The sequence below is a fragment of the Pseudomonas sp. SA195 genome (assembly GCF_054131565.1).
In genome coordinates this window covers 1,140,460-2,055,609 of record NZ_CP096392.1, presented here as the reverse complement: position 1 = coordinate 2,055,609, position 915,150 = coordinate 1,140,460, and the positions used below count along the sequence as shown (strand labels likewise).

Genomic DNA, 915,150 nt, shown 5'->3' with positions numbered 1-915,150 from the left:
GGGTCCCGGGGCTAGCGGTCATCCTGGTGGGCACCGATCCCGCTTCCCAGGTCTACGTCGCACATAAGCGCAAGGACTGCGAAGAAGTGGGCTTTTGTTCCACCGCCTACGATCTTCCAGCCGAGACCAGCCAGGCCGATCTCTTGGCGCTGATCGAGGAGCTAAACGAGAACCCCGCAATCGACGGAATCTTGGTGCAACTTCCCTTGCCCAAGCACCTCGATGCGTCCCAGTTGTTGGAGCGAATCCGCCCCGACAAGGATGTAGATGGCTTCCATCCATACAACATTGGCCGATTGGCGCAACGGATGCCATTGCTGCGCCCATGCACGCCTAAGGGCATCATGGCGCTGCTGGAAAGCACGGGCGTCGATCTTCACGGCCTCAACGCGGTGGTTGTCGGCGCATCCAACATCGTTGGCCGGCCGATGGCGCTCGAACTGTTGTTAGCCGGATGTACCACCACGGTTACTCACCGCTTCACACATGATCTGGCCGAGCATGTGAAACGTGCCGACCTGGTCGTCGTCGCTACCGGCATTACCGGGCTGGTAAAGGGTGAGTGGATCAAGCCCGGCGCCATCGTCATCGACGTGGGTATCAATCGACAGCCGGACGGCAAACTGGTCGGCGATGTCGAGTTCGAGCCGGCCGCAGAGCGTGCTAGTTGGATTACGCCTGTACCGGGTGGCGTCGGGCCGATGACGCGGGCCTGCCTGCTGGAAAACACCCTGCACGCAGCCGAGCATCTTCACGACTGACCAAACGAAAACGGCACCCGAGCAGGGTGCCGTTCCATACGCATCCAGCGTTTCGATCAGCTTTCCTTCTCCCAAGACTTGATCAGCTCGTCATAGTTAACGGTCTGCCCCTTGGGTTTTTCGTTGTCGAGCTTCGGCTTGGGCGCGCCGGGCTGGCTGAACCAGTATTCAGCATCACGCGGCTCGTTGAGCTTCGGACCGCACTTAGGCTGGACCTTTGCCCGCTCCAGTCTCGCCATCATTGAGTCCTGCGCCTCAGCCAATCCATCGAGTGCCTCCTGTGGCGTCTTGTCACCACTCGCAGCTTCGGCGATGTATTGCCACCAGAGCTGGGCCAAGCGCGGGTAGTCCGGCACATTCGTCCCGGTTGGTGTCCATTGGACTCGTGCCGGGCTGCGGTAAAACTCCACTAACCCGCCCAGCTTGGGCGCCACTTTGGTCATTGCGTCGGAGTTGATGTCCGACTCCCTGATTGGGGTCAGGCCCACCAACGTTTTCTTCAGCGATACCGTTTTCGAGACCGTAAATTGCGCGTACAGCCACGCCGCCAGCCGACGCTTTTCTGGCGTCGAGTCGAGGAAGGTCCAAGCGCCCGCGTCCTGGTAGCCGAGTTTCATACCCTCTTCCCAGTACGGCCCTTTCGGTGAAGGCGCCATGCGCCACTTCGGCGTCCCGTCCTCGTTGACCACCGGCAATCCGGGCTTGGTCATGTCAGCGGTAAACGCCGTATACCAGAAGATCTGCTGCGCGATATTGCCCTGAGCAGGCACCGGGCCCGATTCGGAGAAGGTCATACCTTGAGCTTCTGGCGGCGCGTACTCGCGCATCCAATCGACATATTTCTGAGTTGCGAACACAGCGGCAGGCCCGTTAGTTGCACCGCCGCGCGCCACGCTGGAGCCGACCGGATGACAATCCTCCACCCTGATTCCCCACTCATCGACCGGCAGGCCGTTGGGTAATCCCTTGTCGCCGGCACCGGCCATGGAGAACCACGCATCAGTAAAGCGCCAACCGAGCGATGGGTCCTTCTTGCCGTAATCCATATGCCCGTAGACGCGCTGGCCGTCGATTTCCTTGACGTGTTTGCTGAAAAATTCAGCGATGTCTTCATAGGCAGACCAGTTCACCGGCACGCCCAGCTCGTATCCGTACAGCTCCTGGAACTGTTTTTTCAGCTCGGGACGTTCGAACCAGTCGGCACGGAACCAGTAAAGATTGGCGAACTGCTGGACGGGCAACTGGTAGATTTTCCCGTTCGGGCCCGTGGTGAACGAGATACCGATGAAGTCGTCGAGGTCCAGGGTCGGCAAGGTGTATTCCTTGGCCTCACCTTCGATCATGTCGCTGATCGCGACGGCCTTGCCGTAACGAAAGTGCGTGCCGATCAGGTCCGAGTCGTTGATGTAACCGTCGTAGATGTTCTTGCCAGACTGCATCTGTGTCTGCAGTTTCTCGACCACATCGCCTTCCTGCATCAGGTCGTGGCGCAATTTGATCCCAGTAATTTCGCTGAAGGCGCGGGCGAGGGTTTTCGACTCGTACTCATGGGTGGTGATGGTTTCCGAGGCGACATTGATTTCCATGCCACGGAACGGCTCAGCGGCTTTGATGAACCAGCGCAACTCCTCCATCTGCTCCTCGGCCGAGAGTGTCGAGGGATTGAACTCCGACTCGACCCACTTCTTCGCCGCGTCTTCATAGGCGTCGGCCCAGGCCGTGCCCGCCATGCCAGACAACGTCAGCAAGGCGGTCAGTGCCATGCCATGTCGGGTGTTGTTTTTGTTTTCGAACATAAACACCTCCTTTGGGTTATTCAACGGGACAGGCCGCCTGGCCTCATCCCCAGCGCATCACTGCAAACAACCAGACGACAGATAGCGCAGACGCTATCCAGATGCTCCAGTCGGTCAGCCCTATCAGCAAGAGGTGGCAATAGGCGCTGCCCAGAAGTCCAACGAACAGGCGATCGCCGCGGGTGGTCACGATCGGCAGAAAGCCTTTGCGCGGCGTGCAGGGCCGTGCAAGCTCCCAGGCGCTCATCGCTACCAGCATCAGGCCGATCACCGTGAAAAACACCGCAGTGGGCAGGGTCCAGGCCATCCAATTCATGAGTGCGCTCCTAAACCCGACCGAGGGCGAAGCCCTTGGCTACGTGATTGCGGACAAACCAGATCACCAGCATGCCCGGCAGGATGGTCAGCACACCGGCGGCGGCCAGTACGCCCCAGTCGATCCCGGAAGCTGACACCGTGCGTGTCATGACGGACACGATCGGCTTCGCGTCGACCGACGTCAGCGTGCGCGCCAAGAGCAGCTCCACCCAACTGAACATGAAGCAGAAGAACGCCGTCACACCGATGCCCGAGCGAATGAGAGGGATGAAGAGCTTCAGGAAGAATCGGGGGAAGCTGTAGCCGTCGATATAGGCGGTCTCGTCGATTTCCTTTGGCACACCGGACATGAACCCTTCCAGAATCCATACCGCCAACGGCACGTTGAACAGGCAATGCGCCAGCGCTACGGCGATGTGCGTGTCGAACAGGCCGATAGACGAATAGAGCTGGAAGAACGGCAGCAGGAACACCGCTGGCGGGGCCATGCGGTTGGTCAGCAACCAGAAGAACAAGTGCTTGTCGCCGAGAAAACGGAAACGGGAAAAGGCGTAGGCCGCCGGCAACGCGACCGTCAGCGAAATCAGGGTATTGAGGCAGACGTAATAAAGCGAGTTGATGTATCCGCTGTACCAGCTGCGGTCGGTAAAGATCACGCGGTAGTTATCGAGCGTGAAGCCCCGCGGCCAGAGGGTCAGGCCACCCAGGATCTCGGTGTTGCTCTTGAATGACATGTTCACCAGCCAGTAGATCGGCACCAGCAGGAACACCACATAGAGGATCAATAACGCACGCTTGCGCAGGTTCATTGGCAGGCCCTTATCGCGTCTGGTCGCTGTGCGTCATTGCTGTGTAGAACAGCCAGGACACGAGCAGGATGATCAGGAAATAGATCAGGGAGAACGCCGCGGCAGGCCCCAGGTCGAACTGGCCCACAGCCATCTTCGTCAACGTCTGACTGAGGAAGGTCGTCGCGTTGCCTGGCCCGCCGCCAGTCAACACGAAGGGTTCTGTGTAGATCATGAAGCTGTCCATGAAGCGCAGCATCACGGCAATCAACAGCACGCTCTTAAGCTTCGGCAGCTGGATATGGCGGAACACGGCCCACGCCGAGGCGCGGTCGATGCGCGCGGCCTGGTAGTAGACGTCAGGGATGGCACGCAGTCCCGAGTAGCAGAGCAACGCGACCAGCGATGTCCAATGCCAGACATCCATCACCAGAACCGTGACCCAAGCGTCCCGGGTGTTGGACGCGTAGTTATAGTCGACGCCCAGCTCGTTGAGCACGTAGCCCAGTAACCCGATATCGGCGCGCCCGAAGATCTGCCAGATCGTCCCGACCACGTTCCAAGGTATCAGTAGCGGAATTGCCATTACGATCAGGCAGACCGAGGTCCAACGACCACGGGTCGGCATGGTCAGGGCGACGGCGATGCCCAACGGAATCTCGATCAATAGTACGCATGCCGAGAAGATGAACTGGCGCAGCAGCGAGTCGTGTAGCCTCGGATCGTTGAGGATCTGCCGGTACCAATCCGCCCCGACGAAGAAGCTCGTCGAAGCATCGAAGATGTCCTGCACCGAATAGTTCACCACCGTCATCATCGGCAGCACTGCGCTGAATGCCACCAGCAGGAAGACCGGCAGCACTAGCCACCAGGCGCGGTTGTCCTGAACCTTGTTCATGGCTGCGCCTCCACCAAGCGATCATCGGCGTAAAGCATCAACCACTGCTGAGGAAAGCCGACCCAGGCGCGCCCCTTCGGCACGGTCTGCTCCTCCGGCAGCCGGGCCTTGAGCAGGCGGCCTTGCATCTGAAGCGTGAGAATCTTGTACGTGCCGAGGTCGTCTACCCGTACCACTTCGGCGGCCATGCCCCCTGCCCCGGCCTCATCACTGACCTGCACGAATTCGGGCCTGATTCCAATCTGCAACCGGCTGCCGCCGAGCTCCGGGAGCTGCGCCAGTACCGGCGCAGGCAACGGAACATGCTGTTCCCCGAAATCGACGCCGCCAGGCCCGGCTGTGACGTCGATCAGATTCATACCCGGGCTGCCGACGAAGAAGCCAACAAAGGTGTGCTGCGGCCGCTCGAACAGCTCGCGCGGTGTTCCGAACTGTACGATCTGCCCGCCATGCATCACTGCGATCTTATCCGCGAAGGTCGAGGCTTCTAGCTGATCGTGGGTTACATAGATCATCGTGATATTGAATTGCTCATGGATCTGCTTGAGCTTGCGTCGCAGCTTCCACTTCAAGTGCGGGTCGATGACGGTGAGCGGCTCGTCGAAAAGAATTGCCGAGACGTCATCACGCACCAGCCCCCGCCCCATCGACACTTTTTGTTTCTCGTCCGCGCTGAGGTTGCGCGCCTTCTTCTTGAGCACCGGATGCAGGTCCAGCACCTCCGCGATCTCATGCACGCGGCTGGTGACCTTGGCTTCCGGCACGCCCTGGTTGCGTAGCGGGAACGCCAGGTTGTCGAACACCGTCATGGTGTCGTAGACGACCGGAAACTGAAAAACCTGCGCGATGTTGCGCTCTTCCGGCGACAGCGTGTTGACCTCGCGCGCATCGAACAGCACTTGCCCCTCCGAAGGGCTGAGCAGGCCAGAGATAAGGTTCAGCAGAGTCGACTTGCCGCAGCCGGACGGGCCCAGCAAGGCGTAGGCACCGCCCTGCTCCCACACGTGATCCATCTCCCGGATCGCATAATCCGCCGCGTCACGCGGCTGCGAGCGGTAGCTGTGCGCAAGGTTCTGCAATCGGATCTCGGCCATAGGGCTTCCTCAGGCACGTTTCGCCGGTGCCTGGGCCAGCCGGCCTTGGGCATCGAAAACGAATAACTTATGGGTCGGAATGTAGATGCGGATCGGCGAATCCACCGCGTAGTCGTGCACCCCTTGCAGGTGCAGCACGAGGCTCATGAGTTCGTTACGCACATGCAGGAAGGTTTCCGATCCGCTGATCTCGGCCAGCTCGACCACACCTGAGACTTCCAGGTCATCGTCATTCGACGGCACGAGCCCGATGTGGCTAGGGCGTACGCCAAAACTGTACGAGCCCTCCTCCAGCGCCTGCAGGTCGGCGTTGAGCGGGAAATGCAAGCGCTCCTGAAAGCTCACCTCGTTGGCGCCGATTCGACCTGGCAGCAGATTTATCGGCGGCTCGGAGAACAGCTCCGCGCTAAGGATATGGCTCGGACGGTGGTAAACGGCGCCGGTCGGACCGCTTTGGATCACGTGGCCTTCGTGCAGCACGGTCACCGTACCGCCCAGGGCAAGCGCCTCGTTCGGCTCGGTCGTGGCGTAGACGGCAATGCTCCGGCGGGTACGAAAAAGCTCGCGCATCTCCTGACGCAGTTCTTCCCGCAACTTGTAGTCGAGGTTAACCAAAGGCTCGTCGAACAAGACCAGATCGGCATCCTTGACCAATGCGCGCGCCATGGCGGTCCGCTGCTGCTGCCCACCTGACAATTCCAGCGGCAGGCGGTCGAGAAAGGCCTCGATGTGCAGCATCTCGGCGGTCTCCCTTACCCGACGATCGACCTCTGGCTTCGCCATGCCCGACTGCCGCAACGGTGAGGCAATGTTTTCGTAAACGCTCAGCGTGGGGTAGTTGATGAACTGCTGGTAAACCATCGACACATTGCGCTTGCGAACCGGTACGCCCGTGACATCCGCACCGTTCATGAGGATGCGACCACTGCTCGGCTTGTCCAGCCCGGCCATCAGACGCATCAGCGACGTCTTCCCGGACAGCGTCCGCCCGACCAGCACGTTGAACGAGCCGGGGTCGAAATTCAGGCTGACCGCATCGATGTGCACCTGGCCGTCGACCGTCTTGGTGACCTTCTCCAGCGTGAGCGACATGTCGCATCCTTTTGCTTGTTATGGATGCGACAAGAGCGATTATCGTGCCAGGCCAGGCGCAACGCTCTAGCGCTGGCCTCAGCAGCGCCAGCAGCGTTCCGAACCGTTCAAAATGAACATTTCTGAACATTGACAGTGAACAGAAATGAACAAAACTGTTCAGGACGCCCGCAGTCCGGTGGCGAAACAACAACAATAAATCGATCCAGAGGACGCTATGGCAGAGCCGGCACGGTCCATCTCCCACCAAGCGCTTATCCAGGAATCCTGGCAGCGCTGCGAACGCTACGGGCTCGACCCGATGAGCCCGCCGAGTTTCGGAAACCCCGCCGCGCAGGACGTCAGCGCCTTGCTCGAACGTCAGCACAGCCTGGTGCAAACCACTCAACAGGAGGTGCTGCCCTATTACGAGAATATCCTCGCCAACTCGAGCTGCCTGATCCTGCTTGCCGACAGTGGCGGCCAGTTGCTCGAGAGCTGGGGAGACCAGCGCTTCGCCGGCCAAGCGCACCGCGGCTTCGCCGCTGGCGCCAGTTGGATGGAGCGAGACACCGGCACCAACGCCATCGGCACTGCGCTCGCATGCGGCCAAGCGGTACATATCCAGCGCGACGAACATTTCCTCAAGGCCAACCGTTACCTTTCGGGGGCGGCTTCACCCATTTACGACGCGCAACGGCAGCTGATCGCGGTGCTTGACGTGTCCAGCGACAGCTACCTGCCGCCGTCGCATACGTTGGGCATGGTCAAGATGATGAGCCAGGCGGTGGAGAACCGGCTGATCCTCAACCTATTTCGCGAAGAGCATTTCCAGTTGACCTTCAACACCGGCCCGGACAGCCTCGACAGCCAGTGGGCCGGCCTGCTGATCTTCGACGAAGCCGGAACGATCGTTTCAGCCAACCGGCGGGCGGACAACCTGCTGGGCCTGGACATAGCCCGAACGACAATCGACAAGCTGTTCGACATGCCCCTGCTGCAGCTGCAGAACCAACCCGAGGACCAGCCCATCCTGCTGCGCGCCCTGGGCCGCCATCGTTTCCACGGACTGGTGCGGCGGCCGCAGCGCCCCCGCATCCAGGCCAGGGATTTTCGCAACGCGCCCGCCAAACCGCGCGAGGCGCCCATCGAACATGGCGACCCCGGCGTCCAGAGGATGGCGAACCAGGCCCAGCGGATGCTGGAAAAAGACATCCCGATCCTCATTCATGGCGAAACGGGCGTCGGCAAGGAAGTGATGGTCCGTTCGCTGCACCAGGCAAGTACCCGGCGCGACGCACCGCTGGTGCCTGTCAATTGCGCAGCCATCCCGGCAGAGCTGATCGAGTCGGAACTCTTCGGTTATGAAAAAGGTGCATTCACCGGCGCCCATCAAAAGGGCCGCACCGGGCTGATTCGCAGGGCCGACAAGGGCATTCTGTTTCTTGATGAAATCGGCGACATGCCCCTTGGCCTGCAAGCAAGATTGCTGCGTGTCCTGCAGGACCGCTGCGTCCAGCCACTAGGCGGCGGCGAAGCTTATGCGGTCGATTTTCGGTTGATCTGTGCAACCAACCGTTGCCTGCGCGACGACGTCGAGCGGGGCCGCTTCCGGCAGGACCTGTACTACCGTGTCAGTGGTTTTGGTTTTGAGCTGCCCGCACTGCGTGATCGCAAGGACAAGCGCTGGCTGTTCCAGCGCGTCTGGGAGCAGCACCGTGAGCGGCGCCAGGTGGCGGGTTTGAGTGACGAGGTCCTGCGGCTGTTCGATGCCCATCCCTGGCCGGGTAACATCCGGCAGCTGAGCAGCGTCATCCAGGTCGCACTGGCACTGGCCGACGAACAGGCCATACGGCCAGAGCATCTACCAGGCGACTTTTTCAGGGATATCGACTGCGACAACGGAGACGCTAAGGCCGCCACAACCAACGCTACGATCTGTGCCGACCAGCCGCTGTACCATCAATACCGGGCCTGCAACGGCAATATCGCTCTCCTGGCACGCCAGCTAGGCGTCAGCCGTAACACCCTGTACAAGCGCCTGCGCGCCGAAGGGCTGTATCCGGCACGGTCTTGAAAACGCACCGGCAAGCCCCGCTACGGTTATTCAGCGAGGCGCCAGGTCGTGCCGCCCTTGCCGTCCTCAAGTACGACGCCCATCGCGGTGAGCTGGTCGCGGATGCGGTCGGATTCCGCCCAGTTCTTGTCAGCACGTGCCTGAAGACGCGCCGCGATCAGTGCGTCGACTTTGGCGGCATCGACTTTGCCCTCGGCTCCGGCTTGCAGGAAAACCTCGGGTTCCAGCTGCAACACTCCAAGCACCGCAGCCAGCGACCTGAGCCGGGCTGCCAGCCCTGCCGCCGCCTGGACGTCGGCCTCGCGCAAACGATTGACCTCGCGGATCATCTCGAAGAGTACGGCGCAGGCTTCCGGTGAGTTGAAGTCATCGTCCATGGCTGAGCCAAAGCGCTCGACGAACGCTTCGCCGCCGGTCGGCACTGCCTCTGGTAGGCCCTTGAGCCCGTTGTAGAAGCGCTCCAGGGCAGCCTTGGCTTCCTTGAGGCTGTCTTCGGAATAGTTGATGGGGCTGCGGTAGTGGCTCGACACCAACAGATAACGCACCACTTCGGGCTGGTACTTTTCCAGCACCTCGCGAATGGTGAAGAAGTTGCCCAGCGACTTGGACATCTTCTCGCCATCGACGCGGACGGCGCCGGCATGCATCCAGGCGTTGGCGTACTGCTTGCCGGTTGCAGCCTCGCTCTGCGCGATTTCATTCTCGTGATGCGGGAACACCAGGTCAGGCCCGCCGCCATGGATATCGAAGGTCTCGCCCAGGCAGCAGGTGGACATCACCGAGCATTCGATATGCCAGCCTGGACGCCCCGCTCCCCACGGCGACTCCCAGCTCGGCTCGCCCGGTTTGGCGGCTTTCCAGAGCACGAAATCCAGCGGATCTTCCTTGGCCTCGTCGACTTCGATGCGCGCGCCGATCTTCAGGTCCTCGATCTTGCGCCGCGACAGCTTGCCGTAACCTGCGAATTTGCCGACCCGGTAATAGACGTCGCCATTACCCGGCGCGTAGGCATAGCCCTTGTCGATCAGGGTCTGGATCATCTCGTGCATGCCGGCGATGTGGTCGGTGGCACGCGGCTCGAGGTCGGGCCGCAGCACATTGAGCCTGGCTTCGTCTTCATGCATGGCGGCAATCATCCGCCCGGTCAGCGCGTCGAAGCTTTCGCCGTTCTCCTGCGCCCGGCGAATGATCTTGTCGTCGATGTCGGTGATGTTGCGCACGTAGGTCAGTTCGTAACCGCTCTGGCGCAACCAGCGCGATACCACGTCGAATGCCACCATGACTCGCGCATGGCCGATATGGCAGAAGTCATAGACCGTCATGCCACAGACGTACATGCGCACCTGGTTGCCGACCAGGGGCCTGAGCGGCTCCTTGGCCTTGGTCAGGGTGTTGTAGATCGACAGCGCCATCACTGGCCTCCCCAGGAATCACGCAGCGTCACGGTACGGTTAAAGACCAGCGCGTCGGGGCGACTGTCCTTGCGGTCCACGCAGAAATAGCCCTCACGCTCGAACTGGAAGCGATCCTCGGCCTGGGCGGTAGCCAGTGACGGTTCGGCGCGGCACCCCTTGAGCACGACCAGCGACTCGGGGTTGATGTTGTCCAGGAAGCTGCCGCCCTGCTCTTCGTTCTCACCGGACGCTTTCTCCGGGTTGGCCGAGCGGAACAGGCGGTCGTACAGACGCACTTCACACTCGACGCTTTCTGCGGCCGGAACCCAGTGAATGACGCCCTTGACCTTGCGGCCCTCCGGGTTCTTGCCCAGCGTGTTTTCGTCGTAGGAGCAACGCAGCTCGACGATATTGCCCTGCGCGTCCTTCACCGCTTCGTCAGCACGGATCACGTAGCTGCCGCGCAAGCGCACTTCCCCACCAGGGATCAGGCGCTTGAAGCCGGCCGGTGGGACTTCTTCGAAATCGCTGGCATCGATGTAGAGCTCACGGGAGAACGGCAACTGGCGTACGCCCATGTCCTGCTTGGGGTGGCATGGTAGTTCGAGGTTCTCGGCCTGACCTTCTGGATAGTTGGTAATGACGACCTTCAGCGGCTTGAGCACGCACATGGCGCGTGGCGCGTTGGCGTCCAGATCTTCGCGAATGGCGAATTCAAGCATCCCGATATCGACGACGCCGCCCGCGCGATTCACGCCGATCATGTCGCAGAAGGTACGGATCGACGCGGGCGTATAGCCGCGCCGGCGATAGCCGCTGAGTGTCGACATGCGCGGATCATCCCAACCGCTGACGTGCTTCTCGTCGACCAGCTGCTTGAGCTTGCGCTTGCTGGTGATGGTGTAGTTCAGGTTGAGCCGAGCGAACTCGTACTGACGCGGGCGCGCCGGCACCGGCAGGTTCTCCAGGAACCATTCGTACAGCGGCCGGTGGTCTTCGAATTCCAGCGTGCAGATCGAGTGCGTAATGCCTTCGATGGCATCCGACTGGCCATGGGTGAAGTCATAGCTCGGGTAGATACACCAGTCGTTGCCGGTCTGGTGGTGATGCGCGTGGCGGATCCGGTAAAGGATCGGATCACGCAGGTTCATGTTCGGCGAAGCCATGTCGATCTTTGCACGCAACGCTTTGGCGCCGTCCGGGAACTCGCCAGCCTTCATCCGCGCGAACAGATCCAGGTTCTCCTCCACCGAGCGATCACGGAACGGACTGTTCTTTCCCGGTTCCGTCAGGCTGCCACGGTATTCCCGCGCCTGGTCAGGCGTCAGGTCGCATACGTAGGCCTTGCCCGCCTTAATCAGCTCGATGGCCCAATCGTGCAGCTGACCGAAGTAGTTGGAGGCATAACGCTCCTCCCCAGCCCACTGGAAGCCGAGCCATTGGACATCGCTCTTGATGGCGTCGATGTATTCCTGGTCTTCCTTGGCCGGGTTGGTGTCATCGAAGCGCAGATTGCACTCGCCACCGAACTCCTTGGCCAGGCCGAAGTTCAGGCAGATCGACTTGGCGTGACCGATGTGCAGGTAACCGTTGGGCTCAGGCGGAAAGCGCGTGACGATCTTGGCATGCTTGCCTGACTCCAGGTCGGCCTGGACGATTGGGCGGAGAAAGTTGGTGGCTGCGGTAGTCTCAGGCTTGCTCATGGTGTCCTTAGCGATCTGCGAATGTGCGGCTCAGAGAGGTTTACAAATGCTGGTCAGGCAAAGCCCGACGACTCGGGGAGTGGTTGCTGAATGCGTGCTCAGGGGTGAGCGCAGCGAATCAACTATCGAACATCCGAATGCAGCGTGTACAAGAGCGTTTGGTACAGGGTTCAACGCGCATGACCGAGCGCCAGAAGGCGTAAACGTTTCTCAGGGTAGGCCGGCCAAATCAAAGCGCCTATCATAGCGGACCCGTCAACCCCCTGACAGAGCCACGCGGCCGGCCGCGCCTGCCTCTGCTGCGGCGAAGTTCATTACCGTGCCTGCCGCATCAAGCGCCGACGCGATTATTCATCCGATAAGGAAGGCTTCAATGATCAAACTGCATACCAACCATGGCGTCATCTCGGTCGAATTGTTCGAAGACAAAGCTCCGGAAACCGCAGCCAACTTCAAGGAGTATGTAAAGAGCGGTCACTACGACGGCACTGTTTTCCATCGCGTGATCAGTAACTTCATGATCCAGGGCGGCGGTTTCGAGCCGGGCATGAAGCAGAAAGCCACCCGCGCACCGATCAAGAACGAGGCAAACAACGGTTTGTCCAACAAGACCGGCACACTCGCCATGGCCCGCACCATGGAGCCTCACTCGGCCTCCGCGCAATTCTTCATCAACGTGAAGGACAACGATTTCCTCGACCACACCGCGCCAACGGTCCAAGGTTGGGGCTATGCCGTGTTCGGCCAGGTCGTGGAGGGCATGGATGTGGTCGAAAAGATCAAGGCCGTGCCCACGACCATGAAGTCGGGCCATCAGGACGTGCCAGTCGAGGACGTCATCATCGAGAAGGCCGAACTCGTCGAGTAACGTCTGTTGATTCTGCTGATTTCCGATCTGCATCTCGAAGAAGAACGCCCGGACATAGCCCGGGCGTTTCTTCGGTTCTTGGACGAGCGCGCGAGCCAGGCCGAGGCGCTGTATATCCTCGGCGACTTCTTTGAGGTCTGGGTCGGCGATGACGGAATGACCGCGTTTCAAACAGGCATCGCGGAGGCGCTTAAGGCAACGAGCGAACGTGGCACGAAGCTCTACCTGATGCACGGCAACCGCGACTTCATGATAGGCAAGCGCTTTTGTCGCCAAGCTGGTTGCACCTTGCTCGTGGATCCGCATGTCGCCCACCTCGGCGGGGAACGCGTCTTGCTGATGCATGGGGATAGCCTCTGCACCCGCGATGAAGGCTACATGCGGCTCAAGCGCTGGCTACGTAATCCGATCAGCCTGTTCCTTCTGCACCGCCTGCCCCTCGCCAAGCGACAGCAGCTTGCCGGGAAGCTGCGCTCGACCAGCAAGACCGAGACGAGGATGAAGGCGAGCGACATCGTCGACGTCACGCCCGAAGAAGTGACCGAGGTCATGCAGCGCTATCAGGTGAGTACACTCATCCACGGGCATACGCACCGCCCGGCCATACACCCATTGCAACTCGACGGCCGGCCAGCCAGGCGTATCGTGCTGGGCGATTGGGACCGCCAGGGCTGGGCGCTACAGATAGACGCGTCCGGCGCACACCAGGCACCTTTCCCGCTGGGCTGAATCAACCAGCCAGCGGCACGCCGCTATGGAAGTGGAACGCCTCATCCGGGCTCTCGATCAGCTCACGTTCTTTCTCACGGAAACGTTCGATCATCCCATCGATGTCCGCAGCGTCCCCGTACAGGTACGCGAGCTTCAGGTAATCCTGGAAATGCCTGGCTTCCGATTTCAACAAGCCGTGGTAGAAGCGCCCCAGCTCCTCGTCAAGATGCGGCACAAGCGCGGCAAAACGCTCGCACGATCGCGCCTCGATGAAGGCACCGATCACCAGCGTGTCAGTCAGGCGATAGGGCTCAGCGTTGCGAGCCAGCGCCCGCAGCCCCGCCGCGTAGCGTGAAGAGCCCACGTTGCGCAGCGCAATGTCGCGCTTTCGCAGGATTGAAAGCACCTGTTCGAAATGCCGCAACTCCTCACGTGCAAGACGCGACATCTTGTTTTGCAGATCAGGCTTGTCGACGTATCGAAACATCAACTGAAACGCCGTACCGGCTGCCTTCTTCTCGCAATTGCCATGGTCAATCAGCATCACGTCCTGATTCTGAAGCGCCACGTCGATCCAGGCTTGAGGCGTGGCACATCCAAGAAAATCGTTGAGTTCTGGCAGCATCGGATCGGCAGTTCGCATAAGAAATAGGCAGTCGTTTCGAGCCGCGCATTATACGGGGGCCTTCCGGAACGGCCAGGTTGATTTGACGTGCGTCAGATTCAACGGTGCATCGCTTGTCTATAGTGACGATACGCCGCTGGACCAAGGAGCCGATCATGCAAGCCCTTCGCTGCATCCTCGTGGTAGTCGATCCCCATCAGCCGGATGACCTGGCGCTGAAACGTGCACGCCTGATCGCCAGCCTCAGCCAGGCCCGCCTGCACCTGCTCGCGTGCGACAGCAAGGCCGACCATACCCCCTACCTCAACCGAGTCCGCCAGGCGATGGAAGACCAGGGACTTACAGTCAGCACTCAACAAAGCTGGTTGCATAACCTGCACCAGACGGTCATCGCGGTTCAGCAGGCCGAAGGCTGCGGCCTCGTAATCAAGCAACACGTGCCGGACAGCGCACTAAAACGCACTCTGCTGACTCCAGATGACTGGAAGCTAATGCGCTACTGCCCGTGCCCGGTGCTGATGGTGAAGACCGAAGCACCTTGGTCCGGCGGTAATGTGCTGGCCGCCGTCGATGTCGGCAATGCCGATAGCGAACACCGCACCTTGCATGCCTCGATCATTCACCACGGCCATCAAATCGCCGCGCTGGCCGAGGGCAATCTGCATGTCATCAGCGCTCATCCGACCGCCATGCTATCGGCTGCGGACCCGGCCTTCCAATTGAAGGAAACGATAGAGGCGCGCTACCGGAACGCGTGCAAGCAGTTCCAGGCCGACTTCAACATCCCGGACGGCCAGTTACACATCCAAGAGGGTCCTGCCGACGCCTTGATCCCGCGCGTCTGCCATCAACTGAATGCAGTCGTTACCGTGATCGGGACCGTCGCACGGACCGGGTTTTCCGGCGCCTTGATGGGCAACACTGCTGAAGTCGTACTCGATGCGCTGGAAAGCGACGTGCTGGTTCTCAAGCCCGACGACATCATCGGCCACCTCGAACAATTGGTAGCCCAGCGCTGAAGGCCTGCCTACTCGGCCAACGAAACCAAACCGGGCGCTATGTAGCGATGGTAGTGGGCTTCTGAGAGCAGGAAGAACTCCCGATCCACCGCGTCACGCAGGTCTGGCAAATCCCATTCGCGAAACTCGGGCAAGAGCACGACGCCGTACGCCTCGAGCTGCTGGATCAGACGGGCACCACGGGCGATGAGCTGGTAAGCCCAGCAATACGGGGATTGCTCCGCAACGAATCGAATTTGCCGCGCCTCCAGCTGACGACGCAGTAGCTCGGCATCGAATATCTCGATCTTGGCCATCATCACCTGCGCGAGCAGTTGCTCCAGCCGCCGCCAGACCGACCGCTTGCTCGTCTCATCGTAGGCGTTCCAGTTCACCACCTCATGATGGAAGCGCTTGCAGCCACGGCAGACCACATCGCCGTAGACGGTGGAACACAAGCCGACACAAGGTGTTTTGATGCGCTGATTGGACATGACGAAGCAGGTTTGGACGACGGCGGTGCATCTTAGACTTTTGTCCAAGCCGGGTCACGGCGCAATGCGCGACATGGCAGCCAACCGCCCGACAGCCACGGCCCCTGGCGAGGCAAACGCCAGCCTCGAAAAGCAAGCGGGCCGCGATGGCGCAGCGGCCTTGTGCTTAACTTTGCGAGCCCATTCCAGTAGAATCGGCCCGCCGTTTTCGGCGCCACGATCCGAGAGAAGCTGTTTTCAAAGCGTCACGAGCACAGTTGAACCGGCATTATCGGGTGCGCATATCCCCTCTCACTGCGCACCCGGCACGGCCCGGCGTAAAACTTTGAAAACAGCTTCCGGATGCGCGTCCCGAGACACCCAAGGGACCACTGATGAGGGTAATAACTGTGCTTGAAGCCTATCGCAAACACGTAGAAGAGCGTGCCGCCCAGGGCGTCGTGCCCCAGCCGCTGAACGCCGAGCAGACCGCAGGCCTGGTCGAACTTCTGAAGAATCCGCCAGCTGGCGAAGAACAATTTCTCCTCGATCTGATCACTAACCGCGTTCCGGCGGGCGTGGACGAAGCCGCCTATGTCAAGGCCGGCTTCCTGGCCGCCATCGCCAAGGGTGAAGCCTCCTCGCCGCTGATCAGCAAGCAACACGCCGTCGAGCTGCTGGGCACCATGCAAGGCGGTTACAACATCGTCACGCTGGTCGAACTGCTGGACGACCCGGAACTGTCCGATACCACGGCGCAGCAACTGAAGCACACCCTGCTGATGTTCGACGCCTTCCATGACGTCGCCGAGAAAGCCAAGGCTGGCAACGCCAATGCCAAGGCCGTTCTGCAATCCTGGGCCGAAGGCGAGTGGTTCAAGAATCGCGCACCGGTCGCTGAAAAAGTGACCCTGACGGTCTTCAAGGTCGCTGGCGAAACCAACACCGACGACCTGTCGCCGGCGCCAGACGCCTGGTCCCGTCCGGACATCCCGCTGCATGCCCTGGCCATGCTGAAAATGGCTCGTGACGGCATCAACCCCGACGTCCCCGGTTCGGTTGGCCCGCTCAAGCAGATGGAAGAACTCAAGACCAAGGGCTTCCCGGTTGCCTACGTTGGCGACGTGGTCGGCACCGGCTCTTCGCGCAAATCCGCTACCAACTCGGTACTGTGGTTCTTCGGCGATGACATCCCGAACGTGCCGAACAAGCGGGCCGGCGGCTTCTGCTTCGGTACCAAGATCGCACCGATCTTCTACAACACCATGGAAGACGCAGGCGCCCTGCCAATCGAGTTCGATTGCTCGGACCTGGCCATGGGCGATGTGATCGACGTCTACCCGTACAAGGGCGAGGTCCGTCGCCACGGCAGCGAAGAGCTGGTCACCACTTTCCAGCTGAAAACCGACGTCCTGCTCGACGAAGTCCGCGCCGGCGGCCGTATTCCGCTGATCATTGGGCGCGGTCTGACCGAAAAAGCACGTGCCGAGCTGGGCATGGGCCCGTCCGATCTGTTCAAGAAGCCGGAAGCGCCGGCTGAGAGCAATAAGGGCTACACCCTGGCCCAGAAGATGGTGGGTCGCGCCTGCGGTCTGCCGGAAGGCAAAGGCGTGCGTCCGGGCACCTACTGCGAGCCGAAGATGACCACCGTCGGCTCCCAGGACACTACGGGCCCGATGACGCGCGACGAGCTGAAAGACCTGGCTTGCCTGGGCTTCTCCGCTGACCTAGTCATGCAGTCGTTCTGCCACACCGCGGCCTATCCGAAGCCGATCGACGTCACTACCCATCACACCCTGCCGGACTTCATCATGACCCGCGGTGGTGTTTCCCTGCGTCCAGGTGACGGCATCATCCACAGCTGGCTGAACCGCATGCTGCTGCCGGACACTGTCGGTACCGGTGGTGACTCGCACACCCGCTTCCCGATGGGCATTTCCTTCCCGGCCGGTTCCGGCCTGGTTGCCTTCGCCGCTGCCACCGGCGTGATGCCGCTGGATATGCCGGAATCGGTACTGGTGCGCTTCAAGGGCAAGATGCAGCCTGGCATTACCCTGCGCGATCTGGTGCATGCGATCCCCTACTACGCCATCCAGAAGGGTCTGCTGACCGTCGAGAAGAAGGGCAAGAAGAACATCTTCTCCGGCCGTATCCTCGAGATCGAAGGCCTGAACGAGCTGACCGTAGAACAAGCGTTCGAGCTGTCCGATGCGTCCGCCGAGCGCTCCGCCGCTGGTTGCACCATCAAACTGCCGGAAGCGGCGATTGCCGAATACCTGAAGTCGAACATCACCCTTCTGCGCTGGATGATCAGCGAAGGCTACGGCGATGCGCGCACCTTGGAGCGCCGCGCTCAGGCGATGGAAGCCTGGCTGGCCAACCCGCAGCTGCTGGCTGCCGATGCTGACGCAGAGTACGCCGAGGTCATTGAGATCGACCTGTCCGAGGTCAAGGAGCCGGTCCTGTGTGCGCCGAACGACCCGGATGACGCTCGCCTGCTGTCCAGCGTTCAGGGCGAGAAGATCGATGAAGTCTTTATCGGTTCATGCATGACCAACATTGGCCATTTCCGCGCCGCCGGTAAGCTGCTGGACAAGGTCGATGGCTCGCTGCCGACCCGTCTGTGGCTGTCCCCGCCGACGAAGATGGACCAGCACCAGCTGACTGAGGAAGGTTATTACGGTATCTACAGCCGCGCCGGTGCACGACTGGAAATGCCGGGCTGCTCGCTCTGCATGGGTAACCAGGCCCGCGTGGAAACCGGCTCGACCGTCGTCTCGACTTCGACCCGTAACTTCCCGAACCGTCTGGGCGATGCCACCAACGTCTACCTGGCTTCTGCCGAGTTGGCGTCTGTCGCCTCGATCCTGGGTCGCCTGCCGACCGTCGAGGAGTACATGACCTACGCAGCGCAAATTGACACCATGGCGGCTGATGTCTACCGCTACCTGAGCTTCGACCAGATTGCTGAGTTCCGCGAATCAGCAGCCAAGGCCAAGATCGACGTGGTAGCTGTGTAAGCAAAAGCGTTGTCACGAAAAAGCCCGCTTCGGCGGGCTTTTTCTTTGGCTCAATCCAAGATCGGCGCCACATTGGCTGCGTAGCGATCAGTCTGCTGTCATCCCAAGCGCCTCAACGAAAACCCACCATCACATCGCAACACACGGCCTGGTAGTCGAACGGGCGGGCATAAAAAAGCCCGGCAGTGCCGGGCTTTTTTATCAGCTCAGGTCGGATCAACGAACCTGCGCTTCAACCTCTGCTTCTACGCGACGGTTGATTTGACGACCTTCCTCGGTGCTGTTGTCAGCAACCGGGCGGGTTTCGCCGTAGCCGACCGAGTCGACGCGCTGGCTTTCGACGCCGTACTGATTGACCAGAACCTCGCGGACAGCCTGAGCACGGCGCTCAGACAGACGCTGGTTGTACTGGTCAGTACCAACGGAGTCGGTGTGACCTTCTACCGTCGTGCTGGTCTGCGGGTACTGCTGCATGAAGTCAGCCAGGTTCTTGATGTCGCTGTAGCTTTCCTGACGCACCTGGGCACGATCGAAGTCAAATTTGACGTCGAGTTCGACGCGAACGAGCTCCGGCTCCGGCTCTGGCTCGGTGTCGACGATCGGCGCCGGTGCCGGCTCAGGAGTCGGCTCGACCTGAGCGACCTGCTGTTGGGCGCCACCACCGAAGTTGAGGCCAACACCTACGCCTGCCATCCACTCGGCTTCGTCAGCATCGATGTTATACATGCCGTCGACGCTGGCCTTGGCGAAGAAGTTCTCGGTGAAGTAGTACTTCACGCCCGTGCCGACGTTGGCAAAGGTGCTATGGTTACGACCGCTGCGATTGGCCTGGCCAATGCTCTGGTGAGCTGCACCAGCCGATACGTAGGGACGCAGGCCGACGCCTGGCTCGCCGAAATGGTAGGTCGCATCGAGGGACGTCAGGCTACCCTTGATGTTTTTGTGGCCATCTACGCCGACCGGATCCTTGGAGGTCAGGTCATGGTATTCGCCGTAGGACAGGCCCAAGGAAACGTCGTCTGTCAGGAAGTAGCTAACGCCAGCTCCGTACAGTTCGCCGTCACGCTGGACATCGCGCGAGCTATCGGTGAAGTAATGCTTACCGAAGGCTTCCACCTCTACGGCACCCTGGCCTTGGGCCAGCGCGCTGAGAGAAGTGGCGGCGACCAAGGAGCCAATGGCAACGCCCAAGGTGTTTTTAAGCTTCATCCGTAAATCCCCATCTGGTGGTTAGAATCAGAACAATCTAAGGAAACCGGTTAACTGTAAGCCAACGCTGTTCGCTACCAATACGACAACCATCAGCGCTTAAGTTTCAGCAATACCGGAAAATTTTTCACGCAGTTTATCCAGCGCCCGTTTATACCGCATCTTCGTTGCGCTTAAACCCATGTGCATAATGTCGGCAATTTCCTGAAACTCCAGTTCCGCGACAAAGCGCAAAACTAGAATTTCCCTATCTATTTGGTTGACGTGGACGAGCCATCTATCCAACCCCCCTTTGTCATTGATTACCGGAGCCTTTTCCTCGGACGCCTCTTCCAACGGATCCAGGCTCAGGGCATCGAGCAAACGGCGTTTACGCCGTTCCTTCCTATATTGGGTGATGCACTCGTTGTAAGTAATGCTATATAGCCATGTCTTGAATTTGGACTTACCCTCGAAATTCTTGAGGCCATATAACACCTTCAACATCACTTCCTGACATACATCATCCGCGTCCCGGTCATTTCCCAGATAACGGGCGCACACATTGAACAACGTGCGTTGATATCGCCGCATCAGCTCTTCATATGCCCGGGTTATATGAAACAGTTCGGTATGCGCGCGCTGCACCAGCTCCTCATCGGATAGCTGGCGGGGGTCATAGTTCATGGCGAGAGGCTGGGCTTTGGTCAAGACACTTCGAGCCGACGGTCGGGTAGCAAACGCCGATATGGAAACAGGAATCGGGGCGGCGCACTTTAACAGATTACCCGGCCTAACGGCTGCCCACGCGCTGCTCCAACAGTACACGGTTAGCCACCGAAACCAATTCGCCGTCATCGGTCAGCAGCAATGTCTTGGCCGTTCCAATCTCTTCTATTTCGCCGTCGAGGCCCAACGACTCCAACCGGATGCGCTGCCCAACCTCGTAAAGCTCACGCACATAGATGCCAGCCAGAATTTGACTAACCAGCTCACGACTGCCGAGACCAAAGGCCAGTGCCACAGCGAGGCCCACGGAGATCAGGGCGATGGCGATCACATAGTTGAGCAGCTCGGTCTTGACCTCCAACTGGCCGATCGCCACGGATATGCTGATGATGATGACCAGCCCCTGCGCGATTCGCCCCAGACCGCTCGCGTACTCCAGCCCCACGCCCTCTGCCGCCCCACGCACCAAGCCGTTGACGAGCTGGGCAAGCAGGACCCCTGCAAGCAGAATCGCGGCGGCGCCAAAGACTTTCGGAACGTACAGTGCAAGCATGTCGAGGGTTGCCGACACGCGGGCAAGACCCAGCGACTCAGCCGCCGAAACAAGAAATACCAGCAGCACGAACCAGTAGACAATCTTGCCGATCAGCGCCGAAACCGGCAGGCGAATTCCGGCACGGACCAGCAGCTTGGTCACACCGGTACCGGCAACCAGGCGATCAAGGCCGACCTTGGCGAGGAGCTTCGACAGCAGCGCGTCAAGAATTTTCGCCACGACCAAACCGATCGCAAGGACCAACAAAGCACCGAACAGTCGTGGTATGAACGCAGCGATGGGCGTCCAAAGCGCACTCATCGCACCAAACAAACTCTGGCTCCAGGGATCGATATCCATGTTCAATCAGCCTTATCGATAGTGGAACGGGAACGGTTGCGGCGCGCAGCGACGGACTTTGTCGAGGCGCTGCCGCTCAGAGCGATCATTGCCGCCTGGAGCCAATGCCCCATCAAGCCGAACAGGTCACCAGCACCCACCTGACGGTTGGCGGTTTTAAGCACGCGGTCGAGGCAGGCCTCGTCATCGCGTACCGATTGAGTATTGAGTAGATCTCGCAGCGACTCTTCGAAGGGATCGCGCATGATTACCTCGCGTGAATGTCACATCTAGACGGCATACGGGAGGAAGCAGTCACACTTATACCCACTTCAGCCGGCGAAACAGCCACCACTGGAAACCGGCAACTGCCAGGATGATCCCGCAAACCGCCGCGAAACCGAGCGGATACTCAGCGCCTGGAATGCCGCCGACGTTGATGCCTAAGAGGCCGGTGATAAAGCTCAACGGCAGGAAGAAGCCAGTGATGATACCGAGCAGGTACATGGTGCGGTTCATCCGCTCGCGCATGCGCCGCTCTTCCGCTTCGAGCACCAGGTTGATTCGCTCGCGGATCAGTTCCAGCTCTTCCAGATAGCGAATCAAGCGGTTGCTCAACTCGTTCCAGTAGTCGGTATCGTCGGCAACGAACCAAGGCAGACGATGACGCGTCAGCTGGCCGTAAATCTCGCGCTGAGGCAGCAGGAAGCGGCGCAGGCTGGCCGCTTGGCGGCGCAGGGCGAGCAGCTTGTCCTGCGGCGGCGTGTAGCGCTCGTCGGCCTCCACCCGCTCCTCCTCTCCATCCAGCCGCTCGCTCAAGGTGTTAACCAGATCGTCGACACGCTCGGTGAGCGCGTCGGCCAAGCCCAGCAACACTTCTGACGAGGTCCGCGGTCCAGCTCCCTCGACCAGTTGGGCGCGAACGACCTCAGTAGAGCGCAGCGGTCGCAAACGCAACGAGATGACGCGGCGGGCATCCGCGAAAACACGAAGCGACACCATATCTTCGGGTTCGGCGTCCGGATTGAGGTTGACACCCCGCAGAAAGAGCAACAGCTCGTCGTCGGGTAGGTTAAGCAGACGGGGTCGCGTATTTTCTTCCAGCAAGACGTCGCAGACAAAGCCACTCAGCCCACTGGCTTGGCGCAACCACTTCTGCGCGGCAGGCACGCTGCGATCCCAATGTAACCACAGGGTTTCGGCCTCGGACAGCTCCAGCGCCTCAAGATCCGCATACCCAACCTGGCGTGCGCCACCCTTCCCGTCGAGCACAAGAGCGTGCAGCAATCCTGACTGATCGAGCTGACTCAACTGCATACCTGTCGCATGTGTTTAGCCTGTAAAAAAGCCCGGCAGTGCCGGGCTCGGAGAGCGATCGAACACCGGTTATTCCGGCATATTCAATGGCTCGGGTGAGACCACGATGCCGTTGTTGTCGGCGTAGATGTATTCGCCCGGACGGAAGGTCACCCCACAGAAAGTGACCGGTACATTCAGGTCGCCAATGCCGCGCTTATCGGTCTTCATGGGGTGAGTCGCCAATGCCTGAACACCCAGGTCAGTCTGAGCGATGACATCGACATCTCGAATGCAGCCGTAAACCACTAGGCCTTCCCAACCGTTGCGCGCCGCCTTTTCGGCGAGCATGTCGCCTAGCAGTGCACGGCGCAGGGATCCGCCACCGTCGACAACCATCACCTTGCCGGAACCGTCCAACTCGACTTGATCCTTGACGAGCGAGTTATCCTCGAAACATTTGATGGTGACGATCTGCCCACCAAAGGAATCGCGGCCACCAAAGTTACTGAAGATGGGCTCGACGACCTGGACCAGATCTGGATAGGCGTCGCAGAGATCGGGCGTGACGTATTGCATGGGACGCTCCTAAGAGAATTGGCGATACCGGCTCCTGCAGCCACGAGCAGGAAGCTGCAACGCCGAGCGAAGCTCGGCGCCTGGATCGGGACCGCCCGAGGTCAGTACATGCCTCGGAACGGTAGTTCAGTTCAGCTCCGCATCGGCGAGGAAGAACCAGGTATCGAGTACCGAATCCGGGTTCAGCGAGACGCTCTCGATGCCCTGCTCCATCAGCCACTTGGCCAGATCAGGATGGTCGGATGGACCTTGGCCGCAGATACCGATGTACTTGCCAGCCTTGTTACAGGCCTCGATAGCACTAGCCAGCAGCTTCTTGACCGCTGGATTACGCTCATCGAACAAGTGGGCGATGATGCCCGAATCGCGATCAAGACCGAGCGCCAACTGAGTCATATCGTTCGAGCCGATGGAAAATCCGTCGAAGTATTCGAGGAACTCATCGGCCAGCAGCGCATTGGATGGGAGTTCGCACATCATGATGATCCGCAGCCCGTTCTCGCCTCGCTTGAGGCCGAACTGCCCAAGGATATCGATGACCTGCGACGCTTCACCCAAAGTCCGTACGAAGGGCACCATCAACTCAACGTTGGTCAGGCCCATCTCGTCGCGGACCTTACGCATCGCGCGACATTCCAGCTCGAAACAGTCGCGGAACGAGTCGCTGATGTAGCGCGACGCACCACGGAAGCCGAGCATCGGGTTTTCTTCTTCCGGCTCGTAGAGCTTGCCGCCGATGAGGTTGGCGTATTCGTTGGACTTGAAGTCAGACAGCCGGACGATGACCTTTTTGGGCCAGAACGCGGCCGCCAGCGTGCTGACACCCTCGACCAGCTTCTCGACGTAGAAATCGACCGGATCGCCGTAGCCGGCAATACGTTTCTCGACGCTGCCCTTGATGTCTGCAGGCAGCCCATCGAAGTTCAGCAACGCTTTCGGGTGCACGCCAATCATGCGGTTGATGATGAACTCGAGGCGGGCCAAGCCGACGCCTTCGTTCGGCAGCTGGGCGAAATCGAATGCACGATCGGGGTTGCCGACGTTCATCATTATCTTGAACGGCAGCTCTGGCATGGCATCGATGGAGTTCTGGCGAATGTCGAAGCCCAGCTCGCCTTCGAAGATCAAACCGGTGTCGCCCTCGGCACAGGTTACCGTTACCCGCTGGCCGTCCTTCAGCAGCTCAGTGGCATTGCCGCAACCGACGACGGCCGGAATACCCAGCTCACGCGCAATAATGGCGGCGTGGCAGGTCCGGCCGCCACGGTTGGTAACGATGGCGCTGGCGCGCTTCATCACCGGCTCCCAGTCCGGGTCGGTCATATCGGAAACCAGGACGTCGCCCGGCTGGACCCTGTCCATCTCGGAAACATCGCGAATGATCTTGACCGGACCGGCGCCGATGCGCTGACCAATGGCTCGGCCCTCGACCAGGACCTTGCCCTTCTCCTTCAGCAAGTAGCGCTCCATGACATTGGCGCTGCTGCGGCTCTTCACCGTCTCCGGGCGGGCCTGGACGATATAAAGCTGATTGTCGTCACCATCTTTCGCCCATTCGATATCCATCGGACGACCGTAGTGCTGCTCGATGATCATCGCCTGTTTGGCGAGATTAGTGACCTCTTCATCAGTCAGGCAGAAACGCATGCGCTCGGCCTGGTCGACGTCGACCGTCTTGACCGACTTGCCGGCACGGGCTTCTTCGCCATAGACCATCTTGATCGCCTTGCTGCCGAGGTTACGGCGCAGGATCGCCGGCCGACCGGACTGCAGGGTGTGCTTGTGTACGTAAAACTCGTCTGGGTTGACTGCGCCCTGAACAACGGTCTCGCCAAGACCGTACGCACCGGTAATAAAGACGACGTCGCGGAAACCCGACTCGGTGTCGAGGGTGAACATCACGCCGGCGGTGCCAGTCTCAGAGCGCACCATGCGCTGAACGCCGGCTGACAGCGCAACCAGCTTGTGGTCGAAGCCCTGGTGCACGCGGTAGGCGATAGCGCGATCGTTGAACAGGGAGGCGAAGACTTCCTTGGTGGCGCGGATAACATTGTCGACGCCACGGATATTGAGGAACGTTTCCTGTTGCCCGGCGAACGACGCGTCCGGCAAGTCTTCCGCAGTGGCTGAGGAGCGAACGGCCACTGCCATGTTGTCGTTACCGGCAGCCATTTCAGCGAAGGCAGTGCGGATATCCGCGTCGAGTTGAGGCGGGAACTCCGCTTCCATTACCCATCCGCGAATCTGCGAGCCGGCTTTGGCAAGGGCATTGACGTCATCGACGTCCAGCGCATCGAGCAGCGCGTGTATCTGCTCGTTCAGCCCGCTGAGCTCCATGAAATCACGGTACGCCTGAGCCGTAGTGGCGAAACCACCTGGCACCGATACACCGGCGCCTGCCAGGTTGCTGATCATCTCGCCCAGGGAGGCGTTCTTGCCCCCTACACGCTCAACATCATGATTGCCGAGCTTATCGAGGGAAACTACGTACTCTACCAAGGTGATCTCTCCACGTTGTGTTGGAAACTCGGTTCGTGCCCGTCCGGAGCACGGTGGCCTGGCCCTGCGAAATGAGTGACAATGCCCGCCAATCGAGGCTCGGCGAAGGGGCCTACTATAGCTGAGAACCGTTCTTGACTTAAGGTCCCAGGCGCAATGAAACGAACTGCTTTCTTTATCTCCGACGGCACCGGAATCACGGCCGAAACGCTTGGCCAGAGCTTGTTGGCACAGTTCGAAACGATCAGCTTCACCAAACTTACCCGCCCGTATATTGATACGGCCGAAAAAGCGCGGGCAATGGTACAGCAAATAAACAAGGCGGCGGAAAACGACGGGGCGCGGCCGATCATCTTCGACACGCTGGTCAACCAGGAGATTCGGGACATTCTCGCCGAGTCGAATGGCTTCATGATCGACATCTTTTCGTCTTTCCTTGCTCCGTTGGAACATGAGCTGATGTCACGTTCCTCCTATTCCGTGGGTAAATCCCACTCGATCAGCCACAACGCGAACTACATGGAGCGAATCGACGCTGTCAATTTCGCCCTGGACAACGATGACGGTGCCCGTACGCACTACTACGACAAGGCCGATCTCATTTTGGTCGGCGTATCCAGGTGCGGCAAAACGCCCACCTGCCTGTACATGGCCATGCAGTACGGCATCCGCGCTGCGAATTACCCGCTGACCGAAGACGACATGGAGCGGCTGCAGCTGCCGAACGCGCTCAAGACGCATCGCGACAAGCTGTTCGGCCTGACCATCGACCCCGACCGCCTCGCTGCCATTCGCCACGAGCGTAAACCCAACAGTCGTTACGCCAGTTTCGCTCAGTGCGAGTTCGAAGTTCGCGAGGTGGAGAATCTCTTCCGTCGCGAGAACATCAACTACATCAACTCGACCCATTTCTCTGTCGAGGAAATCTCCGCAAAGATCCTCGTGGAAAAAGGCGTCGAACGTCGACTCAAATAACCGCCGCTTCGCTAGACAACAAAAAGTCCGCTTGGTGCGGACTTTTTGCGTTTTTCAGCTAGAAGAATTCACTGGCCGGCGCTCGAAAGTCCATCAGAACGCGTCGCCTGGCACGCGCACCCAACCCTCCATCAATATTCGCGCGCTGCGACTCATGATCGCCTTGGTAACGGTCCACTGGCCGTCGACCTGTTTCGCCTCGGCTCCGACGCGCAGCGTGCCGGACGGATGCCCGAAGCGCACGGCGTGGCGTTCACCGCCGCCTGCAGCAAGATTGACCAGCGTGCCCGGCACGGCCGCCGCCGTACCGATGGCCACGGCACAAGTACCCATCATCGCGTGGTGCAGCTTGCCCATGGACAGTGCCCGAACCAGCAGATCCACCTCGCCCGCTTCAATGGTCTTGCCGGACGACGCACGATAGCTCTTCGGCGGCGAAACGAACGCAACCTTCGGCGTGTGTTGGCGGGTCAGCGCCTCTGCCGCGGTCTTGATCAGGCCCATGCGCAGCGCGCCAGCGACACGAATAGACTCCAGCTGCGCGAGCTGCGCCGGGTCGCCGTTGATGTCCTCGCGCAACTCCGTGCCCTGATAGCCGATGTCCTCGGCATTGACGAAAACCGTCGGGATGCCCGCGCTGATCATGGTCGCCTTTAGCGTGCCGATGCCGGACACCTCCAGATCGTCGACCAGGTTGCCGGTGGGGAACATCGAAGCGCCCTCCTCGCCATCGTCGGAGGGATCAAGGAAGTCGAGCACGATCTCGGCGGCAGGAAAGGTCACGCCGTCCAGCTCGAAGTCGCCGGTTTCCTGTACCTGCCCGTCGACAACCGGCACGTGGGCAATGATGGTCTTGCCAATGTTGGCCTGCCAGATCCGCACCACACAGGTGCCGTTCTGCGGAATGCGATCGGCATCCACCAGGCCAGCATGCAGCGCGAAGGCGCCGGCGCCGGTTGAAAGGTTGCCGCAGTTGCCGCTCCAGTCGACGAAGGGCTTGTCGATCGACACCTGGCCGTAGAGGTACTCGACGTCATGATCGGGCCGGGTGCTCTTGGACAGAATCACGCATTTGCTGGTGCTGGACGTGGCGCCGCCCATGCCGTCGATGTGCACCGAATAGGGATCGGGACTGCCGATTACGCGCATGAACAGCTTGTCGCGTGCAGCGCCCGGCTCCTGGCAGCTCTGCGGCAGGTCCTGCAGGCGAAAGAACACGCCCTTGCTGGTGCCGCCACGCATGTAGGTGGCGGGAATCTTGATCTGGGATTGATGAGCCATGAGTGAGTCCTGGCTAAGAAATGGATGGGCCGTAGGGTGGGCGGCGTTTCACCGATCCACCGCGAGGTTGATGCGGTGGATGGAAAAAGCGCCATCCACCCTACGAGACCGAACGGTCAAGCCTGACCGAGGAAATCCTTGGCGAAGCGCTGCAGCACGCCGCCAGCCTGATACACGCTGACTTCGGCAGCAGTGTCGAGGCGGCAGGTGACCGGGACACGGGTTTCTTCACCGCTCTTGTGGTGAATGACCAGGGTCAGGTCGCAGCGCGGCGACAGATCGCCTTCGATATCGAAGGTTTCGGTGCCGTCGAGGCCCAAGGTCAGGCGCGTGGTGCCCGACTTGAACTCAACCGGCAGCACGCCCATGCCGACCAAGTTGGTGCGATGAATACGCTCGAAGCCTTCGGCCACGATCACTTCGACACCCGCCAGGCGCACGCCCTTGGCCGCCCAGTCACGCGAGCTGCCCTGACCGTAGTCGGCACCGGCGACAATGATCAGGTTCTGCTTGCGGTTCATGTAGGTTTCGATCGCTTCCCACATGCGCATGACCTTGCCTTCCGGCTCGACACGCGCCAGCGAACCCTTTTTCACCTGACCATCGACCACGGCCATTTCATTGACCAGCTGCGGGTTGGCAAAGGTCGCGCGCTGCGCGGTCAGGTGGTCGCCACGGTGGGTCGCGTAGGAGTTGAAGTCCTCCTCCGGCAGGCCCATCTTGGCGAGGTATTCCCCGGCGGCCGAATCCAGCAGGATGGCGTTGGAGGGTGACAGGTGATCGGTGGTGATGTTGTCCGGCAGGATCGCCAGCGGGCGCATGCCCTTCAAGGTGCGCTCGTTAGCCAGCGCACCTTCCCAGTACGGCGGGCGGCGAATGTAAGTCGACATCGGGCGCCAGTCGTACAGCGGGCTCTTGGCTTCCTCGATGTTGCCCAGGTCGAACATCGGGATGTAGACCTGCTTGAACTGCTCCGGCTTGACCGACGCGGCGACGATGGCGTCGATCTCCTCGTCGGATGGCCAGAGGTCCTTCAGGGTGACCGGGTTGCCGTTCTTGTCGGTGCCCAGCACGTCCTGTTCGATATCGAAGCGCACGGTGCCGGCGATGGCGTAGGCCACCACCAGCGGCGGCGAGGCCAGGAACGCCTGCTTGGCGTAGGGGTGGATGCGGCCGTCGAAGTTACGGTTGCCGGACAGCACTGCCGTGGCATACAGGTCACGGTCGATGATTTCCTGTTGGATTTTCGGATCCAGCGCGCCGGACATCCCGTTACAGGTGGTGCAGGCATAAGCGACGATGCCGAAACCGAGTTTCTCCAGCTCCGGCAGCAGCCCCGACTCTTCCAAATACAGCTTGGCGACCTTGGAGCCTGGCGCGAAAGATGTCTTCACCCAGGACTTGCGCGCCAGCCCCAGCTCATTGGCCTTCTTCGCCAGGAGACCAGCCGCAACCACGTTGCGCGGATTGGAGGTGTTGGTGCAACTGGTGATGGCCGCGATGATCACCGCACCATCCGGCAACAGACCTTCGGCTTCTTCAGCACGCGCTGCGGCCAGCTTGACCTCGTCGGCAATGCCGCGCTCGTGCAGCGCCGAAGTCGGCAGGCGCTTGTGCGGGTTGGACGGGCCAGCCATGTTGCGCACCACGCTGGACAGGTCGAATTCGAGCACGCGCTCGTACTCGGCGCCTTCCAGGGCGGTCGCCCACAGGCCGGTTTCCTTGGCGTACTGCTCGACCAGCGCGACCTGCTCCGGCTCGCGGCCGGTCAGCTTGAGGTAATCGATGGTTTGCTGATCGATGTAGAACATCGAAGCGGTGGCGCCGTATTCCGGGCACATGTTGGAAATGGTCGCGCGATCGCCGATGGTCAGGCTGTCGGCGCCCTCGCCGAAGAACTCGACCCAGGCGCCGACGACCCGCTCCTTGCGTAGGAACTCGGTCAGCGCGAGGACGATATCGGTGGCGGTAATGCCCGGCTGACGCTTGCCGGTCAGGCGTACACCGACGATGTCCGGCAGGCGCATCATCGACGGCAGGCCGAGCATCACGGTTTCGGCTTCCAGACCCCCGACGCCAATAGCGATTACGCCCAGCGCATCGACATGGGGAGTGTGCGAGTCAGTGCCGACGCAGGTATCCGGGAAGGCCACGCCACCGCGCGCCTGGATTACCGGGCTCATCTTCTCCAGATTGATCTGGTGCATGATTCCGTTGCCAGCCGGGATCACGTCGACGTTCTTGAACGCGGTCTTGGTCCACTCGATGAAGTGGAAACGGTCCTCGTTGCGCCTCTCCTCGACCGCCCGGTTTTTCTCGAACGCCTCGGGGTCGAAGCCGGCGTACTCCACCGCCAGCGAATGGTCGACGATCAGCTGAGTCGGTACGACCGGATTGACCTTAGCCGGGTCACCGCCTTGCTCGGCGATGGCATCGCGCAGGCCGGCCAGGTCCACCAGCGCCGTCTGCCCGAGGATGTCATGGCAGACCACACGCGCCGGATACCAGGGAAAATCGAGGTCGCGCCGACGCTCGACGATCTGCCGCAGCGCATCGCCCAGTAGTTCGGGATCGCAACGACGCACCAGCTGCTCGGCCAGTACACGCGAGGTGTAGGGCAGCGTGTCGTAGGCACCCGGCTGGATGGCCTCGATGGCGGCGCGGGTGTCGAAGTAGTCCAGCGGCGTGCCGGGCAAAGGTTTGCGGTGTTCTGTATTCATGCCGGAAAGACTCGATTCTGTGTGTGCATGTCCGGGGAGCGCTCGGGCTCCCCGTTGCCCGTCAACGCTCGGCGAGCGGGACGACCTTGCGCTGCTCCGGGCCGATGTAGTCGGCGCTTGGCCGGATGATGCGGTTGTTGCTGCGCTGTTCGAACACGTGGGACGCCCAGCCAGTGACCCGCGAGCAAACGAAGATCGGGGTGAACAGCTTGGTGGGAATGCCCATGAAGTGGTACGCCGAGGCATGGTAGAAGTCAGCGTTCGGGAAAAGCTTCTTCTGCGCCCACATGGTTTCGTCGACTGCGACCGATACCGGGTAGAGCACGGTGTCGCCCACCTCGTCGGCAAGCTTCTTCGCCCAGACCTTGATCACCTCGTTGCGGGGGTCAGACTCTTTGTAGATGGCATGACCGAAGCCCATGATCTTGTCCTTGCGCTCGAGCATGCCGAGGATGCCTTGCTCCGCCTCTTCCGGCGATTTCCACTGCTCGATCATGTCCATTGCCGCTTCGTTTGCGCCACCATGCAGCGGGCCGCGCAGCGAGCCGATTGCGCCGGTCACGCACGAATAGAGGTCGGAAAGCGTCGAGGCGCAGACGCGTGCAGTGAAGGTCGAGGCGTTGAACTCGTGCTCGGCGTACAGGATCAGCGAAACGTTTATGACCTTCACGTGCAGCTCGCTCGGCTTCTTGCCATGCAACAGCGCGAGGAAGTGCCCGCCCAGCGTGTCCTCGTCACTGTTGCAGTCGATCCGCTGGTTGTCATGGCTGTAGCGGTACCAGTAGCACATGATCGCCGGGAAGGCGGCCATCAGCCGCTCGGCCACGTCGCGCTGCTGATCGAAGCTCAGCTCGGGTTCGAGGTTGCCAAGCATGGAGGCGCCGGTGCGCATCACGTCCATCGGATGTGCGGTCGCGGGAATGCGCTCGAGCACCTCCTTGAGCGCCTGCGGCAGATCGCGCATCGTCTTTAGCCGCGCCTTGTAACGCGCCAGCTGGTCGGCATTCGGCAGCTCGCCATGGAACAACAGATGAGCGACCTCCTCGAATTCGGCCTGCGCGGCAAGGTCGCGGACGTCATAGCCACGGTAAGTCAGACCCGCGCCTTCCTTGCCCACCGTGCACAATGCGGTCTGCCCGGCGATCTGCCCGCGCAGCCCCGCACCGCTCAATACTTTTGCTTCAGCCATTGCTCTCTCCTTCTTGGATTTGTTCTGGATACTGCAAAGTCAGTCATTCGAATCAGCGAGGTAGACCTCAGCCTTTCTTCTGTGCGAACAGCGCATCGAGACTCTGCTCGAATGCGTGATAGTTGATGCGCTCGTACAGCTCCATGCGGGTTTGCATGGTGTCGACCACGTTCTTCTGCGTGCCGTCGCGGCGAATGGCCGTGTAGACGTTCTCCGCTGCCTTGTTCATCGCGCGGAACGCCGAGAGCGGGTAGAGGACCAGCGAGACGTCAGCACTGGCGAGCTCATCGGTGGTGTACAGTGGTGTCGAGCCGAATTCGGTGATGTTCGCCAGGATCGGCGCACCGACGCGCTCGGCGAACTGCTTGTACATTGCCAGTTCGGTGATCGCTTCGGGAAAGACCATGTCGGCACCGGCCTCGACGCAGGCTTGGGCCCGCTCAAGCGCCGCATCCAGGCCTTCCACGGCCAACGCATCGGTTCGCGCCATGATCACGAAGCTGTCATCGGTGCGTGCATCGACCGCGGCCTTGATCCGGTCAACCATTTCCTGCTGGCTGACAATTTCCTTGTTCGGCCGATGGCCGCACCGCTTGGCGCCCACCTGATCCTCGATATGGATCGCCGCCGCACCGAACTTGATCATCGACTTGACGGTACGGGCCACGTTGAATGCCGAAGCACCGAACCCGGTGTCCACGTCGACCAGCAACGGCAAGTCGCACACATCGGTAATGCGGCGGACGTCGGTCAGCACGTCGTCCAGCCCACTGATGCCGAGGTCTGGTAGCCCCAGCGAGCCGGCCGCAACGCCCCCGCCGGAGAGGTAGATCGCCTTGAAGCCGGCACGCTGGGCCAACAATGCATGGTTGGCATTGATCGCGCCGACGACCTGCAACGGATGTTCACTGGCGACCGCATCACGAAAACGCTGGCCTGGGGTTGGGAGTGTCATGCCTCACCTCTCGTCTGTGGTGTCTGTTGGCGAGCACCCAGGTAATGGCGCTCGATGTTGCGCTTCGAGGCGCAGATATGGCGGCGCATCAGCAGTTCCGCCAGCTCACCGTCGCGGTCAGCGATGGCATCGAGGATGCGGTGATGCTCGGCGAACGCCTGGCGGGGCCGGTTAGGCGTCGTGGAGAATTGGATGCGGTACATCCGTACCAGTTGGTACAGCTCACTGCAGAGCATCCGTGTCAGGGTGCGGTTGCCGCTGCCCTGAATGATGCGGTAGTGGAAGTCGAAGTCCCCTTCCTGCTGGTAATAGCCCACCCCGGCCTGGAAGGCCTCGTCGCGCTCATGGGTATCAAGGACGCGCCGCAACTCGTCGATCTCCGCCTCGCTCATGCGCTCTGCAGCGAGGCGGCATGCCATGCCCTCCAGCGATTCACGGATTTCATAGAGTTCAATGAGCTCGGCGTGGCTCAACGACACCACGCGCGCACCGACATGCGGAACCCGCACCAGCAGCTTCTGACCTTCGAGCCTGTGAATCGCCTCACGCAAGGGGCCGCGGCTAATGCCGTAGGTACGGGCCAGTTCAGGCTCCGATATCTTGCTGCCAGGCGCGATGTCGCCGCGGATGATGGCCGCCTGGATCGAACGAAAGACGTGCTCGGACAGGGTGCCGCTGTCAGCCGAGAGCGTCGAATGGGGTATCAGCGCATCGAGCATATTGTTGACACTTTCAGATTTAGTTCGCGAAATCTAGCCACGAGACCGAGCCACGTCAATGTATACCAACGTATACTGTCGACACTTTACCGAAGATCAACCCTGCCCGCGCCAGGCACCTGGTGTGTCGCGACCCCTGGATCGCCATGCTAGAATGCAGCGGTGTATTGCCGCGGTCAGCGTACGCTGTTCGTGATCGTTCAAGCTCATGAGCCGCTGTTCCGCCCATGCTTCTTCCGACTCGACTACGCCTGGATCTATGAGCGTCAGACCTTATCTCCTACTGTTGTGCTTGCTGCCTGCCCCCCTGCTCTCTCATGCCGCCGACAAGACCATCTACGGCCTGAACGAGCACGTGGCCTTGCCGGATTTCGACCTTGAGGTTCCAGCCAAACTCGACACCGGTGCACAGACCGCATCGCTCAGCGCCCGGGACATCGAACGCTTCAAGCGCGACGGCAAGCGCTGGGTGCGCTTCTATCTTGCGATAGACGAGGCACACGATCGCCCCATCGAACTACCGCTACAGCGCATCAGCAAAATCAAGCGCCGCGCGGGTGACTTCGATCCGGACGAGGAGAAGACGTACACACCGCGTCCGGTCGTGGAACTGGATCTGTGCATGGGCACGGCGAGACGCAGCATCGAAGTGAACCTCACTGATCGAAGCGCATTCCAATACCCACTGCTGATTGGCTCCGATGCGCTTACCCGCTTTGGCGCGCTGGTCGACCCAAGCCTTACTTACGCCGCCGGCAAGCCTGGCTGCATTAACGAATCCGACGCTGACGAGTAACCCAATGCGCTCCCTGACCCTGCACCTCAAAGTCTTGATTTTCCTGCTCGTCACGCTGGGAATCGCGATCACGGCGTACCAGATCTTCGTGCTCGGCATCCCCGTGACCGAGGACGAGACGGACGATTTGTGGAACATCGACGCCAAGATCGAGTTCCAGACCAATGCACGCGAGCCGGTCAAGCTGCAGATGTACGTGCCGCCGCTGACCCAGGAATTCGTCAGCCTCAATGAGAGCTTCATCTCGAACAACTACGGCGTCAGTATCAACCGGTCCGAGGGCAATCGCCGCGTGACCTGGTCCGCACGTCGCGCCAACGGCAACCAGACCCTCTACTACCGCCTGGTACTGACGCGCCGTTACAGCGGCGAGCAGACCAAGACCACCGGCCCAATCTTCCGAGACAGCATTCCCGTAGAAGGTGCCGAGAAGATCGCGGCGGAAGCACTGCTCTCGCCCATCCGCCAGCACTCGGCCGACGTCGAGACGTTCATCAGCGAAGCCATCAAACGCGCCAATAACGCCAACGACGACAACGTCAAATTGCTGCTCGGCGGCGACGCCTCAACTGCCAATAAGGCACGCGTGGTCGAGCTGCTGCTGTCCATTGCGCACGTGCCGATGGAGCGCGTGCACACCATCCGTCTGGCTGCCGATATGGCGCAATCCCCCGAACTCTGGCTGCGTAGTTTCAACGGAGACAAATGGCTCTACTTCAACCCGGAAACCGGCGAGCAGGGTCTACCCAAGGACCGCCTGATCTGGTGGACGGGTGACGAGCCCCTGCTGAACCTGGAGGGCGGCCGTAATGCGCAGGTGACCTTCACGCTCAACAGCAGCGAGATGAACGCCATCCGCCTGGCCAAGCTGACCGACGAAAATACCGACGCCGACTTCCTCGAATACTCGCTGTACGGCTTGCCACTGCAGACCCAGCAGACCTACCAGATCATGATCATGATTCCGATCGGCGTCCTGGTGATCCTGATCTTGCGCAACCTCGGTGGCCTCCAGACCTTGGGTACTTTCACACCAGTACTGATCGCCTTGGCGTTCCGTGAAACCCAGCTCGGCTTTGGCATCATCCTGTTTACCGTAATTACGGCGCTGGGGCTTTCACTGCGCTCGTACCTGGAACATCTCAAATTGCAGATGCTGCCGCGTCTGTCGGTAGTGCTGACGTTCGTGGTGGTGCTGATCGCCGTCATCAGCCTGCTCAGCCACAAGCTGGGCCTAGAACGCGGCCTGTCCGTGGCGCTGTTCCCGATGGTGATTCTGACGATGACCATCGAACGCCTGTCGATTACCTGGGAAGAGCGCGGCGCCAGTCACGCCTTCAAGGTCGCCGTTGGCACCCTGATCGCCGCCACGCTCGCGCATCTGCTGATGAGCGTGCCTGAGCTGACCTACTTCATCTTCACGTTCCCAGCCGTGTTGCTGATCATGGTGGGCTTCATGCTGGCGATGGGTCGCTACCGCGGCTACCGCCTGACCGAGCTGTTCCGATTCAAAGCCTTTCTGAAGGATTGAGCCATGTTCGGTCTGATCAAGACGTGGAAGGCCCTTGAAGCCAAGGGCATCATGGGTATCAACCGCCGCAACGCGGACTATGTGCTCAAGTACAACAAGCGCCACCTGTACCCTATCGTCGATGACAAGATCATCACCAAGGAACGGGCGATCGAGGCCGGCATCGACGTGCCGGAGTTGTACGGCATCATCGAAACGGAAAAGGACATCGACAAGCTCAAGGACATCGTCAAAGACCACGTCGACTTCGTGGTCAAGCCTGCCCAAGGCGCAGGCGGTGACGGCATTCTGGTTATCGCCGACCGCTTCGAGGGGCGCTACCGAACGGTGTCCGGCAAGATCATCACCCACGAGGAAATCGAACATCAGATCTCGAACATCCTCACCGGGCTTTACTCGCTCGGCGGGCACCGCGACCGCGCGCTGATCGAGTACCGCGTCACGCCGGACCCAATCTTCAAGAGCATCAGTTACGAGGGTGTACCGGACATTCGCATCATCGTGCTCATGGGTTACCCGGTAATGGCGATGCTGCGCCTGCCAACCCGACAATCCGGCGGCAAGGCGAACCTTCACCAGGGCGCGATTGGCGTCGGCGTCGACCTGGCCACCGGCATCACCCTGCGCGGAACCTGGCTGAACAACAAGATCACCAAGCACCCCGACACGACCAACGCGGTGGATGGCGTACAGCTGCCCAACTGGGATGGCTTCATGAAGCTGGCCGCTGGCTGTTACGAGTTGTGCGGACTCGGCTACATCGGCGTCGACATGGTGCTCGATCAGGACAAGGGCCCGTTGATCCTCGAGCTCAACGCGCGCCCCGGCCTGAATATCCAGATCGCCAACGACAGTGGGCTGACTCACCGGGCCCACGCCATCGAGAGCCGGATCGAGGCGCTCAAGGAAAAAGGCATTCAGGAAACGCCCGAAGAACGCGTCCGCTTCGCCCAGGAACTGTTCGGTCATATCCCGAGCCACGCATGATCCACGACCCGGCCGGCGCCGGGTCAATGACCGACCTCACTCGATGCCCTTCTGCTCGATTCACCCACTGCCCTATCTCGCCGATCCAGCGCCTTGGTTCGAGCGCATCCGGAACGAGCCTGGCGCGCTGCTGCTCGACTCGGGCCGCCCTGTCGCCACCCGAGGCCGCTACGACTTGCTCAGTGCCTGGCCGCAGCAGCTGCTGGAGCCCGGGCAGGACGAATCTGGCCAAGCCTTCTTCAACCGATTACGGGCCGCATTGCGGACACTCGGTGCAGCCGATGTGCCGGCAGGCTTGGCGCTGCCGTTTACCGGCGGATTGCTTGGCTTTCTGGCTTATGACTTCGGCACCCGGCTCGAGCGACTGAACCGACAGACCAGCGACGACCTGGACCTGCCGGATGCCCGCCTTGGGCTTTACGCCTGGGCCCTGGTCACCGACCACCAACTCGAAACCTGCCAGCTGGTATTTCATCCCAGCCTTGCCGACAGCGAGCGCCAACGTATCATCGCGCGGTTCGAAAGCGAGCCTGCCGATCCGCCCGCCCCGTTTCAGCTGTTGTGCCCTTTCAAACCGGACCTGCAGGTTGCTCAGTACCACGCCGCAATCGAACGGATACAGGCTTACATCCGAGCCGGCGACTGCTATCAGGTGAATTTTGCCCAACGCTTCCAGGCGCCCTATGCGGGCGACCCCTGGCAGGCATACCGGCGCCTGCGCGCAGCGTGCCCGACACCCTATGCCGGATTCGTCTCGCTCGGAGAGGATGCCATCGTCAGCCTTTCTCCCGAGCGATTCCTGCGCCTGACCCAAGGCCAGGTGGAAACCCGCCCAATCAAGGGCACCCGCCCGCGCCAGACTGATCCTGAGGCGGATACCGAGCAGGCCCAGGCGCTGCTTGCCAGCCCGAAGGATCGAGCGGAAAACCTGATGATCGTGGATCTGTTGCGCAACGACCTCGGCCGCACCTGCCAGATTGGTAGCGTCCGCGTACCGGAACTCTTTAGCCTGGAGAGCTACCCGAACGTCCACCACTTGGTCAGTTGCGTGACCGGCACTCTGGCGGTTGAGAAGGATGCCTTGGACCTGCTGGCAGGCAGTTTTCCCGGCGGTTCCATCACCGGCGCACCAAAGATCCGCGCAATGCAGATCATCGACGAGCTGGAACCCACCCGTCGCGCAATCTACTGCGGCTCACTGCTTTATCTGGATGTGCGAGGCGAGATGGACAGTTCCATCGCCATCCGTTCGCTGTTGATGAAAAACGGTCGCGCGGCCTGCTGGGGCGGTGGAGGGATCGTCGCGGACTCGAACTGGCAGGACGAGCACCGCGAGTCGATGGACAAAGTGGGGGTATTGCTGGCTACGCTGGAAGGGCCCGCCAAGCCTTGACCTGACGGACCTTGCAAACCTGGTCAGAGGGTCAGCTTGCGATTGGATGCCTTGATGAATTCCTGCTTGAGCGCATCGAAGTCATGCACGGCCGGGAACTGCGGGAACTCCCGAATCACGTTGTCCGGCGCGTGGAACAGGATGCCCGCGTGCGCTTCGGCCAACATGGTGGTGTCGTTATAGGAATCGCCCGCCGCGATGACGCGGTAATAGAGACTCTTGAACGCGATTACGGACTGGCGCTTGGGATCCTTCTGGCGCAGCTGGTAATCCACGACACGGTCGTTGTCATCGGTTATCAGGCGGTGGCAGAGCAATGTGGGGAAGCCCAACTGGCGCATCAGCGGCTGAGAAAACTCGTAAAAAGTGTCCGACAGGATCACCACCTGGAATCGCTCGCGCAGCCAGTCGACGAACTCGATGGCGCCATCCAGCGGCTTGAGGGTCGAGATGACTTTCTGAATGTCCGCCAGCTTCAACCCGTGCTCGTCGAGAATGCGCAGGCGCTGCTTCATCAATACGTCGTAATCGGGAATGTCCCGTGTGGTGGCCCGCAGCGATTCGATTCCGGTGGCCTCGGCAAAGGCGATCCAGATTTCCGGGACCAGCACACCTTCCAAGTCGAGACAGGCAATTTCCACGGGCCACTCCTCACAGCATAAAAATGGAGCCGGCACTCTAACCACTAGGCCCCGTGGACGCAACGCAACGCTTATTCCCACAAGCATGAGTTAAATTGCCGAAACGTTATTTAGCGGAATAAAGCGGCTTTGCTACCATTCGCGGCCTGCGAAGAGCGCTAAGCGCCAGACCAAGGAAGCCTGCCTGATGAGCCAATCTATTGATGTCGCCGAGCTGGCAACCGCCTACGCCGGCAAGTCTCCCCAACAAATCCTTCAACTCGCGTTCGACTTGTTCGGAGACGACTTGTGGATCTCCTTCAGCGGTGCCGAAGATGTCGTCCTGCTCGACATGGCCTGGAAGCTGAACAAGAACGTAAAGGTATTCACGCTCGACACCGGCCGCCTGCACAGCGAAACCTATCGTTTTATCGAGCAGGTACGCGAGCACTACGGCGTTGCCATCGAGATCATGACTCCGGACCCAGCCCTGCTACAGCCGATGGTCAACGAGAAGGGGCTGTTCAGTTTCTACCGCGACGGCCATGGCGAATGCTGTGGCATCCGAAAGATCGAGCCGCTGCGCCGTAAGCTGGCCAACGTACGGGCCTGGGCGACAGGGCAACGGCGCGATCAGAGCCCAGGCACCCGTAGCCAGGTATCGGTACTCGAGATCGACACGGCTTTCTCCACGCCGGAAAATACACTGTACAAGTTCAACCCTCTGGCGCAGATGACCAGCGAGGAAATCTGGGGCTACATTCGCATGCTCGAAATTCCCTATAACAGCCTGCACGAGCGAGGGTTCGTCAGCATCGGATGCGAGCCCTGTACACGCCCGGTGTTACCGAACCAGCATGAGCGCGAGGGGCGTTGGTGGTGGGAGGAGTCCACCCAGAAGGAATGCGGGTTGCATGCCGGGAACCTGATCGCGAAGGCCTGACTACTCTTTCCCGCACCAGCTCTGCCGCCGGCCCTGCTAGAAGGTCGGCAGGTCGACGTGATCGAACAACTCGTCCAGCTCCGCCTTGTTGCGGCACTGGACGGCCCGCTCGAGCATGTCCTTGTCCAGATGCGGGGCGAAGGTCTGGATGAAATCGCACATGAAGCCGCGCAGAAAGGTGCCACGACGAAAGCCGATTTTCGTCACGCTCGGCTCGAACAACTCGCTGGCATCAAGTACGACAAGATCTGGGTCAAGCTCGGCATCGACCGCCATGCGCGCCAGGATGCCCACACCGAGCCCCAGTCGGACATAGGTTTTGATCACGTCCGCGTCGGCTGCGGTGAACACCACCTTGGGCGCCAGGCCCTTGTGGCTGAAGGCTTCGTCGAGTTTCGAACGGCCAGTGAAGCCGAACACGTAGGTCACGATCGGATATTCGGCCAGCGCCTCGAGCGTCAGCTTTCCGCGTTTGCTGAGCGGATGGTCCTGCGGCACCACTACGCAACGGTTCCAGCGGTAGCAAGGCATCATGACCAAGTCGCCGAACAACTCCAGGCCTTCGGTAGCAATCGCAAAATCAACGGTGCCATCGGCGGCCATCTCGGCGATCTGGGTCGGCGTACCCTGGTGCATGTGCAGCGAAACATCAGGGTATTGCTTGATGAACCGGCTGATCACGGGCGGCAACGCATAGCGCGCCTGGGTATGAGTGGTGGCGATGCTGAGCGTGCCACGCTTCTCGTTGGAAAATTCCTGGGCAATCTGCTTGATGCTTTCGCATTTGCGAAGAATTTCTCCGGCTGTGGCGATGATTCGCTCGCCTGCCGGCGTCACACGGGTAAGGTGCTTGCCACTGCGCGCAAATACCTCGACACCAAGTTCATCTTCGAGCAGGCGAATCTGTTTGCTGATACCGGGCTGCGAGGTGAAAAGACTTTGCGCGGTCGCCGAGACGTTGAGGTCATGATGCGCCACCTCCCAGATGTAACGCAGTTGCTGAAGCTTCATAGAGATCCCTCAAGACCAAAGACGCTGCGCGCGGCCCTTTCTTATAACCGCTCTACAGCAATGACGCGGATTCTAGGCCATATCGTCCAGGCCGGTCTGTACGGCAGCCATCACGCCACACCGACATGAGACGCCGATCAAGCTGCGCCTCAATAAGTGGCGCAGCTGCGCTATCGCGGAGCAGAGAAACCTGGCCGAAACGGCATGATCTGAGCTTAGCAGGCCGCCCGAAAAGCACTACCTCGCACCGCGTCGCTACCGATCGGCACTGGTTTCCAGAAAACGCAAGGCACGATACAGAGACTCCACACGGGGCATGGCGAATCCGGCCTGCTCGGCAGCCGCGAGCGGCGCGGCGTAGATCGCATCGAGCTCCATCGGTCGTCCGTCCTTGCGATCGTGGTACATGCTAGGCAGATAGTCAGGCATGTGATCGGTCGATTTCAGCATGCGATCGACCAGCACCTCCGGCAGCGGATAGCCGCATGCCGCCGCGGCACCGCAGGCTTCTTCCATGATGGCTTTCACCAGTGCACGGCTGTCGGGGTCCGCCATCAACCGCGTGGTGCCGGCGTTCAGCAGAACAGAAAGGCCGTTATAAGGCATGTTCCAAACCAATTTCTGCCAGCGCGCCTGCGCCAGATTAGGTGCCACGCTCGAATCGACGCCGGCGTTACGGAACATCGATGCACCATCTTCGAGGATAGATTGCTGCTGCGCGTCGACCGCCGGGCCGGAGTGATAACCCAGGTTGACCCCACCGAGCGCCTGATGCTCGACCACGCCGGGTGCAGAGCGATGAACACAGATGAAACACAACCCGCCCAACAGGTGCAGTTTCGGGGAAAGCGTCTGACGCAGCGCGTCCTCCACGCCAAGACCATTCTGCAACACCACGACGTTGGCATTGTCCGCCGCGGCGTTGGCAATCAGCGGGGCCAGGTCTTGGTTGCTCGTGCTCTTGGCGCCGACTAATAGCCAGTCGCATTTGGGCATGTCGGTCACCTGCCGGTAGGCCTGGACCTCGGCAAGATGCAGGTCGCCATGCACCGCACTGTTTACTCGCAAGCCGTTCTGGACGACCGCTTCATACTCGCTGCGCAGCAGGAAATGCACGTCGTAGCCGGCCCGTGCCAACAGCAGGCCGTAGAAACCGCCAATGGCGCCTGTGCCGATGATGCCGATTCGAGGGCTTGTAGCCGTCATGAAACACTCCACTCAACGATCAGGTAAGAAACTGCCGCGCCCGGGCGCGATGCGAAACATTAGCAGTGTCGTGGCCTGGCTTCCCAGCCTTCGTTGAATCGAGCCGGTACCGCCCGGCCGTACGACTTCCCGGCCATTGTCGGGGCGGTGCATCCGCGATAAGGTTCCGCTTCCCCGCTGCGCCCCACGCTCTGATCCGCCGCACCGGGATGGCTGGCGGACGGCACCCGTGACCCTGACGAGTAACACGATGGCTGATTTACCGATCGATGACCTTAACGTTGCGTCCAACGAAACCCTGATTACTCCGGACCAGCTCAAGCGTGAAATTCCACTGACCGCGACCGCGCTGCAGACAGTATCCAAGGGTCGCCAGGTCGTACGCGACATCCTCGACGGCAAGGATCATCGCCTGTTCGTGGTCGTGGGCCCATGCTCCATCCATGACCTGAAGGCGGCGCACGAATATGCCGAGCGCCTAAAAGGCTTGGCTGCCGAGGTCGCCGACAGCCTCTTCCTCGTCATGCGGGTCTATTTCGAAAAGCCACGCACAACAGTTGGCTGGAAGGGGCTCATCAACGACCCGTACATGGATGACTCGTTCAAGATCCAGGACGGCTTGCATATCGGTCGCCAGCTGCTGCTCGACTTGGCCGAGATGGGCTTGCCGACCGCGACCGAGGCGCTCGACCCGATCTCCCCGCAATATTTGCAGGACCTGATCAGCTGGTCCGCCATAGGCGCGCGCACCACTGAATCCCAGACACATCGGGAAATGGCGTCGGGCTTGTCTTCGGCCGTGGGTTTCAAAAACGGCACCGATGGCAGCCTGACCGTGGCGATCAATGCGCTGCAGTCGGTGTCCAGCCCGCACCGTTTCCTCGGCATTAACCAGTCCGGCGGCGTATCGATCGTCACCACGAAAGGAAATGCGTACGGCCATGTCGTGCTTCGCGGGGGCAACGGCAAGCCCAATTACGACTCGGTGAGTGTCGCAATTTGCGAACAGGCGCTGAACAAGGCCGGGATTCGCCCAAACATTATGGTCGACTGCAGCCATGCGAACTCGAACAAGGATCCGGCGCTGCAGCCGTTGGTCATGGATAACGTGGCCAACCAGATCTTGGAAGGCAACAACTCCATTGTCGGTTTGATGGTGGAAAGTCATCTCGGCTGGGGCAGCCAGTCGATTCCGAAGGACCTGGCGGACCTGAAGTACGGCGTCTCGATCACCGACGCTTGTATCGACTGGGCGGCGACCGAAAAAGCGATCCGTGGCATGCATCAGAAATTAAAAGAGGTGTTGCCCAAGCGGGACCGTAGCTGAGCACTGAACGACATGCGCAAAAAGAAACCCCGCCTAGGCGGGGTTTCTTTTTAGTAACGCAGCCAAGATGGCTAGCTACCCTGCTCGGCCTGCCGCTCCATGTAACGCTCGACGTATGAGCAGGAGGGTATGACGGTAAATCCTTCCCGGGCGGCATAGTCCAACGCATGCTGCGTGAGTGCTGCCGCGACGCCACGCCCACGGAGGGCATCCGGAACGAAGGTGCGGTAGATATCCAGCGTTTGCTTGCCCAGGTCCACGTAAGCCAGGTACGCGCGATAGCCATCCACCGTCGTCTCGAATTGGTGGCCCGCCTGGTCATGACGGATAGTCAGCTGCTCGCTCATATGGCCTCCCCTGCAGGCTTGCCCTGCCTGCCGATGCGAAGGGTCGCGCCATGAGGGGCGCTCGCTTCATTGTTGTTAGTTTGAAAGGTGCATGCTACTGCCAGCCCTGCGCAGCCACAAACCCTTTAGATGCCTCCCTGCAGGTAAATCTTTCCAGCGCGCAATTGATAACTGCAAGTTGGGCAAACTGCAACTTTCCGGTGTGCCCCCGGTCCATGTACCGTATGCAAGTGGCCCTCTTTGATTGCTTTTTGAGCAGTCAAACCGGGAGACGCTTTGCACATAACGAGTTTGCAGAAAAAACTGTGCAGTAGCTGCTTGACTCAGTTTACTTAGCGCAACTAATAGGTAGTATGTGCGCGCCAACTTTCCATAACGGAAGTTGCCATGGATTCCATCCTTAAGGGGAACACGATGAACAACGTTCTGAAATTTTCTGCTCTGGCATTCGCCGCAGTTCTGGCCACTGGTTGCAGCAACAGCATGACCAAGGAAAGCGAAGCCCGTCTGACCGCTACCGAAGATGCTGCTGCCCGTGCTCAGGCTCGCGCTGACGAAGCGTACAGCAAGGCCGACGAGGCTCTGCAGGCAGCTCAGAAGGCTCAGCAGACTGCTGACGAAGCCAACGAGCGTGCTCTGCGTATGCTGGAACGCGCCAGCCGCAAGTAAGCTTCAGGCGAAAAAAAGCCGACCTGCAGACAGGTCGGCTTTTTTATGGGCGTCATTTGGGCGATGCCCGAGGACGATGCTTAGAAAATCTGTTCCTCTTCTGCCGCAGCCAATGCCTGAGTCTGGTCCGCAATCTGGATTGGCAGGCCGTCTTCTCCGGCAACGATCTCGCGAATCATCTCCCAATCAAGCTGCACGCCATTCGCGGCCTCGTCACGCTTGAGCAACGTATTGATCACCACGGCATGCTTATCCATCAGGGTCATATGGTGATCTTCATCCTGCAAAGGTGTGTGCGCCTCGAGATAGACCTTGCCCTGACTCACGCCGAACTTGTAAGGCTCGTCGATGATACGCACCGGCGTTCCCACCTTGACCAAACCAGCCAATTCCAGAACGTTGTGGTTGAGCATGCGGAAGCAGCCGTGGCTAACCCGCATGCCGATGCCAAACTTCTTGTTCGAGCCGTGGATCAGGTAACCCGGAATCGCCAGATTCATCTTGTAGGGGCCAAGCGGATTGTCCGGCCCCGGCGGGACGACCTTTGGCAGTGGATCGCCCTCCGCCGCGTGCTCGTCACGAATCGACTGAGGCGGATACCAGGCCGGGTTGCTGGTCATTGCAGAAATTCGGGTGTTGCCGACAGGCGATCCCCAACCCTCGCGGCCGATGCCCAGTGGAAACGTATGCACCACGTTCTCGCCCTTGGGGTAGTAGTACAGGCGATACTCGGCAAGGTTGATGACAATTCCTTCGCGCGGGCCCGGCGGTAGGATATAGCGCGTTGGCAAGATGATGTCCGTTCCTTCGCCCGGCAGCCACGGGTCCACGCCGGGGTTGGCGGCGACCATTTCGAGGTAGCCCAGGTCGTGCGCTTCACCCAGCGCTGCGAAGGTGTCTTCATACTTGGCTTTGACCACTTGGATTTGGCCAACCACGTCTTCGCCTTCCGGCGGTAAAGGCAGTTCGAGCGCAGCGCTAGGCCCGGCACTCAGCAAAGCGGCGATAGACACACAGGAGGCGACTGCAAACGCGCGCGAGGGCATTCAGAGATCCTTGAAAACGACGGTGATGAAAATGCCCGCATTGTACGCGAAGCCAGTGAAAACGCGGAGCTACTAGGCGTTCGTGGCAGACGGAAGGCCACGACGCTGCGCCTGTAGCACGTCGCGACAGGCCGCGCACAGGCGCTGATCTTTGAGCGCGGGGCGTTGTAGATCCTGCCAGCGAGGCCGAGCAGGAAGAAAACCTCCGCACAATGTTCGATCCACCCGACCGTCTAGCTCGAGCTGACGCAGCGCAAGATGGAACCGATTTTCGCGGCACGCAAACAAGTCAAACTGCTCGTCAGGCTCGATCAGTCGATAGGCGAAAAGTGTCCAGGCAGGCCGCGGCATCTGAGGCTCCAATCAAGGGGCGCGACAGTAGCCGCGCCCACGTGTCAAAGCAAGGGCTCCAGCACCGGCCAGACGTTTTCCAGCAGTCGCTCCTGGGCGCCCGCCGTCGGATGGACCCCGTCAGGCTGCATCATCCCCGCCACGCCTCCCACGCCTTCGAGCAGGAACGGTACATAGGCCAATTGCTGCTCTTGCGCAAGCGAGTCGAACGCATCGGCGAAAGCCGTGGTGTAGCGCTGGCCCAGATTCGGTGGCAGGCGCATTCCCAGCAGCACCACCCGAGCACCGGACTCCCGCGCGAGCGACACCATCCGGGAAAGATTCTGTTTCATTTGCGACGGGGGCTGGCCACGCAGTCCGTCATTGCCGCCAAGCTCCAGAATGACGATCTCCGGATCATGCTCGGCGAGTAACGTGGGCAAGCGGGAAAGCCCGCCGGCCGTGGTGTCGCCGGTAATCGAGGCGTTCACCACAGGGTGCTCATCCCCACGCTGCTTGAGGCGTTCATCGAGCTGATGCACCCAACCCTGGCTGGTTTCCAGCCCGAAAGCGGCACTGATACTATCCCCGACCACCAGCACCGTGCCTGCCGCAGCCCCTTGGGCCCAGCACAACAGCAGTAGAACCCCACCCTTCAGCCACATACGCATCGGATTCTTCATGAGCGCCAGCATTCTCAATGCCCGGAACCTTAGCAAAGTGGTACCCAGCGCGGAAGGCGAGCTGGTGATCCTCGAAGACCTGACCATCGACCTCGACAAAGGCGACAGCCTCGCAATCGTCGGCACGTCCGGATCAGGCAAGTCGACGTTGCTTGGCCTGCTGGCCGGGCTCGATCTTCCCAGCTCCGGTGAGGTTCAGCTCGCGGGGCATTCGCTGGGTTCGCTCGATGAGGATGAGCGTGCCAGGGTTCGCGCCGAACACGTCGGCTTCGTCTTCCAATCGTTCCAGTTGCTCGACAGCCTCAATGCGCTGGAAAACGTCATGTTGCCGCTGGAGCTGCACGGCCGTCCGGACGCCGAAGCGCGCGCGACCGAACTGCTCGACCGAGTCGGTCTCGGCTCGCGCCTGCATCACTATCCGCGTCAACTCTCAGGCGGCGAACAACAACGCGTCGCCGTGGCTCGCGCATTCGCTGCCGAGCCGGACGTGCTGTTCGCCGACGAGCCGACCGGCAACCTCGACACGCACACCGGTGCGACCATCACTGAACTGCTCTTCGAGCTGAACCGAGAGCGCGGCACCACGCTCGTGCTGGTCACTCATGACGAGCGCCTGGCGCAGCGATGCCGTCGCTCGATTCGTCTCGCAGCGGGGCGTTTGGTTACCGACGGCGTCTCATCATGATGCGCGTCCCAGCCAGCCGGCTTGCCCTCCTCGCCCTACGCCAGCTATGGCGGGACGCCCGTGCCGGCGAATTGCGCGTCTTGTTCTTCGCCCTGGTCATCGCCGTGGCGGCGAGTACCGCCATTGGCTACTTTGGTGCCCGCCTGAACGATGCCATGCAACTGCGTGCTACCGAGTTTCTTGGCGCGGACCTGGTTTTGCGCGGCAGCACGCCCGCCCAGCCGGAACAGATCGAGACCGGGCGCCGCCTGCAGCTGGACCACGCTCAGGTGGTGGAATTCTCCAGCGTCATTGCAACCGATGAGAACCTGCAGCTGTCTAGCGTCAAGGCGGCAGGTAGTGGCTACCCGCTGCGAGGCGCGCTGCGCAGCGCGCCAGCGCCCTACGAGCCGGAGCAAACAAGCACGGGCCCGGCCCCAGGTGAAGCCTGGGCGGAGGCGCGCCTCTTCGCCGCGCTGGACCTGCAAATCGGTGACGAGATCGAAGTCGGCAATAAACCGCTGCGCCTGACTCGTGTACTGACCTACGAGCCCGACCGGGTGGGCGATTTCTACAGCCTGACGCCACGCGTGCTCATGCATCTGGACGACCTAGAGGCGACCGGGGTCGTTCAGCCGGGTAGCCGCGTTCGCTATCGCGACTTGTGGCGCGGCCCGAGCGAGCGCCTCCAGGCCTACCAGACCGCTATAAAAGAGACCCTGGAACCCAACCAGCGCATCGAGACGCCCAAGGATGGCAACCGGCAAATCGGCGGCGCCCTAGGCCGAGCGGAGCGCTACCTGAACCTGGCCAGCCTGGCGGCGGTGCTACTGGCGGGAGTCGCCGTCGCTCTGTCCGCTGCCCGGTTCGCCGCACGCCGCTTCGATGCCAGCGCCCTGCTCCGCTGCCTTGGCCTGTCGCGTCGAGAAGCGTTGATGCTCTACACGCTTCAGCTCGGTTACCTCGGGCTGGTCGCCTGCGCTGTCGGCGCGCTGCTAGGTTGGGCGGCACAGCTCGGGCTGTTCCATCTGCTGCGCGAGCTCATCGTCAACGAGATCCCACCGGCTACACCCTGGCCAGCACTTGCCGGCATGGCGACCGGTCTGGTCGCCCTCGCCGGTTTCGCTTTGCCGCCGCTCGCGGCACTAGGGCGTGTACCGCCGCTGCGTGTGTTGCGCCGCGACATGCTTCCCGTGCCGGCAAGCTCTTGGCTCGTCTATGGCACTGCGGTTGTCGCGCTGGGTGTCATCATGTGGCGCCTGAGCCTGGACCTACGCCTCACCTTGGCGCTGCTGGGCGGCGGGCTACTGGCAACCGTGGTGCTTGGCGGGCTGCTGTTGCTGACATTACGAGGATTGCGCCGCTTGCTCTCTGGAGCATCGCTTCCCTGGCGCCTTGGATTGGGCCAGTTGCTGCGCCACCCACTCGCCGCCGCTGGCCAGTCATTGGCATTCGGCCTGATCCTGCTAGCGATGGCGCTGATCGCCTTGCTGCGCGGCGAACTGCTCGACACCTGGCAGGATCAGTTGCCAGATGACGCGCCGAATCACTTCGTGCTCAACGTACTGCCGGCCGAGCGCGACGCCTTTGCCGAGCGCATCACCGCGCTGTCGGACCGCGCCGCGCCCCTGTACCCGGTCGTACCGGGGCGACTCGTGGCAATCAATGGCGAGCCTGTTCGTCAGCAGGTCACGAAGGACAGCCAGGGCGAGCGCGCCATTCGCCGTGATCTCAGCCTGACCTGGGCGCAGGAACTGCCCACGGATAACCGGATCATTGAAGGCCGATGGTGGGGCGGCACACCTGGCGAGCTGCCTGGTGTTTCCGTCGAAGCGGAGCTGGCCGAAAGCTTGCAGTTAGCCCTTGGCGACCGGCTCAGCTTTACCGTCGGTGGCGTTACTCGCGATGCGGTGGTGACAAGCCTGCGCGAGGTCAACTGGGACAGTTTCCAGCCCAACTTCTACATGATCTTCGAACCGGGCACGCTGCAGGACATGCCCACCACCTACATGACCAGCTTCCACCTGCCAGCCGGCAATGAGCGGGAATTGGTCAGGCTGGCGCGGGACTTCCCCGCCGCTACGGTGCTGCAGGTCGACGCGCTGCTGGTTCAGTTGCGCAGCATCCTGGGACAGGTGTCGATCGCCGTAGAGTACGTTCTGATGTTCGTGCTGGCGGCCGGGCTGGCCGTATTGTTCGCCGGGCTGCAGGCCACCTTGGATGAACGCATCCGTCAGGGCGCCCTGCTTCGGGCGCTGGGTGCCGAGCGGCGACTGCTGATACGAGCCCGCCGCACTGAGTTTGGGGTACTTGGCGCGGCCAGTGGCGCCCTTGCTGCACTGGGCTGCGAGCTGGTTAGCGCGTTGCTCTATCGCTTCGTGTTCGACCTGCAATGGCAACCGCATCCCTGGCTGCTAGTGCTACCCCTGATCGGCGCTGTCCTGGTAGGCGCGGCGGGCGTGATCGGAACGCGTCGGGCGCTCAACGCCAGCCCGCTCAACGTGCTGCGCGAAAATTGACGCACCTCCCCACCGCCCCTTTACCGACCGGAAGACCATGAGCCGCTACCGCCCACCCCGCCCCGCTGGAACACCGCTGATCACCCCTGAGGGTGAGGCACGACTACGCGCCGAGCTGCACGAGTTGTGGCACGTCAAACGCCCGAAGGTTACCCAATCGGTCAGTGAAGCCGCCGCTCAGGGCGACCGTTCGGAGAACGCCGAGTACACCTACGGCAAGAAGATGCTGCGTGAAATCGATAGCCGCGTCCGCTTCCTGACCAAGCGGCTCGAGAAACTCAAGGTCGTCAAGGACCGTCCCAGCGACCCCGGCAAGGTTTATTTCGGCGCCTGGGTAACTGTCGAGGACGAAGACGGTGAGCAAGGCCGCTATCGGATTGTCGGCCCTGACGAACTGGACCTGAAGAATGGGTATATCAGCATCGACTCACCGCTGGCGCGCGCCCTGGTTGGCAAGCCGCTGGACGCGGAGGTTCGGGTCGATACACCGACCGGCCCTAAAGAGTGGTACATCGTTGCGATCGACTACCCGTGACCATTCAGCCTCGAAAAGACTCATAAGTCATTATCTTCTGCGATCATGCGCCCAATGTGCAGGATGATCACAATCGGCATCACTTTCCGAAACACTGCGACCATCGGGTAACACGTCACGCCTATGCCTGCGGAGCGCATCGAACGCGCTAGCGCGCGTATCAGAGAGGATGCGTGCGGCTGCCGTGTGGCTGGCATGGATCCTGCCAATCTTGAAACTGCGGTACGCGCGGGCGCGCGGTGGATAGCCAAGGATTGCGCTGATCCCATTCACCTATAGACGAGTGCACCGATGAACAAGAACAAGACAGTGTTTGCTCTCTCGCTCAGCATGGCGCTTTCCGTTTCAGGCGACGTCAATGCTGGGCTATTTGGCTCCGGCGGCTACACCGAAACACGCTATCCCATCGTTTTGGCCCACGGCATGCTCGGTTTCGACAGCCTTCTGGGCGTCGACTACTGGTACGGCATTCCCAGCGCACTCAGACGAGATGGCGCAAAGGTCTATGTCACCGAAGTCAGCCAGTTGAATACTTCCGAGCTTCGCGGCGAAGAACTTCTCGCGCAGGTCGAGGAAATCGTAGCGATCAGCGGCAAGCAAAAGGTCAACCTAATCGGGCACAGCCACGGAGGCCCAACGATCCGGTACGTTGCAGCGGTCAGGCCTGATCTGGTCGCCTCGGTGACCAGTGTTGGCGGCCCGCATAAAGGTTCGGACGTGGCCGACCTGCTGCGCAGGATCCCAGAAGGCTCGACGGAAGAAGCCATCGTGGCGGGCCTGGTCAACGGCATGGGCGCGCTGATCAACTTCCTGTCCGGCAGTAGCAGCACCGCGCCGCAGAACTCGCTGGGCAGCCTGGAGTCGCTCAACAGCGAAGGCGCGGCCCGCTTCAACGCCAAGTATCCGCAAGGCATCCCCACGACCGCATGCGGTGAAGGCGCCTATCAAGTTAATGGGGTGCGCTACTACTCCTGGAGCGGTACTAGCCCGCTGACCAATCCACTGGACGTAAGCGACGCCATGATGGGTGCTGCAGCGCTGGCCTTCAACGAGCCCACCGATGGCCTCGTCGGGCGTTGCAGCTCGCACCTGGGGATGGTTATTCGGGACAACTACCGCATGAATCATCTCGACGAGGTCAATCAGGTATTCGGCTTGACCAGCTTGTTCGAGACGGACCCGGTCGCCGTCTACCGGCAGCACGCCAACCGGCTGAAGAACGCCGGTCTGTGAACAACCCGGGGCCTCGGCCCCGGCCTTTCGAGGCATCGACTCGTGATGAAGATTCTCGCACTCCTGTTCGTGCTGGCCGCGGCTGGCGGCTTCGTCATATTCGGCCAGCGCGATGCACCTGGCCTACAGCCCGACACAGCCCTTAAAGCACCACCTATTCAGGTTGGCGCACACAATGGCGAAGCAGCGCCGGCGCCCAACCGCGCCGAGCCAACCCCTGAGAAGGTGGGCCGCCTGCCCGCGTCGTTCATTCAGACCCAGCTCGATGGCAGTTTGCAGGTGGACACGGCTGGCAACTTGGTGGTCGATCAGAGCCTGCGCCAACGCTTCGACTATTTCCTAAGCGCCATCGGCGAGGAGCCGCTTGAAACCAGCGTCGGCCGGCTGCGTCGCCATCTCGAGACGCAACTCATGCAGCCTGCCCGCAGCCAGGCGCTCGACCTGCTCGGCCGTTATCTCGATTACAAGCGCCGGCTGCTTCAGCTCGAAAGTGCCCATCCGGTCCAGCCCGACCTGGCCGCACTCCACGCGCGCTTGGAGGCAGCGGAACGCTTGCGCAGAGAACTGTTCAGCGAGCAGGCCCACCGCGCTTTCTTTGCGGACGAAGAAGCGCTGGATCGGTCCACCTTGCAGCGGCTGGCCATTCGTCAGGATCCGCTTCTCGATGCGCGCACCAAGGGCGAAGCGCTGGACCGGCTTCTAAAGCAAGCGCCCACCGATTGGATCGAAACCCTGGCGCCCACGATGCACACCGAACTGAGCGAGCAAACGCGTATCTTGCAGGCGTCTGGCGGTACACCCGAGGCGCTCCGTGCGCTGCGCCAACAATGGGTCGGCAATGAGGCCACGAAACGGCTGGAGCAGCTGGATACCGACCGACAGGCATGGCGGCAGCGGCTCGTCGATTACCTGAGCGAGAAGTCACGCATCGAGCGCAGTCGCGGCCTTAGCGACATCGACAAACGTGCCGCAGTCACCCGCCTGGCAGAAGAGCGATTCAATGATGCGGAACGCTTGCGCCTGGCCGCCGCGCAAGAGCTGGCGGCCCGGGAACACGATTGAACGCTTATTTGGCCGCGCTCTGAGGTGCCCCTTCGAGCAGGTAGCGCTCGCGAGAATAGGCCAAGTAGTACTTGTTCACGGCGTTGACGTAACTGACCACTCCCATCCCCATGGTCTCCATGGCGATCCGCTCCACTTGGAAGAACCATTGGTCAGGGTTCAGCCCGCGTCGCCGCGCCTCGGCGCGAAGGCCTTGCACCCGCTGGGGCCCGAGGTTGTAGGCCGCTAGGACGAAGGCCATCCGCTCGCGGTCATTGAGCCGGCTACTGGCGAAGAACTGCTGACGGATGCTTGCGAGATACTTCGCGCTGGCCAGCACGTTGTTATCCAGCGTACCGATGTCGCGTACGCCCATACTGCGCGCCGTGGCGGGCGTCACCTGCATCAGGCCCGTCGCACCGGCGGCGCCCCGAGCAGCCGGGTTCAGCGTGGACTCCTTGAACGCCACCGCCGCCAGATTAAGCCAGTCGAGCTGCTGCTGTTCGGCGTACCGCTGCAATGTCGGGCGCACCTTTTCCAGCCTCTGCCGACCTAACCGGTCGAGCGGATACTGCACCCGATACAGCCGCCGATAGACGCGCACGAACGCTGCGTCCTGATTGTCCGGCGGGCTGTATCGCTCCAGGAAACGGTCGACCCTGGCACGCAGGGTGCGTGCATCCTGGCGCACGAACCAGTGCATATCGGCCGGCTTGCCAAGCGCCAGCCCCGTTTCAAGGCGCAGTTTCGGCATCACCTTCGCCCAACGCTTGGCAATGGTGTCTTCCACGACCGTGGCGGTGTAGATGCCAGCCTGCACCATCTCCAGCACGTCTTCGACTGCCAGCGAAGGGTCGACCCACTCGATGGCAATCGGCGATTTGCCGGCCTTCATCAGCTCGCGGTTCAGTTGCGCCAGCAGTGGCCCGGCAGCACTCCCCGCAGGTAACGCGAGGCTCCGGCCTGATAGTTGTTGCAGCCGCTGGTAACGGGGGCCGCCCTGGCGACCAACAAGAATCATCGACACATCGTCGACCACTGCCCGGCTGCGACTGACATTACGAGCGGGGCCTGAGTCGAGCAGCTCGCCGGGGGCCACAAGGTCGCCCTCGCCGCGCTGCAGCGCGGCAAGCAACTGATCCTTCGCCCTGGGCACAATTTCCAGATGGATGGGCATGCCCTTGCCACTGCGATTGAGAAACTGCTCGAACGCACGCAGCCGGACATACTCGACGCCAATGGCTTCGCCCCTAACTTCACCTGAACTATTGCGGCTCTGGTTGACCAGTACGCGCAACACACCACTGCGGCGAATCTCAGCGAGATCGCGTACCGTATCGCCCGATTGCCAGGCTACCGGCCCGACCACGCGCGCAATCGCCGGCCAGGGCGCAGCGAGCGCCAACAGGCAGATCAAAAGAGGCAGTAATCGGGTCATCGAACAGCTCGAAATCAGGGCAGCCAGGCGGAGCAGCCACCGTGGGGCCGCGAAGATTGTCACAGCGCGAGCGAAGCTGCCAGTCGCCCCGCATATATGACGTGAAGAATGAATCGCAACTCACTGATTCATATATTTATATTTTGATTTTATAAGCGAGGCGGCCATGCAACTCGTCGATATTGGCGTCAACTTGACCCACCCATCCCTTGCCAAGCGCGCGTCTGAGGTCCTGGCGCGCGCCGAGGCGGCGGGCGTCGCGCAGATGATTTTGACGGGCACCAGCCTCGACGAGAGCGAAGCGGCCTTGCGGCTGTGCCGCGAACTGGACGAATGCCAGCGACGGCTGTTCTGTACCGCAGGCGTCCACCCCCACGACGCTCGCCAATGGACATCCGACAGCATCGCCCTGCTCAGAGACTTGCTGGCGGAGCCGGAGGTGCGTGCCGTAGGTGAATGCGGGCTGGACTTCAACCGCGACCTATCGCCTCGCGCTCAACAGGAGCGCGTGCTGGAGGAACACCTCCAACTGGCTGTGGAAACTGGCCTGCCGGTATTCCTGCATGAACGCGACGCAGACGTGCGCATGGTCGAGATCCTCGCGGATTACCGTGATCGCCTGACGGCCGCCGTGATCCATTGCTTCACCGGTGAACAGCGGGCGCTGTATCGCTACCTCGATCTGGATCTGCACATCGGCATCACCGGCTGGATCTGCGACGAGCGCCGCGGCACCCACTTGCACCCGTTAGTTCGTGACATCCCGCACCACCGTCTGATGCTGGAAACCGACGCGCCCTATCTGCTACCCCGCACCCTGCGACCGAAGCCGAAAAGCGGTCACAACGAACCGGCCTTCCTGACCGAAGTGCTGCGGGAGGTCGCACACCACCGCCAGCAAAGCGAAGACATCCTGGCTGCACAGACCACCGCAACGGCCCGCGCATTTTTCGGTCTGGGCACGGTCGATCAGCGCTGAGCTAAAGCCGACAAGCAGGCTGCCGTTATATGAACTGATTCTCGACTTTCAGGCTGCCGAGTCAGCCTGCCCCTCCGCCTGAAAAAGTAAGGGCACTCATGCTTCTCTGGATTCGTGACCTGTCGCTGAAGTACAAATTCTGGGCCCTGAACATGGTGAGCTTCGCCATCGCCCTATTGCTGGTGCTGTTCGCCCTGCAGCTGGAGCAAAACGCGCGCAGCGAAGACGCCAAGGCAAACGCGCAGCGGCTCGCTGCTGTCATGCAGGCCTGGCCGCAAGATGCGCCACTACCCGCGCTTGAGCAGATCGTTCAGTCGCCAGCCGGTCAGCCGATCCGTGTCGATGGCCAGCCGCTCCCGGCCACGCAGGGCTGGATCGGGCTTGCCCATGATCGCCTGTTCGCCGAATCGCCTGCCGTCGGCGCCGCTCTGCTCAGGACAGCATCGAACGAAACGCTTGCTATCGTGGCGCGCTCACCAAGCGTGCTGCAGCTTCTGCGTGCGCACTTCTGGAGCTACGCCTTGGCCGTCGCCTTGTTGATGCTGATCCTGCTGGCGGCCTCACAAGTGCTGATCCGCTTCCTGCTGAGCCACCTGAACACGTTGAAGGACGTGATGCTGCATGTGGAGCGCAGCGGTGACTTGGCCGTGCGTGTTCCGCTCGACAGCCGCGACGAGGTTGGCCAGATGGCCGGTGCGTTCAATGCCATGCAGGCCGGCTACCAGCGAATAGTAGGCACTGTTGCCGAGGCTGCCACCCGTTTGGACCAAGGCGCCGGGCACCTGGCTGCCGGCATGAGCGACGTGCGCCGGGGCATGATCGGGCAGCAGAGTGAAACTGACCAGGCAGCCACGGCGATCAACGAGATGACCGTCACCGTTCACCATATCGCCGAACATGCCCGTGCAACCCGCGATCAGTCGCAGCATGCGGACGGGCTTGCCAGCGAGGGGCAGCAGGTCGTGGCGCGGGTGGAACGATCCATATCCAACCTGTCGCGGGGTGTCCAGCAGACCGCCGAAACGATTGGCCAGCTCGCCGCCGACAGCCAGAAAATCAACGGCGTCGTCGGGGTAATCCACGGTATCGCCGAGCAGACCAACCTGCTGGCGCTCAACGCGGCCATCGAGGCGGCACGCGCCGGCGAAATGGGCCGTGGCTTTGCAGTGGTCGCCGACGAGGTACGCAACCTCGCCAAGCGGGTTCAGGTTTCGACGGATGAAATCACCCAGATGGTGACGGGCTTGCAGTCGATGACACGCGACGCGGTGGAGTTCATGAACGAGAGCTCGCTACAGGCCGACGGTTGCGTGCGCGAGGCCCAAGAGGCCGGCACCGCGCTCGAAGCGATCACCCTGGCGGTTGCGCAGATGCGCGATAGCAATACGCAGATTGCAGTTGCCGCCGACCAGCAAAGCGCGGTCGCCGAAGAGCTGAACCGCGCCGTGACCGGCATACGCGATGTGACCGAACAAACGGTGCAGCAGACAATCGCCTCGGCCAACACAAGTGCTGAGCTCGCGGCGCTATCAGGTGACCTCGGCAAGGCCATTCAGCAATTCAAGCTCTAAGCTGCATTGCGCTAGCCGAACACCGTCACCGTCTGGCGGCTCAGCGCGAGCAGTTCGCCCTCAGCCGTCCACAGGCCAGCCGCGCAATGGCCGTAGCCGTCGCGAGCGTGCTCGATGAGCGCCCGATAGCGGCACCAATCATGGGTGTCGATTGCCGGCAGTGGCTGGACGAACTCAATCGTCCAGGTCAGCGAACTGCCCGGCGCGAAGCCTGTGAGATGTGGCAATACAGCCGGCGGCCAGGCGTCGACGAGCGCCAGCAGGTGTGAGACCGTCACTGGCTCGCGAACGATGTCGCCCCGTTGGCGAACCCAGCCGCCCATCTCCCGCGAGCGGTTGCCGGAAAAAGGCAGCCCACCGATTCCCCAGCGCATTGCCAGATGGCGCGTGAATTCGGGCGTCATACCGGGGACATAAGGCAATTCCTGGCAGCTCGCGACTGGAGGAAGGTCCGGCGCAGGCTCCGCCTCGACACGCACGGCCGATTCGCGCGGCGCCCCGAAGCTACCCTGCACCAAGGTCACTACCTGCCCACCTTGCACGGCGCGGCCGAGTACCTGACTTACCGCCCGCCCCTCACGCAGAATTTCGGCCTCGACGCTCACGGGCGTGTCGACCTGCAGCGGTCCAACGAAGGTGATCGCCAATGACCGCACGGGGCGGTCCGCCGGCACTTGCGCTTGCATCGCTTCCTACACAAGCGCAGCCACGAGCCCGCCAAAACCAGCTCGGCCTTGGCCCCAGCTGGGCGGGATTATCACGTCCCGGGGATTGTCGCGCGTCGCTTGAATCAGTTCGGACAGTGTCATCTCGGTCTCTCGTCAGATTTGCCGACATCCTAAGGCGCAGTGGCACACGGCGGTAGCAGGCAAATCTGCTGATTGGTCTGCCATTGCGGTCGTCAATGGGGAGTTCGGATCAGCGCCACCGCAGTCGCAGACGCCGCCTGAGGTACTTCAGTAAGCGTTGTACCTCTGGCAGTGCGTCAGCATGCCCGCCGTAACGCGCGCGTTCGTAGCCCTCGGCGAAGCGGCGAATCGGCTCGGCCGCCTCTGGGATGGCGCGGGCGGCCCGCTCGGCGAAATCACGCGCACCTTCACCCCGATCGCGCGTAACGCCACGCCGCGCCAGGGCGCGCTCGAAACCGCGAAAGAGTCGCAGCTGGGGATCGCGTTCACGGGCCCAGGGCTTGAGCAGGACTAGAGCGAGAACCAGGATCAACGCTGCGCCAATGGCCACCATGATCACCCCGAGCCGACCACCGTCGAGCTTGCCGAACACACCGCGAAGCAGGTCCATCTGCCGCTCGCCCTGATAGCCAAGAACCCAGCGCTGCCATCCGTAGTTGAGGCTGTCCCAATTCAAGCGCAGCTCGTTGAGCCAGCCGAGGTCACGGTAGCGCCGCAAATTCATCAGCGTGTCGTCGAACAGCTCCTGCTCGTCGGCCAGTGCCTCTTCGAGCCCCCGCTCGATACGCTCAGGGGCCACCTGGAAGGTCGGGTCCACGCTGACCCAGCCGCGCCCCTGCACCCAGTACTCGACCCACGCATGAGCATCGAGCTGGCGAACGGCTAGATAATTTCCTGAAGGGTTCAGTTCGCCACCCTGGTAGCCCGCCACGACACGTGTAGGAATGCCAGCCGCCCGTAGCACGAAGGTCATGGCACCGGCGTAGTGAATACAGAAGCCGCGGCGCGTATCGAAAAGAAAACCATCGACGATGTGCGAGCCTACCGATGGCGGCCGAAGCGTGTACGCGTAGGGCTCCCGATTGAAGTGCGAGAGCAGCGCTTGCACGAGCGCCTCGGGCTCAGGGTGCTGACGGCGAAGCGCGACCGCCCACTCTCGGCTGCGCGGGTTACCGCCTGCCGGCAATTGCAGCGACCGTTCGAGCGTCTCAGCCGGCGCGGCAGGCTCGCGTTGCGCCTGCGGCCAGGACCTGACGCCATACATAACGGGCTGGTCCACCGGTCGCGCACGCTGGAGGTGAAAGTCGGGCATCAGCCGCGCATCGGCCACGCGCAGCTCGGGGACGTCCAGCGCGTACAACCAGGGCCGCCCGCTGGGTTGCATGACGATGCTGTAGTTCAGCGGTTCGCCCGCCGGCTCCCATGCCGGTGACGGCCCGAAGGTACCGGTGACGGCCTGAGACCAACGTCGGCCATCGAAGCGTTCGAAGGTAACCGCTCGCCAATAGAGCGCGTCACGCGGCGGGACCGGGCCCTCGAAGCTGGCGCGAAACGCTAACGCGCTGGAGCGGCTAAGCTGTGCGATGTCTCCTGGCGACATGCTGTCTGCTAGGCCCGTCACACCCTGCCCACTCGGCTGCGGCAATGACCACAACGGCCCCAACCGCGGAAAGAACACGAACAGCACCAGCATCAGCGGGACGGCCTGAAGAAGCAGCGAGCCAGCGAGGCGCAGCGTCGGCCAGGGGTGAGTTTCGACACGGCTCTGCTGCAAGCCGATCATCGCGGCGAGCAAGGCAGTAACCGGCAGCAGGCTATACACACCCGCGATCAGGGAGTCATTGAACAGGTAACTGGTCACCACCGCGAAAAAGCCCAAGAAGATCAGCACCAGTGCGTCCCGGCGGCTGCGCATCTCGACCAGTTTCAGAATGAAGGCGGCGATCAGCAGCACGGCGCCGGCATCGAGCCCGATCAGGCTGCCGCGAGACAGGTAGACCCCCGCCGCGGTTCCGACCATCATCGCTGCCTTTACCCAGGGTCGTGGGTACGCGGCGCGCATGCGGAATATCTGCACGCGCCAGATCGCGCAGCCCAGCCATAGCCCAATGATCCACAGTGGCAAATGGCCCAGGTGCGGGACGATGACCAGCACCTGGGCGACCAGCAGCCACACCAGACCGTTTCGCGGAATCGGCTGCACCGCACTCACGCGGTTCGCTCCTGTGCTTGGCCAAACAACGCGAGTTCGCGCAGACACAGCGCGCGATGGTCGGTGCCAAGGTCCGGGCCAACCGGCTGGCCGCTAAGTTTCAGGCTAAACGGTTGCTGACGGGCCGACAGCTCGACCACCCAGTGGCAAAGTACCGACAGCCGCGACTCCAGATCGCCGCCCAGCGCCTCCAGGTCAAGCAGCGGCTCCTGGCCGGCCAGGGCAGCGAAATCCTTCACCAGCAGCCCCTGCCCGCGTGAAAACGCTTTCCAGTGCAGGCGACGCCTCGAGTCGCCCGGCTGCCACTGGCGCAACCCCTGAAAATCATCGACGCCGCGCCCGGCTGCATGCAGGCCCGGGTCCTCGTCATCGCCCTCACCGACTCTGGCCGGCAGGCTGGCCGCCTCGGGCCGCGGATAGACGAGCGCCGCCAACTGCAAGTCGACCCAGCTCCACGCCACCAGGATGCCAAGCGGGAAACGGCTCTCGACGCGCAAACGCCCAGGCCGAAGCCAGCCACGCCGATCGGTCGGCAGGCTGAGTTCAACCTCGCAGGTTCCGCCCGCTGGCACATCGAGCACCTGTAGACCACTTCGCGGCCAACCCAGCGCGACCGCCTGGTAGGCGCGACCGGGACTCTCGAGCCGGACCCGCAGACGTGCCTGCTCGCCGAGAAACACCGGCTCGGCGCCGGCCGCCTGCAGAATGAGCCCGGCAAGGTTGCGCCAGGTATGCAGAATCGCTACGACGTACACCGAGCCAAGCAGAAAGGTCAGCGCATAAGCCAGGCTGTTCTGGTAATTGATGGCAGCCAGCAGCATCAGCACCATTGCGACGAGGTACGTCAGGCCGATACCCGTCGGCATGATGAAGATCCGACGCTGGTCCAGGCGCACGCTCGGCCCGGGCGGAATACGTTGCAACAGCCAACGCTCACGGAGCCGGGGCAGCCATCTCATGTCGCCGCGCTCATCGACAGGCCGGATACCACCTCAAAGCACCGGAACTTCACGCAGCAACCATTGCACCAGCGCGCCACCGCCGTGACCGGTCGCGTCCGCACGCTCGCGCAGCCGGTGACCCACGACCGGAGGCAGCACCGCCTGCACGTCCTCGGGTATCACATAGTCGCGCCCATCGAGGTAGGCCCAAGCCCGCGCCGCGGCGAGCAGCGCCAGACTACCCCGTGGAGACAGGCCCCAGGCGAATTGCGGTTGCGTGCGGGTGGCCTCGACCAGGCGCAACACGTAATCGACCAGCGCATCACTGACGCGCACTTCGGCGACCTCTCCTTGCACGGCCCGTAGCACGGCTCTGTCCATTTGAGGTTCCAGACGCGTTAGCAGCTCGCGGCGAGAGTCACCGAGCAACAAAGCCTTCTCCGCGGCCTTGGCGGGATAGCCGAGCGACAGGCGCATGAGAAAGCGGTCGAGTTGGGATTCGGGTAACGCAAAGGTTCCGCCGGAACTCACCGGGTTCTGCGTGGCTATCACGAAGAAGGGATCTGGCAACGGGCGCGTCGCGCCCTCGATGGTCACCTGCCCCTCCTCCATGGCTTCGAGCAGTGCGCTCTGGCTTTTCGGAGTGGCGCGGTTGATCTCATCGGCCAGGATCAGCTCGGCAAAGATCGGCCCAGGATGAAAGACGAAGCCTGCGCTTTCCTTGTCGAACACCGAGGTACCGAGGATATCGCCGGGCAGCAGATCAGAGGTGAACTGGATGCGCTGGAAGTCGAGCCCCATGACGCGCGCAAGCGCGTGACTGAGTGTGGTCTTGCCCATGCCGGGCAGGTCTTCGACCAGCAGGTGACCGCGCGCCAGCAGGCAGGCCATGGCCAGTCGCACCTGTGATTGCTTGCCGAGCAGCACTTCATTGACCGCTCGCAGACAGACATCCAATCGGGCACGCATACGACTCTCCTTTGTTCGTTACGGCGATCCTACCGGGCCGCGAGCCTCAGGCAAGCCGATCGAAACCTGCGGTGACGAAGTTGTGATCAGCCGCTTGTCCCGGATGCTGCGAAAACTTAGGGGCGCTGCATCTCGAAGCGCTCACGGGTGTAGCTGTAAGCCGCACCACCGAGGCGGCCGACAACGTCCAGCCGCGCGGGATCGACGCGGCCACGCGCGTCCAACACCGCGTCATCGATATGCGCGATCAGCACCTCGGCGAAGATCAACTGGCAATTGGGTGAGTGAGCCGGGTACGGCAAGATCTGCGCGACGCGGCATTCGAAGGCGACCGGCGCGCCAGTCACCCGTGGCACATTTACCCGCTGCGAGGGTTCGCAGGCGATGCCGCAATACTCGAATTCGCTGAGCCCATGCGCAAGCGCCGCTGCCGAGGCGTTCATCGCTTCGGCCTGGCCCGCGCTCACCAGCTGCACGACCAGTTCACCCGTCTCCTGCGCATTGCGCGCGGTGTCCTTGGGCGAGCCGTCTTTCAGTCCGACGTTGATCAACAGGGTGGGCGGGTCGCTGCTGATCACTTGGAAAAAGCTGAACGGTGCCAGGTTGCTGATCCCGCTTGCGGCGCGAGTGGACACCCAGGCGATGGGGCGAGGCGTAACCGTGGAGGTAAGCCAGCGATAGGCGTCCAACGGCGCCAAGGTGGTGAAGTCGAGCTGCATGCTTGGGTTCCTGCGACCGGCGTTGAGCGTGAGGCAGTGGCGGCCGCTGGGCCGCCACACGGGAGGAAGTTCAGCGACCAGCGCGCGACTCGCGCAGGTAGAAACGTGCTTTCTTGGCCTTCTCGACACAGCCCTGGTAGGCCTCGAATTGCTGCTGGGTCTTGGCACCGGTCAGCAGGGCCATGGCCTTTGAATAGCTAACGGTCCCGGCAAAACCCTCAGCCTCGGCCAGGCTCTGTTCTTCCCAGGCAGCGTTCAACTGCGAGGCGCAGCTGTCCCGGTAGGCGGTTTTTGCGGCGCAGCCGGTCAGGGCCAGCGCGATCAGCGACAAACAGATCAGGTGCTTCATCGATACATCCCTCGTTTTCGATAACGACTCAGGTTGGTTGCCCCGCGGCTCGCGCCTTCAGGAACTCGACCACGGCATCTTGCTCACCAGTGAACTCGATTCGCGAGGCTTTGCTCTCGCGCTGGTATACGTACATCGGGTCGTAATAGTGCGTCAGCAAGGCTTCGATCCATTCACGATGCAAATCGACCGCGCCGCTACTGGCCTGCTCGGCAAGTGCCTGGTCCATGATCGCGGCCAGTCGTTTATAGGCTTCGCCACCGAGCCGCTTGCTGATATTGACCAGACTTTCGCGCAAACGCTCGCTGAACGCTGCGAAGCCCTCCTCACCCAGCTCCGCAATGAACTCGGCACAGAGATCGATGACATAGTCACGCAAGATGCGCTCGACGCGGCTTTCCAGGCTGTCTTCGAGCCAGACCAGCGGATATCGCTGCATGCCCTGGTACAGGGGTAGCGGGATGGAGCATCGCCCGACTAGCCGCGCTTCGTCTTCGAGCACGTATTGCCCACGGCCCGCAGCTTCCATTTTCAGTAACCGAATGGCCAGAGCGTTCTCGAAATCGATCTGCGCTGGCTGCGGCGTAGCGCGCTTGCCGAAGCTCGACCCGCGGTGGTTGGCAATGCGTTCCAGGTCGACGCTGTCGTCCAGGCGGGCCAACACCTCGGTCTTACCGGTCCCGGTCATGCCGCCCACAAGGATAAAGGCGTTGCGCTCGGCGGCGTGCTCGGTGGCTTCGACCAGGAAGTGGCGCATCGCCTTGTAGCCCCCGATTACCCGCGGGTACTCGATACCGGCTTCGGCCTTCAGCCATTGCTGGACCAATAGCGAGCGCAGGCCGCCGCGAAAGCAGTAGATGTAGCCCTCGGGATGGTGCTTGGCAAAACTGGCCCAGGCCTCGATTCGCTCGGCCTTGAGCTTGCCCGATACCAGGCGGTGCCCGAGTTCGATCGCCGCCTGCTGTCCGTGCTGCTTGTAGCAGGTGCCGACTTTTTGCCGTTCGACATCGTTCATCAGCGGCAAATTGACCACGCCAGGAAACGCACCCTTGGAAAACTCCACCGGCGCGCGGGCATCCATCATCGGGACATCGTTCAGGAACAGCCTGCGGTAATCATCGGTATCGCGCCGCATCAATGAACCTCGACGGCAAAGCTGCCGGCCTCAACGAATTCGCCGATGGGCTCGAGTGCCAGGCCTAGCCCTGCCGCCATCTCGCGAAACTGCTCGTCACCCTCAGGCGCCACCGCGACCAGCAAGCCGCCGCTGGTCTGCGGATCGCACAAAAGCTGTTTACACGCATCGTCCAATGGGGCGATGCGCTCGCCATAGCTGTCGAAATTGCGCCCCGTCCCGCCGGGCACACAACCTTGTTGGAGGTAATAGTCCACGCCCGGCAGACTCGGCACCCGTGCATAGTCGATACGTGCCGTAAGGCCGCTGCCATCAGCCATTTCCACAAGGTGCCCGAGCAGACCGAACCCGGTGACATCGGTCATCGCTCGGACGCCTTCGAGCTTCGCAAAGTGCGCGCCAGACGTGTTGAGCGTGCACATCCAGTCGCGCGCAAGACCAATGTCTTCCGCGCGCAATATCGCTTTTTTCTCTGCGGTGGTGAGGATGCCAATGCCCAGCGGCTTGGTCAGGTAAAGCCTGCAGCCAAGCGTCGCGGTGTCGTTGCGTTTCATCTGCTGCTTGTCGACCAAGCCGGTTACTGCCAGCCCGAAAATCGGCTCGGGCGCGTCGATCGAATGGCCGCCGGCCAACGGAATACCCGCGGCATCGCAAACAGCTCGCCCACCGGCGATGACATCCCGCGCTACCTCCGGTGGCAGGACGTTGACCGGCCAACCAAGGATGGCGATCGCCATCAGGGGGCTGCCCCCCATGGCGTAGATGTCGCTGATGGCGTTGGTTGCAGCGATGCGCCCGAAATCGTAAGGGTCATCGACGATCGGCATGAAGAAGTCAGTTGTCGAGACCACGCCGCGCGTGTCGTCGATTCCATAGACTGCCGCATCGTCCCGCGAGGCGTTGCCGACCCAAAGCCGAGGGTCGAGATTTTGCGCGCCGCTACCGGCGAGGATGACGTCCAGCACCTTCGGCGATATTTTGCAGCCGCAGCCGGCACCGTGGCTGTATTGGGTAAGGCGGATGGGTTCGCTCATTGAGTGGCTCTCGCGACGCTGGCAAAACGGGCGGCGATTGTAGCAAGAAGCCCCAGTGAAGACGGCACGCCAGATCGGCGCGGACCCGCCTCTTGAAGCCGGCCGCCGCAGGCGTGAAGCTAATGCCCCTGCAAAGGGAGAATCGCATGGGCAAAAAAGTCGCACTGGTATTGGGCTCTGGTGGCGCGCGGGGTTATGCGCACATCGGGGTGATCGAGGAGCTTACGGCCCGAGGATACGAGATCAGCTGTATCGCAGGCTGCTCGATGGGCGCAGTCGTAGGTGGCATCTTCGCCGCCGGGAAGCTGGATGAATACCGGGCCTGGATCGAGAGCCTCGACTATTTCGACCTGTTGCGCCTGATGGACCTGAGTTTCAGCCTGGGGGCCATTCGTGGGGAAAAGATCTTCGGGCGGATCCGCGAGATGCTGGGCTCCATCAACATCGAAGACTTGCCCATTCCCTACACCGCGGTAGCGGCGGACCTCACCAACCAGCAGGAGATCTGGTTTCAGGAAGGCAATCTGGAACTGGCGATGCGCGCCTCCGCGGCGATCCCCAGCCTGTTCACTCCGGTGATGCAGGGCAGCCGGATGCTCGTCGACGGCGGCATTCTGAACCCTTTGCCAATCGTGCCGGTGGTGTCCAGCCACAGCGACTTGATCATCGCGGTGAACCTCAACGGTAACAATCATCGCCAATATCCACTGCCGGAAATCCTGCGGCCCGGGCGGTTCGACGCGATGGTCAGCTCGATCAGCTCACATTTGCCGTTCTGGCGAAACGACGCCAAGGGTCTGGAAGATCAAAGCGGCGAATTCGAACCGTCCGACGTCTTGCTCGAGGAGCAGGCCGCGACAGCTCCGAGCGGGCGCAGTGCACCGAAATCCGCGGAAGGTTCGAGGGTGGTGGACGTCGGCGGCCCCGCGTCGCTGCTGGAGTTGATCAATCAGAGTTTCGAGGTTATGCAGTCTTCGCTGACGCAGTACAAGATCGCCGGGTATCCACCCAACGTGCTGATCAACATTCCCAAGCGAGCCTGCCGCTTCTATGAGTTCTACAAAGCACCGGAGCTGATCCAGCTTGGCCGGATCATCGCCCGGGACACGCTCGATCGCTACGAGCTCGAGCAGGCGTGATCAGTCCACATGCGCGCCGGGCAACCGCTCCGGCGCGACTGCTTCGGGGACTTCCTTGATCAGCCAGTCGCCGAGCAGGCTGTAGGCGACCGCAAGCAGCGTAGGGCCTAGGAAGAGCCCCATGAAGCCGAACGCCAACACACCACCGAACACACCCAGCAGCACGACCACCAACGGCAGGTTGCCGCCACGGCTGATCAGGTAGGGTTTCAGCACGTTGTCCACACCGCTGATGATGAACATCCCCCACACCCCCAGGAAGATCGCCATGCCGTATTGCCCCTGCCAGGCCAGCCATGCCACAGCCGGCCCCCAGACCAAGGGCGGCACCATCACGAAGCTGAACGCGAAGGTCATCAGGCCCAGGATCAGCGCGCCAGGTACCCCGGCGATGCTGAACCCGATATAGGCAAGGATCGCCTGCGCGGCGGCCGTTCCGATGACACCGTTGACCACGCGTTGCACGGTGCCGGCAACCAGCTCGAGATAGTGGTCAGCGCGTTCGCCGATCAGGCGATGCAGCAGGCTATGGACGAACGCCGCCAGCTTGGGGCCATCGCGGTAGAAGAAAAAGACCAGGACCAGGCTTAACGCCAGCTCAAGCATGCCACCGCCGATTCGGGCGCTGCGCACCAGCAACCAATTACCGACCTGGCCAACGTAAGGCCGGATGGTCGCGAAAAATGCGGTGCCCTGCTCGTCCAACGTATTCCACAGCGTCACCAGGCGATCGCCGACCAGTGGAAGCTCACCGAGCCAGGCCGGTGGCGCGGGGAGGCCCTGAACCTGCAGGTTGTGCACCAGTACGTTCACCTCACGAATCTGGTCCGCGATGTTGAACCCGAGCCAAACCAACGGCACGGCGACCAGCACCATCCAACCGAAGGTGAGCAGCGAGGCCGCCAGCGTCGAGCTGCCCTTCAGCCAGCGGGTCAGGACTCGCATCACCGGCCAACTGGCGAAAGCCAGCACTGCGGCCCAGAACAGCGCCGATGCGAAAGGCGCCAGCACCCACAGGCAGGCGCCGAGCAACACCAGGAGCAGAATCTGCACCAGCAGGCGATCGTTGTTGAGCATTGAGTGATACCTATCGGAAACGGGCGCACCTTGAACAAGGCGCGCCGGCAGGGACGCTATTGGGGCGCGAAACCGGTTTCAACGCAAGAGGCGGATCACCAGGCCAGGCTCATCCGAATCGACTGCATCGATCCGCCGAGCCTTCACTCGTTCGGCCCGTAATGCTTCCAGCCAGGCAGCTGCACCTTGACCGGACAATTCGATACGCATGGTGCTGTCGAGCCGCAGCACGTTGGCCAGCAGCGCACCCCACTCGGCGGTGGGCTCGGCGGGCAAACGAGGCAGGTTGAGTTTGCCCGTAGTCTTTAACTGGCGAAGCAGGGTCGCCGGATTGGGCAGGATCACCCCAAGGGTTTGACCAGGAAGGAAGCGCTCGACTTGCAGATAGGGCCGCCCATTACCACGCGTGATGCCATACAGCGCCATCAGCTCATCGGCCTCTCCAGGCATGCGCGCCAGCAGGAAGGCCTGCTGCGCATCTGGACCGTAAAGCATGGCACGCTGAAACACTTCGTTTGCCCACAGACTGCTCGACCCGCACGCGCGCCCTTCACACCAGTACAGCAGCTCGGCGCCAGCATCCAATAAATGCTGTCGGCCCTGCTCAAAGGCTTCGATACCGCTGTGCACGCTGGGCAAGAGATACGTTACAGCGGTCAATTCGCCGGGCGCGCTGACCTGATCGCCCATCCGCAGGCGACCACTGATCCGCCGGATCGAATCGAGCGGATAGGTACGTTCGAGAACGTCCTGCTGCTTGAACCCGACGATCTCCGCCCGTGGAAAACGCGGCAGCGTCTCGAAATCGCGGCTACCTGGCAGGTCTGCCGCGACAGTGACGGCACTGAACAGCGCCAAGGGGGCGATCCATGAACCTCGCATTGTGCTCCTCGACACACCGCTGTGGCCGGGCAAACCGGCCGACTCGACCTGCCTCTTGGGCAATGGTCGCGCGGAGGGTGTTGATCCGATCATGTACGGGGGCTACTTGTTGAAACCAGGCGTCAGCCTCACCAGTTGCTAAAAGCAAGTCAAGCAAGGCTTTGCGACAGATTCTTGCGGAACGGCTCAGCGGCCAAGGAAGGAATTGAAGACCGAAGCCACTGCCTGTGCGCCTTGATCATCGTCCAGATGCAAGTGATGGCCGCCTGGCAGGCGATGCCGCTCGAACGGAAAGCCATCGACCAGCTCGCGCATGGCCGGCTCGATCATCAGCCCCTGTTCAGCGAGCACCAGGCTCACCGGGCATTCGACCCGCTCGACGAAAGCCAACGCATGGGCGCGCGTCAGGCGCAAAGGTGAGGGCAGCATCAGCCGCGCATCGGTGCGCCAGGTCAACCCTCCCGGCACCGGCATCAATCCCCGCTGGGCGAGGCGCTCGGCCGCCTCGCGACTAACCGCCCCGACGCCCTTCATGCGCGCCGTGACAGCCTGTTCAAAGCTCGCATAGACGGGTTTGCGGGCATCATCGACCTCCAGCAACGCACGCAACGCCTCGCCCAGCTTCTGCGGCGCCGCCGGCGCTTCGCCCGTGTACGGAATGACCCCATCGATCAGCGCCAGCCGCTCGACTCGTTCAGGCATCGCGCCCGCCAGCAGCACCGACACGATCGCCCCCATCGAATGCCCCAGCAGGGTGAACCGTTGCCAGCCAAGCTGCCCCGCGACCTGGAGCACGTCATGCGCGTAATCCCAGATGTTGTAAGCGGCGCCGGCTGGTCGGTGGGCCGAATGGCCATGCCCGGGCAGGTCCAGCGCAACGATCCGTACACCCTCGAGCAGCGGCGCGAGACGCGAGAACGTCGCAGCATTGTCTAGCCAGCCATGCAGCGCAATGACCGGCCTGCCCTGCTCCGGCCCATAAAGATGAGCTGCCACCTCGATGTGCGGCAGCGTCAGGCAAATCTCTTCGAATGCGTATGTCATGCCGCGCCTCGCTGACCAGGGCCAGCCCAGCGGCCGAACAGGTCGCGCAGCAGCAGGGCCGTCTGCCCAGGCCGCTCTAGCGGAAACATATGGCCGCCAGGCATGCTGTGGGCTTCGCCGAGTGCAACCAGGCGTAGCAGGAACGCATGGTGAGGTAAAACGACCCGACTCTGCCGCCCACGGACGACCGCCAACGGTATCGCCAGCGCATGCGGCCAACCCGGCGTGACGTGCGGGACGCTGCGATAGATGCTGATCTCGGTCTGCGGATCGAAGCGCAGTCGAACCCCGCGTTCGCACGGTTGCAAGCCGCAGCTGACGTATGCGTCCAGGCACTCCGGATCGAAGGTGCGAAACAACGGTCTGCTGGCGAAATAGCGCCGTGCTTCCTCGACACCGCTGAACGCCTCGCGGCGGCCCAGGGTGCGGCCGGCGGGCGTGAGCCGGTCAATGAAGCCCAGCTTTTTCGCTACCCAGATCACCGCCTGATCGAACCAGGTCGGCATGGGCGAATCGAGCATAACCACGCCACGGTACAGGTCAGGACGTAGCAAGGCGGCATGGTAATGAAGCATGCCGCCTAACGAATGGCCCACGCCCCACACCGGTTCGCCAAGCGCGGACAGTTGTTCGATCAATTCGCGCACCAGGTTCTGCCAGTTGTCATCGACCGGAAAGCGCGGGTCGTGTCCGTGCTGCTCGAGATAAGTGACGCTGAAGTCCGGCTCCAACGCCTCGAACAGTTTGCGATAAGTGCCCGACGGAAAGCCGTTGGCATGGGCGAAGAAGATGCGCTGGGACATGGTAGAGAGCGGACGGAAAGGAGCGCTCATTGTCTGGCCCCCTTCCGTTCGCGGCAATCCGCTAATCCGGCCGAATGAACGGCGGACGCGCCAAATAAGGCGCCGGCTTCGCCGATCAGGACCGGGGCGCGTCTTCGCCGAGCGGGACGATTGCGACTGTCAGGCGGGAGATGCAAGTCGTCTTGCCCTCTTCATTCGTCAGGCGGATGTCCCAGACGTGAGTCGAACGCCCCAAATGAACTGGCCGGCAGACCGCAGAGACTCGCCCGCTGCGCACGCCGCGAAGATGGTTGGCATTGACTTCAAGCCCGACGCAATAAAAACGGGCTGGGTCGATGCAGTGATAGCTCGCCATCGAGCCCAGCGTTTCAGCCAATACGACCGACGCCCCGCCATGCAGCAGGCCGTACGGCTGATGCGTCCGGGCATCGACCGGCATGCTACCGGTCAGCGAGTCTTCATCCACCGCTTCGAAACGGATGTCGAGCAAATCGACGATGGTGTTTGCCCGATTGCCGTTGAGTTGTTCGAGATCAGGCTGTCGTTGCCAGATGGCCATATATTGCGTTCCTTCTTTTGTTGTTATTACCCGCCGACAAGCCTAGCGGGGGTGCTTAAGATCTTTCAGATGCATCAGACCTGCTGCGATCTCCTCCCCGTCCAGCTCAGCCAGGCTGGCGGTCGCCATGGGCAGCGGCGTTTCGCGATGCCCATTGACGAGCCAGCCCCCTAACGCGCCAACGAAGGGCTGGTGCGTAACCAGCAGCAGCGTACGTTCGCTACGCCGGTCGAGGTACAGCATGGCTTCGCCGATGTCTGAGTCAGGCGTCGCCCAAGGCACTGTCTCGATCGCCCCCTCGAATCCGATCACCTGCCGCACGATTTCCGCCGTCTGCTGCGCCCGCGCGTAAGGGCTCGCCAGGATGGCGTGCAATGGCGCCTCACGCAGCGCCTCGGCACTGCTCCTAACCTCGGCACGCCCGGTTTCGGTGAGGTTGCGTTCTGCATCCGTACGAGCGCGCGGCTCGGCCTCGCCATGTCGCAACAGCCATAACTTCATACCCGCGGCTCCTCGTTCGGGCTGCCGGGGGTGACAACGGGCGCATCGCTGTCCGCCGGACGCGCTGTCGGCCAATCGGACATCGGCCACGGCTTACGATCCGTATTGAACGTACCGAAACGACCAATCTGCGCGACGTACTGGCTGAGGCTATCGCCGAAGCGTTGCAGGCTCTCGTCCACCTGCCCCTTGATCGCGCGCATCAACAACTGCACGACCACCACCAGCAGCAGCGCCAACTCGGCAAATTGCCAGACGAAGAAGAACACCAGCATCCAAATGGCACGCAGGATCAGCGACTCCCGCTCTGCGTTACGGTTATTCATTGAAGCTCTCCAGTGTCGTGCTCAAAAACCATCGGTTGAAATGAAGTCGACGTCGGTCTTGGGCTCGCCCCGCATCAGCAGTGCGATGACCTGTTCCAGCGTACGCCCCTCGAACAGGATCGCATGCAGACCCGCGACCAGTGGCATGTAGACCTGCAGTTCTTCGGCACGCGTCTTGAGGACCTTGATGGTGTTGACCCCCTCGGCCACCTCGCCGAGCCGGGCCACCGCCTCGTCCAGACTCAACCCCTCACCCAGGGCGTAGCCCACCTGGAAGTTTCGGCTCTTGGACGAAGTACAGGTAACGATCAGATCGCCCACCCCTGCCAGGCCGAGAAAAGTCATCTGATTGGCGCCGAGCTTCACGGCGAACCGTGTCATTTCTGCAAGCGCTCGGGTGATCAACATGCTGCGGGTGTTCTCGCCCATGCCCAGCGCTGCAGCCATGCCGGCCATGATTGCGTAAACGTTCTTCAACGCCCCACCCAGCTCGACACCAAAGCGGTCGGCACTGGCGTAAACGCGGAAAGTGCGGCCGTGCAGTGCAGCCTGGACGGATCGGCAAAGGGCTTCGTCATGGCTGGCGATCACTGTCGCCGTCAGGGCATGCTCGGCAACTTCTCGTGCCAGGTTCGGCCCAGAGATCACCCCAATTCGCGCCTGCGGTGCGATTTCCTCGATGATCTGGCTCATCAGCTTGAACCCCTGCGCCTCGATGCCCTTGGTCGTGCTGACCAGCATCTTCCCTGCCAACCGCCCTGCAACCGGCGCCAGCGCTGCGCGTAATGCACTGGAAGGCAGCGCGACGAACACAAGCTCGCAATCGCCTACTGTCTGTGGCAGGTCAGTGACGGCCTCGACCTTGTCGTGCACCTTCACACCCTTCAGATAACGTGGGTTCTGGCGATCGACACGAATGCTGCGGGCTTGCTCGGGATCGCGCATCCACAAACGAACGCTATGGCCGTTCTCGGCCATCAGGTTCGCAAGCGCGGTGCCAAAGCTGCCGCCGCCAAGCACGGCGATGGGTTGCTGTTCAGTCATGGGTATTCCGTATCGAGCCAACCGGGTGGCAGTGCCTGGCATTATACGTAGCGCAGCCACTGCAGCCAGCGCCCCGCCCATGAGCGTCTGGAGTAGCTGCGATCCCTGCGTTTCAGCGAGCCTCGCCACCGCTCGTCCGTGCTGGACGCAAAGGCCTTTGGGCGATGGTCTATAAGGGACAAGGTGTCACAAGGTCGTAGTCATGGCCGCAGGAGTGTTAAAGTATCGCCCCGTTTGCGCGCGAGTAGTCGGCATCGCGCCAGTCGAACGAGTGGCTCGCCTGCCTCGCGCTGTGACTTTCGGCGTTAGGCTGCAGTCTACGACTAGTCTTCATGATCCACCCTCGCTTCGGGTTCGGATGAAAGCAGCAAGCCCTCCATGTAGGGACCATTGAGGAATACGCATGACCAAACAACAGGCCTTTACTCGGGAAGATCTGCTTCGTTGCAGCCGCGGCGAGCTTTTCGGTCCCGGTAATGCGCAACTGCCCGCGCCGAACATGCTGATGGTCGATCGCATCGTGCATATCAGCGAAGTGGGCGGCAAGTACGGCAAGGGCGAGTTGGTTGCCGAACTGGACATCAACCCCGACCTTTGGTTCTTCGCCTGCCACTTCGAGGGCGATCCGGTCATGCCGGGCTGCCTGGGTCTCGATGCCATGTGGCAATTGGTTGGCTTCTATCTGGGTTGGCAGGGCAATCCAGGCCGCGGCCGTGCACTCGGCTCAGGCGAAGTGAAATTCTTCGGCCAAGTCCTGCCGACTGCCAAGAAGGTCACCTACAACATACATATCAAGCGCACCATCAACCGCTCGCTGATCCTCGGCATCGCCGATGGCACTGTCAGCGTCGATGGCCGCGAGATATACAGTGCCGAAGGTTTGCGCGTCGGCCTGTTCACCTCTACCGACAGCTTCTGAAGGACATCCGCATGCGTCGCGTCGTGATCACTGGCCTGGGTATCGTTTCCTGCCTGGGCAATGACAAAGAGACCGTCTCCGGCAACCTGCGTGCCGGTCGCCCCGGTATCCGATTCAACCAGGCGTACGCCGACATGGGCCTGCGCAGCCAGGTCTCCGGCTCCGTCAACCTGAACCTCGAAGAGCTGATCGACCGCAAGGTCCTGCGCTTCATGGGTGACGCCGCCGCCTACGCCTACCTGGCAATGGAACAGGCCGTTCAGGACGCCGGTTTCAATCTCGATGAAATCTCCAATCCGCGTATTGGCCTGATTGCCGGCTCCGGTGGCGCCTCGACCATCAACCAGATGGAAGCCATTGACATCCTGCGTGACAAGGGCGTCAAGCGCATCGGCCCATACCGTGTTCCGCGCACCATGAGCAGCACCGTCTCGGCCTGCCTCGCCACCCCGTTCCGCATCAAAGGCATCAACTACTCCATCGCTTCGGCCTGTGCCACCAGCGCACATTGCATTGGCCACGCCATGGAGCAGATCCAGATGGGCAAGCAGGACGTTGTCTTTGCCGGCGGCGGCGAGGAAGAGCACTGGAGCCAGAGCTGCCTCTTCGATGCCATGGGCGCGCTGTCCAGCCAGTACAACGAAACCCCTGAAAAGGCTTCGCGCGCTTACGATGCCAAGCGTGACGGTTTCGTCATTGCCGGCGGCGGCGGCATGGTCGTTGTCGAAGAACTGGAGCATGCGCTCAAGCGCGGCGCCACGATCTACGCAGAAATCGTCGGCTATGGCGCCACCTCCGACGGCTACGACATGGTTGCACCGAGCGGTGAAGGTGCGCTGCGCTGCATGCAGCAGGCGATGTCCACCGTTGATGGCGAGATCGACTACCTGAACACCCACGGCACCTCCACGCCAGTGGGCGACGTCGCCGAGATCAAGGCCGTGCGCAACATGTTCGGTGACAAGATCCCGACCATCAGCTCCACCAAGAGCCTGTCCGGTCACTCGCTGGGCGCCGCTGGCGTGCACGAGGCGATCTACACGATGCTGATGATGCAGGGCAACTTCATTGCCGGCTCCGCCAACATCGACGAGCTGGACCCGGAAGTCGCTGACATGCCGATCGCGCGCGAAACCCGCGAGAACGCGAAGATCGACCTGGTCATGAGCAACAGCTTCGGTTTCGGTGGTACTAACGCGACCCTGGTGCTCAAGCGCTACAACGGCTGAGCCATGCAGCGGTCTTGAAAAACGGCGCCATAGGGCGCCGTTTTTCATTCCTGAGGCCTAAATACTTGATCAGACAACGTCAGCTTGCGCGTCGATATCGCCATGCGCGATGCATGACGCAGCGGTAAAGAGCACGTCAGTCGAGGAATTGAGCGCCGTCTCGGCCGAATCCTGCACAACGCCGATGATGAAGCCGACAGCTACCACCTGCATGGCCAGGTCGTTGGAGATACCGAAGAGGCTGCACGCCAGCGGAATCAGCAGCAGCGAACCACCGGCCACGCCCGACGCACCGCAAGCGCAGATCGCCGCGAGCAGGCTCAGCAGGATGGCGGTAGGCACGTCCACGACGATGCCTAGCGTATTCGCAGCGGCGAGCGTCAATACCGTGATCGTGATCGCAGCGCCACCCATGTTGATGGTTGCGCCCAGCGGTATCGACACCGAATAAGTGTCCTTGTGCAAGCCAAGCCGCTCGCAGAGTTGCATGTTGACCGGGATGTTCGCCGCCGAACTGCGTGTAAAGAATGCCGTGATACCGCTTTCCCGCAGGCACGTCAGCACTAACGGATAGGGGTTGCGGCGGATCTGCCAGAATACGATCAAGGGATTCGCAACGAAGGCCATGAACAGCATGGCACCCAGCAGCACGAGCAATAGCTGGAAGTAGCCGGCCAGCGCGCCGAAGCCGGAGGTAGCCAGCGTACCGGCTACCAGGCCGAAAATGCCCAGCGGCGCGAAACGAATGACCACCTTGACGATGAGCGTGACGCCATCGGCCACGTCGGCGACCAGATCACGCGTGCCCTGGCGCGCATGCCGGAATGCGAAGCCAAGGCCAATGGCCCAGGCCAGGATGCCGATGAAGTTGCCGTTGAGGATCGCGTGGACCGGATTGTCGACGATGCTGAACAGCAGGGTTTTCAATACCGCGCCAACACCGGACGGTGGAACGGCATCGCTTGCCTGGCTGACCAGCGTCAACGTGGTAGGAAAGGCAACGCTGGCGATTACTGCCACCGACGCAGCACTGAGCGTGCCCAGCGCATACAGGAGCAGAATCGGCTGAATATGCGTGGGCTGGCCACGTTTGTGGTTGGCCAGCGAGGCAGTGACCAGGACGAATACCAGCACCGGTGCAACCGCTTTCAACCCGGACACGAAGAGGTCGCCTAGCAGGCTCGCCGACAGCGCAGCTTGAGGGAACAGCCATGCGAGCAGGCAGCCTGCTATCAACCCGACGAGGATCTGAGTGACGAGCCCAACACGGTTGTAGGCGCGCACCAGGACGTTGGAGGAATTAGACATTGGACGGGTCTCGGCGTATGGATTGGATCAACCGCGACGCCGGGCCCATGCATGCGGCCGCGAACTGGCGCGATGAAAAACGCCGGATGGTACGCATGTCGGCCCGTTATGCCCAGCCTTGGCGCACCGTCACATCGACGCGGCACGCCCTTGTCGGCTCGACTGCCTAGCGCGCAGCCGGCTCTTCGGGCCGTGCGCCATGCCGTGGCAATACTTCGAGGAAATTATCCCGCGCCACCTTGCGCGCAATGTCCTCGGGTAGCCCGTCGAGAAACGGCGTGAAGTCATCAATGCTGCTGGCGAGATTGTCGAAGCGACCCACGACGTCTGTACCGATCATGAAACGACTCGGGTGACGCGCCACCAACTTGAGCCAATCGCCGTCAGGCTTGCCATTCTTGTCCAGCAGGTAAGGCCGCAGCATGGTCCACGACAAGTCGATGTACAGGTTCGGATAGTCATCGAGCAGCCGGGTCACCGTCGGCAGAAGAAAATCGAGTTTTTCCTGGTGTCGGTGGATTTCCATGCTGGTGCCGGCATGCGCCCATATGAAGCGTGTATGCGGATGGTTGCGCAACGCCTCCTCGAGCTCGGTTAAATACAGCGGGTTGCGCTCGCGCTTGGAGGTGATGTTCGAATGCAGCATCACCGGTAGGTCGAACTCTGCTGCAAGGTGGTAGACGCGGGTAAGCGCTTCGTTATTTGCCCGCGGCGTGTCGCCTTCGGTCAGCGCCGTGACGTCATCATGGCGAGTGAACACTTCTCCGAGACCCTGCCAGAGGCCAGGATCGAGTTCGAGCATCCGCCGGATATGCGCATCGGCATTCTTGTCGTTGGGGTTGAAGCCTGAAAGGAAGGGATGAAAGCGCTTGCGCTGCTCCGCATCCAACTCCTTGACCGCGGCGGCCACCACAACATCGGTCGCGCTGTACCAATAAACCGGCGCGTCATCGCCGGCGTAATAGCGCGGGCGCTTGGGTTCGTTTTCGTGCCATTTTTTGGCGACAGGTATGCCACTGATCATCACGTGATCGACCCGCCCTTCGTCCATCGCCTCGAGCAGCTTATCGATGCCATCGCTCTCTTGGAAAAAATCGACGAAGTGAAGGTGTGCGTCGCTGTAGCGATAATCCCGTGCGTCTGCCGTGCCGATGGAAACGGCCAGGCAAAGCGCAGTGATGAAGGGGGTACGTTTCGACAACCCAATTACTCCTGATAGCCCAGCGGATAGACCGCTTCGCTAGCATGCCGTTCATTACCCGGCATGCACGTTGGCCTGAACAGAATCGGATTCGTTACGCCCGTACTGCATCGCCCGGAAAACAAAAGCCCCACCGAAGTGGGGCCCTGTAGCGATGTCGAGTGCTGCTCTCGGCAGCCCTGGACTCAGGCGGATAGCTCCACCAATAGCTTGTTCAGACGCTGTACGTAGGCAGCAGGGTCCTTGAGGCTATCGCCGGCTGCAAGCGCAGCCTGGTCGAACAGGATGTGCGACAAATCGCCAAAACGATCCTCATCCGGTTCGGCGTCGAGCTTCTCGATCAACGGGTGAGCCGGGTTGATCTCGAAGATCGGCTTGGACTCTGGCACCTTCTGCCCGCTCGCCTCAAGAATCTGGCGCATCTGCAAGCCCAGATCCTGCTCGCCAATCGCGAGAATCGCCGGCGAGTCGGTCAGGCGATGCGATACCCGCACTTCGGCTACCTCATCACCCAGCGCCGCCTTCAGACGCTCGACGAGCCCCTCCTTCGCCTTGGCAATCTCTTCCTGAGCTTTCTTGTCCTCTTCGGAGTCCAGCTTGCCTAGGTCCAGGTCGCCACGCGCGACGTCGACGAACTGTTTTCCATCGAACTCGGTGAGATAGCTCATCAGCCACTCGTCGATGCGGTCGGTTAGCAGCAGCACCTCGATCCCTTTCTTACGGAAGACCTCCAGGTGTGGGCTGTTCTTGACCTGCGCGTAGGATTCGCCGGTGAGGTAGTAGATCTTGTCCTGACCTTCCTTGACCCGTGCCAGGTAATCGGCCAGCGATACGCTCTGCTCACCGCTAGTGTCTTGGGTGGAGGCGAATCGCAGCAGCCCAGCGATCTTCTCCTTGTTGGCGAAATCTTCCGCGGGGCCTTCCTTGAGCACTTGGCCAAATTGTTTCCAGAACGTTTTGTAGTCTTCCGGCTTGTCCTTGGCCAGCTTGTCCAGCATGTCGAGGACGCGCTTGGTCAGCGCCGACTTCATCGAATCGATCACCGGGTCCTTCTGCAGAATCTCGCGAGAGACATTCAGCGACAGGTCGTTCGAGTCGATGACGCCCTTGATGAAGCGCAGGTACAGCGGCAGGAATTCGTCGGCCTGGTCCATGATGAACACGCGCTGGACGTACAGCTTCAGGCCCTTCGGTGCTTCGCGGTGGTACAGGTCGAACGGCGCGCGGCCCGGGACATACAACAGCGAGGTGTATTCGAGCTTGCCCTCAACCTTGTTGTGGCTCCAGCTCAGCGGGTTTTCGAAGTCATGCCCGACATGCTTGTAGAACTCCTGGTATTCCTCGTCCTTGATCTCGGTACGCGGACGGGTCCAGAGCGCGCTGGCACGGTTGACGGTTTCCCATTCGGGCTCGGCCGGCTTGTCTTTCTCTTCGCCGTGAAACTCCTTGGGCAGTTCGATCGGCAGCGCGATGTGGTCGGAGTATTTCTTGATGATGTTGCGCAGGCGCCAGCCATCTGCAAACTCGTCTTCTCCGGACTTGAGGTGCAGTACGATCCGCGTGCCCCGCTCGGGCTTTTCGACGTTGGCGACTTCGAATTCACCCTCGCCCTTGGACGACCAGTAGACGCCCTCCTCGGCTGGCATGCCAGCCCGGCGGCTAAATACTTCGACCTGTTCGGCAACGATAAACGCTGAGTAGAAACCAACGCCGAACTGGCCGATCAGATGCGAGTCCTTCTTCTGGTCACCAGTGAGATGCTTCATGAAGTCCGCGGTACCGGACTTGGCGATCGTACCGAGGTGAGCAATCACGTCCTCGCGATTCATTCCTATACCGTTGTCCTCAATGGTGACGGTACGGGCATCCTTGTCGAAACTGACGCGGATCTTGAGGTCTGAGCCCCCTTCGAGCATTTCGGGCTTGGCCAGCGCCTCGAAGCGCAGCTTGTCGGCCGCGTCGGATGCATTGGAGATCAGCTCGCGAAGAAAGATCTCCTTGTTCGAATACAGGGAATGGATCATCAGGTGAAGCAACTGCTTCACCTCAGTCTGGAAGCCCAGCGTTTCTTTGTTTTGAGTCTCCACACTCATCGTCTTGCTAACTCCACGTCATCAATGGCAAGGGCCGCGGTGGCGGCGATGACAAGCAGATGGGGACGAGGTGGGAGAATTCAAGGTCTGCGGATCAGGGCTCGAGCAGCTCCAACCGGACGACGTCACCCGGCACGAGGCTGTAGGTCGCCTGGCCGGCGCCACGGACGAAGTACTCGATGTTCAGGTTGCCCTCGCGATCGATGCCGACGAAACGCCCTTGGGCGACATTGCCGCGGCGGGTCTGAGCACGGACCTGCAGCCGCTCGTAGCGTCCCGGCTCGCGCAACAGCCGGGCCAGGGAAAAGCGTTGGCGCCGGTCGACACGCGGTGCAGGCGTTTCTACCTCCGCAACAACAGCAGGAGCAGCCTTTTCAGGCACCTCTTCTGCCGCAGGCAAAGCTGCATAGGTATCGCCTTCGACTGCCCAGCCTGACGCCTCCTTGCGCATCGGCAAGTCCAATCGCTCAGATGCGCCGTTGACCCGGGCCTGTACCGAGACGGCTGCGGCGGAAACAGGGAACACGACGGAGGACATCGAAAGAATTTCTACGTCGCGAGTCTGGAAGCGCCGCTGCAGATAATCGCGCGCCACATGCTTCAGCGTGTCCGCCGAATCATGGCGCATATCCACACGGTCGCCTTGGTAACGCAGCTCATCTGTGTAGAGCTCGACTCGCCCGCTCAAGGTTGTCTGGTAATGCGCGGGCAGCACGAGATGAAAATCCCCGGCGAGCTTGTTGGGGGGCGTGGGTTGCAGGTCGAGATGCAGCGTGTAGCCCTTGCGGATGCGCCGTGCCTCAGGCAATTCCTGGTCATGGTCCATCCAGCTGATCTCGATTTCGGGGGTTGGAGCCGGATCCTGCGGCAAGATGTCCACACGCAACGCGCCGGGCCGAACGTCACCAAGACTGATATTGACCTCCTGCCGAGCGAACAGGGTGTCGCCTTCACGGAGTGTCAACACGCCATTGATCAAATGGCCAGTCCGAGGCTTGAACGGGCGCCCGTCCAATTCGCCGCTCAGCTCTGCCAGCATGGGCTGCTCCGCCGCCCTGTCGGCCTCCAGCCATTGCAGGCTGACGATTGCCGCCAGCCGCTCGGGCTGATGATTGGCAAGCAGAGAGAACCCGACCACCAAGGGTATGAAGCCCAACGCCGATAACCCGACGGCCTTGCGCGCCGTACGCCAATGCCGGACCAGATAAACCAGCGTCACAGGAGGGACCAAGCTGCCCACACCCCATAGCAGGCTAGTCCCGAAGGCCAGCACGACGAGCCATACGGCGCCGGCGAAGATGAGCAGCAAACCACCAAGAATCAGCAACGCGTCCATTCACTTTCCTTGAAACATCTGCAAGCGTGCCGCCAGACGTGTCAGGGCTCGTCAACCTTGAAATGGCAACGGGCGGTCGCGATGGGCTCGGCCTGATGAGTTTGCCAGGCGGTCACGGCGACGTTGGCGACACGCCGACCCTGACGCCAGACCTGGCAGGCGGCAAAGGTGTCACGATAGTGACCGGCCCGCAGATAATCTATCGAGAAGTCGATGATTTTGGGCAAATGTGGCGAGCCCATGAACATCAGCAAGTGAAGCATGGCGGCATGCTCCATGAAGCCGGCAATGACACCACCGTGAATGGCAGGCAAGGTCGGGTTCCCGATGTTGTCGGGATTGCCAGGCAGACGGAAAACCATCTCGTCACCCAGGCGCAGGCACTCCATGCCGATCAAGCGTGCATACGGAACGACTCGCAAGAGCGCGTCATAGTCGTTGTTTGCGTGAGCCTCGCGGACCAAGGCTTCGAGGTTCATTGCGCTCATGGCGACACCCCAGCACCGGGGTCGATCACGCCCTTGCCCATTCGCATGAACGTGCCAACGACATGCGCGATGGGCTGTTCAATATCGCGCTGGTACGCAACGCCACGGGTAAAGATCACCGTTGGCGTCACGCGATAGCATTCGGCGAAGCCGAACAGATCCTGCCCCGGCTCGGCCGGATGCATGTAATCGATGCGCAAATCCAGCGTCGGGCAGATTTCCAGCTCAGGCAAGGCGCATACCGTCGAGATACCGCACGTGGTATCCATCAGGGTCGTGATCGCACCGCCATGGACGAAGCCCGTTTCGGGGTTGCTGACGATTTTGTCGCTGTACGGCAAGCAGAGCGTCAGCCCCTTCCCATTGGCGTGTTCGACACGCATGCCCAGGACCTGGCAATGACGCAACAAGGACAGAAAGCGCTGGGTGCGCTCCAGAATCAAGCTATCGCTCATGAGGGTTCCGATTATCAGGGGGCGGCTAGCTTACCGGCACGGCGTCGGCCGCCCTATTCCTTCGGCGGGTCGATGGGCAAGGTTGGCGTGAATACCATGACTTCCAGCACATCGGAGTGGAATTCGCGGCGATACAGCACTATCACCACGCCCGCCGTGACGGTCATGAAGAACCAGGGGTTTACGAACCAGGCAAGCGTCGCCATCCCGAAATAATAGGCTCGCAGCCCGAAATTGAACTGGTTAGCCGCCATCGAGATCACCCGAGCGGCTCGGTCTGCGAAGAGTCTGCGCTCCTGGTCATTGACGTTGCGCTCGCCGGCCATGGGCGCAGACGCCACCAACACAGCGGCAAAGTTGTACTGCCGCATGCACCAGCTAAAGGTGAAGAACGCATAGACGAAGACCATGGCAAGCGCCAACAACTTGATCTCCGAAAGGCCCCGGCTTACCGGTTGCGCGAATGGCAGGTCGGCTAACAGTGAAACCGCCCGATCGGATGCACCCAGGGCGGTCAGGACACCGGCAAGAATGATCAACGTGCTGGATGCGAAGAAGGACGCATTGCGCTCGAGGTTGCCGATGACGTTCGCGTCGGCGATGCGGTTGTCCCGCAGCAGCATCCGACGCATCCAGTCTTCCCGATACAGATGCAGGACGCTGGCCAGGCAGGCTGTATCCCGCGCTTTCCAGCTCGCATACCGGGTGTAGCCGACCCAACACACAATGAACCAGGCGACCGCAGCAATGTGAGGCAGTAAATGACTCGGTATGAACATGGCACCCCCTTGGACGCATGGGCCTGATTATAGCGAGCGAAACGCCCTAGCCCATGCGCAGATGCCCCGCCTACGCCAATGCCCGTCGGGCGCCGAGCAGCCGATCTACGACGATTGCAAGCACTAGGGTGACCAGCACCGGAGCCAGCCATCCCATGCTCTGCGCAGCCAGCGGAAGCTCAGCGAAAAACGCTGGTATCAATCCGTTAAAACCGGCGGCCGCAAGTGCATCGACGACACCGAACACCAGCGTGACGAGCATTACCGGAACGAAAATGCGGCTCGGCGACACCCAGCACCGGTCTAGCAAATTGAGCGCCACGAGCATGATGGCCAGCGGATAGAGCCCGACCAACACCGGCACCGAGACACTGATCAGTTGCGTCAAGCCCTGGTTCGCCACGAGCAAGCTGAACCCGGTGAACACCACCACGACCACCCGATAGCTGACCGGAAGCAGCTGGCTAAAAAACTCACCGCAAGCGGTCGTCAAGCCCACCGCCGTGGTCAGACAGGCGAGTGTGATGACGACAGCCAACAGCAAGCTGCCGGTCGTGCCAAAGGTATGCTGGACATAGGTGGTAAGGATCTGCACACCATTTTGCGCATCGCCCGCGATGCCCTGGCTGGTCGCCCCCAGGTAGAACAAGGCCAAGTAGACCAGTGATAGGCCAATCGCCGCGATTGCACCGGCGATCATGGAGTAACGGGTAATGAGCGCGGCGTCCGACACACCACGATCACGGATGGCGGTGGCAATCACGATGCCGAATACCAGGGCGCCCAGCGTATCCATGGTCAAGTAGCCTTCGAGAAACCCTTTGAGCATGGGACTGGCACGGTAACTCTCGACTGTCGTGCCTATGTCGCCTGCTGGCGAAAACAACGCTGCCCCACCCAACACTAGCAGGGCAGCCAACAATACCGGGGTGATGAACTTGCCGACCCGATTGACCAGTTGACCGGGATTCAGCACCAGGAACAGCGTTGCGGCGAAGAACGCCACCGTATAGCCAAAAAGCGGCGCTGCGGCATCACCTGTGAACGGCGCGACGCCCATTTCAAAAGAGACGACTGCCGTTCGCGGCGTAGCGAATAATGGGCCGATGGCTAGATACACCGCTACCGCGAGCAGGACGCCGGCGCCGCGACCAAGAGGCGCCGTGAGCCGATCCATCCCGCCACCCACGCGCGCCAACGCCACAACGGTGAGCAAGGGTAAGCCGACGCCGGTGAGGAGGAAGCCAACCGCTGCCGCCCAAATATTCTGCCCGGCAGCGAGGCCCGCGCTGGGCGGAAAGATGATATTGCCGGCGCCTAGAAACAGCGCAAACGTCATGAATCCCAGGGCCAATAAATCCAGGCCTTTCAATCGAATCATTGTTTCATTACCAGATGCTTTGAGTGGTGGCGCAGGTGCGCCAGGCAGTTCCGTAGAGCCGCTCTTTGGAAAAAGGACGCACCATAAAGGAAACGCGCATGCCAGGCGAGCCCGAAGCGGCCGCCTGCAGCCGCTCAACAACGAAGGCTGCGATATAAACGAAAATGCCAGCCAGGCGAGGCCTGGCTGGCATTTTTTGAAGCAGCCCGAATCAGGCCTGCTTGACGTCCCAACCGGTAATCTCGGCGAGCGCTTTGCCGATATCGGCAAGGGAACGGACGGTCTTCACGCCCGCATCTTGCAGCGCAGCGAACTTCTCGTCAGCCGTGCCTTTGCCACCAGAGATGATCGCACCCGCGTGGCCCATACGCTTGCCAGCCGGAGCCGTCACGCCTGCGATATAGGAAACCACCGGCTTGGTGACGTTGGCCTTGATGTACGCCGCAGCTTCTTCCTCGGCCGAACCACCGATTTCGCCGATCATGACGATCGCCTCGGTCTGCGGGTCTTCCTGGAACAGCTTGAGGATGTCGATGAACGTCGAGCCCGGAATCGGGTCGCCGCCGATACCTACGCAGGTCGACTGGCCGAAGCCGGCGTCGGTGGTCTGCTTGACCGCTTCATAGGTCAGGGTGCCCGAGCGCGACACGATGCCGACCTTTCCTGGCATGTGGATATGGCCAGGCTGAATACCGATCTTACACTCGCCGGGCGTGATTACGCCCGGGCAGTTCGGGCCGATCAGGCGAACGCCCATCTCGTCACACTTGATCTTGACTTCAAGCATGTCGAGGGTGGGGATACCCTCGGTGATGCAGACGATCAGCTTGATGCCACCGAACACGGCCTCAAGGATGGAGTCCTTGCAGAACGGTGCGGGAACGTAGATCACCGACGCATCGGCACCAGTAGCCTCGACGGCTTCCTTGACCGTATTGAATACCGGCAGGCCAAGGTGCGTGGTGCCGCCCTTGCCCGGGGTCACGCCGCCAACCATCTTGGTGCCGTACTCGATCGCCTGCTCGGAGTGGAAGGTGCCCTGCGAGCCAGTAAAGCCTTGGCAAATAACCTTGGTGTCTTTATTGATCAGGACGCTCATTACTTGCCCTCCGCGGCTTTGACGACTTGAATGGCCGCATCGGTCAGGCTGGTCGCCCCGATGATGTTCAGACCACTTTCACCCAGCATTTTGGCGCCGAGCTCTGCGTTGTTACCTTCCAGACGAACAACGACCGGTACCTTCACACCGACTTCTTTCACCGCGCCGATGATGCCTTCGGCAATCATGTCGCAACGAACGATGCCGCCAAAGATATTGACCAGGACGGCTGCGACGTTGTCGTCGGAAAGGATGATTTTGAACGCTTCGGTCACGCGCTCTTCCGTCGCGCCACCGCCAACGTCAAGGAAGTTCGCCGGCTTGCCACCGTGCAGGTTGACGATATCCATCGTGCCCATCGCTAGGCCCGCGCCGTTGACCATGCAACCGATGTTGCCGTCGAGTGCGACGTAGTTCAGCTCCCACTTGGCAGCGTGCGCCTCGCGCGGATCGTCCTGCGACGGATCCTGCATACCGCGCAGCTTGGGCTGACGGTAGATGGCGTTGCTATCGATGTTCAGCTTGGCGTCCAGGCAATGCAGGTTGCCGTCTTTCTTGATGACCAGCGGGTTAACTTCCAGCAGGGCCAGGTCGTAATCGACGAAGAGCTTGCCGAGCCCGACGAAAATATGGACGAACTGCTTGACCTGGTCTCCCTTCAGACCCAGTTTGAAAGCCAGTTCGCGACCTTGGAAAGGCTGTGCGCCGACCAGCGGATCGATCGTTGCCTTCAAGATCTTCTCGGGGGTGTCATGTGCGACTTTCTCGATGTCGACGCCACCTTCAGTGGAGGCCATGAACACGACGCGGCGGGTAGCACGATCGACGACCGCACCCAGGTACAGTTCCTTGTCGATATCAGTGCAGGCTTCAACGAGGATGCGGCTGACCGGTTGCCCGTTGGCATCCGTCTGGTAAGTGACCAAGCGCTTGTCCAACCACTGCTCGGCAAATGCACGGGCTTCGTCCTTGCTGCGCACCAGCTTGACGCCACCCGCCTTGCCACGACCACCGGCGTGAACCTGGGCCTTGACGACCCACTCGGAACCACCAATCAGATCGCATGCCTCGGCCGCTTCCTTGGGGCTGTCGACTGCATAGCCCTTGGATACTGGCAATCCGTATTCGGCAAACAGTTGCTTACCCTGATATTCGTGAAGATTCATCTTAGCTACCGTTCGGTTTAGATCTGCGTCGGACGCCGCGCACCGCGGCGTCCACCTCAAGTCGCTGAAAACTATCCAAGATACCTTTCAAGGACCTGTCATACCTTCATTGAAGGTATTCGGCGATCTTCGCCGCTCCGAAGAGCCAGGCGAAGATCGCCGTTTCTGCGCGATTAGCGCTTCTTACGATTGGCGATGTGGATGGCGTGGCCATTCACCGCCAGCGCTGCTTCATGCAGCGCCTCGGACATGGTCGGGTGCGAGAACACCATCATGCCGAGGTCTTCAGCGCTCGTGCCGAACTCCATGCCGATCGCGCCCTGCTGAACCAGTTCAGCAGCGGCCGGCCCCATCACGTGCACACCCAACACGCGGTCGGTCTTGGCGTCAGCGATGACCTTGACCAGCCCCGCCGTGTCATTGGCGGCCATGGCGCGACCGCTGGCAGCGAACGGGAAAGTTCCGACATTGACTTCAACGCCCTCTGCCTTCAATGCCTGCTCGGTCTTGCCGACCCATGCGATTTCAGGATGGGTATAGATGACAGACGGAATCAGGTCATAGTTCATCTGCGATTTGTGGCCAGCGATCCGCTCGGCGACCATGACACCCTCTTCGGACGCCTTATGTGCCAGCATCGCGCCTCGAACCACGTCACCGATGGCGTACACGCCAGGTACGCTGGTCACGCACTGGTCATCGACGAAGATGAAGCCGCGCTCGTCCATGTCGACGCCCGCGTCGGCTGCCAGCAGATCTGTGGTGACAGGACGGCGACCTACAGCGACGATCAGCTTGTCGAAGGTTTCCTGCTGCTCACCTTCGGCGTTGGTAAAGTTGACGGTGACTTGCTCGCCTTTCACCTCGGAACCCGTGACGCGCGCGCCCAACAGAATCTTCAGGCCCTGCTTGCTCAGGACCTTGAAGGCTTCCTTGGAGATCTGCTCGTCCGCGGCCGGAAGGAACTTGTCCATGGCCTCGAGCACGGTGACTTCAGCACCCAGGCGCGCCCAAACCGAGCCCAGCTCCAGGCCAATCACACCGGCACCGATGACACCCAGTTTCTTCGGCACGCTCTGGAAATCCAGCGCACCGGTGGAATCGACGATGATTTTCTGGTCCACCGGAGCTGGCGGAATGTCGACGGGCTTGGAGCCGGACGCGAGAATGACGTTGTCGGCACCGAGTACCTGGGCGTTGCCGTCCAGGCCAGTCACTTCGACCTGTTTGCCGCTCAGCAACTTGCCGTGGCCTTCGAACACAGTGACGCCGTTCGCCTTCAACAAGGCCGCAACGCCGCCGGTGAGGTTCTTAACGATCTGGTCCTTGCGAGCCACCATCGTCGGAACGTCCATGGCCACTTCGCCAGTGCTGATGCCATGGACCTTGAAGCTCTCATGGGCCTCGTGGAACTTGTAGGAGCTGTCCAGCAGTGCCTTGGAGGGAATGCAACCAACGTTCAGACAGGTACCGCCGAGTGCGGTCTTGCCTTCCTTACCCTGGTATTTTTCGATGCAAGCGGTCTTCAGACCCAGTTGCGCTGCGCGAATGGCTGCTACATAACCGCCGGGGCCGGCACCGATGACGACGACGTCGAATTTCTGGCTCATTTGGAATCCTCTTGAGTGCGTGCAGCAAAAGTCAAAAGGCCGCAGTCAGCAAGCCCGGCATATGCCTAGCCTTCTGAATGCAGCCCGTGACGCTTGTTAGATATCCAGCAGCAGGCGGGCCGGATCTTCCAGCAGGTTCTTGATAGTCACCAGGAAGCTCACCGCTTCCTTGCCGTCGATCAAGCGGTGATCGTAGGACAGCGCCAAGTACATCATAGGACGGATGACAACTTGGCCATTGATCGCCATGGGACGCTGAATGATGTTGTGCATACCAAGAATGGCTGCCTGCGGCGGGTTCACGATTGGAGTCGACATCATCGAACCGAACGTACCGCCGTTGGTGATGGTGAAGGTGCCGCCAGTCATTTCATCGATTGACAGCTTGCCGTCACGAGCCTTTTTGCCGAAGGTAGCGATACCATTTTCGACTTCTGCCAGGCTCATCAGCTCAGCGTTACGCAGAACCGGTACGACCAGGCCGCGATCGCTGGAGACAGCCACCCCGATATCCTGGTAACCGTGGTAGACGATATCGGTGCCATCGATCGAGGCGTTCACGGCCGGGAAGCGCTTCAGTGCCTCGACGGAAGCCTTGACGAAGAAGGACATGAAGCCCAGGCGAACGCCGTTATGGGTCTTCTCGAACAGGTCTTTGTATTTCGAACGCAGCGCCATGACTTCAGTCATATCGACTTCGTTGAACGTCGTCAGCATCGCCATGTTCGACTGCGCTTCGACCAGCCGCTCTGCGACTTTCGCGCGCAGACGGGTCATTGGTACACGCTTCTCGGTACGATCGCCCGCAGCGGCGACCGGTGCAGCGGCCGCGCTGGCAGCTGGCTTCGCAGCAGCAGGAGCAGATTTCTTCGCCTCGATCGCTGCGACCACGTCTTCCTTGGTGACTCGACCGTCCTTACCAGTGCCTTTGACACTATTTGGATCGATACCGTTTTCTTCTGCCAGCTTGCGAGCCGCCGGCGCCAGGATTGCATCTTCGCCACCAGCCGCTGCCGATGAAGCGGGGGCTGCAGCAGGCGCTGCAGCCTCAGCAGGCGCGGCGGCCGGAGCGGAAGAAGCCGAAGCAGTAGCACCGGCTTCCAGCTTGCCGAGCAGTTCGCCGCTGAGGACGGTGTCACCTTCGTTCTTGACGATCTCGGTCAGCACGCCGTCGGCTTCGGCCAACACTTCCATCACGACCTTGTCGGTCTCGATGTCGACGATCAGCTCGTCGCGCTTGACCGCGTCGCCTGGCTGCTTGTGCCAGGTCGCAACGGTGCCGTCAGCAACCGATTCCGGAAATTGGGGGGCTTTGATCTCGATAGCCATTAGCTGGGGTCCTATTGATTCGGGTTTTACATCGAGGCCGCGTGAACCGCGGCCTCTTGCAAATGAATGATTAAACGGTGAACGCGTCCTGAAGCAGCTTTTCCTGCTGCTCGGCATGCATGGACGCATACCCCACGGCAGGCGCGGCAGAAGCTTCACGACCGGCGTACTGCAGGAAGAGTTCCTTCTTGTGCGCAACGGCAACCCGACGCATATGGTGCTGGCTGCAGTACCAAGCCCCCTGATTCATCGGTTCTTCCTGGCACCAGACGATGCTCTTGAGGTTCTGGTACGGCGCGAGCACTTCAGCCAGATCCTCTTCCGGGAACGGATACAGCTGTTCCAGACGGATGATCGCAATATCTTCACGTCCTTCAGCACGACGCTTGTCGAGCAGGTCGTAATAGACTTTGCCGCTGCACATGATCATGCGTTCGACCTTGCTAGGCTCGATCGGATCGACTTCGGGAATCACGGTCAGGAACGAGCCCTGCGTGAGATCTTCCAGAGTCGAAGTGGCAAGCTTATGACGCAGCAACGACTTCGGCGTCAGGGCTACCAGCGGCTTACGCAGAGGCCGGATCGCTTGGCGACGGAGCATATGGTAGACCTGAGCCGGCGTAGTCGGTACGCAGACCTGAATGTTGTGCTCGGCACACAGCTGCAGGTAGCGCTCCAGACGGGCCGATGAGTGCTCCGGCCCCTGCCCTTCGTAGCCGTGCGGCAGCAGCATGGTCAGTCCACAGAGCCGACCCCACTTGTGCTCGCCGCTGGTGATGAACTGGTCAATCACGACCTGAGCACCGTTAGCGAAATCGCCGAACTGAGCTTCCCAGATTACCAGTGCATTAGGCATGGTCGTGGCGTAGCCGTATTCGAACGCCAGTACGGCTTCTTCCGAGAGGAACGAGTCGTACAGGTCGAAACGGGGCTGGCCTTCGTAGAGGTGCTGCAGCGGGATGTACGTGCTGCCATCCTTCTGGTTGTGCAGCGCCGCATGGCGGTGCGAGAAGGTGCCACGGCCAACGTCCTGACCACTGATGCGAACCGGATGGCCTTCGAACAACAGCGTGGCATACGCCAGCGTCTCGGCGTAACCCCAGTTGATCGCGAGCGCGCCTGCGCCCATCTTCTGGCGGTCCTCGAGAATCTTCGACACCTGGCGCTGCACGACGAAGCCTTCCGGAACAGCTAGCAGCTTGTTCGACAATTCCTGCAGCGTCTTCAGGTCGAAGCGCGTGTCGTGGCGGGCAGTCCAGGCATGGCCCAGATACGGACGCCAATCAACGAACAGTTCCTTGTTCGGCTCCTTGACCAGGCTCTTGACCACATGCAGGCCGTTATCCAGCGCAGTGCGGTACTCGTCGACCTTAGCCTGCACACTTTCGCCGTCCAAAACGCTGGATTGGGTCAGGGCGTCGGCATACAGCTCGCGCGTCGTGCGCTGCTTGGCGATCTTCTGGTACATCAGAGGCTGGGTGCCACTCGGCTCATCCGCCTCGTTGTGGCCACGGCGGCGATAGCAGATCAGATCGATGACGATGTCACGCTTGAACTGCATGCGGTAGTCGACAGCCAGTTGCGTGACGAACAGAACGGCTTCCGGGTCGTCAGCGTTCACATGGAAGATCGGCGCCTGGATCATCTTCGCGACATCGGTCGCGTACTCGGTGGAGCGCGCGTCTTCCTGCTTGTTGGTCGTGAAACCGACCTGGTTGTTGATCACGATGCGGATCGTGCCGCCAGTCCGATAAGCACGGGTCTGGGACATCTGGAAGGTTTCCATGACCACGCCCTGCCCTGCTACGGCAGCGTCACCGTGAATGGTGACCGGCAAGACCTTGTCGCCTACCGCATCGCAGCGACGATCCTGGCGTGCACGCACCGAACCCTCGACCACCGGAGATACAATTTCCAGGTGAGACGGGTTGAAGGCCATGGCAAGGTGAATTTCGCCCCCGGGCGTCATCACGTTAGACGAGAAGCCTTGGTGATATTTGACGTCACCGGAGCTCAGCCCTTCGACCTTCTTGCCTTCGAACTCGTCGAAAAGGTCACGCGGATTTTTGCCGAATGTATTGACCAATACGTTCAGACGGCCGCGGTGTGCCATGCCGATGACGATTTCTTTGGTGCCATAGGAGCCCGAGCGCTGGATGATCTCGTCCAGCAACGGAATCAAGCTTTCGCCGCCTTCCAGACCAAAGCGCTTGGTGCCCGGGTACTTGGTACCCAAATACTTTTCCAGGCCTTCGGCAGCGGTCAGGCGCTCGAGCAGATGCCCTTGTATCTCGCTGGAGAACGCAGGACGACCGCGGACGCTTTCCAATCGCTGGATGAACCAGTTGCGCTGTTCGGAATCGACAATATGGGTAAATTCGGCACCGATAGTACGGCAGTAGGTGTCCTGCAGCGCCTCGCGAATCTCGCGGAGAGTCGCTTGGTCCTTGCCCATTGCCAAATCACCGGTACGGAAGACAGTATCCAGGTCGGCATCGGTAAGTGCGTAATGATTGATCGACAGGTCCGCAGGGACAGGGCGCTGTTGCAAACCGAGGGGATCGAGCTGTGCAGCCTGATGGCCACGCATTCTGTAGGCCTGGATCAGCCGCAGGACTTCAACCTGCTTTTTCTCGTGCTCACTGCTTACGCTGCCTGCAGAAACAGGCTGGGCACGACGCTGGTTCTTGGCCAGCAGCACGAAATGGTCACGAATTGTGGAATGCGATACATCGGACGCAGCGCCGCCGGCAGCAGGCAGCTTCTGGAAGTAGGTGCGCCACTCTTCGGGCACAGCGTTGGGATCGTGCAGGTAGAGCTCATAGAGCTCTTCCACGTAGGCAGCGTTACCACCGGATAGGTGGGCACTGTCCCACATGCGCTGCATTACGCTTTCTTGCATGTCTGGTCACCTTCGATAAGGAGACACCACCAGCGTGGAGACCGCAGCATGACTTCCCAAGTTCTGTAGCAGCGACTCAGGTAAAGCCACTACGGACCGCGCAGATAGTTTCCGAGAACCACCTCGGATGCTCCTGCTGGTCGTTTATTTTCAGAGTGGAACCCGACCTTGTAAGCCAGATTCCTACTAAAACTACGGCGCCGAGTTTGACGCTGGCGCCGTAGGTGTCACGGTAACGCTATGAACCCGATGCTACCTAGATAACGGCGAACCCGTGACCTATCAGGTCGCGCTTTGCAGCAACATGTTGCGCACATGGCCGATTGCCTTGGTCGGGTTCAAACCCTTGGGGCAAACACTGACGCAATTCATGATGCCCCGGCAGCGGAAGACGCTGAACGGATCATCGAGCGCAGCCAAGCGGTTCTCGGTCTCGGTGTCGCGGCTGTCAGCCAGGAAACGATAAGCCTGCAGCAACGCAGCCGGGCCGAGGAACTTGTCGGGGTTCCACCAGAACGACGGGCAGCTAGTCGAGCAGCATGCACACAGGATGCACTCGTACAGACCATCCAGCTTCTCGCGATCTTCCGGGCTCTGCAGACGTTCGATAGCCGGAGCAGGCGTATCGTTCATCAAATACGGACGAACCTTCTCGTACTGCTTGTAGAAGATGCCCATATCAACGGCCAAGTCACGAATCACCGGCAAACCAGGCAGTGGACGAACGACCAGTTTGTTGCCTTTGACCACTGAAGACAGCGGCGTAATGCACGCCAAACCGTTCTTTCCATTCAGGTTCATGCCATCGGAACCACAAACGCCTTCGCGGCAGGACCGACGGTATGAGAAACCTTCATCCTGTTCTTTGATGAGCGCTAGCACGTCAAGAACCATCAGGTCTTTACCATCGGTATTGACCTGGAAGTCTTGCATGTAAGGCTTTTCGTCCTTTTCCGGGTTGTAGCGATAAACACTCACTTGCAACATATCGGCGACCTCAGTAAGTCCGAACCTTGGGCTCGAAAGTCGGAACAGTCTTCGGAGAGAAATTAACGGCGCGCTTGGCTACGCGCTTCTCACCCGGGTAGTACAGGGTGTGGCACAGCCAGTTCTCGTCATCACGCTCTTCGTAGTCTTCACGCGCATGCGCACCACGAGATTCCTTACGAGCCTCAGCGGCGACGGCAGTAGCTTCTGCGACCTCGAGCAAGTTCTGCAGTTCGAGTGCTTCGATCCGTGCCGTATTGAACGCCTGGCTCTTGTCGGCAATCTTGACCGTGGCGATGCGCTGGCGCAGTTCCGCGAGCTGAGCGATACCCTTCTGCATGTATTCACCCGTACGGAATACACCGAAGTAATTCTGCATGCAGCTCTGCAGTTCCTTGCGTAGCGGCGCGACGTCTTCGCCGGCAGTGCGCTCGTTAAGGCTGGACAGACGATTCAGAGCGACGTCGAGGTCGGTTTCGGTCGCACCACGATGCTCGATACCGTCCTTGAGCGCCTTCTCCAAGTGGAGACCAGCCGCACGACCGAACACGACCAGATCGAGCAGCGAGTTGCCACCGAGGCGGTTGGCACCGTGAACCGACACGCACGCCACTTCGCCCACAGCGAACAGACCTTCGATGATCTTGTCGTTGCCGCTGGCATCCTGCGTCATTGCCTGCCCATGAATGTTGGTGGCGATACCGCCCATCATGTAGTGGCAGGTCGGAACGACAGGAACAGGCGCAGTAACCGGGTCGACGTGAGCAAAGGTCTTCGACAGCTCGCAGATACCAGGCAGACGGCTGTGCAGAACCTCCTCGCCCAGGTGATCGAGCTTCAGCATCACGTGGTCGCCATCCGGACCACAACCATTGCCCGCAAGAATCTCCTTGACCATAGAACGTGCAACCACGTCGCGACCAGCCAGATCCTTAGCATTTGGCGCATAACGCTCCATGAAGCGCTCGCCGTGCTTATTGATCAAATAACCACCCTCGCCGCGGCAACCCTCGGTCACGAGAACGCCAGCACCGGCGATGCCGGTCGGGTGGAACTGCCACATCTCGATGTCCTGTACCGGCACACCCGCACGCAGCGCCATGCCGATACCGTCACCAGTGTTGATCAGCGCGTTAGTGGTCGAGGCATAGATACGGCCCGCACCACCGGTCGCCAGCACAACGGCTTTGGATCGAATATAGACCGTCTCGCCGTTCTCGATGCAGATCGCAATCACGCCCACGATCGCGCCATCCTGGTTCTTTACCAGATCGACTGCGTACCACTCGTTAAGGAACGAGGTGCCAGCCTTTAGGTTAGCTTGATAGAGCGTATGCAGCAGCGCGTGACCGGTACGGTCCGCCGCGGCGCAGGTACGAGCTGCCTGCCCACCCTTGCCGTAGTCCTTCGACTGCCCACCGAACGGACGCTGATAGATGCGGCCCTGCTCGGTACGGGAGAAAGGCAGCCCCATATGCTCGAGCTCGAATACGGCCTCAGGGCCTACCGAGCACATGTATTCGATCGCGTCCTGGTCACCGATATAGTCGGAACCCTTGACGGTGTCGTACATGTGCCAGCGCCAATCGTCATTCGGATCAGCCGAAGCGATGGCGCAGGTAATGCCACCCTGAGCAGAAACGGTGTGGGAGCGAGTTGGGAATACCTTCGTCACCACCGCAGTCTTGTGGCCGCCCTGGGCCAGCTGCAGTGCAGCGCGCATCCCGGCACCGCCACCACCGACAATGATGGCGTCATAGGAAAGAGTACGAATGCTAGCCATGAATCAGATACCCCAAAGAATCTGCACGCCCCAGACGAAGAAAGTGAACATGGCGATGCCACACACTGCCTGGAACAAGAAACGCACACCGGTAGCCCACTTACCGATCGCCATGTTGGTCAGGTAGTCGGTGGAAATCGTCCACATACCAACCCATGCATGAACGCTCAAGGCAACCAATGCAAGAAGACTGAAAATGCGCATCCAGTTCGACGAGAACAGCCCGCGCCACTGCGAGAACTCAAGCCCTGGATTGGCAATCAGGTATCCGATCAGGAATAGGAAGTAAGCCGCGAGGACAACTGCCGACACACGCTGAGCCATCCAGTCATAAAGACCCGAGCGCGAGAAGTTCGTGACGTTGGTTACCATATCCACACTCCCGCCAGAACGATCAGCACAGCCGAAACGGCCAGGACGATCTTCGAGCCCAGCTTGCCGCCTTCCAGCGTCTCGCCATGCCCGGCATCCATGATCAGGTGACGCACCCCAGCTACCAGATGATAGAGAAGCGCCGACAGCAGCGCCCAGACCACCAGCTTGGCCAGCGGACTACCCAGAACCGCCTTCACCTCTTCGAAACCTTCGGCAGAAGAAAGCGAGGTATCCAGCGCGAGTAGCAGGATGGCGACACCGACGAACAGAACCACGCCGGACACACGATGCAGGATCGATGTATAGGCAGTGATAGGTAGTTTTATTGTCCTAATATCTAGGTTTACAGGTCGTTGGCTTTTCACGGCTTTTTTTCACACTTGAGAGCCCCGAGACGCAGGGCAAAGTTGTTGGGAAGAGCACCAGGCGGTACCCGCCACCCACGAGTGACAACCTACAGGAAAACTGCCTGTGAGCCCCCTGCCGGTCGGTTTCCGAGTATAAACAGTTAGGTGGCTAATGACAATGTGGTGAAGTGCCACTAAAGGCGGATGGCGACCCCTATATAAATGCCGTAAACAGTCGTTCTGTGTAGCGAATTCACCCTCCAAACGCCCTCTGCGACGAGGGTCCGCGCAAATTGACTTTGTGGCTTATCTCACTATAGTGATGCGGGCCCTGCGTGGGGGGCCATGATGATTCCAAGCATAAAACAGGAGGCCATACATGGCTGACAAAAAAGCGCAGTTGGTCATCGAAGGCGCAGACGCCATCGAACTGCCCGTTCTAACCGGTACCGTAGGCCCCGACGTAATCGACGTACGAGGCTTGACCTCCACGGGTCGCTTTACATTTGATCCCGGCTTCATGTCGACCGCCTCTTGCGAATCCAAGATCACCTATATCGATGGTGACAAAGGCGTTTTGCTGCATCGCGGATACCCGATCGAGCAACTGGCCGAGAAGGCCGACTACCTGGAAACCTGCTACCTGCTGCTCAACGGCGAACTGCCGACTGCAGAGGAAAAAGCTAAGTTTGTCAGCACCGTCAAGAACCACACGATGGTGCATGAGCAGCTTAAGTCGTTCCTGAACGGCTTCCGCCGCGACGCTCACCCGATGGCGATTATGTGCGGTGTCATTGGCGCCCTCTCCGCGTTCTATCACGATTCCCTGGACATCAACGACCCGCATCACCGCGAAATCTCCGCAGTGCGCCTAGTCGCCAAGATGCCAACGCTCGCAGCCATGGTCTACAAGTACTCCATGGGCCAGCCGATGATGTATCCGCGTAACGACCTGAACTATGCGGAAAACTTCCTGCACATGATGTTCAACACGCCGTGTGAAGTGAAGCCGATCAGCCCAGTGTTGGCGAAGGCTATGGATCGCATCTTCATCCTGCACGCGGATCACGAGCAGAACGCCTCCACGTCCACCGTCCGCCTTGCTGGCTCGACAGGCGCCAACCCGTTCGCCTGTATCGCCGCAGGCATCGCTGCTCTCTGGGGCCCGGCACACGGCGGCGCGAACGAAGCCGTACTCACCATGCTCGACGAGATCGGCGATGTTTCCAACATCGAAAAATTCCTGGCCAAGGCAAAGGACAAGAACGATCCGTTCAAACTCATGGGCTTCGGTCATCGTGTCTACAAAAACTTCGACCCACGCGCGAAGGTCATGAAGCAGACGTGCGATGAGGTTCTAGGCGAACTGGGCATCGACGATCCGCAACTTGAACTGGCGATGAAGCTGGAAGAGATCGCGCTCAACGACCCTTACTTCGCCGAGCGCAACCTCTACCCGAACGTGGACTTCTACTCGGGCATCATCCTCAAGGCTATCGGCATTCCGACCAGTATGTTCACCGTGATTTTCGCCCTCGCTCGTACCGTGGGTTGGATCTCGCATTGGAAGGAAATGATCGCCAACGGCCAGAAAATCGGCCGCCCGCGTCAGCTCTATACCGGCCACCCGAAGCGCGACATGCCGCGCTAATTGTTCGGCTGGTAACGCAAAAGGCTGCCCCTGGGCAGCCTTTTTTGTTTGCTCAACTTGTTTCATTCTCCAACCAGCCAAGCAGCCGTATGGCCTCCTCCCGACTGGCGCCGCAAACCGTTTCATCCGGTTTGAACGCATCGCATACCGGCGGACGCAAAGCGCTGCCGAATATCCCACATAGATTAGTCAAGGTGAGATGCAGGCAACGCTCGCCTGCTGCTTTCCCGTTTGGCATACCGGGCAACGGGGTACTGATAGAGGGCGCTACACAACAAGCACCACAGCCCGCGCGACAATCCATTCAGCCAATCTCCAGACCAAAACGGCGGCAATAATAAGGCCGTCCAATAGCCTCGGCACGCTCATTCCGGCAGACGTCCGCAGATGACGCGCACCATGCGCTTGGGCATACTTAGCGCCCTTTTCCACACTTGAAGGCAACTGCAATGTTCAAGGTAAACGAGTACTTCGATGGCACTGTCAAGTCGATCGCGTTCGAGATGGCAGCAGGCCCAGCAACTATTGGGGTCATGGCGCCCGGCAACTACGAGTTCGGCACTAGCCAGCTCGAAGTCATGCATGTCGTCGCGGGAAGCCTGGACGTGAAGCTTCCGGGCAGTAGCGTTTACGAGACCTTCGCTGCGGGCAGTCAATTCACCGTGCCGGCCAACAGCAAGTTCCAGCTCAAGGTTACCAGCGATACAGCCTATCTCTGCGAGTACCGCTAACAAAAACGGCACCGTCGAACTTGTCGAGCGGTGCCCTTGGTTTAAGGCGTATGCAGTATTAAAGGTCGCTTACCTCGCCTGACCCGCTATGCCGTCCCAGCCCGACTTGACTTCAGCCAACAACCCGGACACCTCATCCAGCCTGTCAACGTCATTGTGACGGCTCGCCTCGAACAAGCGGGTCGTCATGTATTCGTAGAGTCGATCCAGGTTATCCGCTAGCTCACCGCCCGCAGCCTTGTCCAGCACGTCGCGAAGACCGCCGATGATGTTGATGGCCTTTCCAATCAACTCACCCTTCTCAGCCAACTCCTTGCGCTCCATCGCCCCTTTTGCCTGAGCGATACGATCCAGCCCACCCTGCATCAGCATCTGGATCAAGCGATGCGGATCAGCCTCGGTTACCTGGGCGTTAACGCCAACCTGCTGATACTGCTTCATTGCTGACATTGCGTACATTTGGATAAGCCCCTTGCTACATCGTTTGCATGTACAGCTTATCGGTCGACGCCGCCCAAGCTTGATAGCAATCGGAGCGGCCAGAACGAAAAAACCGCCTAAGCGGCGGTTTCGTTCGTAAAGCTAGTTCAGTTCTTTGAGTTGTTGGCTGCCCAAGGCAGGTTTTCAAGCGACGCCAACAAGCTTGCAGAGGTGTTCGACAACTGGCCCACCAGCGTGTCCATTGCGTTGAATTGCTTGAGAAGCCGCTCCTGCAACGACGTGATACGACGGTCGAGATCTTCCTTCTGCTTGTCGATCTTCGTGATCGTCTCGGTCATCGCCTTGTTGCGCTGTTCGAGAATCCCGCCGGTTTCGGTATAGGGCTTGAGCTTCGCGTCGAGCCGCGCAGCCAGCCCGGTATCGCCCGTGAAGAACCCGGACAATTGCTCGAAGTTGTTAGCCAGCGTCTTGTCCATCTTGGTGCTGTCAATGCCGAGCGTGCCGTCTTTCTGGGTCGTAATACCCATATCGGTCAGGGCACGAATGGCACCGTCGCCCTGCGTGTTAACCAACTCATTGCGGATCGTGCCGAGCAGCGTACGCGCCGTTGCGTCGCCGACAAGTGCGCCGGTGACGGGCGTCTTCCCATCGCCAACAGGCGTTACCTTCGTCTGTGCGTTAACCACGCCAATAAGCTTGTTGTACGCATCAACGAACGATTGGACCTGCTTCTTAACGCCGGCTTTGTCCTCCGCGACAGTAATGGTCAGTGGCTCGCTGGCAACAGTCTTGGCCTTTAGATCGAGCGTAACGCCTTCGATTGCGCCGTCGACCTTGTTGTTCTCACTGATGACCTTCAAGCCATCGACGTACAGCTCGGCGCTTTGGGCCTGTGAAAGCACTCGCGCTCCGCCCCCAGTGCTGGAAGAACTACCGTCGAAGGCAAGCGCAGACAGTGCGGTCTGGCCAGTTGTGGCTGCCGTCTCATTGGCAACCGCGACGGTGATATCGCGACCGGCACCTGTCTTATTGCTAGTCAATATGAGTCGAGAGCCAAACTCATCAGTCACGACCGTGGCGCTAACGCCTTTTTCTTTCCCGGCCTCATTGATCGCGTCGCGCATGCCGGCAAGGCTGTTATTGCTCTCGTCGATCGTGACGGAAAAGGTCTCTTTTGAGGGCGGAGATCCAGGTACGCCTAGGGAAATATCAAGCGTGCCGCTAGCAAAGGCAGCGGGCGCTTCGGCGGAATTCTGAACCGCGGCAAGTGCTACCTTGCTATTGGTTGCGAGGCTTTTAACTTCAACCTGATACGTGCCGGCGCCGGCAGTCGTGCTGGCAGTTACCCCGACCAGATCCGACTTGCTGGAAGTCGCTGAACGCGCTTGAAAAAGATCGGCCTTGTTCAATGTGCCAAGTGCCGTCTGGAAATCGCTAATAGCACCTTTCAAGGCGCCGATAGCGGTGATTTGGGTAGTGGTTTTTTTTTCGAGCGTGGCGAGCTGCGCTTCTTTCGGTGCACGCTCAGCCGCGACCATGCTGGACACGATACTCCCGATGTTGATACCGGAACCAATACCTACGTCAGCCATAGCCATAACCTCGTCAAGAAAATGTTAGCCATCAGTTCGATACAAAAAACGTACCGACTATGCTTTGGCTTCAAACATCAAGCTGCGCATTTCGTCCAGCCGCTCGGTTAGCCGGAGAATTTCCTCCGACGGTATCTGCCGGACTACCCTTCCAGAGTCACCGTCGATGACTTGGACAATTACATCGCCGGTTGAATCGTCGACACTGAAATTCAGATCGCGCTGAATGCTTTGCACTTGTGAACGAAACCGCTCCACCAAATCGATCATATCGACTGGTTTGTCAGCCTCATCGGGTTGTTGCGGCTTATCCAGATTTCCAGACGCAGAAAACCCAACTTCCTTTAAGAAGCTGGGTGAAGAACTAGCCGTAATGGGCGATGTAGCTCCGCCCGGTATCTTTCCGACGTCCATTGATTCACCTCTCATGAATCAATGGGGGCAGAGCTAACCCTACCCCCATCGCTAACGCCTTTCTCGCTCGATTACTGGAGCAGGCTCAGAACCGCCTGCGGCAATTGCTTGGCCTGGGCCAGAATCGCGGTACCAGCCTGCTGCAGGATCTGGTTCTTGCTCAGGTTGGCGGTTTCCGCTGCAAAGTCGGTGTCTTGGATACGGCCGCGGGCAGCCGAGACGTTTTCCGAAATACTCTGCAGGTTCGAGATAGTGTTATCGAAACGGTTCTGGACAGCACCAAGATTGGATCGAGTATTGTCGATCTGAGCCAGTGCTGAGTCGATTATGCTAATCGCCTTCTGCGCCCCGTTTACATCGCCAATGTCAATCGACTGAACGGTTTCCTTTAGTGAGTTAGTCGCTGTAGCAGCAAAGATCGTAGCATCTGTGCTGGCTTGTACGCTGAAGCCACTCGAAGCCGTTAGGCGAACATCACCACTCACGAGCACGGAATCAGTCGAGCCCTCAGTCAGCGTTTCGGTGCTAACCACATTATCGTCAAAATCGTACGACTTAAGCGTCGCGGTCTGGTTGCCTGCGGACCCAACAGCGAAGTCGGAGATGCCAATGTTACTGCCGTCTTTCGCCTCGAAAGTGAGAGACCCTTTATCGTCAATCTTTGCAGTAATGCCAGTGGTAGAGGACTTGGCATTCACTGCGTCGCGCAAACTTGAAAGATCAGTAGCATCACTCACGTTTGCAGATATCGACGCGGAAGCCCCGTCTTTCCCAGCCAATGTGAAGCTGACTTGGCCTACGCCATCCAGACCAGAGAGGACTGCCTTGGTCTTGGCTTCGGCCTTGACTCCAGTCTCAGATTCCTTCGCATTGATTGCCGCAGCGACTGCAGAGGCGCTTGATCCCGCGGCGCCGCCAACGGACGCGGTTGTTGCCTGCCCCTCTGGACCAGTAATCGTCAGGGTGTTTGCAGTCATTCCGTTACCTGCGGCTGGAATGGCGGCTGCAGCGGCGGTAGCGGTCCCGAACATTGTGCCGGCGCCTGCACGGCCTTTGACCGTATTGGTGCCTAGATCGGTGGCGCTAGCAGCACCAACCGAGACACTAATGGTTTCATTCGCATTCGCACCAACCTGAAAGTCCACGTTAGTGAACGAGCCATCAAGCACCTTACGCCCACCAAATGTGGTGGTGTCGGCGATGCGGGTAAGCTCATCCTGAAGCGCGCTAACCTCTTTCTGCAGCGCTTTGCGGTCGGTCGAGTCGTTCGTTCCATTCGCTGACTGCAACGAAAGGTCCCGCATACGCTGAAGGATGTTTGTGGACTGCTGAAGCGCGCCTTCGGCTGTTTGCGCCAGCGAAATGCCGTCGTTTGCGTTACGGACAGCCACATTCAGGCCATTGATTTGGCTCGTCATACGGTTGGAGATCTGCAGACCGGCCGCGTCATCTTTCGCGCTGTTGATCCGGCTACCGGTGGACAGGCGCTGCATGGAGGTGCTGAGCGCACTGGACGAAGATTGCAGGTTGCGCTGAGTATTGAGCGACGCAATGTTTGTGTTGACTGTAAGAGCCATGATGAGCCTCCAAGGGCGCTAGTTACTTTGGTTGCCTGAGCTTGCGACTCCGGGCCGGCTGTTTGCCCAGGCACCCATTGAGTTCGCATTCGATTAGCTTATCGGCGTCGTTTCGGTGAGCTTTAGGAGGCAGTTGAAAAATTTTTGCAAGCCCCGAGAACAACCTGTACGACACCAGCGAGCGCGCTAGCAAACGAGCCCGCCTGCGAAGATTTTCGGACGGGTGGTGGAAAACTTTAAACGGAAATGTTGAGAAGGCAGCAGACGTAGCGCTGGTCGATTTGAGTCAGGAGTCGGAGCAGGGAGGGCTGGGCTGGCGGGAGAGCCGCTTGCGAGGCTAGTCGCTGACCACGCGACATGATCGCCAGCAAGCTGGCTCCTACGGGCGGGCTCGCGGTGAATATCGCTGGGTATAAGGCCGGACAATAGATGCCCAACCTTTCGGTGTCGTTAAGCCCCTAGGCTCGAGAGGCGCTGGAGGAAGTCGTCCTCGTCCGCAACGGTGAGGCCCAGCTCGTTGGCTTTAGCGAGCTTAGAACCTGCACCCGGCCCTGCGACCACGACCGTTGTCTTAGCTGACACCGACCCCGATACCTTCGCGCCAAGCGCCTCAAGCTTTGCTTTGGCTTCGTCACGGCTCATGCTTTCCAGCGTTCCGGTGAGTACCCAGGTCTGACCTGCGAGTGGAAGGCCTTCCGCCGCCTTCCGTTCGCTTTGCCAGTGCATGCCAAACTCACGAAGCTGGGCTTCGACGGCGCGGGCGCGCGCGGCATTGGCGGGGTCGTCGAAGTAATCGCGTAGCGCGCGAGCGGCCTTTTCATTCAGGCGTTCGACCTGGCGCAGGTCGAGCCAGTCGGCCTCGATCACGCCATCGAGCGTGCCGAACCGTTCGGCCAGACGCTTGGCCCCGGTCGTGGCGATAAAAGGAATATTCAGGTTATCGAGCAGGCCGGCCAGCGTCGCACAGGCGGCAAACTCGGCGTGCACCTCGCCCTCCTCCTGCAGCTCAACGCCGCGCTCGCGCAATTGGCGGATGACCTGCTGGTTGTGCTCGTCTTCAAAGAAGCTGTGAATTTCGTGCGCGACTTCCAGGCCGATGTCCGGCAGGTAGATCAACACGTCCGGCAGCGCCCGGCTGATTCGGTCAAGCGATCCAAGTGAGCGCGCCAGAAGCTTGGCCGTCCCCTCGCCAACGTCGGGAATGCCGAGGGCGAAAACGAATCGGGCAAGACTTGGCGTGCGGCTGGCATCGATGGACTTGATCAGGTTACGGCTGGACACCTCGGCGAACCCCTCGAGCCCGAGCACCTGCTCATAGGTGAGCGAATAGAGATCGGCGGGTGAGGAAACCAGGCCAGTATCGACCAGCTGTTCGACGATCTTGTCGCCCAGCCCGTCAATGTCCATCGCCCGGCGCGACACGAAATGGATAATGGCCTGCTTCAGTTGTGCCTGACAGGCCAGACGCCCAACGCAGCGATAGATCGAGCCCTCGCTGACCGACTCCCGTCCCTTGCTGCGTTTGATCAACTGGGTACGTTCGACCGCTGAGCCACAGACCGGACATTCGGTGGGTACCGAGACGGCGCGTGCATTCGCGGGACGGCGATCGGCAATGACTCCGAGAATCTGCGGAATCACGTCGCCTGCGCGTCGCACGATCACGCTGTCGCCGATCATCACGCCCAGGCGGGCCACCTCGTCCATGTTGTGCAGTGTGGCGTTGGACACAGTGACGCCGGCAACCTGGACCGGCTTGAGCCTCGCCACCGGGGTGATCGCGCCAGTGCGCCCAACCTGGAACTCCACATCCAGCAGTTCAGTCACCTCCTCGCGCGCCGGGAACTTGTGTGCGATGGCCCAGCGCGGCTCACGGGCACGGAAGCCGAGCTCACGCTGTTGTGCGGTCGAGTTGACCTTGAACACCACACCGTCGATTTCATAAGGCAAAGCGTCGCGCTTTTCGCCGATGGCTTGGTAATAGGCACGGCACTCCGCCACGCCACGGGCGAGCTTCAGCTCGCGGCTGATGGGCAGCCCCCAGCCCTTGAGCGCCTCGAGGATGCCGATATGCGTCCCCGGCAACTCGCCGTCGCTGCGCCCTACGCCGTAGGCGCAAAGCTCGAGCGGGCGGCTCGCCGTGATCTTGGAATCCAGCTGGCGCAGGCTACCGGCTGCTGCGTTGCGGGGGTTGGCGAATGTCTTACCGCCGTTTTCGAGCTGTCGGGCATTGAGCGCCTCGAAGCCCGCCTTGGGCATGTAAATCTCGCCACGTACTTCAAGGACCTGCGGCCAGCCACTGCCGTGCAATTTAAGCGGGATGTTGCGTACGGTACGCACGTTCGCACTGATGTCTTCGCCCGTGCTGCCATCCCCTCGTGTAGCGCCACGCACGAGGTGGCCATTTTCGTACAACAGGCTGACCGCCAAGCCGTCGAGCTTGGGCTCACAGCTGTATTCCACCGCTACGCCATCGCCGAGCAGATCGCCGGCCGGCATATCCAGCCCCTCGCGAACGCGACGGTCGAAGTCCAGTAAATCCTGTTCTTCGAAGGCATTGCCCAAGCTCAGCATTGGTACTTCGTGGCGAACCTGACCGAATGCGGCCAATGCCTCACCGCCGACGCGCTGGGTTGGCGACTCAGGTGTCACCAATTCTGGATGCTCACCCTCGAGCGCCTTGAGTTCGTTGAACAGACGATCGTATTCGGCGTCGGGAACGCTGGGTTCGTCGAGTACGTAATAACGATAGTTGTGGGCGTCGATTTCGCTGCGCAGTTCGGCAATGCGCTCGGCAGCAGTCTGGGCGGAAGGCATGGGTCGGAGCCGTAGCTGGGGCTGTGCTGATTTGGACTGCATCAGCGCGCCATGGTTGATAGGGAGGCATCGGATTCTAACGAATTGCGCACGTGACGGCAGTCTTGCGAGATTCGAGCGGACCAGTCTGCGGCACACCGACTGTCATGGCACCCCAGATAAACGACACCGGGCGCGATGGCCCGGTGTGGAATGCTGCTTAGCGTTTGAGTGTCATCTGCCGGCGCTCGTATTCGACGATACGCTGCCGGTAGTGCTCGATGGTCTGGGCCGTGAGCACACTGCGCTGATCATCCTTCAGTTCGCCGTTGAGTTCGGACGAAAGCTTGCGCGCCGCTGCGACCATGACGTCGAACGCTTGCTTCGGATGGCGTGGGCCCGGCAGGCCTAGGAAGAAGCTGACCGCCGGGGTAGTGAAGTGGTCGATGTCGTCGAGGTCAAAGGTGCCGGGCTTGACGGCATTGGCCATGGAAAATAGCACCTCGCCGTTGCCAGCCATGCTTTCGTGGCGATGGAAGATGTCCATCTCGCCGAACCGCAGCCCGCTTTCGAGAATGTTCTGTAGCAATGCAGGCCCACGGAAGCCGGACGGATCACGCGAGATCACATTGATCACCAGCACCTCTTCGACCGGCGACGGGTCGGTCTCATCCTGCTCCGCCTCTTCTTCATGCTCATCGATGACCGGATCGAGCAGAGTCGGCACGGGCTCGTCGGCAAAATGCAGATCACCCTGCCGAGGCTCACTGGTGCGGCGCTTGGAAGACTCGCGCACTGGAGAAGGTTCACGAGCGCTCATCGTAGGCAAGTCAGTTTCATCGAAGGAGGGTTCGGCATTGCGGCTGACCACGCGTGGGGGGCCGAGCACCTCGTTATTCGAATCATCGTCAGGAAAACTGTTGGCAATGTTGCGGTCCAGCTTGAATTTCAACTTGCCCTTGCTACCGCGCATCCGCCGCCAGCCATCGAACAGAATGCCAGCGATGACGATGATGCCGATGAGGATCAGCCACTCGCGCAGACCGATATCCATTAATGCTCAAACCCCTGAAATCGAAGATAAAGACGCAGTTTCCGAGCCGCTGAACAGGCTCTGCTCCGCATCGTAAAAATTGCGCTCTAAACTAGCACGACGAACGGTCGATGTGCACCGCCCGCCCCCGCTCTTTTATAGGTTCTACGCGGTGCTTGCGCCGTCCCGCTCCGGGAATGCACTCATGCTTCCGCAAGGGCGACGGCCTCCTCTACATCTACCGCAACGAGGCGCGAGCACCCGGGCTCATGCATCGTGACCCCCATGAGCTGGTCCGCCATTTCCATCGCAATCTTGTTGTGAGTGATGTAAATGAACTGCACCTTTTCCGACATTTCCTTGACCAGCCGCGCATAGCGCCCAACGTTGGCGTCGTCCAGCGGAGCGTCCACCTCGTCGAGCATGCAGAACGGCGCGGGGTTTAGTTGGAAGATCGCAAACACCAACGCCAACGCAGTCAACGCTTTCTCGCCTCCGGACAGAAGATGAATGGTGCTGTTCTTCTTGCCCGGTGGGCGCGCCATGATCGCCACCCCGGTATCGAGTAAATCTTCCCCAGTAAGTTCCAGATAAGCGTTGCCGCCGCCGAAAACCTTGGGAAACAGGGCTTGCAGCCCGCCGTTGATTTGGTCGAAGGTTTCCTTGAAACGGTTGCGGGTTTCCTTGTCGATTTTGCGGATGACGTTCTCTAGCGTTTCCAGTGCTTCGGCAAGGTCGTCGTTTTGCGCATCGAGATAGCGCTTGCGCTCGGATTGCTGCTGATATTCGTCGATAGCAGCAAGATTGATCGGCCCGAGGCGCTGAATGCGTGCGGCAAGGCGCTCCAGCTCGGCTTCCCACTCCACCTCGCTTGCCTCCGCGGGTAAAGTGGCCGACACGCCATGCAGGTCGTAGCCGTCCAGTTGCAACTGCTCCTGCAGCGCCTTGCGGCGGACCGTCAGCCCCTGCCATTCCATACGTTGCTGCTCAAGCTGCCCGCGCAACAGTTGCGCCTGCTGTTCGGCCTGGCTGCGGCGCCGCTCGGCGTCACGCAACTCACGGTCGGCATCTTCGAGGGCGAGGCGTGCCTGCTTGAGTTCTTCCTCAACGCCAAGTCGACGTTCCAGCAATTCCTCGAGCTTCATGCGCAGCTCTTCGAGCGGTGCGCCGCCCTCCTCCAAGTTCAGGCTGAGTTGCTCGCGGCGCTCCACCGCTCGCTCGAACTGCTGTTCGAGCCGCTCGAGGGCCTGGCGTGTCGAATCGTGCTGGGCTTTGATCGAGCCCATGCGAATGGCGAGCTGATGGGCACGATCCTTTTGCTGCCGCGCTTCCTGACGAATCCGGTCGAGCGACTCGCGAATGTCGTCGCGGCTGGCGAGCAAAACCTCTCGCTGCTCTGTGTCCTGCTCCATCGCATCGAGCGCATCCTGCAGACGCAACCGCGATTCGCCGAGCTGCTCAGTCTCGATGTCCCGCTGTTCAGAGAACTCGGCAAGTTCAGCTTCCAGCCGCACCCGGCGCAGGCTGAGCTGCTCGAGACGCGCCTGGCTTGCCGAAAGCCGAGCCTTCAGCTCACCCAACTGACGCGATTGGTCCTGGTATTCCCGGCGCTGCCGTTCACGTGTTTCTTCGTGCTCGCGCTGAGCGTGGCGCAGGGTGTCGAGTTCTGCTTCAAGCTGCGCGAGCGATTCTTCTCGCGCTTCGCGCTCAGCTTGCAACCGCTCGAGCTCCTGTCCGCGCGCGAGCAGGCCGGACTCCGCCTCGCCGGCACGCCGCACCCGCAGGAAATGCCGACCGACCCAGTAGCCGTCGCGACTGATCAGGCTTTCGCCATCCGCCAATGCAGCGCGCTCGGCCAAGGCCTGCGCCAGGTCTTCCACTGGGCGCACGAGCCCGAGCCAGGGCGACAGGTCAAACGTCGAGTCGACCTTTTCCAGCAAACTGCCAGCAACACGCCGGCCGTCATTGATGAAGCTGACCAGGCGCAGGTCACCTTGCTCGAAACCGTCCAGGTCCAAACCATCGAAGTCATCGAGCTGTATGGCCTGCAGATCAGCGCCCAACACCGTTTCGACCGCTACGTCCCAGCCCGGCTCGACGCGCAGGCTTTCCGCCAGTCGTGGGTAGCGATCCAGCGCCTGCTCGCGCAGCCATTCGGACACCCCTTTGCCCGGATCCATCGCCGCCTGCTGCAGGGCTTCAAGGGATGCAATGCGGCCGTTCAGGCGTTGCAGCTCCCCCTGCGCCTGCTGTTGCGCCTGACCGACGTCATGCAGCCGTTGCCGCAGCTCTTCCAGCCGCTGCTCAGTCTGTTGCTGCGCTTCGGCCAGGCCTTCAAGCGTCATGTCGCCGGTCGCCAGTTGCTCGCTCAATTCGACGATAGCGGCGTCTTCCGGATCGGCGCTCAACGTAACGCGCTCCTCATCGAGGCGGCGCCGACGCTCGGCCAGCCGTTCCAACCCATGCTCGAGCTGCTGGATACGCGCCTGCTGCACCTCAGCCACCTGTCGCGGTTCTGCGCTGCGCTGGTTGAAGCCTTCCCACTGTTCCTGCCAGCGCTGCATTGCAGCCTCGGCGTGTTCGAGCTGGGCCGCGGTTTCCTCGGCGGCAGCACCAGCGAGCTCCTGCTCGGGCTCGAGCATGGAAAGCTCTTCGGCGAGCGTCGCGAGCAGTGTGCGGTCATGGCCCAGGTGGGATTCGGTTTCCAGCCGAGCCTGTTCGGCTTCGCGCAGGTCATCCTGCAACTGACGCAGGCGCTGCTGGCCGTGCTGGATGCTTTGCTCGACCCGCGCGATGTCGCCGCCTACCGAATAGAAGCGGCCCTGCACGAGATTGAATCGCTCGGACAATTCGTGGTGGCCATCGCGCAATCGCTCGATGCTCGCATCGGCGTTGCGCTGCTCGGCCACCAGCGCCTCGAAACCGACCTCCTGGTCGCCGATCACTTGCTCGCGTTGCCCAACCTGCTCGTTCAGCGCCTGCCAGCGCAATGCCGAGAGCTGCGCCTTGAGCTGGCGCTCTTCAGCCTTGTATTCCTGGTATTTCTCGGCCGACTGCGCCTGGCGGTGCAAACGTTCGAGCTGCCGTTCCAACTCTTCTCGCAGGTCAGTCAGACGTTCAAGGTTTTCATGGGTGCGGCGGATGCGGTTCTCGGTTTCACGGCGTCGCTCCTTGTACTTCGAGATGCCGGCCGCTTCTTCGATGAAATTTCGTAGATCTTCCGGGCGGGCTTCGATGAGCCGAGAAATCATCCCCTGCTCGATGATCGAATAGCTGCGCGGGCCGAGGCCGGTGCCAAGAAAAATGTCGGTAATATCCCGCCGCCGACATTTCACGCCGTTGAGGAAATAGGTGTTTTGCGCGTCGCGAGTCACGCGGCGGCGGATCGAGATTTCGGCGAAGGCGGCGTACTCGCCGGTCAAGGTGCCATCGGAATTGTCGAAGATCAGCTCGATGCTGGCCTGGGTGACAGGTTTGCGCGTGTTCGAGCCGTTGAAGATGACATCGGTCATTGATTCGCCGCGCAGGTTTTTCGCCGAGCTCTCGCCCATGACCCAGCGCACCGCATCGATGATATTGGACTTGCCGCAGCCGTTGGGCCCAACTACCGCTGCCATATTGCTTGGGAAGCTGACCGTGGTCGGGTCGACGAAGGATTTGAAACCGGCGAGCTTGATGCTTTTCAGACGCATGAGGGCCTTCCTGGCTATCGGCTCGCGGGCTGGAAATGGGTAGTCGCCTGTGGCTGCATGAAATCGGGGCGCGTCGTGGAGAAAGCCGCGAAGTCTAGCATGTGCCTGCTGATTGCCAGCAGCGCTGACGCACAGGCTGTCAAGCTCTGGCGGCCAATTGAGCAGTGGGCTCACCACCGCCGCGATAGCGCCGTTAGCCGCCAGTCATGCTCATGAAGCGCACCACCTGAACCTGCTCGTCAGTGCGGAACTCATGCTTTTCCGGCTTGAGCTGTAAGGCATCAACCAACGCCTGGCGCAGACGATCACTGTCACCGGGGTAACGCCGCATCAGTCCTTTGAGATCCAGCGCGCCGTCATGCCCTAGACACAGCACCAACTTACCTTCAGCCGTGACACGTACCCGATTGCAGCTGCCGCAGAAGTTGTTGCTATGTGGGGAGATGAAGCCGACCTGGGTTTCACTGCCCGCGACCTGCCAGTAACGTGAGGGCCCGCCAGTGGTGTGGCTGCTGCGCACAAGCGAATAGCCTGACTCGATGCGCTCGCGCACCTCGTCGCTTGAGCAAAAGGTGATTTCCCGCTCGTGACTCGACACCCGGCCTAGCGGCATTTCCTCAATGAAACTGATGTCCAGACCTTGCTCAACGGCAAAGCGCACCAAGTCCAGCACTTCGTCATCATTACGCCCTTTCTGGATAACGCTGTTCAGCTTTATCCGGCGGAAACCCGCATGACGGGCGGCCTCAATGCCTTCGAGCACCTGGGCAAGCTTGTCGCGACGGGTCAGTTCGGCGAAGCGCTCGGGGCGCAGCGAGTCCAAGCTGACGTTTAGCCGGGTCACGCCGGCCGCTTTCAATGCCGGTGCGAGCGTAGGCAGCTGCGAGCCGTTGGTGGTGATGGACAAGTCTTCAAGCTCATCGCGAGCACCGAGGCGCGCGAGCAGGCCAGTCAGGCCCTTGCGCACCAGCGGCTCGCCACCGGTCACGCGGATGCGCTTGACACCCAGGCTGATGAAGGCATCGGCGACGGCGTAGAGTTCTTCCAACGTCAGAATCTGCGCACGCGGGGCGAAGACCATGTCCTCGCTCATGCAGTAGGTGCAGCGAAAATCGCAGCGGTCGGTAACCGAGAGTCGCAGGTAGGTGATGCGTCGGCCGAACGGGTCGACCAACTTCGAATCTGACATGTCGCTCTCCAACGGCTTGATGCGCAAGGCTAAGACTATTCCTGAAAATCAAGAGTGGCAAAACTTGCCGCCTGAAGGGTTGACCCGACGCAAGCCGGATGAATTCCCCGTGCCTTGAGCCAGAGCAGCGCGAGCGCTTTGCTGCAACCATACGCTTGCGCCCTTATCGAAGTCGGGGATACTGGCCGCACATTTCCTGGGAGCCTCATATGGACAACGACGCCCTCCGATCCATGCATTGGCGAGAGCGCCTGTACATCATCATTTTCTTCACCAACACCCCGGCCGGCCGGCGCTTCGACACTTGGTTGCTCGTCGTCATCTTCGCCAGCCTGGTGGTGGTGATGTTCGACAGCATTGCCCTTTACAGCGAGCGCTACGGGCTGTTGCTCGACGGCCTGGAATGGCTGTTCACGGGCATCTTCCTCATCGAATACCTGTTGCGTATCTATTGCCACCCAGAGCCGCGTAAATACGTGTTCAGCTTTTACGGGGCGATCGACCTGCTGTCCGTGGTGCCGGCATTCATCGCCCTGCTCCTGCCAGATGCCGAATATCTACTGGTGGTCCGCGCGATCCGCATGCTGCGGGTGTTCAGGGTGCTCAAGTTGACCCAGTACCTCAGCCAGGCCAATTTCCTGCTTGTCGCGCTGCGCGGCAGTAAACAGAAAATCATCGTGTTCCTGCTCAGCGTTACGACCATGGTGCTGGTGTACGGGACGCTGATGTACGTAATCGAAGGGCCGGCGAACGGCTTTACCAGTATTCCGATGAGCATTTACTGGGCGGTCGTGACGATCACCACCGTGGGTTTTGGGGATATCGTCCCGCTTACGCCGCTCGGCAAGGCGGTAGCGACGCTCGTGATGATCACCGGTTATTCGATCATCGCGGTCCCCACGGGCATTTTCACGGCCGAGCTCGCCACGGCGATGCGCGCCGACAGCCTGCAGCATCGCTGCCCAACCTGCGAAAAGCTCACCCATGAACCGAACGCTGCGTTCTGCAGCCGCTGCGGCAGCCAGCTGTTCAGGCAAGCCGATCGCGACGCCCAGGCCTGACGCCTCTGTCGCGTAGCGCTGCGCCGCCTGGCCAGCGCTACGCCAATTGCTTCGAACCGCACCGATACCGGGGTGTCACAACTCTGACTTGCCACGGGCGGGACGGAGACATGAATGCCCTTGCTCAAACTGCTGCACTTCGCGGCACTGCTCTGCTGGTGCGGCACGCTGCTCTATCTGCCAGCGCTGATAGCCGCGGGCACCCGACGCAGTGACCCTCTCTTTTACCGAGACCATGCGCACCTGACGCGCATGGTGTTCAACCTCATCGGAACGCCGGCGGCACTCATTGCGATCGGCTCAGGCACAGCGCTGTTTCTCAAGGACGGCATCGTCGCCGGTTGGTTGATCGTCAAGCTCAGCACGGTCGCGGGCATGGTTCTTTGCCATGCGCTGTGCGGGGTGCTCGTATTGCATATCGAGCGAGCGCCGGAGCAGAGCGTGAGCATCCGCTGCCGCCTGCTGGGCGTCGTGGCGGCAACGTTCATTGCCGCGACGCTCTGGCTGGTACTGGCCAAACCCTTCTAGACCGAGACGATGCCGCCCATGAATGAACGACAGCCGCCTCTAGTCCCGCGCTTACGCCTTGTCCAGGTCGACCCCGACAGCATGCTCATAGACCAACCGGCCGCCGAGATACGCAGCAAGGGAGATCAGCAGCGCCGTGATCGCCGACAGGTACAACGCCCAGAACTGCATGCTCTGCGCATCGTTCTGAAAGCGCAGCAGCCAATTGAGCGAGGCCAGCGAGAGCATCATCACGGCGAGGATCGCATGGCACCAGGCGGTGATCTTCTGCCGAATTTCGCGGACGCTGACGAGGTCGATCAACCCGAAGATACTGGCCACCCAACCGCCCAGCGCACCGACGCCAGCCAGCCAAAGCCCCGCACGCCACCAGAAGTCGTCAAGGGTCCAGATATGCGCCAGGTCGACTGGCAGCAAGCCGGTCAGCGCGGCGACAGGGAAATGAATGAGCATCGGGTGCAGCGGGTGGCCGGCGATTGCGGCACGGCTATGGATGGAGTCTCGGTAACGGGCCATTCGGCGCTCCAGCAGGGGTCGGGGAAGAAGCGACGCCTCGCTAAACGAGTCGGCCGCTTTCAGAAATGGACCACACTGGCGCTGGCAGTTCCTTTGCTGGCGGGCTGCGGGGGCCCGCTGTCGGCACTGGACCCGGCTAGTCCAATGGCGCGCCAGGTGGCGAACGTCTGGTGGGGGATGTTCGCCTTCGCCACGCTGGTGTTGGTCGCGGTCAGTACGATCTGGATCTATGCCCTGGCCCGCAAGCCACGCGAGACTAGCCCCGACGAGGCGATACGGATCAACCGGCGCTGGGTCATTGGTGGCGGCCTCGTACTGCCCAGCCTGAGCATCATCGTGTTGCTCATTTTCGGCATTCCAACCGGGCGCAGCATGATGCCGTTACCGGTCGAGGGCGAGCAGCCGCTCAAGGTTGAGGTCACGGGCCACCAATGGTGGTGGGAGGTGCGCTACCCGGACAGCGGAGTGGTGACTGCCAACCAGCTGATCATTCCTGCCGGGCGGCTGATCGACGTGCAGGTGACCAGTGCTGACGTCATCCATTCATTCTGGATTCCGCGGCTTGGCGGCAAGATGGACATGCTGCCCGGGCGCACCAATGTCATCCGCATCCAGGCCGGGCATGCCGGGGTCTTCCATGGCCAGTGCTCCGAGTTCTGCGGTTTGCAACACACCCACATGAAGCTGCACGTCGAGGCGATGGAGCAAGCCGACTTCGAGGGCTGGATAACCGCACGTGAAAACCTGCGTTTCAGCAATGGCCCGCCAGGCGAGGCGGGCCAGGTGTTCAGCGACCGCTGCGGGCAATGCCACCGCGTGGCCGGCATCAGCGAAGGTGATCGCGCGCCGGACCTCACCGATCTGGCGACTCGCCCCAGCCTGGGCGCTGGTGTGATCGAGAACGACAGCGAAGGCCTGCGCCGCTGGCTGAGCGAGCACAAGACGCTCAAGTTCGGCAATGCCATGCCCGCGCACGACGACATTCCCCCCCAAACACTCGACCAGATGGCCGACTGGCTGGAGACGCTCGCTCCATGAATTCATCCTTCAGGGATTCCGCTCCCTGCACCGACCCGGATCAGCTGCACGACCAGTTCAACGACGTCTGGGGTAACCCGCGCGGCTGGCGCGCGCTGACCATCGTCAACCACACCAGCATCGGCCTGCGCTTCCTGGTGACCGGCGCCATCTTCTTCCTCATCGGCGGCCTGATGGCGATGCTGATCCGCACCCAGCTTGCCCTGCCGGGCTACGTGCTGATGGAGCCGGAAGTCTACAACCAGGTCTTCACCATGCACGGCTCGGTGATGATGTTCCTGTTCGCCGTGCCGATGATGGAAGGCCTGGCGGTGTACCTGATCCCGAAGATGATCGGCGCACGCGACCTGATCTTCCCGCGACTCTCATCGCTCGGCTACTTCTGCTACCTGTTCGGCGGCATCATCCTGCTTTCCAGCGTGTTCTTTGGCGTCGCGCCCAAGGCCGGCTGGTTCATGTACACGCCGCTGTCGAGCTCGTCGCACATGCCGGGCGTGAACTCGGACTTCTGGTTGCTGGGTATCACCTTCGTCGAAATTTCCGCCGTCAGCGCCGGCGTCGAGCTGGTCGTCTCGATCCTGCGCACCCGCACCAACGGCATGGCGCTGCACAAGATGCCGTTGTACGCCTGGTACATCCTGGTGATGGCGTTGATGATCGTGTTCGGTTTCCCGCCGCTGATCCTGGGCAGCATCCTGCTGGAACTGGAACGCGCCGGCGGCTTGCCCTTCTTCGATACCGCCCGTGGTGGCGACCCGGTGCTTTGGCAGCACCTGTTCTGGCTGTTCGGCCATCCCGAGGTGTACATCATCTTTCTGCCCGGCGCCGGCATCGTGTCGACGTTGCTGCCGGTGTTCTGCCAACGGCCTTTGGTGGGGTATCGCTGGGTCGTGCTCGGGGTGCTGACCACCGGTTTCCTAAGCTTCGGGCTCTGGGTACACCACATGTTCACGGTCGGCATTCCGGCGCTCGCGCTGGGCTTTTTCTCGGCGGCGAGCATGCTGGTCGCGATCCCCACTGGCGTACAGATTTTTGCCTGGATCGCCACGCTCTGGCTGGGCAAGCCGGTGTATCACGTGCCGATGCTGTGGCTGGTGGGCTTTTTGATCGTCTTCGTCTGCGGCGGCCTGACCGGCGTGATGGTTGCGCTGGTGCCTTTCGACTGGCAGGTGCACGACACTCACTTCGTCGTCGCGCACATGCACTACGTACTCGTCGGCGGAATGTTCTTCCCGCTGATGGCTGGGCTGTATTACTGGCTGCCGCATTTCTCAGGTCGGATGCCTTCGGTGCGACTGGGCCGCTGGGGGTTCTGGCTGGTCTTCATCGGCTTCAACATGACCTTCCTGATCATGCACTGGACCGGGCTGATCGGTATGCCACGGCGCGTCTACACCTACGACACGGGGCTAGGCTGGGACATTCCAAACCTGATCTCTTCGATCGGCAGCTTCATCATGGCAATCGGGATCGGCACCATCCTGCTGGACGTCGTGCTGCACTTCCGTTTCGGCCAGCCCGCCAAGACCAATCCGTGGAACGCCGACACGCTGGAGTGGGCGACCAGCCTGCCGCCCAGCCCCTACAACTTCGTCAGCCTGCCGGACGTCACCGACCGCCATCCGCTCTGGAAAGACCCTGACCTGCCCCACAGCATCGCCCGCGCCGAGCATGCGCTGAAGACCATCGACCATGGGCGACGCGAGACCTGGGGCTCGGACCCGCTGTCCGGCGAGGTGCGCGAGGTGATCCATTTGCCCGGCAACAGCTGGTTGCCCTTCATTGCGTCGGTGTTCCTGGCCGTGCTCTGCCTGAGCCTGCTGAATAAGGTTTACTGGCTCGCGCTGGTGGCGACCGTGGCGACGCTGGCGGTGCTGTTCCGCTGGTCTTGGGAGAACGGCGCGCACCCCGCCGCCGCGCCCGATGCCCAGACCCAACCGGACGAGCCTCCCTTGCACTCGCGCACATTCGACGGCCCTGGGCTCTGGGGCATGGGCGTCACATTGCTGGCAAACGGCACCATGTACCTGTCGCTGCTGTTTGGCTGGTTTTACCTGTGGACCGTTTCGCCAGGTTGGCGGGTGCCAGAAACATCCAGCCTGAACGGCTGGCTGATGCTGGCCAGTGCCGTCGTGCTGACCGGCGGCACTCTGTGGATGCGCTTGGTGCCCGGCCGCCTGCGCCGCGGGAATGGTGGGCGTCTGATGCTGAACCTGAGTGCCATCGCAGCTATCGGGCTGGTGCAGTTCGCATTGTTGCTCTGGGTGCTGCTCTCAGCAGGCTTGGAGGTGACCGAAACAGCGCACGACGCGGTGATCTTCGTCATCCTCGCTTACAGCCTGATCCATTGCGGCCTCGCCACCATCCTGACCATCCTGCAGGCGCTGCGGGTGATGTACGGCTATGTCGGGGACAAGGCACCCTATGAGGTGATCGTGGTGGAGCAGCTCTGGTACTACAACCTGGGCGTCGTCTGGGCCGCGTATGCCGCCATCGTCCTGTTTCCGTCGGCATGGGGAGGTGCCTGATGAAGTACAACCGCACCTCAGTCTTCCATCCCGTCCAGATTCCGTTCGGGCTGACCATCTGGAGCCTGTGGTTCGCCGCCATGTATGGCTCGCATGCGGTGGTCTGCGAATTTGCGCCGCCAAACCCAGAGCAAGGCATCTTCAATTGGCTGAACGCGAGCTTCGGTGTCGCGACCTTGGTCGTGGTGGCGTTGTTGCTGTTTCTCGGCCACCGCTCGTGGAAACTGTCGCGCCCGCCGCACGACCTGAACGAGCGCCAGATCTTCGTGACCAAGGTCGCCTCGGGCATCCACTTCATTGCGGCGCTGGCGACGGTGTTTGTCGGGCTGCAGCTGGCCTTCCTGCCGCCCTGCGTCTGACCTACTCAGCTTTCTTGCGAATCCAGTACAGATAGGTGTCGCCGTCAGCCTGCTGATCGACCAGCTCATGGCCGAGAAAAACGCAGAACTTGGGAATATCGCGTTGGGTCGACGGATCGGTAGCGATGACCTTTAGCAGCTCGCCGCCGGCTAGCGCGCGAACCTTGTTGTGCAACATCATGACCGGTTCAGGGCAGTTCAGGCCGGTGGCATCGAGCACCGCATCGGCGGGCATTTCGGCTGTTTCAGGCATTGCAGGCTCCAGCAATTAGGGGCGGGATTGTCGCGCAGATACGCGTCCGGGTCATCTCACGGCGTCAAAGGCGGCGCAGGTGGCAGGTCACTTCCTCGCGGTCGTGATAGAGCTGCTTGCAGCCGATGCTCGCCTTGACCCCACGTTCGGCAAGCCCGTCGGCAATGCGTTCCAACAGGCGCTTGACCTCGGCGTAGCGCTGCTTCATCGGCAGCTTGAGGTTGACTACCGCCTCGCGGCACAGGCCTTCGCCGATCCATGTTTCCAGCAGCGCCGCGTTCTTCGCAGGCTTCTCGACGATGTCGCAGACCATCCAGTCCACCGGGCGCTTGGGGCGGAAGCTGAAGCCGTCCGCGCGGTAATGCCCGACCAGGCCGGAATCCAGCAGCTCGGCGTTCATCGGCCCGTTGTCGACGGCCATGACCTCGATATCACGATTGACCAATTGCCAGGTCCAGCCACCCGGCGAAGCGCCTAGATCGACGGCCGTCATGCCGGCGGCGAGGCGTTCGCCCCACTGTTCTCGCGGGATGAAATGATGCCAGGCCTCCTCCAGCTTGAGCGTGGAGCGGCTGGGTGCCTGACGTGGAAACTTCAGCCGCGGGATACCCATCGGCCACATGGCGCTGTTGCCCGCCTCGGCGATACCGACGAAAACCTCCCGGCTGCTCTTGAATGCCAGCAACAATCGGGGCCCAGCCTCTGCCGCCGCGAGCCGGCCACCCTGCCCCAACGCCTTGCGCAGCGGCGCCTCGAACTTACGGCAGAAGGTCGACAGTTCCTTGCCTTCATTGGTGTCGAAGACTTCAAGCCACAGGCTGCCAAAGGTCATACGCGAATCAAGATGCTCCAGCAGCACACCGATGCGGTCGCTCTCCGGCAGCACGAGCCATTCGCCGCGTGACCACTGGCGTGGAAAGATCAGCCGGGCGAAGCGGGCGCCGCGCATCAACCGCTCGGCTTCACCCCCGTCCTGGCAGACGAACTCTGCATACGCACTGTCCGGCTTGGCCTTGGCGTAGCCGGCCACGCCAAGCCGCGCGGCCTGATCGCTAATCTCGGCACAGGCCTCGTTTTCGAATCCCGGGCGGCAGTGCAGCAAAAGTATGTTCATCAAATGGATCCTGCGATGGGCGCCGAAACGCCCTGCGACAAAAGCCGCACATGATAGCCGAGCGGGGAACCCCAGGCTCGCTGCTCCGGTCCAGTTAAACAGTTGCTGGATTCCGCTGCGCCTCGCCGGCCAGCCCTCGCCTCGCCGGCCCAGATGCATCGCGGCCTCCACCTCTGCGCCATCCGACTGGCGGCCAGCCACCTGGCGGACCCGTTCCCCAGGGGCTAGGTTCAAGAACACGCTCCCGATCCATTTAGCCCGGCCGTGCGGGCCAAGGAGAGACGAATGCCATCCCTGGATAGCCTGAAATGCCGTCGCAGCCTCGAGGTAAACGGCAAGACCTACCACTACTTCAGCCTGCCGGAAGCCGCCAAGCAGCTCGGTGACATCAGCCGCTTGCCGGCGTCGCTCAAGGTGCTGCTGGAAAATCTGCTGCGCTGGGAAGACGACGTGACAGTGCGCGCCGATGACTTTACCTCGCTCGCCGTGTGGCTCAAGACGCGCACCTCCGAGCAAGAAATACAGTACCGACCCGCACGTGTGCTGATGCAGGATTTCACTGGCGTGCCCGCCGTGGTCGACCTGGCCGCCATGCGCGATGCCGTGTCCCGCGCCGGCGGCGATCCGCAACGGATTAACCCGCTGTCGCCGGTCGATCTGGTGATCGATCACTCGGTCATGGTTGACCGCTTCGGTAACGAGCACGCCTACGAGCAGAACGTCGACATCGAATTCCAGCGAAACGGCGAGCGGTACGAGTTCCTGCGCTGGGGCCAGCAGGCCTTCGACAACTTCCAGGTCGTGCCGCCGGGCACCGGCATCTGCCACCAGGTCAATCTGGAATACCTCGCCCAGGTCGCCTGGACGCGCGACGAAGGCGGCGAGACGTTTGTTTATCCGGACACCCTCGTCGGCACCGACTCGCACACCACCATGGTCAATGGCCTCGGCGTGCTGGGCTGGGGTGTCGGGGGTATCGAGGCCGAGGCCGCCATGCTTGGCCAGCCGGTGTCGATGCTGATCCCCGAAGTGGTCGGCTTCCGCCTGACCGGAAAGCTGAACGAAGGCGTTACCGCGACCGACCTGGTGCTGACCGTCACGCAGATGCTGCGCAAGCACGGGGTAGTCGGCAAGTTCGTCGAATTCTTCGGGCCCGGCCTCGACAAGCTGCCCCTGGCCGACCGCGCCACCATCGGCAACATGGCGCCTGAATACGGCGCGACCTGCGGCTTTTTCCCTGTCGACGAAGTGACGCTGGACTACCTGCGCCTCTCCGGACGCGATCCGGATCGCATCGCGTTGGTCGAGGCCTATTACAAGGCTCAGGGCATGTGGCGCGACAGCGGCTCGCCCGACCCGATCTTCACCGACACCCTTGAGTTGGACCTGGGCGATGTCGTGCCCTCGCTGGCTGGGCCAAAGCGACCTCAGGATCGGGTCGCGCTGAGCGACATCGGCAGCAATTTCGACCTGTTGCTGGAAACCGGCGGCAAGAAAAGCGAAGCCGACGCGACTTATCCCGTTGCCGGCGAGAGCTTCGAACTCAAGCATGGCTCGGTGGTGATTGCCGCTATCACCTCCTGCACCAACACCTCCAACCCCAACGTGTTGATGGCCGCCGGCCTGGTAGCGAAAAAAGCGGTCGAACGCGGATTGGCGCGCAAACCTTGGGTGAAAACATCGCTGTCGCCAGGCTCAAAGGTCGTGACCGACTACCTGAAGACGGCTGGCCTTACGAATTATCTGAATGAACTGGGCTTTTACCTCACCGGCTACGGTTGCTCCACCTGTATCGGCAACTCAGGCCCCCTGCCCGACGCCATCGGCAAAACCATCGTGGACAACGACCTGGTGGTGTCCTCGGTGCTGTCCGGCAATCGCAACTTCGAGGGCCGCGTGCATCCGCTGGTCAAGGCGAACTGGCTCGCCTCGCCGCCGCTCGTCGTGGCCTATGCGTTGGCCGGGACGACACGTATCGACCTGTCCTCCGAGCCGCTGGGCACGGGCAACGACGGGCAGCCGGTGTACTTGCGCGACATCTGGCCCACCAGCCAGGAAGTCAACGAGGCGGTTTCGCTGATCGATGGCGACATGTTCCGCAGGCGCTACGCCGACGTGTTTACCGGTGAGGAAAAATGGCAGGCCATTCGCGTCACGCCGGGCGACACCTACCAGTGGAACGGCAACTCCAGCTATGTGCAGAACCCGCCCTTCTTCGAGGACATCGGCCAGGCGCCGCAGCCCCCGGCAGATGTCGAGCACGCCCGTGTGCTCGCGCTGTTTGGCGACTCCATCACCACTGACCACATCTCGCCGGCGGGCAACATCAAGGCAAGCTCACCGGCGGGCGTCTACCTGCAGCAGCTGGGCGTACCGCCGGAGGACTTCAACTCCTATGGTTCGCGCCGCGGCAACCACGAGGTGATGATGCGTGGCACCTTCGCCAACATCCGTATCAAGAACGAAATGCTTGGCGGCGAAGAAGGTGGCGACACACTGCACCAGCCCAGCGGCGAGCGCATGTCGATCTATGACGCGGCGATGCGTTACCAGCGCGAAGGCGTGCCGCTGGTCGTCGTGGCCGGCAAGGAATATGGCACCGGCTCGAGCCGCGACTGGGCGGCCAAGGGCACCAACCTGCTCGGCGTCAAGGCGGTCATCGCCGAGAGTTTCGAGCGAATCCACCGCTCCAACCTGATCGGCATGGGTGTCTTGGCGCTGCAATTCGTCGGGGACCAAAATCGCAAGTCCCTCGGTCTGACCGGCAACGAACGGCTGTCGATTCGCGGAATGAGCGCGGACATCAAGCCCCGCCAGTTGCTGACGGTCGACGTCGAGCGCGCTGACGGCTCGCAGGACAGCTTCCAGGTGCTGTGCCGCATCGACACGCTCAACGAGGTCGAGTACTTCAAGGCCGGCGGCATTCTGCACTATGTGCTGCGCCAGTTGATCGACGGCTGATCAGGCAACCCCTGCAGCCTTTTCGGCCCGTGGCAGCGCCGCTTCCACGGGCTTTTTTATTGGCCGGATGGCCATATGCAACCCTTCAGCCCAGCGCGAAGCGGCCGTTAAGGTGCACATATAAAAGGTCACGGCGGGCGCCAGTGCTCCCCTACCGAGGACGTCGCGCAGACGTGACCGACTTTCGATAAGTGGCCAGAGCCACCTTCACCCGCCAGGCGTCCGACATGCGAAACAACCAGCCCGTCACCCAGCGCGAGTATGCGTTCCCCGACCAGCAGCGTTTGATATCTACTACCGACCTGACCGGCAAGATCACCTATTGCAACGATAGTTTCGTCGAGGTCAGCGGCTACGACCGCAACGACTTGATCGGCGCCCCGCACAATCTGATTCGCCATCCGGACGTGCCTGCAGCGGTGTTTGGCCATATGTGGGCCACCCTGAAAAGTGGCAGGCCCTGGATGGGCATCGTCAAAAACCGTCGCATCGATGGCGACCATTACTGGGTAAACGCCTACGTCACGCCGGTGCTCGATGCCCAGCGCAACGTAGTGGGCTATGAATCGGTGCGCACCAAGCCCACCCGTGAGCAGGTCAGCCGTGCCGAGGCGCTCTATGCGCGCCTGAATGCCGGCAAAAGCGGCGTGCCTCGGCGCGACACCTGGCTGCCCGTCGCCTTCAATTGGTTACCCTTCATCATTATCAGCCAGATCGGTTTTCTGATCGGCGCCTGGTTCGATCACGGCTGGGGCTTCGCCCTGGCAGCACTGCTCTCAGTGCCGCTCGGCCTGGCCGGCCGCCACTGGCAGATGCGCGGCATGAACCGCCTGCTACGCCTGGCGCAGCAATCCACCAGCGACCCGCTTATCGCCCGAATGTACACCGACAGCCACGGTGTCGAAGCTCAACTGGAGATGGCGATGCTCAGCGAGCACGCACGGTTGAAAACCTGCCTGACGCGCCTGCAGGACAGCGCCGTGCAGCTGCAACAACAAGCCAAGCGGGCAGATTCGCTCGCTCACAGCTGTTCCGACGGCCTGTCGCGACAGCACCACGAGACTGAACAGGTTGCCGCGGCAATCACGCAGATGGCCGCGACTACACAGGAAGTTGCTGGCAACGTCGCGCTTGCCGCAGACGCCACCGAACAGGCCAACCAACTCGCCACCCAAGGGCGGCAAATCAGTTCAGATACACGCAAGGCCATCGAACAACTGGCCGAGGCCGTCACCGAAACCGGCGCTGCCGTATCGGCATTGGCACACAACAGCAACGAAATCGGTACGGTGGTGGACGTGATTAAGAGCATCGCCGACCAGACCAACCTGCTGGCGTTGAACGCGGCGATCGAGGCCGCGCGCGCTGGGGAAAGCGGCCGCGGCTTTGCCGTCGTGGCCGACGAGGTGCGGCAGCTGGCACAGCGAACCGCCGACGCCACCGGGCAGATCCACCGGCTCATCGAGACCTTGCAACAGCAGGCACGGCAAGCGGTCGAGACCACCGAAGCGGGCCGCAGGCATGCCAGCGCCGGCGTCGAGCGGGTCGTTGATGCGGACCGGGCGCTCTGCGGTATTGGCGAAGCGGTCGCGCGCATCATCGACATGAGCACGCAGATCGCCTCGGCAACCGAGCAGCAAAGCGCCGTCGCCGAGGAAATCAGCCAGAACGTGGGCAACATCGCCCGGCTCGCCGACCAGACCGCAGGCGATGCCGAGAGCTCGGCGCTGTTGTCCGAAGAACTGACGGCCACGGCGCACACCCAATACGCGTTGGTGGAACGCTTCAACCGTTGACCTCAGCAAGGAACGCCGCAATCGCATCGGCCGCAGCGTCCAGATGCTGCTGATGCGTCAGTCCTGAGCGTTTCAGCGGCTTGAGGTCGTGGTCCGCAGCGGCCAGCCATTCGAGCCTGATCGCCGGTGCGAGGTCGTAGGCGGCGACGCTGTCGCGATCACCCAGAGCGTCGCGCTCGCCCTGAAGGATCAAGGTCGGCGTCTGAATGGCGGCCAGGTGCGCGACCCTCGGCTTTTCCGGCTTGCCTGCTGCGTAAAACGGGTAGCCCAGGCAGATCAGCGCATCGGCACCGAGCTCATCGGCCAGCAGGCTCGCCATCCGCCCGCCCATCGACTTGCCGCCGATGGCCAACCGCCCTGCGGTCTGCTGTCGCACGTCGGCATACACCTCGCGCCACCGCTCGAGCAGTTGCGCCTGCGGATTCGGCGGCCGCTTGCGCCCCGTCGCCCGGCGTTCGGCCATGTAGGCGAACTCGAAGCGCACCACCGCAATGTCCCGCGCCACAAGGCGTTCTGCCATGTCTTGCATGAACGGGCTGTCCATCGGCGCACCGGCACCGTGCGCCAGGATCAGGGTCGCACGTGCCTCGCCCTCGGGCCGATCGACGCGGACGAATGGATTTTCACCGGGTTGCGCGCATTGATCAGCGTCAATACCGGCCATTTGCCCTTTCCCCATGCTTGCCCCCGCTTTCAAGTGAAAGATCCGACTGCTTCAACGCTACAAAAAACTGCACTTAACCCGTGGATGGAAGCCCATACATGAACACAGCAACCAGTGCCGCCTATGACTACAAGGTGGTTCGCCAATTCGCCATCATGACGGTGGTGTGGGGAATCGTCGGGATGGGGCTCGGCGTTTTCATCGCAGCACAGCTCGCCTGGCCCGTACTCAACTTCGACCTGCCGTGGACCAGTTTCGGTCGTTTGCGGCCCTTGCACACCAACGCCGTGATCTTCGCCTTTGGCGGCTGTGCATTGTTCGCGACCTCTTACTATTCGGTCCAGCGCACCTGCCAGACCACCCTGTTCGCGCCGAAGCTGGCCGCGTTCACCTTCTGGGGCTGGCAATTGGTGATCCTGCTGGCCGCGATCAGCCTACCGCTGGGCTTCACCAGCTCCAAGGAATACGCCGAGCTGGAATGGCCGATCGACATCCTGATCACCATCGTCTGGGTCGCCTATGCGGTGGTGTTCTTCGGCACCCTGGCGACCCGCAAGGTCAAGCACATCTATGTAGGCAACTGGTTCTTCGGGGGTTTCATCCTGACCGTCGCGATCCTGCATATCGTCAACAACCTGGAAGTGCCGGTGACCGCGATGAAGTCCTACTCGCTGTATGCCGGTGCGACCGACGCCATGGTCCAGTGGTGGTACGGCCATAACGCGGTGGGCTTCTTCCTCACCGCCGGTTTCCTCGGGATCATGTACTACTTCGTGCCCAAACAAGCCGAGCGTCCGGTCTACTCCTATCGCCTGTCGATCGTGCACTTCTGGGCGCTGATCACGGTGTACATCTGGGCCGGCCCGCACCATCTGCACTACACGGCGCTGCCGGATTGGGCGCAAAGCCTGGGCATGGTGATGTCCTTGATCCTGCTGGCACCGAGCTGGGGCGGCATGATCAACGGCATGATGACCCTCTCTGGCGCCTGGCATAAGCTGCGCAGCGACCCCATCCTGCGGTTCCTGGTCGTCTCCCTCGCGTTCTACGGCATGTCGACCTTCGAAGGTCCGATGATGGCGATCAAGACCGTCAACGCCCTGTCCCACTACACCGATTGGACCATCGGCCACGTACACGCTGGCGCCCTCGGCTGGGTTGCCATGGTGTCCATCGGCGCCCTGTACCACCTCATCCCGAAAGTATTCGGTCGCGAGCAGATGCACAGCATCGGCCTGATCAACGCTCACTTCTGGCTGGCGACCATCGGCACCGTTCTCTACATCGCCTCGATGTGGGTCAACGGGATCGCCCAGGGCCTGATGTGGCGCGCGATCAACGAAGACGGCACCCTCACCTACTCCTTCGTCGAGGCGCTGGAAGCCAGCCACCCCGGTTTCGTGGTGCGCATGATCGGTGGTGCGGTGTTCTTCACCGGCATGCTGCTGATGGCCTACAACACCTGGCGCACCGTGCAGGCCTCCAAGCCGGCCGAATATGACGCCGCTGCGCAGATCGCCTGAGGAGCCGAGAGATGAAGAAGCACGAAATACTCGAAAAGAACGTCGGCCTGCTGACCCTGTTCATGATCCTGGCGGTGAGCATCGGCGGCCTGACGCAGATCGTTCCGCTGTTCTTCCAGGACACCGTCAACGAGCCGGTCGAGGGCATGAAGCCCTACACCGCGCTGCAGCTCGAAGGCCGCGACCTCTATATCCGTGAGGGCTGCGTCGGTTGTCACTCGCAGATGATCCGCCCCTTCCGCGCCGAAACCGAGCGCTACGGCCACTATTCGGTCGCTGGTGAGAGCGTGTACGACCATCCGTTCCTATGGGGCTCCAAGCGTACCGGCCCGGACCTGGCTCGCGTCGGCGGCCGTTACTCCGACGACTGGCACCGCGCACACCTGTACAACCCGCGCAACGTGGTACCCGAGTCGAAGATGCCTTCCTATCCGTGGCTGGTCGAGCAAACGCTCGACGGCCAGGACACTGCCAAGAAAATGGAAGCCCTGCGCAGCGTAGGCGTGCCGTACACCGCAGACGACATTGCCGGCGCCAAGGAAGCGGTCAAGGGCAAGACCGAGATGGATGCCCTGGTCGCGTACCTGCAGGTGCTCGGTACTGCGCTGCAGAACAAGCGCTGAGCCAGGACGACGCAATCGAACACGCGGCTGACAGCAGCCGCCAGGAACCAATATCGCGGGCAGCCCGGCGCTCGGGCTGTTCAGGAGTAACAGATGAACGCTTTCTGGAGTGGATACATCGCCCTGCTGACGCTGGGCACCATCGTCGCTCTGTTCTGGCTGATTTTCGCCACGCGCAAGGGCGAGTCGGCCGGCACGACCGACAAGACCATGGGCCATTCATTCGATGGCATCGAGGAATACGACAACCCCTTGCCCAAGTGGTGGTTCGTGCTGTTCATCGCGACGCTGCTGTTCGGCATCGGCTACCTGATCCTCTACCCGGGGCTGGGAAACTGGAAAGGTGTGCTGCCGGGCTACGAAGGGGGATGGACACAGACGAAGGAGTGGCAGCGTGAAGTCGACCAGGCCGAAGCCAAGTTCGGCCCGATCTTCGCCAAGTATTCGGCCATGAGCGTCGCCCAGGTCGCGGACGATGAACGCGCGCTGAAGATCGGCGGGCGCCTGTTCGCCAACCATTGCTCGGTCTGCCACGGCTCGGATGCCAAGGGTGCCAATGGCTTCCCCAATCTGGCTGACACAGAATGGCGCTGGGGTGGTGACGCCGAGACTATCAAGACTTCGATCCTGCATGGCCGTGTCGCAACGATGCCGGCTTGGGGCCAAGTGATCGGCGAAGAAGGCGTGAAGAATGTCGCTGGCTATGTACGCAACAGCCTTGCCGGCTTACCGCTGCCCGACGGCAGCGACGTCGACCTCGACGCCGGGAGTCAGATCTTTGCGCAGAACTGCTCGGTGTGCCACGGCGCCAACGGTCAGGGCATGCCGGCCATGGGTGCACCCAAACTGACCTCTGCTGCTGGCTGGATCTACGGTTCGACCCTGCCTCAACTGCAGCAGACTATCCGTCATGGTCGCAACGGTAAGATGCCTGCGCAGGAACCCTACTTGGGCAACGACAAAGTCCACCTCCTGGCGGCCTATGTCTATAGCCTGTCGCAGAAGCCCGAGCAGGTCGCCAAGCGCTGACCGCTCATTACAGGGCGATACCTGCTATCGCCCTGTTTCGGATCAAGTCCCGCCCCAAAATGCGGCCGTGCGACGCTCTGTCGCAGACCGCCCGGTCCATCTCCGCTTGGCCTGAAAAGCCACGCGCTTCTATATTCTTCCCCGTTCGCCGCACCCCGCAGAACTAGACGGCGACACTCTCGATTCGGCACATCGGCGTGATGTGAAAAACGACCCTGCAAAGAGCATGGAAAACGCCTGGGATCAGGGTCCGGACGGCGCGAGATGGCCTGGGCCTTGATTGCATTGCCCCCCTCCTTTCTCCATACTTGCCGCCGTTTTTGCCCCCTGAAATGCCATTAGCGTGGAAGCCTTGCATGAGCACAGCAATAAGTGAGACTGCATATAACTATAAGGTGGTTCGCCAATTCGCCATCATGACGGTGGTGTGGGGAATTATCGGAATGGGTCTGGGCGTGTTCATCGCCGCACAACTGGTGTGGCCTGAGCTGAACTTCGACCTGCCGTGGACCAGCTTCGGCCGTCTGCGTCCCTTGCATACCAACGCGGTGATTTTCGCGTTCGGCGGTTGCGCCTTGATGGCGACCTCCTTCTATGTGGTCCAGCGTACCTCTCAGGTACGGCTGTTCTCCGACACGCTGGCTTCCTTCGTGTTCTGGGGCTGGCAGGCCGTCATCGTGCTCGCCGTGATCACGCTCCCGCAGGGCTTCACCAGCTCCAAGGAATACGCCGAGCTGGAATGGCCGATCGACATCCTGATAGCCATCGTCTGGATCAGCTACGCGATCGTGTTCTTCGGCACCATCATGAAGCGCAAGTCCAAGCACATCTATGTGGGCAACTGGTTCTACGGCGGCTTCATCCTGGTTACCGCGATGCTTCACATCGTCAACAACCTGGAAGTCCCGGTGAGCTGGTTCAAGTCTTACTCGATCTATTCGGGTGCGACCGACGCCATGGTTCAGTGGTGGTATGGCCACAACGCAGTAGGTTTCTTCCTGACCACCGGCTTCCTGGGCATGATGTATTACTTCGTGCCGAAGCAGGCCGAACGCCCCGTTTACTCCTATCGCCTGTCGATCGTGCACTTCTGGGCGTTGATTACCCTGTACATCTGGGCCGGCCCGCACCACCTGCACTACACCGCGTTGCCGGACTGGGCACAGAGCCTGGGCATGGTGATGTCGGTCATCCTGCTCGCACCGAGTTGGGGCGGCATGATCAACGGCATGATGACCCTCTCCGGCGCCTGGCATAAGCTGCGCACCGACCCGATCCTGCGCTTCCTGGTCGTCTCCCTGGCGTTCTACGGCATGTCGACCTTCGAAGGTCCGATGATGGCGATCAAGACCGTCAACGCCCTGTCCCACTACACCGACTGGACCATCGGCCACGTTCACGCCGGCGCGCTCGGCTGGGTTGCGATGATCTCCATCGGCTCGCTTTACCACCTGATTCCCAAGGTGTTCGGCCGTGAGCAGATGCACAGCATTGGCCTGATCAACGCGCACTTCTGGCTGGCGACCATCGGCACCGTGCTCTATATCGCCTCGATGTGGGTCAACGGCATCACCCAAGGCCTGATGTGGCGTGCGATCAACGAGGACGGCACCCTGACCTACTCCTTCGTCGAGGCACTGGAAGCCAGCCACCCCGGCTTCATCGTGCGGGCCCTCGGCGGCGCGTTCTTCCTCAGCGGCATGCTGCTGATGGCTTACAACACCTGGCGTACCGTTCGCGTATCCAAAGCGTCCGAGATCGACGCTGCTGCACAGATCGCCTGAGGAAAGGGATAGATGAAGAATCACGAAATACTCGAAAAGAACATCGGTCTGCTGACCCTGTTCATGATCCTGGCGGTGAGCATCGGCGGCCTGACCCAGATCGTCCCGCTGTTCTTCCAGGACGTGGTCAACGAGCCGGTCGAAGGCATGAAGCCCTACACCGCCTTGCAGCTCGAAGGCCGTGACCTATACATCCGCGAAGGCTGCGTCGGCTGTCATTCGCAGATGGTTCGCCCGTTCCGCGCCGAAACCGAGCGCTACGGCCATTACTCGGTTGCGGGTGAGAGCGTCTACGATCACCCATTCCTGTGGGGCTCCAAGCGCACCGGCCCGGACCTGGCTCGTGTCGGCGGCCGTTACTCCGACGACTGGCACCGTGCGCACCTCTATAACCCGCGCAACGTAGTGCCCGAATCCAAGATGCCGGCCTACCCCTGGCTGGTCGAGCACACGCTCGACGGCCGCGACACCGCCAAGAAGATGGAAGCACTGCGCAGCGTAGGCGTGCCTTACACCGAAGAAGACATCGCCGGTGCGAAGGACGCGGTCAAGGGCAAGACCGAAATGGACGCCCTTGTCGCCTACCTCCAGGTACTTGGCACCGCACTCACCAACAAACGGTAACGCACCATGGAAATCGGGACTCTCCGCGGTCTGGGCACCATTTTGGTTTTCGTCGCATTCATCTGCGTCGTGCTCTGGGCCTATAGCAGCAAGCGCAAGAAAAGCTTCGACGAAGCCGCCAACCTGCCGTTCGCGGACGAGCCCGAATCCAAGAAGCGTGATGAAGAAGCTTCCAGGAGTAATAAATAAATGACCTCGTTTTGGAGTTGGTACATCACCCTGCTGAGCCTGGGGACCATTGCCGCACTGGTCTGGCTGCTGCTCGCGACGCGCAAGGGACAACGCCACGACACCACGGAAGAAACCGTCGGCCATTCCTATGACGGCATCGAGGAATACGACAACCCGCTTCCGCGCTGGTGGTTCATGCTTTTCGTCGCCACGGTGGTGTTCGCGCTGGGCTATCTCGCTCTATATCCGGGCCTCGGCAATTGGAAAGGCATGCTGCCTGGCTATGAGGACGGCTGGACCCAAGTGAAGGAATGGCAGCGTGAAGTCGACCGCGCCAACGAACAGTACGGCCCGCTGTATGCCAAATTCGCTTCCATGCCAGTCGAGGAAGTCGCCAAGGATCCGCAGGCGCTAAAGATGGGCGGTCGCCTGTTCGCGTCCAACTGCTCGGTCTGCCATGGCTCCGACGCCAAGGGCGCCTACGGCTTCCCCAATCTGACGGACCACGACTGGCTCTGGGGCGGTGAACCCGAAACCATCAAGACCACCATCCTTGGCGGCCGCCAGGCAGCGATGCCGGCATGGCGCGACGTCATCGGCGAAGACGGCATTCGCAACGTGGCTGGCTATGTCATGAGCCTATCGGGCCGTGAAGTTCCCCAGGGCACCGAGAGTGACGTTGAGCAGGGTCAAAAGATCTTCGCCGCCAACTGTGTAGCCTGCCACGGTCCTGAAGGCAAAGGCACCCAGGCCATGGGCGCACCGAACCTCACCGACAACGTCTGGCTCTACGGATCGAGCTTTGGACAGATACAGCAGACCCTTCGCTATGGCCGTAACGGCCGTATGCCGGCTCAGGAGAACACCCTGGGTAACGACAAGGTCCACCTGCTGGCTGCCTATGTGTACAGCCTCTCGCAAAAAGCGGAGAACTGATCGGAGACAACCAGGCGCGACCCACGGTCGCACCTGACTCCAGACATCGGGGCGTACCATTCGCAGCAGGTCAGATAATGATCCCGGTTGGCATGTATCAACCGGGGCACTCACCCAATGCCGTGGTACGCAATCGATGACTGAGCAAATCCCCGTTCGTGATGTAACCCCTCCTGCCAAGGTCAATGCGTCAGCCGACCTCTACGCCGCCCGCGAAAAAATCTATACCCGCGCCTTCAAAGGCATCTTCCGCAACCTGCGGCTCGGTGGCGGAGCCCTGCTGTTCGTTCTGTACTTTGGAACCGTGTGGTTGAACTGGAACGGGCGTCAGGCCGTCTGGTGGGACCTGCCCGAGCGCAAGTTCTACATCTTCGGCGCGACCTTCTGGCCACAGGACTTCATCCTGCTGTCCGCACTCCTGATCATCTGCGCCTTCGGCCTGTTCTTCATCACGGTGTTCGCCGGACGAGTCTGGTGTGGCTATACTTGCCCGCAGAGCGTGTTCACCTGGGTGTTCATGTGGGCCGAGAAGGTCACTGAGGGTGACCGCAATCAGCGTATGAAGCTCGACAAGGCGCCCATGAGTGCCAACAAGTTTCTGCGCAAGTCCGCCAAGCACGCCATCTGGCTGGCGGTGTCGCTGGCGATCGGCATTACCTTCGTCGGCTACTTCACCCCCATTCGCGACCTGGTGCCGGATCTGCTGACTTTTCAGGTCGGTGGCTGGGCGCTGTTCTGGGTGGGCTTCTTCACCTTGGCGACCTACGGCAACGCTGGCTATCTGCGCGAGCAGGTGTGCATTTACATGTGCCCCTACGCGCGGTTCCAAAGCGTGATGTTCGATAAGGACACGCTGATCGTGTCCTATGACCCTCGCCGCGGCGAGCGTCGCGGACCGCGCAAGAAGGATGCGGACTACAAGGCCATGGGCCTGGGTGATTGCATCGACTGCACCATGTGCGTTCAGGTTTGCCCGACCGGCATCGACATCCGCGACGGCCTGCAGATCGAGTGCATCGGCTGCGCGGCCTGTATCGATGCGTGCGACGCCATCATGGACAAGATGAACTACCCGCGCGGGCTCATCAGTTACACCACCGAACACAACCTTTCCGGGCAGAAGACCCACCTGCTACGGCCACGACTGATCGGCTATGCCGTGGCGCTCGTCGCGATGATGGGCGTGTTTGCCTTTGCCGTGACCGACCGCGCCCTGGTCAAGCTCGACGTCCTCAAGGACCGTGTGCTCTATCGCGAGAACGAGCAGGGCATGATCGAGAACGTCTACACGCTCAAGGTGATGAACAAGGCCCAGAACGAACAGACCTTCGTCATCGAGGCGACCGGCCTGGACGGGCTGCAATACAGCGGACGCAACGAAATCCAGGCGGCGGCCGGGGAGCTGATGACGATTCCGGTGGAACTGTCGGTCGCGCCCGAGAAGCTGCCCTCAAGCACCAACGACATTGTCTTCCACATCCGCTCGGCAGACGATCCTTCCATCGAAGATGATGCAGAGAGCCGCTTCATCGGCCCGAGCATTCGCTGACAGGTGTATATGAACGCTTCAGATAACGAAAAGCAGACACGCTGGTACACGCAGTTCTGGGCTTGGTTCGTGATCGGCATCCTGCTGATTTCGGTGATCCTCGGCACCTCCATGCTCACCATTGCGATTCGCAACGCCGATAGCCTGGTCTCCGACAACTACTACGATGCCGGAAAGGGCATCAACCAGTCGCTCGAACGCGAAAAGCTCGCCGAGCGCCTGCAGGTTCAGGCCCGCGTGACCCTGGATGAGGACCGTGGCTTGGCCGAAGTTCAGCTCAGCGGCAACAGCCGCCCGCAGCAACTCGTGCTCAACTTGCTCTCCCCCACTCAACCCGAGCGCGATCGCCGGGTGGTCCTGCAACCCCAAGGCGACGGCATCTATCAGGGGCAGATGCAGGAGGCGGTAACCGGTCGGCGGTTCGTCGAACTGCTCGGTCGCGAAGGCGATCAGGACTGGCGTCTTTTCGAAGAAAACGAGGTTGCCAGCGGGCACGCCATGGATCTGACCCACTGATCTGATGGCGACCCCGACCCCCTGTTATCACTGCGGGTTGCCGGTGCCAGCCGGCAGCCATTACCACGCACGGGTTCTCGACGAGGCGCGCGCATTTTGCTGCCCAGGCTGTCAGGCCGTGGCCGAAGCGATCGTCCAGGGCGGCCTGCAGAGCTATTACCTGCACCGCAGCGATGCGTCGATCAACCCTGGCGCCCTGCCCCAGGCGCTGGGCGAAGAATTGTCACTGTATGACCGTAAGGACGTTCAGGAACCCTTCGTCGAGCACGAGGGCGAGTACGCCAGCACCGCACTGATGATAGAGGGCATCAGCTGTGCCGCCTGCGGCTGGCTGATCGAACGTCATCTGCGCGGGCTCGACGGTGTCGCCGAAGCCAGCCTGAACCTCTCTAATCACCGCCTGCGGGTGCGTTGGAGCGATGCCAAGCTCCCGTTAAGCGAGCTGCTCGCCGAACTCAGGCGCATCGGCTACGCCGCCCACCCCTACCAGGCCGACCAGGCCGCCGAGCGCCTTGCTCGGGAAAATCGCCGCAGCATGCGCCAGCTCGGCGTTACCGGTCTGCTGTGGATGCAGGTCATGATGGCGACCATGGCCACCTGGCCCGAATTCAACATCGACCTCACACCGGGCATGGCGACCATCCTGCGTTGGACGGCCCTGCTGCTGACCACGCCGATCGTCTTCTATTGCTGCACCGACTTCTTCAAGGGCGCCGTGCGAGATCTGCGCACCCGCCACCTGACCATGGACGTGTCCGTCTCGCTCGCCATTGGCGGCGCCTACCTGGCCGGGATCTGGTCGACGATGACCGGCACCGGTGAGCTGTATTTCGATGCTGTCGGCATGTTCGCCCTGTTCCTGCTCGCAGGGCGTTTCCTCGAGCGCCGTGCACGCGAGCGGACCGCCGCGGCCACGGCGCAGCTGGTCAATCTGCTCCCGGCTTCGTGCCTGCGGTTGTCGGATGCGGACCAAGCGGATCGCATCCTGCTCAGCGATCTGCACATCGGTGACCGCGTGCTGGTCCAGCCCGGGGCACTGATCCCGGCGGATGGGCTCATTCTTGACGGCCATTCGAGCGTCGACGAATCGGTGCTGACTGGGGAATACCTGCCGCAGGCACGCAGCGCAGGCGAGCAAGTCACCGCTGGCACCCTCAATGTCGAAGGCGCGCTCGTGGTGCAGGTACAGGCCCTGGGCGACGATACTCGCCTGTCCGCCATTGTCCGCCTGCTCGAACGCGCCCAGTCGGACAAGCCGCGGCTGGCCGAGCTGGCTGACCGGGTTGCGCAATGGTTTCTGCTCATCGTGCTGGGTACCGCGGTCGTTGTCGGCCTGGTCTGGTGGCTGATCGACCCGACGCGTGCCTTCTGGATCGTACTGGCGCTGCTCGTCGCGACCTGCCCCTGCGCGCTCTCGCTGGCCACGCCCACTGCCCTCACTACCGCGACGGGCACCTTGCACAAGCTGGGCCTGCTGCTAACTCGCGGCCATGTGCTCGAAGGGCTCAACCACATCGATACCGTGATTTTCGATAAGACCGGCACACTCACCGAGGGCCGTCTCACCCTTAGCGAAATCAGGCCGCTGGGCACGCTTGATGTTGATGCCTGCCTGGAGCTGGCGGCAGCACTGGAAAACCGCTCCGAGCACCCCATTGCCAAAGCGTTCGGCCGTGCGCCCCAGGCGGCCGACTCGGTCGAGAGCGTGCCGGGCCTCGGCCTGCAGGGCTCGGTAGGCGACCGCACATTGCGCATCGGCCAACCGGGTTTCGTGGCCGAAGGTTATGGTGGCCAGGCACTGTCAATTCCGGGCGAGCAAGGTCAATGGTTGCTGCTCGGCGACCGCAACGGCCCGCTGGCGTGGCTAGTGCTCGATGATCGCCTGCGCCGCGATGCACCAGCGCTCCTGGAAACCTGTCGCCGGCGCGGTTGGCACACCGTTCTCCTATCCGGTGACAGCTCACCCATGGTTGGGGAAATCGCTCAGCTACTGGCTTTCGACACCGCGCATGGCGGCCTCACCCCAGCTGACAAGCTGAGCCGCCTGCACGCGCTGCAAGCCGAAGGGCGACGTGTATTGATGATCGGTGACGGCGTCAACGACGTACCGGTGATGGCCGCAGCCGACATCAGCGTCGCCATGGGCTCGGCCACGGACCTAGCCAAGACCAGCGCCGATGCCGTCCTGCTATCCAACCGGCTGGAAAGCCTTGTCCAGGCCTTCGACGTAGCCCGTCGCAGCCGCCGTATCATCATTGAAAACCTGGCCTGGGCCAGCCTGTACAACGGCCTTATTCTGCCCTTCGCCGCGATCGGCTGGGTGACGCCGATGTGGGCGGCGCTAGGCATGTCCGCCAGCTCGCTGCTTGTCGTCCTGAACGCTCTGCGCCTGACCCGAACCCCTGTCGCCCCTAGCGTAGGACAGCCCGAGACGCCTGGCGTAGGATGGTCGGCAACGCCTAACTGACCCTTCCTGCAGCACGGAGCCGACATGGCCGCACTCTATATTTTGATTCCCGTCGCGGTGGTGCTCGTCGCCCTCGCCATCTGGGTCTTTTTCTGGGCCGTCGATAGCGGACAATACGACGATCTGGACGGCCCCGCCCACAGCATTCTGTTCGATGATGAGGACCCCAAGCACAAGGCCGGCCTCGAACAGGCTGACCAATCGGACCAGGAGCGAACCAAGCGTGATTGAGCTGTTGCCCGCGCTGCTGTCTGCCTTCGTGCTCGGCCTACTCGGCGGCGGCCACTGTTTGGGCATGTGCGGTGGGTTGATGGGTGCGCTGACCATGGCGATCCCACCCGAGCAACGCAACCGCCGGCTGCGCCTGCTGCTCGCCTACAACCTGGGCCGCGTCCTGAGTTATGCCGTGGCCGGATTGGTCATCGGGCTTGCAGGCTGGGCGGTCGCCAACAGCCCTGCCGCCACGGCCTTGCGCGTACTCGCCGCAGCATTGTTGATAAGCATGGGGCTCTATTTGGCTGGGTGGTGGAACGGCTTGACACGCGTGGAAGCCATCGGGCGCGGTCTGTGGAAACGCATCCAGCCGATTGCCAGCAGGCTGATGCCGGTGCGCAACCTGCCGCAGGCGCTGCTGCTCGGTACGCTCTGGGGCTGGCTGCCTTGCGGGTTGGTGTACAGCACGCTGCTATGGTCGGCCAGCCAAGGCGACGCACTGGACAGCGCGCTGCTGATGCTGGCGTTCGGTGTGGGGACCTGGCCGGTGTTGCTCGCGACCGGCCTCGCGGCCGAACGTATCACTGCCCTGCTGCGCAAGCGCAACGTCCGGAGGCTGGGCGGTGTCGTGGTCATGCTATTCGGACTCTGGACGCTACCCGGCCCGCATCAGCAATGGCTGATGGGGCACGGCGGCGCGACGACGCCGGCGCATGAAGTTCCCACCCACCAGCATAGCCACTGACTGGCGGCCTCAGGGCTCCTTCGGCAATTGACGCTTGTGCGCGGTCTTGTCGTAAGCCGCGACAATGATTCCCGCCGCTTCGTCATCGATCTCGAGGCCCTGTAGGAAATCGTCGATCTGCTGGTAGCTGACTCCATGCGCTTCCTCGTCCGGCTTGCCGGGCGACAACTCCTCCAGATCCGCTGTCGGGACTTTCTTGACCAGCTGCTCAGGTGCGCCGAGCGCAGCGGCCAGCGCCCGGACCTGACGCTTGACCAATCCGGCTAGCGGCGTCAAATCACACGCGCCGTCCCCGAACTTGGTGAAGAATCCCATCACGGCCTCTGCCGCGTGGTCAGTGCCAATGACCAGTCCTTGGCGGGCATTGGCGATCGTGTATTGCGCCACCATGCGCATCCGCGCCTTGGTATTGCCCAGAACGAAATCCCGAGCCTTGGGATCGAGCACGTCGAGCGCCTCGGTCGCACGCGACAACCCCTGAACAGCCGCACCGATGTTCACCGTATGGCACTCGTCCGGCTTGATCGTATCGACGGCCAGCTGTGCTTCGTCCTCGTCGTGCTGAACCTGATACGGCAAGCGAACCGCGATGAACCGATAGTCGTCACCGTCACCCGCGGCGCGCATCCCCTCGACTGCCCGCTGCGCCAAAAGGCCGGCCGTGGTCGAGTCGACACCACCACTGATGCCGAGCACCAATGTCTTCATGCCGGACTCACGCAGGCAGCGTTGGATGAAGGCTATGCGCCGGTCGATTTCGGCCTGGATGGACTGCGCCCCGTCGAAGGCCGGGCGGACGCCGAGTGCAGCAGCGATCTCTTGCTGGCGGCTGTGCATGAACTGATCTCCTGTGAAAGGTCGATGCGTTGATTTACCTGTTCTGACAATCCGACCACATCTGGCGAAATAAATCTTCCCCGAGATGCCACTCGTCCCGCACGCGGTCTTGGGCTCCAGAGTGGCTTGATACAGGTCAAGTCTGTGGGATGGCACGCCCCCTAGAATCTGGCCCACTGCAGTCACACCGAGACGCCAAGATGCTAGACGCCGTCCGCTGGAATACCGACCTGATACGCCGTTACGACCAGGCCGGGCCGCGCTACACCTCCTATCCGACTGCGCTCCAGTTCAACGGCTCGGTGGGGTCGTTCGACCTCCTCGCCGCGCTGCGCGCCAGTCGCCAGGCACACCGGCCGCTGTCGCTCTACGTTCATCTGCCGTTCTGCGCCAACGTCTGCTACTACTGCGGCTGCAACAAGGTGATTACCAAAGACCGCGGCCGCGCCCTACCCTATCTGGAGCGGCTCGAGCGAGAAATCGAATCGGTTGCCTGCCACCTGGCAGCCGAGCAGGTGGTCGAGCAATTGCATCTGGGCGGCGGGACGCCGACATTCCTCAGCCACGACGAGCTGCGTCGGCTAATGACCCACCTGCGTCGACATTTCACCCTGCAGGACGACGACCACGGCGACTTCAGCATCGAGATCGACCCGCGCGAGGCCGACTGGCCAACCATGGGCGTGCTGCGTGAGCTCGGCTTCAATCGGGTCAGCATCGGCGTCCAGGACCTCGACCCCGAGGTCCAGCGTGCTGTGAACCGCATGCAGACGCTGGAGCAGACACAAACCATCGTCGAAGCAGCCCGCACATTGCAGTACCGCTCCATCAACATGGACCTGATCTATGGACTGCCGCTGCAGACGCCGGCGCGTTTCGCGCAGACCCTCGATACAGTGATCGCGCTGCAGCCCGATCGCATCTCTGTGTTCAACTACGCTCACCTGCCCGAGCGCTTCATGGCGCAACGACGTATCGACCCCATGCAGCTACCCGCATCTGCGGACAAGCTGCAAATGTTGCAGGAAAGCGTCGAACGTCTGACCCGCGCGGGCTATCGCTACATCGGCATGGATCATTTCGCCCTGCCGGACGATGAACTTGCCATGGCCCAGGAAGACGGCACGCTGCAGCGAAACTTCCAGGGCTACACCACTCATGGCCATTGCGACCTGGTTGGGCTTGGCGTTTCCGCCATCAGCCAGGTCGGGGACCTGTTTTGCCAGAATCACAGCGACATCACGCTCTACCAACAGTCGCTCGACCAGGACCAGCTCGCCACGTCCCGCGGCTTGCGTTGCAACGATGACGATCGGATCCGGCAAGAGGTCATACAGCGCTTGATCTGTGACTTCGAGGTGCAATTCGCGCCGATCGATGCGCGCTTCGAGATCCGCTTCCACGAGTACTTTGCTACGGCCTGGCCCGGCCTCGAGCAAATGGCGTCGGACGGTCTCATCCAGCTCGGCGACGACCGGCTCCTTGTATTGCCTGCCGGTCGCCTGCTGATTCGCGCCATCTGCATGCAGTTCGATCACTACCTACCGGAGCATGCGCAGAGCCGCTTCTCGCGGGTGATCTGACGGACCGGTCACTCAGCGGATCGACAACCCTGCGACCTCGGTGCCCAATTGGCCTGACTCGGTTCCTGAGTTAATCTTGCGTGCCACGTAAGGCTTTCCAGGAATCCCCCGATGTCCGAGTCGATCAAGGTCCGCGCACAGCGGCAAGCCAACTGCAAGGATTGCAGCCTGTCCGGCCTGTGCCTGCCGCTTTCGCTCAACATGCAGGACATGGAGGCACTCGACGAGATCGTCAAGCGCGGCCGCCCGCTGAAGAAAGGCGACATGCTGTTCCGCCAGGGCGATGCCTTCAACTCCGTATTCGCGATTCGCTCCGGTGCGCTGCGTACCTTTAGCGTGACCGATGCCGGCGAGGAGCAGATCACCGGTTTCCACCTGCCCAGTGAGATGGTTGGCCTGTCCGGCATGGACACCGAGGCCTACCCGGTGTCCGCGCAGGCTCTGGAAACCACATCGGTTTGCGAAATTCCGTTCGAGCGTTTGGATGAGTTGAGCGTGCTATTGCCGCAGTTGCGTCGCCAGCTGATGCGCATCATGAGCCGCGAAATCCGTGATGATCAGCAGATGATGCTGCTGCTGTCGAAGAAGACTGCAGACGAGCGTATCGCCACGTTTTTGATCAACCTTTCCGCCCGTTTCAGCGCGCGGGGTTTCTCGGCTAACCAGTTCCGGCTGCCCATGTCGCGCAACGAGATCGGCAGTTACCTAGGCCTCGCCGTCGAGACCGTATCGCGCGTCTTTACCCGCTTCCAGTCGAACGGCCTCATCGAAGCCGAAGGCAAGGAAGTGCGCATCCTCGACTCCATTCGCCTGTGCGCCCTAGCCGGCGGCAACATGGATGCCTGAAGCCAGGAGCCTTCATGATTTTTGACGAATTCTCGATCAAGACGCTGATCCGCCCCGTCCCGGATTTCCCTAGCGAAGGCGTGATCTTTCGCGACATCACGCCGTTGCTGCAGTCACCCAAAGCTCTGCGCATGGTGGCGGACAGCCTCATCCAACGCTACGTCGAAACCGACTTCAGCCACGTCGGCGCCCTGGATGCACGCGGCTTCATCATTGGCTCTATCCTCGCCTACGAGCTCAACCGTCCGCTGATCCTGTTCCGCAAGAAAGGTAAATTGCCCGCGGACGTGCTGGAAGAGTCGTACCGGACCGAATACGGTGAAGCCTTTCTGGAGGTCCATGCCGATAGCCTGTGCGAAGGCGACTCAGTACTGTTGATCGATGACCTGATCGCCACGGGCGGCACGCTGGTTGCTGCGGCTCAGTTGGTACGGCGCATGGGCGCGCGTATCCATGAAGCGGCTGCGATCATTGACCTGCCGGAGCTAGGTGGCTCACGCAAACTACAGGACATGGGCATTCCGACCTTCACCCTTACCGCTTTCACGCTGAACGAGCGTTGACAGCCATGCTGGGCATGCGGAGCGAGGAAAAACGCCGTCGGATGCCTAGCTATCTGATCTCCGCTGTGCTGATTGGGATGTTGGCCCTGCCACTGCCCACCATCGCCGTCGACCGCCACGCCCTGCTGGACGAAGCGAATATCCTGCTGCTACCACGCGAGCGCAACCTGCCGGCGATCACGTTGGTCGATGAACAGGGGAAGCCCTTTTCCGCGGAGCAATGGCTAGGTCGCTGGCACCTGGTGTTCTTTGGCTTTACGTCCTGCCCCGACGTATGCCCGACGACGCTCAGCGACATGCGCCGCCTGTTCAGCACCCTGCCGGACGAAGTACGCAAAGAGCTGCAGTTAGTACTGGTCACCGCCGACCCGGCGCGCGACACACCCGACAAACTTGAGACCTACCTGAGCTACTACCGGGCTGGCTTCAAGGGGCTTACGGGCGAAATGGCCGCACTGCAACAGCTATCTCGCGCCTTGGGCCTGCCGTTCGTTCCTGTCAAGGAGACGCAAGGCAACTACAGCGTGAGCCACAGCGGCAACATTGCCCTCGTAAGCCCTGAGGGCAAGCTGCAGGGTCATATTCGGGCACCGCTAGCGCTGGAGGGCCTCCAGCGGGCGCTGCCAGACATCATGCAAGCAAAGTAAGCGCCGCAGCCGACTAGTGGCAGTCCAGGGTATCGGCCAGCACATAAGCCTGAAACGCGACCTCATCTATCCAATACTGGGTCAGCTCCGCCAGCTTGCCTTCGTCGCGCCAGTTCGTCAGCGTCTGCGCTAGGGCGGACTGGTCGGGGGCGTCCGTTGCGGTGACCTGCAGCCGCACAGTCTGATCCTCAAGCACGGGAAACTGATGGTTATAGCGCTGCCACTCGGGTAGCGCGGCGATATTCTCCAACAACAGCCGATCCTCGACGACCACGCTGCATTCGCCGAGCTTGAGCCCGATCAACGCCTGCGCCGCACTGGGGTAACGGCGTGGCTGGGCATCGAAACGCGCCGCAATGTCTGCCTCGTAAGGGCTGCCAGCGCGAATGCAGAATGTTTGCCCCGCCAGCGCCGACCAATCCCTGGGGCCACCTTCGGTGGCCGCCAGCGCCGAGGCTTCGCTTGCGTAATAGGTCTCGCCCGCCTCGCCCGACCCGAGACGCAGCTCCGCAGTCGAATCGTCCGTGAGCATGAAACCCCGCGAGCCTGCCAGCATCGCCAGTAACGCAGCCTCAAAACCCTCTTGCGACGCCTCGGCTTCGCTGGCGGTCAGCGGTCGATAATCGCCGGTCAACGACGCGCGCAGGGGCTCAGCCAATACGGCACAAGGTACTAGTGCAAGCAACGCAAACCGAGCAGCAGTCTTGAACACGGAGCCTCCCGTCACACGTACTGGTAGCGAAGCATCCGTTGCTTGAATTTTTCCAGCACCACCTGATCGATGATCGTGGCCAGGATGGCGATAACCAGAATATTCATCATCACGCCGGTCATGTCGGCGATCTCTCCGGAATAGGCAAGCGAACGGCCCAGCCCCTGGCCAAATCCGATCAGCATCTCGGCGGAGATCAACGCACGCCAGGCGTTGCCGAACGCCAATTGCGCGCCGGTGATCAACTCCGGCATCACGGCAGGCAAATAAACCCGCTTGAGCAGTTGCCAACGTGAAGCGCCCATGACCCGCGCGGCCGATACATGTACCGGCTGCACGCTTTCGGTCGCATTCATCACCGAGAGCGCCATCGGGAAGAATGCAGCCAGTGCGACCACCACGATGATCGGCAGGTTGCCGAAGCCCATCACGATGAGAAACAGTGGCACCCATGCGATCGAGGGGATCGACTGAAGGATGACGATGGCGGAACGAAGGATCTCGCGAAAGAAGAACAACACCCCTCCGACCAGGCCAAAGCCGATACCGAACAGCAAGGCGAAGCTATAGCCGCTTCCGAGGCGGCTCATGCTGCCGTACAGCCCCTCGCGGAATTCAGGCTCCTGTACGGTTGCCAGCAGCCGGTCGAACACGGTTGGAATGCCGGGCATGAGAAACGCGGGCAAGCTCCAGGCAGCCGCTTGCCAGATCAACAGAATGAACAGGATCGCCAGAACAACAGCGAGATATTTCTTCGGACCGGTTAGACGACGCCCCTGACTCATCAGTGTCCAACCTCCGTCTTGATGCCCAGCAGGCTGAGGATTTCACGCCGCTCCGCCGCGAATTCAGACAGATCGTGGCTCTTCTCGCAGTGGGTGAAATTGAACGTTTTCAGCACCCGCGCCGGGCGCGCGCTGAACACGAGAATATGGTCGGCCAGGTAAAGCGCCTCGTCGACATCGTGCGTCACTAGGAGCACAGTCGGTAGATGTTCGTCGATGAGCTCTCGTAGCACGTCCTGTAGCGCCATCCGCGTCAGGGCATCGAGCGCTCCGAATGGCTCGTCTAGCAGGAGCACCTCGGGCTTTGCGATGAAGGCACGTGCCAAGGCAGTACGCTGGCGCATGCCTCCGGAAACCTGGTGCGGGTAGTAGTGCTCGAACCCCTCAAGGCTTACCCGTGCCAGCCAGGTCTTGGCTTGATCGAACGCGCTGGCCTTGGCCACACCCTGGAGTTCAAGCGCCATCGCCACGTTAGCCTGGAGGTTCAGCCACGGATACAGAGCGTGCTCCTGAAACACCAGCGTACGACGAGGGCTTGGGCCGGGAATACGCTTGCCGTCGGCAAGCACATGGCCGGCGGTTGGGTTTTCCAACCCAGCGACCAAATGCAACAGAGTGGATTTTCCGCAGCCGGAAGGCCCGACCAGGGCAACCAGCTCGCCTTGGGCGAACTCGCCGCTGAAGCCTTTGATGACTTCCAATTGCCCAAACTGCTTGTCTACGTTTTCGAACCTGAGCTGCATGCTGTGCTGCGACCTCGATAACCCTGGCCTGGGACTTAATGACACTGCCCGGCACTCGGCCGGGCAGTGTTCGAACGGTAACGCGCCGAAATTAGAGTTCGCGAGCCTGCTGCCAGGACAGGTCGAGGATGGCGCTGGTATCGAACGGCTTGCCGTCGCGGGTCTTGAGCGAACCGAGTTCCTGCAGGATGTCGGCGAGCTCCTGGATACGGGCCAGGTCTTCTTCGCCCAGCTTCGCGCTGAAAGTCTGGGTGGCGATCGCTTCTTCGATGACCGTCTCGCGCGGCAGATCACCGCGATTAAGCGTCTTGAGCGTGGGCTCAGCGATGAAGTAGTCGGCGATCAGTTTGGCAGCTTCGGCCGGCTGGTTTTCCAGCAGTTCGATAGCTTCACGCTGGGCGTCGAGCGACTTCCAAACATCGTCCTTGCGCTTTTCCAGCGTCTCGCCCGAGGTGATGACGACCATGCATGGGAAGGGCCATACCTCACCGATCTCGTACACCTGCTTGACCGGTGCGACCAGCTGGGCGATGCGATCGTAGGGCTCGAACAAAAAGGCAGCATCGGCACGCCCGGATACGAGCGACTGCACGGCCACGGCCGGGCTGGTGCCCATGATGTTCACCTCGCTCGGTTTCAAACCTGCGGCTTTGAACGTCACGCCACGCAACACGGCATCGGCGGTGCTGCCCTCTTTCTGCGACGCCAGGATGTGGCCTTTGAGATCCGCGACTTCTTCGATACCTGTCCCTTCACGCGCCACGATCGAGTGGTAACCCTGCTGAGCGCCCCCTACCACTTTCAGATCCGCGCCTTTGGAAGCCCAGGCGACAGCATTGGTGAAACCCAGCACACCGGTATCGAGCTGCCCGCCAACAATCGCCTTGATCAGGTCAGTCCCCGAGCTGAACTCGACCAGCTCAACGTCCAGACCGTGCTTTTTGTATAGCTCGGCCTCGTGGGCAACCATCGCCTGAGCATCATCCATTACCCGGATGTAGCCAACCTTGAACGTCTCCTCCGCCTGCGCAAATGCGCTGACCAGGAGCAGAGCCGGAAGCAACCAATGCCGTGCTTTCATTTGAACCTCGATGTACGCAAGCCGAAAAAGTCTTATAACAAAATGAAAGGAAGACCTTACATTAAGTTATTAGTCGTTAGTGGCTTAGAACTTTACCTGAAGACAGAGACGAACTGCACTATCAGATAGCCATATGCCGCTAACCAACAGTTATGAATAGCTCAGAAAAATGACAGCTGTGCTATCAAAGCGTGATGGTCTTACGCCCTGCGAAGGCATGGGCAAGGGTTCCGCCATCGACCAGGTCAAGCTCGCCGCCAAGCGGTACCCCGTGGGCAATACGGCTAAGCGTGAGGCCTTTAGGGATCAATAGCTGCGCGATGTAATGAGCAGTGGCCTCACCTTCGACGGTCGGATTGGTCGCGAGAATTGCCTCGCTGAACTGGCTTTCACCGACGCGGGCCAGCAACTCCGGTATACCGATCGCTTCCGGTCCGAGCCCGTCAAGCGGCGACAGATGCCCCTTGAGCACAAAATATCGGCCACGGAAACCCGTCTGTTCGACAGCGAAGACGTCGACCGGGCTTTGCACGATGCACAGCAATGAATCGTCGCGCCTTGGGTCCGCACACTGTGGGCAAAGTTCGTCTTCGCTGAGGGTGCGACACTGGCGGCAATAACCGACATTCTCCATAGCGTGCGTCAACGCCTGCGCCAGCCGCAGTCCCCCGCTGCGGTCCCTCTCGAGCATCTGCAGGGCCATGCGCTGGGCTGTTTTTTGGCCAACTCCGGGAAGAATGCGCAAGGCATCGATGAGTTGGCGAATCAGGGGGCTGAAGCTCATTTGGGTCTCGACGCTGGGATATGAAAGCAAGAGCGCCGGAAGCTTTATCGAACGATAGGATGTGACGTTTATGCACACCCTGCTCAGGCGCTCAGCTTCCAGCGGTATCTCAGAACGGCATCTTGAAGCCTGGCGGCAACTGCATGCCCTCGGTCATGCCTGCCATCTTTTCCTTGCTGTTCTGCTCGATCTTGCGGACGGCGTCATTCACTGCGGCGGCAACGAGGTCCTCGAGAATTTCTTTGTCTTCCTGCATGAGACTGTCATCGAGACTGACACGCTTGACGTCGTGGCGCCCGTTCATGACAACGCTGACCAGCCCGGCGCCGGATTGCCCGGTCACCTCGGCGTTTGCCAGCTCTTCCTGCATCTTTTGCATCTTTTCCTGCATCTGCTGCGCCTGCTTCATCAGGCCGGCCATGCCACCTTTCATCATGGGGTTCACCTCGTTAATCAGGGTACGGGTTGTTCTACGGGCTCGATGGTGCCTTCGCGAATAACAGCCGCGAACTGCTGCATCAGCTGCTGCACCAGCGGATCACTCTGGATCGATCGCTCAGCCTCGAGCTGCCGCTCGTTACGGCGCCGTGCGGCCGCTTGCGCGGGGGTTTCCTGTTCCGGCGTCTGCAACTCGATGTCCAGTTGCAGCTTACGCCCATGGTATTCACTCAAGGCGTCGTTCAGCCGCCGGTGCTGCGTCGCATTGAATAACGCGCTTTGCGCAGGATCGAGATGCATCAACCAGCGATCGCCCTCGACCGCAATCAACGTGCAATTGGCCGCGATGCTGCCAGTCAGGCCGGTCAGGCCCAACTTCAGATAAAGATCTAGCCACTGAGCTGCCAGCCCCGTCGCGGGCTGTACGGCCGGCGCCGGCTCGGCGATGGCGGCCTCTGGCGCATCGTCGAGCACGTCAAGAAAAGCCTCGGCCTGCGTCTCGACCTCGAAATAATCTTCATCGGTCAGCGGTGGCTCATCGTCTTCCGGCTCATTGACTTCGACCACGGCGGCGTGATGCTCGGCCACTTGGGCGGCCGCAGCGACAACCGCTTCATGCTCAACCGCGACGGGGGGCGTGGAGGGAGGCTCGTCCCAAGGCACGTCGACAAACGAAGGCGACGGTTCGGCCGGTGCCGGCGCCCGAGCGACGGGCTGCTCAGCGAGCGTCTCGATAGGCTGGCTTGCGGAGCTGCTCGGCATCGGAACTGACGGCTGCGTGTGGGCAGGCTCAACTGGCGCCGACACCGGCACCGGCACTGTCTGCACCGGTGCTGCTGGCTCGGTGATCGGCCTGGCCGCCGGCGCAGGCTGCTCGGCCACCGATTCCCGGTCGGGATCAGCCGTGGCCGGGCTGACCCCCAAGCTCTTTAGTGAGGTTCGGGGTGTGCCCTCGGCATCGGCAGGCCGAAACGCCAGCATGCGCAGCAGCACCATTTCGAAACCACTGCGCGGGTCTGGCGCTAGCGGCAGGTCGCGGCGCCCGATCAGCCCCATCTGGTAGTAGAACTGCACGTCTTCGGCGGGCAGCGCCTGCGCTAGCGCCAGGACGCGATCACGATCGCCCTGTCCGTTATCGACCGCCTCGGGCAACGCCTGAGCGATGGCAACGCGGTGAAGCACGTTGAGCATTTCAGCCAGTACCCCACCCCAATCAGGCCCCTGCTCAGCCAACTGACGGATGGCTTCGAGCAGCGCTCGTGCATCACCCTCCAGCAACGCATGCAGGACCCCGAATACCTGGCCGTGATCGAGCGTGCCCAGCATGCTGCGCACATCGGCAGCCAGCACCTTGCCCTCGCCAAAGGCGATCGCCTGGTCGGTGAGGCTCATTGCATCGCGCATCGAACCATCGGCGGCGCGGCCCAACAACCAGAGCGCGTCCTCTTCGAAGGGCACCTGCTCGGCACCGAGCACGTGCGTTAGATGCTCGACAACGCGCTCTGGCGGCATGTTCTTCAGGGAGAACTGCAGGCAGCGCGACAGAATGGTCACCGGCAATTTCTGCGGGTCGGTGGTCGCGAGCAGGAATTTGACGTGCGGCGGCGGCTCTTCCAGCGTTTTCAGCAGGGCATTGAACGAGTGCGACGAGAGCATGTGCACTTCGTCGATCAGGTAGACCTTGAAGCGGCCGCGCGTGGGCGAGTATTGGACGTTGTCCAGCAGCTCGCGCGTGTCTTCCACCTTGGTGCGACTCGCGGCATCGACCTCGATCAGGTCGACGAAGCGGCCTTCGTCGATTTCGCGGCATACCGAACACTGGCCGCAGGGCGTCGAGCTGACGCCCGTCTCGCAATTCAGACACTTGGCGATGATGCGCGCGATGGTGGTTTTGCCCACGCCGCGCGTACCGGTGAACAGGTAGGCATGGTGCAGGCGCTGGCTGTCCAGGGCATTGATCAAGGCCTTGAGCACATGCGTCTGGCCGACCATTTCGCGGAACGAGCGCGGACGCCATTTTCGGGCTAGGACCTGATAACTCATAACACCATCGCGGCTAAAGCAGAGGACGGGTAATGCTAGCGGAGCAGCCCGGAAAATGCATCCGGCCCGTCGGACGCGCCGCTCGGTCAGCCGCTGCGCAACGTCGCGCCGAGCGCGGTGACGACCCGCTCGAGGGCCGCATTGTCACCATCGAGCGTGACGTGCAGTCCATCTATCTCCCGGCGCGGCGGATACTGCTTGCGTAGCTGGTCGAACGCGGCTCGTCGCTGCGCCTCGTCGCCGACCAGGCTACGGCGGAACGCGGCATCGTCGCTGCGTGGGTCATATACGGCGCGGCAAAGCGTCGCCAGCATCTGCTCGGCATCGGCGCCTCGGTCAAACGCGAGCCCACGCAACGGTGCGTTGGGCAACAGCCCTTGCAGGGGTACCGAAGGCGCCAATCCCTGGCTTGCGCAGTAGGCTTCGTAGATCTGCGCCGTTCCCCGGAGCTTGCCCTCCAGGCTGTAGCCGGCAATATGCGGCGTGGCGATCCAGCAAAGCTCCGCCAGTTCGATATCGGCCAGCGGCTCGTCCTCCCAAACGTCGAGTACCGCCTGGATATCCGTCCGACATGCCAGTTCCCGGCGCAGGGCGGCATTGTCGACGACGGCCCCGCGGCTGGCATTGATCAGCCAAGCGCCGGGTCGCAGTTCGCGTAGCCTTGCTTCGTTAAACAGATGGAACGTCGCATGCTCCCCCTGCAAGGTCAGCGGTGTGTGCAGGCTGATTACGTCGCACTCGTCGATAATCTCCTGCAACTCGACGAACTCGCCTAACTCCCGCGCTTGCCGCGGCGGGTCGCAAACTCGGACGTCCCAACCCAGCCCCTTCAAAACCGCTACCAGGCGGCCACCGACTTCCCCGGCGCCCACCACACCATACCGGCGCTCTGCCAGCGCCACGCCCTCGCCTTCAGCCAACGCGAGCAAGCTCCCCAGCACGTAGTCGACCACCCCTCGCGCATTGCAGCCAGGCGCACTGGCCCAGCGGATCCCGGCCTGCTCGATGTAGTCGAGGTCCAGGTGATCCGTACCGATGGTGCACGTGCCGACAAAGCGCACCGGAGTGCCTTCGAGCAGCTCTCGATCCACTCGGGTGACCGAACGCACCAGCAACAGATCGGCCTGCTCCAGCGCGGCTCGATTGATGCTGCGCCCAGGCATGCGGCGGATCTCGCCAAAGGCTCCGAAGAAGGCGTCGACCAGGGGTATGTTTTCGTCAGCAAGGATGCGCATCGGTTGGCTCCATCGGTAGTCGGGGCATTCTAGACGGCCTGGCGCACCGACGCTGCCTTTCGCGACCAGGGTCGGCGGCGTAGACTAGCTGGTTTCCTGTATACAATCGGATAGCCCCGCAATGCCAGCTGAGCCAAGACTCAGACGGGTTCGCGTCGAACTGCGTACCCTGTTTGCTCTCGCCCTGCCCATGATGATCGCCCAGTTGGCCAATACTGCCATGGGCTTCGTCGATACCCTGATGGCCGGGCGCGTCAGCCCTGAGGACCTGGCGGCAGTGGCGCTCGGTAATTCGATCTGGGTGCCCGTGTTCCTCTTGGTCACAGGCGTGATCCTGGCCACGACGCCGAACGTGGCGCAGCGTTTCGGCAGTGGCACGCAGGAGGCGATCGGCCCGCTGGTGCGTCAGGCGCTCTGGATGGGTTTCGGGATCGGCCTGCTGTTCGCCGTGTTGATGTGGAATGCCGAACCGGTGCTGCGCCTGATGCAAGTCGAGGCCGCCCTCATCGAGCCCAGCATGGCGTACCTGCGCGCGGTGGCGTGCGGCTTTCCAGCGGTCGCGCTGTACCAGGTCTTGCGTTGCTACAGCGATGGGCTGGGCCATACACGCCCGAGCATGGTCATCGGCATCCTCGCGCTGATGCTCAACGTGCCGCTGAATTACATCTTCATCTATGGAAAGTTCGGCCTGCCAGCGATGGGCGGCGTGGGGTGCGGCTGGGCCACTGCCGTGGTGATGGGCTTCATGCTTTGCGCCATGCTGTTCTGGGTCCGCCGGGCATCCTACTACCGCCCAAGCCAGGTGTTCGCACGCTTCGACAGGCCACACTGGCCGGTCCTCCGGCATTTGCTATCGGTAGGCGTGCCGATTGGCGTAGCAGTATTCGCCGAGGCGAGCATTTTCTCGGTCATTGCCTTGTTGATCGGCGCACTGGGGGCGACGGTCGTTGCCGGCCACCAGATCGCGCTCAACTTCACGTCGCTGATCTTCATGATTCCGCTGTCGCTCGGCATGGCCATTACCGTGCGCATCGGTCAGGCACTCGGGCGTGACGCGCCAAGGGACGCCCGCTTCGTGGCGGGCGTAGGCATCGCCTCGAGCCTGGTCTACGCCTGCTTCTCGGCCGGTAGCATGCTGCTGTTCAGTGAGCCGATCGCGCGAATCTACACCACGGACCCCGCCGTGATTGCGGTAGCGGCAAGCCTGTTCTTGTACGCCGCACTTTTTCAGTTTTCGGACGTGGTCCAGGTGACCGCCGCAGGTGCGCTACGTGGCTACCAGGACACCCGCATGACCATGGTTTTCACCCTGTTCGCCTACTGGGGGATCGGCTTGCCGGTGGGTTACTTGCTGGGGCTCACCGACCGGCTCGGCGAGCCGACCGGCCCGGCCGGTCTATGGCAAGGATTGATCGCCGGGCTTAGCTGCGCCGCGCTGTTGCTGACCTTTCGCCTGGTTCGCAGTGCGCGACGAGAGATCCGAAAGCAGGAACTGCGCAGCCGTTGAGCCTCAAACCTCCAGCGCCAGCAAGACGGCACTGAGGACAAGGAAGGTACTGAACAGCACGCGCAGCAGCCGCTCGGGCAAGGAGTGCGCCAGTTTCACGCCCAGGCTGATGCTCAGCAATCCGCCGACTGCCAGTGGCAACCCCAACGCCCAGTTGACCTGGCCGTGAGTGGCGTAGGTGAAGAGCGTTACGGCAGTGCTCGGTGCCGCCAGCGACAGTGACAAACCCTGCGCCACGACTTGTGAGGTGCCGAACACAGCCGTCAGCACCGGCGTGGCGAGTACCGCACCGCCGACACCAAACAGTCCGCCCAGCGCACCGGCGCCAGCGCCGAGCACGCTGAGCCAAGGCCAGGGATAGCGCAGCTCGGTGCCGCCCGGCTGAGGTCGTAAAAAGGCACGAAGCATGGTGTAGGCGGCAAGCGCCAGGAGAAAACCCACAAAGGCAATACGCATGCGCGTCGCATCCAGCGAGACAGCAATCGCCGCGCCTGCAATAGCGAAGCAGAAGCTCGTCACGCCAAGCGCGAGCGCGTGACGCACGTTGATCCGGTTGCGCTGGTGGTAACGCCAGATGGCGAGAAGCACGTTGGGCACCACCATCACCAGCGCCGTGCCCTGCGCCACCTGCTGGTCCAGATCGAACAGGACGCCCACGACCGGGATCGCGATCAAGCCTCCGCCGATGCCGAACAAACCGCCCAAGGTGCCAAGCATCAGGCCCAGCACCACATTCAAGGCAGTTGCGACAAAGTCCATGGCTACGCTTCCAAGAAAAAACGCGATGCTACCGGCAGCGGGCTAGCGGCGAAATGCACAGCCACGCACAATGCCTTTGCCCATATCGCACAGCGGAGCACCGGCCAGCATGCCGTCCGATAGCCTTACGCAACAGTTTCGTCTGTACCTGGACGTGCTCGAGACCGAGAGTTTTTCTGCTGCTGCACGGCTGTACGGGATCACCCCCTCTGCCGTCGCGCGGCGAATTGATGCACTCGAATCCACCCTCGGTTGCCAGCTCGTCAGCCGCAGCACCCACGCAGTCAAGCCAACCAGTGCGGGTGTCGCGTTCGCCGAGCGAGCACGACGCATCGTCCAGGAACTGCAACTCGCGCGGGCCGAATTGGCTTCGGCGCAAACCGCGCCGCGAGGACTGATTCGCATCGACGCACCCGCCCCCTTCGGGCGACGGCACCTGGCTCCGGCACTGGCTGAGTTCCTCCAGGCCTACCCCGAGGTGGACATCCAGCTGCGCCTGATCGACAGCTTCGTCGACCTGGAAGGCGAGCATCTGGGCGAGGTCGACCTTATCCTGCGCATTGGCCCGTTGGCGGATACCCGCCTGGTCGCCACGCCGTTGTCGCCGCTTGTCCGTGTGGTCTGTGCCAGCCCCGCCTACTTGGATCGTCGCGGCATACCGCGTTCGGTTGCCGAGCTACCGGAACATGACGGGCTCGACTGGGATTCGCTGGCGCCGCCACATGCCTGGCGCTTCGAGCATGAAGGCAGACGACAGCATCTGCGGCCGCGCCGTAAACGATTGGTTGCCAATAATGCCGAAGCCTTGCTCAGCGGTGCGTTGGCGGGGCTGGGCGTCGCCCACCTCCCGACGTGGCTGATCAGCGATCACCTGCTGCGTGGGGAACTGCTGCCATTGTTTTGCGAGGACGGTTTGCCGCAACCCGAGCCGAGCGGCATCTACGCGCTGCGACTGACCCGGGAGGCGGACTCACGCAGGCGGCTGCTGCTGGAATTCCTGAAGAATCGCTTTGGCCCGGTCCCGCCGTGGGACCAGGCGCTGCTAAGCGGTCTGAAGCGGCACTGAGATACCGTCAGGGGTGACAGCCGGTGAGTTCCTGCGTCACGCCCCACCCATCGACGACACCGCCGAGCGGCTCGATCAGGTCCTCAAGGTCCTGCTCGAACGCGCCGATGCCATCGAAGGTCGCATACATGACCTTGCTGACCTGCAGATCCCAGGCGCCGTCGTCACGCGGTGACACCTGGGTATTGACGCTTTCACCACGAAAATTGCTAGCCGCCGACAGGGCCTGCTCCTTATCAGGAAAAACGGCGTAGAACTCGATGGGATGGACACGGGCGAAATCGAAACCGCCCTCCTTCATACGCATCAGAACGTTGCTGCTGACATCCTCATGGAAGGTGGTACTCATAAAACAACCTCCTCTCAGCCTGGATGGTATCGGCCCGGGACTACACCCAAGGGCGGGCGGGCAGACTCAACGGGTAAGGGCGACCTCTCTGAGCGACGCGGCATGCTTGCGCGCTGATTCAAAGCTAGCAGTATGCGAGCCCGCTGCACCAGCCCTGCGCGCCCGACGTCGCGAAGAGGCCAGCTCAGCCAAGGGAAAACCGAGTGCCTCAGTCAAGATAGAACCCCGCACCCGGCGGCAGTTCCGCCCGTGGGATGCAGGGCAAGTCGCAGCGTTGCTGTTCGAGCCCGGTCAATCGCACAAGCACAACGGCCCGCATCGATACCGAAGCGCCGTCCGTCAAGGCGTCAATGCCTTGATCACTCGTTCATCGGCTGTCTCCGTGATGGATGGAGGGCAGCTTTGAAAGCGTATCCGGTAAAGACACCGCTATGGACCGCAGCTATGGTGATGGCATGAGCATCTCTGTCGAACTGCCTTTCATCCCGCCCTGGGATTGGTCCCAATTCCATCAGTATTTCAGCCTGCGCCTGATGCCGGGTGTCGAGGCGCTGACAGCAGACCGCTACGCACGCACGCTATCGGTCGATGGCCGCGTGGGTTGGTTCAGCGTGAGGCCCGGACCCGATGCCCTCGAACTGTCCATCAGCCCGTCGCTTTGCCAGGCCGCACCCTACGTCACCGCGCAAGTGCGCCGGATGTTCGATCTCGACATGGACCCAGCCGTGCTCACCCGGCACTTCGCCGCCGATCCGCAGCTCGGTCCGCTGGTCGCGGCCACGCCCGGGCTGCGCCTGCCGAATGCGTTCGATCCGTTCGAAGTCGCCGTGCGGGCCATCGTGGGCCAGCAGGTCTCCGTCAAGGCAGCGGTGACCATCACCAGGCGGTTGATCGAGCGGCTCGGCGAGCCCGCGCCCGCAGCGCCTGGAATTGGGATTCCTGAGTTGCGCTGGTTATTCCCGACAGCCCAGGCAATAGCCAACGCCAGCCTGGACGCCATTGGCATGCCAGGCAAGCGGGTCGCTGCCTTGCAACATTTCGCGCGAGCCGTGGCCGAGGGTGCGTTGTCACTCGCCGCCGACAGAGGCGCCGAGGACCTGATCGAGCGCCTGTGCCAGTTGCCGGGCATCGGCCCCTGGACGGCGCAATACATCGCGCTTCGCGGCTTTGCCGAGGCGGATGCCTTCCCCGCGAGCGACCTGGGCCTGCTCAAGGCGCCGGTATGGGGCGAAACGGGCCTCAGCGCAAAAGCGCTCGGTCAGCGCGCCGAAGCCTGGCGTCCCTGGCGCGCCTACGCGGCCATGCACCTTTGGCAGGCCTATGCGAATTCTGAAGCGAGCCGCGCTCGGATCAAGGCGGCGGGATGCGCGCCAGGACGCGAACCGGTTCGCTGACCGGCAAGGCCAGCACGACGCCTTCGCCCGAGCGGGGAAAAACGTCGGTCAGCGCCGTAATGTTGACTTGGTGACTGACCATGACCACCGGCTGCGAAGCTGGCAACTGATCGAGGTAAGCCTTCAAGTTGCGGGTCTGTTCCTCCGCCTGGCCGGATTGGGTAAAGAACGAGTCGAGCAAGGGCAACGGCTCGACCTCCGTGAGGCTCATTTCCCGTGCCGTTTCGAGCGCTCGACACCAGCGGCTACTGAGCAGGCGCGGCGAGTCGATACCCCGATCCCGCAACAAACGGCCCCACCGGCGCGCTTCTTCGCGCCCCTTTCCATTGAGGTTGCGCTGTGTAGCGCAATCCTCGAGCACGAAACCCGGCGGGTCGCCCAGGCCAGGCGCAGTTGCGTGACGAAGCAAAAGTACGGCCTTGCCGTTACGCAGCGCCTCCCACGCCTCGTCCGGTCCGGCCTGTGCCATGGCAAAGCACGAGCAGAGCACCACCAGGCACAGCAGTCGGCCCATCACAACCTGACCTTCCCCTGTGACTTCGCCGCCATGAACCACATCACCAGGCCGACCACTGGGAGCAGGATGATGACCAGGCTCCAGATGATCTTGCGGCCCACCTCGATGCCGCTTCGCCAGACCTGGGCGATGGCCAGCACATCGAGGATCAGGACGAGAACGGCAAGCACACCGCTTGCGGTCTCCATCATCTAGCGTCGGATTTCGCTACGCGCGTCGGGACGGTTGCCGCGCGGGCCCATGATTCCCCAGATGATCAGGCCGAGTACCGGCAGGATGACGATAAGCAGCACCCAGAGCGCTTTCTTCCCGGTGGTGCTGTCGCTGCGCAGGACGCTGACAATGGCCCAGATGTCTAGAGCCAGGATTAGCAGTCCGAAGATACCGCCGAAGGCATCGGTCATGGCGAAACTCCAAATCTGAATGGGTTCAAGATTAGGATGCCAAGCCGGTGGGAGGGTTCAGTCCGGGCTATTGGCTCCGCACCTGGCCGGATCGATGGCATTGCAACTGTCTACGGCCCTGTCTCCCTGGAGCTCGCCGCTTTCGCGCGCCAAACCACAAGTGTGCATTGGCCGCCTCCCGCGCGGCGTCCAGCTCCTGGACCACGGCGGAAAGAAACAGAATTTGCGCCGCCGGCAGCCCGATCGACTCGGCGATGCGCACGTAGAACGTGGGCTCACGCTTGTGCCCGGAGCCGGTCGCCGGAGAACAGCGGTGTTAGGTCGTCAGCGTCGGCGCAACCGAAGTTCAGCTTTTGCGCCTGCGCGGAACCTGAGGAGCAGACGTAGAGCCCAAGCCCCTCGGCATGCCACTGGCGCAGCGCTTGGCCTGCGTCAGTCCTCCAGGCGCGGGAAGCGGCCGGCAATGTCTTCGCCGGTGAAGTGTGCGATGCAGCCCTCCGGGTCGTTGAACAGGCGAATGGCGACGAAGCGCGGATGTTCGCCCATGTCGAACCAGCGCCGGGTGCCAGCCGGTACCGAAATCAGATCGTTCTTCTCGCACAGCACGACGTAGACCTTGTCCTCGATGTGCAGCGTGAACAGACCGCGCCCAGCGACGAAGAAGCGCACCTCATCCGCGGCGTGGCAATGCTCCTCGAGAAACTTGGCGCGCAGCTCGGCCTTTTGCGGATGGCTGCTGTCGAGGCTGGTAACTTCGACCGTGACGTAACCGCGCTCGGCCTTCAGGCGATCGATCTGCGGGCGATGGGCGGTGATCACCTCGTCGGGGCTCGCGCCCGCACCGATGGGCTGGCGGGCTTCCCAACGCTCCAGGCCGACACCAACCTCGGCCAGCGTGGCGGCAATGTCCTCGATATGGGTGAGCACCTTGAGTGGCTGCTCGGGCATTGTGTCCTGGTAGACGCTGAGTACAGTCATCCGGTTGGTCTCCCGCCCGGTTTCGCCCGGGCTAGCTCATGATTCATCGAAACGCGCGAGGGGCCGCGCGTGGTTAGGCTTAGGGTCGCTTCGACGTCCGCATCCTGAGTTCGGGTTCGAGAGAAACTCGAACGGCTCGCCCTCCCCAAGCGCATTGCTCATTTGCGCACCCCAGGTACAGAGGCCGTGCCGTCGAATCAGGTATCCAACGCAATCCGGGTGTGCCTCCAGCCAAGGTTGCAACCGCTGCCAGCCGCTCCCTGACGTGGGTTGATGAACAACCACGACCAAAAAAACGCCCCGCCTCGATAATGGCCTGGAAGAGACATTTGCGGGCGCCTGTCATACCCGGCTCCCCTGCGTTGGGATGGCAATGATCACGGCGGCGGCCGCGGCGGCCAGGCTGGCGATGGCGAAGGTCCAAGCCGGCCCAAGACTGGCCCAGCTGTACCCCGAATACAACGCACCGAGCGCGCCGCCGATGCCGGCCAGGCTGGCATACAACGCCTGCCCCTGGCCTTGCTGGCGATGGCCGAAGCTATGCTGGACAAAGTGAACGGCGGCCGCGTGGAAACTGCCAAAGGTGGCGGCATGCATCAGCTGGGCAAGGATCAGCACCACGAGATGGTCAGCTAGAGTGCCGAGCAGCAGCCAGCGCACGGCCGCGATGAGAAAGCTGGCGAGCAAGACCTGGCGCAGCGAGAACCGCGCCAGCAACCTGGACATCACCATAAACAGCAAGACCTCGGCCACGACTCCCAGCGCCCAGAGCAAACCGATCAGCCCACGCCCATAGCCAAGCGCTTCCAGGTGCAGGCTGAGGAAGGTGTAGTACGGTCCATGGCTGACTTGCATCAGCGCAACGCAGGCGAAGAACGCCAGTACGCCAGGCCTGCATAGTTGTTGGAGGAACCCGCCCTGCCCGACCGTCTCCGGCCGCTCCTCCGGTATCGCATTAGGGACCCAGGCGCTACTGATCAGGATGCCGAACATGATCACTATCAGCGCGGCCGGATACATATCCAGGCCGAAGCGTTCGAACAACGCCCCTAGCCCGACCACGGCCAGAATGAAGCCAACGCTGCCCCACACCCGCACCTGACTGTAGCGAGCCGCCTCATGACGCAGATGGGCCAGGGTAATGACCTCGAATTGCGGCAGCACGGCATGCCAGAAGAACGCGTGCAGCGCCATCACCAGCGCAAGCCATTCGTAGCGTTTGTCGAGCAGGATCAGGCTGAACGACACCAGCGTACAGAGCGCGCCGATACGCACGATCGCCAGGCGCCGACCAGTGACATCACCCAGCCACCCCCAGAGATTAGGCGCCAGGCAACGCATCAGCATGGGGATCGCCACCAGCTCACCGATGCGCTCGGCAGAAAAGCCCAGGTGATCGAAATACAGACCGAAAAATGGCGCAACGGCGCCCAACACGGCGAAATAGAACAGGTAAAAGCCGGACAGGCGCCAATAAGGAACGCTAGCCATACGCTGGATGCTCGAAACCCCGAACGGCACGGCGCACGCTGCCGGCGCGCGCCTCCAGGTTCTGGCTCAGAGTTGCCCCAGGACCGGCGTGCCGACCAGGACGTCGGCGTTCTGGCCGCGGTGACGCAGCAGGTGGTCGAGCAGCACTATCGCCATCATGGCTTCGGCAATCGGCGTGGCGCGGATGCCGACGCAGGGATCATGCCGACCTTTGGTGATGACCTCGACCGGGTTGCCATCGACATCGATCGAGCGGCCTGGCGTGGTAATGCTCGAGGTCGGCTTGAGCGCCAGGTGAGCAAACGATCGGCTGGCCAGACGAAATGCCGCCGAGCACACCGCCAGCATTGTTCGAAAGAAAGCCGCCCGGCGTGAGCTCGTCGCGATGCTCCGTGCCGCGCTGGGCAACGCTGGCGAACCCTGCGCCAATCTCAATGCCCTTGACCGCATTGATGCTCATCAGCGCGTGCGCCAAATCCGCATCCAGTCGATCGAAGATTGGCTCGCCCAGGCCCGGCGGAACGCCTTCTGCCACGACGGTGATCTTCGCGCCGACCGAATCCTGGTCGCGGCGCAGCTGATCCATGTAGGCCTCCAGCTCCGGCACCTTGGCCGGATCGGGACAGAAGAAGGCGTTTTGCTCGACCCCGTCCCAACTCTCGAAACCGATTTCGATCGGCCCCAGCTGGCTCATGTAGCCGCGCACCTGGATGCCCAGCGTCGCCAGGTATTTCTTTGCAATGGCCCCCGCCGCGACGCGCATGGCAGTCTCCCGCGCCGAGCTGCGGCCGCCGCCGCGGTAGTCGCGCACGCCATATTTGTGGTGGTAGGTGTAGTCAGCATGGGCCGGCCGAAACAGGTCTTTGATGGCCGAATAGTCTTTGGACTTCTGATCCGTGTTGCGAATCAGCAGGCCGATCGAGCAACCGGTCGTGCGCCCCTCGAACACGCCCGAGAGGATTTCGACCTCGTCGGGCTCCTGCCGCTGGGTGGTGTGCCGGCTGGTGCCAGGTTTGCGGCGATCCAGGTCGCGCTGCAGATCCGCAACCGACAGTTCCAGGCCGGGCGGGCAGCCGTCGACGATGGCGACCAGCGCCGGGCCATGGCTTTCACCAGCGGTGGTGACGGTGAACAGCTTGCCGAATGTGTTGCCGGACATGCAGGGCGCTCCGCGATCGACCAAAACAGGGGGCGGAAGTATACCCGAGCCACCAGCCGTTTCGCCGCTTCGCGCACCGCTCGATACCAGTCCGCGAACCTGGCGGGCACAATGACGTCCAATCCGCTCCTCCAGCCTGACCTCATTTATGCGCCTGATTCTTGTCGCCCTGCTGGCGATTCTGCCCACCGTGGGCCACGCCGAACCGCTGACGTTGCTCAACCAACCCATGACACTCGACCTCCCGGAGGGTCAGTTGCATGGCAGTTTACTGCTGCCCCGGCATGACCAGCCGGTGCCAGTGGCGCTGTTGATCGCTGGGTCGGGGCCGACGGATCGCAACGGCAACCAACCGGGCATGCACAACGACAGCCTGAAACGCCTGGCGCAGGCGCTCGCCCCCCGCGGAATCGCCAGCCTGCGCTACGACAAGCGCGGCGTAGGCCAGAGCCAGGCGCTGGCACTGGAGGAAAGCCAACTGACCCTCGACCACTATGTCGAAGATGCCCAAGCCTGGGCGCGCCACCTGAAAGGCGATGCGCGCTTTTCGTCGCTGATCCTGATCGGTCACAGCGAAGGCGCACTGATCGCGAGCCTCGTAGCGCCCGCGGTCGATCCGGCCGCAGTGGTGAGCATTGCCGGAAGCGGCCGCCCCATTGGCGAGCTCCTTCGCCAGCAACTGCAAGGTCGCTTGCCGCCACCGCTCTTGGCGAATGCTCAATTTCTGATCGATGAACTGGAAGCCGGGCGCGCGCAGCCGGACGTACCCCAGCCATTGCAGGTGCTGTTTCGTCCCAGCGTGCAGCCGTACCTCATCTCGCTGTTTCGCCGCGATCCGGCGCAAGCGTTCGCAGCGGTGCGGGCACCCGCTTTGATCGTCCAGGGCACACATGACATCCAGGTCAATGCCCGTGATGCCCAGGCCCTGAAGAGCGCCAAGCCAGACGCGACGCTAGCAATGATCAGCGGCATGAATCATGTGCTACGAATCGCTCCGCAAGGGCGGGACGAACAGACCGGCACCTACAACGAGCCAGAGCGGCCGCTCGCGCGTGGCCTGACGACACGCATCGTCAGCTTCCTTCAAGCGCAAGGCATTTTGCCATCCTCCAGTTAGGCGCCGGGCGGCCGATAGCTTCCGTGCCTGCCCATGCCAGTCACGCAGGCCCCATGGACGCCGATCATGACAGACAACCAGACACCCACAGAGGCCGTTGATACCGCCACCCCACAACCACCCCATCCTTGGACGGAGCTCGGGCCTGACCGCTTTCGCCTGCTGCGCCTGGCGCCCCTGCCAACCGATCGCGATACTGGCGCCCGGCCCTTGCGGTTCGTCGAGCTCGGCCAGGTCGAACGCCATACCCCAAGGCAGAGCGTGCTGAAGCTGTTCGTCCGGCTGCCGGGGCAAATGCTGTCGAGAAAATACAACGTGGTGGAAGTCTGGGCCGACCACAGCGCCAAGGAATTGCGTTTCGGTCCCGATACAGGCCTGCATATCGAACCGGCCAACCGAGGGCTGGGGCGCTTTTTACTGGCTCAGGGCGCACAGTGGGCGCAGCGCCGCTGGGCTCACTACTTGGTGGAGGGTGGAGCACTGCCTGTCAAGGACGTGCCACGTGACGACATGCGCCTGCGTCGTGACCATTGCCTGAAAAGCCAAGGCATCGAGGTCACCTACACCGATTCCGAGCAGAAGGCGAGTTACAGCGTGCCGCGCGTCAGCACCCTGCGCCCCGACTGGAACGCCGATAAGGTGCAAATCATCGACCTGACCGAGGCGGCTGCCATGCTCGAGCAGGCCGACCAGCATCTGTTCGAGCAGGAAAACCGCATCCGCGACATGCAGGAGCGCATGAGCCGGCTACGGCGCGAAGACGGTACGCTGCGTTTCAGCATCGCCTGCTTGGTCGTCTTCGCCCTGTTCCAGGCCGGCCTGCTGATCTGGATCGCGACACGCTAACCGACTCGCCGCGTCGGTTTAGCCAGCGGCGCGCTCGCGAAACAGCGCCTGATGCTCACGGCACTGGCTCGCCGCCAGCATGAACACGCCATGGCCGCCTTTGGAAAACTCCAGCCAGGTGAAATCCACTTCCGGATACAGTGCCTCGACATGCACCTGGCTATTGCCAACCTCGACGATCAGCGCGCCCTGCTCGGTCAGGTGATCCGCCGCTTCGGACAGCATGCGCCGCACCAAGTCCAGCCCATCGTCGCCGCAGGCCAACCCCATCGCGGGCTCGTGATGGTATTCGCTGGGCATGTCGGCGAAGTCCTCCGCATCCACATAGGGCGGGTTGGACACGATCAGGTCGAAGCGCTGCTTAGGCAACCCGCCGAACCCGTCCCCTTGCACGGTGTAGACGCGGTCCTCCAGCCCGTGGAACTCAATGTTCCGGTTGGCCACTTCCAACGCATCGAACGAAAGATCGGCCAGCACCACCTCTGCCTCGAGAAACTCATAGGCGCAGGCAATACCGATGCAACCGGAGCCGGTGCAAAGGTCCAGGATGCGTGACGGTGTATGCGCCAGCCAGGGCTCGAACCGTCGGTCAATGAGCTCGCCGATCGGCGAGCGCGGCACCAGCACCCGCTCATCGACGATGAAAGGAAGCCCACAAAACCATGCCTGACCGAGCAGGTACGCCGCCGGTACGCGCTCTTCGATCCGGCGGCGAAGCAAGCCCTTTAGATGCTCGCGCTCGTCGTCCTCCAAGCGGCAATCCAGGTAGGCGTCCGCCATTTCCCACGGGAGATGCAACGCACCCAGCACCAATTGACGGGCCTCGTCCCAGGCGTTGTCCGTGCCGTGACCGAAGAACAGCTGTTCGGCCTGGAACCGGCTGACAGCCCAGCGGATATGGTCACGTAACGTGCGCAAACGGGAAGGCGAAGCGGTCACTGGCGGGTCTCCTTTAAAAGCGCGGAAGTTTAGCCGAAGGCGATAGGGAGTTCTTCGTGCAGACGATGCCGGCCTCCGACATTTGGCCAATTTACAGCCTATCGACGTGTTAATCGTCGGTTTGGGCAGTTCACATCTCGGTCATCTGGCGCCACAATCAGGCCCCTCTCACAACAAGGAGTCAGTCATGTCGAAGCCACAGACCCTGCTTCAGCTCAGTGGCCGCAGTTATGCACCGGCGACTCTGGCTAACGCGACCCTTCTGGTCATCGACGTTCAGGAAGAATACCGCTCGGGTGCGATGGCGCTGCCGAAGCTGCAGCCGGCACTCGACGAAATTACGCGCCTGCTGGCGGTGGCTCGAGAGGCTGGCACCCCCGTCGTTCACGTTCACCACCTGGGTATTCCAGGCGGCTTGTTCGATCCGCAAGGCCTGCGCGGACAGATCATGCCGGAAGCAGCACCGCTGTCCGGTGAAGAAGTAATCGGCAAGACGTTGCCCAACGCCTTCGCTGGCACCCGCCTTCACGAACTGCTGCAGCAACACGGCCGGTTGGACCTGATCGTCTGCGGCTTCATGACCCACTCCAGTGTGAGCACCACGGTCCGCGCAGCAAAGGACTACGGTTACCGCTGCACGCTGGTTGACAAGGCATGCGCGACGCGCGATCTGCCGATGGGCGATGGTGCCATCGATGCCGAGCAGGTCCACCGCATGGAAATGACCATACTGGCGGATAACTTCGCCGTCTGCGTGGCGGATGCTGCTGCCCTGGCTTGACGCCTCTTGCGGCACGGCGTTACCTGTTGGCGAAGGAACCTGACCGGGACGCTCCCGGTCACAGCCCCTAACCCGACGAGGTAACCGAATGAAACGAACCGACGGCTTCGATGCCCGCCGCCTTCGTCCCCGACCGCACCGGAGCTGGGGATCACGCATCGGTGCCTTCTTCGGCATGCTGCTGATCCTGCTCGGGCTCCTCCTGCTGCTGGGCGGCGCTACCTCGTTCTTGCAGGTGCACGAAGCGCTAACCAACATCGCACCGGAACGCAGCACAGCGATCACTTTCATCGCCACCGGACTGGTGCTGGCCTGGGCTGGGGTGGCAATCCGCCGTCGCATTCGCCGCCGGGCCCTCAAACCCAACGATCTCAACCTTTCCCCACGGCTACTGCGCAAGCGCAACTGATCGCGGCGTGCCTTCCGGGCCGGCGAGCCATGCGCGACCTGGCACCTTGCGCTAGAATCGCCCGCCTACGCGGAGGCCTCATGCACGACGACGACTTTTCTCTCTTCCGCTCGGCAGTCCGTGGGGTCAAACCCATGCAACACGACCGGGCCGACACCGGAAAGCCCCGGAGCAACAAGGCTCAGGTCGCGACGCGCCGGGCTAATGCCGTGGTCCTTGATGGCGAGCCGCGAATCGATGGGTTATCCGACCAATTCGTGATCGACGTAGGGGCCGAAGACGAACTGTATTGGTCGCGCGACGGTGTCCAGGACAGTCAGATTCGCAAGCTCAAGGCCGGGCAAATCCCATTCGAGGGCAGCCTCGACCTGCACGGCCTGAGCGTCGAGAAAGCACGTGAACTGCTTTGGGATTTCCTGGCCGAGGCGTGCAAGTTCGAGATCCGCTGCGTCCGCGTGACCCACGGCAAGGCAGCGCGCCTCGATGGTCGTAGGCCCATGATCAAAAGCCATGTCAACACGTGGCTGCGGCAGCATTCACAGGTGCTCGGCTTTACCTCCTGCCAGCCGCGGCACGGAGGAACCGGCGCCGTCTATATTCTGCTTAAGCGCACCATGCTCGAAGGGCGCGACGAGTAACGCAACCCGTGCAGGTGGTTAGCGCCGACGCCGCTTGCAGCCCGAACGCCTAGCCCCTAACCTTCGCACTCGCGTTATTGCCTACAGGTAATTCAATGTCCCTGGAAACACACTACACAGCGATCCTTGGTCAACTCGGTGAGGACGTCTCCCGCGAAGGTCTGCTCGACACGCCCAAGCGCGCTGCCAAAGCCATGCAGTACCTGTGCAAGGGCTACCAGCAGACGCTAGAGGAAGTCACCAACGGCGCGCTGTTCAGTTCTGACAACAGCGAAATGGTGCTGGTGAAGAACATCGAGCTTTACTCGCTGTGCGAGCATCACATGCTGCCCTTCATCGGCAAGGCGCACGTGGCTTACCTGCCTAATGGCAAGGTTCTGGGACTCTCCAAGGTCGCCCGCATCGTCGACATGTACGCCCGCCGGCTGCAGATTCAAGAGAACCTGACGCGCCAGATCGCGGAGGCGATTCAGCAGGTTACCGGCGCGTGGGGCGTGGCGGTGGTCATCGAGGCCCAGCACATGTGCATGATGATGCGCGGCGTCGAGAAGCAGAACTCCTCGATGGTGACTTCGGTCATGCTCGGACAGTTCCGCGAAAACGCAGCTACCCGCAGTGAATTTCTCGGTCTAGTCAAATAAGCCACAGGGCGACGGTCGTCGCCCTTCCCGCCTAGCGATTGCGCTAGGCGTCGTACATGCCTACATGGCGCGGATGACTCGCCACCCGCCGCAACCAGGCGCGGATGGCCGGGTAACCGGCCAAGTTGAATCCGCCCTCATCTGCAACATGCGTATAGGCGTACAAGGCCACATCCGCCACTGAATATCGATCACCTACCAGATAGGGCGTCCTGGCAAGCTGCTGCTCCATTACGTCAAGGGCGTGGTAACCATCCAGCTGCCGGGCGGCATAGTCGTCGAGACGGTCATCGGGCATGCCCAGGTACAGTTTGATGAAGCGAGCCACGGCGATGTACGGCTCATGGCTGTACTGTTCGAAGAACTGCCATTGCAGCACCTGGGTACGCAACCGCGCGTCGTCGGGAATGAACTCGGTTCCCTCGGCAAGGAAGTGCAGGATCGCGTTCGATTCCCACAGGCAGGAGCCGTCCTCAAGCTCCAGCACGGGAATCTTACCGTTCGGGTTCTTCTTCAGAAACGCTTCGTCACGGCTCTCGCCCCTGAGGATATCGACCGGTACCCATTCATAGGGCCGCCCGAGCAGGTGAAGCATCAACTTGACCTTGTAGCAGTTGCCAGACCGATGATCGCCGTAAACTTTGTAACCCATAAGATCCTCCCGGGGGCTTGTCAGGCCGCCTCGTCCACTCCCGCTTGGCGGATGACTGCAGCCAGGCGCCGCACCCCTTCACCTAACCGCTCCGGCGCTACGTGGCTGAAATTCAACCGCAAGTAGCCCGGGTTTTGGTCGGGCTCGCTAAAAAACGGCTCGCCCGGCATGAACACGACACCTTGAGCCAGTGCCTGATCAAGCAACGCGCGAGTGTCGATTGGTCTTTTCAGGCGAAGCCAGAAGAACAACCCGCCCTCCGGCACCTGCCAGTCGGCGAGATCGGCAAAATTCGCCTCCAGCGCGGCCTGCATGGCATCTCGCCCCTGCCGATAGAAGGCACGAAGCGTGTCTAGATGGGTGCGGTACTGCTCGCTGCCCAGCCATTGCAACACCAGCCACTGGCCGATTCGGTTGGTATGCAGATCAGCCGATTGCTTGAGACGCAGCAAGTAAGGAAAAAGGTCCGGCGTCGCGATCAAATAGCCGACCCGCAACCCAGGCAACAGCGTTTTCGATACCGTGCCGGTGTAAATCCAGCTGGCCCGGGCGAGACGACTGACAATCGGCCGTGCGGAGCCTTCGTCGAACACCAACTCCCGGTAAGGCTCATCTTCGATCAGGGTGACACCGAACTCGTCCAGCAAGGCGGCAACGGCATCGCGCTTATGCTCGCTGTATCTCACCGCCGACGGGTTTTGGAATGTCGGGATCAGATAGGCGAACGCAGGCTTATGCCGCTCGAGCCGTTCGCGCAGCGCAACGAGCGAAGGCCCATCGGCCTCTTGCGGCACGGAAAGGCAGCTGGCGCCAAACAACTGAAAGGCCTGCAGTGCGGCGAGATAGGTAGGCGCTTCGAGCAAAACCTCCGTACCTCTGTCGATGAACAGCTTGGACGCGAGATCCAGCGTTTGCTGCGAGCCGCTGACGATGAGTACCTGGCTGGCAGAGCAATCGATGCCAAGCTCACGCGCCTGAGCCGCGATAGCCTCGCGTAATGCCGGCTCGCCTTCACTCATTCCGTATTGCCCCACACTGGCCGGCATCGGTGCCCAATCCACTTTCGGCAGCATCGCCTCGGCTGGCAAGCCGCCGGCGAAGGACATGACATCTGGCCGCTGCGCAGCGGCCAGAATTTCACGGATCAGCGAGCTTTTAAGACGGTCGACGCGTTCGGAGAAGGCCATTGGTGCACCAGATGCAGAGGCATGGAAAATGAGTCAAACTTCTTGACCAAAATTACGCCGCCCCCGGTTAATACGTCAACATGCCTGACCTAAAAAAAAGCACTGTGCAACGGCAGATCATGGAAGCCTTCTTTCATGGCTACCAGGCGTTCACAGTGAAGCCTGACGAAATGCTCGCCCGCCGAGGCCTGTCCCGCGTGCATCACCGCATCCTTTTTTTCATCGCCGCTTACCCCGACCTGAGCGTAACCGAGCTGCTTGGCCATCTGGGTGTCAGTAAGCAGGCGCTGAATACGCCCTTAAGGCAGCTGATCGAGATGCATCTCGTTGAAAGCCGAACCGCGGAAGACGACAAGCGCAGGCGCATGCTGCGTTTCACGGCCGAAGGTGCAAAGCTCGAACAGGCGTTGCGCCGGGAACAGGTTCGCCTGCTTCAACGTGCTTTCGAGCAAAGCGGCGAAGAAGCGGTGGCAGGATGGATGGCAGTCAACCAGGCGCTGGCAGCTGGTACGACCCGCAATTAGGACGTACGGACCGACGGGTTACGCTTGAAGCCGAGCGGACCCTAGGAAGCCTCTCGGTGAACAAGTGAGGAGAGGGTCGTGACGGGGTCGGCTAATAAGCACGCAAACTGCGTCGCGCAGCGTGTGCGATGAGCCTCATTGTATGAATAAGGCAAAGGCGCAAGCCTTAATTAGGCGGCACACAGACACAAAAAAGGGCGACCGAAGTCGCCCTTTTTTAGATGGATCGCCAGAACTTAGTTCTGGTTTTCCATTTGTGCGCGGATCAGATCACCGATGGTGGTCGGACCGGCCGACGGCTCTACGTCCTGCTTGGTACGCAGTTCCTTCATCGCGTCTTTCTCATCCTCAACGTCCTTGGACTTGATCGAGAGATTGATGACGCGGCTCTTGCGGTCGATGCTGATGATCTTGGCTTCGACTTCTTCGCCTTCCTTCAGAACGTTACGCGCGTCTTCGACGCGATCACGGCTGATTTCCGACGCCTTCAGAGTAGCCTCGATGTCGTTGCCCAGATCGATGATGGCGCCCTTGGCGTCAACTTCTTTCACGGTGCCACGAACAATGCTGCCCTTGTCGTTAACGGCGGCGTAGTTGGAGAACGGATCGTCTTCCAGCTGCTTGATACCCAGGGAGATGCGCTCACGCTCCGGATCGACCGACAGGATGACGGTATCCAGCTCGTCGCCCTTCTTGAAACGACGCACGGCTTCTTCGCCAGCTTCGTTCCAGGAGATGTCGGACAGGTGAACGAGGCCATCGATGCCGCCGTCCAGACCAATGAAGATACCGAAATCGGTGATCGACTTGATGGTGCCGGAGATGCGGTCGCCCTTGTTGAACTGACCAGAGAAGTCTTCCCACGGGTTGGACTTGCACTGCTTGATGCCCAAGGAGATACGACGACGCTCTTCGTCGATGTCCAGAACCATGACTTCCACTTCGTCGCCGACCTGTACGACCTTCGACGGGTGGATGTTCTTGTTGGTCCAGTCCATTTCGGAAACGTGTACCAGGCCTTCTACACCCTCTTCCAGCTCGGCGAAGCAGCCGTAGTCGGTGAGGTTGGTAACACGGGCCATGACACGGGTGTTTTCCGGGTAACGAGCCTTGATAGCAACCCATGGGTCTTCGCCCAGCTGCTTCAGACCCAGCGATACGCGATTACGCTCGCGATCGAACTTCAGCACCTTAACGTCAATCTCGTCACCAACGTTGACGATCTCCGACGGATGCTTGATGCGCTTCCAGGCCATGTCGGTGATGTGCAGCAGGCCGTCCACGCCGCCCAGGTCGACGAAGGCGCCGTAATCGGTGAGGTTCTTGACGATACCTTTGACCTGCTGGCCTTCCTGCAGCGATTCCAGCAGCGCTTCGCGCTCAGCGCTGTTCTCGGCTTCCAGGACGCTGCGACGAGAAACGACGACGTTGTTGCGCTTCTGGTCCAGCTTGATGACCTTGAACTCGAGCTCTTTGCCTTCCAGGTGAGTGGTATCACGCACTGGACGGACATCAACCAGGGAGCCTGGCAGGAACGCACGGATGCCGTTAACGTCGACAGTGAAGCCGCCTTTAACCTTACCGTTGATAACGCCCTTGACCACTTCCTCAGCTGCGAAAGCCGCTTCCAGAACAATCCAGCACTCGGCACGCTTGGCTTTTTCGCGGGACAGCTTGGTTTCACCGAAGCCATCTTCAACCGCGTCCAGCGCAACGTGAACTTCGTCACCCACGCTGATGGTCAGCTCGCCCTGCTCGTTGTAGAACTGCTCGACCGGGATGACGCCCTCGGACTTGAGGCCAGCATGGACGGTGACCCAGTCACCATCGATGTCGACCACGATGCCGGTGATGATGGCGCCCGGCTGCATGTCGAGGGACTTCAGGCTTTCTTCAAAAAGTTCTGCAAAGCTTTCGCTCATGTTTATTCCTGCTGTTTTCGGGCGAGAAGCCGCCCAATCTCCATATCCCAGATAGACATGGGTTCATTCATATAAAAAAAGGCGTGCGGGCCTGGATCTGGTATCCCGCATGCCTCCTTGTCAATGGCATCGTTGGCAATGCCATCAGGCCGCCTCTCGGCGGTCATTCCTCAAGCAAGGTCGCGTTTGACGGCCTCGCCCATGATGCTTTCCAGCACCTGCTCGATGGAAAGATCGGTGGAATCCACGTGAACCGCATCATCAGCCGGCCTCAGCGGTGCCACCTCACGCTGGGTATCACGCTCGTCACGCACCCGTATCTCATCGAGAAGACTCGCGAGATTAACATCATCACCCTTGCCCTTCAACTGCAGGTAACGGCGGCGCGCCCGCTCTTCAGCACTGGCGGTCAGAAAAATTTTCAGCGGTGCATCCGGGAACACGACCGTACCCATGTCGCGCCCGTCGGCGACCAACCCCGGGGGCTCGCGGAACGCCTTCTGCCGCTGCAGCAGGGCTTCACGCACCACCGGGAGCGCCGCCACCTGCGAGGCCCCAGCACCGACCTGCTCGTTACGGATCGCGCTGGTGACCTCTTCGCCCTCAAGCACAATTTCCATGCCGCGGCCATCCTTCGCTGCGCCGAACTGCACGTCGAGGTGGGCCGCTAGCACCTTTAGCGCTTCCTCATTGGTCAGGTCGACACCGTGATTACGTGCGGCGAACGCCAGCAGACGGTATAGCGCACCGGAGTCCAGGAAATTCCATCCCAGCCTCGCCGCCAGCAGCGCCGCCACAGTACCTTTGCCGGAACCGCTCGGACCGTCGATGGTGACAACCGGGACAGACCTGATCATGAATTACCCTCCACAGCCACTCGCATGCCGGCCCGCTCGGCTAGCGCGAGGAAATTCGGGAACGACGTGGCCACGTTCGCGCAGTCGTGGATACGGATGGCCGCGCTCGCGCGCAGCGAGGCGACGCTGAAGGACATGGCGATACGATGGTCGCCATGAGCCCAAACCTCGCCGCCGCCGATCTTGCCGCCCTCGATGATAATCCCATCCGGTGTTGGTACGGCATTCACGCCGAGCGTTTGCAGACCATCGGCCATCACCTGGATACGGTCAGACTCCTTGACCCGCAGCTCCTCGGCGCCGCGCAAGGTGGTGCGCCCTTCGGCACAGGCGGCGGCAACGAAAAGCACGGGAAACTCATCGATGGCCAGGGGAACCAGATCCTCGGGAATGTCGATGCCCTTCAGCTGGGCGGCACGCACGCGGACGTCGGCAACCGGTTCACCGCCAACCTCCCGCGGGTTGCTCAATTCGATATCGGCGCCCATCAGTTTGAGAATGGAGATGACGCCGGTACGTGTCGGGTTGACTCCAACATGTTCGAGCGTGATATCGGAGCCCGGTGCGATGCTGGCCGCAACCATGAAGAACGCGGCGGAGGAAATGTCCGCCGGAACTTCTATGCGCGCCGAACGCAGTGTATGACCCGACTCAACCGTCACGGTGCTGCCGTCGACCTGGACTGGATAACCAAAGCCCTGAAGCATGCGCTCGGTATGGTCGCGGGTCGGTGCCGGCTCGGTGACCGATACCTTCTCAGCGGCGTAGAGCCCAGCAAGCAACAGGCATGACTTAACCTGGGCGCTAGCCATGGGCATGTCGTAATGCATGCCCGACAACCGTTGGCCCCCACGGATCGTCAACGGCGGGCGGCCTTCGGGGCCGGTCTCGATCACTGCCCCCATCTCACGCAGCGGTTTGGCTACCCGATTCATAGGGCGCTTGCTCAGCGAAGCGTCACCGGTCAGCGTGCTGTCGAACGGCTGCGCTGCCAGCAGTCCGGACAACAAGCGCATCGAAGTACCGGAATTGCCGAGATAGATGGGGCCCGGGGCGGCCTTCAGGCCATGCAGGCCGACGCCGTGGACCGTGACGCGACCCTGGCTTGGGCCCTCGATCACGACGCCCATGTCACGGAAGGCCTGGATCGTCGCCAGGGCGTCTTCGCCTTCGAGAAAGCCCTCGACCTCGGTCACGCCGTCGGCCAATGAGCCGAGCATGATCGAACGATGGGAAATGGACTTGTCCCCGGGTACGCGCAGCTGGCCGCTCAGGCTGCCACCGGGATTGGCAAGAAAAATCAGGTCTTTGGAATGCATAACGTCCACATAGGCTCTGCGAGCCAGAATTTTGCTGAAATGTTCCCGGGCAGCCCTGGCGCGCGTGAACACGCCGAGCAAGGTGTGCCCGTCTCCTTCATCAACCGCCGTACGTAATGCCTCAAGGTCGGCACGAAAATCGTCCAGCGTGTGCAGCACCGCCTCGCGGTTGGCGAGGAAGATGTCATGCCACATCACCGGATCACTGCCCGCGATACGGGTAAAGTCGCGAAAACCACCAGCAGCGTAGCGAAAGATTTCCAGGTTCTCGTTACGTTTGGCCAGCGAATCGACCAGCCCGAACGCCAAGAGGTGCGGAAGATGGCTGGTCGCTGCAAGGACTTCGTCATGATGCGCGACGTCCATGTGTTCGACATCAGCCCCCAAGGCCCGCCAAAGCTTGTCGACCAGTGCCAAGGCAACCGGATCGGTCTCGGCGACCGGCGTCAGGATTACCTTGTGGCGTCGGAACAGCGTGCTTTGGGCAGCCGTCACGCCGCTGCGTTCCGAACCTGCAATCGGATGCCCGGGCACGAAGCGCGCCGGCATCTTCCCGAAACACTCCCGAGCGCATCGGACCACGTTGCCCTTGGCGCTGCCGACGTCGGTCAGTACCGCCTCGCCCAGGTCAAGCGACGCCAACTGCTCCAGCACCCGCTCCATCGCTAGTATCGGAACGGCAAGCTGAATGACGTCTGCGCCTCGGCAGGCATTGGCCAGATCATCGGCACAACGGTCCACCACACCGAGCTCAACGGCTTGCCTACGGGACTCGACGTCCAGATCGAAACCGACCACCTCACCGCACATCCCGCGCTCGCGCAGCCCTTTGGCAAACGACGCCCCGATCAAGCCCAAGCCGATCACCGCCAGGCGATCGATCAGCGGAGCATGTAATTCATCGTCCGCGCGAGTCACCGCGCCAGCACCTGCGCAAGAACGCTAAGGAATCGAGCGTTCTCGGCCTCGGTGCCAATGGACACGCGCAGGAACGTCGGCATGCCGTAACCGGCAACCGGCCGCACAATAACGCCTTCACGCAGCAGCGCCTGGTTGACCGGTGCCGCCTCGAAGCCCAAATCCACGGCGATGAAATTGCCGCGTGACGGGATCCATTGCAGACCCAGCTGGCTGAAGCCTGCCTCCAGTTGCCGCATGCCCGCTTCGTTGCAGGCGCGAGACCGAGCCAGGTACTCGGTGTCATTCAGCGCGGCACAGGCCGCGACCAATGCAAGGCTGTTGACATTGAAGGGCTGGCGAACACGATTAAGCACGTCGGCGATGGCTGGAGCGCAGATCGCATAACCGACGCGAAGCGCGGCCAGGCCATAGGCCTTCGAGAACGTCCGCGAAACCAGCAGGTTGGGATGCTGCGCCAGGAAGGCGAGCCCGTCCGGGAGCTCACCCCCCTCCGCATACTCGATATACGCCTCGTCCAGCACGACCAAGACCCGCTCGGGGACTGCGGCAAGAAAACCCGCCAACGCCTCTGCACCGAACCAGGTGCCGGTTGGGTTGTTCGGGTTGGCGATGAACACCACACGGGTGTTCTCGTCGATTGCCAAGCGCATGGCCTCGAGATCGTGCCCCCATTGCTTGGCGGGGACGGCCTTGGCCTGGGCGCCGACCGCCTGAGTGGCGATGGGATAGACGGCAAAGGCATGCTCACTGAAAACCGCATTGAGACCGGGCGCCAGGAAGGCGCGGGCGACCAACTCGAGGATATCGTTCGAACCGTTGCCGAGCGTTACCTGATCTATCGCGACGCCATAGCGCTCGGCCAGGCGCTGCTTGAGCACGAAGCCATTGCCGTCGGGATAGCGAGTCAGTTCGTCGAGCTCGGCTTTTATCGCCTCGACCGCCAGTGGGCTGGGACCCAGCGGGTTTTCATTGCTTGCCAGCTTGACGATGGCCAGCGGATCGAGGCCAAGCTCGCGGGCCAACTCATCGACGGGTTTGCCGGGCACGTAGGGGGACAACTGCTGCACACCTGGCTGCGCCAGGGCGAGAAAATCACAGGTCATGTTCAGCTCCGCAGAGCTGAAAGCGTGGAGTGTTAAGCAGGGCCTGAGCAATCGGCGCTGCCCAGGGCCACCAGCTCGGCCTCCAGCTTTCAGCCGCCTTTTTAAAGTACCGCCTTTGGATAGGACCCCAGGACTTTCAGCGCCACAGCCTCGGAACCGATCTTTTCCAGGACATCACGGATGAGTGGGTCCTGGTAATGACCAATGCAGTCGATGAAGAACACATAGGTCCATTTGCCGCTACGCGACGGGCGGGTTTCGATACGTGTCAGGTCGATGCCGTTCGAGTGGAACGGCATCAGCAATTCATGCAAGGCACCGGGCTTGTTGCGCATGGAGACGATGATCGAGGTCTTGTCGTCGCCGGTCGGCGGCACTGCTTGATTGCCGATGATGAGGAAGCGTGTGGAATTATCCGGGCGATCCTCGATCTTCTCGGCAAGCTTGGTCAGACCATAGAGCTGCGCTGCCATGTCGCCGGCAATCGCCGCCGAGTTCCATTCACTCTTCACGCGCTTGGCTGCGTCGGCATTGCTGGAGACCGCAACCCGTTCAACATTCGGATAGTGGGCATCCAGCCACTTACGGCATTGCGCCAGTGACTGGGCATGGGAATAAATACGAGTAATGCGATCGGTCTTGGTCGTTTCACCCACGAGCAGGTGATGGTGAATCCGAAGCTCCACTTCGCCGCAGATAACGATGTCGTGCTCGAGAAAACTGTCGAGCGTGTGGTTTACGGCGCCTTCGGTAGAGTTCTCTACCGGCACCACACCGAAATTGACCGCACCGGCAACCACCTCGCGAAACACTTCGTCGATCGCTGCCATCGGCTTGCTGATTACCGAATGACCGAAGTGCTTTAGCGCGGCGGCTTGCGAGAACGTGCCCTCCGGCCCTAGGTACGCGACCCGCAGAGGCTGCTCCAGTGCCAGGCACGAGGACATGATTTCGCGGAACAGCCGGGCAATCTCTTCGTTATCCAGTGGGCCCTTGTTCAGCTCCATGATGTGCTTTAGCACCCAGGCCTCACGCTCCGGCCGGTAGAAGACTGCTTCCTCTCCTTCAGCCAGCGAGGCTGTCTTCACCCTGGCGACGTCCTGGGCGCAGCGTGCACGCTCACTGATCAGTTCGAGGATTTTCTCGTCGAGGCTGTCAATGCGCAGCCGCAGCGCCTTGAGGCGATCAGCGTCACTCATCAGCCGTGCTCCTTCTCGAACTCGCGCATGTAGGCGACCAGCGCCTCGACGGCATCGAGCCCCACGGCGTTGTAGATCGAGGCGCGCATACCGCCCACCGAACGGTGCCCCTTGAGGTTGAGCAACCCACGCGCATCCGCACCGGCTAGAAAGACCTTGTCCAGCTGTTCGTCGGCGAGCCTGAACGGCACGTTCATCCAGGAACGGGCATTTCTGGCGATCGGGTTTGAATAGAAATCGCTGCTATCGATCAGGCCGTAGAGCATGTCCTTCTTGGCGCGGTTACGCTGCTCCATCGCCTCGACGCCGCCCTGCTCCTTCAGCCACTCGAACACCAGGCCCGACAGGTACCAGGAGAAAGTCGCAGGCGTGTTGTACATCGAGCCGTTATCGGCTGCGATCTTGTAGTTCAACATCGTTGGGCAGCTGGATCGCGCCTGGCCCAGCAAATCCTCGCGAACGATCACGACAACCAAGCCGGACGGCCCGATGTTCTTTTGTGCACCCGCATAGATCAGGCCAAAGCGCGAGACGTCGATCGGGCGCGAGAGGATATCGGAGGACATGTCGACGACTAGCGGGGTGTCTCCCAGTTCGGGAATCCAATCGAACTGCAGGCCGCCAATGGTTTCGTTGCTGGCGTAGTGCAGGTAGGCAGCGTTATCGTTCAGTGCCCACTCGTTTTGCCCGGGAATGGCGAAGTAGTCATACCCCTTGGCGCTGGCAGCAACATTGATGTGACCGAACCGCCGGGCTTCCTCGATGCTCTTGCGTGACCAGATTCCCGTATCGACGTAGTCGGCTACGCCTCCTTCCGGTAGCAGGTTCAGGGGAATCTCGGCAAATTGCTGGCTGGCGCCACCCTGGAGAAAAAGTACCTTGTAGTTCGACGGCACGCTCAGCAGGTCACGCAAGTCCTGCTCGGCCTTTTCGGCGATCGCCGTGTACTCGTCGCTGCGATGGCTCATTTCCATGACGGACAAGCCTTTGCCTTGCCAGTCCAGGAGTTCGGCCTGTGCACGCTGCAACACGGCTTCGGGCAGCGCGGCGGGACCTGCGCAGAAGTTGTAGGCGCGTTTGCTCATCTTCTTACTCTCAAAACGGTCGATACCATGCTCGCACCGTCCGCCGCCGAGGCGTGCAGGGGCGTGCTTGCATTCCCTCTGTCCGGCGTAGGCCGATCAGGCGGAGGGCCATCAGCCCACCGCCCTTCACATCAGTCGTCGTCAGTCGGCACTACGTCGGGTGGCACATCTCCACCGCCACCCAACAGCTCATCTTCATTCGGCTCGGTACTGACAACCGGCATTTCCTTGGCCAGCGCGTCCTCGTCCGACGCCGTCTCGACCTCTTCCAAGACATCCTCGGCAGAAGGTTCCTGCACCCGCTCGAGGCCGACCAGATGCTCGTTCTTGCCCAGCTTGATCAAGGTGACGCCCTGCGTATTGCGGCCCAGCGACGACACTTCATCGACACGTGTGCGCACCAGCGTGCCCTGATCGGAGATCAGCATGATCTCCTCGCCGTGCTGTACCTGAACGGCACCGACCAACGGGCCATTACGCTCATTGGTCACCATGGCGATCACGCCCTGGCCACCACGCCCGCGACGCGGAAACTCATTGATGATGGTGCGCTTGCCGTAGCCGTTGAGGCTGGCGGTGAGGATCTGCGCGTCGGGCTCGGGGATCAGCATGGAGATCAGCCGCTGACCTTCGGGTAGACGCATGCCGCGCACGCCGCGGGCGGTACGGCCCATGGTGCGTACGTGCTTCTCCTTGAAGCGAATGACCTTGCCGCCGTCGGAGAACAGCATGACTTCACGCGCGCCGTCGGTGACAGCGGCTGCAATCAGTGTGTCGCCCTCTTCCAGGCTGAGCGCGATGAGGCCAACGCTACGCGGGCGACTGAATTGCGACAGCGGGGTCTTCTTCACTGTCCCCTTGGCAGTTGCCATGAAGATGTAGGTACCGGTCGGCTCGTCTTCCGACTCGTCGGCTTCATCCCCTTCGACCGACTCTTCTGCCTCATCAACGTCGGCGATGATTTCGGCGTCTTCGACATCGTCCTCGCTGCTCTGCTGTTGACGTGCCGCTTCGATGTCGACTTGCAGCATGGCCGTGATGCGCTCGCCTTCGGACAACGGCAGCAGGTTGATCAGCGGGCGACCACGCGAGGTGCGCGAAGCTTCGGGAATCTCATAGGTCTTGAGCCAGTAAACCTTGCCCTTGCTGGAGAACAGCAACAACGTGGTGTGGCTGTTGGCGACCAGCAGATGCTCGATGTAGTCCTCTTCCTTGACGCCGGTAGCCGCCTTGCCGCGACCGCCGCGGCGTTGCGCCTGGTAGGCTGCCAGAGGCTGGGACTTGGCGTAACCGCCGTGGGAAATGGTGACGACGCGCTCTTCCTCGGTGATCAGGTCGGCCAGCGTCAGGTCATGGCGAGACTCCATGATCTCGGTGCGGCGCGCATCGCCGAAGTCGCGCTTGACGCCTTCGAGCTCCTCGCGGATCACCTCCATCAGGCGCACCGGGTTAGTGAGGATGCGGATCAGCTCGCCGATCTGCGCCAGGATTTCCTGGTATTCGCTCAGCAGCTTCTCGTGCTCCAGACCCGTCAGACGATGCAGGCGCAGGTCCAGAATCGCCTGGGCCTGTTCCGGCGACAGGTAGTACTTGCCGTCGCGCAGCCCGAACTGCGGATCGAGCCCTTCGGGGCGGCAATTATCAGCACCGGCGCGCTCGACCATCGCTTCGACCGCACTGGACTCCCACGCGGTCGCGATGAGCGCATCCTTGGCTTCAGCAGGTGTCGGCGAGCGCTTGATCAGCTCGATCACTGGGTCGATGTTCGACAGCGCGACCGCCTGACCCTCGAGAATGTGGCCACGCTCGCGCGCCTTGCGCAATTCGTAGACGGTACGGCGAGTGACCACCTCGCGACGATGCCGAACGAAGGCTTCGAGCAGCTCCTTGAGATTCAAGGTGCGCGGCTGGCCATCGACCAGGGCCACGACGTTGATACCGAACACGCTCTGCAGCTGGGTTTGCGCATAAAGGTTATTAAGAATGACCTCCGGCACTTCGCCGCGGCGCAGCTCGATGACAACGCGCATACCGTCCTTGTCGGACTCGTCGCGAAGTTCGGTGATGCCTTCGAGCCTCTTTTCTTTCACCAGCTCGGCGATCTTCTCGATCAACCGAGCCTTGTTCAGCTGATAGGGCAGCTCGGTGATGACGATCTGCTGGCGGCCACCGACCTTATCGATATCTTCGATGGTCGAGCGCGCCCGCATGTAGATGCGCCCGCGGCCGGTGCGGTAAGCCTCGATGATGCCGGCGCGACCATTGATGATGCCCGCGGTGGGGAAATCGGGGCCGGGAATGAACTGCATCAGCTCATCGATGGTGATATCGGCGTTGTCGATCAACGCCAGGCAACCATCGATTACCTCGCCGAGGTTATGCGGCGGGATATTGGTCGCCATGCCTACCGCGATACCGGACGAACCGTTGACCAGCAGGTTGGGGATCTTGGTCGGCATGACGGCCGGGATCTGCTCGGTGCCGTCGTAGTTCGGCACCCAATCGACGGTTTCCTTGTCCAGATCGGCCAGCAGCTCGTGCGCCAGCTTGGCCATGCGCACTTCGGTGTATCGCATGGCCGCGGCGTTGTCGCCGTCCACCGAACCGAAGTTGCCCTGTCCATCGACCAACATGTAGCGCAGCGAGAACGGCTGAGCCATCCGGACAATGGTGTCGTAGACCGCCGAGTCGCCGTGGGGGTGGTATTTACCGATCACGTCACCGACGACACGGGCGGATTTCTTGTACGGCTTGTTCCAGTCGTTGCCCAGCTCGCTCATGGCATACAGCACACGGCGATGCACCGGCTTCAATCCGTCACGAGCATCCGGCAGCGCACGACCGACGATCACGCTCATGGCGTAGTCGAGATAGGACTGCTTGAGTTCGTCTTCGATATTGACCGGGAGGATTTCTTTGGCCAGTTCGCCCATGGAAGCCTGGTTCCTTTAGTCAGCAGGGTCCTGCGATGAAGCGCGGAATGGTAACACAGCTAAGGAGCCGGAAGGCTCCAGCATGTACGGCAGAGGCATGACGACTATGACGCAGGCAGGGCATCAATGCAGCCGCTTGCGACTCATGAGCGCCTCGAGCTTGGCCTTGCTGGGCCGCTCCACTACGCCTCTTTCAGTAACGATCACGTCGATGAGATCGGCTGGGGTCACGTCGAAGACCGGATTGAACGCCTCGACGTCGGCAGCGAAGCGCTGCCCGTTGACTTCGAGCAGTTCGCTACCGGCTCGCTCTTCGATGGGGATTTCCTCGCCGCTCTCCAGCTCCATATCGATCGTCGAGCTAGGCGCCACAACCATGAAGCGGACGCCATGATGCATGGCTAGCACCGCCAGTTGGTAGGTGCCGATCTTGTTCGCCACGTCACCATTGGCGGTGATTCGGTCCGCGCCTACGATGACCCAGGTGATACCCCGGCTTCTCATAAGGTGCGCCGCCGATGAGTCGGCGTTGAGGGTGACCGGTACTCCCTCACCCGCCAGCTCCCAGGCTGTCAAGCGCGAGCCCTGCAACCAAGGCCGTGTTTCATCGGCATAGACACGTTCGACCAGCCCTTCCAGATGCGCGGCACGAATCACGCCCAGCGCGGTACCGAAGCCACCGGTAGCCAGGCCACCGGTGTTGCAATGAGTGAGCAGGTTCTGCGGGTTGCCTTGGTGCTTGCGGATGATGTCCACGCCGTACTGCGCCATGGTCAGGTTGGCTTCGCGATCACTGGCGTGAATCGATACGGCGTGGGCTTCGGCGGCTGTGTAGGGATCCTCGCCCGGCTTGAGCCGGTCAAGACGCCCGCGCATCTGGTTCAGTGCCCAGAAAAGGCTGACGGCCGTGGGGCGGGAATTTGCCAGCAGCTGATAGTCGGCTTCCAATGCTGCTCGCCAGTCACCCCCTTCGGCCAGCCGGTCGCGCAACGCCAGTGTCAACCCATAGGCCGCACTGATGCCGATCGCTGAGGCTCCACGCACGGCCATGTCAGTGATAGCGGTCGCAACCGCGGCAACCGAATCATAGGTACTCCAGACCTCCCGCAGCGGCAGCTGGCGCTGGTCGAGCAAACGAAGTTGCCCCGCTTGCCATTCGATGGCCTTGACCTTTTCCGCGGCCAGCAAACGCTCACGCATAGCAATCCTCTGTATTAATCGGCAACGGCCCCGTCGCGAGGCCGAGAGACAAAGAAGCCCGGTCGCTTCCGAGCCGGGCTTCTCTGCTTGATGGAATCGGGACGGCGGCATGTGTTCGCCTTCGCACCGTTTTACCCGGGCGCGAATCCTAATCGACTGATTTTTTGAGTACAAGCAAGGTGCCGCGCCGCAGAGCCCAGGCTAGAAAGTGGTTGGCGCTCAATTGAATGATTACAAATAATAAAAATTCCCATTAACATGCTTGCCTTGACCACGGAAGGCTGCCGCCTCAATGAAGCGGGCGGACCTCTCACCCTGCACCCCGGCATCGGCGCTAGCAACGTAACGACCGCCAAGGCCGCTTTCGCCTGAGGAACTCATGCGATGAACCTGACCCTGTCACAGCAACGAGGACTGGACCTGGCCGGCCGAATTACCGCTGCCCTGTTCGGCGGCTATGCATTGGCCTTTGGCGTCACGGCCTTTCTAACCGTCTATCTACCGCTGTCACGGCCGGACCGGGTGGTGACCGCAAGCCTGCTGTGCTTCGCCGTCTGGGTCGCCGCCGTCATCTATGCATTTGCCGCCCGCAGCGCCTGGCGAGCCTGGCTCTGGCTGGCGCTGCTGGCCTTGTCGCTTGGCCTGCTCGCTTACCTGCCCACCGAACTGAGGACTCGCCCATGAATCTGCGTCAATCCATGGCCGGCCTGCATACATGGGGCGGTCTGCTACCCAGCTGGCTGCTGTTCGTGATTCTCTTCGCCGGCACCCTGGCCTGTTTCGACAAGGAGCTGGAGCGTTGGATGCGTCCAGCGCTTCACTCACCTGCCGCTGCTGCCAGCAGCCTCGACGCCGACCACGTCAAGCAATGGCTCGAAACCCATGTCAAAGAACAACTGCATGCCTATTGGCTGCACGGACCGACAGAACGTGAACCTTACTGGCGGCTGGGCTGGGAAGAGGACGGCACCGGCAAGCGTGGTCGAGTCGTTTTCGACCCAGCGAGCGGTGAGCCAATGCCGGAGACGCTGGGCGGCGAGTTTTTCTTCACCCTTCATTACAACCTGCATGCCGGCCAAGCGGGCATGTACATCGTCGGCCTGGCCGGAATGTTCATGTTGGTGGCGCTGGTTTCGGGCGTCATCGTTCATCGAAGGATATTCAAGGATTTCTTCACGCTGCGGCCCCAGGCCAACGGCCAGCGGGCCTGGCTCGATGCGCACAACCTCTTCGGCGTCATCGGCCTGCCCTTTCACCTGATCCTGGCGTACACCGGCGTCGCCGTGTTCGTGGCTTCCTATATGCCCGCTGGCGCGCTCATGGCCTATGACGGCAATCCACTGACCTTCTATGAAGAAGTCCAAGGTGGCTACCACCGCAACGAGCTGGAGCAACCAGCAGGCACGCTGACCTCCATCGACGGGTTGCTCCGCGACGCGCGTCAGCGCTGGGAAGGCGGCGAGCCGGGCTGGATCATCGTCGAACACCCCTTCGACGCTTCCGCTGTTGTCAGCATTCGCCAGCTGGACCCCTCTCGCATCGGCTCGCCGCAGGACGCGCTTCACTATGACGCCTTCACCGGCGAACTGCTTCACCAACAGCAGGCCCCCGCCGCCTACGAGGCTTACACCTGGCTAGTCGGCCTGCACATGGCCCAGTTCGGCGGGCAAATCGTCCGGGTGCTTTATGGCCTGCTTGGCCTGGCTGGCTGCGCGATGCTGATCGCCGGCTCGGCCGTCTGGCTGCGCAAGCGCGAAGCACGGCAATCCAAGGGCTTGAGCGTAGTCCGGGCACTCAACGGGGCGGTGTACTTCGGTTTGCCAATAGCCTCCCTGGTTCTGCTCTGGGCCAATCGCCTACTACCCGATGACATGCCCTCGCGGGCGGCAACCGAAGCCTGGTGCTTCGCACTGAGCTGGGTGGCAGTCGCCGCGTTTGCCGTGCTGCGTGCTGGCCACCCGACCCAGCTACAACGCCAACTGTTCTGCCTGATGGCCGTGCTGGCGCTAGGGCTGCCTGCGCTGGGCGGCCTGTTCACACCAAATGGTCACGTGCTTGCCAGCCTTGGGAGAGGAGACGCTGCGCTGGCTGGTATCGATCTGGTACTGCTCGGCACCGGCGTGCTCTGCGCCTGGCGGGCCTGCGCCCGACCGGCTGAACAGCGCCTGCGTGCCGCTCGCCGCGTCCAGGAGGTGTCGCCATGATCCTGCTGACCTTTCCGGTGGCGTACGTAGCCATGATTGCGCTCTGCCTGGCGATACCACGCCATCATCGCCAGTTGTTCGATACAGCGCCGCAGCCCAACCGACAGCGCGGTCTACGACTGCTGGCACTTGCGCTCTTGGCGGCGACAACCGCGCTCAACGTGGCGTCGCTGGGGTGGGCGATCGGGCTGGTCATCGCCTTGGCACAGTTGATGTGTGCCGGCCTGCTCGTCGGTCTGACGCTTGCCTGGCGTGAGCGCCTGCTGCTGCCTACCGGTGCCGTACTCAGCCTTGCCGGCGCGGTGATCGCGCTGATCTGAACGGAGCGCAACACTTCATCACCTCGACTTGACCACGGCGCGAGCAAAGCAGAATACTGTACGAACATACAGTATCCATGGATTTGCTGTCTGCCATGTCCACCGTCGTTTCCCTCGATCGCCTGCTCGACGCCCGCCAACTCTGGCGCGGCCAGCAGCACAACACCGCCGCGACCAGCCACCAGCCAACGGGGCATGCGGCACTGGACGCGGCGTTGCCCGGCGGGGGCTGGCCAGACGCCGCACTGAGTGAGCTGCTGATTGCCACGCCTGGGCTCGGTGAGTTGCAGCTGCTCTGGCCGACCCTAGCCCGCCTGACCGCTGCCGGCGAGCGCGTCATGCTGATCGCACCACCTCATATCCCCTTCCCTCCAGCCTGGCTTGCCGCTGGAGTTGATTTGCGCCAGATCGGTCTCGTGCGCGCCTCGGGTCGGGAGGCCCTGTGGGCGGCTGAGCAATGCGTGCGCTCAGGCAGTTGTGGTGCGGTCTTGTGCTGGCCGCAACAGGCCGATGATCGCTCGCTGAGACGGCTGCAGGTCGCCGCCGAAACGGGCCAAACGCTGGCCTTCGCCTATCGCCCGCTGCGTGATGCCGTTAACCCATCCCCGGCAGCGTTGCGCCTGGCCATCGAAGGCCACCCGACGCAATTACGAATTCTCAAATGCCGCGGCGGGCTGGCGCCGGTACAGCCGATTCCGGCTTCAGGATGGCATTGAGCATGTGGGCCTGCATCCTGCTGCCACAATTGGCCATGGACGGCGTATTGCGCACACGCGCCGAACGAGAATCACCACTGGCCTTGCTCAGCGGTACCGCACAGCGTCGCCTGCTGCATGCTGTCAATCCCGCCGCCCGTGCACTTGGCCTCAAACCCGGCCAACCACTCGCTGCGGCGCTCGCGTTGACGCGCGATTTCGCCATGGTCGAATACGACCTGGCAGCGGTTGAATCCTGGCAGCAACTACTGGCCGCCTGGGCCTATGGCTACAGTTCGCAAGTCAGCCTGCATTTTCCGCGCTGCCTGCTGCTTGAGGTGCACTCCAGTTTCGGCCTGTTCGGCCCCTGGCCACGATTCGAGGCCCGCCTGCGCGGCGAACTGGAGCAACTGGGGTTTCGCCATCGCATCTGCTTGGCACCCAACCCGGCTGCAGCTCGCGCACTCGTCAATGCACATGACGGCCTGGCAGTGACCGAAGCCTCCCAACTGCACGAGGTGCTCGGGCAGATGCCTATCGAGCGCATCGGCCTGCCACGTGAGACAGCTACGGCATTGTCCCGAATGGGTGTGCGGACGCTGCAGCAAGCCCTGGCGTTGCCCCGCGACAGCTTGGCAAAGCGCGCCTCCACCGGCGTGCTGATGCACATCGACACCTTGCTTGGCCAGCGCCCGCTGCTTCTCGAGTTCTACCGGCCGCCGGACGTCTTCGACACACGCATCGAACTGAACTTCGAGGTCGAGTCCAACCAGGCATTGCTGTTTCCCTTGCGAAGGTTGACTGCGGATCTGGCCGCGTTTCTCTCAGGGCGCGACTGCGGTGTACAGCGTTTCAGCCTGTATCTGGAGCATCGCAATCTGCCCGACAGCGAAGTGCCGGTCGGCCTGCTCAGCGCCGAACGTGAATCCGCCATGCTGTTCGAGCTGACCCGGGGTCGCCTCGAGCACCTGCAACTGCCCGCGCCGGTGCTCGCCGTCCGCCTGCTGGCTCAAGACCTACCGCGCTTCACACCCGTCCATCAGCCGTTATTCGATGAGCGCCCCCAGCAGAACCTGCCCTGGGAGCAACTGCGTGAACGCCTGCGGGCGCGGCTGGGTGATAACGCCGTGGTCCCCTTGAGCGCCCGTGCGGATCATCGCCCCGAATGCGCTTGGCAGGAACGCACCCTCCTTCGCCCCGAACCGCTGCCGAGCCAAGGGCCACGACCAGGTTGGTTACTGCACAAGCCTCAGCCGCTACGAGAAGAAGGCTTGCGCATCCTGGCCGGCCCCGAGCGCATCGAGTCCGGCTGGTGGGACGGTGCCGATGCGCGGCGCGACTATTACCTCGTATTGACTTCCTCCGGCCAACGCGGCTGGGCGTTTCGCCCAGTCACCGGCGGCCCGCTATTGCTGCACGGCTGGTTCGCATGAACACCGAATACGCCGAGCTGCATTGCCTGTCCAACTTCAGTTTCCAGCGCGGCGCCTCCAGTGCGCGCGAGCTGTTCGATCGCGCCGCGCGCCAGGGTTACCGAGCCCTGGCGATCACCGATGAATGCACACTGGCCGGCATCGTGCGCGCCTGGCAGGCATCGAAAGACACCGGATTGCCACTGATCATCGGCAGTGAAGTCCAGATCGAGGGCGGCCCGAAGCTAGTACTGCTCGTGGAAAACCTGACGGGTTATCAGGCCCTGTGCCGCTTGATCACCCGTGCCCGTCGCCGTGCCGAGAAGGGCCGCTACCAGGCCCTTTGGGAAGACCTGGACGAAATGGGCGAAGGCGGACTCGCGATCTGGCTCCCCATGGACAAGAAAGCCGATGCTGAAGGCCAGCGGCTATATGAGCGGTTCGGTGAACGCCTGTGGCTGGGCATCGAACTGCACCGAGGCCCGGACGATGCGCGACACCTTGAACACTGGCAGGCCCTGGCCAGACGCTTGCGCATACCTGCCGTGGCCTGTGGCGATGTTCACATGCATGCTCGCGGTCGCCGCGCGCTACAGGATTGCATGACAGCCATCCGTCACCATCTGCCGGTGGCCGAAGCCGGATGTCACCTCTTTCCCAACGGCGAACGCCATCTACGCCCGCGTGACGAACTGGCCCAGCTCTACCCGCCCGAATTGCTGGCCGAAACGCTGCGCATCAGCGAGCGCTGCCATTTTCAGCTGAATCAACTGAAGTACCAGTACCCTCATGAACTGGTACCACCCGGCCACGACACCCGCTCCTGGCTGCGCAAACTCGTCGAGGATGGAGCACTCTGGCGATGGCCGGACGGCCTTTCGGAAAAGGCCCGCGCTCAGCTCGAACATGAACTCGAGCTGATTACCGACCTGAACTACGAAAGCTACTTTTTGACCGTTCATGACATTGTCCGCTTCGCCCGTGAGCGCGGCATTCTCTGTCAGGGTCGAGGCTCGGCGGCCAATTCGAGTGTGTGTTTCGTGCTCGGCATCACCGAGCTCGACCCCATGCGCAGCCGGCTGTTATTCGAACGCTTCCTCTCGCGTGAGCGCAAGGAACCGCCGGACATCGATGTCGACTTCGAGCACGACCGGCGAGAAGAGGTCATTCAGTACGTTTTTCGCCGTTACGGCCGAAACCGCGCCGCCCTGACCGCTGTCGCCAGCAGCTACCGCGCCACCGGTGCCATACGCGATGTTGCCAAAGCCCTGGGCTTGCCGCCGGACCAAATCAATGCGCTGGCAGGATGTTGCGGCCGCTGGAGCGAGGACATACCCGCTAACACGCGATTGATCGAGGCGGGCTTCGATCCGGACAGCCCAGTCCTGCGCCGGGTGCTGGTGCTGACCAGGGAGCTGATCGGATTTCCACGTCACCTTTCTCAGCACCCCGGTGGTTTCGTGATCTCCGAGCACCCACTGGACACACTGGTGCCGGTCGAGAACGCCAGCATGGCCGATCGTACGGTTATTCAGTGGGACAAGGACGATCTGGACCAGGTCGGCCTGCTGAAGGTGGATGTACTTGCGCTGGGCATGCTCAGCGCCATACGACGCTGCTTCGACCTGATCGAACGCTATCGTGGCACCCGATGGACGCTTGCCACACTGCCCGCGGATGACCGTCAAACCTACGACATGATCAGCCGGGCGGACACTATCGGCGTTTTCCAGATCGAATCCCGCGCGCAAATGGCGATGCTGCCGCGCCTGCGACCGAAGACCTTCTACGACCTGGTTATTCAGGTCGCCATCGTGCGTCCTGGCCCGATACAGGGCGATATGGTTCACCCCTATTTACGGCGGCGCAACAACGAAGAGAAGGTGGTCTACCCCTCCGAAGAACTGCAACCGGTGTTCGAGCGAACCCTCGGCGTGCCGCTGTTCCAGGAGCAGGTGATGGAACTGGCCATCGTCGCAGCCAAATACACACCGGACGAGGCCGACCAGCTGCGCCGAGCAATGGCCGCCTGGAAGCGCCACGGCAGCCTCGAACCCCACCGCATCCGGCTCAGCCAACGCATGCTTGCGCGAGGCTACGACGAAGCATTCATCGCGCGGATCTTCGAACAGATCAAGGGCTTCGGCAGCTATGGCTTTCCCGAATCACACGCCGCGAGCTTCGCCCTGCTGACCTATGCCAGTTGCTGGCTCAAGCGCCACGAACCCGCCGCATTTGCCTGCGCCCTGATCAATAGCTGGCCAATGGGCTTCTATAACCCCGACCAAGTGCTACAGGACGCCCGACGCCATGGTTTGGATATCCGCCCCGTGGACGTCCGTCATAGCGGCTGGGACTGCAGTCTCGAGCCATGTGGCCAGGCACAACCTGCCATTCGCCTGGGGTTGCGTCTAGTGCGCGGGCTTCGTGAAGCCGATGCTCGCCGCATCGAGGCCGCACGTGAACATCAGCCCTTTGTGGACATCCCTGATCTCTGCCTGCGCACCGGCCTCGAAGCGCGCGCCCGCGAACAGCTTGCCGATGCTGGGGCCTTACGTGGTTTGGCTGGTCACCGGCACCGGGCCCGCTGGGTCATCGCTGGCGTAGAGCCGCAGCTGCCCCTGTTCTCCGGCTTGCCCACCCCAGTAGAAGCATCCATCACCCTGCCTTTGCCTTCGGCCGGTGAGGACTTGCTCAACGATTACGCCACCCTCGGCACCACGCTCGGCCCTCACCCCTTGCTCATGCTGCGGGACCAACTGAACGCCAGACGTTGCCGCAGCTCACAGGAGCTGGCCATGATCGAGCATGGTCGCCCGGTTAGCGTGGCCGGTCTTGTCATCGGGCGGCAGCGCCCGCAAACCGCCAGTGGTGTCATCTTCGTCACGCTCGAAGACGAATTCGGCATGGTCAACGTCATAGTCTGGCGCGACCTGGCCGAACGCCAACGGCGCCCGCTGATCCAGTCGCGACTGCTTCGTGTCGATGGGCACCTGGAGTCTGCCAGCGGCGTTCGGCATGTCATCGCAGGCCGCCTGAGCGACCTCACACCTCTGCTGACCGGGCTAGATGTCCGCAGCCGGGATTTCCAATAGCAGCCAGCCGCCGCTGCGGCGATCTAACTAGGAGTGGCCGCCCCGCCCTGCCGCCCTGTATTCGCGATGTCACGAAGCGCTGCGGCCAACACCTCGATATCGAAAGGCTTGGCCAGGACTTTGAAGCCGTGCTCCCCTGGTGCCCGCTCGGTATAGCCGGTCGCCAGCAGGATCGGCATGTCCGGGAACAGCGCGCGCACCGTTTGTGCCAGCCCGACTCCATCCATACTCCCGGGCATGAGGATGTCCGAGAACAGCACGTCGATTTCCGGCTGGTTGGCCGCATCGAACCGCGCAAGAGCCGCATCCGCATCTCCCGCTACTTCGACACGATAACCAAGCTGTTCGAGCATCGGCGCCACCACGTCCCGCACTTCGGCGTCATCATCCACGAGCAGCACGCGGGCAGTGCCCGTCATAGGCGTTTCAGCCTCGCAAGGCAGGTCTCGCACTTCATCCTTGTCGACCCAAGGCAACCACACCGAAACGCGCGTGCCTCGTGCCAACTCGCTCTGAATCGTCACGGCGCCGCTCGATTGCCGCGCGAAACCGTAAACCTGTGCAAGCCCGAGGCCGGTCCCTTCCCCGACGCCCTTGGTGGTGAAGAACGGTTCGAACGCCTTGGCGATCACATCCTTCGTCATGCCTTGCCCGGTATCGGTCAGGCTGAGCTCGATGTAGGGGCCTTCCGCTAAGCCCTGCTCATTACCGACTTCAAGCCGGGCAGCCACCAGCCCGATGGTCAGGCACCCACCATCAGGCATCGCATCGCGAGCATTCAGCGCGATGTTCAGAATGGCCAGCTCGCACTGCAACGGATCGACGACCGTCGGCCAGCCCCCTTCAGGTAAATGCAGGACCGTCTGCACGCGACGCGGCAAGGCACCGTTGAGCAGCTCGCTCATGCCCAGAATAAGGTCTCGTAAATCGACAGGCTTGGCCTCATCGGCCCGGTTACGGCTAAAGGTCATCAGCTGGCGAGTCAGCTGAGTGCCCCGCGTGACGGAGCGCTGACACGACTCCAACGCACGCTTTACCCGCTCGTTCGTGGACAGCATGTAGGCCAACTGAAGCCCCATGTTCATGCTTTGCAGCAGGTTGTTGAAATCATGCGCAATGCCACCGGTCAGCCGTCCCAGCGCTTCGAGCTTTTGCCCCTGCAACAGCGCCTGGTGCGAACGTTCCGCCTGGCCCAACGCCTCGGCAACCCGCTCGGCCATTTCCGCATTGGCGCGATGAATCTTCTGACTCGCATCAGCCAGCACCCAAGCCGTTCTGTCCGTTTCCGTCATTCCCGTCGGAGGGGCATCTACCCGTTCCCCGCGTGCCAATGCCTGTGCCGCTCGATCCAGCTGCCCGAGCGGCCGAGTGATCGTTCGTCCGACCATAAAGGCGAGCGCTAACGCCAAGCCCAGAACCAGCATGAAACCGACCAGCACGGCACCAAGCGGGGCCAACGCATTCTGCAGTAACTCATGACGCGGTATTGCGATCAGCACCGTCCAGCCGGATTTGCCGCCTCGACTGAAGAACGTCACGACCTCCACACCATCACGGGTCACCGACTCGGTGGCACCGCCGCCAGCCGGCTGTGCAACAAGCTCCTTGCGAATATGTTCGCTGGCACGCTCGCCAATATGCGCCGCCGGATCGCGTGTACGCGCCACGATCCGATACTGGCTGTCCAGCACGACGCCAAGCCAACGTTCAGGCAATCCTTGCTCGACCAGCACCGCGCCCAACTGTGCCGCAGAGAATTCCATCGAGAGGTAGTAAACGACACGGCCATTCCGCATCACCGGGGTATGTATAGCGAAGGCAAGCGAGCCATCGTCCGGATCGGTATACAACGGGCTGACATCCATACCCGCGCTGGGAAGCAACCGCGGCAGGCTCGGCGGCATCGGCAATGGCGCCCCAAAAGGTTGACGGGTGTCCATCAAAGGAATGCCGTCGAGATCGAATACCGTCACGCTGGAGCCCAACGGCTCCACTGCTTCGCGTACTCGCGCATGGAAGGTCGCCAGGTTGCCTTGAACCAGGCCCGGCGAAATCGCGATCGTCGAGGCGATTGCCTCATAACGCGCCAGATCCCGATCTACCGCCAGCGCTACCGCCCGGGTCGTCTCCTGCATGCTGGCCGAAACCCGCTTCCACTGCGATTGATAAACCGAGTAGGTGATGAACAACGCAAATAGCAAGGTCGGCAGCAGAATGGCCAGGACCAACCAAACAAGACGGCGGCGAATTGACAAAACGAAAGGCCCGTATCGGATTAGCGCAGCGAATGAAGACTGCCAACACAGCCCCATCACGACGCGATCGGCTTGCCCTTTAGCCTGGGCAAAGTGGCGACCAGCGCGAGATATTGCGGCCTGCGCACTCATTCAAGCCAGCCAAGACACCTTGGTCAACCGCAACAGGCTCAACGGTAAAGCGCCGCTACCGGGCTAAGCCAGTGGGAGTGACTTCCTAACTAAGAAACGCCTGACGGACATTAAAACTGGCAACAGCCCGAATAGGCGCGTTTTGAAATTCACATTGGCTCAGGAAGAGTGAATCGAACACTCGAAGCTATAGCACGCTCAGTTTGGAGCCTAGTTGCCATCACTGAATGCGCGAAATAAAACGGGGAAGATATATGGCATGGAGTGCATTCCAAAAGTGCAGCGAAACGCACCGTTTGGCAGGGCAACGCGGCAAATCGATCTGCCCGTCTGCAAACCTCTGCTTTCAGCAAAAGCGACCGATGCTTTCTTAGCTGAAAGGTTGTTCTGCAAAGCTCGGGGTGCTTAGGTCACTTGGCACACCTCGCCCGTTTCGGCTTGGAGTCGAAGAGCCTCCTACATTCAACAGGTATAGAAGCTAGGCTGATGAACTACTGCAGGGCTGCCTATCGGCTCTATACGTCATGAGGGCAAGATGACTCTTCTTGGTGATTTAGCGAAACTCGATGTTCGCCGTCAGGCGCAGCCGGATGTCATCCGCACATGAATAAGAGATGTATGGTTTCGATTCAGATGGGTGGTGAGGACAAGACTGCGAAAATTAGTGACTGGTCGATCCGCTGGAGCGACAAGTACGAAACCCTGCAGTTAACGTGTTGCTACCCTTCCAAGAAAACTTATACGCGTCCACTTAGCGACTGTCGGGTTTCGCCCACCCGCGAGTTAGGTGAGATGTTGTTGACCAAGCCCGGCAGCACGATAGTCAAGCCTATTGCCAAAGCTACGATCTACGGCGAGCGATATGCGGTCGTGCACTATCCAGATGCCGAAAAGCCCTATGTCTATAAGACAGAGGGCATCGGTTTTGCCGCGCCAACCGCAATGAAGGATTCGCCAGTCTTTCGATATTTCTTAGCCGTGGCGAATGCCCGGAAGGATCGCGCCGAGTCAAGGACCGAGCGTGAGATTGCCGCGAATGTAGTGCGCCAACTGGAAAAACTACCCGCCAGTGCCGACACCGCATTGCAGGCCTACTGTACCGGGCGCAATGGCACGCTGGCGCTGGGTCAGGGGCTGATCTATCCGTTCGGTCTGAACGAGAGTCAGCTCGCGGCAGTCGAGCAAGCCTTTCGCGCACAGGTCAGCGTGATCGAGGGCCCACCGGGGACGGGCAAGACCCAGACCATCCTCAACATCCTCACCAATATCCTGCTGCGTAGACAGACGGTTGCCGTGCTGTCCAACAATAATGCGGCGGTGGAAAACGTCTACGAGAAGCTGGAGAAATGCGGCCTGGGCCATCTGATCGCCAAACTCGGCAATCAAGACAACCGCAAGGGCTTCTTTGCAGATCTGCCGCCTTGGCCTTTGAGCGAGCCCGAACCCGCACCGTCGTTGGAAGAGATTCAAATTTTGCTGGGCCGCTTGAAGCAACACTTGCGCGACCACAATCGGGCGGCGCAACTGCAGGCCAAGCTCGATGAGCTAGCAATCGAGCGACGCCACTTGCAGCAGTGGCTGGCAGACAGCGGCATACAGGCTGCCAACTCACTGGATAAGTACAGACTGTCGCCGCGCAAGACAGCAGACCTAATGGCCTACCTGGCCTATCTCGGTGAGCAACGCATCCGCCTCAAGGATCGCGTCGAGCTGCTGTTCAACTTCAGGATTTTCCGCGCCAAACCATTCGCCCAGGGCGATGCGCGCCTGTCCGTCTTTCATGCCCTGCAACTGCATTACTACGACAAGGCGGTGCAAGACACGACAGCAGAGCTGCAGGTGTGCCGCGAATCGCTGGCACGGGGAAATTTCACGGCCCTGCTAGATGAACTGAAAACGGCGTCGATGCGTCATCTTAAGCAGCAACTACAACGCCAGACGCCGCCGTCGAACAGCTTCGATGCCAACACGTACCGCCAACGGTTCGATGCCTTCGTGAAGCGCTTCCCGATCCTCGGCAGCGGCACGCACTCCATCGTCAATTCGATCGCGCCGGGGGCAATCCTTGACTACGTGGTCATCGACGAAGCCTCGCTGCAAGACATCGTGCCGGGCATTCTAGCGCTGGGCTGCGCGAGAAATCTGATCATCGTCGGCGACAACCGCCAGTTGGCACATATTCCCGCGGCAGTGGGCCTCAAGGCACCCGCCGATGCCTACGACTGCGAGCGCTACAGCCTCCTCGACTCGTGCATTGGCGTGTTCAAGGAAGCGCTTCCCAGAACCCTGCTGAAAGAGCATTACCGCTGCCATCCCAGGATCATTCAGTTCTGCAACCAACAGTTCTATAACAACGCACGGGTGCCGATGACCGAGGACAAGGGCGAAGCGCCACTGCGTCTGGTGGTGACCGCCAAGGGCAATCACACCCGCCAAAACGTCAACCTGCGCGAGCTGGACTCTCTGCTCAAGCTGCTTGAGAACGAGGGAGAGCCGGTCGGACTGGACGGCGACGGGCGCGGCTTCATCGCGCCGTTCCGGGCACAAGTAAACCTCTCCGGCACGCACCTGCCAGCGGATTTCGTCAGAGACACCGTGCACAAGTTCCAGGGCCGAGAGTGCGACGAGATTGTTTTCTCCACCGTGTTGGACAAGAAACGCTACAACCAAGAGCGTAAACGTCTGGATTTTGTCGATGACCCTCGCATGATCAATGTGGCGGTATCGCGCGCCAAGCACCGCTTCACGCTGGTAACGGGCGATGAAGTATTTACCGCCAATAACGGCCACATCGCGGCCCTGATGCGCTATATCAGTTATTACGCGCAGGACGAGCAAATCGTGCATGCCCCTGTGGTATCGGCCTTTGACTTGCTGTATCGGGAGTTTGACCTGTCTCTGGCGCGCTTGGATGCCCGCCTGCGGCTTGGTGACTCACGCTACAAGTCCGAGCAGATCGTGGCGCAACTGTTGCGCGAGGTGCTGTCCGCTCCGGCGTACCGGCCGTTGATGTACCACGCGCAGATCAAGCTGGATCAGATCGCATCGCCAATTAGTCAGGATTGGACCGACCGTGAGCGGGCCTTCATGGCGCGCGCCAGTTGTGATTTCGTGATTTATTTCAAAGTAGGTAAAACCCCGGTGGGGGTGATCGACGTCGATGGCGGCTCCCACGATCGGCCCGACCAGGCGGCGCGGGACGCTATAAAGAATGGCGTCCTAGCGAAAAGCGGCATCCCCATTCTGCGCCTGCGCACGGTCGAGAGCCGCATCGCGGAAAGAATCGGTGCATTTGTTGCCCAGTGGGCCAGCCCAACGCCCGGAGCGTGAGGCAGGACCGACCCGCCCAGATCGCAGCGGCGACACCTTCGCCCTTGCCTAGACAGGCTACCGTGCAGCGCCACAGCACCGCATTGAACATGCAGCGGAACAAATATAGGGGATGGGTCCCCCTATGTGCCCCATGCGCAAAACGAAAAAGGCCCGTTCATTCCTGAACGGGCCTAAATCGTATAGTTTTGGTCGGGACGGAGTGATTCGAACACTCGACCCCTTGCACCCCATGCGCTTATTTGGTGGATTCCAATAGATCCTATCGGACACTGACGGACAAGCTTAAGCCTAGTAAATACGGGGCTTACAGGCTAATATCACATCCCATAGCGTCCAATACCGTCCACCACCAGCCACGCAGTTCGGTGGGGCAAAAGTGGGGCAAAATTCGTAGTCAACCGAATCAAGCAAGGGGTAGAGAGTGGCAAAGCTGACAGCGAAACAGTTGGAGGCACTAACCGCAGCCGACGATGGCAAGACACTTCGCGAGGATGGCGGCCTTGTCGCCAAAGTCCGCGCCGGTATTCGCGGAGTCACTGTCCTGTTTCGCTATGAGTTCAAACTGGACGGAGTCAAACGCGACCACCGCCTGGGTAGCTGGCCGAAAAAGTCTCTGGCTCAGATTCGCGCCGATCGTGATGAGGTTAGAGCGACGGCCGCAAAAGGCATCGATCCAACCGCTGCTCGCAAAGCTTCCAAGATAGAAGCTCAAGCCGCAGTAGCAGCGACCATCGCCGAAGCCGAACGCCAAGCGGCCGAAAACAAGACGGTGGCGGACCTCTTCGACGAATGGATTCGCGACGGCGTCTCCCGCCAGGATGGCAATGCCGAACTGACCCGCAGCTTCAAGAAAGATGTCCTACCGCTGATTGGCAAGAAACCACTGCGCCACCTGACCGAAAAGGATCTACTCGCGGTGCTGCGCTCAGTCAAAGCCCGTGGCCTGAACCGCACCGTCGTTATCCGCAACAACGACATTGGCCAGATGCTCCGCTGGGGTGAGAAACGCAAACCCTGGCGAGGCCTGATGACTGACGGCAATCCAGCCGATCTTATAGATGTCAGCAAGCTGCTCGATCACGATTATGAAGAACAACGCGACCGCCTGCTCTCCCCCGACGAGATTCGCGAGCTGCGTGACATCCTCGAACGCCTAGAGAAAGACTACGAAGAGCTTCCCGCTGGCCAGAAGTATTCCGGCATTCGCCCGGTCAACACGCGAGTCCAGTGCGCTCTGTGGATCTGCCTGAGCACCCTATGTCGTATCGGCGAACTGCTTAAGGCCGAGTGGCGCTACCTGGACCTGAAGAAAGGCACCTGGTTCATCCCTGCCGAGGCTACCAAAGGCCATAAAGGCAAACGTCAGGATCACCATGTGTTCCTATCAGCTTTTTCCATCGCGCAGTTCCAGCGACTGCAGAAAGAAACCGGTAATACACCGTTCTGCTTCCCCAGCAAGGACGGTAAAAGCCACGTTGATACCAAGACTGTCAGCAAGCTAATCGGAGACCGGCAGTGCCGGTTCAAAAACCGTACCAAGCCTTTGGCTGGCCGACATCATGACGACTCACTGGTACTGAGCAAGGGCATAAAGGGCGAATGGACACCACACGACCTGCGTCGCACAGGTGCAACCATGATGCAGGAGCTCGGTGTCACGCTGGAAATCATTGATCGCTGCCAGAACCACCTGCTGGGTGGCTCCAAGGTACGCCGGCATTACCTGCACCACGATTACGCCAAGGAAAAGACCGAAGCATGGCGGTTATTGGGAGAGAGGCTGGAGTCGATTCTTGCCGGGAGCCCGAAAGCTGCTGTCCAGCCTCAGTAGCCAGCTTCTTTTTGATGGCGAAAGGCCAAGACATAGGCGGTGTCATCTGCGCGCTCATAGCGGTACAACGCGACGTAACCTGAGTCACCAAACTCAATGATGAGCTCACGCAGCTCTGGCAGATCTGGAAATGGACGCCCTACTTCCGGACTTTCCTCCAATCGAGCGAATTGGCGCTCGATTGCTTGTGCAGCACGGCGCGCGACCTGCGGATCTTTATCGGAGAGAAATCGCCGGCAACGCTCCAGGCCCTTCGCCGCGCCTTCCGTGACGATCAGTCGTGGCACTTGGGCAACTCTGCCTCAGTATCTGTACCCCAGCTACCGAGCCAGGTCCGAGCTTCTTGGCTGGTCAAATGCCGTCCGGTTTCCTGATACGCCGCCCACGATGCCAGGGCTTCCTGCTTGAAGCTCTCACGGGCCTCCTCACGCTCGACGTACTGGGTGATTGCCTCGCGCATGATCCAGTGAGACGAGCGCTGGCGTTGGCTCGCCAACTGCTGAATGCGGCCTTTTAGCTTGTCATCAATTTTGATTGAAGTGGCCATGGTTAGCCCTCTTTATCTAAAGGTATTACCTTTCAATAAGGTAGCAGCAGTCGTGAAAGCTGTCTATCCGATGCTCACAAACAGATCACGATGCTGGAGGTTCGGCCGGGTCACTCGCACCGGTATAGCTGAGTCATCTTCAGGATCTTGGTACGAGCGCTTTCATTAAACTTAAACCAGACGGCGCCCCCCGAAAGGGGCAGTTTCAGCCTCGAAACCGGCAATGCGTGAATCCACGCAGTGCAGCGGATACTTCGCTGGCCAACGAGCCGGGAATCATGAACGCTGCTAACACGCTGCGCGATTCAAAAATATTTCAGACCTTTATTACCCATGGGAAGACGAGCACGAAAGGCTCGTTTCTACCTCTGGGTATCCTCTTTTGAACAGGAGTCTGAATGATGAGTATTTGCTGTCCTTCCTGCGGTTCTCTTCGAGTTGTAGCGCGCAATCATGGTCGGAAAGTCGGGGGCGCTATTGGTGCCGTTGGCGGCACGGCGAGCGGAGCAGCAGGCGCTATGGCTGGCGCAAAAAGCGGCGCGCTTATAGGTGCTTTCGCTGGCCCCGTGGGTATTACGCTGGGTAGCCTGGCTGGGGCGATTCTGGGCGGCCTGGCAGGTGGAACTGCCGGGGGGCTGGCCGGCGCCAAGATGGGTGAAGAGTTCGATTCTCACGTACTCGACAACTATGAGTGCCATCACTGCGGCACTGCCTTTACACAAAATGAGCGTTGAACTCATCGTACCGATATACGAAACGTTATTACGTATACATACGTAGAAGGAGTATTGTAATGGCTCATCTCATCGAAACCATGGCTTACGCTGGCGCTACCCCGTGGCACGGTCTGGGCAACAACCTGCCGCAGAAACAATCCATCGAAGTCTGGCAACGCGAAGCCGGCATGGACTGGCAGATCCTGGAAAGCCCTGTGCACTTCAAGTCGGATGCCATCGGCCATCTGGGCGCGATCCACTCATTCCAGGAACAGAAAGTGCTCTACCGCTCGGACACCAAGGCACCGCTGTCGGTGGTCTCGCAGCGCTATCACACTGTGCAGCCAAAGGATGTCCTGGAGTTTTATCGCGACCTGACCGAGGTCTCCGGCTACGAGCTGGAAACTGCTGGCGTGCTCAAGGGGGGTCGCAAGTTCTGGGCGCTGGCACGCACCGGCCAGGGCGCTGCACTCAAGGGTAACGACCAGGTGAATGGCTACCTACTGTTGGCCACTTCCTGCGACGGCACTCTGGCCACCACGGCAACGCCCACCACCATTCGCGTGGTCTGCAATAACACCCTCACCATCGCCCTGGACGGCACCAGCCGTGCGATCAAGGTGCCGCACAGCACCCGCTTCGATGGTGAGCTGGTGAAAAAGCAGCTTGGTGTCGCCGCCTCGCAATGGGACGACTTCATGTACCGCATGCGCCACCTGGCGGAACGCAAGGTGCAGTGGCATGAGGCACTGGGCTTCTTTATGAACGTGATGTGTGAGACCAGCCCGACCGGTCCGCTTCCTGAACAGCTGCCGAACGAGCGCGCTCTGCGCAAAGTGCAGGAGCTGTACGAAGGCCGTGGCCGGGGCAGTCAGCTCGACTCGGCACGCGGCACTGGCTGGGGCCTGCTCAATGCCGTGACCGAGTACGTCGATCACGAACGCCGGGCGCGCAGCATTGAGTATCGATTGGACTCTGCCTGGTTCGGCCAGGGCGCGCAGATCAAGCAACGCGCCTTGGACGCAGCGCTGCAGCTCGCCGCTTAAGCTGATGCGGCATAAACACAACCCCTGATCGCCACAAGGGTGATCAGGGGTTGTTCAGCTGCTCTGCATTAAATGATCGCCCTTAATCAGGCGTTCACCCAATCCTCGACGCGCAAACCTGGGACTCGCTCGAACTCACGAAGATTATTCGTGACCAGAATCAGTCCCTGGGCACGTGCGTGTCCTGCAATCATCTGATCATACGGGCCAATAGGCTTGCCGATACGAGCCAACTCAGCTCGCAATTGCCCGGAATGAGCCGCTGCCTGAGCGTCGTAAGGCAGTACTTCCAAGCGCGCAGCGAAACCTTCAACGTCCGCCAGATTACGCTCGGGATTAGCGGACTTCTCGGCGCCGTAAATAAGCTCCATCAGGGTGACAGTGCTGATGCTCAGCTGCCCTGAATGGCGCTTGAAGGCTTCCCGCACCTGCTCAGGGCGATTCTTGATCGTGAAAATGCACATGTTGGTATCAAGCATGTACTTCAGCATCAGAACGCATCTCGCTCTTGATCTGCAGGCTGCTCGCGATCCGCCATGTAGTCAGCGGTCACACCTTCGCCATCGAACCAGACGTCCCAGGCCTCGCCTGCCGGCGTGATGATTCGGGCCCGACCAACTACCACTACATCCACCCGCTTCACATCCTCAGGCAGCGCAACCGCCTTGGGCAAACGCACCGCCTGACTGCGGTTGCTCTGAAAAACTGCACCTTGTTCCATGGAAACCTCCTGGGGATATGCCTTACGTATAGCCCATTGTGCCAATCAAGCGGGATATGTCAAAGGCATATCCCTAACTAGCCATCCACCTACCACCATAAACGCCCGGTCAGCCTTGTGCTGGCTGGGCGTTTTTATGCCTGCAGGAGAAACATGATGAAAGCTACTTCATTGAACCGCAGCACCAGCAAATCCCGCCCGGCTCTGCGCCTGGTCAGCACCAAGGAACTGCCACGCGAGGACTGGCTGCAGATCCGCAAGCAAGGCATCGGGAGTTCGGATGCTGCAGCTGCAGTCGGTCTGAACCCCTACAAATCGCAGCTGGAACTCTGGATGGAGAAGACCGGTCGTGATGCTGGCCTGCCCAAGGCCGACCCACAGGATGAGGAAAGCCCGATGTATTGGGGCAACGTCCTGGAACCCATCGTGGCCTGGCACTACAGCAAGCGCACGAAGAACAAGGTACGGCGCATCAACGCTGTGCTGCAGCATCCTGATCCGGAGTTGCCCTGGATGCTGGCCAACATCGACCGCGAGGTAATCGGGGCAGACGATGTGCAGATCCTCGAATGCAAGACAGCCGGCATAAACGGCGCACGCCTATGGAAAGAGGGCGTGCCGGAGTATGTCCAGCTGCAGGTGATGCACCAGCTCGCCGTCACGGGCAAGCAGGCGGCGGATGTAGCGGTACTGCTGGGTGGTCAGACACTGGAGATCCACCGCATCGAGCGAGATGAGCAGATGATTGCTCGCCTGATCGAGCTGGAGCGCCAGTTCTGGCACTACGTAGAAACCGACACCCCACCGCCAGCAGATGGCACAGCCTCAGCTGAGTCGGCACTGCGTTGCCTCTACCCGGAGGACAACGGCCAAGTCATCGACTTCAGCCAGCATGCTGGGCTCTCTGCTGCGTACATCGAGCTGAAAGCCGTGCGTCAGTCGATTGCTGACAAGGAAAAGCGTGAAGCCGAGCTCAAGCAGATGCTGCAACAGGCCATGGGCGAAGCCTGCCGGGCGGAGTTTTCCAGCGGCTACATCACTTGGCGCAAGGCCAAGGACAGCATCGGTCTCGATGTCGCTCAACTGCTCAAGGACAAGCCCTACCTGCAGGCCATGTACCCACTACTGAAACCCGGTGCGCGGCGCTTCATAGTCGGCTGACAAAAATCTTTGGCAAACCCATGCAATTTGCGTTGGGACCGATTGCTGGCATCTGTCAAAAATGATATCAACATGCCACCAGGCTAACACAGACGCTTATTAACAATGAAACATAAGGAAGTATCATGAGAAAATTTATTAACATTTTAGCCTTCGCCCTCACTACATCAACCGGCTCAGCGATGGCTTACAACATCCCTTATGAAAACCAAGTTCCTAACTACCCCCCGGAACATGACGTTGAAGCTTATCCAAAAGCAATTCCTTGTGTTTGGCAACGAATCCACGACCCCAGCCGAAAAGACATTACAAAGGTTCTAAACTGCACAATTATTGCCTGGCCGCGCGAGGTCTCATATACAGACTCCAAGGGAACCCCACATGTAGGTCCTAATTGGCAAGAAGGGTACTGCAGCAACGGATCTTGTATAAACAGCGTCACAGGTGAAGTTTTTGCAGAGGTGCCTGGTACTATTTTGGCGCAAACCGAATTAATGTATTACATACAAGGCTCCGGAGACGAGATTGTAGCCCACAGATCTGGGGAAGGTCCTCTGTTTGGAAAGCCGGCAATATCCTATGCTCAAGCAGGGCGTGAACTTAGAGACTTTTATACTCGCGGCGGAGCAAACGCTGGAGCTGTCGACACATTGTTCAAGCGTAGAACGGGACTCACTTGGACAGATTGGCAAGACAAGCACTCGACTGCTGCCCACAGTGCTATCTATGAATCCGTTTTGGTTACTGACGGAGCAGCAGGGCCTTTTACAGTCACGCCTATGGAAAGTGGAAACGCCATTACTTACCAATCCCGAGCAGGCATTATGAACCTACTGGAGTCAGTCGTTGAGTACGCAGATAGTACTGGCTACGTCGTTATCAATAAGGCTTACGCTTTTGGTCCTGACAAGTACATCCTGATTGTATCCACGGGGGAGTCAGGCATGAGCTGTCCGGCTACCACCTACGTGGTGAGTTTCGATACCAAAGGTGAACATGTCGATGGAAAGGCCAGCATTGATGGCTGCTCAGAGGAAGTCGAGAGCTTCGCTGAAGGCAACAAACTCAGCATCAAGAAAGAAGGCGAAACCATGTTCGTTTTTAACGGCAGAGTCATGTAACAAAGCAATAGTCCTAACAGGACATCTTTACCCGACATTTCTGGTTAAAGAGCCACCCGCAAACACCCTGTGAAGGTTGCCTTCACAGGGTGTTTTATGCCTGCAAGGTGAGCATCATGAAAGCGACTTCAATGGACCGCACCAGCAAGCCGCGTCCTGCCCTGCGCTTGGTCAGTACCAAGGGGCTGCCCCGCGAGGACCGGCTGTAGATCCGCAAGCAAGGTATCGGCAGTTCGGATGCCGCTGCCGCTGTGGGGCTTACTTCTACAAATGGCAGCAGGGCTGTGGCTAGAAAAACTGGACGCGACTCTGCCATACCCAAGGCCGATCCCGAGGATCAGGAACGGCCCCACCTGCAATCCAAATACTCACTGATCAAACCCGGAGCACGGCGCTTCCTGATCAGCTGATTCCAACCTCTTCTCATCACTCCCTCCCCTTGGCCAGCCCATGCAGTTTGCGCTGCGTGGCTGGCCTTTTTTCATTTTCAGGAGAACGACTATGCTCAAAGGTCTGGCTATCACTCCGCCGGTACTCGGGCGGATTTCCATCGGCAAGGTCATCGAGAAGAACGGCAAGCGCCTGCCGGAGAAGGATGACCAATTCACCATCACGTCCCAGGTGCAAAGCAAGGACGGCTGGCTACTGCACCCGCTCAATGACGAGCTGCGGCAGAGCAAGGACGACAAGCTGCGCAGCATCCCGGTACGCCTACTGTTCAACGAGCCGGAATTGAATTTCCGGGCTGACTACACGCTGTTCGACCGGCAGTCTGGCCGGCCACTGTGCGTGGGCAATGGTGAGACCTGTAAGCGCGTTACCCAGGACGGCATGCAGTCGCTGCCCTGCCCTTCGCCGGATGCCTGTCCGCTCGCCAAAGGCGGTGCCTGCAAGCCCTACGGCCGACTGAACGTGGTCATTGGCGATGAGGATCCGCTGGGCAGCTTCGTGTTCCGCACCACCGGCTTCAACAGCATCCGCACCCTCGCCGCTCGCCTGCATTACTTCCAGGCCATCTCGGGTAACCGCCTGGCCTGTCTGCCGCTGGAGTTACGTCTACGCGGGAAGTCGACTCGCCAGAGCCATGGCACGCCAATCTTCTACGCCGATCTGACGGTACGCGGCGGCATGGACATGGCTGAAGCTCTGGTGACCGCCAATGAACTCGATTCACGGCGCCAAGCTGCCGGCTTCAATCAGGCCGCGCTAGATGAAGCTGCACGACGTGGCTTCGGTAATGGTGCCTTCGAGGACAGCGAGGAGGATGTCAGTGCCATCGTGGAAGAGTTCTACCCCGAGGGTGAGGCACCTGCATCAGCGCCCACCGCTTCACTCCACCCAACCAAACCCAGCCTGGCTGAAAAGCTCGATGCACAGGCCGCTCGTCAAAACACACCCTCAGACCAAGGAGGACGCCATGCGCCTGCACAAGCTGAAAGCCAGTGACACGACCGGCACCTACTTGGTCGATTCGCCGGTGACGGAAAACGACATTCTACTGATGGCCAGGCAACTGGCCAGTCTGCGCCTGCGCAAAGGACGTGCCTTGACATCGCCGAAGGAGGTATTCAGTCACCTGCAGGCGCTGCTGGCTGATTATGAGCACGAAGTGTTCGCGCTGCTCATGCTCGACAGCCGGCACCGAGTGATCGCATTTGAGGAAGTGTTTCGCGGCACGCTGGATAGCGCCAGCGTCTACCCAAGGGAGGTCGTGAAGCTCGCCCTGGAGCACAACGCCGCTGCCCTGATTCTGGTGCACAACCACCCTTCGGGTGACCCTGAGCCCAGCATGGCGGATCGCAACCTCACCACGAAACTGCAAGACGCGCTGAATCTCGTCAGTGTGCGCACGCTCGATCACATCGTGGTGGGGAACGAAGGCTGCGTGTCACTGGCAGAACTGGGCTACCTGTAAGGAGGCGATATGAAGCTACTGCTACGCACGTTCGCAGCCGCGTTCATGTTTGCCGGGATCCTGGCTGGCTGCCTTGCGATATTGCTACTGGTGATTCTGGTGGTGCGCTTTCCGCCATTACTGATCGCTGTGGTGTTGGCGTGCTGGATCTTCAATCGGCCACCGAAGTCTGAACGCTAGTTGGTCAGAAAACGTGGTTACAGCTGAAAGGCTGTAACCATGCCACTGTCTGCTTTTTTTTTGCTCTGCCTGGTTACCAGGAGCAAGATCACTCACTCGCTGGCATCCTCAACCTTAACGAACGTTGCACTGAACTCCTTGCATTGCCGGTGTTGCTGCAACCGGTTCGCAAAGCTAAACGCGTCGTTCAGTTCGAAGCGCTGGAAGATGTCCAGCCCACGTCCAAGCACGATTTTCCAGCCCGTATCAGTGGTGATGTCACGATCATGCTTAGTCCCTGTCGTGTCATACGCCCAAGTGAACTTGATACCCACCCCTGCACATGCGTCAGCAATTTTCTGCAGGCTTTCGGTCTGGCGATCACCATTGAACTCATCCTCCACGGTGACCACATGTACAGCTACTTCCTCACCTGAAACCAACTGCTTGCTGATCGTCTCCATCAGCTCCATGAGGTTGCGCAGTTGATGGAACATCCGCAGGTACGGATCAATAACGATGATCCGCTTAGCCCCTTTCAGATAGGGCCCAAACAGCCTATCGAAGGTGACACCGCGCTGGTTCTCCTGAATAACAAGGTGCTGAGGTTTCAGCTCCGGCTCTTTGCTCACCGAGCCAGCAAGCTGTTGAATGGGCTGAGGACTGGCCGCATCGCTAACCGGCTCGCGAGGAGCGACATTAGCCGTATCGAACAGATCAGACTCCGAAACCTCACTCGCCACTCGCCGGTGGTACTGGTTCGGGTACTCCCCTTCCTCCAGAGTGCTGACCAGCCTCTCTACACCATCTTTTCCTTGATAGGCAAAACGCACAGCTGGATAAGTGGTGTCTATGCGCAGCAGCTGATCCTTGACCCGCTTACGCCCTTCGATAGCACAGCGCAGCACATCCTCGACCTCCGACTCAGTCGCCTCGTCATGAGGGAAGAGGATCTTCATCAGCCCGGAGAAAGTCTTGTTGATACCGTCACGATCACGCGTGGAGATTTCATCCGACAACGTGTACAGACCTTTGTAGCGATCCGAGAAGTCATGGCTGCGCAGTGAACGGAGTATCTCGGCCAGATAATCGACGACAAAGCCATAGCCGCTGGAGAACATCTCCCCACGGATGACGTCCACCTCCCAGCCCGGTATGTAGCTGTGCAGGCGATCGAGGAAAGCCGAGTCGTGAAATTTCTCCGGCAGCGGATCGAACAGGTCGCTGTGCTTGAGCATGTACGGAACGGTGTGATCGGTGTTGCCCACGAACACCATGCTGGCCTCGGCCCCAAGAGTTTCCACACCCCGCGAGAACGACTTGTTGGCCATGTAGTTCTTCATGATGTCGACCAGCGCCTTGTCCACCCGCTTCTGCTTGCCGGCGAACTCGTCGAAGGCCACCACATCCCAGTAGCCGACCAGGCCGAGCTTGCCCGTACCGTTGTGGACGAACAGTTTGGGCACCGTCACCTCACCGCCGGAAATCAGGATGCCGTGGGGCGAAAACTCGGAGTAGACGTGCGACTTGCCGGTGCCCTTCGGCCCTAGCTCGATCAGGTTATAGTTCCGCTCGCAGAATGGAATCAGACGGATCAGCTGCAAGAGCTTGTTGCGCTTGCCGAACATCTGCGGATTGAAGCCGATGCTCTGGATAAGCAGATCAATCCACTCGTCCGTAGTGAACTGCTTGCGGGAGTCCAGATAACCGTCGAAATCAAAACGGGAGATCTGGATAGGCTTTAGCGAGGCAAGCACCCAGGGAGAAGCAGATTTGTCTTCGGTGTAGTCGTACTCCAAGTCAGCGATGCACCACACGCCCCCGACCAACAGCTTCTGATGTGCCTTGACCGTGCTGGAGTCGATCAGCACCTTCTTTATCCCGAGGTTGGCGAATTCGGCCTCGTACACATCGTCCTTGTCGTTGAGGGAAACACTTATCCGGTCAATGACCTTGTGGCGCCCCTTCTCCTTGATGGTCGAACGCACTAGTCCCGCTTCGTTGCGATGCACATAGTGCTTGCGCAGGATTTCTTTAACTGTCTCGATGCCGGTTTGAATCGTCGACTCGTCATTCGTTGCGCAGTACTGCCCCAGTAGGTACTCCAGTACATAGGAGGGCACGATGGCGTTACCCTTCACCGCCTTGACCAGATCCTTGCGGACGACCAGACCGGCGAAATACTGGTTGATCTTGTCATCGAGCTGACTCATAGCACCAAGGCCTCTAAATCCCGAACAAACCCAAACCGTCAAACATCTTTATCACGACTATTTTCTGTAAGAATCAAAGAAATTTCTTTGGCCGCACTAATATCATCCCTATCAAGCGCCTCCTGCATTCTCCTGACCAACGACTCCTTGTCTTTATCATCCACTTCAGAAATCTTTTGGCGGGTTACTTGGCGCACTGCCTCATCGACCACCGCCTGCCTGATTTTAAAATCAAAAATACCGCTACGGACACGCCTTATAACCCCGGGACAACCATCCTTTATTCCAGCAGCAACTGGGGCAACCCTGCGTATCAACCACCAAAAAATAAATATAGCTAGTGGAACTCCAAAAGCCCATGCAACCACAGAAAGAAACCAGTACCTTACATCATCCTCCAGAATGGCATGCTGTCTCTTTTCCCGAGCAGACATGTACTCTGCGACCCGTGACTCAAAATCAATTAACCTAATATTCCGCCCATAAGCCCCTTCCCTATTAGAGCCATACTGCGAATAGACGTCCCGACCAACAGCCTCAAAATAAATCACAGGATCATGACTTGCGACAATCTCTTTGTAAATCTTAACACCCATACTTGTCGAGCCGGTTCTCCCCCACGAATCTTCGGCATCAAGCCGCACATCACCGACCCTAACAAAAGCCTCACCATATACAGTTATCGATCCACTCACCTGCAAATATGGATCATCACAAGAAACCTCAGGCCGCCACAAAAAACTTTCAACAGAATCGCAATCAAACCCAACAGAAATTTGAAATCCACCATACTCCCATTCAGGATTAGAAAACTCCGGACTATTGGAGTGAACCGGCTCAACATCCACAACCCCCTGCGACTCACTAGCAACAGCCCACACAGGCAATAAAGTTAATATAAAAAATATATTCCTTATTATTTTCACAAATTAAATTCCTTATATTAAAAGTCGAATTCACTGGTGAACGAACGACGAATCGTATACCGAGCGGCCTTGTACTGGGTGAAATGCGAGGTGCCTTCCACCTGCTCTTCAAGCCGTAGCTCGACCTGCTGATTGTTGGACTCATCGGCTTTCCGGCTCAGGATGAAGCGTACCGACAGCTCGCGCTCACGCGGGTTTTCGGAGGCGAAATCGAACGTCAGCTCATGCGAGTCGGAAATCAACTCACCGTCTAAGGTGTACAACCCAGCACGCAATCGGCGAGCTTGTTTCTTCTCCGTGACCGCCTCGGACTGATACAGCACAACGGCCAACTGGCCAGTCGTGATGCTTCTGCTGCCGCCACCGATGAACTCGACGTCCACACTGCCCACATCGCTTTGGCGCTTTTTGTTGATACGCACAACCGGGATCACCACTTCTTGCAACGTGGCACCGCCATGTACGAACCGACTGCCAGAGCCTTTGAGACGCAAGCGGTTGATCGACTTAGGGATCTGTACATCCAGCAATCCTTTAAGTCCCAGCTGTTCAGGGGTGAAGGTTCGGAAACCGGCCTGGTTGCGCAGACCGCGCCCCAGGACAAAACGCCGGTCGCGATAGAGCACCTCGTCGCCTTCCGGGACGTTGCTGAGAAAGTCGCTCTCCTCCAGCGGTCGGTGCTGGTAGATGAAGCCATGATCTGCAGTGACCAGCAGGTTGCTGGCATTGGCGTTGGTCAGCTTCTTCACCAGGCGGACAAGCTCGGACAATGTCTCTTCTGCCGCAGCAAATACCCGCTCCTCGGTATCTCGAGTATCGCCAGTCTTATCGATCAGGTTGTGGTAGACGTAAACCACATCGTGATCCCGTAGCAGCGCCCGCGAGTCCGCCTGATTCATAGCCAGCAGATCCTTGGCCAACACAACAGCGGAAGTCGGCACTGCAGCGGCCAGGATCTTTCCGCGATTTGCCGAGCCCTGAGCGCTTTGACCATCCACCAACGCGTCACCACTATCATTTTCAGCCAGCTGCAGTGCCTGATTAGGTAGCAATGCAGCCATGCCCAGTTGCGTGTAGCTCGGCAGCATGGAAAGCGCCGGCTCAAGCTCGGCCTCAAAGCGGTCTTCACGGCGAATCAGGCTCTGCAGCTCTTCACCCACCTCATAACGGAAGGCATCCGAGATCAGCACGCAGACCTTGGTCTTGCGCTCCAGGAAAGGTTTTACGCAGCGGCTAAAGAAATTCCGCTGCAGCATGATCGGAGCAGCCGTCCAGCTCGGAGCAGAGTCCACAAACTGCTGCCAACGATCATTGAGACGCGCTAGATAGTTGTTGGTGTACTGGTTTTCGATCTGGGCGCTTAGCGCCTCTAGCAAGGAGGCCTGGCCAGACTTGCGCGCGTGATAGACAAACTTGCGATACAGCTGATCCAGCCTGTACCAGCTCTTGGCATACTTCTCCACGCCATCGGCCAAGGAGGTCATTTCCAGCTTGGCAGCATCCAGCGTCTGCAAGAACTGCGCAGCCTGATCCAGAGCCAGATAGACATCCTCGAAATGGCTGAACCAATGGCTCTGGCGCCGTTGACGCACAGATTGCTCGACATCGGCAGCAGTCGCCGTTCGGGCAACAGTCGCGCGAACCAGCTCACTGAGGATCTTACGGTCGATCAGCTCAAAGTAATCAAGATCCAGGAGGGCTCGATAATCAAGCTTATGCAGCTTGTCACCAATCTGTAGCACCTCTGCACACTGCGTAGACAGCATTTCAAAACTGCTTTCGTGTGACCGACTGTCCTTCCAGCGCCGGAGAAAGACTAAGGACTCTGCAGACAAGCGCGACTTGTACTCAGGATCCGTGCCCATCATGAAGCAAGCCTTGAACAGCTCGATCACGAAATCGTGCAGTCCCGGCTGCTGCGACACATAACCGTAGGCGCGCTTCATCTGCTCCCAGAGGAAGCTATCCAGGCCACTTGTTTCAATAAGCTTGATGCGTGTGACTTCCGCATTGGCGAGCTCAGCCAGCAGCTCTTCAAGAATCACATCCAATCGTGGCTCGGAGCCTGTACACACGGCGAGCATTTTGAAGCGCAGCATACTGTGCGAGTCGCCCGACTGCAGCAGTTTACGCAACTGTTCGCGCCGCTTGGCCGCAGCGAAGAATGCTGCATGCTCCTCCAGCACCGGATAACAGTCAGGCCCTAACTCCAGCTCAGCCAGCCAAAGGGCAAGCTGATCCGTACGGAAGGTGTTGCCGCTAGCCAGTTGTACATCAAGTAACCAGTTCTCCAGATAGGCCGGCTCGGCACCTTCGCGATAAAGCAGAAACTTCTGCTCGGGCTGCTCGCGCAGGATGCGGTACTTAACACCGAACTCGTTGTTGGCCAGCTCGACTTTCTCGACACCCGGCAGCTCTAGCGATTCGAAATCTGCACGAAACTCCAGACGGTTGTCGTACCAAAAGACAATACGCTGCTTCTCAAATAGGTTCGTCAGCGCCTGGGTAATCTTGAGGTTACTCATGTACGGATCAGTCCTCGCCCTTGGCGTCTAACCCGACGATCTTCTTCAGGGCTGCGCCCAGCTTGAGGTAGTTGACCTTAACGCCATCGTCCAGATCCAGCTCGACCTGCTCTGTCGCCAGCGGATAAAGCGTATCGCGCTCGTAATCATCCAGCTCAATGAGCTGTTTTTTGATGGCATCGGCTTCCTTGCTGGCCTTGGTCTTTTCGCTTTGGCTGGAAGAGGGGTTGATAGCTACCTGCTGCAGATAATCCAGACGCGAAGCGAGCTTCTTGCGGAAATCGCGCAGGTAGCTGAGCACTACGCTGACGGTGTCCGGACGGTAACGGTGTAGGTAGACCAATGCGCTGAAGGTGCCCTTGGGGCTGCTGAACAGCCAATAGATTGGACGCTTCTTGTAGCGCTTCACATGATCGGTATAGAACTCGCCCAGGAAGTAGTCGCGCAGGCTGAAGTTTCGCTTGCCCTTGACGTTTAGCGCCTGTTCGATAAAGGCTAGGTTGTCCTCATAGTGCGCATCACCAAAGGCCACGCGCAGGAACTGACGGAAACGCAGGGTGATGTCGTCGGGGAACCAGTCACGATCGAGCAGCGGGATCACGTTATCGTCATCGGCCGGGAACGTAGGCTGCGGCACCTGGGCCAGATAGTCCGCCAGCGTTTCACCCTGGTTGGCCAAGATCAGCCCCGGCTTGTCCAGGCTATATCGACCGAACATACAGCCCACGGCGTAGCTCACCAGCTCGCGCATGGTGTCGGCCAGTAGCACCGCCTCCAACTCTTCATCGCTCTTATCACCGCCGTAGCGGTAATACGGGTTGCAGGTGAGCGTGATCTCGTTCAGCGGCACGTCGGGTGTCAGCTCATCCTCCAGACCATAGGCGTCGATGAAGATGCGGTTATTTTCTTCCTCCAGACGCTTCATTTCCTGGGTCATCTCGCGCCACTGAACAATTAACCTTTGGTAAGCAGCCAGGAGCGTGAGCTGGCGGTTTTCGGGATCCAGCAACGGAAGGTTGGTAAAGTCCCAGGAGGTTTCGTAGGAGTCCCAATCGTTTTTTGAAAGCTGAACCAAGCTCGCGCTCTTTAACTCATCTGATTGAATTGAGTCATTTACTGGAAGTTTTACGACATCACCAGCTTCAAAATTCAATGTTGGAGAGAACACGGACAGATAGTGCGAGGAGACAACCGTATTTAGCAGACAAAAAACCACCTCTTTTGTGGCGCCGCTTAGATCATACAAAGTTTTGCTACCCGTTCCAGGAATTATACCAACAGAAACTTCTCTGCAAGAAAACCTCCCAGAGGTAACGGCTGACCAAGTTAAGCCTACCTGAAAAAAATACTCAAGATTAAAAAGCCTCCTTGACCAGTGCGTAGTGTTCGGATCCTTCAGATTATTGACAACGAATTTTTTTATATCAGCTCCCTCACCCCCCCAGTTAATAACAACATCGTTATAACCAAACCATCTTCGATTTCCACCACCCTTATTGTAGGGAAACCATTTTCTACTGGAGCCACGGGCATCTTCATGAGATTTAGAAGTCCTGTTTATTGATACAAGTGAGACTTCAAACCACTGCCTCAAAAACAAGTCGGAGTTACAAGACGACATTCCTGACTTTGCATCCGAAAACTTTGAAAGCAACGGATATTTAGCACAGTTATCCGATGCATTCTCTGAAAACCAATAAGCAATTGGTTTTCCTGGAATCTTCGCAAAATCAACAGCCGAAGCTCGAAAAAAAAAGTCTTCCATACCCAGCTCTCGGCAGATGCTACGGTTATCACTCATTTATTTCTCCCGCCGGCAATACCTTTCGGCCATAATCAATTTCAAATCCATCCGGCACCGGTTTGAACGGTTTGGCCGGGGAGCGATAGCTGCTCTGGAACTGGCGCAGGGCCTGAACATCAATCTCGCCGATCACGCAATAGTCGGTCACACCGCCCTTAACCCGCAGCACATCACGCGCCCAACTGTCTTTTGCGGGAGCGCGAATGCGGCTATCACCGTATTGACGGTCATTGCACTGGATGATGTAGGCGTGCATATCTAACGCGGCGGACTCCACCAGGGCATTGAAGGTTTCGGTGTCCTGGTTCCACTCAGGCACAAACAGCGCGTCCACTTTGCCGCGCAGGGCGGCGCGATAACTGATGTTGGTCAGCTCGCTGCAAATCAGCAGAGCAAAACGCAAGTCTCCGTGCTGCAGAATGGGCGGTGTTTTCCAAGCCTTGTCGGGTTTCAACTCCAGCCCAGCCAGACGCTGCAACTCCCGCTCCTCATGCAGGGCTGGGCGCTGTTTGTCCTGCCGGTAGATCATCAACGAAGGGAAGCCCAGTCCATCATGCGACAGCGCAGCCCAAACCTGGTTGCGCACGCGCCCTTTACTGGCGTGCAGGTATTCAATGCCAGTGATCAACGAAATGCCACGCCCCTGAAGCTTGCGGGCAATACGGATGAACCAGTGCGCGGGTAAGGCCAGCTCGGGCAACACCAGATAACGACTGTGCCGTGGCTGAGCAATCACAGCATCGAGCAAACGGCACAAGCGCGCGTAACGCTCGGCATCAGGATCGGGCATGCGCATGACCGAAGCTGTCCAGCTCGCCATCTGCGTTTTCCAACTGGAGACGGCGATCCCGTACTTGGGCTGGGGCTGGCCATCCGGGATCTGTAGCACGCCGTGCTTATCGAAAGCAGGCGCGGCATTACCAAGCTCGAAGCCGCGTACGGCGAGGACGACAGCTTGCATGGCGCCGTGCGCCGCAGCATCGTAGGCCGCCTTGTTCAGGATAAACAGCTCCGGCAGGTTGTAAGGCCGGGTGGCAAACAACAGCCCATGCGGCAAACCTTTGAAGCGGATCCACTTGGCAAGCACTTGGTTGCCTTCCAGCACAGTGCCTGGCAGCAAATCGGTCGAATGGGTGCAGGATGTAGCGGTCCTCCTGGCCGGGATTCCGCGCTGGGCCACCATTTCCTCGGGCAGGCCAAGGAAACGGAACGGCATATGCGCCAGATCAAATGAGAACAGCCGTGCTTGCTGAGTTTGGAAGCCCTTGATGGGGAAAAAATACCAATTCAGGAAGGCATCGATCTTCGCCGGCGCGTAGCCCTCCATATGTGCCAGCCAGGCCGCCTTACCGTCTTTCGATAGCCGAGGCGGAAAGGCAGCGCTGATGCTCTCGCGTACCGTGGTGAAAAGCTGCTTTTGCCAGCGATCCAGCATTTCGCTCTGGCTTGGTTTGTCTTCTGCGGGGCAGGCCTTAATGCTGAGCTCGCAACCTTGTGACACTTGCGTGCACAGCTGCTCCAGCCCTCGCAAAATCTGGCGCAAGGCTGAAAAGTCTTCGCATGCCGTAGCGAGGCGAATAACCCGTGGTAGGTAGACCGACAGATCAAAAAACTGCGGCAGCACCAGCACATGCTGAATAAAGGCAAGGAAGAAAGCCTGGCGATGCTCGCGCCACGCGCCTGGCTGCAGGTCACGTTCATAGGCTTCAAAGTCACGCAGCTTGATGGCAAAGCCCGCGCGGCGCATGGTCAGGGCATCCGCCTTGCGCAGGTTGTCGGCGGCCTCACCGTCGCTTTGCGTGGCAGCCAAAAGATCGGTGCCCACATGGCTGGCAGCGCGCGGCAAACGAGGCATAGCGCGCCATTCGCTAGCCCGCTCGTGAATCTGGTGAGCAATGGCATCCACCAGGGTTTTTCCCGGCTCACCTGCCAACATGAACACCTTGTTCTTGGCGTTGGCAAAGCGGATCTGGCTGTCGCTCAAATAGACGGGCTGAAAACCGATCTGCTTGTACTCCTCACCTAGCACCCACGCCAGCATGCCGCTGGAGCGGGCGAACAACCACTCCCACAGCTCAGCCGTGGAACGGAAGCTGGCACGGTTCTCCATGACCAGGAGGATGTCGTCTACATAGCGGCCGTAGTACAGCGGCGCAATCTGCTGCTCGACGACGCGATCCAGCTCAATAAGCGCAACGTTCGCCACCACGGCTGAAGCTGGCAGACCTACGGGCAGGCCCTTCTTCAGCGGCGTGGCTGCCGCCCATGCCTGCAGCGCCTGAATGAAGAGGCGATGCAGCTTAGATTGAGCGGGAGACAGTTCCAGCCCCAGCACATCCGTAACGAAGGCTGGATTGAGCATGAAACCAGGATTCAACTCGTGATAAAAAGAGCTGACATCCGCAGTGAGCGCTACGATCTTCTTGTCTGCGTCCAACGCAGTACGCATGGCCTCGATACCCTGGTCACGCCAGTCGCGGAAAGGCTTCAGGTACGGCTGAAAAGAGCCCAGCGAGAGCGCGTTGATGCCTTTCTTGTCTTGCGTGCGCCGCAATCTGTTGCCATAGGCACAGTCGGTCAACTTGTCATCGAACAGATGGCCAACCTCCAGCATCCAGAGGGTGGACAGCACATGAAAATCCAGGCTGCACTGGGCCATCACTCGAAATTCAGCGTTGGGCTTTTGGGGATGCTCGCCTTCAGCCAGCAGGCCACAGGCGTGAGCCCACTCCTCGGCCGGAGATGAAAAGATCAGGCCATTGCCATTCTGCTTGCGATATTCATCCCAGCAAGACATGTCCACCGACTTGGTGGCCAGAGTCCAGCCGCCGATAAACTCGGGTTGCGTGACCCAGGACTCATCATCGCTAAGCAGCTTCGCGAGCAAAGCGGTCAGGTTGGCATGGAGTGCATCCTCGTAGTGCGCAATCGCGTCCAGCGATGCATGAGACGAGTAGTACAGATCCACCTTGGCTTTGCGGTAAGCCAGACCTAGGGCTTGGAGGGAAGTCATGCGCCTCTCCGGTTTGGTGCCACACTCCCTGCTGACTTCTGACGCCTCATCATTTCAATGATGTTCCCCACCCGGCGCAATAGGTCGTCATAAGTCATGATGTCGAGCATGTTGGCGTATTTACGCCGGATGATTTCAAAGTCAAAACGCTGCTGCCCCACAAAATCGTTATCACGCCCGAGCAGGATCATTGCCTTGGGATTGGTGATCTTGAGCTCAATCCAAGTTGGCAACTCACTTTTCCGCTTGTTGTAGATTTCCTGCTCACCCGCGTGGCCCCATTTACTCAGGTGGAATAGGTATTTTTCCGCCTGCATGACAGATCCGGCCAATTCTTTCTTCGGCGTGTGGCTGTCGCGGTATGTGCTGCGGGACACCATTGCATTCGGAAAGGGCTTTTTGACTTCGATGATGTCGATGTTGCCATTCGCATCGACCAGCATCAGGTCGATGTAACGGTCGGTGGTTTTGGAAGCATTGGTGTAGAAGTCCTTGATATGGACATTCTCAAGTACCGCAACATACTTGGGGAAAACAAACAACAGCAAGCCCAATATCTTGGCCTGCCAGTCCTTCTCAGAGTACGCATCCACCTGCTTCAGCATGGACTCCAATTCTGCATGAACATACTCAAACTTCTGCAGCTCAAAGTTGGAAACAATGCTTTCACGGGACGCGGCAGGGAGCTTCTTCTTGCGCTTCAGGTACTGATTCAGCTGGCCTTCGGCATCCGAGATCGTTCCAAAATAGTCTTTGAGAACCCGCACAATACGGGCTCGGGCGTAATGGGTGAGCTCGGTGCTGGTCGGAAAGGTTTTTAGAAGCTGCTCAAAGTCCGCCAACGGGATGGCGCTTTCGTTGTCACCGCCAACGACGATAGGTTCATCAATCAATTCATCGATTCTTCGGAACACCGAAATATCGCGCTGCGCAATGAATGTGCTCGGTACCAGCGTCATCCCACTGTCGAGCAGAAGGTCGTGCTTAAGGCCAAGCACGTCACTATTGATCTTGTAGTAGCCGTCCTCCAATAGGCCGAGCAAAAAGATGCGTTCGCTGTCGTCCCCCTCTTCAGAGGATGCAGACGGGGTCAGCAGATCTGCGCCAGTGAAGGTGAACGTGCGACGCAAAGTCACTTCGCCGTCTTGCCGAAGCTTCTCATCGAGCCAACGCGCATCGTTGAAGCGATCAGGCTGATACATCAGTAGCAGTTGGTTCTCTTCGGCGACAATATTGATCACTAATCAACCTCACGCGCGGCCTTTGGCCCGCCCTGAACAAGAATGGCCTTGAGCAGCTGGATCTTTCTGGCGCCGTTCTCGCTAATGGCGATGTTGATGCACTGCGAGAAATCGATGGTCAGATCGATGAAGGCCGTAAAGTTCTTGTGTTGCAGGCTGGTGATCAAGCTCACTTGCCCACCTTGCGTGCCGCCTGAATGATCTCCAACGCCCGAGGCCCTTGCTGGTCGGCACCTCGGAAGTCCGAGAGACGCACATATCCGCCGCGGAAGTCAGGTTTGTGAGCATTCTCAACGGTGAAAGTGCAGATGGGCACGGTCGCGCCGTCAAAGCCGGAGTATTCAAGCTGGATGAGTGAAGTGATCGTTTTCCGGTCGATCAGAATGGTGCGCAGTTTTTCGTAGCTGGAAATAAACATCCAGACAAACGGGGTCATGAAGCCAAGCTGGCCTTTGGGGAGAGAGAGCTCCAGATTGCGTACAACAAATGCTGAAAACAGGTCTGTCTTTACGGGCTCGTAGTTTTCTTTCAGCCATGCACCAAGCCTTGGATTCATGCCCTTGCCGCCCATATAGGGCGGGTTGGCCACCACCACGGCATAGCGTGGGCTAAGAGCCTCAGCCATACGTAGAACACTCAGCACTTTTTTGTGCGTCTCGGCCAGGAACAGGTTGCTGCTCATGTCCTTGCTCTCCAGCGTGGTCAGCACATCGGCCACGTTGGCGACCTTGGGCACAATTAGCGAGCCGAAGTTGTCGACTTCGCTGAATTGCTGCAACGTTTCGCGCAGGCCGTAGGTGAACAAGTCACGGCCAACAAAACCGATGTACTCGTCCAGCTCTTCACTGCTGAAGATCACTTTCTCCAGCACGGTGATGTTCGGCTCGACGCCTTTATTGAAGAAGCGCCGCTGGCGAGCTCGGGCTTTCATGGTGAGCGCAAAGGCAGCCAGTTCTCCTGCACGCTCGTCCAGCTCGATGCCGAAAAGGTTGTGGGTGAGGATCTTTTCCGGGATCTCAGCCGGGTCATAGCCCTCCTCTTCGTACATCGCATACAGCAGGTCGAAGGCGTAGGTGAGCATGTGACCGGAGCCGCACGCCGGATCGCAGACTTTTATGTCCTCTGGGCCGGTGATTTTGAGGAAATCACTCTCAGGCTTCTCTGGCGGGATGAAGTACTCCATTTGCTCTGCCAGCCGTGAGTTGGGCCGGTTGAGCAGCCAGAGTCGGCCCAGCGAGTTGTCCACCAGATAGCGCACAATCCAGTGCGGGGTGAACAGCTGAGTGGCAGCCGGGATGTTCTCTGGAGTGATCTTCTGATTCTTCTTCAACCCCTCGAACACCGCGTCCTTCTTCTCGGAGATGTAGAACTGGTACAGCCAGCCGATCACCTCAACATCTTTGCAGGCGTCAGGCGTCATGGCTTCCCGCGTGTAGGCCAGGATAGAGTTGCCCGAAAGCAAATCGTCGGGCATCAGCAGCTCGGTGTAGTCATCGATGCGCTCGAACAGGAAGGGCATCGACTGGTGCCAAGCGTTGCACGCAGCAACTACCAACAGGCGGTAGGCTTCGCCTTGCGAGTCGTTGCTTGGTGCGCGGCCCGCTAGCAGATCCAGGATCTTCTGACGAATCTGACTCGGCACCATCTCCTCGTCAATATGCCCCATCTTGGCTTCAGCCAGGATCTCAGGCTGGAACTGCCCCTCAGCTGGAGACACCACACCGATGCGGGTGTAGCGGTTTACGTCCATGAAGCGCAAGGCACAGAAGCGGTTAAACCAGGTGTAGGCAACACGCTCTTCCACATGCTCGCGACCGGAGCTACTTATCAGTTTTTCCAGCTCAGCCACTACCTGGGCTCGCTCGCGGCGTGCAGCACTTTGCGGTGCCAGTACCACGTCCAACTTACCACTCACCTGATCAAGCAAGATGCGACGCGCGAATTGGGCAAATTTCTTGAGTTTGCTGGTATCCATCTATCCCCCACTCAGCCATTCAACCGAACGGCCCTAGACTTGGCCTCGCACCTGACGGGCCAGTTGTATTTATTCCGTGTCAGATCTGCACTCGGTTGCCAGCCTGGATTTCCTTCAGCCAGGCTTCACGTTGCTTCTGCAGGTATTCGTCCAGCTCGGCTTCACTGGTCAACCAGGGCTTTGCGTAGCCGACTTTGATGTGACGAGACTGCACAATACGCGGCTCCGCCACCTCCATCTCCGGCTGCTTAGGCATGTCAGTGCTTGGCGCTTGAGTGCTCTCCGGTCGGCTAGATGGCGCAGGCGACTCAGAAGGGGCCTGCTTGGGACGCGCCAGCTGATCGAGCTTGAGCAACAGCTGAGGGTATTGCTCGTCCTCAAAGCGATTGCGCTGGTCACGAATGACCGCAATGAGCTTTTGCCCTTTCAGCTGCTGCTTAGCCTGTGCGAAGGCGGCTGAGAACTGCTGTTTCTGCGCCGCGTCGAGAGCCCCGTAACCCTCAGCGCCCTGCAGGCGCTGCTCCAGATCGTCGAGCAACTGCTCACTGGCTTTTTGCTCGCTGGCCAGTTGGTTGGCAATGGCAAGCTGAAGCGCCTCCAACTGCTGCCGAGCTTGTTGAAGACGATTGCCTTGCCAGGGCTTTGCATCTGCGAGCACGGCTCGAATGGCGTCAACTTCCGCCGAGCCGACGTATGCAAAATTCTCTTGCTGTTCCTGCACAAGCAGACGAGCCTGATCGTAGATCTCTTTCTGCGGGCTTTTCATAAAGCGCTGCACAGGATCGATGACCTGCTCTTTGGCTTCGAGCAACGCATCTTCTGCGCGAGCGAGATCCGTCAGGAACCAGGCTGGATTCTTGGCAGCTATTTCCTTGAGAGTCGCCAGCACACCGTCCAAAGCACTGAGGAAGGGATACTGCACCTTCTGACCGTGCAACTCAGCAAGATCGATCTCCAGTTCCTTGATGGCGTCTATGGTTTCACGTGCCAGAGCACGAGCTTCATTGCTGCTGGCCGGCCGGTCAAAGAAGTCCGCGAAAAAATCCTTCAGCGCACGTACCTGGGAAGCGCTGAACTCAATCTGCGGCTCCAAAACTAAGGTGGCATGGGCATTGGTATTGCGCAGGCTACGCTCCAGCAGATCCCCTTCCAGGGGATTGCTGTCCTGACGCACCTCTACCTTTCCTCGCGCGCAAAGCAGGGCGAGGTTGCAGAGAATTGCGGCGTAGTACCAGCCGTAACTCTTGCGCTCAAAGCGCTCCAGCAGGCTTTTGACCGTTGTGCGAACGCCACTGCGAGCATTGGTCTGGATAAAAGCCAACAGCTCCTGTTCGGGCTCACTCAGGCTGGTGGCATCATTGCCAAGCAGTCCGTCCTGCCCCTGGCGTAAGTACTTGCCGATATCAGCCTCGCTGAAGGGCACATCCCGCAACATACGCAGGTTCGGATATGTGGTTTCGATGAGCTGGTAGAAACCTTTCAGTATGCGTGTCTGCCCATCGGTGCTAGGGGCTTCGATGTCGGCAGCATTGATGATCAGCTGGGCACCTGCCAACAGTTGCTTGGCACGCTCCTGGATATCCGCAAGGCGCTCGGTGTTTTGGAAGCTCTTGGAGTCTAGGATTCGTTTAACAGCCTCCTGTTGAGTGCTGCTGTTCTGACGAATGTACGTCTCAGTGCGCTTGTACATAGTCAGGTCTTGCATGAAGCGAGCATCGGCAGGCAACACGACACGCAGCTCGTCACGCCCCATGCTTTGCATGCGCTGCACGGTGAGATTGTCGAAGTTGTCGCTGAGCGGTGTTATGACGTGGATAGTGAGCTCATGCTCCCGACTGAGCACCCGATCATCCATCTTGCGGGTATAGGAGTAGTCCTGACCGTTCTCGTAGCGGATCTTGCGCTGCCTGATTGCTCCATCAAACAGTAGAACCTCCAACTCCTTGAGGATATCCGCAGACTCCACCTCGGTGTTTTTGATCTCCTCCTCAATGTCCTTCTCTTCGTCCGTGAGGTACTCGTAGAGATCGCCGTTGCGCTGAATGTAGGTCTGCTGCTCAAGCAAATTGAGTGCAGCCTCCAGCTTCTTGCGTTGGGCGGGCACGTCCTCGCCGAAACGCTCCAGCATCAGCACACTGAGGTTGCGCAGGGTGGCCTTGAACTCCTTGACGTACTTGACCAGAAACAGAGCCTTCAGGACGCGAACGGCGTACTCGTCGCCCAGGTGGTGCTCGGCAGTGTTGATTGCACTCTGGATCGCGCTTTTCAGTGCGCCACGAATGCCTTCAAACATTCGATCAAAGGTGGCCAGCTGCCCAACCGGCTCGTTATCAATGGCGATGGCCACCTCGCGGAACACGCCGAGCATGGAACGCTCACCCACCGAGTTAGCCTTACCTTCAAAGCCATTGTGCAAAGAAATGCCACGGATGGCCGACTGGAACAGCGGGAACTGATACGGCACAAACGGATAGCAGTAGGTGAAATGCTCCAGATCTCGGAAGTTCTGGTAATGCTGGCCGCCATCGGCGAACTCAAACAGGGTCTTGAAGTTGTTGAACTGCTGGTCGTAGACAGTTTTCAGCAGATCTGCACCGCTATCGTTCTTGGTCAGCAGACGCTTCTGGATCACCTCAGCCACGTCAGCACTGGTGAGCTTGAGACGGTTGGCAAAGCGAGCCTGGATCTTGGTGAAGTCGTTACTCTGCTGCTTGCTCATGTCACCGAGCACGGAGTTCATATCCTCCTGGGCGGTGACGATGATCCAAGCCCTCCCCTGGCACTTAGTCGCCAGGCTTTCGGCGACAGTCTGCAGGTTGGTCATCAGCTTGGTGTTTTCGGCGATGTATTGGCCTACCTCATCGACGAAGAAATTCAGGCGGAAATTGGCTGGCTGCTTGTCTAGCCAGGCTTTGACCTGGTTGCCGAAGTCCTCGATGGAGACGCTGTACTGGGTGCGGTACTTGTCGAGGATTCCCTTGGCCAGAGTCGGATCTTCACCGGTGATCTGCGCATAGGCCTTGGCAATGTTGCCAGACTCCAGCAGGGCCTGCTCGCGCCCACGCTCCCAGGGCTTTTTGGCGATGATCTGATAGGCGTCCTTAAAGGCGTTGAACTGCTCACGGCTGTCGAGATCACGTTCGAACTGGGCAATGTAGCCCTGCTTGCCGAAGTAACCGCACATCTCGTTGAAGACCTTGACGAAGACCGACAGCAAGGCGTCGATCTGCGTCTTGCTGATGATGTCGGCCTTCTGGTCGATGTTGAACAGGATGCTCTTCGAGGGGATGGCGACAGCCTGCTTAAGCTTGCTGCGCAGCAGTGCATCGTCCTCGTGGATCTTTGGCAGGAAGATATCCAGGGCAGAGGAGCCATCGATGCGGCGGTTTTCCAACAGAAGCGCCAGCATCTTCAACAAGTGAGATTTACCCGACCCGAAGAAGCCTGACACCCACACGCCATTGGCGCCGTGATAGTCGGTGTAAGCGTCAAGAAAGTGTTCCAGGCGCTTGGCGACCTCGTCGGTCAGCACATACTCGCTCAGCTCGTTGTACAGGCTGGCTTCATCATCAGCCTTGATCACCCCTTCAATAGGACGACTGACGGGGTTCAGGAAAATGCCGTTGAGTTCCATCTACTGCTTCCTCAGGCCTGTGTCTCGAAAATGTTGAATGCGCGGTAGTACTTATCGTCATGCAGCAAGCCAAACAGCTCCAGAGAAGCCCCCTGCTCCAGCGAGTACCGGTACTCGCCAGGGAAGAACATAACCGTAGGCTTGAACTTGGCAGTGCTTTGCAGGTTGTTCAGCACGTTGTGTGAACGGATGTAGGGAAACACCTCACCGATGCCGGAGAGAAATAAAACGTCGTACTCAGCAGCCGCTAATCGCTCACCGATAGCGGGGATCAGATACTCCTCGATACCCAAGACGTTCTGCAGAGTCTCCAACAGCTGCTCTTTCTCTACCTCAGGTTCAATGGCGAGTAGGTCATCCCAGAGGCAGCCCTGTTCACTACTGCCCTCTCGGGCCTTGAGCAGCTCAATAGACAAGTCATACAGGTTGATTTCCAGAACCTGGATGCCTCTTCCCTGAAGACAGGGAATGCTCATGTGCGCCAGCCGCGTTACCAGCTGCCGGCGTACACGCTCCATCTCCACCGCTTCAGCAGCCTTGAACTCGCAGATGTAAAAGGGCAGATCGTTGTTCAGCCCCCTCATTTCAAGGAAACGCTGACCACTGATTACGCCTAGCAAATGATCGAAGCGAGCGGCCATTGGCTGCTCGCTGATTTTCCGGTTCATTGAAGCCAACGCGTAATCTCCTGATCAGTTACGGGGTAGATAAGCAACTCTTCCTTACCCCTTTTGGCCAACAGCTGGGCCAACGCCGGCGACAATAGGGCCGGCTGAATTTGTAGCGAATCACCAATCAGATCCGCCTCTCGCATCATTCGAAATAGATTTTGTTTGAGCTTTTTTTGCGTCGACTCAGCGATCTGATCTAGCTCAACGTGCCACAGAGCTTTCCTGCTCCAGAATGCGTCGAAGTCGATCGAGGATAGGACGCGCCGCCTCATCAGAAGATGCTCACGAAGCACCTCCATCGCGAACTCGCGGATAAAGGTGTAGCGCCGGGAACAGGCAGCCCAGAGAAGGTATCCCTGATCTTTCCTGTTCCCCTCAACCAAGGCCTCAAGCTCACCTACATCCAGGTGCTCCAATCGGGCGACAATCTCTTTACTAATACGCGTGGCAGCCGCTGTAGTACGCACCTGCAGCAGGTTCATCTCACGAACCTGATCACGAGCCTCTTGCCAGTCACGCTTCATGAGGAAAAGCTCAGCCACAGGCGGTGACTCCTGAATGAAGAGCCCACCTGTGGTGAATGACAAGCGGTATGGATCAGCCATGCGCCGACTCCGAGGAGGTATCATCACTGGCACCGCCAGCTTTAACCCACGCATCGACCTCAGCCTTCTGGAACTTCCAGAGCCGCCCCACCTTGTGCGCAGGCATGTGCCGCTTTGCGATCCATGCATAGACAGTGTCCTTACTCACGCCCAAGTGTTCGCCGATTTCCTCTACGCTCAACCACCGATCGGTCATTTCCAGATCCATATCGAATAGGAAGTACAGATCTTAGCTGATTGAGCAGGATTAAGACGGATTTATCTGCCAAGTGAAATCACGCTGAAGACTCAGTTGGCGGGAATACAGTCCTCGGACATGGGCGTTTTCGCCACATCGCCACGGCCCGTACAGACCAGGCTGATGCGCATGCCCGACTGCAAACCAGCCGCATAGTTGGCGTGCGCCTCATCCAGCTCGAATTGCGGCTCCATGAACTGATTTACCCCGCCCCGCAGAGTGACGTAGGGGTTGCCGAACAGATCGGTATTAATGGAATCCACCACGCCAGTGACCTTGAAGGTCTTGCCTTTGAACTGCTGGTCCGCCGCGACCGTATTGCGGTCATAGGCCTGGGCCAGTTGCTGAGCGCTCACTTCTAGCAGTGGCTCAACAGGAGCAACCACTTTCGCCGGTTGGCTCTGACTGCTTGAGGCTGGAGCAGGCTTGCTGGACGGACGATCCCCCGAGGCCATCGCAACCACCATCAGCGCGAGCCAGACAAAGCCGATCACCCGGCTGGTAGTGCTATGCCCTTGGCGCAGCAGGAACCAAACAAAGATGACCGGAAACAGAAAAATACCGACGCCCAGCCAGAAGCCGACGTTGCGGCTCATAGCTTGGGCGGGATGCATTTGAACGGTGGCAGTCTGCTTAGCGATAGGCGCACCACAATGCGGACAGGCAACCGCCTGGTCGCTGGCCATGCGATCGCACTCGCCGCAGTTGATCAATGCCATTTCACTACTCCTTGATTGCACTTCCTGAGCCAGCCTGGATTGGCCGGCTTGTTTGTCAGGATCAAGATATGTAGCGTGGCTTGACGTATCTAGAGTGTGCGTCCGTACAGGTAAAGTTTTCGAGCAAGTGAGGCCGGCATGAAACGCAAACAGGAAATCGAGTCCGTGCGCTGGGATCTGGCGCTGCGCTATCGCCTGATCGAAACGGTGGTGTGGTGGGAAGGACGCTTAACCACCGGACATCTGATGCAGAGCTTCGGTATCAGCCGCCAGCAAGCGTCGAAGGACATCAATTCCTACATCACCGACTACGCGCCGAAGAACCTGGAATACGACAAGCATTTGAAGGGGTATGTGCCGAGCCGCCACTTCAAACCACTGTTTATCGATGACAGCGCCAGCGCCTACCTGCACCTGCTCAACCAGAATCACGACCGGGCACCGCACATAGAAGGACTGGCGCTGGCCTATGCGCACACTGAGGTACTGGATGTACCGGATCGCTCAGTACGCCCGGAGGTGCTGCGTCCACTCATCAAGGCCTGCCGCGATGGGCTGCGACTGGAGTGCGAGTATGTGTCCTTCACGACGCCGGACGGCGAAACCCGTCTGATCGCGCCGCATACGCTGATCTACACCGGTATGCGCTGGCACGTACGCGCCTATTGCGAGAAGAATCGAGATTACCGCGACTTCGTGCTCAGCCGCTTTCGCGGTGTGCCGGAGTTGATGGACGACAAGACCGAGAATACTCGCGAGCAAGATCCGGGTTGGAGTACGCAGGTGCAGGTCATCATCGAACCGGACTCGCGCCTGAAACCCGAGCAGCGAACGATTATCGAAGCCGACTACGGCATGCGTGACGGACAGCTGGTGATCGAGACACGAGGTGCGTTGGTGCAGTACGTGCTGCAGCGCTATCAGATCGATCCGACCAAGGTGCATGCCAAGGCCACGGCTCAGCAGATCGTGGTCGCCAACCTGGAAGAGCTACAGCCCTGGCTGTATCACTGACTAACGGCAGGCACGCCGGGCTTTGAGTCGATGCCGCAGGCGAGGCTATCTCTTAGACCGTCGTACCACCGTAGGCCAGCTTGGCCAGCACGAGTAGTGCAGGCAGCAACAGCGCCAGTGGCAAAAGATCGTTAAGGGTTGGCAGCATGCTCATAAGAGATCCTCCTAGTCGGTTTTCATCAACCTAGCTAAATCGACCCTACAGCGCGATCTGTCTACTTTTCGCCTGTAAACAATCCGCGCATACCCCAGACACCGGCGACGAACGCACCTTGCCTGTATGGCGGAGCGCTGATTACTGTATATAAATACAGTAATCGAGCAGCCCGTTATGAGCACCGCACTTATCCTCGGCCCGCTGCAGCGCAGCAGGGCAGTCCTTCCCCTCTTTGATGCACGTGTTCCGGCCGGCTTTCCCAGCCCAGCGCTGGATCACATGGAACATAAGCTGTCGCTTGATGCTCTGATGGATCTGCAAGCACCGTACACCTATGTGGTTGCCGTGAGCGGTGACAGCATGAGCGGGGCTGGCATCTTCGACGGCGATTATCTGATCGTCAGCCGCGCCATCCCAGCAAAACCGGGCCATGTGGTCGTTGCCTGCTTAAACGGCGATGTCCTGGTAAAGCGCCTGGCCCAGAAACAGGGCCAGTTCATCCTGCAGTCGGAGAACCCGGCCTACTCTCCGCGCTATATCCTGGAAAACGATGAGCTGACGATCTGGGGCGTCGTCACTCACAGCCTGCGGAACCACCTCACTCATGGCTGATCCTGTGTACGCACTGGTCGACTGCAACAGCTTCTACGCCAGTTGCGAGCGCGTGTTTCGTCCTGACCTGTTGCGCACGCCCATCGTGGTGCTCAGCAACAACGACGGCTGCGTGATTGCCCGCTCTGCCGATGCCAAGCCGTTCGTGAAAATGGGCGCCCTCTTCCACGAGATCAGAGGCGACCTCAAGCGCCATGGGATCGTCGCCTTCAGCAGCAACTACGCCCTCTATGGCGACATGAGCGAGCGCGTGATGACGATCCTGGAGGGCTGCTTTCCAAGCATCGAGGTCTACAGCATCGACGAGGCCTTTGCCGATATGACCGGTCTACCCGAACCGCTGGAGTCGATAGGTCGCCAGGTACAGGCAGAAGTCAGACAGAAGACCGGCATCCCTGTTGGCATTGGTATCGCCACGACCAAGACACTGGCCAAGCTCGCCAATAACGCCGCCAAGCGCTGGCAGAAGCAAACTGGTGGCGTCGTTGACATCCGCGATCCGGTTCGGCGCGACAAGCTGCTCAAGGCCATGCCTGTCGAGGAAGTCTGGGGCGTTGGTCACCGGTTGCGGGCTCACTTGGAAGGCATGCAAATCAAGACAGCTTGGGACTTGGCACAGATGGATGCCTGGACACTGCGCAAGCGATTCAATGTCGTGGTCGAGAAAACTGTGCGTGAACTGCGCGGTGTGGCGTGCCTAGAGATCGAGAACGAAATCGAACCCAAGCAAGAGATCTGCAGTAGCCGCTCATTCGGCAAGCGCCTGCGAGAGTTAGCGCCTATCCAAGAGGCCGTCACCAGCTATGCGACGCGCGCTGCTGAAAAGCTCCGCAAGCAGGAGTCGCTCTGCAGACAAGTGCGGGTCAGTCTGCGCACCGGGATGTTCAATCCAGCTGAAGCGAAATATGCCAATGGCGTCCTATGCCAACTGCCCTATCCAACCGATGACAGCAGGCTGATCATCAAGGCCGTCCAGGCTGGATTGCAGCAGGTCTACAGAGAGGGATTCAGCTACGCCAAGGCTCAGGTGATGCTGTTGGATCTGTGTCGCAAGAATGAGTACACGCCGGATCTTTTCGCCCCTGAACAGCCCGTGAAAACCGAGCGACTGATGAGCACCCTGGACGCGATCAACAATCGCTGGGGACGCGGCACACTGCAGCCAGGACGCATAGCCAAGCCAGTCGAGTGGGCAATGCGCAGAGAGTTGCTTTCCCCGGCTTACACCACTCGCTGGTCTGAGTTAATGGTCGCAAAAGCCAAGTAGCCTTCGCATTCACTTATCCGCGACGAGCACGGTTCAGAGTCCCCTTACGCAGACAGCGCGCCCCTGCAGGTTTCAAGCGCAGGTGCTGATTGCGGATTCCACGCTGGCTCGGACACCCATTTCACGCACATTCGGACAGTGATTCCACGCTGATCCGGACATTTTCTGGCAGGCAGCTACGCAAAAATTCTTCACTACCTTCAGACCATCCTTAGCTTCAGCAGTTAGATTCGACTGCTGTCAAACCCATGTCTGCCATCGCCATAAACCTTGGTAGGCGCCTTGCATAGGTAACTGGCTCGATAGAAAAACTCTTCAACCCCTAGACCATCGCGACGCAGGCTATAGCTCGGATTGTCAGGAATCTCAACCAAACCCCTCACTGCCTCAACCGACGTTCCCAAGGCACTTGCCCAAGCTTCCTGGAGTCGATTGAACATGTTATCCCTTCCAGGCTCAAACTTACCCAAAGCGTTGAATGCATCGTAATTGAGAACGAATGCAACATGGTAATGCGGCTTCCCATGCTGCCCAAATTCTCTAGCCCAAACGTACCGCACGCGGCTCTGATGCGCATGTTTGTTTTCCCTAAGCGCCATACAACGATTGTGGTGTATTTTGGACTTAAAGGAATCTAAAAACTTTTTAAACACTTGACTTGCATTTTCGTCTCTGCCGTTCACAAACGCTGCTGGAAACCTAAGATCAACCCTGAAGGCAAAGACACGAGAATACTGTTGAAGAGCTCGATCAATCGTAGTATGCAACTTTTGCAGATACTGTCGAATGAAAGGCCCTTTATCTACCTGAATAGGCAAGCCACGATAGTCAAGCTCATTATGAATAATGAGATTACTATTCTGCGAATGTCGAATCATGTTTAATACTCCAATGCTTGAATGCATATCCTAGGAGCACCATGTATTTATTAACCTGAATAACATTCACACGTCAGGTATCTTGGAGATACCTGACTTAGCATTGTTATCTCTTACAAAGCTTGAATACATACCTTAATAGCACTATACACTTATTAACCTAAACAACATTCACACATCAGGCATCTTGGAGATACCTGACTTAGCATTGTTATCTCTTACAGCTAACATTGGAACTATATAGGCTATAAGAGCATACTACCAATACCGAAAAAGCAGCTCTGCTTTTTATGCTGATTTTCAGGTAAATTCGCTTCAAGCCCCGGCTAAACCAAGCAGACTTCTACTCCGGCAAAAAAGCATCATGCCCGGAGAATATCCGGGCATGATGTTTTCTCACCTAAGGTGGAGTGAGCACTCTCGGGCTCTGGCCATTACTATCCGATAGTCAAGCTAGATCTCGCTCCTCGATTCTGGCCAGGATCCAATCCTGGACCTCGCCCTCTAGCCAGCCCACACATCGATCACCCAGCGGAATCGGTTTCGGAAACGAGCCCTGCGCAACGTACTTGTATACAGTCGACCTAGCCAGGCCAGTGGCATCGATGACAGCCTTCAGACGAATGATTTTCATGATCCCGCACCTCTGAATATTGGTTCAGAGGATTAGGAGAACCTGTAGATAATTACTGCCTAAAAACGGGCATATAGCGAGTCACTGACCTACCATAGCGTTTCAGAGCGTGAAACTCACCAAACAATCCATACTCAAAGCGTTGGTCAACAGTCATTACGGCCTCGCACTCATATGATTGAATTTCGCTCTCCGCCTCAGTGATGACCAAGCACCTGCGATCCAGCGCGCCATCTTTACGCAAAGCCAACACCGCTCTCCGCCCACGGCATTGATCAGAAAATGGGAGAATATGAAACTTCATGCCTTCACTTACATGATCGCCCGCCGAACCCAGAAGCACTTTGTACTGACATGCTAGGTAAAAAACCATGTTATAAACAACTTCTTCAGCACTCCTTCCCGACAAAGCATCAATAGCCACGGATTTTAACCAAGGGAGCTTAACCTGTGATTTTATAGTTTCTAACAACCCCAGATCCGTAAACAATTCCTTAGCGCAAAGTTTATTCCAGTGCATTGAAAGAAGTGAGGAGACATGTTGATCTACAATCGCCCGCAGCATTAATAGCTCAGCGCGCCCGCCACCCGCCAACTTCGAGTTAAGCAGGGACGACACCACGATATCATCAAATAACTTTACTGGCCCCAAGGGCTCCACCGCAGTGAGCGGCCAGTAAAAACCACAAGCACCTTCTTCGGTTAAGAAAATTTTCTCTGCCAGCAGATCTACATTATTTCTATAATCACTTTTTGCTTTTAAAACGAAGACCATCAAGGTGCTGTTGGAATTATAAAAACATCGGTGATGCAGATTTAGATAGTAAATCGTTTTCAGGCTGCCCAGGATCCTTGAACCGCTAAATCCAGCAATCTTGAAGCGTATTGCGCCCAGTTCGTTGAGCTTGAAAAGATGCATTTCAAGCCTTTCTCGTTTGAGCCCCGTCAGGGTGCACAGATCAGAAATACCCAACCCACGAACTACCCCAAATTCGTCAGCATGAATTAGGAGGACAGCGAGCAGCAATCGATTCGTACCACTTGCAGCTTCCCTGAGCATCTTCCTTGCAGCTTCTTTTCGCTCAGCAGGCGTAACAGAATCAAGACTCATACCGCTCTCCCGCCGATCGTAAGACTTGAGGCTGATCAACTCCGTGGCAGGATTTAGAACATGATCTGCTAGCTGATACAAAGAACCGGCTACACCTTTCACGCTTTCGGAGGCTAGGGTTTCTCGCAGAGTCTGGGAGCACTCACATTCCGAGCGACTTTCACATTGGCTAAGAAAGCCTCCAGCCGTCAATTCGTGCAACCCGCGCTTAGCCATCGGCCCAGAAACGCCTAAATCGGCAGCAAAGGCAGCCACCCCTCGACGAACTGATCGACCTTCACCGTACTTCTGTAGAAATCTGAGCAGCAAAAATTTAGCTTCAGGGCTGATATCAGGTAGGTGAAGTCGAAGAAGTGATAGATAACTCATGCTCAGAAACCCGCATCAAAGCCTTTTTTGATGATATCACACCCTGTTATAAGGAAAACTATCACGCATCACATCACGTGTCACATCACGCGTGATATAACGTGTCATCTTAAAATCTCCTTGAGAACCCGCATGTCCGAACGAATGAAATGGATATCCCCCAAAAACACGTCCCAGATCCAATGGGCCTTGAGTTATCTGAAGGAGAAGAGCGGCAATCCCGGATTCTGGCACACCCGTTACATAGGGGAGACGGCTTACCAACAGCTCATCAAGTGGGATCAGGGTCAGATTGAAAGCGCGGAATATAGAGAATTCTTAAGGCGCATGCGGGGTGCATGGGCCCAGAAAAAGCACAGAGGAAAGAATAAAGACAAGAGGGCATACAGCATCGTTCTGCAAGTAAAAACAAAGCAGCAACTTGATCGTATTTCAAAAGAGCTTAGTTTAAGTCTGGCTGAGACAATTGAAAAACTAATCCCATCGAGCAAAGAACAGCAGGAATTTTATTTCGACAATGAACGCCAAAAACTTCACCAAAAACGTGCTGACGACAATATTCGCAGAGATGCTAACGACTATCGGGAAAATTCGGAAATATTTGCCGAACTACTGACTCTTAGCCTTATAGATCTAAGCATATTAAAGATAAGGCACAGTGCACGGCTAGACTCTGAAGCCGAGATCTCCGAAATAGAGCGACTAAGCACTAACCTACTGGAAGAATTCCTTAAAGAAGGTAACGAAGGCCTCAAACGGCGAATGTCAAATATTACGCTGAACAACCAGGCCATCCCTCCAAAACGCACCCTAATAGAAAAAAGACTTAAAAATCTTGTCCAGACTACCAACCAAACACCAATTGCACTTAAGACTGAAATCAACCCAAACCCACTATTACCACATAAATTTCACCAAGCCCTACAGCATCCAAACTTTAATTCAGACAAACTTAATGAATCTCTCGAAAAAATGAGCAGAGCCTTCACTGATCAGGATTAAATTTGAAAAACCTCTTAAATCTAGAACCAAACTAATTTAATTGACCTTCCGCATGAAGTAACCCCTCGCACTTACCGAGACCTCCGACAATTTTAAGCACACTCACGCTGACCAGAAAAAGGTAGGGAACGCACCGACGAGAAGTAATCATCTAATTAACTACACCACATCATTTCGAATCCAAGCCAGTGATTAACGATTAAATCCGAGCTAGTCAGGCGAATATGAACAAATTTTTCTCGACTCATGGAAAGGCAAGCCAGACCACAAACAGCTTATCGTTCCAGCCTCAGCGATGCATCACCTACGGCTGTTATTTCCCACTCCCGTCACAGGCTAACCTACTCCTGAGAAGCAATAGGCAACGGTCCAAGCAAGTGTCGTGGTCAATTGAAGGCTGCGACAAAATCTAAGGACCGTCTGAAGTCGTAATATGTATCTGACTGACTTTAGTATTTAGCCAGCCCCTCCATATAGCGCGTCCAGCAGCGTTCTGCCGTCCTTCATACAGCCCCTAATAAACGCGACCATGACTGCAGATAGACTTGCTTCCACGCGGCCGTTTAATTAGCCGTGCTCAGGCCGCAGGACTCGTAGCCATGGCCGAGGGCATAGTGTTAATGCTGGTGCATCCCCTCAGAGCAACTCCGATTCGTTAAATGCAATTAAAACCATCCGGTAGCTTGCTGCCACAGAGGTGAATTCTGGCAAAGCGACAGCAGCCCAGTGAACGCCCCCCCTGAAAGTCATTCATACCAAGTCTCACCGACTCGCGGCCCCCAGCGGTAGATCAATCACTTTTCTGAGCCGCTACTCCGAAAACTGAGTGCTTCAATCTCATCAGCCCATGCCTGCATCATCTGACGTCGCTCTTCCAGATATTCTGCCTGGTTTTAGCTTGCGCGCACCTTGTTTCTCTCGGCATGCGCCAACTGACGCTCGATAACATCTGCGCGATAGCCCATCTCGTTCAGCATTGTCGAAGCTGTTTGCGCGGAAGCCATGGGCCGAAAAACCGATACTGTCCTTCCCATTGAACCCCATGCGCTCAAACGCACGGTTCAGTGTCGTTGCCGTCATGCATTCGTTGGATTGCGATAGTTCGGCAATAGCAGCGGACGACCGCCAGTATGGGTGTGCAACTCACGCAACAACTCGACCGCCTGCTTGGAGAGCGGAACTATGTGCAGCTCGCGCATCTTCATGCGCTCGGCAGGAATGCGCCACTGTGCACGCTCCAGGTCGAACTCGCCCCACTTCACCTTGCTCTCGGATCATCTGGGCCACGTGCAGCTTGAAGCCGGCATCAAAGCTCTACGCATACGGTTCATGTCTAGCAAGGCTCTCGTTGGAAAGGAATCCGCAGTAGTCAACCACAAGCGGGTGGAACGTCTGTATGCCGAAGCCCGCTTGCAGGTGAGAAGGCGTAAGCGCAAGAAGATCCCGATTGCAGATCGACAGCCGCTGGACCGCCCTCGGGCCGCCAACCAGGTCTGGTCGATGGACTTTGTATTTGATCGCACGGCTGAAGAGCGTGTCATGAATATCCTGACAATGGTGGATGATGCCACCCATGAGGCTGTCTGCGAAATTGCACTGACTTGACCACCGAATTGCATTCCAGCTTACCAGGCAATTGCATTCGTATTGACCACCCGATTGCATGCGGCTTGACCAATACACGCCGTAGTGACGACCGGCCGAAGTCGACCTCAAGCTGCCGGTCGCGACAGGCAGCAACCGGCCACGAGCAGCCATTTATTGGACTCCTGCCAACCCTCAGCGGACGTTTGGTTTAGCCTGCGAACTTGGCAACGATCCACTCAGAAATTTCTTGTCATTCACCCAGTGATAACGGTCTGGATCTTTTTCCAGCAAGGACGTCCGCATTGTTTCTCGCCAAGCGTTGTCCGCCCGGAGGAAGATGCCCCGTAGTTCGGTGTCAATGATCTGTTTGCTGGCACCGCGCTCCTCAGCCTTGGCGTACCAGCCATGCCCGGCCGCATAGTCGCCAAGCTCCATACAAACAGCACCTATCAGCGTGCATGGTCGGAAGTTTCTGGGTTGTAACTCATGCCCCTGCTTGCCGAGCTGAAGTGCCTCTTCCCGCCGCCCAAGATCGCGCATGGCACCACCGCGGGTAGTGCAAATGGCTGAGTGGATCTTGGGCTGTTTGAATCTGTTGGCCGGCACACTAGCGAGTAGTTCAAGTGCTGACTCGGGCTGATTGCACTTTCGAAAGTGACCACTGGCGTTGATTGCGTTCCATGGGTCCTGGGTGCGCCGGTACTCATTGCTGGCGAATTCGGCTTCGCGCAGATGGTAGGTTTCACGCAGCACCTCAGTGAAATACACATGGCCCTCGGTTTTGAGCCAAACAAGATCGTCAGGTGCCATTCGATTGCCGGCCTCCAGGTTCTGGAGGATATCCATCAATCGTGGCTTCAATGACTGAGCGTTGGCGAAAATTCCGTACTTCTTGCGCAGGATGTATGCCGGATCGCTTTCGCGAGCAAGGCGATCGGCCTCCGCAGCTTCTCGCCGGCGTTTGGCTGCCTCGACCAGTTCTAGGCGAGCAGCTGCGGCAGCGTCAGCAGCATCGAGGTCTGAAATATAGGACTCGTAGCTGGCTTGACCAGTCGCCAGCGCAAACAGCCCGGGGTACCCCTTGACCTTGAGGTAGTTCAGATAGGCCTCGGAAAGCGGACGGCCTCGATAGAGAGCTTCCAGGATATTGCTCAGTGGGGAGGCAACCGCACCTTGCAGGTGGCTCACCCGGTAGTGCCGGGCAATATCGTTGGGGGTCGGAGCTATGGAGCCGGGGTCGCTCATGCGGGCGTTGTACATGGCTTCAGCAACCTCGCAATTACGCTTGCGCTGCGCCTCCCACTCGGTTTCTCGGGCAACGCGAGCTGTCTCAGCAGCCTCGTACTCTCGATCATACTTCGCCTTGCGAGCAATACGGGCAGCCTTTGCTGCTTCGCGCTTGCGTTTTGCCTGCTCGGCCTCCTGGGCCAGTCGTTCAACTTCCTTGGTTTGGTGCTCTAATCTGGCCGCCTGCTCGCGAGCTACTAACACTGGGTCTAAAGCCGCGATGAAGGCTTCATATGTGATCTGACCGCTCGCAAGTTGATGCAGTTCGTTGAGATTTTGCTGCCGTAGGTAGCTCAGCGACAATGCAGTGAGCGGTCGCTGATGAAACATGCTTTCGAGGATATTGCTCAGACGAGTGTAGGGAATGGTCGCGCCGGTTATGCCACTGACGCAGAAGTGACATGCGATGTCGTAGAGAGTTGGGCGATTCAATTCCATATAAGGGGGGAGTCCGTTCTAGCTTGAGTATTCTGATTTGGATTCTCTCACAGATATCGGAAGTCAGCTCTTGGCCGGTTGCTGCCTATTGCTACCGGCAGCAATGGGGCGGTCTCTGCCTCCGCGTCTCTGCCGCCCGCTGTTCAAGTCGAATGCAAGCGGGTGGTCAGCATCAATGCAATTGCCTGGTCAGATGAGTGCAATTTCGCAGCTGTCGCCATCGTGCCGGAAAGAACGATTGGCGGGCTTTCGTTGACGCGCATCCTGGATGCGTCTGGCCATGTCACGCGGTCTGCCCAAAGCCATCCGCACGGATAACGGCAAGGAATTCTGTGGTCGAGCCATGCTGACCTGGGCTCATCCGCGAGGTGTACAGCTGTTCCTGATTGAACCAGGTAAGCCCAATCAGAATGCCTATATCGAATCGTTTAACGGGCGCTTCCGTGACGAGCGCCTGAACGAGCACTGGTTCACCAGCCCACCACACGCCCAAGTGGGCGTCGGAGCGTGGCGACGGTAATACAACGAGGAAAGGCCAAAGAAGGGTCTCGGCGGGTTAACCCCGTCTGCCTATGCCAAGCAACTGATCGCGAAAGCCGTTAAATTGATCCAGGACTCTAAAGCCAGCTGCCACTGAAGACGGGAAGACGTCGGCCAGCCGATACGACTTTAGTGGTGACTGATGTCCGTCACTTAATGCTGGAGGTCATTGAGAAACGCCCGTCAAGCGGCCCCCCCCTGCCTGCCTAGTCATTGCGATCGCGATCAAGCACTACGGAGAGGAATGCCGTACAGCGCAATACCGCCCACCTCAAGAGTTCTGACGATTGGCTGAGTCTCTAACTTAACAAGGCGACAGTGCCCAGTTTGAAAGAGCGCGCGCCCCGTCTAACAGACCTTTCATTGCCACGCGAAAAAGATCTCCATACAGACAGCTCTGCAAGACCGAGGCGCGCAAACTTTAGAAAATCAGCAGTGGGGCAAAAAGTGGGGCAAAATTCAGAGGCAGGCAAAATCCATCTACCATAAAAAAATCCAGTCACCGTTAAGTGACTGGATTTTCTAGGGTTTTTTGGTCGGGACGGAGTGATTCGAACACTCGACCCCTTGCACCCCATGCAAGTGCGCTACCAGGCTGCGCTACGCCCCGACATCGCTTCGGTAATGCCCGAAAGCGGATGGCACTATACATTAAGCTTCTGAATGTGTGAAGGTTTTTGTCGGGTTGTGAATCAAGCTTTCAGCACGTGGAGCACGTCTTCGAGTTCAGCAATCATCTGACGAATGAGTTGTTTGTACTGAGTCGTATCGTCTTTCGCTTCGTCACCCGACATACGTTGTCGCGCGCCACCAATGGTGAAACCCTGCTCATACAGAAGAGAGCGAATCTGACGGATCATCAGCACATCCTGGCGCTGATAGTATCGCCGGTTGCCGCGGCGCTTGACCGGGTTGAGCTGTGGAAACTCTTGCTCCCAATAGCGCAGTACGTGCGGCTTGACCGCACACAGCTCACTCACTTCACCGATCGTGAAGTACCGTTTGCCGGGTATGGATGGCAATTCGTCGTTATGACTTGGTTCCAGCATAGGCTTCGACTCTGGCTTTTAATTTTTGCCCTGGCCGGAATGTCACGACGCGACGCGCCGTGATGGGTATCTCCTCGCCGGTTTTCGGGTTACGTCCGGGGCGCTGACGCTTGTCACGTAGGTCGAAGTTACCGAAACCGGACAGCTTCACCTGTTCGTTATGCTCGAGCGCCTGACGTATCTCCTCGAAAAATAATTCGACCAACTCCTTGGCCTCACGCTTATTCAAGCCAAGCTCTTCATATAGACGTTCGGCCATCTCAGCTTTCGTCAGAGCCCCCATACGCTATTTCCTTAACGTGGCGTTGAACCTTTTTTCCAGGGAGGCAAGGATCTGCTGCATCGCAGTGCTCACCTCGTCGTCGTTTAGAGTGCGCGAAGGGTGCTGCCAGGTCAAGCCGACTGCCATACTTTTGCTAAGCGGATCAATACCTTTACCTTGATAAACATCAAATAGCTTGAGGTCCTTGAGGTACCCGCCCGCCGCTTCGCGGATGCAGCCCAACACTGATTGAGCAGAAATGTCCTGCGCCACCAGAACAGCCAGATCACGACGCACCTCCGGGAAGCGCGAAAGCTCGGTAAAACGCGGCAATCGACCTTCTACAACCTCGGCAATCAAAAGCTCGAACAGGTAAACCGGCTGTTCGATTCCAAGCGTGGCCGCCAGCTGAGGGTGCAGGCTACCCAGATATCCGACTAGACGCCCTTCACGCTCGATGCGCGCGCACTGGCCTGGATGAAGCGCGGGATGCTCACCGCTGACAAAGTTGAATGCGAGCGCACCGCCCGCTCCGCTCAATAGCGCCTCGACATCGGCCTTCACGTCGTAGAAATCCACCGAGGCTCGACCGTTGCTCCAAGCTTCACTGAAGCGAGTCCCCGTTACTACACCCGACAGCATGACGTCCTGCTTGAGCTCGTCGAGCTGACCCACGAACCGCAGCCCACTTTCAAACAGGCGAACACGCGTTTGTTGGCGATTGACGTTGTACTGCAGCGCACTGACCAAGCCAGGCCACAACGAGGCACGCATGGCACTCATCTCGACCGAAATGGGGTTGGCGAGCATCAGTGGCTGGGTATCAGGCGTGAATAGGGCGTACTGTTTCGGATCGATGAAGCTGTAAGTGATCGCTTCCTGGTATCCGCGAGCCACCAATAGCCGGCGAAGCGAGGGAAGAGTCACATGAGATTCGGTTGTGGAAGTTGGTGCGAGCCTCGCCTGCGGGTAGCGCACCGGCAGACGATCATAACCATACAGGCGGCCGATCTCTTCGATCAGGTCGACTTCAAGGGAAATATCGAAGCGGTGACTCGGCACGGTTACGCGCCATTCCCCTTCGCCGTCGCTTGCCAGACTCATACCCAGCGCGCTCAGCACCCGCTCGATCTCATCGACACCAAGCTCCAGACCATACATCTGCTCGATCCGTTCCCGGCGCAACAGGATGGGCGCCACCTGCGGCATGCCCGCCTCATTGATCACCTCGGTGATAAGCCCCGCTTCTCCACCGACAACCTCAAGCAGGAGCGCTGTGGCTCGCTCCATGGCGGTACGGGTGAGCTGAGGATCCACGCCGCGCTCGTAGCGGTGCGACGCATCGGTGTGCAGGCCATAGGAACGCGCCTTGCCCGCCAGCGCAATGCTGTCGAAGTAAGCGCTTTCGAGGAAGATGTCTCGGGTCTCGGCATTCACGCCGCTATGCTCGCCGCCCATGACACCAGCAATTGCCAGCGCACGCTGATGGTCGGCAATAACCAGGGTGTCGGCACGCAGCTTGACGGTCTGCCCATCGAGCAACACCAAGTCCTCCCCCTCCTCCGCCATACGCACACGGATGCCTGTGTTGATCTCATTGAGATCGAACGCATGAAGCGGCTGACCCAGTTCGAGCATCACGTAGTTGGTAATGTCGACAATCGCATCGATCGAGCGAATACCCGAACGCCGTAGACGCTCGACCATCCAGGTTGGCGTAGGGCGAGACGGGTCGACGTTGCGCACGATTCGACCCAGATAGCGCGGGCACGCATCAGTCGCGAGCACTTCGACAGAGCGGGCGTCCTGATGACTTACCAAGGCGGGCGTCACATCAATCGATGTCACCGGGACGCTATAGATCGCACCCACTTCACGCGCAAGGCCAGCAATGGACAGGCAGTCGCCTCGGTTAGGGGTCAGGCCTATCTCAATGGTGGCATCGTTCAAGTTCAGGGCTGTACGGATGTCGGCGCCTACAGGTGCCTCTGCCGCCAACTCCATCAGGCCATCGTTGTCTTCGGATATCTGTAGCTCAGAAGCCGAGCACAACATGCCGTTGGACTCGACACCGCGCAGCTTCGCCTTCTTGATCTTGAAATCGCCAGGCAGAATCGCGCCGATCATCGCGAACGGAATCTTCAAGCCGGGCCGCACATTAGGCGCGCCACAGACCACTTGGAAGGTTTCGCTGCCATTGCTGACCTGGCACACGCGCAACTTGTCCGCATCTGGGTGCTGCTCAGTACTAAGCACCTCACCGACCACGACGCCGCTGAACTGTCCGGCGACAGGCTCTACACCGTCGACTTCAAGACCGACCATCGACAACCGAGCCACGAGCTCATCATGGGAAACCTGCGGATTGACGAGGCTCCGCAGCCACTGTTCACTGAATTTCATCCTGCTCTCCTAAACGTGTTTGGCGATCTGCGCTTAGCGAAACTGCTCAAGAAAGCGCAGATCGTTATCGAAGAAGATGCGCAGGTCGTTGACGCCATACCGCAGCATTGTCAGGCGCTCGGCGCCCATGCCAAAGGCAAAGCCCTGGTAGCGCTCGGGATCGATGCCTGACATCCGCAACACGTCGGGATGCACCATTCCGCACCCCAATACCTCGAGCCAGGACTGAGACTCCTGATCCCCCTTGCGAACCACACGACGAATATCTACTTCCGCTGAAGGCTCGGTGAAGGGGAAGAAAGAAGGGCGAAAACGCACCTCGAGATCAGCCTCGAAAAACGCCCGCAGAAACTGTTCGATAGTGCCCTTGAGGTCAGCAAAGCTAATGCCCTCGTCGATCAGTAATCCTTCCACCTGATGGAACATCGGAGAGTGAGTTTGATCCGAGTCACAGCGATACACCCGGCCAGGGCAAATGATGCGAATCGGGGGCTGACTGGACTCCATGGTGCGCACCTGCACTGGGGAGGTGTGGGTACGCAGCAACATGCTGGCATTGAAATAGAAAGTGTCGTGCATCGCCCGAGCAGGGTGATGACCTGGGATATTGAGCGCCTCGAAGTTGTGATAGTCATCCTCGACTTCAGGCCCTTCGGCAACGGTATAACCGATGTGAGAAAAGATTTGTTCAATACGCTCTAGCGTCCGGGTAATAGGATGCAGCCCCCCGGAAACCTCGCCACGCCCGGGCAGGGTGACATCGATACGCTCAGCCGCAAGCTTGGCACCTAGAGCAGCTTCTTCGAGCTCGGCTTTCTTGACGCCTAGCGCATCCTGGACCTTAGCCTTGGCGGCGTTAATCAGGGCTCCGGCCTTGGGTCGCTCTTCGGCAGAAAGCTTGCCCAAGGTCTGCATGAGGAGCGTCAACTCTCCCTTCTTACCCAGATACTGAACTCGGATCTGCTCCAGAGCATTGATGTCTTGACTTTGTTGCACTGCCTCGAGCGCTTGCGAGACCAATGCATCCAGGTTTTCCATGTACAACCTCCAGAGGTTCTTGCAGAACCGCACCCGCCAGCATGAAACCGCCCGAGTGCACTTTTGAAAAGACCCCTTCAGATACGAAATAGGGGAAGAGCCCTAGGCTCTTCCCCTATCGGTGACGCTACGAATCCGAAGATTCGACTGTCGATGGGCTTAGGCCAGAGAAGCTTTGGCTTTTTCGACAATCGCAGCGAAGGCTGCTTTTTCGTTCACTGCCAACTCGGCCAGAACCTTGCGATCGATCTCGATGGCTGCTTTTTTCAGACCAGCGATCAAACGGCTGTAAGACAGACCGTTTACACGCGCGCCGGCGTTGATACGAGCGATCCACAGAGCGCGGAACTGACGCTTGCGCTGACGGCGGTCACGGTAGGCGTATTGGCCAGCCTTGATTACCGCTTGCTTGGCGACACGGAACACGCGCGAACGAGCACCGTAATAGCCTTTGGCGAGTTTCAGGATTTTCTTGTGACGGCGACGAGCGACGACGCCACGCTTAACACGAGCCATGAGTTATTCCTCTAGTCTTGACCGAATTAACGAACGCGCAGCATGCGCTCTACTTTTGCGTTGTCAGACGGGTGCATCAAAGATGTACCACGCAGCTGACGCTTACGCTTGGTAGACATTTTGGTCAGGATGTGGCTCTTGAAAGCGTGCTTATGCTTGTAGCCATTCGCTGTTTTCTTGAAGCGCTTTGCAGCGCCACTTTTGGTCTTCATCTTTGGCATGTTCGGTACTCCACAGTGTGGGTGATTACAAATAACCGCAAGGCCTGCCAGTGCCCTGGAGGTTACTTTTTCTTCTTGGGAGCGATGACCATGATCAGCTGGCGTCCTTCCATCTTCGGATGCTGTTCGACCGAACCGTATTCAGCTAAGTCAGCTTCGACCCGCTTCAATAGTTCCATCCCCAGCTCCTGATGGGCCATCTCACGACCGCGGAATCTCAACGATACCTTGGCCCTGTCCCCGTCACTCAGGAAACGCACCAGGTTACGCAACTTGACCTGATAGTCCCCTTCCTCCGTCCCTGGACGAAACTTTACTTCTTTAACCTGAATCTGCTTCTGGTTCTTCTTCGCCGCTGCGACCTGTTTCTTCTTTTCGAACAGGTGCTTGCCGTAATCCATAATCCGGCAAACGGGAGGAACCGCGTCGGCGGAGATTTCCACCAAGTCCAATTTCGCTTCTTCAGCAATACGAAGCGCTTCATCAATAGAGACGATGCCAACCTGCTCGCCATCAGCACCAATCAAACGGACCTCACGAGCCGAGATATTCTCGTTGATCGGGGCCTTGGGTGCAGCTCGTTTATCCTGTCTCATTTCACGCTTAATAGTCATTACTCCAATTCTTGGCGACCACGCCGGGAAACCGCCTGTGCCAGCAATTGGGCGAAATCATCCAGGGGCATGGACCCCAAATCAACGCCTTCACGGGTACGCACAGCAACGGCTCGTGTCTCGACTTCCCGATCTCCGATAACCAGAAGATAGGGAACCTTGAGCAAGGTATGCTCGCGGATTTTAAAGCCGATCTTCTCGTTTCTCAAGTCGCACTTGGCACGGAAGCCGCGCTGATTCAGCGTCCGCTCCACTTCTTCAGCGAAATCGGCCTGTTTGTCAGTGATATTCATGATCACCGCTTGCGTCGGTGCCAGCCACGCAGGGAACGCACCTTCGTAATGCTCGATGAGGATACCTATGAAACGTTCGAACGAGCCTAGAATGGCGCGATGCAGCATGACCGGATGCTGACGGTCGTTGTTTTCACTGACGTATTCGGCGCCGAGACGAATCGGGAGGTTGAAGTCCAGCTGCAGCGTCCCGCACTGCCACACCCGGCCGAGGCAGTCCCTAAGAGAAAACTCGATCTTCGGCCCGTAGAATGCGCCTTCACCTGGCTGCAGGTCGTAGGGCAGCCCGGCACTATCTAACGCAGCGGCTAGCGCGGCCTCCGCCCGATCCCACAAGTCGTCTGAACCGACACGCTTTTCGGGACGAGTCGACAGCTTGAGCTCAATATTGTCAAAACCAAAATCGGAATAGACAGATTGGGTGAGTTTGATAAAAGCGGCTGATTCCGACTGCATCTGCTCTTCGGTACAGAAGATGTGCGCATCGTCCTGCGTAAAGCCCCGCACGCGCATGATTCCATGGAGCGCACCGGAGGGTTCGTTGCGATGGCACGCGCCAAACTCCGCAAGTCGCAGAGGCAACTCGCGATAGCTTTTAAGGCCCTGGTTATACACTTGCACATGGCAAGGGCAATTCATGGGCTTAATTGCGTAATCCCGACTTTCGGACTCCGTGGTGAACATATTCTCCGCATAGTTCGCCCAGTGCCCGGACTTCTCCCAAAGGCTACGATCGACGACTTGCGGCGTACGGATCTCCTGATACCCATTATCACGCTGCACGCCCCGCATGTACTGCTCGAGCACTTGGTATAGCGTCCAGCCGTTGGGGTGCCAAAACACCATACCCGGCGCCTCTTCCTGTGTATGGAAGAGATCGAGGCGCTTGCCGATCTTGCGGTGATCGCGCTTTTCCGCTTCTTCGATGCGCTGGATATAGGCTGCAAGCTGCTTCTTGTCTGCCCAGGCAGTGCCATAGATCCGCTGCAACTGTTCATTCTTCGCGTCGCCACGCCAGTAGGCGCCGGACAGCTTGGTCAACTTGAAAGATTTGAGGAATCGCGTGTTCGGCACGTGCGGGCCGCGGCACATGTCCACGTATTCCTGATGGTAATAGAGACCCATAGTCTGTTCATCAGGCATGTCGTCGACCAGACGCAGCTTGTAATCTTCGCCGCGCGACCGGAATACATCGATCACTTCCGAACGAGGCGTGACCTTCTTGATCACGTCATATTCGGTATCGATAAGCTCCCTCATGCGCGCCTCGATCGCCGCCATGTCGTCAGGAGTAAAGGGGCGCTCGAATGCGATGTCGTAATAAAATCCTTCAGCGATTACCGGGCCGATGACCATTTTGGCTGAGGGATACAATTGCTTAACTGCATGCCCAACCAGGTGAGCGCAGGAGTGCCGAATAATCTCCAGCCCCTCTTCATCCTTTGGCGTGATGATTTGCAGGCTTGCATCCTTGTCGATCAGATCGCACGCATCGACCAGGCGACCATCGACCCTGCCCGCGAGCGTTGCCTTGGCGAGACCAGCCCCAATGGATTGAGCAATCTCAGCTACGCTGACCGGTTGATCGAATGAACGCTGACTGCCGTCGGGAAGAGTGATGATGGGCATGGCGCCTCCTCTCCTAGTGGTGACCCCTACCAAAGGCCACGTGGGTTGGGATGAGCCAGGAAAGCGGCCAGCCGATTAGCCCGCCGTACAATGGCAGGAGCTCTAAAGCTGATCGACCGAACCGAAGTCACTGGAAACATTTAGAAAGCCGAGATACTTCCAGGGAAGCAGCCCAACTGACAAGCAATGCATAAAAAAAGGGTCGCTACTGCGACCCTTTTTTCGGAATTGGTAGGCACAATTGGATTCGAACCAACGACCCCCACCATGTCAAGGTGGTGCTCTAACCAACTGAGCTATGTGCCTCCGATGGACGCGCATTCTAGAGATACGCCCGAGGGAGTCAAGTACTTTTTTCGCTAAGCCACTGAATAGTTGAATTTTTTGAATGAAGCGAGGCTGTAAACCGTGTCATTGGTGGCAACCACCGGTCCGCAGCGTTACGATCTTCGTCAAATATTCAGAACAGGCTTCTTCAAAATGCCGAACACATCCTATCCCGCGTCCTATTACGCTGCTTCAGCGAACCAAGCCCCGCAGCGCCCGCCCCTTGTGGCGTCGGTCGAAACGGATGTATGCGTCATTGGCGCTGGATATACAGGACTTTCGACAGCGTTGTTCCTGGCCGAACAGGGATTCAAGGTCATCGTTCTGGAGGCAGCCAAGGTCGGCTTCGGGGCATCCGGCCGCAACGGCGGACAAATCGTCAATAGCTACAGCCGGGACATCGATAGCGTCGAGCGCAGCGTTCCCGCCCGCGACGCCCAGCTAATCGGTGCAATGGCGTTCGAGGGCGGCCGCATCATCCGAGAGCGGGTTGCTCGATACAACATCCAATGCGACCTTAAAAATGGCGGGGTATTCGCGGCCTTCAACGACAAGCAAATGCGTCATCTCGAGGCCCAGCGCAGCCTCTGGCAGAGCTACGGTTATGACCAGCTTGAACTACTCGACACAAAGGGCATACGCAACGCGGTCGCAAGCGAGCGGTACATCGGCGGCATGCTCGACCATGGCGGCGGCCATATTCATCCTCTAAACCTTGCGCTAGGCGAAGCGGAGGCATTCGAGTCGCTTGGTGGAATCATTCACGAACAAAGCCCGGCCGTCAGGATCGAGCGCGGCCCATCGCCTCGCGTCCACACCGCAACGGGACAGGTATCAGCCAAATACATCGTGGTAGCCGGCAACGCCTACCTGGGCGAATTGATCCCCGAACTTGCGTCTAAATCTATGCCTTGCGGCACACAGGTCATCGCAACCGAGCCGCTCGACGATTCGCTTGCCGCAACTCTGCTGCCACAGGATTACTGCGTCGAAGACTGCAACTACCTGTTGGATTATTACCGGCTTTCTGCGGACAAGCGGCTCATCTATGGCGGCGGCGTCGTATACGGTGCCCGCGACCCGTCAGACATCGATGCCATCATTCGGCCGAAAATGCTCAAGACCTTCCCTCAGCTAGAGGGCGTAAGGACAGAGTTCGCCTGGACCGGCAACTTCCTGCTCACGCTATCTCGCCTGCCGCAGGTGGGTCGGATTGGAGACAATATCTACTACTCGCAAGGCTGCAGCGGGCATGGCGTAACTTACACCCATCTCGCGGGCAAGGTTCTCGCCGAGGCGTTGCGCGGGCAAGCCGAGCGATTCGACGCCTTCGCCAAGCTGCCGCACTACCCATTCCCCGGCGGTCAGCGCTTCAGTGTGCCCCTTAGCGCACTAGGGGCGCTCTACTACAACTTGCGCGACCGATTCGGCTTCTAGCGCGGGCACTCCGGAACCGGACTGCACGCCGCCACCTCGACCGTCGCGGGAAGCCCACCAGTGACGAACCGCGCCTCCGCTGGCGCCTGTCGGGCCGCGCACTGCTGCGCCTGAATGGCTTGTGCTCGACAACCACGCTCAGCCAGTACGTGGGCTAGGTTAGACCAGCCAGCAGCGAAGCCCGGTTCTTTTTGGACGCTGCGTCGCAGCGCCAGCTCGGCGTCCTCTCTGTCGCCGGCCGCATAGGCGCCATTACCCAGCGCAAACCAAGACAATCCGCTCGACCATCGGTCTACGGCCGCACGGTAAGCGCGCCGCGCTGCCTCGTTGCGCCCGGTCTGCTCGAGGTCGCTTGCAGCCTGCAACCAGCGGGCCTCCTCGACTGTCGACGGGAACATGTCTGGCGGCGTCGTCACGACGGCCCATCTGTCACCTTTCATCCAACTGCGCTCGAACTGGCGAAAGCTACCAACCCAGCGGCGCGTCGTACCCGATCGCAGCACGATGGTTTGATTAGTCAGGTCATAGCCCACCACCACCGCAAAGTGCCATTGCGGCCAGCGGTCGAAAGCCAGGTTCTGCAGCACCAGAACAGGATTGCCGGCCGCGACTTCCGCCAAGACCGACTCGAGGCGTGGCGACAGGCGATAAACCAGCAGGTCATGCGCACGCGCAGCCGCAACCATCTCTACCTGCAAGCTGCCTTTGCGCTCCGGAATATAGACCCGCCCGACGAGACGCTCGGGATCGGTATCGACCCCCCGCTGGGCCAGCACGGTCGCGAGTGCCGCCGGACCGCACTGGTAGTCCTCCTGCGGGAAGAACGGCGTTTGTTCCAGCTCGAACCTGGTCGGGAGCTGCGCAGTGTCAAGCGGCACGAGTGGAGACCGCGCGCAGGCCCCGAGCAGGCCGAGCATCAACAGCGATACGAATGCTCGAATCAACGGTTAATGCAGTTGATGAAGTTGAAAATATTAGTTGCGCAGAGCATGTCGGTGATGATGAAGATCACCAGAAAAAGCACGATGATGCCTACGGCGCCTGCGCCCGCAGGCGCCTGGTCGAGCTGCTGATTGAATTGCGCAAGTTCGGCCGGGGTCAGGCTGTTGATTCGCTGCTCTACCTTGGCACGATCGACACCCATCGATTCGAGCTTCTTCTGTACGTCCTGGTCATCGAGCATTACCCGCAACTGTTCCCGGTCAATTTGCTGCTGATGTTCCGCCACGATTTCGGGCGTGCCGATCATTGCAGCTTGAGCGAACGGAATCTGGGCGAACAACATGAAGTGCAAAGCTGCCAGAACACCGGCCACACGCTTGAGAAGAGGGGAATTGAACATGGCGAAACTCCTTGATTGTTATTGGCTCCGCTCGGTCGCAAAGAGCCATCACCGCTAAGACGTCATCCAGGTTCCGCCAGTTCCCCGACAAGCTGCCTCGCCTCACGCCCCCTGCATCGGCCGCGGCCCCTCGCTATAGTGAGGGTTCGAATCATCAGAAGGAGATCTCATGCAACCAATCAAGACTTTCGCAGGGCTTTTACTCGCGCTGGCTGCAGCAGGCTGCCAGACCAGCGTCGAACAGCCTGTAGTAACACAGGCACCGCCAGACCGGTGCGACGCTTCTGCGGTGCGGCAGCTGGTCGGCGAGCGCGCAACACCGGAACTGCTCGACGAAGCACGGGAACAGAGCGGCGCGATGACGGCGCGAATCATCCGCCCGGACGACGTTGTCACGCTCGAGTACAACGGCCAGCGCCTGACGCTGTATACGGACGAAGCCCTGCAGGTTCAGCGAATCAGCTGCGGCTAGGTTCAGCCGCGCCCTGTACCGCCACAGGGCGCATCGCTAATGCTCGCGTCTCACCTGGTACACCGCGCTATAAGAAGCTACTGAGGTACGGCGCGACGCACGTGAAAATGAGTCGCGGAAACTGGCCTTGGCGGAGTCAGCAGGAAAGTAAAGCCGTAGCGTTTGACGAATGCCTGCACAACAAGCGGCGCGGCGATGCCGACCAAGGTTCCGAGAATGAGATGCGCCGGGATGTTTTCGATGCCTAAGAAGCTAGCCAAGACTACACGCAGCCCGCTACCCGCCAGAATGTGCACCAAGTAGATCGTCATTGACGATGCACCGATGAACAACAGCCACTCGATCCGCACCCGCCCGAGCCACATCGACAGCGAGACCATGAACAGGATCGATATCGCCGCGAGCGCCAACACGGGCATCCCGCCGACTGTCCAGTTCAAGCCGAACGTTATATGGAAGAGGTACTGGCCGATCACAAATAGCGCACCGAATATCCATGTCAGCTGGACGTGGCGCGCCAGAAAGTACTGCTTTATTTCGTTGAAGAAAACGCCAAGGGCGAAGAACACCGCGTTGCCAAATACAAACGAAGAAATCGTTCCGAACGCCAGTTCCGCCTTGAATATATAGAGGACAGCAAAGCCGAGCGTGATCGGCAAAAACAACCTACGGCTTGCTCTCCAGTAGACGAATGAGCAAACGACGAAGATAAAAAACAGCGCGTACAGAAACCAGAACTGCGCGCGCGGCGACCACAACAGCGACAGCACCTCGGCAACCGTAACGTCCCCGTTTGTATACCTCGATAGCACAACCTCGATGAAACCCTGCAGCAGCGACCAAATAATGAAGGGGTACGCCACGGTATCGATCTTATTGACGATCAACCCAGTCTTGCCGCGTTTAATCAGGGAGTCGTAGAAAAACAAGCCGGAGAGGAAAAAGAACAGCGGCATGTGGAAGCTGTAGATGATGCTATCGACGAGCACATAACGCGTCTCTTCCATGGGTAACCCTGCGTTGAAGACGCCGCGAGCGACGTGCCCATATACAACCAGAATGATCCCGATGGCCTTGGCATAGTCGACCCAAGCGTTACGTTCCTGCATTGCATTCTCCTTGTCCAATGCCTTACCGGACGGGTACCAGCGAGAACTGGCGCGAGTTGGCAGCAATAGACAATCAAAAGCGCTATCGGTTTATTACCGATCGAAACAGGCGATGAACGACATGAACTGCACGAACGAAACGACACCCGCCGCCCGGACGCTGGCCCTGGGCGGAGGCGGGTACCCGGTCAAGAGAAGAGTTCAGAGAACGGGATGAAGCGGACCGGTTCTCCCACTTCCACGGTGCGGTGTTCGATAACCTCGACCAAGCCATCTGCCCAGACAGCGCTACGCAGTATCGACGAGCTCTGGTTTGTATAAGGTACAGCCCTACCCTCCTCCAGCCGCACGCGGAGATATTCACGGCGACTACCCGGGCGTGGCCAGTCGAACCCAGCGGGGACCGTGAAGCTCATCGGCCTGACAGCCTTTGCGCCCATCCGGCGCAGGATATAGGGGCGTGCCAAGAGCCCGAAGGTAACCAAAGTGGACGCTGGATTGCCTGGCAGCCCGAGCACGGCAATGCCGTTGTAACGTCCAAAGGTAAGCGGCTTGCCGGGCTTGATTGCCAATTTCCAGAAATTGAGCTCACCTGCCTCTCGAAGCGCTTGCCCGAGAAAATCCGCTTCGCCGACCGAAACTCCACCGGTGGACAAAATAAGGTCTGCGTTATGCAGCGACCCAAGGCATTGGCGAACCGCCTGCAAGTCGTCCGGCAGGATGCCCATGTCCATCACGTCGCAACCGAGGCGACGGAGCCAGTCCCGCAGCAGGGTCCGGTTACTGTTATAAATCTGACCGGGCATCAGCGGCTTGCCCGGCTCGACAAGTTCGTCACCAGTCGAGATCAGGGCAACACGAAGGTGGCGGCTGACGCGCAGCTCAGCACACCCCAGGGACGCCGCCAGCGCCAGTTCCACCGGCCCCAGCCGTGCACCCGCATGCAGTACCGTGGCACCCTGCGTCACTTCACCCGCCCGTGGGCGGACGTGCTGACCGGCACGGACAGGCTGCTGAAACCGGACTCGCCCGTCGTCGAGCACCTCTACATTTTCCTGCATCTCAACGCTGTCGGCCCCCTCAGGGATCGGAGCCCCGGTGAAGATACGCGCGCAGCATCCAGGCTGAAGCGGGAGCGGATGAGTGCCAGCGAAAATCTTCTGACACACCACTAATGGCTGCGCCTCGTCGCCGGCGCGCAACGCGTAACCGTCCATGGCGCTGTTAGGCCACGGCGGCAGATCGAGTGACGCAATCAATGGCTCGGCAAGCACGCGCCCATGCGCCTGATCGAGGCTGACCGGAATCTGGCCAAGCGAAGGCGCTGCATCGGCCTGTGCCAGCAGCTCAGCGAGCGCATCCTCAACCGACATCAGTCCGGCAGGCATCATCCGCGCGACTCGCAAGGCTGAGCCTTTTTCAGGTGCGCCACGAAGTTGCAGGGGCTATGTCGAGCGTCCAATTGCTCGGCAAGGATGCCATCCCAGGCAGTGCGGCAAGCATTGGTCGAGCCGGGCAGGCAGCATACGAGCGTCGAATTGGCCAAACCTGCTAATGCTCGGGACTGAACAGTCGAGGTGCCGATGTCGGCGACCGATATCTGGCGGAACAACTCACCAAACCCATCGACTTGCTTGTCCAGCAAACAGGCGACTGCTTCGGGCGTACTGTCACGGGCAGTGAAACCCGTCCCCCCCGTGATCAGCACCACTTGTACTTCCTCCTCCGCAATCCAGGTCGCGACTTGCGCCCGAATGCGATACAGGTCGTCCTTGAGCAGAACACGAGCAGCGAGCCGATGACCGGCCGTCTGCAAGCGGTCCACGAACAGCTGCCCCGACGTGTCAGTTTCGAGCGAGCGGGTATCGCTTACCGTCAGGACGGCGATATTGAGGGGAACGAACAACTGATCGGCGAGATGGCTCATGGAAGCGGGCATCCGGTTGTTGAGGTGATTTTTGGGTGTTATATCACAGGCTTTTGCCGGAGCAGCCCATGGGGACCGCCACACTCGCACACTGCTCGATCCTGATACTTGCCGGAGGTCAAGGCAGCCGCATGGGTGGCCTAGACAAGGGCTTGGTCGATTGGCACGGCAAGCCGTTCGTAGCCTGGATCCATGACGTAGCGCGTCCGCTGACCGACGAGCTGCTGATCTCTTGCAACCGAAATCAAGACCGCTATGCCTGTTTCGCCGATCGCCTCGTGGGCGATGCCGAACCGGGCTATCCCGGTCCGCTCGCGGGCATCATGGCAGGCCTGGCCGCCTCACGTGGGCGGTGGACCCTGACACTCCCGTGCGACTCGCCCCGCATCGATCAGAGCCTACTGCAACAGATGTACGAAACGGCTTTGCTCACCCCCCGCCTACCGCTGATGGTCAGGCAGAGCGGTCGCTGGCAACCATTGTTTTGCGTCATCCCAACGCATCTATCCGCTGAGATCGAAGCGGCATGGCACGCCGGAGAGAGGAGTAACTACCGAGTCCTCGAGCGCCTCGGCGCCCAAGCACTCGACCTCGAGCCTGACGATGAGCGATTGGTCAACCTGAACTCCGCGGATGTGATGGCGCTGCATGCACCTGCAGGGGGAACTTAGGCCTTTGGCGCACCGTCACAACCGCAACCACAGAGGAGAATTCGACATGCGTTCAAGAACCGGTTTGGTAGTGGCATTGATCGCCGGGTTATCGTTGCTGGGCGGCTGCTCGACCCCCACCGTGATCACGCTCAACGATGGACGAGAAATCCAGACCCTCGACCGACCGGACTATGACGACGACTCCGGCTTCTACGAATACGAAGGGCTCGACGGCAAACCCGGAAAGGTCAACAAGGATCAGGTTCGGACCGTTCAGGAGCTTTAAACACACGAAACAGCACGGCGGAGCCCCGCTCCGCCCTCTTCAAAATGGCCTTTCCAACCCCTTGTCGACGCACATTTTTTCTGTAGAATGCGCGCCAGCTTCGGAGCGTAGCGCAGCTTGGTAGCGCGTCTCGTTCGGGACGAGAAGGTCGCTGGTTCGAATCCAGTCGCTCCGACCATATCCCGCCCTGCTGATATGCAGGCATGAAAGAACCGGCCAATAAGCCGGTTTTTTATGCCTGTGATTTAGCGCAAGTGTATTGCCAGCGCTGTGCCGGTAATCAGCTCACGAATCGCACGACTTGCTCCGCCTCGAATGGCCAATCCAGCTCGGCGCCGGTGTCCACCCGCCGCAGTACCGGAATTCGCAAACCGTACGCATCGATCCACTCCGGCTTATCTACGATATCGACGAGTTCCACCAGTAAGCCATGCTCCACCAACGGCATGATTTCGGCCTCGGCCTGCTCGCAGAGGTGGCATCCCAGCGTCCCGAAAAGTTGACATTCAGGCAACATTGCAATTTCCGGCAGTTCAAAAAGCTGAATTTTAGCAGCCGCACTCAACTGGAATGGATTTTCAGATAGCGCGAGTTGCATTCCACTGCCTCAAGAACTGTGAACTTCCCCTCAGTCGAACGACGGTTTGATTAAGGGAATCGACTCAGCGGAAGCAAAACGCTAGGATGCGGCAGCCCAAGCAGGCGGAGAGCTGCAGGGTCGGCCGTGAGAGCTGGCGTATCGTTGGCGGGAAAGATCAACAAGTGATCCCTTACCAGCACGAGCGCAGGAAGTCTGAACAGCTACCACGTCGCCAGGTACGCCCGAAAGACTAAGGTCTAAAGGCTTAATCATGTATGTAATGCTTTATTGCATGGCGCCGTTAGAGCGACTTCAGAGCATCATCCAACGAGGAGAAACAAGAAATGCTCAAGACCCCCATCGCGCGTGGCGTGGCACTCGCCACTCTGGGAGCAACCCTGGCCATCCCGACCATGGCCCAAGCTGCATTCGTTGACGACAGCAAAGTCAACTTGGAACTGCGGAATTTTTACTACAACAGCGATAACCGCTCAGTTGCATCTGATAAACAGTCCAAATCAGAAGAGTGGGCGCAGGGCTTTATCCTGCGCGCTGAGTCTGGCTATACAGAGGGCACCGTCGGCTTCGGCGTAGACGCGCTTGGTCTTTTGGGCGTTAAGCTGGACTCCGGTCGCGGTCGCACTGGGACTGGCCTGCTCCCTATCGACAATGATGGTTCGGCTCCAAATGAATACTCCGAACTTGGCCTAACCGCTAAGGCGAAGATTTCTAATACGGTTCTAAAGGTTGGCACTCTTGAGCCTAAGAACATGGCCGTTGCTCGCAGCGATTCGCGCCTGCTTCCACAGACCTTCAAAGGCGGCCAGCTAGTTTCTCAAGAAGTAAAAGGCTTGACGCTTGACGTTGGGTATCTGACTGAAGTGAACGAGCGCAACGACTCCCACTACGACGACCTCCAAGCGCAGCTCAGAGGCGGTGCTACCCAGAACGAGATCGATAATTTTATCTTCGCTGGCGCTAGCTATAAGCTTCTGGAGAATCTGACAGGCAGCTATTACTACAGCAACCTGGAAGAAGCATACAAGCAGCACTCCTTTAATTTGATTCACGTGCAGCCACTTGGCGAAGGACAGTCTCTAAAGACCGATCTGCGTTACGCTCGGTCAACTGACGACGGTTCGTCCACAGTTGACAACAAGGCCTTCGGCGCCATGGTCACTTATTCCTTGAGTGGTCACAGCTTTGGTCTCGGCTACCAAAAAATGAGCGGCGATACTGGCTTCGCATACCTGAATGGCACGGACCCGTACCTTGTCAACTACGTAATGATCAGCTCGGATTATGCCAATGCTGACGAGAAGTCCTGGCAGGCTCGTTACGACTACAACTTCGCTGCAATCGGCATTCCCGGCCTAACGTTTATGACCCGATACGTCACCGGAGACAACTTTGACTTCGGAACCAACACTGGCCGTAACGGCAAGGAATGGGAACGTAACACCGATATCGGTTATGTCTTCCAAGAAGGCTCGCTTAAGAATCTTGGTATTAAGTGGCGCAACGGTACATACCGTAGCAACTCCACTCGCGACATCGACCAGAACCGTCTGATCGTCAGCTACACCATCCCGCTGATGTAAGCGAGACTGGCCAATGCTGTAAAAGAAACCCGCTTCGGCGGGTTTCTTTTTGCCTGTGATCACGCTCTGCCAGTACCGATTCGCTCGGTTAACGAAGCGGGAACCTTAGGCGGCAATCCGGGCTCTGACCTTGAGGCACCGGGACCTTTTGTCCCTGGAAGACTCGAGAGGAGCTGCAGATGTCTACCGAATCGACTTTCGGCACCACCGACAACACCCCAATCCCTGATGGAAATACCGAGAGCACCACTTCGTCGCTGATCAACATGTCAGCGCATCGTCGCAACCTTCAGGCCGCGCAAAACGCGATGATCAAGGAGTTCCACACCCTGATCGCCGATACCGAGCGGCTGCTCAAACACACCCAGGATACGGCTGGCACCCAGACGCAAGAATTGCGCGGCAAGATCAATGCGAACCTCGGCCGGGCCCGCCAGATGTTGAAAGATCAAGAAGGCACGCTCAGGGAGCAAGGCCAGGCGGCCATTCAGTGCACCGAGGAATATGTGCATACGCATCCATGGCAGTCGATCGGCATCGCCGCCGGGGTTGGCTTTCTCCTGGGCCTGATCACCCGCCGCTAATGGGGGCCGAGCCAATGCAAGGCGATAGAACCGATGAAGCGCCGACACCTTCGATCAAGAGACTGGGTGGTGCCATCGCCGGTCTGCTGCAGGGCCACCTCGAACTGATCGGCATCGAGATCCAGGAGGAGCGGGTACGGGTTTTCAAGCTGTTCCTGCTTGCCAGTATCAGCCTAATCCTGGGCCTGCTGATCTTGGTAGGGCTGTCGGCCGCCGTGGTGATTTTGTTCTGGGACACGCACCCCATCGGGGCGATCCTGGTGCTTTGCCTGGCATACGCCATCGGCATGATCATTTGTGTGATCCGCGCCGCCAGACTGGCCAAGGAAAGCGCAGCGCCATTCCAGGCAACGGTCGAAGAATTGTCACGCAACAGGGAGCGACTGATGCCATGAGCCTTCCCCTGAGCTCGTCCAGTGATCTAGCCATGCGTAAGGATCTGGTTCGCCTGCGTATGGAAATGAATCGCCAACAGATCCTTTACCATTCGCAGCCACTGGCGCATCCCTTTCAGCGTCTGTCCAGCATGGTCGGTATGGGCGGTAACCGTGGTCACCACGAATCGCCGCACACAGTCAAAGGTCCGTTGATGATTGCCGCTACCGTTCTGCTCGCCCTGTTCGGCAAACGGCTCGGCAAGGTAGGAACGCTGGCCAGGCTGGGTATCACGCTGTATCCACTGGCACGGCGCCTGCGACGATGAATGTAGGCGCTCATCGCCGTCACGCCAGGTCATAAGCGAAAACCCGGCCACCGACCGGTGTCGATTCGTCGTGCAGTGCGATACGCTGACGGCACCGGCCGCCTGGGAAACAGTGCGGCGGCGATTCTTAGGCTGGAACAAGGAGAGGGTTTTGGACTGGCAAACGCTGCTGAACCGTGAACGACTCGGAAAGTCCGTTCATAGCACCGACGAGCTCGGCCGAAGCCCCTTCCACAAAGATCATGATCGGATCATCTTTTCCGGGGCGTTCCGGCGCCTCGGCCGCAAGACCCAAGTGCATCCCGTCTCCAGCAACGATCATATCCATACACGTCTGACCCACTCGCTCGAGGTGAGCTGCGTCGGCCGTTCACTGGCCATGCGTGTCGGCGAAGTGTTACGTGACCGGCTACCCGAATGGTGCAGCACGGCGGACCTGGGCATGATCGTGCAGTCTGCCTGTCTGGCACATGACATTGGCAACCCGCCGTTTGGCCATTCTGGCGAAGACGCCATTCGCTACTGGTTCCAGCAGGCCGCTGGCCGCGGCTGGCTGGACGACATGAGCGATGCGCAACGCGGCGACTTTCTCAACTTCGAGGGCAACGCTCAGGGCTTTCGCGTACTGACCCAACTCGAATACCACCAGTTCGATGGCGGCACCCGCCTGACATACGCAACGCTTGGGACTTACCTGAAATACCCCTGGACGTCACGGCATGCCGAGGCGCTGGGTTACAAGAAACACAAGTTCGGCTGTTACCAGAGCGAGCTTCCGCTACTCGAGCAGATCGCCACCAAATTGGACCTTCCGCAAATCGACGCCCACCGCTGGGGGCGCCACCCACTGGTTTATCTCATGGAGGCGGCTGACGACATCTGTTACGGCCTGATCGATTTGGAAGACGGGCTCGAAATGGACCTGCTCGAATATGCCGAGGTCGAATCGCTGCTGTTGAATCTGGTCGGCGACGACCTGCCGGAAACGTATCGGCAGCTCGGCCCCAACGAATCCCGGCGCCGCAAACTGGCCATCCTTCGGGGCAAGGCGATCGAGCATCTGACCAACGCCGCGGCACGCGCCTTCGTCGAACAACAGGAGGCGTTACTGGCCGGCAAGCTCGTTGGAGACCTGGTTGAACACATGCACGGCCCCGCCAAGCAATGCGTCGTCCAGGCGAAGGCCATCGCCCGGCAGAAGATTTTTCAAGACAAGCGCAAGACGCTTCACGAGATCGGCGCCTACACCACACTCGAAATCTTGCTGAACGCCTTTTGCGGGGCCGCGCTCGAGCAACATGGCGGGCGCACGCCTTCGTTCAAGAACCGCCGCATCCTCGATTTGCTGGGTAGCAACGCGCCCAGGCCTGATTGGAGCCTGTACCAGTCCTTCATGCGGATGATCGACTTCATTGCCGGCATGACCGACAGCTACGCAACGGAAATGGCGGGCGAGATGACCGGACGCTCGAGCCCGACGTGAGCAATATGCGTAAATCGTTCTGGCGGTACCTCGGTTGGCAACCCGGCCGCCCTGCGTGGGGACCGGCCATGGTTGCCGGCTTGGGCTGCGCGTTGCCATTGCTGCTTGGGCTGTTCAGTGGCCATCCGGGCTTCCTCTGGGCTACCGTCGGTGCCTTTCAGGCGGCGAAGGCCAATCCTCTGCACCGCTTCGGCATGTTGCGGATGCTGCTCTTGATTGCACTGGGGGCGGCCAGCGCCGGTCTTGGCTTCTGGTCCGCCACGCACTCATTGATCAGCCTCGGGTTGTTTGCGTTTTACGGCTTGCTGCTCGCCTGGCTGCAACGTTACGGCGCCGAAGCGGGGAAACTCGGCATTGGCCTGGCCATCTGCCTGTGCCTAGGCCAAGGGCAGCACGGCATTGGTGATTTCAACAACCCGCAAGCGATCGCGATGCTCTTCGCGCTGGGCGGGCTCTGGGTGACCTTACTGGCGTTCGGTCTACGAGGCATGCACGGGCTGCGCATGTGGCCTTACATGCCCCGGCTGCTGAGTTTGCTCAAAGTGTTGCGCCGGCGTGCCAGGCGAACGCCAATCCGCCAGTGGCGGCTGCACGCCCTCACCTACATCCTTGCCGCAGCCCTGGGTGGGCTGATCGTAACCTTGGCAGATTTGCCCCGTGGCTACTGGCTGACGCTGGCCGTTTTCACCACGCTTCAAATGGATCTGCAACGCAGCCTCATCCGTGCGATGCAGGCGAGCCTTGGCATTCTCGGCGCGGCGGCCATCCTGATATACATGGGGCACAGCCTGGCCGATCCGCCGATGATGGTGATGATCATGCTGCCGTTGGTAATGCTCAGCCGCGCTTTTCAGGCGCATCACTATGGTTTGTTCGTCCTGCAGACGACACTGAGCTTTGTCTTGCTCGCCGAGACGCTGGCGCAAGACTGGGAGTTGCCACAACTAAGGCTGGTCAATGCCAGCATCGGTGTCGGCGTGGCCTTGGCCACGACCTTGCTGGTGTATCTGTTGCGTCGCCTGGCGGCCCGGATCGCGTTGCGCAGAGCCGGGCCGACAATCGACCGGAACGATTCGATCACGCCTTGACGTTGATCTCGTTCTCCGGATACCAGACATCCATCAAGGGGCTGACGTTGGCCTCAGCCAGTTCACTGCGCCCTTTCAGCCAGGCCTCGACCTGAGCGCGCTGCTCTTCGCTGACCGAACCGCGACTCGCCAGGCAGACGAACCCGTAATCTTCGCCACCCACATAGCCCAGGCCGTGGGCCTCGATGGCGTCCGTCAGGAAGGTCTCGAGGAACGCGTCGACCGCCTTCGAGTCGAGGCCGTCCTGGTAAGTCAGTGTCACTTCGAAGCCCAGCTCCTGAAATTCATCGACGCACAGCTTTTTGCGCAGACGACGCGAGCGATTGGTAGCCATTGGTACGGTCCTTTTTCTCGGTGGTTAACGGCGCGCACTCTAACAGCAACCCGGATGCAGCGCGATTACAGCTCGCCCTGAGGTAGCAGTCCGTCTGGAATTGCTGCTTGGGCGCATGCTCCTTTTGCAGACAACCCAGACACACGGCTACGCTTGTCATTGAGACGTACGTCACCCTGGGTGGCGAGCCTGAAAGCTCGCCCCTTCCCTGACCGCTGTAGGGAATTTTCATGTCATCGAAACCAATCGCTGTACCTGCCGCTCCCGTTCATCGGAGCCGCACCTTTCCATTTTTGCAGCATCTTGCCGCACTTGCGCTTGCCCTGCCCCTGGCGTTCCCGGCGGCAGCCGCGACAGTCAACCAGGCACTTCCGCCCCGGGTCGCGGAAGCACTGAAGGCGAACAAAATCGAAAGCAGTGCCCTGTCTCTCGTCATGTTGCCGCTCAATGGCGACGGAGCGCCGACCTTCGTCAACGCCGATGTGTCGGTCAATCCAGCCTCGACAATGAAGCTTGTGACCACCTACGCCGCGCTCGAACTGCTGGGGCCAAATCATCAGTGGAAAACCGAGTTTTACGCCGACGGCCCGGTGGAAGACGGCACCCTGAACGGCAACCTCTACCTCAAAGGTGGCGGCGACCCGAAGCTCAATATGGAAAAGCTCTGGCTGTTGCTGCGTGACCTGCGCGCCAACGGCGTAAAAACGGTCACAGGGGATCTGGTGCTCGACCGTAGCCACTTCGTGCAGCCCAGCCTGCCGGTGTTCGACGATGACGGCAACGACAAGAACAAGCCCTTCCTGGTCGGCCCCGACTCGTTGCTGGTCAATCTGAAGGCGCTGCGTTTCATTGCCCGTAACGAGAGCGGTGACGTTCAGGTGATGGTCGAACCACCGATTGCCTCAGTGCGCATCGATAACCGCATCCAGGCCTTGCCCCGCGCGAAATGCCCGGGCTGGCCCGATGTCCGCTACAACCCGATGGAAAACGAGGACGGCAGCGTGACAGTCGTTGCAACCGGCAAGCTGGCCGCTGGTTGCAGCGGGCAAAGCTACCTGGCGTTGCTCGACCACCAGCGCTACGCGGCCGGCGCGGTACGCGCCATCTGGAAGGAACTGGGCGGCAGCATCCTCGGGCATGACCGTGTCGCGCAGGTGCCGGACGATGCACGGATGGTCGCTCGTGCCTATTCGCCTGACCTCGTCGAGATCATTCGGGACATCAACAAGTACAGTAATAACACCATGGCGCGGCAGCTGTTCCTCAGCCTGGGCGCCGCCATGCGCACCGACGCGGACCAGGACGATGCCAAGGCCGCTCAGCGCGTCATCCGTCAATGGCTGGCGAAGAAGGGCATCATTTCGCCGCACCTGGTGATGGAAAACGGTTCGGGGCTATCACGCGCAGAGCGCGTCAGTGCGCGCGAGATGGCGTCGCTGTTGCAGGCGGCGTGGCAGAGTCCGTATGCGGCGGAATTCATCTCGTCGATGCCGCTGGCAGCGGTCGACGGCACCATGCGCAAGCGGCTGCGTAATACGGCGGTCGCCGGCAAGGCGCATATCAAGACCGGGACGTTGAACACCGTGCGCGCAATTGCTGGCTACAGCCGCGACGGCGATGGCAGCACCTGGGCGGTGGTCGCGATCCTCAATCACCCACGCCCATGGGGCGCCTCGGCCGTGCTCGACCAGGTCCTGGTCAGCCTCTACAACCGCCCGAGACAGAGTACGGCCCAACGTTGAACCGGCCCGCCCCGGGAGTCATCGCGCCTGAATCTTCCAGGCGCGATGAATCTTCGGATTGCGCCGGAAATCCTCGTCTAGCGTCGTTGCGCTGATGTCCTCGACCGCATAGCGCTCGGCAATACTTGCATCGAGGGCGAACTTGCGGAAGTTGTTCGAAAAATACAGCGTGCCGCCCGGCGCAAGCCGTGCCATTGCCAAGTCCAGCAAGGCTACGTGGTCACGCTGAATGTCGAACACCCCTTCCATGCGCTTGGAGTTCGAAAACGTCGGCGGGTCGATGAAGATCAGCTCGTACTCGCCGCGATCGGCTTCCAGCCAGGCCATGACATCGGCTTGTTCCAAACGCTGACGGTCCGATAAACCGTTGAGCGCCAGATTGCGTCGAGCCCAGTCGAGGTAGGTCTTCGACAGGTCCACACTGGTGGTACTGCGCGCACCGCCTTTGGCTGCATGCACTGTCGCCGTCGCGGTGTAGCAGAACAGGTTGAGGAAGCGCTTGCCGGCGGCTTCTCGGGCGATGCGAAGGCGCATCGGGCGGTGGTCGAGAAACAGGCCGGTATCCAGGTAGTCAGTCAGGTTGACCAGCAGCCGCACGTCACCTTCCCTGACCTCGCGGAAGGCACCTTCGCTCGCCTGGCGCTCGTACTGCCGCGTACCGCTCTGGCGCTCACGCCGCTTGACCACAACTCGGTCACGCCCGATACCCAGTGCAGGCGGAATCGCCGCGAGCGCATCGAACAGCCGCGCCTGCGCCTTGTCCGGGTCGATCGACCGCGGCGGCGCATACTCCTGCACGTGAACCCAATCGCCATATAGGTCCACCGCCAGCGCGTATTCAGGCATGTCCGCATCGTAGAGGCGGTAGCATTCGATTCCTTGCTTGCGCGCCCACTTGCCGAGCTGGCGCAGATTCTTCTGTAGTCGATTGGCGAACATCTGCCCGCCTTCGCTGAGCCGGGCTGTTTCGACAATACCTGGCTCGCCTGCCTCCGTTGCGCGCTGCGCGCCGCGCTGGCCCGTGACGAATTGCTCCGGCGTAACGCGGATCAGCAACAGCTTGCACGCCAATGCGCCGTTCCAGAACGCGTACTGCTTGTGACTACGAATGCCCATTCGCTTACCCAGCTCTGGCGCGGACGTGAGGACCGCTGCGTCCCAGCCAAGGCATGCCTGGCGGAGGCGCTCGCCCAGGTTCTGGTAGAGGTACACCAGACTGGCCTCGTCACCGAGTCTTTCGCCATAGGGCGGGTTGCAGACGACCAGGCCCTTCTGATTCTGATCGGGACGCGGCTCGAAAGTCGCCACATCACCCTGATAGATTCGAATCCAAGTGCTCAGCCCAGCGCGCTCTACGTTGTTGCGCGCTGGCTGGATCAGGCGGGGATCGGCCTCGTAGCCACGAATCCACAGTGGCGGCTTCGCCAGCCCTTCGCTCGCTCGCGCCTGAGCCTGTTCGTGCAGGCGGTTCCAGATCGCTGGCACGTGCCCTAGCCAGGCGGTGAAGCCCCACCGCGCTCGCCGCAGATTGGGCGCGATATCGGCAGCCATCATCGCGGCTTCAACCAGAAAGGTACCCACGCCACACATGGGGTCGGTCAACGCGCCGCCTTCAGCAGCGATACGTGGCCAGCCAGCACGGGTCAGCACCGCCGCGGCGAGGTTTTCCTTGAGTGGCGCTGCGCCTTGCTGCAATCGGTAGCCGCGCTGGTGCAGGCTGTGGCCGGACAGGTCTAACGACAGCACCGCCTGGCCACGATCGAGCCGCAAATGGACGCGTACATCCGGATCGACCTTGTCGACGCTTGGCCGCTCGCCAGTCGGTGTGCGCAGGCAGTCGACAATGGCGTCCTTAACCTTCAACGCACCGAAATGACTGTTGTCGATACCAGAGCCATGACCGCTGAATTCGACCGCCAGGCTCCCGCTGGGCAGCAGGTGATCAGCCCATTCCACCTGCTGCACGCCCTGGTAAAGCGTCTCGGCATTGCTCGTGGCGAAGCGGTGCAGCACCAGCAATACGCGGTTTGCCAGACGCGACCAGAGGCAGAGCCGATAGGCGACCTCCATCGAGCCCGTCCCACGGATCGCGGCGGTCTGCTCGCGAGCGTCTTCGAGCCCGAGGCTCAAGGCCTCCTCAAGTAGCAGGCCTTCGAGCCCCTTGGGACAGGTGAGGATGAGTTCGTGGCGGTCAGTCATGGCGAATCCAGATGGGTGGTCGGTCAGCAGTTACATGCGGACCGGCTTACCCGGCATTACACCGAGCAAGCGCTTAAAGGTGGCCGCGCCGGGCATTGCGGCACGATAGCGATAACTTCAACACATAGGTCTGGCCTCCCTTATGGGACAGACCTTGGTTTCGTTACGTGCTTATTACAAAACGATCATTCCCGCCTCGAAGGCATTGCGTTAGAAATCGACTCAGTCCGGCGTCGCAATGACGCGCGGTAGAACCCCGCCACGCCGGCAGCGGGGTTCGTTGGCAGTCTACTGCCAGACCTCGCCTTGAGGTCACAGGAACACCAGTCAACCACTGAGGGCAATACCCAATGAGAAGACTCAAGCGTGATCCGATGGAACGAGCTTTTTTGCGCGGTTATCAGCATGGCATTCAAGGCAAATCTCGCGACTTATGTCCCTTTTCCCATACCGAAGTACGTCAGGCCTGGATGAACGGCTGGCGGGAGGGTCGCGGCGACAACTGGGACGGTCTGACCGGCGCGGCCGGTATTCATAGATTGAACGAACTTCACGCGGTCGGTTAACACACCCATCACCGACTTCGACTGGCACGCCCCACCCGGGCGGCGGGCTTAAGGCCCTGGGGCTCCCACCGGGAGCCCCTCCGGGCAATCACTGACTCCCCTGTTTACGGGACGGCAGCGCCGCAATGGCGTCCACAGCTTCACGTATCAACGCCGGCCCTTTGTAGATGAACCCCGTATAGAGCTGCACCAGGCTCGCACCGGCCTCGATCTTCTCGGCTGCATGGCGCCCTTCGGTCACGCCGCCCACGGCGATGATCGGCAGCCGCCCGGCCAGAGTTTCAGCCAGTACCTTAACGGTATGCGTGCTCTTTTCTCGAACCGGCGCGCCGGACAGGCCACCCGCCTCGTCGGCGTGCGCCAGACCGGCTACGCCTTCACGCCCCAGGGTGGTGTTCGTCGCGATGATGGCGTCCATACCCGCGTCCAGCACCGCCTGGCCAACCAGCACGGTCTCGTCGTCCGTCATGTCGGGGGCGATCTTGATCGCCAGCGGGACCCGCTTGCCATGCAGCACCTCGAGGTCTTCGCGGCGCAAACGCAGGGCATCGAGCAAATGTTTGAGCTGGTCGCCGAACTGCAGGCTGCGCAGCCCGGGTGTGTTCGGCGAACTGACATTGACCGTCACGTAACTCGCCTGGTGATAGACCTTGTCCAGTCCCAGCAGGTAATCATCGACGGCCCGCTCGACTGGCGTATCGAAATTCTTACCGATGTTGATACCCAGCACGCCCTTGAAACGCGCCGCGTCGACCCGTTCGAGCAGCGCGTCGACCCCGTGATTGTTGAAGCCCATACGGTTGATGATCGCCTCGGCTTCGGGCAGACGAAAAATACGAGGTTTCGGATTGCCCGGCTGCGGGCGCGGAGTCACGGTGCCAACTTCGACGAAGCCGAAACCCAGCTGGGACAGGCCATGGATCGCCTCGCCGTTCTTGTCCAGCCCGGCCGCAAGACCGACGGGGTTGGGAAAATCCAGCCCCATAACGCGAACCGGCAGGCTCGCCGGGGTCTTATTGAACAACGAATTGAGGCCAAGCCGGCCGCCAGCCCCGATGAGATCCAGTGACAGTTCGTGGGACGTCTCAGGCGTGAACTTGAACAGCAGCTGGCGGGCCAGGTGATACATACGAAACCTTGTTACTCGAAGGGTGGCGCGGGAGTATAGCAGGCCCGGCTGCGATCAAAGCGGGCGGCCGAGCGGGTGAGGTTTCAGCCTAAGCGGCGAAGGCTGACCAGGCGACCTTCGACGAACTCCAGCTCGAATGAACCAAAAACCCCGGCGGTGGTCAGAAATGGGCGCAGATGATGGGCCGGCAGGCTAACACTCGCCCCTTCCCGGCTCTTGATCAGGATACGATTAGCGCGGCCCTGGTAGACAGCCAACAGCCTGTCGGCAGGCAATGCGATGTCCAGTACGAGGTTCGGCATGGAGGCTCCTCAATGATCAGTACGTCGATTTTGCCACCCCTTCGCGTCATCGGTGATGCGTTCACGCGTCGTTTCGACGCGAAAAGGTCAACTAAAGCCGGTGCGCCGGCTGGCGGGCTCTGCCAAACTCCGATCGTAGTTCAACGAGTTCATCCATGATGATGAGCCTGCCAGAGTCGATGCCGACCGTGACCTCCCGAATCTCCAAGTTCGTACAGCGCCTGGGCCTGACCGGACAATCACCGCGCCAGATACTCGATCATGCGAGTCAGGTACGGCTTCCCTTCGCCGCGCTCGAGGAACCCGCGCCCAGCATCTTTTGGCAAGACGGACCCAGCTTGCAGAAGTTCGTCGACCTTCCCCGTGGCGCACTCTCTGGGCCCATCCAGGAAGACAAGGCCCGCGCGCACGCGGCGCTGACACGCCTGGTTCGTAAGGAAGTGAGCCGCTACCCGGCGCTGGACATCCGGCAAATCGACGGCCTCGGCGGCCAGAGCGCCGATGGCAAGCTCTACCCCACCTTCGAAGCCTTCGCTGCGACCCCGGCATGCCGTCAATTGCGCGTCATCAGCTACAAGGATTTCGTGCGTACGCTGAGCGCGGCGTTGCCAGGATTCCAGCGCAACGCACCCATTGAACTGCGCCAGGCCAGCTGGCTTGGCGAGCGCCTCTACTGGTCCGGTGAGCACCACCCTGAGGCCTTCGCCTGCGCCGTGGCCTATGCGCGCCTGCGCGGCCTCGAAGTGCTGTTACCTTGCGAGCTGACCGACTATCGACTCGATCCCAGCGGGCTGCAGGCACTGGATGAGAGCTACCACGCCGTGACCATGCCCGCCCAGGCGTGGAGTGACCGCGCCTTCATGGGGCTGCTGCTGGAAACGAAGATCCCCTACGCAAGACTGACGCTGCTACGCAACGCCAACAATTCAGAGTTGCTCCTGCTGGACAAGCGCGATGCGGCCGCCAATGCCCTGGGTGAAGGGCTCAAGTTCGCCGGGGCGCCTGACATGGTGCATTACATGCGCGACCTGCCGCAGATCACCCGTTTTCGCCTCGGCCATCAGGCCCAGCCGCGCGGTTGATTGGCCCGAGAGTGCCAGACTCCCCCTACCGCCTTTCATAACCTGCACCTATCGCGCCAGCTAATTTCGGCAACCCGCGCCCTCAAAGTAAAACGCCGGGGCATTGGCCCCGGCGTTCCGTACAGCACTGACCCGGTCCGGGTCGGCTCCCCCTTACTGGCGCGGCGGCTCGCCGGCCAGGTCCTGCAGCTCACGGCTCGCCACGGCATACATGGCGTAATCCACGTTCGTGGCGCCACGTAACTCGACCAACATCCGCCGCCAACGCTCGACCTGATAGGCCCGCTGGTCCAACCATTGCTGAACGCGTGCATCCAGATCTTCAGGTGCGCCGCCGGTTTGCAATACCGAGACGGTGATTGCTCGCTGCTGGCTGTCGAGGTCGTCACGGAAACTCTCCCGCGCCAAGCCTTGCCAGGTGTTCTCGACCGGCAGCGCGGTGAGCTGTTGCAGGTACCACGGCAGCTCCAGCGCACCGCCGACGGCGAAGTAGGCCGCCGCCACATCTGCCGGCGGCTGGCCGGTCTCGTCGGCCGCCTCTAGGATCGGCAGCAGCGTGTAGAGGTGGCTGGTACCGGCGACCATGCGTGCCAGCAACTCCGGTACGCCCGCCTCCGTGTACCGCTCGTAGCGCGCCTGCCACAGATCACGGGTGCCGCCCTGCAAGAGCGAGTCCAGCTTCAACCCGAGGGCAGCCACGCGTGGCCCGAAATGGCCAACGTCCTTGGCCGCGTCGAGCTCGTTGCGGCGGTTGCGCAGGAACCAGCGTGTGGCCCGTCGGCCGAGGCGCATCAGCTCAGCCATCAGGTTGAGCTGCAGCTCGGCCGGCACCTTGTAGTCCAGCGCCTCGATCTGGCGGAACCAGTGAGGCAGATGGAAGATATCGCGCACGATCACGTAGGCGCCCGCCACATTCGCTGCACTCAAGCCAGTCGCTTCGCGCAGGCGCTGGACGAAGGTAATGCCCATGTTGTTGATCAGGTCGTTGGCGATCTGTGTGCTGACGATCTCCCGACGCAACCGATGTTGCAGCATCGCGTCGCGGTAACGCTCGGCGAGCATCTGCGGGAAGGCGCTTTCCATCTCGCGGGCCAGATACGCATCATCCGGCACACGCGACTGCAGCAACGCCTCCTTCAGCTCGATCTTGCTGTAGGAGATCAATACGGACAGCTCGGCGCGCGTCAGGCCCTTGCCCATCTGGGCACGCTCGGCCAGGGCGTCGTCGCTTGGCAGGAACTCGAGTGCGCGATCGAGCAAGCCGACCGACTCCAGCGAGCTGATCAACCGCTTGTATTCGCCACTGCCCTCCCGGGCGCGATGCTCGGCTTGGGACAGTGCCTGGGTCTGCTTGTAGTTGTCATGCAAGACTAGGTCGGAGACCGCATCGGTCATTTCGAACAGCAACTGATCACGCTGCTTGCCGGTCATGTCCCCGGCGCCGACGATCTCGTTGAGCAGGATCTTGATGTTGACTTCATGGTCGGAGCAATTCACCCCACCGGCGTTATCGATGAAGTCAGTGTTCGCCGCGCCGCCATGCAGGCAGTACTCGACCCGGCCAAGCTGGGTGATGCCCAGGTTACCGCCTTCGCCGATGACCTTCGCACGTAGCTCGTTGCCGTTGACGCGCAACACGTCGTTGGCCTTGTCGCCAACATCCGCGTGGCTCTCGGCCGTGCTTTTGACGTAGGTACCGATGCCGCCGTTCCAGAGCAGGTCGACAGGGGCCTTGAGCAATGCGTGGATCAGTTCCGCCGGCGTCAGGTAGTCGGCCTCGATATCGAAGCGCTCCTTCATCTGCGGGGTGATGGCGATGCGCTTGGCCGAACGCGGGAAGACCCCGCCACCTGCCGAAATCAGCGCGGCATCGTAGTCGGTCCAGGCCGAGCGCGGCAGGTCGAACAGGCGCTTGCGCTCGACGAAGCTGCGTGCCGCATCCGGGTTCGGATCGATGAAGATGTGCATGTGGTTGAAGGCAGCGACCAGCTGCAGCGTTTCGGACATCAGCAAACCGTTGCCGAACACGTCGCCGGCCATGTCACCGATACCAATCACGCTGATGGCGTCGCGCTGCACGTCGATGCCACGCTCGCGGAAATGCCGTTGCACCGACACCCAGGCACCCTTGGCGGTGATGCCCATCTTCTTGTGGTCGTAACCAGCCGAGCCGCCGGACGCAAAGGCGTCGCCTAGCCAAAAGTCGTATTCGGCAGCGATGCCGTTGGCAATATCCGAGAACGTCGCGGTGCCCTTGTCCGCGGCCACCACCAGATAGGGGTCATCCTCGTCATACCGCAACACGTTCGCAGGTGGCACGACCTGGCCGTCCTTGAGGTTGTCGGTAATGTCCAGCAGCCCGCTGATGAAGATGCGGTAGCAGGCGATGCCTTCAGCCATCACTTCGTCGCGCGACCCACTGGTCGGCAGGCGACGCGGCACGAAACCGCCTTTAGCACCGCCCGGCACGATGATGGCGTTCTTGACCTGCTGCGCCTTGACCAGCCCGAGCACCTCGGTGCGGTAATCCTCTTCGCGGTCGGACCAGCGCAAGCCACCGCGTGCGACCTTGCCGCCGCGCAGATGCACACCCTCGACGCGCGGCGAATAGACGAAGATCTCGAACTTCGGCGCCGGACGCGGCATCTCCGGAATGGAGCGAGGGTCCAGCTTGAAGCTGAAGTACGCCTTGGGTTTGCCGCTGGCGTCGGTCTGGTAGAAGTTGGTGCGAAGGGTCGCCTTGATCAGCGTCAGGTAGCGCCGCAGGATGCGGTCTTCATTGAGCACGGCAACATCGTCGAGCGCCGCGATGATGGCCTGCTCCAGGCGCGCCTGCTTGTCAGCCAGGTCATCCTCGCCAAGCTTGCGGGCCAGGTAGAAGCGCGTCTTGAACAGGCGCACCAGCTCGCGGGCGATATCGGTGTGATTGAGCAACGCGCTGGCAATGTAGCCCAGGTCGAAGCCCATGCGGATCTGCTTGAGATACCGGCCGTACGCACGCAGCAGTGCGACCTCGCGCCACGTCAGCCCCGCGGTGAGGACCAGGCGGTTGAAGGCGTCGTTCTCGGCCTGGCCGTTGTGGATGGCGATGAAGGCATCCTGCAACGGCTCGTTGATTTCCATCAGGTCGATTTCAAGGCCTTCGGCATAGGTGAAGGCGAAATCGTGGATCCAGTATTCGCGGCCGTCCTTGTGGCGCATGTGGAACGGAAACTCGCCAAGCACCCGCAGCCCCAGGTTCTCCAGAATCGGCAGCATGTCCGACAGCGGCAACGGCGTGTTCATGTGGTAGAGCTTGCAGTGCAGCCGGTTTTCAACCGCCGTCATCGGCTGGTAGAAACTCATGACCAGCGGGCGATCCTCGCTCAGGCTCATCAGGTGCTGCATGTCCACCGCGGCAGACTGCGGGGCGAAGCGCTCGCGGTAGCCGGCCGGGAACCCCCTGGGGAAGTCGCCGAGGATGCCGGTGCCACGCGCCTCGCCGAAGCGCTCGATAACCACGCTGGAATAGTCGTCTTGCCAAGTCCGGCAGGCCTGTACGACCTCGTTTTCCAATTGAACCGGATCGAACTGCACCTGCTTGTTCGGATCCAGCCGCAGCAGGAACTGCACACGGATCAGCACCGACTCGGAGAAATAGGTCGAGAACTCGCAACCACTGGCTTCGAGCCGGTCCATCAATACCTGCTGGATGCGTAGCCGGGTCTCAGTCGAATAGCTATCGCGCGGTACATAGGCCAGGCAGTAGCAGAAGCGCCCATAGGGGTCGGTGCGCAGGAACAGGCGCAGCTTGTTGCGCTCCTGGATCTGAACGATGGCGATGGCCGTGTTGAACAGCTGGTCGAGCGTCATCTGGAACAGCTCGTCGCGCGGCAGCACCTCGAGAACCTGGGTCAGCTCTTTGGCCAAATGGGCTGAATCGTCGAAGTTCGAGCGCTTGATCACCTCCGCCACTTTGCTGCGAATATAGGGGATGCGCCGTACGCTCTGGGTGTAGACCGACGAGGTGAACAGGCCCAGGAAGCGGCACTCTCGGGTGACCCGGCCCTGCTCGTCGAACTCACGGATGGACACGAAGTCAGGATAGGCCGGCCGGTGTACCCGGCTGGGCGTGGCGGCCTTGGCGAAGGACAGCAACAACGGCTCGCGCAGGTAAGCCAGCGCCGGCGGCATGATCAGCTGGTCATCTTCGTCGAGGCCAGTGCGCAGCGTGCGCGACAAGCCCAGCAAGGACGATTCGTCGTAGATGATGCGCCCGCCTTCGCCCTGGTCGACGACGGTGAACTCCTCGTAGCCGAGGAAGGTGAAGTGATCGTCGGCCAGCCACCGCATGAAGTCCATGCTTTCGGCAAGCTGGGCGTCGTCGGCCTGCTGCAGCGCCGCTAGGCGAGCATGATGCTCCTCGGCCTTGGCCTTCATGGCGGGAAAATCGTTCACCGCCAAGCGAACCTCGGCCAATACGCCCTGTAGGGATTGCTCCAGCTCGCGCAAGGCAGCGGCACTGGCGCAGCGGTCGATTTCGACGAATATCAGCGACTCGGCTTTGCTGTCCTCGGTAGCGCTACCCTTGGGCAAGAGCTCGATCAGGCTGCCCTCAGCATCGCGACGGACCTGGAGCACGCTGTTTTGCAACGTATGGATGGCGTAACCACGGCGGGTCAGCTCCATGCGCACCGAGTCGACCAGGAACGGCATGTCCGGGTGCAGTACTTCGACCACGCTGTGCGTCGACTGCCAGCCATGCTTCTCATAGTCGGGGTTGAATACATGAACTTCTGGACTGCCCGGGTCGAAACGCTCCAGCAGGCGCCAACTGGCGAGGGTCGAGCCGACCAGGTCGGTCATCCGCCTCTGGGTTAGCTCGGGTAGCGCGACGATCCCGAAGAATTGCTCGGCGAAAAGTCCCACTTGTGGCAGAAGCTTCTCGTCGACATGCTGCGCCAGCGCCACTTGCAGTTGTTGCTGGAAGTCGGCTTTGCTGGCAGCGGTAAAGAACGCCATTTGTTAGCTCCATTCTGGCTTGGGTTCGACTAAGGCAGTCGCGGCACCTGACTGGCAACGCAACCTGTAAGTTCAACGTTAGTTAAGCAGACAGCGATGCGGGCCCCGGCCCACCTTCTTCTTACGCTGGCGAACCGGTTGCGGTCACATTTAATTGCCGCGGATGACAACCGATCGTGCTCAGGCCTGATCATCGTCAAGCGCGACCTGCATAGCGCACCGGCAACGTCCGGACGCGCCTCGTTCGAACCCGCCCCAGGTGCCTGAAGTTGCCGAGCGGCGCATAGCTGGGGCCAGGCAAATCGATTAAAGTCGTGAACGCCCGGCAGCCATGCCGGCACGCCCCTCAAGAAGAGCTCAGCGATGGATCACCGTGACGCATTGGTCGCCCTGCGACAGTTCCTTTCCTCCCAAATTTTCGGCCAGGAACGGCTGGTCGAGCGCCTGCTGATCGCACTGCTCGCCGACGGCCATCTGCTCGTCGAAGGCGCACCGGGCCTGGCCAAGACGCGCGCTATCAAGGAATTGGCAGGTGGGCTAGAGGCAGAGTTCCATCGTATCCAATTCACGCCGGACCTTTTGCCCGCCGACATCACCGGCACCGAGATCTATCGCCCCGAAACCGGGAGCTTTGTGTTCCAACAGGGGCCGATCTTCCACAACCTCGTGCTGGCCGATGAAATCAACCGCGCGCCAGCCAAGGTGCAGTCCGCGCTGCTCGAGGCGATGGCCGAGCGGCAGGTCAGCGTCGGGCGCAGCACCTATGACCTGTCGCCACTGTTTCTCGTCATGGCGACGCAGAACCCCATCGAGCAGGAAGGCACCTATCCCTTACCGGAAGCGCAGCTCGACCGCTTCCTTCTGCACGTCAAGCTCGGCTTCCCGGACGCCTCCGTGGAGCGGCGCATCCTGCAACAGGCACGGGGCGAAGCCATCAACGGCGAAACGCCGCCCGAGCACCGGGTGTCGCAACAAGCGATCTTCGCCGCGCGCAAGGAAATCCTCGGGCTCTACATGGCCGATGCGGTGGAGGAATACCTGGTGCAACTGGTCATGGCGACCCGCACCCCGGCCAAATTCGATGCCGAGCTGGCCAGCTGGATTGCCTACGGCGCGAGCCCGCGCGGCTCGATTTCGCTGGATCGCTGCGCCCGTGCGCATGCCTGGCTGGCGGGTCGGGACTTCGTCAGCCCGGAAGACATCCAGGCCATGTTCTTCGACGTACTGCGCCATCGCCTGATTCTGTCATTCGAGGCGGAAGCCGCCGGAATCGACCAGGATCGCGTGCTGCAACGCATTCTCGACGTGGTCGCGGTGGCCTGATGCAACCGGCACCCTCGGCCCAGGCGGGCCGGAGCAGCAACGGCTTGGATGCGGGAAGCCCATCCGGCATTCGCATTACGCTCGCCGAACTGATCGACATCCGCCATCGCATTCGGGAAGTACCGCTGTTCTCCACGCCACATCGCCGCAGCCCGCTGGTCGGCCTGCACCATTCCAAGTTGCGCGGTCGTGGCGTCGACTTCGATCAAGTGCGTATTTACCAGGCCGGAGACGATGTCCGCACCATTGATTGGCGCGTCACCGCCCGCACGCAGGAACCCCATACCAAGCTCTTTCATGAGGAGCGCGAGCGGCCGATTTACCTGCTCGTTGAACAGAGCAGCCGACTGTTTTTCGGCAGCGGCCTGGCCTTCAAATCAGTGCTGGCCGCGCAGGCCGCGAGCCTGGTCGGTTGGGCGGCTCTGAGCCACAACGATCGTGTCGGCGGCCTGGTATTCGGCCAGGGCGATCACCACGAGATCAAGCCGCGCCGCAGCAAGCAGAGCCTGCTCCAGCTGCTTGACCGCCTGGCCCGCGCCAACGCTCGGCTGGAAGCCGACGCGTTCCACTACCCGGATGCGTTTGGCATGGCGCTGCGCCGCGCACGCGAGGTGCTGCGCCCCGGGAGCCTGGCCGTCATCGTTTGCGACGAGCGCACCCTCGGCGACGCCGCCGAGCAGCAATTGGCCCTTTTGGCCCGCCATGTCGACCTGCTCCTGATTCCCGTATTCGATCCCCTGGACCGTGCCCTGCCGGCAGCCGGCCTGCTGCGTTTTGCCCAGGCCGGTGCCCGACTGGAGCTCGACACCCATGACGCGGCCCTGCGTCAGGCCTACCGAGACCAGGGCGAAGAAAGACGTGCGCGCTGGCAGCGCCTGGCTGACCGCCTGCGCCTGCCGCTGATGCCTCTGGATGCGCATCGCGAGCTGATCGAGCAACTGCGCGAACACTTGAGCGTGCAGCTCCCAGGTGCATCCCGATGAGCCTCGTCGCACAGCTGGACCCGCTGATTCAGCCCGCACCGGTGAGCGCCTGGCCGCCGGCGCCTGGCTGGTGGTTTCTCGCCGCCTTCGCGTTGACGCTCCTTCTCCTGGTACGCACCCGCCCCTGGCGCCGCCTGGTCCGCACGCCCCAGGCGGCACCCGGCACCCCGCTCGACCCGCAACGCCAGATCGCGCTCGACGAACTGGCCCAACTTCGCAAACCCTACGACGGCCAGCCGGCCAACCAGTGGTTGCAACAACTCAACGGATTGCTAAAGCGCCTCTGCCGCATCCGCTACCCGGACGACAGCCCCCATACGCTGAGCGGCCGAGCCTGGCTGGCCTTTCTCGACAGCCGCTGCCCCTCCGCCGGCCTGACGCGTTGGATGGTGCTGGTCGAAGGGCTCTACCGCGCCGAGTGCCGGCTGGACGACAAAGCCATCGAAGGGCTGGAGCAAGCGGTGCAGATCTGGATTCGCAAACATGTTTGAGCTGGCATGGCCGTGGGTTTTCCTGCTCATGCCGCTGCCGTGGCTGCTGCGCTGGCTACTGCCCGCCGCGGACAGCGGCGACGCGGCGCTCAAAGTCAGCTTCCTCGGTGAGCTGGAAGCCTTGTCCGGGCGCCGCGCCCAAGCATCGCTGCCCGGGTGGCGCCTGCAACTGCCCTACCTGCTCGTCTGGCTGTTGCTGCTGAGCGCCGCGGCGCGTCCGCAATGGCTGGGCGAGCCGCTGCCCCTACCGACCACAGGTCGCGACCTGCTGCTGGCGGTCGACGTTTCCGGCTCGATGGATTTCCCCGACATGCTGTGGGAAGGCGAGGAAATTAGCCGTCTGGATCTGGTCAAGCGATTGATCGGCGACTTCATCACCGAGCGCAATGGAGACCGCGTCGGGTTGATCCTCTTTGGCAGCCAAGCCTATCTGCAAGCCCCCCTGACCTTCGACCGGCAGACCGTTCGCACCTGGCTCGACGAGGCCGTGATTGGCATCGCCGGCAACAATACGGCAATTGGCGATGCCATTGGGCTTGGCGTCAAGCGCCTGCGTGAGCGCCCCGCCAACAGCCGTGTGCTCATTCTCATCACGGACGGCGCCAACAACGGCGGCGAAGTCGAACCGCTGCTTGCGGCGCGCATGGCTGCCAGCGAGCAGGTGCGAGTGCACACGCTGGGCATCGGCGCCGACATCGAACCCGGTGGCGTGATCGACCGCTTTGGTTTCAACCCCGGCGGCGACCTGGACGAAACCACCCTGCGCTCCGTCGCCGACATCACCGGCGGGGAGTATTTTCGCGCCCGTTCCTCTGAGGAACTACGCGCCATAGGCGCCACCCTCGACCGCATCGAGCCCGCGGCTCAGCAGCCCGCCCAGGCCCGCCTCGCCGACACTCTCTACGCATGGCCACTCGCCGCTGCGCTGCTGCTGAGCGTCGCGCTGGTGGTGCGTCGGCTCTGGCCCTTGTGGAACCCGGCTGGAGGCCAACGCCCATGAGCGAATGGCTTCCCCACCTGATGCGGCCGTACTGGCTGCTCGCCCTACCGGGATTGGCCTGGCTGCTGTGGCGCCTATGGCACCGGCAGCGCCGCATCGGCCGCTGGCAACGCCTGTTGCCGCCGCATTTCCATGCCGCCTTGCTGACACGCGGCAAGCTGCGTAATAGCCGCCTGCCCTGGCTTATTCTCGGCAGCGCCTGGCTGCTGACCTGCCTCGCGCTGCTCGGGCCGAGTTGGCAAAAAGCCGAGCAACCCGGCATGTCGCGGCTCGATCCGCTGGTCATTCTGCTCGACCTGACCCCGACCATGCTGGCCTCCGACGTCAGTCCGACCCGCCTGGAAGCGGCCAAGCGCAAGGTCGTCGACCTCCTGCAGGTCCGCCAGGACGCGCAGACGGCCATCGTCGTCTACGCCGGCAGCGCACACACGCTGGTGCCGCTGAGCAACGACGTGGCCACCGCACGCAACCTGCTCGATGCCCTCGAGCCTGACCTGATGCCCGAGCCTGGCCATCGGGCGGACCTGGCCGTCGCCCAAGGCATCGAGCTGCTGGAGCGAGGCGCTAACGGTCGTGGGCGCCTGCTGCTGATTGGCAGCAGCTTGGCCGAACAGGAGCGCGCCGGCATTGAAGAACAGCTGGAAGACAGTCCTCTGCGGCTGATGATCCTAGGCATCGGCACCGAACAGGGCGCGCCCATCGCTCGCGAGGACGGCAGCTTTATCAAGGACGAACGCGGCGCCATTCTAATCCCGCGGCTGGACAGCCCCGGCATCCGTCGCTTCGCCAGCAGCATCGGTGGGCGCTATCAGCAGTCGCGTCTCGATGACGAAGACCTGCGCGGCCTCGGCCTGCTCGACAGCCAGGGCAACCTGAGCGCCCGTGAGGACAGCGTGCAGCTGAGCGCCTGGCTGGACCAGGGCCATTGGCTGCTGGTCCCGGTGCTGCTGCTCGCCGCCTGCGCCGGGCGCCGTGGCTGGTTGTTCGGCCTGGCGCTGCTCGTCTGGCTGCCTCAACCGGGCTACGCCGTGACGCTGCAGGACCTGTGGCTCAGGCCGGATCAGCAAGGCGAACGGCTGCTCCAGTCGCAGCGCGCGGCCGAAGCGGCGGAACGCTTCGAGAACCCGCGCTGGCAGGGCTTTGCGCGTTACCAGGCCGGTGACTATTCCGGTGCCGTGGAGAGTTTCACGCATGGCGACACCGCGGCAGATCACTACAACCGCGGCAATGCGTTAGCGGGCGATGATCAATTGGAAGCGGCCATCGAAGCCTACGACCAGGCCCTCGAGCAAGACCCGGGGCTCGAATCGGCCCGCCGCAACCGCGCCCTCGTCGAGCAAGCGTTGCACGAGCGCAGCCAGGCGTCGCAGGCAGACACAAGCGAGGATGCCTCGTCGAGCGAGACTGACGCCGACGACAGACCCCAGGACGACGAACGCCAAGCGGGGCAATCCACACCGCCGCGCCAACCCAATGAACGCAATCCGAGCGGCGCGGCAGCCGAGGAACAGGCGCAGCAGCCATTGCAGCCCGAGCAGGCCGAGTCGCAAGCCACCGAGACTTCGCAAGCAGGCGATGAGCAGGCGTTGGCGCAGGGCGAAGCGCCGCCGTTGAGCCCCGAAGAGGACCAGGCCATGAACCAGTGGCTACGCAAGATTCCCGACAATCCCGGCGAGCTGCTGCGCCGCAAATTCCTCTACGAACAACGTAAGCGCCAGGAGCTGGCTCGATGATCCGTGCAACCCTCTTGGCAGTCCTCCTGCTGCTCAGCCTGCCGGGCCAGGCGACCGGTCTGAGCGCGCGAGTCGACCGCACCCAGCTCAGCCTTGACGAGACAGTCGAACTGACCCTCGAGTCCAGCGACGCGACCGTATTCGGCAAGCCGGACCTGCAGCCGTTGCACGCACTGTTCAAGGTATTCGGCACGCGGCAATCGAACCAGCTGTCCGGCAGCAGCGGCGAAGCACGTGCGGTCACTCAGTGGCAGGTCACATTGCAACCGCGCCAGGCCGGCTACGTGATCATCCCGCCGTTACAACTGGGCGACTGGCGCAGCGAACCCATTACCTTGCATGTCAGCGAACCGGGCGATGATGACAGCAGCCAGCTCGCCCCAATCTTTATCGATGCCAGCCTCGACCAGGACAGCGTCTATGTGCAGGCCCAGGTCGTGCTGACACTGAGGATCTACCATTCCGTCTCGCTCTACGACGACAGCACCCTCTCGCCGTTGCAGATGCCCGATGCGCTGGTCGAGCGTCTGGGTGAGCCCAGAACCTACGAAAAGGACATCAACGGCATCCGCCACGGTGTGATCGAGGTGCGCTATGCACTCTTCCCACAAAAAAGCGGTGAGCTGACCATTCCGGCACAACTGTTCAGCGCGACCACCGTCGCCCCCGCCACCGGCGACTATTTTGGCTCACGCTTCGGCCGCTCGACGCAGGTCAAGTCGCCGACCATACCGCTTCAGGTCAAACCCAAACCGGCCGAATACCCAGCGGATGCACCCTGGTTGCCGGCCAGCAACCTGACGCTGGTCGAAGCCTGGAGCCCTGAGCCCGCCGACGCCCAGCTTGGCGAGGCTCTGACCCGTAGCCTCTTGCTCAAGGCCGAGGGGCTTTCCGCCTCCCAACTGCCGCCGATCGACATACCCAAGGTTGCCGGCCTGCGCGGTTACCCCGACCAGCCCAGCCTCAACAATGAGATTGGTGCAGCGGGCATCACCGGTAGCCGCGAGCAACGCGAAGCCCTCGTCGCCACCCGCGCAGGTGATTTCGAGCTGCCGACAGTCGAGCTGGTCTGGTGGAACACCCGGGAGGATCGCCTGGAGCGCACCACCCTACCGGCTCGGCCATTGCTCGTCGCCGACAATCCCGACCTGCAGCAGCCGGACATCGACGTCTCGCAGGCGACCGAACCCACACGGCAGGCCCTGCTTTGGCCCTGGCAACTGAGCAGCGCGCTGCTCTTGCTGACCACCCTGCTCGGCTTCGGGCTCTGGCTACATGCGCGCCGTCAACCGGCCGTGGCCCGCAACGTCCAGGTTGGGCCGACCCCGCGCTCGCTGCTCGAAGACCTCAAGCGCGCCTGCCTCGCCAATGACACCCAGGCGACTCGCCACGCACTGGATGCCTGGGCTCGTCAGCAGCCTGAGACGCTTGCCGATATGGCGGCCCGCTTCGTGCCGCTGTCCGACGCGCTCGATGGCCTCAATGGCGCGCTCTACAGCGAGACCGGCCAGCGCTGGCAGGGCGAGGCGCTGTGGCTGGCCATCAAGAACCTGCCGCCCCGGCAAGCGGGCGAAACCGAGCAGGACGCCACCCCGCTTCCTCCGCTATATCCCCGCTGAGCCCACCTGCATCCTTCCAAGCCTTGGCATGTGGCTTGCTTTGCCAGCCATATTCTCAGCAAGCGCGCGTCTGGCCTTACAGCCCGCGCGCCGCATGACAAGGCAGCGCATCCATGACCGATCTACCCTTCGCTCCCCGGCCCGACCCGTATGCGTGGGTCGCTGGCAGCGACGCGCCTGAAAAGCACGTCGTCAACCTCGGCTTCATGGCGCTTACCGACGCCGCCTCACTGATTGTCGCCGCGACCCAGGGCTTCGCCCAACCTTACGGCCTGACTCTGAATCTGCAGCGGCAAAGCTCCTGGTCGAACATCCGGGACAAGCTGATCGAGGGCGAACTGGATGCGGCCCACGGCCTGTACGGATTGATTTACGCCGTGCATCTGGGCATCGGTGGCAGCGCACCGGTAGACATGGCCGTGCTCATGGGCCTAGCCCAGAACGGGCAGAGCATCAGCCTCTCCAGCACGCTCAAGGCTGCTGGCGTGACCGATCCCGAGGCGCTCGGCACTTGCGTGCGCCAGAGTGGTGCAAAGCTGACCCTCGCCCAGACCTTTCCCACTGGCACCCACGCGCTCTGGCTCTACTACTGGCTTGCCGCGTACGGCATCCACCCGCTCAAGGACGTACGCACCCTCGTGGTGCCGCCGTCGCAGATGGTCGCCCACCTGCGTGCACGACGAATCGACGGCTTCTGCGCGGGAGAGCCCTGGGGAGCGCAGGCGATTCAGGAAGACATGGGCTTTACGCTGGCAACCAGCCAGTCGATCTGGCCAGACCACCCAGAAAAAGTGCTCGGCTGCACCCGCGCCTTCGTCGAGCAGTACCCCAACACTGCACGCGCGCTGGTCATGGCGATCCTAGAAGCCAGCCGTTTCATCGACGAGAGCCAGGAAAACCGCCGCAGCACTGCCCAGCTCATCGCCGGGCACGAGTATGTCGACGCGCCCCTTTCGGCCATCGAACCGCGCTTCCTCGGTCAATACGAGGATGGGCTTGGCCATGCGTGGCTGGACAAGCACCCGCTGCGCTTCTTCGGCAACGGCGAAGTGAACATGCCCTACCACTCCGACGGCCTCTGGTTCATGACTCAGCTTCGCCGCTGGGGTTTGCTTCGCGAAGATCCCGACTACCTCGCAATCGCCCAGCGCGTTCAACAGACAAGCCTGTATAGGGATGCCGCGTCAGCGTTGGACATCGCCGTACCCGCCTCGGCAATGCGCAGCGCGGTGCTAATGGATGGCAGCCGCTGGGATGGCAGCGATCCAGCCGGCTATGCGCGCAGCTTCGCCCTGCATGCACTGGCCGACCACCTCGCCTACCCAGAGCCTTGCTAGGGAGATCGCCATGCTCCGCGTCCTCTTGATCGACGACACTCCACGCAAGGTCGGCCGCTTGCGCGCCGCCCTCATCGAAGCCGGCTTCGAAGTCATAGAGGAGTCCGGCCTGACCATTGACCTGCCCGAGCGCGTCGAAGCCATCCGCCCGGACGTAGTGCTGATCGATACCGACTCGCCCGGCCGCGACGTAATGGAACAGGTCGTCATGGTCAGCCGCGACCAGCCCCGACCCATCGTCATGTTTACTGATGACAGTAATCCCGACGCCATGCGCCAGGCGATCCGCGCAGGGGTCAGCGCCTACATTGTCGAAGGCATCCAGGCCCAGCGCCTCAAACCCATCCTTGAGGTCGCCATGGCTCGCTTCGAAAGCGACCAGGCCATCCGCGCCCAACTCCACGCACGTGACCAACAACTGCTCGAACGCAAGCGCATCGAGCTGGCCAAAGGCATGCTGATGAAAATGCGCAGCTGCAACGAGGAAGAGGCCTACACCCTCATGCGCCGCCAGGCCATGAGCCGCCAACAGAAACTGATCCAGGTGGCCGAACAGATCATCGCGATGAATGATCTGCTGGGGCAGTAGCACTCGAACTACCCTGGCCACCGTCCGGTGGGCAGTAGACCCTATGTGTTCCGGCCGTCGCAGTGACCACGTGGCTGTCCCATGCGCGGTTGTCGCTCTGACCTGGCTGCTGACCCGTCGCAAATCAGTCAGTTAGATAACTGCTAGCTGCTCCTGCCCAGTTGCTTCAACGAGGCACACCCTTTTTGCGCTTGTAGATAGGCAGCATTGACACACCCACCGTATCGACCTATAACGAACATGTTCATAAATGATCAACAACAATAAAGGACGTGTCACATGCGCCGTATCGACCTGCATTGCTACCCCAACACTCAGCGCTGGATTGATTGTCAGGGACCTTATGTCAAGGCCCTTGCGGAATACTGGAACCGCGACTGGTCAGCCAAGACCGAGGAAGACGTAGTTCGCGAATTTCAGGCAGCCGGCATCGAAGCCGTGCTGGTTGCGCTGGACCTTCGCACCACCATCAACACGGTGCCGTGCGACAACGACTACGTGGCCGGAATGCGGGATCGTCACGACTGCATCATCCAGGCCTGGGGCGCGGTGGAACCTGCCATGGGCCAGATGGCGATTGACGAGGCCAAGCACGCCATTCGCGACCTTGACATGCTCGGCTTTCATTTCCATCCGATCATGCAGCACTTCAGCGTCGACGATCAGCGCTACTACCCGCTCTGGGAAGAGATCAGTGCGATGAAGGTGCCGGTGATGATCGACGTTGGCATGACCGGCATGGGCGCAGGGATGCCAGGCGGCATGGGCGCCAAGACTCGACATGCACACCCCTCCTCCATCGATACGCTGGCTGCGGACTTTCCCGACATGACTATCGTCATGGCCCATCCCGGTTATCCTTGGATCGACGAAACCACTGTGTGCGCTCTGCACAAGGGCAACGTGTTTTGGGAGATGTCCGGATGGGCACCGAAATATCTGCCCGAAGCGCTCAAGCGCGATATCCGCGGGCGGCTCAAGCACAAGGTCATGTTCGGCAGCGACTACCCGAGCATCCCTCACGAGCGGCTGTTCCGCGAGTGGAGCGAGCTGGGCTACTCGGACGAAATGCTCGAGCTGTTCTTCCACAAGAACGCCGAACGCGTCTTGGGACTGTAACCGTGAGCACGCTGCAGGTCACCACCGAGCGCCGCGGGCATGTGTTGCATATCTGCATCAACCGGCCCGAGGTGCGTAATGCGCTGGCGCCGAGCACGTATCACCAGCTCAGCCTGGCGCTGGATGAGCTGGAAAACGACTCGGCGTTATGGGCGGGTGTCTTGACCGGTGCCGGCGAGCAAGCCTTCAGCGCAGGTCGGGATCTCAAGCAACTCGCCGCCATGACCGAGGCCACTGACGAACAGAAGGAAGAAGAGGCACAGCTTTGGCGCAGCACCACACGCCTGACCGATCGCTTCGATTTCTCCAAGCCGCTGGTGGCGCGGCTCAATGGGTCCGCCTACGGCGGCGGCCTGGAGTTGGCATTGGCCTGCGACATCATTGTTGCAGTCGAGCATGCCGAACTGGCCCTACCCGAGCCGAAGCGTGGTCTGATTGCAACCGCGGGCGGCGTGCACCGTCTGCCACGGCAGATCGGCTTGAAAGCGGCCATGGGCTTCCTCTTGACCGGGCGTTCCATGACCGCTCAGCGCGGCTACGAGTTGGGTCTGATCAACCAGGTAGTGCCCTCAGCCGAGCTGGACGATGCGGTCGCCGCATGGGTAGACGACATTCTCGCCTGTGCGCCGCTCGCGGTTCGCTCGACCAAGGCGTGCGCAATGCAGGGGCTGGACCTGCCCCTGCGTGAAGCCATGGCACGGCAGTATGAAGCGGAGACCATTCGCCAAAGGAGTCAGGACAGCGTGGAAGGCCCGCGCGCCTTCGCACAGAAACGGCCGCCGCGCTGGCTTGGCCAATGAGTGATCGGGGCGCCGGTAGGCAATTCCACGATTGTTGACCGGCGACCCGCATCGCCCCGATTGCTTGACCGAAAAGAAAAAGATCGCTGTTCGCATGGCAGCGCGACGGTGCTGCTACCTGAATAAAAACAATCACAGGTGCTACTCATGAACACGTCACAACGCTCCAATCGAGGCTGGTTCTACGGATGGTGGGTGGTCTGCGCCTCCGTCGTCGGCATGATCGTCAGCCAGGGTCCGGTCCTGGTCTTTACCTTCGGCATTTTCATGAAGCCACTGGGCGCCGAATTCGGCTGGACCCGCTCGCAGATCTCTTTGGCGCTGACCGTCTCGATTCTTTCTGCTGCTTTTTTTACACCCTGGGTTGGCCGACTGGTCGACCGTTACGGGGCACGCCAGGTAACGATTCCGGCGCTGATACTGTTTGGCCTCGGTGTAGCGAGCCTGGCGTTCCTGCCTGCAAACCTGGTGGTTTTCTACCTATGGTTCTGCTGCATCGGCATTTTGTCTGCCGGTGGCACACCGACTGCTTACGCCAAAGCCATCAGTCATTGGTTCATTCGTCGACGTGGCCTCGCGCTGGGTCTGAGCATGGCCGGTATCGGGCTTGGCGCAGCCTTCATGCCTATCGTCGCGCAACACGCCGTAGGTGCGATCGGCTGGCGTGGGGGATTTGCCGTCATCGGTGCGGTAGTGCTGGTCGGCATGCTGATCGTTGCGTTGAAACTGCGTAATTGTCCGGCAGACATGGGCCTGCACGCGGACAACGACCAGCCAATCTCCGGGAAACAACGCGTCGTCGCCGGCCTCAGCAGTCGCCAGTCGATGCGCACCAAAAACTTCTGGCTGATTGCTGTCTCGTTTTTTCTCGCGGCGCTGGCCATCAATGGGTGCTCAGTCCATTTCGTGCCGATGCTGACCGACCGAGGCGTCAGCCCGCAGGATGCCGCGCAGACCGCAGCCGTGATCGGTATGGCCCTTATTGTCGGGCGCGTCGCTGCAGGCTTTCTGCTCGACTACCTGTTCGCCCCCTTCGTGACATTGTTTTTCTTCAGCGGCCCGGTGATTGGCATCCTGTTGCTCTACGGCGGTGCCACCGGTGGCGAGGCGGTGCTCTGCGCCGCGCTGATCGGGCTGGGTGTCGGTGCCGAAGTCGACCTGATTGCCTATCTGGCCTCCCGCTACTTCGGCCTGAAGGCATTCGGCGAAGTCTACGGCTACCTCTTCGCTATCTTCTGTGTCGGCACTGCGCTAGGCCCGCTGCTTATGGGGACGGGGCAGACCTTGCTCGGCAGCTACGACCTGGTGCTCCTGCTGTTCGTTGGCTGCATGCTCGCCGCCTGCGTGCTGATCTGCTGCGTAGGCCGCTACCCCGACCTGTCGCAGCCCGAATCGCCCACGGCCGCGCAAGGCCAGGCCAGCTCCGCACTGCCTTCCTGACGCAACCTGCTCGTGCGCGGCCTCAAACCAGGCCGTGCATGAGCAAATGCAGGCGCTTCATTAGCTCATTCAGCCCGTCTTCAGGGTTTACAGATGCGTCGGCCAGCCACATCCGGATCTCCGCGGCCAGCAGATAGAAGATCGTCTTAGCGATAAAGGCGTCATCTTCGCCCGCGGTCACCTCTCCCCGCTCGCGTGCTTGCTTTACCAGTTCGGCTATGCACTCGATGGTCTTCGCGCGTGTCGCCTGAAAGCGCTCGCTTTGCATGCCGGTCGTATAGAAGGTGATCTCGCGGGTAACGTCGCGCGACAGCACCTTGTCCTGCCCGTAGAACTCGAAGAATTGGCGCAGCGCCAGCTTCAGGTTATCCAGCAGACCGGACGTTGGATCGCAGCCGGAAAACGCCCTGTCCGTCAGCTCCGCGAGGTCGTCATTGACCACCATGAACAGCAGGTCGCGCTTGTCAGTCGCGTAGAGGAACAGCGTGGAGAGCCCCACGTCAGCTTCCTGGGCGATCTGCCGTGTGGTGGTCGGCTCGAAGCCGTTTTCGGTAAATAGCTTGCGGGCCGCGGCGCGGATACGCAGGAATTTGTCCAGTTTGTTGCGCTCGCGCAGGTTCATCGGCGGCTTTTCGTTAAGCATTTAATTCTTTCCTATCAAAAGGTTGCAGCTCAGCACAGCGTTTCGCGGGAAATCTTTGGCGAGCGGACGTTGACAACCACTTGTATCACACCTAAAACTGAACATGTTCACTTATAAACAAAAACCGGAGTTGAACATGGACAAGAATAACAAGGTTGCCCTGGTCACGGGCTCGGCTTCTGGGATCGGGTCGACGGTGGCTGTCACGCTGGCAAAAGCGGGCTACGACGTGATCGTCAACTACAGTCGCAACGCCGAATCGGCACAGGCCACGGTCGCTGCATGCGAGGCGGCCGGCGCGCGGACGCTGCTGGTCAAGTGCGATGTGTCCGACGAGGCAAGCGTCATAGCGATGATGGAGACCATCAAACAGCACTACAGCCGCCTGGACGTGGTATGCAGCAACGCAGGCGTCTCCATCGACACTCCGCCCAAGCGCTTTCACGAAATCGATGTGAATGACTGGGATCGGGTGTTTTCGGTCAACGTCCGTGGCCTGTTCCTCGTGGCCAAGCACACGCGCGAGCTGCTGCTCGAAGCCGAGAAGCCTTGCATGGTCAACACCGCGTCGATCGTCGGCATGCGGCCCGGCGCGCAGCCGTTGCCCTACTCGGCCTCCAAGGCTGCGGTGATCAGCATGACCCAGACGCTGGCCAATGCGCTGGGGCCAAAAGTGCGGGTCAATGCCATCGCCCCCGGCTGGATGGAAGGCGACTGGATGAAGTGGATGCTTCAGGACAACTACGACAAGCTCATGACCCGCCGTGCCCGCGCCACCCCGCTGCAGCGCTGCGTGACCATGGAAGATGTCGCCGAAGTCGTGCTCACTCTCATCGAGCACATGCACTTCGTGACCGGCGAAACGATCGTTATCGACGGCGGCTTCGCCAAGACCACCTGAGCGCGCCCGCGCCCCTCGAAGCCCCGCTTCGAATGCCTTGAACAACAACGACAACATCGAGGATTCAGACGATGGACGGATTTGTGCCGTTTCCGGAAAGCTACGCTCAGCGATATCGCGCCGAGGGCTACTGGAAAGACAGAACCATTGCCCAGACGCTTGCCGAAGTCTGCGAGCGCTACGCGGAGCGCGTCGCCGTATGCGATGCCCATACCGAACTGACCTACCACGCACTGGACCAGAGTGCCACGCGCCTGGCACTCAACCTGCTCGACACCGGCCTTGAGCCCGGCGACATCGTCGTGTTGCAGCTGGGCAATGTGCTGGAGTTCGTGCAGGTCTACCTGGCCCTGCAAAAAATTGGCGTGCGACCGATCCTGGCCCTGCACACCCATCGCTATCGTGAGCTGCGCCAGTTCGTGGCGCTGTCCGGCGCTACCGCCACGATCACCGCGGACCGGGCCAAGGACTGCGATTTCATCGATATCGTCAACCGCGTGGAGGCCGACACCGACAGCATTCGCCTGAAGATTGTCCTCGGCGACACGCCCGAGGGCTTCGTTTCGTTGCGTGAGCTGATCGCCGCCGAACCGCGCCGTGACGTTGCCGAGCTCGATGCCATCCAGGCCGGCATCGACCCGTGCAGCCCCGCACTGTTCCTGCTCTCCGGTGGCACCACGGGCATCCCGAAAATGATCCCGCGCACCCATAACGACTACATCTGCAACTCCACGCTGGCGACCCGCTACACCGGCATCGACGAGCATTCGGTGCTGCTCGATGTACTGCCCATCGCACACAATCTGCCGCTGGCCTGCCCCGGCTTGCAGGGCTTCATGCTCAAGGGGGCCAAGGTAGTGGTGCACAACAGCACCCGCGCCGAGGAAGTCTTTCCGTTGATCGAGCGGTTCGGCGTCACCCACATCCACGTGGTGCCGGCGCTGCTGATCATGTGGATGAACGATCCGAAAGTCGGCGAGTACAACCTCGACAGCGTGCGTGTGATCCAGTCCGGCGGCCAACGCCTGCAACCCGAAACACGTGGGCTGACCGAGAAGGTGCTGCGCAACTGCACCGTGCAGGAAAACTTCGGCATGGCCGAGGGGCTGCTGATGTTCGTGCGTCTGGACGACCCGCTCGACGTGCGGCGCCAGTCTGTCGGCCGGCCGGTATGCGAAGCCGACGAAGTTCTGCTGCTCGACGATAACGATCAGCCGGTGCCGGACGGCGTGCCGGGCGAGCTGTGCTGCCGCGGCCCCTATACCCTGCGCGGTTACTTTAACGCCCCCGAGCACAACGCCCGCGCTTTCACCCCGGAAGGTTTTTACCGCTCAGGCGACATGATGCGGCGCCTGCCCTCGGGCAATTTCGTGGTCGAGGGACGCAAGAAGGACCTGATCAACCGCGGTGGCGAGAAAATCTCTGCCGAAGAGATTGAAAACCTCATCCTCGGCCATCCGGCGGTGACCAACGTCGCCTGCGTCGCCATGCCGGACCCGGTGCTGGGCGAGAAGATGTGCGCGTTCGTCATTCTCAAGCCCGGTCGCAGCCTGGCGCTATTGGAGCTGGTGGAATTCCTCCAGGCTGAGGAAATCGCCCGTTTCAAACTGCCCGAGCGCCTGGAAGTGGTCGACAGCTTTCCGCTTTCGACCTTCGGCAAAGTCTCGAAGAAGGACCTGGTCGAGCGGGTCACCGCCAAGCTGCAGGAGGAAGCGGCGTGAGTACCTTCATCGAGTACGCGCAGCAAGGTGCCGTGGTCACGCTGACCATGCAAGCGCCAGAGCAGCACAACGCACTGACGAGCCAGGCGCAGTTCGAGGCGTTCGGCGAGGTGTGCGACCGCATCAACCGGGACGCTGACGTCAAGGTGGTGGTCCTTACCGGCGCTGGCAAATCCTTCTGTGCCGGCGGCAATGTCAAGGACATGAAGGCGCGCGCCGGCCTGTTCGCGGGCGATCCCTATCGCCTGCGTCAGGGCTATCGCCACGGCATTCAGCAGATACCGCTGGCGGTGTACCGGCTGGAGGTGCCGACCATTGCTGCAATCAACGGCCCTGCCATCGGCGCCGGTTGCGACCTGGCGCTGATGTGCGACATGCGCATCGCTTCGACCCGCGCGCGGTTTGCCGAAAGCTTCGTCAAGCTTGGGATCATCCCCGGCGACGGCGGCGCCTGGCTGCTGCCACGGGCACTGGACAACCTGTCGCGCGCCTATGAACTGGCCTTCACCGGGGATGCGATCGATGCGGCGACGGCCCTGGACTACGGGCTGGTCTCGCAGGTCGTCGAGCCGGACGCGCTGATGCAGACGGCGCAAGCGCTGGCCGAACGCATCGCTGCCAACCCCGGACACGCCTTGCGCCTGACCAAGACGCTGCTGCGCGAAAGTCAGCATCAACGCCTTGAGCCGATCCTCGAACTGTCCGCGGCCTACCAGGCCCTTTCCCATCACACCGAGGACCACAGGGCGATCATGCAGTCGCTTTGATGCCAGGAGAAATGCCGAAATGAACGAAGCCTGCATCGTTTCCTATGCGCGAACGCCCATCGCAAAAGCCTACCGGGGGGCGTTCAACATCACGCCCATGCCCAGTCTCGCCGCGCCGGTATTCCAGGCCGCACTGGCGCGAGCCGGGCTGGTTGGGGAAAGCATAGAAGAGGTCATCATGGGCTGCGGACGCCCTGAAGGCACCCAAGGCAAGAACGTCGCCCGCATCGCGCTGCTGCGGGCCGGTCTGCCAGACAGCGTTGCGGCCGTGACGGTCAGCCGACATTGCGGCTCAGGGCTGCAAGCCATCGCAGCGGCAGCGCAGCGGATCATTGTCGATGGCACACCGACGATGCTCGCCGCCGGTGGCGAGTCGATCAGCCTGGTGCAGAACGAACACACCAATGAATTCCATGGCCGCGATCCATGGCTGCTGGAGCATCGCCCCGACGCCTATATCAGCATGCTGGAAACGGCCGAAGTCGTGGCGCAGCGTTATGGCATCAGCCGCGCCGACCAGGACGACTACGCACTGAGCAGCCAGCGGCGCACCGCACAGGCACAGCGCGACGGCTTGTTCGACGACGAAATCGTGCCGATCGAGACGGTCAAGCAGGTCTTGGACAAATCCCAGTACGAATGCCGGCAGGAATCCATACGACTGGACCGAGACGAATGCAACCGCCCCGACACCCGCGCGGAGCAATTGCGTGGGTTGAAGCCGGTGCTCGACGGGGACGGCCGCACCGTCACGGCCGGCAACGCGTCCCAGCTAAGCGATGGCGTGGCCGCGTGCGTGTTGATGAGCCGCGAGGAGGCGGATCGTCATGGTCGCAAGCCACTCGGGTTCTTCCGCGGTTTGGCCAGTGCTGGCTGCGCACCGGATGAAATGGGCATAGGCCCCGTTCTCGCCGTCCCTCGGCTGCTGGCCAGGCATGGGCTTTCGGTGCGCGACATCGACCTGTGGGAGCTCAACGAAGCCTTCGCCTCGCAAGTGCTCCATTGCCAGCGCCAGCTCGGCATCCCGCTGGACCGGCTCAACGTAAACGGCGGCGCCATCGCGCTGGGCCATCCCTACGGCATGTCGGGGGCGCGGCTGGTCGGGCATGCACTGCTCGAAGGGCGCCGTCGTGGTGCGCGCCTGGTGGTGGTCACCATGTGCGTCGGTGGCGGCCAGGGCCTGGCCGGGCTGTTCGAGGTCTGCCATGACTAGCTGATCGCCGCCCGACGCCTCCCGGTTGAACAACAAAAACAAAAAAGGAAACCATGATGAAAAAGCACCTCTCAGCGCCCCGTCGCGGCGCCACTTTCGCGTTGCTGGCGCTTCCATTGATAGCGCCACTCGCCGGCGCCTCCGAAACCAACGGCAGCCCGTACCCGGTTGGCGTGGACACCAATCTCAGCGGCCTGATGCTGCCCGAAGGGCTCAACACCCTGCTCTATTACTCGCACTATTCGGCGGACAAGATCACCGATGGCAACGGCGACGAGCGCGCCGCCGTGGCGCGCTACAAGATCGAGGCGGACGTGGTCGCAGCCCGATTCAGCTATGTCTGGCCGGGTGTGCGCTGGCTCGGCGCGAATGTCGAGACGCGCCTGGTGCTGGTCGTGCCGACGCTGGACCTCACGCTGGATGTAAATCGTCCAGGCGGTTTGCCACCGCTGGACCGTGGCGGCTCGACAACCAATCTGGGCGACACGACATTCGCGCCCGTGCTGCTCGGCTGGCACAGCCCGACGCTGCACCAGATTGCCGGCGTCGAGAGCTTCCTGCCCACCGGCGAATACGATGCCGACGAACCAGTCAACGCGGGGCGTAATCAGTTTCAGGTAGCGCCTTTCTACGGCGTCACCTGGTTTCCGAACAAGCACTGGGAAGCCAGCGCCAAGGTTCGCTACGCATTCAACTCGACCAACACCGATACCGACTACCGCTCCGGTGACGAGCTGACACTTGAGTTCAGCGGCGGCTACCGCCTGACCGACAATCTCTCGATGGGCCTCAATGGCTACTGGTTCAACCAGACCACCGACGATGAGATCGACGGGCAAGCACTCGCCGATGGCGGCAATCGCGGCAATGTCAAGGCGCTCGGCCCATACGTCTCCTACCGCTTCGCGCCGAACTTCGCACTGGTGGCCAAGATGCAGAAGGAATTCGATGCGGAGAATCGGCCGGAAGGCACCCGCCTCTGGCTGCAGGCGCGGCTGCCTTTCTAGGCCATGCGGCGGATGCGCATGCCTCCGCCATATCCGCAGGTGGTCCCGTTGTGCAGCTCGCAGGCATCATGGCCGTACACCAAACAGACACGACAAGGAGTACAAATGCTCAGCTTCAGCCGCGACCTGATCATCGAATGGGGCGATTGCGACCCGGCGGGTATCGTCTTTTATCCGCGCTATTTCGCCATGTTCAACGCATCGACTGATCTCATGGTCGCTAATTCCGGTTTGGATGTCGGCACCTTGTTCGAGCGCCATGGCGCGGTTGGCTGGCCGATGGTCGATAGCCAGGCCATCTTCAAACTGCCCGCACGTTTCGGCGAACAGGTGCGCATCGTCAGCCGCGTGACCGAGGTTAACGAGTCGAGCTTCGCGATCCGCCACGAACTGTTCAAACACGACGACCGCCTGGCCGTGACCGGTATCGACAAGCGGGTCTGGGCGGTCAAGCACCCGGATCGCCTTGGCGAGCTGAAAAGCGCCGCGATTCCAGCGGAGCTGCGGGACACGCTGCTGGCTGAATGACGCGTAATGAAAGCGTTGCCTCAGCGAACCAAAACGGCGCCAACGGGTTATACGGCGGCCGATAGTGAACCGATAACGTGCAGCGCCTCCGCTAAGATGGCGATCGTCATTCCGAAACGACTCGACTAGCCATCCTATCTCTCTGATTTTTAAACCGGTTCTCTTCAAACCGCATCCAGCCAAACGACTTTGGCAAGCCCCTTGCAATCACCTCGGCACAACGTCTTCGGGTCGCCAACGGCGGTGATCGGGACGAATTGACAAAGGCGTCGACGGTGCTCGCTCTGCTCATGCGGAGGGTGCGTCCGCGACGCCTTTTTTCGTTTCGCGATTGAGGGATAAATCATGCGCAAGACCCGCCGTACGCTGCTGAAAACGCTAGCGGCCTCCGCCCTGCTACCGCTATTGCCATTAACGGCATGGGCTGCCGAGCCGGAAAAGGAAGAACTCAAACTCGGCTTCATCAAGCTCACCGACATGGCGCCGCTCGCCATCGCCTACGAAAAGGGCTTCTTCGAGGACGAAGGGCTCTACGTCACGCTCGAAGCCCAGGCCAACTGGAAGGTATTGCTGGACCGTGTCATCGACGGCGAGCTGGACGGGGCGCACATGCTCTCCGGCCAGCCGATCGGTGCCACCATCGGCTTCGGCACCAAAGCCGAGATCATCACCGCATTCACCATGGACCTAAACGGCAACGCCATCACCCTGTCCAACGCCGTCTGGGAACAAATGAAGCCCCAGGTGCCGATGGCCGATGGCAAGCCCGTGCACCCGATCAAGGCCGACGCGCTCAAGCCGGTCATCGAACAGTTCCAGGCCAGCGGCAAGCCGTTCAATCTGGGAATGGTGTTCCCCGTCTCGACTCACAACTACGAGCTGCGCTACTGGCTCGCAGCCGGTGGCATCCATCCGGGCTATTACGCGCCCGCCAAGGGCGACATCAGCGGCCAGATCGACGCCCAGGCATTGCTCTCGGTCACCCCGCCGCCGCAGATGCCTTCGACCATGGAAGCCGGCACCATCCATGGCTACAGCGTCGGCGAGCCCTGGAACCAGCAGGCCGTGTTCAAGGGCATCGGCGTGCCGGTCGTGGCGGACTACGCGATCCGCAAGAACATGTCGGAAAAGGTCTTTGGCGTTTCCAAGGCCTGGGCCGAAGCGAACCCGGAGACCCACAAGCGGCTGGTCAAGGCGCTGATCCGCGCTGGCAAGTGGCTCGATGAAGACAACAACGCCAACCGCCGGGAAGCCGTGGAGATCCTCTCGCGTCCGGAATACGTCGGCGCCGATGCCAAGGTCATCGCCAACTCGATGACCGGCACCTTCGAGTTCGAAAAGGGCGATAAGCGCGAAGTGCCGGATTTCAACGTGTTCTTCCGTTACCACGCGACCTACCCCTACTACTCCGACGCCATCTGGTACCTGACCCAGATGCGCCGCTGGGGCCAGATCGCCGAGGCCAAGCCGGACAGCTGGTACCTGGACACCGCCAAGCGCGTCTACCGCCCGGACATCTACCGCCAGGCGGCCGACGAGCTGATCGCCGACGGCCTGCTCAGCGCCGAAGACGTGCCGTCCGCCGATGAAGACGGCATTCGCGCGCCGCTGGCCGACACCATCGACGGCATCACCTACGACGGCCATACGCCTAACGCCTACCTCGACCAGTTCGCGATCGGCCTGAAAGGCGATACCACGCTCTGATCCCGCGCATGGGAGGCGCAGGCCTCCCGATCCAGGAGGACACATCGATGAGCAACCCAGCCGTCGTGCAAAACATCAAAGAGACCTTGGAGGCTGGCCGTCAGGCGCGGCTCAAGCGCTGGCTGCCGCAAGTGATCATGCCGCTGGTGGGCGTCCTTGCCTTCCTGCTGTTCTGGCAGTTGGTGGCATCGAACATTCAGACCAGCCTCGGCCAGTTTCCCGGGCCGAGCCAGGTCGCCGAGCAGTTCACCGGGCTGGCCGATGCGCACATCCAGTCGCGGGAAAAGGCCGCCGCCTTCTACCAGCGCCAGGAAGAACGCAACGCCGCGACGCTGGCGAAGAACCCCGATGCCACCGTCAAGATTCGCCCTTACACCGGCAAGCCGACCTTCTTCGAGCAGATCTTCACCAGCCTGTACACCGTGATGGCCGGCTTCGCCCTCGCCTCGCTGATCGCCGTGCCGCTGGGCATCGTCTGCGGCCTGAGCAAGCCGGTGTACAACGCCATCAACCCCTTGATCCAGGTGTTCAAGCCGGTCTCACCACTCGCCTGGCTGCCGCTGGTCACCATGGTGGTCAGCGCCGTCTATGTCAGCGAGGACCCACTATTCGCCAAGTCCTTCGTCACCTCGGCGCTGACCGTGGCGCTGTGCTGCCTGTGGCCGACGGTGATCAACACCACGGTCGGCGTGGCGAACCTGGACAAGGACCTGACCAACGTCAGCCGCGTGCTGCGCCTGTCGCCCCTCAGCCACGTGCGCCGCATCGTCCTGCCCGCCGCCATTCCGATGATCTTCACCGGGCTGCGCCTGTCGCTGGCGACCGGCTGGATGGTCCTGATTGCCGCGGAAATGCTGGCGCAGAACCCCGGTCTCGGGAAATTCATCTGGGACGAGTTCCAGAACGGCAGCTCCAACTCGCTCGGCCGGATCATGGTCGCGGTGATCGTCATCGGCCTGATCGGCTTCGCCCTGGACCGCATCATGCTGATGCTCCAGCGCCGCGTGAGCTGGGACAAGAACGCAGACCTGCGCTGAGGAAATCACATGAACAACGCCCATCTCGAACTCACCGGCGTCGGTATCAGCTTTCCCACCGACAAGGGGCTCTACTGCGCGCTGCAGAACGTCAACCTGCGCATCGCCAAGGGCGAGTTCGTCTCGCTGATCGGCCATTCCGGCTGCGGCAAGTCGACCGTCCTCAACATCGTCGCCGGACTGTATCAGGCCACCACCGGCGGCGTGATCCTCGACGGCCGCGAGGTCAACGAACCCGGTCCGGAGCGCGCCGTGGTGTTCCAGAACCACAGCCTGCTGCCCTGGCTCAGCTGCTACGAAAACGTCGAACTGGCGGTACGGGAAGTCTTCCGGGGCCAGAAGAGCAAACGGGAAATGCGCGACTGGATCGAGCACAACCTCGAGCTGGTGCACATGACCCACGCCCGCGACAAACGCCCCAGCGAGATCTCCGGCGGGATGAAACAGCGCATCGGCATCGCCCGTGCACTGGCCATGCAACCCAAGGTGTTGCTGATGGACGAGCCCTTCGGTGCCCTCGATGCGCTGACCCGCGCGCATCTGCAGGACTCGCTGATGGAGATCCACGCCGACCTCGGCAACACGGTGATCATGATCACCCACGATGTCGACGAAGCCGTGCTGCTCTCGGACCGCATCGTGATGATGACCAACGGGCCCTCCGCCACTATCGGCGAGATCCTCCAGGTTGACCTGCCGCGCCCGCGGGATCGTATGGCGCTGGCCCATGACGCCGGCTATCACGCCTTCCGCGCCCAGGTGTTGGAATTTCTCTACCAGCGCCAGCAGCGGCCAGCTGCGTGACCGGATCGAGGTGACACGACGTGGACGGTGCCCTTAGCCCCCAAAAACGACAACGCCAGGGCGACAACCTGCTGTGCGACCGGCTTGCAGGCGTGCAGCAGCAGCGCGCCCAGGCCGCTCAGCTGCACAGCCTCACCCTCTACCTCACTCGTCTCAGCCGTAAGGAAGCCTGACCATGGAAGTTTCCATCGCCCTGACCCTGGCCGCCTGCCTGGTGTTGCTTGGCAACCACCTCAGTCGCGTCGCCGCCGATCGGCATCGCAAGCGGATCAGCGCCAAGGACCTCCACGCCCTGCAAATGGTGCTCGAGGTGCTGCAGTTCGTGCAGAAGCACCGCGGCCTGGGCGGCCAGCGTGACGCGGCGGCCGTCGCCCAGCGGCTGGACGTCGCCAACCGCATCGACCGGCTCTGGCAGGGCTGGCAAGGCGAGGAGAACCGCCCCGCCATGCGCGCGCTGTGGCGTGAGATACGCCAGAACCCGACCGAATTCGAGCCGCACTGCATTCTGATCGAGCAAATGCTCGAAAGCATCCACGTGCTCGAGTTGCGTCTGGCGTACCAGGGCAACCCGCAAGTGACCGGCCTGTGCGACGCCTGCCGTGCACTGGAAGACCTCGGCCAGCTGCGCGGCCTGGCGGTGCGCGCCGCCAACTTCGAAACCTGCCCGCTGGAGATGCAGGTGCAGATGCGCTACCTGTGCCAGCGCCTCGCCGATCCTATCGGCGGCACTACCCTGGCCAAGCTCGTCGAGCACCTGCAACGCAACCTGATCGACGCGCCACGCGTCAGCCTGGCGCCGGCCGAGTGCTACGCGCTGATCACCCCGATCATCGACGAACGCCTGCAAGGCATCCGCCACAGCATCGCCTGAAGCCTCGGTGCGAACGGGGTCATCAAGGTGCTGAATCCAGCTTGGCCGTCGAGGGCCGGCACGTAGAATGGGCGTCCGCGCGCGGGCCGGCAAACCGGTGATCGACGCCGGCCCCTGTTTCCAGCCAAACGAGACCTTCATGGCCCGCCTGTCCCTGCAGTTTCCCGAAGACCAGTTCTGCTTCACCACGCAACTGACGGTACGTATCACCGACATCAACGCCGCCAACCACCTGGCGAACGACTCGATGATCTCGATGATTTCCGAAGCCCGTGCCCGTTTCCTCTTTGCCTACGGCATTGCCGAGTCTCGCAAAGACGGCAGCGGCATCATCGTTACGGACCTGGCCACCACCTACAAGGCCGAAGCTCACGCTCGGGACGTGCTGTTGTTCGAAGTCGGCGTCATGGATTTCAACAAGTACGGCGGCGATATCACCTTTCGCATCACCCGCCCGGCCGACGGCACGCTGATCGCCATGGCCAAGTCCGGTTTCGTCTTTTACAACTACCTTGAAACCCAGGTCGTGCCGATGCCGGCCGAGTTCGCGGCGAAGTTCCCCAAGGTCAATCGCATCGCTTGACACGCCCCACTTCAATGCACGACGCACCACCGCTGCGCGCGCTTTGAGCGCATCCACCCGTATCCCGGCTCCAGAGCCCCCATGCCGCCCGGCCGTTGCGGTTGGCACATCTCCTGCTTGCTGCAACGGCAAGTAGCCAAAGGCGGTTACTCACAGACATGACAAAGGCGTCGCGTTGCCCCGTCGAGACAGACGGTGGTTCGCGGCGCCTTTTTCGTTTGGCCCCAACGAGCAGGGGCGCGGGCATTCCCGCACGGATTCTGCTGCCGTCCGGCAGCGCGGCATTCCCCGGCACCCAACAGGCGCGCCGGTACAACTTGTCTAGTGAGGTGTTCGATGAATACGAGTTTCTGGAAAGCCGGCCACACGCCGACCCTCTTTTCCGCCTTTCTCTACTTCGACCTGAGCTTCATGGTCTGGTACGTGCTTGGCCCAATGGGTGTGCAGATAGCCGCCGACCTCGGCTTGACCACCCAGCAACGCGCCTTCATGGTGGCGACGCCCATCCTCTCCGGCGCCGTGCTACGCCTGGCGCTGGGCATGCTCGCCGACCGGACCTCGCCAAAAACCGCCGGCCTGTTCGGGCAGATCGTGGTGATCGCGGCGCTCTTCATCGCCTGGCTGAACGGCATCCACAGCTACGAGCAAGCGCTGCTGCTGGGCCTGTTCCTCGGCATGGCGGGCGCGTCCTTTGCCGTCGCGCTGCCGCTCGCCTCGCAGTGGTATCCGCCACAGCACCAGGGCAAGGCCATGGGTATCGCCGGTGCAGGCAATTCCGGCACCGTCTTCGCAGCCCTCTTCGCCCCGGTACTGGCCAGCATGTTCGGCTGGACGAACGTGTTTGGCCTGGCCCTGATCCCACTGGTGCTGACGCTGATCATCTTTGCCAGCTTCGCCAGGAACGCGCCTAACCGCCCTGCTCCTAAATCCTTCGCCGACTACATGAAGGCGCTGGGCGACCGTGACAGCTGGTGGTTCATGTTCTTCTACAGCGTGACCTTCGGTGGTTTCCTCGGCCTGGCCAGTACGCTGCCAGGCTATTTCCATGATCAGTACGCCTTCGATCCCGTCAAAGCGGGCTATTACACCGCCGCCTGCGTATTCGCTGGCAGCCTGCTGCGTCCCCTCGGCGGAGCACTGGCGGACCGCATCGGCGGCATCCGCTCGCTGTTGGTGATGTACACCGTAGCCGCCGCTTGCCTGTTTGTTGTGGGCTTCAACCTACCGAGTTCCACCGCAGCCCTGGCTCTGTTCGTGGTCGCCATGCTCAGCCTCGGCGCCGGCAACGGTGCGGTGTTTCAGCTGGTGCCGCAGCGCTTCAACAAGGAAATCGGCGTGATGACGGGGCTCGTTGGCATGGCGGGCGGCATTGGCGGCTTTCTGCTGACCGCCGGGCTGGGCGCGGTCAAGCAGGCTACGGGCGATTACCAGATGGGCCTGTGGTTGTTCGCAAGCCTGGGTGCGCTGGCGTGGTTTGGCCTCTATGGCGTCAAGCGGCGCTGGAGAACGACCTGGGGCTCTGCCGCAATGACCGCTGCGCGGGTCTGAGTATCAACATGTGAGCAAAGGCAGGCTTGCCGGGCTTGCCTGATCGTGTCCCACCGTGCCCACGCCATTCCGAGTGATCCTTGATGCCCTTGCAGTTGTCATTCGGCGAAGCCACCGCCACCGGCCCTCGTGAAGAAAATCAGGACGCGCTGCGCATCGTCACGCCGACACCCGGCCTAGCCGCGAGCAAGGGTGCGCTGTTCGCCATCGCCGATGGCGTCAGTCAATGTGCGGACGGCGGTCTGGCGGCACGTGCAACGCTGCAGGCGCTGGCGACCGATTACTACGCCACCCCAGAAACCTGGACCATCGCACAATCACTGGACCGCCTGCTCGTAGCGCAAAACCGGTGGCTGCAAGCCAACGGTGGCGGCCAGCCGCTACTGACCACATTGACGACGCTGGTACTACGCGGACGGCGCTTCACCCTTGCCCATGTTGGCGACTGCCGCGCCTATCGGTGGCATGACGGCACGCTACAACGGCTCAGCGAGGATCACGTCTGGGAACAGCCAAACATGCAACACGTACTCAAGCGTGCCATGGGGCTGGACCAGCATCTGGTCGTCGATTACCTCGACGGCGAGCTGCGCCTGGGCGAATGCTTTCTGCTGCTCAGCGACGGCGTCTGGGCGAGCATCACCGAGGGCGACATCCAGAACATCCTGCGCGCAGAACCGGACCTGCCGAACGCCGCGCGAGCGCTGGTCAACCTGGCGCACCAGACCGGCAGCCAGGACAATGCCAGCGCCCTGCTGCTGCGGGTCGAGGCGCTGCCGGAAGCCGCACTCGCCGACTCACTGGCACAACTGGCCGACTGGCCGCTGCCGCCCCGCCTGCGACCGGGCCAGACGTTCGAAGGCTGGACGATCGAGGCGCTGGTAGGCGAATCGCGGCAATCACTCCTTTACCGAGTCAGTGACGCACAGGCTCAACATTGGCTACTCAAAACCCTACCGCCGAGTCGGTATGACGAACCCGCGGCAGGTCCGGCGTTGTTACAGGAAGAGTGGTTCCTGCGCCGCGTCGCCGGGCGCGCCTTTCCGGAAATCCACGGTGTACCCCAGCGCCAGCACCTGTATTACGTGCAGCGCGAGTACCGCGGAAAAACGCTATCCGCACAGTTCGCGGATCACGGCCCGATGCCTCTGGCGGACTGGATGGCGCTGGCACCGCGCCTGATCCGCGCGCTCGGCATGTTGCACCGGCGCAACATCCTGCACCGCGACATCAAGCCGGAGAACCTGCACCTCGGCGAGGATGGCGAGCTGCGCGTGTTGGACTTCGGCCTGGCGTACTGCCCGGGCCTGTCCCATGACCTGCCACACACTTTGCCCGGCACACCGAGCTACCTCGCACCCGAAGCGTTCACGGGTGCTGCCCCGAGCCGGCAGCAGGACCTGTACGCAGCCGCCGTCACGCTTTATCAACTGCTGACCGGCCACTTCCCCTATGGTGAAGTCGAGGCGTTCCAGCGGCCGCGCTTCGGCCAATCGGTGCCCGCCAGTCGCTACAGACCCGATCTGCCGCCATGGCTGGACGATCAGCTCAAGCGCGCGGTCGCGATCGATCCTTCACAGCGTTTCGAGACAGCCGAGGAATGGTTGCTGGCACTGGAGCAAGGCGAACGGCTGTCGAGCCAAGCACCGACGCGGCCGCTGCTCGAACGCGAACCGCTGAAGGTCTGGCGTACGCTAGCGCTGGGCTCGCTGCTGCTGAACCTCGGCTTGCTAGCCTGGCTCGCCAAGGGCGGTTGACGAGTCAGCGCCTGACGATCAGCCCCTGCCGGGCGACCCGAATCAGCTCGTGCACACTTCTTTCCAGGTTCTCGCGCGAGGGTGCCTGGACGACTGCAAGGTCGAAGCTGTTCGCAGCGAAATGCGCCAGCGACTCATCCGCTCCGGTGAACTGAACAAGAAAGGCGCGTGGCCTGCAGGTCCGGCGCGACCAGCCATCCAGATAGCGCAACAGCGATGGCTGATGGCTGCCACCCAGCAGTATTTTGGGATTGCTACGAACCAGGCCACTGGTAATCGGAGCCAGGCGCAGGGGTGCGCGTTGTAGTGCATTCATCAGAGAGATCCCGCCTCGAGAATTCCGCTGGGCAGCGGTGGGAGGCGACACCGAACCAGCGCTTTAGCGGTATTTCGAAGCCTAGGCTCCCGGCGCCCCGCAAGTAGCTGACTAAATCGGCGCATGGGGCAGAACAATAGAAAAGCCGGGCGGCGGCTGTCAACGCCCGCGTCAGCCAGTACGCCAGCCGTCGTGCACCAGCACTGCTCGGGCGCGCTTCATATGGGTGCAAAAGGCGACCGGATTGCGCCCCGGACGGCCGCTAGAACCCGCAAATGCCATGCGCCTGCGGGGATTGGCACAACCCCTGCATTCTGACAGGCACATCAAGCCGGGCCATCAACGTGGAGGGCCGGGCTCCGAATACGGAAAGCAAGGACAAAGGCGTCCTCACTGGTAAACCAGTGGGGCGCCTTTTTCGTTGCTGGAACAAAAAGTACGGCCGGGGCGTGATGCTCGGTCCGGCGCGGAGAACGGCATGAAGAAGCTCAAATTGGTAGTGATCGGCAACGGCATGGCGGGCGTCCGTACGCTCGAGGAGCTGCTCAAGCTCGCACCGGATCTGTACGACATCACCGTGTTCGGGGCCGAACCTCATCCCAACTACAACCGCATCCTGCTCTCCCCTGTGCTCGCAGGTGAGCAGACGTTCGACGAGATCGTGCTCAACGACCTCGACTGGTACGCCCGGCACGGCATCCGCCTGATGCTCAACCGCAAGGTGGTCAAGATCGACCGCGCCCGCCGCCGTGTGACTGCCGAGGACGGCAGCGAAGCGGCTTATGATCGTTTGCTGATCGCTACTGGCTCAACGCCCTTCATCCTGCCGATCCCTGGCAATGAGTTGGACGGCGTCATCGGTTACCGCGACATCGCCGATACCCAATCGATGATGGAAGCTGCCCGGACCCACACGCACGCTGTGATCATCGGCGGCGGGCTGCTCGGCCTGGAAGCGGCCAATGGCCTCAAGCTGCGAGGCATGGACGTCACCGTGGTGCACATCGGCGAATGGCCAATGGAGCGCCAGCTCGACCGGACCGCCGGCACTCTGCTTCAGAACGAACTGGAGCGGCGTGGCCTGGGCTTCAAGATGAACCGGCAGACGGCCGAATTGATCGGCAACGAAGGCGGCCGGGTCACGGCCGTGCGGTTTGCCGATGGCGAAGTGATCGGTGCGGATCTGGTCGTCATGGCCGCAGGCATCCGGCCGAACGTCGAACTCGCAGAGCGTGCCGGCCTGCCCTGCAATCGCGGCATTCTGGTCAACGACACGCTGCAGACCTACGACCCGCGTATCTACGCCGTCGGCGAATGCGCGAACCATCGCGGCACCGCCTATGGCCTGGTCGCCCCCTTGTTCGAGCAGGCTAAGGTGTGCGCCAACCATCTCGCGATGCTCGGCTTCTCGCGCTACCTCGGTTCGGTGACGTCAACCAAGCTCAAGGTCACCGGGATTGACCTCTTTTCAGCAGGCGACTTCATGGGCGGCGAAGGCACCGAGACAATCACCCTCTCCGACCCCATCGACGGCGTGTACAAGAAGCTCGTGATTCGCCAGAACGTGCTCGTCGGCGCCTGCCTTTACGGCGACACGGCTGACGGCAGCTGGTACTTCCGTCAGGTCCGCGAGGGCCGGGACATCAGCGATATCCGCGACCGGCTGATGTTCGGTGCCGCGCTCGCCAGCGAAAGCCAGCCTACGCAGGCTTCATCTCCCACCGTCGAGCACGCCTGATGGTTGGCGAAGACGACCCTGTAGAGGAGCTGACCATGCGCCACGTGACCGCCTCGACCTGTTGCTATTGCGGCGTTGGCTGCGGCGTGCTGATCGAGCACGACGGCGAACGCATCCTCGATGTGGCCGGCGACCCGGCGCATCCCGCCAATTTCGGGAAACTGTGCAGCAAGGGCTCGACGCTGCACCTGACCGGTGATCTGGATGCCCGTGCGCTCTACCCCGAGCTGCGCCTGGGTAAAACCCTGGCGCGCGCGCGGACCGACTGGGACAGCGCGCTGAACCACGCCGCCAAGGTATTTGCCGACACCCTTACCGAGCACGGCCCGGACAGCGTCGCCTTCTACATCTCCGGCCAGCTGCTGACCGAGGACTACTACGCCTTCAACAAGCTCGCCCGCGCGTTGGTCGGCACCAACAACATCGACTCAAATTCACGCCTGTGCATGTCGTCTGCCGTGGTTGGCTACAAGCGCAGCCTGGGTGCCGACGCCCCACCTTGCAGCTATGAGGACATCGAGCAGAGCGACACCCTGCTGATTGTTGGCAGCAACATGGCCTACGCCCATCCGGTGCTGTTCCGCCGCCTCGAAGAAGCCAAGGCCCGTCGGCCGGAGATGACGATTATCGTCGTCGACCCGCGCCGCACCGACACTTGCGAGCTGGCCGACCTGCACCTGGCCGTCCAGCCTGGCACCGACGTCGCCCTGTTTCACGGCATCCTGCATCTATTGCTGAAAAGCGGGCAGATCGACCGCGCCTTCATCCACGCTCACACCGCTGGCTTCGAGGCGCTGGAAGACCTGGTCCGCGACTACGATCCCGCTCGGGTCGGGCAACTCTGCGGCATCGATGAACGTGCGCTGCAGCGCTGCGCACGGCTGATCGGAAATTCGCCCCGATTCCTCTCGCTCTGGTGCATGGGCGTCAACCAGTCCACCGCCGGCAGCGCCAAGAACAGTGCGGTGATCAACCTGCACCTGGCCACCGGCCAGATCGGTAAGCCGGGCGCCGGTCCGTTCTCCCTGACGGGGCAGCCGAACGCAATGGGCGGGCGCGAAACCGGCAGCCTGTCCAATCTGCTGCCCGGCCATCGCGATGCCGGCAATGCCGAACACCGTCGAGAAGTCGCTGACTACTGGGGCGTGCCCGCCCTACCGGACGCGCCGGGCCTGTCAGCCATCGAGCTGTTCGAGGCCGTGCGCAACGGCCAGATCAAGGCGCTTTGGATCGCCTGCACCAACCCGGCACAGTCGATGCCGGATCAGCGCGCGGTCCATGACGCTCTGGCGGCTTGCCCGTTCGTGGTTGTACAGGAGGCGTTCTTCACCACCGAGACGTGTCGCTATGCCGACCTGCTGCTGCCTGCCGCCAGCTGGGGCGAGAAGGAAGGGACGGTGACGAACTCCGAGCGCCGTGTCAGCCATGTGCGGCCGGCCATCGCCGCACCCGGCGAGGCGCGCGCGGACTGGTCGATCACCTGCGATTTCGCGCGCAGGCTCGAGGCGCAGCTGCGGCCCGACCAGCCCAGCCTGTTTGCCTTCGACACGCCGGCCGCACTGTTCGACGAATACAAACAACTGACGGCAGGCCGCGACCTGGACCTGTCTGGCCTCAGCCATGCACTGATCGACCGCATTGGCCCACAACAGTGGCCCTTCCCCCCTGGGAGCGCCCGGGGGACGCCGCGACTTTATGCCGATGGTCGTTTTCCTACCGAGGATGGCCGCGCGCGCTTTCTCGCCGAGCCTTACCAGCCGCCGACGGAAACACGCGACACACGCTTTCCGCTCACACTCAATACCGGTCGGCTGCGCGACCACTGGCACGGCATGAGCCGCACCGGCACCGCTGCGCGCCTGTTCGGCCATGTCGAGCAGGCCATGCTCGGCATGCACCCTACTGACATGCGTGAGCGCCAGTTGCACGATGGCCAGTTGGTCAAGGTCCGCAGCCGCCGTGGCGAGATCCTGCTGCCGGTGCAGGCGGATGAGACGCTATGCGCCGGGCAGGCCTTCGTGCCGATGCACTGGGGCGACCGGTTTCTCAAGGGGCTGGGCATCAATCGCCTTACCCTGCCGGCATTCGACCCGATCTCCAAACAACCCGAGCTCAAGCACGCCGGTATCGAGGTCGAAAAGGTCGACTTGCCCTGGCAGTACTTCGCACTGGTCGAGGGCTCGGTGCAGCAGCGCTTCGAGGCCTTGCGCCCGGTGTTCGATGAGTTTGCCTTCGCCAGCTTCGCGCTGACCGGCCGCGACCGTCCGGCGCTGGTCATCCGCGCCGCCTGCCATGCGGCACCCGAGGCGTGGGTGCTGGCAAAACTCGACGCGATGCTGAATTTGAACAAGGGGCCGGTACTGGTCTACCAGGACCCGCAACGGGCCATCGGCAAACGCGTGCGCATCGAGGAAAGCCGCATCGTCGCCCTCAGCCTGTCCGGCGAGACCGCAGCACGCGACTGGCTCAAGCAGCTCTGGCAGGACGGCACGGCCGATCAAGCGCTGCATCGCTGGTTGCTGGCCCCTTTGAGCGCGCCGCCCGGCGGCCAGGTGCGTGCCGCCAAGACTCTGTGCAACTGCATGAACGTCAGCGAGGACGCGATTTGCGCCGGTATCGCGCGCGGCCTGGACCTCGACGGCCTGAAACGGGAGCTGGGCTGCGGCACCAGCTGCGGCTCCTGCGTACCCGAAATCAAGCGCTTGCTGGTGCAACCCGCAGTCGCCTGATTCCTGACTCCACCGGCGATGCACGACGCATCGCCACTGCAACACGAGAGGTAACGACATGAGCGCAAAAGTCTGGCTAGTAGGTGCAGGCCCCGGCGACCCGGAACTGCTGACACTCAAGGCCGTGCGCGCCTTGGGCGAGGCCGAAGTGGTATTGATCGATGATCTGGTCAACCCCGCCGTGCTCGAACACTGCCCGCTTGCGCGGGTCATCCCCGTCGGCAAACGCGGCGGATGCCGCTCGACGCCCCAGGCATTCATCCACCGTCTGATGCTGCGCTACGCGCGCCAGGGCAAATGCGTGGTGAGGCTCAAAGGCGGCGATCCCTGCATCTTCGGGCGCGGCGGCGAGGAAGCCGAATGGCTGGCTGAGCGCGGCATCGAGGTCGAGCTGGTCAACGGCATCACCGCAGGCCTCGCGGGTGCCACTCAGTGCGGCATCTCGCTGACCCAGCGCGGCGTGGCGCGCGGCGTGACGCTGGTCACCGCGCATACGCTCGACGGAAGCAGCCCCGAATGGCATGCGCTGGCGAAGACCGGGACCACACTCGTCGTCTACATGGGCGTCAGTAGCATGCAGCAGGTGCAAACGGGGCTCATGGAAGGCGGGCTGCCTGCCCACACACCCATTGCAATGATTGAAAACGCTTCACTGCCCCAACAGCGCGAATGCCGCTCGCGACTGGGCAGCATGGTTACCGATGCCGCCGCTTTCCAACTCAAGAGCCCCGCGATCCTGGTCATCGGCGAAGTCGCCGCACAAGCGGTTGCACAGGCTCTACGCCAGAGCGCGTGAATCCGGGCGGGTGATCCGCCCGTCGACGCTAACCGCTACGAGGCGCTGCTCTGATTTGCATAAAAAAGCCGCGGCCCGAGGGCCACGGCTTTTTCGTCACGGTTCAAGCATTACGCCTTCTGCCGCAGTTTCTCCGGTTTGATCAGGAAGCGCGCCAGCGCCGGCAGCAGCCAGATGGCGCCAACCATGTTCCAGAGGAACATGAAGGTCAGCATCAGGCCCATGTCGGCCTGGAATTTGATCGCCGAGAACACCCAAGTGAACACGCCAATCGCCAGGCAGATGCCGGTAAAGATTACCGCCTTGCCGGTCGATTTCAGCGTTTCGTAGTAGGCGTCCTGCAAGGTCATACCCTGACGCAGGTAGGATTCGAGCCGGCTGTAAATGTAGATCCCATAGTCCACACCGATGCCGACGCCGAGCGCGATCACGGGAAGGGTTGCAACCTTCACGCCGATGCCCATGAACGCCATCAAGGCGTTGCCGAGGATGGAGGTGAGCACCAGCGGCAGGATCACACAGAGCGTGGCGGCGATGGAGCGGAAGGTCAGCAGGCACATGATGCTCACGGCGAGATAGACCGCGATCAGCATGGTGGTTTCGGACGCCGCGATGACCTCGTTGGTGGCCGCCTCGATACCGGCGTTACCCGCCGCAAGCACGAACTCCAGGCCTTCACGGTTGTTTTCCTCGGCGAACTCGCGGGCCGCGGAGACGACGTGTTCCAGCGTCTCGGCCTTGTGATCGTTGAGGAACACCAGCACCGGGGCCAGCGAGCAATCGCCGTTGTACATGCCCTCGGCCCGAGCGATGGAGCTGTTAAGCACGAACTGGTTACGCGACAGTGTTTCCCATTTCAGGCTGCCCTCGTTCATGCCTTTGATGCTCTGGCGCGCGACGGTAACCATCGACACCGCTGACTGCACGCCTTCGGTGTTCTCCATCTTCCACATCAGCTCGTCCATGGCGGCGAGCGTGTCGTAGTGGGCACAGCCTTCAGGCGCCGTCTTGACCATCACCACCAGTACGTCGGAGCTGGTCGAGTAGTTGCGAATGACGAAATCGTTGTCGAGGTTGTAGCGCGAGTCCGGGTGCAGCTCCGGGGCGCCCTGATCCAAGTCGCCGATCTTTAGATTTTGCCCATACCAGAGCCCACCGCCGACCGCCGCCAGGGCAATGACGATGGAGATCGGTGCGACCGTCGGGCTCGCAAAGTTCGACAGTGCGCGCCAGAACGGATGATTGCGCGCGGCTTCTTCCCGCGCCTGCTTGACTGCGCGCTGGCTGATGCCCAGGTAGGAGATGGTCACCGGCAGCAGGATCAGGTTGGTCAGGATGATTACTGCAACGCCCAGGGAGGCGCCGATGGCGAGCTCGCGGATCACGCCGATATCGATCAACAGCAAGGTCACGAAGCCGACGGCGTCGGACGCCAGCGCCACCATGCCGGGAATGAACAGCTGGCGGAACGCCATGCGCGCAGCGGCCAACGGATCGTCAGTCTCGCCCGATGCCATGGCGATGCCGTTGATCTTCTGCACGCCGTGGGAGATGCCGATGGCAAAGACCAGGAACGGCACCAGCATCGAATAGGGGTCGAGCCCGAAGCCCAGCGTATGCAGCAGGCCCAGCTGCCAACCTACGGCGATCAGCGTGGTGACCACCACGGCGATGGTGCTCTTGAAGCAGCGGGTGAACCACAGCAACAGCGCGAGCGTGATACCGATCGCGACAAAGAAGAACAGGGCGACGCCGACCAGGCCGTCGATCAGGTCACCGACCTTTTTCGCGAAGCCAATGATGTGGATCTCGACGTTAGGATTCTGCGCTTCGTACTTGTCGCGAATCTTTTCTTCGAGCTCGTGGGAGAACTTCTGGTAGTCCAGCTTGATCAGCTTGCTGCGGTCTTCCGGGTCCGAGTAGGACTCCATCAACGGCACATCGATGATGCTGGACTTGAAGTCATTGGCCACAAGGCGGCCGATCTGGCCGGACTTGAGAATGTTGCTCCGCAGGTCATCAAGGCTCTCGGGCGAGCCGTCGTACGTCTGCGGAATGACCTCGCCCCCGGCGAAGCCCTGCTCGGTCACCTCCGTCCAGCGCACGCTGGGGCTCCAGAGCGACTTCATGTTCGAGCGATCAACACCCTGGATGTAGAACACTTCGTCATGGATCTGGCGCAGCGTCTCCATGTATTCCTTGGAGAAGATGTCGCCATCCTTCGCTGCAACGGAGATCCGCACCGTGTTACCCAGGTTGGCCAGGTCGTCTCGGTGTTGAAGCATGTTCTGGATGAAGGGATGGCCCAGCGGAATCATTTTCTCGAAGCTGGTCGATGGGCGAACCTGCGCGGCCTGGAAGAACAGGAACACGCTGATCAACAGGCAGAGGATGATCACGGCCGGTCGATTATTGAATATCAGGCGCTCCAGGAAGGATGCCGGCTTCTGCTGATGTTTGGTCATGTTGGCTCCGGCTCTTATTGTTGTACGGGCAAGTTGGCGCCTTCCGGCGAGACGACCCTGACGCCACTCTGCCCTACCAGCACCAGATTGCCGTCTTTGCCATCCACGACGCCCGAAAGCGATCGCCGGTCAGGGCGGCTGAACAGCGTGAATGTCTGCCCCTTGTCCCGGCTGGTCAGCACCGTGCCGCCGTGGCCAACAACGACGATGCGACCGTCTTCGAGCAGGTTGCCGTCGGCCAGCCCGGTTTCCAGTGCGTCCTGCCCATCGCCCAACCGAATCTCTTCCCAGCTGTCGCCGAAATCGGTGGAGCGGAACAGATGGCCGCGCAGGCCGAACGCCACGACGACACCGGGCTCTCCCCCGCCGACCACGCCGAACAACGAACCTTGATACGGTGACTCCACGCGCTCCCAGGTTTCGCCGCTGTCAGTCGACCGGAACATGCCGCCCATTTCGCCAACGATGAACAGCCCGGAGCCGGGTATCTCGCTGATTGCGTTGAGGTGATAACCGTCTTCGTTATCGAGGCGGTCGGCGACGTCTTCCCAGTTGCTGCCCCCATCAGTGGTTTCCAGCAGGGCACCGTAGGCGCCGGTCGCGAAGCCGTGCTCGGCATCTTCGAACCAGACGTCGAGCAGCGGTACCTCGCCCTCACGGTTCTCGTACTGATGGGTCCAGGTTTCGCCACCGTCGGTAGTGGCGAGGATCAGCGCATCGTGACCAACGGCCCAGCCGAGTTTGTCGTCGGCAAAATGTACAGCGGTAAGCAACTGCCGGGTCGGCACTTTGGCCTGGGTCCAGGTGTTGCCACTGTCGTCTGAATAGAGGATGTGCCCGCGATCGCCTACCGCGACCAGGCGGGTGCCCGCATGGGTGATGTCCAGCAACAGGTTGCTAACGGCCTTTTTGGACTGGATGGCATAGCGTGCGCCAGGCTCGGTCGGGCTCTGAGCGTGAGCCGGGGTCAGGAAGGGCAGCATGCAGAGTAATCCGCAAAGCGGAAGCGTTCTGGTGAGCCTCAGGTGACTGGATGACGACCTGCCGAGCAGCTTTACCGCGCGGCCGAACTGGGTGCGCCACATGACGGGCTCACTCATACATACCCCCTTTATTCTTATTAGGTAAGGCCTGCGTATGGGAACAGGCGGAGCCATGCTATAGGGCTTTCGAAAGCAGCAGCAATCGGCTGGACGTTATGTTTTGTTAAGCCAGGCTGATTGATATTGCCCAATAGATGGGCGTTATGGCAGGGCTCAGAAAGAAGCTACCGAGGCCCGGTCTGATGGCGTTGATTGGCCCTGTGCGCGGTATCGCGGGCGACAATAACTGAGGTTTTGGCGGGAACTTGTTAACGGAGACGACGGCACCGCGCAATGAAGCGCGATGCCGTCGTGATCATCAGGCGAGGCTTTTGCTGACGACTTCGTAAACATCGCTGGACAGCTCGCCGGAGGCAAGAATCCGCTCGAGTTCGCCACGCATCAACGCCTGGCGGGCAGTGTCGTACTTGCGCCAGCGAGTCAGCGGTGCCAACAAGCGCGAGGCGATCTGCGGGTTGAGCGTGTTCAGCACGATGACCTGGTCGGCGAGGAAGCGGTAGCCCGCACCGTCGGCACGGTGGAAGTTGACCAGGTTCTGATTGGCAAAGGCGCCGATCAAGGCGCGGACCTTGTTCGGGTTCTTCAGCGTGAATGCCGGATGCTGCATCAGGTGCTGGACGCGCTCCAGCCCGCCCGGCTGTGTATTGCCTGCCTGTACGCTGAACCACTGGTCCATGACAAGCGGGTTGTCCTTGAAGTGCTCGGCAAAGGCTTCCAAGGCCTTGTCACGCTCGGCCTGGAAGTCCGAATTGACCAGCACCGCCAGCGCGGTCAGCCGCTCGGTCATGTTGTCGGCCTGGTCGAACTGTTCGACGCAGGCGGCGACGACGTCCGGCTTGCCGCTCAGCATCAGATACGACAAGGCGATGTTCTGCAGCGCGCGGCGGGCGAAGTGGCTGGCTTCCGCGACGTATGGCGTCTGCCGGGACACTTCACGGTTGGCTTGGTAGCGCTTCCAGAACAGATCGAAGAGCGCCGTTGCGATACCTTCGCGAGCGAAATCGCGAGCGGCATGAATGGCATCCACGTCCGCCACCTCGCTGATTTCAGTGAGGTAGGCCTCGCTCGGCAGCGACAGCATCTCCGCGACCATCGCCTGATCGAGGCTTTCGTCCTCCAACTGGCTGCGAAGCGCCGCCACCAGACGCTGGTCCAGCTGCAGCGCTTCGCCGCGCTGGTGCTGGCCGATCATGTCCTGCAAAACCTGAACCGACAGCTGCTGGCCCGCTTCCCAACGGTTGAAGCCGTCGGAATCGTGCTGCATCAGGAACATCAGTTGATCGCGGCTGTAGGGGAAGTCCAGCTTCACCGGTGCGGAGAACCCGCGCAGCAGTGACGGCAGCGGCTGCTCTGGTACGTCGATGAAGGTGAAGGTCTGCTCCGGCTGATCGACTGCCAGTACGCGGGTCGTGCCGACCGCAGCGCTTTCGCCTTGCAGCCGCAGCGGGATTTCGTTGCCCTGCCCGTCCAGCAGGCCCAGCGAGACCGGGATGACAAATGCCAGCTTCTCGCTCTGCCCTAGTGTCGGCGGGCAGCTCTGGCGGAACGTCAGGCTGTAGGTGTTCGCAGCGGCGTCATATTGCTCGCTGACAGCCAGCCGCGGCGTGCCGGCCTGGCTGTACCAGCGCTTGAACTGGGTCAGGTCGGCGCCGTTGGCATCTTCCATCGCTTTGACGAAGTCATCGACGGTCACGGCCTGGCCATCGTGCCGCTCGAAGTAGAGGTCGCTGCCCTTGCGGAAGCCCTCTTCGCCCAACAGTGTTTGAATCATGCGCACCACTTCGGCGCCCTTCTCGTACACAGTCAGGGTGTAGAAGTTGGAGATTTCGATGAAGGATTCCGGGCGCACCGAGTGGGCCATGGGGCCGGCGTCTTCCGCGAACTGGTGGGTGCGCAGATAAGACACATCCTCGACGCGCTTCACCGTTGGCGAGTTCATGTCGGCGCTGAACTGCGAGTCGCGGAAAACCGTGAAGCCTTCTTTCAGCGACAGCTGGAACCAGTCGCGGCAGGTCACACGGTTGCCCGACCAGTTGTGGAAATACTCGTGAGCGACGATGGCCTCGACGCGCTGGTGTGCAGCGTCGGTAGCCGTTTCGGCACGCGCCAGCACGGCGCTGGAGTTGAAGATATTGAGGCCCTTGTTTTCCATGGCGCCCATGTTGAAGTCGTTGACCGCGACGATCATGAAGATGTCCAGGTCGTATTCGCGGCCGTAGGCCTCCTCGTCCCACTTCATGGATTTCTTCAGGCTGTCCATGGCGTGCTGGCATTTGTCGATATTTTCCGGCTCGACGTAAATGCGCAGCGCCACGTCGCGCCCGCTCATGGTGGTAAAGCTGTCTTCGACACACCAGAGGTCGCCCGCTACCAGGGCGAACAAATACGCCGGCTTCTTGAACGGATCTTCCCAGGTCGCCCAATGACGGCCGTCTTCTTCGTCGCCGCTGGCGATGGGGTTGCCGTTGGACAGCAGGATCGGATAAGCCTGCTTATCGGCGCTAACCGTCGTGGTGAAGGTGCTCATCACGTCCGGACGGTCGAGGTAATAGGTGATCTTGCGGAAGCCCTCGGCCTCGCACTGGGTGCAGAACATCTTGCCGGACTTGTAGAGGCCTTCCAGCGCGGTGTTGCTTTCGGGGTGGATCACCACGGTGCTGTCCAGGGTGAAGCTGGCTGCATCGGGCTGAAGAGTCAGGCTTTCCTCGGCGACTTCGTAATCACCCAGGCCGAGCTGGCGGTCATTGATCGACAGCGACATCAGTTCAAGATCCTGCCCGTGCAGCTGCAGCGGCGGCAGGCCAGTACCCGCTTCAGGGTTGCGGCGCATGATCAACTGCGCATGCACCAGGGTACGATCCTCGTACAGCTCGAAGGTCAGGTGGGTTTCATCGATCAGATAGTCCGGAGCCTGATAGTCCTTGAGATGAATGACTTTCGGTTGTTCGGTGCGCATGGGATGGCCTCTTCGAGGCAGCTTCGGGCCTTAGCCCGGCGCTGCAGGTGAATACGTTCGATTGGCGGACCGATCCGCCGGAACGACCTACGCCGCGGTGCTGGCCGCGACCTGGTAGGCCGTGAACTTGCGGATATTGATCACGCCGGTATCGAGGATCAGGTATTGACCCTTGATGCCGCGCAGGGTGCCTTCGACCACCGGCGTCTTTTCCAAGTCTAGACTGACGATCTTGGTCGGGTAGGCTTCGACGGGGTACCGGATCTCCAGCACCTCGGCGTCGGCAATCGGCTGAATCGCCTGCAGACCGTAGCGCTGCTGCAAGCCCTGCAGCCCGTCGGCGCAGGCGTCGAAAATGCGTTCGCGGGTTTCGATCAGGTCGATCGACTCGGCCTCTCCCTTGAGCAGCGCACGCCAGTTGGTGCGGTCCGCGACCTGGCTGCGCAGCAGGTCCTCGACCATCCCCGATTGCTGCCGTGTAGCGACCCGCATGATCGGCAGCGCCTGGCTGGCGCCCTGGTCCAGCCAGCGCGTCGGCAGCTGCGTGGCGCGGGTGATGCCGACCTTGATGCCCGACGAATTGGCCAGGTACACCACATGGTCGGTCATGCAGAAATCCATGCCCCACTGCGGGTCACGGCAGGTGCCGAAGTCGTGGTGGCACTTTTCCGGGCTCATGATGCAAATGTCGCACTGCGGCAGTTTCTTGAAACAGGGATAGCAGTAGCCCTGGCTAAAGCTCTTGTTCGTTTTGCGTCCGCAATGGGTGCAATTGATAGCGCCGAGGTATTCCAGCCGCAGGGTTTTGCCGATCAGCGGGTTGACCGGCACCTGCTGGTCGTCGAGGCGAAACGCGTACTGCGCCTGTTCGCCCAGTTGGATCGACATTTTGCTCAGCGCGCCACGTCCCAGTTCGAGCATCAGTGACGGGTCCCGGAAGCCGGAGCGAACAAGCTGGTATCGATAGGCGCCTTGTTCTTGCTCTTGGAGGCGCATTCCTGGCCACCCATGTAGCCGGTGCGCTCTTCTTCCGGCAGGTTCTTCATCTCCCAGGCGATCATGGCGCCTAGGCAGGTTTCCTTCTGCTCGGGGGTGAGCTTGCGACCGTCGCTCCACTTGCCCAGCTCGACAGCGGTTTTCAGGTTTTCGTAGATTTCGGGGGTGATGTTTTCAATAGCTTCGATAAAGGACGACATGGCCGGGCTCCCGGAAAAAACAAGCCGGCATTCTAACGGAAAAGCGGCACGAAGCCCTCAGGCCATCCGCCGGCGCGACAGCACGCCGCCAATGACGCCGGTTAGGCAGCCGGCAACCAGCCCGCCGACGTGCGCCGCGTTGGCAATCGCCAAAGCACCGAAGCTCACCACTTCGATCAGCCCGGTCAGGCAGATCACCAGCCAGAGCAGCATCAGCACAACCACACCCGGTGGCAGGCGATAGGCGTCGTCCGGCGCCAGCTTCTGGAACAGCCAGCAGTGCCCGAGCAACCCATAGAGCACACCGGACAGCCCACCAAAAATCCCCGCCCCGCCAAAGCCATACTGCGACAGGTTGGAGACGACGCCGAACAGGAACGTCAGCGCGAGCAGCATCCAGGCACCCTGGCGGTATTCGATACGCCGGCCAAGCTCCCAGTACCACATGCTGTTCATCGCCAGGTGCAGGATGCCGAAGTGCACGAATATTGGGGTGATAAGCCGCCACCATTGCCCGGCAGCAAGCGTCTGGCCGAGCGTCGCGAAGTAGGCGTACTCACCGTCAACACGAAAATCGCTGAAGGTCAGCCAGCGGATGGTGTCCAGATTTTCGCCAAGCATCGTGATGACCGCAGCGATCAGCGTCAGCACGAGTACCGCGGTGGTCAGGGGGCTGCGTTTGAGGCTGGCGACGAAGCCGCCTCCACGCCGGGGCGATTGCTCAGCCACGACAGCACCATCCCCGTGCGGATAACGCTGATAGAGTTCGCGGACCTGCTCGGCTGTCTCGGCTGGCACCCTGAGCACCTGCTCGCCTGCCTCCTCGGACACGCGACAAGGCACCCGGAGGCGTTGCAGCAGCGCGATGAAACCACTGAGATCCTCCGACAGCGGCAAGCGCAGCGCTTCGACGATCACCATCTATTGCTCCACTTCCACCCAGACGAACTTGGCCGGGTCGAGCAGGTGCTCGCGGTCCAGGCGGTAAGCCACCAGCTTGCCGTACTTGACCGCGCTGTAGTCCAGGCATGCCAGATTCGGCCGGATCGGCGCAGGCGTGCCGCTGCGCCAGTAGTGCCCAACGAACAGCAGGGGATCATTCGGCCCGTAAAGAAACAGGCGGCTCTTCTGGCTTTGGCTCAGCGGCATGCGTGCGGCCTGCTCGGGCAGCCCGTCAGGCTGAAAGACCACGTCGCCATAGGTCTGCGGGTTTTCTTCCCAGAACTTGGTGCGAAAGACGCTGCGTGTGAAGCCTTCTTCGCTGGTCAGGGTCACGCCTTTGGGCAGCGGCATGTCCGTCCCACGCAACAGGCGGTCGAGCGCCTTGGCAGCGAAGCGATCCGGGAACGCCGCGTCGGCCAGAAAGGCCGGGTCGATGCGACCGTCCTGGAGGCGCTCGCGCAGCGGGTCGATGACCTGGTTGTCCCAACAGGCATGCACTACGCGAAACCGCTCGCTTTCCAGGTACAACGGCAGCTCGAGGAACCACTCGCGAAATGCACGCCACTCGTCCGGGTAGTGCTCGAATTGCTCGAAGGTCTGCTCCAGCAGCTTGGCATAGCGCGGCGTATGGTCGCGAACGTAGGTCCGGCCACTTTCTGGCGGTGCCGGCGTGAACCAGCCCAGGGCGTTGAATTCATGGTTGCCCATGATGCAGATCGCCTGCCCGGCGTCGACCATGTCATGGACCAGGTGCAATGCCTCGCGGATACGCGGCCCGCGGTCGATGATGTCGCCAAGGAAGATCACCTGACGCCGGGGATGACGCCAAACACCGCCGTGCTGCCGGTACCCGAGCAGGTCGAGCAGGTGCACCAGGGTGTGGGCGCAGCCATGCACATCACCGATCAGGTCGTAGCCGCGCTCCGGGTCGACAATCACTATTCCCCTCCACCGAGGCGGCTGCCCCAGCCCAGCTTGGTGCGGCAGACCTCGTAGTAGTTGTGGTCCAGCGGATGGATCAAATGCAGCTTCTGGGACTTCTTGCGCACCGTGACGGTGTCACCCGGCGCGCAAGTGAAATGGTTCTGACCGTCGCAGGACACCTGCGGATATATCTGCATGTTGGGTGAGACAACGATCTTCAGCTCGCTGTTGCCATCGACGACGATGGGCCGGCTGGACAGCGTATGCGGGTACATCGGCACAACGACGATGGCATCCAGGCGCGGATGCATGATCGGCCCGCCTGCCGACAGCGAGTAGGCGGTAGAACCGGTAGGCGTCGCGATGATCAGGCCGTCGGCCTTCTGGCTGCAGACGAACTGGCCGTCGATGTAGAGCTCGAACTCGATCATCCGCGTGGACTTGCCTGGGTGGAGCACCACGTCGTTCAGCGCGTCGCCTTCACCGATGGACTCTTCCAGCCGCCTGACCTGCGCCTCGAGCAGGAAGCGATTTTCCAGCGTGTACTCACCTCGCAGCACTTCGGCGACCTTCTGCTCCAGTTCATCCGGGCGGATGTCGGTCAGGAAGCCCAGGCTGCCGCGGTTGATGCCGAGCACCGGGACGCGGTGACGGGCCATGGCGCGTGCCGCACCAAGCAGGCTGCCGTCACCGCCGACCACAATCACCAAATCGCAAGATTCGCCCAGGCGCTGGCGCGAGGACGTCTGCATGCCGTGACCGGGAAGCACTTCGGCAATGTTCTCCTCGAGGATCACGTGCAGGTGGCGCTCGACGAGAAATTTCTTCAGTCGGCGAATCGTATCCAGGACCTGGGAACTGCCAAGGCGCCCGATGATGCCGATGTTGCGGAACTGATCCATTGAAGCTCCCTGGTAGGCGTGACGTGTAACGGGCCGGGGCCGGCCGAAGCGTAACAGGCACTAGATTGGTGTCACGCGGGGGTGTTCGAGTTCAACGCCTCGGCAGTGCCAGGCCGCGCGAGGCTGCGGCTGCGCGATTATGGGCGAAAGCCGGAAGTGGCAGCAAACCATCCTCGGCTATGCTGCTCTCATGACACTCCCCCGACTCGACGAACTGATGCCGATCCTCGCGCACCCGCAAGTGCGGGATCTTGCCTGGACGGTCCTGTCGCCGCCCATGCTTAGCCAGGTGCCCGCACCGCAGCGGCATCCGCTGGCTGCCAGTCACTGGGCGATGCGGCCCGATGGCCTGGCCGACTGGCTGCTGTCGCTCGATCGTCGCCCCGATCTGCTTCTGGCCTGGCTCGCGCAGCACAGCATCCGCCGCCTTGGCCTGTACTACGAGCGCCTCTGGCAATTTGCGGTAAGCCAGGCGCCCGATGTCGAACTGTTGGTCGCCAACCTGCCGATCCGCAATGGCGGTCAGACACTAGGCGAGCTGGACCTGATCCTGCGTGACGACGAGGGCGTTCATCATGTCGAACTGGCGGTCAAGTTCTATCTCGGCCAGGACACGGGTGAGCGGCGCCGTCACGACCACTGGCTGGGCCCCGGCAGCCACGACCGGCTGGACATCAAACTGGAACGACTTTGCGCCCATCAACTGCGCCTGTGCGACACGCTCGAGGCCCGTGCGCTGCTCTGCGAGCTGACCTGCCGCGACATCGCAAGCGCGCTGTGGCTCGGTGGCTACCTGTTCCGACCGATGTTCCATCTCGGCGAACTGCCTGAAGGCGCGAATCCAGACCACCTCGGCGGCAGCTGGATTCGCTATCAGCATTGGCTCGCTTCGGGCGATGCCGAGCAGGCCTGCTGGCAACCCCTGGCAAGGCCCGCCTGGCTGGCCCCGGCACGGTTCGAAGCAGAACAGCTGAGCGGTACGGACGACTGGCAGCGCTGGCACGAAGCGTTTGCCCGGCGTAACCAGGCACGACTGATCGTCAGGCTCGTCGAGACGGCCGACGGTTACTGGATCGAGCAGGAGCGGTGTTTCGTCGTCCCCGATACCTGGCCGGAGAGCACCGGCGGCGACGCTTGAACTGTCATCCATAGCGACGATACTGCGCGGTCTAGTCCCATTGACGCTGACAACCTTTACATGACCGATCCAGCCACCTCTTGTCCTCCTGGACGTACCGACAGCTCTTGGCGCATCTTTCTGATCTTCCTGCGGCTCGGCCTGACGTCCTTTGGCGGGCCAGTGGCGCACCTAGGCTACTTTCGAGACGCCTTTGTCACCCGGCGCGGCTGGCTGGACGAGCGCAGCTACGCAGAGCTGGTTGCCCTTTGCCAATTCCTACCTGGGCCTGCGAGCAGCCAAGTCGGCATCGCCCTCGGCCTGCTGCGCGGCGGTAAAGCAGGAGCATTCGCAGCCTGGGCGGGTTTTACTTTGCCCTCGGCCATCGCACTGACGCTGTTCGCGCTGGGCCTGACAAGCTGGGATAACGCCATGGCCAGTGGCCTGCTGCACGGCCTGAAGATCGTCGCCGTCGCCGTGGTAGCGCAAGCGGTTTGGGGCATGGCTCGCAGCTTTTGTAGCGACGGCATCCGCGTCGGTATAGCGGTGGTGGCGGCAATGTTGACATTGCTATTACCGGCCGCTTGGGCACAACTCGGCGTCATCCTGATCGCCGGGTTGCTAGGGCTTGCGCTGTTCCGGCCGGGCAAGGACGCGGCGCGGCTGACCATTGCCCCGCGCATCGGCCGGACCACGGGCGCGTTGCTTTTGGCGGCGTTCTTCGGCTTGCTGTTGATACTGCCGGTACTGGCTGCGGCATCGGACGCGCCGCTGATCGCGCTTCTCGACACGTTCTATCGTGTCGGCGCGCTGGTGTTCGGCGGCGGGCACGTCGTGCTTCCCATGCTGGAAGCCGAGGTAGTACCGAGCGGCTGGGTCAGCCAGGACACCTTCATGGCCGGCTACGGCGCTGCGCAGGCAGTGCCCGGGCCGTTGTTCACCTTCTCGGCATTTCTCGGCGGGGCGATGGTCGGTGGAAGCCCGCTTTATGCAGCGGCCTGCCTGGTGGCGGTGTTCGCGCCCTCGTTCCTGTTGGTGATGGGTGTGCTTCCCTTCTGGGCTCGCCTGAGCGCGAACCGAAGCCTGCAGAGCGCGCTTGCAGGTGTCAACGCGGCGGTGGTCGGGCTGCTTCTGGCGGCGCTGTACGACCCGGTTTGGACCAGCGCCATCCACGACGCTACCGACTTCGCGCTCGCCTTGCTGGCGCTGGCCGCTTTGGTTTCCTGGAAAATGCCACCGTGGCTGGTCGTGCTCGGTGGGGGGCTGCTCGGCTGGCTTCTGCCCGGCGTCTAATCAGCCACTGCGCTCGGTCCGCCCGCCGGAGCGAGCCAGGTATCCACTACCCCGCTCGCATAGAAAGACGTTGAGCTGCTCAGGCCCAAGTGCGTTCAAGCCACCACGCAGGTGGTAGGCAGCGAACCCCAACTGGGTCAGCAGGAAGACCCCGTTGGCGCTGCGCTTGCCGCTGTCGCAATAGCACAGGTACACCCGGTCGGACGCCAGCAGGCGGGTCTTCAGGCGCAGCAGATGCAACGGCATATTCAGCGAACGCGCCGCGTGCCCACGCTCGTACTCGTCGGTCAGGCGAACGTCCAGCCATTGCGCCCCTTGCTCGATCAGCGCTTCGGCATCATGCAAGCCGACTTCAGCGACTACCGGCTCCTGCAACAACGCGATGAAGTCCTGGCGAGCCAGGCGCAGTACTGTCCCATCCTCGAGCAGCGAAACGGTAGCGTTGCGTGGAGCCTCGGTAAGCAGCGCCTCTTCGCCGAAGCAGGCACCGACGGCCAGCTCCGCCACCACTTGGCGCTGGCTGCCCAGGCCGGTAATCACCTCTGCCCGGCCGCGCTTGAGGAAGTAGCAGCAGTCACCGGCCTCGCCTTCCTTCAGCAGGACGTAGCCGGCGGGCAATTCGATCTCGTGGAGCCTTCCAAGCATCTGACGAACGTTCTCGACGGGGACCTTGGCAAACAGCGGATTGTCGAGCAACTCCTCGAGCCATTCGGTCAGCTCACCTGCCGTTGCGAGTTCGAGCAGCAGGTCGGCGTCCGCTTGCTGCCGTGCGACCAGGCCGTCGAGCAGTTGGCTGTCGACTTGCAGCACACTCGATTCCTCTGCGGCGACGGCCCGCCTCAGCGTAACGCCTGGCACGATCGCGCAACCGCTTTCCGGCGAACCCGCTGCCAGGATGCGCTCGCCGTCAGCGCCCTGCACCACCAGCGCACCGCTTACCAGGAAATAGCTCGTCTCCGTACCGGCGTCGCCTTCGAAGAGGGCTTCATGACGAGCCAACCTCCGGGGCGCCAGTTGATCACGCAGCTGCTGAAGCTGCCTCGGCGCCAGCGCATTGAGCGGGAAAAAAGTACGTACCTGGTCTGCGAGCAGCGACTTGTTCATCCATGTATTCCACAGAGCGTTGGATCAGCGCAGCAGTTCGTTCAGGCGTGGCAGGGCAGCTCTCCTACCCTGGAGGCCCCCGGTGTGCACGAAAACGAGCCGCGTACCGCGGACAAAATACCCGGCCTCGACATGAAGGCGCAATGCCATCATCGCTTTGGCGGTGTAGACCGGTTCCAACGGTAGGCCGCTTTCAGCTTCGGTCTCGAACATGAACCGGGCAAGCCCGGCGTCGAAGCGCGCGAAGCCACCGCGGCTGGCGTCGAGCAGGTGGTAGGGCCCGGCATCGACGCCGGCTTCGTTCACCAGTTGCCGAACGGCATCATCAAGCTGGTGCGATGCAGGCCCGGCGAGCGCGCCGAAGACCGGCCGCCGCGTACTCGCGGCCTCGCCAATCACCAAACCGGCCACGGTGGTTCCGGTGCCAGCCGCAAGCCACCAGCCCTGGTGATCGGCCCAGCCGAGGCGCGGCAGCTGCACCTCGGCCAAGGCCACCAGGGGTGCGCAGCCTCGTGCGCCTGGTAGCCCGCCCCCTCCTTCGGGAATGCAGTAGAGGCCTGGATAGCGCAGTCGCCAAGCGTCAAAGAAATTAGCCTGGTGGCGGGCGCGGTAACCGCCATAGCCGAGCCAGTGCAGGGTCATGCCGAAGTGCTGGAGATCGTCGGTCGTCGGGGTGACTTGCGGCTCGCCCCGCAGCAGGCCGATGGTTGCGAACCCAAAGCGCTGGCCTGCGGCAGCAAGGGCGTGAAGATGATTGGAGTGCGCGCCGCCGAGACTGATCAGCCCCGTGGCGCCCGCTGAGCGCGCCGCCTCAAGGTGGTGGGCGAGCTTGTACCCTTTATTGCCGGAGAGCAGTGGATCGACCTGATCGAGCCGCAGCACCGCCACCTGGACGCCGGCTTCGTCAAGCCAGCCCAAGCGGAGCGGCTCCAAGGGTGGAGTGGAAATGTCGAATGACAAGATGGGGGAATGTCAGCTGCCGGTACGTAGGCGGTCGAGCGTACGATGGCGAGCACAGCAATTGGATTCGCCAACGACGAAACGCGACGGTGCGTCGACCTTGTCCAGCGGCATGCTGCAACGCTCTCCGCTGGGAAGCGAGGCGACGCAGGTCGGCTGCTGGAAATGCTGAACCCACTGACGGTACTGCTCTTCGGACACGCCGCATTTCGTCGCCGCGTAGGCCAGCGGGTTGCTTTGATAGCGCGCCATGTCTTGCAGTGGAATGGTGAGATGCCCAGCGCCAGGGTGATACGCCATGAACAGCACGCCGATTCGTGACAGGGCCTCGAGCGTTCGCTCGCCGCTCTGTTCGGCCAAGGCTTCGCAGCGCTTTTGCAACTGTTCGATTTCTTCCTGCAGCTGGGTGTCGAGTTCGTTGCGGTAAGCCAGCTCGACGTCACGGATGGCGACCTGCTCCTTGTATTCGGCAACCGCAGCGTCGACTTGCACTTGCAGGTCCTCGACAAAGCGCTCGCGCGCGGCCTCGGCTTCAGCACGGCTGTTTTGCTCCAGCGCGCGAAGCTGGCGGCTCATTTCTTCACGGGTCTTCTGGAAGCCTTCGGCCTGCGCCGTCAGCTGCTCGCGCAACTCGTCGGCGAAGCGTTCCTGTTGGGTCAGCTCTGCGCGTAGCGAGGCGATCACCTCTTCCAGGCGTGCCTGCTGCTGCGCAGCCAGTTCTCTCAGCTTCGTACTTTCAAGTTCGCGGGCCTGCTCGAGATTAGCGATGCGCAGGCGCTGCTGCTTAATTAACTGTGCCGCCTTGAGGCGTTGCTCCTGCTCGAGTTTTTCGGCCCGGCGCGTCGCAACATCCTTGCCTGTGTCGGTTGCATACCAAGTGTCCTCAGCCACCATTTGCAGTCGCTCGGTCGGTACTGGCGCCGGCACTTCGTCCTCGACCAGCAAGCCAAGCTGGTTGCGCTTGATGCGGTCACGCAGCATGACGAAGTGATTGGCACCTTGGGTCATCTGCGGGTCCCAAAGGTGCATCTGATGCCAGGAGACAGGACACTGGCTGCGGCATGCCAGGCGAATGGGCCCAGCACCCAGGTCAGGGCCACGGCCGGTGCGTTCGGCCAGACTGCGCAGCGGAATGTTCCAGCCGCTGTCGGCCGAGCCGTCGTCGTTGAAATCGAGATAGAAGAACACCGCGGCGCGGATTTGCAGCCGGGCATTGACCAGGACATAAGCGACGCGCATCTGCTGGTCGGCGAACTCTGGCATGCAAACGAGCCCGTCCAACATGGCTTCGAATTCGGGGTAGAGCATTTCCTTGCAGATACCGCTGTCGTTGAAAAACAGTACGGCCTCGACCGTCTGCGGCTTGATCTGCATGCTCGGCATCCTTCACGGCTGATCTCGTAGCGCACCCGAACTGCGCTGTGTGGCGGCAAGTGTAGGGGAAAAAGACGAACGGGCAATGTGATTGGGTTGGCAGCCGATCCGGCGGCGGCAAATCCGCACGGTGCTCGTGCCGGGAATTTGTGACCGGGTTGGCTGCTCAGTTTTTGCTCGCGGACAGGAGAGGCGCCAGCCGTTGTCCCATTTCAGCGCCCAGGGCTTGCAGCGCACTCATAGGGCGCACCATGACCTCGAACTCGACGATGGCGCCGTGTTGATCGAAGCGAATCAGGTCGATGCCCTTGAGCTGCCGCTCACCAACCCTGGCGCTGAACTCGAGGACTACGCTGGTGCCGTCCTCGCTGAAAAGCTCCCGGTGATAGGCGAAATCTTCAAACACGCCAAGCACGGTGGAGAGGATGAGTTGAACTGTCGGCGCGCCCGCGTAAGGCGTATGCGCCATGGGCGAGCGGAACACTACTTCGGGGTGCAGCAACTCGGGCAGACGATCCAACCGCCGCGCTTCGACCATCTGGTGCCAGCATTGCAAGCTTCGGGCGATCGCAGGTTCCGATGGTGCATTCATGGCTAGTCCCTCGGGTAAAGCGCCCCGGTGTGGGGCGCCGATGATCAGAGTTCGGCCGCCAGGCGCGAGCCCTGATTGATGGCACGCTTGGCATCGAGCTCAGCCGCGACGTCGGCTCCGCCGATCAGGTGCACCGTGCGGCCTGCTGCCTCGAGTTCACCCTGCAACTCGCGAAGAGGATCCTGACCGGCGCAGACGATCACGGTATCGACGGGCAGCACCTGCGGTTCTCCCGAGGCCACGCGGACGTGCAGCCCCTGATCATCGATGTGCAGATACTCCACGGAACTGATCATCTGCACATGCTTGTTTTTCAGGCCGGTGCGGTGAATCCAGCCGGTGGTTTTGCCAAGCCCGTTACCCACCTTGCTCTTCTTGCGTTGCAGGAGGTAAACCTGTCGCGCCGGTGCATGCGGAGCAGGCTTGATACCGGCGATGCCGCCACGCGCCTGCAACCCCAGGTCGATGCCCCACTCCTTCCAGAACGCTTCGCGGTCAAGGCTGGTCGACTGGCCGTCGTGGGTGATGAACTCCGATACATCGAAACCGATGCCGCCCGCGCCGATGACCGCAACGCGCGGCCCCACCGGCTTGCGCTGCAGAATGGCATCCAGGTAGCTGATGACCATCGGGTGCTCGATGCCCGGAATGTCCGGCGTGCGGGGCGCAATACCGGTGGCGAGCACGATTTCGTCGAAACCGCCGGCCAGCAGTTCCGCCGCCCCGATCCGGGTGTTCAGCCGGAGCGTCACACCAGTGTCGCGCACCTTGTGCTCGAAATAGCGCAACGTTTCGTAGAACTCCTCCTTCCCGGGAACGCACTTGGCGACGTTGAACTGGCCGCCGATTTCGCTCGCCGAATCGAACAACGTCACCTCATGGCCACGCTCTGCCGCTACCGTGGCCGCCGCCAGGCCTGCCGGACCAGCACCTACCACAGCAATCTTCTTCACCTGGGTGGTCGGGATGTAGTTCAGCTCGGTTTCGTAGCAGGCCCGCGGGTTTACCAGGCAGGTGGTGAGCTTGCCGCTAAAGGTGTGGTCGAGGCAGGCCTGATTGCAACCGATACAGGTATTGATAGTGTCGCTACGACCGGCGGCGGCCTTGTTGACGAAATCAGGATCAGCCAGAAACGGGCGCGCCATCGAGACCACATCCGCGTCGCCCTCGGCCAGCACCTGCTCGGCAATTTCTGGCGTGTTGATGCGGTTGGTCGTGACCAACGGGATGCTCACCTCGCCGCGCAGCTTGGCGGTGACCTTGGTGAAGGCGGCGCGTGGCACCTTGGTGGCGATCGTCGGAATCCGCGCTTCGTGCCAACCGATACCGGTATTGATCAAGGTCGCACCGGCACGCTCGATCGCCTTGGCCAGCAGCACCACCTCCTCCCAGGTGCTGCCACCCTCGATGAGATCGAGCATGGACAGCCGGTAGATGATGATGAAATCCGTGCCCACTGCCTCTCGCACCCGACTGACGATCTCGACCGGCAGGCGCATCCGGTTTTCGTAGCTTCCACCCCAGCGGTCGTCTCGGTGATTGGTATGCGCGACCAGGAACTGGTTGATGAAATACCCTTCCGAACCCATGATTTCGACGCCGTCGTACCCGGCCTGCTTGGCCAGGCTCGCGCAATTGACGAAGTCGCCGATCTGCTTCTCGATGCCCGCCTCGTCCAGTTCGCGCGGCGTGAAGGGATTGATCGGCGCCTGGATGGCGCTCGGCGCTACCAGTTGTGGGCTGTAGGCGTAGCGCCCTGCATGCAGGATCTGCATGCAGATCTTGCCGCCCGCTTCATGAACCGCTTGGGTGACGATCCGATGCTCCTCGGCTTCCGCCGCGGTTGAAAGTTTTGCAGCCCCGGCGCGTACCGAACCTTCCTCGTTGGGTCCCACGCCACCGGTAACGATCAGCCCGACCCCGCCCCGCGCGCGTTCCGCAAAGAAGGCCGCCATACGCTCGAAGCCATTGGGCATCTCCTCCAGGCCGGTGTGCATCGAGCCCATCAAGGTGCGATTGCGCAAAGTGGTGAAGCCCAGGTCCAACGGGGCAAGCAGATGGGGAAAGGCGGTCATGGTCAATCCTCGAGTCAGGCGGCACGAAGCACGTGCAAGCATTCAGCGGTCTATGGCCGCGCCTCTGTCGAGCACGGTCCGAATGCCAAGACGATAAACAGCCGGCGCGGCTCGCTCAATGATCGAAACTAACAACCACCTGACCCTGTCGTACAAAACCGCTTGGCATTCCAGAGGTTACTGTCTACTCTGGGCCGTCCTAGCCCTTAGCTGCCTATGCCCACGCACAGTAAATTTTTCGCCCTTGCGCTGATTGCGCTCGCCGCCTTGATTCTCTATCTCGACTGGACTGGAGAAAGGCCTGGCGGCCCGTTGCTGTCCGACCTGCGTACGCTGCCCATCGAGAGCCAGGGCCATCCCGGTGGCGCCGGCAACCTGGTGGCGATCGAAACCCGCCTGCTGCCGGCCGACTACCAGGACGCAGAGCGCCTGCGATTGCGCTTCGCCACCTACCTTGACCAAGCGAGGGACGCAGGGCTACTCAATGCCCATACCGTCGTGGCGCTTCCGGAACACGTGGGCACTGGGCTATTCGCTACGGACGAGAAGCCGGAGGTGCAGCAAGCCCGGACGCTACGCGACGCGATGCAGTGGATGGCCTTGAGCAACCCTTGGGACTATTTGCGCGCGCTGCTCGATCACCAAGGCAGCGATCGCCGTACCGAAGCCGTCCTGAAGATCAAGGCCCGGCAGATGGCACGCGACTATCAGGATGTCTTCGGCGACCTGGCCAGGCGCTACGGCGTTACTCTCGTTGCCGGCTCCATCGTGCTTCCCGAGCCACGGCTCAAAGACGGGCGCCTTCTGGCCGGAAGCGGCCCGCTGCGACAGGTGAGCGTTACCTTCGCGCCAGACGGCGCGCCTCTGGCGCCGCTGCAGTACAAGCTGAACCTGAGCCGTTACGAGCGACGCTACAGCGAAGCGCCGACGGAGGCGGCCAACGCACCGATCCAGACGCCAGCCGGCCGCCTGGCCGTGTTGATCGGCTGTGATGGCTACCGCGGCATGCCCGCCAACAACGCCCAGCTGGCCGTCATCATCGGCGCGGGACAGACCCTGCCGCCGCCCTGCCCTCCCGGGGATCCCAGCGCAAGCGGATTACCGACACTCAGCGTCAGCACCCTCGGTTTGCCGTGGAACCTCGTCGGCTCACCTCGCCGCCCGACGCGGCACCTGCACAGCGAGCCGGTACGTATTACCAACCTCTGGTTGCCGCCACAGTGAGGCCATCTCACCAGAAGGTGCGCTTAGGCGACCTTTCCGTCGGCTTCGTGCACAGCCTGGCCAGCGCCCTGGAAGAACGGCGAATCGATCCGCAACCATTGTTACTCGCTTACGGCTTGGACCAGGCGCGGCTCGCCGAGCCACAGGCGCGATTGTCCATCCCCCGCTACATGCGCCTTGGCCACGCCGCCATTCAGTTGGCCGGCGAACCCGGGCTTGGCCTGGACATGGGCCGGCTGCGCAAACCTGGTCATCTCGGGCTGGTCGGCGTCACGGCCGCCCAGGCGCCGACCGTGCGTGAGGCCGCGCGCACGCTCGTCCGCTTCGAACCGCTCTACGCATCGAACTACCGGGGTAGCTCCAGTTTTCAGGAAGACACCACGGGCGCCTGGCTGCGCTTCTATTCGATCAGCCCCTATAACAGTTACAACCGCTTTGTCGTCGATACGGTATTGGCCAGCTGGCTTTCCCAGCTGGGCGCAATCGCCTGCCAACCGTTCATTCCCGCAGCGGTGCACATCGAATTCGCCCGCCCTGCCCATGCCGCCCGCTACGAAGCTTTCTTCGGCCTCGGCGTCGAGTTTGGCGCCGAACATAACCAGCTACGCCTCGATCAGGCCTCGCTGGCATTGCGTAATCCCGAACATTGCCCCGGAACCTGGCGGCAGCTGTTGGCGCTGTGCGAAGCCGAACTGGACCAGCGCACCCGCACCCGCAGCTTGCGCGAGCGCGTCGCGCAATTGCTCGGGCCGATGCTCAAGGGCCAGGAGCCGGACCTCAATCTAGTCGCCGCGCGCCTGCAGCTGCCACCCTGGACGCTGCGGCGCAAGCTGGAAGAAGAAGGCACCACCTATCGCGCCATCGTCAATGACACCCGGCGCGACCTGGCAATGGCCTATATCAGGGACACCGAATCGGCGTTTGGGGAAATCGCGTGGCTGCTCGGGTTCTCGTCAGCCGAGGCGTTTCAACGAGCGTTCAAACGCTGGTGCGGCCAGACACCCGGTGAGTACAGACGCGCGCAACGGCGCGACGTCTAAAGCTCGAAGGCATCGTCAGCCGGCTCCGGGCCGTCCTGCTCGGTGGCATGCCATTCGAGGATTTCGTCTTGATAATCGTCCATTGGCGTCTCCTCTCGATTGTCGACCCGATCGCTACAAAGACCGTGCCATGACGCTAACGCGTTCACATGACCAGCACATGAACCCGCCACGTTAGGATCGAGAAATAGCGCTCGGTTGAGGAAGTCGCAACGCGCCCGATCGCCGCACCCGCAGGCGGCGCGACCTCGGGCGAATTCGGCTAGGGCGTGGCCAGACCGGCGGCAGTCATGAATTGCCGCAGCAGCCAGGCCACGACGCCAAGTGTCAGCACACTGGCCGACCAGATAACCACCAACCACGTCATCCGTTGCCAAAGGGGCTTTGGCTTCTGTGCACCATCATTGGGCTCGTTTTTCATGGCGCGCTCCATGCAACCTCAGTGGTACCCGTCTTCGACGCTGACCTTGCCGCGGAAAACGTAGTAGCTCCAGGCGGTGTACACCAGGATCAACGGAATGATCAGCAACGCGCCCACGACGGCAAAACCCTGGCTTTGTGGCGGCGCGGCAGCCTCCCAGATGCTCACCGAGGGCGGAATGATATTCGGCCAGAGGCTGATCCCCAGCCCGCTGTAGCCCAGGAAAATCAGCGCCAGCGTAAACAGGAACGGTGAGTAATGCGCGTAACGGGCGATCGACCGCAGAAGCCCGAACGTACAAACCAGTACCAGGATGGGTACTGGCATGAACAACAGCAGGTTAGGCATGCTGAACCAACGCTCGGCAATGTCGGGGTGGGTCAGAGGCGTCCAGATGCTGACGATCCCGGTGACCGCAAGCACGGCCCAAACCAGCGGAATGCCGATGTCATGCATGCGCTTTTGCAAGTCGCCTGCGGTTTTCATAATCAGCCAGGTGCAACCCAACAAGGCGTAGGCAACGATCAGCGCCAGTCCGCAAAACACCGAAAACGGCGTCAGCCAGTCCAGTGCGCCGCCTGCATAGGCGCGATCCTCGACCGGAAAACCATGGATAAACGCCCCCAGGGCCACGCCCTGAAAGAAGGTCGCCGCAAGCGAACCACCGACGAATGCTTTGTCCCAGATGTGCTGGCGATTCGCGCTAGCCTTGAAACGGAACTCGAAGGCCACACCGCGAAAGATCAAACCCATCAGCATGAAAATGATCGGGAGGTACAGCGCCGAGAGCACCACCGAATAGGCCAAGGGAAACGCGGCGAACAATCCGGCCCCGCCAAGTACCAGCCAGGTTTCGTTACCGTCCCAGATCGGCGCGACGGTATTCATCGCCACGTCGCGCTCGGAGGTGTCGGCCAGGAATGGAAAGAGAATACCGATGCCCAGATCGAAACCATCCATGACCACGTACATCATGATTCCGAAGATGATGATGATCGCCCAGATCAGCGAAAGATCGATGCCCATTGCTCAGTTCCTCTCGCCCAGTTCGTCACCATGATCATGAGGGATCGCCTCGTCGGCTGCCGACAGCGGCCGCATCGGGGTGCGCTTCTCACCAGGGCCACCCGCGCCCTTCTCGTTGCCTTCGTTGATAATCGGGCCTTTGGCAATCAGCCGCAGCACATAGACGAAGCCGATACCGAACACCGCGAAGTAGATCAGCACGAAGAGCGCTAGTGTGAGGCCAAGCTGTTCGGCGCTGTGGTTGGACACGGCATCGGCGGTGCGCATCACGCCATAGACGACCCAGGGCTGTCGGCCTATCTCGGTCGTGAACCAACCCGCGAGGATCGCCAGTATGCCGGACGGCCCCATCAACAAGGCCAGACGCAGGAACGGCCGGGTCCGGTAAAGCCGACCGCCGCGCCGCAGCCAAAGGCTCCAGAAGCCGGTCAGGATCATCAACAGGCCCAACGCAACCATGATCCGGAAGGTCCAGAACACAATCGTGGCGTTGGGGCGGTCTTCGGCAGGGAACTCGTTTAACGCGGGCACCTGCTCGGTCAGGCTGTGCTTGAGGATCAGGCTGCCAAGGTAGGGGATTTCCACCTTGTACCGTGTTTCCTCGCGCTCCATGTCAGGCCAGCCGAAGAGCAGCAAAGGCGTCGCCTCGCCGGAACTGTTGTCCCAATGACCTTCCATCGCCGCGATTTTCGCCGGTTGGTGTTCGAGGGTATTCAGCCCGTGGAAGTCACCGACCACTGCCTGGATCGGCGCGACGATCAGTGCCATCCACATGGCCATTGAAAACATCTTGCGGACCGCCGGGTTGTCGTTGCCTCGAAGCAAGTGCCAGGCCGCGGAGGCACCCACCATGAAGGCCGTCGCCAGGAACGCGGCGATCGCCATGTGCGTCAGGCGATAGGGAAACGAGGGATTGAAGATGATCGCCAGCCAGTCGACCGGAACCACCACGCCGTCGATGATCTCGTGCCCTTGAGGCGTGTGCATCCAACTATTCGAGGCGAGAATCCAGAAGGTCGAAATCAGGGTGCCGACCGCCACCATCAACGTGGAAAAGAAATGCAGCCCCGGCCCGACCCGGTTCCAGCCGAACAGCATGACGCCAAGGAAGCCCGCCTCAAGAAAGAACGCCGTCAGGACCTCGTAGGCCAGCAAGGGCCCCGTCACGCTGCCGGCGAACTCCGAATAGGCGCTCCAGTTGGTCCCGAATTGGTAAGCCATGACGATGCCCGACACCACGCCCATCCCGAAGTTGACCGCAAATATCTTTAACCAGAAGTGATAAAGGTCACGGTAGACCTGGCGTTTGGTCTTCAGCCACAAACCTTCCAGCACCGCCAAGAAGCTTGCCAGCCCGATGGTGATCGCCGGAAAAATGATGTGGAAGGAAATGGTAAAAGCGAACTGGATCCGCGCAAGCTCGAGAGCTTCCAAACCGAACATTCACTACCCCTCGTCAGCAGCCGCTTGCACCTGGCTTGTTAATTAGTCACGCATTAGTGACAGCATTAAAACCCAAGGGTGCGCACCTGGCGCGCTACCAGATGACGCAGGCAAGGCGAAATGACCTGGATCAAGCTTGTTGTGAGAGAGCAAAAACGCAGGCTGCAAGCCAGCCGCTACATCGGTCAGCGAGACGCTAGCATGGCGCCGACTTGGGCACATGGGTTAGCTAGGTTGTCGCGCAGGCGACGCCCGCGTGGCGATCGGGCCGCACTGTTTAGTTAGGTGTCCGGAAGAACCTGGCGCACTGGACCGGCGCGGTGCTACAGGCAAGGCGGATAAACCGCCGGAACGAAAAAAGCGGCCCTGAGGCCGCTTTTAGCGAGGCTTCCATCGGAAGCAGATATGGCGCAGCGGACGGGACTCGAACCCGCGACCCCCGGCGTGACAGGCCGGTATTCTAACCGACTGAACTACCGCTGCGCGTCGGCCGGACTTGCGTCCGAATCACAAGGCTATGATCTGGCTTTTTCCTTTCGGATAATGGCCGTTCGCCCTGCGAGGCGCGCAATTTACGCACCCACCCCCGGCAAGTCAACAGGTTGCAACATTTTTTTCGTAGAAATGCCGGCACCTTGCAACCGCGCCAGTAATTCGGCCAACCGCTGGGCACCTTTTGCCTGAAAAACAGTCAGTTGGCCTGGCATACTCAGGCGCTTCCTCGCCATGATCCGGCTCTGCGGCTAGCCTGTCAGACAGGCATCGGCTCACGCACCCTGGAGGGTCATGTCCGTTATCACCGTCATTGGAGTGCCTCGCTTGGCTTTTCCTGCTGCCCTCCAGCGTATTCGCCCACACGCGCCTATCCTCGTAAGCGCGCTGGTGGTCGTCGTGTTTGGCCTTTATCTGGCCGCACAGGTTGCCGATTGGCTCCAGCTGATACGCGAACCTGCGAAGCAGCCTGTTGGCGAAGCCCAACCTGCCGGCGTTGTGCCGGACCTGCAGCGCATGTCCACCCTGTTCGGAACCCCGGCGAACTCTGCCTACACCCCCGACACGGCTCATTCTGATCTAACCTTGCTCGGCAGCTTCGTGCATGCGGACCCGGCTCGCTCCACCGCGATCGTTCAGCTGTCCGGCAGCCCGCCTCAGCTGTACAGGGTCGGCGAGGAACTTCAATCGGGGCTGAGCCTGAAGAGCGTTCATCCTGACCGCGTCGAAATCCAACGCAATGGGCGGATCGAGAATTTATTTTTTCCGACTACCCGAGCCGTAACAGCCGTACCGGACAATCTGCCGGATTACAGCGAGCCCGCCCCAATGGATGCCATCGATCCGCAAGCGGAGATGCTTCAGCAACAGATGGAAGCACTGCGCCAGCAGATGGAAGGCTCGGCGGAATCGCCGGAAACACTGCCCACCGATGAACAGAACATGGAAGATGACTGACTGATGCCGCCTTTCTCCTCTCGTCCGCTCGTTGCGTTCCTTGCCGCCAGCTTGCTCATTGCACCGCTGCCCCTGCTGGCGGCGGAACCTGGCATCGAACCGAGCGAAACCCAGCAGGATGGCTGGACGATCAATCTCAAGGACGCCGACATCCGCGCATTCGTCGACCAGATCAGCCAGCTGACAGGCCAGACTTTCATCGTGGACCCGCGGGTAAAAGGCCAGGTCAGCGTGGTTTCATCCACGACACTGTCCTTGTCAGAGGTTTACCAGCTGTTTCTTTCTGTGATGGCGACGCACGGCTACAGCGTCCTCACGCAGGGCGAAGTGACCCGCATCGTACCGAACGCGGAAGCCAAGTCCGAAGCCGGAGGCGGACCGACCGGCGGGGATTTGCTGGAAACCCGCGTGATCCAGGTCCAGCACACCTCCGCGACCGAACTGATTCCGTTGATACGCCCGCTGGTGCCTCAATACGGGCACCTCGCCGCCGTCGGCTCCGCCAACGCGCTGATTATCAGCGACCGCAGCGCGAACATTTCGCGCATCGAGGATATCGTCCGTCAGCTGGACCGCGCGCAGAGTGACGACCACAGCGTGGTGAACCTGCAATACGGCTGGGCAACGGATATTGCCGAGGTGCTGCGCAACACGCTCGCCCGTGGCGAAGCGCGGGACACCGCTGGCGCACAGATCATCGCCGACTCCCGCACGAACCGCCTGGTGTTCACAGGCCCGGAACAGGCTCGGCAGAAACTCGCCAACCTCGCCAAGACGCTGGACACGCCGAGCACCCGTTCGGCCAACACCCGAGTCATACGCCTGCGGCACAACGATGCGAAAGCGCTGGCCGAGACGCTGGGCGACATTTCCGAACGACTATCCGAGCCCGGCGAGGGTGAAACTCAAAGCACCCGTCAGCAAAATATCCTCATCCGCGCCGACGAGAGCCTCAACGCACTGGTCATGCTGGCCGAGCCCGAGGTGATCAGCACCCTCGAGTCCATCGTTCGGCAACTCGATATCCCGCGGGCACAGGTAATGGTCGAGGCGGCCATTGTCGAAGTATCCGGAGACATTACCGACGCCCTGGGCGTGCAGTGGGCGGTCGACGCTCGCGGCGGCACAGGCGGCGTGGGCGGCGTCAGTTTCTCCAATACTGGCCTTTCCGTTGGCAGCGTTCTGTCGGCGATCAGTGAAAACGAGATCCCCTCGAACCTGCCCGATGGCGCCATTATCGGTCTCGGCACAAGCAGCTTCGGCGCTTTGATCACCGCGCTGTCGGCCAATAGCAAGAGCAACCTGCTGTCGACACCCAGCCTGCTCACGCTGGACAACCAAGAGGCGGAGATCCTGGTCGGTCAGAACGTGCCCTTCCAGACGGGCACCTATACAACCGATGCATCCGGTGCGAACAACCCCTTCACCACTATCGAACGGCAGGATATCGGCGTCACGCTCAAAGTCGTGCCACACATCAATGATGGCGCGACGCTGCGCCTGGAGATCGAGCAGGAAATTTCATCGATCGCCCCGTCAGCGTCGCTTTCCGCGCAGGCCGTCGACCTCGTGACCAACAAACGCTCCATCAAGAGCACCATCCTCGCCGAGGATGGGCAGGTGATTGTGCTTGGCGGCCTGATACAGGACGACGTCACCCGTACCGATTCGAAGGTCCCGCTGCTCGGTGATATCCCCCTGCTCGGTGCCCTCTTCCGTTCCACCCAGGAAACGCACGTCAAACGTAACCTAATGGTATTTCTACGGCCGACCGTCGTACGCGACCGTGCTGGCCTGGCTGCGTTGTCCGGTAAGAAGTACAGCGATATAAGGGTCATCGAAACGGACTCAGACAGCCCGAGCATCCTCCCCGCAACACCGGAGCGGTTATTCGACGGGCAAGGCCAGCCGGCACCGGCCATCGATCTGCGCTCGGGTAAAGCAGCCGCACCTGCCTCAGCCGTTCAGGTCGTCCCGCGGCCGGAACCCACGGCAACGGCGGCGCCCCGAGCAGGGTGGTCCGTGCAATTGGCGAGCTTTCAAAATCCCACCAGCGCGCAGGCGCTCCAGGAGAAGCTCAGCAGCCAGGGTTATGAGGCCTATGTCAAAACGACCGGCAACACCCACCGCGTATTCGTGGGACCGGTCGAAGCGCGCGCCGAGGCCAGTCGCCTACTTCAGCGGCTATCCGCCGAGCAGCGCCTGGACGGTTTCTTGGTAAAGGTCGAAACGGCTGGGGAGTAGCCGGTCAGCCCAGGAGGATGCGGCACCGTAGGTGCCGCAAATAGCTCATAGCGCAGCCAGACCCCTGGCGAGATCGGCCTTGAGATCCTCGACATCTTCGAGCCCTACCGCGACGCGGATCAGGCTGTCGCGGATGCCCGCATTGGCCCGCTCATCGGGCGTGAGGCGGCCATGCGTCGTCGTGCCGGGATGAGTGATGGTGGTCTTGCTATCGCCCAAGTTCGCCGTAATGGAAATCAGACGTGTCGCATCGATGAAACGCCAAGCGGCTTCTTTGCCGCCAGCGATCTCGAAACTCAGCACCGCGCCAAAACCTTTCTGTTGCCGCTTGGCCAGCTCGTGCTGCGGGTGGCTCGGAAGGCCAGCATAGTAAACCTTCTCCACTCCAGACTGCTGCTCAAGCCACTCGGCAAGCACCTGGGCACCCGCGCAGTGGGCCTGCATACGCAGGCGAAGGGTTTCCAGCCCCTTGAGAAACACCCAAGCGTTGAACGGGCTCATGGTCGGGCCAGCGGTGCGCAGAAAGCCGACCAACTCCTTCATCTGCTCCGCGCGGCCGGCGACCACGCCGCCCAGGCAACGGCCCTGCCCATCGATGTACTTGGTCGCCGAATGGATGACGATGTCAGCGCCCAGTGCCAGCGGCTGCTGCAGTGCGGGCGTGCAGAAGCAGTTATCCACCGCGAACAAGGCGCCCTTCGCACGACAAAGGGTGGCAAGCCCCTCGATATCGACCAACTCGGCCAGCGGGTTGGACGGTGACTCGACGAACACCAGCTTGGTGTTCGGCTTGAAGGCACCCTCCCAACGCTGAAGGTCAACCAGCGGCACGAAGTCCACCTCGAGCCCGAAACGCTTGAGATACTTCTCGAACAGCGAGACGGTTGCACCGAATACGCTGCGGGAAACCAGCACATGGTCGCCGGCCGAGCACAGGCTCATGACGGTTGCCAGGATGGCGGACATGCCGGACGAGGTCGCCACGGCTTGCTCGGCCCCTTCCATAGCAGCAATGCGCTGCTCGAACGCCCGCACCGTCGGGTTGGTATAGCGTGAATAGACGTTACCCGGCTTTTCGCCAGCAAAGGTTGCCGCAGCATCCGCGGCGCTGCGGAACACATAGCTAGAAGTGAAGAACAACGGCTCGCCATGTTCGCCCTCTGGCGTGCGCCGCTGACCAGCGCGTACCGCCAGGGTATCCGGGCCGACGCCTAGCAGGTCGCTGTCGAGGCGCCCCGCATCCCAATCATGTGCCATAGTGATTCTCCTCGCTCCGGCGCTGAATCGCCGACGCACCGGTCAATTGTTATGCAGGTCGATGATAGCGCTGGCGACGGCCGACTTGGCCTTGCTGAGGTCGTTGCGAGCCTGCTCGATCTTATGCAGATAGACTTCGTCGATATCACCGGTCACGTACTTGCCATCGAACACGGCACAGTCAAAGTTATCGATCTTCACCTTGCCCCCCCCGACCGCATCGATCAGGTCGGGCAGGTCCTGATAGACCAGCCAATCGGCGCCAATCAGCTCGGCAACTTGCTCGGTGGTGCGGTTGTGCGCGATGAGCTCATGCGCGCTGGGCATATCGATGCCATAGACGTTCGGGTAGCGCACCGCTGGCGCAGCGGAGCAGAAATAAACATTCTTCGCCCCCGCCTCGCGCGCCATCTGGATGATTTGCTTGCAGGTCGTGCCCCGCACGATGGAGTCGTCCACCAGCATTACGTTCTTGCCGCGGAACTCCAGCTCGATAGCGTTGAGCTTCTGACGCACCGACTTCTTGCGTGCCGCTTGCCCGGGCATGATGAACGTGCGGCCGATGTAGCGGTTCTTGACGAAGCCTTCGCGGAATTTGACACCGAGCCGGTTGGCCAGCTCCAGCGCGGCGGTGCGGCTGGTGTCAGGAATCGGAATGACCACGTCGATGTCATGCTCGGGCCGCTCTCGCAGAATCTTGTCCGCCAGCTTCTCGCCCATCCGCAGGCGCGCCTTGTAGACCGAAACGCCATCCATCAAGGAGTCGGAACGTGCCAGGTAGACGTGCTCAAAGATGCAGGGTGCGTAGTGTGGATTGGCCGCGCATTGGCGCGTGAAGAGCTTGCCGTCGGTGGTGATATATACCGCCTCGCCGGGCGCCAGATCACGGATCAGCGTAAAGCCCAGCACGTCGAGCGCAACGCTTTCAGACGCGATCATGTACTCCACGCCTTCGTCGGTATGGCGCTGGCCAAACACGATCGGGCGAATGGCATTGGGATCGCGGAAGCCGACAATGCCGTAACCGGTGACCATGGCCACCACCGCATAACCACCGACGCAACGTTCATGCACCTTCGTCACGGCCGCGAATACGTCTTCCTCGGTAGGCTGCAACTTGCCGCGCACAGCCAACTCGTGGGCAAACACGTTGAGCAACACTTCGGAATCAGAATTGGTGTTCACATGGCGCAGATCGGATTCGTAGATTTCCTTGGTCAACTGGTCGACGTTGGTGAGATTGCCGTTGTGCGCGAGCGTGATGCCGTATGGTGAGTTGACATAGAAGGGCTGGGCCTCGGCGGAGCTGGAGCTGCCGGCGGTGGGATAACGAACGTGACCGATCCCCATATTGCCCACCAGACGCTGCATGTGGCGCTGTTGGAACACGTCGCGGACCAGGCCGTTGTCCTTGCGCAAGAACAGCTTGCCTCCATCACTGGTCACGATTCCAGCCGCGTCCTGCCCGCGATGTTGCAGTACGGTAAGAGCGTCATATAACGCCTGGTTGACGTTCGACTTACCGACGATGCCGACAATGCCACACATGCAAGGAACCTCTCATTTCAGGCTGATCCGGACGCTCGGGAATCCCCAGCGCCCGTTGTGAATATCCGTCGGCTCAGGCACCCGAGTCGAACGAGCCGGCGACCCAGCGGCTACCGAATCCCAGGATGAGATTCTTAGACCAGTCGGCCACCAACAGGAAATGCGGAACGAGCGCAGACTCGCGCCACCAGGGGTCCTGCTGCACCGGGGCAAGACTGAGCAGCCCAACCAGCACAACGATGAGCAGGCCGCCCCGGGCCGCTCCGAAGACCATTCCAAGAAATCGATCGGTACCGGACAAGCCCGTCACCCGGACCAGCTCGCCGATGAGAAAGTTGACCAGCGCCCCGACTAGCAAGGTCACCACGAACAGGATCGCGCAGGCGGCGATGACCTGAAACGAGGGGGTTTCAATGTATTCGGCCAGATAATGAGACAGCGAACCACCGAACATCCAGGCCACGACGCCGGCGATGATCCAGGTAAGCAGCGAAAGCGCTTCCTTGACGAAACCACGCTTCAGGCTGATGAGACTGGAAATGACCACGACGGCGACAAACGCCCAATCGACCCAGGTGAATGCCACGGGCTGTCCTGCAAGGAAGAAAGGCGGCGCATTTTAGCAGAGCCCCTCGAGGAGGAATACGCCTCCCTGGTGCATTCGAGGCGACTCGGCGATCAGACGCCTAAACCCTGTCGCCGCGCCGGTAAACAAGACGCTATTGTTGCTCGGGCTTGAAGCGCACCACGAAACCATCGAGCTTTTGTTGGCGCTGTAGCTGGTCACGCAAGCGATTCGCCTCGGCGCGCTCGACCAGCGGACCGACAAAAACGCGATTCATCCCATCCGCCGTGCGCACATATGCGTTGTAGCCTTGAGAGCGCAGCGTGCTTTGCAGTTTCTCGGCATTCTCGCGGCTCGACAGGCTCGCTAACTGCACAGACCAACTCACCGGGAGGCCCGACGCGTCGAGGCGCTGCTCTTCGGCGCTCTTCGGCGACGGTTTGGCAGGCTGCACTGGGCTAGCCGCGGTCTCGACCGGCGCTGTAACGGGCTGCGACGGTGCCGGAGCCGGCTCGGAGGAAGGCGCCGCCTCAGGAGCATCGGCGATCGGTGCCGATGGCCGTTCGGGCTCGCCGGCGGCCGGTGACGCCCCCTCTCCAACCGACCCCTCTTCTATGATCTCGAAATCATCCGGTGCGGGCTCCGGCAAGTCCACAGGCTCAGGCTCGATATCGGGGGCCACGGGTGCCTCAGGCATCCGAGGCGCGTCGACCGCAACCTCGCGCCCCGCGTCTTCCCGATTGAACAACATCGGCACGAAAATGACCGCCAGCGCAACCAGCACCAGGGCGCCCACGATTCGTTGTAGCAATCCCTTATCCAGCAATGCGTCGCCCTCCGTTCACCGCGTTACGATCAAGCCACTCCAGCGCTTCTGCAACGCAGTAGAACGACCCAAATATCAAGAGCTCATCCCCCTCGACAGCAGCGTCGCATTGCGCCTCGATCGCGTGGGACACGTCAGGATAGATACTGACCGAGGCGCCACGCTCGTTCAACGTCTGAGCAAGCCGTTCCGCCGAGCAAGAGCGTGGACTGGGCAACGGGGTGACCGCCCAACTCTCAACCACTCCGAGCAGAGGCTCTACAACGCCAGCGATATCCTTGTCCGCTAGCAGTCCGAACACGGCCAATCTACGGCCCCTGAGTGGACAAGAGGCGAGGCGACCGGCCAGATAGCTGGAGGCATGTGGGTTATGCGCGACATCGAGCAACAGATCGAGCTGTTTGCCATGCCAGATGACCTGCCGGCGATCGAGCCGGCCGACGACTTGTGTAGTCGCCAGGGCCTGCTTCAGCCGCTCAGCCTCCCAAGGAAGGTCGAGCATCGCATAGGCCTGCAACGCAACAGCGGCGTTTTCTCGCGGGAGGTCAAGCGGCGGAAGATCCTGAAGCAATAGCGGCTCGCCTGTTGCACTGACCCCATGCCAGCGCCAGCGCTGCCCATCCACGCACAGATCGAAATCACGGCCGCGAAGTTTCAACGGAGCGGACAAACGGTTGGCCGACTCGAGCAAGGTTGCGGGCGGCAAGGGGTCGCCGCATACCGCCGGGGCACCCATTCGAAAAATCCCGGCTTTTTCGAACGCTACGCTTTCACGGCTATCACCCAACCATTCGGCATGATCGAGACCGATGTTCGTAACCACCGCCACGTCAGCATCGACCAGGTTCACCGCATCCAGGCGTCCACCCAGCCCAACCTCGAGCACAACAGCATCGAGCCGCGCACGTTCGAACAACCAGAACGCCGCTAGTGTCCCCATTTCGAAATAGGTTAGCGAGATGTCACCGCGAGCACGCTCGACCGCTTCAAAGGCCTCGCATAGCTCTGAATCACTTGCCTCGCGCCCCGCAATACGGACGCGTTCGTTATACCTGCGCAAGTGCGGTGAGCTGTACAGGCCTGTTTTCAGCCCGTGGGTTGCAAATAGTTGAGCAATGAAGGCGCAGGTCGAGCCTTTGCCATTGGTACCTGTGACGGTTACCACACGCGGCGCGGGGCGCCCGAGCCCCAACGCTTGCGCCACTGCGCGGCTGCGATCGAGGCCCATGTCGATCGCGCTCGGATGCAGTCGCTCAAGATAGGCGAGCCAGTCGTTCAGGCTCCGCTCGGTCATGCAGGCGCGTTGACCATGACTGGCTCGGCGGGGGCCGGCAATTGCTGCAACTGAGCGAGCAAGCGCGCCAGCCGGGGGCGCAGCTCGGCACGCGGGATAATCAAGTCGATAGCACCATGATCGAGCAGGAATTCGCTGCGCTGAAAGCCCTCCGGCAGTTTTTCGCGCACCGTCTGCTCAATGACACGCGGCCCGGCGAAGCCGATCAGCGCCTTGGGCTCAGCGACAATCACATCACCCAGCATTGCCAGGCTCGCCGAGACACCACCGTAAACCGGGTCGGTAAGCACCGAAATGAAAGGCAAGCCCTCTTCGCGCATACGAGCCAGCACGGCGGAGGTCTTGGCCATTTGCATGAGAGAGATCAGCGCCTCCTGCATCCGTGCACCACCGGACGCTGCAAAGCACACCAGCGGACAGCGCTGCTCTAGCGCTGAGTTGGCGGCTTGGACGAAACGTTCGCCGACAATCGCACCCATCGAGCCCCCCATGAAAGAGAACTCGAACGCACAGGTCACGACCGGCATATCCATCAGCGTGCCGCTCATGGCGATCAGAGCATCCTTTTCGCCGGTCTGCTTCTGCGCAGCCGAGAGGCGATCTTTGTACTTCTTGCTGTCACGAAACTTGAGGCGATCAACCGGTTCTAGGTCTGCCCCGATTTCCTGCCGCCCGTCCTTGTCGAGAAAGATGTCCAGGCGGGTCCGAGCGTCAATACGCATGTGGTGCTGGCATTTGGGGCAGACGTCCAGACTCTTTTCCAGCTCGGGGCGATAAAGCACCGCCTCGCAAGACGGACACTTGTGCCAAAGCCCTTCCGGTACCGAGCTTTTCTGCGATTCAGAGCGCATGATCGAGGGGATCAGCTTGTCTACCAGCCAGTTGCTCATGCTTTTATTCTCCACAGCTTGTCTGTCCCGAGCGCAACTCTGTGCGCTACAGGCGAATTCATCATGGCGGCACGGACGCTACCGGAGCCGTCCTCACCGCGAAAACGATATGCCAACGAGGCAAGATCTATAGTGCTAGCGGCCAGCTTGCTTCCAGCCAGGCCGCACGAAACGCTGACAGGTCTCACCAGCGAGCGGTAACTGGACGGCGCACGGCACCGGTTCGTCACACTGCGCCTCGGACTCTTCGAATGAAATCACGAACGCTTTCGGCATCCTTGACACCCTTGCGCAACTCCACCCCCCCACTCACATCCACGGCATAGGGCTGCACTTGGGAAATGGCACGTTCTACGTTCTGAGGGTTCAGTCCGCCGGCCAAAATTAACGGCTTATCCAGGTCCCGCGGAATCAATGACCAGTCGAACGACTCACCGGTACCGCCAGGTAGACCCGGCACATAAGCATCAAGAAGAATCGCGCAAGCTCCCCGGTAATGCGCGGCCTGGGCGCGAATATCTTCGCCAGGCTTGACACGTAGCGCCTTGTACCAAGGTTTGTGGTAACCCTCGCAATCAGCTGGGGACTCATCGCCATGAAACTGCAACATGTCCAGTTGGACCGCTTCCAACGTCTCGGTGAGCTCACAACGCGATGCGTTGACGAACAAGCCGACCGTGGATACGTATGGCGGGAGCGCCGCCACGATCTGGCGAGCGCGTTGAACGTCGACCGCCCGCGGGCTGGGCCTGTAGAACACCAACCCGATCGCGTCCGCGCCTGCTTCAGCGGCCAAGAGGGCGTCGTCAACGTTGGTAATGCCGCATATCTTGGTACGAACGATGGGCAACGGTCGTCTACCTGCGATAAAAGACTTTGGATGGTAACAAAAGCGCCGCTAGCTGCAAGCCACACAAGGCGTGAAGCGCGTTTATTAACGCTTCCTTACGTCCGGCAGGCCTGAAAGAAAGTGCGGGCCCAAGTAACGGCTGGGCAGCTCGAATTCGTCCGGGTAGTCGACCTCGACCAGGTAGAGACCATATGGATGAGCCGTCACGCCACCGGTTCGCCGCACACGCGACTCTAATACTTCCCCCGCCCACTCGACCGGGCGTTCTCCTGCTCCAATCGTCATCAGCACACCGGCAAAATTGCGCACCATGTGGTGAAGGAAGGCGTTTGCCCGAACATCGATGACCATAAGCCGCCCATGCTGTAGCAGCTCGAGATGATGAATGGTCTTGATCGGAGACTTGGCCTGGCATTGGCGCGCGCGGAAGGCGCTGAAATCGTGCGTGCCGACGAAAACCTTCGAGGCCTCCCGCATGCGTTCGATATCCAGCGGCCGGTGATTCCAGGTGACCTCCTCAGCAAGGTGAGCCGGCCTAATCTGGTCGTTGTAAATGACATAACGATAACGGCGAGCCATGGCACTGAAGCGTGCATCGAAATGCATCGGCATTTCCTTGGCCCAGGTGACACTGATATCGCCCGGCAGATTCATGTTGGCACCCATGACCCAGGCGTGCATTGAACGGGTCACGGCGGTATCGAAATGAACGACCTGCGCACAGGCATGTACCAGCGCGTCGGTACGCCCTGCGCAACTCAATATAACTGGATGCCCCCCAGCCACTCTGCTCAGCGCATTTTCCAGGGACAACTGGATCGACGGCACCCCGTCTCGCTGCCGCTGGAAACCGCGATAGCGAGACCCTTTGTACTCAACGCCAAGTGCAATCCTGGAAATGCCAGCGGCAGCCACTGAGGCTGCCGCTTCGGGTACTGCTTCGGTCATGCTCAGGCGAGCTTGGCGAGCATCTCGCGCGCCTCCTGCTGCTGAACGTCGCTTCCTTCGCTCATCACTTCATCCAAGATGTCACGCGCACCTTCAGCGTCACCCATGTCGATATAAGCGCGGGCAAGATCCAACTTGGTGGTCGTTTCATCGGTGTCGGAGAAAAAGTCGAAGTCATCTCCAAGCTCATCGATGGATTCAGCCGAGGGAGCGACCGGCTCGATGGCCGGCGCAGCGCTCGTCAGTTCAGCAGACTCGTCAATATCTCGAGACAGGTCCTGCAGTTCTGCCTCAACCTCTTCCAATCGGGAGGCGAAGGTTTCCGGCTCGGCCGAAGCGACCTCCTCTTCCAGAGACAAGTCGAATTCATCAGGCATCGACGCGGGCTCGTTGAGCTCTGGCAACTCGAAATCGAAGCTGTCCACGGAAGGCTGGGGCGTCTCATCGAGACTCAGGCTAAGTTCATCGTCGCGCTGCAAGGCAGCCGGCTGGGTTTGCTCCTCATCCAGGTCCAGTGAGAAAGCGGCTAATTCTTGTTCGAACGATACGTCGCTGCTCGTAGTCGACTCGTCAAGCTCAAGGGCGAACTCATCGGTACCCTTTTCCTGCGCAGCCGTTTCAAGAGAGAGTTCGTCAAAGCTCAGCTCGTCTACTTCGGAGAAACCGCGTGTCTCTCCAACTGGCTCACTTGACGGCAAGGGTTGATCCAGCTCGAGATCATCCAGGCTGAGATCGAACGCATTGTCGGCTTCCTCGGATACGGCCGGCGCGGCTGCTGACGGGCCATCCAGATCAAGATCGTCCAGACTGAGGTTATCAAGATCATCCTGATTGGAACCGAATGCACCTGCGGCAAACCCCGCGGTGGCAGCTGCGGCCATGCCAGGGTAGCGGGTCTTGAGCTGATCGATTGCTGATGTCGATCCACCGATGTCGCGCAGCTCAGATTCCTGACGAGCGAAACCCTCCCGATCGCCAAGTTCGGCATACACCTCCATCAACTTCAAGCGAAGATCGCTACGCTGGGGCTCGTCGTTCAATGCGTTCTGCAGCAATTCGGCTGCCTGATTGAAACGGCCGTAGGCGATATAGATGTCCGCCTCAGCCAGCGGATCGTTCGCGGCACCGGCCAGCGCGTCGGCGGGGCTGGCATCGGCAATCGGCTGGGCAGCCGGCTTGCCTTGGGACACAGCCTCATCGTGATCGGCTGCGTAAAAGTTGTTGGTCTCGCTGTCGGCGAGAAGGCTTTCCTGAAGCTCAGCCTCTTTCATCGCATTGCGGCGCGACAATGCCATCAGACCAACCAACAGCAACAGCAACGCGCTGCCACCAATTACGCCCAGCATGACCGGATCGGCCATTAGATCATCGACAAAACCACCCGACTCCGGCTCGTCGGCAACGGGCGCTGAGGCTGGGGCTGCTGCAACAGGCTCAGGTTTAGGTTCCGCAGCAGGGGCCGGTGCCGGCTGAGCAGGCTCTACCGGTTGGGCCTTAACCTGTTCCGGCTCCGACGGAGCGGCATCACTGGTCTGTGCCTCGACGTCAGCCGGCTCGCCTGTATCGGCGGGCGACGCATCAACCTGAGGATTCGCCAGGGCAGCTTCGGCTTGCGGTTCGCCGCCTACAGGAGCGCCCGTTGCCGGTGCAGCATCGGCCCCGATCTGAGCCTGCAGCTTGGCCAACTGGTTGTCCTTGAGCTCCATCAGGCGCTGTAGCTTGTCCAGCTGGCCTTGGAGATCGCTCAGGCGGTCCTTGAGATCCAGATTCTCGCGGCGACTGGAGTCGAGGCTTTCTTCGGTGACGGCCAGTTTGTCGCGCAAGGACTTGGTATCGTCAGCCCCACCGCTATCACTGCCCGTAGTGGCTTGACCAGCCTCTGGAGCGACCAGGCGAAGATTGTCGCCCGCTTCGCTGCGTGTCGGCGCGTTTCCGGCTTGGCCGCGCTGGGTGGCATCGAGCTGACGAGAACCCTCGCCTGCAAGACCTGCACCTTGTCGCCAGCTTGCGTTCTGCTGGGCGACCTGCTGGATCGCCTCCGCCTGGGACCGGCTCCGCACCTGCTCTTCAGTCGGCAGGCGCAGCACCTGGCCATTCTTCATGCGATTGATATTTCCACCGATGAAAGCATCCGGGTTTAAGTCCTGGATAGCCAACATGGCTTGGTGGACGGTGCCGCCCTGGCGGGCGCGTTCGGCAACCTCCCAAAGCGTGTCATTTGGCGTGACTTTGTATTGATCGCCCTGCAAGGCGCTCGGAGTAGCTGAAGGCGCACTCATTGGAGACGCCGACGGTGCCCGCACTGGGGAAGACGGCTTAGATGCAGGAGCCGATACCGGCAACTGAGGAGCGACCGCGGCGGCAATCTCGGGAGAATAAAGTGGCGGATCGAGAAGCAGCGTGTACTCACGCAGCAGACGCCCACTAGGCCAGAGGACTTCGATGAGGAAATTTAGGTAGGGCTCGCGAACAGGCTTCGTCGACGACACGCGAATGACACTTTTGCCATCGGGACGAAGTACAGGGGTGAAGGTCAGATCGGTCAGAAAGTACTGGCGATCTACACCCGCCTTATTGAACTCTTCGACCGAGGCCAACGCCGGAACAACCTCTCCTGGCGCAAGGGATTTAGCATCGAGCAGCTCGATTTCAGCGACAAGCGGCTGATTTAGCGCTGATTTCAAGGTGACTTCGCCCAACCCTAGCGCGTAAGCCATTTCGGAAGTCAACGCGGTTGCAGCCGCGATTGCCAGCACCAGATTGCGAACCCGAACCATTGATGTAATCCCTTGTTTTTTAACTTTCTCGGATCTTCGAGAGAGGCCTGATATTCACTGCCCTGCCACCCGGATGGCGGCCCCCGTCAGCGACAAGCCTGTTAACACTGTCAGCTAGAATAGTTCTTCGAACTTTCAGTAAGTATCTTTTACAGATAGTGTTTTATCAACAACCCACCCGACTGCACCGCATTAAGCCTCAGGCCTTTTCGCACGTAATCAGACACACTCCACACTTTAGTGGGCGCCGCTCGGGTCGAGCCTTGGCCACCATCCGCGCCATGCGCAACGTCACGACCCAGGTGGCGCCTGACCGCGAGAGCAATTGCCGCATCGACTCGTTCAAGGTCACGCCTCGACGTGCCGGACTCTATCGGAAAATCACGCTCGTTCCGCCTATATCGGCTGCAGCCCGACGAACGTGAGGCGCTTATGTTTCATGCGTCACAAACAAGCTGTGTTCGTCGTTTTTCACAAACCGCAAATAGAAAACGCCACGACAAGCGTGGCGTTTTCTATTTGACGCATAACCGACGATTAGCGTTCGAGCAGGATTCGCAGCATACGACGCAGCGGTTCGGCGGCACCCCATAGCAATTGGTCACCCACGGTGAAGGCGCCGAGATAGTGCGACCCCATATTGAGCTTGCGAAGACGCCCCACCGGGACGGTCAGCGTACCGGTAACGGAAGTCGGGCTGAGCGCCTGCATGCTGGCGTCGCGATGGTTAGGCACAAGCTTTACCCAAGGGTTGTGCTGGCTGATCATGCCCTCGATGTCCGAAATAGGCACGTCCTTGTTCAGCTTTATGGTCAGGGCCTGGCTGTGGCAGCGCATAGCGCCCACTCGAACACAGATACCGTCGACCGGGATCGGACTTTTGAAGCGCCCAAGAATCTTGTTCGTCTCGGCTTGCGCCTTCCACTCCTCGCGGCTCTGCCCATTCGGCAGTTCCTTGTCGATGTAGGGAATCAGACTGCCAGCCAGCGGGACTCCGAAGTTGTCGACCGGGAACGTTTCGGAACGCTGGCACTCAGCGACCTTGCGGTCGATGTCCAAGATTGCGCTCGCGGGATTGGCCAAGTCATCAGCAACCGAGGCATTGATGCTGCCCATCTGCTTGATCAACTCGCGCATATTCTGTGCACCTGCACCGGACGCTGCCTGATAGGTCATGGCGCTCATCCATTCGACCAACCCATGCTCGAACAAGCCGCCAAGGCCCATCAGCATCAGGCTGACCGTACAGTTTCCGCCGATGTAGTTGAGCGTGCCGGCATCGAGTTGCTGGTCGATGACCTTGCGATTCACCGGATCAAGCACGATCACCGCATCGTCGTGCATACGCAGGCTGGACGCCGCATCGATCCAATAACCTTTCCAGCCCGCCTCGCGCAGCTTGGGAAATACATCGCTGGTGTAATCACCCCCTTGGCAGGTGAGGATCACATCGAGTGCTTTCAGCTCCTCTATGCTGTAGGCATCCTTGAGCGGCGCGATGTCCTTGCCGATCGAGGGCCCCTGGCCACCCACGTTGGAAGTGGTAAAGAACACTGGCTCGATCAGGTCGAAATCCCGCTCCTCCAGCATCCGCTGCATGAGCACGGAACCAACCATGCCGCGCCAACCGATCAGACCTACGCGTTTCATCAACTACACCTATATATGAAGTGGCCCGCCGTGCAGACCGTCGAACTCAGACTGAGTTTGCATGTTCGATGCGAGGCGAACCTGGTCCGCACCCGCACCATCAGCATCACCCGCTAGCCGTCGATCGCAAGCGTTGACGACGGCTAGCGCAAGGGGGCTTAGAAGACTACAACTTCGCGAGCGCGGCGACTACCGCGTCGCCCATGGTTCGGGTGTCGACCCGCTGGCAGCCGTCGGACCAGATATCTCCGGTGCGCAGCCCCAGCTCAAGCACATCACTGACGGCCCGCTCGATTGCATCGGCAGCCTGCGCCTGATTGAAGCTGTAGCGCAACATCATGGAAACCGAGAGGATCGTCGCCAGCGGGTTGGCGATACCCTGGCCTGCGATGTCCGGCGCAGACCCGTGACAGGGTTCGTACATGCCTTTATTGCTCGCATCCAGCGAGGCCGACGGCAGCATGCCGATCGAACCTGTAAGCATCGAGGCTTCGTCCGACAGAATGTCACCGAACATGTTGTCCGTTACGATCACGTCGAACTGTTTCGGCGCACGCACCAGTTGCATGGCAGCGTTATCGACATACATGTGGCTAAGTTCCACGTCTGGATAATCCTTGCCAACCTCTTGCACCACGGCGCGCCAGAGCTGACTGGAGGCCAGCACGTTGGCCTTGTCTACCGAGCAAAGTTTCTTGCCGCGTACCCGGGCCATGTCGAAGCCGACCTTGGCGATGCGACGGATCTCGCTCTCGCTGTACGGCAGGGTGTCGTAGGCCATGCGCTCGCCGTTTTCGAGCACTTTGCTTTCGCGCGGCTGGCCGAAGTAGATGCCGCCGGTCAGCTCACGGACGATCAGAATGTCCAGGCCGGCAACCACTTCGGGTTTCAAACTGGACGCGTCGGCGAGCTGCGGATAAAGCAACGCGGGCCGCAGGTTGCCGAAGAGGCCCAGCTGCGAACGAATCTTGAGCAAACCGCGCTCCGGGCGAATCGCCGGATCGATGGCATCCCACTTGGGACCACCAACGGCGCCAAGCAGAACTGCATCCGCGTTGCGCGCACGTTCAAGCGTCTCGTCAGCAAGCGGGACGCCGTACTTATCAATTGCCGCGCCACCTAGTTCGTCATAGATCAACTCGAAGTCGAGCTGAAACTTGTCATTGGCCAGCTTCAGCACCTTCACCGCCTCGGCCATGATTTCCGGGCCGATACCGTCACCGGGAAGAATCAGAATCTGTTTACTCATCGTTTGGTCCTTGAGAAAAACGCTGCGGGCGAAGCCATGGGCATCGGGCGCCAACTAGCCCGATGCAAAAAACACGACTGGCGCTCCTGTTATTTGATGGCGCCGAACAACCAGGGCTGACGCTGCTGGTGCCCAGTCTCGAAGGCCTTAATCGAATCAGCTTCCTGCAAGGTCAGGCCAATGTCATCCAGGCCGTTCAACAGGCAGTGCTTGCGAAACGCGTCCACCTCGAATGCGTACTGCTTGCCGTCCGGGCTGGTAACGGTCTGTGCCGCCAGATCGACCGTCAATTGGTAACCCTTGGCGGCCTCGCACTGCTGAAACAACGCATCGACCTCTTCATCCTTCAGCACGATCGGCAACAGGCCATTCTTGAAGCTGTTGTTGTAGAAAATATCGGCAAAGCTTGGCGCAATCACGGTGCGAAAGCCGTATTCATCCAACGCCCAGGGCGCATGCTCACGCGAGGAGCCGCAGCCGAAGTTCTCCCGCGCGAGCAGCACGCTCGCGCCTTGGTAACGGGGAAAGTTCAGAACGAACTCTTGGTTGATTGGGCGCTTGGAACAGTCCTGGTTAGGCTGACCGACGTCGAGATAGCGCCACTCGTCGAACAGGTTCGGACCAAAACCGGTCCGCTTGATCGACTTCAAGAACTGCTTGGGGATGATCTGATCGGTATCGACATTAGCGCGATCGAGCGGACAGACCAGACCGGTGTGCTGGGTAAAGGCTTTCATTGCTGGGCTCCCGCATTGAGCAAATCACGAACATCGACGAAATGGCCGGCCACCGCCGCGGCCGCCGCCATGGCCGGGCTCACCAGATGCGTGCGTCCGCCGGCACCCTGACGGCCTTCGAAGTTGCGGTTGGACGTCGAAGCGCAATGTTCTCCGCTACCGAGCTTGTCCGGATTCATAGCCAGGCACATCGAACACCCGGGCTCGCGCCACTCGAAACCGGCCTCAATGAAGATGCGGTCCAGGCCCTCAGCTTCAGCCTGCTGTTTGACCAAACCAGAGCCAGGAACCACCATCGCCTGCTTGACGGTCGCGGCGACCTTGCGGCCCTTGGCGACTTCAGCCGCGGCACGCAGGTCTTCGATCCGGGAATTGGTGCAGGAGCCGATGAAGACGCGATCCAGGCGAATCTCGGTGATCGGCTGGTTCGCGGTCAAGCCCATGTACTTGAGCGCGCGCTCGATCGAACCACGCTTGACCGGGTCGGCTTCGGCAGCTGGGTCCGGCACGCGCTGATCGACGGGCAACACCATTTCCGGCGACGTGCCCCAGCTCACCTGCGGCTTGATCTGCGCGGCGTCGAGTTCGATGACCGTATCGAACACCGCGTCGGCATCGGATACCAGCCCCTCCCACAACGCCACCGCCCGCTCCCAGTCGGCGCCCTTCGGGGCGAACGGCCGGCCCTCGACATAGGCAATGGTCTTCTCATCGACCGCCACCATGCCCACGCGCGCGCCGGCTTCGATGGCCATGTTGCAAAGCGTCATCCGGCCTTCCATGGAAAGGTCGCGGATCGCGCTACCTGCGAACTCGAGCGCATGCCCGTTGCCACCGGCAGTGCCGATCTTGCCGATCACCGCCAGGACAATGTCTTTCGCGGTGACGCCCGCCGGCAGCTGGCCTTCGACGCGCACCTGCATGTTCTTCATCTTCTTTGCGACCAGGCACTGGGTAGCGAGCACATGCTCGACCTCGGACGTACCGATGCCATGCGCCAAGGCACCGAAGGCACCGTGGGTCGAGGTGTGCGAGTCACCACAGACGACCGTCATGCCCGGCAGGGTGGCGCCCTGCTCCGGGCCGATCACGTGAACGATGCCCTGGCGCACGTCGTTCATCTTGAATTCGAGAATGCCGAAATCGTCGCAGTTCTCATCGAGCGTCTGCACCTGCAGACGTGAGACCTCATCGGCAATCTGCTCGATACCGCCCTTGCGCTCGCTTGCGGTGGTCGGAACGTTATGGTCCGGCGTAGCGATATTGGCATCGATACGCCAAGGCTTTCGGCCAGCCAGACGCAGGCCTTCGAATGCCTGCGGGGACGTCACTTCATGGAGGATGTGGCGGTCAATGTAGATTAGCGAAGAGCCGTCGTCGCGGCGCTTTACCTCATGCATTTCCCAGAGCTTGTCATACAGCGTCTTGCCGGCCATCGGACTTTCCTCATCAGTTCTTCGGGCATTAGCCCTGCTGCTTATGGGGTGATCCTATGGCCTGCCCTCGGATTACTCAAATTCATATTTTTCATCCGACTCATTCCGTGTTGGAATAGAATGTTATCTGCCGTCAGGACTCGATATGGATCTGGCCAACCTCAGCGCTTTCATAGCAATCGCCGAAACCGGCAGCTTTTCGCTTGCCGGCGAACGGCTACACCTGACGCAGCCGGCTATCAGCAAACGGCTTGCCTCACTCGAAAACCAACTAGCTGTTCGCCTGTTCGACCGGCTCGGCCGGGAAATCAGCCTGACAGAGGCTGGCCGTGCCTTGCTTCCCCGCGCCTACCAGATCCTCAATGTGCTGGACGACACGCGCCGCGCGCTGACCAACCTCAACGGTAATATCAGCGGCCAGCTCTCGCTCGCGACCAGCCATCACATCGGGCTGCACCGCCTGCCGCCCTTGCTTCGCCGCTTTACCCGGGCCTGTCCCGAGGTGAACCTGGACATTCGTTTTCTCGATTCGGAAATCGCCTATGAAGACATCTTGCACGGACGCGCCGAGCTTGCGGTGATCACCCTCGCACCGGAGACGGCGCCGCCTGTTTTGGCGCATGGCATTTGGGACGATCCGCTCGACTTCGTGGTGGCGCCGGAGCATCCCCTGGCACAGAGAAAGGCTGTCAGCTTGGAGGACATTGCAACCTTTCCCGCGGTGTTTCCCGGCGAAAACACCTTTACGCACCACATCGTCCACCGCCTGTTCGAGCAGAAAGGCCTCAAGCCGAACGTGGCGATGAGCACCAACTACATGGAAACGATCAAGATGATGGTGTCGATCGGCATCGCCTGGAGCGTCTTGCCTCGCACCATGCTGGATGAGCAAGTCGTCCGCCTACCGCTGCCAGGGGTGCAGCTTGCACGGCAATTGGGCTACATCAGTCACAGCGAGCGCACCTTGTCGAACGCGGCCAAAGCATTCATGGCCTTGCTCGAGGAAGCGGCTACTGAGGCCCAGCCGTAGACATGAAAAAGGGCGTCTTGCGACGCCCTCAGATCAGGCCTCTTCCAGCGCCAGGCGTTCACCGTTGATCGGGATACGCTTGGGCTTGGCCTCTTCCGGTACGACACGCTCGAGCTCGATGCTCAACAGGCCGTTATTCAGCGCTGCGCCCTTGACCTCGATGTGGTCGGCGAGGCGGAACGACAGTTTGAACGCGCGCTGGGCGATGCCCTGGTGAAGATAGGTGACGTTCTCGCCACCGTTCTCCCGCTTGCCGCCGCTGATGGTCAGCACGCCACGCTCGACCTGCAGGTCCAAATCGGATTCTTGAAAGCCAGCCGCTGCTACGATGATGCGGTACTGGTCATCACCATGCTTTTCCACGTTGTAGGGTGGAAACGAGCTGTTCGCGTCGTTGCGTAGCGCTGACTCGAACAAGTCGTTGAAACGATCGAAGCCAATGGATTGGCGAAACAAGGGAGCCATTGAAAAGCTGCTCATGGTGCTATCTCCTGAAATCAGCGAGTTGTGATTGCGGAACCCGAATTCGGCATTCCATGATCCCCTAAATAGGTGCCGCTCGGCACAATTCAAGACCGTCCGTCGGGGGTAATTTCATGTCCAAAATCATGTTGATCACCGGCGCCAGCCGTGGCATTGGGGCCGCAACTGCCCGGCTTGCAGCCGCTGAAGGTTATGCGTTGTGCCTGAATTATCATCAGCGCCAAGATGCCATCGACAGGCTGGTCGATGAGCTGCGCGAGGCCGGCGCCGAGGTGGTTGCGATCGCTGCGGATGTCGCGGACGAGGCGCAGGTCGAACGGATGTTCCAGACACTCGACGACCGTTTCGGCCAGCTCGATGTGCTGGTGAATAATGCCGGCATGCTCGAACGCCAGATGCGCCTCGACGAGATGGACGCCGCTCGTCTGGCGCGCGTATTCGGAGTCAACGTACTGGGCAGCTTCAATTGCGCGGCACGCGCAGTGAAGCGTATGTCCACGCGGCATGGCGGACAGGGCGGTGCTATCGTCAACGTCTCGTCCATCGCAGCGAAGCTAGGCGCACCGAACGAGTACATCGATTACGCCGCCGCAAAGGGCGCGATCGATAGCATGACGCTGGGCCTGGCAAAAGAAGTCGCCGGCGAGGGCATCAGGGTCAACGCGGTTCGACCTGGGATCATCGATACCGAGATACATGCCAGCGGCGGTGAGCCGGGCCGAGTCGAGCGAGTGAAAGGCAGCGTACCCATGGGACGAGGCGGTCGCGCGGACGAAGTTGCCGAGGCGATCCTCTGGCTCGCCAGTGAACGCGCTAGCTATGTCACCGGCGCGCTGCTGGATATTAGCGGGGGACGCTAGAACGCCGCGTCCATTAGAACCGGCCTGTTTATTCCCAGCAGCGCATCCAGCCGTTCGCAATCGTTCTCGCGGCGCACGCGCGCGAAAAGCTCGACCGCTTCGGGATAGCTTCGGGTAAGCATCGACAGCCACTGCTTGAGCCGCCCGGGTGCATAGCGTGGCGACAACTTTCGGCGTGCCTGACGCCAGAACTCGGCCAATAAGGGCTGCAGATCAGTCCAACTCATCGGCTGCACCGCCTCCCCTCGCCTCGCCGCCGCGATCTGCCGCGCCAGATCAGGGCGGCAGACCAGGCCGCGCCCTAACATGATGTCTTGCGCGCCGCTGACCTCGCGGCACCGCTGCCAATCTTCAACCGACCAGATATCCCCGTTCGCGTACACCGGAACGGACACCACCTCCTGCACCCGAGCCACCCACTCCCAGTGCGCCGGCGGCTTGTATCCTTCGACCTTGGTTCTGGCGTGTACAACCAATTGCTCAGCGCCGCCCTCAACTAGAGCAAGGGCGCAGTCGAGCGCGATATCGGGGCTGTCGAACCCGAGGCGCATCTTTGCAGTGACTGGAGTCGACGGCGGAACAGATCGGCGAACCTCACACAGGATGTCGTGCAGCAGCTCCGGTTCCTTGAGCAACACCGCACCGCCGCGGGATTTATTGACCGTTTTGGCCGGGCAACCGAAATTGAGGTCGATCGCCGGCGCGCCAAGGCTGCAGGCAAGCGCGGCGTTTTCCGCCAGCAAGATCGGGTCCGAACCCAGTAACTGCACGCGCAACGACGTGCCTGCTCGGGTTATGGCGCCGCGCTGAAGTTCCGGGGCTAGTTTGTGGAAGCTGGACGGAGGCAGCAGCCGGTCCGACACGCGAATGAATTCCGTGACGCACCAATTCACACCGCCCACGCTCGTCAGAATGTCACGAAGGATTTCATCGACGAGCCCCTCCATGGGCGCCAAAGCGATTTGCATCAGTAACTGCTCAGCCCGAAAAGGGGCGCATTGTACGGGGCCGCCGGCTAGTTGGACACGCCCCACCCGGGCCTGTACGCGGCTACTGCTCCGCTTCGTCGGTGCCCTTGATCGTATCTGTGCCGGTCGTTGCCCCCATGCCTCCGGTAGTCCCGGCCGCACCGGTACCCATGGTGCCGAGCGCCTCATCGTTACCCTGCCCGTCGTCGCGGGTGTCCCCGGCATCGCGATTGTCAGCTCCGATAGTTGAAGTCGGCGCTTCCATCGCCCCGGTTCCGGTGGTCGATGGGTTACTGAGATCACCGTCCGCGTCGGCCATCGCCAGTCCTGACATCAGTAACGTGCAGGCCGCTATTGCATGTAGAGATTTCATCGATTTGTCCTCCGTCGTGTTGGTCAGTCATCTGCCTCGTGACCGAGGGTACGGCGCGGGCGGTGCTCCATATCAGTGTCAGTGTCGCCGTGCTCAGGCTGGTCGTAGTGAGCCTGGTTGCCCTCGCGGTCCGGCTCGTCGTCCGGAAGCCGTTCGATGCCCTCGCCCATGCCCATCGAGCCGTTGCCTAACGAGCGGTCCGCCGGTGCTGGCCCCTGCTGAGCCAAGTGCAGGCCCGGCCGGTCGATCGGTGCGGCCATGGCCCATGCCGACAAGGTCATGGCGACGACGAAAATGAATGAAGATTTCATCGCGTAGGTGCGCATGTTGCCTCCTTGGTATGCGTGTTTTGTCATTAGGCAGGCCGCGGCGCGAACAGTGCGCCAACGCGGACGATCAGCGACCAATGGCAGAGGCGGAACCTGATCGGGCGAGGCGGGTCCACTACTTAGAGCCGCATGAACGCGGCTCGGCGTTCGATGATCAGCCGACACCGGCAGAAAGGAATTCAACATGATCAATCCCGCACTGGTAATTGCCTTGGTCGTTCTGGGATGGGGCAGCGCTGCCATCGCCATGCTCTGGGGCTTGTTACGCGTCCTTCGTCATCACTACCAAGACGTATCCCCGCTGCCTAAAGGCCGGCCCAGCCCCTGCTGCAGCGAACCGCACAAGGCTGAAATCTCGCTAAGCGCCTGAGAATTGCCCGGCTTTTTTCTTACCCGGGGGTGACAGCTCGCCATAAAGCTGTAGAATGCCGGCCCACAGACGCGGGATGGAGCAGTCTGGTAGCTCGTCGGGCTCATAACCCGAAGGTCGTCGGTTCAAATCCGGCTCCCGCAACCAAATCGAAAGGGTCACTCCAAGAGTGGCCCTTTTTCGTTTCCTCACGCTGACGACTGCAAGTGCGTGTCGCTAAGCATTTGAAACAAAACGCCTAAATATTGTTTAACGGTTGACAGGGAAACGTCACGCTGTAGAATGCCGGCCCACAGACGCGGGATGGAGCAGTCTGGTAGCTCGTCGGGCTCATAACCCGAAGGTCGTCGGTTCAAATCCGGCTCCCGCAACCAAATCAGAAAGCCACTCTTAGGAGTGGCTTTTTTTTGCCCGTTACATAGTAACCGGCTTCTTTCGCCCTTCTTTCCCCAGCTTGCCCTTTCTGACTGGGACTGGCGCACCAAGTAGACACGCCGCTCTTGCCTGTAGCCCTAAAGCCGATGTACGAACCTAGCATCCATCCGCCCCTACACGCCCGCTCGCTGCCCTAGTAATTAACGCTGTCGAATGAGGATCAGCCAAACGATTCATGCTGGGTGGAAATGCTTAATCAATAATCCGCGTGAAAATTTCTTAAAGATAGGACGTGCTACTACGCCGCTTGCATGGTTGCAAACCGTAGGAGCATGCCTGGCTATTGCGAGGGCTCACGGATGAACACAGCGATTTCAACCCAGCGTATTCCCACCGGCTGCGCCATCGGCATCGCCTTGCTGATAAGCGGAACCACCGTCGCGAGCTCTCGCGCCGATCTTGCCAATCGCGACGACCACCCCAACGCCTACGAGGTCAGTACCCGCTCCCGCAGCGCATGCACTGCTCCGTCAGAGGGGCGCACTTCACTTCAGGGAAAAAGAGAGGCGCAGACCTGCAAACCCAGCGCCCAGCCCAGCGCGCCGATTCACATCGCTCAGCCTCTCTCCGAGAACTACAACCTCCGCTCAAGCAAAACGATTCGGTACATCTTCTAGGAGAACGCTGTGAAGACAACGATGCGCAATCCTCATCGGGGCCAGCCACTCGTGTTAGCCGATGGGTACTCGTACACCGAGATCTTCCAAGCACTCGATACGACCGAGACGTTGTGGGGTTCGCCTCTAGCGATCCGAGTTTTCCACGGATCGCTCGGTTCGAACTGCGAGATTGAGCTCAGCGCTCGCCCTGCACGAAACGGAGACAGCACCTGAGATCTCGCAGCCAGATGCAGCCTAGCGGCCAGTACCAAGTCGAGGATGGTAAGTGCGCTGAAAACCTTCCTCGACCCTCCTTCTCGCGCCCCGAGCTACCACCAGCCACTCAACCCGATTCGTCGCCCCTCGGCCGCTCGATCAGCGCGCGGACGGTCGTGACGAGTCGCTCGAGCCCAGTGCCCTTGGCAAGAAATGCATCGACGAGATCACGGCCGGGTACTTGCTGGGGCATCGCAGCGCTCATCATCAGAATGGGCACGGCGTCGTAGACCGGCTGCCGGCGGATGGCGCGCGCCATTTCCACGCCGTTCAGCTCGGGCATCATGTAATCGGTGATGATGAGCGCCGGCATCTCTTGTTCAAGCCTGGCAAGACCCTGCGCCCCGTTTGCCGCCTCGGTAACGCGATAGCCCTCCTCCTCCAGGATCATGACCATCAGCTTACTCAGCCCAAGCTCGTCCTCGACCAGCAGCACAAGCGGCGCTAGTCCGTCCTGGCCGTTGTCACACATCCCGTTCCCCAGCCGATGACAGGCGGTGGGCGCGGCCCGTCACGACCCCCTCGGTGCCGGACATCCGCTCGCCGAGCCGGAATCCACTCGAGTCGAGCATGAATTCATAGACGTAGGGGTCAAAGCCACTTTCGCGCATCTTCAGGATGGCCAGGGTGCGGTAGAGACGCGACTCGAGTTCGGCGTAACGCAGCAGCACGATATTTTCGGCGATCGCCGATATGGTGGCGAACTGAAGCCCACGCTGATCGCCGACAATCTCGGCGAGCTCGGCGGTGAAAAAGGTGGTGACTCCCTCGCAGCGCAGGATGGCAGTCAGGGTACTGAGGAACCGACCCAGCCGTTGGGTGTTGATCGAGGCCTGTTTGAAGGCGTCGACGCCGTCGATGAACAGGCGTTTCGCGCCACGACGACGAACCGCAGCGATGATCTTCTCGGCGACCTCGTCTTGCAGGAATTCGGTCGGTGAATGATGGACCACCTCGACGGCGCCCTGATCGATGAGCGAACCCAGGTCCAGCCCAAGTGCGCTGGCGCGTCGGCGCAGGCGATGCGCATCTTCATAGAAACCGAACACCAGGCCCGGCTCCTCGAGCGTGCTCTGGCAGATGAAGCTCAACCCAAGGGTCGTCTTGCCGACGCCGGTTGGCCCGACCAACAAGGTCGTCGACGAATAGGGGATGCCTCCGTGGATGATCTCGTCGAGGCCCGCCGCGCCCGTCGAGAGCCGCTGGCCTCGCATTGGCACGGATCGCAACTCCCCTGTGATGGCTTCCAGCCGAGGGAACACACGAAAACCAGCGTTGGAGATCGAGGTCATATGGCGGCCGGCGACAAAATCGCTGCCCCGAAACTTGCGAACCTGAAGGTAGCGGTAGGTGCGGAAATAGTCTTCGTCGCTGCCCAGTTGCAGCCAACCGTCGACCATCGTGAATTCCGGACTGCCGGAGTCACGCTTGCTATTGGTCAGCAACAGAATGGTGCAGCCGACCACATCGGCATACACCGACAGGTCGTTGATGAACTCCCGGAAGGCTCGCTCCGAATGGGCGTTTTCTTCCAGCGCGAAGAGCCCGTCGACGACGATCAACGATGCCTGCTGGCGCTTCCCGTTGCGCGAGAGATAACGCAGCACGCCTTCCAAGCCTTCATTGCGCAAAATGTCGAAGGCGCTTTCGTAGGTGACGGACGTTCCCGCGTGCCGGTTGTCCATAAACGCCATGTTCTGCAGGTGGCGCAGCAGGCGGTGATGGGTTTCGGCCAGCAGCGTCACATACAGCGACCGCTCGCCACGGGCGGCCCAGCTGTAACAGATCTGATTGGCGAGAATTGTCTTGCCTTCACCCGGGCCGCCCTGAACGATGTAAACCGCTCGGGGCAGCAGGCCACCTTTGAGCACGGCGTCCAGGCCGGGCACGCCAGTTGGCACGCGCGCCGGGCCTGAAGTCACAGGGGAATCGGTTTCGCTCACGACAGTCACTCGTTCAGAACAATCGGAGGCATGTTAACAAATGTACCGGCCGTAGCCCGGGTCAGCCGCACATGGATCGACAACGCGATTTCGATGTCGTTTCGAGGTCGACCTGCCTATCGGCGAAACGGCGCTGCCGGCCAGGCCAGCTGGTCAGCGAATGAGCAGCCATACTGGAGCCGCCAGCACAAAACCCCTACCATGCGCCGCGAACCAGAGGACAACAACAAACGCACCTATGCACTCAGCCCGCCTGCCGCGCCTGGACTTGCGCCGACTGATCATCCTGCTCGCCATGCTCAGCGGACTGATCACGCTCAGCATCGGCTTCTATGCGAGCTACAAGGTGCAGCGCGAATCGCTCATCGACAGCACGCTCGAGGCCAACCGAGCCTACGCCGCCAAGCTTGCGGACAGCACCGAGCTCTTCTTCAGGGGCGCGCAGCAGCAGCTGGCCGTGAGCGCACAATGGCTCGCCACACGCTTCGATGACACCGCCCTGATTCACGAAGCGGACCGACTGCGACGGCAGACTGACAGCTTCAACGCCGTACTCATCACCGATGCCCACGGCGTAGTACGTGCGACCGCACCAAATACGGGCCGACTGGTCGGCCAGAAGCTCGATTCGCCTGGAGCGCGCGAGGCATTGCTAGAGCGCCGGCCTCTGATTAGCAGCCCCTACGTGTCGGCCATCGGCGAACTGGTGGTGCTCATTTCCCATCCGATCACGGCCGAGGATGGGACCTACCTCGGCTACATCGGCGGAGCCATCTACCTAAAGGATCGCAACATTCTCAACAGTCTGTTGGGCGATCACTTTTACCTCGACGGTTCCTATCTCTATGCGGTCGATCGTTCGCGCCGGCTCCTCTATCACCCCGACCCGGCACGGCTGGGCACCGTCGTGGGCGACAACCCGGTCATCGACAAGGTATTGCAAGGCAACGCGGGCAGCGAACGCGTCATCAACAGCCAGGGCGTGGACATGCTGGCCGGGTATGCCTCGTCGCGCTCGAGCGGCTGGGGCGTAGTCGCCCAGCGGCCGACGGCCGACACGCTCCACCCGCTCGACGGCCTGATGCTCAAGGTGCTGCGTGAAACAGCACCGCTCGCCCTGTTGACCCTGCTCTGCATCTGGGGGCTGGCGAGGCTGATTACCCGTCCGCTCTGGCAACTGGCGCAGAGCGCCACCGAAATGGACGCCCCTGACAGTGCCGACCGCATCCAGCGCATCCGCTCATGGTATTTCGAGGCGGCACAACTCAAGCGCGCCATGCAGCTGGGCATCAGCCTGCTACACCAGCGCATCGGCAAGCTCAATCTGGATGCCCAGACCGACCCGCTCACTGGCCTGCACAACCGCCGGGGCCTGCAATTGGCGCTCGAAGCACTCGGAACCGAGCGCCGCCCTTTTGCCGTGATCGCCCTGGACCTCGATCATTTCAAGCGCATCAACGACTCCCACGGGCATGACGTTGGCGACAACGTGATCCGCTACGTGGCACAGCTGATGACGGCCTGCTCGCGCGGCGCCGACATCTTGTGCCGCAGCGGTGGCGAAGAGTTTCTCATCCTGCTGCCGGAAGCGAACCTGGAATCGGCCCTGCTCGTCGCCGAGCGCCTGCGCCAGTGCGTCGAGCAGGACGACCTCCCCGACGTGGGGCACATCACCATCTCGTTGGGCATTGCGCTGTGGCCCTATCACGCCGTGCACATCGACCGCGTGTTCAAACTCGCCGACGGCGCGCTCTATAAGGCCAAGCAGCGCGGCCGCAACCGTTCGGAGATCGCCGAACCGGACGCCATGGGCGCGATCTGACCGGCGCCCGCCCCGGCAACCAGCCGACGCCTGGCCTCCCAAGGCAGGTTCGGCCCTGCACAAATACCTGTATACTCCCGCGCCTTTTATGCACGGTGTCCTGAGGTAACTCGATGAGCAAAGCACCTACCGTCGGATTCGTTTCGCTTGGCTGCCCCAAAGCCACGGTGGATTCCGAACGCATCCTGACCCAGTTGCGCATGGAGGGGTACCAGATCGTGCCCACTTACCAGGACGCCGACGTGGTGGTCGTCAACACCTGTGGGTTCATCGACAGCGCCAAGGCTGAATCACTGGATGCCATCGGTGAGGCGATCGCCGAAAACGGCAAGGTGATCGTCACCGGCTGCATGGGCGTCGCCGAAGACAACATCCGCAGCGTGCACCCCAGCGTGCTGGCCGTCACCGGCCCGCAGCAATACGAGCAGGTCGTCAATGCCGTGCACGAAGTGGTACCGCCCAGCATCGATCACGATCCCTTCGTCGACCTGGTGCCGCCTCAAGGCATCAAGCTCACTCCGCGCCACTACGCCTATTTGAAGATTTCCGAAGGCTGCAACCACAGCTGCAGCTTCTGCATCATCCCGTCCATGCGAGGCAAGCTTGTCAGCCGCCCGGTGGGCGACGTGCTGTCCGAGGCTGAGCGCCTGGTAAAGGCAGGGGTCAAGGAAATCCTGGTGATTAGCCAGGACACCAGCGCCTATGGCGTGGACGTCAAGTACAAGACCGATTTCTGGAACGGTCAGCCGGTTAAGACGCGCATGCTGGAGCTCTGCCAAGCGCTGTCGGGCATGGGCGTTTGGGTGCGTCTGCATTATGTATACCCCTACCCCAACGTCGATGACGTCATTCCACTGATGGCCGCCGGCAAGCTATTGCCGTACCTGGACATCCCCTTCCAGCACGCCAGCCCCAAGGTGCTCAAGGCGATGAAACGCCCGGCATTCGAGGACAAGACGCTGGCGCGCATCAAACAGTGGCGCGAGATCTGCCCCGAGCTAACCATCCGTTCGACCTTCATCGTTGGCTTTCCCGGCGAGACCGAGGAAGACTTCCAGTACTTGCTGGACTGGTTGACCGAAGCGCAGCTCGACCGCGTCGGTTGCTTCCAATATTCGCCAGTCGACGGCGCGCCCGCTGAAACATTGGGGCTTGAAGCCGTACCGGACGAGATCAAGCAAGACCGTTGGGACCGCTTCATGGCGCATCAGCAGGCCATCAGCGCCGCGCGCCTGGAGCTGAAGGTCGGCAAGGAAATGGACGTACTGATCGACGAAGTGGACGAAGACGGGGCCATTGGCCGCTCCTGGGCCGATGCCCCGGAAATCGACGGTATGGTCTATGTCGACAGCGATAAACCGCTGCAGCCGGGCGACAAAGTGCGCGTCCGCGTCACCAACGCCGATGAGTACGATTTGTGGGCCGAAGTGATCTGAGCGGCCCCAATTAACGAAAACGCCCCGCTTCTGCGGGGCGTTTTCGTTTCTGCAAGCCCGTCAGCCACGCTGCGGTGGCTGCCGCACCGGGGCGCCCTTGGCCACATAGTAGTCAGCCGTGCTGCGCGGGAGCGGATCATGCCCGCGGATCCGATCGGCAATCTTCTCGGCGATCATGATAGTGGTCGCGTTGAGGTTGCCGGTGATGATCTGCGGCATGATCGAGGCGTCCACTACACGCAGCCCTTCCACGCCATGCACCCGGCCCTGACCATCGACCACGGCCATGTCGTCCGTGCCCATCTTGCACGAGCAGGATGGGTGGTAGGCCGTCTCGGCGTGCTCGCGGACGAAGGCGTCCAGGTCCGCGTCACTCTGTGCCTCGATGCCCGGGCTGAGCTCGCGCCCGCGATACGGGTCGAGCGCTGGCTGGTTCATGATCTCGCGCGTCAGCCGAATGCCGTCACGGAATTCCTGCCAGTCCTGTTCGTACGCCATGTAGTTGAACAGGATGCTGGGGTCGACCCGCGGGTCGGTCGAGCGAATATGTACCCGTCCGCGGCTAGGCGAGCGCATCGAGCCGACATGCGCCTGGAAACTATGGCCGTCATACGCATTGGTGCCGTTGTAGCTGACCGCGACCGGCAGGAAGTGGAACTGGATGTTCGGCCACTCGAACTCGTCCCGGCTGCGAATGAAGCCGCCGGCCTCGAATTGATTGCTGGCGCCGACGCCGGAGCCCAGGAACATCCACTCTGCACCGATGGCAGGCTGGTTCCACCATTTGAGCGCGGGGTAGAGCGAAACGGGCTGCTTGCATTCGTATTGCAGGTACATCTCCAGATGATCCTGAAGGTTTTGGCCAACGCCTGGCAGGTCATGGACGACTGCTATACCAAGCCCCTTGAGCAAGGCGGCTGGGCCGACACCGGAGCGTTGCAGCACCTGTGGCGAGGCGATAGCACCGCCGCAAAGCAATACCTCGCGGCGGGCCCGGGCTGTCGCGGGCTGTTCGCGGCCACGCAGATAGGTCACCCCGACCGCGCGCTTGCCCTCGAACAGCACGCGGTCGGTCACTGCATGGGTGACGATCTGCAGGTTCGGCCGTCCCTTGGCCTGGTCGAGGTAGCCTCGGGCCGTGCTGGCCCGACGTCCGTTCGGGGTGACGGTTCGATCCATCGGCCCGAAGCCTTCCTGCTGGTAGCCATTGAGGTCGTCCGTGCGTGGATAGCCCGCCTGCACACCAGCCTCCACCATGGCGTGAAACAGCTCGTTATTGCCCGCCTTGGGAGTGGTCACGCTGACCGGGCCGTCGCCGCCATGGTAGTCGTTCGGGCCAATGTCCCGCGTTTCGGCTTTGCGGAAGTACGGCAGGCAGTCGAGGTAGGTCCAATCCTCCAGACCGGGTGATTTGGCCCAGTTGTCGTAGTCCAGCGCGTTACCGCGGATATAGCACATGCCATTGATCAGCGACGAGCCGCCCAGCCCCTTGCCACGCCCGCAATCCATGCGGCGGTTATTCATGTGCGGCTCGGGGTCGGTCTTGTAGGCCCAGTTGTAGCGGGTGCCTTGCAGCGGATACGCCAGCGCTGCAGGCATCTGGGTGCGAAAGTCCAGACGATAGTCCGGGCCGCCCGCCTCCAGCAGCAAAACGCTGACGTCGGCGTCCTCGGTCAATCGCGCCGCCAGCGTGTTCCCCGCCGAGCCGGCACCGATGATGATGTAGTCGTATTCCATGCTTCCTCCTGTTGCCGCGCGCGACTCGTGCACCGGCGCGGCCTGCCCGTCAGAACACCGAGGCGAACTCGCCCAGCTCCACCTGTACGGACTTCAACCGGGTGTAGTGCGCAAGCGACGAGATGCCGTTCTCACGACCGATGCCGGATTGCTTGTAACCACCCACCGGCATCTGCGCGGCCGACTCGCCCCAAGTGTTGATCCAGCAGATACCCGCTTCCAACCGGTGAATGAGCCGGTGCGCGCGCGCCAGATCGCGGGTGACCAGACCGGCCGCGAGGCCGTAATCGCTGTCGTTGGCGCGCCGAATCACATCCTCTTCATCGTCGTAGGTAAGCAGGCTGAGCACCGGCCCGAAAATTTCCTCGCGGACGATGGTCATCTCGTCCGTGCAGTCGGCAAAGAGGGTCGGCTCGACGTAAGCCCCCCGAGCGAGATCGCCTTGCGTCGCTCGACCGCCACCACACAGCAACCGCGCGCCTTGCGCCTTGCCCTTTTCGATGTAGCCGAGCACGTTCTGCATATGGGCGAAGCTGACCATTGGCCCGAAGTTCGTCTGTTCGTCCAACGGGTCGCCCATACGAATACGCCCGATCCGCTCAAGCAGCCTGGTTTCGAATTCCGCCGCCATGTGCCGCGGTACGAACACACGCGTGCCGTTGGTGCACACCTGACCCGAGCTGAAGAAGTTGGCCATCACGGCGATGTCCGCGGCCCGATCGAGGTCCGCGTCTTCGCACACGATCAGCGGCGACTTGCCGCCCAGCTCCATGGTCACGTCCTTGAGCGAGGACGCCGCGGCAGTCGACATGACCTTTTTGCCGGTCGCCACGCCTCCGGTAAAGGACACCTTGGCGATGCGTGGATGTTCGGTCAGCCATGCGCCGATTTCGGTTCCCGTGCCGGTCAGCACGTTGAATACGCCAGCGGGCAGGCCCGCCTCGGTAAATATTTCGGCGAGCTTGAGCGCGCTGAGCGACGTCACCTCGCTCGGTTTGAAGATCATTGCGTTGCCGGCTGCAAGTGCCGGCGCGGCCTTCCACAGTGCAATCTGGATCGGGTAGTTCCAGGCACCTATGCCGGCAACCACCCCAAGCGGCTCGCGGCGTGTGTAGACGAAGCTGGTGTCACGCAACGGGATCTGCTCGCCTTCGATGGCCGGCGCCAAGCCTGCGTAATATTCGAGCACGTCGGCGCCGGTGACGATGTCGACCGTGCGTGTTTCACTGATCGGCTTGCCGGTGTCCAGTGTTTCCAGGTGTGCCAGCGCGTCGTTGCGTTCACGCAGAATATCCACGGCCTTGCGCATCACTCGTGCGCGTTCGATGCCGGTGAAGGATGCCCAGATCCGCTGCCCCTGTTCTGCGCTGCTGACTGCGCGTTCGAGGTCTTCGGCCGACGCCTGCGCCACCTCGGCGAGCACTTCGCCATTGGCGGGGTTGATGCTTTCGAAATGGCGGCCGCTGCTGGCGTCGACGTAGGCGCCGTGGATATACAGTTGTTGCCGTGGGTAACGGGCCATGATGTACCTCTTGCGGATGTCCGTTTGGCGGCGTCTCGTGGACGCCGCCGCGGTTGGAGTTGCCGCGCACCGACGGGTAAGCCGCTGCGCGAGCGCGTCAATGACTGCCGGTAGTGCCGGGCTCGGATGCGCCGTCTGCCAAGGTCCCTTTCTCGCGCTGCAGGTGCAGGAACTGCATGTGATGCTCGTAGTGGTCGAGAATGTCCTCGATCAGCTGGCGCTTGGAATACCCCATGAGGTCGTAGCCCAGGCTGCCTTGGCGCAGGTGCGCCTCGAGCCGGTAGTAGTGCGCGCTGCTGCTGGAGGTGCGTACGGCAAAGGACGGCATGGCGCTGCGCAGCGGCCAGATCTGATAGGTGAAATCCAGCTCCGTGCCGAGGTTCACGTTGAGGATGAGATGTTCATTGCCGGCCTCACCTTCAATGATCTCCACCGGCACGCCCTTCTCGCCGAGGGCCTTCTGGATCTCTTCCATTGCGGGCCGGCAGGTCTCCTTCAGGTAGCGACGGATCTGCGACAGGCTCGGAAAACTCATGGCACGGGACAACCGCTGGCTCCAGTTCATCTGTGCATGCTCCAGCGTCGCGCGACCGGACAGATGCCCGGCGAGGCTTTTCTGGTAGCTGTCCGCCATTACCCCTTCGACATGCAGCGCCTTGAACAAGCCCACCATCATGAACACCAGCACGATTGAAAATGGCAGGCCCATGATTACAACCGTGCCCTGGAGCGCGGTCAGTCCGCCTGCGATCAACAAGGCCAACGTCAAGACGCCGATGATCGCGGCCCAGAGCACGCGCATCCACACGGGCGCATCGCTGTTGGCATCCTTGAGGATCGACGTGAAGTTGGACAACACCAGGGAGCCCGAGTCGCCCGAGGTGACGAAGAAGACAATCGCCAGCACAGTCGCAACCGTCGTGGTCAGTCCGGCCCAGGGCAGGCTTTGCAAGAACAGGTAAATCGACGATCCCGGGTTGCTGACCGCCTGGGCACCGAACTCCACCGCGCCCTGCATGACCATCTCGATCGCGCTGTTACCCATGATCGACATCCAGGCCATCATGAAAGCCAGCGGCAGCAAAAGCGTGCCGACGACGAACTCGCGAATCGTCCGGCCGCGCGAGATGCGTGCCAGGAACAGGCCAACGAAAGGCCCCCACGCGATCCACCAGGCCCAGAAGAACACGGTCCAGGCGTTTAGCCAGTCAGTGGGTTGCTCATAGGCATAGGTATCGAACGACAGGCTAATGAAGTTCGAGAAGTAGTCGCCGATGTTCATCACCAGCGCGTTGAGCAGGAAGGTCGTCTCGCCAGCGAACAGCACGAAGAGCAACAGCAGAACGGCCAGCAGCATGTTGAATTCAGACAAGCGGCGAATGCCTCGCTCGACACCGGTCGCGGCAGATATCGCCGAGAACACGACGATGAGCACCACCAGGACAGCCTGCGTGAAGGTCCCTTCCGGCACTCCAAAAATGTAATTGAGGCCGAAATTGAGCTGGATAATGCCGATACCTAGACTGGTCGCAATGCCGAACACGGTGCCCAACACCGCCGCGGTATCCACCGTGTGCCCGATCGGTCCATAGATGCCCTTGCCGAAAATGGGATAGAGCGACGAGCGGATCGACAGCGGCAACCCCTGGCGAAAGCTGAAGTACGCCAGCGACATGCCAACCAACGTATAAACGCCCCACCCGGACAACCCCCAATGCAGGAATGTCAGCTCCATGGCATGGCGCGCCGCCTGGTAGGTGCCGCCTTCACCGATCGGCGGCTCGAGAAATTGGGTAATGGGTTCGGCGATGCAGAAGAACAGCAAGTCGATCCCGATCCCGGCGGAAAACAGCATGGCCGCCCAGGTCAGTACGTTGAATTCCGGCTTCGAGTGATCGGGCCCGAGCCGAATCTTGCCGTAGCGGCTTGTCGCAATCACCACGACGAAGGTCAGGTAGGCCACAACGGCGAGAAAGTAGAACCAGCCGAAGGTGTCGGAGATCCAGCCGAGCACGGCATTGATCACGTTCAGCGATGCGTCGGTGGAAAACATCGTCCACAGCGCAAAGGCAACGATGGCAATCGCGGAACTGTAGAAGACGACCGGGTTGATACGGTCAGGGGATGGATCCTTGTCATTGGGTGAGAGCTCAGCCTCGTTCATCAGTTCGTTCTCCTGAACTTGTTCTGGCTTGGGGACATCGCGGTGCGATGGAAGCGGCAGACCGGGGCGCTGCCTTGGAGGCAGCGAAGGTCGCTGCCAAAAGAAGTCATACCGAGGTGCGGTACGCCGAATGCCACCAAAGATCGTCGCGATCTTGGCGCGGAAACAGGTGCAGCCATGCAGCCGTAAATCAAAAATAGCCTATGTTCTAAAAAAGGGCGGCTATCCTACACGAATATCGGCAACTCTGCACGCCAACCCTGGCTTTAGGCGCGTTATAGCCGACACGCGCTTCATTGCGCGCCCTTGTGACGCGCTGCGTTCGCTAAGATAGACGCCCCTACCAACGCTGCTTGCCGACATGCCTTATTACGTCTCGCCCATTGGCTTCGTCCGCTCCTGCTTCAAGGAAAAATTCGCCATCCCGCGCCAACCCCACCTGGCGCCAGCCGCGCGAGGCGTGCTGGAATTGATTGCCCCGTTTGACCAACCGACAGCCGTCGAAGGGCTCGAGCGGGTCAGCCACGTCTGGCTGCTCTTTCTTTTTCACGAAACCCTTGAGCAGCAACCGCGACTGCGGGTTCGCCCGCCGCGCCTGGGTGGCAATCGCATGGTCGGTGTTTTCGCCACGCGGGCGACGCATCGTCCCAACGGCATCGGGCAGTCGGTCGTCCGGCTGGAGCGCATCGAACCCGGTCGGCTATTTCTCTCCGGCATCGACTTGCTCGACGGCACACCTGTGCTGGATATCAAGCCGTACGTGCCCTACGCCGACTCGATTGCCGAGGCGCACAACGGCCTTGCGACCAGCGCACCGGAGATGATCGACGTCATCTGGTCTGACGAAGCACTGGCGCAGGCCAGCCAGGAGGAACAGCGGCTCGGCGAGCCGCTCGTTGAGCTGATCAGGCAGTGCCTAAGTCAGGATCCGCGTCCGGCGTACCAGACGCCACCGCCAGACCGTCGATACGGCACTCGGCTATGGGATGTCGATGTGCGCTGGCATTATCCGGATCTTCATACGATCCGAGTGATCGAAGTGGTGCGCGCCTAGCAGCAATCAGCGCGCGGGTGCTGCCTGTTGCGGTGCCGGCGTCAGCAAGAGCCGTTGGTTGCCGTACACCTTGTCCAGGTTATCACCCCTGAATGGAAAGCTCTGGTATTGACCCTTCAGCCAGGCATCGATCCCGTCCGCATAGTGCGGGCTCGCCGGGTTGCCGGACTGGCCCGAGCTGTTTAGCCCAATCATGGGTTCGTCCCGCCCGAAGTCCACCACGATGCGCATCGCCGGGATCAGCCAGGTATCGAAGCTGTCACCCCAACGATAGGCCGACACGTTCAACGTGCTGAAGTCCCCACCCGCCGCGTAGGGGCCACGGTCCAGATAGCCAGAAATCGCTTTCAGGCTGTTGCGTTGGCCCAGCGGCAGATAGGGCGCCAGCCGGCTGCTTTCTGTGCGCCACTGGTAGGTGTGCAGGCCTCCCCAGCGCCAAGCGTCGGGGTTCGCACCCTGGGCCTGCCTCATGTAAGCGACCGCGGCAGCCAGTGAGCGTGCCAGAATCCTGGGTTTATCTTCCTGCTCGGCTGTGGAGACGTCATTCCAGAATGGGCTGTCGTCCCGGCCCAGCAGATGGTCAGCCTGTGCCGAGTAGGACGCGTTGGCCATTTCCACCAGCGCCTGCCATGCCTGGCTCGTGTCTGGACCTAACTCATCGAGAAAAATCGCACGCGCCGATTCGCTCAGAAATGCCTCATACAAGGCCGCATCGGCAGAGTCAGGCGCCAGTACGCCGTCGAAACGCATTAACCGGGACAGCGCCAGGCGTGCGTCACTACGCGCTGGCTCGGCAAGCGCGTCGATCGCTGCCGTCAACGGTCCGGCCATGCCTGGCGCATCGAACATCGCCTTCAGCTTGGCCGCGAAGCGCGTCGTCTGGTCGTATTGCATCGCGATCGTGCTGCGAGTGTCCTGCTTGCCTGTGGAAAGCAGCTCGGCGATGCGCTCGGCACGCTCCGGGTAATACCAGGAATTGGACAACTGCATGCCGTAACCCTTGGGCACCGTGCGGTGGTTGGCCGTAGCCAGCCACCCTTGCGAGGGGTCCTGATCATAGGGATGCAGCATCGGATCGGCGAAACCATCCCAGTCGTAGCGGCCTTCCCAACCCGGCGACGGCAACAGACCGAGCCCTTCGCGACGGTTGGGGAAGCGCCCCGTTACCTGCCACCCAATACCCTGCTCATCGGCAAACAGAATGTTCAGCGCGGCCGCGCGAATCTCTCGCGTCGCCTCGAACGCCTGGTCGACCGACTGCGCTCGGGAGAGATCGAAGAAGGCGTCCAACGAACGATCCCCCTCGAACGGGAGGCTCTTGAATGCAATGCCGTAACCGCTGTTCATCCGGATCGGCTGTAGTGGATGCCGTCGCTCACCCAGCACGCTATTGAGCAACGGACCGTTACGGGTTTCGTAGATCGTCTCGCGGATCGGCCGCTGGCCTTTGACAATGAAGGTTTCGTGCCGCTCACGCATCGGCAACCACTTGCCGTCTGCGAGGTAGCGCCATTGGCCGCCTTCACGCCGCACCTGCTCGAGGAACAGATCCTGGGTATCGCCCATGACCATGGTCATGCCCCACGCCAGCTTGCCGTTGAAGCCAGCGACCAAGGCCGGCACGCCCGCAATGGTCACCCCGGCAGCCTGAAATTTCGGCGCTCTGATCTGCACGTAGTTCCAATACGAAGGCATCGACAACGGAAGATGCGTGTCATTGGCCAGCAATGGCTTGCCACTGCGGGTGAGGCGGCCCGAGACCGCCCAGTTATTCGAGGCCGCCACGCCGAGCATGTTCACCCCCGCGACATGCCTGGCCGCCCCTTCCACGGCAGCGAGCCCCGGGATGGTTCCGCTCAGGTCCAGCCCCGCGAGCTTCTGCGCCTCCTCGACCGGCAAGGCTTCGTCTGGATAGGTCGGCACCAGCCACGCAAGCGCGTCGCTGCCGACTTTCTGCGCCAGCACCAGTGAGGCGATTTCCTCCTGCAGGTTCATCGAAAGTCCGAAGTTGAGCAGGCAGAACACCAGCACCGAATCTTCCGGCTTCCAGTATTCCGGCTGGTAGCCGGCAGCGGCGAGATCCATAGGCAAGCGGTCGCGGTGACGGAACAGGTAAGCGTTGACGCCACGCGCATAGACTTCGAAGAACTGCTTGAGACGCGGCGAGCTGTCTCGATAAAGGACCGACGCGCTCTGACGCAGATTCACTGCCCGCATGAAACGGTCGACGTCGAGCACGCCAGGGCCTGCCATTTCCGCCAGGCGACCCTGCGCCATGAGCCGCAGGCTGACCATCTGACTCAAGCGATCGGTAGCATGGATATAGCCCAGCCCGAACAGTGCATCGTGGAAAGTCGCCGTCTCGATCAGCGGCATACCAAGCGCGTTGCGCCTGATGCTGACGCTCTTGTCGAGGCCAGTGATCGCCTGAACACCCTGCGCGGGCGGCAGGCTGTCACTGTAACGGCTATCAAGATAGGCCTGGCACCCTGAGAGCCCCCCGGCCGCCAACGCAGCCCCCAGGGCAAGGCGAAGCACAACATGTGGCAGACGCAGGGACATCGAAGGCTCCTCGCACGCAAACCCGATAGGGAAACAAGAGAATAGAGGTTGGCGGCGCACCAGATCAGGCAGCCTGTCGCCCTTTAGGCAGGGCTTCGTCGAGCAGCCAGCGCGCTGAGCGCCGGGCTTCGGCCTTGTGCTGCAGTTCCAACGCGCTGAACGACGCTTCGTGGCGACGGCGGTCGGTCTTGTCCAGGGCGTTCCAGGCGGCGTGCGTCGGCACGGTCGCTGTGGCATCGAACAGACGCTGGAAGACTTCGCATCGCGGGTCCTGGCCCAACTGCGCGTCGTAGTTGTCGAGTAACACCTTGATGCGGATGGCCCCTTCGATGAGCGGAACCTGCTCGTCGAGCAGGCTGCCTGCAAGGATACGAAGGTCCTCCGCCAGCGCAGCGTGCTGGCTGGCCTGCAGGTCAGCCAACTGCTGCTCACGTCGCCAAACCTTGCGCCATAGGTACAGGGCATAACCTGCCAGCGCTGCAACGACAAGCAGCCCGGCGACGATCAGGAGGATGGCCCAGGACGTCATATGCGCGTCAGGCTCCGTGGCACTTCTTGAATTTCTTCTCACTGCCGCACGGACAGGGGTCGTTGCGGCCGATGCTCTTCAGCGGATTACGCACGGGATCATGGCCATGGTTGCAATGCGGCCCGTGGACGTGGTGGGCGTGGTCATGGTCATGGTCATGGTCATGGTCATGGTTGCAATCGGGCCCGTGCACATGAGGTTGCTGCTGGTTCATCAGTGTCGCTACTCCGGAAGAAAGTTGCCGGGGATTATCTCGCCATTGGTTGAGATGTGCACGCCCCGACCGAGCATCAAACCGGTTTTCAGCTCGCCATCCAGACGATAGGCGATTGGCCTGTCCGGTTTTTCCAGCAGCCGGACGATGTACTTCATGTGACGCCAGAGATTGGTATGCACCGGTACTTCGTAATACTCGAACCCATGGGCCGGGACCGTCGCCCATGCGCTGGATTCTCCACTGGCCAGTTCGATTTCGTTGAGATGGACGCGATAGACGAGCCCGCGTACCGGCAGGCTCCGCTCGTTGGGATTGTCGATACGAAAGCGCAGCATGAATTGCTGTTCGAGCAATCGCGCCTTAATGATCTCGACATCCGTCAGCTGGACTTCAGGATCCTCAAAGTCACTGGAGAACCAGGTCGAGCAGCCCGCACTGACGGACAGCAACCCTAGCAGGACCACAACTCTGGATATTCTTTTTATAGGCGCGTGGTACAGCATTCCGGTACTCCAAAGGACGGCCAAGTGTAGCAAGCGGACTTCGGCCTGCAATGCACTGGTGGGCGAATTTAGCACGTCTGTGCTACGACTTTGCTACCGCCGCCTGCTAGAGCCTGAAGCCGCGATCATCGCGGGTGGATTGCCTCCTTTCACGCCTTCGGCCGCGGGGCCTAGCCAAGCAAGGCACGCGCGAGCACGCCACGGACCTTGCCAATGCCTTCATTGAGCGCCGTCTCGATCTCCGCCATGGTGATGATCCCGGCTGTCTTGCCCGCCGCAGGATTGACCACCAGCGCCAGGCACGCATAAGGCAGGCCGAGTTCACGTGCCAGTACCGCTTCGGGCATCCCGGTCATGCCCACGATGTCGCAACCGTCTCGCTCCATCCGCGCGATTTCGGCAGCCGTTTCCAGCCGGGGGCCCTGCGTACAGCCATAAACGCCGTGGCTGCTGTACGCATAACCTTCGGCGGCAAGCGCGGCAATCAATCGCTGGCGCAACGACTCATCATAGGGAAAGCTGAAATCGACATGGGTGACGTGCTCGATGTCGCCATCGAAGAAGGTGTGCTCGCGCCCGTGCGTGTAGTCGATCAGCTGACGCGGCACGCAGAGGTGACCGGCCGCCATCGCAGCGTGAATGCCGCCGACGGCGTTGACCGCGATGACTGCCTCGGCACCCGCCTGCTTCAACGCCCACAGATTGGCGCGATAGTTGACCTGATGCGGAGGAAGCCGGTGCGGGTGCCCATGACGTGCAAGAAACAACACCTCGTTACCGGCATACTCGCCGCGCAGGATATCGGCAGACGGCGGACCGTAAGGCGTCTCGATGAAATGTGCTTCGCTCAGGGCCAGGCCAGCTAATTCAGTCAGGCCAGTACCGCCGATGATGGCGTGGACAGTCATGCGTTTTCCTTGCCTCAGGCGATCAGGCCAGCCGCTTTGAGACGTTCGATGGCAGCTCGCCAGTGCGGATTTTGCTTGTATTCCAGGGTGCCGATCACGCGTCGGCGCATGGTCGCCAGCGTCCCGGGCGCCCGCACCTCCATCCGCTGCAGCGCGGTCAGGGCCAGCTCGGCAGCAGCACGATCATTACAGACGAGGCCCATGTCACAGCCAGCCTGCAATGCGGCCTTGATGCGACCGGCCGCATCACCCGCAACGTGCGCGCCGGCCATCGACAGATCGTCACTGAAGATCACCCCGCCGAAGCCGAGCTCGCCACGGAGCATGTCTTGCAACCAGCGGCGGGAGAAGCCGGCCGGCTGGTCGTCAACGGCGGGATAGATGACATGCGCGGGCATGACAGCATCCAGCTCGAAACCCAACTGACGGAACGGCAGCATGTCCTGCTGGCGAATCAGTTCTAACGGGCGCTCATCAACCGGAATGGCAACATGCGAATCGGCCTCAGCCCAGCCATGTCCAGGGAAATGCTTGCCGGTCGCTGCCATCCCCGCACGGCGCATGCCACGGATGAATGCTCCGGCGAGTTCGCCGACGCGCTGGGGGTCGCCACCGAACGACCGAGCGCCAATCACCGCACTGCGCTGGTAATCCAGGTCCAGGACCGGCGCGAAGCTGAAATCCAGCCCGACGGCCAGCACCTCCGTGGCCATGACCCAACCACAGGTTTCGGCCAGCTGTGGAGCATCGTCGCGACTGGCCAGCTCCCCCATTGCCGGGAGGCGTACGAAATCCCGGCGCAAGCGCTGTACACGCCCGCCCTCCTGGTCTACGGCGAGGAGCAGATCAGGACGAATGGCGCGAATAGCACGCGTGAGCTCGCTCACCTGCTTTGGGTGCTCGATGTTGCGAGCGAAGAGAATCAGGCCACCTACCTCCGGTTGCCGCAGAAGATGACGGTCTTCCGCAGTTAACCAAGTGCCGGCGATGTCCAGCATCAACGAACCTTGCATCAGGATGTGGTTCCTTCATCCAGCACTGCGCTTGCCCACGTCGGGCATGCCGCCTCCTCGATCCTCACTTCGCAACCGGCCGGCACGAGAGAAAAGAGAGCGAGCAAATCCGCATTGCGCAGCCGGATGCAGCCATGAGAAAGCGGCACGCCCATGGGCTCGGTATCGGGCGTGCCGTGCAAATAGATGTAGCGACGGAACGTGTCGACCTGCCCCATGCGGTTGAAGCCTGGTTCGCAGCCGCTGAGCCAGAGGATACGGGACAGAATCCAGTCGCGGCCGGGAAATTGAGCATGCAGCGCCTGGCTCCAGATCTCGCCTGTCCAGCGACGGCCCCGAAGCACGGCACCTTCTGGCAAACCGTCGCCTATGCGCGCACGAACCCGGTGACGCCCACGAGGTGTGCAACCGGAGCCGTTTTGCTCGCCAGCGCCGTTGAGCGCCGTAGAGACCGGGATGCGAACCCGCATCTGATTACGGGCGAAGCCGTACAGCTGTTGGTCAGCGATAGATATATGGAGAAGATCGAGTTCGGACATAGGCCGGTAGCTTATCCGATCGACCCAGGCCGGTGAACTCAACCCTTGGCAGGCAATGCCAACGCATTACGCCTGGCGATCGGATGAGCCTGCGCCAATGACGGGTCGAGCCCGACTGAATCGGCACGCATGCCGGCAGCGAGGAACGGCACCATCATACGCATGACCTGCTCTGTCGACGTCTTTGCGCCGAAGTCGTTTTCGGCCATCGCACGGAGTGCCTTGATTCCCGACATGCTGAACGCAGCGGCCCCAAGCATGAAATGCACGCGCCAGAACAGCTCGATAGGCGGGATAGCCGGCGAGGTCTCGTGCACACGCATCATGTAACGGCGGAATACCTTGCCGTACATATCCTCCAGATAGCGACGCAGGTGACCTTGGCTTTGGCTGAACGACAGTCCCAACAGGCGCATGAAGATCGACAGGTCATCGCCGCTGCGTGGCTTTACCGCGAGCGCCTGCTCTACCAGGATTTCCAGTAATTCTTCGAGCGTATCGGTCTTATCGGACTGCGCTTCGCGCCGGTCGAGCTCGCGCTCCAGGCTGGCACAGAAGGGGCCGAGAAACCGGGAGAACACTGCCTGGATCAGCGCCTTCTTCGAGCCGAAGTGGTAGTTGACCGCAGCGAGGTTGACCCCGGCCTTGCTGGTGATCAGGCGAAGTGACGTTTCGGCGAAGCCTTTTTCTGCAAACAGCTGTTCCGCTGCGTCCAGAATTCGCTCGACTGTTTCCGACTGCGCCATGCCTGCTCCCGCACACCAAACAAGTGTTTGAAACTTACGTTCCGGCCTTTACCAAGTCAACCTGAAACCCCTGGACACCCGGCTCGGAGGCCGAAAGCTTGCACCATGCCCGCACCTGGCTCAACCACACAACGATTGCCATGACCAATACACTGTATATAATCCCAGCACCTGTATATAAGAACAGAGTGCCTCCATGATCAAACTGACCCCGCGGCAGTCGGAAATCCTCGCCTTCATCAAGCGCTGCCTCGAAGACAACGGCTACCCACCGACACGTGCAGAAATTGCGCAGGAGCTAGGGTTCAAGTCACCGAATGCCGCCGAGGAGCACCTTAAGGCATTGGCGCGCAAGGGCGCTATCGAGATGACCCCTGGCGCCTCTCGTGGCATCAGGGTGCCAGGCTTCGAACCTGCCGCAGAGGACAGCGGGCTACCAGTGATTGGGCGAGTGGCGGCCGGCGCCCCCATTCTTGCAGCACAGAACATCGAAGAATCTTGTCAGATCAACCCTGCATTTTTCCATCCCCGTGCCGATTACCTTTTGCGCGTCCGTGGAACGAGCATGAAGGATATCGGGATATTCGATGGTGACCTGCTTGCAGTGCACACCACGCGCGAAGCCCGGAATGGCCAGGTCGTGGTAGCACGCTTGGATGATGAAGTGACCGTCAAACGCTTCAAGCGAGAGGGCAACAAGGTCTGGCTATTGGCCGAAAATCCCGAGTTCGCCCCAATTGAAGTCGACCTTGAGCAGCAGGAACTGGTGATAGAAGGCTTGAGTGTCGGCGTGATTCGCCGTTAAGGAGAGGTTCATGCAGTATCAACCACTACCCGTTGCAGGCAACCCGCCACAGCTGTCCCTGTTCGAGGGAATGCTTTCCCAAGCCGTAAGCCCCTTCAGCAAGATTCAGGTGACAGCCCCCGCTGAAGAACGTCTCAGCGAAATGATGTTGACCGGTAGCGAAGCGCATTGCCGGCTGCTGATTGCACCTATTCTTCGCGATCTTAGCCAGGCTGCTGACACCCGTTGGCTAACGCTGATCGCACCGCCCGGCTCACTTTCGCATGGTTGGCTGAAGGAAAGCGGCTTCAACCGAGACCGCATCTTGCTCTTGCCCGAGAAAGCCACTCAAGGCGCACTTGACCTTGCCTGCAAAGCGCTGATGTCCGGTTGCAGCCATACAGTGATTACCTGGTTCGACCGCTTGGACCGTAACAGCAGGGCCAAGCTACGCGCCGCGGCCGAACAGGGCGGCGCTCAAAGCTTGAACATCCGAATGGCCTGAACCCGGCCATGGAAACGGCACATGGAAAGTGCCGGACGTTAAATCAGGGCGCAACGCCCCTCTCACTCAATGCAGGACGCGTGGCGCCTCTTCCTGCTCGATTTCCCCTTCCGACATCCGCCCCGCCATCTGAACACCCACATTGAACATCGCTTTGGCGATTTCCACATGCTGCCCTTGCAGGAATGCTTTCGCGTCGTCGGAGAAATCCAGCGTTACCAGCACCCCTTCGTCATCGGCGCGACGCAACACGATGCTGCCATCGGGGAGCTCGACGATTTCAAGAAATGAGGTTGGCATAGGACTGGCTCTCTCGTGAAAGGCCGGCATTGTAGCAGCCACCGACTTGACCGCCAGCCCTCACCTTCGAGATCCACGGACTGGCATTCGATCGCGGATGCACCGGACCTTCACCGCGCAGTAGCATGGCCCGTCGGGGCTTGTGCAGCCCAGCCATGCGGACCCAACCCCTATGACGTCGCGGACCTACTTGCTCACCGCTCTGGCCATGCTTGCCTTCGCCGGTAACTCATTGCTGTGCCGCGCCGCGCTGCGGGACAGCACAATCGATCCGGCCACGTTCACGGCGTTACGCCTGTTCGCTGGCGCCGGTGTGCTCTGGTTAATCGTGCGTATGCGAGCGAAGACAACCGCGCCCGCCGGGAGCTGGCGCGGCGCGCTCGCCCTGTTCGCGTACGCCGCTGCGTTTTCCTATGCCTACGTCCAGCTCGACGCCGGCGCTGGGGCATTACTGCTATTCGGAGCAGTCCAGCTCAGCATGATCGGGTGGGGCCTATTGTCCGGCGAACGCCTAGTGGCCATGCAGATCGGCGGCATGCTTCTGGCTGCCGCCGGCGTGGTCGCGCTCCTGCTTCCGGGTGCAAGCGCGCCCCCGTTGGTAGCTTCGCTGCTGATGGTTGTATCAGGCGTCGCGTGGGGGGCGTACTCGCTAATGGGCAAAGGAAGGCCGAACCCGCTGGCAACCACAGCGGGCAATTTCGCGCGCGGGACGCCTATCGCGGCAGCTTTGTGCGTGGCCGCGATGGCGCGGCTAGACTGGGATTCGACCGGCGCGCTGTATGCCTTAGCGTCCGGCGCCCTGACGTCGGGGATCGGCTACGCGATCTGGTATGCCGCACTACCGGGACTCAGCGCCGTTCAGGGTGCCAGTGTCCAGTTGAGCGTACCGCTGATCACAGCCCTCGCTGGAAGCCTGTTGTTGGGTGAAAGCCTTACCGGGCGCATCGTGCTCGCCGGCTTGGCCATTCTCGGGGGCATCGCGCTCGTGCTTCTTCCACGGCAGCGAACCCGAGGCGTTACCACTCGGTAAGCGCCTCACGAAAACGCAGCGCCAGTGCCTTGAGGTCTTGCCGCCAGGTTTCGACCTGCTCGCGAGACAACGCCGGGCGTTCTTCGCCAATGCTCACCGCTTCGATGATCGGCAGGCTTGGGTCTGTCTTGGCCTTTGCGGGTGCGCGCGGTGGCTCGAACAATCCAGCATGCGCTTTGAGCAATTGCGCAAGCCAGGTTTCGTCGTTCGCCGTGAGCTCCATGAGTTCGCTGAACTCCGGGCTGGGGCTGGCCTGGCCAATCAGCATCGCCTCGACACGGGGTTCGCCGGCGTTGGGCAGGCGGTAGTAACCGGCGACCTCATGGCACAAGCCAAGCACGGCGCCATACAGGTGGAATAAGCTCGCCTCCCGCTCGGCCTGGATCAGGCCGGGCGCATTCAGCCCGCTCTTTTCCTCGGCGCGTCGCCAGCTTTCAAGGGACAAACCGGCAAAGTAGATTTTCTGGTTGGTCCGCGTATAGAGCTCGTGCGCCATGGCGGTGGTCTCCACTGAGTTGAGGTTGAGCCGGAGCACCTATGTGGCGGCCGGCCCAAGTGGATGTTACTTCGGAGTGCTCTTGTCTTCGACCTTCCACTTGCCGCCATCGAAGAATGCCTTCCAGCCGGTCGGCTTTCCGTTGACCTCCGATTGCACGTATTGCTCTTTGGTCTTGCGGCTGAAGCGAATGACTGCGGGGCGCCCCTCCGGGTCTTGCTGCGGCGCATCGAGCAAGAAATGGTATTTCGGATCGATCTCGTCGCGGTGAGAAATGAGCTCCTTGACCAACGGTGCACGGGTTTCGCGATTCTTCGGGAACTGGCTCGCCGCCAGGAACAGGCCGGACGCGCCATCGCGCAGGACGTACGTGTCATCCACCTTCTCGCACTTGAGCTCCGGCATTTTCACTGCATTCATCTTCGGCGGCGCCGCCTCGCCATTGCGTAGCAGCTTGCGCGTGTTCTTGCATTCGGCGTTGGTGCAACCGAAGAACTTGCCGAAGCGCCCAGTCTTGAGCTGCATTTCGCTACCGCATTTGTCGCATTCGAGGCTTGGGCCTTCGTAGCCCTTGATCCGGTACTGACCTTCTTCGATTTCGTAACCAGTACAGTCGGGATTGTTGCCACAAATATGCAGCTTGTGCGTCTCGTCTAACAAATAAGCATCCATCGCGGTGCTGCAGATCGGGCAACGATGCTTGCCCAGCAGCACGCGGGACTCGGACTCGCCTTCGTCATCCGCGGCGATCTCGTCACCCGGAACCAGATTGACGGTCGACTTGCAGCGCTCCTTGGGAGGCAGGCTGTAGCCCGAGCAACCCAGGAATACGCCGGTCGAAGCCGTACGGATCATCATCGGCCGGCCACAAACTTTGCAGGGAATGTCGGTCAGCGTCGGCTGGTTGGCGCGCATACCGTTCTCGCTGCCCTCGGCAAGCTCAAGCTTGTTGCGGAAGTCACCGTAAAACTCATCGAGTACGTGCTTCCACTCACGCTCGCCCTGGGCCACGTCGTCGAGGTGCTCTTCCATGCCGGCAGTGAAGCCGTAGTCCATCAGGTTATTGAAACTCTCGGAGAGCCGCTCGGTGACGATGTCGCCCATCTTCTCGGAATAGAAGCGGCGGTTGTGCAGCGAGACGTAGCCGCGGTCCTGGATGGTCGAGATGATCGCCGCATAGGTCGACGGCCGGCCGATGCCGCGCTTTTCCATTTCCTTGACCAGGCTGGCCTCGGAGTAACGCGCCGGCGGCTTGGTGAAGTGCTGGCTCGGGTCGAGCTTGACCAGCTTCATCCCGTCGCCCTTGTTCATTTCCGGCAGTACATCGTCCTCACCGCTCTTGCTCTGCTGCGGCATCACCTTGGTATACCCGTCGAACTTGAGGATGCGCCCCTTTGCACGCAATTCGAAGTTGCCGGCTGTCACAGTCACGCTGGTGGACAGGTATTGAGCCGGCGGCATCTGGCAGGCCACGAATTGGCGCCAGATCAGGTCATAGAGGCGCTCCGCGTCGCGCTCCATGCCAGACAGCTGGTTCGGCCGAAGGTTGACGTCCGAAGGGCGGATGGCTTCGTGGGCCTCTTGTGCACCCTCCTTGCTGGAATAGAAGTTGGGCTTCTCCGGCAGGTACTTGTCGCCGAACTCGCCTTCGATAAAGCCACGGACCATGGTCAATGCATCGGCGGACAGGTTGGTCGAGTCGGTACGCATATAGGTGATGTAGCCCGCTTCGTAGAGTCGCTGCGCCATCATCATGGTTTTCTTCACGCCGAAACCGAGGCGATTGCTCGCCGCCTGTTGCAGCGTCGAGGTGATGAAAGGTGCCGAGGGCTTGCTGCTGGTCGGCTTGTCCTCGCGCTTGGCCACGCTGTAGCTGGCGCCCTTGAGCTGCTCCAGCGCTGCCATGGCATGGCTCTCATTCAGCGGCTTGAAAGCCTCGCCGTTCTCACGCGCCACCTCGAAGCGAACCTTGGCGTCGCTAGAGGTTGCAAGATCGGCATGAACTTCCCAGTACTCCTCCGGCACGAAGGCGCGGATCTCGCGCTCGCGTTCGACGACCAGCTTTACGGCGACGGACTGCACGCGGCCGGCAGACAAGCCGCGGGCGATCTTGGCCCACAGCAGCGGGGAGACCATGTAGCCAACCACACGGTCAAGAAAGCGCCGCGCCTGCTGCGCATTGACACGGTTGATGTCCAGGTCGCCCGGCTGAGCGAAGGCCTCCTGGATGGCCTTCTTGGTAATTTCGTTGAACACCACGCGCTTGTATCGGCTGTCATCGCCGCCTATCGATTCGCGTAGGTGCCAGGCGATGGCCTCCCCCTCTCTATCCAAGTCGGTCGCGAGATAGATGGTGTCGGCTTCCTTGGCCAGCCTACGCAGTTCGTCAATGACCTTTTCTTTGCCAGGGAGAATTTCGTAGCGAGCCTTCCAGCCATGCTCAGGATCGACGCCCATCCGCGCGACCAACTGGCGCTTGGCCTTCTCCTTCGGTGACAAAGCAGGTGCCTCGGCGGCGGCTTTGCCCCGCTTGGCCGGCTCGCGAACGGCCGAGCCGCTGGTGGGAAGGTCGCGGATGTGGCCGATACTCGACTTCACCACGTACTGGTTGCCCAAATACTTGTTGATTGTCTTGGCCTTGGCCGGTGATTCCACGATGACCAGCGATTTACCCATGGAGAGGAAGGTTCCTGAATCTAGAGATGGCTTTAAGAGTGGATCGGCGGCGCAGCACACCACAGATCGGTACCGCAGAAAGAAGCGAAGCAGGCCAGTCCAGCGCTGCGGTGAGGCAACGAAATGCCTCGGAAATCTTCCATACCCACTGCGAAATCCCTTGGCAGCGCCGCTGCCCGGTGGGTCTTTTTACCAATCCCGGCAGCGCACGGCGATGCACGCTCTGCTGGAAAAGCACCGCTATATATAGTGGCGACGGACGCAAGGTCAAGCACGAGGGTTAAGCCCAGGCTCATCCATGGCCTTCAAAAGCGGCTGGGTTCCGCCTCGATCAAGGCGAAGCGCGGCAGCGTCTCACCATCGACATCGACCGTTTCGACGAACATCGACAGGGGCCGTACCCATAGCCCGAAATCGCCATAGAGCGCCTGGTAGAACACCACGGGCTCCTCCGTTTCGGAATGGGTGGCAACCGCGTAGACCCGGTATTCCGGGCCTTTGTAATGGCGGTAACGGCCAGGCGTTACTTGCATCTGAATTCTCCGTCCGAGCACTGCTTGAAAAACAAAACCGGGGCGCGTGGCCCCGGTCTTCGCGTTCCCGACAGCTTAGACGCGTTCGAACACCGTGGTGATACCTTGGCCCAGCCCGATGCACATCGTGGCCACGCCGAGGGTACCGCCCTTCTGCTTCATCACGTTCAACAGGGTGCCGGAGATACGTGCTCCCGAGCAACCGAACGGATGGCCCAGCGCGATGGCGCCGCCGTGCAGGTTGACCTTCTGCTCCATCTTGTCGAGCAGCTTCAGGTCCTTCAGCACAGGCAGGGCCTGGGCGGCGAAAGCCTCGTTGAGCTCGACGAAGTCGATGTCGTCCATGGTCAGACCGGCACGCTTGAGCGCCTTCTGCGTCGCCGGTACCGGGCCGTAGCCCATGATGGCCGGGTCGACACCTGCCAGGGCCATGGAGCGGATCACGGCCATCGGCTGGATGCCCAGATCCTGCGCGCGTTGCGCCGACATGACGATCATGCACGAGGCACCATCGGTAATCTGCGAGGAGGTACCCGCAGTGACGGTGCCACCCTTCGGATTGAAGGCAGGCTTGAGCGCGGCCAGGCTCTCGAGTGTGGTTTCCGGACGAATGGTTTCATCGTAGTCGAAGACCTTGAGGAAGCCGTTCTCGTCGTAGCCTTCCATCGGGATGATTTCATCCTTGAACATGCCATCGACGGTTGCCTGATGCGCCAGGCGATGCGAACGCTCACCGAAGGCATCCTGCTGTTCGCGAGTGATGCCGTGCATCTTGCCCAGCATCTCGGCGGTCAGCCCCATCATGCCGGACGCCTTGGCGGCATACAGCGACAGCTGCGGGTTCGGATCGACACCGTGCATCATGCCAACGTGGCCCATGTGCTCGACCCCACCGACGACGAAGACATCACCGTTGCCGGTCATGATCGCCTGGGCGGCCGTGTGCAGCGCGCTCATCGACGAGCCACACAGGCGGCTGACGGTTTGCGCGGCGCTGGTGTGGGGAATGCGGGTCAGCAGCGAGGCCATGCGGGCAATGTTCCAGCCCTGCTCCAGGGTCTGGTTGACGCAGCCCCAGATCACGTCTTCCACTTCGGCCGGGTCGACCTTGGGGTTACGTGCCAGCAAGCCATCGATCAGGTGCGCGGACATGGTCTCGGCGCGGGTGTTGCGGTGCATGCCGCCCTTGGAACGACCCATCGGGGTACGGCCGAAGTCGACAATGACGACGTCTCTCGGGTTAAGGCTCATATTCTTTCCTCGATTAACCGTAGAAGCGCTGGCCGTTGGCAGCCATCTCACGCAGCTTCGCGGTCGGGTGGTACAGCGGGCCCAGGTCGGCATACTTGTCGGCCATCGCGACGAATTCGGCGACGCCGATCGAATCGATGTAGCGCAACGCACCACCACGGAAGGGTGGGAAGCCGATGCCGTAGATCAAACCCATGTCGGCTTCGGCAGCTGTTTCGACGATGTTGTCTTCCAGGCACCGAACGGTTTCCAGGCACAGCGGGATCATCATGTAGTTGATGATGTCCTCGTCGGACAGCTCGCGGGTCTCGCTGACGATTGGCTTGAGCAGCTCATAGGCCTGGGGATCGACCACCTTCTTCGGCTTGCCCTTCTTGTCCATCTCGTAGGCGTAGAAGCCCTTGCCGTTCTTCTGACCGAGGCGGTTGGCCTCATACATGACGTCAACAGCGGTCTTGCTGTCATCCTTCATGCGGTCCGGGAAGCCTTCGGCCATCACGTCACGGCCGTGGTGGCCGGTGTCCATGCCGACAACGTCCATCAGGTACGCCGGGCCCATGGGCCAGCCGAACTTCTCCATCACCTTGTCGGCGCGAACGAAGTCGACGCCATGGGCGATGGCGCGAGCGAAGCCGCCGAAGTACGGGAACAGTACGCGGTTGACCAGGAAGCCTGGGCAATCGTTGACCACGACCGGGCTCTTGCCCATCTTCTTGGCGTAGGCGACGGTGGTGGCGATAGCGGTTTCGCTGGTCTTCTCACCACGAATGACTTCCACCAGCGGCATCATGTGCACCGGGTTGAAGAAGTGCATGCCGCAGAAGTTTTCCGGCCGCTTGAGCGCCTGAGCCAGGTAGCTGATGGAGATGGTGGAGGTGTTGGAAGCGATGATCGCGTCTTCGCGAACGTGGCCTTCCACTTCGGCCAGCACGGCGTGCTTGACCTTCGGGTTCTCGACCACGGCTTCGACGACGATGTCGACGTTGCCGAAATCACCGTAGGACATGGTCGGGCGGATCGCGTTAAGCGCCTGAGCCATCTTGTCAGCGGTCAGACGGCCTTTCTCGACACGCTTGCCGAGCAGCTTGGAGGCCTCGTCCAGCCCCATCTGGATACCCTCTTCGCGGATATCCTTCATCAGGATCGGCGTGCCCTTGACAGCCGACTGGTAGGCGATACCGCCACCCATGATGCCAGCGCCCAGTACCGCAGCCAGTTTCACGTCGCGGGCCTGCTTGTCGTAGGCCTTGGCCTTCTTCTTCAGTTCCTGATCGCTGAGGAACAGACCGACCAGGCTCTGCGCAACCGAGGTCTTGGCCAGTTTGACGAAGCCTGCAGCCTCGACTTCGATGGCCTTGTCGCGGCCGAAGTTGGCAGCTTTCTGGATGGTCTTGATCGCCTCGACCGGGGCCGGGTAGTTCGGACCCGCCTGACCGGCAACGAAGCCCTTGGAGGTTTCGAAGGCCATCATCTGCTCGATGGCGTTGAGCTTGAGCTTGTCCAGCTTGGGCTGACGCTTGGCCTTGTAATCCAGCTCACCGGAGATGGCGCGCTTGATCAGGTCCAGAGCAGCGTCCTGCAGCTTCTCAGGGGCGACCACGGCATCGACCGCACGCACCTTTAGGGCGTCTTCAGCGCGGTTTTCCTTGCCCGAGGCAATCCACTCGACAGCGTTGTCCACACCGATCAGGCGCGGCAGACGAACGGTGCCGCCGAAGCCCGGGTAGATGCCCAGTTTGACTTCAGGCAGACCCACCTTGGCGTTGGTCGACATGACGCGATAGTCGGCCGCCATGCACATTTCGAAACCACCGCCCAGGGCTATGCCGTTGATCGCGGCGACCGTGGGTACGCCGAGGTCCTCGAAATCGCTGAAGATCTTGTTCGCTTCGAGATTACCGGCGACCAGCTCTTCGTCCGGCAGCTTGAAGTTGTCGACGAACTCGGTGATGTCGGCGCCGACGATGAATACGTCCTTGCCGCTGGTGACGATGACGCCCTTGACCGAGGTATCCGCCTTGATGGCATCGACGGCCTGGCGCAGATCATTGAGAGTGAGGCGGTTGAACTTGTTGACGGACTCACCCTTGAGGTCGAAATTCAATTCGACGATGCCGCTCTCAAGAGCCTTAACCGTGATGGCTTTACCTTCGTAAATCATCAACTGATCTCCACGGTATGGAAGCTGAACGTTACGTGTCGCACGTCTGCGGCCTTGAACCGCCACCGGGCCGCGGAAGCGACCCAGAGAAACGACACCCACCGACACGATAATCCGGGCAGACGGCGCTTGCAGGGCAAACGCTCGATTCATACGCCCGTTTGATTTGGGTGAGCACACCTTCATGGAAAAGCGAGCCATTGTCAATCGGCGCCAACAGCCCGCCGACTCGGCTCACGGCCAATCAGTCCGATAAGACTAGCCGACGCCCAACGCGTGCGATTCGAACCGGCGGATCAGCATCCATCAATCATCATTCATATGCGTGATGCCCGCTTCGCCACGCACTGGAACCCCGCCTGCGGCTGGTCGTCACAAATTCACGACGCGCCGAGTACACTGCGCGCTTTACGTTCACGGCCGCGCCTCCACGCGCAGGCATCTCCAGGAGTTTCGAATGTCCGCCCCCATTGCCCGTGCCGACCAGGGCTCCGACCCTTACAAGTGGCTGGAAAGCCGCGACGCGCCGGATGTGCTCGATTACCTCAAGGCCGAAAACGCCTACCTTGACGAGCAGTTGGCTGGCGAGGCCGAGCTGCGTGAAAAGCTGTTTCAGGAAATCAAAGGCCGCATCCGCGAGACCGACCTGTCCCTGCCGTCGCCTTGGGGACCGTGGCTGTACTACCAGCGCACCACCGCTGGCGACGAATACCCGCGCCACTACCGCTGCGCCCGCCCACTCGATGGCTCACTGACCGTCGACGAGCAGAGCGAGCAGCTTCTACTCGACCCTAACGAATTGGCCGCCGGTGGCTTTCTTTCGCTGGGTGCGTTCAGCATCAGCCAGGACCACGGCAAACTCGCCTACAGCCTCGACCGCGAGGGCGATGAGATTTATCGCCTGTATGTCAAAGACCTGGCCAGCGGCGAGGTCAGTGAACTGCCTTTTGATGACTGCGACGGCAGCATGACCTGGGCGAATGACAGCCAGACCCTGTTCTATGGACAGCTCGACGAAACCCACCGCCCACACAAGATCTTTCGCCACCGTCTTGGCGAGCCGGGCAGCCATGAAACCTTCCACGACCCGGACGGCCGCTACTTCGTCCACTGCTACCGGGCCAGTTCCGAACGCCAGCTGATCATCCTTGCCAACAGCAAGACGACCAGCGAAGCCTGGGTGTTATCAGCGGACTACCCTGAGGGCGAGTGGGTCTGCCTGGCACCGCGCGAAGAGGATCACGAGTATTTCCCCGATCATGGGCTGCTCGATGGGCAGCCCTGCTGGCTGATCCGCAGTAACCAGGCCGGCATCAATTTCGCGCTGTACCAAGCGCCTGAATCCAGTCCGCAGCGCCAACATTGGCAGGTGCTCGTTCCCCACAACGACACGGTCATGCTGGAAGACATCAGCCTGAACGCAACGGCGCTTACGCTGAGCCTGCGCGAAGGCGGGCTGCCCATCATTGAGGTTCGCCCGCAAGCCGCGCCGCCCTATCGCCTACAGTTGCCTGACGCGGCCTACAGCCTGCACGTGCACAACACCCTGGAGTTCCATAGCCCGGTCATTCGCGTGCGCTACGAAGCGCTCAATCGCCCGGCACAGATTCGTCAGCTCACGCTAGGTAGCGGCGAACAGCAGGTGCTCAAGGAGACGCCAGTTGAAGGGCCCTTCGATGCAGAGGCTTACGAAAGCCGGCGCATATGGGCCACTGCGGCCGACGGAACCCGCGTCCCGATCAGCCTGGTTGGACGCCGCGACGCCTTTACCTCGGCCGCCCCACTCTACCTCTATGGCTATGGCGCCTACGGCCATAGCCTGGACCCGTGGTTCTCGCATGCGCGCCTCTCGCTACTCGACCGCGGCTTCGTGTTTGCAATCGCTCACGTACGCGGCGGCGGCGATCTTGGCGAAGCCTGGTACCGCGCGGGTAAGCTGGAGTACAAGACCAACACGTTTACAGACTTCATTGCCTGTGCCGAACAACTGATCGCCGACGGGCTAACCACGTCGTCACAACTTGCCATCAGCGGTGGCAGCGCGGGCGGCCTGCTGATCGGCGCGGTCCTTAACTTGAAACCGTCGCTATTCGGCGCGGCGATCGCCGAGGTGCCCTTCGTCGACGTTCTCAACACCATGCTCAACCCGGACCTGCCGCTGACGGTCACCGAGTACGACGAGTGGGGTGATCCGAACCAGCCTGACGTCCACGCGCGCATCAAGGCGTATGCGCCCTACGAGAACATCACGGCCCAGGTCTATCCGCCGGTGCTCGCAGTTGCCGGCTACAACGACAGCCGTGTGCAGTACTGGGAAGCGGCCAAGTGGGTCGCCAGGTTGCGTGCCACCCGCACCAACGAGAGCCTGCTGTTGCTCAAGACCGAGTTCGGCGCCGGGCACGGCGGCATGAGCGGCCGCTACCAAGCGTTGAAGGACGTAGCCCTGGAATATGCGTTCCTGCTCAAGGTTTTCGATCTAACCCAGGCGTAAGCCGGAATGGCCGCAGGTCGGACCGGCTTACGCCTGACGTAAGCGTTGCGGAACGGGCTGGCGGCCTGGAGGGTCATCTGATTCACACCACAACGGAGTGAAGGACCATGAACCTCGGATCCAACAAACACACCCCACAGAACGTCCAGGGCTGGGAGCGCGCCGCCTCCATCGCCGGAGGGCTGTTCTTTCTTGGCAAGGGCCTTAGCCGCGGCGGCCTGGGGGGCATCCTGCAGGTTGCGATGGGCGGTATGGCGCTAGCCCGCGGATTTACCGGCCACTGCGAAGCCAAGCGGGTGCTCTGCGAACTCGAGGAACACACACGACTCGCAGAGGGGCGCTCCCACAGCATGCCGCTGCACCGTCATGAATCGGACCAGCAGCAGCTCGAACGTAACGCGCGCGCCGCGACGGAAACCGCGACAGTGACCGGAAACGAATCGCTGCGTAATCCGCCGACGGGTGTCTGACCCAGCAGCTACAGCTGTCTGGGCACCACGAGCAAGCCAGCACGCTCACCCACCGCTACATCCGCCAGCGGAAACAGGATGCGCTCATCTGTGCCTTCGGCGACCCACCGGTGAGTGCCGTCTTCGGCAAGCAGCATGCCCGCAGGCAATGGTGTGAAATTTTGAATGTCTGCGGGCAGGCGCAGGACGAACGCCTCGCTGCGTTTGATGATTTCCCGAGCCAGACGAAACCCTTGCGGCTTCTTTAAAGGCAGATCGGGCGACCGCGGGCGTGCCTCGATCCAACCTTGCACCGTTGCCAAGAGTTGAGGCAGGCAAGCAGGCCAGCCGCCTCCAGGCGCCTCGGCGACTTCCACCGTATAGGCGTCGGCATCGTGGCGGGTGGCGGTATGGGCACTGAACGTGGCTGACGGCCGCTCCTGAACGAGAACGGCATCAACTGCGGCATCACCCAGCCGCCATAGGCTCGCTTCAGATACCGTTCGCCCGGCGACCCAGGGGCATACGGCAAATTGGGGTAGGCATGACGGGCGCATGGCCGAATGCAGGTCGTAGTGCCAACGCGCTCTTCCGGGCACTTGGAAAAATGCCGCGACCAGCCGCTCCAGCAAGGCTACACGCTCAGCTTCCCAGCCGGTTTGACCGGCATGAGCGCCACAGAACAGCCGGTTCAGGTCCTGCCCGATACGGCGCACACCCGCGCGCATCGCCGGAGGGTTGCACAGCAGCAGCAACAGGCGCGCCCGGGGACGAATCTCCCCTCGCCCGATCCGCTGCAGCAATTGATCGAGTAGTTTGACCGGTACCACCTCGCAACCATGCACCCCGGCCGACAGCACCAGGTCCAGGCCTGCGTCATCAGCCGCGACGGGCGTCAGCTCGAGCGAGCCTTCGGCCAGCCAGCGAACCCGCGCGCCGGCAGGCGTAAACACTTCCCGCTCAGCCGGCTCGCTACCGGCGAGGGTCAACGGCAGGAGGTCGGCGAGCAGGGACACGGATGTCAATGATCGTGATTGCAGTCAGGGCCGTGGACATGATCGTCGCCGCCCGCCTCGACCGGCTCCATTTCCAGCTCAAGGCTGACCAGGTTGGTTGCCAGCGGGCGCAGCAGCAGGTTTGCGTACTCGGTGTCGCCGTCCTCGACATCCACGCCGATCATCAACTGGTTGTTGCCAACCTGCTGAATCCACACCTCGCGGCCCTGCCACATCACGGCAAAGCGGGTGCAGGAGGTTTCCAGCTGGGTTCCATCAACATCTTCCAGGATCAGTTGCAGGCTATCGCTCATGACATCTCGTCTCGTTGGAGGTATAGGAAGGGCGCCTCTGGCGCCCCGGAGTACTCAGGCCTGCGCCAGCTTGGCGGCTGCGCGTTCGAAGCGGGCCAAGCCCTCAGCAATGTCGGCCTCCTCGATCACCAGGCTGGGCGCCAGTCGGATCACATCAGGGCCGGCTTGCAGGATCATCAGCGCTTCCTTCTCGGCCGCATCGAATATCTCGCGTGCGCGCCCTTTCCAGGTCTCGTTCAGCACACACCCGATCAGCAATCCCATGCCGCGCACCTGATCGAACAAGCCATGGCGCTGGCCGATGTCGAGCAATCCGCGCTTGAAGCGCTCGTGGCGCGCCTTGACGCCCGATAGCACCTCCGGCGTGTTGACGATATCGACTACCGCTTCAGCCACGGCGCAGGCCAACGGGTTACCTCCGTAGGTGGTGCCATGCGTGCCCACGCTGAAGTGCTTGGCCACTTCATTCGTGGTCAGCATCAGACCAATGGGGAAACCGCCACCGAGGCTTTTGGCATTGGTGAGGATGTCCGGCGTCACACCGTAATTCATGTAGGCATAGAGCTCGCCGGTGCGGCCCATGCCGGTCTGAACTTCGTCGAAGATCAACAGCGCGTTGTACTTGTCGCAGAGCGCCCGTGCGCCGTCCAGGTAGGCCTGCTCGGCGGGCAGCACACCGCTTTCGCCCTGGATCGGTTCCAGCACCACTGCACAGGTCTTGTCCGAGATAGCAGCTTCCAGCGCAGCCAGGTCGTTATACGGCACGTGGCTGATGCCTTGGATTTTCGGGCCAAAGCCATCGGAGTATTTGGGCTGGCCACCCACTGTCACCGTGAATAGCGTACGCCCGTGGAAGCTGTTGACTGCCGAGATGATCTCGAATTTCTCGGCCCCATGACGATCGTGCGCGTACCGGCGGGCCAGCTTGAATGCCGCCTCGTTCGCCTCAGCGCCGGAATTGCAGAAAAAGGCACGGTCGGCGAAGGTCGCGGCGACAAGCTTCTTGGCCAGGCGCAGCGCCGGCTCGTTGGTGAAGATGTTGGAGATGTGCCACAGCTTTCCGGCCTGCTCGGTCAGGGCTGCCATCAAGGCCGGATGGGCGTGGCCAAGCACGTTCACGGCAATGCCACCGGTGAAGTCGATCAGCTCGCGTCCACTCTGGTCCCACACGCGGGAGCCCTCGCCTCGGACCGGGATAAACGCAGCCGGCGCGAAGGTGGGAACAATGACCTGGTCGAAATCGGCACGATCTACCGGGATATGCGGGGCGGACATCAGGACTCTCCTGCGATGAAAAATGAAAACGCCCCGCCATGGCGGGGCGTTGCCCGCGCAGTTTAAACGCAGGGCCAGTGGAATGGGCGACCCCGCGAAAATTCTCCGGACACCCTCTACGGGCTGTCAGGACAGCGAATGCTGACGATCCAGTTCGATCGCTTTGTCCAGTGTTTCCAGCAGCGCTTTGCGTACCTTCAGCTTGGTATTGCGGTGCGCCGTCATGTTGATCTTTTTCAACTGCTCCGCGGTGGCCCGTGCGACCGGCATCAGCTCGCCCGCTGGCACCACTCGGTCGAGAAAGCCTGCATCGACGGCACCCTGCGGGTCGAAGATCTCGCCGTTAATGACCGAGCGATGAAATGCCGACTTGCGCAGCCGGTCCCGCGCAAGCTCGATGCCTGCGTGGTGCATGGTCATGCCGATCTGGACTTCGTTCAGCCCGATGTTGAATGCGCCTTCCACTCCGATCCGATAGTCGGCGCTGAGCAGCAGGAACGCGCCCTTGGCAATCGCATGGCCTGTGCAGGCCACGATGATCGGAAATGGGTGGGCGAGCATGCGGCGGGTAAAGGTCGAGCCGGTCGCAACGAGCGAGATGGCGTTCTCCGCGCTCGAGGTCATTACCTTGAGGTCGTAACCGCCGGAAAGAATGCCGGGTTGCCCTGTGAGGATGACTACGGCGCGGTCCTGCTCGGCGCGGTCGAGCGCGGCATTGAGGGCATCGAACACGGCCGGCGACAACGCGTTGACCTTGCCGTTGCTGAGGGTCAGCGTGGCGATGCCATCGTCGAGTTCGTAGGAAACCAGTTCACTCATGGCGAGAATTCCTTGTTAGAAGTCGCCAGACGTTACCCAGCCAACCGAGTCAGGTAAAGCACGGCGACCGACCGCTCGGTCACGAAACAGGGCCTTTCGAAGGGAGAGCAAGCACTAGCGGATCGCGTCCGGTTCCGGTTCGAGTTCCAACACGGCAAGCAGCTCCGGGTGAAGAATGCCCTGCAACTGCGGATCGGAAACATACAACCCGAAGGAGCCATCGGACAGCCCGCTGCTGATCCGGTACGGCGTGCCTTCGGCATCGACGGTGAGCTGCGCCAGGTCCAGGTAGCGGGGCTCGCAAGGTTCCTTGGCCGCGTTGCGCAATACCACTACCTTGGGTCGCAGATGCAGTTGCGGGTGCTTCTCCAGCACCAGCGCCACCTCACCAGTGTGCAGCTCGACCAGCGTGCCCACGGGAAACACCCCGAGCCAGCGGATGAATTCGTGAACGAGCGCTTCGTCGAACTGCTGGTCCGCACCGCTACGCAGCACGTCGTAGGCAGCCTGGATCGGCCGCGCATTGTCGTAGGAGCGATGGCTAGTGATCGCATCGAAGGCGTCGACGATGGTGATCACCCGCGTGGTGAACGGAATCTGGTAACGGTCGAGACCGAGCGGATAACCACGCCCATCGAGCCGTTCATGATGACCGTGCGCCGCTTGGGCGGCAGCAGGTGGGATATCGGCCTGCGTGCATAGCGCCTGATAACCGAACGCCGGATGCTGCTTGATAAGAGTGAACTCTTCCTGGGTGAGCTTGCCCGGCTTGTTCAGGATCTGAGGATCGATCTTCATCTTGCCGACGTCGTGCAGCAGACCGGCGATGCCGAGCAGCTCGATCTTCTCGTCCGATAGCCCCAGGTGAGTCCCAAACCCCATCGCCAATATGGACACCGACAGGCAATGCAGGCTGGTGTAGACGTCTTGGGATTTCAATCGCGTCAGCCAGAGCATGGCGCTCTCGTTGCGCAGCATGCTTTCGAGGTTGCGCTTGACCAACTGCTGGCAGGCCTTGGTGTCGATTGCCCGCCCATGCTGCACATCGAGTAGGACCTGATCGAGCACCGTTACGCTGTCGTAATAGGCGGCACTGGCCTCCTGCACCTCGAGCGAGAGGGGGATGCGGTTTAGCCTGCGCTCGACCTTGAGCGGGGTCGCCGATGACACGATCACTTGCCCGTCGTCGACCAGCACGCGGCGGGTGTCATCGACGAAGACATAATCGCAGCGCTCGCGCACTGCCTGGATGTGTTCCAGTTTGAGCAGAGGAAAGCCTTGGAACAGGAAATCGGTCTGGCGCCACGGGCGGTCCAGCTCGCAGATAAACATGCCAAGCTCCAGATGGCTGACGTGCAGGCGCCGCTTGGTTGGAACCAGCACCGCATCTGGTCGCTTGCGCTTGCTTTTGAATAACTTCATCGAAGCCTTTCCCGGCTCTTCATATTCAGGTGTCGTCATCAGGCCGAACGGCGTACACCAACTTGACCTCAGAACCCTAGAACATGCAGAGGTTCCTTGGATACGCGCAATTAGCCAGTATTTAAACCGCCGCTTAACCGCATGAAAAAACTCAAAAAGTTTTTGCCATTGGCGAAGTGTTCGGCTACATTAGCGCGCCTCGACGGACTGACCTGTCCTCGAGATCCGGTGAGGTGTCCGAGCGGTTGAAGGAGCACGCCTGGAAAGTGTGTATACGGGAAACCGTATCGAGGGTTCGAATCCCTCCCTCACCGCCAGACCCCATACAAAGCCCCGCCATGCGGGGCTTTGTCGTTTCAGCAGTCCAACTTTCCTGTCGCCGGCATCATCTCTGCCGCTCAGTTGCCGCCCGATGCACCCAGCCCCGTTCCGCCTGGCCCTGCGTTCCCGTTACCGCCCGATGTTCCGATTCCACCCGCTGGTGCACCACCGGTCGAGCCGGCGTTTCCATTTGCACCATTGCGGGGAGCGGATTCGCCTGGTGTACCCGTCGTGGTCGAGATCCCGGGACCGGTCGTCGATTGGCCCGGACCAGTGGTCGTGATCGGCGGTTGCTGCGTGCCTCGCTGCACCGGATCGGGATCGCCCACTGGATCATTGCTCAGGCCTGGAGTTGGCTCCGACTGCGGGGCCGCGGCACGCGGGCCGATCGCCCGGTTCGGCCGTGCCGCTCCGGCAGCCGCTCCCTGCTCGCTCCCGGCGGCAGCCTCTGGCTCGCGGATGGCATTGATTTCACGCGCCGTTTCGCGCCGCTCGGCTTCCATTCGCTCCCCGATGCGTTCGCGTTCCTCTTGCAGGGTCAAGTTCCGCTCCTGCGCCAGCACTTGGCCGGTCAGCGCCAAGGGCGCCAGAAGCATGGGAATCAGCAGTCGGTTCATCTGCGTTGCCTCCATTTCTCGTGGCTTACATGACGATGGACACCCCGGCGGCGCAGGCGTGCGTAAGTCCTGTCGCGTTAACCATGGTCCACATATTGCTTCAGTTTTCGCGGAACGATGCTGATCCAAACTTGCGTGCCCAGCGTCGAACAGGCCCCTCGACTTCGCGGCCTGGCCTCCCGTACTGCTCGTTTCACCCGTTAAGCCATCAAGACGCGGGACGGCCCGATCGACGCCCGCGCCTACGACAACAAGGCCGCCATCATGTTCAAGCACAAGAAATTCAGGCAGGCGACAATGATTCTGATCGCCACGGCAGTGGTGCTGATCCTGCCCAATCTCAGCCGACTGATCAGCTGAACACCTTTACGTCAAGGAGAACCGGCATGCATCGAGTGTTGATCCTTTTCATGGCCCTCACCCACTGGGCCATGGCCGGGCAAATCGACCAGCCCGCAGCCTTGCAGGCTTTGCAGGAACCCGGCGTCGTGCTGATCGATGTACGGACCGAACAGGAGCACGCTCAGGGCGCCCTCCCCGGCTCCACTCGCATCGAGACCAGCGAACTGGCCGATCGTATTGCCAGCGTCGCACCCGACAAAGACACGCCGGTGGTGCTGTATTGCCGCAGCGGCACTCGCTCTTCGGCGGCGCAGGACAAGCTGCGAGCGATGGGTTACAGCCAGGTGTACAACGCCGGCGGGTACGACGATCTCAAGGACCTCGTCCCACCTCGCTGACGTCGCCGTCTGCTACAACGGTCCGCTTTCGAAGCGGCTGATCAGGGAACTAATGCGCGGCCATGACTACTGAAAAAGGAGTCATCGCCCTTGCCAGAAGACCCGGAGGCCTCGCTTGATGAATTGGGACCTGATGCTGAATGAACAGCTCTGGATGAACATCGCCATCGTTCTTGGCATCACCGTTGTCAGCTACCTGGTCATGCAGGCTGTGCTGCGCATCATCACCAATCGGCTGCGCAAGCTTTCGAAAGGCTCGACCACCGGCTTTGCCAGTATCGCGGCGGAAATGCTCAGCCGCACCAGCCATATCCTGCTGATCGCTCTTTCCCTGCTCATCGCGCTCAAGGTCGTGCAGCTGCCCGCTCGCTGGGAACTGGCGATGGCACACGGCTGGTTCATCGCGCTGGCGTTCCAGATTGCCCTGTGGCTGGACACTGCCGCTCGCCTATGGATGGAAAGCCTGACCCGGGACGGCAAGACGCGGAACCCGGTCACCACGACCATCATCGGCATCATGATCCGCATCGTTATCTGGACGATGATGCTGCTCTCGATTCTGGCCAACCTTGGGGTCGACATCACGGCCATGGTCGCCAGCCTCGGTGTTGGCGGTATCGCCATTGCGCTGGCCGTGCAGACGCTGCTCAGCGATATCTTCGCTTCGCTCTCGATTGGTGTGGACAAGCCCTTCGAGATCGGGGATTTCGTCGTCTTTGGTTCGGTCGCTGGCAACATCGAGCACATCGGCTTGAAAACCACCCGAATCCGCGCCCTGAGCGGTGAGCAAGTGGTGTGCTCCAACGCCGACCTGCTCAAGCAGATCCTGCACAACTACAAGCGCATGAACACCCGGCGGATCGTGTTCAAGTTCGGCATCACCTACAACACGCCAAGCGACAAGGTGCGCGAAGTTGCCGCCCTGGTAAAACGCATCATCGACGGCATCGAAAATGCCAACTTCGACCGTGCGCATTTCCTGGCTTTCGACGACAGCCAACTGACCTTCGAGGTCGTCTACATCATGCAAGTGTCGGACTACAACGCGTACATGGATGCCCAGCAGGAAATCAACCTGAAGCTGCTCGATGGCATTCGCGAGATGGGCGTGCAGTTTGCCTTCCCCACGCGCAGTGTCGAATTCATCGGTGGCAGCTTCCCGGAATTGAACGTCGCCGGCGTGCCGAAACAAGGCCCGGCTGCCAACCAGCAAGGCGCCGACGCCCGGCTACAGCCCAACGCCTGACATCAAGCGGTGCCTGGCACCGCCGACTGGTCAGTGTGACTGGATGCGCTTGTGCGCCTCGATCAGCTGCGGCACCACGCCTGGGTCTGCGAGGGTCGACACATCGCCAAGCGCATCGAAATCATCCGTCGCGATCTTGCGCAGAATGCGCCGCATGATCTTGCCCGAGCGTGTTTTGGGTAGCCCGGGCGCCCACTGGATCACATCCGGTACGGCAATCGGCCCAATCTCACGACGCACCCACTGTTGCAGCTCCTGACGCAATTGATCGGTGGGCTCCTCCCCGGCAACCAGCGTGACATAGACGTAAATGCCCTGCCCCTTCAACGGATGCGGCACCCCGACGACTGCAGCCTCGGCCACCTTGCGATGCGCAACCATCGCGCTTTCGATCTCAGCGGTGCCCATGCGATGGCCCGATACATTGAGTACGTCATCCACACGCCCGGTGATCCAGTAATAACCATCCTCGTCCCGGCGCGCGCCGTCACCGGTGAAATACATGCCGCGGAATGTCTTGAAGTAGGTATCGACGAAGCGGTCGTGGTCGCGGTAGATGGTGCGCATCTGCCCGGGCCACGAATCGAGAATCACAAGGTTACCTTCGGTCGCGCCTTCAAGCAGGTTGCCGAGGTTGTCGACCAGGCCCGCCACTACCCCAAAGAACGGCCGGGCTGCCGAACCGGGCTTAAGTGCTGTCGCACCGGGAAGCGGGCTGATAAGGATGCCGCCAGTCTCGGTCTGCCACCAGGTATCGACGATCGGGCAGCGCGATTTGCCAACCGTCTCGTAATACCAGTGCCAGGCCTCAGGATTGATCGGCTCGCCCACCGAGCCCAGCAATCGCAGGCTGGAGCCATCGGCGCCCTGCATCGCCGCAACGCCTTCGGCCATCATCGAGCGGATTGCGGTCGGTGCGGTGTAAAGCACATTGACCTTGTGCTTATCGATAATCTGGGCGACCCGAGTGACGTCAGGATGATTCGGCACACCCTCGTACATCAGCGTTGTCGCGCCATTGGCTAGCGGCCCGTACACCAGATAGCTGTGGCCGGTGATCCAGCCGACGTCGGCGGTACACCAGTAAACCTCGCCGGCCCGGTAGTCGAAGACTCGCTCGTGGGTAAGCGCGGCATACAGCAGATAGCCGCCACAGGTATGCAACACGCCCTTGGGTTTGCCCGTGGAGCCGGACGTATAGAGGATGAACAGCGGCTCCTCGGCACCCATCTCTTTCGGCGCGCAGACATCACCCGCAACGTGCATCAGCTCGTCGTACCAGATGTCGCGATGCGGGTTCCACTTGATCGCGTTGCCGGTGCGCCGGACCACGATGATCTTCTGAACGCAGTTTGTCTGCGGGTTCGTCAGTGCCTCGTCGACGTTGGCCTTTAGCGGAACCACCTTGCCGCCACGCAGGCCCTCGTCGGCCGTGATCACCACCTTCGAGCTGCCATCGATGATGCGCCCGGCCAGCGCCTCGGGGGAAAACCCACCGAAAACCACCGAATGGATTGCGCCGATGCGGGCGCACGCCAGCATCGCCACTGCCACTTCAGGAATCATCGGCATGTAGATCGTCACCACGTCGCCGCGGTGCACATCTTGTCCGCGCAAGGCGTTGGCGAACTTGCTGACCTCATGGTGGAGCTCGCGGTAAGTGATCCGCCGGTGCTCAGCGGGATCATCGCCCTCCCAGATGATCGCAACGTCATCACCGCGCTTTTCGAGATGACGGTCCAGGCAATTGGCCGAGACATTCAGCGTGCCGTCGGCGAACCACTTGATATCGACATGGTGGTCATCGAAGGAGGTCTGCTTGACGCGAGTGAAGGGCTTGATCCAGTCGAGTCGCGCCGCCTGCTCGCGCCAGAAGCCGTCAGGGTTGACCACTGACTGCTGGTACATGGCCTTGTAGGTGGCCTCGTCGGTCAGCGACCGTTCGGCGACTTGCGGGTTCACGGGATACAGGGACGCAGCGCTCATGGCAGTACCTCACTCGTCGGTCTCGTTATCTTTCGAATAACCCCTGTCCTACAGGCGAACCATACGAATCCAAACCAAGCGCCTGGCAGACTTCATCTTCGAGCTACGCGGGGCCAAAGTGTTCCACCGGGCAATACCGGCCTTCTGCAAGCATAGACCTGTTCGGCCAGGCGTACTTCTCGGCTGACGGCTGTCTCAGCTTCATCGCCCCTCCAGGAATGTCCAATGCCCGCCCCGTCGAATACCCTGTTTCGCCAATTCAAGCGGATCACGGAAAGCATCGCCTTCTACCCGGTGATCATTACGGCCGTCTATGCATTGATTGCCGCCGCGGTGCTGACCTTGGAGAACAGCTCGATGGCTGCCCCGGTCAGCGAGCGGCTACCGGCGGGCCTGCGCGATCCTGATACCGGTCGCGAGATTCTCGGCACGCTGGTAACCAGCATTGTCTCGCTGACCGTATTCAGCTTCTCGATGGTCATGGTGGTACTCAATGGCGCCGCGGCCCGCCTGACACCCCGCGTACTGCCTGGCTTGATCAGTGACACACGCAACAGGGTCATACTCGGCATCTATCTGGGCAGTACGCTGTATTACCTGTTGTTGATCAGCGTGATCGATACCAAAGACTCGACCAGCATCCCCTCTGTAGGCGTGGCCCTTGCCGTACTGATGGGCATCTTCAACCTGGCGATGTTCGTCGTGTTCATCCGCTCGGTGTCGCAGTCGATCCAGGTCGACTGGGTGTTGAACCAGCTTTACCAAGGCGCCTACGCCAACCTGGAGAAGCGTAAAAAGCGGCTCTCAGATGCGGGGCCCTTTCCGGATGCAGCAGGTTGGTGGTGTCTCCCGGCCTCGCGCCCCGGCTACTTACGCGCTGTGAACGAGCGACGGCTGGGCGAGTTGCTGAGCAAGCGCGGCCTGGTCGCAGTGATCCAGGTAGAGCCCGGCTTCTTTCTCGTCGAAGGCCATCCGCTGATTCGGTTCAGCGAGCCCCTCGACGAGCATGAACAGGCCTGGGCGACCGATTGTTTCGACTTCCACAACAACGAGTTCGCCAGTGCCAATGTGTCCTACGGCATGCGGCAAATGGCGGAAATCGCGGTTAAAGCCATCAGCCCCGCCATCAACGACCCCGGCACGGCGATGCGAGCGGTGAATCTCATCAGCGTTCTGCTGCAGCGAATCGGGGGCGTGCCGCCCTACGACGTTGGCTGTTTCGATGAGGGCGTGCCGCGCCTTTTCTATCCGCAACTGGCTATGCCACGCATGCTGGAGACGGTTATCGCGCCTATTCGGGTGTACGCCAGCCAGGATCCGCTGGTGATCATCACGCTGCTGCAGTGCATGAAGAATGCGCTGCACGACAGCCCGAGCGACGAGCAAATCGAGGCAATCCACGAAGAAATAAGGGCGCTGCGCGACCAGGCGGACGCTGAAGTCGCAAACTGGCGGGACCGGCAGGCGGTGAACGATGCAATCGATCGATTACTCAGGCTCGAAGGACGCAAGCATCCGGCCGTCACGTTTTTACCCGTCGAGAACGAAAGGTTGGGCTGAAACCCACGCGCCGCCAACGGAGGCGGCGCGGTTTGCAGGGCCTGTCAGTTACCAGCGTTTGCAGCTTCCGCGGCCTTGATCAGGTCCGGGCCAATCTCGGCCTCGTATTTCTTCCAGGCTGGGCGCACCGCGTCGCGCCAGGCGTTGCGCTGCTCTTCGGTCAGCACAAGGATTTCGCTCTTGCCGGTGTCGAGAATGTCCTGACGGGCCTTGTCGTTGAGCGCCTGCGCCTGACGATTCACCTCGGTGGTGACTTCATTCGATGATCGCCTCGAGCTCGGCGCGCACCGGTGCAGGCAGACCGTTCCAGAACTGCGTGTTGGTGATCAGCAGGTAGTTTCCGATGCCGTGATTGGACTCGGTCATGTACTTCTGCACTTCGAAGTAACGCTGGCTGTAGATGTTCGACCAGGGGTTGTCCTGCGCATTGACCACGCCGGTCTGCAGCCCTTGGTAAATCTCAGCGAAGGCCATCTTGCGCGGCACGGCACGCAACGCGGTGTACTGCGCCGCCTGCAGGTCCGATGGCTGCACGCGGAACTTCAACCCCCGCGCGTCGCCAGGCTCGCGCAGCGGCTTGTTGGCGGTGAACTGGCGCATGCCGTTGAGCCAGTAAGCCAAGCCGGTGATGCCTTTGTCCTCCATTGACCTGAGCATCGCCTTGCCCTTGTCCGATTGCTGAAAGCGCTGGGCTGCGGCGACGTCATCGAACAGGAACATCAGGTCGAACAACTGCAGCTGCTTGGTGTACTGCTCGAGTTTGGAGGGCGCTGGGGCAAGCATCTGAACCTCGTTGAGCAACAGCGCTTCCATCTCCTTACCGTCACCGTATAACGAGGAGTTGGCGTACACCTCTACCTTCACCTTGTCGGGCATTCGCTCCTCTACCAGCCTTTTGAACAGCAGGGCGCCCTGCCCTTTTGGCGTGGTGTCAGCCGTGATGTGCGAAAACTTGATGAGGATGGGCTCAGCCGGCTGTTGCTCAGCTTGCGCGCTGAACACGGCGCACAGGGCCGACGCGGCCAGTAAACGGGTAACGCTGCGCAGAAAAAGTCGTGCCATGGGAAAGCTCCGTCTTGTAGTTGTGGTGAGCTGGGTACGGTCTGGACTCTACGCGGCGTGATTTGGGCCTGAAATTCATATTTGACCAAGCGAGGCTTCGCCCGACGCGAAGGCACCGCGCTGCAGGTCGCAGTATCACCCCTTCCCTTCGCGGCTGGTGAGGTGCTCAAGCATCTGTCGGGCCGTCACCGACAAGGCATCGAGGTTGCGCACGCCGAGCTTCAATTCGCGCTGCGCCCAGGGGTCGGTCAGCGGGATCATCGCCACGTCCAGCACCGGCAGGTAGTTACGCACGACCTGCTCAGGCAGCACACCGATGCCCATGCCGGTATGGATCATCCGGCAGATCGCCTCGAAGCTGCGCACCTGGATACGCAGGCGCAGGGGCGTGCCGAGCTGCAACGCGGACTGGTGCAGCAACGCGTGCAACGAGGCGTCTTGCTGCAGCCCGATGAAGTCGTAGCCGACCGCTTCGCGCAGCGCCAGCGCCGACTGCCCAGCCAGCGCATGACCGCGCGGAGTCACGAGCACAAGCTGGTCCTGCCGATAGCTGAACACTTGAAGATCGTCCGCGGCCATGTGCCCGGCGAAGATACCGATATCGGTGAGCCCTTCACGCAGCGCCCTCAACGTGTCGCTGCTGACACGTTCCTCGAGGTCAATCTTCACCTCGGGATGGCGCCTGGCAAAGCTGCTCAGGTCCTCGGGCAGGAACTCGATCACGGCCGAGGTGTTGGCGTGGATGCGCACGTGGCCTTTGACGCCCTGGCTGAACTCACTGAGGTCCGCGTCCAGCTGTTGGAGACTGTCGAGCAGATTGCGAGCGTGGTGCAGCAGCGCGTGGCCGGCTGGTGTCAGCTCCACGCCCTTGGGTTGGCGATAAAGCAGGCTGACCCCGAGCTGCCCTTCAAGATCACTGACGCGCTTGCTGACGGCCGCCAGCGCCAGATGCTCGCGCTCCGCAGCGCGCGTCAGGCTGCGCTCGTCGGCAATCGCCGCGAACAGCCGCAAGGTGACGAAATCGATCCGGCGCATCTGGCTAACCCTGTTCGTGACTGGCGAAGCGCCAACCATAAACCGCCTTGATCGTGGCGGCATCAGGATTCTGCCTTCGCAGTACGCGAAGGCTTGCTTGGTCATCGGATAATTGTTCACTGCCGCGCGCTGAGTCATCCTGCGCCTACAGAGCTACCGGCACAGGTGTTGTGATGAACCAGAAGAACGAAGACAGCATGCCGCTGCATGGCCTCAAGGTCATCGAGATGGGCCAGCTGATCGCCGGCCCCTTTGCCAGCAAGATGCTCGGCGAGTTTGGCGCACAGGTGATCAAAATCGAGCCGCCGGGCGTCGGCGACCCGCTGCGCAAGTGGCGCAAGCTCAAGAACGGGACCTCGCTTTGGTGGCACGTGCAGTCACGCAACAAGCAGTCCGTCACGCTCGACCTCAAGGCGCCCGAGGGCCAGGACATCGTCCGCAAGCTGGTCGCCGACGCCGACGTACTGGTCGAGAACTTCCGCCCCGGCACGCTCGAGGGCTGGGGGCTGGGCTGGGAGGAACTGTCGCGCATCAATCCGCGGCTGATCATGCTGCGCATTTCGGGTTACGGCCAAACCGGCCCTTACCGTGACCTACCGGGTTTCGGCGTGATCGGCGAAGCCATGGGTGGCCTGCGCCACTTGTCTGGCTACCCGGGCCAGCCGCCGGTGCGGGTCGGCGTGAGCATCGGCGACTCGCTTTCGTCTCTCCACGGCGTGATCGGCGTATTGCTTGCGCTTCAAGAGCGCCAGCGCAGCGGCCGAGGCCAGGAGATCGACGTGGCGCTCTACGAATCGGTCTTCGCCATGATGGAAAGCCTCGTGCCGGAGTATGACGCCTTCGGCTACATCCGCGAGCCGGCAGGCAGCGCGCTGCCAGGCATCACACCGTCCAATTCATACCTGTGTAACGACGGCGCCTACGTCCTTATCGCGGGCAATGGCGACAGCATCTATCGGCGCCTGATGCACCTCATCGGCCGGCAAGACCTTGCCGACGACCCCCGTTTCGCCCACAACGACGGCCGCGCCCAGCACGCCGAACTGATCGATGCCGCCATTGGCGAGTGGACGGTCAAGCACAGCCGCGACCAGGTCATCGAGGCACTGAAAGGCGCCCGTGTACCGGCGGGATATCCCTACAACGCGGCCGACATCGTGAAAGACCCCCACTATCTCGCGCGACAGATGATCGAGCAGGTGGAGACCAGCGCCGGGCCGCTGAAAGTGCCGGGCGTGTTGCCCAAGCTCAGCCGCACGCCGGGACGTATCGGCGAAGGCGGCCCGCAACTGGGCGAGCACACCGACGATGTGCTGGCCGGCCTCGGCCTGACCGAGGACCAGGTTCGCGGCCTACGCGAGCGCGGCATCGTCTGAACCCAAGGCTTAGCCCGGAGACACCATGACCCAACGCCTTTACATCCAGGACGTCGCCACGCGCGATGGCTTCCAGATCGAACCGACCTTCGTCCCCACCGAGGAGAAGATCGCCCTGGTCGACCGCCTTTCCGAAACGGGCCTGGCGAAGATCGAGGTCACCTCGTTCACATCGCCAAAGGCCATCCCCAACCTGCGTGATGCCGAAGATGTGATGCGCGGTATCCGCCGCGTCCCGGGCGTCGAATACACCGTATTGGTGCCCAATGTGAGAGGCTGCGAGCGGGCGCTGGCGTGCCAGGTCGACGAGATCAACCTGGTGATGTCGGCCAGCGATACCCACGGTTTGGCCAACCTGCGCATGACCCCCGAGCAGTCGCTCGAACAGTTCGAGGCGATCATCGAGGTTACCCGCGGGACCTCCGTATTCATCAACGCCTCACTGTCGACCACCTTCGGCTGCCCGTTCGAAGGCGCGGTGCCGCAGGCACGCGTGCATGAACTGGTACAACGCCTGCTGGACATCGGCGTGCAGGGCGTGACGCTCTGCGACACCACCGGCATGGCCGACCCGGCGCAGGTCGAGCGCCTCTGCAGCGACCTGCTCGCGCGCCATCCAAAGGTCGTCTTCACCGCGCACTTCCACAATACCCGTGGCATGGGGCTCGCCAATGCGCTGGCTGCGCTGAAAGCCGGCATCGACCGCTTCGACGCCTCGCTCGGCGGCCTCGGCGGCTGCCCCTACGCACCCGGCGCCAGCGGCAACATCTGCACCGAGGATCTGGTGCACATGTTCGAGCGCATGGGGCTGAACACAGGCGTCGATCTGCATCGGCTGCTCGCCTGCGCGGCCAGCCTGCCCGACCTGCTCGGCCACGACGTGCCGGGCGCCATCCTCAAGGCCGGCACCTCGGATCGACGCTACCCCAAGCCGAAGTGGATGGACGGCTCAGTTTGAGGCTAGGGTGCGGGGCCGAGTCCTTCGCACCGGTTGCGGGATGAGGCGTACTCACGCCTATCGCTCGGCAAGCGCCAGCCGTGCGCCCAGCGCGGCGAAAGCGACCGCAAAGCTGCGTCGCAACCACGCCAAGGCTCGTGGTGAACCGATTACCCGCTCGCGCAACCGTCCGGCAAGCAGGCCGTAGATAACGAACACAACGAAGGTCATCGCCATGAACACGCCACCCAGCGTCAGCATCTGAACGGTCGCTCCGCCCGCATGCGGGTCAACGAACTGCGGCAGAAAGGCGAGAAAGAAGATCGATAGCTTAGGGTTGAGGATATTGATCGGCAGCCCGCGCAACGCCACTCGCCAGAGCGCGCCGCTTCCTGCGACAGGGCCCGCTAGAGCACCCATATCGCGCCACATGGTCCAGGCGAGATACAGCAGGTAGGCGACGCCAAAGAACTTCACCACCTGAAATGCCACTGCGCTGAGATGCAGCACGAGCGCCAGGCCAAGCAGGCTGGCGCCCAGTGCCGGCAATATGCCAAGCGTGCAGCCCAGCGCCGCGAAGAAGCTGGCGCGGCGCCCCAGCATTAGCCCGACCGACACTGTGTACAGCACGCCCGTACCGGGAATGAGCACGACGATCAGTGCGGTCAGCAGAAATTCAGGGTTTGGCATCGGCGAACCTCGCTCAAAGGGGGCCAAGCAAGCCTAGACCATATGTATGTACTGAAACGTACCGGTTTCGGTGCACATTCCGCGCTGTCGCAACGCCGGCAAAACTGACCATTCAGGTCAGTTCGTCAGCCTACAGACAAAGCCAGCCTCGCCGCGTGAACAGCCCGCTTCGTTAACCGCTTCGCCTTCTTGAAACCCGCCCCACGCCTTACGTCACAAAACCGACTCATCCCTATCGATACGCCAAACAAGTGGCGCACCGCTTGCTGCTGCCGGGCAGCCTTGATCAAAAAACAACAGGAGCTTCTGCATGGACCACGCTAAAGGCCGGCCTTATGCACCCGGTAGGCTGACAGTTCGAACGCTGCTCGGCCTGGCCCTTTGCACCCCAGCCTGGGGCACGCCTTTGCCACCGCCCGAGCTGATGCCGGAAATCCAGCAGGAGTTCGTCCGCCTGTACGAGCTGCCCGATTCGCTGCTGCGCCTGCAAGTCGAACCGGCGCTCGAGATCTTCCCGGAATATCGCAGCACGCTCGTACAGTACCTCGGTCAGGAGGCCAGTCCTGAACGCCAGGCGCTGCTGGCCAGCATCGCCAAGGCCAGTGAGCAGGAACGTATCGCCTGGTTCCAGACGCCTCGGGGTCGCGGGCTCATAGCCGCCGGAACCGTGGTGACGGCCGCCGCGCTGGTGGCCCGCCGCCACTCTGACGACGACCGGCCAGCTCCCGTGGAAAACGCCCGGCCTGCTCCGCTGCCCGAGCCAGAACCCACGCCAGCACCGACACCCGACCCTGCACCTACGCCAACGCCAACGCCAACGCCAACGCCTGAGCCTGAGCCACAACCAACGCCGACCCCAGACCCAGCCCCCGAACCGGATCCTACGCCCGAACCGGAACCGGCACCCGAGCCGCCTCGGGTCGCCGTCCCGGAAGATTTTCGGACGGCCGAATTCAACCGCGCCAACCATCTTTCGATCCTTGGGGCCGACCATGCCTACGCGCGTGGTGCCACAGGCGAAGGGATAATCGTCGCCGTGAAGGACACGGGCGTCGATATCGACGCCCCCGAGCTACGCAACCAGATCGCCCCCGGTGGCGACTACGTTACCGATGGGGGCGAACGGATGTCCGACACCGGCACCCACGGTACGGCTGTGGCCAAGGCCCTGGCCGCGGAGAAGAACGAGTCGGCCGGGCATGGCGTGGCCTATGACGCCAAGCTACTGCCGATCCGGGTATTGGGTAGTGGCGCGCTGAGCGACCGCGACCAGGTCGCCCGGGAAATCCAGTACGGCGCGCGCGTTTCAAACAACAGCTGGAGCCTGACCCGCGCCGGCGGCGGAACCTCTCGCATCGAGGACAATGCCGACGGCGGGGCCTGGGTACGCGATCACTTCGGCCCGATCTACCAGCAAGGTGTCGATGCCGGCATCGTCTACGTGTGGGCGGCGGGTAACAGCGCCGACAGCCAGCCCAGCTCACTCGCCGCACTGCCCGTGCTGGTGCCGGGGCTGCAAGGCCAGTGGTTGGCCGTGGTCGCGGTCGACAACCTCGGCACGTCGGCGGGCAACATCTCCAGCTACTCGAACCGCTGCGGCGATGCCGCGGCCTGGTGCATCGCCGCGCCCGGGCAGGTCGTTGTCGATGTCGGCGCAGACGGCCAACCGCAGTGGGTCGCGGGCACCTCCATCGCCGCACCGCAGGTCAGCGGCGGGGTCGCCCTGCTGATGGACCGGTTTCCAACGCTCAGTGCCGAGCAGATCGTCCAGCGCTTGCTCGTGTCGGCCAGCAAGACCGGGCCCTACTCCAATCAGGCAGTCTACGGCCAGGGCTTGATGGACCTGAACGCTGCCACGCAGCCGATCGGCGCGTTAATGATCGAAACCAGCAGCGGGAGGATCGTGCCCTTCAGTACGAGCGTGCTGAGCGAAAGCTCGGCGATGGGCAGCGCCATCCGCGACTCGCTCGCCAAGGTCAGCCTGGTCCTCAAGGACAGCCTGGATGCACCGTTCATCTACAGCGGCACCGTTCTCAGCGGCAACACCCAGGCCGACCGCACCCGCATCGACACAGACGGCTACCTCGCGCGTTTCGACCAGGAATACCGCGTGCAATCGTTGGCCACCGAGGGTGGCCTGCGCCTGGATTTCACGGCGGGTAGCGAAGGCAGCGGGCTCGCGGCACTCGGCGAAGTCCAGGCGTGGCAGCCGCTGGGTCCCGACCTTTCGATGACCGCCAGCTTCAACACCGATCCCTCCTGGAACCAAGGCCTCGCGACCCTGGCACCGTCACTTAAATACGCCAGCCTTACGCGTGCACTGGGCAACCCCTACCTGAGTCTGGATGAACGCGCGAGTGGCGCCGGCATGCATTGGCAACTCGGCAGCCGCTGGCATGGCGGCGTGCAGGTTCAGGCCGGCGAGGCGCCGCATTTTGCCGAGCGCAAGGGATCCGACCTGCAACAGAGCGTGCAGACCGAATGGGGCTACGTCGCACCGTCTGGGCTGGCCGCCAGCGTACAGGTGGGCGTACTGAATGAAGAGAACCGGCTGCTCGGTACGCAAAGCGATGGCCTGTTGAGCAACGGGCAGGCACGAACCCTGTTCAGCGGCCTGAACCTGGCGTTGCCGTTGAATGAAGACTGGCAGCTCTACGGGCGTTACAACCACGGGCAGACGCGGCTCGCTGGCTCCGGCTGGATGCAGGCCGGCCGTTTGAACAGCGACAGCTTCACGCTGGGCGTCATCGGTCGACCGGCCACTGGCTGGCAGCTCGGCGCGCTCGCCTACCAACCCCTGCGGATGAAGGACGGCACGCTCTCGACAACGCTACCGACCGGCATCAATCCCGATAACAGCGTCAGCTGGAAACGGGTCGACCTGAACCTGGACGCGAGCGGCCGGCACATGGAATACGAGATGTTCTTCCGCTACGACGTGCCGGTCTGGGCGATCACCTTCAAGGGCAGCCTGCTGCGCATCGAGGACTACAACAACGAAGCGGGCAACGACGACCTGATGCTGATGATCAACGCCGGCATGACGTACTAACGGCCCCGCCGGATGCCACCGGGCCCCAGCTCGGCGACATCCGGCGAAACCGACCTCAAGGCCTGTTCGCGGCCTCGGCCGCCTTGATCAGATCGGCGCCGATTTCGTTTTCGAACTTCGTCCATACCGGGCGCATCGCCTCACGCCATTCGGCGCGCTGTGCCGGGGTCAGCTGGATGATCTCACTCTTGCCGGAATCGGCGATGGCGCGCTTGGCCTTCTGGTTGAGCTCGTCGGCCTGGCGGTTCACCTCCACCGTCACCTCGGCCATGATCTGTTCCAGCTCGCTGCGGACATCCTCGGGCAAGCCACGCCAGAACTGGGTATTGGTGATCACCATGTAATCGATCAGGCCATGGTCGGACTCGGTGATGTACTTTTGCACCTCATGCACCTTCTGGCTTTCGTAATTGGACCAGGTGTTCTCGGTGCCATTGACCACGCCGGTCTGCAGGCCCTGATAGACCTCGGCAAAGCTCATCTTGCGTGGGTTGGCACGCACGGCTTTGAACTGCTCTTCGAGCACCTGCGAAGCCTGCACACGAAACTTCAGCCCGCGCGCATCCTTGGGTTCGCGCAGTGGCTTGTTGGCCGACATTTGCTTGGTGCCGTTGTGCCAATAGGCCAGGCCAGTGATGTTCTTGCCCTCCATGGACGTCAGCAGCGCCTTGCCCTGCGGGCTGCTCTGGAAGCGATCGGCGGCAGCCAGATCATCGAACAGGAACGGCAGGTCGAAGATCTGGATTGGCTTGGCGTACTGTTCGAACTTGGCTAACGAGGGTGCCAACAGCTGGACATCGCCGATCAGCAACGCCTCCATTTCCTTGCCGTCACCGAACAGCGACGAGTTCGGATAGACCTCGACCCTCACCTTACCCGGCAGGCGCTCCTCGGCAAGCTTCTTGAACAGCAGGGCGCCCTGCCCCTTTGGCGTATTGTCCGCCACGACGTGAGAGAACTTGATGGTGATCGGCTCCGCTTGCGCGAAGCCTGCGAGAGTGAACGACAGCGCGCAGGCGAGCGCCTTGAGTTTGTTGCTCAGCATGGAAGTACCCCTTTTGTTGTTGTCGGTTGGTACGTTTCGCGGGCGTTGCGACGGTCAGGGGACCGCTTGCCCCGCACGTTGGAGCAGGCGGCGGGCCCGGCCGACGACAGGCGCATCGACCATCTGCCCATCCACCACGAAGACCCCATCACCGGATGCACCGGCCGCGAGGACGCGTTGCGCCCAGGCCAGTTCATCGACGCTGGGCATCAGCGTTTCGTGCACCACAGCGACCTGGCTGGGGTGAATGCACAGCAACCCGCCGAAGCCCATGTCGCGGGCGTCGGCGGCGAACCGGGCAAGGCCAGGGAGGTCCTTGATGTCGGGAAATACGCTGTCGAGCGGCGGAGCCAGCCCGGCAAGCCTGGACTGCAGCAGCAGCGCATAGCGCGCCTGGTCGAGGATGCGTTCGGCTGCGGCAGTGCCGCTGGACAATCCCAGATCGAGCCCAAGGTCCAGCGAGCCGAAGGACAGCCGCTCGACGCCGGGCGCCTGGGCAATTTCGGCAAGGTTGGCCAGCCCGCGTGCGCTTTCCACGATCGGCCACACCGGCCTGCCGCAGGCTGCGGCCAGGGCGACCTGCACGGCGCTTTCGACTTTGGGCAGCAACACACCGGCGACTCCGGAATGGCGGGCGCAAAGCGCCAGGTCCGCGGCCTGTTCGGCATGCGTCGGTGCGTTGATGCGCACCAGAACGCGAGCCTCCGGCGTGGCAGCCAGGAAGGCGTCAAGGTTGCCTCGAGCCTCGGCCTTGAGATGCTCCGCGACTGCGTCCTCAAGGTCGACGATGACCGCGTCAGCGCCCGCCGCCAGCGCCTTGGGAATGCGCTCCGGGCGGCTCGCCGGAACGAACAACGCAGTGCGGATTATGCGAGTCATAGACGTACCTTTTCAGATGGGTTCGTAGGGCGCAGGCAACCCACCACCATTGCCACGGCGGGACGCACCGTCATGAGCGGGACCATGCAGTGCGGGATGCGCTGAGCCTCCGACCCCACAGGGTGCGGCTGCCCTACCAAGGCCTTCATACCGCGCCCTGCTCATGCAGACGCTGAATATCGGCCGGCGCGTAACCCAGTTCCGCGAGCAACGTGTCGGTGTGCTGACCGAGCGCCGGGATCGGATCCATGCGTGGCGTAAACGCGGCGTTGCGACCAGGGGGCAACAAGGCCGGCACGCGTCCTGACGGGCTGTCCACTTCGCTCCAGCGCCCGCGCGCCTTCAACTGCGGGTGTGCCCAAACACCCGCCATGTCGTTGACGTGTGCATTGGCGATCGAGGCCGCCTCCAGGCGCTCGATCACCTGCTCGGCCGTCAGCTGGGCAAAGGTCTCGACGATGATGGCGCGGAGTTCGGCGCGGTTTTCCGAACGTCTCGCGTTCGTTGAAAAGCGATCATCCCCCGCCAGCGCCGGCTGCAGCAGGACCTTCTCACAGAACAGCCGCCACTCCCGCTCGTTCTGCAATCCCAGCATGACGGTGCCGCCATCGCCTGCGGGAAACGGCCCGTACGGGTAGATGGTGGAATGCGCGGCGCCCGCGCGCGGGGGCGGCGGCGCACCCTCGTAGGCGTAATACATGGGGTAGCCCATCCACTCGACCAGGCTTTCGAGCATGGAGACGTCGACGCGGCTACCCTCGCCCGTTTTGTCGCGCAACATCAGCGCCGAGAGCACGCCGGTGTAGGCGTACATGCCGGCGGCGATGTCGGCGATGGAACACCCGGCCTTGGCCATCTCGTTCTCGCCCGGCCCGCCAGTCACCGACAGGAAGCCGCCTTCGCTCTGGATCAGGAGGTCGTAGGCCTTCTTTTGCTCGTAGGGGCCACCTTCGCCATAGCCGGAGATGTCACAGACGATCAGCCGGGGGAATCGCTCGTGCAACGCCTCGAACGACAGCCCCATGCGCGCGGCGGCGCCCGGCGCGAGGTTCTGCACCAGCACGTCGGCGCGCGCCAGCAGCGCATCGAGCACGTCGCCGGCCTCGGGCGCCTTGAGGTCCAGCGCGACGCTTTCCTTTGAGCGATTGGTCCAGACGAAATGCGACGCCAGGCCGCTTACCCGTTCGTCATAGCCGCGTGCGAAATCGCCCACGCCCGGGCGCTCGACTTTGATCACGCGCGCCCCGAGATCGGCCAACTGACGAGTGCAGAACGGCGCGGCGATGGCGTGCTCAAGGCTGACCACGGTGATGCCGTCGAGGGGGCGGGGTTGGGCTTGGGTGTCGGTCATGTTCGGTTCCTGCAAATTCGGCGTAGGGTGGAAAACGGCAACGCCTTTTCCACGCGTCTGTTCCAGCCCCTGGGGACTCTGGCGTCACTCTGGTGGATGAGGCTTCGCCGTCATCCACCCTACGATTCTTGCCGTTTAGTAGGAGCGAGCTTGCTCGCGATCAGCGAGGACAGGCTTCGCGAGCAAGCTCGCTCCTACAGGTTCTGTATTGCCTAGGCTCACGCGATAACGCCAAGATCATCTGTTTCGCGCAACCGCCAGACCGTGTCGATCAGCACGCCCGCCTCGTCATCGCTGCGCGCCGCGGAGAACTGCACCAGGCGGCGAAATTTGTCCTCCAGCTCGGCGCGGCTCAGCGTGTTGCCCGGGTCGCCCTTCGGCTCGTCGATGGCGCCGTGCAGCGTGCGGCCATCAGCGGTGATCACTTCGACGCGACCGAGCCAGCGTGCCGGGTAGGCGCCATCCACCTCGGGATCGAGCGTCATCGAGACCTTCTCGCGGAACTGGCCGACGCGCGGGTCGCTGAGCGCATGGCTGTGGAATTCGGTCAGGCCGGCCTTGCCGTACAGGGCGATCAGCCCCAGCACGGTGCCCATGGAAAACTTCGCCTGATGCACCGTTTGCGGCTCCGTCACACGGCCCAGCACGTCGATCGCGCCCTGGTGCACACGGGTGGTGATCGAGGCGATGTCATCGGCCCCGAGCCCTTCGCGCTGCATCAACTCGAGCAGTGCATCGGCCGCCGGGTGCGTGTGGCGGCAGGAGGCGTGGAATTTGAACGAGGTTTCGGCCAGCGCCCAGCGCATGCCGAGGCGGTCGGACAGCCTGCTCGGGTCGGCATCACTGGACATACCGGCGGCCATGCCCTGCTCGCCTTCAAGGATGTCCTGCGCGCCGGTCAGCCCGTCACGCGTCAGATAGGCGGCGAGCAACCCATCGGCAGCCGCCTTGGCGGTGTGCAGCTGCTTGGAATCCGCCGCGTCACGGAGAAACTCCCAAAGCCCGGCCGCCTGCGTACCCGCATTACCGTGCAGGTGAGTGAACTGCCGCTGATCGAAGTCCATCAGCTTGCCGACCGCCACGGCTGCGGCCAGCGTGCCGACCGTCGCCGTGGTGTGAAAGATGCGGTAGTGCGAGCGGCCAAGGAATTCGCCGATACGGATGCCCGCCTCGTAGCCGGCGACCGATGCCAGCAAGAGGTCGCGACCAGACTTGCCCAGGTGTTGCGCCGCCGCCAGCGCCGCCGGGAAGACCACGGTAGCCGGGTGCAGCACCGAGCTGTTGTGCAGGTCATCCTGCTCGACCAGATGCGAGCTGGCGGCGTTGATCAGCGCGGCGAAATAGGCCGAGCTGCCGCGACGATTGACCAAAATGCGTGACGGACCGTCCGCCGGGCCCATCGTCTGTGCGTAGCGTTCGAACAAGGGAATGGGGTGCGCGCCGTGGCTGGCGAGGGCCGAGCCGAGCCAGTCGAGAAACAGGTCTTCGGTGCGGGCCAGCACCGCGTCAGGAATCTGCTCGTAACGCAGCCCGGCGAGGAATTCGGTGAGCGCGCGGGTGTGTTGGCTCATGCGGGAAGCTCCAGCGGGTTCGACAGTTCGATGAGGTTGTGGTCAGGGTCGCGCAGATACACCGAGCGGATCAGGCCGGTCGCCCCGGTGCGCTTGACCGGGCCTTCGACGATGGCGACCTGCTGCACTTCAAGATGCGCGATCACCTGCTCCAGCGGCGTGGCGACGATAAAGCACAGGTCAGCCGAACCCGGCGTCGGCCGCGCGGCCTTGGGCTCGAATTCGCGGCCGGCCTGGTGCAGGTTGATTTTCTGGTTGCCGAAGGCCAGCGCCTTGCGGCCCTCGCCGAAGGTCACCGCCTGCATGCCGAGCACGCGGGTATAAAAGTCGACCGTTGCGTCGAGGTCGGCGACGGTGAGGACCAGATGGTCGAGGTGGCTGATATTCATGACGCACGTCCCTCTTTCGTAGGGTGGAAATCGCGAAGCATTTCCACGACCTGTGTCGCCTGTTCGATACGCGTGGAAAAGACCTACGGTCGTTTCCACCCTACGGTCCTGTTGCTTACCTGTAGGAGCGAGCTTGCTCGCGAAGCCGTCCTTGCACCTCGTTCGCGAGCAAGCTCGCTCCTACAATCGCCCTCAAAAACTGCGCGGCAGCTCGAGCAGGTGCTCGGCCACGTACGACAGGATCAGGTTGGTGGAGATGGGCGCGACCTGGTACAGCCGGGTCTCGCGGAATTTGCGTTCGACGTCGTATTCATTGGCGAAACCAAAACCGCCGTGGGTCTGCAGACAGGCGTTGGCAGCCTCCCAACTGGCCTTGGCCGCCAGGTACTTGGCCATGTTGGCCGCGGCTCCGGCGTTGCGCCCGCTGTCGTATTCCTCACAGGCGCGCCAGCGCATCAGGTCGGCCGCTTCCACCTCGATATGCGCCTCGGCAATGGGAAACTGCACCCCCTGGTTCTGCCCGATGGGCCGGCCGAACACGACGCGATCGCGCGCGTACTGCGCGGATTTCTCGATGAACCAGCGACCGTCGCCGATGCACTCGGCGGCGATCAGCGTGCGCTCAGCATTCAGGCCGTCGAGGATATAGCGAAAGCCCTTGCCCTCCTCGCCGATCAGGCTGCTGGCGGGAATTTCCAGGTTGTCGAAGAACAGCTCATTGGTCTCGTGATTGACCATGTTGGCGATCGGCTGGACGGTCAGGCCGTTGCCGATGGCCTCGCGCAGGTCGACGAGAAATATCGACATGCCCTCGGACTTTTTCTTTACCTCGGCGAGCGGCGTGGTGCGCGCCAGGAGGATCATCAGGTCCGAATGCTGGATGCGCGAGATCCACACCTTCTGGCCATTGATGACGTACTTGTCGCCCTGCTTCACCGCCGTGGTCTTGATTTTCGTCGTGTCGGTGCCGGTGGTCGGCTCAGTCACGCCCATGGACTGCAGGCGCAGCTCGCCGCTGGCGAGCTTGGGCAGGTAGTAGCGCTTTTGCTCCTCGCTGCCGTTTCTGAGCAAGGTGAACATGTTGTACATCTGCCCGTGGATGGTCCCGGAGTTGCCGCCGCAGCGGTTCACTTCCTCGAGGATCACCGAGGCCTCGGCCAGACCCAGCCCCGAGCCGCCGAATGCTTCTGGAATCATCGCTGAGAGCCAGCCGGCCTCGGTCATCGCCTTGACGAAGGCTTCCGGGAAGCCCTTCTCCTCGTCGAGCTTGCGCCAGTAGTCGGCGGGGAATTCGGCGCAGAGGGCGCGCACGCCTTCGCGGATGAAGTTCAGTTCTTCGGTCTTGTTCGGTTTCATCTCGGTTCCTTAGAAAAACGGGCGATGGTGTGTAGGCTCGACCTTCCCCCTCACCCCAGCCCTCTCCCTCAGGGAGAGGGGGCTGCTTTTGGCGTTTGGCTGGGCCGACTGCTAACGCCATCATCTTGAAGCCGGCCGGCTGGCTATTTCGCGCGGCCCTGACCACCCTGCAAAATCAGTCCCCTCTCCCCCTTGGGGAGAGGGTTAGGGTGAGGGGCCGGAGTCCCGCCATACACCTCACTCGAATTCCACTTCAGCCTTCTGCGCCAAGCCGTTGTGGTCGCCTGCCCAAAGCTCGGCCTTGCCCGGCGCAACGATGCGCCCGCCCACCTCGAAGGGTTGCGGCACCACCAACGGGCGCAGGCCGCGATAGGTGAAGCGGCGCAGACGGGCGTCGGGGTTGGCGCGGCAGAACGCGCGCAGGTTCAGCGTGGCGATCAGCGGGCCATGCACCACCAGGCCGGCGTAACCTTCGGTCTCGGTGACATAGGGCCAGTCGTAATGAATGCGATGGCCGTTGAAGGTCACCGCCGAATACCGAAACAGCAGCGTCGGGGTCGGTGTCACCGCTTCGCGCCAGTTGCCAGTGATCAGCGCTTCGCTGCTGCGGGTCTTCGGCGGGCTCGGCTCGCGGTAGACGATGTCCTGCTCCTCGCGAATGGCCAGGCGGCCATCCTGCAGGTAGTCGTGCTGTACGGTGACGAAAAGGAGCGAACCAGTGCCGCCGCGCTTTTCCTCAATGCGCGTAATGGTGGAGAAGCGCGTGGCCTCGGCCCCGGCCAGCAGCGGCTCGATGAACTCGACGCGCCCGCCGGCCCACATCCGATTACGGTTATCCGCTGGCGGGAGGAAGCCGCCACGGGCCGGGTGCCCATCCTGCCCCAACCCCGTTTCGGCGAGCGGCTCCTGGAAGAAGCACCACTGCCACAAGGGCGGGAGCGCTTCGCCATGGCCGGGCGTGGCCTGGCCTAGGGTGGCGGCGATGCGCATCAGCAGGTTACGGCTGAGCTGGTCATGGACTTCTTCGGTGCGGCCTATCCAGGCGGTGACGTCGGTCATCTCGGCTTCCGGCTGTGTTGTTGTGTCCAGAGCATGCGCCGCGCCTCGCATTCTGTGAATTTGCATTTCCCGACCCCGGCGTTCGGCTATGCTGAACGCCGAACCCACTGAGTATCGCCATGCATTTCGATCTGCCCGACCTGCGCCTGTTCGTCCATATCGCCGAAAGCCCAAGCCTGACGCAGGGCGCGCGCCGGGCGCACCTGTCTCCTGCTGCGGCTAGTGCGCGAATCAAGGCACTGGAAGCGCAGCTCGACAGCCGCCTGCTCTATCGCGACAGCCGCGGCGTCGAACTCACACCGGCCGGACACAAGCTGCTGCAGCACGCGCGGCTGATTCTCAGGCAGGTCGATTACCTGAAAAGCGAGTTCACCGACCACGGCGCCGATTCGGCGGGTCACATCCGTATTTTTGCCAACACCACGGCGGTAACTGAATTCCTGCCTGAGATTCTTGCGGGCTTTCTTGCCGAGCGGCCAGGCGTGACCGTCGACCTGCAGGAGCGCTTGAGCCGGGACATCGTGCGCGGTGTGCTCGACGGCAGCACCGACCTCGGCATCATCGCCGGGCCGGTCCAGGCGCAGGGGCTCGAGGTGCTGCACTTCAGCACCGACCGGCTGGTGTTGGCCGTTCCGGTCGGCCATCCGCTGGCCAGCGAAGCGCGCGTCGACCTGAGCCGAACATTGGCCTACCAGCACATCGGTTTGCATGAGGGCAGCACGCTGCTGACATTCCTGCGCGATCAGGTGGACCGCCTCGGCGCGACTCTGTCGCTACGCATTCAGCTGTCCAGTTTCGAGGCGGTGTGCCGGATGATCGAGGCGGGAGTCGGCATCGGCATCATTCCTGAATCTGCGGCCAAGCGGCACAGCCGGACGATGCGCCTGGCGCTGGTCGAACTCGACGAGCCCTGGGCTATCCGCGAGCGCAGCATCCTCGTCCGCGAATTCGACGCCCTGCCCGGTAGCGTGCGCGCATTGATTGCCGCTCTCGCCCCGGCCAAACCCTGAGCCACTGCAGCGCTCGACGAACATTTGCGCCTGGCGACTGCCGAAACCGGTACGCATCGCAACTTGGAAGCCCTGCATGGCCACGCCGAACAACCGCCTGTTTCGCCTCTACCAGCGCATCGTCAGCAGCATCGCCTTCTATCCCGCGCTGATTTCACTCGGCCTGGTGCTGTTGTGCGTTGTCAGTATCTGGATAGAGATGACTTACCTGCAGGCCTACAAGGAAGATCTCAAGCTCGGCCTGGTCAACAATGCCGAGAACGCCAGGCTGATACTCGGCACGCTGGTTGGCGGCATCATCTCGCTGATGGTGTTCAGCTTCAGCATGGTGATGGTGGTGCTCAACGCGGCCTCCTCGACGCTCTCGCCGCGTGTGATTCCAAGCCTGATCAGCAGCCGCAATCACCAGTTCATCCTGGGTATCTATCTTGGGACGATCATCGACTCGCTACTGCTGATTCTCACGATTCAGGAAGGCGACGACATCAACATCCCCAGCCTTGGCATCTTTCTCGCGCTGGGGCTGGGCATCATCAGCCTGTGCCTTTTCATCATGTTCATCCGGGAGATTTCCCAGTCGATCCAGGTCGACTTCATCCTCAACAACCTCTTCAAGAAGACGCTAAAGGAACTGGATGTCCTGGAGGCCAAGCTCGATGAGCTGAGCGACCAGCCGCAGTGGCCGGACGACCGGGGCTGGAAGGTGGTCCGCTCGACTCGTGCCGGCTACTTCAAGGCATTCAACAGCGAAGCGGCCAAAGCACTGCTGAAAGAGCACGACCTGTGCATGACCATCCAGGTGCACAACGGTTTTTTCGTGATGCCCGGCCACCCCTTGTTCAGGCTCAATCGCGAAGCCGACGACGAAGTGATCGACACGCTGCTCGATGCCTTTGATTTCTATGTCGAGGAGTACGCGAACCAGCACTACTTCTTTGGCTTCAAGCAGATCACCGAAATCGCCAGTAAGGCGCTCAGCCCCGGCATCAACGACCCGGGTACGGCGATCAAGGCCATCGACATGCTTGGCCTGCTGTTCGCCAAGCGCCTCAAGCTCCCAGACTTCGATGTTGCCTGCGAGCCCGAAGAGCCGCCTCGGCTATACATCCGCGAGCTGGATCTGCCGCAGATGCTCCTGGCCGTGCTGGGCCCACCACGCCACTATGGCGCCGGCGATACACAGGTCGTGCTCAGCCTGCTGCAGTGCTACAAGAACCTGCTGTTTTGCGATCCGGGTGCTGAGACCGAAGCTGTCTTGCTCGCGCATGCGCAAGCCGTGGTCGACGAGGCTTTGGAGCACATTGCCCAGCAACCGGACCGCGAGGCGATAGACGCCGCCATACAGCGGCTCAACGAAGCCATTAGCCACAATAGGCCGCTGGAAAAAACGATATGCGCGGAATCCTGACCGGGAAAAACTGCCCAAGCAGCAACGGGCGGAGCCCAGCGGGGCGCAGCGCCCGCGATTGACGTTTCACGGCAGCCAGCCAGACGAACCGGTTGCCATCACCGTATTACTTGCCTAGGGTTGTTCGACATGAAGTCCTTGATTGCCCCCATCAGTTCGTTGCTGGGCGGAGTAGCTTTGCTGCTGCTCGGTCACGGCCTGCTCAATACACTGCTCACCCTGCGCGGTGTCGCCGAGGGGTATTCGACCGGCCTGATCGGTCTGCTCATGTCCGGCTACTTCGCAGGCTTCCTTGTCGGCACCTGGCTGGCACCCTCCCTGATCCGCCGGGTCGGGCATATCCGCACCTTCGCCTTTTACGCCGCGCTCGCTTCGGTCGCCGTGTTGCTACACGTGATTATCGTCAACCCTTGGGTCTGGCTGGTGCTCAGGGTGATGTATGGCGTCGCGCTGGTCACGCTTTACATGGTCATCGAAAGCTGGCTCAACGCGCAGGTCAGTGGCGAGAAGCGCGGCCAGGTGTTCGCGGTGTACATGGCCGTCAACCTCGGCGCGCTTGCCGCCGCTCAGCAGCTGCTGAGCCTGGACAGCCCGATGAACTTCACGCTGTTCGCGCTCGCCGCCATCCTCGTCAGCGCCGCGCTGATGCCCATCACCCTCACCCGCCAGGCTCAGCCGGCACAGCCGGACATGCCGCCCACCGACCTGCTGCAACTGGCGCGTATCGCGCCGCTGCCGTTGATGGCCGCTGGTATCTCCGGGCTCACCCTGGGCGGTTTTTGGGGCCTGGCGCCTGTGTATGCGTCACAGAGCGGCTTCGATGCCTCTGGCGTCGGCCTGCTGATGAGCGTGACCATCCTCGGCGGCGCCGTGCTGCAGTGGCCTATCGGGCTTTTCTCCGACAAGCATGACCGGCGTCTGGTACTCCTGTGGGTGGTGGGCGTTGGCGCGGCGCTGGCAGTGGCGATGACGCCACTCACCGCTGGCCCTGCCCTGCTGGGCGTGATGTTCCTGTGGGGCGGCCTTGCGTTCTCGATCTATTCGATCGCCGTCGCGCAGATGGTCGACCAGTTGCATCCGGACGAAATCCTCTCCGGCTCCAGCGGCCTGTTGCTCGCCAACGGCTTCGGCGCCGCCTTCGGCCCGGTGGTCGCGGGTGGCCTGATGAGCTTCTTCGGGCCAAAGGCCTTGCCGGTGTTCTTCGCCGTGACGCTGGCCTTCCTCGCACTGTATTCATACTTCCGTGCGCGGCGTGTCTTCGACCTTGTCACCGAGCCGCACGGCCACTTCACGCCAATGCTGCGGACCAGCCCAACCGTGCTGGAGTTGATGCCGGACAATCCGGAAGGCGAAGTCGCCGAGGCGGACGTTCTGGATCAGGGCCAGGTCCCGCGGGACGAAGAGGAGCTGGCTGCCGAGCCCCGTACCGGAACGCATTGATCGAGCGCAACCTGCCGGCAAGCGGCAGGTCCGCCCTGTGTCAGTAGTCCACCTTGCCGCGCCCGGCCTTGATCGCGCCGCGCTTGCTCTTGCCATCCAGGCGGCGCGTCTTCGAACCCAGCGTCGGACGCGTCGGGCGGCGCGCCTTCACCACCTTGTTCACGCTACGGATCAGTTCGGCGAGGCGCTCCAGGGCATCGGCGCGGTTCTGCTCCTGCGTACGAAACTGCTGGGCCTTGATGACGATCACGCCGTCGCCGTTGATGCGGCTGTCGCGCAGTGCCAGCAGGCGCTCCTTGTAGAACTCGGGCAATGACGAGGCATGAATATCGAAACGCAGGTGTACTGCGCTGGAGACCTTGTTGACGTTCTGCCCGCCAGCGCCCTGGGATCGGATGGCGTTCAGCTCGATCTCGGCATCGGGAAGCTGCACGCTGTTGGAAATTTCTAACATCGAACCCTCTGAGTCGGCGCCACGTACGAAGGCGCTTTATTGTCGACGAGTCGCGCCCGCCCGACACGTTTTAACAAGATTTGCCGAACATGAGGACTGGCCGCTTCGGCTACTGTAGCCCGCTCGCAACAGACGGAACCCACGCATGGATTCGATCACCCAGGCTCTTCTCGGCGCCACCGTTCAAGCCTCCCTACTCGGGCGCTGGCAGGGCCGCAAGGCGCTGCTCTACGGCGCCGTACTCGGCACACTGCCTGACCTTGACGTCGTGCTCGACTTCGGCGACGCCATCGCCAACATGACTTACCACCGCGGCTTCAGCCACTCGTTGTTCGTCCTCAGCCTGTTGGCCGTGGCGCTGACCTGGTTGGCGCGGCGGATACGGCCCGACCCAGCGTACAGCGCCAACCGGCTCCTGCTCACTGTGTGGCTGGTGCTCGTCACCCATGTGTTGCTCGACACCTTCACCAGCTATGGCACCCAGCTGTTCTGGCCGCTGACCACGCCGCCGGTTGCCTGGTCGAGCGTGTTCATCATCGACCCGCTGTACAGCGTACCGTTGCTGTTGGCCGTGTTGATCAGCGTCTTCGCCGGCATGAAGGGCCGCCAGCCTACGCCTTCCATCGTCGCACTCGCTATTTCCACGCTGTACCTGGGCTCCACCCTGGCCGGCAAGCAGATGGCCGAGCATCGTGTCGACGCCGCCATGGCTGAGCAAGGCATCCAGGCCGAGCGCGTCTTTAGCACCCCGACGCCCTTCAACAGCCTGCTGTGGCGAGTCATCGTGATTGATGGCGAGGATTACCACGAGGCACTGGTCAGCTGGTTCGACCGGGACCCACCGCAACTGGTGCGCCTGCCCCGTGGCGCCGGGCTCGCCGACGCGCTCGCGGCCTCGCCGCAGCATGCCCGCCTGGAGTGGTTCACCGGCGGCGTGATGCGCTATGACGAGATCGACGACCGCCTGCTGGTGACGGACCTGCGTCTGGGCATGACCGGCTTTCACCCGTTCCGTTTCCCCATGGCCGAGCGTAGCGACGACGGCTGGGCGCTGATCTCCGAGGTGGAGCGGCTGCCCGCCGAGCGTGGCGACCTGGACCGGCTCAAGCTGATCTGGCGACGCATCTGGGCTCAGCAGCCCGCCCTGCCGCTGGCCGAATGGGCAGCGGAACTCGAGCGGCGCTAGGGGCGCCGCCGCTGCTGCCAGCGGCCAATGCCATAGAGCGCCGCACCCAGAGCCATCAACAGCGCCGCCCGCAGCCAGGTGCCGGCGCTCTGCTGGGACAACAGCACCAGGCAAGACAGGATCGCCAACACGGGCAGAACCGTCGGGGTGCGAAAGTGCGGCGTGGCGACGCTGTCCTTGCGCAGCACCAACACGGCGACGTTTGTGGACATGAAGACGAACAGCAACAAGAGCACCACGGTCTCGGCCAGGGCGCGGAGCGTGCCCGTCACAGTCAGAATCATCGCTAGAAGCGTGGTGACGATGATCGCCAGCCAGGGTGTACGCCGCGCAGGCAGCACACGAGTGAGCACCGAAGGCAGCAAGCCCTCGTCGGCCATTCCGTAGGCCAGCCGGCTCGACATGATCATCGTCAGCAACGCGCCATTGGCCACCGCAACCAGCGCCACCGCGGCGAACAGCCAGTCCGGTACGCGATAGCCGGTGGCCCGTACGACATCGAGCAGTGGCGCGGAAGAATCTGCCAACACTGCCGGCGGCAGCACCGCGGTCGCTGCCATGCCGACACCGACATACACAAACCCTGCCACCAACAGTGCACCGAACAGTGCGCGAGGGTAGTTGCGCTGGACATTCTTGACCTCTTCGGCAACGTTCGCCGACACCTCGAAACCGACGAAGGAATAGAACGCGATCAAGGCAGCGCCGAGGACCGCGATGGCGGGAGACACATCGGGTGCGAATTCGAGAACGCGTGAGGGCTCGCCCGCCCCGCCGAGGAGAAAACGAGCCGCCAGCACGATCACGAACAGCAACCCCGACACCTCGATGACCGTCATCACCGCGTTAGCCCCGAGCGACTCCTTGATACCTCGCGCATTGAGCAGTGCGACAAAGGTCAGAAAGACCAGCGCGGTGGGCACCGCCGGCGTATCGAGAAACGCGCCGAGGTAGTCACCAGCGAAGGCCAGCGACAGCCCGGCGGCACTGGTCACGCCAGCCGCAAGCATGCTGAACCCCACCAGAAACGACAGCAGGGGTTTGCCAAAAGCGCGTTCGGCAAACACAGCCGCACCACCTGCCTTGGGGTATTTGGTGACCAGCTCCGCGTAGGACGCCGCCGTCAGCAGCGCGAACCCCAGGGCAACCAGCAAAGGCACCCAGACCGCTCCGCCCGCCTCGCCAGCAATCTTGCCGACAAGCGCGTAGACGCCGGCACCCAGCACGTCGCCAAGAATGAACAGAAACAATGCAGGGCCGGTAATCGCCTGCTTGAGGCGGGACTCACCTGCGACAAATGCCGTGGTTTTCATCTGGCGCGCGCCTCATCTGTGCGGCGGCAGGGGGCGAACGGAAGGGGTTTCAAGCGGGCGTCTCCAGAACATGCAGCGCGATGTGCGTTACATGTCTAGAGCCAAGAGGGATCGCTGGAGTTCAGCTCGGGAAATGACAGGCCAGGACTCGGCCACGGATCGCCGACTGCAGGACGGCCTTTAGGGAATCCCAAAGACCGCCCGGTAGGAGCCCCAACCTCGGGGCGAAGCGCTCTACCCCGGAGCCGCACCCACCTCCCATTCGAGTGCGCGGCTCCCACGGGAGGAACCACAGGATCAGGTGCGGAAGCGCGCCACCAAGCCCTGCAACTCGACACCAAGCCGGGCCAGCTCGGCGCTGGCAGCAGCGGTCTGCTCGCTGCCGCTGGCGCTCTGCTCGCCGATGTCACGCACGCGCGTCACGCTCTCGGAAATGTTCTCGGCCACGGCACTTTGCTGCTCGGCTGCAGCTGCGATCTGCTGGTTCATCTGCTCGATGGTCGACACCGATTCGGTGATGCGGCCCAAGGCGCTGCCGGCCTCGTTGGCCAGGTCGACGGTGTGTTGGGTCAGGTCGCGGCTGGTCTGCATCTGCTCGACCGCCTTCTGCGCGACGCGTTGCAGGTTGCCGATCAGCCCTTCGATTTCCTCGGTCGAGTCGTGCGTGCGCCGCGCCAGTGCGCGCACCTCGTCCGCCACTACGGCGAAACCGCGACCCTGTTCACCCGCACGCGCCGCTTCGATCGCAGCGTTCAGCGCTAGCAGGTTGGTCTGCTCGGCCACGGCGCGAATCACTTCGAGCACAGTGCCGATGCGCCCGCTTTCATTGTTGAGTTCCTCGATAGCCTGGGCCGAATGCTCGACCTCACCGGACAGGCTGCCAATCTGGCCGATCGCTTCCTGCACCACCAGGTCGCCCTGGCGAGCCTGCTGGTCGGCTTCGCGCGCTGCCAGCGACGCCTGCTCAGCATTCTGCGCGACTTCCTGCACAGTCGCGGCCATCTCATGCATGGCCGTGGCGACCTGTTCAGTTTCGACACGCTGCTTCTGAACGCCTGCGCTGGTTTGCGCGGTGACAGCCGACAGCTGCTCGGCCGCCGTCGCGATCTGGCTAACGCTGCCACCAATTCGGCCAATCAATCCACGAAGGCTGTCGGTCATGCCATACATAGCGTGCTGCAATTGGCCCAGCTCGTCGCGACGGCTCACCTTTTGCGATTGGGTCAGATCACCATCGGCCACGCGCTGCGCCAGCTGCACGGTGTAGCGAAGCGGCACGACGATCATGCGCGAGATCAGCGTCGCCGCGGCGATACCGATGACGACCGCCAATAGCCCGATGACGGCGAGCAGCATGTAGGCGTTGCTGCGCTGCGCCTGCATCGCCTCGGTCGCCTCGCCAAGCGCCTCATTAGCGGTATCGAGGATGCGCTGGGCCTGCCGGACCATGTCCTGCTCCAACGCGATGCGCGAAGCACGGCTGTTGCGGAATTCGTCGAAGGCCTGTTTGTAGCTGGCCAGTGCGGCAATTGCACCATCCATCGTGGCCTTCTGGTCGTCGTCGAGCCAGGTCTTGAGGCTGGTGCCGATGGTGGTCACATCGTCGTAGGCTTCACTCCACCGGGTGATCGCTTCCTCAGAGTTGTTGGCGATGAAGACGTTTTCGAAGGTCCGCAGGTCGAGGATTTTCTTGGTCAGGCCTGAGGCTGCTTCGGCAATGGTCAATGGGTCGCTACCTCTGAGGCGGTCGCCCTCAAGACGCAGCACTCGTACCGCGTCGTACATGTCCAGCTCGATGTATTCAAATTCTTCGCGACTCTTCTGGGCCGCCTCGGCCATGCGCTCGCGCAGTTGGGCGCCGCGGTCGATCAGCCGGCCGTAGTCGGAAAACTCCGTGGCGTATTCGGCGGCGTCGCTGCGAATGCGCTGCAACAGTTCCTGCTCGTGCTCGTCGGAGCGCTCGGTCAGCTCATCAAGTTCGTTGTTGAGCCGGTCCAGTGTGCTGCGCAGGGCTGTCGCGGAGGCTTCGCTGCGGGTCAGCGCGTAGTCGCGCTCCAGGCCGCGGGCTTCGAGGATCGCCGCGTTGATGCGCGAGAGCTGGTTCGTCTGGTACGAACGGGACAGGATCGAGTCCACTGCATAGAAGCCGGTGCCGGCGACACCCAGGGTCAGCAACAAGACCATGGCGAAGCCAAGCAACAGCTTCTTGCCTACGGAAAGGTTGGCGAAGAGATCGGACTGCATCTGAAATTCCTAGTTGAAGGGAGGCGCACCCAAGGAGTCGGCAGGTGGCGGAGAAAGTTGAACAAGAATTCAGACAGATTTAATCAGGCATTGATGGCACAGTGCCGGCAACTCGTATCGACAGTCACAGGCCGTGCAGGAAGATGCGTTCAATGCTGCTGCAAATGCCCATAAAGCCTGGCGTAGAGCCCGCCGTCGGCGATGAGCTGCTGGTGATCACCCTGCTCGGCAATGCGTCCGGCATCGAACACCAGCACCCGGTCGGCCTGTTTCACCGCTGATAGGCGATGGGCGATGATCAGCGTCGTGCGGCCTTGCAGGAAGCGGTTCAGTCCCTGATGCAATGCGTATTCGGTCGCCGCGTCCAACGCTGAGGTGGCTTCGTCGAGAATCACCACCTTGGGCTCGGCCAGCACCATGCGCGCCACGGCCAGGCGCTGGCGCTGGCCGCCGGACAAGCGCACCCCGGAGCGCCCCACGATGCTGTCCAGCCCAGCCGGCAATTGACGAATGGTGTCGGCCAACTGCGCTATTTCCAGCGCGTGCCAGCACGCCTGGTCGTCGCGCTCACGGCCCATCAGCAGATTGGCGCGCACGCTGTCGTTGAACAACGCTGGGTGCTGCAGTACCACGGCGACGTTGTCGCGCACCGTGCCCAGACCGATTGCCTCGATCGGCACACCCCCAAAGTGGATCTGCCCGGCCTGGGGCTGATAGAGGCCCAGCAGCAGCTGGACCAGCGTGCTCTTGCCGCCACCGCTGGCACCAACGATGGCGACCTTCTCTCCCGCCTCGATGGTCAGATCCAGCCCTTCCAGCACGGGTTCGTCCTGGTAGGAGAAGCGCAGATCCCGCACCTCGATCTTCACGGTATCGCACCCGGCGAAGGGGTCCCGGCCGCCGGCGTACTGGGGCTCGTCCGAGCGCGCCAGAAGCTGGTTGATACGCCCCAAAGCCCCGCCGGCGGCGTAATAGGCATACTGCAGATTGAGCAGTTGTTCGACCGGGCCGATCATGAACCAGAGGTAGCTGAATACGGCGAGCATCTGGCCAATCGAGAGGTCCGAAAGCAGCACCGTGAGCATCGCCGCAGCGCGGAAAATATCGATGCCGAACTGAAACAGCAGCCCGCTGGCGCGGTTCGAGGCGTCCGTCTTCCATTGCGAGGCAACGGCATGATCGCGAACCTCCCGCGCGCGCAGGCCGAGCCGGCCGAGAAAGAAGCCCTGGCGATTACCGGCGCGCACTTCCTGGATCGCGTCCAGCGTTTCGGTGAGTGCCTGGGTGAACAACGACGTGCTGTCGTTTTCCAGTTTCTTCAGGTGTTTGACGCGCTTGCCCAGCTGCACCGTGGCATAGATCACCAGCGGGTTGAACAGCAAAATCAGCATCGCCAGTTGCCAATGCATCCAGATCAGGATGGCCGCCGTGCCGGCGATCGACAGCAGCGCGACGAGCAACCGGCTCAGGGTTTCGCCGATGAATTTGTCGATCGTCTCCAGATCAGTGACCAAGTGCGCGGCTACGGTACCGCCGCCAAGGCTTTCATATTCGCTCAGGGAAATGCGCTTGAGCCGCTCGATCAGCCGAATGCGCACGCGATAGACGAGGTCTTTCGACAACCGTGCGAACAGCCGCGCCTGGAGCACGTTGAAAACCAGCGCGCAAGCCCTGAGCAGCAGCGTGACGCAGAGCATCAGGGCAATGTAGCCGATCGCCGTTTGCCAGCCGGCCGGCAGGAAGCGGTCCATCACGCGCAACGCGGTATCGCCCTGCCCCAACAACACCTCGTCGACGAGCAGCGGCAACAACAACGGGATCGGTACGCTGCAAAGCGTCGCCAGCACCGCCACCAGGTTCGCCAGTACCAGCGACCGGCGATGGCGCAGCGCGAGACGGCGGATCTCCGCCCAGCTGAGCTGGTCAGGCATTCAGGTTGTGCTCCAGCCAGCGCTGTAGCAGCGGCGCCAATGCCTCGAGCGGCTGATATCCGTTGGTGAGCAATGCGAGCTGGCCCTGATGCTCGGCGAGCAGCGTCGGGAAGCCAGCGATGCCCAGGTTACGCGCCCATTCGAAATCGGCAGCGGTCTCGTCACGCGCGGGCTGCGAGCTGAACTGCTCGGAAAATTCGATCCTCGGTATGCCAGCGGACTCGGCCAGATCCAGCAGCTCGGGTGGCAGCGTCACGTTGCGCCCTTGCACATAGAACGCCTGTTGAATCAGGCCGACCAGGCGCCAGGCGCTGTGCGGATCGAGCCGGCGGGCGGCCACCAGTGCCCGGCAGGCTGGTTCGGTGTCGTAGACCAGCCCGTCGGGCAGGCCTGCTTCGAAGTTGAACGGCTGGCCGGTCGCCTCGTGCACCGCGCGCCAGTAGGACGCCGTGCGGTCCCGTCCGGCCTGGTCCATCGCCGTAAGCTCGTGTCGCAGGCCGCCGACGACCAGGTCGGTCGATACGCCCTGGGAAGCAGCTTGCTCCATGAGCGCATCGACGACCGGGGCGAAGCCCCAGCACCAGGAGCACATCGGGTCCATCACGTAGATCAGTCGAGTGCTCATGGCGGCTCCGGTAGGCGTCAGGCGGATGGGATCAAGCGTCCTGCTTTCGGTAGTTGTAGCCGATCGGATGCGGCTGGTTGCGCTGGAGCGCCAGTTCGATCTGCTTCTGCCGCTCGCGCGCGCTGGTGCGCGTCTTCTCGCTGAGCGTATTCCAGCAGTGTGGGCAGCTGATGCCAGGGACATAGTGTTCCGACTGGCGGTCTTCGGCGGAAATCGGCAAGCGGCAGGCGTGGCACTGGTCGAAATCGCCCTCGCTAAGGTCATGGCGGACCGTCACCCGGTTGTCGAACACGAAGCAATCGCCCGTCCAGCGGCTCTGCTCCTGCGGTACCTCTTCGAGATATTTGAGGATGCCGCCCTTGAGGTGATAGACCTCTTCGAAGCCTTCGCCGAGCATGTAGCTGGACGCCTTTTCGCAGCGAATGCCGCCGGTGCAGAACATGGCGACCTTCTTGTGCCGGGCCGGGTCGAAATTCGCCTTGATGTAGTCGGGAAACTCACGGAAGGACTTGGTCTGCGGATCGATCGCGCCGTCGAAGGTGCCGATGGCCACCTCATAATCGTTACGGGTGTCGATCAGCAGAACCTCGGGATCTTCGATCAGCGCGTTCCAGTCCTGCGGCTCGACATAGGTGCCGACGCGTTGATTGGGGTCCACGCCTGGAACGCCGAGGGTGACGATCTCTTTCTTCAGTTTGACCTTGGTGCGATAGAACGGCTGCTCGTCGCAGAAGGACTCCTTGTGGTCGATATCGGCCAGGCGCGCGTCCTGGGCGAACCAGGCGAACAATGCATCGATGGCCTGGCGAGTGCCCGACACCGTGCCGTTGATGCCTTCTTCGGCGAGCAGCAAGGTGCCCTTGATGCCATTGGCCTCGAGCACAGCCAGCAACGGCTCGCGCAATTCGACATAGTCCGGCAGCGAAACGAACTTGTAGAGCGCCGCGACGACGATCTTCTGGGTCATGAATTCATCCTGCAGTAGTCGCCCACGTAAAGGGCGGACTGGGAAAAAGAAAAACCGGCCATACGGCCGGGGCGCGAATTCTAGCAAAAGGCGGTTCCAAGCCGAAGGCACCTGCTATCGGGGCGCACTGAGCTCGTACCGCGAGTGCCAGCGCCGCTTACCGCTGCACGATCACAGATCGTGCTTGCTGCCACCGCGGCAGGTGGGCGAATCCGGTGCGCTGCCTTGTTCTGCCCATTCGGCGGGCGTGTAGGTGTGCAGGGCCAGCGCGTGGATCTGCTGCATCAGATCGCCCATGGCACCGTACGCCTTCTGGTGCCGCTTGACGGCGTTCAGCCCGGCGAACTGCTCGCTGACGATGACCGCCTTGTAGTGGGTTTCCTGTCCGCGGCTGTGCATGTGGCTTTCGTCTTGCACGTCCAGGAACTGAGGGGCCAAGGCTGCGTTGAGGGTGGTTTCAATGGTGGCGAGTTTGCTCATCGAGCGCGTGCTCCGTCAGGGCTTCTTGGGGGCGAGTTCGTTGGTCATGTCGGTGAGCAGCTTGTTCACCTGCGGCACTGCGCTCTCCAGCTTGGCCTGGGTGACCTGGGCCGAGCGGGCATTGAGTTGCGGCAGGCGGCTCAGCATCTTGCGTCCGAGCTCGGACTGGTAAAAGGCGTTCAGGTCGGCCAGCTCCTGTTCGGTGAAGGCCTCGGTGTAGAGCGTGACGAGGTCGGGTTTAACCTGCTCCCAGCCGATCGCTTTATCAAGCGCAGCGTCAGCCTGCGACTGGTAGCGCTCGAGCAAGGCACGCTTGTCTTCCGGCGCGCCGGCTTGAGCGAAACGCTCTGCAAACATCTGCTGGACTTGGGCATAGACCGGCACGGAAAGGCGATCGGCATTGACCAGCTCGAGGAATTGTTCGGCCTTGGCCGCGTGGCCGGCCTGGTCAGCGCTGGCCTGCGTGCTGAAGATCGGCAGCAGCAGCGCGCCGCAGAGGCCGATTTTACGAACGAGATGCATGAGGTGTTCCTTGATGTCTGGCAAGTGGGCTCGACGCGCATTCTGCGCGCCAGGCTCTGAACCCTCAACATCGGCGGCCGGGCGGATTGAACCTGTGCCGTCGAGCGGAAACCTAACAGGCATATCTCAGCGATGGAGCAGGTCATGACACGCACCGAAACCGACAGCCTAGGCCCAGTTGAAGTACCGGAACAGGCGTACTGGGGCGCACAGACGCAGCGTTCACTCGGTAATTTCGCCATTGGCGACCAGCGCATGCCGCTCGCCGTTTGCCACGCCCTCGCCCTCATCAAGAAAGCCGCGGCGCGGGTCAACGACCGCATCGGCGACCTGCCACCGGAAATTGCCCGGCTGATCGAACAGGCCGCCGACGAAATCCTTCACGGCCAACACGACGACCAGTTCCCCCTCGTGGTCTGGCAAACCGGCAGCGGCACCCAGAGCAACATGAATGTCAACGAAGTGATCGCCGGCCGTGCCAACGAACTGGCCGGAGGCAACCGTGGCGGAAAAAGCCCGGTGCATCCCAACGACCACGTCAACCGCGCGCAGAGCTCGAACGATTGTTTCCCGACGGCGATGCACATCGCCATCGCCAAAGCGGTCCACGAGCAGCTGCTGCCCGCGATCACCGAGCTGTCCGGCGGTTTGGCCGAACAGGCTGCGCGGCACAACGGGCTGGTCAAGACCGGCCGTACACACATGATGGATGCAACACCCGTCACCTTCGGCCAGGAGTTGTCGGCCTTCGTCGCGCAGATCGACATTGCCGAGCGAGCGATCCGCCAGGCGCTGCCGGCCGTTTATGAACTGGCTCAAGGCGGAACCGCCGTCGGCACCGGCCTCAATGCACCGCATGGTTTCGCCGAGGCGATTGCTGCCGAGCTGGCCGCCCTCTCCGGCTTGCCGTTCGTCTCGGCACCGAACAAATTCGCGGCGCTTGCGGGGCACGAGCCGCTGGTGGCGCTATCCGGCGCGCTGAAGACGCTCGCCACCGCGCTGATGAAGATCGCCAATGACCTTCGCCTGCTCGGCTCCGGCCCGCGTGGCGGTTTCGCCGAGGTGCGCCTGCCGGCCAACGAGCCCGGCAGCTCCATCATGCCAGGCAAGGTCAACCCGACGCAGTGCGAAGCACTCTCGATGCTGGCGTGCCAGGTGATGGGCAACGATGTGACCATCGGCTTTGCGGCAAGCCAGGGCCACCTTCAGCTCAACGTCTTCAAACCGGTCATCGTGCACAACATGCTGGAGTCGATCCGGCTGCTGGCCGATGGCTGCCGCAACTTCAACACCCATTGCGTAGTGGGCATGGAGCCGGACGCCGGTCGCATGGCCGAACATCTGGAGCGCGGCCTGATGCTGGTCACCGCACTCAACCTGCACATCGGCTATGACAAAGCCGCCGAAATTGCCAAGAAAGCCTACGGCGAAGGCATCACGCTGCGTGAGGCCGCGCTGGGGCTGGGCTATCTCAGTGACGAGGAATTCGATCAATGGGTGCGGCCGGAAACCATGCTGGGCTCAGGCCAGCACGGCTGATCGCCTGCCCTGCGGCATGAGCTGCAGGGCAGCGCTTCACAACCGTCAGCGCACCGCTTCGAACAGACCGGACGCGCCCATGCCGCCGCCAACGCACATGGTCACCACGCCGTAACGCAGGTTGCGGCGCTGCAGTTCACGGATGAGGTGGCCAGCAGTGCGCGAACCCGTCATACCGAACGGGTGGCCGATGGAGATGGAGCCGCCGTTGACGTTGAACTTCTCGTTATCGATGTCCAGCGTGTCGCGGCAGTACAGGCACTGCGAAGCGAAGGCCTCGTTGAGTTCCCACAGATCGATGTCACCCACCTGCAGCCCGCGCGCTTTAAGCAGACGCGGCACCGAATACACCGGCCCGATACCCATTTCGTCGGGCTCGCATCCGGCCACGGTGAAGCCGCGGAAGAAGGCGCGTGGCTTAAGGCCAAGCTCGATGGCCTTGTCCAGGCTCATGACCAGCGTCATCGAGGCGCCGTCCGACAATTGCGAAGCGTTGCCAGCGGTAACCGAGCCGTCTTCGGCGAAGACTGGCTTGAGCGCCGCCAGGTTCTCGAGGGTCGTGTCCGCGCGGTTGCAGTCATCGCGGTCGACGACGCCGTCGTGCTCGGTGCGCGCACCCGTGGCCTTGTCTTCAGTGTAGTAACGGACGTTCATCGGCACGATTTCGTCCTGGAACAGCCCCTCGGCCTGGGCACGTGCAGTGCGTTGTTGGCTTTGCAGCGAATACGCATCTTGCTGATCGCGGGTGACGTTGTAGCGACGGGCGACCAGTTCGGCGGTCTGCCCCATGCTGTGGTAAAGACCGGGAACGCGCTCCTGCAGGATCGGGTTGAAGAGGTTGTCGGTGTTTTTGCTCTTGGCGGTCAGCGTGATGGACTCGACGCCACCGGCCACGATGACGTCGCTGCAACCGGAAGCGATCTGGTTCGCCGCGATGGCGATGGCCTGTAGGCCCGAGGAGCAGAAGCGGTTCAGCGTCATGCCTGCGCACTGGATGCCAAGGTTCGACAACACCGCCACGTTGCGGCCGATGTTGTAGCCCTGCGCACCTTCGTTGGAGCCGGCGCCAACGATGCAGTCTTCGACCAGCGCCGGGTCGAGGTCGTTGCGCGTCAGCAGCGCGTTGACGCAATGAGCCGCCATATCGTCGGGACGGGTCATGTTGAACTTGCCACGGAAGGACTTGGCCAGGCCGGTCCGTACGCTGTCGACGATCACTACTTCACGCATGGCATACCTCGGATAGGTGTCGGACGCCGCACCGCGGGCGATGGGCCGTCTGTTGGATTGTGACCGGAGCATAGTTCCAGCCAATCGCCCAGCGCGACGACCATTCAGCGCGGATATGGCCGGCCATGGCGGCTGATTTCAGCCGTCTTTGAGGGCCGCTTCCAGCCGGTCGTTGAGGGTCCGTAGCACCTTGACCCGGGCGAAGCGCTTGTCGTTGGCCTCTACCAGCGTCCAGGGCGCGATTTCGGTGCTGGTGCGATCGACCATGTCCGCGACGGCGTGATCGTAGTCGTCCCATTTGTCGCGGTTGCGCCAATCTTCCTCGGTGATCTTGAAGCGCTTGTGCGGCGTTTCCTCGCGGGCCTTGAAACGCTCGAGCTGCGTATCCTGGTCGATCGATAGCCAGAACTTCACCACAACGATATCGGCCTCGACGAGCTGCTCTTCGAACTCGTTGATCTCGGTGTAGGCGCGCAGCCACTCGTCCGGCGAGCAGAAGCCCTCGACCCGTTCGACGAGCACCCGGCCGTACCAGGAGCGATCAAAGATGGTGAATTCGCCACGCCCCGGGACGTTGCGCCAGAAGCGCCATAGCCAGGGCTGCGCCAGCTCATCTTCGCTGGGCGCGGCGATTTGCACGATGCGATAGAGCCGTGGATCGAGCGCACCCGTGACGCGGCGGATGGCACTGCCCTTGCCAGCCGCGTCGTGGCCCTCGAATAGCGCCAGCACGCCGCGCTTGCGCATGCGCCGGTCACGCAACAGCTGGGACAGCCGCACCTGCTCGTCGAACAGCTGCGCCTTGTAATCGTCCTTACTGAGCCGCTGCTCCATGTCGAGGCTGCCGAGCAGGCTGAGGCGATCGAGGTTAAGGTCAAGCGAGGCCGTGTGTGGCTGCGCCGGCTGCCCCCGCTCGCAGGCCTCGAGCGCCGCATGCAAACCCTCGAGCAGGATGCGGCCGGCAGTCAGGCTGCGGTAGCGCTCGTCGCTGCCCTCGATGACGTACCAGGGCGCGAAGTCGCGGCTGCTGCGCCGCAGTACCAGTTCGCCGTAGCGCACGAACTTGTCGTAGGTCTTGGACTGCTGCCAATCCAGCGGGCTGATGCGCCAGCTGTGCAGCGGGTCGTCCTTGAGCGAGTCGAGGCGCTTGAACATCTGCTTCTTCGACAGGTGAAACCAGAACTTGAAGATCAGCATGCCCTCATTGCACAGCATGCGCTCGAGCCGCTGGGCGCGATCGGTGGCCAGCTCCAGGTCGACCTTGCCGATGCGTCCGTGGACGCGATCCTGCAGCATCTTGCTGTACCAATTGCCAAAGAAGATGCCTGTCTGCCCCTTGGGCGGTAGCTTGCGCCAGTAGCGCCACGCCGGCGGATGGGACAGCTCCTCGTCAGTCGGCACGTCGAAGCTGTCGACGCGGATCAGGCGCGGGTCCATCCACTCGTTGAGCAACTTGATCGTTTCGCCCTTGCCTGCACCTTCAATGCCGTTGATCAGGATCAGCACCGGAAACCGTGCCTGCTCGCGCAGACGGTACTGAGCCTGCAGCAAGGCCTCGCGCAGCGCGGGAACCTCGGATTTGTAGGTGTCCTTGTCGATGGTGTGGCCAATTTCCGCAGACTCGAACATCGCATTCTCCCGGACGGTGGTTGCGCTAACCCTAGCAGTTGGCCAGGGCATGCTGATTTTCTACATCGTGCTGGCGATGCGACAAAGCGCGCCCGCAGGAGGTTTCCGCCGGCTGATAGAATCGCCGCCTTTCGCTTCAGGACGCGCCCGATGCCCGCTCCCTCCTCCGCCGACTTCCAGCACGCTGAACTCGAATGGGACGAGAATGGCCAGCCCCAGTCCCGCCACTATGGCGATGTCTATTTCTCTCGAGCGTCCGGCATCGAGGAGACGGACCACGTCTTCATCCAGCCGAACCGCCTGCAAGAGCGCTTCACGGCGCTGCGAGCAGGCGAACGGCTGGTGATCGGCGAGACGGGCTTTGGCACTGGCCTCAACTTTCTCTGCGCCTGGCAGCGTTTCGAACGCCTCGCACCGGTCGGCGCCACGCTGCACTTCATCAGTGTGGAAAAGCACCCACTGACCGCTGCAGACCTGCGCCGCGCGCTATCGCTATGGCCGGCGCTCGCGCCATTGGCCGAGCAGCTGCTTGACCAGTACGTCGCGATCAATCCGGGTTTTCAGCAGCTGCGATTCGGTCCAGTGGTGCTGACATTACTGGTCGGCGATGCGCTGGAAATGCTCGGGCAACTGGACGCCCAGGTCGATGCCTGGTTTCTGGACGGCTTCGCCCCAGCAAAGAACCCGGATATGTGGCAGCCGGCACTCTTCAATCAACTGGCACGCCTGAGCGCACCGGGTGCCACGCTCGCTACCTTCACCAGCGCAGGGCTGGTACGCCGCGGCTTGCAGGCGGTGGGGTTCGAGGTGGAGCGCATTCAGGGCTTTGGCCATAAGCGCGAAAGCCTTCGCGGTGCGCGGATCGATGCGCTTCCCCAGGCGGAGAAGCCCTGGTTCGCCCGGCCGGCCCGTCAACCCGGGCCGCGCAAGGCCCTGATCATCGGAGCGGGACTGGCTGGATGTGCAAGCGCGGCGAGCCTGGCGGCACGTGGCTGGGACGTCACCGTTCTGGAACGGCATGCCGATATCGCCGCCGAGGGATCCGGCAATCCGCAGGGCGTGCTCTATCTCAAACTCTCGGCGCATGGCACCCCACTGTCACGCCTAGTCGTCAGCGCCTTCGGCTACACCCGCCGATTGCTGGAGCATCTGCAGCAAGGGCGCGATTGGGACGCCTGCGGCGTGCTGCAACTGGCCTTCGATGAAAAGGAAGCGGCGCGCCAGGCCGAACTGGCCGGCGCCTTCCCACCCGGTCTACTACGCCGCATCGAACGCGACGAGGCCGAGCGGCTCGCCGGCGTGGCGCTCGGCAGCGGCGGCCTGCACTTTCCCGATGCCGGCTGGGCACACCCGCCGGCGCTGTGCCGATGGTTCGTGAAACAGCCGGGCATCACCGTGCTGCGCCATCACGAGCCGCTCGAACTGCGACGAGAAGGTGGCCATTGGCAAGCCCTCGATGACGGAAATGTGCTCGCCGAAGCGCCTGTGGTTGTGATCAGCGGCGCTGCCGACGCAGCCCGCTTCAGCCAGGCCGCCTGGCTGCCGCTCAAGCGCATCCGCGGGCAGATCACTGCTCTGCCTGCCACGGCACGCAGCGCAGGGCTGGGCACCGTGCTGTGCGCCAAAGGCTATGTCGCGCCGCCGCGCGACGGGGTCCATACATTAGGGGCGAGCTTCAATTTCGCCGACGCCCATCCCGAGCCGAGTGAGGCCGAACACCGTGCCAACCTCGCCATGCTCGACGAGATATCCGCCGAGCTGAGCGATCGGCTGGATACCAGCAACATGCCCGTCGAGGCGTTGCAAGGGCGTGTCGCCTTTCGCTGCACCAGCCCCGATTACCTGCCAATCGTAGGGCCGCTAGCCGACCCGCAACCTTTCGCCAGCCACTATGCCATCCTCGGCAAGGACGCCCGCCAGGTGCCGGACCTGCCCTGCCCCTGGCTCGACGGGCTCTTCATCAATACCGCCCACGGCTCGCGCGGCCTGATCACCGCGCCGCTGTCCGGCGAACTCTTGGCCGCCTGGGTCGACGGCGGCCCGCTGCCGCTACCGCGCGACATTGCCGAGGCGTGTCACCCCAATCGCTTCCTGCTGCGCCGAGTGATTCGCCGCGAGTGAAGACGCCTGGACGCGCACTCAACCGCAGCGAAAGGGTTCGTCCCAAAAGGGCCGGTTGATCTCGGTTTCGATGTCGGCGCGGCTGAGGCCGATGTCCTTCAGCGCATCGTCGCTGAGCGCAGCCAGCTGCCGACGCTGACGCGACAGTGCCGACCAGCGCCGCAATAGCTGGGCGACCGCCCGCGCCAGAGCCAGTGGCGAGCGAACACGCGGGGCATCGAGGCAATTGTGGACCAACGTCTGGCTTTTCATGACGGCACCTCCTGGTGGATGGCGCCAGTCTCCCGCCCGGCTTATGATCAATCCAACGAATGTTTCTGATGGCGTCCATCTTGGAGATTGATGAATGGCCCACTACCCCAGCATCGATGCAGAGTTACTGCGCAGCTTTGTCGCCATTGCCGATCACGGCGGATTCACCCGTGCCGCCGAAGCCGTCAACCGCACCCAGTCGGCGATCAGCATGCAGATGAAACGCCTCGAGGAAGACGTGCTACAGCGCCCGCTGTTCGAGCGCGAAGGCCGCCAGGTGCGGCTGACCGCCGAAGGCCAGGTCCTGCTCGGCTATGCGCGGCGCATCCTCAAGCTGCACGGTGAGGTGCTGACGACACTGCGCGAGCCGCACATGGTCGGCTCGGTGCGTATCGGCACGCCAGACGACTACGTGATGCGCTTCTTGCCGGGCATTCTGTCGCGCTTCGCGCAAGCGTACCCGTTGGTCCAGGTCGAGGTGCATTGCGAGCCGTCCTACCAGCTACTGCAACGTCGCGACCTGGACCTGACCATCGTCACCCGCGAACCGGGCACCGAGATTGGCCAACTGCTGCGCCGAGAGCGCTTCGTCTGGGCCGAGGCGCCGGGCTTCAACACGCACGAGCAGCGCCCGATGCCACTGGCGATGTTCAACACCGAATGCTTCTGCCGCGCCTGGGCCTGCAACGCGCTGGACGGCCGGGACATTGCCTACCGGGTCGCCTATACCAGCCCGAGCCTGTCGGCGCTCATGGCGATCGTCGGCGCCGGGCTGGCAGTGACGGCGCAATTCCAGAGCCTGGTGTCGTCGGACATGCGCATCCTCGGCGAAGCCGAAGGCCTGCCGGAACTGCCGCTGAGCAGTATCGTGCTGCTGCGTAGCGAGCGTAACCCGTCGAAGGTCAGCGAGGCCCTGGCCGAGCACATTGTCGAGGGTTTTCGCCTGTAACCCGCGCTCCCAGGCGATGCTCCGGGACGGTGCAGCCGGGCCGAAAAACCTGAACTCACCCGCCGCTTGCCAGTCACACCCTCATTGGCAAAACCCGGTAAGGATCCTATGTGCGGCATAGCTGGCGAACTTCGTTTCGATAATCAACCGGCCGATCTGGCCGCGGTTGAACGCATCACTCAACATCTCACTGCCCGCGGCCCTGACGCCTGCGGCTTCAACAGCCAAGGTCCGGTCGCGCTCGGCCACCGGCGGCTGAAGATCATGGACCTGTGCGAGGCATCGGGGCAGCCGATGATCGACTCGGCACTGGGCCTGTCGATGGTCTTCAACGGCGCGATCTACAACTACCCTGAACTGCGCGCCGAACTCGAAGCGCTGGGCTACAGCTTCTTCTCCGGCGGCGACACCGAGGTGCTGCTCAAAGGCTTCCACGCGTGGGGCGAGGCCCTGTTGCCGCGCCTGAACGGCATGTTCGTCTTCGCCATCTGGCAGCGCGACGTCCAGGAACTGTTCGTCGCCCGTGATCGCCTGGGCATCAAACCGCTGTATTTCTCCAAGACCAACGACCGCCTGCGCTTCGCTTCGACACTGCCCGCGCTGCTGCAGGGCGGCGACATCGCCGGGGTACTGAACCCGGTCGCGCTTAACCACTACATGAGCTTCCATGCGGTGGTGCCAGCCCCCGACACTCTCATCGCCGGCATCGAGAAGCTGCCCCCGGGCACCTTCATGCGTATCGACGCCAAGGGCAACGCCAGCCAGCACCGCTGGTGGCAGCTGGAGTTCGGCGCGCGGGCTGACGAACAAAACTACAGTTTCGAGGACTGGCAGGAACGCACCCTGAGTGCGCTACGCCAATCCGTCGCTCTGCGCCAGCGCGCCGCGGTGGATGTCGGCGTACTGCTGTCCGGCGGGGTCGATTCCAGCCTGCTGGTCGGTTTGTTGCGCGAGGCTGGCGCGGCGGACAACCTGCTGACCTTCTCCATCGGCTTTCAGGATGCCGGGGGCGAGCGCGGCGACGAGTTCAAGTATTCCGACCTGATCGCCAACCACTACCAGACACGCCACCACCAGTTGCGTATCCAGGAAAAGGAAATTCTCGAGCAGTTGCCGGCCGCGTTCCGGGCAATGAGCGAGCCGATGGTCAGCCACGACTGCATTGCGTTCTACCTGCTGTCACGGGAAGTCTCCAAACATTGCAAAGTGGTGCAGAGCGGCCAGGGCGCCGATGAACTGTTCGCCGGGTACCACTGGTATCCGCAAGTCGATGGCGCCCAGGATCCGGTGGCGGCCTACCTCCAGGCATTCCGCGACCGCAGCTACGGGGAATACACCGAGACCGTGCAGCAGCAATGGGCCAAAGGCGATTTCTCTGGCGATTTCGTGCGCCAGCATTTCGCCCAGCCTGGCGCCGAAGCCGCGGTCGACAAGGCGCTGCGCATCGACAGCACCGTGATGCTGGTCGACGATCCGGTCAAGCGTGTCGACAACATGACCATGGCCTGGGGCCTGGAAGCGCGCGTGCCCTTCCTCGACCACAACGTAGCCGAGCTCTCGGCACGCATTCCGGCCAAGTACAAGCTGCCCGACGGCGGCAAGTACGTGCTCAAGGAAGCCGCACGCAAGGTGATCCCCGCCGAGGTGATCGACCGGCCGAAGGGCTATTTCCCGGTGCCCGGTCTCAAGCACCTGCAGGGCGACACGCTCAACTGGGTGCGCGAACTCTTGACCGACCCGAGCCAGGATCGTGGCCTTTACAACCCGGCCATGCTCGACAAGCTGCTCAATGACCCTGAAGGCCAACTGACCCCGCTGCGTGGTTCCAAGCTCTGGCAGCTGGCGGCAGTCAATCTCTGGTTGACCGAACAGGGTCTATAAGAACCGATCAAGCCACCGGCCCTGCGCGCTGCGCCCGTCGGTGGCACGACTAGCTCGAAGGAAAGCACCATGCAGAAGTCTCAGGCTTACGGACAGCGCTTGTTGCGCGGGCAGACACCGACCTACGAACGCCTGCAGGCCCGGCTGGCCGAAGACGGCCAGGGCGAATCCAAGGGCCCGGTCACCTTGCATTGTGGCTGGGGCCGCATTCTCATCGGCCACACCTACAGTGACCCAGCAGACCTGGCCGCCGACCTGCTTCATGAGCAAGCCGGCGAACGTGACATCGCCCTCTATGTCGCTGCGCCGCACCAGGTGCTGGCCTACGCGCCGCAACAGCTGTTCCTCGACCCATCCGACACCTCGCGCATCTGGTTCACCGATTACCGCCCTGCCCGCCGCAGCTTCCGCGGCTTCAGTATCCGCCGGGCACAGAGCGATGCGGATTGGAAGGCGATCAACGCCCTTTACCAGTCGCGACACATGCTGCCGGTCAACCCCGAGCTGTGCACGCCACGCGAGAACGGCGGCCCGGTCTATTGGCTCGCCGAGGACGACGACTCCGGCCAGATCATTGGCAGCGTGATGGGCATCAACCACCACAAGGCCTTCAACGACCCTGAAAACGGCTCCAGCCTGTGGTGCCTCGCGGTCGCGCCAAGCTGCACCCGCCCGGGTGTTGGCGAAGCCCTGGTGCGCCACCTCATCGAGCATTACATGGGGCGCGGCCTCGCCTACCTCGACCTCTCGGTGTTGCACGACAACAAGCAGGCCAAGGCGCTGTACGCCAAGCTCGGCTTCCGCGATCTGCAAACTTTCACCGTCAAGCGCAAGAACACCTTCAATCAGCCGCTGTTCCTCGGTCCCGGCCCTGAAGCGGAGCTCAACCCCTATGCCCGCATCATTGTCGACGAGGCACGCCGCCGTGGCATTGAGATCGACATCGACGATGCCGAAGCCGGCCTCTTCACCCTGACGCAAGGCGGGCGCAAGGTCCGGTGCCGCGAATCGCTGTCCGACCTCACCTCGGCCGTGAGCATGACGCTCTGCCAGGACAAGAGCCTGACCCACCGCACCCTGGCGCGCGCAGGGCTCAAGCTCCCCGCGCAGCAGCTGGCCGGCGCGCCGGAAGACAACGCCGCGTTTCTCGATGAGCATGGCAGCGTGGTGGTCAAGCCGGTCGACGGCGAGCAGGGCCATGGCGTCTCGGTCGATCTGCGCACCGCCGCCGATGTCGAAGACGCCATCTCGCGGGCCCGCCAGTTCGACCAGCGCGTGCTGCTCGAGAGCTACCATGCAGGCCTGGATCTGCGCATCGTCGTAATCGGCTATGAGGTCGTCGCTGCCGCCATTCGCCGCCCCGCCGAAGTGGTAGGCGACGGCAGCCACAGCATTCGCGAGCTGATCGAGGCGCAAAGCCGCCGTCGCCAAGCGGCAACCGGTGGAGAAAGCCGGATTCCGCTCGACAACGAGACCCAACGCTGCATCGTCGATGCCGGTTACGACTACGACAGCGTGCTGCCACAGGGCACGCACCTTGCCGTACGGCGGACGGCGAACTTGCACACCGGCGGCACGCTGGATGACGTCACCGACCAGTTGCACCCTGACCTGACGGACGCCGCAGTGCGCGCCGCCCGTGCGTTGGACATCCCCGTGGTCGGCCTGGACCTGCTCGTCAAAGCAGCGGATCAGCCCGAGTACGTGTTCATCGAAGCGAACGAGCGCGTCGGCCTGGCCAACCACCATCCGCAACCGACCGCCGAACGCTTCATCGACCTGCTGTTCCCGCTCAGCCACAACGCCAACTAGGCCCTCCCCGCACCGCGGCGACCCCGTCGCCCGGTGTCGCCTTCTGGCGACGCGGACGCAGTTCGACTCCATTCACCGACGTGGGCGACCGTTTCATCCGTCGCCGAGGAGAGATCATGACCGCAAAGCTCCCCGAACCGGACCTGAACTACCTCCAGCGCGTGCTGCTGGAAATGCTCGCAATCCCAAGCCCTACGGGCTTCACCGATACCATCGTGCGCTACGTCGCCGAACGTTTGAAGGAGCTGGGCATCCCCTTCGAACTGACCCGCCGTGGCACCATCCGCGCGACGCTCAAGGGGCGACGCTACAGCCCGGACCGCGCCATCGCCGCGCACCTCGACACCATTGGCGCCAGCGTGCGTGAGATCCATCCCAGCGGGCGGCTGGGCCTGTCGCCGGTGGGCTGTTGGTCGAGCCGCTTTGCCGAGGGCAGCCGGGTCAGTGTCTTTACCGACAGCGGTGTGTTCCGCGGCAGCGTACTGCCCCTGCTGGCCTCTGGGCACGCCTTCAACACCGCCGTGGATGAAATGCCGATCAGTTGGGATCACGTCGAACTGAGGCTGGACGCCTATACGCAGAGCCGCGCGGACACCGTCGCCCTGGGCATCAACGTGGGCGATTTCGTCGCCTTCGACCCGATGCCGGAGTTCACCGACAGCGGCTACATCAGTGCCCGTCACCTGGACGACAAGGCGGGTGTCGCCGCGCTGTTGACCTCGCTGAAGGGTGTCGTCGAAAGCGGGCGCGAACCGCCAATCGATGTCCATCCACTGTTCACCATCACCGAGGAAACCGGCTCCGGTGCGGCCGGCGCGCTGCCCTGGGATGTCAGCGAGTTTGTCGGTATCGACATCGCACCCACCGCCAAAGGTCAGGAGTCCAGCGAACATGCGGTAACCGTGGCCATGCAGGACTCAGGCGGCCCTTACGACTTCCATCTCTCGCGCCACCTGCTCAAGCTCGCCGCCAGCAATGAGATCCCAGTGCGCCGCGACCTGTTCCGCTACTACCACAGCGACGCGCAATCGGCGATCGCCGCCGGGCATGACATCCGCACTGCCCTGCTGGCCTTTGGTTGCGACGCTACGCACGGCTACGAGCGCACTCACATCGACAGCCTGACCGCGATGACGCGCCTGATCAGCGCCTACCTGCTGAGCCCGCCGGTGTTTGCCAGCGACGCGAGCAGCGGCAAGGATTCGCTGGAGAACTTCAGCCACCAACTGGAGCATGTCACGCAGATGGAAAACGACACGCGAGTGCCCGCCGTAGACGAGATCTTCGAGCGTCAGAACGACGAAACCGGCAAGTGAGCGCCGCGTTTCATGATCCGTAGCCAACTTGACGCAATTGCCGATTGCGAGGCGGCAACGATCAAGGCAAAGTCGCAGGCATCCGAAAAACTTGTCTGCCCGCCATAGCCGGGCACAGGCGTTCCGGCTTGCCGTTCGAGGTCGCGCTGACAGCCCTCCCGATCGGCTCGCCCTGCCGCATACCCGGGTCTTTTCATGCTGCTGCGTCTTTGCCTGGCCATCATCCTGTACTGCCTGTCGGGTCCGATCTGGGCATTTTCTACCGTTCCGATCGACTCCGACGCCTTCCGCGAACCGCTGGGCCAATGGACTTACTTCCTGCGTGACCCTGGCGCCGAGCTGAATGCCGCCGAGGTGATGACGCTGCCGGAAAAGGTCTTCGAGCAGGTGTCCGGCGAGCACGCCAACAAGGGCAAGAACGATTCAGTGTGGTGGTTCCGGGTGCAGCTGGATAACCAGTTGCCGGAAACGGTCAGCGGCGTATTCGAGATCAACTACCCGTTACTCGACGACATCGAGCTGTATCTGCAGCACCCCGATGGCCGGCTGAGCCGCCAACGTTCGGGCGATGACCATCCCTTTGCCGAGCGGGCGGTCAAGGTCGCTAACTTCTGGTTTCCCGTCGAGCTCGAACCGGGCGTCTCGACACTAGTGCTGCGCGTCAAGAGCACCAGCACGCTGTTCATGCCCTTGTACTTCAGCACCCACACGGCCAACGTCGCGGCACTCGAGGACAGTGCGGGGCTCGCCGGCGCGTTCTATGGCGTGCTCTTCGCGATGTTCTGCTACAACTTCTTCCTGTTTCTCTCGCTACGCGAACCCGCCTATTTCTGGTACCTGATCTACAACCTTAACGTCGGCCTCTTCGCGCTCAGCTTCGACGGCATGCTGGTCAAGTGGCTGAGCGGTGCCGGCGGCGCGGTGGCCATGGGCATCTACGCCCTCATGCTCAGCCACTGCCTGATTTCTATCCAATTCAGCCGGCACTTCCTGCACACGCGCCAATACTTCCCCCGGCTCGATTTCACCCTGCGTGTGGCCCTGCTGCTGTCGCTTGGGGCGCTGCTATCCGGTTTCGTTCTCGACCTGCAGGTCTGGAGCATCCTCGCCAGCATCATGGTGATCGGCTCGTCGATCGGCCTGTTGTTCACCGGTGCCTTTGTGTGGAGCCGCGGCGTACGCTATGGCCTGTACTACACGCTCGCGTGGGGGGTGCTGCTGGCGACCTTCGTGATCGTGACCGCCGGCTCCTTGGGCTTCAACCTGCTCGGCTTATACGGCGCACCGGTAGTCAAGATCGGTATTGCATTCGAGTTGATCACCCTTTCGATCGGTCTGGCCGACCGGATCAATCTGCTCAAGGAAGAAGGCTTTCGCTCTCGCCAGGCCGCCGAGCGCGCCGAGAGCGAAAACCAGGCCAAGAGCCGCTTCCTCGCGAAGATGAGCCATGAAATCCGGACCCCGCTCAACGGCGTGCTGGGCATGTTGCAACTGCTGCGCGAAACCTCCCTCGATCGTCGGCAGCGCTTTTATCTGGACACGATTTCCAGCTCCAGTACCTCGCTGATGACAGTGATCAACGACATTCTCGACTACGCACGCATCGGCGCCGGCAAGCTGGTGCTCGAAGACATCGAGTTCGATCTGGAGGCGTTGATTTCCGAAACGCTGAGCTTGCTGACCGCTCAGGCGCTGGAAAAACAGCTCGGTCTGCACGTCAGCCTCGCACCCGGCGTACCACGGTACGTGCGCGGCGATCCGACCCGCCTCAAGCAAGTGCTGATGAATTTGCTGAGCAACGCGCTGAAATTCACCGAACGCGGCTGTGTGGTGCTGGACGTCTCGCCGCAAGGTCCTGACGAGTCGCGCAACTTGCTGTTTTCCATCACCGACAGCGGCATCGGCATGCGCGCCGAGGTGCTGAACCAACTGTTCGTATCCTTCAGCCAGGGCGATTCCAGCACGACACGCCGCTATGGCGGCAGTGGCCTGGGGCTGGTGATCAGCAAGGAACTGGTCGAGATGATGGGCGGCCAGATCGGCGTGCAGAGCACACCCGGCCAGGGCAGCCGCTTCAGTTTCGACATTCCGCTGCGCGAAGCGGGGGATTTCCGCGACCCGTTGACGCCGCTGCTCGAAGGGCGCACCGCCATCGTCGCCTCGCAGGATGGCGCCGCCCTGGAGGCCATGGCCAAGCTGCTCGCGCGATGGGGCATGCGCGTGGTTCGCTGTGAGGATCCGAGGCGCCTGGCTCGCCACCTGGGCGAACAGCCGAACGTTCCGCTGTTGATGATTCTGGCGCCCTGGCCGGGTACGCCCAAGGAATGGCTGTCGGCCGTCAAGGATCAGCTCCACCCTCGCCAGCCGACGATGCTGGTGACGCCGCCCCAGGTCACGCCGGTGCTGTCGGCCTCCAAGGTCAACCTGACCAGCCTGCATCAGCCGCTGCTGCTTGGCGCCTTGCGCGAAGCCCTACAGGCCCTCTATGCGCCGAATAGCCTCACGGCACCGGGCAACGGCACGCGGCCTAGCGAAGGCGCGCCGCAGCCATGCATCCTCACCGCCGAGGACAATCCTGTCAGCCAGATGGTGGTATCCAGCTTGCTGCGCAAGCGCGGCTACGACGTGCTGATCGCCGACAACGGTCGCCGCGCGGTGGAAACCTACAGCCAGAACCCGGCCGCCATCGACCTCATCCTGATGGACTGCGAAATGCCGGAAGTGGACGGTTTCGAAGCGAGCCGTCGAATTCGCCAATTCGAGTCCGAAAACGGCCTTGCTGCGGTTCCTATCGTCGCGCTGACTGCCCATGTGCTGGAGGAACATCGCCGCCTGGGCAGCGAAGCGGGCATGAATGACTTCATCGGCAAGCCATTGGACAGCGAGCAACTCTATGCCTGCCTGGACCGCTTTCTCGAAGCCAGCCCGCAAGGTTCACTCACACCCGATCTGCCCCAGCCGACCTGACAGCCGATGCTTATTCCCCACGACCAGCTCGAACCCGACACCCTCACTCGCCTGATCGAGGACTTCGTGACCCGCGACGGCACCGACAACGGTGACGAGACGCCTCTTGAGACGCGTGTCGAGCGTGTGCGCCAGGCACTTACCAAAGGCGTAGCGGTGATCGTATTCGACCCGGACAGCCAGCAGTGCCAGCTGGCGTTACGACGCGACGTGCCTCGCGAGTGGCTGCAAGACTGATCAGCCCAGCACGCCACCCTCGCGCTCCCAGGCGCAACGCATGCGCACGTCGCGCTGGCGGGGGCTATGGCTGCCACTCTCGGTTTCCCAACGAAAGGTGTGCGTGCCGTTGAGCTCGGTCTCGAGGTGGACCACGGCGCGGGTCCAGTAGAGCTCGTCGAGCAGCGCTTCGAAGCTGCGAACCCACAATGACCATTCGTATTCGACGGCGCGGTAGCTGGCGCCGAAATGAATGACCTGGGTTTGGTATAACCCCTCATCCGTGCAGAAAGAAAACATCTCGCGACCGATGAAGGGCCAGCCTTCGCCCTGCGGTAGGTTGCCCAGCGCGCGGCGGTTGACGGCACGACGCCGGCGGCACTCGTCGAGGTCGGCGGCCGGCCAGTCACGAATGCTGCCGTAGACGATCGATTCCTGCTCCACAGGCTGCTCTCCGGGCGAAAGGCCGCACATGTTCAACCAAATCGAGATGCCGTGCTAGCCTTCTCAGCCGCTCTGCAACGCGCCACACATTCACGCGGTGACCTGTGCCACAGGCGGTCAGGACACGCGGCCAGCGTCAGGTCGCGGTGCGAGGCGCAGCGCTAGCAGCGACATCACGGCTGCGAGCGATGCCAGCACAAGGAAAGGTCCCTGGTAGCTCCCGGCCAGGTCGCGCCCGATGCCGGTCAGCACTGGCGCGAAGCAGGCCAAGCAGTAGCCGGTGCACAGCATCATTGCGGTCAATCGGCTGACGGCCAGAGGTGTGGTGGCCTCATGCATCGGCAGCACCAGCGACATGGAAAAGGTGCCGTTGAGGGCCACGCCCAACAGCATACAAATCAGCAGGGGCTGGACCTGCGGCAGCAGCGCGATCACCAACAGCGCGGCCGTCGCGAGGGCGCTGCACGCCGCCATCATCAGGTGACGCTTGCCGAATCGCTGCGCCAGCCAGGGCATGAGGAAAGCGCTCGGCAGCCCGATCAGCATGAAGCCGCTGAAGAAGGCATTGCTCTGCACGGTGCTGAAGCCCGCTTCGTGGTAGCGCGCCACCAGCCAAGTCGCCAGCGCATAGAACAAACCGGCCTGTAGGGCGAAGTAGATACTCACCAGCCAGGCCCGCGGCTCTCGCCAGGGCAAGCCGGCGTTGCGCTCGGCGGCGGGTTCCGGCCGATTGGGCAAGCGCGTCCAGACCAGCAGCGCCAGGACGGCAGGAATCGCCCACAGCGCCAGGCCCAGCGTCCAGCGCTGTCCGAAAACCGCTGTCGCCGGCGCGGTCAATACGACGCCGAGCGTGCCACCGACCGCCATGCTCAACGAATAGAACGCTGCCGTCCGGCCCACCCGATCGAGGAAATAGCGTTTGATGAAGCCGGAAATCAGCGGACCGGCCACCGCAATACCGGCCCCGACCATGGCTGCGGTGACGATCAGCAGCCAGGCGCTATCACCTACCAGCCGCAAAATCAGCGCCAGCCCAATCAAGGCCAGGCACAAACGAATGGTCTGCTCCAAACCGAAACGAACCGCCAGACGTGGCGCCAGCGGGGCCAGCAATCCCATCAGTAGGACGGGCAGCGCGGTGGTCAGGCTGATCAGCCCTCGGCTGAGGTGAAGATCGGCGGCGATACGCTCGATCAGCGGCGCGAACGAGGTGATACCAGGGCGCAAGTTGATGGCGGCGAGCACCAGGGCCAGCATGAGCAGCCAGCGGGCAGGATTGGTCACGATCGGGAACCGGCAGCGAAACGGGACTGCACCCTACTCCCGCCGCGCCGGCTCCGGCAAGTTTTTCGGACCTTTCAGTCAGGTTTTACTTTTGTTGCGCTTCTTTTCTGCCAGCGCAGCCATCTCGTCGTAAATCGCCTGAGGATTCTGCTGCTTGATCGTCCAAGCCATACGCCCTTCGTCGTGGGGCAGAATCATGAACACGCCCTCGGCAACCTGGCGATGGATGTAATCGGCGATGTCCGCCGCGGTAATGGGCGACGCTTCGAGCAGCTTGGCGATCTGCGCCTTCATGTTCGGCGTAGGGCCCCGGTAGGAGTCCATCAGGTTGGTTTGGAAGAACGACGGGCAGACCACATGAACCCCAATTTCCTGCTGTCGCAGTTCGACCAGCAGGCTCTCCGACAGGGCCACCACACCGGCCTTGGCCACGTTGTAATTGCTCATGCCGGGTGCCTGCATCAAGGCAGCCATCGAGGCGATGTTGATGATCCGCCCCCTGCTCTGCTGCAGCAATGGCAGGAAGGCCTTGCAACCCTTGACGACGCCCATCAGGTTGATCGCTATTTGCCAGTCCCAGTCTTCGAGCGACAGTTCTTCGAAGAAGCCACCCGAAGCCACACCGGCATTATTTACCACTACGTCAATACCGCCGAGCTTGCTTTCGCAGGCTTGGGCCAGCGCCGTGAGCTGGCTGTAGTCACGTACATCACACCGCTGGGTGAAGCCGTCGCCGCCGACATCGCGCACCCGCTTCAGCGTTTCGGCCAGGCCGTCCTCGTTGACGTCCGAAAGCGCCAATTGCCAGCCCTCACGCGCCCAGCGCAAGGCAATTTCACGCCCGAGGCCGGAACCGGCCCCCGTGACCATCATGCGGTTCTGCATCGTTTGTAACCTTTTGTTCGTTGGGTTGCGGCGAGTCTAGCGAAAGCCACAGCCACAACCGGCCTCTATCGAAATGCTGAATGACCGCCCTGCTCCAGGCCCGATCTGGCAGCCGTGGCAAACAAAAAAGGCAGCCCGAAGGCTGCCTTTCGTACCGCTGTGCGTTCGGTCAGTGGGCGACCGCGCCAGTAGCGCCCAAGCCCGTTTGCGAACGGATGAACTGTGGGAAGAAGCGTGCGCGCTCTTCCGCTGCCGTCTTCGACTTGTCAGTGACCGAGAAGAACCACAGGCCGGCGAACGAGGCGATCATGGCGAACAGCGCCGGGTACTTGTACGGGAAGATCGCCTGTTCGAAGTGCAGCACGTCGACCCACACAGTCGGGCTGAGGATGGTCAGCAGAAGCGCCGTGGCCAGGCCCATCGAGCCGCCGATCAGCGCGCCGCGGGTGGTCAGGTTCTTCCAGTACATCGAAAGGAACAGGATCGGGAAGTTGCAGCTGGCCGCGACCGAGAAGGCCAGGCCCACCATGAAGGCGATGTTCTGGTTCTCGAAGGCGACGCCGAGCAGGATGGCCAACACGCCGAGCGCTAACGTGGTGCGCTTGGTGACCTTCATCTCGTCCTCTTCCTTGGCCTTGCCCTTCTTGATCACGCAGGCGTAAAGGTCGTGAGCCACGGCCGAGGCGCCGGCCAGTGCCAGACCCGATACCACCGCCAGGATGGTGGCGAAGGCAACCGCGGAGATGAAGCCGAGGAACAGGTTGCCGCCCACCGCTGTGGCCAGGTGAATCGCGACCATGTTGGTGCCGCCGATGATGGCGCCAGAAGCGTCCTTGAAGCTCGGATTGGTGCTGACCAGCAGGATCGCGCCGAAGCCGATGATGAACGTCAGGACGTAGAAGTAGCCGATGAAGCCAGTGGCGTAGAACACGCTCTTGCGCGCTTCCTTGGCGTCAGCGACGGTGAAGAAGCGCATCAGGATATGTGGCAGACCCGCCGTACCGAACATCAGCGCCAGGCCGAGGGAAATCGCGGAAATCGGGTCGGACACCAAACCGCCCGGGCTCATGATGGCCTGGTGGTTCGGATGCAGCGCAACGGCCTCGGAGAACAGGCGACCGAAGTCGAATCCGACGTGATACATAACCATGATCGCCATGAAGCTTGCGCCGGAGAGCAGCAGAACCGCCTTGATAATCTGCACCCAGGTGGTGGCGAGCATGCCGCCGAACATCACGTACATCACCATCAGTACGCCGACCATGACCACCGCGACCAGGTAATCCAGGCCGAACAGCAGTTGGATCAGCTTGCCGGCGCCGACCATTTGCGCGATCAGGTAAAAGGCCACGACGATCAGCGAACCGAATGCCGAGAGGATGCGGATTTGCGTCTGGCCCAGGCGGTAGGAGGCGACGTCCGAGAAGGTGAATTTGCCCAGGTTACGCAGGCGCTCGGCCATCAGAAACAGAATGATCGGCCAGCCGACGAGAAAGCCGATCGAGTAGATCAGGCCGTCATAGCCGCTGGTAAAAACCAGCGCGGAAATGCCGAGGAAGGACGCCGCCGACATGAAGTCACCGGCGATGGCCAGGCCGTTCTGGAAACCGGTAATGCTGCCGCCAGCAGTGTAGTAATCGGAGGTGGAGGTGTTACGTTTGGCCGCCCACTTGGTGATGCCCATCGTGAAGACGATGAACACCACGAACATGGAGATCGCGGTCCAGTTGGTGGCCTGTTTCTGAACATCGCCGGTCAGGGCATCGGCGAACAGCGCCGGGGCAGCCGTCATCAGGACGGCCGCGGTCAGCAAGCGTGCAAGCATGTTATTTCTGCGCCTCTTGGAGGATGTCCTGGGTGATGCGGTCGAACTCGCCATTGGCGCGCCGGACGTACACGCCGGTTAGCACGAAAGACAGGAAGATCAACCCGAGGCCGGCCGGAATGCCCCAAGTGGTCACGGCGCCCGTCGTCAACGGCGTGCCGAGCACGGCGGGATCGAATGCGATGATCAGGATGAATGCGAAGTAAGCCGCCAGCATGATGGTCGCTAGCAACCAGGCAAAGCGGCCTCGCTTGGCGACCAGATCCTGGAAGCGCGGGTCGGCGTCGATCTGCCGGTACAGGTTTTCATTGTTCATTGGATTGTCTCCACACGATCACTGCCCACACATGCGGACAGGGCGGCTACTTTAGTGCCGCCGAGGTCGAACGCCACTCGACCATGGTCTGGTACTCAATCGCATCAAAGTACCGGACTAGAGCCGCTGCAGCGTCAATTCGCCGCACCTCGGCAGACCATAGATGCCTGCTATGCGCACCATGCAAGACGGCCATTTCACAGCCTCGCTCCGCATGACCAAACTCCATTCGCAACGGAGAACAATTCCTGTTCGTTTCAGCGGAGCCCAACATGATCAAGACCGTCACCTTCACCCTGATGCATTTCTGCATCGCCTTTTCGGTGACTTATGCCCTGACCGGTAGCGTGGCCGCCGGTGGCTTGGTCGCTGCGATCGAGCCGCTGTGCAACTCGGTCGGGTTCTACTTTCACGAAAAGATCTGGCAGCGCCTCGACAGGCGGCACACACCGAAGAAGGACATCCCACCTCATGCCTGGCTGCACCACCAGGCCTGACCGTCGCCGGCCCGCAAGGGCCGCTGTCGAACCGCCCGCCGCTCGGCTAAGATGCGCGCCCCGCCCCCTTGCAGATCGCTGTAATGACGTCGCGCTCGCGCCCTTTCCTGCTGCCCTACGCATTTGCCTGCCTGTTCGCCCTGACCGCCATGATCGCCTTCTGGTACGGCCTTGGCCGCCCGATCGCGATCGCCGATGCCAGCGCGCCGGGCGAAAAGCTGCAGTGCGCCTCGTATAGCCCCTTCGACAAGGACCAGTCGCCATTCGACCAGCCGTTCCAGCTGCGCCCCGAACGCATCGATGCGGATCTGGCGCTATTGGCCAAACGCTTCGACTGCGTGCGGACCTATTCGATGACTGGCCTGGAAGACGTGCCTGCACTGGCACGCAAGCACGGCCTTAGGCTGTTGATGGGCGCATGGGTTAGCGCGGATCCGGTCCAGACGGGTGCGGAGATCGATGCGCTGATCCGCAGCGCCAACGCCAACCGGGACGTAGTCGACGCCGTGATCGTCGGCAACGAGGTGTTGCTACGCAAGGAAGCCACAGCCGCGCAACTGGTCGCGCTGATCGAGCGGGTGCGCGCCGGTGTCGAGGTCCCGGTGACCTATGCCGACGTCTGGGAGTTCTGGCTGCGACATCCGGAAGTCGCCCCGGCGGTAGACTTCCTGACCATCCACCTGCTGCCCTATTGGGAAGACGAGCCCGCTGGAATCGAGCACGCGCTACGCGAAGTCGCCGAGGTACGCCAGGTGTTCGGCAACAGTTACGCGCCGAAGGACATCCTGATCGGTGAAACCGGCTGGCCCAGCGAAGGGCGTCAGCGGGAGACCGCGGTACCCAGCCGAGAGAACCAGGCCCGCTTCATCCGCGAGTTCGTGCAACTGGCCGAAGCGAACGGTTGGCGATACAACCTGATCGAAGCCTTCGACCAGCCCTGGAAGCGCGCCAGCGAAGGTGCGGTGGGCGGCTACTGGGGCTTGTTCGATGCCGATCGGCAAGACAAAGGCATTCTCACAGGCCCCGTGTCGAACCTGCCGACTTGGCCACGCTGGCTGGCGATCAGCACGGTTGCCTGGCTGGTTACGCTAGTTGTAGCTGGCCAGCCGACACGACGCCGCTCAGCCATCGTCCTCCCGCTTGCGACAGCCGCCGGCGCTGCCTGCATGGGGCTTTGGCTGGAACTTGGCGTGGTAACCAGCCGCTACCTGGGCGAGTGGTTCTGGACGGGTGCCCTGCTGATGCTCAACGCTGTCGCGCTGGCGCATGTGGCGCTGATGCTCGGCAACGACACGCTGTGGCGCCGCCGTGCATGCGCTTGGCTGGACCGCCACGCCGGCCTCGTTCTCCTGGCCACCGGCTTTGCTGGCGCGGTCATGGCCCTGGCGCTGGTGTTCGATGCGCGTTACCGAAGCTTTCCAAGCGCTGCGCTGTTCTATCCGGCGTTGGTCTACTTGGCCCGCCCAACGATCGCGCCCCGCAGGGAGACCACCCTTCTGGCCGCCCTGATTGCCGCCTGTATTGCGCCGCAGCTCTATCAGGAAGGATTGGAAAACGAGCAGGCGATAGGCTGGGCGCTGGTTTGCGTACTCGTGACCTTGGCGCTGTGGCGAAGCCTGCACCAGTCAAACCGGCAAATCGCTATCGCTGCGACCGATTCACGCAACCAGACGGCCTAGCCGTGGTCAATGCTTAGCGCAGCACGTGGCGCCCGGACCAACCGAAGCGCCGCGATGACCACCGCGAACACGGCCAGGCTGGCGCTGTAGAGGACCAACGCAGGCACCGCCAGCAGCAATCCCAACGCGGCCAACCACCAGCCGGTGCGCCGTGGCAGGAAAAACGCCAGCACAGCAAGCGAAAGCGCCGACCAGGCCAGCACCCGCATGTGGATGAGCCAGCCGAGCCCGGCCCGTACCTGGCACGCCCAGTGCGCTGCGGACTCGGCACAGAGCCCAACCCAGCGAGGGTCTTCCATCAGCGCGAAACGAACTTCGTAGCTGGCAGCAATGCAGGCCACCAGCAGCAGGACCAGCATCAGCGAAGGGGACAGGCGCAACGTGAAGGCTCCAGGAGTCAGGCGGCGCTCAGCATAATCGAGCCCGGCGCCGTTGCAAGCGACAAACGCGCTGCAACCAGCGCGCGGTCGAACACAAGGGAAACTGAGGACGACGACGATAGAGCCTATACCCAGACGTGCCCATCCGGCCGCGCCGGATACCCCACCCGCCACCCGGAGAACATCCATGCGTTTGTCGCTGTGCCTGACGGCCCTGCTCGCGCTGCTGAGCTTGCCCACCCTCGCGGCGGACATCAGCGTCGAAGACTACGGCTACCCACTGAGTAATCCGTTCGAAGCCACCATTGCCACGACACCTGTCGAGCTGCGCGCCGAGACCCCTACCGACGACGATATCGACCAGCGCGACTACAGCCTGCGGCTGCGCCCCGAGCGCGAATTCACTCTGCCGGACAACTTCTGGGCCGTTAAGCGGCTGACCTACCGGCTGGCCCGCCAGCGCGGCCCTGCCCCGCTGATGTTCATCATTGCCGGCACCGGCGCCAGCTACTCGGCCGGCAAGAGCGAAACGCTCAAGCGCATCTTCTATGGAGCGGGCTATCACGTCGTGCAATTGTCATCGCCGACCAGCTTCGACTTCATCGCCTCGGCCTCACGCTACGCCACGCCCGGTTACAGCCCCAACGATGCCAAGGACATGTACCGCGTGATGCAGGCGATTCGGGCGCAGCAGCATGAATTGCCCGTGACCGGTTTCAACCTTGTCGGCTACAGCCTTGGCGCGCTGAACGCGGCCTTCGTGAGCCAGCTCGACGAAACCCGGCGCAGCTTCGATTTCGATCGCGTGCTGCTGATCAACCCTCCGGTCAACTTGCAGACGTCTATCAACAATCTCGACAAACTGGTGCAGACCCGCGTCGCCGACGTGGACAGCACCACGACATTCTACGAACTGATTTTCGAAAAGCTGACGCGCTACTTCCATCAGCAAGGTCGCATCGACCTCGACGCGGCCCTGCTGTTCGACTTCCAGCGCTCGGAGCTACGCCTGACCGATGAACAGATGGCGATGCTGATCGGCTCGGTATTTCGCTTCTCGGCGGCCGATATCGCCTTCACGTCCGACCTCATTAATCGGCGCGGGCTGATCGTGCCGCCGGATTACCCGATCGATGAAGGCACCAGCCTGGAGCCGTTCTTCCGCCGCGCCCTACAGTGCGACTTCGATTGCTACCTCACCGAGCAACTAATCCCCATGTGGCGGGCGCAAACCGATGGGGGCAGCCTGACCCAACTGGTCGACCAGGTCAGCCTATACGCGCTGGAGAATTACCTGCGCAACAGTCCGAAAATCGCCGTCATGCACAACGCCGACGACATCATCCTGGGCGCAGGGGACCTCGGGTTCCTGCGGCGCACCTTCGGCGACCGCATGACGCTCTACCCGCGCGGCGGCCACTGCGGCAACCTCGACTACCGCGTCAACGTTCAACACATGCTGGAGTTCTTTCGTGGCTAGACGTCAACTGCTTGCCCTGTTGCTGCTAGCCAGCAGCATTGCCCATGGCCAGACGCCGAACGCCGACGAAGACGGCTTCACGCATCCACTGCGCACGCTGGAATTCAATCCCGGCCTGGACCAGCGCGAATTCGAGCGCGCCACCTTCGATGCCCTGAACATCTATGATCCCTGGGAGTCGTTCAACCGGCGGATGTACTACTTCAACTACCGGCTGGACCAATTGGTGATGCTGCCGGCAGTTCGTGGCTATCGCTATGTCACGCCGAGGGTCGTGCGCACTGGCGTCAGCAACTTCTTCAACAACCTGGGCGAGATCCCGACGCTGTTCAACAGCCTTGCGCAACTGAAGGGCGAACGCGCGATGACCACCACGGCCAGGCTGCTGTTCAATACCATCCTCGGCGTTGGTGGCGTCTGGGACCCGGCCACCCGCATGGGCCTGCCACGTGCTCGGGAAGATTTCGGCCAGACCCTTGGCTTCTATGGCGTGCCACACGGCCCCTACATCATTTTGCCGGCGCTGGGGCCGTCCAACCTGAGGGACACCACTGGCCAGGTCGCCGATTTCGGCATCGAGCGCCAGGTGGACTATTTCAGCTATGCCGACGCCAGCGGCGGCGAATTCGGGCTTACGGCGCTGCGCCTGATCGATATCCGGCACACCACCAGCCTGCGCTATGGCCAACTGAACTCTCCGTTCGAGTACGAGAAAGTGCGCTACGTCTACACCCGTGCGAGGGAATTGCAGATCAGCGAATGATCGAGCCGCTCGATGCGTTACATCCTGAAATCGCGCTAATGCATCGACAGCCTCGCGTTAGGCTGGCGCGCATCGATAGAGGAGTAAATCCATGTCCCTGCGCGAAGTGATAGCCATCGAAACTGGTCGAGCCACCTCTGATGGAGCTGGCGTCAGCCTGACTCGCGTGTTCGGCGGGTCGGCCCTGGAGCGGTTCGATCCCTTCCTGATGCTCGACGAGTTCGGCTCGGACGATCCCGACCAATACATTGCCGGCTTTCCGCCTCACCCGCACCGTGGCTTCGAGACGGTGACCTACATGCTCGAAGGCCGCATGCGCCACGAGGATCATCTGGGCAACGTCGGGCTTCTCGAACCTGGCGCCGTGCAGTGGATGACCGCAGCCCGCGGCGTGATCCATAGCGAAATGCCGCAACAGGAAAAAGGCCTGATGCGCGGCTTTCAGCTCTGGCTCAACCTGCCGGCAAAAAGCAAAATGCAGGCCCCGGATTACCGAGACTATGCCCCGCAGGACATCCCCCGCATCAGCCTGCCCAATGGCGTGGAGGCCGTAGTTGTCGCCGGCACTTTCGCCGCTGAGGGCGTCGAGCAACCCGGCGCCGTGCAGCGTCCCGATACCGAACCGCAGCTTTTTGACTTGGCCTTGCCGGCCGGCGCGGCGCTATCGCCGGCGGTTCCTGAAGGGCACCGGCTCATGCTCTACGTATTCGAAGGCGCTTTGACCGTGGCCGGCAAGAGGGTTGGCACGCGCCAGCTGGCGCGGCTGAGCGACGAAGGCGAGCTCAGGCTTTCGAGCGACACGGGAGCGCGGGTTCTGTTGATCGCCGGGCGGCCGATCGGCGAGCCTGTCGTGCAGTACGGCCCCTTCGTGATGAACAGCCGCGAGGAGATCGAGCAGGCCCTGCGCGACGTTCGCGACGGCGTCTTTACAAGCTGAGCGGCTTCTTCGGCAATTTGCGGTACAGGTTAGGCTCGCCTTCTGGCCGGGTTTTGAAGCGGCGATGCGCCCACAAGTACTGCTCGGGATGCTGCCTGACCGCATCCTCGATCCATTCGTTTATGCGTCGGCAATCTGCTTCCTCACTCTCGCCCGGAAAGTCGCCGAGCGGCGGGTGGATGACCATCCGATAGCCAGTTCCATCGGCCAGCCGCACCTGGGTGTAGGGGATCACCCGCGCACGGCCCAAGCGGGCAAACTTGGTAGTCGCCGTCACGGTCGCGGCGTTGATGCCGAACCAGGGCACGAACAGGCTCTGCTTTCGACCGTAATCCTGGTCCGGCGCATACCAGATCGCGCGCCCGGCACGCAGAACCTTGAGCATGGTTCGCACGTCCTCGCGCTCGATGGCGCTGGCGTCCAGGTTATGCCGCTCGCGGCCGCGCCGCTGGACGAAATCGAACAAGGGGTTCTTGTGCTCGCGGTACATGCCGTCGATGGTGTGCCGCTGGCTAAGCAGCGCGGCGCCGATTTCCAACGTGGTGAAGTGCAGCGCCATGAGGATCACGCCCTGCCCTTCCGCCTGAGCCTTCTGCAGATGTTCAAGGCCTTCGATATGTGCCAAGCGCTGCAGGCGGGCGCGGGGCCACCACCAGCTCATGGCCATCTCGAACAGAGCGATGCCGGTGGAGGCGAAGTTTTCCTTGAGCAGAGCCTCGCGCCGCACATCGCTGAGCTCTGGAAAGCACAGTTGCAGGTTGCGCCGGGCGATGTGGCGCCTCGATCGAGCGCCGCGGTACATGACGGCCCCCACCGCTCGCCCCAACACCAGCAGTACCCGATAAGGCAATTGCACCAGCAGCCAGAGCAGGCCTAACCCCAGCCATAGCAGCCAGAAGCGTGGATGGAGGAAGGATGTACTGAAGCGGGGACGATCCATCAGCAAGCTCGAACCGATAAAAGCGGACATTCTAGCGGCAAACCAGCCGGCGATGCCGCTGCGTCTCGATGCGTGGCAGCGCTGCGCTTGCCGCGCGTGGGCTTGCAGGCGATCGTCACCCCCGTTATAAGTCCTCGCCATTTACCGCAGCAGGCAGACCATGAGCCAAGCCGAATCCAACGACCAGACGCCCGTGTTCCAGCTCAAGGGCAGCATGCTCGCCATCACCGTGCTGGAGCTCGCGCAACACGACCTCGAACGCCTCGACCAGCAGCTGACCCTGAAGGTGGAGCAGGCGCCGGACTTCTTCAACAATACGCCGCTCGTGCTGGCGCTGGATAAGTTGCCCGCCGATACCACGCCTGACCTGCCGGCGCTCATCGCGCTTTGCCGCAAGCACGGCCTGCGCACCTTGGCGCTGCGTGCCGGCGACCCGAAGGTCATCGAGGCCGCCGGCGGGCTGGACCTGCCCGTGTTGCCCCCGTCCGGCGCGCGCGAACGCAAACTCGACATCTTCAAGGCCGCCGCGGAGCCGCCCAAGCCCGCCGAACCGGTGTATCGTCCGACTCGCGTGGTGACAACGCCGATCCGCGGCGGGCAACAGGTCTACGCCCAGGGCGGCGACCTCATCGTGCTATCCGCCGTCAGTCCCGGCGCGGAACTTCTCGCCGACGGCAATATCCATGTGTACGGTCCGCTGCGCGGGCGCGCCCTGGCCGGTATCAAGGGCGACGTCAATGCACGCATTTTCTGCCAGCAACTGGCGGCGGAAATGGTCTCGATTGCCGGGCAGTACAAGGTCGCCGAGGACCTCAGGCGGGACCCTCTTTGGGCCGAAGCCGTACAGATGAAGCTATCCGGCGATGTGTTGAACATCACCCGCCTTTAACGGATACTGCCGCAATTTTTCAAGCACCAGAACGGGCATCCTCAAGGCCGAAACGGCACGGGACCCGACCTCCATTTTTAGGGTGAATCACCTTGGCCAAGATCCTCGTAGTCACTTCCGGCAAGGGTGGCGTCGGTAAAACCACTTCCAGCGCCGCCATCGGTACCGGCCTCGCTCTGCGCGGCCACAAGACCGTCATCGTCGACTTCGATGTCGGCCTGCGAAACCTCGACCTGATCATGGGTTGTGAGCGCCGCGTGGTGTACGACTTCGTCAACGTGATCCAGGGCGACGCTACGCTCACCCAGGCCCTGATCAAGGACAAGCGCCTCGAGAACCTGTACGTATTGGCCGCCAGCCAGACCCGCGACAAGGACGCGCTAACCCAGGAAGGCGTTGGCAAAGTCATCGACGAGCTCGCCGAAAGCTTCGAATACGTCATCTGCGACTCGCCTGCCGGCATCGAGAAAGGTGCCCACCTGGCGATGTACTTCGCCGACGAAGCCATCGTCGTGACCAACCCGGAAGTCTCCTCGGTACGCGACTCCGACCGCATGCTAGGCCTGCTGGCGAGCAAGTCGCGCCGCGCTGAGAACGGCGAAGAGCCGATCAAGGAGCACCTGCTGTTGACCCGCTATAACCCCGAGCGCGTGGTCAAGGGCGAGATGCTCGGCGTCGAGGACGTCGAGGAAATCCTGTCGATCCGTCTGCTGGGCGTCATTCCTGAATCCCAGGCCGTGCTCAAGGCTTCGAACCAGGGCGTGCCGGTCATCCTCGATGACCAGAGCGACGCCGGACAGGCTTACAGCGACGCGGTTGACCGTCTCCTGGGTAAGGAAGTCAGCCATCGCTTCCTTGACGTGAAAAAGCAGGGCTTCCTGCAACGGCTGTTTGGAGGTCGCGAATGAACTTCCTCGACTTCTTCCGCGAACGCAAGAAGAAGGAAACGCCAGCCAACATCGCGAAGGAACGCCTGCAGATCATCGTCGCGCACGAGCGCGGCCAGCGTACTCAGCCAGACTACCTGCCAGCATTGCAGAAGGAGCTGGTCGAGGTGATCCGCAAATACGTCAACATCGACAACGACCAGGTGCAGGTTGCCCTCGAAGATCAAGGCAGCTGCTCGATCCTCGAGCTGAACATCACCTTGCCGGATCGTTGACAGACCGGCCTTGCGGCTGATCGGCGACCAGGGCATTGCTGCCCGGTCGCCGATTTCGTTTCTGGGATTCCAAATGCCCTTGAGCAATATCCAGATCGTCCACCAGGACCCTGCCCTGCTGGTGATCAACAAGCCCACACTCCTGCTCTCCGTTCCCGGCCGCGCCGAGGACAACAGGGATTGCCTGGTTACCCGCCTGCAGGAAAACGGCTTTCCCGAAGCGCTGATCGTGCATCGCCTGGACTGGGAAACATCCGGCCTGATCGTCCTCGCCCGTGACCCCGACAGCCATCGTGAGCTGTCTCGCCAGTTCCACGACCGGGAAACCGAGAAAGCCTATACCGCCCTGTGCTGGGGCGAGCCGGAACAGGACAGCGGCAGTGTCGACTTGCCCTTGCGCTATGACCCTCCAACCAAGCCACGCCATGTCGTCGACCATGAACTGGGCAAGCACGCCCTCACCTACTGGCGCGTGCTGGAACGCCAGGGTCACTACAGCCGGGTCGAGCTGACGCCCATCACCGGGCGCTCGCACCAATTGCGTGTTCACATGTTGTCCATCGGCCACCCGTTGCTCGGCGATCGCCTTTACGCTCATGAGCAGGCCCTCGCCGCGCATGACCGGCTCTGCCTGCATGCCAGCATGCTCACCCTGACCCACCCAGGAACGGGCGAGCGTCTGCGTTTCGAGTGCCCGGCGCCGTTTTGATGCGCGATTTTCTGGATGCGACTCGAGGTGCCCCAGAGCATCCCACCCTACGCAAGGCGCTCCATCTATGGACGCAACCCCCAGGTCGAGCGCTCGATCTCGGCTGCGGAGCAGGACGCGACAGCCTGGCGCTGCTCAGAGCCGGCTGGAAAGTCACTGCCCTCGACAGGGACCCACGGGCTTTAGCGGCGCTTCGAGAGCAGGCGCCAGCCCATCAGGACCAGATGCTCACTACGCTCTGCCGAGAGTTTGAAGACAGCACGGCACTACCGGCGGCAGATTTCATCAATGCAAGCTTCGCATTGCCGTTCTGCCAACCCGATGAGTTTTCAGGCGTGTGGCAACGAATCGCCACGGCTCTACGCACTGAGGGACTGTTCAGCGGACACTTTCTTGGTCCGCGTGATGACTGGGCAGGAAGAGGCCTAATCATTCATAGCCGCGACCAACTGGTGGAGCTGACAGCAGGCTGGACGGTGTTGGAGCTGAACGAGTTCGAATATGACGGCAAAACCGCCGTGGGCCATGCCAAACATTGGCATCTCTTCGAAGTAATTGCCCGCCGCAATGGATGAGCGATCTCGATGCAGTCCGCCGCAGCAACAGCGACAGCCAATGGGATAGACTTTCAAGCCTTGCAGTCAGGAGCTCCTCATGCGCGACGAACTCAACCTGGGTCTGATCGACTACCTCAAGGCGTCCCCAACGCCCTTCCATGCCACACGCAGCCTCGCTCGCAGCCTGCAGGCGGCCGGTTTCAAGGCATTGGACGAAAAGGACACCTGGGAGACCGAAGCCGGTGGCCGCTATTACGTCACACGTAACGACTCAGCAATCATCGCCTTTCAACTGGGCACCAAGCCGGTCACCGAGCACGGGGTTCGCCTGGTTGGCGCGCACACGGACAGCCCCTGCCTTCGGGTCAAGCCGCAGCCGGAGCTACAACGCCAAGGCTTTTGGCAGCTTGGCGTCGAAGTCTATGGTGGCGCCCTGCTCGCGCCCTGGTTCGACCGCGACCTATCACTGGCCGGGCGCGTCACCTACAGCCGCGATGGCCGAATCGAAAGCCAGTTGATTGACTTCCAGCTGCCGATCGCAGTGATTCCGAGCCTGGCCATCCACCTCAATCGTGAAGCCAATCAGGGCTGGGCGATCAACGCCCAGAACGAGCTGCCACCGGTACTCGCGCAGGTAGCCAGCGAAGAGCGCCCGGACTTCCGCGCGCTGCTCGCCGATCAGTTGAGCCGTGAGCACGGCTTGGTTGCTGACGTCGTCCTGGATTTCGAACTGAGCTTCTATGACACCCAGCCGGCAGCGGTCGTCGGACTGAACCGTGATTTCATTGCCGGTGCGCGCCTGGACAATTTGCTGTCCTGCTTTGCCGGTCTCCAAGCCTTACTGCGTGCTGGCGGGGAAGAGACCTGCGTGCTCGTCTGCACCGACCATGAAGAAGTCGGCTCGGCCTCCATTTGCGGTGCGGACGGCCCGTTTCTCGAACAAGTCCTGCGTCGCGTACTGCCCGATGGCGATGGCTTCCAGCGCAGCATCAACCGCTCGCTGCTCATCTCGGCCGACAACGCCCACGCCGTACACCCGAACTATGCTGACAAACATGACGGTAATCACGGCCCGAAACTCAACGCCGGCCCGGTAATCAAGGTCAACAGCAACCAGCGCTATGCCACCAGCAGCGAAACCGCCGGTTTCTTCCGTCACCTATGCCTGGAGAACGAAGTGCCGGTACAAAGCTTCGTGACCCGAAGCGATATGGGTTGCGGCTCGACGATCGGCCCCATCACGGCTAGCCAGCTCGGCGTCCGCACGGTCGACATAGGCTTGCCCACGTTTGGCATGCACTCGATCCGCGAGCTGGCCGGCAGCCAGGATCTAGCGCAGCTGGTCAAGGTGCTCGGCGCCTTCTATTCGAGCGCCGAACTGCCCTGAGTCACCGCGGCGGGCTCGCCCCGCCGTCAGAGGCTGTCGTCGATGACCAGCGCGACCTTGCCGGAAACCTGATTGCTTGCCAGCGCGGCGAACGCAGCTTCGACATCCTTGATCGCGAAGCTGCGTTCCAGTCGGGTCGAGAGGGTCTTGTCGGTGAACAGCTTCCAGGTTTTGTCTTTCAGCTCGGCCAGCAGCGAAGCCTTGGAATCAGCGTCACGACTGCGTAGCGTCGAGCCAATGACCTGGATGCGCTTGGCGAGCAGCCCAGCCAGATCCATTTCGGCCTTGCGCCCGCCCATCAAACCGATAATCACCCAACGCCCGTCAACGGCGAGCAGCTGAGTGTTCAGCGCGGCGTATTTGGCGCCGACCGGGTCGAGGATCATGTCGAACGGTCCGAAATCCTTGAGTGCATCCAAGGACTCTTCGCGCAGGACACCGCCCTGGGCACCAAGGGATTCGCAGTACGCAAGCCGCTCTGCCGACCCCACGCTGACCCAGCACGGATTGCCGAACACCTTGCACAATTGGATACCCGCTGACCCGACGCCACTGGCACCCGCATGCAGCAGCACCTTCTCGCCGGGCTGGATGGCTCCCAGGCGGAACAGGTTCAGCCAGGCGGTTGCATAGACTTCCGGAATCACGGCAGCCTCGGTCAGTGAAAGCCCTTCCGGCACCGGCAGTGCATGACGGCCATCGACCACGACCTCTTCAGCCATACCGCCTCCAGCCAGCAGAGCGCACACCCGGTCGCCCACTTGGTGCGTCACCCCGCTGCCGACTTCGCTGACCACGCCCGCACATTCCAGCCCAAGGATATCGGTAACGCCTGGCGGCGGCGGGTAATGCCCAGCCCGCTGCAACAGGTCGGCCCGGTTGAGGCCGGCCGCCGCGACGCGAATGCGAACCTGCCCCGCCCCGCATTCCGGAGCGCTGCGCTCGGTCCACTCCAGCTGCCCTTCGATGCCTTGCAATGCCTTCATGCTGCCTCCATAGTGATTCGTACCTGTGCCCGCCCAACCGCTTTTACGCTGGCGATGCAGGCTTTTCGATAGATCGCCCGAACAAGGCTACCTGCCGATCCTCCCGCGTGAAACCTCGGTGAGGGGCACGGTGTCTTCAGGTAACGCTGCCTGCAACTGTGAACCGCGATCTGTCATGCAAGCCAGCGGGCAGTTACCATCGGGCTGTTGTTATTACCGTCGGACACCTCGTCCCGGCCCCTGAACATGATGGCCCTATATGCGTTATAACCAAGCCACGCGCCGTACCTTCGAACTGAAACGCAGCTTGACGGCAGGCGCACTCGCGCTGCTGATGGGCCTGCAGGCCTCGATCACGCTAGCCAAGCCCAACGAGGGCCAACACTGGGACTACTTGCAGCCGGACCGCGATCAGGTCATCGCCAGCCTCAACGTCGTCGAGTTGCTCAAGCGGCACCACTACAACAAGCCGCCGCTGAACGACGCACGCTCGGCAAAGATCTTTGACAGCTATATCGAGATGCTCGATCCCGCGCGCAGCTACTTCACCGCTGGCGACATCGAGCAATTCAAGGCTTGGCGCACTCAGTTCGATGATTTCCTGCGCAACGGCAACCTTGAGCCCGGCTTTGCCATCTACAAGGTTCAGCTCGAGCGGCTGCGCGACCGGCTGCAGTACGCGCTTTCCCTGCTGGACAAAGGCGTCGACAGCTTCGATTTCACCCTTGACGAGGAATTACTGGTCGATCGCGAAAACGCTGCCTGGCCAAAGGACGAGGCGGAGCTGGACGACCTGTGGCGCAAGCGCGTCAAAGACGAGGTCCTTCGCCTCAAACTCGCCGGCAAGGAACCCAAGGCGATCGAGGAACTGCTGACGAAACGCTACAAGGCGCAGCTGTCACGCCTCGAGCAGACACGCGGCGAGGACGTGTTCCAGACCTACATCAATGCCTTCGCGCAGTCTTACGATCCGCACACGCAGTACCTGTCGCCGGACAACGCTGAGAACTTCGACATCAACATGAGCCTGTCCCTGGAGGGCATCGGCGCAGTCCTGCAGAGCGACAACGAACACGTCAAGGTCGTGCGCCTGGTGCCGGCTGGCCCGGCCGAGAAGAGCAAGCAGATCGCGCCCGCTGACAAGATCATCGCCGTCGGCCAGAGCGGCGACGAAATGGTCGACGTGATTGGCTGGCGCCTCGACGAGGTCGTCAAGCTGATTCGCGGTCCAAAGGGCTCGGTCGTTCGCCTGGAGATCATCCCCGCCAGCAATGCGCCCAACGACCAGAGCAGCAAAGTGGTTGCCATAACCCGCGAGGCCGTCAAGCTGGAAGAACAGGCGGCCAAGAAGTCGGTGCTGAACCTGACGCATGAAGGGCGGGACTTCAAGCTGGGCGTCATCGAGATCCCGGCCTTCTACCTGGACTTCAAAGCGCTGCGCGCCGGTGACAAGGATTACAAGAGCACAACGCGCGACGTGCGGAAGCTGCTTACCGAACTGGAGCAGGAAAAGGTCGATGGCGTGGTCATTGATCTGCGCAACAACGGCGGCGGCTCGCTTCAGGAAGCTACCGAGCTGACCGGCCTGTTCATCGACCAAGGGCCAACCGTCCTGGTCCGCAACAGCGACGGCCGTGTGGACGTGCTGGCTGACGAGCAAAAGGGGGCCTTCTACAAGGGCCCGCTGGCCGTACTGGTCAATCGCCTGTCGGCCTCCGCTTCGGAAATCTTTGCTGGCGCCATGCAGGATTACCACCGTGCCCTGATCCTCGGCGGTCAAACCTTCGGCAAGGGCACCGTCCAGACCGTGCAGCCGTTGAACCATGGTGAACTCAAACTGACCCTGGCCAAGTTCTATCGAGTGTCTGGACAGAGTACGCAGCATCAGGGTGTGATTCCGGATATCTCATATCCAGCGGATGTCGATACCAAGGAAATCGGCGAGAGCGCACTGCCCGAGGCCATGCCCTGGGACAGCATTCGCGCCGCCATTACGCCTGACATGAATCCTTTCAAGCCTTTCCTGGCGGAGCTCAAGTCTCGCCATGACCAGCGGACAGGTGACAATGCCGATTTCGTCTTTACCCGTGACCGTCTGGCACTTGCGCAGGAATTGGCCCTTGAAACGTCCGTGACCCTGAACGAAGAAAAGCGCAAGGCGCAGCAAGAGCGCATCGAACAGCAACAGCTCACGCTCGAGAATGCACGGCGGCAGGCGAAGGGTGAGGAGCCACTGGCGAAACTCGAGCGCGAGGATGAAAACACCCCGCATGACGAGGAGAAAATCAAGCCGGAAGATGATGCCTACCTCACCGAGAGCGGCCACATCCTGCTGGACTACCTCAACCTCGAGCACGCCATGGCCAAGAACAACACTGGCGAGCCGTAACACGAGACTGTCATCAAAGTGACATCATTTGCGTCGTAAATACGGGGGCCGCCATGTGCGGCCCCTCGCATTTCACGCATATCGAGATGATCATGACCGTCACCGAGCAGTTGAGCACGCTGAATGGCATTCTGGCTCACGGCGACATCACTACCCTCTTCCAGCCCATCGTTTCGCTTTCAGGTCGTAGCATCCTCGGCTACGAGGCATTGAGCCGCGGGCCTTCCAACACTTCGCTGCACTCCCCGATCAACCTGCTGGCAGCCGCGCGCCATGCCGGGCGCCTCAATGAGCTTGAGATGACCTGCCGCGAATGCGCCTCGCGCCGCTACAGCCAGCTCGATCTCCAAGGGAAGCTGTTCCTGAACGTATCGCCGGAGACGCTGCTCGACGTGACCCATAAGCCAGGGCGCACCCTGGAGCTATTGGAGCAGTACGGAATCGCACCGTCACAGGTCGTCATCGAGCTGACCGAACAGACCCCAACGGATGACTTCGAACTGCTCGACGCGGCGCTCCACCACTACCGGGACATGGGTTTTTCCATCGCTCTGGATGACCTCGGCGCCGGTTACTCCAGCCTGCGGATGTGGTCGGAACTGCGGCCGGACTACGTCAAGATCGATCGCTACTTCATAGACGGCATCCACCGCGACGCCGTAAAGCGTGAGTTCGTTGGGTCCATTCTGAAAATCGCACGAACATCCCAAGCTCAGGTTATCGCTGAAGGCATCGAGCTACACGAAGAGCTGCGCGTGCTTGCTGACATGGGTATCGACCTGGTTCAGGGCTACCTGCTCGGCCGCCCGGTAGAGCAGCCAGATACCGGCTTCGTCAAGCTCTTGCCGTCTAGCGCTGAACGGGATGAATCGCTCAGTGACGAGCCGGATCTTTCGGTCCTGGTGCTCAAACAGTTAGCTGTCCAGGCCACGTGCCCGATTGCCGATGTGCTGACGCTGTTTCGCATGCAGGCCAACCTGAACTCAGTCGCCGTGTTGGACGCCATGGAGGTGCCGGTCGGCATCGTGCACCGAAACCTACTGTCCGACGCCCTGCTCAAGCCGTTCGCAACCGACCTGCTCGCGCGCAAACCTATCAGCCGCTTGATGAGCCATGACTTTCTCGCCGTGGAGTCGAGCCAGTCACTTCAGCAGGTCAGCCGCCTATTGACCAGCCGCGCCCGGCAACGTATCGAAGAAGATTTCGTCATCACTCAGGAAGGCCGCTATCACGGGCTTGGCCGGGTGATCGACGTACTCAAGTTGATCACCGAGATGAAGATCCAACAGGCGCGCCATGCAAATCCGCTCACCCTGCTCCCGGGCAATGTCCCGATCCAGCAATGCCTCACACGCCTGTTGAGGCAAGACCGCGAGGCGGTCATTTGCTACGTCGACATCGACCACTTCAAGCCCTTCAACGACCTCTACGGCTACGCCAAGGGCGATGAAGTGTTGCTGTGCCTGGCTCGCTGCCTCGACGAACAGATCGATCCCGGTTGCGATTTCGTGGGCCATATCGGTGGGGATGACTTCCTTTTGGTGATGCAATCCACTGACTGGTCGATCCGGATCGAACAATTGTTCGAGGCATTCGAAAAACGCTGCAGGCCGTTCTATCGAGAGGACCATCTGGCCGCTGGCTGCTTCGTAGCGGAGGGCCGCCAAGGGGGTGAGGAGCAGTTTTCGCTGCTTTCGCTATCCGTTGGCGCTGTCAGCCTGCGGCCTGGCAGCAGGACGAATATGGATGCTGACCGCCTGGCGGCACTCGCCTCGGAGGCCAAGCGCAGCGCCAAGCAGAAGCCAGGGTTCAGCATGCACGTGCTCGACACCCAATCCCTGGCCCAGCACTCGTTTCAAAGCCCGACCCGCGCCGCGCTGGCCCTATAGCGTTCCGCCTGGTCACGGTCCGCTTCCAGCCCGTGACCTCCGGCCTGATACAACTGAGCCAACCGCGTCGCCGCGAGTGGGTGACCGGCATCGAGTGCCAGTTTCCACCAGCGAGCAGCCTGGGCGCCGTCCGGCCCGTGCGTGGCGTCCTCGCTTAGCGCAACGACCCCCATCTGGTACGCCGCTTTCCCATCGCCCGCCTCGGCGGCTAAGCGCAGCAGGCGGATGCCCTCTCGCCTGGCCCCGGACCCTTGCCCTCGGAAAAGCAAGATATGCCCATAGAAACTTTGCGCGGCGCGATCACCCAGTGCTGCCTTGCGCGCAAACTGGCCTTCCATCCAGCGCCACAGCTTGGGCTGCTGGACTGCCCAGCGAGATGCCATGAGTTTTCGCGCAGTCCAATAGCCGAGGCGCGCTCGTAGCTTCAACACCATCATGGAACCTCGGGATAGTCGAACTCGAAAACTCTGGCCACCTCACCGGCGTGCCAGGACGCTGCTACCGGCCCATCCACTGGCCCGGAGAAGCGGCCCAGGCGCGTGGCGCACTCGAAGAACCCGGTACGCGGCAGCCGGTCAGCACCCTGGCTTATGACCAGCGCGCTGCGCAACGGGCGATCGGCGCGGGCATCGAGCGCGGCCAAGTGTTCGAGCGCTGCTGTCAGCGTCTGCATGGCCGGCGTTGGTAATTGAAGTCGCTCGACGAGCGCCCTGTAGGTCACCAGGTGGCGCTGACGCCTCGCTTCGGACAGTTCATGAACAAGCGCCTGCCAGTGTGAACGGCTGATCCGGATCGAGGAAGCGGCGTCGCTCACGCTTGCTGCTCCCACCCACCAATCTGTAGGGCGCGCGCCAGAGCGCTGCGTATCGCATCGCCAGGGTCGCGCTCACCAGATTCGATTAGCGCCAGGTAAGCCGGACTGATGCCAACCGCGCGCGCCAGGTCAGCCTGGCTGAGCTGACGCGTCTCCCGCAGCGCCGCCAGCTGTTGGAAGGGAGGCATCGAAACGGGGGTTGCTTGAGACACCTCCTGACGCTGCCCCACTGCACTTAAAAGCGCCTGGTACTCGTCCCAGGGCAACACTGCATATTCCGGCGACCCATCCCGCATGATGACCTGAACGCTCATCCGCTTTCTCCGCTCCGATTGCCGTAATTGATGAGCGGAATGTTAACAGCCTGGGCAGAGATTTTTAGCCAAGGAGGCCTCACTTGGCGAAAGCCGGAAAGCTCCGCTTATCGACCAGTTAGGTATTAATCCTTGTAGATCGCGTCGCGTTAGCGCCCTTTTCCAGGGCTGACGTATTCGTCATCGAGCGATTCATTCGTGTCTGGCATGTGCGCCAAGCTTTCTCGCACGCTAGCGGGTTGTCTGGCTCGCCAGGCTTTGAACGCCTCCAGCTCACCGGACCACTTGCGCATCACCCAACCCAGCACGGCTAAGTCGTCAACGAAGCCCAACCCAGGGAGCCAGTCCGGTATGGCGTCCATAGGCGACAGAAAATACAGCAGCCCAGCCACCGCTGCGATCAAGGCCGGCCGGCTAACTGACCGATACTCACCTCGCCACCAGGCGAGGCAAAGCGCCTGCAAAAGACTTAAGTCTTCCCGTAGCCCTTTTAAAAGTCCGCCCTTGGATGACCGCTTGCGCGCTACAGCGATCAGCACAGCTGGCAGCCTGCCCTTTGCAATCACGCGGCTGGCCAGTGGCAAATATCGGAAGAATGTCCAAGGTGCAGGCATGTCGAATCCTCGCTAACAACCGGCCCGTCTGGGCTGGGATCTTATCCACAGATCCTGTGGATAAGTCTGTGAACAGAGATTGGATGATTGGCTCGAACGCCCGTGTCACGGGGCCTTCCGTTAAATCGGCGGTTTCTTATCCAGTCGAGAAAAGTCTTTTATAAACAATGCCTTAGTTAAAACGGTACGCGACCACAACGCAGATGGAATAGCACTGCATCGCATGCAACCTAAATGTGTATAACCGGCGCCTGTCAATCCATTTTTCATGCGATTTTAGCGTTGCGCCAGCCATACGCGTTCGGCCAGGGTTCTAACAACGACAACGGAAGCAGGCGAGTCGTTCGTGATCGCAAATGGAAGGACCTATCGCGCAGAAACGAAAAGGCCGGTCATATGACCGGCCTTTGGCATTGCTGAGGCTTAATTGACGCTAAGTTTGCCGCGGTTCTTTTCAAGGGTGGCGGCGCCAATGCCTTTGACCTCGAGCAGCTCGTCCACCGAGCTGAATGGGCCATGCGCATCGCGGTAGTCAATGATCGCCTTGGCTTTGGTAGCACCAATGCCGTTCAACTCACGGGTCAGGGTATCCGCGTCGGCTGCGTTGAGGTTGATGGTTGCCACCTGAGCCACAACGGCGGCCGGCTTGGCGGACGCTACATCAGCGGCACTGGCGCCCACCGAGACGCTGGCGAACAAGGCAAAAAATGCTGCAGTAAGAAAAGACTTGGTCATGCTTCACATCCTTTTGAAAGTCGGAATTAACCGGCGCGGTACTCCATGCGCCGCCCGGCCAATGTAAGGGCTGGGCGTACTAAGTCAAACGGCATGCTTCGTAATGTGAACCATGACTAGATCGAATTGTGGGCAACGTACCGAATCGGTCACCTGACGGGCATCAACACCGGCCCCCGCCGGGATTCATGTTCCGTCAGCGCATGACATTGAACAGGCTCAACCCCGAGATCTTTACGTAACTCTGCTGCGCCGCTTCGAGCACCACGGTCTGCAGCGACAGCCTTGACAGCGCCTCGGCATAGTCCAGCTCACGCAGTTCAGCCTGGACGTCCTTGTTGACGAGCGTCACGTCCTGGTTGTCGGTCTGGGTGGTTTCGATGACGTTCAACCGCGCCCCAATGTTTCCCCGCGCAGCGTCGACACTAACTATGCCGTGATCAAGGTTGGTCAGGGCGACGCCAACGGCATCACGCACGCCATTGTTATCGGTTGCCGGCGCTTCGAGCGCCTTGCGCAGGTTGGCAATGGTGTCGAGAACGCCCTGCTTTTCCTCGCCGTTGCGCGCGAACGTAAAGGTTTCGCCACCCGCCGGAGCGCCGTCGATCTGAATGGTCATGCCGCGAAACACGAGCTTGTCACTGTTTTTATCGTCATCATCCAGGCGACCGCTCTGCAGCGCTACGGTGCCGCCCACCTCCCATACCTCGTACGCTTTCGGGTCGGTCGCATCGAAACGCACCTCGAAGCCAGCAGCAGGGAAATCTGTCGCGGCAAAGGCGACCTCATCGTCAACCAACGGTGCGGACAACCGGACCGCAGGCGCTGTGATGGTGCTCGAAGCGGGGCTCATCGAGATTCGCCCCGCATTCGTCACGGCCTGAAACACGGCTTTACCGCTGTCGCTGATCGGGATGTTCAGCGAACTCGCGATTTGCAATTTGCGCTGCCCTTCATCGCCCTGGTAGCTGTAGCTGCCATCAGCGGCGCGGACGAAGGGCTGAGTTTTGCCCTGGAACCCAGAGAACAGGTATTCACCGCGCGCGTTACGGGTGTTCATCAACGCCAGCAGCTCGTCCTCGCGCTCGCCCAGCTCCGCGGCAATCGACTTCCTATCCTGCGGATCCAACGCACCGTTGCCGGCCTGCACGGCCAGCTCGCGCACACGCTGCAGCACGGTGTTGACCGAATTGAGGGTTACCTCCTCCTGGGTCAGGCTGTTCTTGGCCGCCGTCAGGTTCGCATCGTATTGGCCAAGCACGCTCTGCTGCTGCTCGAGTTGCAGCAGGCGAACCGAAGCGACGGGGTCGTCCGCTGGCGTGAGAATCCGGTTGCCGGTGCTGATCTGCTCCTGGGTGCGCGTGGCATTGGCGTAGTTGCGCTGGATACCGTTCACGCCGTTGTTGAATGCTTGCAAGGTCGAGATGCGCATAAGCCGGCCTTTTACCTGAAGGTGCTGATCAATGTATCGAACATGGTGCGCGCAACTTGAATGATCTGAGCCGAGGCGTTGTAGTACTGCTCGAACTTGATCAAATTAGCCGCCTCCTCATCCAGGTTGACTGCTGACAGCGAGTCACGATTATCGGTGGCCTGCTTGAGTATTGCCCCCGTCGCCTCGCTGTCCATACGTGCCTGCGCCGTCAGCGTGCCGACGCGCTCGACCAGTTCGCCATAACCGTCCGTGAAACTTTTGCCGGACCCTGGCACGCTCGGGTCCGCGCCGATGGTCTGCTTGGTTTGCAGGTTGACCATGTTCAAAGCGTTGCGGTTGTCCGAGACGCCATTGCTGTTAAAGCCAATGGTGAAGGTGTCGCCAGCTTGTGGCCGGCCACTCACGGTAAAGGTGAAGCTGCGCCCGTCGATTTCGATGGCGAGCTCGTTGGTCTGCCCCGGCGTGAACGTGGCGGGGCTTACCTGCGTGACCCCTGCTCCCGTAATGCTCGGCGGCGTGCCGGCGTTGTAGGTCAAGGTAATGTCGCTACCCAAGGCCGCCTTTAAGGCCGCCATATCGACGCTCTCAGTCGTGCCAGGCTGGCTGATGACGCCGGTCCCAACATTCTGCAGGTTGCTCCCTGCGCGCACTGGGGCGGCGAAGGCAAGCTGATCGGCTTGATCCAGCACCGCTTTGATATCTGTCGCGCCACGGCGGGTGGGCTGCAGCGAGAACCTGTCCCCGGCAGCCGGCGCTCCGCTGATGGCTACGGTGAAACCCTGATCCTTGCCCGCACTGTCGGCAAAGCTAAGGAATGCGGGCGGCCCCGCGTTCTGCGTGACGCTGATGTTCGCGTTGTCGCTCAGCCGCCGGGCCGTATAGTTCGTGCCGTCGAACTCCATGCGGTAGTCGCTGGCCGTCAGGTTCTGCGTATCGGTAATGCGCAACGAGGCATCCGCGGCCGACGTGTTGCTGCTGAACGGCGTTGCTCGCAGCCCCATCAGCGACGCGGCGTTGTAATCGCCGAAGATCGCTTCACCCACCTGCCCCTTGAGATCGAGCCCCTGGGTCTGTTGTGAATTGAGCTGATCGCTCACGGCAAGCGCCAAGCGCCCCAGCGAGTTCAGGGTGGGGTCCAGCACTTCTTCCCGATAGCGAATCAATCCGCCGAGCTCGCCTCCGGTGATCTGCGAGGTGATGCCTTGGCGGGAACTGCCGCTGACGAACTGGATTTCGTGACGGTTCGGGTCGCTCTGGCCGGGGACGACCTCCAACCGGCTGACGGTGGCACCAACGACAAGGGGCTGGCCCGTGCCGACGGAAATGTTGAAGCTGCTGTCGTCCTGCGGCGTGACGGTCACGCCGATGTAAGTCGACAGCTGGCGCACCGCTTCGTCCCGCGCATCGAGCAGGTCATTGGGCTGTTTCCCATTGGCCGCCGCGATGGCGATGGCGTTGTTCAGGCTGCCGATGCTGCCGGCCAGGCGGTTGACCTGATCGGTGACCGCCGCCATCTGCTTGTTGGTGAAATTGTTCTGCTCGGTCAGCCGATCGGAAACCGTATTGAATCGCCGCGCGAGGCCCTCGGACTCTGCCAGTACGAGCTGGCGTGCCGGGATATTGGACGGATCCTCAGCGGCCGTCTGCAAGGCAGAGAACAGCTTTTGCAGCGATGGCGTAATCCCCGTGGTACTGCCGGCCAACAACGAGTCGAGCTGGTCGATCTGGCTCTTGTACGCTTCCACGTCGCTGCTCAGCGACGTGCTGCTGCGCAACTGAGCAGTGAGGAATTCACTGTAGCTGCGGCGGACTTCCACCAGCGTCGTACCCGAACCGACGTACCCCGCACCACTGAACTGCGGGGTGCGAGTCGCCTGCGAGGCGTCCTGGCGGCTGAAGCCGGGTGTGTTGACGTTGCTGATGTTATGGCCAGTGATGGACAGCTGGGTCTTGCTGGCGCTTAGCCCGGACAGGCCGATATTCAACAGGTCAGCCATGATTAGCCTCTAGTCCGTGTCGTGGGCGCCGTGCTGGCATCGGCGATGGTCTGGTAGGTTTGAACCTTGCGGGCGATCTGGTTGATCTTGCTCGCGTACTGCGGATCGGTGGCATAGCCGGCCCGCTGCAATTCCTTGACGAAACGCTCGGAGTCGCCCGAGGTGCTGGCCACTTGAACGGCGGGCTTGTAGCGATCGTTGCTTTCCAGCAATCGCACATAGTCGTTGAAGCTCTGCTCGAACGAGTCGTACGCGCGGAAGCCTGCCACTTGCTTGGTCGCCTTGCCGTTGACGTATTCGGTGGTGGTGACCTTCGCCGACTCGCCCTGCCAGCCGGTGGCCTTGATGCCAAACAGGTTGTGGCTGTTGCTGCCGTCCTTCTGCTTGATCATCGACTTGCCCCATCCGGTTTCCAGCGCGGCTTGTGCCACCAGGAAGCGCGCCTCGACGCCCAGCCGCTTGGCGGCCTTTTCGGCCATGGGCAACATGGTCGCGATGAATTCGGCCGGCGAACTGAAGCGTGTCTTGCTCGGCGCGCTCGGTACGCTCGCCTCGACGCCATTGATCGTCAACGGCGCCTCAGCCGGTGCTGCAAAAGCGATCGCCGGTTTCCAGTCGAGGTTGACCAGCGGCTTGGCCGCCTCGGCCTGCGCGGTTTGAGCCGTCTGCCCGACAGGCGCATCGGCCGCGGCGACATCCGCCTGGTTGCGCTCGATTAGCCGGCCCGGCAGGGCCAGGCGGCGCTGATTGAGCATCTGCACGTCGTTGCGCGCCGGGTCCACCTTCGCAACGGCCGCGTCGGGGCTGCTCGACCACTTCGAGCCTTGTGTCTGCGCAACCTGGGCGAAAGGATTGGGCTTCGCGCTGGGTTCCTGCTGTTTGCTCAGCTGGCGAATCAGCACATCAGCAAGGCCAATGCCGCCGCCCTCTTTGGACAAGGTGACCGACAGCTGCTGGTCGTGCATGTCCTGGTACTGCTTGCTGGCCTGGCTGTTGAATGGATTGTCTTGGGACATGACCTCGGTGGCCGACCGCATCGACTTGAGCATCTCGTTCATGAACAGGGACTCGAACTCCTGCGCGACCTTGCGCACGTTCTCGGCGCCGTCACGGTCCTTGCCCACCTTGAGTTGGTTCAAGCGATTCAGGTCGGAGTAGCTGCCACTGTCAGGCGTACGCCGAGCCGTTCCCAGACGATTTTCCATGTCCCGGTCCTCAGATGACGATCAAGTCTGCTTGCAGCGCACCGGCCTGCTTGAGCGCTTCGAGAATGGCCATCAAGTCGCTCGGCGCCGCGCCAACCTGGTTCACCGCACGGACAATCTCGTCGAGCGTCGTCCCCGGGGCGAACTTGAACATCGGCTTGGCTTCCTGCTCGGCTTTCACTTTCGAGTTCGGCACCACGACCGTCTGGCCGTCGGACAGCGGGTTAGGCTGGCTGACCTGCGGATCCTCGGTGATGGTCACGGTCAGGCTGCCGTGTGTCACGGCGGCAGGCTGAACGCGCACGTTCTGGCCGATCACGATGGTCCCGGTACGCGAGTTGATGATGACCTTGGCGACCGCCTGGCCAACGTCGACCTCGAGGTTTTCCAGAATCGAGAGGTAATCGACGCGCTGGCTCGGATCCAGCGGCGCGGTGATGCTGATCGAGCCGCCATCGAGCGCCTGAGCCACGCCTGGGCCAAGCAACTCGTTGATGTGATCGACGATGTTCTTCGCCGTGGTGAAATCCGGGCGGTTGAGGTTCAGCGTCAGGGTGGTGCCCTGGTTGAACGCGCTCGGCACCGGCCGCTCGACCGTCGCACCGTTCGGGATACGCCCGGCCGAAGGAATGTTGACGGTGATGCGCGACCCATCAGCACCACCTGCATCGAAACCACCGACGACCAGGTTGCCCTGAGCGATGGCGTAGACGTTACCGTCGATCCCTTTTAGCGGCGCCATCAACAGGCTGCCGCCGCGCAAGCTCTTGGCGTTACCGATGGACGAGACAGTGATATCGATCGTCTGACCCGGCTTGGCGAAGGGCGGCAATTCGGCATGGATCGATACGGCCGCGACGTTCTTCAGCTGCACATTGCCGCCCGCAGGCACCTTGATGCCGAACTGCGCCATCATGTTGTTGAAGGTCTGCACGGTGAACGGCGTCTGGGTGGTCTGGTCACCGCTGCCATTGAGGCCGACGACCAGGCCGTAACCGATCAGCTGGTTGCTGCGCACGCCCTGAATGCTGGCGATGTCCTTCAGACGCTCGGCATGCACCGGCGCGCCAGCCAGGCACAACAGGGCAATCAATACGGAGCTGAACATTTTCATTGCCGACACCTGCTTAGAACGGCCACAACGGGCTGATGAAGAAACGGTCCAGCCAACCCGGCTGGCTGGCATCGGCGAACGCGCCGGTGCCGGAATAGGTGATGCGGGCGTCGGCGATACGGGTCGAAGGCACGGTGTTATCGGTCGCAATGTCGTCCGAACGCACCAGGCCCGCGATCCGCACCAGCTCGTCGCCAGTGTTGAGCGTCATCCACTTTTCGCCACGGATCGCCAGGATGCCGTTGGGCAGCACGTCCGAAACGGTCACGGTGATCGAGCCGGACAGGCTGTTGCTCTGCCCTGCCTGCCCGGAGCCGGAGGTATCACGTGACGCGTCGTACTCGGCACCGAGGCTCATGCTGTTGCCGGTCAGCGGGTTGGCCATCGAGACGGCGCCGCCAAACAGCGAGCCGAGGCCGATATCGGCCTTGCTCTCTTTGGATATCTTGGAGTTCGAGTTCTTGCTCGCCTGGGTCTTCTCGTTGAGCGTGACGGTGATGATGTCGCCGACCCGATAAGCCTTCCTGTCGTCGTACAGATTGGTTTCGAAACCCGCCTGGTAGATCGCCCCGTTGTTCTGCGCAGCAGGCAGCGGCGTGCGTGGAAGCACCGGCGCGTAGTACGGATCGTTGGGTTTCGGAGCCGGCGCCATGCACCCGGACAGGATCATGGCAGGCACCAGCGGCAGGACATTCAACAAGCGACGCATATACACCTCAATCCAGCGGCTGACGGCTGTTACAGCTGCTGGGTAACGAAAGACAGCATCTGGTCGGCCGTGGAGATGACTTTCGAGTTCATCTCGTAGGCGCGCTGGGTGGTGATCATGTTCACCAGCTCCTCGACGACGCTGACGTTGGAATTTTCCAATGTGTTCTGCAGTACCGTGCCCAAGCCGTTGAGGCCCGGGGTGCTGACCTGCGGCGCGCCACTGGCGGCGGTTTCCAGGAACAGGTTGCTGCCCATTGCCTGCAGGCCGGCCGGGTTGACGAAGTCGGCGGTCTGGATGTTGCCGATGACCTGTGGCGCCGGGTTGCCCAGCGTGGTGACGGACACGGTGCCGTCCTCGCCCACGGTGAAGGTCTGGGTTTCCGGCGGCACGACGATGGCGGGCTCCAGCGAATAACCGTTGGAGGTGACGATCTGGCCGTCCGCGTTCAGGTGGAAGCTGCCGTCACGCGAATAGGACACGGTGCCGTCCGGCAGCAAGACCTGGAAGAACCCGCGACCATTGATGGCCATGTCCAGCGGCTGCTCGGTTGTTTGCAGGCTGCCGGAGGTGAATTGCTTCTGCGTGCCGACGATGCGCACACCGGTACCGAGCTGCAGGCCGGATGGCAGTTCGCTGTCCTGGCTGGACTGGCCGCCAGGCTGGCGACGGATCTGGTAGAGCAGGTCCTGGAACTCGGCGCGGTCCTTCTTGAAGCCGGTGGTGGACACGTTCGCCAGGTTGTTGGAAATGGTGGTCAGGTTCATGTCCTGGGCGGACAAACCGGTCTTACTCACCCACAGTGCTGGAAGCATGATCTTCTCCTCGCGCGCCGGAAATCAGGCACGCCGCCTAGTTTGTTAGCTGTTCTGCAAGACTCGGGCCGCTGCGGCACTGTCTTCTTCTGCCGTGCGCATCATCTTCACGTGAAGCTCGAATTGCCGGGACAGCGCGAGCATCGAAGTCATCTCAGCAACGGCGTTAACGTTGCTCGCCTCGAGGAAGCCGGATGTGACACGAACCGCGGCGTCCGCCTCGACGGGCTGGCCGTCCTTCATGCGGATCAGGCCATCGGTGCCTTTCTCCAGCTGCTTCGGATCGGGATTGACCAGCTTCAGCCGGTCGACCGTCACCACCACGTTCGGGTCTTCGCCCAGCGCGCGAATGCTGATGGAGCCATCGGCTCCGATCTCGACCTTCTCTTCCGGCGGCACGGCAATCGGCCCCGCATTGCCGAGCACCGGCAAACCGTCGCCGGTGCGCAGCATGCCGAGGGTGTCGATATTGAGGCTGCCGGTACGGGCATAGGCCTCGCTGCCGTCCGGCGCCTGCACTGCGATCCAGCCTTCGCCCTCGACGGCTACGTCCAGGTCACGGCCAGTTTCCTGCAAGGTGCCGGAACTGAAATCCGTGCCCGGCCGCTCCGTCATTGCATAGACGCGGGCGGGAAAGGTATCGCCGAACACCTGCATCGAGCGCGCCTGTTCGAAATCGCGGCGGAAGCCCGTAGTCGAGATGTTTGCCAGGTTGTTGGCGTGCGCCTGCTGGGCTCGAGCGTTCTGGCTCGCCCCCGTCATCGCCACATAAAGCATCTTGTCCATCGAACCTCCGAGCCGCGCAAATTGACGCTTGATAGATCTTCGGAAGGAGACAAAGCAAAGCACGTGCCACAGGCGAAACAGATACGCAAACCATTGAAATAAAAGGTTTTTCAGAAAAACAAAAAGGCCCCGAAGGGCCCTTTTGAGACGAAGCGGCAGTTTCCCGCCGCCGTTGCCGTTGCCGGCGCGCCGTCAGCGCAGGTTGATGATCGTCTGGGTAATGGCGCTTTCGGTTTCGATGGTCTTGGCGTTTGCCTGGTAGTTGCGCTGCGCAACGATCAGGTTGACCAACTGGTCGGAGAGTTCGACGTTGGAATCTTCCAGGGCACCTGCCTGCAACGAACCCAGGGTGCCACTGCCTGGAGGGTTGCGAACCGGCTCGCCCGACTCGAACGACTGCACCCACTGCGTCTTGCCGACCGGGGTCAGGCCTTGGACGTTGGCAAAGTTAGCCAGGATGATCTGCCCCTGCACCTTCGATTGCCCGTTGGTGTAGCGCGCGAAGATCTCGCCGGTCTCGCTGATTTCCAGACCTGCCAACTCACCGGTGGTGTAACCGTCCTGGCTGACGCTATTGACGGCGAACGCGCTGGCGTATTGGGTCGAGCCACGCATATCGAGTGTCATGTTCAAACCAGCCGCCGGCGCAGCATTGTTCAACGACCAGGTGCCGTCAGTATTCTTTACGGCCGGCTGCCAACCGGTAATGGCAGACGTACCACTGGCCGGGTCGATCAGCGCGCCGGAGGGGCTGAACTGCAGATTGGTGGTGCTCGGCGCAGTGCTGTTGACCGGGTCGGCCGGATTGCGACCGTCGACAAGCACGTGCATCTGCCAGGTGTTGGCGGTACCGGTCTTGACGAAATACTGGGTCATGACGTGGGCGTTGCCCTGCTCGTCGTAGACGTTGGTCGAGGTCGAGGAGTTGTAGCTCAACGGATCAGACGGATTGAACGGAGTGTTGACCGGCTCGGTGTTCGTCGAATTCAGGTTAAACCCTTGGGTGATCTTGGTCGTGGCCTTTGGCTCCTGGCTGGAGGTCTGGATCTTCAGATCGCTGACCTGCCCGGTGCGGATGTTGCCGTTGTCATCGACACCATAACCCTGAAGGTTATAACCGAAGTTATCGACCAAATTGCCTTCCTTGTCAGTACCGAAATAACCCGCACGGGTATAGCTCAGCGCGCCGTTATTGCTGACTTGGAAAAAGCCATTGCCGTTGATGGCCAGGTCCAGGGCGTTCTGCGTGTAGTTGATGTTGCCCTGATTGAACTGCTGGGAAATGTCCGACAGCAGGACGCCGCTGCCAACTGGGTTCTTGCCGGAGCCCAGCATCGAGGCAGCGTACACGTCGGAAAATTCCGCTCGCGACTGTTTGAAGCCGACCGTACCAGCGTTGGCGATGTTGTTACCTGTGACGTTGAGGTCTTTGCTGGCGGCGCGCATGCCGCTAAGGCCGATATTGAACGACATGAAAAGCTCCTGTTACCGGGACGTGCCGGCGGTTATTGACCGATGACCTGGACTTTTGACAGCCCGATGCTGCCGACACCGGCCAGATTGAGCATCAGCTCACCGCCGTTCTGTCCGAGAGTGACGCTGTCTACGTTGGCGGGAAGCATGGTGTAGAGCCCCTTGGTCTCGCCTTGGTAGGTCGCTTGTGCTTCGAAACGGTAGGTGCCCGGCGGCAAAGTCTTGCCGCTCGAATCCTTGCCGTCCCACATGAACGAAACGTTGCCCGCTTGTTGCTGGCCCATGTTGATGCGGTTCACCACGGTACCGCTGCTGTCATAGACGTTGACCGCCACGTTGCTGCTGGTCGTGGGCAACACCAGGCTTGCCTTGAAGGTTTCGCTGGTATCTACCACCGCCTTGTCGGTCGGCACGATGACCTTGCGCCCGACCAGCGAAGACGCCTGCAACGCCTGGGACGACTGGTAGCCCGAGAGCATTGTTTCCATGCTGCTGTTGAGCTTTTCTACGCCTTCGACCGTACTGAACTGCGCCAACTGGGCGATGAACTCACCGTTTTCCTGGGGCGCGAGCGGGTTCTGGTTGTTCAGCTGGGTGACCAGCAGTTCGAGAAACTCATTCTTGCCGAGGTCGTTGCTCTTAACCTCGCGATCCTTGATCTGGTACTGGTCTAGTACCGAACCGGTACCGCTGACGCCGCTTGTCGTGGTCATGGTGATCTCTCGTAGCGATTACTGACCGAGGGTCAGGACTTTCTGCAGCATGCTTTTGGCCGTATTCATCAAATCGGCATTGGTCTGGAATGAGCGGCTGGCCGAAATCATATCGGCCATCTCCTCGACCACGTTGACGTTCGGGTAGTACACGTAACCGTCGGCGTTCGCAGCGGGATGATTGGGCTCGTAGCGGGCCTGCAGCTCGCTCTGGTCTTCGACGATGCCTAGCACCTGTACACCCGCGCCGGCTTGGTCCTGCTCGGCGAATAGTGAATCGTTCGGCGCGCCGCTGGCCTGTTGCAGCATGGTCGCGAACACGGGGTGACGTGCGCGGTACGTCTGATCGACGCTGGATGACACCGTCTCGGCGTTGGCGATGTTGCTGGAAATGGTATTCAGCCGAGTGCTCTGCGCACTCATGCCGCTACCTGCGATATTGAAAACGTTGCTAAGGGACATGGAAATGGCTCCTCTTATTCGCCGCGCAGGGCGCTCATCAGCCCCCTGAACTTGCTGTTGAGCAGAGTGAAGCTGGCCTGGAAGTCGATGGCGTTCTCGGCGTAAGCGGCTTGCTCCACCTGGGCATCGACAGTGTTCTGGTCGAGCGAAGCATGCGCCGGCGTGCGGAAGCGCAGACCGGGATCGGCAATTTCCATCCCCTCGGCAGCGATATGCTTGCCGTTGGTGACGCTCACCCCGAAGCCACCCTCGGTCTTGCTCTGTTGAGCAGCCAGCACGGCGCCGAAATCGAGGTCACGGGCCTTGTAGTTGGGGGTGTCTGCGTTGGCAATGTTATTAGCCAGCACTTCAGCACGTTGCGCGCGGAAGCCGAGCGCTTTTTCGTGGATGCCGAGTGCCTTGTCGAAACTGATGCTCATGATCTGGACCTTTGCCGGATACAAGTCTGCCTGGCAGAACATCAGCAAAGGGCGTGCCACTTGTTCAAACGACTGATCTACAAGGGATTCAGAGCACACGTCGCGGCAAGGGCGTCAAAAGCGGCAAGTTTTTTCCGATTCCATTGCCGCTGTTTCGCCGCGTGACGACAGAAAACCGCCGCCGCTCAGGCCGTCATTTGGCCTTATAGATGATGCCTGGGCTGCACTGCACCATTTGGTACAGCTCAGGTAGGCCGTTCAGCGCTTCGGACGCGCCGAGGAAGAGATAACCGCCCGGTTTGAGCGTGGCATGGATACGGCGAAGAATGTCTTTCTTCACATCCGCGGAGAAATAAATAAGCACGTTGCGGCAGAACACCACGTTGAACTTGCCCAGCGCGGCATAGCTGTCGAGCAGGTTCTGCACACGAAATTCGACGCGGCTGCGGATGGCCGGTTTGACGGCCCAGCGCCCAGGCGCCTTGACGTCGAAGTAACGCTGCAGGCGATCGGTGGACAATCCCCGAGCAATCGCGAGACTGTCGTACTCGGCCGCCTTGCTTGCAGTCAGCATCGCGCCGGACAGCTCCGTCGCGACGATCTGCACGGCAGTTTTCGGTTGGCTCGGGCTGTTGCGCTCGTACTCGTCGACCGTCATTGATAGGGAATATGGCTCCTGACCAGACGAGCAAGCCGCCGACCAGATGCGCAGTCGCTGCCCTGGCGCCGATTTGAGCAGCTCCGGCAAGACGCGACTCTTCATGACCTCGAACGGATAGGTATCGCGAAACCACAACGTCTCGTTGGTCGTCATGGCGTCGACAACCTGCTCGCGCAGGCCGCTACGAGGCTGCGCCTGGATTTTCCTCACCAGGTCACCCAGCGTCTTGAGGCCTTGTTGCTCCATCAGCTTATTAAGCCGGCTGGACACCAGGTACTGCTTGTTGTTGCCCAGCAAGATGCCGCAAGTCTTTTCCAGGAATACCCGGAACTGATCGAAATCCAGATCACCTGACACTAATCACGCCCCACAGGTCGTTTTGTTGAGAGGCTCGCGCCTCATTTTCCATCCGTCATCCGGACACGCTGTATGACTCGACCCGCCAGATCGTCCGGCTGGAATTTAGCAAGAAAATCATCCGCACCGACTCGTTTAACCATCGATTGGTTGAACACACCGGAGAGCGAAGTATGCAGGAGAATGTGCATATCCCGCATATCCGGGTCCTGACGAACCTCAGTCGTCAGGGTATAGCCGTCCATTTCCGGCATTTCGATATCCGAGATCATCATCATGAACTCTTCGGACGGCTTCTTGCCCTGCGCCACCAAGCCCTTAAGGTAGGTCAGCGCCTGGCGGCCATCGTTATGGGCCACGACCTCAATGCCGAGGTTCTGTAGACAACGGATAATCTGTTTCCGCGCAACGGAAGAATCGTCGACGATCAATACGCGGCACAGCGCAGCCTTGGTGTGAGTTTCTTCGTCAGTGATGCTGACCGAAACGGCCTCGGACACCGGTGCAACCTCGGCCAGCACCTTCTCGACATCGATGATTTCCACCATCTGACTATCGATATGGGTGACAGCAGTAAGGTAATGGTCGCGCCCTACCCCTTTGGGTGGTGGCAGGATGGCTTCCCAATTCATGTTGACGATGCGCTCGACGGAGCGCACCAGGAAGCCCAGCACCTTGTTGTTGTACTCGACAATGATCGCGAAGCTATTAGAAATGTCTTCCAGGGCCGGCTTGCCGGTGGCCAGTGACAGGTCAAGGATCGACAGCGTGCTGCCGCGGATATTCGCGACGCCACGCACCACGGGGCTCGATCGAGGCATAACGGTCAGCTTCGGGCACTGAAGGACCTCTTTGACCTTAAACACATTGATCCCGTACAGCTGCTTGCCATCGAGCTTGAACAGCAACAACTCCAGACGGTTTTGCCCGACCAGCTGCGTACGCTGGTTTACGGAATCCAATACACCGGCCATGCCAGGTTCCTCTTGCTTGCCAGATAGGCGCTGAGTCAGTTGTGAGCCAGGGCGTGACGGCACGCCCCTTGCTTTATCGTTGGTCATGAGCGAACTGATGACTTTTTTCCGGCGTTCCTGCATTGCCCTTGCAGCCCTCCTACCCGCCTTAGGCGTGCTGGCCGAGGGTGCAGGGGCGACAGCCGCAACCCGCCCTGAACAACTTATCGACGCGACCCAAGCCTTTCTTGAGCGTGAGGTGACGGAATACCTGCAGCGTAGCCAAATCCAGGCGCGCTACCAGGTGGAAGTCAATCGGCTGGATCCTCGCCTGCGCCTGGCTGCCTGTGATCAGCCGTTGAGCACGCGCCTTGAAAGCCCGGCGCAGCCGGTCGGCCGCGCGACGGTCCGGGTGAGCTGCGAAGGCTCTGCGCCCTGGTCAGTATTCGTCCCGGGGCAGGTGCATCTCTATCGTGAGGTGGTCGTCACGTTGCGCCCTCTCAAGCGCGACAGCCTTGTCGATAGTTCAGACGTAAGCCTGGCCGAGCGAGACGTGAGTTTGCTTAGTCAGGGTTATCTCACCGCGATCGACCAGGTCGTTGGCAATAAACTGTCGCGACCGCTGCTCGCCGACCAGGTGGTTCCACAAAGTTACGTATCGCTCGCCGATGTCATTCGCAAAGGCGACCAAGTGGTGATCAGCGCGAAAAATTCGGCCATTAATGTCAGAATGCCCGGCGAAGCGTTATCGGACGGCGCCATCGGCATCCAGATCCGCGTCAAGAATCAGAGCTCGGGACGTGTGGTCAAGGCTCGGGTGACTGGACCGGGTCAGGTAGAAGTCATGATGTAGTCACCTCGATAGCGCCCCGCCAAAAAAACGCTAAAGTTTTTTCCAGGGTTGCCGAAAAGCAGGCAAGCGACCTGACTTATTCGAGGTTCATCATGGTTATCGACTTCAATCGACCGAACGGGCCAACCAATGCGCCCAACAGCGGGCGTACCTCCGGCGTTCAGAATGCCGAGCGGCCCGCAGCTCCACAAGCACCAGCAACCGAGGCCAGCAAGAGCAGCGCGGCGGCAGGCGAAAACGTCCAGCTCAGCCCTGAAGCGCAGCGTCTTCAACAGGCAACGGAAAAAATGAATCAACAGCCGTCTGTCGATCAGGCGCGCGTCGCGCAAATCAAGCAGGCCATCGCCGATGGCAGCTATGAGGTTGACAGCAAGCGCGTCGCGTCCAAGCTTCTGGCTTTCGAGAGCCAGCGCTGACCTGACGCGGCGGCAACAGCGTTACAGGGGCGGTTATGCAAGACTCCCAGCTACTCGCGCAGCTTGTAGACGATATCGGCCATGCGCAAAAGCTTCTTGAGCTCATCGACCAGGAATACAAGGCGCTGGCCGACCGCGACCTGGCCGGCCTCGAGGCCCTGCTGACGCAGAAACAGACGATGCTTGCGCTGCTCGGGCAGCACGGTGCGCTCCGCAGCCAGACCCTTCGGCAGGCTGGCCTGACCGCCGATCTGGACGGCATGACTGCCTATGCGGCCCACGCTTCCAACGGCGAGGCTCTGCTCGAAAGTGCACAGCGACTCGAGCAGCTGCTGGAAGCCTGCCGCCAAGCGAATGAACGCAACGGCAAGCTCATCCGTGCCAACCAAACGGCCGTTGGGGGCATGCTGCGCATTCTCAAGGGCAGCGCCGACACCCCCGATCTGTACGATCGCCGTGGCTCGGCCTCCCGGAGCACTTATCACCGCCCGCTCAGTCAGGCTTGAACCATACGCACGGCCTTTGATGGCCTAGTGCTATTATGCGACCTTCATCTCGTCAGGTGCCGGAGAGCCAAGCAAAGTGTCCAGCCTTTTCGTCGAGGACGACGGTCCGCAGCCGCCCAAGATTCTTAAGACAACCGTAGAGATCCATTCGAATCTACGGTTGTTACAGGAAAACCGCACCCCTTTGCTGGTCCACTTCGCCGGACGCAGTGTTCGCTACCAGACTTACGTGGTCGATCTCGCCCCGGAAAAGGGTTGGATTGCGTTGGACGAGCTCGTACCCAACGATGGCGAGCGGCTATTGATGACTGGCGAACCCTTTTCAGTGGAGGGTTTCCACGACGGGGTGCGCATCGCGTGGCAAAACGACCTGCCCATCCACGCCGGCGAACTCGACGATGCGCGCTGTTACTGGATCGCCGTCCCGACGGAAATGCTATATCACCAACGCCGCAACGCATTCCGGGCACCGATTTCCGGCCCAGCGGTCAATGTTGCGCTGAGCGGTAAAATCATCAAGAAACCCCTTGATGGCCGCCTGCTGGACATGTCAGCCACAGGCTGCAAAATCAGCCTGGGCGGTCTAATCCCGAGTGGCTTACAAACCGGGCAGGTGTACGAGCTCTCGGCAGCCTTACCGATCGGCAACATCACAACCGCCGTCGAACTACGCCACCTTTCCCATGACGAAAAGAACAACGTTACCTATTGCGGCTTGCGCTTCTATCGCTTGAGCGGCTTGCCGCAGCGCAACATTGAGCGTTTCGTCTATCAGCTCCAGCGTGAGGCGCGTCGCGACCAGGTGTCGGATCGTTTCAGCTAACAAGTCTGATCGAAAACACAGTGATTGCCTCACTCGCTACGCTATTTCATAGCTGCACGCGGAAAGCGTCCTTCAGCGATACCCAGCGCGACGTGAACCGCTAACCCGCAGCACGCAGACAACTGGCTTGCCAAACACTAACGCATCAACGTCTAACGGCGTCGCATCCAAGCGGGCGTTGGGCCGTTCCATAATCGATCCCGAAGCGAAATGCGGCATCCAACGGGTAGTAAGACGCTATAGCCGGCTACGGCGATCGCAAAAACATAGGACTAAGGCGAAGCGGGCGGCAGCTAGTCGCTTCGATAGGGAGGGCCATGGCGTCCCAGGCGAGGTTCGAACTCACAACCTTCCCCTTAGGAGGGGCAAACAAGCCCCTTCCAAATCAAGCACTTACGTTATAAATCAGGCACTTAGCGTCCCGTTGCATCCGGTAAATCAGCCCCGTATAGTCACTTTTGCACCCACACTGCACCCATGGGAACACCGTGCGAGAGAAGCTAACGGCGCGCCGACTGAACAGCCTGGAAGTCACCGGCAAAGAATACGAAATCCACGATACCACCGTGCCCGGTCTGTTCGTGCGCGTGACGGCGGCCGGTGCGAAGTCCTACGTTGTGACCTGGGCACGCGGTCGCAAGAAGACGCTCGGCCGTGTCGGCATCCTGACGCTTGAGCAGGCCCGCGAAGAGGCGCTGCAGTACCTCAATGAGGCCCGCAAGCACGGCGAACCGCTGGCAGTCACCCAAGGCCGCCGCGGTGCCGGCACCCCTACCCTGCGCAGCTTCATCGATGACCACTATATGCCGTGGTTCAAGGCCCATCACAAAGGCCACGATAAGACGCTGCACACGCTCGATACCAGCTTCGAGCCGATCATGCACCGCCGGCTCGATGAGATAACCGGCCGCGATCTGGAGCAGATCCGAACCGCTTGGCTCAACGGTGGCAACAAACCCGCCACCGCTAACCGCAAGATGGGCAGCATCAGCGGCGTATTCAGCCGAGCCGTGGAATGGGCCTACCTGCCCGCCTCACCCCTGGAGAAGGTCAAGCAACTGAAGGTCGATTCAATCGGCCGCATCCGCTACCTTTCGAAAGACGAAGCCAAAGCACTCAGGGACGCGCTAGACGCACGCGAGGAGCGAATCAGGGCAGAGCGTGACAGCGCAAACGAATGGCGCGCAAAACGCGGCAGAGGGGCTTTGCCAGACCTTCGCGCCCTCGCCTTCGCCGATCACCTGAAGCCGATGGTTCTGCTATCGCTCAACACTGGAATGAGGCGCGGCGAGCTGTTCAATTTGCGCTGGCATCACGCCAACCTGCAAGCCAAGACCCTGACGGTAGCCGGCGAAGGCGCAAAAACCAGCGAGACACGGCATATCCCACTGAACGCCGAGGCGCTGGCCACTCTTCAGGGATGGTACGACCAGGCGAGCGGTAACGGCTACATCTTCCCGGGTGAAGACAATAAGCCCATGACGGACGTGAAAACCGCCTGGCTGGAGTTGCTGACGAACGCCGGCATCGTCGGCTTCCGCTGGCACGATATGCGCCACGACTTCGCATCGCGGCTGGTGATGGCTGGCGTACCGCTGAACACGGTGCGCGATCTGCTGGGGCACGCGGATATCAAGATGACGCTCCGCTATGCCCACCTTGCACCCGACAGCAAGGCGGCCGCAGTGGAACTTCTCTAGAGCACCTCGAAAATTTCGTCGAGCTCACCGCTTTTACGAAGCATATCGACATAGTCAGGGAAGCTGAGATTGAGCGAATTGTTCGCCAGAAAGCGCGCGTAGTCATTCAACAAAGGCCAGTAAATGCTGACCAGCGAAAGGCTGAGCTTAGGAATTGCCGGGCTTTCCACAACCAGCTCACGAGCCTTCTTATCGAACAGATCGTCATCACCCGCGAAGATGTCGAGATTCTTGAATACTGTTCCGGTAACGACCTGGTCTCGGTCATTGAGCGCTGCAGGCTCAATCAAATGCAGCCTTAGCTTGAAAAGCTCCTGATCCTCCGTCCAAAGGGCTCGCATAAGCTCGCCCAGCAAAATCCGCGGCTCGCCTTGTTTTGTGAGCTTGTCTTGCCGGATGAAAGCCGGCGGCGCGATCGACTTTCGGTCGAAAGCGTGCTCAAGCAAACCCTCAATAGTGTCCGGAAGGCTCTTCTGCTCGATCGCAGCGAGCACGTCCAAGCATGACTTGGCGTAGCCCGACACCCTGACCGATAGCACTGTCTTCTTTGATCTGTTAGCCATCACCGTCTCCTTAATGGCGCCACAGTAAGCGACGCTAACGAAAGTATCAACTTATGCTTGCGATGACTGTTACTTACATCTAGGATGCACACATCTGGTCGACAATCCCGCTATCCAAACACAACCGGCCAGATGGAGAGCAAACCATGATCCAAATCGCAAGCCTGCAACCAATTGCGGTAGGCACCGATGAAGCCGCCCGCGCTTCCGGCACAAGCCGCTCCGCTGTTTATGAAGCCATTGCCCGCGGCGACCTTGTGTCGTTCAAGGCAGGCAAGCGCCGTTTGATTCTCGTAGAGGAACTGCGCGCCTGGCTGAACCGTATGGCGAAGGACAACGCACGATGAGCGCCCGTTTTGAGGCCCTGGAACGGGCCTTCCATCTAATCGACCGCAGCGGCAAAGTCATTGGGTGGCTGGCACTGCCAACCAATACCCGACTGATTGACCTCGAACACCTGCGCCACCTTGGCGCCTCTCGACTGGAGCTAGCGAAATGAACACCGCAACGACTGAAACAGTGGACGCGATCGACGCTTACGACCTGGCGACCTATGCGCGCGAACACGGCAAGTGGCTTGGCTCGATAGCAAGAGCGATCCAGCTCAACTGCGCGCACAAGAACGGCCGCGATGCGCTAGAGCTCGCCAACCTTGCGCAGTACCTCGCCGACGATCTGAGCAACCACATGGATTGCGAAGCGGAGCGCATCAAGCGTGTGGAGGGGCTGCAATGAGCCGCATCACTGATCGCGAGGCGTTCGAGATGATCCAGCGCAACACCGCGGTGCTGACGAACGCCGGCAAAGGGTTGGAAGGTATCGGCCGGCTATTGGGTGCCGACGAATCGGAGCATCACCTAAGCGACGACGACCGGAGCAGCCTTGCGTATGCAGTGGCCGCCCTGGGCTCGATGATCTACGCAGCCGCCAACGAAGCATGGGGCTACGCCGCCCCGGACAGGGACGAATGGACATGAGAAAGGAAGCGGGAAGGAAACCCGAAGCGGTGCGCCAACACCGCCAAGGGCAAACACATTGGACTGCACCAAGTGAGGACTGAACTATGCCATCACACTCCGCAACCGAGCAAGACCGGCGCCTTCTGGAAGCACTGAGAATTCATCCAGTGACGACCATCGAAGCAGCCAATGACCTGGATATCGTCCACCCGCCGTCAACGGTTCGCCGTCTGCGTCGGCGTGGCTTTGATATCCGCACGCAATGGGCCTATCAGGCCACCGAGCCAGGCAGACCACCCCACCGTGTGGGGCAGTACGTCCTGATGCAGGAAGCGGCGGCCTAACGGCCATAACGCTGGCGGGGCCCCTGCCCTGCCAGCCATTGCGCGAGTTCGATATGGCAGGCAAATCAAAGCCCAAATCGGGGCCACCTTTTTTCCGGCTAGAGCGGCGCCTAGTTCAATCGCCCGGGCATCGAGCGTTGAGCTTCGTTGCCCGCGTGGTGCTGCAAGAGCTCATGTCGCAGTACAACGGGGGCAACAATGGCGACCTGTCAGCCACGCGCACGATGGCTAGGGAATGGGGCATCGGATCACCATCGACGCTACAGAAGGCGCTCTGCGATCTGGAGTCGGCAGGCTGGATCACTCAGACCCGTAGCAGTCTGTTCAACAAGCACGGCGCCCGCTGCGCGCTCTACGCACTGTCCTGGCTTCCGGTAAACGAGTGCCCCGGCAAAGACCTTGAGGTAGGCCCGACGAGGGCGCCGCTGCGCCCTTTGCCGACACTACTCAATTCGATTTCTTCCTGTTCAGAAAATGAACACGTACCGGTTCAGTTAGTGAACACATAGACAAATTGGTTCGTATGGTTTTGTCCCGTTGCGTTTGGCGCTTTTGCCTACGTGTTCAGAAACCGAACCGTAATCGCTGTTCTACGTGTTCAGAAAGTGAACACCCTTTTAGATTCTGCCAGGTATCTACTGATATTCAGGGCAGCAAGTGGCTACAAACGAGGAGCGTCACGCATGACCAACATCGTTCATATCGACCCTGACTGCGGAATCGTGGTCGACGACCAAGGCGCGCACATCGACGCATTCGGCCAAGTGATGCTGCTCGGAATCTTCTCCGACCTCTGCCAGCTACGTGGCGGCGAGATGCGTCCAGATTTGGCCGTATCTCTGGACGGGATCGCCAGCCGCCTGGGCAAGCTGCTGGAGCGCTACGAACCATGAAGGCCGTGGAGCGCACGCTGTTCACCAAGATCGCGCCAATGGTCGCCCACTGTGACGGAGCGGTCGCCGCGCTGGAGATGTACCAGGCCGACGCCGACCGGGGCGAGCTAGATACCAAGATGCTGTCGGGATTCCTACAGGGTCTGTTCGCTGCCGGCGTGCTCAGTGACGAGGATCTGGCGACACTCGACACCAGGCGCATTCACTGACCCACCAAGCGAAGCCCCTCAGAGGCCGGGCCGCGGGGATTCTTTACTACGAAACTTTCGCAGTATTCGCCGTCCAGTTCGTCGCGGCACCGCGCGGTAAAATCAGCGCGGCGTATCTCTCTCGCCAGCCCCGCCACCGAGCGGGGTTTTTAATGCGCTCAGAACTGAGCACGTTTCGTGCACCAAGCGTTCACCGATCGTTCAACAACTGTTCAACACCCGTTGAAACCCAACCCTAACCGGCAGGGTTATCGCTGGGTTTCCACTGTGTAGGAATCAACACACTGTGTCGTTATCGACACGCGAGACAGACCAACCTGTCCGACTCGGACCAGATCGGCAGTTTTCCCACGATCAAGACCGGGGGTTTCCCACTATCAAGGCAGCGGGTTTTCCCCACAACTGGGGATATCTCACCGCGACCGAACCGTCTCACTGAGACCAAAACGGCTCACTCGCCGTACAACGGATGACCGTTCGTCGGGAATTTTCAAGACAAAAACGAAACCGAACGAACCCGGACGGCAGAGCGGGATTAGCCATAAATCAGCGCTGGCCAGCACCAAAAAAGCCCCTAATATGTAGCCATTACGACGTCACGTCGCGTCACTTTACATATTGAGGGCTCCCCATGAACACCACCCCGCCACGCGGCCGCCAGCTTCTCCCAACTCAGCCGGAGCAGCGCGCCTACCTTAAAAGCATCCGTGAGGCTGCTGACCGGGGCGACCTTAGCGCGATGGCGTCCGCACTGTTCCTGACCAAGCTCTCCGAGCAGATCGAAGCGACCGAGGAAATCGGCAAACAGATTCGCCGGTTGACCATCACTGTTGAGGCGGAGGCGTCCCGCCAGCGTCTGCGGCAAACCCAAGAAGACATGAACGCCGCGATCGGCAGTTTCCGCAGCACGGTCTTCGCAGCCCTGGACCGCGCACAGGCCGCACAGGAGCTCGAAACCAAATGAGCGCCGTCAACAGCCCGTCGAACCAGAAGAAGCGCGAGGAAGCCGCTGAGATGCTGAAGCGCTACCGCGCAACCGCTGAACGCATCCCAGGCGGGTGGCACGTTAAAGGGCCGAGGTCAGACCTTCGCGTCTCCGATCTCGCCTATCTGCTGGAGAGCGATCTGCGATGAAACGAACCATCGAAAGCCCTGTGCGTGATGCTCGTGGGTTTTCACACCGCCTGGCAGGACTAGCTCCCCTGATTGGCGGCACTTCCCGTAAGCCGAGTGATTCGGGGCACGGCGAAGCAACGAGCATCCGGCCGCATCAGCGGCACAACAGAATTTCGAGGAACACCAAATGACTGATTATGTTGAGCAGGTAAAAAGCAAACTGGCGGAGATCAACGAGTTCGCCACCAACCGCCTGGAAAAAGTCGACGGCGAAATCAAGACTCTGCGCGAGCAGATGATCGACCTGGCGCAGAAAGGCGGAATTCCGAACGGTTTCGGCGTGAAGGCCAATAACGAGTCGGTCGCAGCGCAGTTCGTGCAATCGCCGCAGTTCAAGTCGATGCTGACCGGCGCGCCTACCACTGGCCGCGTGGAAGTGAAGGCAACCATCACCAGCGCAACCCATGACGTGCAGGCAGAACGCGCACCGGGCCTGTTCAACAACCCGCAGCGCGCCCTGTCTCTGCTGTCGGTTCTGCCGAGCCTGGCCGTCAACACTGGCGTGTTCGAGTTCATGCAGCTCAACGGCTACGTCAACGCTGCAGCCGTGCAGGTGCTGGAAGGCGACGTGAAGGCAGAGGCATCGCTGCCGACCCAGATCGTGCAGGCCAACATCAGCACCATCGCGCACTGGATCAAGGCATCGAACCAGATCTTGGCCGACGCCCCCGCCCTCTCGATGCAGATCGACAACTTGTTGCGCTACGGCGTGACCGCCAGGCTCGAAAGCGAGCTTATCAACGGCGCAGGCGGTGCCGGCAAGATCCTGGGCCTCGTGCCTCAGGCTACAGCGTTCGTTCCGACCCTGACCGCCAAGGCAGACAAGATCGGCGAAGCGAAGGCCGCAATGGAAGCCGATGGTTGGGTTCCGAGCCTGATCGTGATGAACCCGGCCGACTGGTTCGTGGTTGCTTCCGAGCGCGCCACCGATGAGCAGTATGTTCTGGGCAGCCCGCGCGACCCGGCCGGTCCGAGCCTGTGGGGCGTTCCTGTCCTAACCACCCCGGCCATCGCCTCTGGTACCACGCTGATTCTCGATCAGTCGCAAGTTGCTGTGCTGAACCGTGAAGGCGTGACCGTGATGGCCAGCCGTGAGGATGGGACCAACTTCACCACGAACCAGACCACTATTTTGGCGGAAGCCCGCTATGGCCTGGCCGTGTTCGCTACCGGTGCCGTTCGCAAGATCGTTGACGCTGTTGTTTAAACGGTGATGTCCCGCTGCCGGAGCGGCCCGTAAGGGAAAGTCCGGCCCTGGGTATAGTCGTGAGTCACCAGGTCATGAAAGAACCGCGACAGCCTGCGCGTCAACTCCTTCAGATTCTCGCAAGACGGTGGCAGGCAACTAATTCACTTGAGGCAGCCATGAAAGACCTGATCGATTTCCTCGGTATCTACCGCGCCAGGACGCTGCCCAAGGCACCCAAGCAGGACGGCAAGGCGTACCACTACGCGCCATCCACAAAGGCCGTCAGCGAGCTCAAGCGATGGCCCGCCAGGTGGTAGGGGTGGGTCAAAAGCCTAGCGCTCAACCGTGCAGGAAACCGCGCCCCCTCCCATTCGCAGACTTTTTGCCTGTTAACGAAGACGTTAACCAACCCGTTAACAGACTAAACACCATCGGTGGCCCAAATGAGTAAATCGTTAGGAACCCTGACGCTCGATCTCGTAGCCCGAACCGGCTCGTTTGTCAGTGGTATGGACAAGGCCGAACGCAGCTCCGAGAAGTGGCGCAAGGAAGTAGAGAAGAACGCGAAGGCAGTCGGCACAGCGTTTGGCGCTGGATCTGCCGCGGCGATCGCAAGCCTCACCGCCATCACCGTATCGACGGTGAACGCAGCGGCTGAGATCAGCAAGCTATCGACCATCGCTGGCTCGTCGTCCACTGAGTTCCAGAAGTTCGCAGCCGGCGCTCAGCTCGTCGGCATCGAGCAGGACAAGCTCGCCGATATCCTGAAGGACGTAACCGACAAGGCCGGCGAGTTCGCGGCAACTGGCGGCGGCGGCATGAAAGACTTTTTCGAGCAGATCGCCCCGCAGGTTGGCGTCACGGCTGACCAGTTCGCCGCCCTATCCGGCCCGCAGGCGCTTGGCCTGTACGTCGACACGCTGGAGAAGGCCGGCGTAAGTCAGCAGCAGATGACGTTCTATATGGAAAGCCTGGCATCTGATGCCACTGCGCTGATTCCGCTACTGAAGGACAACGGCGCAGCCATGAAGGGTTTCGCCGATGAGGCCGAGCGCGCCGGCGCCATCTTGAGTGAACAGACCATCGCGGAAGCCAACAAGCTCCGGGCTGCGATGTTCCTGATGGACCAGGCAACGACAGGTCTGAAAAACCAGATAGGCAGCGCGCTGATACCCGTCCTGGGCGACTTCGCAGACGGGCTTTCCGGCGTCACTGTGGATGGCAGCCTTGCCGCTACCGTTTCGGAAGACCTGGCCGGATCGCTTCGAGCGGTTGGCAAGGCAGCAGTCGGCGCAGTGGCAGCAATCCACATTGCCGGCAGCGCACTGAAGGACCTCTACGACCTGAACGAGGCGTCCAAGGGTGGCGGTTCCTGGTGGGAGACTTACCTGCCACCGGTACGGATCTACCGCGCCTTCGAGAGTATGGACGAGATCAAGGAGACCTTTAGCGATAGCGTCTCTGGTCTCGACCAGCTTGCGCAGGGTTACGGCGAGTTCCTGAATAAGCTCGACGGCCAGGGCAACGGCGGTGGCGGATCAACCCGCCTGGAAACACTCACCGAGCTATTTAACGAGCTGCAAACCACTATGGCCCCCGGCGCTCTGCCGGCTGCTATCACGAGCACAACCAAGGCCATCGAGAGCCAGGACGAAGCGGTCAAGGAGCAGAACAAGGCGCTTGAGGCCTATCAGCGCCTGATAGCTGAGCTGCGAACAGACGAGGAACAGCTAACCGACCAGATGCGCGAGCGCTTGGCTGTGCTCGACGCGATGCAGGGCATCGAGCCTGATGAGCGAATGAAGGTTGCCGGCCGGATCGCCGGAGCCGCAACAACTGACGCGCCAGAGTTCGGCGGGCTAGATGCTGCTGTGGGCGGCCCGTTTGGCGAACTGCTGAAGATCGACGAGGCTGAGGAGAAGCTGCAGGAGTGGTACGACACGCAGCTTGAGATGCTTGAACAGTTTCGCCAGGACCGCGCCGACCTCTCCGCAGTGTGGGATGAGGAAGAGCTAGCACTTAAGCAGCAGCACGAAGACGAGCTTGCCCGGATCGAACAGGCCCGCCAGATGGCGCAGCTGGCATCGGCAGAAAGCATCTTCGGAGACCTGGCAGGACTGACAAAGACCTTTGCCGGCGAGCAGTCAGGGCTCTACAAGGCTATGTTTGCGGTCCAGAAGGCCGCGGCAATCGCTCAATCTGCAGTCGCCATTCAGCAAGGCATAGCGATGGCTGCGGCAAATCCTTGGCCTGCCAACCTGGCCGCGATGGCGTCTGTAGCCGCGGCGACAGCCAATATCGTTAGCAACATCGGCGCGATCGGTATGGCGCACGAGGGCATCGATTCCATTCCGCAGACCGGAACCTGGCTGCTGGAAAAGGGCGAGCGTGTCACTACGGCCGAAACCAGCGCAAAGCTCGACAAGACGCTGAGCGACATCCAAGGCGGGAACACTGGCGGCGGGACCACCGTTAACGTGATCGAGGACGCCAGCAAGCGCGGCACAACAGAACGGCGCACCGGTGCAGATGGACGTGAAGAGGTGAACGTATTCGTGTCGGATATCTTCGGCGATGGCCCGCGAGCCAGAGCAATCGCGCAGAAGTTCGGCCTAAGCCCAGCCGGTAGATAACCAATGGAGGTTGAGATGATTGATTACGATGTGACTGAACTAGAAGAGAAGCTGGCTCGCTTGGCAACTGAGGTGAGCGGATACGCAACGATTACAGCGGCCACACCTATGCACGAGATCCGAGCAATAGCTGAGCAAGCTGGAATGATGTTCGGCCGTATGCTGGCCGCCGCGCTTCACAGCGGGCCGATCACGGCCGACCTGGCGTTTGATATCCGAGTCAACGAGCAGCAAGGCAAGGAGCGCTTTGTAGCTGCGGCAGGACGCTTGTTCGGCGTCGGTGGGGAACTGCGGCAGGCCCTGTCCGAGTGACCCAGGGAGGGGCGGCCCGATCCTCAAAACCGCCCCGCTCCAAGACCGCCTCCGAAAGTCAGCTTTCACTAACCGCAACAATTTAGGGACAGCAGATGTCACTCGCATACGGCCGACCGGCGCAAGAAACGATCAAGATTCCGGCAGAACTCGCGGTCCTAATCGTGAAAAAGGCGTGTCGGTTAGCAGAGAAGCTGGAGAACGAGGCAATCGACCAGATGACCCGGGACGTGCGGCGCGCCTTGCAACGAGGCACAGACCCCGCAGTAATCGTGAGCCAAATGGGGCTGTGAAAAGCCTACGCCTGCACCCACATTGCACCCATGGAGGAGAACCGATGCAGGCTCTAAATCGCCGAAAACCGCATAGAATCTGGCGTCCCAGGCGAGGCTCGAACTCACAACCTTCCCCTTAGGAGGGGGATGCTCTATCCAATTGAGCTACTGGGACAAATCGGCTGGCGCAGCATCTTAGCCGTCCCTGCCCGCTTTGTCACACGTCAGTCGAGTCCGCATTCACCAGCGAACCGACCGAAAATGACAACGAGGCTTCCGCATTGCAATTTGCACTACTTCCGACCGGCAACCATGCAAAGCGCACTGCAACCCTAGATACGATGGAATCTAAGTGATTGATTTTTAAGTAATTAATCCGCCATCAAGCCTGGCACGGCGAATGCTATAGATAGGACTATCCCGCAACGCGAAGGAGACGCCCATGCAACGCCCGGCTTATTTGTTGAGCACATCGATACTGATTGCGCTAGCCGCGCTTGAGTTCAATGAAAATGGTGTGGATAACGCCGCCTCAACGGCTACCGCCAGTCAATTGGTTATGCCCACATATATCAGCCGTCCAGCATTGCCAGCTGCCCAGACGATTAACCACAGCCAAGTCGTTGCGCCTGCGCAGCCGCAGCGTTGGGTATTTTAAGGACGAAAAGACCACCGCTAGGCCCTGTCAGAGAGATTCATATGTCACTGCTAACGTTCTGCTGGTTCGGGTTGAGCTCCGCCTGTATTGCCGTTTCCATTACCCTCGACCCCAGCGGTATATGGGACGTTGCACTTAAAAGCGGGAGCGGCGTGTTTGGCTTGCTCTTCATCGTTTCGCTGATGCTTGGGCGCAGAATCAAGTTCGATCCCGTCCTTCGCTAATATGACGTGGTCGAAGACCAAGACAAGGCGCATGTCACACTAGAGGCATCTTGCCATCACAAGCAGCTTTACTGCCACGCTAAACGACGTATGATTGGCGCCATTAAGCCGTCTCGCAACTTTTTTGCAGGTCGCGGAACAGCAGGCGCTGTTCGGTTGTCAGACCGTGACTAGAACGGCAATGAGCCACCATCGTCCACCTGACTAACCGGTTAACTATGCGCCCAATGAAGCAGGCAGTTTATTCCAGCCGCACGGCTGACAAATTCGTGGTTCGGCTACCGGACGGGATGCGCGAACGCATCGCTGAGGTTGCTCGCAACCACCATCGCAGCATGAATTCGGAAATCATCGCGCGACTGGAGCAAAGCCTGCTTCAAGAAGGCGCGCTGGATGACGACTTGAATATGCGACTCGATAGCCCTGAACTCACGCTTCATGAACGAGAGCTGCTCCAACGCTTCCGTCAACTAGCGCACCGGCAGCAGAACGCTCTGATCGCATTGATCGCCCAGGATACCGAGGCCGCCCGGGACGAAGAGTAACTCTGGCAACCACCCTGCTTGCGCGATCTGAACGCCTCGCTTTGTCGAGGCGTTTTCATTATTGGCGCGTGGAGCGTGGCAGCGGACTGGTAGAACTCCGAAATCGCTTTGCCTGCATCGCATTCGACGCAAGCGTGCAATTACCCAACGAAGTTCAGCAGGACACCCGCGGCTACTGCCGAACCGATGACCCCTGCCACGTTCGGCCCCATCGCATGCATCAGCAAGAAGTTTTGCGGATTGGCCTCGAGCCCCACCTTATTGGCCACGCGAGCAGCCATCGGCACTGCCGAGACACCGGCCGCACCGATCAACGGGTTGATTTTGTTCGCGCTGAACAGGTTCATACCCTTAGCCATCAGCACGCCTGCCGCTGTACCCCCGCAAAACGCGACCATCCCGAGCACCAGGATCCCAAGCGTTTTCATTTGCAGAAATGCTTCGGCGGACAGCTTGGAGCCGACCGTCAATCCCAGTGCTATCGTCACGATGTTGATAAGCGCGTTGCGTGCCGTATCGGCCAGGCGCTCCACCACACCGCTTTCACGAAGCAGATTGCCGAACGCGAACATGCCCACCAATGGCGCGGCATCCGGCAACAGCAAGCCGACCAGCAGCGCCAACACCAACGGGAACACGATCTTCTCGATCTGACCCACCGGCCGTAGCTGCTGCATAACGATCATCCGCTCCTGCTTGCTCGTCAGTGCACGCATGATCGGTGGCTGAATCAGCGGCACCAGAGCCATATAGGAGTACGCGGCCACTGCAATCGGGCCAAGCAGGTGAGGTGCCAGCTTCGCCGTGACAAAGATGGAGGTCGGGCCATCCGCACCACCAATGATGGCGATGGATGCCGCTTCCCGCAGCGTGAACTCCATACCCGGGATGCCCGCAGCTGCCAACGCCAGCGCACCGAGCAGGGTTGCGAAGATGCCGAACTGCGCAGCCGCACCGAGAAGCAACGTCTTGGGGTTGGCCAGCATTGGGCCGAAATCGGTCATGGCCCCGACGCCCATGAAAATGAGCAACGGGAACACGCTGGTAGGCAGGCCGACCTCGTAGAACAGATGCAGAATGCCGGCGCCGTCGGCCATATTGGCGACGGGAATGTTAGCGAGCACCCCGCCAAATCCGATCGGGATCAATAGAAGCGGTTCGAAACCCTTTCGAACCGCGAGATAGATCAACCCCAGGCAAACCACGATCATGAAAAGCTGGCCCAGCTCCAGATGATAAAGCCCTGTGCTGTGCCATAGTTTGAGCAACTTATCCATGTCGCCCCCTTAGGCAATGGTCAGCAGGCTATCGCCTACAGCCACCGCATCCCCGACCTTTACGTTGACGCCGGAGACGGTGCCCGACTTGAACGCCCGAATTTCGGTTTCCATTTTCATGGCTTCCAGAATAATCACCAGGTCACCTTCCTGCACCACCTGACCTGGCTGCACCAACACCTTGAATATATTGCCAGCAAGCGGGGCCGCCTGCGGTGCACCGCTGCCCGCCGCAGGCGCTGATACTGGCGCTGCGGCTGAAGAGGGGCTAGCAGAACCGACGGGCTTGATCCCATCGATATCGCCGCCCTCGTTGACCTGAACCACGAAGGAGCGGCCATTGACCTCCACCGTGTAGACCGAAGGCTTGTCAGCTTCGCGCGACGCTACGGGCTCATTGCCAGGTGCAGGCTCGAAGGCTGTGGGATTGCCACGGTTTTCCAGAAACTTCAAACCAATCTGAGGGAACAGTGCATAGGTCAGCACGTCATCGAGCTCGTCGGCGGCCAGTTTGATCCCCTTTTCCTTGGCCAGCCCACGCAGCTCGGCGGTGAGCTTGTCCATTTCGGGCTGCAACAGATCGGCAGGACGGCAGTTTATGACCTCAGCGCCATCGAGCACGCGCGCTTGCAGTTCAGCATTGAAGGGCGCCGGCGCAGCGCCGTACTCACCCTTCAATATCCCGGCCGTTTCCTTGGTGATCGACTTGTAGCGCTCGCCAGTCAGTACGTTGATGACGGCCTGGGTGCCGACGATTTGCGAGGTCGGTGTTACGAGCGGAATGAAACCAAGATCCTCACGTACCCGTGGGATTTCAGCCAGCACCTGATCGAACTTTCCAAGCGCGCCCTGCTCCTTCAGTTGCCCTTCCATGTTGGTCAGCATGCCGCCCGGCACCTGTGCGACCAGAATGCGGGAATCTACGCCCTTGAGCGTCCCCTCGAACTTCGCATATTTCTTGCGCACCTCACGAAAATACGCAGCAACCTCTTCCAGCAGATCTAGGTTAAGCCCCGTGTCACGCTCGGTGCCTTGGAAGATGGCGACCACAGACTCGGTCGGCGAATGCCCGTACGTCATCGAGAGCGACGAGATGGCCGTATCGACGTTATCGATGCCCGCCTCCACCGCCTTGACGATCGCAGCGGTCGACAGTCCGGCAGTCGCATGGCATTGCATGTGGATGGGGATCGCCAGGCTCGTCTTCAGACGGGACACCAGCTCGTACGCGGTGTACGGCGCCAGAATGCCTGCCATGTCCTTGATAGCGACCGAATCGGCGCCCATGTCCTCGATCTGCTTAGCCAGGTCGACCCACATGTCCAGCGTGTGAACGGGACTGGTCGTATAGGAAATGGTGCCCTGCGCATGCTTGCCCTGCCGCTTCACGGCACGGAGCGCGGTATCGAGGTTTCGCGGGTCGTTCATAGCATCGAACACACGGAAGACGTCGACACCATTGCTTGCAGCCCGCTCGACAAACTTTTCCACCACGTCATCGGCGTAATGCCGATAGCCGAGAAGGTTCTGCCCGCGCAGCAACATTTGTTGACGCGTGTTGGGCATCGCTCTCTTCAGTTCACGAATCCGCTCCCACGGATCTTCGCCAAGGTAGCGTATGCAAGCATCGAAGGTTGCCCCACCCCATGACTCGACCGACCAGAAACCAACCTGATCGAGCTTGGCGGCGATAGGCAACATATCTTCCAGCCGCACCCGCGTCGCGAGGATGGACTGATGGGCGTCACGAAGCACCACGTCGGTGATGCCGAGCGGTTTGGATACAGGATTCATCGAAGGGAACTCCCTTTCCGGGTCAACCGCGACGAGCGCGGTGCTGATGGATGGCAGCCTGGATGGCAGCGAGAACGTCGGCATCTACGTCAGATGCTGCCGCAACCGGCACCGGACTGTGCGGCTGGGCACGGGCTGCCGTGTCGAAGCGGCTTGCCAGCGACGACATCAGGCGTATGCAGGCGATCAACAGAACGAGGAAGATGAAGACAGAGCCCAGGCCGAATAGCATCAGTTCGACGCCTTCAAGCAGGAGTTCGCTAGGGGTCATTGGGCTTTCCCTTTTAGATCAGCAGCTCGGGCCGCCTGTTATTCGCATCATGTTCTTGGGTCTCGCCAGAAGCGAAACCCGAGAACAGTAGCCCGAACTACGAACCCAAGGCAAACGTCAAGGGGACGCACCCCGTCAAGAATCAGAGCAGGAACAGCGTTGCCAGCCCAAGGAATATGAAAAACCCCCCGCTGTCCGTCACAGCCGTAATCATCACACTTGAGCCCAGCGCGGGATCGCGGCCCAGGCGCGCCAGCGTCATCGGAATCAACACGCCCATAAGCGCGGCAAGCAACAGATTGAGCGTCATCGCCGCTGTCATGACCACGCCGAGCGACCAGCTTCCGTAAAGCCAATACACAACGAACCCGATGACGCCGCCCCATATCAGGCCATTAAGCAGGCCGACGCCTGCTTCCTTGCGCAGCAATCTCGTGCTGTTGCCGGTACCAAGCTGATCGAGTGCCATGGCCCGGACGATCATTGTGATTGTCTGATTACCCGAATTACCGCCGATCCCGGCGACAATAGGCATCAGGGCGGCCAGCGCAACCAATTTCTCGATCGAACCGTCGAACAGGCCAATCACGCGCGAGGCCACGAAGGCGGTGATCAGATTAACCGCGAGCCAGGCCCAGCGGTTACGCAGCGACTTCCAAACCGAGGCGAAGATATCCTCCTCCTCGCGCAGGCCGGCCATGTTGAGGACTTCGCTCTCGCTCTCCTCGCGGATCAGGTCGACCATCTCGTCGATGGTCAAGCGCCCGATCAGCTTGCCACTCTTGTCCACGACCGGCGTGGAAACGAGGTCATAACGCTCGAAGGCCTGCGCGGCCTCGTAAGCATCCTCATCCGGGTGGAAGGTGACCGGATCACTGGCCATGACATCGGCCACTTGCTTGTCCGGATCGTTCACGAGCAGCCGCTTGATCGGCAGAACGCCCTTGAGAACGCCGTCGTAATCGACCACGAAGAGCTTGTCGGTGTGCCCGGGGAGCTCTTTCAGGCGGCGCAGGTAACGCAGCACCACCTCGAGACTGACATCCTCCCGGATAGTCACCATCTCGAAGTCCATCAACGCGCCGACCTGATCGTCCTCATACGACAAGGCGGAGCGCACACGCTCGCGCTGCTGCGCATCGAGGGTTTCCATCAACTCATGGACAACATCTCGCGGCAGCTCGGCGGCCAAGTCGGCAAGCTCGTCAGCGTCCAATTCTTTCGCAGCGGCAAGCAGCTCGTGATCGTCCATATCGGCGATCAGCGTCTCGCGCACAGCGTCGGACACCTCGAGCAAGATGTCACCGTCACGCTCCGACTTGACCAGTTGCCAGACGGTCAGGCGATCATCGAGCGGTAGCGCCTCGAGAATGTGAGCGATATCAGCTGGGTGAAGAACTTCGAGGCGGCGTTGTAGCTCAACCAGGTTTTGCCGGTGCACCAGCTGATCGACCAGCTCCTGATGCTGGCCCTCCTGGCTCTGACGGTGAGCCAGATCTTCGACGATTTTGTGTCGATGGAGCAGCTCGACGACCTGTGCCAGGCGATCCTGGAGACTTTCCTGCGGCTTCTTTGCTTCTACTTCGGTCATGGCGCACTCCACCCCAGCAACAGGCGTGCGCCAGGGATCAATCATTCGATACGCGGTTGGCTAGCGAAACTGTTCTTGTATCTACTGGGTAAGTCCATGAGGGAAATCCACAAACCCGGACGGGCGGACGGCGGCATATTAACACCGCGCACTTGATCAGCCCACGAAATGCACGGCAATACAACCGCTTGCACAAGATGCGTGGTGATCACCCGCACATCCTCATTGTCGACGCCTTCACGTTGAAAGAAGGCACGGAAGCACAGGACGAATTTGTCGGTTAGGCTGGCCCCTCAATCGTCAAGGAGGACGACATTGATGAAGGCCATGGCTACGGCGTGCTTCTGCGCCCTATTGATAGGCAATACACCTGCAACCGCTGCAACGGTCTACCGCTGCGTTGACAGTGCAGGCCACACGACGTTCACCCGCCAGGGCTGCCCGACCGATCAAGCGCTTGCCCTGCAGGACGCCCGTAACCCAACGCCAAGTACGAAACGGATGACACCACTCGCCGTACCCAAGACAGCACGCAGGCGTTCGTCCGAGGATTCGGTTGTAGTGGTTGGAGAGCGCGACGATGGCTGCGGCAACCGAGTGACCGGCAACGAACGGCGTAGCGCGATCATTGCTGGCAAGGTGCAGCCAGGCATGACCCGCATGGATGTGGAAAGCGCCCTGGGCAAGCCAGATGGCATCACTCAGCGCAACGGACGCGTCCAGTATCGCTACCAGGCCGAGCGAGGCGGCAGCAAGACCGTAAGCTTCGATGAACAAGGTTGCGTGCGGAAATAATCCGAAATGAAAAAGGGCCTGCATCGCTGCAGGCCCTTCTTTTAGTTGGCGCACTCAGGAGGATTCGAACCTCCGACCGCTCGGTTCGTAGCCGAGTACTCTATCCAGCTGAGCTATGAGTGCATTAGCGCTTGGTAGACCAGATCGCTTCTGGTTTCAAAAGCTTGTTGCCTGACAGCAACCAACTTCCAGTGTGGCGCACTCAGGAGGATTCGAACCTCCGACCGCTCGGTTCGTAGCCGAGTACTCTATCCAGCTGAGCTATGAGTGCGCTGAGGGTGCGCATTATATGTTCGCGATTTTCTCGGTCAAGCTATTTGCTTCAATGATTTCAACCACATCCGCTACAGCAAAACCACCACAACCACACAATGCAATATGGCGGAGAAGGGGGGATTCGAACCCCCGACACCCTTTTGAGGTGTACTCCCTTAGCAGGGGAGCGCCTTCGGCCACTCGGCCACCTCTCCGCAACACGGGGCGCATCATACCCATCTTCACCCCGTTTGCAAAGCCAAAAATCAAACAAAATTAATGGTTTGGTTCCGAGTCCTTCTCTTTCTGGATCCGCTGGTAAATCTCCTCACGGTGCACCGCGACTTCCTTTGGTGCATTAACGCCAATGCGCACCTGGTTTCCCTTGACACCCAGTACAGTGACCGTCACATCGTCACCGACCATCAGGGTCTCTCCGACCCGGCGAGTCAGAATCAGCATTCCTTTCTCCTTAAAAACGGATTCAGTTCAGTAAGCAGTCTGCAAAGATAAAGACGGATAATGTTCCGTAAGACATTGAGCCTAGAGCCTTTCACCAGCTATTGACCAGCTTGCGAGAGCCTAAAGTTCCTTTTATGCCGCCCGAATCGACAGATGGTGCCGGTTCAGGCTGCTCTCCTGCATGATCACTCCACTTTCCCGGCGGGAGCGTCCAGTTCGAAAGCCGTATGCAGCGCGCGCACTGCGAGCTCCAGGTACTTCTCTTCGATCACGACGGACACCTTGATCTCTGACGTCGAAATCATCTGAATGTTGATATTTTCTTTTGCCAAGGCTTCGAACATGCGACTAGCGACACCTGCATGGGAGCGCATGCCTACGCCGACGATCGACACCTTGGCGATGTCGGTGTCGCCGATGACTTCGCGCGCGCCCATTTCACGAGCGATACCTTCAAGCACCTGCAGCGCGTTATGGTAGTCGTTGCGGTGCACGGTGAAGGTGAAATCGGTGGTGTTATCGTGCGCGACGTTCTGCACGATCATGTCGACCTCGACATTAGCCGCACTGATCGGGCCGAGGATCTTGAACGCAACGCCGGGCGTATCCGGCACCCCACGGATGGTCAGCTTGGCCTCGTCACGATTGAAAGCGATGCCAGAAATGATGGGCTGTTCCATGGATTCCTCTTCATCTAGGGTAATGAGGGTTCCCGGACCCTCTTGAAAGCTGTGCAACACGCGCAACGGCACGCTGTACTTGCCGGCGAACTCCACGGCGCGAATCTGCAGCACCTTCGAGCCCAGACTGGCCATCTCGAGCATTTCCTCGAACGTGATCTTGTCCAACCGCTGGGCCTTGGCCACCACACGCGGGTCAGTAGTGTAAACGCCGTCCACGTCGGTATAGATCTGGCATTCATCCGCTTTCAGCGCCGCCGCCAGCGCAACGCCGGTGGTATCCGAGCCCCCACGCCCCAGCGTGGTGATGTTGCCGGCCTCGTCGACACCCTGGAATCCCGCCACGACCACCACACGGCCGGCCCTGAGCTCCTTGTGGATGTTTTGCGCATCGATCTGAAGAATTCGCGCCTTGGTGAAAGCGCTATCGGTGAGGATGCGTACCTGGCTGCCGGTATAGGACACGGCCGGAACACCAATCTTGATGAGCGCCATTGCCAGCAAGGCGATGGTTACCTGCTCGCCCGTCGAGACCATGACGTCGAGCTCGCGCGCAACGGGCTGCTCGCTAATCTGTTTGGCCAAGTCGATCAGCCGGTTGGTTTCACCACTCATGGCCGAAACCACTACAACGATGTCGTCACCGTTGTCGCGGAACTTCTTGACCTTCGCAGCCACCTGCTCGATGCGCTCTACAGAGCCCACCGAGGTACCTCCAAACTTCTGTACGATCAACGCCATTTCATTGCCGCCTAAGCCCGTCACGGGCGCTCATTGATACTTTCGACCCCAGCGGCCACCCCGCTCGGGCAGCCGCCAGCCCGGCGCTACTGGCCTTCGACGAACGAACGGACCAGTGCCAGTGCATCGTCCAGCTGACTCGCGTCGCTGCCGCCCCCCTGAGCCATGTCGGGGCGACCGCCGCCTTTACCGCCGACGGCCGCGGCTGCCTGTTTCATCAGGTCACCCGCCTTGTAGCGACTGGTCAGATCCTGGGTTACACCTGCAACCAGAACGACTTTCTCATCGTGCACACCGCCAAGCAGGATGACGCCGCTGCCGAGCTTGTTCTTCAATTGGTCGACCAGCGCAAGCAGTGCCTTGCCATCGAGGCCGTCCAGCCGCGCCGACAATGCCTTCACGCCATTGATCTCGACCGCGGAGCCGGCGAGATCGTTGCCGGTCGCGCTGGCTGCTTTGGCCTTCAACTGCTCGAGCTCTTTCTCCAGCTGGCGATTGCGCTCAAGCACACCGTTGAGCTTGTCCACCAGCGTGTCGCGGCTGCCCTTGACCAACGCCGCCGCTTCCTTCAGTTGCTCCTCGGCGCCTACGAGATAGGCGAACGCAGCATCGCCGGTCAGCGCCTCGATACGCCTGACACCCGCAGCAACGCCGCCTTCGCTAATGATCTTGAACAGACCAATATCGCCGGTCCGCTTCACGTGCGTTCCGCCACATAACTCGACCGAGAATCCGCCGCCCATCGTCAATACGCGAACCTGATCGCCATACTTTTCACCGAACAGCGCCATCGCGCCCTTGCGCTTGGCCGTATCGATGTCGGTCTCCTCGATCTCCACCGCCGAGTTGCCACGAATTTCGGCGTTGACCTTGTCTTCCAACGCCTTGAGCTGCTCGGGCTTGATGGCCTCGAAATGACTGAAATCGAAGCGTAGCCGCTGACTGTCGACTAGCGAGCCTTTCTGACTGACGTGCTCGCCGAGGATCTGACGCAAGGCCGCATGCAGCAGGTGCGTGGCCGAATGATTGAGCGCAGTCGCCTGGCGAACCGAAGCATCGACGGTCGCCGTGACGGCGGCACCTACCACAAGCTGGCCGCAATCAAGAACCCCGTGATGCAGGAAAGCGCCCCCCGCTTTGCTGGTATCGCGCACATCGAAGCGCAACCCTTCGGCCGAGAGGAAGCCACAATCACCGATCTGCCCGCCGGACTCGGCATAGAACGGTGTCTGGTCGAGAACCACCACGCCCTCCTCGCCCGCACCGAGGTGCTGGACGGCCATCCCTTCCTTGAACAGGGCCAGCACCTTGCCTTCGCCATGAGTCCCCTGGTAACCGATGAAGCGGGTCTCGCCCTCTACCTTGACCAAGCTGTTGTAATCCATGCCGAACGCACTGGCGGACCGGGCGCGCTCGCGCTGCGCTTGCATCTCGCGTTCGAAACCTTCCTCGTCGAGCGTCAGCTCGCGCTCGCGGGCGATATCGCCGGTCAAATCCACCGGGAAGCCGTAGGTGTCGTACAGCTTGAAGATGACCTCGCCAGGGATGACGCCGCCCTCCAGCTCGACCAGATCCTGCTCGAGGATCTTCAAGCCTTGCTCCAGGGTCTTGGCGAATTGCTCTTCCTCGTTCTTCAGTACGCGTTCAATGTGCGCTTGCTGAGTTTTCAATTCGCTGAACGCGTCGCCCATCTCGGCCACAAGCGCCGCGACAATCCTGTAGAAGAAGCTACCCTTCGCGCCGAGCTTGTTGCCGTGTCGGCAAGCGCGGCGAATGATGCGACGCAGCACGTAGCCACGGCCTTCGTTCGACGGCGTCACGCCATCAGCGATGAGAAAGCCGCAGGAGCGGATGTGGTCGGCGACGACCTTGAGCGAGGCCTGCCCTTCGTTCTGACAGCCGATGGCTTCGGCAGAGGCGTTCAGCAGGCTCTGGAACAGATCGATTTCGTAGTTCGAATTGACATGCTGCAACACCGCGCTGATGCGCTCGAGCCCCATGCCGGTATCGACGCTGGGCGCCGGCAACGGATGCAACTCGCCATCGGCCGTGCGGTTGAACTGCATGAAGACGTTATTCCAGATCTCGATGTAGCGGTCACCGTCTTCGTCCGGCGAGCCGGGCGGGCCGCCCCAGATGTGCTCACCGTGATCGAAGAATATCTCGGTGCACGGGCCACACGGCCCCGTGTCACCCATCGCCCAGAAATTGTCGGATGCATAGGGCGCACCCTTGTTGTCACCAATGCGGACCATGCGCTCAGCCGGGATTCCGACGTCCTTGGTCCAGATATCGTAGGCCTCGTCATCGCTGGCGTAGACGGTAACCCAAAGCTTTTCCTTGGGCAGGTTGAGCCACTTATCCGAGGTGAGAAACTCCCAGGCGTAGGCGATGGCGTCGCGCTTGAAATAATCGCCGAAGCTGAAGTTGCCCAGCATCTCGAAGAACGTGTGATGGCGCGCGGTGTAGCCGACGTTTTCCAGGTCGTTGTGCTTGCCGCCCGCGCGTACACATTTCTGGCTGGTGGTGGCGCGGGTATAGGCGCGCTTTTCCAGGCCTAGGAAGCAGTCCTTGAACTGGTTCATGCCGGCATTGGTGAACAGAAGGGTCGGATCGTTCGCGGGGATCAGCGAACTGGAGGCCACACGCGTGTGGCCCTTCTCTTCGAAGAATCGGAGGAAGGCTTCACGGATTTCAGCGCTTTTCATAGTTTTCTTCCAGAAGACTGCGGCCGAACAGCTGCAAGATCGACGCGGCGACGCGATACCGGGAGCCGGTTCGCCACGACCGAACAGATCGCCGGCAAAGGGCCGCATTATATCGGGCCGACGCCGCCCGCATAGAGGATAAATAAGATTGAATCAAGCTATTCGACACTGACTCCGCCCCGTGCCTAGGCCAAGGGCCAGGGGCTGACAGCAGGACCACCAGTAGATCGGACATGGCGCGTCACGCCGTGCGCCGAAAGCGCCGACGCGCGCGCCGGTTAGCGCAGCAGCCGTGTATCGAGCACCGACGACGCACCACCAAGCAGGGTTTCAGTGATGTCGATGAAATCCTTCGTGGTGACGCGATCGAGTCGCATCAGGCCGCGCGCCACGTCATCGAGCGAATGCCGGCTCTTGCTGCGCTGACGAATCTCCTTGTCGAGCTCCTGGAGCAGCAAGACCGCGCGCGCCGTGACTGGCCCGCTGGATCGCTCCCCACGCAGGCTGTCGACCTTTCGACTCCACTCAGTAAGATGCTCGCGGACCCGCTGGTAGCGGTCCTCACTGAGCCCACCTGCACGCCGCATCAGCTCGATGGCGTAGTACTCAGCCAACCCTTCGCTGATCCAGTCGCTGCGATCGGCATCGGATATCCGACTGAACACGTGCACCAATTCATGCACCAGAGAGCTCGTGCCGTTTTCGCTGACCATCGGTCGATCGGCATGCATGAACAGCGAATTGGGACCCGACAGCCCGCCTCGCCACATGGGATCGCCCGCACCGACGATCAGCAACTTCTTCGGGTCGCGCGGAAAGACGCCTTGTACTTCCGGCCAGACGAACGTGAGCAACGTGAGGATATCCATGCGCCGCACGCCTTCGCCAACTGGGGCGGCTACCGTTACATCGGTTTCCCCGAGCCGCGCTCGACGCGTGCCCAGCTTGCCAGCCAGTATCCAACCGGTTGGGCGGTCGAACAGCCGCTCATTGTTGTCGATACGAAAACGATGCTTGCCGATGCGCGGCCAGCCGGTTTCGACGCTCTTCCAGCCGTCGGGCAACGAGAAGGCCAACCGGGATACCAGGCGTACGCCATCCTGCTGGTCGATTCGCGCCGCCGGCACCAGATCATCTCCGCGAACCAGCGCCCAGTCCGGCGTCATGCGCGCATCGAAACGCCCGCTCTTGCGCTGATGGCTGATCTTCACCCGGTAGGACAAGCGGGCCTCACCTTCGCCAGGCCGCCATACACCTCGCCCGTCTTCAACTTGCCATGCAGCCTCGGAATCGGCGTCGAAGTCGCTGTAGAGCGCGTCGTCGCCCAGGTTGAAGTTGACGTAACGGACCGCCGTGCCCTCTTCCAGAACTAGCTCCACTTCCGCTATGTCCTCGTCGGGTACGAACTTGACGTTGATGTCCAGATCGACCCGCTTGGCAGCGTGGCCTTGCCCAACGGCAAAGGACAGGACGACAAACAGCAGAAGCTGGCGAAGGGGCATCAGGCGTCTCCAAGTCAGGTTCGGTGCGACGATTCGGCAACCAGCGTCAGCCGGCGCGGAAAATCAGGTGGTCTTCCCAGTCATCCTCCGCGACGGTGCCTTCGGCGAGCATCCGCCCGGATTGTGAAATGCGCTCGGCATGCACGGCGTCAGGATCGCCACAGACGAGATGATGCCAGAGCGGCAAATCCTTGCCCTCGGCAACCAGGCGGTAGCCGCAAGTCGGCGGCAGCCATTTGAACTGCGCGGCATCGGCGGCAGTGAGTTGCACGCAATCGGGCACGCTGGCACGGCGGTTCGAATAGTCACTGCAGCGGCAGCTCTTCAGGTCAAGCAGCTTGCAGGCGATGCGGGTGTAGTAGACGCTGCCGTCTTCCTCGTCCTCAAGCTTCTGCAGGCAACACAGGCCGCAGCCGTCGCATAGCGACTCCCATTCCTCGGCATCGAGTTCGGCCAGGGTCTTGCGCTTCCAGAAGGGTTCGACTTTCGCCGCCATGAATCGTGCTGCCTTGAATAAAGACGCGAGTCTAGCCATTGCCACAGGGGCGGCCAAGCATCCCGGGGCCTGCGGCCATCCACCGCCGACCGTCGGCACGAAGGCTTCCGTCAGGCGGGGTCGTTGCGACGGAGCAGCTCTTCTGGAAGGTGTTCGATGTAGTCGTCGTCAGGCGGCGGCATCTGCAGATGAAAACCTTGAGCCTCGATGTTTTCGAGCACTTTATGGATGTCTTCGCGCGCCAGTTTGCGCTCAGGCGTCAGCACGAGATCGAAGGCATGCTGGGGCGGGCCGAAGGCAGCGAGCAGGCCTTCAGGGACGCGCGTCAGCGCCTCGGCACGGTCGACGTAGAGGTACATTTCATTCTTGCGAAGGCTTTTGTAGATCGAGCAGATGCGTTTCATGGCTGTCCTTCCAGAGCGTCGAGCAGAGCCTGGCCCATGCGTTCACGGCGCCAGCCGCGCAGCGAATCGGGCAGTGAATACGGGCCGTCCGGGTAACCGGTCTTGAGCAGCGCTTCGAGCACTTTCTTGCGCAGCATCAGCTCAGGGGCGATATCGAGCTTCTCCGCTTCGCGCTGACCGACGGCGCGCAGCTTCTTGAGCAGCGACGAGCATTCCAGCGGCAGCGGCTCGGGCAGCGGCGCGGGCCATTGCGACTCCGGGAGCGCTGCCGCGGTGCGAATGAGCTCAAGCAGTGTCTCGCCGTCCTGGCGGACAGTACGTGGATGCATGTCGTCGATCCGCGCCAGCGAGACCAGATCGGCAGGCTGGGTGCGCGCCAGCGGCCACAGGCTGGGCTCGCGCAGGACGCGGTTGCGCGGCTGGTTGCGCGCCCTCGCCTGCCGCTCACGCCAGGCGGTAACCGCGCGAAGCACCGCCAGTTGGCGAGGTTTTAGCCGCCAGGCCTGCTTGACGTCGCGATAGGCCTCGTCGGGATCGACTTCTCGCTGCAGGTTGGCCACCAACTCGGCACCATCATCGAGCACCCAGGCACGCTTGTCGTCCGACAGGCGCGGCACCAGCGCCTGGTAAAGCTCTGCCAGATGCTGCGCATCTTCTACCGCGTACTGGATTTGCGTCTCGCTGAGCGGCCGCTGCAACCAGTCAGAACGGGTCTCGCCCTTGGGCAACTCGAGCCCGAGCACGGCTTGCACCAGACGCGAATAGCCCATGGAAAAACCGATGTTCAGGTAACCAGCCGCCAGCTGCGTATCGAACAAGGGCGTGGGCAGGCTGCCGGTGAGCCGCCACAACACTTCCAGGTCTTCGCTGCAGGCATGCAGCACCTTGACGACCGCGGTGTCTTCCAGCAGATCGGCTAGAGCAGACCAATCCTCGATTCGCAGGGGGTCGATCAGGTAGGCGCAGCGCCCATCGCCAACCTGGAGCAGGGCCGCGATCGGGTAGAAGGTATCGACCCGCATGAACTCGGTGTCCAGCGCCACATACGGCAGCCGACGCCACTCGGCGCACAGGCTGGCCAGGTGCGCGTCATCCAGGACCCATTGAGTTTCGATGGCCACTAGGCCCTCCTTTGGTTATCGGCTTGCGACCGGCTTCCGATCGAAAGTCGCGCAGTATATATCGCGACCGCCGGTTCGCCGCGCAAACATCGCGCCCCTCGCCGGCGTGCTAACGTGCCGCGTCACCGAAAGGAGCCCTCCACATGCCACTCGCGCAACTGATCGACGCACACGCCTTGACCACGCGCCTGTCCCAGCCCGATCTACGCATTCTCGACTGCCGTTTCGCGCTGGATGACCCGACCCAGGGCAGCGCGTGCTACCGGGACGGCCACATCCCAGGTGCGCAGCATGCCGACCTCGAGCGTGACCTGTCCGGCCCGGTCGTTCCCGGCAAGACGGGGCGACATCCACTGCCACAAGCGCAAGCCCTCATCGACCGATTGCGCCAGTGGGGTATCAGCAGTGACAGCACCGTCGTGCTTTACGACGACGGCCCGGGTGCCTTTGCCGCGCGGGCTTGGTGGTTGCTGGCGTGGCTGGGCAAACGCGACGGCTTGTTCATACTGGATGGCGGCTACAAGGCCTGGTGCGAGGCGGGGCTGCCCATCGAGCAGCAGCAGACCGAGGCAGCGGCCGGTGATTTCGCTGGCCAGCCGGACGAGACGCTTACCATCGATGCGGAACGCATCCGCGCCGGACTCGCATCCCAGACGTACAGGCTGCTCGATGCCCGTGGGCTGCCGCGTTTTTTGGGTGAAGTGGAACCCATCGACCCGGTCGCCGGCCACATCCCCGGCGCCCACTGCATGCCGTTTACCGACAACCTCGACGCCAATGGCCGCTTCCGCGCGCCCCACGAGCTCGCCGAGCGCTTCGCACCCGTGCTGGCCGGAGGCTCACCCGAGTGCCTGGTGGCCTACTGCGGATCGGGCGTCACGGCCTGCCACAACTTGTTCGCTTTATGCCTCGCCGGTCATCCGCTTGTACGCCTTTATCCGGGTTCGTGGAGCGAGTGGATCACAGACCCGCAGCGCCCGGTCGCCTGACCCTGCAATTGACCGATCGGTCAGCCCTCGCCTGGATGGTTTTATTGCGCGTTAAACCGTTTATCGGCGCCAATCGTCGTGCTTTACGAAAAATTGCACTCTTTCGTTTGCCGCGAATCAATGAAGCTTGATAGGGTCCGAGCCGCTTTTTCCCCCGGAGTACAACAATGAAAACAACTTGGTTGAAGACTGCAATCGCCGTAGCCGTAGGCGCCCTTTCCACCCAGGCCATGGCTGCCGGCTTCGCCCTCAACGAACAAAGCATCAGCGGCATGGGCACCTCCTTTGCCGGCCGCTCATCTTCCGCCGACGACGCTACCACCCTGTTCGGCAACCCGGCCGGCATGTCCCGCCTCAAGCGCGAAGAAGTCAGCTTCGGCATGGCCGCGATCAATGCCAAAACGGATATCAAGGATAATTCGGGCTCGTTCTCCGGCCCTGCATTGGGCGGCCTGAACCTGCCCTATGGCGGCAGCAACGACGGCGACATGGTGCCGGTCACCGCCGTACCGATGGGCTATTACGTCAAGCCGGTCGACGACAAGTGGGCCGTGGGCGTCGGCATTTATGTGCCGTTCGGTCTGGTAACCGATTACGAAAGCGGCTACCAGGGCCGTTATTTTGGTGACTACAGCGAAGTACGCGTGATCACCGTACAGCCCACTGTCAGCTACCGGTTCAATGAAAAGTTGTCCGTTGGCTTCGGCCCGACGATCAACCGCATCGACGGCGAGCTGCGCAGCGCGTCCCCGAACCCGTTCGGTCCGCTTGGCTCGAACGATGGTCAGGTCAAGGTTCAAGGCGACGATACCGCCCTCGGTTTCAACGCGGGTTTGCTTTACGAGTTCACGCCTAGCACCCGTGCTGGCATCACCTACCGTTCGAAAGTCGCTTACAAGCTCGAGGGTGACACCAAGCTCTCCGGCGGCAGCTTCGATCTGTCTGGTGCCTCGGGCAAGTACGACGCCTCGCTGGAACTCGATACGCCCGAGTCTGTTGACATGTCGGTGACGCACGACCTCAACGACCAGTGGACGGTATATGCAGGCGCCATGTGGACCCGCTGGAGCCGCTTCGAAGCCATCGTCATCGAGAACGACGGCATCCCGCTGGCGCTGCAGGGCAATCTTGCTCCCATCGTCGAAGAGCAGGACTGGCACGACACCTGGTCCTACGCGATCGGTGCGGCGTACAAGCTGAACAAGGAGTGGACGCTGCGCACTGGCCTCGCGTTTGACCAGAGCCCGACCAACAATGTCCATCGCTCGCCGCGTATTCCAACGGGCGATCGCACCGCGATCAGCTTCGGCTTGGCGTGGAATCCTACGGACGACGTCACGCTCGACCTGGCCTACTCCTACCTACGGGAAGAGGAAGTCGACATCAGCCGCAGCCGCTCCTACCAGGGTGGTGCGCTCGTAGCCAACTACGACGCGACTTTCAAGAACAGCGCCCACGGCTTCGGTGCCGGGCTGACTTACCGCTTCTGATGCACCCCGCCCCGGCCGATCGGCCGGGGCTCTCCCTATTTCTCCAACGCCTTTTCCACTGCCGCGATCAACGCCGGATCGTCCGGCTCGACCTTGCTGGAAAAGTACTCGACGACCCGCCCCTCACGATCGACCACGTACTTGTAGAAGTTCCAGCGCGGCGCGCCACCCGCCTGCTCAGCCAGCACCTTGAACAACGGCGTCGCATCACGGCCACGCACCGGCTGCGTCTGGGTCATCTGAAAGGTCACGCCATAGTTCACGTAGCAAACTTCGGCGGTCTCAGCGGCATCGTCCGACTCCTGAAAGAAGTCATCTGAAGGCACACCCAGGATCTCCAGCCCCTCGTCCTTGTAGCGCTGGTAGAGCGCCTCGAGCCCTTCGAACTGCGGCGCGAAGCCGCAATAGCTGGCTGTATTCACGACAACCAAGGCCTTGCCGCGGTATCGCTCGCAAAGGTCAACCGTCCCCTTGGCGCGCAAGGTTGGCAGCTCATGATCGAGCACGGCCGGGCATTCGGCCGCCAGCAGCGAGCCAGCGTATAAAACGGACAGCGCAGCAAGCAGGTGACGCTTCATGGCATTTCTCCTGGACTGATCGCCGCCACGCTACTCCGCCGCTGGCGGCTCGGCAACGATTCGGTCGAATAGCGTTATATACAAAAACATATAGCGCTTGGCAGAATGGCCGCACGACAAAGGAGCGCACCATGAGCCACTCCCCTCCGCTCGATTCGCTACGCATCGATGGCCACCTTTGGTTCAACCGGGGCGAGAAGGGCTATCTCGGCGGCAAGCGCATCGAGCTCCTGGAGCAGATCGAAGCCACCGGCTCGATCAGTCAGGCCGCCAAGGCCGCCAAGCTCAGCTACAAGGCCGCCTGGGATGCGGTCGATGCGATGAACAACCTGTCCGAGCGCCCGCTGGTTACGCGTGCAGCTGGCGGAGCGGGTGGTGGCGGTACGCAGCTGACCGACTTCGGCCGCGAGATGCTGCACGTTTGGCGCCGCATGCAGCACGAATACGAACGCTTTCTCGCTGAGGTATCGCGGGGTATCGAGGGGTTCGATGACATCGACCGATTGCTCAAGGCCATCGCCATGAAAACCAGCGCGCGCAACCAGTTTCGAGGCCGCATCACCCATGTGGAGAAAGGTGCGGTCAACGCCAGCCTGCAGCTGGACATCGGTGAAGGGCAGACCATCACCGCCACGCTCACCAATGACAGTATCGACGAGCTCCAGCTCAGCCCCGGCAAGCCTGCAATTGCGCTGATCAAGGCCAGCTTCGTCCTGCTGTCTCCCGACCCGGACATTCGGATCAGCGCGCGTAACCGACTCACCGGGACCATCAGCGCACTGACGCCCGGCGCCGTCAATTGCGACGTCAAGCTTGCACTGGCGGGCAATCGCACCCTGGGCGCCGTGATCACGAACGAAAGCGCCGCCGAGCTGGGCCTGGCGCTCGGTCAGCCCTGTACGGCGCTGATCAAGGCCTCGCACGTCATCATCGCCGTCGACTAGGAGCCCCGCATGCCGTTTCGCCTTTTGCTGGTTCTCGCATTGATCTGCCTGCCCTGGGTCAGCCATGCCGCCGAGGTGCGCGTCGCCGTTGCATCCAACTTCAGTACGCCCATGCAGGCTATCGCCGAGCGCTTCGAGCGCGACACCGGCCACCGGGTAGGACTCGTCTTTGGCTCGACCGGCAAGCTCTACGCGCAAATTCGCAATGGCGCGCCGTTCGATGTGCTGTTGGCCGCCGATGAGAAAGTCCCGGCGCAACTCGAGCAGGATGGCCTGGTCGCCGCAGGTAGCCGGTTCACCTATGCCATTGGCACTCTAGTGCTGTGGTCGCCCCGCGTCGGCTACGTCGACAACCAGGGCCACGTGCTCCGCGAGCAGGGGTTCGCACACCTTGCGGTGGCGAACCCCAAGACGGCGCCTTATGGCGCGGCAGCCATAGCGACCCTGGCGTCGCTCTGGCTCGAATCCAGGCTGCAGGGCCGGCTGGTGCAGGGTGAAAACATTGCGCAGACCCATCAGTTCGTCGCCAGCGGCAACGCCGAGCTGGGCTTTGTAGCCTTGTCCCAGGTGATCGACAGCGCTGGCAACGTCGCGGGCTCCGCCTGGGTCGTGCCGCCGGATCGGCACCCACCGATACGGCAGGATGCCGTGCTGCTGCAAGCCAGTGCCGACAACCCGGCAGGCCGCGCCCTGCTCGCCTACCTGCAACGTCCGTCGACCAGAGCGCTGATCGAAACCTATGGCTACGAACTGGACGCCGCCGATGCTACCGATTGACGACGCTGGGATCGCAGCGATTTGGCTAACGCTCAAGCTCGCCAGCGTCACCACCTTGATCCTTCTAATGATCGGCACCCCCATTGCCTGGTGGCTGGCGCGCACCGCTTCGCCCCTGCGTGGCCCGGTCGGTGCCGTGGTCGCGCTACCGCTGGTTCTGCCGCCAAGCGTGCTGGGCTTTTATCTCCTGATCGCGATGGGGCCAAACGGTCCGGTCGGCCAGCTCACTCAATGGCTCGGTTTGGGTACGCTGGCTTTCAGCTTTGCCGGGCTCGTCGTGGGCTCGGTGTTCTATTCAATGCCGTTCGTCATCCAGCCGCTGCAGAACGCGTTCGAGGCCATCGGCGATCGACCGCTCGAAGCAGCCGCCACCTTGCGCGCCAGCCCGCTGGACCGTTTCGTTCACGTCGTACTGCCTCTTGCCCGGCCCGGGTTCGTCACGGCCAGCGTGCTGGGATTCGCCCATACGGTGGGTGAGTTTGGGGTGGTATTGATGATTGGCGGCAATATCCCGGACAAGACGCGCGTGGTGTCCGTACAGATCTACGACCATGTCGAGGCGATGGAGTACGCCCAGGCGCACTGGCTCGCCGGCGGCATGCTGGCCTTCGCCTTCGTCGTACTGCTGATGCTCTACGGGGGCGGCCGCGCTCAGGTGTGGCGCGGATGAACCAGACGACCCGCGCGATACGCGCCAAGCTGCGACTGGATTACCCAGGGTTCAAACTCGATGTGGATCTTGACCTGAGCGGACGTGGCGTAACCGCCCTCTTCGGTGCCTCAGGCTCCGGCAAGACCAGCCTGCTGCGTTGCATCGCCGGCTTGGAGCGGCATGCCCGCGGATACCTGGAAGTCGACGGCGCCTGTTGGCTGGATACCACGCGCGGCGTGCTTGTTCCACCCCATCGGCGGGCAATCGGCTATGTCTTCCAAGAGGCCAATCTCTTCAGCCATCTTTCCGTGCGTCGCAATCTCGAGTTCGGCATGAAGCGGGTGCCGACCAAGGCACACCGCGTGGTCTGGGACCAGGCGGTCGATTTGCTCGGGCTCGGCAACCTGCTCGAGCGCGCGCCCGACCGGCTTTCCGGAGGCGAACGCCAGCGCGTCGCCATCGCCCGGGCCCTGCTGACCAGCCCGCGGCTGCTGCTCATGGACGAACCACTGGCCGCGCTGGATGCCGGGCGCAAGGCGGAAATACTGCCGTACCTGGAACGACTGCACGCCCAATTGGATATCGCCATGCTCTACGTCAGCCACGCACCGGATGAGGTGGCGCGGCTGGCCGATCACCTGGTGCTGCTGGAAAACGGGCGAGTCATCGCGCACGGCGAACTAAGGGAAACCCTGGCGCGCCTTGACCTGCCGACCGCGTTCGGCGACGACGCCGGTGTGGTCATCGAATCGCGGATTACCGAGCACGACGCGCACTACCACCTGACCCGCCTCGGATTCAGCGGCGGCGAGGTGCTGGTCGGTCTGCGGGACGAACCCATCGGCCACCCCCTACGCTTTCGCGTGCATGCCCGGGATGTCAGCCTTGCGCTGGAGCGGGCGCAGGGCACCAGCATCAGCAACCTGCTGCCTGTTCGCGTCGAGCAACTGGCCGACGCCGACACGCCCGCTCATGTGCTGGTACGGCTCGATGCGCAGGGCACGCCTCTGCTTGCACGGATCACGCGACGCTCGGCCGATCAGCTTGAGATCGGCCCCGGCAAGCCGATGTGGGCACAGATCAAATCGGTTGCGCTGCTTGGCTGAAGGTCAGGCCCATAACGCCAGCGCGACCAGCACGGCACATTCGACCAGCTCCAACAGGGCGCCTGCCGTATCGCCAGTCGTGCCGCCCAGCCGGCGGTACATCGCACGCCGTACCAACGCGCCGACCAGCAAGGCCACGGCCAGCGCCAGCCAGCCGTCGCTGCCCAACAGCACGCAGCCGGTCACCACCACGAGCAAAGCCAAACCAACCTGCCGCCGCGGCAGGTGCTCGGCGAGCGCTTGGCCCAAACCGCCTGGCCGCACATAAGGCGTATGCAGGAAAAGCGCAGGCAGTGCCGCACGGCCAAGCACCGGAGCCAGCAGCAAGGCTGACCGGTCACCTTCGGCAAGGAGTACCCAAAGCGCGATGAATTTGAGCAACAGCACCAGGACCAGCACCACGACGGCCACCGGTCCGCTGCACGGGTCTTTCATGATGGCCAGCGTCCGCTGGCGATCGCCAAGCCCACCAAGCCAGGCATCAGCGCTGTCGGCCAGCCCATCGAGGTGCAGCGCGCCCGTCAGCGCAACCCACACAGCGAGCATCAACGCCGCCACCAGAGGCGGCGCCGAGGTGTCGAGCAGTGCGGCGAGGAGCCAGAGCACACCCCCCAGTAGAAGCCCTACCAGCGGGTAGAAAGGGAGCGAGTGGCCGATGGCGCGGGCTGAGGGCATCTGCCGCAGGCGAATGGGCAGGCAGGTGAGAAATTGCAGCGCGATCAGGACTGGTTGCATGTCTCCTCCAGCCAAAGCGTGGCGTCGCGAAAACCCACCTTCAATCCGAACAGGCTGCCATGCCGCACTTCGACGTCGAGCAGCCGCTCGCGCGGCAGGCCACGTGCTTCGGCAAGTAACAGCCGCATCACACCGGCATGCGTTACCAGCAGGATCTGCTCCCCGGCCCACCGATCGGTGACCTGCTCAAGGGCCGTTAAAACTCGCGCCTCGAAATCGACGAGCGGCTCGCCACCTGGCGGCGTGAAACCATACGGGTCCTGCCAAAAGCGCCCCAGTTGCTCGCTCCGGTCGACCATCAGGGCGGCTGCGGTCAGCCCTTCCCACTCACCGAAATCCAGCTCGCGGAAGCCCGGTTCCAGTTCAAGCGCGACGCCATGCTGTTCGGCCAGTTCGGCGGCGAACCGGGCGCATCGCTTCAATGGCGAACTGATGATGCGCGACCAGGGCGCTTGCCCAATCACAGCGCGGCGCATCTGCTGCCAGCCGTCGGCGGTCAGCTCGTCGTCCAGGCGACCACGGAAGCCGCCACCGGAAACCGTCTCGCCGTGACGCAGCATGTCCAGGTGCAGGTTCATGCGTGCTGCCCAGCCACCGCTGCTTCGGCAAATGTCGCCATGCCGGCATGCAGCGCACAGGCCATGCGCAACAGCGGCACCGCGAGCGCCGCGCCACTGCCCTCGCCCAGCCTCAGGCCTAGGTCCAGCAAAGGCTTGGCGTCGAGTGCTTCGAGCACCGCAACGTGACCGGGCTCGGCTGAGCGGTGAGCGAACAGCAGCCACTCGCGACAACCCGGATTCAGGCGCACCGCACAGAGCGCAGCGACGCTGCAGATAAACCCGTCGACCAGCGCGACCACCCCCTGCTGCGCACAGGCCAGGTAGGCCCCGGTCAGCGCAGCCAGTTCAAAACCACCGAGGCGCTGCAACCAGCCAAACGCATCATGCGGACCAGCGTGAAGCGCCAGCGCCCGCTCGATCACGGCGCGTTTGTGTGCAACTCCTGCCGCATCCAGCCCGGTCCCAGGGCCGGCCAGATCGTGCGGGCCGCAGCCGAGCAAGGCGCACGCCAGGGCGGCCGCCGTGGTGGTGTTGCCGATACCCATCTCGCCGCCGATGAACAGTTCAGTGCCCTGCTCCGCCTGCGCTCGACATACGCTCTCACGGCCCGCTGCAAGCGCCTGATGGCAGGTTTCGGCGGTCATCGCTGCGCCCTCGACGAAATTCGCCGTACCCGGGCCAAGCGCCAGGTGACGCACGCCCGGCAGTGGCCCGACCGGGTGAGCTGTGCCCAGGTCGATGACTTCGAGTACGGCCGACAGCTCCCGCGCCAGCACGCTGATCGCTGCACCCCCACCGACGAAGTTGGCCAGCATCTGCCCGGTCACCGATTGCGGAAACGCGGAAACGCCCTCCGCGGCGACACCGTGGTCGCCCGCAAAAATGCTGATCCAGACTCGATCGAGGCTGGGTCGCTCTTGGCCCTGAAGGGCGGCAAGCGTCGGCACCAGCGCATCGACGCGACCGAGCGCACCGAGCGGTTTGGTCAGCTCGGCATCGCGTAGCTGCGCGGCCTTCCGCGCCTCTGCATTCGGCATACGGCAGGCCGACTGCCACCAAAGCTCGTTCACAGCGGTTCTCCTTTCAAAATCATCGGCAGACCGGCCACGGTGAAGACGACCCGATCAGCGCGCGCTGCAATGGCCTGATGCAACCAGCCTGCCTCATCGACATAACGGCGGCTCAGCTCGCCGAGGGGCACCACGCCAAGTCCGGTTTCGTTGCTGACCATAACTACGCGCCCAGGCAGCGCAGCCAGGCAGTCGAGCAGCGCGTCACGCTCTTCGACCAGGCGTGCCGAATCCTCGAACATGAGCAGGTTGGTCAACCACAGCGTCAGGCAGTCGACCAGCAGGCAGGAATCCTGATGGGCGTGCTGGCGCAAGGTTGTCGCGAGCGCCAGCGGCTCCTCGACGAGCGCCCAAGCAGCCGGCCGGCGGGCGCGGTGCTGGGCGATGCGCGCCGCCATTTCGCCGTCGAGTGGCTGGCTGGTGGCGATGTAGGTCACGGCCAGGCCGCTCGCGCTGGCGAGGCGCTCGGCCAGCCGGCTCTTGCCGGAGCGGGCACCGCCGAGAATCAGATCAAGCATAGGGGTCTCCAGCGTTGCAGTTCAGAGGCCGCAGAGTTGGCGCAACAGACGGGTGTCGAGGTGGCCGTCCACCAAGTCGGCGAGCCGTTCGATGTCACGCTCGCGCAAGGCGTGGTAATCGACCTGCTCGACCTCGTCCAGGCCGGCCCAGCGCAACAGCGACGCGCATGCTTCGGGTAGCTCGAACAGGCCATGCAGGTAGGTGCCGAGTATCTGGCCATCCGCGCTGACGGCGCCGTCCGCGCGACCGTCATCCAGCTGAACCGCAGCGTGCGCAGTGTCGGCCACCTGCGTGACGCCCGCATGAATTTCATATCCGGCAATTTCGACGCCATCCAGGCAGAGCCGCCCGCGCACGTTACGCAGTTGCTTTTGAGCCGCGAGCTCTGTGCTCAATGGCAACAGGTCGAGGCCATTGCTGGTACCCGCAGGGCCTTCCAGACCAAGCGGATCGGCGACGGTCTGGCCGAGCATCTGCAACCCGCCGCAGATACCGAGCAGCTTGCCTCCGTAGCGCAGGTGCCGCTCGATCACGTGCGGCCATCCCTGTTCGCGCAACCATGCGAGGTCGGCGCGAACGCTTTTCGAGCCTGGCAGGATGATCAAGTCCGCTGGGGGAATCGCCTGCCCCGGGCCGACAAAGCGCAGGTCCACCTGAGGATGCAGGCGCAACGGATCGAAGTCGGTGTGGTTGCTGATGCGCGGCAGTACCGGCACCACCACGCGCAAGGTCTGCTCGGCCTTGGCGATCTGCCGTACATCCACGGCGTCCTCGGCTTCGAGATGGAAATCCATCAGGTACGGCAGCACGCCGAGCACCGGTTTGCCGGTGCGCGCCTCGAGCCAGTCCAGCCCAGGCTGCAGGAGCGCGATATCACCTCTGAAACGGTTGATCACGAAACCCTTCACACGAGCCTGCTCGCTCGGTGACAGCAGCGCCAGTGTGCCCACGAGGTGTGCGAATACGCCGCCCTTGTCGATGTCCGCGATAAGGATGACGGGGCAATCGACCGCTTCGGCAAAGCCCATGTTGGCGATGTCGTTAGCGCGCAGGTTGATTTCGGCCGGCGACCCGGCGCCCTCCACCATCACGACGTCGTAGGCCGTTTCCAGCCGCCGGTGCGATTCCAGCACCGCTTGCAGGGCGACACGTTTGTAATCGTGGTAGGCCGCCGCGTCCATGCTGGTCACAGCGCGACCATGAATGATGACTTGGGCGCCGATGTCACTGTTGGGCTTGAGCAGAACCGGATTCATGTCGGTGTGCGGCGCCAGCCCCGCGGCCTGCGCCTGCACGGCCTGGGCGCGACCGATCTCGCCACCGTCGACCGTCACCGCACTGTTGAGCGCCATGTTCTGCGGCTTGAACGGGGCGACCCCGACACCCTGGCGCATGAGCCAGCGGCACAGCGCCGTCACCAGCGTGCTCTTGCCAGCATCCGAGGTCGTGCCCTGAACCATGAGACTGGTCATGCGCGCAGCGCCTGGTAGTGCGTCAGCGCCCGCTCGAGACGCGCCCAGCCCGCCTCGTCTGGCGGCAGGCCGAAGCGCAGGCTCGATGGGTGTCCGAAGTGACGCACCAGGATGCCCTGGCAACCCAGGAACTCACGCAGCATGCTCGCCTCCTCGGTCAGCACCCACTGGAACAGCGCGCAGCCTCCACTGGGCGGCAATCGGTTTGCCGTCAGTAATGCCGCAAGCCGATCGGTATCGGCCTGCAGGCGCTGGCGTTGGCGCGTTTGGCCATCCCGGTCGGCAAGCAATGCGGCACCGATGAAGCGCGATGGGCCGGCTACTGGCCATGGTCCCAGAGAACGCTCTAGCACCTGCAACCATTCGCCCTCACCCAATACAAAACCCAGCCGCGCCCCTGCCATGGCGAAGAACTTACCGAACGAGCGCAGCACCACCAGCCCCGGCAAATGGCTATGCGCGGCCAGGCTATGCTCCGGTGTCGCATCGATGAACGCCTCGTCGACCACCAACCAGCCACCACGCTCCGCGAGGCGCGCATGCCAGTCGAGCAGCTGCTCGGCCGGCAACAGGCGACCGGTAGGATTGTTCGGGTTGACCACCACCAGCACATCGAGCTGATCGAGCGCGCGCGACACGCTGCCTTCACTGAACTCATAGAGCCGATGCCCCTCGCGGCGCCAGGCTTGCGCGTGTTCGCCATAACACGGCGAGACGATGCCCACATGCGAACGCAGCCTCAATCGCGGCAGCGCCTGGATTGCAGCTTGCGAGCCGGCCACCGGCAGTAGCGAGGCCACACCGTAGTAGCCACGCGCAACCGCACTGAGCTCATCGTCTACCTCTGGCAGGCGGAGCCAGGCTTCGGCCGGGACCGGCGGCAGCTCGAAGCCGTAGGGCGCGACACCTGTAGAGAGGTCAAGCCAATCGGCCAGCGGGATGTCGAAATCGCGCGCTGCGGCGCGTAGACGTCCGCCGTGCTCAAGCATGCAACCAACCTCCGAGCAGCAGCGCTAGCAGCCAGAGCCCGACGCCCGCCCACACCATGTCCAGCGCCCGCTCGATGTCGCGCGCCTCTGGCGCTGGGCCCTCACCCAGGATCGGCCTCGGGTGCACCTCGCCGTGGTAGATCGCTGCACCGCCGAGCGTGACGCCAAGTGCGCCGGCGCCTGCCGCCATCACCGGGCCGGCGTTGGGGCTGTCCCACTGTGGCGCCTGCGTTCGCCAGCAGTACCGTGCGCGACGCGTACGACCGAGTAACGCATAGGTGAGCGCCACCAGCCGCGCCGGAAAGAAATTCAACAGATCGTCGATGCGTGCCGCGGCCCAGCCAAAACGCTCGAAGCGCGGGCTGCGATAACCCCACATGGCGTCGAGCGTGTTGCTCAGGCGATACAGCACCACTCCGGGTGCGCCCGCCACGGCGAACCAGAACAGCGCTGCAAAGACCGCATCGCTGCCATTTTCAAGCGCCGATTCGGTGGCCGCGCGGGCGACACCTTGCGCATCCAGGTTGCGGGTGTCGCGGCTGACGATGAAACCCACTCGTCGACGTGCTTCATGCAGATCGCCCTGGCGCAGTGCCCGCGCCACTGGCAGCAGGTGGTCGCCCAAGCTGCGCAAGCCCAGCGCGCAATAAAGCAGCGCGATTTCGACCAGCCCACCGATAGCTGGCAGGCACGCCAGCAGCCAGGCCAGCACCGTCAGTGGCAGCACTGCCAGGCACCATGCGGTAACGCCGTGGCTACGCCAGCCGCGCCCATCCGGCCCATTGAAATGGCGTTCCAACGTATCGGCCCAGCGACCGAACGCAACCAAGGGATGAGCACGCCGCGGCTCACCGAGCCAAGCATCGAGGCCGATGCCGGCCAAGCAGGACAGCGCCAAGCTCACGCCGGGTTGCCCCAGCGATCGAGATAACTCAATTCAGCCAGCGGCCGTGGTTCGGCCCAGCCTTCGAGCTGCAGCATGGGCGCAGAGTAGAACGCCTCGACGGGGCCCAGGCAAATCACGGCGATCGGCTTGGCGCCCTCGGGCATTTGCAGCAACTGGGCCAGCGCTTCCGGATCGAAAAGCGACACCCAGCCCATGCCGAGCCCCTCAGCCCGTGCGGCCAGCCAAAGGTTCTGGATCGCACAGGATGCGGAAGCCAGGTCCATTTCCGGCAGGGTACGCCGGCCGAACACGTACCGCTCGCGGCCGTCCATTAGGGCGACGACCAGCACCTCGGCGCATTCGCGGATGCCTTCGACCTTGAGCTGCATGAATTCGTCGCTGCGCTCGCCCAACGCCTCAGCAGTCTGCAGGCGCTCATTCTCCACCAGATCAGCGATTGCCTTGCGAAGGTCCGGCTGGCTGATACGCAGGAAACGCCACGGCTGCATCAGCCCCACACTGGGCGCCTGGTGCGCGGCCTCGAGCAGCCGCGCCAGCAATTCCGGCGCAATGGAGCCACCGCAGAAATGGCGCATGTCACGCCGCTCGGCGATAGCACGATAGACGCCGGCGCGCTGCTCATCAGTAAACGCAGAATCAGTCATGGAGTCAGCAATGCCGCAGCGGCCACCGGATCGGATGGCATGTAGAAATGAATGTAGGAAGCCGTCAAGCGGTGCTGACGATACACCGCCTCGGCGGTGCGTTTGTAGTTTGGACACTCACCCCGTGCCAGCGGCCGCATCGGCGTATCGAGGGCGGAATGGTGATACGTGTGGCCACGCAACCGGCCCTCCGGCAACTGAACCTCTTGCAAGGCCAGCGCGGCGAGGCGCGGTTGCATGCGCGCCTCGCCAGGCAGCAGCCCAAGCATGGCCTCTCGCTGGCCATCGCGGTCGGTGAGCCCGTCCATCAGATAAAGCATGCCGCCGCACTCGGCGAGTGTCGGTTTGCCCGCTTCGTGGTGCGCCCGGATTGCCTCGCCCATGGCGCGGTTTCGAGCCAGGGCCTTGAGGTGCAACTCCGGGTAACCACCCGGCAGATAGAGGCTGTCCACCGCCGGCAACCGCGCGAACCTGAGCGGGGAAAAAAACAGCAGCTCGGCGCCAAGCTGCTGCAAGAGATCGAGATTGGCCTGGTAAACGAATGCGAACGCGGCATCGCGCGCTACACCGATGCGAACGCCCTCTAGCAAACGCGGGATGGCTTCCTGCCGGGGTGGCGCGAAGCTCACCAGTGCCGGCAGCTCGCTATCAGCACTGCTGGCCAGAGCGTCCGCTGCAGCATCCAGCCGTGCATCCAGGTCAGCCAGTTCCTGCGCTTGTACCAGGCCGAGATGTCGGCTGGGCAGCCCAACCTGCTCGCTGCGCGGCATGGCTCCGTACCAGTCGATGTGCGCCGGCAGGCAATCACGCAGGATTTCACCATGACGCGAGCTACCGACGCGGTTGGCCAGCACGCCCGCGAACGGCAGGTCCGGCTGGTAGCTCGCCAGGCCATGCGCCAACGCCCCGAACGTTTGCGCCATGGCGGAGCCGTCCACCACCGCCAGCACCGGCACGCCGAAGCTGCGCGCCAGATCAGCTGCAGATGGCGTACCGTCGAACAAGCCCATGACTCCTTCGATAAGGATCAGGTCGGCGTCGCGCGCGGCCTCCCAGAGCAGCCGCCGGCTTTCCGCCTCACCGACCATCCACAAATCGATCTGGTAGACCGGGTGGCCGCTGGCCCGCGCCAGCACCATCGGATCAAGAAAATCGGGGCCGCACTTGAAGACCCGAACCCGTCGCCCCTGCCGGGCATGGAGTCGGGCCAGGCCAGCCGTCACGGTGGTTTTGCCTTGACCGGATGCCGGCGCGGCGATGAGCAATGCAGGACATTGACGCACTTCAGTCATCCATAGCCCCGCGTCGCCCGGCGCCGGCTGCAAGCCCCTGCATCAGTATTCGATTCCTTTTTGCGCTTTGACGCCCGCCTTGAAGGCGTGCTTGACCAGGTTCATTTCGGTCACGGTATCCGCCGCGTCGATCAGCGCAGGCGGGGCGCCTCGGCCGGTCACGACCACGTGCTGCAATAGCGGCCGCGATTCGATGTCGGCCAGTACGGTCTCCAACTCGAGATAACCGTATTTGAGTGCGATGTTGAGTTCATCGAGCACGACCAGACCGACATTCGAATCGGCCAACAGCTGCGCTGCAACCGCCCAGGCCTCCTGGGCCTTGGCAATGTCGCGCTGACGATCCTGAGTTTCCCACGTGAAGCCTTCGCCCATTACGTAATAGCGGATCTCGTCAGGAAAGCGCCGGAAGAAATTCTCCTCACCGGTGCTGGCCGCACCCTTGATGAACTGAACGACGCCGACCTTGATGCCGTGGCCGAGCGCACGAGCGACCATGCCAAAGGCGGAGCTGCTCTTGCCCTTGCCGTTGCCGGTGTGCACTAACAGAAGGCCGTATTCGTCCTGTGCGGCGGCGATTTTTTCGTCGACCACCGCTTTCTTGCGCTGCATACGTGCGCGGTGCCGGGCGTCGCGCTCAGTCGATTCGCTCATGCCCGAGCCTCAGCGCGCTCAGCGCTAAAGCCCCGCAGCCCGACGAACAGCAGCGCCGCCATACCCACATACGCCGCCATGGTGCCAAGGTTGCGCGGGTAGTAGTGCACGATACGTTCGACCAGTAGCGCCAACGACGGCTCTTCATAACGGCCGGAGAAGAACAGGAAGCCACCGCCGGAGAACAGATAGCAAACGAACGCACTGGCTGCCATGCAGGCCGCCAACACCGCGAGGCTGCGCCAGTGTGGCTGGTGCAACCGCGCATAGGTGCGTCCGCCCCACCAGAGCGCACCGTAGGCCGGCAGCAACATCCAATACGACGGGGACATGCAATAGCTACCGGCGACTTCCCAGCCCATCGAGGCCAGGTCCAGCAGCGAAGCCTCGACGAATAGCCCCGGGAAGACCCAGCGCGGCGCTAACAATGCACCAGCCAGGAAGAACACCGCCCAAGAGGCGCTCGGCAAGTTGACCGAGGCAAGATGCTGCCCGCGGGTCATCGCCATCAGCGCCACCAGGGCAACGCCGACAGCCATTTGGGCTCGTGGGGACAGTTTGATCATGCGTGTTCTCCTTCGAGGTGCGCCGTTGAGTCCGAATCAGAGGGCCTGATAACGGACGGTGAAATAGACCGCTTGGCCAGGCTGGTTGTAGCCGTCAATCGTCTGGTAGTTGGCGTCGAACAGGTTCGCGACCCGCGTCTGCACGCGCCACTCTTGATCGATGCGGTACTCAGCACGCAGGTCAACCGTAGCGAAACCGCCCAGCTCGGTCTGGTTTGCCGCGTCGTTGTAGCGTGCGCCTTCGGCATGCAGCGTAGCGCCTACGCTGATGCGATCGAATGCGCGATCCATTTCCAGGTTGAACAGCTGCTGTGGCCGACGCGGCAGGTTCCGGCCGTTGTTGGCGCCATCCGAGCGATTTTCGGCCTCAAGAAGCGTCGCGTTGGCATTCCAGAACCAGCCAAGCCACTCGCTCGCGACATTAAGCTCGGCGCCGTGGATCAGCGCTTCGTCGACGTTTATATAGCCATTGTTCGGGCCGGTGGCGGCGATCAGGTTGTCGATCTCGTTGCGGAACAGATTGACGCTCCAGCTACCCCAGCTTGGCTGACCTTCCAATCCGACCTCGAGGTTCTCGGACTCCTCCGGGTCCAGGTCGGGATTGCCTTCATACATGCCGAAGAATCCCGGGTAGTAAAGCTGAGTGAAGGTCGGTGCCTTGAACGCAGTACCGTAGCTGACATAGCCACGCACATCGTCAGTCAAGGCATAGCCCAATGCGACCGCGCCGGTATTGTGCCCACCGAAGGTTTCGTTAACGTCCCGGCGCGCGTTGAGTTGCCAGTCCAGGCGCCCATGGCTGCCGAGATACTGGGCGAAGCCGCCGTTGTTGTGTCGTGAATTCATCTGATAGTTCGAGTCACTACTGAGCTCGTCCTGCAGATAGTCGTAGCCGAGGGTCAGGGTGTGCCGCTCCGCCAGCTGGATGTCGTTCTGCCAGGAGAACTGGTCGCGACGCGAATCGAACCGTGACGAAAAACTGCCGTCGCTGTACGCGTCGCTCTTGTCCTGGCTGCGCCCAGCCTGCAGGGTGACCAGCCAGTTCTGGACGGGGGCATAGCGCGCGCTACCGCCCACCACGTGCTGCTCGCCGTCCATGTACGCATCGTCGCCGCCGTCATATTCGTTGTGCATCTTGGCACGCAGCACATTGCCAGCCAGCTCCAGCCCGTTGTCGAAACGGTAGCCGGCATTCAACGAACCGGCCAGGTTGCGATAGCCATCGGCGTCCGGGTCGTTGGAGAAACTGTTGTGGTTGGTTGCATCAATACCGTCGGTATCTTCGCTATTGACCGCCAGGTTGAACCAGCCCTGGCCATCGCCGCCGCTGACACCGGCGCTGCCGGTGGCGGTGTCATGCGTGCCGTAGCCTGCCGAGAAGAATGGGCGAATGCCGTGCACCTCGCCCTTACGGGTAAAAATCTGAATGACGCCGCCAATGGCTTCGGAGCCATAGAGGCTCGAGCGCGGTCCCCGTACCACTTCGATACGTTCGATCAGCTCGACCGGAAAATCCTGGTAAGCGGCAGCGCCGTTGCTGACGGCACCGACCTTCACCCCGTCGACCAGCACGATGGTGTGGTCCGAGTTGGTGCCGCGCAGGAACAGGTTGGTCGTCTTGCCTGGCCCGCCGTTGTTGGCTAACGACAAGCCCGGCACACGACGCAGCAGATCAGGCAGCGACGTCGCCTGGCTGCGCTCGATTTCTTCACGATCGATGACGGTGGTTGCCGCCAGCGCTGGCGTTGGCGTGTTGACGCGCGTCGCCGTGACGACGGTCGAATCCAGGTCGAGTGAGCCTTGCGCAGCCTGCGCGAGCGCAAAGGGAGCCAGGCCGAGCAGCGCGAACGCCGCGGTTGAAGTGAGGGTCTTGCAGATCAAGGTGGGGTCTCCGTCGTGCCCGCCGCACGACAACAGTCGATAAGGGCAGACGGAGGATACGAAGGGAGCGCAGGTGCAAGCAGCCGCACCCCGATCAGCGCCCGCCGCACTGCCGTGGATTGCGACAGGCCGGTCTCCGGGCTTGCGAGTGGACGAACGTCCTGTAAGCCGCGCCTTCCCGTGCCTGGAGCACAGTGGCTTTGTGCGGCTCAATCTCGCCTACCGTTGCGGGGGCAGCGCCGGAATCTTCTACGAATGGACCGGCTTCCCTGTTTCACCCGACTGGCTTTATGCCAGGGGGCACCTGAAGCAGCGCGGAGGTTAGTCCAAGGCCCTGCGCGGCGCAACCGGAAGCGTCGCCGCAAGCTCGTCACGAGACGTTACCGGAACGCCTCGGCGATCCTGGCTTCGAATAAGGTAACGTGCCTTCGAACCCGGCATCCCAACGAGAAGACGCCAGCCTAATGACGACCATCGTGCAGATATCCGACACCCATTTCGGCACCGAGCAATCCGGTGTCGTCGAGGCCCTGGAAAGCCACGTACGCGAGCACGGGGCGGACCTTCTGGTCTTTTCCGGTGACATCACGCAACGCGCCCGTGCCAGCCAGTTCGCAGCGGCGCAGGCGTTCGTCGAGCGCCTGCTCGCTCATGGCATTCCCGAGACGCTAGTGATTCCCGGGAATCACGACATCCCCCTGTACAACCTCTTTGCACGCTTCCTGACGCCCTACCGCAATTACCGCAGGCATTTTGGAGACGACCTGGAGCCGACCTTCGAAAATGGCGAAGTGCTGGTGATAGGCCTGAATACCACGCATCCAAGACGCCATAAGGACGGGCTGGTCACCGATCAGCAGGTACGAGCGGTGCGTGAGCGGCTGAGGCAGACCAGCCGGGACAAGCTACGCATCGTGGTCGCCCATCAGCCATTCGGCGCCATGGTGCTGAGCGATCTGAGCAACTTGCAGCACGGTGCCGATGCAGCCCTGCATTGCTGGGCCGATGAAGGACTTGACCTGGTAATGGGCGGGCATATCCACCTGCCCTACGTCTTGCCGCTGTCCAAGCAATACACCGCGCTGTCGCGTGAGATCTGGATGGTCCAGGCGGGCACCACCCTGTCCTCGCGGGTGCGTGGCACCTCACCCAATTCGTTCAATCGATTGAAGTTGCATGCCGGGCCGAACAAACACGCATGCGTCGAGCGCTGGGACCTGCTGGACGGCTGCTTCGTCCTGGGCTCGCATTTCAACCTGCATTGGCCCTAACCGCCTGCCGGTTGCCGGCGGCGGGCCATTGCGCGCTCAGCCGGCAATCGTGCGCCCCATGAGGTACACCCCTGCGAAACCGGCGTTGAATGCGATGAACAGGAAGACGAAGTACTTCAAATAGCTGCCGAAGGTAAGCCCACGCACCTTGCTCATCGCCACGATGCCGGCTGCAGAGCCAATCACCAGCAGCGAGCCGCCGACGCCGACGGCATAGGTCAGCACCATCCACTCGGCCACGCCCATTTGCAAACCCGATTTAAGCAGCGCGGCCGTCAGAGGGACGTTATCGATTGCCGCGGAAAGCACGCCCATCGAGTAGTTGGCCATGACAGCCGGAACCTGATCATAGATACGCACCAGACCGTCGAGCACCGCGATCTCCTTGAGCATACCGACGAGCAGAAGGATGCCTAGGAAGAACAGCAAGGTCTCGAATTCAACCTGGCGGACGTATTCGAGGATGGGATCCGTCTCGATGTCATCACTGAAAAAGCGTGCCACCAGGAACATGATCGACAGGCCAGTCAGGAAGGTCAGCACCGGCGGAATCTGGAACAGGAAATTCCCAGCAATGGTGCACAGAATGGTCGCCAGGAAAATCATCGCGATGGCAATGTCCACACGCCGCACCTCGGTGCGCTTGCGCTCGACGACTACCTGCCCGCCCATGCCGACCGAGAGCATCGCCGCCAACAGCATGACGGCAAGGAATGCCGGAATTGCCAGCAATAGCAGCTGCAGAATCTTCACCTTGCCAGCCAGGAAGATCATCAACGTCGTGACATCACCGGTGATCAGCGCAACACCACCAGAGTTGACCGCGAACACCACCAATGCGGCGTATTTGATGGTTTTCTCAGCACTGAGCTTGAGCGACATGATCAAGGTGATGGAGACCAGCGTCGCGGTGATGTTGTCTGCCAGGGAGGAGAACACGAAGCAGAAGGTCGCTGTGAGAAACAACAAGGCGCGTTCACTAATCCGCTGCGGCAGCACGAGGTAGATCAGGTTTTCGATCAGGCCCTTCTTGTTCAGGTAAGCGACGAACGTCATCGCAGCGACCAGGAAGATCCAGAGCCCGGCGATCTCGGCGATGTTTTCGTTAAGGCTTTCGAGCACCCGCTCACGCTCGGCGCCTTCTGGAGAAAATACGAACAGCAGCATCCAGGCCAGGGTGCCGAAGAATAGCGTGACTTTGGCTTTGTTGACGTGAGTGATCTCTTCAAGAACGACACCGAGCAGAGCGGCCACGGCGAGGCCGATCAGCACGTACTGAAGTACTTCAGGCATAAGGCACCTAACGCAAAAGGGGAAACGGTTCGTGCGCAGGACGCGCACCCGAGAAGTTTGGGGTGCCGATCATAGCCGAGGTGCGACATTTCGACACCTGTCCAAAGTCAACCCGCGGAATATTTCCAAATATTCCGACGAGCACCCAGATCGCTCAATGTCGCGGTACGAAGCCCGCCGGTTTGGCCGCCAACCAGTCCACGAAAGCGCGAAGACGTGAATCGGTTAGCAAGGCCTCACGGGAGTTGTAGTTAAGCGCCAGCTCCTTTTCGCTGAATAGCCGGTGAATCTCGTCGTGACAAGGCCGGCAGACCCAGAGTGCTGCTGTGATCCGTTCCTCGCGCGAATAACGCTTGCGGACTAATTCTTGCTGTGAACCGCCCGGGGGATCAGGTGATGGCGGGTAAGCCGTGCAGCCCGCTGACAGAGTTCGCACGCAGCGGGCGGTTCAGGCAGGCGCAGCAGAGGCTTCACAGCTTGATCCCGGTGACCATGGCAGTAGCTCAACCATACAGGCCGCGCCCGCGTGGCTGAACAGCCTGTCGATAGACGCGTTAACTCATCTGTCAGCGCGTGCTCGCCCACTGCTCGGTATCGAGGATGCGCTTGGCGCTGAGGTATGCACGCTGCCAGTATCGATCTGACAAATGATCGAGCCGAACCGTGCCGCCAGACGAGGGGGCGTGGACGAAACGTCCTTCGCCGACGTAGATCGCTGCGTGGCTGACCTTCCGGCCGCCTGCCGTGGCGAAGAATAGGAGGTCGCCGGCTTGCAGAGCGTCGCGCCGCACCCCGACACCGCGCATCCCGCTCATTTCGCGGGTGGTACGCGGCAGTTCCAGGCCGGCTGCACCCCGGTAGACATAGCCGATCAGGCCGCTGCAGTCGAAGCCGCTGGACGGCGTGTTGCCACCGTAGCGATACGGGGTACCGACGAGCCCCAGCGCAGTGAAAAGCACGTCCTCAGCTGTTCCGGAGGGTTGCGGTATCGCTATGGGCTCGTGGACGAGAGGCGCGTGCCGGGGCGGGTCGCCTGCACAGGCGGCCAGCAGGCCAATGAAGGAAATCAGGATCGAGCGGGCCAGAACGGGCATCGCAGAGCAGTCCGGGGAAACGAGCCATCACTCTGCCGGTACGCTGCCATGGATGCAACCCCGCTCGGCGCGGAGCCGCTCAGTGGTGGTTGGCAGCTACCTTCGTCTCGCCGGCCAACACGAGTACACGCTTGGCCTGCATGAAGCTGGACCGCCAGTAGGCATCATCGAGGCTATCGACCCGCACGCCCCCACTGCGCGAGCTGGACGAGTGTATGAAGCGATGCTCGCCGATGTAGATACCGGCGTGGCTGACCCGCCCACGACCGCGATTATTGAAAAAGACTACGTCGCCCGGCTGCAGGTCGCTGCGTTTGATCTTGGGCACGTCGAGATTGATCATCTCACGGGTGGAGCGCGGCAGTTCGATGCCGGCCTCCTTACGGAACACGAAGCCTACGAAGCCGCTGCAGTCGAAGCCGGTACGGGTCGAACGACCACCATAACGATATGGCGTACCCACCAGCTTGAAACCGCGTTCGAGCACGCTGTCCGCCAAGGCGGGCAAGGCATAGCGGGTGTCATCGGTGAGGGCCCCGAGCGAGGCCTCCGCCTCGGCATCGTAGGCACCCTGTTCGCTCACGTTGAGCGGAGGCAGCTCGAAACCAAACCCTTCGAGGGCCACGACCGGCTCGGCAGGTTGCGGCTGGCTGGCGCAGGCGCTCAGCAGCGTAACGAGGAAAATCGGCAGCAGGGGTGCGAGGCGTTGGCGCATGGCACGGATAGGTTCGAAGCGAGAAGTGGCCGAACTATGCCTGCCGTTGCGCCGATGAGCAAATTCAATCGGAAAAAATGTGACGGATTAGCTGTGGCAAAACGTCTGATGCGCCCGCTTGAAGATGCACATCCACCAGACGGGACAGTTCGCTTTCTACCGGATCGATCTGGCAAGCAAAGCCACCAGCGGCGCGCGTTTGCAGCACGGGCTCGATGATGTAGGCGAAACTTGCCGAGGTGCCCACGGTGATCACCGCATCGAAGCCCCTCGCGAGTTGCGCCCGCCACACTCCAAGCGCCGCCTCTGGCAGCCGTTCTTCGAACAACACCACGGGCGGCCTTAGCACGCCACCACAGCTGTCGCACCGAGGCGGCAGCGGTCGGGTCAAGACCGCTGCCAGCGCCTCGCCATGGGCATGACAGTCGACGCAATACAGCGGCGCCAGGGTGCCGTGGAGTTCGATCACACGCGCTCGAGGACTACCAGCGGCGAGGTGGTAGCCGTCCACGTTCTGCGTCAGCACCCAGCACTCAGGCTTTTGCTGCTGCAAGCTAGCAATCGCCATGTGCCCGTCATTGGGTCGACCGGCAAGGCATGCTCGACCGATCTCGGCGAGATACTTCCAGCACAGCGCCGGGTCACGCTGCAGCACCGGGCCGGATAATGCAGTCTCGATCGGCAGACCTTCCTCTGTGCTCCCGTTATAGAGGCCCCCGACGCCCCGGTAGGTTGGCAGCCCGGAGTCGACCGAGAGGCCCGCACCGGTAATCACCAGGATGCGATCTGCCTCCTGCAGTGCGCCCGCAACCCGCAGAAGCGCTTGCTGCATCATCTACCCCGCTACCGTCGCCACCTAGTCACGCTTGCGCTTGTTGCCCATGCGCACGCCGATGTCCATGAGGAATTGGAAGAACCCCTCCTGATCTTCCAGCACGTTGCTCCAGAACGGCGAGTGATAGAGCGCCACGGCGCCGTGTACCAGCGCCCAGGCTGCACAGTAGTGAAAGTATGGCGGTACGTCCTCCAGCTTGCCTTCGGCGATCCGGCCCTTGATCAGCTGCGTCAGGTGCTCGAAGTTGGATGCGCGAATCCGATGCAGCTCTTCGACCATCTCGGGCACCTGATTACCCTTGACCACCTTTTCCTCCAGTCGGTCGAACAGCCGGTAACGCTGCGGGTCACGCATGCGGAATTCAAAATAGGCGCGCGACAGGGCTTCCTTGTCGCGGTCGACGCTGGGTGAATGAAGCAACTCGTTGAGGTCGCGCTCGTAGTCCAACATCAGGCGCAGGTAGATCTCCGCCTTGGATTTGAAGTGCTTATAGATGGTGCCTTTGCCGATGCCAACCATGTCGGCGATCATCTCGACAGTTACGCTGTCTTCCCCTTGTTCGAGGAACAGCTGGAGCGCGGTGTCGAGGATTTCCTGTTCGCGACGGCGAAACTCGCGAACCTTGCGGGGTTCATTTTGCATAAGGGGCTGCGGCCGAGGTTTCGAAGCGGACCATTATGCCTATCCGGTCAGAAAAAGCACGAGGCGACACGCATGAGTTCAGTGAATGACGAATTTCCCCAGGCCGATGGGTTGTGCTACCTCAATCACGCCGCCGTTGCACCCTGGCCGCGCCGCGCGTCAGAAGCCGTAGCGGCCTTCGCCCGGGAGAATGTGACGATTGGCGCTCGCGACTACCCACGGTGGCTCAAGATAGAAAGCAGCCTGCGAGCAAGGCTTGCGCGTCTGCTCAATACACCAGCGATCGCCGACATCGCTCTCGTCAAAAACACCTCCGAAGCGCTCTCATTCGTTGCCTTCGGCCTCGACTGGAAGGCTGGCGATCGAATCGTCATCAGCGACGAAGAATTCCCATCCAATCGCGTGGTGTGGGAGGCGTTGCGCCCGCGCGGCGTCGAGGTAGTACAGGTGAGCCTGGCTGGCGACGACCCCGAAGCGGCACTGATCGCCGCCTGCGGGCCAAAAACACGCCTTATGGCAATTAGCGCGGTGCAATACGCCAGCGGACTGCGCCTGGACTTGCCGCGACTAGGCGAAGCCTGCGAAAGGCGCGACGTATTGCTCTGCATCGACGCCATACAACAGCTGGGCGCATTGCCGTTCGATGTACAGGAGAGCCGCTGTGCCTTCGCCATGGCCGATGGACACAAGTGGATGCTGGGTCCAGAAGGGCTCGGCGCCTTTTATTGTCGCAGCGACCTTCGCGAACGCCTGACGCTGCACGAATACGGCTGGCACATGCTTGAGCACGCGGGCGACTACGAACGAACGGACTGGCAGCCGGCACGCAGCGCACGGCGATTCGAATGCGGCAGCCCCAACATGATCGGGGGGGTCGCATTGGAGGCCAGCCTTTCGCTTCTCGAGGAGGTAGGCCTTGAACAGGTCGGGAAAGGGCTCGCCGAGCGCGTCGACTATCTTCAGCGAGAACTGGCGCGCATGCCTGGCGTTCGCCTGCTAAGCCCCACGGCCCCGGCACGCCGAGCAGGCATCGTCACATTCAGCGCTGATGGCAAAGACCATTCCGAGGTGTTCGAGCAGCTGAAAGCACAACAGGTCGTCTGCGCGCTACGCGGAGGGGGGATTCGCTTCTCGCCGCATTTCTATACGCCGGCCCGCGTGCTGGATGATGCGTTGGCGGCCGTTCGGCAAGTACTCGAAGCCTGAGCGATCAAGGTACGGATGCCTATTCCAAATCCGTTTTAAAAAGCCACGGATTCGCTCTGCAAAGTCGTCGATCCAGACCAATACTTCAAAGCACTGGCCAGGCAATCCCCCCAATGCCTGGCCAGCTGAGGCAGCGAGGAACGCGACCTCATTTTTACTCCTAATGGTCTTGGCCCGGCTCTTGGCAGTCGGGTTTTTTTTGCCCGGCCGACCGGTCGATCAACGGCCGCGCAGCGCCAGACGAACGCGGAAGCACACCCAGATGAACGCGATCCAGAACGGCATTGCGATGATCGAAACCCGCAGCCCGGGCATCGAGAGCATGATCGCCCCGATCAAGGCGACGAACGCCAAACACAGATAGTTGCTCAGCGGATACCAAAACGCTTTGAAATTGGGCTCGACCCTGCGAGCCACTAGAGCGCGGCGAAACTTGAGATGCGCCAGGCTGATCATCGCCCAGTTGATCAATAGCGCCGCGACGACAAGTGACATGAGCAATTCGAGCGCGCTCTGTGGCAGCAGGTAATTGACCAGAACACAGAGCATCGTCATCAGTGCTGAGACAAGAATCGCCAACACAGGTACGCCCCGGCGAGTCACGGTCATCAGCACCTTCGGTGCATCACCCTGCTCTGCCAGCCCGTAGAGCATTCGACTGTTGCAGTAAACGCCACTGTTGTACACGGACAGCGCCGCAGTGAGCACCACGAAGTTGAGCACGTGTGCTGCGGTATCGCTGCCGATCAAGGAAAAGATCTGCACGAACGGGCTGCCGCTGTAGGGATCGCCTGCTGAGCCGAGCGTTTCGAGCAGGCTGTCCCAAGGATAAAGCGCGAGCAACACCGACAGCGCGCCAATGTAGAAGATCAGGATGCGATAGACGACCTGGTTGATCGCCTTTGGTATGACTGTTCGCGGATCCGACGCCTCAGCCGCGGTGATCCCGACGAGCTCTAGTCCGCCGAAGGAAAACATAATGATGGCAAGCGCCATGACCATGCCGCTTATACCGTTGGGAAAGAACCCCCCGTGAGCCCAGAGGTTGCTGATCGAGGCCTGCTCGCCCCCGGCTCCGCTCACCAGCAGGTACAGCCCCAGGGCGATCATCCCGGCGATGGCGGCGACCTTAATGATGGCGAACCAGAACTCGGTTTCGCCAAACGCTTTGACGTTGACGAGGTTGATCGCATTGATCAGCACGAAGAAGACCGCGGCTGTCGCCCAGGTCGGCACCTCGGGCCACCAGAACTGCACATACTTGCCGACAGCGGTCAATTCCGCCATGCCCACCAGCACATAAAGCACCCAGTAGTTCCAACCCGACAGGAAGCCTGCATAGGGCGCCCAGTAGGTGTGGGCGAAATGGCTGAATGAACCGGCGACCGGCTCTTCGACGACCATCTCACCGAGCTGCCGCATGATCAGAAACGCGATCAGCCCGCCGATCGCATAGCCTAGGATCATTGAGGGTCCCGCGCTGCGTAGCACACCTGCTGAGCCGAGAAACAAGCCGGTACCAATGGCACCGCCCAGAGCAATGAGCTGGATATGCCGATTCTTCAAGCCGCGCTGAAGCGGGCCGGTGTGCAACCTGTCTTGGGACATCACGTCGCCTCGGTACTGTCTGTGACGGTGAAAATCGCAGCGCGCTAACGGGTGGAAAGAAAACAGGCGCTAATCATGAGCGAATGGCACTGGGCCGGCACCATGGCGCTAAGCGGCGCGAATTGTACACGCCCAGTCACGGGCCCGCCTGTGGCATCGCGCAGCAGCGTTTCAGAACCTGACCCGCGCGAGGGGAAACAGGCGTGTGAAGTTTTCGGTCGTCTGCTCGGCGAGCCGTTCGAACGAGACGCCACGCAATTCGGCCAGGTACTGCGCCACCTCCCGAACATATTGCGGCAGGTTAGGCTTGCCCCGGTGCGGCACAGGGGCCAGGTAGGGTGAGTCGGTTTCAACCAACAGGCGATCGGCAGGTACCCGGCGCGCTACGTCACGCAAGGCCTCGGCATTGCGGAAGGTAACGATCCCCGAAAGTGAAATATAAAAACCTAGGTCGAGCGCGGCCGCGGCCATGTCCCAGTCTTCGGTGAAACAATGCAGTACGCCCGCCTGAGGCAACGCGGCTTCGCGCAGCAATGCCAGCGTATCGGCACGCGCCGCGCGGGTATGCACGATCACAGGCTTTCCACACACAGCCGCCGCCTGCAGATGCAGCCGGAAGGAGTCTTGCTGGAGCGTGGCGGCTTCAGGCTCGTAGTGGTAGTCCAGCCCGGTCTCGCCGATTGCGACCACTTTTGGATCGTCCAGCTCTGCCAGCAACCAATCGAGCGCTGGCTCGGTACCAGGCTGGAGATCGAGCGGGTGCACACCAACAGAACAGTCGACATCGTCATAGCGCCGCGCCAGGGCCTTCACGGCCGCTGCGTTGTCAGCGCTGACGCCAATACATAGAAAATGCCCGACGCCCCTCGCTCGCGCAGCCGCCAGCGCTGCATCGAGCGAACCGCCGTGCGCGGCCAGATCGAGACGATCAAGGTGGCAGTGAGAGTCGACCAGCATGAAATCGTGTCCAGATGCGAAACCGGCGATTGTAGACCAATCATGACCGGGCTCGCAGTGTCGCGGAAAATCAGAACAGGTAACGGTTTGGGGCGAAGAGAAAGCTGTTACATCGTGTGGGTCGGGCGGTCCGACTTCATGGCACCGGCCAGATAGGTCTCGATCTTGTTGCGTGCTGTGGAGTCGCCCTCGTTGAACTGCACGCCTACACCGGCTGCACGGTTGCCCTGGGCGCCTTTCGGTGTGATCCAAACCACTTTTCCAGCAACCGGAATCTTTTCAGGCTCATCCATCAGGCTGAGCAGCATGAACACTTCGTCACCGAGCTTGTAGCTCTTGTTCGTCGGGATGAACAAGCCGCCATGCTTGATGAACGGCATGAAAGCCGCGTAGAGCACCGACTTGTCCTTGATCGTCAGCGACAGAATGCCATTACGCGGACCGAGATTTGCAGGCAGGCTCATGCGGTATTCCTAACATCGTTTCCGGTGGATTCTAGCTGGGCCCAGGCAGATTTGCCCACTGCACCAACAACGCTTCGAGAAGCAAGACACGGTTGAGGTTGGCCTTGCCGAGGATTTTCTGCCGATGCGCCAACAACCAGTCTTGCAGGGAGAGCACGCGCGCTGATGGGCTCTTCTGAGCCAGGTATTGCACGACCTTCTGCATATCGGCCAAACCGAGCCCAGCTTCATCACCGGCCATCTGATACCGCAGCACAAGATGAGCCCATTCGCAGAACCAGTCGAACAGCAGGATCAGGGGCACCGGGTTCCACGACTCGGCCAGCTGGCTGGGGGATTGTTGCTGCTTGAGCAGCCTCTTTACCCCGTCTACGACCTGAGCGCGCATATCAAGCACACCTTGGCTATGCAAGTTGACGGCAGCCAAAGGTGAATTCGCCGCAAGCGCAAGCAACTCCTCGCGCTGCTCGGAAGTTAACGTCGGGAGATGCTCGCCCAGCCAGGCAATGCTCGCTTCACGCCCTGGAAGCGGGCAAGCCTGCTGGACGCAGCGACTCTTGACAGTCGGCAACAGGCGACTGGGCTGATGGCTGATCAGCAGCAGGACAGTGTCGCCGGCAGGCTCCTCCAAGCTCTTGAGGAGGGCATTGGACGCGTTCAGGTTCATCGATTCGGTGGGCTCGAGCAAAACCACCTTGCGTCCGCCGAGTTGGGCAGTCTGGGTTACGAAACCCACCAACTGCCGCACCTGGTCGACCCGTATCGCCTTGTCCGCCTCTTCAGGCTCTATGACGCAGTGATCCGGATGGGTGCCCGCCGCAAGAAGCAGGCAAGCCTTGCAGCGACCGCATGCGCCTACTGGGGACGGCTGCTGACACAGCAGGAATCGCATGAAATGTTCAGCCAATGCACGCTTGCCGATCCCGGCCGGCCCGTGCAACAGGTAAGCGTGAGCATGCTGGGCGCGCCCGGCCAAGCGTTGCCAGAGCGCTTTTTGCCACGGAAGAATGCCGTCAGCCAAGGGCGCGCTCCACGAGCTCGGGTAGCAAGGCTTGGAGATCAGCCTGAACGGTGCCCAGCGGTTGCGCCGCATCGATGATCCTGTATCGCTGCGGGCAGCCCTCGGCGCGAGCGAGGTAGGCCTGACGGACCGCATCGAAGAAGGTCGTTGCCTCCTGTTCGAACCTGTCCAGCCGCCCACGCGCTGCCGCGCGACTGAGACCGACTTCCACAGGCAAGTCGAATATCAGGGTCAGGTCCGGGCGCAGCTCGCCCTGAACGAAAGTCTCGAGCAGGGCAATCCGCTCGACAGACAGGCCGCGCCCGCCGCCCTGGTACGCATAGGTGGCATCGGTAAAGCGATCGCAGATCACCACGGCGCCTCGAGCCAGTGCCGGTTGGATGACTTCGGCAAGATGCTGTGCGCGTGCCGCGAAAACCAGCAGCAATTCGGTATCGCTGTTCATGACTTCGCGCGTAGGCGTCAACAGCAGTTCACGAATACGCTCGGCCAACGGTGTTCCCCCTGGCTCGCGGGTCAGCACGACGTCGATCCCACGCGCGCGCAGTTGCTCGGCAAGGAAGTCCCGATTGGTGCTCTTGCCTGCCCCCTCGGGGCCTTCCAGGGTGATGAAAAGTCCTGTCACTGTTGAGTCTCGGCGGGTGCCGGCGCGTTTTGCCGGGGCGGTGGACTGGAGCGATAGTCCGCACGCCGCTTGAGCTGGTACTCGCGAACGGCGCGGTTATGGGCCTCCAGCGAATCGCTGAAGACATGGCTACCATCTCCGCGTGCGACGAAATACAGGCTAGTGCCATCCGCCGGATGAAGCGCGGCATGGATCGCCTCGCGCCCGACCATGGCAATCGGCGTCGGCGGCAGTCCGGCGTTGGTATAGGTGTTATAGGGTGTCGGCCTGCGCAAGTCGTTGCGAGTGATACGTCCGCGGTACTGCTCGCCCATGCCATAGATCACAGTGGGATCAGTCTGCAGCAACATGCCTTGCGCCAGGCGGCGGACGAAGACGCCCGCGATCTCGCCACGCTCGGCCGGCACGCCGGTTTCCTTCTCGATGATCGAGGCCATGATCAGTGCCTCGTAGGGGGCGGTGTAGGGCAAGCCTTCACTGCGCTGCTGCCACTCCTCGGCCAGCACCGACTCAAGCCGCGCATGGGCGCGCTGCAATAGCTCGAGGTCAGTGACGCCGCGCGTGAAGCTGTAGGTGTCGGGGAAGAATCGACCCTCTGGATGCTGGTCCGCATGCCCAAGCTTTTCCATTACCTGCTGGTCCGACAAGCTGGCAATGGTCTGTTTGACCGTGTCCAAACTGCCAAGAGCCGTGCGCAACTGGCGGAAGTTCCAGCCTTCAACGATGGTCAGGCTGTGCTGGACCACCTCCCCTCGCTGCCACAAGCCAATCATATCCGCGACAGGCATGCCCGGTTGCAGGCGGTACTCGCCGCTGTGCAACGTCTGCCCGGACAGTTTCAAGCGCCAATAAAGACGCAACCAGAATGCGCCATCCAAGGCATCTTCTCGCTCGAGGCGCTGTAGCAGGCCACTGGGCGTATCACCCGGACGTACATCGAGCAGTCTTTCCTGTTCGATCCGCAGCGGCTGCTCAAGAGATGCGTGTAGCTTCCACGCGACTAGGCCTGCGCTCAGAGCGCATAACAGGAGGACCGCCAGAAGCGCTAAATTCAATTTGCGGATCACGCATCACTCGACAGGTCGGAAATCAGGGCCTGAAGTTTACGTGTGAGCGGCCCTAGGGGCCAGCGATGCCCTTCCAGTGCGACCACGGGCCATATCCCATACAGGCTGTTGCAGAAGAACACTTCCTCTGCAGCCAGTAACCGGCTGAACGTGACGTCTTCGATTCGTACAGCGATACCGTCCCGCCGCGCGCGCTCGATCAACTCGGCGCGCATCACACCCTCTACGCCGCAGCGATGTAACGCCGGCGTGATCAAGCCGCTCGGCTCGACTAAAAAGAGGTTGCTGAATACACCTTCGATCACTCGCCCGCTTGTGTCCCGCATCAAGCCCTCGGCGAACGAGGCGTCAGACCACTCAGCACGCGCCATCACCTGCTCAAGCCGATTGAGGTGTTTCAGTCCTGCAAGCGCTGGCTGCTCTGCAAGCCGAACTGCGCACGCATGAAGCCGAATTCCCGAGCAGGCATGCTCAGCCGGGTAGGCCGGCGCTGGCGCCCCTAGCAGGATGCGCCTGGCGCTCGCATCGAGACTGGGCGGCGCATAGCCTCGCTGCCCGTCACCTCGAGTCACTATCACTTTAACGACGCCGCTTTCCAGTTGAGAGGAAAACGCTAACACCTCTCGGGCCAGAACCGACCTATCGATTGTGATACCAAGGCGCTCGCATCCAGCCGCAAGCCGAGCCAGATGCCGCTCGAACAGACGCGGCTGCTTGCCCAGGACCCGTATGGTTTCGAATAAGCCATCGCCGTAGGCAAGACCGCGGTCCTGGACGGGCACTCCAGCACTGGGCTGCCCGTTTACCCAGCTCAGAATCACTCGGTGAACCGGCGGAACACCAGAGAGCCGTTAGTGCCGCCAAAGCCGAACGAGTTCGACACCGCCACGTCAATCTTGCGAGGCTTGGCCTCGTGTGGGACGAAATCGAGATCACAACCCTCGTCAGGCTCGTCGAGGTTGATCGTCGGCGGCGCAACCTGGTCGCGAATGGCGAGCACGGTGAAAATCGCTTCAACGGCCCCGGCAGCACCCAACAGGTGGCCCACCATCGACTTGGTCGAACTGACCGAAAGCTCGTATGCATGCTCGCCGAACACGCTCTTGATTGCCGCTGCCTCGGCCTTGTCACCCGCCGGCGTCGAGGTGCCGTGGGCATTGATATAATCGATGCGCTGCGGATCGATCCGGGCGTCCTGCAGCGCATTGCGGATACAACGTGCGGCGCCTGCACCGTCATCCGGTGGTGACGTCATATGGAACGCATCGGCACTCATACCGAAACCAATCAGCTCGGCATAGATATGCGCACCTCGAGCCTTGGCATGCTCGAGCTCTTCCAGAACGATTGCCCCAGCGCCGTCAGAGAGCACGAAGCCGTCACGCCCCTTGTCCCATGGACGACTCGCCGCGGCCGGATCGTCATTACGGGTAGACAGCGCACGGGCAGCTGCGAAGCCGCCGATGCCAAGTCCACAAGCGGCCATTTCCGAACCGCCCGCAACCATGACGTCGGCCTCGCCATAGGCGATATTGCGCGCAGCCATGCCAATGCAGTGAGAACCCGTGGTGCATGCCGTTGCGATGGCGTAGTTGGGGCCTTGCAATCCGAGATGGATCGACAGGAAACCCGACACCATATTGATGATGGAGCCTGGCACGAAAAACGGCGAAATGCGCCGCGGACCCTGTTCGATAAGCGCCTTGCAGCTATTTTCGATATTGGTCAGGCCGCCAATCCCCGAGCCCATGGCGACACCGATCCGCTCGCGATTGGCGTCGGTGATCTGCAGGCCGGAATCGCGGACGGCCTGAAAGCTAGCTGCAAGCCCGTACTGAATGAACAGATCGAGCTTGCGGGCTTCTTTTGCCGGCAAGTATTGCTCGACATCGAAGTGTTTGACCGCCCCGCCAAAGCGCGTTGAATAGGCGGAAAGATCCATGTGCTCGATCAGGCCGATGCCGCTGCGGCCGGCGAGAATTCCCTGCCAGCTGCTTGGCACATCGTTACCCAGCGGCGAGACCATCCCCATCCCGGTAATTACGACGCGTCTACGCGACACAGAAATTCTCCTTACCCTTAGGTTGGACCCACACCGAAGCTGACGACGCAAAGCGCCAAAAGTGAGTCATCGCAGACATCAGCCGGAGCAACCGGCCCGCCGCATTGTGTTCATTCTCAAACAAAAGCCGCACTACCTGTCAAAGGCAGTGCGGCTTTACTGTTTCGAAGCGGGATTACAACTTACTGCGCGTGCGCGTTGATGTAATCGATAGCTTCCTGAACAGTGGTGATCTTCTCGGCTTGCTCGTCCGGAATCTCGGTCTCGAATTCCTCTTCCAGAGCCATCACCAGCTCAACGGTGTCAAGGGAATCGGCACCCAGGTCTTCGACAAAGGAAGCGCTGTTGGTAACTTCCTCTTCTTTAACGCCAAGTTGCTCGGCAACGATTTTCTTGACGCGTTCTTCGATGGTGCTCATACCTTGTTTTCACTCCTATGGAAAAATCCAGGCAGCTGGTCTGCGCGGTAGTGTATAGAAAGCGTTTTCCGCATTTCAAGCTGAAAGCAGGCAAGCATGATGCCGCTTTCAACCTTCTGTCTATAAACCAGCCGCCGTTTTATAACTGAACAAAACTGCCGTTTGACTACTTCGATGCGCCAGGCGTCACATCAGCTCATGTACATCCCGCCATTGACCGGAACCGTAGCCCCGGTGACATAGGCAGCACCGTCAGACGCCAGGAAAGCGACGACCTTGGCAATTTCCTCGGCCTGCCCCAGACGCCCCAGGGGTATCTGGCCAAGCAACGCGTCACGCTGCGCCTCGGGCAGCTCGCGCGTCATGTCGGTATCGATGAACCCGGGCGCCACGGCGTTGACCGTGATGCCACGCGACCCGACCTCACGCGCCAATGCGCGACTGAAACCTTCGAGACCGGCTTTGGCCGCGGCGTAGTTTACCTGCCCCGCATTGCCCATGGCACCCACTACCGACCCGATATTGATGATCCGCCCCCAGCGCGCTTTCGTCATGCCGCGCAGGACGCCTTTGGTCAGCCGATACAGGCTGCTCAGATTGGTATCGATGACGTCGTACCACTCGTCATCCTTCATACGCAACATCAGGTTGTCGCGTGTGATCCCAGCGTTATTCACCAGAATCGCTGGCTGCCCGAGATGTTGCTGAATGTGTTCCAGCGTGCTTGCGACTGATTCGTCGTTGCTCACATCAAGCACCAGGCCGGCACCCTCGACACCATTTTCCTTAAGGGTCTCGGCAATCCGCTCCGCCCCAGCCGATGATGTAGCCGTTCCGATGACGATGGCACCCTGGCGCCCGAGCTCGAGCGCGATTGCCTGCCCGATGCCACGGCTTGCGCCCGTTACCAGCGCAACCTTGCCTTGAAGATTCATATTAGTTCTCCTTGATTCAGACCAGAGCGTCACGAGCCGCCGCAAAGGCCTCGGGGGTATCGAGATTGTAGGTATTGATGCCTTTGACACAACGCTTGTTCAGGCCGGAGAGCACTTTGCCCGGGCCGCACTCGACCAATTCGGTCACGCCGTGGTTGTTGAGCACCACGACCGTTTCCACCCAGCGCACCGGGCTATACAACTGCGCCAGCAGATCCGCCTGCAGCGTATCGAGCTCAGTGACGATCGCAGCACTGACGTTCTGCACCAACGGAATCACCGGCGCTTGCCAGGCAATCGATTTAACAGCGTCAGCGAAGCGTTCCGCGGCAGGGCGCATCAAATCACAATGAGACGGCACGCTGACCGGCAGCGGCATGGCGCGCTTGGCGCCCTTGGCCTTGCACACCTCGACGGCTCGTGCCACCGCACCCGCAGTGCCGGCGATAACGACTTGCCCAGGCGCATTGAAATTAACCGCACTGATGACCTCGCCCTGCGCTGCTTCGCTGCAGGCTGCAATAACCTCAGCATCGTCCAGCCCCAGAATCGCAGCCATCGCGCCACTACCGGCGGGAACCGCCTGCTGCATGAGCTGACCACGCAACTCGACCAGCTTCACCGCATCGGCGAACGACAAGCAACCAGACGCGACCAGCGCCGAATACTCACCCAGGCTATGGCCCGCGACAAACGCCGGCTTCGCTCCCTGCGCTGCGAGCCAGAGCCGCCACAGGGCTACCGAAGCAGCAAGAATCGCCGGCTGCGTCTTGTCAGTCTGGTTCAGGCTTTCTTCCGGGCCTTGCTGGCACAGCGCCCAAAGATCGTAGCCCAGCGCCGAAGATGCTTCGGCGAAGGTGTCGAGCACAACCGACTGCTGTGCACCCTGCTCGGCTAGCATACCCAGGGACTGGGAGCCCTGCCCCGGGAAGACGAATGCAAGTGATGCGGACATGAACTGCTCTCTTTTGATTGTGATCAGAAGAACACGCCTGAACGGCGCGGCGAATCAGTTGGATGGCGATCCCCGGGATGCAGTCACATCGTCCTGTACGGCGCCAGCCCGCTGCACCCTCAACAACGCCTCGAGACGATCGTGCAGGCGTGCCGGCAGGTTCTGACGGACGTCGTCGGTCGCTCGCCGCACGGCAGCACGAAAGCCCTCACGCCCAGCGCTACCGTGGCTCTTAACCACGATGCCCTGCAACCCTAAAAAAGACGCACCATTGTATTGTGCTGGCTGCAGGTCCGCCCGCAATTGCCGCAGCAGTGGCAGCGCCAGCGCACCGATGACGCGGGAACTCAACGATCGGCGAAACAACGTTTCGGCGCGCATCGCGACCATCTGCGCCAGCCCCTCACTGGATTTAAGCAAGACATTGCCAACGAAACCATCGCAAACCGCGACGTCAGCATCACCACGAAAAAGGCCATCGCCCTCGATGAACCCTTGATAGTTTAGGTCACGAACGCCCTGCAGCAAGAGCGACGCGCCTTTAACCTGCTGATTACCCTTGATGTTTTCGATCCCGACATTGAGCAAGGCGACGCGAGGCGAGGCAATACCCAGACTCTGCGCCGCCACTGAACCCATTACGCCAAACTGATAAAGCTGTTCGGCCGAGCAATCGACATTCGCACCGAGATCCAACAGCAGGCACGGACCTTTGCTTGTAGGGAGGGCCGTCATCATTGCAGGTCGATCAATGCCGGGTAACGTCTTGAGCACGAGTCGCGCCAACGCCATAAGCGCACCAGTGTTACCTGCACTGACACATGCCTGCGCTTGGCCGTCGCGGACTAATTCAAGCGCCAAACGCATCGATGAGCATGGCTTGCCGCGAAGCGCCTGAGCAGGCTTTTCGTCCATACCGACCACTTCCTCTGCATGCACAATCTGCAGACGTGAGCGATCAACGCCTCGCTGATGAGACACAAGTTCTTCGAGTATGGAGGAATGACCGACAAGGGCCAGGTGAAGCGAGGGAGACTCAGCCAGGCAGTCGAGGCTGGCCGGAACAATGCAGTGGGGACCGAAGTCCCCACCCATTGCATCGATCGCAATGATCGGAGCGGACAAGAGTTACTCGTCAGCGCCCTTGTCGATCACTTTGCGGCCGCGGTAGAAGCCTTCCGGAGACACATGGTGACGCAGGTGGACTTCACCGGTGCTCTTTTCCACGGACAGCGCGTTCGGCTCGAGCGCATCGTGCGAGCGACGCATATCGCGGGCGGAACGGGATTTTTTGTTCTGCTGAACAGCCATTGAAACAACTCCTAAACGTTTGGGTCACGCTTTAACTGCGCCAGGACGCTGAACGGGTTGGACCGCGATACCTCGTTCTCACGCGACTCGGACACTTCCGGCCCGGTCGGCGGCTGGCAAATTTCTGGGTCATGGAGTGGAACAATCGGAAGAGCGAGCAACAACTCCTCTTCAACCAGCGCCAGCAGATCCAAAGGATCTTCCCCCACTTCCAGCACGTCATAGCCCTTGGGCAAATGCTCGGTATTCGCCCCCTCGTTCACCACGGCGTAATCACACTCGCTGTGAATGGGAAGAACAACGGGCTCCAGACAGCGCTGGCAAATCATTGTGACCGCAACATCCAGCTGACTATGGATCACCACGGTCCGCTGCTCGTCACGCCCGAACTCGAAACTGGCGAGCACCGCACCTTGATCATCCTCGAGAGGATCGACTAGCCGCTTTAGCTCCGACAGCTGCAACTCACCCTCAAGGCGAGCTGCACGGTCTGCAAGCTTGCGCGGATCAACGTGCGGAGGTATTGGTCCTTTCAACATAAGCGCGGCATTCTAGGGATGCACCTCTCGACTGTCAAAGGAATTCCATCCCACACCAAGGCGCCACCCGACAGGTAGCGGCAACCTTATAAAGGAAGAACAAAATGCGTCAATTGCTACTTGCATCCAGCTCGACCTATCGACGCGAACTGCTGTCACGGCTGCGCCTCCCCTTCGAGTGTGTCGCACCCGATATTGATGAGCGCGCGCTGCCAGATGAACAACCGACGGACCTGGTGACCCGCCTCGCCAGACTGAAGGCCGGCGCGCTCGCCGGCCGCTATACGGATCACCTGATCATCGGCTCTGATCAGGTAGCAGTACTCGGCACCCACATACTTGGCAAGCCACACACGCTTGACCGAGCTGCCGAACAATTAAAGGCGAGCAGTGGCAAAACCGTAGAATTTTTGACCGGCCTTGCTCTGCTGGACAGCCGCGACGGCAGTGAGCAGTTCGACTGCGTAAGTTTCAAGGTGCATTTTCGCAACCTGGGCGATAAGCAGATAGAGCGCTACCTGCAAGCCGAGCAACCGCTCGATTGCGCCGGCAGCTTCAAGGCTGAGGGGCTCGGCATCAGCCTTTTCCAATCGACCGACGGTCCTGACGCGACCAGCCTGGTCGGCCTACCCCTGATAAGCCTCGTCAGCATGCTTCACAAGGCAGGCCTCGATATCCCCTGACCAGGTCAGCGCAGCGATGGCCCTTGCTGCAGCCCCATCCACATCGCCAGTTGAGCCCCTACGCTTGCGCCGAGCTTCTTGGTAAAACGATCCAGGGGAGAATCCTTTACAGTGAAGTCCACCAGCTCCGGCTCGCCTATCACCTCGCGCGCAACGAAGCTGGTGCTACCCAAACCGTCGACCAGACCGAGCTCAAGCGCCTGTTCGCCCGACCAGATCAGGCCTGAAAAAAGCTCGGGATGCCCATCGACCTGCAACCGGTCGCCACGCCCGAGCTTGACGCTTTCAATGAATTGACGGTGAGTGGTGCCGAGCACCCCCTTCCAGAACGCCGTTTCTTCTGGCTTTTCCGGCTGGAACGGGTCTAGAAAAGCCTTGTGCTCGCCTGAGGTATAGACCCGCCGCTCGACGCCGAGCTTATCCATCGTCCCGACAAACCCGAACGTGGCTGCCGTGACACCTATCGACCCAACGAGACTGGATTTGTCCGCATAGATCTCATCCGCAGCGCTGGCTATGTAATAGGCGCCTGACGCACCTAGATCAGTGATAACGGCATAAACCTTGATATCCGGATGCTCACTGCGCAGTCGGCGAATCTCGTCGAAGATATAACCGGACTGCACCGGACTTCCGCCGGGGCTGTTGATTCGAAGCACAATGCCTTTCGTACTCTCGTCTTCGAAAGCCTCGCGCAACGCGCCGACGATATTGTCTGCACTGGCCGGTTCCTCATCAGCAATCATGCCGCGGACGTTGATCACAGCGGTATGCGAGCCATCTGCCTGCTTCTCACCCCCCAAGGGAAGCAAGGGAGAAAACAAGGCCAACGCAACGAACAAGTAGGTAAACGTCAGCAACTTGAAGAAAATCCCCCAGCGCCTGGCTCGCCGCTGCTCCTGCACACTGGCGAGCAACGTTTTTTCGAGCAGCCGCCAGCTGTTGCGCTCTTCGCTTTCATCCCGCACGGACTCTTTCCATTGATCAGACATGCGCACCTGCTTTGACCATGCGAGGAGCCAATAGCCACTCCCCAAGTTCCGAGAAACACTCGATGGCTACGTTCGGCTTGCAGGCACCAAGCACCGCCGCCGACTGAGCACCATACGAGACCGCAACACTGTCGACACCGGCACGCCGCGCCATTTCTATATCAAAGACCGAATCACCCACCATCAAGGCTTGATCCGACCTCACGCCGCAATGTGTGAGAACTTCTCGCAGCATCAGCGGATCCGGCTTACTGGCCGTCTCATCCGCACAACGGGTGACATCGAAATAGTCACCCCACCCATGCGCACTCAAAATTCGATCGAGGCCCCGGCGTCCTTTTCCGGTGGCGACCGCCAGCAGGTAGCCCTTTTCGCGAAACTGGTCGAGCCCCTCCCGCACACCTGGAAACAACGCAGACGGTTCGGTTTCAAGGGCCAGGTAATGATCCGCGTAAGCACGACGAAACGCCTCAACCATCGCGACATCCGTTACGTCCGGATACAGCATGGCAATAGCTTCGGGCAGACCAAGCCCAATGATGCCCTTGATCGAGTCGTCATCCAGCGGATGCAGCCCGCAAGTTGCGGCTGCCAGGGAAATGGACTGGACGATACGCGCGATCGAATCGGCAAGCGTTCCGTCCCAGTCGAAGATCAGTACCTTGTACTTACTCACCCAGTTTCTCCAGGGTTTTAGCCCAGAGCTCATCGACAGGCGCTTCGAGACACAGTTCCGCCCCATCTGGCAGCGGCACTTTCAAGGCATAAGCGTGAAGGAAGAGCCGCTTACCACCGAGCTCTCGAATCAGACGAGAAAACTCCTCGTCGCCATACTTGTTATCCCCGGCGATCCCATGCCCGGCGTGACGGGCGTGCACGCGGATCTGGTGCGTGCGCCCGGTGACCGGCTTGGCCTCTACAAGCGTCGCGAAATCACCGAATCGGCGCAGCACCCTGAACAACGTCAAAGCTTCTTTGCCTTCTTCGGTGACTTCCACCATTCGCTCGCCCGAGCGCAACGTGTTCTTCAGCAGAGGCGCGTTGACCTGTTTCTTGCCCGACTCCCAGCGGCCCCGCACCAGCGCCATATAGCGCTTGTCGACGCCGTCACCACGAAGTTGCTCGTGCAGGTGGCGTAGCATGCTGCGCTTCTTCGCCACCATCAGCAGACCGGACGTATCGCGATCCAAGCGATGAACAAGCTCGAGCTCCTTGCAGTCCGGCCGTAACTGCCGTAACGCCTCGATCACCCCGAAGCTCAAACCGCTCCCACCGTGCACGGCGATGCCTGCGGGCTTATTGATCACGATGAGCGCCCTGTCTTCGTAGACGATCACCGCCTCAAGCCGCTCGAGCAGGCCCTGCGCCAGCGGCACGACCTCGTCGCGCTCGGCCAGCCGCAATGGCGGCACCCGCACCACATCGCCTGCCTGTAGTTTGTATTCGGGCTTGATGCGCCCTTTGTTCACACGCACCTCTCCTTTACGAAGGATGCGGTAGATCAAGGTCTTCGGCACGCCCTTCAGCTGAGTACGAAGGAAGTTGTCGATGCGCTGGCCGGCAAGCTCCGGCGAGACCTCGAGCATCTGTACGCCGGAGGTCTGGGAAGGGATATTGGTCATCGCCGGATCATATCAATTTTCATGGATTTGAAGCACTTAAACATTGCTGTTATAGTCCCGAGCGCCGCCAAAAGTGGCCTGGTTGCGGAATGCAAGCGAAACCGCCATTCCCGCCCCAGCAATGTTCGAGGACGTGAGGCCGTCCGACGGCGCTTCCCTTCAGTAGCGGTGAAGCACCGAAACAAGCCTTGAAGACATGATGCGTGCCCCCGATGGGGAATCGCGAAATCGACAACCCGCTCCCGGATTCTGCGAGCGGCACCCGATTTTCAAAGTATGAGTGTTGGGTGGAGATGCACAGCCACCGGTTGCGTAGCACAGGCTTTCGCAGACGCATCATTTCGTCCGCAACCGTTTGCTGATTCCTCCTCCCGAACCATTGCAGCTGTTTCGGCAGCATGCAGGAGACGTCGTCGCGACGCTGGCCTTGTCGGCCTCACATCGCTGGACACTGGAGTGCCTCACAACCATTCCTGACTCACCTGACACCGACCGCGAGAGTCGTGTGTGCCGAGCGTTGTTTCCGCCTCACTGGAAACCGACGGTACAACATGAAAAGAATGCTAATTAACGCAACTCAGCCCGAAGAGTTGCGTGTCGCACTGGTCGACGGCCAGCGTCTGTTCGATCTTGATATCGAATCTGGCGCACGCGAACAGAAGAAAGCGAATATCTACAAGGGCAAGATCACTCGCGTCGAGCCGAGCCTCGAAGCCGCTTTCGTTGATTTCGGCGCCGACCGCCACGGCTTTTTGCCGCTCAAAGAGATTTCCCGCGAATACTTCAAGAAAGCGCCTGAAGGCCGGGTCAACATCAAGGATGTTTTGAGCGAAGGCCAGGAAGTTATCGTCCAGGTCGAGAAGGAAGAACGTGGAAACAAGGGTGCAGCCCTTACTACCTTCATCAGTCTGGCCGGTCGCTACCTGGTCCTGATGCCGAACAACCCTCGCGCCGGGGGCATTTCCCGCCGCATCGAGGGTGAAGAGCGCAACGAACTTCGCGAAGCCCTCAATGGCCTGGACATTCCGGCAGACATGGGCCTGATCGTACGGACAGCCGGCCTTGGCCGGTCCAGCGAAGAGCTGCAGTGGGACCTGGATTATCTGCTGCAACTCTGGGCCGCTGTGAAGGAAGCCTCGCAGGACCGCGCAGCGCCCTTCCTGATCTATCAGGAATCCAACGTCATCATCCGCGCCATTCGCGATTACCTTCGCCAGGACATCGGCGAAGTGCTGATCGACAGCGTGGAAGCGCAGAATGAAGCACTATCCTTCATTCAGCAGGTCATGCCTCAGTACGCCAGCAAGATCAAGCTGTACGAAGACAGCGTTCCCCTCTTCAACCGCTTCCAGATCGAAAGCCAGATCGAGACCGCCTTTCAACGTGAAGTGAAGCTTCCGTCCGGCGGCTCTATCGTAATCGACCCGACCGAAGCGCTGGTGTCTATCGACATCAACTCGGCGCGCGCCACCAAAGGCGGCGACATCGAAGAAACGGCACTGCATACCAACCTCGAAGCCGCCGAGGAAATCGCTCGCCAGCTGCGCCTGCGCGACATTGGCGGCCTGATCGTCATCGACTTTATCGACATGACGCCAGCCAAGAACCAGCGCGCTGTCGAGGAAAAGGTACGTGAAGCCCTCGAGGCCGACCGTGCACGCATCCAGGTCGGTCGCATCTCGCGCTTCGGCCTGCTGGAGATGTCCCGCCAACGCCTGCGGCCATCTCTCGGCGAAACAAGCGGCATTGTCTGCCCACGCTGCAACGGCCAGGGCATCATTCGCGACGTCGAATCGCTCTCGCTCGCCATCCTTCGCCTGATCGAAGAAGAAGCCCTCAAAGACCGTACCGCCGAAGTCCGCGCCCGCGTGCCCTTCCAGGTCGCCGCGTTCCTGCTCAACGAAAAGCGCAACGCGATTACCAAGATAGAACTGCGCACCCGTGCTCGCATCTTCATCCTGCCGGACGATCATCTGGAAACCCCGCACTTCGAGGTGCAGCGCCTACGCGACGACAGCCCGGACATCATCGCTGGCCAGGCCAGCTATGAGATGAGCCCGAGCGAAGCCGAAGAAGCCCAACCAGTCAGCGCCACCCGCACGCTTGTTCGCCAGGAGGCCGCAGTCAAGACCGCGCCGCAGCGTACCGCGCCCGCCCCGACTCCGACACCTGTGCCGACCGCCTCGGTCGCCGTTCCGGCCGCGCAAGAACCCAGCCTGTTCAAAGGTTTGGTCAAGTCACTGATTGGCCTGTTCGCAGGCAAGCAGGAAACGCCCCAGGCAGAAACCGAGAAGAAGCCCGCCAACGGCGGTAATCGCTCGCAGCGCAATGATGAACGCCGCAGCGGCCGCCAACAGAACCGCCGCCGGGACTCGCGCGCCAATCGCGACGAAGAGCGCAAGCCGCGCGAGGAGCGCGCCCCGCGCGAAGAACGCCAAGCTCGTGAAGAGCGCCCAGCACGCGAAGAGCGCCAGCCACGCCCACCGCGTGAAGAGCGCAAGCCACGTGAACCGCGCGAAGCCCAGCCTGATAACACGGATACCGCACCTCAGCCGCAGGCTCGCCGCGAGCGCACGCCACGCGAAGATCGCCAGCCTCGCGAAGAGCGTAAGCGCGAGCTCCGCGCCCCGCTGGATGAAGCGCCACAGGCTACCCCCGCTCCGGTCGCTGAAGAAGCCATCGAGCGCAAGGCGCGCCCGCCACGCGAAGAGCGCAAGCCTCGCGTGGAGCAGGCGTTAGCCGATGACGGGCTGCAGCAGAACGAAGAGTCTCTCGAAAATAGCCAGGACGATCAGGACAATGCCGAGGGCAGCGAACGTCCGCGTCGCCGTTCCCGTGGTCAGCGCCGTCGCAGCAACCGCCGCGACCGCCAACGTGATGCCAACGGCAACGAGATCGAAGAGGAAGGTGAAGCCACCGCTGCGAATGTCGCTGAAGGCACTGAAAGCCATGCGCCAGTGAAGTCGGAGCAGGTTGCGATCGCCGCCACCGCTGCGGCCTTGGCGGCGAACACTGCGGATACCGAGACGCCTGCTGAGCCCGCCCCAGAGCAGACGCCTGTCGCCAGCGAACCGGCTCCAGCCGCTGCCCAGGCTGTTGAAGCGCCATCCGCTGACGAAGAGATCCAAGCGCCAGCGGCCACCGACATCAGCGAAACCAAGCAGGAAGTACGCGCCCCTGCACCGGCGGTAACCGTCGAGCCTGTCGCGCTGCCCGCGTCCAGCGAGCCTGCAGGTGACGCGCCAGCCGAACCGACACCCGCTGCTGAACCGGCCACGCCCGTGTCAACGCCATCGGGCCGCGCACCGAACGATCCTCGCGAAGTTCGCCGCCGTCGCCTGGAGCAGGAGCGGCTTGCCAAAGAAGCTGCCGAAGCGAAGGCAAAAGCGGACGCTGAAGCCAAGCTGGCCGCCGAACAGCCGCTGGCGAGTCCCGAAATCGTAGCTGGCGATGCGCAGGAACCGTCGGCAGGGACACCAGAGCAGGCACCGGCCACCTCGTTCACGCCAGAACAACGTCAACAAGCGCAAGCAATCGAGCAGCCGTTGACGGTGGACGAACCCGGAGCCGAGCCGACGCTGAGTGAACAAGGCAGAGTAGCCGAGATCATCGAAGCGCCAGCGGCGAGGGAAGCGGCGGAGCAAGCACCAGAGGAGCCAAAGGCACCGGCCGGTGACGACGACCAGCAGGTCGAATCTCCCGCCGAGGCCGATGATCAGGACAGCGTGCGCAAGCACCAGGACTGATCAAGCCCTTGCAAGCAAAAAGGGATGCCTCGCGGCATCCCTTTTTTGTTTTCGCGACACATGGAAATGGAAAATGTCGATAGCGATCTACCGCCGCTCTGCATCAGAGGACGTTCGGTTCGATCTCGAGTTGCACGCCAAAACGCTCGGAGATGTCAGCCTGTATCCGCCGAGCGAGCTGCAAAACCTCCATCCCTTCTGCGCCGCCGTAGTTAACCAACACTAGGGCCTGGTGCTCATGAACGCCGACCGCGCCATCGCGAAAACCTTTCCAGCCCGCCCTCTCGATTAGCCAACCAGCCGCCAGCTTCAGCTGACGGTTCGGCTGCGGATAGGCGACCAGATCAGGAAAGCGCTCACGCAGCGTTTCCGCAACTGCCTGGCTGACCACCGGATTCTTGAAAAAACTGCCGGCATTACCGAGGACCGCCGGATCGGGCAATTTTGCGCTACGCACCGCGCACACGGCGCGACCGACGTCTGAGGGCGTTGGTGTCTCGATGCCCTCCTGCTGCAAACGTAGACGAAGCGGCCCATAGTCCAGCCTGAGCACTGGTGTTCGTCTAAGCGTGAAACGGACACGCAGGATGATGTAGCGATCAGGTTCGCGCTTGAAAATGCTGTCCCGGTAATCGAACTCGCAGTCGCTCAGTTCGAAATCGCGCAGTTCGGAGGTTTGCCTGTCCATTGCGGTCAATCCGGCAAACACATCCTTGATTTCCACGCCGTAGGCGCCGACGTTCTGGATCGGCGACGCGCCGACTGTGCCTGGAATCAGGCTTAGGTTCTCAAGTCCCCCGAGGCCCAGCGCGAGGCAGTGCCCTACAAAAGGATGCCAGGGTTCGCCCGCCTCAGCCTCAACCACAACTTGATCACCGTCATCGGACAGAATTCGTATGCCCCGGCTCGCCATCCGCAGGACCATCGCATCGACGTCGCCAGTCAGGACAAGGTTGCTGCCACCACCAATGACGCGCAACGGCAGGCTGAGTTCGCGCGCCTCAGCGATGGCGTCACGCACATCCGCATCGGACCTAGCCTCGGCGTAGCGAGCCGCGGACGCATCGATACCGAAGGTGTTGAAGGGCTGCAAGGAACGGTCGGTTTCGATCGACAGGCTCACAGGCGGCTCCTGGCTTCATCGAGCAGCCCTTCGGCAGCCTGCTCAACCAATTCCAACATATGATCAAAACCCTCTGCCCCGCCGTAATAGGGATCCGGGACTACTTCTTCATCGACACCGTAGCGCCTAAGTAGCAGATCGACTTCTGCGGTCGCGTCGCTTGGACGTATTGCTTGCAAGAGGGCCAGATTGTCGTGATCCATTACCAGAATCAAATCGAATCGATGAAAGTCGTCACGCGTCACCTGCCTCGCGCGAAGGCTTCGAAGATCATAGCCACGGCTCGCTGCTGCCTCGCACGCACGCGGATCTGGCGCTTTGCCAACATGCCAGCCGCCCGTACCAGCCGAGTCGATAACGATACGATCATCGAGACCTGCCGCATCGACCCGAGCACGAAAGACCGCTTCGGCAGTAGGGGAACGGCAAATGTTCCCCATGCAAACGAACAGTACCCTCACCCCTGCGCCCCCAGGAGTTGCCGGAGGCGCTCGAGATCCTCGGGGGTATCAACGCCCGCTGGCGGCGCCTCGACAGCATCGTCGACATGAATGCGGACCCCATTCCAGAGCGCCCGTAACTGTTCGAGGCATTCGGTGTTCTCCAGCCAGCAAGGTCCCCAGCCGACGAAGTCCTGAAGAAATCCGGCACGGTAGGCATAGATACCGATGTGACGTCGATACGGCACGTTCACCGCAAGCATGGAACGGTCTTGTGCGAACTCGTCACGAGCCCAGGGCAGCGGCGCGCGACTGAAAGTAAGCGCAAGCCCGTTGATGTCGGCAAGCACCTTGACCACGTTCGGATTGAACAACGCACCGGCGTCTTCGATAGGCTCAGCGAGAGTTGCAATAGCCGCCTCGGGATGACCTGCCAGATTCTCTGCGACCTGGTTGATTACGGCCGGCGGAATCAGCGGCTCGTCGCCCTGCACATTGACGATGATTGCGTCGCTCGCAAGCCCAAGCACTCGCGCCACTTCAGCCAAACGATCGGTCCCCGAGTTGTGCTCGGCGCTGGTCAGAACCGCATCGGCACCGAACTCCTTGCACGCCGCCATAATGCGCTCGTCATCAGTGGCGATCACAACGCGCTCAGCGGCGCTGCGGCAGGCCTGCTCCCAAACGCGGCGGATCATCGGCTTGCCAGCTATATCCAGCAGCGGCTTGCCTGGCAGGCGGCTCGATGCATAGCGAGCAGGAATGACGACAGTAAAAGGTGCACTCATTTGTCCAAGCGCTCATCGACATCCAGCGTACGAGCCTCACCCTCGAGCATCACTGGAATCCCTTCACGCACCGGGAATGCCAGGCCATCGGCCTTGCAGATCAGTTCAGACTTGTCATCAGCGAGCTTCAGTGGGCCTTTGCAAAGCGGGCAAGCGAGAATATCGAGAAGTTTGGTGTCCATGCGCAGTCCTTGAAAGCAGCCGACTGCGTTGCAGGCGAGCGGCTTATGGGTGATCGGGCAGTAGCCGATCCAACTGAGCGTCAAACCAGGCAACAAAGGCTTGGGAAGGCTTGGCCTGTACCTGCAGATAGCACCAGCCGGAAGGCGCGAATGCCCGGCATTTGACCGCGTCCTTCTCGGTCATCACCAACGGCAGCGAAGGGCTGAATGTCAGCTGCTCGAGGCTATAGCGGGCGTGATCGGCGAACGGATGCGGAATCGGCCGCCAGTGTAGCGCCTCGAGCGTAGCGAAGAAACGCTCCGGATTGCCGATACCAGCCACTGCATGGAGCGATTGCCCCGGCGGGAAATGATCCAGCGGCCAAGCCTGCAAGGAAGCTAGTTCGACCAGACTCGAGGGCTGCAAGGCAAAGCCGTAGCCCTCCTTGCAATCGCTGGTCGCCCCGTTCAACAGTACGGCATCGACCGCCTCGAGGCGTTCAACAGGCTCACGCAACGGCCCCGCTGGCAAGCAGTGCCCATTACCCAGCCCGCGCGCGGCGTCGATCAACACCAGCTCAAGGTCTCGGGCAAGTTGATAATGTTGAAGTCCATCATCGGACAGCACCAGGTCAAGCGGCTCGGCGGCCAACAGGCACTGCACGGCTCTCGCCCGGTCAGGATCGATCATCAGCGGAACGCCCGTGCGCTGGACGATGAGCAAGGGTTCATCGCCCGCTTCACTGGCGGTTTGTTCGGCTTGCACTCGCCAGGGCAGCGAAGGTGGCTTGGCTCCATAGCCACGGCTGACGACCCCAACCCTCAAGCCACGACTTCGGCAGTGCTCGATCAACCAGAGGATCATCGGCGTCTTGCCAGTACCGCCAACCGTGATATTGCCTACGACGATGACCGGAACTGGCGCCTTGTACGAAGGGGCGGCTCCGTCCAGGAAGCGCTGTCGGCGTCGCCGGGCTACGTGGCGGTACAGTGCCTCGAGCGGCCTTAACACCGAAAGGGCGGAATGGCCCTGGTACCAGGCGCGCTGGAGACGATCAGCGAACGACATCAGGGCTCCGGCTGCGCCTCGACGGTGGTGATACGCAGATGGGCGAAGCCCAGCTTGCCGGCGGCATCCATGGCAGTGATGACAGCCTGGTGTGGGCTTTTCCCGTCGGCACTGATGATCATGGGCAAGCTGGTGTCGCCTGCAGACTCCTTGGCCAGTGCGGCCATCAGGGTATCCAGATCGTGCTTGATCAGGGCCTTGCCATTGAGCGAGAACGTACCGTCGACGTCGATCACCACTTCGAGCTGCTTCTTCTCCGCCTGATCCGGTGGGGTACCGCTGGCCGCTTCGGGCAAGTCAACCTTCAACTGCGTTTCGCGAGTAAAGGTGGTGGTTACCACGAAGAACAACAGCAGAATGAAGACCACGTCGATCAGCGGTGCCAGCCCGATATCGACGTTATCCCGCACCTTGCGTCGAAATTTCACGCTTTGCCCTCGCCCAGATCGACGTCACGGTCGCCCTGCACGACTTCGACCAGCTTGATAGCCTCCTGCTCCATACCGACAACCAACTCCTCGACCCGGCGTAGGAGGAAGCGATGGAAGAACAGCGCCGGAATGCCCACCATCAGCCCTGCTGCCGTCGTGATCAGCGCTTTGGAGATACCTGAAGCTAACAGCGGAGCGTTGGCCATCCCCGAGCCCATGAAGGCGCTGAAAATCTCGATCATGCCCAGCACCGTTCCCAACAGCCCGAGCAGAGGCGCAATGCCGGCGATGGTTCCAAGAGCATTCAGATAGCGTTCGAGGTTGTGGATGACGCGCGCCGCCGCTTCCTCGATGCATTCCTTCATGATTTCGCGGCCATGCTTCGAATTGGCCAGGCCGGCTGCAAGGATCTCACCCAAGGGCGAATCGGCTCGCAGCTCCTTGAGCTTCTGGTTGCTCAGCTTCTTTTCCTTTATCCACTTCCACACCTGGCCGAGCAGATGCGGAGGGGTGACGCGGCTGGGCCGCAAAGTCCAGAGGCGCTCGGCAACGATGCCAGCAGCCGCGATGGAACAAAGAATGATTGGCAGCATAATCCAGCCACCTGCTTTGACCAGCTCCCACACGAGACGAATCCCCCACTAAAAAGTGGCGCCACTCTAGCATAGGGTCGGCAGGCCGCCGACGGCGCGGGTTCTCATTTTTCCCGCCAGAATCGCTGCTCGTCGCGGGATGTTGAGACGGGCTCGAAACGCCCAAGCGACAAGCGCAACGCACCCGATAGCGCCGTGTCATGGATACGTGCACCTGCTTGAGCCAGACGCGCCACAACGTCGGCATGTGGATGGCCAAACGCATTATGGTAGCTGCGAGAAATGAGCGCCTCGCTGGCACCGACCGCGTCGAGCAAGGCTGCCGAAGATGAGCTGCGGCTGCCATGGTGCGCGACCAAAAGCCACCGAGCCTGGATCGGCATCGTACTGCCCACCAGCGCCCGTTCGGCGCCGGCATCGATATCACCGGTCAGCAACAGGCGCTCCCCGTTCGCCTCTATGAGCAGCACGCAGGACGCTGCATTGCCCTTGCTCGCATTCGAATGCCATAAGCTGAAGCGTACTTCATCCCACTCCCATTGCTCACCCGAGCGGCACGGCTCGGCACCGAGAGGGGCCGGGAGTCGCCCAGGTTCGCCGCTGATGACCCGCCTCGGTCCCAGCCCCCGCTGGATAGCTTCTGCCCCTCCGGCATGATCGCTGTCGGCGTGGCTCAACAGCATTATGTCGAGCCCCGTGACACCCAACCCGCGCAACGACGGGAGCACGACACGCTCACCGATGTCGAATTCGCCATGGCGGGGTCCGGCGTCGTAGAGCATCGCGTGCTCGGCGGTACGAACCAGCACGGAGAGCCCCTGCCCTACGTCGAGTACCCAGACTTCGGCCTCACCGATGCCCGGCTTTTCAACAGGCGGGAAAAGCAACGGTGCCAACAGCAGCCAACCCAACGCCCGCGACGGTACACCGGCGGGGAGCAGAACGATCAGCGTACCCAGCATGACCATCGCCCATGCCCAGAGCGGCATGGCCGGCGCCAGCCACGCCGGCTGCCAGGCCGCGAGTAGCCCGAGCACTTCGAACAGCAGTGAGATCAGGCCACCAGCGATCCAAAGGAGCGTTTCACCTATCCAGGGAATCGCCAGCAGCAACGTACCCAACAGGGAGAGGGGCACGACCAACAGGCTCACCAACGGTACGGCGAGCAGGTTCGCCAAGGGAGCGGTCAGGCTCACCGGCAAGCCCAGAGCCAGGAGAATCGGCAGCAAACCGAGAGACATGCTCCACTGTGCGCGGCCGAGCGTATGCCACCAGGGCAGCACGCCCAAGCGCCAGCGGAACACCAGCGCCAAGAAGGCCACCGCCAGAAAGGAGAGCCAGAACCCAGACTGCAGGGCAACCAGCGGGTCGTATAGCAAGACCGCATTCAACGCGATCAAAAGCGGCAACCAGACACCCAGGTGACGAAAGCGCAAGCGCCACGCCAGCACCAGCACCACCATCAGGCAGGCACGCTGCACGGGTACGTCGAAACCGGCAAGCCAGCCGTAGGCCAAGGCGCCGAAACCGGCCAGCAAACAAGCGCAAGGTAGCCATGGCAAGCGAGCCGGCCAGAACCCGACCCGCGACAGGAGGGCAACGAAACCGTAGAGCAGCCCGGCGAGCATGCCGACATGCTGGCCAGAGATGACCATCAGGTGGACGGTGCCTGTGGCCTGTAACACCTGCCAATCTGTCTGGGACAACCCACTGTCATCACCGACGACGAGCGCCGCGATCACCCCGGAGCGACCCTGCGCAGGCACCTGCCGCAAACGCTGCCTGAGGGAATCCCTCCAACCGCTGGCATATGGCGGGGAAGCGCGCAACTCGCCGGCCTTGACCGTCCCGGTAGCACCGACCCGGTGGGATAGCAGCCAGGCTTCGTAATCGAACGCATGCGGATTAACCAGCCCACGGGGACGCTTGAGCGTTGCTGCCATACGCCATCGTTCACCCGATCGCAGCGACGGTCCGCCGTACCAGGCAAGCCGAATACGCGTCGGCAGCCCCGCATGTCGGGAGGTGACCTGCTCCAACTCGAACCGCACCACGGCACCCTGGGTGCTGGGCAGCCCGACCACGGTGCCCTCGACCCAGAACGTTCGGCCGTCGAGCCCGGGAGGTAAACGATCGTCCAACGACCGATACGCCTGCAAACACGCCCAGCCCAGACCTAACGCAAGAAACGCCACCAGCCACAGGCGAGTACGCAGCAACGCCAGACCAAGGAGCAGCAGTGACGCAACACCCCACAGCGGAGGTAGTTGAGGTAGGAAACGCAGCAAAAGCAGGCCCGCTGCAAGCGACAGCAATGCTGAACGCATCTGATCTCCCGGATTCCGTTCCAAGGTAAGCCCGCCAGGCTCACCGTGCGACCTCCTGTCGCCTGTCGACAGTAGCAGCTGTTACAAAATCAGCGCCCAGCGACGCTTCTCGTTTCAGGCATAATCGCCCGCTCAGCCTGCCAGAGAACCTTCATGCCGCGTCGTTTTTTCAAACGCTACATGCCGCACCCGGACCGTATTAAGGCCAATAAATCCCTGCGCTTTCTCGGCACGCTGATACATGATCCCAACCTGCTGCATCTCAACCGACACTCGGTGGCCCGCGCGATGGCGATCGGTTTGTTCTGGGCCATGATCCCGATGCCAATGCAAATGCTCGTCGCCGCGCTGTGCGCCGTACCGGCCAGGGCCAACCTGCCCATCGCCGTTGGTCTGGTTTGGCTGACCAACCCCCTGACCATGCCGCCTGTTTTCTATTGCAACTACAAGGTGGGGGCCTGGTTGATGGACACGCCCGTCTCGCCCATGCCGATGGAGCTCAGCCTAGCCTGGGTAACCAAGATGCTGGAAAGCCACTGGCAGCCGCTATTTCTCGGCTCGCTCGTCGTGGGGATCGGCGTGGCCGTATTTGGCTATGTCGCGACACAGGCGTACTGGCGCTGGTGGGTGGCGCGAAACTGGCGCAGGCGCCAGCGATCGCGCCGCTAGGCCTATTCGTAGCGCAGGGCTTCGGCCGGCTGTGTCTGGGCCGCGCGCCAAGCGGGATAGAGCGTCGCAAGGAAGCTCAGCAGCAAGGCCGCCAGTGTCACCAGCACGACATCTTCAAGACGCAATTCGGATGGCAGCGTGTTGATGAAGTAGACGTCCGAGCTGAAGATGTGCTGCCCGGTGACGCGCTCCAACCAGCCGACGAGCGCGCTGACGTTGAGTGCCCCCATGACGCCAAGCACGGTGCCGATGAGCGTCCCGGTCAGACCGATGATGCTGCCCTGTACCATGAAAATGGTCATGACCTGGCGTGGCGTTGCGCCCAACGTCCGTAGAATCGCGATATCAGCCCGTTTGTCAGCGACCACCATGATCAGCGTCGCAATGATGTTGAACGCGGCCACCGCAACGATCAGCAATAACAGCAGGCCGATCATGGTTTTCTCCATCTTCATCGCGCTGAACAAGCTGCCCTGAGTCAGCGACCAATCACGCGCGCCATATCCCTCACCCATCATCGCCACCAGCTCACCCGCCACCTCTGGAGCTCGGTAGAGATCGGCCAGCCGGACCCGGACGCCCTCGACCTGCTCGGCATTCCACTTCTGGATGCGCGCGGCATCGGCACGATGGATCATGGCCAGACTACCGTCCAGTTCAGCACCGACCTTGAACACGCCGACCACGTTTAAGCGCTGCATGCGCGGCGTGATCCCACCCGGCGCATCGCTAAGCTCCGGCACGATGAGCGTCAGCTTGTCGCCAATCCTCAAACCGAACCGACGCGCCGTCATCAGGCCGATGATGACGCCGGACTCACCGGGACGAAGGTCGTCCAGACGCCCTCCAACCATCTTCGATCCTAAGATCGAGACTTGCGTTTCGGCCTGCGGATCGATCCCGTTGATCTCGATGGGCTGCATGTTGCCCTTGAACGACAACATCCCTTCGAGCTGGGTGACCGGCGCCGCGCCCAAGACCTGAGGATGGGTATCGAGTCGCTCGGCTATGGCCCGCCAGTCGTCCAGCGGCTGCCCTGCCCCTGTAACTACGGCGTGAGGCACCATCCCGAGGATGCGGTTGCTCATCTCACGCTGAAAGCCGTTCATCACCGAAAGCACCATGATCATCGCCAGCACCCCAAGCGCCAGACCGATCATGGATGTCAACGAGATGAACGAAATGAAGTGATTACGACGTTTGGCGCGCGTGTAGCGGCTGCCAATGAAGAGGCTCAAGGGTCTGAACATCACGCCTCCACCAGGCGACCATCTTCGAGGCGCAGTACCTTGTCCATCTGCCCGGCGAGCTGTGGATCGTGTGTCACGACCAGAAACGCGGTACGCAACGACACGCTCAGTTCGAGCATCAGGTCCTGTATGCCCTGTGCCGTATGGTGATCGAGGTTCCCGGTGGGCTCATCCAGCAGGACCAGGGCCGGCTGGTTCGCCAGCGCCCGGGCAATGGCCACACGCTGGCGCTCGCCGCCGGACAGCTCGGCGGGTTTGTGGGCGAGACGATGCCCGAGGCCGACGCGCGAGAGCAGTTCGCTTGATCGGCGGCGCGCTTCGGGGATCGGCACCTTGCCGATCAGCAACGGCATGCAGACGTTTTCCAGCGCGGTGAACTCGGGTAGCAGGTGATGGAACTGATAAACGAATCCCAGCGCACGGTTGCGCAACAGACCGCGATCCTTCTCGCTCAACGCGGACAGCTCCTCACCGGCCAGCCAGACGCTTCCTTCGCTGGGCGTGTCGAGACCACCCAGGAGGTTGAGCAAAGTACTCTTGCCGGAACCAGAACTACCGACAATGGCGACTCGCTGGCCCGGGTAGAGCTCGAGCTGCAGATCAGACAGCACACTGACCGACTCGGGGCCTTGCTCGTAGCGTTTGCCGAGGTTGCGGCAGCTGAGCACCGCCTGTTCCGGTGACCACTCGTTCATAACCAGCTCACTCATAACGTAGCGCCTCGGCCGGTTGGGTACGCGCTGCGCGCCAGGCCGGGTACAGGGTGGCGAGAAAACTCAGGACAAGAGCTGCGACACAGACCTGGACGACATCCGCCGTCATCACCCGAGACGGTAGATAGTCGATGAAATAGACATCGGCGTTGAGAAATTTATGGCCGATCAGGCGCTCCAGGGCCGCTATCCACCCGCTGACATTCAGCGCAGCGAAAATACCAAGCAGCGCCCCTACCAGCGTGCCGACGACGCCAATCACAGTGCCCTGCACCATAAAGATCGCCATGATCTGCCGTGGCGTCGCTCCCAGCGTCCGCAGGATGGCGATATCGCCCCGCTTGTCGGTGACGACCATCACCAGCGTCGAAATGATGTTGAACGCAGCGACGGCGACAATCAGCAACAGCAGCAGGCCGATCATGGCCTTCTCCATACGAATCGCCTGGTAGAGATTGCCGTGCGTTCGGGTCCAATCACGCGAGTAGAAATCCTCGCCGAGACCGCCCGCCAGTTCCCAGGCGATTCGCGGCGCCTGGAACAGATCGGCGAAGCGCAAACGCAATCCCTGCACCTGGTCAGGCCGCCAGCGGTGCAGCCGAGCCAGATCCGATATGTTGGCCATCGCTACGTGGCCGTCGATCTCGCCAGCGCCGACATGGAAGATGCCTTGCACAGTGAAACGCTTCATGCGGGGAAACACGCCAGCGGGCGTGACCGAAACCTCCGGCGCGACGAACGTCACCTTGTCGCCAACGCCGACGCCGAGCTTACGTGCGGCATTATCGCCCAGCACGATGCCGAACTCGCCGGGTTCGAGCGCTTCGAGCGAGCCTTCCTGAAAGAACTGCCCGATGATCGAAACCTGCCCTTCAAGCTGCGGGTCAACCGCATTGATCAGGGTCTTGCTGACCTGGCCTTGGTTGGTCAACAACCCCTGCATCTGAATGAAAGGCGCCACCGCTTCGACCTGGGGATGCGCTGCCAATCGTTCGCCCAAGGTACGCCAGTCGTCGATCGGCACCGGGCTTTCGATCGTGGCATGCGGGACCATGCCCAGCACGCGCGTTCGCATTTCATGATCGAAGCCGTTCATCACCGAGAGAACGACGATCATCACCAGCACACCAAGCGCCAATCCGATCATGGACGTGAATGAGATGAAGGAGACGAAGAGGCTGCGACGTCTGGCGCGTGTGTAACGCGCCCCGATATACACGGACAGCGGTCTGAACATAAATCGACGGGTTCGCTTTCGCTGACGAGGAACAAGCTGAATGACGCGGCAACGCAGGCTGATACAATCAAGCCATCACTGCAGCCCAGGGACTGACATGCCTACCGAAGACATTGAAGATCGACGCGAATACTATCGCATCGAGGACGTCATCGCACTGGAAATCCTGCCTCCGGACCGGGCTATGACAGCCGTTCAGGGTGGGTCCGAAAAATTGTTCGACCTGCTCGCCGAACTCAATCAACTGGAGTTCGAGGCGCAGCATCTGATACGCCAGATTAGCGAACGTAACCGCACCCTGGCGAGCTATCTCAAGGTGCAGAACAAGCGTATCGATCTCGTTGGCCAGGCGCTGGCTCAGACGCTGTTGAACGACATCGACTCGACACGAGAGGTAATCCTCTCAGAAGGCGGCATCAGTTTCGTCCATGATCAACCGCTGCAAGAAGATTCGATCTGGCTACTCAAGTTCATGCTGATGCCGCAGGGGCTTGGCATGCTGCTGCGAGCGCGGATTGCCAGCTGCCAGGCAATGGGTGACGGACGCTTCACCATCGGTACGTCTTTCGAAGCGCTGACTGATGCACAGCGACAACTCCTGGCGCGCCATATCCTGCAGAAACAGGCGACACAACGGCGCCTGGCTAGAGAAACCCTGCAAGGAACCTGAACATGCGCTTCCTCCCCTCTTTGATCGCTCTTCTGCTCTGCACTGCAGCCAACGCCGAGGTCGTCCGAATACCGGTCGGCCAGCAAGGACTACCGAATATCGAGATGCCCGCCCGTGGGGATTCAAAGAACCGGGTATTGGATCACTTTGGCCTCGCGGACGAAGAGCATCCAGCCGTCGGCCGGCCTCCGATCACCCGGTGGGACTATCGGGAATTTTCGGTCTATTTCGAAGGCGACCGGGTCATCGACAGCGTTCGACACCGTCAACCCGTCACCGCGGGCCAGCACCCCTAGTACAGCGAGAAACGTATCGTGACACTCATCTATGGCCACCGAGGCGCCAAGGGCGAAGCCCCCGAAAATACCTTGATCGGTTTCAAGCGATGCCTTGAGGACGGCGTGCGCCGTTGCGAGTTGGACCTTCATTTGTCGAAGGACGGCGAGCTGATGGTGATTCATGACCCCACTCTCAAACGCACGACCGGTCGACGCGGCAAAGTCGCCGAGCAGGAGGCCGACAACCTGGTCCGCTATGACGCACGCCAGGGCGGCCCCGGCTGGAAGCAGCCCTGCCCCATCCCGCGCTTGGCGGAGCTCTTCGAAGAGTGTGACTTCGAGCACTGGCAACTGGAAGTCAAGAGCGCCTCGCGCGTACGGGCCGCACGCTCGGTACAGGCGATCCGGGCGCTTGCCAACCACTACGGTTTGCTTGACAAGATTACCGTCACCTCCGGCTCACGCGAGGTGCTCAGGGCGCTCAAGCGGCTGGCACCAGAGCTTTCATGCGGACTGGTCGCGGAGTACGCCTGGCTCGACCCGATCAAGGTGGCCAAGCAATACGGGTGCGAATACCTTGTCCTGAAATGGACATTGTGCACGCCGGAACGCATCGCCAAGGCGCAGCAGCATGGCTTGCACGTCTCGGTCTGGACGGTCAACGAGCCTGCGCTCATGCGCAGACTCTCCGACTTTGGCGTAGACAGCCTGATCACCGACTACCCTGAACTGGCGGTCAGCACCCTGCGCAGCAGGGGCTGAACCGGACCAGTCGCATGGAGGCGGCTTGCGTACCTGAACTAGAAACTTTCCCGGTTGGGCCAGCGCCACGTCCGGGGATCATCTCCGACCGGCTCAGGCCACCGGTCGGAGCCGCTCAAAAAAGCCGGTTGAGGCCGTCGAACGCGGCGACGCGATAGGCTTCGGCCATGGTCGGATAGTTGAACGTCGTATTGATGAAGTACTTGATGGTATTGGCTTCGCCGGGCTGGTTCATGATTGCCTGACCGATATGGACAATTTCCGAAGCTTGGTAACCGAAGCAGTGCACGCCCAGCACCGCCAGGGATTCGCGGTGGAACAGGATCTTCAGCATTCCAACCGGCTCGGCCGATATCTGCGCCCGGGCCATGCTCTTGAAAAATGCCTTGCCAACTTCGTAAGGAATCTTGGCCTCGGTGAGCTCACGCTCGTTCTTGCCGATCGAGCTGATCTCCGGGATGGTGTAGATGCCAGTCGGAACGTCATCGACGAAGCGCCAGCTGTCGTTATCCACAATACTTCCCGCCGCGGAGCGGCCTTGGTCATAAGCCGCACTTGCCAGTGACGGCCAACCGATCACGTCCCCCGCCGCATAGATATTGCCGACGTCGGTACGGTAATGCTCATCGACATGGATCTGCCCGCGACTGTTCACCTTCAGCCCAATGTTTTCGAGTGCCAGCTTGTCAGTATTACCGGTGCGACCGTTGCACCAGAGAAACGCATCTGCCTTGATCTTCTTGCCTGACTTGAGGTGCAGGATCACCCCGTTGTCGACACCCTCCACACGCTCGTACTCCTCGCGATGGCGAATCAGTACATTGTTATTGCGCAAGTGATAGCTCAGCGCATCGGAGATCTCGTCGTCGAGGAAACTAAGCAGCTGGTCACGGTTGTCGATGAGATCGACCAGCACGCCAAGACCACTAAAGATCGAAGCATATTCAGAACCAATGACGCCTGCTCCGTAGATGATCAACCGACGCGGTGTGTGACTAAGGGTCAGGATGGTGTCGCTGTCATAGATGCGCGGGTGCGTGAAATCGATGTCGTTCGGGCGGTAGGGACGTGAGCCTGTCGCAATGATGAACTGGTTTGCTACAAGCTTTTCGACCATACCATTGGCACTGACGACCTCAACGGTCTGCTCATCGGCAAAGCTCGCGGTGCCGAAAAAGAGGTCGATTCGGTTACGCGCGTAGTAACCGGTGCGCGAGGTGACCTGCTTGGCAATAACGCTTTCAGCGCTTTTCAGTACATCTGGGAAGGAAAACCAGCGCGGTTCGCCGATCTGCCGAAACAAGGGGTTGGTGTTGTATTGCATGATCTGCCGCACCGAATGGCGCAGCGCTTTCGACGGAATGGTGCCGAGGTGAGTTGAGTTGCCGCCAACATGGGGGCGGCTGTCGACGACCGCTACCTTGCGCCCCGCCTTGACCGCGTTCATTGCGGCCCCTTCTCCGGCAGGTCCGGAACCCAGTATCACCACGTCGTAGTTGTAAACCGCCATATTCACCCCTGACGCGGCAGGCATTACTGCCGCAACTATCAAAAATCGATTGATTCAGGCAACGCTTGTGCGCCAACACAAGGACATGCCAGCGCATCGCGATACGCCTCGATCACTGGAGGCGATGATTCGAGCCAAGGCTCAGCGTCTGGTCGCGTCGTATGCGAGATCTGCTTTAGCGCCCTGCTTCGCCTGTTCGTTCACTTCCTCGCATTTCTCGCGGCTGCCGCCACAGATCGAACACTCTTTCTCGATCCCAAGATTGGCGATGCCACCACAGGAACCTGCGATAGGCTTGCGCCCCATGATCACGCCTATGGCCATACCAAAGACCACCAGCAGCATGATCATGAATACCAGTAACCAGGTCATTGCTCTGCTCCCGCACCGAACAACCCGTCGAAGGCGCCGGTGCTCTTACTGATGAATTCCTGCCCTTCGTGAATCACGAAGAACGCCGCTAAATCCCGCTCGGACGCGTAAGCCAAGCCACGCTCGGGTCCAAGGACCATGAGCAGGGTAGACAATCCGTCCGCCATCAAGGTCGATTCATTCACGACCGTCACCGCAGCCAGCCGATGCTCGATCGGTGCGCCTGTCTGCGGGTCGAGCGTATGCGAGTAGCGTTTGCCGTCACGCTCGAAGTAGTTGCGGTAGTCTCCAGATGTCGAGACGCCCAGGCCGTCCAGCTCGATGATCCGCTGCGCCACGCGCTCATTATCGTGCGGCGCTTCGATAGCCACGCGCCAAGGCATACCGTCGGGCTTGTGACCTTGAGCCCTCAGTTCACCTGTGATCTCGACCAGGTAGCTCGTCACGCCCGCAGCCTCCAGGTTGGCAGACACCCTGTCCACCGCATAACCGGCAGCGATGCTGTTGAAGTCGACTTGGACGGCTGCGTCCTTGCACAGCTTTCCACCTTCGACGCGAAGGTGATGCTGCCCGACGATCTGCATGGTTTCTGCAATCTGCTCTGCTGTCGGGACCACTTCGCCCTTGCCCTGTGGACCGAAGCCCCAAAGGTTGAGAAGTGGCTCTACGGTCAGGTCGAAGGCACCCTTACTGTCTTCCGACAGCTGCCGCCCGACCTGGACCAGCTCGAGCACACCCGCAGGCATTGCGCTACAGGTGCCCGCTGGTAAAGCATTGAAGGCCTCGATGTCAGAGTCCGCACGGTAGGTCGACATCTGTTTGTCGATATCCGCCAGGATGACCTCGGTGTCCCGTTGCAACGTCGCCCTGTCCGGTGTCCCAGAGCCGGCCACGTATTTCACGGTGTACGTACTGCCCATCGTCGGGCCAGAGAAGCTTTCGAGCTTGTCTTGAAAAAGACAGCCCGTCAGGGCTGTCGCAAGAGCGACAACGATGACGGGCCGTAGTGACGCAAGAACCATGCTATCCGCCGAAGTCGTCAAGCAGGATGTTTTCCGGTTCGACGCCAAGGTCGGTAAGCATCTTGATCACCGAGGCGTTCATCATGGGCGGGCCGCACATGTAGAACTCGCAGTCCTCAGGTGCCGGATGGTCCTTGAGGTAGTTCTCGTACAGCACGTTATGGATGAAGCCGGTCGGCCCTTCCCAGTTATCTTCTGGCAGCGGGTCGGACAGCGCCAAGTGCCACTTGAAGTTTTCATTCTCGGCCTGGAGCTGGTCGTACTCGTCGACATAGAACGCTTCGCGCATCGAGCGCGCACCGTACCAGAAGCTCATCTTGCGCTTGGACTTCAGGCGCTTCAGCTGATCGAAGATGTGCGAGCGCATCGGAGCCATGCCCGCGCCGCCGCCGATGAAGACCATTTCGGCGTCTGTGTCCTTGGCGAAGAACTCACCGAAAGGACCATATACGGTGACCTTGTCGCCCGGCTTGAGACCGAACACCCAGGACGACATCTTGCCCGGTGGCAGCTCGTCACGCCCCGGCGGCGGCGAAGCCACGCGGATGTTGAACTTCACGATGCCCTTTTCTTCGGGGTAGTTGGCCATCGAATAGGCGCGAATCGTGGTTTCGTCGACCTTGGAGACATACTTCCAGAGATTGAACTTGTCCCAGTCGCCGCGAAACTCCGGCTGGATATCGAAATCCTTGTAATTGACGGTGTGCGGTGGGCATTCGAGCTGTACATAACCACCCGCGCGGAAGTCGACATTCTCGCCTTCAGGCAGGCGCAGCGTCAGCTCCTTGATGAAGGTGGCCACGTTGGGGTTCGACGCCACCGTGCATTCCCACTTTTTCACGCCGAAGACTTCTTCCGGGACCTCGATCTTCATGTCTGCCTTGACCGGAGTCTGACAGGACAGGCGCCAGCCTTCCCCGGCTTCGCGGCGGGTGAAGTGCGACTCCTCGGTCGGCAGCATCTCACCACCGCCGCTTTCGACGACGCACTTGCACTGAGCGCAGGTACCGCCACCGCCGCAGGCAGATGAAAGGAAAATATTGTTCGCGGCCAGGGTTTGCAGCAGCTTGCCGCCAGCCGGAACGGTAATGGTGCGTTCACCATTGATCTCGATGTTCACATCACCGCTGGAGACCAGCTTGGCGCGCGCCGCGAGGATGATCACTACCAGCGCGAGCACGATGGCGGTGAACATGCCGATGGCGAGGAAAATTTCGTAACTCATCAGTTCATCCCGTCCTTACAGCTGTACGCCAGAGAAAGACATGAAGCCCAGCGACATCAGTCCGATGGTGATGAAGGTGATCCCGAGCCCCTGCAAACCATCCGGTACGTCGCTGTACTTGAGCTTCTCGCGGATGCCGGCCAGCAACGCGATCGCCAACGCCCATGACAAACCGGAGCCGACACCGTACACGGCGCTCTCGGCCAGGTTGTAATCACGCTCGACCATGAACAGCGTGCCGCCCATGATGGCGCAGTTAACGGTGATCAGCGGCAGGAACACACCGAGCGCGTTATAGAGGCTCGGCACGTACTTATCGAGCGTCATTTCGAGGATCTGCACGATGGCGGCGATAACGCCAATGTAGCTAAGCAACCCAAGGAAACTGAGATCGACTTCGGGCAGGCCGGCCCAGGACAGCGCACCGGCTTTCAGAAGGTAGGTGTAGATCAGGTTGTTGGCCGGCACGGTGATGGCTTGCACCACGATTACCGCGATGCCTAGACCGATCGCCGTTTCGACCTTCTTCGAAATTGCGATAAAGGTACACATGCCGAGGAAGAACGCCAGGGCCATGTTCTCGATGAACACGGCGCGGACGAACAGGCTGATGTAATGCTCCATTAATAAGCCTCCTTGTTCGAGACTTGCGGGGCCATCTTGAAGGAAGGCTTCTCGACCTGCTCCCTCTTCCAGCTGCGAATGCCCCAGATGAACAGGCCGATAAGGAAGAAGGCCGAAGGCGGCAGCAGCATCATGCCGTTGGGCAAGTACCAACCGCCGTCGTTGACAACCGGCAGGATGGTGTAGCCCATCAGCTTGCCGGCGCCGAACAACTCTCGGATGATCCCCAGAGCAATCAGCATAGCGCTGTATCCCAGGCCGTTACCCAGCCCATCGAAGAACGACAGCATGGGCGGATTCTGCATAGCGAATGCTTCGGCGCGGCCCATTACGATGCAGTTGGTGATGATCAGACCAACGAACACCGAAAGCTGCTTGGACAGACTGAAGGCATAGGCTTTCAGGACCTGGTCGACGAGGATTACCAGCGAAGCGATGATCACCATCTGCACGATCATGCGGATCGAACCCGGGATCTGGCTGCGGATCATCGAGATGAACAGGTTGGAGAATGCCACTACCAGCGTCAGCGCAACGGACATGACCAACGCTGTCTTTAGGTTGGAGGTAACGGCCAGGGCCGAGCAGATCCCGAGGATCTGCAAGCCGATGGGGTTGTTGTTGAAGACCGGATTGAACAGGACTTCCTTAATAGTGGGTTGCGACATGATCAAGCCTCCCCATCGCGTAGGTTAGCGATAAATGGACCGAAGCCGTCTTCACCCAGCCAGAAGCGCAACAGGTTGTTCACACCGTTACTGGTCAGGGTTGCACCGGCCAGTGCATCGACCTGGTGGTCGGCACGCGGACTTTGCGGATCGACGCCACCCTTGACCACCTGAATGGCCAGCTTGCCGTCGTCGTTGAAGAGCTCCTTGCCCTGCCACTGGCTACGCCATTTCGGGTTATCGACCTCGCCGCCAAGACCCGGGGTCTCGCCGTGCTGGTAGAAGCCCAGGCCTTCCACAGTGTTTAGGTCGCCCTTGACCGCGATGAAACCGTACAGCGTGGACCAGAGCCCATAGCCACGAATGGGCATGATCAGCGTATCGATCGAATCATTCTCTTCGACGATATAGACAACGCTGTACCGCTCGCGCCGCTTGATCGAGGCGATATCTTCCTCGCTTGGCAACGCTTGAGACAGCTTTGGGTCCTTTGCCGCGACCAGTGGGTCGAAGCTGTTCGGATCGAACTCATCGCTGAACTCGCCGGTTTCCAGATCAACCAGGCGAGCCACAATCCGCTCGCTGTACAAGGTCTTGACCTGATTGGCCGACATGCCGACCTCACCGAGACCGGCGATTGCCAGGATACTGCGCTGCTTGTCCAACTGGCGGTTTTCAAGCTGAGTCGGGCGAAGCGCGACCGCTGCGCCGGCAACAAATACCGAGCACACCAGGCAGACCAACAGGGCCACTACCAGCGTACGGGCAGTGGATTCTTTTTGACTAGACATTGCGTGCCAGCCTCCGCTTGATATTGGCCTGGATGACAAAATGGTCAATCAAGGGTGCACAGAGGTTGGCGAACAGGATCGCCAGCATCATGCCCTCCGGGAAGGCCGGGTTGACGACACGGATCAGCACGACCATCACACCAATGACGATGCCATAGACCCATTTACCGGTATTGGTCATGGCCGCCGATACCGGATCGGTAGTCATGAAGATCAGGCCGAAAGCAAAGCCACCGACCGCCATGTGCCAGTACCAAGGCATGGCGAACATCGCGTTGCTGTCGGAGCCGATGAGGTTGAACAACGTGCTGAGCGCGATCAGACCGATCATGGTGCCCGCGACGATACGCATCGAGGCAATCTTGGTTGCCAGCAGTACCGCACCGCCGATGAAGATCGCCAGGGTGCTGGTCTCGCCGATCGAACCGTGGATGGTTCCAACGAAGGCATCCATCCAGGAAATCCCGCTCTGCACGACATTCTCGATGCCGCCAGCGAAGCTCAGGCTCAGGGCCGTAGCACCGGCGAAACCATCGACTGCGGTCCAGACCGCGTCACCCGACATCTGCGCCGGATAAGCGAAGAAGAGGAAGGCACGCCCCGTCAGCGCTGGGTTGAGGAAGTTCTTGCCGGTACCGCCGAAGATTTCCTTGCCAATCACGATACCGAAGCTGATGCCTAGCGCGACCTGCCAAAGCGGAATGCTCGGGGGCAGCGTCAACGCGAACAGCACGGAGGTGACGAAGAATCCTTCGTTGACCTCGTGCTTACGGATCGAGGCGAACAGGACTTCCCAGAACCCACCAACGATAAAGGTGACCGCATACACCGGGAGGAAGTAGGCGGCGCCCTGTATGAAGTTATCCCACAGGCTGTTCGGGTCGAAGCCCGCCAGTGCACTGATCAGCGCCATGTGCCAGCCCGCCTGAGCGGCGAGCAGATCCGGGTTCTGCGCGTAGATCAGGTTGGCCTGGTAGCCGGTGTTCCACATGCCGAAGAACATCGCCGGGAATGTGCAGAGCCAGACGGTGATCATCATCCGCTTGAGGTCGATGCCGTCGCGCACATGGGCGGTGGTCTTGGTTACGCTGCCAGGGCGGTAGAGAAAGGTGTCAGCCGCTTCGTAAAGCGCGTACCACTTTTCATACTTGCCGCCTTTTTCGAAGTGATGCTCGATCTTGTCGAGGAATGCGCGAATGCCCATGCCTTAACCCTCCTTCTCGATACGGGTTAAATTGTCCCGCAGGATCGGGCCGTATTCGTATTTGCCGGCGCAAACATAAGTGCACAGCGCCAGGTCTTCCTCGTCGAGTTCCAGGCAGCCGAGCTTCTGCGCCACCTCTGTGTCACCGACGATGAGCGATCGCAGCAACTGGGTCGGCAGGATATCGAGCGGCATGACCTCTTCGTAGTTACCTACCGGCACCATCGCCCGCGGGCTGCCGTTGGTGGAAGTCGAGAAGGCAAACTTCTTGCCGCCCATCAACTTGGAGATATAGATGTTGAGTATCGAGTGCTTCTCGGCACCGGCACGCAGGTAGTGCAGCATCTCGCGTTCTTTGCCTTCACGCAGGCAGGAGATCTGCTGGTGGTATCGCCCCAGGTAGGCGAAGGCACCATGCGCGGTACGACCGCCCAGCACGGAGCCCGACACCACCCGGTTGGCGCCTGACTGAAGTTCGCCGGCCGTCAGTTCGTCAAGATTAGCGCCCAGACGAGCACGAATCAGACGAGGTTTTTCGACCACGGGGCCCGCAAGCGAAAGCACTCGCTCGACAGACAGATGCCCCGTCGTGAACAACGCACCGACGGCGATGACGTCCTGGTAGCCGATTGTCCAGACGCTCTTGCTGGCACTGACCGGATCGAGGAAATGAATGTGGGTCCCGGCGAGACCGGCCGGGTGAGGGCCGGCAAAATTCTCGGCCTGTACGTTGGCAATCTGCTGACCGGGGATCGAGGCACCTTCAGCCTTGCATAGGAAGACTTTGCCCAGGCGTGCAAGCACCTTCAGACCGGCTTCGAATTCAGCGATGCGCTCACCGATCACCACAGCAGGATCGGCAGCCAGCGGATGCGTATCGATTGCCGTAACGAAGATCGAATGGGGCACCGCGTCGGTCGCAGGCACCTTGCTGTACGGACGGGTACGCAAGGCGACCCAGAGCCCTGATTGCTGGAGATTCTCACGCACCTGGGCATCGCTCAGGCCTTCAAGTTCAGCCTCGGCATACTGGCTGAATGTCAGCTCGTCGTTGCCTTCAAGGTCGATCACAACCGACTGCAGGACGCGCTTCTCGCCACGATGGATGGCACTTACCACACCCGCGCCAGGCGCCGTGAACGTCACGCCGGGGGTCTTCTTGTCCGAAAACAAAGCCTGCCCCAACTTGACGCGATCGCCGACCTGGACGTCCATGGTCGGCTTCATACCCGGGTAGTCAAACCCTATTACGGCGACGCTTCGCACAGGCCTGCCGGCCTCGATACGCTGCGCCGGCGCACCTGCAATGGGCAGATCTAGCCCACGTTTTATATTGATCATCGGTTCGCCTAACCACTGATTTTGAATGCTTTTTTTACGAGCCTCGCGGTCTAGCGCAAAGTTGAATTGCACAACACGCGCTGATGCGATATCAGCGCGACGCTATGCCGCGGGCCCAGGTAGAAATCCGCCCGATTATAGAGGCCGTGACCCGCCACTGACCACCCAAGGTCTTTCAAAATTTTGACTGAGGACAAGCGGCAGGAATTGACCATCTATGGCGCGGGTGACGCCAGCAAGACGTCTTCGCCAGTCCATCGAACCCAAAAAACGCAAAACGGGAGCCGAAGCTCCCGTTTATTGCAGCGATTCGCTTAGCGAGGGAATGCAGGCGGGTTGACCCCGGCCATGTCTTCCATCACTCGAACCACCTGGCAGCTGTAGCCGAACTCGTTGTCATACCAGACGTACAGCACGACACGATTGTCGCTGCAAATCGTCGCCTCGGCATCCACCACGCCGGCATAACGCGAGCCGACGAAGTCAGTCGAGACGACCTCCTGCGAGCTGACGAAGTCGATCTGCTTCTGCAGATCCGAATGCATCGCCATCTGGCGCAGGTATTCGTTGATTTCGTCGCGCGACGTCGCCTTTTCCAGGTTCAGGTTGAGGATGGCCATGGAGACGTTCGGCGTCGGTACACGAATGGCGTTGCCGGTCAGCTTACCCTTGAGCACCGGCAGGGCCTTGGCCGCAGCCGTGGCTGCGCCCGTTTCCGTGATGACCATGTTCAGCGCGGCACTGCGACCCCGACGACTGCCCTTGTGGAAGTTGTCGATCAGGTTCTGGTCGTTGGTATAGGAGTGCACGGTTTCGACGTGACCATTGACGATGCCGTACTGGTCGTTGACTGCCTTGAGCACAGGCACGATGGCATTTGTGGTGCATGAGGCAGCCGAGACGATCTTGTCATCTGCCGTGATTTCGTCATGGTTGATGCCATGTACAATGTTCTTCAGCTCGCCCTTGCCAGGCGCAGTCAGCACCACGCGCGCAACGCCTGGGCACTTGAGATGCTGGCTGAGACCTTCGGCATCGCGCCACTTACCGGTGTTATCGACCAGCAGTGCGTTCTCGATACCGTACTGGGTGTAGTCGACCGTCGACGGATCGTTCGAGTAGATCACCTGGATCAGGCTGCCGTTGGCGGTAATGGTGTTGTTTTCCGCATCGATGTGGATGGTGCCGTCGAACGGACCATGCACCGAATCGCGACGCAGCAGGCTGGCGCGCTTGACCAGGTCGTTCTCGGCGCCCTTGCGCACGACAATCGCACGCAGGCGCAGCCCGTCGCCGCCACCGGTCTTCTCGATCAGGATGCGGGCGAGCAGGCGTCCAATACGACCGAAGCCATAGAGCACGACATCGGTCCCTTTATGCACGCCCGTGGTGTTGCGCTTGCCAGCCACTTCAGCCAGTTCGTCACGGACGAACTGATCGAGGCTGCGACCATTGCCCTCGGCCTTGAATTTGGCGACCAGCTTGCCCAGGTCAACCGACGCGGCGCCCAGCTCCATCTTGCTCATAGTGGTGAGAATCTGATGGGTTTCGTTGACGCACAGTTCGGCCTCATCGGCCTGGCGATGGCGCGCGAAACGATGAGCTTTGAGCAGCGCGATCACCGAACGGTTGATCAGGCCGCGACCATAGATGGAAGTCACCACGTTGTTGTTACGATACAGCTGACCAATCAGCGGAATCATCGCTTCGGCGAGGGCTTCTCGATCAATCCATTCACCAAGACACTGGTCGGGCTTCTGAGTCACGGGCAGTTCCTTCCAACATGTAGGGGCTGAGAAAAGGGGCTACATTATGCCGGCGCACCCTAGCGCGGGCAATCTGTGCAGCGGAAACACTGACAGCGTCCCGCGCGGATAGTTACAATCCTCGCGGTCCATTTTTAACGACCGGAGCCACGCCCACCCGTGTCCGTATTGCGCCTTCCGCCCATGCCTGCCGCCAGCGGCAAGCAACAATGGGGCAACCTTCCCGGAGCCGCGCTGAGCCTGGCGATTGCCGAAGCAGCCAGCAACGCAAAGCGATTCACCCTTCTCCTTACCGCCGACAGCCAGAGCGCCGAGCGTCTGCAGGAAGAGCTCGCCTTCTTTGCGCCCGAGCTGCCAGTGCTTCACTTCCCGGATTGGGAAACCCTGCCCTACGATGTCTTTTCACCTCACCAAGACATCATTTCGCAGCGGATCGCAGCACTCTACCAGCTGCCGGAACTCGACCACGGCGTACTGGTAGTCCCCATCACCACGGCGCTACACAGGCTGGCGCCCAAGCGCTTTCTGCTCGGTTCCAGCCTGGTATTGGACATCGGCCAGAAGCTCGACGTCGAGCAGATGCGCAGCCGTCTGGAAGCGGCGGGCTACCGGTGCGTCGATACCGTCTACGAACATGGTGAGTTCGCCGTCCGCGGCGCCCTGATCGACCTGTTCCCGATGGGCAGCACCCTCCCCTATCGCATCGACCTGTTCGATGACGAGATCGAAACCCTGCGAACCTTCGATCCCGAAAACCAACGCTCGATCGACAAGGTCGAATCCATCCGGCTGCTGCCTGCACGCGAGTTTCCAGTCCGGAAGGAATCGGTGACCGGCTTTCGCGCCCGCTTTCGCGAGCGCTTCGACGTCGATTTCCGCCGGTGCCCGGTCTACCAGGACCTGTCGACGGGTATCACGCCGGCTGGGATCGAGTACTACCTTCCGCTGTTCTTCGACGAGACCTCCACGCTCTTCGACTATTTACCGGAAGACACCCAGGTGTTCTCGCTCCCCGGTATCGAGCAGGCCGCCGAGCAGTTCTGGAAGGACGTGCGCACGCGTTACGAGGACCGCCGCGTCGATCCCGAACGCCCATTGCTGCCGCCCGCTGAACTCTTCATCCCGGTGGAAGACTGTTTCGCCCGGCTCAAGACCTGGCCGCGGGTGGTCGCCGGCCCGGATGACGTTGAGCCCGGCATTGGCCGCGAGCGCTTCGCCGCGAGCCGCTTTCCCGAATTGGCCATCGACGCCAAGGCCAGCGAGCCGCTGGGCGCGCTGAGGCGCTTCCTTGAGGAATTCCCGGGCCGCGTGCTGTTCACCGCCGAATCCGCCGGCCGTCGCGAGGTATTGCTCGAGCTGCTCGCCCGGCTCAAATTGCGCCCGCAAGAGGTCGGTGGCTGGCCGCAATTCGTCGCTAGTCAGGAGCGCCTGGCGATCTCCATCGCCCCGCTCGACGATGGCCTTCTACTGCAGGACCCGGCGCTGGCCTTGATCGCCGAGAGCCCGCTGTTTGGCCAGCGCATCATGCAGCGTCGCCGCCGCGAGAAGACCCGCGACGCCGGCGAGAACGTCATCAAGAATCTCACCGAGCTGCGCGAAGGCGCGCCGGTAGTGCATATCGACCACGGCGTCGGCCGTTACCAGGGCCTGGTGACGCTGGAGATCGAAGGTCAGTCGGCCGAATTTCTGATGCTGCAGTACGCCGACGAAGCCAAGCTTTATGTGCCGGTTTCCAGCCTGCATCTGATCGCCCGCTACACCGGCAGCGACGATGCACTGGCCCCGCTGCACCGCCTGGGTTCGGAAACCTGGCAGAAGGCCAAGCGCAAGGCCGCTGAGCAGGTCCGCGACGTGGCAGCCGAGTTGCTCGACATCTATGCCCGCCGCGCCGCACGCAAGGGTCATGCATTCCAAGACCCACAGGTTGACTATGAAACCTTCAGCGCTGGCTTCCCCTTCGAGGAGACGCCGGACCAGCAGGCAGCCATCGAGGCCGTACGCAGCGACATGCTCGCGGCCAAGCCGATGGATCGCCTGATCTGCGGCGATGTCGGTTTCGGCAAGACCGAAGTGGCCATGCGCGCCGCCTTCATCGCCGTGCACAGCGGCAAGCAGGTCGCCGTACTGGTGCCGACCACCCTGCTCGCCCAGCAGCATTACAACAGCTTCCGCGACCGCTTCGCCGATTGGCCGGTGCGCGTCGAGGTAATGAGCCGCTTCAAATCGGCCAAGGAAATCCAGGGCGCGGTGCAGGAGCTGGCCGAAGGCAAGGTCGACATCCTCATCGGGACCCACAAGCTGCTGCAGGATGACGTCAAGTTCACCAACCTGGGCCTGGTCATCATCGACGAGGAGCACCGCTTCGGTGTTCGCCAGAAGGAGCAACTCAAGGCGCTGCGCAGCGAGGTGGACATCCTCACTCTCACCGCGACACCTATTCCGCGCACGCTGAATATGGCTGTAGCCGGCATGCGCGACCTGTCGATCATTGCCACCCCGCCGGCGCGCCGGCTGTCGGTACGCACCTTTGTCATGGAACAGCAGGACGCGGTCATCAAGGAAGCCCTGCTGCGCGAGCTGCTGCGGGGCGGCCAGGTCTACTACCTGCACAACGACGTCAAAACCATCGAGAAGTGCGCCGCCGACATCGCCGCATTGGTGCCGGAGGCGCGCATCGGCGTCGGCCACGGGCAAATGCGCGAGCGCGAACTCGAACAGGTGATGGGCGACTTCTATCACAAGCGCTTCAATGTGCTGGTCGCCTCGACCATCATCGAGACCGGCATCGACGTGCCCAGCGCCAACACCATCATCATCGAACGCGCCGACAAGTTCGGCCTGGCCCAGCTGCACCAGTTGCGTGGCCGTGTCGGCCGCAGTCACCACCAGGCCTACGCCTATCTCCTTACGCCGCCGCGCAAGGGCATGACCGATGATGCGCAGAAGCGTCTGGAAGCGATCGCCAATGCGCAGGACTTGGGCGCCGGCTTCGTGCTGGCGACCCACGACCTGGAGATCCGGGGCGCGGGCGAACTGCTCGGCGAAGGCCAGAGCGGCCAGATTCAGGCCGTCGGTTTCACCCTTTATATGGAAATGCTCGAACGCGCCGTCAAGGCCATCCAGAAAGGCGAGCAGCCCAACCTCGATCAGCCGCTGGGCGGCGGCCCGGAGATCAACCTGCGCCTGCCGGCGCTGATACCCGAGGACTACCTGCCAGACGTCCATGCGCGGCTGATCCTGTACAAGCGCATCGCCAACGCCACTGACGAGGATGGGCTCAAGGAGCTGCAGGTCGAGATGATCGACCGCTTTGGCCTGCTGCCCGACCCGACTAAAAACCTGGTGCGCCTGACACTGCTCAAGCTGCAGGCGGAACAGCTCGGCATCACCAAGATCGACGCCGGCCCGCAGGGCGGTCGCATCGAGTTTGCGGCCGAAACCAAAGTCGATCCGATGGTGCTCATCAAGCTGATCCAGAGCCAGCCCAACCGCTACAAGTTCGAGGGCGCGACGGTGTTCAAATTCCAGGTGCCGATGGAGCGACCGGAGGAACGCTTCAATACCCTCGAAGCGTTGCTCGAACGCCTGGCGGCGGGCACTCCCTGATGCGGCGAGCCCACCAGGCGCGCGACCTGGAATGGCCGCACGATGGCCGCTAGGTTCCTCCCCGCCCTGCCGCCGGCGTGGCGCCTGCCGTTTTCCGATAACGCGCTCGCTCGCGGCCAGCGCTATGCGGCCGAGCGGCGCGCCCGGGTGCTGCGCGACACGGAGCAGTTCGTCGAAGGCACCTGTGCCGGAACAGGCGGTGCGACGTACCGGCAATCCCTGCAACTCTCCCGTGACGGCACGCTCAGTTGCGTCTGCAACTGCCCGGTAGGCCTGAACTGCAAGCATTGCGTCGCGCTCATCCTGACGATCGAAGAGCAGGCCGAGCGTGCACCCAACACCTGCGAGCCGGATGACGCCAACCTTCCAGGCACGCTGGAACATTGGCTGTCACAACTGCCTCAAGCGCTGAGCGACGCGCTTCCTGCAGAGCACGGCTGGTGCGTCCACTACCGGCTTCGCTCGGACCTGTTGGTCGAAGCGTTCAAGTGCCGCCTGCGCAAGGACGGTACCTGGGGCGAGCACCAGCCTTACTATGGAATGCGCGAGGCCAGTTTTCGCAAGCCCGCGTTCATGCAGCCGCTTGACCTGCGCATCGCCGCGCTACTCGGCCTGTGCCGACCCAGCGGCAACGGGTTCCTGCTCGGTGGGGAAAACGGTGGCGAAACCCTGCGTCTGATTCTCGAGACCGGCCGGGCCTTTCTTGATTGGCGGCAACCCGCGCTGACGCTCGCCGATGCACGCCAGGCCCGCTTCAACTGGAAGCAGCAGCCCGACGGTAGCTACGACGCCGAGCTGGAGATGGCGGACGCGCAGGCCCGACCGCTGCACGCGCTCGACCCGCTTTATTACATCGACGAGACGAAGGGCGAGCTCGGCCTCATCGACCACGGGCTGCCGGCGCCCCTTGCGCGTCACCTGCTTGAGGCCCCATCTGTGCCCTCGGCCCAGGCCGCGCGGTTCAGCCTGACGCTCAACGAGATCGCGCCGCAACTGCCCGCGCCCCCAAGGCCGCAAGAAATCGTGGTGGACAATGTGCAGCCGACCCCTCGCCTGACCCTCGGCAGCCACCATGCAGTGAATTACCAGCCAGGCAGCGGTCGCATGGTCGCGGACCACCAGCACCGCGCCGGCCTGACTTTTCTCTACGGCAGGACCAGCGTTCACGGCAAGGCTCGGCCTGATCAGCGCGTACGCGAAACCAAGGGCGCGCAGGTACGCAGCATTGCGCGGCAACCGGATGCGGAACAGGCCCTGCGCCAGCGCATGAAAGACCTCGGCTTTCGCCCGGCGCTGCGCCAGAGCCAGGCACTGCCGAAGGATTCCGCGGAAATGTTCGAACTGGCCAACGAGGCGGCTTGGTTGCAGTTCTCCCAGGCGCACCTGCAGGCACTGCGCGAGGAAGGCTGGCAAATCATCCTGCAACCTGGCTTCGCCTATGACCTCACGCCCGTGGAAGCCTGGTACGTCGATGTCGATGAGTCACCGGAGCACAGCTGGTTCGATCTCGAACTCGGCATCATCGTCGAGGGCGAACGGATCAGCCTGTTGCCCGTCCTGCTGGGCCTGATCCGGCGCAACCCGGCAATGCTTTCCCCGCCGGCCCTCTCGCAGCGAGCCGACGGCGAAACCCTGCGTGTTCAACTCGACAAGCGCCGCGACGATGACGGCCAGCCGCTGCAAGTCCTGCTGCCCTTTGGCCGCTTGAAGCCAATCCTCGGCACCCTGTCCGAGCTTTACCTTCCCGAGCACGCCGCGGCCGAGCCTCTGCGCCTCGGCCACGCCGATGCCGCCCGCCTGGCCCAACTCGATGCACTCGACCTGCGCTGGAGCGGTGGCGAACAACTGCGCGACTTCGCCCAGCGGCTGCGCGACTACCAGCAGCAGCCGGTCGAACCGCCGACGGCATTGAAAGCCCAGCTGCGGCCATACCAACTCGATGGCCTGCGCTGGATGCAGACCTTGCGCGCGCTCGGCATGGGCGGTGTGCTCGGCGACGACATGGGCCTCGGCAAGACGCTGCAAACCCTGGCGCACCTGCTGTTGGAGAAGCAATCCGGGCGCATGGACCGCCCTTCGCTGGTGGTCATGCCGACCAGCCTGATCCCCAACTGGCAGGACGAGGCGGCGCGTTTCGCCCCGGACTTGAAAGTCGTCACGCTGCACGGCACAGCCCGGCAACAGCAATACGAGCGCCTGGATGACTGCGACCTGCTGCTCACGACCTATGCCCTGCTGCCGCGTGACATCGAGCGCTTGATCGAGATCCCGCTGCACCTGCTGGTGCTCGACGAAGCGCAGAACATCAAGAACGCCAGCAGCAAAGCCGCACAAGCCGCCGGGCGGCTCGATGCCCGACAGCGCCTATGCCTGACCGGCACGCCGCTCGAAAACCACCTGGGCGAACTTTGGTCGCTGTTTCATTTCCTGATGCCCGGCTGGTTGGGCGACACCAAGCGTTTCAACCGTGACTATCGCCATCCAATCGAAAAGAACGGCGATAGCGACCGGCTCGAGCACCTGACCGCGCGAATCAGACCTTTCCTGCTGCGGCGGCGCAAAGAACAGGTCGCGCATGAACTGCCACCCAAGAACGAGATCACTCACTGGGTGGAGCTGAGCCCGGCGCAGCGCGACCTCTACGAAACCGTCCGGCTGGCCATGGACGACAAGGTGCGTGAGGAGATCGACAGCAAAGGCCTGGCGCGCAGCCAGATCGTCATCCTCGATGCGCTGCTTAAACTGCGCCAAGTCTGCTGCGACCTGCGCCTGGTCAAGCGCGACGCTAGAGTTTCACGCGCCAGCGCCTCGGGCAAGCTCGACAGCCTGATGGACCTGCTCACCGAGCAGCTGGCCGAAGGCCGGCGCATTCTGCTGTTCTCCCAGTTCACGTCAATGCTCGCACTGATCGAAGATGAGCTCCGCACCAGGGCCATTGAGTATGTACAGATCACCGGCGAGACCAAGGATCGCCGCACCCCGGTGAAACGCTTCCAGGCCGGCGAAGTACCGCTGTTTCTCATCAGCCTCAAGGCCGGCGGCACCGGGCTCAACCTGACCGCCGCGGACACCGTCATTCATTACGACCCCTGGTGGAACCCGGCGGCGGAAAACCAGGCAACCGACCGCGCGCATCGCATCGGCCAGGACAAGCCTGTGTTTGTCTACAAGCTGATCGCTCGCGACACCGTCGAAGAAAAAATCCAGCAGTTGCAGGCTCGCAAGGCCGAGTTGGCCGCCGGCGTGCTGGATGCGGGCCAGGCCGCGAACTGGCAGCTGGAACAGGCGGACATCGAGGCGCTGTTCGCCCCGCTCGCATGACCACTCGACCTCGCCGACCGACGGCACGTGGCGCGCATCCGGTCGAGTGCGCATTTGCCAGTGCCGCTTGGTGCTCGAAGCGCGAAACCGCCGCTTTCCAACGACGGGTCGACTTCCTATGATCAGCCCATCGCTCCGCGCCAGAGGCCTGAACAAAGATGAGTCGCTACGAAATCGCATTTTCCGGGGAGCTAGCCCCTGGCGCTACGCTCGAACAAGTCGAAGCCAACCTGGCCAAGCTGTTCCAGGCCGACGCCCAGCGCATCGCCGCGCTCTTTTCCGGACGCCGGGTGGTAATCAAGCAGGACCTCGACCACGCCAGCGTCGAGAAGTATCGACAGGCCATGGCCCGTGCGGGCGCGATCGCCGAAGTGCGTCCCATGCCGGTCGAGGTAGAGGAAATCGAACTGGCGCCCCCACCGCCTGAAACCACAGCGCCGCCCGCGCCATCCGTGGCTACGAGTGGAACTCGGCCTGGGCCGTTGAAGGTCGCGCCGCGTGATGAGTACATGGCAGCTTTCGTCGACGTCGAGGCACCGGATTTTGGCGTCGCGCCAGCCGGCACCGACTTGCAGGATGCCCGGCCTGCTACCGAACCGCCCGCGGTCGACCTGACCCAATTCAGCCTCGCCCCGGTTGGCAGCGACATGGGCGAGCGCCGTCGCGCCAGCGATGCGCCCGTACCCGACACCTCGCACCTGAAGTTGGTGGACTGACCCTTCGGGTGCGACCCGCCCGAACTCCACGTCGGCCGATGCGCTCCAACCCTACAAGCCCGCAAAGTGCCTGTACCCATGGACCTCGTCGTTGCCCGCCCCGAAGGCCTCTATTGCCCGCCCGGTGATTTCTACATCGATCCCTGGCGGCCCGTGGACCGCGCCGTCATCACCCACGCCCACGGCGACCATGCGCGCTGGGGCATGGGCCACTACCTGGCCTCGCGCGACAGCGAAGGCATCCTGCGCTCGCGCATCGCCGCGGACATGCCCCTGCAGACGCTCGCTTATGGTGAATCCATCGAGCATCACGGCGTCAGGCTCAGCTTCCACCCGGCCGGTCACGTGCTCGGCTCGGCCCAGGTGCGGCTGGAATATAAGGGTGAAGTCTGGGTTGCCTCCGGCGACTACAAGGTCGAGCCGGACGGGACCTGCGCGCCGTTCGAGCCGGTGCGCTGCGATACCTTCATCACTGAATCGACGTTCGGCCTGCCGATCTACAAGTGGCCGTCGCAAGCTGAGGTATTCCGCGAGATCAACGACTGGTGGCGCGCCAACGCCGCAGCCGGTCGCGCCAGCGTCTTGTTCTGCTACGCCTTCGGCAAGGCGCAGCGCATCCTCCACGGACTCGATGAGAGCATCGGCACCATCGTGGTTCATGGCGCAGTGGAGCCGCTGAACAAGGTCTACCGCGAGGGCGGTATCTACCTGCCGCCGACCGTCTATGCCGGTGACCTGAAAAAAGGCGATCCCCGTTTGAAGCAGGCCATCATCCTCGCGCCGCCTTCAGCCGGTGGCAGCACCTGGATGCGCCGCTTCGGCGACTATGCCGATGCCTTCGCCAGCGGCTGGATGATGCTGCGCGGCACCCGTCGGCGGCGCGGCGTGGACCGCGGCTTCGTGCTATCTGATCACGCCGACTGGCCCGGACTGCTCTGGGCCATCGAACAGACCGGCGCCGAGCGGGTGATGGTCACCCACGGTTCGGTGCCGATCCTTGTCCGTTACCTGCGAGAGATGCGTGGGCTCGATGCGCAGGCGTTCGAGACCGAGTATGGCGAGGAGGATGACACCCCCACGCAGGAGGCCGAATGACCCGCAGCCATGCCATAGGCGTCCCACTCACAGGCTTCAGCGTCGAGATTCGACACAACCGTCCTTGTAGGAGCGAGCTTGCTCGCGATCCGAAACCGCCACGCCGCCACGGATCGCCAGCAAGCTGGCTCCTACAGAAAAGCATCCGCGCTGGGGCACACCACCGGCCCCGTAGGAGCGAGCTTGCTTGCGATCCAGGACCGCCACGCCGCCACGGATCGCCAGCAAGCTGGCTCCTACAGAAAAGCATCCGCGCTGGGGCACAACACCTACCCCGTAGGAGCGAGCTTGCTCGCGATCCGGAATCACAACGCAGACTCGGACTTACTCACGAGCGGATTGTCACCGCAGTTGAAGGTGGACCGAGATGAAAGCCTTCGCCACCCTCTACAGCCGCCTCGACGCGACAACCTCAAGCAACGCCAAACTCGCGGCGATGCGCGACTACTTCCGCGACGCCGATCCGGCCGACGCGGCCTGGGCCGTGTACTTCCTGGCCGGTGGTCGGCCGCGCCAGCTGGTGCCGACCCGCGTACTGCGGGAAACCGCCATGCAGGCCTCTGAACTGCCGGAATGGTTGTTCGAGGAAAGCTACCAGGCAGTCGGCGACATGGCCGAAACCATCTCGCTGCTGATGCCGGAAGCCGAGCACAGCTCCGATGACGGGCTCGCCGTGTGGATGCAGGACAAGTTGCTGCCGTTGCGCGGCTTGCCACCGGACGAGCTGGCCGAGCGATTGCCCGCGCTGTGGAAACAGCTGGACCGCCTGAGCCTGATGGTCTGCATCAAACTGATCACCGGCGCCTTTCGCGTCGGCGTGTCGAAGCTGCTGGTCACCCGCGCGCTGGCCTCGCTGGTCGACCTCGACCCCAAGCGCGTGGCGCAGCGGCTGGTGGGCTATACCGATCTGTCGCACCGCCCGAGCGCCGAGGGCTACCGCGCGCTGATCGCCGACGAATCCGAACACGAGCACGCCCAGCGCGGCGGCCAGCCCTACCCGTTCTTTCTCGCCCATCCGTTGCAGGCGCCTGTTGAAGAATTCGACACCCTGCTCGGCGCACCGGAGAACTGGTTCATCGAATGGAAGTGGGACGGCATCCGTGCGCAGCTGGTCAAGCGTGACGGGCAGATCTGGGTCTGGTCGCGCGGCGAAGAGCTGGTCAGCGAACGCTTTCCGGAACTCTGCGAACTGGCCGGCTGCCTGCCGGACGGCACCGTGATCGACGGCGAGATCCTGGTCTGGAAGCACGCGCCCGGCGAGCCGACGGAAGCGCTCTTCGAGCAACCGGAAGGCGAAGATGGCGAAACCACCGAGCGCGTCGGCGTGCAGCCCTTCGCCTTGCTGCAGCAGCGTATCGGCCGCAAGAACCTGACCGCCAAGGTGCTGCAGGACGCCCCCGTCGCGGTGCTCGCCTATGACCTGCTGGAATGGCAGGGCGACGACTGGCGGCAACGTGAACATCGCGAGCGCCGGCAACAACTCGAAACGGTAGTTGGGCAATGCCCCAACCCGCGACTGATGCTTTCACCGCTGGTCACCGGCAACGACTGGAACGATCTCGCGCAACAACGCGAGGCGTCACGTGCTCGAGGTGTCGAGGGCATGATGATCAAGGCCCGCGCCGCCCAGTACGGCGTCGGCCGGACCAAGGACGTAGGCGTCTGGTGGAAGTGGAAGATCGATCCGTATTCGGTCGACGCCGTGCTGATCTACGCGCAACGCGGCCACGGGCGTCGCGCCAGCCTCTATACCGACTACACCTTCGCCGTCTGGGACGGAGAACCGGGCGATCCGGAGCGCAAGCTGGTGCCCTTCGCCAAGGCCTATTCCGGCCTCACCGACGAGGAAATGCGCAAGGTCGACGCCATCGTGCGCAAGACCACCGTGGAAAAATTCGGCCCCGTGCGCAGCGTGACCCCGACCCTGGTGTTCGAACTCGGCTTCGAAGGCATCGCCGCCAGCAGTCGCCACAAGAGCGGCATCGCCGTGCGCTTCCCGCGCATGCTGCGCTGGCGCCTGGACAAGCCGGTGGACGAAGCCGACACCCTGGAAACGCTGAAGGAATTGCTGGGATGATCCGATCAGCTGGAAAAGCCGGACTGCCCTGTGTAGGAGCCAGCTTGCTGGCGACCCACGTCGCCGCGCAGCCCTATGATCGCGAGCAAGCTCGCTCCTACGAAAAGCAAAAGCATCCCACCACCGTAGAAGCCAGCTTGCTGGCGATCCCCATCGCCGCGCAGCCCTATGATCGCGAGCAAGCTCGCTCCTACGAAGAGCAAAAGCACACCGCCACCGTAGGAGCCAGCTTGCTGGCAATCCGTGTCGCCGCGGAGGCCCATGATCGCGAGCAAGCTCGCTCCTACAAAAAGCAAAAGCACCTCGCCACTGGAGAAGCCAGCTTGCTGGCGATCCGCATCGGCGCGGAACCTCATGATTCCGAGCAAGCTCACTCCTACGAAAAGCAAAAGCAGCCCGCCACGGTAGGAGCCAGCTTGCTGGCGATCCGTGTCGAATCGCAGGCCCATGATCGCGAGCAAGCTCGCTCCTACGATGAGCAAAAGCACCCCGCCGTTGTAGGAGCCAGCTTGCTGGCGATCCCCATCGCTGCGCACGCCCATGATCGCGAGCAAGCTCGCTTCTACGAAAAGCAGGGGCATGGCCTCGGTTCGAATCGGGGGCGGACCAAAGAATGAGCGTGCCGCCCGCCTCCCTTGCCGAACACTGGTTCGCCACCCGCGGTTGGCAGCCGTTCCCTTTTCAGCAACAGGTGTGGCAAGCGGTCCATGAAGGCGAGTCCGGCCTGCTTCATGCCACCACAGGCTCGGGCAAGACCTACGCCGTCTGGATGGGCGCGCTCAACCGCTTCGCTTCTGTGGGAGCGGGCTTGCCCGCGAAGGCGGCGCAGGACTCGGTCCCGCATTCCGACAAACCCGCTCCACTCACCGTCCTCTGGATCACGCCCATGCGCGCCCTGGCCGCCGACACGGCCCGCGCCCTCCAAGCCCCGCTGGATGATCTGCAGATCAACTGGAGCATCGGCCTGCGCACCGGCGACACCAGCAGCGCCGAGCGGGCGCGCCAGGGTCGGCGATTGCCCAGTGCGCTGGTCACCACGCCGGAAAGCCTCACTCTGCTGCTGACCCGCGCCGACGCGCGCCAGGCGTTTGCCGGCTTGCGCATGCTGGTCGTGGATGAGTGGCACGAACTGCTGGGCAACAAGCGTGGGGTGCAACTGCAACTGGCGCTGGCCCGGCTGCGTCAGTGGATGCCGGAGCTGATCGTCTGGGGGCTTTCGGCCACCTTGGGCAACCAACCGCACGCGCTTGACGTGCTGCTGCATCCGGGCACCGGCAAGCTGGTGCAAGGCAAGGTCGACAAGGATTTGCGCGTCGACACCCTGCTGCCGCCAAGCATCGAGCGCTTCCCCTGGGCCGGCCATCTGGGGCTGCGCATGCTGCCGCAGGTCGTCGAGGAGATCGATTCGGCCGCCACCACGCTGGTCTTCACCAACACCCGTTCGCAGTCCGAGATCTGGTATCAAGCGATTCTCGAGGCCCGCCCGGACTGGGCCGGACTCATCGCCCTGCACCATGGCTCGCTGGCGCGCGAGGTGCGCGACTGGGTGGAACTGGGCCTCAAGCAAGGCGCCTTGAAGGCAGTGGTCTGCACCTCGAGCCTCGACCTCGGCGTCGACTTCCTGCCGGTCGAGCGGGTGCTGCAGATCGGCTCGCCGAAGGGCGTGGCGCGCCTGATGCAGCGCGCCGGTCGCTCCGGTCACGCACCCGGACGGACATCACGGGTCACGCTGGTACCGACGCACAGTTTCGAAGTGGTGGAAGCCGCAGCAGCGCAGGTGGCCATCGCCGAACGCCGCATCGAAGCCCGCAGCGCCCCGCATCGTCCCCTCGATGTGCTGGTGCAGCACCTGGTCAGCATGGCATTGGGCGGAGGCTTCCGGCCGGACGAATTGTTCGCCGAAGTGCGCCAGGCCTGGTCGTACCGCGAACTCACCGCTGACCACTGGGAGTGGGCGCTCGCGTTCGTGCGTCATGGCGGGCATTCGTTGACGGCCTACCCGGACTATCAGCGCGTCGAGCCGGACGAGACCGGGCTGTGGAAAGTCCCCAGCCGCCGCGTCGCGCTGCGCCACCGAATGAGCATCGGCACCATCGTCAGCGACGCCAGCCTGACGGTGAAATTCTGGGCCAAGGGTGGCAGCGGCCGCTCGCTGGGCACTATCGAGGAAGGCTTCATTGCCCGCCTGCGCCCCGGCGACAACTTTCTCTTCGGCGGGCGCCTGCTGGAGCTGGTGCGGGTCGAGAACATGACTGCTTATGTCAGCCGCGCCACCGGCAAGAAGGCCGCCGTGCCGCGCTGGAATGGCGGCCGCATGCCACTGTCCAGCGAACTGGCCGATGCGGTGGTCGAGCAGCTCGGTGCCGCTTCACGCGGCCAGTTCGAGAGCGCGGAGATGCAGCTGGTCGAGCCGCTGTTACGCGTGCAGCTGGACTGGTCGACGTTGCCCACGGAAAGCACGTTGCTGGCCGAGGTGATGAAGTCGCGCGAGGGCTGGCACCTGTTCCTCTACCCCTTCGCCGGTCGACACGTGCATCTGGGGCTGGCCAGCCTGCTGGCCTGGCGCATGGGCCAGCGCCAACCGCTGACCTTTTCCATTGCCGTGAATGACTACGGCTTCGAGCTGCTCTCGGCGACCGAGGTGGACTGGCTGCACTGGCTCACACCAACGCTGTTCAGCCGGGACAACCTGCTGCACGACGTGCTCGCCAGCCTCAACGCCGGAGAGCTGGCGCGCCGGCGTTTTCGCGAGATCGCGCGCATCGCCGGGCTGGTGTTTTCCGGCTACCCCGGCGCACAGAAAAGTGCGCGGCAGCTGCAAGCCTCCAGCGGACTGTTCTTCGACGTCTTCCGCCAGTACGACCCGGCTAACCTGCTGCTGACCCAGGCCGAAGAAGAGGTGCTGCGCCAGGAGCTGGAGGTCGAGCGGCTGGAGCAGACGTTGAGCCGCTTGCAGCAGCGAGCGTTGGACGTGCACGTCGTCAAGCGCACCACGCCGCTGGCCTTTCCGCTGATGGTCGAACGCTTCCGCGAAAGCATGACCTCGGAAAAACTGGCCGACCGCATCCGCCGCATGGTCGCCGAGCTGGACAAGGCGGCCGGGCCCGGCGGCTACCAGCCCGAGGCCGATGCCAGCATTGCCGTCGAGCGCGAAACCACCCCCAAACGCAAACCGCGGCAGACCAAGGACGGCACACCCCGCCAGAAGAAAGCCGCTCGCTGACGCGCCAGCTTGATCGCAGGCAGAGCCTGCTTCTACACAAAGCTTCCTGGCCAGATCAGGAACCCCCACGCCCGCTCCATGTAGGAGCAGGTTCTACCTGCGACCGACGGTGAGGGTTGAGCGGCCAGGTCGCAGTCAGAGCCTGCTCCTACACAAAGCTTCCTGGCCAGATCAGGAACACCCGCGCCCGCTCCATGTAGGAGCAGGTCCTACCTGCGACCGAGGGTGAGGGTTGAGCGGCCAACGTCGCAGGCAGAGCCTGCTCCTACACGAGCTTCGTGGCCAGATCAGGAACCCCGCGCCCGCTCCATGTAGGAGCAGGTTCCACCTGCGACCGAGGGTGAGGGTTGAGCGGCCAGAGTCGCAGGCAGAGCCTGCTCCTACACAAAGCTTCCTGGCCGGATCAGGAACACCGCGTGCCCGCTCGATGTAGGAGCAGGTTCTACCTGCGACCGGGGGTGGTGGTTGGGCGGCCAGGTCGCAGGCAGAGCCTGCTCCTACCCAAAGCTTCCAGGCCAGATCAGGAAACCCGCGCCCGCTCCATGTAGGAGCAGGTTCTACCTGCGACCGGGCGTGGTGGTTGAACGGCCAAGTCGCAGGCAGAGCCTGCTCCTACAGGGCGTGCTGGATAGTTTGGGCGCGCCGCCGAACGCCGATACACTGGCGCGCATGTCCCCTTCCCTACCCATCGTGCTGCAACAGACCGAGCTGTGGCTTCTTGCCGACAAGGCCATCTACTGGCCTGAACGGCGGGCGCTGCTGGTCGCCGACATCCATTTCGGTAAGGCAGCGGCTTACCGTCGGCTCGGCCAACCGGTGCCGCACGGCACGACGCAAGCGAACCTGCAGCAGCTCGACGCGCTGCTGGCCCGCTATCCCAGTGACTGGCTGATCTTCCTTGGCGACTTCCTTCACGCCCCCGAATCGCAGGTGCCGTCCACACTCGCGCCGCTGCACGACTGGCGTCGCACCCATCCGGAGCTGAGGATTACCCTCGTGCGCGGCAACCATGACCGCCGCGCAGGCGATCCGCCGGCCAGCCTGGGCCTGGACGTCGTCCCGGAGCCATTGCTGCTCGGGCCGTTCGCCTTGCAACACGAGCCCCACCCGCACCCCACCCACCACGTCCTGGCCGGGCATCTGCACCCGGCCTTCTGCCTGCGCGGCCGCGGCCGGCAGCGGCTACGCCTGCCGTGCTTCAGCATTGGTGAACACGTCAGCATTCTGCCTGCCTTTGGCAGTTTCACCGGAATGATGGAGTTGGACGCCGACCCGGGCCGGCGTCTCTATGTGGTTGGGGACGAGTGCGTGTGGCGGGTGGCCTGACGGTCAGGCCTGGCTGATACCGGTCACAGTGATACCGAACCGTTCGGCGAGCCGGGTGGCGGGTGTTTCCTCGACGTCCGGATCGTGCTCGTAGGCGTCTTCCTCATCGCCATAGTCCTGCTCGGCCTTGCGTGTCACCAATTCGACGGCCTCTTCGATGTCCGGCTTATGGTCGGACTCGGTCCTGAGGATGGATGTGTTGCCGTCTTTGCTGTAAGCAATGATCCAGGTCGTCATGAATATCCCCTCTGAACAATAGCGCCCTCGGCAGCAATGGCTGGCCGAAACGGCGTTGCCTGTGTTTAGAGGCTAGCTGCAGATATCTAGTTCTGCCGCTCCGCTGGCCGGTAGACGAGCCGCCGAGTGGTCTGAACAGCCCCGTTCGGCGTCGGTCATCGGTAGAAAGCCCAAGGAGATGACGCCATGCCGCTCACCCGCACGCGCGCGCCGCAACAGGCTGATGAGCAGTTGATCACCCTGCTACAGCAGAAGGCTGAACCGTTGCCGTCGATAGACGCCCCCTCGTTCGCCGAGGCCTTCGACCGTTTCGCCGATGCCCGCGTGGTGCTGATCGGCGAGGCCAGCCACGGCACTTCGGAGTTTTACCGAGCCCGCGCGGCCATTACGCGCCGGCTGATCGAACAGCACGGTTTCACCATCGTTGCCGCCGAGGCTGACTGGCCGGACGCCGCGATGATCGACCGCGATGTGCGCCACCAGGCGCCGGCAGAATGGCTCGAGCAGGGCTTCCGCCGCTTTCCGACCTGGATGTGGCGCAACCGCGACGTCGCAGATTTCACCGCCTGGCTGCGTGAGCACAACGCGGCGCAAGCGCCCGAGCAGCGCGTCGAATTCCGCGGGCTGGACGTTTACAGCCTAGGCAGCTCGATCCGGGAAGTGTTGACCTATCTCGACAAAGTCGACCCATCGGCTGCACAGGCTGCCCGCCAGCGCTATGGCTGCCTGAGCCCCTGGCATGACGAGCCGGCCGCCTATGGCCACCAGGTGATGCGCGGCGAGCCGTCCTGCGAGGATGCAGTGGTGGAGCAGCTGCGTGCTCTGCTTGGTCAACGACTGGACTATCTGCAAAAGGACGGAGGCCAATTCTTCAATGCTGAGCAGAATGCGCGGGTGGTGCTAGCGGCCGAACAGTATTACCGCGCGATGTACCGCGGCTCGACCGAATCCTGGAACCTGCGCGACCGGCACATGTTCGACACACTTCGCGCACTGCTCGCGCGTCGAGGTGACGCCGCCAAGGCGGTGGTCTGGGCCCACAACTCGCATATCGGTAACGCAGCAGCGACCTCCATGGGCTGGCGTGGCGAATTCAACATTGGCGAGTTGTGTCGCACCGCCTATGGGCGCGACGCCGTACTCATCGGCATGAGCACCGACCGCGGCGAGGTGGCTGCCGCGGACAACTGGGACGAGCCCATGCAGATCAAGCAGGTCCGCCCGTCCCTCGAGGGCAGCTGGGAGCAGCTATTTCTGCGGGCGGGAGTCGCCGCGTCCCTGACCAACTGGCGCGACGACCCCGTGCTGCGCGAAGCGCTGGCACAACCCCGCCTGGAGCGGGCGATCGGCGTGATCTACCGTCCGGCCACTGAACGCCAGAGCCATTATTTCCAAGCCATACTTGCCGAACAGTTCGACGCCCTGCTCTGGCTCGAACAGACCACCGCGGTCAAACCGATCGGCCCACAGCAGATCGATGATCAGAGCGTTCCGGATACCTACCCATTCGGAGAGTGAGCCATGCGCGCCTTAATGCCCGAGTCCCACCTGTTTCGCGACCGCAGCCATGCTGGCCTGGAATTAGCCGAAGCTCTGCAGCACTTGGCAGAAGCACAACCCTTGGTGCTTGCCCTGCCGCGCGGCGGGGTTCCGGTTGCCTTCGAGGTGGCGCAACGCCTCAACGCAGCGCTCGATCTGGTACTGGTGCGAAAGATCGGAGCGCCTGGCAACGAGGAGCTGGCGCTGGGCGCGGTTATCGATGGTGCCGAGCCAAAGTGGGTAGTCAATCAGGAACTGTTCAACCAGATCGCACCGCCGCCGAACTGGTTCGACGAAGAAATGCAGCGGCAACTCAGCGAACTGGAACGCCGACGCCATCGCTACTGCGGCGAGCGGCCGGCACCTGTGATAACCAATCGCTGCGTCATCGTGATCGACGATGGCATTGCCACGGGTGCTACCGTGCGGGCGGCGCTAAAAGGGCTCAAGCAATCGAAACCAAGCCACGTGGTGCTGGCTGTGCCGGTCGGTCCGCGGGACGTAATCGAGATGCTGAGGGAGGAAGTCGACGAGTTGATATGCCTGGCGATGCCCGAGCCGTTCATCGGGGTCGGTTGCCACTACGGCAATTTCGAACAGACCCCTGACGAGCAGGTGGTCGACCTGCTCGCGCGGGCGTCTCAGGTATCGCCTGCCTAGCAGATCACGCGACGGGCGCTGGCGGTGGCTGGTCGGGAATGGTCGGCTCGCCTGGCTCGCTGGGCAGATCTGGGACACCTGGTTCTTCCGGGTCACCCGGTACGCCATTGGCCTGCAAGCTGTACGTGTCGAGTTCGTCCACGTAAGGATGGGTTTCCATGTCGCTGTCCTCCTGCTGGTTCCACAAGCCCGGATGGGCTATAGCAGTAGAGGTCCGGCAAGCGCCATAAATCCGTCCATCTGTCGGGCGTGGAAGCGGGTCGCCATACTGCAACTCCGGATCGCGAGCAAGCTCGCTCCTACAAAATCAACCGCACTATGCCGCTGGGCTGCTGGATGCGGCATCAACGGGTCGGCACAAGCACGAAGCACACCCGCCTCCATCTGTAGGAGCCAGCTTGCTGGCGATCCATGGCGACGCCGAACCTGCTGATCACGAGCAAGCTCGCTCCTACACAAGTGGCTGGCCAACGCTGTTGGTTTGGGGGACGCGTCACGATTGACCAAAACAGCGCGAAGCACAGCCGTCCCCCATCCGTAGGAGCCAGCTTGCTGGCGATCCATAGCGACGCGAAGCACTCTCATCCCCTGTCTGTAGGAGCGAGCTTGCTCGCGAACCGGCGCGCGTTTGCGATCAGCCCAGCCCATACAACAGCAACACCACTAAGGTTGCTGAGCGTGCAGACGCGCCCTCAATTCAGCGGACGCTTACCACATCAGGTCATCAGGAATCTGGTAAGCGGCGTACGGATCGTCGGCGTCCGGTGCTTCGGTCTGGGTATTGAGCTGAACGATGCGGCGTGGGTCGCGTTCCTGGATCTTCAACGCGGCTTCACGCGGAATCACTTCGTAGCCACCGCCGTGACGCACGATCGCCAGTGATCCACTGGACAGCTTATCGCGCATCAGCTTGTTGACCGACAGGCGCTTGACCTTCTTGTCGTCGACAAAGTTGTAGTAATCCTCGGTGGTCAGCTTGGGCAGGCGGCTGCCTTCGATCAGCTGCTTGACCTGCGCTGCACGTGCCTTCTGCTCGGCTTTTTCCTGCTGCTGGCGGTTCAATTCCTGGTCGCGGGCCTGCTTTTCGGCATGCGCCTTCAGCGCCGCTTCGCGCTGAGAGTCGTCCTTCTGGGCTTGCCCCTTTTTTACAAGGCGCTGCTGTTTCTGCTGCTGCTTGCCGGCCTGCTTGGCCTGCTTCTCATTGACCAGCCCGGCTTTGAGTAGCTGGTCGCGAAGGGAAAGACTCATGTGTCGGCTCGTACTATCGGGATTGAAAAGACGGGATGGAGCTTAACGGCTGGCGCCCGATGCCGGAAGACGAAAGCGTGCTACCCGACTCAACGACGCGTGAATAGGGTGCCACCGGCTTCGCTGGCGTTTAGCCCTTCGCTTCCAGCTGTTTTTTTGCTTCATCCCACAGCGCGTCGAGCGCTGCGAGGTCGCATCGTTCGATGGGCTGGCCCCGTTCGCGCAATGTCGTTTCGATAAAGCGAAAGCGCCGTTCGAATTTGCGGTTGGCTGCCCGCAAGGCATCCTCGGGATCGACCTTGAGGTGGCGGGCCAGATTCACCGTGACGAACAGCAAATCACCCAACTCCTCGGCGATGGCCTGTGGATCGTCCGCGCTCATGGCTTCGAGCACCTCGCCCAGCTCCTCGCGCACCTTGTCCACCACCGGCAGCGCTTCTGGCCAATCGAACCCCACCTGGGCCGCACGCTTCTGCAACTTGGCCGCGCGGCTCAACGCCGGCAGGGCATGAGGCACGTCGTCGAGCAGCGACAACTGCTCGGGTGCATCGGCCTTCTCAGCGCGCTCCTCCGCTTTGATGGCTTCCCAGCGCTGCTTGATCTGGACATCGTCCAGGCGCGGCAGCTCGGGCGAACCATACAGATCACCGTCGGGAAATACATGCGGATGGCGGCGGATCAGTTTGCGGGTAATGGCATCGACTACCGTATCGAAGCCGAACCGTCCCTCCTCTTTCGCCAGTTGGCTGTAGTAGACGACCTGGAACAGAAGGTCGCCCAGCTCGCCGGGCAGATGGTCGAAATCGCTACGTTCGATGGCATCGGCCACTTCATAGGCTTCTTCCAAGGTATGCGGGACGATGCTGGCGTAGTCCTGCTTCAGATCCCATGGGCAGCCGTGCTGCGGATCACGTAGCCGGGCCATGAGGTGCAGCAGGTCAGGGAGGTGGTACATGCAAAATCCTCTTGAAGCATGGGGCGTATTGCGCTCGGGCGAGTTGCGGTGCAGGCGAGCGCGACATCCCTTCGAAGAAGCGAACCGTCGCGTGCCGAGGCCAGACAAGGCCACCGCCTGCTGAACGACCGGATTTGGCTGTTGCCATCCGGACTCTCTCCACTCGTGCATCTGGCCACGCGCGTCGCGAGCAAAGAGCGGGTTAGGCTTCAACAACCCCAGATCGAGTGCAGCAGCTCGGAGCAGGTCAGGTGGTGCGTTGACGCTTCGCCTCGATGATGTTCGGCAGCTGCGATATCCGCCCCAACAGGCGCCCCAGCGCGCCCAACCCGGGAATCTCGATGGTCAGCGACATCAGCGCAGTGCTGTCTTCCTTGTTGGAGCGGGTGTTGACGGCCAGCACATTGATCCGCTCGTTGAGCAAGATCTGCGAGACGTCGCGCAGCAGGCCGGAGCGGTCATACGCCTTGATGATGATGTCGACCGGGTATGTCTTCTCGGGGATCGGCCCCCAGCTGACCTGGATGATCCGCTCCGGCTCACGCCCAGCCAGCTGCAGCACGGACGCGCAGTCCTGGCGATGGATGCTGACCCCGCGCCCGAGGGTTATATAGCCGACGATCGGGTCGCCCGGCAGCGGCTGGCAGCAGCCCGCCATCTGAGTGAGCAGGTTGCCGACGCCCTGAATCTGCACATCGCCACGCTTGCCGGGCTTGGTGCTGGTCGGGCGCTTGGGAATCAGTTCGAGCTGGTCGGTGCCGCCATCCTCGGGCTCGACGAGCTGCTGCGCATGGTTCACCAACTGAGACAGGCGCAGGTCGCCAGCCCCGAGCGCGGCGAACATGTCTTCGGCGGTCCTGAGATTGGCCTTTTCAGCGAGCTTGTCGAAGTCCACCGGCGGCAGATCGAGGCGCCCCAGCTCGCGCTCCAGCAGCGCCTTGCCGGCCGCGACGTTCTGGTCGCGTGCCTGCAGCTTGAACCAGTGAACGATCTTGGCGCGCGAGCGCGAGGTGGTGATGTAGCCGAGGTTAGGGTTCAGCCAGTCGCGACTGGGCGAGCCGTGCTTGCTGGTGATGATCTCGACCTGCTCGCCGGTCTGCAGGCTGTAGTTGAGCGGCACGATGCGGCCGTTGACCTTGGCACCCCGGCAGTTGTGGCCAATTTCGGTGTGCACCCGATAGGCAAAGTCCAGCGGCGTGGCGCCCTTGGGCAGGTCGATGGCGTGGCCGTCGGGGGTAAACACGTAGACACGGTCCGGCTCGATATCCACGCGCAGCTGGTCGGCCAGCCCGCCGATGTCACCCAGCTCTTCATGCCACTCGAGCACCTGCCGCAGCCAGGCGATCTTTTCCTCGTAGTGGTTGGAGCTGGAGTTGACGTCCGTGCCCTTGTAGCGCCAGTGGGCGCACACGCCCAGCTCGGCTTCCTCGTGCATGGCCTGGGTGCGGATCTGCACCTCGAGCACCTTGCCCTCCGGGCCGAGAACCGCGGTGTGCAGCGAGCGATAGCCGTTTTCCTTGGGGTTGGCGATGTAGTCGTCGAACTCGCGCGGAATGTGCCGCCACAAGGTATGCACGATGCCGAGCGCGGTGTAGCAGTCGCGGATCTCAGGGACGAGCACCCGCACGGCGCGAACGTCGTAGATCTGGCTGAACTGCAAGCCCTTCTTCTGCATCTTCCGCCAGATGGAATAGATGTGTTTTGCGCGACCGTCGATCTCGGGATGGATGCCGGCGGCGTTCAGCTCGTCCTTCAGTTGCTGCACGACGCTTTGGATGTATTGCTCGCGATCCAACCGTCGCTCATGCAGCAACTGGGCGATCTGCTTGTACTGTTCTGGTTCCAGGTAGCGGAAGGAGAGGTCTTCCAGCTCCCACTTGATATGGCCGATGCCCAGGCGATGGGCCAGCGGCGCGTAGATATCGAACACTTCGCGGGCAACGCGATGACGCTTGTCGTCGTCTGCATGCTTCACCGCGCGGATGGCGCAAGTACGTTCGGCCAGCTTGATCAAGGCAACGCGCACGTCGTCGACCATCGCCACCAGCATCTTGCGAAGGTTCTCGACCTGCGTCTGGGTGCCGAGCACCAGCGATTCGCGCGGGTTGAGACTGGCGCTGATGGCAGCCATGCGCAGCACGCCTTCGATCAGTTTGGCCACCACCGGACCGAATGTCTGCTGCACATCGGCGAGCTGAATCTTGCCCTCTCGCACGCCGCGGTACATCACGGCAGCGACGAGGCTGTCCTGATCGAGCTTGAGGTCGGCGAGAATCTCGGCAATCTCCAGCCCTGTCTGGTAGCTAGACGTGCCCTCGCTCCACAGGTTTTGCGCGGCGTTGGCTTGCTGCTCGGCCGCACGCGCAAATTCGCACGCCTGCTTGAGCGCGTCGCGGTTGAGTGCCGGGTCCATCCCCAGCACATGATCGAGCCAGCCTTCGAGATTGATACTGCCGTCGGTGTTGATTGGCTGAAGCGCTCTGACCTGGACCATCTTTCTGCCTTCCCTTTACGCATCGCTGCGTCGAATACGCCGACTTTCTGGGGTCGGTCGATAAAACCTCAGGCATATGCCTGCAATCGCTGCGCTAGGCAGGCCGCCGAAACAGCGCCATGGCCTCGACATGCGCGGTCTGCGGGAACATGTCCAGCACGCCTGCCCGCTCCAACCGATACCCCTGACGAACCAGCTCGGCCGTATCACGCGCGAGGGTCGCAGGGTTACACGAAACATAGACCACACGCTCTGCGCCAATGGTCTCGATTTGCCTGACGACCTCCAAGGCGCCATCACGTGGCGGATCGAGCAGCACGGCTGAGAAGCCGCCCGATGCCCACGGGGCCTCGGCCAGCGGCTTCGACAGGTCCGCCTGATGAAAGTGCGCATTATCCAGACCGTTGCGCTGGGCATTGGTGCGCGCTCGATCGACCATTTCTGCCACGCCCTCCACGCCGGTGACCTCCGCGCCGGACCGGGCCAGCGGCAACGCAAAGTTGCCCAGGCCGCAAAACAGATCCAGCACCCGCTCACCCGGCGCCGGTTTCAGCCAATCCAGCGCCTGGGCGATCATCGCCTCGTTCACCGGCGCGTTGACCTGCACGAAGTCGCCCGGTCGCCATGCCAGTTCCAATGCCCACGCCGGCAAGCGATACCCCAGCGTCGCGCCCACCTCGGCTGGCTGCGGCTCGCCGTCACCCTGCAACCAGAGCTGCACGCCCTGCGCATCGGCGAACGCCTTCAACTGCTGTACATCGTCATCCACCAGCGGCGCGGTGTGCCACACCAGCACGGCTTCGGCCGTTCCGCTGAAGAGTTCGACATGCCCGATGGCCTGCGGCCGAGCGAGCCCATGCAAGACGGCCAGCAATGCCGGCAACAGCGTCTGCAAGGGCTGTACCAGCACTGGGCACTCCTGGATCGAGACGATGTCCTGGCTCGCGCTGGCGCGAAAGCCAACGTTCAGCCGACGCGCCTGTGGGTCCCAGCGCACCGCCAGCCGTGCGCGGCGGCGGTAGCCGAAGTCCGGCCCGCTCAGCGGGTCGGCCCACTGCAGCGGCTCGACTCCAGCGAGCCGCGACAATTGCTCGGCGAGGCTGCGCTGTTTCAGTGCCAGCTGTTCGGCGCCCGGCAGGTGCTGCAGGTTGCAGCCGCCACAGACGCGAGCATGGATGCACGGCTCCTCGCGACGCACCGAACTGGCGGTAAGCACCCGTTCGGTGCGCGCCTCTACGATCTGGCTGCGCGCGCCAAGCACACGCGCCTCGATGCTTTCGCCCGGCAGCGCGCCCTCGACGAACCAGGTGCGCCCCTCGACAAAGGCAATGCCGCGGCCATCATTGGCCAGGCGCTGTACTTCTACGCGCTGCTTCTTGCCGGTCGGAATCTGCGCCTTGCGTTCGCCGCCGCTGGGCTGGAAGCGCAATCCGCTGCTGCGTCTGGCCATTTAACGTACACCCTGCCGGCGGACGCGTATTTCAGCGCGGCTGATCATAGACACCTGTGGACAGGTAGCGGTCGCCTCGGTCACAGATGATCGCCACGATCACCGCGTTCTCCAGTTCTTGCGACAGACGCAAGGCCGCCGCCACCGCGCCGCCGGAAGAGACGCCACAGAAGATGCCCTCCTCGCGCGCCAATCGGCGCATGACGTCCTCCGCCTTCGCCTGGCTCATGTCGACGATGCGATCGACCCGGTCGGCCTGGTAAATCTTGGGCAGGTACTCCTGCGGCCAACGGCGGATGCCGGGGATCGCCGCGCCCTCCATCGGCTGCAGCCCGATAATCTGTACATCCGGGCTCTGCTCCTTGAGATAGCGCGACACGCCCATGATGGTGCCGGTGGTGCCCATGGAGCTGACGAAATGGGTAATGCTGCCGCCCGTTTGCCGCCAGATTTCCGGGCCGGTGCTGGTGTAGTGCGCTTCTGGATTGTCGCCGTTGGCAAACTGGTCGAGCACCTTGCCACGCCCCTCAGCCTGCATGCGCAACGCCAGGTCACGCGCGCCCTCCATGCCCTCCTCTTTGCTGACCAGGATCAGCTCAGCGCCGTAGGCGGTCATTGCGGCCTTGCGTTCGGCGCTGGAGTTGTCCGGCATGATCAGGATGAAGCGATAACCCTTGATCGCAGCGGCCATCGCCAGGGCGATACCGGTGTTGCCGGAAGTGGCCTCGATCAGCGTATCGCCAGGCTTGATGTCGCCCCGAGCCTCAGCGCGCGCAATCATCGACAAGGCCGGGCGATCCTTCACGGACCCGGCGGGGTTGTTGCCTTCGAGTTTAAGCAGGATGGTGTTGCTGGTTTCGCCAGGCAGGCGCTGCAAACGAACCAGTGGGGTATTGCCGACGCAATCGGCGATGGTCGGGTACTGAATGGTCATGACTTCGATGTACCGCACGGCATGAGAAAGGCGCACATGATACCGGCAACCCGAGGCGTCGGGCAGACCGCTGCTCCGTTGCCGCACCGCATGAATGCCGCGAGCGGGCTGGCATTGCCCCGGTTATCTGTATCGCCTCGTTTCGATCTGCCTTGGCAGAACCTGCTTCGTCGTCTAGGTCTATAGAACCGACATCCCGCTCTATGACAAGGAACACCGCATGCTCAACGGACGTGCCTTACTGGTCCCCGCCGCCCTTCTCGCGGCGCTCGCCGCTTGCACCCACAACGATCGAACCGACGACACCACGCCCCCCTCGCCCGAGGCAGGCAGCGGCTACACACCCAAGCCCGGTTGGCAGGCCGACCGCTTCGCCGTGGCAGCGGCCAACCCGCTGGCGACCCAAGCCGGCTACGACGTTCTCAAGGCCGGTGGCAGCGCGCTGGACGCTGCCATCGCGGTGCAGATGGTGCTGACCCTGGTCGAGCCGCAGTCGAGCGGCATCGGCGGCGGCGCCTTCCTGCTGCACTGGGACGGCCAGGAGATCGTCGCGCTCGATGGTCGCGAAACCGCGCCTGCCGCGGTCGACGAGACGCTGTTTCTCGAACCCGACGGCACGCCGATGGCGTTCCAGAAAGCGGTGGTCGGCGGCCGCTCCGTTGGCGTGCCGGGCACCCTCAAGATGCTCGAAAAGGCACACAGCCAGTACGGCAAGTTGCCGTGGCGCGATCTATTGCAACCGGCGATCCGCATGGCACAAGACGGTTTCGAGGTGAGCCCGCGGCTGCATGCACTGCTGCAGAGCGACCCATCGCTGCGCGACAACCCGCCCGCTGCTGCTTTCTATTACCAACCGGACGGTACGCCCTGGCCCGTGGGCCATCGCCTGCGTAATCCTGCGCTGGCGGAGCTGCTTCAGGCCATCGCCGAGGACGGCAGCAGCGCTTTTTACGAAGGCAAGAACGCCTATGCGCTGGTCAAGCAGGTCAACGACCATCCGACCAACCCGGGGCAGATCGCCTTGAGCGATTTGAACGTCTACGAGCCCCGCCAGCGCGACCCGATCTGCACGCTCTGGCAGTCGCAATACCAGGTATGTGGATTCCCGCCGCCATCGTCCGGGCACATCACCCAGATGCAGATCCTTGGCATCCTCGAACACCTCGGCCCGCTGCCGCCGCTGGACCAGGGCGTGCCCTCCGTCGATTTCCTGCACCGCTACAGCGAAGCCTCGCGCCTGGCCTATGCCGACCGTGCGAAATACCTGGCTGACCCGGATTTCGTGCCGGTTCCGGGGCGCACGTGGAACAGCATGCTGGCCCCTGACTACCTTCGCCAACGCGCTGAGCTGATCGGCCCACGCAGCATGGGCACCGCGCAGCCCGGCGAGCCGGGTCCGATTCCGGTCGCCTTGGCGTCTCAGCCTGAACAGCCTGAGTATGGAACCAGCCACATCAGCATCGTCGATGCCGACGGCAACGCCCTCGCCATGACCACCACCATCGAGCAAGGCTTCGGGTCTCGCCTGCTTAACGATGGCGGCACGGGCCTACCTGGCGGCTACCTGCTGAACAACGAACTGACCGACTTCGCCTTCGAGCCACGTGACGCCGACGGCCGCCCAGTTGCCAACCGGGTCGAGCCGAATAAACGGCCACGCTCGAGCATGAGCCCGACGCTGGTGTTCGATGCCACTGGGGAGACGCTGCTGGCAAGTGTTGGCTCGCCGGGCGGCGCGGCCATCATTCATTTCACGGCCAAGACGTTGCTCGGCATGTACGGGTGGGGGCTCGATGCGCAGCGAGCCATCGACCTGCCAAACTTCGGTAGCTTCAACGGCCCCACAGTGCTCGAAGCCGGCCGCTTCCCACCCGCCACGCCGAGAGCGCTCGAGGCGCGTGGGCATGAGGTCAACGAGATGGAAATGACCAGCGGCCTTCAGGCCATCCAGCGCACCGAGGACGGCTGGTTCGGCGGCGCCGACCCGCGACGGGAAGGCGTAGTGATGGGCGAATAACCCGCCAGGGACGCTTACGCATTCGCCGCGAGGGCGCGGCTCCTACAAAGCCGTGCTCACGCCTGACTTCGTGGAGGCCCGACCCCGGGCCGAACTCAGCGTGCAGGCGCGATCAGACTACCCGCGCTTCGTGTTCGAGTCGCTCGATCGCACTGTCCAGCTCGTCCAGCGCCTGCGCGGCGCTGGGGTGGTTCTGCTTGAGCAAGGTCTCGCTGCGCTCGCACGCCGCGCGTAGCTGAGGCACGCCGCAATACCGCGTGGCACCGTGCAGGCGGTGCACGCGGTCGATCATGCCCTGCTGGTCGCCGGCCAGGCGGGCGTCACGGATCGCCCGGCGGTCGTCTTCCAGCGTTGCCAACAGCATGCTCAGCATGTCCGCTGCGAGATCAGCCTTGCCGGCGGCTAGGCGCAAGCCCTCTTCGGCATCCAATACCTTGAGGTTGTTTTCCAGCGGTACTGGCTCGATGGGCGCGGCCAGGAAGCTTCGCGTCAGCGGCAAGCCGGTCCACTTGAGCACGACCTGCGCCAATTGCCGCTCGCTGACCGGTTTGGTCAGGTAGTCGTCCAACCCACTCTGCAACAGCGAGCGCTTCTCGTTGGACAGCGCATGCGCCGTCAGGGCGATGATCGGCAACGGCGGTTGGCCGCTGTCGACTTCCCACTGGCGGATCGCCTCAGTGGTCTGGCGGCCGTCCATGCCGGGCATCTGCACGTCCATGAACACCATGTCATAGCTCTTGCGCTTGACTGCTTCGAGCGCCTCCTGGCCGCTGCTGACCGCATCGGCCTCCCCGCCCATGTCGTTGAGCAGGGTTTCGAGCAGCAGCAGGTTGGCGGGGTTGTCGTCGACGCACAACACACGCGGTGGGCGACTTTCCGGCAGCAACGGCAGATCGACAATAGCCTGCGCCGGGCGCAGCAGATCGAGCAGCACGCGCTGCAGCTTGCGGGTGCAGGCCGGTTTGCCCTGCAGCTGGGTATGAGTGTGGGATTCCGGCAAGGCCTCGTGGTAATGCGCCTGCTCGGTGGTCGGGCACAACACGATGCACTTGCAGCCCAGCCCCTCGAACTCCCACAACCGCTGGCACAGCGGCTGGGGTGCGATTTCGCGGCTGGTCACGCCGAGCACGGCGATTTCGATCGGCGTGTCGCCCGTGCGCGCCTCGGCGACGGCGTCCTGCAACTGGTCGAGCGTGTCGAACGACAACACCTCCAGGCCACAGCCCTCCAGCTGATGTTGCAGTGCCTGGCGCGCCAGCGGGTGTGCTTCCAACAAGCCGACCCGGCGACCGAGCAACACGGCACGGGGCAAGTCCTCGATGTCGTCGCGCGCCTTGGGCAGGCTGAGGCTGATCCAGAACTCGGACCCTTCGTCTGGAATGCTGTCGACGCCGATCTCGCCACCCATCTGTTCGATCAGGCGCTTGGAAATGACCAGGCCCAGGCCGGTGCCGCCTGGTTGGCGCGACAGCGAATTGTCCGCCTGGCTGAAGGCCTGGAACAGCGAGCGCATGTCCTGGTCGGTCAGGCCAATGCCTGTGTCCTGCACGCTGATGCGCAGCTGCGCACGGTCGCCGCGCTCGTCCTCGACCATGGCCCGCACGACGATGGTGCCCTCGTTGGTGAACTTGATCGCATTGCTCACCAGGTTGGTCAGCACCTGCTTGAGCCGCAACGGATCACCCACCAGCGACAGCGGCGTGTCGCGGTAAACCAGGCTGACCAGTTCCAGGTGTTTGGAATGTGCCGCTGGCCCGAGGATGGTCAGGGTGTCTTCGATCAGGTCGCGCAGGTTGAACGGGATGCTGTCGAGCACCAGCTTGCCGGCCTCGATCTTCGAGAAGTCGAGGATCTCGTTGATGATCCCGAGCAGGCTGTCAGCGGACTTTTCGATGGTCGACAGGTAATCCTGCTGACGCGGTGTCAGGTCGCTTTTTTGCAGCAAATGGGTGAAGCCAAGGATGCCGTTGAGCGGCGTACGGATTTCGTGGCTCATGTTGGCCAGGAACTCGGACTTGATGCGGCTGGCCTCCAGGGCTTCCTTGCGCGCCAGGTCCAGCTCGATGTTCTGGATCTCGATGGTTTCGAGGTTCTGCTGTACGTCCTCGGTGGCCTGGTCGATGCTCTGCTGCAGCTCCTCACGGGCGCTGAGCAGCGCCTCGGCCATGCGGTTGATGCCTGCCGCCAGCTCGTCCATTTCATGGCTGCCGAGCGGAGGAAGGCGGGTTTCCAGATGGCCCTCCTTGAGCTGCGCCACGGCCATCTTGACCTTGTGCAGCGGCCGGCTGATGGCACCGCTCATGCGCAGCGCCAACAGCGCGGTGATGATCAAGCCCGCGCCAATCAGCAACAAGCTGGTGAATAGACTGCGGTAGCCGCGCAACAGGGTGCCCTGATGCGACAGCTCGAGTTCGAGCCAGCCGATCTGGCGCATGTCGTTGCCGAGGCTGTCCGCCGCCAGGTTGAGGTGCTTGCCGAGGATCGGCAGCAGGATGCGCGTCGTATCGACGCTGCTGACGCGGGTCAGGGCCTCGGGATCGGCCGGCGGCGAGGGGGTGACCATATTCGGCCCGGCGTGGGCCAGCACGTTGCGCTCGGTATCGAGGATGGTCACGGCGCGCACGTCGGGCTGGTCGAGCACCTGGTTGAGAATGCGCTGCAGCCGCTTGCTGTAGCCCTGGGCCATCGCCGGCGCCGCCAGAGGCGCCAGTTGCTGGGCCACCAACTGGCCGCGCTCGTCGAGCTGGTGGCGCATTTCCGACAGCTGCATCCAGGTGAAATAGATGCCCAGTATCACGGCCAACGCCGTGGCTGGCAGCAGCGTCAGCGCCAGTACGCGACTTTTGATTCCCAGGTCTTTGAGCACGGATCCATCCCCTTGTTAACCAGCGCGCTAGTGTAGCGGCTCGGCGGGCTGGAATCTGCTCAGTAGCGCGCTCAGGCGACGGGGCGCACCCGGCTTGCCGGTCAGTCCAGACCGCGAATATCCCGGCCCTGGAAATCCGGCAGTTTCCAGTGGAAGGTCATGGCCAGCACGCGGAAGAGAAAGCCGGCGCAAAGCGTCGCCAGCGAAGCGATCGAATTGCTGACGCCCAACCACAGCAGCCCGACGTAGAGCACGCCGGTGAACAAGGCCACGGTGGCGTACAGCTCGCGTTGCAACACCATCGGTACCTCGTTGCACAGGATGTCGCGTAGCAGGCCGCCGAAAACACCGGTGATGACGCCCGCCAGCACGACGATCGACAGGTGAACGCCCATTTCCATCGCCACGCCGCAGCCGATCACTGTGAAGGCCACCAGTCCCAATCCGTCGACGAGCAGAAATACCTGCCGCAGGTGGTGCATATGCCGCGCCACCATGGCAGTCACGATCGCCGCCCCCACGGTGAACGCGAGGTACTCCGGGTGAGCGATCCAGCCGATGGGGTAATGGCCGAGCAACACGTCGCGTGCCGTTCCACCGCCCAATGCCGTCACGGTGCCCAGCAGGCAGATGCCGAACAGGTCCATCCCCCGGCGCATCCCCATGATGGCGCCGGACATGGCTTCGGCAGTAATGGCGACCAGGTAGATGACATGCAGCAGTTCCATGGCGACTCCAAACGGGGCACGGCGGGTGAAAGGCGCGCGATTATGGGGCACACTTCCGAACAATCGGCCTGGCTAAGCAAATGTAGGCTATACAAATATTTCCTTAATCAAGGAAAACCCGCTTGAATCTCGACCCCAAGCAGACTGAGGCCTTTCGCGCGGTCATCCGTACCGGCAGCTTCGAGCAGGCCGCCGTGCAGCTACACCTCACCCCACCGGCCATCTCGCAACGCGTGCGCGCACTGGAAAGTGCCTTGGGCAATGCCCTGGTCGTGCGAAGCCGGCCGTGCCGCCCGACCGAGACCGGCCGGCGGCTGCTGCAATACCTCAAACGCGCGAAATTGCTGGAAGCCGATCTGCTTGCTGAACTGGCCGAGCGCAGCGATGCGCCGCTAGTGGTGGTCGCCGCGCTGAATGCCGACAGCCTCGGCACCTGGTTCTTCCCGGCGCTGTCCGAGGTGCTGATTCGCGAACGCGTGCTGCTGGACCTGACCGTCGAAGACCAGGACCACACCTACAACCTGCTGGAAACTGGCCTGGCGATCGGCTGCATCAGCACCGAACCAAAGCCCATGCGCGGTTGCACCGCCAGCCCGCTGGGCAGCATGCGCTACCGGTTGGTCACCTCCAGCGCCTTTCGCCAGCAGCACTTTGGCAACGGCCTGACCCGAGCGGCGGCACGCAAGGCACCGGTCGTTGCCTACACGCGCAAGGACAGCCTCACCGCCTCCTTCCTGCTCAACCAGCTAGGCCTGCCGGACGGCGCCTACCCCTGCCACTTCGTACCCGGCGCCGAACCGCACTTCAGCGCGATTCGCTACGGGCTGGGCTACGGCATGGTGCCGGAGCTGCTGCTCGGAGAGGCACTGGCGCACGGCGACGTCGTCGATCTGGCTCCCGACGCACCACTGGACATCGCGCTGTACTGGCACACCTGGAAAGTGCAGTCGCCGCGGATGGAGAACCTGTCGCGCCAGATCATCGAAGCCGCCCCCAGAATTCTGGCCCGCCCGGCCACAGCCGCTCCCGGCAAGCCTGGGAATACGGCAGACTAGCGCCATGACTGCCCACTCGCCCCATCCCGCCTGTTGCTCGCCATTGCACGACGCCTGGCCATTCCGCCAGCGGTTGCCTGGCGCCCAGTTGATCAGTACGCGCTTTGACCCCACCCGGTTCGATCCGGAAGACCTGTTGCGCTGGGGCATGCCGCCGGTAAACGGCGTAGACAAACGCCGCACCGAATTTCTCGCTGGCCGGCTCTGTGCACGCGAGGCGCTACAGCGCACCCTCGGAACGGCTGCCATTCCCACAGTCGGCGAGGACCGTGCGCCCTGCTGGCCGCCGGGCGCCGTCGGCTCGATCACCCATGGCGCCGGCTGGGCAGCAGCCATCACCGCACGCGACGAGTATTGGCGCGGCTTGGGGCTGGATGTGGAAAAGTTGCTGCCAGTGGCCCGGGCCGATCGACTGGCGGCCGAGATCCTGACGCCCACAGAGCTACATGACTACGCCGCGTTGGACGAAACGCAACGCGCACATCGCGTCACCCTGACCTTTTCCTTCAAGGAAAGCCTGTTCAAGGCGCTCTACCCACTGGTGAACAAGCGCTTCTATTTTCAGGACGCGGAACTCATTCATCACGATGACCAAGGGGCGGCCGGCCTGCGCCTGCTGACAGACCTGTCCGCCGAGTGGCGCGCCGGGAGCGAACTCGACGGCCAGTTCTGCCTGTTCGACGGTTACCTGCTCAGCCTGATCAGCGTTCCACACGCTTAGCTGGTAGCTGGGCATCGGCCATTGCCGTCGCGCTATCGCGGCACCTTGGCCGTCTGCCGACGAGGCCATGTCAGGCTGAAGCGCGCCCCACCGAGTTCACTGTGACCGATGTGAGAGCGGCCGCCATGCCAATACGTGATGCGCCGCACGATCGACAGGCCCAGACCGTGCCCTCCGGAGGCGCGGGTGCGGCTGTCATCCAGCCGCAGGAAGGGCGTGAACACTTTCTCCCACGCCTCTTCCGGTACGCCTGGGCCATCATCGTCAACGGAGAGCGTCACGCGCTCGGCATCGAGGTGAAAACTGACCTCCACGCGTGATTCAGCATGGCGCATGGCATTGGTGACCAGGTTGCTCAGCGCCCGGCGCAGGTAACGCGGCTCCCCCTCGACAAGGCTGTCGCCTTCGCTGCTCGGCCCACGCAGGACCTGAACGTCAGCGCGTAACGGCGCCAACTCGCCGATGACCTGATCGACAAGCGCGGCCAAGTCCACCGCTTGGAAATTCAGCTCTGGCGAGCCGCGTTCCAGGCGCGTGTAGACGAGCATCTCATCGACCAACCGGTCCAGGTCATCGATGTCACCGTCCATCCCGTGCAGGTACTTGGTCTGCGCTTCGGCAGTTTGCGCGTCAGCAGCCATTTCAAGCCCGAAGCGCAGGCGTGCCACGGGGGTGCGCAGCTCGTGGGCTACGGCGCTGACCATTTCGCGCTGCACCGCCAGCAGGCGTTGCAAGTGGCTGGCCATGCCGTTGAACGCCCGAGCCAGCCGTGCGACCGAGTCGGTGCCGGCATCCGGTACGCGGGTTTCGAGGTTGCCGCCAGCGATGCGCGTCGCCGCCCGCTCCACCACGCGCATGCGCTGCTCCAAATGGCGAACCAGCAGATAAACCGTCAGGCCGATCAACGACAGGCCAAGCACGGCGATGGCGATCAGCAATTCGGCGGGATAGGGGTTGAACTGATGCAGCGGCCCCATCGACATGATCCAGGGCGTGCCGGCGACCGCCGCGAACACGTGAATCGCCTCGCCACCCCGCACCAGCGCCATCACGGTATCGCCCTCGTCGAGTCGGCGACGCTGGTCGTCGTCGAGGCTGGCACTGTTGCGCGTCAGCAGCTCCAGGTCATAACCGAAACCGCGATCCTCCTTGAGTTCAGCCAAGCGCTGCGGCTGTTCCTCCTCGGGATAGCGGACCAGCTCGTCGATCAACAGGTAAATGGTCGCCCGCGCCAGCTGCTCACTGAGCTGTTCGACCTCGCCGGTGAGCACCAACCGGTCCGTCCCGCTGACCAAGGAATACACCGTCACGCTGTTCGGCCGCAGCTGCTCGACCAACACCTGCCCGTTGAGCAGGCGCGTTTCCAGTCGCGGCTCCAACCGGACGTCTTCCAAGGTACGCACCCGCAGCGGGATGCCCAGCAAGCGACCCCAAAGGTTGGCTGCCTGGCGCCGCTCGATGGGCGTCATGCTCTGCATGTTGTACGCCATCAGGCGGAAGGTACCTGCGGCCAGGGTTTCGCGATGGTGGTCGGCGCGGACTTCGTTGAGCTGTTGCAAGGCAACCGTGCCCAGCAGGCCGACCAGCACCAGCACGGCGAGCATGCCGCCGTAGATCCGCAGGAATATGGAGTTCACTGCAGCGCTTCGGCTGCTTCGGAAACGAAGAGATAGCCCTTGCCACGCACCGTCTTGATCAGGCGCGGGTGATCGGGGTCGTCCCCGATCTTGGGCCTGATGCGCGAGATGCGCACATCGATGGAGCGATCCTGGCCGTCGTATTCGATACCGCGCAGCTCGGCGAAGATCTGTTCGCGAGACATGATCCGGCCCGGGTTGGACGTCAACAGCCACAGCAGGTCGAATTCGGCACCGGTCAATTCGATGCTCTCTCCACGCAGCCAGGCTTCACGCAGCGCGCTGTCGACTACCAGCGGCCCATACTGCAGGCGCTTGTTCGGCGCGGGCGCAGCCTCGCTCCCCTCCCGCCGACGAAGCAAGGCACGGATGCGCGCCAGCAGCAGCCGGGGTCGCACCGGTTTACAGACATAATCATCGGCGCCGATCTCGAGCCCCATCACCTGGTCGAGGTCATCCGCTCGCGCGGTCAGCATCAAGATTGGGCCGTCGTAGCGGTGGCGCACCTTGCGGCAGATGCTCAGGCCGTCTTCGCCGGGCAGCATGAGGTCGAGCACGACCAGGTCGGGGCGTTCGGTGAGGATGCGCTCGGCAGCGACAGCACCGTCGCCCTCGATCGCTACCCGCAGGCCGTTGCCTTCAAGGTATTCGCGCGTGAGCGCGGCCAACCGTTGGTCATCTTCGACAATCAGGATGTTCCACGACTCTTGATCCACCATGCGCCCTCCAGACAACGGCCCGGCATTGTAGCGCCAGCGCAGCGCCTTGGTGCAGCACCGCGGAACGGCCCGATAACCGCCGTCAAAAGTCCGCTCACAGCGCCTTGGATATCCAAAAACCCGACTTTGACAAAACACCACATATAGTGTTTGCGTCCCAGCCGTTTCATCACTCGAAACGAGGCTGAGCGACCGGTATTTCATCCGAACGCCGCCAAGCCCTGTACTGGCAAGGCATAGACCGAATGGCGCACAGCTCACCCACATCTTATCCACAGGTTGTTCCGCTCTCGCGCCTTGCGCACGTGTGAAACGGGCACTATCTTGTCGTCCCTAGCCGCTTTAACCCCATATGTTGGGTGTATTTAGCGAAGCAGACACAAACGGCGAAAAAAGCAAGCAAAAAATTTTGCACTCGCTTTCTGCCGGCGCCGGCCTCGCCTAAGCACGCAAAAAGCACAGGCGGGCCCCGGGCTGACAGCCCTTAACGTTGATTGCAATCAAGACCAGCAGTAGCGAACGCGATAGATGCGTCACACAACATCTTGTGTTTCGAGGTTGAGAAGTTAACAACGCCTGACTATGCTCGGAGCATTCGATTCGCCACCCACTGGTGCCGGATCGTTTTCATTTTTCAGACCCATGTGCCGGTTCGCCGGGGCATGGTTCATGCAGTGCCAGACCGACCGTACGAGAACGCGGCCGCCCCCGAGGCAGGCCCAACACCCACGATCTACCGAGACAGAGAGAATCCGGAGACCCCATGCAGAACGAGTCCATTCGCGAGAACCCGCTGGCAGCCGATGGCACGCTGGACCTGGCCGCCACGGCGCCGGGCCAGCTGCGCGTGATCAAGCGCAACGGTACCGTCGTCCCCTACACCGATGACAAGATCACCGTCGCCATCACCAAGGCGTTTCTCGCAGTGGAAGGCAACAACGCCTCCGCCTCGTCGCGCATCCATGACACCGTGCAGCGCCTGACCGAACAGGTCACCGCCACCTTCAAGCGCCGCATGCCTTCCGGCGGCACCATCCACATCGAGGAAATCCAGGACCAGGTCGAACTGGCCCTGATGCGTTCCGGCGAGCAGAAGGTTGCCCGCGACTACGTGATCTACCGCGAATCGCGCACCCAGGAGCGCAAGCGCGGCGCGGTCGACGTACCGGTCGACGCCCACCCGAGCATCCGCATCAAGCGTGCCGACGGCAGCCTGTCGCCGCTGGACCTGGGACGCCTGAACACCATCATCACCGAAGCCTGCGAAGGCCTCGAAGAAGTCGATGGCGCGCTGATCCAGAAAGAAACCCTGAAGAACCTCTACGACGGCGTCGAGCAGACCGACGTCAACACCGCCCTGGTGATGACCGCCCGCACCCTGGTCGAGCGTGAGCCGAACTACTCCTACGTCACTGCACGCCTGTTGATGGACACCCTGCGCGCCGAAGCCCTGAGCTTCCTCGATGTCGCAGAAGCCGCCACTCATCACGAAATAGCTGACCTCTACGCCAAAGCCCTGCCTGCCTACGTGGAAAAGGGTGTCGAGTTCGAACTGCTCGATCCGCGCCTGAAGGAATTCGACCTGGCCAAGCTGGGCGCCGCGATCAACCACGAGCAGGACCAGCAGTTCACCTACCTCGGCCTGCAGACCCTCTACGACCGCTACTTCCTGCACAAGGACGGCGTGCGCTTCGAGCTGCCGCAGATCTTCTTCATGCGCGTCGCCATGGGCCTGGCCATCGAGGAAGAACAGCGCGAAGCCCGCGCCATCGAGTTCTACAACCTGCTGTCGTCCTTCGACTACATGGCCTCCACGCCGACCCTGTTCAACGCCGGCACCCTGCGTCCGCAGCTGTCCTCCTGCTACCTGACCACCGTGCCGGACGACCTGGGCGGCATCTACGACGCCATTCGCGATAACGCCCTGCTCTCCAAGTTCGCCGGCGGCCTGGGCAACGACTGGACCCCGGTACGTGCACTGGGCGCCTACATCAAGGGCACCAACGGCAAATCCCAGGGCGTCGTGCCCTTCCTGAAAGTGGTCAACGACACCGCGGTGGCGGTCAACCAGGGCGGCAAGCGCAAGGGCGCGGTCTGCGCGTATCTCGAAACCTGGCACCTGGACATCGAGGAATTCCTCGAGCTGCGCAAGAACACCGGTGACGACCGTCGCCGTACCCACGACATGAACACGGCCAACTGGATTCCGGACCTGTTCATGAAGCGCGTCTTCGACGACGGCAAGTGGACCCTGTTCTCGCCGAGCGAAGTACCCGACCTGCACGACCTCACCGGCAAGGCCTTCGAGGAGCGCTACGAGTACTACGAAGCCCTGATCGAATACGGCAAGATCAAGAACTACAAGACCCTGCAGGCCAAAGACCTGTGGCGCAAGATGCTGTCCATGCTGTTCGAAACCGGCCACCCATGGCTGACCTTCAAGGACCCGTGCAACCTGCGCAGCCCGCAGCAGCACGTCGGCGTGGTGCACAGCTCCAACCTCTGCACCGAGATCACGCTGAACACCAACAAGGACGAGATCGCCGTCTGCAACCTGGGCTCGATCAACCTGCCGCGCCACATCGTCGACGGCAAGCTCGACACCGCCAAGCTGGAGCGCACCGTGCGCACCGCCGTGCGGATGCTCGATAACGTCATCGACATCAACTACTACTCCGTGCCGCAGGCGCAGAACTCCAACTTCAAGCACCGCCCGGTGGGCCTGGGCATCATGGGCTTCCAGGACGCGCTGTACCTGCAGCACATCCCCTACGGCTCCGATGCCGCCATCGACTTCGCCGACAAGTCCATGGAAGCGGTCAGCTATTACGCCATCCAGGCCTCCTGTGACCTGGCCGACGAGCGCGGTGCCTACGAGAGCTTCCAGGGCTCGCTGTGGAGCCAGGGCATCCTGCCGCTGGACTCGCAGCAGATCCTCATCGAAGCGCGTGGCCAGAAGTACATCGACGTCGACCTGACCGAGTCCCTGGACTGGGCGCCGGTCCGTGCCCGCGTCAAGAACGGCATCCGTAACTCCAACATCATGGCCATCGCACCGACCGCGACCATCGCCAACATCACCGGCGTGTCGCAGTCCATCGAGCCGACCTACCAGAACCTGTACGTGAAATCGAACCTCTCCGGCGAATTCACCGTGATCAACCCCTACCTGGTTCGCGACCTCAAGGCGCGCGGCCTGTGGGACGCGGTCATGATCAACGACCTCAAGTACTACGACGGTTCGGTACAGCAGATCGAGCGCATCCCGCAGGAGTTGAAGGACCTCTACGCGACCGCCTTCGAAGTGGAAACCAAGTGGATCGTCGACGCCGCCAGCCGCCGCCAGAAGTGGATCGACCAGGCCCAGTCGCTGAACCTCTACATCGCCGGCGCCTCGGGCAAGAAGCTGGACGTGACCTACCGCATGGCCTGGTACCGTGGCCTGAAAACCACCTACTACCTCCGTGCCCTGGCCGCGACCAGCACCGAGAAGTCCACCGTCAACACCGGCAAGCTCAACGCCGTGTCCAGCGGTGGCAACAGCGGCGCCAGTGCTGCGCCGGCGAAAGCCGCACCAGCGCCAGAAATGTCGGCAGGTCCGGCACCGGTGCCAAAAGCGTGCGCAATCGATGAGCCAGACTGCGAAGCCTGCCAATAAGTAAGTAGTTGAAAGTCGCGGTCCCCAGAGCGGACCGCGCGTTGTTGCCGGTCAGGCCGGCCCCCATCACGTACATGCGTACGCTCAGGGGCTCCGACCCGCCCGGCGCCTAGCGCTGCCTCGCTCAGCTTCGCGCTCACACCGAGCTGCTGCGACCAGTTTCGCTTTTCGCTTTTCGCTTTTCGCTTTTCGCTTTTCGCTTTTCGCTTTTCGTAGGAGCGAGCTTGCTCGCGATCAGCTATCCGCCAACTCCCGATCTGAGTTAGTGCAATAGCAGAGGCCAGCCCTGCTCCAGTCCCCTCGCCCCTCCGGGGAGAGGGCTAGGGTGAGGGGAAAACCCTCAGAACAAAACAAAGGCCGGGCCCAAACCCCGACCCAACAAAACACCCGCTTTTGCGTGCACACACAAAAGCCCAGAACATTCCCGACCGGCCGCGCCGGTCCCCAATCAGGAGAAACCGCCATGCTGAGCTGGGACGAATTCGACGAAGAAGAAACCACCACCGCCGCTCCGGCTGCCCCACAAGCCGCTGCCGCCAGCAACGAAGCCCCCGCCAAACTCGACCAGGACGCCGCCGGCTCTGTCGAAGAAGCACGCGCCGTTGCCTCTGACGACTCCGCTGCCGTCGCCCGTGCCAAGAAGGCCCTGGACGACCTCGACATCCAGGAAGGCCTGGACGAACTCGAAGGCGAATCCGCCCGCGTTCACGTCGGCGACAAGCAGATGATCAACGCCCGCGCCGACCTCAACCAGCTCGTCCCCTTCAAGTACGACTGGGCCTGGCAGAAGTATCTGGATGGTTGCGCCAACCACTGGATGCCGCAGGAAGTGAACATGAACGCCGACATCGCCCTGTGGAAGAGCCCGGACGGCCTCTCCGAGGACGAGCGCCGCATCGTCAAGCGCAACCTCGGCTTCTTCTCCACCGCCGACAGCCTGGTCGCCAACAACCTCGTGCTGGCCGTGTACCGCCTGATCACCAATCCCGAGTGCCGCCAGTACATCCTGCGCCAGGCCTTCGAAGAGGCGATCCACACCCACGCCTACCAGTACTGCATCGAATCGCTGGGCATGGATGAAGGCGAGATCTTCAACATGTACCACGAGATCCCGAGCGTCGCGAAAAAAGCCAGCTGGGGCCTCAAGTACACCCGCTCCATCTCCGACCCGACCTTCCAGACCGGCACCGTCGAGACGGACAAAGAGTTCCTACGCAACCTCATCGCCTACTACTGCGTACTGGAAGGCATCTTCTTTTACTGCGGCTTTACCCAGATCCTCTCCATGGGCCGCCGCAACAAGATGACCGGCACCGCCGAACAGTTCCAATACATCCTGCGCGACGAGTCCATGCACCTGAACTTCGGCATCGACGTGATCAACCAGATCAAGATCGAAAACCCACACCTGTGGGACGCCGCCATGAAGGACGAAGCGACCCAGATGATCCTCCAGGGCACCCAACTGGAAATTGAATACGCCCGCGACACCATGCCCCGCGGCGTCCTCGGCATGAACGCCTCGATGATGGAGGACTACCTCAAATTCATCGCCAACCGCCGTCTGACGCAGATTGGGTTGAAGGAAGAGTATCCGGGTACCACCAACCCGTTCCCGTGGATGAGCGAGATCATGGACCTCAAGAAAGAGAAAAACTTCTTTGAGACGCGGGTTATTGAGTATCAGACGGGTGGGGCTTTGAGCTGGGATTGATCAACGGTAGTAATTCGAGCGCCGCCAAGGAAAGGACATAAGCCCCGCTAAGCGGGGCTTTTTTGAGACTGCACATATGAGACAAGTATTCATTTGCGCTAACTCCACTGGCTTACTGCAAGGAAACGAAGATCGTCTTGTCGAAATTGGCGCTATAGAAATCAGTAGCCGGGAACTTACAGGAAAACATTTTCACTGCTACGTGAATCCATCAAGCAATGTGCAAGAACGCGCAATCACCAAGCATGGCATCACGGATGAATTCCTTTCAGACAAGCCACTTTTCAGCCAAGTTGCGAACGAGCTAGACGACTTCTTAGATTCCGCCGAAATTCTCGTAAACACACAGGCAGAGCTACAGCTTCTACAGAGTGAGTTCGCTTTACTCCGCACGCTCCCCAAAAACCCCCAATTAAGAAGATCTAGCAGGCCAGGCACCGTACAAGACCTCCTGACTAGCAGCTCGTACGAACAGTACAAAGAGGCGGAGAAAGTATATAGATCTCAGTGCCGGGATCTGTATGGTGCTTTATTGGAGGCAGAGATATTTGCTGACGCCTACCTAACTGCCACAAAGAATGAAGTTATAGTTTCCAGCATTGGTGATTTTCTAGAGCGGGTTAGTACGTCAGACCCTAACGACCTATTCCGAGGCGTTCCCGACAGAAATTTCAAACTACTACCTTCTTTATTCAGACATGAAACTACTGGGCATAAAGCCCGAGAAGATAAGATGATGTGGGTCTTCAAAGCGCACTCTCGGCCTCATCTCGAAAAGCAGCCCGACAATGATATCCAATGGCTGACACTTGCTCAGCATCACGGCCTTCCCACGCGGCTTCTTGATTGCACTTTCAGCCCTCTTGTTGCGTGCTTCTTTGCCGTAAGAGAATTTCCAGAGCGCGACGGAGCCGTTTACCTTTACGAAGCCAGGGAATACAAAAGAGAAGAAAAAATCAACATACAGAAGCTAACCAAACCTGTTGAGTTTCTTCCAGCGCACGGTTCGAAAAGAATCACAGCTCAATCTGGAGCATTCACGATCCACCCAGACTGCTGCCAGGAAATAGACGAACCAAAGATCTTAAAATTAATAATTCCAAGCAATCAAAAATCCTTTTTTCTAAAGAATTTGACAAAGTATGGAATTAACAACTCAACTATATTCCCAGATCTTGACGGCCTGTGCGCTCACATAAAAAAACAGCAAGGATACTAGCCAAATGCGAGTAAACAGATGTGAAGTAAGCCGAATCCTCACCCCGCCCCTCGCATCGGCACAAAAGGTAACAAATGAATAAAATAGGTACAATTGCGACAATTAGTATCTCAGTCTTAGCTCTAACCATCTCTGTATGGCAAGGTTATGCATCACGAGAACACAATCGCCTGTCAGTAAGGCCGTACTTACAAAGCACTCCTTATCTTGAAGGGCCCGGCAAACGAAACGGAATATACATTTCGAATTACGGCCTGGGCCCCGCAATACTAAACAAAGCCACCATAAGCATAGACGGAACTACTCACTCACTTTCTAAAGACATATGGGAGCACGCACTCAAATCCATAGATATAGATGACCTATGCTTCTCTAAGTCTTGGATACCCCAAGGCTCAATCATCCCTGCAGACAAAGAGATCCCACTAATAAAACTATCGTCAGTGGAATCCTCACGCTGCTTACTAGAAGCATCCAAGTTTCTAAGCCAGCACGACTTAATGCTTACCCTTGAATACACATCAATGTATAGCGAAAAAATTAAAACCAAGAACAATTTTAATATGAGAAGTTTCGGAAGTGATCTTTCCCGAGCTCTTAGCGAGGTAGCGAGGTAGCGAGGTAGCGAGGTAGCGAGGTAGCGAGGTAGCCTGGGCATAACGTGTGAAAAAGGCTTCGCCGTTTTCCACCCTACCTCCGGTAACGTCGATGCGTCGGCGGTGTGGGCGGGTGAGATGGCGTAGGGTGGATAACGCTTTGCTTATCCACCGAATATGGACCTCCTGCCAACACGACGCTCAAGGATGAGCCGCATGTCTCGATACCGCCGTGCCCAGGTGCCGGGTGCGACCTATTTCTTCACGGTCAATCTGCGTAACCGCAGAAGCGATCTTCTTGTCCGTCACATCGACCTTCTCCGCAAGACGGTGCGGGCCACCAGGGAACGACACCCCTTTCATATCGATGCCTGGGTCGTCTTGCCTGACCACATGCATTGCGTCTGGACGCTACCCGACGACGATGCAGATTTTGCGCTGCGCTGGAAGGTCATCAAGTTCTCATTTGCTAGGCGGTTGCCAAAAACCGAGGTGCTGACGGCAACGCAACGATCCCGTGGCGAGCGAGGGATCTGGCAACGGCGTTATTGGGAGCATCTGATTCGTGACGAGCGCGATTACCGGCATCACGTTGACTATGTTCACCTCAACCCACTGAAGCATGGATGGGTCACCCGCGTCTCTGACTGGCCCTACTCCAGCTTTCATCGGGCCGTCAGGGCCGGCGTATATCCCCGAGAGTGGTGTGGCGAATTGACGGGATCCGGCTGAATAAGGGAGGCGAACCGCAATCGCTTGGAAAAGGCTTTGCCGTTTCCACCCTATATTGGCGTAAACCAACCGACTGTCACCCAAGCGCACAAACCCCTTGCCGATCCCACTTTCTGTCGGCACATTGCCTGGCGAAAGCATTTAGCCATCACAAGGACGCGATATGGCACGCCGCCGCAAGCAATCCCCTTTCGAAGACCTGATCGATCTCGCCGCGCTGTTGCCCTGGTGGGTTAGCCTGCCGATGGCGCTGATTGCGTATCTGTGGCTCAACAGCATCGCAACATCACCAATCCCGACACCAGCCAACCCCGCCGACCTAGGCGGACAGATGTCCGGCATGATGCTGCGCGGATTGGCAGTACCGGCGCAGTACTTCGTCTCTGCTGCGCTGGTAGTCGGAGCCATCGCGTCGATCTTCGGTCGCTTGCGCCGCAAGAAGCTTTTTGACTCCGTAGCAAGCAGCGCAAACGCACTCGAATCCATCAGCTGGCGCGAGTTTGAGTTGCTAGTCGGTGAAGCCTTCCGGCGTAAAGGCTTTACCGTTCAGGAGACTGGCCAAGGTGGGGCTGATGGCGGTATCGATCTAGTGCTGCTGAAGGACGGGGAAAAGCATCTGGTGCAATGCAAGCAATGGCGGCGCCAGTTGGTGCAGGTCAACGTAGTGCGCGAGCTCTTCGGGGTAATGGCTGCCGAAGGCGCGAATGGCGGCTTCGTGGTGATTTCCGGCCGGTTTACCGAAGACGCAAAGCTCTTCGCGCGAGGCAAGAATCTGCATCTGATCGAAGGCCCAGAGCTGAACGACATGATTCGCCAAAGCCGAGCAAATGCGGCTCGGCGAAAGCCTCATTCAACAGCCAGCCCAGCACCCTGTCAGCCAGCGGTGGCATCACCCGAATCGCAGGCGCAAACGCTTCATGCAACAGCACCCTCCTGCCCTGCTTGCCAAGCACCAATGGTTCAGCGCGTAGCAAAACGAGGGAGCAACGTCGGCAACTCGTTCTGGGGCTGCTCGCAATACCCGAAGTGCAAGACCACACGAAACGAGATGCCAGCATGACTGGTCGTTACATTCTGCTCTTGCTGGCACTTTCTGTGCCCGCGCACGCGCAAGACGACAAGCCGGTCGCCACGCAACTGGGCGAAGCCATGGCACCACTGACCAAGCGTGCTGCGGGTGTGTATACCGAAACGATGCTTGAGTTCATGGCAGGCGGTGATGGGCTCTTGGCCGAAGGTGCAAGGTCAGCCCTCAAGCAGCGCGCTAAACCGGCCGCTGGTACAGCGCTTAGGCCCATCAATGAATGCCTAAAGCCGGGCAACGTGATCGACGAAGACGTCCAGGCATGCGTAACCGGGGCAAAGGAAAGGACTTGGTAAGCAATACCCAAGGGACCGTAACACCGGCAGCGGGGTAGTCTGGAGATAACGCGTGGAAAAGGCTTCGCCGTTTTCCACCCTACGCTCTAACCCCCAACCCGCTCATTTTCCGCCGTGCCGAACGAAACGCTAGTGATGCTGGCAGGCCGCGATTCGAAATCTAACAGCCCTCGACAGTGCTTAAGCCCAAGTTCCGTGAACAAGGGCTGGTTAGCCAAGGCCATCAAACAGATAGACTGCGGCCCGGTTCAACAGCACAGGGAAGATTTTCATGGGGACGGACACCCTCAAAGACACGGCCTACCCAGTCGATCAGGGGTGGGATCTGGACACCGGCTGGAAGCCTGACAGCACCGGCAGCCGCGATTCAAGCTGGCTGCCTGATCATGGCTGGGGCCGCCAGGCTGAGATGCCGAAGATCAAGCCAGGCAACGGCGGCGCCTCCTTTGCCGCCTGGGAGCAAAAGATCGAAGCCGCTCCAGAACAATCGGATTGGCCGCCGCCCGATTTGCTCAAGCTTCCCGAGGCCCTTCCGCCCGGCTTCTACAGGGTGCCGCGCAGCATGTCCGGCGAGCAGGTGCTTGCCAGGCTGTTCGCCGACGCGCCGCACAAACACCTGGTCAATCGCATCAAGGCGCTAAATCCGACCTTTGCGAAAGGCTTCAAAGCCGGAAAAATGTTCGTCCTCGGCAACCTGATCAATCCAGCCGCTTGTTCACGCGAAGAAGCTGACCTGATGGCTGCCGCCGCTGAGGTGCGCGCGGCTCTGGAGCCATTGAGCGAGAACGAAGCCAATTTCATGGCCGACCATCAAGCCGAAATCGCTTTGATGGTCGGCGGCGCAAGCGGGTCGCTGGGGCTCGGCACCGACGTGCTTGGGAACGGCTTGAAGCAAATCGAGAACACGCTGCGCGATATCGAATACCTTCATCAGCGCGAGTTCGCAGCGCATGGTCATCTGCGCAGCCAGCAATTCTTCACGTCCCGTCAACAGCTGTACCGCCAGCTCGACAGTCAGCTGAAGGCGACATTTCTTGGCAAGCAACTGGGCCTGGGTAACTACCCAACCCTGCGCCAGGATCTTGGTATTTCCACTCGTAGCTTGGTGCACCATTGGAGCAAAGGCGGCGCGCCAGGCCAGATACCCGGATACGCGACCCACATGAATGAAATTGCCAAGGCGGCGAAGTACCTCAAGAACGGCAGCTATATAGGTATTGCCCTAGGTGGTACGGCCTCTGTCTTGAAAGTTCAAGAGGTCTGTCAGGCTGGCGAAACCCAGGCGTGTCAGAAGATTCGATTTACGGAGACAGGGAGTTTTGCTGGAGCGCTGGGTGGTGGATCTGTCGGCGTCTGGATTGGAAGCGCCGCCGCGCCGGCCATCTGTGCAGCAATCGGCATGGGCTCTGCAGGTATTGGCGGGATGATTTGTGGCTTGGTTGTGGTTGGCGGCGCTTCGGCTGCTGGTGGATCAATTGGGGGTGATGGTGGGGAGTGGATGGGAGAGTTTCTATATGAGCAAACTAAACCATGACTGACTTTTGGAATTCGTGGTGGGCATTCGCTTTTATGCTGACACCCTTCGTTATTGGGTTATCTGGCGTAGCGATTGGTGTCTACATCGCTTGTAGTCGCCACTTCAACATCATGCTGTCAGCTCTTCCAAACAGTGCGTGGGCTAAGCAGCAGCACATCTTGGGAACAAGAAACTTTACTTCCCGTTTCTATCTGGTCGGGTCGCTAAGCGGAGCCTTACTTCTTTCGGATTTCAATGTTCGAAAAGGGGTGCTTGATGCCAACGACGTTAGCAACTTCCCCCCTCCGCTGCGCCGCCTTATGACCCTATCGACCAAGCTGGCATGTGTCGGCATGGCATGGCTGTGTCTTGCGGTTGGCCTGCTAAAGCTCACTGGAAATTGATGACGGGGGCCGGCCATCCGGGCGATAACCAAAAGGAACCTGCCCGATAGACTCGACATTGCCTGTATCAGCCCGTCACCTCACACAACCCACCCGGCACCTTCATCACCCACTCCCTCACCGCCTGCACTGCCGGGTCATCCTTCCGACTCTCGGGATAAACGAGATGAAACGGCTTGCCCTCCATCTCCGGCCCGAAGGGCTGCACCAGCCGCCCTGCCCTCAATTCATCCTCGATCAGCTGACGGCTCATCAGGGCCACGCCCTGCGCACCAATCGCAGCCGAGATGGCATGGGTTTCGTCGGAGAAGACCAGCCCGGCGCTGACGTCCAGCTCTGGCACCTTGGCGAGCTTTTGCCACGATGCCCAATGAATCGGCGCTGAGGTGGCGCCCCGTGCCTGGAAGTGAATGAGAGGATGGCTGGGCAGGTCGTTGGCGTCGTGCAGGCCTAGCAACGGGCTGCAGATCGGGACGAAGGTGTTGTCGATCAGCTTCTCGGCTACAAGCCCGGGCCAGCGGCCGTCGCCATAGCGGATGGCGATGTCGGCCGTAACGCCATCCAGCGCGACCGGTTCGTGCGAGGTGTGAAAGCGCAGGTCGATATCGGGGTGCGATTCCAACAGCAGGCACACCCAAGGCACCAGCCAGCGCACGGCGATGGCCGGTGTGGTGCTGAGCGTGATGGCTTGCCGGCACGGCGCGGCGCTGAGGCGTTCGACCGTGGTGCTGATGCTGTCGAACGCCGTTTCCAGCGTCTGTTGGAGTTCACGGCCCCCAGCGGTCAGTTCCAGCTTGCGGGGTTTGCGCACGAACAATGAGACGCCGAGCGACTCCTCCAGCGAGCGAACTTGGTGGCTGATCGCCGTGGCGGTGACGTGCAGCTCCTCAGCCGCCAGCTTTGCGCTCTCGTGCCGTGCGGCCGCTTCGAACGCGCGCAGGGCGGATAACGAAGGTAACCAGCGATGCGCCATGGCTGAGTTTTCCTCATGCGTAACGGGAAGAAATGGTCGTTTGTCGCCCACACAGCCTAGCCATAGCCTGAATTCAACGCGAACACAGATGAATTCAGTCACAGAGGAGACCCGTCATGACGCACCTACTGCACCTCGACGCCAGCGCCCGCCCCGGCGTCGCCGGCAAGGACGAGCATGGCTCGCACAGTCGCCACCTCACGCACCGCTTCATCAGTGGGTGGCTGGCCCACCGCGCGCAGGACAGCGTGACCTATCGGGACATTGGTCAGAACCCGCCCTCTTTCATCAACCACGACTGGATCGCCTCGGCCTTTACCCCGCCAGAGCGCCACGAACCCTGGATGAAAGACGCACTGGCCGAAAGCGACGAGCTGGTCGACGAATTGCTCGCGGCCGACGTACTGGTCATCGGTACGCCGCTGTACAACTTCGGCATGCCCGCGGCGCTCAAGGCGTGGATCGACCAGATCGTGCGCTTGGGTCGTACGGTAGGAATGGACGAAAGCCGGCTCCCGGATCCCTACGTACCCCTATTGGAGGACAGGCCGCGGCATGCCGTCATCCTCAGCGCCCGGGGCGGCATCGGTTTCGGCCCTGGCGGGGAGATGGCACACATGAACCACCTGGAGCCGAACCTGGTGACGGCGCTCAACTTCATCGGCATTACCCGCATCCATCAGATCGCAATCGAAGGGCAGGAAACCGGAGGCGAGGTGCTGGCTGCGTCAGTGGAGCAGGCGTTGCGGGAGGTGGATGCGTTGGTGAGCGAGCTTCAAGCGGCACTGAAGGCCGCTCCTGCGGGCCAGCCTCAGCGTCAGCGGGAACCCAGTTGACGCCGGTTCAACCGCGGAGATTTCAGCCTAGCCGGATTCGGCGTCGGCTTAGGCAAGCCTATACGTCACCTACCGACGTATAGGCTTGCGTTTAACGGTTACTTGCCTGCTTCGAGTTTCTTGGCAACAGCCGCGGTTACTTCGTTCAGGCCTTGCCTGGTTACCTTGGCCCAATCGCTGTCGGTCACGAACTGCATGCCGTCTTCCACTTCAGTCGAGATTTCCATCGGCGCTTGGCCGTTCGTCTCGATGACCAGGTTGGCTTTGTTGTTGACGGCGACATAAGCGAAGCCTGGCGAGAACCAGGTCCAGAACTCCTTGACGTGCACCTTGACGTGACGGGCGTCAGCAACTTGCCCATCCACGACTTGGTAACCGGCCTGCGTATAGGCATTGGCTACGGCAGTACCCACCAACTGGCTGACGGTACGGCCGGACGGCAACACGACGTCGCCCAATGCCTTGCCGTAACCATTCCGCTTGCGGGCATAGGCGCGTTCGGTGATTGAGGTGTCGTTGATCTCGCCGCCTTTGAGGGACGGGATATCAGCACTGCGTGGCTTGGCCTCGAAAGTCCGCTCGTCGAGCGTCGTGATAACCACTTTTTGCCCAGTCGCGGCCGCCAGTGCCGGGACGGATACATCGACGACCGAGCGGTTGGTGACGCAACCGACCAGGGTCACAGCCAGCACGGCCAACAGCGTCGTTTTGATTGAAGTTAGAGAGGCGGCGTTCATGTACGAGTCCTTGTGTAGTTGGCATTCCTAGCCACCGGAGTCGGCTGCCCCGATTCAGGCTGGGGTCTGACCACCAATGATGGCCGGGGGCCACACTACTGCCCTGCGATCCTTCCAGCAATGCCTAACCGGAACCGCACGACGGGTAGCACGGCGCGTGCCTACCCTGGCGCGCATCGAACGCGCTCGCCTGGCACGGATCGCCTTGCCCAGTACAATGCCGGTTTTGCAGCCGGCCCGGAGCACCCCGATGTTCACCCTCACCCACCTGAACACCCCGCCACCGGAATCGCTCAAGAGCCAGGTGCTGCAGATGGTGGTGGATTACCTCAGCGACATCAGCGCCGTATCGCTGCCGCCCAGCAATCCGCTGTACCCGCTCTATCAATACGTGGTCGGTTTAGAAGTGCATCGTTACCTGGACAGCATGGACGGTGCCCAGGCCGGCAAGCCCGAACTGATCCTGGCGCTGGATGGGGATGATCCCGCCACGCTACTCGGCTTTGCGCTGTATCTGCCCTATGTGGACGACCCGGAAGCGAGCTCGCTCATCTATCTGGCGGTGAAGAGCAGCCATCGTGGCCAAGGCATCGGTAAGGCAATGGTCGTGGACATGGTGTCGCGTTTTCCCCATGCGGAGGTTGCCTGCGTAGCAGCCAAGGTGCCGTACTTCGAGGCGCTCGGCTTCATGCCGCTGGTCGCGCGCGGCCCGCAGGTGGTGATGAGTACGCGCAACCAAGCCTCGGATGGCGCGCTAGCGATCCAGGATTTGCAGCCGATCTTCCAGTCGCAGGAGGTGCGACAGATCCATACCTATCTCGTGAAGCAACAGGGCGCCGAGGCGCTGAGCGATGCAGAAAAAGACCGCGACCGCCTGCTCGATGAACTGACTCGGCAGGCCGAGCATCTCGTCCAGACGCATTCGGGCGCCAGTCGCTTGCACTGACGGGGCGTCAACGCGCCCGCGCCCGCCAACATCCAATTTGCTGCCCGCGCGGCGCGAGACAGCACGCTGCTTAGATTTTCACGCACGCGAATATCGCGTTACCCGAAACCCCGTTCCACGGGACGATCCGGGTGTAGTCGTGCTCGAGCATGTGTACTTCGAAATACGGGGCCAGCAATGCGCCTAGCTCCGCGAAGCTCACGGCCACCATGGGGTGCTCGTCGCTCCAAACCTGGCTTTGATCGGCAAGCGTTCGCTCGATGCGCAGCTTGAGCCATTGTTGTTCGCCAGTGCCGGGGTAGTGCCAACCGGAGCTGAAGCTGAACAGGCCATCGGCATGGTCGGCGCGGTGAGAAACGAATGAGCGATTGTCGATGGCCTGTTTGTCGACCGCGTTGAAGCAGAAAACGCCGCCATCAGCCAAGGCCGCATGAACGCTGGCGATACAGCGCTTCAGCCGCTCGATACCCGCGCTGTAGTGGATTGAGTAAAGGAAGCAGGTAATCAGATCGACGGGCCGATCCACGCTGAAGCCACACATGTCCTGCAGGGAAAAACGCGCTTCCGGGCAGCGAATCGTGGCCCTGTCGAGCATGGGCTGGTTGATATCGAGCCCAGCACTTTCATAGCCCGCATCGATGAAATGCCGCACGTGCGGGCCCGTTCCGCACGCAAGGTCCAAGTGCCTGCGGCCGCCGTTACCGAACAGTTGTTGAAGCCGATGGATGCAGCCGCTCTGTGCGCTGTAATCGATATCCGCGCACATCAGGTCGTAATAACCCGACAGGTCGGTATAGAGGTGAATGCCGGGCATGGTGACCTGAAGTGGCCGGGTTTGGGGGGCGCGCATCATATCCCGGCATGAGCCCTCACAGACCAGCGGCTGCCAATATTTCGTTGGTAGAGTTCGAGGCGCCGCCGGCCTTGAAAACGACACAGACCCGTTGATACCAGCGCTGCCGTTCGGAGCAGCCGACGGTGGTCACGATCAGCAGGGCTCGTTTGCCCTTTCGAACCTGGCCGTAGCCGTCCCCTGCGTACACAGGCGTGTCGCCGGGCGTTGCAACCGAACATGGACACAGCCCCCCGATCGCCCCCTGCTTTGAGGATCGAGACATCGAAACCCACCCGAGCGGGACTGCAGCATCCGCGCCTGCACCCTACGCGGGCTGGCCGATTCGGGTACTGGCTGCACGCGCGAATCGCCAGCGCAATCTAACGCCGCCGCGACGTTCGTCTTGGCTGCAACTCATCCAGCGCGCCCGAGTGCTGCCTCGCCCATTCGTAGATCATCTCGATAGGCTCGACCATCAACTGACCCAGCGGCGAAAGCGCGTAGCTCACCGCCGGAGGGACTGACTCGAGTGTGTGGCGCTCGATCAGGCCACTCTCTTCTAGCTCGCGAAGCGTCTGCATCAGCATTTTCTTGGAGATGCCGGGCAGGCTTCGGTGCAGTGCGCCGCTGCGTGCCGTGCCGTCGTGGCGCGCATGGAGGGTGTGCAGGATCATGCTCGTCCACTTGGTGGAGAAGAGTTCCAGCACCCGTCTCGGCGCGCAGTCTTCCTGCCATTGTTTTTCGTCAGAGCCCGGTTGCATGGGGAATGGTCACCATTTGGTGCCGACTTGGATCGGCTTTTTCGAGTGGGTAAGGTGCAGGCCAGTTTCGTTTTGTGGGGGTTCGAAGATGGCAAATCAAGCATTGGTGGTCGGGGCGAGCGGTATCGTTGGCAGCGCGGTGTCTCGCCTGCTGGTCAGTGAGGGCTGGGCCGTGGCGGGGCTCGCGCGCCGCCCTAGTACCGGGCTGGGCATCACGCCGATCAGCGCGGACCTGCTCGACCCGGCCGCGCTGACTGCAGCGCTGAGCAGCGTTTCTCCGACGCATGTCTTTCTCACGACCTGGTCTCGCCAGGCCAGCGAAGCGGAGAACATCCGCGTCAACGCGCAAATGATCCGCAACGTGCTCGATGCTGTCCGCCCTTCGGGCTCGGTGCGCCATGTCGCGCTGGTGACGGGCCTCAAGCATTACCTTGGCCCGTTCGAGGCCTACGGCAAGGGCTCGCTGCCGCAGACGCCGTTCCGCGAGGAGCAGGGCCGGCTGGACGTCGACAACTTCTATTACGCGCAGGAAGACGAAGTGTTTGCGGCAGCGGCGCGCGACGGCTTCAACTGGAGCGTCCACCGCCCGCATACCGTCACAGGTGTCGCCGTGGGCAATGCAATGAACATGGCCACGACCTTGGCGGTGTACGCCTCCATTTGCCGGTTCACCGGTCGGCCTTTCCGCTTCCCCGGCTCCGAGGTGCAGTGGAACAGCCTGACCGATATGACCGACGCCGACCAACTCGCGCGCCACCTGCGCTGGGCCTCCACCACCCCGGCGGCGGCCAACCAGGCATTCAATATCGTCAACGGCGATGTGTTTCGCTGGAAATGGATGTGGTCGCGCATCGCCGACTGGTTCGGCATCGAGGCAGCGCCGTTCGACGCACCCGCCCCGCTGGAACAGCAGATGGCGGACGATGCGCCGATATGGGCCGACATCGCGCAGCGCTTCGGGCTGGCCGAAGCGGACATCGCCACGCTCATCTCGCCCTGGCACACCGATGCCGACCTGGGGCGCCCCATTGAAGTGGTCACCGATATGTCGAAAAGCCGCAAGCTCGGCTTTCTGGATTACCAGGCCAGTGACGAGGCGTTCTTCAAGGTGTTTGCCCGGTTGCGCGAAGACAAATTGATTCCCTGACGGGCTTAGGCGCTGCGGCCAGCGCTGCACAGAAGAGTCGCGCCAAGCGCCGCGATCAGGGGAGGACGCCACGCCAGCCATTGCAGCCTCGCATGACGCTGAAAGAGGCAGGCGGCGCCCCAAGAGGCGCCGCCGCAGCCTTACGCCGACAGCTTCTGGCTGAACTGATCGGCGGGTTTGCCGATGTCCATCCGGTCCGCGTTCATCACTTTATCCCAGGCTTTGACGAAGTCATGGACGAACTTCTCGTTGCCATCGGTCATGCCGTACACCTCGGCCTGGGCACGCAGTTCCGATTGCGAGCCGAAGATCAGATCGACGCGTGTCGCCGTCCAGCTGGGCTGGCGGGACTTACGGTCCAGGCACTGGAAGCGGTTCTTGTGCTCGGTGGCTGTCCACTCGTTCTTCATGTCCAGCAGGTTGACGAAGAAATCGTTCGACAGCGTGCCGACGCGCTGGGTGAACACGCCGTCCTGGCTGCCACCTGCATTGGTGCCCAGCACGCGCATGCCGCCGACCAGCACGGTCATTTCCGGCGCACTCAGACGCAACAGGTGGGCCTTGTCGACCAGCGCTTCCTCGGGCGCCATGAAGTTGGAGTCGTGGTAGTAGTTGCGGAAGCCATCGGCAGCCGGCCGCAGCGCCTCGAACGACTCGATGTCGGTCCACTTCTCTTCGGCGTCCATGCGCCCCGGTGTAAACGGCACTTTCACCTCGACCCCACCTTCCATTGCGGCCTTCTCGATGGCGGCGCAGCCGGCCAATACGATCAGGTCTGCCATGGAGACTTTCTTGCCACCACTGGCCGAGCCGTTGAAGTCGCTCTGAATCTGGCCGAGCTTCTCCAGCACCTTGGCCAGCAACGGCGGGTTGTTGATCTCCCAATCCTTCTGCGGCGCGAAGCGGATACGCGCGCCATTCGCCCCGCCACGCTTATCGGAGCCGCGGTAGGTGGAGGCCGATGCCCAGGCCACCGACACCAGGTCGGAGACCGAGAAGCCCATGCCCAGCAGCTTTTGCTTGAGCGACGCGATGTCCGCATCGTCGATCAGCGGGTGATCGCACTCGGGGATGGGGTCCTGCCAGATCAACTGCTCTTTCGGTACCAGAGGGCCGAGGTAGCGTGCGATTGGGCCCATGTCGCGGTGGGTCAGCTTGAACCAGGCGCGGGCAAAGGCGTCGGCGAATTCCTCCGGGTTCTCGAGGAAGCGACGTGAGATCGGCTCGTAGATCGGGTCGAAGCGCAGCGACAGATCTGTCGTGAGCATGGTCGGCTTGCGCTTCTTGTTCGGATCGAAGGGGTCGGGAATGATTTCCGGGGCGTCCTTGGCGACCCACTGATGCGCGCCCGCCGGGCTCTTGGTCAGCTCCCATTCGAAATTGAACAGGTTCTCGAAGAAGTAGTTGGACCATTTGACCGGGGTCTGGCTCCAGATCACTTCCAGGCCCGAGGTGATGGCGTGTGGGCCGACCCCCGTCTCGAACTTGCTGCGCCAGCCCAGGCCCTGATCCTCGATCAGCGCGCCTTCCGGCTCCGGCCCCATAAACGATGGGTCGCCCGCGCCGTGGGTCTTGCCGAAGGTATGGCCGCCCGCGATCAGCGCCACGGTCTCATAGTCATTCATCGCCATGCGCGCAAAGGTTTCGCGGATATCGATGGCCGCGGCCTTCGGGTCGGGCTTGCCGTTGGGGCCTTCAGGGTTCACGTAGATCAGGCCCATCTGCACGGCGCCAAGGCCCGGATGCAACTGCCGCTCGCCGCTGTAACGCTCATCGCCGAGCCAGGTGCCTTCCGGCCCCCAGTAAAGCTCTTCCGGTTCCCAGGTGTCGGCGCGGCCGCCGCCGAAGCCGAACGTCTTAAAGCCCATGGACTCGAGCGCGACGTTGCCGGTGAGGACGAACAGGTCCGCCCAGGACAGCTTGCGCCCGTACTTCTGCTTGATCGGCCAGAGCAACCGCCGGGCCTTGTCCAGCGCAGCGTTGTCAGGCCAGCTGTTGAGCGGGGCGAAGCGCTGCTGGCCGCCGCCCGCACCGCCGCGGCCGTCAGTGATGCGATAGGTCCCGGCGCTGTGCCAGGCCATGCGGATGAACAGGCCGCCGTAATGGCCGAAGTCGGCCGGCCACCAATCCTGCGAATCGGTCATCACTTTGTGCAGGTCGGCGATCACAGCGTCGAGATCGAGCGTCTTGAATTCGGCGGCGTAGTCGAAGTCACCCCCATAGGGGTTCGAGCGCGGCGAGTGCTGGTTCAGCGACGTCAGGCTGAGCGACTCAGGCCACCAGTCCCGGTTGGATGGGCGTTTGCGTGGCGCGCCGTCGCCATGACCGAAGGGGCAGCCACCACCCGCGTTTGATCCAGACTCATCATTCATCTTCGGTTCCTCACGTGATTGTTGTAAGTGCGGTCAGGCACCGCTCTACAAACCGTAGCATTCCGAGCGTGACTGAACAGAAGCACCCTTGGGCACCGAGACGCCTTGAAGCCCACCTCGGCGCAGCCGTATCCCCCGGGATCAGCGGGCTCGCGCGGCTTTGTGGGCCATGAAACCCGGCCGTTTGGATAAATATGAAATTTTCCTATCGTCGCGATAGGCGGCGCTGAACGACAGGCTTCTTGGGTAGCGTCACGGCTTTTAGCCGCTAGCCTGAACGGCGAACCCCTACGGAGCACCGCGATGACCACGTTTGAACTAGCAGCCCTGTACCGCGGCTACCTCGCCTGCCTGAACGCCCAGCACTGGAGCGACCTCGGCCGGTTCGTCCATGACGAGGTGCACTACAACGGGCAACGGATCGGGCTGGACGGCTACCGCGCCATGCTCGAAGCGGATTTCCGCGCCATTCCAGACCTGCATTTCGATCCGCAGGTGCTGCTCACAGAACCGCCCCATGTGGCGTGCCGCCTGTGGTTCGATTGCACGCCCGTGGGCAACCTGTTCGGCCATGCGGTCGCGGGTCGGCGGGTCCGCTTCGGCGAGAACGTGTTCTACCGGTTCGAAGATGGACGCATCAGAGAGGTCTGGTCGGTGATCGACAAAGCGGCGGTGGGCGAGCAGCTCCGCGCTTGAAGCGTTAGCCGGTGATTGCTGCAAGCCCGCCGGTGTGACGGCGGGCTTCGGGCTACTCGACTACAGCGCGTATTCGCGCAGGCCGGCGTAGAGGCGAGTCATCTCGTTGAGCTGGCGGAACATCGACTCGGCGTTGACTGCGACGATCGTCGGAACGAAATCCTTGGAGCTAAAGGCTTTGCTCGCGAACTTCCAGCGGGCGTCGGTTTTGCGCAGTGCTTCGGCGATTTCTGCGTTGGGTGCCCCGGCAGCCTGCAGTTCGGCCATGACCACGCCAAACTCCTTGACCGATGCAGAGAAGCGCTCATCCAGCGTCGGATCATCGACACCCCATGCACGGGCCATGTAGAACATCGCGGTCCGCTGCGTCAGGACGCGGTTCCAGCCGCTGCGGTTGATGGCGTGCGAGGCTTCGTCACCGTTGTGCTGCTCAAACAGGTCGGTCACTTCCTGCGTCTGCCGAACCAACTCCTCCGCTTTCGCCAGCACAGCCGGCGCTTGGCTCTTTTGCGGCGTTTCGCCAACCAGCGTCCGGTAGTCCGTCCAGGTGCGCTCAACCTGGGCCAGCGCGGTGCGGATGGCATCGTTCGGCGCCGCTGCCTTGAGCGTGGCATGGTGATCCTCGAACAGCGCAAGGCTCGAGGCGAACTGCTTGCTTGCTTCATCGACCTTCACGCCGGAGCCGATCATCAGGTAGTTCTTGGCAACGATCTGGCCCAGGGTGCGCTGCAGGCCGGCCATGTTCATCAATTCGAGCGGTGCCATCTCGGCCCAACAGGTCGTACTCAGCAAGCTGCAGCCGAGCAGCAGCACGCGGATCGTTTTCTTGATCAAGGGGACATCCTTTCTAATGGAAACAAGAGCACCCCGCCCGGGCGGGATGCCCCTAATGACGCCTGAAGGCGCCAAGGGCTGGCCATTTGACGGTACGGAGCTTTCTCGAACCTTGCACAGGTTTAATGCGCCGGGGCTTGAGGTTGGAAATGTGAACCGCTGCAATCTTTCCGGCTAGGCGAACTCCCCGGCATTCATAGCCAACCGCACCACAGGCCAACAGCTCTAACGCGGCCGTCCCAGCCCCGCAGCTAGACAACGCCGTTGGTCAGTAGCGCAGCCAACAATGCGAACCAGTACCGAATAGTTCAGGGCCCGCGCTACGAATGATGGCGATGTGACGCTAGACTCCGCCGCGCCCAAGGACGGCGAATCGCCGCTCGTACGAGCGCCTGCGACTGTCCACGGCACGCCATCGCTTATCGTAGAAATCAAGGAAGTCTGCATGTCCCTCTCCAAACTCCTCGCCGCCGGGTTTCTGAGCCTGGCGCTGACCGGCTGTGTGGCATTCACCCCCACAGGGCCAATCGGCCTACCCGAACACATCGTCGAGAACTCGATTCCAGCGGGCGCCCTGGTGAAGGAAGTTGCCGTTACCGACCCGAAACTAGATGAAAACCAGCGTCGCAATATCAGCAATACCCTCACCACGCAGATTGCGCGGCATGTTGAGCGCGGTGAGTACTTCGAGCGAGTCATTACGTTCCCGGCGAAACTAGGAGAGAGCGATGTCGAGCTGCAATTCGAATTCACATCGCTCAAGGGCAAGCGCACCCCGCATCCGGGCTACTTCCCAGGCGCGCTTCTGACCCTAACGGTATGGATTTGGGTGAACGGCCCTATCTACGTCGACAAATACGACCTGGCAGCCAACCTGACGATCAAGGATGCCGCTGGCAAGCAACTGGCTCTTTCTCAAAAGACGCTGCAGCTGAATCAGAACACTGGCCTATGGGATGCCGATTATTTCAATACGTCGCTCGGCGCTCGTCAGCTAACGCAACTGATTGAAGACTTACTCAAAGACGGCACTGAACAGCTGGCGCACTAACAAGGACGTTTCGTATGACCAAACTTTTATCACTACTGACCTTGCTGACCACCTTGGCTCTGCAGGGCTGTATGACGTATTCACATCACTCATTGCCTGAAGTCACGCCTTGGCCACCGGCCGAGCCGATAGAGTCCAAGCCAACAGCGTTCATCAAGGTGCAAACCCAGTATTCGTTGAACGGGACGCCCAAGGCCAGCACGCCGAACATGGCGTTGCTGGAGACGCTCATTTCACAAACGTTTACCGACAGCGCACGCTTCTCACGGGTTACGACCGAGCAGGAGCAGTCGGATGTTTACGTCACCGTGACGCTGAGGAATCAGGAGACGGGCAGCCTTGGGCTGGCCTTCTTGACTGGGGCGACGTTCTTCCTGGTGCCTGGCACGTTCGATAACAAGCTGATCATGGACATGACCTTTCGCGACGGCGCCGGCAAGAAGCTCGGAAGTGTAGAGCAGCAGGAAACGCTGACGACCTGGATGCATCTGTTCCTGATCTTCGCGATGCCGTTCAATGAGTCGGGCGACATGCTTCTGCGTGACTTGACTAAAGCCAATCTGGCGGAAGCGGCCCGCAAAGGCCTCATCTGACCTGTCGCAACCAGCAGCCTAGACACCGCTATTTGCAGCCATTCGGCGGCAGATAGCGGATCGTCACATGGGTTTCAACACCACTAATACAAATCCGGCGACGATCCCCGCCAGCGCGATAAGCCAGCCGATGCGATGGGCGCGGTTCTTTTCCGCTTGGCGGATGGGGTCCACCGGTTTTTTTCTTTTTCACGGATACCTGCCTCTGGAATATGTGACCGGTGCGTAGGTTCGTGCCGGTCAGCCTGCAAGGGCGCCTTTTTAGGCTGGCTGGCAGGGAATGTCCAGAGAGGCCTCCGAGAAGGGACTAGAGTGACTTAACCGAGCGGGCTCTCGCCCGCGTTGGGTTCGTCCTTGGGCTCGGCCTCGGGTTTCGGCTTCTGGCTGCCCTCCTGCTGGGGCATGTCGCCGTATTCGTCGTAGTCCTTGGGCGTCAGGCCATCCTTGAGCGGATTGTTGGGGTCGGTCATGGGCTGATCCTCGTTGCGTGGAATACACCTTTCACAGATTAGGACGCCCTGCCGCATTCAGCGTTCGGCCAGACATAAAAACGCCCCGCACTCTCTCGAGGCGGGGCGTTCCGGTGTAGCTCGTTTACTGGTTTTGCATCACGGTAGCCAGGTTGCCGCTACCGCTTTGCATGATGAACGCCATGTTCGCCTGCATGTCGTTCTGCATGACGGTGGCTTGGTTGTAGGAGCCCCCTTCCTGCACGACGCTCGCGTACTGCTCGTTGCCGACCTGGTCGATGTCGATCGAGTTGTTCGATCCGCCGAACTGGAAGACGTCGGCCGCGTGCGCATCACCCACCTGCGCGACGTCGACACTGTGGAAGTCCCCGTCCGACATGCCCCAGATTTCATTGTCGTTGCCGTTCTGGCTGAAGTCGCCCGTGTTTTCATTGCCCATTTGAGTGAAGTACAGCGTGTTCGCCGAGCCGGTTTGCGTGGCGGTCAGATCGTTCCCATCACCCACCTGGATTGCAAACGCGGTCGAGTCGCTGGCGTTCGTCTGGGTAATGGTTGCGTCGTTATAGTTGCCGTACTGCTGTACATAACCCTCGTTGCCCTGGCCCCCGGTCTGCTTAACCAACGCGGTGTTCCAGTCGCCGACCTGATAGGTGCTCGCCAGGCTATCGGTCTCGCCATACTGGTCGGTGCTGGCCTGGTTATTGTTGCCGCTCTGGTACTGCGTTGCCTCAACGCTGGTCGAATGCTGCTGCGACACGCTCGCGTTGTTGCCAGAGCCGTTGGTCTGGGTTTGCTCGGACAGCGAGCTACCAGCCGTAGCGAATTGCTTTGCATACAGCGTGTTGTAGCTGGAGGAGTCGGTCTGGGTCTGCACGGCTTTGGCAAACGAATCAGTCTCCTGGTAGATCTCGACCGTGCCGTTGTCGCCATGCTGGTACTGCTCAGCAACGTTTCGGCTGGTGCCGTACAGGCCGTTTTTCTGGGTGGCGGTCGCGATATTGCTGTCACCGGTCTGGATCTGCCTGGCGGTGTCGAGATCGGCGAAGGCCTGGGCAGCGAACAGCGTCAGGATGGCGGCAGCGAGCGGTTTGATTTGGAACATGAGGCAATCTCCATGATTTTTAATTGGCTGTACTTCCTTACCGCACGGGAGATTCCCGTGCTTTTGCATGGGCCCAGGCAAACCGGATCCCATGCAAGACGGGCACAGCTATAAGCCCGACTTCGATGGCACACCGTGGCCGGTGCGCGACTCGACGGCCTGTACGCGACACGTACGGGATAGCGAGTTGAAAGGTTGACGCGCCGCCGATACTGCGACGATGGATTGCCCGGCTAACGAGGCGAGAGGTGGGCCCAGGGCGCTGCGTGTCGGGAGGGATGAACGAGTTGATCAGCCGCTGCATGGAGCGTCCTGGCGTCCGTTGTCAGGGTTGTGATCTTGCGCAAGGTTTTGCGCAACAGAATCCATCCAACGAGCGAAAACGCGTGGTGCGGGGGTGTGCAGCCTGGAGCGAGGGTTAGTGGCCGCCGAATGTGGCGGTCCAGTAGATGCCGGCATCGCTCTGAGGATCGACCGCATACGCCGCGCCGAGCTCGGTGAACGCGGGGTTCATGAGGTTGGTGCAATGGCCGGGGCTGGCCAACCAGCCTTCGACGACATCGCTGGAACGATCCAGCGCGGCAGCGATGTTCTGCCCCACCCGGGCGCCAACGTAACCGGCCAGTTCTGCACGGTCGCCCGGCGTGCGGCCCTCCTCGTCGAGTGGCCCGAAGAAATTGCCGTTGGCCATCGCCCGGCTGTGGGTTTCGGACAAGTCGGCCAAGGTGGTATTCCAGCGCAGCGGCGCGGCGGCAGCAAACGGCACACCGCCACACTGGCGCGCCTGGCCGCGCGCGCGGTTGAGTTCATCGAGCAGCATCTGGCCTTCGGTCGGTGCGTCCTTCAGATGCGCGCCAAGCAGCGGGCGCGCCAGCACGATGCGCCAGTCGCGTCCCTCGCGGCTGACACCGATATCGGCGAACTGCGGATCGAGAACGACGCGGCAAAAACTCTCCCGCAGGACTTGCATCGCCGCCTGGGCGTCACGGGGGCCGGACAGACTGATCGCCTGGACGTTGACCATCGGGTAACCGGCACGCCCCAGCGCGCCCTGCAAGTCACCGGCCCCGGTGGCAGGCAGGATCAGGCGCACATCGAGGGCCAGCGGTGTCAGCTCCTCGCTCGAGTCTTCGCCGCAACGCTGTACCTCGCTGCGATAGGCGTTGATCGACTCGACCAGCTGCGTCTCCTCTCCCGCTGCCCTGGCGAGGCTGCTGCCAACCGCAAGCGTGAGCAGAAGCAGGAACGAGGGAAACGCGCGCATGTAAGGCCTCCAGCAGTACCCAGGTAACAGGGCGAAACGCCGAAGATGCACCGTCCGGCAGTGCTTCGTCGAGCCCTGATTGAGCGAAAGGTGGTTGCGCAGGCGCTGCAAGGGCCTTGCGATTGCCATGCGGTCGCATTTTATAATCGTTCTTATTTGCAGGCCTCTCCCAATGTCCGCACCGGCGCTTCGCCAGATCCTGGCGATCGAAGACGACCCCGTTCTCGGCAATCATCTTAAGACCGCATTGGAAGGGCACGGCTTCAACGTAACCCTGGTCGACGACGGCACCACCGGGCTGGCGCTCGCCAGCGAGGCCGACTATGACCTGATCCTGCTCGATGTCATGCTACCCGGCGTGAGCGGGATGGAGCTGTTGACCAGGCTGCGCGCACACCGGTGCACGCCTGTTCTGATGATGTCCGCCTTAGGCAACGAAGCGAACCGCATCCAAGGCTTCGATAGCGGGGCCGACGACTATCTTCCAAAGCCGTTCAGCCTCGAAGAATTACAGGTTCGTATCGCTGCGATCCTGCGCCGCGTAAGTTATGAGCGGAGCGCACGCAACCAGATCCCCGCTGCCAACGACGACCTGGTGTGGTTCGACGATCCGCGCAGCGACCTACGCTACGAGGGGCGCTGGATCGGGTTGACCGCGACCGAGTTTCGGCTATTGAAAGTGCTGCACGAAGCCAGCGGCGAGGTGCTGAGCAAACCCTTTCTCTACCAGCAAGCGTTGCGCCGGGGCTACTCCCAACATGACCGCAGCCTGGATATGCACATCAGCAACATCCGTCGCAAACTGGCGCGCAAGCAGGTCGCGCTGAACCTCGAATCGGTCTGGGGCAAGGGCTACGTGCTGGATCGGCCGGCCAGCTGATGCCCAACCGTCATTCCCTGTTCTGGCGGCTGGTGGTGCTGGTCGCCGGTTTCTGCCTTGCGATGATCTGGGCCAGTGGCTATGTCAGTCGCAAGATCGACCGAAGCACGTCCTATCTATCGGCCGAGGCGCTGGAGGTGCTCGCTGGCTACGCGGAAGAGGCCGCCGCGGCGCTCGCGCAGGGCCCGCAGGTACTCGCGCGCTGGCGCGAGCAGGTCGAGGCCCGCGAAGCGAGTTGGGCGGTGGTCGTGGACGCGAAGCTGCAACCGCTCGGCGGCCAGGCGTTGACCGACGCTCAACGCGGCCAGCTGACGTTCGTCCGCCATTACGAATGGCCGATGAGCCGGCGTTACCAGGGGCTGCCGTTGATCTCCATTCCCATCGAAGGCACCCATGCGCAGCTGATCATGCGGCTGCCGGAACGCTTCCGGCCATGGCGCAACCATGCGTTGCTGACGGCAGGCGCGGTCTACCTGGCGCCGGTGCTCTTGTCCGTGCTGTTCTGCGCGATGCTCTATCGCCTGCTGGTCTCACCGCTCGATGCCTTGCGTCAGCAAGCCAATGCGCTGCGCGGCAACCGGCTCGACTCGCTGCTGCCAGCCGGGATTGCCGATCGCAACGATGAGCTCGGCGAACTGGGCCGATCGCTCGAATACCTTACGCGCCGGCTGCGCGACACCATCGCGCAACAGCAACAACTTCTGCGCGACCTTTCCCACGAGCTACGCACCCCGCTCAGCCGGCTGCGCGTGGCCTGCGAAAGCGACCTGAGCGCCGAGGAAATGCGCCAGCGTACCGATCGCGAAGTGACCTGCATGCAGCAACTGGTCGATAGCACCCTCGAATTCGCCTGGCTCGACAGCGAGCAGCCACGCTTCGAATGCGAGCCGGTGGAGGTGGCTGCGCTCTGGGACGTGATCAGCGAGAACGCCTGCTTCGAGGCCGGCTGGCCGCGCGAGCGCATCCGCGTTGACGTGCCGGAGCATTGCCGCGTGTTGGGGAACCTCAACGCACTCGCCCAGGCCATGGAGAACATCCTGCGCAACGCCATCCGCTACTCCCCGCCTGACGGCTCTGTGCGCCTGACTGCACACCCTGAGCCGGGCTACTGGCGCCTGTGCATCGCCGACCAGGGCCCCGGCGTACCCGCCGCACAATTGGATGTGATCTTCCATCCCTTTGCCCGACTCAGCGCCGCCCGCCCCGGCGGCGACGGTTTCGGCTTGGGCCTGGCAATCGCTCGCAGCATGGTGTTGATGCAGAGCGGCGATATCTGGGCCGAAAACGGCGAGCCCGGCCTGCGAATGAACATCCGCCTTCGAAATGTATAGATTGTAAATGCGCTTTACTCTCAAATGAGAATAAATAGCATTAGCGCCACTCAGGGCAACTGCCCTACCCGGCTACGTCCGGTTCGGACTGGCGTAACGCTATTCATGGAGGCAGGTGCAATGGTGATTTTCAATCGGACCCGGCTGGCTTGTGCAATCGCGCTGACGATTTACGTCAGCGTGCCAGCTAAGGCCGAGGACGCGATCAAGTTGCAGCCCACCACGGTGGTGACCGCTGCCGGTTACGAACAGAACATCGCCGAGGCGCCCGCGAGCATCTCGGTCATCACTCGCGAGCAGCTCGAGGAGCAGTCCTACACAAGCGTGATCGACGCCATGAAAAACGTACCAGGCGTCTACGTGTCCGGCGGGGGCAATCAGCAGGAGATCACCATCCGCGGTATGGGCAGTGAATATACGCTGGTGCTGGTCGATGGCCGTCCGATTTCCGCCGGTCGGCAGACCCAGACCAACGGCACCTCAGGCGGCAAGCAACAACTGGCGCTTCCGCCACTGGCAATGATCGAGCGGATCGAAGTCATCCGCGGGCCTATGTCGTCGCTCTATGGGTCCGAAGCCATGGGCGGCGTGATCAATATCATCACCCGCAAGTCGTCCGGCGAATGGGCAGGCACCGTCCGGGCCCAGAAGATGTTCTCCCAGAACGATTACAACGAAGACGAATACCACACCGAGCTATTCGCCGGCGGTGCGCTGATCCCCGGTCTGATGGGACTGCAGCTGAGCGGCGCCTACACGCACACGTACGAAAGCGATTACGTTGGCGGCGAATCCTTCAACTCCGGCGAAAGCAAGCCGGAGGCTCGCGAAAGCAACCTCGGGGCGGACCTGTTCCTGACACCAACCGACGCCGACCGGATAACGCTGGGTTATCGCGAGGTCACGCAGAAATCCCGGCATACCGCCGGCAAGAGCACCCCCGTCACCACCACCCTGCTCGAGGGTCAGGCGTCGACGAACCGTTTCGAAAAAGAGGTCTGGACGCTATCGCACGACGGCAATTACGGCAACCTTCTGCTCAACAGCTACCTCCAACGCGACGTGTCCGAGCGCGTGCAGGAGCTATCGATGAAAGAGACCGTCAATCTCTTCAACACGCAAGGCACCTATTTCTGGGGTCCGCATACCCTTACCTTCGGCGGCCAATATAAAGACGAGGGTTTCGTCAACGGCCAGAACGTGCTCTACAACGAAGGAATCACCGGTGGCGTAAGGGAGGCGGATCGCTGGCTGGCGGCCATTTACGGTGAAGTGGAATGGGGCGTCACCGATGATTTCGCAGTGACCACAGGGTTGCGCTACAACGATGACGAGTTTTTCGGCGGTTATCTGTCCCCCCGCGTTTACGGTGTATACAGTCTGACCCCCGCCCTGACCCTGAAAGGCGGCGTGTCGACCGGCTACAAGCAGCCCTCCCTCACCCAGGCTACCGAAGGCTTCGGCGGGCGTACCGGCGGCGGCGGCTCGCTCAATGTCGGCGCCAACGGACAGGCGCTGCCGCGGGCACTGAGCATCGGTAACCCCGACCTAGATCCTGAAACCAGCACCAGCTATGAAATCGGCTTCGTGTTCGACGATAGGTCGATCGGCCTGGGCACCAGCGTCATGTTGTTCCATACGATTTACAAGGACAAAATCGCTGAAGACCGTTACTGCACAAGCCCTAACGCCGCCAACAACAACGACGTTGCCAACTACGCGTGTAACTTCGGCGGCAACAACTATTACTTCCTCAGCACGACCCGCAATATTGACGAGGCTGTCATTCAGGGTGTCGAGGTAACGCTCGATTACGCCATCACGAACGACCTGACCTGGATGAGCAGCTACACCTTCACCGACTCGGAACAGAAGACCGGTGAGTTCAAGGGCGAGCCGCTCAACAAGCAACCCCGCCATATGTTTAACACCAACCTGGACTGGCGCCTGACGGACAAGCTCAACCTATGGTCGCAGTACAACTACCGCAGCCGAACCTCGGATTACCTGAGCCGCACCAGCATGAGCGAAGGAACGCCGGGCTATGGCTTCGTCGACATCGGCGCAGTTTATGAACTGACCCGAAATGTCGACCTGACCGCAGGCGTGTACAACGTGGCCAACAAGGAAGTGACCAATGATGACTACGAGGTTGTGCTCGACGGACGCCGTCTGGTCGTGGGCATGACGGTCGACTTCTAACGCTCGGATGCGCTGACGGCGCAGCCTGACCGGCGCGTCACACCGCTTCGGATTGACTGCCCGACCGCATGGTAAAGCCAGCGTCGGGCGTTTTCGTATGACCTTCAGCTGTTTCCCAGCGGGAGCCTGTCGTGACTCGTTCCGTATCGCAATCGAGAAGTACCTGGCCTGACATCGCCGTTCGTACCGCCCTCGCCATTTTTGGCGGCTACGCCTTCACCTATGCATTCACTGCCGCTCTGGCGCGAGTGCTGCCGATAGGCCCCATGGACGCGCTGACCATCGCCTCGCTGCTTTCGTTCGTGGTCTACCTGACGTTCATTCTCTGGGCTTTTGCTGCGGCTTCGCTACGACGCGTGCTGATCGGCGTATGCGTATCGCTGCCACTGGCGGCTATCGGCTTCTGGCCACAGCTGGTGGAGGCCATCAAATGAAAGGCAGTCTGACGCAATCCATGTCCTGGCTGCACACCTGGTGCGGGCTCCTGCTTGGCTGGGTCCTGTTCGCCATTTTCCTGACCGGGACCCTGGCAGTGTTCGACAAGGAGATCAGCTGGTGGATGCAGCCTGAGCTCACCGACCACAGCCCATCGCCTGCGGCGGCCGCCAATCTGGCACAGCGCTGGCTGATGGAAAATCATCCGGACGAATCGAATTGGAACATCAGCCTGCCAACCGATCGCTCACCCGATCTCAGCGTGTCCGTGGGCGAACGCCGTCGTGGCGCTGGCAGTACGCAGCTGGACCCACTGACGAGCGAGGTGATCGAACCTCGGGAAACCGTTGGTGGTAATTTCTTCTTTCGCTTTCATTACACGCTGCATATGCCACGCAACGTTGGCGTCTGGGCGGTGGGCATTGCTGCGATGGCGATGCTGGTGGCGCTGATCACGGGCATCATCATCCATAAGAAGATTTTCAAGGAGTTCTTCACTTTCCGCCCCGCCAAAGGCCAGCGGTCATGGCTCGATGGCCATAACGCCAGCGCTGTCCTGCTACTGCCGTTCCACCTGATGATCACCTACACCGGCCTGGCAATCTTTTTCCTGGTCTACATGCCGGCAGCGGTCGACGCGCTCTACGACGGGGATCGCCAGGCCTATTTCCGCGATGCCCAGCCAGCCCGCGCCGCTGAGCAAGGCCAGCGCGAGCAGCAAGTCCCCCGTGGCGATCAGGCAATGCGTAACGAACCGGCGCCGCGCGGCGGGCAGACGGCACGTGGCGAGCAAGGCGGTCGCGCCGAGCAGGCGCCTCGCGGTGACAGTCGTGGCGCCCGACCGGCGGCGGCACCGGCAGCGCCTTTGCTTGCGCTGGGCGAAATCGTCAGCCGGGCCGAGGCACATTACGGCGAAGGCATGATCGGCGGCTTGGCCGTGAGCAATCCGGGCCGGGCCAACGCCCAGGTCACGGCGCGTCCCGTACTGGGCAACCGTATCGAACTGACGAAGGGCGAAGGCATTCTTTTCAGTGGTGTCACCGGCGAGCTGATCAAGGCGCCAGAACCGTCACGCACCAGCCAGCTGACCCAGCGGGTGATGGCGGGCCTGCACTTCGCGCAGTTCGGCGGCTATCCGATGCGCTGGCTGTACTTCGTTTGTGGCCTGGTCAGCTGCGCGATGATCGCCACGGGTCTGGTGCTCTATACCGTCAAGCAACGCAAGCAGACCAAGGCCAATCCGCATTTCCTGCGAGTCGTTGAAAGCCTGAACGTGGCCGTGGTCGCCGGGCTTTCCCTGGCCTGTATCGCCCTCTTGTGGGCCAATCGACTGCTGCCGGCAGAGTTGGCCGGCCGCCAGGATTGGGAGCTGCGGATCTTCTTTGGCATCTGGGCCTTGAGCTGGGTGCACGGTTGGGTCCGCAAGCCGCTGCCCGCCTGGCGTGAACAGTTGTTCGCAGCCGCCGTGCTGGCGCTCGGTCTGCCATTGCTCGACCTGGCAGGCGGCCACCTGACACTCGACAGCATGCGCCTGTCCCTCGCGGCCAGCGTGATGGCGATGGGTCTGTCGCTGGCGTGGACAGCCTGGAAAATCCCCAAGGCCGTCGCCGCCCGCAAGGCGCGGTCCACTTCTCTCAGCCGTCCGGTTCCAGGAGCCTCGTCATGAACGGTTCAGCACTGCTTGCCAGCCTGGTGCTGGCCTATGCCGGCATGCTGGGTTTCTGCCTTGGAAAAGAGCGCCACTGGAAACAGCTGGTCAACCCGCGAATACCTGCTCGGCTTCGTCGCCTCTGTGTTCCGGCTGGCAGTCTGCTGCTCGGCCTTGCCGTGTATGTAGCCGGTCACGTCTGGCCCACCGGCATGGCGGTGGTCGCCTGGTTCGGCCTGATCTCGCTCACTGGCTTTGCCCTGCTGATGCTGATTCCCTATGCGCCCCGAATGGCGACAGGGCTACCGCTGGCCGGTGGAATCATATGGGCCATAACAGTGCTGGTTGGCTGACCTGCTCGACTCGCAGCGATTGGCCAGGTCAAACGGCAGTCAGCGGATGCAGGCCGGAGCAGCCGACTGCGCGGGACTTACCGGCGTTACCCGGACGATCTGATGAACGAAACGCTCCCCTACCGCTCCCCGGCCTGCCTAGCGTTAGGCTCACGGCGGCTGCAAACTTTTTGTTGATAACGTCCACTAATCATCACCGAGGCCAATCAAGCCCATCCACTGATTGGCCACAGCTAAGCACTTCGGAGGCTTCGATGGACGATCGTGTCAGGTCCGTGTTCGACCAATACCACAAGCACCTGCAAGACGAGCGCGAGCAGCGCCTAGCTGGTCAGGCGACTAACGCCGACTGGCGCACCCATGCATTTCTCGCGGTCGGTCCGGATACCGGGCAGTTGATCAACACGCTGGTTCGCAGCCTCGATGCACCCAATGTACTCGAGCTGGGCACCTCCTTCGGCTATTCGACGCTCTGGCTTGCCGAGGCGGCGCAAGCCAGTGGTGGCCGTGTCGTGACCATGGAACTGCACCAGCACAAGTCCGACTTCGCCCGCGACATGGCCGAAAAGGCAGCCCTGGCGAGCGTCATCGATTTCCAGGTAGGCGATGCGCTCGATTTGATCGACGCCATGCCAGAGCGAATCGATTTCGTGTTGCTTGATCTATGGAAGGATCTTTATGTGCCTTGCCTGGAGCGGTTTTATCCGAAGCTCAATTCCGGCGCGATCATCGTCGCCGACAACATGATCCGCCCAGGCGGGGAGCGAGCCGCGAGCTACCGCCAGGCCATCGCCCGCACGCCGAAGTTGAGCAGCGTGCTGCTACCGGTGGGCACGGGGCTCGAGGTGAGCCGCTTCGACAGCTGAGTGCAGGACGCGACAGAGGCGACATCGCCGGTTGGCTTGGCATTGCAAGGCCAAACCAACCGGCAACCAGAACGACCTGCTGTTGACGGCCAGGCAAAGCAGGCGAAGGGGTAGCCGATTCAGGCAAGGCCGGAGCCTTGCCTGGATCGGATGACGCCGTTACCAGTTGTAGCTGACCTTCGCCGTGATCTCGCGGCCCGGGTTGTAGTAATCCGCGGTGCCCGAGCCAACCACATGCTGCTCGTCGAACAGGTTGCTGACATTGACGGCCAGATCGGTGCCCTTGGCTATTTGGTAGTTGAAGGCGGCATCGAACAGGGTGGCGCTATCGCTCTTGCCGGTGTCGTTGAAGGTGCCGAAGTAATAGGAACCGACATAGCGAGCGCCAAGGCCTACGCTGACATCCGTTCCGGGCACGTTGTAGTAGCTCCATAGCGAGGCCGAATGCTTGGGCGCGGAGACGATCTCATTACCCTTGATCGATACGACCTCATAACCTGCCCCTGTCCAGGACTGCACGGCGCCGCGAAGCACTTCGGTGTCCATGTATGAGTAGCCACCGATAAGCGACAAATTTTCCGTCAGCTCAGCCTTCGCTTCCAGATCCAGGCCACGCACGCGCTGTTCACCCACGGTCTGCTGGTCGATGACACCATTGGACTGCACCACCGCAACGGCGATGTCCTCTTGGGTCAGGTCGTAGACCGCTGCTGAGAAAAGGGCATTCATACCGGTGGGGGCATACTTCACACCAATTTCATACTGCTTGCCCCGTTCGGGAACCACGCCAACTTCAGGCGGGGAAACAGACTCTACAACGCTGATATAGGTGGAAACCTCGTCATTGACGATATAAGTCAGGGCACCGCGGAAGGAGTTTTCCGAGAAGCTGTCTGAAGTCTTGGTACCGGCAAGGTAGTCAGTCTCCGACACGTCCATCGAATCATTGCGCATGCCGAACGTGACAATGAAACGCTCATAGAACGACAGGTTCTGCTGCAGGAAAACGGACTTGATGGTCGTGTCCAGGTCCCTATCCTGATAGACGATTGCAGGCGATACGCCACGATATACCGGATTGGTAACGTCGATGGCATCGGCGGAGCCATAGACGGACACGTTCTCGGAAGAAGAATCAAGATACTCCACACCCACGATGCTGCTGCTATCGATGTCCCCGAAGCGTGCGTCGTACTGCAGCATCAAGTTGCCATTGAGCTGCTCGGCTTCGCTATAGACCCCCAGGTAACCACGGTCAACCAGGGTGCCGGTGCGCCCGGCGCTATCGTTGATATAGACATAGCCGTACGCATCCTCCAGCTCGCTATGGCGCAGGTTGCTGCGCAGCACGAAGCCGTTGTCGAAATCATGGCTGAAGGTGGCGCTGATATTGGTGCGCTCGACATCGTGGAAGTTGTACGTCGGCTCGCCGAAAAACTCATCGCGGTCGTATTCCCTGTCCTTGGGATAACCACCGCTATTGGGCGTGGTGTCCTGGCGCAACTGATCCACCACCAGCGTGGCCGAGGTGAACGCGGTCGGCTCCCAGGTCAAGCCACCCATCACCAGATGATTGTCGTCCTGCGAGTGGTCGTACTCGCGCTCGCTGTCTTGCGTTTTGGCGGTGAAGCGGCCGGCAAGGGTCTTGCTGTCATTGAGCGCATCGCCGACGTCGATCCCGACTTCCTTGTGGTCGAAGGAGCCGTAGGTCACATAGCCCTGGCCAAAGGATTCGAAGCGCGGCTTCTTGGTCACGAAGTTGACCGAGCCGCCCGGGTCCGCCGGGCCGAACAACGTCGAGTTGGCGCCACGCAGGATTTCTATCCGCTCGTACGCGAAGGGCTCTTCGCGAACACCGCGCATCGAGCCGAGAGTCAGGCCGTCACGGTAAGTGGTGGCCTGGAAGCCGCGGATCTGGAAATAGTCGTTACGGTCATCGGTGCCGTAGTAATCGGTGACCACCCCCGGGGTGTATTGCAGGACTTCTTCGGTGGTGCTGGCGCTGCGCTGCTCGATTTCCTTCTGGGTGACCACCGAAACCGAAGCAGGCGTGTTGAGGATGCTGGTGGGCACTTTGCCGCCCACCCAAAGCTCCTGCGCGACCACCGTGGCCGAGTCGTCGCCCGCAGAGGCGTTAGCGTTGACGATGATGGGCGCCAGGCGATACGGCTCGTCGCCGGCACCTGGCTCGGCTTCCTGCGCGTACACGCTCATGGTCGTACCAACCAATGGCGCGCAGCAGAGCACTGCTGTGGTGGTTCGCCGCCACGGCGCCTGTGTCCGGGCGCCCGATTTCAAAGCCGTCATGCTCGATTCCCCCTCTTCGATCAAGTGGTGGCTACTGCTCACCTTGTTTTTCTAACGTGAGCCTCCGGCTCGACGAAGACGGATAGTAATCAATCGCTAATGAGAGGTGTAATCATTTATTTCTAGAAATGGCAGTTCGCCACGAAAGCCCATCTGACGCGGGGGCTCGATCGCTCGGACAGCCGCCGCGCCGCCATACGCCCGGCGGCCAGTCCCAAAAGCTGCGTATGCCTTTACAATGCGCGCCTTTCGATCTGCACCCGGTCCGCGCCCATGTCCTTGCCCAAGCACCATCTCGAACTGCTCTCCCCCGCTCGGGACACCACCATCGCTCGCGAGGCCATCCTGCATGGCGCCGATGCGGTGTACATCGGCGGGCCGAGTTTCGGGGCACGGCACAACGCTGAGAACAGCGTGGCAGACATCGCCGAGCTGGTGACATTCGCCCACCTGTTCCATGCGCGGGTGTTCGTCACCATCAACACCATCCTGCATGACGACGAGCTCGAAGCCGCCCGCTCGTTGATCTGGCAGCTCTACGAAATCGGTGTCGATGCGTTGATCGTGCAAGACATGGGCGTGATGGAAATGGACATTCCGCCGATCGAGATCCATGCCAGCACCCAGACCGATATCCGCACCCTGGAGCGAGCGAAGTTTCTATCCCAGGCCGGCTTTTCCCAGCTGGTGCTGCCGCGCGAGCTGAACCTGCAGGAAATCCGCACCATCGCCGACGAGGTCGATTCGGCCATCGAGTTCTTCATCCACGGCGCGCTGTGCGTGGCCTTCTCCGGGCAATGCAACATCTCTCACGCGCAGACCGGCCGCAGCGCCAACCGCGGCGACTGCTCGCAAGCCTGCCGCCTGCCCTACACCTTGAAGGACGACAAGGGCCAGGTTGTCGCGTTCGAAAAACACCTCTTGTCCATGAAGGACAACAACCAGAGCGCCAACCTACGCGCGCTGGTCGATGCCGGCGTGCGCTCATTCAAGATCGAAGGCCGCTACAAGGATGTGAGCTACGTGAAGAACATCACCGCTTACTATCGCCAGCGCCTGGACGACATCCTCGAGGACCGCCCCGATCTGGCCCGCGCCTCCAGCGGCCGCACCGATCATTTCTTCGTGCCCGACCCGGACAAGACCTTCCACCGTGGCAGCACGGATTACTTCGTCACCGACCGTAAGATCGACATCGGCGCCTTCGACTCGCCGACCTTCACGGGCCTTGCCGTGGGCGAAGTGCTCAAGGTGGGCAAGCACGACCTCACCGTCCAGACCCGGGAGCCACTGTCCAACGGGGATGGCCTGAACGTGCTGGTCAAGCGCGACGTGGTGGGTTTCCGCGCCAGCGTGGTCGAGCCGCTGAGTCAGTTCGAAGAAGACGGCCAACCACTGTGGCATTACCGCGTCGAGCCCAATGAAATGCCGGCGGCGATCCGCCAGCTACGCCCGAACCATCCGCTGAACCGCAACCTTGACCACAATTGGCAGCAAGCGCTGCTAAAGACGTCTGCCGAGCGCCGCGTCGGCGTGCGCTGGCTGGCCAAGCTGCGCGCCGATGAGCTGGAGCTACATGTCACCAGCGAAGAGGGCGCCTACGCCACGGTTTCGCTGGCCGGCCCCTTTGGTGAAGCGAAGAAGCCGGAACAGGTGCCCAGCCAGATCGCCGACCTGTTGAGCCAGCTGGGCACGACCATCTACCACGCCGAAGAGGTGGACGTGGATGCACCGCAGGCCTTCTTTATCCCCAACTCCCATCTCAAGGCCTTGCGCCGCGAAGCCATCGAGGCGCTGACCGACGCGCGCGAGGCCATCCGCCCGCGCGGCGCGCGCAAGCCGGTCAGCGTGCCACCGCCGGTCTATCCCGAATCGCACCTGTCGTTCCTCTACAACGTCTACAACGAGAAAGCCCGGGCCTTCTATCACCGTTATGGCGTGCAGCTGATCGATGCGGCCTACGAGGCCCACGAGGAAACCGGCGAAGTGCCGGTGATGATCACCAAGCACTGCCTGCGCTTCTCATTCAACCTGTGCCCGAAACAGGCCAAGGGCGTGACCGGCGTGCGCACCAAGGTCGCGCCAATGCAGCTGGTACATGGCGACGAGGTGCTGACCCTGAAGTTCGACTGCAAGCCCTGCGAGATGCACGTGATCGGCAAGATCAAGGGCAATATCCTCAACCTGCCGCAACCGGGCAGCGCCAGCAGCGTGGTCGGCCAGATCACCCCAGCTGACCTGATGAAGACCATCCGCAGCAAGCCGGCGCATTAAGGTCAGGCGCGCCGCGGCCCCGTCCCGGCGCTTCGGCCGAATGAACTTCCGCCCCTGGCGGTGTCTGCATGCGTGCCGGGCAGCACGGCACACCGCGCCCGGCTATGCTCCATCACCCAAACGCCTGCAGACAGGGATCGATCATGCTTCAAAGGCCAGCCCGTGGATTGACCGCTCTGTTCCTCGCCGCCGTGCTCGCCGGCTGCTCCACTCCTTTCAGAACCCCGCCGCCCACGTCTCCACCGCCTGCGCCTGAAACCGCCGCCGTTCTCGGGCAGGGCAAGGCATCGTTCTATGGCAACCAGCACCACGGCAAGAAGACCGCCAACGGCGAACGCTTCGACCAGGGAGCGCTGACCGCCGCCCACCGCACGCTGCCGTTCGGCACGCAGGTTCGCGTCGTCAACACCCGCAACGGCAAGAGCGTGGTGGTGCGCATCAATGACCGTGGCCCCTACGTGCGCGGGCGCATCATCGACCTCTCCAAAGCCGCCTTCGAACGCATCGCCAGCACACGCGCCGGCGTGATTCGGGTGCGACTGGAGCGAGCGGACTGACAGGTGGCGCGCCCGGTTCGCCAGTGCGTCGGGCGCGCGCGTGGAACTGGCTCAAACGCACCGCCCAGCGACGAGCGCGCATCAAGTATCTGCCGCCGACGCCGATAGCCCTGGCACGTCTACTCACCTTTCGGTGCACCATGTTCAACAGCCACCTCAAAAAACAACTCGAACAGCAAACAGCGGAACTGCTGCAGCTTCGTCAACTGCGCGAGCAGATCGAAGCGACGAAGCTGTCCATCACGCTGGACACGGAGCTCAGGATGAAGACGGTGAACAAAGCGTTCGCCAAGGCCCTCGGCTATCAGCCCGAGCAATTGACTGGTCGTGCCATGGCGGAGATTGTTCCCGCCTACGTGAAACAATTGCCCTGCTACTACAACTTCCGAGCAGCCGTAGCAAAGCACGACCCCATCAGCGACAACTACCGTTTCCTGGCCAGCAACGGCAACCTCGTCTGGCTGCACATCGAGTGGTATCCGATCCGCGATGCGCAAGGTGGGCTGCACCACATCAGCGGCTTCGCCCGCGAAGTGACACGCGAGCTGCAGATGGCCAAGGAGAACGAAGCCTTCATCAACGCGCTGTTGCGCTCGACCGCGGTCATCCAGTTCAACCTGGACGGCACCGTGGTCACTGCCAACGAGCAATTCCTGCAGGGCACCGGCTATTCGCTCAAGCAGATCGTCGGCAAGCATCACAGCATGTTCTGCACCCAGGAAGAGGCCAGCTCTTCGCAATACAAAACCTTCTGGGAAACGCTCAATCGGGGCGAATTCATCGCCAATCGCTTCAAGCGCGTTGACAGCCACGGCCGCGATCTCTGGCTGGAAGCCACCTATAACCCGGTGTTCGACGCCGAAGGCAAGCTCTGCAAGGTGGTGAAGTTCGCCAGCGTGGTCACCGATCAGGTCGCCCGGGAGCAGGAAGTGCGCGAAGCGGCGAGCATCGCTTATGACGTGTCCCGGCAGACCGATACGAGTGCTGAACGCGGCGCCGTGGTGGTCAAGGACACCGTCGCCACGATGCAGCGCATCGCCGAAGAGGTCGAATCAGCCACCCACGGCATCGAAGCCCTGGGCCAGCAGTCGCACCTGATCAGCTCCATTGTTCAGACGATTGGAGGCATCGCCGCGCAGACCAACCTACTGGCGCTCAACGCGGCCATCGAAGCAGCGCGGGCCGGCGAGCAGGGTCGCGGGTTCGCAGTGGTAGCCGACGAAGTACGCCAGTTGGCCGGCCGCACCAGCGCCGCCACCGAGGAGATCGTCAGCGTGGTACAGAAGAACCAGGCGCTCGTCGATGATGCCGTGCGCGAGATGGCTAACAGCCGCGAGCAAGCCGCTCAGGGCCTGTCGCTCGCCAACCAGGCGGGTTCGGTGATTGTCGAGATTCAGGACGGCGCCAAGCAGGTGGTCAGTGCGGTGGGCCGTTTTGCCAACGAGTTGAACTGACCGAAGGCGGCGTGCGTGGGGCGAACCTCATGCACGCCGTCAACTGCTCAAGCGACGCAACTGGCACGACGCTCGATTCACCGCCGCAGGCCTGGCCCCTCAGCCGACCGCCGGCTCGGCCGGACGGGCAAAGCGGTAGGTAGCGAAGCAGCAGAGCAGCACGCCGGCCAACGCCAGCAACCCACCAACGATGCCCACGTCCGCCAGGCCCAGGTGGCGCACCACCAGGCTGCCCATCAACGCGCCGCCACCAATGCCCACGTTATAGATGCCCGAGAACATCGCCATGGCGACATCCGTCGCGTCCGAGGCGAGATTCAGTACCTTGGCCTGCAGCGCCAGGCCAAAGCACATTCCGGCGATCCCCCAGACGACCACCAGCGCGCCGAGCAAAGCGCTGTCGCGCGAGGCAGGCAGCAGCAACAACAGACAGGCGCACATGATCGTAATCGCGGTGATCAGGAAGCCGCGTGGATAGCGGGTGCTGTAGCGACTGAACAGCATCGACCCGAGGATGCCGGCGCCGCCGAACAGCAACAGCAGCACCGTGGTGCGGTCGCCGCTTAGGTGAGCGATGGTCTGCGCGAAAGGTTCGATATAGGTGTAAGCGGTGAATTGCGCGGTGATCACCAGTGCTGTCAGCACATAGGTCGCGACCAACGCTGGCCGGCGGAACAGCACCGGCAGGCTGCGCAGCGAACCGGAGTTCTGGCTCGGCAGCAGTGGCAGCGTGCGCGCCAGGCAAATCACCACGAGGCTGGCGATGATCGCGATAGCGAGAAAGGTGGTCCGCCAGCCCAGCATCTCCCCGACCACACGCCCCAGCGGGATGCCCAGCACCATGGCCAGCGCACTGCCTGTCGCGAGCAACCCAAGCGCCTGCGCCTGCCGACCCGGCGGCGCCACACGCACCGCCAGGGACGCTGTGATCGACCAGAACACCGCATGCGCCAGGGCAATCCCGACACGACTGACCATCAGCATGCCGAAGCTCGAGGCCACGCTCGACACCAGATGGCTGCCGATGAACACCACGAAGACGAACATCAGCAAGGTGCGCCGTTCGACGTTGCGCGTCATCAGCATCATCGGCAGCGACATCAGCGCGACCACCCAGGCGTAGATCGTCAGCATCAGCCCGACCTGCGACGGCGGCATGTCGAACGAGCGACCAATATCGCTGAGCAAGGCGACCGGGACGAACTCGGTGGTGTTGAAGATGAAGGCGGCCAGGGCCAGTGCGACGACACTGAGCCAGCTCCCGCCGGTGGTGCTTTGGGTTTCGTTCATTCGGGCCGTTTTGAAAAGCAATGCCTTCGGCCGCCAGAGCCTCCCGAACGGAGGTCAGCGCGAAGGGCGGTGATGAAAAGGACGATGCGCCTGGAGCCCAACGACGAACTCTCCCGCCGCTTCGAGCAAGCGCGAGGACAGGTACGGGTTCGGGAGAAGTTTCAGGTGGCAGGTCTGAGCGGCGCGGATTCTACGCCCGGCGCGGGACGCTGTCAGGCATCGCGCAGCCCCGGCGACCAGCGGCGGCGACGCGGCGCCTGTAAGACAAAGCCCGTGCGGAACGCGCCACCCTTGAAGGACAGTCCCCTCGCCGAATGACGGTCGAAACGGGCAGCTGTGATAGCCATCTGGCCGGCCCGTGACGATGCGCACGGCCGACCAGCAGGGCGCGGTTTATTCGTTGAAATAAGCCCGTGCCCGGGCCACTTCGGCAGCGGTCGGCTTGTAGCTGATCCACTGGTCCTGCTCGTTCTTCTTGTAGCGCACCACCCCCGCCTCCACGTCGAATTCGTAGAACGGATAGACCTCGCGCAGGTTGTAGAACGCTGCCGGAGCGAAGAACAGGATATCGGCGGCCAGGTAGCCACCGTTGAACTTCAGGGGAATCAGTCCGTACATCGGCTCCATACCCTCACGCGTTGCGCGAAAGCGGTACTGGCCGAAGCTGGTGGTCTTGTAGGTCTTGCTGACCGGGTTCTTCAGCACCAGGGGTGCATCCTGATTGATTTTGACGGCCAGGTCGGAATCGGTGGCACGTAACGAGGTGGTGGCCGTGCAGGCGGACAGCAGCGCGGCGATCAGCGGCGTAGCGAGGCGTAGCTTGGTGTTCATCATCAATCCCTTGCAGGTGGTGTGGGTGTGGACGGCTGGAAAACCCGGCACGGGCCCGGCGGCCATCCTTGGCGGGGCGGGGCGGGACTATAGGATCAAAGCAAGCAATAGCCAAGTGCCACTATCCTGGAAAGCCACGCTTCCGACGGTCGGTCCTCTCTACCCCGCTCGGCACCCGACCGAAACTTTCCCGGCGGGTATCAGCCGTAACTAGACCGACCCACCCACCTGGAGCAGTCATGGCCTACCCCAAAATTCCCGCGCAGAAGCAAGACCGCCAGCCCGGCCTGGAAAGCGAGATGAACCCGCCCGCCGAGTTCATTCGCGACAGCTACAAGGGCAGCGGCAAGCTGGCCGGCAAGGTCGCGCTGGTCAGCGGCGGCGACAGCGGCATCGGCCGGGCGGCGGCGGTGCATTTCGCCCGCGAGGGCGCGGACGTCGCCATCATGTACCTGGATGAACACGAGGACGCCGCCGCGGCGCAGCAGATGATCGAAGCCGAGGGCCAGCGCTGCCTGCTGCTACCCGGCGACGTGCGTGACAGTCGCTACTGCAACGACGCGGTGCAGCAGACGGTCAAGGCCTTCGGCCGCCTCGATGTGCTGGTCAACAACGCCGGACGGCAGGAAGTGCGCACTCGGCTGGAACACATCACCGACGAGCAGTGGGAAACCACCTTCGCCACCAACATCCACGGCTACTTCTACCTGACCCGCGCCGCCCTGCCCCACCTGAAGGCCGGCGCCTCGATCATCAACACCACCTCGATCAACTCGTTCATCGGCAACCCGATGCTGGTCGACTACACCGCGACCAAGGGCGCCATCGACGGCTTCACCCGCGCCCTGTCGCAACAGCTGATCGAGCGCGAGATCCGCGTCAACCAGATCGCGCCCGGCCCGATCTGGACGCCCCTACAGCCGGCCACCATCGGCCGGCACGACCCGCAGATGCTCGAAGGCTTCGGCAGCCAGATGCCCATGGGCCGCTGCGGCCAACCCTCTGAGCTGGGCCCGGCATACGTCTACCTCGCCTGCGAAGATTCCTCCTACGTCAGCGGTCAGACCATCCACATCAATGGCGGGAAGGTGGTGAACGGTTGACACAACCGAGCCCGGGCCAGTGAGGCCCGGGCACAGCATCAGGGCCGAACAGCCGTTACCTCGATCTCGACAAGCCAGGCCGGATTGGCTAGACCGGCAACCTGGAATACCGAGCGCGTTGGCAGATTGGGCTGCGCCTCGGTGCCAAAGAACTGCGTGTAGCCCTTCATGAAACCGGCGAAGTCCATCTTTCCCTGATTGGCAGGGTCGCCGACCAGAAAGACCTGCATCTTGATCACATCCTTCATACCGAGGCCTAGGCGATCCAGCGTGCCCTCGATGCTTTGCAACACACTGACAGTCTGTGCCTCCGTGTCGCCTTCATTGATCTTGGGTACTGCTCCGCTGAGATTGACCACGGTTGCACTCGCCGGGATTTCCACTGCAAGTGAGATTGGGAAGTCCGAACCAGGAATCTTGTGACGGATCACCTCGTCGGCTGCCTGGGCCTGAACACTGGCGACGGCAGCACAAAACAACGTGGCGGCGAGGGGGAAGGTACGGAACATATACATCTCCAGAATCGGTAGAGGGTCAGCGAAGGCTGATTTTGCGAACGTCATCGGCATCGACGACGTCGGCGTACTGGTTGCCGAAGTGACTACGGACGTAGTTGACCACCTCGGCGATCTGCTGGTCGCTCAGGTAGTCCTTGAAGCCAGGCATGCCACCCTGGCCGTTAACGACCATGTAGATCGGATAGGCGGCTGCCGCGACGCGCGGGTTGGCCTTGAGCGCGGGATATGCGCCGGCGCCCATCGCGCCCTGCCCGCCGTCCATATGACAGCCTTGGCAGATGCCATGAAAAAGCGCTTCGCCGCTCTGCTCGTCGAAGGTGTCACCCTTCGACAGCATGGGTGCTGGGGCTGCATGAGCGGGCCCGGACAGCCAGGTCATGGCCAATAGGCCCAGTGCGGCGGTTAGACCACGGTTAAGGTGCTGCATGGAACTCTCCTTCGGCTCAGGCTGCACGCTGGGTAGCGACGATGTGGGTATGCAAGCGCTCGATGGCGTTTTGCGAGGAGCGAATAGCCCCTTCCATCCACGCCGGTATGTAGGATGCGTGCTCGCCAGCAAGCACGATGCGCCCGTCGATCTGGCAGAGGGTGCGGTAATGCTTTTCGCGTGTTTCATCCGTCCACATGCCGTAGCAGCCCTGTGTCCAGGGCACACGGTGCCACCCAACTGCGACCCCGTTGTCAAACTCGTCACGGTACTGGGGATGCAACTGGGCGCCGTACTCGACTGCCTTCCGTACTCGCTCCTCGGGCGTCATGGCGGTGAATTCATATGCATTCGGCCCCCAGATATACGCGCCCAACAGCACGCCCGAGCCAGCCTTGCCATAGTCAGTACTGGGGTAGCTGATCTTCTCGATCGGCGTGTCGGTGTAGCTGATGCCACCGTAGATGTGCTCGTCCTGCTCCCAGAAGCGGCGCTTGAACTGCAAGCCGATCTTTACGGACGCGTCATAAGGCACAGCACGAATTGCCGCCTGCATTGGCTGGCTGACGCTGACCGGAATCTGCCCAAGAATCGATAGCGGCAATGTGCATACGCACCAATCCGCTGTTTCTTGCATCGCTGCGCCGCTGCCATCGCTGTTCTGGTAGGTGACAGTCACGCCCTGCCCGTCCTGCTCGATACGCGTGATTTTCGAGCCATAGCGGATCAGCTCACCGACCTCTCGCTCAAAAGCCTTAGCGATCATGTCCATACCGCCGACTGGCTGGAAAATGCTGCTCTGGAACTCATATTCCTGCCCGTCGATCAGCTTCTTCCAGAGACCTGACTGAATCAGCGCCTGCCTATCGATAGGGTCGGAAGCCTCGGGCAGCGGCATCAGACCGCCGCCCGCATCGACCGCGAAGCCGCGCCGCAGGCTCGATTCCATATTCTTGCGATAGAGCCCATCGTGATCCAGAGCGCCCCAGGCTCGCAGCGACTCGAACAGTCGTTCACGATCCTCACGGGTGAGGCTTTGATCCAGCCCTCCCTGGTTGACCGCTTTGCCAAGCAACTCGGCGACGTGCCCCTGGAAGTCCGCCTGAACCTCACGGTAACGCTTGGGCATGCCGCCAAACGCCTCGGTCGAATGCACCAGAGCGTTGTAATTGACCTGCATGAAGGGCTCGAGCTTCACACCCAGGCGCTTGCAGTAATTGAGTACTGCATGGTGGTGATAAGGAATGCGCCAGGGCCCCGGGTTGAGGTAATTCCCCTCGTCGAAACGGCAGGTCTGCACAGCCCCACCGAGTTCGGCGAAGCGGTCGCCACCGCGTAGTGTCCAGCAGCGGCCGCCGGCCTTGGCGTTGTATTCAAGCACCTTGACCCTGTACCCGGCACGGCGCAGTTCGTAAGCCGCCGTCATTCCAGCAAGCCCCGCGCCTAACACCAGCACCGATGTGCCACTGGGCGCACCACTCAGGCCGAACTGCTCGTCGGCGTGGCTCTCGGCAGCGAAGCCCAGCGAAGTCATGGCCTGGTACATGGCGGCTGCGCCGGCCGTCTTGCCGATCCACTCTAGAAGCGTGCGTCTGCTTACACCCAAACTTTCCACCATGTTTTTTCCTTGATTCGTCATATGTTCAAGCGTGCCGGGACGCATCCCAGTACCGGCGCGCATAACGAAGCAGCTTCTTTCACCTAGGCGAAAAGGACATAGCAGCTAGCGTGCCAGGCGCTCTAGATCGGGCGTTATGAGGGGTCGGAGATCTGTAAAGCGGGCATATTCGAAATAACTAACGGAACACTTTCAAAGTGAACCGGAACAGTTTGACGGTGTTCGAACGCCACCTTGCAAGGCTGCGCAAGATGCTGGTGCAGAGGATCGCCACCCCGCCCCGCGGGGGCGCATTGATGCGCCCCCGCATGGTTCGCCCGCGCACCATTGTGGCAAACGAAGCATCAGGTAACGCCTGCACACGGAACCATCGTCGCGCCTGCCACGCCCAACAGTCAGGAAGGCAGGCGCTCGAGTCGAGCGGCCTGCCGCGGACGAAACGCAGCCTGTGCTGCCCATGAAAAGGTAACGTCATGACACAGATTCTCATCGCAGCGTTCGACCGCTACGCCGAAGCCGAACGCGTCAAGAGCGACCTGCTCGGCCAGGGCGTCGCCAGCGATGCCATCCAGATTTCCGCCTCCTTCAATCCTGAAACCGTCAACAGCAGCCGCGTGGACGTGATCGGCGAAGAGCCTGGCGGCGATGCGACGGTGGCCGAGAAAGTCGGCAGCTTCTTTCACAAGCTTTTCGGCAACGAATCGAGCCAGCATGCCGGCCGCTATCCCGAGGCAGCCCGTCGCGGCTCGACGATCGTCACCGTCACGCTCGAGGACGACAGCCAGGTGAAGGCGGTCGAGCAGACGATGGAGCGAAACGGCGCGATCGACATCGATGAGCGCAGCGCCAGTTGGGGCACGGATGACGCGACGCCCGTGACGGCCAGCACCGAGACATTGACGACCGGCTACCCCGACGCGGCCTCGGTCAGCGTCGATGAGCGCGAACTCAACGGCATGGCTACGCCGGATCGCGGCGCCGAGGACGGCTCAATTCCCGGTCGTGCCGAAAACGACCGGGCCGCGCGGCGCGACAACACCGCCGGCCGAGTGCGGATCATTCCACGCTGAGGACCACGGCTCAGCGCGTGGCGAACACTTCGTCGAGCAGGTCGTTCATCGCCTCGAAGGCGCGTTGTGCGACCTCCGGGTTGTACTCGTTGCGACCCGGCACATTGGCGTAAGGATCGGTGAACGAATGCACGGCGTTGCCGTAGCTCACCAGTTGCCAGTCGACGTCGGTGGCCTTCATCTCGGCGATGAAACCATCGACCTGCTCCTTGGGCACGGCGGGGTCGTCCGCACCGTGCAGCACCAGCACCGGCGCCTTGATCTGCTGGGCATCCTTTGGATCAGGCGTATCGAGGTTGCCGTGGAACGACACGAAGGCGTCCAGGTCCGCGCCCGAGCGCGCCAGTTCCAGCACGCTGCCGCCGCCGAAGCAGAAGCCGATCGCGGCCATTTTCGAGGTATCGATAGCCACCTCGTCCTGTGCCCGGAACGCCTCTACCGCCGCCTGGGCGCGCTTGCGCATCAACGGGCGGTCACCCCGTACCGCGGACGCCGCAGCCTTGGCTTCGTCCGGGTTGGAGGGCCGAACGGACTTGCCGTACATGTCAGCCATGAACACGACGTACCGGTCGCCCGCCGCCCGCGCCGCCTTTTCAGCGGAACGCTCAGTGACGCCCAGCCAGTTCGGCACCATCACCAGCCCAGGCCGCGGCTTGCTGACGGCATCGTCGTAAACCAACATGCCTTCGAAGGTTTCCCCATCGATCTCATACGCCAGTGGCTTGACCACGGTGGCTGCTACGGCAACGCCGAGCATGCCGGTCAATGCCAGGGCCACGCCTGCTTTCTTCATCGAACGACTCCTTCATCGTGAACGCGTCCATCAACAGTAGAGGAAAAGCGTGCAGGCGCTTCGACGGCCGGCGGGCATAGCGTTTCGATTTGTGTCGACCGCGATCAGCCAAGCCGTTGCTCAAGGAGCCGGCCAAGCGCCAGCGCATCGGCCGTGGCGGCGCCGCTGGCGGTGTTATCGAAGATGCACCACGACGGCACCGCCGTCTCGTCAACCAGCCGCGTGGCCAGGGCCGCAAGCCAGTCCGCACCATAGGGCGAGTGATAGATGCGGGGCGAGCCGTGCAGGCGGTAATAGCGCATACCAGGCCAGCCGCCCGGCTTGGCGGCGCCTGTGAACGGCGCCGGGTCAGCACCGACACTCGCGATTTGCGCGTCGTGCAGCAGGGAGTCGGCGGCAAGCCAACTGGTGTGCCTTGGTTCGATTGCGACCGGCCCCGAGTGGCGCGCCCTCAGCGTATCGATAAAGCGCCTTGCCACGTCCGGCTCATAGGCCAGCGAGGGTGGCAATTGCACCAGTAGGCAACCGAGTTTCTCGCCGAGGTGGCCGCATTCGTTCAGAAAGGTGTCGAGCAGCGCTTCGCACGCTGCCAGGCGCCGCTCGTGGGTGATCTGACGAGGCACCTTGACGGAAAAGCGGAAGCCCGCCGGCACGCTGTCGGCCCAGCGCACATAGGTCGCGGGCCGGTGCGCGCGGTAGAACGAGCTGTTGATCTCAACGGCGTTCAGGCAGCCCGCGTATCGCTGCAGGTGCGTGCCGACTTCAGGAAATCGCGGCCACAGCGTCCGCGGCAGGCTCCAGCCGGCGGTACCGAGCCACACTGGCAGCTGTTGCTCATCCATGCTTCGGCCGCACGGGAAGCCAGCGAAGCAGCCATCGGCGTGTGGGCACCACGGCATGCTCCTGCGCCCAGATGCAGAGCACGACGGTCAACAACACATAGAGCGGGTACAGCCACAGCGACAAGCTCTGGTCTCCCGCCTGCGCGGCGCAGGCAGCCCAGTCATCGAAACAACGCGGCGAGAACACGCCAAGCAGCTTTTCTGATCGGGAGAACAGCACAAAGGCCGGAACATGCAGCACGAACAGTGGCAACGACGCCGTCCCCAGGCGCTGCGCCCATCGATTGACCGCCTCGCTCGACGGCGAGCGCATCAGTGCGAACAGGTAGATCAGCATCAGCTGAGCCGGCAACAACAACCCGTTGTGCAGCAGGAAATACCAGTACTTTTCGCCCTTCAGCAGCTGGATGGCAGCGACAAAGCAGAACAGCACGAACGCGCCCATCAGTACGCGCACCGCTACGCCCGGCACGCGATCCGCCGCCTGATGCTGGCGATACAACCGGTACGCGAGGATACCCGCCAGGAATTCGGGCAGGCGCAGCAAGGGCATGCGGTGCAGCATGCCGGTATAGGGAATGCCGTACTCCTGCTGCTGAATCACCCAGAGCGGCGGCAAGAGGTAGAGCAGAATCACCAGCGCCAGCCAGGCGAGCGTACGGTCGGCACGCATCAGCCGCGGCGCCAGCACAGGAAAGGTCAGGTAAAAGAAAAACAGCGTGGAGATCGACCACAGCGGCGGATTGAACGTCAGGTAATAGGGGTTCCACGCCTGCAGCATCAACAGCTGCAGGACGAAATTGAGCGCAAGCTCGCCGTTACTCATGAAGTGCTCGAGCGTCTCGCGGGACGCGGCGCCCAGGTCCTCGTTGGTGTCATAGACCACGAACCGCAGCGTGGCTTTGGCGTCATCCGGCGGGATACCGAGGTTGGAGATGATCAGCAACACCACTGCCGTCAGCGCCAACGAGAACAGGTGCAGTGGGTAAAGGTTGGCGAAGCGTCGGCTGAGGAAGCTTCGCGCCGGCTCGCGCATGCGCCCCTGCTGGCAATAGACGTGGGCCAGCAGAAATCCCGACAGCGCGAAGAAGCTGCTGGTGGCGAAGAAACCAACGCCGGTGAGATCGGCCATCCAGCCGGGCAGATCCGCTGCATAGTTGTGCAACGTGTGGAAGCACAGGATGTACAGGCCGAGCGTGAAGCGCAGCCATTCGAGCCCGATGAACTTGTCCCTGCTGACCTGCTCCACTCGCCGCTCCCACTTCTCTGAGCCTCAACCAGCAGTAGGACGCCCGCCGGGAGGCTTCGTTCGATCAGCGAGCGCAGCGGCAGCGGCGGGACGAATTTAGTCACCATTGGCCGGCGCACGGGCCACGACGGGCGGGGTCCAACGCACAACCTCACTCGCTGGAGACCCATCGCAGTGCTGCTCCGAGTCAATCACCACCGCCTTGCCGGCCATGCCCTGCCCCTGGTGCTGGCCCTGTTTCTCATCACCACATCGCTGCCGGCCGCCGCCCGGGAAGGGTTCGGCTGGGCCGAATCGTTTCTCGAGCGCATCGCCCAGGTCGATGCCGATACCGCCGGCGAGCTGGGGGTCTATCTCAAAGATCTCGATACCGGCGTCTCGGCGTCCTACCACGCGGAGGAAAGCTGGTATCTCGCCTCGACCGTGAAAGTCCCCGTGGCGATCGCCATCCTGCGCCGCGTCGACGAAGGCAGCCTGAGCCTGGACACCACCGTGCGCCTGATGGAATCCGATTACGTCGATGGCGCCGGGCCGACCAACAGCCACGCGCCCGGCACCGAGCTCAGCGTGAGCTACCTGATGGACCAGATGCTGATCCACAGCGACAACACCGCCAGCGATTTGCTGATCAGCCTTGTCGGGCTCGAAGCGGTCAATGCGGTGACGGCCGAACTCGCGCCGGGCGGCTTCGGGCCCATCACCCGGCTGGCCGACGTCCGGCGCCTGATCTTCGGCGAATTCCACCCCGATGCGCGACAGCTGTCGGGCCGCGATTTTCTGCGCCTCAAGCAGCAACGCAGCGAGTCCGGCCGTTTGGCGCTGCTGGCCCGCCTGCTCGGCGTGCCGCAATCGTCATTCACCCCGCTGCGCCTGAGCGAAGCCTACGAACGCTATTACGCCACGCCGAACAATTCAGCCAGCCTGCAAGCCTACGGTGAGCTGCTCGCGGCGCTGGTCGAGGGTAAAGCTCTATCACCCGCCAGTACCGAGTACCTGCTCGGCGTGATGTCACGCGTGCAGACCGGCAAACAGCGGATCAAGGCGGGGCTACCCCCAACCGTGAGCTATGCCCACAAGACAGGCACGCAGGTGTCGCGCATCTGCGATGCCGGGCTCATCGCCCCGCCGCCCTTCCGCCTGGCCGATCCGTCCGGGCGCATCGTGGTCGTCGCCTGCGTACGCGGCGCCGGCTCCACCGCCAAGGCCGAACACGCCCTGCGCGGTGCCGGCGAAGCCATTACCGCCTCCGGAGTGCTGCGCTTATGACCCTCGTTCGAAAATTGCTGGCGGTGCCGATTCTGGCCGGTGCCGGCCTGGCCCTCTGGGCCTACAAGGAACAAGCCTGGTCGGATTCATGGCGTAACGCGCTGGAGCAGGATATCCAAGCCATCGACGCGCAATCGCCCGGCCAGTTGGGCGTCTACGTCAAGCACCTAGGCGATGGCAAAACGTTAGCGTACGAGGCGGACCGCTTCTGGTACCTCGGTTCAGCGGTCAAGGTGCCGATCGCCATCGCGGTGCTGCAGGGCGTCGACCAGGGAGAACATCGCCTCGACGAGGAAATGACCCTCCAGGCCAGCAACAAGGTCGACGGCTCGGGCGACCTCGTCTGGCAAGACGAGGGCGTTGCCTATTCGGTGCGCAATCTGCTCAACGAAATGCTCATCGAGAGCGACAACACCGCCGCCAATATGCTGATCCGGCTGGTCGGCGAAGACCGACTCAATGAACGCACCCGCGAAAACATGGGCGGCACCGGGTTCGAGCGCATCACCGACTTCACCCAGGTGCGACGCGACGTTTACGGGGAGCTGCACCCGGACGCTCGCGAGCTACCGAATATCGAGCTGGTCAAGCTGGCGTCAGCGCCCTTCAGCAAGCCCCGTTACGAAGCCGTGGCTCGAGTGCTGAACATCAGCACCGCCGAACTCAACGCCGAGAGCATGGAGCAGGCCTATGCGCGCTATTACGCGCGCAATCTCAATGCCAGCACCTTGGAGGCGTACGGCACCTTGCTGCAGAAGCTCGTCGAAGGCGACCTGCTGTCCGACGCCAGCCGCGACCTGCTCTACAAGGACATGAAACTCGACCGCTACGACGCCTACCGCCTCGAAGCCGGTCTTCCCGAAGAAGCGCCCTTCATCCAGAAGACGGGCACGCAACTGGAGCGGGCCTGCCATGTCGGGGTGATCGATCCGCTGTCCGAAGGCCAAGCCAACACGGTCATCGTCGTCGCCTGCGCCGAGGACCTCGACGAAAACAAGGAAGCCGGGGAGGCCTTCGAGCAGGTTGGCCAGGCGATCACTCGGGCGCTACTCGGCGAGCCGGAGTGAGACCGCGTCCGCACCGGCAGATCCACCAGTCGAGACGGCTGCTCGTATTGCCGCGCGCGATTGTCCAAACTGGGCAGTCTTTTGATCAGTGAGGGGTCGATCATGCGCAAGGCCGAAGCCAAGCACCGCAATACCGTCAAGCTCGAGCGCCTTCAGCGCTTCCTCGACTGGGCGGCAGAGCGGCACCCGGATTTCGTGCCGAAGAAGAACCACCAGGAGCAGTGGTTCAGCACCTACCTCGGTCACCAACCACCAGAAATCGGCCGGGCCGCAAGGCTGTTCTGGCTGGGCCTGGAGGCCCCTGCGGTCGAAGCGGTTCTCGGGGCGCCGGAACCCACCAGCCTGGTCGGCCGGCTGCTCAACCGCGACGTCAACGCGTTCAGCTGCACGGTGGACCTGTTCGGCGTTTCGGTAATGCTCGACTGCGGCTCGGTACAGACCCTGCTAGAAGCCGACCTCGCGCTGCGCATCCCGGATAGCGATTCCGCCGAAGCGTTCGAGCGGCATGTCAGCGACGCCATCGAGGGCCTGGCCCGCGACCGGCTCCGCGTGTTGGAGCGGCCCTTCGCCCACATGAGTGAGGAGCAGAAGGCTCGCAGCCTGGAGCGCCTGCCTGAGCGGCTGTCACGCCTCGATGATTTCGCCGCCCGCGCCGTGGATACGCTGAACGAAGTGCTGCACGACCTGCGCTATGTCGTCGAGCTGCGCCACGGCGAAGTCGCGCTGGACATGCAGCGGCGCATCCCGGGCGGCCAGGGCCATGTGTTGACCACGGAAGAAGTCGCCGCGATCAAACAGGAAGATCGCGAGGCGCTGCAAGCCAAATTCGACATGATGATGGACGAGGCTGGCGACTTCGATCTGCAACTGCTCGGCGAGAAGCGCCTGACCGAAGTGTTCATGATGGAACCGAAGAAACTGCGTCGGACCATCCGTTTCGCCCGTGAGGATCATCGCGAGAAGATGGCCTTCGCCGTGCTGCTGGAGAACAACCCGCGCTTCGTCCACTACCACAAGCTGTATGCCGCCAGGCGCATCACCCGTACCTGGACCGCCCTGCTCGGCCCGACCAACAGCGGCAAGACGCACCAGGCGATCGAGGCCATGACCGCTGTCGAGCACGCCATCTACCTCTCCCCGTTGCGCCTGATGGCGCTGGAGAACCAGGAGCGCATCGAGTCGATGGGCGTGCCGTGCTCTCTCGTCACTGGCGAAGAAGAGATCATCCGTGAGGGCGCTACGCATTACTGCTGCACCGTGGAAGAGTTCGCCCGCTTTCGTCATGAATCCTGGGACGTGGTGGTGATCGACGAAGTCCAGATGATGGCTGACTCGCAGCGCGGCTGGGCCTGGGTCGACGCGCTCGTCAGCGCCTATACGCAGGACCTGATCATGACGGGCCCGGAGCTGATCCAGCCGAGCCTGAAAACACTGTCTGATCTCTGCGAGGACGAACTGGTCGTCAAGCGTACCAAGCGCCTCTCTCCGGTCGACGTGTCGCGACGCGCCACTACTCTCAAGCAGCTCGAGCCCGGCTCGATGCTCGTCGCCTTTAGCCGCAAGACGGTGCTTGAACTCAAGGCGCTGCTGGAGATGACTGGCAAGAGCGTGTCGGTGGTCTACGGCGCCCTCTCGCCCGAGGTGCGCCGTGAGCAGGCGCGGCGTTTTCGCGAAGGTGAGGCGGACATCATGGTCGCCACCGACGCGGTAGGCATGGGCCTGAATATGCCTGCGCATACCCTGTGCTTCTACACCGACGAGAAGTACGACGGCATCCAGAACCGCCAGCTCAAGGTGCAGGAGGTCAAGCAGATCGGCGGCCGCGCCGGGCGCTTCGGCCACCACGATAGTGGCCTGATCACCGCCCTCGATGCGCAGACGCTGCAATCGATCAAGCGTCTGTTTCACAGCGCCGACCTGCCCGTCGACCTCACGCAGTTCCAGGTGCGGCCGTCCATCGAACACCTGCAGGCTATCGCTGAACTGATGAACGAGCCCAGCCTGTTGCGCGCCTGGCTGACCTTCAACCGCAACATCAATTACGGTGCTGAATTCATCTCCGTCCTGCCGGACGAACTGGCTGAATGGATCAAGCTGATCGACGATCCGACCATCGACCTGCCCCTGCGCTGGATTTTCGCGTGTACGCCGATCCGTGGTGGTCTGGACAGCCCGGCCAGCCATCACGCCCAGCAGTGGCTGAAGAAGGTCGCGCAGGACAAGGAGGTTCCGCTGCCACGGTTGCTGATCGATGCGGACCTGGCGTCGCTGGAAAGTTCGCTGCACGTCATCGAAACCTACCTGCACCTGGCGCGCACCCTGCCTGCGCACTTTCCTGCCCTGGAACAGGCCGAAAGCCACCGCAGCCTGCTCAACGGCGCCATTACTCGCGAGCTCTCCCGACAGCGCAAACCGCGCAGTTCGGACCGTCGCAAACTGTCCGGCGGCGCGCGCCAATGCCAGAAATGCGGCAAGGCCATGCCTATTGCAGGCAAACAGTTCAGGCTGTGCCAGAGCTGCTTCAACGAAAGGCGATAGACGATGGGGCCGGTGCTGGATCGCCAGCAAGCTGGCTCCTACCGATGCGGCGACCATCCATCACAGCTGTCCATCAAGGTTGTGCTTTGGTCGGAGCGGCTCTGGAACCCGCAAGCATGGCGTTCAATGACATGACGGCAGCGCTCGTGTAAGAGCGGGTTTGCTCGCGATCAGCCACCACTCGGCGTACGCCTCCCCCGAGAGGGATCGACGGCCTCTTCCAAGCGTCTAGATACGGGTACACATCATCGAGACATGCCATGAGCGATCCGCACGATCTGCACCGTTTCGTCGAGGCGCAACAGCCAGTTTATGCGCAAGCGCTCGCCGAGCTGCGCGCTGGCTACAAGCAAAGCCATTGGATGTGGTTCATCTTTCCGCAGATTGCGGGGTTGGGCCACAGCGCCATGGCGCGACGCTATGCGATCCAGAGCCGCGACGAGGCCGTCGCCTACCTCAACCATCCGCTGCTCGGCCCGCGGTTGGAGCAGTGTGCCAACGCGCTTTTGCAGCACACCGACCGCACGGCCCGCGAGATACTCGGCTCGCCAGATGACATCAAGCTGCGCTCGAGCATGACGCTGTTCGACGCGGCCAGTGATTCCGCCACCTATCGACGCGTGCTGGCTGCCTTCTACGCAGGGCAACCTGACCCCGCGACCCTCGACCGGCTCTAGCACGCGTCGCCGCGGCACCAGCATCTTTTCAACGGCTGCGTTCGGCGCGGCAGGCACGCCGTGTGGTGCGTGAACTCAAGTTGGCTAGCGGGCTGGGAGTGAGCGGTTACGTGACCGGCCCTGGCGGGCTTGCCGCCGGATTTCCGGCACTCGAACCTGCTCATCGCGCGAAACGTCATCTTTTCGGCTAAATGTTCGAAATTTAGCTTTGACAGCCCTCACTTTTGACCTTACTTTTTCGGAACCGAACATTTCCGAACCGCGCCGTATCGGATCAATAAAAACAACAGCTCCATTTAAAGAGGTTGCGCATGAGCAGTCCGTCCACCCCGACGCTCCGGGGTCAATGTATCGCCGAGTTCCTCGGCACAGCCCTTCTCATTTTCTTCGGGACCGGTTGCGTTGCCGCCATGAAGCTGGGCGGTGCAGAGCTAGGTCTTTGGGAAATAAGCATTATCTGGGGTATCGGTGTCAGCATGGGGGTCTACCTCGCGGCGGGTGTTTCCGGCGCGCACCTGAATCCTGCTGTCTCCATCGCGCTCTGGCTGTTCGGCACCTTCGAACGCCACAAGGTCCCGGCTTATATCCTTGCCCAGGTTGCCGGCGCGTTCTGCGCGGCGGCGCTGGTGTACGGTCTGTACAGCAGCCTGTTTTTCGATTTCGAACAAGCGCAGCAGATGACGCGTGGCAGCCTGGCCAGCCTGGAGCTGGCCTCGGTGTTCTCGACCTACCCGCACCCGTCGCTGTCCATCGGCCAGGCCTTCCTGGTGGAAGTGGTGATCACGGCTATCCTGCTGGGGATGATCATGGCGCTGACCGACGACGGCAATGGCCTGCCACGCGGCCCGCTGGCGCCCCTGCTGATCGGCCTGTTGATCGCTGTCATCGGCGGCGCGATGGGCCCATTGACCGGCTTTGCCATGAACCCGGCACGTGATTTCGGACCGAAGCTGATGACCTTCATCGCCGGCTGGGGCGACGTGGCCTTTACCGGTGGCCGGGATATCCCGTATTTCCTCGTCCCACTGGTCGCGCCAGTGGTGGGCGCGTGTCTCGGCGCTGCCGGCTACAAGGCGCTGATCTGCAAGCACCTACCGGCCATGGGCAACGGCGCATGCGCCACCAGCGAGGCCGACCACTTTACCGAACGCGATGTCACTGCCCATAAAGCTCACTAAGGAATCGACACCATGAGCACTCAGAACAACAAGCAATTCATCGTCGCCCTCGACCAGGGCACCACCAGCTCCCGCGCCATCGTGCTGGACCGCAACGCCAACGTGGTCACTATTGCCCAGCGCGAATTCGCGCAGATCTACCCGCAACCCAGCTGGGTCGAGCACGACCCCATGGAAATCTGGGCCACCCAGAGCGGCGTGTTCGTCGAGGCACTGGCCCAGGCCGGCATCACCAACGAACAGGTCGCAGCGATCGGCATTACCAACCAGCGCGAAACGGCCATCGTCTGGGACAAGAACACCGGCCGGCCCATCTACAACGCCATCGTCTGGCAGAGCCGCCAGAGCACGCCGATTTGTGATCAGCTCAAGCGTGACGGGATGGAAGAGCACATACGCAAGACCACCGGGCTGGTCATCGACCCTTACTTCTCGGGCACCAAGATCAAGTGGATTCTCGACCACGTTGAAGGCAGCCGTGAGCGGGCCCGCCGCGGCGAGCTGCTGTTCGGCACCGTCGATTGCTGGCTGATCTGGAAGATGACCCAGGGCAAAGCCCACGTCACCGACTACACCAACGCCTCGCGCACCATGCTCTTTGACATCCACAAGCTGGACTGGGACCCAGTGATGCTGGAGACGCTGGATATCCCGCGCGAAATGCTGCCGGACGTGCGCTCCTCGTCCGAAGTCTACGGCCACGCCTACCTCGGTTCCGGCCAGAGCACCGGCATCCCGATTGCCGGGATCGCCGGTGACCAGCAGGCCGCGCTGTTCGGCCAGATGTGCGTCGAGCCGGGCCAGGCAAAGAACACCTATGGCACCGGCTGCTTCCTGTTGATGAACACCGGAACCAAGGCCGTGCAGTCCGAGCACGGGCTGCTGACCACCATCGCCTGCGGACCCAAGGGCGAAGTGAACTACGCGCTCGAAGGCGCCATCTTCAACGGCGGCTCCACCGTGCAGTGGCTGCGCGACGAACTGAAGGTCATCAACGATTCGCTGGATTCCGAGTACTTCGCCACCAAGGTGCAGGACAGTAATGGGGTCTACCTCGTCCCCGCCTTCACCGGCCTCGGCGCGCCCTACTGGGACCCGCGTGCCCGTGGCGCCCTGTTCGGCCTGACGCGCGGAGTGAAGGTCGACCACATCATCCGCGCCGCGCTCGAATCCATCGCCTACCAGACCCGTGACGTGCTCGATGCCATGCAGCAGGACGCCGGTGAGCGCCTGCGCTCGCTCCGCGTAGACGGCGGCGCGGTGGCGAACAACTTCCTCATGCAGTTCCAGGCCGACCTGCTCGGCACTCACGTAGAGCGGCCCGAAATGAAGGAAACGACTGCCCTCGGCGCGGCTTATCTCGCAGGCCTGGCGACGGGTTTCTGGAGCAGCCTGGATGAGCTGCGCAGCAAAGCCACCATCGAGCGCATCTTCGAACCGGCCTGTGATGAAGCAAAGCGCGAAGCGCTCTACAAAGGTTGGCAGAAGGCCGTGGGTCGCACCCGCGACTGGGAAGAGGGCTAAGCGGTAGCTCCAGCCGACGGCGCCGGGCGCGGATTCGTTTCCGCGCCCGGCGCCACGCTTCGAAAACGAACACAGCTTTTATCGACGACCATACTGCGGCATCCTTCTGCCATATCGATAAGAAGGAAGCCTCCATGAGTCTGGCCCCACGACAGCAGAGCATTCTCGAACTGGTCCGCGAGCGCGGCTACGTCAGCATTGAAGAGCTGGCCCAACAGTTCTCCGTCACGCCCCAGACCATCCGCCGCGACATCAACCAACTCGGCGAAGCCGGCTTGCTTCGCCGCTACCACGGCGGCGCCGCCCATGACTCCAGTGTGCAGAACACCGCCTATACCCAACGCGCCCGCCAGATGCGTGACGAGAAACGCCGCATCGCCGATGCCATGGCGCAGCACATCCCCGACCAGGCCTCACTGTTCATCAACATCGGCACCACCACCGAAGCCATCGCTCACGCGCTGCTCAATCACCGAGACCTCAAAGTCATTACCAACAACCTGCACGTGGCGAGCATCCTCAGTCCCAAGGAAGATTTCGATGTGCTGATTGCCGGCGGGAATGTGCGCAGCGACGGCGGCGTGGTCGGCCAGGCGACGGCCGACTTCATCAGCCAGTTCAAGGTCGACTATGCGCTGATTGGCATCAGCGGCATCGACGAGGATGGCACCCTGCTGGACTTCGACTACCAGGAAGTACGCGTCTCTCAGGCCATTATCAGCAACGCTCGCCAGGTATTTCTGGCCGCCGACTCAAGCAAGTTCGGGCGCAACGCCATGACCCGCCTGGGCTCGCTGGAACAGATCGACATGCTGTTCACCGAAGCGCAGCCGCCAGAGGCTTTTCTCGAGCTGCTTAGCCGGCACAAGGTCAAACTGGAAGTGACGGACTGATAGGGTGGACCAAACCGCCGCCGGGCGAACAAGTTCGCCCCTACAGCGCGGATCTGTAGGGGCGAATTTATTCGCCCTCGGTCCTCCAGCCTGTGTGCTCACCACGCGGTCCGTTTTTTCTCTGCCCTTCCCGTCTCTACTCCGATCACCGCCCAAGCGGCCTTCGAGAGCCTGAGGCTTCCTGGTGTACTGACTCGGCACAAGCTCAAGCTGCAAGTCACCGGCGGACCAGCCTGAGCCAGCCTCCGCCGGGCGAATAAATTCGCCCCTACGGTGCGGGATCCGTAGGGCCGAATTTATTCGCCCGCTGCCCGCCAATGTTTCGCCCTCCTCGGGCCCGCCAGGTCAACACCAATAGATTGCTCAAATCGGTTCGATTATTTTCTTTTGATATAAAAAACGAACATCGCGACTGGAGAGGTGAATTCTTCTGCGCTAGGATGTTCGTATTCGAAAATAAATGTTCGTTCTTGAGGAGATTCCCGTGACCGATTCCAACAGCCCCGTCGCCGAGCTCTACGACATCGCCGTGATCGGCGGAGGCATCAATGGAGTGGGCATCGCAGCCGATGCGGCTGGGCGGGGGCTTTCGGTCTTCCTCTGCGAGCGTGATGACCTGGCCAGCCATACGTCATCCGCCAGCAGCAAGCTGATCCACGGCGGCTTGCGCTATCTCGAACATTACGAATTTCGCCTCGTCCGCGAAGCACTTGCCGAGCGCGAAGTGCTACTGGCCAAGGCGCCGCACATCGTCAAGCCGATGCGTTTCGTCCTTCCGCACCGCCCGCATCTGCGCCCAGCCTGGATGATCCGCGCCGGGCTGTTCCTGTATGACCATCTTGGCAAGCGCGAAAAGCTGCCCGCCTCCCGCGGCCTGCGGTTCGACGCTCAAAGCCCGCTCAAGCCTGCAATCACGCGCGGTTTCGAATATTCGGACTGCTGGGTAGACGATGCCCGCCTGGTGGTGCTCAACGCCATGGCGGCACGGGAGAAAGGCGCGCATATCCATACCCGTAACCGATGCCTGAGCGCAAAACGTGCTGCAGGAATCTGGCACGTGGAATTGCAGCGCGAAGACGGCGCCCGCTTTTCCCTCCGCGCCAAGGCGCTCGTCAACGCGGCAGGCCCCTGGGTAGCGCAGTTCATCGGTGAGAACCTGCAGCAGCGGTCGCCCTACGGTATTCGCCTGATTCAGGGCAGCCACGTCATCGTGCCCAAGCTGTATGAAGGCGATCAGGCCTACATCATGCAGAACGAGGATCGCCGTATCGTCTTTGCGATCCCCTATCTGGATCGCTACACCATGATCGGCACGACTGACCGCGAATATCACGGCGACCCGGCCACCGTCAGCATCAGCGATGAAGAGATCGCCTACGTGCTAGGCGTTGCCAACACGCATTTTCGCAAACAGCTTCAGCCGTCGGACATCGTGCACACCTTCGCCGGTGTCCGGCCGCTGTGCGATGACGAGTCGGACAACCCGTCCGCTGTGACCCGCGACTACACGCTCTCGCTGGCCGCCGAGGACAAGCAAGCGCCGCTGCTCTCGGTGTTCGGCGGCAAGCTGACCACCTACCGCAAGCTCGCCGAGTCGGCGATGGCGCAACTCAAGCCATTCTTCCCTCAAATGGGCGCCAGCTGGACAGCTCAATCGCCGCTGCCCGGCGGGGAGGAGATGACCACTCCCGACGCGCTCGTTGCCGACCTCAAACGTCAGGTCCAAGGGCTCGACGATCGGCTTGCCCGGCGCTGGGCGACGCTCTATGGCAGCCGCGTCTGGCGCATGCTCGGGAGCGCCCGTTCGGTCGATGCGCTCGGCCCGGACCTCGGCCAACAGCTCCATGCGCGGGAGGTGGAGTATTTACGCCAGGAAGAATGGGCCCATGAGGTGGACGACATCCTGTGGCGCCGGACCAAGCTCGGCCTGGCGTTCCACGCCACGGAGAGGGCCCGCCTGGAAGCCCACCTGCGTGAACAGCCGGCATCCCGCCACGACAGCGACGCTGCCTGAACCGTGGTGCCCCGGTTTGGGGCGCATGGGTCATGCCTCGGTAACTTTGCGGACGCCTGTCGGTCCGAACTGAAGTAACGCCGGGCATGACGTCGCCCACCGCCGTGTCCTGGCATCGGTCCGCCACCCGTCCGGGATACCGTCGCCATGAACAACCTGCTCTCCGTTGGTGCCATCGGCTTCGCAACCCTCGCGCTTGGCGCCTCACTGTGGCAAGGCTGGGTGGGCAACGAGCACAACCGCCTGTCCGTGCGGCGGCTCATCGTCGCCACGCCATACCTCGAAGGGCCACGCGCCCGTAACGGGCTTTACCTGGCAAACCTCGGCCTTGGCCCGGCGATCATCGATCGTGCGTCAATCGTGTTCGACGGCACTGCCTACGACCTGACGGCTGATTTCTGGGAAGAGGCATTGGTGGCCATGGATATTGAGACCATCTGCTTCACCCGCTCTTGGATCCCGGCCGGTGCGGCCATTCGGGAGGATCAAGAAATTGCGCTCTTGGCGATCACCGACCCGAGCATGCAGCTGTGCTTGCATGAAAGCCTGAAATTGCTCACCGAACACCGCATCGAGCTCAACCTGAACTACCGGTCGCTGTATGGGGAGCAGCTCACGAGCACCGATACGTTCACGCTCCGATCGCCCCGTGAGGATTACGCCAGGGCTTTGCGCAGGCTGAACGCCGCGCACTGATCCGTTCGTCGCCCGAAGCCGCTGCGGTCATCAAGGCTTCATGCGCTGCCCACACCGTCGAGCTACACGCACTCACGGGAGTTGGCTGATGACAACGGATACCGGTGCACTTCGCTCGTCCACCTCGATGACCAATCGATGGCTGTCCTGGCTGCTGGTAGTGACGCTGATCTATCTCCTGCTGGCCGCGGTTGGCGCCATCGGCGACGGCTTCAAGGCCGCTACCGGCGACAATGCCAAGCAGCTATTTGCCTTTGCAACCAACCCCTTCGTCGGGCTGATGATCGGGCTGGCGGCGACCGCGCTAATCCAGAGCTCCAGCACGGTTACCTCGATCATCGTCGGCATGGTCGCTGGTGGCCTGCCAATCCCCATTGCCATCCCACTGATCATGGGCGCTAACATCGGCACCTCGCTGACCAGCACCATCGTCAGCCTGGGGCATCTCCGCAGTGGTGAAGAATTCCATCGAGCCTTTGCTGCCGCTACCGTGCACGACGCCTTCAACGTTACGGCCGTGACGATCCTGCTGCCGTTGGAGTTGCTCTTCCATCCGCTGCAGCGGCTGTCCGAAGCCTTGGCGGGCCTGCTCGTTCACGACGCCAGCATGGACATGGGTGGCATGAATTTCATGAAGGCCCTGCTCTCGCCCGCCAGTGATCTACTGGCTGCGAGCGTAAGTTGGCTGCCGGGAAAAGTCTGGCCAGGGGTGGCCCTGATCATCATCGGGATCGGTTTGATCCTGTTCGTGGTGCAGGCGATCGGCAAGGTGCTGCGCAAGGTCATGGTCGGGCGGGCCAAGGAAGTAATGCACGCCAGCGTGGGCCGGGGCCCGTTGTCCGGCATCGCGTCCGGTACGCTCATTACCGTTCTGGTGCAGTCCTCGTCGACGACCACCTCGCTCATCGTGCCGCTGGCCGGCACCGGCGTGTTCACGCTCAAGCAGGTCTATCCCTTTACCCTCGGAACCAACATCGGCACCTGCGTTACCGCACTGCTGGCAGCCACGGCGATTGCCGGCCCTACGGCGGAACTCGCGATGCAGATCGCGCTAGTGCATCTGCTGTTCAACCTCTTCGGCATTCTGCTGATCTATGTTCTTCCGGTGCTACGGGGCGTGCCACCGGCCATCGCCAATACCCTCGCCAACCTGGCCCAGCGCAGCAAGCTGTACGTAGGCGCCTATATTGGCGGTGTGTTCTTCGCGCTGCCGCTGTTGCTGATCGGCGGCAGCCAACTCTGAACCCGCCTGGAGAACTGCATGCAACACGAACGCCGCATCCAGACCGAGAACCGCATCCGCGAACTAAGAGAGTCGCTCGACGAGTTGGAGGCACAGCTCGAACGCATCGATGCGCAGGAGCAGCAAGCCCAGCACCGCGAAATCGAGCGGTTGGATGATTACATCGATGCCGTCGACACCCGGTTCAACAGCCTGCAACTGTTCTGGAGTGCATTTAAGAACGACTGGCTAAAGGCGAGAAGCTGAACAGCACCTGCCGGCAGCGTTTGATTGGCGGGGCGATTCCGGTAGGCTTTGCGGCTTCCAACAGAGGAGTACAACCATGGCCCGTGCCACTGCCCGCCACATCCTGGTACCCACCGAAGAGAAGTGCAATGAGCTGAAAGCTGCCATCGAAGGCGGTGCCGATTTCGCTCAGGTCGCCAAGGACAACTCGACCTGCCCGTCCGGCCGCCAGGGCGGTGACCTCGGCTCGTTCGGCCCCGGCCAGATGGTGAAGGAATTCGACACCGTCGTGTTCAGCGCCCCGCTCAACCAGGTGCAAGGCCCGGTCAAGACCCAGTTCGGCTACCACCTGCTGGAAGTGACCAGCCGCCAGGACTGATCGCCCGCCCCCGTTTCACACGGGGGCGTTTCGCCCCCTTTCCGCCAGCACCTCGCCCAAACGCTTCTACCCTGTTCGGTTGATACAGCATCACCGCCTTTCACGTGTCCACCCTTCGGCGTTCAGCATCCGCACGCGCGCGGTTAGCTTGCCCTGCACCACCGGTGTGAGGCGCGGCAGGCGGGCCTGGGCTACAACTTCAGAGACAGCCGCTTCGGCATCGAGGAGGATGGCCATGTTTCACGTCACGCGGATTGGCGACAAACGCATCGAGATCGATTTTTCCGGCAAGCTGGACAGCCACGACATGCGCTTCGCCCTGGACGAACTCTGGCGCAAATCCGAGGGCATCACCGCAGGCCAACTGCTCTGGCGCATCGGCGACTTCGACATGCCCACGCTGGGCGCCGTCGGCGTGGAGCTGGCGCGCATTCCGCAACTGTTTCGCCTCATGCGTCGCTTCGATCGCTGCGCGGTGGTCTGCGCCAAGGAATGGGTCCGCAAGGCCGCCGAGATCGAAGGCACGCTGATTCCCGGGTTGACGGTCAGGGCGTTCGAAGACCACCAGGGCACCGCGGCGCACCTCTGGCTTGAAGATAGCGCCTGAGCCGCATCAGCGCGGCGTGGCGAATACCTGCGTCCAGTAGCTGCCCGCCGTGCTGGCCTTGTCGGTGGCGTAGGCGGCGCCCATCTCGGTGAAATCCGCATTCATGATGTTGGCGCAGTGGCCTGGGCTGGCAAGCCACCCTGCCACCACCTGCTCGGCCGAGCCCTGCCCCGCCGCGATGTTCTCGCCAACGCGCGACCAGCGATAGCCCGCCTGGCGCGCCCGATCGCCGGCCTGCTCGCCGTTCGGCGCGCGATGACTGAAGTAATCGCGCCGGGCCATGTCTTGGCTGTGCGCCAGAGCGGCGTCGGCCAGCGTATCGCTCCAGCCCAGCGCCGGAGCGGCTTCGAACGCCTGGTCACCGCACCGCCGAGGTTGACTGCGCGCCGCATTGACTCGTTCGAGAATGGACTGGCCCACCGTTTTCCAATCGCCCAGATCCGGCGGCAGCAGCGGCTTGGCCAGCAGGATTTGCCAAGTGTTGCCCTCGTGCGCAACGCCGATCTCGGCGTAATCCTGGCTGCGCAGCGGCTCGCAGTAGCGCTGCCGCAACGCGCTCATCGCCGCCTGCACGCTAGCCGGCCCGGAAATCGATATGGCCTGAAGTTTCGCCGGCCGGTAGCCGGACGCCTGCAAGCGCTGTTGCAGCTGCGCGCCCGTGGTCGCCGGCTTGAGGTCAAGTGAGGCGTTCGGTGCCAGCGGCGCGACAGCCTTGCCCTCCTCGCCCGAGCAGCTTGCCTCTTCGCCACGAAACGCGTTGATCTGGCTGACCAGGTCGTCCGCCGGTGCAGCATGGGCTGACATTGGTATCAGAGTCAGCGCCAGGCCCAACGCTGAGCCGGCGGCCGCCGCACCGGAGCGCCTGATTGCCGTAGCGATAGTCATAGGTCACCCTGTCTGGCTGTGATAACCATGCAGACCACGGCATGCGGCTCACTATTCCTCGACACGGCCCGGCTTCCAATATGACGCTCAACGATTTCTTGCTGTTCGCGCTGCCCGCCATTTTCCTGACGGGCGTCTCCAAAGGCGGCTTTGGCGGTGCGCTTGGCGGCATTGCGGTGCCGTTGCTGGCTTTGGCGATCTCGCCCAAACAAGCCGCGGCGGTGATGCTGCCGATCCTCTGCCTCGCGGACGTGGTCGGCCTTCGCGCCTACATCGGGCACTGGGACAAGGCCAACCTCAAGGTCATGCTGCCGGGCGCGCTGATCGGCATTACCCTGGGCTCGCTGACGTTCGGCATGCTCGACGAGCGCCTGATCGGGTTACTCATGGGCGGCATCGCCGTGGGCTTCGTGTTGCTGGGGCTGGTTTCGCGCAACGACAAGCCGCGCCCCCTGCAACGCGGACGCGGCACGCTGCTCTCGTCCATCGCAGGCTTCACCAGTTTCGTTGCACATGCCGGCGGGCCGCCGATCATGATGCACCTGCTGCCACAGCAACTGGACAAGCTGCGCTACGTCGCGACCATCAACCTCTTCTTCTTGATGACCAACGCGCTGAAGCTCATTCCCTACGCCGCGCTCGGGCAGTTCACACGCGAGAACCTGCTGCTCAGCCTGACGCTCGCGCCCATCGTCCCCTTCGGCGTCTGGACCGGGCTATGGCTGCACAAGCGCATCGACCACGCCCTGTTCTACCGCATCGCCCGCGTTGGCGTACTGATCGCGGGGCTGCAACTGATCTGGAAATATCTGTAGCTGCAGAACCGGCCGCCGGTTGTTCTGAACGTTCGGGGCCTACCCCAGTCGGACATAGTGAACCCACTGTGAAGGAGAAACCTCATGCTGAAGTTTCTGGGTAGCACCATCGGCATCATCTTCCTGATCGGCCTGCTCGTGGTGATCGGCCTGTTCGCGTTGATCTTCTAAGCCACGCGATACGACCCAAACGCAACCACGGCCTCGGTACGCACACCGCCGCACGTTGCATGAACATCGACAGGCCGCCGCACCCCGGCGGCCTGGTCGTATCCGGTTCCTGGACGGCCGCACCATGACCCCGCTTTCCTTCTCCGCGCCACGCCTGCGTCACTCACCGCTCTTGGCGCTCATCGTGCTGTTCATGCTGCTGCTCGCGCCGCCAGCGAGTGTCGCGCAAGAGGGCGTCGCTACGGTACGCCTGGATGGCCGTGCGCTGTTTCGCATCGGCCCGAACGCCGAACTCGAAGCCCGGCCTCGTGCCCGGCAGGTCGAACGGCAGCTGGCGGCCGTGCTAGAGACGCCGCAGGGCATCACCCGCTCGCGTATCGAAGCCGCTGGCGAAGACGGTGAAGCCCGTCAGATCAGCGTCGCCGGGCGCCCACTTGTCGTGGTAACGCCAGCCGATGCCGACGCCAATGGGCAACGGCTGGACGTGCTCGCGCGGGACTGGGCAGCACTGATCGACCGGGCGCTGGTGCGTGCCGTCGAGCGGCGCGACTCGGACCGAGGCCGTTTCGTCACGTCCGTACAGGTCAGCGTCGAGACCGCTTTCGCGCGCCTTCTCGAATCGGCCGTCAGCATCATTCCGCGCATTCTCGCCGCGTTGCTCGTGCTGCTGCTCTTCTGGGGGCTGGCTACCGGCGTGCGCGCCCTCACGCGGGTCGTCTTCGCACGGCTGGTGAAGGACCGGACGGTAGAGAACCTAGTGCGTCAGGTCAGCTACTACACCGTCTGGCTGCTCGGCCTGATCGTCGCCGCCAGCGCCTTTGGCCTGGAACCGAGCACCCTGGCAACGGGCCTGGGCCTGACTAGCCTGGCTCTGGGCTTCGCACTCAAGGACATCCTGTCGAATTTCGTCAGCGGGCTGCTGATTCTCACGCTGCGGCCGTTCCAGCTCGGCGACCAGATCATCATCGGCGAGACCGAAGGCAGCGTGGAGCGCATCGAGCTGCGCGCCACGCAGATTCGCACCTACGACGGGCGCCGGGTCCTGGTGCCCAATGCCGAAACCTTCACCTCCCGAGTCACCAACAACACGGCGGCGCCGGTTCGCCGGGGAAAGGTGGTGTGCCGCCTCAGCTACGGTGTCGACATCGACGCCACCACCCAGCTGCTGCGGGACACTGCCCAGGGAACACCTGGCGTGCTTGCCGAACCGCCAGCCTCGGTCCGCTTGAGCGAGTTGGGCCAGAGCGAGCTGTTCTTCGACGTCCAGTTCTGGTGCGACTCGCGCCGCTCCGATTTCGTCTCTACCGCCTCGGAGGTGCGCAAGAGCCTGGTCGGTGCGCTGCGCGCTGCCGGCGTCGGACTGCCGGACCAGGCGCGGCAGAACATCGTGGTTCATACCCCTCAAAACTGAAGCGCACCCTGCCTGACAGGGAGCGCTACGGCTCGATATGGGCGGAGCAGGCGTAAAAACCGGAACCGCGTCCGGTGCGCTGCGGTCGAGTGTAGGTCAGCGCGCTATACCGCAGCGAAGACGGAGCGATACAAAAAGGTCGGACTGAATGAGGCAGTTTCTGCAACACGCCGCGCTGATCAGCGTCTCAGCGCTACTGCTGGCAGCTTGCTCTGAGGACAAACCTGCCGAGCAAGCCGCACCACCCCCACCTGAAGTCGAAGTGATCACGGTCGACCCCAAGCCGATTCCTAACATCATCGAGCTTCCGGGACGCGTTCAGGCCGTTCGCATCGCCGAGATCCGTGCGCGGGTCAACGGCATCATCCAGAAGCGGCTCTACGAAGAGGGCACCGACGTGGAGGTCGGCACGCCACTGTTCCAGATCGATCCGCGAGAAATGCGCGCCAACCTCAAAGCAGCAAAAGCAGCACTGGAGCGAGCCGAAGCCACGGCATTGAATGCCGCGCAGGACGTCAGGCGTTATAAGGGCCTGGTTGCCAAACAGGCCATCAGTCAGCAGGAATACGACACCGCGTTGGCCACGTTGCGCACCGCCAAAGCAGACGTGTCGCAAGCAGAAGCCAATGTTCAGTCGGCTGCTCTCGAGCTGGAATACACCACCGTAGAGTCACCGATCGAAGGCCGCGCCGGGCGGGCCCAGGTCACCGAAGGTGCGTTGGTGAGCGCCAGCGAAGGTACGCTGCTGACCACCGTCGAGCAGTTCGATCCGGTGTATGTCAACTTTGCTCAGTCGAGCTCCAATTTGTTGCGCATACGAGCGCAGCTGGCGTCTGGCGCCCTGAAGTTACCGGAGGAAGGCCGCGTCGAGGTCAAGCTGATCCTGGAAAATGGCGCCGAGTATCCACACTTGGGCTACGTCAACTTCTACGCCATGAGCATTGACGAAAACACAGGCACCGTGGCGTTACGCGCTGAATTCCCCAACCCAGACAGGCTTTTGCTGCCTGGGCAGTTCGTGCGTGCGCGAATCAATGCCGGTACTCGCCCAAACGGTGTACTGATTCCCCAGCGTGCAGTGATAGTCAACGATCAGGCTGCCCGCGTCCTGCTCGTGGACAAGGACGACAACGTAGCCTCACGTGAAGTCGAACTTGGCGAACTGCAGGGCAGCCAATGGGTAATTCGTGATGGTCTCACTGCAGGCGACGTTGTGATCGTCGAGGGGGGCGGCAGCGTCCGTAGTGGTGCAGCGGTACGGACCACCCCTTACCAGCCTGAAGGGCCTCCGGAAGCGCCAGAGTCGTCGAGCGCGACCGAGTCCAGCCAATGACGCCAGCGTTCTTCATCCGGCGTCCAGTCTTTTCCTGGGTCATTGCGCTGGGCATTCTGTTGGGTGGCGTGCTGGCCCTGCGCTCGTTGCCCGTCGAGCAATACCCGAGCATCGCACCGCCCACGCTGCGCATCAGCGTGACCTACCCCGGCGCTGACGCCTCGGTGCTCGAAACCAACGTCACCCAGGTGATCGAGCAGGAGCTCAACGGTGTCGAGGGCTTCCTTTACATGGATTCATCGAGCCGCTCCAACGGCAGCGCCTCGATCGAGCTGACGTTCGAAGCCGGCACCGACATCGACATTGCGCAGATGGAGGTGCAGAACCGCCTTAGTCGCGTCGAGCAGCGCTTACCGGAAGAAGTCCGCCGACAGGGCATTCAGGTATTCCAGGCCTCGCGGGATTTTCTGCTGATCATCTCGCTGTTCTCTGAGAACGGCACCATGAGCACGCTGGAGCTCGGCCATTTCGCTACAACACGCGTGCTTGACGAGCTGCGCCGCGTACAGGGCGTGGGTGATATCCGCGAGTTCTATACCGCTTATGCCATGCGGATCTGGTTGAACCCCGATCGGCTGGCCAGCTTCGGACTTTCTGCGGCCGATGTGCTCGCCGCCGTACAGGAGCAGAACAGCCAGTCCGCGGGCGGCGCACTGGGCGATCTACCACTGGCCGAGGGCACTGAAATCAATGCGCCCATCGAGACCCAAGGGCGCTTTTCCACGCCTGAAGAATTCGCCTCGATCATTCTTCGTGCCGGCCCGGATGGATCGGCCATCCGCTTGCGTGACGTCGCTCGGGTCGAGCTGGGCGCACAGAATTACGCTTCACGAAGCGAGCTGAACGGCCAACCGGCGGCGGGTTTGGCCGTGCAACTGTCGCCGGGGGCCAATGCGCTGGACACGGCCAATGCGGTCAAGCAACGCATGGGCGAACTGGCCGAAGGCTTTCCGGAAGACGTAGCCTGGACGGTGCCATTCGACTCGACCCCCTTCATCGCCTCGTCGATTCAGCAAGTCGTGGTCACGCTGCTCCAGGCCATGGCGCTGGTGGTGCTGGTCATGCTGCTGTTCCTGCAGAACTGGCGCACCACCGTCATCCCTACCATCGTCATCCCGATCACCCTGGCGGGCACTTGTCTCGGCCTGTGGATTGCCGGCTTCTCGATCAACCTGTTGAGCCTGTTCGGCATGGTCCTCGCGATCGGTACCTTGGTGGACGATGCCATCGTGGTGGTGGAAAACGTCAAGCGGATCATGGACGAGGAGCAGCTGCCGCCCTATCAAGCGACCGTCAAAGCCATGGAGCAGGTCACCGCGCCCATTATCGGCACGACCCTCGCGCTGATCGCGGTATTCGTGCCGCTGGCATTTTTTCCGGGCTCGACAGGGGGCATCTATCGACAGTTCGCCGTGACGCTGTCAATTGCGGTTGCCACCTCGACACTGCTGGCACTCGTGCTGACGCCCGCACTGTGCGCATCATTGCTCAAACCTAGCCAGCCGGACGACGGCAAGCCCGGCCTGGGCCAACGCATCTTCAGTCCTTTCAACCGTTGGATGGAGCGCACCACGGACCGCTATCACCATGCGGTCGGCGGCATGCTCGCGCGACCGATCTGGTTTCTGTTCGCCTTTGTCGGCCTGCTGGCGCTGACGGCCTTTCTCTACCTGCGGATGCCCAGCGCCTTTCTACCGGACGAGGACCAGGGCTCTTTGATGACGGTCATCCAAGCGCCCGCTGGCGCAACGGTCGAGCGCACCGAAGAAGCCATTGAACAGGTCAAGGCGTTCTACGCCGACCACCCGCTGGTCGAGGACGCTATCACGGTCTACGGCTTCAGCTTTTTCGGCCAGGGCCAGGCCCATGCGATGTCGTTTGTACGGCTTATCCCTTGGGAGCAACGCACCGAAGACGGCAGCTCCGCTCAGGCCTTGGTTCGCGAAGCCATGGGCCGCTTCTCGCAGATCAACGAAGCCCGCGTGTTTGCCCTGAATCCACCTTCGATTCCCGGACTGGGCGTGGCGGGCGGCTTTACCTTCAAGCTCGAGGACCGCGGAGGTCTCGGCTATCAGGCGCTGCTCGACGCACGCAACCAGCTGCTCGGCAAGGCGAGCGAAAGCCCGGTGTTACAGAGCGTCCGGCCGGAGGGCGCAGACGACGCGCCACGCTTGCGGGTCAACATCGACCGCATCAAGGCCCGCGCGTTGGAGCTTTCGATCAACGAGGTTAACGCAACACTGGCAATCGCCTTCGGTAGCGCCTATGCCAACGACTTCAACCGTGACGGGCGCGTCCTGCAAGTATTGCTGCAGGCGGATGCCCCCTATCGGATGACTCCACAGGATGTGCTTGATCTGAAAGTGATCAACGATGAAGGCGAAAGCGTGCCCTTCGGCGCCTTTACCACCGTGGATTGGACCGAGGGCCCAACGCAGTTGCAGCGCTACAACGGCTACCCTGCGCTGACCTTGTCCGGCAGTGCCGCACCCGGTTCGACCACAGGCGAAGCGATGACGGAGATGGAGCGGCTGGCCGCTGAATTGCCGGGCGGCTTCAGCTACGAATGGACCGGCGCCTCGCTGGAAGAGCAGCAGGCTTCCGGCCAGGTCGGTTTGTTGCTGGGCTTGTCGTTGCTGGTGGTGCTGATGGTCCTGGCAGCGCTTTATGAAAGCTGGACAGTGCCCATCGCGGTGCTGCTCGTGGTGCCCTTCGGTGCGTTGGGCGCAATATTGTTCGCGATGATTCGAGACCTGCCGGCAGACGTTTATTTCAACGTGGGGCTGGTGACCATCATCGGCCTGTCGGCGAAAAACGCGATCCTCATCGTCGAGTTTGCCATTGAAGAAGAAGGCCACGGCAAAAGCCTGACCGATGCCGTGATGAACGCGGTGCGCCTGCGCTTCCGGCCGATCCTGATGACATCGCTCACCTTCATTCTCGGCATGCTGCCCCTCGTACTGTCCAGCGGCGCCGGCGCGGCTGGCCGGGTCGCAGTCGGTACCGGCGTCATGGGCGGCATGATCGTCGCGACGCTGCTGGGCCTGTTCTATATCCCGCTGTTCTATCTCTCCGTGCGTCGTTGGCTGACCAAGCGTCGGCCGCCGACAGCCGAAGACAAGGCGCACCCCGCCGAGGAAAAAGAGGCGCCAGACAATGCCTGACCGGCTCACGAAACTGGCGCCTCTGCTGATGGCCGCTCTGCTTGCTGGCTGCCAGCTCGCACCGCCCCATGAGCGGCCGCCCTCCCCCAGCGCCGCGCAATATCCTGCCGACTACCAACCCATGGACGGCGAAGTGCTGGCCAGCGAGATCGCCTGGCGCGACTTTCTTGAGGACCCACGACTCGAGCTGTATATCGAAACGGCTCTGCAGCGGAATCGCGACCTGCAGATCGCAGTAGCGCGAATCGAAGAAGCCCGCGGCCAGTTTGGCGTGCAAGGTGCCGACCGCTACCCGACGCTGGCTGCGACGGCTGATGCCAGCCGGGGCCGCTTTCCGACCGGCAGCGCTGGGCAGGCCGGTCGCGGCTCCGCCGGAGGCGTTAGCTCGGGCGCAGCGGGCGGTTCAAGCGGTCAGATCACCGAGCAGTTCTCGGTAGGGCTTGGCATATCGGCGTTCGAACTCGACTTCTGGGGACGCGTGCGAAATCTCACCGAAGCCGCGCGCGCTCAATACCTCTCGACCATCGAGGCGCAACGGGCATTTCGCTTGTCGCTGATTGCCGATGTGGCCACGACCTACCTCGCCGTCCGCGGCGCTGAAGCACGGATCGAACTGGCTGAGGCGACGCTGCAGAGCCGCCGCGACGGCCTGCGCATTGCCCGTGTTCGCTTCGAGGCAGGGATCACCTCGGCGCTCGATCTAAACCAGGCACAGGCGCTGCTGACCCAGGCCAAGACAGAGCTGGCAAGCCTGCGCCTGATCCGAGCCGAGCAGGTCAACTACCTCACTCAATTGATCGGGGGCGAACTGCAAGGGCCTTTGCCGACGCCGCTACCGTTGGCCGAACAGATCGATCCGGTGCGGCTGGATGCCGGGCTGCCGTCGGAGCTGCTACTGGTGCGTCCCGACATCCTGGGTGCCGAGTTGGAGCTGCGTGCAGCACGCGCCAACATCGGCGTGGCGAGAGCTGCATTCTTCCCGCAAATCTCCCTGACCGGCAGCTTCGGGTACATTTCCAACGAGCTGAACAACTTGGTGAGCCGGGACAATCGCACCTGGAGCATTGGCCCGAGCATCACCCTTCCACTGTTTGACTTCGGTCGAAATCGCGGCAACCTGACCGTCGCCGAAGCCCGGGAAAACGTCGCGGTGGCTCAGTACGAAAGCGCCATCGAAACCGCCTTTCGCGAAGTGGCTGACGCACTCGCCGGCCGACGCTATCTGGCAGAACAGGTCGCCGCGCAGGAAGAAAATGTCGACACGCTGCGACGCATTGCCGACCTCGCAAGAGAGCGCTATGCCGAAGGTGTAGTGAATTACCTGCAGGTTCTCGATGCCGAGCGCAACCTGTTCGATGCCGAACAGGCATTCATTGAGGTCAAGCGTGCACAGATTCAGAACCTGGTGAGTTTGTATATAGCGCTGGGCGGTGGTACCGACGCCCCTTCAGCATCAAGCGACACCCCGCAACGGGTCGTGACTTCCGAGCAGTAAGCCGCGGAACAGCGCGCTTCCCGACCTGCGGCGCCGAATCCTCAAGACGTCACGGTGGTCCAAAGATCACCACTAAATGGCAGAGGAATCGAAATGGGCCTGTTCGACAAGATCAAAGACAAACTCGGCATGGGCGGCGTGAGCAACGAAGCGCACAAGCCAGTCGACCCGAACAACACGCCGAACCAGCACGCGCCGGATACCGTCGTTGATTCGGAGCGGCCTACCGCTGCGCACAACGCCACGACCACGCCGCCCGGCGTTGCTCCCAGCCCCGAGGGCATGGCTCATTCAACTGGAACATCAACCAGCGCGGTGGATGTGCCTGCCAAGCTCGATGGCATGGCCGCCAATCATCCGGAGCAGCTGAACTGGCGCACCTCCATTGTCGATCTGCTCAAACTGTTGGGTCTGGATAGCAGCCTGGAATCGCGTAAAGAGCTCGCTACAGAATTGGGCTGCCCGCAGGACAAGATGGGCGATTCAGCCCAGATGAACACCTGGCTGCATCGCACCGTGATGCACAAGCTCGCAGAACATGGCGGCACCGTTCCGCCTGAACTGCGGACTTAACAGGCATCGGGGCCTCGCTGGGTGCAATTCACTGGTGAGGCTTTTTGATCTCGGTTCTCGGCTTAGCACTGATCGCCAGCAAGCCGGCTCCTACAAAGGACTACTCGAACCCTGTAGGAGCGAGCTTGCTCGCGATCAGCTATTCAGACGCCTCGCCGTACCGAAACGAAAACGCTGCAGCACCCAGTTCGTCATCTAGCGAGCGCTCACAGAACTCCGCGGACCTGTAGGAGCCAGCTTGCTGGCGATCAGATTTCGGGGGTCTCGTACCTGCCGGTCGCGCTTACACCCGTCGGTGCCAGCGACCAAATGCCTAGCCGTTATCGGCTGATTTCACTACTCAATCGTCGAGCGACGGCCCGATCATCTCCGCCAGCTGCGGATATACGCCTGGACAGGCGACAAGATAAGGATTGCCTAGCAACAACCCATCGTTACGGAAGAAATCATTGACCCGGCCGCCCGCCTCTTTCACCAAAACGAGACCGGCCATGCAATCCCAGCTTTTCAGCTCGGTCTCGTAGTAGCCGAGCAGCCGCCCCGCAGCCACGTAGGCGGTCATCAATGCGCCGGAGCCGTTGCGGAAAAACATGCCCCCTTCGGCCAGCAGCTTTTCCATGAACGGAATGAAGTGCTCTTTGCCGCGCGGATGGAAGGTGCCCGTGGCGGTCACGCCCTGCCCCACGTGCGTGGCCGCGCTGACCTTCAAAGGCGCGTCGTTGACGAATGCACCCTTGCCCAGGCAGCCATGGAATAGCTCGTTGTGGTTGGGATCGGCAATGGCGCCCAGGTGCGGCTGGCCGTCAATAAGCAAGCCGATGGACACGCACCAGTTGTGCAGCCCATTGACGAAGCACGCCGTGCCGTCGATGGGGTCGATGACCCAGACGCATCGCGCGCCGAGGTCCGCTGAGCCGCTTTCTTCGCCCAGGAAGCCATCTTCAGGGAAACGCTCGGTCAATCGGTCACGGATGAAGGCTTCGATTTGCTTGTCCGCAATGCTGACAACGTCCTGCGGATCGTCACCCTTGTGCTCGACGGTCAAGGCATCGCGCTTTCGGTAGAAATCCATCCCGAGTTGCGCGGCCTCCTGGGCCAGCGCCTTGGCACAGGCATAGCGCGCATCGATGTCGAGCCCGGAGGCAATTGGTTGCGAGGTCATGGCGATCCTTATGGATTGGGTTGGGCGTGCGGATTCTAGTGAATCGGCGACGACAGGCCCAACCCCGCAAGCCGCCTGGCCGGTCAGGCTTCTTTCTGCTCCTCGTGCAGCCGCACGTTGAGCTCGTCGACGATGGGTGCCCATTCGGCATCCTCGATCCATTCATCTTTCAACAGCGCTCGTTGCGACTCATTCCAGAACGGCGCGTCAGCCAGCCGCACTTCATTCGGCAGCGGCGCATGCTGAGCGATGAAGTCGTCGATGCTCTGCGGATCGGATGGCAGGCCCAGTTGCTCGAACAGGGTGCTCATGTCTTTGTTCGGGAGTTCCATGAAACGCCTCCTCAGGCTGATCGGTCTTGTGCCTGCTTCAGCAGGCCACTTAGTTAGATAGAGGCGCGCAGGCAAACACAGTTCAACGAACGGAACGCCACACGGACGGGAGGAAAGACGGGCCCCGCTGCATAAGCGAGGCCCGTGGCGGGATCAGGCTGCTTTGCTGAACAGTTGACGGCCGTGGTCCAGGCATTGGTCCACGAGCCATTTTCCGTGGGCGATGGAGGCGCGCTGGGCCTGTTCCAGCTCCGCCATGAAGGCATGGCCAACCGGAAGCGCCATGCGCCGGGTCGTCTGGCCTTGCATGTTACTGATGCGGCATCCACCGGCCCATGGCGTCGGCGTGCCGGGATGTTCCATCACTTCAGCGGTGATGACGTGGTCTCGGTACTCGCATTGCATCATGGTCATGGTTCACCTCGTCGCTGTGTGGCACTGGGCGATCTGGCTGTGCCCGTGCGCCTGGATTGTCCCCCTCTCGTTACGGTCCGCAGCCAAACGGGGTGCGAGGCACCCTGGCGCGGTTCGTCTCTAAGGTTTAGCACAGCACTACGGGATAAGAAGGTCCGATGGTCGCCTCGCTGGCGAAGCGTGGCGGAGCGCTGAAGGCTCCGCCGGCATGCATCCAAGGGGGTTTGAAGCAGCGGGCCGCGTCTGGCAGGCCCGCCTGTTCGGATGAGTGGTCAGATGGCCCGCATGGCCTGGTCGTCGTAGAAATCAGCCTCGAGCAAGGCGTCGCGACCTTCGACTTCAAGCGTCTCGCCTTCCAGCGGGACGGGCGCCGAGGCTCGCTTGCTGCGCAGCTTGCCGAATTGGTGCTTGAGTGCGTTGTTCAACTTGTCGATGGCGCCGTCAACGGCCAGCTCTAGCGATGCGGCCTTGTGCGAAACGGACACGGGCTGCTGGCCCTTCGGCCGCGCCTCGATCTGGCATCGTTTGTCGTGGGAGCCAGCCTTGACGCCGTTTTCGTCGTTCAGGTGGACCACGACCCGGGTCACACCGTCATCGAAACGGTCCAGCTTGTCCGCGACACTGGCACTGACCCAATTGACGAGACGGGCACTGCCTTCGATGTGGTTATCGCTATGAACTTGAATTTGCATACGCTTGTTCCTTCTACGCGATCGGGGTAACCACCGTTCAGCCTCAAACGGCCTGATCTACCAATGCCACCGTCGCCACGATTACGCAAGCCGAACGTAACGGCTCGACACAACCTCGACCGCAAGCATTGAGCGAGATCAAGCAAGACAGCCCCATGCAGCCCCGTTAACCTCGACCAGAAATCCTAAAGGAGCGATTCATGGACATCCTGCTCTGCGGTAGCTTCGACGAGGCCGAGCGCGACGAATGGCTCGCCGCCCTCCAGGCCGCCTACCCGGACGCCCATTGGCACACCACGCTAGACGGCATCGAGACGAGCCGCATCGAAGTGGCCGTTGTCGCCAACCCACCCACCGGTGCGCTACAGGGCTTGCCCAACCTGCGGTTGATCCAGTCACTCTGGGCTGGCGTCGACCGGCTGATGCAGGACGCCAGCCTGCCGCATGGAGTGCCCATTGCACGTATGGTCGACCCGGCGATGAACCAGGCGATGGCCGAAACCGCCGTCTGGGCAACGCTCTCGCTGCATCGCGGCTTCTTCCGTTACGCCGCGCAGCAGCAGGCGTCGCGGTGGGAGCAATGGCCGCAAAAGCGGGCCGATGACGTTCGGGTGACGGTGCTTGGCCTGGGCCAGATGGGCCGCTGCTGTGCTGAGCGACTGGCCGGATTCGGCTACCGCATCGCAGGCTGGAGTAGCCGACCGGTGTCGATAAGCGGCATCGAAACCTGTCACGGTGAAGCCCAGTTGCCGGCGCTGCTCGAGCGCACCGATATTCTGATCAATCTTCTGCCACTGACGGCTCAGACCGAAGGCGTGCTCGATGCACGTCTGTTCGATGCGCTGGCAGCGGGCGCGGGGCTGATCAATCTGGGCCGCGGAGCGCATCTGGTGGAGGATGACCTGATCGCAGCGCTGGAGCGGGGCCAGCTCGGCCACGCAGTACTGGATGTCTTCCGCCAGGAGCCGCTGCCGGGGTCACACCCGTTCTGGCGTCACCCGAAGATCACCGTACTGCCGCACGTGGCGGCAATGACCGATGCGCGCAGCGCCGCCAGGGTGGTCGCGGAGAACCTGTGCGCGCTGCGTGACGGCCGGCCGCTCGCCAATCTGGTCGATCCGGCGCGAGGCTACTGAGCCGGCTGCAGCTTCTTCTTCGGGTAGATGTCGTAGCGACTGGACTTGCCTTCCAGGCAGTAAGCCGGTTTCGCGCCGTCGATGGCCGGCGCCTTGCGCGGCCGCTTGACCACCACGCGGTGGCTCGCCAGCTCAAGCGCCTGTTCGAGCAAGGCCGAGGCATCCAGGTCGTCGCCCACGAACGGCCGGAACAAGCGCATCTCCTTCTTGACCAGCGCGCTCTTGTCGCGGTGCGGAAACATCGGGTCGAGGTAAATGACCTGCGGCGGTTCGCCCTCCCACCGCGCCATCCGCTCGATGGCGTTGCCCTGTACCAAGCCCATGCGCGCAACGATGGGGCCGACCTCAGCGTCCATGGCCGCACGCGAGAGGCCGTCTTCGAGCAAGGCGGCGATCAACGGCTGGCGCTCGCACAGCACCAGCTCGCAACCCAGGGTCGCCAACACGAAGGCGTCACGACCGAGACCAGCCGTAGCGTCGAGCACCGAGGGCCTAATCCCGGGCTGTATGCCCACGGCCTTGGCGATCATCTGCCCGCTGCCACCGCCGAACTGGCGACGATGCGCCGCTCCGCCTTCGAGAAAATCCACCCGCACAGGACCCGGTGCCTGTGGCTCGACCGACTGCAACTGCAAGCCGCCCTCCCCGACTTGCAGGGCGAACTGCGCATCCTCGGCCTGCAACGGCAACTCGAGACGGCTTGCCCAGGCCTGCGCCTGCCCGACAAATGAGGGGGCAAGCGCTTCGACACGGACGATTGGGCGGCTGTCGGACATGGCAGTGCTCGGCGGGGGAAACGGCGCATTCTGCCAGAGCCTGCGGCGGCCCGCTTTAGCGGCAAAGGCCAAAGCCACCCATGTCGACATGGAAATGGTCATGATGCGCAGCGTTGTACTCGGGGCTCAGGGTAATCCTGAAGGCATCGCAGGCGGCCGCTTTCACCGCCCGGAGAAAGCGCGCCTTATCGCCATCTCCGTTCCAGTCGCGCGCGACCGTGATGCGCGTGCCGTCGGCAAGCCGAAAGCCAGCAAGGTCGAGCGCATTGGCCGATGCATGCTGGCTGCGGCGGTTGCTGCGCGCAATATTGCGGCAGGCGAAACTGCCGAAATGATCGACACGCACGACCGGTTGGCCGAACACCTTCTCGGCTGCCGGCTGCAACCCGTGCCGTTCGAACAGCGCATACGCAGCCGCTAATGGGCAAGTCGCCATGAAGGGCGCGTTAAAGCGAACGGCCGAGCCGCGGACCCTCACGGCGTTCTCGACCGGGCATCCAGCCTGCGGCGTGCTGTCGGGTAAAGCGGTGTAGTCCAGCCCAGAGGTCGCCAGCGCCTGCTTGCACAGCGAGCGACTGTGCTGCAAACGTTCGAGCTTGAACGGCGTAAGCAGGTTGGGCGTTTCGCGGATATCCAACGGCGCCCAAGGGTTCCACTCTCCCGGAATGTCGACATGCCCTCGCCACACCGCGTAGACGAACCCGGCGCCGAGCATCAGCAGGAGCAGAAAGAAACGACCCATCGTCATGCAGGTTCGGCAACGGCGTTGCGCCAAGGTTGCGCGCCAGCCTCAGCCCAGCAGCGACAGTTGCGCCTCGTTCCGCACGGCTGGCAGCTCCAGCACCGGCAAACCGGGTAGCCGGAGGCGCAACTGCGCATGGAAGCGAAGCGCCAGATCGGGCGCCAGCCGGTTGTCAGGCGTGTGCAAGTAAACGTGCGGTCGCTTGCCCGCCTCGATCCAGCCGGCGACCTTGTCCAGCCAGGGCGCCAAAAAGCGATCATTGGCTTCGAGTTCCGGATGGCCCACAAACCGCACCTGCGGGGACAGGCTAAAAGCAGTCGGACGCACCGGTAGCCGCGGCTTCTTGCTTTGCGCATGCAGCACCGCGGGGTCTCGAGAGTGGCAGCTGAACAACGCGCGGGTGTCCATGCAGATGCGTTCGACGCCTCGGTCGAGCAGCAGGCGATTGAGCGCCCGCTCCTCCTGGCCACGGGCGAAGAACGCTGGATGGCGCACCTCCACGGCCAGCGGCCGGCCGAGGGTGTCGATCAGCCCGGCCAGCTCGCCGAGACGGCTCGGCCCAAAGCTAGCCGGCAGCTGCAACCAAAAGGGTGTGATTCGTGGCCCGAGTGGACCAAGTAGGGTACGGAAGGCCGCGAGCAGGTCGCCGGTGTCGCGCAGGTCGGGCGCCTGGCTGATCTCACGCGGCAGCTTCGCGCAGAAGCGAAATGGCTCGGGCATCAGGCTTGCCCAGCGCTGGACTTTCTTTTCCGAAGGCCACGCATAAAGCGTGGTATTGCCCTCAACGCTGTTGAACACTCGACAATAGCCGTCGAGAAAGGCGCTCGACGACGCCTCGGCCGGATACAGCGCACCGCGCCAGGCAGGCTCGTTCCAGGATGGGCAACCAAGAAAATAAGGCAGGTTCAAGCGAAACGGCTACGCCTCAGGCGTAGAGGTCCAGACCGAGCACTTCGTGAGCGTCGACGTCCGGGCTGAAGCTCGCCGTGGTGCCGTAGCTTTGCAGCGCCTGCGCTGCGCGGCTGGTCAATGGTCGCTCCATCATGGCTTCGAAGCGTGACGGCATGAAATCACCAGAGACGACCGAGGCATAGTCGGTCGATTCGCTCTTGCCCGGCCGAGACTGCTGTTCGTAGGTGGCATCGGCCTGATTGGCCGGCGTGACGATCGACTCGCGTGCCTGTTCCGCAGCCTTTTCGCTTTCGCGATAAGGCGCCGTCGCGCTGTCCCGCTGAGGAAGGCGTTCGATGGGATAGGCTGAAGGGGCGAGACCGTTTAGGCGCATCATTCACCTGTGGCAAGTGCCGCGACTCTAGCGAGCGGCCTGAAATTACGCAACGCCGCCCGTCGCCGTCGTCAGCGTTGGACCTTGGGGGTCGCGACGTTGTCCCGCAGGTAGATCGGCTGCGCCTGTTCCGCCTCGACGGCTTCTCCCCGCGCCCACGCATGCCGCGCCAGGCTCAAGAGGTCTTCGGCATGGGGCAGCAGCGTAGCGTCGATGCCAGCCGGTCGCACCGCCAACCGCTCGGCATAGCGCCACCCAGTGCCAGCACCGAACCAGGCACCGTCCGCGTCGCGCGGCAGGCTGACCTGCTCGGGGGGCAGCACGGCCTCGAGGCCAGCCAGCTGGAGGTCATCGCCCTGCGCCTGGTAGCAGGCCCAATACACCTCGTCCATGCGGGCATCGATGGCCACCGCAATCTGCTCGGCACCCTGCTCTCGGCGGGCGCGCTGGGCGATGGTCGCCAGGGTCGATACCGGCACGACTGGCCGCTCCAGCGCGAACGCCAGCCCCTGCACCACGCCAACCGCAATCCGCACGCCGGTGAAAGCGCCCGGGCCGCGACCGAATGCCAATGCATCGACCGCAGACAGGCTGATCCCGGCTTCGGCCAACAGGGTCTGGATCATCGGCAACAGGCGCTGCGCGTGCAGGCGCGGAATCACCTCGTAATGGCTCAGCACTCGGCCGTCATGCAGCAGCGCGACGGAGCAAGCTTCAGTGGCGGTATCGAGGGCGAGCAACGTGGACATCGGCGGTTCAGCTCTGTGAAAAGGCGGCGATTGTAGCAGCAACGCGGCATCCAAACCTGAGCGGGCCGCGGCCCGACAAACCATCAGCCTGAAAAAACAAAACCCCGCGATGGCGGGGTTCCTGGCGGCGGCGCTGCGGGGATCAGCTCAGCGCGGCGAGCACTTTGGTGGTGATTTCCTCGACCGTGCCAACGCCTTCGATGCGGCTGCACTTGGGCTTACCTTCAGCCGCTTCGAGGTTCCGGTAGAACGCCACCAGCGGTTGGGTCTGGGAGTGATAGACGCTCAGGCGATGGCGAACGGTGTCTTCGAGGTCGTCCTTGCGATGGACCAGCTCTTCGCCCGTCACGTCATCGACGCCGCTGACCTTCGGCGGATTGTGCTCGGTGTGATACACACGCCCCGACGCTGGATGCACGCGACGGCCCGAGAGGCGACCGACGATCTCCTCGTCGTCCACGGCGATTTCGATGACGTGGTCCAACTTGACGCCTGCGTCGCGCAACGCCTCGGCCTGGGGGATGGTGCGCGGGAAACCGTCGAACAGAAAGCCGTTGGCGCAGTCTGCCTGCTGCAGGCGCTCCTGGATCAGCGCGATGATGATGGCGTCGGAGACGAGCCCGCCGCTATCCATGACGTCTTTGACCTGCAAGCCCAGCGGGGTGCCAGCCTTGACCGCCGCGCGCAGCATGTCGCCAGTGGAGATTTGCGGAATGGCGAACTTCTCGGTGATGAAGCGTGCCTGTGTACCTTTCCCGGCACCGGGCGCTCCCAGCAGAATCACGCGCATGGATGAGTCCTCGACTTTTCTTAAAAAGGGGCGCCGCCAGGCCCGGATGACTGGCCGAACAACCTGGCGGATCAACAAATCTGGTTTGCCGCCATGCGACAAAAGGTTGAACACGATACACAGCGCACAGTAGCCAGACAAGCGGCGCCCCGCTCCGCCCAGGTGCCAGCTGCGGGCGCGCCGGTGCCCGGTTCACGACGGTGCTCAAAGCCCGCCGCAAGCGGCGATACCGGCAGGCCTCGTTGGGCGCAGATGCCTAGCCGGTGTTGCGCAACCCAGCGGCGATCCCCGCAACGCTGACCAGCAGGGCTTGCTCCAGCGGGCTTTCGGCAGGGTTACGCTGCTGCCTGGAGCGCGCCAGCAGTTCGGTCTGCATGAGGTGCAGGGGGTCCAGGTAGGTGTTGCGCAGGCTGAACGCCTCGAGCGTATCCGGACTATGGGCCAGCAGCTGCGACTGTCCGGTCAGGCCCAGCACGGCCTCGACCGCCTGCGACAATCTGTCACGCAAATCCGCACCGAGCGGCTGCAAATCAGCGCTGACCAACCGCTCGTCGTAGCGCCGGGCAATCTCGGCATCCGCCTTGGCCAGCACCATTTCAAGCATGTCGATGCGCGTGGTGAAGAAGGGCCATCGCGCGCGCATGACCTGAAGCCGATCCCCTTCGCCCCGCGCCAGCGCCTGGCGCAGCGCCTGCTCCCAGCCTAACCAGGCGGGCAGCATCAGCCGTGTCTGGGTCCAGGCGAAGATCCACGGAATCGCCCGCAGGCTTTCGACCCCGCCTTCGCGGCGCTTGGCCGGGCGACTGCCGAGCGGCAGACGTCCCAGCTCCTGCTCTGGCGTGGCCTGACGGAAATAGTCGACAAACTGTGGATGATCCCTCACCACGCCACGGTAGGCCTCGACGCCATCGGCGGCCAGCCGGTCCATGGTTTCGCGCCAGTCCGGCTCCGGCATCGGTGGCGGCAGGAGCGTCGCTTCGAGCACTGCAGCCAGGTAGAGATTGAGATTCTGTTCGGCAATGTCGGGCAGGCCGAACTTGAAACGGATCATCTCGCCCTGCTCGGTGGTGCGGAAGCGTCCAGCGACCGAGCCCGGCGGCTGCGACAGGATCGCCGCATGAGCCGGGCCGCCGCCGCGGCCAACGGTACCGCCGCGGCCATGGAAGAGCAGCAGCTCGACGTCATGCGCGCGGCAGATTTCGACTAGCCGTTCCTGTGCGCGGTATTGCGCCCAGGCCGCCGCCGTCGTACCGGCATCCTTGGCTGAGTCGGAGTAGCCGATCATGACCTCCTGCGGGCCATGCAGCCGCTGCCGATAGCCGGGCAGTTCGAGCAAACATTCGATGGTCGGGCCAGCGTTGTTCAGGTCATCAAGCGTTTCGAACAGCGGCACCACGCGCATCGGTCGTTGCAGACCCGCCTCCTTGAGCAGCAACTGCACGGCCAGCACATCGGAAGCACCGCGCGCCATCGAAATCACGTAGGACCCCAGCGATGCGCCCGGCGCCTGCGCGGCAACCCGGCACGTCGCGAGCACCTCGGCGGTTTCAGCGGAGGCTTGGAAGTCCGGCGGCAAAAGAGGCCGACGGTTGTTCAGCTCGCGCTGTAGAAAATCCAGCCGCTGCTGTTCATCCCATTGATCGTACTGGCCGAGGCCAAGGTAGTCGGTGATCTCGGCCAACGCGGCGGCATGCCGGGTCGAATCCTGACGGATATCCAGGCGCGCCAGGAACAGCCCAAACGCGGCAGCACGGCGCAGGGTGTCGAGCAGCGCGCCGTCGGCGATGACGCCCATGCCGCAGGCATGCAGGGAGCGATAACAGAGTTCCAGCGGCTCGCGCAGCGCTCGGTTGTCCTGTAGCACGTCGGGCGGTGCGGGCAGGTCATGCGACAGCGCCTGGCGCGCCCAGTCACGCGTGGCCTGCAGACGGCCGCGTAGCTGCTTCAGCAATACCCGGTAGGGCTCGGCGGTCTCGCCGCTCTGGGCAAGCAGCTCTTCGGTGGCGCTCTGCATGGACAGCGCCGCAATCAGGCCGTCCATGTCCTTCAGGAACAGGCTGGCCGCGACGCCGCGCGCCAGCAGCAATACCTCACGCGTCACGGCCGCCGTGACGTTCGGATTGCCATCGCGATCACCGCCCATCCACGACGCGAAGCGGATGGGTGCCGCATCCAGTGGAAGATGAAGCCCCGTACTGCGGCGCAGTGCGAGGTCGGTATGCCGCAACACGTTGGGCAATGCCTGCCAGAGAGAATTCTCGATCACCGCGAAGCCCCACTTCGCCTCTTCAACCGGGGTCGGCCGGCTGCGACGGATCTCTTCGGTGTGCCAGGCTTCGGCGATCAGGCGCTGCAGCTGCAATTCGATCTGCGCCAACTCCGCGGCGCCAAGGTCGGTGTGGTCCCGCGCGGCGAGCTGCGCGGCAATGGCATCGTACTTCTGGATCAGCGTGCGCCGCGACACCTCGGTCGGGTGCGCCGTTAGCACCAGTTCGATCTCCAGCCGGCCAACCTGACGGGCGATGACGTCCTGGCCGAATCCCTCGGCTTTGAGTCGCTCCAACAGGCCGCCGAGCACGCCGGACTCGAAAGGTGCCAGCTCCCCCGGCTGCCGGCGCCGGACGCGGTGGTATTGCTCGGCGATGTTCGCCAGGTTGAGGAATTGATTGAAGGCTCGGGTCATGGGCAGCAATTCGTCGTCGGCCAGGCCGTCCAGCGTTTCCTGCAACAGCTTCGCGCCATCTGCCGATCCTCGCCGCGCGCCTTTTGCACCCTTGCGAATGCGCTCGATCTTGTCGAAGAACGCCTCGCCATGCTGTTCACGGATTGTCTTCCCCAGCAGCTCACCGAGCAGATGGACGTTCTCGCGCAGCCGCGCATCGATCTTCGCCATGTTTCCTCTCCCCTGCCGCATCAGTGAGGACGCGCCGTAACGAGTGCTGAACGGCCGCGCGGTAAAAACCTCCAAACAGAGTGCCCAGCGCAGCCGCCGATGACAAGGCGTCGGGTAAGAGCGCCCGGTAGCCGCGCAACCACTCACTCGAATCGCTCGCGGTGGCGAGCTAAGGATGACGCGCAATGAAAATATCCGAACTGGTCCGCGAATGGGAAAGCACCGCAAGCGGCCGGATGAGCGCCCAGGAGTACCGCATCCATCTGGATGTCGAGAGCGCGGCGAGGTTGGCTGCGCTGGCCGAGATGTACCCCAAGCGCAGCACCGAGGAACTGCTGGGCGAGCTGGTCGGCGCCGCACTCGAGGCCATCGAGACCAGCCTGCCCTACAAGCAGGGCACCAAAGTGATCTCCACCGATGAGCAGGGCGACCCGATCTATGAGGATGTTGGTCCGACGCCGCGCTTTCTCGCTCTATCGCGCAAGCATCTTGAACGGTTGCTGGCCGAGCGGGAAGCGAACTGAAGTGGCCCGAAGCGGCGCTGCAGACGTGTCGGCGCACGTTTCGTTGAACGATTGCAGCGCGATGGCCTCACAAAAATATGCCCGCCCTGATCGCTAATAAGCGGCCAGGCCGCGATTCGACGCCCGCGGGCGCTGTTCCGATCCGTCAGGCAACATTTGCATTGGAGACTGGCCATGAAAATGAAATCCCTCGCAAGCCCTCTGTCGCGCTTCCAGGTTCCCAAGCTGGCCGCCGTGGCCCTGGGAGGCCTGCTGCTGGTCGGTTGTGCCGGCAACCCGCCGAACGAGCAGTTCGCCGTTACCGAGTCGGCTGTCCGTAGCGCCGTGAGCGCAGGCGGCACTGAATACGCTGCCGTTGAAATGCGCGCTGCGCAGGAAAAGTGGAAGCAGGCCGAGTTGGAAATGCAGAAGGAAAACTACGACAAGGCTCGCAAGCTCGCCGAGCAGGCCGAGTGGGACGCCCGCGTTGCCGAGCGCAAGGCCCAGGCTGCCAAAGCAAAGAGGGCAGTCGAAGAAGCCAACAAAGGGATCGAGGATCTGCGCGAAGAAAGCATGCGCGGCACCCGTTGATCACGTTCAAGCCTTCAGCACAGGATGACCCGTTATGAACAAACTACTGACCATCCCCACCGCGCTGGCCATGGCTGTCGGCCTTGCCGCCTGTTCGTCGCAGCCGAACGAAAACCTGGAACAGGTTCGCGGCCAGTATGCCCAGCTGCAGAGCGACCCGCGCTCCAACCGTATGGCTGCGCTTGAGACCGAAGACGCCGGAAAAGCACTCGACCGTGCCACTACGGCCTATCAGAACGATGCCGATGAAGAGCGCGTCGACCAACTCGCCTACCTGGCCAAGCGCCGAGTGGAGCTGGCCGAGCAAACCATCGCGCTGCGCACCGCAGAGCAGGAAATTGAAAAAGCCTCAGCTAAGCGCGCCGAGGCCCGTCTGGAATCTCGTGAGCAACAACTGCGTCGCCAGCAGGAAGAAATTCGCCAGCTGCAGCAAGATCTACAGGCCAAGCAAACCGAGCGCGGTACGTTGGTTACCTTCGGTGACGTGCTGTTCGACCTGGACAAAGCCCAGTTGAAGCCGTCCGGCATGCGTGGCATCCAGAAACTCGCCGACTTCCTCAACGAAAATCCCGAACGCAAGGTAGTGGTCGAGGGCTACACCGATAGCACCGGTTCCGACTCGTACAACCAGCAGCTCTCCGAGCGCCGCGCCGAGGCCGTACGCCGCGCGCTGACCCGTGCCGGCGTCGATCCCCAGCGGATCCAGGCCGTAGGCTACGGTGAGCAATACCCAGTGGCGAGCAACGATTCGCCGTCGAGCCGGGCGATGAATCGTCGCGTGGAAGTCACTATTTCCAACGACAACCAGCGCGTCGCGCCGCGTTCGTCCATGGAGTGATGTACGCAGCACGGCGCCGACGCCGGTGCCCGAAAAGAAAAAGCCCGCCAATAAGGCGGGCTTTTTTTATTGCTCACTTGAGCTCCACAGGGGTTTCCTGCCCCATGCAACGGATGGCGCGCTTGCGCTTGTCGACCAACACGCCGGTCAGCCCCTTGTGCTCGGTATCGAACAGAACCAGCACCCCGTCGATGCACTGCGCCACCTGCGGTGCCGGGTCCAGGGACACCTTGTAGTCCTCGCCGGGGATAGTCTTTAGCATGGTGAAGTCAGCCAGCAGCAGCGCATCCTCAGGCTTGGCTATGTGCACATAACCGTAATAGCTGAGCACCCCGACCGTTCCGATAACGGTGCCGACGGCGGTGAGGATGTAGGGAATCAGGTTGCGATCGGACATGGATGATCTCGGTAGAAGCAAAAAAGCGGATTGTGGCAAATCTGGCGGGGCGAAGGTCGGCTCATTTGCCCCCGGCCCGCGTTTCGCCCCGCGGTTGGTAGGTCGCCTCGAACACACGCTCGGCGAGCCGTGAGAATGGCAAGCTCTGGATCCAGACGCTGCCGGTGCCCTTGAGGGTCGTCAGCAGCAGCCCCTCGCCACCGAACAACATGCTCTTGAGCCCGCCGGCAAGCTGGATGTCGTAGTCGATCCCCTGGGTGAAGGCGACGAGGCAACCCGTGTCCAGCCGGAGGGTTTCGTTGTTGAGCTCCTTGCGGATTACGGTGCCGCCGGCGTGCACGAAGGCCAGGCCATCGCCTTCCAGGCGCTGCAGAACGAAGCCTTCGCCGCCGAAGAAGCCGGCACCGATGCGCTTGCTGAAGCTGACGCCGATCCGCGTGCCGAAGGCGGCGCAAAGGAAGGAATCCTTCTGGCAGATCAAGGTGCCGCCCACCGATGCCAGGTCCACCGGCACGACGGTTCCCGGATAGGGCGCGGCGAACGCGACACGCGCCTTGCCTTTACCTTCATGGGTGAAATGCGTGAGGAAGAGCGATTCGCCCGTGATCATCCGCTTGCCCATGCCCCACAACTTGCCGAGCATCCCGCTGCTGGAGCCATCGCCCATGCGCGCCTCGAAACGCACCCCGTCGGTCATGTAGTTCATCGCACCCGCTTCGGCGATGACGGTTTCCCCCGGGTCGAGCAGGATCTCGACGCTCTGCGCGGACTGCCCAAGGATTTCGTATTCAAGTTCGTGGCTAGACACGGCGGCCTCCGTTGCGGCTGGTTGACTGGGCGCCCCACCACTGCGCACCGAGGCGCGGCGGCTACTTGCGCCCGAGAATGCGCAGGATACGCAGGAACAGGTTGATGATGTCCATATAGACCGCAGCGGCACTGTCGATGGCGTTGTCGATCGTCTTGGGGATCTGGTTCGCCCGGCCCCAGTCGTAGCCGATGTAACCACAGAAGATCAGTACCACCAGCCAATCGATCATGGCGTGACGGATGTTAAACACCAGAATTTCGACCAGTTCGACCACCAATACCGCAAGCAGCGCAACGGTGAGCGCCCCGGGGATTCTGGCGAAGACGCGTGGAAACAGCGTGCCCAGCGTCAGCATCACGAGCGTGGCGAAGGCGGTGACGCGGATCGCATCGGTCATCAGACTGGCGTCGTAGCGGCTCACTGCAAGGTTAACCACCAGGCCGAAGGGCACCACCACCAAGTTGTAGCCGACGAAGCTGACCCAGGGCTGATTGGATCGGTGAAAGAGGTGAATGCCTGCCAAGCCGCTCAGCAGGTAACCGCCGATGAACAGCAAGGGATGGATATCGCGGATCGCCCCGACCGGAATACTCGTGACCATCCACCAATTGATCAGCAGCCCCCAGCAGAGCGTGAGGCCAATGATCAGGTTATAGAGCGAGGCGGAGACCGTGCGGTCCATCAGGTCCGAACGGCGGGCGAAGACGGGGGTGTCCATGGCGATAGCATCCTTGCTTAAGCGTTGAAACGGGAGGCGCGATCCGTCGCGCCTCAGATGATGTTGGCGTAGTCGGCCTCGATTCGATCCAAGCTCAGATGGTTGAGGAAGTTCGAAAAACACATCCAGGCCGAAAGCGCATTGAGGTCCTGGAACTGCTGCGGCAGGTACTTGGGCGGCACCACCATGCCCTCCTCGACCAATTGGCGCAGCGTTCGCATGTCCTCGAGCGTGGTCTTGCCGCAGAACAGCAGCGGGATCTGCTCCAGCTTGCCTTTGCGGACCGCGAGCTGGATGTAGTTGTAGACCATGATGAAACCCTTCAGGTAGGACAGATCCTTGGTGAAGGGCAAGCCATCGGGCGTCGACCCACGAAAGACGCGGCTTGCGTTGCTGTAGCTCTCTTCGTCGCCGTAACCCTGTTCACGGAAGAAGGCGAAGACGTCGAGGAAATCCGCGCCCTCTTCCGCCATGTGGATGGCGCGCGTGCGGTTGGTCAGTTTGCGCAGGCGGGTCGGGTAGGAGGCGAATGCGATCACTTCCATCAGGATCGCCAGGCCTTCCTGGGTCACGGTCGAGGACGGCGGACCCTTGGCGAGAAAGGTGCAGATTGGCTGGTTCTGGCCGTTGAGCGTGGTGCCGACGTGCACCAGCCCTTCATGGACTTCCAGCGCGCGCACGTCGCGTTCGTTGAACATCGCGTCGCTGCGGATCTTGATGTAGTCGGCGCCGGCCGCAGCGTCCGCGAGGATGCCGTCGGATTCGAAGACGCGGATCACGCCCTCGCCTTCGCCAAACACTTTGTCCAGCCGGCTCTGCAGCATTTCGACCGCCTGCGGCGCGTTGACGGTCTTGGCCTCGTCCTTCAAATCGCCGCGATCGGCGATGTTGTTCAGGTAATCGGAGAGCATCAGCCCGAGGTCGGCGAGCGTAGGGTCACCGGCGTGGAAGGCATCGGACGCCGCGCCATAGAGCTCCTGGGAGATCAGGCCGAAATCGGCGGTACCGCGCGCTTCGAGCATGCGGATCACCATGCGGTATTCCTTGCACATGCGGCGCATGATCTGCCCGACCGGATTGAACTGGCCGAGCTGGCGGGTAATGTCACGCTCGATGTTCTGGAATTCTTCCTTCTTCGCGCTGGAATCGAAGGACAGCGGACGGCCTTCGTAGTAGGCACGGCTCACTTCCGGCAGCTCGCGACCGCCGGCGGCGAAGAAACGCTGGCGAATGCTTTCGTCCCACTTGACCGCATCAAGCACACGGACCGGCGTCTGAGCCTCGACGATGCGGTCCGACAGGCCACGCACCGTCAGTTGGTATTCGTCCAGGTTATTACGCGAATTCATCCGTACCTCGTCAGTGATGGTCCGTAGCCTTGAGGTTATACAGCAGCGGACCCCGGCAAAGCGTGCACGGTTCGCCAACCGGGCCGGTGGCGGGGCGCGTGACGAACGCAGGCCAACCAAGGCGGGTTGTACTCGCCTTACGCAAGCACAACGTCCGACATATCGGCAGCGTTGCCCGATTCCGTAGAGCGGGTGCAACCCGCCGCCGTATCGCGTATACCCCTGGACACGCCGCTCCCCGTCAGGCCTCAGGGCGCATGTGCGGGAACAGGATCACGTCGCGGATCGACGGCGAATTGGTCAGCAGCATCACCAGACGGTCAATACCGATGCCCTCGCCCGCCGTCGGCGGCATGCCGTATTCCAGTGCGCGGACGAAGTCGGCATCGAAATGCATGGCTTCGTCATCGCCGGCGTCCTTGTCACGCACCTGCGCATGGAAGCGCTCGGCCTGGTCTTCGGCGTCGTTCAACTCGGAATAGGCGTTGGCGATCTCGCGTCCGCCGATGAACAGTTCGAAGCGGTCGGTGACGCTCGGGTCGTCATCGCTGCGGCGTGCCAGCGGCGAAACCTCGAACGGATAACGGGTGATGAAGGTGGGCTGCTCCAGCTTGTGCTCGACCAGTTCCTCGAAAATCATCACCTGCAGCTTGCCCAGGCCTTCGAAGCCCAGCACCTTGGCGCCGGCTTTCTTGGCGATCGCACGCGCGGTGTCGATGTCGTTGAGATCGTCGGCACTGATGTCCGGGTTGAATTTCATGATGGAGTCGAACACCGACAGCCGCGCAAAGGGTTCGCCGAAATGGAACACCTTGTCGCCGTAGGGCACGTCGGTGCTGCCGAGCACCAGCTGCGCCAGCTCGCGGAACAGCTCCTCGGTCAGGTCCATGTTGTCTTCGTAGTCGGCGTAGGCCTGGTAGAACTCGAGCATGGTGAACTCGGGGTTATGCCGGGTCGAGACGCCTTCGTTACGGAAGTTGCGGTTGATCTCGAAGACGCGCTCGAAGCCGCCGACCACCAGGCGCTTGAGATAGAGCTCCGGCGCGATGCGCAAGAACATCGGCAGGTCCAGCGCATTGTGGTGGGTCTCGAACGGCTTGGCTGCGGCGCCGCCGGGAATGGTCTGCAGCATCGGCGTTTCGACTTCCAGGAAGTCACGCTCGTTGAGGAATTTGCGAATGTGCCCAATGACCTGGGAGCGCACACGGAAGGTGTGGCGGGTTTCTTCGTTGACGATCAGGTCGACATAGCGCTGACGGTAGCGCTGTTCGGTGTCGGTCAGGCCGTGATGCTTGTCCGGCAGCGGGCGCAGCGACTTGGTCAGCAGGCGCACACCGGTCATCTCGACGTACAGGTCGCCCTTGCCCGAGCGTGCCAGGGTGCCTTCGGCGGCGATGATGTCGCCCAGGTCCCAATGCTTGATGGCTTCCAGCGTCTCGGCCGGCAGTGTCTTGCGGTTGACGTAGACCTGGATGCGTCCGGTCATGTCCTGCAGGACCATGAAGGCGCCGCGGTTGAGCATGATGCGCCCGGCAACCTTCACCGGGATGGCCGCTTCTGCCAGCTCTTCCTTGGTCTTGTCCGCGTATTTCAGCTGCAGGTCGTTGCAGTAGCTGTCGCGACGGAAGTCATTGGGGAAGGCATTGCCCTGCTCGCGCGCGGCCGCAAGTTTTTCCTTGCGCTGGGCGATCAGCTTGTTTTCTTCCTCTAGGATGGCGTGCTGGTTCAGCGGTTGTTCGCTCATTGCGGGTCGTCCCGGTCAAATCGTTTCAATGGGGTGCTGCGGCTTGAGGCGTGCGGCTGCGCTCAGAGCCCCTGTTTCAGGCTGGCTTCGAGGTACCCGTCGAGGTCGCCGTCGAGCACCTTCTGGCAATCGCTACGTTCCACGCCGGTACGCAGATCCTTGATGCGCGAGTCGTCGAGCACGTAGGACCGGATCTGGTGGCCCCAGCCGATGTCCGACTTGCTGTCTTCCAGCGCCTGGGAGGCGGCGTTGCGCTTCTGCATTTCCAACTCGTACAACTTGGCCCGCAGCATCTTCATGGCGGTGTCCTTGTTGGCGTGCTGAGAGCGTTCGTTCTGGCAGGCCACCACGGTGTTGGTCGGCACGTGGGTGATACGCACCGCCGAGTCGGTGGTGTTGACGTGCTGACCACCAGCGCCGGAGGAGCGGTAGGTATCAATGCGCAGGTCGGCCGGGTTGATTTCGATCTCCACCTTGTCGTCGATCTCGGGCGATACGAATACCGCCGAGAACGAGGTGTGGCGACGGGCGCCGGAGTCGAACGGGCTCTTGCGCACCAGGCGATGCACGCCAATCTCGGTGCGCAGCCAGCCGAAGGCGTATTCGCCCTTGATGTGCACGGTGGCGCCCTTGATGCCGGCGACTTCACCTTCGGACAGCTCGACGATCTCGGCAGTGAAGCCGCGTTTGTCGGCCCAGCGCAGGTACATGCGCAGCAGGATGTTGGCCCAGTCTTGGGCCTCGGTACCGCCGGAACCGGCCTGGATATCGAGGTAGCAGTTGTTGGGATCCATCTCGTGGCTGAACATGCGGCGGAACTCGAGCTTCTCGAGGATTTCGCGCAGGCGCTCGACTTCGGCCACGATGTCGTCCACGGCGCCTTCGTCGTTTTCTTCAGCGGCCATTTCCAGCAGGTCGCGCGAATCGGCCAGGCTACCGGTCAGATCGTCGATGGTTTCGACGATCTGCGCCAGGGTGGCGCGTTCACGGCCCAGGCCCTGGGCATATTCGGGCTTGTTCCAGACGTTCGGATCTTCGAGTTCGCGGTTTACTTCGACGAGGCGATCATGCTTCTGATCGTAGTCAAAGATACCCCCGAATTGACTGGGTGCGGTCGGACAGGTCCTTGATGCTGTTGAGGATCGGGTTGATTTCCATGGTGGGCAGCTCTCGATCGGACGTTGGCGAAAAGCCGGCGATTATAGCGCAGCCACCCGAGGCTGACAGCCCATCCGGGCCCGCCGAGCACGCCTGATGGCGTGCCCAGCACCGGTAGGGTCAGGTGGAAACGCCGCGGACCTGGCTTTCGAGCTCGGCCTTGAGGCCAGCGTCGAGCCCCATCTGGCGCGCCAGCTCGTCGAGGTAGGCGCGCTCCATGAACTGATCCTCATCGATCATCAACACGCTGGCCAGGTACATCTCCGAAGCCAGCTCTGGCGTAGTGGCGGCTGCGGCGATCTCCACCGGGTCCAGAGGCTTATTCAGCTCAGCCTCGAGCCAGCGCTGCAACTCCGCATCCTCGGTGAGCTGGGCCAGTTCGGCCTCGATCATCCGGCGTTCCTGTTCATCGACGTGCCCGTCGGCCTTCGCCGCGGCGACCAGCGCCTTGAGGATCGCGCGACTGTGCTCCTCGACCTGATCGGGAGGGAGCCGATCCACTGTCTTCGGCTCGGTCCGCGTCGGGCTCGGCTGGGTGGCGCTCGGGTTCGTCGCGGTGGCCTGTTGCGCCTGCCAGTTGCCATAGGCCTTGTAAGCCAGCATGCCGAGCGCCGCGAGCCCGCCATAGGTGACGGCTTTGCCGCCGAGGCGGCGACCGCCCTTGCGTCCGAGCAACAGGCCGAGCGCGCCGGTCGCCAGGGCGCCCCGTCCGCCGCCACTGCCTAGCACGCTGCCCAAGGGGCCGCCGACGCCGGATAGCAGGTCGCCGAGCGGGTCGCCCGGCGCCGGGGAGGATCGGGACACGGAGCCGGATTTCTTCTGCAAAAGGTCCTGCCCCGACTTGAGCAGCTGATCGAGTAATCCTGAGGTCTTCATGGGTCACCTGGTTCTGGGATAAAGAGAGCGGTCAATCCAGCGGATCGGGTACTTGCCGGATCGGGGTGTTGCGATGCGCAGCGCGCACGTACTGCGCGGGCCATGGCACAGAAGCGTCGCGCAGGTCTTCGGCGGCATGCAGCGGCCAATATGGGTCGCGCAGTAACTCGCGCGCCAGCAGGATAAGATCGGCCTGCCCGGTGCGCAGGATGTGCTCAGCCTGGACTGCCTCGGTGATCATGCCAACGGTGCCGGTGGCGATGCCCGCCTCGCGGCGCACCTGCTCGGCGAACTGAGTCTGGTAACCGGGACCCACAGGGATTTCCGCATTGACTGCCGTTCCGCCGGAAGAGACATCGATCAAGTCCACGCCCAACGGCTTGAGCCGGCGCGCAAGCTCGACGGTTTCCTCGGCATTCCAGCCGTCCTGGACCCAATCGGTCGCCGAAAGCCGCACGAACAGCGGCAGTTCCTGTGGCCAGACAGCCCGCACCGCTTCAGTCACTTCCAGCAACAGCCGGATACGGTTGTCAAAGCAGCCGCCGTAGCCGTCCTGCCGCTGGTTTGAGAGTGGCGAGAGGAACTGATGCAGCAAGTAGCCGTGCGCGGCATGCACCTCGGCCACCTTGAAACCGGCGGCCAATGCGCGCTCAGCCGCGCGGACGAAGGCCTGGATGACGCCCTGGATCCCCGCCTCGTCCAGCGCCGTCGGCACGGCATGCTCCGGGTCGAACGCGATGGTGGACGGACCTACCGGCGTCCAGCCCCCCGCAGCGATAGGTACGCTGCCATGGCGCCCCAGCCAGGGCTGCCAGGTGCTTGCCTTGCGCCCGGCGTGCGCCAGCTGGATGCCCGCAAATGATCCCTGCGCCTCGATGAACCGAGTGATGCGCCGAAGCGGCTCGACGTGCTCGTCGGACCAGATCCCCAGATCCTCCGGCGAAATTCGGCCGTCCGCGGACACCGCCGTAGCCTCGATGATGACCAGCCCGGCCCCGCCCACGGCGCGGCTGCCCAGGTGAACCAGGTGCCAGTCGTTCGCCATGCCGGCCTTCGCCGAGTATTGGCACATGGGCGAGACGGCGATGCGGTTCGGCAGTGTCAACTGGCGCAGGGTGAGCGGCTGGAAGAGCTGTGTCATGGAAACCTCGACTGCATGGATGCGTTAATGGACATCCTTCAGTACAGACTGTTTCCGCGACTTTGCTTACCAGGCGTAACCCTTTGTGTGCAACCGGCAGGCCACTGGGCCACCCTGCCGCCGCCGTTCAGGCGGCCTCGACGGAGACCGGCACACCGTTGAGTACGGCATTGCCCGACAACCTATCGAGCTCGCGCTCGTCGGTCAGGTCGTTGGCGCTCGCACCCGGCTGCTGACTGGCGATGTCCAGCTGGACGCCTGGCCGGTCATGCCCCCAGCCGTGCGGCAGGCTGACAACACCCGGCATCATCTCGTCGCTGGCAGCCAGATCCACCTCAATCATCCCGACCCGCGAGCGAACCCGTACGCGCTGCCCATCCGCCAGGCCCAGCCGGGCCAAGTCCAGCGGGTTCATCAGCAGCTGATGCCGCGGCTTGCCTTTGACTAGCCTGTGATAGTTATGCATCCAGGAATTGTTACTGCGCACGTGGCGGCGGCCAATGAGCACGAGCCCAGTGCCCAACGGCGCAGCCTGCGCGGCGAATCGCTGCAAGTCAGCACGAAACAGGGCCGGCGCCGCCTGCACGTGCTGATTGGCGGTCTTCAATCGTGATGCCAGGTTCGGTTTGAGCGCACCGAGGTCAATCCCGTGCGGGTGTTCGCGCAAGCGGGCCAGACTCAGACCCAGCGGGTGGCCATCGCCGTAGCGTCCGGCCCGCAGGCCCATGTCGATCATCTGCTGCGGCGCGAGGCTGGGCTTGAGCTCTAGGCCCGCTCGCGTCGCGTAGGCCCTGGCCAGCCCGATGAATATCTCCCAGTCATGCAGCGCCCCGTTTGGCTTGTCCAACACCGGCTCGTTGAAGCGGGTGACATTGCGAACGGCGAGCAGGTTGAATGTGCTGTCGTAGTGGTCATGCTCGAGCGGTGCGGTGGGCGGCAGAATGAGGTCGGCGTAGCGGGTGGTCTCGTTGATGTAGAAATCGACACTGAGCATGAACTCGAGCCCGTCCAGCGCCTGTTCCAGCCGGCGCCCGTTCGGCGTCGAGAGCACCGGGTTGCCCGCCACCGTGACCAATGCTCGCACCTGCCCTTCGCCTTCGGTGAGCATCTCTTCGGCCAATGCCGACACTGGCAACTCGCCGCCATATTCGGGCAAGCCGGAGACGCGGCTCTGCCAGCGGTTGAAATGCCCGCCGGAGGCGTTTTCCACAAGATCGACGGCAGGCTCCGTACAGAGCGCCCCGCCGACACGATCTAGATTGCCGGTGACCAAATTGATCGCCTGGACGAGCCATTGGCACAACGTGCCGAAGGCCTGCGTCGAAACGCCCATCCGGCCATAGCAGACCGCACCATCCGCCGCCGCGAAATCCCGGGCCAATTGGCGAATCTGCTCGGCGGGCACACCGCAGCGCAGGCTCATCGACTCGGCGGAAAACGGCATGACCGCCTCGCGCAGCTCCTCCAGCCCCTCGATCGGCAACGCGCTCGGCCGACTCAGGCCTTCATCGAATATCGTGCTGAGCAAACCGAGCAACAGAGCGGCATCCTCACCGGGACGGATGAACAGGTGCTGGTCTGCCATCGCGGCGGTTTCGCTGCGCCGCGGGTCAACCACCACCAGCCGCCCGCCCCGCGCCTGCAACGCTTTGAGCCGCTTTTCAACATCAGGAACGGTCATGATGCTGCCGTTGGAGGCCAGTGGGTTGCCGCCGAGGATCAGCATGAAGCGGGTGTGATCGATGTCCGGGATAGGGATCAGCAAACCATGGCCATACATCATCAGGCTGGTCAGGTGGTGCGGCAGCTGGTCGACCGAGGTGGCAGAGAAGCGGTTGCGCGTCTTCAACTGCCCAAGGAAATAGTTGCTGTGCGTCATCAGGCCGTAGTTATGGACGCTGGGATTGCCCTGATATACCGCCACCGCATTCGAGCCATGGCGTTCCCGGATGCTGGTCAGTTGGTCGGCGACCAGGGCGAAAGCCTCGTCCCAGTCGATCGCCTGCCACTCGTTTCCCACACGCCGCATGGGGTGGCGCAAGCGGTTCGGGTCGTTCTGGATGTCCTGCAGGGCGACCGCCTTGGGGCAGATGTGACCGCGGCTGAAGGGATCGGCCGGATCGCCCTTGATCGACAGGATTTGCTCGTCGCGGGTCTCGATGGTCAGGCCGCAAATGGCCTCGCACAAGTGGCAGGCACGGTAGTGCCGGGTCGTCTCGCTCATGGCAGGCTCCACTGGATCGTTTTTGTAATCCAGTCACTCTAGGCCGGCGCCGCGAAGCCGCCAATCAAGCACGGCGTGGCAAATAGGGTTCGATTCAGATGACCGATCATGTGAAGAGCCGCAAATCCAATCTGCGGCCCTTTTGGCGGGGTTGGCGGCGTTGGCGGGGTTCCCTAGCGCGCGGCGAGGTGCGCGACGAGTAATTGCACGCTTTCGCGCCCTCGAAACTCGTTGACGTCGAGCTTGTAGGCCACATCTGCCCAGCGCACCGTCGGGTTTGGCCACAGCTCGCGGTCGACGTTGAAGGCGATGCCGTCGAGCGTCAGCGAGCCGCACTCACTCTTGAGTACCAGTTTCAGGTGCTTCTCGCCGCCGACCAGCCGCTGCTCGACCACTTGGAATACGCCATGGAAGACCGGCTCGGGAAAATGCTGGCCCCAAGGCCCGGCGTTGCGCAGTGCCTTGGCCAGCTCGAGGTGAAACTCTTCGATGCTCAATTGCCCGTCGGTCAGCAGCCGCCCGGTCAGGTCGTCTTCACACAATTGACGCCGCACTTCAGCATCGAAGGCCGTGGCGAAGGCACCAAAATTGGTTTCCGGCAGGGACAACCCTGCCGCCATCGCATGCCCGCCGAATTTGCTGATCAGCCCCGGGTGACGGGCGGCGACGGCATCCAGCGCATCACGAATATGAAAGCCCGGCACAGAGCGCGCCGACCCTTTGAGCAGGCCCTCGCCGGCGTCAGCGAAGGCGATCGTCGGCCGGTGGTAACGCTCCTTCAGGCGCGACGCGAGGATGCCGATGACCCCCTGATGCCAGTCTGGATCGAACAGGCATAGGCCGAACGGCATGTCCTCGACAGCCAGTTCCTTGAGCTGCGCCAGGGCCTCGCGCTGCATGCCCTGCTCGATGCCCTTGCGGTCCTGGTTCAATTGATCGAGCTGCACGGCCATATCACGGGCCAGCGCTTCGTCTTCGCAGAGCAGGCACTCGATGCCCAGCGCCATGTCGTCGAGGCGCCCCGCCGCGTTCAAGCGTGGGCCGAGAATGAAGCCGAGATCGGTCGAGGTAATACGGCTGTGGTCGCGCCCGGCGACTTCCAGAATTGCGCGCAAACCAGGCCGCGCCCGACCGGCACGGATTCGCGCCAATCCCTGATGAACCAGAATGCGATTGTTCGCGTCCAGCGGCACCACGTCAGCCACGCTGCCGAGGGCGACCAGGTCCAGCAGTTCGGCAAGGTTGGGCTCGGCGCGCCCGGTGCGCGAAAACCAGCCGTTCTCGCGCAACGCCGCACGCAGGGCCAGCAGCACGTAGAAGATGACGCCGACGCCAGCGATGCACTTGCTCGGAAAGCTGCACTCGGGCTGGTTGGGGTTGACGATGGCGTCAGCGCCGGGCATTTCCGGGCCCGGCAGATGGTGGTCCGTGACCAACACCTTGAGCCCGGCGGCCTTGGCCGCAGCGACACCCTCGACACTGGAAATGCCGTTGTCCACAGTCACCAGCAGATCCGGCTGGCGTTCGAGCGCCACGGCGACGATTTCAGGCGTCAGGCCGTACCCGTACTCGAAGCGATTGGGGACCAGATAGTCCACATGCGCGGCGCCGAGCTGGCGCAGCCCAAGCACGCCGACGGTGCTGGCCGTGGCACCATCGGCATCGAAGTCACCGACGAACAGGATCCGCTGGCCGCGCTCGAGTGCCTCGACCAACAGCGCAACTGCGCCGTCGATACCTTTGAGTTGCCGGTAGGGAATGAGCCGAGCGAGGCCTTTGTCCAGTTCAGCCACCGACTGCACGCCGCGCGCGGCATAGAGCCGCGTCAGCAGGGGCGGCAGGTCGCCCAGGTCGGGAAGCCGTTCGGGAAGCGGGCGGGGTTCGATGCGCATCTGAGGTTATCCGGCGAGCAGCATGGGGTGGATCAAAGCGAGGTGGCGGCGCGCGCAGCCTGGTCGTAGAGGCCGGACATGGCGCGCAGCAAGCCGGCCAGACGATGGATGTCCTCCGGGTCGACGTTCAGGTTCTCGAACGAGGCGATCAGGCATTCGCGCCGGATATCGGCGTATTCCTGGCACAGCTCGCGCCCTTTGTCGGTCGTCCGGTAGAACATTTCCTTGCCCTGTTTCTCGCCTTCGACCAGGCCGAGCTTGCCGAGCTTTTTCAACGCATAAGTCACGGTGTGGGTGTCTTCGACGTTCAGCAACAAGCAAATGTCCGCCTGTCGCTTCGCACGCCCTCGGCTGGTCAGGTTGTGCAGCACCATCACATCCAGCGCGTTCATCTCTACCGCGCCGGACGCCTTCATGCAGCGCTCCATCCAACGCATCAGCGCGGCGCTGGCGACGATGATGCCGTATTCCAGCTCAGACAACTCCTGGGACTGCTCGGCCAGGTGGGCCGAGGCGACGATCGGGGATCGCAACGGACGAGGGAGTTTGGAATCAACCATCTAGCGGACCATGGCCTGTCGGGGCGTAGCGTTGCCGCGCCCAGTGAATCGAGGAGCGCAAGCATACAGCAATGCACGAGACGGGGGCCGCCAGGGAAGACACAGAAAAAAGTTATTGATAATTCGTTGATGTTTTATCAATGTAGTCTTCATGTTCATCGGCAAGCTTTCGCGAGCCGCTAGCGAGGATGGTTATGAAACGTCTGCTTCTGAACTGCGACATTGGCGAGAGCTTTGGCGCCTGGACCATGGGCCTGGATGCGGAGGTCATGCCCTACATCGATTGCGCCAACGTCGCTTGCGGCTTCCACGCGTCAGACCCGCAAATCATGCGCCGCACCGTCGCGCTGGCGGTGCAGCACCATGTGAAGATCGGCGCACACCCCGCCTACCCCGATCTGGTCGGGTTCGGCCGCCGATCGATGGCCTGCAGCCCGGATGAAGTCGAGAACATGCTGCTCTATCAGATTGGTGCGCTGGACGGCATCTGCCGTGCCGAGGGCACCCAGGTGCGCTACGTGAAACCGCACGGTGCGCTCTACAACGACATGATGCGCAACCCTGAGCTACTGCGTGGGGTGATGCGTGCGGTCCGGGGGTACGCGCCATCGTTGCCCTTGATGCTGATGTCGACTCGCGACACTGGCGCGGCACAGGCGATGGCCGACGAGATGGGTATCACCCTATGGTTCGAGGCGTTTGCCGATCGCGCTTACGACCCGGCCGGCATGCTGGTTTCGCGCACCCAGCCGGGAGCCGTCCATCACGACGCCGAGGTCGTTATGGCGCAGGCCCTGGCCCTGGCTCGCGGTGAACCGCTGACCGCCAGCGATGGCTCCGCCCTGACCCTTCGCGTCGACACCCTGTGCGTGCATGGCGACAACGCGGCCTCGATCGCCGCGGTGCAGCGCATCCGCCAGGCACTTGAGGCCCTGCCGGCATGAACCCACGCATCGAGGTGGTCGGCATCGACAGCCTGATGGTGCGCCTGTTCGAGGCTATCGACGAAGCCCACATGCCCTGGCTGCTCGCCGCAACTCGCCGCCTGCACGAAACATTTGGCCCGGCACTCATCGATCTGGTGCCCTCCTACACCACGCTGTTGGTTCACTACGATCTGAACATGCTCGACGACCGTCAGGCACGCCAGCGCATCGCCGAGGCGCTGGAAGGCCTGGAACCGGAAACGGATGCCGAGCGGCGTGAACTGCAGATCCCCGTGTGGTACGACGCCAGCGTGGGCCCGGACCTCGAGGGGCTCGGCCAACGCAGCGGGTTGGGGGTGGCGGGCGTCATCAGACGCCACAGCGAGCGGGCATATCAAGTGTTCGCCTTGGGATTCGCGCCGGGCTTCGCCTTCATGGGGCTGGTCGACGAATGCCTGGCCAGCCCGCGCTTGCAGACGCCTCGCCAACAGGTCACGGCCGGCAGCCTCGGCATCGCCGATCGCCAGACTGCGATCTATCCGCTGGTATCGCCGGGCGGATGGAACCTGATCGGCCGCAGTCCGGCCCGCCTGTTCGACAGGGATCTGGATGGTTACAGCCTCTGCCAACCTGGCGACCGGGTTCGCTTTCAGCCGATCGACCGAGCCGAATTCATCCGCCTTGGTGGCGACGACCGTCCATTTGAGGAAACGCCATGACGCTAATCGTCGAACGCAGCGGAGCGCTGGCTAGCCTCCAGGACATGGGCCGCTTCGGTGTCCGTCACCTGGGCGTGACACAAGGCGGCGCGGCGGACTGGGTGTCGCATGCCTGGGCTAACGGGCTGCTGGGCAATGCCTTTCAGACGGCCACCCTCGAAATCACGCTGGGCAATCTGACGCTTCGCGCTGAGGCCGATGGCTGCCTGGCGCTGTGTGGTGCGGATCTGGGCGCGACGCTCGATGAACAAACAGTCGAGCCTGGCCGCAGCTTTCGCATCCGTCGCGGCCAGCGCTTGCGCTTCGCCACTCCGAAACAAGGCGTGCGCGCCTACCTGGCAGCGCCGGGCGGCTTTGTTGCGCCTCAGCTGATGGGCAGCGGCGCCACGGTCCGCCGCGAAGGCCTGGGAGGGCTGCACGGCGATGGCCGCACCCTGGTCGAAGGCGATCGCCTGAGCTGGCTGGCGACCGCCGAGCTGGAACCACGCCGCCTGCCGCCCGGTCACGTCAGCCTGTTCGACTCGGGCACTCCGCTCCCTGTGGTATTGGGCGCGCAGATCGGCGACTTCAACGGCCAAAGCCTATTCGACGCGTTCAATGCGCGCTGGACGGTCGACCAGCGCGCCGACCGCATGGGCATACGCCTGCTCGGCCCGGCATTGCGCACTGCGCGGCAATCCATGGTTTCCGAGGGCGTCCCGCTTGGTGCCATCCAGGTGCCGCCCGATGGCCAACCAATCGTGTTGATGAACGATCGTCAGACCATCGGCGGCTACCCTCGGCTCGGCGCGTTGACGCCGCTGGCCGTGGCACAGCTCGCTCAGTGCCTGCCGGGCACCGAGGTGCGATTCCAGCCAGTCGGGCTTGCGGTCGCCCAGCAGGCGCAACGTCGCGCACTCGCGCTCTGGCGGGACCTCTTCGACACCCATCTGTCCAGCCAACCAACGCGGATGCACACGGCCGGCGACTGAACTGCCGCCCAGAACAAGAAAAATTACACCCTTCACCGGGCCCACCCCGGCTGCATTTCCTACCTGCCCCAACATCAAGAAAAAAGGTAACCCAATGCACCCCACCCCTAGCGCACCCACCGCGTCCCAGCGAAACGTCCTGCGCGGCGCCATCTTCATCATGGCGACGTCCTCGATCGGTCCGGCTTTCCTCACCCAGACGTCCCTGTTCACCGAGAAATACCTGGCGAGCTTCGCCTTCGCGATCGTCATTTCGCTGCTGATCGACATCGGCGCTCAACTCAACATCTGGCGGATCATCACCGTCGCCAACCTACGCGGCCAGGACGTGGCGAACCGGGTGCTACCGGGTGTCGGGCATCTGATTTCCGCTTTCATCGTGCTCGGCGGCGTCGCGTTCAACATCGGCAATATCGGCGGCGCCGGGCTGGCGATGAATGTCATCTTCGGGATCCCGCCAGTGATCGGCTCGCTGATCGCCGCCGTGCTGATCATCGGCCTTTTTTTGCTGCGCAACGCCAAGGGCGTGATGGACTCGGTCATGCAGCTGCTGGGGCTGGTGATGCTGTGCATGATCGGCTACGCGATGTTGCAATCGAGCCCACCGCTGCTGGAAGCGATCAACCGCAGCTTCAACCCGGACGATCCCATGATTTTGCTGTTGCCAATCGTGACGCTGGTCGGCGGCACAGTAGGCGGCTACATCTCGTTTTCCGGCGGGCACCGCTTGGTCGAGGCGGGCATCACCGGCGTCGAGAACGTCGGCGTGGTTACGCGCGCCGCCGTGACGGGGATCGCCACAACCGGTGTCGTGCGGATCTGTCTATTCCTGGCAGCGTTGGGCGTGGTCAGCCAGGGCTTGGCACTGGACCCGGGCAACCCGGCCGCCTCGGTGTTTTCGCACTCGATGGGGACCATCGGCTACAAGATTTTCGGCGTAGTGCTGTTGGCCGCATCGGTGTCGTCGGTGATCGGCGCAGCCTATACCAGCGTGACGTTCATGTACTCGCTGCACAAAGGCATCGAGCGCAACAACCGTTGGGTGGTGATTGGTTTCATCGCCTGCTCGACGCTGATCTACAGCCTGGTCGGCCAGCCTGTGAAAGTGCTGGTAGTAGCCGGGACGCTGAATGCCCTGGTCTTACCGCTGGCGCTTGGCTGCGTGCTATGGGCTGCCAAGAAGCCAGCCATCGTTGGCGACCGCTATCAGCACCCGACTTGGATGCTCCTGTTCGGTCTGCTCGCGATGGTCGCGACCGCAGTAGGTGTGGTGATGTCGTTTAATGCCCTGCTGCAGTTCTGGCAATCCTGATACGCGAGGAGCCGGCTCGCGCACGGCTCCTCAGTCGCGCCCGCCGATCAACCACTGCAACGGGACCTCGTGCTGGCCCCGCTCGTCTGTGATGAACAGCGCGCCCTCGCTGATCATCACGCTCCAGTTGATCGCGCGCGGCATATCCTGCGCCACGGTTTCCAGCGCCTCCTGATCAACCGCAACCACGTTGATTTTTTTCAGGCTGCGCACCGCGTCCAACACCTTGGTCTGCCAGACCCGCAGGTTGCCGTAGGCCACCAGGCTGAAGCGTTCGGCACGCCGGGAGCACCAGGTGATGCGCTCAGCATCGGGCTGGCCCACTTCGATCCAATGCAGCACTCGGTCGTCGAGGCTCTTCTCCCACAACGCCGGCTCGTCGACATCGGACAGCCCACGACCAAACGCCAATTGCTCGCCATACCAGAGCACAAAAGCGATCAACCGTGCGGCCAGGCGTTCTTCGGTTTCCGAAGGGTGCCGAGCCACCGTGAAACGCAGGTCTTGGTACACGTTGCGGTCGAGGTCGGTGAGGTTGATTTCGACTTTATAAGGCGTGGCTTGCAGGGCCATGTCGGCTCCGGGCGGAAAAAGGTGTCGCAGTGTACTCCATGCCAAACACGACATCGCCATCGATGCGGCGCCGGCCGGTAGCGAAACCCGACGAGCGCACTTTGACAATCATTCTCATTATATTTAGCATCACCACCATTCGCAGACCCAACGGGTAGTTCTATGTACGTGTGTCTTTGCCAAGGTGTTACCGATGGCCAGATCCGTGAGGCCATCTATGAAGGTTGCTGCAGCTATCGTGAGGTCCGCGAAGCGACAGGGGTCGCCACTCAGTGCGGTAAATGTGCGTGCTTGGCCAAACAGGTCGTTCGCGACACCCTGAGCGACATCCAGGGAGCCAACGCTGCACTCGCCTACCCAGCAGGCTTCGTACCTGCTTGATACAAAATCGAATTCGAAAAGCCGGGCACATGCCCGGCTTTTTTATTGCTGCAAATCAAAGAGTTGCCGGCAAGGCGCAGAACAGACGTATTCCCATTTCGGTTTACTCGTTAACATTCAATGACTTAGGTTTGACAGCCTGCACCTTCGTGGCCAGACTGCGCACATCACGAACCCGATTCCACGCAGGGTACAGACATGAAAGGCGACAAGCTGGTCATTCAGCACCTGAACAAAATCCTCGGCAACGAACTGGTTGCGATCAACCAGTACTTCCTCCATGCACGCATGTATGAGGACTGGGGCCTCGGCAAACTCGGCAAGCATGAGTACGAGGAATCCATCGATGAGATGAAACATGCCGACAAGCTCATCAAGCGCATTCTCTTTCTCGAAGGCCTACCCAACCTGCAGGACCTCGGCAAGCTGTTGATCGGCGAGAACACGCGGGAAATGCTCGAATGCGACCTCAAGTTGGAACAGGGCGGCATGCAAGACCTCAAGGTCGCGATCGCCTTCTGCGAGAGCGTTGGTGACTACGGCACCCGCGAACTGCTCGAAGATATTCTCGAATCCGAAGAAGAGCACATCGACTGGCTGGAAACCCAGTTGAGCCTGATCGATAAAGTAGGGATCGAGAACTACCTGCAATCGCAAATGGATGAATAACAGGCGCTCGCCTCGTCGAAGAACGGGAGCCGCGTGCTCCCGCTTTTCATCCCTGCTCAAACAACAAACCCGCCATCAGGCGGGTTTGTTGTTTGAGCAGTAAGCCGGATTCATCAAGCGCCCGCTTGCTGCGCAGCATCCTTGATCAGGGTTTGCAGCTCGCCCTTTTCGAACATTTCCAGAATGATGTCGCTACCCCCGACCAACTCGCCATTGACCCACAACTGCGGGAAGGTCGGCCAGTTGGCGTACTTGGGCAGATTGGCGCGGATCTCGGGATTCTGAAGGATGTCGACGTAAGCGAACTTCTCGCCGCAACCCATGAGGGCTTGGGTCGCACGCGCGGAGAAACCGCACTGCGGCGCATTCGGCGAGCCTTTCATGTACAGCAGAATCGGATTCTTTTCGATCTGCTCTTTGATGGTTTCGATGATATCCATGGGGCACCTCGGCTAGTCACGGTTGCGGCGCATTGTACAGAACTGACGCTGGAAAGCCGAGTGCAGGGCTCGGCTTTGCGTTCTCCGCGGCGCCCACGCCAGCTCCAGTAGCGCCGCCTAATGCCCCGTTATGGCTGTTCGCGGTCGATTTGCGCCGTCAAAGCCTTTCTGGATAAGATCGCGCCTTTCCCGTTTCGTCGCTCCCCGTGCGACCCGCTGTCGTAGGCCCTTTCTGCTTTCTTGAAATCCTGGCCGTGGCGGCGGCAATAAAGGTAGTTGATATGAGCGCAAGGCATTTTCTCTCACTGATGGATTGCACGCCCCAGGAGCTTAACGACCTGGTACGTCGCGGCATCGAGCTGAAGGATCTGCGCAAGCGCGGCGTCCTGTTCGAACCCCTCAAGAACCGCGTGCTGGGCATGATCTTCGAGAAGGCCTCGACCCGTACGCGCGTATCGTTCGAAGCCGGCATGATCCAGCTGGGCGGCCAGGCGATCTTCCTGTCCACGCGCGACACGCAGCTGGGCCGTGGAGAGCCGGTCTGCGACTCGGCCATCGTGATGTCAAGCATGCTCGATGCCGTGATGATCCGGACCTTCGCTCACTCGACACTGACCGAGTTCGCCGCGCATTCCGCGGCCCCGGTGATCAATGGCCTCTCCGATGACCTGCACCCCTGCCAGCTGATGGCCGACATGCAGACCTTTCATGAACACCGCGGCAGCATCGCCGGCAAGACAGTGGCATGGATCGGCGATGGCAATAACATGTGCAATACCTATATAGAAGCTGCCATTCAGTTCGACTTCCAATTGCGTATCGCGTGCCCGGAGGGCTACGAGCCGAAGGCTGATCTGCTGGCGAAGGCCCGCGACCGGGTCCAGGTGCTTCGCGACCCGCGTGCAGCCGCTGACGGGGCCCACTTGATCAGCACTGACGTCTGGGCGTCGATGGGGCAGGAAGAAGAAGTTGCGGCGCGTATCGCCACCTTCCGTCCATATCAAGTGGATCGCGCGCTGCTGGACATGGCCGCCAAGGACGTTGTGTTCATGCACTGCCTGCCTGCCCATCGCGGTGAGGAGATCAGCCAGGACCTGCTGGACGATCCCCGCTCGGTGGCCTGGGACCAGGCTGAAAACCGCTTGCACGTGCAGAAGGCACTGCTGGAATTCCTGGTCGAACCGGCCTACCACCACGCATGAGCAGCGGGCCGCTGCTTCAGCTGCGCGAGCTGGATTGCGGCTACGGCGCTCAAAGCGTCGTGCGGCATCTCAACCTGCATCTCAACCGCGGGGAAATCGGCTGCCTGCTGGGCCCGTCCGGCTGCGGCAAGACGACCACGCTCCGGGCCATTGCGGGCTTCGAACCCGTCAATGCAGGGGAAATCCAGCTCGGCGACACGCTCATTTCGCGCAAGGGCCATACCCTGGCACCGGAAAAGCGCCGGATCGGAATGGTGTTCCAGGACTATGCGCTATTCCCTCACCTGACAGTGGCGGAGAACGTTGGCTTCGGGATTCGCAAGCATCCAAACAGTGAGCGAATCGTGCACGAGATGCTCGAGCTGGTGCACCTCACCTCGCTCGCCAAGCGTTATCCCCATGAGCTGTCCGGCGGCCAGCAACAGCGTGTCGCGCTCGCCCGCGCCCTGGCGCCCGAGCCCGAGCTCCTGTTGCTCGACGAGCCCTTTTCCAACCTGGACGGCGACCTGCGCCGACGCCTCAGCCACGAAGTGCGCGAAATTCTCAAAGCGCGGGGGACCAGCGCCATCCTGGTGACCCACGATCAGGAAGAAGCGTTTGCCGTCAGCGACCAGGTCGGGGTCTTCAAGGACGGCCGACTCGAGCAGTGGGATACGCCCTACAACCTGTATCACGAACCACTGACTCCCTTCGTGGCGAGCTTCATCGGCCAGGGTTATTTCATTCGGGGCCAGCTGCTCGACCCCGAGACCGTGCGGACCGAGCTCGGCGTTATCCGTGGCAATCGCGCGTACGTCATACCCGCCGGTAGCTCAGTAGACGTGCTATTGCGCCCCGACGACATCGTCTACGCACCGGAGAGCAGCCTCAAGACCCTGATCGTCGGCAAGACATTCCTTGGCGCCTCGACGCTGTATCGCCTGCAATTGCCGACCGGCAACCAGCTCGAGGGCATCTTTCCCAGCCACGCCGATTTTCGCACCGGCGACTCGGTGGGCATCGCCATTGCAGCGGATCACTTGGTCGTGTTCCCCGCCCAAGGCAGCGTCGCCGCGCATGAGAAGCTGCCCGAAACTGGCGTGCGCCGTTACAGCAGCGATATCTGAGGTTACTGGTCGGCGGCGGGCTCTTTGCGCCCGATCAAACGACGCTGACGAAAGAAGTCACTGAGCATTGCGCTGCATGCGTCTGCCATCAGCCCACCCTCCACCAATACCCGGTGGTTGAGAAAGGCCTGCTCGAAAAATTGGCCCCGGCTCAGTGCCACGCCCGCCTTCGGCTCGGTCGCGCCAAACACCACTCGCTGGATTCTCGAATGGACAATCAGCCCGGCGCACATACTGCACGGCTCCAAGGTCACATATAGGGTGCTACCCGGCAGGCGATAGTTCTCCAAGCTGGACGCCGCATCGCGGATCGCGACCATCTCGGCATGCGCACTCGGATCATGTCGGGAGATTGGGCAATTAAAGCCGCGCCCAACGACCTGACCGCCTTGCACCAGCACAGCGCCGACCGGTACTTCACCGCGCTCGGCACCCTGGGCTGCCAGTGCTAGCGCCTCGCGCATGAAGTGCTCGTCCTGGCTGCGATCGATGATCAGGGGTCTTTTCATGTTGGCTCTGCATGATGGTCGGACCGGCGGATTGTACCCGCCATATCCACCCGCCGCCCCGCGCGCTCATTCATAACCGCTTGGCTCAAACCACCTCGATCGCAGCCATCAGCCCGGTTTCCATGTGGTCGATGACATGGCAATGAAACATCCATACGCCTGGGTTATCAGCAACCAGCGCGATGCGCGCCGTCTCGTTCTTGCCCAACAGGTAAGTGTCGGTGAACCACGGGTCGATGCGCCGGCGGTTCGATCCGATGACCTTGAAGGTCATGCCGTGCAAGTGGATCGGATGCTGGTACTGGCTGAGATTGCGCAGTTCGAAGATGTAATGACCGTTTCGCTTCAAGGTTGCGATTGGCCGGTCGGCGCAGGTCTTGTCGTTGATATCCCAGGCCTGCCCATTGACCTGCCAGAAAGTAAACGCTTTGCCCTCCCCCGCATCGCTGGACAGGGTGCCCGCCCATTCGAAATTGAACCGCAGCGTTTCTGCCTTCGCCAGGTCAGGCTCGGCGATGGGGTTCGGCGGCAGCGCAGCCGGCCAGACGGCCTCGCCGCCTGTGCCCGCCCCCGTGAACGTTGCCAAGCGCAGCGGACCATTACGCAGGGCTATCTGCTCACCCACTTGCGGTGCCCTCAGCGCGAGGTCGAGCCGCATGCCGGGGCCGAGCCAATAGTCCTTGCCCAGCACACGTGGTTCTACTGGATGACCATCAATGGCGTAGATGCGCGCCTCGCCCGCAGACAGGTTGAGCCGGTAGGTCAGCGTGTTGTCCAGATTGAGGATCCGCAGCCGCACGACCTGACCTGCCGGCAGGTCCAGCAAAGGCGCATGCTCGCCGTTAATGGTCGACAAGACCCCGGGCGTGCCGCCACGCGCAGCCTCTCGTGGCACGCTGAAATCGGTGAAGGCGCCCTGCTTGTCTACATGCCAGCTCTTCAGCGACAACGTGCGCTCGTGGATGAAGCCGGAGGGTGTGCGCTCCTCGACGATCAGCGGCCCAACGAGTCCCCGCCCCAGCTGTTCAGCACTGGTCGTGTGCGGGTGATACCAGAAGCTGCCCGCGTCCTCGACTTTGAACTGGTAGTCGAACGACTCACCGGGCAAAACCGGCAGTTGCGAGACATAGGGCACTCCGTCCATTTCGAGCGGCACACGAATACCGTGCCAATGAATGGTCGTCGGCTCGGGCAAGTGGTTGGTGAAACGTACACGCAGCCAATCGCCCTGACGTGCGCGCAGTTCCAACCCTGGCGCGCGTCCCCCGTAGCACCAAGCTGGCGTCTGGTGTCCAGCGATCAGCTCGAGGTCCTGAGGCGCTGCAATCAGCTCATAGTCATGGGTGATCGGGGCGGCTGGACGGCCCAGCCAATACCGCGCGCCACTGCCTGCGGCGCCAAGCACGGCCAGTCCGGCCAGCCCGGTCAACATCTTTCGTCGAGTAAAAGTCATCTTGCTTCCATAGAACATGCGAGCCGCACAGAAAAGGAATACCTCGCATTTGCAACATGCTACAGGGTCTGGTGCCGCCAGGCATCTTCGGACTACCAGCGGCACCAAACGACCAGATCGAACCCCCCGTCGCTGATGGGCGTCTACAGCTTCGTCGGCTCGACTTGCGACCAATCTGGAGGAAACCTAATGCGCAACCCAGCCAAGCACCCTAAGGGAGAACTGTCGCGCGGCATCGTCTGGCTCGCGCGCAGCGGATACGCCGCACGCGGCGTCGTCTATTTGATCATCGGCGCCTTTGCCTTTTTCGCTGCAAGCGGTAACGGCGAAACGGTCGGTACCCAAGGCGCGCTGGTGCAATTGTTGGGGCAGCCCTTCGGCGAGACCTTGCTCTGGATCATGGCTGTAGGCCTTGCGGCTTACGCGGCATGGCGCCTGACCCAAGCCATCGCGGACCCTGAAGATCACGGTACCGATGCCAAGGGCATCGCAATACGCGCTGGGCTGATCGGCAGCTGCGTGACGTACACCCTGCTCGCGCTCTTCACGCTAGGGCTTCTGGGCAGCTCGCTGGGCCAATCACAAAACGGTGGTGGCAGTGGAGGCGGCGATTTTCTGTCTGGCCTGCTTGGCTGGCAGTTCTCGAACTACCTCGTCTATGTCGTGGCGCTTATTCCACTTGGCGTCGGAATTGCCCACATCATCAAAGGCTGGAAAGCCAAGTTCGAGAAATACTTCTACGCATCGGACGACGTGATGCGCTGGGTCCGCCCGGTATCGCGCGCTGGCCTCATCGCTCGCGGGGTGGCGTTCCTGGTCGTTGCCGGGATGCTGTTCAGCGGAGGCCGACGCTACGAGCCAACCGAACCGCCGGGACTCGAGGACGCACTCAACGCCCTGCAAAGCTTGCCCTTCGGCACGTTCTGGCTATCGCTGATCGGGCTGGGGCTAATCGCTTTTGCCCTTTACAGCTTTGCCGAGGCCATCTGGCGACGCATCGACACCGCTGCCGTTCTTCATTGATAAAAAAACCCCGGCGAATGCCGGGGTTTTTGATTACTCCCACTCTATTATCAATAGCCCAGCACAGACCAGAAATTACGAAGCCTATAAGGCACTAACGATTTTAAAACCATGAAAAATACCATAAAGGATCAAAACACGTTTGAGAGCCTGTCTGAACTCCCCCCGCCCCCTATAGACATCCCCGACCTATGACTGGAGCCACCAGTCACGACCGGTAGCTTTTGGCCGGTTTCTGCCTGAGCCGACCGGCTGGATTCGGCCAGAAGCTGTCATTCAACGACGCCTATACTCGACCTAAGGCTGCTGGTAATAAACCTCTGAAGCTGTTCTTTGGCAGTGGAATAGAAGGCAGCCTAAGCAAATGTCGTGACACCATCGCCACGTGGTGGCTAGCATATGACGTTCACTGCTTTATCGATCATCGGAATAGTGACATGGATGTGAATCACGAGTGGTATGAGGAGCTACCTGAGCAATGCCCGCCTTCCGGGGCTTTCAGTCTTGATGGCTTCGTTTGTTACCGACTTTGTGAACGTGCCGAGCCAGCGGAAGCAGATTTCCTCTCTCATCGTGCATTGTTCCCGCAAAAGACTTTCCGCGTTCCCGAGTGCCAGGCTCATGCAATATCCGTGTTCAAAAATCCGGAAGACTTAGATGCGGTGCTGAAACTCGCTATCCATAAGCACAAGGCTAAGGTGAAGGTCATCCTCGGCCAGGCTGATGGGGTTGCGATGAAAACCGGCAATGGCAGCCACTATTCTTGGTGGCGTTCCAGGCGATTCAATCTGGCGTGCGCTATTGAGGGCGAGGCATGAAAGCAATCAAGCTTCTGCATGTGTTGCTCGACTATGACTACCCGCAGGTGTTCATTGCGAGTGATCTAATTGGCGTTCGCTACGTTTGCATGATCTCTGAGGTAGCTGCTAAAGGCCCTGCGTTCCTCTGTGCGCCAGTTTCAGGCAGGCGTTGTGACGATTTGCTGGGTGGGAAGATTGACCTGAGGCAGGTATACGAGGAACCAGAGATTCCCGAGTTCTACCTTGCCACACCAGATGACTTGATCGAACCGTTCGATATTGAGCGTGCGCAGATGGAGGTAGTGGCGCAAGAGTTGTTGCCAGAACCTGGTTTGACCTTCTCGCTCAACGACGAGGTTTTGATCAAGGCGCAAGAGCTGAATGCCACCGTTGCATATGCGTCGCTCGGTGTTCCAGAGTCTTTGCGAGAGCCACGTATCAGGACTCGCAAGCTATCCGCCTTCCTGAATATTTATCAAGGGGTGCTCAAGAATCTGGCAAGAACCGCTGCTAAGGCGGCGGGCAAGCCGATTCCCAAGGGCGAAGATCCGTATGAGTCCGATGTGTTTGGTTTCTGCTACGGCTCCTTCACTGTTCAGGTACGCAGCGCCGAGCCTTGTGACATGTTGGGAGAGAATAAGGCGCTGATCATCGCATTCCAGACACTCAATGAGTTTCTGGACGTAGCTGACAATACCGATGATGCCATGCAGTTCCTCGCAAAACTGAAGGGTCACGCAGCTTCATCGTTAATTGGGCTGCTGAACTTCATTACGGAAAATGATTGCCAGCTCACCAACCGCTGGTCAACACCAGGGATGCATAGCTCGAATCAAAGCCGGATCCGTGTTGCGACCGCACAGAATATTATTCAGCGTTGCCTACTGCGCGAAGACTTAAGCGTGGAGAGCCTTGAGTTAGTTGGCGTCGTGGACTCTGCAGATGCTACTGCTGGCTTATGGAAAATCTTCGTCGATGGAGTTGCATATAGCGGCGGAGTGAAAGAAGGTTCAGGTATCAACCTTGCAGGTATTACGCTGCGCAATCGATACCGATTTCGGTGCGAAGAGAAGATTGAGATGGTGCTGGGCACTGGCCGCGAGATTAAGAAAATCAGCCTCGTGGGCTTCGACCCGGCGTAGAGGCTCTCTACTACGAGCAGGGAAAAATGAAATTTCACATTATAGGCAGGGAAGATAAATTCCCGAGCGCCGGAGTTAGTGCTGCCTATCTGAAATATGACCGCTGGAACGATCACAGCTTCATCACGATGTTCTATGTGATCGTATTTGACGAATTTGGCCAAGCCCACGACCTTGAGAACGTAAAGATTGGGTTCAAAGGGCAGGATACTTCCACGGCCACTCGATCCAAGCTTCCGGATTCTTTTGAGACGCTTCCAGAGGGCTTCTTTTCACTCGGTACCAATGTCGAGTACTACCAGAAGATTGCGAACTCGCTCTCGGACGAGCTGCGGCCTGACTTTCTAAGTGGGATGAATGACATCGTCGCCGATCCTGAAATTTTGGAAACGATAAAAGATGAGCCCGTGTTTTCAATCTCGTTGTTGCGCGATGTAAGCTTGAGCAGCGTCAAAAATCAATTCACGAGAGTGCTCCGTGGCGGTGCTGTTAGAACCAATTTCTCCTTCGTCTATACGAAGCAGTCTGACAGCTCTACCGCCGGGATTGAGTTGAGTTTCGAGGTAGACGTTGATTCGACGCCTCTAACAAATGTGCACGCGCTTATCGGGCGAAATGGCATAGGGAAAACCACCATCCTCAACGGCATCACCAATGCCATTCACAATGGCCACACCGGCGCAGATGCAATTCACCAATATAACTATTGGCGGCAACAACGGGAGGTTATTACCCCGGATTTCTTCAGCAGCGTAGTGCTCATATCCTTTAGCGCATTTGATCCCTTCGATCCACCTCCAGAGCAGCCAGATCCAGCCAAAGGCACCTGTTTTTTCTATGTCGGGTTGAAGTCAAAAGGTGAGGACGCATGGCATGAGCTGAAGCGCCGAGACGCTCTCAAATCTGACTTCCTTGCCGGCATGAGGGGGTGCCTACGGGATACGCATAAGCGCAATCGTTGGCGGCAGGCCGTCACAACCTTGCAGTCTGACGAGAATTTTGCAGGTTTGGGATTCGAACGGCTTCTGTCCTTGAGCGGCGAAGAATGGACCGAGACCGCCAACGAAATCTTTTCAAACCTTAGCTCCGGCCATTCGGTCGTGCTGCTGACTATCACCAAGCTGGTCGAACGGGTCGAAGAAAAAACTCTCGTCCTGATGGATGAACCCGAGAGTCATCTGCATCCGCCGCTGCTATCCGCATTGATTCGGGCGTTGAGTGAGCTGCTTCTGGATCGTAACGGTGTAGCGATCGTGGCCACGCACTCGCCCGTGGTGCTCCAAGAAATTCCTGCGTCGTGTGTATGGAAAATTCATCGTTCTAACTTGGTAGCCTCAGCGCAGCGGCCAACAGTCGAGACGTTCGGCGAGAATGTGGGGATTCTGACCCGGGAAGTTTTTGGCTTGGAGGTGGCATCCTCGGGTTTTCATACACTGCTTGCTGCTGAAGTTGCCGAAGGACACAGCTTTGACGTGATCCTTCGAAAATTTGGTGGAAGAGTAGGACTCGAAGGGCAAGCAGTTCTTCGAGCGTTAATCGCTGAGCGTGATTCGACGGGTCAGGCATGAAGCAACTGTTTGCCCCGAGCTACTCTCCCGAGGAAGCCTACATGGCCTGCACTTCTGCGATCATCGATGATCAGCAGCGAGACAGAATGAGGAGCGTTCTTCCAAGTATCACCGCCAACGCAGCTGAATTTATCGAAAGAGTCGCTGCTGGATCCACTTGGGAAATGCCATATCTGAGGTCGGTTAAGGGGGAAGACCCTTTCGTGATCGACGACATTCGAAAAAGCGAGTTGGTTTACCTTTATGACTACTACATGGTGAAGCGAGAGCCTGGCCGAGCGCTCTACGACTCTATCTTGGTGGCTGCAGGTGATCATTGCCCGACATGTGGAGGAATAGGACAGCCTCGAACCCTGGATCATTATTTTCCAAAGGCCAACTATCCGAAGCTGGCGATCGTTCCCCATAATTTGATTCCTGCCTGCCGTGATTGTAATACCGACAAGCGCAACCCCCTGATTGATCACTCGTATCGCCAACCGCTTCATCCGTATCTGGACAAACGACAGTTTTTCGAGGAAAGGTGGATCAGCGTTTCCGTATCCCACACCAGCCCGTGCACGATCACCTATAGCGCCAGTCCGCCGGATGACTGGAGTGATGAGGACAAGGCAAGGGTAGTAAATCATTTTGACCTGTTCAGAATTGCCGAGCGCTACAGCATCCAAGCGGGCTCTGAACTCAGCACCCTGATGGACTTGCGTGAGAGCTATTTCAGAAGGCTGCCCCCAGAAGAGTTTTCTGATTTCCTCCGCTCAGGGGCTAATGCCCCTAGCTTGCTGGTCAATGGATGGAAGAAGCTGCTCTACGAAGCCTTGGCGGATGATGTCGTGTTTTGCAATGCCGAACTCTGGCGGTAATTACCCGGTCGCGATAGGCAGGTTTTGGCCGTAAGCGGAGAGGACCTGCTGAAGGTAGAGTACCGGGCATTAAGAATTTCATTAGGCTGACTTGAATGGTCATTGATCAGTTGCTTTCACGCTCGGCTCTACTAGAGAACCGTCTTGCTAGTTTCCTGGCATTGCCACTTTTTGACAGTACCAGCCGCCTTCGGGCAGCCAGGTCACTCGCTAGCCTCGGATTCGAGCACGCTCGAAGCGTGAAGCATCTGGTGGCAGCAGGTTTGTACACATCTGCCGCTGCTCTCCTTCGTGTTCAGTATGAATCCCTTGTTCGCGCGCTTTGGGCGCTTTACGTGGCAACAGATAACCAAGCTGAATTAATGCTTGCTGAGCTCACCGAGGAAACCGCTAAGCAAGCCAGCAAAATCCCCATGCTCAGCCAAATGTTAGAGGCAATTGAGGAGAAGGCGCCGCACGCCCCAGTGGCGCATCTCAAAGAATTCAAGCACTACTCGTGGCGACCTTTGAGTTCATTCGTGCATGGGGGCATCCATGCGGTGAATCGCCACGGAAAGGGTTTCCCGCTAGAGCTGGTTCTGATGGAGATACGGCATTCGAATGGGCTGCTCGGAATTGCGGGGAACCTACTTCTGATCCTTGCTGGTGTCCCACCGGAGGCCGGAAAAATGGCAGGTATCTACGAGGAGTTCAAAGATTGTCTTCCTCCTGCTGATCCACCATATAAGCGGAAACCGGAACCTGCACACTAAGGTACTTCAGAGTTTCCGTATCTGGCCCTTATCTGCGGGCAGCTTTCGGCCCAACAGCAGCCGTTAGCAACGGGCTGTTCTCGACCGTAGCGGCCCATCAGCACCAAATAGTGGTCTGTCGCCGATTGTAATGCAGACCTCAAATCTTCTACGGTTCAGGGCCGGAATAAGTTGGCGAGCATCAGTTGTCGGCTGATGATCTGGAATCTCGGGGAGGCTCGATGAACGAGCAAGGTGAAGAGCTGTGGATCTGCGACCAGTGTGTGGAGGAGCCGTTCCTTTCCAGCGAGATTGCATCCACAGGCGAGATCGCGGTGTGCTCCTACTGTGAGAGTGAAGGCCAATGCTGGACGATCGAACAACTCGCGGATCGGATTGAGCAAGCATTCGCCGAACACTACGTTCGCACATCCAATGAGCCGGATGATTGGCAGCAAAGCCTACTGCGGGATAGAGAGTCGGATTACGAATGGGAGCGAAACGGTGAGCCCGTTTACGATGCTATCGAAGGCGCAGCCCGCATCCCGAATGAGGCGGTTGCAGATGTACTGGAGGTTCTCGGTGAACGGCACTCTGACTTCGACACGGCGGCCATGGGAGACGAGTGCGAGTTCGACGCTGACTCGTACTATGAGCAGAAGGATTCTAGCGACGCTACCTGGCAGTATGAGTGGCGGTATTTCGAGAGAACGCTGAAAACTGAGGCCAGGTACTTTTCTCGGGCAGCTACAGAACACCTCGCAGCTGTTTTCGGGAGGATAGATCAGCTCGGCACCTTGGATGGCAAGCCGGTTGTTGTCGACGCTGGCCCCGGTACGTCGATTGCGATTCTTTTCAGAGCGCGAGTGTTCCAGTCGGAGGAGCCGCTTAAAGAGGCACTTTGCCGTCCCGATCGCCACCTGGGCTCTCCCCCCGCCCGTGCTGCGGCAGCGGGCAGAATGAATGCCCGAGGTATCTCGGTATTCTATGGGGCCACCTCTCCAGGTGTTGCTCTCGCTGAGGTTCGGCCGCCAGTGGGTAGCCAGGTCGCGCTGGCTACTTTCAGAATCATCCGCCCTCTACGCCTTCTGGATCTTTCCGCGCTTGAAAATGCGTCAGACGGTGGGAGCGTGTTCGACCCGACGCTGCTCCAACGGCTGGAGCGCGTGTCCTTCCTGCAATCGCTCGGTCGCAAGATGACGCGGCCGGTGATGCCCGATGATCAGGAGTTCGACTACCTCTCCACGCAGGCGGTGGCTGATTTCCTGGCGACCGAAAACGATCCGACGTTGGACGGCATCCTCTTCAATTCGACACAGTCAGAAGAGGGAGACAACATCGTACTGTTCCACAAGGCGTCACGCGTGAAGAGCATGGATCTACCATCAGGCGTCGAGCTGAGTGCCAGCACCATGAGTTGCGACAGTGATGGTTGGTACCCCGACTATTGCGTGCGGGAGGAAGTCCCAATGCCTGACGAGGCTGAGACTGCTCTGGCGTCAAGCCCCTGGGCTATGGCATTTCATCATATCCCTGAGGATGAGGATGTGCGCGAGGAGACGTTAGACGTCATCCCAACCTCGGTAGAAGTTCATTACGTTAAAAGAGTGAAGGTGGAATGTGATCCGCACAAGGTAGAGCGTTACCGTCGTCAGGTGAGCAAGAACGACACTTTCTAAGCGGCATACTGATGCAGTGAGTCACGGGGGATGACATGGAGCAAAAATTTAATGTGAGCCTGACAGGCAACCTTCTCAACGGCACGATGGAGGATGTAATTGAAGACCTGTCGACGTTCATCCAGGTTAAAAATAAGCGCGAAATTGAGCATCTGATTACAAGCAAGGCCACCATCAAAAAGGGCACTAACCTTACCCTCGCTAACAAGATCAAATCCCGCGTCGAGCAAGCCGGGGCTGAGTGCCTAATCGAAATCGATATCCAAGAGCCCCAAATAACCCAGCAACTCCCGACACCAGAGCCAGAACAAGCCGCAGTGGCTGCACCAGCAATCGGTAAAGCTCCACTGCCAAGTAGTAATCACCAGAAAGAAGGTACGATCCTGATAGCGATTGCCATCATCACAATGATCGCCAGCATTATCCTCTCAGACGGCTACGAGCCGAGACTTGGCCTTCTCTGGAGCCTCAACGAACAGATGACGATCCTCTCTGGCTACCCCTTCGGCTGCAAAGATGTGGTTTATACCGGAGGAGTTCCCGGCTCCTACGCATTAGAAGACCTGCCAAAAGCTAGTGGTGGGTGCGCAGAATCGTTCTATTTCGTACTCCGTACAAAGTACCTTCTGATGTTCTCTTGCCTGATACTGGCTTACGGAGTTGGCCAATACCTTGGCCACTTTAAGTCGCTTAGCCACTATTGGGCCAAGGTATGCAAATCTTAGGAGCTGTTGTTAGGAATCCCCGGTCTTTAGGCCGGGGATTATATCAATGGTTTCGCTTGATCAGTCTGAATTGCCCATTCCTTCATAGATACCTTCAAGCCACAAAGGCGGTCTGTTAAATCACTGCGGAATAGTCTGCTTTTGGCCGATTTCTGCCTGTCGTGAGGGGCCGCGATTGACCAACAATCTGCCACTCGGACAATGTTGAGCATGCCGTAGTCGTTCTTAAGAACGCGTTTGAAAGCATGTCGTCTATAATGGACGCACATGGTTAGGGAACGAAATTATCAGCGGCACTATCTTGGTGGCAAGGTTGCAAGATTGTCTGCGCCTCTCCGCTTTAGATAGGTTTCTAGTTTGCTGCCATGAAGATCGTGTATCGCGTTAGTGTTAAATATATAGCTTGTCTTCAACGTTGAATTATCTTCAGTGGATAGAATGGCATTATCCTCAATCAGGATGATTCCGGATAAGTGGCGAGATATTTCTGCAAGTGTGATTGCGGTTTTTATATTTTTATTTATGCTTCTGGCCTCAGTGTGAGCAGTTGTAGTCGTGTCAAAAAATTTAGAGCCGAGATTGTAGATGAATTCTTGGCTAATACCCATTTCGCTAAAAAGCATGATTCTTTCGCTAGCCCAGGGGAACACTACAAAAATAATTATTGTAGGATCTCTTCGTGAAAATTTTTTTGCATGTGTCACCAATAGCCGCTGGTGATTTGATGCGTGAGTTTTCGAATCGTAACTACTCTCCGCGAACACTACACCAGCTCCCCATCCGAACCGATAGGAAAGGCCATCGATTATTTTGCTACGAAAATAAGGGGGTCTTATCGTTAGGTCGATTTCATCAATGAGTTCTTTCAGTAGGCTACTGCGTTGCCTTTGAAATATTTCATAATCCTCGTCATCGGAGTATTCAGGCAAGATCGTTAGCCGACCTATACCCTTGGTGGAGCGGAACTCTTTAAAAATACCTTCTAGAATTCCGCCGCTCTTGTCTGAAAGAATTTTGAAATCGGAGACGACGCCTAAGGAAGGAATGCACAAGTCGTAATTGATATTTTGCATTCCAAATTCGGAGGCAATTGCGGCTGATGCTGGATATGTAACGTCTAGTTTGATCTCTCCAGGCCCCGTTTCTGCATCACTTAAGAAATAATCCAGTGCTGCCAATTCTGCGTAGTAGCCTTCCCATCCGCCTAGCTTGGCGACACCATTAACCGCGTTAATGATAGGAACGGAAATTTCCTCATTTGACTTAATTGCGCTTTGGAGTCTGCGAAGACGGGCTGTAAAATTCCCCCTAAAAACCTCAAAGTTTGTGATGCTGGCTATTGCTCCAACGACATCGTTCGATGTCGTTGCTTCGATATTGAAGGTGGTTGTTCCTGGACCGAAAATGTCATTTACTAAATCAGCATAGACCTTCAATTTTGTCATGTGCACACCTGCCGTTTCTGAATTTTCGAAGCCCTGCGAGTACTGCATCGTTGCCAAAGCATTATAGTTATATCAGCTAGCGCCGATTCCATGCCTTTCAGAACTGGCAGCAAGGTGTTAATGAATCGTCCCGGCTTCCTGCACACCGCTGAGTGTCTGCTCCTGGCCGATTCTGTTGAAAAAGTCGGCCTCTGAGAGAGCTGCTTATCGGCAGCTCAAAAAATGCTCGATTTCGGCGTTGCTACGTAAAAAACCAAGGCAGCTCTGCCTTCTGAGCGCACCAGATTTCAACGTCGCTCACGCTCTTTCATGGGCAAAAATCGCGACGGAACTTTTTCAACAGAATCGGCCAGAATCAGGCGTATATCGAAGGCAGTTGCTGGCAGCCTTATGTCTGTCACGAGGCCGTAGTGGATTCATTACAGCCAGTAAGTAATATCGTGGCACGCTCTTTATAGGCATTGTCTATTCTGTGGAGCTTGGCAGTCGAAATTTCTGACTGCTCATCCTGACCTGATGACGCCAAGCGTTCAGGCTCGTATCACTCCCGATCATTTCTTTAGCTTAGCTGATACGGTCTATAGCTATGGGGTAGTTGAAACGCACTCTTTGATAATACGAATCGAGCACTTCTAAAGCATGACCTTTATCCGTAGGCACTAACCAAAATTCCAATGCTCCCGTCCCGGATTTTGTTGTGTCCCATAACAAACCTAACTTTTCGACCGCAACAGGATGGGTTAGCCGACCAAAAGGCTGTTTCGATAAGTAATAAAATAATTTTGTCTTGAATTCAAAGCGAGATGTATAAGAGTGCGTCCCTAGCTGAATAGGGCCGTCACCAATTACTCTGTCCATCTGAACTTTTGCGGCCTGGAAAATTTCACTGATTTCACGGTGCTCTCTTGTGCGGTTCCATACTGTATAACCCTGTCCGACACACTCCTTGATGCGACGAGATTCCGCAGCTAATGCGGCCTCCTTGGTCTCCACCCATTCTACAATTTTGAAGACCGGCTGCTGACCGCTGGCCAGAATCTGGGCAATCTTAGCCGAGGCACGTTTTCCTTTATTAGTTGCTGATTTCAAATGTGCGCTCTGACGCCTAATTAAATTACCCGTCTCGCCAACATAAAACGGTTCATCGCTATGTGGATCGATAATGAAGTAAACAGCAAATTTTCTGGCGCCGGTTCCTTCGAACGGAATCTGCCGAAAAGACTCAACGGGTTTTATAGCAGCTGTGGCTGTATCAAAATGGTAAACAGCAGAATGAGCGGACTTAGGGGTGTGGCTATTTTGCCTGTACCATTCCTCAGCGAGTTCAAGGCTGCTAAAAGCGCGATGAAGCGCACCATTGAACCGCTCAACCGCTTCGCGAGCACCACCGTTCCATTTATCGAAAATGCCTGTTTGTCGTCCGTGTACCACGGCGTAAAACCGAATTTTTTTAACCATTACAGCCAACCATCGTTTCAGATGCTAAACACGGACTCAAAAGCGTCCCGTGGAACAGGACCTTGCCGAGACTGACATCGGCCAGAAGCGGTCATTAAGATTCTACGAGCTCAGGAGCAATTCAGTGGGCCGCGGAGGATTACCTCGCGGTGATACTGAAGATAGCCTCGCTGCTTCGCCGAAAAAGCTCCGACGTTTAGGCCAGCATTGAAGCCCCAGGAATTTATTACGGCGAGAGGGGCGTCCGCCGCGATTAGCAGGTCACCGTTATCAGCGAACGAGATCCAGCCGCGGTCAAACAACTTATCCACGTGCGGCGCGAGCATCAAGCCGTTGTCACCGTCCAGGCGTTCAGCGTTTGTACAGTCTCTCCAGGGCTTGATGTGGCTGGCAATCAGGAAGCGGCCATCTGCAACCCCAGTTAGGCGACAAGCCTTCTCGACCGCCATAACGTGGAGGCGGAAAGCCCCTTGACCAACACGCGAGCGGACCAACTGCTCTCGCTCAGTCGGAGAGAGTGCCTCGTCATCTTGGATCACCTGTTCTACCTCATCAGCTTTTAGCTGGTCCTCCAGTTCCTTCACTCGATCAACAACCGCGGTGTCAGCTGCTCGGATCAGGCTGAGTATGAGCGAGCCTAGATCAGAAGAAATGCTTGCCAGGTAGCAACTTTGGTTACCATTGCCGGTACGCTGTAGAGGTGAGTTCTTCTCTGGCAAGAGATCCACGATGCGAGCGAGGTGGGCTTTCGGCGACACAGCCTTACTCACAACTGACCACTCCACCGGTACAAACCAACCGGTTTCCGACCAGTTCTGACCGGCCTGCCCAAAGGCTTTCGGTTTAGGCTTTTCTTGGTGTGCACCTGTGGCAACGCCGATCGCGCGAATCTCGGCGCCAGCGTAAGAGATCACCACATCGCCCGGTCTCACCAAGGTGAGATTGATGTATGTCTGATTGCGGGAACCGTTCTGGTTTTCCTTCGGCGACCAGATGTAGCCCCCCTCTAGCTCAGCCTTGTATGTCTGCTTGTGATTAACCCACCAATACCGGGTCTCTCGTCGCTCGCCGGCCTCGCCTATAGCAACAACCGTAAAACCAGCAGCTGTTGCAGCAGCCTTGGCTTTATCGGTGTGGGTATCGAGCGAATCGACGCCCAACGCCATTGCGTAGACATACTTCAAGGGCACCAACGATCCGTCGTTAGCCACAATATGCCAAGTCGGCTCTCTGAAGCTAAACGGCCTCTCGCCTGCCTGAAAACGTTGGATGGCAAAATTGAAATCCTTTCGGTCCATCTTGATTCCTTATTAAGCTTTGGAGGCTATGGCCTGCGAACTAGACATGCGGGCGTTCGAATTGGGTTTTGTTGCTATAGGCGTGGCTAGCCGATGTTCGTACGGTATGCTCCACGTTAGCTTACTTCTCTCCAGCCGCGCTGGTCGGCCAGCTACGCTTGGGAGACACTGCACTCTGTCCATACGATCGTACCTAACGCCAACACCCTCTACATCATCGGGAACGGATTTGACCTTCAAAGCGATCTCAGCGACATTGCTGGCGGCAATGGAGGTCAAAGCAGCCGCCAACGAGGCAACACACGGCATGAGCATGGCCGACCTGGCGAGTGAGCAGCTAGCCCGCATGGGCACCCGCGATGCTATAACGGTGGCCTGGCTCGATAAGACTCGCTGATGACCGATCCCAAGAACTCAAAAAGTCTGTCAAACGAGAACACTCGCCCTTCCCGGACCGTGCCTCCTGACCAGGTGCTTGACACGGTCGACGTGACGCCTCCGCACCGGCTTATCCAGGAAGACACAACAAAGCAATGGTCCCCCTCATGGTGGGGCCGGCGCCTAACCAGATCACCGGATTGGCGCTTGCGCTTGAAAGACTTGGAACTTGCCTTGACGTTGGGGCGCCACACACATTCGGTCAACGTCGAGGACGAGGCATCTTACCGTGTCCATGCGGGCACGTTCTGGACGGACATTACGCTACACCCGGGGCAAAGCCGTGAGTTGAAAGTCGATGGCCTGCCCAACACCCAGGGCGCAGCCGTTGTTCAAGCGTTGAATGCGGCCTTGAGGGAGAAGCGCCTGCGAGAGGACGTCACATTTCTCAAGGGCGCGCAGCGCACGATCGAGGCTTGGTTGGCGCATAAGGCCGAGCAGGAGCAAGCCTGCGCCGAGCAGCGGCGCTGGTTCACTCGCGAACAGCAGGACGCCGTCCTAGCGGCCCAGCCCACGGTTGACCTCGCAGCCGTTCGTTCCTGCTTGAAGAAGCCGGGCGTGACGGTTCGTTTAGGACCGGCGGCGAAGGCGATCGAACGCTCCTTGGACGCTTGGGAGGCCGACCAGCGCTCCGCTTGGGCCGCGCTCAACGCTGCTCACGTGGAAAGGGAGCTGGTGGCCTGCAAGGATCTGCTGGATCAGGTGGAAAGCAAGCCGCTCAGCCGGGAGCAAGCGCGAGCCGTAGTGTGCTTTGACAACCGTGTGCAGGTCGTGGCCTCGGCCGGTTCGGGTAAGACGTCCACCATGGTCGCCAAAGCAGCTTACGCCATCCATCGCAGGTTCGTGGATCCCAAGCGGATCGTCTTGCTGGCGTTCAACAAGCAAGCTGCGGAGGAACTCAAGGAGCGCGCGGCCCAAGCGTTTAAACGATTGGGCATGTCGGACGTGACCGTGGAGGCCTCCACCTTCCACGCCCTGGGCCTGCGCCTCATCGGCAAGGCCACGGGAGAAAAGCCCGACATACCCGACTGGGCCACTGACGCGGCCGGTGGGGTACGCAAGCTCACGGAGATCGTAGATCTGTTGAAAGATCGCTCCCCCGCGTTTCGCCGCCAGTGGGATTTGTTCCGCTTCGTCTTTGGGCGGGATTTGCCGGCCTCTGGTGCTCCGGAACCGGCCGACGTTTGGGACGCTCAAGGTAAGGGCGCGCTGGTCACCAACCGCGGTGAGCGAGTGAAGAGCCTTGAAGAGGTGATGATCGCCAACCTTCTCTTTTTGAACGGAGTGAACTACGACTACGAAGCGCCCTACCCCCATAGCACTGCCGACGAAACGCACCGGCAATACCGCCCCGATTTCTACTACCCTGATTTGGGCCTTTTCCACGAACATTTTGCGCTCGACGCGGACGGCGTGCCGCCAAAGCACTTCGAAGGTTACCTTGAGGGGGTAATTTGGAAGCGGCAGCTGCACGCGGAAAAAGGCACGGCCCTTTTTGAGACCACCTCCCATGGCTTACGTCACGGCAACGATCTCGATCGCCTAGAGCGCGAGCTAACCGCCCGAGGGCTGGTGCTCGACCCCAACCCTGACCGGGAAATTCCCAGAGACGGCCGAAAGCCCATGGAGTCCATCGAACTCATCGCACTTGTGCGCACGTTCATGAGCCACGCCAAGAGTAATGGTCTGAGCGCTTCGGACCTGCAGCGGCGGTTGGACGCGATGCCCGCCGACACGTTCAAACTGCGGCACCAAATGTTCCTCGACATTGCCTGCCCAGTGGTGGGCGCATGGGACCAAGCCTTGGCGGCCGAGAACGGAATCGACTTCGAGGACATGCCCAACCTCGCCGCCAGCCACCTTGAAAGCGGTCGAGTGGAATCGCCCTTTGATTTGGTGATGGCCGATGAGTTCCAGGACGCGTCGCGTGCCCGGGCCCGTTTGTGCCGCGGGTTGGTTCAAGACAAGGGCCGTTTCTTCTTCGCGGTGGGCGACGACTGGCAGTCGATTAACCGCTTTGCAGGCGCCGACGTGTCGGTGATGACGGGTTTTCGTGAATGGTTTGGCCACGGCCAGGTGCTCAAGCTGGAGAAAACCTTCCGCTGCCCTCAAGCGTTGTGCGACGTGTCCAGCGCGTTCGTATCCAAAAACCCTGGGCAGATCTCCAAGCGCGTGCATTCGGCCACCCCAGCCCATGGCCCGGTCCTCCAGGCATTCCAGGTGGATAAAACAGAGCAGTTAGCCGATGCCATCGACCGGTTCGTGGTGAATCTAGCCGAAGGGGTGCGCGATGGCTCGATCCAACCAGGCCGCAACGGCAAAGTGTCCGTTTACGTCTTGGGCCGCTACAACGCGGATCGGCAGTATATGCCGATTAATCCGGGACGCTTCAACCGCTGGGTCGATGTATCGTTCCTGACCATCCACCGCTCCAAGGGCAGCGAAGCGGATTACGTCATCCTCCCAGAAATGATCAGCGCACACCGTCGGCGTAGCTTCCCCAACACTCGCACCGACGACCCGGTGTTGACCCTGGCGATGCCCGAGGGCGACACCTTTCCGTTGGGAGAAGAGCGCCGGCTGTTCTACGTGGCCCTGACCCGGGCCCGACGCACCGTGACCATGCTCAGCGCACGAGGCCAGTGCTCGACGTTCCTTCGGGAACTGCAGGAAGACGGGGCCGTGGTGGTTGTGGACACTGAGGGCAAGGCCATCCAAGAGGAGGCCTGCCCGGTCTGCAAGCAAGGTGTGCTAGTGCTGCGCACGGGACCCTACGGGGAGTTTCGCTCTTGCTCCAACTTCCCCATCTGCAGCTACAAGCCGAAGCGGCGTAGGGTGCGGTGATTCCCGGTCAGCTGGCGGCCAATCGGCTATGCGGCGTCACTTCCTTGCGACGCCCGAAAATTTGGACGGTGGCCGTTACCGATCAGCGCTGAATCCCATCTCATTCTGGTTCGGAGGCCTATAAACGGGACTCTGCAGAGTGCTCGGAAAGCCGCCGCATGATGGACACAAAGTAACCGTACATGCCTGATTCGCCGCCCATTGGGAACGCCTCACTTTCGTCTTCGGCCTACAAAAAGGATAGAGGTGGCCATTGGCTGCCCCTCCCTGCTACTCCCGATGCGAAGACTACGTGCCGAGTGACTGCCGCACCGCGTCCAGAGCCTCGCGGAAATCCGCTGGCGTAGCCTTCCCAGTTTCGGCCTGGTAGAAGACGACCATGAAGGCGTTGGCGACTGCTTCAGCCAACGGCCCGAGCTGCTGAGCCTCCTCCTGGTCGATCCAGTCCAAAGCTGCGAGCTGTACGGCTGCATAATGAACTGCCTGGGTTACGCTGTTAAAATTCGCGGTTGCCATGATTCACCTCTCTATCAGGTGGGTTGTGGAAGTGTCGGCCGGCCCCAAACCGGCCGACGCGCCTTTTACGATGGTGTCGAGCGATTTACGAAAGCAGCGATCTCACCATCGGGATCAGCGGTTTCATTGTCGACCTGCTCTCCGGCTAAGCTGTCCCCATCGAAGGCCGGATCATCGGCCGCCGTGCCGCCCCGGATAGCCATTGCTACTTGGCCGCCTATCGTTTGGTCTATGCGCTCGTGGAAGCGCTCTGCGAGCTGCGGGGCCTTGCCCTTGAGCACGGTCCCTGCGCCCTTCGCTAATTCGCCCGCTGAGAGTGTTGCGGCACGAGTGAATCCACCTGAGCCAGTTCTGGCGGATCCAGTCTGAGGACCGCCCTGCTGCCTCGACACTGCGCCTCCCGAGAGATCGGTTTCGCTATCAGCGACCTTTTCGGCACCGCCTCCAACGCTGGCCGCCGAAGTACTGGACTTCTCACCACCCCTTGAGTAGCCCGAACCGTTACCGGTCGATGTACTACTTGCAACCCAAGACGAATCGCCGAAGCCTGCCGCCTGTGCGAACGGTGTCTCCGCTGCACTGGCCGACTCGTTACCCGCCGAAGCACCCTCGCCGCGCATGCTGGCCATCATGTCAGCGCCTCCGCCTGCATCGCTCATTGCGCTCTGGGCTTTCATGAAAGCGGCATTGAGCGCCGAAGTACCGCCAGCGAGGTTCGCTGCACCACTCAGCACGGCGCTACCCGCCATGCTTGCAGCTCCAGCCGCAAAACTGGCCGCGCCCATCGCGACACCTACAGCTGCGCCCGCGCCGAAGCTACCGATGCCGCCAGCGTTTCCAATGCCCGCACCGGTAATAACGCCGGCCACCAGCGGTGGCACACGATTCACCAGCATTAGCAATGCCACGCAGAAAACAAGCATCACGCCCAGCTCGTCAAAGTTCTGCACACCGGTGTTCATCCTGGCGTAGAAGCTTGAAAGCAGGTCGTTTCCGATGCCAACCAGCAGCACCATCGTCATGATTTGCACGGCTAGTCCCAGAACAGTCTTGTAGTAGGAGATCGCTATGTCCGACGTCCATCGCGAGCCGCCGAAGCCGAGCAAGAAGATTCCGGCGTACATCAGCAGCCAACCCGAGACGAGCAGTAAAAGCATGTTCACGGCGACAACGGTGAGCAGAATCAAGATGCCGACACTCAATACCACTCCGATGAAGCTATCCACAGGAGACCAATTTGTTGAGTTGCTGAATGCCTGCTTCAAGATCATGAACCCGACGTCCACAATGCTCGAAGGTGTCACCGACGCCACCCCTGACGCCTGCTCGCCGATCCGGGCCAGTGATTGAATGATCGAATTGGCGATTTCCGGGCCGTTGCGTAGCAGCCAAAGGAAGAACCCGAGGAAGAGCATGAAACGGATGAACTCGGCGAAGAACTCACCAATGTCGGCCTTGCGTAGCACCATAAAGCCGAACGTGATGACCAGCGAGATCATGCCCAGCGTCCAGAACAAATACGTCGCGGCGCTCATCACCACCGCCTGCCAAGCAGAGGCCCGAGTGGCAAACTCAGCCACAACTTGGTCAAGCATTCCCTGGCTAGTGAGCTGGGCCGATGCGGCCGAGGAGTAAACCGCGAGCATGGCCCCCATCAACGCCGCCTTGTGCAGTGCTTTCATAGTGTCGCCTCCTGCTTATTGGTGTGCTTCGGGTCGGTCAACTCCAACCAGTTCAGCGGCTTTTCGGTCGGAGCGATGCCACCGCCGGCCGGAGTCCGGCGCGAGCACAGCCCGGCGAAGGTTTCGCGCGTGGCGTTGTCCTTGATCATTTTGATTGCCTGAACTTGGCAATTAGTGTCATTAACTTCGGGCATGGGCGGGATGGCGGTTTTGTTGTCGCAGCCGGACAGCATCGCCGCCGCAAGGCCGGCAAGCAGCATTACCTTTTTCATGATGCTTGCCTCCGTCAGCGGGTCAGTTCGAGCCAGTTTTTCGGGCTAGCCGTAAGCTCGATCCTGGACTCCCTTGAAGTAAGGCCGGCTGCCAGCTGCCGGGCTTCCTTATCCGCCTCGGCCTGCATCTTGGTTGCCAAGGCGTTCTGCTGCGCTATCAACAGGGCGCGAATCTGCAATAGCTGGTTGGCCTGCTGGCTGGCGAGCTGGTTGGCGTATCCGATTGCCTGCATCTGGCCCTGAGCGCTTTGCGCGCCGGTCTGGAGGCGCTGCAACGTCGCCGCATCCGAGGTCAGGTTGTCTTGCTGCTGGTCGAGGCCCTTGAACACAGCATCGTTAGCCTTCTTCTGCGATTCACTGGCGAGGTGCTGTACGTCGTTCATCACCGACCACTGAGTGGCAGAGCAGCCGGTGGCCGAAAAGCACGGGGTCCCCCTGTAGTAGTTCACGTCCTGGAACCTGCTGACGTAACTGTCCAGGCTGCCGAGCTGGTTCTTGTAATAGTTCAGGGTGTTGGTCGCGCTCATCAAGCCGTTGATGGTTGATTGCGCCTGATCCCAGATGTACGCGGTCGGGGCCATCGTGTTCTGAAGCTGGTTTTCATATTGCTGAAGCTGAGTGCTGTACTGCTCAATTTGCTTGAGCGTTTGGGCCACCGATTCGATTGCCGTCATGATGTTCTGCGACAAGTTGGTGCCGTCGATGACAGGAATTCCGGCTTGCGTGGACGTGATGTGTATGCCGCCGACCAGGACGGCGGCGAGCGCGGTTTTAGCCGCTAAAATGCGGAAGTGCTTCATGGTTCGATAACCTTTTCTGAAAGTGGCTTTCAGGGTCATCGAATAGCTGCGCCACGTAGCTAATCGGTAGTTGACCAGAGCGACACCGAAGCCCGGCCTTTATGTTCATTTCACGGCGTCAGGGTGAGGGCTAGATCTCCCAAGGGTTGATAACAGTCAGACCGGCAGCTTGAAAGGGTCTTGTGTCGCGAGTGGCAACGACAAATCCGTTAGCAAGGGCGACCGCTGCGATGCACGCATCGGCTGCCTCTATGCCGCTACCTGACTTGCGGGCCATCGCCAGCGCTTCGGCGTACGCATGCGTGCAAGCTAAATCAAAAGGCAGAACGCGCCCAACGAACATGGGCAGCACTTGCTTTTCCAGGCTTTCATGCAACGTCGTACGACGCCTGCCGGTCGGCAGAAGCGCCACCCCGGCGCGCAGCTCGGCTACGGTCATCGCTGACAGGTAAAGCGTTTCCAGCGGTTGTGCATCGATCCATTCGATAACGCGGGCCTCGGGCGCATGACGTAGCGGCTCCGAAACTACGTTCGTGTCGAGAAGAATCATTCAAAACTCGCTGCACGGGCGGGAGTTCTATCGCGCATACTCTCAAAGGAAGCGAACTCTTCATCGGTCAGCTTGGCCTTACGACCGACTTCGGCCAGCAGTGAGCCTAGCTTAACCCGACCCTTCGGCTTCACCGCGGACTCCAGGATGTCGCGCATTTCGGCCTCGATGCTACGGCCGTGCTGAGCAGCTCTCACGCGGATCGCACGATGTACCTCATCGGGTACATTTCGAACGGTAACAGATGGCATCTTTCAAAACCTTTTTATGATGCATACTCTTGCACTCTAGCAAAGCGCAAGCATTCTCACAATCGCGGCTGTCCATGAGCTTTTTGTCTCGGAGGGCTTGGCCTTCAATCTACAGCACGACGCGCAGCCTCGGCTCGGTGTGCGCGGGCATAATGTAAAAACAGTAAGTCAGCGTAACGTGGCGACTCATACTCGAAGCCTATCGCGCAGACGCTATACGGACTGTGGTGGAGCTATCGAGCAGAAGACTAGGAGGTGCGCATGGGGGAAAACGACACCACACAATGTGACATTGGCGGAAACGATGTCTTGCCAGTCAAAGCGGACGGTTCCAACGAAAACGTTCGGGCATTGACGGACGTTGAACTCGCAGAGCTTCGCCGAGATATGGCCGAATCATCGGCTCGGATGAAGGCCGAACTGGCACGCAGACGTAACATGAGAAAATAACGCTCAGCCCGCATCGCCCCCACAATTACTTAGCTAACTCTATGGGGGAAAGATTACGGCTGTAGTAAAACCTCAGAGCTCGTCTCGCCGAAAAGCGGTCTTGATAAATTCAACGCACCTGCGTCGGCAGCAGCGACCACCAGAAGCTACCGTCAGTAATGCACGGCCGTTTACAGGCCCAAGCCCCTCGCCACGCATGCTTAGCTCTCGTTTCATCGCTCTGAAGGAGAGGCGCCGGCTATCCCAGATTCCATTCGCCAGGCTGAATTCCGCACCCTCGAAAGTGCCGACAAAATTCGAGACAGGGAAAGATTCCGGCTGCGTTGCGAGCCGGGCAGTAAGCAGTGTTGCTGCACGCCGTCCTGGGTGTGTTTCTAGCCGATGTAACAAACTTCCAGCCTCCACTCAGCTTTCAGCCTGCGCGTGTTACAGCCTCGCAGAGCAAGACTCCCGATTGAGCGCGTAGCGCGAATTAGGGCAAGTGAAGCAGGATCCGCCCGCTTGCGGGTGGGCCTACTTCACCTGTCTTGCCCGCAGTTCCACCGCGTTTTTGTCTGTTCTTCAAATCAACTAACATCGACTGAGCATCAATCGGTATATCCGCTGAAAGCCTTCAGAACACCACCGGAGCGCAACTGGAGCACAACTGAAGTACAAGTGGGCTATCCAAGACCACCGAGATGGCGAAAAGCGCGCCATGGTCAAGAGCGATGACGTCTCGATGGAGCCGAGCGCTCCGAGCGATTGTCCCCAGCTCCTACAGCACGACGCCAACAGTTACGTGCGCATGTCGAAACCAAAAAAGCAGGTTGAACGCCAGAGGGGGGGACTCGCTAAGGCGGCAGGGGCAGATGGGGAAGAAAACCTAAGAGGTTTCGGTTGCCGGGGGCATAAGCCAGTCGGAGAGTGAAGATCTTCTCGAACAGCCTCGGTTCTGGAAGCGATAGCGGTAAGACCTGCCGATGAGAACGCCGCGATAGTTAATCGCGGCCGACGAGACGAGAAATCTAGCTATTAAAAATGGTGCCGGGGCAATCGCTACGCCACTGGAACAGACTTCCAACGCGAGAAGTCAATCTCGGCAACCTCTGCGGCAATTCCTTCCTTAGCCGACGGCTCAACATCACTTAGGCCAAGCTGCCTATTCTCGCCTATCGCGTCAGCCACCGCTGCTTTAATCAATACCATGCGTACCAGCAAACCAGCGTGTTCGTCTGGACTTTGCATACAAACACCTCTGAGATCATGGCGGAAATTTAGCAGCTGAAGCGCCCTGCCGCTTTAGCTGCTAATTCTCTAAATCGCAGCGAGCCCTTGAATCAACAATCAGGGGACTTGTCGCCTGACGACGTATAGAGATGGCCTCTGCCACCTCCCTCCCCCTTGGCGTCCAACCATCGGCCTCAAACCGATTGAGCGAACCATCAGGCCGTGCGCAAAAAAGGTGTAAGCGCCCGTCTCAAGCGGGCAATTACACCGCCTGGATATCCTAAGACATCCTGAATATCCTGCCAAAACTGCAAAAAATCGGGCCGCTGTGGCACGCTGCCGGGCCGCTGTGACACGCCATCGGGCCGTTGTGGCACGCTATCGGGCCGCTGTGACACGCTTTACTCTGTCCGCGGCGGCTAACTCAATGCCGACTTCGATCAATCCAGCGGCATCCTCCTTCAACCGCCGCCGATAATTGCGCAGCATCATGCTATCGACTGCTCCGCCTCCTACGGCACGAATCAACGTGTCCAGGTGCCAGCCTCCCGCCGGGTGTTGCTTGTGGGTCAGGACATGCCGCGCAAGCGCCTGGCTGATCCCGTGTTGCAACCGGGCGATGGGGCCAGGCGGGTAGTAAAGGGACAAGTCCCTTTCCAACAGCATCACCAGAGCAACACCTAGCCGGACGCGCCACAAATGGCGAACGCCGCCAGTGAGCGGATCACGTCGGGTCATAGGTGACGGGATAACGTGGTCGATCAGGCCGCCGATGATCCGCTCACCACTGCACTCCAGCTCCGGCGTCACGATTTCTACCGTGGCGGCCCGCAGGTCGGTCAGCAGCTTCTTGATGCGGTCGTGGCTGTACTGGTGATCGGATAGCATCCGGCGCAGCCTCGCCGGGTCGATCAGCAGCTCGATGCCGCCGTCTGATATTTCGCGTCGGCGTTCAGCCACATACAACATGGACTCCACGATATCGGCATGACGCTGACCCAGCCTGCCGGTTACGCGGCATCGACCGAAGCAGGTGTCCATCCATTGCCCCGCCAGCTCTCGTGGACGCTGACTGGGCTGATAGATCATTACTCGTGCCTGCAATACCGTGCTGGTCGGGGCGACCTGGTTACCAGTTTTCATTGCCGCCCCTCGTTACGGACTTCAACTTCGCAGGTGAAAGGCGTTTCTGTCGTTCGAGCACAGCAGGCTTGAGGACGCCGCCTTCGTGCCTCCGGAACCAACACTCCCGAAAAGGTGCGCCGTAGTTTGCTTTGCTAACGCCATAGCGGACGAAATACCCACGTTGACCTTCATCAACCCCCCACTCCTCGGCCTCGACTTGCGTCATGCCTGACAAATACGACTGCCAACGGGTGTTATCAACTAGCACCGATGACCCACGGCTGGCCTGCTGCTGATCGCCAGTGCCCGCCAGGGCGGCGCCCTTGTTGGCATGGTGCAGAAACACAATTGCGCAGCCCGTATCGGCGGCTATGGCCTCCATTCGGCCGATCACCTGCGACATAGGCCCGCTGGCGTTCTCTTCCTCTATATGAAACCGGCGCAGGGTATCCAAAATCATCAGACGACGCCCCTCGGCAGCCCGTCTGAGGCGATCGAACCAATCAACCGCCATAATATTGGGACATCTTCCGATTAGCGGCTCAATCAGCAGACCATCAGCCACGGATTGCCGCTGCTCGGCAGTTAGGTATGCGCCAAGGGCGTGCAAACGGTGATGGATTGCTATAGGTGGGTCTTCGGCGGGTAAATACACCACCGTGCCATTGCGCAGCTCCCCCACTTCCAATAAGTCGGGCCCGCCGGCGATCTGCATGGCCAATTGCAGGATCAACATAGACTTACCAGCCCCGCCAGGCGACACAAGTGCGCCCACGGTGCCAGCAACCATATTAGGTAAAACGTAATCTATCGGCGGAGGCAGCTTGGTGAATCCTGCCATTAGGTCGAGGGCCATATCAGCTCCTCTCGTCGCCGGGGCGGGCTGCCTGAATACCTGACGCTCTGCGTGCCTCAATCCACTCTACAACTTCCGCCAAGTCCCACGCGATACTTCTGCTAGTAAGCACGATACGGCGCGGGAACTCCCCCCGCTGCTCCAAGTTATAGATAGTTCGCGTCGAGAGAGGGATTATCTCCGATAACCTTTTTCGGTTGATCAACGTCTTGCTTTGCAATGCTTGCATGGCTTGGCCTCCAATTACCGATACCTGCCTCATGCTGCCAAGCGGTGCACATTGCTTTACCGTGTTAATTGTCCATAATAGTTGACATGAGAAAAGAATTTAGCATCGTCGTATGGGCAAATTGCGCACCTTCAGTTTTGGAAGCCATTCGGAAATTCGAGGGGCGCTGGCAGCCGTATTCCATATCTTCTCGGCGCTATCCAATCATTGGGTTGATAGAAGAAGTCATCGATCCCGCTGTGGCCGCATACATGACGACTCTTCCGGACAAGTACAGTGGATACGTGCCGGGATCTGGTACGGGCGTTAGTCTCAGCGCGATCATTCGGCTAGTAGGACTTGACGCTATGGTTCGCATGCAACGTCAGCTGCTACGCCAATTTATCAAGACGGAGGATAGGCAGACCGCTACAGACCAGCGCTTTGTCGCAACCCTGGAGTCAATTATAGAATTGGTCTGGGACTGCGCCTGCAAACGACCCAAAACGTCAAACCCCGCAAAAGGCGTCAACCTAAATAGCCAACGAAAACATGGTTTTTGCGATCTCTGCGGCAATCTAACCGAGTTCGCTGCCTTCATGGCGACGATAGCTGATGGGCGTATCAATGATGTCGAACTGGACGACCATAGAAAGCTCGAACTCAGCCACCGATACTGCCTCAAGCACCGGCCGAAGCGGATGGATGGCGCATGGAACCCAACGTATCGGACAGCTAAACGATCCCAGGGACAGTTTGATCTCGAACTCGCAAGGCTCAACCGTCAATGCGCGAAACGGTCCACGCCACAGGCAGCATCCGGGACCCCGCTGGTAGACAGTTATTTCTACTATTACATGTTGGGCCAAACAACCCAGCCAGCGGACAAGGCGGAACTCCGCTATCAAGCGCGCCTCATGGTGGATTCAAAGCTATCAGATAGAAAAAAGCAGATGCTTGCACTGCTGCACTTCGGTTTCAGTCAATCGGAGATTGGGCGAAGATTGGGAATCGGACGCCAAGCCGTATCGAAGGCGCTGGGGTCCATTCCTGATGCGCTCCATTTGAAGCGGTAACATCAGCGTGAAATTTAGCCGCTAAAAAATCAGCGGGAATTACCAGCAGTCCAGTCATCGATCATATTGGCCCAATCCTGCAACATCTCCCGCCGCTGGTCGCGGTACTCAGCTTTGTTGTAAACCGCTCGCACGCCCTTCTGTTCATGAGCAAGACACTTCTCAATCCAATCGGTGTTGTAACCTGCCTCATGCAGAAGCGTGCTTGCCGTACGCCTCAGGTCATGCGGCCCGAACTTGCCAAGCGGTTTGCCTTCCTTTTGCGCGAGTCGATAGGTCAAAGTCAGCACTTGATTGATCGTCGCAGCGCTCATAGGCTGATCGGAATCGTAACGAGACGGGAAAACGTAGTCCGAGCCGCCCGCAAAGGTCTTTAGCGCAATGAAGAAGTCCAGGGCCTGCCTAGACAGGAACACCAAATGAGGGTTACGACGCTTCATGCGCTCCTTGGGAATGGTCCATAGCGCCTCCGTAAAGTTGATTTCGCCCCATGTGGCATTGGTCAACTCACTCTTGCGCACCATGGTGAGTAACAACAGTTTGGCTGCGGCACGCACAGATGATGCAGTACCGATACGGTCCATATACTGGTACATCAGGGCGATCTCATCAGGCGCCAATGCGCGGTCACGAGGTTCGAACTTGGCAATGCTTGCCGAACGAACCAAGTCGGCGGGGTTCTCAACTTTCTGACCTCGCTCAATTGCCCAGCGGAACACCTGCTGTACGATTTCGCGCGCATGCACCGCCGTCGCCGGGGCACCGCGCTCGACAATGGAGTCAGCGAGTGCTCGCAGATCTTCATGGTTGATTTCGATGAGCTTTCGGCTACCAAATTTCGACTTCAGCTCACGCTCATAGACCGAACGGCGCATGTCACGAGTTGAATCAGCCATCTGATAGCCACGTAGCCATTTTTGGGCCCAAGCATCGAAGGTCTCTGCATCTTTGACGCGCGCCTTGGCCCGCGCTTTCTCCTTCGCAGGAGACTTGCCTGCAGCGATCATCTTCTTCGCTTCACCCAAGCGCTCCCGCGCCTCTGCCAAGGTAATTCCACCAACCCCGTAGCGACCGAAGGTGATGGTCTCCTGCCTGCCGTGAATTGCGTAGTTGTAGCGGAATGAGATTGAGCCGGCAGGCGTGACCGCAACATAAAGACCATCTCGGTCATTGGCTTTGTATAGCTTCTCTTGCGGTTTGAGGTTGCGCAGCTTGGTATCGGTCAGCATCGCCCTGGCGAATCTCCAAGTAGAAATACCATGATAGAAAGGCCTCAATCTAAAAGGATATAAACCCTTATAAATCAATGACTAACCTAAAATAAATACCATGAAGCCAGCTCGACACCACCATGGTATCGAGGGCAGCGCATGGCATTTCATCTGGATACTACCATTATCTGTACCACGCAAAAGAGTTGCTTGCCGCTGCCAAAACTTGCCAGAAAATTCCACACGCAAAATGCAAGAAGCCCGCAATTACGCGGGCTCCAAGGCATCTATTGCCAGTTAGTGCCGGACATTGCCGGACGGTCGATCATTCCCACTCGATCGTTGCTGGCGGTTTGCTCGACACGTCGTAGGTCACGCGGGAGATACCTTCGATTTCGTTAATGATGCGGTTGGAGACCTTCTCCAGCAGCTCGTAGGGCAGGTGCGCCCAGCGGGCCGTCATAAAGTCGATGGTTTCGACCGCACGCAACGCGACGACCCAGGCGTACCGACGCCCATCCCCCACCACACCGACCGATTTCACCGGCTGGAATACCACGAAGGCTTGGCTGACCTTGTGGTACCAATCCGCCTTGCGCAGCTCGGTGATGAAGATGTCATCGGCGCGACGCAGCAGGTCGGCGTATTCCTTCTTCACTTCGCCGAGAATACGCACGCCCAGACCCGGGCCCGGGAAGGGATGGCGATACACCATATCGTAGGGAAGGCCGAGTTCGAGCCCGATCTTGCGGACTTCGTCCTTGAACAGCTCACGTAACGGCTCGACCAGTTTGAGGTTCATTTCCTCCGGCAGGCCGCCGACGTTGTGGTGAGATTTGATCACGTGCGCCTTGCCACTCTTGGCGCCGGCCGATTCGATGACGTCCGGGTAGATCGTGCCCTGAGCCAAGAACTGGATGTTGTCGAGCTTGCTCGCCTGAGCGTCGAAGACGTCGATGAACGTACGGCCGATGATCTTGCGCTTCTTTTCCGGATCGGCCTCGCCGGCGAGGTTGTCCAGAAATTGCGCTTCGGCGTCAGCCCGGATCACCTTGACGCCCATGTTCTCGGCGAACATGGCCATGACCTGGTCACCCTCGTGCAGACGCAGCAGGCCATTGTCGACGAAAACGCAGGTCAGCTGTTCGCCAATGGCCTTATGCAGCAGCGCCGCGACAACGGAAGAGTCCACGCCGCCAGACAGGCCCAGCAGAACGTTGTCAGAACCCACCTGAGCGCGCACTTGCTCGACGAGGTCCTCGACGATGTTGGACGGCGTCCAGAGCGCCTCGCAGCCACAGATCTCCAGCAGGAAGCGCGACAGAATGCGCCCGCCCTGGCGAGTGTGGGTCACTTCCGGGTGGAACTGTACGCCGTAATAGCAACGCTCCTCGTCGCCCATGGCGGCAATCGGGCAGCTCGGCGTGCTGGCCAGGATATGGAAGCCCTTCGGCAAATCGGTGACCTTGTCGCCGTGGCTCATCCAGACATCGAGGCCGAACACGCCGTCGTCGTCCATGTGGTCTTCAATGCCGTCAAACAACTTGGACTTGCCGACCAGATCAACCCGTGCATAGCCGAACTCGCGCTCGTCCGAGCCTTGAACCCGGCCACCCAGCTGCTCGGACATGGTCTGCATGCCGTAGCAGATGCCGAACAGCGGCACACCAAGGTCGAAGACGATCTGCGGCGCACGTGGGCTGCCCGCTTCATGAACGGACTCGGGGCCACCCGCGAGGATGATGCCGCGCGGGGCGAAAGTCCGGATGTCGTCCTCGCTCATGTCCCACGGATGCAACTCGCAGTAAACACCGAGCTCGCGAACGCGACGGGCGATCAACTGGGTGTATTGGGAGCCAAAATCGAGGATCAGGATGCGGTGAGCGTGAATGTCTTGATGGGCCATTTTTTTCCCCTGGGAAAAACGGCTGAAGGCTGAACGCAAGCGGCTGAAGGAGTCATGTGCTCATCCAGCCGCTCGGCGTTCAGCCTCCAGCGACAGAAATATCAACCAACCCGGTAGTTGGGCGCTTCCTTGGTGATCTGCACGTCATGCACGTGCGACTCCGCCATGCCGGCCCCGGTGATGCGTACGAACTGCGGGCGGGTGCGCATATCGTCGATGGTCGCGCTGCCGGTGTAGCCCATGGAGGCACGCAGGCCGCCCATCAGCTGGTGGATGATCGCAGCCAGCGAACCCTTGTACGGCACACGCCCTTCGATGCCCTCGGGGACGAGTTTCTCGGCACCCGCGGCGGAATCCTGGAAGTAGCGGTCGGACGAGCCCTGGGCCTGGGACATTGCGCCAAGCGAGCCCATGCCACGGTAGGCTTTATAGGAGCGGCCCTGGAAGAGCTCAATCTCGCCCGGGGCTTCTTCGGTACCGGCAAACATAGAGCCCATCATCACGGCATTGGCGCCGGCGACGATGGCCTTGGACAGGTCACCGGAGAAACGGATACCGCCGTCGGCGATCATCGGCACGCCGGTGCCTTCGAGCGCAGCGGAGACGTTAGCAATGGCAGAGATCTGCGGCACGCCGACACCGGCGACAATGCGGGTGGTGCAGATCGAGCCCGGACCGATGCCGACCTTGACCGCGTCGGCGCCGGCCTTGACCAGGTCAAGCGCGGCTTCGGCGGTGGCAATGTTGCCGCCAATGACCTGTACCTGTGGGAAGTTGTCCTTCACCCAGCGCACGCGATCGAGTACGCCGCGCGAATGGCCGTGAGCGGTATCGACGACGATCACGTCAACGCCGGCTGCTGCCAGTGCTTCGACGCGCTCGGCGGTATCAGCACCTGTGCCGACCGCAGCACCGACACGCAACCGACCCTGATCGTCCTTCGACGCCAGTGGGTAGGTCTTGGCTTTTTCGATATCACGGAAGGTGACCAGGCCACGCAGGTGGAAATTGCTGTCGACGACCAGCATCTTCTCGATGCGGTGCTCATGGAGCTTGGCTTTGATTTGCTCGAGACCAGTGCCTTCCTGAACGGTGATCAGCTTTTCCTTCGGCGTCATGATCGCGGCGACCGAATCACCGACGTTCGGCGTGAAGCGCAGGTCGCGCCCGGTCACGATACCCACCAGCTCCTTGCCCGACACCACGGGGAAGCCCGAGAAGCCCAGTTCGCGCGCCTTGCGCAGCAACTCGCTGATCTTGGTTTCAGGGCTGACGGTGGCCGGATCGTGAACGATAGCCGTCTCGTGACGCTTGACCTTGCGCACCTCAGCCGCCTGCTGCTCCACGTTCATGTTCTTGTGGATGATGCCGATGCCGCCTTCCTGCGCCATGGCGATGGCCAGGCGGCCCTCGGTAACGGTATCCATCGCGGCCGAAACGAGGGGAATGTTCAGCTCGATTTCGCGGGTCAGGCGGGTCTTGAGGCTGACATCCTTCGGCAAGACCTCGGAATAACCCGGGATCAGGAGAACGTCATCGAAAGTCAGGGCTTCTTGGCTGATACGCAGCATGGCGGGGGCTCCCAGGCGGGAAAAAGGAAGCGCGGCATTATACCCACGCCGCCCCTTACGCTCAATGCGCGCGCATTAGTGTCCAGAAACACCACCGAGCGCGTCGCTGCCGAACTGACCGTTCGGTCACGCCGAAGCGACGATCAGCGACACCGCAAAACCGAGGCGCTCGGCAAACTCCTCGATAAAGGTGGGCTTGAACTCCGCGTCGCCCCAGCCGTTAAAGATGAAGCCCAGGTTGGAAAAACCGCAGGCCGGGATGAAGAGAAACCCGTTGATGTCGTCCTCGAAACCGCATTCAGGGCAGATGAAATTTTCCGTCTGCGCCGGCATCCATTCGTCCAGACTCTCGAACAACGCTTCCCCGATTTCCCGACGGCACTCCGGGCAGCCGGCCTCCTCGGCGAAATCGCGGGTGGGTGTATAGATGCAGCGTTTAAGCACGACTTCCAATCCATTGATCGCTTCGCCGAAGGGCAAACGGTCCGGGTGATGCACCACGCGGCGCGCTCCTGGGGCGATCGCATACCCCATTCCACCCGCGCCGCGCGCGCAAGTCGTGGGCAATGGCTCGACGATGCGGCGTTCGGCCAGCCATCGCAGGATCATGCGCGCCTTGGCTTCATGGCCCGGGAAGGTGGAGACGCGAGGGACGATGATGGCTTGGCTGTGGCCCATGAACGGCTCTGCAGGTGATGTCGTGGCCGCGCAGCTTAATGCCACGCCAGGGGAGGTCAATGCCGGCTGGTCGGTTGCAGCACCCCTCGCCCGTTTCCCTTATCATCGCCGCCATGCTCAACGATCCTTTCCAACGCCTGAATCTCGACCGCGAAGTGCTGACGGTCAGCCAGCTCAACAACCGCGCACGGTTGCTGCTGGAGGACGTGTTCGCCCAGGTCTGGGTCGAAGGCGAAATCTCCAACCTGGCCAAGCCGGCTTCCGGCCACCTGTATTTCACGCTCAAGGACAAGAACGCCCAGGTACGCTGCGCCCTGTTCCGCCAGAACGCGTTGCGCGTGCGGCAGGCGTTGCGTGACGGCCTGGCGGTCAAGGTTCGCGGCCGCGTATCGCTCTTCGAAGGCCGTGGCGATTACCAGCTGATCCTCGACAATGTCGAGCCAGCGGGCGACGGTTCCCTGCGCCTGGCGTTCGAGGCGCTGAAAGAAAAGCTCAGCGCCGAGGGTCTGTTCGACGCAGCCGGCAAGCGCGCGCTGCCCGCTCACCCGCGACGGATCGGCATTGTCAGCTCGCCCACCGGCGCGGTGATCCGCGACATCATCACCGTGTTCCGCCGCCGCGCACCGCATGTCGCGCTGACGCTGGTCCCTACCCCGGTACAGGGCCGCGACGCGACGGTGCAGATCGTCCGTGCGCTGGAACTGGCCGATCGTGGCGGTTTCGATGCATTGATTCTCGCCCGCGGTGGTGGCTCGCTGGAGGATCTTTGGTGCTTCAACGAAGAGGTCGTAGCGCGCGCGGTGGCCGCCTGCGAGACGCCCATAGTCTGCGCGGTTGGCCACGAGACGGACGTGTCCATCGCCGATTTCGTCGCCGATGTGCGCGCCCCAACCCCCTCGGCCGCCGCCGAACTGCTAGCACCCAGTAGCGCCGACGTGCGCCAGCGCCTCGAAGGCCTGCGCCAGCGGTTGCTGCTGCGGATGCATGACCGCTTGCATCGCGACGGGGCCCGCCTCGACAGCCTGACGCGACGTCTGCGTCATCCCGGCGAACGCCTCCAGCAACAAGCCCAGCGGATCGACGACCTCGAACAGCGCCTGTTGCGCGGCATTGACCGCCGCCTCTGTGCCGGACAGGAGCGTTTTGCACGCTTGGACACCCGGCTGAATGCGCAACATCCAGGGCGTAACCTCACGCTCCTGAAACAGCGCCTCGAGCATCTGTCCGGGCGGCTGCCCCGCGCCATGCAGGACCGGCTCAAGGGTCAGCGGCACCAGCTCCAGGCAGCAGTGCAAACACTCAATGTAGTCAGCCCGCTCGCCACGCTGTCACGCGGCTACAGCATCCTGCTCGACGAGCGAGGCCAGGCGATTCGCAGCGCCAAGCAGACCCAACCCGGCCAGCGGCTCAAGGCACGCCTGGGTGAAGGCGAACTGGACGTGCGGGTCGAGGACAACCACCTCGTACCCGTGACCCTGCCGCTGCTCTGAGGCACCTTGGAGGCCCACCGCGCTGTGAGCCGCGCCTCCCCGCCTCTTTCGCTGGCTGGAGGTTTACGCGAGGATGGGCCATTTCTCCAGACGGATCCCCGCATGCTTCGCGCCTTCGCCTTGCTGATTACCCTCCTGCTTGCCCTTCCCGCCCATGCCGAGGGCTTCCTCACTCGCTTGCTGAACAAACCCGTGCCGGGCGGCGTCGCGGTCGTCGACCTGGGCGATGCAGCCAGTGCTCCACGTGCCCGGTACGATGGCAAGCCGGTACTGGTGATCCGTGAAGACGGCCAGCGCTGGATCGCGATCGTCGGCATTCCCCTCTCGACCAAGGCCGTTGAGCAGACGCTCGACGTCGACGGCCAGCCCCGCCCGTTCCGCGTCTCGCCCCGCACCTATCGAGAACAACGCATCACCCTTAAAAATCAGCGCCAGGTTGATCCCAACCCCGACGATCTCAAGCGCATCGAGCGCGAACTGAACGAGCAGACACGCGCTTACCGAGCATTCAGCGCGCGCCAGCCCAGCAATCTGCTATTCGACAAGCCGGTCGACGGCCCGCTGTCCTCGCCGTTCGGGCTGCGCCGCTTTTTCAACGGCCAGGAGCGCAACCCGCATTCGGGGCTCGACTTTGCCGTGCCGGCCGGCACACCGATCAAGGCGCCCGCCGCCGGCACGGTCATCCTGACCGGCGATTACTTCTTCAATGGCAAGACAGTATTCGTCGACCACGGCCAGGGATTGATCAGCATGTTCTGTCATCTGTCCAAGGTAGAGGTGCAGGTCGGCGACGCGCTCGACCGGGGCGCAGTGCTCGGCCGGGTCGGCTCGACCGGTCGCGCGACCGGCCCGCACCTGCACTGGAACGTCAGCCTCAACGATTCGCGCGTCGACCCGTCTATCTTCATTGGCGCATTCAAACCCTGAGGAGCCGCCATGCTCATCCACCCGCAGCAATCCACCCTGCTCATCGTCGATATCCAAGAGCGGCTGTTTCCCGCTATCGAGGGCGGCGCCACGCTGGCTGACCACAGTGCCTGGCTGATCCAGGTCGCGCAGCGCGTCGGCGTGCCGGTGCTGCTGACCGAGCAATACAGCAAGGGCCTTGGTCCGACGCTCGCCTCGCTGCGCGACGGCATTGCCGAAGACGCGATCATTGAGAAGCTGCATTTCTCGGCGGCCCGCGACGGCGAGCTGTTCAAACGGCCCGGCGGCGAGCGGCAGCAGTTCGTGATCAGCGGTATCGAGACCCATATCTGCGTGCTGCAAACGACGCTCGACCTTCTCGCTCGCGGCAACCAGGTGTTCATCGTCGAGGAGGCCGTCGGCTCCCGGCGCGCCACTGACAAGGCGCTCGGGCTCGCGCGCATGCAACAGGCTGGCGCGCAGATCGTGTCGCGCGAAATGGTCGCCTTCGAATGGATGGAACAGGCCGGCACGGACCTGTTCCGCTCGATCAGCCGCGAATTCATACGCTGACCGCTACCCAATGACGGAGTCATACCGATGCAGGACGAACTGAGCAGTTCAATGGATTGGCTCAGGGCCCATCCCGAGCTCCAGACACTCGTCGCCAGCGCGGCGTTGTTGTTTGCCGCCTGGCTGGCCAACTGGGTGGTCAAGCGCATCCTCGTGCGCGGCCTATACAAGGTGCTGCGCAGCTCGCGGGATGCGCAATTGCAGGACTTTGGCATCATCCGCCGCCTGTCGAACATCGTTCCGGCCTTGGTGCTCTCGGTCGGGGTCAACGCGGTGCCCGGCCTGCCTGAAGCGGCCGTCACCGTGGTGCGCAATGTGTGTAGCGGCTTTATCGTCCTGACGATCGCGCTCGCCCTGGGCGCGCTGCTGGACATCATCAACCTGATGTACCAGCGCCGTGCCGATGCTCACGTCCATCCGATCAAGGGCTACCTGCAGGTCATCAAGATCGCCATTTATGCGATTGCGACGATCCTCATCATCGCCACACTGATCGACCGCTCGCCGCTGATCCTGCTGTCCGGCCTCGGCGCGATGGCGGCGGTGCTGCTGTTGATCTTCCAGGACACTATCCTCTCGCTCGTTGCCAGCGTGCAGATCTCCTCGAACGACATCATCCGCGTCGGCGACTGGATCGAGATGCCGCAACTCAACGCCGACGGCGACGTGATCGACATCGCGCTGCATACCGTGAAGGTGCAGAACTGGGACAAGACCATCACCAATATCCCGACCAAGCGCTTTATCAGCGACTCGTTCAAGAACTGGCGCGGCATGCAGGAAAGCGGCGGCCGGCGCATCAAGCGCTGCCTCTACCTGGATCAGCAGAGCGTGCATTTCCTGAGCACGGACGAGTGCGAGCGCCTGCACCGCTTCAACCTGCTCGACGACTACCTCACCGAGAAACGCCGCGAGATCGACGAGTGGAACGCCAAGCTAGAAGAGCGCGGCAAGGAGCCGGTCAATACTCGGCGCATCACCAACATCGGCAGCTTCCGCGCTTACGTGGAGCGCTATCTGCGCAGCCACGGCGGCATTCATCAGTCCATGACGCTGATCGTCCGCCAACTGAGCCCGACGGCAGATGGCCTGCCGTTGGAGATCTACTGCTTCACCAATACGGTGCAGTGGGTGAAGTACGAGAGCATCCAATCGGACATCTTCGACCATCTGCTGGCGATCCTGCCGGAGTTCGGCTTGCGCGTCTTCCAGCACCCGAGCGGCGCGGACATGCGCGACTGGCGCGCCACGTCTGGGCAACCCGGCGAAGTGACGAGAGCCGCGCAAGCGGGCGCGCCGGACGGCACCAGCCCACCCTAAAAGCCGTCTGGCGCTGCGGCGCGCTGCCGGTCGACGCGGCCGGCTTGGCCAACCGGCAAGCCGGAGCAGCAAAACGCCCTGCCCCGGCTTATGGCGCTGCTGGTCAGAAGCTCATGTCGACACGAGCCCAGTAGGTGCGGCCCGGCTCGTTGATGCGCTCGTCCGCCGCCATGCCGATTCCGGCATTGCCGGCAAGGTTCAGATGCTCGCTGTAGGCCTTGCCGAGCAGGTTGTCGATGCCAGTGCTCAGCTTGAGATGACGGTTCAGGCGATAGGCGCCGTTGAGCGAGAACACCCCGAAACCTGCGCTCTCATCGAAGTCCCGACTGACCACGTTGCCCTTCCCTTCGGCCACCCGGGTCTGCGCCGCGACCAGCCGCCACAGGCCCGCCGCGCTCCAGTCGCCGCGCTCGTAACCCAGCCCCAGGCGCCCTTCCAGCGGCGGCATCTGCGGCAGCGCTTGGCCATCGGAACTGTTCTTGCCCCAGGCATAGGCCAGGCTGGCATCGGTTTTCCAGTTCGAATTCAGGCGGTAGGTGGCGCCGAGTTCGCCGCCCATGATGCGCGCGTCGACATTGCCGGCGCTAGAGGTCGACATGCCCATCATGTTGGTCCCGTAGCTGAACAGGATGAAGTCCCGCACCTGCCCCACATACGCCGAGGCCCAGGCATCGAGCGGGCCCTGGCTGTACTGCAGGCCGACATCGAGTTGGGTGGTCTTTTCCGGTTTCACGTTGGCAAAGGCATTGGCACCGCCTGAGAACAGCTCCCAGTAGTCGGGGAAGCGCTGGGTGTGGCCCAGGCCGACGTAGGCCGTTGCCGGAAGCGAACGCAGGTTTTGCTCATAGCGCAGGAAGCCGCTCGGCAGGTTGTCGCTGCGACTGTCACCCGCCGAGGGGCCGCTGCTGCGGTAGTCCTGCGTGGTCGCGTGATCCAGGCGCGCGCCGCCGATGAGGCGACTATCATCGTTCAGCGAACGGGTCAGTTCGCCGAACACGCCGTAATCGTGGAAGTCCGCGTCCTTGTCCCAGGCGAAACGGTCATGCGCCGTGAAGTCGCCGGTCATCATGTCGTAGCGGGAACTGCGCTTGCGGTGCTCGTTGCGCTGCGCATCGACCCCGGACACCAGGGTGTAGTCGTCCCACTGCCAGGTCGCGGCCAACCGGCCGCCCAGGGTGCGCCGGTCGACGTTGGCCGCCATGGGGTTGGCCATCATGCCGGTACCCGAAGGCGTGCGCAGACTGAAGTTGTCCATGACGTGGTCGGCATAGTTGTAGTAGACGCGCGCCTCGATCTTCTGCAGCACCTCGCCAAGGTTGGACCGCTCGAACCGCAGCGCCGCGCTCTCGCGCTTGAACTGGCTGCCGTCCATGCCGCGTCCGGCATAACGCGCTTCACCGTCACCGCGGCCCACGGTCAGCTCGAGCAACGTGTCGTCGTCGGGCGTCCAGCCCAGCGCGACGTCGCTGTTCCACTTGGCATAGCGCGACGGGACGGTATCGCCGTTGCCATCGGCGTAGTCATCGGCCTGCGAACTGTTGGCCATCAGCCGCGCGTAGCCTTGGGCATTGCCGGCGGCCGCATCGAGGTTACGGTCGAAGCGTCCGTTCGAAGCCGTCAGCACGCTGCCATTGAGGCGGTAGTCCGGCTCGCTGAACTGCTCCGGCTCACGCTCGAAGAGCACCGTGGCAGCCGACGCGCCGGGGCCCCAGAGCACCGTCTGTGGCCCCTTGATGACCGTCAGTTTGTCGTAGGTGTCCGGGCTGATGTACGAGCTGGGCGAGTCCATGCGGCTCGGGCAAGCGCCAAGCATCTCGCCGCCGTTGGACAGCAACTTCAGGCGCGAGCCGAACATGCCACGAAACACCGGATCGCCGTTGACGCCGCCGTTACGCACCGCCGAGAAGCCGGGGATGGTCTTCAGGTAATCGGCACCGTCGCTGGCCGGCATCGGCTGGCGCGGAACCTTCGGATCGGTGACCACGGTGAGCGGCGATTGCTGCGCGACACCAGTGATGACCATGGGCGCCAGCTCATACGTCGCGCCAGCGTCGGCATGCGCGGCGTGGTCCTGCGGATCGGTAGGTTCGGCCGCGAGCGCCGTGCCGGCCAGCACGGCCAGCAAGGCGCCATGGGCCAGCTGCCAGCGACGGCAGCCAGGACGAAGAGCAAAAGTAACGGACAGGCGCGAGCGCGCCGTGCAACCACGAGTGTGCCTGGACATAGGTTTTCCATATCTGCGTTGACTTGTCAGGCCGCGTGCAGGCGGCCCGGAGCATCAGCCAGGCAGTACGGGTGGCGCGCGCGGGTATCCGCTGCTGCTGCGCCGGGTCGGGGGCAGAGGCTTCGCAGGCAGTGCATGGACGGGGACAGGACGCAGCAGCGGCAAGGCTAGCTGCAACGACAGTGTCAGCGGCGGATTGAGCGTCAGCAGCTCGCAATAGCCGCAGAATTTCAGCGCGCTCAGCCATGCGGGGGCACTGACCCCGCGGCCGCCGTGGTGGTCCATGGCGGTAGAAGCCGCCTGCCCTAGCTCATCATGCAGGTGCACATGCGCACTGGCGTTGGATGTCTGCGCAGCGGTGGCCTGCAGGGCGGAGTACAAGGGGCCGACATGAATCATCAGCATGGCGAACAAGCCAAGCCAGATGCTCGATGTCGAAAGCCCTTTGCGTGTCACGACTGCATTCCTGTTTCAGACAAGCTCCAGCGGAGCGGCAGGATCATCGCACGCCCATTCGACCCATCGATGCGACATGAGGCCGCAAGCCAGGCGGCAAGCGAACGCCCAACCAGCCACCCTTTCCAACCATTTATTGCTTTCAAAAAGAATAATTGGTGATTTATTCCAATTTTAAAACTGTTCTTGCAATAGATCCCGGAGACCAACTAGGTTTGCACCATCAACGATGCTGTACGCGAGAGCCGCCCCCTCTCGCCCACGCCACCGACGGAGAAACACCATGACCATGCTCAAGAATCCCTCGACGAAATATCGCGCTTTTCCGGCGATCAACATTGCGGATCGGACCTGGCCATCGAAAACCATCACGCAGGCACCGATCTGGCTGAGCTCCGATCTGCGCGACGGCAACCAGTCGCTGATCGAGCCGATGGATGCCGGCAAGAAAATGCGTTTCTTCAAGACACTGGTGCAGATCGGCCTCAAGGAGATCGAGGTGGGCTTCCCGTCGGCGTCGCAGACCGATTTCGATTTCGTCCGTGAACTGATCGAGGGCGGTCATATTCCCGACGACGTGACCATCCAGGTACTGACCCAGGCCCGCGAGGACCTGATCACCCGTACCTTCGAATCGCTTAAGGGCGCCAAGCGGGCCATCGTCCACTATTACAACGCGACCGCGCCGAGCTTCCGCCGCATCGTCTTCAACCAGGACAGGGCCGGTGTGGTGAACATCGCCGTGAGCGCGGCGAAGGTCATCAAGCGTCTGGCCGAGGCAGCGCCTGAAACCGATTGGCGCTTCGAGTATTCGCCCGAGGTGTTCAGCTCGACCGAGACCGACTTTGCCGTCGAGGTGTGCAACGCCGTGATCGAGGTGTTCCAGCCGACGCCTGCGCAGAAGCTGATTCTCAACCTGCCGGCGACGATCGAAGCGGCGACGCCGAACATCTACGCCGATCAGATCGAGTACTTCGGTCGCCATGTAAACAAGCGCGACAGCGTGCTGATCAGCCTGCACACCCATAACGACCGCGGCACCGGTGTCGCCGCCACCGAGCTGGGCCTGATGGCGGGTGCCGATCGCGTCGAAGGCTGCCTGTTCGGCAACGGCGAACGCACCGGCAACGTCGACCTGGTGACCGTGGCGCTGAACCTCTACACCCAGGGTGTCGATCCGCAACTGGACTTCTCCGATATCGACGCCGTGCGCAAGGTGGTCGAGGAATGCAACCAGCTGCCGGTGCATCCGCGCCATCCCTATGTCGGCGACCTGGTCCACACCGCCTTCTCCGGCTCGCACCAGGACGCGATCCGCAAGGGTTTCAGCCAGCAGGACCCGAACGGCATGTGGGAAGTGCCCTATCTGCCAATCGACCCGGCCGACATCGGCCGCAGCTACGAAGCGGTGATTCGTGTCAACAGCCAGTCCGGCAAGGGTGGCATCACCTACCTGCTCGAGCAGGAATACGGCATCAGCCTGCCACGGCGCATGCAGATCGAGTTCAGCCAGGTGGTGCAACGCGAAACCGATCGCCTCGGCCTGGAAATGAGTGCCAAGCAGATCTATGCATTGCTGGAAAGCGAGTACTTGCAGGCTACCGCCCCCTACACGTTGAAGAGCCATCGCTTGCAGGAGGAGAACGGCACCAGCGCCGTCGATGTGGAGGTGTCCAGCGAGGGCGAGATCATGCGCTGGCGCGGCATCGGCAAGGGCCCGCTGGAGGCGCTGGTTGCGGGCTTGCCGGTCAAGCTGGAGATCATGGATTACCACGAGCATTCGATCGGCGCCGGCAGCAACGCCCGCGCGGCCGCCTATATCGAGGTCCGCCTGGACGGCGAGCGACCGCTGCATGGAATCGGCATCGACGAAAACATCACGACAGCCAGCATTCGCGCGCTGTTTAGCGCCTTGAACCGGGCATCTCGCGAAGCGCAGAGCAAGGCGGCCTGACGCGACCACCTAACCCGGGGCGCATTCGCGCCTCGGGATGGCTGCACGACCTCTTCCCCCTTTCGCACCGAGCCGGTATGGTCGCCGCCCCGTCATGAGGAGTCGGCATGCGCTACCTGGTTCTCGTCACCCTGCTCTGGGCCTATTCCTTTAACCTGATCGGCGCCTACCTTGCCGGCCAGGTCGACAGCTACTTCGCCGTTCTCACCCGCGTGCTGCTCGCCAGCGCCGTGTTCCTGCCCTTGACACGCTGGCGTGGTGTGGCGCCCGGTTTCATCGCCGGTGTCACGCTGGTTGGCGCGCTGCAATTCGGCGTGACCTACCTGTGCCTCTACCTCAGTTTCAACGTGTTGACCGTCGCCGAAGTGCTGCTGTTCACGGTGTTGACGCCCCTGCACGTGACGCTCATCGACGACGCGATCAACCGCCGCTTCAACCCGTGGGCACTGGTGGCCGCCGCCGTGGCGGTGCTTGGCGCAGCGATCATCCGCTACGACGGTATCACCGAGGACTTCCTAGGCGGCTTCCTGCTCATGCAGCTGGCGAACTTTACCTTCGCTGCCGGCCAGGTCGGCTATAAGCATCTGGCCCAGCGCTATCCTTCGGACATTCCGCTTTACCGCCGCTTCGGTTATTTCTTCCTCGGGGCACTGGTCATCGTGCTGCCGGCATGGTTGCTGTTCGGCAATCCAGACAAATTACCGAGTACCCCGGCCCAATGGGGCGTATTGATCTGGATGGGCGTGTTGGCGACGGCGCTGGGCCAGTTCTGCTGGAACAAGGGGGCCACGCTGGTCGACGCCGGGACCCTTGCGGTCATGAACAACATGGCCGTACCGGTTGGCCTGATTCTCAACCTGGTCATCTGGGGCACCGAAACCAATCTGTTGCTGTTGGCCATTGGTGGAGTAATTATCCTGGCCTCGCTGCGGATCAATCGGCTGGGCTTGGAGCAGGCCAGGTGATATCAGTAACTTATTGTTATCTATGAAGATTCAGCCAGATCAGTAAGATAGCGCGCCCCGCATGGATGCGATTCTCAGCCTGTCGTCGAGAACACCATGCGCCTGCTCAGCCTGCTTCTGCTCGCCTTGCTTTTACCCGTCCAGACCCACGCCGAGGCGCCACGCACGTTTCGCGAAGCGAAGAAGATCGCCTCGCGGATCTATGCCGAACGCCCCGTCGACTTCTATTGCCGCTGTCAGTTCAAGGGCAGCCGCATCGACCTCGCCAGCTGTGGCTACCAACCCCGAAAACAGCCCAGGCGCGCCGCGCGGGTCGAATGGGAGCACATCGTCCCGGCTTGGGTGATCGGCCACCAGCGACAATGCTGGCAACAGGGCGGCCGCAAGCAATGCACCTCTCGCGATCCGGTATTCAGCCAGGCGGAAGCCGACCTGCACAATCTCGTGCCCGTCGTCGGAGAAGTGAACGGCGATCGCAGCAACTACGGTTTCGGCATGCTCAGCGAAAAGCCGACCCAGTACGGGGCATGCCCGTTCGTGGTGAACTTCAAACAACGCACCGCCATGCCGCCGGCTTACAGCCGCGGCGTGATCGCCCGGGTTTACCTGTACATGAGCGAGCGCTATCACCTGCGCCTGTCGAAGCAAGACCGACGGCTCTACGACCTATGGAACAGGCAGTATCCGGTCGACGAATGGGAACGCTGGCGAAACCGTAGCGTGGCTTGCGCGCAGGGCAACGCCAACCGCTATGTTGGCCAGGTCGACCTGCAGCGCTGCCCTCGCCTGCTCTCTCGCCATGGCGACGCAGAACGAACATTCGGGAGGCCGGGCTAGGTCGTTGCGCCGGCCAGGCGCGCATTGCATGCTCTGCTGCATCCGGGAGGCCTGACATGCACGATAAAACGCTCTACGCGACGCTCTCAACCGGGGTTCTGCTGGCCCTTGTCTGCTCCGGCATCGCGCCTTATGACCGCGCCACCTGGCTACTCGAAGTTGCACCCGTGCTGATTGCCGCCCCGCTGCTCGTTTGGAGCTACGGTCGTTTGCCGCTGACGCGGCTGTTGTATGGGGTGATCGCCATTCATGCGTTGGTCCTGATTCTCGGTGGCGCCTACACCTACGCCCGGGTGCCGCCGGGCTTCTGGGTCCAGGATTGGCTGGACCTGGAGCGCAACCCCTACGACAAGCTTGGCCACTTCATCCAGGGCGTTACCCCTGCGCTGCTGGCCCGGGAGATCCTGCTACGCCTCGGCGTCGTCAGGCCAGGGCGGATGCTCGGTTTCCTCGCCATCTGCGTGGCCTTGGGATTCAGCGCCTTCTACGAACTCATCGAGTGGTGGGTGGCGTTGCTGGCCGGCCAAGGTGCAGAGGATTTTCTCGGAACGCAGGGCGACCCCTGGGACACCCAGTCGGACATGTTCATGGCGTTGCTTGGTGCGCTGTTCGCGGTAGGCCTGCTGGCCCGCCGGCAAGACCGCCAGATCAGCGCCTTCAACCCGCCCAGTTCGAGGGAATGACGTCATGCTCTACCGGATTGCCGCGGATGCGGTACTGCTAGTGCACCTGGCATTCATTCTGTTCGTGTTGCTTGGCGGCCTGTTGGTCGCCTGGAAGCGGGGCTGGATTGTGCTGCATCTCCCCGCTGCGGCCTGGGGCGTCTATGTCGAGCTCACTGGCCGCCTATGCCCACTGACCGGCCTGGAAAATCAGCTACGCCGGCTCGCGGGCGAGGCCGGGTACGAGGCTGGTTTCATCGAGCATCACCTGCTGCCGCTCATCTACCCCGACTGGCTGAGCGTACCTGTGCAGTACGCGCTGGCGGCTATCGTCGTGCTGACCAACGCCTCGATCTACGGCATGCTGATGTGGCGTCACAAGCAAAGCCGGGCCGCCCGTCGCTGACTCGCCGCGCTCAATACTTCAGCTCAAACGCATCGCCATCGCGATAAGCCGGGAACTTGCTGCGAAACCTTGCGAGGTTGCCAGCACTTAGCGTTATCCGGAACACGCCGTCCGCATCGCCAGCTTCCAGCAGCGGATCGCCCAAATAGTCGAGCACCTGGCTATCACCGCTGTATGGGTAGCCTTTACCGTCTTCCCCGACCCGATTCACCGCCGCCACGAAACACAGGTTCTCGATGGCACGCGCCGGCAGCAACCGGTTCCAGGCACTGCGCCGCGCGGCGGGCCAGTTTGCCGTGTAGAGCAGCAGGTCGGTGTCGTGCGCGTCGCGGCTCCATACCGGGAAGCGCAGGTCGTAACAGATCAACGGACGCACATGCCAGCCGTTCAGTTCGAACAGCACGCGTTCGCTGCCGGCAGTGTAGTGCTCGTGCTCGCCAGCCATGCGGAACAAGTGGCGCTTGTCGTAATGAGCGATTTGGCCATCAGGGCGCGCCCAGAGTAACCGGTTGCGGTGCGTGCCGTCCGCCGCCTCGATGATGACGCTACCCGTGACCACCGCCTTCATCCGCGCCGCATGCTCGCGCAGCCACGCATAGGTCGGCCCTTCCTCGGGCTCGGCCAATTCTGCGGCGCTCATCGAAAAAGCGGTGGTGAACATCTCGGGAAGCACGATCAGATCGGCGCCGCGCGCCTCGTCGAGCAAGCCGATGAACTGCTCCCGGTTGGCCTGGGCATCCTGCCAGACGAGGCTCGTCTGGATGAGCGCCAGCTCAAGATCGGGTAGGGTTGTCAAATCGCGCATAGTCGTTCCGCTGCCTGGCGCAGCGTCTCCTCTCGTTTTGCAAAGCAGAAGCGAACCAGTCGCAGGCCTTCCGGCGGCGTCTGGTAGAACACTGAGATCGGAATCGTCGCGACGCCATGCTCCCGGGTCAACCATTCGGACATCGAGACGTCATCGAGATCGGGGCGAATCGACGAATAGTCAGCCAGCTGGAAATAGGTGCCAGCCGCCCGGTTGAAGCTGAATCGCGAGCCGGCGAGCAGGTCGCAGAACAGATCACGCTTGGCCTCGTAGAAGCCCGGCAACTCGTCGAGATGCTCCGGGTGGGCTGCCATGAAATCCGCCAGCGCCCACTGCAGCGGCGTTACGCCGGTAAAGCTGACGTATTGGTGCACCTTGCGCAGCTCGTTGCCGAGCGCAGGCGGCGCGATGACGTAGCCGGTCTTCCAGCCGGTGACGTGGTAGGTCTTGCCGAACGAGCTGACCACGAAGGCGCGCTCGTACAGCTCGTCGTGACGCAGCACGCTGGCATGCTCACGGCCGTCGAACACCAGATGTTCGTACACCTCGTCGCTGAGCACGTAGATGTCACGGTCGCGAATCAGCGTCGCCAGGCGGTCAAGATCCGCCCGCTCGATCAGAGTCCCACTGGGATTGTGCGGCGTGTTCAGCACGATCATGCGCGTACGCGGGTTGATCGCATCAGCCAGCTTCTGCCAGTCGATCGAGAAGCCTGGCAGGCTCAGCGCTTGATGCACGCACACACCTCCAGCCAGCTCGACGGAGGGCTCGTAGCTGTCATAGCAGGGATCGAACACGATCACTTCGTCGCCCGGCCGGACGACCGCGTGGATTGCGCAAAAGATCGCCTGGGTAGCGCCGGGCGTAATGGTGACATCGGTATCGGCACTGACTTGCCGACCGTAGCGTGCCGCGACCTTGCTGGCCACCTGCTCGCGTAACGCTGGCAGGCCGGTCATGGGGGCGTACTGGTTGTGCCCGGCCATGACATGGTGGGCCACGGCCTCGCGTAACGCATCCGGGCCGTCAAAATCAGGGAAGCCCTGCGACAGGTTCAGCGCACCCGTCTGAGCCGCCAGCTGCGACATGGTGGTGAAGATGGTAGTGCCGACATGGGGCAATTTACTGATGAGCATGGCCGCCTTCCAACTGGCCTGCCGCACGGGCTACGGCAGGGTCCGACAGAATAGCCGATGCAGGCGGCCCGATACGAGGCCGTCCGGGCAACGCGGCTGGGCTGCTACAGTTGAGCGACACGACAGCCCTACGACTTCCGCTTCGGATAAGGATCAGGCATGCCCAGCGACACCCATCCGACCCTCTGGCAAGCGCTACACGCCCAAGCCGGGCAGGCACAGCAAAAGGAACCGGCCTTGCATGGACTACTCCAACAGGCCGTCCTGGCTCACTCCAACCTGGGCGACGCACTCGCGGAAAACATCGGCCGTGCGCTGGCTGACAACGACGCGCAGGCCGTCGCCCTTCGCGACCGCTTCACCACCCTTCACCGCGCCGCCCCACAACTGGCCGAACAGGGTTGGCGCGATCTGGAGGCGATCGTCAACCGCGACCCGGCCTACGAGAACTTGCTCGAAGCCTTCCTCTTCTCCAAAGGCTACCTGGCGCTTCAGGCCTATCGCGTCGGCCATCAATTACTGCAGCAGGACGAACGCCTGCTCGCGCTCTTCATACAGTCGCGCTGCAACCAGCGCCTGGGCATCGACATCAATCCAGCCAGCCGCATCGGCAGCGGCATCATGCTCGACCACGGCACTGGGATCGTCATCGGCGAAACCGCGCAGGTCGGCGACGATGTCTCGATTCTGCAGGGCGTGACGCTGGGCGGAACCGGTAAGGAAAGCGGCGACCGGCACCCGAAGGTGCGCAGCGGCGTGATGATCGGGGCGGGGGCGAAGATTCTAGGCAACATCGAGATCGGCGAAGGCGCCAAGGTGGGTGCCGGCAGTATCGTGCTGCATGCGGTAGCGCCGCATACCACCGTGGTCGGCAACCCCGCTCGCCAGGTCGGCAAACCCAGGCACCCACGACCGGCCCTGGACATGGACCAGTCGTTCGACGAAGGCTGAAGCGTCAGCGCTTTTTGTCGCGACGCTTCTTCTCAGCCTTCTTATGGTGCGACATGAGGCGCCGCTTTTTGTTGACCTGGCGGTCGGTCAGGGTGTTCTTCTTCCCCTCGTAAGGGTTTTCCCCGCCCTTGTACTCGATCCGGATCGGTGTGCCGACCAACTTGAGCACACGCCGGTAGGTGTTCTCCAGGTAGCGCGTGTAAGACTTCGGCACCGCTTCGACCTGATTGCCGTGGATCACGATCAGCGGCGGGTTAGCGCCCCCAAGGTGGGCGTAGCGCAGCTTGATTCGACGGCCAGACACCATAGGCGGCGCATGCTCGCGAACCGAATCCTCGAGAATCTGCGTTAAACGGCTGGTCGGCCAGCGAGTGACAGCGGACCTGAAGGCCGCCTGAACGGATTGGTAGAGGTTACCCACGCCCGTGCCATGCTTGGCCGAGATGAAATGAATATCGGCGAAATCAACGAAGAACAGCCGGCGCTCCAGCTCGGTCTTGACGTAGTCGCGCTCGCTGGGCTCCATGCCATCCCACTTGTTCAGCGCGATCACCAGGGCACGCCCGCTTTCCAGCACGAAGCCGAGCAGGTTCAGGTCATGCTCGACCACGCCTTCGCGCGCATCCATCACGAAGATGACCACGTTCGAATCCTGGATCGCCTGCAACGTCTTGACCACCGAAAACTTCTCGACGGCCTCGAAGATCTTGCCGCGACGGCGCACCCCAGCGGTGTCGATCAGCGTGTACTTTTCCTCATCGCGCTCGAAGGGAATATAGATACTGTCGCGCGTCGTGCCGGCCTGGTCATAGACGATCACCCGCTCCTCGCCCAGCATGCGATTGACCAACGTGGACTTGCCGACATTAGGGCGCCCGATGATGGCGATTTTGATCCCGTCCTTCTCGCTCGGGCCCGGAATCCGCTTCGGCTCCTGGCCTTCCTCGAGAGCAACGACCTCATCCGACTCGCCGTCCTCCAGCGTCTCGACGTTGTCGCGCGGAAAGGCCCCCAGCGCGCGCTCAAGCATGTAGTTGATGCCGCGGCCGTGGGCAGCGGCGATCGGCAGCGCGTCACCGAGCCCGAGTGGGCTGAACTCAGCCCGGGCCAAGTCGGGATCGATGCTGTCGACCTTGTTCACCACCAGGAAGTACTGCTTGTTCATCTTGCGCAGATGTTCGGCGATCATCTGGTCGCCTGGTGTCATTCCGGCGCGCGCATCGACCATGAACATCACCGCGTCGGCTTCCTGCATCGCCTGCAGCGATTGTTCGGCCATCTTCGCGTCGATGCCCTGCTCATCACCGGTGAGGCCCCCGGTATCGATAACGATATAGGTGCGGCCCTGCCACTTTGCCTCGCCATACTGACGATCTCGGGTCAGGCCGGCGTACTCGGCGACGATGGCGTCACGGCTCTTGGTCAGGCGGTTGAACAGCGTCGACTTGCCGACGTTGGGGCGGCCCACCAGGGCGATTACGGGAACCATACGGCTCTCCACTGCGTTATTTCAGAAAACACGAAGGCCGCTGCAGGGCAGCGGCCGGATATCGTTGCCCCGCCAAGGCGAGGCACCGTGCGAACGAGGGGCTCAGTCCGCCTGGCGAATGGTCAGCGCGACGAGCTTGCCACCGTTGCCGAATGCGTACAGCCAGTCGCCTTCGACGACCGGACTGACACGGACGCCATCACTGTCGATACGGGTACGCGCCACGAAACGGCCGTCGACCTGACTCAGCAAGTGCAGATAGCCTTCCTTGTCGCCAACCGCAACGTAGCTCGAAAACACGGCCGGTCCGGAGAGGCCGCGACGGGCCAGCGAGTCGTTGCTCCACAGTACGGTCGTGGATCGCTCATCAATCCCCAGAACGGTGCCTTCGGCCTGGCTCACGTAAACACTACCGTAGCCCAGCGCGACGCCCGATGAAGTCGAAGCATCACGCTGCCAAAGGACACGACCGCTTTCCAGGTCCAGCGCCGCTGCGCGTCCCTGAAAGCTCGCCACATAAAGCGTGCCCCCCGAAAGCAGCAGGCCGCCATCGATGTCCACGACGCGCTCGAGTTCGGAACGCCCCTGCGGTATGGCGATACGCTGCTCCCATACAGGCAGACCACGGCCAGTATCCAGCGCGACAACCTTACCGCTGGACAGGCCGGCCACCGCGAGCTGATTGGTCAGCAAGGGCGCACCGGTTCCCCGAAGCGTGAGGACTGCCGGCGAGCTTTCGTAGCTCCAGCGTTGCGTCCCGGTGTCTATTTCCAAGGCAAGGACGCGGTCGTCCTGGGTCTGAACGACCACTACGTCGCCATTCACAGCCGGTGCAGACAGCACCTCGCTGCCGACGCGGCTGCGCCAGCGCTCTTCACCATTGGATACGTCGAGTGCAATGACCTCGCCACGCAGCGTACCCACCAGCACCAGCCCGTAGCCGACGCCGACGCCACCGGAAACGGGCACCTCGAGCTCCTGCTTCCAGTTCACCTTGCCGGTGTGACGATCCATCGCGACGACCAGGCCCTCGTTATCGGCAGCGAAGATTTCGTCGCCATACACGGCCGGAACCAGCAGATTATAGGTTTCGCCTTGTCCGTCACCGATCGAGCGGCTCCACTCGGTTTTCAGTTCGACTTCCTGATCGAACTTCACCAATTCGGCAGGCTCGGGTTCTTTCGTATCGTTGCTACTGCAACCGGCAGCCAATATGGCCATCGACAATAGCGCGGCAGTTTTCCAACGCATCAATTCACGCCTCTCCACGAGCCAGGTCGTCCAGTTTCAGCTGAAGTCCGCCAATGGCGGCATCCTGCGACAGTGCCTCCTTGGCCTTGGTATAGGCGGCATGGGCCTCATCGTTGCGGCCCAGCTGCACGAGCAGATCACCGCGTAACTCTTCGCGACTGGCAGCGAAAGCCTTGGGCGCTTCACCATCGAGCAAGCCCAAAGCCGCCTCGGCTTTGTCCTGCGCAGCCATCACCCTTGCCAGGCGCTGGCGCGCTAGTTCGCCGAGCGTCTTGTCGGCCGGTTTGTCGATGACGGCCTGCAGCTCGGTCGCTGCTTCGTCCAGGCGCCCGCTCTCAACCGCCACCTTGGCAACGAATAGGCTGCCGTACTGCGCATAGTGAGTACCGGCAAACTCGTTCTTCAGCACATTGCCAAGACGCGACACTTCGGCCGTATCCACTTCACCTTCTTCCAGCACCGCGTTAAGTAGCTGCTGATAGACAGCTGAGGCGTTCTGCGCCTGGGTGAGCTGGCGCTTCTGCCAGAATTGCCAACCGAACACCAGGATCAACGCCACGACGGCACCAAGCAGCAGCGGCTTGCCGTTACGCTGCCACCAATCCTTGATTGCCGCCAATTGTTCTTCTTCTGAGCCCGAGGTCACTCCGTTACTCCTTTCGATTCGCGATTTTCAGGCCTGCCGGTCATGCCATGCAGGCAGCCAGGCGCGCTGCAAGAGCGTCCCAGCCAATGCTTTGTTGCTCGGTGTCGTCGCGCAGCGGCTTGAAACCTACCACGCGCTCGGCCAACTCGTCCTCACCGAGGATCAGCGCAACGCGCGCCCCGCTCTTGTCGGCCTTCTTGAACTGACTCTTGAAGCTTCCGGCGCCGGCATTGACCAGCAGCCGCAAGCCAGGCAACTCGTCTCGAAGCCGCTCGGCCAGCGCCAGGCCCGCGAGCTCAGCGGCCTCGCCGAACGCACAGATATATGCATGCGCGGGGCGATTCAGCTCGGCGGGAACCAGCGCCAGTGTCTCGAGCAGCAGTACCAGCCGCTCGATGCCCATCGCGAACCCTACGCCAGGTGTCGGTTTACCACCAAACTGGGTCACCAGTCCGTCGTAACGGCCCCCGGCACAGACGGTGCCTTGTGCACCCAGCTTGTCCGTGACCCACTCGAACACGGTACGACCGTAATAGTCCAGCCCGCGGACCAGCTTCGGATTGATCTCGTAGGCGATACCCGCCGCGTCCAGCCGAGCCTTGAGCCCCTCGAAGTGAAGGCGGGATTCCTCGTCCAGGTAGTCATGAAGGGTGGGAGCGTCAGCGAGCAATGCCTGGGTCTGGGCATTCTTGCTGTCGAGAATGCGCAGCGGATTTGTCGTCAGGCGGCGCTGGCTGTCCTCGTCAAGCTGGTCGAAGCGCTGCTGCAGATAAGCGACCAGCGCCTCGCGATAGCGGGCCCGCGCCTCGCTGGAACCGAGACTGTTGAGCTGCAACGTTACCGCGTCGGCAAAGCCGAGGCGCTTCCACAGCCGAGCAGTCAACACGATCAGTTCGGCATCAATGTCAGGACCGGGCTGGTTGAAGACCTCAACCCCGATCTGGTGGAACTGGCGATAGCGCCCCTTTTGTGGCTTCTCATAGCGAAACATTGGGCCGCTGTACCACAGCTTTTGCACCTGGCCGCCACCAGTCATGCCATGTTCAAGAACCGCACGAACACAACCGGCAGTGCCTTCTGGACGCAAGGTCAGCGATTCCTCGTTGCGGTCCAGGAAGGTGTACATCTCTTTATCCACGACATCGGTGCCTTCGCCGATGCCGCGTGCGAACAGATCGGTGAATTCCAGGATCGGCAGGCGAATCTCACTGTAGCCATAGGCATCGAGCAGTTCGGCGAAGGTCGTTTCGAGGTAGCGCCAAACCGGCGTTTGCTGCGGCAGAATGTCGTTCATGCCGCGGATGGCTTGCAGGGACTTGCTCAATTTCTTTCCTTATCAGCTGCGCAGGATCAACGCAGCATCGGCCTCGGTCTTTTCCGCAGCTTTGCGGCGGATCAACTGTTCCAGCTCGTCTACGAGATTCTCGTTGTTCAGTTTTTGCGCAGGTTTGCCGTCTATGTAGACCAGGTTGTTCGGCGTGCCTCCGGTCAAGCCAATGTGGGCTTCCTTGGCTTCGCCGGGGCCATTGACCACGCAGCCGATGACCGCGACGTCCATCGGCACGAGCAGATCGTCCAGGCGCCCCTCCAAATCGTTCATCGTCTTCACGACATCGAAATTCTGTCGGGAGCAGCTCGGGCAGGCGATGAAGTTGATCCCACGCGAGCGCAGCCGCAGGGACTTCAGAATATCGAACCCAACCTTGATTTCCTCGACCGGATCGGCCGCTAGCGAGATACGGATGGTGTCGCCGATCCCCTCGGCCAAGAGCATGCCCAGCCCCACGGCGGACTTGACGGTACCGGAGCGCAACCCACCGGCTTCGGTGATGCCCAGGTGTAGCGGCTGCTCGATCTTGTCGGCGAGCAACCGGTAAGCCGCTACAGCCATGAAGACGTCGGACGCCTTCACGCTGACTTTGAAATCCGGAAAATTCAGCCGATCCAGGTGCTCGACATGGCGCAGCGCGGATTCAACCAGTGCTTCCGGTGTCGGCTCGCCATATTTTTTTTGCAGATCCTTTTCCAGGGAGCCCGCATTGACACCGATACGGATCGGGATACCTCGCTCGCGGGCTGCTTCGACCACCGCACGCACGCGGTCCTCGCGACCGATGTTGCCGGGATTGATACGCAGACAGTCCACACCGAGCTCAGCCACCCGCAACGCGATCTGATAATCGAAGTGGATGTCTGCAACCAGCGGAACGCCGACACGCTGCTTGATCTTGCCAAATGCTTCGGCCGCCTCCATGGAGGGCACGGAAACGCGGACGATATCGGCACCGGCATCCTGCAAACGCTGGATCTGCGCGACAGTCGCATCGACATCGCAGGTCTCGGTGTTGGTCATGCTCTGCACGGCAATTGGCGCGTCGCCGCCAACCGGGACGTTGCCGACCCAGATCTTGCGGGACGGTCGACGTTTGATAGGAGACTCACTATGCATGATTACTGTCCGAGCTTGAAACGGGCTGTTTCGCCACGTGTTTTGCCAGAGAGATCGACCGCTTCGCCGTTGAACCGGACCTCAACGCCAGAGGCGAAGCCCAGATGAACATCGAGCGGCACCTTGCCCGTGACGGTGCGGCTAGTGCCGGCTCGCGCCAGCGCGCTGTAGAGTACGTTGCCATCGGCATCGGTGACCTGGGTCCAGCAATCGGCGTTATAGACCAGGCTCAACTGGCCCTCCCCTTGTGCCACTTCGGTTTGTGCCGACTGTGCTGTTTCGGCTGCTGGGGCTTCCGTCTCGGCCGGCGTGACTGGGACCGGCTCAAGCGCAATAGCTGCTTCGGTCGGAGCGGCCGGGTCAGCAGTTGCAGACTGCTCTACCGGTGCAGCAGCGTTAGGTTGGCCCAGCGTCTGTTCGATCGTGACCTGCGATTCAGTCGCCGGCGCTGGTGCCTCAGTCGGTTCAGGCAGTGAGTGCTCTGGGTCAGCAGCGTCGGCGGCTGGCTCTTCGGGCTCCTCAGCACGATCGAGCAGGTGGATTTCGGTGGTGCCATCGGCGGCTTCCACCTCGATCCGCTCGAGCGCGGAAACCGATCGACCGGATTCATTTCGAGCCGTACGGTCCTGCCACCAAAGAAACGCTCCCACTGCGATGACAATGGTCAGCAAGAACGTGAAGAACCGCACCATGCTGCGGGACAGCCTCACCGGCTGGTCGATGTAGCCCAAGCTGTTGACGCGGCTACCGGTTGCATCGGTACCAGTGTGGTGGTCGAACTGCTGGACCAATCGAGCTTGATCCAACCCCAGCAGCTTGGCATAGGCCCTAACGTAGCCACGGGCAAAAGTGTGGCCCGGCATCTGGCTGAAGTCGCCAGCCTCGATCTGAGTTAGTGAGCGCTCTGACAGATTAAGCTGCTGGGCCACCGAAGAAAGCGACCAATTCTTGCTTTCACGCGCGGCACGCAGGGTTTCGCCGGGGTTGGCAAGCGCCGAGGAAGCGGCTTCGGATTGTGGCGCTGTCATCGTTGCTCCGATAGAAACTGTTGGTATTCGGCAGTCCCAGGGTAGAGCCGCTTGAGTTGCAGCGCGAGGCTAGCGGCCTGGCCGCGGTCCTGGTGAATAGTAGCCAGACGAATGCCTAGCAGCAGGCTGCGCGCGTTCTGCTCGGACAGACGACTGAAGCTGTCGTAGTAACGCTTGGCCGGGACGTACTGCTTGTCCTCGTAAGCCAGTTGGGCAAGTTCGAGCAGTGCGCGCGGTTGCCGGCTGTCGAGGCGCAAGGCCCGGGTGAAATAGGTTTCTGCCTGCTCGCGTTGCCCAAGCTGCAACGCGGTCATGCCCATGTTTTGAAAAACCCTAGAGCGCTCAGAATAGAGGTTGTCTTCAGCTGCCTTGGAAAAACGCTCAAGCGCCTCCTGGTAACGTTTCTGCTCGAACAGGAAGCTTCCGTAATTGTTCAAGATGCGCGCGTCGTTGCGGCTGGAAAGCGCTTTGCGGTAATGCTCGTCGGCGAGTTTGTTTTCCATTTCGGTCTGGAACACTAGCGCCAACGCAGCATGGGCATCCGCGCTATTCGGATCCAGCTCCAGGGCTTTGCGTAACGGTCGTTTAGCACGCGACGTATCGCCTTGTTGCAGGTAACCGATACCGAGCTGGATATAGGCATCGCGCGCCTCGGTGCGCCCCTCGCTGGTGCGCAGCGGATCAATGGAACCAGAAGACACGCAACCAGCTAACAAACCAACAAACAACAGCAGCGCGACGCGCAAAAACATTAGCATCCCCTCAGGAGCGGTTCGAAACGACGGTCGCCGTACCTGGCTCGGAATGCAGTTCACGCACGGCGATGTAGCGCTCGCTTCGGCGTGTACGATCCATCACCTGACCGACCAGCTGGCCGCACGCGGCGTCGATATCCTCGCCACGCGTGGTACGCACGGTCACATTGTGCCCGGCTTTGTGCAGCATGTCCTGAAAACGGCGGATGGCATTGTTGCTGGGCCGCTCATATCCAGAATGAGGGAAGGGATTGAACGGGATCAGATTGATTTTGCACGGAATGCTGGCGAGCAACGCGATCAGTTCATCAGCGTGCTCAGGCTGATCATTGACGCCTTTGAGCAACGTGTATTCGATCGTGAGCACGCGTTTTTCACCCAGGTTCGAAATGTAGCGCTGACAGGCTGCCAGCAGCATCTCGAGTGGATATTTCTTATTGATCGGCACCAACTGGTCACGCAACGCGTTATTAGGCGCATGCAGCGATAGCGCCAGGGATACGTCGATTACCTTGCTGAGCTCCTCGATCATCGGAACGACGCCGGAGGTCGACAAGGTCACCTTACGTTTGGATATACCGTAGCCGAGGTCGTCCATCATGATGTGCATGGCAGCGACCACGTTATCGAAGTTCAATAGCGGCTCGCCCATCCCCATCATCACCACGTTGGTGATAGCCCGGTCGATCTTGGCCGGAATGGTGCCGAATGACTTGTTCGCAATCCACACCTGACCAATCACTTCGGCTGCAGTGAGATTGCTATTGAAACCTTGTTTGCCGGTCGAGCAGAAGCTGCAATCCAGCGCACATCCCGCCTGGGAGGAGACGCACAGCGTCCCGCGGCCACCCTGAGGGATATAAACCGTCTCTACGCAACTGCCCGACGCCACGCGCACCACCCACTTGCGTGTGCCATCGGCGGAAATGTCTTCGCTGACGATCTCCGGACCCCGAATCTCGGCAGCGGCTTTGAGCTTTTCGCGCAAAACCTTGCCAATGTTGGTCATGGCATCGAAATCATCGACGCCGAAGTGGTGAATCCACTTCATGACCTGACCGGCACGAAAGCGCTTCTCCCCTATCGAATCGAAGAAGCCTTCCATCTGCGACTGGGTCAGCCCCAGCAGGTTTACCTTACCGGTCGATACATTCATCTGGATTCACCTTCGCCTGATCAGCGAATGCGTGCGCACACTTCGGTGGCCGCGAAGAAGTAAGCGATTTCGCGCGCTGCGGACGCCTCGGAGTCGGAGCCGTGCACGGCGTTCTCGTCGATGGAGACGGCGAAATCGGCACGAATGGTACCCGGAGCGGCTTCCTTCGGATTGGTGGCACCCATCAACTCACGGTTCTTGAGGACGGCGTTCTCGCCTTCCAATACCTGCACGATGACCGGGCCGGAAGTCATGAACGCAACCAGATCCTTGAAGAAGCCGCGCTCGCTGTGCTCAGCGTAGAAGCCGGCCGCTTCGCGCTCGGACAGCTGGACCATCTTGGAAGCGACGACGCGCAGGCCGGCCTTCTCGAAACGGGTGGTGATTTCGCCGATCACGTTCTTGGCGACAGCGTCAGGCTTGATGATGGAGAAGGTGCGTTGCAGGGCCATGTAGGACTCCAAACTGAGGGTTAAAGCTAACGAGTAAACCCACGGATTATACGCGGGTTCGGATTAAGAATATAAGGCCGTGGCCAGACTGCAGCGAGCAGCTGCTAACGCAACGGCGGCACGACGAGGATCACTGGACTTCGTCGATCCAGGCTGCCTGTATCGCCTCCAGCACCTTCTCACCGCCACGCTGCGGATCATCGGAAAATTGCGGCAGCGCTACAACCCAACGGTGCAACTCGACGAAATTCACGTATCGCGGATCGATATCCGGTTTGCTGTCAGCCAGCTCGATTGCAATATCGAGCACATCTGCCCATTTGAGTGCCATCTTCAGTGACCTTCAGAAACCTGATTGATGGTGTACTTGGGAATCTCCACAACGAGATCGCTCTCAGCGACAACCGCCTGGCAGGATAGACGCGAGTGCGGCTCCAACCCCCACGCCTTGTCGAGCATGTCGTCTTCGAGCTCGTCGGATGCCTCGAGCGACCCGAACCCTTCGCGAATCACGACGTGGCATGTCGTACAGGCGCAAGACTTCTCGCAGGCATGCTCGATGTCGATACCGTTGCGAAGCGCGGCGTCGAGCACCGTCTCACCTGGCTGTGCGTCCACAACTGCACCGTCCGGGCAATGGTCGACGTGGGGCAGAAAAACAATCTGCGGCATTGGGTCAATCCTCGATATCGTTGAGCCGCCGCCCGGCTAGCGCAGCCTTGACGGTGGAATCCAGCCGGCGCGCGGCAAAAGCATCTGTAATCTGGCTCAGCCGCTTGATCTCCCGCTCGATCGCAGCACCATCCGGGCTATCCATCAAGCTGCGAAGCGTATCCACCTGTGCCAGGATCGCGATGCGCTCCTCTTCGCTAAGCAGGCGATCGCCATCTGTCTCGACGGCGCTTTCGACGGCCTCGATCAGACGCTGCGCGTCGACCAACTGTTCGCGAAGCGCACGAGCGACCTTGTCCTCGCCGGCCTTGTGGAACGAGTCCTCAAGCATGCGAGCGATCTCGCCATCGGTCAGCCCATAAGACGGCTTGACCTGAATGCTCGATTCGACGCCTGAGGCCGTCTCGCGGGCAGAAACACTGAGCAATCCATCGGCATCGACCTGAAAGGTGACGCGAATCTTGGCGGCGCCAGCCACCATCGGTGGGATACCACGCAACTCGAAGCGTGCCAGGGAACGGCAATCCGTGATCAATTCACGCTCACCCTGCAGCACATGAATCATCATGGCCGTCTGGCCATCTTTATAGGTGGTGAAGTCCTGCGCGCGCGCCACGGGAATCGTGGTGTTGCGCGGGATGATCTTCTCCATCAACCCGCCCATGGTCTCGAGACCGAGGGACAGCGGAATCACATCCAGCAGCAAGAGCTCTTCGCCATCCCGGTTGTTGCCGGCCAGCGTTTCAGCCTGAATCGCCGCACCGATCGCGACGACTTGGTCAGGATCGATATCGGTCAGTGGCTCGCGTCCAAACATTTCGCCGACCAATTCGCGAACACGCGGAACGCGCGTGGACCCGCCAACCATCACCACCGCGCCTACTTCCCCGAGCTCGACGGACGAATCGCGCAATGCCCGTCGGCAGGCCTTGAGGCTGCGCATGATCATGGGATCGACCAGCTCATTGAACGTGGCGCGCGTCAGCTCACCCGACCAATCGCCATAGCGGACGGCCACTGAGTCCAGCTCACTGAGTTTTTCTTTAGCGTCGCAGGCAATACGCAGCACTTCACGTTGTGCGCCCGGGTCGAGGTCTTCGGACGTGCCCGCCTTAGCCAAGATCCATCCCGCCACGGCGTGATCGAAGTCGTCCCCGCCAAGCGCCGTATCGCCACCTGTAGCGAGCACTTCGAATACGCCTTTGGACAACCGCAATATCGAGATGTCGAACGTTCCGCCACCCAGGTCATAGATGGCCACGACGCCTTCGGCCTGACGATCCAATCCATAGGCGACTGCCGCGGCAGTGGGCTCGTTCAACAAGCGCAGGACGTTCAGATTTGCCAAACGCGCAGCATCCTTGGTCGCCTGCCGCTGTGCATCATCGAAGTAGGCAGGCACCGTGATCACAGCGCCAACCAGCTCACCCCCGAGCACGGCCTCGGCGCGCTCACGCAGTGCACGAAGGATTTCGGCGGATATTTCGACGGGGCTCTTGGCGCCCTGTACCGTTTCGATGAATGGCATCTGCGACTGCCCTTCGACGAAGCGATACGGCAGCTGTACACCCAGCTGCTTGACGTCGCCGATGCCACGCCCCATGAGGCGTTTGACCGAGACAACCGTGTTCAACGGGTCGGACGCCGAAGCCTCCCTGGCTACCTTGCCCACCTCGACGCGGTCAGTGTGGTAGCGCACCGCGGAGGGCAGGATCACGTCGCCTTGGGCGTCAGCCAGCGGAGCAGTGATGCCACTACGCAAGGCGGCCACCAGCGAGTTAGTCGTACCCAGGTCGATACCCACCGCAAGCCGCCGCTGATGGGGCTTCGGGCTTTGTCCGGGCTCAGCTATTTGAAGTAAGGCCATGTCTGTCTTATTTCGGGCGCAGCGCCAGTGGCTGCGCTGGGTTATTCGTCGAGGCGCTCTTCGAGCTGACGCACTTCCTGAGACAATTTGTCGAGAAACTGCATCCGCCGCACCAGGCGTTCGGCTTCGTCACGCTGAGCCTCGTCTTCCCAAATGATGGAAAACGAGTCATTGATGGACTGCTGCGCGGCTTTCAGGCGGGCCTTGAAAGCCATCACACCGGACTGATCCCCATCGTCGTGGAGTGACTCGAGTTCCTCGCGCCACTGCATCTGCTGCATCAGAAACGCGGGATCCTGCACTGTCGCCTCAAGCGGCATCTCCCGCCCTCGCAGGGTCAGCAAGTAACGTGCGCGACGCGAGGGGCTCTTGAGAGTCTGGTAGGCCTCATTGAGATTGGCCGATTGCTCGACCGCACGACGCTGCTCAGCCTCGCCAGCATCGGCGAAACGATCCGGATGGACCTTGCGAGCCATCTCGCGGTAGCGCACCGACAGCTGTTCCAGATCGAGATCGAATGCTGGCTGCAGATCGAACAACGCGTAATGACAGGGACTTCCCACGGCGACCTCAGATGTTGAAGCTTTCGCCGCAACCGCACTCGCCACGCACGTTGGGGTTGTTGAACTTGAAGCCTTCGTTCAGCCCTTCACGCACGAAATCGAGTTCGGTCCCGTCGAGGTAGACCAGGCTTTTCGGATCGATGATCACCTTGACGCCATGGTTTTCGAAAACCGCATCCTCGGCAGCTGCCTCGTCAACGAATTCGAGCACATAAGCCAGGCCGGAGCAGCCGGTAGTCCGCACACCCAAGCGAATACCAAGCCCCTTGCCGCGCCCTTCCAGCGAGCGCCTGACGTGGTTCGCAGCCGCCGCGGTCATACTGATTGCCATCGGTACCTCCTTAGGCCTGCGGCAGCCCTTTCTTCGTACGGTAGTCGCGCACGGCCGCCTTGATCGCATCTTCGGCCAGTACTGAACAGTGAATTTTCACTGGCGGCAATGCGAGCTCTTCAGCGAGCTGGGTGTTCTTAATCGTCTCGGCTTCTTCTAGCGTCTTGCCCTTCATCCATTCGGTGGCCAGGGAACTCGACGCGATCGCGGAGCCGCAACCATAGGTCTTGAACTTCGCATCCTCAATGATGCCCTGCTCGTTGACCTTGATCTGCAAGCGCATAACGTCGCCGCAGGCCGGAGCGCCGACCATGCCAGTACCGATGGAAGGGTCCTCGGCATCGAACTTGCCGACGTTACGCGGGTTCTCGTAGTGGTCGATGACCTTGTCACTGTATGCCATGGTGCAATCCTCGTTGAATCAGGCTAAGCGGGAGTTCGACGGTTCAGTGGGCAGTCCACTCGACCTTTGAAATATCGACGCCGTCTTTGAACATGTCCCACAAGGGCGAAAGCTCTCGCAACTTGGTGACCGCCTCGCTGACTTTCTGCGCGGCGTAGTCAACCTCTTCCTCCGTCGTGAAGCGGCCGAACGTAAAGCGGATCGAGCTGTGCGCGAGCTCGTCGTTGCGACCCAGCGCACGCAGCACGTACGAGGGTTCGAGCGATGCGGAAGTACAGGCAGAGCCGGAGGACACGGCGAGATCCTTCAGCGCCATGATCAGCGACTCACCCTCGACGTAGTTGAAGCTCAGGTTCAGGTTGTGCGGTACGCGCGCCGTCATGCTGCCGTTGACATACAGCTCTTCGAGATGCTCGACCTGCTTGAAGAAGCGGTCCCGTAAGGCGCGGATGCGCTCGCGCTCAGACGCCATTTCTTCCTTGGCGATCCGGAAAGCCTCACCCATGCCAACCGACTGATGCGCCGCGAGCGTGCCGGAGCGCATGCCCCGCTCGTGTCCACCACCATGCATCTGGGCTTCAAGCCGGACGCGCGGCTTGCGGCGTACGTAAAGCGCACCGACACCCTTCGGGCCGTAGGTTTTGTGTGCTGAGAAAGACATCAGATCGACCTTCATCTGGTCGAGGTCGATTTCCACTTTGCCAGTCGACTGGGCTGCGTCGACATGAAACAGCACGCCACGGGAGCGTGTCAGCTCGCCGATGGCGGCAATATCGTTAACCGTCCCGATCTCGTTGTTCACATGCATGATGGATACGAGCACGGTGTCGTCGCGTAGTGCCGCTTCGACCATGCCCGGCGTGATGATGCCGTCCTCACCCGGATCGAGATAGGTCACTTCGAACCCTTCGCGCTCGAGTTGACGGGTGGTATCCAGCACGGCCTTGTGTTCAATCTTGCTCGTAATGATGTGCTTGCCTTTAGAGGCGTAGAAGTGAGCGACGCCTTTGATCGCTAGGTTGTCCGACTCGGTCGCACCGGAGGTCCAGACGATTTCGCGCGGATCGGCATTAACCAGCTCGGCGACCTGGCGACGGGCATTTTCGACCGCCTCTTCCGCTTTCCAGCCAAAGGCATGGGAGCGCGAAGCCGGATTCCCAAAGTTGCCCTCGGCGGTGAGGCATTCGACCATCTTCTCGGCCACACGTGGATCGACCGGCGTAGTAGCGGAGTAATCCAGGTAAATCGGCAATTTCATCAGGTATCTCCTATCAGGCAGTCGTCCTGCTCATTCGACGGCGGACGCTTCGATCTTATCCAGTTGCGGAGCTTGCCCCTTGGCGCGACGCATGTCCTGGCGCAATGCAACTTCCTGCACTTCGCGACGCATCACCAAATCCGCCAGACTGATACCACTTAGGAACTCATGTATCTGCTGGCTGAGATCACACCATAGGTGGTGGGTAAGACAGGTATCACCTGAATGACAGTCACCCAAGCCTTGGCAACGGGTGGCGTCGACCGATTCGTTGACCGCATCGATAACCTGCGCTACCTGAATGCCCGCCATTTCACGCGAAAGCTGATAGCCTCCGCCTGGACCTCGGACGCTCGTGACCAGGCTGCCGCGCCGCAATTTCGCGAACAGCTGCTCAAGGTAGGAAAGCGAGATGCCCTGCCGTTCGGAAATATCCGCAAGCGATACAGGACCATGTTGCGCATGCAGCGCAAGATCAAGCATCGCGGTAACGGCGTAACGGCCTTTGGTTGTCAATCGCATCGGTTCGCACCAAGCATCATGGTTTGGCGCAAGTATGCAATACCCGAGTATTTAGATCAACTATAAGTCCGATTGATTTACTCGGACATTCCGCCGTAACAGCCCTCCTGTTATCAGGACCGTCACCGTAAACCGGCCGGCATGATACCAGCAGCGGAGCGAGGCGGCACGTCAAGACCGGGCCTGCTCCACATGGTCTTTGACCTGCTCGAAGTCCTCGTCACGCAGCTCCGGCATCTTCTTGGCGCAGTAATCGCTACCCAACGCCTTGAGGGCCTCACACATGCCATCCATGCGCTCCTCTACAGCTTGAACGTGATCAAGCAGCTTTCCGATGGCGCGCGCGACCGGATCGGGCATGTCTTCGGTCACACCGTAGGCATCGAAGCCGATCTTCTCTGCCATCGCCTTGCGCTTTGCTTCCTGCTCATCGCTCGGTTTGGCAATGACGCGTCCAGGGATGCCGACAGCGGTCGCACCAGCCGGAACCTCACGTGTAACCACGGCATTCGAGCCGACCTTCGCGCCAGCGCCGACGGTGAACGGACCAAGGATCTTCGCGCCCGCCCCAACGATGACACCGTCTTCGAGGGTTGGGTGACGCTTGCCCTTGTTCCAACTCGTACCGCCCAGGGTTACCCCGTGATAGAGCGTGACGTCATCGCCGATCTGCGCGGTTTCGCCGATTACGATGCCCATCCCATGATCGATGAAGAAGCGTCGACCGATCTGCGCGCCGGGATGAATCTCGATACCGGTCAGCCAGCGCGCCAGATTCGAATTCATGCGCGCCAGCCACTTGCAGTCGTTGACCCATAACCAATGCGAAACCCGATGAAACCAGACTGCATGCAAGCCGGGATAACAGGTGACCACCTCGAAAGCGTTACGCGCCGCCGGATCGCGATGGAACACGCTCTGGATGTCTTCACGCATGCGCTCGAACATCAATCTGATCTCCGTTTATGGGGTTCACCGCGAACGGCCTTCTGGGTTTCGGTCAGAATGCCTCGCAGGATATTCATCTCCAGCTTGCTGATGCCGCTACGCCCATAAAGACGACGCAGGCGCGGCATCAGGTGGCGGGGGCGGCTGGGATCGAGGAATCCAATATCCACGAGCGTTTGCTGAAGATGGGTGTAGTAGTGTTCGAGCTCGTCAGCAGTGACGGGTTGGGCATTGAGCATCGAAGTGGTTTCTAGCTTTGCCTGTTTGGTTGGCTGCCCACTCGTCGCGAGCCAGGCCATCCGCACCTCATAGGTGAGCACCTGGACGGCAGCCGCCAGGTTCAGCGAGCTGAAGTCCGGATTCGACGGGATATGCACATGGTAATGGCAACGCTGCAGTTCTTCGTTTGTAAGCCCCGCATACTCGCGGCCAAATACGAGCGCTACCTCCGCGCCCTCGGCTACCTGCTCCATGCATACCGAGCCAGACTCGCGAGGATCGAGCAGCGGCCAAGGGATCCGCCGATCACGGGCACTAGTGCCCATTGCAACACTGCAGCCAATCAATGCCTCTTCGAGCGTTGGTACTACAACAGCCGCGTCGAGGATATCTGTCGCACCCGATGCACGCGCATTGGCTTCGCCGCTAGGGAAGTCTTCCGGGTCCACCAAGTACAACCGCGACAAACCCATGTTCTTCATGGCCCGCGCGGCACCTCCGATGTTGCCGGGATGGCTGGTGTTGACCAACACCACACGAATATTCTCAAGCGACACAGCATTATCGTCCGCAAAACAAACCGGAAGCTTACCGTAAGCGCCTCCGACTCCGCCATTGAGCGACCGGAGCGCGCACCCACTCCCCCCGGCGTCGCTTTCTGCTAGAATCGCCGGCTTTCTTTAAACGACCAGGTATTTGATCGATGCAGCCCATGCTGAATATCGCGCTGCGTGCCGCCCGTAGCGCCGGCGAGATGATTGTCCGTTCCACCGAGCGCCTGGACGTGATCTCGGTCAGCGAAAAGGATGCACGGGACTACGTTTCAGAGGTCGACAGGACCGCCGAGCAAATCATCGTTACCGCTCTGCGCAAGGCATACCCCAATCACGGCATTCTCGGCGAGGAAGGCGGACTGCTTGAAGGCAGCGGCGACGGCACGGATTACCTCTGGGTTATCGACCCGCTCGACGGCACCACCAATTTCCTTCGCGGCGTGCCGCATTACGCGGTGAGCATCGCCTGCAAATACCGGGGCCGCCTGGAGCATGCGATCGTCGTCGACCCGGTCCGCCAGGAAGAATTCACCGCAAGCCGCGGCCGAGGCGCTGCCCTCAACGGGCGCCGTTTGCGAGTCAGCGCACGCAAGAGCCTAGAAGGCGCACTGCTGGGTACCGGCTTCCCGTTCCGCGACGCGCAACTCGACAATCTCGACAACTATCTCAACATGTTTCGTAGCCTGGTCGGCCAGACTGCCGGCCTGCGTCGCGCAGGCGCAGCCAGCCTGGACCTGGCCTACGTAGCCGCGGGCCGCTACGACGCGTTCTGGGAATTCGGGCTTTCCGAATGGGACATGGCGGCCGGTGCGCTACTGATTCAAGAAGCCGGCGGACTCGTGAGCGATTTCAGCGGCAGTCACGAATTTCTTGAGAAGGGCCAGATAGTGGCTGGCAACACCAAGTGCTTCAAGGCCGTGCTGACAGCTATCCAACCGCATCTATCGCCAAGCTTGAAGCGCTGAAGCGCGCCTACGCAACGAGGCATCACCATAAAAAAACGCCCTTACGGGCGTTTTTTCATTTCTGCGCCTGGTTCAGGACGAGCTCGCCGTCACGCAGGGGAATCTGCGCTCCGGGATCCTGGTCCATCCGCACGCGTCCAACCTTGCCATCGATATCGTACTTGACGTCATAGCCGACGATTTTGTCGTGCGAATCGGTTACGGTCGAGCAACGCGTTTCGACAGTCGTATAGGTGTCCCGGCTCTGCATGCTTTCCTGGACCTTGTTGCCGGCATAGCCGCCGCCGACGGCGCCAGCGACCGTTGCGATTTTCTTGCCGTTCCCGCCCCCAACCTGGCTGCCCAGCAAACCGCCAACAACCGCCCCAACCGCGGTGCCGGCTATCCGGTTACTGTCCTGAACCGGGCGCTGCCGAGTCACACTGACGTCCTTGCACACCTCACGCGGCGTCTTGATGGTTTCCTTGATCTGATCAGCGGACAGGACACTCGCAAACGCTGGACCACGATCCATCAGCGAATAAGTTGCAAACGCACCACCCGCAGTGGCCACCACAGCGCCAACGACTGCACCCATCAATAACGACTTATTCACTCGAACTTCCTCTTTTCGGCGGTACCTGGCCCGACTGCGCGAGTCTGACAACCCAGCCACGAGGAAGTTCGAAGCAGTCGATCAGGGACGTTCATCCACCTCTTCGACCACAGGCGGAATAAGGTCATCTCGGGTCAAGTTCAGCCACGTCAGCAACATGCCCGCTACATAGACCGACGAATAGGTGCCTGCACCGACGCCGATTAACAAAGCCAACGAGAAGCCCCACAGGTTTTCGCCACCGAACACCATCAGAGCGCCCACGGCCAGCAACGTCGAAACCGAGGTTGCGAGCGTGCGCAGAAGCGTCTGGGTTGTAGAGATGTTGATGTTTTCGATCAGCTCGGCCTTGCGCAGCACCCGAAAATTCTCTCGAATCCGGTCGAAGATCACGATGGTGTCGTTCAGGGAATAACCGATGACCGCCAGTACGGCCGCCAACACGGTCAGGTCGAACGAAATCTGAAACAGCGAAAACACACCCAGCACAAGAATGACGTCGTGGAACAGCGACAGGACCGCGCCGAGCGCGAACTTCCACTGGAAGCGGAACGCGACATACACCAGAATCCCACCGAGGGCGAGCAGCATTCCCAGACCACCCTGGTCGCGCAATTCTTCTCCTACTGCCGGCCCGACGAATTCGACCCGCTTGACAGTAATGTCACCCGCCGATGCATCGCCCCGAAGCGCTTCGGCGATCTGTTCGCCCAACAGCGGATCATCGCCAGGCATTCGCACCAGCACATCAGTGGTCGCACCAAAGCTCTGCACTACCGCACTGCCGAACCCGGAACGCCCCAATTGGCCGCGAACCTGATCCAGCGATACCGGCTGTTCGTAGGAGAGCTCGATCAACGTGCCGCCAGTAAAGTCGAGGCCGAAATTCAAACCCTTGATGGCGAGGCTGCCAAGCGAGGCCAAGGTCAGCAGGACGGTCATGGCGAACGCCACGTAGCGCACGCCCATGAAATTGATTACGCGTTTCATCGTGCTAGCCCCTTAAATCCACAACTTCTTGAGATCGCGGCCACCATAGATCAAGTTGACCATGGCGCGAGTCACGATGATGGCAGTGAACATGGACGTCAGGATGCCCAGCGACAGTGTCACCGCGAAGCCTTTGATCGGCCCAGTGCCCATGGCGAACAGGATTCCGCCAACCAGTAAGGTGGTCAGGTTTCCGTCCACGATGGCGGAAAAGGCGCGGTCGAAGCCTTCATGAATGGCGCGCTGGATCGACATGCCGTTGGCAATTTCCTCGCGGATACGGGAAAAGATCAGCACGTTCGCATCCACAGCCATACCCATGGTCAACACGATGCCAGCGATACCCGGCAGGGTAAGTGTCGCCCCGAGCAGCGACATAAGGGCCGTCAGCACCACCATGTTGAAGAGCAACGCTACGGTCGCCAATACGCCGAAGAACTTGTAGATCACTACCATGAACAGAGCGACGAAGAGGAAGCCCCACATCGCCGCCTGGACACCCAATTTGATGTTCTCTGCGCCCAGGCTCGGACCGATGGTGCGCTCTTCGGCGAAGTACATGGGAGCGGCGAGGCCACCGGCACGCAGCAGCAGCGCCAGCTCCGACGATTCACCTTGGCCGTCGAGCCCCGTGATACGGAACTGACTTCCCAGTGCAGACTGGATGGTCGCCAGGCTGATGATCTTCTTCTCTTCCTGGAACGTCTCGACGGGCACTTCCTGCTCGACCCCATCGACGGTCTGCTTAACGTACCGCGTAACAGGGCGCTGCTCGATGAAAATCACCGCCATGCTGCGCCCGACGTTGGTTCGAGTGGCGCGATTCATCAGGTCGCCACCATGCCCGTCAAGACGGATGTTTACCTGAGGACGCCCATTCTCGTCATAGCTGGCCTGCGCATCGGTCACCTGATCGCCCGTAATGATCAGGTTTCGCTCCAGCTGAACGGGCGGCCGACCCTCCTCGCGGAACTCGAACGTCTCAGTGCTCGCGCGCGAGGCATCGGCTTCTGCAGCGAGCCGGAACTCCAGGTTGGCGGTCTTGCCAAGGATCCGCTTGGCCTCGGCCGTGTCCTGCACACCAGGCAACTCGACGACGATCCGGTTCGCACCCTGCCGCTGCACCAGCGGCTCGGAAACGCCTAGTTCGTTGACGCGATTGCGTACCGTCGTCAGGTTCTGCTTGATCGAATATTCCCGGATCTCGGCCAGCTTGGCCTCGGTCAGGGTCAAGGCCAGCACCTGCTGACCGCTACGCTCGGTCGTGGTCAGCGTGAAGTCGTTGAAGTTTTGCCGGATCAACGACTGCGCACGCTCCAACGTGTCGGATTCAGCAAAGCCAAGCTGAATAGCGTTACCTGCCTGCGGCAGGCTGCGATAGCGGACGCGCTCCTTGCGCAACAGGCTCTTGACCTCGCCTTCATGCACGTTGAGACGGGTCTCGACGGCCTTATCCATGTCGACTTCGAGCAGAAAGTGCACGCCGCCGGAAAGATCAAGTCCGAGCTTCATTGGGCTGGCAGAGAGATCGCGAAGCCATTCAGGCGTGGTAGGCGCGAGGTTCAGCGCCACGACATAAGCGTCACCTAAAGCACGACGCACCACATCCTTGGCTGGCAGCTGGTCGTCTTGATCAACCAATCGCAACAGCCCGCCTCGGCCGTCTTCGCTCAAGCTCGCCGCCTTGACTTCGATTCCGGCGTCGACAAGCGCCGAGCGAGCGCGCTCGAGATCGGCTTCGGTTACGTTCAACGAGGTTGCCGCGCCGGTAATTTGCACCGCCGGATCGTCCGGGTACAAGTTCGGCGCCGAATAGATCAGGGCGATGCCAAGCACCACCACGATCAGCAGGTATTTCCAGAGAGGGAATCTATTGAGCATGACGCAGCCCGTCTAATGACGCGGGGCGCCTTGCGCGCCCCGTCGTTTGATGTTGAGTGAAGTCAGCTCAGATGGCTTTCAACGTGCCCTTGGGCAGCGTTGCGGCAATCGCCACCTTCTGGAATTTCAGCTCAACCGAATCGGAAACCTCGATCACGACGAAATCGTCGGTCACTTTGGTTACCTTGCCAGCGATGCCACCCGAGGTCACCACCTCGTCGCCCTTCTGCAGGCCGCCGATCAAGTTCTTATGCTCCTTGGCGCGCTTGGCCTGGGGGCGCCAGATCATCAGATAGAAGATGACCAGGAAGCCGACCAGGAACAGCCACTCGAAACCACTACCGGCGGGACCGGCAGCAGCTTCCTGAGCGTAGGCGGCGGGAATCAGAAAGCTCATGTAGCACTCCTGTTGCAGAGATCAGTTAGTTATAGGAATCGTCAGGCAAGCGGCGGCGTTGGCAGGCCACGCTTGGCGTAGAAGGTGTCGACAAAGGCGGCCAATGTACCCTGTTGAATGGCGTCGCGTAAACCAGCCATAAGCCGCTGGTAATGCCTGAGATTGTGGATTGTATTCAACATGCTGCCCAACATTTCGCCGCACTTGTCCAGATGGTGCAGATAGGCTCTGGAGAAGTGTTTGCAGGTGTAACAATCACAATCCGGATCGAGCTGGGAGTCGTCGAAACGGTGGAAGGCATTGCGGATCTTGACCACACCGCTGTCGGTGAACAGATGCCCGTTGCGTGCGTTGCGCGTGGGCATGACGCAATCGAACATGTCCACGCCGCGGCGCACGCCCTCGACCAGGTCCTCCGGCTTGCCAACACCCATCAGGTAGCGCGGCTTGTCGTCGGGCATCGCCGACGGCAGAAAGTCGAGCACGCGAATCATCTCCTCCTTCGGCTCGCCCACAGACAACCCGCCGATAGCCAGTCCGTCGAACCCGATCTCGCACAGACCTTCCAGCGAACGCATACGCAGCGACTCGTGCATGCCGCCTTGGACGATACCGAACAGCGCTGCCGGATTCTCACCATGTGCGACCTTAGAGCGCTTCGCCCAACGCAAGGACAGCTCCATCGAGCGACGCGCGACATCTTCGTCGGCTGGATAAGGCGTGCATTCATCGAAAATCATCACGATGTCCGAGCCCAGGTCCCGTTGTACCTGCATCGACTCCTCCGGCCCCATGAACACCTTGGCGCCATCGACCGGCGAGGAGAAGTAGACGCCCTCCTCCTTGATCTTGCGCATCGCGCCAAGGCTGAATACCTGGAAACCACCCGAGTCGGTGAGAATCGGCCCCTGCCATTGCATGAAGTCATGCAGGTCGCCGTGCGCCTTGATGACCTCCGTTCCTGGTCGTAGCCAGAGGTGGAACGTGTTGCCCAGAATGATTTGCGCACCAATCGACTCGACGTCGCGTGGCAGCATGCCTTTGACGGTCCCGTAGGTACCAACGGGCATGAACGCAGGCGTCTCGACCGTTCCGCGCGGGAACGTCAGCCGACCGCGCCGCGCCCTCCCTTCGGTAGCGAGCAGCTCGAACGACATGTGACAGGTACGACTCATCGTGAATCCTCGGGACCGCGTGCGGCCGGGTTGCGCGTGATGAACATGGCATCGCCATAACTGAAGAAGCGATAGCGACTGGCAATCGCCTCGGCATAGGCCGCCATGGTTTCCCGATATCCGGCGAACGCGGAAACGAGCATCAGCAAGGTCGATTCGGGAAGGTGGAAGTTGGTCACCAGGGCATCGACCACATGGAAGGGCTTGCCTGGGTAAATGAAAATGTCTGTATCGCCACTGAACGGCGCCAATTCGCCATTGCGCGCGGCGCTTTCCAGTGAGCGAACGCTGGTAGTGCCCACAGCGATGACTCGCCCGCCTCGCGCCTTGCAAGCCTGCACTGCATCGACCACCGCCGGGCTGACCTCGAGCCATTCACGATGCATCAGATGTTCTTCGATGCGATCGACGCGGACAGGCTGAAAGGTTCCAGCGCCAACGTGCAGCGTTACGAAGGCGCTCTCCACACCTTTCTTGCGCAAGGCCTCGAGCAATGGCGCGTCGAAATGCAACCCGGCTGTCGGCGCCGCGACCGCGCCAGCGCGTTCGGCATACACCGTCTGGTAGCGCTCCCGGTCTGCCTGTTCATCCGGCCGATCTATATAGGGAGGCAACGGCATATGCCCGACCCGGTCGAGCAACGCCAGTACCGGCTCGGCGAACTCAAGCTCGAACAGCGCGTCATGCCGTGCCCGCATCGTCGCCTCAGCGCCGCCCTCGATATGTATCAGGCTACCCGGCTTGGGCGACTTGCTAGATCGAACATGCGCCAGCACCCGATGGTCATCCAGCACACGCTCGACCAGCACCTCGACCCGCCCACCGGACGCCTTCTGCCCGAAAAGCCGCGCAGGAATGACCCGGGTGTTGTTGAAAACCATCAGGTCGCCGGGACGAACGTAGTCCAGCAAATCGGCGAACGCGCGGTGTGCCAACTGGCCGCTTGGCCCGTCGAGCACCAGCAACCGGCTCGCACGACGCTCGGCAAGCGGGTGCCGGGCAATCAATTCATCAGGCAGATCGAAGGAAAAATCGGAAACTAACATTGCGGCTGAATCGGCACGACATTCGAAGGGCGCAAAGCTTAGCGGAAAGACCAGACGCTGACCACGATAGACGATTGACCGCGCTCAACTGCATCCCTATACTGCGCCGCCACTGTGCCTCGATGGCGGAATCGGTAGACGCAGCGGATTCAAAATCCGCCGTTGGTAACAACGTGAGAGTTCGAGTCTCTCTCGAGGCACCATGAATCAAGACCGCGGACGACCTCGTCCTCGGCATCGGCCGCTAAAGCCAGAAGCGGCCTTCAGGCGCGAAGTCGGATGATGCACTTCGCCTGCTCGACCTTACAGGCAAGCCTGTAAAGCGGTCGAACCGCAGCAACGAACACATTCGAAACATCTAGAAAAAGCGCTGAAAAGCGCCGTTTGCAGTGGACAGATTCTATGACTCCGAGGGCTTGGCATGGGCCGGCGAGTTATCGTAGAGTGTGCCCACTGTGTTTGCATGGGTCGCCGTTGAATCGTGACCTGGTGCAGTAGATCCTTTGATTTGCTACATCCCGTTCGACTCTTTACTCCTTGCAACCAGTTTCCGCCTTCTGCCATGCAGAGGCGCTTCTACTATTGAGTTTCAAGGATACAACGCTATGTCGAATCGTCAGAACGGTACCGTCAAGTGGTTTAACGACGAGAAAGGTTTTGGTTTCATCACGCCTGAGAGCGGTCCGGATCTGTTCGTGCACTTCCGCGCGATCGAAGGCAACGGCTTCAAGAGCCTGAAAGAAGGCCAGAAGGTCAGCTTCATCGCTGTGCAAGGTCAAAAGGGCATGCAGGCTGACCAGGTTCAAATCCAGGAATAAGCCCCGCTCCGAAAAGCCCCTGATGGCAACATCAGGGGCTTTTTCATGCGCGCAATTCCGTAGAATGCGCAACCGCCCCTCGCGACGAGACAGCCCAATGCGCCACCACCGCCTCCAACCTCAGGGTCCGTTTCCTGCAGCCGGCCTGATCCGCCGGCTTGCCGCGATCTTCTATGACGCCTTTTTATCAATCGCCCTGATGATGGTCGTGACGCTGCTCTACCAACAGGTCATCCTGCGCGCCATCTACGGCAGCGACGCACTCAAGGTAATGGCCGAGGCCGGCAGCCTGGATATCGATCCATTGCTTTCCACGCTACTGCTGTTTGCTCTCTTCGCGTTCTTCGCAAAGTTTTGGACGCACAACGGGCAGACGCTCGGCATGCAGGTCTGGGGGGTACGCATCCAGAATACCGACGGTAGCGCGATCGACCTGTGGCAGGCGCTGCTGCGCTTCCTTCTGGCGATCATTTCCTGGCTTCCGCTCGGACTGGGCTACTGGTGGATGCTGTGGGACAAGCAGAACCGCACCTGGCATGACATCTATTCAGAAAGCCAGGTGGTTCAACTTCCCAAGAATATCCATAAGAAATAGTGCTGGACCCACGCAGGCCGGGCGGCCTGCGTCCGGTTAACCGGCCCTGCGCAGCAGAAGCATCCCAGCCGCAGCACAAATGGCGGCCGGCACTACGACAGCCAGCAGCGGCGAGAAGCCGAATACCTGGCTCGCCGGCCCCAGCAGATCCTGCAATATGCGAAACACGAACCCTACGACCACACCCGTGAAGATCCGCTGCCCCAGCGTGACCGAGCGCAGCGGCCCGAAAATGAACGAGATGGCCAGCAGGACCAACGCCACCGTCACGACCGGCTGCAGCACTTTGGTCCAGAATGCCAGCCAGTAACGACTGTTATTGAGCCCTTGCTCACCGAGGTAATGGATGTAGCGCCACAGACCGGTTACCGAAAGTGCGTCTGGCTCCATCACCACCGTACCAAGCAACTGAGGCGTCAACTGTACATCCCAGCGCTCTTGCGGCGCGCGAACCACCTCGGTGTGATCGCCGCGGAAGTGCGTCGTCGACAGATCGACCAACTGCCAGTAGCCGTCCTCATAGCGTGCACGACGCGCGAAGCTGGCGGAAACCAATTGGCGCCGATCATCGAACCGGTAGCGGGTAACGCCTAGCAACGTGCCGCTGGGCTGCACCGCGTTGATGTGAACGAACTCGTCGCCCTGTCGATGCCAGAGGCCGCGCTTGCTACTCTGCGCCTCACCCGCCCCCTGCGCCGATGCCCGCGTCGCTTGCGCTATGTTCTCGCTCCAAGGCGCGACGTATTCGCCAATCAGGATGCCAACGAGCAACAACACGAGCATCGGCTTCATCACTGCGATCACGATACGGCCAAGAGACACACCAGCTGCGCGCATGATGGTCAGCTCGCTGCTACTGGCCAGCGTACCGAGCCCGATCAGGCAGCCGATCAGCGCGGCCATTGGCAGCATCTCGTAAAGCCGAGAAGGGGTCGTAAGCAGCACGTAAAGCGCTGCGTCCAAAGTTCCATACGTGCCTTTGACGTCACCGAGCTCGTCGATGAAGGCAAATAGCAGTGCCAGGCCGACAATGATGCCGAGCACCGTCAGAATCGCCAGAAGCACATTGATACCAATGTAGCGATCGAGCTTACGCATGGCGCACCTCCCGTGCAGCGCGGCGCCGGCGCCAGGCCAGCTGCAGCGGTTCCCAATACACCAGGAGCAACCCCAGCACGAAGAACAGCCCGTGCACCCACCACAACCCAAGCGCAACAGGGATGCGCCCCTTGTCCATCGAACCGCGCGCCGCGATCAGCAACGCCAGGTATGCCATATAAAGAAGGATGGCCGGCAGCAGTTTGAGGAACCGGCCCTGTCGCGGATTGACTTTCGATAGCGGCACAGCCAGCAGCGTGACGACGAACACCAGCATCGGCAGTGAAATTCGCCACTGCAATTCCGACTGCAGCCGGATGTTGTCGCTACCCAGCAATTCGCGGGTCGGCATCGCCTCGCGCTCGCTCAACTCCACGCTTACCTCAGGCTTGGGCAGCAGCACGCCATAGGTGTCGTACTGAATCGCACGATAGTTCGCCTGGCCAGGATTACCGTCGTAGCGGTAGCCATTCTCGAGAATCAGGTAGCGACTGCCGTCGGGTTGTATCTCCTGACGGCCACGCTCGGCGACCAGCACCGACAGGCCACGCTTCTCGCCTGTGGCGCTGGACAGGTTCGTCTCGGAAATGAAGACGCCCGCCAGCTCGGTACGGTCGGCCGTCAGTTCGCGGGTATAGGTCACCCGCGTGCCGTCTCGCAGGGTCTGAAAGCGTCCGGGAACAAGCGTGTCGAATTCGGTCAGCGAGTCCTGCTCGTTGAGGATGCGATCAACTTGGGCCACGCCTTGCGGCGCCAGGCCTAGGCTCAACCAACCCACCAACGCAGCGACCAGCGCTGCTGGACCCAGGCTATAGACGAGCAGGCGGCGCTGGCTCATGCCGGTTGCCGACAGGACGGTCATCTCGCTGTCCAGGTAAAGCCGGCCGTACGCGAGCAGGATGCCGAGAAACAGCCCGAGCGGCAGGATCAACTGGAGGAACCCAGGCAAGCGATAGCCCATGATCATCAGCAGCACGCCAGGATCGAGCACGCCTTGCGCCGCCTGCGCCAGGTATTTGATGAAGCGGCCGCTCATGATGATCACAAGCAGCACCGCACTGACCGCGCTCAGGGTAACCAGCAGCTCACGGGACAGGTAACGAAAGACGATCAAACCGGACACTCCAGGGTTGTCAGGCTCCGGCGGCTGCGCTCAAACTAGCCGCCAAGTAGCCGGTCCGCACTGGGCGAGGTGTTGAGACCAACCCTCCCGCTCGACGAACCACCGGAAAATGAGCCCGGCATTATCCTGCAAACCCGACTCTTTGTCTTGGGGACCTGACGCCATGGAATTCGTTGTGAAGAACAGCAAAGCCGCCGCGACCAAAACCGCCACACTGATCCTGCCGGTCGGTGAAGACCGGGCGCTCGGCCCAGTAGCCCAAACCGTGGATCAGGCCTGCAATGGCGCCATCAGCGCGATCCTCAAGCGCGGCGACGTCCAGGGCAAGCCGGGCCAGACGCTGCTTCAGCACAGCCTGCCCGGCCTGAAGGCCGAGCGGGTGCTGCTACTGGGTGTCGGCAAGTTCGATGAACTTGATACCCGCCAATGGCGCAAGGCGTCCGCCGCCGCGCTAGGGGCGCTCAAGGGTCTCGGCGGAACGGATGCTGCCATTGCGCTGCAGGACGTGCGCCTCAAGAACCGTGATGGCTATGCGCGCGCGCGCATTCTGGTCGAGGCACTGGCTGATGGTCGCTATGTCTTCGATCAATTCAAAAGCAAGAAGGCCGACGTTCCCGCGCTGCGCAAGCTCACCCTGCTGGTCGACAAACCCGAACAGACCGAAGCGGAACTCGCCACACGCCACGCCACGGCCATCGCCGCCGGCATGAGCCTGACCCGTGACCTGGGCAACCTGCCGCCGAACGTCTGCCACCCGAACTATATGGCCGATCAGGCCAGGCAGTTAGGCAAGGCCTTCAAGGGGCTCAAGGTCGATGTTCTGGACGAGAAGAAACTGCGCGAGCTGGGAGCTGGATCCTTCCTGGCCGTATCTCAGGGCAGCGAGCAACCAGGCTGCATCGTCGTAATGCAGTACAACGGCGGCAAGAAAGGGGAACAACCCTATGCTCTAGTCGGCAAGGGAATCACTTTCGACACCGGCGGCATCAGCCTCAAGCCCGGCCAGGGCATGGATGAGATGAAGTACGACATGTGCGGCGCCGCCAGTGTGCTCGGGACTTTCCGCGCCGTACTGGAGCTGCAATTGCCGATCAATCTTGTCGGCTTGCTGGCCTGCGCCGAGAACATGCCAAGCGGCAACGCCACCCGCCCCGGCGACATCGTGACGACCATGAGCGGCCAGACGGTCGAGATCCTCAACACCGATGCCGAAGGTCGCCTGGTGCTCTGCGACACGCTGACCTATGCCGAGCGTTTCAAGCCGCGCGCGGTCATCGACATCGCCACCCTGACCGGCGCCTGCATCGTGGCGCTCGGCAGCAACACATCCGGCCTGCTCGGCAACAATGACGAACTTATCCAGCAGGTGCTGGGCGCCGGGCAGAAGGCCGACGACCGCGCCTGGCAATTGCCGCTGTTCGACGAATACCAAGAGCAACTGGACAGCCCCTTCGCCGACATCGCCAACATCGGCGGCCCGAAGGCCGGCACCATCACTGCTGCGTGCTTCCTGTCGCGCTTCACCAAGGCCTACCCCTGGGTACACCTGGACGTCGCCGGCACCGCCTGGACCAGCGGCGGTAAGGACAAGGGCGCAACCGGTCGCCCCGTGCCGCTACTGATGCAATACCTGCTGGACCAGGCGGGTCAGGCGTGATCGGCGCCGGTGCGCAAGCGGCATGACCCGTATCGAGTTTTACGTGCTGGCGGACAGCGAGCCGGCGAGCCGCGCCCGTGCGGCCTGCCAGCTCGCGAGCAAGGGCTGGCAGCATGGCATGCCCGTCTTTATCCGCTGCGAGAATGCCCGCCAGTGCGAGGAGCTCGACACCTTGCTTTGGCACTTCCGTGCCGAACGTTTCGTCCCGCATGAATTGCACGAGCACGACCCCCTGGCACCAGTGGTGATCGGAACGGACGAGACGCCAGCCGCCCAGCAGGGCCTGCTGGTGAATCTTTCACCCAACCTCTCTCCGCATGTCGACCGGTTCAGCCGAGTGATCGAGATCGTCAACCAACAGCCAGAATTGCTGACCGTTTGCCGGGACAACTTCCGCCTGTATCGTCAGCGCGGCTATGATCCCAAGCGTGTCGAACTCTAGCGAATACCGACGCGGGCCTGCCGCATCGAACAGCACGATGTCGCCAGGCAGGGCGACAGAGCGCCATAGCAGCCTGGACGCTCAACCCGGAACCACAGATGACCCAGACAATCCCCGACAAACCCTCCGAACTGCTCGACGACCTGGAGTCGATCCGCGCGCTGCTTGGCGATCATGAACCCGAACTGGTGAGCGAAGCCCTTGACCCGGACAGCATCCCGCTATTGTCTGACGTCGTCGATCCGGCCCCCGAAACCGTGCAACCGCGTGAGCCGGCCGTTCGCACCGCCTTCCGCACCCTGGCCGAGCGCCATTTGGACCACGAGCTCCGCACCGCAGCGCAGTTGATCCTGCAAGATGTGATCGATGATTTCGTCCCGCAGATCGAAGCGGAATTGCGCCAGCGACTGGAAGCGCGCGCCGCACAACTGATCAAGTCCCAGCGCCCCTAGACGCCCATCCCTGCCGGCGCGCTGGATGTCACAGCGCCCCGCCCCGCGCGTGACATAAAAGCGCCATAGCGGTTCCGCCGCTCTGCTACTTTGCCTTTATACTTGCCCGCTTTTCCGATTAGCCGTTCTAAGGGTCCCGCCGCATGGACAAGACCTACCAGCCGCACGCCATCGAAACCTCCTGGTACCAGACCTGGGAATCGAACAACTACTTCGCACCCCAGGGGTCGGGCGAGCCCTACACCATCATGATCCCGCCGCCGAACGTGACTGGCAGCCTGCACATGGGTCATGGTTTCAACAACGCGATCATGGATGCGCTGATTCGCTGGCGCCGCATGCAGGGCCGTAACACGCTTTGGCAGCCTGGCACCGATCACGCGGGCATCGCCACGCAAATGGTCGTCGAGCGCCAACTTGGCGCGCAGGGCGTCAGCCGGCATGACCTGGGCCGCGAGAAGTTTCTCGACAAGGTGTGGCAGTGGAAGGAAGAGTCCGGGGGCAACATCACCCGCCAGATTCGCCGCCTGGGCTCATCGGTCGATTGGTCACGCGAAAGCTTCACCATGGATGCCGGCTTGTCCAATGCCGTGAAGGAAGCCTTTGTCCGGCTCCATGAGGACGGTTTGATCTACCGCGGCAAGCGGCTCGTCAACTGGGACACCAAGCTGCACACCGCGATCTCCGATCTCGAGGTCGAGAATCACGACGAGAAAGGTCACCTCTGGCATTTGCGCTACCCCTTGGCCGACGGCTGTAAGACTGCGGATGGCCAGGATTACCTGGTCGTCGCCACGACCCGCCCGGAAACCGTGCTGGGTGATGCCGCGGTTGCCGTGCACCCTGAAGACGAGCGCTACAAGGACCTGATCGGCCGTCACATCATGCTGCCGCTGGTCAACCGCCTGATCCCGATCGTTGCCGACGACTATGTTGACCTCGAGTTCGGCACCGGCTGCGTAAAGATCACCCCCGCACACGATTTCAACGACTACGAAGTCGGCAAGCGCCACCACCTGCCCCTGATCAACATCTTCGATCGCAACGCCGCGGTACTGGCGCGCGCACAGGTGTTCAACATCGACGGCACGCCGAACGACAAGGTCGACCCGAGCCTGCCGGACGGCTACGCGCATATGGACCGCTTCGATGCCCGCAAGGCCATCGTCGCCGAATTCGATGCCATGGGCCTGCTGGAGAAGATCGACGACCACGCACTGAAAGTCCCCCGCGGTGATCGCTCCGGCACGATCATCGAACCCTGGCTGACCGATCAGTGGTACGTCTCCACCAAGCCGCTGGCCGAGAAGGCCATCGCGGCGGTGGAGAACGGCGATATCCAGTTCGTACCCAAGCAGTACGAAAACATGTATTTCAGCTGGATGCGCGACATCCAGGATTGGTGCATCAGCCGCCAGCTGTGGTGGGGCCATCGCATTCCGGCCTGGTATGACGAGGCCGGCAACGTCTACGTCGGCCGCGACGAGATGGAAGCGCGCACCCGCTACAACCTCGGCAACGAGGTCGAACTGCGCCAGGACGATGACGTGCTGGACACCTGGTTCAGCTCGGGCCTGTGGACTTTCTCTACGCTCGGCTGGCCGGAACAGACCGACTTCCTCAAGACCTTCCACCCCACCGACGTGCTGGTCACCGGCTTCGACATCATCTTCTTCTGGGTTGCCCGGATGATCATGCTGTCGACCCACCTGACCGGGCAGATCCCCTTCAAGACGGTCTACGTGCATGGCCTGGTCCGCGATGGCCAGGGCCAGAAGATGTCCAAGTCCAAGGGCAACGTGCTCGACCCGCTGGACATCGTCGACGGCATTACGCTGGACGAACTGCTGCAAAAGCGCACCAGCGGCATGATGCAGCCCAAGCTCGCCGAGAAGATCGCCAAGCAGACCCGCAACGAATTCCCAGAAGGCATCGCCAGCTACGGCACCGACGCCCTGCGCTTCACCTTCTGCTCGCTGGCGTCCACCGGCCGCGACATCAAGTTCGACATGGGGCGCGTCGAGGGGTATCGCAACTTCTGCAACAAGATCTGGAACGCGGCCAATTTCGTTTTCGAGAATACCGAGGGCAAAGACACCGGGGTAAATGGCGAGCCCGTCGAGCTGTCCTCGGTCGATCGCTGGATCATCTCGGCGCTTCAGCGCACCGAAAGCGAAGTGAATCGCCAATTGGAAGCCTTCCGCTTCGACCTGGCCGCGCAGGCGCTCTACGAGTTCATCTGGGACGAGTACTGCGCCTGGTACCTCGAGCTGGTCAAGCCTGTGCTCTGGGACGAGACCGCCAGCGCCGAACGCCAGCGCGGCACGCGCCGCACTCTGGTGCGGGTACTGGAAACAGCCCTGCGCTTGGCGCATCCGTTCATGCCCTTCATCACCGAGGAAATCTGGCAGCGCGTCGCGCCTCTGGCCGGTAAATCCGGTCCGACGCTGATGTTGCAGCCCTGGCCGGAATTCAATCCGGAGCGCCTCGACGAAGCGGCCGAAAACGACATCGAGTGGGTCAAAGCCTTCATGCTTGGCATTCGCCAGATCCGCGGCGAGATGAACATTTCCATGGCCAAGCGCATCGACGTGGTGCTCGGCAACGCCGGCGAAACCGACCGTCGTCGCCTAGCCGACAACGAGCCGCTGCTGAAGAAGCTGGCCAAGCTGGAAAGCGTGCGCATCCTCGGCGCCGATGACGAAGCGCCGCTGTCGGCGACCGCACTGGTCGGTGACATGCAGGTGCTGGTGCCCATGGCCGGGCTGATCGACAAGGATGCGGAACTGGCCCGCCTCGACAAGGAGATCGCCCGTTTCGACGGCGAGGTCAAGCGTGTCGGCGGCAAGCTCGGCAACGCAGGATTCGTCAACAAGGCACCCGCTGACGTGATCGAGAAAGAGCGCGCCAAGTTGGCCGAAGCCGAACAGGCCAAGGCACGGCTGGTGGAGCAACGCGAGCGCATCGCAAGCCTGTGACAGACGAAATGGCCAGCATCTTCAAGTGCTGGCCTTTTCGTTTGGCCCGTTGCTCTTGATCGATGACAAGTAAAAACCGTGGCGGCCGATACACTATCCCGCCACGGACACAACAATGACTAGGCAGGCCGGATATCAGCAACGCGCTATAGAACATGAAGCAGCAGGTGCCGATGACCGCGCACCGCACGCATCCCAGGTTCCAACGCCGGCGTCAGCCTTCAGTGCCGCGGTTCAGCTTCATCCCTTCGTACAGCCATCTGCATCACTCGGGCCTGCCATTACCGAGTCGCCGCCCCACGGGCGCGCCGGTCTGGTTTCTCAAAATGGAGACCCTCCGATGTACCTACTCATGGCTGTCGTTTTTTTCATCGGCTATCTATGCATAGCCTTGGAACACCCGCTGAAGATCGACAAAGCAGCCCTCGCCATCCTCACCGCGGTGGTCTGCTGGACCTTGCTGGTGCTCGGCGCCGATTCGATCCTGCCGCTCGCGCAGGGCGGTGAGCACGTAGCGGCGAGCGCCTCGGAGACGGTGATCGAATCGCTCCGCCACCATCTGGGTGAAGTGTCGGAGATCCTGTTCTTCCTGCTTGGCGCGATGACCATCGTCGAGCTGATCGACTCGCACGAAGGCTTCAAGGTGATCACCGACCGCATCCAGACTCGCAAGCGCGTCCACCTGCTATGGATCATTGGCGTCCTGACGTTCTTCCTCTCCGCTGCGCTGGATAACCTCACCACCACCATCGTGATGGTCTCGCTTCTGCGCAAACTGATTCGCGGCCGTCCAGAGCGCTGGTTGTTTGTCGGCGTCGTGGTGATCGCCGCCAACGCCGGCGGCGCCTGGTCGCCAATCGGCGACGTCACTACCACCATGCTGTGGATTGGCAATCAGATCACCGCCTCGGGCGTGATTGTCGGCCTTTTCCTGCCCAGCCTGGTCTGCCTGCTGGTGCCTTTGCTGATCCTGAGCTTCCGCATGCGCGGCGAAGTGCCCCGACCCGCCGCACGCGCCCACCTGGCCGAGACGAACCCACCTGAGACCACACCCTTCGAGCGCAACCTGGTGCTGGCACTCGGCCTCGCGGCCCTGGTTTTCGTGCCCGTGTTCAAGACCGCCACGCACTTGCCACCGTACATGGGCATCCTTTTTGGCCTCGGCGTCCTGTGGGTCACCACCGAATTCCTCCACCGCGACAAGGAGCACGAGCACAAGCACCCGCTATCGGTCGTCGGCGTCCTGCGCAAGGTCGATACACCCAGCGTGCTGTTCTTCCTTGGCATTCTGCTGGCGGTCGCGGCACTGGCAACGGCCGGGCACCTTACCCAGGTGGCGATTGCCCTCCGTGAGTCGCTCGGGCATATCTACCCGATCAACTACACCATCGGCTTGCTCTCGGCCGTGGTAGACAACGTGCCGCTGGTAGCCGGTGCGATGAAGATGTATCCGCTGGTCAGTCCGGCTGCCCTCGCAGCGGCCGCACCAGACGAGACGAACTGGCTGTCGCAGTTCGTTGTCGATGGCAACTTCTGGGAGATGCTTGCCTATTGCGCCGGTACCGGCGGCAGCACGCTGATCATTGGCTCAGCCGCCGGCGTCGCGGCGATGGGCATGGAGAAGATCAGCTTCACCTGGTACGTCAGGCATGTCAGCCTGCTGGCCTTTCTTGGCTATAGCGCAGGCGCGGTGACCTATATCGGCATGCTCGCCTTGCGCTGAGCCCGCTCCGCCCGGGCGCGCCGATGCCCGGGCGGTCTCATACAGGAATCGAGATGACTGTCAGTAAGACCAAAAGCAGCTTCTATCGCCGCCTCTACGTGGCCTGGCTGATTGACAGCGGTACCGCCCGCAGCGTCCCTGAGCTGACAGAGGCGACGGGGATGCCACGGCGCACTGCGCAAGACACCCTCGCTGCACTCGCCGACCTGGATATCGATTGCCGTTTCGCCCAGGAGGCCGGTGAGCGACACAACGCCGGCCACTATCGCATTCTCGATTGGGGCGCTGTCGACCCGCGCTGGGTCGAGCGCAACCTGCCGATGATCAAGGACACGCTCGGCTACCCCTGAGACTACCGGATGGCGTCTCAGCCATCCGTAGCGTGGCCCGTTCCGATGCGCGCCGCTAAGCTGTCACCTCCGCTCCCGGATGGTCTGCTTACGATGCCTCAACGCCCTGCCCTGTTCCCGGTTCTGCTCGCCGGTGCAACCCTGCTGCTCGTCGTCCACGGGCTCGGCCGTTTCATCTATACGCCGCTGCTGCCCTGGCTCGTCGAAGATGGCGTGCTGACCGTCCAGCAGGGCGCGGACATCGCTAGTTGGAACTACCTGGGCTATCTCATCGGTGCCTTGCTCGCCCTGCGCTGGCACCGCGTCACGCAAATTCGCCGCAGCCTGCCCTGGGCGCTGGGCCTGCACGTGGTCAGTTCGCTGGCACAGACACAGGCAGAATCCGCGGAGCTGCTCTCGATGCTGCGCCTGCTTAATGGGATCAGTAATGGCCTGGTGTTCGTCCAGGCGCCCTCCCTGATTCTCGAGTGGCTGGCGCGTCATCGGAGGGTTTCGTCCAGCGGGCTGGTCTACCTCGGGGTCTGCATCGGTTTGATCTTGTCCAGCGTGATGGTGAGCTTGAGCAACGGCGTGCTCAGCGGTGCCGACCGCTGGTGGCCGGCGGCTCTGCTGTCCATTCCGCTGGCGTGGTGGGGCTGGCGACAACTGGCCAAACTCGACCTGCCGGACGAAGCACCCGCAACCGATAGCCCTGACCGGCCCAACGGTCGGTTGCTCGATCGCGCCAGCACGCCATTGTTCTTGTCCTATGCCGGGGCGGGAATGGGTTACATACTGCCAATGACCTTTCTGCCGATGGTGGCTCGCCTGCAGGTCGAGCCTGGCGATTTCCTCATCGACAGCAGCTGGCTGGTGGTCGCGTTTGCAACGCTGCCGTCGCCCTGGCTATGGAATCGCCTCGGTGCCCTGCTGGGCGACACCCTCGCGCTACGGCTGAGCTACGTAACGCAACTGGCGGGCGTGCTGGCGGCCCTCTTGATGCCGGGCGCGCCGGGCATCCTGCTCTGTGCCGTGCTGGTCGGCGGCACCTTCCTCGGCACGGTGCTGCTGACCCAGCGCCTCGCCCGCGCCCTGCACCCGCACCAAGGGCCGCGTTTATCCGCCGCGCTGATCGCCCTGTACAGCCTGACGCAATTGGCCGGCCCTTGGCTCACAGGCGTCTGGCTCGGGATGGGGGGCTCGCTACATTCGGCGTTCTGGCTCGGTGCCGGCGCCTTGTTGTGGGGCCTGGTGTGGATGCTGTTGGTGCCCCGCCACCGCTGAAAGCTGTGGGACAATGCCCGCCTCTCAGGACAGCACACCGATCATGCCCGCTCCGAAACCACCCGTACCGCCCACGCACGGCAGCCCCAGCCTGCACCCACGCAACCGGCACAGCGGTCGCTACGATTTCCCGAAGCTGATCGCGGGCTGTCCGGAACTGGCGTCGTTCGTCATCCTCAACCCTTACGGCAAGCAGAGCATCGACTTCGCCAACCCCGATGCGGTGCGGGTGTTCAACCGGGCGCTGCTCAGGCAGTTCTATGGCATCGCCTATTGGGACATCCCGCCCGGCTACCTCTGCCCGCCGATCCCAGGCCGCGCTGACTACCTGCACGGATTGGCCGACCTGCTCGCCGAGCAGCACGATGGCGGAATCCCGCGTGGGAATTCCATCCGAGTACTGGACATCGGCACCGGCGCTAACTGCATCTACCCGCTGATCGGCCTTCATGAATACGGCTGGCGTTTCGTGGGCTCGGATATCGACGCCACGGCGCTGGCATCGGCGCGGGCCATCCTCAAGGCGAACCGCCTGGAAAAGCGCATCGAGATTCGCCAGCAGCGCCAGCCCCGGCAGATATTTGCCGGGCTTATCGAGCCCGCGGACCGGTTCGACATCACGCTGTGCAATCCGCCGTTCCATGCCTCCGAGGCCGAAGCCAGCAGCGGCAGCCGCCGCAAGTGGCGTAATCTCGGCAAGCTGGACCCGAAACGCAAACTGCCCGCGCTGAACTTCGGCGGTCAGGCGGCTGAACTGTGGTGCGAGGGCGGCGAGGCCGCGTTTATCGGGCGGCTAGCCAATGAGAGTCGTGAGGTGGCTCAGCAGGTGTGCTGGTTCAGCACGCTGGTGTCGAAAGGCGGCAATGTCCGCCCGCTACAAGCGCGGCTGGCGACACTCGGAGCACAGGACGTGCGCATTCGCGAAATGGCACAGGGGCAGAAGCGCAGTCGCTTCGTCGCCTGGACCTTCCTGGACGACGACCGACGCGCACGATGGCGCGCCGAGCATTGGGGCGTGGCTAACCCGGGCTAGCCAAAGCGCCCTGGCGGGGTGTCAGACCGCGATATCCCAACGCTGGCGATCCTTGAGCGCCAAGGTCTGGATATAACGCGGCTCGCCGTTGATCTCCTCGAGCTCGGTCATGCCGGCCAGTTCCCCAACCACGCGATAGCGCTTGCCGACACGCTTGTCCTGCAGGGGGTAAAGCTGGGCGATCTGTTGGGCGAGTTCGGTAAGGGTGGACATCGTTGTGCTGCTCCAGGTGACTGCATGCCGCAGCTTTTTACAGGGCTCTGATGACGGTTCTGCGACAGCGTTGTTTCGTCTCGCTTGTTTGGAGCCAGGCGCAGCGAATTGATTCCCCGTGCCACGACAAACGATCACACCGCCGCCTCAGCAGATTCCCACGCCCAGTTGCAGCAGAGCCAATCCGCCCTGATGCCAACCCCACCAGGCAAAGGCGAGCATGAAGGCGGCCAGCGCTAGAGCGGCCGTCCACAACCAGTGCCGGCGCATCACGCCGCGCCCGCAGCGAGTACGCGGTCGACCGGCTGCTCGCGAATCGGCCAGTTGAGCGCGGCGGCCATCAGACTGAGGGCAATCGATATCTGCCAGACCAGGTCGTAACTGCCGGTTCGATCGTAGACCCAGCCGCCCAGCCAGCCGCCGAAGAACGAACCGATCTGATGAAACAGGAAGACGATACCGCCAAGCATCGACAGGTTTCGCACGCCAAACAGCGTAGCCACAGTGCCGTTGGTCAGCGGCACCGTCGATAGCCACAGCAACCCCATGGCGATGCCGAACGCATAAGCCGTCCAGATCGTCAGCGGAGCGAAAAAGAACGCCGCGATGACCACGCCACGCAGCAGATACAGCGCCGTCAATAGTTTGGGCTTCGAGTAGCAACCGCCCAACCAGCCGGCGGTGTAGGTCCCCACCACGTTGAACAGGCCGACCAGTGCAAGCACGGTGGTCCCGGCCATCGCCGGGAGGCCCTGATCGACAAGATAGGCCGGCAGGTGCACACCAATGAAAACTACTTGGAAGCCACAGACGAAAAAGCCCAGCGCCAACAGCCGAAACCCGGAGTGCCCAACCGCCTCGCGCAAGGCTTCGGTCAATGACTGCTGCGGCCCAGACACCGGCGCGGCCGGCCCGCTGCGCAGCATCAAGGCCAGCGGCACGATCAGTGCCACTAGCAGTCCGAGGGCCAACAACGCCGAGGACCACCCCAGCCAGCCGATCAACCCGAGCGTACCCGGCAACATCGCAAACTGCCCGAACGAGCCCGCCGCACTGGCTACCCCCATGGCCATGCTGCGTTTTTCAGCCGGCACAGCGCGCCCTACCGCACCGAGAATCACCGAGAACGAGGTACCGGACAGCCCGATACCGATGAGCAAACCGGCGCTCAGCGACAAGGATGCCGCCGAATCCGCGCCAGCCATCAGCGCCAGCCCAAGCGCATAAAGCACTCCACCGACGATCACCGTCCGCATGACGCCGAAACGGTCGGCCAGGGCGCCGGTCACTGGTTGCGCCAGCCCCCAGATCAAGTTCTGCAAGGCGATAGCGAACGCAAACACCTCACGCCCCCAACCAAACGCCTCGCTCATCGGCGGAAGGAACAACCCGAAGCCGTGCCGCGTGCCAAGGGATACCGCGAGGATCAGCGAACCACCGAGCAGGATCCACGTACTGTTGCGCCACATCGCCATCGCTGAAACACCCGGTAAAAAATGAAAGGGCTCCATCTTACCCGCATTGCGACTACCTGCCGCACCTGGTTTTAGCCCTGCGAAGCCCGGGGTCGCTCGGGTAAACTGCGCGCCGTCTGCCTCATCCGCCGCGAGCCCGAAATGCCCATTCGCCACTGCATCGTTCACCTCATCGAGAAAAAGCCGGACGGCACCCCTGCCGTGCTGCATGCCCGTGACTCGGAGCTGGGCCAGTCCCAGGCGATCGAGAACCTGCTGGCCGATCTCAACGAGAGCTACAACGCCAAGCAGGGGAAGGCCTGGGGCTATTTTCACGACGAATCCGGCGCCTATCCCTTCAGCGGCTGGCTGGGGCAATACATGGAAGGCAACCAGGATTTCACCGCCTTCAGTCGCCAGGCCGTCGAGCACCTTCAGAAGCTAATGGAAGAGTCGAATCTGTCGACAGGCGGTCACGTTCTTTTCGCCCATTATCAGCAGGGCATGACTGACTACCTCGCCATTGCCTTGCTCCACCACAGCAATGGCGTGACCGTTACCGACGCACTGGACGTGACCGAAGCCAAGCACTTGGACTTGGGGCAGCTGCATCTGGCGACGCGGATCAACCTGTCCGAATGGAAGAACAACTCGCAGTCTCGGCAGTACATTTCTTTCATCAAAGGCAAGAACGGCAAAAAGGTCTCGGAGTACTTCCGCGATTTCATCGGCTGTCAGGAAGGCGTCGACGGGCCCGGCGAGACACGCACCCTGCTCAAGGCTTTCAGCGATTACGTCGAAAGCGAGGACCTGCCCGAGGAAAAGGCCCGCGAGAAAACCAGCGCTCTGGTGGACTATGCCAGCAGCCAGGCCAAAATCGGCGAGCCGATGTCGCTCGAAGAGCTATCCGGCGTGATCGACGAGGATCACCCGCGCGCCTTCTATGAACACATCCGCAACAAGGACTATGGCCTGTCGCCGGAAATTCCGGCGGACAAACGCACCCTCAACCAATTCCAACGCTTTACTGGGCGCGCCGAAGGGCTATCGATCAGCTTCGAATCGCACCTGTTGGGCTCGAAAGTCGAATACGACGAGGCCCGTGACATGCTCATCATTCGCAACCTGCCGACCCAGCTGAAAGACCAATTGAAGCGTCGCAAAGGTTGAGCCGCTTCTGACCTCGCGGCCTTACTGCGACGTGGCGACGCAGCAACGAACCAGATGCGCAGCGGAATGAATCGCGGATTTCCCAGTCACATGCCAGCCAAACGGCCCGGCAACCCGCACACCCGCTCTGCTAAGGATCAACAATGGATTGGCTTCACCTGATTATCTTGTCCCTCGTGCAGGGCATCACCGAATTCCTCCCGATTTCCTCCTCCGCTCACCTCATCCTGCCGTCGCAGGTCCTCGGCTGGCCTGATCAGGGCCAGGCGTTCGACGTGGCCGTGCACGTCGGCACCCTGCTCGCCGTGCTGATCTGCTTCCGTCAGGAGGTCATCGCCACGAGCCGAGGCTGGTTGGCCCATGTCTTTCAGCGCCGGGAGAGCGCCGAGAGCCGGCTTGGCTGGGCGATCATCATCGGCACCCTACCGGCGGGCATCATTGGTTTGCTGATGGAGGATTACATCGAGCAGTACACCCGCTCGATGCTATTCATCGCTGCGACGACGATCCTTTTCGGCCTGCTGCTGTGGTACGCCGATGCCAAGGGCCGGCGGGTCGCGGAAATCGAACAGCTGACGTGGAAGAGCGCGCTGATCATCGGTTTCGCCCAAGCGCTGGCATTGATTCCCGGCACCTCCCGATCGGGCATTACCATGACCGCCGCCCTGCTGCTGGGCTTTACCCGTCAGACGGCGGCGCGCTTTTCGTTCCTGCTGTCGATCCCGCTAATCCTTGCCGCGGGCGGGCTGAAAGCCGTCGAGCTGGCACAGTCCGGCGAGGCCGCGCATTGGAACGACATCTTCATTGGTGCAGCCCTGTCCTTCGTCGCTGCCTTCCTCTGCATCAAGCTGTTCCTGAAGGCGCTGGACGCGCTGGGCATGCTGCCGTTCGTCATCTACCGGCTGCTGCTCGGCGTCACGCTGCTGTTCATCGCACTCTGAACAGCCACAGCCGCGACTGACGAAGTCGCGGCCGCCGCCATCAGCGCGCCTCGAGCTTGAATCCAAAGCGCGGGAAATGCACATGAACTAGCCCAGCACGCGGGTCTTCACGACGCAGGATCAATTCCTCAACACCGGCGAACACCAGTTCGCCTTCGACGGGGTCGGTGCCGTAATCGACGGCCGCAATACTGACCTGCTGGCCGACCGTAAAACCATTCGGGTCAGCAAAGGCCTCGTCCGGCAACGCCGCTGGCTCGGCTTCACGCGCCGCCTTCAACGCATCCTCGGCAGACAGTTCGCTCCCAGCGCCATGGCCGACACCGAGCACCCTGCCCAGCCACGCGGCCACCTCGGGGTAGCCATCGACGAGTGGGGCTGTCACGGGCGTGGCCTTGAGGAACCACAAGCAGTGGGCGACCGACAGGTCGGCTATGCAGAGTGCACTCCCCAACAGGAACTCACCGCGGGATCGCGCCAGCTGCTGCTGCAAACGCGCCATGAGTACCGGCCAATGGTTCTTCGCCTGCTCCAGCGGCACGCGGCTGACCGAACCGCTGCTGAATAGCGCAGCACGATCCTTGCTGAAGGCCTCGACGAACGCTTTCGGTACTTGCGCAAAACGCAGCGCCATGGATTCGGGCTGGAATACCAGGCTCACCGCATGCAGGAACAGCACCGAGTCGGCCCATTGCGCAAGTGTCGCGGCAGCGAATTCCAGGCCCTCCGGGAACAGGGCAGGCGTGGCCTTCTCCGCTTCCAGCCGGCGAGCCATCAGCGCCGTGTCGCAATACACGTCCGCACCGATCTGCAGGACCGGCGTGCGCCGGTAGCCTCCGGTAAGCGCCGTAAGGTCGGGCTTGGGCATCACTGGCGGAATCTGCACCGAGCGCCAAGAGAGCTGCTTGAAGCCCAGCATCAGGCGCGCCTTTTCGGCGAAGGGCGAGGTGGGATAGTGGTGCAGGATCAGGTCGTGCATATCAGGCTCCGCCAGTCGTTCAGGTAGACCGGCAGCTTACTCGCCGACACGCGACCGGCCTACCCGCTCAGCTGATTGGCCCGGTATTCACCACAGCGCAGCTCGCCGCGGCGACCAGCGCCTCCTTGGCCTTTTTCGATAGCCGCTTGACTTGGCGTTCGCGACGCAGCGCGTCGCCCTTGCTTGGACATGTCTCGACATACACCAGCGCCACCGCCGGGCTGGTGTGGAAGAAGCGCGCGCCGCGGCCACCTTGATGCGCCGCGAAACGGCGCTGCGCGTCATCACTGATGCCGCAATAGAGCGCGTTATTGGCGGCGCGTACCAGGTAGACATACCAGGGTTTCGAAGGCGTCTCGCTCATGTGAGTCCTTGCGTCGAAGATGCAGCCAGCGCAGAGGTTTCAACGGCAAGCCGGCGCGGATTGTCCGGGTCCGGCCGCCGGTCGGCAAGCCGTGCCAGGCGAGAGGCCAGACGCCACACCGCCGTTTCGCTTAGCAAAGTCCGTCGATCCTGTCGAGATATGGTGGCCGATCGCCTTTGCGTATACTGCGCCGATGTTTGCCCAAACCGCGTTCCGAAAGCGCTGCGCCTCCTGGCTGCTGGCGACCGGACTCCTCCTGATGCTCAGTAGCTGCGCTGAACCGCCCAGCGCGCTGGAGCGTATCAAGGAGGAAGGCGTGCTGCGCGTGATCACTCGCAATAGCCCGTCTACCTACTTCCAAGACCGCAACGGCGAGGCTGGCTTCGAATACGAGCTGGTCAAGCGCTTCGCCAGTCACCTGGGCGTCGAGCTTCAGATCGAAACCGCCGACAGTATCGAAGACATCTATACCCGTCTGAACCGCCCGGGCGGTCCGGCGCTCGCGGCGGCAGGCCTGGTGGCCAGCGAGGGGCGCAAAGAGTCGGTCCGTTTCACTCAGCCCTACCTCGACGTCACTACTCAGGTCGTCTACCGCAAGGGCCAGCGCCGGCCGACGCAGCCGGAAGATCTGGTCGGCAAGCGCATCCTCGTACTCAAGGGCAGCAGCCAGGCGGAAAAGCTCAAGGCGCTACAGGCCGAACTCCCGGATTTGCGCTACGAAGAATCAGATGCGGTAGAAGTCGTGGACCTGCTGCGCATGGTCGACGAAGGCCAGGTCGACCTGACGCTGGTCGAGTCCAACGAGCTGGCGCTCAACCAGGTCTATTTCACCAATGCCCGTGCCGCGTTCGACCTGGGTGAGCAGAACAGCCTGGCCTGGATCGTCGGCAAGGGCGAAGACGACAGCGTGCTCCAGGCGGCCAACCAGTTTCTCGACCTGGCGCGTGAGAACGGCACCCTGCAACGCCTGCGCGAGCGCTACTACGGCCACGTCGACGTGCTCGGTTATGTCGGCGCCTATGCCTTCGCTCAGCATCTGCAGCATCGCCTGCCACGCTACGAAAAAGTCTTCCGCGAAACCGCCAAGAAACACGGCCTGGACTGGCGCCTGCTCGCCGCGATCGGTTATCAAGAGTCCCACTGGCAGCCCGAAGCCACTTCGAAAACCGGCGTACGCGGGCTGATGATGCTGACGCTCAACACCGCCAAGGCGATGGGCGTGACCAACCGGCTGGACCCGGTGCAAAGCATTCAGGGCGGTGGTAAGTACATCGCCAAAGTGCACGCCAATCTCCCCGAGAGCATCCAGGAACCGGACCGCACCTGGTTCGCCCTGGCCGCCTACAATGTCGGCGGCGGCCACCTGGAAGATGCCCGCAAGCTGGCCGAGGCCGAGGGGCTCGATCCGAACAAATGGCTTGATGTGAAGCAAATGCTCCCGCGGCTGTCGCAAAAGCAGTGGTACACCAAGACCCGCTACGGTTACGCGCGGGGCGGCGAGCCGGTGCACTTTGTCGCCAACATCCGCCGCTACTACGACATCCTTACCTGGGTGACGCAGCCGCAGATGGAAGGCCAGCAGCTGGTGCACAGCGAGATCCACATCCCCGGCATCAACTCGACCGACCTCGGCGAAGTTCTCCCTCCGCTCTGACCACCACGGTCATGACCGACCGATCGGCGCGAAGCTGCCACCCGTGTGCCGGGCCAGCAATTCAGCAGTCAGTTCTACTTCCAGCCCTCGCCTACCCGCGCTGACATAGATGCTCGGCTGCCCCTGCGCCGAGCTGTCAATAAAGGTGCGCAAACGCTTCTTCTGGCCCAGCGGGCTGATCCCGCCGACCAGATAGCCCGTGGCGCGTTGCGCCGCCATCGGATCGGCCATGTCCACCTTCTTCACCCCTGCCGCCTGCGCCAGGGCCTTGAGGTCCAGCGTACCGGCGACGGGCACCACCGCCACCAGCAACTCATTCTTCTCGGTGCAGGCCAGCAGCGTCTTGTATACCCGCGCCGGTTCGAGGCCGAGCTTTTCAGCGGCCTCGAGCCCGTACGAGGCGGACTTGGGATCATGTTCGTAGCTGTGTATGCGATGGTCGGCCTTGGCCTTTTTCAGCAGATCGATGGCAGGAGTCATGGCAGGTGTGGTGGTAGGGACGAGAGCGCTACCTTAGCCAAAACCGGAGGGCGCGCACAGCGGTGCAGCGCCTCCGGCATCGCCCACGTTCCTCAGGCTACCTGCTTGCGGTGGGCGGCACGCAGGTGGCGGGCGGCGGCGACCATATTGATCAGCGCCGCCTCGGTTTCCGGCCAGGCGCGTGTCTTCAAGCCGCAGTCAGGATTGACCCACAGGCGCTCGGCAGGAATCCGCTCGCTCGCCTTCTCCAACAACTGGACCATTTCGGCGGTATCCGGGACCCGTGGCGAGTGGATGTCGTACACGCCCGGGCCGATGTCGTTGGGATAATCGAAAGCGCGGAAGGCTTCCAGCAGCTCCATATGCGATCGCGACGTCTCGATCGTGATGACATCGGCATCCATCGCCGCGATCGCCTCGATCACATCGTTGAACTCGCTGTAGCACATGTGCGTATGGATCTGGGTTTCGTCGCGTACGCCACTGGCGCACAGGCGGAACGCTTCCACGGCCCAGTCGAGGTAGGTGCCCCACTGCGCGCGGCGCAGCGGCAGGCCTTCACGGAATGCCGCCTCGTCGATCTGGATGATGCCGATGCCGGCAGCCTCCAGGTCGCACACCTCGTCGCGAATCGCCAAGGCCAGCTGCCGAGCCTGCTGCTCGCGGCTGATGTCTTCGCGGGTAAAGGACCACATCAGCATGGTCACCGGCCCGGTCAGCATGCCCTTCATGACCTTGCGGGTCTGCTGTTGCGCATAGCGGATCCACTCTACCGTCATCGGTGCTGGCCGGCTCAGGTCCCCGTAGATGACCGCGGGCTTCACGCAGCGCGAGCCATAACTCTGTACCCAGCCGTAACGGGTGAAGGCATAGCCATCCAGTTGCTCGGCAAAGTATTCGACCATGTCGTTGCGCTCGGCTTCGCCGTGCACGAGCACATCCAGCCCGAGCTGCTCCTGCACCGCGACCGCGTGGCGGATTTCGGCCTGCATGGCTTCGGTGTAATCGGCCAGCGCGAGCTTGCCCTGCCGGAACGCTTGCCGCGCCAGGCGGATCGCAGCGGTCTGCGGGAAGGAACCGATGGTAGTGGTCGGAAAGCTCGGCAGATTCAGCCGCGCGCGCTGTTGTTCGATGCGCGTTGCGAACGGCGATTGACGCTGGCTGTGCCGCGGCTTGATCGCTGCCAACCGCGCCTGCACGTCCGGTTTATGGATACGCGGCGACGCAGCTCGCCCGGCCTGGACGGCCCGGCTGGCCTGGACGGCCGCCTGCACCTGTGGATCGTCCGGCTGTTCGGCACCGCGTGCCAGCACCGCGACCTCTACGCATTTCTGCACGGCGAAGGCCAGCCAAGACTTGATCTCAGGATCGAGCTGATCTTCACGATTCAGATCGACAGGCGCATGCAGCAGGGAGCACGACGGCGCTATCCACAACCGGTCTCCCAGACGCTCAGCAGCCTGCCGGACTACCGCCAGCGCCTGCTCCAGGTCGCAACGCCAGACGTTACGCCCGTTGACCAAGCCGAGCGACAACACCTTGTAAGCCGGCAGCCGGTCAAGAATGGTCGGGAACTGTTCAGGTGCCCGCACCAGATCAATATGCAGGCCATCGACCGGCAGGCCAGCGGCCAGCCCGAGGTTGTCCTCCAAGCCGCCAAAATAGGTGGCGACCAGCTTCTTGAGCGGGGCGCGCTGCAGCAGGTTGTAAGCCCGCTCGTAGGCGTTCTTCCAGTCCTGAGGCAGATCGAGCACCAGGATCGGCTCGTCGATCTGCACCCACTCGACACCCTGCGCGGCCAGCCGGTCCAGAATCTCGCCGTATAACGGTAACAGTCGGTCCAGCAGGTCCAGCTTGTCGAACGTTGCGCCCTTGGTCTTGCCGAGCCAGAGGTAAGTGAGCGGCCCGATCAGTACCGGTTTGACGCGGTGGCCGAGCGCCTTCGCCTCGTCCACTTCGTCGAACAATTGCGTCCAGGACAGCTCGAAGGCCTGGTCGACGCTAAATTCAGGGACCAAATAGTGGTAGTTGGTATCGAACCACTTGGTCATTTCCTGGGCCTGAACCCCACCACAACACCCCTGCGTCGCCCCGCGTGCCATGGCGAACAACGTGTCGAGCGCTACTTGCCCGTTGGGATTGCGAAAGCGCTCCGGCACGACGCCGAACATCAAAGAATGGGTCAGGACCTGGTCATACCAAGCGAAATCACCGACCGGCAGCAAATCGATTCCTGCCTCGGCCTGCAGCTGCCAGTGAGCCGCACGCAGGCGGCGCCCAGCGTCGCGCAGGCCCGCCTCATCGAGATCGCCCTTCCAATAGCCCTCGAGTGCTTTTTTCAGTTCGCGGTCCGCACCGATGCGGGGAAAGCCCAGGGAATGCGCAACAGCCATCTCAGTTCTCCAATTCGTTTCATGAATGCGCCGATTGTCCCGGAGCGTTCTTGGTGAAACAAACTCAACTTACTAAGCTTGAACTTCAAAATCATTCATGTTGCGATTTTCCCCGCGGCTTGGACTCTAAGTCGATAACGCCGCAATCAGGCCAAGGACCATGAATCGCGACGAACAACCGCACGACTTGCGTTCCCTTCTCGACTGCCTGACGCAAGCCGGTGAACCCGGCCAGGACGTAACCTTGTCGACAATGCTCGAAGCTACGGGGCAGCGAAGTTTCGGGGCGCTGCTGCTGGTTCCAGGCTTGTTGGTGCTTTCCCCGCTGTCGGGCATTCCCGGCCTACCAACCTTCTTCGCGGCGATGGTCGCCCTGATTGCCTTCCAGCTGCTCATCGGCCGCGACCATTTCTGGCTGCCGCAGTGGCTGCTTCGTCGGAGTGCGCCCAGAAGCAAATACGATCGCGCGATGGGCTTTCTCAAACGGCCCGCGAAATGGGTAGACCGAATCATCCGCCATCGTCTGACCCTGCTGACGACCGGGCCTGCCGTGCGGCTCAATGCAGTGTTGTGCCTGTTGATCGCGGCCACCATGCCACCGCTTGAGCTAATTCCCTTCGGCAACTCCCTCGCGGGTGGGGCGCTGAGCCTGCTGGGGCTCGGCATGATGGCGAAGGACGGCGCGCTGGTCCTTCTTTCCATCGCCATGCTCGGCGGCTTGGCCTTTCTGGCCACCCGCCTCTGGATGTGAGGCGCGGGCTCGACGCCATCGCGTGGCTAGGCGAAACTGTGCCGAACCTGAACTCGGCTCATGCGCCCCATAGCCTGTAGCGCGCCAACCGGCTTCTATGCTTTGAAACCACGGGATGCCCAGCATGTTGGAGCTACGCCACCTGAAAACCCTTCATGCGCTGCGCGAGACTGATAGCCTGGTCGAGGCCGCGGAACGCCTGCACCTGACGCAATCGGCGCTGTCGCACCAGTTCAAGGAACTGGAAGAGCGCCTCGGGCTGCAGCTCTTCGTGCGCAAGACCCGCCCCGTGCGCTTTACCAGTGCGGGCTTGCGCCTCCTGCAACTGGCCGACGCCCTGCTGCCGCAGCTACGCAGTGCCGAGCGCGATCTAGCCCGGTTGGCGGGCGGCACGGCGGGGCGGCTGCACATGGCGATCGAATGCCACAGCTGCTTTCAGTGGTTGATGCCAACCATCGACCAGTTCCGCGACGCCTGGCCCGAAGTCGAACTGGACCTGGCCTCGGGCTTTTCCTTTGCCCCTCTGCCTGCGTTGGCCCGGGGCGATCTCGATCTGGTCGTCACCTCGGACCCCGTCGAACTCCCGGGGATCGCTTACGTGCCGCTGTTCACGTACGAAGCCTTGCTTGCGGTTGCCAACCAACACCCACTGGCGACACGGCCCTTCGTGCGCGCCGAAGACCTGGCGAGCGAGACGCTCATTACCTACCCCGTCGAACGCGACCGGCTGGACATCTTTACCCGCTTCCTCGAACCGGAGGACATCGAACCGGCGCAGGTACGCACGTCCGAACTGACGGTCATGATGATGCAGCTGGTGGCCTCAGGCCGCGGCGTTTGCAGCCTGCCGAACTGGGCACTGCACGAGTACAGCGCCCGCGGCTACGTGACCGCCAAGCGGCTCGGGGAAAAGGGCCTGTTCGCCACGCTCCATGCCGGCATTCGGGCCGACATGCTCGATTCCCCTTTCATGCGCGACTTCCTGCTGACCGCCAAGGACACGTCCTTCGCCACGCTCGAAGGTGTAAGTGCCGCCTCGAAGCCTCGCTAGCCGTCCGCTTGCCGATACGGCAGCGCGTCACGGGCCGCTTCGGCGTAGCGCAACACGCCGGCCCGCTCCTGATCGAGAAAGTCCGCCACCGCTGCGCGCAGGCCCGGATGCACGAGGTAATGCCACGATCGCGTGATCACCGGCTCGAAACCGCGGATCAGCTTGTGCTCGCCTTGCGCACCCGCATCGAAACGGGACAGGCCTGCCGCGATCGCGTGGTCGATGCCCTGGTAGAAACAGGTTTCGAAATGCAGCCGGTCGAATTCCGCCAGGCACCCCCAGTAACGCCCATATAGCCCACCGGCATCGACCAAGCAGAACGCCATGGCCACCGGGCGGCCGCCCTGCCGTGCCAGCACCACCGAAATCGCCTCAGGCATGCGCTCGGCCAGTAGGCTAAAGAAAGCGCGCGTCAGGTACGGCGCCTGCCCGCGGACGTGGTAGGTGTTGGCGTAGCAGGCATAGACGAAATCCCACTCCGCCTCGCTGAGCTGACGGCCTTCGCGCCGCTCGAAATCGATCCCCTGCCCCGCCACCTGCTCGCGCTCCTTGCGCAGTTGCTTGCGCTTGCGCGATGTCAGCCCATCGAGAAAATCCTGGAAGTCGCGATAGCCACGGTTGTGCCAGTGGAACTGACAGCCGATGCGCTCCAGCCAGCCCTCTCGCCCGCGCATGACATCGTCGGCTTCGGGCTCGGTGAAGTTGATGTGCAGGCTCGACTGGCCCTGCCCGGCGAGCCCGGCGACGAGCCGGTCGATCAGCAGCCCCGCTGCCTCGGGATCACCCAGCAGCCGAGCACCGGTCACGGGCGAGAACGGCACGGCGCAGAGCAGCTTGGGGTAGTACTCGATGCCGGCACGATGGCAGGCGTCGGCCCACGCCCAGTCGAACACGTACTCGCCGCTGGAATGCGTTTTGCGATACAGCGGCATCGCCGCGATCAGGCCGCCCTGCTCGCTGTGCAGGAGGGCATGCCGCGCCTGCCAGCCACTGCGCCCACCCACGCTGCCACTGTCCTCCAGAACGCTAAGAAAGGCGTGGCGCAGGAACGGCTGCGGTTCAGGGCCAAGCAAAGCGTCCCAGTGATTGGGATCGAGGTCGGCAAGGCGGGAAAGCGTCTGGATAGGCATGTGCATCAGTCTGGCCCGTAAGCCAGGCGAAAAAAAGCCCCGTCGAAACGGGGCTTAGTGGAGCATCAGCGGAGAAGTGAAGCGTTAGAACACGTACTGCGCGCGGAACACAACGCCGTCGCCATCGTCGTCGCCGTTGGCGTTCTCGGCATTGTCTACCTTGGCTTTGACGTAGTAGCCGCTGAGTTTGACGTTCTCGTTGGCGTACCAGTTCACACCGAGGTTGTGGACCTTGCCTTCAACGTCGTTGGTCGCAACCAGGCCGACCGAGTCGTCTTCAGCTTCGATATGGTCGTAGCGATAGAACACTTCCCAAGCGCCGATCTGCTTGTTGGACGGCTTGAGCTGATCGAAGCGCCCCAGCTTGTAACCACGAGCTTCGCCAGTGAGGGTGTAGGCGACCTGAGCGTAGTAACCCTTGGCCTCGACATCCTCATAAGCAGCCGAGTCGGCGTCCATTTCGCGAGTGATGTACTCGCCCTGAACGGACAGCGGACCCATCGCCCAGGCCGCTTCCAGGCCAATAGCGGTATCGTCGCCGTACGAACCGGCCGGTGCGTTGTTTGCGCCACCCAGCAGCAGGCGGTTGCCGTTGGTGCCGGCATCGTTACCACCAGCAGTGCTCACGCCACGCATGCCAAGGCGGCTGCGGATGCGACCGTCAACGGCGGTGTCATCGAGGCTGCGCTGAGCGAAGTTCAAACCCAAGTGCAAAACGTTGCCAGATTCGTGCATCGGGGCGAATACGGCACGAGCGTTGAACTGCTTGACGCTGTCGCCGTCAACGTCGTTTTGGTCCTTGGCGTGCAGGCCCAGCGAGCCGTACAGGGAGTCGCCAGCAGTACCGTTGACCTGAATGCCCAGGCCGTTCTGATGGCCGTTGGCCCAGTCGATCAGATCGTAGGCAGCGTTACGTTCTTGGGCTGTCACCCACTTGGAGCTGGTGGCTTTTTCCAAGCCGAAGTCGGGATCGAAACGACCCATTTTGATGTTGACCGGGCTGAAGCCCGAGTACTGGATGGATGCTTCATCCCAGTAACCGTCTTCGCTGCTGCCGGCGTTGTGGGCGAAGTCATAGTTGAACTGGTATTTCCAATCTTCGAAGGCCACACCGCCGATTTCGAGGAACGCACGACGGAAGTATGCAGCGTCAGCGCTGTCGCCGTTTACGGTGTAGAAGCCATCGAATTGGCTGTAGTCAGCTTGCAGGCGGCCACCGATTTTGAAGCTGAACTGCTTATCCGTCGTGGCGACTTCCAGGCCACCCTTGGTCTTGACTACGATGTCGGCGCCGTCAGTGGTGACGGTACCGGCGAAAGCCTGGGCGGAAACGGCCAGAGCGAGGGCGCTGGCGGCGAAACCGGCGAAGTGCTTACGGATCATCGAAAATTCCCCTTTTGGTTTAGCGTTGGAAAACACACAGCTCATGGCTCTTTGTGTTGCCGGCATCTTCGCCAGGGCATGTGTCAGCCAAGTGGCTGTTAGATAAAGCTTTCATGACAGGGGGAACTAAAAAATCCGTGCTTTATCGCCAGCCAATCTGACCATCCACGCTTACCGCAAACCACTGCGCACAAAAAAGGGCGGACCGAAGCCCACCCTTTTCTGATCGCTTGAGCGTTGCAATCAGCGCTTGCGCAGAATCACGCTGCCGATGGAATAACCCGCGCCGAACGAGCTGAGCACGCCCAGGCTGCCCGCTGGCAGGTCGTCCTGGTGCTTGTGAAAGGCAATCACCGAGCCGGCCGAGCTGGTGTTGGCATAGGTGTCGAGAATGACGGGCGCTTCTTCCGGGCTGGCGTCGCGGCCGAGCAGCTTGCGTACGATCAACAGGTTCATGTTCAGGTTCGCCTGGTGCAACCAGAAGCGCTTGACCTGCTCCACTTCAAGGCCGTTTGCCTGCAGGTGCTCGCCAATCAGCTCGGCTACCATCGGGCAGACTTCCTTGAACACCTTGCGACCTTCCTGGACGAACAGCTTGTCCGGATTGGTCATGTATTCCTCGGCGGTGCGGTTGAGGAAGCCGAAATTGTTGCGGATATTGTTGGAAAACTCGGTTGCCAGCTTGGTGCTGACCACGTCCCACTGATACGGCGAGGTGGCCAAATCGGCACGCTCGATGACCACCGCCGTGCAGGCGTCACCAAAAATGAAGTGGCTGTCGCGGTCACGGAAATTCATGTGCCCGGTGCAGATCTCCGGGTTGACCATCAGCACCGCCCTTGCCTGGCCGAGCTGGACCGAATTGGCTGCGTTCTGAATGCCAAAGGTGGCCGACGAGCAGGCAACGTTCATGTCGAAGCCGAAGCCTTTAATGCCCAGCGCCGCCTGCACTTCGATAGCGACCGCCGGATAAGCGCGCTGAAGGTTGGAGCAGGCGACAATCACGCCATCAATGTCGGCAGCCGTCTTGCCGGCGCGCTCGAGCGCCTGCTCGGCTGCCTTGACCGACATTTCGCACAGGATTGACCACTGATCGTTGCTGCGCTCGGGGATGCGCGGAACCATGCGGTCCGGATCGAGGATGCCGGCCTTGTCAGTGACGAAGCGGCTTTTGATTCCCGAGGCTTTTTCGATGAAAGCCGAGCTCGACTCGGGCATCGGTTGGACGTCGCCGGCTTCGATGGCGTCGGCGTGCTCGGTGTTGAAGCGGCGGGCGTAGGTATTGAAGGACTCAACCAGCTCGTCATTGGAAATGCTATGGGCAGGGGTATAAAGGCCGGTACCGCTGATGACGACGTTATGCACAGTCGTTCCTCTCGAAAATGGGCGGATCGTTATAGGGCGCGGGAACAGAGCGAAGCCAGCGTGCGCCATGGCCCGCCGTGCCTGTTTATGGCGGCTATTGTGCACGAAAAGCTAACAGAATCTGCAGCCCTGCGCTGAAAACCCAACACGCGCAACAGTATGCGATGGCGCGTCGCGAAGGCACGGCTCTGCTGCGTTTCCGGTATTCTTGGCCGCCCCGCAGCCCGCCAGGATTCCCCGATGAGAGAGCCACTCGCCGAACTGATCCGCCTGATCAGCTCCGGCTGCCTGGGCGATGCCGATATCGAGCGCATCGCCGACGAAGCCGCGCAAGCCTATGCCGACCCGGACGCCTTCCTGCAGGCCAACCCGGATATCAACTATGACGACGACTTCCCTATCCCGCTTGGCGAGTGGGTCGTAGTTGGCAGCCTACCGGACACCGTGCTGTTTCAGGCCGATGACTACCAGGCGTTGTTCGAGCAAATCGTCGGCTCCTTTGGCCCGGGCGTCGATTTCGTGCTCAAGCCCAAGCAGCTCGCCAAGACCGAGCCGCTCAAGGCGTTGAACCGCATCCAGACCCAGCTCGGCAGCCTTTATCCGGAGAAGGGCGGCTATGTGTTGGTCGATTTCAGCGAGCCGCTGGATGACGCGCTGCAGGCCGTGCTCGTCTACAGCTGCGATGTCGAACGGGTCATGGCGCTGGCGGTTGAGGTGGGCATCTACGCCGCACCGGCCCTCGACGCGCTCAAGGCGCAAGGCGAGGCCTGAACCTCAGCGGCGGCGCAGCGGTGCGAGCAGCGCGGACAGCCCGTTGTGGTCGATCTCATGCATCAGTGCCAGCAACTGGCCAAGCTCGCCGGGCGGGAAGCCGACCCGCGCGAACCAATTGAGGTAGTGCCCTGGCAGGTCGGCGATCGGCCGACCCTTGTACTTGCCGTAAGGCATCGTCTGGGTCACCAGGCGTTCGAGGGCTTCGGGCTTCATGTCAGCGGTCACAGTGAACGGGTCGGCGATACTGCCATAGCCCAGTGGTGTGCTGCAGGACATTCGCCCCGGCTATCGGTCGGATAGAAAAGCCGTCGCCCGAGCGGGCGTGCCGCTTCGGCACAATGGCGGCGTTTCGCCGTATTCGAACCGAGGACCATGACATGACGGATCAACCCACTACCCGCCCCGAGCTGGACGACGCCGCGCTCGCGTTTGCCGAGCAAGTATTCGAAAGCACCCGCAAGGGTGATGCCGCGCGGCTGGCCGATCTGCTGGGCCGGGGCTTGCCGGCGAACATCCGCAACCACAATGGCGATAGCCTGCTGATGCTGGCCAGCTACCACGGCCACCTGGACGCCACGCGCGTGCTGCTCGAGCACGGCGCCGATCCGCACCTAAGTAACGATAAGGGCCAGAGCCCGCTCGCAGGCGCTGCGTTCAAAGGCAACCTGGACATGGTGCGGTTGCTGCTGGACCACGGCGCCGACGTCGAGAGCCCGTCTCCGGATGGCAAGACAGCCTTGATGATGGCCGCCATGTTCAACCGTCGCGACATCGTTGAACTGCTTCTTGAGCGCGGCGCCGATCCGCGACGCACCGACGCCAATGGCGTGAGCGCACTAGCCGCAGCCCAAGCCATGGGCGCCCAGGACACACCCCGGCTGCTGGCCGATGCGCTGGCCGTCCAGGGTTGATGCACGAGCCCATGACCGCAGTAGCTTAGGGGCATTATTCAGCGCATGAATCGACACACGGACGCGCCGCATCGATAATCGCGCCTTTCGCGAACCCGGTCGCACCGTCGACCGCGCTGAAGGATCGACATGCGTACAACCATCCTGGCCTTGTTTCTACTGCTGACCAGCGCACCGGGGTTGGCCGACGATCGCCCGCTGCGGTTCTCGGTCAGCGACAGTTCCACCATGCCAATGGTGGAACTGTCCGAGGGGAAGGTCATCAACGGCATTCTCCACGACCTGCATCGGCGAATTGCAGCGCACGTCGGCCGCACGGCCGAGCAACTTGTGATGTCACGGTCGCGCATCCAGCCACTGCTGGCTGAAGGCCTGGTCGATGTCAGCTGCTACATGAACCCCGCCTGGCTCGACCAGTCGCACGCGAGCTATCGCTGGAGTGTGCCCTTCATGACCCAACACTCATTGCTCGTCGCCCTTGAGGACGTTCCCGCCACTGCCCTGGCGCAGCTGCAGGGCGAGCGCATCGGCACGGTACTCGGGTTCGACTACCCCGATGCGGAGGCCTTGTTTCGAGACGGCGTTTTGCAGCGCGACGACGCACGAACCGAAGCCCAGGTGCTAGCCAAGCTCGCCGCCGGGCGTGACCGCTACGCCTTGAGCACACGCAGCGCACTGGATTGGTACAACCGGAACCACCCTGACCAGCCGATCAAGGCTGTCGAGCAGCTGAGCGACTATGCCATCCATTGCATCGTGCGCGACGAGCCCGACGTGCCGGCCGAGGCGATACTCGCCGCGCTGCGACAGATGCAGCAGGCCGGCGAGTTCGATACTCTCCTCGCCCGCTACCACTAGCCGGCGTGCATATCGACGATCATCGGCCCGGTGAGAACTTCACGCCGCGCCCGCTGCCTATCGTGTTCGCCCCGATCGCACCCTCAGGCACCCCGTCCCCAGGACGCTGGCGTGCCACGTCACCACTCCGCTGAGGCATCCATGATCCGAGATGACACTGGCAGGCCGGTATTGTCGGCCCGCGCGATTTTGCTGATCGAACTGGCACTGGCCATGGGCGGGTTCGCCATCGGGACCGGCGAGTTCGCCATCATGGGCCTGATGCCGAACGTTGCGCAGGGGCTGGGCATCAGCGAGCCGCAGGTCGGCCATGTCATCAGCACTTACGCGTTGGGTGTCGTGGTCGGCGCGCCGCTGCTGGCGATCCTCGGCTCACGACTGTTCCGCCGTCACCTGCTGCTTCTGCTGATGGGCTTTTTCGCGCTGGGCAACTTCGCCAGCGCCATGGCGCCGGACTACCACACGCTGATGCTGTTCCGCTTCATCGCCGGGCTGCCGCATGGCGCCTATTTTGGCGTCGCCATGCTCGTGGCCGCTTCCATGGTGCCGGCCGACCAGCGCGCCAAGGCCGTTAGCCGCGTACTGGCTGGCCTGACCATCGCCATGCTGATCGGCAACCCCACCGCGACCTGGCTCGGCCAAAGCCTGAGCTGGCGCTGGGCATTCGCGCTGGTCGGCCTGATCGCCCTACTGACCGTTCTGCTGGTGGCCATCCTCCTACCGCTCGATCGCAGCGAACCGCGCAACAACCCCATGCGCGAGCTGCGCGATTTCAACCGCAAGCCCGTCTGGCTCGCGTTAGCCATCAGCTCGATCGGCTTTGCGGGGATGTTCTGCGTGTTCAGCTACCTGGCGCCGACCATGCTTGAGGTCACGGGCGTGGGCGAGAACTGGATCCCGGTAGGCCTAGCCGCGTTCGGCATGGGTGGAATCGTCGGCAACATTATTGGCGGCAGGCTGTTTGACAAGCTGGGGTTCAAAGCCGTCGCCTGGCTTTTGCTATGGAGCATTCTGGTCCTGCTGGTATTCCCTTTCGCCGCTAATTCACTGTGGACAATCCTTCCAGCCGCGTTTGCGGTTGGCACCATGGTGTCACTCGGCCCGCCCCTGCAGACCCATCTGATGGACGTGGCCGGGGAGGCCCAGACGCTTGGCGCCGCATCCAATCATTCAGCTTTCAATGTGGCCAACGCCCTTGGCCCCTGGCTCGGCGGCCTGGCAATCAGCGCCGGCCTGGGATGGACCTCGACCGGCTATATCGGCGCAGCGACCGGCGCGGTCGGGTTGCTGGTGTTCTGGTGGGCCTGGACGGCGCGTGAGCCGGCGGATGATGCGCCGAATGCCGTCGCTGCCTGCGACTGAGGGCGCAGCGACGGCCTGACAGCCCAAGTGTCGTACTTCGCCCCGGTGGCGTAGCAGAGACTGGACGATTGCAATCTGCGGTAAAGACTTGCTCGCGCCGCCCGCTTGCATCGTGGTCGGCCGGGTCGCTCAATGTCGCCGGTGTGAACAAGGAAGCAGGACTCATGTCACGATTCTTCCGTAGCCGGGCGCGTCTGTTCGCCGCGAGCTGCGTCGCCCTGATCCTGGCTGCGCTGCCCGTGGGCTGCTCGCTGCTCGAACAGAAGGAGCGCGAACTGGTATTTCGCATCGAGCCGGGCACGGCGCGCTGGTTCAGCGGCTTGCCCAGCGGCGTCGAGGAACTGGAGCTGACGGCGCCAGCCTTCGGCGACGACCAGAGCATCCATGCCTGGTGGTGGCCGGCCGAGCAGGCCGACGCCCCTGCCCTTTTGTACCTGCACGGGTCGCGCTGGAACCTCACCGGCCATCTGTTTCGCCTCGAGCAGATTCGTTCGCTGGGCTTCGCGGTGCTGGCGATCGACTACCGGGGCTTCGGCAAGAGCCTGGGCGGTTTACCCTCCGAGGCCACGGTGTACGAGGACGCCCGCATCGCTTGGACTGAGCTCAAGAAGCGCCAGCCTGACGCGCGCAAGCGGCTCATCTACGGCCACTCGCTCGGTGGCGCCGTAGCCGTCGACCTCGCGACCGAGCTGAGCAAAACCGAGGATGCCGACGGGGCCCGCGCACTGATCATCGAATCGACGTTCACCAACCTCGGCGACATCGCCACCGAAGTCGCCGACACGCCCTGGCCGGTGCGCTGGCTGGTGTCGCAACGCTTCGATTCCATCGACAAAATCGGCCAGGTACGGATGCCGGTGCTGATCGTCCACGGCACCGCGGACCCTTACGTGCCGGCGCGCTTCAGCGAGGCCTTGTTCGAAGCGGCCAAGCCGCCGAAACGCCTGCTACTGATCGAAGGCGGCACGCACAATAACAGCATGCGCATCGGCCGTCGCGAATACCGGCAGGCGCTGGACGAGCTGCTCGAGGCACCGACCGACAGGGCCGGCTGAAGGCACCGGCGCCGCATCAGGGCTGCGCGGGAGCGAAGCGAGCCGTGCTAGGCCAGGGGTTTCGACCGGACTCGATCCATTCCAGGCTGGCCTGCCAGAAACTGTCGCGGTAGCGCTCACGGAACAGATCGAAGTGCCCGACCTGCGCCTGGCCGAGCATCGCTGGGGTGAGACGAGCATGCTCGCGCGGGCTGTTTCGGTAGTAGTGCAAGCCGCGCTCGATGGCCGGCAGCGTGCCGTACTCATCGTCACTCAAGCTCACTGCCAGCATCGGAGCACGCACGGCAGCGAAGCGGCGAAGCACCTCTTCCCGCTCGTGCGCCGGATAACTCTGTTCGAGCCGGGCGCGCCGAAACGCCCATTCCCAAGCGACCCCCGCAGGCAGGTCTTCCAGCCAGCCAAGGCGACGCCCGGGAAAGTAGCCCCACAGCGCCGTGATGGCTGGCATGCACAGGTGCCATCGGACGAACATCCGCAAGCGGTGCTGCCTCGCGTAATCGCGCCAGTAGGCGTACTGGGCGCCGACGCTCAGGTAGCGGTCTACGCCGGTGGCCGCCTCGGCGAACCCCGGCAGGAAGCCGCCGATGCTATGCCCGACCGCCACCAGAGGGCCGGCCGGTTCACGCTCACGCATCCAACGCACCGCCGCGTCGAAGTCCAGCTCGCCCCAGTCCCGCCAGCGAATTTGCGCACCGCGCAGGCTGGCCGGCCGCGAGCCGCCGATGCCTCGGTAGTCATAGGTCAGTACCCGGTAGCCTTGCTCGCAGAGGAAGGTCGCGTACCGAGCGTAGTACCGCGCCAGCACGCCTGTCGCGCAGCTCAGGATGACCGCCCCGCGGGCCGGACGGGGCGGCGCCCAGCAGCATGCTGCAAGCGGATAGCCGTCTCGACAGACGAGTGTGACGGACTCGGGCATGGTTCACCGTGCAGGGGAATCGTCTGCCCACCATGCCTTCGGCCGCTGCGTTTGGCCAGCCTGGGATCGTCATGGGGTCACCCAGGCGTCGTCGGCGCGCAGCCCGCTTGCTAAGCTCGGGCGCCTTGGCGGCATTTCCTGCGCGGCCGCCGCGCCGTGCAACCATTTGGAGTCCTCATGCAGAGCGACCAGCTGATCGTATTCGTCCTCCTGGCCGCGACCCTCGGGCTGTTCATCTGGAACCGCTGGCGCTACGACATCGTCGCGCTCGGTGCCCTGCTGGCCGCAACCTTGCTGGGCGTCGTACCCGTCGAGGAGGCATTCATGGGCCTTGGGCATCCGGCGGTGATCACTGTCGCCGCGGTGCTGGTACTCAGCCGCGGGTTGCTCAATGCCGGCGTGGTCGATGCCATGGCGCGGCACCTGACCGGCGTCGGCGAGCGCGCTTGGGTACAGGTGCTGACGCTGACGGGGCTCGTCGCGCTCTGCTCGGGCTTCATGAACAACGTCGGCGCGCTCGCGCTGTTCATGCCCGTTGCCGTATGGATGGCCCACCAGGGAGGCCGCTCGCCCTCGTTCCTGTTGATGCCGCTGGCGTTCGGTTCGTTGCTGGGGGGCACGCTGACACTGATCGGCACGCCGCCGAACATCATCGTCGCGGGCTACCGCCGCGACGTCGCCGAGGCGCCGTTCGGGATGTTCGACTTCCTCCCAGTGGGCTTGGCCATCACCCTCGCCGGCGTCCTGTTCATCGGCCTGTTATGGCGGCTGACGCCGCGTCGCGAGCGCGCCGATGAGGGGCAACTGTTCGAGATCAATGCCTACCTCACCGAACTGAAGCTGCCCGAAGGCAGCAAGTTCATTGGCCGCACCTTGCATGACCTCATGACCGCCAGCGGCGAGGACGATGTGCTGGTCACCGCACTGGTGCGCGAAACCCGGCAGATCGGCATGCCCTCGATGTATGAGGTCCTGCGCGACGGCGACATCCTGCTCGTCGAGACCGACTCGGACAGCCTCAAGGCCTTCATCGACTCCACCAAGCTGGAGCTGGCGGCCGATGCGGATGGCAAGGAAGAGGCGCGCGAGCTGGCGCGCGAACGCAAGAATGCGCAGAAGAACGGCGAAGACGCACCCGCCGAGTCGGATGGAAAGTCGAAGGAGCGCGCCCTCGCTGAAGCCATCATCACGCCGCAGTCCTCCCTCGTGGGAACCACCGCGACGGGCATGGCGCTGCGTGAGCGGCACGGGGTGAACATCCTCGCCGTGGCGCGCCAGGGGCAACGCCTGAATCAGCGCCTGAGCCGGATCCGTTTCGCCGCCGGTGACATCCTCTTGGTGCAGGCTCGCGAAGACCAATTGCAAACGACCCTGAATGCCCTTGGCTGCCTGCCCCTGGCCTCGCGCGGGCTGCGCATTACCGCGCCACGTAAGGTCGTGCTGGCGAGCAGCCTGTTCGCCGCAGCGTTGCTGCTGATCGCCTTCGGCGTGCTGCCAGCGGCGGTTGCTCTGGTGTCCGGTGCCCTGGTGATGGTGCTGGTCGGGCTGGTGCCGCCGGGCGATATCTACAAAAGCATCGACATGTCCATCATCGTGCTGATTGCGGCGATGCTGCCGATTGGTGAGGCGCTCGAGAGCAGCGGCGGCTCGCGGGTGATCGCGGACGGCTTGCTCGCGCTCGGCCAGTCCGCTCCACCCGCGGCCACGGTGGCGATTCTCATGGGTGGCGTGATGCTGCTGTCGAACGTAGTCAACAATGCCGCCGCGGCGGTGTTGGCCGCGCCGGTCGCGATCAGCCTGTCACGCGGCATGGACGCCTCTGCTGACCCGCTGCTGATGGCGGTCGCGATCGGCGCGTCCTGCGCGTTCCTCACGCCGATCGGCCACCAGTCCAACACGCTGGTCATGGCGCCGGGGGGCTACCGATTCGGCGACTACTGGCGGCTCGGGCTGCCGCTGTCGATCCTGGTCATTCTGGTCGCGGTGCCGGCCATCCTCTGGATCTGGCCGCTCTAGCCGGTCATCTCCGGCGATCAGGCCGAAGAAACTGTTCAGGCTCGGCAATGCCCATAGTGAAGGGATGCATAGCCCCTGGAGCCGCCCCGACGCGCCCTCATTCGTCCAGTAACCGAGAAGGCCTGCCGATCAGTGAGTCAACCAGAAGCAGAACAGCTCAGGCGTTACGCCCGCGCGCTTGAAGACGAGGTCGCTCAGCTGCGTGCGCAGCTTGGCACCGCGCCGGTCGATGCCAGCCTGACCACCGAAGGCTCGCCCACCGACCAGTCGCATTACCGCACCCTGCTGGGCGCCATCGACACTGGGTTCTGCATCGTCCAGATGCGCTTCGACGCCAACAACCGCGCCGTGGATTACCGCATCGTCGAGGGCAATGCCGCCTTCGAGCGGCTGACCGGCCTGTATGGCTCGCAAGGCAAATGGGTCAGTGAGATTGCCCCGGATCTCGAACGGCACTGGTTCGACACCTATGGTCGCGTCGCCTTGACCGGAGTGGCCGAGCGCTTCGAGAACGCCGCAGTCCCCTTCGGCCGCTGGTACGACGTGCAGGCCCTACGGATCGGTGCCCCCGGCGAGCACCGGGTGGCGATCCTGTTCAACGACATCTCCGACCGCCGCCGCGCCGAGCTCGCGCTGGCGCGCAGCGAGTCCCACTGGCGCGGCCTGTTCGAGAACCTTGAGGAAGGGCTGGTACTTGGCGAGGTGATCCGCGACGCCGAGGGCCGCGTGATCGACCTGCGCTACCTGCATGTCAACGCCGCCTGGGGCGAAATCGTCGAGATAGACCCGGCCCTGGCCAGGTTGCGGACCTACCGCCAGTTGTTCGACAGCGACCCGCACTGGATCGAGGAAACGGCGGCGGTGGTCGACACCGGCATTCCGGCGACCTTTTCGCGGGTGATCGGCAGCCGCGGACGCTGGTACGAAGGGCGCACCCACCGGTTCGAGGACGACAAATTCTCCACCCTGTTCCGCGAGGTCACCGACAGCCACGAAGCCGAGGGCCGCCGCAACGGCCTGCTGGAACTGAGCGATCGGCTGCGCGACATGCAGGACATCGCCGAAATGGCAGCAACCACTGCCGAGATTCTCGGACGCACGCTGCAGGCCAGCCGAGCCGGCTATGGCGTGGTCGATGCCGACCGCCTGACCTTGATGGTAGATGGCGACTGGACCGTGCCGGGCACTGCCAGCGCGGCCGGGCAGCACTACCTGCCCGACTCTGGCACGCATATTCACGAACTACGCCGCCCTCGAAGCCGCAGATGGGCCCTCGGGGTTGAGGGTGCTGGAGTCTGACGCGCGGGTCGACCTGCTGGTCAGCGATGTCGGCCTGCCGGGCGGGATGAACGGCCGGCAGATGGCCGACGCCGCGCGTGTCGCCCGGCCAGATCTGAAGGTCCTCTTCATCACGGGGTATGCCGATACCAGCATCGTTGGCGACGGGCACCTCGCGGAGAACATGCACGTCATGACCAAGCCGTTCGTGATGGACGAACTGGCCGTGCGGATTCAGGACCTGATTCGCGGCGGGTAAGCTGTTGCCTAAGTCACCGGAGGTCGTCGAGCTCCTTTAACAAGGCTGCATGAAACACCTCAGGCGCCTCGACCTGCGGCGAATGACCGAGCTCGGGAAATGGCACCAATGTCGCCCGCGGGATGCGCGCCGCGGCCTGCCGGCCCAGCTCCGGATAGTTGCCCAGGCGTTCGGCCACCGCCTCCGGGGCACGGTTGGCACCGGGGGCCGTGCGGTCCTTCCCGCCGATCAACAGCAGCGTGGGTACGCTCAACCGATCGAATTCGTGGACCACAGGCTGCGTGAACACCATTTCGGACGTCTGCGCCTGATTCCAGGCCACGATCTCCTTGCCCTCGCCTGCGTACATCCCGGCCAGCATGGTTACCCAGCGGTCGTACTCCGACTTCCAATCCCCGTTGTAGTAGAACTTGCGTTGGTACGCCTTGATCTTCTCGAAATCGGTCTTTAACTCGCCCTGGTAGAGCTGATCGATGTCAGCGTAAGGCACACCTTCGGCCTGCCAGTCTTCCAGTCCGATGGGGTTGACCAGAACGAGCTGCTCGACGACCTGCGGATAATTGAGCGCCACTCGCGAAGCAAGCATGCCGCCCATTGAATGGCCGACCAGAGTGACCCGCTCCAGGTCCAGCGACTGCAACAGGGCACGCGTGTTGTGCGCCAGCTGGGCGAAACTGAATTGGTAGCCGCGTGGTTTGGTCGAGCTGCAGAAGCCGACCTGGTCCGGTGCAATGACGCGGTAGCCTGCCTCACTCAGCACCCGGATGCTCTGTTCCCAGGTCGCGGCGCAGAAGTTCTTTCCGTGAAGCAGCACCAGCGTACGGCCATTCGCCTGGCCTTTCGGCTTGACGTCCAGGTAACCCATCGACAGCTCTTTCTGTTGGGATGAAAACTCGAAACGTTGAATCGGGAAGGGATAGTCGAAGCCTTGAAGTTGCGGCCCAAACGTTGGCTGCTGTTGGGCATTGAGCGGTGTAGCGATCGCAATTGCAGTGGCGAACGACACGGCAACAAAGGTTTTCTTCACGAGTGGCTCCTGTTCAGCGGCGCATTGGCCGAGGGTTGCAAGAGGCGTCGTGCTAGCCGCTCGTGCCACGCATGACAGGCCGCGGGAGGCTCAAGCACAACGGTTACCGCTCACCTTAGTGGGGCAACCGTTGTGCTTAGCTCCGTGATTGGGTTCGTGAATATGTATCGACGTGATTCAGCCGCCCACCCTCAGGGTGCGTCGACTGGCTGAATGTCGAAACCGACCCTGTTGTCCGCGCTGATGCGGTAATGCAACGTCTGCCCCGGCTCGACCTTCGCTGCGCGCTCGCGCAGGAGGTTGCCCATGCCGCAGAGGGTGTCGTCCTCGGGATCGGATTCAATGCTGACGATGCGCATACCCGCCGGGACCTGCAGGCGCACCTGTTCGCCTACATGGATGCGCGCCGCGATCTTGCGATCGATCATCACCGCGACATAACAGCCACCGCCGCGCAGCCCCAGGTCACGGGTCACTACCACCTCGCCACCGTTCTCGACAGGCGCTTGATAGCCGCGCAGGCGGTCTTCCGGAACGGGATTGATCTCTTCCGGGTCGGCTTGCCAAGACGAGCAGCCAGCCAGGGCCAGCAGAATCAGGACGGTGAATATCGAGCGCATGTGGCGGTCTCCGGGCGATAAGCGAAGCGGTCATCTTATGACAGGTTTCGCGGCCGTCCGTGCGTCGCCTGTTATGCCAGGTGCATTTTCACAGCTGGTGGTGGCTACCCGGATAGGGGCGCTCTTCTTCAACGGCGCCACTGCGATCGAGCACTGCTACCGTAGCCGTCCGGCCGGCCATGAAACGGTCGAGTTCGTTAAGCATTTCATCCTTGGTAAGGGTGCGCAGGATGGTTTCGCTCGATTGCTGATCGACCAATTCCCACCCCATCGGGGTGGGCTGAGCCTGATAGGTTTCCATGAATGCCTCCTTGATGGGCTGACCGACGTAACGCTTGCCGGCGACTCAATCGGGGGAGCGTTGACCGCGATTTTCGCTCGGGCCGTCCAGCTCGCTGTCATCGAAATCAGGATCCTCACCAGGCTCCTTTTCACCGGCGTCGGTCATAGTGACATCAGGCAGGTCCTGTGCGGCTTGGTCCTCGTTTGGCTCCGGTTCGATGCTCATCGAGACCTCACTATTTATCGGGTGGGTTCGCGATATTGGAGCGGCCTGGTCAACGCGATGTTCACTGCTCCTGATGGGAGGCGACCACCTGTGAAGTTGCGATTGCAGCAGCCCCCCGACTCCACCACACTGCCGCCATTCCCCACCGCACCGGAGCCGACCCCATGCCTGCCACCGAATATTTCTCGCGCGAGACCATTCTCGCTCACCCGGATGCACTGGATTGCACGATCTACCGAGCGCATGAAACCGACCCGGACGGCGAAGAGCGCGACATGGGCGACGCCCGCGTAATCATCAACGGCCAATTCGAAGCGCCACAGGAATGGGACGCCAAGCAACGTGCCGACTATTTCGATGGCATGCCTGAAGACGCGTTTTTCACAGCCGTATTCGCCAGCGAAGCAGGGTCCGATTCGAAGGGTTATTTCACCGTCGAGGCGGACGACTACGCGGCGGTCACCGAGCATGACGGCACCATTGCCATGTTCTACGTCTGCGAACGCTTGGACGATGGCAGCTATGTGCTGTTGCGCGAAGAGGACGATGGCGAGGACTGATCCACCCGCGGCGCCGAACCGGCACCGCTCCTGGCGGGTCTGCTGTAGGGCAGGCCCGTCGTCCTCCGGAGCCTGATGCCCCTTCGCCACGCCACGAGGAGTCGCATGAACCCTGTGCAACGTCGCTGGCAAACACCGGTTTCCCGCATGAAGGCGGTCGCCGGCCTCCTGCTGCTGCTCGCCGCCCTGCTCTACGTCATCGCGACCGCGCTGGAACACCGCCATCCAGGGTGGGGTTACCTCGCCTCCTTTGCCGAGGCGGCGATGGTCGGTGCGATCGCCGACTGGTTCGCTGTCACTGCCCTCTTCCGGCACCCGTTGGGCCTGCCTATTCCCCATACGGCCATCATTCCACGCAGCAAGGCGCGCATCGGGCAGAACCTGTCCGCCTTTATCACCACGCATTTCCTTTCCACGCCGCTGGTGCTGGCCAAACTCGAAGCGCTGGATATCGGCGGGCGCCTCGCCGGCTGGTTGCGCCACCCGAATAACGCCGCCGCGGTAGGCCGGCAGCTCACCGCCGTAGCCCGCTTCGGCGCCGAGTCGTTGCACGACGAGCGCGTGCAGGGCTTCGTCCAGGCCAAACTGATCGACCGCGTGCGCAAGATCGACCTCGCCCCCGTGTGCGGCCAGATTCTGGAGATGCTCACTCGCCAGGGTAAGCACCAGGCCATGCTCGACGAGGCGTTGATCAAGCTCGACGCCCTGCTGCAGGACGACGATACTCGCGCGCTGGTGGCCGACGCGATCACTGCTGAGGTGCATACGCTGCGCTACTTAGGCCTTGGCAAAGCGGTCGGCGGTTGGTCGGCGAACAAGTTCGTGGACGGCGTTTCGGCCGTCATCGCCGAGATTGCCAACGACCCGGAGCACCCGTTGCGCGAGCGCTTCGACGAACACGTCGCGCTCTACATCGAGCGGCTCAAGCACGACCCGAGCTACCGGCTAGAAGTCGAACGCATCGTCGCCCAACTGCTCGAGCATCCCGCGACCACCGATTACCTGCAGTCACTGTGGCAAGAGCTGACCGGTTGGCTCGAAAGCGACCTGGACAGCCCGGAATCACGCATCGGCCGGCGCATCGAGCGGTTGACCCAGGGGCTCGGCGACTCGCTGGCCATGGACGCCTCGATGCGCCTGTGGATCAACGAGCGGCTGATGCGCGCCGCACCCGACTTGCTCGAGCGCTACCGTGGACAGATCGGAAAATACATCGCCCAGCGCGTTGAGCACTGGGAAAGCCGCGAGCTGGTCGAGCAGATGGAACAGAGCGTCGGCAAGGACCTGCAATACATCCGCATCAACGGAACGCTGGTCGGTGGGCTCGTCGGGCTGGTGCTACATGCATTGACGCAATTCGCGATGGGCTAGGTGCTGAGCAAGCGCAGCTGTTCGCTGATGCGGCTGGCACTGGTGCCGGGCACTAGCGGTCGATCCCATTGCAGAGTCGCGGGCCGCCCGTCCAGATACCAGAGCCGGTTGGCCAGCTGGTCGGCATCACCTGCATCATGGGTCACACAAATCATCGCCATCTCCGGGTGCGCTGCTAGCAGCCGGAGGATCAGTGCACGCAGCTCGGCTGCCCGGTCTGGGTCCAGCGAAGCGAAGGGTTCGTCGAGCAGCAGCAAGTCAGGTTTCACCGCCAGGCTGCGGGCCAACGCTGCGCGCCGTGCCATACCGAGAGAGAGTTGGTCGGGCAAACGATTGCCGGCTTCAGCCAGGGCGACTTCCATGAGCAGGCAATCTATCTCCGCCCCGGTCGCACCCACCAGCTCCAGGTTCTGGCGAACCGTACGCCACGGCAACAGGCGGTGCTCCTGAAACAGATAGCCGACCCTTCGCGTGGCGCTCTGCGGGCGTAACAGAGGGTCGAGCCCGGCGATGGCGTTGAGCAAGGTCGTCTTGCCGATGCCTGAAGGCCCGAGCAGGCAGATGCGATCGCCCGGGTGTACCTTCACGTCGAGCGTACCGAGCAACGGATGCGCGGCCGATGTGCCGTCAAGGCGCAGAAGCATGCTGCAACCCCACTTGGCGCCAGGCCGATGCGCGCCGCTCCAGCGGCTGCAACACGGCCAACTCGATGAGCTGTACCACTGCGATGAACGCCAGGCTGTAGGCCAGGATGCCCGCCACGTCGAAGACCTGGAACGCCATATGCAACTGGAAGCCGATGCCATCGGACCGCCCCAGCAGCTCGACCACCAGCACGATCTTCCAGATCAGCGCCAGTCCGCCGCGAGTCGCCGCCATGGCATAGGGAAACAACTGTGGCAGCCACACCTCAGTCAGCCGGCCCCAGCGGCTGAATCCGTATACCTGCGCCATCTGTTCGAGCCGGGGGTCCAGGTTGCGTGCGCCTTCGCGTAGCGTCACAGCGACATTGGGCACCTTGTTGACCACCACTGCCAGCACCGCCGCGGCTTCTACTAACCCGAACCAGACGTACAACAGGATGATCGTGACCAGCGCTGGCAGGTTGAGAAATAGCACCAGCAGCGGATCGAGCACAGCGTTTGCCAACCGCGAGCGCCCCATCCAGACACCGAGCGTTGCGCCTAACGCCATCGCAAGGACGAAGGCGACCAGGACCCGACGCAGGGTAACCAGCAGATGGTGTGGCAGCTCGCCGCTCTGCACTGCGCGCCAGAAGGTATCCAGCACCGCCATCGGCCCAGGCAATAGCGGGCTGGCAATGAAGTGCGCCGTCACTGTCCAGACCAGCACGGCCAGCGGCAGCGCGATCAGACAGGCCCAGCGCGGCGTGTTCATGGCGCATCCTGGAACAGCGAGGCGGGCATCAGTCCTTCCGGCGGGCTGCCGGTCAAACGCAGCAGCCGGTGTAGATCGGCGACCCGCGCCTCATCGAGCAGGCCCGGAATGCCTTCGACGAAACTGTTTCGCAGCGCGGCGAATACCGCGTCATCCTCCGCACGCATCAGCATTCGAATGCTTTGCCAGGCAGCCGGATCGTCACGCAGCTGCGCCTTGGCCTGGCGTATCGCCCGGGTAAAACCGTGCAGCACGGCCGGGTGAGCCGCAGCCCAATCGTCTGGAATGAGGTAGCCCAGCACGGGGAGATCGCGGCTCAGCCCCAGGTCGCCGACGAGATCGGCCAGCCTAAAAGCCGTCCGCGCCCCGCCCTCGCCGCGCAACCGCGCGGAAAAATGCCAGAACGTCACCAGCGCATCGACTTGACCGCGCCGCAACACTTCATTGAGCAGCGGCGGCGCGGCGTACTGCACCTCAGCCTCCGTGGCAAGGTCGATGCCTTCGCGTGCGGCCAGACGCTTCAGCAGCAACCAGCCGAGCCCGTCCGGCCCGCCGGCTACGCCGATGCGCTTGCCGCGTAGGTCGGACGGGCCGTCAATGGCGCTGCCCTCGGGGACCAGCACTTCGCCAATCTGCGAGGAAAACGGGACATAGCGGAAAGCCGTGCCGGCCTCGTAGCGAGCCTGCGCCCAGAGCAGGTCGCTGACCGCGCCGTCCACGCTGCCGCTACCAAGGGCGAGACGCGAAGCAGGCAGGTCGGCGACAAGCCGCAACTCGAGCCGGAAGCCATTGGCGACGTCCAGTCCTTCGCGCTTGAGATGCTCTAGCTCCCAGTGCGGCGTGCCGAACTGCAGCACGCTCAGGCGCAGCACTGGCAACGGCTCCGCCGCTCGCACCGCGGACACGGCCAGAAGCAGCACCGTGGCGAACATGAGCGACACCGCGCGCAAGGCGCGGCTCGTGAGTCGGACAAAAAAGCAGGTAGCAGGCTTCATGCCTGCAGGGTACGAAGCGCTCAGGCCAGCACGAATAGTACTTTGGTGCCTGCCGCTTGCTGCGATGGTCGCGGTTCAGGCCTGCCCGGCGATGCGCTCGATTAGACGCGCCTGCAGTTGCTCCAGCGCTTGCGGGTCGGCCTTGCCCGAGGCGTGCGCGCCCAACCCCTGGTCCGAATACCGCGGCACGATATGCACATGGATGTGAAACACCGTTTGCCCGGCGGGCGTGCCGTTGAATTGGGCGATCTGCACGCCATCGGGCTGCAGTTCATCGACGATGACACGCGTTAGCCGCTGCACCACCGTCATGACCTTGCTCAGCGCCTCGGTGTCGACGTCGAGGATGTTACAGGCCGCTGAGCGCTTGGGAATGACCAAGGTATGCCCGTAAGACTGTGGAAAGAGATCGAGAAACGCCAGGACGTCTTCGTCCTCGTAGAGCTTGTAGCAGGGCGCATCGCCGCGAATGATCTGGGCGAAAATGTTCTGCGGATCGTAAGGCGTAGTCAGCGACACGGGGACTCTCCAAGGCAGGCGGAAAGCCCCGACCATAACGGGAACGGCCGCCCGCGCCAAGGATGCTGAAGCCGCGGGGTTTAGCGCAGGGCGTCGGCCTGGGCGGCGTAGTCTTCGCTGTTGATTTCGTGTGTCCGCAACACGGCTTCGAGCTCGTCGCGGATCGGCGCATGGGTGACCTGCTCGAGCAGCGCTTCAAGCTTGCGGATGACCCACTTCTGCCCACGGTCCACCAGCGCCAGCCGCTCGCCGATATCCGGAATGGCCATGCACTTTTCGTAGAAGGCGCCCCGCTCATGACCCGGCTCCACGTCGAGCAATTGCAGGCAATTGCGCAGGCGCCGGCAGCTATCCGCCTCGCCACGGTGTACCTGCGCCAGCACGCTACGCTGCACATCGCTCGTGGCTTCGTCGAGGCTGGCGCTGGCGACCAGCGCGCCCGCTCGCTCGGCGCTGAGCAGTTCGTCCAGCGCTTCGACCAGTTGCTGCCGCTCCATACCCAAGCTCTGTGACGTCATATCGACTCTCCTCTGCCATGCGCGCCGGGAGGCGCCTCGCCCTAATCCTAGTGGCGCGGCGCAGCGATGCGGAAATGAAAGTTAGTGCCGCCCAACAGCAATGTTTTTGATTTCAACCAGCTGGATGAGTCGCCGTATTGCGGCGATTGCCGGCTTCCCGCAACACTTGAATAAATTTTATTGCACTTAAAGGCCATTATTATTCCTTTGCAACAACTCAAGCAGCTCACCAAACTGTTTCACGCTCCGCTTTGTGTTGCACCCCCGATCGCCTCGAGAGCTTCGAACAGGCCATGCGATCTGGCGGGTGCACGCCTTTCTTCCTTGCGTGCAACGAGTGACTTCATGCCTGACGTGATTCCAGCCGGCGCCGCCGGCGAGCGCTACAACTACCACATCGTCCGCCAATTCACCCTGATGACCCTGACATGGGGCATCCTCGGGATGGGCCTGGGCGTGTTCATCGCGGCCCAGCTCGTCTGGCCGCAGCTGAATTTCGACCTGCCCTGGACCAGCTTCGGGCGCATTCGGCCTTTGCACACCAATCTCGTGATCTTCGCTTTCGGCGGCAACGCGCTGCTGGCCACGTCGTTATATGTGGTACAGCGCACCAGCCGTGTGCGGCTCATTTCCGATGGGGTGGCGCGTTTCGTCTTCTGGGGTTGGCAGGCGGTGATCGTCGCGATGCTGGTCAGCTATCCGCTGGGCATCACCACATCGAAGGAATATGCCGAGATGGAGTGGCCCATCGCGCTTTGGCTGACGCTCGTCTGGATCGCTTACATGTGGTTGTTCTTCGGCACTATCGCGCGCCGCCGCGTCAGCCATGTGTACGTCGGTAACTGGTTCTACGGCGCCTTCGTCATTGTCACGGCGATGGTCCATGTGATCAATCACATGCTGGTGCCGGTGACCTGGTACAAGTCCTACCCGCTGTATTCCGGCGCCACCGATGCGATGGTGCAGTGGTGGTATGGGCATAGCGTGGTCGGCTTCATCCTGTCGGTGGGCTTCCTGGGGATGATGTATTACTTCGTGCCGAAGCAGGCCGAGCGACCTATCTACTCCTATCGCCTTTCGATCGTGCATTTCTGGGCGATCATCTCGATCTACATTTGGGCCGGCCCACACCACCTGCACTACACCGCCCTGCCGGAGTGGGCGCAAAGTCTCGGTATGGTGATGTCTATCATCCTGTTGGCGCCGAGCTGGGGTGGCATGATCAACGGCATGATGACCCTCTCCGGTGCCTGGCATAAGCTGCGCACCGACCCGATCCTGCGCTTCCTGGTGGTGTCACTGGCCTTCTACGGCATGTCGACCTTCGAAGGGCCGATGATGGCGATCAAGACGGTCAACGCCCTGTCGCACTACACCGATTGGACTATCGGCCATGTGCATGCCGGCGCCCTCGGCTGGGTGGCGATGATCAGCATCGGTACGCTGTATCACATGATTCCCAAACTCTGGGGACGCGAGCAGATGCACAGCGTCGGCCTGATCAATGCACACTTCTGGCTGAGCACCATCGGCACCGTGCTCTACATCGCATCGATGTGGGTCAACGGCATCACTCAAGGCCTGATGTGGCGGGCGATCAACGAAGACGGCACTCTGACCTACTCGTTCGTCGAAGCGCTCGAAGCCAGTCATCCAGGCTATCTCGTGCGCCTGACCGGCGGTGGACTGTTCGCCTTCGGCATGCTGCTGATGGCCTACAACACCTGGCGCACCGTGCGCGCTGTCCAATCCGCTGAGGACGCGCCGATTCCTAACCTGGCAAAGGCGGGTTGAACCATGGGACTGCTGATCTGCCTTACCGTCATCTGCGTGTCCGGAGGCCTACTGAGCCTGACCAGGCTGGACGACCGCGCCGCTGAGCAGAGCGCGTTACTGCCCTTTGCTGACGACCCCGACGCGGCGCGGCGTGTAGCCGCCGAGACAGGGTTGGTCTGCGAGCGTGTCGTGCGCCCTGCTGAACAGCCGGAACCACCCTTCTCATTCAGAGCCTGATGCGTACGTGCCTTCACGAATACATCCCAGCTAGACTCGGGCAGGTGTGCCTGCCGCGCCACTTCCGCGGTTACCGCTTCGAAGGCAGAACGCACACCCAACCGACCCCATCGGAGATTGTTCATGCATGACCTGTCCAGCTTCGCCATCACCCAGAAATGGCCCGCTAGCTATCCTGACCGCCTGCAGCTCTACTCGCTGCCAACGCCGAACGGCGTGAAGGTATCGATCATGCTGGAAGAAGTCGGCCTGCCGTACGAGCCGCATTTGGTGAGCTTCGAGACTCAAGACCAGCTGTCCGACGAATTTCTCTCGCTGAATCCGAACAACAAGATCCCTGCCATTCTCGACCCCGACGGGCCGGGTGGCGAACCTCTGGCACTGTTCGAGTCGGGCGCGATCCTGCTCTACCTGGCGGAGAAGACGGGCCAGCTCATCCCAGATGATGCTGCCGCTCGCTACGAAACGATCCAGTGGTTGATGTTCCAGATGGGCGGCATCGGCCCGATGTTCGGCCAGCTCGGCTTCTTCCACAAATTTGCCGGCAAGGACTATGAGGACAAACGGCCACGCGACCGCTACCTCGCCGAAACCCAGCGCCTGCTCGGCGTGCTGGAAAAGCGCCTCGAAGGCCGCGATTGGCTCATGGGCGGGCGCTACAGCATCGCCGATATCGCCACCTTCCCCTGGGTGCGCAATCTGGTCGGTTTCTACGAGGCACGCGAGCTGGTCGAGTTCGAGCGCTTCGTCAACGTACAGCGGGTATTGGATGCCTTCGTCGCACGACCCGCGGTGGCCAAGGGATTGAACATTCCAGCTCGCGGCTGAGCCGTCAGATCACCTTTGCCGCCCGCCCGATGAACTGGATCGGCCCGGTCGGCAGACCGGTCGGTGAGCCGGTGGGCTGTTCCAGCGTCAGTTCGAACAGCTGGTTGGGCTGCAACGGCGGCAGATCGTCGAGCCGAATCCTTACCGGCTCACCCGGCTTGACCAGCCCGAGGGAGACAGGTGCCTGCCAGCCTTCGGCCTTGGTCCAGAGCTGCAGGGCTTTATCCGGCGGCAACTCGGTGACGCCCAACGGAATCAGCTCGATCTCCTGCGTTCGATTGCTGGCCTGCACCACCCAACCCGGTGACAGGTCCTGCGGGGCAGCGAGCACCACGAGCCAGGTCGGCGAGGGGTCTGGCGGAATGCGCGTCACCAGCAAGGCCCCAAGTACCAACGTAGCGGCCATGCCAGCCGCAGCAAAACCGCGCCACAACGACAAGCTGTCCCACCAGCTCGACCGGCGCGCTGGTGCTACCGGAACAGCCTGACGATTCGCTTCGTCCAGGGTGCGTTGAATGCGATTCCACAAACGCGGCGAAGGTGTCTCTGGTTCGACCAGGTCGGTCAGGTGATGCAGCCGCGCCTCCCAGTAGTCGACCGCTGCTTGCAGTTTAGGCTCGACGGCCAGGCGCGTTTCGACCGCCTCACGGTCTACCGCATCGAGGGTGCCAAGCACATATTCACCGGCAAGCTCGTGCAGGGTCTCGTGCGAATCATTGGGTTCGTTGTTCATCCGATGCACTCACGAAGGGCGGTCAGGCTGCGGCGGATCCAGGCTTTCACCGTGCCCAGTGGCGCACCCAGGCGCTGGGCAATTTCCTGATGCGAATAGCCGTCGACGTAAGCGTGAAACACGCAATTGCGGCGCACCGGTTCGAGTTGTTCGAGACAGGCTTCGATCCTGCCGGGGTTTACCCGCCAATCGAAGGCGTCGGTCTGTTCTTGCCAGCCATCGAGGGCTGTGTGCTCGATGTCGCCCTCCTCGTCCGGTTCCATCTGGACGTGGCGGGCATTGTTGCGTACTGCGTTCAAGGCCAGATGGCGGGTCAGGCTAAAAATCCAGCCGCGGGCCGAGCCACGCGTCTGATCGTATGTCCCGGCCTTGTTCCAGATGCGGATGAAGGCGTCATGGACGATGTCTTCAGCCAGGGCCAGGTCGCGCACGATGCGCTGCACTACGCCGAGCAGGCGCGGGCTCTCCTGCTCGTAAAGATGCTGCAGCGCTGAGCGATCGCCACGCGCGCAGGCGCGCAGTGCCGCTTCGTAATCGAACAAGGGGGATTGCGACACGGAATCTGCCATTGGCTGGTTATCGACACCCCCGGCGCATGCATGCCGGGGAGTCAGAGCATAGAGGCGATCAGCGCTCATATCGAGCAGCTTTTCACCCGCTGCGCTTTACTCACTTGCTCGCCCAGAACAGATAGTCGGCCTGGTAATCGACGACCTGACGCTCGCCCTCGTTGGCCGCTGCGCACGCCTTTTCCGGCGCTACGCCGCCCTTGGTCGCCACACGCTGGATGTAGGTCACGCCGGTCATCGCGCCCTTGCCTTCAGCGGGATTGGCCTTGACCAACTGGTGCGGGATGTTGCCCTCGCCAGCCGGCGCGACAGCGACCTGAGTCCCGGTCACCTTGGAGCCATCCATCGATTCCCATGTGGCGGGCGGGCCGTAATAGGTGCCGACCTGCTTGCCGCTGCGGTCGTTGAGCGCTGCCTTGGGCCCCATGAATACCCACGCCATCTGACCGGGCATGTCCGTCTTGGCTTGGCACTCGTAAGTGATCTGGCCGACGCCGACCGTCTCCATCGCGACCCTGTGCCCGTCCGGTACGCGCACGGCTTCAGGTACGTTCATTTGAGCGAAGGCGCTGGCAGAGCATCCGAGGGCCAGTGTCAGACCGGTCAGGCAGAGAATATTTTTCGCGTCCATTTTTGTGTCTCCGGGTAGTGATCGGGTTGAGCGGCGAGGTGGCCGCTACCGGTACTACCCGCCAGACGCCGGAACGGATGCACGGTGTATGAAAAAAATTTGGGACGCCGAATCCTCTACAAACAAGTCGGTGAAACCCCGAGCGCTCCGACGGGCAATGTCGATCCGCACCCACCGCATTCGACTAGCGATTGGACGGAACCCGTGCCGCCACCGCACTACCGGCGGGAATCCTCTCCGCAGGCTATACAGACAAGGCCTAACCTCACCTCACGCTCAAGGAGCCCTGCATGAAAATCACCCCTTACCTTACGTTCGATGGCCAGGCGCGCGACGCCTTTACGTTCTACCAGCACGTGCTGGGCGGTGATCTGGAAATGATGACCTTTGCCCAGGCGCCGGAGTCAGAGCATTTCCCGGCCGAACACCGCGAACGGATCATGCACGTGTGCCTGACGCTCGGTGACGTCCGGCTGATGGCCTCGGACACCATGCCGGGCGATCCGGCCTGTGGCGGCGGGTCGTACGAAGGCATCAAGGGCTGCTCCATCTCATTGCATCCCGAAACCATCGCCGAGAGCGAACGTGTATTCGACGGCCTCGCTGCGGGCGGCCAGGTCATCATGCCGTTGGAGAAAACGTTCTGGGCCGAACGCTTCGGCATGCTGGTCGACCGCTTTGGCGTGTCGTGGATGGTCAACTGCGAGCCGACGTAAAGCGTTCCTCCAACGACGTCGCCATGACCTGGCTGAGCGGGTCATGGGTCAGTTGCGTGGCTGGGCAACGCCTGGCCACGCGCTCGGGATCGATGCAGCCGCCAAGCGCGCAGCCACGCTCTGTTGGTCGCCGGGCCGCTTTTGTTATAACGTATCGCGCCCAACGCGTTGCGCCACTCCGTGCGCACGTCCCGCAAGCCCCGCTTCGAGTGATCCATGCCCGCCCCAGCTGCTACAACGCCCTCCGCGACACGTCTGCAATCCATCGACGCGCTTCGCGGGCTGGTCATCCTGTTCATGTTGCTCGACCACGTTCGCGAAACCTTTCTGCTGCACATGCAGGTACCCGACCCGATGGACGTCAGCGTCACCGAGCCGGCACTGTTCTTCAGCCGGACCCTGGCGCACCTCTGTGCCCCGGTGTTCATCTTTCTCACCGGGCTCTCTGCCTTTCTCTACGGCGAGAAGCAAACCGGGCGCGCCGCAGTGTCGAGCTTTTTGCTCAAGCGGGGGCTGTTTCTCGTGGTGCTGGAGTTCACGCTGGTGAATTTCGCCTGGACGTTTCAATTTCCGCCAGGCGTCATCTACCTGCAGGTGATCTGGGCGATTGGCTTGAGCATGCTTGCCCTCGCCGCATTGCTCTGGCTGCCTCGGCCAATGCTCGCAACGCTTGGTCTGGTGATCATCGCCGGCCACAACCTGCTCGACCCCCTGCAGTTCGCCGAGGAATCGGCCCTGCATGTGCCATGGGCGATCCTGCATGACCGAGGGTGGATCGAACTGTCCGATAACCTGCGTCTGCGCACCTCCTATCCGCTGTTGCCCTGGATCGGAGTGATTGCGCTGGGCTATGCCGCCGGCCCCTGGTTCGCTCGAGGCACCGATTCGGTCCAGCGTCAGCACTATCTGGTGAATGCCGGCCTCGCCGCATTACTGGCATTCGTCGCCCTGCGACTGGTCAATGGCTATGGCGAGCAGCCCTGGAGTGGCGGCGAGGATGGCCTGCGCACGCTGATGAGTCTGCTCAATATCACCAAGTACCCGCCCTCGTTGCTGTTCCTCTGCCTCACGCTCGGTTGCGGCTTGTTGCTGTTAAGGGCCTTCGAGCGCAGTCAGGCACAGCGCTGGATACGCCCGCTCACCGTCTTAGGCGCAGCCCCGATGTTTTTCTATCTGCTTCACCTGTACGTGCTGAAGCTGCTGTACATCGCCGCGGTGGCGGTCTGGGGCCTTAATCGTGGTACGCACTTCGGCTTCGACGCGGTGTGGCCGCTGTGGATCAGCACCCTGATACTGGCGGTGGTGCTCTTCCCGGCGGTGCGCTGGTTCGCCGAGTTGAAGGCGCGGCGGCGGGATATCGGCTGGCTTAAATACCTCTAGCCAACCGAACCAGGCCGCGCGTCATTCAGCGCACCCGCCCGCTTGCGCCGAGTACCGCGAGGAACAAGCCCGGCAGTAAGAAGCCAGGCGCCATCCAAACGAAGGTTTCCGCCTCGGTCGAAAGACCGATGGCGACGCATGCCAGGCCCGTGGCGAGCATCGGTACGGCGGACATCAGGTAGGGATATCTGCGTGAGCGCATGCCGAAGGCTCCGGTGAGCAGCGGTCGATAGTACCCAGACCCGACGTGGCCCCTGGTGGTTCGGCTCGCTCAGGTGCTATTCGTCAGGGTCGCGAGCATCGCCCGCATGTCTTGCCAGTGCGAGCCCTCCCAGAACAGCCCGCCGCAACCATCGCAGCCCTGAAAGCGGTCATGCCGCTGCCGTACACGCTCGGGCAAGCGCGCCCACACCTGCTGCTTGTCCACGGCGTGCAGCGGCCGATTACAGGCCAGGCACAGGCTGAAGGGCGCCATGTGCGTGGCCAGGTCCAACCGAGAGTAGAGTTCGCGAAACTGATCGGCCGGCCGCTGCGCATGCACGTAGCAACCGTAGCGGACCACGCGGCGCATCAGCAGCGCACGGTCACGGGTCAGCAGGATGCGCCCTTCGCGATTGGCCTGGTCGGCCATCGCGGCATCTTCGAAGCCGTTGTCGTAGAGCGTATCGAAGCCGGCCATACGCAGCAGCCGCGCCAGCCCACCGAGGTGGGCGTCGGCCACGAAACGGGGTTGCCCGTCCGGCCTTGGCGGCTGAAACACGCCGAGGTCCAGTCGCTCGAAGCGCGGATAGACAGCGACGCGGTCGCCGTCTTCTATTAGCCGCTCGAGCCCGACTGGCTCACCGTCGATCAGCACCAGGGCCACCTCGGTGTGCGGCACGCCGAGGGCTTCGATCATATGTTTGGTGGTGGCGTCGCGGGCGCAGCGGCAATGCAGAGCCTGGCCGCGGCGCTCGGCGGGAAGGAAGGCGTTCAGCCTTGCATAGAAGCGGAATGTTGCGTGCGTCATCGGGCAGCCTGACCGCCGCGCCGCCGCGCGGCATGTCTGCTCCTGTAGGGCCTTGATCAGATCAATTTATAGCCGATCGTGGCGAGCATGATCGCCAGGCAAGGGCGCAGCACGGCATCCGGGACACGCCCTGAGAGGTTGCTGCCCAGGTAGATACCCGGCAGCGAGCCGATCAGCAGGTAGGTCAGAATGGTCCAGTCCATGTTGCCCATGCTGGCGTGGCCGAGGCCGGCAACCAGTGTCAGCGGCACGGCGTGTGCGATTTCGGTGCCCACTAGGCGCCTGGTCGCGAGCAAGGGATAGAGGAAGAACAGCGCCACTGTTCCCAGGGCGCCGGCGCCAATCGAGGTCAGGGTCACCACTGCCCCAAGGATGACACCCACCGCCACCGTCAGCGCATTCAGGCCGCGCGGCGAGAGGCGCGGTGTCGGCCCGGAGAGCCGCGCGGCGAACGCAAGCAAGCGCTTCTTGAACAGCACCGCCGCGGCCGTCAGCACCAACACCACGCCCAGCGACTGCTTGATGATGGCGTTCAGGGTCTCCTGGTCCGAATGCAAACCCTTGAGCAGCCAGAGCGTCAGCGCGGCGGCCGGCACGCTGCCGAGGGCCAGCCAGCCAGTGATCGACCAATCGATGTTGCGGTTCTTCTGATGCACCCAGACGCCGCCCGCCTTGGTGATCGCTGCGTAGAGCAAGTCGGTGCCGACTGCCGCCGCCGGATTGACACCGAACCAGAGCAGGATCGGCGTCATCAACGAACCGCCGCCTACGCCGGTCATGCCGACGATGAAGCCCACCAGCAGGCCCGCCACTACAAAGCCGAGAACAGTTATTTCCATCGCGCACACCACCTGAAGGCCGCTAGGGCCATGTCGATGACGCGCAGCATAACGGGATCGACTAGCAATCCTTAATATAAGTTCGTGCTTTCTTAGTACCGAAAAGATATATGCGATCCCGATTCCGCCTGACGCCTTGCTTACCCAGAACCTGAGTTGCAGACAGGACGGCGAGGCAGGACCATGCTGGCATTCGATCGACACGGGAATACATACGTGGATCTGCTTTTTCTCGGTACCTCGTCCGGCACCCCTACGCGGGCACGCAACGTCAGTGGCGTCGCGCTGCTCGAAGGCAGCGGCAAGGGCTGGTATCTCGTCGACTGTGGCGAAGCGACGCAGCATCAATTGCTGCGCACGCCATTGACGCTGCATGGCCTGCGAGCGATCTGCATCACCCACGTGCACGGCGATCACTGTTATGGCCTGCCCGGCCTGCTCGCCAGCGCAGGGATGGCACGCCGGGAGGCGCCGCTGGACATCATCGCGCCTGCCGCTATCGAGGGCTGGGTGCGCGCCACGCTCGAGATGAGCCTGAGCGGTTTGCCGTACGAGCTGCGCTTTCACGCCACCGAGACCTTTCAGGGCTGGCGCAACGCCCAGGTGATCGTGTCGGCTGCTTCACTGTCCCACCGCGTGCCGAGCTGGGGCTTCAGCTTCACCGAGGCACGCCCCGACCCGCGGCTCGACATCGAGCGGCTGGAGCGCGACGGCATCCCCCGAGGTCCGCTATGGGGCCAGCTGGCGCGTGGCCTAGACGTGATTCACGAGGGAGCGACGCTGCACAGCGAGGCTTACCTGCAGCCGACGCGCACGCCGCGTCGCGTAGTGATCGCCGGCGACAACGACTGCCCGGCGCTGCTGAGCGATGCCTGCCAGGGCGCGCACGTTCTGGTGCATGAGGCAACGTACACCCAGGCCATCGCCGAAGCCGGCAAGGCCGAATTCGGCCACAGCACGGCCGCCCAGGTGGCCCGCTTCGCGGAGCAACTCGCGCTGCCGAACTTGGTGCTCACGCATTTCAGCGCGCGTTATCAGAGCTCTCCCGGGCGAGGCCTGTCGATCGAAGACATCCGGGCCGAGGCCAACCGTTATTACGCCGGGAATTTGATCCTGGCCGAAGACATGCTGCGGCTGCACCTCGACGTGAACGGCAAACTGAACGTCGCAAGCTGACGATGGCGTTGAAGGCCCGTCCTAGAGCGGATAGGCTTCACCCAAACCATTACCTGAGGCACCCCTGATGAGCGCCCACAAAAGGCAACTGCACGACAGCCCGGCTCGCTACGGCACACTGAGCCGATTCTTCCATTGGAGCATGGCCGCGATCCTTGCCTGGCAATTCGCGACGGCACTGGCTCACCTGCTGCTCGAAGACACGGCCATCGAGGGCTTTCTCTGGGGCACCCATAAAGTTGTCGGCCTGCTATTGATCGGGCTCGTGGTGTTACGTGGGCTTTGGTCGCTCTACAACCGGGGCCACCGCCCCGCCTCGCTCAGCGCCATGGCTACACTCGGCCACCTGGCACTGTATGCGCTGATGCTCATCGTCCCGGCCATTGGCCTGCTGCGCCAATACGGCTCGGGCCGGGCATTCGAGCCGTTCGGCATTCCACTGATGGCCGGCTTCGACAACGGCCCCATCGACTGGATGACCGCGCCTGGCGTGCTGCATAGCTGGCTGGGCTGGCTTCTGCTAGTACTAGTGGTCGGCCATGTGGCTATGGTCGTAGCCCATCGCCGTCGCCCTAACGATGAGGATGTTCTGGCGCGGATGCTGGGTAATCGGCAGGCAGCGCCGGCCCGCTCGAAATAGCTTCTGAAGCTGACCGATGCGCAAACGAGCATAGCCAAGCCACTCCGCCCGACGGGAATCGAGCAGTGTCCTCTCCGTTCCCGTCGAAACATGGGCATTCAAATATCTCTAAATCGAGATATATTCTCGTTTACAAGGCATTCTCAGGAACTTAGTCTTCCGGTCGATGCTGCAAGCCAGGCGCCTGGCCGTGCGGTGCATTCCAGGCTGCACGCCGCTTCGTCAGCATCCCGTTCGCGCCGTGAGGGGCGGCCCGCCCTCCACCGGCCACTCGGCTCAACCCGACTCATCAAACAAGGAACGACCATGCTCAAGCCCCTTGCCTGTGCCCTGCTTCTCGGCGCAATCGCCCTGCCCGCTTCTGCTCACGAACTCTGGCTCGAGCGCGACGGCAACGGCCCCGTCAAGCTCTACCTCGGCGAACCGGACCAAGATGTACTCGAGCGCGGCGAGACCATCGCAGCACTCGCCCCTACCACCCGGCTGCTCGGCGGCCAGTCGGCAGGCTCGGCCCCGCTCAGCGTGCATGACGATCATCTGGAAGCCCGCCTCGACGGAACCGGTGATGTACGCGCCATCAATGATCAGGTCTGGGAGCCTTGGAAGAACGACCAGGGCGGCATGACGGCTGCCCTGATGCATGCCCGCCATGGCCGCACCGAAACCAAGCCGGGCATGGATTTCGAATTGGTGCCAGTGGAAGCGGGCGCCGACCGCTTCACTCTGCTGTTCAAGGGTGAGCCCGTAGCGCAAAACGACGTCATGCTGATCACGCCGGACAACCAGGCCAAGGAACTCAAGACCGACGCCAACGGCCAGGTCGCGGTGCCGGTCGGCGGCGCTGGCCGCTATATCGTCGCAAGCGGCCATGAGGCGCCGGCCAACGGACAAAAGGTCGCTGGCAAGGCCGTCGATAGGCTGTATTACGGCACTACCACAACCTTCGACGTTCAGTAACACGGCCCGCCTGAAGCCGATACATGGCATGCGCACAGTGGGCGACCCCGCGCGGTTGCCCATCGCCCAGCGCCGAAGCCTTTTTCATTAGGATCCATAGGAGCGGACGCTGCCGGCCCCCTTTCATCGCAGCGGCCCAGGCTGCAGGTAGAAATTACTCCCACACCGGGTATCTCGTGCCCGGCCCCGCTCTTTGGTAGGCGCCAGCTTGCTGGCGAACCGCTGAACGCCGGCGCGCTGATCTAAAGCAAGCTCGCTGGCGAACCGCGGTCACGGCCCGATTTGGCGCGATACGTCGCGTTCAGCGTGGATCAAACCTCGACTTCGCTCCACTGCTTGTTCAAACGCTTGTCTGACACGGGCATCTTCGTGCCCAGTTGCTGCGCCCATAGCGAGACGCGGTATTCCTCGAGCATCCAGCGGTACTGCGAGAGCTGCGGATCGCGCTTGCCTTCCTGCGCATGTTTGGCGACACGGGCCTGATACTTCTCCCAGTAACCCGCGATTTCGCCCGTCCACACGCGGTCGCGCTGCAGCTGCCCACCCACCTTGTCCAGGCGTTGTTCGATCGCTTTGAGGTAGCGCGGGTATTCCTTCAGCCACTCGGTTGGCGTGTCGCGGACGAAGCCGGGGTAGATCAGGTTCGCCAGTTGCGCCTTGATGTCGTTCAGCGCGACCGCCTGAGCGAGGTCGATCTTGCCCTTGAAGCGCTTCTGCAAGGCCTGACGCAGCTTGAGGATGTCCAACACCCGGCGCGCCAATCGTTCGGCGTGCTCCGTCCATCCGCCGCGCTTCTGCTCAGCCAGCGAGGCCAGCGCGGCGCCCTCACGCGGCAGCGGCAAGACGCCTGCAAGAATGGCCTCGTCGAGGCTGGCCAGCAGAATGTCTTCGATCAGCGCATCGGGTTTGCCCATGTCGCGGTACAGCAGGCTGAGGTCGGTGAGCCCCGGCAGTTTGTTGCGCAGGAACTTGGCTTGCTCGGCCAGTTGCTGAAGCAATAGACGCTGTAGGGCACGGCGATGCTGATAATCCGCTTCCGCCTGGGTCGGGAAGCGCCCTTCCTTCACAACCCCACCCTCGTCGACGAGCGCCGGATAGACCGTTATGGCTAGGCCGGCGACCTTCTGCTGAGTTTTCTCCGGCACTGCCTCGAAGGCGCGCGCTTCGACCGGCGTGTCCGCCTCAGCCTTTTTCTGCGGCACGGCCAACGCCGCCTGGCTCGCCTCGGCGAAGCGCGCAGTCAACGTCGCCAGATCGCGACCCTCACCCAGGTACTTGCCGTTGGCGTCGACCACCTCGATGTTCATCTGCAGATGCCGGTCCAGCCCGGCGACTGCCTCTGGCCAGGCCTCATCCGGTATCCGTGCACCGGTCATGCGCTGCAGTTCGCGGCCTAGCGCCTCGAAGAGCGAACCCTGGGCGAAGGTGATCTTGGAAAGCGCGGCGCTAACGAAATCGGGCACAGGCACGAAATTCTTGCGGATGGCCTTCGGCAAACCGCGTATCAGCGCCACGGCCTTGGCCTCGATCAGCCCAGGCACCAACCAGTCGAGCCGATCTCGCGGCAGTTGCGGCAACAGCGGCGCCGGCACGCGCAGCGTCACGCCATCACGCTCACTGCCCGGTTCGAAGTCATAGCTGAGTGGCAGCTGGAGTTCGCCAAGCTGCAGGACGTCCGGATATTGCGCGGCGGTGACCTCCCGCGCGTCGCGGGCCAGCACATCTTCCTCGCGCATGATCAGCAGCTGCGGGTCCTTGGCGCCCTCGCGCTTGTACCAGCTGTCGAAACTGGCGGTCTGGTAGATGTCCGCCGGGATGCGTGCATCGTAGAAGCCGAACAAGGTTTCTTCGTCAGCAATGATGTCGCGCCGGCGGGCCTTCGCTTCCAGCTCGTCTAGCCGCTCCAGCAATTGCCGATTGGCCGTCAGCGCACGGGCGCGGCTGCTGATGTCGCCACGCACCAGCCCTTCACGAATCAGCAGCTCGCGAGACAGCGCCGGTTCGATCGGCCCGTAGTGCACCGGGCGGCGCCCAACGATGATCATGCCGTACAGGGTGACCTGCTCGAAGGCCACGACCTGCCCGCGCTTCTTTTCCCAGTGCGCTTCGAAGTGATTGTTCTTGATCAGATGCTTGGCCAGCGGCTCGATCCAGTCCGGTTCGATTTTGGCGACCATGCGCGCGAACAGTTTGGTGGTTTCCACCAATTCAGCCGCCATCACCCAGCTAGGCTTCTTCCGGCCAATGACGCTCGACGGATGAATCCAGAAACGCCGCTGGCGAGCACCGAGGTAGTCGCCGTCCTCGGTCTTGCTGCCGATCTGGCTGAGCAGGCCAGCCAGGATAGCCTTGTGCACGGCCGCGTAGCTCTTCGCACGCACCGCTGCCTCGCTGGCCTCGGCTTGCTGGGCGAGTTTGGCGTTGACGCGTTTGTCGGTGGTGCGCACGGGCTGGGCGTCGGCCCCGGCCTGACGCGTGGAAACGCCTTCGGCGTTTTCCACTCTACGATTTCCGCGCGCCCCAGGCTTTTCGTGGAGTGGATGGCCGGAGCCATCCACTGCCCGGCCCGCGCCGAGTTTCAGCTCGCGCACGATCAGCGTGAGCTGACGATGCGCGTCGCGCCACTCTCGTAGGCGAAGGTAGTTGAGGAAATGTTTTCGGCACCAGGTCCGCAGCGCATTGGAGCCGAGGGCCTGGCGCTGTTCTTCAAAACCGCGCCAGAGGTTGATCAGCGCGGCGAAGTCGGAGTCCGGGTCCTTCCATTGCGCGTGCGCCTGGTCGGCCTGGGTTTGGCGGTCGGCCGGTCGTTCGCGCACGTCCTGTACGGACAATGCGCTGGCGACGATCAGCACCTCTTGCATGCTGCCGAGGTTGGCCGCCTCGAGGAGCATTCGCCCCAACCGCGGGTCGATGGGCAGGCGCGCCAGCTGGCGGCCGAGCGGCGTCAGCTGGTTCTCGCGGTTGACCGCCGAGAGCTCCTGCAACAGGTTGAAGCCGTCGCTGATGGCTTTGCCGTCCGGCGGCTCGATAAAGGGGAAATCCTCGATCTGGCCAAGGCGCAGGTGCAGCATTTGCAGGATGACCGCCGCCAGGTTGGTGCGCAGGATTTCCGGGTCGGTGAATTCCGGCCTGCCGAGAAAATCCTCCTCGCTATACAGACGAATACAGATCCCGGACTCTACCCGCCCGCAACGGCCCTTGCGCTGGTTGGCACTGGCCTGGGCAATGGCCTCGATAGGCAGCCGCTGCACCTTGGCGCGGTAGCTGTAGCGGCTGATGCGCGCGGTACCCGAGTCGATCACATAGCGGATCCCCGGCACGGTAAGCGAAGTCTCGGCCACGTTGGTGGCCAGCACGATCTTGCGACCCGGCATCGGGCGGAAGATTTTCTGCTGCTCGGCCGGGGTCAGCCGTGCGTACAGTGGCAGCACCTCGGTGTGCCGCAGGTTGGCTTTGCGCAGCACCTCGGCGGCGTCACGGATTTCACGTTCACCGGGCAGGAACACCAGCACGTCGCCGGGCCGCTGGCCGACCTGTTTTTCATGCGCCTCGATCTCGCCCAGCGCGGCGAGGATGCCTTGGTCGACGGTGAGGTCGTCCTCGACCCGGTTACCGTCTTCGTCGGTCTCGGCGGCCAGGGGCCGGTACCAGACGTCGACCGGATAGGAGCGACCGGACACCTCGACGATGGGCGCGTTATCGAAGTGCTTGCTGAAGCGATCCAGATCGATGGTCGCCGAGGTGATGATCACCTTCAGGTCCGGCCGGCGCGGCAGCAGAGTCTTTAGATAGCCGAGCAGGAAGTCGATATTGAGGCTGCGCTCGTGCGCCTCGTCGACGATGATCGTGTCGTACTTTTCCAGAAAGCGGTCGTGCTGCGTCTCGGCCAGCAGAATGCCGTCGGTCATCAGCTTGACCAGCGTGCCGTCCTGGCTGTGGTCTTCGAAACGCACCTGATAGCCGACCAGTTCGCCCAGCGGTGTGCCGATTTCCTCCGCCACCCGCGTCGCCACGCTGCGCGCGGCCAGGCGCCGCGGCTGGGTATGGCCGATCAGCCCGTGCACGCCGCGGCCGATTTCCAGGCAGATCTTTGGCAATTGAGTGGTCTTGCCCGAGCCGGTTTCACCAGCCAGCACCAGCACCTGGTGCTTCGCCAGTGCAGCCTTGATTTCGTCGCGCTTGGCAGCGATCGGCAGCTGGTCGTCGTAGCGCATCACCGGCACGCTCTGGCGCCGCGCTTCGACCTTGGCGGCGGAGGCCTCGAAGCGTTCGATCCAGCGCGCTAGGCCATCGCCCTCAATCGGCGCGCTACCCGCTTTCTTTCGCAGATCATGCAGCTGGCGGCGCAGGCGATGGCGGTCGGCGAACATCACCTGGTCGAGGTTGTTCAGGAGTTGCTCAGGGGCAGGCGTTGCGTCAGTCATGGACAGCCGTGGGCAGATTCGAGAAGGGCGCGATTGTCGCAGATTTGCCCGGCTGGCCGCAGGAAAAGGGAACGGTGGGACCGCGCCGGCGAACCGGTGCGGTGGTCAAGCGGTTACCGGATCCAGTGACCCCAGCGTGATTTTTCCTGCACGCTCTGGATACGCATCGCACCAATGCTCTGCTCGGCGGCCGCTGCGATTTGGTCGTCGATCACCTTGGTCGACAACGACAGCCAGCTGGTTGCGAAGGCCAGCGCATCGCCGTGAAGCTCGAGCGCCTCGGTGTCGATGTTGCTCAGGTCATCGCACTCACTGTGGTAGCACGGATCGAACGACTCTCCGGCCGTGCCGCCATAGCGCTGCGCCTGCTCGACTGTCTTCACGTCTTCCGCGCCGGTGAACAGCCCACCAAAGGCGATGCCGTCATCGAAGAACTGCGCGTAGTCGGAACGGAAGTCTATCTCGGTGCCTTCCGAGGGCGCGTTGCGCAGCTGGAAGTACGAGCGGAACAGCCGTTCGATTGCACCGGAACCGGGTGGGCCCTGAAGGCCGAAATCGGAGCCGTCGCCGTCGTAGATGAAGTTGGCATAGTTCGGCGAGCCGATCATGTCGACATTCAGGTACGCCTTGATCTGCGCCTTCTCCTCCTCGGGAAGCTGATTAACGTAATAAGTCGAACCGACCAGTCCCGATTCCTCTGCGCCCCACCAGGCAAAGCGCACCTTGTTCAGTGGATGTGCCTTGCTCATCAAGGTCGCCATCTCGAGCAGGGCCGCACTGCCGGAGCCGTTGTCGTTGATGCCGGGGCCTTCGAACACCGAATCCAGATGCGCACCAACCATGACGACGTTGTCCGGGTTGCCGCGCCGCGTCTCGGCCAGCACGTTGTAGGTTTCGGTTCGCTCGCGAACCACATCGACATTCATGCTCAGCTGCAAACCTTCGGTGCCGGCCCATTCAACGCCGTTAGCGTAGGTGCTGAACATCACCGGGATGCCGCCTTCGTAATCCTCGCCCAGCGTCGCGACGAGTAATCCGGTGCGGTCCTCGGTGTCGGTATCGCCCTGGTTGAAGATGATCGCACCGGCCGCACCTGCGGCTGCGGCGTTGGTGGCCTTCTGCCCGAAGGTGCAGCTACCGCGCTGGATCAAGGCGATTGCACCAGCGGGGAAGCCAGCGAAGTCGTCCATCTCGCAGCCGCTGGTGGAGGCATTGCCCACGCCCAGCGCAAGGTCGACCGGCACCACCGGCGCGGTTACGTTGCCCGGATCGGTCTGATCGGCATAAGCGAAATCTTCCTCCCAGGTGTACTGCACCGGCTGGGGGGCAACGGCTGCCAGCGAGCCCGGCCCCTCGGGATAGAAGGCAAGGAATGGAAAGGTCTGTATGCGAACTTGGTAGCCGGCACGCTCGAGCGTGCTGCGTACGTAGTCGACCGAGGCTTGGTAGCCGGGCTGACCGGAAGCACGGTTACCGTTGTTCAGCGAAGCGATGTCCTGCAGGTTTTGCAGGTGCGTCATGACGTTACTGGCCTGCATGCAGCGCGGCAGGCCCAGCGGCGTGCCGACCAGCAGCGGCGACTGGCAGACGCGGGGATTAGGTTTGCCAGGGCTCCAGTAATCGTTGAACGCCTCGACCTCTGCGTTGGGTGCAGCCAAGGCTGCGGTGGAAGCCAGTACAGCGAAAGAAGCAACTACCCGACGTGCATTGTTTTTCTTGTGCATGGGTAACTCATCCTTGCAACGAGATTGATGGGCAGGCCGCGAAATGGCATGCGCCATCGTCCCCTACGGCATCAAGCGGACGCGGCCATGCGGGGGTAGACCGGTGCGCCTGAAGAAGCGTTCGGCTCCATCCGACGAGCGCACCGGCCGTTGGTCCGGTCGCCGGCAGTGGCAAAAGAATGGCACCGAAAGCGGGCTGAAAGCTTTTCATGCATGAATGCGCGCGCCGCGAATGCCGGTATGTACGTCTGTCGGCCCGGCTCAAGGCCGCAGGAGTTGCGCCGATATTCGCGCTACCAGCCTTGCTGTTCTTGCCTGCACCGCCCTACCCATAAGAGACGGGCGCGACCACCGTCCCGCCCAGGAGTACACGAATGTTTGGAACCCGTTCCGGTATTGCCGGCCAGTTGGGCCTGGCGCTATCCGGCGTGCTTGCGGTGGTCATCGCCGGGAGTAGCCTGTTCGCGCTGCGCTCGCTCGGCGAGTCGACCGAACTCGCTCATCGCCAGCACCTGGCCAGCGAGGCACAACTGCTCGCGGGCCAGCTCGCCAGCTTTCACCAGACCCTGCGCACCAGCACCCAGCGCCTGGCCACACTGTTCGAGCGGCGCTTCGCCTCGGGCCTGACGCTCGGCCCGGCGACGGACGGGACGGCACCTTCGCTGTACCTGAACGGCGAGCGCCTGAACGGCGACTTCACCCTGGTCGATGAATTCACCAACTTGACCGGTGGCGCCGCAACGGTCTTCGTGCGCACTGGCGATGACTTCTTGCGCGTTACGACGTCGGTGAAAAAAGAAGACGGCTCACGCGCCATCGGCACCCTGCTCGATCGCAAGCATCCGGGCTATGCTCCCCTGATCAATGGGCAGCCTTACGTGGGCCGCGCGACCCTGTTCGGCCGCCAGTACATGAACCAGTACACCCCGGTTCGCGATGGCAGCGGGCAGGTCATCGCCGTGCTGTACGTCGGCTTCGACTACACCAAGGAACAGCAAGACCAGTTCAAGACCCTCTCCGAGTTCCGCATTGGCACAGGCGGCTCGCTGGCTGTTCGTGACGATGTCACCGGCTGGCTGGTGAAGCCCGCCGGTGCCGCCACCCTGGACGCGCTAGACGCGCTGATTGCCAAGGCCGAACCGAATCAGCCGTTGACCTGGAACGACGGCGACGCGCAGTTCGTGAGCCTCTCGGCGCCCGTCCAGCAGGAGACCCTGCATGTGGCGGCCACCCTGCCTCAGGAAGAAATCGATGCGCTGATCTGGCGCGTCGGCACGCAACTGGCGTTGGGCAGCCTGCTCGCACTGCTGCTCGCGGTGGCCGCGACCATCGTCCTGTTGCGCCATCGCCTGCGCCCGCTTGGCCGCCTGGTCGAACAGGCCCGCGCCTTTGGCGAAGGTAACCTGAAGGTGCGCGTGCCGGTGGTGCGCCAGGATGAAATCGGTGCGCTCTCGGCAACGTTCAACCAAATGGCCGAATCGCTCTCGGGTACCGTTGCCAAGGTCCGCAGCTCCTCGACCGACGTCACCCAGCGAGCCGACCAACTCAACACGCTGGCGACCGGCACCGAGCAGCGTTCGGCCGAGCAGGCGACCCAGCTCGACTCGATGGTCAGCGCGGTAGAACAGTTCAGCGCCACCGCTGGGGATATTGCCAACGGCATGCAGCGCACCGAGCAACTGACGGTAGAAAACGTCGGCCTTACTCGCCAGGGCGCCGACTCGATGCGTTCGGCCGCCGGCGCACTGGAGCAGATCGCCCGTTCGCTGTCGTCCACGGGCGAGGTCATCAACGGCCTCGGTGAGCGCTCGCAGCAGATCGGCGGCATCGTGGGTGTCATCAGCGGCATCGCCGAGCAGACCAACCTGCTGGCCCTCAACGCAGCCATCGAGGCCGCACGTGCCGGCGAACAGGGCCGCGGGTTCGCCGTGGTAGCCGATGAGGTCCGCAGCCTGGCGGCTCGCACCAGCCAGGCCACGCGTGAAATCACCGAGGTGATCCAGTCGGTCCAGGACGAAACCAACCGCGCAATGACCTCCATCGACGAAGGCAACCGCCTGATGGAGCAGGGACTAGCGCTCAACGGTAAGGTCGCCGCAACCCTCGATGACATTCAGACGCACACAGCGCAGACGCTCGATCAGTTCGCCGATATCGCGCGAGCCACCAGCGAGCAGAGCGCTACTGCCTCGGTGCTCAGCCAGAACCTGCACACCGTCGCGCAGGACAACCAGTCCCGCCGTAAGGCCGGTGCCGAACTGGCCAACACCGCGCATCAACTGAAGAGCCTGGCCGACGCGCTCGAGCGCGAGGTCAATCACTTCAGCTAAGCCCAGCAACGGGTCTGAAGCGAGAGCCAGAAACGACGAACCCCGCCAGATCGGCCGGGTTCGAGTGAGCGACAGAAGCCTTACTTCTTGCCCAGTTTGCGCAACTCTTCGTCACGCAATTCGCGGCGCAGTATCTTGCCGACGTTGGTGGTAGGCAGGCTGTCACGGAACTCGACGGTCTTGGGCCGCTTGTAGCCGGTGACGTTGTCATGCATGTGTTGCATGACCTGTTCCTTGGTCAGGCTTTCGCCTGGCTTGACGACCACGAACAGCTTGATCGCCTCGCCCGACTTGTCGTCCGGCACTCCGATCGCCGCGCATTGCAGCACGCCCGGCAACGTGGCAAGCACGTCCTCGAGCTCGTTCGGGTACACGTTGAAGCCGGACACCAGGATCATGTCCTTCTTTCGATCGACGATGCGCAGGTAGCCGTCTTCCTGGATAAGACCAATGTCACCTGTCTTCAACCAGCCATCGGCGTCGAGGATTTCGTCGGTGGCCTCCTGGCGCTGCCAGTAGCCTTTCATGACTTGCGGGCCCTTGACGCAAAGTTCACCGATCGCCCCTACCGGCAGGTCGTTGCCTTCGTCGTCGATCACTTTGCACGACGTCGATGGCATAGGAATGCCGATGGTGCCGATCTGGATGCCGCCGAAAGGATTCACCGACACCACTGGGCTGGTTTCCGTCATACCGAAGCCTTCGCAGATTTCGCAGCCCGTAACCTGCCGCCAACGCTCGGCCGCTGCCAGCTGCAGCGCCATACCACCGGAGAAGGTGGCCTTCAGCGCGGAAAAGTCGAGCTTGCGGAAGTCTTCGTTGTTGCACAGCGCGACGAACAAGGTGTTGAGACCGACGAAGCCGGTAAAACGGTACTTGCCCAGGTCCTTGACGAAGGTCGGCAGGTCGCGCGGGTTGGTAATCAGCACGTTGTGCGCGCCGATCAGCATCATGGTCATGCAATGGAAGGTGAACGCGTAGATGTGATAAAGCGGCAGCGGCGCGACCATGGTTTCGCAGCCGTCGCCCAGTTCGGCGCCCATCAGCGCGCGGCACTGCAACATGTTGGCGACGATATTGCGATGGGTCAGCATTGCGCCCTTGGCCACACCAGTGGTGCCGCCGGTGTATTGCAGCACCGCGACGTCATCACGCGCTGGGTTAGCTTCGCGCAACGCCTTTCCGCGGCCGAGCGCCATCGCCTCGGTGAACTTCACCGCCTTGGGCAAGCTGTAGGCGGGCACCATTTTTTTCACATGCTTGACCACCGCATTGACCAGCATGCGCTTGAGCGCCGGCAGCATGTCGCCGACTTCGGTAATCACCACATGCCGAATGCCGGTGCGGGGCAGGACGTCCTCGGCCAGGTGCGCCATGTTCGCGAGACACACGAGCGCCTTGGCGCCGGAATCGTTGAACTGATGCTCCATCTCCCGCGCGGTGTAGAGCGGGTTGGTGTTGACCACGATGAGCCCGGCGCGCATGGCACCGAACACGACGATGGGGTACTGGATCAGGTTGGGCAGCTGCACGGCAATACGATCGCCAGGCTGCAGGTCGGTGTGCTGTTGCAGGTAGGCCGCGAATGCCCCGGAAAGCTCGTAGAGCTCGCCATAGGTCAGGGTCTTGCCGAGGTTGCTGAAGGCCGGCTTGTCTGCGAAACGCTCACAGGACTGTTTGAGCACTGCCTGGATGTTCTGGTACTCATCGGGATTGATCTCGCTACTGACCCCGACAGGATATTTATCCTTCCAGAAGTTATCGGTCATGAAACCCCACTCCTAAGCGACAGCTTTACCGCACATCGCAGCTGTTTTGTTGTGTTTTGTTAATTTTTGTAGCGCAATCCCGCCAAAAAGCGGTTCGAGGTTAGCAGTTTTGAAACTAGCCGAACAGTGTCCAGGCAGGCACAGATCGGCACAAAAGTGACCGCTTACGTTAAAGCGGTCACGCTGTAATTGAAAGTGAGGCTGCCCCCCGACAGCCGTCACGCCTGGTCGCGCAGCTCCCTGCGCAAGATCTTGCCGACAGCACTCATCGGCAGCGAATCGCGGAAGGCTATGTGGCGCGGAATCTTGTAGCCGGTGAAGTTCTCGCGGCAATACGCCTGTAACTCCTCGACCGTCAGGCTGGGGTCGCTGCGCACGACGAACAACTTCACCGCCTCGCCGGATTTCTCGTCCGGCACGCCGATCGCAGCGCACGCCGTCACCTTTGGATGCGCGGCGACGACATCCTCGATCTCGTTCGGATAGACGTTGAAACCCGAAACGATGATCAGGTCTTTCTTACGGTCGACGATGCGCACGAAACCATCGGGATCGATCACTGCAATATCGCCCGTCTTCAGCCAGCCCTCCGCATCGAGCACTTCGGCCGTCGCTTCCTCGCGCTGCCAGTAGCCCTTCATTACCTGCGGGCCCTTGACGCAGAGCTCGCCCCGCTCGCCAACAGGCAGCTCGCGGCCGTCGTCATCCACTACCTTCAGCGCCGTGCCTGGCAGCGGCAGGCCTACGGTGCCCAAGCGAGACTTGTCACCATGCGGGTTGGCGCTGACCACCGGCGACGTTTCGGTCAGCCCATAGCCTTCGGTTACCGTCACGCCCGTCACCGTCTTCCAGCGCTCGGCCACAGCCGACACCAGCGCCGTGCCCCCGGAGTTGGTGCCTTTGAGCGCGGAGAAGTCGATCTTCTTGAAATCCGGGTGCGACATGAGTGCGACGAACAAGGTGTTCAGCCCGAGGAAGCCGGTGAACCGCCACTTCTGCAGCTCCTTGACGAAGCCATCGATGTCGCGGGGGTTGGTGATTAGCACGTTGTGGTTGCCCGTGACCATCATGCACATGCAGTTCACCGTGAACGCATAGATGTGATACAGCGGCAGCGGCGCAATGATGATTTCCTGCCCCTCACCTATTACCGGTTTGCCGTGCTCGTCCAGCTGCTGCATGTTGGCCCGCACCTGTTGCATGTTGGCCACCAGGTTGCCGTGCGTCAGCATCGCGCCCTTGGCCACGCCCGTAGTGCCGCCGGTGTACTGCAGTACGGCAATGTCATCCAGGCCAAGCGTGGCCGGCTTGAGGCTGTGTCGGCCGCCATCGCGCAAGATCTGCTTGAACGGGGTCGCCTGCGGCAGGCTGTAGCTCGGCACCATTTTCTTAACATGCTTGACTGCCGCATTGACGAGCAGCCCCTTGAGCGAGGGCAGCATATCGCCGATCTGCGCCTCGATGAGGTACTCGATGCCGGTGTCCGGCAGCACCTCCTGCACCAGCTTGCCGAAGGTATTGAGATAGACGAGCGCCCGCGCGCCGGAATCTTTGAACTGGTGGCGCATCTCCCGCGCGGTGTAGAGCGGGTTGGTGTTGACCACGATGAGCCCGGCACGCAGGGCACCGAATACGGCGATGGGGTACTGCAGCAAATTGGGCATCTGCACGGCGATGCGGTCGCCGGGCTTGAGGTCGGTGTGATTCTGCAGCCAGGCCGCGAACGCCGAGGAGCACCGCTCCAGGTCGGCGTAGGTCAAGGTCACGCCCATATTGCTGAAGGCGGGGCGGTCGGCGTATGTCTTGCAGGAGTGCTCGAACACTTCCACCACCGAGCGGAAGCCAGCCATGTCCACCTCGTTGGGCACGCCGGCGGGACGTTTGTCGTTCCAGAAATCAGGTTGCATTCTTATTGGCCTCTTTACCTGAGATGGTCTGGCCCACGCACGGCGGGCTGTGGCGAACTTAACAGTTCAGCCGCACCGCGCAATAGCGCAACGAGCGTAATCAGCGGTGTGAATCTCAGCCCAAGCGACCCGCGGCACGACAACCGGGACAAGCCGCCGCTCGCTCTCTAGAATGCAGCGCTCCACGCGCTTTTGAACCGGGCCGCCGCCGCGACGGCTCCTTTTCCGTTACCGCACCTTGAGGTTCACGCATGAGCACGCTCAGCAACACGCCCTACTCCGCCCTGGAAGTCGGACAGACCGCCAGCTACGAAAAAACGGTCGAGGAGCGAGACATCCAGCTCTTCGCCGCCATGTCCGGTGATCGCAACCCGGTCCACCTGGATGCGGACTACGCTGCCGGCACACCCTTCAAGGAGCAGATCGCCCATGGCATGTTCAGCGGCGCCTTGATCAGCGCAGCGGTCGCCTGCACCCTGCCCGGCCCGGGCACCATCTATCTGGGCCAAACGATGAAATTCACGCGGCCGGTCAAACTCGGCGACACCCTCACCGTGCGCCTGGAAATTCTGGAAAAGCTGCCCAAGAACCGGGTCCGTATCGCCACCAATGTGTTCAACCAGAACGATGAACAGGTGGTAGGTGGTGAAGCAGAAGTCCTGGCGCCACGCCGCGAGGAAACTGTCGAGCTCAAAGAGCTGCCGCCGATCAGCTTCGGCTAAAGCCCGCACGCACACCCTGCCCTATCCTGGCTAGCGCTTGCGCCCTGCCAGGATAGGCAATCACCGCCCGCCGGACATAAAAACGCAGCCATAAAAAAGGGCGACCGAAGTCGCCCAAATGCCTTGCGTGCTCTGTGTACTGGGGGATCAGTGCTTCTTTTGAGCGTCCCGCCAGATGAAGTATCCGAATCCGCTGAGGAAGGCGACCATCAGGCCGACCGTGATCACCCCTGCAAGCACCACATTATCGACGAACATGATTTCCTGCCTCCGCGCTGTAGCTGTTGTGCTGTTCGATGGGTGCTACGTTACCCGCCGCCACTGATAAAAAATTGACCGACGTCAATGGGGGCCAAGCCCGTCAGGACGAGCGCGCCACCAGCTGATCCAGATCAAGAAAATGGGGGTGTTCAGGCGGGGAAGTAGGCGGTCTGCTGGAGTGTCCAAAGACCGTGACGCGGGGAGACGACAGCGGGCAGCTCAGCGCTTCTTGGGTTTGGCCTTGCCCTTCTTCTTCGGTTTACCCAGAGGCAGCGCCTGTTCGAAGGCCTGGCGCATTTCGGCGAGGCGCTTGTCCTTGAGGTCATGGATGCGCTTTTCGCGCTCGGCGCCGAAGTCGATCAGTTTTACATCATCGTTCATGCAGGGTACTCGCGGATGATCCGGCGGAATGTCAGGTTCAGGCGTGGGCTGGCCACCTTACGCGTCCGGGCGATCTGGTGTTGCCAATGATGCTGCGTCGGGCCAGACATGACCAGTAGCGATCCATGCTCCAGGCTTAGCGAATGCTCGATACGGTTGACGCCTTTGCGGCGCAGATCGAAACGCCGGGTCGCGCCCAGGTTGAGGGATACCACTACCGGCTCGGCGCCCAGCTCCGGTTCGTCATCGCTGTGCCAGCCCATTGCATCCTGGCCGTCCCGGTAGAGATTGAGCAGCACGGCGTTGAGCGCGCTTCCGGTGTCAAGTTGCAACCGATCACGGATATCGGCCAAGAGATCGGTCCAGGGCAACGGCTCATGCACCAACCCAGAATAGCGATAGCGCGCCTCGGGGTCGCCGTACCAGGCGACCTGCCGCGGCACAGCGAACGTCTTGCCGTACAACCTGATCGTCGGCTGTTCCCATGGCGTTTCGGCGACAAGCTGCTCGAGCCAGTGATCGGCCAGCTCGGGCGCCACCCACCGTGGCCAGTAGTAGAGGTCGGCCTGCGGCAGTTCGATGCGCAGGCCTGGAGCGCCCGGCCGCGGTTCAAACCTCAACATCGACCCAGAGCCCCTGGCGGGGCAGTTCGTCGAGCGCGGCCTGGTCTTCTTCGGCGGTTTCACCTTCGGCCAGCTCCTGCGGACTGTAGCCACGGCGCTGACGTCGGCGCTGCTCGTCACGCAGCATCTGTTCGGCTTCTTGCGGATGCCGGCGGTCGAGCTCGACCGAACTCTCATTGGCGCTTGGCTCCACCGGCGCGACAGGTGGCACGTCAGGACGCGGCTTGACCACATCCTGTTGCGTCGTGACTTGAATGGCGCCGGGCGGAATCACTGGCAGCATCTTGGCTCTCCCATAAGCGGACCGATACGCACCGCTCCAATTCCCTGGAGCTTTACCCAGAGATCGGCCGGGCCGGCGCCAACTTTAGCGACGGCGCTACACTGGCAAGGCTCGCTCCGTTTCGTCGACAAGGCGCAGGGGCGTGGGCCTACTTTAACCGGTCGGCTATCGTCGCTCTATCGACAGTGTTCCGTTAACATAGCGGGCTTTTTTACAGCGGGAGGCAGGGCATGGCGCAGCAGTATCTACCGGGGCAACGCTGGATCAGCGACAGCGAAGCGGAACTCGGTCTGGGAACCATCCTCACGCAGGATGGGCGGATGCTCACCGTGCTCTACCCCGCCACCGGCGAGACCCGCCAGTACGCCACCCGTAGCGCGCCGCTGACCCGCGTACGCTTCGTTCCGGGTGACGAGATCACGCATTTCGAAGGCTGGAAGATGACCGTGCGAGAAGTTGACGATGTCGACGGCCTGCTGGTCTACCACGGCCTGACCGCGCAGAACGAAGCCCGCACCCTGCCCGAGACCCAGTTGTCCAACTTCATCCAGTTCCGCCTCGCCAGCGACCGCCTGTTCGCCGGGCAGATCGACCCGCTGAACTGGTTCAAGCTGCGTTACCACACGCTGGAAAACCAGAGCAAACAGCTGACGTCCCCGCTCTGGGGCCTGGGTGGCGCGCGCGCCCAACCGATTGCGCATCAGCTGCATATCGCGCGTGAAGTTGCAGATCGTATCGCTCCCCGCGTGTTGCTGGCGGATGAAGTGGGCCTGGGCAAGACCATCGAAGCGGGCCTGGTCATTCATCGCCAGCTGCTGTCCGGGCGCGCCAAGCGCGTGCTGATCCTGGTGCCGGAAAACCTCCAGCACCAGTGGCTGGTCGAGATGCGCCGCCGTTTCAACTTGCAGGTCGCGTTGTTCGACGATGAGCGCTTTATCGAAAGTGATGCCACCAACCCCTTTGAAGACACCCAGCTCGCCTTGGTCTCGCTGGACTGGCTGAAAGATGACGAGCGCGCCCAGGACGCGGCCTTCGCTGCCGGCTGGGACCTGCTGGTCGTGGACGAAGCGCATCACCTGGTCTGGCACCCGGAGAACGCCAGCGCGGAATACAAGCTGGTCGAACAACTGGCCGAGGTCACGCCCGGCGTCCTGCTGTTGACCGCAACGCCGGAACAGCTCGGCCAGGAAAGCCACTTCGCCCGCCTGCGCCTGCTCGACCCGAACCGCTTCCATGATCTCGAAGCCTTCCGCGCCGAGAGCGACAGCTACCAGCCGGTCGCCCGCGCAGTGCAGGAATTGCTCGACGAAGGCCGCCTATCCCAAGAAGCGCACCAGACCATTCACGGCTTCCTCGGCGACGAAGGTGAAGCGCTGCTGGCCGCGGCCACCGACGGCGACATCGAAGCCAGTAGCCGCCTGATTCGCGAGCTGCTCGACCGCCATGGCACTGGCCGCCTGTTGTTCCGCAATACGCGCGCCGCCGTGCGGGGGTTCCCGGAGCGCCAGCTGCATCCGTATCCGCTGCCCTGCCCCACCGAGTATCTGGAACTGCCGTTGGGCGAGCATGCCGAGCTGTATCCGGAAGTCAGCTTCCAGAGCCAGCAGGAAGAACCGGATGCTCAGAACCGTTGGTGGAACTTCGATCCGCGCGTCGAGTGGCTGATCGACACGCTGAAGATGCTGAAGAAATTCAAGGTGCTGGTCATCTGCGCCCACGCCGAGACCGCGCTGGACCTGGAAGACGCGCTGCGCGTGCGCTCCGGCATTCCGGCCACGGTGTTCCACGAAGGCATGAGCATTCTCGAGCGCGACCGTGCTGCCGCCTATTTCGCTGACGAAGAGTTCGGTGCGCAGGTACTGATCTGTTCCGAGATCGGCAGTGAGGGTCGCAACTTCCAGTTCGCGCATCACCTGGTGCTCTTCGATCTGCCATCGCACCCTGACCTGCTGGAGCAGCGCATCGGCCGTCTCGATCGGATCGGTCAGGCCCACGTTATCCAGCTGCACGTGCCCTACCTGGAAACCAGCCCGCAGGAACGTCTGTTCAAGTGGTACCACGAGGCGCTGAATGCTTTCCTCAACACCTGCCCCACCGGCAATGCCCTGCAGCATCAGTTCGGCCCGCGCCTGCTGAATCAGCTGGAAGAAGGCGACGACGACGAATTCCAGCAACTCATCGAAGAGGCACGCGCCGAGCGCGAACGACTGGAAGCCGACCTGCATGCCGGCCGTGACCGTCTGTTAGAACTCAATTCCGGCGGCGGTGAACAGGGCAAGGCACTGGTTGAGGCCATCGAAGAGCAAGACGACCAGTTCGCCCTGCCGATCTACATGGAAGAGCTGTTCGACGCCTTTGGCATCGACAGCGAAGACCATTCCGAGAACGCTCTAATTCTGCGCCCGAGTGAGAAGATGTTGGATGCCAGCTTCCCGCTCGGGGACGACGAAGCCGTGACCGTCACCTATGACCGTGAGCAGGCACTTGCTCGCGAAGACATGCAGTTCCTCACCTGGGAACACCCCATGGTTCAGGGCGGCATGGACCTCGTGCTGTCCGGCTCCATGGGCAACACCGCGGTGGCGTTGATCAAGAACAAGGCGCTCAAGCCCGGCACCGTCCTGCTTGAACTGCTCTATGTCAGCGAGGTGGTGGCGCCGCGTGCCCTGCAGCTCAACCGCTTCCTGCCACCCTTGGCGCTGCGTTGCCTGCTGGATTCGAACGGCAACGACCTGGCGCCCAAGGTGGCGTTCGAGACGCTCACCGATCAGCTGGAAAGCGTCCCGCGCGCCAGTGCGAACAAGTTCGTCCAGGCTCAGCGCGACGTGCTGGCCAAGCAGATCGCTGACGCCGAAGCCAAGGTCACTCCTCGCCACACCGAGCGCGTCGCCGAAGCGCAGCGCAAACTGAAGGCGAGTCTCGACGAAGAGCTGGCGCGCCTGACGGCGCTGCAAGCGGTCAACCCGAGCGTACGCGACAGCGAGATCGAGGCCGTGTGCAAGCAGCGTGAGGAAGGTCTGGCGATGTTGGAGAAGGCCGGGCTGAGGCTGGAGGCGATCCGCGTGCTGGTCGCCGGCTGACGTTCGATCGCAGTATAAAAAGGCCGGCTACGAGTGATCGCAGCCGGCCTTTTTCATTTCATCGCCCTCGCGTAGTGGCGTAGCGCAGCGCGATCCCATCGGTACTGATTGCCGCCACACATGGTACCGCCCGTGCAACCCGTCCCCTGACCTGTTCCTGAAGAGCGCTAGCGCAGTCCTAACGTCGCGCCACTGCAAGCAGTTGCCTGGCCTTGCGCTGGTCGTCTTCGCTCAGCTCCGCCAGCAGCTCCGGCTTACCGCCGATCAGCAGGGCCAGCGGGGCACCGTCGCGATAAAGGATGCGATTGCCTGCAGTGGCGGGCACGCGCTCGCCGGGTAGCAGTGTGCCGACCTGATTCAACGGATCGACTGCCGAGACAGCGATCATTTCACCGGCCAGCGGCCGCTTGCGCACCTCACGCAACAGGCCAACCGCCTCTGGCAAGGCGAACTGCTCGCCCGGCACACCCGCCACGAAACGCCCGCCACGGATCTCACCCCGCGCTTCGAGCCGATGGTAGACGCGCAGGAGTTCACGCCAGGGCGGCAACCAATCTGCCTCTCGGTCCAGCAGGCGCCAGAACACCACGCCGTAGCGACGCAGCAAGGTCATCGCAACGTGCTCCAGCGCTTCGGGATCCAGCATCGGCCGGCGTGGAGAGGTTTCGGGCGGCGCCGGCACGCCTTTGCGCACCAGCGCCCAGCGACCCGCGTCGGCCATGCCGCCGATGAATGCCCCGCCGCGGCTCTGCCGGGTGCTGCGTGAACGCTTCGCCGCGGGCGCCAGCAATGCCCGCAGGCCGGCGAAACTGTCGGCATTGACCAGCCCCACCGCAACCAACTCACCCAGAGCGTCTTCCAGCTCGCTGCGTAACAGGCGGGCATCCTGCTGCAGCTCGTCGAAGAACAAAGCGCCCTGCCCCTGCAACGTCTCGAACACCCGCTGCGCGCGTGATGACAGTTCGGGCTGTGGCGCATCACTGGCCAGCGCATACCAGGCTGCCAACTGCCGACGCGGCAGCAGCACGATAGGCGTGCCGCGCACCGGCCCGCTGCTGGCTTTGATTCGCCCGGCCAGGCGCGTCCAGACGATGCGCCCGGAGCGGCACAGCTCGTCCAGCCAGGTGCCGCCGTAATCTTTCAAGCGCGCCGGCAGCAGGTCGCTCTCCCAGGCGCCTGCGGCGGCCTGGAAGCCTTCAAGTTGCTCGACGACGGTGCCGAGCGCCTCGCGGCCCTGCATCCGCGTCGCCTCGGACAGGTGCTGCCAGTCGAACAGGAAACGCATGAAATCGGCGCGCTCCACCGGTTCGATTTCGCGGCGCAGGCGCTTGACGGTGTAACGGTGCATGCGCGCCAGCAGATGCCGCTCGCACCACTCCTCGTCCGTTGCGCCAGGCGTGAAGCGGCCGCGCAGCATATAGCCCTCCGCCTCCAAACGCGTGAGCGCCAACGCGACCGCCGAAGCTGGCAGGGCCAGCGGCCGGGCAATCAGCGGCACCGGCAAGGGGCCGAAGCCGGTCAGGCGCGCGCGGATCAGTTCGACCAAGGCATCGTCTTCACTCGACGGCTGATCGAAGCCAGGCAGCGGCTTGAGCACCGGCTCGCAAGACGCCTCGGGATAGATGGACTGCAACAAGGCAAGGCGCTCGACGGGCAGCCAGAGCGCGCGATCCTGCGCGACCTGCATCCGTGTCGCGCGCCCGCCACGAGCCAGTTCGTTCAGCCAGGCAGGCCATTGGGGATCGGCCTGCACTTCGGCTTGGGCAATACAGCCCAAGCCTGTAAGCGCTTCATGCAACTCGTCCGGATTACGCGCCTGGGGCCAGGCTTGCTCGCCGACCGCCTCGATTGCCGCGGCATCCAGCGCGCCGAGGTCGTCGGCCGATTCGGGGTCGGTCCAGCGACGATTGAGCACAGCCTGAGTCCGACGCTCTTCCAGCGGTGCGTCGTCGAGAAAGGCGTAAGGCCGCGCGCCCAGCACTTCCATGGCCAGCGGCGACGGCGCCGGCAGGTCACGCGCCAGAAGCTCGATATCGCCAGCCTCGATCCGCCGGAGCAGCGCCAACCAGCCATTGCTGTCCATGGCCTCGTGCAGGCAGTCATTCAGCGTCTGGGCGACCAGGGGATGATCCGGCACCTCCCGCTCGCCAACGATGTTCTCCAAACAGGCGACCTGGTCTGGAAAGACGGTCGCGAGCAGGTCTTCACTCTTCATGCGCTGTAGCTGCGGCGCGACTTTGCGGCCTCCGGCCATTCGCGGCAGCGCCAACGCGGTGGTCGCGTTCCAGCGCCAGCGCACGCCGAACAGCGGCGCATCGAGCAGCGCCTGGATCAGCACCGCTTCGGCGCTGTTGGGGTGCAGGTAACGCCAGACGTCATCGAGCGGGAAGCTGTGGCTGGTCGACAACGAAAAGATGATCGCATCTTCGGTCGCCGCGGCCTGCAACTCGAAGTTGAAGGTGCGGCTGAAGCGCTTGCGCAGCGCCAGGCCCCATGCGCGGTTGATCCGACTGCCGAACGGCGAATGGATGACCAGCTGGGTGCCGCCGGACTCGTCAAAGAAGCGCTCCATGATCAACCGCTGCTGCGTAGGCAACGCGCCCAGCGCCGAGCGGGCACGGGCCAGGTACTCGACGATCTGGCGAGCCGCGGCGTCTGGCAGGCCGAGCGTGTCGGTGAGCCAGTCGATGGCAGACTCGAGTATTGATGAACGTTCGCCGGTCTCGATGCATGTTGCTTTTGTAGGAGCGAGCTTGCTCGCGAAAATCGACACCTCGGGGGCGTCCGGTTCGCGAGCAAGCTCGCTCCTACGGGTCTGGGCGTCGGCTGCAGACAGGCGCGCATCGATCTCCGCGCGCAGCCTCGCTACGGCTGCCGACAGCTCATCGCTTCGCCCCGGCGCCTCGCCTATCCAGAAAGGAATGTTCGGCGGCTGGCCCTGCGCATCCTCGACCCGCACGCGACCGGACTCGATCTTGATGATGCGGTAGGCCGTATTACCGAGCTGGAAGACATCGCCGGCAAGGCTCTCGACGGCAAAATCCTCGTTGACCGTGCCGATGTTGAAGCCCTGTGGTTCGAGCAGCACCGAGTAATCGGCATTGTCAGCAATGGTGCCGCCAGACGTCAGCGCGGTCAGACGCCCGCCGCGTCGCCCGCGCAAACTGCGGTTGACGAGATCGCGGTGCAGATACGCGCCGCGTGCACCGTGGCGGGTGCTGTAGCCCTCGGCGAGCATCGCCAGCAGCGCCTGATAATCCGCCTGGCTCAACCTGGCGTAAGGCATGGCGTGGCGGATCAATGCTAGCAATGCATCCTCCAGCCACTCCCGGCACGACACCTCGGCGACGATCTGTTGCGCCAGCACATCCAGCGGGGCCATTGGTATCACCAACGTATCGAGCTCGCCGCGCCGCACGGCGTCGAGCAAGGCAGCGCATTCGATCAGGTCATCGCGTGAGCTGGGAAACAGGCGCCCCTTCGAGACACCGCCCACCTGGTGACCGGCGCGGCCGACGCGCTGCAGGAAAGCGGAAATGGACCGCGGCGAGCCCAACTGGCAGACCAGCTCGACGTCGCCGATATCGATCCCAAGCTCAAGCGACGCGGTAGCGACCAGCACCCGCAACTCGCCGCGCTTGAGTCGCTGCTCGGCATCCAGCCGCTGTTCGCGCGCCAAACTGCCGTGGTGGGCGGCAACCACGGCGTTGCCCAGCCGCTCGCTCAGATGCCGCGCCGCGCGTTCGGCCATGCGCCGGGTGTTGACGAAGATAAGTGTGGTTCGATGTTCACCGGCCAGCACGGCAAGCCGGTCATAGACCAGCTCCCAGACGGCGTTGCTCATAACCGCTTCCAGCGGCACCGGCGGCACCTCCAGCGCCAGGTCACGCGCTCGGCCATGGCCCACATCGATGATTTCGCAGTGGCGCCCGACACCCACTAAATAATCGGCCACCGCCTCGATGGGCTTCTGCGTCGCCGACAGCCCGACGCGCACCAGCGGTTGCCCGCACAAGGCCTCCAGCCGCTCCAGCGTCAACGCCAGATGGCTGCCACGCTTGTTGCCCGCGATGGCATGGATCTCGTCGACAATCACGCTGCGCACACCAGCGAGCATCTGCCGACCGGACTCGGAGCCGAGCAGCACATAGAGCGACTCCGGCGTCGTCACCAGGATATGCGGGACCCGCTTGCGCATCGCGGCGCGCTCGGCCTGTGGCGTGTCGCCGGTGCGCACCGCCGTACGAATAGCCGGCACCGGCAGGCCGAGCCGCTGCAGCTCGTCACGGATTCCGGCCAGGGGTTGTTCGAGGTTCCGATGGATGTCGTTGGACAGCGCCTTGAGTGGCGAGATGTAGAGCACCGCCGTTTCATCCGGCAGCCCACCTGGTTCCAGGCTGCGCTGCACCAGGTCGTCCAGCGCGGCGAGAAAGGCCGTCAGCGTCTTTCCTGAGCCGGTAGGCGCTGCGACGAGCGTCGATCGCCCGCTGCGGATCAAGGGCCAGGCACCGGCTTGCGCGGGTGTCGGTGCCGGAAAGCGCCGGCGGAACCAATCGGCCACGGCGGGATGGAAGCGGGCCAGAGGGTCGTTATCGATGGGTGATTTCATGCCTGGACTATGCGGTCGGGGCCGTCGGCCTACAAGGGTGGGCGACGCCAGCCGTATCGCAGGAAACGGAGGCGCGCCCGGGCGGTCCATCTAAGACAACCGATGACGGAGAACAGCATGAGTGACCAGACCATGACAATCGACGAAGCGATGCAGCTCGTGTCCGAAGCCTTTCTTCCCTGCGGCTGCGTAACCAGCGCCAACCCCGACGAGGACAGTTTCGGCTTTACCGTGATGACCGGCAGCGGCACCGAAGTGCTGCGTGTCCCGAGCGTGACACAGGCGGACTACAGCAGCCCGCAGCGCCTGGGTGGCGTCATCGAACAGGCGCGGCTTGACGTCGAAGATAAGGACCAGCGGCTGGAACCCTGGACCATGCCGGACATCACCGACGGCACCGGGATCCCCGAAACCACCCCCAACTACTGATCAGCACCGTCGACCACGCATCGCCGGCCCACCGGGCCGGTGCGGTCACCTGTGTCTACACCGGACGGCCGCCGACTCGCCATCGCGTCGCCTTTCGCAATTGCCGATCTGCTGCTTTCATCAAAGCGACACGTCCGGGCCAGAGCATGTGCCCGGTCGAACTTTCACGTCGCGCTTCGGGTCGCTTATAGGGGCGATCGGAGCCCACGTGTGCATCCGACAAGGGGGACGACATGGGCAATCTGGCGCAACAGGCACAACCGGCACTCGCCGACCTGGAAGCCCTGCTGCAGCGGTTCCGACAGGTGCGTGCTACCAGTGAAGCGATCTGCGCACCGCTGCAGGTCGAAGACTACGGCGTGCAGAGCATGCCTGACGTCAGCCCACCTAAATGGCACCTGGCGCATGTCAGCTGGTTCTTCGAAGCCTTTCTGCTCAAACCCTACCTGGCCAGCTACCGGCCGCTAGATCCCGCTTACGACCACCTTTTCAACTCGTACTACGAAACGCACGGCACGCCCTTTCCCCGAGCGCGCCGCGGGCTAATCTCCAGGCCCGGCGTAGCTGACGTCTACCGCTTTCGCCAGCACGTCGACCATGCCATGGATGACCTGATGAGCAACCCGCCGCGGCACCATGCGAGCGAGATCATGCGGCGCGTGGAGTTAGGCCTGCAGCATGAGCAGCAGCATCAAGAGCTGTTGCTGATGGACATCAAACACATCTTGGCGCAGAACCCGCTGCACCCGGTCTACCGCGCCGATCTGAAACTCGCCCCAACGCTGCATCACGACCGCCTGCGCTGGCATGATCATGCCGGCGGTGTGCGCCATATCGGCCACGCCGGCAGCGGCTTCGCCTTTGACTGCGAGACGCCACGGCACCGCCAGTTCGTCGAGGATTTCCAGCTCGCCGACCGGCTCGTCACCAATGGCGAGTACCTCTCCTTCATCGCCGACGGTGGCTATGCGCGAAGCGACCTTTGGCTGTCGGACGGCTGGGCGCAGATACACCAGGCCGGCTGGCATGCGCCGCTCTACTGGCAGCGCCACGACGACGCCTGGTACGAAATGACCCTTGGCGGGCTCAGGCCGCTCGACCTCGATGCGCCGGTCTGCCATGTCAGCTTCTACGAGGCCGACGCTTATGCCCGCTGGGCTGGCGCGCGGCTACCCAGCGAAGCCGAGTGGGAGGTGGCTGCGAGCGACCAGCCCCGCCGCGGCAACTTTCTGGAAAACGACCACCTGCAGCCCGTCGCTGCGCGCGCGCCCCACGAGGGCCCGGCGCAGCTGTTCGGCGACGTCTGGGAGTGGACGGCCAGCGCCTATCGCCCCTATCCCGGCTTTCGACCGCTCGAGGGCAGCCTGGGCGAGTACAACGGCAAGTTCATGTCCGGCCAGATGGTGTTGCGCGGCGGATGCTGCGCGACACCCGAATCTCACATCCGCGCGACCTATCGCAACTTCTTCCAGCCGGCGATGCGCTGGCAATTCGCCGGGCTGCGCCTGGCCAGGGAGCTTTGAATGGCACTTGCCGTACGTTTCCACGACCAGACCCAACCGGCTCATGAGGCATCCCTAAGGGACGAGGCGCTAACGGGCTTTGCGGCCTCCCCCAAGCACATCTCGCCGAAGTTCTTCTATGACCGGCGCGGCTCCGAACTCTTCGAACAGATCTGCGTGCAGCCGGAGTATTACCTGACCCGCACAGAGGAAAAGATCCTCGCCCACGCCGCGAACGACATCCGCGAGATTGCCGGGCCGCAAACCGACTTGATCGAACTGGGCAGCGGCGCCAGCCGCAAGGTCAGGTTGCTGCTCGAGGGCCTGAAGCCGGTCAGCTACCTGGGCGTCGACATCTCGGAAGACTTCCTGCTGACCAGCACCCAGCGCCTGGCCGCCGACTACCCCTGGCTCGAGGTGCACGCAGCCTGTGCCGACTTCTCCGAAGAGCTGAAGCTGCCGGACGATTTCGAGCTGCATCACCCGCTGGTGTTCTTTCCTGGCTCGAGTATCGGGAATTTCACGCCGTTGGAAGCGCGGCGGCTGCTAGGCCATCTGCACGACATCCTGCCGCCGGGCGGCGGGCTGCTGATCGGTGTCGACCTGGTCAAGGACCGCAACGTGCTGGAGGCGGCCTATAACGACCGAGCGCACGTCACCGCCGCGTTCAACCTCAACCTCCTGCAGCGCATTCGCAGCGAGCTCGACAGCGACATCGACCCGTCCCGCTTCCGCCACCAAGCGTTTTTCAACGAACAGCATTCGCGCATCGAAATGCACCTGATCAGCCGCGAAGCGCAGGACGTGACCATCGAGGGCCAGCGCTTCCACTTCGATGCTGACGAAAGCCTGCACACCGAGAATTCCTACAAGTACACGCTGCAGACATTCGCCGACCTCGCAAGCAGCGCAGGCTTCGACTGCAGCGGCCAGTGGACCGACGCCCAGGAACTGTTCAGCGTGCATTACCTGCAACGCCGCCCATGACCCCCATCGAACGCCACCTGATCGCCCTCGTCTTCGCGCTCGGCCTCGGCACTGCCAGTGCCGATACGCCGCTGCGCCTCAAGGATCTGCAGCGCTGCGGTGACTTGTTCTCCACCGCAGAGCTGACGTTCTGCCTTCGCGGCGACGGCCTCGGTAGCGGACCGGTTGACGTGATGCTGAGCGGCAAGCCCGTCGCGGCCACGCGCGAGCAAAACGGGAGGCTACGCCTGACGCTCCAGCGCAAGGACCACCAGAGCGGGCCGCTCTGGCTGGAGCAGGCGGGGCGCCAAAGCAACCCGGTCTGGCTGACGCTCAACGGCAGCCACGTGGTGCCCGCAGGCCCCGATGAGGTCGCGAAGAACATGGACGGCCTGACGACCTACGTCGACCTGGTCAGCCTCATCATCGAGGAGGACCACGACGGCCTCGCCGAATCGCAGCGCCTTGCCAAAAAATATGGGGCGACGGTCGTGGGTGCCATCGCACCACTCAACACCTATCAGCTGCGCCTGCCGGTCAAGAACCTGACCGAGCGGGATGCCATGGTGCTGCGCCTGGGCAGCGAGACCAGCGTCGATGCGGTCGTCGTCGAGGAATCCGGCGCAGAAGAGCCGCTGGAAGCCGATTCGCAAAGCAAACCCCGAAATAGCGAATGGGTCGCTAACCGATTTCTCGATGCGGTGGATTTCTACCTTCGCCGCGTCCCTGCAGAGCGAGCGCCTCTCCAAACGCATCCGGTCCGGATCGGCATCGTCGAACGGGACGTCGATTTCGATTCACCCGAGTTCAGCGATTACCTCGGCCCGTGCGACCCCGCTCAACCTCGCACCTGCGTTTATGCCCGCGACGCCCAAACGCCGGCGGATCATGGAACCAGCGTCACGGGCATCCTCGCCGCGCGCAATGCCAACCCGGGCGATAGTGGCTTTCTCAGTGCACTGGAGCCGATCAGCTCCGGTTTCGAGGTGATTGTCGAGCGCAACTCGGACGCCGGCATCACCGCCAATGTCGCCGCCTCGGTAAACCTCGTGGAAGACGGCGTGCGGGTACTGAACTGGAGCTGGGGCATCCACCGAGTCGGCACCCGCGACGTTGAAGGCCAGGAAGTCGATTCCCTGGTGCGCTCCGGTGTCGCCATGAGTGGCTATGAGGAATTGCTCGAGGAATTCTTTCTTTGGCTGCGCCGCGAACACCCCGACGTGCTGGTCGTGAACTCCGCCGGCAACGGCTCGGCGCACTCCGGGCAGGATGACTATCGCCTCCCCTCCTCGTTCATCACCGAGCAGTTGCTGGTGGTCGGCGCGCATCAGCGCGACCTGAGCAAGGACGTGCCCGTTGAGCATCCGGACTACGTAATCAAACGCCCCTCGTCGAACATCGACAGGCGCGTCGATATCACCGCGTCGGCCTGCACCCGTGCCGCCACCCTCGAGCCGGGCAAGCGTGGCGAGGTGCACTGCGGCACGTCCTACGCCACACCCATGGTGACCGGCATCGTCGCCGCCATGCTGTCGATCAATCCGGCGCTTGCCCCTGAACAGCTGCGGGAATTGCTACGCCGCAGTGCATTGACCATCGGCCGCAACAGCGATTTCGAAGCCGCCGAGGCCGACGACCTGACCGCTCCGATCCTGCCGTCCGAGCGCAGCTATCAACTGGACAACAAGGACATCGGCCGCTCGGCGCGGCTCGACATGCGCAAGGCTCTCGAACTGACCGTCGACAGTCTGCAACACGTGCGCTGACCTCCACGCCCGGTTATTCCAGTTCAATTGAATGCGTTCGTTGGTTAGAACGTACGCGTTGCATCCGAAATAATCTGAAATAAAACCAAAGCCTCTGAGACAAACGGTAAATTTCACACGACACCGTTTCATTTCGTCTCGCTTTAATTAACGCCCCGCAATGTCCGATGATCGGATTTCTTCAAAATCAATCACTTATAAATACAATCATTTTGATATTTAAATGCCACGCCTGTAATGGCAATATAGACAAGAGCAACAACATTCCGACTCATCCTTTGATTTTCTGGCGCCAAAGATTCTTCAAAAAATAATATTCACCCGATATAAAGCCTATGCACGTGGCTTCACCAGCCCTAAAAGGCCGTCACGTGTTCGGGTGGCGTCATGGGTCGGTGCTTCGTTCGTTGCATGGGTCTCTGGATGCTTCCGCACTTTTTAAAGGGCAACGCCCTTTGCCGTATTAAGTACTGGAGTTCTTACATGTCCCTTTGCAACGCCGTTTCCGGCGCTCCGCGACTCGCCCTGAGCGTCGCACTGCTCGGCGCGATCGCCGGGCTCACCCTTCTGCCGGCCTCGGCGGATGCAGCCACCACGGCGCCATCGAGTGCCGCCACTGCGATTGCGACCGCTCAGCTCAATAACTTCACCAGTAGTGACTGGCTACTCGGCACCTGGCGCAAATCGGCCGGTTTCTCCATCCCGGCCAGCGCCGCGAACAAGGCTGCCTTCACCAAGGGCGCACAAGTACGACTGGCTAATGGCCAGGTTCGTACCATTCTTGCGGTGTACCAGTCTGGCGCGCACATGAGCGCCATGCTTTCCGGAGCGATCCTCGACGCGGCGACCACGGGCTACCCGCGATCGGTCTCTGCGCTTTCGAGCACTGCCGCGCAGCCGGCGCCAAACACCAGCGCGAGCACGGGCACGAGCGGGGCGACCCACAGCAGCGTCATCAACAATTACACCAACACCGACTGGCTCAATGGCGTTTGGCGCAAGTCGGCCGGGTTTTCGATTCCGGCTAACAGCGCCAACAGCGCTGCATTCAAGCCTGGCGCGTCGGTCAAGCTGGCCGACGGTCAGGTCCGCAGCATCACGGCTGTCTACAGTTCTGGCAGCAACATGAGCGTGATGCTTTCGGGCAGTTCGCTGAGCGGGTCGCTCGGTTATCCGAACAAGCTGTACGCCGCGTCGAGCACATCGACGCCCACTTCAGGCGGTTCGACATCGACGCCCCCCTCGACCTCGCCTTCGACACCCACTACCCCCTCGTCGGGCTCCACGCCGACCTCACCCAGCTCGGGTACAGGCACCTCGACGCCAGGCACCTCAGCCTCAGGCACGTCGGGCAGCGGCACCGTGGCGCCGTCCACGTCGCTGACGGTCGCGCTGAACTCCTTCAATGGCGGTGACTTTTCGTTTGGCATCTACGTGCGCTCGCCCGGCATCTCGGTGAAGGATACCGACGCCAACCGGGCGGCCTTCCATAAAGGGGCCAAGGTGCGTTTCGCCGACGGGCAAATCCGCACCGTCACCCTGTATTACCGCTTCGGCGGCAACATGACCGTGCTTCTCGACGGCAGCGCGCTGAACGGCAGCAAGGTGGGCTTTCCGCGGACGGTTTCGGTTAGCAGCACCGGCTTCAACCAGACGACGCCTGCAGGCAACACCAGCCAGGGCGGCACGGCCGCGCCTGCAAACCCGATCAACCTGGTCGGCATCAACCTCGCCGGTGCGGAGTTCAGTTCCGGGTCGCTACCCGGCGTCTACCTGAAGCACTACACCTACCCAGGCGAGGCCGATTTCAAGCGCTACGCCGGCCTCAACCTCAAGCTGGTCCGTCTACCGTTCCGCTGGGAGCGCCTCCAGCCGAAGCTGAACCAGCCGCTCAACGCTACCGAGCTGGGCCGCCTCAAGGCGACCCTCGACCTCGCCAACAAACATGGCATGCAAGTCATCCTCGACATGCATAACTACTACCGCTACTACGGCAAGCTGATCGCGACGTCCGAGGTGCCGATCGCCGCGTTCGCTGACAGCTGGAAGCGCATCGCGAGCCAGGTGCTCAACCACCCGGCGGTGTACGGTTACGGCCTGATGAACGAGCCACATTCGACCAATGGGAAATGGCCCGCCGCGGCGCTCGCGGCGGCCAAGGCGATCCGCACGGTGGATGCGAAGCGCTGGATTTTCGTCGCCGGTGATCGCTGGTCGAGCGCTTACCATTGGCCGTCCTACAACATCCAACTGATCAGCGATGCCTGGATGCGTAACCCCGCCAACAACCTGGTTTACGAAGCGCACCTGTACCTGGACAGCGATTATTCTGGCACCTATGCCAACGCCAAGGCCGTCTATGACCCGATGGAAGGCGTAAAGCGGGCCAAGCCGTTCGTCGAGTGGCTGAACAAGTACAAGCTGCGCGGCTTTATCGGCGAGCATGGCGTGCCGGATTTCTCGCCCTCGGCAGTGGTCGCAATGGACAATCTGCTGAAGTATCTGGGCCAGCAATGCATCCCGAGCACCTACTGGGCCGCCGGGCCTTGGTGGGGTGAGTACGCACTGTCGCTGGACGTAAAGAGCGGCAAGGCCCGCCCGCAATTGCCGGTGTTGCAAAAGCACTCCGCGAACAAGAGCTGCGGCACCATCGGCCTGTACTGAACGTTCCTGAGCCCGCCTACTCGGCGGGCCTAAGGATCGAGGGAAAGGTCGGTCCCTTCGGGACGGCGCGCGGGTCAGCCCGCGATGCCGTCGAAGACCTCCGGCACCATCGCCGCCTCGCCCTTGTCATCCAATCGCCGACGCCCATCGGCGCTGCCATCACCCTCGAGCAGGGCGAGCAGACGCTGGCCGCGTTCGGTCAGGATGAAGTTTTCTCCGTTACCACCCTGCTCCTCGGGGCGCGCCACCATGAATCCACCCTCGAACAGCACGCTTTCGTAGTTCTGCGCCTCGGCCTTGAGCGAATCGAGATTGGGCATGGGTTTGCCGGCGTCTTCCATGGCCAGGGCATGCTCATCGGCATACTGGCGCGGCCGGAAGTGTTCGTTGCCGGGTTTTTGCACCTCGCGCAGCAGGCGCAGCATCAGGTCCCAGTCGTAGGTCATGTCCGTTCTCCTGTTGCGCCGCTAGGAACGGCGGCCTTGCTATTCGGACCTTGTCCGGCGCGCCATGGTTCGATCCGTGGCAGGCCACGAAGGCTGAACTAAAGCGCCGCAACCGCGATCCACCAGATAGATGTCAATGAGGAGCGCGCCTATGAAACGCCTGATGATTCCCCTCGCGCTGGCCGTGCTGGCCAGCCAGCCGGTTCTGGCAGACGAACAGCTCGACGAACAGTGCACACCCGACGTGATCGAAGCGAAAGCCAGAGAGCTTGCGGAGCGGGTAAATGCGCTAACAAAAAGCAACCCGGAGCGCGCCGCCGAGATCAACGAGGAGCTGCGCGACATGGAAGTCAAGCAGACCGCCGAGCAGCTGGGTAGCGAATGCGAAGCCTACGAAAAGCGCATGGAGCACGTGCGCGAGGCAGAGAAAGAAGCCGATATCGCACCGGCTAAAAAAGGCTGACGAGCAAGGTTAACCGGAGCGGGGGCACCGCTCCGGTCAGCCTGTCAGGATTCTGCTGGCTTCTTGCGCTTGAGCGGCGCCAGGCCATCACCGCTTACTACCGATGAGGCCGGTGCCTCGCGCTTTCCAGTTGCGGGCCGCTTGCCAGCAGGCTTGGACGCCTTCTTGCCTTTCTTTTCAGCCGCTTTCTTCTTGTCGTCCTTTTTCTTCTTGGTGCCGGCCGCCTTGCCGGACGCCTTCAGGTTCTTCGGGCCCATGTAGCTGCCCTTCAAGCCCTTGACGACCCGATGTTCGAAACGCTGCTTGAGGTAGCGCTCGATGCTCGACATCAGGTTCCAGTCGTTGTGGCAGATCAGCGAAATCGCCAAGCCTTCCGCGCCGGCACGGCCTGTACGACCGATACGGTGCACATACTCGTCGCCCGATCGCGGCATATCGAAGTTGATGACCAGGTCCAGCCCTTCGATGTCCAGACCGCGCGCCGCCACGTCGGTCGCGACCAGCACCTTGACGCCGCCCTCCTTGACTCGATCGATGGCCTGCTTGCGATCCTTCTGGTCTTTGTCGCCATGCAGCACGTAGGCCTTGACGCCTTCGGCCACCAGACGGCCATACAGGCGGTCGGCTTGGGCCCGCGTGTTGGTGAAGACCACCGCCTTCTTGTAAGTCTCGTTGGCGAGCAGCCAGTGGACGAGCTTCTCCTTGTGCTCGATGTCTTCGGCCGTAATGATCTGCTGCCGCGTGCTCTCGTTGAGCTCGCTGATACGGTTGAGCTGTAGGTGCAGCGGATCGGTGAGTACCTTGGCGGTCATTTCACGCAACGCCGCCCCGCCGGTGGTAGCCGATAACAGCAGCGTCTGCTGGCGTTTTCCGCATTCGCCCACCAGGCGCTGCACATCCTCGGCGAAACCCATGTCGAGCATGCGGTCGGCTTCATCGAGCACCAGAACCTCGACGTCAGCGAGGATCAGGTTGCCGGCGTTCAGGTGTTCGATCAGCCGGCCCGGTGTGCCGATGAGCACGTCCGGCACCTTGCGCAGCAGTGCGGCCTGCACCTTGAAATCCTCACCGCCGGTGACGATCGCCGATTTGATGAAGGTGAACTGCGAAAACCGCTCGACTTCCTTGAGCGTCTGCTGCGCCAGCTCACGCGTCGGGAGCAGGATCAGCGCGCGCACATCGACGCGGGGCTGCGCATCGCCAATCAGGCGGTTAAGCATCGGCAGCACGAACGCAGCCGTCTTGCCGCTGCCGGTCTGCGCCGTCACGCGCAGGTCGCGGCCCTCGAGCGCGGGCGGGATGGCAGCGACCTGCACGGGGGTTGGCTCGACGAACTTGAGTTCGGCGACAGCCTTGAGCAGGCGTTCGTGCAGGGCGAATTGGTCAAACAAAGGTCACACCTCAAGGCAGATCGAAAAAACGGCGCATAGAGTAACCCGTCCGATGCGCTCACGGCGGCTTTGTTCAGCGCCGGCCCGCCCTCATGATCACTGCGCTTCTTCTTCGCAGGTCAGCTTGATGCGCAGGCGGATCACGTCACGCGTGAACTTGACGGTCAGTGGTCGGGTTTCGCCGGAACCGACGGCAACGCGTCGGGTACGCGGCGCTTCGGGGCCGTTACGAAAGACCGCCGTGCAGGTGACCGGGCGCTGGCCGAAATTCTGCAGCGTCAGCCCGCCCATGTCCCGGTCGATGGTTTCGGTGCGCGCTAGCACTTCGGTGCCGTTGAGTTCCTGCTCCAGATCCACCGGGTAGCTGACGGCAAAGGCGCTCGGTGGGATGATGGCGAGCGCAACGAGCGCCGCCAGGCCGATTATTTTCATTGTGTGTGGCTCCTCGAATGGGCGATTGCAGCCTACCAGACCGACGCGACAGGAAAGAATCCGATGAAAGCACCCAGGGTGACCCTGGACCAGTGGCGAACCCTGCAAGCGGTGATCGACCACGGCGGCTTCGCCCAAGCCGCCGAAATGCTGAACCGCTCGCAATCGTCCGTGAGCTACACCGTGGCCCGCATGCAGGAGCAGCTGGGCATTCCGCTGCTGCGCATCGACGGGCGCAAGGCCGTACTGACCGAGGCCGGCGAAGTGCTCCTGCGCCGGTCCCGGCAACTGGTCATGCAAGCCGGCCAGCTCGAAGACCTTGCCCATCACATGGAGCAGGGTTGGGAGGCCGAAGTGCGGCTGGTGGTGGACGCCGCCTACCCCAACACGAAGTTGATTCGCGCGCTCACCGAGTTCATGCCACAGAGTCGTGGCTGCCGGGTGCGCCTGCGCGAAGAGGTGCTCTCAGGCGTCGAAGATGTACTACGCGACGGCACCGCCGACCTGGCGATCAGTGCGCTGGACATCATCGGGTACCTCGGCAGCGGGCTTAGCACCGTGGAGTTCGTCGCGGTGGCGCACACCGAGCATGCTCTGCATAAGCTTCAGCGCAAACTGAGCGTCCAGGACCTGCAGACCCAGATGCAGATCGTGGTTCGCGATTCAGGCCAGCGGCAACCGCGCGACAGCGGCTGGCTGGGCGCTGAACACCGCTGGACGGTCGGCAGCCTGGCCACCTCGGTCGGCTTCGTCAGCAGCGGGCTGGGTTTCGCCTGGTTGCCACGCCACATGATCGGCCGCGAACTGGCCGAGGGCATTCTTAAACCGTTGCCGCTGATCCAGGGCGGTGTGCGCCGGCCGATGTTCTACCTCTACACCAATCACAACAAACCGCTCGGCCCAGCCACGCAGATTCTCATCGACCTGATCAAGACGTACGATGCGCAGACGCTACCGGCCGCCCCCGGGTCGGGCAACGCTCACTCCACCATTAGGAACGCACCATGAAGAGAATTCTGCTCGCTGCCTGTTCACTGCTGCTCGCCGGCCACCTCATGGCGGCGGACAACCCGCACGTACTGCTAACCACCACCATGGGCGAGATCGAAGTCGAGCTGGAAGCCGAAAAGGCGCCCATCAGCGTGAAGAACTTCCTGCAGTATGTGGAGAGCGGGTTCTACGACAACACCGTTTTTCACCGCGTCATCCCCGGCTTCATGATCCAGGGCGGTGGTTTCGGCGAAGGGCTGAACCAGAAGCCCACGCGCGACCCGATCAAGAACGAGGCGGACAACGGCCTGCACAACGTACGCGGCACCCTGGCGATGGCGCGCACCCAGCGCGTCGACTCGGCTACCGCTCAGTTCTTCATCAACCATCGCGACAATGACTTCCTCGATCACGGCAGCCGTGATTTCGGCTACGCCGTGTTCGGCAAGGTGGTACGCGGCATGGACGTGGTCGACCAGATTGCCCAGGTGCCGACCGGCAACCGCAGCATGATGCAGAACGTCCCGCTAACGCCGGTGAAGATCGTTTCCGCCAAGAAGCTTTAAGCCCCGCCCTTCAGCGCTGCGCGTCGTCCCAATAGCGACGCCAGCGCGCCACCAGTTCGTTCGGGGCGTCGAAATAGAGCTCGCGGCCCCGTTTCAATGCCTCGCTCTGCAACGCACTGCGCCGCTGGGCGATCAGCGCATCCAGCCGCTCGCGATCCGCCGCCTCGCCGAAAAGCGCAGGCTGGTCCTTCATTAACTGCTGCATCACTGCCAGATCGTGGTCATCACCCAACCGGTCGGCCAGGGCTTTGAGCGTGTCGCTGCGCATGTGCATCAACTTCGGCCAGCTCGGCGAGAGCAGCCGCGTCTGATACCAATGATCCTTGACGCGCTTGCGCCATTCATGGAGCTGCTCGTCGCTCAGGTCCTGACGCACCCGTGCCAGTTCTTCGCAGCCGTCTGCATAGGTGCGTTTGACCCCCGCGGCGAACAGGTCGAAGCCGTCGCCAGCGAGCTTCCATTTTTCGCTGCGTTCGCGAAGGGCGCGTAGCTCGTCGATCACCGCATCGAGTTGCGCGTCCAGGCCGCTGGCTCGGCTTTCGCCGCGCCGGGCACGCGCTTCGAGACTCTGGCGAACCTTGGTGAACGGAGCCTTGGCCAGCGGGTCGGGGAATTGCTCCGCCAGCAGGTCCCAGCTTTCCAGCATGGCAGCGGCATCGCGTGACTCGGCCAGCCGCCGCCCCAAGTCGCGCAGCAAGGTGTTCTCCCGCTTGAACGCGCCGCGCAGCGGTTTGCGCACCAACCGCAGCAGGGCGCGCAGTTCCTTGAAACGCTTGCGCGCCTGATGGATACCTTCGGCCCGCTCGGCCTCCGGGACACTCAATGAGTCGATGGCATTATCGATGCCTTGCTGGGCAACCTTGCGCACCTCGGCGGCCGGGTCAGCCGTTCGCAGCTTGTAGCTCATGGACACTCCTCTGGGGCCCGCCAGCCTGCCGCAGCCTAGGCGACTGGCGAATCAACCGTAGCGCTTGCGCGCCTCGATCGCCAGGCCGGACCCGATGCTGCCGAAACGGTTGCCCTCGACATGACGAGCGCCCGGCAACAGCGTGGCGACGCTCTGGCGCAACGCCGGAATGGCGCTCGAACCGCCGGTGAAGAACAGGGTGTCGATGTCGTTCTCGCCGAGGCCGGCACTGGCCAGCAATTGACCGATGTTGGCGCGAATTCGTTCGAGCAGCGGCTCGATGGCCGCCTCGAAGCCGCGACGCGTCAGCGATGCCTGCAGCCCCGCCTCGATGCGAGCGAAATCGATCAGGTAGCGGTCATGGTCGGTAAGGTCGATCTTGGCCTGCTCGACCTGCATCGCCAGCCAGTGCCCGGCGCGCTGCTCGATGAGACCAAACAGGCGGTCGATGCCGGTCGGGTCCTGGATGTCGTAGCGCATGCTCTGCAACGCCCGCAGCGATGCCGGCGCGTAGACGGCGTTAATGGTGTGCCAGGTGGCGAGGTTGAGGTGCGTGCTGGTGGGCATCGGTGCGTCACTCTTCATTCGGCTGCCGTAGCCGAACAAAGGCATCACGCCCTGCAGGCTGAGCTGCTTGTCGAAGTCCGTCCCGCCGATATGCACACCCGAGGTCGCCAGGATATCGGCCTCACGGTCGTCAAGCCTGCGCCGTTCCGGTGACAGCCTGACCAGCGAGAAATCCGAGGTGCCGCCGCCGATGTCGACGATCAGTACGCGCTCCTCGCGCTCGATGCGCGACTCGTAGTCGAACGCCGCGGCGATGGGCTCGTACTGGAACGACACCTCTTTGAACCCGATCACGCGCGCGGCGGCCGCCAGGGTGTCGGCGGCTTCCTGGTCGGCCTGGGCATCGTCGTCGACGAAGAACACTGGGCGGCCCAGCACGACGTGCTCGAACGATCGCCCGGCCTGCGCTTCGGCGCGCTGTTTGAGCGTGCCGAGGAACAGTCCGAGGATGTCCTTGAACGGCATGGCGCTGCCCAGCACGGTGGTTTCGCTCTTGAGCAGCTTGGAACCCAGCAGGCTCTTGAGCGAGCGCATCAGCCGGCCTTCATAGCCTTCCAGGTATTCGGCCAGGGCCTGGCGGCCATAAACGGGGCGGCGCTCCTCCAGGTTGAAGAAGACCACCGAAGGCAGGGTGTGCTGGTCGTCTTCCAGCACCAGAAGCGGGTCGGTGTCGGGGCGCCACCAGCCGACCGTGGAGTTGGACGTGCCGAAGTCGATGCCGCAGGCGCGGGCGGGAGAAGCGTTTGGCATGAGGGCTCAGGGGACAGGAAAAACGGCCGCGCAGTGTAAAGGAGGTCGCGGGTAGATGCAGGACGGGTTGCCGAATGGGCTCCTGCGTGTCTCACAGCCGGGTCGTCCCGCCGATGGACGCCGTGTTCATCAAGACCCGTCGCGGGTTGGCCTATCCGCCTTCATCTCGGGGCCCACCGGCGTCATCACCACGGCGAGGAACGCGTTACAAGCCTCCCCTGCCCCGCCGATACGCTGGCCGCCTCCCTGCGGCTCGCCCCATTGCGTCATGATCAGGCTCGCTCCCTCCGTAACGAGCAGCCACTGCGCTGCCCGCTGGCTAAGCGATCAAGCCGGCGCCGCCTCCCCCACCGCAGCGCGCCCCATGTCGTCTGTCATGCGCTTCGAATCGAGGCCGAAGGTTCTCGAGGCCTGAAACAGGAACACCATCGTCAGCAGCAACGACACCGGAATCAGGTACATCGCGCCATGCAGCCCTTCGGCGCGGAATGGCTCGGCCATCTCCGTTGCGCCTGCGGCAAACATGGCCGCCTGAGCGAAATGGTCCGACAGCAGGCCCACCACCACCGTGCCCATGCCGCCGCCGAGCAGGTAGAGGCCGGCGAAGAACAGCGCCATGGCGGTCGCGCGCAGCCGCGGCTCGACTACGTCCTGGATCGCTGTGTAGACGCAGGTGTAGAAGTTGTAGGAAAACAGCCAACCGATGCTGAACACCGCCACGAACACGCCCGTCTCGATGCGCCCGGCCAGCAATGCGTAGCCGGTGGCGAGCGTAGCGATAGCCATGCTCGCGGCTGCGAAGATCAGGCGGCCGCGGGCGAAGCGTTGGTGAATCTTGTCAGCCACCCAGCCGCCAAAGGTCAGACCGACCAGCCCGGTCAGACCGACGATCACCCCTGTAGCGACCGACGCGTCGACCAGCGACACGCCGTGGTAACGCATCAGCAGCGGCACCATGAAGGCGTTGCAGGCATAGGTCGCGAAGTTGAACGCCAACCCCGCCAGCACCAGCCACCAGAACGTCCGGATCGCCAGTACTTTGCGAATCGGCTGCTCGATAGGCGCCTCTGACACCTTCACCGTTTCCGCGGCGCCACGGCGTGGCTCCCGGACGAGAAAAATGAAGATAGCCAGCACCAACCCTGGCACCGCGGCGATAAAGAACGGTGCCCGCCAGCTGCCGAACGCCTGGACCATCGAGCCGATCGTGAAGAAGGCCAACAGCAAACCCAAGGGAAGGCCAAGCATGAAAATGCCCATCGCCCGTGCACGCTTGTGCGCGGGGAAGAGGTCGCCGATCAGGGAGTTGGCGGCGGGCGCATAGCTGGCCTCGCCGATGCCGATACCCATGCGCACCAGCAGAAAGCTCCAGAAATTCCAGGCCAGGCCGTTCACTGCGGTCAAGCCGCTCCACACGGTCAGGCCCCAACCCATGATCTTGCGCCGCGAGCCGAGGTCGGCCATCCGCCCGAGAGGAACCCCGGCGATGGCGTAGACGATGGTAAACGCGGTGCCGATCAGCCCCAGCTGGAAGTCGTTAAGGCTCCACTCCAGGCGGATAGGCTCGGCGATGATCGCCGGAATGGTGCGATCGAAAAAGTTGAACAGATTGGCGAGAAACAGCAGGAACAGGACGCGCCAGGCATTGGGCGCTTGATTGGATGGCTGCATGGCGTCGCTCTCGGCTTATTGTTATACCCGGCCGCAGTGGGCCGGTCTTCGAGAAACTCTAGAGCGCTATCGGTTGCCTGTCTGTGAACATCAGTGCCGCTGATGCTGCGCAATGCAGCGTGTCAGAAGGCGCGCCACCTCGCCATCCAACCAAGCTCAGCCGTGGTGTCCTGGCCGGCTGGTCGATACTCGGCGCCGAGCCAGCCGTCGTAGCCGGCGCGCTTGAGTGCATCGACCAGCGGCTCGAAGGCCAGCTCGCCACGGCCTGGCGCGCCTCGTCCGGGACAGTCGGCAAACTGCACGTGGCCGATACGAGCGCCCAATCGCCCGATGCCCTCGGCGATGTCCAGGCCTTGGCGGGCCATGTGATAGAGGTCCAGCTGCGCCAGGCAGTTGGGGTGGTCGACGCGGCCCAGGAGCTCGCCGAGGTCAGCCGGCGTGTTGATCAGGAACCCCGGCATGTCCAGCGGGTTGATCGCCTCGCAGACCACACGAATGCCAAGCAGCCCAAAGGCCTCTGCGCTGGTCTTCAGGTTCGCCACCAAGGTTTCCATTGCCTGCTCATGCGTGACGCCCTCAGCCAGCCGCCCGGGCAGGACATTGACGCAATGAGGGCGGGTCATGGCCGCGTAAGTCAGTGCCTCCTGCAGCGCGGCGTCGAATGCGGCCTGGCGCGACGGGACCGCCGCAAGTCCCGGTCCACCGTCCATGAGGTCACCGGCCGGCAGGTTGATCAGCACCAGCGGCAAATCGGCCCGTTCGAGCAGCTCCTTCAGACGAATCGCCGGCAGCGCGTAGGGAAACTGGATTTCGACGCCGTCGAAGCCGGCCATCCGCGCGGCCATGACGCGCTCGGGCAAGGGCAGCTCGTTGAACAATAAGGACAGGTTGGCAGCGAGTTTCATGGACGTGGCTCCCGGAACAGGTTGACCAGCGTGGCAGGGTCTTTTTCCAGATATCCCTGGCTGCCGTGCAGGCGCATCAGTTGCGCAGCAAGGCCGGTGACCGGCGTGGCACTGCCCGTCTCCCGAGCGAGCTGCACGGCAGTGTCGAGGTCTTTCACCAGCGTGCGCACATGCCATTTCACCGGCTCGAACGCACTGTTGGCCATCTGGGGGGCAAGAAACTGCAGCGGTCGGGAATCGGCAAAGCCACCGGCCAGCGCCGGCGCGATCAGGCTGGCATCGACGCCGGAGCGCTCGGCCAGCGCCACCACCTCGGCGATCACAACGGCATTGCAGGCGACGATCATCTGGTTGCAGGCCTTGGTGACCTGGCCTGCACCCAACTCGCCCATGCGGGTCAGCCTTTGGCCGAGGCTCATCAACACGGGACGTGCCCGCTCGATGTCCTCGACACGCCCGCCCGCCATGATCGCCAGGCTGCCGGCCTCGGCGCCGGCGGTGCCGCCCGAGACGGGCGCATCGACCCAACGCATGCCGCTACGCGTCTCAAGTTCGGCGGCCATTGAGCGGGTCGCGGCCGGCTCCAGGCTGGAGTGGTCGACCAGCAACTGGCCGGACCGGGCCCCTTCGACGATGCCGTCGGGCCCGAACACCACATCGCGCACCACGGCCGTGTCGGCCAGGCACAGCAAAACGATATCGGCCTCGGCACAAAGCTCTGCCGGCGTCTTGACCTGGCGGGCACCGGCTTCGACGAGCGACCTGCACTTGTCGGGCGACCGGTTCCACACCGTCAATGGGTAGCCGGCGGCGAGCAAGCGGCGGCACATGGGGGCGCCCATCAGGCCGATACCGGCAAAGGCGATCGAAGGCAGCTCGGACATGACATCTCCTCGTTCGGGGCCGTCGATTCTAGCGCCCTCGCTGCGCGCCAGGCCACGTGATGCTCAGCGCAGTTCGCCCTTGTCCCAGAGCCGCACCAACTCGCCTGGGGCCTGCTCCTCGGGGATCCGCAGGACTATTTCGCCGTCCTCCGTTTCGCGCCGGTAGTGCAGCTCGACCTGGTAGTACCGACGGTCCGCCCCACTGTCGGCGCCGGAATCCAGAGGCAGGCAGCCCTCGAGGACACTGCAGATCTGCCCGCGCTGCTGTTCGTCGCACTCGGCGAAGGCAATCTCACGGGGTCGGCTCAGCGCCTGCATCGGCGCGAAGCCGCCTTGGCGTGACAGGCGGATTCGGGTCTCGCGACCCAGCTCGGGTAGCTGTTTCATGCAAACCTCCTCAGGCAAGCGTCACGCCGACGTCGTCCCACGCCTGCTCGACGGCCTGGACCACCTCCGAGCCGAAGCGCGCAGCGGCATTGTCGCGAGTGAGCCGGGCGAAGGTGGAAAAGTCGGCATCGCGGGGCAGCCGGGCATCGCACAAGGTGTCGTACCAGACCCGCCCGGCGCGCTCCCAGGCAAAACCACCGATGGACATGGCGGCCAGGTAGAAGGCCCGGTTGGGAATGCCGGAGTTCAGGTGCACGCCACCGTTGTCGTCGCGGGTGTGGATGAAATCACGCATGTGCCCGGGTTGCGGATCCTTGCCCAGCACCGGGTCATCATAGGCGCTGCCGGGATTGGCCATCGAGCGCAGCGCCACGCCCTGCACCCGTTCGGTCAGCAGCGCGGCACCGATCAGCCAGTCGGCCTGGTCCGCCGTCTGGCCCTGCTTGTATTGCTGCACCAATACGCCGAACACATCCGAAACCGACTCGTTCAGCGCGCCGGATTGATCGAGGTACACCAGCCCCGCCTCGCTCTCGGTAATGCCGTGTGCCAATTCGTGGGCGACGACATCCAGCGCCAGGGTGAAGCGGTTGAAGATTTCTCCGTCGCCATCGCCAAAGACCATCTGCGCGCCGTTCCAAAACGCGTTCTCGTAGCCCACGCCGTAATGCACCGTGCCGACCAGTGCGAAGCCGTGGTCGTCGATCGAGTCGCGACCGTACACCGTCCAGAAGAAATCGTGGGTGACGCCCAGTGCCTCATAGGCTTCGTCCACGGCCGCATCGGCGACCGGCTGCTGACCTTCGATCCGAACCAGAACACCCGGCAACTGCATCTGCTGCTGAGCATCATGGATGCTGCGTCGAGGCTGGCCACGCGGGCCGCGCTCGGGAAGCACGCTGGGCATCGGCTGGCGATTTGGCGGGCCTGGGTTGTGCAATAACTGGCGGACATGGTCGAGCGTGCCGAGCGCGCGCTCGCGCTGCCCCGGCGAGCCACGGTCGATAATGCGGTCGAGGATGTAAGGTGGAATGAAACCGCGGTACTCGGTCTGATCGGACATGAAGCCCCCCTTCTGGCGATGGGTGCCCTGCCGGACACCTTACCCATCTGATCGGCCCAACCCCGTCTCGTTTCCCTGACGATGCAGTTTTTGCCGCGCTTCAGTGCTGGCTGTCGTTTGCGCTGGGCTTGACCTGAAGAAGCTGCTGGCCCGTCTGGAACGCCTCGATGGCACTGTCGAGTTGTTTGAGGCACAGATCGATCGCCATCTGGCGCAGCGCCTCAGGCCATTCATGGTCTCGGGCTGGTTCGACAAGGTCCAGGACGCCGGAGTAGCCGATCAACATGCCGTGCCTGACACGCAAAGTCTGGCCATCGACTATCAGCGTAACGGGATCGCGCGCGATGATCGCGGCGCCGGCCGCAAGCAATTCATCGATGTGTTGCCTTAGGGCGTGGTGCTTGCGTAGATCCTGCGGCTCACTCATATCAATGCGCCATCATTCAAAAAAGGCTGCGAGCGTAATAGAAGCGAGACGCAGAGCACAATACTAGGCGCGTAGCCGTCTTCGTCACGTATTGGTGCGCACCCCCGGCCGCTCTGAGTCATTAGCCCCCTCATCGCCCACCAGCATGCCGCACCGGGCTTTGAACGCCTGGCCATCGGCAACGAGCGTTGTAGGGTCGCGGTCGGTGATCACCGCACCCTCGGCGAGCAATTCGTCCACGTGCTTTCGGAGCGAGTGATACTTGCGCAGCTCTTTGTCTTCATCCATCGCGGTCAGCCTCCTTTCATGGCGCCGAAGTCTAGTCCAAGAGAGACTTACATCACAAAACGACAGCCGTAGCGCCGCCTAGTTCGCCAGCGCAGGCATTGACCGACGAAGCGTCAACCAGCCGCCCGCGCCACTCACCTTGCCCGGCGGGCCTCGTCTGCCCCTATAATCCGCGCGCTTTTTCCGCTATTGAACCGGAGAACCACAATGCTGAAGCGCACCCTGGCAGCCGTCGCCGGCCTTGCCCTGTCCTTGTCTATCGCCCCCGCCCATGCTGCCGACGTTCTACGCGTCTCGGCCATTCCTGATGAAGCCCCCACCGAGCTGATCCGCAAGTTCGAGCCTCTGGGCAAGTACCTGGAGAAGGAATTGGGCATGCCGGTGAAGTTCACCCCGGTGTCCGATTACGCCGCAGTGGTCGAATCACTCGCCTCGGATCGCCTCGATCTGGCTTGGCTCGGCGGTTTCACCTTCGTCCAGACTCGACTGAAAACTGGCGATGCGATCCCGCTGGTGCAACGCGAGCAGGACGAGAAATTCACCAGCAAATTCATCACCGCCGACCCGGAGGTCAAGACCCTGCAGGACCTCAAGGGCAAGACCTTTGCGTTCGGCTCGGTGTCCTCCACCTCTGGCAGCCTGATGCCGCGCTACTTCATGCTGCGTGACGGCATCGAGCCGGAGCAGTTCTTCAAGCGCATCGCATATTCAGGCGCCCATGACGCAACCGCCGCCTGGGTCGAGGCTGGCAAGGCCGACGCCGGCGTTCTTAACGCCTCGGTATGGGACAAGCTGGTCGCCGCTGGCAAGGTCGACACCGACAAGGTTCGCGTGATCTCTACCACGCCGCCTTACTACGACTACAACTGGACCGTGCGCGGCAACCTCGATCCGGCACTCGTCGAGAAGATCAAGACCGCCTTCCTCGAGCTCGACCCGGCGAACCCTGATCATAAGAAAATCCTCGACCTCCAGGCCGCGACGCGCTTCATCGAGACGCGCCCCGAAAATTATGAAGGGATCGAGGAAGCAGCCCGCGCGGCAGGTCTGCTTAAGTGACGACCGGCGCATCGCGCGCCACGGCAGCACCGCAGGAAAACGGCCAATCCGGCACGCCAGCCGCGCTGCGCCTGTCCGGGGTCGGCTTTCGCCACGCTGGCGGCCAGGCGGTGCTGAACGAAATCGAGCTGAGCGTCGCGCCTGGCGAGCGTGTGGCGATCATCGGGCCGTCCGGCGCTGGCAAGACCACCTTGCTGCGCCTCATCGCCAGTCACTTGCGCCCCCAGCTAGGGCAGTTGGAACTGCTTGACTGCGAACCCTGGCGGATGTCTGCCTCGGCCCGACGTCGTCTGCGCACGCGCATCGGCATGATTCACCAGGCGCCACCGTTGCCACCTCGGCAGCGGGTGGTCACCGCGGTGCTTGCCGGCAGGCTGGGCGAGTGGTCGCTCGGTCGCAGCCTGATGAGCCTGATCCACCCGCTCGACAGTGTGGGTGCAGCCGAGGCGCTTGCTCGGCTGGACCTCGCGGACAAGCTCTATGAACGTTGCGATCAGCTCTCTGGTGGCCAGCTGCAGCGCGTTGGCATCGCCCGCGTGCTCTATCAGCGACCCGACCTGATGCTAGCCGATGAACCCGTTTCTGCGATGGACCCGATCCTCGCTCGCCATGCCCTCGGTGTGCTCAGCGAGGACGCGCGCCAGCGAGGGGCAACGCTATTGGCGAGCCTGCATGCAGTCGAGATGGCGATGAACTACTTTCCGCGCGTGATCGGCGTGCGGGGCGGCCGAATTCTGTTCGACAAACCGGCCAGCCAGGTCAGCCCCGCAGAGCTCGATGCGCTCTACGCCAACGAACAACTGACGGGTGCAACGCCCTCGATGGCGCCAGTTCAGCACCGGCTGCACGTGCCACGATGCTGAATCAGGAGCGGGCGCCTCGTGACCCGGCCGCATTCTCCCGGCTTGCGCTGACATTGCTGACCGTGTTGCTGCTCTGGCCAGGCGTTTGGCTGAGCGAGCTGGACGTAGGCGTACTCTTCGACGGCAGCAATGCCGACACCATGGGCGCTTTTCTTTCGGGTTTCTGGCCACCTGCGCATGAGCCAGAATTTCTCGCTCTGCTGTTGCGAGCGACGCTGGAGACCCTGGCCATCGCAACCGCCGGCATGACCCTGGCATTGCTCGTCGCCCTCCCCTGCGCTCTGCTGGCCACGCGGGTGCTGTCGGTCTCGGCGATTAGCCGCGGGGGCCGCCCGCACCTGCTGGGTGAGGCGCTGCGCTGGCCGGTCCGGGCTTTGCTGATCGTGCTTCGTAGCGTGCCGGAAATCGTCTGGGCGTTGCTGTTCGTGCGCGCCGTGGGGCTCGGACCGACGGCCGGTGTGCTGGCGATCGCCATCACCTATGCCGGGATGCTCGGTAAGGTCTATGCGGAAATCTTCGAATCGGTCGACCCGCTTCCCTGCCGCGCGCTGATTGGCGCGGGCGCACCGCGCATACAGGCGTTCGCGTACGGCATCCTGCCGGAGGCCAGCGGAGAAATGCTTTCTTACGGCGTGTACCGCTGGGAATGCGCAATACGCGCATCGGTAGTGATGGGATTCGTTGGAGCCGGCGGCCTGGGTCAGCAGATGGACCTGTCGATGCGCATGTTCGCTGGCGGCGAGGTTGCGGCCATGTTGCTGACATTCCTCCTGCTGGTGTTGCTGGCCGATGCCATCAGCCAGGCATTGCGTCGGAGGTTCGCATGAAATTCCTGTCGCGCGTTTCCTTGCCGCTACTCTTGATTTCCGCCGTGATCGCGTCCTTTGCCTATCTACAGCTGGATACCGCCGCGGTGTTGAGTGCCGATGGCCTGGCGGGGATGGCCGACTACGCCACCGGTTTCTTCGCGCCTGACTTTTCTGCGGAACATCTATACGCCACTGGCCAAGGGGCGCTGGAGACGCTCGCGATGTCGGCGATCGGCACTTTACTCGCCGCGATGCTCGGGCTGGTCTTGGCTCTGCCCGCATCGGGTCGTTTCGGCCGCCTGGGCAAAGCAGCGTCTCGGCTGCTACTCAATGCCCTTCGTGCCATTCCGGAGCTGGTCTGGGCAGCCCTGATGGTGCTCGCAGCAGGCCTGGGACCCAATGCGGGTACCCTTGCTCTGGCCCTGCATACCGCTGGGGTACTTGGACGCCTGTTCGCCGAAGCGTTGGAAAACACGCCAGAAGCGCCGAGCGAGGCCCTGCGTCTAACCGGGAGCGGACAGATCAATGCGTTCTGCTATGGCACCTTGCCCCTGCTGTGGCCGCAGTTGGTGGCCTACAGCCTGTACCGCTGGGAAAACAACATCCGCATGGCCAGTGTGCTCGGGTTCGTCGGGGCAGGCGGGCTGGGTCAGATGCTGTATATGAGTCTGAGCCTGTTCCAGCAGGCCCAGGCCGCGACCGTCATTCTCGCCATGCTGCTAATGGTTCTGGTCGTTGACGCCGCGAGCGGATGGGCGCGCATGCGTTGGGTACGGGCATAGCGAGACCCTGGCTACTGTTCCGATTCAGTGCAGCTCCGGTCGGGATGCCCTTTCCTGAACCAATACCCAAGGCCTGACCACCACCGCCCAGAGCGACGGGTCACGTGCGTGCCAATCCTGCGCGTGCTCTGTATCGAGCTTGGAGAGCTGGCCGGACGTTAGCCAGGCACAAACCTTGTCTCGATCATCCTGCGCAACCGCGAGCGCCGCCTCGATCAAGTCGAAGTCACTCTCAACCCTCAACAGAGCACCGCGGGCAAAGAAGGGCTGCAGCTCCTGCCAGCTAATCTCCGCCGTCTCGCCCAGCAGCTTGGCATAGAGAGTGCTTGAATCGTCGCTCATGAAGTTCACCCGTCTCGAAAAGGGCGCAATCATAGCGCCCGGGTGAAAGTCATCAAACGGATGGAATCCTGACTGTGCAAACAGGTGCTGACGCTTCTACACTGTGCCGGTACAGTTGCCGTACCGTTTGGGGACGATGAGCCCTTAACGACACTGCAGCCCGCAGGATCCAAACAATAATGATGCAAGTGGAGCACGTATGAAGACCAAGCAGCGTCTTTCCAAGATTTTCCTGGCCATTGCAATGACGGGGGCAGCGAGCTACACCCTGGCAGCCGACACCATCAAGATCGGGCTGGCTGGCCCAGTCACCGGGGCAGTCGCTCAGTACGGCGACATGCAGTTCATCGGGGCCCAGATGGCCATCGAGCAGATCAACAACGACGGGGGCGTCGATGGTCAGAAGCTCGAAGGCGTGGTCTATGACGACGCGTGCGACCCGAAGCAGGCCGTAGCCGTCGCCAACAAGATCGTCAACGATGACGTCCGCTTCGTGGTCGGGCACCTGTGCTCCAGCTCGACCCAGCCGGCCTCGGACATCTACGAGGACGAAGGCATCCTGATGATCACCGCGGCCTCCACCAGCCCGGACATCACCTCCCGCGGCTACGAGCTGATCTTCCGCACCATCGGCCTGGACAGCCTGCAGGGCCCCACCGCCGGCAACTTCATCGCCGACACCATCAAGCCGAAGAACGTCGCCGTCATCCATGACAAGCAGCAGTACGGCGAAGGCATCGCAACGGCCGTGAAGGAAACCCTGGAGAAGAAAGGGATCAAGGTCGGCCTGTTCGAAGGCATCAACGCCGGTGACAAGGACTTCTCTTCGATGATTTCCAAGCTCAAGCAGGAAGGCGTCGACTTCGTCTACTACGGCGGCTACCACCCGGAACTGGGCCTGCTGCTGCGCCAATCCAAGGAGCGCGGCCTGAACGTCCGCTTCATGGGCCCGGAAGGCGTTGGCAACAAGGAAATCTCCGCCATCGCCGGCCCGGCTTCCGAAGGCCTGCTGGTGACCCTGCCCAAGTCCTTCGACCAGGATCCGCGCAACCAGAAGCTGGTCGACGCGTTCAAGGCGAAGAATCAGGACCCGAGCGGCCCGTTCGTGTTCCCGGCCTACGCGGCCGTGCAGGTCATTGCCGAAGGCATCGAGAAGGCCGGCAGTACCGACACCGACAAGGTTGCCGAGGCCCTGCGCAGCAACACCTTCGATACCCCGACGGGCAACCTCTCGTTCGACGAGAAGGGTGACCTGAAGGACTTCAACTTCGTGGTTTACGAATGGCACCAGGACGGCACCAAGACCGAAGCCAAGTGAACCCTTGACCAACCGACCCGAAGCCCACGGCATCCGCTGTGGGCTTTGTTTTAGCTGATCGGGGCCAACCCGGCCACAAGCACGGGACGCCCCAGCAACACTTGCATCCAAGCGAGAGGCCTGACAGCTGGCCCGCTCGAACCGGCGAGTGCGTGATCCGCACCTGCCCTTGGCGCCGCATTCTCCATGCCGCGTGTTCGAAGCAGGTCCGCACGGACGGTTGGGCAAGCCATTGAGGACACAGGCGCAGCAGGCAAAGCGAAGCGGACAGGTAAGCGATTCCCGCACCGGGCGACTGGTTCGATAGCGATACCTTCCCAGCGATGCCTGTTAACGGCCAAGGTCGTCAAACGGTCTGCCAGCACGGGCTGCAGTGTTCAGGAGAATGTAATGCCTGAGCTCTACCACTACTTTCAACAGCTGATCAACGGCCTGACCGTTGGCAGCACCTATGCCTTGATAGCCATCGGCTACACCATGGTTTACGGGATCATCGGCATGATCAACTTCGCCCATGGCGAGGTGTACATGATCGGTTCCTACGTCACCTTCATCGCCATCGTCGGGCTGACAATGATGGGGCTCGATTCGCTTCCGATCCTGATGATCGGTGCGTTCGCGGCGGCCATGATCGTCACCAGCGCCTACGGCTACAGCATCGAACGGGTTGCGTACCGGCCGCTACGCGGCAGTAACCGGCTGATTCCGCTGATTTCGGCGATCGGCATGTCGATCTTCCTGCAGAACGTGGTGCTCCTGTCGCAGGACTCCAAGGACAAAGCCATCCCAAACCTGATGCCTGGGAATTTCATCTTTGGTGAAAGTGCTATGAACGGCGTCGTCATCTCCTACATGCAGGTGCTGATTTTCATCGTCACCATCGTGGCGATGCTGGGCCTGACCGTGTTCATCTCTCGTTCTCGCCTGGGTCGTGCCTGCCGCGCCTGCGCTGAAGACCTCAAGATGGCCAATCTGCTCGGCATCAACACGAACAGCATCATTGCGCTGACCTTCGTCATCGGCGCGGCATTGGCGGCCATCGCTGCCGTGCTGATCAGCATGCAATACGGCGTAATCAACCCGCACATCGGCTTCCTGGCCGGTATCAAGGCGTTCACTGCCGCGGTGCTTGGCGGCATCGGCAGCATTCCGGGCGCCATGCTCGGCGGCCTGGTACTCGGCGTGGCCGAAGCGTTCGGTGCCGACATCTTCGGCGACCAGTACAAGGACGTCGTGGCCTTCAGCCTGCTGGTGCTGGTCCTGCTGTTCCGCCCGACCGGCATCCTGGGTCGCCCGGAGGTCGAAAAGGTATGACGCGCAATCTACGAACCGCCTTCTTCAGCGCGCTATTGGTGTTCGCGGTGGCGGTGCCGGTATTCGGCCTGAAGCTCACCACCGTCGGCATCCGCCTAGAAGTACACGGCGCGGACATGGAGACTTTCTGGATCATCGCGGCCTGTGCCGTGGCCATGTTCGTCTGGCAGCTGTTCCGTCATCACCTGGCCGCAGGCTGGGCCGCAAGCCCCAGCCTGCCAACCGTGCCCGCCGGTGCCGGCAACTTCCTGACCCTGCCCTCGACCCAGCGCTACATCATCATCGCAATGATCTTGGTCGCTCTCGCCTGGCCGTTCTTCGGCTCGCGCGGCGCGGTGGACATCGCCACGCTGATTCTGATCTACGTCATGCTCGGCCTGGGCCTGAACATCGTGGTCGGCCTCGCAGGGCTGCTGGATCTGGGCTACGTCGGCTTCTACGCAGTCGGTGCCTACACCTACGCCTTGCTGTCGCACTACTACGGTTTCGGCTTCTGGCTCAGTCTGCCGATCGCCGGCGCCATGGCAGCGCTGTTCGGTTTCCTGCTGGGCTTCCCGGTGCTGCGACTGCGCGGTGACTACCTGGCCATCGTGACCCTGGGTTTCGGTGAGATCATCCGGCTCTTGCTGCGCAACATGACGGACATCACCGGCGGCCCGAACGGCATCAGCGGTATCGACAAGCCGACCCTCTTCGGCCTGACCTTCGACCGCCGCGCCGCCGAGGGCATGCAGACCTTCCACGAGTTCTTCGGCATCGACTACAGCTCGATCAACAAGGTGATCTTCCTCTACCTGATCGCCCTGCTGCTGGTGCTGCTGACCCTGTTCGTGATCAACCGTCTGCTGCGCATGCCGATCGGCCGCGCCTGGGAAGCACTGCGCGAAGACGAGATCGCCTGTCGCGCGCTGGGCATGAACCCCACCGTGATCAAGCTTTCGGCCTTCACCCTCGGCGCCACCTTCGCCGGTTTCGCCGGCAGCTTCTTCGCCGCGCGCCAGGGCCTGGTTTCACCGGAATCCTTCACGTTCATCGAATCGGCCATCATCCTCGCCATCGTGGTGCTGGGCGGCATGGGCTCGCAGCTGGGGGTGATTCTCGCCGCCATCGTGATGATCCTGTTGCCTGAACTGATGCGTGAGTTCAGCGAGTACCGCATGCTGATGTTCGGCGCCATGATGGTGCTGATGATGATCTGGCGTCCGCAGGGCCTGCTGCCCATGCAACGCCCCCACCTGGAGCTGAAGCGATGAGCCGCCCGATTCTAGAAGTAAGCGGCCTGACCATGCGCTTCGGCGGCCTGCTGGCCGTCAATGGGGTGGGCCTGACCGTTCACGAAAAACAAGTGGTCTCGATGATCGGCCCGAATGGCGCCGGAAAGACCACGGTATTCAACTGCCTGACCGGCTTCTATCAGCCGACCGCGGGCAAGATCCTGCTCGAGGGCGAGGCAATCGAGGGCTTGTCCGGCCACAAGATCGCGCGCAAGGGCGTCGTCCGTACCTTCCAGAACGTCCGCCTGTTCAAGGACATGACAGCCGTGGAGAACCTGCTGGTCGCCCAGCATCGTCACCTCAATACAGGCTTTCTGTCCGGGCTGCTGAAGACCAAAGCCTTCCGCAAGAGCGAGCACGAGGCAATGGATTTCGCCGCGCACTGGCTCGAGCAGGTCAACCTGACCGACGTCGCCAATCGCCCCGCCGGTACCCTCGCCTACGGCCAGCAGAGGCGCCTTGAAATTGCCCGCTGCATGATGACGCGCCCGCGCATTCTCATGCTCGACGAGCCAGCCGCCGGCCTGAATCCCAAGGAAACGGAGGATCTCAAGGCGCTGATCGGCATGCTGCGTGACCAGCACAACGTGACCGTGCTGCTGATCGAGCATGACATGAAGTTGGTAATGAGCATTTCCGACCACATCGTCGTGATCAACCAGGGCTGTCCGTTGGCCGACGGCACGCCCGAGCAGATTCGCGACAATCCGGACGTGATCAAAGCCTATCTGGGAGAGGCGTAACCATGCTGTATTTCGAAAACGTCTCGACCTTCTACGGCAAGATCCAGGCGCTACACAACGTCAATGTCGAGGTCCGCAAGGGCGAAATCGTGACGCTGATCGGCGCGAACGGCGCCGGCAAGTCGACCCTGCTGATGACGCTTTGCGGCACGCCCATGGCAGCCGAAGGCAGCATCCGCTTCGAAGGCGAGGAGCTGGTCGGTAAGCAAACCTGCGACATCATGCGCAAGGACATTGCCGTGGTGCCCGAGGGGCGGCGCATCTTCGCCCGCCTCACCGTCGAGGAAAACCTCGCCATGGGCGGGTTCTTCACCAGCAAGGCGGATTTCCAGGAGCAGCTGGACAAGGCCTTGTCCCTGTTCCCGCGCCTGAAGGAGCGCTTCCATCAGCGCGGCGGCACCATGTCCGGTGGCGAGCAGCAGATGCTGGCCATTGCGCGGGCGCTGATGAGCAAGCCCAAGCTGCTGTTGCTCGACGAGCCATCGCTGGGTCTGGCACCGATCATCATCCAGCAGATCTTCGAGATCATCGAACAGCTGCGCGAAGATGGGGTGACCATCTTCCTGGTCGAGCAGAACGCCAACCAGGCGCTTAAGCTGGCCGACCGCGGCTATGTGCTGGAGAACGGTCACATCGTCATGCAGGGCAGCGGTGAAGAATTGCTGGTCAACCCGAAAGTCCGCGACGCCTACCTGGGAGGCTGACAAACCCAGTCGAGCCTGTGCCCTGTCCTAATAGCGGGTTCGTGTTAGGACATGGGCACGAGGCATCGAACCAAGCTCGTGACAACTCTCCCGCCTACCGTTATGGTGCGCTCGGCATGTGTGGAGCACGCACATGCACCTGGATCAGCAGACAGGGCATAACTGAGCTGGCTCATTTCTGAACTCAACTCAGGAGAAGCCGGCCATGACAGCCAGCCGCGTTTGGATCAAGAACCCCCTCGCCATTCACACCGCCAATGACCAGACCGCCTCCGGTGGACTCGTCATCGAAGGCGGCATCATCGTGGAATTGCTCGATGCCGGACAGACGCCCTCGGCGCCGGTCGACAATACCTTCGACGCCCACGAGCACGTCGTGCTGCCGGGCTTGATCAATACCCACCACCACTTCTACCAGACCCTCACCCGCGCCTGGGCGCCGGTGGTCAACCAGCCCTTGTTTCCCTGGCTCAAGACGCTCTATCCGGTGTGGGCGCGGCTCACGCCGGACCGCCTGAAGCTCGCCAGCAAGGTGGCGCTGGCCGAACTGCTTCTTTCCGGCTGCACTACCGCGGCGGATCACCACTACCTCTTCCCGGACGGCCTCGAAAACGCCATCGATGTGGAGATTGACGCTGTCCGCGAATTGGGTATGCGCGCCATGCTGACCCGTGGCTCCATGAGCCTGGGCGAAGCGGATGGTGGTTTGCCACAGCAACAGACCGTACAGACCGCCGAGGCCATCCTGGCCGACAGCGAACGCCTGATCGCGAGATACCACGAGCGCGGCGCAGGGGCGCAGATCCAGATCGCCCTGGCGCCGTGTTCGCCCTTCTCGGTCACCCCGGAGATCATGCGCGCCAGCGCGGCACTCGCAGACTACCACGATGTTCGCCTGCATACCCATCTGGCCGAAACCCTTGATGAAGAAGACTTCTGCAAGCAGCGCTTTGGCCTGCGCACCGTGGATTACCTCGACAGCGTTGGCTGGCTGTCCAGCCGAACCTGGCTAGCCCACGGCATTCATTTCAATGAAGAAGAGATTGCCCGCCTGGGCGCCGCTGGGACCGGCATCTGCCATTGCCCCAGCTCGAACATGCGCCTCGCCTCGGGAATCTGCCCGACGCTCGCGCTGGAAGCAGCAGGTGCGCCCATCGGCCTGGGCGTGGATGGCTCGGCGTCCAACGACGCCTCCAACTTGATGCTCGAAGCACGCCAGGCGCTTTACATTCAGCGTCTTCGCTACGGCGCCGAACAGATCACGCCGCAGCGGGTGCTGGACTGGGCCACGCGCGGCTCGGCGCGGTTGTTGGGTCGAAGCGACGTGGGCGAACTGGCAGTCGGCAAACAGGCCGACCTGGCGCTGTTCAAGCTTGACGAGCTGCGTTTCTCCGGCAGCCACGACCCGATCTCAGCGCTTTTGCTGTGCGGCGCGGAGCGCGCAGACCGGGTAATGATCGGGGGCCAATGGCGGGTCATTGAAGGCCAGATCGAGGGGCTGGATGTAGCGGGGCTGATCGCCGACCACCGTCAGGCGGCACGCCAGCTGATTGCGGGTTAAGGTCGGCGCAACTCTTCAACCATCCGCTTCAATGCCTCGCGCGGCCCGCCGACACTCAATCTGGCGGGCACGGCGAGCATCAGGTTGAGCGGTAAGTCGAAGGCTTCGAGTTGCAAACCGTCGCAGTCGACGCCGGGGAGTCCACACAGCTGCGGGTGTGCCTGCCGCAGCCGCTCGGCATAGCTGCCCTCGCCGTCCAGGTAGCCATACACCGGTTTGCCCAGGGCAACGGCATAACCCACCTCGAAGCTGGTGCCGCTGTCCGGCTCGCCGCCGCGAAAGAAGTTCAAATCGGCGAGCACGGCATCGGCCTGTTTCAGCAACTGGAGGTTGGCGCGATAGATCCAGGCGGCCTGCTCGCATGGCGTTACGATGCCTTCCGGCACATGCTTGTCCAGTGGGTAGAGCCCGACGAAGCCGAACTCGGCGCACATCGCCTTGAGGCGTTCACCATGCTCGATTGCATCGGGGCGGAACACGCCGGGGCCGGCGATGTAGATCGCTTGTGTCATGACATCCATCCGATTGATTTCGAGCGCGCGGGCCCGCCCGCGGACCCGCGGCCAGCCACTATACAGGGCGCACCGGGCATTGGCCGACGCGTAAAAAACGCGGCGCCGATGCACCAACCTGTGGCATATAGTGCTGCGCCTGCACCGCGGCGAATCGGACCTGCCCACGCCTCGTCGCGAGTTCTGCCTGCCTGCCGAAACCTGTCGACTTCTGTCCAGTTGGTCAGTTTTTTGCAGTCGATCAGGCAGCCTCACGGCGGACCTATAAAAGACATGCACCATGGAGCGACAACTCAAATGCAGAACACCACAAGGAAATCCCTGCTGCGCGGTATCGCCGCGGCCGTTGGCCTGACCACTGCGCTATCCGCCGTGGCAGCCGATCCGCTAAAAGTCGGCTTCGTCTACATCGGCCCCATCGGCGACCACGGCTGGACCTACCAGCACGAGATGGGTCGCCAGTACATGATGGAAAAGCTTGGCGACAAGGTCGAAGCGAACTTCGTCGAGAACGTGCCCGAAGGCGCCGACGCCGAGCGTGTTATCCGCAACATGGCCAAGAGCGGCTATGACCTGGTGTTCACCACCTCCTTCGGCTACATGAACCCGACCGTGAAGGTTGCCAAGCAATTCCCCAAGGTAACCTTCGAGCACGCCACCGGCTACAAGCAGGCGAAGAATCTCGGCACCTACCTGTCGCGCTCCTATGAAGGCCGTTACGTCGGCGGCTTCCTTGCCGCAAAGATGACCAAGAGCAAGAAGATCGGCTACGTCGCTTCGTTCCCGATCCCGGAAGTGATCCGTGACATCAACGCCATCCAACTGGCCCTGGACAAGTACAACCCCGGCACCGAAATCAAGGTGGTGTGGGTCAACTCCTGGTTCGATCCGGGCAAGGAGGCCGATGCGGCCAACGCGCTGATCGACCAGGGCGCTGACGTGATCTTCCAGCACACTGACAGCCCAGCACCGATTCAGGCCGCCGAGCGCCGTGGTGTCTACTCCGTCGGCTACGCCTCGGACATGGCGCACTTCGGGCCCAAGGCCGTACTGACCTCCATCGTCAACGATTGGGGCCCTCACTACACCAAATCGGCTGAAGCAGTAATGGCCGGCAACTGGAAATCCGAGGACTTCTGGGGCGGCCTGGCCGAGGACACCATCAGCCTGCCGATCAGCGACCTGGTCCCTGCTGACGTGAAGACCGAAGCCGAGCAGATCATCGCCAGCATCAAGAGCGGCGAATTCCACCCGTTTACCGGCCCGATCAAGGATCAAGCCGGCCAGGTGCGCATCGCCGAAGGTCAGACCGCCTCGAATGGCGACCTGGCGTCGATGAACTACTACGTCGAAGGCATCAAGGCTGATATGCCTAAGTGAAGGCAATAGGCACCGGCGAAACGTCGGTGCCTGGCGGACATTGCGTGCCGTCCCGCCTCCGGGCGAACCGCACGCAAGGGGGCACCACCCCCGAAGGCCGCCGGTACGAGAAGACCGGCGGCGCGTATTGCGGAGTCAACCATGAACGCATTGCCCATCATCGATATCTCCCCGCTGTACCGTAACAACGAGGCGGGCCATCTTGAGGTAGCCGAACAGATTGATCGCGCCTGCCGCGATTGGGGTTTCTTCTATATCAAGGGGCACCCCATCAGCGCAGAACGAATTACCGAGCTGACCGCACATGCGAAGCGCTTCTTCGCCCTGCCGACCGAGCAAAAGCTCGAGATCGATATCACAAAGAGCCAGCACCACCGCGGTTACGGCGCTGTCGCCACGGAGCAGCTGGACCCAAACCAGCCGTGCGACCTGAAGGAAACCTTCGACATGGGTTTTCACATGCCCGCGGACCATCCCGACGTGCTCGCCGGCAAACCACTACGCGGCCCTAATCGCCACCCGGCGCAGCTTGAGACCTGGCAACCCTTGCTGGAGGCGCACTATCAGGACATGCAGGCGCTGGCCTGTACCCTGCTGCGCGCCATCGCCATGGCACTGGGTATCGAGCGGGACTTCTTCGACAAGCGCTTCGTCGAGCCCATCAGCGTGTTCCGTATGATTCATTACCCGCCGCGACAGACCGCCACTAGCGCAGATCAGCAAGGCGCTGGCGCGCACACCGATTACGGTTGCGTCACCCTGCTCCATCAGGACTCGGCCGGCGGTCTGCAGGTACAGAACGTCAAGGGTGAGTGGATCGACGCGCCAGCCATCGAGGGCACTTACGTGGTCAACATCGGTGACATGATGGCGCGCTGGAGCAACGACCGGTACAAGTCGACGCCGCACCGTGTGATCAGCCCGCTGGGTGTGGATCGTTACTCGATGCCGTTCTTTGCCGAGCCGCATCCGGACACCGAAATCGCTTGCCTGCCGGGTTGCCATAGCGCGGACAATCCACCGAAGTACCCGGCCACGACGTGCAGCCAGTACATGCTGTCGCGCTTTGCCGAGACCTACGCCTATCGCCGCGAGCAGCAACCTCTGCCCGCCTGAGCCACACTCAAGCCCTGTTCACCCCGGGATGGCACGTTGTGGGCGCCATCCCTGGGATGCGCTCGTCGGCCGCATTGACTTTGGAGTCAGGAATTAGTTGACCGAAAAGTCAGATACCGCTAATTTCCACCGCCAGAGCCCAGAACAATAAGCCCCGGAGGCCCGCCTTGATCCAGTTTCTTCTCAATCGAGAACTGCGCCGTGAGCAGACACTCGATCCGAATACCACCGTGCTGGAATACCTGCGCGAACATCGCGGCAAGTCCGGCACCAAAGAAGGTTGCGCTTCCGGTGACTGCGGTGCCTGCACCGTCGTGGTCGGTGAGCTGGACGGTGACCGCCTGCGCTACCGCACGCTCAATTCGTGCCTGACCTTCGTCAGCGCCTTGCACGGCAAACAGCTGATCACCGTCGAAGACCTCAAGCACCAGGGGCAGCTGCACAGCGTTCAGCAAGCCATGGTCGACTGCCACGGCTCGCAATGCGGCTTCTGCACACCGGGCTTCGTCATGAGCCTGTTCGCCCTGCAGAAATCAGCGGACGGTTTCGACAAAGCCGACACCCATGAAGCCCTCGCCGGCAACCTCTGCCGCTGCACCGGCTACCGTCCGATCCTGGAGGCTGCCGAGCAGGCCTGCTGCGGAAAGCAGCCGGACCAGTTCGATGCGCGTGAGGCCGAAACCGTCGCCCAACTGAAGGCCATCGAACCCCGCGAAACCGCCGAGTTGAACAGCGGCGACAAGCGCTGCCTGTCGCCGCTGACCGTAGGCGATCTGGCTGACATCTACAGCGCCAACCCGGACGCCCGCCTGCTCGCGGGTGGTACCGACCTCGCCCTGGAAGTCACCCAGTTCCACCGCGAACTGCCGGTGATGATCTACGTCGGCCACATCGCCGAGATGAAGAAGGTCGAAGTCACCGACAAGGGCATCGAGATCGGCGCCGCCACTCCGCTGACCGATTGCTATGAAGTGCTGGCGAAGGAATACCCGGACTTCGGCGAGCTGCTGCACCGCTTCGCCTCCTTGCAGATCCGCAACCAGGGCACCCTGGGCGGCAACATCGGCAACGCCTCGCCCATCGGCGATTCGCCACCCCTGCTGATCGCGCTGGGTGCGCAAGTCGTGCTGCGCAAAGGCAACAACAGCCGCACCCTGCTGCTGCAGGATTACTTCATCGACTACAAGGTCACCGCTCGCGAGCAAGGTGAATTCATCGAGAAGATCATCGTGCCGCGCGCCCAGCCGAACCAGCTGTTCCGCGCCTACAAGGTGTCCAAGCGCCTAGACGATGACATCTCCGCCGTTTGTGCAGCCTTCGACCTAAAGCTCGAAGACGGTCTGATCGACGATGCCCGGGTGGCCTTCGGCGGCATGGCGGCCATTCCAAAACGTGCAGTGACCTGCGAGCGCGCACTGATCGGCGCGCCGTTTACTGCCGACACCATCGAGCGAGCTTGCGAGGCGCTGGAGAGCGACTTCACGCCACTGACCGACTTCCGAGCCAGCCGCGAATACCGCCTGCTGGTCGCACAGAACCTGCTGCGCAAATGCTTCCACGAACAACAAGCGCCGGCGTACGAGACGAGGGTCACTTCCTATGCATAAGCCAACCAAAACCCAGGAAGAAATCGCCGCCCTGTTCAAGCAGGACCTGATCACTGGCGTCGGCCGCAGCGTCAAGCATGACAGCGCGCCCAAGCATGTCACTGGCGAGGCGGTGTATGTCGACGACCGCCTGGAATTCCCCAATCAGCTGCACGTCTATGCCCGCATGAGCGACCGTGCCCACGCGCGCATCGTGCGCATCGACACCGCGCCCTGCTACCAGATTCCGGGCGTGGCCATCGCCATCACGGCGCAGGACGTGCCGGGTCAACTGGACATTGGCGCAGTCATGCCCGGTGACCCGTTGTTGGCCGATGGCAAAGTCGAGTATGTCGGCCAGCCTGTGATCGCCGTCGCCGCCGACAGCCTGGAAACCGCGCGCAAAGCGGCCATGGCCGCGATCATCGAATACGAAGACCTGGAGCCGGTGATCGACGTGGTCGATGCGCTGCGCAAGAAGCACTTCGTACTCGACAGCCATACCCACAAGCGTGGCGATTCCAGTGGCGCGCTGGCCACCGCCCCGCGTCGCCTGCAGGGCAGCCTGCACATCGGCGGACAGGAACACTTCTATCTGGAAACCCAGGTTTCGTCGGTCATGCCCACCGAAGACGGCGGCATGATCGTCTACACCTCCACGCAGAACCCCACCGAGGTGCAGAAGCTGGTCGCCGAAGTACTAGGCGTCTCGATGAACAAGATCGTCATCGACATGCGCCGCATGGGCGGCGGCTTCGGCGGCAAGGAAACCCAGGCCGCCGGCCCAGCGTGCATGTGCGCCGTGATCGCGCACCTCACCGGCCGCCCGACCAAGATGCGTCTGCCGCGCATGGAAGACATGACCATGACCGGCAAGCGTCACCCCTTCTACGTCGAGTACGACGTCGGCTTCGATGACGACGGCCTGGTGCATGGCATCGAGATCGACCTGGCCGGCAACTGCGGCTACTCGCCGGACCTCTCCGGCTCCATCGTCGACCGCGCCATGTTCCACTCGGACAATGCGTATTACCTGGGCGACGCCACCATCAACGGCCATCGCTGCAAGACCAACCTGGCCTCCAACACCGCTTACCGCGGTTTCGGCGGCCCGCAAGGCATGGTTGCCATCGAGGAGATCATGGACACGGTTGCGCGCGAGCTGGGCAAGGACCCGCTAGAGGTGCGCAAGCGCAACTACTACGGCAAGACCGAGCGCAACGTCACCCCGTACTACCAGACCGTCGAGCACAACATGCTTGAGGAGATGACCGCCGAGCTCGAGGCCAGCAGCGAGTACGCCAAGCGCCGCGAAGAGATCCGCGCGTTCAATGCCAAGAGCCCGATTTTGAAGAAGGGTCTGTCACTGACCCCAGTGAAGTTCGGCATCAGCTTTACTGCCAGCTTCCTTAACCAGGGCGGCGCGCTGGTGCACGTCTACACCGACGGCAGCATCCACCTGAACCATGGCGGCACCGAGATGGGCCAGGGCCTGAACACCAAGGTCGCGCAGGTCGTGGCCGAGGTGTTCCAAGTCGACATAAACCGCATCCAGATTACCGCCACCAATACCGACAAGGTGCCGAACACGTCGCCAACCGCTGCGTCCAGCGGCACCGACCTGAACGGCAAGGCGGCGCAAAATGCAGCGCAGACCATCAAGCAGCGCCTGATCGAGTTTGCTGCGCGGCACTATCAAGTCACTGAAGAAGACGTCGAGTTCAAGAACGGTCAGGTGCGCATTCGTGACCTGTACGTGTCGTTCGACGAACTGATCCAGCAGGCCTATTTCGGCCAAATTTCGCTGTCGTCCACCGGCTTCTACCGCACGCCGAAGATTTACTACGACCGCAGCCAGGCACGCGGCCGGCCGTTCTACTACTTTGCCTACGGCGCGGCGTGCTCGGAGGTGATCGTCGACACCCTGACCGGCGAGTACAAGATGCTGCGCAGCGACATCCTGCATGACGTCGGCGCCTCGCTGAACCCGGCCATCGACATCGGCCAGGTAGAGGGCGGCTTCGTCCAGGGCATGGGCTGGCTGACCATGGAAGAGCTGGTGTGGAACGACAAGGGCAAGCTGATGACCAGCGGCCCGGCGAGTTACAAGGTGCCGGCGGTGGCGGACATGCCGCTGGATCTGCGGGTCAAGCTGGTGGAAAACCGCAAGAATCCGGAGGACACCGTGTTCCACTCCAAGGCCGTCGGCGAGCCGCCGTTCATGCTCGGCATCTCGGTCTGGTGTGCGATCAAGGATGCCGTCGCCAGCCTGGCGGACTACAAGGCCCAGCCGAAGATCGACGCGCCGGCGACGCCCGAACGGGTGCTCTGGGGCGTGGAGCAGATGCGCAAGCTGAAGCGGACCGCGGCGGTGCCAAGCGCCACGGAAACCACCCCGGCCTGACGCGCTGCACCGGTCGCAGGCAGAGCCTGCTCCTACAACTTGCCACCGCGACCTGTAGGAGCAAGCTCGGCTTGCGACCCGGTCACCGACGACATGAATACGCGCATGCCATACGGCATCGGAGAACGAGATGAACAGCTGGATCGACGCCCTCGCCGAGCTGCAACACAAAGGTGAACCCTGCGTGCTGGTGACCATCATCGAGGAGCGCGGATCGACGCCGCGTAACGCCGGGTCGAAGATGGTGGTCAGTCGTGAACACCTGTACGACACCATCGGCGGCGGCCATCTGGAATACAAGGCTCAGGCGATTGCCCGCGAGATGCTCGAAAACCGGGTGCGTGATACGCGGTTGGAACGCTTTTCCCTGGGCGCGAGCCTCGGCCAGTGCTGCGGTGGCGCCACCGTGCTGCTGTTCGAGCCCATGGGTCAGCCACAGGCGCATATCGCGGTGTTCGGTGCCGGCCACGTCGGCCGCGCACTGGTGCCGCTGCTTGCCAGCCTGCCGTGCAAGGTGCGCTGGATCGATTCGCGTGAAAACGAATTCCCGGCCCATATCCCAGCGGGCGTGGAAAAAGTCGTCAACGACGACGTCGTCGATGAAGTGGCCGAGATGCCGGCGGGCAGCTACTTCATCGTCATGACCCACAACCACCAGCTCGACCTGGAACTGACCGCGGCCATCCTCGAGCGTAACGATTTCACCTACTACGGGCTGATCGGCTCGAAGAGCAAGCGCGCCAAGTTCGAACACCGTCTGCGCGACCGTGGCTTCCAGCCCGACACCGTGCAACGCATGCGCTGCCCGATGGGTATTGCCGAGGTGAAGGGAAAGCTGCCGGTCGAAATTGCGGTATCCATCGCTGGCGAAGTGATCGCCACCTACAACGCCAACTTTGGTGAGAAAGCTCAGGACGGCGAAAAGCCGGTGCCGATGCTCGTGCCTGCATCACGCCGATCACAAACGGGCTGATACGCAAGGCGGCACTGCTCCCGGTGTCAATGCGCAACCGCCTACGATGAGCCCACAGGATCGCCAGCAAGCTGGCTCCTACAGGTACCACGGCGCTTTCGCAGTCAGTCTTTCCTACGCAACCTACATACAACGAATTTCTCGGAATCTTCATGTCCCAAACCAAAGCCTACCGTGCCGCCCTGCTTCACTGCCTTGCCGACCCGCGCGAGGTCGGTATCGAGCAATCTCACGAGTATTTCGAAGACGGCCTGCTGGTTGTCGGGGATGGAAAGATTGCCCAGATCGGCAGTGCTGCTGACCTACTTCCAACCCTGAAAGCGGGCACCGAGGTGGTCGAATACCCGGACGCGCTGATCACTCCCGGTTTCATCGACACCCACATCCATTACCCGCAGGTCGGCGTCATCGGCTCCTATGGCGCACAGCTGCTCGACTGGCTGGAAACCTACACCTTCCCAAACGAGGGCCGCTTCAGCGACATGGCTCACGCCCGCGAGCAGGCCGATCTTTTTCTTGGCGAGCTGCTGCGCAACGGCACCACCACCGCGCTGGTGTTCGGCACGGTGCACAAGCAGTCGGTGGACGCTTTCTTCGAGGCCTGCGAGAAGCGCAATCTGCGAATGATCGCCGGCAAGGTGCTGATGGATCGCAATGCACCGGAGTTTCTGACCGATACCGCAGAGTCCGGCTATGCCGATAGCAAGGAACTGATCGAGCGGTGGCACGGCAAGGGCCGCCTGCATTACGCCGTCACCCCGCGTTTCGCCCCGACCAGCACGCCGGAGCAGCTGACCCTCGCGGGTAAGCTGTTCGCCGAATTCCCCGACCTGTACATGCACACCCACATTTCCGAGAACAAGCAGGAAGTGGAATGGGTCAAGGCGCTGTTTCCCGAGCGCAGCGGTTATCTGGACGTCTACGACCATCACGGTTTGATAGGCGCGCGCTCGGTGTTCGCCCATGGCGTGCACCTGTGCGACGAGGAATGCCAGCGCCTCGGCGAGACCGGCTCGGCGGTGGCCTTCTGCCCCACCTCCAACCTGTTTCTCGGCAGCGGCCTGTTCGATCTGGCGAAGGTGGAATGCTACGGCGTGCGCGTCGGGCTGGGCACGGACGTCGGCGGCGGCACCAGCTTCTCGCAGCTGCAGAGCCTCAACGAGGCCTACAAGGTGCTGCAGCTACAGGGCCAGAAGCTCGATGCATTCAAGGCGTTGTATCTCGCCACACTCGGCGGGGCGCGGGCGCTCTATCTGGACGACAAGATCGGCAACCTGCAACCGGGCAAGGACGCCGACTTCGTGGTGCTCGATTACAAAGCGACACCGCTGATCGACTACCGCCTGAGCCAGGCCACGACGCTGCAGGAAAAACTCTTTGCCCTGATGATCCTCGGCGACGACCGCGCGGTGAAGGAAACCTACGCGGCCGGGGTTTCGGTACACCGAAAGGCATCGTGAACAGCAGATCGCACACGCGATGATCAATCGTCTCGCGAGCTAGGCAGACAGCGTGCTCTAACGCGTGGATCGCGTGATTCACCCTACGGCTCCAACGCTGCCATCAAAGTCTCGAGGTTGTGCTCGAACATGCCGAGGTATGTGCTGGCCGGCCCTTCACTGGCCAGCGCATCGGAATAGAGGGTACCGCCAACGGTGGCCCCGGCTTCGTCGGCGATTTGCTCGATCAAGCGCGGATCCCGGATGTTTTCCACGAAAACGGCACGCACGCCCTCACTGCGTATTTGTCGGATCAAGGCGGCGACCTCTGCCGCTGAAGGCTCGTCATGGGTGGACAATCCTTGCGGGGCGATGAACTGCAGCTGCCAGGCCTGTCCCAGATAACCGAAGGCATCATGACTGGTCACGACCTTGCGCTGGCTGGACGGCAGACGGCTAATGCGCTCGTCAGCCTTTTTTAGCAACGCGTGCAGGCGCGCCAGGTACGCATCGCGTCGCGTCTCGTAATCGCCGCGATGCGTGGGGTCGAGTTGTGCTAACGCTTGGGCGATATTGCGCACGTAGATCTCGGCATTGGCCAGGCTTTGCCACGCATGAGGATCCGGTACCTGTTCGCCGTCTTCTTCCAGCATCAACGGAACGACGCCCGCACTGGCGTTGATGCGCTTGCCCGCCGGCTCGCTGCTGGCCAGCAGGCGCTCCAGCCAAGGCTCGAACCCCAGCCCGTTGGCGACGATGAGGTCGGCACGCAGCAGCGCTTTAGCGTCGTCCGGGCTGGGCTCATACACATGCGCATCGGCGTCCGCATCGACCAGATTGGTCAGCTCGATTCGGTCGCCCCCGATTTCGCGCGTCAGGTCCGCCAGGATGCTGAAGCTGGTGACGACATCCAGTTTTTCGGCCGCCTGCAGCGAAAATGGCAACCACAGGGCTAATGTGAATAACAGATAACGCATGAAACACACCTCAAGGAGTGATGGGAAAAGCCTGAACGCGCAACAGGCCCTGCACCGGGCCCAGCAACATGGAAATCAGATAGAACGCACCGGCCAACAAGACGATGCAGGGGCCGCTAGGCAGGCTGACGTGAAACGAAAGCAACAGCCCTGCCCATACGCAGAGCGCTCCGAATAGCGCGGCAAGTGGGAGTAGAACGATCAGCCGGCGGCTCCAGAAGCGCGCTGCGGCCGCGGGTAGCATCATCAGCCCAACCACCATCAACGCACCGATGGCCTGAAAACCGATGACCAGATTGAGCACCACCAGCGTCAGAAACACCGCGTGAGCCAGCGGCCCGAAACGGCTGATGCTACGCAGGAAGAGCGGGTCCAGGCTGTCCAGCGCTAGTGCGCGGTACACCAAGGTCAACAGCACCAGGCTGAACGCGGCGGTGCCGAGCATCCCGTGCATTGTCGTGCCATCTACCGCCAGCGCGGAGCCAAACAGCAAGTGCAACAGGTCGAGCTTTCGTCCGGCCAGCCCGAGCAGCAAAACGCCGCTCGCCAACGAGATCGGATAAAGCGCTGCCAGGCTGGCATCTTCACGCAGCCCGGTCCGACGGCTGACCCAAGCCGAGGCGCCCGCCATGCCTAACCCAGCGATTAGCCCACCCACCGTCAACGCCGGCACGCTCAGGCCGAACAACCAAAACGCCAACGCAGCGCCGGGCAAGATGCCGTGGGCGATAGCATCACCGATCAGACTCATGCGCCGCAGGATCAGAAACACGCCTAGCGGGCCGGCACTGCAGGCCAATGCCACGCCACCGAACAATGCCCGACGCATGAAGGCAAACTCGGCAAAGGGTCCCCACAACAGATCGACTGTCACGCGACCTGCCGGAGAGCATGAGGCGCAACCAGCAGCTGCCGAAGTGGCCCGGCAACACAGCCGCTACGCGCTACAAGCAGACCATCGCACGCCCGCTCGGCGAGGCTGGCGAGGTTATGACTCACCAACATAAGCGTACGGCCTTCCGCTTGCCAACGTGCGAGGTGCTGCCACAACAGATCGAAACCGACTTCGTCCAGCGCGGCCTCGGGCTCATCGAGCAATAGCACTTGCGCGTCTGTCAGGGTCAGCCGCGCCAGCAATGCACGCTGCAGTTCGCCACCGGAGAGCGCATGCAAACCCTGCTCCTGCAGTTCGAGCAGGCCCCAGTCTGAGAGCACCTGACGCAGCCGTGCCTGCCGTTCACGTCGCCCGAGTACGCTGCGCCAGAAGCCGCCGGCTACCAGCTCGGCGAGGCGAATCGGAAACTGCCGGTCGACATACTGCTGCTGCGGCAGATAACCGATACCCCCGAGCCTCGGTGCCTCAACCTTGACACTTCCAGCCAGCGGTCGGTCCAGCCCGGCGATGACTTTGAGCAGGCTGCTCTTGCCGGAACCGTTGCTGCCAATCACAGCAGTCAAGCTCCCGGGCGCCGCGCTCAGATCGAGCGGTGGCGTCAGCGGCCGCCCGCTCGCCCCCCATTGCAAATGCGTACAACGGATCATTGCTACCTCGGTTTCTATCGGACGCCAGCCTGGTGTCTGGCATCAGGGCCAAGCGATAACGTAATAGTTATAACATAACAAAATCAGGCGAAAGCAATAGGCTCCCCGCCCGACTGAGGTGTTCAGGCTTGGCTATTCAAAGGTGGGCGTGTTTTTCGCAGCGGCGTCGCGATTCCGGCGAGCCGCTGCAGAGCGATTAGCGCGCCGCGCGCGGCTTTTTCTTCGCGAGGGCCAAGTGCGAGAACACGGCGTGCAAGTCGTCCGACGCGCCCTCTTCGTCGAGGTTGAGCTTGCTGTCGATGTGATCCATGTGATGCATCATCAGGCTCACTGCTTTGTCGCTGTCGCGCGCGGCAATGGCGTCGATCAGCTCGTTGTGCTCGTCGTAGGAACAGTGCGAGCGGTTGCCGCTCTCGTATTGGGCAATGATCAGCGATGTTTGCGACACCAGGCTGCGCTGGAAGCTCACCAGCGGGGCGTTACGCGCGGCCTCGGCCAGTTTGAGATGGAACTCGCCAGACAGGCGGATGCCAGCTCCGCGATCTCCACGGGCGAAACAGTCCTGCTCATCCTTGACCATTTGCCGCAGCTCGGCGAGCTGCTCGGCGCTGGCATGCTGTACGGCCAACTCGGTGATGGCCCTCTCGACGAGCCGCCGCGCAAAGAAGATCTGCCGCGCTTCATCGACGCTCGGGCTGGCCACTACCGCCCCGCGATTGGGCCGCAACAGCACTACCCCTTCGTGCGCGAGCCGCGACAGGGCGCGCCGAATGATGGTGCGACTCACGCCGAAGATTTCGCCGAGGGCTTCCTCGCTGAGCTTCGTGCCCGGGGCCAGCCGCTGTTCGAGAATCGCGTCAAAGATATGTGCGTAAACGATGTCGTCCTGGGTCCCGGTCCGGACCTTGCCGCTTCGAGTCGGCTTCTTCAGAGGCTGCAACTGTTCGTTCATGGTGACTCGCGTTCGGAAATGTCGGCAGCACGCACTTTACTGCGTTTCCGAGGTTCGCTGGCAGCTAGCGGGAATCAAATCGCGAAATAAATCCAAAATAATTGTGCACAATCAACAGCGTATAAAATCTCACGCACTTTGCCTGGCGGCGCGAGCCGACGCGCTAGCATTTCTTGGGAGCCAGGAGAACCGTGGCCGCCCGATCTCCCCGGCGAATTCCGTTTGCATTTTTTGTATACAAATAGATAATCGCGCCAGGCCATCCTGACCTTCAGGTCAAATACAAGGCGCTGCGCCTACACGCGGCCAGCCGGGGACGCGCCCTCACCATCACCTGCCTCAAGAGCGTCGCTCTGGGTGATCGACAACAAGAACGATGAGGAACACCTTGTGGAAAGCACCAAGCAGGAACAGGCGGCCCTTGGGCTGCAGCCGCAACCCACCGGTCTGCTCGACCGAATCTTCAAACTCAGCGCTCATGGAACGCGTGTCAGGACCGAACTGCTCGCCGGCCTCACGACCTTTGTCACCATGGCGTACATCATCTTCGTCAACCCCAACATCATGGCCGACGCCGGCATCGATCACGGCGCCGCCTTCGTCGCCACCTGCATTGGTGCGGCACTCGGCTGCCTGCTGATGGGCCTGTACGCGAACTGGCCGGTGGGCCTGGCGCCGGGCATGGGCCTCAACGCCTTCTTCACCTATACCGTCGTTGGCGAGATGGGCTACAGCTGGCAGATCGCCTTGGGCGCGGTCTTCCTCTCCGGCATCCTGTTCATGATCATGAGCCTGTCGCGACTGCGTGAATGGCTACTCAACAGCATCCCGATGAGCCTGCGCTTTGCAATGGGTGCGGGGGTGGGCTTATTCCTTGGTTTGATTGGCTTGAAGACCGCCGGCATCGTCGTTGACAGCCCCGCGACACTGCTCACCATGGGCTCTTTCGGCGAGCCCACCGCCCTGCTTGCCGCGGTGTGCTTCCTGATGATTGCCGTGCTCAGCCACCGCAATGTGTTCGGCGCCATCCTGTTGAGCATGCTCGCTGTGACCGGTATTGGCTGGGCCATGGGCCTGGTCGAATACAACGGTTTGGTCTCGATGCCGCCAAGCCTCGCGCCGACCTGGCTAGCGATGGACATTGCCGGCGCGCTGAATGTCGCGATGGTCAGCGTGATCCTGGCGTTTCTCTTCGTGAATATGTTCGACACGGCCGGGACGCTCATGGGCGTCGCCCACCGCGCTCATCTCGTCGACGAAGACGGCAAGATCCAGAACTTGTCCCGCGCGTTAAAAGCCGACAGCACCTCCAGCGTGGTCGGCGCCTTCGTCGGCTGCCCTCCGGTGACCAGTTACGTCGAAAGCGCCTCGGGCGTCGCCGCGGGTGGCCGGACGGGACTCACCGCCGTGACCGTCGGTGTGCTATTTCTGATTGCGATGTTCTTTGCCCCGCTGGCTGGCATGATCCCCGCCTATGCCACCGCGGGCGCGCTGATCTACGTGGCAATGCTGATGATGAGCGGCATGGCGCACATCGACTGGAAAGACCACACCGACACCATTCCTGCGATCGTGACGGTGGTGATGATGCCCCTTACCTTCTCAATCGCGAACGGCATCGCGTTGGGCTTCCTGACCTATGCCACGCTGAAGCTGCTCACCGGTCAGCGCGACAAGGTCTCGATCAGCCTGTATGTGTTGTGCGTGATCTTCATCGCCAAGTTCGCCTTTCTCTGAGCGAGGCGCATCGCCGCCCCGTCGCACCGCGGCGGGGCTTTCTTATTAAAGTCAGGAGGGTGAAATGAGTCTGGAAACCTGGTTGTTGTATGCGAGTGCGGCGCTGGTAGTGATCCTGATCCCCGGCCCGCTGTCGCTGCTGATGATCAGCAACAGCCTGAATCACGGGGTGCGTCGCTCGTGGCCGGCGTTTCTTGGTGGGGTGACGGCTTCCATTCTCCTGCTCAGCGCCTCGGCGCTCGGCCTCGGCGCCATCCTGATGGCCTCGGAACGGCTATTCAGCACGCTCAAGCTGATCGGCGCGCTGTACTTGTTCTACCTCGCGTGGCAGAGCTGGCAGGAAGCACGCCGCGCGCCAGCTGCGCGTGAGATCAATGGAGCGGTATCGGCTCCGCGCTTCGGCCGACTGTTCGGGCAGGCCTTCCTGCTAGGAGGCAGCAACCCGAAGGACATTTTGTTCTTCGCCGCATTTCTGCCGCAGTTTCTCAATGCGGAGCAGCCATTGCTGACGCAGTTGCTGGTGATGATCGCTACTTGGGCCGTACTGGACCTGTGCTGCAAGCTGGCCTATGGGCTGGGCGCGCAGGGCGCGGCGCGTTACCTGCGCACCGGGAAGGGGCATGTGTGGTTCAACCGAACGAGTGCGGCGCTGTTTGGGGGCGCGGGGGCGGCTTCGTTGATGAGCCGGTAGGCGCTTTGAAGCGATGCCCATAGCCAGTTGGTTGGCTGGGGCATTGATTTCGCCTTGCTGGGCGCGTTCCGACATCTGGATCTGATCGCTATGCGACCGGGCCTCTCTCACTACGGCGCCGCTCCCAGGGCACGTTACGAAGAGTCCGAGTCGCCTGTAGGTCTTAAGCCGTTGTACTTCGGTGGAAAAACGCAGCGCGGCCTTCCACTCTAACGATCAGCGACACAAAAGAAGGTAAGCAGTCCTGCAACTGGCGCCGAGCGACACACGCCAAACCCCACCCCCCATAAAAAACCCGCCATTAAGGCGGGTAAAAGGACTCCAGTAGAGTCAGCACTTAAGAAACCGGACTAGCTGCCCCGATACGTCGAATAGCTATACGGCGATATCAACAAAGGCACGTGGTAATGGTCCTGCTCGGCATCGATGCCAAACCGCAATACCACCACATCAAGAAAAGCTGGCTCGGTTAGCGCCACCCCACGACGGCGGTAGTAGTCACCCGCAGAAAACTGCAGCTGATAAACACCGGACCGATAGTCGTCGCCTTCCAACAACGGCGTGTCACAGCGGCCATCGGCATTGGTCTGGCGCGTGGCGACCCGCTCCAGGCGGTCGCCCTCGACCCGATAGAGTTCGATGCAGATATCGCTGCCCGGGCAGCCGTGGGCAGCATCCAATACGTGTGTGGTCAAACGTCCCATAGGTTCCAGCACGACGGCGCGAACCGCCCTGCCCGCCTCCTTAGTGGTGATTGGTGACCGGAGCATAGCACTCCGCACAAAAATTAAAGACAGTTTTCTTTTGAATTGTACACAACTCGCGATTTCCATATCTGGCCCGCTTCCTGCTGCACAAAAGCACAAGGCATAAGGCCAAGCGCCGCTCGGCATAGAAAAACGATAGGGGCAGACGGCGTCACCGATGAGGCGAGACAGAAATAATCCTGGATTTTTGATTTACAAACCACAAATCGTTTTGTATACAATTGAGCCATACAGGTTGCCGGACCTTCTACGCGGCGGCCCGGTTCGAACAAGGAACGACAATGAGCGCCGACTACCCTCGTGACCTTATCGGCTACGCCGAGAACCCACCCCATCCGCACTGGCCGGGCGACGCCCGTATCGCCCTGTCCTTCGTGCTGAATTATGAGGAAGGTGGCGAGCGCAGCGTGCTGCATGGTGATAAGGAATCCGAAGCCTTCCTCTCCGAGATGGTCGCCGCTCAGCCGCTTCAGGGCGTGCGCAACATGAGCATGGAGTCGCTGTATGAATACGGCAGCCGCGCTGGCGTCTGGCGCCTGCTCAAGCTGTTCAAGCGCCATGACATACCCCTGACGATCTTCGCCGTGGCCATGGCCGCGCAGCGCCACCCGGACGTGATCAAAGCCATGGTCGCCGACGGTCACGAAATCTGCAGCCACGGCTATCGCTGGATCGACTACCAGTACATGAACGAAGCCCAGGAACGCGAGCACATGCAGGAGGCGATCCGCATACTCACCGAGCTGACCGGCGAACGCCCGCTCGGCTGGTACACCGGCCGCACCGGGCCGAACACGCGTCGCCTGGTGCGTGAGGAAGGCGGTTTCCTCTATGACTCCGATACCTATGACGACGACCTGCCCTACTGGGACCCGGAGTCGACGCCCGCCAAGCCGCATCTGGTGATTCCCTACACGCTGGACACCAATGACATGCGCTTCACCCAGGTGCAGGGCTTCAACAAGGGTGACGACTTCTTCGAATACCTGAAGGACGCCTTTGATGTGCTCTATGCAGAAGGCTGCGAGGGCGCGCCGAAAATGCTGTCCATTGGCATGCACTGTCGCCTGCTGGGTCGCCCCGCTCGTCTGGCCGCGCTGCAGCGCTTCATCGAGTATGCCAAGGGGCACGACAAGGTCTGGTTCGCCCGCCGCGTCGATATCGCACGCCATTGGCACGCCACCCACCCCATGACCGCGGAGCGCAATTGATGACCCCGTTCAAAACGATCAAGCCGTCGACCCTGGACCGCGACGCCTTCGTCGCCGCCTTCGCCGATGTTTACGAGCATTCGCCCTGGGTCGCCGAGACGGTCTATGGCGCTGGCGTCGACGAGACGCTGGATTACGTCGAGGTGATGCACACCCGCCTGTCCCAGGCGATGCTCGCCGCCGGCCACGACACCCAACTGGCGCTGGTCAATGCGCACCCGGACCTGGCCGGCAAGGCCGCCGTGCGTGGCGAGCTGACCGCATCGAGCACCTCCGAGCAGGCCGGCGCCGGTATCCATGAATGCACGCCCGAGGAATTCGCCCGCTTCACCGAACTCAACGAGGCCTACAAGGCCAAGTTCGGCTTCCCTTTCATCATGGCGGTCAAGGGCAGCAACCGGCACCAGATCCTCGCGGCGTTCGAAGAGCGCATCCACAACAGCCCGGATCAGGAGTTCGCCCGAGCGCTGGCCGAAATCAACAAGATCGCCCTGTTCCGGCTGCAGGCGATGTAGCCGGAACGGGAAATAGGCAACACCGCAACACAGGCAATAAAGGCAGAAACCGCTCCACTCAATTCAAGGCAGATCGCGATGAAAGCTTACGCCGTACCCTTCGAAAAATACGTCAACCTGGCCGACGCCCGCCTGGGCACCAAGGCCATTTCCGTCACCGACGATTGGTTCGCCGACGTCAACCGGTTGTTCCAGCCAACACCGGCCGTATGGAAGGAGGGCGTGTTCGATGACAACGGCAAGTGGATGGACGGCTGGGAGTCGCGCCGCAAGCGCTTCGAAGGCTACGACCATGCGGTGATTCGCCTCGGCGTGCCGGGTCAGATCAAGGGTGTGGATATCGACACCAGCTTCTTCACTGGCAACTACCCGCCGTCCGCCTCGCTAGAAGCCTGTTTCCTCGCCGAAGGCGACCCAGACGACAGCACCCAGTGGACTGAGATCCTTCCCGCGGTAGAACTGCAAGGCAACAGCCATCACTACCACGAGATCGCCTTCGACAAGCCGGTCAGCCACCTGCGCTTCAACATCTACCCGGACGGCGGCATCGCCCGTCTGCGTGTACATGGCATTCCGTACCGTGACTGGAGCACGGTCGGCGACAACGAGCAGCTCGACCTCGCCTCGGCGCTCAATGGCGGCCGCGCACTGGCCTGCTCCGACGAGCATTTCGGCCGCATGAGCAACATCCTCAATCCGAACCGTGGCGAGAACATGGGCGACGGCTGGGAAACCGCCCGCCGCCGTACGCCGGGCAATGACTGGGTGATCGTCGCCCTCGGCCATCCGGGCGAGATCGAGCGCATCGTCGTCGACACGCTGCACTTCAAAGGCAACTACCCGGACAGCTGCTCGATCCAGGCGGCCTACGTCAAAGGCGGCACCGACAGCCAGATCGAAACCCAGAGCCTGTTCTGGCGTGAGCTGCTGCCGAGCCAGAAGCTCGAGATGCATGCCGAGCATGAGTTCAGCGAACAGATCGCTAAGCTTGGCCCGATTACCCATGTACGCCTGAACATCTTCCCGGACGGCGGCGTCAGCCGGCTGCGGTTGTTTGGCAAAGCAGTGAAGTAACCGTTGAGGCGGCATCGGCCAGATACCGCTTCAGGCATAGACCGTAGGAGCGAGCTTGCTCGCGAATGACCCACCCCAGGATCGCGAGCAAGCTCGCTCCTACAGAACAGCTAACGAGCACAGCATGCGCACACTCAAGATCGAACCGTTGACCAAGGAAGCCTTCGCCCCCTTCGGCGACGTCATCGAAACCGAAGGCAGCGACTACTTCATGATCAACAACGGCTCGACCCGTCGCTATCACAAGCTGGCCACAGTCGAGACCGCCGCGCCCGAGGATCAGGCGATCATCAGCATCTTCGCCGCCGAGGCGCTGAACATGCCGCTGGTCATTCGCATGCTCGAAAGACACCCGCAGGGCAGCCAGGCCTTCATTCCGCTGCTCGGCAACCCTTTTCTGGTCGTGGTCGCGCCACTTGGCGATGCACCTGTACCGGGTCACGTCCGCGCCTTCCGCAGCAACGGCAGGCAGGGCGTCAATTACCACCGCGGCGTCTGGCACCACCCGGTGCTGACGATCGAAAAGCGGGATGAATTCCTGGTGGTCGATCGCAGCGGTTCTGGGAACAACTGCGACGAGCATTTTTTCACCGAGGATGAGCAGGTTCTCCTCGACCCCCACCGGGACTCCGAACAGGCGACCGACTGACCCCGAAGGGCATTTTCCAGGCTGCCGTGCACAGCCGAGAGAACGTGCGTGCTTCAGAACAGACCGGACACTTGCGACGAGTCGAATAAGAAGAAACAGCGGTTGGTCCGCCAGCCGTGCAAGAGGTAACTATCGTGGAAGCACATCTGACCGAATGGCTGAACCTTACTATTCGCTGGATTCACATGATCGTCGGCATCGCCTGGATCGGTGCCTCGTTCTATTTCGTCTGGCTGGAAAACAACCTTAACCGCGCCAACCCGCGCGACGGTCTTTCGGGTGACCTCTGGGCCATTCACGGCGGGGGCATTTACCACCTTGAGAAGTACAAGCTGGCACCGCCGCAGATGCCGGAGAACCTGCACTGGTTCAAGTGGGAGGCCTACACCACCTGGCTGTCGGGCGTGACCCTGCTGATGGTCGTGTACTACCTCAACCCCACCCTGTATTTGATCGCACCGGGTAGCGACATGACCCCAGCGATGGCCATCGCCATCGGCTTTGGCTCACTGATCGTCGGCTGGTTCGTCTATGACCTGCTCTGCGACTCGCCGCTGGGCAAAAAGCCCGCACTGCTCGGCCTGGTGCTGTTCGTTTTGGTGATCTTTGCCGCCTGGGCCTACTCACAGGTGTTCAGCGGCCGCGCCGCTTATATCCACACCGGCGCGCTGATTGGCACCATCATGGTCGGCAACGTGTTCCGCATCATCATGCCGGCCCAGCGCGCACTGGTCGCTGCCATCGAACAGAACCGCACGCCAGACCCGGTGCTGCCGGCCAAGGGCCTGTTGCGCTCGCGCCACAACAACTACTTCACCCTGCCCGTGCTGTTCATCATGATCAGCAACCACTTCCCGAGCACCTACGGCAGCCAGTACAACTGGGCAATCCTGGCCGGAATTTCGGTGCTGGCCGTGTTGGTGCGTCACTACTTCAACACCCGTCATGACAGCAACCGCTTCGCCTGGGCCCTGCCCGCTGCGGCCGTCGGCATGATCTGCCTGGCGTTCGTCACCGCGCCGAACCGCCAGGGTGGTGTGCCCAACGCCGCCCCGACCAGCCCGCGTGAGCAGAGCATCGAAGCGCAGCAGGCCGCGGCAGTAACGCCGGCAGAGCAAAGCGGAAACAGCGAGTTCGCTGAAGTCCATCGGATCATCAACGAACGCTGCACCGTTTGCCATGCCGCTGCGCCCAGCAGCCCGCTGTTCAGCGCAGCGCCTGCGGGTGTGATGTTCGACACCCCTGAACAGATCCGCCAGCAAGCCGCCAAGATCCATGCGCAAGCCGTGGCCAGCCAAATCATGCCGCTCGGCAACATGACCAACATGACCCAGGAAGAGCGCGACCAGCTCGGCGCCTGGATCGACAAGGGCGCGCCGATCGACTGATCGCGCCCACGGCGCCGCGCCCTTGCTGGCGCGGCGTCTGCCTTCCAACCGACTCGACCACGCCCCTGCGAGGTTTCACGAACAGCACCCGGCACGGCCGGACCCCCCAAGCACCATTCCCGGCTCCGCACGTTCAGCGGGGCCACCGCGACCCTCCAATAACAAAAGCGTCCGAGGTGTTTTTGCATGAACGATGTGACCGAGCGGGAAACCGCGTCAGCCACGGAAACGCGGCTGCCCCTGCTGCAGATGCTGCTGGTGAGCTTCCAGCATGTACTGCTGATGTATGGCGGGGCCGTCGCCGTCCCGTTGATCGTGGGCCAGGCGGCGGGGCTGTCGCGTGACGAAATTGCCTTTTTGATCAACGCCGATCTGCTCGTTGCCGGCATCGCTACCGTTGTGCAATCCATGGGCATCGGGCCAGTCGGCATCCGCATGCCCGTGACGATGGGCGCCAGCTTCGCCGCGGTGAGCAGCATGGTGGTGATGGCCGGCATGCCCGGCGTGGGAATGACCGGCATCTTCGGCGCGACCATCGCGGCAGGCTTCTTCGGGCTGTTGATCGCGCCCTTCGTGTGCAAGATTGTTCGGCTGTTTCCGCCGCTGGTAACGGGCACCGTGATCACGGCCATCGGCCTGTCGCTGTTTCCGGTCGCCGTGAACTGGGCGGGCGGGGGCAGCGGGACCGGCCAGTTCGGCGCCCTGCCCTATCTCGGCGTGGCCGCGGCGGTACTGACGGTGATTCTGCTGATCAATCAGTTCATGCGGGGTTTCTGGGTCAATGTCTCGGTGCTGATCGGCATGGGCCTCGGCTACGTGCTGGCAGGTGCCCTGGGCATGGTCGATCTCAGCGGATTGGATGCTGCGCCCGCCGTGCAGCTGGTGACGCCAAACCACTTCGGGGCACCGCAGTTCCTGCTCGCGCCCATTCTGTCGATGTGTCTGGTGGTGGTGATCATCTTCGTCGAGTCAGCCGGCATGTTCCTGGCGCTGGGCAAGATCACCGGTCAGGAAGTCGATCCGAGGCAACTGCGCCGGGGCCTGCTGTGCGACGCCGGCGCGACCTTTCTGGCCGGCTTCATGAACACGTTTACCCACTCGTCCTTTGCGCAGAATATCGGCCTGGTGCAGATGACTGGCGTGCGTAGCCGCTACGTCACGGCCATCGCCGGTCTCTTTCTCATCACGCTGAGTTTGCTGCCCAAGGCGGCGTTTCTCGTGGCCTCGATCCCGGCGGCCGTGCTTGGCGGCGCGGGCATCGCCATGTTCGGCATGGTCGCCGCAACGGGCATCAAAATCCTTCAGGAGGCCGATATTGGCGATCGACGCAACCAGTTGCTGGTCGCGGTAAGCATCGGCTTGGGGATGGTGCCGGTGGTGCGGCCCGAGTTCTTCGCCCACTTACCGCACTGGATGGAGCCCATCACCCACAGCGGCATCGCCGTGGCGACCCTCAGCGCCGTGACGCTCAACCTGCTGTTCAATGTTCTGGGTGGCCCGGAGCGCCATGCACTGACAGGTGCCGCGCACCACTGACAGGCACCCGACCGGGAGCCTGCCACGGGCGGGCTCCGCGCACCGCGGCGTTCTTCCCGATGCTCGACAAGCCATGCGCCCCCGTTAAAATGCGGCGCCCGCCTGCCGAACCGAGAAGGACTGACCCATGATCGAAGCCACCTGGATCGCCTTCGCTTTCGCGCTCGGGCTCGCCTCGAGATCGATCGGCCTGCCGCCGCTGATCGGCTATCTGGGTGCCGGCTTCGCCCTGGCAGCCTTTGGCGATCGGATCGGTGTCGGCCCGCGGGACAGCGAAATCCTCGCCCACCTCGCCCATCTCGGCGTGCTGCTGTTGCTCTTCACCGTCGGGCTCAAGCTCAAGCTGAGCAACCTGGTACGGCGCGAGGTGATCGGCGGCAGCCTGCTGCACTTCGGCATTTCCAGCCTGATCGTGCTGCCCGCGATCTTCTTCTTTCTCGATACGACGTGGCGCGACAGCCTCTTGCTGGCGGTCGCGCTGTCATTTTCCAGCACCGTGCTGGCGGCCAAGGTGCTCGAAGGCAAGCGCGAATTGCGCGCCTTCCATGGCCGCGTCGCGATCGGCGTGCTCATCATCCAGGACCTGATTGCCCTCGTGGTGATGAGCATCGCCAGCGGCAAGGTGCCCTCCGCCTGGGCCCTGCTGGTATTCCTCTTGCCGCTGCTTCGCCCGTTGCTGTTCCGCCTGCTCGACTACAGCGGTCACGAAGAACTCATGGTGTTGCTCGGCCTGATGCTGGCGCTGGTCGCGGGCGGCCTGGGCTTCGAATATGTCGGCCTCAGCTCGGAACTGGGCGCCCTGGCGTTCGGCGCGATGCTCGCCAAGCACAAGCGCGCGACCGAACTTTCCAACTCGCTGTGGGCAATCAAGGAAGTCTTCCTCGTCGGCTTCTTCCTGCAGATCGGCATCGGCGGGCTGCCGGACATGGATGCGATGCTCTTCGCCGGCGCCGTTGCGCTGCTGCTGCCGCTCAAGGGCGCGCTGTTCTTCTTCCTCTTCCTGCTGTTCCGCCTGCGCGCGCGCAGCGCCTTTCTCAGCGCCTCGAGCCTGACCAACTACAGCGAATTCGGCCTGATCGTCGCCAGCGTCGTGTTGCCACAATGGCTGACACCGCTGGCAATCACGGTGGCATTGTCGTTCGTCATCTCGGCGCAACTGAACCGGATTTCGCACCCGCTCTACGATCGCCTGGCCAAACGCCTGATTCCGCTCGAACGTGACATCCGCCACCCGGACGAACAGCCCGTTTCGCTCGGCGACGCGCAGATTCTGGTCATGGGCATGGGCCGTACCGGGCGCGCCGCCTACGATCATCTCAAGGCGCAGGGCTGGCGCCTGATCAGCCTCGACTCGGACCTGGTCACGGTGAAGAAGAGCAGCGAGAACGACCGCCATGTGCTGTTCGCCGATGCCGAGGATCAGATGTTCTGGGAGAGCCTGGAGATGAATCAGGTCAAGGCGGTGATCCTGGCGATGAACGATCCGGAGGCGAAGATCATTTCTACCCGCAAGCTGCGTGGCAAGGGCTTCAGCGGCCTGATCGTCTCGCATGCCATGTATGACGATATCGCCAAGCAGATCGAAGCCGCCGGCGCGGACCGTACCTACCTGACGATGAGCGAAGCCGGCGCGGGCCTGGCCGAGCATGTCGCGAGAGAGCTACGCGCGGCCCATTGACACGGCGGGTGCACGGCCGTCCGGATTGTGCACAATTACAAAATTTATTGTTTCATCTCCTGTCCACAGGTTGTTATAGTCGAGCGCATCCTGACCGAGCGAACAGCTTTTTTCGGCCAGTGATAGAGGTCCGTGCAGCCTCGAAAGCCCATGACCGAACAATAACGAATGGCAGGCTTGACTCATGACCGCAACCGAACCCAGGAGCGGTGACGCTCCCAATCAGGACCTGATCTACCAGCTGGAAGATCGCCCCGGTCCACTCCCCGCCACCTTCGCCGCGATCCAGCATGTGCTGGCCAGTTTCGTCGGCGTGATCACTCCGACCCTGATCATCGGCAGCGTGCTGGGCCTGGGCGAGCATGTGCCCTATCTGGTCAGCATGGCGCTGTTCGTTTCCGGCATCGGAACCTTCATCCAGGCCAGGCGCGTCGGCCCGATCGGCGCCGGCATGCTCTGCCTGCAGGGCACCAGCTTCGGCTTTCTCAGCGTGGTGCTGGCGGCCGGCTTCATCGTCAAGAACCGCGGCGGCACCCCGGAAGACATCCTCGCGACGCTCTTCGGTGTGAGCTTCTGCGCGGCGTTCGTCGAGATCGCCGTCAGCCGCTGCATCGACCGGCTGCGCCGGATCATCACACCCGTGGTCACCGGCACCATCATCAGCCTGATGGGCCTGTCGCTGATCAAGGTCTCGATGACCGACATCGCTGGCGGTTACGGCGCCGAAGACCCCGGCGCCCTGCCCAACCTCGCACTGGCCGGTCTGGTGCTTGGCACCATCATCGTGCTCAACCGCTTCGGCATTCCGCTGCTGCGGCTGTCCGCGGTGATCGTCGCGCTGGTGGTGGGCTACGCCGCCGCCTGGATGATGGGCATGGTGGATTTTTCCAGCCTCGCCACGCTACCGGCACTGAGCGTGCCGCAGCCATTCAAGTTCGGCTTCGCCTTCGACTGGATGGCCTTCATCCCCATCGCGGTGATCTTTCTCATCACGCCGCTGGAAAC

843 protein-coding genes, 12 tRNA genes, 16 pseudogenes and 1 riboswitch (2 of these 872 cut by a window edge) are annotated in these 915,150 nt (G+C 61.6%); of the genes and pseudogenes, 378 read left to right on the top strand and 493 right to left on the bottom strand.

The window, feature by feature from the left end; genetic code table 11:
- Positions 1–761 carry the 3' portion of a bifunctional methylenetetrahydrofolate dehydrogenase/methenyltetrahydrofolate cyclohydrolase FolD gene (gene folD, locus M1D78_RS09560; protein WP_437419487.1) on the top strand. The gene continues 94 nt to the left of window position 1, outside the view, so the window shows 761 of its 855 coding nt (coding positions 95–855); its start codon lies beyond the left edge, outside the window; its stop codon occupies positions 759–761.
- Between the two features lie 56 nt (positions 762–817).
- Here folD and M1D78_RS09555 read toward each other — a convergent pair whose 3' ends face one another.
- The 6 genes from M1D78_RS09555 to M1D78_RS09530 are packed head-to-tail and all read right to left on the bottom strand — an operon-like array spanning position 818 to position 6,747.
- Positions 818–2,557: an ABC transporter substrate-binding protein gene (locus M1D78_RS09555; protein WP_437419488.1), complete on the bottom strand. Its 1,740-nt coding sequence runs from the start codon at positions 2,555–2,557 to the stop codon at positions 818–820.
- Positions 2,558–2,600: 43 nt separating this feature from the next.
- The gene (locus M1D78_RS09550) at positions 2,601–2,873 is read right to left on the bottom strand and encodes a DUF2160 domain-containing protein (RefSeq protein WP_437419489.1); all 273 of its coding nucleotides are present in this window, start codon (positions 2,871–2,873) and stop codon (positions 2,601–2,603) included.
- Between the two features lie 10 nt (positions 2,874–2,883).
- Entirely contained in the window at positions 2,884–3,684 is an 801-nt protein-coding gene (locus tag M1D78_RS09545) for a carbohydrate ABC transporter permease (RefSeq protein ID WP_437419490.1), read from the bottom strand.
- A 10-nt stretch (positions 3,685–3,694) separates the two neighbouring features.
- On the bottom strand, positions 3,695–4,561 hold the full coding sequence (locus M1D78_RS09540) for a carbohydrate ABC transporter permease (RefSeq protein ID WP_437419491.1): 867 nt from the start codon (positions 4,559–4,561) through the stop codon (positions 3,695–3,697).
- On the bottom strand, positions 4,558–5,655 hold the full coding sequence (locus M1D78_RS09535; protein WP_437419492.1) for an ABC transporter ATP-binding protein: 1,098 nt from the start codon (positions 5,653–5,655) through the stop codon (positions 4,558–4,560). The genes M1D78_RS09540 and M1D78_RS09535 overlap by 4 nt, the downstream gene beginning before the upstream one ends.
- Before the next feature lie 9 nt (positions 5,656–5,664).
- Positions 5,665–6,747, bottom strand: a complete 1,083-nt coding sequence (locus tag M1D78_RS09530; RefSeq protein WP_437419493.1) for an ABC transporter ATP-binding protein — start codon at positions 6,745–6,747, stop codon at positions 5,665–5,667.
- A gap of 217 nt (positions 6,748–6,964) precedes the next feature.
- On the opposite strand from M1D78_RS09530, the gene M1D78_RS09525 reads away from it, so the two are divergent.
- Complete coding sequence (locus M1D78_RS09525) at positions 6,965–8,803, top strand: sigma-54-dependent Fis family transcriptional regulator (protein WP_437419494.1); 1,839 nt, start codon at positions 6,965–6,967, stop codon at positions 8,801–8,803.
- 26 nt (positions 8,804–8,829) lie between these two features.
- Here M1D78_RS09525 and cysS read toward each other — a convergent pair whose 3' ends face one another.
- Together cysS and M1D78_RS09515 are read right to left on the bottom strand one after the other, a co-directional pair.
- A complete protein-coding gene (gene cysS, locus M1D78_RS09520) occupies positions 8,830–10,215 on the bottom strand; it encodes a cysteine--tRNA ligase (protein ID WP_437419495.1) in 1,386 nt (461 codons plus the stop codon).
- Positions 10,215–11,900: a glutamine--tRNA ligase/YqeY domain fusion protein gene (locus tag M1D78_RS09515; RefSeq protein ID WP_437419496.1), complete on the bottom strand. Its 1,686-nt coding sequence runs from the start codon at positions 11,898–11,900 to the stop codon at positions 10,215–10,217. Before M1D78_RS09515 ends, cysS begins: the two co-directional genes overlap by 1 nt.
- A 373-nt stretch (positions 11,901–12,273) precedes the next feature.
- On the opposite strand from M1D78_RS09515, the gene M1D78_RS09510 reads away from it, so the two are divergent.
- Both M1D78_RS09510 and lpxH read left to right on the top strand, forming a co-directional pair.
- Positions 12,274–12,768, top strand: coding sequence for a peptidylprolyl isomerase (locus tag M1D78_RS09510; protein ID WP_437419497.1), 495 nt, complete (start codon positions 12,274–12,276; stop codon positions 12,766–12,768).
- Positions 12,769–12,771: 3 nt separating this feature from the next.
- A complete protein-coding gene (lpxH, locus tag M1D78_RS09505; RefSeq protein ID WP_437420355.1) occupies positions 12,772–13,497 on the top strand; it encodes a UDP-2,3-diacylglucosamine diphosphatase in 726 nt (241 codons plus the stop codon).
- Position 13,498: 1 nt separating this feature from the next.
- Here the strand turns inward: lpxH and M1D78_RS09500 are convergent, their stop codons facing one another.
- Positions 13,499–14,104 carry a tRNA-(ms[2]io[6]A)-hydroxylase gene (locus M1D78_RS09500; protein ID WP_437420356.1) on the bottom strand — a complete coding sequence of 202 codons (606 nt, stop codon included), beginning with the start codon at positions 14,102–14,104 and terminating at the stop codon, positions 13,499–13,501.
- 155 nt (positions 14,105–14,259) lie between these two features.
- On the opposite strand from M1D78_RS09500, the gene M1D78_RS09495 reads away from it, so the two are divergent.
- Positions 14,260–15,123: a universal stress protein gene (locus M1D78_RS09495; protein ID WP_437419498.1), complete on the top strand. Its 864-nt coding sequence runs from the start codon at positions 14,260–14,262 to the stop codon at positions 15,121–15,123.
- A gap of 8 nt (positions 15,124–15,131) precedes the next feature.
- Here M1D78_RS09495 and M1D78_RS09490 read toward each other — a convergent pair whose 3' ends face one another.
- Positions 15,132–15,596 (bottom strand): DUF1289 domain-containing protein, encoded by a 465-nt coding sequence (locus tag M1D78_RS09490; protein WP_437419499.1) that lies wholly within the window; start codon positions 15,594–15,596, stop codon positions 15,132–15,134.
- 389 nt (positions 15,597–15,985) lie between these two features.
- Between M1D78_RS09490 and acnB the strand changes: the two genes are divergently transcribed.
- Positions 15,986–18,595 (top strand): bifunctional aconitate hydratase 2/2-methylisocitrate dehydratase, encoded by a 2,610-nt coding sequence (acnB, locus tag M1D78_RS09485; protein WP_437420357.1) that lies wholly within the window; start codon positions 15,986–15,988, stop codon positions 18,593–18,595.
- Positions 18,596–18,811: 216 nt separating this feature from the next.
- On the opposite strand, the gene M1D78_RS09480 is transcribed toward acnB, so the two are convergent.
- The 7 genes from M1D78_RS09480 to ppsA form a co-directional block, all read right to left on the bottom strand.
- On the bottom strand, positions 18,812–19,804 hold the full coding sequence (locus tag M1D78_RS09480; protein ID WP_437419500.1) for an OmpA family protein: 993 nt from the start codon (positions 19,802–19,804) through the stop codon (positions 18,812–18,814).
- 99 nt (positions 19,805–19,903) lie between these two features.
- Positions 19,904–20,494, bottom strand: a complete 591-nt coding sequence (sigX, locus tag M1D78_RS09475) for an RNA polymerase sigma factor SigX (RefSeq protein ID WP_243605543.1) — start codon at positions 20,492–20,494, stop codon at positions 19,904–19,906.
- 82 nt (positions 20,495–20,576) lie between these two features.
- On the bottom strand, positions 20,577–21,407 hold the full coding sequence (locus tag M1D78_RS09470; protein WP_437419501.1) for a mechanosensitive ion channel family protein: 831 nt from the start codon (positions 21,405–21,407) through the stop codon (positions 20,577–20,579).
- Between the two features lie 2 nt (positions 21,408–21,409).
- The gene (locus M1D78_RS09465) at positions 21,410–21,652 is read right to left on the bottom strand and encodes a CrfX protein (protein ID WP_437419502.1); all 243 of its coding nucleotides are present in this window, start codon (positions 21,650–21,652) and stop codon (positions 21,410–21,412) included.
- Between the two features lie 55 nt (positions 21,653–21,707).
- Complete coding sequence (locus M1D78_RS09460) at positions 21,708–22,703, bottom strand: zinc transporter ZntB (protein WP_437419503.1); 996 nt, start codon at positions 22,701–22,703, stop codon at positions 21,708–21,710.
- A 69-nt stretch (positions 22,704–22,772) separates the two neighbouring features.
- On the bottom strand, positions 22,773–23,261 hold the full coding sequence (gene rraA / locus M1D78_RS09455; protein ID WP_437419504.1) for a ribonuclease E activity regulator RraA: 489 nt from the start codon (positions 23,259–23,261) through the stop codon (positions 22,773–22,775).
- 126 nt (positions 23,262–23,387) lie between these two features.
- On the bottom strand, positions 23,388–25,760 hold the full coding sequence (ppsA, locus tag M1D78_RS09450; protein ID WP_437419505.1) for a phosphoenolpyruvate synthase: 2,373 nt from the start codon (positions 25,758–25,760) through the stop codon (positions 23,388–23,390).
- Positions 25,761–25,916: 156 nt separating this feature from the next.
- Between ppsA and ppsR the strand changes: the two genes are divergently transcribed.
- Positions 25,917–26,735: a posphoenolpyruvate synthetase regulatory kinase/phosphorylase PpsR gene (ppsR, locus tag M1D78_RS09445; protein WP_437419506.1), complete on the top strand. Its 819-nt coding sequence runs from the start codon at positions 25,917–25,919 to the stop codon at positions 26,733–26,735.
- 93 nt (positions 26,736–26,828) lie between these two features.
- Here ppsR and prpF read toward each other — a convergent pair whose 3' ends face one another.
- The 5 genes from prpF to M1D78_RS09420 form a co-directional block, all read right to left on the bottom strand.
- Positions 26,829–28,016: a 2-methylaconitate cis-trans isomerase PrpF gene (prpF, locus tag M1D78_RS09440; protein WP_437419507.1), complete on the bottom strand. Its 1,188-nt coding sequence runs from the start codon at positions 28,014–28,016 to the stop codon at positions 26,829–26,831.
- Positions 28,017–28,132: 116 nt separating this feature from the next.
- Positions 28,133–30,736: a Fe/S-dependent 2-methylisocitrate dehydratase AcnD gene (gene acnD, locus M1D78_RS09435; RefSeq protein ID WP_437419508.1), complete on the bottom strand. Its 2,604-nt coding sequence runs from the start codon at positions 30,734–30,736 to the stop codon at positions 28,133–28,135.
- A gap of 61 nt (positions 30,737–30,797) precedes the next feature.
- A complete protein-coding gene (gene prpC, locus M1D78_RS09430; protein ID WP_437419509.1) occupies positions 30,798–31,925 on the bottom strand; it encodes a bifunctional 2-methylcitrate synthase/citrate synthase in 1,128 nt (375 codons plus the stop codon).
- A 67-nt stretch (positions 31,926–31,992) separates the two neighbouring features.
- Entirely contained in the window at positions 31,993–32,880 is an 888-nt protein-coding gene (prpB, locus tag M1D78_RS09425) for a methylisocitrate lyase (RefSeq protein ID WP_437419510.1), read from the bottom strand.
- Complete coding sequence (locus M1D78_RS09420; protein WP_437419511.1) at positions 32,877–33,599, bottom strand: GntR family transcriptional regulator; 723 nt, start codon at positions 33,597–33,599, stop codon at positions 32,877–32,879. Before M1D78_RS09420 ends, prpB begins: the two co-directional genes overlap by 4 nt.
- Positions 33,600–33,858: 259 nt before the next feature.
- On the opposite strand from M1D78_RS09420, the gene rloA reads away from it, so the two are divergent.
- From rloA to pabB, 4 genes are read left to right on the top strand one after another with little or no spacing between them, the layout of a single operon-like run.
- Positions 33,859–34,395: a retropepsin-like aspartic peptidase RloA gene (rloA, locus tag M1D78_RS09415; protein ID WP_437419512.1), complete on the top strand. Its 537-nt coding sequence runs from the start codon at positions 33,859–33,861 to the stop codon at positions 34,393–34,395.
- Positions 34,396–34,399: 4 nt separating this feature from the next.
- Entirely contained in the window at positions 34,400–35,926 is a 1,527-nt protein-coding gene (rloB, locus tag M1D78_RS09410) for an osmotic stress tolerance membrane protein RloB (protein ID WP_437419513.1), read from the top strand.
- 3 nt (positions 35,927–35,929) lie between these two features.
- Positions 35,930–36,913: an alpha-L-glutamate ligase-like protein gene (locus tag M1D78_RS09405; RefSeq protein ID WP_437419514.1), complete on the top strand. Its 984-nt coding sequence runs from the start codon at positions 35,930–35,932 to the stop codon at positions 36,911–36,913.
- A 43-nt stretch (positions 36,914–36,956) separates the two neighbouring features.
- Positions 36,957–38,306 carry an aminodeoxychorismate synthase component I gene (gene pabB, locus M1D78_RS09400; protein ID WP_437419515.1) on the top strand — a complete coding sequence of 450 codons (1,350 nt, stop codon included), beginning with the start codon at positions 36,957–36,959 and terminating at the stop codon, positions 38,304–38,306.
- Between the two features lie 23 nt (positions 38,307–38,329).
- Here the strand turns inward: pabB and thrH are convergent, their stop codons facing one another.
- On the bottom strand, positions 38,330–38,947 hold the full coding sequence (gene thrH / locus M1D78_RS09395) for a bifunctional phosphoserine phosphatase/homoserine phosphotransferase ThrH (RefSeq protein ID WP_437419516.1): 618 nt from the start codon (positions 38,945–38,947) through the stop codon (positions 38,330–38,332).
- Positions 38,948–39,134: 187 nt separating this feature from the next.
- Here thrH and M1D78_RS09390 point away from each other — a divergent pair, with 187 nt between their 5' ends.
- Positions 39,135–39,869: a phosphoadenylyl-sulfate reductase gene (locus tag M1D78_RS09390; protein ID WP_457933560.1), complete on the top strand. Its 735-nt coding sequence runs from the start codon at positions 39,135–39,137 to the stop codon at positions 39,867–39,869.
- A gap of 36 nt (positions 39,870–39,905) precedes the next feature.
- Here M1D78_RS09390 and cysB read toward each other — a convergent pair whose 3' ends face one another.
- Positions 39,906–40,880: an HTH-type transcriptional regulator CysB gene (gene cysB / locus M1D78_RS09385; RefSeq protein WP_437419517.1), complete on the bottom strand. Its 975-nt coding sequence runs from the start codon at positions 40,878–40,880 to the stop codon at positions 39,906–39,908.
- A 255-nt stretch (positions 40,881–41,135) separates the two neighbouring features.
- Positions 41,136–42,086 (bottom strand): putative 2-dehydropantoate 2-reductase, encoded by a 951-nt coding sequence (locus M1D78_RS09380; protein ID WP_437419518.1) that lies wholly within the window; start codon positions 42,084–42,086, stop codon positions 41,136–41,138.
- A gap of 250 nt (positions 42,087–42,336) precedes the next feature.
- Here M1D78_RS09380 and M1D78_RS09375 point away from each other — a divergent pair, with 250 nt between their 5' ends.
- Positions 42,337–43,413: a 3-deoxy-7-phosphoheptulonate synthase gene (locus M1D78_RS09375; RefSeq protein WP_437419519.1), complete on the top strand. Its 1,077-nt coding sequence runs from the start codon at positions 42,337–42,339 to the stop codon at positions 43,411–43,413.
- 71 nt (positions 43,414–43,484) lie between these two features.
- On the opposite strand, the gene M1D78_RS09370 is transcribed toward M1D78_RS09375, so the two are convergent.
- Positions 43,485–43,760 (bottom strand): GNAT family N-acetyltransferase, encoded by a 276-nt coding sequence (locus M1D78_RS09370; RefSeq protein ID WP_437419520.1) that lies wholly within the window; start codon positions 43,758–43,760, stop codon positions 43,485–43,487.
- 414 nt (positions 43,761–44,174) lie between these two features.
- Here M1D78_RS09370 and M1D78_RS09365 point away from each other — a divergent pair, with 414 nt between their 5' ends.
- Positions 44,175–44,429, top strand: coding sequence for an Lpp/OprI family alanine-zipper lipoprotein (locus tag M1D78_RS09365; protein ID WP_014853168.1), 255 nt, complete (start codon positions 44,175–44,177; stop codon positions 44,427–44,429).
- A gap of 80 nt (positions 44,430–44,509) precedes the next feature.
- Here M1D78_RS09365 and M1D78_RS09360 read toward each other — a convergent pair whose 3' ends face one another.
- The 3 genes from M1D78_RS09360 to M1D78_RS09350 all read right to left on the bottom strand — a co-directional run bounded on the left by M1D78_RS09360 (position 44,510) and on the right by M1D78_RS09350 (position 46,476).
- On the bottom strand, positions 44,510–45,475 hold the full coding sequence (locus M1D78_RS09360) for a L,D-transpeptidase family protein (RefSeq protein ID WP_437419521.1): 966 nt from the start codon (positions 45,473–45,475) through the stop codon (positions 44,510–44,512).
- A gap of 72 nt (positions 45,476–45,547) precedes the next feature.
- On the bottom strand, positions 45,548–45,826 hold the full coding sequence (locus tag M1D78_RS09355; protein WP_437419522.1) for a hypothetical protein: 279 nt from the start codon (positions 45,824–45,826) through the stop codon (positions 45,548–45,550).
- 44 nt (positions 45,827–45,870) lie between these two features.
- Complete coding sequence (locus M1D78_RS09350; protein ID WP_437419523.1) at positions 45,871–46,476, bottom strand: arylesterase; 606 nt, start codon at positions 46,474–46,476, stop codon at positions 45,871–45,873.
- Between the two features lie 10 nt (positions 46,477–46,486).
- Here M1D78_RS09350 and M1D78_RS09345 point away from each other — a divergent pair, with 10 nt between their 5' ends.
- The 5 genes from M1D78_RS09345 to M1D78_RS09325 all read left to right on the top strand — a co-directional run bounded on the left by M1D78_RS09345 (position 46,487) and on the right by M1D78_RS09325 (position 52,501).
- A complete protein-coding gene (locus tag M1D78_RS09345) occupies positions 46,487–47,173 on the top strand; it encodes an ABC transporter ATP-binding protein (protein WP_437419524.1) in 687 nt (228 codons plus the stop codon).
- The gene (locus M1D78_RS09340; protein ID WP_437419525.1) at positions 47,170–49,671 is read left to right on the top strand and encodes an ABC transporter permease; all 2,502 of its coding nucleotides are present in this window, start codon (positions 47,170–47,172) and stop codon (positions 49,669–49,671) included. The genes M1D78_RS09345 and M1D78_RS09340 overlap by 4 nt, the downstream gene beginning before the upstream one ends.
- A gap of 37 nt (positions 49,672–49,708) precedes the next feature.
- On the top strand, positions 49,709–50,206 hold the full coding sequence (gene greB / locus M1D78_RS09335; RefSeq protein WP_437419526.1) for a transcription elongation factor GreB: 498 nt from the start codon (positions 49,709–49,711) through the stop codon (positions 50,204–50,206).
- A gap of 330 nt (positions 50,207–50,536) precedes the next feature.
- Positions 50,537–51,439: a triacylglycerol lipase gene (locus tag M1D78_RS09330; protein WP_437420359.1), complete on the top strand. Its 903-nt coding sequence runs from the start codon at positions 50,537–50,539 to the stop codon at positions 51,437–51,439.
- 45 nt (positions 51,440–51,484) lie between these two features.
- Positions 51,485–52,501 (top strand): lipase secretion chaperone, encoded by a 1,017-nt coding sequence (locus M1D78_RS09325; RefSeq protein ID WP_437419527.1) that lies wholly within the window; start codon positions 51,485–51,487, stop codon positions 52,499–52,501.
- 4 nt (positions 52,502–52,505) lie between these two features.
- Here M1D78_RS09325 and M1D78_RS09320 read toward each other — a convergent pair whose 3' ends face one another.
- Positions 52,506–53,918 (bottom strand): MltF family protein, encoded by a 1,413-nt coding sequence (locus M1D78_RS09320; protein ID WP_437419528.1) that lies wholly within the window; start codon positions 53,916–53,918, stop codon positions 52,506–52,508.
- Between the two features lie 166 nt (positions 53,919–54,084).
- On the opposite strand from M1D78_RS09320, the gene M1D78_RS09315 reads away from it, so the two are divergent.
- Together M1D78_RS09315 and M1D78_RS09310 are read left to right on the top strand one after the other, a co-directional pair.
- Positions 54,085–54,897: a TatD family hydrolase gene (locus tag M1D78_RS09315; RefSeq protein ID WP_437419529.1), complete on the top strand. Its 813-nt coding sequence runs from the start codon at positions 54,085–54,087 to the stop codon at positions 54,895–54,897.
- Positions 54,898–55,436: 539 nt separating this feature from the next.
- The gene (locus M1D78_RS09310; protein ID WP_457933586.1) at positions 55,437–56,468 is read left to right on the top strand and encodes a methyl-accepting chemotaxis protein; all 1,032 of its coding nucleotides are present in this window, start codon (positions 55,437–55,439) and stop codon (positions 56,466–56,468) included.
- 11 nt (positions 56,469–56,479) lie between these two features.
- Here the strand turns inward: M1D78_RS09310 and M1D78_RS09305 are convergent.
- From M1D78_RS09305 to selD, 8 genes and pseudogenes are all read right to left on the bottom strand, one after another.
- Positions 56,480–57,277 (bottom strand): annotated as a pseudogene (locus tag M1D78_RS09305) (acyl-CoA thioesterase).
- A 109-nt stretch (positions 57,278–57,386) separates the two neighbouring features.
- Positions 57,387–59,369, bottom strand: a complete 1,983-nt coding sequence (locus M1D78_RS09300) for a transglutaminase TgpA family protein (protein WP_437419531.1) — start codon at positions 59,367–59,369, stop codon at positions 57,387–57,389.
- Positions 59,366–60,328 (bottom strand): DUF58 domain-containing protein, encoded by a 963-nt coding sequence (locus tag M1D78_RS09295; RefSeq protein ID WP_437419532.1) that lies wholly within the window; start codon positions 60,326–60,328, stop codon positions 59,366–59,368. Before M1D78_RS09295 ends, M1D78_RS09300 begins: the two co-directional genes overlap by 4 nt.
- A 33-nt stretch (positions 60,329–60,361) precedes the next feature.
- On the bottom strand, positions 60,362–61,279 hold the full coding sequence (locus M1D78_RS09290) for an AAA family ATPase (protein ID WP_437419533.1): 918 nt from the start codon (positions 61,277–61,279) through the stop codon (positions 60,362–60,364).
- A 116-nt stretch (positions 61,280–61,395) separates the two neighbouring features.
- The gene (locus M1D78_RS09285) at positions 61,396–61,998 is read right to left on the bottom strand and encodes a flavin reductase family protein (RefSeq protein WP_437419534.1); all 603 of its coding nucleotides are present in this window, start codon (positions 61,996–61,998) and stop codon (positions 61,396–61,398) included.
- A 70-nt stretch (positions 61,999–62,068) separates the two neighbouring features.
- Positions 62,069–62,347, bottom strand: coding sequence for a hypothetical protein (locus M1D78_RS09280; RefSeq protein ID WP_437419535.1), 279 nt, complete (start codon positions 62,345–62,347; stop codon positions 62,069–62,071).
- A 28-nt stretch (positions 62,348–62,375) separates the two neighbouring features.
- Positions 62,376–63,482, bottom strand: a complete 1,107-nt coding sequence (gene mnmH / locus M1D78_RS09275) for a tRNA 2-selenouridine(34) synthase MnmH (protein WP_437419536.1) — start codon at positions 63,480–63,482, stop codon at positions 62,376–62,378.
- Positions 63,482–64,516, bottom strand: coding sequence for a selenide, water dikinase SelD (selD, locus tag M1D78_RS09270; protein ID WP_437419537.1), 1,035 nt, complete (start codon positions 64,514–64,516; stop codon positions 63,482–63,484). Before selD ends, mnmH begins: the two co-directional genes overlap by 1 nt.
- Positions 64,517–64,662: 146 nt before the next feature.
- Between selD and M1D78_RS09265 the strand changes: the two genes are divergently transcribed.
- Complete coding sequence (locus tag M1D78_RS09265) at positions 64,663–65,655, top strand: patatin-like phospholipase family protein (protein ID WP_437419538.1); 993 nt, start codon at positions 64,663–64,665, stop codon at positions 65,653–65,655.
- Here the strand turns inward: M1D78_RS09265 and M1D78_RS09260 are convergent, their stop codons facing one another.
- The 8 genes from M1D78_RS09260 to M1D78_RS09225 form a co-directional block, all read right to left on the bottom strand.
- Complete coding sequence (locus M1D78_RS09260) at positions 65,656–66,732, bottom strand: AI-2E family transporter (protein WP_437419539.1); 1,077 nt, start codon at positions 66,730–66,732, stop codon at positions 65,656–65,658.
- A 78-nt stretch (positions 66,733–66,810) separates the two neighbouring features.
- The gene (locus M1D78_RS09255) at positions 66,811–67,614 is read right to left on the bottom strand and encodes a DUF4892 domain-containing protein (protein ID WP_437419540.1); all 804 of its coding nucleotides are present in this window, start codon (positions 67,612–67,614) and stop codon (positions 66,811–66,813) included.
- A 186-nt stretch (positions 67,615–67,800) separates the two neighbouring features.
- Positions 67,801–68,658, bottom strand: a complete 858-nt coding sequence (locus tag M1D78_RS09250) for an alpha/beta fold hydrolase (RefSeq protein ID WP_437419541.1) — start codon at positions 68,656–68,658, stop codon at positions 67,801–67,803.
- The gene (locus M1D78_RS09245; RefSeq protein ID WP_437420360.1) at positions 68,655–69,461 is read right to left on the bottom strand and encodes an alpha/beta fold hydrolase; all 807 of its coding nucleotides are present in this window, start codon (positions 69,459–69,461) and stop codon (positions 68,655–68,657) included. Before M1D78_RS09245 ends, M1D78_RS09250 begins: the two co-directional genes overlap by 4 nt.
- A gap of 115 nt (positions 69,462–69,576) precedes the next feature.
- Complete coding sequence (locus M1D78_RS09240; protein WP_437419542.1) at positions 69,577–70,020, bottom strand: hotdog fold thioesterase; 444 nt, start codon at positions 70,018–70,020, stop codon at positions 69,577–69,579.
- A 42-nt stretch (positions 70,021–70,062) separates the two neighbouring features.
- A complete protein-coding gene (sixA, locus tag M1D78_RS09235; RefSeq protein WP_437419543.1) occupies positions 70,063–70,521 on the bottom strand; it encodes a phosphohistidine phosphatase SixA in 459 nt (152 codons plus the stop codon).
- The gene (locus M1D78_RS09230) at positions 70,518–70,847 is read right to left on the bottom strand and encodes a DUF4389 domain-containing protein (protein ID WP_437419544.1); all 330 of its coding nucleotides are present in this window, start codon (positions 70,845–70,847) and stop codon (positions 70,518–70,520) included. Before M1D78_RS09230 ends, sixA begins: the two co-directional genes overlap by 4 nt.
- Positions 70,848–70,868: 21 nt before the next feature.
- On the bottom strand, positions 70,869–71,891 hold the full coding sequence (locus M1D78_RS09225; protein ID WP_437419545.1) for an NAD(P)H-dependent glycerol-3-phosphate dehydrogenase: 1,023 nt from the start codon (positions 71,889–71,891) through the stop codon (positions 70,869–70,871).
- A 403-nt stretch (positions 71,892–72,294) separates the two neighbouring features.
- On the opposite strand from M1D78_RS09225, the gene fabA reads away from it, so the two are divergent.
- Together fabA and fabB are read left to right on the top strand one after the other, a co-directional pair.
- Positions 72,295–72,810: a 3-hydroxyacyl-[acyl-carrier-protein] dehydratase FabA gene (gene fabA, locus M1D78_RS09220; RefSeq protein WP_021207858.1), complete on the top strand. Its 516-nt coding sequence runs from the start codon at positions 72,295–72,297 to the stop codon at positions 72,808–72,810.
- A gap of 11 nt (positions 72,811–72,821) precedes the next feature.
- Positions 72,822–74,039, top strand: a complete 1,218-nt coding sequence (fabB, locus tag M1D78_RS09215; protein ID WP_437419546.1) for a beta-ketoacyl-ACP synthase I — start codon at positions 72,822–72,824, stop codon at positions 74,037–74,039.
- Positions 74,040–74,108: 69 nt separating this feature from the next.
- On the opposite strand, the gene sstT is transcribed toward fabB, so the two are convergent.
- The 17 genes from sstT to sdhC all read right to left on the bottom strand — a co-directional run bounded on the left by sstT (position 74,109) and on the right by sdhC (position 94,696).
- Positions 74,109–75,347: a serine/threonine transporter SstT gene (gene sstT / locus M1D78_RS09210; protein WP_437419547.1), complete on the bottom strand. Its 1,239-nt coding sequence runs from the start codon at positions 75,345–75,347 to the stop codon at positions 74,109–74,111.
- Positions 75,348–75,513: 166 nt separating this feature from the next.
- The gene (locus M1D78_RS09205; RefSeq protein WP_457933559.1) at positions 75,514–76,548 is read right to left on the bottom strand and encodes an amidohydrolase family protein; all 1,035 of its coding nucleotides are present in this window, start codon (positions 76,546–76,548) and stop codon (positions 75,514–75,516) included.
- Positions 76,549–76,733: 185 nt separating this feature from the next.
- Positions 76,734–78,641 (bottom strand): molecular chaperone HtpG, encoded by a 1,908-nt coding sequence (gene htpG, locus M1D78_RS09200; protein WP_437419548.1) that lies wholly within the window; start codon positions 78,639–78,641, stop codon positions 76,734–76,736.
- Positions 78,642–78,735: 94 nt separating this feature from the next.
- Positions 78,736–79,977, bottom strand: coding sequence for an MFS transporter (locus M1D78_RS09195; RefSeq protein ID WP_437419549.1), 1,242 nt, complete (start codon positions 79,975–79,977; stop codon positions 78,736–78,738).
- Positions 79,978–80,018: 41 nt separating this feature from the next.
- A complete protein-coding gene (locus tag M1D78_RS09190) occupies positions 80,019–80,465 on the bottom strand; it encodes a PaaI family thioesterase (RefSeq protein ID WP_437419550.1) in 447 nt (148 codons plus the stop codon).
- The gene (locus tag M1D78_RS09185) at positions 80,462–80,920 is read right to left on the bottom strand and encodes a PaaI family thioesterase (protein ID WP_437419551.1); all 459 of its coding nucleotides are present in this window, start codon (positions 80,918–80,920) and stop codon (positions 80,462–80,464) included. The genes M1D78_RS09190 and M1D78_RS09185 overlap by 4 nt, the downstream gene beginning before the upstream one ends.
- A 53-nt stretch (positions 80,921–80,973) precedes the next feature.
- Positions 80,974–81,699, bottom strand: a complete 726-nt coding sequence (locus M1D78_RS09180; protein WP_437419552.1) for a DUF599 domain-containing protein — start codon at positions 81,697–81,699, stop codon at positions 80,974–80,976.
- A gap of 70 nt (positions 81,700–81,769) precedes the next feature.
- The gene (gene brnQ / locus M1D78_RS09175) at positions 81,770–83,080 is read right to left on the bottom strand and encodes a branched-chain amino acid transport system II carrier protein (protein WP_437419553.1); all 1,311 of its coding nucleotides are present in this window, start codon (positions 83,078–83,080) and stop codon (positions 81,770–81,772) included.
- Between the two features lie 211 nt (positions 83,081–83,291).
- Positions 83,292–84,179 (bottom strand): succinate--CoA ligase subunit alpha, encoded by an 888-nt coding sequence (gene sucD / locus M1D78_RS09170; protein WP_437419554.1) that lies wholly within the window; start codon positions 84,177–84,179, stop codon positions 83,292–83,294.
- The gene (gene sucC, locus M1D78_RS09165) at positions 84,179–85,345 is read right to left on the bottom strand and encodes an ADP-forming succinate--CoA ligase subunit beta (protein ID WP_437419555.1); all 1,167 of its coding nucleotides are present in this window, start codon (positions 85,343–85,345) and stop codon (positions 84,179–84,181) included. The genes sucD and sucC overlap by 1 nt, the downstream gene beginning before the upstream one ends.
- Positions 85,346–85,518: 173 nt before the next feature.
- Positions 85,519–86,955, bottom strand: a complete 1,437-nt coding sequence (lpdA, locus tag M1D78_RS09160; protein ID WP_437419556.1) for a dihydrolipoyl dehydrogenase — start codon at positions 86,953–86,955, stop codon at positions 85,519–85,521.
- A gap of 96 nt (positions 86,956–87,051) precedes the next feature.
- Positions 87,052–88,284 carry a 2-oxoglutarate dehydrogenase complex dihydrolipoyllysine-residue succinyltransferase gene (gene odhB, locus M1D78_RS09155; RefSeq protein ID WP_437420362.1) on the bottom strand — a complete coding sequence of 411 codons (1,233 nt, stop codon included), beginning with the start codon at positions 88,282–88,284 and terminating at the stop codon, positions 87,052–87,054.
- Between the two features lie 70 nt (positions 88,285–88,354).
- Positions 88,355–91,186 (bottom strand): 2-oxoglutarate dehydrogenase E1 component, encoded by a 2,832-nt coding sequence (locus M1D78_RS09150; protein WP_437419557.1) that lies wholly within the window; start codon positions 91,184–91,186, stop codon positions 88,355–88,357.
- A gap of 282 nt (positions 91,187–91,468) precedes the next feature.
- The gene (locus M1D78_RS09145) at positions 91,469–92,173 is read right to left on the bottom strand and encodes a succinate dehydrogenase iron-sulfur subunit (RefSeq protein WP_437419558.1); all 705 of its coding nucleotides are present in this window, start codon (positions 92,171–92,173) and stop codon (positions 91,469–91,471) included.
- Between the two features lie 10 nt (positions 92,174–92,183).
- Complete coding sequence (sdhA, locus tag M1D78_RS09140; protein WP_437419559.1) at positions 92,184–93,956, bottom strand: succinate dehydrogenase flavoprotein subunit; 1,773 nt, start codon at positions 93,954–93,956, stop codon at positions 92,184–92,186.
- Positions 93,957–93,959: 3 nt separating this feature from the next.
- Complete coding sequence (sdhD, locus tag M1D78_RS09135; RefSeq protein ID WP_437419560.1) at positions 93,960–94,328, bottom strand: succinate dehydrogenase, hydrophobic membrane anchor protein; 369 nt, start codon at positions 94,326–94,328, stop codon at positions 93,960–93,962.
- On the bottom strand, positions 94,322–94,696 hold the full coding sequence (sdhC, locus tag M1D78_RS09130) for a succinate dehydrogenase, cytochrome b556 subunit (RefSeq protein WP_437419561.1): 375 nt from the start codon (positions 94,694–94,696) through the stop codon (positions 94,322–94,324). The genes sdhD and sdhC overlap by 7 nt, the downstream gene beginning before the upstream one ends.
- A gap of 361 nt (positions 94,697–95,057) precedes the next feature.
- Between sdhC and gltA the strand changes: the two genes are divergently transcribed.
- A complete protein-coding gene (gltA, locus tag M1D78_RS09125; protein WP_437419562.1) occupies positions 95,058–96,329 on the top strand; it encodes a citrate synthase in 1,272 nt (423 codons plus the stop codon).
- A gap of 52 nt (positions 96,330–96,381) precedes the next feature.
- Here the strand turns inward: gltA and M1D78_RS09120 are convergent, their stop codons facing one another.
- Positions 96,382–96,633, bottom strand: coding sequence for a YkgJ family cysteine cluster protein (locus M1D78_RS09120; protein ID WP_437419563.1), 252 nt, complete (start codon positions 96,631–96,633; stop codon positions 96,382–96,384).
- Between the two features lie 145 nt (positions 96,634–96,778).
- Between M1D78_RS09120 and ppnP the strand changes: the two genes are divergently transcribed.
- On the top strand, positions 96,779–97,060 hold the full coding sequence (gene ppnP / locus M1D78_RS09115) for a pyrimidine/purine nucleoside phosphorylase (RefSeq protein WP_437419564.1): 282 nt from the start codon (positions 96,779–96,781) through the stop codon (positions 97,058–97,060).
- 69 nt (positions 97,061–97,129) lie between these two features.
- On the opposite strand, the gene fliS is transcribed toward ppnP, so the two are convergent.
- The 8 genes from fliS to moaA form a co-directional block, all read right to left on the bottom strand.
- Positions 97,130–97,519 (bottom strand): flagellar export chaperone FliS, encoded by a 390-nt coding sequence (gene fliS / locus M1D78_RS09110; RefSeq protein ID WP_437419565.1) that lies wholly within the window; start codon positions 97,517–97,519, stop codon positions 97,130–97,132.
- Positions 97,520–97,647: 128 nt separating this feature from the next.
- Complete coding sequence (gene fliD, locus M1D78_RS09105; protein WP_437419566.1) at positions 97,648–99,093, bottom strand: flagellar filament capping protein FliD; 1,446 nt, start codon at positions 99,091–99,093, stop codon at positions 97,648–97,650.
- 57 nt (positions 99,094–99,150) lie between these two features.
- Positions 99,151–99,507: a flagellar protein FlaG gene (locus tag M1D78_RS09100; protein WP_437419567.1), complete on the bottom strand. Its 357-nt coding sequence runs from the start codon at positions 99,505–99,507 to the stop codon at positions 99,151–99,153.
- Positions 99,508–99,578: 71 nt separating this feature from the next.
- Positions 99,579–101,084: a flagellin gene (locus tag M1D78_RS09095; protein WP_437419568.1), complete on the bottom strand. Its 1,506-nt coding sequence runs from the start codon at positions 101,082–101,084 to the stop codon at positions 99,579–99,581.
- A 450-nt stretch (positions 101,085–101,534) separates the two neighbouring features.
- On the bottom strand, positions 101,535–103,901 hold the full coding sequence (gene ligA, locus M1D78_RS09090; RefSeq protein WP_437419569.1) for an NAD-dependent DNA ligase LigA: 2,367 nt from the start codon (positions 103,899–103,901) through the stop codon (positions 101,535–101,537).
- Positions 103,902–104,100: 199 nt separating this feature from the next.
- Positions 104,101–104,934, bottom strand: coding sequence for a cell division protein ZipA (gene zipA, locus M1D78_RS09085; protein WP_437419570.1), 834 nt, complete (start codon positions 104,932–104,934; stop codon positions 104,101–104,103).
- A 182-nt stretch (positions 104,935–105,116) separates the two neighbouring features.
- A complete protein-coding gene (gene smc, locus M1D78_RS09080) occupies positions 105,117–108,605 on the bottom strand; it encodes a chromosome segregation protein SMC (RefSeq protein WP_437419571.1) in 3,489 nt (1,162 codons plus the stop codon).
- 193 nt (positions 108,606–108,798) lie between these two features.
- Positions 108,799–109,794 (bottom strand): GTP 3',8-cyclase MoaA, encoded by a 996-nt coding sequence (gene moaA / locus M1D78_RS09075; protein WP_437419572.1) that lies wholly within the window; start codon positions 109,792–109,794, stop codon positions 108,799–108,801.
- Positions 109,795–110,003: 209 nt separating this feature from the next.
- Between moaA and M1D78_RS09070 the strand changes: the two genes are divergently transcribed.
- Both M1D78_RS09070 and M1D78_RS09065 read left to right on the top strand, forming a co-directional pair.
- Positions 110,004–110,855, top strand: a complete 852-nt coding sequence (locus M1D78_RS09070; RefSeq protein ID WP_437419573.1) for an ion transporter — start codon at positions 110,004–110,006, stop codon at positions 110,853–110,855.
- Between the two features lie 114 nt (positions 110,856–110,969).
- The gene (locus M1D78_RS09065; RefSeq protein WP_437419574.1) at positions 110,970–111,383 is read left to right on the top strand and encodes a CopD family protein; all 414 of its coding nucleotides are present in this window, start codon (positions 110,970–110,972) and stop codon (positions 111,381–111,383) included.
- Between the two features lie 51 nt (positions 111,384–111,434).
- On the opposite strand, the gene M1D78_RS09060 is transcribed toward M1D78_RS09065, so the two are convergent.
- Positions 111,435–111,899, bottom strand: coding sequence for a DUF2231 domain-containing protein (locus M1D78_RS09060; protein WP_437419575.1), 465 nt, complete (start codon positions 111,897–111,899; stop codon positions 111,435–111,437).
- A 144-nt stretch (positions 111,900–112,043) separates the two neighbouring features.
- Between M1D78_RS09060 and coxB the strand changes: the two genes are divergently transcribed.
- Genes coxB through M1D78_RS09045 form a run of 3 tightly spaced genes read left to right on the top strand, consistent with a single transcriptional unit; the run spans position 112,044 to position 115,824 of the window.
- The gene (gene coxB / locus M1D78_RS09055; protein WP_437419576.1) at positions 112,044–112,937 is read left to right on the top strand and encodes a cytochrome c oxidase subunit II; all 894 of its coding nucleotides are present in this window, start codon (positions 112,044–112,046) and stop codon (positions 112,935–112,937) included.
- Positions 112,934–115,465 carry a cytochrome c oxidase subunit I gene (gene ctaD / locus M1D78_RS09050; protein WP_437419577.1) on the top strand — a complete coding sequence of 844 codons (2,532 nt, stop codon included), beginning with the start codon at positions 112,934–112,936 and terminating at the stop codon, positions 115,463–115,465. Before coxB ends, ctaD begins: the two co-directional genes overlap by 4 nt.
- A complete protein-coding gene (locus tag M1D78_RS09045) occupies positions 115,465–115,824 on the top strand; it encodes a hypothetical protein (protein WP_437419578.1) in 360 nt (119 codons plus the stop codon). Before ctaD ends, M1D78_RS09045 begins: the two co-directional genes overlap by 1 nt.
- A gap of 1 nt (position 115,825) precedes the next feature.
- On the opposite strand, the gene tusA is transcribed toward M1D78_RS09045, so the two are convergent.
- On the bottom strand, positions 115,826–116,059 hold the full coding sequence (tusA, locus tag M1D78_RS09040; RefSeq protein WP_457933585.1) for a sulfurtransferase TusA: 234 nt from the start codon (positions 116,057–116,059) through the stop codon (positions 115,826–115,828).
- An 82-nt stretch (positions 116,060–116,141) separates the two neighbouring features.
- Complete coding sequence (gene rlmM, locus M1D78_RS09035; RefSeq protein WP_437419580.1) at positions 116,142–117,191, bottom strand: 23S rRNA (cytidine(2498)-2'-O)-methyltransferase RlmM; 1,050 nt, start codon at positions 117,189–117,191, stop codon at positions 116,142–116,144.
- Positions 117,192–117,476: 285 nt separating this feature from the next.
- On the opposite strand from rlmM, the gene acnA reads away from it, so the two are divergent.
- From acnA to M1D78_RS09020, 3 genes and pseudogenes are all read left to right on the top strand, one after another.
- The gene (acnA, locus tag M1D78_RS09030) at positions 117,477–120,152 is read left to right on the top strand and encodes an aconitate hydratase AcnA (protein ID WP_437419581.1); all 2,676 of its coding nucleotides are present in this window, start codon (positions 117,477–117,479) and stop codon (positions 120,150–120,152) included.
- A gap of 227 nt (positions 120,153–120,379) precedes the next feature.
- A pseudogene (locus tag M1D78_RS09025) lies at positions 120,380–120,664 on the top strand (PAS domain-containing protein); the annotation flags it as partial.
- 300 nt (positions 120,665–120,964) lie between these two features.
- Entirely contained in the window at positions 120,965–121,948 is a 984-nt protein-coding gene (locus tag M1D78_RS09020) for a methyl-accepting chemotaxis protein (protein ID WP_457933584.1), read from the top strand.
- Here the strand turns inward: M1D78_RS09020 and M1D78_RS09015 are convergent.
- Positions 121,938–122,627, bottom strand: coding sequence for an alpha/beta family hydrolase (locus tag M1D78_RS09015; RefSeq protein WP_437419583.1), 690 nt, complete (start codon positions 122,625–122,627; stop codon positions 121,938–121,940). The two genes, M1D78_RS09020 and M1D78_RS09015, sit on opposite strands and share 11 nt — an antisense overlap.
- Before the next feature lie 83 nt (positions 122,628–122,710).
- On the opposite strand from M1D78_RS09015, the gene ccoN (M1D78_RS09010) reads away from it, so the two are divergent.
- From ccoN (M1D78_RS09010) to M1D78_RS08955, 12 genes are all read left to right on the top strand, one after another.
- The gene (gene ccoN, locus M1D78_RS09010; RefSeq protein ID WP_437419584.1) at positions 122,711–124,135 is read left to right on the top strand and encodes a cytochrome-c oxidase, cbb3-type subunit I; all 1,425 of its coding nucleotides are present in this window, start codon (positions 122,711–122,713) and stop codon (positions 124,133–124,135) included.
- An 11-nt stretch (positions 124,136–124,146) separates the two neighbouring features.
- Complete coding sequence (ccoO, locus tag M1D78_RS09005) at positions 124,147–124,758, top strand: cytochrome-c oxidase, cbb3-type subunit II (RefSeq protein WP_437419585.1); 612 nt, start codon at positions 124,147–124,149, stop codon at positions 124,756–124,758.
- 93 nt (positions 124,759–124,851) lie between these two features.
- The gene (ccoP, locus tag M1D78_RS09000) at positions 124,852–125,787 is read left to right on the top strand and encodes a cytochrome-c oxidase, cbb3-type subunit III (protein ID WP_437419586.1); all 936 of its coding nucleotides are present in this window, start codon (positions 124,852–124,854) and stop codon (positions 125,785–125,787) included.
- 356 nt (positions 125,788–126,143) lie between these two features.
- Complete coding sequence (gene ccoN / locus M1D78_RS08995) at positions 126,144–127,571, top strand: cytochrome-c oxidase, cbb3-type subunit I (RefSeq protein ID WP_437419587.1); 1,428 nt, start codon at positions 126,144–126,146, stop codon at positions 127,569–127,571.
- A gap of 12 nt (positions 127,572–127,583) precedes the next feature.
- Positions 127,584–128,195 (top strand): cytochrome-c oxidase, cbb3-type subunit II, encoded by a 612-nt coding sequence (ccoO, locus tag M1D78_RS08990; RefSeq protein ID WP_437419588.1) that lies wholly within the window; start codon positions 127,584–127,586, stop codon positions 128,193–128,195.
- A 6-nt stretch (positions 128,196–128,201) separates the two neighbouring features.
- Positions 128,202–128,384 (top strand): cbb3-type cytochrome oxidase subunit 3, encoded by a 183-nt coding sequence (locus M1D78_RS08985; protein ID WP_437419589.1) that lies wholly within the window; start codon positions 128,202–128,204, stop codon positions 128,382–128,384.
- A complete protein-coding gene (gene ccoP, locus M1D78_RS08980; RefSeq protein ID WP_437419590.1) occupies positions 128,385–129,302 on the top strand; it encodes a cytochrome-c oxidase, cbb3-type subunit III in 918 nt (305 codons plus the stop codon). It begins immediately after the preceding gene.
- A gap of 136 nt (positions 129,303–129,438) precedes the next feature.
- The gene (gene ccoG, locus M1D78_RS08975) at positions 129,439–130,851 is read left to right on the top strand and encodes a cytochrome c oxidase accessory protein CcoG (RefSeq protein WP_437419591.1); all 1,413 of its coding nucleotides are present in this window, start codon (positions 129,439–129,441) and stop codon (positions 130,849–130,851) included.
- A gap of 9 nt (positions 130,852–130,860) precedes the next feature.
- Entirely contained in the window at positions 130,861–131,367 is a 507-nt protein-coding gene (locus M1D78_RS08970) for a FixH family protein (RefSeq protein WP_437419592.1), read from the top strand.
- Between the two features lie 4 nt (positions 131,368–131,371).
- Positions 131,372–133,834 carry a heavy metal translocating P-type ATPase gene (locus M1D78_RS08965; protein ID WP_437419593.1) on the top strand — a complete coding sequence of 821 codons (2,463 nt, stop codon included), beginning with the start codon at positions 131,372–131,374 and terminating at the stop codon, positions 133,832–133,834.
- 24 nt (positions 133,835–133,858) lie between these two features.
- Positions 133,859–134,065 (top strand): cbb3-type cytochrome oxidase assembly protein CcoS, encoded by a 207-nt coding sequence (gene ccoS, locus M1D78_RS08960; protein ID WP_437419594.1) that lies wholly within the window; start codon positions 133,859–133,861, stop codon positions 134,063–134,065.
- Positions 134,058–134,792 (top strand): sulfite exporter TauE/SafE family protein, encoded by a 735-nt coding sequence (locus tag M1D78_RS08955; protein ID WP_437419595.1) that lies wholly within the window; start codon positions 134,058–134,060, stop codon positions 134,790–134,792. Before ccoS ends, M1D78_RS08955 begins: the two co-directional genes overlap by 8 nt.
- A 9-nt stretch (positions 134,793–134,801) precedes the next feature.
- Here the strand turns inward: M1D78_RS08955 and nadE are convergent, their stop codons facing one another.
- Positions 134,802–135,629, bottom strand: a complete 828-nt coding sequence (gene nadE, locus M1D78_RS08950; protein ID WP_437419596.1) for an ammonia-dependent NAD(+) synthetase — start codon at positions 135,627–135,629, stop codon at positions 134,802–134,804.
- A 200-nt stretch (positions 135,630–135,829) separates the two neighbouring features.
- Between nadE and hemN the strand changes: the two genes are divergently transcribed.
- The 4 genes from hemN (at position 135,830) to M1D78_RS08930 (ending at position 139,268) form a co-directional block, all read left to right on the top strand.
- Complete coding sequence (hemN, locus tag M1D78_RS08945; protein ID WP_437419597.1) at positions 135,830–137,212, top strand: oxygen-independent coproporphyrinogen III oxidase; 1,383 nt, start codon at positions 135,830–135,832, stop codon at positions 137,210–137,212.
- Positions 137,213–137,323: 111 nt separating this feature from the next.
- On the top strand, positions 137,324–138,058 hold the full coding sequence (gene fnr / locus M1D78_RS08940; RefSeq protein WP_437419598.1) for a fumarate/nitrate reduction transcriptional regulator Fnr: 735 nt from the start codon (positions 137,324–137,326) through the stop codon (positions 138,056–138,058).
- 14 nt (positions 138,059–138,072) lie between these two features.
- On the top strand, positions 138,073–138,621 hold the full coding sequence (locus M1D78_RS08935) for an adenine phosphoribosyltransferase (RefSeq protein ID WP_437419599.1): 549 nt from the start codon (positions 138,073–138,075) through the stop codon (positions 138,619–138,621).
- Positions 138,622–138,662: 41 nt separating this feature from the next.
- Positions 138,663–139,268, top strand: coding sequence for an SCO family protein (locus M1D78_RS08930; protein WP_437419600.1), 606 nt, complete (start codon positions 138,663–138,665; stop codon positions 139,266–139,268).
- A 13-nt stretch (positions 139,269–139,281) separates the two neighbouring features.
- Here M1D78_RS08930 and M1D78_RS08925 read toward each other — a convergent pair whose 3' ends face one another.
- The 8 genes from M1D78_RS08925 to pdxB all read right to left on the bottom strand — a co-directional run bounded on the left by M1D78_RS08925 (position 139,282) and on the right by pdxB (position 147,089).
- Complete coding sequence (locus M1D78_RS08925; RefSeq protein WP_437419601.1) at positions 139,282–139,980, bottom strand: type 2 periplasmic-binding domain-containing protein; 699 nt, start codon at positions 139,978–139,980, stop codon at positions 139,282–139,284.
- An 11-nt stretch (positions 139,981–139,991) separates the two neighbouring features.
- Positions 139,992–140,765 (bottom strand): ABC transporter permease, encoded by a 774-nt coding sequence (locus tag M1D78_RS08920; protein ID WP_437419602.1) that lies wholly within the window; start codon positions 140,763–140,765, stop codon positions 139,992–139,994.
- A complete protein-coding gene (locus tag M1D78_RS08915; protein WP_437419603.1) occupies positions 140,765–141,508 on the bottom strand; it encodes an ABC transporter ATP-binding protein in 744 nt (247 codons plus the stop codon). Before M1D78_RS08915 ends, M1D78_RS08920 begins: the two co-directional genes overlap by 1 nt.
- Before the next feature lie 91 nt (positions 141,509–141,599).
- A complete protein-coding gene (locus M1D78_RS08910; RefSeq protein WP_437419604.1) occupies positions 141,600–142,589 on the bottom strand; it encodes an ABC transporter substrate-binding protein in 990 nt (329 codons plus the stop codon).
- A gap of 184 nt (positions 142,590–142,773) precedes the next feature.
- Entirely contained in the window at positions 142,774–143,373 is a 600-nt protein-coding gene (recR, locus tag M1D78_RS08905) for a recombination mediator RecR (protein WP_437419605.1), read from the bottom strand.
- 109 nt (positions 143,374–143,482) lie between these two features.
- Entirely contained in the window at positions 143,483–143,809 is a 327-nt protein-coding gene (locus tag M1D78_RS08900; RefSeq protein ID WP_437419606.1) for a YbaB/EbfC family nucleoid-associated protein, read from the bottom strand.
- Positions 143,810–143,826: 17 nt separating this feature from the next.
- Positions 143,827–145,854, bottom strand: coding sequence for a DNA polymerase III subunit gamma/tau (gene dnaX / locus M1D78_RS08895; protein WP_437419607.1), 2,028 nt, complete (start codon positions 145,852–145,854; stop codon positions 143,827–143,829).
- 86 nt (positions 145,855–145,940) lie between these two features.
- On the bottom strand, positions 145,941–147,089 hold the full coding sequence (gene pdxB, locus M1D78_RS08890) for a 4-phosphoerythronate dehydrogenase PdxB (protein WP_437419608.1): 1,149 nt from the start codon (positions 147,087–147,089) through the stop codon (positions 145,941–145,943).
- 121 nt (positions 147,090–147,210) lie between these two features.
- Here pdxB and M1D78_RS08885 point away from each other — a divergent pair, with 121 nt between their 5' ends.
- Positions 147,211–148,596: an MATE family efflux transporter gene (locus tag M1D78_RS08885; RefSeq protein ID WP_437419609.1), complete on the top strand. Its 1,386-nt coding sequence runs from the start codon at positions 147,211–147,213 to the stop codon at positions 148,594–148,596.
- Positions 148,597–148,599: 3 nt separating this feature from the next.
- Here the strand turns inward: M1D78_RS08885 and M1D78_RS08880 are convergent, their stop codons facing one another.
- Positions 148,600–149,355, bottom strand: a complete 756-nt coding sequence (locus M1D78_RS08880) for a sulfite exporter TauE/SafE family protein (RefSeq protein WP_437419610.1) — start codon at positions 149,353–149,355, stop codon at positions 148,600–148,602.
- Between the two features lie 109 nt (positions 149,356–149,464).
- Between M1D78_RS08880 and M1D78_RS08875 the strand changes: the two genes are divergently transcribed.
- Entirely contained in the window at positions 149,465–150,421 is a 957-nt protein-coding gene (locus M1D78_RS08875) for a LysR family transcriptional regulator (RefSeq protein WP_437419611.1), read from the top strand.
- 7 nt (positions 150,422–150,428) lie between these two features.
- Here the strand turns inward: M1D78_RS08875 and M1D78_RS08870 are convergent, their stop codons facing one another.
- Positions 150,429–150,770, bottom strand: coding sequence for a ribonuclease E inhibitor RraB (locus M1D78_RS08870; RefSeq protein WP_437419612.1), 342 nt, complete (start codon positions 150,768–150,770; stop codon positions 150,429–150,431).
- Positions 150,771–151,225: 455 nt separating this feature from the next.
- Here M1D78_RS08870 and M1D78_RS08865 point away from each other — a divergent pair, with 455 nt between their 5' ends.
- Positions 151,226–152,164 carry a DNA-3-methyladenine glycosylase family protein gene (locus M1D78_RS08865; protein ID WP_437419613.1) on the top strand — a complete coding sequence of 313 codons (939 nt, stop codon included), beginning with the start codon at positions 151,226–151,228 and terminating at the stop codon, positions 152,162–152,164.
- Here M1D78_RS08865 and M1D78_RS08860 read toward each other — a convergent pair.
- The 8 genes and pseudogenes from M1D78_RS08860 to aroC all read right to left on the bottom strand — a co-directional run bounded on the left by M1D78_RS08860 (position 152,121) and on the right by aroC (position 156,713).
- Positions 152,121–152,681: a histidine phosphatase family protein gene (locus M1D78_RS08860; protein ID WP_437419614.1), complete on the bottom strand. Its 561-nt coding sequence runs from the start codon at positions 152,679–152,681 to the stop codon at positions 152,121–152,123. The two genes, M1D78_RS08865 and M1D78_RS08860, sit on opposite strands and share 44 nt — an antisense overlap.
- Positions 152,678–152,869: a PLD nuclease N-terminal domain-containing protein gene (locus M1D78_RS08855; protein WP_437420363.1), complete on the bottom strand. Its 192-nt coding sequence runs from the start codon at positions 152,867–152,869 to the stop codon at positions 152,678–152,680. The genes M1D78_RS08860 and M1D78_RS08855 overlap by 4 nt, the downstream gene beginning before the upstream one ends.
- A 3-nt stretch (positions 152,870–152,872) precedes the next feature.
- Positions 152,873–153,085, bottom strand: a complete 213-nt coding sequence (locus tag M1D78_RS08850) for a PLD nuclease N-terminal domain-containing protein (RefSeq protein WP_437419615.1) — start codon at positions 153,083–153,085, stop codon at positions 152,873–152,875.
- 57 nt (positions 153,086–153,142) lie between these two features.
- Positions 153,143–153,519 (bottom strand): annotated as a pseudogene (locus tag M1D78_RS08845) (acireductone synthase); the annotation flags it as partial.
- The gene (locus M1D78_RS08840; protein WP_437419616.1) at positions 153,518–154,063 is read right to left on the bottom strand and encodes a 1,2-dihydroxy-3-keto-5-methylthiopentene dioxygenase; all 546 of its coding nucleotides are present in this window, start codon (positions 154,061–154,063) and stop codon (positions 153,518–153,520) included. The gene M1D78_RS08840 and the pseudogene M1D78_RS08845, both read right to left, overlap by 2 nt.
- A 79-nt stretch (positions 154,064–154,142) precedes the next feature.
- A pseudogene (locus tag M1D78_RS08835) lies at positions 154,143–154,309 on the bottom strand (methylthioribulose 1-phosphate dehydratase); the annotation flags it as partial.
- Positions 154,310–154,405: 96 nt separating this feature from the next.
- Positions 154,406–155,554, bottom strand: a complete 1,149-nt coding sequence (locus tag M1D78_RS08830; RefSeq protein ID WP_437419617.1) for an MFS transporter — start codon at positions 155,552–155,554, stop codon at positions 154,406–154,408.
- A 66-nt stretch (positions 155,555–155,620) separates the two neighbouring features.
- Positions 155,621–156,713 (bottom strand): annotated as a pseudogene (gene aroC, locus M1D78_RS08825) (chorismate synthase).
- Between the two features lie 148 nt (positions 156,714–156,861).
- Between aroC and M1D78_RS08820 the strand changes: the two are divergent.
- Together M1D78_RS08820 and M1D78_RS08815 are read left to right on the top strand one after the other, a co-directional pair.
- Positions 156,862–157,830, top strand: coding sequence for an alpha/beta hydrolase (locus M1D78_RS08820; RefSeq protein WP_437419619.1), 969 nt, complete (start codon positions 156,862–156,864; stop codon positions 157,828–157,830).
- 66 nt (positions 157,831–157,896) lie between these two features.
- Positions 157,897–158,676: a hypothetical protein gene (locus M1D78_RS08815; RefSeq protein WP_437419620.1), complete on the top strand. Its 780-nt coding sequence runs from the start codon at positions 157,897–157,899 to the stop codon at positions 158,674–158,676.
- A gap of 18 nt (positions 158,677–158,694) precedes the next feature.
- On the opposite strand, the gene prmB is transcribed toward M1D78_RS08815, so the two are convergent.
- Entirely contained in the window at positions 158,695–159,615 is a 921-nt protein-coding gene (gene prmB, locus M1D78_RS08810) for a 50S ribosomal protein L3 N(5)-glutamine methyltransferase (RefSeq protein ID WP_437419621.1), read from the bottom strand.
- Between the two features lie 187 nt (positions 159,616–159,802).
- Here prmB and M1D78_RS08805 point away from each other — a divergent pair, with 187 nt between their 5' ends.
- From M1D78_RS08805 to folE, 4 genes are all read left to right on the top strand, one after another.
- The gene (locus M1D78_RS08805) at positions 159,803–160,396 is read left to right on the top strand and encodes a cysteine hydrolase family protein (protein WP_437419622.1); all 594 of its coding nucleotides are present in this window, start codon (positions 159,803–159,805) and stop codon (positions 160,394–160,396) included.
- Between the two features lie 88 nt (positions 160,397–160,484).
- Positions 160,485–160,805 (top strand): hypothetical protein, encoded by a 321-nt coding sequence (locus M1D78_RS08800; protein WP_437419623.1) that lies wholly within the window; start codon positions 160,485–160,487, stop codon positions 160,803–160,805.
- Positions 160,806–160,885: 80 nt separating this feature from the next.
- Positions 160,886–161,443 (top strand): Smr/MutS family protein, encoded by a 558-nt coding sequence (locus tag M1D78_RS08795; RefSeq protein WP_437419624.1) that lies wholly within the window; start codon positions 160,886–160,888, stop codon positions 161,441–161,443.
- A gap of 95 nt (positions 161,444–161,538) precedes the next feature.
- Positions 161,539–162,084: a GTP cyclohydrolase I FolE gene (folE, locus tag M1D78_RS08790; protein ID WP_437419625.1), complete on the top strand. Its 546-nt coding sequence runs from the start codon at positions 161,539–161,541 to the stop codon at positions 162,082–162,084.
- A 43-nt stretch (positions 162,085–162,127) separates the two neighbouring features.
- Here the strand turns inward: folE and M1D78_RS08785 are convergent, their stop codons facing one another.
- Positions 162,128–162,736, bottom strand: coding sequence for a glutathione S-transferase family protein (locus M1D78_RS08785; RefSeq protein WP_437419626.1), 609 nt, complete (start codon positions 162,734–162,736; stop codon positions 162,128–162,130).
- Positions 162,737–162,756: 20 nt separating this feature from the next.
- Positions 162,757–163,923 (bottom strand): aminotransferase-like domain-containing protein, encoded by a 1,167-nt coding sequence (locus M1D78_RS08780; protein ID WP_437419627.1) that lies wholly within the window; start codon positions 163,921–163,923, stop codon positions 162,757–162,759.
- An 80-nt stretch (positions 163,924–164,003) separates the two neighbouring features.
- On the opposite strand from M1D78_RS08780, the gene M1D78_RS08775 reads away from it, so the two are divergent.
- The gene (locus M1D78_RS08775) at positions 164,004–164,447 is read left to right on the top strand and encodes a MarR family winged helix-turn-helix transcriptional regulator (protein ID WP_437419628.1); all 444 of its coding nucleotides are present in this window, start codon (positions 164,004–164,006) and stop codon (positions 164,445–164,447) included.
- 236 nt (positions 164,448–164,683) lie between these two features.
- Here the strand turns inward: M1D78_RS08775 and rpsA are convergent, their stop codons facing one another.
- The 8 genes from rpsA to mtnA form a co-directional block, all read right to left on the bottom strand.
- Positions 164,684–166,369 carry a 30S ribosomal protein S1 gene (rpsA, locus tag M1D78_RS08770; RefSeq protein WP_437419629.1) on the bottom strand — a complete coding sequence of 562 codons (1,686 nt, stop codon included), beginning with the start codon at positions 166,367–166,369 and terminating at the stop codon, positions 164,684–164,686.
- 170 nt (positions 166,370–166,539) lie between these two features.
- Complete coding sequence (gene cmk, locus M1D78_RS08765; protein ID WP_437419630.1) at positions 166,540–167,226, bottom strand: (d)CMP kinase; 687 nt, start codon at positions 167,224–167,226, stop codon at positions 166,540–166,542.
- Positions 167,223–169,463 (bottom strand): bifunctional prephenate dehydrogenase/3-phosphoshikimate 1-carboxyvinyltransferase, encoded by a 2,241-nt coding sequence (locus M1D78_RS08760; protein ID WP_437419631.1) that lies wholly within the window; start codon positions 169,461–169,463, stop codon positions 167,223–167,225. Before M1D78_RS08760 ends, cmk begins: the two co-directional genes overlap by 4 nt.
- Positions 169,460–170,569: a histidinol-phosphate transaminase gene (gene hisC, locus M1D78_RS08755; protein WP_437419632.1), complete on the bottom strand. Its 1,110-nt coding sequence runs from the start codon at positions 170,567–170,569 to the stop codon at positions 169,460–169,462. The genes M1D78_RS08760 and hisC overlap by 4 nt, the downstream gene beginning before the upstream one ends.
- A gap of 101 nt (positions 170,570–170,670) precedes the next feature.
- Positions 170,671–171,768 carry a prephenate dehydratase gene (pheA, locus tag M1D78_RS08750; protein ID WP_437419633.1) on the bottom strand — a complete coding sequence of 366 codons (1,098 nt, stop codon included), beginning with the start codon at positions 171,766–171,768 and terminating at the stop codon, positions 170,671–170,673.
- The gene (serC, locus tag M1D78_RS08745) at positions 171,768–172,853 is read right to left on the bottom strand and encodes a 3-phosphoserine/phosphohydroxythreonine transaminase (protein WP_437419634.1); all 1,086 of its coding nucleotides are present in this window, start codon (positions 172,851–172,853) and stop codon (positions 171,768–171,770) included. Before serC ends, pheA begins: the two co-directional genes overlap by 1 nt.
- Before the next feature lie 131 nt (positions 172,854–172,984).
- Positions 172,985–175,786 (bottom strand): DNA gyrase subunit A, encoded by a 2,802-nt coding sequence (gene gyrA / locus M1D78_RS08740; protein ID WP_437419635.1) that lies wholly within the window; start codon positions 175,784–175,786, stop codon positions 172,985–172,987.
- A gap of 123 nt (positions 175,787–175,909) precedes the next feature.
- On the bottom strand, positions 175,910–176,986 hold the full coding sequence (gene mtnA / locus M1D78_RS08735; protein ID WP_437419636.1) for an S-methyl-5-thioribose-1-phosphate isomerase: 1,077 nt from the start codon (positions 176,984–176,986) through the stop codon (positions 175,910–175,912).
- Between the two features lie 384 nt (positions 176,987–177,370).
- Here mtnA and M1D78_RS08730 point away from each other — a divergent pair, with 384 nt between their 5' ends.
- The 6 genes from M1D78_RS08730 to M1D78_RS08705 all read left to right on the top strand — a co-directional run bounded on the left by M1D78_RS08730 (position 177,371) and on the right by M1D78_RS08705 (position 184,712).
- Positions 177,371–177,670 carry a DUF3649 domain-containing protein gene (locus tag M1D78_RS08730; RefSeq protein WP_437419637.1) on the top strand — a complete coding sequence of 100 codons (300 nt, stop codon included), beginning with the start codon at positions 177,371–177,373 and terminating at the stop codon, positions 177,668–177,670.
- Positions 177,667–179,190: a PepSY-associated TM helix domain-containing protein gene (locus M1D78_RS08725; RefSeq protein ID WP_437419638.1), complete on the top strand. Its 1,524-nt coding sequence runs from the start codon at positions 177,667–177,669 to the stop codon at positions 179,188–179,190. Before M1D78_RS08730 ends, M1D78_RS08725 begins: the two co-directional genes overlap by 4 nt.
- Positions 179,187–179,510 (top strand): DUF3325 domain-containing protein, encoded by a 324-nt coding sequence (locus tag M1D78_RS08720; RefSeq protein ID WP_437419639.1) that lies wholly within the window; start codon positions 179,187–179,189, stop codon positions 179,508–179,510. The genes M1D78_RS08725 and M1D78_RS08720 overlap by 4 nt, the downstream gene beginning before the upstream one ends.
- Before the next feature lie 95 nt (positions 179,511–179,605).
- Positions 179,606–180,226, top strand: coding sequence for a translesion DNA synthesis-associated protein ImuA (gene imuA, locus M1D78_RS08715; RefSeq protein WP_437420364.1), 621 nt, complete (start codon positions 179,606–179,608; stop codon positions 180,224–180,226).
- A gap of 2 nt (positions 180,227–180,228) precedes the next feature.
- Positions 180,229–181,638, top strand: a complete 1,410-nt coding sequence (locus tag M1D78_RS08710) for a Y-family DNA polymerase (RefSeq protein ID WP_437419640.1) — start codon at positions 180,229–180,231, stop codon at positions 181,636–181,638.
- The gene (locus M1D78_RS08705) at positions 181,614–184,712 is read left to right on the top strand and encodes an error-prone DNA polymerase (protein WP_437420365.1); all 3,099 of its coding nucleotides are present in this window, start codon (positions 181,614–181,616) and stop codon (positions 184,710–184,712) included. The genes M1D78_RS08710 and M1D78_RS08705 overlap by 25 nt, the downstream gene beginning before the upstream one ends.
- A gap of 23 nt (positions 184,713–184,735) precedes the next feature.
- On the opposite strand, the gene M1D78_RS08700 is transcribed toward M1D78_RS08705, so the two are convergent.
- Positions 184,736–186,967, bottom strand: coding sequence for a response regulator (locus M1D78_RS08700; RefSeq protein WP_437419641.1), 2,232 nt, complete (start codon positions 186,965–186,967; stop codon positions 184,736–184,738).
- A gap of 750 nt (positions 186,968–187,717) precedes the next feature.
- Here M1D78_RS08700 and M1D78_RS08695 point away from each other — a divergent pair.
- Positions 187,718–190,429 carry an AAA domain-containing protein gene (locus tag M1D78_RS08695; RefSeq protein ID WP_437419642.1) on the top strand — a complete coding sequence of 904 codons (2,712 nt, stop codon included), beginning with the start codon at positions 187,718–187,720 and terminating at the stop codon, positions 190,427–190,429.
- 424 nt (positions 190,430–190,853) lie between these two features.
- Positions 190,854–192,263, top strand: coding sequence for a tyrosine-type recombinase/integrase (locus tag M1D78_RS08690; RefSeq protein WP_437419643.1), 1,410 nt, complete (start codon positions 190,854–190,856; stop codon positions 192,261–192,263).
- Here M1D78_RS08690 and M1D78_RS08685 read toward each other — a convergent pair.
- Positions 192,257–192,550 carry a type II toxin-antitoxin system RelE/ParE family toxin gene (locus M1D78_RS08685; protein ID WP_010953434.1) on the bottom strand — a complete coding sequence of 98 codons (294 nt, stop codon included), beginning with the start codon at positions 192,548–192,550 and terminating at the stop codon, positions 192,257–192,259. The genes M1D78_RS08690 and M1D78_RS08685 overlap by 7 nt on opposite strands.
- A complete protein-coding gene (locus tag M1D78_RS08680; protein ID WP_437419644.1) occupies positions 192,538–192,810 on the bottom strand; it encodes a CopG family ribbon-helix-helix protein in 273 nt (90 codons plus the stop codon). Before M1D78_RS08680 ends, M1D78_RS08685 begins: the two co-directional genes overlap by 13 nt.
- Positions 192,811–193,328: 518 nt before the next feature.
- Between M1D78_RS08680 and M1D78_RS08675 the strand changes: the two genes are divergently transcribed.
- The gene (locus M1D78_RS08675; RefSeq protein ID WP_003285516.1) at positions 193,329–193,544 is read left to right on the top strand and encodes a hypothetical protein; all 216 of its coding nucleotides are present in this window, start codon (positions 193,329–193,331) and stop codon (positions 193,542–193,544) included.
- Between the two features lie 59 nt (positions 193,545–193,603).
- Positions 193,604–194,572, top strand: coding sequence for a DUF932 domain-containing protein (locus M1D78_RS08670; protein WP_437419645.1), 969 nt, complete (start codon positions 193,604–193,606; stop codon positions 194,570–194,572).
- Between the two features lie 86 nt (positions 194,573–194,658).
- On the opposite strand, the gene vapC is transcribed toward M1D78_RS08670, so the two are convergent.
- A complete protein-coding gene (vapC, locus tag M1D78_RS08665; protein ID WP_020308731.1) occupies positions 194,659–195,063 on the bottom strand; it encodes a type II toxin-antitoxin system tRNA(fMet)-specific endonuclease VapC in 405 nt (134 codons plus the stop codon).
- Complete coding sequence (gene vapB, locus M1D78_RS08660; protein ID WP_003285520.1) at positions 195,063–195,293, bottom strand: type II toxin-antitoxin system VapB family antitoxin; 231 nt, start codon at positions 195,291–195,293, stop codon at positions 195,063–195,065. The genes vapC and vapB overlap by 1 nt, the downstream gene beginning before the upstream one ends.
- 156 nt (positions 195,294–195,449) lie before the next feature.
- Between vapB and M1D78_RS08655 the strand changes: the two genes are divergently transcribed.
- From M1D78_RS08655 to M1D78_RS08630, 6 genes and pseudogenes are all read left to right on the top strand, one after another.
- Positions 195,450–196,454 carry a YqaJ viral recombinase family nuclease gene (locus tag M1D78_RS08655; protein WP_437419646.1) on the top strand — a complete coding sequence of 335 codons (1,005 nt, stop codon included), beginning with the start codon at positions 195,450–195,452 and terminating at the stop codon, positions 196,452–196,454.
- A 125-nt stretch (positions 196,455–196,579) separates the two neighbouring features.
- Complete coding sequence (locus tag M1D78_RS08650; protein ID WP_437419647.1) at positions 196,580–197,575, top strand: hypothetical protein; 996 nt, start codon at positions 196,580–196,582, stop codon at positions 197,573–197,575.
- A 116-nt stretch (positions 197,576–197,691) separates the two neighbouring features.
- A pseudogene (locus M1D78_RS08645) lies at positions 197,692–197,925 on the top strand (alkaline phosphatase); the annotation flags it as partial.
- Positions 197,926–198,076: 151 nt separating this feature from the next.
- On the top strand, positions 198,077–199,021 hold the full coding sequence (locus M1D78_RS08640) for a recombination directionality factor (protein ID WP_437419648.1): 945 nt from the start codon (positions 198,077–198,079) through the stop codon (positions 199,019–199,021).
- Positions 198,993–199,490, top strand: coding sequence for a RadC family protein (gene radC / locus M1D78_RS08635; protein WP_219806873.1), 498 nt, complete (start codon positions 198,993–198,995; stop codon positions 199,488–199,490). The genes M1D78_RS08640 and radC overlap by 29 nt, the downstream gene beginning before the upstream one ends.
- A gap of 9 nt (positions 199,491–199,499) precedes the next feature.
- Positions 199,500–199,670: a hypothetical protein gene (locus M1D78_RS08630; RefSeq protein ID WP_169713330.1), complete on the top strand. Its 171-nt coding sequence runs from the start codon at positions 199,500–199,502 to the stop codon at positions 199,668–199,670.
- A gap of 92 nt (positions 199,671–199,762) precedes the next feature.
- On the opposite strand, the gene brxL is transcribed toward M1D78_RS08630, so the two are convergent.
- From brxL to M1D78_RS08565, 13 genes are all read right to left on the bottom strand, one after another.
- Positions 199,763–201,862: a BREX system Lon protease-like protein BrxL gene (gene brxL / locus M1D78_RS08625; RefSeq protein WP_437419649.1), complete on the bottom strand. Its 2,100-nt coding sequence runs from the start codon at positions 201,860–201,862 to the stop codon at positions 199,763–199,765.
- A gap of 38 nt (positions 201,863–201,900) precedes the next feature.
- Positions 201,901–202,788 (bottom strand): hypothetical protein, encoded by an 888-nt coding sequence (locus tag M1D78_RS08620; RefSeq protein ID WP_437419650.1) that lies wholly within the window; start codon positions 202,786–202,788, stop codon positions 201,901–201,903.
- A 17-nt stretch (positions 202,789–202,805) separates the two neighbouring features.
- On the bottom strand, positions 202,806–205,313 hold the full coding sequence (gene pglZ / locus M1D78_RS08615; protein WP_437419651.1) for a BREX-1 system phosphatase PglZ type A: 2,508 nt from the start codon (positions 205,311–205,313) through the stop codon (positions 202,806–202,808).
- Positions 205,314–205,320: 7 nt separating this feature from the next.
- Complete coding sequence (gene pglX, locus M1D78_RS08610; RefSeq protein ID WP_437419652.1) at positions 205,321–207,114, bottom strand: BREX-1 system adenine-specific DNA-methyltransferase PglX; 1,794 nt, start codon at positions 207,112–207,114, stop codon at positions 205,321–205,323.
- Positions 207,107–210,130, bottom strand: coding sequence for a reverse transcriptase domain-containing protein (locus M1D78_RS08605; protein ID WP_437419653.1), 3,024 nt, complete (start codon positions 210,128–210,130; stop codon positions 207,107–207,109). Before M1D78_RS08605 ends, pglX (M1D78_RS08610) begins: the two co-directional genes overlap by 8 nt.
- Positions 210,127–211,371: a Shedu immune nuclease family protein gene (locus M1D78_RS08600; protein ID WP_437419654.1), complete on the bottom strand. Its 1,245-nt coding sequence runs from the start codon at positions 211,369–211,371 to the stop codon at positions 210,127–210,129. The genes M1D78_RS08605 and M1D78_RS08600 overlap by 4 nt, the downstream gene beginning before the upstream one ends.
- Entirely contained in the window at positions 211,371–211,544 is a 174-nt protein-coding gene (locus M1D78_RS08595; protein WP_282336973.1) for a hypothetical protein, read from the bottom strand. The genes M1D78_RS08600 and M1D78_RS08595 overlap by 1 nt, the downstream gene beginning before the upstream one ends.
- Complete coding sequence (gene pglX / locus M1D78_RS08590) at positions 211,541–213,346, bottom strand: BREX-1 system adenine-specific DNA-methyltransferase PglX (protein WP_437419655.1); 1,806 nt, start codon at positions 213,344–213,346, stop codon at positions 211,541–211,543. The genes M1D78_RS08595 and pglX (M1D78_RS08590) overlap by 4 nt, the downstream gene beginning before the upstream one ends.
- A gap of 79 nt (positions 213,347–213,425) precedes the next feature.
- A complete protein-coding gene (gene brxC, locus M1D78_RS08585; protein WP_437419656.1) occupies positions 213,426–216,980 on the bottom strand; it encodes a BREX system P-loop protein BrxC in 3,555 nt (1,184 codons plus the stop codon).
- An 11-nt stretch (positions 216,981–216,991) separates the two neighbouring features.
- Positions 216,992–217,621, bottom strand: coding sequence for a DUF1788 domain-containing protein (locus tag M1D78_RS08580; protein ID WP_437419657.1), 630 nt, complete (start codon positions 217,619–217,621; stop codon positions 216,992–216,994).
- 23 nt (positions 217,622–217,644) lie between these two features.
- Positions 217,645–218,256 (bottom strand): DUF1819 family protein, encoded by a 612-nt coding sequence (locus tag M1D78_RS08575; RefSeq protein WP_437419658.1) that lies wholly within the window; start codon positions 218,254–218,256, stop codon positions 217,645–217,647.
- The gene (gene mads1 / locus M1D78_RS08570; protein ID WP_437419659.1) at positions 218,249–218,452 is read right to left on the bottom strand and encodes a methylation-associated defense system helix-turn-helix domain-containing protein MAD1; all 204 of its coding nucleotides are present in this window, start codon (positions 218,450–218,452) and stop codon (positions 218,249–218,251) included. Before mads1 ends, M1D78_RS08575 begins: the two co-directional genes overlap by 8 nt.
- Positions 218,453–218,544: 92 nt before the next feature.
- On the bottom strand, positions 218,545–219,213 hold the full coding sequence (locus M1D78_RS08565) for an OB-fold protein (protein ID WP_437419660.1): 669 nt from the start codon (positions 219,211–219,213) through the stop codon (positions 218,545–218,547).
- Between the two features lie 138 nt (positions 219,214–219,351).
- On the opposite strand from M1D78_RS08565, the gene M1D78_RS08560 reads away from it, so the two are divergent.
- The 3 genes from M1D78_RS08560 (at position 219,352) to umuC (ending at position 222,263) form a co-directional block, all read left to right on the top strand.
- Complete coding sequence (locus tag M1D78_RS08560; protein WP_437419661.1) at positions 219,352–220,227, top strand: WYL domain-containing protein; 876 nt, start codon at positions 219,352–219,354, stop codon at positions 220,225–220,227.
- 331 nt (positions 220,228–220,558) lie between these two features.
- Positions 220,559–220,996 (top strand): LexA family protein, encoded by a 438-nt coding sequence (locus tag M1D78_RS08555; protein WP_437419662.1) that lies wholly within the window; start codon positions 220,559–220,561, stop codon positions 220,994–220,996.
- Complete coding sequence (umuC, locus tag M1D78_RS08550) at positions 220,989–222,263, top strand: translesion error-prone DNA polymerase V subunit UmuC (protein ID WP_437419663.1); 1,275 nt, start codon at positions 220,989–220,991, stop codon at positions 222,261–222,263. Before M1D78_RS08555 ends, umuC begins: the two co-directional genes overlap by 8 nt.
- A gap of 224 nt (positions 222,264–222,487) precedes the next feature.
- On the opposite strand, the gene M1D78_RS08545 is transcribed toward umuC, so the two are convergent.
- The 3 genes from M1D78_RS08545 to M1D78_RS08535 form a co-directional block, all read right to left on the bottom strand.
- Positions 222,488–223,141 carry an inovirus Gp2 family protein gene (locus M1D78_RS08545; RefSeq protein WP_423704878.1) on the bottom strand — a complete coding sequence of 218 codons (654 nt, stop codon included), beginning with the start codon at positions 223,139–223,141 and terminating at the stop codon, positions 222,488–222,490.
- 448 nt (positions 223,142–223,589) lie between these two features.
- The gene (locus M1D78_RS08540; RefSeq protein WP_023127663.1) at positions 223,590–223,775 is read right to left on the bottom strand and encodes a helix-turn-helix transcriptional regulator; all 186 of its coding nucleotides are present in this window, start codon (positions 223,773–223,775) and stop codon (positions 223,590–223,592) included.
- 52 nt (positions 223,776–223,827) lie between these two features.
- Positions 223,828–225,255, bottom strand: coding sequence for a hypothetical protein (locus M1D78_RS08535; protein WP_186416172.1), 1,428 nt, complete (start codon positions 225,253–225,255; stop codon positions 223,828–223,830).
- Positions 225,256–225,387: 132 nt separating this feature from the next.
- Between M1D78_RS08535 and M1D78_RS08530 the strand changes: the two genes are divergently transcribed.
- A complete protein-coding gene (locus tag M1D78_RS08530) occupies positions 225,388–226,257 on the top strand; it encodes a hypothetical protein (RefSeq protein ID WP_437419664.1) in 870 nt (289 codons plus the stop codon).
- Between the two features lie 1,076 nt (positions 226,258–227,333).
- Here M1D78_RS08530 and M1D78_RS08525 read toward each other — a convergent pair.
- On the bottom strand, positions 227,334–227,519 hold the full coding sequence (locus M1D78_RS08525; protein ID WP_222105517.1) for a tyrosine-type recombinase/integrase: 186 nt from the start codon (positions 227,517–227,519) through the stop codon (positions 227,334–227,336).
- A 103-nt stretch (positions 227,520–227,622) separates the two neighbouring features.
- On the opposite strand from M1D78_RS08525, the pseudogene M1D78_RS08520 reads away from it, so the two are divergent.
- Positions 227,623–227,841 (top strand): annotated as a pseudogene (locus tag M1D78_RS08520) (IS3 family transposase); the annotation flags it as partial.
- A 195-nt stretch (positions 227,842–228,036) separates the two neighbouring features.
- On the opposite strand, the gene M1D78_RS08515 reads toward M1D78_RS08520, so the two are convergent.
- The gene (locus M1D78_RS08515; RefSeq protein WP_169922253.1) at positions 228,037–229,569 is read right to left on the bottom strand and encodes a tetratricopeptide repeat protein; all 1,533 of its coding nucleotides are present in this window, start codon (positions 229,567–229,569) and stop codon (positions 228,037–228,039) included.
- A gap of 207 nt (positions 229,570–229,776) precedes the next feature.
- Between M1D78_RS08515 and M1D78_RS08510 the strand changes: the two are divergent.
- Positions 229,777–230,190: pseudogene (locus M1D78_RS08510) on the top strand (integrase core domain-containing protein); the annotation flags it as partial.
- Positions 230,191–230,642: 452 nt separating this feature from the next.
- Here the strand turns inward: M1D78_RS08510 and M1D78_RS08505 are convergent.
- The 10 genes from M1D78_RS08505 to M1D78_RS08460 form a co-directional block, all read right to left on the bottom strand.
- Positions 230,643–230,719: transfer RNA gene (locus M1D78_RS08505), tRNA-Pro, on the bottom strand.
- 82 nt (positions 230,720–230,801) lie between these two features.
- Positions 230,802–231,158 carry a MerR family transcriptional regulator gene (locus tag M1D78_RS08500; protein WP_437419665.1) on the bottom strand — a complete coding sequence of 119 codons (357 nt, stop codon included), beginning with the start codon at positions 231,156–231,158 and terminating at the stop codon, positions 230,802–230,804.
- The gene (gene ihfA / locus M1D78_RS08495) at positions 231,139–231,441 is read right to left on the bottom strand and encodes an integration host factor subunit alpha (protein ID WP_003282572.1); all 303 of its coding nucleotides are present in this window, start codon (positions 231,439–231,441) and stop codon (positions 231,139–231,141) included. The genes M1D78_RS08500 and ihfA overlap by 20 nt, the downstream gene beginning before the upstream one ends.
- 3 nt (positions 231,442–231,444) lie before the next feature.
- Complete coding sequence (gene pheT, locus M1D78_RS08490; protein WP_437419666.1) at positions 231,445–233,823, bottom strand: phenylalanine--tRNA ligase subunit beta; 2,379 nt, start codon at positions 233,821–233,823, stop codon at positions 231,445–231,447.
- Between the two features lie 33 nt (positions 233,824–233,856).
- The gene (pheS, locus tag M1D78_RS08485) at positions 233,857–234,861 is read right to left on the bottom strand and encodes a phenylalanine--tRNA ligase subunit alpha (protein ID WP_437419667.1); all 1,005 of its coding nucleotides are present in this window, start codon (positions 234,859–234,861) and stop codon (positions 233,857–233,859) included.
- A 159-nt stretch (positions 234,862–235,020) separates the two neighbouring features.
- Positions 235,021–235,377, bottom strand: a complete 357-nt coding sequence (gene rplT, locus M1D78_RS08480) for a 50S ribosomal protein L20 (RefSeq protein WP_131648508.1) — start codon at positions 235,375–235,377, stop codon at positions 235,021–235,023.
- Between the two features lie 26 nt (positions 235,378–235,403).
- Positions 235,404–235,598, bottom strand: a complete 195-nt coding sequence (rpmI, locus tag M1D78_RS08475) for a 50S ribosomal protein L35 (protein WP_019339386.1) — start codon at positions 235,596–235,598, stop codon at positions 235,404–235,406.
- A 62-nt stretch (positions 235,599–235,660) separates the two neighbouring features.
- Positions 235,661–236,212 carry a translation initiation factor IF-3 gene (infC, locus tag M1D78_RS08470; protein WP_177493022.1) on the bottom strand — a complete coding sequence of 184 codons (552 nt, stop codon included), beginning with the start codon at positions 236,210–236,212 and terminating at the stop codon, positions 235,661–235,663.
- Complete coding sequence (thrS, locus tag M1D78_RS08465) at positions 236,212–238,134, bottom strand: threonine--tRNA ligase (RefSeq protein WP_437419668.1); 1,923 nt, start codon at positions 238,132–238,134, stop codon at positions 236,212–236,214. The genes infC and thrS overlap by 1 nt, the downstream gene beginning before the upstream one ends.
- A 229-nt stretch (positions 238,135–238,363) precedes the next feature.
- Positions 238,364–238,440: transfer RNA gene (locus M1D78_RS08460), tRNA-Val, on the bottom strand.
- Between the two features lie 174 nt (positions 238,441–238,614).
- Here M1D78_RS08460 and M1D78_RS08455 point away from each other — a divergent pair.
- Entirely contained in the window at positions 238,615–239,898 is a 1,284-nt protein-coding gene (locus M1D78_RS08455; RefSeq protein ID WP_437419669.1) for an NAD(P)/FAD-dependent oxidoreductase, read from the top strand.
- Here M1D78_RS08455 and M1D78_RS08450 read toward each other — a convergent pair.
- Together M1D78_RS08450 and M1D78_RS08445 are read right to left on the bottom strand one after the other, a co-directional pair.
- Positions 239,895–240,815, bottom strand: coding sequence for a PA2778 family cysteine peptidase (locus tag M1D78_RS08450; RefSeq protein WP_437419670.1), 921 nt, complete (start codon positions 240,813–240,815; stop codon positions 239,895–239,897). The two genes, M1D78_RS08455 and M1D78_RS08450, sit on opposite strands and share 4 nt — an antisense overlap.
- A gap of 23 nt (positions 240,816–240,838) precedes the next feature.
- On the bottom strand, positions 240,839–241,240 hold the full coding sequence (locus tag M1D78_RS08445) for a PA2779 family protein (RefSeq protein WP_437419671.1): 402 nt from the start codon (positions 241,238–241,240) through the stop codon (positions 240,839–240,841).
- A 169-nt stretch (positions 241,241–241,409) separates the two neighbouring features.
- Here M1D78_RS08445 and M1D78_RS08440 point away from each other — a divergent pair, with 169 nt between their 5' ends.
- Complete coding sequence (locus M1D78_RS08440) at positions 241,410–241,712, top strand: I78 family peptidase inhibitor (RefSeq protein WP_437419672.1); 303 nt, start codon at positions 241,410–241,412, stop codon at positions 241,710–241,712.
- A gap of 77 nt (positions 241,713–241,789) precedes the next feature.
- Here the strand turns inward: M1D78_RS08440 and M1D78_RS08435 are convergent, their stop codons facing one another.
- From M1D78_RS08435 to moaB, 3 genes are all read right to left on the bottom strand, one after another.
- Positions 241,790–242,821: an acyltransferase family protein gene (locus M1D78_RS08435; protein ID WP_437419673.1), complete on the bottom strand. Its 1,032-nt coding sequence runs from the start codon at positions 242,819–242,821 to the stop codon at positions 241,790–241,792.
- A 188-nt stretch (positions 242,822–243,009) separates the two neighbouring features.
- Positions 243,010–244,212 carry a molybdopterin molybdotransferase MoeA gene (locus tag M1D78_RS08430; protein ID WP_437419674.1) on the bottom strand — a complete coding sequence of 401 codons (1,203 nt, stop codon included), beginning with the start codon at positions 244,210–244,212 and terminating at the stop codon, positions 243,010–243,012.
- Positions 244,209–244,748, bottom strand: a complete 540-nt coding sequence (moaB, locus tag M1D78_RS08425) for a molybdenum cofactor biosynthesis protein B (protein ID WP_437419675.1) — start codon at positions 244,746–244,748, stop codon at positions 244,209–244,211. The genes M1D78_RS08430 and moaB overlap by 4 nt, the downstream gene beginning before the upstream one ends.
- 68 nt (positions 244,749–244,816) lie before the next feature.
- Between moaB and mobA the strand changes: the two genes are divergently transcribed.
- From mobA to M1D78_RS08410, 3 genes are all read left to right on the top strand, one after another.
- Positions 244,817–245,419: a molybdenum cofactor guanylyltransferase MobA gene (gene mobA, locus M1D78_RS08420; protein WP_437419676.1), complete on the top strand. Its 603-nt coding sequence runs from the start codon at positions 244,817–244,819 to the stop codon at positions 245,417–245,419.
- A gap of 46 nt (positions 245,420–245,465) precedes the next feature.
- On the top strand, positions 245,466–245,687 hold the full coding sequence (locus M1D78_RS08415) for a YgdI/YgdR family lipoprotein (protein WP_437419677.1): 222 nt from the start codon (positions 245,466–245,468) through the stop codon (positions 245,685–245,687).
- A gap of 101 nt (positions 245,688–245,788) precedes the next feature.
- Positions 245,789–245,865, top strand: a tRNA-Pro gene (locus tag M1D78_RS08410).
- Between the two features lie 102 nt (positions 245,866–245,967).
- Here M1D78_RS08410 and M1D78_RS08405 read toward each other — a convergent pair.
- The gene (locus M1D78_RS08405) at positions 245,968–246,204 is read right to left on the bottom strand and encodes a glutaredoxin family protein (RefSeq protein WP_437420366.1); all 237 of its coding nucleotides are present in this window, start codon (positions 246,202–246,204) and stop codon (positions 245,968–245,970) included.
- A gap of 407 nt (positions 246,205–246,611) precedes the next feature.
- On the opposite strand from M1D78_RS08405, the gene M1D78_RS08400 reads away from it, so the two are divergent.
- From M1D78_RS08400 to M1D78_RS08375, 6 genes are all read left to right on the top strand, one after another.
- Positions 246,612–247,868, top strand: a complete 1,257-nt coding sequence (locus tag M1D78_RS08400; protein WP_437419678.1) for an OprD family porin — start codon at positions 246,612–246,614, stop codon at positions 247,866–247,868.
- A gap of 179 nt (positions 247,869–248,047) precedes the next feature.
- The gene (locus tag M1D78_RS08395) at positions 248,048–248,452 is read left to right on the top strand and encodes a DUF883 family protein (protein WP_437419679.1); all 405 of its coding nucleotides are present in this window, start codon (positions 248,048–248,050) and stop codon (positions 248,450–248,452) included.
- Between the two features lie 14 nt (positions 248,453–248,466).
- Positions 248,467–248,847, top strand: coding sequence for a phage holin family protein (locus M1D78_RS08390; protein ID WP_437419680.1), 381 nt, complete (start codon positions 248,467–248,469; stop codon positions 248,845–248,847).
- Positions 248,844–249,155, top strand: coding sequence for a hypothetical protein (locus M1D78_RS08385; RefSeq protein ID WP_437419681.1), 312 nt, complete (start codon positions 248,844–248,846; stop codon positions 249,153–249,155). The genes M1D78_RS08390 and M1D78_RS08385 overlap by 4 nt, the downstream gene beginning before the upstream one ends.
- A 151-nt stretch (positions 249,156–249,306) precedes the next feature.
- Positions 249,307–250,638, top strand: coding sequence for a deoxyguanosinetriphosphate triphosphohydrolase (locus M1D78_RS08380; protein ID WP_437419682.1), 1,332 nt, complete (start codon positions 249,307–249,309; stop codon positions 250,636–250,638).
- 5 nt (positions 250,639–250,643) lie between these two features.
- The gene (locus M1D78_RS08375) at positions 250,644–251,726 is read left to right on the top strand and encodes an FUSC family protein (protein WP_437419683.1); all 1,083 of its coding nucleotides are present in this window, start codon (positions 250,644–250,646) and stop codon (positions 251,724–251,726) included.
- On the opposite strand, the gene M1D78_RS08370 is transcribed toward M1D78_RS08375, so the two are convergent.
- Positions 251,716–252,060, bottom strand: a complete 345-nt coding sequence (locus M1D78_RS08370) for a YggL 50S ribosome-binding family protein (protein ID WP_437419684.1) — start codon at positions 252,058–252,060, stop codon at positions 251,716–251,718. The genes M1D78_RS08375 and M1D78_RS08370 overlap by 11 nt on opposite strands.
- 230 nt (positions 252,061–252,290) lie before the next feature.
- Between M1D78_RS08370 and dacB the strand changes: the two genes are divergently transcribed.
- Positions 252,291–253,802 carry a D-alanyl-D-alanine carboxypeptidase/D-alanyl-D-alanine endopeptidase gene (gene dacB / locus M1D78_RS08365; RefSeq protein WP_437419685.1) on the top strand — a complete coding sequence of 504 codons (1,512 nt, stop codon included), beginning with the start codon at positions 252,291–252,293 and terminating at the stop codon, positions 253,800–253,802.
- Positions 253,803–253,820: 18 nt separating this feature from the next.
- Here dacB and rlmKL read toward each other — a convergent pair whose 3' ends face one another.
- Entirely contained in the window at positions 253,821–256,001 is a 2,181-nt protein-coding gene (gene rlmKL / locus M1D78_RS08360) for a bifunctional 23S rRNA (guanine(2069)-N(7))-methyltransferase RlmK/23S rRNA (guanine(2445)-N(2))-methyltransferase RlmL (RefSeq protein ID WP_437419686.1), read from the bottom strand.
- A 350-nt stretch (positions 256,002–256,351) separates the two neighbouring features.
- On the opposite strand from rlmKL, the gene rmf reads away from it, so the two are divergent.
- The gene (rmf, locus tag M1D78_RS08355; protein WP_437419687.1) at positions 256,352–256,567 is read left to right on the top strand and encodes a ribosome modulation factor; all 216 of its coding nucleotides are present in this window, start codon (positions 256,352–256,354) and stop codon (positions 256,565–256,567) included.
- Between the two features lie 88 nt (positions 256,568–256,655).
- On the opposite strand, the gene M1D78_RS08350 is transcribed toward rmf, so the two are convergent.
- A complete protein-coding gene (locus M1D78_RS08350; protein WP_437419688.1) occupies positions 256,656–257,696 on the bottom strand; it encodes a quinone-dependent dihydroorotate dehydrogenase in 1,041 nt (346 codons plus the stop codon).
- 83 nt (positions 257,697–257,779) lie between these two features.
- Positions 257,780–257,998 (bottom strand): DUF2835 domain-containing protein, encoded by a 219-nt coding sequence (locus tag M1D78_RS08345; RefSeq protein ID WP_437419689.1) that lies wholly within the window; start codon positions 257,996–257,998, stop codon positions 257,780–257,782.
- Positions 257,999–258,156: 158 nt separating this feature from the next.
- Here M1D78_RS08345 and M1D78_RS08340 point away from each other — a divergent pair, with 158 nt between their 5' ends.
- The gene (locus M1D78_RS08340; protein WP_437420367.1) at positions 258,157–259,080 is read left to right on the top strand and encodes a DUF6685 family protein; all 924 of its coding nucleotides are present in this window, start codon (positions 258,157–258,159) and stop codon (positions 259,078–259,080) included.
- Between the two features lie 153 nt (positions 259,081–259,233).
- On the opposite strand, the gene M1D78_RS08335 is transcribed toward M1D78_RS08340, so the two are convergent.
- On the bottom strand, positions 259,234–264,081 hold the full coding sequence (locus M1D78_RS08335; protein ID WP_437419690.1) for an NAD-glutamate dehydrogenase: 4,848 nt from the start codon (positions 264,079–264,081) through the stop codon (positions 259,234–259,236).
- A 363-nt stretch (positions 264,082–264,444) separates the two neighbouring features.
- Between M1D78_RS08335 and M1D78_RS08330 the strand changes: the two genes are divergently transcribed.
- From M1D78_RS08330 to M1D78_RS08280, 11 genes are all read left to right on the top strand, one after another.
- Positions 264,445–265,404, top strand: a complete 960-nt coding sequence (locus M1D78_RS08330; RefSeq protein WP_437419691.1) for an AAA family ATPase — start codon at positions 264,445–264,447, stop codon at positions 265,402–265,404.
- Positions 265,404–266,387: a DUF58 domain-containing protein gene (locus M1D78_RS08325; RefSeq protein WP_437419692.1), complete on the top strand. Its 984-nt coding sequence runs from the start codon at positions 265,404–265,406 to the stop codon at positions 266,385–266,387. Before M1D78_RS08330 ends, M1D78_RS08325 begins: the two co-directional genes overlap by 1 nt.
- The gene (locus tag M1D78_RS08320; RefSeq protein ID WP_437419693.1) at positions 266,384–266,878 is read left to right on the top strand and encodes a DUF4381 domain-containing protein; all 495 of its coding nucleotides are present in this window, start codon (positions 266,384–266,386) and stop codon (positions 266,876–266,878) included. The genes M1D78_RS08325 and M1D78_RS08320 overlap by 4 nt, the downstream gene beginning before the upstream one ends.
- Positions 266,871–267,878: a vWA domain-containing protein gene (locus M1D78_RS08315; protein ID WP_437419694.1), complete on the top strand. Its 1,008-nt coding sequence runs from the start codon at positions 266,871–266,873 to the stop codon at positions 267,876–267,878. The genes M1D78_RS08320 and M1D78_RS08315 overlap by 8 nt, the downstream gene beginning before the upstream one ends.
- Positions 267,875–269,611, top strand: coding sequence for a VWA domain-containing protein (locus M1D78_RS08310; RefSeq protein WP_437419695.1), 1,737 nt, complete (start codon positions 267,875–267,877; stop codon positions 269,609–269,611). The genes M1D78_RS08315 and M1D78_RS08310 overlap by 4 nt, the downstream gene beginning before the upstream one ends.
- Complete coding sequence (locus M1D78_RS08305; RefSeq protein ID WP_437419696.1) at positions 269,608–271,230, top strand: BatD family protein; 1,623 nt, start codon at positions 269,608–269,610, stop codon at positions 271,228–271,230. Before M1D78_RS08310 ends, M1D78_RS08305 begins: the two co-directional genes overlap by 4 nt.
- A 113-nt stretch (positions 271,231–271,343) precedes the next feature.
- Positions 271,344–272,567: a CmpA/NrtA family ABC transporter substrate-binding protein gene (locus M1D78_RS08300; RefSeq protein WP_437419697.1), complete on the top strand. Its 1,224-nt coding sequence runs from the start codon at positions 271,344–271,346 to the stop codon at positions 272,565–272,567.
- A gap of 10 nt (positions 272,568–272,577) precedes the next feature.
- Positions 272,578–273,156 carry an ANTAR domain-containing response regulator gene (locus tag M1D78_RS08295; RefSeq protein WP_437419698.1) on the top strand — a complete coding sequence of 193 codons (579 nt, stop codon included), beginning with the start codon at positions 272,578–272,580 and terminating at the stop codon, positions 273,154–273,156.
- A 279-nt stretch (positions 273,157–273,435) separates the two neighbouring features.
- A complete protein-coding gene (locus M1D78_RS08290) occupies positions 273,436–274,275 on the top strand; it encodes an amidohydrolase family protein (protein ID WP_437419699.1) in 840 nt (279 codons plus the stop codon).
- A gap of 2 nt (positions 274,276–274,277) precedes the next feature.
- The gene (locus M1D78_RS08285; RefSeq protein ID WP_437419700.1) at positions 274,278–275,075 is read left to right on the top strand and encodes an enoyl-CoA hydratase-related protein; all 798 of its coding nucleotides are present in this window, start codon (positions 274,278–274,280) and stop codon (positions 275,073–275,075) included.
- Between the two features lie 147 nt (positions 275,076–275,222).
- A complete protein-coding gene (locus M1D78_RS08280) occupies positions 275,223–276,515 on the top strand; it encodes an MFS transporter (RefSeq protein ID WP_437419701.1) in 1,293 nt (430 codons plus the stop codon).
- 22 nt (positions 276,516–276,537) lie between these two features.
- On the opposite strand, the gene M1D78_RS08275 is transcribed toward M1D78_RS08280, so the two are convergent.
- Positions 276,538–277,158, bottom strand: coding sequence for a TetR/AcrR family transcriptional regulator (locus tag M1D78_RS08275; protein ID WP_437419702.1), 621 nt, complete (start codon positions 277,156–277,158; stop codon positions 276,538–276,540).
- A 136-nt stretch (positions 277,159–277,294) separates the two neighbouring features.
- On the opposite strand from M1D78_RS08275, the gene M1D78_RS08270 reads away from it, so the two are divergent.
- The 14 genes from M1D78_RS08270 to M1D78_RS08205 all read left to right on the top strand — a co-directional run bounded on the left by M1D78_RS08270 (position 277,295) and on the right by M1D78_RS08205 (position 291,602).
- A complete protein-coding gene (locus M1D78_RS08270; protein ID WP_437419703.1) occupies positions 277,295–278,059 on the top strand; it encodes an SDR family NAD(P)-dependent oxidoreductase in 765 nt (254 codons plus the stop codon).
- Between the two features lie 71 nt (positions 278,060–278,130).
- Positions 278,131–279,780 carry a (2,3-dihydroxybenzoyl)adenylate synthase gene (locus M1D78_RS08265; RefSeq protein WP_437419704.1) on the top strand — a complete coding sequence of 550 codons (1,650 nt, stop codon included), beginning with the start codon at positions 278,131–278,133 and terminating at the stop codon, positions 279,778–279,780.
- On the top strand, positions 279,777–280,547 hold the full coding sequence (locus tag M1D78_RS08260; protein ID WP_437419705.1) for a crotonase/enoyl-CoA hydratase family protein: 771 nt from the start codon (positions 279,777–279,779) through the stop codon (positions 280,545–280,547). Before M1D78_RS08265 ends, M1D78_RS08260 begins: the two co-directional genes overlap by 4 nt.
- Before the next feature lie 19 nt (positions 280,548–280,566).
- Complete coding sequence (locus tag M1D78_RS08255; RefSeq protein WP_437419706.1) at positions 280,567–281,760, top strand: acetyl-CoA C-acyltransferase; 1,194 nt, start codon at positions 280,567–280,569, stop codon at positions 281,758–281,760.
- 56 nt (positions 281,761–281,816) lie between these two features.
- Positions 281,817–282,767, top strand: coding sequence for a SphA family protein (locus M1D78_RS08250; RefSeq protein WP_437419707.1), 951 nt, complete (start codon positions 281,817–281,819; stop codon positions 282,765–282,767).
- A 105-nt stretch (positions 282,768–282,872) separates the two neighbouring features.
- A complete protein-coding gene (locus tag M1D78_RS08245; RefSeq protein ID WP_437419708.1) occupies positions 282,873–283,295 on the top strand; it encodes an acyl-CoA thioesterase in 423 nt (140 codons plus the stop codon).
- A 345-nt stretch (positions 283,296–283,640) separates the two neighbouring features.
- Complete coding sequence (locus M1D78_RS08240) at positions 283,641–285,002, top strand: CmpA/NrtA family ABC transporter substrate-binding protein (protein WP_437419709.1); 1,362 nt, start codon at positions 283,641–283,643, stop codon at positions 285,000–285,002.
- A 47-nt stretch (positions 285,003–285,049) separates the two neighbouring features.
- The gene (locus M1D78_RS08235; protein ID WP_437419710.1) at positions 285,050–286,039 is read left to right on the top strand and encodes an ABC transporter permease; all 990 of its coding nucleotides are present in this window, start codon (positions 285,050–285,052) and stop codon (positions 286,037–286,039) included.
- A 9-nt stretch (positions 286,040–286,048) separates the two neighbouring features.
- Positions 286,049–286,843: an ABC transporter ATP-binding protein gene (locus M1D78_RS08230; protein WP_437419711.1), complete on the top strand. Its 795-nt coding sequence runs from the start codon at positions 286,049–286,051 to the stop codon at positions 286,841–286,843.
- A 20-nt stretch (positions 286,844–286,863) separates the two neighbouring features.
- A complete protein-coding gene (locus M1D78_RS08225; protein ID WP_437419712.1) occupies positions 286,864–287,016 on the top strand; it encodes a hypothetical protein in 153 nt (50 codons plus the stop codon).
- 2 nt (positions 287,017–287,018) lie between these two features.
- On the top strand, positions 287,019–287,714 hold the full coding sequence (locus M1D78_RS08220) for a hypothetical protein (RefSeq protein WP_437419713.1): 696 nt from the start codon (positions 287,019–287,021) through the stop codon (positions 287,712–287,714).
- A 139-nt stretch (positions 287,715–287,853) separates the two neighbouring features.
- The gene (locus M1D78_RS08215) at positions 287,854–288,297 is read left to right on the top strand and encodes a thioesterase family protein (RefSeq protein WP_437419714.1); all 444 of its coding nucleotides are present in this window, start codon (positions 287,854–287,856) and stop codon (positions 288,295–288,297) included.
- A gap of 336 nt (positions 288,298–288,633) precedes the next feature.
- The gene (locus M1D78_RS08210) at positions 288,634–289,845 is read left to right on the top strand and encodes a nitrate/nitrite transporter (RefSeq protein WP_437419715.1); all 1,212 of its coding nucleotides are present in this window, start codon (positions 288,634–288,636) and stop codon (positions 289,843–289,845) included.
- Between the two features lie 83 nt (positions 289,846–289,928).
- A complete protein-coding gene (locus M1D78_RS08205) occupies positions 289,929–291,602 on the top strand; it encodes a protein kinase domain-containing protein (protein ID WP_437419716.1) in 1,674 nt (557 codons plus the stop codon).
- A gap of 4 nt (positions 291,603–291,606) precedes the next feature.
- Here the strand turns inward: M1D78_RS08205 and M1D78_RS08200 are convergent, their stop codons facing one another.
- Complete coding sequence (locus M1D78_RS08200; protein WP_437419717.1) at positions 291,607–291,918, bottom strand: class I SAM-dependent methyltransferase; 312 nt, start codon at positions 291,916–291,918, stop codon at positions 291,607–291,609.
- A 478-nt stretch (positions 291,919–292,396) separates the two neighbouring features.
- Here M1D78_RS08200 and M1D78_RS08195 point away from each other — a divergent pair.
- The 3 genes and pseudogenes from M1D78_RS08195 to cobA all read left to right on the top strand — a co-directional run.
- A pseudogene (locus tag M1D78_RS08195) lies at positions 292,397–293,638 on the top strand (NAD(P)/FAD-dependent oxidoreductase); the annotation flags it as partial.
- A 53-nt stretch (positions 293,639–293,691) separates the two neighbouring features.
- Positions 293,692–296,385, top strand: a complete 2,694-nt coding sequence (locus M1D78_RS08190) for a nitrate reductase (RefSeq protein ID WP_437419718.1) — start codon at positions 293,692–293,694, stop codon at positions 296,383–296,385.
- Positions 296,386–296,443: 58 nt separating this feature from the next.
- Entirely contained in the window at positions 296,444–297,181 is a 738-nt protein-coding gene (cobA, locus tag M1D78_RS08185) for a uroporphyrinogen-III C-methyltransferase (RefSeq protein ID WP_437419719.1), read from the top strand.
- Between the two features lie 110 nt (positions 297,182–297,291).
- Here the strand turns inward: cobA and M1D78_RS08180 are convergent, their stop codons facing one another.
- From M1D78_RS08180 to M1D78_RS08145, 8 genes are all read right to left on the bottom strand, one after another.
- Positions 297,292–299,646: an efflux RND transporter permease subunit gene (locus tag M1D78_RS08180; protein ID WP_437419720.1), complete on the bottom strand. Its 2,355-nt coding sequence runs from the start codon at positions 299,644–299,646 to the stop codon at positions 297,292–297,294.
- Positions 299,647–299,660: 14 nt separating this feature from the next.
- Complete coding sequence (locus M1D78_RS08175; protein ID WP_437419721.1) at positions 299,661–300,746, bottom strand: WD40/YVTN/BNR-like repeat-containing protein; 1,086 nt, start codon at positions 300,744–300,746, stop codon at positions 299,661–299,663.
- Positions 300,747–301,047: 301 nt separating this feature from the next.
- Positions 301,048–303,705: an aminopeptidase N gene (gene pepN / locus M1D78_RS08170; RefSeq protein ID WP_437419722.1), complete on the bottom strand. Its 2,658-nt coding sequence runs from the start codon at positions 303,703–303,705 to the stop codon at positions 301,048–301,050.
- An 87-nt stretch (positions 303,706–303,792) separates the two neighbouring features.
- Positions 303,793–304,626 carry a DUF2797 domain-containing protein gene (locus tag M1D78_RS08165; RefSeq protein ID WP_437419723.1) on the bottom strand — a complete coding sequence of 278 codons (834 nt, stop codon included), beginning with the start codon at positions 304,624–304,626 and terminating at the stop codon, positions 303,793–303,795.
- Entirely contained in the window at positions 304,626–304,901 is a 276-nt protein-coding gene (locus M1D78_RS08160; RefSeq protein ID WP_437419724.1) for a YeaC family protein, read from the bottom strand. Before M1D78_RS08160 ends, M1D78_RS08165 begins: the two co-directional genes overlap by 1 nt.
- A gap of 57 nt (positions 304,902–304,958) precedes the next feature.
- Entirely contained in the window at positions 304,959–305,822 is an 864-nt protein-coding gene (locus M1D78_RS08155) for a rhomboid family intramembrane serine protease (RefSeq protein ID WP_437419725.1), read from the bottom strand.
- The gene (locus M1D78_RS08150; RefSeq protein WP_437419726.1) at positions 305,823–306,782 is read right to left on the bottom strand and encodes a metallophosphoesterase; all 960 of its coding nucleotides are present in this window, start codon (positions 306,780–306,782) and stop codon (positions 305,823–305,825) included.
- Entirely contained in the window at positions 306,782–307,669 is an 888-nt protein-coding gene (locus M1D78_RS08145; protein WP_437419727.1) for an NAD(+) kinase, read from the bottom strand. Before M1D78_RS08145 ends, M1D78_RS08150 begins: the two co-directional genes overlap by 1 nt.
- Before the next feature lie 190 nt (positions 307,670–307,859).
- Between M1D78_RS08145 and M1D78_RS08140 the strand changes: the two genes are divergently transcribed.
- Positions 307,860–308,807, top strand: coding sequence for a DUF1853 family protein (locus M1D78_RS08140; RefSeq protein WP_437419728.1), 948 nt, complete (start codon positions 307,860–307,862; stop codon positions 308,805–308,807).
- A 60-nt stretch (positions 308,808–308,867) separates the two neighbouring features.
- Entirely contained in the window at positions 308,868–310,079 is a 1,212-nt protein-coding gene (chrA, locus tag M1D78_RS08135) for a chromate efflux transporter (RefSeq protein ID WP_437419729.1), read from the top strand.
- Here chrA and M1D78_RS08130 read toward each other — a convergent pair whose 3' ends face one another.
- The 5 genes from M1D78_RS08130 to M1D78_RS08110 all read right to left on the bottom strand — a co-directional run bounded on the left by M1D78_RS08130 (position 310,080) and on the right by M1D78_RS08110 (position 316,184).
- Positions 310,080–311,183: a cyclic nucleotide-binding domain-containing protein gene (locus M1D78_RS08130; RefSeq protein WP_437419730.1), complete on the bottom strand. Its 1,104-nt coding sequence runs from the start codon at positions 311,181–311,183 to the stop codon at positions 310,080–310,082.
- Between the two features lie 24 nt (positions 311,184–311,207).
- Entirely contained in the window at positions 311,208–312,101 is an 894-nt protein-coding gene (locus M1D78_RS08125) for a 1-aminocyclopropane-1-carboxylate deaminase/D-cysteine desulfhydrase (RefSeq protein ID WP_437419731.1), read from the bottom strand.
- Between the two features lie 54 nt (positions 312,102–312,155).
- The gene (locus M1D78_RS08120; protein ID WP_437419732.1) at positions 312,156–313,517 is read right to left on the bottom strand and encodes a chromosome partitioning protein ParA; all 1,362 of its coding nucleotides are present in this window, start codon (positions 313,515–313,517) and stop codon (positions 312,156–312,158) included.
- Positions 313,518–313,683: 166 nt separating this feature from the next.
- Positions 313,684–314,055, bottom strand: coding sequence for a nuclear transport factor 2 family protein (locus M1D78_RS08115; RefSeq protein ID WP_437420368.1), 372 nt, complete (start codon positions 314,053–314,055; stop codon positions 313,684–313,686).
- A gap of 98 nt (positions 314,056–314,153) precedes the next feature.
- Positions 314,154–316,184 (bottom strand): oxidoreductase, encoded by a 2,031-nt coding sequence (locus M1D78_RS08110; RefSeq protein WP_437419733.1) that lies wholly within the window; start codon positions 316,182–316,184, stop codon positions 314,154–314,156.
- Positions 316,185–316,400: 216 nt separating this feature from the next.
- Between M1D78_RS08110 and M1D78_RS08105 the strand changes: the two genes are divergently transcribed.
- Entirely contained in the window at positions 316,401–317,408 is a 1,008-nt protein-coding gene (locus M1D78_RS08105) for a carbon-nitrogen hydrolase family protein (RefSeq protein ID WP_437419734.1), read from the top strand.
- Positions 317,405–318,448 (top strand): AraC family transcriptional regulator, encoded by a 1,044-nt coding sequence (locus M1D78_RS08100; protein ID WP_437419735.1) that lies wholly within the window; start codon positions 317,405–317,407, stop codon positions 318,446–318,448. The genes M1D78_RS08105 and M1D78_RS08100 overlap by 4 nt, the downstream gene beginning before the upstream one ends.
- 262 nt (positions 318,449–318,710) lie before the next feature.
- Here the strand turns inward: M1D78_RS08100 and M1D78_RS08095 are convergent, their stop codons facing one another.
- The 4 genes from M1D78_RS08095 to M1D78_RS08080 all read right to left on the bottom strand — a co-directional run bounded on the left by M1D78_RS08095 (position 318,711) and on the right by M1D78_RS08080 (position 321,821).
- The gene (locus M1D78_RS08095) at positions 318,711–318,869 is read right to left on the bottom strand and encodes a DUF2474 domain-containing protein (RefSeq protein ID WP_437419736.1); all 159 of its coding nucleotides are present in this window, start codon (positions 318,867–318,869) and stop codon (positions 318,711–318,713) included.
- 18 nt (positions 318,870–318,887) lie between these two features.
- A complete protein-coding gene (cydB, locus tag M1D78_RS08090; RefSeq protein ID WP_437419737.1) occupies positions 318,888–319,895 on the bottom strand; it encodes a cytochrome d ubiquinol oxidase subunit II in 1,008 nt (335 codons plus the stop codon).
- A 3-nt stretch (positions 319,896–319,898) separates the two neighbouring features.
- The gene (locus tag M1D78_RS08085) at positions 319,899–321,338 is read right to left on the bottom strand and encodes a cytochrome ubiquinol oxidase subunit I (RefSeq protein WP_437419738.1); all 1,440 of its coding nucleotides are present in this window, start codon (positions 321,336–321,338) and stop codon (positions 319,899–319,901) included.
- Positions 321,339–321,744: 406 nt separating this feature from the next.
- Positions 321,745–321,821, bottom strand: a tRNA-Asp gene (locus M1D78_RS08080).
- 525 nt (positions 321,822–322,346) lie between these two features.
- Between M1D78_RS08080 and M1D78_RS08075 the strand changes: the two genes are divergently transcribed.
- Together M1D78_RS08075 and gspD are read left to right on the top strand one after the other, a co-directional pair.
- Positions 322,347–322,787 (top strand): type II secretion system protein N, encoded by a 441-nt coding sequence (locus tag M1D78_RS08075; RefSeq protein ID WP_457933558.1) that lies wholly within the window; start codon positions 322,347–322,349, stop codon positions 322,785–322,787.
- Between the two features lie 3 nt (positions 322,788–322,790).
- Positions 322,791–325,031, top strand: coding sequence for a type II secretion system secretin GspD (gene gspD, locus M1D78_RS08070; RefSeq protein ID WP_437419740.1), 2,241 nt, complete (start codon positions 322,791–322,793; stop codon positions 325,029–325,031).
- Between the two features lie 45 nt (positions 325,032–325,076).
- Here gspD and M1D78_RS08065 read toward each other — a convergent pair whose 3' ends face one another.
- The 13 genes from M1D78_RS08065 to leuC all read right to left on the bottom strand — a co-directional run bounded on the left by M1D78_RS08065 (position 325,077) and on the right by leuC (position 341,058).
- Positions 325,077–326,288 carry an O-succinylhomoserine sulfhydrylase gene (locus M1D78_RS08065; RefSeq protein ID WP_437419741.1) on the bottom strand — a complete coding sequence of 404 codons (1,212 nt, stop codon included), beginning with the start codon at positions 326,286–326,288 and terminating at the stop codon, positions 325,077–325,079.
- Positions 326,289–326,330: 42 nt separating this feature from the next.
- The gene (purF, locus tag M1D78_RS08060) at positions 326,331–327,836 is read right to left on the bottom strand and encodes an amidophosphoribosyltransferase (protein WP_437419742.1); all 1,506 of its coding nucleotides are present in this window, start codon (positions 327,834–327,836) and stop codon (positions 326,331–326,333) included.
- A gap of 73 nt (positions 327,837–327,909) precedes the next feature.
- Entirely contained in the window at positions 327,910–328,422 is a 513-nt protein-coding gene (locus M1D78_RS08055; RefSeq protein ID WP_437419743.1) for a CvpA family protein, read from the bottom strand.
- Between the two features lie 133 nt (positions 328,423–328,555).
- Positions 328,556–329,185, bottom strand: coding sequence for an SPOR domain-containing protein (locus tag M1D78_RS08050; RefSeq protein WP_437419744.1), 630 nt, complete (start codon positions 329,183–329,185; stop codon positions 328,556–328,558).
- A gap of 31 nt (positions 329,186–329,216) precedes the next feature.
- Positions 329,217–330,521, bottom strand: coding sequence for a bifunctional tetrahydrofolate synthase/dihydrofolate synthase (gene folC, locus M1D78_RS08045; RefSeq protein WP_437419745.1), 1,305 nt, complete (start codon positions 330,519–330,521; stop codon positions 329,217–329,219).
- Positions 330,518–331,411 (bottom strand): acetyl-CoA carboxylase, carboxyltransferase subunit beta, encoded by an 894-nt coding sequence (gene accD / locus M1D78_RS08040; protein ID WP_437419746.1) that lies wholly within the window; start codon positions 331,409–331,411, stop codon positions 330,518–330,520. The genes folC and accD overlap by 4 nt, the downstream gene beginning before the upstream one ends.
- 226 nt (positions 331,412–331,637) lie before the next feature.
- The gene (locus M1D78_RS08035) at positions 331,638–332,261 is read right to left on the bottom strand and encodes a phosphoribosylanthranilate isomerase (protein ID WP_437419747.1); all 624 of its coding nucleotides are present in this window, start codon (positions 332,259–332,261) and stop codon (positions 331,638–331,640) included.
- A gap of 84 nt (positions 332,262–332,345) precedes the next feature.
- Complete coding sequence (truA, locus tag M1D78_RS08030; protein ID WP_437419748.1) at positions 332,346–333,209, bottom strand: tRNA pseudouridine(38-40) synthase TruA; 864 nt, start codon at positions 333,207–333,209, stop codon at positions 332,346–332,348.
- A gap of 2 nt (positions 333,210–333,211) precedes the next feature.
- A complete protein-coding gene (locus M1D78_RS08025; protein ID WP_437419749.1) occupies positions 333,212–335,986 on the bottom strand; it encodes a FimV/HubP family polar landmark protein in 2,775 nt (924 codons plus the stop codon).
- 537 nt (positions 335,987–336,523) lie between these two features.
- Entirely contained in the window at positions 336,524–337,636 is a 1,113-nt protein-coding gene (asd, locus tag M1D78_RS08020; protein ID WP_437419750.1) for an aspartate-semialdehyde dehydrogenase, read from the bottom strand.
- Between the two features lie 166 nt (positions 337,637–337,802).
- Positions 337,803–338,885, bottom strand: a complete 1,083-nt coding sequence (leuB, locus tag M1D78_RS08015; protein ID WP_437419751.1) for a 3-isopropylmalate dehydrogenase — start codon at positions 338,883–338,885, stop codon at positions 337,803–337,805.
- Between the two features lie 89 nt (positions 338,886–338,974).
- Positions 338,975–339,622, bottom strand: coding sequence for a 3-isopropylmalate dehydratase small subunit (gene leuD, locus M1D78_RS08010; RefSeq protein ID WP_437419752.1), 648 nt, complete (start codon positions 339,620–339,622; stop codon positions 338,975–338,977).
- A complete protein-coding gene (gene leuC / locus M1D78_RS08005; protein ID WP_437419753.1) occupies positions 339,619–341,058 on the bottom strand; it encodes a 3-isopropylmalate dehydratase large subunit in 1,440 nt (479 codons plus the stop codon). The genes leuD and leuC overlap by 4 nt, the downstream gene beginning before the upstream one ends.
- A gap of 145 nt (positions 341,059–341,203) precedes the next feature.
- Between leuC and M1D78_RS08000 the strand changes: the two genes are divergently transcribed.
- A complete protein-coding gene (locus tag M1D78_RS08000; protein WP_437419754.1) occupies positions 341,204–342,088 on the top strand; it encodes a LysR family transcriptional regulator in 885 nt (294 codons plus the stop codon).
- A 33-nt stretch (positions 342,089–342,121) separates the two neighbouring features.
- Here M1D78_RS08000 and M1D78_RS07995 read toward each other — a convergent pair whose 3' ends face one another.
- Positions 342,122–342,568 carry an Hsp20 family protein gene (locus M1D78_RS07995; protein ID WP_437419755.1) on the bottom strand — a complete coding sequence of 149 codons (447 nt, stop codon included), beginning with the start codon at positions 342,566–342,568 and terminating at the stop codon, positions 342,122–342,124.
- 116 nt (positions 342,569–342,684) lie between these two features.
- On the opposite strand from M1D78_RS07995, the gene M1D78_RS07990 reads away from it, so the two are divergent.
- A complete protein-coding gene (locus tag M1D78_RS07990) occupies positions 342,685–343,431 on the top strand; it encodes an SDR family oxidoreductase (protein WP_437419756.1) in 747 nt (248 codons plus the stop codon).
- On the opposite strand, the gene M1D78_RS07985 is transcribed toward M1D78_RS07990, so the two are convergent.
- The 3 genes from M1D78_RS07985 to M1D78_RS07975 all read right to left on the bottom strand — a co-directional run bounded on the left by M1D78_RS07985 (position 343,428) and on the right by M1D78_RS07975 (position 345,098).
- Complete coding sequence (locus M1D78_RS07985; RefSeq protein ID WP_437419757.1) at positions 343,428–344,399, bottom strand: tRNA dihydrouridine synthase; 972 nt, start codon at positions 344,397–344,399, stop codon at positions 343,428–343,430. The genes M1D78_RS07990 and M1D78_RS07985 overlap by 4 nt on opposite strands.
- Before the next feature lie 82 nt (positions 344,400–344,481).
- A complete protein-coding gene (locus tag M1D78_RS07980) occupies positions 344,482–344,772 on the bottom strand; it encodes a hypothetical protein (protein WP_437419758.1) in 291 nt (96 codons plus the stop codon).
- A gap of 23 nt (positions 344,773–344,795) precedes the next feature.
- A complete protein-coding gene (locus tag M1D78_RS07975) occupies positions 344,796–345,098 on the bottom strand; it encodes a hypothetical protein (protein WP_437419759.1) in 303 nt (100 codons plus the stop codon).
- Between the two features lie 187 nt (positions 345,099–345,285).
- Here M1D78_RS07975 and M1D78_RS07970 point away from each other — a divergent pair, with 187 nt between their 5' ends.
- From M1D78_RS07970 to M1D78_RS07955, 4 genes are all read left to right on the top strand, one after another.
- The gene (locus M1D78_RS07970; RefSeq protein WP_437419760.1) at positions 345,286–345,471 is read left to right on the top strand and encodes a hypothetical protein; all 186 of its coding nucleotides are present in this window, start codon (positions 345,286–345,288) and stop codon (positions 345,469–345,471) included.
- Positions 345,472–345,541: 70 nt separating this feature from the next.
- Positions 345,542–345,618 (top strand) — tRNA-Met (locus M1D78_RS07965).
- A 150-nt stretch (positions 345,619–345,768) separates the two neighbouring features.
- Positions 345,769–345,845 (top strand) — tRNA-Met (locus tag M1D78_RS07960).
- Positions 345,846–346,205: 360 nt separating this feature from the next.
- Positions 346,206–346,523 (top strand): hypothetical protein, encoded by a 318-nt coding sequence (locus M1D78_RS07955; protein WP_437419761.1) that lies wholly within the window; start codon positions 346,206–346,208, stop codon positions 346,521–346,523.
- Between the two features lie 325 nt (positions 346,524–346,848).
- Here M1D78_RS07955 and M1D78_RS07950 read toward each other — a convergent pair whose 3' ends face one another.
- Positions 346,849–347,217, bottom strand: coding sequence for a response regulator transcription factor (locus M1D78_RS07950; protein WP_457933557.1), 369 nt, complete (start codon positions 347,215–347,217; stop codon positions 346,849–346,851).
- Between the two features lie 28 nt (positions 347,218–347,245).
- Complete coding sequence (locus tag M1D78_RS07945; protein WP_437419763.1) at positions 347,246–348,724, bottom strand: RAD55 family ATPase; 1,479 nt, start codon at positions 348,722–348,724, stop codon at positions 347,246–347,248.
- Positions 348,725–348,962: 238 nt separating this feature from the next.
- Between M1D78_RS07945 and M1D78_RS07940 the strand changes: the two genes are divergently transcribed.
- Positions 348,963–350,546 (top strand): diguanylate cyclase, encoded by a 1,584-nt coding sequence (locus M1D78_RS07940; RefSeq protein WP_437419764.1) that lies wholly within the window; start codon positions 348,963–348,965, stop codon positions 350,544–350,546.
- Between the two features lie 113 nt (positions 350,547–350,659).
- Positions 350,660–351,982 carry a 30S ribosomal protein S12 methylthiotransferase RimO gene (gene rimO / locus M1D78_RS07935; RefSeq protein WP_437419765.1) on the top strand — a complete coding sequence of 441 codons (1,323 nt, stop codon included), beginning with the start codon at positions 350,660–350,662 and terminating at the stop codon, positions 351,980–351,982.
- Positions 351,983–352,042: 60 nt separating this feature from the next.
- Here rimO and betA read toward each other — a convergent pair whose 3' ends face one another.
- From betA to betT, 3 genes are all read right to left on the bottom strand, one after another.
- Positions 352,043–353,719 (bottom strand): choline dehydrogenase, encoded by a 1,677-nt coding sequence (gene betA, locus M1D78_RS07930; RefSeq protein WP_437419766.1) that lies wholly within the window; start codon positions 353,717–353,719, stop codon positions 352,043–352,045.
- Positions 353,720–353,768: 49 nt separating this feature from the next.
- The gene (betB, locus tag M1D78_RS07925; protein ID WP_437419767.1) at positions 353,769–355,241 is read right to left on the bottom strand and encodes a betaine-aldehyde dehydrogenase; all 1,473 of its coding nucleotides are present in this window, start codon (positions 355,239–355,241) and stop codon (positions 353,769–353,771) included.
- Positions 355,242–355,338: 97 nt separating this feature from the next.
- Entirely contained in the window at positions 355,339–357,405 is a 2,067-nt protein-coding gene (gene betT / locus M1D78_RS07920; protein ID WP_437419768.1) for a choline BCCT transporter BetT, read from the bottom strand.
- A 361-nt stretch (positions 357,406–357,766) separates the two neighbouring features.
- Here betT and tsaA point away from each other — a divergent pair, with 361 nt between their 5' ends.
- Positions 357,767–358,459 (top strand): tRNA (N6-threonylcarbamoyladenosine(37)-N6)-methyltransferase TrmO, encoded by a 693-nt coding sequence (tsaA, locus tag M1D78_RS07915; RefSeq protein WP_437419769.1) that lies wholly within the window; start codon positions 357,767–357,769, stop codon positions 358,457–358,459.
- Between the two features lie 6 nt (positions 358,460–358,465).
- Here tsaA and M1D78_RS07910 read toward each other — a convergent pair whose 3' ends face one another.
- The 8 genes from M1D78_RS07910 to M1D78_RS07875 form a co-directional block, all read right to left on the bottom strand.
- Positions 358,466–361,021, bottom strand: coding sequence for a penicillin acylase family protein (locus M1D78_RS07910; RefSeq protein ID WP_437419770.1), 2,556 nt, complete (start codon positions 361,019–361,021; stop codon positions 358,466–358,468).
- A 64-nt stretch (positions 361,022–361,085) separates the two neighbouring features.
- Positions 361,086–361,550, bottom strand: coding sequence for a DUF2489 domain-containing protein (locus tag M1D78_RS07905; protein ID WP_437419771.1), 465 nt, complete (start codon positions 361,548–361,550; stop codon positions 361,086–361,088).
- A 7-nt stretch (positions 361,551–361,557) separates the two neighbouring features.
- Positions 361,558–361,764, bottom strand: a complete 207-nt coding sequence (locus tag M1D78_RS07900) for an SEC-C metal-binding domain-containing protein (RefSeq protein ID WP_437419772.1) — start codon at positions 361,762–361,764, stop codon at positions 361,558–361,560.
- A gap of 8 nt (positions 361,765–361,772) precedes the next feature.
- A complete protein-coding gene (locus M1D78_RS07895; protein ID WP_437419773.1) occupies positions 361,773–362,270 on the bottom strand; it encodes an LEA/WHy family protein in 498 nt (165 codons plus the stop codon).
- Between the two features lie 170 nt (positions 362,271–362,440).
- Positions 362,441–363,178 (bottom strand): S-methyl-5'-thioinosine phosphorylase, encoded by a 738-nt coding sequence (locus M1D78_RS07890; protein ID WP_437419774.1) that lies wholly within the window; start codon positions 363,176–363,178, stop codon positions 362,441–362,443.
- A 14-nt stretch (positions 363,179–363,192) separates the two neighbouring features.
- Positions 363,193–364,191, bottom strand: coding sequence for a beta-N-acetylhexosaminidase (gene nagZ, locus M1D78_RS07885; RefSeq protein WP_437419775.1), 999 nt, complete (start codon positions 364,189–364,191; stop codon positions 363,193–363,195).
- Positions 364,191–364,730, bottom strand: coding sequence for a L,D-transpeptidase family protein (locus tag M1D78_RS07880; protein ID WP_437419776.1), 540 nt, complete (start codon positions 364,728–364,730; stop codon positions 364,191–364,193). The genes nagZ and M1D78_RS07880 overlap by 1 nt, the downstream gene beginning before the upstream one ends.
- 38 nt (positions 364,731–364,768) lie before the next feature.
- A complete protein-coding gene (locus tag M1D78_RS07875; RefSeq protein ID WP_437419777.1) occupies positions 364,769–365,476 on the bottom strand; it encodes a TetR/AcrR family transcriptional regulator in 708 nt (235 codons plus the stop codon).
- Between the two features lie 196 nt (positions 365,477–365,672).
- Here M1D78_RS07875 and lexA point away from each other — a divergent pair, with 196 nt between their 5' ends.
- Together lexA and sulA are read left to right on the top strand one after the other, a co-directional pair.
- Positions 365,673–366,281 carry a transcriptional repressor LexA gene (gene lexA / locus M1D78_RS07870; RefSeq protein ID WP_437419778.1) on the top strand — a complete coding sequence of 203 codons (609 nt, stop codon included), beginning with the start codon at positions 365,673–365,675 and terminating at the stop codon, positions 366,279–366,281.
- 10 nt (positions 366,282–366,291) lie between these two features.
- The gene (gene sulA / locus M1D78_RS07865) at positions 366,292–366,765 is read left to right on the top strand and encodes an SOS-induced cell division inhibitor SulA (RefSeq protein WP_437419779.1); all 474 of its coding nucleotides are present in this window, start codon (positions 366,292–366,294) and stop codon (positions 366,763–366,765) included.
- A 66-nt stretch (positions 366,766–366,831) separates the two neighbouring features.
- Here sulA and M1D78_RS07860 read toward each other — a convergent pair whose 3' ends face one another.
- Positions 366,832–367,065: a hypothetical protein gene (locus M1D78_RS07860; protein WP_437419780.1), complete on the bottom strand. Its 234-nt coding sequence runs from the start codon at positions 367,063–367,065 to the stop codon at positions 366,832–366,834.
- Positions 367,066–367,237: 172 nt separating this feature from the next.
- On the opposite strand from M1D78_RS07860, the gene M1D78_RS07855 reads away from it, so the two are divergent.
- On the top strand, positions 367,238–368,095 hold the full coding sequence (locus tag M1D78_RS07855; RefSeq protein ID WP_437419781.1) for a DMT family transporter: 858 nt from the start codon (positions 367,238–367,240) through the stop codon (positions 368,093–368,095).
- Here M1D78_RS07855 and M1D78_RS07850 read toward each other — a convergent pair.
- The 5 genes from M1D78_RS07850 to fadB form a co-directional block, all read right to left on the bottom strand.
- Positions 368,082–368,591, bottom strand: coding sequence for a DUF6586 family protein (locus M1D78_RS07850; protein ID WP_437419782.1), 510 nt, complete (start codon positions 368,589–368,591; stop codon positions 368,082–368,084). The two genes, M1D78_RS07855 and M1D78_RS07850, sit on opposite strands and share 14 nt — an antisense overlap.
- Before the next feature lie 66 nt (positions 368,592–368,657).
- On the bottom strand, positions 368,658–371,267 hold the full coding sequence (gene topA / locus M1D78_RS07845; RefSeq protein ID WP_437419783.1) for a type I DNA topoisomerase: 2,610 nt from the start codon (positions 371,265–371,267) through the stop codon (positions 368,658–368,660).
- A gap of 305 nt (positions 371,268–371,572) precedes the next feature.
- Entirely contained in the window at positions 371,573–371,800 is a 228-nt protein-coding gene (locus tag M1D78_RS07840) for a DUF1653 domain-containing protein (RefSeq protein WP_437419784.1), read from the bottom strand.
- Between the two features lie 75 nt (positions 371,801–371,875).
- Complete coding sequence (fadA, locus tag M1D78_RS07835) at positions 371,876–373,051, bottom strand: acetyl-CoA C-acyltransferase FadA (RefSeq protein ID WP_437419785.1); 1,176 nt, start codon at positions 373,049–373,051, stop codon at positions 371,876–371,878.
- Positions 373,052–373,064: 13 nt separating this feature from the next.
- Complete coding sequence (fadB, locus tag M1D78_RS07830; RefSeq protein ID WP_437419786.1) at positions 373,065–375,212, bottom strand: fatty acid oxidation complex subunit alpha FadB; 2,148 nt, start codon at positions 375,210–375,212, stop codon at positions 373,065–373,067.
- Positions 375,213–375,669: 457 nt separating this feature from the next.
- On the opposite strand from fadB, the gene M1D78_RS07825 reads away from it, so the two are divergent.
- The gene (locus tag M1D78_RS07825; RefSeq protein WP_437419787.1) at positions 375,670–377,703 is read left to right on the top strand and encodes a S9 family peptidase; all 2,034 of its coding nucleotides are present in this window, start codon (positions 375,670–375,672) and stop codon (positions 377,701–377,703) included.
- A 107-nt stretch (positions 377,704–377,810) separates the two neighbouring features.
- Complete coding sequence (locus M1D78_RS07820) at positions 377,811–378,173, top strand: YgaP family membrane protein (protein WP_437419788.1); 363 nt, start codon at positions 377,811–377,813, stop codon at positions 378,171–378,173.
- Positions 378,174–378,181: 8 nt separating this feature from the next.
- Here the strand turns inward: M1D78_RS07820 and M1D78_RS07815 are convergent, their stop codons facing one another.
- The 5 genes from M1D78_RS07815 to M1D78_RS07795 all read right to left on the bottom strand — a co-directional run bounded on the left by M1D78_RS07815 (position 378,182) and on the right by M1D78_RS07795 (position 382,977).
- Positions 378,182–379,168, bottom strand: coding sequence for a succinylglutamate desuccinylase (locus M1D78_RS07815; protein WP_437419789.1), 987 nt, complete (start codon positions 379,166–379,168; stop codon positions 378,182–378,184).
- A gap of 5 nt (positions 379,169–379,173) precedes the next feature.
- Entirely contained in the window at positions 379,174–379,461 is a 288-nt protein-coding gene (locus M1D78_RS07810; protein ID WP_437419790.1) for a topoisomerase II, read from the bottom strand.
- Between the two features lie 54 nt (positions 379,462–379,515).
- Complete coding sequence (locus M1D78_RS07805; RefSeq protein ID WP_437419791.1) at positions 379,516–380,736, bottom strand: aspartate aminotransferase family protein; 1,221 nt, start codon at positions 380,734–380,736, stop codon at positions 379,516–379,518.
- Positions 380,737–380,862: 126 nt separating this feature from the next.
- A complete protein-coding gene (locus tag M1D78_RS07800; RefSeq protein WP_437419792.1) occupies positions 380,863–381,555 on the bottom strand; it encodes a crotonase/enoyl-CoA hydratase family protein in 693 nt (230 codons plus the stop codon).
- A gap of 114 nt (positions 381,556–381,669) precedes the next feature.
- A complete protein-coding gene (locus M1D78_RS07795) occupies positions 381,670–382,977 on the bottom strand; it encodes an HD-GYP domain-containing protein (RefSeq protein WP_437419793.1) in 1,308 nt (435 codons plus the stop codon).
- 227 nt (positions 382,978–383,204) lie between these two features.
- Between M1D78_RS07795 and M1D78_RS07790 the strand changes: the two genes are divergently transcribed.
- Positions 383,205–383,294: transfer RNA gene (locus M1D78_RS07790), tRNA-Ser, on the top strand.
- 81 nt (positions 383,295–383,375) lie between these two features.
- On the opposite strand, the gene M1D78_RS07785 is transcribed toward M1D78_RS07790, so the two are convergent.
- Positions 383,376–383,915 (bottom strand): hypothetical protein, encoded by a 540-nt coding sequence (locus tag M1D78_RS07785; RefSeq protein ID WP_437419794.1) that lies wholly within the window; start codon positions 383,913–383,915, stop codon positions 383,376–383,378.
- Between the two features lie 386 nt (positions 383,916–384,301).
- Here M1D78_RS07785 and M1D78_RS07780 point away from each other — a divergent pair, with 386 nt between their 5' ends.
- Positions 384,302–384,655 carry a rhodanese-like domain-containing protein gene (locus M1D78_RS07780; RefSeq protein ID WP_437419795.1) on the top strand — a complete coding sequence of 118 codons (354 nt, stop codon included), beginning with the start codon at positions 384,302–384,304 and terminating at the stop codon, positions 384,653–384,655.
- A gap of 118 nt (positions 384,656–384,773) precedes the next feature.
- Positions 384,774–385,901, top strand: a complete 1,128-nt coding sequence (locus M1D78_RS07775; RefSeq protein ID WP_437419796.1) for a mechanosensitive ion channel family protein — start codon at positions 384,774–384,776, stop codon at positions 385,899–385,901.
- Positions 385,902–385,931: 30 nt separating this feature from the next.
- Here M1D78_RS07775 and acs read toward each other — a convergent pair whose 3' ends face one another.
- The gene (gene acs, locus M1D78_RS07770) at positions 385,932–387,887 is read right to left on the bottom strand and encodes an acetate--CoA ligase (protein ID WP_437419797.1); all 1,956 of its coding nucleotides are present in this window, start codon (positions 387,885–387,887) and stop codon (positions 385,932–385,934) included.
- 225 nt (positions 387,888–388,112) lie between these two features.
- Here acs and M1D78_RS07765 point away from each other — a divergent pair, with 225 nt between their 5' ends.
- A complete protein-coding gene (locus M1D78_RS07765; RefSeq protein WP_437419798.1) occupies positions 388,113–389,447 on the top strand; it encodes a DUF2254 domain-containing protein in 1,335 nt (444 codons plus the stop codon).
- Positions 389,448–389,491: 44 nt separating this feature from the next.
- Here M1D78_RS07765 and M1D78_RS07760 read toward each other — a convergent pair.
- Positions 389,492–390,509: pseudogene (locus tag M1D78_RS07760) on the bottom strand (DctP family TRAP transporter solute-binding subunit).
- Positions 390,510–390,644: 135 nt separating this feature from the next.
- Entirely contained in the window at positions 390,645–391,544 is a 900-nt protein-coding gene (locus M1D78_RS07755; protein WP_437419799.1) for a LysR family transcriptional regulator, read from the bottom strand.
- 173 nt (positions 391,545–391,717) lie between these two features.
- On the opposite strand from M1D78_RS07755, the gene M1D78_RS07750 reads away from it, so the two are divergent.
- Positions 391,718–392,920, top strand: a complete 1,203-nt coding sequence (locus M1D78_RS07750) for a CaiB/BaiF CoA transferase family protein (protein WP_437419800.1) — start codon at positions 391,718–391,720, stop codon at positions 392,918–392,920.
- Positions 392,921–392,945: 25 nt separating this feature from the next.
- Positions 392,946–393,878 carry a hydroxymethylglutaryl-CoA lyase gene (locus tag M1D78_RS07745; protein WP_437419801.1) on the top strand — a complete coding sequence of 311 codons (933 nt, stop codon included), beginning with the start codon at positions 392,946–392,948 and terminating at the stop codon, positions 393,876–393,878.
- Positions 393,879–393,935: 57 nt separating this feature from the next.
- Here the strand turns inward: M1D78_RS07745 and M1D78_RS07740 are convergent, their stop codons facing one another.
- A complete protein-coding gene (locus M1D78_RS07740; protein WP_437419802.1) occupies positions 393,936–394,547 on the bottom strand; it encodes a LysE family translocator in 612 nt (203 codons plus the stop codon).
- A gap of 310 nt (positions 394,548–394,857) precedes the next feature.
- Here M1D78_RS07740 and M1D78_RS07735 point away from each other — a divergent pair, with 310 nt between their 5' ends.
- Positions 394,858–397,599 (top strand): S8 family peptidase, encoded by a 2,742-nt coding sequence (locus M1D78_RS07735; RefSeq protein WP_437419803.1) that lies wholly within the window; start codon positions 394,858–394,860, stop codon positions 397,597–397,599.
- A gap of 55 nt (positions 397,600–397,654) precedes the next feature.
- Here M1D78_RS07735 and M1D78_RS07730 read toward each other — a convergent pair whose 3' ends face one another.
- The 7 genes from M1D78_RS07730 to M1D78_RS07700 all read right to left on the bottom strand — a co-directional run bounded on the left by M1D78_RS07730 (position 397,655) and on the right by M1D78_RS07700 (position 405,249).
- Entirely contained in the window at positions 397,655–398,644 is a 990-nt protein-coding gene (locus tag M1D78_RS07730; protein WP_437419804.1) for a TRAP transporter substrate-binding protein, read from the bottom strand.
- Positions 398,645–398,698: 54 nt separating this feature from the next.
- The gene (locus M1D78_RS07725) at positions 398,699–399,523 is read right to left on the bottom strand and encodes an HpcH/HpaI aldolase/citrate lyase family protein (protein WP_437419805.1); all 825 of its coding nucleotides are present in this window, start codon (positions 399,521–399,523) and stop codon (positions 398,699–398,701) included.
- Between the two features lie 145 nt (positions 399,524–399,668).
- Positions 399,669–400,874, bottom strand: a complete 1,206-nt coding sequence (locus tag M1D78_RS07720; protein WP_437419806.1) for a CaiB/BaiF CoA transferase family protein — start codon at positions 400,872–400,874, stop codon at positions 399,669–399,671.
- Between the two features lie 218 nt (positions 400,875–401,092).
- On the bottom strand, positions 401,093–402,445 hold the full coding sequence (locus M1D78_RS07715) for an MmgE/PrpD family protein (RefSeq protein ID WP_437419807.1): 1,353 nt from the start codon (positions 402,443–402,445) through the stop codon (positions 401,093–401,095).
- Positions 402,442–402,834 (bottom strand): VOC family protein, encoded by a 393-nt coding sequence (locus tag M1D78_RS07710; protein WP_437419808.1) that lies wholly within the window; start codon positions 402,832–402,834, stop codon positions 402,442–402,444. Before M1D78_RS07710 ends, M1D78_RS07715 begins: the two co-directional genes overlap by 4 nt.
- Before the next feature lie 192 nt (positions 402,835–403,026).
- Complete coding sequence (locus tag M1D78_RS07705; protein WP_437419809.1) at positions 403,027–404,190, bottom strand: acyl-CoA dehydrogenase family protein; 1,164 nt, start codon at positions 404,188–404,190, stop codon at positions 403,027–403,029.
- A gap of 237 nt (positions 404,191–404,427) precedes the next feature.
- On the bottom strand, positions 404,428–405,249 hold the full coding sequence (locus M1D78_RS07700) for an HTD2 family dehydratase (RefSeq protein ID WP_437419810.1): 822 nt from the start codon (positions 405,247–405,249) through the stop codon (positions 404,428–404,430).
- Between the two features lie 119 nt (positions 405,250–405,368).
- On the opposite strand from M1D78_RS07700, the gene M1D78_RS07695 reads away from it, so the two are divergent.
- The 3 genes from M1D78_RS07695 to M1D78_RS07685 all read left to right on the top strand — a co-directional run bounded on the left by M1D78_RS07695 (position 405,369) and on the right by M1D78_RS07685 (position 409,107).
- Positions 405,369–406,259, top strand: coding sequence for a LysR family transcriptional regulator (locus M1D78_RS07695; protein WP_437419811.1), 891 nt, complete (start codon positions 405,369–405,371; stop codon positions 406,257–406,259).
- Between the two features lie 76 nt (positions 406,260–406,335).
- Complete coding sequence (locus M1D78_RS07690; protein WP_437419812.1) at positions 406,336–407,667, top strand: DUF2254 domain-containing protein; 1,332 nt, start codon at positions 406,336–406,338, stop codon at positions 407,665–407,667.
- A gap of 129 nt (positions 407,668–407,796) precedes the next feature.
- Entirely contained in the window at positions 407,797–409,107 is a 1,311-nt protein-coding gene (locus tag M1D78_RS07685) for an MFS transporter (RefSeq protein WP_437419813.1), read from the top strand.
- Positions 409,108–409,147: 40 nt separating this feature from the next.
- Here the strand turns inward: M1D78_RS07685 and arfB are convergent, their stop codons facing one another.
- Positions 409,148–409,561: an alternative ribosome rescue aminoacyl-tRNA hydrolase ArfB gene (gene arfB / locus M1D78_RS07680; protein ID WP_437419814.1), complete on the bottom strand. Its 414-nt coding sequence runs from the start codon at positions 409,559–409,561 to the stop codon at positions 409,148–409,150.
- A 145-nt stretch (positions 409,562–409,706) separates the two neighbouring features.
- On the opposite strand from arfB, the gene M1D78_RS07675 reads away from it, so the two are divergent.
- On the top strand, positions 409,707–410,747 hold the full coding sequence (locus tag M1D78_RS07675) for a metal-dependent hydrolase (protein ID WP_437419815.1): 1,041 nt from the start codon (positions 409,707–409,709) through the stop codon (positions 410,745–410,747).
- Here the strand turns inward: M1D78_RS07675 and M1D78_RS07670 are convergent.
- From M1D78_RS07670 to M1D78_RS07635, 8 genes and pseudogenes are all read right to left on the bottom strand, one after another.
- Complete coding sequence (locus M1D78_RS07670) at positions 410,744–412,060, bottom strand: APC family permease (protein WP_437419816.1); 1,317 nt, start codon at positions 412,058–412,060, stop codon at positions 410,744–410,746. The two genes, M1D78_RS07675 and M1D78_RS07670, sit on opposite strands and share 4 nt — an antisense overlap.
- 297 nt (positions 412,061–412,357) lie before the next feature.
- Complete coding sequence (locus M1D78_RS07665; RefSeq protein WP_457933583.1) at positions 412,358–413,062, bottom strand: methyl-accepting chemotaxis protein; 705 nt, start codon at positions 413,060–413,062, stop codon at positions 412,358–412,360.
- Between the two features lie 201 nt (positions 413,063–413,263).
- A pseudogene (locus M1D78_RS07660) lies at positions 413,264–414,244 on the bottom strand (methyl-accepting chemotaxis protein); the annotation flags it as partial.
- A gap of 209 nt (positions 414,245–414,453) precedes the next feature.
- On the bottom strand, positions 414,454–416,235 hold the full coding sequence (locus M1D78_RS07655) for an ABC transporter ATP-binding protein (protein WP_437419818.1): 1,782 nt from the start codon (positions 416,233–416,235) through the stop codon (positions 414,454–414,456).
- Positions 416,228–416,860 (bottom strand): DsbA family protein, encoded by a 633-nt coding sequence (locus M1D78_RS07650; RefSeq protein ID WP_437419819.1) that lies wholly within the window; start codon positions 416,858–416,860, stop codon positions 416,228–416,230. Before M1D78_RS07650 ends, M1D78_RS07655 begins: the two co-directional genes overlap by 8 nt.
- Before the next feature lie 31 nt (positions 416,861–416,891).
- A complete protein-coding gene (gene trhO / locus M1D78_RS07645) occupies positions 416,892–417,827 on the bottom strand; it encodes an oxygen-dependent tRNA uridine(34) hydroxylase TrhO (protein ID WP_437419820.1) in 936 nt (311 codons plus the stop codon).
- A gap of 171 nt (positions 417,828–417,998) precedes the next feature.
- Positions 417,999–418,307, bottom strand: coding sequence for a BolA family protein (locus M1D78_RS07640; protein ID WP_437419821.1), 309 nt, complete (start codon positions 418,305–418,307; stop codon positions 417,999–418,001).
- Positions 418,308–418,322: 15 nt separating this feature from the next.
- Positions 418,323–418,829, bottom strand: coding sequence for a DUF2059 domain-containing protein (locus M1D78_RS07635; protein WP_437419822.1), 507 nt, complete (start codon positions 418,827–418,829; stop codon positions 418,323–418,325).
- Positions 418,830–418,973: 144 nt separating this feature from the next.
- On the opposite strand from M1D78_RS07635, the gene M1D78_RS07630 reads away from it, so the two are divergent.
- Positions 418,974–420,368 carry a class II fumarate hydratase gene (locus M1D78_RS07630; RefSeq protein ID WP_437419823.1) on the top strand — a complete coding sequence of 465 codons (1,395 nt, stop codon included), beginning with the start codon at positions 418,974–418,976 and terminating at the stop codon, positions 420,366–420,368.
- Between the two features lie 45 nt (positions 420,369–420,413).
- Here the strand turns inward: M1D78_RS07630 and M1D78_RS07625 are convergent, their stop codons facing one another.
- Both M1D78_RS07625 and pap read right to left on the bottom strand, forming a co-directional pair.
- Positions 420,414–421,598: a thiolase family protein gene (locus M1D78_RS07625; RefSeq protein WP_437419824.1), complete on the bottom strand. Its 1,185-nt coding sequence runs from the start codon at positions 421,596–421,598 to the stop codon at positions 420,414–420,416.
- A gap of 138 nt (positions 421,599–421,736) precedes the next feature.
- Positions 421,737–423,227 carry a polyphosphate:AMP phosphotransferase gene (gene pap, locus M1D78_RS07620; protein ID WP_437419825.1) on the bottom strand — a complete coding sequence of 497 codons (1,491 nt, stop codon included), beginning with the start codon at positions 423,225–423,227 and terminating at the stop codon, positions 421,737–421,739.
- A gap of 150 nt (positions 423,228–423,377) precedes the next feature.
- On the opposite strand from pap, the gene mnmC reads away from it, so the two are divergent.
- Positions 423,378–425,348, top strand: a complete 1,971-nt coding sequence (gene mnmC, locus M1D78_RS07615) for a bifunctional tRNA (5-methylaminomethyl-2-thiouridine)(34)-methyltransferase MnmD/FAD-dependent 5-carboxymethylaminomethyl-2-thiouridine(34) oxidoreductase MnmC (RefSeq protein WP_437419826.1) — start codon at positions 423,378–423,380, stop codon at positions 425,346–425,348.
- Positions 425,349–425,366: 18 nt separating this feature from the next.
- Here mnmC and M1D78_RS07610 read toward each other — a convergent pair whose 3' ends face one another.
- Positions 425,367–425,600, bottom strand: a complete 234-nt coding sequence (locus M1D78_RS07610) for a DUF1127 domain-containing protein (protein ID WP_437419827.1) — start codon at positions 425,598–425,600, stop codon at positions 425,367–425,369.
- A gap of 94 nt (positions 425,601–425,694) precedes the next feature.
- Here M1D78_RS07610 and M1D78_RS07605 point away from each other — a divergent pair, with 94 nt between their 5' ends.
- The 6 genes from M1D78_RS07605 (at position 425,695) to M1D78_RS07580 (ending at position 434,762) form a co-directional block, all read left to right on the top strand.
- The gene (locus M1D78_RS07605; protein WP_437419828.1) at positions 425,695–426,549 is read left to right on the top strand and encodes a LysR substrate-binding domain-containing protein; all 855 of its coding nucleotides are present in this window, start codon (positions 425,695–425,697) and stop codon (positions 426,547–426,549) included.
- Between the two features lie 108 nt (positions 426,550–426,657).
- Entirely contained in the window at positions 426,658–428,430 is a 1,773-nt protein-coding gene (locus tag M1D78_RS07600) for an N-acetylglutaminylglutamine amidotransferase (protein WP_437419829.1), read from the top strand.
- Positions 428,431–428,499: 69 nt separating this feature from the next.
- Positions 428,500–430,242 carry an N-acetylglutaminylglutamine synthetase gene (gene ngg, locus M1D78_RS07595; RefSeq protein ID WP_437419830.1) on the top strand — a complete coding sequence of 581 codons (1,743 nt, stop codon included), beginning with the start codon at positions 428,500–428,502 and terminating at the stop codon, positions 430,240–430,242.
- Positions 430,243–430,358: 116 nt separating this feature from the next.
- Entirely contained in the window at positions 430,359–431,558 is a 1,200-nt protein-coding gene (locus M1D78_RS07590; protein WP_437419831.1) for an osmoprotectant NAGGN system M42 family peptidase, read from the top strand.
- A 195-nt stretch (positions 431,559–431,753) separates the two neighbouring features.
- Positions 431,754–434,525, top strand: a complete 2,772-nt coding sequence (locus M1D78_RS07585) for a hybrid sensor histidine kinase/response regulator (RefSeq protein WP_437419832.1) — start codon at positions 431,754–431,756, stop codon at positions 434,523–434,525.
- A 6-nt stretch (positions 434,526–434,531) separates the two neighbouring features.
- Positions 434,532–434,762: a YheU family protein gene (locus M1D78_RS07580; RefSeq protein ID WP_437419833.1), complete on the top strand. Its 231-nt coding sequence runs from the start codon at positions 434,532–434,534 to the stop codon at positions 434,760–434,762.
- Here the strand turns inward: M1D78_RS07580 and M1D78_RS07575 are convergent, their stop codons facing one another.
- The 5 genes from M1D78_RS07575 to M1D78_RS07555 form a co-directional block, all read right to left on the bottom strand.
- A complete protein-coding gene (locus M1D78_RS07575; RefSeq protein WP_437419834.1) occupies positions 434,763–435,185 on the bottom strand; it encodes a hypothetical protein in 423 nt (140 codons plus the stop codon). It lies immediately after the preceding gene.
- Between the two features lie 117 nt (positions 435,186–435,302).
- Positions 435,303–436,442: an MFS transporter gene (locus M1D78_RS07570; protein ID WP_437420369.1), complete on the bottom strand. Its 1,140-nt coding sequence runs from the start codon at positions 436,440–436,442 to the stop codon at positions 435,303–435,305.
- Positions 436,443–436,547: 105 nt separating this feature from the next.
- On the bottom strand, positions 436,548–437,354 hold the full coding sequence (locus M1D78_RS07565; protein ID WP_437419835.1) for an SDR family oxidoreductase: 807 nt from the start codon (positions 437,352–437,354) through the stop codon (positions 436,548–436,550).
- Between the two features lie 169 nt (positions 437,355–437,523).
- Positions 437,524–439,179, bottom strand: a complete 1,656-nt coding sequence (locus M1D78_RS07560) for a cation acetate symporter (RefSeq protein WP_437419836.1) — start codon at positions 439,177–439,179, stop codon at positions 437,524–437,526.
- Position 439,180: 1 nt separating this feature from the next.
- On the bottom strand, positions 439,181–439,495 hold the full coding sequence (locus tag M1D78_RS07555; RefSeq protein ID WP_437419837.1) for a DUF485 domain-containing protein: 315 nt from the start codon (positions 439,493–439,495) through the stop codon (positions 439,181–439,183).
- 272 nt (positions 439,496–439,767) lie between these two features.
- Here M1D78_RS07555 and M1D78_RS07550 point away from each other — a divergent pair, with 272 nt between their 5' ends.
- On the top strand, positions 439,768–439,992 hold the full coding sequence (locus tag M1D78_RS07550; RefSeq protein ID WP_437419838.1) for a DUF2061 domain-containing protein: 225 nt from the start codon (positions 439,768–439,770) through the stop codon (positions 439,990–439,992).
- 83 nt (positions 439,993–440,075) lie between these two features.
- Positions 440,076–441,671: a glycoside hydrolase family 17 protein gene (locus tag M1D78_RS07545; RefSeq protein ID WP_437419839.1), complete on the top strand. Its 1,596-nt coding sequence runs from the start codon at positions 440,076–440,078 to the stop codon at positions 441,669–441,671.
- On the opposite strand, the gene M1D78_RS07540 is transcribed toward M1D78_RS07545, so the two are convergent.
- Complete coding sequence (locus M1D78_RS07540) at positions 441,668–442,030, bottom strand: hypothetical protein (RefSeq protein ID WP_437420370.1); 363 nt, start codon at positions 442,028–442,030, stop codon at positions 441,668–441,670. The genes M1D78_RS07545 and M1D78_RS07540 overlap by 4 nt on opposite strands.
- A gap of 208 nt (positions 442,031–442,238) precedes the next feature.
- On the opposite strand from M1D78_RS07540, the gene M1D78_RS07535 reads away from it, so the two are divergent.
- From M1D78_RS07535 to M1D78_RS07525, 3 genes are all read left to right on the top strand, one after another.
- Positions 442,239–443,531 carry a serine/threonine protein kinase gene (locus M1D78_RS07535; RefSeq protein ID WP_437419840.1) on the top strand — a complete coding sequence of 431 codons (1,293 nt, stop codon included), beginning with the start codon at positions 442,239–442,241 and terminating at the stop codon, positions 443,529–443,531.
- A 7-nt stretch (positions 443,532–443,538) separates the two neighbouring features.
- Positions 443,539–444,294, top strand: coding sequence for an MlaA family lipoprotein (locus M1D78_RS07530; RefSeq protein ID WP_437420371.1), 756 nt, complete (start codon positions 443,539–443,541; stop codon positions 444,292–444,294).
- 91 nt (positions 444,295–444,385) lie between these two features.
- Positions 444,386–445,231 carry a pirin family protein gene (locus M1D78_RS07525; protein ID WP_437419841.1) on the top strand — a complete coding sequence of 282 codons (846 nt, stop codon included), beginning with the start codon at positions 444,386–444,388 and terminating at the stop codon, positions 445,229–445,231.
- On the opposite strand, the gene M1D78_RS07520 is transcribed toward M1D78_RS07525, so the two are convergent.
- A complete protein-coding gene (locus tag M1D78_RS07520; protein ID WP_437419842.1) occupies positions 445,221–446,171 on the bottom strand; it encodes a lipid A biosynthesis lauroyl acyltransferase in 951 nt (316 codons plus the stop codon). The two genes, M1D78_RS07525 and M1D78_RS07520, sit on opposite strands and share 11 nt — an antisense overlap.
- A gap of 160 nt (positions 446,172–446,331) precedes the next feature.
- On the opposite strand from M1D78_RS07520, the gene minC reads away from it, so the two are divergent.
- From minC to M1D78_RS07490, 6 genes are all read left to right on the top strand, one after another.
- Complete coding sequence (minC, locus tag M1D78_RS07515; protein ID WP_437419843.1) at positions 446,332–447,060, top strand: septum site-determining protein MinC; 729 nt, start codon at positions 446,332–446,334, stop codon at positions 447,058–447,060.
- Between the two features lie 92 nt (positions 447,061–447,152).
- On the top strand, positions 447,153–447,968 hold the full coding sequence (gene minD, locus M1D78_RS07510) for a septum site-determining protein MinD (protein WP_437419844.1): 816 nt from the start codon (positions 447,153–447,155) through the stop codon (positions 447,966–447,968).
- Entirely contained in the window at positions 447,965–448,222 is a 258-nt protein-coding gene (gene minE / locus M1D78_RS07505) for a cell division topological specificity factor MinE (RefSeq protein WP_437419845.1), read from the top strand. The genes minD and minE overlap by 4 nt, the downstream gene beginning before the upstream one ends.
- A gap of 73 nt (positions 448,223–448,295) precedes the next feature.
- Complete coding sequence (locus tag M1D78_RS07500; protein ID WP_437419846.1) at positions 448,296–448,931, top strand: RluA family pseudouridine synthase; 636 nt, start codon at positions 448,296–448,298, stop codon at positions 448,929–448,931.
- Complete coding sequence (locus M1D78_RS07495; protein WP_437419847.1) at positions 448,931–449,506, top strand: class I SAM-dependent methyltransferase; 576 nt, start codon at positions 448,931–448,933, stop codon at positions 449,504–449,506. The genes M1D78_RS07500 and M1D78_RS07495 overlap by 1 nt, the downstream gene beginning before the upstream one ends.
- A 79-nt stretch (positions 449,507–449,585) precedes the next feature.
- A complete protein-coding gene (locus M1D78_RS07490) occupies positions 449,586–450,875 on the top strand; it encodes a M18 family aminopeptidase (protein ID WP_437419848.1) in 1,290 nt (429 codons plus the stop codon).
- Positions 450,876–450,901: 26 nt separating this feature from the next.
- Here M1D78_RS07490 and M1D78_RS07485 read toward each other — a convergent pair whose 3' ends face one another.
- Positions 450,902–451,861, bottom strand: a complete 960-nt coding sequence (locus M1D78_RS07485) for an NAD(P)H-quinone oxidoreductase (RefSeq protein WP_437419849.1) — start codon at positions 451,859–451,861, stop codon at positions 450,902–450,904.
- A gap of 295 nt (positions 451,862–452,156) precedes the next feature.
- Between M1D78_RS07485 and M1D78_RS07480 the strand changes: the two genes are divergently transcribed.
- Together M1D78_RS07480 and M1D78_RS07475 are read left to right on the top strand one after the other, a co-directional pair.
- The gene (locus tag M1D78_RS07480; protein WP_437420372.1) at positions 452,157–454,250 is read left to right on the top strand and encodes a carboxy terminal-processing peptidase; all 2,094 of its coding nucleotides are present in this window, start codon (positions 452,157–452,159) and stop codon (positions 454,248–454,250) included.
- Positions 454,251–454,342: 92 nt separating this feature from the next.
- Positions 454,343–456,139 carry a bifunctional diguanylate cyclase/phosphodiesterase gene (locus tag M1D78_RS07475; protein ID WP_437419850.1) on the top strand — a complete coding sequence of 599 codons (1,797 nt, stop codon included), beginning with the start codon at positions 454,343–454,345 and terminating at the stop codon, positions 456,137–456,139.
- Here M1D78_RS07475 and M1D78_RS07470 read toward each other — a convergent pair.
- The 18 genes from M1D78_RS07470 to M1D78_RS07385 all read right to left on the bottom strand — a co-directional run bounded on the left by M1D78_RS07470 (position 456,106) and on the right by M1D78_RS07385 (position 471,736).
- Entirely contained in the window at positions 456,106–456,573 is a 468-nt protein-coding gene (locus M1D78_RS07470; RefSeq protein WP_437420373.1) for an SEL1-like repeat protein, read from the bottom strand. The genes M1D78_RS07475 and M1D78_RS07470 overlap by 34 nt on opposite strands.
- Positions 456,573–456,953: a hypothetical protein gene (locus M1D78_RS07465; RefSeq protein WP_437419851.1), complete on the bottom strand. Its 381-nt coding sequence runs from the start codon at positions 456,951–456,953 to the stop codon at positions 456,573–456,575. Before M1D78_RS07465 ends, M1D78_RS07470 begins: the two co-directional genes overlap by 1 nt.
- The gene (locus tag M1D78_RS07460) at positions 456,950–457,267 is read right to left on the bottom strand and encodes a helix-turn-helix domain-containing protein (RefSeq protein ID WP_437419852.1); all 318 of its coding nucleotides are present in this window, start codon (positions 457,265–457,267) and stop codon (positions 456,950–456,952) included. Before M1D78_RS07460 ends, M1D78_RS07465 begins: the two co-directional genes overlap by 4 nt.
- Positions 457,268–457,416: 149 nt before the next feature.
- Positions 457,417–457,881: a YkvA family protein gene (locus M1D78_RS07455; protein ID WP_437419853.1), complete on the bottom strand. Its 465-nt coding sequence runs from the start codon at positions 457,879–457,881 to the stop codon at positions 457,417–457,419.
- Positions 457,882–458,304: 423 nt separating this feature from the next.
- The gene (locus tag M1D78_RS07450; RefSeq protein WP_437419854.1) at positions 458,305–458,616 is read right to left on the bottom strand and encodes a ComEA family DNA-binding protein; all 312 of its coding nucleotides are present in this window, start codon (positions 458,614–458,616) and stop codon (positions 458,305–458,307) included.
- Positions 458,617–458,812: 196 nt separating this feature from the next.
- A complete protein-coding gene (gene flgL, locus M1D78_RS07445; RefSeq protein ID WP_437419855.1) occupies positions 458,813–460,048 on the bottom strand; it encodes a flagellar hook-associated protein FlgL in 1,236 nt (411 codons plus the stop codon).
- A gap of 11 nt (positions 460,049–460,059) precedes the next feature.
- Complete coding sequence (gene flgK, locus M1D78_RS07440; RefSeq protein ID WP_437419856.1) at positions 460,060–462,048, bottom strand: flagellar hook-associated protein FlgK; 1,989 nt, start codon at positions 462,046–462,048, stop codon at positions 460,060–460,062.
- 2 nt (positions 462,049–462,050) lie between these two features.
- Entirely contained in the window at positions 462,051–463,253 is a 1,203-nt protein-coding gene (gene flgJ, locus M1D78_RS07435) for a flagellar assembly peptidoglycan hydrolase FlgJ (RefSeq protein ID WP_437419857.1), read from the bottom strand.
- A 10-nt stretch (positions 463,254–463,263) separates the two neighbouring features.
- Complete coding sequence (locus M1D78_RS07430) at positions 463,264–464,367, bottom strand: flagellar basal body P-ring protein FlgI (protein ID WP_437419858.1); 1,104 nt, start codon at positions 464,365–464,367, stop codon at positions 463,264–463,266.
- Positions 464,368–464,380: 13 nt separating this feature from the next.
- Positions 464,381–465,076: a flagellar basal body L-ring protein FlgH gene (flgH, locus tag M1D78_RS07425; RefSeq protein WP_437419859.1), complete on the bottom strand. Its 696-nt coding sequence runs from the start codon at positions 465,074–465,076 to the stop codon at positions 464,381–464,383.
- Between the two features lie 29 nt (positions 465,077–465,105).
- Positions 465,106–465,891 carry a flagellar basal-body rod protein FlgG gene (flgG, locus tag M1D78_RS07420; RefSeq protein ID WP_437419860.1) on the bottom strand — a complete coding sequence of 262 codons (786 nt, stop codon included), beginning with the start codon at positions 465,889–465,891 and terminating at the stop codon, positions 465,106–465,108.
- 45 nt (positions 465,892–465,936) lie between these two features.
- A complete protein-coding gene (gene flgF / locus M1D78_RS07415) occupies positions 465,937–466,677 on the bottom strand; it encodes a flagellar basal-body rod protein FlgF (RefSeq protein WP_437419861.1) in 741 nt (246 codons plus the stop codon).
- A gap of 192 nt (positions 466,678–466,869) precedes the next feature.
- Positions 466,870–468,150 (bottom strand): flagellar hook protein FlgE, encoded by a 1,281-nt coding sequence (flgE, locus tag M1D78_RS07410; RefSeq protein ID WP_437419862.1) that lies wholly within the window; start codon positions 468,148–468,150, stop codon positions 466,870–466,872.
- A 32-nt stretch (positions 468,151–468,182) separates the two neighbouring features.
- A complete protein-coding gene (flgD, locus tag M1D78_RS07405; RefSeq protein WP_437419863.1) occupies positions 468,183–468,863 on the bottom strand; it encodes a flagellar hook assembly protein FlgD in 681 nt (226 codons plus the stop codon).
- Positions 468,864–468,881: 18 nt separating this feature from the next.
- Positions 468,882–469,325, bottom strand: coding sequence for a flagellar basal body rod protein FlgC (gene flgC / locus M1D78_RS07400; RefSeq protein ID WP_437419864.1), 444 nt, complete (start codon positions 469,323–469,325; stop codon positions 468,882–468,884).
- A 14-nt stretch (positions 469,326–469,339) separates the two neighbouring features.
- Entirely contained in the window at positions 469,340–469,744 is a 405-nt protein-coding gene (gene flgB / locus M1D78_RS07395) for a flagellar basal body rod protein FlgB (RefSeq protein WP_437419865.1), read from the bottom strand.
- Positions 469,745–469,937: 193 nt separating this feature from the next.
- Positions 469,938–470,762: a protein-glutamate O-methyltransferase CheR gene (gene cheR, locus M1D78_RS07390; protein ID WP_437419866.1), complete on the bottom strand. Its 825-nt coding sequence runs from the start codon at positions 470,760–470,762 to the stop codon at positions 469,938–469,940.
- 41 nt (positions 470,763–470,803) lie between these two features.
- Positions 470,804–471,736, bottom strand: coding sequence for a chemotaxis protein CheV (locus M1D78_RS07385; RefSeq protein ID WP_437420374.1), 933 nt, complete (start codon positions 471,734–471,736; stop codon positions 470,804–470,806).
- A gap of 97 nt (positions 471,737–471,833) precedes the next feature.
- On the opposite strand from M1D78_RS07385, the gene flgA reads away from it, so the two are divergent.
- The 5 genes from flgA (at position 471,834) to M1D78_RS07360 (ending at position 476,013) form a co-directional block, all read left to right on the top strand.
- Positions 471,834–472,568 carry a flagellar basal body P-ring formation chaperone FlgA gene (gene flgA, locus M1D78_RS07380; RefSeq protein WP_437419867.1) on the top strand — a complete coding sequence of 245 codons (735 nt, stop codon included), beginning with the start codon at positions 471,834–471,836 and terminating at the stop codon, positions 472,566–472,568.
- 92 nt (positions 472,569–472,660) lie between these two features.
- A complete protein-coding gene (gene flgM, locus M1D78_RS07375) occupies positions 472,661–472,984 on the top strand; it encodes a flagellar biosynthesis anti-sigma factor FlgM (RefSeq protein WP_437419868.1) in 324 nt (107 codons plus the stop codon).
- A 35-nt stretch (positions 472,985–473,019) separates the two neighbouring features.
- Positions 473,020–473,490 (top strand): flagella synthesis protein FlgN, encoded by a 471-nt coding sequence (locus tag M1D78_RS07370; protein WP_437419869.1) that lies wholly within the window; start codon positions 473,020–473,022, stop codon positions 473,488–473,490.
- 76 nt (positions 473,491–473,566) lie between these two features.
- On the top strand, positions 473,567–474,313 hold the full coding sequence (locus tag M1D78_RS07365) for a flagellar brake protein (protein ID WP_437419870.1): 747 nt from the start codon (positions 473,567–473,569) through the stop codon (positions 474,311–474,313).
- A 488-nt stretch (positions 474,314–474,801) separates the two neighbouring features.
- A complete protein-coding gene (locus M1D78_RS07360) occupies positions 474,802–476,013 on the top strand; it encodes a tyrosine-type recombinase/integrase (RefSeq protein WP_437419871.1) in 1,212 nt (403 codons plus the stop codon).
- Here M1D78_RS07360 and M1D78_RS07355 read toward each other — a convergent pair.
- Entirely contained in the window at positions 476,010–476,576 is a 567-nt protein-coding gene (locus M1D78_RS07355) for a hypothetical protein (RefSeq protein WP_234174911.1), read from the bottom strand. The two genes, M1D78_RS07360 and M1D78_RS07355, sit on opposite strands and share 4 nt — an antisense overlap.
- A 146-nt stretch (positions 476,577–476,722) precedes the next feature.
- Between M1D78_RS07355 and M1D78_RS07350 the strand changes: the two genes are divergently transcribed.
- The 13 genes from M1D78_RS07350 (at position 476,723) to M1D78_RS07290 (ending at position 484,291) form a co-directional block, all read left to right on the top strand.
- Complete coding sequence (locus tag M1D78_RS07350) at positions 476,723–476,923, top strand: helix-turn-helix domain-containing protein (protein WP_437419872.1); 201 nt, start codon at positions 476,723–476,725, stop codon at positions 476,921–476,923.
- On the top strand, positions 476,920–477,075 hold the full coding sequence (locus tag M1D78_RS07345) for a hypothetical protein (protein ID WP_165362553.1): 156 nt from the start codon (positions 476,920–476,922) through the stop codon (positions 477,073–477,075). Before M1D78_RS07350 ends, M1D78_RS07345 begins: the two co-directional genes overlap by 4 nt.
- Positions 477,072–477,311, top strand: coding sequence for a hypothetical protein (locus M1D78_RS07340; RefSeq protein ID WP_437419873.1), 240 nt, complete (start codon positions 477,072–477,074; stop codon positions 477,309–477,311). The genes M1D78_RS07345 and M1D78_RS07340 overlap by 4 nt, the downstream gene beginning before the upstream one ends.
- The gene (locus M1D78_RS07335; protein WP_045632001.1) at positions 477,308–477,553 is read left to right on the top strand and encodes a hypothetical protein; all 246 of its coding nucleotides are present in this window, start codon (positions 477,308–477,310) and stop codon (positions 477,551–477,553) included. Before M1D78_RS07340 ends, M1D78_RS07335 begins: the two co-directional genes overlap by 4 nt.
- Before the next feature lie 86 nt (positions 477,554–477,639).
- Positions 477,640–477,879, top strand: coding sequence for a helix-turn-helix domain-containing protein (locus tag M1D78_RS07330; protein ID WP_125885646.1), 240 nt, complete (start codon positions 477,640–477,642; stop codon positions 477,877–477,879).
- 683 nt (positions 477,880–478,562) lie between these two features.
- Complete coding sequence (locus M1D78_RS07325) at positions 478,563–478,772, top strand: hypothetical protein (protein ID WP_437419874.1); 210 nt, start codon at positions 478,563–478,565, stop codon at positions 478,770–478,772.
- On the top strand, positions 478,769–478,981 hold the full coding sequence (locus tag M1D78_RS07320) for a hypothetical protein (protein WP_437419875.1): 213 nt from the start codon (positions 478,769–478,771) through the stop codon (positions 478,979–478,981). The genes M1D78_RS07325 and M1D78_RS07320 overlap by 4 nt, the downstream gene beginning before the upstream one ends.
- 631 nt (positions 478,982–479,612) lie before the next feature.
- Positions 479,613–479,945, top strand: coding sequence for a hypothetical protein (locus M1D78_RS07315; protein ID WP_437419876.1), 333 nt, complete (start codon positions 479,613–479,615; stop codon positions 479,943–479,945).
- Positions 479,942–480,115, top strand: a complete 174-nt coding sequence (locus M1D78_RS07310) for a hypothetical protein (RefSeq protein ID WP_437419877.1) — start codon at positions 479,942–479,944, stop codon at positions 480,113–480,115. Before M1D78_RS07315 ends, M1D78_RS07310 begins: the two co-directional genes overlap by 4 nt.
- A 169-nt stretch (positions 480,116–480,284) precedes the next feature.
- Positions 480,285–481,364 carry a phage major capsid protein gene (locus tag M1D78_RS07305; protein ID WP_457933556.1) on the top strand — a complete coding sequence of 360 codons (1,080 nt, stop codon included), beginning with the start codon at positions 480,285–480,287 and terminating at the stop codon, positions 481,362–481,364.
- Positions 481,365–481,522: 158 nt separating this feature from the next.
- On the top strand, positions 481,523–481,663 hold the full coding sequence (locus tag M1D78_RS07300) for a hypothetical protein (RefSeq protein WP_165362549.1): 141 nt from the start codon (positions 481,523–481,525) through the stop codon (positions 481,661–481,663).
- Between the two features lie 126 nt (positions 481,664–481,789).
- The gene (locus tag M1D78_RS07295; protein ID WP_437419878.1) at positions 481,790–483,979 is read left to right on the top strand and encodes a phage tail tape measure protein; all 2,190 of its coding nucleotides are present in this window, start codon (positions 481,790–481,792) and stop codon (positions 483,977–483,979) included.
- A 15-nt stretch (positions 483,980–483,994) separates the two neighbouring features.
- Positions 483,995–484,291 (top strand): hypothetical protein, encoded by a 297-nt coding sequence (locus tag M1D78_RS07290; protein WP_319297717.1) that lies wholly within the window; start codon positions 483,995–483,997, stop codon positions 484,289–484,291.
- 373 nt (positions 484,292–484,664) lie between these two features.
- On the opposite strand, the gene M1D78_RS07285 is transcribed toward M1D78_RS07290, so the two are convergent.
- Positions 484,665–484,741, bottom strand: a tRNA-Arg gene (locus tag M1D78_RS07285).
- Between the two features lie 267 nt (positions 484,742–485,008).
- On the opposite strand from M1D78_RS07285, the gene M1D78_RS07280 reads away from it, so the two are divergent.
- The 3 genes from M1D78_RS07280 (at position 485,009) to M1D78_RS07270 (ending at position 485,993) form a co-directional block, all read left to right on the top strand.
- The gene (locus M1D78_RS07280) at positions 485,009–485,224 is read left to right on the top strand and encodes a hypothetical protein (RefSeq protein ID WP_437419879.1); all 216 of its coding nucleotides are present in this window, start codon (positions 485,009–485,011) and stop codon (positions 485,222–485,224) included.
- 41 nt (positions 485,225–485,265) lie between these two features.
- Complete coding sequence (locus M1D78_RS07275) at positions 485,266–485,448, top strand: PA3371 family protein (protein WP_437419880.1); 183 nt, start codon at positions 485,266–485,268, stop codon at positions 485,446–485,448.
- 218 nt (positions 485,449–485,666) lie between these two features.
- Complete coding sequence (locus M1D78_RS07270) at positions 485,667–485,993, top strand: Arc family DNA-binding protein (RefSeq protein WP_243606475.1); 327 nt, start codon at positions 485,667–485,669, stop codon at positions 485,991–485,993.
- Positions 485,994–486,133: 140 nt separating this feature from the next.
- Here the strand turns inward: M1D78_RS07270 and M1D78_RS07265 are convergent, their stop codons facing one another.
- From M1D78_RS07265 to mgtE, 4 genes are all read right to left on the bottom strand, one after another.
- Positions 486,134–487,270 carry a sodium ion-translocating decarboxylase subunit beta gene (locus M1D78_RS07265; protein WP_437419881.1) on the bottom strand — a complete coding sequence of 379 codons (1,137 nt, stop codon included), beginning with the start codon at positions 487,268–487,270 and terminating at the stop codon, positions 486,134–486,136.
- A 9-nt stretch (positions 487,271–487,279) separates the two neighbouring features.
- Positions 487,280–489,064, bottom strand: a complete 1,785-nt coding sequence (gene oadA / locus M1D78_RS07260) for a sodium-extruding oxaloacetate decarboxylase subunit alpha (RefSeq protein WP_437419882.1) — start codon at positions 489,062–489,064, stop codon at positions 487,280–487,282.
- Positions 489,065–489,086: 22 nt separating this feature from the next.
- Positions 489,087–489,335: an OadG family protein gene (locus tag M1D78_RS07255; RefSeq protein WP_437419883.1), complete on the bottom strand. Its 249-nt coding sequence runs from the start codon at positions 489,333–489,335 to the stop codon at positions 489,087–489,089.
- Positions 489,336–489,477: 142 nt separating this feature from the next.
- Positions 489,478–490,926 (bottom strand): magnesium transporter, encoded by a 1,449-nt coding sequence (mgtE, locus tag M1D78_RS07250; protein ID WP_437419884.1) that lies wholly within the window; start codon positions 490,924–490,926, stop codon positions 489,478–489,480.
- A gap of 318 nt (positions 490,927–491,244) precedes the next feature.
- Here mgtE and M1D78_RS07245 point away from each other — a divergent pair, with 318 nt between their 5' ends.
- On the top strand, positions 491,245–491,721 hold the full coding sequence (locus tag M1D78_RS07245) for a DUF4124 domain-containing protein (protein ID WP_437419885.1): 477 nt from the start codon (positions 491,245–491,247) through the stop codon (positions 491,719–491,721).
- Positions 491,722–491,767: 46 nt separating this feature from the next.
- Here the strand turns inward: M1D78_RS07245 and M1D78_RS07240 are convergent.
- The 10 genes from M1D78_RS07240 to rnd all read right to left on the bottom strand — a co-directional run bounded on the left by M1D78_RS07240 (position 491,768) and on the right by rnd (position 500,090).
- Positions 491,768–491,844: transfer RNA gene (locus M1D78_RS07240), tRNA-Arg, on the bottom strand.
- A 71-nt stretch (positions 491,845–491,915) separates the two neighbouring features.
- Positions 491,916–491,992: transfer RNA gene (locus tag M1D78_RS07235), tRNA-Arg, on the bottom strand.
- 108 nt (positions 491,993–492,100) lie between these two features.
- A tRNA-Ser gene (locus M1D78_RS07230) sits at positions 492,101–492,191 on the bottom strand.
- Between the two features lie 61 nt (positions 492,192–492,252).
- Positions 492,253–492,438, bottom strand: a complete 186-nt coding sequence (gene csrA / locus M1D78_RS07225) for a carbon storage regulator CsrA (protein ID WP_243606469.1) — start codon at positions 492,436–492,438, stop codon at positions 492,253–492,255.
- A 185-nt stretch (positions 492,439–492,623) separates the two neighbouring features.
- Positions 492,624–493,859 carry an aspartate kinase gene (locus M1D78_RS07220; protein WP_437419886.1) on the bottom strand — a complete coding sequence of 412 codons (1,236 nt, stop codon included), beginning with the start codon at positions 493,857–493,859 and terminating at the stop codon, positions 492,624–492,626.
- A gap of 86 nt (positions 493,860–493,945) precedes the next feature.
- On the bottom strand, positions 493,946–496,567 hold the full coding sequence (alaS, locus tag M1D78_RS07215) for an alanine--tRNA ligase (RefSeq protein WP_437419887.1): 2,622 nt from the start codon (positions 496,565–496,567) through the stop codon (positions 493,946–493,948).
- Between the two features lie 278 nt (positions 496,568–496,845).
- Entirely contained in the window at positions 496,846–498,069 is a 1,224-nt protein-coding gene (locus M1D78_RS07210; RefSeq protein WP_437419888.1) for a hypothetical protein, read from the bottom strand.
- 46 nt (positions 498,070–498,115) lie between these two features.
- Entirely contained in the window at positions 498,116–498,565 is a 450-nt protein-coding gene (locus M1D78_RS07205; protein ID WP_437419889.1) for a YcgN family cysteine cluster protein, read from the bottom strand.
- A 110-nt stretch (positions 498,566–498,675) separates the two neighbouring features.
- A complete protein-coding gene (locus M1D78_RS07200; protein ID WP_437419890.1) occupies positions 498,676–498,969 on the bottom strand; it encodes a YcgL domain-containing protein in 294 nt (97 codons plus the stop codon).
- A complete protein-coding gene (gene rnd, locus M1D78_RS07195) occupies positions 498,966–500,090 on the bottom strand; it encodes a ribonuclease D (RefSeq protein ID WP_437419891.1) in 1,125 nt (374 codons plus the stop codon). The genes M1D78_RS07200 and rnd overlap by 4 nt, the downstream gene beginning before the upstream one ends.
- Before the next feature lie 143 nt (positions 500,091–500,233).
- Between rnd and M1D78_RS07190 the strand changes: the two genes are divergently transcribed.
- Complete coding sequence (locus M1D78_RS07190; RefSeq protein WP_437419892.1) at positions 500,234–501,079, top strand: sulfurtransferase; 846 nt, start codon at positions 500,234–500,236, stop codon at positions 501,077–501,079.
- A gap of 167 nt (positions 501,080–501,246) precedes the next feature.
- Positions 501,247–502,569 carry an OmpP1/FadL family transporter gene (locus M1D78_RS07185; protein ID WP_437419893.1) on the top strand — a complete coding sequence of 441 codons (1,323 nt, stop codon included), beginning with the start codon at positions 501,247–501,249 and terminating at the stop codon, positions 502,567–502,569.
- Between the two features lie 35 nt (positions 502,570–502,604).
- Here the strand turns inward: M1D78_RS07185 and M1D78_RS07180 are convergent, their stop codons facing one another.
- Complete coding sequence (locus tag M1D78_RS07180) at positions 502,605–503,147, bottom strand: glutathione peroxidase (protein WP_437419894.1); 543 nt, start codon at positions 503,145–503,147, stop codon at positions 502,605–502,607.
- Between the two features lie 131 nt (positions 503,148–503,278).
- Between M1D78_RS07180 and M1D78_RS07175 the strand changes: the two genes are divergently transcribed.
- The 4 genes from M1D78_RS07175 to modC are packed head-to-tail and all read left to right on the top strand — an operon-like array spanning position 503,279 to position 506,626.
- Positions 503,279–504,091, top strand: a complete 813-nt coding sequence (locus M1D78_RS07175) for a TOBE domain-containing protein (protein ID WP_437419895.1) — start codon at positions 503,279–503,281, stop codon at positions 504,089–504,091.
- Between the two features lie 9 nt (positions 504,092–504,100).
- Complete coding sequence (gene modA, locus M1D78_RS07170; protein ID WP_437419896.1) at positions 504,101–504,868, top strand: molybdate ABC transporter substrate-binding protein; 768 nt, start codon at positions 504,101–504,103, stop codon at positions 504,866–504,868.
- Entirely contained in the window at positions 504,855–505,538 is a 684-nt protein-coding gene (gene modB / locus M1D78_RS07165) for a molybdate ABC transporter permease subunit (protein WP_437419897.1), read from the top strand. Before modA ends, modB begins: the two co-directional genes overlap by 14 nt.
- Positions 505,535–506,626, top strand: coding sequence for a molybdenum ABC transporter ATP-binding protein (gene modC / locus M1D78_RS07160; protein ID WP_437419898.1), 1,092 nt, complete (start codon positions 505,535–505,537; stop codon positions 506,624–506,626). Before modB ends, modC begins: the two co-directional genes overlap by 4 nt.
- Positions 506,627–506,629: 3 nt before the next feature.
- Here modC and M1D78_RS07155 read toward each other — a convergent pair whose 3' ends face one another.
- From M1D78_RS07155 to btuB, 12 genes are read right to left on the bottom strand one after another with little or no spacing between them, the layout of a single operon-like run.
- A complete protein-coding gene (locus tag M1D78_RS07155; protein WP_437419899.1) occupies positions 506,630–507,361 on the bottom strand; it encodes an adenosylcobinamide-GDP ribazoletransferase in 732 nt (243 codons plus the stop codon).
- Positions 507,346–507,939: an alpha-ribazole phosphatase family protein gene (gene cobC, locus M1D78_RS07150; protein WP_437419900.1), complete on the bottom strand. Its 594-nt coding sequence runs from the start codon at positions 507,937–507,939 to the stop codon at positions 507,346–507,348. Before cobC ends, M1D78_RS07155 begins: the two co-directional genes overlap by 16 nt.
- On the bottom strand, positions 507,936–508,958 hold the full coding sequence (gene cobT, locus M1D78_RS07145) for a nicotinate-nucleotide--dimethylbenzimidazole phosphoribosyltransferase (protein WP_457933582.1): 1,023 nt from the start codon (positions 508,956–508,958) through the stop codon (positions 507,936–507,938). The genes cobC and cobT overlap by 4 nt, the downstream gene beginning before the upstream one ends.
- A gap of 29 nt (positions 508,959–508,987) precedes the next feature.
- On the bottom strand, positions 508,988–509,509 hold the full coding sequence (gene cobU, locus M1D78_RS07140) for a bifunctional adenosylcobinamide kinase/adenosylcobinamide-phosphate guanylyltransferase (protein WP_437419902.1): 522 nt from the start codon (positions 509,507–509,509) through the stop codon (positions 508,988–508,990).
- 21 nt (positions 509,510–509,530) lie between these two features.
- Positions 509,531–510,982 carry a cobyric acid synthase gene (locus M1D78_RS07135; protein WP_437419903.1) on the bottom strand — a complete coding sequence of 484 codons (1,452 nt, stop codon included), beginning with the start codon at positions 510,980–510,982 and terminating at the stop codon, positions 509,531–509,533.
- Complete coding sequence (gene cobD, locus M1D78_RS07130) at positions 510,979–511,971, bottom strand: threonine-phosphate decarboxylase CobD (RefSeq protein WP_437419904.1); 993 nt, start codon at positions 511,969–511,971, stop codon at positions 510,979–510,981. The genes M1D78_RS07135 and cobD overlap by 4 nt, the downstream gene beginning before the upstream one ends.
- Positions 511,964–512,875 (bottom strand): adenosylcobinamide-phosphate synthase CbiB, encoded by a 912-nt coding sequence (gene cbiB, locus M1D78_RS07125; RefSeq protein WP_437419905.1) that lies wholly within the window; start codon positions 512,873–512,875, stop codon positions 511,964–511,966. The genes cobD and cbiB overlap by 8 nt, the downstream gene beginning before the upstream one ends.
- The gene (gene bluB / locus M1D78_RS07120; protein WP_437419906.1) at positions 512,872–513,522 is read right to left on the bottom strand and encodes a 5,6-dimethylbenzimidazole synthase; all 651 of its coding nucleotides are present in this window, start codon (positions 513,520–513,522) and stop codon (positions 512,872–512,874) included. The genes cbiB and bluB overlap by 4 nt, the downstream gene beginning before the upstream one ends.
- Positions 513,519–514,814: a cobyrinate a,c-diamide synthase gene (locus M1D78_RS07115; RefSeq protein ID WP_437419907.1), complete on the bottom strand. Its 1,296-nt coding sequence runs from the start codon at positions 514,812–514,814 to the stop codon at positions 513,519–513,521. Before M1D78_RS07115 ends, bluB begins: the two co-directional genes overlap by 4 nt.
- A gap of 42 nt (positions 514,815–514,856) precedes the next feature.
- Complete coding sequence (cobO, locus tag M1D78_RS07110; protein WP_437419908.1) at positions 514,857–515,468, bottom strand: cob(I)yrinic acid a,c-diamide adenosyltransferase; 612 nt, start codon at positions 515,466–515,468, stop codon at positions 514,857–514,859.
- Positions 515,465–516,034: a hypothetical protein gene (locus M1D78_RS07105; RefSeq protein WP_437419909.1), complete on the bottom strand. Its 570-nt coding sequence runs from the start codon at positions 516,032–516,034 to the stop codon at positions 515,465–515,467. The genes cobO and M1D78_RS07105 overlap by 4 nt, the downstream gene beginning before the upstream one ends.
- 36 nt (positions 516,035–516,070) lie before the next feature.
- Complete coding sequence (btuB, locus tag M1D78_RS07100; protein WP_437420375.1) at positions 516,071–517,912, bottom strand: TonB-dependent vitamin B12 receptor; 1,842 nt, start codon at positions 517,910–517,912, stop codon at positions 516,071–516,073.
- A gap of 113 nt (positions 517,913–518,025) precedes the next feature.
- Positions 518,026–518,238: riboswitch (cobalamin riboswitch) on the bottom strand.
- Positions 518,239–518,379: 141 nt separating this feature from the next.
- Between btuB and M1D78_RS07095 the strand changes: the two genes are divergently transcribed.
- Positions 518,380–519,186 (top strand): metallophosphoesterase family protein, encoded by an 807-nt coding sequence (locus M1D78_RS07095; protein ID WP_437419910.1) that lies wholly within the window; start codon positions 518,380–518,382, stop codon positions 519,184–519,186.
- A 36-nt stretch (positions 519,187–519,222) separates the two neighbouring features.
- Here the strand turns inward: M1D78_RS07095 and nhaD (M1D78_RS07090) are convergent, their stop codons facing one another.
- From nhaD (M1D78_RS07090) to M1D78_RS07065, 6 genes and pseudogenes are all read right to left on the bottom strand, one after another.
- Complete coding sequence (gene nhaD, locus M1D78_RS07090; RefSeq protein ID WP_437419911.1) at positions 519,223–520,479, bottom strand: sodium:proton antiporter NhaD; 1,257 nt, start codon at positions 520,477–520,479, stop codon at positions 519,223–519,225.
- 154 nt (positions 520,480–520,633) lie between these two features.
- Positions 520,634–520,953, bottom strand: a pseudogene (locus M1D78_RS07085) (hypothetical protein).
- Between the two features lie 92 nt (positions 520,954–521,045).
- The gene (locus tag M1D78_RS07080) at positions 521,046–521,573 is read right to left on the bottom strand and encodes a C40 family peptidase (RefSeq protein WP_437419912.1); all 528 of its coding nucleotides are present in this window, start codon (positions 521,571–521,573) and stop codon (positions 521,046–521,048) included.
- 79 nt (positions 521,574–521,652) lie between these two features.
- Positions 521,653–522,288: a C40 family peptidase gene (locus tag M1D78_RS07075; protein ID WP_437419913.1), complete on the bottom strand. Its 636-nt coding sequence runs from the start codon at positions 522,286–522,288 to the stop codon at positions 521,653–521,655.
- A 64-nt stretch (positions 522,289–522,352) separates the two neighbouring features.
- A complete protein-coding gene (locus M1D78_RS07070) occupies positions 522,353–523,123 on the bottom strand; it encodes an NAD-dependent protein deacylase (RefSeq protein WP_437419914.1) in 771 nt (256 codons plus the stop codon).
- 21 nt (positions 523,124–523,144) lie between these two features.
- Positions 523,145–523,765, bottom strand: a complete 621-nt coding sequence (locus M1D78_RS07065) for a TetR/AcrR family transcriptional regulator (protein ID WP_243606434.1) — start codon at positions 523,763–523,765, stop codon at positions 523,145–523,147.
- A 72-nt stretch (positions 523,766–523,837) separates the two neighbouring features.
- Here M1D78_RS07065 and M1D78_RS07060 point away from each other — a divergent pair, with 72 nt between their 5' ends.
- Positions 523,838–524,971, top strand: coding sequence for an aminotransferase class V-fold PLP-dependent enzyme (locus tag M1D78_RS07060; RefSeq protein ID WP_437419915.1), 1,134 nt, complete (start codon positions 523,838–523,840; stop codon positions 524,969–524,971).
- Positions 524,972–525,190: 219 nt separating this feature from the next.
- On the opposite strand, the gene M1D78_RS07055 is transcribed toward M1D78_RS07060, so the two are convergent.
- From M1D78_RS07055 to M1D78_RS06990, 14 genes are all read right to left on the bottom strand, one after another.
- A complete protein-coding gene (locus M1D78_RS07055; protein ID WP_437419916.1) occupies positions 525,191–526,579 on the bottom strand; it encodes an amino acid permease in 1,389 nt (462 codons plus the stop codon).
- 171 nt (positions 526,580–526,750) lie between these two features.
- The gene (locus tag M1D78_RS07050) at positions 526,751–527,536 is read right to left on the bottom strand and encodes a TatD family hydrolase (protein ID WP_437419917.1); all 786 of its coding nucleotides are present in this window, start codon (positions 527,534–527,536) and stop codon (positions 526,751–526,753) included.
- Positions 527,537–527,643: 107 nt separating this feature from the next.
- Positions 527,644–528,000 carry a PilZ domain-containing protein gene (locus M1D78_RS07045; protein WP_019342489.1) on the bottom strand — a complete coding sequence of 119 codons (357 nt, stop codon included), beginning with the start codon at positions 527,998–528,000 and terminating at the stop codon, positions 527,644–527,646.
- 31 nt (positions 528,001–528,031) lie between these two features.
- Positions 528,032–529,021 (bottom strand): DNA polymerase III subunit delta', encoded by a 990-nt coding sequence (locus M1D78_RS07040; protein WP_437419918.1) that lies wholly within the window; start codon positions 529,019–529,021, stop codon positions 528,032–528,034.
- On the bottom strand, positions 529,014–529,646 hold the full coding sequence (tmk, locus tag M1D78_RS07035) for a dTMP kinase (RefSeq protein WP_437419919.1): 633 nt from the start codon (positions 529,644–529,646) through the stop codon (positions 529,014–529,016). Before tmk ends, M1D78_RS07040 begins: the two co-directional genes overlap by 8 nt.
- Positions 529,643–530,713, bottom strand: a complete 1,071-nt coding sequence (gene mltG, locus M1D78_RS07030; RefSeq protein ID WP_437419920.1) for an endolytic transglycosylase MltG — start codon at positions 530,711–530,713, stop codon at positions 529,643–529,645. The genes tmk and mltG overlap by 4 nt, the downstream gene beginning before the upstream one ends.
- Positions 530,710–531,531 carry an aminodeoxychorismate lyase gene (pabC, locus tag M1D78_RS07025; RefSeq protein ID WP_437420376.1) on the bottom strand — a complete coding sequence of 274 codons (822 nt, stop codon included), beginning with the start codon at positions 531,529–531,531 and terminating at the stop codon, positions 530,710–530,712. Before pabC ends, mltG begins: the two co-directional genes overlap by 4 nt.
- Complete coding sequence (gene fabF, locus M1D78_RS07020) at positions 531,531–532,775, bottom strand: beta-ketoacyl-ACP synthase II (protein WP_437419921.1); 1,245 nt, start codon at positions 532,773–532,775, stop codon at positions 531,531–531,533. Before fabF ends, pabC begins: the two co-directional genes overlap by 1 nt.
- Positions 532,776–532,957: 182 nt before the next feature.
- A complete protein-coding gene (gene acpP / locus M1D78_RS07015; protein WP_003283670.1) occupies positions 532,958–533,194 on the bottom strand; it encodes an acyl carrier protein in 237 nt (78 codons plus the stop codon).
- A 191-nt stretch (positions 533,195–533,385) separates the two neighbouring features.
- Positions 533,386–534,129, bottom strand: a complete 744-nt coding sequence (gene fabG / locus M1D78_RS07010) for a 3-oxoacyl-ACP reductase FabG (protein WP_437419922.1) — start codon at positions 534,127–534,129, stop codon at positions 533,386–533,388.
- Between the two features lie 16 nt (positions 534,130–534,145).
- Positions 534,146–535,084 carry an ACP S-malonyltransferase gene (fabD, locus tag M1D78_RS07005; protein ID WP_437419923.1) on the bottom strand — a complete coding sequence of 313 codons (939 nt, stop codon included), beginning with the start codon at positions 535,082–535,084 and terminating at the stop codon, positions 534,146–534,148.
- A 54-nt stretch (positions 535,085–535,138) separates the two neighbouring features.
- Positions 535,139–536,209, bottom strand: coding sequence for a phosphate acyltransferase PlsX (plsX, locus tag M1D78_RS07000; protein WP_437419924.1), 1,071 nt, complete (start codon positions 536,207–536,209; stop codon positions 535,139–535,141).
- A 3-nt stretch (positions 536,210–536,212) separates the two neighbouring features.
- A complete protein-coding gene (rpmF, locus tag M1D78_RS06995; RefSeq protein ID WP_019342480.1) occupies positions 536,213–536,395 on the bottom strand; it encodes a 50S ribosomal protein L32 in 183 nt (60 codons plus the stop codon).
- Between the two features lie 11 nt (positions 536,396–536,406).
- Positions 536,407–536,934: a YceD family protein gene (locus M1D78_RS06990; RefSeq protein ID WP_437419925.1), complete on the bottom strand. Its 528-nt coding sequence runs from the start codon at positions 536,932–536,934 to the stop codon at positions 536,407–536,409.
- Between the two features lie 104 nt (positions 536,935–537,038).
- Between M1D78_RS06990 and M1D78_RS06985 the strand changes: the two genes are divergently transcribed.
- Positions 537,039–537,617 (top strand): Maf family protein, encoded by a 579-nt coding sequence (locus tag M1D78_RS06985; protein WP_437419926.1) that lies wholly within the window; start codon positions 537,039–537,041, stop codon positions 537,615–537,617.
- 5 nt (positions 537,618–537,622) lie between these two features.
- On the opposite strand, the gene M1D78_RS06980 is transcribed toward M1D78_RS06985, so the two are convergent.
- Genes M1D78_RS06980 through rluC form a run of 3 tightly spaced genes read right to left on the bottom strand, consistent with a single transcriptional unit; the run spans position 537,623 to position 540,231 of the window.
- Positions 537,623–538,609, bottom strand: a complete 987-nt coding sequence (locus M1D78_RS06980) for a S49 family peptidase (protein ID WP_437420377.1) — start codon at positions 538,607–538,609, stop codon at positions 537,623–537,625.
- Positions 538,602–539,285 carry an HAD-IA family hydrolase gene (locus tag M1D78_RS06975; RefSeq protein WP_437419927.1) on the bottom strand — a complete coding sequence of 228 codons (684 nt, stop codon included), beginning with the start codon at positions 539,283–539,285 and terminating at the stop codon, positions 538,602–538,604. The genes M1D78_RS06980 and M1D78_RS06975 overlap by 8 nt, the downstream gene beginning before the upstream one ends.
- On the bottom strand, positions 539,278–540,231 hold the full coding sequence (rluC, locus tag M1D78_RS06970) for a 23S rRNA pseudouridine(955/2504/2580) synthase RluC (RefSeq protein ID WP_437419928.1): 954 nt from the start codon (positions 540,229–540,231) through the stop codon (positions 539,278–539,280). The genes M1D78_RS06975 and rluC overlap by 8 nt, the downstream gene beginning before the upstream one ends.
- Before the next feature lie 551 nt (positions 540,232–540,782).
- Here rluC and rne point away from each other — a divergent pair.
- Positions 540,783–543,977 (top strand): ribonuclease E, encoded by a 3,195-nt coding sequence (gene rne, locus M1D78_RS06965; RefSeq protein WP_437419929.1) that lies wholly within the window; start codon positions 540,783–540,785, stop codon positions 543,975–543,977.
- 103 nt (positions 543,978–544,080) lie between these two features.
- Here the strand turns inward: rne and murB are convergent, their stop codons facing one another.
- The 8 genes from murB to M1D78_RS06925 all read right to left on the bottom strand — a co-directional run bounded on the left by murB (position 544,081) and on the right by M1D78_RS06925 (position 550,909).
- Positions 544,081–545,100: a UDP-N-acetylmuramate dehydrogenase gene (gene murB / locus M1D78_RS06960; RefSeq protein ID WP_437419930.1), complete on the bottom strand. Its 1,020-nt coding sequence runs from the start codon at positions 545,098–545,100 to the stop codon at positions 544,081–544,083.
- Entirely contained in the window at positions 545,097–545,561 is a 465-nt protein-coding gene (locus tag M1D78_RS06955; protein WP_437419931.1) for a low molecular weight protein-tyrosine-phosphatase, read from the bottom strand. Before M1D78_RS06955 ends, murB begins: the two co-directional genes overlap by 4 nt.
- Positions 545,558–546,328, bottom strand: a complete 771-nt coding sequence (kdsB, locus tag M1D78_RS06950) for a 3-deoxy-manno-octulosonate cytidylyltransferase (protein ID WP_437419932.1) — start codon at positions 546,326–546,328, stop codon at positions 545,558–545,560. The genes M1D78_RS06955 and kdsB overlap by 4 nt, the downstream gene beginning before the upstream one ends.
- Entirely contained in the window at positions 546,325–546,510 is a 186-nt protein-coding gene (locus M1D78_RS06945; RefSeq protein WP_437419933.1) for a Trm112 family protein, read from the bottom strand. The genes kdsB and M1D78_RS06945 overlap by 4 nt, the downstream gene beginning before the upstream one ends.
- A gap of 43 nt (positions 546,511–546,553) precedes the next feature.
- A complete protein-coding gene (gene lpxK, locus M1D78_RS06940; protein ID WP_437419934.1) occupies positions 546,554–547,558 on the bottom strand; it encodes a tetraacyldisaccharide 4'-kinase in 1,005 nt (334 codons plus the stop codon).
- Positions 547,558–547,986, bottom strand: a complete 429-nt coding sequence (locus M1D78_RS06935) for an ExbD/TolR family protein (RefSeq protein ID WP_437419935.1) — start codon at positions 547,984–547,986, stop codon at positions 547,558–547,560. Before M1D78_RS06935 ends, lpxK begins: the two co-directional genes overlap by 1 nt.
- The gene (locus M1D78_RS06930) at positions 547,983–548,615 is read right to left on the bottom strand and encodes a MotA/TolQ/ExbB proton channel family protein (protein WP_437419936.1); all 633 of its coding nucleotides are present in this window, start codon (positions 548,613–548,615) and stop codon (positions 547,983–547,985) included. The genes M1D78_RS06935 and M1D78_RS06930 overlap by 4 nt, the downstream gene beginning before the upstream one ends.
- A 71-nt stretch (positions 548,616–548,686) precedes the next feature.
- The gene (locus tag M1D78_RS06925) at positions 548,687–550,909 is read right to left on the bottom strand and encodes a DNA internalization-related competence protein ComEC/Rec2 (RefSeq protein WP_437419937.1); all 2,223 of its coding nucleotides are present in this window, start codon (positions 550,907–550,909) and stop codon (positions 548,687–548,689) included.
- A gap of 153 nt (positions 550,910–551,062) precedes the next feature.
- On the opposite strand from M1D78_RS06925, the gene M1D78_RS06920 reads away from it, so the two are divergent.
- On the top strand, positions 551,063–551,578 hold the full coding sequence (locus M1D78_RS06920) for a DUF2062 domain-containing protein (protein WP_437419938.1): 516 nt from the start codon (positions 551,063–551,065) through the stop codon (positions 551,576–551,578).
- A gap of 2 nt (positions 551,579–551,580) precedes the next feature.
- On the opposite strand, the gene M1D78_RS06915 is transcribed toward M1D78_RS06920, so the two are convergent.
- The 3 genes from M1D78_RS06915 to M1D78_RS06905 are packed head-to-tail and all read right to left on the bottom strand — an operon-like array spanning position 551,581 to position 554,778.
- Positions 551,581–552,828, bottom strand: coding sequence for a lipoprotein-releasing ABC transporter permease subunit (locus M1D78_RS06915; protein ID WP_437419939.1), 1,248 nt, complete (start codon positions 552,826–552,828; stop codon positions 551,581–551,583).
- The gene (gene lolD / locus M1D78_RS06910; protein ID WP_437420378.1) at positions 552,828–553,523 is read right to left on the bottom strand and encodes a lipoprotein-releasing ABC transporter ATP-binding protein LolD; all 696 of its coding nucleotides are present in this window, start codon (positions 553,521–553,523) and stop codon (positions 552,828–552,830) included. The genes M1D78_RS06915 and lolD overlap by 1 nt, the downstream gene beginning before the upstream one ends.
- A gap of 7 nt (positions 553,524–553,530) precedes the next feature.
- Positions 553,531–554,778, bottom strand: coding sequence for a lipoprotein-releasing ABC transporter permease subunit (locus M1D78_RS06905; protein ID WP_437419940.1), 1,248 nt, complete (start codon positions 554,776–554,778; stop codon positions 553,531–553,533).
- Positions 554,779–554,875: 97 nt separating this feature from the next.
- Here M1D78_RS06905 and M1D78_RS06900 point away from each other — a divergent pair, with 97 nt between their 5' ends.
- Genes M1D78_RS06900 through M1D78_RS06890 form a run of 3 tightly spaced genes read left to right on the top strand, consistent with a single transcriptional unit; the run spans position 554,876 to position 556,488 of the window.
- A complete protein-coding gene (locus tag M1D78_RS06900; RefSeq protein ID WP_437419941.1) occupies positions 554,876–555,448 on the top strand; it encodes a PilZ domain-containing protein in 573 nt (190 codons plus the stop codon).
- A 2-nt stretch (positions 555,449–555,450) separates the two neighbouring features.
- The gene (locus tag M1D78_RS06895) at positions 555,451–555,744 is read left to right on the top strand and encodes a phosphodiesterase (protein WP_437419942.1); all 294 of its coding nucleotides are present in this window, start codon (positions 555,451–555,453) and stop codon (positions 555,742–555,744) included.
- Positions 555,745–555,762: 18 nt separating this feature from the next.
- A complete protein-coding gene (locus M1D78_RS06890) occupies positions 555,763–556,488 on the top strand; it encodes a glycerophosphodiester phosphodiesterase (RefSeq protein WP_437419943.1) in 726 nt (241 codons plus the stop codon).
- 115 nt (positions 556,489–556,603) lie between these two features.
- On the opposite strand, the gene sthA is transcribed toward M1D78_RS06890, so the two are convergent.
- The 10 genes from sthA to M1D78_RS06840 all read right to left on the bottom strand — a co-directional run bounded on the left by sthA (position 556,604) and on the right by M1D78_RS06840 (position 567,011).
- Complete coding sequence (gene sthA, locus M1D78_RS06885) at positions 556,604–557,998, bottom strand: Si-specific NAD(P)(+) transhydrogenase (RefSeq protein WP_437419944.1); 1,395 nt, start codon at positions 557,996–557,998, stop codon at positions 556,604–556,606.
- A gap of 141 nt (positions 557,999–558,139) precedes the next feature.
- On the bottom strand, positions 558,140–558,370 hold the full coding sequence (gene nqrM / locus M1D78_RS06880) for a (Na+)-NQR maturation NqrM (RefSeq protein WP_437419945.1): 231 nt from the start codon (positions 558,368–558,370) through the stop codon (positions 558,140–558,142).
- A complete protein-coding gene (locus M1D78_RS06875; RefSeq protein ID WP_437419946.1) occupies positions 558,367–559,392 on the bottom strand; it encodes an FAD:protein FMN transferase in 1,026 nt (341 codons plus the stop codon). The genes nqrM and M1D78_RS06875 overlap by 4 nt, the downstream gene beginning before the upstream one ends.
- 1 nt (position 559,393) lies before the next feature.
- A complete protein-coding gene (gene nqrF / locus M1D78_RS06870; protein WP_437420379.1) occupies positions 559,394–560,620 on the bottom strand; it encodes an NADH:ubiquinone reductase (Na(+)-transporting) subunit F in 1,227 nt (408 codons plus the stop codon).
- A gap of 12 nt (positions 560,621–560,632) precedes the next feature.
- Positions 560,633–561,241: an NADH:ubiquinone reductase (Na(+)-transporting) subunit E gene (gene nqrE / locus M1D78_RS06865; RefSeq protein WP_437419947.1), complete on the bottom strand. Its 609-nt coding sequence runs from the start codon at positions 561,239–561,241 to the stop codon at positions 560,633–560,635.
- Positions 561,241–561,915: an NADH:ubiquinone reductase (Na(+)-transporting) subunit D gene (locus M1D78_RS06860; protein WP_437419948.1), complete on the bottom strand. Its 675-nt coding sequence runs from the start codon at positions 561,913–561,915 to the stop codon at positions 561,241–561,243. Before M1D78_RS06860 ends, nqrE begins: the two co-directional genes overlap by 1 nt.
- Positions 561,912–562,700 (bottom strand): Na(+)-translocating NADH-quinone reductase subunit C, encoded by a 789-nt coding sequence (locus M1D78_RS06855; protein WP_437419949.1) that lies wholly within the window; start codon positions 562,698–562,700, stop codon positions 561,912–561,914. The genes M1D78_RS06860 and M1D78_RS06855 overlap by 4 nt, the downstream gene beginning before the upstream one ends.
- Entirely contained in the window at positions 562,693–563,904 is a 1,212-nt protein-coding gene (locus M1D78_RS06850) for an NADH:ubiquinone reductase (Na(+)-transporting) subunit B (RefSeq protein WP_437419950.1), read from the bottom strand. The genes M1D78_RS06855 and M1D78_RS06850 overlap by 8 nt, the downstream gene beginning before the upstream one ends.
- Before the next feature lie 3 nt (positions 563,905–563,907).
- Positions 563,908–565,245, bottom strand: a complete 1,338-nt coding sequence (locus M1D78_RS06845; RefSeq protein ID WP_437419951.1) for a Na(+)-translocating NADH-quinone reductase subunit A — start codon at positions 565,243–565,245, stop codon at positions 563,908–563,910.
- 314 nt (positions 565,246–565,559) lie between these two features.
- Entirely contained in the window at positions 565,560–567,011 is a 1,452-nt protein-coding gene (locus tag M1D78_RS06840; RefSeq protein WP_437419952.1) for a glyceraldehyde-3-phosphate dehydrogenase, read from the bottom strand.
- Positions 567,012–567,170: 159 nt separating this feature from the next.
- Between M1D78_RS06840 and mfd the strand changes: the two genes are divergently transcribed.
- The 8 genes from mfd (at position 567,171) to pdeM (ending at position 582,375) form a co-directional block, all read left to right on the top strand.
- Positions 567,171–570,617 (top strand): transcription-repair coupling factor, encoded by a 3,447-nt coding sequence (gene mfd, locus M1D78_RS06835; protein ID WP_437419953.1) that lies wholly within the window; start codon positions 567,171–567,173, stop codon positions 570,615–570,617.
- Positions 570,618–570,659: 42 nt separating this feature from the next.
- Positions 570,660–573,938, top strand: coding sequence for a DEAD/DEAH box helicase (locus tag M1D78_RS06830; protein WP_437419954.1), 3,279 nt, complete (start codon positions 570,660–570,662; stop codon positions 573,936–573,938).
- A 158-nt stretch (positions 573,939–574,096) separates the two neighbouring features.
- On the top strand, positions 574,097–574,654 hold the full coding sequence (locus M1D78_RS06825; RefSeq protein WP_437419955.1) for a hypothetical protein: 558 nt from the start codon (positions 574,097–574,099) through the stop codon (positions 574,652–574,654).
- Positions 574,655–574,732: 78 nt separating this feature from the next.
- The gene (locus tag M1D78_RS06820) at positions 574,733–575,749 is read left to right on the top strand and encodes a ligase-associated DNA damage response exonuclease (RefSeq protein WP_437419956.1); all 1,017 of its coding nucleotides are present in this window, start codon (positions 574,733–574,735) and stop codon (positions 575,747–575,749) included.
- Positions 575,750–576,116: 367 nt separating this feature from the next.
- Positions 576,117–577,826 (top strand): ATP-dependent DNA ligase, encoded by a 1,710-nt coding sequence (locus tag M1D78_RS06815; RefSeq protein WP_437419957.1) that lies wholly within the window; start codon positions 576,117–576,119, stop codon positions 577,824–577,826.
- Between the two features lie 44 nt (positions 577,827–577,870).
- Positions 577,871–578,443 (top strand): hypothetical protein, encoded by a 573-nt coding sequence (locus tag M1D78_RS06810; RefSeq protein ID WP_437419958.1) that lies wholly within the window; start codon positions 577,871–577,873, stop codon positions 578,441–578,443.
- Positions 578,440–581,049: a ligase-associated DNA damage response DEXH box helicase gene (locus tag M1D78_RS06805; protein ID WP_437419959.1), complete on the top strand. Its 2,610-nt coding sequence runs from the start codon at positions 578,440–578,442 to the stop codon at positions 581,047–581,049. The genes M1D78_RS06810 and M1D78_RS06805 overlap by 4 nt, the downstream gene beginning before the upstream one ends.
- A 669-nt stretch (positions 581,050–581,718) precedes the next feature.
- Positions 581,719–582,375, top strand: a complete 657-nt coding sequence (gene pdeM, locus M1D78_RS06800; RefSeq protein ID WP_437419960.1) for a ligase-associated DNA damage response endonuclease PdeM — start codon at positions 581,719–581,721, stop codon at positions 582,373–582,375.
- A 3-nt stretch (positions 582,376–582,378) separates the two neighbouring features.
- On the opposite strand, the gene M1D78_RS06795 is transcribed toward pdeM, so the two are convergent.
- Positions 582,379–582,612: a hypothetical protein gene (locus M1D78_RS06795; RefSeq protein ID WP_437419961.1), complete on the bottom strand. Its 234-nt coding sequence runs from the start codon at positions 582,610–582,612 to the stop codon at positions 582,379–582,381.
- Between the two features lie 186 nt (positions 582,613–582,798).
- On the opposite strand from M1D78_RS06795, the gene M1D78_RS06790 reads away from it, so the two are divergent.
- Positions 582,799–584,130, top strand: a complete 1,332-nt coding sequence (locus tag M1D78_RS06790) for an erythromycin esterase family protein (protein WP_437419962.1) — start codon at positions 582,799–582,801, stop codon at positions 584,128–584,130.
- A 3-nt stretch (positions 584,131–584,133) separates the two neighbouring features.
- The gene (locus M1D78_RS06785; RefSeq protein WP_437419963.1) at positions 584,134–584,811 is read left to right on the top strand and encodes a phosphoribosyltransferase; all 678 of its coding nucleotides are present in this window, start codon (positions 584,134–584,136) and stop codon (positions 584,809–584,811) included.
- A 4-nt stretch (positions 584,812–584,815) separates the two neighbouring features.
- Here the strand turns inward: M1D78_RS06785 and M1D78_RS06780 are convergent, their stop codons facing one another.
- The 6 genes from M1D78_RS06780 to cysM form a co-directional block, all read right to left on the bottom strand.
- Entirely contained in the window at positions 584,816–584,971 is a 156-nt protein-coding gene (locus M1D78_RS06780) for a hypothetical protein (RefSeq protein WP_437419964.1), read from the bottom strand.
- Positions 584,972–585,519: 548 nt separating this feature from the next.
- The gene (locus tag M1D78_RS06775) at positions 585,520–586,059 is read right to left on the bottom strand and encodes a DUF2058 domain-containing protein (RefSeq protein WP_437419965.1); all 540 of its coding nucleotides are present in this window, start codon (positions 586,057–586,059) and stop codon (positions 585,520–585,522) included.
- 130 nt (positions 586,060–586,189) lie between these two features.
- The gene (mazG, locus tag M1D78_RS06770; protein ID WP_437419966.1) at positions 586,190–587,014 is read right to left on the bottom strand and encodes a nucleoside triphosphate pyrophosphohydrolase; all 825 of its coding nucleotides are present in this window, start codon (positions 587,012–587,014) and stop codon (positions 586,190–586,192) included.
- A gap of 247 nt (positions 587,015–587,261) precedes the next feature.
- Positions 587,262–589,508, bottom strand: coding sequence for a GTP diphosphokinase (gene relA / locus M1D78_RS06765; RefSeq protein ID WP_437419967.1), 2,247 nt, complete (start codon positions 589,506–589,508; stop codon positions 587,262–587,264).
- 94 nt (positions 589,509–589,602) lie between these two features.
- Positions 589,603–590,958, bottom strand: coding sequence for a 23S rRNA (uracil(1939)-C(5))-methyltransferase RlmD (rlmD, locus tag M1D78_RS06760; RefSeq protein WP_437419968.1), 1,356 nt, complete (start codon positions 590,956–590,958; stop codon positions 589,603–589,605).
- Between the two features lie 31 nt (positions 590,959–590,989).
- A complete protein-coding gene (cysM, locus tag M1D78_RS06755; protein WP_437419969.1) occupies positions 590,990–591,892 on the bottom strand; it encodes a cysteine synthase CysM in 903 nt (300 codons plus the stop codon).
- Positions 591,893–592,112: 220 nt separating this feature from the next.
- Between cysM and ggt the strand changes: the two genes are divergently transcribed.
- Complete coding sequence (ggt, locus tag M1D78_RS06750) at positions 592,113–593,909, top strand: gamma-glutamyltransferase (RefSeq protein WP_437419970.1); 1,797 nt, start codon at positions 592,113–592,115, stop codon at positions 593,907–593,909.
- A 112-nt stretch (positions 593,910–594,021) separates the two neighbouring features.
- On the opposite strand, the gene M1D78_RS06745 is transcribed toward ggt, so the two are convergent.
- Positions 594,022–596,775, bottom strand: coding sequence for a response regulator (locus M1D78_RS06745; protein ID WP_437419971.1), 2,754 nt, complete (start codon positions 596,773–596,775; stop codon positions 594,022–594,024).
- A gap of 101 nt (positions 596,776–596,876) precedes the next feature.
- Positions 596,877–597,503 (bottom strand): trimeric intracellular cation channel family protein, encoded by a 627-nt coding sequence (locus M1D78_RS06740; protein WP_437419972.1) that lies wholly within the window; start codon positions 597,501–597,503, stop codon positions 596,877–596,879.
- A 122-nt stretch (positions 597,504–597,625) separates the two neighbouring features.
- Between M1D78_RS06740 and M1D78_RS06735 the strand changes: the two genes are divergently transcribed.
- Positions 597,626–598,558 carry an HTH-type transcriptional regulator ArgP gene (locus M1D78_RS06735; RefSeq protein ID WP_437419973.1) on the top strand — a complete coding sequence of 311 codons (933 nt, stop codon included), beginning with the start codon at positions 597,626–597,628 and terminating at the stop codon, positions 598,556–598,558.
- 4 nt (positions 598,559–598,562) lie between these two features.
- Complete coding sequence (locus M1D78_RS06730; RefSeq protein ID WP_437419974.1) at positions 598,563–599,279, top strand: 4'-phosphopantetheinyl transferase family protein; 717 nt, start codon at positions 598,563–598,565, stop codon at positions 599,277–599,279.
- 32 nt (positions 599,280–599,311) lie between these two features.
- On the opposite strand, the gene M1D78_RS06725 is transcribed toward M1D78_RS06730, so the two are convergent.
- Entirely contained in the window at positions 599,312–600,916 is a 1,605-nt protein-coding gene (locus M1D78_RS06725) for an ATP-binding protein (protein ID WP_437419975.1), read from the bottom strand.
- Complete coding sequence (locus tag M1D78_RS06720) at positions 600,913–601,632, bottom strand: winged helix-turn-helix domain-containing protein (RefSeq protein WP_437420380.1); 720 nt, start codon at positions 601,630–601,632, stop codon at positions 600,913–600,915. Before M1D78_RS06720 ends, M1D78_RS06725 begins: the two co-directional genes overlap by 4 nt.
- Positions 601,633–602,398: 766 nt before the next feature.
- Here M1D78_RS06720 and M1D78_RS06715 point away from each other — a divergent pair.
- From M1D78_RS06715 to M1D78_RS06680, 8 genes are all read left to right on the top strand, one after another.
- Positions 602,399–605,293 carry a ribonucleoside-diphosphate reductase subunit alpha gene (locus M1D78_RS06715; RefSeq protein ID WP_437419976.1) on the top strand — a complete coding sequence of 965 codons (2,895 nt, stop codon included), beginning with the start codon at positions 602,399–602,401 and terminating at the stop codon, positions 605,291–605,293.
- A 463-nt stretch (positions 605,294–605,756) separates the two neighbouring features.
- Positions 605,757–607,007 carry a ribonucleotide-diphosphate reductase subunit beta gene (locus tag M1D78_RS06710; RefSeq protein ID WP_437419977.1) on the top strand — a complete coding sequence of 417 codons (1,251 nt, stop codon included), beginning with the start codon at positions 605,757–605,759 and terminating at the stop codon, positions 607,005–607,007.
- Between the two features lie 76 nt (positions 607,008–607,083).
- Positions 607,084–608,226 (top strand): FRG domain-containing protein, encoded by a 1,143-nt coding sequence (locus M1D78_RS06705; RefSeq protein ID WP_437419978.1) that lies wholly within the window; start codon positions 607,084–607,086, stop codon positions 608,224–608,226.
- Positions 608,227–609,038: 812 nt separating this feature from the next.
- Complete coding sequence (locus M1D78_RS06700) at positions 609,039–609,554, top strand: REP-associated tyrosine transposase (RefSeq protein WP_437419979.1); 516 nt, start codon at positions 609,039–609,041, stop codon at positions 609,552–609,554.
- Between the two features lie 163 nt (positions 609,555–609,717).
- Complete coding sequence (locus tag M1D78_RS06695) at positions 609,718–610,614, top strand: restriction endonuclease (protein ID WP_437419980.1); 897 nt, start codon at positions 609,718–609,720, stop codon at positions 610,612–610,614.
- Positions 610,611–610,934 carry a hypothetical protein gene (locus M1D78_RS06690; RefSeq protein WP_437419981.1) on the top strand — a complete coding sequence of 108 codons (324 nt, stop codon included), beginning with the start codon at positions 610,611–610,613 and terminating at the stop codon, positions 610,932–610,934. The genes M1D78_RS06695 and M1D78_RS06690 overlap by 4 nt, the downstream gene beginning before the upstream one ends.
- Before the next feature lie 271 nt (positions 610,935–611,205).
- Positions 611,206–612,468: a hypothetical protein gene (locus M1D78_RS06685; RefSeq protein ID WP_437419982.1), complete on the top strand. Its 1,263-nt coding sequence runs from the start codon at positions 611,206–611,208 to the stop codon at positions 612,466–612,468.
- Positions 612,465–612,854 carry a hypothetical protein gene (locus tag M1D78_RS06680; RefSeq protein WP_437419983.1) on the top strand — a complete coding sequence of 130 codons (390 nt, stop codon included), beginning with the start codon at positions 612,465–612,467 and terminating at the stop codon, positions 612,852–612,854. The genes M1D78_RS06685 and M1D78_RS06680 overlap by 4 nt, the downstream gene beginning before the upstream one ends.
- 67 nt (positions 612,855–612,921) lie before the next feature.
- Here the strand turns inward: M1D78_RS06680 and M1D78_RS06675 are convergent, their stop codons facing one another.
- The gene (locus tag M1D78_RS06675; protein WP_437419984.1) at positions 612,922–613,827 is read right to left on the bottom strand and encodes a LysR substrate-binding domain-containing protein; all 906 of its coding nucleotides are present in this window, start codon (positions 613,825–613,827) and stop codon (positions 612,922–612,924) included.
- Between the two features lie 116 nt (positions 613,828–613,943).
- Here M1D78_RS06675 and M1D78_RS06670 point away from each other — a divergent pair, with 116 nt between their 5' ends.
- Positions 613,944–614,663 (top strand): FMN-dependent NADH-azoreductase, encoded by a 720-nt coding sequence (locus M1D78_RS06670; RefSeq protein ID WP_437419985.1) that lies wholly within the window; start codon positions 613,944–613,946, stop codon positions 614,661–614,663.
- 98 nt (positions 614,664–614,761) lie between these two features.
- Here M1D78_RS06670 and M1D78_RS06665 read toward each other — a convergent pair whose 3' ends face one another.
- The gene (locus M1D78_RS06665) at positions 614,762–615,400 is read right to left on the bottom strand and encodes a flagellar biosynthesis protein (protein WP_437419986.1); all 639 of its coding nucleotides are present in this window, start codon (positions 615,398–615,400) and stop codon (positions 614,762–614,764) included.
- Positions 615,401–615,650: 250 nt separating this feature from the next.
- Between M1D78_RS06665 and M1D78_RS06660 the strand changes: the two genes are divergently transcribed.
- Positions 615,651–616,346: a GNAT family N-acetyltransferase gene (locus tag M1D78_RS06660; protein ID WP_437419987.1), complete on the top strand. Its 696-nt coding sequence runs from the start codon at positions 615,651–615,653 to the stop codon at positions 616,344–616,346.
- 70 nt (positions 616,347–616,416) lie between these two features.
- Here the strand turns inward: M1D78_RS06660 and M1D78_RS06655 are convergent, their stop codons facing one another.
- Entirely contained in the window at positions 616,417–617,160 is a 744-nt protein-coding gene (locus tag M1D78_RS06655; RefSeq protein ID WP_437420381.1) for a class I SAM-dependent DNA methyltransferase, read from the bottom strand.
- Positions 617,161–617,561: 401 nt separating this feature from the next.
- A complete protein-coding gene (locus M1D78_RS06650; RefSeq protein ID WP_437419988.1) occupies positions 617,562–617,942 on the bottom strand; it encodes a winged helix-turn-helix transcriptional regulator in 381 nt (126 codons plus the stop codon).
- Between the two features lie 88 nt (positions 617,943–618,030).
- Here M1D78_RS06650 and M1D78_RS06645 point away from each other — a divergent pair, with 88 nt between their 5' ends.
- The gene (locus M1D78_RS06645) at positions 618,031–619,089 is read left to right on the top strand and encodes an SDR family oxidoreductase (RefSeq protein ID WP_437419989.1); all 1,059 of its coding nucleotides are present in this window, start codon (positions 618,031–618,033) and stop codon (positions 619,087–619,089) included.
- A 140-nt stretch (positions 619,090–619,229) separates the two neighbouring features.
- Here M1D78_RS06645 and katG read toward each other — a convergent pair whose 3' ends face one another.
- Positions 619,230–621,461: a catalase/peroxidase HPI gene (katG, locus tag M1D78_RS06640; RefSeq protein WP_437419990.1), complete on the bottom strand. Its 2,232-nt coding sequence runs from the start codon at positions 621,459–621,461 to the stop codon at positions 619,230–619,232.
- Positions 621,462–621,764: 303 nt separating this feature from the next.
- On the opposite strand from katG, the gene M1D78_RS06635 reads away from it, so the two are divergent.
- Entirely contained in the window at positions 621,765–622,157 is a 393-nt protein-coding gene (locus tag M1D78_RS06635) for an ester cyclase (protein WP_437419991.1), read from the top strand.
- A 60-nt stretch (positions 622,158–622,217) separates the two neighbouring features.
- On the opposite strand, the gene M1D78_RS06630 is transcribed toward M1D78_RS06635, so the two are convergent.
- Positions 622,218–622,991 carry a type IV pili methyl-accepting chemotaxis transducer N-terminal domain-containing protein gene (locus M1D78_RS06630; RefSeq protein ID WP_437419992.1) on the bottom strand — a complete coding sequence of 258 codons (774 nt, stop codon included), beginning with the start codon at positions 622,989–622,991 and terminating at the stop codon, positions 622,218–622,220.
- A 445-nt stretch (positions 622,992–623,436) separates the two neighbouring features.
- Here M1D78_RS06630 and M1D78_RS06625 point away from each other — a divergent pair, with 445 nt between their 5' ends.
- Both M1D78_RS06625 and M1D78_RS06620 read left to right on the top strand, forming a co-directional pair.
- Positions 623,437–624,042, top strand: a complete 606-nt coding sequence (locus tag M1D78_RS06625; RefSeq protein ID WP_437419993.1) for a hypothetical protein — start codon at positions 623,437–623,439, stop codon at positions 624,040–624,042.
- A gap of 14 nt (positions 624,043–624,056) precedes the next feature.
- Positions 624,057–624,635, top strand: a complete 579-nt coding sequence (locus M1D78_RS06620) for a hypothetical protein (RefSeq protein WP_437419994.1) — start codon at positions 624,057–624,059, stop codon at positions 624,633–624,635.
- A 317-nt stretch (positions 624,636–624,952) separates the two neighbouring features.
- Here the strand turns inward: M1D78_RS06620 and M1D78_RS06615 are convergent, their stop codons facing one another.
- From M1D78_RS06615 to M1D78_RS06605, 3 genes are all read right to left on the bottom strand, one after another.
- Positions 624,953–625,105 carry a hypothetical protein gene (locus M1D78_RS06615; protein WP_437419996.1) on the bottom strand — a complete coding sequence of 51 codons (153 nt, stop codon included), beginning with the start codon at positions 625,103–625,105 and terminating at the stop codon, positions 624,953–624,955.
- A gap of 124 nt (positions 625,106–625,229) precedes the next feature.
- A complete protein-coding gene (locus tag M1D78_RS06610; protein WP_437419997.1) occupies positions 625,230–626,207 on the bottom strand; it encodes a hypothetical protein in 978 nt (325 codons plus the stop codon).
- Positions 626,208–626,625: 418 nt separating this feature from the next.
- Complete coding sequence (locus tag M1D78_RS06605; protein WP_437419998.1) at positions 626,626–627,471, bottom strand: CAP domain-containing protein; 846 nt, start codon at positions 627,469–627,471, stop codon at positions 626,626–626,628.
- Between the two features lie 172 nt (positions 627,472–627,643).
- On the opposite strand from M1D78_RS06605, the gene M1D78_RS06600 reads away from it, so the two are divergent.
- From M1D78_RS06600 to M1D78_RS06570, 7 genes are all read left to right on the top strand, one after another.
- Positions 627,644–628,351 carry a response regulator transcription factor gene (locus M1D78_RS06600; protein WP_437419999.1) on the top strand — a complete coding sequence of 236 codons (708 nt, stop codon included), beginning with the start codon at positions 627,644–627,646 and terminating at the stop codon, positions 628,349–628,351.
- Positions 628,351–629,682, top strand: coding sequence for a HAMP domain-containing sensor histidine kinase (locus M1D78_RS06595; RefSeq protein WP_437420000.1), 1,332 nt, complete (start codon positions 628,351–628,353; stop codon positions 629,680–629,682). Before M1D78_RS06600 ends, M1D78_RS06595 begins: the two co-directional genes overlap by 1 nt.
- A 120-nt stretch (positions 629,683–629,802) precedes the next feature.
- On the top strand, positions 629,803–631,884 hold the full coding sequence (locus M1D78_RS06590; RefSeq protein WP_437420001.1) for a TonB-dependent receptor domain-containing protein: 2,082 nt from the start codon (positions 629,803–629,805) through the stop codon (positions 631,882–631,884).
- 131 nt (positions 631,885–632,015) lie between these two features.
- On the top strand, positions 632,016–632,318 hold the full coding sequence (locus M1D78_RS06585; protein WP_437420002.1) for an iron transporter: 303 nt from the start codon (positions 632,016–632,018) through the stop codon (positions 632,316–632,318).
- The gene (locus M1D78_RS06580) at positions 632,315–633,985 is read left to right on the top strand and encodes a PepSY-associated TM helix domain-containing protein (protein WP_437420003.1); all 1,671 of its coding nucleotides are present in this window, start codon (positions 632,315–632,317) and stop codon (positions 633,983–633,985) included. The genes M1D78_RS06585 and M1D78_RS06580 overlap by 4 nt, the downstream gene beginning before the upstream one ends.
- Positions 633,982–634,320 carry a DUF3325 domain-containing protein gene (locus M1D78_RS06575; RefSeq protein ID WP_437420004.1) on the top strand — a complete coding sequence of 113 codons (339 nt, stop codon included), beginning with the start codon at positions 633,982–633,984 and terminating at the stop codon, positions 634,318–634,320. Before M1D78_RS06580 ends, M1D78_RS06575 begins: the two co-directional genes overlap by 4 nt.
- A 254-nt stretch (positions 634,321–634,574) precedes the next feature.
- The gene (locus M1D78_RS06570; RefSeq protein WP_437420005.1) at positions 634,575–635,186 is read left to right on the top strand and encodes an O-methyltransferase; all 612 of its coding nucleotides are present in this window, start codon (positions 634,575–634,577) and stop codon (positions 635,184–635,186) included.
- 159 nt (positions 635,187–635,345) lie between these two features.
- On the opposite strand, the gene M1D78_RS06565 is transcribed toward M1D78_RS06570, so the two are convergent.
- A complete protein-coding gene (locus M1D78_RS06565; RefSeq protein ID WP_437420006.1) occupies positions 635,346–637,400 on the bottom strand; it encodes a TonB-dependent siderophore receptor in 2,055 nt (684 codons plus the stop codon).
- A 366-nt stretch (positions 637,401–637,766) separates the two neighbouring features.
- Here M1D78_RS06565 and M1D78_RS06560 point away from each other — a divergent pair, with 366 nt between their 5' ends.
- The 3 genes from M1D78_RS06560 to M1D78_RS06550 all read left to right on the top strand — a co-directional run bounded on the left by M1D78_RS06560 (position 637,767) and on the right by M1D78_RS06550 (position 641,778).
- Entirely contained in the window at positions 637,767–639,767 is a 2,001-nt protein-coding gene (locus tag M1D78_RS06560; RefSeq protein ID WP_437420007.1) for a peptidase U32 family protein, read from the top strand.
- A gap of 143 nt (positions 639,768–639,910) precedes the next feature.
- Positions 639,911–640,324, top strand: coding sequence for a septal ring lytic transglycosylase RlpA family protein (locus M1D78_RS06555; protein WP_437420008.1), 414 nt, complete (start codon positions 639,911–639,913; stop codon positions 640,322–640,324).
- Between the two features lie 140 nt (positions 640,325–640,464).
- Positions 640,465–641,778, top strand: coding sequence for a methyl-accepting chemotaxis protein (locus tag M1D78_RS06550; RefSeq protein ID WP_437420009.1), 1,314 nt, complete (start codon positions 640,465–640,467; stop codon positions 641,776–641,778).
- Between the two features lie 99 nt (positions 641,779–641,877).
- Here the strand turns inward: M1D78_RS06550 and M1D78_RS06545 are convergent, their stop codons facing one another.
- Both M1D78_RS06545 and M1D78_RS06540 read right to left on the bottom strand, forming a co-directional pair.
- Positions 641,878–643,068, bottom strand: coding sequence for a sugar transporter (locus M1D78_RS06545; protein WP_437420010.1), 1,191 nt, complete (start codon positions 643,066–643,068; stop codon positions 641,878–641,880).
- Positions 643,069–643,461: 393 nt separating this feature from the next.
- Positions 643,462–643,899 carry a hypothetical protein gene (locus tag M1D78_RS06540; RefSeq protein ID WP_437420011.1) on the bottom strand — a complete coding sequence of 146 codons (438 nt, stop codon included), beginning with the start codon at positions 643,897–643,899 and terminating at the stop codon, positions 643,462–643,464.
- A 239-nt stretch (positions 643,900–644,138) separates the two neighbouring features.
- Here M1D78_RS06540 and M1D78_RS06535 point away from each other — a divergent pair, with 239 nt between their 5' ends.
- Positions 644,139–645,002 (top strand): SDR family oxidoreductase, encoded by an 864-nt coding sequence (locus M1D78_RS06535; protein ID WP_437420012.1) that lies wholly within the window; start codon positions 644,139–644,141, stop codon positions 645,000–645,002.
- Between the two features lie 38 nt (positions 645,003–645,040).
- Here the strand turns inward: M1D78_RS06535 and M1D78_RS06530 are convergent, their stop codons facing one another.
- From M1D78_RS06530 to M1D78_RS06520, 3 genes are read right to left on the bottom strand one after another with little or no spacing between them, the layout of a single operon-like run.
- A complete protein-coding gene (locus M1D78_RS06530) occupies positions 645,041–645,511 on the bottom strand; it encodes a RidA family protein (RefSeq protein ID WP_437420013.1) in 471 nt (156 codons plus the stop codon).
- Between the two features lie 25 nt (positions 645,512–645,536).
- Positions 645,537–645,947 (bottom strand): c-type cytochrome, encoded by a 411-nt coding sequence (locus M1D78_RS06525; RefSeq protein ID WP_437420014.1) that lies wholly within the window; start codon positions 645,945–645,947, stop codon positions 645,537–645,539.
- Positions 645,948–645,963: 16 nt separating this feature from the next.
- Entirely contained in the window at positions 645,964–647,493 is a 1,530-nt protein-coding gene (locus M1D78_RS06520; protein WP_437420382.1) for a flavin monoamine oxidase family protein, read from the bottom strand.
- Between the two features lie 545 nt (positions 647,494–648,038).
- On the opposite strand from M1D78_RS06520, the gene M1D78_RS06515 reads away from it, so the two are divergent.
- On the top strand, positions 648,039–648,635 hold the full coding sequence (locus M1D78_RS06515; RefSeq protein WP_437420015.1) for a hypothetical protein: 597 nt from the start codon (positions 648,039–648,041) through the stop codon (positions 648,633–648,635).
- 10 nt (positions 648,636–648,645) lie between these two features.
- On the opposite strand, the gene M1D78_RS06510 is transcribed toward M1D78_RS06515, so the two are convergent.
- The 3 genes from M1D78_RS06510 to M1D78_RS06500 form a co-directional block, all read right to left on the bottom strand.
- Positions 648,646–649,392 carry a dienelactone hydrolase family protein gene (locus tag M1D78_RS06510; RefSeq protein WP_437420383.1) on the bottom strand — a complete coding sequence of 249 codons (747 nt, stop codon included), beginning with the start codon at positions 649,390–649,392 and terminating at the stop codon, positions 648,646–648,648.
- A gap of 140 nt (positions 649,393–649,532) precedes the next feature.
- Complete coding sequence (locus M1D78_RS06505; protein WP_437420016.1) at positions 649,533–650,270, bottom strand: DUF72 domain-containing protein; 738 nt, start codon at positions 650,268–650,270, stop codon at positions 649,533–649,535.
- Positions 650,263–651,519, bottom strand: coding sequence for an acyltransferase family protein (locus tag M1D78_RS06500; protein WP_437420017.1), 1,257 nt, complete (start codon positions 651,517–651,519; stop codon positions 650,263–650,265). The genes M1D78_RS06505 and M1D78_RS06500 overlap by 8 nt, the downstream gene beginning before the upstream one ends.
- A gap of 174 nt (positions 651,520–651,693) precedes the next feature.
- On the opposite strand from M1D78_RS06500, the gene M1D78_RS06495 reads away from it, so the two are divergent.
- The 13 genes and pseudogenes from M1D78_RS06495 to M1D78_RS06435 all read left to right on the top strand — a co-directional run bounded on the left by M1D78_RS06495 (position 651,694) and on the right by M1D78_RS06435 (position 665,219).
- Positions 651,694–652,785 (top strand): serine hydrolase, encoded by a 1,092-nt coding sequence (locus M1D78_RS06495; protein WP_437420018.1) that lies wholly within the window; start codon positions 651,694–651,696, stop codon positions 652,783–652,785.
- Positions 652,782–653,852 carry a serine hydrolase gene (locus tag M1D78_RS06490; protein WP_437420019.1) on the top strand — a complete coding sequence of 357 codons (1,071 nt, stop codon included), beginning with the start codon at positions 652,782–652,784 and terminating at the stop codon, positions 653,850–653,852. The genes M1D78_RS06495 and M1D78_RS06490 overlap by 4 nt, the downstream gene beginning before the upstream one ends.
- Positions 653,853–653,954: 102 nt before the next feature.
- The gene (locus M1D78_RS06485) at positions 653,955–656,390 is read left to right on the top strand and encodes a helicase-related protein (protein ID WP_437420020.1); all 2,436 of its coding nucleotides are present in this window, start codon (positions 653,955–653,957) and stop codon (positions 656,388–656,390) included.
- A 260-nt stretch (positions 656,391–656,650) separates the two neighbouring features.
- Positions 656,651–657,067, top strand: coding sequence for a DUF1810 domain-containing protein (locus M1D78_RS06480; protein ID WP_437420021.1), 417 nt, complete (start codon positions 656,651–656,653; stop codon positions 657,065–657,067).
- A 20-nt stretch (positions 657,068–657,087) separates the two neighbouring features.
- Positions 657,088–657,204: pseudogene (gene murG / locus M1D78_RS06475) on the top strand (undecaprenyldiphospho-muramoylpentapeptide beta-N-acetylglucosaminyltransferase); the annotation flags it as partial.
- Positions 657,205–657,378: 174 nt separating this feature from the next.
- The gene (locus M1D78_RS06470; protein WP_437420022.1) at positions 657,379–658,245 is read left to right on the top strand and encodes an MIP/aquaporin family protein; all 867 of its coding nucleotides are present in this window, start codon (positions 657,379–657,381) and stop codon (positions 658,243–658,245) included.
- A 12-nt stretch (positions 658,246–658,257) separates the two neighbouring features.
- Positions 658,258–659,769, top strand: a complete 1,512-nt coding sequence (glpK, locus tag M1D78_RS06465) for a glycerol kinase GlpK (RefSeq protein ID WP_437420023.1) — start codon at positions 658,258–658,260, stop codon at positions 659,767–659,769.
- Between the two features lie 134 nt (positions 659,770–659,903).
- Positions 659,904–660,662: a DeoR/GlpR family transcriptional regulator gene (locus tag M1D78_RS06460; RefSeq protein ID WP_437420024.1), complete on the top strand. Its 759-nt coding sequence runs from the start codon at positions 659,904–659,906 to the stop codon at positions 660,660–660,662.
- 460 nt (positions 660,663–661,122) lie between these two features.
- The gene (glpD, locus tag M1D78_RS06455; RefSeq protein ID WP_437420025.1) at positions 661,123–662,676 is read left to right on the top strand and encodes a glycerol-3-phosphate dehydrogenase; all 1,554 of its coding nucleotides are present in this window, start codon (positions 661,123–661,125) and stop codon (positions 662,674–662,676) included.
- 147 nt (positions 662,677–662,823) lie between these two features.
- Positions 662,824–663,372: a hypothetical protein gene (locus tag M1D78_RS06450; RefSeq protein WP_437420026.1), complete on the top strand. Its 549-nt coding sequence runs from the start codon at positions 662,824–662,826 to the stop codon at positions 663,370–663,372.
- Between the two features lie 88 nt (positions 663,373–663,460).
- Complete coding sequence (locus tag M1D78_RS06445; RefSeq protein WP_437420027.1) at positions 663,461–664,615, top strand: Na/Pi symporter; 1,155 nt, start codon at positions 663,461–663,463, stop codon at positions 664,613–664,615.
- A gap of 18 nt (positions 664,616–664,633) precedes the next feature.
- Complete coding sequence (locus tag M1D78_RS06440; RefSeq protein ID WP_437420028.1) at positions 664,634–664,861, top strand: hypothetical protein; 228 nt, start codon at positions 664,634–664,636, stop codon at positions 664,859–664,861.
- Positions 664,862–664,937: 76 nt separating this feature from the next.
- On the top strand, positions 664,938–665,219 hold the full coding sequence (locus tag M1D78_RS06435; protein ID WP_437420029.1) for a peptidylprolyl isomerase: 282 nt from the start codon (positions 664,938–664,940) through the stop codon (positions 665,217–665,219).
- Between the two features lie 90 nt (positions 665,220–665,309).
- Here the strand turns inward: M1D78_RS06435 and M1D78_RS06430 are convergent, their stop codons facing one another.
- Positions 665,310–665,456 (bottom strand): hypothetical protein, encoded by a 147-nt coding sequence (locus M1D78_RS06430; protein WP_437420030.1) that lies wholly within the window; start codon positions 665,454–665,456, stop codon positions 665,310–665,312.
- On the opposite strand from M1D78_RS06430, the gene M1D78_RS06425 reads away from it, so the two are divergent.
- Positions 665,455–665,826 (top strand): SpoIIAA family protein, encoded by a 372-nt coding sequence (locus tag M1D78_RS06425; protein ID WP_437420031.1) that lies wholly within the window; start codon positions 665,455–665,457, stop codon positions 665,824–665,826. The genes M1D78_RS06430 and M1D78_RS06425 overlap by 2 nt on opposite strands.
- 6 nt (positions 665,827–665,832) lie before the next feature.
- On the opposite strand, the gene M1D78_RS06420 is transcribed toward M1D78_RS06425, so the two are convergent.
- Complete coding sequence (locus tag M1D78_RS06420) at positions 665,833–666,711, bottom strand: CAP domain-containing protein (protein WP_437420032.1); 879 nt, start codon at positions 666,709–666,711, stop codon at positions 665,833–665,835.
- Positions 666,712–666,791: 80 nt separating this feature from the next.
- Between M1D78_RS06420 and M1D78_RS06415 the strand changes: the two genes are divergently transcribed.
- The 7 genes from M1D78_RS06415 (at position 666,792) to M1D78_RS06385 (ending at position 675,673) form a co-directional block, all read left to right on the top strand.
- Entirely contained in the window at positions 666,792–667,526 is a 735-nt protein-coding gene (locus M1D78_RS06415) for a sulfite exporter TauE/SafE family protein (protein ID WP_437420033.1), read from the top strand.
- An 84-nt stretch (positions 667,527–667,610) separates the two neighbouring features.
- Positions 667,611–667,697: a small membrane protein YohP gene (locus M1D78_RS06410; protein WP_122164729.1), complete on the top strand. Its 87-nt coding sequence runs from the start codon at positions 667,611–667,613 to the stop codon at positions 667,695–667,697.
- 124 nt (positions 667,698–667,821) lie between these two features.
- Complete coding sequence (locus M1D78_RS06405; RefSeq protein ID WP_437420034.1) at positions 667,822–669,108, top strand: mechanosensitive ion channel family protein; 1,287 nt, start codon at positions 667,822–667,824, stop codon at positions 669,106–669,108.
- A gap of 148 nt (positions 669,109–669,256) precedes the next feature.
- Entirely contained in the window at positions 669,257–670,441 is a 1,185-nt protein-coding gene (locus M1D78_RS06400; protein ID WP_437420035.1) for an efflux RND transporter periplasmic adaptor subunit, read from the top strand.
- Positions 670,438–673,605: a multidrug efflux RND transporter permease subunit gene (locus M1D78_RS06395; protein WP_437420036.1), complete on the top strand. Its 3,168-nt coding sequence runs from the start codon at positions 670,438–670,440 to the stop codon at positions 673,603–673,605. Before M1D78_RS06400 ends, M1D78_RS06395 begins: the two co-directional genes overlap by 4 nt.
- Positions 673,598–675,100 carry an efflux transporter outer membrane subunit gene (locus M1D78_RS06390; protein WP_437420037.1) on the top strand — a complete coding sequence of 501 codons (1,503 nt, stop codon included), beginning with the start codon at positions 673,598–673,600 and terminating at the stop codon, positions 675,098–675,100. The genes M1D78_RS06395 and M1D78_RS06390 overlap by 8 nt, the downstream gene beginning before the upstream one ends.
- Before the next feature lie 93 nt (positions 675,101–675,193).
- Positions 675,194–675,673: a DUF3597 domain-containing protein gene (locus M1D78_RS06385; RefSeq protein WP_437420038.1), complete on the top strand. Its 480-nt coding sequence runs from the start codon at positions 675,194–675,196 to the stop codon at positions 675,671–675,673.
- Positions 675,674–676,013: 340 nt separating this feature from the next.
- Here M1D78_RS06385 and M1D78_RS06380 read toward each other — a convergent pair whose 3' ends face one another.
- The 4 genes from M1D78_RS06380 to M1D78_RS06365 all read right to left on the bottom strand — a co-directional run bounded on the left by M1D78_RS06380 (position 676,014) and on the right by M1D78_RS06365 (position 678,273).
- Positions 676,014–676,835 (bottom strand): inositol monophosphatase family protein, encoded by an 822-nt coding sequence (locus M1D78_RS06380; protein WP_437420039.1) that lies wholly within the window; start codon positions 676,833–676,835, stop codon positions 676,014–676,016.
- A gap of 83 nt (positions 676,836–676,918) precedes the next feature.
- A complete protein-coding gene (locus M1D78_RS06375) occupies positions 676,919–677,167 on the bottom strand; it encodes a DUF2789 domain-containing protein (protein ID WP_437420040.1) in 249 nt (82 codons plus the stop codon).
- Between the two features lie 153 nt (positions 677,168–677,320).
- On the bottom strand, positions 677,321–677,581 hold the full coding sequence (locus M1D78_RS06370; protein ID WP_437420041.1) for a hypothetical protein: 261 nt from the start codon (positions 677,579–677,581) through the stop codon (positions 677,321–677,323).
- A 272-nt stretch (positions 677,582–677,853) separates the two neighbouring features.
- A complete protein-coding gene (locus tag M1D78_RS06365; protein ID WP_437420042.1) occupies positions 677,854–678,273 on the bottom strand; it encodes an HPF/RaiA family ribosome-associated protein in 420 nt (139 codons plus the stop codon).
- Between the two features lie 200 nt (positions 678,274–678,473).
- On the opposite strand from M1D78_RS06365, the gene M1D78_RS06360 reads away from it, so the two are divergent.
- Positions 678,474–679,409 carry a 2-hydroxyacid dehydrogenase gene (locus tag M1D78_RS06360; RefSeq protein ID WP_437420043.1) on the top strand — a complete coding sequence of 312 codons (936 nt, stop codon included), beginning with the start codon at positions 678,474–678,476 and terminating at the stop codon, positions 679,407–679,409.
- Here M1D78_RS06360 and M1D78_RS06355 read toward each other — a convergent pair.
- The 7 genes from M1D78_RS06355 to ppc all read right to left on the bottom strand — a co-directional run bounded on the left by M1D78_RS06355 (position 679,403) and on the right by ppc (position 686,644).
- Positions 679,403–680,185 (bottom strand): class I SAM-dependent methyltransferase, encoded by a 783-nt coding sequence (locus tag M1D78_RS06355; protein WP_437420044.1) that lies wholly within the window; start codon positions 680,183–680,185, stop codon positions 679,403–679,405. The genes M1D78_RS06360 and M1D78_RS06355 overlap by 7 nt on opposite strands.
- 55 nt (positions 680,186–680,240) lie before the next feature.
- On the bottom strand, positions 680,241–680,933 hold the full coding sequence (locus tag M1D78_RS06350; RefSeq protein WP_437420045.1) for an extensin-like domain-containing protein: 693 nt from the start codon (positions 680,931–680,933) through the stop codon (positions 680,241–680,243).
- A 42-nt stretch (positions 680,934–680,975) separates the two neighbouring features.
- Positions 680,976–681,836 (bottom strand): DUF72 domain-containing protein, encoded by an 861-nt coding sequence (locus tag M1D78_RS06345; protein ID WP_437420046.1) that lies wholly within the window; start codon positions 681,834–681,836, stop codon positions 680,976–680,978.
- A 16-nt stretch (positions 681,837–681,852) separates the two neighbouring features.
- Positions 681,853–682,212, bottom strand: coding sequence for a hypothetical protein (locus tag M1D78_RS06340; RefSeq protein WP_437420047.1), 360 nt, complete (start codon positions 682,210–682,212; stop codon positions 681,853–681,855).
- A 71-nt stretch (positions 682,213–682,283) separates the two neighbouring features.
- Positions 682,284–682,961, bottom strand: a complete 678-nt coding sequence (tsaB, locus tag M1D78_RS06335) for a tRNA (adenosine(37)-N6)-threonylcarbamoyltransferase complex dimerization subunit type 1 TsaB (RefSeq protein ID WP_437420048.1) — start codon at positions 682,959–682,961, stop codon at positions 682,284–682,286.
- Positions 682,962–683,103: 142 nt separating this feature from the next.
- Positions 683,104–683,751 carry an adenylate kinase gene (gene adk / locus M1D78_RS06330; protein WP_437420049.1) on the bottom strand — a complete coding sequence of 216 codons (648 nt, stop codon included), beginning with the start codon at positions 683,749–683,751 and terminating at the stop codon, positions 683,104–683,106.
- 256 nt (positions 683,752–684,007) lie between these two features.
- Positions 684,008–686,644: a phosphoenolpyruvate carboxylase gene (gene ppc, locus M1D78_RS06325; protein WP_437420050.1), complete on the bottom strand. Its 2,637-nt coding sequence runs from the start codon at positions 686,642–686,644 to the stop codon at positions 684,008–684,010.
- 185 nt (positions 686,645–686,829) lie between these two features.
- On the opposite strand from ppc, the gene M1D78_RS06320 reads away from it, so the two are divergent.
- The 3 genes from M1D78_RS06320 (at position 686,830) to M1D78_RS06310 (ending at position 688,576) form a co-directional block, all read left to right on the top strand.
- Complete coding sequence (locus M1D78_RS06320; protein WP_437420051.1) at positions 686,830–687,168, top strand: pilin assembly protein; 339 nt, start codon at positions 686,830–686,832, stop codon at positions 687,166–687,168.
- A 174-nt stretch (positions 687,169–687,342) separates the two neighbouring features.
- Positions 687,343–687,738: a DUF4398 domain-containing protein gene (locus M1D78_RS06315; protein WP_437420052.1), complete on the top strand. Its 396-nt coding sequence runs from the start codon at positions 687,343–687,345 to the stop codon at positions 687,736–687,738.
- Between the two features lie 34 nt (positions 687,739–687,772).
- Complete coding sequence (locus M1D78_RS06310; protein ID WP_437420053.1) at positions 687,773–688,576, top strand: OmpA family protein; 804 nt, start codon at positions 687,773–687,775, stop codon at positions 688,574–688,576.
- Between the two features lie 73 nt (positions 688,577–688,649).
- Here the strand turns inward: M1D78_RS06310 and M1D78_RS06305 are convergent, their stop codons facing one another.
- From M1D78_RS06305 to M1D78_RS06255, 11 genes are all read right to left on the bottom strand, one after another.
- Positions 688,650–688,973 (bottom strand): hypothetical protein, encoded by a 324-nt coding sequence (locus M1D78_RS06305; protein WP_437420054.1) that lies wholly within the window; start codon positions 688,971–688,973, stop codon positions 688,650–688,652.
- A gap of 61 nt (positions 688,974–689,034) precedes the next feature.
- On the bottom strand, positions 689,035–689,781 hold the full coding sequence (locus M1D78_RS06300; protein WP_437420055.1) for a TIGR00266 family protein: 747 nt from the start codon (positions 689,779–689,781) through the stop codon (positions 689,035–689,037).
- 61 nt (positions 689,782–689,842) lie between these two features.
- Positions 689,843–690,502 (bottom strand): Bax inhibitor-1 family protein, encoded by a 660-nt coding sequence (locus tag M1D78_RS06295; protein ID WP_437420056.1) that lies wholly within the window; start codon positions 690,500–690,502, stop codon positions 689,843–689,845.
- Between the two features lie 53 nt (positions 690,503–690,555).
- Complete coding sequence (locus tag M1D78_RS06290; RefSeq protein WP_437420057.1) at positions 690,556–691,851, bottom strand: flavohemoglobin expression-modulating QEGLA motif protein; 1,296 nt, start codon at positions 691,849–691,851, stop codon at positions 690,556–690,558.
- Positions 691,852–692,092: 241 nt separating this feature from the next.
- Complete coding sequence (lysS, locus tag M1D78_RS06285; RefSeq protein ID WP_437420058.1) at positions 692,093–693,595, bottom strand: lysine--tRNA ligase; 1,503 nt, start codon at positions 693,593–693,595, stop codon at positions 692,093–692,095.
- A gap of 62 nt (positions 693,596–693,657) precedes the next feature.
- Positions 693,658–694,753 (bottom strand): peptide chain release factor 2 gene (gene prfB, locus M1D78_RS06280; protein ID WP_437420059.1). Its coding sequence is split into 2 segments (ribosomal slippage): positions 693,658–694,680 and positions 694,682–694,753, totalling 1,095 coding nucleotides; the frame shifts between segments, so codons are not numbered across the junction.
- A 120-nt stretch (positions 694,754–694,873) separates the two neighbouring features.
- Positions 694,874–695,629, bottom strand: coding sequence for a tellurite resistance TerB family protein (locus M1D78_RS06275; RefSeq protein ID WP_437420060.1), 756 nt, complete (start codon positions 695,627–695,629; stop codon positions 694,874–694,876).
- Between the two features lie 31 nt (positions 695,630–695,660).
- Complete coding sequence (locus tag M1D78_RS06270) at positions 695,661–696,770, bottom strand: NADH:flavin oxidoreductase/NADH oxidase (protein WP_437420061.1); 1,110 nt, start codon at positions 696,768–696,770, stop codon at positions 695,661–695,663.
- Positions 696,771–696,897: 127 nt separating this feature from the next.
- Positions 696,898–698,994 carry a molybdopterin oxidoreductase family protein gene (locus tag M1D78_RS06265; protein WP_437420062.1) on the bottom strand — a complete coding sequence of 699 codons (2,097 nt, stop codon included), beginning with the start codon at positions 698,992–698,994 and terminating at the stop codon, positions 696,898–696,900.
- Positions 698,995–699,167: 173 nt separating this feature from the next.
- A complete protein-coding gene (gene recJ, locus M1D78_RS06260; RefSeq protein WP_437420063.1) occupies positions 699,168–700,886 on the bottom strand; it encodes a single-stranded-DNA-specific exonuclease RecJ in 1,719 nt (572 codons plus the stop codon).
- 32 nt (positions 700,887–700,918) lie between these two features.
- A complete protein-coding gene (locus M1D78_RS06255; RefSeq protein ID WP_437420064.1) occupies positions 700,919–701,446 on the bottom strand; it encodes a winged helix DNA-binding protein in 528 nt (175 codons plus the stop codon).
- 194 nt (positions 701,447–701,640) lie between these two features.
- Between M1D78_RS06255 and M1D78_RS06250 the strand changes: the two genes are divergently transcribed.
- From M1D78_RS06250 to M1D78_RS06235, 4 genes are all read left to right on the top strand, one after another.
- Positions 701,641–702,390, top strand: coding sequence for a 5-oxoprolinase subunit PxpA (locus M1D78_RS06250; protein WP_437420065.1), 750 nt, complete (start codon positions 701,641–701,643; stop codon positions 702,388–702,390).
- The gene (gene pxpB / locus M1D78_RS06245; RefSeq protein WP_437420066.1) at positions 702,387–703,091 is read left to right on the top strand and encodes a 5-oxoprolinase subunit PxpB; all 705 of its coding nucleotides are present in this window, start codon (positions 702,387–702,389) and stop codon (positions 703,089–703,091) included. Before M1D78_RS06250 ends, pxpB begins: the two co-directional genes overlap by 4 nt.
- Entirely contained in the window at positions 703,088–704,062 is a 975-nt protein-coding gene (locus M1D78_RS06240) for a 5-oxoprolinase subunit C family protein (protein WP_437420067.1), read from the top strand. Before pxpB ends, M1D78_RS06240 begins: the two co-directional genes overlap by 4 nt.
- A 94-nt stretch (positions 704,063–704,156) precedes the next feature.
- On the top strand, positions 704,157–705,374 hold the full coding sequence (locus M1D78_RS06235; RefSeq protein ID WP_437420068.1) for an NRAMP family divalent metal transporter: 1,218 nt from the start codon (positions 704,157–704,159) through the stop codon (positions 705,372–705,374).
- 30 nt (positions 705,375–705,404) lie between these two features.
- On the opposite strand, the gene M1D78_RS06230 is transcribed toward M1D78_RS06235, so the two are convergent.
- Positions 705,405–705,947, bottom strand: a complete 543-nt coding sequence (locus tag M1D78_RS06230) for a YaeQ family protein (RefSeq protein WP_437420069.1) — start codon at positions 705,945–705,947, stop codon at positions 705,405–705,407.
- A 162-nt stretch (positions 705,948–706,109) separates the two neighbouring features.
- Here M1D78_RS06230 and M1D78_RS06225 point away from each other — a divergent pair, with 162 nt between their 5' ends.
- Both M1D78_RS06225 and bfr read left to right on the top strand, forming a co-directional pair.
- Positions 706,110–706,328, top strand: coding sequence for a bacterioferritin-associated ferredoxin (locus M1D78_RS06225; RefSeq protein ID WP_437420070.1), 219 nt, complete (start codon positions 706,110–706,112; stop codon positions 706,326–706,328).
- Positions 706,329–706,526: 198 nt separating this feature from the next.
- Positions 706,527–706,997, top strand: coding sequence for a bacterioferritin (gene bfr / locus M1D78_RS06220; RefSeq protein WP_437420071.1), 471 nt, complete (start codon positions 706,527–706,529; stop codon positions 706,995–706,997).
- A gap of 113 nt (positions 706,998–707,110) precedes the next feature.
- Here bfr and grxD read toward each other — a convergent pair whose 3' ends face one another.
- Entirely contained in the window at positions 707,111–707,437 is a 327-nt protein-coding gene (gene grxD / locus M1D78_RS06215) for a Grx4 family monothiol glutaredoxin (RefSeq protein WP_437420072.1), read from the bottom strand.
- Positions 707,438–707,718: 281 nt separating this feature from the next.
- Between grxD and argF the strand changes: the two genes are divergently transcribed.
- Together argF and M1D78_RS06205 are read left to right on the top strand one after the other, a co-directional pair.
- Entirely contained in the window at positions 707,719–708,639 is a 921-nt protein-coding gene (gene argF, locus M1D78_RS06210; RefSeq protein WP_437420073.1) for an ornithine carbamoyltransferase, read from the top strand.
- Positions 708,636–709,745 (top strand): ABC transporter ATP-binding protein, encoded by a 1,110-nt coding sequence (locus tag M1D78_RS06205; RefSeq protein WP_437420074.1) that lies wholly within the window; start codon positions 708,636–708,638, stop codon positions 709,743–709,745. The genes argF and M1D78_RS06205 overlap by 4 nt, the downstream gene beginning before the upstream one ends.
- A gap of 2 nt (positions 709,746–709,747) precedes the next feature.
- Here the strand turns inward: M1D78_RS06205 and tadA are convergent, their stop codons facing one another.
- Together tadA and M1D78_RS06195 are read right to left on the bottom strand one after the other, a co-directional pair.
- Positions 709,748–710,254 carry a tRNA adenosine(34) deaminase TadA gene (tadA, locus tag M1D78_RS06200; RefSeq protein WP_437420075.1) on the bottom strand — a complete coding sequence of 169 codons (507 nt, stop codon included), beginning with the start codon at positions 710,252–710,254 and terminating at the stop codon, positions 709,748–709,750.
- An 85-nt stretch (positions 710,255–710,339) separates the two neighbouring features.
- Complete coding sequence (locus M1D78_RS06195) at positions 710,340–711,707, bottom strand: multicopper oxidase family protein (protein ID WP_437420076.1); 1,368 nt, start codon at positions 711,705–711,707, stop codon at positions 710,340–710,342.
- 189 nt (positions 711,708–711,896) lie between these two features.
- Between M1D78_RS06195 and M1D78_RS06190 the strand changes: the two genes are divergently transcribed.
- From M1D78_RS06190 to M1D78_RS06155, 8 genes are all read left to right on the top strand, one after another.
- Positions 711,897–712,730, top strand: a complete 834-nt coding sequence (locus M1D78_RS06190) for a DUF1206 domain-containing protein (protein ID WP_437420077.1) — start codon at positions 711,897–711,899, stop codon at positions 712,728–712,730.
- Between the two features lie 437 nt (positions 712,731–713,167).
- Positions 713,168–713,548 (top strand): hypothetical protein, encoded by a 381-nt coding sequence (locus M1D78_RS06185; RefSeq protein WP_437420078.1) that lies wholly within the window; start codon positions 713,168–713,170, stop codon positions 713,546–713,548.
- Positions 713,545–714,672, top strand: coding sequence for a hypothetical protein (locus M1D78_RS06180; protein WP_437420079.1), 1,128 nt, complete (start codon positions 713,545–713,547; stop codon positions 714,670–714,672). The genes M1D78_RS06185 and M1D78_RS06180 overlap by 4 nt, the downstream gene beginning before the upstream one ends.
- 26 nt (positions 714,673–714,698) lie before the next feature.
- Complete coding sequence (locus M1D78_RS06175; RefSeq protein ID WP_437420080.1) at positions 714,699–716,240, top strand: AAA family ATPase; 1,542 nt, start codon at positions 714,699–714,701, stop codon at positions 716,238–716,240.
- Positions 716,237–717,100 carry an HNH endonuclease gene (locus M1D78_RS06170; protein WP_437420081.1) on the top strand — a complete coding sequence of 288 codons (864 nt, stop codon included), beginning with the start codon at positions 716,237–716,239 and terminating at the stop codon, positions 717,098–717,100. The genes M1D78_RS06175 and M1D78_RS06170 overlap by 4 nt, the downstream gene beginning before the upstream one ends.
- A gap of 95 nt (positions 717,101–717,195) precedes the next feature.
- Positions 717,196–717,852 (top strand): DUF6988 family protein, encoded by a 657-nt coding sequence (locus tag M1D78_RS06165; RefSeq protein WP_437420082.1) that lies wholly within the window; start codon positions 717,196–717,198, stop codon positions 717,850–717,852.
- Positions 717,853–718,073: 221 nt separating this feature from the next.
- Positions 718,074–719,510: an RES family NAD+ phosphorylase gene (locus M1D78_RS06160; protein ID WP_437420083.1), complete on the top strand. Its 1,437-nt coding sequence runs from the start codon at positions 718,074–718,076 to the stop codon at positions 719,508–719,510.
- Positions 719,511–719,545: 35 nt separating this feature from the next.
- Positions 719,546–720,235 carry a hypothetical protein gene (locus M1D78_RS06155; RefSeq protein WP_437420084.1) on the top strand — a complete coding sequence of 230 codons (690 nt, stop codon included), beginning with the start codon at positions 719,546–719,548 and terminating at the stop codon, positions 720,233–720,235.
- Between the two features lie 296 nt (positions 720,236–720,531).
- Here the strand turns inward: M1D78_RS06155 and M1D78_RS06150 are convergent, their stop codons facing one another.
- The 3 genes from M1D78_RS06150 to M1D78_RS06140 all read right to left on the bottom strand — a co-directional run bounded on the left by M1D78_RS06150 (position 720,532) and on the right by M1D78_RS06140 (position 724,436).
- The gene (locus M1D78_RS06150) at positions 720,532–721,680 is read right to left on the bottom strand and encodes a hypothetical protein (RefSeq protein ID WP_437420085.1); all 1,149 of its coding nucleotides are present in this window, start codon (positions 721,678–721,680) and stop codon (positions 720,532–720,534) included.
- Positions 721,681–722,244: 564 nt separating this feature from the next.
- Entirely contained in the window at positions 722,245–723,138 is an 894-nt protein-coding gene (locus M1D78_RS06145; RefSeq protein WP_437420086.1) for a ribonuclease H1 domain-containing protein, read from the bottom strand.
- A gap of 110 nt (positions 723,139–723,248) precedes the next feature.
- Positions 723,249–724,436: an HNH endonuclease gene (locus M1D78_RS06140; RefSeq protein WP_437420087.1), complete on the bottom strand. Its 1,188-nt coding sequence runs from the start codon at positions 724,434–724,436 to the stop codon at positions 723,249–723,251.
- 229 nt (positions 724,437–724,665) lie between these two features.
- Here M1D78_RS06140 and M1D78_RS06135 point away from each other — a divergent pair, with 229 nt between their 5' ends.
- A complete protein-coding gene (locus tag M1D78_RS06135) occupies positions 724,666–724,833 on the top strand; it encodes a hypothetical protein (RefSeq protein ID WP_437420088.1) in 168 nt (55 codons plus the stop codon).
- Between the two features lie 188 nt (positions 724,834–725,021).
- A complete protein-coding gene (locus M1D78_RS06130) occupies positions 725,022–727,718 on the top strand; it encodes a UvrD-helicase domain-containing protein (RefSeq protein ID WP_457933530.1) in 2,697 nt (898 codons plus the stop codon).
- Positions 727,719–728,006: 288 nt separating this feature from the next.
- Here the strand turns inward: M1D78_RS06130 and M1D78_RS06125 are convergent, their stop codons facing one another.
- The 11 genes and pseudogenes from M1D78_RS06125 to M1D78_RS06075 form a co-directional block, all read right to left on the bottom strand.
- Positions 728,007–728,234, bottom strand: a complete 228-nt coding sequence (locus M1D78_RS06125; RefSeq protein ID WP_437420089.1) for a type I toxin-antitoxin system ptaRNA1 family toxin — start codon at positions 728,232–728,234, stop codon at positions 728,007–728,009.
- A gap of 65 nt (positions 728,235–728,299) precedes the next feature.
- Positions 728,300–729,916 carry a P-type conjugative transfer protein TrbL gene (gene trbL / locus M1D78_RS06120; protein WP_437420090.1) on the bottom strand — a complete coding sequence of 539 codons (1,617 nt, stop codon included), beginning with the start codon at positions 729,914–729,916 and terminating at the stop codon, positions 728,300–728,302.
- A complete protein-coding gene (gene trbK / locus M1D78_RS06115) occupies positions 729,913–730,176 on the bottom strand; it encodes an entry exclusion lipoprotein TrbK (RefSeq protein WP_437420091.1) in 264 nt (87 codons plus the stop codon). The genes trbL and trbK overlap by 4 nt, the downstream gene beginning before the upstream one ends.
- A 26-nt stretch (positions 730,177–730,202) precedes the next feature.
- Positions 730,203–730,988: a P-type conjugative transfer protein TrbJ gene (gene trbJ, locus M1D78_RS06110; protein WP_437420385.1), complete on the bottom strand. Its 786-nt coding sequence runs from the start codon at positions 730,986–730,988 to the stop codon at positions 730,203–730,205.
- 130 nt (positions 730,989–731,118) lie between these two features.
- Positions 731,119–731,538: a type II toxin-antitoxin system VapC family toxin gene (locus M1D78_RS06105; RefSeq protein WP_437420092.1), complete on the bottom strand. Its 420-nt coding sequence runs from the start codon at positions 731,536–731,538 to the stop codon at positions 731,119–731,121.
- A complete protein-coding gene (locus M1D78_RS06100) occupies positions 731,535–731,696 on the bottom strand; it encodes a FitA-like ribbon-helix-helix domain-containing protein (RefSeq protein ID WP_457933607.1) in 162 nt (53 codons plus the stop codon). Before M1D78_RS06100 ends, M1D78_RS06105 begins: the two co-directional genes overlap by 4 nt.
- 15 nt (positions 731,697–731,711) lie before the next feature.
- Positions 731,712–731,789: pseudogene (locus M1D78_RS06095) on the bottom strand (FitA-like ribbon-helix-helix domain-containing protein); the annotation flags it as partial.
- Positions 731,790–733,277: 1,488 nt separating this feature from the next.
- On the bottom strand, positions 733,278–733,466 hold the full coding sequence (locus M1D78_RS06090; protein WP_437420094.1) for a hypothetical protein: 189 nt from the start codon (positions 733,464–733,466) through the stop codon (positions 733,278–733,280).
- Between the two features lie 360 nt (positions 733,467–733,826).
- Complete coding sequence (locus M1D78_RS06085; RefSeq protein WP_437420095.1) at positions 733,827–734,591, bottom strand: hypothetical protein; 765 nt, start codon at positions 734,589–734,591, stop codon at positions 733,827–733,829.
- The gene (locus M1D78_RS06080; RefSeq protein ID WP_437420096.1) at positions 734,578–735,429 is read right to left on the bottom strand and encodes a helicase RepA family protein; all 852 of its coding nucleotides are present in this window, start codon (positions 735,427–735,429) and stop codon (positions 734,578–734,580) included. The genes M1D78_RS06085 and M1D78_RS06080 overlap by 14 nt, the downstream gene beginning before the upstream one ends.
- A gap of 1 nt (position 735,430) precedes the next feature.
- On the bottom strand, positions 735,431–735,658 hold the full coding sequence (locus M1D78_RS06075) for a helix-turn-helix transcriptional regulator (RefSeq protein ID WP_457933527.1): 228 nt from the start codon (positions 735,656–735,658) through the stop codon (positions 735,431–735,433).
- A gap of 86 nt (positions 735,659–735,744) precedes the next feature.
- On the opposite strand from M1D78_RS06075, the gene M1D78_RS06070 reads away from it, so the two are divergent.
- Positions 735,745–736,713 (top strand): LuxR family transcriptional regulator, encoded by a 969-nt coding sequence (locus M1D78_RS06070; RefSeq protein ID WP_437420098.1) that lies wholly within the window; start codon positions 735,745–735,747, stop codon positions 736,711–736,713.
- A 29-nt stretch (positions 736,714–736,742) separates the two neighbouring features.
- Here M1D78_RS06070 and M1D78_RS06065 read toward each other — a convergent pair whose 3' ends face one another.
- The 4 genes from M1D78_RS06065 to M1D78_RS06050 all read right to left on the bottom strand — a co-directional run bounded on the left by M1D78_RS06065 (position 736,743) and on the right by M1D78_RS06050 (position 742,079).
- Positions 736,743–737,942, bottom strand: a complete 1,200-nt coding sequence (locus tag M1D78_RS06065; RefSeq protein ID WP_437420099.1) for a tyrosine-type recombinase/integrase — start codon at positions 737,940–737,942, stop codon at positions 736,743–736,745.
- Positions 737,943–738,249: 307 nt separating this feature from the next.
- Positions 738,250–739,830: a glutamine-hydrolyzing GMP synthase gene (gene guaA / locus M1D78_RS06060; RefSeq protein ID WP_437420100.1), complete on the bottom strand. Its 1,581-nt coding sequence runs from the start codon at positions 739,828–739,830 to the stop codon at positions 738,250–738,252.
- Between the two features lie 101 nt (positions 739,831–739,931).
- Positions 739,932–741,401, bottom strand: coding sequence for an IMP dehydrogenase (gene guaB / locus M1D78_RS06055; RefSeq protein ID WP_437420101.1), 1,470 nt, complete (start codon positions 741,399–741,401; stop codon positions 739,932–739,934).
- A gap of 126 nt (positions 741,402–741,527) precedes the next feature.
- Positions 741,528–742,079: a sugar ABC transporter ATPase gene (locus M1D78_RS06050; protein ID WP_437420102.1), complete on the bottom strand. Its 552-nt coding sequence runs from the start codon at positions 742,077–742,079 to the stop codon at positions 741,528–741,530.
- A 113-nt stretch (positions 742,080–742,192) separates the two neighbouring features.
- Here M1D78_RS06050 and xseA point away from each other — a divergent pair, with 113 nt between their 5' ends.
- From xseA to M1D78_RS06030, 4 genes are all read left to right on the top strand, one after another.
- On the top strand, positions 742,193–743,569 hold the full coding sequence (gene xseA / locus M1D78_RS06045; RefSeq protein ID WP_437420386.1) for an exodeoxyribonuclease VII large subunit: 1,377 nt from the start codon (positions 742,193–742,195) through the stop codon (positions 743,567–743,569).
- A gap of 102 nt (positions 743,570–743,671) precedes the next feature.
- Complete coding sequence (locus M1D78_RS06040; RefSeq protein WP_437420103.1) at positions 743,672–744,496, top strand: peptidoglycan DD-metalloendopeptidase family protein; 825 nt, start codon at positions 743,672–743,674, stop codon at positions 744,494–744,496.
- 9 nt (positions 744,497–744,505) lie between these two features.
- Positions 744,506–745,048, top strand: a complete 543-nt coding sequence (locus M1D78_RS06035) for a hydrolase (protein WP_437420104.1) — start codon at positions 744,506–744,508, stop codon at positions 745,046–745,048.
- A gap of 27 nt (positions 745,049–745,075) precedes the next feature.
- Complete coding sequence (locus M1D78_RS06030; protein ID WP_437420105.1) at positions 745,076–746,368, top strand: mechanosensitive ion channel family protein; 1,293 nt, start codon at positions 745,076–745,078, stop codon at positions 746,366–746,368.
- Positions 746,369–746,471: 103 nt separating this feature from the next.
- Here M1D78_RS06030 and M1D78_RS06025 read toward each other — a convergent pair whose 3' ends face one another.
- On the bottom strand, positions 746,472–748,592 hold the full coding sequence (locus tag M1D78_RS06025; RefSeq protein WP_437420106.1) for a TonB-dependent copper receptor: 2,121 nt from the start codon (positions 748,590–748,592) through the stop codon (positions 746,472–746,474).
- 54 nt (positions 748,593–748,646) lie between these two features.
- A complete protein-coding gene (locus M1D78_RS06020; protein ID WP_437420107.1) occupies positions 748,647–749,048 on the bottom strand; it encodes a DUF2946 domain-containing protein in 402 nt (133 codons plus the stop codon).
- A 283-nt stretch (positions 749,049–749,331) separates the two neighbouring features.
- Here M1D78_RS06020 and leuA point away from each other — a divergent pair, with 283 nt between their 5' ends.
- The 5 genes from leuA (at position 749,332) to M1D78_RS05995 (ending at position 753,872) form a co-directional block, all read left to right on the top strand.
- Positions 749,332–751,002, top strand: coding sequence for a 2-isopropylmalate synthase (gene leuA / locus M1D78_RS06015; protein ID WP_437420108.1), 1,671 nt, complete (start codon positions 749,332–749,334; stop codon positions 751,000–751,002).
- Positions 751,003–751,109: 107 nt separating this feature from the next.
- The gene (locus M1D78_RS06010; protein WP_437420109.1) at positions 751,110–751,967 is read left to right on the top strand and encodes a carboxylate/amino acid/amine transporter; all 858 of its coding nucleotides are present in this window, start codon (positions 751,110–751,112) and stop codon (positions 751,965–751,967) included.
- 96 nt (positions 751,968–752,063) lie between these two features.
- Entirely contained in the window at positions 752,064–752,804 is a 741-nt protein-coding gene (locus M1D78_RS06005; protein ID WP_437420110.1) for an endonuclease, read from the top strand.
- 56 nt (positions 752,805–752,860) lie between these two features.
- Positions 752,861–753,487, top strand: a complete 627-nt coding sequence (locus M1D78_RS06000; protein ID WP_437420111.1) for a DUF2238 domain-containing protein — start codon at positions 752,861–752,863, stop codon at positions 753,485–753,487.
- A 4-nt stretch (positions 753,488–753,491) separates the two neighbouring features.
- Positions 753,492–753,872: a DUF2784 domain-containing protein gene (locus M1D78_RS05995; RefSeq protein ID WP_437420112.1), complete on the top strand. Its 381-nt coding sequence runs from the start codon at positions 753,492–753,494 to the stop codon at positions 753,870–753,872.
- 10 nt (positions 753,873–753,882) lie between these two features.
- On the opposite strand, the gene M1D78_RS05990 is transcribed toward M1D78_RS05995, so the two are convergent.
- Both M1D78_RS05990 and M1D78_RS05985 read right to left on the bottom strand, forming a co-directional pair.
- Entirely contained in the window at positions 753,883–754,677 is a 795-nt protein-coding gene (locus M1D78_RS05990; protein ID WP_437420113.1) for an amidohydrolase, read from the bottom strand.
- Positions 754,665–755,813, bottom strand: coding sequence for a pyridoxal phosphate-dependent aminotransferase (locus tag M1D78_RS05985; protein ID WP_437420114.1), 1,149 nt, complete (start codon positions 755,811–755,813; stop codon positions 754,665–754,667). The genes M1D78_RS05990 and M1D78_RS05985 overlap by 13 nt, the downstream gene beginning before the upstream one ends.
- Before the next feature lie 159 nt (positions 755,814–755,972).
- On the opposite strand from M1D78_RS05985, the gene cysE (M1D78_RS05980) reads away from it, so the two are divergent.
- A complete protein-coding gene (gene cysE / locus M1D78_RS05980) occupies positions 755,973–756,764 on the top strand; it encodes a serine O-acetyltransferase (protein ID WP_437420115.1) in 792 nt (263 codons plus the stop codon).
- Between the two features lie 4 nt (positions 756,765–756,768).
- Here cysE (M1D78_RS05980) and der read toward each other — a convergent pair whose 3' ends face one another.
- The 19 genes from der to trmJ form a co-directional block, all read right to left on the bottom strand.
- The gene (gene der / locus M1D78_RS05975) at positions 756,769–758,253 is read right to left on the bottom strand and encodes a ribosome biogenesis GTPase Der (RefSeq protein ID WP_437420116.1); all 1,485 of its coding nucleotides are present in this window, start codon (positions 758,251–758,253) and stop codon (positions 756,769–756,771) included.
- Positions 758,254–758,355: 102 nt separating this feature from the next.
- The gene (gene bamB, locus M1D78_RS05970) at positions 758,356–759,504 is read right to left on the bottom strand and encodes an outer membrane protein assembly factor BamB (RefSeq protein ID WP_437420117.1); all 1,149 of its coding nucleotides are present in this window, start codon (positions 759,502–759,504) and stop codon (positions 758,356–758,358) included.
- Between the two features lie 4 nt (positions 759,505–759,508).
- On the bottom strand, positions 759,509–760,150 hold the full coding sequence (locus tag M1D78_RS05965; protein ID WP_437420118.1) for a YfgM family protein: 642 nt from the start codon (positions 760,148–760,150) through the stop codon (positions 759,509–759,511).
- Between the two features lie 40 nt (positions 760,151–760,190).
- Positions 760,191–761,474 (bottom strand): histidine--tRNA ligase, encoded by a 1,284-nt coding sequence (gene hisS / locus M1D78_RS05960; RefSeq protein ID WP_437420119.1) that lies wholly within the window; start codon positions 761,472–761,474, stop codon positions 760,191–760,193.
- Between the two features lie 12 nt (positions 761,475–761,486).
- Positions 761,487–762,599 carry a flavodoxin-dependent (E)-4-hydroxy-3-methylbut-2-enyl-diphosphate synthase gene (gene ispG, locus M1D78_RS05955; RefSeq protein ID WP_437420120.1) on the bottom strand — a complete coding sequence of 371 codons (1,113 nt, stop codon included), beginning with the start codon at positions 762,597–762,599 and terminating at the stop codon, positions 761,487–761,489.
- Between the two features lie 2 nt (positions 762,600–762,601).
- Positions 762,602–763,627 (bottom strand): RodZ domain-containing protein, encoded by a 1,026-nt coding sequence (locus tag M1D78_RS05950; protein WP_437420121.1) that lies wholly within the window; start codon positions 763,625–763,627, stop codon positions 762,602–762,604.
- Complete coding sequence (pilW, locus tag M1D78_RS05945; RefSeq protein ID WP_437420122.1) at positions 763,624–764,379, bottom strand: type IV pilus biogenesis/stability protein PilW; 756 nt, start codon at positions 764,377–764,379, stop codon at positions 763,624–763,626. The genes M1D78_RS05950 and pilW overlap by 4 nt, the downstream gene beginning before the upstream one ends.
- Before the next feature lie 10 nt (positions 764,380–764,389).
- A complete protein-coding gene (gene rlmN, locus M1D78_RS05940; protein WP_437420123.1) occupies positions 764,390–765,538 on the bottom strand; it encodes a 23S rRNA (adenine(2503)-C(2))-methyltransferase RlmN in 1,149 nt (382 codons plus the stop codon).
- Positions 765,539–765,558: 20 nt separating this feature from the next.
- Entirely contained in the window at positions 765,559–765,990 is a 432-nt protein-coding gene (gene ndk / locus M1D78_RS05935) for a nucleoside-diphosphate kinase (protein WP_437420124.1), read from the bottom strand.
- A gap of 130 nt (positions 765,991–766,120) precedes the next feature.
- Positions 766,121–766,321 carry a Fe-S cluster assembly protein IscX gene (iscX, locus tag M1D78_RS05930; protein ID WP_437420125.1) on the bottom strand — a complete coding sequence of 67 codons (201 nt, stop codon included), beginning with the start codon at positions 766,319–766,321 and terminating at the stop codon, positions 766,121–766,123.
- 2 nt (positions 766,322–766,323) lie between these two features.
- Positions 766,324–766,662, bottom strand: coding sequence for an ISC system 2Fe-2S type ferredoxin (fdx, locus tag M1D78_RS05925; RefSeq protein WP_437420126.1), 339 nt, complete (start codon positions 766,660–766,662; stop codon positions 766,324–766,326).
- 4 nt (positions 766,663–766,666) lie between these two features.
- On the bottom strand, positions 766,667–768,529 hold the full coding sequence (gene hscA / locus M1D78_RS05920; protein ID WP_437420127.1) for a Fe-S protein assembly chaperone HscA: 1,863 nt from the start codon (positions 768,527–768,529) through the stop codon (positions 766,667–766,669).
- A 41-nt stretch (positions 768,530–768,570) separates the two neighbouring features.
- Complete coding sequence (gene hscB, locus M1D78_RS05915; RefSeq protein WP_437420128.1) at positions 768,571–769,092, bottom strand: co-chaperone HscB; 522 nt, start codon at positions 769,090–769,092, stop codon at positions 768,571–768,573.
- 7 nt (positions 769,093–769,099) lie between these two features.
- On the bottom strand, positions 769,100–769,423 hold the full coding sequence (gene iscA / locus M1D78_RS05910) for an iron-sulfur cluster assembly protein IscA (protein WP_437420129.1): 324 nt from the start codon (positions 769,421–769,423) through the stop codon (positions 769,100–769,102).
- A gap of 10 nt (positions 769,424–769,433) precedes the next feature.
- The gene (iscU, locus tag M1D78_RS05905; protein WP_437420130.1) at positions 769,434–769,826 is read right to left on the bottom strand and encodes a Fe-S cluster assembly scaffold IscU; all 393 of its coding nucleotides are present in this window, start codon (positions 769,824–769,826) and stop codon (positions 769,434–769,436) included.
- 43 nt (positions 769,827–769,869) lie between these two features.
- On the bottom strand, positions 769,870–771,084 hold the full coding sequence (locus M1D78_RS05900) for an IscS subfamily cysteine desulfurase (RefSeq protein WP_437420131.1): 1,215 nt from the start codon (positions 771,082–771,084) through the stop codon (positions 769,870–769,872).
- A gap of 30 nt (positions 771,085–771,114) precedes the next feature.
- A complete protein-coding gene (iscR, locus tag M1D78_RS05895; RefSeq protein WP_437420132.1) occupies positions 771,115–771,606 on the bottom strand; it encodes a Fe-S cluster assembly transcriptional regulator IscR in 492 nt (163 codons plus the stop codon).
- Positions 771,607–771,777: 171 nt separating this feature from the next.
- On the bottom strand, positions 771,778–772,554 hold the full coding sequence (cysE, locus tag M1D78_RS05890) for a serine O-acetyltransferase (protein ID WP_437420133.1): 777 nt from the start codon (positions 772,552–772,554) through the stop codon (positions 771,778–771,780).
- Positions 772,554–773,330, bottom strand: coding sequence for a tRNA (cytosine(32)/uridine(32)-2'-O)-methyltransferase TrmJ (gene trmJ, locus M1D78_RS05885; RefSeq protein ID WP_437420134.1), 777 nt, complete (start codon positions 773,328–773,330; stop codon positions 772,554–772,556). Before trmJ ends, cysE (M1D78_RS05890) begins: the two co-directional genes overlap by 1 nt.
- A gap of 146 nt (positions 773,331–773,476) precedes the next feature.
- On the opposite strand from trmJ, the gene suhB reads away from it, so the two are divergent.
- Positions 773,477–774,292, top strand: a complete 816-nt coding sequence (gene suhB / locus M1D78_RS05880) for a type III secretion system regulator SuhB (RefSeq protein WP_437420135.1) — start codon at positions 773,477–773,479, stop codon at positions 774,290–774,292.
- Positions 774,293–774,347: 55 nt separating this feature from the next.
- Here the strand turns inward: suhB and M1D78_RS05875 are convergent, their stop codons facing one another.
- From M1D78_RS05875 to queA, 6 genes are all read right to left on the bottom strand, one after another.
- Positions 774,348–774,887, bottom strand: a complete 540-nt coding sequence (locus M1D78_RS05875) for a glycine zipper 2TM domain-containing protein (protein ID WP_437420136.1) — start codon at positions 774,885–774,887, stop codon at positions 774,348–774,350.
- An 81-nt stretch (positions 774,888–774,968) separates the two neighbouring features.
- Positions 774,969–775,877 carry a protein translocase subunit SecF gene (gene secF, locus M1D78_RS05870; protein WP_437420137.1) on the bottom strand — a complete coding sequence of 303 codons (909 nt, stop codon included), beginning with the start codon at positions 775,875–775,877 and terminating at the stop codon, positions 774,969–774,971.
- A 12-nt stretch (positions 775,878–775,889) separates the two neighbouring features.
- Entirely contained in the window at positions 775,890–777,758 is a 1,869-nt protein-coding gene (gene secD / locus M1D78_RS05865) for a protein translocase subunit SecD (protein WP_437420138.1), read from the bottom strand.
- A gap of 67 nt (positions 777,759–777,825) precedes the next feature.
- Positions 777,826–778,155, bottom strand: a complete 330-nt coding sequence (gene yajC, locus M1D78_RS05860; protein WP_222909120.1) for a preprotein translocase subunit YajC — start codon at positions 778,153–778,155, stop codon at positions 777,826–777,828.
- A 41-nt stretch (positions 778,156–778,196) separates the two neighbouring features.
- Positions 778,197–779,312: a tRNA guanosine(34) transglycosylase Tgt gene (gene tgt / locus M1D78_RS05855; RefSeq protein ID WP_437420387.1), complete on the bottom strand. Its 1,116-nt coding sequence runs from the start codon at positions 779,310–779,312 to the stop codon at positions 778,197–778,199.
- A gap of 14 nt (positions 779,313–779,326) precedes the next feature.
- Positions 779,327–780,376 carry a tRNA preQ1(34) S-adenosylmethionine ribosyltransferase-isomerase QueA gene (gene queA / locus M1D78_RS05850; RefSeq protein WP_437420139.1) on the bottom strand — a complete coding sequence of 350 codons (1,050 nt, stop codon included), beginning with the start codon at positions 780,374–780,376 and terminating at the stop codon, positions 779,327–779,329.
- 116 nt (positions 780,377–780,492) lie between these two features.
- Here queA and M1D78_RS05845 point away from each other — a divergent pair.
- From M1D78_RS05845 to M1D78_RS05835, 3 genes are all read left to right on the top strand, one after another.
- Positions 780,493–780,579: transfer RNA gene (locus M1D78_RS05845), tRNA-Leu, on the top strand.
- Positions 780,580–780,981: 402 nt separating this feature from the next.
- A complete protein-coding gene (locus M1D78_RS05840) occupies positions 780,982–781,194 on the top strand; it encodes a cold-shock protein (RefSeq protein ID WP_014853413.1) in 213 nt (70 codons plus the stop codon).
- A 97-nt stretch (positions 781,195–781,291) separates the two neighbouring features.
- Positions 781,292–781,789: an RDD family protein gene (locus M1D78_RS05835; RefSeq protein ID WP_437420140.1), complete on the top strand. Its 498-nt coding sequence runs from the start codon at positions 781,292–781,294 to the stop codon at positions 781,787–781,789.
- 36 nt (positions 781,790–781,825) lie between these two features.
- Here M1D78_RS05835 and lptG read toward each other — a convergent pair whose 3' ends face one another.
- Both lptG and lptF read right to left on the bottom strand, forming a co-directional pair.
- On the bottom strand, positions 781,826–782,887 hold the full coding sequence (gene lptG / locus M1D78_RS05830; RefSeq protein ID WP_437420141.1) for an LPS export ABC transporter permease LptG: 1,062 nt from the start codon (positions 782,885–782,887) through the stop codon (positions 781,826–781,828).
- Positions 782,880–784,001, bottom strand: a complete 1,122-nt coding sequence (gene lptF, locus M1D78_RS05825; protein ID WP_437420142.1) for an LPS export ABC transporter permease LptF — start codon at positions 783,999–784,001, stop codon at positions 782,880–782,882. Before lptF ends, lptG begins: the two co-directional genes overlap by 8 nt.
- A gap of 172 nt (positions 784,002–784,173) precedes the next feature.
- Here lptF and M1D78_RS05820 point away from each other — a divergent pair, with 172 nt between their 5' ends.
- The 8 genes from M1D78_RS05820 (at position 784,174) to rlmF (ending at position 793,908) form a co-directional block, all read left to right on the top strand.
- Positions 784,174–785,667: a leucyl aminopeptidase gene (locus M1D78_RS05820; RefSeq protein WP_437420143.1), complete on the top strand. Its 1,494-nt coding sequence runs from the start codon at positions 784,174–784,176 to the stop codon at positions 785,665–785,667.
- A gap of 22 nt (positions 785,668–785,689) precedes the next feature.
- Positions 785,690–786,109 (top strand): DNA polymerase III subunit chi, encoded by a 420-nt coding sequence (locus tag M1D78_RS05815; protein ID WP_437420144.1) that lies wholly within the window; start codon positions 785,690–785,692, stop codon positions 786,107–786,109.
- Positions 786,110–786,207: 98 nt separating this feature from the next.
- Positions 786,208–786,561, top strand: a complete 354-nt coding sequence (locus M1D78_RS05810; RefSeq protein ID WP_437420145.1) for a DNA polymerase III subunit chi — start codon at positions 786,208–786,210, stop codon at positions 786,559–786,561.
- 143 nt (positions 786,562–786,704) lie between these two features.
- Complete coding sequence (locus M1D78_RS05805) at positions 786,705–789,539, top strand: valine--tRNA ligase (RefSeq protein ID WP_437420146.1); 2,835 nt, start codon at positions 786,705–786,707, stop codon at positions 789,537–789,539.
- Between the two features lie 340 nt (positions 789,540–789,879).
- Positions 789,880–791,262 carry a sodium:proton antiporter NhaD gene (gene nhaD / locus M1D78_RS05800; protein ID WP_437420147.1) on the top strand — a complete coding sequence of 461 codons (1,383 nt, stop codon included), beginning with the start codon at positions 789,880–789,882 and terminating at the stop codon, positions 791,260–791,262.
- Positions 791,263–791,315: 53 nt separating this feature from the next.
- Complete coding sequence (locus M1D78_RS05795) at positions 791,316–791,612, top strand: winged helix-turn-helix domain-containing protein (protein ID WP_437420148.1); 297 nt, start codon at positions 791,316–791,318, stop codon at positions 791,610–791,612.
- A 93-nt stretch (positions 791,613–791,705) separates the two neighbouring features.
- Positions 791,706–792,875 (top strand): YbfB/YjiJ family MFS transporter, encoded by a 1,170-nt coding sequence (locus M1D78_RS05790; RefSeq protein ID WP_437420149.1) that lies wholly within the window; start codon positions 791,706–791,708, stop codon positions 792,873–792,875.
- A gap of 43 nt (positions 792,876–792,918) precedes the next feature.
- A complete protein-coding gene (rlmF, locus tag M1D78_RS05785) occupies positions 792,919–793,908 on the top strand; it encodes a 23S rRNA (adenine(1618)-N(6))-methyltransferase RlmF (protein ID WP_437420150.1) in 990 nt (329 codons plus the stop codon).
- Positions 793,909–793,929: 21 nt separating this feature from the next.
- On the opposite strand, the gene M1D78_RS05780 is transcribed toward rlmF, so the two are convergent.
- The gene (locus M1D78_RS05780) at positions 793,930–794,121 is read right to left on the bottom strand and encodes a hypothetical protein (RefSeq protein ID WP_045425197.1); all 192 of its coding nucleotides are present in this window, start codon (positions 794,119–794,121) and stop codon (positions 793,930–793,932) included.
- 269 nt (positions 794,122–794,390) lie between these two features.
- Entirely contained in the window at positions 794,391–795,590 is a 1,200-nt protein-coding gene (locus tag M1D78_RS05775) for an MFS transporter (RefSeq protein ID WP_457933581.1), read from the bottom strand.
- Between the two features lie 147 nt (positions 795,591–795,737).
- Here M1D78_RS05775 and yejK point away from each other — a divergent pair, with 147 nt between their 5' ends.
- Together yejK and M1D78_RS05765 are read left to right on the top strand one after the other, a co-directional pair.
- Entirely contained in the window at positions 795,738–796,745 is a 1,008-nt protein-coding gene (yejK, locus tag M1D78_RS05770) for a nucleoid-associated protein YejK (protein WP_437420152.1), read from the top strand.
- Between the two features lie 143 nt (positions 796,746–796,888).
- Positions 796,889–797,686 (top strand): undecaprenyl-diphosphate phosphatase, encoded by a 798-nt coding sequence (locus M1D78_RS05765; RefSeq protein WP_437420153.1) that lies wholly within the window; start codon positions 796,889–796,891, stop codon positions 797,684–797,686.
- A gap of 40 nt (positions 797,687–797,726) precedes the next feature.
- Here the strand turns inward: M1D78_RS05765 and M1D78_RS05760 are convergent, their stop codons facing one another.
- Positions 797,727–798,665, bottom strand: a complete 939-nt coding sequence (locus tag M1D78_RS05760; protein ID WP_437420154.1) for a glutathione S-transferase family protein — start codon at positions 798,663–798,665, stop codon at positions 797,727–797,729.
- A 67-nt stretch (positions 798,666–798,732) separates the two neighbouring features.
- Entirely contained in the window at positions 798,733–799,029 is a 297-nt protein-coding gene (locus M1D78_RS05755; protein ID WP_437420155.1) for a GIY-YIG nuclease family protein, read from the bottom strand.
- A gap of 193 nt (positions 799,030–799,222) precedes the next feature.
- Between M1D78_RS05755 and mltF the strand changes: the two genes are divergently transcribed.
- On the top strand, positions 799,223–800,683 hold the full coding sequence (gene mltF / locus M1D78_RS05750; protein WP_437420156.1) for a membrane-bound lytic murein transglycosylase MltF: 1,461 nt from the start codon (positions 799,223–799,225) through the stop codon (positions 800,681–800,683).
- A gap of 9 nt (positions 800,684–800,692) precedes the next feature.
- Here the strand turns inward: mltF and ybaK are convergent, their stop codons facing one another.
- Together ybaK and metE are read right to left on the bottom strand one after the other, a co-directional pair.
- Positions 800,693–801,163, bottom strand: coding sequence for a Cys-tRNA(Pro) deacylase (gene ybaK / locus M1D78_RS05745; RefSeq protein WP_437420157.1), 471 nt, complete (start codon positions 801,161–801,163; stop codon positions 800,693–800,695).
- A 92-nt stretch (positions 801,164–801,255) separates the two neighbouring features.
- Entirely contained in the window at positions 801,256–803,556 is a 2,301-nt protein-coding gene (gene metE / locus M1D78_RS05740) for a 5-methyltetrahydropteroyltriglutamate--homocysteine S-methyltransferase (RefSeq protein WP_437420158.1), read from the bottom strand.
- Between the two features lie 160 nt (positions 803,557–803,716).
- Here metE and M1D78_RS05735 point away from each other — a divergent pair, with 160 nt between their 5' ends.
- Positions 803,717–804,307 (top strand): exopolysaccharide biosynthesis protein, encoded by a 591-nt coding sequence (locus M1D78_RS05735; RefSeq protein WP_437420159.1) that lies wholly within the window; start codon positions 803,717–803,719, stop codon positions 804,305–804,307.
- A gap of 124 nt (positions 804,308–804,431) precedes the next feature.
- Complete coding sequence (gene metR / locus M1D78_RS05730; RefSeq protein WP_437420160.1) at positions 804,432–805,358, top strand: transcriptional regulator MetR; 927 nt, start codon at positions 804,432–804,434, stop codon at positions 805,356–805,358.
- On the opposite strand, the gene M1D78_RS05725 is transcribed toward metR, so the two are convergent.
- From M1D78_RS05725 to M1D78_RS05715, 3 genes are all read right to left on the bottom strand, one after another.
- Entirely contained in the window at positions 805,355–806,488 is a 1,134-nt protein-coding gene (locus M1D78_RS05725) for a GNAT family N-acetyltransferase (protein WP_437420161.1), read from the bottom strand. The two genes, metR and M1D78_RS05725, sit on opposite strands and share 4 nt — an antisense overlap.
- A gap of 84 nt (positions 806,489–806,572) precedes the next feature.
- On the bottom strand, positions 806,573–807,871 hold the full coding sequence (locus M1D78_RS05720) for an OprO/OprP family phosphate-selective porin (protein ID WP_437420162.1): 1,299 nt from the start codon (positions 807,869–807,871) through the stop codon (positions 806,573–806,575).
- Positions 807,872–808,114: 243 nt separating this feature from the next.
- Positions 808,115–809,236 carry a beta-ketoacyl-ACP synthase III gene (locus M1D78_RS05715; protein ID WP_437420163.1) on the bottom strand — a complete coding sequence of 374 codons (1,122 nt, stop codon included), beginning with the start codon at positions 809,234–809,236 and terminating at the stop codon, positions 808,115–808,117.
- Between the two features lie 240 nt (positions 809,237–809,476).
- On the opposite strand from M1D78_RS05715, the gene M1D78_RS05710 reads away from it, so the two are divergent.
- Positions 809,477–810,007 carry a hypothetical protein gene (locus M1D78_RS05710; RefSeq protein WP_437420164.1) on the top strand — a complete coding sequence of 177 codons (531 nt, stop codon included), beginning with the start codon at positions 809,477–809,479 and terminating at the stop codon, positions 810,005–810,007.
- Between the two features lie 3 nt (positions 810,008–810,010).
- On the opposite strand, the gene M1D78_RS05705 is transcribed toward M1D78_RS05710, so the two are convergent.
- Positions 810,011–810,223 carry a DUF3820 family protein gene (locus tag M1D78_RS05705; RefSeq protein ID WP_437420388.1) on the bottom strand — a complete coding sequence of 71 codons (213 nt, stop codon included), beginning with the start codon at positions 810,221–810,223 and terminating at the stop codon, positions 810,011–810,013.
- Between the two features lie 164 nt (positions 810,224–810,387).
- Between M1D78_RS05705 and M1D78_RS05700 the strand changes: the two genes are divergently transcribed.
- The 4 genes from M1D78_RS05700 (at position 810,388) to M1D78_RS05685 (ending at position 814,196) form a co-directional block, all read left to right on the top strand.
- Positions 810,388–810,921 carry an ankyrin repeat domain-containing protein gene (locus tag M1D78_RS05700; RefSeq protein ID WP_437420165.1) on the top strand — a complete coding sequence of 178 codons (534 nt, stop codon included), beginning with the start codon at positions 810,388–810,390 and terminating at the stop codon, positions 810,919–810,921.
- Positions 810,922–811,050: 129 nt separating this feature from the next.
- Positions 811,051–811,779, top strand: coding sequence for a substrate-binding periplasmic protein (locus M1D78_RS05695; protein WP_437420166.1), 729 nt, complete (start codon positions 811,051–811,053; stop codon positions 811,777–811,779).
- Between the two features lie 141 nt (positions 811,780–811,920).
- Positions 811,921–813,141: an MFS transporter gene (locus tag M1D78_RS05690; protein WP_437420167.1), complete on the top strand. Its 1,221-nt coding sequence runs from the start codon at positions 811,921–811,923 to the stop codon at positions 813,139–813,141.
- Positions 813,142–813,305: 164 nt separating this feature from the next.
- Positions 813,306–814,196: an alpha/beta hydrolase gene (locus M1D78_RS05685; RefSeq protein ID WP_437420168.1), complete on the top strand. Its 891-nt coding sequence runs from the start codon at positions 813,306–813,308 to the stop codon at positions 814,194–814,196.
- 16 nt (positions 814,197–814,212) lie between these two features.
- On the opposite strand, the gene M1D78_RS05680 is transcribed toward M1D78_RS05685, so the two are convergent.
- On the bottom strand, positions 814,213–815,112 hold the full coding sequence (locus tag M1D78_RS05680; protein ID WP_437420169.1) for an alpha/beta hydrolase family protein: 900 nt from the start codon (positions 815,110–815,112) through the stop codon (positions 814,213–814,215).
- A 177-nt stretch (positions 815,113–815,289) separates the two neighbouring features.
- Between M1D78_RS05680 and M1D78_RS05675 the strand changes: the two genes are divergently transcribed.
- The 3 genes and pseudogenes from M1D78_RS05675 to M1D78_RS05665 all read left to right on the top strand — a co-directional run.
- Complete coding sequence (locus tag M1D78_RS05675) at positions 815,290–817,128, top strand: SLC13 family permease (protein ID WP_437420170.1); 1,839 nt, start codon at positions 815,290–815,292, stop codon at positions 817,126–817,128.
- A 321-nt stretch (positions 817,129–817,449) separates the two neighbouring features.
- Positions 817,450–818,427 (top strand): hypothetical protein, encoded by a 978-nt coding sequence (locus M1D78_RS05670; RefSeq protein ID WP_457933580.1) that lies wholly within the window; start codon positions 817,450–817,452, stop codon positions 818,425–818,427.
- Positions 818,372–818,665, top strand: a pseudogene (locus M1D78_RS05665) (response regulator); the annotation flags it as partial. The gene M1D78_RS05670 and the pseudogene M1D78_RS05665, both read left to right, overlap by 56 nt.
- A gap of 13 nt (positions 818,666–818,678) precedes the next feature.
- Here M1D78_RS05665 and M1D78_RS05660 read toward each other — a convergent pair.
- The 4 genes from M1D78_RS05660 to M1D78_RS05645 form a co-directional block, all read right to left on the bottom strand.
- Complete coding sequence (locus M1D78_RS05660) at positions 818,679–819,671, bottom strand: alpha/beta fold hydrolase (RefSeq protein ID WP_437420389.1); 993 nt, start codon at positions 819,669–819,671, stop codon at positions 818,679–818,681.
- A 212-nt stretch (positions 819,672–819,883) separates the two neighbouring features.
- Complete coding sequence (locus M1D78_RS05655; RefSeq protein WP_437420172.1) at positions 819,884–820,312, bottom strand: 3-isopropylmalate dehydratase; 429 nt, start codon at positions 820,310–820,312, stop codon at positions 819,884–819,886.
- Between the two features lie 88 nt (positions 820,313–820,400).
- Entirely contained in the window at positions 820,401–820,613 is a 213-nt protein-coding gene (locus M1D78_RS05650) for a hypothetical protein (RefSeq protein WP_437420173.1), read from the bottom strand.
- A gap of 45 nt (positions 820,614–820,658) precedes the next feature.
- The gene (locus tag M1D78_RS05645; protein ID WP_437420174.1) at positions 820,659–820,820 is read right to left on the bottom strand and encodes a hypothetical protein; all 162 of its coding nucleotides are present in this window, start codon (positions 820,818–820,820) and stop codon (positions 820,659–820,661) included.
- A gap of 164 nt (positions 820,821–820,984) precedes the next feature.
- Between M1D78_RS05645 and M1D78_RS05640 the strand changes: the two genes are divergently transcribed.
- Positions 820,985–821,380 carry a hypothetical protein gene (locus tag M1D78_RS05640; protein WP_437420175.1) on the top strand — a complete coding sequence of 132 codons (396 nt, stop codon included), beginning with the start codon at positions 820,985–820,987 and terminating at the stop codon, positions 821,378–821,380.
- A gap of 105 nt (positions 821,381–821,485) precedes the next feature.
- On the top strand, positions 821,486–822,751 hold the full coding sequence (locus tag M1D78_RS05635) for a DUF445 domain-containing protein (protein WP_437420176.1): 1,266 nt from the start codon (positions 821,486–821,488) through the stop codon (positions 822,749–822,751).
- Here the strand turns inward: M1D78_RS05635 and M1D78_RS05630 are convergent.
- From M1D78_RS05630 to M1D78_RS05610, 5 genes are all read right to left on the bottom strand, one after another.
- Positions 822,748–823,395, bottom strand: coding sequence for an ATP-binding cassette domain-containing protein (locus M1D78_RS05630; RefSeq protein ID WP_437420177.1), 648 nt, complete (start codon positions 823,393–823,395; stop codon positions 822,748–822,750). The two genes, M1D78_RS05635 and M1D78_RS05630, sit on opposite strands and share 4 nt — an antisense overlap.
- Complete coding sequence (locus tag M1D78_RS05625; protein ID WP_437420178.1) at positions 823,379–824,149, bottom strand: ABC transporter permease; 771 nt, start codon at positions 824,147–824,149, stop codon at positions 823,379–823,381. Before M1D78_RS05625 ends, M1D78_RS05630 begins: the two co-directional genes overlap by 17 nt.
- On the bottom strand, positions 824,146–825,144 hold the full coding sequence (locus M1D78_RS05620) for an ABC transporter substrate-binding protein (protein ID WP_437420179.1): 999 nt from the start codon (positions 825,142–825,144) through the stop codon (positions 824,146–824,148). Before M1D78_RS05620 ends, M1D78_RS05625 begins: the two co-directional genes overlap by 4 nt.
- 75 nt (positions 825,145–825,219) lie before the next feature.
- Positions 825,220–825,663: an HIT family protein gene (locus tag M1D78_RS05615; RefSeq protein WP_437420180.1), complete on the bottom strand. Its 444-nt coding sequence runs from the start codon at positions 825,661–825,663 to the stop codon at positions 825,220–825,222.
- 80 nt (positions 825,664–825,743) lie between these two features.
- Positions 825,744–826,181 (bottom strand): DUF6306 domain-containing protein, encoded by a 438-nt coding sequence (locus M1D78_RS05610; protein ID WP_437420181.1) that lies wholly within the window; start codon positions 826,179–826,181, stop codon positions 825,744–825,746.
- Between the two features lie 345 nt (positions 826,182–826,526).
- Between M1D78_RS05610 and ccoN (M1D78_RS05605) the strand changes: the two genes are divergently transcribed.
- The 3 genes from ccoN (M1D78_RS05605) (at position 826,527) to M1D78_RS05595 (ending at position 829,022) form a co-directional block, all read left to right on the top strand.
- The gene (gene ccoN, locus M1D78_RS05605; RefSeq protein WP_437420182.1) at positions 826,527–827,975 is read left to right on the top strand and encodes a cytochrome-c oxidase, cbb3-type subunit I; all 1,449 of its coding nucleotides are present in this window, start codon (positions 826,527–826,529) and stop codon (positions 827,973–827,975) included.
- Positions 827,976–827,978: 3 nt separating this feature from the next.
- On the top strand, positions 827,979–828,194 hold the full coding sequence (locus tag M1D78_RS05600) for a hypothetical protein (RefSeq protein WP_437420183.1): 216 nt from the start codon (positions 827,979–827,981) through the stop codon (positions 828,192–828,194).
- Positions 828,195–828,317: 123 nt separating this feature from the next.
- Positions 828,318–829,022: a glutathione S-transferase N-terminal domain-containing protein gene (locus M1D78_RS05595; RefSeq protein WP_437420184.1), complete on the top strand. Its 705-nt coding sequence runs from the start codon at positions 828,318–828,320 to the stop codon at positions 829,020–829,022.
- Between the two features lie 4 nt (positions 829,023–829,026).
- Here the strand turns inward: M1D78_RS05595 and M1D78_RS05590 are convergent, their stop codons facing one another.
- From M1D78_RS05590 to M1D78_RS05580, 3 genes are all read right to left on the bottom strand, one after another.
- Positions 829,027–829,755: an anti-sigma factor gene (locus M1D78_RS05590; protein WP_437420185.1), complete on the bottom strand. Its 729-nt coding sequence runs from the start codon at positions 829,753–829,755 to the stop codon at positions 829,027–829,029.
- A complete protein-coding gene (locus tag M1D78_RS05585; protein WP_437420186.1) occupies positions 829,752–830,312 on the bottom strand; it encodes a sigma-70 family RNA polymerase sigma factor in 561 nt (186 codons plus the stop codon). The genes M1D78_RS05590 and M1D78_RS05585 overlap by 4 nt, the downstream gene beginning before the upstream one ends.
- A gap of 112 nt (positions 830,313–830,424) precedes the next feature.
- Positions 830,425–830,955, bottom strand: coding sequence for a DUF3455 domain-containing protein (locus M1D78_RS05580; protein ID WP_437420187.1), 531 nt, complete (start codon positions 830,953–830,955; stop codon positions 830,425–830,427).
- Between the two features lie 290 nt (positions 830,956–831,245).
- Here M1D78_RS05580 and M1D78_RS05575 point away from each other — a divergent pair, with 290 nt between their 5' ends.
- Positions 831,246–831,671, top strand: coding sequence for a VOC family protein (locus M1D78_RS05575; RefSeq protein ID WP_437420188.1), 426 nt, complete (start codon positions 831,246–831,248; stop codon positions 831,669–831,671).
- A 216-nt stretch (positions 831,672–831,887) separates the two neighbouring features.
- A complete protein-coding gene (locus M1D78_RS05570) occupies positions 831,888–833,051 on the top strand; it encodes a DUF1624 domain-containing protein (RefSeq protein WP_437420189.1) in 1,164 nt (387 codons plus the stop codon).
- Between the two features lie 25 nt (positions 833,052–833,076).
- Here the strand turns inward: M1D78_RS05570 and M1D78_RS05565 are convergent, their stop codons facing one another.
- The 3 genes from M1D78_RS05565 to M1D78_RS05555 form a co-directional block, all read right to left on the bottom strand.
- Complete coding sequence (locus tag M1D78_RS05565; RefSeq protein ID WP_437420190.1) at positions 833,077–833,253, bottom strand: hypothetical protein; 177 nt, start codon at positions 833,251–833,253, stop codon at positions 833,077–833,079.
- Positions 833,254–833,322: 69 nt separating this feature from the next.
- Positions 833,323–834,060, bottom strand: coding sequence for a Mut7-C RNAse domain-containing protein (locus M1D78_RS05560; RefSeq protein ID WP_437420191.1), 738 nt, complete (start codon positions 834,058–834,060; stop codon positions 833,323–833,325).
- A gap of 56 nt (positions 834,061–834,116) precedes the next feature.
- A complete protein-coding gene (locus M1D78_RS05555; RefSeq protein ID WP_437420192.1) occupies positions 834,117–834,899 on the bottom strand; it encodes a sulfite exporter TauE/SafE family protein in 783 nt (260 codons plus the stop codon).
- 216 nt (positions 834,900–835,115) lie between these two features.
- On the opposite strand from M1D78_RS05555, the gene M1D78_RS05550 reads away from it, so the two are divergent.
- The 3 genes from M1D78_RS05550 to M1D78_RS05540 all read left to right on the top strand — a co-directional run bounded on the left by M1D78_RS05550 (position 835,116) and on the right by M1D78_RS05540 (position 837,672).
- On the top strand, positions 835,116–836,075 hold the full coding sequence (locus tag M1D78_RS05550) for a ribonuclease Z (RefSeq protein ID WP_437420193.1): 960 nt from the start codon (positions 835,116–835,118) through the stop codon (positions 836,073–836,075).
- 67 nt (positions 836,076–836,142) lie between these two features.
- Positions 836,143–836,715: a cytochrome b gene (locus M1D78_RS05545; RefSeq protein WP_437420194.1), complete on the top strand. Its 573-nt coding sequence runs from the start codon at positions 836,143–836,145 to the stop codon at positions 836,713–836,715.
- A 306-nt stretch (positions 836,716–837,021) separates the two neighbouring features.
- Positions 837,022–837,672, top strand: a complete 651-nt coding sequence (locus M1D78_RS05540) for a DUF4198 domain-containing protein (protein WP_437420195.1) — start codon at positions 837,022–837,024, stop codon at positions 837,670–837,672.
- A 311-nt stretch (positions 837,673–837,983) separates the two neighbouring features.
- Here the strand turns inward: M1D78_RS05540 and hrpA are convergent, their stop codons facing one another.
- Positions 837,984–842,096, bottom strand: coding sequence for an ATP-dependent RNA helicase HrpA (hrpA, locus tag M1D78_RS05535; RefSeq protein WP_437420196.1), 4,113 nt, complete (start codon positions 842,094–842,096; stop codon positions 837,984–837,986).
- A gap of 113 nt (positions 842,097–842,209) precedes the next feature.
- Positions 842,210–843,820, bottom strand: coding sequence for a M28 family metallopeptidase (locus tag M1D78_RS05530; RefSeq protein WP_437420197.1), 1,611 nt, complete (start codon positions 843,818–843,820; stop codon positions 842,210–842,212).
- A gap of 374 nt (positions 843,821–844,194) precedes the next feature.
- Here M1D78_RS05530 and M1D78_RS05525 point away from each other — a divergent pair.
- Both M1D78_RS05525 and M1D78_RS05520 read left to right on the top strand, forming a co-directional pair.
- A pseudogene (locus tag M1D78_RS05525) lies at positions 844,195–845,247 on the top strand (Cache 3/Cache 2 fusion domain-containing protein); the annotation flags it as partial.
- Between the two features lie 42 nt (positions 845,248–845,289).
- The gene (locus M1D78_RS05520) at positions 845,290–846,150 is read left to right on the top strand and encodes a methyl-accepting chemotaxis protein (protein ID WP_457933579.1); all 861 of its coding nucleotides are present in this window, start codon (positions 845,290–845,292) and stop codon (positions 846,148–846,150) included.
- 80 nt (positions 846,151–846,230) lie between these two features.
- Here M1D78_RS05520 and fadD1 read toward each other — a convergent pair whose 3' ends face one another.
- On the bottom strand, positions 846,231–847,919 hold the full coding sequence (gene fadD1 / locus M1D78_RS05515; protein ID WP_437420199.1) for a long-chain-fatty-acid--CoA ligase FadD1: 1,689 nt from the start codon (positions 847,917–847,919) through the stop codon (positions 846,231–846,233).
- A gap of 218 nt (positions 847,920–848,137) precedes the next feature.
- Positions 848,138–849,826 (bottom strand): long-chain-fatty-acid--CoA ligase FadD2, encoded by a 1,689-nt coding sequence (fadD2, locus tag M1D78_RS05510; protein ID WP_437420200.1) that lies wholly within the window; start codon positions 849,824–849,826, stop codon positions 848,138–848,140.
- A gap of 251 nt (positions 849,827–850,077) precedes the next feature.
- Here fadD2 and M1D78_RS05505 point away from each other — a divergent pair, with 251 nt between their 5' ends.
- On the top strand, positions 850,078–850,548 hold the full coding sequence (locus tag M1D78_RS05505) for a MaoC family dehydratase (RefSeq protein WP_437420201.1): 471 nt from the start codon (positions 850,078–850,080) through the stop codon (positions 850,546–850,548).
- A gap of 147 nt (positions 850,549–850,695) precedes the next feature.
- On the opposite strand, the gene ccoM is transcribed toward M1D78_RS05505, so the two are convergent.
- From ccoM to M1D78_RS05485, 4 genes are all read right to left on the bottom strand, one after another.
- Entirely contained in the window at positions 850,696–850,806 is a 111-nt protein-coding gene (gene ccoM, locus M1D78_RS05500; protein WP_437420202.1) for a cytochrome c oxidase subunit CcoM, read from the bottom strand.
- A gap of 222 nt (positions 850,807–851,028) precedes the next feature.
- A complete protein-coding gene (locus tag M1D78_RS05495) occupies positions 851,029–851,190 on the bottom strand; it encodes a hypothetical protein (protein WP_437420203.1) in 162 nt (53 codons plus the stop codon).
- Complete coding sequence (locus tag M1D78_RS05490) at positions 851,187–851,813, bottom strand: alpha-ketoglutarate-dependent dioxygenase AlkB family protein (protein WP_437420204.1); 627 nt, start codon at positions 851,811–851,813, stop codon at positions 851,187–851,189. Before M1D78_RS05490 ends, M1D78_RS05495 begins: the two co-directional genes overlap by 4 nt.
- Positions 851,800–852,096 carry an aspartate-semialdehyde dehydrogenase gene (locus M1D78_RS05485; protein WP_437420205.1) on the bottom strand — a complete coding sequence of 99 codons (297 nt, stop codon included), beginning with the start codon at positions 852,094–852,096 and terminating at the stop codon, positions 851,800–851,802. Before M1D78_RS05485 ends, M1D78_RS05490 begins: the two co-directional genes overlap by 14 nt.
- A gap of 230 nt (positions 852,097–852,326) precedes the next feature.
- On the opposite strand from M1D78_RS05485, the gene rapA reads away from it, so the two are divergent.
- A complete protein-coding gene (gene rapA / locus M1D78_RS05480) occupies positions 852,327–855,176 on the top strand; it encodes an RNA polymerase-associated protein RapA (RefSeq protein WP_437420206.1) in 2,850 nt (949 codons plus the stop codon).
- A gap of 178 nt (positions 855,177–855,354) precedes the next feature.
- On the opposite strand, the gene M1D78_RS05475 is transcribed toward rapA, so the two are convergent.
- Positions 855,355–859,785 carry a DEAD/DEAH box helicase gene (locus M1D78_RS05475; protein WP_437420207.1) on the bottom strand — a complete coding sequence of 1,477 codons (4,431 nt, stop codon included), beginning with the start codon at positions 859,783–859,785 and terminating at the stop codon, positions 855,355–855,357.
- A 117-nt stretch (positions 859,786–859,902) separates the two neighbouring features.
- Here M1D78_RS05475 and M1D78_RS05470 point away from each other — a divergent pair, with 117 nt between their 5' ends.
- The 5 genes from M1D78_RS05470 (at position 859,903) to M1D78_RS05450 (ending at position 867,112) form a co-directional block, all read left to right on the top strand.
- Positions 859,903–860,214 (top strand): hypothetical protein, encoded by a 312-nt coding sequence (locus M1D78_RS05470; RefSeq protein ID WP_437420208.1) that lies wholly within the window; start codon positions 859,903–859,905, stop codon positions 860,212–860,214.
- Between the two features lie 233 nt (positions 860,215–860,447).
- On the top strand, positions 860,448–861,737 hold the full coding sequence (gene egtB, locus M1D78_RS05465; protein WP_437420209.1) for an ergothioneine biosynthesis protein EgtB: 1,290 nt from the start codon (positions 860,448–860,450) through the stop codon (positions 861,735–861,737).
- Positions 861,738–862,703 (top strand): L-histidine N(alpha)-methyltransferase, encoded by a 966-nt coding sequence (gene egtD, locus M1D78_RS05460; RefSeq protein ID WP_437420210.1) that lies wholly within the window; start codon positions 861,738–861,740, stop codon positions 862,701–862,703.
- Positions 862,700–864,448 carry a S8/S53 family peptidase gene (locus tag M1D78_RS05455; protein WP_437420211.1) on the top strand — a complete coding sequence of 583 codons (1,749 nt, stop codon included), beginning with the start codon at positions 862,700–862,702 and terminating at the stop codon, positions 864,446–864,448. Before egtD ends, M1D78_RS05455 begins: the two co-directional genes overlap by 4 nt.
- Positions 864,449–864,931: 483 nt before the next feature.
- Entirely contained in the window at positions 864,932–867,112 is a 2,181-nt protein-coding gene (locus tag M1D78_RS05450; protein ID WP_437420212.1) for a glycoside hydrolase family 5 protein, read from the top strand.
- Between the two features lie 74 nt (positions 867,113–867,186).
- On the opposite strand, the gene M1D78_RS05445 is transcribed toward M1D78_RS05450, so the two are convergent.
- Positions 867,187–867,558 carry a transcriptional regulator gene (locus tag M1D78_RS05445; protein ID WP_437420213.1) on the bottom strand — a complete coding sequence of 124 codons (372 nt, stop codon included), beginning with the start codon at positions 867,556–867,558 and terminating at the stop codon, positions 867,187–867,189.
- Positions 867,559–867,709: 151 nt separating this feature from the next.
- On the opposite strand from M1D78_RS05445, the gene M1D78_RS05440 reads away from it, so the two are divergent.
- Positions 867,710–868,021, top strand: coding sequence for a hypothetical protein (locus tag M1D78_RS05440; RefSeq protein WP_437420214.1), 312 nt, complete (start codon positions 867,710–867,712; stop codon positions 868,019–868,021).
- A gap of 44 nt (positions 868,022–868,065) precedes the next feature.
- Here M1D78_RS05440 and M1D78_RS05435 read toward each other — a convergent pair whose 3' ends face one another.
- Positions 868,066–869,412, bottom strand: coding sequence for a DEAD/DEAH box helicase (locus tag M1D78_RS05435; RefSeq protein ID WP_437420215.1), 1,347 nt, complete (start codon positions 869,410–869,412; stop codon positions 868,066–868,068).
- Positions 869,413–869,508: 96 nt separating this feature from the next.
- The gene (locus tag M1D78_RS05430; RefSeq protein ID WP_437420216.1) at positions 869,509–869,844 is read right to left on the bottom strand and encodes a 3-phosphoglycerate kinase; all 336 of its coding nucleotides are present in this window, start codon (positions 869,842–869,844) and stop codon (positions 869,509–869,511) included.
- Positions 869,845–869,907: 63 nt separating this feature from the next.
- Here M1D78_RS05430 and M1D78_RS05425 point away from each other — a divergent pair, with 63 nt between their 5' ends.
- Positions 869,908–870,852 carry a LysR family transcriptional regulator gene (locus M1D78_RS05425; protein WP_437420217.1) on the top strand — a complete coding sequence of 315 codons (945 nt, stop codon included), beginning with the start codon at positions 869,908–869,910 and terminating at the stop codon, positions 870,850–870,852.
- A complete protein-coding gene (locus tag M1D78_RS05420; protein WP_437420218.1) occupies positions 870,849–871,400 on the top strand; it encodes a peptidylprolyl isomerase in 552 nt (183 codons plus the stop codon). Before M1D78_RS05425 ends, M1D78_RS05420 begins: the two co-directional genes overlap by 4 nt.
- Positions 871,401–871,410: 10 nt before the next feature.
- On the opposite strand, the gene M1D78_RS05415 is transcribed toward M1D78_RS05420, so the two are convergent.
- The 9 genes from M1D78_RS05415 to M1D78_RS05375 all read right to left on the bottom strand — a co-directional run bounded on the left by M1D78_RS05415 (position 871,411) and on the right by M1D78_RS05375 (position 879,249).
- Positions 871,411–872,307: a CHAD domain-containing protein gene (locus M1D78_RS05415; RefSeq protein WP_437420219.1), complete on the bottom strand. Its 897-nt coding sequence runs from the start codon at positions 872,305–872,307 to the stop codon at positions 871,411–871,413.
- Between the two features lie 51 nt (positions 872,308–872,358).
- Positions 872,359–873,624: an Hsp70 family protein gene (locus tag M1D78_RS05410; protein WP_437420220.1), complete on the bottom strand. Its 1,266-nt coding sequence runs from the start codon at positions 873,622–873,624 to the stop codon at positions 872,359–872,361.
- 327 nt (positions 873,625–873,951) lie between these two features.
- Positions 873,952–875,295, bottom strand: a complete 1,344-nt coding sequence (locus M1D78_RS05405) for a spinster family MFS transporter (RefSeq protein ID WP_437420221.1) — start codon at positions 875,293–875,295, stop codon at positions 873,952–873,954.
- A gap of 122 nt (positions 875,296–875,417) precedes the next feature.
- Entirely contained in the window at positions 875,418–876,200 is a 783-nt protein-coding gene (locus M1D78_RS05400) for a hydroxypyruvate isomerase family protein (RefSeq protein WP_437420222.1), read from the bottom strand.
- Positions 876,197–877,084 (bottom strand): NAD(P)-dependent oxidoreductase, encoded by an 888-nt coding sequence (locus tag M1D78_RS05395; RefSeq protein ID WP_437420223.1) that lies wholly within the window; start codon positions 877,082–877,084, stop codon positions 876,197–876,199. The genes M1D78_RS05400 and M1D78_RS05395 overlap by 4 nt, the downstream gene beginning before the upstream one ends.
- Before the next feature lie 63 nt (positions 877,085–877,147).
- On the bottom strand, positions 877,148–877,471 hold the full coding sequence (locus M1D78_RS05390) for a protealysin inhibitor emfourin (RefSeq protein WP_437420224.1): 324 nt from the start codon (positions 877,469–877,471) through the stop codon (positions 877,148–877,150).
- 10 nt (positions 877,472–877,481) lie between these two features.
- On the bottom strand, positions 877,482–878,534 hold the full coding sequence (locus tag M1D78_RS05385) for a M4 family metallopeptidase (RefSeq protein ID WP_437420225.1): 1,053 nt from the start codon (positions 878,532–878,534) through the stop codon (positions 877,482–877,484).
- 100 nt (positions 878,535–878,634) lie between these two features.
- Complete coding sequence (locus M1D78_RS05380) at positions 878,635–878,961, bottom strand: hypothetical protein (protein ID WP_437420226.1); 327 nt, start codon at positions 878,959–878,961, stop codon at positions 878,635–878,637.
- Positions 878,962–879,045: 84 nt separating this feature from the next.
- A complete protein-coding gene (locus M1D78_RS05375; RefSeq protein ID WP_437420227.1) occupies positions 879,046–879,249 on the bottom strand; it encodes a hypothetical protein in 204 nt (67 codons plus the stop codon).
- A 207-nt stretch (positions 879,250–879,456) separates the two neighbouring features.
- On the opposite strand from M1D78_RS05375, the gene M1D78_RS05370 reads away from it, so the two are divergent.
- The 4 genes from M1D78_RS05370 (at position 879,457) to phnE (ending at position 882,762) form a co-directional block, all read left to right on the top strand.
- Positions 879,457–880,308, top strand: coding sequence for a putative selenate ABC transporter substrate-binding protein (locus M1D78_RS05370; protein ID WP_437420228.1), 852 nt, complete (start codon positions 879,457–879,459; stop codon positions 880,306–880,308).
- Between the two features lie 65 nt (positions 880,309–880,373).
- Positions 880,374–881,171 carry a phosphonate ABC transporter ATP-binding protein gene (locus M1D78_RS05365; protein WP_437420390.1) on the top strand — a complete coding sequence of 266 codons (798 nt, stop codon included), beginning with the start codon at positions 880,374–880,376 and terminating at the stop codon, positions 881,169–881,171.
- Positions 881,165–881,998, top strand: a complete 834-nt coding sequence (locus tag M1D78_RS05360; protein WP_437420229.1) for a PhnE/PtxC family ABC transporter permease — start codon at positions 881,165–881,167, stop codon at positions 881,996–881,998. Before M1D78_RS05365 ends, M1D78_RS05360 begins: the two co-directional genes overlap by 7 nt.
- Positions 881,995–882,762: a phosphonate ABC transporter, permease protein PhnE gene (phnE, locus tag M1D78_RS05355; protein ID WP_437420230.1), complete on the top strand. Its 768-nt coding sequence runs from the start codon at positions 881,995–881,997 to the stop codon at positions 882,760–882,762. Before M1D78_RS05360 ends, phnE begins: the two co-directional genes overlap by 4 nt.
- A 24-nt stretch (positions 882,763–882,786) precedes the next feature.
- On the opposite strand, the gene M1D78_RS05350 is transcribed toward phnE, so the two are convergent.
- Entirely contained in the window at positions 882,787–883,104 is a 318-nt protein-coding gene (locus M1D78_RS05350) for a DUF2288 domain-containing protein (protein ID WP_437420231.1), read from the bottom strand.
- A gap of 199 nt (positions 883,105–883,303) precedes the next feature.
- On the opposite strand from M1D78_RS05350, the gene M1D78_RS05345 reads away from it, so the two are divergent.
- The 6 genes from M1D78_RS05345 (at position 883,304) to M1D78_RS05320 (ending at position 890,018) form a co-directional block, all read left to right on the top strand.
- Positions 883,304–884,422, top strand: coding sequence for a branched-chain amino acid ABC transporter substrate-binding protein (locus tag M1D78_RS05345; RefSeq protein ID WP_437420232.1), 1,119 nt, complete (start codon positions 883,304–883,306; stop codon positions 884,420–884,422).
- Between the two features lie 390 nt (positions 884,423–884,812).
- Positions 884,813–885,736, top strand: coding sequence for a high-affinity branched-chain amino acid ABC transporter permease LivH (gene livH / locus M1D78_RS05340; RefSeq protein ID WP_437420233.1), 924 nt, complete (start codon positions 884,813–884,815; stop codon positions 885,734–885,736).
- The gene (locus tag M1D78_RS05335) at positions 885,733–886,989 is read left to right on the top strand and encodes a high-affinity branched-chain amino acid ABC transporter permease LivM (RefSeq protein WP_437420234.1); all 1,257 of its coding nucleotides are present in this window, start codon (positions 885,733–885,735) and stop codon (positions 886,987–886,989) included. The genes livH and M1D78_RS05335 overlap by 4 nt, the downstream gene beginning before the upstream one ends.
- Positions 886,986–887,753 carry a high-affinity branched-chain amino acid ABC transporter ATP-binding protein LivG gene (livG, locus tag M1D78_RS05330; RefSeq protein WP_437420235.1) on the top strand — a complete coding sequence of 256 codons (768 nt, stop codon included), beginning with the start codon at positions 886,986–886,988 and terminating at the stop codon, positions 887,751–887,753. Before M1D78_RS05335 ends, livG begins: the two co-directional genes overlap by 4 nt.
- Positions 887,754–887,755: 2 nt before the next feature.
- Entirely contained in the window at positions 887,756–888,457 is a 702-nt protein-coding gene (locus M1D78_RS05325) for an ABC transporter ATP-binding protein (RefSeq protein WP_437420236.1), read from the top strand.
- Between the two features lie 205 nt (positions 888,458–888,662).
- Positions 888,663–890,018, top strand: a complete 1,356-nt coding sequence (locus tag M1D78_RS05320; RefSeq protein ID WP_437420237.1) for an 8-oxoguanine deaminase — start codon at positions 888,663–888,665, stop codon at positions 890,016–890,018.
- Here M1D78_RS05320 and M1D78_RS05315 read toward each other — a convergent pair.
- The gene (locus tag M1D78_RS05315; protein WP_437420238.1) at positions 890,015–890,539 is read right to left on the bottom strand and encodes a nucleoside 2-deoxyribosyltransferase; all 525 of its coding nucleotides are present in this window, start codon (positions 890,537–890,539) and stop codon (positions 890,015–890,017) included. The two genes, M1D78_RS05320 and M1D78_RS05315, sit on opposite strands and share 4 nt — an antisense overlap.
- Before the next feature lie 288 nt (positions 890,540–890,827).
- On the opposite strand from M1D78_RS05315, the gene M1D78_RS05310 reads away from it, so the two are divergent.
- The 6 genes from M1D78_RS05310 to guaD all read left to right on the top strand — a co-directional run bounded on the left by M1D78_RS05310 (position 890,828) and on the right by guaD (position 899,449).
- Positions 890,828–891,910 carry a BMP family ABC transporter substrate-binding protein gene (locus M1D78_RS05310; protein WP_437420239.1) on the top strand — a complete coding sequence of 361 codons (1,083 nt, stop codon included), beginning with the start codon at positions 890,828–890,830 and terminating at the stop codon, positions 891,908–891,910.
- A gap of 141 nt (positions 891,911–892,051) precedes the next feature.
- Entirely contained in the window at positions 892,052–893,026 is a 975-nt protein-coding gene (locus tag M1D78_RS05305) for a 2-oxoglutarate and iron-dependent oxygenase domain-containing protein (protein WP_437420240.1), read from the top strand.
- A gap of 167 nt (positions 893,027–893,193) precedes the next feature.
- Positions 893,194–894,633 carry a xanthine dehydrogenase small subunit gene (gene xdhA, locus M1D78_RS05300; protein ID WP_437420241.1) on the top strand — a complete coding sequence of 480 codons (1,440 nt, stop codon included), beginning with the start codon at positions 893,194–893,196 and terminating at the stop codon, positions 894,631–894,633.
- Positions 894,626–897,016, top strand: a complete 2,391-nt coding sequence (gene xdhB / locus M1D78_RS05295) for a xanthine dehydrogenase molybdopterin binding subunit (RefSeq protein ID WP_437420242.1) — start codon at positions 894,626–894,628, stop codon at positions 897,014–897,016. The genes xdhA and xdhB overlap by 8 nt, the downstream gene beginning before the upstream one ends.
- Positions 897,017–897,146: 130 nt before the next feature.
- Positions 897,147–897,989 (top strand): xanthine dehydrogenase accessory protein XdhC, encoded by an 843-nt coding sequence (gene xdhC / locus M1D78_RS05290; protein WP_437420243.1) that lies wholly within the window; start codon positions 897,147–897,149, stop codon positions 897,987–897,989.
- Positions 897,990–898,141: 152 nt separating this feature from the next.
- Complete coding sequence (gene guaD, locus M1D78_RS05285) at positions 898,142–899,449, top strand: guanine deaminase (protein ID WP_437420244.1); 1,308 nt, start codon at positions 898,142–898,144, stop codon at positions 899,447–899,449.
- Between the two features lie 83 nt (positions 899,450–899,532).
- Here the strand turns inward: guaD and M1D78_RS05280 are convergent, their stop codons facing one another.
- The 4 genes from M1D78_RS05280 to M1D78_RS05265 form a co-directional block, all read right to left on the bottom strand.
- On the bottom strand, positions 899,533–900,405 hold the full coding sequence (locus M1D78_RS05280; RefSeq protein ID WP_437420245.1) for a metal ABC transporter substrate-binding protein: 873 nt from the start codon (positions 900,403–900,405) through the stop codon (positions 899,533–899,535).
- Between the two features lie 10 nt (positions 900,406–900,415).
- Positions 900,416–901,234 (bottom strand): metal ABC transporter permease, encoded by an 819-nt coding sequence (locus M1D78_RS05275; RefSeq protein ID WP_437420391.1) that lies wholly within the window; start codon positions 901,232–901,234, stop codon positions 900,416–900,418.
- Positions 901,235–901,275: 41 nt separating this feature from the next.
- Entirely contained in the window at positions 901,276–901,947 is a 672-nt protein-coding gene (locus M1D78_RS05270) for a metal ABC transporter ATP-binding protein (RefSeq protein ID WP_437420246.1), read from the bottom strand.
- Positions 901,948–902,143: 196 nt separating this feature from the next.
- Positions 902,144–902,899, bottom strand: coding sequence for a GntR family transcriptional regulator (locus tag M1D78_RS05265; protein ID WP_437420247.1), 756 nt, complete (start codon positions 902,897–902,899; stop codon positions 902,144–902,146).
- 390 nt (positions 902,900–903,289) lie between these two features.
- Between M1D78_RS05265 and M1D78_RS05260 the strand changes: the two genes are divergently transcribed.
- Together M1D78_RS05260 and M1D78_RS05255 are read left to right on the top strand one after the other, a co-directional pair.
- Positions 903,290–904,636, top strand: coding sequence for an NCS2 family permease (locus tag M1D78_RS05260; protein WP_437420392.1), 1,347 nt, complete (start codon positions 903,290–903,292; stop codon positions 904,634–904,636).
- A 64-nt stretch (positions 904,637–904,700) separates the two neighbouring features.
- A complete protein-coding gene (locus tag M1D78_RS05255) occupies positions 904,701–905,327 on the top strand; it encodes a LysE family translocator (protein ID WP_437420248.1) in 627 nt (208 codons plus the stop codon).
- 350 nt (positions 905,328–905,677) lie between these two features.
- Here M1D78_RS05255 and uraH read toward each other — a convergent pair whose 3' ends face one another.
- Positions 905,678–906,031, bottom strand: a complete 354-nt coding sequence (uraH, locus tag M1D78_RS05250) for a hydroxyisourate hydrolase (RefSeq protein WP_437420249.1) — start codon at positions 906,029–906,031, stop codon at positions 905,678–905,680.
- 344 nt (positions 906,032–906,375) lie between these two features.
- On the opposite strand from uraH, the gene puuE reads away from it, so the two are divergent.
- The 8 genes from puuE to M1D78_RS05210 all read left to right on the top strand — a co-directional run.
- Positions 906,376–907,305, top strand: a complete 930-nt coding sequence (puuE, locus tag M1D78_RS05245) for an allantoinase PuuE (protein ID WP_437420250.1) — start codon at positions 906,376–906,378, stop codon at positions 907,303–907,305.
- Positions 907,305–907,820, top strand: a complete 516-nt coding sequence (gene uraD, locus M1D78_RS05240; protein WP_437420251.1) for a 2-oxo-4-hydroxy-4-carboxy-5-ureidoimidazoline decarboxylase — start codon at positions 907,305–907,307, stop codon at positions 907,818–907,820. The genes puuE and uraD overlap by 1 nt, the downstream gene beginning before the upstream one ends.
- A 78-nt stretch (positions 907,821–907,898) precedes the next feature.
- Positions 907,899–908,894 carry an allantoicase gene (gene alc / locus M1D78_RS05235; protein ID WP_437420252.1) on the top strand — a complete coding sequence of 332 codons (996 nt, stop codon included), beginning with the start codon at positions 907,899–907,901 and terminating at the stop codon, positions 908,892–908,894.
- Positions 908,895–909,018: 124 nt separating this feature from the next.
- On the top strand, positions 909,019–909,543 hold the full coding sequence (locus M1D78_RS05230; RefSeq protein WP_437420253.1) for an ureidoglycolate lyase: 525 nt from the start codon (positions 909,019–909,021) through the stop codon (positions 909,541–909,543).
- 134 nt (positions 909,544–909,677) lie between these two features.
- Entirely contained in the window at positions 909,678–910,931 is a 1,254-nt protein-coding gene (locus tag M1D78_RS05225; protein ID WP_437420254.1) for a urate hydroxylase PuuD, read from the top strand.
- Positions 910,932–911,117: 186 nt separating this feature from the next.
- A complete protein-coding gene (locus M1D78_RS05220) occupies positions 911,118–912,467 on the top strand; it encodes a nucleobase:cation symporter-2 family protein (protein WP_437420255.1) in 1,350 nt (449 codons plus the stop codon).
- A 127-nt stretch (positions 912,468–912,594) separates the two neighbouring features.
- Positions 912,595–914,145: a cation:proton antiporter domain-containing protein gene (locus M1D78_RS05215; protein ID WP_437420256.1), complete on the top strand. Its 1,551-nt coding sequence runs from the start codon at positions 912,595–912,597 to the stop codon at positions 914,143–914,145.
- A 184-nt stretch (positions 914,146–914,329) separates the two neighbouring features.
- Positions 914,330–915,150, top strand: the 5' portion of a protein-coding gene (locus tag M1D78_RS05210; protein WP_243606330.1) for a nucleobase:cation symporter-2 family protein. 679 nt of this gene lie beyond the right edge of the window; 821 of the gene's 1,500 nt are visible here — the first part of the coding sequence; the start codon lies at positions 914,330–914,332; its stop codon lies beyond the right edge, outside the window.

Coding starts and splice junctions, on each gene's coding strand:
- M1D78_RS09555 (WP_437419488.1), bottom strand. CDS start 2,557: ATGTTCGAAAACAAAAACAACACCCGACATGGCATGGCACTGACCGCC.
- M1D78_RS09550 (WP_437419489.1), bottom strand. CDS start 2,873: ATGAATTGGATGGCCTGGACCCTGCCCACTGCGGTGTTTTTCACGGTG.
- M1D78_RS09545 (WP_437419490.1), bottom strand. CDS start 3,684: ATGAACCTGCGCAAGCGTGCGTTATTGATCCTCTATGTGGTGTTCCTG.
- M1D78_RS09540 (WP_437419491.1), bottom strand. CDS start 4,561: ATGAACAAGGTTCAGGACAACCGCGCCTGGTGGCTAGTGCTGCCGGTC.
- M1D78_RS09535 (WP_437419492.1), bottom strand. CDS start 5,655: ATGGCCGAGATCCGATTGCAGAACCTTGCGCACAGCTACCGCTCGCAG.
- M1D78_RS09530 (WP_437419493.1), bottom strand. CDS start 6,747: ATGTCGCTCACGCTGGAGAAGGTCACCAAGACGGTCGACGGCCAGGTG.
- M1D78_RS09525 (WP_437419494.1), top strand. CDS start 6,965: ATGGCAGAGCCGGCACGGTCCATCTCCCACCAAGCGCTTATCCAGGAA.
- cysS (WP_437419495.1), bottom strand. CDS start 10,215: ATGGCGCTGTCGATCTACAACACCCTGACCAAGGCCAAGGAGCCGCTC.
- M1D78_RS09515 (WP_437419496.1), bottom strand. CDS start 11,900: ATGAGCAAGCCTGAGACTACCGCAGCCACCAACTTTCTCCGCCCAATC.
- M1D78_RS09510 (WP_437419497.1), top strand. CDS start 12,274: ATGATCAAACTGCATACCAACCATGGCGTCATCTCGGTCGAATTGTTC.
- M1D78_RS09500 (WP_437420356.1), bottom strand. CDS start 14,104: ATGCTGCCAGAACTCAACGATTTTCTTGGATGTGCCACGCCTCAAGCC.
- M1D78_RS09495 (WP_437419498.1), top strand. CDS start 14,260: ATGCAAGCCCTTCGCTGCATCCTCGTGGTAGTCGATCCCCATCAGCCG.
- M1D78_RS09490 (WP_437419499.1), bottom strand. CDS start 15,596: ATGTCCAATCAGCGCATCAAAACACCTTGTGTCGGCTTGTGTTCCACC.
- M1D78_RS09480 (WP_437419500.1), bottom strand. CDS start 19,804: ATGAAGCTTAAAAACACCTTGGGCGTTGCCATTGGCTCCTTGGTCGCC.
- M1D78_RS09470 (WP_437419501.1), bottom strand. CDS start 21,407: ATGGATATCGATCCCTGGAGCCAGAGTTTGTTTGGTGCGATGAGTGCG.
- M1D78_RS09465 (WP_437419502.1), bottom strand. CDS start 21,652: ATGCGCGATCCCTTCGAAGAGTCGCTGCGAGATCTACTCAATACTCAA.
- M1D78_RS09460 (WP_437419503.1), bottom strand. CDS start 22,703: ATGCAGTTGAGTCAGCTCGATCAGTCAGGATTGCTGCACGCTCTTGTG.
- rraA (WP_437419504.1), bottom strand. CDS start 23,261: ATGCAATACGTCACGCCCGATCTCTGCGACGCCTATCCAGATCTGGTC.
- ppsR (WP_437419506.1), top strand. CDS start 25,917: ATGAAACGAACTGCTTTCTTTATCTCCGACGGCACCGGAATCACGGCC.
- prpF (WP_437419507.1), bottom strand. CDS start 28,016: ATGGCTCATCAATCCCAGATCAAGATTCCCGCCACCTACATGCGTGGC.
- acnD (WP_437419508.1), bottom strand. CDS start 30,736: ATGAATACAGAACACCGCAAACCTTTGCCCGGCACGCCGCTGGACTAC.
- prpC (WP_437419509.1), bottom strand. CDS start 31,925: ATGGCTGAAGCAAAAGTATTGAGCGGTGCGGGGCTGCGCGGGCAGATC.
- prpB (WP_437419510.1), bottom strand. CDS start 32,880: ATGACACTCCCAACCCCAGGCCAGCGTTTTCGTGATGCGGTCGCCAGT.
- M1D78_RS09420 (WP_437419511.1), bottom strand. CDS start 33,599: ATGCTCGATGCGCTGATACCCCATTCGACGCTCTCGGCTGACAGCGGC.
- rloA (WP_437419512.1), top strand. CDS start 33,859: ATGAGCGTCAGACCTTATCTCCTACTGTTGTGCTTGCTGCCTGCCCCC.
- rloB (WP_437419513.1), top strand. CDS start 34,400: ATGCGCTCCCTGACCCTGCACCTCAAAGTCTTGATTTTCCTGCTCGTC.
- M1D78_RS09405 (WP_437419514.1), top strand. CDS start 35,930: ATGTTCGGTCTGATCAAGACGTGGAAGGCCCTTGAAGCCAAGGGCATC.
- pabB (WP_437419515.1), top strand. CDS start 36,957: ATGCCCTTCTGCTCGATTCACCCACTGCCCTATCTCGCCGATCCAGCG.
- M1D78_RS09390 (WP_457933560.1), top strand. CDS start 39,135: ATGAGCCAATCTATTGATGTCGCCGAGCTGGCAACCGCCTACGCCGGC.
- cysB (WP_437419517.1), bottom strand. CDS start 40,880: ATGAAGCTTCAGCAACTGCGTTACATCTGGGAGGTGGCGCATCATGAC.
- M1D78_RS09380 (WP_437419518.1), bottom strand. CDS start 42,086: ATGACGGCTACAAGCCCTCGAATCGGCATCATCGGCACAGGCGCCATT.
- M1D78_RS09375 (WP_437419519.1), top strand. CDS start 42,337: ATGGCTGATTTACCGATCGATGACCTTAACGTTGCGTCCAACGAAACC.
- M1D78_RS09370 (WP_437419520.1), bottom strand. CDS start 43,760: ATGAGCGAGCAGCTGACTATCCGTCATGACCAGGCGGGCCACCAATTC.
- M1D78_RS09365 (WP_014853168.1), top strand. CDS start 44,175: ATGAACAACGTTCTGAAATTTTCTGCTCTGGCATTCGCCGCAGTTCTG.
- M1D78_RS09360 (WP_437419521.1), bottom strand. CDS start 45,475: ATGCCCTCGCGCGCGTTTGCAGTCGCCTCCTGTGTGTCTATCGCCGCT.
- M1D78_RS09355 (WP_437419522.1), bottom strand. CDS start 45,826: ATGCCGCGGCCTGCCTGGACACTTTTCGCCTATCGACTGATCGAGCCT.
- M1D78_RS09350 (WP_437419523.1), bottom strand. CDS start 46,476: ATGCGTATGTGGCTGAAGGGTGGGGTTCTACTGCTGTTGTGCTGGGCC.
- M1D78_RS09345 (WP_437419524.1), top strand. CDS start 46,487: ATGAGCGCCAGCATTCTCAATGCCCGGAACCTTAGCAAAGTGGTACCC.
- M1D78_RS09340 (WP_437419525.1), top strand. CDS start 47,170: ATGATGCGCGTCCCAGCCAGCCGGCTTGCCCTCCTCGCCCTACGCCAG.
- greB (WP_437419526.1), top strand. CDS start 49,709: ATGAGCCGCTACCGCCCACCCCGCCCCGCTGGAACACCGCTGATCACC.
- M1D78_RS09330 (WP_437420359.1), top strand. CDS start 50,537: ATGGCGCTTTCCGTTTCAGGCGACGTCAATGCTGGGCTATTTGGCTCC.
- M1D78_RS09325 (WP_437419527.1), top strand. CDS start 51,485: ATGAAGATTCTCGCACTCCTGTTCGTGCTGGCCGCGGCTGGCGGCTTC.
- M1D78_RS09320 (WP_437419528.1), bottom strand. CDS start 53,918: ATGACCCGATTACTGCCTCTTTTGATCTGCCTGTTGGCGCTCGCTGCG.
- M1D78_RS09315 (WP_437419529.1), top strand. CDS start 54,085: ATGCAACTCGTCGATATTGGCGTCAACTTGACCCACCCATCCCTTGCC.
- M1D78_RS09310 (WP_457933586.1), top strand. CDS start 55,437: ATGCTGATCCTGCTGGCGGCCTCACAAGTGCTGATCCGCTTCCTGCTG.
- M1D78_RS09295 (WP_437419532.1), bottom strand. CDS start 60,328: ATGAGATGGCTGCCCCGGCTCCGTGAGCGTTGGCTGTTGCAACGTATT.
- M1D78_RS09290 (WP_437419533.1), bottom strand. CDS start 61,279: ATGCGTGCCCGATTGGATGTCTGTCTGCGAGCGGTCAATGAAGTGCTG.
- M1D78_RS09285 (WP_437419534.1), bottom strand. CDS start 61,998: ATGCAGCTCGACTTCACCACCTTGGCGCCGTTGGACGCCTATCGCTGG.
- M1D78_RS09280 (WP_437419535.1), bottom strand. CDS start 62,347: ATGAAGCACCTGATCTGTTTGTCGCTGATCGCGCTGGCCCTGACCGGC.
- mnmH (WP_437419536.1), bottom strand. CDS start 63,482: ATGCGGCGCGATACCGATGATTACCGCAGGCTGTTCCTGAACGATGTC.
- selD (WP_437419537.1), bottom strand. CDS start 64,516: ATGAGCGAACCCATCCGCCTTACCCAATACAGCCACGGTGCCGGCTGC.
- M1D78_RS09265 (WP_437419538.1), top strand. CDS start 64,663: ATGGGCAAAAAAGTCGCACTGGTATTGGGCTCTGGTGGCGCGCGGGGT.
- M1D78_RS09260 (WP_437419539.1), bottom strand. CDS start 66,732: ATGCTCAACAACGATCGCCTGCTGGTGCAGATTCTGCTCCTGGTGTTG.
- M1D78_RS09255 (WP_437419540.1), bottom strand. CDS start 67,614: ATGCGAGGTTCATGGATCGCCCCCTTGGCGCTGTTCAGTGCCGTCACT.
- M1D78_RS09250 (WP_437419541.1), bottom strand. CDS start 68,658: ATGACATACGCATTCGAAGAGATTTGCCTGACGCTGCCGCACATCGAG.
- M1D78_RS09245 (WP_437420360.1), bottom strand. CDS start 69,461: ATGTCCCAGCGCATCTTCTTCGCCCATGCCAACGGCTTTCCGTCGGGC.
- M1D78_RS09240 (WP_437419542.1), bottom strand. CDS start 70,020: ATGGCCATCTGGCAACGACAGCCTGATCTCGAACAACTCAACGGCAAT.
- sixA (WP_437419543.1), bottom strand. CDS start 70,521: ATGAAGTTATGGCTGTTGCGACATGGCGAGGCCGAGCCGCGCGCTCGT.
- M1D78_RS09230 (WP_437419544.1), bottom strand. CDS start 70,847: ATGAATAACCGTAACGCAGAGCGGGAGTCGCTGATCCTGCGTGCCATT.
- M1D78_RS09225 (WP_437419545.1), bottom strand. CDS start 71,891: ATGACTGAACAGCAACCCATCGCCGTGCTTGGCGGCGGCAGCTTTGGC.
- fabA (WP_021207858.1), top strand. CDS start 72,295: ATGACCAAACAACAGGCCTTTACTCGGGAAGATCTGCTTCGTTGCAGC.
- fabB (WP_437419546.1), top strand. CDS start 72,822: ATGCGTCGCGTCGTGATCACTGGCCTGGGTATCGTTTCCTGCCTGGGC.
- sstT (WP_437419547.1), bottom strand. CDS start 75,347: ATGTCTAATTCCTCCAACGTCCTGGTGCGCGCCTACAACCGTGTTGGG.
- htpG (WP_437419548.1), bottom strand. CDS start 78,641: ATGAGTGTGGAGACTCAAAACAAAGAAACGCTGGGCTTCCAGACTGAG.
- M1D78_RS09195 (WP_437419549.1), bottom strand. CDS start 79,977: ATGGACGCGTTGCTGATTCTTGGTGGTTTGCTGCTCATCTTCGCCGGC.
- M1D78_RS09190 (WP_437419550.1), bottom strand. CDS start 80,465: ATGAGCGCAATGAACCTCGAAGCCTTGGTCCGCGAGGCTCACGCAAAC.
- M1D78_RS09185 (WP_437419551.1), bottom strand. CDS start 80,920: ATGAGCGATAGCTTGATTCTGGAGCGCACCCAGCGCTTTCTGTCCTTG.
- M1D78_RS09180 (WP_437419552.1), bottom strand. CDS start 81,699: ATGTTCATACCGAGTCATTTACTGCCTCACATTGCTGCGGTCGCCTGG.
- brnQ (WP_437419553.1), bottom strand. CDS start 83,080: ATGATTCGATTGAAAGGCCTGGATTTATTGGCCCTGGGATTCATGACG.
- sucD (WP_437419554.1), bottom strand. CDS start 84,179: ATGAGCGTCCTGATCAATAAAGACACCAAGGTTATTTGCCAAGGCTTT.
- sucC (WP_437419555.1), bottom strand. CDS start 85,345: ATGAATCTTCACGAATATCAGGGTAAGCAACTGTTTGCCGAATACGGA.
- lpdA (WP_437419556.1), bottom strand. CDS start 86,955: ATGAGCCAGAAATTCGACGTCGTCGTCATCGGTGCCGGCCCCGGCGGT.
- odhB (WP_437420362.1), bottom strand. CDS start 88,284: ATGGCTATCGAGATCAAAGCCCCCCAATTTCCGGAATCGGTTGCTGAC.
- M1D78_RS09150 (WP_437419557.1), bottom strand. CDS start 91,186: ATGCAAGAAAGCGTAATGCAGCGCATGTGGGACAGTGCCCACCTATCC.
- M1D78_RS09145 (WP_437419558.1), bottom strand. CDS start 92,173: ATGTTGCAAGTGAGTGTTTATCGCTACAACCCGGAAAAGGACGAAAAG.
- sdhA (WP_437419559.1), bottom strand. CDS start 93,956: ATGGCTAGCATTCGTACTCTTTCCTATGACGCCATCATTGTCGGTGGT.
- sdhD (WP_437419560.1), bottom strand. CDS start 94,328: ATGGTAACCAACGTCACGAACTTCTCGCGCTCGGGTCTTTATGACTGG.
- gltA (WP_437419562.1), top strand. CDS start 95,058: ATGGCTGACAAAAAAGCGCAGTTGGTCATCGAAGGCGCAGACGCCATC.
- M1D78_RS09120 (WP_437419563.1), bottom strand. CDS start 96,633: ATGGATTGTCGCGCGGGCTGTGGTGCTTGTTGTGTAGCGCCCTCTATC.
- ppnP (WP_437419564.1), top strand. CDS start 96,779: ATGTTCAAGGTAAACGAGTACTTCGATGGCACTGTCAAGTCGATCGCG.
- fliS (WP_437419565.1), bottom strand. CDS start 97,519: ATGTACGCAATGTCAGCAATGAAGCAGTATCAGCAGGTTGGCGTTAAC.
- fliD (WP_437419566.1), bottom strand. CDS start 99,093: ATGGCTGACGTAGGTATTGGTTCCGGTATCAACATCGGGAGTATCGTG.
- M1D78_RS09100 (WP_437419567.1), bottom strand. CDS start 99,507: ATGGACGTCGGAAAGATACCGGGCGGAGCTACATCGCCCATTACGGCT.
- M1D78_RS09095 (WP_437419568.1), bottom strand. CDS start 101,084: ATGGCTCTTACAGTCAACACAAACATTGCGTCGCTCAATACTCAGCGC.
- ligA (WP_437419569.1), bottom strand. CDS start 103,901: ATGCCTTCCGCCCAGACTGCTGCCGAGCGCATTGCCGAACTGCGCAGC.
- zipA (WP_437419570.1), bottom strand. CDS start 104,934: ATGGATATCGGTCTGCGCGAGTGGCTGATCCTCATCGGCATCATCGTC.
- smc (WP_437419571.1), bottom strand. CDS start 108,605: ATGCGTCTGAAAAGCATCAAGCTCGCCGGTTTCAAATCCTTCGTCGAC.
- moaA (WP_437419572.1), bottom strand. CDS start 109,794: ATGTCAGATTCGAAGTTGGTCGACCCGTTCGGCCGACGCATCACCTAC.
- M1D78_RS09070 (WP_437419573.1), top strand. CDS start 110,004: ATGGACAACGACGCCCTCCGATCCATGCATTGGCGAGAGCGCCTGTAC.
- M1D78_RS09065 (WP_437419574.1), top strand. CDS start 110,970: ATGCCCTTGCTCAAACTGCTGCACTTCGCGGCACTGCTCTGCTGGTGC.
- M1D78_RS09060 (WP_437419575.1), bottom strand. CDS start 111,899: ATGGCCCGTTACCGAGACTCCATCCATAGCCGTGCCGCAATCGCCGGC.
- coxB (WP_437419576.1), top strand. CDS start 112,044: ATGGCGCGCCAGGTGGCGAACGTCTGGTGGGGGATGTTCGCCTTCGCC.
- ctaD (WP_437419577.1), top strand. CDS start 112,934: ATGAATTCATCCTTCAGGGATTCCGCTCCCTGCACCGACCCGGATCAG.
- M1D78_RS09045 (WP_437419578.1), top strand. CDS start 115,465: ATGAAGTACAACCGCACCTCAGTCTTCCATCCCGTCCAGATTCCGTTC.
- tusA (WP_457933585.1), bottom strand. CDS start 116,059: ATGCCCGCCGATGCGGTGCTCGATGCCACCGGCCTGAACTGCCCTGAA.
- rlmM (WP_437419580.1), bottom strand. CDS start 117,191: ATGAACATACTTTTGCTGCACTGCCGCCCGGGATTCGAAAACGAGGCC.
- acnA (WP_437419581.1), top strand. CDS start 117,477: ATGCCATCCCTGGATAGCCTGAAATGCCGTCGCAGCCTCGAGGTAAAC.
- M1D78_RS09020 (WP_457933584.1), top strand. CDS start 120,965: ATGCGCGGCATGAACCGCCTGCTACGCCTGGCGCAGCAATCCACCAGC.
- M1D78_RS09015 (WP_437419583.1), bottom strand. CDS start 122,627: ATGGGGAAAGGGCAAATGGCCGGTATTGACGCTGATCAATGCGCGCAA.
- ccoN (WP_437419584.1), top strand. CDS start 122,711: ATGAACACAGCAACCAGTGCCGCCTATGACTACAAGGTGGTTCGCCAA.
- ccoO (WP_437419585.1), top strand. CDS start 124,147: ATGAAGAAGCACGAAATACTCGAAAAGAACGTCGGCCTGCTGACCCTG.
- ccoP (WP_437419586.1), top strand. CDS start 124,852: ATGAACGCTTTCTGGAGTGGATACATCGCCCTGCTGACGCTGGGCACC.
- ccoN (WP_437419587.1), top strand. CDS start 126,144: ATGAGCACAGCAATAAGTGAGACTGCATATAACTATAAGGTGGTTCGC.
- ccoO (WP_437419588.1), top strand. CDS start 127,584: ATGAAGAATCACGAAATACTCGAAAAGAACATCGGTCTGCTGACCCTG.
- M1D78_RS08985 (WP_437419589.1), top strand. CDS start 128,202: ATGGAAATCGGGACTCTCCGCGGTCTGGGCACCATTTTGGTTTTCGTC.
- ccoP (WP_437419590.1), top strand. CDS start 128,385: ATGACCTCGTTTTGGAGTTGGTACATCACCCTGCTGAGCCTGGGGACC.
- ccoG (WP_437419591.1), top strand. CDS start 129,439: ATGACTGAGCAAATCCCCGTTCGTGATGTAACCCCTCCTGCCAAGGTC.
- M1D78_RS08970 (WP_437419592.1), top strand. CDS start 130,861: ATGAACGCTTCAGATAACGAAAAGCAGACACGCTGGTACACGCAGTTC.
- M1D78_RS08965 (WP_437419593.1), top strand. CDS start 131,372: ATGGCGACCCCGACCCCCTGTTATCACTGCGGGTTGCCGGTGCCAGCC.
- ccoS (WP_437419594.1), top strand. CDS start 133,859: ATGGCCGCACTCTATATTTTGATTCCCGTCGCGGTGGTGCTCGTCGCC.
- nadE (WP_437419596.1), bottom strand. CDS start 135,629: ATGCACAGCCGCCAGCAAGAGATCGCTGCTGCACTCGGCGTCCGCCCG.
- hemN (WP_437419597.1), top strand. CDS start 135,830: ATGCTAGACGCCGTCCGCTGGAATACCGACCTGATACGCCGTTACGAC.
- fnr (WP_437419598.1), top strand. CDS start 137,324: ATGTCCGAGTCGATCAAGGTCCGCGCACAGCGGCAAGCCAACTGCAAG.
- M1D78_RS08935 (WP_437419599.1), top strand. CDS start 138,073: ATGATTTTTGACGAATTCTCGATCAAGACGCTGATCCGCCCCGTCCCG.
- M1D78_RS08930 (WP_437419600.1), top strand. CDS start 138,663: ATGCCTAGCTATCTGATCTCCGCTGTGCTGATTGGGATGTTGGCCCTG.
- M1D78_RS08920 (WP_437419602.1), bottom strand. CDS start 140,765: ATGAGTCAGGGGCGTCGTCTAACCGGTCCGAAGAAATATCTCGCTGTT.
- M1D78_RS08915 (WP_437419603.1), bottom strand. CDS start 141,508: ATGCAGCTCAGGTTCGAAAACGTAGACAAGCAGTTTGGGCAATTGGAA.
- M1D78_RS08910 (WP_437419604.1), bottom strand. CDS start 142,589: ATGAAAGCACGGCATTGGTTGCTTCCGGCTCTGCTCCTGGTCAGCGCA.
- recR (WP_437419605.1), bottom strand. CDS start 143,373: ATGAGCTTCAGCCCCCTGATTCGCCAACTCATCGATGCCTTGCGCATT.
- M1D78_RS08900 (WP_437419606.1), bottom strand. CDS start 143,809: ATGATGAAAGGTGGCATGGCCGGCCTGATGAAGCAGGCGCAGCAGATG.
- dnaX (WP_437419607.1), bottom strand. CDS start 145,854: ATGAGTTATCAGGTCCTAGCCCGAAAATGGCGTCCGCGCTCGTTCCGC.
- pdxB (WP_437419608.1), bottom strand. CDS start 147,089: ATGCGCATCCTTGCTGACGAAAACATACCCCTGGTCGACGCCTTCTTC.
- M1D78_RS08885 (WP_437419609.1), top strand. CDS start 147,211: ATGCCAGCTGAGCCAAGACTCAGACGGGTTCGCGTCGAACTGCGTACC.
- M1D78_RS08880 (WP_437419610.1), bottom strand. CDS start 149,355: ATGGACTTTGTCGCAACTGCCTTGAATGTGGTGCTGGGCCTGATGCTT.
- M1D78_RS08875 (WP_437419611.1), top strand. CDS start 149,465: ATGCCGTCCGATAGCCTTACGCAACAGTTTCGTCTGTACCTGGACGTG.
- M1D78_RS08870 (WP_437419612.1), bottom strand. CDS start 150,770: ATGAGTACCACCTTCCATGAGGATGTCAGCAGCAACGTTCTGATGCGT.
- M1D78_RS08865 (WP_437419613.1), top strand. CDS start 151,226: ATGAGCATCTCTGTCGAACTGCCTTTCATCCCGCCCTGGGATTGGTCC.
- M1D78_RS08855 (WP_437420363.1), bottom strand. CDS start 152,869: ATGGAGACCGCAAGCGGTGTGCTTGCCGTTCTCGTCCTGATCCTCGAT.
- M1D78_RS08850 (WP_437419615.1), bottom strand. CDS start 153,085: ATGACCGATGCCTTCGGCGGTATCTTCGGACTGCTAATCCTGGCTCTA.
- M1D78_RS08840 (WP_437419616.1), bottom strand. CDS start 154,063: ATGACTGTACTCAGCGTCTACCAGGACACAATGCCCGAGCAGCCACTC.
- M1D78_RS08830 (WP_437419617.1), bottom strand. CDS start 155,554: ATGGCTAGCGTTCCTTATTGGCGCCTGTCCGGCTTTTACCTGTTCTAT.
- M1D78_RS08820 (WP_437419619.1), top strand. CDS start 156,862: ATGCGCCTGATTCTTGTCGCCCTGCTGGCGATTCTGCCCACCGTGGGC.
- M1D78_RS08815 (WP_437419620.1), top strand. CDS start 157,897: ATGACAGACAACCAGACACCCACAGAGGCCGTTGATACCGCCACCCCA.
- M1D78_RS08805 (WP_437419622.1), top strand. CDS start 159,803: ATGTCGAAGCCACAGACCCTGCTTCAGCTCAGTGGCCGCAGTTATGCA.
- M1D78_RS08800 (WP_437419623.1), top strand. CDS start 160,485: ATGAAACGAACCGACGGCTTCGATGCCCGCCGCCTTCGTCCCCGACCG.
- M1D78_RS08795 (WP_437419624.1), top strand. CDS start 160,886: ATGCACGACGACGACTTTTCTCTCTTCCGCTCGGCAGTCCGTGGGGTC.
- folE (WP_437419625.1), top strand. CDS start 161,539: ATGTCCCTGGAAACACACTACACAGCGATCCTTGGTCAACTCGGTGAG.
- M1D78_RS08785 (WP_437419626.1), bottom strand. CDS start 162,736: ATGGGTTACAAAGTTTACGGCGATCATCGGTCTGGCAACTGCTACAAG.
- M1D78_RS08780 (WP_437419627.1), bottom strand. CDS start 163,923: ATGGCCTTCTCCGAACGCGTCGACCGTCTTAAAAGCTCGCTGATCCGT.
- M1D78_RS08775 (WP_437419628.1), top strand. CDS start 164,004: ATGCCTGACCTAAAAAAAAGCACTGTGCAACGGCAGATCATGGAAGCC.
- rpsA (WP_437419629.1), bottom strand. CDS start 166,369: ATGAGCGAAAGCTTTGCAGAACTTTTTGAAGAAAGCCTGAAGTCCCTC.
- cmk (WP_437419630.1), bottom strand. CDS start 167,226: ATGATCAGGTCTGTCCCGGTTGTCACCATCGACGGTCCGAGCGGTTCC.
- hisC (WP_437419632.1), bottom strand. CDS start 170,569: ATGACCTGTGATTTTCTCGCCCTGGCGCAGCCAGGTGTGCAGCAGTTG.
- pheA (WP_437419633.1), bottom strand. CDS start 171,768: ATGAGTGACGCTGATCGCCTCAAGGCGCTGCGGCTGCGCATTGACAGC.
- serC (WP_437419634.1), bottom strand. CDS start 172,853: ATGAGCAAACGCGCCTACAACTTCTGCGCAGGTCCCGCCGCGCTGCCC.
- gyrA (WP_437419635.1), bottom strand. CDS start 175,786: ATGGGCGAACTGGCCAAAGAAATCCTCCCGGTCAATATCGAAGACGAA.
- mtnA (WP_437419636.1), bottom strand. CDS start 176,986: ATGCGTGAGCGTTTGCTGGCCGCGGAAAAGGTCAAGGCCATCGAATGG.
- M1D78_RS08730 (WP_437419637.1), top strand. CDS start 177,371: ATGAACCTGACCCTGTCACAGCAACGAGGACTGGACCTGGCCGGCCGA.
- M1D78_RS08725 (WP_437419638.1), top strand. CDS start 177,667: ATGAATCTGCGTCAATCCATGGCCGGCCTGCATACATGGGGCGGTCTG.
- M1D78_RS08720 (WP_437419639.1), top strand. CDS start 179,187: ATGATCCTGCTGACCTTTCCGGTGGCGTACGTAGCCATGATTGCGCTC.
- imuA (WP_437420364.1), top strand. CDS start 179,606: ATGTCCACCGTCGTTTCCCTCGATCGCCTGCTCGACGCCCGCCAACTC.
- M1D78_RS08710 (WP_437419640.1), top strand. CDS start 180,229: ATGTGGGCCTGCATCCTGCTGCCACAATTGGCCATGGACGGCGTATTG.
- M1D78_RS08695 (WP_437419642.1), top strand. CDS start 187,718: ATGGTTTCGATTCAGATGGGTGGTGAGGACAAGACTGCGAAAATTAGT.
- M1D78_RS08680 (WP_437419644.1), bottom strand. CDS start 192,810: ATGGCCACTTCAATCAAAATTGATGACAAGCTAAAAGGCCGCATTCAG.
- M1D78_RS08675 (WP_003285516.1), top strand. CDS start 193,329: ATGGCTGGCGCAAAAAGCGGCGCGCTTATAGGTGCTTTCGCTGGCCCC.
- M1D78_RS08670 (WP_437419645.1), top strand. CDS start 193,604: ATGGCTCATCTCATCGAAACCATGGCTTACGCTGGCGCTACCCCGTGG.
- vapC (WP_020308731.1), bottom strand. CDS start 195,063: ATGCTGAAGTACATGCTTGATACCAACATGTGCATTTTCACGATCAAG.
- vapB (WP_003285520.1), bottom strand. CDS start 195,293: ATGGAACAAGGTGCAGTTTTTCAGAGCAACCGCAGTCAGGCGGTGCGT.
- M1D78_RS08655 (WP_437419646.1), top strand. CDS start 195,450: ATGAAAGCTACTTCATTGAACCGCAGCACCAGCAAATCCCGCCCGGCT.
- M1D78_RS08650 (WP_437419647.1), top strand. CDS start 196,580: ATGAGAAAATTTATTAACATTTTAGCCTTCGCCCTCACTACATCAACC.
- M1D78_RS08640 (WP_437419648.1), top strand. CDS start 198,077: ATGCTCAAAGGTCTGGCTATCACTCCGCCGGTACTCGGGCGGATTTCC.
- radC (WP_219806873.1), top strand. CDS start 198,993: ATGCGCCTGCACAAGCTGAAAGCCAGTGACACGACCGGCACCTACTTG.
- M1D78_RS08630 (WP_169713330.1), top strand. CDS start 199,500: ATGAAGCTACTGCTACGCACGTTCGCAGCCGCGTTCATGTTTGCCGGG.
- brxL (WP_437419649.1), bottom strand. CDS start 201,862: ATGAGTCAGCTCGATGACAAGATCAACCAGTATTTCGCCGGTCTGGTC.
- pglZ (WP_437419651.1), bottom strand. CDS start 205,313: ATGAGTAACCTCAAGATTACCCAGGCGCTGACGAACCTATTTGAGAAG.
- pglX (WP_437419652.1), bottom strand. CDS start 207,114: ATGAGTGATAACCGTAGCATCTGCCGAGAGCTGGGTATGGAAGACTTT.
- M1D78_RS08605 (WP_437419653.1), bottom strand. CDS start 210,130: ATGACTTCCCTCCAAGCCCTAGGTCTGGCTTACCGCAAAGCCAAGGTG.
- pglX (WP_437419655.1), bottom strand. CDS start 213,346: ATGGATACCAGCAAACTCAAGAAATTTGCCCAATTCGCGCGTCGCATC.
- brxC (WP_437419656.1), bottom strand. CDS start 216,980: ATGGAACTCAACGGCATTTTCCTGAACCCCGTCAGTCGTCCTATTGAA.
- M1D78_RS08580 (WP_437419657.1), bottom strand. CDS start 217,621: ATGGCCGCTCGCTTCGATCATTTGCTAGGCGTAATCAGTGGTCAGCGT.
- M1D78_RS08575 (WP_437419658.1), bottom strand. CDS start 218,256: ATGGCTGATCCATACCGCTTGTCATTCACCACAGGTGGGCTCTTCATT.
- mads1 (WP_437419659.1), bottom strand. CDS start 218,452: ATGACCGATCGGTGGTTGAGCGTAGAGGAAATCGGCGAACACTTGGGC.
- M1D78_RS08565 (WP_437419660.1), bottom strand. CDS start 219,213: ATGGCATTGATCAACTGCGGCGAGTGCGATCGCATGGCCAGCGACCAG.
- M1D78_RS08560 (WP_437419661.1), top strand. CDS start 219,352: ATGAAACGCAAACAGGAAATCGAGTCCGTGCGCTGGGATCTGGCGCTG.
- M1D78_RS08555 (WP_437419662.1), top strand. CDS start 220,559: ATGAGCACCGCACTTATCCTCGGCCCGCTGCAGCGCAGCAGGGCAGTC.
- umuC (WP_437419663.1), top strand. CDS start 220,989: ATGGCTGATCCTGTGTACGCACTGGTCGACTGCAACAGCTTCTACGCC.
- M1D78_RS08545 (WP_423704878.1), bottom strand. CDS start 223,141: ATGATTCGACATTCGCAGAATAGTAATCTCATTATTCATAATGAGCTT.
- M1D78_RS08540 (WP_023127663.1), bottom strand. CDS start 223,775: ATGAAAATCATTCGTCTGAAGGCTGTCATCGATGCCACTGGCCTGGCT.
- M1D78_RS08535 (WP_186416172.1), bottom strand. CDS start 225,255: ATGAGTTATCTATCACTTCTTCGACTTCACCTACCTGATATCAGCCCT.
- M1D78_RS08530 (WP_437419664.1), top strand. CDS start 225,388: ATGTCCGAACGAATGAAATGGATATCCCCCAAAAACACGTCCCAGATC.
- M1D78_RS08515 (WP_169922253.1), bottom strand. CDS start 229,569: ATGGAATTGAATCGCCCAACTCTCTACGACATCGCATGTCACTTCTGC.
- M1D78_RS08500 (WP_437419665.1), bottom strand. CDS start 231,158: ATGCTGGAACCAAGTCATAACGACGAATTGCCATCCATACCCGGCAAA.
- ihfA (WP_003282572.1), bottom strand. CDS start 231,441: ATGGGGGCTCTGACGAAAGCTGAGATGGCCGAACGTCTATATGAAGAG.
- pheT (WP_437419666.1), bottom strand. CDS start 233,823: ATGAAATTCAGTGAACAGTGGCTGCGGAGCCTCGTCAATCCGCAGGTT.
- pheS (WP_437419667.1), bottom strand. CDS start 234,861: ATGGAAAACCTGGATGCATTGGTCTCGCAAGCGCTCGAGGCAGTGCAA.
- rplT (WP_131648508.1), bottom strand. CDS start 235,377: ATGGCTCGTGTTAAGCGTGGCGTCGTCGCTCGTCGCCGTCACAAGAAA.
- rpmI (WP_019339386.1), bottom strand. CDS start 235,598: ATGCCAAAGATGAAGACCAAAAGTGGCGCTGCAAAGCGCTTCAAGAAA.
- infC (WP_177493022.1), bottom strand. CDS start 236,212: ATGACTATTAAGCGTGAAATGAGACAGGATAAACGAGCTGCACCCAAG.
- thrS (WP_437419668.1), bottom strand. CDS start 238,134: ATGCCCATCATCACTCTTCCCGACGGCAGTCAGCGTTCATTCGATCAA.
- M1D78_RS08455 (WP_437419669.1), top strand. CDS start 238,615: ATGCCGAACACATCCTATCCCGCGTCCTATTACGCTGCTTCAGCGAAC.
- M1D78_RS08450 (WP_437419670.1), bottom strand. CDS start 240,815: ATGCTCGGCCTGCTCGGGGCCTGCGCGCGGTCTCCACTCGTGCCGCTT.
- M1D78_RS08445 (WP_437419671.1), bottom strand. CDS start 241,240: ATGTTCAATTCCCCTCTTCTCAAGCGTGTGGCCGGTGTTCTGGCAGCT.
- M1D78_RS08440 (WP_437419672.1), top strand. CDS start 241,410: ATGCAACCAATCAAGACTTTCGCAGGGCTTTTACTCGCGCTGGCTGCA.
- M1D78_RS08435 (WP_437419673.1), bottom strand. CDS start 242,821: ATGCAGGAACGTAACGCTTGGGTCGACTATGCCAAGGCCATCGGGATC.
- M1D78_RS08430 (WP_437419674.1), bottom strand. CDS start 244,212: ATGATGCCTGCCGGACTGATGTCGGTTGAGGATGCGCTCGCTGAGCTG.
- moaB (WP_437419675.1), bottom strand. CDS start 244,748: ATGAGCCATCTCGCCGATCAGTTGTTCGTTCCCCTCAATATCGCCGTC.
- mobA (WP_437419676.1), top strand. CDS start 244,817: ATGGGGACCGCCACACTCGCACACTGCTCGATCCTGATACTTGCCGGA.
- M1D78_RS08415 (WP_437419677.1), top strand. CDS start 245,466: ATGCGTTCAAGAACCGGTTTGGTAGTGGCATTGATCGCCGGGTTATCG.
- M1D78_RS08405 (WP_437420366.1), bottom strand. CDS start 246,204: ATGTTGCCTGAATGTCAACTTTTCGGGACGCTGGGATGCCACCTCTGC.
- M1D78_RS08400 (WP_437419678.1), top strand. CDS start 246,612: ATGCTCAAGACCCCCATCGCGCGTGGCGTGGCACTCGCCACTCTGGGA.
- M1D78_RS08395 (WP_437419679.1), top strand. CDS start 248,048: ATGTCTACCGAATCGACTTTCGGCACCACCGACAACACCCCAATCCCT.
- M1D78_RS08390 (WP_437419680.1), top strand. CDS start 248,467: ATGCAAGGCGATAGAACCGATGAAGCGCCGACACCTTCGATCAAGAGA.
- M1D78_RS08385 (WP_437419681.1), top strand. CDS start 248,844: ATGAGCCTTCCCCTGAGCTCGTCCAGTGATCTAGCCATGCGTAAGGAT.
- M1D78_RS08375 (WP_437419683.1), top strand. CDS start 250,644: ATGCGTAAATCGTTCTGGCGGTACCTCGGTTGGCAACCCGGCCGCCCT.
- M1D78_RS08370 (WP_437419684.1), bottom strand. CDS start 252,060: ATGGCTACCAATCGCTCGCGTCGTCTGCGCAAAAAGCTGTGCGTCGAT.
- dacB (WP_437419685.1), top strand. CDS start 252,291: ATGTCATCGAAACCAATCGCTGTACCTGCCGCTCCCGTTCATCGGAGC.
- rlmKL (WP_437419686.1), bottom strand. CDS start 256,001: ATGACTGACCGCCACGAACTCATCCTCACCTGTCCCAAGGGGCTCGAA.
- rmf (WP_437419687.1), top strand. CDS start 256,352: ATGAGAAGACTCAAGCGTGATCCGATGGAACGAGCTTTTTTGCGCGGT.
- M1D78_RS08350 (WP_437419688.1), bottom strand. CDS start 257,696: ATGTATCACCTGGCCCGCCAGCTGCTGTTCAAGTTCACGCCTGAGACG.
- M1D78_RS08345 (WP_437419689.1), bottom strand. CDS start 257,998: ATGCCGAACCTCGTACTGGACATCGCATTGCCTGCCGACAGGCTGTTG.
- M1D78_RS08340 (WP_437420367.1), top strand. CDS start 258,157: ATGATGAGCCTGCCAGAGTCGATGCCGACCGTGACCTCCCGAATCTCC.
- M1D78_RS08335 (WP_437419690.1), bottom strand. CDS start 264,081: ATGGCGTTCTTTACCGCTGCCAGCAAAGCCGACTTCCAGCAACAACTG.
- M1D78_RS08330 (WP_437419691.1), top strand. CDS start 264,445: ATGGATCACCGTGACGCATTGGTCGCCCTGCGACAGTTCCTTTCCTCC.
- M1D78_RS08325 (WP_437419692.1), top strand. CDS start 265,404: ATGCAACCGGCACCCTCGGCCCAGGCGGGCCGGAGCAGCAACGGCTTG.
- M1D78_RS08320 (WP_437419693.1), top strand. CDS start 266,384: ATGAGCCTCGTCGCACAGCTGGACCCGCTGATTCAGCCCGCACCGGTG.
- M1D78_RS08315 (WP_437419694.1), top strand. CDS start 266,871: ATGTTTGAGCTGGCATGGCCGTGGGTTTTCCTGCTCATGCCGCTGCCG.
- M1D78_RS08310 (WP_437419695.1), top strand. CDS start 267,875: ATGAGCGAATGGCTTCCCCACCTGATGCGGCCGTACTGGCTGCTCGCC.
- M1D78_RS08305 (WP_437419696.1), top strand. CDS start 269,608: ATGATCCGTGCAACCCTCTTGGCAGTCCTCCTGCTGCTCAGCCTGCCG.
- M1D78_RS08300 (WP_437419697.1), top strand. CDS start 271,344: ATGACCGATCTACCCTTCGCTCCCCGGCCCGACCCGTATGCGTGGGTC.
- M1D78_RS08295 (WP_437419698.1), top strand. CDS start 272,578: ATGCTCCGCGTCCTCTTGATCGACGACACTCCACGCAAGGTCGGCCGC.
- M1D78_RS08290 (WP_437419699.1), top strand. CDS start 273,436: ATGCGCCGTATCGACCTGCATTGCTACCCCAACACTCAGCGCTGGATT.
- M1D78_RS08280 (WP_437419701.1), top strand. CDS start 275,223: ATGAACACGTCACAACGCTCCAATCGAGGCTGGTTCTACGGATGGTGG.
- M1D78_RS08275 (WP_437419702.1), bottom strand. CDS start 277,158: ATGCTTAACGAAAAGCCGCCGATGAACCTGCGCGAGCGCAACAAACTG.
- M1D78_RS08270 (WP_437419703.1), top strand. CDS start 277,295: ATGGACAAGAATAACAAGGTTGCCCTGGTCACGGGCTCGGCTTCTGGG.
- M1D78_RS08265 (WP_437419704.1), top strand. CDS start 278,131: ATGGACGGATTTGTGCCGTTTCCGGAAAGCTACGCTCAGCGATATCGC.
- M1D78_RS08255 (WP_437419706.1), top strand. CDS start 280,567: ATGAACGAAGCCTGCATCGTTTCCTATGCGCGAACGCCCATCGCAAAA.
- M1D78_RS08250 (WP_437419707.1), top strand. CDS start 281,817: ATGAAAAAGCACCTCTCAGCGCCCCGTCGCGGCGCCACTTTCGCGTTG.
- M1D78_RS08245 (WP_437419708.1), top strand. CDS start 282,873: ATGCTCAGCTTCAGCCGCGACCTGATCATCGAATGGGGCGATTGCGAC.
- M1D78_RS08240 (WP_437419709.1), top strand. CDS start 283,641: ATGCGCAAGACCCGCCGTACGCTGCTGAAAACGCTAGCGGCCTCCGCC.
- M1D78_RS08235 (WP_437419710.1), top strand. CDS start 285,050: ATGAGCAACCCAGCCGTCGTGCAAAACATCAAAGAGACCTTGGAGGCT.
- M1D78_RS08230 (WP_437419711.1), top strand. CDS start 286,049: ATGAACAACGCCCATCTCGAACTCACCGGCGTCGGTATCAGCTTTCCC.
- M1D78_RS08220 (WP_437419713.1), top strand. CDS start 287,019: ATGGAAGTTTCCATCGCCCTGACCCTGGCCGCCTGCCTGGTGTTGCTT.
- M1D78_RS08215 (WP_437419714.1), top strand. CDS start 287,854: ATGGCCCGCCTGTCCCTGCAGTTTCCCGAAGACCAGTTCTGCTTCACC.
- M1D78_RS08210 (WP_437419715.1), top strand. CDS start 288,634: ATGAATACGAGTTTCTGGAAAGCCGGCCACACGCCGACCCTCTTTTCC.
- M1D78_RS08205 (WP_437419716.1), top strand. CDS start 289,929: ATGCCCTTGCAGTTGTCATTCGGCGAAGCCACCGCCACCGGCCCTCGT.
- M1D78_RS08200 (WP_437419717.1), bottom strand. CDS start 291,918: ATGAATGCACTACAACGCGCACCCCTGCGCCTGGCTCCGATTACCAGT.
- M1D78_RS08190 (WP_437419718.1), top strand. CDS start 293,692: ATGCGCCACGTGACCGCCTCGACCTGTTGCTATTGCGGCGTTGGCTGC.
- cobA (WP_437419719.1), top strand. CDS start 296,444: ATGAGCGCAAAAGTCTGGCTAGTAGGTGCAGGCCCCGGCGACCCGGAA.
- M1D78_RS08180 (WP_437419720.1), bottom strand. CDS start 299,646: ATGACCAAACATCAGCAGAAGCCGGCATCCTTCCTGGAGCGCCTGATA.
- M1D78_RS08175 (WP_437419721.1), bottom strand. CDS start 300,746: ATGAGTGAGCCCGTCATGTGGCGCACCCAGTTCGGCCGCGCGGTAAAG.
- pepN (WP_437419722.1), bottom strand. CDS start 303,705: ATGCGCACCGAACAACCGAAAGTCATTCATCTCAAGGACTATCAGGCT.
- M1D78_RS08165 (WP_437419723.1), bottom strand. CDS start 304,626: ATGCTCGAACTGGGACGTGGCGCGCTGAGCAAAATGTCGATCCAACTG.
- M1D78_RS08160 (WP_437419724.1), bottom strand. CDS start 304,901: ATGTCGTCCTTTATCGAAGCTATTGAAAACATCACCCCCGAAATCTAC.
- M1D78_RS08155 (WP_437419725.1), bottom strand. CDS start 305,822: ATGGTGATCGTCGAAGCGCTGCGCTTGCCGCTGTCGGAGGATCTCAGT.
- M1D78_RS08145 (WP_437419727.1), bottom strand. CDS start 307,669: ATGGATCAGTTCCGCAACATCGGCATCATCGGGCGCCTTGGCAGTTCC.
- M1D78_RS08140 (WP_437419728.1), top strand. CDS start 307,860: ATGACACTCCCCCGACTCGACGAACTGATGCCGATCCTCGCGCACCCG.
- chrA (WP_437419729.1), top strand. CDS start 308,868: ATGACCGATCCAGCCACCTCTTGTCCTCCTGGACGTACCGACAGCTCT.
- M1D78_RS08130 (WP_437419730.1), bottom strand. CDS start 311,183: ATGAACAAGTCGCTGCTCGCAGACCAGGTACGTACTTTTTTCCCGCTC.
- M1D78_RS08120 (WP_437419732.1), bottom strand. CDS start 313,517: ATGCAGATCAAGCCGCAGACGGTCGAGGCCGTACTGTTTTTCAACGAC.
- M1D78_RS08115 (WP_437420368.1), bottom strand. CDS start 314,055: ATGGTCGAAGCGCGGCGGTTGGATCGTCTGCCCGAGTTGCTGCACCCC.
- M1D78_RS08110 (WP_437419733.1), bottom strand. CDS start 316,184: ATGACCGCCTTTCCCCATCTGCTTGCCCCGTTGGACCTGGGCTTCACC.
- M1D78_RS08105 (WP_437419734.1), top strand. CDS start 316,401: ATGCCCACGCACAGTAAATTTTTCGCCCTTGCGCTGATTGCGCTCGCC.
- M1D78_RS08095 (WP_437419736.1), bottom strand. CDS start 318,869: ATGAAAAACGAGCCCAATGATGGTGCACAGAAGCCAAAGCCCCTTTGG.
- cydB (WP_437419737.1), bottom strand. CDS start 319,895: ATGGGCATCGATCTTTCGCTGATCTGGGCGATCATCATCATCTTCGGA.
- M1D78_RS08085 (WP_437419738.1), bottom strand. CDS start 321,338: ATGTTCGGTTTGGAAGCTCTCGAGCTTGCGCGGATCCAGTTCGCTTTT.
- M1D78_RS08075 (WP_457933558.1), top strand. CDS start 322,347: ATGTCCACCCTGTTCGGAACCCCGGCGAACTCTGCCTACACCCCCGAC.
- gspD (WP_437419740.1), top strand. CDS start 322,791: ATGCCGCCTTTCTCCTCTCGTCCGCTCGTTGCGTTCCTTGCCGCCAGC.
- M1D78_RS08065 (WP_437419741.1), bottom strand. CDS start 326,288: ATGGCACATGATTGGGATGCGGGGCGCCTCGACAGCGACCTGCTAGGC.
- purF (WP_437419742.1), bottom strand. CDS start 327,836: ATGTGTGGCATTGTCGGCATCGTCGGTAAGTCGAACGTCAACCAGGCG.
- folC (WP_437419745.1), bottom strand. CDS start 330,521: ATGACCGAGCGGAGCCTGAACGACTGGCTCGCCTATCTTGAGCGACTG.
- accD (WP_437419746.1), bottom strand. CDS start 331,411: ATGAGCAACTGGCTGGTAGACAAGCTGATCCCCTCGATCATGCGCTCT.
- truA (WP_437419748.1), bottom strand. CDS start 333,209: ATGACCGAAGCAGTACCCGAAGCGGCAGCCTCAGTGGCTGCCGCTGGC.
- M1D78_RS08025 (WP_437419749.1), bottom strand. CDS start 335,986: ATGGTTCGGGTTCGCAATCTGGTGCTGGCAATCGCGGCTGCAACCGCG.
- asd (WP_437419750.1), bottom strand. CDS start 337,636: ATGAAACGCGTAGGTCTGATCGGTTGGCGCGGCATGGTTGGTTCCGTG.
- leuB (WP_437419751.1), bottom strand. CDS start 338,885: ATGAGTAAACAGATTCTGATTCTTCCCGGTGACGGTATCGGCCCGGAA.
- leuD (WP_437419752.1), bottom strand. CDS start 339,622: ATGAAAGCCTTTACCCAGCACACCGGTCTGGTCTGTCCGCTCGATCGC.
- leuC (WP_437419753.1), bottom strand. CDS start 341,058: ATGGCCGGCAAGACGCTGTATGACAAGCTCTGGGAAATGCATGAGGTA.
- M1D78_RS08000 (WP_437419754.1), top strand. CDS start 341,204: ATGGATCTGGCCAACCTCAGCGCTTTCATAGCAATCGCCGAAACCGGC.
- M1D78_RS07995 (WP_437419755.1), bottom strand. CDS start 342,568: ATGAGCAGCTTTTCAATGGCTCCCTTGTTTCGCCAATCCATTGGCTTC.
- M1D78_RS07990 (WP_437419756.1), top strand. CDS start 342,685: ATGTCCAAAATCATGTTGATCACCGGCGCCAGCCGTGGCATTGGGGCC.
- M1D78_RS07985 (WP_437419757.1), bottom strand. CDS start 344,399: ATGCAAATCGCTTTGGCGCCCATGGAGGGGCTCGTCGATGAAATCCTT.
- M1D78_RS07980 (WP_437419758.1), bottom strand. CDS start 344,772: ATGAAATCTCTACATGCAATAGCGGCCTGCACGTTACTGATGTCAGGA.
- M1D78_RS07975 (WP_437419759.1), bottom strand. CDS start 345,098: ATGCGCACCTACGCGATGAAATCTTCATTCATTTTCGTCGTCGCCATG.
- M1D78_RS07970 (WP_437419760.1), top strand. CDS start 345,286: ATGATCAATCCCGCACTGGTAATTGCCTTGGTCGTTCTGGGATGGGGC.
- M1D78_RS07955 (WP_437419761.1), top strand. CDS start 346,206: ATGAACACAGCGATTTCAACCCAGCGTATTCCCACCGGCTGCGCCATC.
- M1D78_RS07940 (WP_437419764.1), top strand. CDS start 348,963: ATGCACTCAGCCCGCCTGCCGCGCCTGGACTTGCGCCGACTGATCATC.
- rimO (WP_437419765.1), top strand. CDS start 350,660: ATGAGCAAAGCACCTACCGTCGGATTCGTTTCGCTTGGCTGCCCCAAA.
- betA (WP_437419766.1), bottom strand. CDS start 353,719: ATGGAATACGACTACATCATCATCGGTGCCGGCTCGGCGGGGAACACG.
- betB (WP_437419767.1), bottom strand. CDS start 355,241: ATGGCCCGTTACCCACGGCAACAACTGTATATCCACGGCGCCTACGTC.
- betT (WP_437419768.1), bottom strand. CDS start 357,405: ATGAACGAGGCTGAGCTCTCACCCAATGACAAGGATCCATCCCCTGAC.
- tsaA (WP_437419769.1), top strand. CDS start 357,767: ATGCCTTATTACGTCTCGCCCATTGGCTTCGTCCGCTCCTGCTTCAAG.
- M1D78_RS07910 (WP_437419770.1), bottom strand. CDS start 361,021: ATGTCCCTGCGTCTGCCACATGTTGTGCTTCGCCTTGCCCTGGGGGCT.
- M1D78_RS07905 (WP_437419771.1), bottom strand. CDS start 361,550: ATGACGTCCTGGGCCATCCTCCTGATCGTCGCCGGGCTGCTTGTCGTT.
- M1D78_RS07900 (WP_437419772.1), bottom strand. CDS start 361,764: ATGAACCAGCAGCAACCTCATGTGCACGGGCCCGATTGCAACCATGAC.
- M1D78_RS07895 (WP_437419773.1), bottom strand. CDS start 362,270: ATGCTGTACCACGCGCCTATAAAAAGAATATCCAGAGTTGTGGTCCTG.
- M1D78_RS07890 (WP_437419774.1), bottom strand. CDS start 363,178: ATGACTGTCCACGCCATCATCGGCGGTACTGGCCTGACTGAATTAGCT.
- nagZ (WP_437419775.1), bottom strand. CDS start 364,191: ATGCAAGGTTCGTTGATGCTGGACATCGCCGGCACTTGGTTAACTGCG.
- M1D78_RS07880 (WP_437419776.1), bottom strand. CDS start 364,730: ATGTCCGAACTCGATCTTCTCCATATATCTATCGCTGACCAACAGCTG.
- M1D78_RS07875 (WP_437419777.1), bottom strand. CDS start 365,476: ATGGCGCAGTCGGAAACAGTCGAGCGAATTCTGGACGCAGCGGAACAG.
- lexA (WP_437419778.1), top strand. CDS start 365,673: ATGATCAAACTGACCCCGCGGCAGTCGGAAATCCTCGCCTTCATCAAG.
- sulA (WP_437419779.1), top strand. CDS start 366,292: ATGCAGTATCAACCACTACCCGTTGCAGGCAACCCGCCACAGCTGTCC.
- M1D78_RS07860 (WP_437419780.1), bottom strand. CDS start 367,065: ATGCCAACCTCATTTCTTGAAATCGTCGAGCTCCCCGATGGCAGCATC.
- M1D78_RS07855 (WP_437419781.1), top strand. CDS start 367,238: ATGACGTCGCGGACCTACTTGCTCACCGCTCTGGCCATGCTTGCCTTC.
- M1D78_RS07850 (WP_437419782.1), bottom strand. CDS start 368,591: ATGGCGCACGAGCTCTATACGCGGACCAACCAGAAAATCTACTTTGCC.
- topA (WP_437419783.1), bottom strand. CDS start 371,267: ATGGGTAAATCGCTGGTCATCGTGGAATCACCGGCCAAGGCCAAGACA.
- M1D78_RS07840 (WP_437419784.1), bottom strand. CDS start 371,800: ATGCAAGTAACGCCTGGCCGTTACCGCCATTACAAAGGCCCGGAATAC.
- fadA (WP_437419785.1), bottom strand. CDS start 373,051: ATGAGCCTTAACCCGAGAGACGTCGTCATTGTCGACTTCGGCCGTACC.
- fadB (WP_437419786.1), bottom strand. CDS start 375,212: ATGATTTACGAAGGTAAAGCCATCACGGTTAAGGCTCTTGAGAGCGGC.
- M1D78_RS07825 (WP_437419787.1), top strand. CDS start 375,670: ATGTCCGCCCCCATTGCCCGTGCCGACCAGGGCTCCGACCCTTACAAG.
- M1D78_RS07820 (WP_437419788.1), top strand. CDS start 377,811: ATGAACCTCGGATCCAACAAACACACCCCACAGAACGTCCAGGGCTGG.
- M1D78_RS07810 (WP_437419790.1), bottom strand. CDS start 379,461: ATGAGCGATAGCCTGCAACTGATCCTGGAAGATGTTGATGGAACCCAG.
- M1D78_RS07805 (WP_437419791.1), bottom strand. CDS start 380,736: ATGTCCGCCCCGCATATCCCGGTAGATCGTGCCGATTTCGACCAGGTC.
- M1D78_RS07800 (WP_437419792.1), bottom strand. CDS start 381,555: ATGAGTGAACTGGTTTCCTACGAACTCGACGATGGCATCGCCACGCTG.
- M1D78_RS07795 (WP_437419793.1), bottom strand. CDS start 382,977: ATGAAGTTATTCAAAAGCAAGCGCAAGCGACCAGATGCGGTGCTGGTT.
- M1D78_RS07785 (WP_437419794.1), bottom strand. CDS start 383,915: ATGAACCGACTGCTGATTCCCATGCTTCTGGCGCCCTTGGCGCTGACC.
- M1D78_RS07780 (WP_437419795.1), top strand. CDS start 384,302: ATGCATCGAGTGTTGATCCTTTTCATGGCCCTCACCCACTGGGCCATG.
- M1D78_RS07775 (WP_437419796.1), top strand. CDS start 384,774: ATGAATTGGGACCTGATGCTGAATGAACAGCTCTGGATGAACATCGCC.
- acs (WP_437419797.1), bottom strand. CDS start 387,887: ATGAGCGCTGCGTCCCTGTATCCCGTGAACCCGCAAGTCGCCGAACGG.
- M1D78_RS07765 (WP_437419798.1), top strand. CDS start 388,113: ATGCCCGCCCCGTCGAATACCCTGTTTCGCCAATTCAAGCGGATCACG.
- M1D78_RS07755 (WP_437419799.1), bottom strand. CDS start 391,544: ATGCGCCGGATCGATTTCGTCACCTTGCGGCTGTTCGCGGCGATTGCC.
- M1D78_RS07750 (WP_437419800.1), top strand. CDS start 391,718: ATGAACCAGAAGAACGAAGACAGCATGCCGCTGCATGGCCTCAAGGTC.
- M1D78_RS07745 (WP_437419801.1), top strand. CDS start 392,946: ATGACCCAACGCCTTTACATCCAGGACGTCGCCACGCGCGATGGCTTC.
- M1D78_RS07740 (WP_437419802.1), bottom strand. CDS start 394,547: ATGCCAAACCCTGAATTTCTGCTGACCGCACTGATCGTCGTGCTCATT.
- M1D78_RS07735 (WP_437419803.1), top strand. CDS start 394,858: ATGGACCACGCTAAAGGCCGGCCTTATGCACCCGGTAGGCTGACAGTT.
- M1D78_RS07730 (WP_437419804.1), bottom strand. CDS start 398,644: ATGCTGAGCAACAAACTCAAGGCGCTCGCCTGCGCGCTGTCGTTCACT.
- M1D78_RS07725 (WP_437419805.1), bottom strand. CDS start 399,523: ATGACTCGCATAATCCGCACTGCGTTGTTCGTTCCGGCGAGCCGCCCG.
- M1D78_RS07720 (WP_437419806.1), bottom strand. CDS start 400,874: ATGACCGACACCCAAGCCCAACCCCGCCCCCTCGACGGCATCACCGTG.
- M1D78_RS07715 (WP_437419807.1), bottom strand. CDS start 402,445: ATGAGCCAACACACCCGCGCGCTCACCGAATTCCTCGCCGGGCTGCGT.
- M1D78_RS07710 (WP_437419808.1), bottom strand. CDS start 402,834: ATGAATATCAGCCACCTCGACCATCTGGTCCTCACCGTCGCCGACCTC.
- M1D78_RS07705 (WP_437419809.1), bottom strand. CDS start 404,190: ATGAAACCGAACAAGACCGAAGAACTGAACTTCATCCGCGAAGGCGTG.
- M1D78_RS07700 (WP_437419810.1), bottom strand. CDS start 405,249: ATGACCGACGTCACCGCCTGGATAGGCCGCACCGAAGAAGTCCATGAC.
- M1D78_RS07695 (WP_437419811.1), top strand. CDS start 405,369: ATGCATTTCGATCTGCCCGACCTGCGCCTGTTCGTCCATATCGCCGAA.
- M1D78_RS07690 (WP_437419812.1), top strand. CDS start 406,336: ATGGCCACGCCGAACAACCGCCTGTTTCGCCTCTACCAGCGCATCGTC.
- M1D78_RS07685 (WP_437419813.1), top strand. CDS start 407,797: ATGAAGTCCTTGATTGCCCCCATCAGTTCGTTGCTGGGCGGAGTAGCT.
- arfB (WP_437419814.1), bottom strand. CDS start 409,561: ATGTTAGAAATTTCCAACAGCGTGCAGCTTCCCGATGCCGAGATCGAG.
- M1D78_RS07675 (WP_437419815.1), top strand. CDS start 409,707: ATGGATTCGATCACCCAGGCTCTTCTCGGCGCCACCGTTCAAGCCTCC.
- M1D78_RS07670 (WP_437419816.1), bottom strand. CDS start 412,060: ATGAAAACCACGGCATTTGTCGCAGGTGAGTCCCGCCTCAAGCAGGCG.
- M1D78_RS07665 (WP_457933583.1), bottom strand. CDS start 413,062: ATGGCCGCGACTGTGCAGGAAGTCGCGCAGAATGCTGAGCAGGCGTCG.
- M1D78_RS07655 (WP_437419818.1), bottom strand. CDS start 416,235: ATGCCTGACCAGCTCAGCTGGGCGGAGATCCGCCGTCTCGCGCTGCGC.
- M1D78_RS07650 (WP_437419819.1), bottom strand. CDS start 416,860: ATGAGCACTCGACTGATCTACGTGATGGACCCGATGTGCTCCTGGTGC.
- trhO (WP_437419820.1), bottom strand. CDS start 417,827: ATGACCCAGAAGATCGTCGTCGCGGCGCTCTACAAGTTCGTTTCGCTG.
- M1D78_RS07640 (WP_437419821.1), bottom strand. CDS start 418,307: ATGAGCAAACTCGCCACCATTGAAACCACCCTCAACGCAGCCTTGGCC.
- M1D78_RS07635 (WP_437419822.1), bottom strand. CDS start 418,829: ATGCATCTCGTTCGTAAAATCGGCCTCTGCGGCGCGCTGCTGCTGCCG.
- M1D78_RS07630 (WP_437419823.1), top strand. CDS start 418,974: ATGACACGCACCGAAACCGACAGCCTAGGCCCAGTTGAAGTACCGGAA.
- M1D78_RS07625 (WP_437419824.1), bottom strand. CDS start 421,598: ATGCGTGAAGTAGTGATCGTCGACAGCGTACGGACCGGCCTGGCCAAG.
- pap (WP_437419825.1), bottom strand. CDS start 423,227: ATGTTCGAGTCTGCGGAAATTGGCCACACCATCGACAAGGACACCTAC.
- mnmC (WP_437419826.1), top strand. CDS start 423,378: ATGCCCGCTCCCTCCTCCGCCGACTTCCAGCACGCTGAACTCGAATGG.
- M1D78_RS07610 (WP_437419827.1), bottom strand. CDS start 425,600: ATGAAAAGCCAGACGTTGGTCCACAATTGCCTCGATGCCCCGCGTGTT.
- M1D78_RS07605 (WP_437419828.1), top strand. CDS start 425,695: ATGGCCCACTACCCCAGCATCGATGCAGAGTTACTGCGCAGCTTTGTC.
- M1D78_RS07600 (WP_437419829.1), top strand. CDS start 426,658: ATGTGCGGCATAGCTGGCGAACTTCGTTTCGATAATCAACCGGCCGAT.
- ngg (WP_437419830.1), top strand. CDS start 428,500: ATGCAGAAGTCTCAGGCTTACGGACAGCGCTTGTTGCGCGGGCAGACA.
- M1D78_RS07590 (WP_437419831.1), top strand. CDS start 430,359: ATGACCGCAAAGCTCCCCGAACCGGACCTGAACTACCTCCAGCGCGTG.
- M1D78_RS07585 (WP_437419832.1), top strand. CDS start 431,754: ATGCTGCTGCGTCTTTGCCTGGCCATCATCCTGTACTGCCTGTCGGGT.
- M1D78_RS07580 (WP_437419833.1), top strand. CDS start 434,532: ATGCTTATTCCCCACGACCAGCTCGAACCCGACACCCTCACTCGCCTG.
- M1D78_RS07570 (WP_437420369.1), bottom strand. CDS start 436,442: ATGCTGGCCCTGGTGCTCGCCGCCATCAACTTGCGCCCTGGTATCACC.
- M1D78_RS07565 (WP_437419835.1), bottom strand. CDS start 437,354: ATGCAGAACCGCATGATGGTCACGGGGGCCGGTTCCGGCCTCGGGCGT.
- M1D78_RS07560 (WP_437419836.1), bottom strand. CDS start 439,179: ATGCTTGCACGCTTGCTGACCGCGGCCGTCCTGATGACGGCTGCCCCG.
- M1D78_RS07555 (WP_437419837.1), bottom strand. CDS start 439,495: ATGAACAATGAAAACCTGTACCGGCAGATCGACGCCGACCCGCGCTTC.
- M1D78_RS07550 (WP_437419838.1), top strand. CDS start 439,768: ATGATCAAGACCGTCACCTTCACCCTGATGCATTTCTGCATCGCCTTT.
- M1D78_RS07545 (WP_437419839.1), top strand. CDS start 440,076: ATGACGTCGCGCTCGCGCCCTTTCCTGCTGCCCTACGCATTTGCCTGC.
- M1D78_RS07540 (WP_437420370.1), bottom strand. CDS start 442,030: ATGCTGGTCCTGCTGCTGGTGGCCTGCATTGCTGCCAGCTACGAAGTT.
- M1D78_RS07535 (WP_437419840.1), top strand. CDS start 442,239: ATGCGTTTGTCGCTGTGCCTGACGGCCCTGCTCGCGCTGCTGAGCTTG.
- M1D78_RS07525 (WP_437419841.1), top strand. CDS start 444,386: ATGTCCCTGCGCGAAGTGATAGCCATCGAAACTGGTCGAGCCACCTCT.
- M1D78_RS07520 (WP_437419842.1), bottom strand. CDS start 446,171: ATGGATCGTCCCCGCTTCAGTACATCCTTCCTCCATCCACGCTTCTGG.
- minC (WP_437419843.1), top strand. CDS start 446,332: ATGAGCCAAGCCGAATCCAACGACCAGACGCCCGTGTTCCAGCTCAAG.
- minE (WP_437419845.1), top strand. CDS start 447,965: ATGAACTTCCTCGACTTCTTCCGCGAACGCAAGAAGAAGGAAACGCCA.
- M1D78_RS07500 (WP_437419846.1), top strand. CDS start 448,296: ATGCCCTTGAGCAATATCCAGATCGTCCACCAGGACCCTGCCCTGCTG.
- M1D78_RS07495 (WP_437419847.1), top strand. CDS start 448,931: ATGCGCGATTTTCTGGATGCGACTCGAGGTGCCCCAGAGCATCCCACC.
- M1D78_RS07490 (WP_437419848.1), top strand. CDS start 449,586: ATGCGCGACGAACTCAACCTGGGTCTGATCGACTACCTCAAGGCGTCC.
- M1D78_RS07485 (WP_437419849.1), bottom strand. CDS start 451,861: ATGAAGGCATTGCAAGGCATCGAAGGGCAGCTGGAGTGGACCGAGCGC.
- M1D78_RS07475 (WP_437419850.1), top strand. CDS start 454,343: ATGACCGTCACCGAGCAGTTGAGCACGCTGAATGGCATTCTGGCTCAC.
- M1D78_RS07470 (WP_437420373.1), bottom strand. CDS start 456,573: ATGGTGTTGAAGCTACGAGCGCGCCTCGGCTATTGGACTGCGCGAAAA.
- M1D78_RS07460 (WP_437419852.1), bottom strand. CDS start 457,267: ATGAGCGTTCAGGTCATCATGCGGGATGGGTCGCCGGAATATGCAGTG.
- M1D78_RS07455 (WP_437419853.1), bottom strand. CDS start 457,881: ATGCCTGCACCTTGGACATTCTTCCGATATTTGCCACTGGCCAGCCGC.
- M1D78_RS07450 (WP_437419854.1), bottom strand. CDS start 458,616: ATGACCAAGTCTTTTCTTACTGCAGCATTTTTTGCCTTGTTCGCCAGC.
- flgL (WP_437419855.1), bottom strand. CDS start 460,048: ATGCGCATCTCGACCTTGCAAGCATTCAACAACGGCGTGAACGGTATC.
- flgK (WP_437419856.1), bottom strand. CDS start 462,048: ATGGCTGACCTGTTGAATATCGGCCTGTCCGGGCTAAGCGCCAGCAAG.
- flgJ (WP_437419857.1), bottom strand. CDS start 463,253: ATGGAAAATCGTCTGGGAACGGCTCGGCGTACGCCTGACAGTGGCAGC.
- M1D78_RS07430 (WP_437419858.1), bottom strand. CDS start 464,367: ATGAAAATGTTCAGCTCCGTATTGATTGCCCTGTTGTGCCTGGCTGGC.
- flgH (WP_437419859.1), bottom strand. CDS start 465,076: ATGCGTCGCTTGTTGAATGTCCTGCCGCTGGTGCCTGCCATGATCCTG.
- flgG (WP_437419860.1), bottom strand. CDS start 465,891: ATGCTTCCAGCACTGTGGGTGAGTAAGACCGGTTTGTCCGCCCAGGAC.
- flgF (WP_437419861.1), bottom strand. CDS start 466,677: ATGGACAAGATGCTTTATGTGGCGATGACGGGGGCGAGCCAGAACGCT.
- flgE (WP_437419862.1), bottom strand. CDS start 468,150: ATGTCGTTCAATATCGGCCTTAGCGGCATGCGCGCCGCCAGCAAAGAC.
- flgD (WP_437419863.1), bottom strand. CDS start 468,863: ATGACCACGACAAGCGGCGTCAGCGGTACCGGTTCGGTACTAGACCAG.
- flgC (WP_437419864.1), bottom strand. CDS start 469,325: ATGTCCCTTAGCAACGTTTTCAATATCGCAGGTAGCGGCATGAGTGCG.
- flgB (WP_437419865.1), bottom strand. CDS start 469,744: ATGAGCATCAGTTTCGACAAGGCACTCGGCATCCACGAAAAAGCGCTC.
- M1D78_RS07385 (WP_437420374.1), bottom strand. CDS start 471,736: ATGGCCGGTGTATTGGATTCCGTAAACCAGCGTACGCAGCTGGTCGGG.
- flgA (WP_437419867.1), top strand. CDS start 471,834: ATGACTTTTTTCCGGCGTTCCTGCATTGCCCTTGCAGCCCTCCTACCC.
- flgM (WP_437419868.1), top strand. CDS start 472,661: ATGGTTATCGACTTCAATCGACCGAACGGGCCAACCAATGCGCCCAAC.
- M1D78_RS07370 (WP_437419869.1), top strand. CDS start 473,020: ATGCAAGACTCCCAGCTACTCGCGCAGCTTGTAGACGATATCGGCCAT.
- M1D78_RS07355 (WP_234174911.1), bottom strand. CDS start 476,576: ATGGCTAACAGATCAAAGAAGACAGTGCTATCGGTCAGGGTGTCGGGC.
- M1D78_RS07350 (WP_437419872.1), top strand. CDS start 476,723: ATGATCCAAATCGCAAGCCTGCAACCAATTGCGGTAGGCACCGATGAA.
- M1D78_RS07345 (WP_165362553.1), top strand. CDS start 476,920: ATGAGCGCCCGTTTTGAGGCCCTGGAACGGGCCTTCCATCTAATCGAC.
- M1D78_RS07340 (WP_437419873.1), top strand. CDS start 477,072: ATGAACACCGCAACGACTGAAACAGTGGACGCGATCGACGCTTACGAC.
- M1D78_RS07335 (WP_045632001.1), top strand. CDS start 477,308: ATGAGCCGCATCACTGATCGCGAGGCGTTCGAGATGATCCAGCGCAAC.
- M1D78_RS07330 (WP_125885646.1), top strand. CDS start 477,640: ATGCCATCACACTCCGCAACCGAGCAAGACCGGCGCCTTCTGGAAGCA.
- M1D78_RS07325 (WP_437419874.1), top strand. CDS start 478,563: ATGACCAACATCGTTCATATCGACCCTGACTGCGGAATCGTGGTCGAC.
- M1D78_RS07320 (WP_437419875.1), top strand. CDS start 478,769: ATGAAGGCCGTGGAGCGCACGCTGTTCACCAAGATCGCGCCAATGGTC.
- M1D78_RS07315 (WP_437419876.1), top strand. CDS start 479,613: ATGAACACCACCCCGCCACGCGGCCGCCAGCTTCTCCCAACTCAGCCG.
- M1D78_RS07310 (WP_437419877.1), top strand. CDS start 479,942: ATGAGCGCCGTCAACAGCCCGTCGAACCAGAAGAAGCGCGAGGAAGCC.
- M1D78_RS07305 (WP_457933556.1), top strand. CDS start 480,285: ATGACTGATTATGTTGAGCAGGTAAAAAGCAAACTGGCGGAGATCAAC.
- M1D78_RS07300 (WP_165362549.1), top strand. CDS start 481,523: ATGAAAGACCTGATCGATTTCCTCGGTATCTACCGCGCCAGGACGCTG.
- M1D78_RS07295 (WP_437419878.1), top strand. CDS start 481,790: ATGAGTAAATCGTTAGGAACCCTGACGCTCGATCTCGTAGCCCGAACC.
- M1D78_RS07290 (WP_319297717.1), top strand. CDS start 483,995: ATGATTGATTACGATGTGACTGAACTAGAAGAGAAGCTGGCTCGCTTG.
- M1D78_RS07280 (WP_437419879.1), top strand. CDS start 485,009: ATGCAACGCCCGGCTTATTTGTTGAGCACATCGATACTGATTGCGCTA.
- M1D78_RS07275 (WP_437419880.1), top strand. CDS start 485,266: ATGTCACTGCTAACGTTCTGCTGGTTCGGGTTGAGCTCCGCCTGTATT.
- M1D78_RS07270 (WP_243606475.1), top strand. CDS start 485,667: ATGCGCCCAATGAAGCAGGCAGTTTATTCCAGCCGCACGGCTGACAAA.
- M1D78_RS07265 (WP_437419881.1), bottom strand. CDS start 487,270: ATGGATAAGTTGCTCAAACTATGGCACAGCACAGGGCTTTATCATCTG.
- oadA (WP_437419882.1), bottom strand. CDS start 489,064: ATGAATCCTGTATCCAAACCGCTCGGCATCACCGACGTGGTGCTTCGT.
- M1D78_RS07255 (WP_437419883.1), bottom strand. CDS start 489,335: ATGACCCCTAGCGAACTCCTGCTTGAAGGCGTCGAACTGATGCTATTC.
- mgtE (WP_437419884.1), bottom strand. CDS start 490,926: ATGACCGAAGTAGAAGCAAAGAAGCCGCAGGAAAGTCTCCAGGATCGC.
- M1D78_RS07245 (WP_437419885.1), top strand. CDS start 491,245: ATGAAGGCCATGGCTACGGCGTGCTTCTGCGCCCTATTGATAGGCAAT.
- csrA (WP_243606469.1), bottom strand. CDS start 492,438: ATGCTGATTCTGACTCGCCGGGTCGGAGAGACCCTGATGGTCGGTGAC.
- M1D78_RS07220 (WP_437419886.1), bottom strand. CDS start 493,859: ATGGCGTTGATCGTACAGAAGTTTGGAGGTACCTCGGTGGGCTCTGTA.
- alaS (WP_437419887.1), bottom strand. CDS start 496,567: ATGAAAAGCGCTGAAATCCGTGAAGCCTTCCTCCGATTCTTCGAAGAG.
- M1D78_RS07210 (WP_437419888.1), bottom strand. CDS start 498,069: ATGCCCCTTCGCCAGCTTCTGCTGTTTGTCGTCCTGTCCTTTGCCGTT.
- M1D78_RS07205 (WP_437419889.1), bottom strand. CDS start 498,565: ATGGCGGCGAAAGTCGAACCCTTCTGGAAGCGCAAGACCCTGGCCGAA.
- M1D78_RS07200 (WP_437419890.1), bottom strand. CDS start 498,969: ATGAAACGCATCTGCTCGATCTACAAAAGCCTTCGCAAGAATGAAATG.
- M1D78_RS07190 (WP_437419892.1), top strand. CDS start 500,234: ATGCCACTCGCGCAACTGATCGACGCACACGCCTTGACCACGCGCCTG.
- M1D78_RS07185 (WP_437419893.1), top strand. CDS start 501,247: ATGAAAACAACTTGGTTGAAGACTGCAATCGCCGTAGCCGTAGGCGCC.
- M1D78_RS07180 (WP_437419894.1), bottom strand. CDS start 503,147: ATGAAGCGTCACCTGCTTGCTGCGCTGTCCGTTTTATACGCTGGCTCG.
- M1D78_RS07175 (WP_437419895.1), top strand. CDS start 503,279: ATGAGCCACTCCCCTCCGCTCGATTCGCTACGCATCGATGGCCACCTT.
- modA (WP_437419896.1), top strand. CDS start 504,101: ATGCCGTTTCGCCTTTTGCTGGTTCTCGCATTGATCTGCCTGCCCTGG.
- modB (WP_437419897.1), top strand. CDS start 504,855: ATGCTACCGATTGACGACGCTGGGATCGCAGCGATTTGGCTAACGCTC.
- modC (WP_437419898.1), top strand. CDS start 505,535: ATGAACCAGACGACCCGCGCGATACGCGCCAAGCTGCGACTGGATTAC.
- M1D78_RS07155 (WP_437419899.1), bottom strand. CDS start 507,361: ATGCAACCAGTCCTGATCGCGCTGCAATTTCTCACCTGCCTGCCCATT.
- cobC (WP_437419900.1), bottom strand. CDS start 507,939: ATGAACCTGCACCTGGACATGCTGCGTCACGGCGAGACGGTTTCCGGT.
- cobT (WP_457933582.1), bottom strand. CDS start 508,958: ATGCCGAATGCAGAGGCGCGGAAGGCCGCGCAGCTACGCGATGCCGAG.
- cobU (WP_437419902.1), bottom strand. CDS start 509,509: ATGCTTGATCTGATTCTCGGCGGTGCCCGCTCCGGCAAGAGCCGGCTG.
- M1D78_RS07135 (WP_437419903.1), bottom strand. CDS start 510,982: ATGACCAGTCTCATGGTTCAGGGCACGACCTCGGATGCTGGCAAGAGC.
- cobD (WP_437419904.1), bottom strand. CDS start 511,971: ATGCTTGAGCACGGCGGACGTCTACGCGCCGCAGCGCGCGATTTCGAC.
- bluB (WP_437419906.1), bottom strand. CDS start 513,522: ATGACTGATTCTGCGTTTACTGATGAGCAGCGCGCCGGCGTCTATCGT.
- M1D78_RS07115 (WP_437419907.1), bottom strand. CDS start 514,814: ATGACTGAAGTGCGTCAATGTCCTGCATTGCTCATCGCCGCGCCGGCA.
- cobO (WP_437419908.1), bottom strand. CDS start 515,468: ATGAGCGAATCGACTGAGCGCGACGCCCGGCACCGCGCACGTATGCAG.
- M1D78_RS07105 (WP_437419909.1), bottom strand. CDS start 516,034: ATGATCAAACTGTCCCCACGAGCCCAAATGGCTGTCGGCGTTGCCCTG.
- M1D78_RS07095 (WP_437419910.1), top strand. CDS start 518,380: ATGACGACCATCGTGCAGATATCCGACACCCATTTCGGCACCGAGCAA.
- nhaD (WP_437419911.1), bottom strand. CDS start 520,479: ATGCCTGAAGTACTTCAGTACGTGCTGATCGGCCTCGCCGTGGCCGCT.
- M1D78_RS07080 (WP_437419912.1), bottom strand. CDS start 521,573: ATGCCCGTTCTGGCCCGCTCGATCCTGATTTCCTTCATTGGCCTGCTG.
- M1D78_RS07075 (WP_437419913.1), bottom strand. CDS start 522,288: ATGCGCCAACGCCTCGCACCCCTGCTGCCGATTTTCCTCGTTACGCTG.
- M1D78_RS07070 (WP_437419914.1), bottom strand. CDS start 523,123: ATGATGCAGCAAGCGCTTCTGCGGGTTGCGGGCGCACTGCAGGAGGCA.
- M1D78_RS07065 (WP_243606434.1), bottom strand. CDS start 523,765: ATGCAAAATGAACCCCGCAAGGTTCGCGAGTTTCGCCGTCGCGAACAG.
- M1D78_RS07060 (WP_437419915.1), top strand. CDS start 523,838: ATGAGTTCAGTGAATGACGAATTTCCCCAGGCCGATGGGTTGTGCTAC.
- M1D78_RS07055 (WP_437419916.1), bottom strand. CDS start 526,579: ATGTCCCAAGACAGGTTGCACACCGGCCCGCTTCAGCGCGGCTTGAAG.
- M1D78_RS07050 (WP_437419917.1), bottom strand. CDS start 527,536: ATGCTGGTCGACTCTCACTGCCACCTTGATCGTCTCGATCTGGCCGCG.
- M1D78_RS07045 (WP_019342489.1), bottom strand. CDS start 528,000: ATGAGCCTGCCTGCAAATCTCGGTCCGCGTAATGGCATTCTGTCGCTG.
- acpP (WP_003283670.1), bottom strand. CDS start 533,194: ATGAGCACCATCGAAGAACGCGTCAAGAAAATCGTTGCCGAGCAACTT.
- fabG (WP_437419922.1), bottom strand. CDS start 534,129: ATGAATCTTCAAGGCAAGGTTGCGCTGGTAACGGGCGCAAGCCGTGGC.
- fabD (WP_437419923.1), bottom strand. CDS start 535,084: ATGTCCGCATCACTTGCATTCGTCTTCCCGGGGCAGGGCTCCCAGTCC.
- rpmF (WP_019342480.1), bottom strand. CDS start 536,395: ATGGCTGTTCAGCAGAACAAAAAATCCCGTTCCGCCCGCGATATGCGT.
- M1D78_RS06990 (WP_437419925.1), bottom strand. CDS start 536,934: ATGTTGAAAGGACCAATACCTCCGCACGTTGATCCGCGCAAGCTTGCA.
- M1D78_RS06985 (WP_437419926.1), top strand. CDS start 537,039: ATGCGTCAATTGCTACTTGCATCCAGCTCGACCTATCGACGCGAACTG.
- M1D78_RS06980 (WP_437420377.1), bottom strand. CDS start 538,609: ATGTCTGATCAATGGAAAGAGTCCGTGCGGGATGAAAGCGAAGAGCGC.
- rluC (WP_437419928.1), bottom strand. CDS start 540,231: ATGACCAATATCCCTTCCCAGACCTCCGGCGTACAGATGCTCGAGGTC.
- rne (WP_437419929.1), top strand. CDS start 540,783: ATGAAAAGAATGCTAATTAACGCAACTCAGCCCGAAGAGTTGCGTGTC.
- kdsB (WP_437419932.1), bottom strand. CDS start 546,328: ATGAGTGCACCTTTTACTGTCGTCATTCCTGCTCGCTATGCATCGAGC.
- M1D78_RS06945 (WP_437419933.1), bottom strand. CDS start 546,510: ATGGACACCAAACTTCTCGATATTCTCGCTTGCCCGCTTTGCAAAGGC.
- lpxK (WP_437419934.1), bottom strand. CDS start 547,558: ATGTCGTTCGCTGATCGTCTCCAGCGCGCCTGGTACCAGGGCCATTCC.
- M1D78_RS06925 (WP_437419937.1), bottom strand. CDS start 550,909: ATGCGTTCAGCATTGCTGTCGCTTGCAGCGGGCCTGCTTTTGCTGCGT.
- M1D78_RS06920 (WP_437419938.1), top strand. CDS start 551,063: ATGCCGCGTCGTTTTTTCAAACGCTACATGCCGCACCCGGACCGTATT.
- M1D78_RS06915 (WP_437419939.1), bottom strand. CDS start 552,828: ATGTTCAGACCCTTGAGCCTCTTCATTGGCAGCCGCTACACGCGCGCC.
- lolD (WP_437420378.1), bottom strand. CDS start 553,523: ATGAACGAGTGGTCACCGGAACAGGCGGTGCTCAGCTGCCGCAACCTC.
- M1D78_RS06905 (WP_437419940.1), bottom strand. CDS start 554,778: ATGTTCAGACCGCTGTCCGTGTATATCGGGGCGCGTTACACACGCGCC.
- M1D78_RS06900 (WP_437419941.1), top strand. CDS start 554,876: ATGCCTACCGAAGACATTGAAGATCGACGCGAATACTATCGCATCGAG.
- M1D78_RS06895 (WP_437419942.1), top strand. CDS start 555,451: ATGCGCTTCCTCCCCTCTTTGATCGCTCTTCTGCTCTGCACTGCAGCC.
- sthA (WP_437419944.1), bottom strand. CDS start 557,998: ATGGCGGTTTACAACTACGACGTGGTGATACTGGGTTCCGGACCTGCC.
- nqrM (WP_437419945.1), bottom strand. CDS start 558,370: ATGACCTGGTTACTGGTATTCATGATCATGCTGCTGGTGGTCTTTGGT.
- M1D78_RS06875 (WP_437419946.1), bottom strand. CDS start 559,392: ATGGTTCTTGCGTCACTACGGCCCGTCATCGTTGTCGCTCTTGCGACA.
- nqrE (WP_437419947.1), bottom strand. CDS start 561,241: ATGGAGCATTACATCAGCCTGTTCGTCCGCGCCGTGTTCATCGAGAAC.
- M1D78_RS06855 (WP_437419949.1), bottom strand. CDS start 562,700: ATGTCTAGTCAAAAAGAATCCACTGCCCGTACGCTGGTAGTGGCCCTG.
- M1D78_RS06850 (WP_437419950.1), bottom strand. CDS start 563,904: ATGGGCATTCGCGCATTCCTCGACAAGATCGAGCATCACTTCGAAAAA.
- M1D78_RS06845 (WP_437419951.1), bottom strand. CDS start 565,245: ATGATCAATATAAAACGTGGGCTAGATCTGCCCATTGCAGGTGCGCCG.
- M1D78_RS06830 (WP_437419954.1), top strand. CDS start 570,660: ATGGCCGCTAGGTTCCTCCCCGCCCTGCCGCCGGCGTGGCGCCTGCCG.
- M1D78_RS06825 (WP_437419955.1), top strand. CDS start 574,097: ATGAGTCGCTACGAAATCGCATTTTCCGGGGAGCTAGCCCCTGGCGCT.
- M1D78_RS06820 (WP_437419956.1), top strand. CDS start 574,733: ATGGACCTCGTCGTTGCCCGCCCCGAAGGCCTCTATTGCCCGCCCGGT.
- M1D78_RS06815 (WP_437419957.1), top strand. CDS start 576,117: ATGAAAGCCTTCGCCACCCTCTACAGCCGCCTCGACGCGACAACCTCA.
- M1D78_RS06805 (WP_437419959.1), top strand. CDS start 578,440: ATGAGCGTGCCGCCCGCCTCCCTTGCCGAACACTGGTTCGCCACCCGC.
- pdeM (WP_437419960.1), top strand. CDS start 581,719: ATGTCCCCTTCCCTACCCATCGTGCTGCAACAGACCGAGCTGTGGCTT.
- M1D78_RS06795 (WP_437419961.1), bottom strand. CDS start 582,612: ATGACGACCTGGATCATTGCTTACAGCAAAGACGGCAACACATCCATC.
- M1D78_RS06790 (WP_437419962.1), top strand. CDS start 582,799: ATGCCGCTCACCCGCACGCGCGCGCCGCAACAGGCTGATGAGCAGTTG.
- M1D78_RS06785 (WP_437419963.1), top strand. CDS start 584,134: ATGCGCGCCTTAATGCCCGAGTCCCACCTGTTTCGCGACCGCAGCCAT.
- M1D78_RS06780 (WP_437419964.1), bottom strand. CDS start 584,971: ATGGAAACCCATCCTTACGTGGACGAACTCGACACGTACAGCTTGCAG.
- M1D78_RS06775 (WP_437419965.1), bottom strand. CDS start 586,059: ATGAGTCTTTCCCTTCGCGACCAGCTACTCAAAGCCGGGCTGGTCAAT.
- mazG (WP_437419966.1), bottom strand. CDS start 587,014: ATGTACCACCTCCCTGACCTGCTGCACCTCATGGCCCGGCTACGTGAT.
- relA (WP_437419967.1), bottom strand. CDS start 589,508: ATGGTCCAGGTCAGAGCGCTTCAGCCAATCAACACCGACGGCAGTATC.
- rlmD (WP_437419968.1), bottom strand. CDS start 590,958: ATGGCCAGACGCAGCAGCGGATTGCGCTTCCAGCCCAGCGGCGGCGAA.
- cysM (WP_437419969.1), bottom strand. CDS start 591,892: ATGACCATTCAGTACCCGACCATCGCCGATTGCGTCGGCAATACCCCA.
- ggt (WP_437419970.1), top strand. CDS start 592,113: ATGCTCAACGGACGTGCCTTACTGGTCCCCGCCGCCCTTCTCGCGGCG.
- M1D78_RS06740 (WP_437419972.1), bottom strand. CDS start 597,503: ATGGAACTGCTGCATGTCATCTACCTGGTCGCCATTACTGCCGAAGCC.
- M1D78_RS06730 (WP_437419974.1), top strand. CDS start 598,563: ATGACTGCCCACTCGCCCCATCCCGCCTGTTGCTCGCCATTGCACGAC.
- M1D78_RS06715 (WP_437419976.1), top strand. CDS start 602,399: ATGCAGAACGAGTCCATTCGCGAGAACCCGCTGGCAGCCGATGGCACG.
- M1D78_RS06710 (WP_437419977.1), top strand. CDS start 605,757: ATGCTGAGCTGGGACGAATTCGACGAAGAAGAAACCACCACCGCCGCT.
- M1D78_RS06705 (WP_437419978.1), top strand. CDS start 607,084: ATGAGACAAGTATTCATTTGCGCTAACTCCACTGGCTTACTGCAAGGA.
- M1D78_RS06700 (WP_437419979.1), top strand. CDS start 609,039: ATGTCTCGATACCGCCGTGCCCAGGTGCCGGGTGCGACCTATTTCTTC.
- M1D78_RS06695 (WP_437419980.1), top strand. CDS start 609,718: ATGGCACGCCGCCGCAAGCAATCCCCTTTCGAAGACCTGATCGATCTC.
- M1D78_RS06690 (WP_437419981.1), top strand. CDS start 610,611: ATGACTGGTCGTTACATTCTGCTCTTGCTGGCACTTTCTGTGCCCGCG.
- M1D78_RS06685 (WP_437419982.1), top strand. CDS start 611,206: ATGGGGACGGACACCCTCAAAGACACGGCCTACCCAGTCGATCAGGGG.
- M1D78_RS06680 (WP_437419983.1), top strand. CDS start 612,465: ATGACTGACTTTTGGAATTCGTGGTGGGCATTCGCTTTTATGCTGACA.
- M1D78_RS06675 (WP_437419984.1), bottom strand. CDS start 613,827: ATGGCGCATCGCTGGTTACCTTCGTTATCCGCCCTGCGCGCGTTCGAA.
- M1D78_RS06670 (WP_437419985.1), top strand. CDS start 613,944: ATGACGCACCTACTGCACCTCGACGCCAGCGCCCGCCCCGGCGTCGCC.
- M1D78_RS06665 (WP_437419986.1), bottom strand. CDS start 615,400: ATGAACGCCGCCTCTCTAACTTCAATCAAAACGACGCTGTTGGCCGTG.
- M1D78_RS06660 (WP_437419987.1), top strand. CDS start 615,651: ATGTTCACCCTCACCCACCTGAACACCCCGCCACCGGAATCGCTCAAG.
- M1D78_RS06655 (WP_437420381.1), bottom strand. CDS start 617,160: ATGCCCGGCATTCACCTCTATACCGACCTGTCGGGTTATTACGACCTG.
- M1D78_RS06650 (WP_437419988.1), bottom strand. CDS start 617,942: ATGCAACCGGGCTCTGACGAAAAACAATGGCAGGAAGACTGCGCGCCG.
- M1D78_RS06645 (WP_437419989.1), top strand. CDS start 618,031: ATGGCAAATCAAGCATTGGTGGTCGGGGCGAGCGGTATCGTTGGCAGC.
- katG (WP_437419990.1), bottom strand. CDS start 621,461: ATGAATGATGAGTCTGGATCAAACGCGGGTGGTGGCTGCCCCTTCGGT.
- M1D78_RS06635 (WP_437419991.1), top strand. CDS start 621,765: ATGACCACGTTTGAACTAGCAGCCCTGTACCGCGGCTACCTCGCCTGC.
- M1D78_RS06625 (WP_437419993.1), top strand. CDS start 623,437: ATGTCCCTCTCCAAACTCCTCGCCGCCGGGTTTCTGAGCCTGGCGCTG.
- M1D78_RS06620 (WP_437419994.1), top strand. CDS start 624,057: ATGACCAAACTTTTATCACTACTGACCTTGCTGACCACCTTGGCTCTG.
- M1D78_RS06615 (WP_437419996.1), bottom strand. CDS start 625,105: ATGACCGACCCCAACAATCCGCTCAAGGATGGCCTGACGCCCAAGGAC.
- M1D78_RS06610 (WP_437419997.1), bottom strand. CDS start 626,207: ATGTTCCAAATCAAACCGCTCGCTGCCGCCATCCTGACGCTGTTCGCT.
- M1D78_RS06605 (WP_437419998.1), bottom strand. CDS start 627,471: ATGCGCGCGTTTCCCTCGTTCCTGCTTCTGCTCACGCTTGCGGTTGGC.
- M1D78_RS06600 (WP_437419999.1), top strand. CDS start 627,644: ATGTCCGCACCGGCGCTTCGCCAGATCCTGGCGATCGAAGACGACCCC.
- M1D78_RS06595 (WP_437420000.1), top strand. CDS start 628,351: ATGCCCAACCGTCATTCCCTGTTCTGGCGGCTGGTGGTGCTGGTCGCC.
- M1D78_RS06590 (WP_437420001.1), top strand. CDS start 629,803: ATGGTGATTTTCAATCGGACCCGGCTGGCTTGTGCAATCGCGCTGACG.
- M1D78_RS06580 (WP_437420003.1), top strand. CDS start 632,315: ATGAAAGGCAGTCTGACGCAATCCATGTCCTGGCTGCACACCTGGTGC.
- M1D78_RS06575 (WP_437420004.1), top strand. CDS start 633,982: ATGAACGGTTCAGCACTGCTTGCCAGCCTGGTGCTGGCCTATGCCGGC.
- M1D78_RS06570 (WP_437420005.1), top strand. CDS start 634,575: ATGGACGATCGTGTCAGGTCCGTGTTCGACCAATACCACAAGCACCTG.
- M1D78_RS06565 (WP_437420006.1), bottom strand. CDS start 637,400: ATGAGCGTGTACGCGCAGGAAGCCGAGCCAGGTGCCGGCGACGAGCCG.
- M1D78_RS06560 (WP_437420007.1), top strand. CDS start 637,767: ATGTCCTTGCCCAAGCACCATCTCGAACTGCTCTCCCCCGCTCGGGAC.
- M1D78_RS06555 (WP_437420008.1), top strand. CDS start 639,911: ATGCTTCAAAGGCCAGCCCGTGGATTGACCGCTCTGTTCCTCGCCGCC.
- M1D78_RS06550 (WP_437420009.1), top strand. CDS start 640,465: ATGTTCAACAGCCACCTCAAAAAACAACTCGAACAGCAAACAGCGGAA.
- M1D78_RS06545 (WP_437420010.1), bottom strand. CDS start 643,068: ATGAACGAAACCCAAAGCACCACCGGCGGGAGCTGGCTCAGTGTCGTC.
- M1D78_RS06540 (WP_437420011.1), bottom strand. CDS start 643,899: ATGAACACCAAGCTACGCCTCGCTACGCCGCTGATCGCCGCGCTGCTG.
- M1D78_RS06535 (WP_437420012.1), top strand. CDS start 644,139: ATGGCCTACCCCAAAATTCCCGCGCAGAAGCAAGACCGCCAGCCCGGC.
- M1D78_RS06530 (WP_437420013.1), bottom strand. CDS start 645,511: ATGTTCCGTACCTTCCCCCTCGCCGCCACGTTGTTTTGTGCTGCCGTC.
- M1D78_RS06525 (WP_437420014.1), bottom strand. CDS start 645,947: ATGCAGCACCTTAACCGTGGTCTAACCGCCGCACTGGGCCTATTGGCC.
- M1D78_RS06520 (WP_437420382.1), bottom strand. CDS start 647,493: ATGTACCAGGCCATGACTTCGCTGGGCTTCGCTGCCGAGAGCCACGCC.
- M1D78_RS06515 (WP_437420015.1), top strand. CDS start 648,039: ATGACACAGATTCTCATCGCAGCGTTCGACCGCTACGCCGAAGCCGAA.
- M1D78_RS06510 (WP_437420383.1), bottom strand. CDS start 649,392: ATGCTCGGCGTTGCCGTAGCAGCCACCGTGGTCAAGCCACTGGCGTAT.
- M1D78_RS06505 (WP_437420016.1), bottom strand. CDS start 650,270: ATGGATGAGCAACAGCTGCCAGTGTGGCTCGGTACCGCCGGCTGGAGC.
- M1D78_RS06490 (WP_437420019.1), top strand. CDS start 652,782: ATGACCCTCGTTCGAAAATTGCTGGCGGTGCCGATTCTGGCCGGTGCC.
- M1D78_RS06485 (WP_437420020.1), top strand. CDS start 653,955: ATGCGCAAGGCCGAAGCCAAGCACCGCAATACCGTCAAGCTCGAGCGC.
- M1D78_RS06480 (WP_437420021.1), top strand. CDS start 656,651: ATGAGCGATCCGCACGATCTGCACCGTTTCGTCGAGGCGCAACAGCCA.
- M1D78_RS06470 (WP_437420022.1), top strand. CDS start 657,379: ATGAGCAGTCCGTCCACCCCGACGCTCCGGGGTCAATGTATCGCCGAG.
- glpK (WP_437420023.1), top strand. CDS start 658,258: ATGAGCACTCAGAACAACAAGCAATTCATCGTCGCCCTCGACCAGGGC.
- M1D78_RS06460 (WP_437420024.1), top strand. CDS start 659,904: ATGAGTCTGGCCCCACGACAGCAGAGCATTCTCGAACTGGTCCGCGAG.
- glpD (WP_437420025.1), top strand. CDS start 661,123: ATGTTCGTTCTTGAGGAGATTCCCGTGACCGATTCCAACAGCCCCGTC.
- M1D78_RS06450 (WP_437420026.1), top strand. CDS start 662,824: ATGAACAACCTGCTCTCCGTTGGTGCCATCGGCTTCGCAACCCTCGCG.
- M1D78_RS06445 (WP_437420027.1), top strand. CDS start 663,461: ATGACAACGGATACCGGTGCACTTCGCTCGTCCACCTCGATGACCAAT.
- M1D78_RS06440 (WP_437420028.1), top strand. CDS start 664,634: ATGCAACACGAACGCCGCATCCAGACCGAGAACCGCATCCGCGAACTA.
- M1D78_RS06435 (WP_437420029.1), top strand. CDS start 664,938: ATGGCCCGTGCCACTGCCCGCCACATCCTGGTACCCACCGAAGAGAAG.
- M1D78_RS06425 (WP_437420031.1), top strand. CDS start 665,455: ATGTTTCACGTCACGCGGATTGGCGACAAACGCATCGAGATCGATTTT.
- M1D78_RS06430 (WP_437420030.1), bottom strand. CDS start 665,456: ATGGCCATCCTCCTCGATGCCGAAGCGGCTGTCTCTGAAGTTGTAGCC.
- M1D78_RS06420 (WP_437420032.1), bottom strand. CDS start 666,711: ATGACTATCGCTACGGCAATCAGGCGCTCCGGTGCGGCGGCCGCCGGC.
- M1D78_RS06415 (WP_437420033.1), top strand. CDS start 666,792: ATGACGCTCAACGATTTCTTGCTGTTCGCGCTGCCCGCCATTTTCCTG.
- M1D78_RS06410 (WP_122164729.1), top strand. CDS start 667,611: ATGCTGAAGTTTCTGGGTAGCACCATCGGCATCATCTTCCTGATCGGC.
- M1D78_RS06405 (WP_437420034.1), top strand. CDS start 667,822: ATGACCCCGCTTTCCTTCTCCGCGCCACGCCTGCGTCACTCACCGCTC.
- M1D78_RS06400 (WP_437420035.1), top strand. CDS start 669,257: ATGAGGCAGTTTCTGCAACACGCCGCGCTGATCAGCGTCTCAGCGCTA.
- M1D78_RS06395 (WP_437420036.1), top strand. CDS start 670,438: ATGACGCCAGCGTTCTTCATCCGGCGTCCAGTCTTTTCCTGGGTCATT.
- M1D78_RS06390 (WP_437420037.1), top strand. CDS start 673,598: ATGCCTGACCGGCTCACGAAACTGGCGCCTCTGCTGATGGCCGCTCTG.
- M1D78_RS06385 (WP_437420038.1), top strand. CDS start 675,194: ATGGGCCTGTTCGACAAGATCAAAGACAAACTCGGCATGGGCGGCGTG.
- M1D78_RS06380 (WP_437420039.1), bottom strand. CDS start 676,835: ATGACCTCGCAACCAATTGCCTCCGGGCTCGACATCGATGCGCGCTAT.
- M1D78_RS06375 (WP_437420040.1), bottom strand. CDS start 677,167: ATGGAACTCCCGAACAAAGACATGAGCACCCTGTTCGAGCAACTGGGC.
- M1D78_RS06370 (WP_437420041.1), bottom strand. CDS start 677,581: ATGACCATGATGCAATGCGAGTACCGAGACCACGTCATCACCGCTGAA.
- M1D78_RS06365 (WP_437420042.1), bottom strand. CDS start 678,273: ATGCAAATTCAAGTTCATAGCGATAACCACATCGAAGGCAGTGCCCGT.
- M1D78_RS06360 (WP_437420043.1), top strand. CDS start 678,474: ATGGACATCCTGCTCTGCGGTAGCTTCGACGAGGCCGAGCGCGACGAA.
- M1D78_RS06355 (WP_437420044.1), bottom strand. CDS start 680,185: ATGTCCGACAGCCGCCCAATCGTCCGTGTCGAAGCGCTTGCCCCCTCA.
- M1D78_RS06350 (WP_437420045.1), bottom strand. CDS start 680,933: ATGACGATGGGTCGTTTCTTTCTGCTCCTGCTGATGCTCGGCGCCGGG.
- M1D78_RS06340 (WP_437420047.1), bottom strand. CDS start 682,212: ATGCGCCTAAACGGTCTCGCCCCTTCAGCCTATCCCATCGAACGCCTT.
- tsaB (WP_437420048.1), bottom strand. CDS start 682,961: ATGTCCACGTTGCTCGCCCTCGATACCGCCACTGAAGCTTGCTCCGTC.
- adk (WP_437420049.1), bottom strand. CDS start 683,751: ATGCGCGTGATTCTGCTGGGAGCGCCCGGTGCCGGGAAAGGTACACAG.
- ppc (WP_437420050.1), bottom strand. CDS start 686,644: ATGGCGAAGATCGATGCGCGGCTGCGCGAGAACGTCCATCTGCTCGGT.
- M1D78_RS06320 (WP_437420051.1), top strand. CDS start 686,830: ATGAAAATATCCGAACTGGTCCGCGAATGGGAAAGCACCGCAAGCGGC.
- M1D78_RS06315 (WP_437420052.1), top strand. CDS start 687,343: ATGAAAATGAAATCCCTCGCAAGCCCTCTGTCGCGCTTCCAGGTTCCC.
- M1D78_RS06310 (WP_437420053.1), top strand. CDS start 687,773: ATGAACAAACTACTGACCATCCCCACCGCGCTGGCCATGGCTGTCGGC.
- M1D78_RS06305 (WP_437420054.1), bottom strand. CDS start 688,973: ATGTCCGATCGCAACCTGATTCCCTACATCCTCACCGCCGTCGGCACC.
- M1D78_RS06295 (WP_437420056.1), bottom strand. CDS start 690,502: ATGGACACCCCCGTCTTCGCCCGCCGTTCGGACCTGATGGACCGCACG.
- M1D78_RS06290 (WP_437420057.1), bottom strand. CDS start 691,851: ATGAATTCGCGTAATAACCTGGACGAATACCAACTGACGGTGCGTGGC.
- lysS (WP_437420058.1), bottom strand. CDS start 693,595: ATGAGCGAACAACCGCTGAACCAGCACGCCATCCTAGAGGAAGAAAAC.
- M1D78_RS06275 (WP_437420060.1), bottom strand. CDS start 695,629: ATGAAGACCTCAGGATTACTCGATCAGCTGCTCAAGTCGGGGCAGGAC.
- M1D78_RS06270 (WP_437420061.1), bottom strand. CDS start 696,770: ATGACACAGCTCTTCCAGCCGCTCACCCTGCGCCAGTTGACACTGCCG.
- M1D78_RS06265 (WP_437420062.1), bottom strand. CDS start 698,994: ATGAGCGAGACGACCCGGCACTACCGTGCCTGCCACTTGTGCGAGGCC.
- recJ (WP_437420063.1), bottom strand. CDS start 700,886: ATGCGCATCGAACCCCGCCCGCTTCCCGAACGGCTTCCCGACCTGGGC.
- M1D78_RS06255 (WP_437420064.1), bottom strand. CDS start 701,446: ATGGTTGATTCCAAACTCCCTCGTCCGTTGCGATCCCCGATCGTCGCC.
- M1D78_RS06250 (WP_437420065.1), top strand. CDS start 701,641: ATGAAACGTCTGCTTCTGAACTGCGACATTGGCGAGAGCTTTGGCGCC.
- pxpB (WP_437420066.1), top strand. CDS start 702,387: ATGAACCCACGCATCGAGGTGGTCGGCATCGACAGCCTGATGGTGCGC.
- M1D78_RS06240 (WP_437420067.1), top strand. CDS start 703,088: ATGACGCTAATCGTCGAACGCAGCGGAGCGCTGGCTAGCCTCCAGGAC.
- M1D78_RS06235 (WP_437420068.1), top strand. CDS start 704,157: ATGCACCCCACCCCTAGCGCACCCACCGCGTCCCAGCGAAACGTCCTG.
- M1D78_RS06230 (WP_437420069.1), bottom strand. CDS start 705,947: ATGGCCCTGCAAGCCACGCCTTATAAAGTCGAAATCAACCTCACCGAC.
- M1D78_RS06225 (WP_437420070.1), top strand. CDS start 706,110: ATGTACGTGTGTCTTTGCCAAGGTGTTACCGATGGCCAGATCCGTGAG.
- bfr (WP_437420071.1), top strand. CDS start 706,527: ATGAAAGGCGACAAGCTGGTCATTCAGCACCTGAACAAAATCCTCGGC.
- grxD (WP_437420072.1), bottom strand. CDS start 707,437: ATGGATATCATCGAAACCATCAAAGAGCAGATCGAAAAGAATCCGATT.
- argF (WP_437420073.1), top strand. CDS start 707,719: ATGAGCGCAAGGCATTTTCTCTCACTGATGGATTGCACGCCCCAGGAG.
- M1D78_RS06205 (WP_437420074.1), top strand. CDS start 708,636: ATGAGCAGCGGGCCGCTGCTTCAGCTGCGCGAGCTGGATTGCGGCTAC.
- tadA (WP_437420075.1), bottom strand. CDS start 710,254: ATGAAAAGACCCCTGATCATCGATCGCAGCCAGGACGAGCACTTCATG.
- M1D78_RS06195 (WP_437420076.1), bottom strand. CDS start 711,707: ATGACTTTTACTCGACGAAAGATGTTGACCGGGCTGGCCGGACTGGCC.
- M1D78_RS06190 (WP_437420077.1), top strand. CDS start 711,897: ATGCGCAACCCAGCCAAGCACCCTAAGGGAGAACTGTCGCGCGGCATC.
- M1D78_RS06185 (WP_437420078.1), top strand. CDS start 713,168: ATGGATGTGAATCACGAGTGGTATGAGGAGCTACCTGAGCAATGCCCG.
- M1D78_RS06180 (WP_437420079.1), top strand. CDS start 713,545: ATGAAAGCAATCAAGCTTCTGCATGTGTTGCTCGACTATGACTACCCG.
- M1D78_RS06175 (WP_437420080.1), top strand. CDS start 714,699: ATGAAATTTCACATTATAGGCAGGGAAGATAAATTCCCGAGCGCCGGA.
- M1D78_RS06170 (WP_437420081.1), top strand. CDS start 716,237: ATGAAGCAACTGTTTGCCCCGAGCTACTCTCCCGAGGAAGCCTACATG.
- M1D78_RS06165 (WP_437420082.1), top strand. CDS start 717,196: ATGGTCATTGATCAGTTGCTTTCACGCTCGGCTCTACTAGAGAACCGT.
- M1D78_RS06160 (WP_437420083.1), top strand. CDS start 718,074: ATGAACGAGCAAGGTGAAGAGCTGTGGATCTGCGACCAGTGTGTGGAG.
- M1D78_RS06155 (WP_437420084.1), top strand. CDS start 719,546: ATGGAGCAAAAATTTAATGTGAGCCTGACAGGCAACCTTCTCAACGGC.
- M1D78_RS06150 (WP_437420085.1), bottom strand. CDS start 721,680: ATGACAAAATTGAAGGTCTATGCTGATTTAGTAAATGACATTTTCGGT.
- M1D78_RS06145 (WP_437420086.1), bottom strand. CDS start 723,138: ATGGTTAAAAAAATTCGGTTTTACGCCGTGGTACACGGACGACAAACA.
- M1D78_RS06140 (WP_437420087.1), bottom strand. CDS start 724,436: ATGGACCGAAAGGATTTCAATTTTGCCATCCAACGTTTTCAGGCAGGC.
- M1D78_RS06125 (WP_437420089.1), bottom strand. CDS start 728,234: ATGGCAACCGCGAATTTTAACAGCGTAACCCAGGCAGTTCATTATGCA.
- trbL (WP_437420090.1), bottom strand. CDS start 729,916: ATGAAAGCACTGCACAAGGCGGCGTTGATGGGGGCCATGCTCGCGGTT.
- trbK (WP_437420091.1), bottom strand. CDS start 730,176: ATGCTGCTTGCCGGCCTTGCGGCGGCGATGCTGTCCGGCTGCGACAAC.
- trbJ (WP_437420385.1), bottom strand. CDS start 730,988: ATGAAGCACTTCCGCATTTTAGCGGCTAAAACCGCGCTCGCCGCCGTC.
- M1D78_RS06105 (WP_437420092.1), bottom strand. CDS start 731,538: ATGATTCTTCTCGACACGAACGTAGTTTCGGAGCCGCTACGTCATGCG.
- M1D78_RS06100 (WP_457933607.1), bottom strand. CDS start 731,696: ATGCGCGACATCCTGGAGTCCGCGGTGAAGCCGAAGGGTCGGGTTAAG.
- M1D78_RS06090 (WP_437420094.1), bottom strand. CDS start 733,466: ATGCAAAGTCCAGACGAACACGCTGGTTTGCTGGTACGCATGGTATTG.
- M1D78_RS06085 (WP_437420095.1), bottom strand. CDS start 734,591: ATGAAAACTGGTAACCAGGTCGCCCCGACCAGCACGGTATTGCAGGCA.
- M1D78_RS06080 (WP_437420096.1), bottom strand. CDS start 735,429: ATGGCCCTCGACCTAATGGCAGGATTCACCAAGCTGCCTCCGCCGATA.
- M1D78_RS06075 (WP_457933527.1), bottom strand. CDS start 735,658: ATGCAAGCATTGCAAAGCAAGACGTTGATCAACCGAAAAAGGTTATCG.
- M1D78_RS06070 (WP_437420098.1), top strand. CDS start 735,745: ATGAGAAAAGAATTTAGCATCGTCGTATGGGCAAATTGCGCACCTTCA.
- M1D78_RS06065 (WP_437420099.1), bottom strand. CDS start 737,942: ATGCTGACCGATACCAAGCTGCGCAACCTCAAACCGCAAGAGAAGCTA.
- guaA (WP_437420100.1), bottom strand. CDS start 739,830: ATGGCCCATCAAGACATTCACGCTCACCGCATCCTGATCCTCGATTTT.
- guaB (WP_437420101.1), bottom strand. CDS start 741,401: ATGCTGCGTATCAGCCAAGAAGCCCTGACTTTCGATGACGTTCTCCTG.
- M1D78_RS06050 (WP_437420102.1), bottom strand. CDS start 742,079: ATGGGCCACAGCCAAGCCATCATCGTCCCTCGCGTCTCCACCTTCCCG.
- xseA (WP_437420386.1), top strand. CDS start 742,193: ATGCTCAACGATCCTTTCCAACGCCTGAATCTCGACCGCGAAGTGCTG.
- M1D78_RS06040 (WP_437420103.1), top strand. CDS start 743,672: ATGCTTCGCGCCTTCGCCTTGCTGATTACCCTCCTGCTTGCCCTTCCC.
- M1D78_RS06035 (WP_437420104.1), top strand. CDS start 744,506: ATGCTCATCCACCCGCAGCAATCCACCCTGCTCATCGTCGATATCCAA.
- M1D78_RS06030 (WP_437420105.1), top strand. CDS start 745,076: ATGCAGGACGAACTGAGCAGTTCAATGGATTGGCTCAGGGCCCATCCC.
- M1D78_RS06025 (WP_437420106.1), bottom strand. CDS start 748,592: ATGTCCAGGCACACTCGTGGTTGCACGGCGCGCTCGCGCCTGTCCGTT.
- leuA (WP_437420108.1), top strand. CDS start 749,332: ATGACCATGCTCAAGAATCCCTCGACGAAATATCGCGCTTTTCCGGCG.
- M1D78_RS06010 (WP_437420109.1), top strand. CDS start 751,110: ATGCGCTACCTGGTTCTCGTCACCCTGCTCTGGGCCTATTCCTTTAAC.
- M1D78_RS06005 (WP_437420110.1), top strand. CDS start 752,064: ATGCGCCTGCTCAGCCTGCTTCTGCTCGCCTTGCTTTTACCCGTCCAG.
- M1D78_RS06000 (WP_437420111.1), top strand. CDS start 752,861: ATGCACGATAAAACGCTCTACGCGACGCTCTCAACCGGGGTTCTGCTG.
- M1D78_RS05995 (WP_437420112.1), top strand. CDS start 753,492: ATGCTCTACCGGATTGCCGCGGATGCGGTACTGCTAGTGCACCTGGCA.
- M1D78_RS05990 (WP_437420113.1), bottom strand. CDS start 754,677: ATGCGCGATTTGACAACCCTACCCGATCTTGAGCTGGCGCTCATCCAG.
- M1D78_RS05985 (WP_437420114.1), bottom strand. CDS start 755,813: ATGCTCATCAGTAAATTGCCCCATGTCGGCACTACCATCTTCACCACC.
- cysE (WP_437420115.1), top strand. CDS start 755,973: ATGCCCAGCGACACCCATCCGACCCTCTGGCAAGCGCTACACGCCCAA.
- der (WP_437420116.1), bottom strand. CDS start 758,253: ATGGTTCCCGTAATCGCCCTGGTGGGCCGCCCCAACGTCGGCAAGTCG.
- bamB (WP_437420117.1), bottom strand. CDS start 759,504: ATGCGTTGGAAAACTGCCGCGCTATTGTCGATGGCCATATTGGCTGCC.
- ispG (WP_437420120.1), bottom strand. CDS start 762,599: ATGCATAGTGAGTCTCCTATCAAACGTCGACCGTCCCGCAAGATCTGG.
- M1D78_RS05950 (WP_437420121.1), bottom strand. CDS start 763,627: ATGACAGCGCCACAATCCGAAGCCGCTTCCTCGGCGCTTGCCAACCCC.
- pilW (WP_437420122.1), bottom strand. CDS start 764,379: ATGTTTTTGCGCGTCGCGCTGCTGTTGTTTGTTGGTTTGTTAGCTGGT.
- rlmN (WP_437420123.1), bottom strand. CDS start 765,538: ATGAATGTATCGACCGGTAAGGTAAACCTGCTGGGGCTGACCCAGTCG.
- ndk (WP_437420124.1), bottom strand. CDS start 765,990: ATGGCCCTGCAACGCACCTTCTCCATCATCAAGCCTGACGCTGTCGCC.
- iscX (WP_437420125.1), bottom strand. CDS start 766,321: ATGGCACTCAAATGGGCAGATGTGCTCGATATTGCAATCGAGCTGGCT.
- fdx (WP_437420126.1), bottom strand. CDS start 766,662: ATGCCGCAGATTGTTTTTCTGCCCCACGTCGACCATTGCCCGGACGGT.
- hscA (WP_437420127.1), bottom strand. CDS start 768,529: ATGGCCTTACTTCAAATAGCTGAGCCCGGACAAAGCCCGAAGCCCCAT.
- iscA (WP_437420129.1), bottom strand. CDS start 769,423: ATGGCAATCAGTATGACCGCGGCGGCTGCGAACCACGTCAGGCGCTCG.
- iscU (WP_437420130.1), bottom strand. CDS start 769,826: ATGGCATACAGTGACAAGGTCATCGACCACTACGAGAACCCGCGTAAC.
- M1D78_RS05900 (WP_437420131.1), bottom strand. CDS start 771,084: ATGAAATTGCCGATTTACCTGGATTACTCCGCTACTACGCCGGTCGAT.
- iscR (WP_437420132.1), bottom strand. CDS start 771,606: ATGCGATTGACAACCAAAGGCCGTTACGCCGTTACCGCGATGCTTGAT.
- cysE (WP_437420133.1), bottom strand. CDS start 772,554: ATGTTCGAGCGCATGCGTGAAGACATCCAGAGCGTGTTCCATCGCGAT.
- suhB (WP_437420135.1), top strand. CDS start 773,477: ATGCAGCCCATGCTGAATATCGCGCTGCGTGCCGCCCGTAGCGCCGGC.
- secF (WP_437420137.1), bottom strand. CDS start 775,877: ATGAAACGCGTAATCAATTTCATGGGCGTGCGCTACGTGGCGTTCGCC.
- secD (WP_437420138.1), bottom strand. CDS start 777,758: ATGCTCAATAGATTCCCTCTCTGGAAATACCTGCTGATCGTGGTGGTG.
- yajC (WP_222909120.1), bottom strand. CDS start 778,155: ATGAGCTTTCTGATTCCCGCCGCCTACGCTCAGGAAGCTGCTGCCGGT.
- tgt (WP_437420387.1), bottom strand. CDS start 779,312: ATGTCGTTCGAGCTGCTCGCTACCGAAGGGAGGGCGCGGCGCGGTCGG.
- queA (WP_437420139.1), bottom strand. CDS start 780,376: ATGTTAGTTTCCGATTTTTCCTTCGATCTGCCTGATGAATTGATTGCC.
- M1D78_RS05840 (WP_014853413.1), top strand. CDS start 780,982: ATGTCGAATCGTCAGAACGGTACCGTCAAGTGGTTTAACGACGAGAAA.
- M1D78_RS05835 (WP_437420140.1), top strand. CDS start 781,292: ATGCGCCACCACCGCCTCCAACCTCAGGGTCCGTTTCCTGCAGCCGGC.
- lptG (WP_437420141.1), bottom strand. CDS start 782,887: ATGCGTAAGCTCGATCGCTACATTGGTATCAATGTGCTTCTGGCGATT.
- M1D78_RS05820 (WP_437420143.1), top strand. CDS start 784,174: ATGGAATTCGTTGTGAAGAACAGCAAAGCCGCCGCGACCAAAACCGCC.
- M1D78_RS05815 (WP_437420144.1), top strand. CDS start 785,690: ATGACCCGTATCGAGTTTTACGTGCTGGCGGACAGCGAGCCGGCGAGC.
- M1D78_RS05810 (WP_437420145.1), top strand. CDS start 786,208: ATGACCCAGACAATCCCCGACAAACCCTCCGAACTGCTCGACGACCTG.
- M1D78_RS05805 (WP_437420146.1), top strand. CDS start 786,705: ATGGACAAGACCTACCAGCCGCACGCCATCGAAACCTCCTGGTACCAG.
- nhaD (WP_437420147.1), top strand. CDS start 789,880: ATGTACCTACTCATGGCTGTCGTTTTTTTCATCGGCTATCTATGCATA.
- M1D78_RS05795 (WP_437420148.1), top strand. CDS start 791,316: ATGACTGTCAGTAAGACCAAAAGCAGCTTCTATCGCCGCCTCTACGTG.
- M1D78_RS05790 (WP_437420149.1), top strand. CDS start 791,706: ATGCCTCAACGCCCTGCCCTGTTCCCGGTTCTGCTCGCCGGTGCAACC.
- rlmF (WP_437420150.1), top strand. CDS start 792,919: ATGCCCGCTCCGAAACCACCCGTACCGCCCACGCACGGCAGCCCCAGC.
- M1D78_RS05780 (WP_045425197.1), bottom strand. CDS start 794,121: ATGTCCACCCTTACCGAACTCGCCCAACAGATCGCCCAGCTTTACCCC.
- M1D78_RS05775 (WP_457933581.1), bottom strand. CDS start 795,590: ATGTGGCGCAACAGTACGTGGATCCTGCTCGGTGGTTCGCTGATCCTC.
- yejK (WP_437420152.1), top strand. CDS start 795,738: ATGCCCATTCGCCACTGCATCGTTCACCTCATCGAGAAAAAGCCGGAC.
- M1D78_RS05765 (WP_437420153.1), top strand. CDS start 796,889: ATGGATTGGCTTCACCTGATTATCTTGTCCCTCGTGCAGGGCATCACC.
- M1D78_RS05760 (WP_437420154.1), bottom strand. CDS start 798,665: ATGCACGACCTGATCCTGCACCACTATCCCACCTCGCCCTTCGCCGAA.
- M1D78_RS05755 (WP_437420155.1), bottom strand. CDS start 799,029: ATGAGCGAGACGCCTTCGAAACCCTGGTATGTCTACCTGGTACGCGCC.
- mltF (WP_437420156.1), top strand. CDS start 799,223: ATGTTTGCCCAAACCGCGTTCCGAAAGCGCTGCGCCTCCTGGCTGCTG.
- ybaK (WP_437420157.1), bottom strand. CDS start 801,163: ATGACTCCTGCCATCGATCTGCTGAAAAAGGCCAAGGCCGACCATCGC.
- metE (WP_437420158.1), bottom strand. CDS start 803,556: ATGGCTGTTGCGCATTCCCTGGGCTTTCCCCGCATCGGTGCGGACCGC.
- M1D78_RS05735 (WP_437420159.1), top strand. CDS start 803,717: ATGAATCGCGACGAACAACCGCACGACTTGCGTTCCCTTCTCGACTGC.
- metR (WP_437420160.1), top strand. CDS start 804,432: ATGTTGGAGCTACGCCACCTGAAAACCCTTCATGCGCTGCGCGAGACT.
- M1D78_RS05725 (WP_437420161.1), bottom strand. CDS start 806,488: ATGCCTATCCAGACGCTTTCCCGCCTTGCCGACCTCGATCCCAATCAC.
- M1D78_RS05720 (WP_437420162.1), bottom strand. CDS start 807,871: ATGATCCGTAAGCACTTCGCCGGTTTCGCCGCCAGCGCCCTCGCTCTG.
- M1D78_RS05710 (WP_437420164.1), top strand. CDS start 809,477: ATGAGAGAGCCACTCGCCGAACTGATCCGCCTGATCAGCTCCGGCTGC.
- M1D78_RS05705 (WP_437420388.1), bottom strand. CDS start 810,223: ATGAAGCCCGAAGCCCTCGAACGCCTGGTGACCCAGACGATGCCTTAC.
- M1D78_RS05700 (WP_437420165.1), top strand. CDS start 810,388: ATGACGGATCAACCCACTACCCGCCCCGAGCTGGACGACGCCGCGCTC.
- M1D78_RS05695 (WP_437420166.1), top strand. CDS start 811,051: ATGCGTACAACCATCCTGGCCTTGTTTCTACTGCTGACCAGCGCACCG.
- M1D78_RS05690 (WP_437420167.1), top strand. CDS start 811,921: ATGATCCGAGATGACACTGGCAGGCCGGTATTGTCGGCCCGCGCGATT.
- M1D78_RS05685 (WP_437420168.1), top strand. CDS start 813,306: ATGTCACGATTCTTCCGTAGCCGGGCGCGTCTGTTCGCCGCGAGCTGC.
- M1D78_RS05680 (WP_437420169.1), bottom strand. CDS start 815,112: ATGCCCGAGTCCGTCACACTCGTCTGTCGAGACGGCTATCCGCTTGCA.
- M1D78_RS05675 (WP_437420170.1), top strand. CDS start 815,290: ATGCAGAGCGACCAGCTGATCGTATTCGTCCTCCTGGCCGCGACCCTC.
- M1D78_RS05670 (WP_457933580.1), top strand. CDS start 817,450: ATGCGCTTCGACGCCAACAACCGCGCCGTGGATTACCGCATCGTCGAG.
- M1D78_RS05655 (WP_437420172.1), bottom strand. CDS start 820,312: ATGCGCTCGATATTCACCGTCCTGATTCTGCTGGCCCTGGCTGGCTGC.
- M1D78_RS05650 (WP_437420173.1), bottom strand. CDS start 820,613: ATGGAAACCTATCAGGCTCAGCCCACCCCGATGGGGTGGGAATTGGTC.
- M1D78_RS05645 (WP_437420174.1), bottom strand. CDS start 820,820: ATGAGCATCGAACCGGAGCCAAACGAGGACCAAGCCGCACAGGACCTG.
- M1D78_RS05640 (WP_437420175.1), top strand. CDS start 820,985: ATGCCTGCCACCGAATATTTCTCGCGCGAGACCATTCTCGCTCACCCG.
- M1D78_RS05635 (WP_437420176.1), top strand. CDS start 821,486: ATGAACCCTGTGCAACGTCGCTGGCAAACACCGGTTTCCCGCATGAAG.
- M1D78_RS05630 (WP_437420177.1), bottom strand. CDS start 823,395: ATGCTTCTGCGCCTTGACGGCACATCGGCCGCGCATCCGTTGCTCGGT.
- M1D78_RS05625 (WP_437420178.1), bottom strand. CDS start 824,149: ATGAACACGCCGCGCTGGGCCTGTCTGATCGCGCTGCCGCTGGCCGTG.
- M1D78_RS05620 (WP_437420179.1), bottom strand. CDS start 825,144: ATGAAGCCTGCTACCTGCTTTTTTGTCCGACTCACGAGCCGCGCCTTG.
- M1D78_RS05610 (WP_437420181.1), bottom strand. CDS start 826,181: ATGACGTCACAGAGCTTGGGTATGGAGCGGCAGCAACTGGTCGAAGCG.
- ccoN (WP_437420182.1), top strand. CDS start 826,527: ATGCCTGACGTGATTCCAGCCGGCGCCGCCGGCGAGCGCTACAACTAC.
- M1D78_RS05600 (WP_437420183.1), top strand. CDS start 827,979: ATGGGACTGCTGATCTGCCTTACCGTCATCTGCGTGTCCGGAGGCCTA.
- M1D78_RS05595 (WP_437420184.1), top strand. CDS start 828,318: ATGCATGACCTGTCCAGCTTCGCCATCACCCAGAAATGGCCCGCTAGC.
- M1D78_RS05590 (WP_437420185.1), bottom strand. CDS start 829,755: ATGAACAACGAACCCAATGATTCGCACGAGACCCTGCACGAGCTTGCC.
- M1D78_RS05580 (WP_437420187.1), bottom strand. CDS start 830,955: ATGGACGCGAAAAATATTCTCTGCCTGACCGGTCTGACACTGGCCCTC.
- M1D78_RS05575 (WP_437420188.1), top strand. CDS start 831,246: ATGAAAATCACCCCTTACCTTACGTTCGATGGCCAGGCGCGCGACGCC.
- M1D78_RS05570 (WP_437420189.1), top strand. CDS start 831,888: ATGCCCGCCCCAGCTGCTACAACGCCCTCCGCGACACGTCTGCAATCC.
- M1D78_RS05565 (WP_437420190.1), bottom strand. CDS start 833,253: ATGCGCTCACGCAGATATCCCTACCTGATGTCCGCCGTACCGATGCTC.
- M1D78_RS05560 (WP_437420191.1), bottom strand. CDS start 834,060: ATGACGCACGCAACATTCCGCTTCTATGCAAGGCTGAACGCCTTCCTT.
- M1D78_RS05555 (WP_437420192.1), bottom strand. CDS start 834,899: ATGGAAATAACTGTTCTCGGCTTTGTAGTGGCGGGCCTGCTGGTGGGC.
- M1D78_RS05545 (WP_437420194.1), top strand. CDS start 836,143: ATGAGCGCCCACAAAAGGCAACTGCACGACAGCCCGGCTCGCTACGGC.
- M1D78_RS05540 (WP_437420195.1), top strand. CDS start 837,022: ATGCTCAAGCCCCTTGCCTGTGCCCTGCTTCTCGGCGCAATCGCCCTG.
- hrpA (WP_437420196.1), bottom strand. CDS start 842,096: ATGACTGACGCAACGCCTGCCCCTGAGCAACTCCTGAACAACCTCGAC.
- M1D78_RS05530 (WP_437420197.1), bottom strand. CDS start 843,820: ATGCACAAGAAAAACAATGCACGTCGGGTAGTTGCTTCTTTCGCTGTA.
- M1D78_RS05520 (WP_457933579.1), top strand. CDS start 845,290: ATGGCCGAATCGCTCTCGGGTACCGTTGCCAAGGTCCGCAGCTCCTCG.
- fadD1 (WP_437420199.1), bottom strand. CDS start 847,919: ATGACCGATAACTTCTGGAAGGATAAATATCCTGTCGGGGTCAGTAGC.
- fadD2 (WP_437420200.1), bottom strand. CDS start 849,826: ATGCAACCTGATTTCTGGAACGACAAACGTCCCGCCGGCGTGCCCAAC.
- M1D78_RS05505 (WP_437420201.1), top strand. CDS start 850,078: ATGAGCACGCTCAGCAACACGCCCTACTCCGCCCTGGAAGTCGGACAG.
- ccoM (WP_437420202.1), bottom strand. CDS start 850,806: ATGTTCGTCGATAATGTGGTGCTTGCAGGGGTGATCACGGTCGGCCTG.
- M1D78_RS05495 (WP_437420203.1), bottom strand. CDS start 851,190: ATGAACGATGATGTAAAACTGATCGACTTCGGCGCCGAGCGCGAAAAG.
- M1D78_RS05490 (WP_437420204.1), bottom strand. CDS start 851,813: ATGTTGAGGTTTGAACCGCGGCCGGGCGCTCCAGGCCTGCGCATCGAA.
- M1D78_RS05485 (WP_437420205.1), bottom strand. CDS start 852,096: ATGCTGCCAGTGATTCCGCCCGGCGCCATTCAAGTCACGACGCAACAG.
- rapA (WP_437420206.1), top strand. CDS start 852,327: ATGGCGCAGCAGTATCTACCGGGGCAACGCTGGATCAGCGACAGCGAA.
- M1D78_RS05475 (WP_437420207.1), bottom strand. CDS start 859,785: ATGAAATCACCCATCGATAACGACCCTCTGGCCCGCTTCCATCCCGCC.
- M1D78_RS05470 (WP_437420208.1), top strand. CDS start 859,903: ATGAGTGACCAGACCATGACAATCGACGAAGCGATGCAGCTCGTGTCC.
- egtB (WP_437420209.1), top strand. CDS start 860,448: ATGGGCAATCTGGCGCAACAGGCACAACCGGCACTCGCCGACCTGGAA.
- egtD (WP_437420210.1), top strand. CDS start 861,738: ATGGCACTTGCCGTACGTTTCCACGACCAGACCCAACCGGCTCATGAG.
- M1D78_RS05455 (WP_437420211.1), top strand. CDS start 862,700: ATGACCCCCATCGAACGCCACCTGATCGCCCTCGTCTTCGCGCTCGGC.
- M1D78_RS05450 (WP_437420212.1), top strand. CDS start 864,932: ATGTCCCTTTGCAACGCCGTTTCCGGCGCTCCGCGACTCGCCCTGAGC.
- M1D78_RS05445 (WP_437420213.1), bottom strand. CDS start 867,558: ATGACCTACGACTGGGACCTGATGCTGCGCCTGCTGCGCGAGGTGCAA.
- M1D78_RS05440 (WP_437420214.1), top strand. CDS start 867,710: ATGAAACGCCTGATGATTCCCCTCGCGCTGGCCGTGCTGGCCAGCCAG.
- M1D78_RS05430 (WP_437420216.1), bottom strand. CDS start 869,844: ATGAAAATAATCGGCCTGGCGGCGCTCGTTGCGCTCGCCATCATCCCA.
- M1D78_RS05425 (WP_437420217.1), top strand. CDS start 869,908: ATGAAAGCACCCAGGGTGACCCTGGACCAGTGGCGAACCCTGCAAGCG.
- M1D78_RS05420 (WP_437420218.1), top strand. CDS start 870,849: ATGAAGAGAATTCTGCTCGCTGCCTGTTCACTGCTGCTCGCCGGCCAC.
- M1D78_RS05415 (WP_437420219.1), bottom strand. CDS start 872,307: ATGAGCTACAAGCTGCGAACGGCTGACCCGGCCGCCGAGGTGCGCAAG.
- M1D78_RS05410 (WP_437420220.1), bottom strand. CDS start 873,624: ATGCCAAACGCTTCTCCCGCCCGCGCCTGCGGCATCGACTTCGGCACG.
- M1D78_RS05405 (WP_437420221.1), bottom strand. CDS start 875,295: ATGCAGCCATCCAATCAAGCGCCCAATGCCTGGCGCGTCCTGTTCCTG.
- M1D78_RS05400 (WP_437420222.1), bottom strand. CDS start 876,200: ATGAAACTCGCTGCCAACCTGTCCTTATTGTTCAACGAGCTGCCCTTG.
- M1D78_RS05395 (WP_437420223.1), bottom strand. CDS start 877,084: ATGTCCGAGCTGCCTTCGATCGCCTTTGCCGGTATCGGCCTGATGGGC.
- M1D78_RS05390 (WP_437420224.1), bottom strand. CDS start 877,471: ATGAAACAGCTACCCGAGCTGGGTCGCGAGACCCGAATCCGCCTGTCA.
- M1D78_RS05385 (WP_437420225.1), bottom strand. CDS start 878,534: ATGTCCGATCAGACCGAGTACCGCGGTTTCATTCCACCTTACATCCTC.
- M1D78_RS05380 (WP_437420226.1), bottom strand. CDS start 878,961: ATGAGTGAGCCGCAGGATCTACGCAAGCACCACGCCCTAAGGCAACAC.
- M1D78_RS05375 (WP_437420227.1), bottom strand. CDS start 879,249: ATGGATGAAGACAAAGAGCTGCGCAAGTATCACTCGCTCCGAAAGCAC.
- M1D78_RS05370 (WP_437420228.1), top strand. CDS start 879,457: ATGCTGAAGCGCACCCTGGCAGCCGTCGCCGGCCTTGCCCTGTCCTTG.
- M1D78_RS05360 (WP_437420229.1), top strand. CDS start 881,165: ATGCTGAATCAGGAGCGGGCGCCTCGTGACCCGGCCGCATTCTCCCGG.
- phnE (WP_437420230.1), top strand. CDS start 881,995: ATGAAATTCCTGTCGCGCGTTTCCTTGCCGCTACTCTTGATTTCCGCC.
- M1D78_RS05350 (WP_437420231.1), bottom strand. CDS start 883,104: ATGAGCGACGATTCAAGCACTCTCTATGCCAAGCTGCTGGGCGAGACG.
- M1D78_RS05345 (WP_437420232.1), top strand. CDS start 883,304: ATGAAGACCAAGCAGCGTCTTTCCAAGATTTTCCTGGCCATTGCAATG.
- livH (WP_437420233.1), top strand. CDS start 884,813: ATGCCTGAGCTCTACCACTACTTTCAACAGCTGATCAACGGCCTGACC.
- M1D78_RS05335 (WP_437420234.1), top strand. CDS start 885,733: ATGACGCGCAATCTACGAACCGCCTTCTTCAGCGCGCTATTGGTGTTC.
- livG (WP_437420235.1), top strand. CDS start 886,986: ATGAGCCGCCCGATTCTAGAAGTAAGCGGCCTGACCATGCGCTTCGGC.
- M1D78_RS05325 (WP_437420236.1), top strand. CDS start 887,756: ATGCTGTATTTCGAAAACGTCTCGACCTTCTACGGCAAGATCCAGGCG.
- M1D78_RS05320 (WP_437420237.1), top strand. CDS start 888,663: ATGACAGCCAGCCGCGTTTGGATCAAGAACCCCCTCGCCATTCACACC.
- M1D78_RS05315 (WP_437420238.1), bottom strand. CDS start 890,539: ATGGATGTCATGACACAAGCGATCTACATCGCCGGCCCCGGCGTGTTC.
- M1D78_RS05310 (WP_437420239.1), top strand. CDS start 890,828: ATGCAGAACACCACAAGGAAATCCCTGCTGCGCGGTATCGCCGCGGCC.
- M1D78_RS05305 (WP_437420240.1), top strand. CDS start 892,052: ATGAACGCATTGCCCATCATCGATATCTCCCCGCTGTACCGTAACAAC.
- xdhB (WP_437420242.1), top strand. CDS start 894,626: ATGCATAAGCCAACCAAAACCCAGGAAGAAATCGCCGCCCTGTTCAAG.
- xdhC (WP_437420243.1), top strand. CDS start 897,147: ATGAACAGCTGGATCGACGCCCTCGCCGAGCTGCAACACAAAGGTGAA.
- guaD (WP_437420244.1), top strand. CDS start 898,142: ATGTCCCAAACCAAAGCCTACCGTGCCGCCCTGCTTCACTGCCTTGCC.
- M1D78_RS05280 (WP_437420245.1), bottom strand. CDS start 900,405: ATGCGTTATCTGTTATTCACATTAGCCCTGTGGTTGCCATTTTCGCTG.
- M1D78_RS05275 (WP_437420391.1), bottom strand. CDS start 901,234: ATGCGTCGGGCATTGTTCGGTGGCGTGGCATTGGCCTGCAGTGCCGGC.
- M1D78_RS05270 (WP_437420246.1), bottom strand. CDS start 901,947: ATGATCCGTTGTACGCATTTGCAATGGGGGGCGAGCGGGCGGCCGCTG.
- M1D78_RS05265 (WP_437420247.1), bottom strand. CDS start 902,899: ATGAACGAACAGTTGCAGCCTCTGAAGAAGCCGACTCGAAGCGGCAAG.
- M1D78_RS05255 (WP_437420248.1), top strand. CDS start 904,701: ATGAGTCTGGAAACCTGGTTGTTGTATGCGAGTGCGGCGCTGGTAGTG.
- uraH (WP_437420249.1), bottom strand. CDS start 906,031: ATGGGACGTTTGACCACACACGTATTGGATGCTGCCCACGGCTGCCCG.
- puuE (WP_437420250.1), top strand. CDS start 906,376: ATGAGCGCCGACTACCCTCGTGACCTTATCGGCTACGCCGAGAACCCA.
- uraD (WP_437420251.1), top strand. CDS start 907,305: ATGACCCCGTTCAAAACGATCAAGCCGTCGACCCTGGACCGCGACGCC.
- alc (WP_437420252.1), top strand. CDS start 907,899: ATGAAAGCTTACGCCGTACCCTTCGAAAAATACGTCAACCTGGCCGAC.
- M1D78_RS05230 (WP_437420253.1), top strand. CDS start 909,019: ATGCGCACACTCAAGATCGAACCGTTGACCAAGGAAGCCTTCGCCCCC.
- M1D78_RS05220 (WP_437420255.1), top strand. CDS start 911,118: ATGAACGATGTGACCGAGCGGGAAACCGCGTCAGCCACGGAAACGCGG.
- M1D78_RS05215 (WP_437420256.1), top strand. CDS start 912,595: ATGATCGAAGCCACCTGGATCGCCTTCGCTTTCGCGCTCGGGCTCGCC.